General features: G+C 73.0%; 807 protein-coding genes, 19 tRNA genes, 3 rRNA genes, 1 other RNA gene, 5 pseudogenes and 4 riboswitches (2 of these 839 cut by a window edge). Of the genes and pseudogenes, 539 read left to right on the forward strand and 296 right to left on the reverse strand.

Going from position 1 to position 915,705, the window contains the following annotated elements:
• From DFJ68_RS00285 to DFJ68_RS00330, 9 genes and pseudogenes are all read left to right on the forward strand, one after another.
• Positions 1 to 1,499, forward strand: partial view of an ATP-binding protein gene (locus tag DFJ68_RS00285; RefSeq protein ID WP_147431483.1) — the 3' portion only. 922 nt of this gene lie to the left of the window's left edge; the window shows 1,499 of its 2,421 coding nt (coding positions 923-2,421); its start codon lies off the left edge, out of view; it ends in the stop codon at positions 1,497 to 1,499.
• A 107-nt stretch (positions 1,500 to 1,606) separates the two neighbouring features.
• The gene (locus tag DFJ68_RS19055) at positions 1,607 to 2,392 is read left to right on the forward strand and encodes a pentapeptide repeat-containing protein (protein WP_170165673.1); all 786 of its coding nucleotides are present in this window, start codon (positions 1,607 to 1,609) and stop codon (positions 2,390 to 2,392) included.
• On the forward strand, positions 2,389 to 3,189 hold the full coding sequence (locus DFJ68_RS00295) for a Cof-type HAD-IIB family hydrolase (RefSeq protein WP_170165674.1): 801 nt from the start codon (positions 2,389 to 2,391) through the stop codon (positions 3,187 to 3,189). The genes DFJ68_RS19055 and DFJ68_RS00295 overlap by 4 nt, the downstream gene beginning before the upstream one ends.
• Positions 3,186 to 3,593, forward strand: a complete 408-nt coding sequence (locus DFJ68_RS00300) for a DUF3151 domain-containing protein (protein ID WP_121030066.1) — start codon at positions 3,186 to 3,188, stop codon at positions 3,591 to 3,593. Before DFJ68_RS00295 ends, DFJ68_RS00300 begins: the two co-directional genes overlap by 4 nt.
• Positions 3,594 to 3,739: 146 nt before the next feature.
• Positions 3,740 to 3,964 (forward strand): annotated as a pseudogene (locus DFJ68_RS00305) (transposase); the annotation flags it as partial.
• A gap of 483 nt (positions 3,965 to 4,447) precedes the next feature.
• On the forward strand, positions 4,448 to 5,560 hold the full coding sequence (locus tag DFJ68_RS00310; protein WP_211333235.1) for a hypothetical protein: 1,113 nt from the start codon (positions 4,448 to 4,450) through the stop codon (positions 5,558 to 5,560).
• A gap of 240 nt (positions 5,561 to 5,800) precedes the next feature.
• The gene (locus tag DFJ68_RS00315) at positions 5,801 to 7,114 is read left to right on the forward strand and encodes an adenylosuccinate synthase (protein ID WP_121030068.1); all 1,314 of its coding nucleotides are present in this window, start codon (positions 5,801 to 5,803) and stop codon (positions 7,112 to 7,114) included.
• Positions 7,115 to 7,160: 46 nt separating this feature from the next.
• The gene (lysS, locus tag DFJ68_RS00320; protein WP_121034927.1) at positions 7,161 to 9,005 is read left to right on the forward strand and encodes a lysine--tRNA ligase; all 1,845 of its coding nucleotides are present in this window, start codon (positions 7,161 to 7,163) and stop codon (positions 9,003 to 9,005) included.
• 65 nt (positions 9,006 to 9,070) lie between these two features.
• Positions 9,071 to 10,099, forward strand: coding sequence for a M28 family metallopeptidase (locus DFJ68_RS00330; protein ID WP_245963356.1), 1,029 nt, complete (start codon positions 9,071 to 9,073; stop codon positions 10,097 to 10,099).
• A 429-nt stretch (positions 10,100 to 10,528) separates the two neighbouring features.
• Here the strand turns inward: DFJ68_RS00330 and DFJ68_RS00335 are convergent, their stop codons facing one another.
• Positions 10,529 to 12,769: a HelD family protein gene (locus tag DFJ68_RS00335; RefSeq protein ID WP_245963741.1), complete on the reverse strand. Its 2,241-nt coding sequence runs from the start codon at positions 12,767 to 12,769 to the stop codon at positions 10,529 to 10,531.
• A 287-nt stretch (positions 12,770 to 13,056) separates the two neighbouring features.
• On the opposite strand from DFJ68_RS00335, the gene DFJ68_RS00340 reads away from it, so the two are divergent.
• The 11 genes and pseudogenes from DFJ68_RS00340 (at position 13,057) to DFJ68_RS00390 (ending at position 24,502) form a co-directional block, all read left to right on the forward strand.
• Positions 13,057 to 13,686 (forward strand): GNAT family N-acetyltransferase, encoded by a 630-nt coding sequence (locus DFJ68_RS00340; protein ID WP_121030072.1) that lies wholly within the window; start codon positions 13,057 to 13,059, stop codon positions 13,684 to 13,686.
• Between the two features lie 10 nt (positions 13,687 to 13,696).
• Positions 13,697 to 14,995 (forward strand): phosphoribosylamine--glycine ligase, encoded by a 1,299-nt coding sequence (purD, locus tag DFJ68_RS00345; RefSeq protein WP_121030074.1) that lies wholly within the window; start codon positions 13,697 to 13,699, stop codon positions 14,993 to 14,995.
• A complete protein-coding gene (locus DFJ68_RS00350; RefSeq protein WP_121030076.1) occupies positions 14,992 to 15,915 on the forward strand; it encodes a phosphoribosylaminoimidazolesuccinocarboxamide synthase in 924 nt (307 codons plus the stop codon). The genes purD and DFJ68_RS00350 overlap by 4 nt, the downstream gene beginning before the upstream one ends.
• 274 nt (positions 15,916 to 16,189) lie before the next feature.
• On the forward strand, positions 16,190 to 16,825 hold the full coding sequence (locus tag DFJ68_RS00355; RefSeq protein ID WP_245963357.1) for an LURP-one-related family protein: 636 nt from the start codon (positions 16,190 to 16,192) through the stop codon (positions 16,823 to 16,825).
• Positions 16,826 to 16,876: 51 nt separating this feature from the next.
• Complete coding sequence (locus DFJ68_RS00360; RefSeq protein WP_121030080.1) at positions 16,877 to 17,080, forward strand: ribbon-helix-helix protein, CopG family; 204 nt, start codon at positions 16,877 to 16,879, stop codon at positions 17,078 to 17,080.
• Positions 17,077 to 17,451 (forward strand): type II toxin-antitoxin system death-on-curing family toxin, encoded by a 375-nt coding sequence (locus DFJ68_RS00365; protein WP_121030082.1) that lies wholly within the window; start codon positions 17,077 to 17,079, stop codon positions 17,449 to 17,451. The genes DFJ68_RS00360 and DFJ68_RS00365 overlap by 4 nt, the downstream gene beginning before the upstream one ends.
• 115 nt (positions 17,452 to 17,566) lie before the next feature.
• Positions 17,567 to 17,800 (forward strand): annotated as a pseudogene (purS, locus tag DFJ68_RS00370) (phosphoribosylformylglycinamidine synthase subunit PurS); the annotation flags it as partial.
• Between the two features lie 113 nt (positions 17,801 to 17,913).
• On the forward strand, positions 17,914 to 18,609 hold the full coding sequence (gene purQ / locus DFJ68_RS00375) for a phosphoribosylformylglycinamidine synthase subunit PurQ (RefSeq protein ID WP_121030087.1): 696 nt from the start codon (positions 17,914 to 17,916) through the stop codon (positions 18,607 to 18,609).
• Positions 18,606 to 20,888 (forward strand): phosphoribosylformylglycinamidine synthase subunit PurL, encoded by a 2,283-nt coding sequence (purL, locus tag DFJ68_RS00380; protein WP_245963358.1) that lies wholly within the window; start codon positions 18,606 to 18,608, stop codon positions 20,886 to 20,888. Before purQ ends, purL begins: the two co-directional genes overlap by 4 nt.
• A 101-nt stretch (positions 20,889 to 20,989) precedes the next feature.
• Positions 20,990 to 22,378 carry a magnesium chelatase ATPase subunit I gene (locus tag DFJ68_RS00385; RefSeq protein WP_121030090.1) on the forward strand — a complete coding sequence of 463 codons (1,389 nt, stop codon included), beginning with the start codon at positions 20,990 to 20,992 and terminating at the stop codon, positions 22,376 to 22,378.
• Positions 22,379 to 22,474: 96 nt separating this feature from the next.
• On the forward strand, positions 22,475 to 24,502 hold the full coding sequence (locus DFJ68_RS00390) for a vWA domain-containing protein (RefSeq protein ID WP_121030092.1): 2,028 nt from the start codon (positions 22,475 to 22,477) through the stop codon (positions 24,500 to 24,502).
• A gap of 27 nt (positions 24,503 to 24,529) precedes the next feature.
• Here the strand turns inward: DFJ68_RS00390 and DFJ68_RS00395 are convergent, their stop codons facing one another.
• On the reverse strand, positions 24,530 to 25,426 hold the full coding sequence (locus DFJ68_RS00395) for a spermidine synthase (protein ID WP_338067391.1): 897 nt from the start codon (positions 25,424 to 25,426) through the stop codon (positions 24,530 to 24,532).
• Positions 25,423 to 26,250, reverse strand: coding sequence for a GNAT family N-acetyltransferase (locus tag DFJ68_RS00400; RefSeq protein ID WP_121030094.1), 828 nt, complete (start codon positions 26,248 to 26,250; stop codon positions 25,423 to 25,425). The genes DFJ68_RS00395 and DFJ68_RS00400 overlap by 4 nt, the downstream gene beginning before the upstream one ends.
• Before the next feature lie 139 nt (positions 26,251 to 26,389).
• Between DFJ68_RS00400 and DFJ68_RS00405 the strand changes: the two genes are divergently transcribed.
• The 9 genes from DFJ68_RS00405 (at position 26,390) to purM (ending at position 34,187) form a co-directional block, all read left to right on the forward strand.
• Entirely contained in the window at positions 26,390 to 27,319 is a 930-nt protein-coding gene (locus tag DFJ68_RS00405; RefSeq protein WP_121030096.1) for an LLM class flavin-dependent oxidoreductase, read from the forward strand.
• Positions 27,320 to 27,328: 9 nt separating this feature from the next.
• Positions 27,329 to 27,706, forward strand: a complete 378-nt coding sequence (locus tag DFJ68_RS00410; protein WP_121030098.1) for a sterol carrier family protein — start codon at positions 27,329 to 27,331, stop codon at positions 27,704 to 27,706.
• Positions 27,703 to 27,927 (forward strand): hypothetical protein, encoded by a 225-nt coding sequence (locus DFJ68_RS00415; protein ID WP_121030100.1) that lies wholly within the window; start codon positions 27,703 to 27,705, stop codon positions 27,925 to 27,927. The genes DFJ68_RS00410 and DFJ68_RS00415 overlap by 4 nt, the downstream gene beginning before the upstream one ends.
• Positions 27,928 to 28,101: 174 nt before the next feature.
• Positions 28,102 to 29,166 (forward strand): hypothetical protein, encoded by a 1,065-nt coding sequence (locus DFJ68_RS00420; RefSeq protein ID WP_121030102.1) that lies wholly within the window; start codon positions 28,102 to 28,104, stop codon positions 29,164 to 29,166.
• A 43-nt stretch (positions 29,167 to 29,209) separates the two neighbouring features.
• Positions 29,210 to 29,350 (forward strand): hypothetical protein, encoded by a 141-nt coding sequence (locus tag DFJ68_RS18180; RefSeq protein ID WP_170165675.1) that lies wholly within the window; start codon positions 29,210 to 29,212, stop codon positions 29,348 to 29,350.
• Complete coding sequence (gene thpR, locus DFJ68_RS18595) at positions 29,350 to 30,078, forward strand: RNA 2',3'-cyclic phosphodiesterase (protein WP_245963359.1); 729 nt, start codon at positions 29,350 to 29,352, stop codon at positions 30,076 to 30,078. The genes DFJ68_RS18180 and thpR overlap by 1 nt, the downstream gene beginning before the upstream one ends.
• A 101-nt stretch (positions 30,079 to 30,179) precedes the next feature.
• Positions 30,180 to 31,742, forward strand: coding sequence for an amidophosphoribosyltransferase (gene purF / locus DFJ68_RS00435; RefSeq protein WP_121034933.1), 1,563 nt, complete (start codon positions 30,180 to 30,182; stop codon positions 31,740 to 31,742).
• Between the two features lie 243 nt (positions 31,743 to 31,985).
• A complete protein-coding gene (locus DFJ68_RS00440; protein WP_121030104.1) occupies positions 31,986 to 32,909 on the forward strand; it encodes a hypothetical protein in 924 nt (307 codons plus the stop codon).
• A 159-nt stretch (positions 32,910 to 33,068) separates the two neighbouring features.
• On the forward strand, positions 33,069 to 34,187 hold the full coding sequence (gene purM / locus DFJ68_RS00445) for a phosphoribosylformylglycinamidine cyclo-ligase (protein WP_121030106.1): 1,119 nt from the start codon (positions 33,069 to 33,071) through the stop codon (positions 34,185 to 34,187).
• A gap of 168 nt (positions 34,188 to 34,355) precedes the next feature.
• Here the strand turns inward: purM and DFJ68_RS00450 are convergent, their stop codons facing one another.
• Positions 34,356 to 34,565, reverse strand: a complete 210-nt coding sequence (locus DFJ68_RS00450) for a DUF3073 domain-containing protein (protein WP_121034934.1) — start codon at positions 34,563 to 34,565, stop codon at positions 34,356 to 34,358.
• A 382-nt stretch (positions 34,566 to 34,947) separates the two neighbouring features.
• On the opposite strand from DFJ68_RS00450, the gene DFJ68_RS00455 reads away from it, so the two are divergent.
• Positions 34,948 to 35,136 carry a BldC family transcriptional regulator gene (locus tag DFJ68_RS00455; RefSeq protein WP_121030108.1) on the forward strand — a complete coding sequence of 63 codons (189 nt, stop codon included), beginning with the start codon at positions 34,948 to 34,950 and terminating at the stop codon, positions 35,134 to 35,136.
• Positions 35,137 to 35,418: 282 nt separating this feature from the next.
• Positions 35,419 to 36,009 carry a Dps family protein gene (locus tag DFJ68_RS00460; RefSeq protein WP_121030110.1) on the forward strand — a complete coding sequence of 197 codons (591 nt, stop codon included), beginning with the start codon at positions 35,419 to 35,421 and terminating at the stop codon, positions 36,007 to 36,009.
• 127 nt (positions 36,010 to 36,136) lie between these two features.
• Here DFJ68_RS00460 and DFJ68_RS00465 read toward each other — a convergent pair whose 3' ends face one another.
• The 6 genes from DFJ68_RS00465 to DFJ68_RS00490 form a co-directional block, all read right to left on the reverse strand.
• Entirely contained in the window at positions 36,137 to 37,111 is a 975-nt protein-coding gene (locus DFJ68_RS00465) for an N-acetylmuramic acid 6-phosphate etherase (RefSeq protein WP_245963360.1), read from the reverse strand.
• Positions 37,104 to 38,000 (reverse strand): MurR/RpiR family transcriptional regulator, encoded by an 897-nt coding sequence (locus DFJ68_RS00470; RefSeq protein ID WP_121030112.1) that lies wholly within the window; start codon positions 37,998 to 38,000, stop codon positions 37,104 to 37,106. Before DFJ68_RS00470 ends, DFJ68_RS00465 begins: the two co-directional genes overlap by 8 nt.
• Positions 38,001 to 38,022: 22 nt before the next feature.
• A complete protein-coding gene (locus tag DFJ68_RS00475; protein WP_121030114.1) occupies positions 38,023 to 39,762 on the reverse strand; it encodes a serine hydrolase domain-containing protein in 1,740 nt (579 codons plus the stop codon).
• 72 nt (positions 39,763 to 39,834) lie between these two features.
• The gene (locus DFJ68_RS00480; RefSeq protein WP_121030116.1) at positions 39,835 to 41,175 is read right to left on the reverse strand and encodes an exo-beta-N-acetylmuramidase NamZ family protein; all 1,341 of its coding nucleotides are present in this window, start codon (positions 41,173 to 41,175) and stop codon (positions 39,835 to 39,837) included.
• Between the two features lie 40 nt (positions 41,176 to 41,215).
• Positions 41,216 to 43,054 (reverse strand): glycoside hydrolase family 3 protein, encoded by a 1,839-nt coding sequence (locus DFJ68_RS00485; RefSeq protein ID WP_121030118.1) that lies wholly within the window; start codon positions 43,052 to 43,054, stop codon positions 41,216 to 41,218.
• Between the two features lie 107 nt (positions 43,055 to 43,161).
• The gene (locus tag DFJ68_RS00490; RefSeq protein ID WP_121030120.1) at positions 43,162 to 44,697 is read right to left on the reverse strand and encodes an ATP-dependent DNA ligase; all 1,536 of its coding nucleotides are present in this window, start codon (positions 44,695 to 44,697) and stop codon (positions 43,162 to 43,164) included.
• A gap of 16 nt (positions 44,698 to 44,713) precedes the next feature.
• On the opposite strand from DFJ68_RS00490, the gene DFJ68_RS00495 reads away from it, so the two are divergent.
• The 6 genes from DFJ68_RS00495 (at position 44,714) to DFJ68_RS00520 (ending at position 50,298) form a co-directional block, all read left to right on the forward strand.
• Positions 44,714 to 45,058, forward strand: a complete 345-nt coding sequence (locus tag DFJ68_RS00495; RefSeq protein WP_245963361.1) for a DUF1905 domain-containing protein — start codon at positions 44,714 to 44,716, stop codon at positions 45,056 to 45,058.
• Between the two features lie 121 nt (positions 45,059 to 45,179).
• A complete protein-coding gene (locus tag DFJ68_RS00500; protein ID WP_121030122.1) occupies positions 45,180 to 46,004 on the forward strand; it encodes an SDR family oxidoreductase in 825 nt (274 codons plus the stop codon).
• A complete protein-coding gene (gene fabG / locus DFJ68_RS00505) occupies positions 46,001 to 46,768 on the forward strand; it encodes a 3-oxoacyl-ACP reductase FabG (RefSeq protein ID WP_121030124.1) in 768 nt (255 codons plus the stop codon). Before DFJ68_RS00500 ends, fabG begins: the two co-directional genes overlap by 4 nt.
• Position 46,769: 1 nt before the next feature.
• Positions 46,770 to 47,852: a phosphotransferase family protein gene (locus DFJ68_RS00510; RefSeq protein WP_121030126.1), complete on the forward strand. Its 1,083-nt coding sequence runs from the start codon at positions 46,770 to 46,772 to the stop codon at positions 47,850 to 47,852.
• Positions 47,853 to 49,127, forward strand: a complete 1,275-nt coding sequence (locus tag DFJ68_RS00515) for an acyl-CoA dehydrogenase family protein (RefSeq protein WP_121030128.1) — start codon at positions 47,853 to 47,855, stop codon at positions 49,125 to 49,127. It abuts the gene before it with no gap.
• A 1-nt stretch (position 49,128) separates the two neighbouring features.
• A complete protein-coding gene (locus tag DFJ68_RS00520; protein WP_121030130.1) occupies positions 49,129 to 50,298 on the forward strand; it encodes an acyl-CoA dehydrogenase family protein in 1,170 nt (389 codons plus the stop codon).
• Between the two features lies 1 nt (position 50,299).
• Here DFJ68_RS00520 and DFJ68_RS18410 read toward each other — a convergent pair whose 3' ends face one another.
• The 4 genes from DFJ68_RS18410 to DFJ68_RS00540 form a co-directional block, all read right to left on the reverse strand.
• The gene (locus DFJ68_RS18410) at positions 50,300 to 51,172 is read right to left on the reverse strand and encodes an HNH endonuclease (RefSeq protein WP_211333236.1); all 873 of its coding nucleotides are present in this window, start codon (positions 51,170 to 51,172) and stop codon (positions 50,300 to 50,302) included.
• A 101-nt stretch (positions 51,173 to 51,273) separates the two neighbouring features.
• The gene (locus tag DFJ68_RS00530) at positions 51,274 to 53,133 is read right to left on the reverse strand and encodes a DUF2075 domain-containing protein (protein ID WP_121030132.1); all 1,860 of its coding nucleotides are present in this window, start codon (positions 53,131 to 53,133) and stop codon (positions 51,274 to 51,276) included.
• Between the two features lie 133 nt (positions 53,134 to 53,266).
• On the reverse strand, positions 53,267 to 53,677 hold the full coding sequence (locus DFJ68_RS00535) for a DoxX family protein (RefSeq protein WP_121030134.1): 411 nt from the start codon (positions 53,675 to 53,677) through the stop codon (positions 53,267 to 53,269).
• Between the two features lie 79 nt (positions 53,678 to 53,756).
• A tRNA-Phe gene (locus tag DFJ68_RS00540) sits at positions 53,757 to 53,832 on the reverse strand.
• 222 nt (positions 53,833 to 54,054) lie between these two features.
• Here DFJ68_RS00540 and DFJ68_RS00545 point away from each other — a divergent pair.
• The 8 genes from DFJ68_RS00545 (at position 54,055) to DFJ68_RS00580 (ending at position 63,893) form a co-directional block, all read left to right on the forward strand.
• On the forward strand, positions 54,055 to 55,179 hold the full coding sequence (locus tag DFJ68_RS00545; protein ID WP_121030136.1) for a LacI family DNA-binding transcriptional regulator: 1,125 nt from the start codon (positions 54,055 to 54,057) through the stop codon (positions 55,177 to 55,179).
• Entirely contained in the window at positions 55,176 to 56,120 is a 945-nt protein-coding gene (locus DFJ68_RS00550; RefSeq protein WP_121030138.1) for a carbohydrate ABC transporter permease, read from the forward strand. Before DFJ68_RS00545 ends, DFJ68_RS00550 begins: the two co-directional genes overlap by 4 nt.
• 3 nt (positions 56,121 to 56,123) lie before the next feature.
• Entirely contained in the window at positions 56,124 to 56,957 is an 834-nt protein-coding gene (locus tag DFJ68_RS00555) for a carbohydrate ABC transporter permease (protein ID WP_121030140.1), read from the forward strand.
• 53 nt (positions 56,958 to 57,010) lie between these two features.
• The gene (locus tag DFJ68_RS00560) at positions 57,011 to 58,309 is read left to right on the forward strand and encodes an ABC transporter substrate-binding protein (RefSeq protein WP_121030142.1); all 1,299 of its coding nucleotides are present in this window, start codon (positions 57,011 to 57,013) and stop codon (positions 58,307 to 58,309) included.
• A gap of 83 nt (positions 58,310 to 58,392) precedes the next feature.
• Complete coding sequence (locus DFJ68_RS00565; protein WP_211333237.1) at positions 58,393 to 59,547, forward strand: ADP-ribosylglycohydrolase family protein; 1,155 nt, start codon at positions 58,393 to 58,395, stop codon at positions 59,545 to 59,547.
• Between the two features lie 11 nt (positions 59,548 to 59,558).
• Complete coding sequence (locus DFJ68_RS00570) at positions 59,559 to 60,977, forward strand: ADP-ribosylglycohydrolase family protein (RefSeq protein ID WP_245963362.1); 1,419 nt, start codon at positions 59,559 to 59,561, stop codon at positions 60,975 to 60,977.
• A complete protein-coding gene (locus DFJ68_RS00575) occupies positions 60,974 to 61,894 on the forward strand; it encodes a ribokinase (RefSeq protein ID WP_121030148.1) in 921 nt (306 codons plus the stop codon). Before DFJ68_RS00570 ends, DFJ68_RS00575 begins: the two co-directional genes overlap by 4 nt.
• Positions 61,887 to 63,893 (forward strand): SUMF1/EgtB/PvdO family nonheme iron enzyme, encoded by a 2,007-nt coding sequence (locus DFJ68_RS00580; RefSeq protein WP_121030150.1) that lies wholly within the window; start codon positions 61,887 to 61,889, stop codon positions 63,891 to 63,893. The genes DFJ68_RS00575 and DFJ68_RS00580 overlap by 8 nt, the downstream gene beginning before the upstream one ends.
• A gap of 30 nt (positions 63,894 to 63,923) precedes the next feature.
• Here the strand turns inward: DFJ68_RS00580 and DFJ68_RS00585 are convergent, their stop codons facing one another.
• Complete coding sequence (locus DFJ68_RS00585; protein WP_121030152.1) at positions 63,924 to 64,445, reverse strand: hypothetical protein; 522 nt, start codon at positions 64,443 to 64,445, stop codon at positions 63,924 to 63,926.
• 94 nt (positions 64,446 to 64,539) lie between these two features.
• Here DFJ68_RS00585 and DFJ68_RS00590 point away from each other — a divergent pair, with 94 nt between their 5' ends.
• Both DFJ68_RS00590 and DFJ68_RS00595 read left to right on the forward strand, forming a co-directional pair.
• Positions 64,540 to 65,976, forward strand: a complete 1,437-nt coding sequence (locus DFJ68_RS00590) for a GuaB1 family IMP dehydrogenase-related protein (RefSeq protein ID WP_121030154.1) — start codon at positions 64,540 to 64,542, stop codon at positions 65,974 to 65,976.
• A gap of 50 nt (positions 65,977 to 66,026) precedes the next feature.
• Complete coding sequence (locus tag DFJ68_RS00595) at positions 66,027 to 67,034, forward strand: LacI family DNA-binding transcriptional regulator (RefSeq protein ID WP_245963363.1); 1,008 nt, start codon at positions 66,027 to 66,029, stop codon at positions 67,032 to 67,034.
• A gap of 108 nt (positions 67,035 to 67,142) precedes the next feature.
• Here DFJ68_RS00595 and DFJ68_RS00600 read toward each other — a convergent pair whose 3' ends face one another.
• Positions 67,143 to 67,943 (reverse strand): polysaccharide deacetylase family protein, encoded by an 801-nt coding sequence (locus DFJ68_RS00600; protein ID WP_121030159.1) that lies wholly within the window; start codon positions 67,941 to 67,943, stop codon positions 67,143 to 67,145.
• A gap of 105 nt (positions 67,944 to 68,048) precedes the next feature.
• Here DFJ68_RS00600 and DFJ68_RS00605 point away from each other — a divergent pair, with 105 nt between their 5' ends.
• From DFJ68_RS00605 to DFJ68_RS00620, 4 genes are all read left to right on the forward strand, one after another.
• Positions 68,049 to 69,350 carry an ABC transporter substrate-binding protein gene (locus tag DFJ68_RS00605; RefSeq protein ID WP_121030161.1) on the forward strand — a complete coding sequence of 434 codons (1,302 nt, stop codon included), beginning with the start codon at positions 68,049 to 68,051 and terminating at the stop codon, positions 69,348 to 69,350.
• A gap of 22 nt (positions 69,351 to 69,372) precedes the next feature.
• On the forward strand, positions 69,373 to 70,401 hold the full coding sequence (locus DFJ68_RS00610; protein WP_121034938.1) for a carbohydrate ABC transporter permease: 1,029 nt from the start codon (positions 69,373 to 69,375) through the stop codon (positions 70,399 to 70,401).
• Positions 70,398 to 71,312, forward strand: a complete 915-nt coding sequence (locus DFJ68_RS00615) for a carbohydrate ABC transporter permease (RefSeq protein WP_121030163.1) — start codon at positions 70,398 to 70,400, stop codon at positions 71,310 to 71,312. Before DFJ68_RS00610 ends, DFJ68_RS00615 begins: the two co-directional genes overlap by 4 nt.
• A gap of 82 nt (positions 71,313 to 71,394) precedes the next feature.
• Positions 71,395 to 73,728 carry a beta-xylosidase/alpha-l-arabinosidase gene (locus DFJ68_RS00620; RefSeq protein ID WP_476718230.1) on the forward strand — a complete coding sequence of 778 codons (2,334 nt, stop codon included), beginning with the start codon at positions 71,395 to 71,397 and terminating at the stop codon, positions 73,726 to 73,728.
• Between the two features lie 204 nt (positions 73,729 to 73,932).
• Here the strand turns inward: DFJ68_RS00620 and DFJ68_RS00625 are convergent, their stop codons facing one another.
• Together DFJ68_RS00625 and DFJ68_RS00630 are read right to left on the reverse strand one after the other, a co-directional pair.
• Entirely contained in the window at positions 73,933 to 75,171 is a 1,239-nt protein-coding gene (locus DFJ68_RS00625) for a fatty acid desaturase family protein (protein ID WP_121030165.1), read from the reverse strand.
• Positions 75,172 to 75,185: 14 nt separating this feature from the next.
• Positions 75,186 to 76,283, reverse strand: a complete 1,098-nt coding sequence (locus DFJ68_RS00630) for a ferredoxin reductase (protein ID WP_121030167.1) — start codon at positions 76,281 to 76,283, stop codon at positions 75,186 to 75,188.
• Between the two features lie 129 nt (positions 76,284 to 76,412).
• Between DFJ68_RS00630 and DFJ68_RS00635 the strand changes: the two genes are divergently transcribed.
• The 8 genes from DFJ68_RS00635 (at position 76,413) to DFJ68_RS00670 (ending at position 88,405) form a co-directional block, all read left to right on the forward strand.
• On the forward strand, positions 76,413 to 77,675 hold the full coding sequence (locus DFJ68_RS00635) for a PucR family transcriptional regulator (RefSeq protein WP_245963365.1): 1,263 nt from the start codon (positions 76,413 to 76,415) through the stop codon (positions 77,673 to 77,675).
• Positions 77,676 to 77,832: 157 nt separating this feature from the next.
• Positions 77,833 to 79,233: a serine hydrolase domain-containing protein gene (locus DFJ68_RS00640; protein WP_121030169.1), complete on the forward strand. Its 1,401-nt coding sequence runs from the start codon at positions 77,833 to 77,835 to the stop codon at positions 79,231 to 79,233.
• A 292-nt stretch (positions 79,234 to 79,525) separates the two neighbouring features.
• A complete protein-coding gene (locus DFJ68_RS00645) occupies positions 79,526 to 81,133 on the forward strand; it encodes an ABC transporter substrate-binding protein (RefSeq protein WP_121030171.1) in 1,608 nt (535 codons plus the stop codon).
• A gap of 8 nt (positions 81,134 to 81,141) precedes the next feature.
• Positions 81,142 to 82,176: an ABC transporter permease gene (locus DFJ68_RS00650; RefSeq protein ID WP_211333238.1), complete on the forward strand. Its 1,035-nt coding sequence runs from the start codon at positions 81,142 to 81,144 to the stop codon at positions 82,174 to 82,176.
• Position 82,177: 1 nt separating this feature from the next.
• Entirely contained in the window at positions 82,178 to 84,301 is a 2,124-nt protein-coding gene (locus tag DFJ68_RS00655) for a dipeptide/oligopeptide/nickel ABC transporter permease/ATP-binding protein (RefSeq protein WP_121030173.1), read from the forward strand.
• Complete coding sequence (locus tag DFJ68_RS00660) at positions 84,298 to 85,422, forward strand: ABC transporter ATP-binding protein (protein WP_121030175.1); 1,125 nt, start codon at positions 84,298 to 84,300, stop codon at positions 85,420 to 85,422. Before DFJ68_RS00655 ends, DFJ68_RS00660 begins: the two co-directional genes overlap by 4 nt.
• On the forward strand, positions 85,419 to 87,563 hold the full coding sequence (locus tag DFJ68_RS00665; protein ID WP_211333239.1) for a S9 family peptidase: 2,145 nt from the start codon (positions 85,419 to 85,421) through the stop codon (positions 87,561 to 87,563). The genes DFJ68_RS00660 and DFJ68_RS00665 overlap by 4 nt, the downstream gene beginning before the upstream one ends.
• Positions 87,560 to 88,405, forward strand: a complete 846-nt coding sequence (locus DFJ68_RS00670) for a GNAT family N-acetyltransferase (protein WP_121030177.1) — start codon at positions 87,560 to 87,562, stop codon at positions 88,403 to 88,405. Before DFJ68_RS00665 ends, DFJ68_RS00670 begins: the two co-directional genes overlap by 4 nt.
• 34 nt (positions 88,406 to 88,439) lie before the next feature.
• Here DFJ68_RS00670 and DFJ68_RS00675 read toward each other — a convergent pair whose 3' ends face one another.
• From DFJ68_RS00675 to DFJ68_RS00700, 6 genes are all read right to left on the reverse strand, one after another.
• On the reverse strand, positions 88,440 to 90,101 hold the full coding sequence (locus DFJ68_RS00675) for a PucR family transcriptional regulator (protein WP_121030179.1): 1,662 nt from the start codon (positions 90,099 to 90,101) through the stop codon (positions 88,440 to 88,442).
• A gap of 71 nt (positions 90,102 to 90,172) precedes the next feature.
• On the reverse strand, positions 90,173 to 91,732 hold the full coding sequence (locus tag DFJ68_RS00680) for an amidohydrolase family protein (RefSeq protein ID WP_121030181.1): 1,560 nt from the start codon (positions 91,730 to 91,732) through the stop codon (positions 90,173 to 90,175).
• Between the two features lie 91 nt (positions 91,733 to 91,823).
• Entirely contained in the window at positions 91,824 to 93,089 is a 1,266-nt protein-coding gene (locus tag DFJ68_RS00685) for a M20 family metallopeptidase (RefSeq protein ID WP_245963366.1), read from the reverse strand.
• Complete coding sequence (locus tag DFJ68_RS00690) at positions 93,086 to 94,540, reverse strand: serine hydrolase domain-containing protein (protein WP_121030183.1); 1,455 nt, start codon at positions 94,538 to 94,540, stop codon at positions 93,086 to 93,088. The genes DFJ68_RS00685 and DFJ68_RS00690 overlap by 4 nt, the downstream gene beginning before the upstream one ends.
• 363 nt (positions 94,541 to 94,903) lie before the next feature.
• Complete coding sequence (locus DFJ68_RS00695) at positions 94,904 to 95,698, reverse strand: aspartate/glutamate racemase family protein (RefSeq protein ID WP_121030185.1); 795 nt, start codon at positions 95,696 to 95,698, stop codon at positions 94,904 to 94,906.
• A 2-nt stretch (positions 95,699 to 95,700) separates the two neighbouring features.
• Positions 95,701 to 97,377 carry an NCS1 family nucleobase:cation symporter-1 gene (locus DFJ68_RS00700; RefSeq protein ID WP_121030187.1) on the reverse strand — a complete coding sequence of 559 codons (1,677 nt, stop codon included), beginning with the start codon at positions 97,375 to 97,377 and terminating at the stop codon, positions 95,701 to 95,703.
• 239 nt (positions 97,378 to 97,616) lie between these two features.
• Between DFJ68_RS00700 and DFJ68_RS00705 the strand changes: the two genes are divergently transcribed.
• Positions 97,617 to 98,372, forward strand: a complete 756-nt coding sequence (locus DFJ68_RS00705; RefSeq protein ID WP_121030189.1) for a helix-turn-helix domain-containing protein — start codon at positions 97,617 to 97,619, stop codon at positions 98,370 to 98,372.
• 91 nt (positions 98,373 to 98,463) lie between these two features.
• Here the strand turns inward: DFJ68_RS00705 and DFJ68_RS00710 are convergent.
• From DFJ68_RS00710 to DFJ68_RS00745, 8 genes are all read right to left on the reverse strand, one after another.
• Positions 98,464 to 98,537: transfer RNA gene (locus DFJ68_RS00710), tRNA-Asp, on the reverse strand.
• A gap of 41 nt (positions 98,538 to 98,578) precedes the next feature.
• Positions 98,579 to 98,651 (reverse strand) — tRNA-Glu (locus tag DFJ68_RS00715).
• A gap of 81 nt (positions 98,652 to 98,732) precedes the next feature.
• Positions 98,733 to 99,779: a PHP domain-containing protein gene (locus tag DFJ68_RS00720; RefSeq protein ID WP_121030192.1), complete on the reverse strand. Its 1,047-nt coding sequence runs from the start codon at positions 99,777 to 99,779 to the stop codon at positions 98,733 to 98,735.
• 68 nt (positions 99,780 to 99,847) lie between these two features.
• Positions 99,848 to 100,918 (reverse strand): hypothetical protein, encoded by a 1,071-nt coding sequence (locus tag DFJ68_RS00725; protein WP_121030194.1) that lies wholly within the window; start codon positions 100,916 to 100,918, stop codon positions 99,848 to 99,850.
• A complete protein-coding gene (locus tag DFJ68_RS00730; protein ID WP_121030196.1) occupies positions 100,915 to 101,439 on the reverse strand; it encodes an RNA polymerase sigma factor in 525 nt (174 codons plus the stop codon). Before DFJ68_RS00730 ends, DFJ68_RS00725 begins: the two co-directional genes overlap by 4 nt.
• 165 nt (positions 101,440 to 101,604) lie before the next feature.
• Positions 101,605 to 102,204 (reverse strand): NUDIX domain-containing protein, encoded by a 600-nt coding sequence (locus DFJ68_RS00735; protein WP_121030198.1) that lies wholly within the window; start codon positions 102,202 to 102,204, stop codon positions 101,605 to 101,607.
• A gap of 34 nt (positions 102,205 to 102,238) precedes the next feature.
• The gene (locus DFJ68_RS00740) at positions 102,239 to 102,862 is read right to left on the reverse strand and encodes a methylated-DNA--[protein]-cysteine S-methyltransferase (RefSeq protein ID WP_121030200.1); all 624 of its coding nucleotides are present in this window, start codon (positions 102,860 to 102,862) and stop codon (positions 102,239 to 102,241) included.
• A 6-nt stretch (positions 102,863 to 102,868) separates the two neighbouring features.
• On the reverse strand, positions 102,869 to 103,354 hold the full coding sequence (locus tag DFJ68_RS00745; protein WP_121030202.1) for an RNA polymerase sigma factor: 486 nt from the start codon (positions 103,352 to 103,354) through the stop codon (positions 102,869 to 102,871).
• Positions 103,355 to 103,617: 263 nt separating this feature from the next.
• Between DFJ68_RS00745 and DFJ68_RS00750 the strand changes: the two genes are divergently transcribed.
• Entirely contained in the window at positions 103,618 to 104,085 is a 468-nt protein-coding gene (locus DFJ68_RS00750; protein WP_121030204.1) for a VOC family protein, read from the forward strand.
• A 33-nt stretch (positions 104,086 to 104,118) separates the two neighbouring features.
• On the opposite strand, the gene DFJ68_RS00755 is transcribed toward DFJ68_RS00750, so the two are convergent.
• Together DFJ68_RS00755 and DFJ68_RS00760 are read right to left on the reverse strand one after the other, a co-directional pair.
• Complete coding sequence (locus DFJ68_RS00755) at positions 104,119 to 104,955, reverse strand: class F sortase (protein WP_338067392.1); 837 nt, start codon at positions 104,953 to 104,955, stop codon at positions 104,119 to 104,121.
• 84 nt (positions 104,956 to 105,039) lie between these two features.
• The gene (locus DFJ68_RS00760; protein WP_121030208.1) at positions 105,040 to 106,191 is read right to left on the reverse strand and encodes a ferritin-like domain-containing protein; all 1,152 of its coding nucleotides are present in this window, start codon (positions 106,189 to 106,191) and stop codon (positions 105,040 to 105,042) included.
• Between the two features lie 215 nt (positions 106,192 to 106,406).
• On the opposite strand from DFJ68_RS00760, the gene DFJ68_RS00765 reads away from it, so the two are divergent.
• From DFJ68_RS00765 to DFJ68_RS18070, 5 genes are all read left to right on the forward strand, one after another.
• A complete protein-coding gene (locus DFJ68_RS00765; protein WP_245963367.1) occupies positions 106,407 to 107,189 on the forward strand; it encodes a GNAT family N-acetyltransferase in 783 nt (260 codons plus the stop codon).
• Positions 107,190 to 107,278: 89 nt separating this feature from the next.
• Positions 107,279 to 107,458 carry a hypothetical protein gene (locus DFJ68_RS00770; RefSeq protein ID WP_121030212.1) on the forward strand — a complete coding sequence of 60 codons (180 nt, stop codon included), beginning with the start codon at positions 107,279 to 107,281 and terminating at the stop codon, positions 107,456 to 107,458.
• A 63-nt stretch (positions 107,459 to 107,521) separates the two neighbouring features.
• Positions 107,522 to 108,277, forward strand: coding sequence for a class I SAM-dependent DNA methyltransferase (locus tag DFJ68_RS00775; RefSeq protein ID WP_121030214.1), 756 nt, complete (start codon positions 107,522 to 107,524; stop codon positions 108,275 to 108,277).
• Positions 108,278 to 108,365: 88 nt separating this feature from the next.
• Positions 108,366 to 108,725, forward strand: a complete 360-nt coding sequence (locus DFJ68_RS00780; RefSeq protein WP_121030216.1) for a YciI family protein — start codon at positions 108,366 to 108,368, stop codon at positions 108,723 to 108,725.
• A 40-nt stretch (positions 108,726 to 108,765) separates the two neighbouring features.
• Positions 108,766 to 109,875, forward strand: a complete 1,110-nt coding sequence (locus DFJ68_RS18070) for an RNA polymerase sigma factor (RefSeq protein ID WP_170165677.1) — start codon at positions 108,766 to 108,768, stop codon at positions 109,873 to 109,875.
• Positions 109,876 to 110,225: 350 nt separating this feature from the next.
• On the opposite strand, the gene DFJ68_RS00790 is transcribed toward DFJ68_RS18070, so the two are convergent.
• Positions 110,226 to 111,236, reverse strand: coding sequence for a cation diffusion facilitator family transporter (locus DFJ68_RS00790; protein WP_121030218.1), 1,011 nt, complete (start codon positions 111,234 to 111,236; stop codon positions 110,226 to 110,228).
• Positions 111,237 to 111,266: 30 nt separating this feature from the next.
• The gene (gene galT / locus DFJ68_RS00795; protein ID WP_121030220.1) at positions 111,267 to 112,343 is read right to left on the reverse strand and encodes a galactose-1-phosphate uridylyltransferase; all 1,077 of its coding nucleotides are present in this window, start codon (positions 112,341 to 112,343) and stop codon (positions 111,267 to 111,269) included.
• Positions 112,344 to 112,551: 208 nt separating this feature from the next.
• Here galT and DFJ68_RS00800 point away from each other — a divergent pair, with 208 nt between their 5' ends.
• The 7 genes from DFJ68_RS00800 (at position 112,552) to DFJ68_RS00825 (ending at position 120,127) form a co-directional block, all read left to right on the forward strand.
• Complete coding sequence (locus DFJ68_RS00800; protein ID WP_276330684.1) at positions 112,552 to 114,942, forward strand: phosphoketolase family protein; 2,391 nt, start codon at positions 112,552 to 112,554, stop codon at positions 114,940 to 114,942.
• Between the two features lie 170 nt (positions 114,943 to 115,112).
• On the forward strand, positions 115,113 to 116,435 hold the full coding sequence (locus tag DFJ68_RS00805) for an ABC transporter substrate-binding protein (RefSeq protein ID WP_121030224.1): 1,323 nt from the start codon (positions 115,113 to 115,115) through the stop codon (positions 116,433 to 116,435).
• Complete coding sequence (locus DFJ68_RS00810) at positions 116,432 to 117,319, forward strand: carbohydrate ABC transporter permease (protein WP_147431487.1); 888 nt, start codon at positions 116,432 to 116,434, stop codon at positions 117,317 to 117,319. The genes DFJ68_RS00805 and DFJ68_RS00810 overlap by 4 nt, the downstream gene beginning before the upstream one ends.
• Complete coding sequence (locus tag DFJ68_RS00815; protein ID WP_121030228.1) at positions 117,316 to 118,257, forward strand: carbohydrate ABC transporter permease; 942 nt, start codon at positions 117,316 to 117,318, stop codon at positions 118,255 to 118,257. The genes DFJ68_RS00810 and DFJ68_RS00815 overlap by 4 nt, the downstream gene beginning before the upstream one ends.
• A complete protein-coding gene (locus DFJ68_RS18185; RefSeq protein ID WP_170165678.1) occupies positions 118,254 to 118,622 on the forward strand; it encodes a hypothetical protein in 369 nt (122 codons plus the stop codon). The genes DFJ68_RS00815 and DFJ68_RS18185 overlap by 4 nt, the downstream gene beginning before the upstream one ends.
• Positions 118,619 to 119,335, forward strand: a complete 717-nt coding sequence (locus DFJ68_RS00820; RefSeq protein WP_170165679.1) for a polysaccharide deacetylase family protein — start codon at positions 118,619 to 118,621, stop codon at positions 119,333 to 119,335. Before DFJ68_RS18185 ends, DFJ68_RS00820 begins: the two co-directional genes overlap by 4 nt.
• Before the next feature lie 93 nt (positions 119,336 to 119,428).
• A complete protein-coding gene (locus DFJ68_RS00825) occupies positions 119,429 to 120,127 on the forward strand; it encodes a DedA family protein (RefSeq protein ID WP_121030233.1) in 699 nt (232 codons plus the stop codon).
• Between the two features lie 195 nt (positions 120,128 to 120,322).
• Here the strand turns inward: DFJ68_RS00825 and DFJ68_RS00830 are convergent, their stop codons facing one another.
• The 11 genes from DFJ68_RS00830 to DFJ68_RS00880 form a co-directional block, all read right to left on the reverse strand.
• Complete coding sequence (locus DFJ68_RS00830) at positions 120,323 to 121,135, reverse strand: sigma-70 family RNA polymerase sigma factor (protein ID WP_121030235.1); 813 nt, start codon at positions 121,133 to 121,135, stop codon at positions 120,323 to 120,325.
• 123 nt (positions 121,136 to 121,258) lie between these two features.
• Positions 121,259 to 122,881, reverse strand: coding sequence for a YcaO-like family protein (locus tag DFJ68_RS00835; protein ID WP_170165680.1), 1,623 nt, complete (start codon positions 122,879 to 122,881; stop codon positions 121,259 to 121,261).
• Complete coding sequence (locus DFJ68_RS00840) at positions 122,878 to 123,666, reverse strand: isocitrate lyase/PEP mutase family protein (protein ID WP_121030239.1); 789 nt, start codon at positions 123,664 to 123,666, stop codon at positions 122,878 to 122,880. The genes DFJ68_RS00835 and DFJ68_RS00840 overlap by 4 nt, the downstream gene beginning before the upstream one ends.
• 140 nt (positions 123,667 to 123,806) lie before the next feature.
• On the reverse strand, positions 123,807 to 125,552 hold the full coding sequence (locus tag DFJ68_RS00845; RefSeq protein WP_121030241.1) for a purine-cytosine permease family protein: 1,746 nt from the start codon (positions 125,550 to 125,552) through the stop codon (positions 123,807 to 123,809).
• A 55-nt stretch (positions 125,553 to 125,607) separates the two neighbouring features.
• Positions 125,608 to 126,450: an urease accessory protein UreD gene (locus tag DFJ68_RS00850; protein ID WP_121030243.1), complete on the reverse strand. Its 843-nt coding sequence runs from the start codon at positions 126,448 to 126,450 to the stop codon at positions 125,608 to 125,610.
• The gene (ureG, locus tag DFJ68_RS00855; protein ID WP_121030245.1) at positions 126,428 to 127,189 is read right to left on the reverse strand and encodes an urease accessory protein UreG; all 762 of its coding nucleotides are present in this window, start codon (positions 127,187 to 127,189) and stop codon (positions 126,428 to 126,430) included. Before ureG ends, DFJ68_RS00850 begins: the two co-directional genes overlap by 23 nt.
• Positions 127,182 to 127,862 (reverse strand): urease accessory protein UreF, encoded by a 681-nt coding sequence (locus DFJ68_RS00860; protein WP_245963368.1) that lies wholly within the window; start codon positions 127,860 to 127,862, stop codon positions 127,182 to 127,184. The genes ureG and DFJ68_RS00860 overlap by 8 nt, the downstream gene beginning before the upstream one ends.
• A 126-nt stretch (positions 127,863 to 127,988) precedes the next feature.
• Positions 127,989 to 129,689, reverse strand: coding sequence for an urease subunit alpha (locus DFJ68_RS00865; RefSeq protein WP_121030247.1), 1,701 nt, complete (start codon positions 129,687 to 129,689; stop codon positions 127,989 to 127,991).
• Positions 129,689 to 130,024, reverse strand: a complete 336-nt coding sequence (gene ureB / locus DFJ68_RS00870) for an urease subunit beta (RefSeq protein WP_121030249.1) — start codon at positions 130,022 to 130,024, stop codon at positions 129,689 to 129,691. Before ureB ends, DFJ68_RS00865 begins: the two co-directional genes overlap by 1 nt.
• 20 nt (positions 130,025 to 130,044) lie before the next feature.
• Positions 130,045 to 130,347 carry an urease subunit gamma gene (locus DFJ68_RS00875; protein WP_121030251.1) on the reverse strand — a complete coding sequence of 101 codons (303 nt, stop codon included), beginning with the start codon at positions 130,345 to 130,347 and terminating at the stop codon, positions 130,045 to 130,047.
• A 103-nt stretch (positions 130,348 to 130,450) separates the two neighbouring features.
• Positions 130,451 to 130,526: transfer RNA gene (locus tag DFJ68_RS00880), tRNA-Lys, on the reverse strand.
• A 188-nt stretch (positions 130,527 to 130,714) separates the two neighbouring features.
• Here DFJ68_RS00880 and DFJ68_RS00885 point away from each other — a divergent pair.
• The 6 genes from DFJ68_RS00885 to DFJ68_RS00910 all read left to right on the forward strand — a co-directional run bounded on the left by DFJ68_RS00885 (position 130,715) and on the right by DFJ68_RS00910 (position 134,960).
• Positions 130,715 to 131,095 (forward strand): RidA family protein, encoded by a 381-nt coding sequence (locus tag DFJ68_RS00885; RefSeq protein WP_121030253.1) that lies wholly within the window; start codon positions 130,715 to 130,717, stop codon positions 131,093 to 131,095.
• Positions 131,096 to 131,193: 98 nt separating this feature from the next.
• On the forward strand, positions 131,194 to 131,715 hold the full coding sequence (locus DFJ68_RS00890) for a YbhB/YbcL family Raf kinase inhibitor-like protein (protein WP_121030255.1): 522 nt from the start codon (positions 131,194 to 131,196) through the stop codon (positions 131,713 to 131,715).
• 163 nt (positions 131,716 to 131,878) lie between these two features.
• The gene (locus DFJ68_RS00895) at positions 131,879 to 132,490 is read left to right on the forward strand and encodes a hypothetical protein (RefSeq protein ID WP_121030257.1); all 612 of its coding nucleotides are present in this window, start codon (positions 131,879 to 131,881) and stop codon (positions 132,488 to 132,490) included.
• A 346-nt stretch (positions 132,491 to 132,836) separates the two neighbouring features.
• Entirely contained in the window at positions 132,837 to 133,229 is a 393-nt protein-coding gene (locus tag DFJ68_RS00900) for a hypothetical protein (protein WP_121030259.1), read from the forward strand.
• Positions 133,230 to 133,328: 99 nt separating this feature from the next.
• Positions 133,329 to 133,949: a DUF47 domain-containing protein gene (locus DFJ68_RS00905; protein ID WP_121030261.1), complete on the forward strand. Its 621-nt coding sequence runs from the start codon at positions 133,329 to 133,331 to the stop codon at positions 133,947 to 133,949.
• 6 nt (positions 133,950 to 133,955) lie between these two features.
• Positions 133,956 to 134,960: an inorganic phosphate transporter gene (locus DFJ68_RS00910; RefSeq protein ID WP_121030263.1), complete on the forward strand. Its 1,005-nt coding sequence runs from the start codon at positions 133,956 to 133,958 to the stop codon at positions 134,958 to 134,960.
• Between the two features lie 238 nt (positions 134,961 to 135,198).
• On the opposite strand, the gene pstB is transcribed toward DFJ68_RS00910, so the two are convergent.
• The 7 genes from pstB to mshD all read right to left on the reverse strand — a co-directional run bounded on the left by pstB (position 135,199) and on the right by mshD (position 144,077).
• Positions 135,199 to 135,975, reverse strand: a complete 777-nt coding sequence (gene pstB, locus DFJ68_RS00915; protein ID WP_121030265.1) for a phosphate ABC transporter ATP-binding protein PstB — start codon at positions 135,973 to 135,975, stop codon at positions 135,199 to 135,201.
• A 16-nt stretch (positions 135,976 to 135,991) separates the two neighbouring features.
• The gene (gene pstA, locus DFJ68_RS00920) at positions 135,992 to 136,855 is read right to left on the reverse strand and encodes a phosphate ABC transporter permease PstA (RefSeq protein WP_121034945.1); all 864 of its coding nucleotides are present in this window, start codon (positions 136,853 to 136,855) and stop codon (positions 135,992 to 135,994) included.
• 176 nt (positions 136,856 to 137,031) lie between these two features.
• Entirely contained in the window at positions 137,032 to 138,039 is a 1,008-nt protein-coding gene (gene pstC / locus DFJ68_RS00925; RefSeq protein WP_121030267.1) for a phosphate ABC transporter permease subunit PstC, read from the reverse strand.
• A 156-nt stretch (positions 138,040 to 138,195) separates the two neighbouring features.
• The gene (gene pstS / locus DFJ68_RS00930) at positions 138,196 to 139,323 is read right to left on the reverse strand and encodes a phosphate ABC transporter substrate-binding protein PstS (protein WP_245963369.1); all 1,128 of its coding nucleotides are present in this window, start codon (positions 139,321 to 139,323) and stop codon (positions 138,196 to 138,198) included.
• A gap of 245 nt (positions 139,324 to 139,568) precedes the next feature.
• The gene (locus DFJ68_RS00935) at positions 139,569 to 140,519 is read right to left on the reverse strand and encodes an NUDIX hydrolase (RefSeq protein WP_121030271.1); all 951 of its coding nucleotides are present in this window, start codon (positions 140,517 to 140,519) and stop codon (positions 139,569 to 139,571) included.
• A 79-nt stretch (positions 140,520 to 140,598) separates the two neighbouring features.
• Complete coding sequence (locus DFJ68_RS00940) at positions 140,599 to 142,956, reverse strand: RNA degradosome polyphosphate kinase (protein WP_121030273.1); 2,358 nt, start codon at positions 142,954 to 142,956, stop codon at positions 140,599 to 140,601.
• A 140-nt stretch (positions 142,957 to 143,096) separates the two neighbouring features.
• Positions 143,097 to 144,077 carry a mycothiol synthase gene (mshD, locus tag DFJ68_RS00945; protein ID WP_121030275.1) on the reverse strand — a complete coding sequence of 327 codons (981 nt, stop codon included), beginning with the start codon at positions 144,075 to 144,077 and terminating at the stop codon, positions 143,097 to 143,099.
• Between the two features lie 117 nt (positions 144,078 to 144,194).
• Between mshD and DFJ68_RS00950 the strand changes: the two genes are divergently transcribed.
• A complete protein-coding gene (locus tag DFJ68_RS00950) occupies positions 144,195 to 146,063 on the forward strand; it encodes a bifunctional metallophosphatase/5'-nucleotidase (protein WP_121030277.1) in 1,869 nt (622 codons plus the stop codon).
• A 286-nt stretch (positions 146,064 to 146,349) separates the two neighbouring features.
• Here DFJ68_RS00950 and DFJ68_RS00955 read toward each other — a convergent pair whose 3' ends face one another.
• Together DFJ68_RS00955 and DFJ68_RS00960 are read right to left on the reverse strand one after the other, a co-directional pair.
• Positions 146,350 to 147,165, reverse strand: coding sequence for a hypothetical protein (locus DFJ68_RS00955; RefSeq protein WP_121030279.1), 816 nt, complete (start codon positions 147,163 to 147,165; stop codon positions 146,350 to 146,352).
• Positions 147,166 to 147,171: 6 nt separating this feature from the next.
• Positions 147,172 to 147,435 (reverse strand): MoaD/ThiS family protein, encoded by a 264-nt coding sequence (locus DFJ68_RS00960; RefSeq protein ID WP_121030281.1) that lies wholly within the window; start codon positions 147,433 to 147,435, stop codon positions 147,172 to 147,174.
• A gap of 179 nt (positions 147,436 to 147,614) precedes the next feature.
• On the opposite strand from DFJ68_RS00960, the gene DFJ68_RS00965 reads away from it, so the two are divergent.
• Positions 147,615 to 148,340, forward strand: a complete 726-nt coding sequence (locus tag DFJ68_RS00965; RefSeq protein WP_121030283.1) for a response regulator transcription factor — start codon at positions 147,615 to 147,617, stop codon at positions 148,338 to 148,340.
• 64 nt (positions 148,341 to 148,404) lie between these two features.
• On the opposite strand, the gene DFJ68_RS00970 is transcribed toward DFJ68_RS00965, so the two are convergent.
• On the reverse strand, positions 148,405 to 148,776 hold the full coding sequence (locus DFJ68_RS00970) for a DsrE family protein (RefSeq protein WP_121030285.1): 372 nt from the start codon (positions 148,774 to 148,776) through the stop codon (positions 148,405 to 148,407).
• Positions 148,777 to 148,798: 22 nt separating this feature from the next.
• Here DFJ68_RS00970 and DFJ68_RS00975 point away from each other — a divergent pair, with 22 nt between their 5' ends.
• The 8 genes from DFJ68_RS00975 (at position 148,799) to DFJ68_RS01010 (ending at position 154,696) form a co-directional block, all read left to right on the forward strand.
• The gene (locus DFJ68_RS00975) at positions 148,799 to 149,296 is read left to right on the forward strand and encodes a heme-binding beta-barrel domain-containing protein (RefSeq protein WP_121034946.1); all 498 of its coding nucleotides are present in this window, start codon (positions 148,799 to 148,801) and stop codon (positions 149,294 to 149,296) included.
• A gap of 94 nt (positions 149,297 to 149,390) precedes the next feature.
• A complete protein-coding gene (gene ygfZ, locus DFJ68_RS00980; RefSeq protein ID WP_121034947.1) occupies positions 149,391 to 150,422 on the forward strand; it encodes a CAF17-like 4Fe-4S cluster assembly/insertion protein YgfZ in 1,032 nt (343 codons plus the stop codon).
• 220 nt (positions 150,423 to 150,642) lie between these two features.
• On the forward strand, positions 150,643 to 151,056 hold the full coding sequence (locus tag DFJ68_RS00985) for a helix-turn-helix domain-containing protein (protein ID WP_121030287.1): 414 nt from the start codon (positions 150,643 to 150,645) through the stop codon (positions 151,054 to 151,056).
• Between the two features lies 1 nt (position 151,057).
• Entirely contained in the window at positions 151,058 to 152,203 is a 1,146-nt protein-coding gene (locus DFJ68_RS00990) for a hypothetical protein (RefSeq protein ID WP_211333242.1), read from the forward strand.
• Between the two features lie 206 nt (positions 152,204 to 152,409).
• Positions 152,410 to 153,351, forward strand: coding sequence for an asparaginase (locus DFJ68_RS00995; RefSeq protein ID WP_245963743.1), 942 nt, complete (start codon positions 152,410 to 152,412; stop codon positions 153,349 to 153,351).
• Between the two features lie 7 nt (positions 153,352 to 153,358).
• Positions 153,359 to 153,784 carry a D-aminoacyl-tRNA deacylase gene (gene dtd, locus DFJ68_RS01000; protein WP_121030292.1) on the forward strand — a complete coding sequence of 142 codons (426 nt, stop codon included), beginning with the start codon at positions 153,359 to 153,361 and terminating at the stop codon, positions 153,782 to 153,784.
• A 29-nt stretch (positions 153,785 to 153,813) separates the two neighbouring features.
• A complete protein-coding gene (locus DFJ68_RS01005) occupies positions 153,814 to 154,128 on the forward strand; it encodes a DUF2516 family protein (RefSeq protein ID WP_121030294.1) in 315 nt (104 codons plus the stop codon).
• Between the two features lie 88 nt (positions 154,129 to 154,216).
• Positions 154,217 to 154,696 carry a phosphomannose isomerase type II C-terminal cupin domain gene (locus DFJ68_RS01010; RefSeq protein WP_121030296.1) on the forward strand — a complete coding sequence of 160 codons (480 nt, stop codon included), beginning with the start codon at positions 154,217 to 154,219 and terminating at the stop codon, positions 154,694 to 154,696.
• A gap of 133 nt (positions 154,697 to 154,829) precedes the next feature.
• Here DFJ68_RS01010 and DFJ68_RS01015 read toward each other — a convergent pair whose 3' ends face one another.
• The gene (locus DFJ68_RS01015; RefSeq protein ID WP_121030298.1) at positions 154,830 to 155,816 is read right to left on the reverse strand and encodes an MEDS domain-containing protein; all 987 of its coding nucleotides are present in this window, start codon (positions 155,814 to 155,816) and stop codon (positions 154,830 to 154,832) included.
• 83 nt (positions 155,817 to 155,899) lie between these two features.
• Positions 155,900 to 156,700 carry a class I SAM-dependent methyltransferase gene (locus DFJ68_RS01020; RefSeq protein ID WP_121030300.1) on the reverse strand — a complete coding sequence of 267 codons (801 nt, stop codon included), beginning with the start codon at positions 156,698 to 156,700 and terminating at the stop codon, positions 155,900 to 155,902.
• 112 nt (positions 156,701 to 156,812) lie between these two features.
• On the opposite strand from DFJ68_RS01020, the gene mshA reads away from it, so the two are divergent.
• The 5 genes from mshA (at position 156,813) to DFJ68_RS01045 (ending at position 160,112) form a co-directional block, all read left to right on the forward strand.
• On the forward strand, positions 156,813 to 158,120 hold the full coding sequence (gene mshA / locus DFJ68_RS01025) for a D-inositol-3-phosphate glycosyltransferase (RefSeq protein ID WP_121030302.1): 1,308 nt from the start codon (positions 156,813 to 156,815) through the stop codon (positions 158,118 to 158,120).
• Positions 158,117 to 158,629 (forward strand): YbjN domain-containing protein, encoded by a 513-nt coding sequence (locus DFJ68_RS01030; protein ID WP_121030304.1) that lies wholly within the window; start codon positions 158,117 to 158,119, stop codon positions 158,627 to 158,629. Before mshA ends, DFJ68_RS01030 begins: the two co-directional genes overlap by 4 nt.
• Before the next feature lie 104 nt (positions 158,630 to 158,733).
• Positions 158,734 to 158,964, forward strand: coding sequence for a ribbon-helix-helix domain-containing protein (locus tag DFJ68_RS01035; protein ID WP_121034948.1), 231 nt, complete (start codon positions 158,734 to 158,736; stop codon positions 158,962 to 158,964).
• Positions 158,951 to 159,298, forward strand: coding sequence for a type II toxin-antitoxin system PemK/MazF family toxin (locus DFJ68_RS01040; protein WP_121030306.1), 348 nt, complete (start codon positions 158,951 to 158,953; stop codon positions 159,296 to 159,298). Before DFJ68_RS01035 ends, DFJ68_RS01040 begins: the two co-directional genes overlap by 14 nt.
• A gap of 70 nt (positions 159,299 to 159,368) precedes the next feature.
• The gene (locus DFJ68_RS01045) at positions 159,369 to 160,112 is read left to right on the forward strand and encodes a phosphoglyceromutase (protein ID WP_121030308.1); all 744 of its coding nucleotides are present in this window, start codon (positions 159,369 to 159,371) and stop codon (positions 160,110 to 160,112) included.
• 142 nt (positions 160,113 to 160,254) lie between these two features.
• Here DFJ68_RS01045 and phoU read toward each other — a convergent pair whose 3' ends face one another.
• Entirely contained in the window at positions 160,255 to 160,971 is a 717-nt protein-coding gene (gene phoU / locus DFJ68_RS01050; protein WP_245963370.1) for a phosphate signaling complex protein PhoU, read from the reverse strand.
• Between the two features lie 294 nt (positions 160,972 to 161,265).
• Here phoU and DFJ68_RS01055 point away from each other — a divergent pair, with 294 nt between their 5' ends.
• Positions 161,266 to 162,594 carry a sensor histidine kinase gene (locus tag DFJ68_RS01055; RefSeq protein ID WP_245963371.1) on the forward strand — a complete coding sequence of 443 codons (1,329 nt, stop codon included), beginning with the start codon at positions 161,266 to 161,268 and terminating at the stop codon, positions 162,592 to 162,594.
• The gene (locus tag DFJ68_RS01060; RefSeq protein ID WP_121030310.1) at positions 162,591 to 163,274 is read left to right on the forward strand and encodes a response regulator transcription factor; all 684 of its coding nucleotides are present in this window, start codon (positions 162,591 to 162,593) and stop codon (positions 163,272 to 163,274) included. Before DFJ68_RS01055 ends, DFJ68_RS01060 begins: the two co-directional genes overlap by 4 nt.
• A gap of 126 nt (positions 163,275 to 163,400) precedes the next feature.
• Here the strand turns inward: DFJ68_RS01060 and DFJ68_RS01065 are convergent, their stop codons facing one another.
• Positions 163,401 to 163,994, reverse strand: a complete 594-nt coding sequence (locus DFJ68_RS01065) for a hypothetical protein (RefSeq protein WP_211333243.1) — start codon at positions 163,992 to 163,994, stop codon at positions 163,401 to 163,403.
• Between the two features lie 300 nt (positions 163,995 to 164,294).
• Between DFJ68_RS01065 and DFJ68_RS01070 the strand changes: the two genes are divergently transcribed.
• The 6 genes from DFJ68_RS01070 (at position 164,295) to DFJ68_RS01095 (ending at position 168,795) form a co-directional block, all read left to right on the forward strand.
• Positions 164,295 to 164,777 carry a CarD family transcriptional regulator gene (locus tag DFJ68_RS01070; RefSeq protein WP_121030312.1) on the forward strand — a complete coding sequence of 161 codons (483 nt, stop codon included), beginning with the start codon at positions 164,295 to 164,297 and terminating at the stop codon, positions 164,775 to 164,777.
• Positions 164,778 to 164,880: 103 nt separating this feature from the next.
• A complete protein-coding gene (locus tag DFJ68_RS01075; protein ID WP_245963372.1) occupies positions 164,881 to 165,597 on the forward strand; it encodes an IspD/TarI family cytidylyltransferase in 717 nt (238 codons plus the stop codon).
• A complete protein-coding gene (locus DFJ68_RS01080; protein ID WP_121030314.1) occupies positions 165,594 to 166,439 on the forward strand; it encodes an SDR family oxidoreductase in 846 nt (281 codons plus the stop codon). The genes DFJ68_RS01075 and DFJ68_RS01080 overlap by 4 nt, the downstream gene beginning before the upstream one ends.
• Positions 166,436 to 166,960: a 2-C-methyl-D-erythritol 2,4-cyclodiphosphate synthase gene (gene ispF, locus DFJ68_RS01085; RefSeq protein ID WP_245963373.1), complete on the forward strand. Its 525-nt coding sequence runs from the start codon at positions 166,436 to 166,438 to the stop codon at positions 166,958 to 166,960. Before DFJ68_RS01080 ends, ispF begins: the two co-directional genes overlap by 4 nt.
• A 78-nt stretch (positions 166,961 to 167,038) precedes the next feature.
• Positions 167,039 to 168,133: an S-(hydroxymethyl)mycothiol dehydrogenase gene (locus DFJ68_RS01090; RefSeq protein ID WP_121030316.1), complete on the forward strand. Its 1,095-nt coding sequence runs from the start codon at positions 167,039 to 167,041 to the stop codon at positions 168,131 to 168,133.
• Positions 168,130 to 168,795, forward strand: a complete 666-nt coding sequence (locus DFJ68_RS01095; RefSeq protein ID WP_211333244.1) for an MBL fold metallo-hydrolase — start codon at positions 168,130 to 168,132, stop codon at positions 168,793 to 168,795. Before DFJ68_RS01090 ends, DFJ68_RS01095 begins: the two co-directional genes overlap by 4 nt.
• Positions 168,796 to 168,896: 101 nt before the next feature.
• Here DFJ68_RS01095 and DFJ68_RS01100 read toward each other — a convergent pair whose 3' ends face one another.
• Positions 168,897 to 169,679 (reverse strand): hypothetical protein, encoded by a 783-nt coding sequence (locus DFJ68_RS01100; protein ID WP_121030318.1) that lies wholly within the window; start codon positions 169,677 to 169,679, stop codon positions 168,897 to 168,899.
• Positions 169,680 to 169,785: 106 nt separating this feature from the next.
• Here DFJ68_RS01100 and cysS point away from each other — a divergent pair, with 106 nt between their 5' ends.
• The 4 genes from cysS to DFJ68_RS01120 all read left to right on the forward strand — a co-directional run bounded on the left by cysS (position 169,786) and on the right by DFJ68_RS01120 (position 173,829).
• Complete coding sequence (gene cysS, locus DFJ68_RS01105; protein ID WP_121030320.1) at positions 169,786 to 171,252, forward strand: cysteine--tRNA ligase; 1,467 nt, start codon at positions 169,786 to 169,788, stop codon at positions 171,250 to 171,252.
• A 10-nt stretch (positions 171,253 to 171,262) separates the two neighbouring features.
• Positions 171,263 to 172,228 carry a 23S rRNA (guanosine(2251)-2'-O)-methyltransferase RlmB gene (gene rlmB, locus DFJ68_RS01110; RefSeq protein WP_121030322.1) on the forward strand — a complete coding sequence of 322 codons (966 nt, stop codon included), beginning with the start codon at positions 171,263 to 171,265 and terminating at the stop codon, positions 172,226 to 172,228.
• 267 nt (positions 172,229 to 172,495) lie between these two features.
• Positions 172,496 to 173,305, forward strand: coding sequence for a DUF929 family protein (locus tag DFJ68_RS01115; protein ID WP_121030324.1), 810 nt, complete (start codon positions 172,496 to 172,498; stop codon positions 173,303 to 173,305).
• Between the two features lie 2 nt (positions 173,306 to 173,307).
• Positions 173,308 to 173,829 carry a vitamin K epoxide reductase family protein gene (locus DFJ68_RS01120; protein WP_121030327.1) on the forward strand — a complete coding sequence of 174 codons (522 nt, stop codon included), beginning with the start codon at positions 173,308 to 173,310 and terminating at the stop codon, positions 173,827 to 173,829.
• 76 nt (positions 173,830 to 173,905) lie between these two features.
• Here DFJ68_RS01120 and DFJ68_RS01125 read toward each other — a convergent pair whose 3' ends face one another.
• The 3 genes from DFJ68_RS01125 to DFJ68_RS01135 form a co-directional block, all read right to left on the reverse strand.
• Positions 173,906 to 175,150, reverse strand: a complete 1,245-nt coding sequence (locus tag DFJ68_RS01125) for a DUF4032 domain-containing protein (protein WP_121030329.1) — start codon at positions 175,148 to 175,150, stop codon at positions 173,906 to 173,908.
• A gap of 4 nt (positions 175,151 to 175,154) precedes the next feature.
• Positions 175,155 to 175,817, reverse strand: coding sequence for a Pr6Pr family membrane protein (locus DFJ68_RS01130; RefSeq protein WP_121030331.1), 663 nt, complete (start codon positions 175,815 to 175,817; stop codon positions 175,155 to 175,157).
• A 137-nt stretch (positions 175,818 to 175,954) separates the two neighbouring features.
• Positions 175,955 to 177,058 carry an ABC transporter ATP-binding protein gene (locus DFJ68_RS01135; protein ID WP_121030333.1) on the reverse strand — a complete coding sequence of 368 codons (1,104 nt, stop codon included), beginning with the start codon at positions 177,056 to 177,058 and terminating at the stop codon, positions 175,955 to 175,957.
• A 312-nt stretch (positions 177,059 to 177,370) separates the two neighbouring features.
• Here DFJ68_RS01135 and DFJ68_RS01140 point away from each other — a divergent pair, with 312 nt between their 5' ends.
• The 5 genes from DFJ68_RS01140 to DFJ68_RS01160 all read left to right on the forward strand — a co-directional run bounded on the left by DFJ68_RS01140 (position 177,371) and on the right by DFJ68_RS01160 (position 184,336).
• Positions 177,371 to 178,711 carry a sugar ABC transporter substrate-binding protein gene (locus DFJ68_RS01140; protein ID WP_121030335.1) on the forward strand — a complete coding sequence of 447 codons (1,341 nt, stop codon included), beginning with the start codon at positions 177,371 to 177,373 and terminating at the stop codon, positions 178,709 to 178,711.
• 210 nt (positions 178,712 to 178,921) lie between these two features.
• Positions 178,922 to 180,490, forward strand: a complete 1,569-nt coding sequence (locus DFJ68_RS01145) for an ABC transporter permease subunit (protein WP_245963374.1) — start codon at positions 178,922 to 178,924, stop codon at positions 180,488 to 180,490.
• On the forward strand, positions 180,490 to 181,431 hold the full coding sequence (locus DFJ68_RS01150; RefSeq protein ID WP_245963375.1) for a sugar ABC transporter permease: 942 nt from the start codon (positions 180,490 to 180,492) through the stop codon (positions 181,429 to 181,431). The genes DFJ68_RS01145 and DFJ68_RS01150 overlap by 1 nt, the downstream gene beginning before the upstream one ends.
• Positions 181,428 to 183,320 (forward strand): glycoside hydrolase family 13 protein, encoded by a 1,893-nt coding sequence (locus DFJ68_RS01155; RefSeq protein WP_211333245.1) that lies wholly within the window; start codon positions 181,428 to 181,430, stop codon positions 183,318 to 183,320. The genes DFJ68_RS01150 and DFJ68_RS01155 overlap by 4 nt, the downstream gene beginning before the upstream one ends.
• The gene (locus DFJ68_RS01160) at positions 183,317 to 184,336 is read left to right on the forward strand and encodes a LacI family DNA-binding transcriptional regulator (protein WP_221186304.1); all 1,020 of its coding nucleotides are present in this window, start codon (positions 183,317 to 183,319) and stop codon (positions 184,334 to 184,336) included. Before DFJ68_RS01155 ends, DFJ68_RS01160 begins: the two co-directional genes overlap by 4 nt.
• A gap of 85 nt (positions 184,337 to 184,421) precedes the next feature.
• Here DFJ68_RS01160 and otsB read toward each other — a convergent pair whose 3' ends face one another.
• Together otsB and DFJ68_RS01170 are read right to left on the reverse strand one after the other, a co-directional pair.
• Positions 184,422 to 185,231 carry a trehalose-phosphatase gene (otsB, locus tag DFJ68_RS01165; protein ID WP_121030339.1) on the reverse strand — a complete coding sequence of 270 codons (810 nt, stop codon included), beginning with the start codon at positions 185,229 to 185,231 and terminating at the stop codon, positions 184,422 to 184,424.
• Positions 185,228 to 186,724 (reverse strand): alpha,alpha-trehalose-phosphate synthase (UDP-forming), encoded by a 1,497-nt coding sequence (locus tag DFJ68_RS01170; RefSeq protein WP_121030341.1) that lies wholly within the window; start codon positions 186,722 to 186,724, stop codon positions 185,228 to 185,230. Before DFJ68_RS01170 ends, otsB begins: the two co-directional genes overlap by 4 nt.
• Positions 186,725 to 186,946: 222 nt before the next feature.
• Between DFJ68_RS01170 and DFJ68_RS01175 the strand changes: the two genes are divergently transcribed.
• The 5 genes from DFJ68_RS01175 (at position 186,947) to DFJ68_RS01195 (ending at position 192,074) form a co-directional block, all read left to right on the forward strand.
• Complete coding sequence (locus tag DFJ68_RS01175; protein WP_121030343.1) at positions 186,947 to 187,378, forward strand: CBS domain-containing protein; 432 nt, start codon at positions 186,947 to 186,949, stop codon at positions 187,376 to 187,378.
• Between the two features lie 274 nt (positions 187,379 to 187,652).
• Positions 187,653 to 189,506: a serine/threonine-protein kinase gene (locus DFJ68_RS01180; protein ID WP_121030345.1), complete on the forward strand. Its 1,854-nt coding sequence runs from the start codon at positions 187,653 to 187,655 to the stop codon at positions 189,504 to 189,506.
• 362 nt (positions 189,507 to 189,868) lie between these two features.
• A riboswitch (cyclic di-AMP (ydaO/yuaA leader) is annotated at positions 189,869 to 189,978 on the forward strand.
• Between the two features lie 29 nt (positions 189,979 to 190,007).
• On the forward strand, positions 190,008 to 190,733 hold the full coding sequence (locus DFJ68_RS18920) for a transglycosylase family protein (protein WP_121030347.1): 726 nt from the start codon (positions 190,008 to 190,010) through the stop codon (positions 190,731 to 190,733).
• Between the two features lie 257 nt (positions 190,734 to 190,990).
• Positions 190,991 to 191,063, forward strand: a tRNA-Thr gene (locus DFJ68_RS01190).
• A 195-nt stretch (positions 191,064 to 191,258) separates the two neighbouring features.
• On the forward strand, positions 191,259 to 192,074 hold the full coding sequence (locus DFJ68_RS01195) for an MBL fold metallo-hydrolase (RefSeq protein ID WP_121030349.1): 816 nt from the start codon (positions 191,259 to 191,261) through the stop codon (positions 192,072 to 192,074).
• 24 nt (positions 192,075 to 192,098) lie between these two features.
• Here the strand turns inward: DFJ68_RS01195 and DFJ68_RS01200 are convergent, their stop codons facing one another.
• On the reverse strand, positions 192,099 to 192,803 hold the full coding sequence (locus DFJ68_RS01200; RefSeq protein ID WP_121030351.1) for a GAF and ANTAR domain-containing protein: 705 nt from the start codon (positions 192,801 to 192,803) through the stop codon (positions 192,099 to 192,101).
• A 234-nt stretch (positions 192,804 to 193,037) separates the two neighbouring features.
• Here DFJ68_RS01200 and DFJ68_RS01205 point away from each other — a divergent pair, with 234 nt between their 5' ends.
• Positions 193,038 to 193,553, forward strand: coding sequence for a DUF2243 domain-containing protein (locus DFJ68_RS01205; RefSeq protein ID WP_245963376.1), 516 nt, complete (start codon positions 193,038 to 193,040; stop codon positions 193,551 to 193,553).
• 288 nt (positions 193,554 to 193,841) lie between these two features.
• On the opposite strand, the gene DFJ68_RS01215 is transcribed toward DFJ68_RS01205, so the two are convergent.
• From DFJ68_RS01215 to DFJ68_RS01230, 4 genes are read right to left on the reverse strand one after another with little or no spacing between them, the layout of a single operon-like run.
• A complete protein-coding gene (locus DFJ68_RS01215) occupies positions 193,842 to 194,780 on the reverse strand; it encodes a manganese catalase family protein (RefSeq protein WP_121030357.1) in 939 nt (312 codons plus the stop codon).
• A gap of 54 nt (positions 194,781 to 194,834) precedes the next feature.
• Entirely contained in the window at positions 194,835 to 195,473 is a 639-nt protein-coding gene (locus DFJ68_RS01220; protein ID WP_121030359.1) for a DUF3618 domain-containing protein, read from the reverse strand.
• Positions 195,470 to 195,874, reverse strand: coding sequence for a phage holin family protein (locus DFJ68_RS01225; protein WP_121030361.1), 405 nt, complete (start codon positions 195,872 to 195,874; stop codon positions 195,470 to 195,472). The genes DFJ68_RS01220 and DFJ68_RS01225 overlap by 4 nt, the downstream gene beginning before the upstream one ends.
• Positions 195,871 to 196,863, reverse strand: a complete 993-nt coding sequence (locus DFJ68_RS01230; RefSeq protein WP_121030363.1) for a hypothetical protein — start codon at positions 196,861 to 196,863, stop codon at positions 195,871 to 195,873. Before DFJ68_RS01230 ends, DFJ68_RS01225 begins: the two co-directional genes overlap by 4 nt.
• Before the next feature lie 334 nt (positions 196,864 to 197,197).
• Between DFJ68_RS01230 and DFJ68_RS01235 the strand changes: the two genes are divergently transcribed.
• The 5 genes from DFJ68_RS01235 to DFJ68_RS01255 all read left to right on the forward strand — a co-directional run bounded on the left by DFJ68_RS01235 (position 197,198) and on the right by DFJ68_RS01255 (position 202,311).
• The gene (locus DFJ68_RS01235) at positions 197,198 to 197,980 is read left to right on the forward strand and encodes a histidine phosphatase family protein (protein WP_121030365.1); all 783 of its coding nucleotides are present in this window, start codon (positions 197,198 to 197,200) and stop codon (positions 197,978 to 197,980) included.
• On the forward strand, positions 197,977 to 198,885 hold the full coding sequence (locus tag DFJ68_RS01240; RefSeq protein WP_121030367.1) for an NAD(P)H-hydrate dehydratase: 909 nt from the start codon (positions 197,977 to 197,979) through the stop codon (positions 198,883 to 198,885). Before DFJ68_RS01235 ends, DFJ68_RS01240 begins: the two co-directional genes overlap by 4 nt.
• Before the next feature lie 188 nt (positions 198,886 to 199,073).
• Positions 199,074 to 200,450: a type 2 periplasmic-binding domain-containing protein gene (locus DFJ68_RS01245; protein WP_121030369.1), complete on the forward strand. Its 1,377-nt coding sequence runs from the start codon at positions 199,074 to 199,076 to the stop codon at positions 200,448 to 200,450.
• Positions 200,447 to 201,382, forward strand: coding sequence for a carbohydrate ABC transporter permease (locus tag DFJ68_RS01250; protein ID WP_121030371.1), 936 nt, complete (start codon positions 200,447 to 200,449; stop codon positions 201,380 to 201,382). Before DFJ68_RS01245 ends, DFJ68_RS01250 begins: the two co-directional genes overlap by 4 nt.
• The gene (locus DFJ68_RS01255; RefSeq protein WP_121030373.1) at positions 201,379 to 202,311 is read left to right on the forward strand and encodes a carbohydrate ABC transporter permease; all 933 of its coding nucleotides are present in this window, start codon (positions 201,379 to 201,381) and stop codon (positions 202,309 to 202,311) included. The genes DFJ68_RS01250 and DFJ68_RS01255 overlap by 4 nt, the downstream gene beginning before the upstream one ends.
• Positions 202,312 to 202,424: 113 nt before the next feature.
• Here DFJ68_RS01255 and DFJ68_RS01260 read toward each other — a convergent pair whose 3' ends face one another.
• Entirely contained in the window at positions 202,425 to 203,249 is an 825-nt protein-coding gene (locus DFJ68_RS01260) for a sigma-70 family RNA polymerase sigma factor (protein ID WP_121030375.1), read from the reverse strand.
• 211 nt (positions 203,250 to 203,460) lie between these two features.
• On the opposite strand from DFJ68_RS01260, the gene DFJ68_RS01265 reads away from it, so the two are divergent.
• The 7 genes from DFJ68_RS01265 to DFJ68_RS01295 all read left to right on the forward strand — a co-directional run bounded on the left by DFJ68_RS01265 (position 203,461) and on the right by DFJ68_RS01295 (position 212,036).
• Complete coding sequence (locus DFJ68_RS01265; protein WP_121030377.1) at positions 203,461 to 203,967, forward strand: 2Fe-2S iron-sulfur cluster-binding protein; 507 nt, start codon at positions 203,461 to 203,463, stop codon at positions 203,965 to 203,967.
• The gene (locus DFJ68_RS01270) at positions 203,964 to 204,965 is read left to right on the forward strand and encodes an FAD binding domain-containing protein (protein ID WP_121030379.1); all 1,002 of its coding nucleotides are present in this window, start codon (positions 203,964 to 203,966) and stop codon (positions 204,963 to 204,965) included. Before DFJ68_RS01265 ends, DFJ68_RS01270 begins: the two co-directional genes overlap by 4 nt.
• Positions 204,962 to 207,169, forward strand: a complete 2,208-nt coding sequence (locus DFJ68_RS01275) for a xanthine dehydrogenase family protein molybdopterin-binding subunit (RefSeq protein WP_121030381.1) — start codon at positions 204,962 to 204,964, stop codon at positions 207,167 to 207,169. The genes DFJ68_RS01270 and DFJ68_RS01275 overlap by 4 nt, the downstream gene beginning before the upstream one ends.
• 109 nt (positions 207,170 to 207,278) lie before the next feature.
• The gene (locus DFJ68_RS01280; protein ID WP_147431488.1) at positions 207,279 to 208,505 is read left to right on the forward strand and encodes a polyprenyl synthetase family protein; all 1,227 of its coding nucleotides are present in this window, start codon (positions 207,279 to 207,281) and stop codon (positions 208,503 to 208,505) included.
• Positions 208,502 to 210,055, forward strand: a complete 1,554-nt coding sequence (locus DFJ68_RS01285) for a phytoene desaturase family protein (protein WP_121030384.1) — start codon at positions 208,502 to 208,504, stop codon at positions 210,053 to 210,055. The genes DFJ68_RS01280 and DFJ68_RS01285 overlap by 4 nt, the downstream gene beginning before the upstream one ends.
• Entirely contained in the window at positions 210,052 to 210,996 is a 945-nt protein-coding gene (locus DFJ68_RS01290) for a phytoene/squalene synthase family protein (RefSeq protein ID WP_245963377.1), read from the forward strand. Before DFJ68_RS01285 ends, DFJ68_RS01290 begins: the two co-directional genes overlap by 4 nt.
• The gene (locus tag DFJ68_RS01295; protein WP_211333246.1) at positions 210,993 to 212,036 is read left to right on the forward strand and encodes a Rieske (2Fe-2S) protein; all 1,044 of its coding nucleotides are present in this window, start codon (positions 210,993 to 210,995) and stop codon (positions 212,034 to 212,036) included. The genes DFJ68_RS01290 and DFJ68_RS01295 overlap by 4 nt, the downstream gene beginning before the upstream one ends.
• Positions 212,037 to 212,183: 147 nt before the next feature.
• On the opposite strand, the gene DFJ68_RS01300 is transcribed toward DFJ68_RS01295, so the two are convergent.
• The 4 genes from DFJ68_RS01300 to DFJ68_RS01315 form a co-directional block, all read right to left on the reverse strand.
• A complete protein-coding gene (locus DFJ68_RS01300) occupies positions 212,184 to 213,851 on the reverse strand; it encodes an FAD-dependent oxidoreductase (RefSeq protein WP_276330685.1) in 1,668 nt (555 codons plus the stop codon).
• Positions 213,848 to 214,669, reverse strand: coding sequence for a class I SAM-dependent methyltransferase (locus DFJ68_RS01305; protein ID WP_245963378.1), 822 nt, complete (start codon positions 214,667 to 214,669; stop codon positions 213,848 to 213,850). The genes DFJ68_RS01300 and DFJ68_RS01305 overlap by 4 nt, the downstream gene beginning before the upstream one ends.
• Positions 214,670 to 214,921: 252 nt before the next feature.
• Entirely contained in the window at positions 214,922 to 216,586 is a 1,665-nt protein-coding gene (locus DFJ68_RS01310) for a S8 family serine peptidase (protein WP_211333247.1), read from the reverse strand.
• Between the two features lie 173 nt (positions 216,587 to 216,759).
• Positions 216,760 to 217,539 (reverse strand): alpha/beta hydrolase, encoded by a 780-nt coding sequence (locus DFJ68_RS01315; protein ID WP_170165681.1) that lies wholly within the window; start codon positions 217,537 to 217,539, stop codon positions 216,760 to 216,762.
• Positions 217,540 to 217,741: 202 nt separating this feature from the next.
• On the opposite strand from DFJ68_RS01315, the gene DFJ68_RS01320 reads away from it, so the two are divergent.
• Both DFJ68_RS01320 and DFJ68_RS01325 read left to right on the forward strand, forming a co-directional pair.
• Entirely contained in the window at positions 217,742 to 219,178 is a 1,437-nt protein-coding gene (locus DFJ68_RS01320) for an NAD(P)/FAD-dependent oxidoreductase (protein ID WP_121030386.1), read from the forward strand.
• Positions 219,175 to 219,501, forward strand: a complete 327-nt coding sequence (locus tag DFJ68_RS01325; RefSeq protein ID WP_121030388.1) for a DUF952 domain-containing protein — start codon at positions 219,175 to 219,177, stop codon at positions 219,499 to 219,501. The genes DFJ68_RS01320 and DFJ68_RS01325 overlap by 4 nt, the downstream gene beginning before the upstream one ends.
• A gap of 8 nt (positions 219,502 to 219,509) precedes the next feature.
• Here the strand turns inward: DFJ68_RS01325 and arfB are convergent, their stop codons facing one another.
• The 3 genes from arfB to DFJ68_RS01340 form a co-directional block, all read right to left on the reverse strand.
• The gene (arfB, locus tag DFJ68_RS01330) at positions 219,510 to 219,968 is read right to left on the reverse strand and encodes an alternative ribosome rescue aminoacyl-tRNA hydrolase ArfB (protein WP_121034962.1); all 459 of its coding nucleotides are present in this window, start codon (positions 219,966 to 219,968) and stop codon (positions 219,510 to 219,512) included.
• Between the two features lie 70 nt (positions 219,969 to 220,038).
• Complete coding sequence (locus tag DFJ68_RS01335) at positions 220,039 to 220,815, reverse strand: SDR family NAD(P)-dependent oxidoreductase (RefSeq protein WP_121030390.1); 777 nt, start codon at positions 220,813 to 220,815, stop codon at positions 220,039 to 220,041.
• A gap of 79 nt (positions 220,816 to 220,894) precedes the next feature.
• The gene (locus DFJ68_RS01340) at positions 220,895 to 222,040 is read right to left on the reverse strand and encodes an acyl-CoA dehydrogenase family protein (protein ID WP_121030392.1); all 1,146 of its coding nucleotides are present in this window, start codon (positions 222,038 to 222,040) and stop codon (positions 220,895 to 220,897) included.
• 115 nt (positions 222,041 to 222,155) lie between these two features.
• On the opposite strand from DFJ68_RS01340, the gene DFJ68_RS01345 reads away from it, so the two are divergent.
• Genes DFJ68_RS01345 through DFJ68_RS01355 form a run of 3 tightly spaced genes read left to right on the forward strand, consistent with a single transcriptional unit; the run spans position 222,156 to position 223,516 of the window.
• Positions 222,156 to 222,575, forward strand: coding sequence for an ArsR/SmtB family transcription factor (locus tag DFJ68_RS01345; protein ID WP_121030395.1), 420 nt, complete (start codon positions 222,156 to 222,158; stop codon positions 222,573 to 222,575).
• Positions 222,572 to 223,090, forward strand: coding sequence for an SRPBCC family protein (locus tag DFJ68_RS01350; RefSeq protein WP_121030397.1), 519 nt, complete (start codon positions 222,572 to 222,574; stop codon positions 223,088 to 223,090). The genes DFJ68_RS01345 and DFJ68_RS01350 overlap by 4 nt, the downstream gene beginning before the upstream one ends.
• Positions 223,091 to 223,093: 3 nt before the next feature.
• Complete coding sequence (locus DFJ68_RS01355; RefSeq protein WP_121030399.1) at positions 223,094 to 223,516, forward strand: VOC family protein; 423 nt, start codon at positions 223,094 to 223,096, stop codon at positions 223,514 to 223,516.
• Here the strand turns inward: DFJ68_RS01355 and map are convergent.
• Complete coding sequence (gene map, locus DFJ68_RS01360; RefSeq protein WP_121030401.1) at positions 223,485 to 224,285, reverse strand: type I methionyl aminopeptidase; 801 nt, start codon at positions 224,283 to 224,285, stop codon at positions 223,485 to 223,487. The genes DFJ68_RS01355 and map overlap by 32 nt on opposite strands.
• A 91-nt stretch (positions 224,286 to 224,376) precedes the next feature.
• On the opposite strand from map, the gene DFJ68_RS01365 reads away from it, so the two are divergent.
• Both DFJ68_RS01365 and gabT read left to right on the forward strand, forming a co-directional pair.
• Positions 224,377 to 224,664, forward strand: coding sequence for a helix-turn-helix transcriptional regulator (locus DFJ68_RS01365; RefSeq protein ID WP_121030403.1), 288 nt, complete (start codon positions 224,377 to 224,379; stop codon positions 224,662 to 224,664).
• 54 nt (positions 224,665 to 224,718) lie between these two features.
• Entirely contained in the window at positions 224,719 to 226,080 is a 1,362-nt protein-coding gene (gene gabT / locus DFJ68_RS01370) for a 4-aminobutyrate--2-oxoglutarate transaminase (RefSeq protein ID WP_121030405.1), read from the forward strand.
• Positions 226,081 to 226,153: 73 nt separating this feature from the next.
• Here the strand turns inward: gabT and DFJ68_RS01375 are convergent, their stop codons facing one another.
• The 3 genes from DFJ68_RS01375 to DFJ68_RS01385 all read right to left on the reverse strand — a co-directional run bounded on the left by DFJ68_RS01375 (position 226,154) and on the right by DFJ68_RS01385 (position 228,627).
• On the reverse strand, positions 226,154 to 226,969 hold the full coding sequence (locus DFJ68_RS01375; protein ID WP_121030407.1) for an LLM class flavin-dependent oxidoreductase: 816 nt from the start codon (positions 226,967 to 226,969) through the stop codon (positions 226,154 to 226,156).
• 69 nt (positions 226,970 to 227,038) lie between these two features.
• Complete coding sequence (locus DFJ68_RS01380) at positions 227,039 to 227,809, reverse strand: SGNH/GDSL hydrolase family protein (RefSeq protein ID WP_338067393.1); 771 nt, start codon at positions 227,807 to 227,809, stop codon at positions 227,039 to 227,041.
• 140 nt (positions 227,810 to 227,949) lie between these two features.
• A complete protein-coding gene (locus DFJ68_RS01385) occupies positions 227,950 to 228,627 on the reverse strand; it encodes a uracil-DNA glycosylase (protein ID WP_121030409.1) in 678 nt (225 codons plus the stop codon).
• 63 nt (positions 228,628 to 228,690) lie between these two features.
• On the opposite strand from DFJ68_RS01385, the gene DFJ68_RS01390 reads away from it, so the two are divergent.
• Together DFJ68_RS01390 and DFJ68_RS01395 are read left to right on the forward strand one after the other, a co-directional pair.
• Complete coding sequence (locus tag DFJ68_RS01390) at positions 228,691 to 229,989, forward strand: N-acetylglucosamine-6-phosphate deacetylase (RefSeq protein ID WP_121030411.1); 1,299 nt, start codon at positions 228,691 to 228,693, stop codon at positions 229,987 to 229,989.
• 5 nt (positions 229,990 to 229,994) lie between these two features.
• Positions 229,995 to 230,711: an HAD family hydrolase gene (locus tag DFJ68_RS01395; protein ID WP_245963379.1), complete on the forward strand. Its 717-nt coding sequence runs from the start codon at positions 229,995 to 229,997 to the stop codon at positions 230,709 to 230,711.
• A 42-nt stretch (positions 230,712 to 230,753) separates the two neighbouring features.
• Here the strand turns inward: DFJ68_RS01395 and DFJ68_RS01400 are convergent, their stop codons facing one another.
• Positions 230,754 to 231,179, reverse strand: coding sequence for a VOC family protein (locus DFJ68_RS01400; RefSeq protein WP_121030413.1), 426 nt, complete (start codon positions 231,177 to 231,179; stop codon positions 230,754 to 230,756).
• A gap of 100 nt (positions 231,180 to 231,279) precedes the next feature.
• Here DFJ68_RS01400 and DFJ68_RS01405 point away from each other — a divergent pair, with 100 nt between their 5' ends.
• The 7 genes from DFJ68_RS01405 (at position 231,280) to groL (ending at position 237,587) form a co-directional block, all read left to right on the forward strand.
• A complete protein-coding gene (locus DFJ68_RS01405) occupies positions 231,280 to 232,650 on the forward strand; it encodes a pyridoxal phosphate-dependent decarboxylase family protein (RefSeq protein WP_121034965.1) in 1,371 nt (456 codons plus the stop codon).
• A 177-nt stretch (positions 232,651 to 232,827) separates the two neighbouring features.
• Complete coding sequence (locus DFJ68_RS01410) at positions 232,828 to 233,124, forward strand: DUF3263 domain-containing protein (protein WP_121030415.1); 297 nt, start codon at positions 232,828 to 232,830, stop codon at positions 233,122 to 233,124.
• Between the two features lie 123 nt (positions 233,125 to 233,247).
• A complete protein-coding gene (locus DFJ68_RS01415) occupies positions 233,248 to 233,712 on the forward strand; it encodes a GNAT family N-acetyltransferase (RefSeq protein ID WP_121030418.1) in 465 nt (154 codons plus the stop codon).
• A gap of 34 nt (positions 233,713 to 233,746) precedes the next feature.
• On the forward strand, positions 233,747 to 234,244 hold the full coding sequence (locus DFJ68_RS01420) for an SRPBCC family protein (protein WP_121034966.1): 498 nt from the start codon (positions 233,747 to 233,749) through the stop codon (positions 234,242 to 234,244).
• Entirely contained in the window at positions 234,244 to 235,098 is an 855-nt protein-coding gene (locus tag DFJ68_RS01425) for an MBL fold metallo-hydrolase (RefSeq protein ID WP_121030420.1), read from the forward strand. The genes DFJ68_RS01420 and DFJ68_RS01425 overlap by 1 nt, the downstream gene beginning before the upstream one ends.
• 168 nt (positions 235,099 to 235,266) lie before the next feature.
• Positions 235,267 to 235,692: an HIT family protein gene (locus DFJ68_RS01430; protein WP_121030422.1), complete on the forward strand. Its 426-nt coding sequence runs from the start codon at positions 235,267 to 235,269 to the stop codon at positions 235,690 to 235,692.
• 260 nt (positions 235,693 to 235,952) lie between these two features.
• Positions 235,953 to 237,587, forward strand: coding sequence for a chaperonin GroEL (gene groL / locus DFJ68_RS01435; RefSeq protein WP_121030424.1), 1,635 nt, complete (start codon positions 235,953 to 235,955; stop codon positions 237,585 to 237,587).
• Between the two features lie 108 nt (positions 237,588 to 237,695).
• Here groL and DFJ68_RS01440 read toward each other — a convergent pair whose 3' ends face one another.
• Complete coding sequence (locus DFJ68_RS01440; protein ID WP_121030426.1) at positions 237,696 to 238,772, reverse strand: N-acetylglucosamine kinase; 1,077 nt, start codon at positions 238,770 to 238,772, stop codon at positions 237,696 to 237,698.
• Positions 238,773 to 238,864: 92 nt separating this feature from the next.
• Between DFJ68_RS01440 and DFJ68_RS01445 the strand changes: the two genes are divergently transcribed.
• From DFJ68_RS01445 to DFJ68_RS01465, 5 genes are all read left to right on the forward strand, one after another.
• Positions 238,865 to 239,839, forward strand: a complete 975-nt coding sequence (locus tag DFJ68_RS01445) for a MurR/RpiR family transcriptional regulator (protein ID WP_245963380.1) — start codon at positions 238,865 to 238,867, stop codon at positions 239,837 to 239,839.
• Positions 239,840 to 239,998: 159 nt separating this feature from the next.
• A complete protein-coding gene (locus tag DFJ68_RS01450; protein WP_245963381.1) occupies positions 239,999 to 240,769 on the forward strand; it encodes a sugar isomerase domain-containing protein in 771 nt (256 codons plus the stop codon).
• Between the two features lie 32 nt (positions 240,770 to 240,801).
• A complete protein-coding gene (gene ngcE / locus DFJ68_RS01455; protein ID WP_121030429.1) occupies positions 240,802 to 242,226 on the forward strand; it encodes an N-acetylglucosamine/diacetylchitobiose ABC transporter substrate-binding protein in 1,425 nt (474 codons plus the stop codon).
• Positions 242,223 to 243,218 (forward strand): carbohydrate ABC transporter permease, encoded by a 996-nt coding sequence (locus tag DFJ68_RS01460; protein ID WP_121030431.1) that lies wholly within the window; start codon positions 242,223 to 242,225, stop codon positions 243,216 to 243,218. The genes ngcE and DFJ68_RS01460 overlap by 4 nt, the downstream gene beginning before the upstream one ends.
• A gap of 104 nt (positions 243,219 to 243,322) precedes the next feature.
• Entirely contained in the window at positions 243,323 to 244,114 is a 792-nt protein-coding gene (locus tag DFJ68_RS01465; RefSeq protein WP_245963746.1) for a carbohydrate ABC transporter permease, read from the forward strand.
• Positions 244,115 to 244,364: 250 nt separating this feature from the next.
• On the opposite strand, the gene DFJ68_RS01470 is transcribed toward DFJ68_RS01465, so the two are convergent.
• A complete protein-coding gene (locus DFJ68_RS01470) occupies positions 244,365 to 244,655 on the reverse strand; it encodes a WXG100 family type VII secretion target (protein WP_121030435.1) in 291 nt (96 codons plus the stop codon).
• A gap of 120 nt (positions 244,656 to 244,775) precedes the next feature.
• Between DFJ68_RS01470 and DFJ68_RS01475 the strand changes: the two genes are divergently transcribed.
• Complete coding sequence (locus tag DFJ68_RS01475) at positions 244,776 to 245,549, forward strand: DUF4031 domain-containing protein (RefSeq protein WP_121030437.1); 774 nt, start codon at positions 244,776 to 244,778, stop codon at positions 245,547 to 245,549.
• 284 nt (positions 245,550 to 245,833) lie between these two features.
• Positions 245,834 to 247,282 carry a nucleobase:cation symporter-2 family protein gene (locus DFJ68_RS01480; protein WP_121030439.1) on the forward strand — a complete coding sequence of 483 codons (1,449 nt, stop codon included), beginning with the start codon at positions 245,834 to 245,836 and terminating at the stop codon, positions 247,280 to 247,282.
• Between the two features lie 265 nt (positions 247,283 to 247,547).
• Here the strand turns inward: DFJ68_RS01480 and DFJ68_RS01485 are convergent, their stop codons facing one another.
• The gene (locus tag DFJ68_RS01485) at positions 247,548 to 248,042 is read right to left on the reverse strand and encodes a YajQ family cyclic di-GMP-binding protein (protein ID WP_121030441.1); all 495 of its coding nucleotides are present in this window, start codon (positions 248,040 to 248,042) and stop codon (positions 247,548 to 247,550) included.
• Positions 248,043 to 248,120: 78 nt separating this feature from the next.
• On the opposite strand from DFJ68_RS01485, the gene DFJ68_RS01490 reads away from it, so the two are divergent.
• Positions 248,121 to 248,201: transfer RNA gene (locus tag DFJ68_RS01490), tRNA-Tyr, on the forward strand.
• A gap of 57 nt (positions 248,202 to 248,258) precedes the next feature.
• Here DFJ68_RS01490 and DFJ68_RS01495 read toward each other — a convergent pair.
• A complete protein-coding gene (locus DFJ68_RS01495; protein ID WP_121030443.1) occupies positions 248,259 to 249,011 on the reverse strand; it encodes a FadR/GntR family transcriptional regulator in 753 nt (250 codons plus the stop codon).
• A gap of 101 nt (positions 249,012 to 249,112) precedes the next feature.
• On the opposite strand from DFJ68_RS01495, the gene DFJ68_RS01500 reads away from it, so the two are divergent.
• The 3 genes from DFJ68_RS01500 (at position 249,113) to DFJ68_RS01510 (ending at position 252,587) form a co-directional block, all read left to right on the forward strand.
• Entirely contained in the window at positions 249,113 to 250,039 is a 927-nt protein-coding gene (locus tag DFJ68_RS01500) for a proline iminopeptidase-family hydrolase (RefSeq protein ID WP_121030445.1), read from the forward strand.
• Positions 250,040 to 250,152: 113 nt separating this feature from the next.
• Positions 250,153 to 251,661, forward strand: a complete 1,509-nt coding sequence (locus tag DFJ68_RS01505; RefSeq protein ID WP_121030448.1) for an APC family permease — start codon at positions 250,153 to 250,155, stop codon at positions 251,659 to 251,661.
• A complete protein-coding gene (locus tag DFJ68_RS01510) occupies positions 251,658 to 252,587 on the forward strand; it encodes an acetamidase/formamidase family protein (protein WP_121030450.1) in 930 nt (309 codons plus the stop codon). Before DFJ68_RS01505 ends, DFJ68_RS01510 begins: the two co-directional genes overlap by 4 nt.
• On the opposite strand, the gene DFJ68_RS01515 is transcribed toward DFJ68_RS01510, so the two are convergent.
• Positions 252,584 to 253,504, reverse strand: coding sequence for an NAD(P)-dependent oxidoreductase (locus DFJ68_RS01515; RefSeq protein ID WP_121030452.1), 921 nt, complete (start codon positions 253,502 to 253,504; stop codon positions 252,584 to 252,586). The two genes, DFJ68_RS01510 and DFJ68_RS01515, sit on opposite strands and share 4 nt — an antisense overlap.
• A gap of 99 nt (positions 253,505 to 253,603) precedes the next feature.
• Here DFJ68_RS01515 and DFJ68_RS01520 point away from each other — a divergent pair, with 99 nt between their 5' ends.
• The 5 genes from DFJ68_RS01520 (at position 253,604) to DFJ68_RS01540 (ending at position 259,632) form a co-directional block, all read left to right on the forward strand.
• Positions 253,604 to 255,322: a RecQ family ATP-dependent DNA helicase gene (locus DFJ68_RS01520; RefSeq protein WP_245963382.1), complete on the forward strand. Its 1,719-nt coding sequence runs from the start codon at positions 253,604 to 253,606 to the stop codon at positions 255,320 to 255,322.
• A 23-nt stretch (positions 255,323 to 255,345) separates the two neighbouring features.
• Positions 255,346 to 256,221 carry an aldo/keto reductase gene (locus DFJ68_RS01525; RefSeq protein ID WP_121030454.1) on the forward strand — a complete coding sequence of 292 codons (876 nt, stop codon included), beginning with the start codon at positions 255,346 to 255,348 and terminating at the stop codon, positions 256,219 to 256,221.
• Between the two features lie 213 nt (positions 256,222 to 256,434).
• A complete protein-coding gene (locus DFJ68_RS01530) occupies positions 256,435 to 257,739 on the forward strand; it encodes an ABC transporter substrate-binding protein (protein WP_121030456.1) in 1,305 nt (434 codons plus the stop codon).
• Positions 257,736 to 258,662: a carbohydrate ABC transporter permease gene (locus tag DFJ68_RS01535; RefSeq protein ID WP_245963383.1), complete on the forward strand. Its 927-nt coding sequence runs from the start codon at positions 257,736 to 257,738 to the stop codon at positions 258,660 to 258,662. Before DFJ68_RS01530 ends, DFJ68_RS01535 begins: the two co-directional genes overlap by 4 nt.
• A 10-nt stretch (positions 258,663 to 258,672) precedes the next feature.
• Positions 258,673 to 259,632 (forward strand): carbohydrate ABC transporter permease, encoded by a 960-nt coding sequence (locus DFJ68_RS01540; RefSeq protein ID WP_121030458.1) that lies wholly within the window; start codon positions 258,673 to 258,675, stop codon positions 259,630 to 259,632.
• A gap of 19 nt (positions 259,633 to 259,651) precedes the next feature.
• Here the strand turns inward: DFJ68_RS01540 and DFJ68_RS01545 are convergent, their stop codons facing one another.
• The 7 genes from DFJ68_RS01545 to paaA form a co-directional block, all read right to left on the reverse strand.
• A complete protein-coding gene (locus DFJ68_RS01545; RefSeq protein WP_245963384.1) occupies positions 259,652 to 260,617 on the reverse strand; it encodes a D-2-hydroxyacid dehydrogenase family protein in 966 nt (321 codons plus the stop codon).
• Positions 260,618 to 260,728: 111 nt separating this feature from the next.
• Positions 260,729 to 261,388 carry a TetR/AcrR family transcriptional regulator gene (locus DFJ68_RS01550; RefSeq protein ID WP_121030460.1) on the reverse strand — a complete coding sequence of 220 codons (660 nt, stop codon included), beginning with the start codon at positions 261,386 to 261,388 and terminating at the stop codon, positions 260,729 to 260,731.
• Positions 261,389 to 261,488: 100 nt separating this feature from the next.
• Positions 261,489 to 262,607: a 1,2-phenylacetyl-CoA epoxidase subunit PaaE gene (gene paaE, locus DFJ68_RS01555; RefSeq protein ID WP_121030462.1), complete on the reverse strand. Its 1,119-nt coding sequence runs from the start codon at positions 262,605 to 262,607 to the stop codon at positions 261,489 to 261,491.
• A complete protein-coding gene (paaD, locus tag DFJ68_RS01560; protein WP_245963385.1) occupies positions 262,607 to 263,221 on the reverse strand; it encodes a 1,2-phenylacetyl-CoA epoxidase subunit PaaD in 615 nt (204 codons plus the stop codon). Before paaD ends, paaE begins: the two co-directional genes overlap by 1 nt.
• Positions 263,218 to 264,186: a 1,2-phenylacetyl-CoA epoxidase subunit PaaC gene (paaC, locus tag DFJ68_RS01565; RefSeq protein WP_121030464.1), complete on the reverse strand. Its 969-nt coding sequence runs from the start codon at positions 264,184 to 264,186 to the stop codon at positions 263,218 to 263,220. Before paaC ends, paaD begins: the two co-directional genes overlap by 4 nt.
• A 7-nt stretch (positions 264,187 to 264,193) precedes the next feature.
• Entirely contained in the window at positions 264,194 to 264,511 is a 318-nt protein-coding gene (gene paaB / locus DFJ68_RS01570) for a 1,2-phenylacetyl-CoA epoxidase subunit PaaB (protein WP_184510387.1), read from the reverse strand.
• A gap of 110 nt (positions 264,512 to 264,621) precedes the next feature.
• Complete coding sequence (gene paaA, locus DFJ68_RS01575; RefSeq protein ID WP_121030468.1) at positions 264,622 to 265,632, reverse strand: 1,2-phenylacetyl-CoA epoxidase subunit PaaA; 1,011 nt, start codon at positions 265,630 to 265,632, stop codon at positions 264,622 to 264,624.
• 219 nt (positions 265,633 to 265,851) lie between these two features.
• On the opposite strand from paaA, the gene DFJ68_RS01580 reads away from it, so the two are divergent.
• A complete protein-coding gene (locus DFJ68_RS01580) occupies positions 265,852 to 266,169 on the forward strand; it encodes a hypothetical protein (RefSeq protein ID WP_147431489.1) in 318 nt (105 codons plus the stop codon).
• A gap of 146 nt (positions 266,170 to 266,315) precedes the next feature.
• Positions 266,316 to 266,630, forward strand: a complete 315-nt coding sequence (locus tag DFJ68_RS01585; RefSeq protein WP_121030473.1) for a hypothetical protein — start codon at positions 266,316 to 266,318, stop codon at positions 266,628 to 266,630.
• 115 nt (positions 266,631 to 266,745) lie between these two features.
• Here the strand turns inward: DFJ68_RS01585 and DFJ68_RS01590 are convergent, their stop codons facing one another.
• On the reverse strand, positions 266,746 to 267,747 hold the full coding sequence (locus DFJ68_RS01590; protein WP_121030475.1) for an aldose epimerase family protein: 1,002 nt from the start codon (positions 267,745 to 267,747) through the stop codon (positions 266,746 to 266,748).
• 358 nt (positions 267,748 to 268,105) lie between these two features.
• Between DFJ68_RS01590 and DFJ68_RS01595 the strand changes: the two genes are divergently transcribed.
• From DFJ68_RS01595 to DFJ68_RS01645, 11 genes are all read left to right on the forward strand, one after another.
• Positions 268,106 to 269,104 carry an ABC transporter substrate-binding protein gene (locus DFJ68_RS01595; protein WP_121030477.1) on the forward strand — a complete coding sequence of 333 codons (999 nt, stop codon included), beginning with the start codon at positions 268,106 to 268,108 and terminating at the stop codon, positions 269,102 to 269,104.
• Positions 269,105 to 269,297: 193 nt separating this feature from the next.
• Positions 269,298 to 270,911 (forward strand): sugar ABC transporter ATP-binding protein, encoded by a 1,614-nt coding sequence (locus tag DFJ68_RS01600; protein ID WP_211333248.1) that lies wholly within the window; start codon positions 269,298 to 269,300, stop codon positions 270,909 to 270,911.
• Positions 270,908 to 272,122, forward strand: a complete 1,215-nt coding sequence (locus DFJ68_RS01605) for an ABC transporter permease (protein WP_121030479.1) — start codon at positions 270,908 to 270,910, stop codon at positions 272,120 to 272,122. Before DFJ68_RS01600 ends, DFJ68_RS01605 begins: the two co-directional genes overlap by 4 nt.
• Positions 272,119 to 273,171 carry a galactofuranose ABC transporter, permease protein YjfF gene (gene yjfF, locus DFJ68_RS01610; RefSeq protein ID WP_121030480.1) on the forward strand — a complete coding sequence of 351 codons (1,053 nt, stop codon included), beginning with the start codon at positions 272,119 to 272,121 and terminating at the stop codon, positions 273,169 to 273,171. The genes DFJ68_RS01605 and yjfF overlap by 4 nt, the downstream gene beginning before the upstream one ends.
• The gene (locus DFJ68_RS01615; RefSeq protein ID WP_245963386.1) at positions 273,168 to 274,187 is read left to right on the forward strand and encodes a LacI family DNA-binding transcriptional regulator; all 1,020 of its coding nucleotides are present in this window, start codon (positions 273,168 to 273,170) and stop codon (positions 274,185 to 274,187) included. The genes yjfF and DFJ68_RS01615 overlap by 4 nt, the downstream gene beginning before the upstream one ends.
• A 92-nt stretch (positions 274,188 to 274,279) precedes the next feature.
• Complete coding sequence (gene araB / locus DFJ68_RS01620) at positions 274,280 to 276,115, forward strand: ribulokinase (protein WP_121030482.1); 1,836 nt, start codon at positions 274,280 to 274,282, stop codon at positions 276,113 to 276,115.
• On the forward strand, positions 276,112 to 276,795 hold the full coding sequence (locus tag DFJ68_RS01625; RefSeq protein ID WP_121030484.1) for an L-ribulose-5-phosphate 4-epimerase: 684 nt from the start codon (positions 276,112 to 276,114) through the stop codon (positions 276,793 to 276,795). The genes araB and DFJ68_RS01625 overlap by 4 nt, the downstream gene beginning before the upstream one ends.
• Before the next feature lie 24 nt (positions 276,796 to 276,819).
• Positions 276,820 to 278,385, forward strand: a complete 1,566-nt coding sequence (gene araA / locus DFJ68_RS01630) for an L-arabinose isomerase (protein ID WP_121030486.1) — start codon at positions 276,820 to 276,822, stop codon at positions 278,383 to 278,385.
• 110 nt (positions 278,386 to 278,495) lie between these two features.
• Positions 278,496 to 278,804: a hypothetical protein gene (locus DFJ68_RS01635; RefSeq protein ID WP_121030488.1), complete on the forward strand. Its 309-nt coding sequence runs from the start codon at positions 278,496 to 278,498 to the stop codon at positions 278,802 to 278,804.
• 93 nt (positions 278,805 to 278,897) lie between these two features.
• A complete protein-coding gene (gene yidC / locus DFJ68_RS01640; protein WP_147431490.1) occupies positions 278,898 to 279,704 on the forward strand; it encodes a membrane protein insertase YidC in 807 nt (268 codons plus the stop codon).
• 186 nt (positions 279,705 to 279,890) lie between these two features.
• Complete coding sequence (locus DFJ68_RS01645) at positions 279,891 to 281,150, forward strand: FAD-binding protein (RefSeq protein WP_121030492.1); 1,260 nt, start codon at positions 279,891 to 279,893, stop codon at positions 281,148 to 281,150.
• A gap of 49 nt (positions 281,151 to 281,199) precedes the next feature.
• On the opposite strand, the gene DFJ68_RS01650 is transcribed toward DFJ68_RS01645, so the two are convergent.
• Positions 281,200 to 281,733, reverse strand: coding sequence for a MarR family winged helix-turn-helix transcriptional regulator (locus DFJ68_RS01650; protein WP_245963387.1), 534 nt, complete (start codon positions 281,731 to 281,733; stop codon positions 281,200 to 281,202).
• Between the two features lie 148 nt (positions 281,734 to 281,881).
• On the opposite strand from DFJ68_RS01650, the gene icmF reads away from it, so the two are divergent.
• On the forward strand, positions 281,882 to 285,079 hold the full coding sequence (gene icmF / locus DFJ68_RS01655; RefSeq protein ID WP_276330686.1) for a fused isobutyryl-CoA mutase/GTPase IcmF: 3,198 nt from the start codon (positions 281,882 to 281,884) through the stop codon (positions 285,077 to 285,079).
• 39 nt (positions 285,080 to 285,118) lie between these two features.
• On the forward strand, positions 285,119 to 285,946 hold the full coding sequence (locus DFJ68_RS01660) for a helical backbone metal receptor (RefSeq protein WP_121030498.1): 828 nt from the start codon (positions 285,119 to 285,121) through the stop codon (positions 285,944 to 285,946).
• A 3-nt stretch (positions 285,947 to 285,949) separates the two neighbouring features.
• Here the strand turns inward: DFJ68_RS01660 and DFJ68_RS01665 are convergent, their stop codons facing one another.
• Together DFJ68_RS01665 and DFJ68_RS01670 are read right to left on the reverse strand one after the other, a co-directional pair.
• Positions 285,950 to 287,191 (reverse strand): cupin domain-containing protein, encoded by a 1,242-nt coding sequence (locus DFJ68_RS01665; protein ID WP_121030500.1) that lies wholly within the window; start codon positions 287,189 to 287,191, stop codon positions 285,950 to 285,952.
• Between the two features lie 16 nt (positions 287,192 to 287,207).
• Positions 287,208 to 287,600, reverse strand: a complete 393-nt coding sequence (locus tag DFJ68_RS01670) for a BatC protein (protein WP_121030502.1) — start codon at positions 287,598 to 287,600, stop codon at positions 287,208 to 287,210.
• 158 nt (positions 287,601 to 287,758) lie between these two features.
• Here DFJ68_RS01670 and DFJ68_RS01675 point away from each other — a divergent pair, with 158 nt between their 5' ends.
• A complete protein-coding gene (locus DFJ68_RS01675) occupies positions 287,759 to 287,962 on the forward strand; it encodes a hypervirulence associated TUDOR domain-containing protein (RefSeq protein ID WP_121030504.1) in 204 nt (67 codons plus the stop codon).
• A 13-nt stretch (positions 287,963 to 287,975) separates the two neighbouring features.
• Here the strand turns inward: DFJ68_RS01675 and DFJ68_RS01680 are convergent, their stop codons facing one another.
• Entirely contained in the window at positions 287,976 to 288,800 is an 825-nt protein-coding gene (locus DFJ68_RS01680) for an MBL fold metallo-hydrolase (RefSeq protein ID WP_121030506.1), read from the reverse strand.
• Positions 288,801 to 288,865: 65 nt separating this feature from the next.
• On the opposite strand from DFJ68_RS01680, the gene DFJ68_RS01685 reads away from it, so the two are divergent.
• Positions 288,866 to 289,891, forward strand: coding sequence for a hypothetical protein (locus DFJ68_RS01685; RefSeq protein ID WP_121030508.1), 1,026 nt, complete (start codon positions 288,866 to 288,868; stop codon positions 289,889 to 289,891).
• Positions 289,892 to 289,925: 34 nt separating this feature from the next.
• On the opposite strand, the gene DFJ68_RS01690 is transcribed toward DFJ68_RS01685, so the two are convergent.
• Entirely contained in the window at positions 289,926 to 291,170 is a 1,245-nt protein-coding gene (locus DFJ68_RS01690; RefSeq protein WP_121030510.1) for an AI-2E family transporter, read from the reverse strand.
• Between the two features lie 183 nt (positions 291,171 to 291,353).
• Here DFJ68_RS01690 and DFJ68_RS01695 point away from each other — a divergent pair.
• The 6 genes from DFJ68_RS01695 to DFJ68_RS01720 all read left to right on the forward strand — a co-directional run bounded on the left by DFJ68_RS01695 (position 291,354) and on the right by DFJ68_RS01720 (position 293,957).
• Positions 291,354 to 291,426, forward strand: a tRNA-Thr gene (locus DFJ68_RS01695).
• Positions 291,427 to 291,480: 54 nt separating this feature from the next.
• Positions 291,481 to 291,557: transfer RNA gene (locus DFJ68_RS01700), tRNA-Met, on the forward strand.
• A gap of 164 nt (positions 291,558 to 291,721) precedes the next feature.
• Positions 291,722 to 291,892 carry a 50S ribosomal protein L33 gene (gene rpmG, locus DFJ68_RS01705; RefSeq protein WP_020143294.1) on the forward strand — a complete coding sequence of 57 codons (171 nt, stop codon included), beginning with the start codon at positions 291,722 to 291,724 and terminating at the stop codon, positions 291,890 to 291,892.
• Positions 291,893 to 292,006: 114 nt separating this feature from the next.
• Positions 292,007 to 292,453 carry an FAS1-like dehydratase domain-containing protein gene (locus DFJ68_RS01710; RefSeq protein ID WP_121030512.1) on the forward strand — a complete coding sequence of 149 codons (447 nt, stop codon included), beginning with the start codon at positions 292,007 to 292,009 and terminating at the stop codon, positions 292,451 to 292,453.
• Entirely contained in the window at positions 292,453 to 292,875 is a 423-nt protein-coding gene (locus DFJ68_RS01715) for a MaoC family dehydratase (RefSeq protein WP_121030514.1), read from the forward strand. Before DFJ68_RS01710 ends, DFJ68_RS01715 begins: the two co-directional genes overlap by 1 nt.
• 8 nt (positions 292,876 to 292,883) lie before the next feature.
• Positions 292,884 to 293,957: a UDP-N-acetylmuramate dehydrogenase gene (locus DFJ68_RS01720; protein ID WP_121030516.1), complete on the forward strand. Its 1,074-nt coding sequence runs from the start codon at positions 292,884 to 292,886 to the stop codon at positions 293,955 to 293,957.
• A gap of 50 nt (positions 293,958 to 294,007) precedes the next feature.
• Here DFJ68_RS01720 and DFJ68_RS01725 read toward each other — a convergent pair whose 3' ends face one another.
• The 4 genes from DFJ68_RS01725 to DFJ68_RS01740 all read right to left on the reverse strand — a co-directional run bounded on the left by DFJ68_RS01725 (position 294,008) and on the right by DFJ68_RS01740 (position 297,934).
• Positions 294,008 to 294,676, reverse strand: a complete 669-nt coding sequence (locus DFJ68_RS01725; protein ID WP_121030518.1) for a hypothetical protein — start codon at positions 294,674 to 294,676, stop codon at positions 294,008 to 294,010.
• Positions 294,677 to 294,770: 94 nt separating this feature from the next.
• The gene (locus DFJ68_RS01730; protein WP_121030520.1) at positions 294,771 to 295,850 is read right to left on the reverse strand and encodes an adenosine deaminase; all 1,080 of its coding nucleotides are present in this window, start codon (positions 295,848 to 295,850) and stop codon (positions 294,771 to 294,773) included.
• 165 nt (positions 295,851 to 296,015) lie between these two features.
• A complete protein-coding gene (locus tag DFJ68_RS01735; RefSeq protein WP_245963388.1) occupies positions 296,016 to 296,579 on the reverse strand; it encodes a DUF5709 domain-containing protein in 564 nt (187 codons plus the stop codon).
• Positions 296,576 to 297,934, reverse strand: a complete 1,359-nt coding sequence (locus DFJ68_RS01740) for an aspartate aminotransferase type Ic (RefSeq protein WP_121034975.1) — start codon at positions 297,932 to 297,934, stop codon at positions 296,576 to 296,578. The genes DFJ68_RS01735 and DFJ68_RS01740 overlap by 4 nt, the downstream gene beginning before the upstream one ends.
• A gap of 377 nt (positions 297,935 to 298,311) precedes the next feature.
• On the opposite strand from DFJ68_RS01740, the gene DFJ68_RS01745 reads away from it, so the two are divergent.
• The 5 genes from DFJ68_RS01745 to rplA all read left to right on the forward strand — a co-directional run bounded on the left by DFJ68_RS01745 (position 298,312) and on the right by rplA (position 301,220).
• Positions 298,312 to 298,384 (forward strand) — tRNA-Trp (locus tag DFJ68_RS01745).
• Positions 298,385 to 298,511: 127 nt separating this feature from the next.
• Positions 298,512 to 298,790 carry a preprotein translocase subunit SecE gene (gene secE / locus DFJ68_RS01750; RefSeq protein WP_121030522.1) on the forward strand — a complete coding sequence of 93 codons (279 nt, stop codon included), beginning with the start codon at positions 298,512 to 298,514 and terminating at the stop codon, positions 298,788 to 298,790.
• 159 nt (positions 298,791 to 298,949) lie between these two features.
• Positions 298,950 to 299,840: a transcription termination/antitermination protein NusG gene (gene nusG / locus DFJ68_RS01755; RefSeq protein ID WP_121030524.1), complete on the forward strand. Its 891-nt coding sequence runs from the start codon at positions 298,950 to 298,952 to the stop codon at positions 299,838 to 299,840.
• Between the two features lie 97 nt (positions 299,841 to 299,937).
• Positions 299,938 to 300,369 (forward strand): 50S ribosomal protein L11, encoded by a 432-nt coding sequence (gene rplK / locus DFJ68_RS01760; RefSeq protein WP_121030527.1) that lies wholly within the window; start codon positions 299,938 to 299,940, stop codon positions 300,367 to 300,369.
• A 131-nt stretch (positions 300,370 to 300,500) separates the two neighbouring features.
• Positions 300,501 to 301,220, forward strand: a complete 720-nt coding sequence (rplA, locus tag DFJ68_RS01765) for a 50S ribosomal protein L1 (RefSeq protein WP_121030529.1) — start codon at positions 300,501 to 300,503, stop codon at positions 301,218 to 301,220.
• Positions 301,221 to 301,322: 102 nt separating this feature from the next.
• Here rplA and DFJ68_RS01770 read toward each other — a convergent pair whose 3' ends face one another.
• Positions 301,323 to 301,691: a VOC family protein gene (locus DFJ68_RS01770; protein ID WP_121030531.1), complete on the reverse strand. Its 369-nt coding sequence runs from the start codon at positions 301,689 to 301,691 to the stop codon at positions 301,323 to 301,325.
• Between the two features lie 61 nt (positions 301,692 to 301,752).
• On the opposite strand from DFJ68_RS01770, the gene DFJ68_RS01775 reads away from it, so the two are divergent.
• Positions 301,753 to 302,205, forward strand: coding sequence for a MarR family winged helix-turn-helix transcriptional regulator (locus DFJ68_RS01775; protein WP_121030533.1), 453 nt, complete (start codon positions 301,753 to 301,755; stop codon positions 302,203 to 302,205).
• A gap of 347 nt (positions 302,206 to 302,552) precedes the next feature.
• Positions 302,553 to 304,250: a gamma-glutamyltransferase gene (gene ggt, locus DFJ68_RS01780; protein WP_121034976.1), complete on the forward strand. Its 1,698-nt coding sequence runs from the start codon at positions 302,553 to 302,555 to the stop codon at positions 304,248 to 304,250.
• A gap of 200 nt (positions 304,251 to 304,450) precedes the next feature.
• Here the strand turns inward: ggt and DFJ68_RS01785 are convergent, their stop codons facing one another.
• The gene (locus DFJ68_RS01785; RefSeq protein WP_121030535.1) at positions 304,451 to 305,320 is read right to left on the reverse strand and encodes a DUF3152 domain-containing protein; all 870 of its coding nucleotides are present in this window, start codon (positions 305,318 to 305,320) and stop codon (positions 304,451 to 304,453) included.
• 299 nt (positions 305,321 to 305,619) lie between these two features.
• Here DFJ68_RS01785 and rplJ point away from each other — a divergent pair, with 299 nt between their 5' ends.
• Positions 305,620 to 306,207 (forward strand): 50S ribosomal protein L10, encoded by a 588-nt coding sequence (gene rplJ / locus DFJ68_RS01790; protein WP_121030537.1) that lies wholly within the window; start codon positions 305,620 to 305,622, stop codon positions 306,205 to 306,207.
• Positions 306,208 to 306,273: 66 nt separating this feature from the next.
• On the forward strand, positions 306,274 to 306,663 hold the full coding sequence (rplL, locus tag DFJ68_RS01795) for a 50S ribosomal protein L7/L12 (RefSeq protein ID WP_121030539.1): 390 nt from the start codon (positions 306,274 to 306,276) through the stop codon (positions 306,661 to 306,663).
• Positions 306,664 to 306,826: 163 nt separating this feature from the next.
• On the opposite strand, the gene DFJ68_RS01800 is transcribed toward rplL, so the two are convergent.
• Positions 306,827 to 307,744: an EamA family transporter gene (locus DFJ68_RS01800; RefSeq protein WP_121030541.1), complete on the reverse strand. Its 918-nt coding sequence runs from the start codon at positions 307,742 to 307,744 to the stop codon at positions 306,827 to 306,829.
• A 72-nt stretch (positions 307,745 to 307,816) separates the two neighbouring features.
• On the opposite strand from DFJ68_RS01800, the gene DFJ68_RS01805 reads away from it, so the two are divergent.
• Positions 307,817 to 308,740, forward strand: a complete 924-nt coding sequence (locus DFJ68_RS01805; protein WP_121030543.1) for a LysR family transcriptional regulator — start codon at positions 307,817 to 307,819, stop codon at positions 308,738 to 308,740.
• A 30-nt stretch (positions 308,741 to 308,770) separates the two neighbouring features.
• Here DFJ68_RS01805 and DFJ68_RS01810 read toward each other — a convergent pair whose 3' ends face one another.
• Positions 308,771 to 310,153 carry an FAD-binding oxidoreductase gene (locus tag DFJ68_RS01810; RefSeq protein WP_308331354.1) on the reverse strand — a complete coding sequence of 461 codons (1,383 nt, stop codon included), beginning with the start codon at positions 310,151 to 310,153 and terminating at the stop codon, positions 308,771 to 308,773.
• A 64-nt stretch (positions 310,154 to 310,217) separates the two neighbouring features.
• Between DFJ68_RS01810 and DFJ68_RS01815 the strand changes: the two genes are divergently transcribed.
• The 3 genes from DFJ68_RS01815 (at position 310,218) to DFJ68_RS01825 (ending at position 313,457) form a co-directional block, all read left to right on the forward strand.
• Positions 310,218 to 311,354, forward strand: coding sequence for a hypothetical protein (locus DFJ68_RS01815; protein ID WP_121030545.1), 1,137 nt, complete (start codon positions 310,218 to 310,220; stop codon positions 311,352 to 311,354).
• A gap of 70 nt (positions 311,355 to 311,424) precedes the next feature.
• Positions 311,425 to 312,420, forward strand: coding sequence for a nitrilase-related carbon-nitrogen hydrolase (locus DFJ68_RS01820; protein WP_121030547.1), 996 nt, complete (start codon positions 311,425 to 311,427; stop codon positions 312,418 to 312,420).
• Between the two features lie 5 nt (positions 312,421 to 312,425).
• On the forward strand, positions 312,426 to 313,457 hold the full coding sequence (locus DFJ68_RS01825) for an agmatine deiminase family protein (protein WP_121034978.1): 1,032 nt from the start codon (positions 312,426 to 312,428) through the stop codon (positions 313,455 to 313,457).
• Positions 313,458 to 313,571: 114 nt separating this feature from the next.
• Here the strand turns inward: DFJ68_RS01825 and DFJ68_RS01830 are convergent, their stop codons facing one another.
• Positions 313,572 to 314,237 (reverse strand): DUF4282 domain-containing protein, encoded by a 666-nt coding sequence (locus tag DFJ68_RS01830; protein WP_121030549.1) that lies wholly within the window; start codon positions 314,235 to 314,237, stop codon positions 313,572 to 313,574.
• A gap of 489 nt (positions 314,238 to 314,726) precedes the next feature.
• On the opposite strand from DFJ68_RS01830, the gene rpoB reads away from it, so the two are divergent.
• From rpoB to dacB, 3 genes are all read left to right on the forward strand, one after another.
• The gene (gene rpoB / locus DFJ68_RS01835; RefSeq protein ID WP_121030551.1) at positions 314,727 to 318,209 is read left to right on the forward strand and encodes a DNA-directed RNA polymerase subunit beta; all 3,483 of its coding nucleotides are present in this window, start codon (positions 314,727 to 314,729) and stop codon (positions 318,207 to 318,209) included.
• Between the two features lie 121 nt (positions 318,210 to 318,330).
• Positions 318,331 to 322,230 (forward strand): DNA-directed RNA polymerase subunit beta', encoded by a 3,900-nt coding sequence (locus tag DFJ68_RS01840; protein WP_121030553.1) that lies wholly within the window; start codon positions 318,331 to 318,333, stop codon positions 322,228 to 322,230.
• A gap of 237 nt (positions 322,231 to 322,467) precedes the next feature.
• Positions 322,468 to 324,027, forward strand: coding sequence for a D-alanyl-D-alanine carboxypeptidase/D-alanyl-D-alanine endopeptidase (gene dacB, locus DFJ68_RS01845; protein ID WP_121030555.1), 1,560 nt, complete (start codon positions 322,468 to 322,470; stop codon positions 324,025 to 324,027).
• A 160-nt stretch (positions 324,028 to 324,187) separates the two neighbouring features.
• On the opposite strand, the gene DFJ68_RS01850 is transcribed toward dacB, so the two are convergent.
• Positions 324,188 to 324,754 (reverse strand): hypothetical protein, encoded by a 567-nt coding sequence (locus DFJ68_RS01850; protein ID WP_121030557.1) that lies wholly within the window; start codon positions 324,752 to 324,754, stop codon positions 324,188 to 324,190.
• Between the two features lie 40 nt (positions 324,755 to 324,794).
• Positions 324,795 to 325,196, reverse strand: a complete 402-nt coding sequence (locus tag DFJ68_RS01855; protein ID WP_121030560.1) for a hypothetical protein — start codon at positions 325,194 to 325,196, stop codon at positions 324,795 to 324,797.
• 209 nt (positions 325,197 to 325,405) lie between these two features.
• On the opposite strand from DFJ68_RS01855, the gene DFJ68_RS01860 reads away from it, so the two are divergent.
• The 7 genes from DFJ68_RS01860 (at position 325,406) to DFJ68_RS01890 (ending at position 333,596) form a co-directional block, all read left to right on the forward strand.
• Positions 325,406 to 325,870 (forward strand): lamin tail domain-containing protein, encoded by a 465-nt coding sequence (locus tag DFJ68_RS01860; protein ID WP_121034979.1) that lies wholly within the window; start codon positions 325,406 to 325,408, stop codon positions 325,868 to 325,870.
• Positions 325,871 to 325,934: 64 nt separating this feature from the next.
• On the forward strand, positions 325,935 to 327,047 hold the full coding sequence (gene prfB / locus DFJ68_RS01865) for a peptide chain release factor 2 (RefSeq protein ID WP_121030562.1): 1,113 nt from the start codon (positions 325,935 to 325,937) through the stop codon (positions 327,045 to 327,047).
• 219 nt (positions 327,048 to 327,266) lie between these two features.
• On the forward strand, positions 327,267 to 328,247 hold the full coding sequence (gene ftsE / locus DFJ68_RS01870; RefSeq protein WP_121030564.1) for a cell division ATP-binding protein FtsE: 981 nt from the start codon (positions 327,267 to 327,269) through the stop codon (positions 328,245 to 328,247).
• A gap of 24 nt (positions 328,248 to 328,271) precedes the next feature.
• Positions 328,272 to 329,177, forward strand: a complete 906-nt coding sequence (gene ftsX / locus DFJ68_RS01875) for a permease-like cell division protein FtsX (RefSeq protein WP_121030566.1) — start codon at positions 328,272 to 328,274, stop codon at positions 329,175 to 329,177.
• Positions 329,178 to 329,329: 152 nt separating this feature from the next.
• Positions 329,330 to 330,964 (forward strand): peptidoglycan DD-metalloendopeptidase family protein, encoded by a 1,635-nt coding sequence (locus tag DFJ68_RS01880; RefSeq protein ID WP_245963390.1) that lies wholly within the window; start codon positions 329,330 to 329,332, stop codon positions 330,962 to 330,964.
• Between the two features lie 129 nt (positions 330,965 to 331,093).
• A complete protein-coding gene (smpB, locus tag DFJ68_RS01885) occupies positions 331,094 to 331,567 on the forward strand; it encodes an SsrA-binding protein SmpB (RefSeq protein WP_121030570.1) in 474 nt (157 codons plus the stop codon).
• 70 nt (positions 331,568 to 331,637) lie between these two features.
• The gene (locus DFJ68_RS01890; RefSeq protein ID WP_245963391.1) at positions 331,638 to 333,596 is read left to right on the forward strand and encodes a DUF2207 domain-containing protein; all 1,959 of its coding nucleotides are present in this window, start codon (positions 331,638 to 331,640) and stop codon (positions 333,594 to 333,596) included.
• 33 nt (positions 333,597 to 333,629) lie between these two features.
• Here DFJ68_RS01890 and DFJ68_RS18415 read toward each other — a convergent pair whose 3' ends face one another.
• A complete protein-coding gene (locus DFJ68_RS18415; RefSeq protein ID WP_147431492.1) occupies positions 333,630 to 334,367 on the reverse strand; it encodes a helix-turn-helix domain-containing protein in 738 nt (245 codons plus the stop codon).
• 332 nt (positions 334,368 to 334,699) lie between these two features.
• On the opposite strand from DFJ68_RS18415, the gene ssrA reads away from it, so the two are divergent.
• Positions 334,700 to 335,066: a transfer-messenger RNA gene (gene ssrA, locus DFJ68_RS01900) on the forward strand.
• A 137-nt stretch (positions 335,067 to 335,203) separates the two neighbouring features.
• Here the strand turns inward: ssrA and trxA are convergent.
• Complete coding sequence (gene trxA / locus DFJ68_RS01905) at positions 335,204 to 335,602, reverse strand: thioredoxin (protein ID WP_121030574.1); 399 nt, start codon at positions 335,600 to 335,602, stop codon at positions 335,204 to 335,206.
• Positions 335,603 to 335,710: 108 nt separating this feature from the next.
• The gene (locus tag DFJ68_RS01910) at positions 335,711 to 336,349 is read right to left on the reverse strand and encodes an SIMPL domain-containing protein (RefSeq protein WP_121030576.1); all 639 of its coding nucleotides are present in this window, start codon (positions 336,347 to 336,349) and stop codon (positions 335,711 to 335,713) included.
• A 104-nt stretch (positions 336,350 to 336,453) separates the two neighbouring features.
• Between DFJ68_RS01910 and DFJ68_RS01915 the strand changes: the two genes are divergently transcribed.
• The 8 genes from DFJ68_RS01915 (at position 336,454) to DFJ68_RS18925 (ending at position 346,527) form a co-directional block, all read left to right on the forward strand.
• Positions 336,454 to 336,867: a VanZ family protein gene (locus DFJ68_RS01915; protein WP_245963392.1), complete on the forward strand. Its 414-nt coding sequence runs from the start codon at positions 336,454 to 336,456 to the stop codon at positions 336,865 to 336,867.
• A gap of 283 nt (positions 336,868 to 337,150) precedes the next feature.
• Positions 337,151 to 339,478 (forward strand): DEAD/DEAH box helicase, encoded by a 2,328-nt coding sequence (locus DFJ68_RS01920; protein WP_121030578.1) that lies wholly within the window; start codon positions 337,151 to 337,153, stop codon positions 339,476 to 339,478.
• Positions 339,479 to 339,513: 35 nt separating this feature from the next.
• Complete coding sequence (locus DFJ68_RS01925) at positions 339,514 to 340,074, forward strand: YqgE/AlgH family protein (RefSeq protein ID WP_121030580.1); 561 nt, start codon at positions 339,514 to 339,516, stop codon at positions 340,072 to 340,074.
• 115 nt (positions 340,075 to 340,189) lie between these two features.
• Positions 340,190 to 341,008 (forward strand): glutamate racemase, encoded by an 819-nt coding sequence (locus DFJ68_RS01930; protein ID WP_245963393.1) that lies wholly within the window; start codon positions 340,190 to 340,192, stop codon positions 341,006 to 341,008.
• Positions 341,005 to 341,367, forward strand: coding sequence for a DUF3039 domain-containing protein (locus tag DFJ68_RS01935; protein WP_121030584.1), 363 nt, complete (start codon positions 341,005 to 341,007; stop codon positions 341,365 to 341,367). The genes DFJ68_RS01930 and DFJ68_RS01935 overlap by 4 nt, the downstream gene beginning before the upstream one ends.
• Positions 341,368 to 341,506: 139 nt before the next feature.
• Complete coding sequence (locus DFJ68_RS01940) at positions 341,507 to 342,469, forward strand: zinc metalloprotease (protein ID WP_245963394.1); 963 nt, start codon at positions 341,507 to 341,509, stop codon at positions 342,467 to 342,469.
• A gap of 114 nt (positions 342,470 to 342,583) precedes the next feature.
• The gene (locus tag DFJ68_RS01945) at positions 342,584 to 344,368 is read left to right on the forward strand and encodes a DEAD/DEAH box helicase (protein WP_121030586.1); all 1,785 of its coding nucleotides are present in this window, start codon (positions 342,584 to 342,586) and stop codon (positions 344,366 to 344,368) included.
• A 272-nt stretch (positions 344,369 to 344,640) separates the two neighbouring features.
• Complete coding sequence (locus tag DFJ68_RS18925) at positions 344,641 to 346,527, forward strand: bifunctional metallophosphatase/5'-nucleotidase (protein ID WP_121030588.1); 1,887 nt, start codon at positions 344,641 to 344,643, stop codon at positions 346,525 to 346,527.
• Positions 346,528 to 346,590: 63 nt separating this feature from the next.
• Here the strand turns inward: DFJ68_RS18925 and DFJ68_RS01955 are convergent, their stop codons facing one another.
• Complete coding sequence (locus DFJ68_RS01955; RefSeq protein WP_245963395.1) at positions 346,591 to 347,943, reverse strand: alpha-amylase family glycosyl hydrolase; 1,353 nt, start codon at positions 347,941 to 347,943, stop codon at positions 346,591 to 346,593.
• 147 nt (positions 347,944 to 348,090) lie between these two features.
• A complete protein-coding gene (locus DFJ68_RS01960; RefSeq protein WP_170165683.1) occupies positions 348,091 to 348,591 on the reverse strand; it encodes an Lrp/AsnC family transcriptional regulator in 501 nt (166 codons plus the stop codon).
• Positions 348,592 to 348,699: 108 nt separating this feature from the next.
• On the opposite strand from DFJ68_RS01960, the gene hppD reads away from it, so the two are divergent.
• Positions 348,700 to 349,932 carry a 4-hydroxyphenylpyruvate dioxygenase gene (gene hppD, locus DFJ68_RS01965; RefSeq protein ID WP_121030592.1) on the forward strand — a complete coding sequence of 411 codons (1,233 nt, stop codon included), beginning with the start codon at positions 348,700 to 348,702 and terminating at the stop codon, positions 349,930 to 349,932.
• A gap of 33 nt (positions 349,933 to 349,965) precedes the next feature.
• Positions 349,966 to 350,952 carry an RDD family protein gene (locus DFJ68_RS01970; RefSeq protein ID WP_121034984.1) on the forward strand — a complete coding sequence of 329 codons (987 nt, stop codon included), beginning with the start codon at positions 349,966 to 349,968 and terminating at the stop codon, positions 350,950 to 350,952.
• Between the two features lie 45 nt (positions 350,953 to 350,997).
• On the opposite strand, the gene fahA is transcribed toward DFJ68_RS01970, so the two are convergent.
• Entirely contained in the window at positions 350,998 to 352,272 is a 1,275-nt protein-coding gene (gene fahA, locus DFJ68_RS01975; protein ID WP_276330687.1) for a fumarylacetoacetase, read from the reverse strand.
• Complete coding sequence (locus DFJ68_RS01980; RefSeq protein WP_121030594.1) at positions 352,269 to 353,126, reverse strand: hypothetical protein; 858 nt, start codon at positions 353,124 to 353,126, stop codon at positions 352,269 to 352,271. The genes fahA and DFJ68_RS01980 overlap by 4 nt, the downstream gene beginning before the upstream one ends.
• Before the next feature lie 130 nt (positions 353,127 to 353,256).
• On the opposite strand from DFJ68_RS01980, the gene DFJ68_RS01985 reads away from it, so the two are divergent.
• From DFJ68_RS01985 to DFJ68_RS01995, 3 genes are all read left to right on the forward strand, one after another.
• The gene (locus DFJ68_RS01985) at positions 353,257 to 354,555 is read left to right on the forward strand and encodes a homogentisate 1,2-dioxygenase (protein WP_121030596.1); all 1,299 of its coding nucleotides are present in this window, start codon (positions 353,257 to 353,259) and stop codon (positions 354,553 to 354,555) included.
• Complete coding sequence (locus DFJ68_RS01990) at positions 354,539 to 355,222, forward strand: IclR family transcriptional regulator (RefSeq protein ID WP_121030598.1); 684 nt, start codon at positions 354,539 to 354,541, stop codon at positions 355,220 to 355,222. The genes DFJ68_RS01985 and DFJ68_RS01990 overlap by 17 nt, the downstream gene beginning before the upstream one ends.
• A 113-nt stretch (positions 355,223 to 355,335) precedes the next feature.
• The gene (locus DFJ68_RS01995) at positions 355,336 to 356,151 is read left to right on the forward strand and encodes a DUF6299 family protein (RefSeq protein ID WP_121030600.1); all 816 of its coding nucleotides are present in this window, start codon (positions 355,336 to 355,338) and stop codon (positions 356,149 to 356,151) included.
• A gap of 94 nt (positions 356,152 to 356,245) precedes the next feature.
• On the opposite strand, the gene DFJ68_RS02000 is transcribed toward DFJ68_RS01995, so the two are convergent.
• Both DFJ68_RS02000 and DFJ68_RS02005 read right to left on the reverse strand, forming a co-directional pair.
• Positions 356,246 to 356,902 (reverse strand): isochorismatase family protein, encoded by a 657-nt coding sequence (locus tag DFJ68_RS02000; protein WP_276330688.1) that lies wholly within the window; start codon positions 356,900 to 356,902, stop codon positions 356,246 to 356,248.
• Positions 356,899 to 358,200, reverse strand: a complete 1,302-nt coding sequence (locus DFJ68_RS02005) for a nicotinate phosphoribosyltransferase (protein WP_121030602.1) — start codon at positions 358,198 to 358,200, stop codon at positions 356,899 to 356,901. The genes DFJ68_RS02000 and DFJ68_RS02005 overlap by 4 nt, the downstream gene beginning before the upstream one ends.
• A gap of 31 nt (positions 358,201 to 358,231) precedes the next feature.
• On the opposite strand from DFJ68_RS02005, the gene clpS reads away from it, so the two are divergent.
• The 10 genes from clpS to DFJ68_RS02055 all read left to right on the forward strand — a co-directional run bounded on the left by clpS (position 358,232) and on the right by DFJ68_RS02055 (position 365,302).
• Entirely contained in the window at positions 358,232 to 358,549 is a 318-nt protein-coding gene (gene clpS / locus DFJ68_RS02010; protein ID WP_245963396.1) for an ATP-dependent Clp protease adapter ClpS, read from the forward strand.
• Entirely contained in the window at positions 358,549 to 359,271 is a 723-nt protein-coding gene (locus tag DFJ68_RS02015; RefSeq protein WP_121030604.1) for a DUF2017 domain-containing protein, read from the forward strand. Before clpS ends, DFJ68_RS02015 begins: the two co-directional genes overlap by 1 nt.
• A 10-nt stretch (positions 359,272 to 359,281) precedes the next feature.
• Positions 359,282 to 360,058 (forward strand): MBL fold metallo-hydrolase, encoded by a 777-nt coding sequence (locus tag DFJ68_RS02020; RefSeq protein ID WP_121030606.1) that lies wholly within the window; start codon positions 359,282 to 359,284, stop codon positions 360,056 to 360,058.
• Between the two features lie 50 nt (positions 360,059 to 360,108).
• Complete coding sequence (locus DFJ68_RS02025) at positions 360,109 to 360,993, forward strand: aldo/keto reductase (protein ID WP_121030609.1); 885 nt, start codon at positions 360,109 to 360,111, stop codon at positions 360,991 to 360,993.
• Between the two features lie 125 nt (positions 360,994 to 361,118).
• Positions 361,119 to 361,925: a ribonuclease PH gene (gene rph / locus DFJ68_RS02030; protein WP_121034988.1), complete on the forward strand. Its 807-nt coding sequence runs from the start codon at positions 361,119 to 361,121 to the stop codon at positions 361,923 to 361,925.
• Positions 361,922 to 362,566, forward strand: a complete 645-nt coding sequence (locus DFJ68_RS02035; protein WP_121030611.1) for a non-canonical purine NTP pyrophosphatase — start codon at positions 361,922 to 361,924, stop codon at positions 362,564 to 362,566. Before rph ends, DFJ68_RS02035 begins: the two co-directional genes overlap by 4 nt.
• Positions 362,563 to 364,197 (forward strand): molybdopterin-dependent oxidoreductase, encoded by a 1,635-nt coding sequence (locus DFJ68_RS02040; RefSeq protein ID WP_121030613.1) that lies wholly within the window; start codon positions 362,563 to 362,565, stop codon positions 364,195 to 364,197. The genes DFJ68_RS02035 and DFJ68_RS02040 overlap by 4 nt, the downstream gene beginning before the upstream one ends.
• An 82-nt stretch (positions 364,198 to 364,279) precedes the next feature.
• A tRNA-Leu gene (locus DFJ68_RS02045) sits at positions 364,280 to 364,360 on the forward strand.
• A 56-nt stretch (positions 364,361 to 364,416) separates the two neighbouring features.
• Positions 364,417 to 364,890: a thioredoxin-dependent thiol peroxidase gene (gene bcp / locus DFJ68_RS02050; RefSeq protein ID WP_121030615.1), complete on the forward strand. Its 474-nt coding sequence runs from the start codon at positions 364,417 to 364,419 to the stop codon at positions 364,888 to 364,890.
• Positions 364,891 to 365,050: 160 nt separating this feature from the next.
• A complete protein-coding gene (locus DFJ68_RS02055; protein WP_121030617.1) occupies positions 365,051 to 365,302 on the forward strand; it encodes a DUF3618 domain-containing protein in 252 nt (83 codons plus the stop codon).
• Between the two features lie 132 nt (positions 365,303 to 365,434).
• Here DFJ68_RS02055 and DFJ68_RS02060 read toward each other — a convergent pair.
• From DFJ68_RS02060 to orn, 3 genes are all read right to left on the reverse strand, one after another.
• Positions 365,435 to 365,507 (reverse strand) — tRNA-Lys (locus DFJ68_RS02060).
• A 278-nt stretch (positions 365,508 to 365,785) separates the two neighbouring features.
• Positions 365,786 to 365,861, reverse strand: a tRNA-His gene (locus DFJ68_RS02065).
• A gap of 109 nt (positions 365,862 to 365,970) precedes the next feature.
• Positions 365,971 to 366,627 (reverse strand): oligoribonuclease, encoded by a 657-nt coding sequence (orn, locus tag DFJ68_RS02070; protein ID WP_211333250.1) that lies wholly within the window; start codon positions 366,625 to 366,627, stop codon positions 365,971 to 365,973.
• Between the two features lie 55 nt (positions 366,628 to 366,682).
• Between orn and DFJ68_RS02075 the strand changes: the two genes are divergently transcribed.
• The 10 genes from DFJ68_RS02075 (at position 366,683) to ettA (ending at position 378,834) form a co-directional block, all read left to right on the forward strand.
• Positions 366,683 to 367,885 (forward strand): PrsW family intramembrane metalloprotease, encoded by a 1,203-nt coding sequence (locus DFJ68_RS02075; protein WP_245963397.1) that lies wholly within the window; start codon positions 366,683 to 366,685, stop codon positions 367,883 to 367,885.
• Positions 367,886 to 367,970: 85 nt separating this feature from the next.
• Positions 367,971 to 368,043: transfer RNA gene (locus DFJ68_RS02080), tRNA-Arg, on the forward strand.
• Between the two features lie 88 nt (positions 368,044 to 368,131).
• The gene (locus DFJ68_RS02085; protein ID WP_121030619.1) at positions 368,132 to 369,220 is read left to right on the forward strand and encodes a glycosyltransferase; all 1,089 of its coding nucleotides are present in this window, start codon (positions 368,132 to 368,134) and stop codon (positions 369,218 to 369,220) included.
• Positions 369,217 to 370,224 (forward strand): WcbI family polysaccharide biosynthesis putative acetyltransferase, encoded by a 1,008-nt coding sequence (locus DFJ68_RS02090; protein ID WP_121030620.1) that lies wholly within the window; start codon positions 369,217 to 369,219, stop codon positions 370,222 to 370,224. Before DFJ68_RS02085 ends, DFJ68_RS02090 begins: the two co-directional genes overlap by 4 nt.
• A complete protein-coding gene (locus DFJ68_RS18195) occupies positions 370,221 to 371,270 on the forward strand; it encodes a glycosyltransferase family protein (protein WP_170165684.1) in 1,050 nt (349 codons plus the stop codon). The genes DFJ68_RS02090 and DFJ68_RS18195 overlap by 4 nt, the downstream gene beginning before the upstream one ends.
• Positions 371,267 to 372,520: a glycosyltransferase family 2 protein gene (locus DFJ68_RS02100; RefSeq protein ID WP_170165685.1), complete on the forward strand. Its 1,254-nt coding sequence runs from the start codon at positions 371,267 to 371,269 to the stop codon at positions 372,518 to 372,520. Before DFJ68_RS18195 ends, DFJ68_RS02100 begins: the two co-directional genes overlap by 4 nt.
• Positions 372,521 to 372,629: 109 nt before the next feature.
• Positions 372,630 to 374,390 (forward strand): dynamin family protein, encoded by a 1,761-nt coding sequence (locus tag DFJ68_RS02105; RefSeq protein ID WP_121030622.1) that lies wholly within the window; start codon positions 372,630 to 372,632, stop codon positions 374,388 to 374,390.
• A gap of 100 nt (positions 374,391 to 374,490) precedes the next feature.
• Positions 374,491 to 376,200, forward strand: coding sequence for a GTPase (locus DFJ68_RS02110; protein ID WP_121030624.1), 1,710 nt, complete (start codon positions 374,491 to 374,493; stop codon positions 376,198 to 376,200).
• A 267-nt stretch (positions 376,201 to 376,467) separates the two neighbouring features.
• On the forward strand, positions 376,468 to 377,064 hold the full coding sequence (ssb, locus tag DFJ68_RS02115) for a single-stranded DNA-binding protein (protein WP_121030626.1): 597 nt from the start codon (positions 376,468 to 376,470) through the stop codon (positions 377,062 to 377,064).
• 87 nt (positions 377,065 to 377,151) lie between these two features.
• Positions 377,152 to 378,834 (forward strand): energy-dependent translational throttle protein EttA, encoded by a 1,683-nt coding sequence (gene ettA / locus DFJ68_RS02120; RefSeq protein WP_121030628.1) that lies wholly within the window; start codon positions 377,152 to 377,154, stop codon positions 378,832 to 378,834.
• 165 nt (positions 378,835 to 378,999) lie between these two features.
• On the opposite strand, the gene yczR is transcribed toward ettA, so the two are convergent.
• Positions 379,000 to 380,436, reverse strand: a complete 1,437-nt coding sequence (yczR, locus tag DFJ68_RS02125) for a MocR-like transcription factor YczR (protein WP_121030630.1) — start codon at positions 380,434 to 380,436, stop codon at positions 379,000 to 379,002.
• A 60-nt stretch (positions 380,437 to 380,496) separates the two neighbouring features.
• Here yczR and yczE point away from each other — a divergent pair, with 60 nt between their 5' ends.
• Positions 380,497 to 381,267 carry a membrane protein YczE gene (gene yczE / locus DFJ68_RS02130; protein WP_245963398.1) on the forward strand — a complete coding sequence of 257 codons (771 nt, stop codon included), beginning with the start codon at positions 380,497 to 380,499 and terminating at the stop codon, positions 381,265 to 381,267.
• Here the strand turns inward: yczE and DFJ68_RS02135 are convergent.
• Positions 381,170 to 382,570 (reverse strand): DUF1731 domain-containing protein, encoded by a 1,401-nt coding sequence (locus DFJ68_RS02135; protein ID WP_121030632.1) that lies wholly within the window; start codon positions 382,568 to 382,570, stop codon positions 381,170 to 381,172. The two genes, yczE and DFJ68_RS02135, sit on opposite strands and share 98 nt — an antisense overlap.
• A 37-nt stretch (positions 382,571 to 382,607) precedes the next feature.
• Complete coding sequence (locus tag DFJ68_RS02140) at positions 382,608 to 383,246, reverse strand: TetR/AcrR family transcriptional regulator (protein ID WP_245963399.1); 639 nt, start codon at positions 383,244 to 383,246, stop codon at positions 382,608 to 382,610.
• A gap of 87 nt (positions 383,247 to 383,333) precedes the next feature.
• Between DFJ68_RS02140 and DFJ68_RS02145 the strand changes: the two genes are divergently transcribed.
• From DFJ68_RS02145 to treZ, 10 genes are all read left to right on the forward strand, one after another.
• Positions 383,334 to 384,485: an acyl-CoA dehydrogenase family protein gene (locus tag DFJ68_RS02145; RefSeq protein ID WP_121030635.1), complete on the forward strand. Its 1,152-nt coding sequence runs from the start codon at positions 383,334 to 383,336 to the stop codon at positions 384,483 to 384,485.
• Entirely contained in the window at positions 384,482 to 385,261 is a 780-nt protein-coding gene (locus tag DFJ68_RS02150) for an SDR family oxidoreductase (protein WP_245963400.1), read from the forward strand. Before DFJ68_RS02145 ends, DFJ68_RS02150 begins: the two co-directional genes overlap by 4 nt.
• 135 nt (positions 385,262 to 385,396) lie before the next feature.
• Positions 385,397 to 386,458, forward strand: coding sequence for an iron-siderophore ABC transporter substrate-binding protein (locus tag DFJ68_RS02155; protein WP_245963401.1), 1,062 nt, complete (start codon positions 385,397 to 385,399; stop codon positions 386,456 to 386,458).
• Entirely contained in the window at positions 386,458 to 387,459 is a 1,002-nt protein-coding gene (locus tag DFJ68_RS02160) for a FecCD family ABC transporter permease (protein ID WP_121030637.1), read from the forward strand. Before DFJ68_RS02155 ends, DFJ68_RS02160 begins: the two co-directional genes overlap by 1 nt.
• Positions 387,456 to 388,550, forward strand: a complete 1,095-nt coding sequence (locus DFJ68_RS02165) for a FecCD family ABC transporter permease (protein WP_245963402.1) — start codon at positions 387,456 to 387,458, stop codon at positions 388,548 to 388,550. The genes DFJ68_RS02160 and DFJ68_RS02165 overlap by 4 nt, the downstream gene beginning before the upstream one ends.
• 1 nt (position 388,551) lies before the next feature.
• The gene (locus DFJ68_RS02170; RefSeq protein ID WP_121030641.1) at positions 388,552 to 389,547 is read left to right on the forward strand and encodes an ABC transporter ATP-binding protein; all 996 of its coding nucleotides are present in this window, start codon (positions 388,552 to 388,554) and stop codon (positions 389,545 to 389,547) included.
• Positions 389,544 to 390,587 (forward strand): siderophore-interacting protein, encoded by a 1,044-nt coding sequence (locus tag DFJ68_RS02175; protein ID WP_121030643.1) that lies wholly within the window; start codon positions 389,544 to 389,546, stop codon positions 390,585 to 390,587. Before DFJ68_RS02170 ends, DFJ68_RS02175 begins: the two co-directional genes overlap by 4 nt.
• A gap of 194 nt (positions 390,588 to 390,781) precedes the next feature.
• Positions 390,782 to 392,950 carry a glycogen debranching protein GlgX gene (gene glgX / locus DFJ68_RS02180; RefSeq protein ID WP_121030645.1) on the forward strand — a complete coding sequence of 723 codons (2,169 nt, stop codon included), beginning with the start codon at positions 390,782 to 390,784 and terminating at the stop codon, positions 392,948 to 392,950.
• Positions 392,947 to 395,487, forward strand: coding sequence for a malto-oligosyltrehalose synthase (treY, locus tag DFJ68_RS02185; protein ID WP_338067394.1), 2,541 nt, complete (start codon positions 392,947 to 392,949; stop codon positions 395,485 to 395,487). The genes glgX (DFJ68_RS02180) and treY overlap by 4 nt, the downstream gene beginning before the upstream one ends.
• Complete coding sequence (gene treZ, locus DFJ68_RS02190) at positions 395,484 to 397,295, forward strand: malto-oligosyltrehalose trehalohydrolase (protein WP_121030649.1); 1,812 nt, start codon at positions 395,484 to 395,486, stop codon at positions 397,293 to 397,295. The genes treY and treZ overlap by 4 nt, the downstream gene beginning before the upstream one ends.
• A 93-nt stretch (positions 397,296 to 397,388) precedes the next feature.
• On the opposite strand, the gene DFJ68_RS02195 is transcribed toward treZ, so the two are convergent.
• On the reverse strand, positions 397,389 to 398,297 hold the full coding sequence (locus tag DFJ68_RS02195; protein WP_420823667.1) for an acyl-CoA thioesterase: 909 nt from the start codon (positions 398,295 to 398,297) through the stop codon (positions 397,389 to 397,391).
• 1,474 nt (positions 398,298 to 399,771) lie between these two features.
• Here DFJ68_RS02195 and DFJ68_RS02205 point away from each other — a divergent pair.
• Entirely contained in the window at positions 399,772 to 400,374 is a 603-nt protein-coding gene (locus tag DFJ68_RS02205) for an HNH endonuclease signature motif containing protein (RefSeq protein ID WP_147431494.1), read from the forward strand.
• A gap of 195 nt (positions 400,375 to 400,569) precedes the next feature.
• Here DFJ68_RS02205 and DFJ68_RS02210 read toward each other — a convergent pair whose 3' ends face one another.
• Entirely contained in the window at positions 400,570 to 401,802 is a 1,233-nt protein-coding gene (locus tag DFJ68_RS02210; protein ID WP_121030657.1) for an Rv2578c family radical SAM protein, read from the reverse strand.
• Between the two features lie 152 nt (positions 401,803 to 401,954).
• Between DFJ68_RS02210 and DFJ68_RS02215 the strand changes: the two genes are divergently transcribed.
• Positions 401,955 to 403,007 (forward strand): helix-turn-helix transcriptional regulator, encoded by a 1,053-nt coding sequence (locus DFJ68_RS02215; protein ID WP_121030659.1) that lies wholly within the window; start codon positions 401,955 to 401,957, stop codon positions 403,005 to 403,007.
• 114 nt (positions 403,008 to 403,121) lie between these two features.
• Here DFJ68_RS02215 and DFJ68_RS02220 read toward each other — a convergent pair whose 3' ends face one another.
• Together DFJ68_RS02220 and DFJ68_RS02225 are read right to left on the reverse strand one after the other, a co-directional pair.
• Positions 403,122 to 404,411: a hypothetical protein gene (locus DFJ68_RS02220; protein ID WP_147431495.1), complete on the reverse strand. Its 1,290-nt coding sequence runs from the start codon at positions 404,409 to 404,411 to the stop codon at positions 403,122 to 403,124.
• A 190-nt stretch (positions 404,412 to 404,601) separates the two neighbouring features.
• The gene (locus DFJ68_RS02225; protein WP_121030663.1) at positions 404,602 to 406,728 is read right to left on the reverse strand and encodes a RecQ family ATP-dependent DNA helicase; all 2,127 of its coding nucleotides are present in this window, start codon (positions 406,726 to 406,728) and stop codon (positions 404,602 to 404,604) included.
• Between the two features lie 118 nt (positions 406,729 to 406,846).
• On the opposite strand from DFJ68_RS02225, the gene DFJ68_RS02230 reads away from it, so the two are divergent.
• Together DFJ68_RS02230 and DFJ68_RS02235 are read left to right on the forward strand one after the other, a co-directional pair.
• A complete protein-coding gene (locus DFJ68_RS02230; RefSeq protein ID WP_121030665.1) occupies positions 406,847 to 407,320 on the forward strand; it encodes an acyl-CoA thioesterase in 474 nt (157 codons plus the stop codon).
• A complete protein-coding gene (locus DFJ68_RS02235; protein ID WP_245963403.1) occupies positions 407,292 to 407,993 on the forward strand; it encodes a DUF8185 domain-containing protein in 702 nt (233 codons plus the stop codon). The genes DFJ68_RS02230 and DFJ68_RS02235 overlap by 29 nt, the downstream gene beginning before the upstream one ends.
• Positions 407,994 to 408,035: 42 nt before the next feature.
• Here DFJ68_RS02235 and DFJ68_RS02240 read toward each other — a convergent pair whose 3' ends face one another.
• The 5 genes from DFJ68_RS02240 to DFJ68_RS02260 form a co-directional block, all read right to left on the reverse strand.
• Positions 408,036 to 408,872: a glycerophosphodiester phosphodiesterase family protein gene (locus tag DFJ68_RS02240; RefSeq protein WP_121034995.1), complete on the reverse strand. Its 837-nt coding sequence runs from the start codon at positions 408,870 to 408,872 to the stop codon at positions 408,036 to 408,038.
• A 10-nt stretch (positions 408,873 to 408,882) separates the two neighbouring features.
• The gene (locus DFJ68_RS02245) at positions 408,883 to 409,254 is read right to left on the reverse strand and encodes a hypothetical protein (protein WP_121030667.1); all 372 of its coding nucleotides are present in this window, start codon (positions 409,252 to 409,254) and stop codon (positions 408,883 to 408,885) included.
• A gap of 67 nt (positions 409,255 to 409,321) precedes the next feature.
• Complete coding sequence (locus tag DFJ68_RS02250; RefSeq protein ID WP_121030669.1) at positions 409,322 to 412,285, reverse strand: CdiA C-terminal domain-containing protein; 2,964 nt, start codon at positions 412,283 to 412,285, stop codon at positions 409,322 to 409,324.
• A complete protein-coding gene (locus DFJ68_RS02255) occupies positions 412,282 to 412,614 on the reverse strand; it encodes a hypothetical protein (RefSeq protein ID WP_121030671.1) in 333 nt (110 codons plus the stop codon). The genes DFJ68_RS02250 and DFJ68_RS02255 overlap by 4 nt, the downstream gene beginning before the upstream one ends.
• A gap of 114 nt (positions 412,615 to 412,728) precedes the next feature.
• Positions 412,729 to 414,528, reverse strand: a complete 1,800-nt coding sequence (locus DFJ68_RS02260) for a glycoside hydrolase family 13 protein (RefSeq protein WP_420823645.1) — start codon at positions 414,526 to 414,528, stop codon at positions 412,729 to 412,731.
• A gap of 241 nt (positions 414,529 to 414,769) precedes the next feature.
• On the opposite strand from DFJ68_RS02260, the gene DFJ68_RS02265 reads away from it, so the two are divergent.
• Positions 414,770 to 415,663: an LLM class flavin-dependent oxidoreductase gene (locus DFJ68_RS02265; RefSeq protein ID WP_121034997.1), complete on the forward strand. Its 894-nt coding sequence runs from the start codon at positions 414,770 to 414,772 to the stop codon at positions 415,661 to 415,663.
• Here DFJ68_RS02265 and DFJ68_RS02270 read toward each other — a convergent pair.
• The 3 genes from DFJ68_RS02270 to pepN are packed head-to-tail and all read right to left on the reverse strand — an operon-like array spanning position 415,638 to position 419,619.
• On the reverse strand, positions 415,638 to 416,018 hold the full coding sequence (locus tag DFJ68_RS02270; protein WP_121034998.1) for a globin: 381 nt from the start codon (positions 416,016 to 416,018) through the stop codon (positions 415,638 to 415,640). The genes DFJ68_RS02265 and DFJ68_RS02270 overlap by 26 nt on opposite strands.
• A 28-nt stretch (positions 416,019 to 416,046) precedes the next feature.
• Positions 416,047 to 417,030: a mechanosensitive ion channel family protein gene (locus DFJ68_RS02275; protein WP_245963404.1), complete on the reverse strand. Its 984-nt coding sequence runs from the start codon at positions 417,028 to 417,030 to the stop codon at positions 416,047 to 416,049.
• Positions 417,031 to 417,033: 3 nt separating this feature from the next.
• Entirely contained in the window at positions 417,034 to 419,619 is a 2,586-nt protein-coding gene (gene pepN / locus DFJ68_RS02280; protein WP_121030675.1) for an aminopeptidase N, read from the reverse strand.
• 202 nt (positions 419,620 to 419,821) lie between these two features.
• Between pepN and DFJ68_RS02285 the strand changes: the two genes are divergently transcribed.
• The 3 genes from DFJ68_RS02285 (at position 419,822) to DFJ68_RS02295 (ending at position 422,212) form a co-directional block, all read left to right on the forward strand.
• Positions 419,822 to 420,484: a mycothiol-dependent nitroreductase Rv2466c family protein gene (locus DFJ68_RS02285; RefSeq protein WP_372498849.1), complete on the forward strand. Its 663-nt coding sequence runs from the start codon at positions 419,822 to 419,824 to the stop codon at positions 420,482 to 420,484.
• Positions 420,485 to 420,546: 62 nt separating this feature from the next.
• Positions 420,547 to 421,038, forward strand: a complete 492-nt coding sequence (locus tag DFJ68_RS02290) for a ribose-5-phosphate isomerase (protein ID WP_121030677.1) — start codon at positions 420,547 to 420,549, stop codon at positions 421,036 to 421,038.
• Positions 421,039 to 421,093: 55 nt separating this feature from the next.
• Positions 421,094 to 422,212 carry a PP2C family protein-serine/threonine phosphatase gene (locus DFJ68_RS02295; RefSeq protein WP_121030679.1) on the forward strand — a complete coding sequence of 373 codons (1,119 nt, stop codon included), beginning with the start codon at positions 421,094 to 421,096 and terminating at the stop codon, positions 422,210 to 422,212.
• Between the two features lie 155 nt (positions 422,213 to 422,367).
• Here the strand turns inward: DFJ68_RS02295 and DFJ68_RS02300 are convergent, their stop codons facing one another.
• Entirely contained in the window at positions 422,368 to 422,583 is a 216-nt protein-coding gene (locus DFJ68_RS02300; protein WP_121030681.1) for an antitoxin, read from the reverse strand.
• Between the two features lie 108 nt (positions 422,584 to 422,691).
• Between DFJ68_RS02300 and trmB the strand changes: the two genes are divergently transcribed.
• Positions 422,692 to 423,387: a tRNA (guanosine(46)-N7)-methyltransferase TrmB gene (gene trmB, locus DFJ68_RS02305; RefSeq protein ID WP_245963405.1), complete on the forward strand. Its 696-nt coding sequence runs from the start codon at positions 422,692 to 422,694 to the stop codon at positions 423,385 to 423,387.
• 53 nt (positions 423,388 to 423,440) lie between these two features.
• On the opposite strand, the gene DFJ68_RS02310 is transcribed toward trmB, so the two are convergent.
• A tRNA-Pro gene (locus tag DFJ68_RS02310) sits at positions 423,441 to 423,514 on the reverse strand.
• 108 nt (positions 423,515 to 423,622) lie between these two features.
• Here DFJ68_RS02310 and DFJ68_RS02315 point away from each other — a divergent pair.
• Together DFJ68_RS02315 and DFJ68_RS02320 are read left to right on the forward strand one after the other, a co-directional pair.
• Positions 423,623 to 423,696, forward strand: a tRNA-Gly gene (locus DFJ68_RS02315).
• A gap of 62 nt (positions 423,697 to 423,758) precedes the next feature.
• Entirely contained in the window at positions 423,759 to 424,058 is a 300-nt protein-coding gene (locus DFJ68_RS02320; RefSeq protein WP_121030684.1) for a DUF2087 domain-containing protein, read from the forward strand.
• Here the strand turns inward: DFJ68_RS02320 and DFJ68_RS02325 are convergent.
• On the reverse strand, positions 424,048 to 424,569 hold the full coding sequence (locus DFJ68_RS02325; protein ID WP_121030686.1) for a hypothetical protein: 522 nt from the start codon (positions 424,567 to 424,569) through the stop codon (positions 424,048 to 424,050). The genes DFJ68_RS02320 and DFJ68_RS02325 overlap by 11 nt on opposite strands.
• 141 nt (positions 424,570 to 424,710) lie before the next feature.
• Between DFJ68_RS02325 and tig the strand changes: the two genes are divergently transcribed.
• From tig to DFJ68_RS02360, 7 genes are all read left to right on the forward strand, one after another.
• Complete coding sequence (gene tig, locus DFJ68_RS02330) at positions 424,711 to 426,093, forward strand: trigger factor (RefSeq protein WP_121030688.1); 1,383 nt, start codon at positions 424,711 to 424,713, stop codon at positions 426,091 to 426,093.
• Positions 426,094 to 426,257: 164 nt separating this feature from the next.
• The gene (locus DFJ68_RS02335) at positions 426,258 to 426,686 is read left to right on the forward strand and encodes a hypothetical protein (protein ID WP_121030690.1); all 429 of its coding nucleotides are present in this window, start codon (positions 426,258 to 426,260) and stop codon (positions 426,684 to 426,686) included.
• Between the two features lie 231 nt (positions 426,687 to 426,917).
• Positions 426,918 to 427,553, forward strand: coding sequence for an ATP-dependent Clp protease proteolytic subunit (locus DFJ68_RS02340; RefSeq protein ID WP_221186378.1), 636 nt, complete (start codon positions 426,918 to 426,920; stop codon positions 427,551 to 427,553).
• A gap of 42 nt (positions 427,554 to 427,595) precedes the next feature.
• On the forward strand, positions 427,596 to 428,297 hold the full coding sequence (locus DFJ68_RS02345) for an ATP-dependent Clp protease proteolytic subunit (protein WP_221186318.1): 702 nt from the start codon (positions 427,596 to 427,598) through the stop codon (positions 428,295 to 428,297).
• A gap of 109 nt (positions 428,298 to 428,406) precedes the next feature.
• A complete protein-coding gene (locus DFJ68_RS02350) occupies positions 428,407 to 428,670 on the forward strand; it encodes an acyl-CoA-binding protein (protein ID WP_121030693.1) in 264 nt (87 codons plus the stop codon).
• Between the two features lie 494 nt (positions 428,671 to 429,164).
• Complete coding sequence (gene clpX / locus DFJ68_RS02355; RefSeq protein ID WP_121030695.1) at positions 429,165 to 430,442, forward strand: ATP-dependent Clp protease ATP-binding subunit ClpX; 1,278 nt, start codon at positions 429,165 to 429,167, stop codon at positions 430,440 to 430,442.
• A gap of 31 nt (positions 430,443 to 430,473) precedes the next feature.
• Positions 430,474 to 431,124: a hypothetical protein gene (locus DFJ68_RS02360; protein ID WP_121030697.1), complete on the forward strand. Its 651-nt coding sequence runs from the start codon at positions 430,474 to 430,476 to the stop codon at positions 431,122 to 431,124.
• 110 nt (positions 431,125 to 431,234) lie between these two features.
• On the opposite strand, the gene DFJ68_RS02365 is transcribed toward DFJ68_RS02360, so the two are convergent.
• The 8 genes from DFJ68_RS02365 to valS form a co-directional block, all read right to left on the reverse strand.
• A complete protein-coding gene (locus tag DFJ68_RS02365) occupies positions 431,235 to 432,782 on the reverse strand; it encodes a DHA2 family efflux MFS transporter permease subunit (RefSeq protein ID WP_121030700.1) in 1,548 nt (515 codons plus the stop codon).
• A gap of 47 nt (positions 432,783 to 432,829) precedes the next feature.
• Positions 432,830 to 433,516: a TetR/AcrR family transcriptional regulator gene (locus DFJ68_RS02370; protein ID WP_121030702.1), complete on the reverse strand. Its 687-nt coding sequence runs from the start codon at positions 433,514 to 433,516 to the stop codon at positions 432,830 to 432,832.
• Positions 433,517 to 433,803: 287 nt separating this feature from the next.
• Complete coding sequence (locus DFJ68_RS02375) at positions 433,804 to 434,430, reverse strand: hypothetical protein (protein ID WP_121030704.1); 627 nt, start codon at positions 434,428 to 434,430, stop codon at positions 433,804 to 433,806.
• Positions 434,430 to 435,737, reverse strand: coding sequence for a DUF58 domain-containing protein (locus tag DFJ68_RS02380; protein WP_245963406.1), 1,308 nt, complete (start codon positions 435,735 to 435,737; stop codon positions 434,430 to 434,432). Before DFJ68_RS02380 ends, DFJ68_RS02375 begins: the two co-directional genes overlap by 1 nt.
• A 16-nt stretch (positions 435,738 to 435,753) precedes the next feature.
• Positions 435,754 to 436,734 carry an AAA family ATPase gene (locus DFJ68_RS02385; RefSeq protein ID WP_121035003.1) on the reverse strand — a complete coding sequence of 327 codons (981 nt, stop codon included), beginning with the start codon at positions 436,732 to 436,734 and terminating at the stop codon, positions 435,754 to 435,756.
• 2 nt (positions 436,735 to 436,736) lie between these two features.
• A complete protein-coding gene (locus DFJ68_RS02390; RefSeq protein ID WP_121030706.1) occupies positions 436,737 to 437,264 on the reverse strand; it encodes a hypothetical protein in 528 nt (175 codons plus the stop codon).
• Positions 437,261 to 437,980 carry a DUF4129 domain-containing protein gene (locus DFJ68_RS02395; protein WP_121030708.1) on the reverse strand — a complete coding sequence of 240 codons (720 nt, stop codon included), beginning with the start codon at positions 437,978 to 437,980 and terminating at the stop codon, positions 437,261 to 437,263. Before DFJ68_RS02395 ends, DFJ68_RS02390 begins: the two co-directional genes overlap by 4 nt.
• Positions 437,981 to 438,028: 48 nt before the next feature.
• Positions 438,029 to 440,695: a valine--tRNA ligase gene (gene valS, locus DFJ68_RS02400; RefSeq protein WP_121030710.1), complete on the reverse strand. Its 2,667-nt coding sequence runs from the start codon at positions 440,693 to 440,695 to the stop codon at positions 438,029 to 438,031.
• An 82-nt stretch (positions 440,696 to 440,777) separates the two neighbouring features.
• Here valS and DFJ68_RS02405 point away from each other — a divergent pair, with 82 nt between their 5' ends.
• The 11 genes from DFJ68_RS02405 to DFJ68_RS02460 all read left to right on the forward strand — a co-directional run bounded on the left by DFJ68_RS02405 (position 440,778) and on the right by DFJ68_RS02460 (position 454,686).
• On the forward strand, positions 440,778 to 441,557 hold the full coding sequence (locus DFJ68_RS02405; protein WP_121030712.1) for a lysophospholipid acyltransferase family protein: 780 nt from the start codon (positions 440,778 to 440,780) through the stop codon (positions 441,555 to 441,557).
• 10 nt (positions 441,558 to 441,567) lie between these two features.
• Positions 441,568 to 442,413, forward strand: a complete 846-nt coding sequence (locus tag DFJ68_RS02410; RefSeq protein ID WP_121035004.1) for a TIGR03936 family radical SAM-associated protein — start codon at positions 441,568 to 441,570, stop codon at positions 442,411 to 442,413.
• 114 nt (positions 442,414 to 442,527) lie between these two features.
• Positions 442,528 to 446,463 carry a ribonuclease E/G gene (locus DFJ68_RS18620; protein WP_245963407.1) on the forward strand — a complete coding sequence of 1,312 codons (3,936 nt, stop codon included), beginning with the start codon at positions 442,528 to 442,530 and terminating at the stop codon, positions 446,461 to 446,463.
• A 136-nt stretch (positions 446,464 to 446,599) separates the two neighbouring features.
• Positions 446,600 to 446,908, forward strand: a complete 309-nt coding sequence (gene rplU / locus DFJ68_RS02425; protein ID WP_121030714.1) for a 50S ribosomal protein L21 — start codon at positions 446,600 to 446,602, stop codon at positions 446,906 to 446,908.
• Positions 446,909 to 446,947: 39 nt separating this feature from the next.
• The gene (gene rpmA / locus DFJ68_RS02430) at positions 446,948 to 447,217 is read left to right on the forward strand and encodes a 50S ribosomal protein L27 (RefSeq protein ID WP_121030716.1); all 270 of its coding nucleotides are present in this window, start codon (positions 446,948 to 446,950) and stop codon (positions 447,215 to 447,217) included.
• A gap of 176 nt (positions 447,218 to 447,393) precedes the next feature.
• Complete coding sequence (gene obgE, locus DFJ68_RS02435) at positions 447,394 to 448,932, forward strand: GTPase ObgE (protein WP_121030718.1); 1,539 nt, start codon at positions 447,394 to 447,396, stop codon at positions 448,930 to 448,932.
• A gap of 301 nt (positions 448,933 to 449,233) precedes the next feature.
• A complete protein-coding gene (locus DFJ68_RS02440; protein ID WP_121030720.1) occupies positions 449,234 to 449,521 on the forward strand; it encodes a DUF485 domain-containing protein in 288 nt (95 codons plus the stop codon).
• A complete protein-coding gene (locus DFJ68_RS02445; RefSeq protein WP_443741661.1) occupies positions 449,518 to 451,188 on the forward strand; it encodes a solute symporter family protein in 1,671 nt (556 codons plus the stop codon). Before DFJ68_RS02440 ends, DFJ68_RS02445 begins: the two co-directional genes overlap by 4 nt.
• A gap of 274 nt (positions 451,189 to 451,462) precedes the next feature.
• The gene (gene proB / locus DFJ68_RS02450) at positions 451,463 to 452,575 is read left to right on the forward strand and encodes a glutamate 5-kinase (protein WP_121030722.1); all 1,113 of its coding nucleotides are present in this window, start codon (positions 451,463 to 451,465) and stop codon (positions 452,573 to 452,575) included.
• Positions 452,576 to 452,618: 43 nt separating this feature from the next.
• Positions 452,619 to 453,914 (forward strand): glutamate-5-semialdehyde dehydrogenase, encoded by a 1,296-nt coding sequence (locus DFJ68_RS02455; RefSeq protein ID WP_121030724.1) that lies wholly within the window; start codon positions 452,619 to 452,621, stop codon positions 453,912 to 453,914.
• A 76-nt stretch (positions 453,915 to 453,990) separates the two neighbouring features.
• Positions 453,991 to 454,686 carry a class I SAM-dependent methyltransferase gene (locus tag DFJ68_RS02460; RefSeq protein ID WP_121030726.1) on the forward strand — a complete coding sequence of 232 codons (696 nt, stop codon included), beginning with the start codon at positions 453,991 to 453,993 and terminating at the stop codon, positions 454,684 to 454,686.
• Between the two features lie 7 nt (positions 454,687 to 454,693).
• On the opposite strand, the gene DFJ68_RS02465 is transcribed toward DFJ68_RS02460, so the two are convergent.
• Positions 454,694 to 455,758, reverse strand: coding sequence for a glycosyltransferase family 2 protein (locus tag DFJ68_RS02465; RefSeq protein ID WP_121035006.1), 1,065 nt, complete (start codon positions 455,756 to 455,758; stop codon positions 454,694 to 454,696).
• An 87-nt stretch (positions 455,759 to 455,845) separates the two neighbouring features.
• On the opposite strand from DFJ68_RS02465, the gene DFJ68_RS02470 reads away from it, so the two are divergent.
• Entirely contained in the window at positions 455,846 to 456,409 is a 564-nt protein-coding gene (locus DFJ68_RS02470; protein WP_147431496.1) for a DUF402 domain-containing protein, read from the forward strand.
• A gap of 18 nt (positions 456,410 to 456,427) precedes the next feature.
• Complete coding sequence (locus tag DFJ68_RS02475; protein ID WP_121030730.1) at positions 456,428 to 457,855, forward strand: protein kinase domain-containing protein; 1,428 nt, start codon at positions 456,428 to 456,430, stop codon at positions 457,853 to 457,855.
• Here the strand turns inward: DFJ68_RS02475 and DFJ68_RS02480 are convergent.
• On the reverse strand, positions 457,828 to 460,008 hold the full coding sequence (locus tag DFJ68_RS02480; protein ID WP_121030732.1) for a vWA domain-containing protein: 2,181 nt from the start codon (positions 460,006 to 460,008) through the stop codon (positions 457,828 to 457,830). The genes DFJ68_RS02475 and DFJ68_RS02480 overlap by 28 nt on opposite strands.
• A gap of 86 nt (positions 460,009 to 460,094) precedes the next feature.
• Between DFJ68_RS02480 and DFJ68_RS02485 the strand changes: the two genes are divergently transcribed.
• The 8 genes from DFJ68_RS02485 (at position 460,095) to DFJ68_RS02520 (ending at position 463,698) form a co-directional block, all read left to right on the forward strand.
• The gene (locus DFJ68_RS02485; RefSeq protein ID WP_121030734.1) at positions 460,095 to 460,670 is read left to right on the forward strand and encodes a hypothetical protein; all 576 of its coding nucleotides are present in this window, start codon (positions 460,095 to 460,097) and stop codon (positions 460,668 to 460,670) included.
• Between the two features lie 10 nt (positions 460,671 to 460,680).
• The gene (locus DFJ68_RS02490; protein ID WP_121030736.1) at positions 460,681 to 460,902 is read left to right on the forward strand and encodes a hypothetical protein; all 222 of its coding nucleotides are present in this window, start codon (positions 460,681 to 460,683) and stop codon (positions 460,900 to 460,902) included.
• 17 nt (positions 460,903 to 460,919) lie between these two features.
• Complete coding sequence (nadD, locus tag DFJ68_RS02495; RefSeq protein ID WP_121035007.1) at positions 460,920 to 461,570, forward strand: nicotinate-nucleotide adenylyltransferase; 651 nt, start codon at positions 460,920 to 460,922, stop codon at positions 461,568 to 461,570.
• The gene (gene rsfS, locus DFJ68_RS02500) at positions 461,567 to 462,019 is read left to right on the forward strand and encodes a ribosome silencing factor (protein ID WP_121030738.1); all 453 of its coding nucleotides are present in this window, start codon (positions 461,567 to 461,569) and stop codon (positions 462,017 to 462,019) included. Before nadD ends, rsfS begins: the two co-directional genes overlap by 4 nt.
• Positions 462,016 to 462,672 (forward strand): histidine phosphatase family protein, encoded by a 657-nt coding sequence (locus tag DFJ68_RS02505; protein WP_121030740.1) that lies wholly within the window; start codon positions 462,016 to 462,018, stop codon positions 462,670 to 462,672. Before rsfS ends, DFJ68_RS02505 begins: the two co-directional genes overlap by 4 nt.
• Before the next feature lie 103 nt (positions 462,673 to 462,775).
• Positions 462,776 to 462,848 (forward strand) — tRNA-Ala (locus DFJ68_RS02510).
• A gap of 110 nt (positions 462,849 to 462,958) precedes the next feature.
• Positions 462,959 to 463,024, forward strand: a riboswitch (guanidine-III (ykkC-III) riboswitch).
• 9 nt (positions 463,025 to 463,033) lie between these two features.
• Entirely contained in the window at positions 463,034 to 463,348 is a 315-nt protein-coding gene (locus DFJ68_RS18200; RefSeq protein WP_170165687.1) for a DMT family transporter, read from the forward strand.
• Positions 463,348 to 463,698, forward strand: coding sequence for a DMT family transporter (locus DFJ68_RS02520; RefSeq protein WP_121035008.1), 351 nt, complete (start codon positions 463,348 to 463,350; stop codon positions 463,696 to 463,698). Before DFJ68_RS18200 ends, DFJ68_RS02520 begins: the two co-directional genes overlap by 1 nt.
• Before the next feature lie 18 nt (positions 463,699 to 463,716).
• Here the strand turns inward: DFJ68_RS02520 and DFJ68_RS02525 are convergent, their stop codons facing one another.
• Entirely contained in the window at positions 463,717 to 464,094 is a 378-nt protein-coding gene (locus tag DFJ68_RS02525) for a thioesterase family protein (RefSeq protein ID WP_121035009.1), read from the reverse strand.
• 177 nt (positions 464,095 to 464,271) lie between these two features.
• Here DFJ68_RS02525 and DFJ68_RS02530 point away from each other — a divergent pair, with 177 nt between their 5' ends.
• The 4 genes from DFJ68_RS02530 to DFJ68_RS02545 all read left to right on the forward strand — a co-directional run bounded on the left by DFJ68_RS02530 (position 464,272) and on the right by DFJ68_RS02545 (position 469,632).
• Positions 464,272 to 464,919: a lysoplasmalogenase family protein gene (locus tag DFJ68_RS02530; RefSeq protein ID WP_121030744.1), complete on the forward strand. Its 648-nt coding sequence runs from the start codon at positions 464,272 to 464,274 to the stop codon at positions 464,917 to 464,919.
• A 208-nt stretch (positions 464,920 to 465,127) separates the two neighbouring features.
• Positions 465,128 to 468,088 (forward strand): leucine--tRNA ligase, encoded by a 2,961-nt coding sequence (gene leuS / locus DFJ68_RS02535; protein WP_121035010.1) that lies wholly within the window; start codon positions 465,128 to 465,130, stop codon positions 468,086 to 468,088.
• Positions 468,089 to 468,145: 57 nt separating this feature from the next.
• Positions 468,146 to 469,018, forward strand: a complete 873-nt coding sequence (locus DFJ68_RS02540; protein WP_121030746.1) for a DegV family protein — start codon at positions 468,146 to 468,148, stop codon at positions 469,016 to 469,018.
• Positions 469,015 to 469,632 carry a glycerol-3-phosphate acyltransferase gene (locus tag DFJ68_RS02545; RefSeq protein ID WP_245963408.1) on the forward strand — a complete coding sequence of 206 codons (618 nt, stop codon included), beginning with the start codon at positions 469,015 to 469,017 and terminating at the stop codon, positions 469,630 to 469,632. Before DFJ68_RS02540 ends, DFJ68_RS02545 begins: the two co-directional genes overlap by 4 nt.
• Positions 469,633 to 469,695: 63 nt before the next feature.
• On the opposite strand, the gene DFJ68_RS02550 is transcribed toward DFJ68_RS02545, so the two are convergent.
• A complete protein-coding gene (locus DFJ68_RS02550) occupies positions 469,696 to 470,793 on the reverse strand; it encodes a hypothetical protein (protein WP_121030748.1) in 1,098 nt (365 codons plus the stop codon).
• Between the two features lie 250 nt (positions 470,794 to 471,043).
• Entirely contained in the window at positions 471,044 to 471,886 is an 843-nt protein-coding gene (gene purU / locus DFJ68_RS02555; RefSeq protein ID WP_121030750.1) for a formyltetrahydrofolate deformylase, read from the reverse strand.
• A gap of 165 nt (positions 471,887 to 472,051) precedes the next feature.
• On the opposite strand from purU, the gene DFJ68_RS02560 reads away from it, so the two are divergent.
• Together DFJ68_RS02560 and DFJ68_RS02565 are read left to right on the forward strand one after the other, a co-directional pair.
• On the forward strand, positions 472,052 to 473,140 hold the full coding sequence (locus DFJ68_RS02560; RefSeq protein WP_245963409.1) for a ComEA family DNA-binding protein: 1,089 nt from the start codon (positions 472,052 to 472,054) through the stop codon (positions 473,138 to 473,140).
• Positions 473,141 to 473,271: 131 nt separating this feature from the next.
• A complete protein-coding gene (locus DFJ68_RS02565) occupies positions 473,272 to 475,647 on the forward strand; it encodes a ComEC/Rec2 family competence protein (RefSeq protein WP_121035013.1) in 2,376 nt (791 codons plus the stop codon).
• Between the two features lie 92 nt (positions 475,648 to 475,739).
• On the opposite strand, the gene DFJ68_RS02570 is transcribed toward DFJ68_RS02565, so the two are convergent.
• The 4 genes from DFJ68_RS02570 to DFJ68_RS02585 form a co-directional block, all read right to left on the reverse strand.
• Positions 475,740 to 476,546 carry a DUF1295 domain-containing protein gene (locus DFJ68_RS02570; protein WP_338067395.1) on the reverse strand — a complete coding sequence of 269 codons (807 nt, stop codon included), beginning with the start codon at positions 476,544 to 476,546 and terminating at the stop codon, positions 475,740 to 475,742.
• The gene (locus DFJ68_RS02575; protein ID WP_121030752.1) at positions 476,543 to 477,985 is read right to left on the reverse strand and encodes an SAM-dependent methyltransferase; all 1,443 of its coding nucleotides are present in this window, start codon (positions 477,983 to 477,985) and stop codon (positions 476,543 to 476,545) included. Before DFJ68_RS02575 ends, DFJ68_RS02570 begins: the two co-directional genes overlap by 4 nt.
• A gap of 82 nt (positions 477,986 to 478,067) precedes the next feature.
• Positions 478,068 to 479,666, reverse strand: a complete 1,599-nt coding sequence (locus DFJ68_RS02580) for a gamma-glutamyltransferase (RefSeq protein ID WP_121030754.1) — start codon at positions 479,664 to 479,666, stop codon at positions 478,068 to 478,070.
• Positions 479,667 to 479,923: 257 nt separating this feature from the next.
• Positions 479,924 to 480,889 carry a LysR family transcriptional regulator gene (locus DFJ68_RS02585; RefSeq protein ID WP_121030756.1) on the reverse strand — a complete coding sequence of 322 codons (966 nt, stop codon included), beginning with the start codon at positions 480,887 to 480,889 and terminating at the stop codon, positions 479,924 to 479,926.
• A 44-nt stretch (positions 480,890 to 480,933) separates the two neighbouring features.
• Here DFJ68_RS02585 and DFJ68_RS02590 point away from each other — a divergent pair, with 44 nt between their 5' ends.
• The gene (locus DFJ68_RS02590) at positions 480,934 to 481,911 is read left to right on the forward strand and encodes a Sir2 family NAD-dependent protein deacetylase (protein ID WP_211333439.1); all 978 of its coding nucleotides are present in this window, start codon (positions 480,934 to 480,936) and stop codon (positions 481,909 to 481,911) included.
• 140 nt (positions 481,912 to 482,051) lie between these two features.
• Here DFJ68_RS02590 and lexA read toward each other — a convergent pair whose 3' ends face one another.
• The gene (gene lexA, locus DFJ68_RS02595; protein WP_121030758.1) at positions 482,052 to 482,780 is read right to left on the reverse strand and encodes a transcriptional repressor LexA; all 729 of its coding nucleotides are present in this window, start codon (positions 482,778 to 482,780) and stop codon (positions 482,052 to 482,054) included.
• Between the two features lie 288 nt (positions 482,781 to 483,068).
• Between lexA and DFJ68_RS02600 the strand changes: the two genes are divergently transcribed.
• From DFJ68_RS02600 to DFJ68_RS02625, 6 genes are all read left to right on the forward strand, one after another.
• The gene (locus DFJ68_RS02600) at positions 483,069 to 483,524 is read left to right on the forward strand and encodes a LysM peptidoglycan-binding domain-containing protein (protein ID WP_121030760.1); all 456 of its coding nucleotides are present in this window, start codon (positions 483,069 to 483,071) and stop codon (positions 483,522 to 483,524) included.
• Positions 483,525 to 483,812: 288 nt separating this feature from the next.
• Complete coding sequence (locus DFJ68_RS02605; RefSeq protein WP_147431497.1) at positions 483,813 to 484,148, forward strand: hypothetical protein; 336 nt, start codon at positions 483,813 to 483,815, stop codon at positions 484,146 to 484,148.
• The gene (locus tag DFJ68_RS02610; RefSeq protein WP_121030768.1) at positions 484,145 to 485,842 is read left to right on the forward strand and encodes an alpha/beta hydrolase; all 1,698 of its coding nucleotides are present in this window, start codon (positions 484,145 to 484,147) and stop codon (positions 485,840 to 485,842) included. The genes DFJ68_RS02605 and DFJ68_RS02610 overlap by 4 nt, the downstream gene beginning before the upstream one ends.
• A gap of 484 nt (positions 485,843 to 486,326) precedes the next feature.
• The gene (gene nrdR, locus DFJ68_RS02615; protein WP_121030770.1) at positions 486,327 to 486,824 is read left to right on the forward strand and encodes a transcriptional regulator NrdR; all 498 of its coding nucleotides are present in this window, start codon (positions 486,327 to 486,329) and stop codon (positions 486,822 to 486,824) included.
• A 215-nt stretch (positions 486,825 to 487,039) separates the two neighbouring features.
• Entirely contained in the window at positions 487,040 to 489,973 is a 2,934-nt protein-coding gene (locus tag DFJ68_RS02620; protein WP_121030772.1) for a vitamin B12-dependent ribonucleotide reductase, read from the forward strand.
• Positions 489,974 to 490,100: 127 nt separating this feature from the next.
• Positions 490,101 to 491,021 carry an HNH endonuclease gene (locus tag DFJ68_RS02625; RefSeq protein ID WP_245963411.1) on the forward strand — a complete coding sequence of 307 codons (921 nt, stop codon included), beginning with the start codon at positions 490,101 to 490,103 and terminating at the stop codon, positions 491,019 to 491,021.
• Positions 491,022 to 491,192: 171 nt separating this feature from the next.
• On the opposite strand, the gene DFJ68_RS18625 is transcribed toward DFJ68_RS02625, so the two are convergent.
• A complete protein-coding gene (locus tag DFJ68_RS18625) occupies positions 491,193 to 491,729 on the reverse strand; it encodes a CNNM domain-containing protein (protein ID WP_245963412.1) in 537 nt (178 codons plus the stop codon).
• A gap of 130 nt (positions 491,730 to 491,859) precedes the next feature.
• Positions 491,860 to 492,267, reverse strand: coding sequence for an LbetaH domain-containing protein (locus DFJ68_RS02635; RefSeq protein WP_245963413.1), 408 nt, complete (start codon positions 492,265 to 492,267; stop codon positions 491,860 to 491,862).
• Between the two features lie 283 nt (positions 492,268 to 492,550).
• On the opposite strand from DFJ68_RS02635, the gene DFJ68_RS02640 reads away from it, so the two are divergent.
• Positions 492,551 to 493,561 (forward strand): aldo/keto reductase family protein, encoded by a 1,011-nt coding sequence (locus DFJ68_RS02640; RefSeq protein WP_121030776.1) that lies wholly within the window; start codon positions 492,551 to 492,553, stop codon positions 493,559 to 493,561.
• Positions 493,562 to 493,740: 179 nt separating this feature from the next.
• On the opposite strand, the gene DFJ68_RS02645 is transcribed toward DFJ68_RS02640, so the two are convergent.
• Positions 493,741 to 494,325, reverse strand: a complete 585-nt coding sequence (locus DFJ68_RS02645; RefSeq protein WP_121030778.1) for a MarR family winged helix-turn-helix transcriptional regulator — start codon at positions 494,323 to 494,325, stop codon at positions 493,741 to 493,743.
• Between the two features lie 89 nt (positions 494,326 to 494,414).
• Here DFJ68_RS02645 and DFJ68_RS02650 point away from each other — a divergent pair, with 89 nt between their 5' ends.
• The 3 genes from DFJ68_RS02650 to DFJ68_RS02660 all read left to right on the forward strand — a co-directional run bounded on the left by DFJ68_RS02650 (position 494,415) and on the right by DFJ68_RS02660 (position 496,633).
• Entirely contained in the window at positions 494,415 to 495,056 is a 642-nt protein-coding gene (locus DFJ68_RS02650; protein ID WP_121030780.1) for an FMN-dependent NADH-azoreductase, read from the forward strand.
• A 122-nt stretch (positions 495,057 to 495,178) separates the two neighbouring features.
• Positions 495,179 to 496,042 (forward strand): NAD-dependent epimerase/dehydratase family protein, encoded by an 864-nt coding sequence (locus DFJ68_RS02655; protein ID WP_121030783.1) that lies wholly within the window; start codon positions 495,179 to 495,181, stop codon positions 496,040 to 496,042.
• A 90-nt stretch (positions 496,043 to 496,132) separates the two neighbouring features.
• Positions 496,133 to 496,633, forward strand: a complete 501-nt coding sequence (locus DFJ68_RS02660) for a hypothetical protein (protein ID WP_121030785.1) — start codon at positions 496,133 to 496,135, stop codon at positions 496,631 to 496,633.
• Positions 496,634 to 496,673: 40 nt separating this feature from the next.
• Here DFJ68_RS02660 and DFJ68_RS02665 read toward each other — a convergent pair whose 3' ends face one another.
• The 3 genes from DFJ68_RS02665 to DFJ68_RS02675 all read right to left on the reverse strand — a co-directional run bounded on the left by DFJ68_RS02665 (position 496,674) and on the right by DFJ68_RS02675 (position 499,971).
• Complete coding sequence (locus DFJ68_RS02665; RefSeq protein ID WP_121030787.1) at positions 496,674 to 497,861, reverse strand: DUF2231 domain-containing protein; 1,188 nt, start codon at positions 497,859 to 497,861, stop codon at positions 496,674 to 496,676.
• A 71-nt stretch (positions 497,862 to 497,932) separates the two neighbouring features.
• Positions 497,933 to 498,505 carry a universal stress protein gene (locus DFJ68_RS02670; RefSeq protein WP_121030789.1) on the reverse strand — a complete coding sequence of 191 codons (573 nt, stop codon included), beginning with the start codon at positions 498,503 to 498,505 and terminating at the stop codon, positions 497,933 to 497,935.
• Complete coding sequence (locus tag DFJ68_RS02675; RefSeq protein ID WP_170165689.1) at positions 498,502 to 499,971, reverse strand: MFS transporter; 1,470 nt, start codon at positions 499,969 to 499,971, stop codon at positions 498,502 to 498,504. Before DFJ68_RS02675 ends, DFJ68_RS02670 begins: the two co-directional genes overlap by 4 nt.
• Before the next feature lie 227 nt (positions 499,972 to 500,198).
• Between DFJ68_RS02675 and DFJ68_RS02680 the strand changes: the two genes are divergently transcribed.
• Positions 500,199 to 501,674 carry a M14 family metallopeptidase gene (locus DFJ68_RS02680; protein ID WP_211333251.1) on the forward strand — a complete coding sequence of 492 codons (1,476 nt, stop codon included), beginning with the start codon at positions 500,199 to 500,201 and terminating at the stop codon, positions 501,672 to 501,674.
• 87 nt (positions 501,675 to 501,761) lie between these two features.
• Here the strand turns inward: DFJ68_RS02680 and DFJ68_RS02685 are convergent, their stop codons facing one another.
• A complete protein-coding gene (locus DFJ68_RS02685; protein ID WP_245963414.1) occupies positions 501,762 to 502,517 on the reverse strand; it encodes an IclR family transcriptional regulator in 756 nt (251 codons plus the stop codon).
• Positions 502,518 to 502,703: 186 nt separating this feature from the next.
• Here DFJ68_RS02685 and aceB point away from each other — a divergent pair, with 186 nt between their 5' ends.
• Positions 502,704 to 504,326, forward strand: a complete 1,623-nt coding sequence (aceB, locus tag DFJ68_RS02690; protein ID WP_121030793.1) for a malate synthase A — start codon at positions 502,704 to 502,706, stop codon at positions 504,324 to 504,326.
• A gap of 35 nt (positions 504,327 to 504,361) precedes the next feature.
• On the opposite strand, the gene guaD is transcribed toward aceB, so the two are convergent.
• The 18 genes from guaD to DFJ68_RS02780 form a co-directional block, all read right to left on the reverse strand.
• On the reverse strand, positions 504,362 to 505,654 hold the full coding sequence (gene guaD / locus DFJ68_RS02695) for a guanine deaminase (protein ID WP_121030795.1): 1,293 nt from the start codon (positions 505,652 to 505,654) through the stop codon (positions 504,362 to 504,364).
• Positions 505,651 to 506,511 (reverse strand): xanthine dehydrogenase accessory protein XdhC, encoded by an 861-nt coding sequence (gene xdhC / locus DFJ68_RS02700; RefSeq protein WP_121030797.1) that lies wholly within the window; start codon positions 506,509 to 506,511, stop codon positions 505,651 to 505,653. Before xdhC ends, guaD begins: the two co-directional genes overlap by 4 nt.
• The gene (gene xdhB, locus DFJ68_RS02705) at positions 506,508 to 508,976 is read right to left on the reverse strand and encodes a xanthine dehydrogenase molybdopterin binding subunit (protein WP_121030799.1); all 2,469 of its coding nucleotides are present in this window, start codon (positions 508,974 to 508,976) and stop codon (positions 506,508 to 506,510) included. Before xdhB ends, xdhC begins: the two co-directional genes overlap by 4 nt.
• Positions 508,973 to 510,604 (reverse strand): xanthine dehydrogenase small subunit, encoded by a 1,632-nt coding sequence (locus tag DFJ68_RS02710; protein ID WP_121030801.1) that lies wholly within the window; start codon positions 510,602 to 510,604, stop codon positions 508,973 to 508,975. Before DFJ68_RS02710 ends, xdhB begins: the two co-directional genes overlap by 4 nt.
• 235 nt (positions 510,605 to 510,839) lie before the next feature.
• Complete coding sequence (locus DFJ68_RS02715; protein ID WP_121030803.1) at positions 510,840 to 511,673, reverse strand: bifunctional allantoicase/(S)-ureidoglycine aminohydrolase; 834 nt, start codon at positions 511,671 to 511,673, stop codon at positions 510,840 to 510,842.
• Positions 511,670 to 513,040: an allantoinase AllB gene (gene allB / locus DFJ68_RS02720; RefSeq protein WP_245963415.1), complete on the reverse strand. Its 1,371-nt coding sequence runs from the start codon at positions 513,038 to 513,040 to the stop codon at positions 511,670 to 511,672. Before allB ends, DFJ68_RS02715 begins: the two co-directional genes overlap by 4 nt.
• A gap of 1 nt (position 513,041) precedes the next feature.
• Positions 513,042 to 514,022: a fumarylacetoacetate hydrolase family protein gene (locus tag DFJ68_RS02725; protein WP_121030805.1), complete on the reverse strand. Its 981-nt coding sequence runs from the start codon at positions 514,020 to 514,022 to the stop codon at positions 513,042 to 513,044.
• The gene (locus tag DFJ68_RS02730; RefSeq protein WP_245963416.1) at positions 514,019 to 515,248 is read right to left on the reverse strand and encodes a glycerate kinase; all 1,230 of its coding nucleotides are present in this window, start codon (positions 515,246 to 515,248) and stop codon (positions 514,019 to 514,021) included. Before DFJ68_RS02730 ends, DFJ68_RS02725 begins: the two co-directional genes overlap by 4 nt.
• Position 515,249: 1 nt before the next feature.
• Positions 515,250 to 517,028, reverse strand: coding sequence for a glyoxylate carboligase (gene gcl / locus DFJ68_RS02735; RefSeq protein WP_121030808.1), 1,779 nt, complete (start codon positions 517,026 to 517,028; stop codon positions 515,250 to 515,252).
• A gap of 48 nt (positions 517,029 to 517,076) precedes the next feature.
• Positions 517,077 to 517,988 carry a 2-hydroxy-3-oxopropionate reductase gene (locus DFJ68_RS02740; RefSeq protein WP_121030810.1) on the reverse strand — a complete coding sequence of 304 codons (912 nt, stop codon included), beginning with the start codon at positions 517,986 to 517,988 and terminating at the stop codon, positions 517,077 to 517,079.
• 45 nt (positions 517,989 to 518,033) lie between these two features.
• Positions 518,034 to 518,843: a hydroxypyruvate isomerase family protein gene (locus DFJ68_RS02745; RefSeq protein WP_211333443.1), complete on the reverse strand. Its 810-nt coding sequence runs from the start codon at positions 518,841 to 518,843 to the stop codon at positions 518,034 to 518,036.
• Positions 518,844 to 519,129: 286 nt separating this feature from the next.
• On the reverse strand, positions 519,130 to 520,503 hold the full coding sequence (locus DFJ68_RS02750; RefSeq protein ID WP_121030814.1) for an 8-oxoguanine deaminase: 1,374 nt from the start codon (positions 520,501 to 520,503) through the stop codon (positions 519,130 to 519,132).
• Positions 520,504 to 520,507: 4 nt separating this feature from the next.
• Entirely contained in the window at positions 520,508 to 520,834 is a 327-nt protein-coding gene (gene uraH / locus DFJ68_RS02755) for a hydroxyisourate hydrolase (RefSeq protein ID WP_121030816.1), read from the reverse strand.
• Positions 520,831 to 521,367, reverse strand: a complete 537-nt coding sequence (gene uraD, locus DFJ68_RS02760; protein WP_121030818.1) for a 2-oxo-4-hydroxy-4-carboxy-5-ureidoimidazoline decarboxylase — start codon at positions 521,365 to 521,367, stop codon at positions 520,831 to 520,833. The genes uraH and uraD (DFJ68_RS02760) overlap by 4 nt, the downstream gene beginning before the upstream one ends.
• Positions 521,364 to 523,340: a 2-oxo-4-hydroxy-4-carboxy-5-ureidoimidazoline decarboxylase gene (uraD, locus tag DFJ68_RS02765; protein ID WP_121030820.1), complete on the reverse strand. Its 1,977-nt coding sequence runs from the start codon at positions 523,338 to 523,340 to the stop codon at positions 521,364 to 521,366. The genes uraD (DFJ68_RS02760) and uraD (DFJ68_RS02765) overlap by 4 nt, the downstream gene beginning before the upstream one ends.
• 31 nt (positions 523,341 to 523,371) lie before the next feature.
• Entirely contained in the window at positions 523,372 to 524,343 is a 972-nt protein-coding gene (gene pucL / locus DFJ68_RS02770; protein WP_121030822.1) for a factor-independent urate hydroxylase, read from the reverse strand.
• 265 nt (positions 524,344 to 524,608) lie between these two features.
• Positions 524,609 to 525,934, reverse strand: coding sequence for a DUF6986 family protein (locus DFJ68_RS02775; protein ID WP_245963417.1), 1,326 nt, complete (start codon positions 525,932 to 525,934; stop codon positions 524,609 to 524,611).
• A gap of 98 nt (positions 525,935 to 526,032) precedes the next feature.
• A complete protein-coding gene (locus DFJ68_RS02780; RefSeq protein WP_121035022.1) occupies positions 526,033 to 526,494 on the reverse strand; it encodes an SRPBCC family protein in 462 nt (153 codons plus the stop codon).
• Between the two features lie 344 nt (positions 526,495 to 526,838).
• Here DFJ68_RS02780 and DFJ68_RS02785 point away from each other — a divergent pair, with 344 nt between their 5' ends.
• Both DFJ68_RS02785 and DFJ68_RS02790 read left to right on the forward strand, forming a co-directional pair.
• Positions 526,839 to 527,216, forward strand: coding sequence for a VOC family protein (locus DFJ68_RS02785; RefSeq protein ID WP_121030824.1), 378 nt, complete (start codon positions 526,839 to 526,841; stop codon positions 527,214 to 527,216).
• Positions 527,217 to 527,338: 122 nt separating this feature from the next.
• Entirely contained in the window at positions 527,339 to 527,911 is a 573-nt protein-coding gene (locus DFJ68_RS02790) for a hypothetical protein (RefSeq protein WP_121030826.1), read from the forward strand.
• A gap of 173 nt (positions 527,912 to 528,084) precedes the next feature.
• Here DFJ68_RS02790 and DFJ68_RS02795 read toward each other — a convergent pair whose 3' ends face one another.
• From DFJ68_RS02795 to DFJ68_RS02810, 3 genes are all read right to left on the reverse strand, one after another.
• Positions 528,085 to 528,795, reverse strand: coding sequence for a PKD domain-containing protein (locus tag DFJ68_RS02795; RefSeq protein ID WP_121030828.1), 711 nt, complete (start codon positions 528,793 to 528,795; stop codon positions 528,085 to 528,087).
• A gap of 200 nt (positions 528,796 to 528,995) precedes the next feature.
• Complete coding sequence (locus DFJ68_RS18210; RefSeq protein WP_170165690.1) at positions 528,996 to 529,721, reverse strand: DUF6318 family protein; 726 nt, start codon at positions 529,719 to 529,721, stop codon at positions 528,996 to 528,998.
• 163 nt (positions 529,722 to 529,884) lie between these two features.
• Complete coding sequence (locus tag DFJ68_RS02810) at positions 529,885 to 530,565, reverse strand: VOC family protein (protein ID WP_121030834.1); 681 nt, start codon at positions 530,563 to 530,565, stop codon at positions 529,885 to 529,887.
• Here DFJ68_RS02810 and DFJ68_RS02815 point away from each other — a divergent pair.
• Entirely contained in the window at positions 530,564 to 534,238 is a 3,675-nt protein-coding gene (locus tag DFJ68_RS02815) for a TM0106 family RecB-like putative nuclease (RefSeq protein WP_245963418.1), read from the forward strand. The genes DFJ68_RS02810 and DFJ68_RS02815 overlap by 2 nt on opposite strands.
• Here the strand turns inward: DFJ68_RS02815 and DFJ68_RS02820 are convergent.
• Positions 534,124 to 535,572, reverse strand: coding sequence for an ADP-ribosylglycohydrolase family protein (locus tag DFJ68_RS02820; RefSeq protein WP_245963419.1), 1,449 nt, complete (start codon positions 535,570 to 535,572; stop codon positions 534,124 to 534,126). The genes DFJ68_RS02815 and DFJ68_RS02820 overlap by 115 nt on opposite strands.
• A gap of 127 nt (positions 535,573 to 535,699) precedes the next feature.
• On the opposite strand from DFJ68_RS02820, the gene DFJ68_RS02825 reads away from it, so the two are divergent.
• From DFJ68_RS02825 to DFJ68_RS02835, 3 genes are all read left to right on the forward strand, one after another.
• Positions 535,700 to 536,062 carry a hypothetical protein gene (locus tag DFJ68_RS02825; RefSeq protein WP_121035024.1) on the forward strand — a complete coding sequence of 121 codons (363 nt, stop codon included), beginning with the start codon at positions 535,700 to 535,702 and terminating at the stop codon, positions 536,060 to 536,062.
• Entirely contained in the window at positions 536,055 to 536,477 is a 423-nt protein-coding gene (locus DFJ68_RS02830; protein WP_121030838.1) for a hypothetical protein, read from the forward strand. The genes DFJ68_RS02825 and DFJ68_RS02830 overlap by 8 nt, the downstream gene beginning before the upstream one ends.
• Positions 536,478 to 536,561: 84 nt before the next feature.
• Positions 536,562 to 537,761: a lipid II:glycine glycyltransferase FemX gene (locus tag DFJ68_RS02835; protein ID WP_121030840.1), complete on the forward strand. Its 1,200-nt coding sequence runs from the start codon at positions 536,562 to 536,564 to the stop codon at positions 537,759 to 537,761.
• Between the two features lie 3 nt (positions 537,762 to 537,764).
• On the opposite strand, the gene DFJ68_RS02840 is transcribed toward DFJ68_RS02835, so the two are convergent.
• The 3 genes from DFJ68_RS02840 to DFJ68_RS02850 form a co-directional block, all read right to left on the reverse strand.
• Complete coding sequence (locus DFJ68_RS02840) at positions 537,765 to 538,679, reverse strand: hypothetical protein (RefSeq protein ID WP_121030842.1); 915 nt, start codon at positions 538,677 to 538,679, stop codon at positions 537,765 to 537,767.
• Positions 538,676 to 539,608, reverse strand: coding sequence for a hypothetical protein (locus DFJ68_RS02845; RefSeq protein WP_121030844.1), 933 nt, complete (start codon positions 539,606 to 539,608; stop codon positions 538,676 to 538,678). The genes DFJ68_RS02840 and DFJ68_RS02845 overlap by 4 nt, the downstream gene beginning before the upstream one ends.
• Positions 539,609 to 539,710: 102 nt before the next feature.
• A complete protein-coding gene (locus DFJ68_RS02850) occupies positions 539,711 to 540,478 on the reverse strand; it encodes a hypothetical protein (protein WP_147431499.1) in 768 nt (255 codons plus the stop codon).
• A 131-nt stretch (positions 540,479 to 540,609) separates the two neighbouring features.
• On the opposite strand from DFJ68_RS02850, the gene hrpA reads away from it, so the two are divergent.
• The gene (gene hrpA, locus DFJ68_RS02855) at positions 540,610 to 544,779 is read left to right on the forward strand and encodes an ATP-dependent RNA helicase HrpA (RefSeq protein ID WP_121030848.1); all 4,170 of its coding nucleotides are present in this window, start codon (positions 540,610 to 540,612) and stop codon (positions 544,777 to 544,779) included.
• 98 nt (positions 544,780 to 544,877) lie between these two features.
• Complete coding sequence (locus tag DFJ68_RS02860; protein ID WP_121030850.1) at positions 544,878 to 545,807, forward strand: PAC2 family protein; 930 nt, start codon at positions 544,878 to 544,880, stop codon at positions 545,805 to 545,807.
• A 64-nt stretch (positions 545,808 to 545,871) separates the two neighbouring features.
• Here the strand turns inward: DFJ68_RS02860 and DFJ68_RS02865 are convergent, their stop codons facing one another.
• Positions 545,872 to 547,740 (reverse strand): DNA polymerase, encoded by a 1,869-nt coding sequence (locus DFJ68_RS02865; protein WP_338067396.1) that lies wholly within the window; start codon positions 547,738 to 547,740, stop codon positions 545,872 to 545,874.
• Positions 547,733 to 548,884, reverse strand: coding sequence for a MalY/PatB family protein (locus DFJ68_RS02875; RefSeq protein WP_121030852.1), 1,152 nt, complete (start codon positions 548,882 to 548,884; stop codon positions 547,733 to 547,735). The genes DFJ68_RS02865 and DFJ68_RS02875 overlap by 8 nt, the downstream gene beginning before the upstream one ends.
• Positions 548,885 to 549,055: 171 nt before the next feature.
• On the opposite strand from DFJ68_RS02875, the gene DFJ68_RS02880 reads away from it, so the two are divergent.
• The 6 genes from DFJ68_RS02880 to DFJ68_RS02905 all read left to right on the forward strand — a co-directional run bounded on the left by DFJ68_RS02880 (position 549,056) and on the right by DFJ68_RS02905 (position 556,270).
• A complete protein-coding gene (locus tag DFJ68_RS02880) occupies positions 549,056 to 549,817 on the forward strand; it encodes an EcsC family protein (RefSeq protein ID WP_121030854.1) in 762 nt (253 codons plus the stop codon).
• Positions 549,818 to 549,867: 50 nt separating this feature from the next.
• On the forward strand, positions 549,868 to 550,377 hold the full coding sequence (locus DFJ68_RS02885; RefSeq protein WP_245963420.1) for a YkvA family protein: 510 nt from the start codon (positions 549,868 to 549,870) through the stop codon (positions 550,375 to 550,377).
• Positions 550,378 to 550,492: 115 nt separating this feature from the next.
• Positions 550,493 to 552,049 carry a DUF4192 family protein gene (locus DFJ68_RS02890; RefSeq protein ID WP_121030858.1) on the forward strand — a complete coding sequence of 519 codons (1,557 nt, stop codon included), beginning with the start codon at positions 550,493 to 550,495 and terminating at the stop codon, positions 552,047 to 552,049.
• A gap of 109 nt (positions 552,050 to 552,158) precedes the next feature.
• Positions 552,159 to 552,271, forward strand: a riboswitch (SAM riboswitch).
• 16 nt (positions 552,272 to 552,287) lie between these two features.
• Positions 552,288 to 553,526, forward strand: a complete 1,239-nt coding sequence (metX, locus tag DFJ68_RS02895; RefSeq protein WP_121030860.1) for a homoserine O-acetyltransferase MetX — start codon at positions 552,288 to 552,290, stop codon at positions 553,524 to 553,526.
• A 206-nt stretch (positions 553,527 to 553,732) separates the two neighbouring features.
• Complete coding sequence (locus DFJ68_RS02900; protein ID WP_121030862.1) at positions 553,733 to 554,134, forward strand: universal stress protein; 402 nt, start codon at positions 553,733 to 553,735, stop codon at positions 554,132 to 554,134.
• A 399-nt stretch (positions 554,135 to 554,533) separates the two neighbouring features.
• A complete protein-coding gene (locus DFJ68_RS02905; RefSeq protein ID WP_121030864.1) occupies positions 554,534 to 556,270 on the forward strand; it encodes an RNA polymerase sigma factor in 1,737 nt (578 codons plus the stop codon).
• Between the two features lie 309 nt (positions 556,271 to 556,579).
• On the opposite strand, the gene DFJ68_RS18080 is transcribed toward DFJ68_RS02905, so the two are convergent.
• The 4 genes from DFJ68_RS18080 to DFJ68_RS02925 all read right to left on the reverse strand — a co-directional run bounded on the left by DFJ68_RS18080 (position 556,580) and on the right by DFJ68_RS02925 (position 562,250).
• Positions 556,580 to 557,269 (reverse strand): hypothetical protein, encoded by a 690-nt coding sequence (locus DFJ68_RS18080; RefSeq protein ID WP_147431500.1) that lies wholly within the window; start codon positions 557,267 to 557,269, stop codon positions 556,580 to 556,582.
• A gap of 428 nt (positions 557,270 to 557,697) precedes the next feature.
• Positions 557,698 to 560,016: a transglutaminase TgpA family protein gene (locus DFJ68_RS02915; protein WP_121035026.1), complete on the reverse strand. Its 2,319-nt coding sequence runs from the start codon at positions 560,014 to 560,016 to the stop codon at positions 557,698 to 557,700.
• Entirely contained in the window at positions 560,013 to 561,260 is a 1,248-nt protein-coding gene (locus DFJ68_RS02920) for a DUF58 domain-containing protein (protein ID WP_121030868.1), read from the reverse strand. The genes DFJ68_RS02915 and DFJ68_RS02920 overlap by 4 nt, the downstream gene beginning before the upstream one ends.
• Before the next feature lie 3 nt (positions 561,261 to 561,263).
• Positions 561,264 to 562,250, reverse strand: coding sequence for an AAA family ATPase (locus DFJ68_RS02925; RefSeq protein WP_420823668.1), 987 nt, complete (start codon positions 562,248 to 562,250; stop codon positions 561,264 to 561,266).
• 458 nt (positions 562,251 to 562,708) lie between these two features.
• On the opposite strand from DFJ68_RS02925, the gene mraZ reads away from it, so the two are divergent.
• From mraZ to ftsL, 3 genes are all read left to right on the forward strand, one after another.
• Positions 562,709 to 563,140 carry a division/cell wall cluster transcriptional repressor MraZ gene (gene mraZ, locus DFJ68_RS02930; RefSeq protein WP_121030870.1) on the forward strand — a complete coding sequence of 144 codons (432 nt, stop codon included), beginning with the start codon at positions 562,709 to 562,711 and terminating at the stop codon, positions 563,138 to 563,140.
• A gap of 283 nt (positions 563,141 to 563,423) precedes the next feature.
• Complete coding sequence (gene rsmH, locus DFJ68_RS02935) at positions 563,424 to 564,458, forward strand: 16S rRNA (cytosine(1402)-N(4))-methyltransferase RsmH (RefSeq protein WP_245963421.1); 1,035 nt, start codon at positions 563,424 to 563,426, stop codon at positions 564,456 to 564,458.
• Positions 564,455 to 565,111, forward strand: coding sequence for a cell division protein FtsL (ftsL, locus tag DFJ68_RS02940; protein ID WP_147431501.1), 657 nt, complete (start codon positions 564,455 to 564,457; stop codon positions 565,109 to 565,111). Before rsmH ends, ftsL begins: the two co-directional genes overlap by 4 nt.
• Positions 565,112 to 565,413: 302 nt before the next feature.
• Here the strand turns inward: ftsL and DFJ68_RS02945 are convergent, their stop codons facing one another.
• A complete protein-coding gene (locus DFJ68_RS02945; protein WP_147431502.1) occupies positions 565,414 to 565,686 on the reverse strand; it encodes a hypothetical protein in 273 nt (90 codons plus the stop codon).
• Between the two features lie 133 nt (positions 565,687 to 565,819).
• Between DFJ68_RS02945 and DFJ68_RS02950 the strand changes: the two genes are divergently transcribed.
• From DFJ68_RS02950 to DFJ68_RS03055, 21 genes are all read left to right on the forward strand, one after another.
• Positions 565,820 to 567,604 carry a peptidoglycan D,D-transpeptidase FtsI family protein gene (locus tag DFJ68_RS02950; protein ID WP_121030878.1) on the forward strand — a complete coding sequence of 595 codons (1,785 nt, stop codon included), beginning with the start codon at positions 565,820 to 565,822 and terminating at the stop codon, positions 567,602 to 567,604.
• Positions 567,605 to 567,615: 11 nt separating this feature from the next.
• Positions 567,616 to 569,283 (forward strand): UDP-N-acetylmuramoyl-L-alanyl-D-glutamate--2,6-diaminopimelate ligase, encoded by a 1,668-nt coding sequence (locus tag DFJ68_RS02955; RefSeq protein WP_245963422.1) that lies wholly within the window; start codon positions 567,616 to 567,618, stop codon positions 569,281 to 569,283.
• Positions 569,280 to 570,995 (forward strand): UDP-N-acetylmuramoyl-tripeptide--D-alanyl-D-alanine ligase, encoded by a 1,716-nt coding sequence (locus DFJ68_RS02960; protein ID WP_121030882.1) that lies wholly within the window; start codon positions 569,280 to 569,282, stop codon positions 570,993 to 570,995. Before DFJ68_RS02955 ends, DFJ68_RS02960 begins: the two co-directional genes overlap by 4 nt.
• Positions 570,992 to 572,074 (forward strand): phospho-N-acetylmuramoyl-pentapeptide-transferase, encoded by a 1,083-nt coding sequence (gene mraY / locus DFJ68_RS02965; RefSeq protein WP_121030884.1) that lies wholly within the window; start codon positions 570,992 to 570,994, stop codon positions 572,072 to 572,074. The genes DFJ68_RS02960 and mraY overlap by 4 nt, the downstream gene beginning before the upstream one ends.
• Positions 572,053 to 573,561 (forward strand): UDP-N-acetylmuramoyl-L-alanine--D-glutamate ligase, encoded by a 1,509-nt coding sequence (gene murD, locus DFJ68_RS02970; protein WP_121030886.1) that lies wholly within the window; start codon positions 572,053 to 572,055, stop codon positions 573,559 to 573,561. The genes mraY and murD overlap by 22 nt, the downstream gene beginning before the upstream one ends.
• The gene (gene ftsW, locus DFJ68_RS02975) at positions 573,558 to 574,925 is read left to right on the forward strand and encodes a putative lipid II flippase FtsW (protein ID WP_121030888.1); all 1,368 of its coding nucleotides are present in this window, start codon (positions 573,558 to 573,560) and stop codon (positions 574,923 to 574,925) included. Before murD ends, ftsW begins: the two co-directional genes overlap by 4 nt.
• Before the next feature lie 5 nt (positions 574,926 to 574,930).
• Positions 574,931 to 576,043 carry an undecaprenyldiphospho-muramoylpentapeptide beta-N-acetylglucosaminyltransferase gene (gene murG, locus DFJ68_RS02980; RefSeq protein WP_121035028.1) on the forward strand — a complete coding sequence of 371 codons (1,113 nt, stop codon included), beginning with the start codon at positions 574,931 to 574,933 and terminating at the stop codon, positions 576,041 to 576,043.
• On the forward strand, positions 576,040 to 577,560 hold the full coding sequence (gene murC / locus DFJ68_RS02985; RefSeq protein ID WP_420823646.1) for a UDP-N-acetylmuramate--L-alanine ligase: 1,521 nt from the start codon (positions 576,040 to 576,042) through the stop codon (positions 577,558 to 577,560). Before murG ends, murC begins: the two co-directional genes overlap by 4 nt.
• On the forward strand, positions 577,557 to 578,363 hold the full coding sequence (locus DFJ68_RS02990) for a cell division protein FtsQ/DivIB (RefSeq protein WP_121030890.1): 807 nt from the start codon (positions 577,557 to 577,559) through the stop codon (positions 578,361 to 578,363). Before murC ends, DFJ68_RS02990 begins: the two co-directional genes overlap by 4 nt.
• 367 nt (positions 578,364 to 578,730) lie before the next feature.
• Complete coding sequence (gene ftsZ, locus DFJ68_RS02995; RefSeq protein WP_121030892.1) at positions 578,731 to 580,044, forward strand: cell division protein FtsZ; 1,314 nt, start codon at positions 578,731 to 578,733, stop codon at positions 580,042 to 580,044.
• A 174-nt stretch (positions 580,045 to 580,218) separates the two neighbouring features.
• On the forward strand, positions 580,219 to 580,968 hold the full coding sequence (gene pgeF, locus DFJ68_RS03000) for a peptidoglycan editing factor PgeF (protein ID WP_121030894.1): 750 nt from the start codon (positions 580,219 to 580,221) through the stop codon (positions 580,966 to 580,968).
• Complete coding sequence (locus tag DFJ68_RS03005) at positions 580,965 to 581,687, forward strand: YggS family pyridoxal phosphate-dependent enzyme (RefSeq protein ID WP_211333252.1); 723 nt, start codon at positions 580,965 to 580,967, stop codon at positions 581,685 to 581,687. Before pgeF ends, DFJ68_RS03005 begins: the two co-directional genes overlap by 4 nt.
• 48 nt (positions 581,688 to 581,735) lie before the next feature.
• On the forward strand, positions 581,736 to 582,215 hold the full coding sequence (locus DFJ68_RS03010) for a cell division protein SepF (protein ID WP_121030896.1): 480 nt from the start codon (positions 581,736 to 581,738) through the stop codon (positions 582,213 to 582,215).
• Between the two features lie 64 nt (positions 582,216 to 582,279).
• A complete protein-coding gene (locus tag DFJ68_RS03015) occupies positions 582,280 to 582,567 on the forward strand; it encodes a YggT family protein (protein ID WP_121030898.1) in 288 nt (95 codons plus the stop codon).
• Positions 582,568 to 582,660: 93 nt separating this feature from the next.
• Entirely contained in the window at positions 582,661 to 583,998 is a 1,338-nt protein-coding gene (locus DFJ68_RS03020) for a DivIVA domain-containing protein (RefSeq protein WP_121030900.1), read from the forward strand.
• 318 nt (positions 583,999 to 584,316) lie between these two features.
• Positions 584,317 to 585,369, forward strand: coding sequence for a TraR/DksA family transcriptional regulator (locus tag DFJ68_RS18630; RefSeq protein ID WP_245963423.1), 1,053 nt, complete (start codon positions 584,317 to 584,319; stop codon positions 585,367 to 585,369).
• A gap of 110 nt (positions 585,370 to 585,479) precedes the next feature.
• Positions 585,480 to 586,070 (forward strand): signal peptidase II, encoded by a 591-nt coding sequence (gene lspA / locus DFJ68_RS03035; protein ID WP_245963424.1) that lies wholly within the window; start codon positions 585,480 to 585,482, stop codon positions 586,068 to 586,070.
• Positions 586,063 to 586,998 carry an RluA family pseudouridine synthase gene (locus tag DFJ68_RS03040; RefSeq protein ID WP_121030906.1) on the forward strand — a complete coding sequence of 312 codons (936 nt, stop codon included), beginning with the start codon at positions 586,063 to 586,065 and terminating at the stop codon, positions 586,996 to 586,998. Before lspA ends, DFJ68_RS03040 begins: the two co-directional genes overlap by 8 nt.
• Positions 586,999 to 587,101: 103 nt before the next feature.
• Positions 587,102 to 590,692, forward strand: coding sequence for a DNA polymerase III subunit alpha (dnaE, locus tag DFJ68_RS03045; protein ID WP_121030908.1), 3,591 nt, complete (start codon positions 587,102 to 587,104; stop codon positions 590,690 to 590,692).
• A 3-nt stretch (positions 590,693 to 590,695) separates the two neighbouring features.
• Positions 590,696 to 591,817 carry a winged helix DNA-binding domain-containing protein gene (locus DFJ68_RS03050; RefSeq protein WP_245963425.1) on the forward strand — a complete coding sequence of 374 codons (1,122 nt, stop codon included), beginning with the start codon at positions 590,696 to 590,698 and terminating at the stop codon, positions 591,815 to 591,817.
• A 27-nt stretch (positions 591,818 to 591,844) separates the two neighbouring features.
• A complete protein-coding gene (locus DFJ68_RS03055) occupies positions 591,845 to 592,795 on the forward strand; it encodes a pseudouridine synthase (RefSeq protein ID WP_245963426.1) in 951 nt (316 codons plus the stop codon).
• Between the two features lie 199 nt (positions 592,796 to 592,994).
• Here DFJ68_RS03055 and DFJ68_RS03060 read toward each other — a convergent pair whose 3' ends face one another.
• Entirely contained in the window at positions 592,995 to 593,474 is a 480-nt protein-coding gene (locus tag DFJ68_RS03060) for an SSI family serine proteinase inhibitor (RefSeq protein WP_245963427.1), read from the reverse strand.
• Between the two features lie 169 nt (positions 593,475 to 593,643).
• On the opposite strand from DFJ68_RS03060, the gene DFJ68_RS03065 reads away from it, so the two are divergent.
• From DFJ68_RS03065 to DFJ68_RS03095, 7 genes are all read left to right on the forward strand, one after another.
• A complete protein-coding gene (locus DFJ68_RS03065) occupies positions 593,644 to 595,782 on the forward strand; it encodes a S9 family peptidase (protein WP_121030914.1) in 2,139 nt (712 codons plus the stop codon).
• 262 nt (positions 595,783 to 596,044) lie between these two features.
• Complete coding sequence (locus DFJ68_RS03070) at positions 596,045 to 596,719, forward strand: DedA family protein (protein ID WP_121030916.1); 675 nt, start codon at positions 596,045 to 596,047, stop codon at positions 596,717 to 596,719.
• Positions 596,720 to 596,762: 43 nt separating this feature from the next.
• Positions 596,763 to 598,127, forward strand: a complete 1,365-nt coding sequence (hisD, locus tag DFJ68_RS03075; protein WP_121030918.1) for a histidinol dehydrogenase — start codon at positions 596,763 to 596,765, stop codon at positions 598,125 to 598,127.
• Positions 598,124 to 599,329, forward strand: coding sequence for a histidinol-phosphate transaminase (locus DFJ68_RS03080; protein WP_211333253.1), 1,206 nt, complete (start codon positions 598,124 to 598,126; stop codon positions 599,327 to 599,329). The genes hisD and DFJ68_RS03080 overlap by 4 nt, the downstream gene beginning before the upstream one ends.
• A 2-nt stretch (positions 599,330 to 599,331) precedes the next feature.
• A complete protein-coding gene (gene hisB, locus DFJ68_RS03085; RefSeq protein WP_121030920.1) occupies positions 599,332 to 599,991 on the forward strand; it encodes an imidazoleglycerol-phosphate dehydratase HisB in 660 nt (219 codons plus the stop codon).
• Positions 599,992 to 599,994: 3 nt separating this feature from the next.
• Positions 599,995 to 600,633 carry an imidazole glycerol phosphate synthase subunit HisH gene (gene hisH, locus DFJ68_RS03090; RefSeq protein WP_121030922.1) on the forward strand — a complete coding sequence of 213 codons (639 nt, stop codon included), beginning with the start codon at positions 599,995 to 599,997 and terminating at the stop codon, positions 600,631 to 600,633.
• 48 nt (positions 600,634 to 600,681) lie between these two features.
• A complete protein-coding gene (locus DFJ68_RS03095; protein ID WP_147431503.1) occupies positions 600,682 to 601,131 on the forward strand; it encodes a hypothetical protein in 450 nt (149 codons plus the stop codon).
• A gap of 27 nt (positions 601,132 to 601,158) precedes the next feature.
• On the opposite strand, the gene DFJ68_RS03100 is transcribed toward DFJ68_RS03095, so the two are convergent.
• Complete coding sequence (locus tag DFJ68_RS03100; RefSeq protein WP_121030926.1) at positions 601,159 to 603,543, reverse strand: ATP-binding cassette domain-containing protein; 2,385 nt, start codon at positions 603,541 to 603,543, stop codon at positions 601,159 to 601,161.
• A gap of 208 nt (positions 603,544 to 603,751) precedes the next feature.
• Between DFJ68_RS03100 and priA the strand changes: the two genes are divergently transcribed.
• The 5 genes from priA (at position 603,752) to DFJ68_RS03125 (ending at position 608,426) form a co-directional block, all read left to right on the forward strand.
• Positions 603,752 to 604,537: a bifunctional 1-(5-phosphoribosyl)-5-((5-phosphoribosylamino)methylideneamino)imidazole-4-carboxamide isomerase/phosphoribosylanthranilate isomerase PriA gene (priA, locus tag DFJ68_RS03105; protein ID WP_245963428.1), complete on the forward strand. Its 786-nt coding sequence runs from the start codon at positions 603,752 to 603,754 to the stop codon at positions 604,535 to 604,537.
• Complete coding sequence (locus DFJ68_RS03110; protein ID WP_121030930.1) at positions 604,534 to 605,316, forward strand: SseB family protein; 783 nt, start codon at positions 604,534 to 604,536, stop codon at positions 605,314 to 605,316. Before priA ends, DFJ68_RS03110 begins: the two co-directional genes overlap by 4 nt.
• Positions 605,317 to 605,456: 140 nt before the next feature.
• The gene (locus tag DFJ68_RS03115) at positions 605,457 to 606,725 is read left to right on the forward strand and encodes a DUF445 domain-containing protein (RefSeq protein ID WP_121030932.1); all 1,269 of its coding nucleotides are present in this window, start codon (positions 605,457 to 605,459) and stop codon (positions 606,723 to 606,725) included.
• A 146-nt stretch (positions 606,726 to 606,871) separates the two neighbouring features.
• A complete protein-coding gene (locus DFJ68_RS03120) occupies positions 606,872 to 607,306 on the forward strand; it encodes an organic hydroperoxide resistance protein (protein WP_184510345.1) in 435 nt (144 codons plus the stop codon).
• 49 nt (positions 607,307 to 607,355) lie between these two features.
• Positions 607,356 to 608,426: an NADP-dependent oxidoreductase gene (locus tag DFJ68_RS03125; protein WP_121030936.1), complete on the forward strand. Its 1,071-nt coding sequence runs from the start codon at positions 607,356 to 607,358 to the stop codon at positions 608,424 to 608,426.
• Positions 608,427 to 608,504: 78 nt separating this feature from the next.
• Here DFJ68_RS03125 and DFJ68_RS03130 read toward each other — a convergent pair whose 3' ends face one another.
• On the reverse strand, positions 608,505 to 610,631 hold the full coding sequence (locus tag DFJ68_RS03130) for an elongation factor G (protein ID WP_121030938.1): 2,127 nt from the start codon (positions 610,629 to 610,631) through the stop codon (positions 608,505 to 608,507).
• 134 nt (positions 610,632 to 610,765) lie between these two features.
• Here DFJ68_RS03130 and DFJ68_RS03135 point away from each other — a divergent pair, with 134 nt between their 5' ends.
• The 8 genes from DFJ68_RS03135 (at position 610,766) to pheT (ending at position 619,900) form a co-directional block, all read left to right on the forward strand.
• On the forward strand, positions 610,766 to 612,130 hold the full coding sequence (locus tag DFJ68_RS03135) for an MFS transporter (protein WP_121030940.1): 1,365 nt from the start codon (positions 610,766 to 610,768) through the stop codon (positions 612,128 to 612,130).
• A gap of 312 nt (positions 612,131 to 612,442) precedes the next feature.
• Positions 612,443 to 613,054 (forward strand): translation initiation factor IF-3, encoded by a 612-nt coding sequence (gene infC / locus DFJ68_RS03140; protein WP_420823647.1) that lies wholly within the window; start codon positions 612,443 to 612,445, stop codon positions 613,052 to 613,054.
• A gap of 103 nt (positions 613,055 to 613,157) precedes the next feature.
• Complete coding sequence (gene rpmI / locus DFJ68_RS03145; RefSeq protein ID WP_020144695.1) at positions 613,158 to 613,352, forward strand: 50S ribosomal protein L35; 195 nt, start codon at positions 613,158 to 613,160, stop codon at positions 613,350 to 613,352.
• 86 nt (positions 613,353 to 613,438) lie between these two features.
• Complete coding sequence (gene rplT / locus DFJ68_RS03150; protein WP_121030943.1) at positions 613,439 to 613,831, forward strand: 50S ribosomal protein L20; 393 nt, start codon at positions 613,439 to 613,441, stop codon at positions 613,829 to 613,831.
• Positions 613,832 to 613,884: 53 nt separating this feature from the next.
• Positions 613,885 to 614,748, forward strand: a complete 864-nt coding sequence (locus DFJ68_RS03155; RefSeq protein WP_121030945.1) for a TrmH family RNA methyltransferase — start codon at positions 613,885 to 613,887, stop codon at positions 614,746 to 614,748.
• A gap of 10 nt (positions 614,749 to 614,758) precedes the next feature.
• Complete coding sequence (locus DFJ68_RS03160) at positions 614,759 to 615,952, forward strand: sensor histidine kinase (protein ID WP_121030947.1); 1,194 nt, start codon at positions 614,759 to 614,761, stop codon at positions 615,950 to 615,952.
• Positions 615,953 to 616,221: 269 nt separating this feature from the next.
• Positions 616,222 to 617,331, forward strand: a complete 1,110-nt coding sequence (pheS, locus tag DFJ68_RS03165; protein ID WP_121030949.1) for a phenylalanine--tRNA ligase subunit alpha — start codon at positions 616,222 to 616,224, stop codon at positions 617,329 to 617,331.
• A gap of 1 nt (position 617,332) precedes the next feature.
• Positions 617,333 to 619,900 (forward strand): phenylalanine--tRNA ligase subunit beta, encoded by a 2,568-nt coding sequence (pheT, locus tag DFJ68_RS03170; protein ID WP_121030952.1) that lies wholly within the window; start codon positions 617,333 to 617,335, stop codon positions 619,898 to 619,900.
• 13 nt (positions 619,901 to 619,913) lie between these two features.
• Here pheT and DFJ68_RS03175 read toward each other — a convergent pair whose 3' ends face one another.
• Positions 619,914 to 620,486: a P-loop nucleotide/nucleoside kinase family protein gene (locus DFJ68_RS03175; protein ID WP_170165691.1), complete on the reverse strand. Its 573-nt coding sequence runs from the start codon at positions 620,484 to 620,486 to the stop codon at positions 619,914 to 619,916.
• Positions 620,487 to 620,547: 61 nt separating this feature from the next.
• Here DFJ68_RS03175 and argC point away from each other — a divergent pair, with 61 nt between their 5' ends.
• The 14 genes from argC to DFJ68_RS03245 all read left to right on the forward strand — a co-directional run bounded on the left by argC (position 620,548) and on the right by DFJ68_RS03245 (position 637,836).
• Positions 620,548 to 621,591, forward strand: coding sequence for an N-acetyl-gamma-glutamyl-phosphate reductase (gene argC, locus DFJ68_RS03180; protein ID WP_211333254.1), 1,044 nt, complete (start codon positions 620,548 to 620,550; stop codon positions 621,589 to 621,591).
• A 59-nt stretch (positions 621,592 to 621,650) separates the two neighbouring features.
• Positions 621,651 to 622,796, forward strand: coding sequence for a bifunctional glutamate N-acetyltransferase/amino-acid acetyltransferase ArgJ (gene argJ, locus DFJ68_RS03185; RefSeq protein ID WP_121035034.1), 1,146 nt, complete (start codon positions 621,651 to 621,653; stop codon positions 622,794 to 622,796).
• Between the two features lie 50 nt (positions 622,797 to 622,846).
• Positions 622,847 to 623,851, forward strand: a complete 1,005-nt coding sequence (gene argB, locus DFJ68_RS03190; protein WP_121035035.1) for an acetylglutamate kinase — start codon at positions 622,847 to 622,849, stop codon at positions 623,849 to 623,851.
• Positions 623,848 to 625,149 (forward strand): acetylornithine transaminase, encoded by a 1,302-nt coding sequence (locus DFJ68_RS03195; protein ID WP_121030958.1) that lies wholly within the window; start codon positions 623,848 to 623,850, stop codon positions 625,147 to 625,149. Before argB ends, DFJ68_RS03195 begins: the two co-directional genes overlap by 4 nt.
• Positions 625,146 to 625,637, forward strand: a complete 492-nt coding sequence (gene argR / locus DFJ68_RS03200) for an arginine repressor (protein ID WP_121030960.1) — start codon at positions 625,146 to 625,148, stop codon at positions 625,635 to 625,637. The genes DFJ68_RS03195 and argR overlap by 4 nt, the downstream gene beginning before the upstream one ends.
• 104 nt (positions 625,638 to 625,741) lie before the next feature.
• Complete coding sequence (gene argH / locus DFJ68_RS03205; protein ID WP_121030962.1) at positions 625,742 to 627,226, forward strand: argininosuccinate lyase; 1,485 nt, start codon at positions 625,742 to 625,744, stop codon at positions 627,224 to 627,226.
• Between the two features lie 102 nt (positions 627,227 to 627,328).
• The gene (locus tag DFJ68_RS03210) at positions 627,329 to 627,946 is read left to right on the forward strand and encodes a DNA-3-methyladenine glycosylase (RefSeq protein WP_121035036.1); all 618 of its coding nucleotides are present in this window, start codon (positions 627,329 to 627,331) and stop codon (positions 627,944 to 627,946) included.
• Entirely contained in the window at positions 627,943 to 628,596 is a 654-nt protein-coding gene (locus DFJ68_RS03215) for a DNA-3-methyladenine glycosylase (RefSeq protein ID WP_121030964.1), read from the forward strand. The genes DFJ68_RS03210 and DFJ68_RS03215 overlap by 4 nt, the downstream gene beginning before the upstream one ends.
• A gap of 202 nt (positions 628,597 to 628,798) precedes the next feature.
• Positions 628,799 to 630,058 carry a tyrosine--tRNA ligase gene (gene tyrS / locus DFJ68_RS03220; RefSeq protein WP_121030966.1) on the forward strand — a complete coding sequence of 420 codons (1,260 nt, stop codon included), beginning with the start codon at positions 628,799 to 628,801 and terminating at the stop codon, positions 630,056 to 630,058.
• 650 nt (positions 630,059 to 630,708) lie between these two features.
• A 16S ribosomal RNA gene (locus DFJ68_RS03225) occupies positions 630,709 to 632,239 on the forward strand.
• A gap of 437 nt (positions 632,240 to 632,676) precedes the next feature.
• Positions 632,677 to 635,805: ribosomal RNA gene (locus DFJ68_RS03230) — 23S ribosomal RNA — on the forward strand.
• Between the two features lie 204 nt (positions 635,806 to 636,009).
• Positions 636,010 to 636,126, forward strand: a 5S ribosomal RNA gene (gene rrf / locus DFJ68_RS03235).
• Together the 16S, 23S and 5S rRNA genes form the textbook arrangement of a ribosomal RNA operon.
• Positions 636,127 to 636,298: 172 nt before the next feature.
• Complete coding sequence (locus DFJ68_RS03240) at positions 636,299 to 636,670, forward strand: cupin domain-containing protein (RefSeq protein WP_121030968.1); 372 nt, start codon at positions 636,299 to 636,301, stop codon at positions 636,668 to 636,670.
• Positions 636,667 to 637,836: an adenosine deaminase gene (locus DFJ68_RS03245; RefSeq protein WP_121030970.1), complete on the forward strand. Its 1,170-nt coding sequence runs from the start codon at positions 636,667 to 636,669 to the stop codon at positions 637,834 to 637,836. Before DFJ68_RS03240 ends, DFJ68_RS03245 begins: the two co-directional genes overlap by 4 nt.
• On the opposite strand, the gene DFJ68_RS03250 is transcribed toward DFJ68_RS03245, so the two are convergent.
• The 4 genes from DFJ68_RS03250 to deoC all read right to left on the reverse strand — a co-directional run bounded on the left by DFJ68_RS03250 (position 637,823) and on the right by deoC (position 642,112).
• The gene (locus DFJ68_RS03250) at positions 637,823 to 638,473 is read right to left on the reverse strand and encodes a uridine kinase family protein (RefSeq protein ID WP_245963432.1); all 651 of its coding nucleotides are present in this window, start codon (positions 638,471 to 638,473) and stop codon (positions 637,823 to 637,825) included. The genes DFJ68_RS03245 and DFJ68_RS03250 overlap by 14 nt on opposite strands.
• A 4-nt stretch (positions 638,474 to 638,477) precedes the next feature.
• The gene (locus DFJ68_RS03255; RefSeq protein WP_121030972.1) at positions 638,478 to 639,536 is read right to left on the reverse strand and encodes an aldehyde dehydrogenase family protein; all 1,059 of its coding nucleotides are present in this window, start codon (positions 639,534 to 639,536) and stop codon (positions 638,478 to 638,480) included.
• On the reverse strand, positions 639,533 to 641,020 hold the full coding sequence (locus tag DFJ68_RS03260; RefSeq protein ID WP_121030974.1) for an aldehyde dehydrogenase family protein: 1,488 nt from the start codon (positions 641,018 to 641,020) through the stop codon (positions 639,533 to 639,535). Before DFJ68_RS03260 ends, DFJ68_RS03255 begins: the two co-directional genes overlap by 4 nt.
• A 72-nt stretch (positions 641,021 to 641,092) precedes the next feature.
• Positions 641,093 to 642,112 carry a deoxyribose-phosphate aldolase gene (deoC, locus tag DFJ68_RS03265; RefSeq protein ID WP_121030976.1) on the reverse strand — a complete coding sequence of 340 codons (1,020 nt, stop codon included), beginning with the start codon at positions 642,110 to 642,112 and terminating at the stop codon, positions 641,093 to 641,095.
• 200 nt (positions 642,113 to 642,312) lie between these two features.
• On the opposite strand from deoC, the gene DFJ68_RS03270 reads away from it, so the two are divergent.
• Positions 642,313 to 642,951, forward strand: coding sequence for a PH domain-containing protein (locus DFJ68_RS03270; RefSeq protein ID WP_121030978.1), 639 nt, complete (start codon positions 642,313 to 642,315; stop codon positions 642,949 to 642,951).
• Positions 642,952 to 642,972: 21 nt separating this feature from the next.
• On the opposite strand, the gene DFJ68_RS03275 is transcribed toward DFJ68_RS03270, so the two are convergent.
• Together DFJ68_RS03275 and DFJ68_RS03280 are read right to left on the reverse strand one after the other, a co-directional pair.
• On the reverse strand, positions 642,973 to 644,697 hold the full coding sequence (locus tag DFJ68_RS03275; RefSeq protein ID WP_121035038.1) for a phospho-sugar mutase: 1,725 nt from the start codon (positions 644,695 to 644,697) through the stop codon (positions 642,973 to 642,975).
• Positions 644,698 to 644,705: 8 nt separating this feature from the next.
• Positions 644,706 to 645,542, reverse strand: coding sequence for a purine-nucleoside phosphorylase (locus tag DFJ68_RS03280; RefSeq protein ID WP_245963433.1), 837 nt, complete (start codon positions 645,540 to 645,542; stop codon positions 644,706 to 644,708).
• An 82-nt stretch (positions 645,543 to 645,624) separates the two neighbouring features.
• Between DFJ68_RS03280 and DFJ68_RS03285 the strand changes: the two genes are divergently transcribed.
• Positions 645,625 to 647,025, forward strand: coding sequence for an NAD(P)H-quinone dehydrogenase (locus DFJ68_RS03285; RefSeq protein WP_121030983.1), 1,401 nt, complete (start codon positions 645,625 to 645,627; stop codon positions 647,023 to 647,025).
• Positions 647,026 to 647,043: 18 nt separating this feature from the next.
• On the opposite strand, the gene DFJ68_RS03290 is transcribed toward DFJ68_RS03285, so the two are convergent.
• Positions 647,044 to 647,268 (reverse strand): hypothetical protein, encoded by a 225-nt coding sequence (locus tag DFJ68_RS03290; protein WP_121030985.1) that lies wholly within the window; start codon positions 647,266 to 647,268, stop codon positions 647,044 to 647,046.
• Positions 647,269 to 647,316: 48 nt separating this feature from the next.
• On the opposite strand from DFJ68_RS03290, the gene DFJ68_RS03295 reads away from it, so the two are divergent.
• Positions 647,317 to 647,583, forward strand: a complete 267-nt coding sequence (locus DFJ68_RS03295) for a hypothetical protein (RefSeq protein WP_121030987.1) — start codon at positions 647,317 to 647,319, stop codon at positions 647,581 to 647,583.
• 269 nt (positions 647,584 to 647,852) lie between these two features.
• On the opposite strand, the gene DFJ68_RS03300 is transcribed toward DFJ68_RS03295, so the two are convergent.
• On the reverse strand, positions 647,853 to 649,634 hold the full coding sequence (locus DFJ68_RS03300; protein ID WP_121030989.1) for an acetyl/propionyl/methylcrotonyl-CoA carboxylase subunit alpha: 1,782 nt from the start codon (positions 649,632 to 649,634) through the stop codon (positions 647,853 to 647,855).
• Positions 649,635 to 649,672: 38 nt separating this feature from the next.
• Here DFJ68_RS03300 and DFJ68_RS03305 point away from each other — a divergent pair, with 38 nt between their 5' ends.
• The 3 genes from DFJ68_RS03305 to kynA are packed head-to-tail and all read left to right on the forward strand — an operon-like array spanning position 649,673 to position 651,959.
• The gene (locus DFJ68_RS03305) at positions 649,673 to 650,518 is read left to right on the forward strand and encodes an aldo/keto reductase (RefSeq protein WP_121030991.1); all 846 of its coding nucleotides are present in this window, start codon (positions 649,673 to 649,675) and stop codon (positions 650,516 to 650,518) included.
• Between the two features lie 26 nt (positions 650,519 to 650,544).
• Positions 650,545 to 651,066 (forward strand): DUF3806 domain-containing protein, encoded by a 522-nt coding sequence (locus tag DFJ68_RS03310; RefSeq protein ID WP_121030993.1) that lies wholly within the window; start codon positions 650,545 to 650,547, stop codon positions 651,064 to 651,066.
• A 23-nt stretch (positions 651,067 to 651,089) separates the two neighbouring features.
• On the forward strand, positions 651,090 to 651,959 hold the full coding sequence (gene kynA, locus DFJ68_RS03315; protein WP_121030995.1) for a tryptophan 2,3-dioxygenase: 870 nt from the start codon (positions 651,090 to 651,092) through the stop codon (positions 651,957 to 651,959).
• A gap of 16 nt (positions 651,960 to 651,975) precedes the next feature.
• Here kynA and DFJ68_RS03320 read toward each other — a convergent pair whose 3' ends face one another.
• On the reverse strand, positions 651,976 to 652,641 hold the full coding sequence (locus tag DFJ68_RS03320; RefSeq protein ID WP_121030997.1) for a DedA family protein: 666 nt from the start codon (positions 652,639 to 652,641) through the stop codon (positions 651,976 to 651,978).
• A gap of 146 nt (positions 652,642 to 652,787) precedes the next feature.
• Between DFJ68_RS03320 and DFJ68_RS03325 the strand changes: the two genes are divergently transcribed.
• Positions 652,788 to 654,230, forward strand: coding sequence for an APC family permease (locus DFJ68_RS03325; RefSeq protein ID WP_121030999.1), 1,443 nt, complete (start codon positions 652,788 to 652,790; stop codon positions 654,228 to 654,230).
• Positions 654,231 to 654,680: 450 nt separating this feature from the next.
• On the opposite strand, the pseudogene DFJ68_RS19060 reads toward DFJ68_RS03325, so the two are convergent.
• From DFJ68_RS19060 to DFJ68_RS03345, 4 genes and pseudogenes are all read right to left on the reverse strand, one after another.
• Positions 654,681 to 654,944, reverse strand: a pseudogene (locus DFJ68_RS19060) (helix-turn-helix transcriptional regulator); the annotation flags it as partial.
• A 195-nt stretch (positions 654,945 to 655,139) separates the two neighbouring features.
• Positions 655,140 to 655,607, reverse strand: coding sequence for a SufE family protein (locus DFJ68_RS03335; RefSeq protein WP_211333255.1), 468 nt, complete (start codon positions 655,605 to 655,607; stop codon positions 655,140 to 655,142).
• A gap of 8 nt (positions 655,608 to 655,615) precedes the next feature.
• Positions 655,616 to 656,506, reverse strand: a complete 891-nt coding sequence (locus tag DFJ68_RS03340; RefSeq protein WP_121031001.1) for a sulfurtransferase — start codon at positions 656,504 to 656,506, stop codon at positions 655,616 to 655,618.
• A gap of 41 nt (positions 656,507 to 656,547) precedes the next feature.
• Positions 656,548 to 656,952, reverse strand: coding sequence for a MerR family transcriptional regulator (locus tag DFJ68_RS03345; RefSeq protein WP_121031002.1), 405 nt, complete (start codon positions 656,950 to 656,952; stop codon positions 656,548 to 656,550).
• A 69-nt stretch (positions 656,953 to 657,021) separates the two neighbouring features.
• Here DFJ68_RS03345 and DFJ68_RS03350 point away from each other — a divergent pair, with 69 nt between their 5' ends.
• From DFJ68_RS03350 to DFJ68_RS03360, 3 genes are read left to right on the forward strand one after another with little or no spacing between them, the layout of a single operon-like run.
• Complete coding sequence (locus DFJ68_RS03350) at positions 657,022 to 658,206, forward strand: acyl-CoA dehydrogenase family protein (RefSeq protein ID WP_121031004.1); 1,185 nt, start codon at positions 657,022 to 657,024, stop codon at positions 658,204 to 658,206.
• Positions 658,203 to 659,765 (forward strand): acyl-CoA carboxylase subunit beta, encoded by a 1,563-nt coding sequence (locus tag DFJ68_RS03355; RefSeq protein WP_121031006.1) that lies wholly within the window; start codon positions 658,203 to 658,205, stop codon positions 659,763 to 659,765. Before DFJ68_RS03350 ends, DFJ68_RS03355 begins: the two co-directional genes overlap by 4 nt.
• On the forward strand, positions 659,719 to 661,026 hold the full coding sequence (locus DFJ68_RS03360; RefSeq protein WP_245963434.1) for a hypothetical protein: 1,308 nt from the start codon (positions 659,719 to 659,721) through the stop codon (positions 661,024 to 661,026). The genes DFJ68_RS03355 and DFJ68_RS03360 overlap by 47 nt, the downstream gene beginning before the upstream one ends.
• Positions 661,027 to 661,033: 7 nt before the next feature.
• Here the strand turns inward: DFJ68_RS03360 and DFJ68_RS03365 are convergent, their stop codons facing one another.
• The 5 genes from DFJ68_RS03365 to DFJ68_RS03385 all read right to left on the reverse strand — a co-directional run bounded on the left by DFJ68_RS03365 (position 661,034) and on the right by DFJ68_RS03385 (position 666,575).
• Entirely contained in the window at positions 661,034 to 661,684 is a 651-nt protein-coding gene (locus DFJ68_RS03365; RefSeq protein WP_121035040.1) for a Maf family protein, read from the reverse strand.
• 17 nt (positions 661,685 to 661,701) lie between these two features.
• The gene (locus DFJ68_RS03370; protein ID WP_121035041.1) at positions 661,702 to 663,423 is read right to left on the reverse strand and encodes a DUF885 domain-containing protein; all 1,722 of its coding nucleotides are present in this window, start codon (positions 663,421 to 663,423) and stop codon (positions 661,702 to 661,704) included.
• 106 nt (positions 663,424 to 663,529) lie between these two features.
• Positions 663,530 to 664,687, reverse strand: a complete 1,158-nt coding sequence (locus DFJ68_RS03375) for a pyridoxal-phosphate-dependent aminotransferase family protein (RefSeq protein WP_245963435.1) — start codon at positions 664,685 to 664,687, stop codon at positions 663,530 to 663,532.
• Positions 664,688 to 664,710: 23 nt separating this feature from the next.
• Positions 664,711 to 664,983 (reverse strand): acyl-CoA carboxylase subunit epsilon, encoded by a 273-nt coding sequence (locus DFJ68_RS03380; protein WP_211333256.1) that lies wholly within the window; start codon positions 664,981 to 664,983, stop codon positions 664,711 to 664,713.
• Positions 664,980 to 666,575, reverse strand: a complete 1,596-nt coding sequence (locus DFJ68_RS03385) for an acyl-CoA carboxylase subunit beta (RefSeq protein ID WP_121031012.1) — start codon at positions 666,573 to 666,575, stop codon at positions 664,980 to 664,982. Before DFJ68_RS03385 ends, DFJ68_RS03380 begins: the two co-directional genes overlap by 4 nt.
• A gap of 23 nt (positions 666,576 to 666,598) precedes the next feature.
• Between DFJ68_RS03385 and DFJ68_RS03390 the strand changes: the two genes are divergently transcribed.
• The 8 genes from DFJ68_RS03390 (at position 666,599) to purE (ending at position 673,845) form a co-directional block, all read left to right on the forward strand.
• On the forward strand, positions 666,599 to 667,441 hold the full coding sequence (locus DFJ68_RS03390) for a biotin--[acetyl-CoA-carboxylase] ligase (RefSeq protein WP_121031014.1): 843 nt from the start codon (positions 666,599 to 666,601) through the stop codon (positions 667,439 to 667,441).
• Between the two features lie 19 nt (positions 667,442 to 667,460).
• Positions 667,461 to 668,558 (forward strand): adenylate/guanylate cyclase domain-containing protein, encoded by a 1,098-nt coding sequence (locus DFJ68_RS03395; RefSeq protein ID WP_121031016.1) that lies wholly within the window; start codon positions 667,461 to 667,463, stop codon positions 668,556 to 668,558.
• Positions 668,559 to 668,624: 66 nt separating this feature from the next.
• On the forward strand, positions 668,625 to 669,428 hold the full coding sequence (locus DFJ68_RS03400; protein ID WP_121031018.1) for an enoyl-CoA hydratase-related protein: 804 nt from the start codon (positions 668,625 to 668,627) through the stop codon (positions 669,426 to 669,428).
• Between the two features lie 163 nt (positions 669,429 to 669,591).
• Complete coding sequence (locus DFJ68_RS03405) at positions 669,592 to 670,269, forward strand: response regulator transcription factor (RefSeq protein WP_121031020.1); 678 nt, start codon at positions 669,592 to 669,594, stop codon at positions 670,267 to 670,269.
• Between the two features lie 2 nt (positions 670,270 to 670,271).
• Positions 670,272 to 671,300 (forward strand): sensor histidine kinase, encoded by a 1,029-nt coding sequence (locus DFJ68_RS03410; protein ID WP_121031022.1) that lies wholly within the window; start codon positions 670,272 to 670,274, stop codon positions 671,298 to 671,300.
• An 89-nt stretch (positions 671,301 to 671,389) separates the two neighbouring features.
• Positions 671,390 to 672,037, forward strand: coding sequence for a GtrA family protein (locus DFJ68_RS03415; protein WP_121031024.1), 648 nt, complete (start codon positions 671,390 to 671,392; stop codon positions 672,035 to 672,037).
• 30 nt (positions 672,038 to 672,067) lie between these two features.
• A complete protein-coding gene (locus tag DFJ68_RS03420; RefSeq protein WP_121031026.1) occupies positions 672,068 to 673,270 on the forward strand; it encodes a 5-(carboxyamino)imidazole ribonucleotide synthase in 1,203 nt (400 codons plus the stop codon).
• Positions 673,267 to 673,845, forward strand: coding sequence for a 5-(carboxyamino)imidazole ribonucleotide mutase (gene purE, locus DFJ68_RS03425; protein WP_372498835.1), 579 nt, complete (start codon positions 673,267 to 673,269; stop codon positions 673,843 to 673,845). The genes DFJ68_RS03420 and purE overlap by 4 nt, the downstream gene beginning before the upstream one ends.
• Before the next feature lie 36 nt (positions 673,846 to 673,881).
• On the opposite strand, the gene DFJ68_RS03430 is transcribed toward purE, so the two are convergent.
• Complete coding sequence (locus DFJ68_RS03430) at positions 673,882 to 674,361, reverse strand: CoA-binding protein (protein ID WP_121031028.1); 480 nt, start codon at positions 674,359 to 674,361, stop codon at positions 673,882 to 673,884.
• Positions 674,362 to 674,503: 142 nt separating this feature from the next.
• On the opposite strand from DFJ68_RS03430, the gene DFJ68_RS03435 reads away from it, so the two are divergent.
• The 4 genes from DFJ68_RS03435 (at position 674,504) to DFJ68_RS03450 (ending at position 680,615) form a co-directional block, all read left to right on the forward strand.
• The gene (locus tag DFJ68_RS03435; protein WP_121031030.1) at positions 674,504 to 675,523 is read left to right on the forward strand and encodes an LLM class F420-dependent oxidoreductase; all 1,020 of its coding nucleotides are present in this window, start codon (positions 674,504 to 674,506) and stop codon (positions 675,521 to 675,523) included.
• A gap of 79 nt (positions 675,524 to 675,602) precedes the next feature.
• On the forward strand, positions 675,603 to 677,129 hold the full coding sequence (locus tag DFJ68_RS03440) for a lipopolysaccharide biosynthesis protein (RefSeq protein WP_121031032.1): 1,527 nt from the start codon (positions 675,603 to 675,605) through the stop codon (positions 677,127 to 677,129).
• 59 nt (positions 677,130 to 677,188) lie between these two features.
• Positions 677,189 to 678,616, forward strand: coding sequence for a hypothetical protein (locus DFJ68_RS03445; RefSeq protein ID WP_121031034.1), 1,428 nt, complete (start codon positions 677,189 to 677,191; stop codon positions 678,614 to 678,616).
• A 115-nt stretch (positions 678,617 to 678,731) separates the two neighbouring features.
• A complete protein-coding gene (locus DFJ68_RS03450) occupies positions 678,732 to 680,615 on the forward strand; it encodes a Na+/H+ antiporter (RefSeq protein ID WP_121031036.1) in 1,884 nt (627 codons plus the stop codon).
• 60 nt (positions 680,616 to 680,675) lie between these two features.
• Here DFJ68_RS03450 and DFJ68_RS03455 read toward each other — a convergent pair whose 3' ends face one another.
• Positions 680,676 to 681,722, reverse strand: a complete 1,047-nt coding sequence (locus DFJ68_RS03455; protein WP_121031038.1) for an LD-carboxypeptidase — start codon at positions 681,720 to 681,722, stop codon at positions 680,676 to 680,678.
• A 44-nt stretch (positions 681,723 to 681,766) separates the two neighbouring features.
• Positions 681,767 to 683,095, reverse strand: a pseudogene (locus DFJ68_RS03460) (bifunctional o-acetylhomoserine/o-acetylserine sulfhydrylase); the annotation flags it as partial.
• A gap of 131 nt (positions 683,096 to 683,226) precedes the next feature.
• A riboswitch (SAM riboswitch) is annotated at positions 683,227 to 683,328 on the reverse strand.
• Between the two features lie 200 nt (positions 683,329 to 683,528).
• On the opposite strand from DFJ68_RS03460, the gene DFJ68_RS03465 reads away from it, so the two are divergent.
• The 5 genes from DFJ68_RS03465 (at position 683,529) to DFJ68_RS03485 (ending at position 691,525) form a co-directional block, all read left to right on the forward strand.
• Positions 683,529 to 684,695 (forward strand): acyl-CoA dehydrogenase family protein, encoded by a 1,167-nt coding sequence (locus tag DFJ68_RS03465; protein ID WP_121031043.1) that lies wholly within the window; start codon positions 683,529 to 683,531, stop codon positions 684,693 to 684,695.
• 108 nt (positions 684,696 to 684,803) lie between these two features.
• A complete protein-coding gene (locus tag DFJ68_RS03470) occupies positions 684,804 to 685,772 on the forward strand; it encodes a glycosyltransferase family 2 protein (protein ID WP_211333257.1) in 969 nt (322 codons plus the stop codon).
• Between the two features lie 52 nt (positions 685,773 to 685,824).
• Positions 685,825 to 687,036: a CDP-glycerol--glycerophosphate glycerophosphotransferase gene (locus DFJ68_RS03475; protein ID WP_121031045.1), complete on the forward strand. Its 1,212-nt coding sequence runs from the start codon at positions 685,825 to 685,827 to the stop codon at positions 687,034 to 687,036.
• Positions 687,037 to 687,308: 272 nt separating this feature from the next.
• A complete protein-coding gene (locus tag DFJ68_RS03480) occupies positions 687,309 to 688,679 on the forward strand; it encodes a hypothetical protein (protein WP_147431504.1) in 1,371 nt (456 codons plus the stop codon).
• Between the two features lie 146 nt (positions 688,680 to 688,825).
• Complete coding sequence (locus DFJ68_RS03485; protein ID WP_121031049.1) at positions 688,826 to 691,525, forward strand: bifunctional glycosyltransferase/CDP-glycerol:glycerophosphate glycerophosphotransferase; 2,700 nt, start codon at positions 688,826 to 688,828, stop codon at positions 691,523 to 691,525.
• A gap of 9 nt (positions 691,526 to 691,534) precedes the next feature.
• Here the strand turns inward: DFJ68_RS03485 and DFJ68_RS03490 are convergent, their stop codons facing one another.
• A complete protein-coding gene (locus DFJ68_RS03490) occupies positions 691,535 to 693,211 on the reverse strand; it encodes a glycosyltransferase family 2 protein (RefSeq protein WP_170165693.1) in 1,677 nt (558 codons plus the stop codon).
• Positions 693,212 to 693,357: 146 nt separating this feature from the next.
• Here DFJ68_RS03490 and DFJ68_RS03495 point away from each other — a divergent pair, with 146 nt between their 5' ends.
• The 6 genes from DFJ68_RS03495 (at position 693,358) to DFJ68_RS03520 (ending at position 700,728) form a co-directional block, all read left to right on the forward strand.
• The gene (locus DFJ68_RS03495; RefSeq protein ID WP_121031053.1) at positions 693,358 to 695,499 is read left to right on the forward strand and encodes an acyltransferase family protein; all 2,142 of its coding nucleotides are present in this window, start codon (positions 693,358 to 693,360) and stop codon (positions 695,497 to 695,499) included.
• A 163-nt stretch (positions 695,500 to 695,662) separates the two neighbouring features.
• Positions 695,663 to 696,418, forward strand: coding sequence for an ABC transporter permease (locus tag DFJ68_RS03500; protein ID WP_245963436.1), 756 nt, complete (start codon positions 695,663 to 695,665; stop codon positions 696,416 to 696,418).
• A complete protein-coding gene (locus DFJ68_RS03505; protein WP_121031057.1) occupies positions 696,418 to 697,161 on the forward strand; it encodes an ABC transporter ATP-binding protein in 744 nt (247 codons plus the stop codon). Before DFJ68_RS03500 ends, DFJ68_RS03505 begins: the two co-directional genes overlap by 1 nt.
• A gap of 299 nt (positions 697,162 to 697,460) precedes the next feature.
• Positions 697,461 to 699,344, forward strand: coding sequence for a DUF5941 domain-containing protein (locus tag DFJ68_RS03510; RefSeq protein ID WP_147431505.1), 1,884 nt, complete (start codon positions 697,461 to 697,463; stop codon positions 699,342 to 699,344).
• A 22-nt stretch (positions 699,345 to 699,366) separates the two neighbouring features.
• Positions 699,367 to 700,179, forward strand: coding sequence for a CDP-alcohol phosphatidyltransferase family protein (locus tag DFJ68_RS03515; RefSeq protein ID WP_121031061.1), 813 nt, complete (start codon positions 699,367 to 699,369; stop codon positions 700,177 to 700,179).
• Between the two features lie 147 nt (positions 700,180 to 700,326).
• Positions 700,327 to 700,728, forward strand: a complete 402-nt coding sequence (locus DFJ68_RS03520; RefSeq protein WP_121031063.1) for an FAD synthase family protein — start codon at positions 700,327 to 700,329, stop codon at positions 700,726 to 700,728.
• A 137-nt stretch (positions 700,729 to 700,865) separates the two neighbouring features.
• On the opposite strand, the gene DFJ68_RS03525 is transcribed toward DFJ68_RS03520, so the two are convergent.
• Together DFJ68_RS03525 and DFJ68_RS03530 are read right to left on the reverse strand one after the other, a co-directional pair.
• On the reverse strand, positions 700,866 to 702,224 hold the full coding sequence (locus DFJ68_RS03525; RefSeq protein ID WP_121031065.1) for a cytidylyltransferase domain-containing protein: 1,359 nt from the start codon (positions 702,222 to 702,224) through the stop codon (positions 700,866 to 700,868).
• The gene (locus DFJ68_RS03530; RefSeq protein ID WP_121031067.1) at positions 702,221 to 703,300 is read right to left on the reverse strand and encodes a PseG/SpsG family protein; all 1,080 of its coding nucleotides are present in this window, start codon (positions 703,298 to 703,300) and stop codon (positions 702,221 to 702,223) included. The genes DFJ68_RS03525 and DFJ68_RS03530 overlap by 4 nt, the downstream gene beginning before the upstream one ends.
• 166 nt (positions 703,301 to 703,466) lie before the next feature.
• Between DFJ68_RS03530 and pseB the strand changes: the two genes are divergently transcribed.
• Genes pseB through DFJ68_RS03545 form a run of 3 tightly spaced genes read left to right on the forward strand, consistent with a single transcriptional unit; the run spans position 703,467 to position 706,872 of the window.
• Complete coding sequence (pseB, locus tag DFJ68_RS03535; RefSeq protein ID WP_121031069.1) at positions 703,467 to 704,450, forward strand: UDP-N-acetylglucosamine 4,6-dehydratase (inverting); 984 nt, start codon at positions 703,467 to 703,469, stop codon at positions 704,448 to 704,450.
• Positions 704,451 to 704,454: 4 nt separating this feature from the next.
• Positions 704,455 to 705,582: a DegT/DnrJ/EryC1/StrS family aminotransferase gene (locus tag DFJ68_RS03540; RefSeq protein ID WP_121031071.1), complete on the forward strand. Its 1,128-nt coding sequence runs from the start codon at positions 704,455 to 704,457 to the stop codon at positions 705,580 to 705,582.
• A 3-nt stretch (positions 705,583 to 705,585) separates the two neighbouring features.
• A complete protein-coding gene (locus DFJ68_RS03545; RefSeq protein ID WP_211333258.1) occupies positions 705,586 to 706,872 on the forward strand; it encodes a hypothetical protein in 1,287 nt (428 codons plus the stop codon).
• A gap of 76 nt (positions 706,873 to 706,948) precedes the next feature.
• Here DFJ68_RS03545 and pseI read toward each other — a convergent pair whose 3' ends face one another.
• Together pseI and DFJ68_RS03555 are read right to left on the reverse strand one after the other, a co-directional pair.
• The gene (gene pseI / locus DFJ68_RS03550; RefSeq protein ID WP_211333259.1) at positions 706,949 to 708,019 is read right to left on the reverse strand and encodes a pseudaminic acid synthase; all 1,071 of its coding nucleotides are present in this window, start codon (positions 708,017 to 708,019) and stop codon (positions 706,949 to 706,951) included.
• Positions 708,016 to 708,525 (reverse strand): GNAT family N-acetyltransferase, encoded by a 510-nt coding sequence (locus DFJ68_RS03555; protein ID WP_121031073.1) that lies wholly within the window; start codon positions 708,523 to 708,525, stop codon positions 708,016 to 708,018. Before DFJ68_RS03555 ends, pseI begins: the two co-directional genes overlap by 4 nt.
• 103 nt (positions 708,526 to 708,628) lie before the next feature.
• Between DFJ68_RS03555 and DFJ68_RS03560 the strand changes: the two genes are divergently transcribed.
• The 4 genes from DFJ68_RS03560 to DFJ68_RS03575 are packed head-to-tail and all read left to right on the forward strand — an operon-like array spanning position 708,629 to position 711,419.
• Positions 708,629 to 708,880, forward strand: a complete 252-nt coding sequence (locus DFJ68_RS03560; RefSeq protein WP_121031075.1) for an acyl carrier protein — start codon at positions 708,629 to 708,631, stop codon at positions 708,878 to 708,880.
• Positions 708,877 to 710,178 carry an AMP-binding protein gene (locus DFJ68_RS03565; RefSeq protein ID WP_245963437.1) on the forward strand — a complete coding sequence of 434 codons (1,302 nt, stop codon included), beginning with the start codon at positions 708,877 to 708,879 and terminating at the stop codon, positions 710,176 to 710,178. Before DFJ68_RS03560 ends, DFJ68_RS03565 begins: the two co-directional genes overlap by 4 nt.
• The gene (locus DFJ68_RS03570) at positions 710,171 to 710,920 is read left to right on the forward strand and encodes an SDR family NAD(P)-dependent oxidoreductase (RefSeq protein ID WP_121031078.1); all 750 of its coding nucleotides are present in this window, start codon (positions 710,171 to 710,173) and stop codon (positions 710,918 to 710,920) included. Before DFJ68_RS03565 ends, DFJ68_RS03570 begins: the two co-directional genes overlap by 8 nt.
• Complete coding sequence (locus DFJ68_RS03575) at positions 710,904 to 711,419, forward strand: hypothetical protein (RefSeq protein ID WP_147431506.1); 516 nt, start codon at positions 710,904 to 710,906, stop codon at positions 711,417 to 711,419. Before DFJ68_RS03570 ends, DFJ68_RS03575 begins: the two co-directional genes overlap by 17 nt.
• Here the strand turns inward: DFJ68_RS03575 and DFJ68_RS03580 are convergent.
• Positions 711,412 to 713,412 carry a hypothetical protein gene (locus DFJ68_RS03580; protein WP_121031082.1) on the reverse strand — a complete coding sequence of 667 codons (2,001 nt, stop codon included), beginning with the start codon at positions 713,410 to 713,412 and terminating at the stop codon, positions 711,412 to 711,414. The genes DFJ68_RS03575 and DFJ68_RS03580 overlap by 8 nt on opposite strands.
• A gap of 144 nt (positions 713,413 to 713,556) precedes the next feature.
• Between DFJ68_RS03580 and DFJ68_RS03585 the strand changes: the two genes are divergently transcribed.
• Genes DFJ68_RS03585 through DFJ68_RS03610 form a run of 6 tightly spaced genes read left to right on the forward strand, consistent with a single transcriptional unit; the run spans position 713,557 to position 718,892 of the window.
• Positions 713,557 to 714,423: a glycosyltransferase family 2 protein gene (locus tag DFJ68_RS03585; RefSeq protein WP_170165694.1), complete on the forward strand. Its 867-nt coding sequence runs from the start codon at positions 713,557 to 713,559 to the stop codon at positions 714,421 to 714,423.
• Positions 714,424 to 714,439: 16 nt separating this feature from the next.
• Positions 714,440 to 715,435: a polysialyltransferase family glycosyltransferase gene (locus DFJ68_RS03590; RefSeq protein ID WP_121031084.1), complete on the forward strand. Its 996-nt coding sequence runs from the start codon at positions 714,440 to 714,442 to the stop codon at positions 715,433 to 715,435.
• A 4-nt stretch (positions 715,436 to 715,439) separates the two neighbouring features.
• Positions 715,440 to 716,036, forward strand: coding sequence for a GtrA family protein (locus tag DFJ68_RS03595; RefSeq protein ID WP_211333260.1), 597 nt, complete (start codon positions 715,440 to 715,442; stop codon positions 716,034 to 716,036).
• Entirely contained in the window at positions 716,033 to 716,905 is an 873-nt protein-coding gene (locus DFJ68_RS03600) for a glycosyltransferase family 2 protein (RefSeq protein ID WP_121031086.1), read from the forward strand. The genes DFJ68_RS03595 and DFJ68_RS03600 overlap by 4 nt, the downstream gene beginning before the upstream one ends.
• Entirely contained in the window at positions 716,902 to 717,906 is a 1,005-nt protein-coding gene (locus DFJ68_RS03605; RefSeq protein WP_211333261.1) for a glycosyltransferase, read from the forward strand. The genes DFJ68_RS03600 and DFJ68_RS03605 overlap by 4 nt, the downstream gene beginning before the upstream one ends.
• Entirely contained in the window at positions 717,906 to 718,892 is a 987-nt protein-coding gene (locus DFJ68_RS03610; protein ID WP_121031088.1) for an NAD-dependent epimerase/dehydratase family protein, read from the forward strand. Before DFJ68_RS03605 ends, DFJ68_RS03610 begins: the two co-directional genes overlap by 1 nt.
• Here DFJ68_RS03610 and DFJ68_RS03615 read toward each other — a convergent pair.
• Entirely contained in the window at positions 718,877 to 721,192 is a 2,316-nt protein-coding gene (locus tag DFJ68_RS03615) for a hypothetical protein (protein WP_121031090.1), read from the reverse strand. The genes DFJ68_RS03610 and DFJ68_RS03615 overlap by 16 nt on opposite strands.
• 80 nt (positions 721,193 to 721,272) lie before the next feature.
• The gene (locus DFJ68_RS03620; protein ID WP_147431507.1) at positions 721,273 to 723,414 is read right to left on the reverse strand and encodes a hypothetical protein; all 2,142 of its coding nucleotides are present in this window, start codon (positions 723,412 to 723,414) and stop codon (positions 721,273 to 721,275) included.
• A gap of 316 nt (positions 723,415 to 723,730) precedes the next feature.
• On the opposite strand from DFJ68_RS03620, the gene DFJ68_RS03625 reads away from it, so the two are divergent.
• Entirely contained in the window at positions 723,731 to 726,172 is a 2,442-nt protein-coding gene (locus DFJ68_RS03625; RefSeq protein WP_121031094.1) for an N-acetylmuramoyl-L-alanine amidase, read from the forward strand.
• A 112-nt stretch (positions 726,173 to 726,284) separates the two neighbouring features.
• On the opposite strand, the gene DFJ68_RS03630 is transcribed toward DFJ68_RS03625, so the two are convergent.
• Positions 726,285 to 726,923 carry a CoA transferase subunit B gene (locus tag DFJ68_RS03630; RefSeq protein WP_121031096.1) on the reverse strand — a complete coding sequence of 213 codons (639 nt, stop codon included), beginning with the start codon at positions 726,921 to 726,923 and terminating at the stop codon, positions 726,285 to 726,287.
• The gene (locus tag DFJ68_RS03635; protein ID WP_121031098.1) at positions 726,923 to 727,744 is read right to left on the reverse strand and encodes a CoA transferase subunit A; all 822 of its coding nucleotides are present in this window, start codon (positions 727,742 to 727,744) and stop codon (positions 726,923 to 726,925) included. Before DFJ68_RS03635 ends, DFJ68_RS03630 begins: the two co-directional genes overlap by 1 nt.
• A 225-nt stretch (positions 727,745 to 727,969) precedes the next feature.
• On the opposite strand from DFJ68_RS03635, the gene DFJ68_RS03640 reads away from it, so the two are divergent.
• The gene (locus tag DFJ68_RS03640; protein ID WP_245963438.1) at positions 727,970 to 728,671 is read left to right on the forward strand and encodes a peptidoglycan-binding domain-containing protein; all 702 of its coding nucleotides are present in this window, start codon (positions 727,970 to 727,972) and stop codon (positions 728,669 to 728,671) included.
• Between the two features lie 13 nt (positions 728,672 to 728,684).
• Here DFJ68_RS03640 and DFJ68_RS03645 read toward each other — a convergent pair whose 3' ends face one another.
• From DFJ68_RS03645 to DFJ68_RS03665, 5 genes are all read right to left on the reverse strand, one after another.
• Positions 728,685 to 729,434, reverse strand: coding sequence for a TIGR03089 family protein (locus DFJ68_RS03645; RefSeq protein ID WP_121031102.1), 750 nt, complete (start codon positions 729,432 to 729,434; stop codon positions 728,685 to 728,687).
• An 80-nt stretch (positions 729,435 to 729,514) separates the two neighbouring features.
• Positions 729,515 to 730,999 (reverse strand): LCP family protein, encoded by a 1,485-nt coding sequence (locus DFJ68_RS03650; RefSeq protein WP_245963439.1) that lies wholly within the window; start codon positions 730,997 to 730,999, stop codon positions 729,515 to 729,517.
• Entirely contained in the window at positions 730,989 to 731,402 is a 414-nt protein-coding gene (locus tag DFJ68_RS03655; protein WP_121031104.1) for a DUF2304 domain-containing protein, read from the reverse strand. The genes DFJ68_RS03650 and DFJ68_RS03655 overlap by 11 nt, the downstream gene beginning before the upstream one ends.
• Positions 731,399 to 732,085, reverse strand: coding sequence for a glycosyltransferase family 2 protein (locus DFJ68_RS03660; RefSeq protein WP_121031106.1), 687 nt, complete (start codon positions 732,083 to 732,085; stop codon positions 731,399 to 731,401). The genes DFJ68_RS03655 and DFJ68_RS03660 overlap by 4 nt, the downstream gene beginning before the upstream one ends.
• Before the next feature lie 77 nt (positions 732,086 to 732,162).
• Complete coding sequence (locus DFJ68_RS03665) at positions 732,163 to 732,390, reverse strand: helix-turn-helix domain-containing protein (RefSeq protein WP_121031108.1); 228 nt, start codon at positions 732,388 to 732,390, stop codon at positions 732,163 to 732,165.
• Positions 732,391 to 732,723: 333 nt separating this feature from the next.
• On the opposite strand from DFJ68_RS03665, the gene DFJ68_RS03670 reads away from it, so the two are divergent.
• Together DFJ68_RS03670 and DFJ68_RS03675 are read left to right on the forward strand one after the other, a co-directional pair.
• Entirely contained in the window at positions 732,724 to 733,374 is a 651-nt protein-coding gene (locus tag DFJ68_RS03670; RefSeq protein ID WP_121035051.1) for an SAF domain-containing protein, read from the forward strand.
• Positions 733,371 to 734,864, forward strand: a complete 1,494-nt coding sequence (locus DFJ68_RS03675; protein WP_121031110.1) for a CpaE/TadZ family protein — start codon at positions 733,371 to 733,373, stop codon at positions 734,862 to 734,864. The genes DFJ68_RS03670 and DFJ68_RS03675 overlap by 4 nt, the downstream gene beginning before the upstream one ends.
• A 456-nt stretch (positions 734,865 to 735,320) precedes the next feature.
• Here the strand turns inward: DFJ68_RS03675 and DFJ68_RS03685 are convergent, their stop codons facing one another.
• Together DFJ68_RS03685 and DFJ68_RS18420 are read right to left on the reverse strand one after the other, a co-directional pair.
• Positions 735,321 to 736,697: a hypothetical protein gene (locus DFJ68_RS03685; protein WP_245963440.1), complete on the reverse strand. Its 1,377-nt coding sequence runs from the start codon at positions 736,695 to 736,697 to the stop codon at positions 735,321 to 735,323.
• 25 nt (positions 736,698 to 736,722) lie between these two features.
• Positions 736,723 to 737,193 (reverse strand): hypothetical protein, encoded by a 471-nt coding sequence (locus DFJ68_RS18420; protein WP_211333262.1) that lies wholly within the window; start codon positions 737,191 to 737,193, stop codon positions 736,723 to 736,725.
• 40 nt (positions 737,194 to 737,233) lie between these two features.
• Between DFJ68_RS18420 and DFJ68_RS03695 the strand changes: the two genes are divergently transcribed.
• From DFJ68_RS03695 to pruA, 6 genes are all read left to right on the forward strand, one after another.
• Positions 737,234 to 738,655 (forward strand): WS/DGAT/MGAT family O-acyltransferase, encoded by a 1,422-nt coding sequence (locus DFJ68_RS03695; protein ID WP_121031114.1) that lies wholly within the window; start codon positions 737,234 to 737,236, stop codon positions 738,653 to 738,655.
• Positions 738,655 to 739,107: a DUF6912 family protein gene (locus DFJ68_RS03700; RefSeq protein WP_121031116.1), complete on the forward strand. Its 453-nt coding sequence runs from the start codon at positions 738,655 to 738,657 to the stop codon at positions 739,105 to 739,107. The genes DFJ68_RS03695 and DFJ68_RS03700 overlap by 1 nt, the downstream gene beginning before the upstream one ends.
• A 17-nt stretch (positions 739,108 to 739,124) precedes the next feature.
• Positions 739,125 to 740,459, forward strand: coding sequence for a phosphotransferase (locus DFJ68_RS18215; protein WP_170165696.1), 1,335 nt, complete (start codon positions 739,125 to 739,127; stop codon positions 740,457 to 740,459).
• 93 nt (positions 740,460 to 740,552) lie between these two features.
• Entirely contained in the window at positions 740,553 to 741,257 is a 705-nt protein-coding gene (locus DFJ68_RS03710) for an SGNH/GDSL hydrolase family protein (RefSeq protein ID WP_121031118.1), read from the forward strand.
• Between the two features lie 74 nt (positions 741,258 to 741,331).
• Positions 741,332 to 741,733, forward strand: coding sequence for a DUF4870 domain-containing protein (locus tag DFJ68_RS03715; RefSeq protein ID WP_121031120.1), 402 nt, complete (start codon positions 741,332 to 741,334; stop codon positions 741,731 to 741,733).
• A 238-nt stretch (positions 741,734 to 741,971) separates the two neighbouring features.
• Entirely contained in the window at positions 741,972 to 743,603 is a 1,632-nt protein-coding gene (gene pruA / locus DFJ68_RS03720) for an L-glutamate gamma-semialdehyde dehydrogenase (RefSeq protein WP_121031122.1), read from the forward strand.
• A 97-nt stretch (positions 743,604 to 743,700) separates the two neighbouring features.
• Here the strand turns inward: pruA and DFJ68_RS03725 are convergent, their stop codons facing one another.
• The 3 genes from DFJ68_RS03725 to DFJ68_RS03735 are packed head-to-tail and all read right to left on the reverse strand — an operon-like array spanning position 743,701 to position 745,037.
• Positions 743,701 to 744,198, reverse strand: coding sequence for a DUF2505 domain-containing protein (locus tag DFJ68_RS03725; protein ID WP_121031124.1), 498 nt, complete (start codon positions 744,196 to 744,198; stop codon positions 743,701 to 743,703).
• A 9-nt stretch (positions 744,199 to 744,207) separates the two neighbouring features.
• Positions 744,208 to 744,675 (reverse strand): hypothetical protein, encoded by a 468-nt coding sequence (locus tag DFJ68_RS03730; RefSeq protein ID WP_121031126.1) that lies wholly within the window; start codon positions 744,673 to 744,675, stop codon positions 744,208 to 744,210.
• A complete protein-coding gene (locus tag DFJ68_RS03735) occupies positions 744,672 to 745,037 on the reverse strand; it encodes a hypothetical protein (RefSeq protein WP_121031128.1) in 366 nt (121 codons plus the stop codon). Before DFJ68_RS03735 ends, DFJ68_RS03730 begins: the two co-directional genes overlap by 4 nt.
• A 193-nt stretch (positions 745,038 to 745,230) precedes the next feature.
• Between DFJ68_RS03735 and DFJ68_RS03740 the strand changes: the two genes are divergently transcribed.
• Both DFJ68_RS03740 and DFJ68_RS03745 read left to right on the forward strand, forming a co-directional pair.
• Positions 745,231 to 750,504, forward strand: a complete 5,274-nt coding sequence (locus DFJ68_RS03740) for an NAD-glutamate dehydrogenase (protein WP_170165697.1) — start codon at positions 745,231 to 745,233, stop codon at positions 750,502 to 750,504.
• A gap of 29 nt (positions 750,505 to 750,533) precedes the next feature.
• A complete protein-coding gene (locus tag DFJ68_RS03745; protein ID WP_121031132.1) occupies positions 750,534 to 752,021 on the forward strand; it encodes a sensor histidine kinase in 1,488 nt (495 codons plus the stop codon).
• Between the two features lie 140 nt (positions 752,022 to 752,161).
• On the opposite strand, the gene DFJ68_RS03750 is transcribed toward DFJ68_RS03745, so the two are convergent.
• The gene (locus tag DFJ68_RS03750; RefSeq protein ID WP_121031134.1) at positions 752,162 to 752,410 is read right to left on the reverse strand and encodes a WhiB family transcriptional regulator; all 249 of its coding nucleotides are present in this window, start codon (positions 752,408 to 752,410) and stop codon (positions 752,162 to 752,164) included.
• Between the two features lie 377 nt (positions 752,411 to 752,787).
• Here DFJ68_RS03750 and DFJ68_RS03755 point away from each other — a divergent pair, with 377 nt between their 5' ends.
• The gene (locus tag DFJ68_RS03755; protein ID WP_121031136.1) at positions 752,788 to 753,237 is read left to right on the forward strand and encodes a hypothetical protein; all 450 of its coding nucleotides are present in this window, start codon (positions 752,788 to 752,790) and stop codon (positions 753,235 to 753,237) included.
• Between the two features lie 89 nt (positions 753,238 to 753,326).
• Here DFJ68_RS03755 and DFJ68_RS03760 read toward each other — a convergent pair whose 3' ends face one another.
• From DFJ68_RS03760 to DFJ68_RS03780, 5 genes are all read right to left on the reverse strand, one after another.
• Positions 753,327 to 754,166, reverse strand: coding sequence for a GDSL-type esterase/lipase family protein (locus DFJ68_RS03760; protein WP_121031138.1), 840 nt, complete (start codon positions 754,164 to 754,166; stop codon positions 753,327 to 753,329).
• Between the two features lie 58 nt (positions 754,167 to 754,224).
• On the reverse strand, positions 754,225 to 754,428 hold the full coding sequence (locus DFJ68_RS03765) for a DUF6104 family protein (protein ID WP_121031140.1): 204 nt from the start codon (positions 754,426 to 754,428) through the stop codon (positions 754,225 to 754,227).
• A gap of 174 nt (positions 754,429 to 754,602) precedes the next feature.
• Entirely contained in the window at positions 754,603 to 758,502 is a 3,900-nt protein-coding gene (locus DFJ68_RS03770; protein WP_420823669.1) for a multifunctional oxoglutarate decarboxylase/oxoglutarate dehydrogenase thiamine pyrophosphate-binding subunit/dihydrolipoyllysine-residue succinyltransferase subunit, read from the reverse strand.
• A gap of 140 nt (positions 758,503 to 758,642) precedes the next feature.
• Positions 758,643 to 759,539 (reverse strand): ABC transporter permease, encoded by an 897-nt coding sequence (locus DFJ68_RS03775; protein WP_245963441.1) that lies wholly within the window; start codon positions 759,537 to 759,539, stop codon positions 758,643 to 758,645.
• The gene (locus DFJ68_RS03780) at positions 759,536 to 760,549 is read right to left on the reverse strand and encodes an ABC transporter ATP-binding protein (protein WP_372498834.1); all 1,014 of its coding nucleotides are present in this window, start codon (positions 760,547 to 760,549) and stop codon (positions 759,536 to 759,538) included. The genes DFJ68_RS03775 and DFJ68_RS03780 overlap by 4 nt, the downstream gene beginning before the upstream one ends.
• 106 nt (positions 760,550 to 760,655) lie before the next feature.
• On the opposite strand from DFJ68_RS03780, the gene DFJ68_RS03785 reads away from it, so the two are divergent.
• Together DFJ68_RS03785 and DFJ68_RS03790 are read left to right on the forward strand one after the other, a co-directional pair.
• Positions 760,656 to 762,044: a hemolysin family protein gene (locus DFJ68_RS03785; RefSeq protein ID WP_121031145.1), complete on the forward strand. Its 1,389-nt coding sequence runs from the start codon at positions 760,656 to 760,658 to the stop codon at positions 762,042 to 762,044.
• Positions 762,041 to 763,072 (forward strand): hemolysin family protein, encoded by a 1,032-nt coding sequence (locus tag DFJ68_RS03790; RefSeq protein ID WP_420823648.1) that lies wholly within the window; start codon positions 762,041 to 762,043, stop codon positions 763,070 to 763,072. The genes DFJ68_RS03785 and DFJ68_RS03790 overlap by 4 nt, the downstream gene beginning before the upstream one ends.
• Before the next feature lie 48 nt (positions 763,073 to 763,120).
• On the opposite strand, the gene DFJ68_RS03795 is transcribed toward DFJ68_RS03790, so the two are convergent.
• A complete protein-coding gene (locus DFJ68_RS03795; protein ID WP_121031147.1) occupies positions 763,121 to 763,750 on the reverse strand; it encodes an ASCH domain-containing protein in 630 nt (209 codons plus the stop codon).
• Between the two features lie 98 nt (positions 763,751 to 763,848).
• A tRNA-Arg gene (locus DFJ68_RS03800) sits at positions 763,849 to 763,920 on the reverse strand.
• A 102-nt stretch (positions 763,921 to 764,022) separates the two neighbouring features.
• Between DFJ68_RS03800 and DFJ68_RS03805 the strand changes: the two genes are divergently transcribed.
• From DFJ68_RS03805 to DFJ68_RS03910, 22 genes are all read left to right on the forward strand, one after another.
• Positions 764,023 to 764,841, forward strand: coding sequence for a DALR anticodon-binding domain-containing protein (locus DFJ68_RS03805; RefSeq protein ID WP_121031149.1), 819 nt, complete (start codon positions 764,023 to 764,025; stop codon positions 764,839 to 764,841).
• A gap of 2 nt (positions 764,842 to 764,843) precedes the next feature.
• On the forward strand, positions 764,844 to 766,259 hold the full coding sequence (gene lysA / locus DFJ68_RS03810; RefSeq protein WP_121031151.1) for a diaminopimelate decarboxylase: 1,416 nt from the start codon (positions 764,844 to 764,846) through the stop codon (positions 766,257 to 766,259).
• Positions 766,260 to 766,473: 214 nt separating this feature from the next.
• Complete coding sequence (locus tag DFJ68_RS03815; protein WP_121031153.1) at positions 766,474 to 767,790, forward strand: homoserine dehydrogenase; 1,317 nt, start codon at positions 766,474 to 766,476, stop codon at positions 767,788 to 767,790.
• Positions 767,790 to 768,884, forward strand: a complete 1,095-nt coding sequence (gene thrC, locus DFJ68_RS03820) for a threonine synthase (RefSeq protein ID WP_121031155.1) — start codon at positions 767,790 to 767,792, stop codon at positions 768,882 to 768,884. Before DFJ68_RS03815 ends, thrC begins: the two co-directional genes overlap by 1 nt.
• 1 nt (position 768,885) lies before the next feature.
• The gene (gene thrB, locus DFJ68_RS03825; RefSeq protein ID WP_121031157.1) at positions 768,886 to 769,842 is read left to right on the forward strand and encodes a homoserine kinase; all 957 of its coding nucleotides are present in this window, start codon (positions 768,886 to 768,888) and stop codon (positions 769,840 to 769,842) included.
• Between the two features lie 329 nt (positions 769,843 to 770,171).
• Positions 770,172 to 772,508 (forward strand): transcription termination factor Rho, encoded by a 2,337-nt coding sequence (rho, locus tag DFJ68_RS03830; protein WP_121031159.1) that lies wholly within the window; start codon positions 770,172 to 770,174, stop codon positions 772,506 to 772,508.
• Positions 772,509 to 772,651: 143 nt separating this feature from the next.
• Complete coding sequence (locus DFJ68_RS03835) at positions 772,652 to 773,590, forward strand: hypothetical protein (RefSeq protein ID WP_147431508.1); 939 nt, start codon at positions 772,652 to 772,654, stop codon at positions 773,588 to 773,590.
• A 267-nt stretch (positions 773,591 to 773,857) separates the two neighbouring features.
• Positions 773,858 to 774,073 (forward strand): 50S ribosomal protein L31, encoded by a 216-nt coding sequence (gene rpmE / locus DFJ68_RS03840; protein WP_121031163.1) that lies wholly within the window; start codon positions 773,858 to 773,860, stop codon positions 774,071 to 774,073.
• A 154-nt stretch (positions 774,074 to 774,227) separates the two neighbouring features.
• Positions 774,228 to 775,352: a peptide chain release factor 1 gene (gene prfA, locus DFJ68_RS03845; protein ID WP_121031165.1), complete on the forward strand. Its 1,125-nt coding sequence runs from the start codon at positions 774,228 to 774,230 to the stop codon at positions 775,350 to 775,352.
• Positions 775,353 to 775,380: 28 nt separating this feature from the next.
• On the forward strand, positions 775,381 to 776,307 hold the full coding sequence (gene prmC, locus DFJ68_RS03850; RefSeq protein ID WP_121031167.1) for a peptide chain release factor N(5)-glutamine methyltransferase: 927 nt from the start codon (positions 775,381 to 775,383) through the stop codon (positions 776,305 to 776,307).
• 11 nt (positions 776,308 to 776,318) lie between these two features.
• Positions 776,319 to 777,209: an L-threonylcarbamoyladenylate synthase gene (locus tag DFJ68_RS03855; protein WP_245963443.1), complete on the forward strand. Its 891-nt coding sequence runs from the start codon at positions 776,319 to 776,321 to the stop codon at positions 777,207 to 777,209.
• A gap of 91 nt (positions 777,210 to 777,300) precedes the next feature.
• Complete coding sequence (locus DFJ68_RS03860; protein ID WP_121031169.1) at positions 777,301 to 778,581, forward strand: serine hydroxymethyltransferase; 1,281 nt, start codon at positions 777,301 to 777,303, stop codon at positions 778,579 to 778,581.
• Between the two features lie 107 nt (positions 778,582 to 778,688).
• Positions 778,689 to 779,786 (forward strand): glycosyltransferase family 4 protein, encoded by a 1,098-nt coding sequence (locus DFJ68_RS03865; protein WP_121031171.1) that lies wholly within the window; start codon positions 778,689 to 778,691, stop codon positions 779,784 to 779,786.
• A gap of 145 nt (positions 779,787 to 779,931) precedes the next feature.
• Entirely contained in the window at positions 779,932 to 780,438 is a 507-nt protein-coding gene (locus DFJ68_RS03870) for a Cg1360 family ATP-synthase-associated protein (RefSeq protein WP_245963444.1), read from the forward strand.
• Positions 780,439 to 780,619: 181 nt separating this feature from the next.
• Positions 780,620 to 781,477: a F0F1 ATP synthase subunit A gene (gene atpB, locus DFJ68_RS03875; protein WP_245963445.1), complete on the forward strand. Its 858-nt coding sequence runs from the start codon at positions 780,620 to 780,622 to the stop codon at positions 781,475 to 781,477.
• A 100-nt stretch (positions 781,478 to 781,577) separates the two neighbouring features.
• Positions 781,578 to 781,787 (forward strand): ATP synthase F0 subunit C, encoded by a 210-nt coding sequence (atpE, locus tag DFJ68_RS03880; protein WP_121031173.1) that lies wholly within the window; start codon positions 781,578 to 781,580, stop codon positions 781,785 to 781,787.
• A gap of 58 nt (positions 781,788 to 781,845) precedes the next feature.
• On the forward strand, positions 781,846 to 782,442 hold the full coding sequence (locus DFJ68_RS03885; protein WP_121031174.1) for a F0F1 ATP synthase subunit B: 597 nt from the start codon (positions 781,846 to 781,848) through the stop codon (positions 782,440 to 782,442).
• Positions 782,442 to 783,257 (forward strand): F0F1 ATP synthase subunit delta, encoded by an 816-nt coding sequence (locus tag DFJ68_RS03890; protein WP_121031176.1) that lies wholly within the window; start codon positions 782,442 to 782,444, stop codon positions 783,255 to 783,257. The genes DFJ68_RS03885 and DFJ68_RS03890 overlap by 1 nt, the downstream gene beginning before the upstream one ends.
• 75 nt (positions 783,258 to 783,332) lie before the next feature.
• On the forward strand, positions 783,333 to 784,964 hold the full coding sequence (atpA, locus tag DFJ68_RS03895) for a F0F1 ATP synthase subunit alpha (protein WP_121031178.1): 1,632 nt from the start codon (positions 783,333 to 783,335) through the stop codon (positions 784,962 to 784,964).
• A gap of 115 nt (positions 784,965 to 785,079) precedes the next feature.
• Positions 785,080 to 786,015, forward strand: a complete 936-nt coding sequence (locus DFJ68_RS03900) for a F0F1 ATP synthase subunit gamma (RefSeq protein ID WP_121031180.1) — start codon at positions 785,080 to 785,082, stop codon at positions 786,013 to 786,015.
• A 24-nt stretch (positions 786,016 to 786,039) separates the two neighbouring features.
• Complete coding sequence (gene atpD / locus DFJ68_RS03905; protein WP_121031183.1) at positions 786,040 to 787,500, forward strand: F0F1 ATP synthase subunit beta; 1,461 nt, start codon at positions 786,040 to 786,042, stop codon at positions 787,498 to 787,500.
• 316 nt (positions 787,501 to 787,816) lie between these two features.
• A complete protein-coding gene (locus tag DFJ68_RS03910) occupies positions 787,817 to 789,289 on the forward strand; it encodes an NAD(P)/FAD-dependent oxidoreductase (RefSeq protein WP_211333263.1) in 1,473 nt (490 codons plus the stop codon).
• A 76-nt stretch (positions 789,290 to 789,365) separates the two neighbouring features.
• Here DFJ68_RS03910 and DFJ68_RS03915 read toward each other — a convergent pair whose 3' ends face one another.
• On the reverse strand, positions 789,366 to 789,800 hold the full coding sequence (locus DFJ68_RS03915; RefSeq protein WP_245963446.1) for a DUF6918 family protein: 435 nt from the start codon (positions 789,798 to 789,800) through the stop codon (positions 789,366 to 789,368).
• 90 nt (positions 789,801 to 789,890) lie between these two features.
• On the opposite strand from DFJ68_RS03915, the gene DFJ68_RS03920 reads away from it, so the two are divergent.
• Positions 789,891 to 790,172 carry a F0F1 ATP synthase subunit epsilon gene (locus tag DFJ68_RS03920; protein ID WP_121031185.1) on the forward strand — a complete coding sequence of 94 codons (282 nt, stop codon included), beginning with the start codon at positions 789,891 to 789,893 and terminating at the stop codon, positions 790,170 to 790,172.
• A gap of 9 nt (positions 790,173 to 790,181) precedes the next feature.
• Positions 790,182 to 790,619 carry a DUF2550 domain-containing protein gene (locus DFJ68_RS03925; protein WP_121031187.1) on the forward strand — a complete coding sequence of 146 codons (438 nt, stop codon included), beginning with the start codon at positions 790,182 to 790,184 and terminating at the stop codon, positions 790,617 to 790,619.
• 4 nt (positions 790,620 to 790,623) lie between these two features.
• Here DFJ68_RS03925 and DFJ68_RS03930 read toward each other — a convergent pair whose 3' ends face one another.
• Positions 790,624 to 791,319: a cob(I)yrinic acid a,c-diamide adenosyltransferase gene (locus tag DFJ68_RS03930; RefSeq protein ID WP_121031189.1), complete on the reverse strand. Its 696-nt coding sequence runs from the start codon at positions 791,317 to 791,319 to the stop codon at positions 790,624 to 790,626.
• Positions 791,320 to 791,417: 98 nt separating this feature from the next.
• Here DFJ68_RS03930 and murA point away from each other — a divergent pair, with 98 nt between their 5' ends.
• Together murA and DFJ68_RS03940 are read left to right on the forward strand one after the other, a co-directional pair.
• On the forward strand, positions 791,418 to 792,710 hold the full coding sequence (murA, locus tag DFJ68_RS03935) for a UDP-N-acetylglucosamine 1-carboxyvinyltransferase (protein ID WP_121031191.1): 1,293 nt from the start codon (positions 791,418 to 791,420) through the stop codon (positions 792,708 to 792,710).
• 149 nt (positions 792,711 to 792,859) lie between these two features.
• Positions 792,860 to 793,213, forward strand: coding sequence for an STAS domain-containing protein (locus tag DFJ68_RS03940; RefSeq protein ID WP_121031193.1), 354 nt, complete (start codon positions 792,860 to 792,862; stop codon positions 793,211 to 793,213).
• A gap of 46 nt (positions 793,214 to 793,259) precedes the next feature.
• Here the strand turns inward: DFJ68_RS03940 and nucS are convergent, their stop codons facing one another.
• Positions 793,260 to 793,955, reverse strand: a complete 696-nt coding sequence (gene nucS / locus DFJ68_RS03945; protein ID WP_121031195.1) for an endonuclease NucS — start codon at positions 793,953 to 793,955, stop codon at positions 793,260 to 793,262.
• 117 nt (positions 793,956 to 794,072) lie between these two features.
• On the opposite strand from nucS, the gene DFJ68_RS03950 reads away from it, so the two are divergent.
• Together DFJ68_RS03950 and DFJ68_RS03955 are read left to right on the forward strand one after the other, a co-directional pair.
• Complete coding sequence (locus DFJ68_RS03950; RefSeq protein WP_121031197.1) at positions 794,073 to 795,764, forward strand: 3-hydroxyacyl-CoA dehydrogenase family protein; 1,692 nt, start codon at positions 794,073 to 794,075, stop codon at positions 795,762 to 795,764.
• Between the two features lie 207 nt (positions 795,765 to 795,971).
• Positions 795,972 to 796,280, forward strand: coding sequence for a hypothetical protein (locus DFJ68_RS03955; RefSeq protein ID WP_121031199.1), 309 nt, complete (start codon positions 795,972 to 795,974; stop codon positions 796,278 to 796,280).
• 33 nt (positions 796,281 to 796,313) lie between these two features.
• Here DFJ68_RS03955 and DFJ68_RS03960 read toward each other — a convergent pair whose 3' ends face one another.
• Positions 796,314 to 797,795 carry an AI-2E family transporter gene (locus tag DFJ68_RS03960; RefSeq protein ID WP_245963447.1) on the reverse strand — a complete coding sequence of 494 codons (1,482 nt, stop codon included), beginning with the start codon at positions 797,793 to 797,795 and terminating at the stop codon, positions 796,314 to 796,316.
• 43 nt (positions 797,796 to 797,838) lie between these two features.
• A complete protein-coding gene (gene mce, locus DFJ68_RS03965; RefSeq protein WP_121031204.1) occupies positions 797,839 to 798,342 on the reverse strand; it encodes a methylmalonyl-CoA epimerase in 504 nt (167 codons plus the stop codon).
• A 109-nt stretch (positions 798,343 to 798,451) separates the two neighbouring features.
• Between mce and DFJ68_RS03970 the strand changes: the two genes are divergently transcribed.
• The 6 genes from DFJ68_RS03970 (at position 798,452) to DFJ68_RS03995 (ending at position 803,878) form a co-directional block, all read left to right on the forward strand.
• Positions 798,452 to 799,672 (forward strand): acetyl-CoA C-acetyltransferase, encoded by a 1,221-nt coding sequence (locus tag DFJ68_RS03970; RefSeq protein WP_121031206.1) that lies wholly within the window; start codon positions 798,452 to 798,454, stop codon positions 799,670 to 799,672.
• 67 nt (positions 799,673 to 799,739) lie between these two features.
• Positions 799,740 to 800,747, forward strand: coding sequence for a GNAT family N-acetyltransferase (locus tag DFJ68_RS03975; RefSeq protein WP_170165698.1), 1,008 nt, complete (start codon positions 799,740 to 799,742; stop codon positions 800,745 to 800,747).
• A gap of 34 nt (positions 800,748 to 800,781) precedes the next feature.
• Entirely contained in the window at positions 800,782 to 801,096 is a 315-nt protein-coding gene (locus DFJ68_RS03980; RefSeq protein ID WP_121031210.1) for a thiamine-binding protein, read from the forward strand.
• Between the two features lie 85 nt (positions 801,097 to 801,181).
• Complete coding sequence (locus DFJ68_RS03985; RefSeq protein ID WP_211333264.1) at positions 801,182 to 801,739, forward strand: GNAT family N-acetyltransferase; 558 nt, start codon at positions 801,182 to 801,184, stop codon at positions 801,737 to 801,739.
• Between the two features lie 169 nt (positions 801,740 to 801,908).
• Positions 801,909 to 802,886 carry a hypothetical protein gene (locus tag DFJ68_RS03990; protein ID WP_121031212.1) on the forward strand — a complete coding sequence of 326 codons (978 nt, stop codon included), beginning with the start codon at positions 801,909 to 801,911 and terminating at the stop codon, positions 802,884 to 802,886.
• Positions 802,887 to 802,900: 14 nt separating this feature from the next.
• A complete protein-coding gene (locus tag DFJ68_RS03995; RefSeq protein ID WP_121031214.1) occupies positions 802,901 to 803,878 on the forward strand; it encodes a tetratricopeptide repeat protein in 978 nt (325 codons plus the stop codon).
• Positions 803,879 to 803,960: 82 nt separating this feature from the next.
• Here the strand turns inward: DFJ68_RS03995 and DFJ68_RS04000 are convergent, their stop codons facing one another.
• The 7 genes from DFJ68_RS04000 to DFJ68_RS04030 form a co-directional block, all read right to left on the reverse strand.
• Positions 803,961 to 804,557 (reverse strand): ATP-binding protein, encoded by a 597-nt coding sequence (locus DFJ68_RS04000; RefSeq protein WP_121035060.1) that lies wholly within the window; start codon positions 804,555 to 804,557, stop codon positions 803,961 to 803,963.
• 279 nt (positions 804,558 to 804,836) lie between these two features.
• Positions 804,837 to 805,331, reverse strand: coding sequence for a hypothetical protein (locus tag DFJ68_RS04005; protein WP_121031215.1), 495 nt, complete (start codon positions 805,329 to 805,331; stop codon positions 804,837 to 804,839).
• A 7-nt stretch (positions 805,332 to 805,338) separates the two neighbouring features.
• Positions 805,339 to 806,985, reverse strand: coding sequence for a phosphoglucomutase (alpha-D-glucose-1,6-bisphosphate-dependent) (gene pgm / locus DFJ68_RS04010; protein WP_121031217.1), 1,647 nt, complete (start codon positions 806,983 to 806,985; stop codon positions 805,339 to 805,341).
• Positions 806,982 to 809,360, reverse strand: coding sequence for a 1,4-alpha-glucan branching protein GlgB (glgB, locus tag DFJ68_RS04015; RefSeq protein WP_121031219.1), 2,379 nt, complete (start codon positions 809,358 to 809,360; stop codon positions 806,982 to 806,984). The genes pgm and glgB overlap by 4 nt, the downstream gene beginning before the upstream one ends.
• Complete coding sequence (locus tag DFJ68_RS04020) at positions 809,357 to 810,805, reverse strand: maltokinase N-terminal cap-like domain-containing protein (protein WP_121031221.1); 1,449 nt, start codon at positions 810,803 to 810,805, stop codon at positions 809,357 to 809,359. Before DFJ68_RS04020 ends, glgB begins: the two co-directional genes overlap by 4 nt.
• Positions 810,805 to 812,508 carry a maltose alpha-D-glucosyltransferase gene (gene treS / locus DFJ68_RS04025; protein WP_121031223.1) on the reverse strand — a complete coding sequence of 568 codons (1,704 nt, stop codon included), beginning with the start codon at positions 812,506 to 812,508 and terminating at the stop codon, positions 810,805 to 810,807. Before treS ends, DFJ68_RS04020 begins: the two co-directional genes overlap by 1 nt.
• Before the next feature lie 4 nt (positions 812,509 to 812,512).
• The gene (locus DFJ68_RS04030) at positions 812,513 to 814,714 is read right to left on the reverse strand and encodes an alpha-1,4-glucan--maltose-1-phosphate maltosyltransferase (protein WP_121031225.1); all 2,202 of its coding nucleotides are present in this window, start codon (positions 814,712 to 814,714) and stop codon (positions 812,513 to 812,515) included.
• A gap of 162 nt (positions 814,715 to 814,876) precedes the next feature.
• Between DFJ68_RS04030 and glgP the strand changes: the two genes are divergently transcribed.
• Positions 814,877 to 817,465 carry an alpha-glucan family phosphorylase gene (gene glgP / locus DFJ68_RS04035; protein ID WP_121035061.1) on the forward strand — a complete coding sequence of 863 codons (2,589 nt, stop codon included), beginning with the start codon at positions 814,877 to 814,879 and terminating at the stop codon, positions 817,463 to 817,465.
• Between the two features lie 101 nt (positions 817,466 to 817,566).
• Here glgP and glgX (DFJ68_RS04040) read toward each other — a convergent pair whose 3' ends face one another.
• Entirely contained in the window at positions 817,567 to 819,729 is a 2,163-nt protein-coding gene (glgX, locus tag DFJ68_RS04040) for a glycogen debranching protein GlgX (protein ID WP_121031227.1), read from the reverse strand.
• 87 nt (positions 819,730 to 819,816) lie between these two features.
• Here glgX (DFJ68_RS04040) and DFJ68_RS04045 point away from each other — a divergent pair, with 87 nt between their 5' ends.
• From DFJ68_RS04045 to DFJ68_RS04065, 5 genes are all read left to right on the forward strand, one after another.
• Positions 819,817 to 820,323 carry a hypothetical protein gene (locus DFJ68_RS04045; protein ID WP_121031229.1) on the forward strand — a complete coding sequence of 169 codons (507 nt, stop codon included), beginning with the start codon at positions 819,817 to 819,819 and terminating at the stop codon, positions 820,321 to 820,323.
• A gap of 2 nt (positions 820,324 to 820,325) precedes the next feature.
• Positions 820,326 to 821,102 carry an enoyl-CoA hydratase/isomerase family protein gene (locus DFJ68_RS04050; RefSeq protein ID WP_121031231.1) on the forward strand — a complete coding sequence of 259 codons (777 nt, stop codon included), beginning with the start codon at positions 820,326 to 820,328 and terminating at the stop codon, positions 821,100 to 821,102.
• Positions 821,103 to 821,117: 15 nt separating this feature from the next.
• Entirely contained in the window at positions 821,118 to 821,474 is a 357-nt protein-coding gene (locus DFJ68_RS04055) for a YqfO family protein (protein ID WP_121031233.1), read from the forward strand.
• A 441-nt stretch (positions 821,475 to 821,915) separates the two neighbouring features.
• Positions 821,916 to 822,707 carry an electron transfer flavoprotein subunit beta/FixA family protein gene (locus DFJ68_RS04060; protein ID WP_121031235.1) on the forward strand — a complete coding sequence of 264 codons (792 nt, stop codon included), beginning with the start codon at positions 821,916 to 821,918 and terminating at the stop codon, positions 822,705 to 822,707.
• Between the two features lie 50 nt (positions 822,708 to 822,757).
• On the forward strand, positions 822,758 to 823,717 hold the full coding sequence (locus tag DFJ68_RS04065) for an electron transfer flavoprotein subunit alpha/FixB family protein (RefSeq protein ID WP_121031237.1): 960 nt from the start codon (positions 822,758 to 822,760) through the stop codon (positions 823,715 to 823,717).
• A gap of 177 nt (positions 823,718 to 823,894) precedes the next feature.
• Here DFJ68_RS04065 and DFJ68_RS04070 read toward each other — a convergent pair whose 3' ends face one another.
• Positions 823,895 to 824,344 (reverse strand): hypothetical protein, encoded by a 450-nt coding sequence (locus DFJ68_RS04070; RefSeq protein ID WP_147431509.1) that lies wholly within the window; start codon positions 824,342 to 824,344, stop codon positions 823,895 to 823,897.
• A 54-nt stretch (positions 824,345 to 824,398) separates the two neighbouring features.
• Here DFJ68_RS04070 and DFJ68_RS04075 point away from each other — a divergent pair, with 54 nt between their 5' ends.
• Entirely contained in the window at positions 824,399 to 825,583 is a 1,185-nt protein-coding gene (locus tag DFJ68_RS04075) for a cysteine desulfurase family protein (RefSeq protein ID WP_121031241.1), read from the forward strand.
• Positions 825,580 to 826,695, forward strand: coding sequence for a tRNA 2-thiouridine(34) synthase MnmA (mnmA, locus tag DFJ68_RS04080; protein ID WP_121031243.1), 1,116 nt, complete (start codon positions 825,580 to 825,582; stop codon positions 826,693 to 826,695). Before DFJ68_RS04075 ends, mnmA begins: the two co-directional genes overlap by 4 nt.
• A 36-nt stretch (positions 826,696 to 826,731) precedes the next feature.
• Here the strand turns inward: mnmA and DFJ68_RS04085 are convergent, their stop codons facing one another.
• Complete coding sequence (locus DFJ68_RS04085; protein ID WP_245963448.1) at positions 826,732 to 827,628, reverse strand: GNAT family N-acetyltransferase; 897 nt, start codon at positions 827,626 to 827,628, stop codon at positions 826,732 to 826,734.
• Between the two features lie 114 nt (positions 827,629 to 827,742).
• On the opposite strand from DFJ68_RS04085, the gene DFJ68_RS04090 reads away from it, so the two are divergent.
• Positions 827,743 to 828,723: a uroporphyrinogen decarboxylase/cobalamine-independent methonine synthase family protein gene (locus DFJ68_RS04090; RefSeq protein ID WP_121031245.1), complete on the forward strand. Its 981-nt coding sequence runs from the start codon at positions 827,743 to 827,745 to the stop codon at positions 828,721 to 828,723.
• Positions 828,724 to 828,836: 113 nt separating this feature from the next.
• Here the strand turns inward: DFJ68_RS04090 and DFJ68_RS04095 are convergent, their stop codons facing one another.
• Positions 828,837 to 830,081, reverse strand: a complete 1,245-nt coding sequence (locus DFJ68_RS04095; RefSeq protein WP_245963449.1) for a L,D-transpeptidase — start codon at positions 830,079 to 830,081, stop codon at positions 828,837 to 828,839.
• A 218-nt stretch (positions 830,082 to 830,299) separates the two neighbouring features.
• The gene (locus DFJ68_RS04100) at positions 830,300 to 831,805 is read right to left on the reverse strand and encodes a long-chain-fatty-acid--CoA ligase (RefSeq protein ID WP_121031247.1); all 1,506 of its coding nucleotides are present in this window, start codon (positions 831,803 to 831,805) and stop codon (positions 830,300 to 830,302) included.
• A 148-nt stretch (positions 831,806 to 831,953) separates the two neighbouring features.
• On the opposite strand from DFJ68_RS04100, the gene ligA reads away from it, so the two are divergent.
• From ligA to gatB, 4 genes are all read left to right on the forward strand, one after another.
• Positions 831,954 to 834,116 carry an NAD-dependent DNA ligase LigA gene (ligA, locus tag DFJ68_RS04105; protein WP_121031249.1) on the forward strand — a complete coding sequence of 721 codons (2,163 nt, stop codon included), beginning with the start codon at positions 831,954 to 831,956 and terminating at the stop codon, positions 834,114 to 834,116.
• A 10-nt stretch (positions 834,117 to 834,126) separates the two neighbouring features.
• Complete coding sequence (gene gatC / locus DFJ68_RS04110) at positions 834,127 to 834,423, forward strand: Asp-tRNA(Asn)/Glu-tRNA(Gln) amidotransferase subunit GatC (RefSeq protein WP_121031251.1); 297 nt, start codon at positions 834,127 to 834,129, stop codon at positions 834,421 to 834,423.
• Between the two features lie 89 nt (positions 834,424 to 834,512).
• The gene (gatA, locus tag DFJ68_RS04115; protein WP_420823649.1) at positions 834,513 to 836,060 is read left to right on the forward strand and encodes an Asp-tRNA(Asn)/Glu-tRNA(Gln) amidotransferase subunit GatA; all 1,548 of its coding nucleotides are present in this window, start codon (positions 834,513 to 834,515) and stop codon (positions 836,058 to 836,060) included.
• Between the two features lies 1 nt (position 836,061).
• Positions 836,062 to 837,609 (forward strand): Asp-tRNA(Asn)/Glu-tRNA(Gln) amidotransferase subunit GatB, encoded by a 1,548-nt coding sequence (gatB, locus tag DFJ68_RS04120; RefSeq protein WP_121031253.1) that lies wholly within the window; start codon positions 836,062 to 836,064, stop codon positions 837,607 to 837,609.
• Positions 837,610 to 837,672: 63 nt separating this feature from the next.
• Here the strand turns inward: gatB and DFJ68_RS04125 are convergent, their stop codons facing one another.
• The 3 genes from DFJ68_RS04125 to DFJ68_RS04135 all read right to left on the reverse strand — a co-directional run bounded on the left by DFJ68_RS04125 (position 837,673) and on the right by DFJ68_RS04135 (position 840,494).
• Complete coding sequence (locus tag DFJ68_RS04125; RefSeq protein WP_121031255.1) at positions 837,673 to 838,344, reverse strand: DUF937 domain-containing protein; 672 nt, start codon at positions 838,342 to 838,344, stop codon at positions 837,673 to 837,675.
• A 90-nt stretch (positions 838,345 to 838,434) separates the two neighbouring features.
• Positions 838,435 to 839,697: a PQQ-dependent sugar dehydrogenase gene (locus tag DFJ68_RS04130; RefSeq protein WP_121031257.1), complete on the reverse strand. Its 1,263-nt coding sequence runs from the start codon at positions 839,695 to 839,697 to the stop codon at positions 838,435 to 838,437.
• A gap of 116 nt (positions 839,698 to 839,813) precedes the next feature.
• Positions 839,814 to 840,494, reverse strand: coding sequence for an MOSC domain-containing protein (locus DFJ68_RS04135; protein ID WP_121031259.1), 681 nt, complete (start codon positions 840,492 to 840,494; stop codon positions 839,814 to 839,816).
• 56 nt (positions 840,495 to 840,550) lie between these two features.
• On the opposite strand from DFJ68_RS04135, the gene DFJ68_RS04140 reads away from it, so the two are divergent.
• The 3 genes from DFJ68_RS04140 (at position 840,551) to DFJ68_RS04150 (ending at position 843,196) form a co-directional block, all read left to right on the forward strand.
• Positions 840,551 to 841,564 (forward strand): 2-hydroxyacid dehydrogenase, encoded by a 1,014-nt coding sequence (locus DFJ68_RS04140; protein ID WP_121031261.1) that lies wholly within the window; start codon positions 840,551 to 840,553, stop codon positions 841,562 to 841,564.
• Between the two features lie 85 nt (positions 841,565 to 841,649).
• Positions 841,650 to 842,822 carry a beta propeller repeat protein gene (locus tag DFJ68_RS04145; RefSeq protein WP_121035065.1) on the forward strand — a complete coding sequence of 391 codons (1,173 nt, stop codon included), beginning with the start codon at positions 841,650 to 841,652 and terminating at the stop codon, positions 842,820 to 842,822.
• Positions 842,819 to 843,196 (forward strand): MoaD/ThiS family protein, encoded by a 378-nt coding sequence (locus DFJ68_RS04150; RefSeq protein ID WP_245963450.1) that lies wholly within the window; start codon positions 842,819 to 842,821, stop codon positions 843,194 to 843,196. The genes DFJ68_RS04145 and DFJ68_RS04150 overlap by 4 nt, the downstream gene beginning before the upstream one ends.
• A gap of 43 nt (positions 843,197 to 843,239) precedes the next feature.
• Here DFJ68_RS04150 and DFJ68_RS04155 read toward each other — a convergent pair whose 3' ends face one another.
• The gene (locus DFJ68_RS04155) at positions 843,240 to 843,869 is read right to left on the reverse strand and encodes a TetR/AcrR family transcriptional regulator (protein WP_121031263.1); all 630 of its coding nucleotides are present in this window, start codon (positions 843,867 to 843,869) and stop codon (positions 843,240 to 843,242) included.
• A gap of 79 nt (positions 843,870 to 843,948) precedes the next feature.
• Between DFJ68_RS04155 and DFJ68_RS04160 the strand changes: the two genes are divergently transcribed.
• The 4 genes from DFJ68_RS04160 (at position 843,949) to ilvD (ending at position 849,125) form a co-directional block, all read left to right on the forward strand.
• Entirely contained in the window at positions 843,949 to 844,647 is a 699-nt protein-coding gene (locus DFJ68_RS04160; protein WP_121031265.1) for a hypothetical protein, read from the forward strand.
• Complete coding sequence (locus DFJ68_RS04165; RefSeq protein ID WP_121031267.1) at positions 844,644 to 846,707, forward strand: YhgE/Pip family protein; 2,064 nt, start codon at positions 844,644 to 844,646, stop codon at positions 846,705 to 846,707. Before DFJ68_RS04160 ends, DFJ68_RS04165 begins: the two co-directional genes overlap by 4 nt.
• Positions 846,708 to 846,817: 110 nt before the next feature.
• Entirely contained in the window at positions 846,818 to 847,342 is a 525-nt protein-coding gene (locus DFJ68_RS04170; protein WP_121031269.1) for a SixA phosphatase family protein, read from the forward strand.
• An 82-nt stretch (positions 847,343 to 847,424) separates the two neighbouring features.
• Positions 847,425 to 849,125, forward strand: coding sequence for a dihydroxy-acid dehydratase (ilvD, locus tag DFJ68_RS04175; RefSeq protein ID WP_121035067.1), 1,701 nt, complete (start codon positions 847,425 to 847,427; stop codon positions 849,123 to 849,125).
• 4 nt (positions 849,126 to 849,129) lie between these two features.
• Here ilvD and DFJ68_RS04180 read toward each other — a convergent pair whose 3' ends face one another.
• A complete protein-coding gene (locus tag DFJ68_RS04180; RefSeq protein WP_245963451.1) occupies positions 849,130 to 850,071 on the reverse strand; it encodes a GNAT family N-acetyltransferase in 942 nt (313 codons plus the stop codon).
• Between the two features lie 406 nt (positions 850,072 to 850,477).
• On the opposite strand from DFJ68_RS04180, the gene DFJ68_RS04185 reads away from it, so the two are divergent.
• From DFJ68_RS04185 to serA, 4 genes are all read left to right on the forward strand, one after another.
• On the forward strand, positions 850,478 to 852,550 hold the full coding sequence (locus DFJ68_RS04185) for an acetolactate synthase large subunit (RefSeq protein WP_245963452.1): 2,073 nt from the start codon (positions 850,478 to 850,480) through the stop codon (positions 852,548 to 852,550).
• Positions 852,551 to 852,552: 2 nt separating this feature from the next.
• Entirely contained in the window at positions 852,553 to 853,065 is a 513-nt protein-coding gene (gene ilvN, locus DFJ68_RS04190) for an acetolactate synthase small subunit (RefSeq protein ID WP_121031271.1), read from the forward strand.
• 135 nt (positions 853,066 to 853,200) lie between these two features.
• Positions 853,201 to 854,229, forward strand: coding sequence for a ketol-acid reductoisomerase (gene ilvC, locus DFJ68_RS04195; protein ID WP_121031273.1), 1,029 nt, complete (start codon positions 853,201 to 853,203; stop codon positions 854,227 to 854,229).
• Positions 854,230 to 854,550: 321 nt separating this feature from the next.
• The gene (gene serA / locus DFJ68_RS04200) at positions 854,551 to 856,137 is read left to right on the forward strand and encodes a phosphoglycerate dehydrogenase (protein ID WP_121031275.1); all 1,587 of its coding nucleotides are present in this window, start codon (positions 854,551 to 854,553) and stop codon (positions 856,135 to 856,137) included.
• 135 nt (positions 856,138 to 856,272) lie between these two features.
• Here serA and DFJ68_RS04205 read toward each other — a convergent pair whose 3' ends face one another.
• The gene (locus DFJ68_RS04205; protein WP_245963453.1) at positions 856,273 to 858,168 is read right to left on the reverse strand and encodes a potassium transporter Kup; all 1,896 of its coding nucleotides are present in this window, start codon (positions 858,166 to 858,168) and stop codon (positions 856,273 to 856,275) included.
• 650 nt (positions 858,169 to 858,818) lie between these two features.
• On the opposite strand from DFJ68_RS04205, the gene DFJ68_RS04215 reads away from it, so the two are divergent.
• The 11 genes from DFJ68_RS04215 (at position 858,819) to DFJ68_RS04265 (ending at position 871,526) form a co-directional block, all read left to right on the forward strand.
• Complete coding sequence (locus DFJ68_RS04215; RefSeq protein WP_121031281.1) at positions 858,819 to 859,883, forward strand: 3-isopropylmalate dehydrogenase; 1,065 nt, start codon at positions 858,819 to 858,821, stop codon at positions 859,881 to 859,883.
• Between the two features lie 199 nt (positions 859,884 to 860,082).
• Positions 860,083 to 861,180 carry a branched-chain amino acid aminotransferase gene (locus DFJ68_RS04220; protein ID WP_121031283.1) on the forward strand — a complete coding sequence of 366 codons (1,098 nt, stop codon included), beginning with the start codon at positions 860,083 to 860,085 and terminating at the stop codon, positions 861,178 to 861,180.
• A 7-nt stretch (positions 861,181 to 861,187) separates the two neighbouring features.
• Positions 861,188 to 862,087, forward strand: coding sequence for an HAD family hydrolase (locus DFJ68_RS04225; protein WP_245963454.1), 900 nt, complete (start codon positions 861,188 to 861,190; stop codon positions 862,085 to 862,087).
• A gap of 137 nt (positions 862,088 to 862,224) precedes the next feature.
• A complete protein-coding gene (locus DFJ68_RS04230; RefSeq protein ID WP_121031285.1) occupies positions 862,225 to 863,805 on the forward strand; it encodes an amino acid permease in 1,581 nt (526 codons plus the stop codon).
• 9 nt (positions 863,806 to 863,814) lie between these two features.
• A complete protein-coding gene (locus DFJ68_RS04235) occupies positions 863,815 to 864,591 on the forward strand; it encodes a FadR/GntR family transcriptional regulator (RefSeq protein ID WP_121031287.1) in 777 nt (258 codons plus the stop codon).
• An 8-nt stretch (positions 864,592 to 864,599) separates the two neighbouring features.
• The gene (locus DFJ68_RS04240) at positions 864,600 to 865,967 is read left to right on the forward strand and encodes a glutamine synthetase family protein (protein ID WP_121031289.1); all 1,368 of its coding nucleotides are present in this window, start codon (positions 864,600 to 864,602) and stop codon (positions 865,965 to 865,967) included.
• A complete protein-coding gene (locus tag DFJ68_RS04245) occupies positions 865,964 to 867,349 on the forward strand; it encodes an aldehyde dehydrogenase family protein (protein WP_121031291.1) in 1,386 nt (461 codons plus the stop codon). Before DFJ68_RS04240 ends, DFJ68_RS04245 begins: the two co-directional genes overlap by 4 nt.
• A gap of 50 nt (positions 867,350 to 867,399) precedes the next feature.
• Positions 867,400 to 868,167, forward strand: coding sequence for a 3-oxoacyl-ACP reductase (locus DFJ68_RS04250; protein ID WP_121031293.1), 768 nt, complete (start codon positions 867,400 to 867,402; stop codon positions 868,165 to 868,167).
• A gap of 7 nt (positions 868,168 to 868,174) precedes the next feature.
• Positions 868,175 to 868,891, forward strand: coding sequence for a gamma-glutamyl-gamma-aminobutyrate hydrolase family protein (locus DFJ68_RS04255; protein WP_121035071.1), 717 nt, complete (start codon positions 868,175 to 868,177; stop codon positions 868,889 to 868,891).
• A 398-nt stretch (positions 868,892 to 869,289) separates the two neighbouring features.
• A complete protein-coding gene (gene cimA / locus DFJ68_RS04260) occupies positions 869,290 to 870,870 on the forward strand; it encodes a citramalate synthase (protein WP_121031295.1) in 1,581 nt (526 codons plus the stop codon).
• A gap of 212 nt (positions 870,871 to 871,082) precedes the next feature.
• On the forward strand, positions 871,083 to 871,526 hold the full coding sequence (locus tag DFJ68_RS04265) for a VOC family protein (RefSeq protein ID WP_121031297.1): 444 nt from the start codon (positions 871,083 to 871,085) through the stop codon (positions 871,524 to 871,526).
• On the opposite strand, the gene DFJ68_RS04270 is transcribed toward DFJ68_RS04265, so the two are convergent.
• Both DFJ68_RS04270 and DFJ68_RS04275 read right to left on the reverse strand, forming a co-directional pair.
• Positions 871,508 to 872,011: a barstar family protein gene (locus DFJ68_RS04270; protein WP_121031300.1), complete on the reverse strand. Its 504-nt coding sequence runs from the start codon at positions 872,009 to 872,011 to the stop codon at positions 871,508 to 871,510. The genes DFJ68_RS04265 and DFJ68_RS04270 overlap by 19 nt on opposite strands.
• Positions 872,008 to 872,982: a 3-methyladenine DNA glycosylase gene (locus DFJ68_RS04275; protein WP_245963455.1), complete on the reverse strand. Its 975-nt coding sequence runs from the start codon at positions 872,980 to 872,982 to the stop codon at positions 872,008 to 872,010. The genes DFJ68_RS04270 and DFJ68_RS04275 overlap by 4 nt, the downstream gene beginning before the upstream one ends.
• A 220-nt stretch (positions 872,983 to 873,202) precedes the next feature.
• On the opposite strand from DFJ68_RS04275, the gene DFJ68_RS04280 reads away from it, so the two are divergent.
• The 7 genes from DFJ68_RS04280 to DFJ68_RS04310 all read left to right on the forward strand — a co-directional run bounded on the left by DFJ68_RS04280 (position 873,203) and on the right by DFJ68_RS04310 (position 878,156).
• Entirely contained in the window at positions 873,203 to 873,982 is a 780-nt protein-coding gene (locus tag DFJ68_RS04280; RefSeq protein ID WP_121031302.1) for a fumarylacetoacetate hydrolase family protein, read from the forward strand.
• Positions 873,983 to 874,036: 54 nt separating this feature from the next.
• Entirely contained in the window at positions 874,037 to 875,713 is a 1,677-nt protein-coding gene (gltX, locus tag DFJ68_RS04285) for a glutamate--tRNA ligase (protein ID WP_121031304.1), read from the forward strand.
• A 20-nt stretch (positions 875,714 to 875,733) separates the two neighbouring features.
• Positions 875,734 to 876,381, forward strand: coding sequence for a GNAT family N-acetyltransferase (locus DFJ68_RS04290; RefSeq protein WP_121031306.1), 648 nt, complete (start codon positions 875,734 to 875,736; stop codon positions 876,379 to 876,381).
• Positions 876,378 to 877,199: an HAD family hydrolase gene (locus DFJ68_RS04295; RefSeq protein WP_121031308.1), complete on the forward strand. Its 822-nt coding sequence runs from the start codon at positions 876,378 to 876,380 to the stop codon at positions 877,197 to 877,199. Before DFJ68_RS04290 ends, DFJ68_RS04295 begins: the two co-directional genes overlap by 4 nt.
• 71 nt (positions 877,200 to 877,270) lie before the next feature.
• Positions 877,271 to 877,342 (forward strand) — tRNA-Gln (locus tag DFJ68_RS04300).
• Between the two features lie 89 nt (positions 877,343 to 877,431).
• Positions 877,432 to 877,507 (forward strand) — tRNA-Glu (locus tag DFJ68_RS04305).
• Between the two features lie 139 nt (positions 877,508 to 877,646).
• Entirely contained in the window at positions 877,647 to 878,156 is a 510-nt protein-coding gene (locus DFJ68_RS04310) for a DUF4188 domain-containing protein (protein ID WP_121035072.1), read from the forward strand.
• Positions 878,157 to 878,308: 152 nt separating this feature from the next.
• Here the strand turns inward: DFJ68_RS04310 and DFJ68_RS18635 are convergent.
• The 4 genes and pseudogenes from DFJ68_RS18635 to DFJ68_RS04330 all read right to left on the reverse strand — a co-directional run.
• Positions 878,309 to 878,518: pseudogene (locus DFJ68_RS18635) on the reverse strand (DUF3072 domain-containing protein); the annotation flags it as partial.
• A 225-nt stretch (positions 878,519 to 878,743) separates the two neighbouring features.
• Positions 878,744 to 879,751 (reverse strand): glucose-6-phosphate dehydrogenase (coenzyme-F420), encoded by a 1,008-nt coding sequence (fgd, locus tag DFJ68_RS04320; protein WP_121035073.1) that lies wholly within the window; start codon positions 879,749 to 879,751, stop codon positions 878,744 to 878,746.
• Positions 879,752 to 879,819: 68 nt separating this feature from the next.
• Positions 879,820 to 880,938, reverse strand: a complete 1,119-nt coding sequence (locus tag DFJ68_RS18640; RefSeq protein ID WP_245963456.1) for a L,D-transpeptidase family protein — start codon at positions 880,936 to 880,938, stop codon at positions 879,820 to 879,822.
• A 124-nt stretch (positions 880,939 to 881,062) separates the two neighbouring features.
• Positions 881,063 to 881,815 (reverse strand): IclR family transcriptional regulator, encoded by a 753-nt coding sequence (locus DFJ68_RS04330; RefSeq protein WP_121031312.1) that lies wholly within the window; start codon positions 881,813 to 881,815, stop codon positions 881,063 to 881,065.
• Between the two features lie 243 nt (positions 881,816 to 882,058).
• Between DFJ68_RS04330 and leuC the strand changes: the two genes are divergently transcribed.
• The 3 genes from leuC to DFJ68_RS04345 all read left to right on the forward strand — a co-directional run bounded on the left by leuC (position 882,059) and on the right by DFJ68_RS04345 (position 885,076).
• Positions 882,059 to 883,486, forward strand: coding sequence for a 3-isopropylmalate dehydratase large subunit (gene leuC / locus DFJ68_RS04335; RefSeq protein ID WP_121031314.1), 1,428 nt, complete (start codon positions 882,059 to 882,061; stop codon positions 883,484 to 883,486).
• Positions 883,487 to 883,489: 3 nt separating this feature from the next.
• The gene (gene leuD / locus DFJ68_RS04340; RefSeq protein ID WP_121031316.1) at positions 883,490 to 884,083 is read left to right on the forward strand and encodes a 3-isopropylmalate dehydratase small subunit; all 594 of its coding nucleotides are present in this window, start codon (positions 883,490 to 883,492) and stop codon (positions 884,081 to 884,083) included.
• Positions 884,084 to 884,359: 276 nt separating this feature from the next.
• Complete coding sequence (locus DFJ68_RS04345; protein WP_121031318.1) at positions 884,360 to 885,076, forward strand: HU family DNA-binding protein; 717 nt, start codon at positions 884,360 to 884,362, stop codon at positions 885,074 to 885,076.
• Between the two features lie 207 nt (positions 885,077 to 885,283).
• Here DFJ68_RS04345 and DFJ68_RS04350 read toward each other — a convergent pair whose 3' ends face one another.
• On the reverse strand, positions 885,284 to 885,547 hold the full coding sequence (locus tag DFJ68_RS04350; RefSeq protein ID WP_121031320.1) for a hypothetical protein: 264 nt from the start codon (positions 885,545 to 885,547) through the stop codon (positions 885,284 to 885,286).
• A gap of 3 nt (positions 885,548 to 885,550) precedes the next feature.
• Positions 885,551 to 886,243 (reverse strand): 2-phospho-L-lactate guanylyltransferase, encoded by a 693-nt coding sequence (cofC, locus tag DFJ68_RS04355; protein ID WP_121031322.1) that lies wholly within the window; start codon positions 886,241 to 886,243, stop codon positions 885,551 to 885,553.
• Positions 886,244 to 886,359: 116 nt separating this feature from the next.
• Here cofC and DFJ68_RS04360 point away from each other — a divergent pair, with 116 nt between their 5' ends.
• Positions 886,360 to 887,121 (forward strand): lysophospholipid acyltransferase family protein, encoded by a 762-nt coding sequence (locus tag DFJ68_RS04360; RefSeq protein WP_245963457.1) that lies wholly within the window; start codon positions 886,360 to 886,362, stop codon positions 887,119 to 887,121.
• Positions 887,118 to 888,116, forward strand: coding sequence for an NAD(P)H-dependent glycerol-3-phosphate dehydrogenase (locus DFJ68_RS04365; RefSeq protein WP_211333265.1), 999 nt, complete (start codon positions 887,118 to 887,120; stop codon positions 888,114 to 888,116). The genes DFJ68_RS04360 and DFJ68_RS04365 overlap by 4 nt, the downstream gene beginning before the upstream one ends.
• Here the strand turns inward: DFJ68_RS04365 and DFJ68_RS04370 are convergent.
• Positions 888,097 to 889,269, reverse strand: a complete 1,173-nt coding sequence (locus DFJ68_RS04370; protein ID WP_121031326.1) for a trans-sulfuration enzyme family protein — start codon at positions 889,267 to 889,269, stop codon at positions 888,097 to 888,099. The two genes, DFJ68_RS04365 and DFJ68_RS04370, sit on opposite strands and share 20 nt — an antisense overlap.
• 71 nt (positions 889,270 to 889,340) lie before the next feature.
• Here DFJ68_RS04370 and DFJ68_RS04375 point away from each other — a divergent pair, with 71 nt between their 5' ends.
• Entirely contained in the window at positions 889,341 to 890,567 is a 1,227-nt protein-coding gene (locus DFJ68_RS04375) for a D-alanine--D-alanine ligase family protein (RefSeq protein WP_121031329.1), read from the forward strand.
• Positions 890,568 to 890,570: 3 nt separating this feature from the next.
• On the opposite strand, the gene DFJ68_RS04380 is transcribed toward DFJ68_RS04375, so the two are convergent.
• Together DFJ68_RS04380 and DFJ68_RS04385 are read right to left on the reverse strand one after the other, a co-directional pair.
• Positions 890,571 to 890,933, reverse strand: a complete 363-nt coding sequence (locus DFJ68_RS04380; protein WP_338067400.1) for a DUF3515 family protein — start codon at positions 890,931 to 890,933, stop codon at positions 890,571 to 890,573.
• Between the two features lie 110 nt (positions 890,934 to 891,043).
• Positions 891,044 to 891,277 carry an Lrp/AsnC family transcriptional regulator gene (locus DFJ68_RS04385; protein WP_121031331.1) on the reverse strand — a complete coding sequence of 78 codons (234 nt, stop codon included), beginning with the start codon at positions 891,275 to 891,277 and terminating at the stop codon, positions 891,044 to 891,046.
• A gap of 230 nt (positions 891,278 to 891,507) precedes the next feature.
• On the opposite strand from DFJ68_RS04385, the gene thiL reads away from it, so the two are divergent.
• Entirely contained in the window at positions 891,508 to 892,524 is a 1,017-nt protein-coding gene (gene thiL / locus DFJ68_RS04390; RefSeq protein WP_245963460.1) for a thiamine-phosphate kinase, read from the forward strand.
• 101 nt (positions 892,525 to 892,625) lie between these two features.
• On the opposite strand, the gene rpmB is transcribed toward thiL, so the two are convergent.
• Both rpmB and DFJ68_RS04400 read right to left on the reverse strand, forming a co-directional pair.
• The gene (gene rpmB / locus DFJ68_RS04395; protein WP_121031335.1) at positions 892,626 to 892,814 is read right to left on the reverse strand and encodes a 50S ribosomal protein L28; all 189 of its coding nucleotides are present in this window, start codon (positions 892,812 to 892,814) and stop codon (positions 892,626 to 892,628) included.
• A gap of 155 nt (positions 892,815 to 892,969) precedes the next feature.
• Complete coding sequence (locus DFJ68_RS04400; RefSeq protein WP_121031337.1) at positions 892,970 to 893,791, reverse strand: fructosamine kinase family protein; 822 nt, start codon at positions 893,789 to 893,791, stop codon at positions 892,970 to 892,972.
• Between the two features lie 139 nt (positions 893,792 to 893,930).
• On the opposite strand from DFJ68_RS04400, the gene DFJ68_RS04405 reads away from it, so the two are divergent.
• From DFJ68_RS04405 to mutM, 8 genes are all read left to right on the forward strand, one after another.
• Positions 893,931 to 895,811, forward strand: a complete 1,881-nt coding sequence (locus DFJ68_RS04405) for a DAK2 domain-containing protein (protein ID WP_121031339.1) — start codon at positions 893,931 to 893,933, stop codon at positions 895,809 to 895,811.
• Position 895,812: 1 nt separating this feature from the next.
• Positions 895,813 to 898,068 (forward strand): ATP-dependent DNA helicase RecG, encoded by a 2,256-nt coding sequence (locus tag DFJ68_RS04410; protein WP_245963461.1) that lies wholly within the window; start codon positions 895,813 to 895,815, stop codon positions 898,066 to 898,068.
• 9 nt (positions 898,069 to 898,077) lie between these two features.
• Positions 898,078 to 898,659 carry a 16S rRNA (guanine(966)-N(2))-methyltransferase RsmD gene (gene rsmD / locus DFJ68_RS04415; RefSeq protein WP_121031341.1) on the forward strand — a complete coding sequence of 194 codons (582 nt, stop codon included), beginning with the start codon at positions 898,078 to 898,080 and terminating at the stop codon, positions 898,657 to 898,659.
• Positions 898,660 to 898,681: 22 nt separating this feature from the next.
• Positions 898,682 to 899,221 carry a pantetheine-phosphate adenylyltransferase gene (coaD, locus tag DFJ68_RS04420; RefSeq protein WP_121031343.1) on the forward strand — a complete coding sequence of 180 codons (540 nt, stop codon included), beginning with the start codon at positions 898,682 to 898,684 and terminating at the stop codon, positions 899,219 to 899,221.
• Positions 899,222 to 899,309: 88 nt separating this feature from the next.
• On the forward strand, positions 899,310 to 899,885 hold the full coding sequence (locus tag DFJ68_RS04425; protein WP_121031345.1) for a YceD family protein: 576 nt from the start codon (positions 899,310 to 899,312) through the stop codon (positions 899,883 to 899,885).
• 1 nt (position 899,886) lies between these two features.
• Positions 899,887 to 900,081, forward strand: a complete 195-nt coding sequence (gene rpmF, locus DFJ68_RS04430; protein WP_121031347.1) for a 50S ribosomal protein L32 — start codon at positions 899,887 to 899,889, stop codon at positions 900,079 to 900,081.
• Between the two features lie 41 nt (positions 900,082 to 900,122).
• Positions 900,123 to 900,869: a ribonuclease III gene (rnc, locus tag DFJ68_RS04435; protein ID WP_121031349.1), complete on the forward strand. Its 747-nt coding sequence runs from the start codon at positions 900,123 to 900,125 to the stop codon at positions 900,867 to 900,869.
• A 15-nt stretch (positions 900,870 to 900,884) separates the two neighbouring features.
• On the forward strand, positions 900,885 to 901,751 hold the full coding sequence (gene mutM / locus DFJ68_RS04440; protein WP_121031351.1) for a bifunctional DNA-formamidopyrimidine glycosylase/DNA-(apurinic or apyrimidinic site) lyase: 867 nt from the start codon (positions 900,885 to 900,887) through the stop codon (positions 901,749 to 901,751).
• Between the two features lie 85 nt (positions 901,752 to 901,836).
• Here the strand turns inward: mutM and DFJ68_RS04445 are convergent, their stop codons facing one another.
• From DFJ68_RS04445 to DFJ68_RS04455, 3 genes are all read right to left on the reverse strand, one after another.
• Positions 901,837 to 902,163, reverse strand: a complete 327-nt coding sequence (locus tag DFJ68_RS04445) for a hypothetical protein (protein ID WP_121031353.1) — start codon at positions 902,161 to 902,163, stop codon at positions 901,837 to 901,839.
• A 13-nt stretch (positions 902,164 to 902,176) separates the two neighbouring features.
• The gene (locus DFJ68_RS04450) at positions 902,177 to 903,931 is read right to left on the reverse strand and encodes a sodium:solute symporter family protein (protein ID WP_121035078.1); all 1,755 of its coding nucleotides are present in this window, start codon (positions 903,929 to 903,931) and stop codon (positions 902,177 to 902,179) included.
• A gap of 256 nt (positions 903,932 to 904,187) precedes the next feature.
• Positions 904,188 to 905,525 (reverse strand): NAD(P)/FAD-dependent oxidoreductase, encoded by a 1,338-nt coding sequence (locus DFJ68_RS04455; protein WP_121035079.1) that lies wholly within the window; start codon positions 905,523 to 905,525, stop codon positions 904,188 to 904,190.
• Between the two features lie 54 nt (positions 905,526 to 905,579).
• On the opposite strand from DFJ68_RS04455, the gene DFJ68_RS04460 reads away from it, so the two are divergent.
• Together DFJ68_RS04460 and DFJ68_RS04465 are read left to right on the forward strand one after the other, a co-directional pair.
• Positions 905,580 to 907,529 carry a M3 family metallopeptidase gene (locus DFJ68_RS04460; protein ID WP_245963462.1) on the forward strand — a complete coding sequence of 650 codons (1,950 nt, stop codon included), beginning with the start codon at positions 905,580 to 905,582 and terminating at the stop codon, positions 907,527 to 907,529.
• 4 nt (positions 907,530 to 907,533) lie between these two features.
• On the forward strand, positions 907,534 to 908,436 hold the full coding sequence (locus DFJ68_RS04465; protein WP_245963463.1) for an MOSC domain-containing protein: 903 nt from the start codon (positions 907,534 to 907,536) through the stop codon (positions 908,434 to 908,436).
• Here DFJ68_RS04465 and DFJ68_RS04470 read toward each other — a convergent pair.
• Positions 908,433 to 909,317, reverse strand: coding sequence for an NAD(P)-dependent oxidoreductase (locus DFJ68_RS04470; protein WP_211333266.1), 885 nt, complete (start codon positions 909,315 to 909,317; stop codon positions 908,433 to 908,435). The genes DFJ68_RS04465 and DFJ68_RS04470 overlap by 4 nt on opposite strands.
• Positions 909,314 to 911,407: an acyltransferase family protein gene (locus DFJ68_RS04475; RefSeq protein WP_245963464.1), complete on the reverse strand. Its 2,094-nt coding sequence runs from the start codon at positions 911,405 to 911,407 to the stop codon at positions 909,314 to 909,316. Before DFJ68_RS04475 ends, DFJ68_RS04470 begins: the two co-directional genes overlap by 4 nt.
• A gap of 118 nt (positions 911,408 to 911,525) precedes the next feature.
• On the opposite strand from DFJ68_RS04475, the gene DFJ68_RS18645 reads away from it, so the two are divergent.
• The gene (locus tag DFJ68_RS18645; RefSeq protein ID WP_276330689.1) at positions 911,526 to 911,870 is read left to right on the forward strand and encodes an acylphosphatase; all 345 of its coding nucleotides are present in this window, start codon (positions 911,526 to 911,528) and stop codon (positions 911,868 to 911,870) included.
• Between the two features lie 90 nt (positions 911,871 to 911,960).
• The gene (locus tag DFJ68_RS04485) at positions 911,961 to 912,308 is read left to right on the forward strand and encodes a chorismate mutase (RefSeq protein WP_245963757.1); all 348 of its coding nucleotides are present in this window, start codon (positions 911,961 to 911,963) and stop codon (positions 912,306 to 912,308) included.
• Here DFJ68_RS04485 and DFJ68_RS04490 read toward each other — a convergent pair.
• Entirely contained in the window at positions 912,305 to 912,958 is a 654-nt protein-coding gene (locus tag DFJ68_RS04490; RefSeq protein ID WP_245963465.1) for an MSMEG_1061 family FMN-dependent PPOX-type flavoprotein, read from the reverse strand. The genes DFJ68_RS04485 and DFJ68_RS04490 overlap by 4 nt on opposite strands.
• 124 nt (positions 912,959 to 913,082) lie before the next feature.
• Here DFJ68_RS04490 and smc point away from each other — a divergent pair, with 124 nt between their 5' ends.
• Positions 913,083 to 915,705, forward strand: the 5' portion of a protein-coding gene (gene smc, locus DFJ68_RS04495) for a chromosome segregation protein SMC (protein WP_121031359.1). The gene runs 1,064 nt beyond the window's last position; the window shows 2,623 of its 3,687 coding nt (coding positions 1-2,623); its start codon is at positions 913,083 to 913,085; its stop codon lies off the right edge, out of view.

The raw sequence follows: 915,705 nt of genomic DNA on the forward strand, positions 1-915,705 counted from the left end.
ACGGCTGGAAGATCCCCGAGACAGTTGAGGACGTCATCGCTGCCCGCCTTGACGCGCTCGAGGCCGATCGTCGCCAGGACCTAGAGTTCGCGGCCGTGGTCGGACGTCGGTTCGCCTTCGAGGTTTTGACGCGGTTGAGTTCAGTAGGCGAAGATGATCTGCTGTCGCACCTCGAGCAATTCCTGTCTTTCGACATCATTCGTGAAGTCGAAGCTCAGGATGACACGTTCGAGTTCTCCCATGGCAAGATCCGCGACGTGCTCTACGAGTCCCTGAGTGGCCTGCGCCGCCGAAAAATTCACGCCCGGGTCGCTGAGGTGCTTACGCACTTCATCGGTTCCACGAATGAGGACTGGGACGCGCTCATCGGGACCCACCTTTATCGTGCCTCGAGTCACGCAGACGCCTTTCCCTACCTACTCCGTGCTGCACGGAGCGCTGCAAAGACCGGCAGCGCGCGCGAGGCGGCATCCTTATACCGCAACGCGTACGTGGCTGCCGACCACGCGGTTCCGAGCGGATACGAGTCCAAGAGCTCGGTAGCCCTAGAACTCGTCGAGGCATTGCTTGGCATCAACGAAACCGACGAAGCCCGCGCGCTGCTCGTTGACGTCTTGAACGGGACGACGACCGCGGACACTAGGGCGATGGCCTTGAACTTCCTCGGGGACGCACTGTTGTTCCAGGGCAGGATCGCCGAGTCATTGGAGGCCTACGCGCAGTGCGAATCACTCGCGAGGGCGAATCAGTTGGAGGAAGCGATCTGTGAAGTCGCCTGTGACCTCGCCGAGGTCCACGGCCGTCAGTACGAGAAGCTGGCGGGCAGCGACCCCACGGCAGCGGGTCGACACGGTGAGACGAGTCGTCACTATGTGGATGAGGCTTATGCCCGTGTGAACCGGATTCGATCGGCGACTCTGAAGGCCCGCACGCTACGCAATAAGGCCAAACAGCTTCGCGTGGCCGGCGATATCACGGGCGCCATCGACCTCTACTTGGAGTCCAACGCCTGTGTCGACGCTCGCGTCGCGGGTCACCGGTTCCTGATCCCCTACGCAAAGGCGTTGCGCCTGCAGGGCGACGTGGACGAAGCGGCCCGAGTCGTCGACCGCGTCATGGACTGGAGTGTCCAGGCAGGGTCTCGCCGTTCCGAGGGCATCGCCCTTCAGTACCGCGGTCTCATGCGCATGATGGCCGCCCACAACGACGCCACACTGGAGGAAGCCAAAGCAGACTTGGTGAAGGCTCTGCAGTTGCATAGAGTTGTTAGGTTTGTACAGGGCATTCACGAGACGGAGCTGAGCCTCGGGGAAGTCACGCTGCGGCTCGGCAGCCTAGAGGAGGCCCTCGACCACCTTCGCACAGCAGTCGGCACGCCTACATCCGATCTCCGGTTCGTGCTCGTGGCGGCGGCGGAAGAGCTCGACGCGAATGGCGAGACCGACCGCGCCGACGTGCTGCGGACCGCTGCCACGACGCCCGAGGCCTTCGAGCCGTGATCCGACTTCGGTCCACACTAGTAGCCGTCAGCGCGACCGTCGCCGCGCTCATTGGTGGACTAGTCATGTGGTCCATCGGGCCGACGGATGGCAACAAGTACACTGACATGGGCAACAGCCTCGTGGTCAGCGCGGGAGTTGGTCTGGTTCTCATAGCGACTGAGCGGGCCTTCGAGTCACGTGCGCGGCGGGCCGAACAGACCCGAGGCGAGCGAGAGCGCTTCATCGCGAGCTTGTTGGCGACGGAGTCGCTTACAGGGGTCGACCTCCGCAAGCGAGATCTCAGCGGGACGTTCTTTACCGGTCGGGCCCTACCCGATGCCAAACTTACCGAATGCGACCTGTCGCAGACGGACTTCCGCGCGTGCGCGCTCACGTCCGCCACGCTTGATCACGCCCGTCTGGACAGCGCCAACTTCCACAACGCAGATCTCCGAGGCGTGCAGGCGATAGGGGTGACCGGTCACGGGGCACACTTCGACGGAGTGAGCGGCCACGAGTCCGTATGGTCGGGCGCCCGAATGACGGGCGCCTCCTTCAGCCGGGCCAATCTTTTTCGAGCCAGCCTCAGAGCGGTTAGCATCGCCGACGGGGACTTTAAGGGCGCGAACCTCAAGGAGGCCGACGCCGTGGGCGCAACGTTCCCGAACTCGGACTTCCGGACCGCCATTATGAGCGGCGCTGACCTCAGGAACGCAGATCTGCGACGCTGTGACTTGCGTGGCGCCGACCTGACAGATGCGCGACTCGACGGCAGTGATCTTAGCGGGGCGGACCTCACGGACTCTCGGCTCGGGGGCGCATCCTTGACCGATGCCAGATGGGACCACAACACAATATGGCCAAACGGACTAATCCCCTCGCCTCGTGGCGAAGAAAGGCGCTCATCGTGACCCTGTTCTGTTCCGACATTGACGGGACGTTACTCAACCCTGAGCGAACACTCTCGGATCGCACGGTCGCCGCCATCCGCTCGACGATTGATGCCGGACATACCTTCGTGCTGTGCTCGTCGCGGATGCCAGCGTCCATGCGAATCCTGGAAGGTCTTTATGACGGCAACGGAACGCCTATGATCGCCTACAACGGTGGTCTAGTGCTTCGCGACGACGGTGCCGTAGCGCTTGACGTGCCCATCCCTAAAGATGAGGCTCGCGAGCTATACGCAAAGTGTGTCCAGTTACATCTTCACATCAGTGCCTACGTGGCAGACGATTGGTACGCGTGGGCGGACGACTACTGGACCCGGCGTGAGGCCAATAACACGGCAGTTCAGCCGTCAAGACTCTCTGTTCACGAATACTTTACTGAGCAGGCGCTCATCGGCGGCAGCCCACACAAGTTGATGTGTATGGGTGAAGCCGACCTCATCAACCGCCTGTCGGACGTCGTTGCGTCCATGAAGGGCCTCGTGAGTTACCGTTCCAAGGACACCTATTTGGAAATCGCCAGCATCGGGTGTTCGAAAGGAGATGGTGTGAAGTCTGTTGCGCAGACGCTAGATGTACCGCTCTCGGACGTCGTCTTCTTCGGTGACAACTACAACGATTTGCCCGCCTTCAAGGTAGTGGGGACGTCGGTCGCGGTGGCTAATGGCCGCCCGGAGGTACTGGCCGCAGCCACCCACACCACGGCGCGACACCATGACGACGGTGTCGCCCAATTTCTCGAGAGTTGGGTGCTCCGGTGACTGACAATTTGTTGGGCATACCTGAGACACGCCTACCTCTCGATCCCGCCGCCGGGAGATTGGATGACGGGGTGGACCCTCCCGCTGTCGCCCGGGCCTACCCCGCGTCGGCGCTGGCGTGGGCCGTTTTGGCCGAGGACGCTCTCGCTGACGGGGACCGTGATGTCGAGGCGTACGCCTATGCTCGTACGGGCTACCACAGGTCGCTGGACGCTTTGCGCCGATCGGGGTGGCGTGGCCAAGGACCGGTGCCGTGGTCGCATGAGCCGAACCGCGGGTTCCTGCGGGCGTTGGCGGCGCTGGCGCTGGCGGCTCGCGCGATCGGCGAGAGCGACGAGGAAACCCGCTGCACCGAGTTCCTCCGTGCCAGCTCGACAGATGCTGCCCGAGAGCTTGGTCTTTAGGTCAACTCAAATATGGAGAGGCTGCCGGGCAGCGAAGCAGTTGTTGCCTGGGCGCCCGTTATGCTTAAACCGCATAGTCGCTCTTAACGCGTAGTCATACCGAGTACCCTTCTTCTCAGACGATGCCGGGCGCAGGAGGAAGTAACTCGTACACCTCGTGCCCCATCCCGGAGGTCGCCCGCCTCGGCCGGACGCTGACCCAGTGGCGCAGCGAGTTCCTCGGCTACTTCGACACCGACGGGGCTAGCAACGGCGGCACCGAGGCCATCAACGGCCTCATCGAGCTCCACCGACGCTTCGCCCGCGGCTTCCGCAACCAGGACAACTACCGGCTCCGAATGCTCCTCATCGGCGGCGGACTGACCCTATGACCCCACACTCATCGGCGAAGAGCCGGTTTTGTGTTGGGACTGACACGCAGGCAGGCTCGCGCGTGCGTGATCGAGTGAGCCCCCGCCACAAGGAAGGACCGCCTTGGGGGAGCATGAGCGGCTGTGCCGGGCGGCGTCGAACTCGCTTGGGTCCGCATCGTCCTTGTCGTGAACTCGCTGGTGGAATCAACAGGGGCCTAAACGCACCACCGAGACAGAGCCCGACCAGCGGACCCACCCAGGGACTGTCACAGGCCGCTTCTGGGGCGCCCTCGTCGTCATCGCGTGCGTCACACTGTCAACCGCCCGTGACACCACGGACCCGGCGACACGTCCGGGGCGACGACGATAAGCCGCCTCGCGCGCCGGTGGCAGCTACGGCGGATTCCCGGACCATCACGTACATTGCCAATCTCGAAGATCTGGGGTGACGTCCAAGATTGGCGCAGCGACGGTGCCTAGGTTTCCACGGAGGCGATCAACGTGATCGCTCATTTCGAGAGGGTGTTGAGGAAAATTATGCCGGTTGGTGACGACAGTGGTACTGAGTGGGTGGACGAAGATTGGGCTGATGCGGAGTCGCGCATTGCCATGGAAGAGGCAGTGCGGAACGGCATGCCTCCGCGAGCTCTTGGAGTGTTCGCGCGCTGGTGGCAACTGGAGACTTGGCTGCGTGACCTCGCCTACGTCGAACTCCGCGCAAGATACGGCAGAGAGTGGGAGGGAATTCTAAAAGCTGGACTCGGCCGACAGGCCCAAGACCTAACCTTTGGGCACATGGTGAACTCCAGCTCCAGCAATATTCTAGGCTACCTCGATTACAGTCAATTGATTCGAGTGATTTCTGATCACTGGGATCTCTTCGAAAAGGCGCTGATTCACCGATCTGCTTGGGACGGACGTCAAGAAGAACTTAAGCGCATACGACACCGTGTCGGACATGTCCGATGGCCACATAGTGACGATCTCCACCGTCTAGAGCAAACGTTGCGAGACCTCGAACAGGGGGCCTTCATGGCTTTTGCATCGTACAATCGACGCTTCATGCCCATGGGGACCGCCGACGCGGTAACTGCCGGGTGGATGAACCGGCAGCACCCGAAGGCCAAGCGATTGGTGGACCACGCAGAAGAACGATATGGCACGCGTCTCATATTGGAGGCGAGCCGACGACCGTGGGCGACGGCACAGCAAGTCGATGACCCAGCTCCTGGCCTTCTGTGGCACGCTAGCTTTACACTTCGTTCTAGGAGCGTGGGGATATTCGAGCTGTGGCGCGAAATTGTGGCGCGCGGAATGGACTCCATCCTCGTCCACTTGGTGGCGAATGACCAAAAGCACGTAGAATTTACCTTCAGCGCGGCCGACTCAGGTGACGAGATATCGGATGCTATCGGCTATGCTCTCGAGACCGTGTTGGCGGTGTCTCGCCTTTCTCTTCCAGAGGCCCCTGATTACCAACAGTGGCAGTCGCGTGCGCGGTCGGTAGATTTCCGTGTCATATCGGGCAGTGGCTGGAACATTGTGGACGATTCGACCTTGCCTATAACCAACTTCGGCGCGGGTGGAGGCGTTGGTCGGATTCCTGCATGGTAGGACGGCATCCCAATCTGTGGGTTAGTACCGAGCCGGCACTTCGCAATGACTAGCCCGTAGCCGACCCTTCGGCGCCTGCGCGTCATTTGGCCGCGAATGAGATGGGTGACGGCATGCTCCGCTCACGGCGACCAAAGAGCGCGCCCCGTATGCGCGCCTCCGCTGAGCATGTCACCAGGCACTCCTCTGGCCTCCGTTAGCCTTGCCCGTGGCTTGGACCACAACCGGAGAGGCAGACCGATGCCGACAATCGTGCTCGTCGGAGCGCAGTGGGGCGACGAGGGCAAGGGCAAGGCGACCGACCTGCTCGGCAGCAGCGTCGACTACGTCGTGAAGTTCAACGGCGGGAACAACGCCGGTCACACGGTCGTGATCGAGAAGGACGGCAAGCGCGAGAAGTACGCGCTGCACCTGCTGCCCTCCGGCATCCTCAGCCCCAACTGCACTCCCGTCATCGGCAACGGTGTCGTCGTCGACCTGTCCGTGCTCTTCGAAGAGCTCGACGGCCTCGACGCCCGGGGCGTCGACACGGGCAAGCTGCTCGTCAGCAGCAACGCGCACGTCATCGCCCCGTACAACCGAACCATCGACAAGGTCACCGAACGCTTCCTCGGCAGCCGCCGCATCGGCACAACCGGGCGTGGCATCGGGCCGACGTACGCCGACAAGATGAACCGCATCGGCATTCGGGTGCAGGACCTCTACGACGAGGGCATCCTGCGCCAGAAGGTCGAGGCCGCCCTCGACTTCAAGAACCAGGTGCTGGCCAAGATCTACAACCGCCGCGCGGTCGAGGTCGACGAGGTCGTCACCGAGCTGCTGTCGTACGCCGAGCGCCTGCGCCCCATGGTCGTCGACACCTCGCTCGAGCTGGGCCGCGCCCTCGACCGCGGCGACACCGTGCTCTTCGAGGCCGGTCAGGCCACGCTGCTCGACGTCGACCACGGCACCTACCCTTACGTGACCTCGAGCAACGCCGTGTCGGCCGGAGCCTGCACCGGGTCGGGTGTGCCGCCGACCCGCATCGACTCGGTCATCGCGATCCTCAAGGCGTACACGACCCGCGTCGGCGAGGGTCCCTTCCCGACCGAGCTGCATGACGACGACGGCGAGTTCCTGCGCAAGACGGGCGCCGAGTACGGCACGACCACCGGCCGCCCGCGCCGCTGCGGCTGGCTGGACGTCGTCATCGGCCGATACGCCACCCGCATCAACGGCGTCACCGACTTCGTCATCACCAAGCTCGACGTGCTCACCGGCCTCGACCGTGTGCCGATCTGCGTCGCCTACGACGTCGATGGCGTGCGTCACGACGAGATGCCCATGGGGCAGAGCGACTTCCACCACGCGACGCCGATCTACGAGGAGATGCCCGGCTGGTGGGAGGACATCACCGAGTGCCGCACCTTCGACGAGCTGCCCGAGAACGCGCAGAAGTACGTGCTGCGCGTCGAGGAGCTCATCGGCGCCCGCGTCTCCGCCATCGGAGTCGGCCCCGGCCGCGACGAGATCATCGAGCGCCACGACCTGCACCCCGGGCGCCACCGTGCCTGAGCAGAACCCGCCTGAGCAGGACCCGAGCGACCAGCAGAACGAGAGCATGCAGACCAGCGACACCCCGCCACCCACCCAGGCCGCGACGGACGCGGAGGCCGGCGTCACGGCATCCGACTGGGTGACCCGCCTCGCCGACGAGGTGCTCGCCGAGGCGCAGCAACGCGGCGTCGCCGGGCCCATCGTCTGCGCGTCGGGCATCAGCCCGTCGGGGCCGATCCACCTCGGCAACTTCCGTGAGCTGATCACCCCGCACCTCGTCGCCGACGAGATCGCCCGCCGCGGCATCGCCGTCGAGCACCTGCTCAGCTGGGACGACTTCGACCGCTTCCGCCGCGTGCCGAAGAACCTGCCCGGCGTCGACGAGTCGTGGGAGCAGTACATCGGGATGCCGCTCACCTCGGTGCCGCCGCCCGCGGGCTCCGCACACGCGAGCTGGGCCGACCACTTCAAGGCGCCGCTGCTCGAGGCGATGGAGGCCACCGGCATCGAGGTGCGCCAGGTCAGCCAGACCGAGCAGTACCGCGCCGGCGTCTACCGCGACCAGGTGCTGCTCGCGATGCGCGAGCGGTTCGCCATCGACACGGTGCTCGACCAGTACCGCACGCTCGAGGCCGTCGAGGCCGCGCGCCAGAAGGCGACCGGAAAGGGCAAGGGGCCGCAGGGCCAGGGCGCCCAGGGCAAGCAGGGCAAGGCCGCGAAGCTCACCGACGAGCAGGCCGCCGCCGCGACCGAGGCCGAGCGCGGCTCGGGCGCCGCGAGCGAGGACGACGGCAGCGAGGGCAAGGCCGGCTACTACCCCTTCAAGCCCTTCTGCAGCGAGTGCGGCACCGACTTCACGACCGTCACCGCGTACGACGACGACACCCACGCGCTGACCTACGACTGCACCCGCTGCGGCCACCACGAGACCGTCGACCTGGACACCTTCACCAACGGCAAGCTCGTGTGGAAGGTCGACTGGCCGATGCGCTGGGCCCACGAGCACGTGCTCTTCGAGCCCTCCGGCGTCGACCACCAGAGCCCCGGCAGCAGCTTCGTCGTCGGCAAGGACCTCGCGCCGATCTTCGGCTGGGAGCGGCCCGTCGGCCCGATGTACGCCTTCGTCGGTATCGCCGGCATGGCCAAGATGAGCTCGAGCAAGGGCGGCGTGCCGATCCCCGCCGACGCCCTCGAGGTCATGGAGGCGCCGGTGCTGCGCTGGCTCTACGCGCGCCGCCGGCCCAACCAGAGCTTCGACGTCGCCTTCGGCCCCGAGCTGCAGCGCCTCTACGACGAGTGGGACGCCCTCGCCCGCAAGGTCGAGACCGGCACCGCCCAGCCGGCCGACCTCGCCGCCCACCAGCGCGCCACGTCGACGGCGCGGGGCCCGCTGGCCACGACGCCGCGGCCGATGCCGTTCCGCACCATCGCCTCGGTCATGGACGTCACCCAGGGCGATGAGGCGCAGACCGTGCGCATCCTCAGCCAGCTCGACCCCGAGCACCCCGTCGGCTCCGTCGACGAGCTGCGCCCGCGCCTCGACCGCGCCCAGCGCTGGGTGCTCGGCTACGTGCCCGAGGAGGACCGCACCGTCGTGCGCACCGAGCCGGATGCCGCGTTGCTCGCCTCGCTGGACGCGCAGCAGCGTGAGGCGCTGGGGCTGCTCGTCGACGGGCTGGGTGACCACTGGTCGCTCGACGGGCTGACGCACCTCGTCTACGCCGTGCCGAAGATCCAGCGCGGCATCGACCCCGACGCCAAGGTCAAGGACCCCGAGCTGTCGGCCGAGCAGCGCTCGTTCTTCGTGCTCGTCTACCGGCTGCTCGTCAGCCGCGACACGGGTCCGCGGCTGCCCACGCTGCTGCTCGCCGTCGGTGCCGACCGGGTGCGTTCGCTGCTGCGCCCCTGACACGAACTGGCCTCTCGACGGTTGGCTCAGCCGGAGGCGACAGGTCGGGCGGTTACCGTGACGCGATGTCGCCGCGCCTGGCCCGCTCCGCCATCGCCCTGGTCAGTTTCGCGCTGCTCGCCGGGTGCACGTCCGCGCCGGGCACGTCGGTACCGGCGTCGTCTGCGCCGACGACCTCAGCGGCGGCCTCGACGGATACGACGACCTCGTCGAGCCCGACCACGAGCGTGACCGCGCCGACGTCGGCGGCCCGCCCCACGGCATCCGCCTCACCGACCACGACGCGCCCGCCCGTCGCGCAACCGTTCGACGTCGGGGCCGTGCAGCAGCGGGTGCGCGCCATCGCCGCGATCGGTTCGCGCGACGCCGTCAGCCCCGCCTACGCCCGCGCCGCCACCTATGTGACCGGGCAGCTCGAGTCGGTGGGCTGGCGAGTGCGGGCCCAGCGCTTCGAGGTCCCTGCCGGCACGTCGTGGGGCGTGCGGGTGCCGGGCGGCACGAGCACGAACCTCATTGCCGACCCGCCGGGCTTCGACAGCACCGAACCGCACGTCGTCATCGGCGCGCACCTCGACACCGTGCCGCAGGCGCCGGGTGCGGAGGACAACGCCTCGGGCGTCGCGACCGTCGTCGAGCTGGCCCGCATGCTGCGCGAGCAGCCCGCCGCGACTCCCGTGCGCCTCGTCCTCTTCGGCGCCGAGGAGGCCCGCGTGCCCGCCGGCACCCGCTACGCCTTCGGATCGCGCCACTACGTCACGACGCTGACGGATGCCGAGCGGCGGGCGACGCGGGGCATGCTCGCCCTAGACCGGGTGGGCGTCGCCGGACGCACCGTGCCGGTCTGCTCGGGTGGGAGGGGGACCGCGAGCCTGGCCCGCGATGTGCGGGCGGCGTCACCGGCATCCGTGACGAACCGGTGCACCAACCGGGCGAGCGACCACGTCTCGTTCGAGGCGGCCGGCATCCCGGCGGCTCGGCTCGGCAGCGTGCCCTTCGACGGCTACCACTCCGCGGGCGACGTGCCGTCGGTCGTCAGCGACTCCCAGATGCGTCGTACCGGCGCCGTCGCGTGGGCCTGGCTGCGCTCGCTCTGACGTCACGAAGTGGCCACTCGACGGTCGCGGTGACGGGACGTGGCCACTCGGCGGTTCGGGGTCGACGGGTCGACCCGGCTGGGCCGGGGGAGGGAGCGGGCGGGGGGCGAGATGAAGGGGGGATGCATCTCGTCCCCCGCCCGGTGCGAGTCCACTGCGGGGGAGCAGGACTGCGCCGAACGTCGATTCGGTCTCGGGGGGAGAGACCGCGGGGAGGGTTGAACCAATCACACTCGACGTTGAGGTCAATGATCCACCGGTCGGCGGTGTCCGTCGACCGTTCGCAGATTACTTGAACAACTCTTTACCTTGGCTCGAGAAGGCGCCTGACAGAACCTGAGCCACAGGTGGTCGTCCGATGTCAAAAGCCTACGTTCCCGGCCCCGTGCGCGACAAGAACTCACCTCCGCGTGGCGCGGACCGGGAAAGTCAGGAAAGCACCGTCATGCGGTGCGCGGCCCGGGTCAGGGCCACGTAGAGCACCCTCACGCCGCCCGGCGACTCCCGCACGATCTCGTCGGGGTCGACGACGACCGTCGCGTCGTACTCGAGGCCCTTCGTCGACATCGGGTCGACGACCTGGACGCGGCCCTCGACCGGCTCGCCGCCCGCTGCAGCGGCGTCGCCCGTGCCGTCGCCGGCCAGCACCGACAGCGCCCCGGCGTGGCGCCGGGGGGTGATGACGGCGATCGACCCGTCGACCTGCGTCAGCAGCTCGGCCAGCACCTCGCGCACGGTCGCCACCGGGTCGTCACCGAGCGGCGCCTCGACGGGGTGGATGCCGGTCTCGCGCACCGCCTGCGGGATGTCGGCGTCGGGCACCGTGCGGCGCACGATCTCGGCGGCGTAGTCGAAGATCTCGCGGGCGTTGCGATAGTTCGTGTCCATGTGGAACGACTGGCGCGGCTGGGTGCCGAACGCCTCCTCGCGGGCCGCCGCGGCCTCGGCCGGCACCGGCCACGAGGCCTGGGCAGCGTCGCCGACGACGGTCCACGACGCGTGGCGGCCGCGGCGGGCCACCATGCGCCACTGCATGGGGGAGAGGTCCTGCGCCTCGTCGACGAGCACGTGCGCGTACTCGTCGGGCGACCCGATGCGCCCGGCGAGCAGCCGGTCGCGCGGGTCGCCGTTGCGGGTCACCCGCACCGACGCGCCCTCGTCGCGCCGCACGGGCTGTACCTCGGTGACGCCGTACTGGCTGAGGTCGTCGAGCTCCTCGATGTCGTAGAAGCCGCGCTCCTCGGCGACCTCCTCCTGCACCGGCCCGAGCCGGGCGGCGAGGTCGTCGACGAGGGCCACGTCGGCCACCGACCACGTCCCGGTCTCGAGGGCGAGCGCGAACGACGCGGCCAGCGCCCCGGCATCCTCGGGGGTGAGGGAGCCACGCGCGTGGCGGCGCACGAGGTCGGCGTCGGCCAGCCACAGCAACACCTCGCGCGGGTCGACCTGCGGCCACCACTCGGTCATGAAGGTGTCGACGTCGCGGTGGTCGTCCCACTTGTCGACGAACTCGGCGCGCGCGTCACGGTCGCCGCGGTCGCCGACCTGGGCCCACGCCGCCTCGCCGAGGGCCGACCGGGCCGCGTTCGCCGAGACGTTGCGCTGACCCGACCGAAGCACCTGCGAGCGCACGCGGTCGAGGGCGCGTGCGTCGAGCCGCACCGCGCGGCCGGCGACGAAGACGCGCAGCTGCTCGGGTCCGCCCGGGACGCGCCCGCGGGCCGCTGCCCCGAGCAGGGTGCGGATGCCGACGGACCCCTTGAGCCGCGCGACGGCGGGCTCGTCGAACCGCTCGGTGTGCATGACGTCGACGACGTCGCCGAGAGCGCGCAGGGCGACGCTCTCCTCGCCGAGGGAGGGCAGCACCCGCTCGATGTACGCGGTGTACGCGCCCGACGGGCCGAGCACGAGGATGCCACCCGACTCGAACCGTCGCCGGTCGGAGTAGAGCAGGAACGCGGCGCGGTGCAGGGCGACGACGGTCTTGCCCGTGCCGGGGCCGCCGGTGATCTCGGTGACGCCGCGGGCGCTGGCCCGGATCGCTTCGTCCTGGTGGGCCTGGATGGTGGCGACGATGTCGCGCATGCGCTCGCCGCGGCTGCGGGTCAGGGCGGCCATGAGGGCGCCGTCACCGACGACGACGAGGTCGTCGGGGGCCTCGGGGACCATGAGGTCGTCCTCGACGCCGACGACGGTGGCGCCCTTGCTGCGCAGCACCCGTCGGCGCAGCACACCCATCGGCTGGGTCGGCGTCGCCCGGTAGAACGGCGACGCGGCCGGGGCGCGCCAGTCGATGACGAGCGGCTCGTAGTCGTCGTCGCGCACGCCGAGACGGCCGATGTAGCGCACCTCGCGCTCGGGGCTGCCGGCCGGCGCGAGCTCGGTCGGCGCGGCCTCGGCGGCGCCGGTCGCCTTCGCGAGGGTGTGGTCGATGTCGAGGCGGCCGAAGACGAGCCCCTCGTACTGGGTGTCGAGGGCCGTGCGCCGCTTGGCGGCGTGGAACATCAGCGCGTCGCGCTCGAAGAGGCCGGCGGCCTCCTCGTAGCCGACCTCGCCCGACTTGACGATGCGCCCCCGGGCCAGGCCTTCGGCCTGCACGTCGTCGGCCCGCCGCCCGGCCTTCTCGAGCTCGCTCATGACGCGGTCGACGTGCGCCTGCTCGACGGCGATCTGCTCGGTGACGACGTCGCGCCCACGGGCCGTGCCGTTGCTGGCGCCGGTGCTCGAGCCGTTCGAGCCGTTGCCGGGGGCGGTGCCGTTCGTGCCCTCGGCAGGGCGCTGACCGTCACCGGCGCGCGGGGCGGGCGCGACGGCATCCGGCCCGCTCTCGCCGGGGGTGGGCGCGCCCGTCTGGCCGGGCTCGCGGGTCGGTGCGTTCGAAGTGCTCACAGACGTCCAAAGGCGGTCGGGATGGGCGCGCGCGCTGGCGCGGGAACCATCGAGTCTAGTGTCACGACATGGCTGCTCCGACCTGCGTCCCACCGACGGGCGAGCCCCTCGTCGGACGCCGGGTGCGCCTCGACCCGATGACCACCGAGGATGCCGCGGGGCTCTTCGACGTGTACGCCGACCCGCGCTGCTACGAGCACGGCTACCTCATGTCGCGGCGGCACGAGACCCTCGACGACACCCGGCGCTTCGTGGCCGGCTCGATCGCCGCGCGGGAGGCGGGGCGGCTGGCCTACACGGCCCGGCTCGTGGCCGACTCCGAGCTCGGGGCGGCCGGCACGGTGGTGGGCTCGAGCTCGCTCGGCGACGTCGACCTCGAGCGTGAGCACGTGCACCTCGGCTGGACGATGTGGGGCTCGCGCTGGTGGGGCACCCCGGTCAACCCCGAGGCCAAGCTGCTCATGCTCGGCCACGCCTTCGAGCGCTGCGGGTTCGGGCGGGTGCGCATCCAGACCGACGTGCGCAACGAGCGCTCACGGGCGGCGATCGGGCGGCTCGGCGCCGTGTTCGAGGGCGTGACGCGGCGTGACTCGCGGCGGGCCGACGGCTCGTGGCGCGACAGCGCGGTGTTCTCTGTGCTCGTCGACGAGTGGCCCGCGGTGCGAGCGACCCTGACGGGGCGGTTGGGCGACCCCTAGGCTGTGCGCCGTGAAGGCTCTCGTCCTCGGATCCGGTGCCCGTGAGCACGCCCTCGTCAAGGCCCTCGCGGTCGACCCGGAGATCGACGCCGTCATCGCGGCGCCGGGCAACCCGGGCATCGACACCACCGCGCTGTGCGTGGCCGTCGACATCCTCGACGGGGACGCCGTGGCCGCGCTCGCCCGTGAGCACGAGGTCGACCTCGTCGTCGTCGGCCCCGAGGCGCCGCTCGTCGCCGGGGTGGCCGACGTCTGCCGCGCGGCCGGGCTCGCCGTCTTCGGGCCCTCGGCCGCGTCGGCCCGGCTCGAGGGCAGCAAGGCCTTCGCCAAGGACGTCATGGCCGCCGCCGACGTGCCGACCGCGCGGGCGCACGTCTGCACGACGCTCCACGAGGTCGAGGCCGCGCTCGACGCCCTCGGGGCGCCCGGGATGCCCTACGTCGTCAAGGACGACGGGCTCGCCGCCGGCAAGGGCGTCGTCGTGACCGAGTCGCGCGAGGAGGCGCTGAGCCACGCGGCATCCTGCCTGGCCAAGCCCGACGGACGGCTCGTCGTCGAGGAGTACCTCGACGGCCCCGAGGTGTCGGTGTTCTGCCTCAGCGACGGCGAGACCGTCGTGGCGCTCGAGCCGGCGCAGGACTTCAAGCGCGTCGGTGACGACGACGCTGGCCCCAACACCGGTGGCATGGGTGCGTACTCGCCGCTCGAGTGGGCTCCGGCCGGGCTCGCCGACGAGGTCGTGGCGCGGGTCGCGCAGCCGACCGTCGACGAGATGCGCCGCCGCGGGACGCCCTTCGTCGGCGTGCTCTACGTCGGGCTGGCGCTGACGTCGCGCGGGCTGCGGGTCATCGAGTTCAACGTGCGCTTCGGCGACCCCGACGGGCAGGCGTCGCTGGCCCGGCTCGAGTCACCCTTCGGGCAGCTGCTGCTCGCCACGGCGACGGGCGGGCTCGGCGAGTTCGGCCGGCTGCGCTGGTCGGACGACCGGGCCGTCGTGGTCGTCGTCGCCTCGTCGGGCTACCCGGCCGGGCCGCGGACGGGTGACCCGATCACCGGTCTCGACGCCGCCGCCGAGGTGCCGGGGGTGGTCGTGCTGCACGCGGGGACGGCCCGCAGCGGTTCCGGTGCACTGGTCTCGGCCGGCGGGCGGGTGCTCGACGTCGTCGCCGTCGGGTCGTCGCTGAAGAAGGCGCGCGCGTCGGCGTACGAGGCAGTGGGGCTCATCGAGCTCGACGGCTCGCACCACCGCTCGGACATCGCCCTGCGCGCCCAACGCGGTGAGCTCGTCGTGACCGGGGGTGCCCGATGAGCGAGTCGGTCGGGGTGGGCGAGGCCGGCGGGTCGCCGGTGTTGGACGGGTACCGGCATATGTACTCGGGCAAGGTGCGCGACCTCTACGTGCCGATCGGTGACGACGGCGTCGAGGCCGACGACCGGCTGCTGCTGGTCGCGTCGAACCGGCTGTCGGCCTACGACTGGATGATGTCGCCCGAGATCCCCGACAAGGGCGAGGTGCTGACCCGGCTGTCGCTGTGGTGGTTCGACCAGCTCGCCGACCTCGTGCCCAACCACGTGGTCTCGACCGACGTGCCGGATGCCGTGGCCGGCCGTGCCGTCGTCGTGCGCCGTCTCGAGATGCTCAAGGTCGAGGCCATCGCCCGGGCCTACCTCACCGGTGGCGGGCTGGAGGAGTACGAGCGGGGCGGGTCGGTGTCGGGGGTGGTGCTGCCCGAAGGGCTCGTCGACGGGTCGCGGCTGCCGTCGCCCGTCTTCACGCCGACGACGAAGGCCCCGGTGGGCGAGCACGACCTGCCGATGGCGCCCGACGAGGTCGAGGCCGAGCTGGGGGCCGACGTGGCGGCGGAGGTGTCGCGGCTGACCCGGGCGATCCTGGCTCGCGGCAACGAGATCGCGGGGGAGCGCGGCATCCTCATCGCCGACACGAAGGTCGAGTTCGGGGTGGCGCCGGACGGGTCCGGTGGGCTCGTGCTCGCCGACGAGGTGCTGACGCCCGACTCGTCGCGCTTCTGGCCGGCCGAGCTGTGGGAGCCCGGGCACCCGCAGCCGTCGTTCGACAAGCAGTTCGTGCGCGAGTGGCTGACCTCGGCCGAGTCGGGCTGGTCGCGCTCGAGCGGGGAGGCGCCGCCCGAGCTGCCGGCGCACGTCGTCGAGCAGACCCGGGCCAAGTACGTCGAGGCCTACGAGCGCCTGACGGGCGAGACCTTCTGACCCCGACCCCGCCACGGCCCGATTTCGGACACGGTTCGGTGGGTCCGGGCGTCCGAAATCGCGCCGCGGCTGGAAAAAGTGCAGGCCGCCCGCCGCGGCTGGCGAAAGTGCAGGGTTCAGCGGGTCCGTGCGTCCAGGATCGCGCCGCGGCTGGAAAAGGTGCACCCCGCCCGCCACGGCTGGAAAGAGGGCAGCGCGACCGGGTCCCCCGGCATCCGGGCGACACCGCGTGACGACGCACGGACACCGACCCCGCCTGTGGCACGCTGACGCCATGACTGAGCCAGGGATGACCCAGCCGAACGCGTTCCACGACCTCGACCGCTTCGTCGTGCGGCAGAAGCTGACGATGATGGTCAACCGCTACGAGATCCTGCGGGCCGACGAGAGCTTCAACCCGGGCGAGCTGCTCGCCTTCGCGGAGCAGAAGCGGATGGCGCTCAAGGAGCAGGTCACCTTCTTCACCGACGCCGCCAAGCAGAACCCGCTCTTCGGCTTCAAGGCCCGCAAGCGCATCGACCTCGGCTCCGGCTACGACGTCACGGACGCCGCGGGCGCGCCGGTCGGCTGGTTCAAGAAGGAGTTCGGCGCCTCGCTGCTCAACTCGACGTGGCGCCTCGCCGAGGCGCAGGGCGGGCCCGAGTTCGTCGGCAAGGAGCGCAACCAGAAGGTCGCGATCGCCCGCCGCGTATGGGACATGGTGCCGATCGTCGGCGAGATCCCGGTGCCGTTCCTCTTCCACTTCGACTTCGTCGGACCCGACGGCGCCGTCGTGCTCAGCTCGACGAAGAAGGCCGGCATCAAGGACGTCTACCGCGTCGAGACCCCCGCGGCGTCGAACGGGTGGCGCCTCGACTGGCGCCTCGCCGCCTCGATGGCCGTCGCGCTCGACGCCCTCCAGTCGCGCTGACGAACGCTGCGCCCCTGGTCCGCGTGGTATCAGAGTGATACCATTTGGGTTATGGCTTTCACCCTACGCACCGACAGTGAGCTGGAGAAGGCCCTCGACGCCCTCGTGGCGTCCGAGGGCGGGTCGCGGCAGGAGGTGATCCGGCGCGCGGTCCTCGACCGCTTCGACCGGTCCAACCGGACCTCCCGTATCGACGATGTGCTGAGTGAGCAGCTGCCTCGCTACAGGGAAGCCCTCGACCGACTCGGGCAATGACGTTCCTCACGACCGAGGAGCTGCTGTACATCGCGCAGCGCGTCCTCGGTCAAGTACAGGTACGGGACGTGGGGTTGCTGGAAGCAGCGGCCGCGCGCGCCGACGCCTCCGTCTTCGGGGCGGACGCCTACCCGACCATCCACCACAAGGTGGCCGCCCTCATGCAGTCGATCGCTCGCAACCACGCGCTCGTGGACGGCAACAAGCGACTCACCCTCGCGGCCGCCATCGCTGTCTACGGGCTCGACGGGTGGGTCTTCACCCTGAACAACGACGAGGCATACGACCTCGTCATCGACATCGCCACGGCTCGGCTCGAGCAGGTGGACGACATCGCGGCACGGCTCGAGGCCGCTGTCACTCGGCGCTGACGGGCGGCCTCGGACGTCGGTGAGGGGCACCCCCTCCGCCCGATAGACTTCCGCCGTCTCGGTCGGCCAACCGCGTCGACCTGCCCTCACCATCGCACCCGGGAGCACTCCACTGATGGGAAGCATCGTCGTCGACGTCATGCTCAAGCCCGAGATCCTCGACCCGCAGGGCCAGGCCGTCGGGGGTGCGCTCCCGAGGCTCGGCATCGAGGGGTTCACCGACGTGCGCCAGGGCAAGCGTTTCGTGCTCACCGTCGACGGCGAGGTCACCCAGGCCCACCTCGACGCCGCGCGCGAGGCCGCCGCCGTGCTGCTCAGCAACCCCGTCATCGAGGACGTCGTCTCCGTGCACGCACAGAGCGAGACGCCGGATGCCGGGGACGCCGCCGTCGGCGGGTCGGATGCCGTCGTGGCGGGCGCCGCGGGTGACGCGAGCACCGCGGGCGCCGAGGGCGACGCGCGGTGAAGGTCGGGGTCGTCACCTTCCCCGGCTCCCTCGACGACCGTGACGCGGCGCGCGCCGTGCGCGAGTGCGGCGGGGAGGCGATCGCGCTGTGGCACGGCGACGCCGACCTCAAGGGCGTCGACGCGGTCATCCTGCCCGGCGGCTTCTCGTACGGCGACTACCTGCGCTGCGGCGCCATCGCCCGCTTCGCCCCGGTCATGGACGCGCTCGTCCCCGCGGCCCGCGGCGGCCTGCCGGTGCTCGGCATCTGCAACGGCTTCCAGGTGCTCACCGAGAGCCACCTGCTGCCGGGCGCACTGATCCGCAACGACCACCGCAAGTTCAACTGCGTCGACCAGAAGCTCGTCGTCGAGAACGCCTCCACCGCCTGGACGTCCGACTACGAGGCCGGCCAGGAGATCACCATCGTGCTGAAGAACGGCGAGGGCGGGTTCGTCGCCGACGAGACCACGCTCGACCGGCTCGAGGGCGAGGGCCAGGTCGTCGTGCGGTACGTGTCCGACGACACCGGCCGCAACCCCAACGGCAGCTACCGCGACATCGCCGGCATCTGCAACGAGCGCGGCAACATCGTCGGGCTCATGCCCCACCCCGAGCACGCGGTCGAGGCGCTGTACGGGCCCAGCCTCGACGGCCGGGGCTTCTTCACCTCCGTCATCGCCCGCACCCTCGAGAGCGCGGTGAACGCATGACCGTCATGACCGACCCCACCGTCGACACCGTCGAGAACGCGGCGGCCACGCCCGACCTCGAGCAGCCGTGGGCCGAGCTCGGCCTCAAGGGCGACGAGTACGCGAACATCCGCGAGATCATCGGCCGCCGCCCGACCATCGCCGAGCTCGCCATGTACTCGGTCATGTGGAGCGAGCACTGCTCGTACAAGTCGAGCAAGATCCACTTCAAGCTCTGGGGCGAGAACACCACCGACGAGATGCGCGAGAAGCTGCTCGTCGGCATCGGCGAGAACGCCGGCGTCGTCGACATCGGCGACGGCTGGGCGGTGACTTTCAAGGTCGAGTCGCACAACCACCCGAGCTACGTCGAGCCCTACCAGGGCGCCGCCACCGGCGTCGGTGGCATCATCCGCGACATCATGTCGATGGGCGCCCGCCCGATCGCCGTCATGGACCCGCTCCGCTTCGGCAACCTGCATCACCCCGACACCCAGCGCGTGCTGCCCGGCGTCGTCGCGGGTGTCGGTGGCTACGGCAACTGCATCGGCCTGCCCAATATCGGCGGCGAGGTCGTCTTCGACGACTGCTACCAGGGCAACCCGCTCGTCAACGCCCTCTGCGTCGGGGCCATGCGCATCGAGGACATCCACCTCGCCAAGGCGTCCGGCGCCGGCAACAAGGTCATCCTCTTCGGCGCCCGCACCGGCGGCGACGGCATCGGCGGGGTCTCGGTGCTCGCCTCCGAGACGTTCGAGGCCGGCGGCCCGGCCAAGCGCCCGGCCGTGCAGGTCGGCGACCCGTTCGCCGAGAAGGTGCTCATCGAGTGCTGCCTCGACCTCTACGCGGCGCACGTCGTCGACGGCATCCAGGACCTCGGCGGTGCCGGGTTGTCGTGTGCCACCAGCGAACTGGCCTCGAACGGTGACGGTGGCATGAAGGTCGAGCTCGACCTCGTGCCGCTGCGCGACGCCAGCCTGCAGCCGCACGAGATCCTCATGTCCGAGTCGCAGGAACGCATGATGGCCGTCGTCGAGCCCGGCAAGCTCGCCGAGTTCATGGAGATCACCGACCGCTGGGACGTCGAGGCGACGGTCATCGGCGAGGTCACCGACGGCGACCACCTCGTCATCACCTGGCACGGCGAGACCATCGTCGACGTGCCGCCGCGCTCCGTCGCGCACGAGGGCCCCACGTACGACAGGCCGCTCGCGCGCCCCGACTACCTCGACGCCCTCAACGCCGACGGCCCCGAGTCGCTGGCGCGGCCGACCACTGGCGACGAGATCCGGGCGCAGCTGCTGACGCTGCTCGGCTCGCCGAACCTCTGCAGCAAGGGGTGGGTCACCGACCAGTACGACCGCTACGTGCTCGGCAACACCGCGCTGGCCCAGCCCGACGACGCCGGCGTCGTGCGCGTCGACGAGGAGACCGGCCGCGGCGTCGCCATCGCGACCGACTGCAACAGCCGCTTCGCCAAGCTCGACCCGTACACCGGCGCGCAGCTCGCCCTCGCCGAGGCCTACCGCAACGTCGCCACCTCCGGCGCCGCACCGCTCGCGGTCACCGACTGCCTCAACTTCGGCTCGCCCGAGGACCCGGGCGTCATGTGGCAGTTCCGCGAGGCCATCCGCGGTATCGCCGAGGGCTGCCGCGACCTCGGCATCCCCGTCACCGGTGGCAACGTCAGCTTCTACAACCAGACCGGCGACGTCGCCATCCACCCGACGCCCGTGATCGGCGTGCTCGGTGTGCTCGAGGACGTCTCGAAGCGCACGGGCAGCGGCTTCCGAGAGTCCGGCTCCGCCGTCTACCTCCTCGGTGAGACGCGCGACGAGCTCGGCGGCTCGGAGTGGGCGCACGTCGTGCACAAGCACCTCGGCGGCCTGCCCCCGCGCGTCGACCTCATGGCCGAGCAGGCGCTCGCCAAGGCCCTCGCCACCGCGGTGGATGCCGGTGTGCTCGAGTCGGCGCACGACCTGTCCGACGGGGGCCTGGCCATCGCGCTCGCCGAGGCGAGCCTGCGTCACGGCGTCGGCGTCACCGTCGACGGCCTCGACCGGGTCGGCGAGGGCCTCGACGCCTTCACCGCGCTCTTCTCCGAGTCGACCGCCCGCGTGCTCGTCTCGGTCGCCGCGGACCGCGCGGCCGAGTTCGAGACCGCGGTGACCGGCATCCCGGCGGTGCGCATCGGCACCACCGGTGGGCGCAACGTCGAGGTGGCGGGCCAGTTCACCGTCTCGCTCGCCGAGCTGCGCGTCGCGCACGAGTTCACGCTGCCCGCCGTCTTCGGCGGCTGACCCGGCCGAGCGCCGACACACCCGCACCTACACCGGCCCCACCCGCACCCGTGCGGGTGGGGCCCCTGTACGGACCCCGGGACGCGACGTAGCGTGAAGGGGTGACTGATGCTCCGATGACGACAACGGTCGGAGCGCTCCGCGCGTCCGGCCACGTCCAGAAGCCCCTCAAGCAGGAGCTCCGCGACAACCTCCTCGCCGCCCTCCGCGAGGGCCGCGACCCCTGGCCCGGCCTGCACGGCCTGACCGACACCGTGATCCCCCAGCTCGAACGGGCCGTCATCGCCGGCCACGACGTCGTGCTGCTCGGCGAGCGCGGGCAGGGCAAGACCCGCCTGCTGCGCACCCTCGTCGGCCTGCTCGACGAGTGGACGCCCGTCATCGACGGCAGCGAGCTCGGCGAGCACCCCTACGACCCGATCACCCCCGCCTCCCGTCGCCGGGCGGCCGAGCTCGGTGACGACCTGCCGGTCGCGTGGCGCCACCGCGACGAGCGCTACGCCGAGAAGCTGGCCACGCCCGACACGAGCGTGGCCGACCTCGTGGGTGACGTCGACCCGATGAAGGTCGCCGCCGGCCGTTCGCTCGGTGACCCGGAGACCATCCACTTCGGGCTCATCCCGCGCTCGCACCGCGGCATCGTCGCGATCAACGAGCTGCCCGACCTCGCCGAGCGCATCCAGGTCGCGATGCTCAACGTCATGGAGGAGCGCGACATCCAGATCCGCGGCTACGTGCTGCGGCTGCCGCTCGACGTGCTCGTCGTCGCGAGTGCCAACCCCGAGGACTACACCAACCGCGGCCGCATCATCACGCCGCTCAAGGACCGCTTCGGCGCCGAGATCCGCACGCACTACCCGGTCGCGCTCGACGACGAGGTCGCCGTCATCCGGCAGGAGGCCGCCCTCACGGCCGAGGTGCCCGAGTCGCTCGTCGAGGTCATCGCCCGCTTCACGCGCAACCTGCGTGAGAGCAACGCCGTCGACCAGCGCTCGGGCGTCAGCGCCCGCTTCTCCATCGCCGCGGCCGAGACGGTCGCCGCCGCGGCCCTGCACCGTGCGACGACGCAGGGCGAGTCGGATGCCGTGGCGCGGGTCGTCGACCTCGAGACCGTCATCGACGTGCTCGGCGGCAAGGTCGAGTTCGAGACGGGCGAGGAGGGCCGGGAGAAGGAGACGCTCACCCACCTGCTGCGCATGGCGACCGCCGAGACGGTGCGCTCGCGCTTCCGCGGCATCGACTTCGCCCTGCTCGTTTCGGCCATCGAGAACGGCGCCATGGTCTCGACCGGCGCCCAGATCGGAGCCATCGACTTCCTCAGCGGGCTGCCGGTGCTCGGTGAGTCCGAGCTGTACGACGAGGTCTGCGACCGCCTGGAGGCGAAGAACGACGGCGAGCGGGCCAACGCCATCGAGCTCGCCCTCGAGGGCCTGTACCTCGCCCGCAAGGTCAGCAAGGAGAGCGGTGGCGGCGAGACCGTCTACGGCTGAGCGGGCCACTCGGCACGCTGACCGCGCTGCACGGCATCCGGTCGCCCCCGTCACACGACGGGGGCACTGACCGGGGCGAACGACGAAAGTGACGATGTGAGAACGAGATACGGTCGCTACGACGGCGGGCCCGACCCGCTCGCGCCCCCGGTCGACCTCGCCGAGGCGCTCGACGCGATCGGCGCCGACGTCATGTCGGGCACGTCGCCCGACCGGGCGATGCGCGAGTACCTGCGGCGCGGATCCATGGACCAGAACGGCCTCGACGAGCTGGCCCGCCGGGTCGCCGAGAAGCGGCGCGAGCTGCTCGAGCGGCACAACCTCGACGGCACGATGCAGCAGGTCAAGGAGCTGCTCGACCGCGCCGTGCTCGAGGAGCGCAAGCAGCTGGCCCGCGACCTCGACGACGACGCGCGCTTCCAGGAGATGCGCATCGAGAACCTGCCGCCGACGACCGCGGCCGCGGTGAGCGAGCTGTCGGACTACCAGTGGCGCTCGTCGCAGGCCCGGGAGGACTTCGAGGCCATCAAGGACCTGCTCGGCCGCGAGGTGCTCGACCAGCGCTTCGCCGGCATGAAGCAGGCGCTCGAGAACGCCACCGACGCCGACCGCGCTGCCGTCAACGAGATGGTGGGTGACCTCAACGAGATGCTCGAGGCGCACCGTCGCGGCGAGCCGACCGACGAGATGTTCCGCGACTTCATGGACAAGCACGGCGACTTCTTCCCGGAGAAGCCGGAGAACATCGACGAGCTGCTCGACCAGCTCGCCGCCCGCGCGGCCGCCGCCCAACGCATGCGCAACTCGATGACGCAGGAGCAGCGCGACGAGCTCGACGCCCTGGCCGCGCAGGCCTTCGGCTCGCCCGACCTCATGCAGTCGCTGTCGCAGCTCGACGGCAACCTCCAGGCCCTGCGCCCCGGTGAGGACTGGGGCAGCGGCGAGTCGTTCGAAGGGGGAGAAGGCCTCGGGCTCGGTGACGGCACGGGCGTGCTGCAGGACCTCGCCGAGCTCGACCAGCTCGCCGACCAGCTGGCCCAGCAGTACGACGGCGCCCGCATGGACGACATCGACGTCGAGGCCCTCGGCCGCCAGCTCGGTGACGACGCGGCGGTCGACGCCCGCACCCTCGCCGAGCTCGAGAAGGCGCTGCGCCAGAGCGGCTTCCTCAAGCGCAGCAGCGACGGCCAGCTCAAGCTCTCGCCCAAGGCGATGCGCCAGCTCGGCAAGGCCCTGCTGCGCGACGTCGCCGAGCGGCTCAGCACCCGCTCGGGCCAGCGTGACCAGCGCCAGGCCGGGGCCGCCGGCGACTTCAGCGGAGCGACCCGGGAGTGGGTCTTCGGCGACACCCAGCCGTGGGACGTCACGCGCACCGTCACCAACGCCGTGCTCCGCACCGCGGGGGAGGGGGGCGACGCGGCCCGCGGCGTGCGGCTCGACATCCGCGATGTCGAGGTCATCGAGACCGAGGCCCGCACCCAGGCCGCCGTGGCGCTGCTCGCCGATACCTCGTTCTCGATGGCGATGGACGGCCGCTGGGTGCCGATGAAGCGCACGGCGCTGGCGCTGCACCACCTCATCTCGTCGCGCTTCCGCGGCGACGACCTGCAGCTCATCGGCTTCGGACGGCACGCGCAGGTCATGGACATCGAGGAGCTCACCGCCCTCGACGCGCAGTGGGACAAGGGCACCAACCTGCACCACGCCCTGCTGCTCGCCAACCGTCACTTCCGCCGGCACCCGAACGCCCAGCCGGTGCTGCTCATCGTCACCGACGGCGAGCCGACGTCGCACCTCGAGCCCGACGGCGAGACCTACTTCGACTACCCGCCGCACCCGCTGACGATCGCCCACACCATCAAGGAGCTCGACGCGTCGATGCGCCTCGGTGCCAAGACGTCGTTCTTCCGGCTCGGCGACGACCCGGGCCTCGCCCGGTTCATCGACCAGCTCGCGCAGCGGGTCGACGGACGCGTCGTCGCCCCCGAGCTCGACGACCTCGGGGCCGCCGTGGTCGGCAGCTACCTCGGCTCCCGAGGCCCCGGCGATGCTGGTGGCCAAGGTGGCTGGGGCGGCAACACGTACCGAGACTGGTACGGCGGCGGCCGCAGCAGCTGGGTCTGACGACCCCGCCCTCGCGGGCGACGGCCGTCAGCGCACCCGCCAGCCCCCGGCATGCGGGGGTGGTGGGCTGGGCTCGCCCACCTCGGCGAAGTTTCGCGCGCCCGCGAGCAGCCGGGTGAGTGCGACGCCGTCGCGCATGCCGGTGGGCAGGGCCGCGCGCGCCACGTCGCGCCGCAGCCGGTCGAGCGGCAGGGGCTCCGCGCTCGCGACCAGCACGCTGTTGCCGAACCGTCGACCCTTCAGCACCTCGTGCGTGGCGAGGAGGGCGACGTGCGGCAGCGAGACGGACATGGTCGCGACCACCCTTGCCACCCACCGCATCCCGGGCTCGTCGGCGAGGTTCCACAGCGCCGCCCCGCCCGGTCGCAGCACCCGCGCGACCTCCGTGGCGAAGGCCGCGCCGACGAGCTCGGCCGGCACGCGGCCTCCCGCGTAGGCGTCGGTGACGACGACGTCGGCCGACGCGTCGGCGAGGGCGGCGACCCCGGCGCGGCCGTCCTGCGCGCGCACCCGGATGCGGTGCCGCCGCGGCAGCGGCACCTCGGTGCGCACCCGCTGGGTGAGGCCGGCATCCGGCTCGAGCACGATCTGCGGCGAGCCCGGGCGCACGGCCTCGACCCACCGCGGCAGCGTGAGACCGGCGCCGCCGACGTGGGTCACGGCAAGGGGCGCGGGGGCCTCGGGTGACAGTGCGTCGACGACGAGCGCGAGGTGCTGCACGTACTCGAAGACGAGCAGGGTCGGCTCGTCGGGCTGCACGTACGACTGCGGCGAGCCGTCCATGACGACGGTGACGCCGCCGTGCTCGTCACGCTCGAACCGGATGCGGTCCGGGTCGCCCGGTGTGTCGGCACCCGTTGCGGCGGTGTCGTTCGCCCCGGTGCTCGCTGTGCCTCTGGGCCCCTGCCGGCGGCGGGCGCTCACGCGGAGCGGCCGGCCGAAGCGCGGTCTGCGTGAGCCGGCGGGGCGATGTCGAGGGCGAGCTCGCGCTCCTCGCCGTAGCGGGTGAAACCGGCCCGGCGCAGGATCGGGGAGGACGTCTCGACGACCCCGTGGGTCAGGCCGAGGGTGGCGCCGAGGGCGGCGGTGATGCTCAGCCGCTCGGCCAGCACCGCCCGGTAGGCGCCGCGACCGCGGAGGTCGCTGTGCGTGCCGCCGCCCCACAAGCGGCACACCGGCCCGGCGAGGGTGTAGCCGCCCACCCCGGCCGGGCGACCGTCGACGTAGGCGACGACGCGGCCGGAGGGCTGCGCCCCCTCGGGCTGCTCGAGCGAGGCCAGGCCCGCGTCGATCTGCTCACGGGTCGGCTTCTCCCCACCGAAGGCGTCGTTGCTCACGGTGAAGGCGTCGAGGAGGGTCGGCTCGTCGACCACCCGTCGCACCTCGACGTCGGCGGGCACGGCGAGGTCGGGCACTCCGCCGTCGAGGGGGAGGGCGAGCACGTCGGCCCGCTCGGTGACGCGGGCGCCGCGCCGCAGCAGCTCGGTCTCGAGGCCGGTGGGGCGGGTCGTGTCGGACAGGGTCCACCAGATGTGCTGCCGGCCCCAGTCGGCCGCCTGGGCGTGGACCTCGTCGACGAGCTCGGCCGGGTCGCGGTCACTGGCGAACACCCGGGCCTGGGTCGGGGTGATGAAGTACGTGGGGAGGGCGGCGACGAGGTACTCCTCGGTCCACACCCGGGGCGCACCATCGGGCACCCACGCCCACTCGTTCGAAGCGGCCAGCACGGCGTCGGCGTCCCACGTCATGGCGGCAGTCTCTCGCACCCGTCGGCGCGCGTGACGGGGCGCATGACGGGGCGCGATCACCTGGCGTATCGACCGGCATCCGGCGTCGTCGCCCGGTGGAGGTCGGGGCGGCGTCGGCGGTGGGGGCTACGGTCGGGGCATGCGCTTCGGCCTGACGATCCTGCCCGAGCACCCGTGGCCGACCGCCGTCTCGCTGTGGCGCGAGGCCGAGGCGATGGGCTTCGACCACGGCTGGACCTTCGACCACGTCACATGGGGCGGACTGCCCGACTCGCCGTGGTTCGCCGCCCTGCCGACGCTGGCCGCCGTCGCCGCGACGACCGAGCGCCTCACCCTCGGCACCTTCGTCACCTCGCCGAACAACCACCACCCCGTGCAGCTCATGCGCGAGGTGCTCGCCCTGCACGACATCTCCGGTGGCCGTTTCCTGCTCGGCCTCGGCACCGGCGGCGACCTCGACTCGCGCGCCATGGGCGACGACCTCACCCTGCGTAACCGCGTCGACCGCTTCCACGAGTTCACCGACCTGCTCGACTGGCTGCTGTCGGGCGACCACGTCGACGCCGACGGCGAGTACTACCGCGCCCGCGACGTGCGCACCCTCCCCGGCCCGGTGCGCGGCGCCGACCCCGTGGGAGTGCCCTTCCTCGTCGCGGCCAACGGCCCGAGGTCGATCCGGCTCGCCGCCACCCGCGGCGACGGCTGGCTCACCTACGGCGGCCCCGCCGACACCGACGAGCAGTGGTGGTCGCTCGTCGAGCAGGCGGCCGGCCGCGTCACCGACGCCCTCGCGGCCGCCGGTCGCACCGGCGACTTCCCCCGCTACCTCAACATCGACGCCGGGCCCACCTTCACCCTCACGAGCGCCGACGCCTTCGAGGATGCCGTGGGGCGGGCCGCCGACCTCGGCTTCACCGACGTCATCACCCACTGGCCGCGCGCCGAGGGACCGTTCGCCGGGCGTCGCGAGCTGCTCGAGCACGTCGCGTCCGAGGTCCTGCCGCGCTGGCGGTCCACCCCGGGCGCGGGCGCCTGGGCCACGAGCCCGGATGCCGGGTCGGCTCGCTAGCCTGACCGGATGCCTCCCCGCCGCCGCACCTCCGTCGCCGACGGTCGACGTGCCCTCGATTCGGTCGCCGCCGCCGGCTTCACCGGTGACCGCGCGACCGTCGGCACCGCGGTGCGCTACACCCTCGACGAGCTCGCCACCCGGCATCCTGGCCGCACCGTCGAGGTCCGCGTGCCGCCCTACGGCGCCGTGCAGTGCATCGAGGGGCCGGTGCACACCCGCGGCACCCCGCCCAACGTCATCGAGACCGACGCGGCGACGTGGCTGCGGCTCGCGACCGGTGACCTGACGTGGGAGCAGGCGCTCGAGACCGGGGTGCGCGCGAGCGGCCAGCGGGCCCACCTCGACGGACTCCTCCCGCTGCTCTCGCCTACAGTGGAGACGTGAGCCCCGACCAGCCCCGCATCCCCAACTTCAAGCGTCTGCTCGTGTCGGGGGCGATGATCGGCCTGGTCGTCGGCGTCATCGTCGCGGTGTCCGGTGACGACGCGCAGGGGTACTCGCAGAGCAGCGCGATGCTCTACCTCGGCGCCCTCGGGGCCTTCGTCGGCACGGGTCTGGCGGGCCTGCTCGGCATCGCCCTCGACCGCTCCGGTCGCAGCCACTGACCCGGTCCCGACTTGGGCCGGTCTGACCCGGATCGTCCCGCGTCCGCGCTTGCGGCCCCTGCCGGTCGGCGCAAAAGGCACCACCCGGCATCCGGCGTGCCCTAGCCTCGCCCCACGTGCCCGCCGGTGCGGGACACCGCGGTCCCGACCCCGGGCTGACACCAAGGGGTCCCGATGTCACGACGCACCACCGCCCAGCCCACCACCCGCCCGGCGGCTCGTCGACGGCTGCGTGCCCTCGTCGGCGCCGGCCTCGGCGCCGCTCTCGTGGCGACGCTCGCCTCGGGCCTGGCGGCCGGCGGCGCCTCGGCGGCAGGGCCGACCCACGACCAGCTCATGGCCCCGTACCTCAACGGCCCGACCCACCCGCGCACCACCGGCATCGACATCGCCCGCGACAAGGTGCTCGTCGTCGCGCAGGGCCGCAACCTCGACACCTTCAAGCGGACGCCGATCGAGGAGGCGACCTTCGCCGACAAGTCGACGATGCTCGCCAACCGCAACGTCCCCCTCACCGGCATCACCGTCTACAACTGGACCGCCGACACCACCTCGCCGATCGTCTCCGGCAACCGGTACGCGACCTGGCCGCAGCTGCAGGGTGTCGTCGTCCGCGGCGGCGCCGTCGCGTCCGAGGGCCTGAACCACGACCGCCTCGACAGCATGACCCCCGAGGAGCGCTGGCAGGACACCTGCGGCGTGCTGCCCTCGTACCGCGCCCGCGGCCTCGACGCGTCGAGCATGTACGCCTACTCGGGCGGGCCGTACCAGGCCGTGCACCAGAAGCAGCTCGTCAAGAGCTGCTACGCCTTCGGTCGGCAGTACTCGACCAAGCGCAACGTCATGAATTCCCTCGCCGACCCGTGGGTGCTCGGCGTGCGCTCGCTGAACGGCGGGTGCGCCACCGCGAGCTCGACGTGCTTCGGCGTGAGCGGCACCCGTGGCTACGACACGCTCGAGAACCTGCGCGCCACCGTGACGCCCAAGGCGGGTGAGGTCGCGGTGCTGCAGGTCTACCACCTGCTCGTCGGCCGCGGCCCGAGCTGGGACTGCACCTCGACCCCGCACCAGACCTCGACGACCGAGACCTACTGCCTCAGCGACGTCATGGCCTTCCTCGACGGGCTGCCTGCCGACGTCAAGGTGGCCACGACCGCCGACCTCGCCGCCGCCGTCGGCCGGGCGCCCGGCCAGCTGCCGGGGATGACGCTGCGCCAGTACCTCAAGTCGCAGTCCTGACGGTCGCGTCGGTCGCGTCCGCGGGAGCGTCTACCCTCGCGGCATGGTGACGTCGAGCAGCACGGATGCCGGTGGGCCGGCTGTGGAGGGCCGCGCGGCGTTCGCGGCCCGTGGCCTCGGTGACGTCGGCGTCCTCGTCGGCCTCGGCGCCCTTGTCGTCTTTGGCGCGGTGGGGCAGGGCTGATGCGTCTCTTCGTCGCGCTCGTCCCGCCCGAGGAGGCCGTGGAGCACCTCGCCGAGCACCTCGAGCCGCGGGTCGCCGCCGGCCCCGACCTGCGCTGGACCGACCCGCACCAGTGGCACGTCACCCTCGCCTTCCTCGGTGAGGTGGCGGAGTGGCGGCTCGACGACCTCGAGTCGGGTCTCGGGGCGGTCGCCAGTCGGTACGCGGCGCCGACCCTGTCCGTCGCCGGGGCCGGCGCGTTCCCGAACCCGTACGCCGCGCGGGTGCTGTGGGCGGGCGTGGAGCCGGCGACGTCGACCGCTCCGACGGCACCGGAGGCACCGGAGGCACCGGCGGCCCCGGCGGCCCCTGGGCGGTCGGGGATGAGCGACGAGTGGCGCGACCGCTTCGAGCGCTTCGACCGGGCCGAGCGCGCCGAGCTCGGCGAGCCGACCGAGCCGGGCAGACCTGCCGACCTCGCGGAGCTCGCCGCGGCCGTGCGCGGGGCGGCCAACGCGGTCGGGGCCACGCCCGACGGCACCCGGTTCCACCCGCACGTCACCCTCGCCCGCTTCGACCAGCCGACCGAGGCCACCCGGTGGATCCGAGCGATCGACCCGTACCGCGGCCCGGCCTGGACGGCGACCGATCTCGAGGTGGTCGCGTCGCACCTCGGCGAGGGCCGCGGTCGGCGACCGCGGTACGAGAGGGTGGCCCGCCTGCCGATGGGCCGCCCTCCCCGCGGCTGAGGCGACGCCGGCGCCGACAGCGCGTCGGGCACCCGCCGCGCTGACCGGCATCCGACCTCGCCGTGCCCCTCGGGCCGGTGGCCGTGTGTGAGACTGGGGCCGTGGCACGCGGAGACGGGCAGCTGAACCATGACCTCATACCGGGCGAGAAGGGTCCGCAGGACGCCTGCGGCGTCTTCGGCGTCTGGGCCCCCGGTGAGGAGGTCGCCAAGCTCACCTACTTCGGGCTGTACGCGCTGCAGCACCGCGGGCAGGAGTCGGCCGGCATCGCGACCGGCGACGGCGAGAAGATCCTCGTCTACAAGGACATGGGGCTCGTCTCGCAGGTCTTCGACGAGACCGCGCTGAGCTCGCTGCGGGGGCACCTCGCCATCGGGCACACGCGCTACTCGACCACCGGCGGCTCGACGTGGGAGAACGCGCAGCCGACCCTCGGCGGCACGCAGCACGGCACGCTTGCCCTCGCCCACAACGGCAACCTCGTCAACACCGGCGAGCTGCGGACCCTCGTCGACGACCACTTCGGCGACAACCGCGTCACCGGCGAGCTGGCCCGTGGCAACACCTCGGACACCGCGCTCGTGACGACGCTGCTGTCGGCCGACCCCGACAAGACGCCCGAGCAGGCCGCCCTCGAGCTGCTGCCGAAGCTGCGCGGCGCCTTCTCCTTCGTCTTCATGGACGAGCACACCCTCTACGCCGCCCGCGACCCGTGGGGCGTGCGTCCGCTCGCCCTCGGCCGGCTCGAGCGCGGCTGGGTCGTCGCGTCCGAGACCGCCGCGCTGCAGACCATCGGCGCCGCCGTCATCCGCGAGATCGAGCCCGGCGAGCTCATCGCCATCGACGAGAACGGCCTGCGCTCGCACAAGTTCGCCGAGCCCCAGCCCAAGGGGTGCGTCTTCGAGTACGTCTACCTCGCGAGGCCGGATGCCGTCATCCGTGGCCGTGTCGTGCACGAGGCCCGGGTCGAGATGGGCCGGGTGCTGGCGCGCGAGCACGCCGTCGACGCCGACCTCGTCATCGGGGTGCCGGAGTCGGGCGTGCCGGCCGCCGTCGGGTACTCGCAGGAGTCGGGCATCCCGTTCGGGCAGGGCTTCGTCAAGAACGCCTACGTCGGGCGCACCTTCATCCAGCCGTCGCAGACGCTGCGCCAGCTCGGCATCCGGCTCAAGCTCAACCCGCTCGAGCACACGATCCGGGGCAAGCGGCTCGTCGTGGTCGACGACTCGATCGTGCGCGGCAACACCCAGCGGGCACAGATCCGCATGCTGCGCGAGGCCGGTGCGGCCGAGGTGCACGTGCGCATCAGCAGCCCGCCCGTGCAGTGGCCGTGCTTCTACGGCATCGACTTCGCGACCCGCGCCGAGCTCGTGGCCACGGGCCTGGGCGTCGAGGAGATCCGCGCCTCCATCGGCGCCGACTCGCTCGGCTACATCTCGGAGGAGGGCATGATCGGCGCCACCGACCAGCCCGCCGACCAGCTGTGCTCGGCCTGCTTCACCGGCCGCTACCCGATCGACCTCCCCGAGGACGGCCGCATCGGCAAGCACCTGCTCGAGACGCTCCCCCTGACGGTGCGCACGGGCCACGACCGCTCGGTCGACGTCGACGGGGTGACCGTCGGGGTCGGCACCGGCGGCGCCAACGCCCTCCAGCACCCCTGACGTCACCGCCCCAGCCCGGTTCGAGGTAATCCGTCGCGCTCCACCGCGACCCCTTACCTCGACCGGATGCCGGCCGGCGCGGTTCGAGGTAATCGGTCGCGCCCAGCCGCGAACTCCTACCTCGACCGGGCGCGGCGACAACGCCGTTCACACCCCTGCCGGCGTTGCCGCGTCGAGTCGTCGCCGTCCACAGCCGGAGCCTGACGGGCGGCGGCCCCGACCCGAGGTCACGACGCTAACCGGATGACCGGCAAGGAGCGACGGGTGCGGGCGGAGGCGGTGGCGGCCGAGCAGGGCGGCGTGCTCTCGCGGCGACAGCTCCGCACGTTGGGCATCACTCACGACCACGTGCGTCACGAGGTGACGGCGCAGCGCTGGACGACGCTGGGCCGACAAGCGGTGGCAGTGCACCGAGGTCCGCTGCCCGTCAACGCCCGGGCGTGGGCGGCAGTGTGGGAGGTGGGGGAGCGTGTGGCCACCCTCGACGGTGTCACGGCGCTCGCCGCCGGTGGCCTGACCGGCTTCGACGAGTCGCGGCTGCACCTCTCGGTGCGTCACACCCACACGATCGCGCCGGTACCGGGTGTGACGGTGCACAAGCTCATCCGCCGCGTCGACGGGGAGGTGCTGCCGACCGGCATCCCCCGGGTGCGACCTGCAGTGGCGACGGTGAGAGCCGCTGGCTGGGCGGTCACCGACCGGCAAGCCGCGCTGCTGCTGCTCATGCCGGTGCAGCAGGGACTCGTCACGCCCGCCTCGCTGCGGGAGGCGGCCACCACCTGCCTCGGTCGTCGGCGGCGTCGGTTTATCACGACCGTCATCGCGGACATGGCCGACGGGGTTCGCGCCCTGGGAGAGCTCGACTTCGCGCGGCTGTGTCGGGTGCGAGGGCTGCCGGAGCCGACGAGACAGTCCCTGCGCGAAGGTCCCCGAGGTCGCCTGTACCTCGACGTCCACTGGCAGGGTGCCCGGCTGGTCGTGGAGATCGACGGGGTGCAGCATCGGCAGGGCATCGCCGTCAGCCTCGACAACCTTGGTCGCAACAGCGTCGCCCTGGCCCACGACACCGTGCTGCGCATCGACCTGGTCGGCCTGCGACTGTTCGAGGACGAGTTCATGGAGCAGGTGGCGGCCGGCTTGGGCGTCCGCGCCGCCCGGTCGAGGTAAGAGGTCGTGGTGGGGCGCGGTCGATTACCTCGACCGGTTAGAGGCGCCGCCCGGTCGAGGTAGGAGGTCGTGGTGGGGCGCGGTCGATTACCTCGACCGGGGGCGCCAGCGGGCGGGAGGGAGTCCGGGGCGGGGGCGGCCGCCGGTAGGGTCGGGGTCGTGAGCGAGCACCCCATCACGTACGCCGGGTCCGGAGTCGACGTCGAGGCGGGTGACCGGGCCGTCGAGCTGATGAAGGCGTCGGTGCGTCGCGCGACCCGACCCGAGGTGCTCGGTGGGCTCGGGGGCTTCGCCGGCATGTTCGACGCCAGCGCCCTCGCCCGCATGAGCCGGCCGGTGCTCGCGACGAGCACCGACGGCGTCGGCACGAAGGTCGCCATCGCGCAGGCCCTCGACATCCACGACACCATCGGCTTCGACCTCGTCGGCATGGTCGTCGACGACATCGTCGTCTGCGGCGCCGAGCCGCTCTTCATGACCGACTACATCGCGACGGGCAAGGTCGTGCCCGAACGCATCGCAGCCATCGTCGGCGGCATCGCCCGGGCCTGCGAGGAGGCGGGCGTCGCCCTCGTCGGCGGCGAGACGGCGGAGCACCCCGGCCTGCTCGACCCCGACGAGTACGACGTGGCCGGCGCCGCCACCGGGGTCGTCGAGCACGACGCCGTGCTCGGCCCGCAGCGGGTGCAGGACGGCGACGTCGTGCTCGCCCTCGCCAGCAGCGGCCTGCACAGCAACGGCTACAGCCTCGTGCGGCGGGTCGTCGCGAGCGCCGGATGGGCCCTCGACCGCCACGTCGACGACTTCGGCCGCACCCTCGGCGAGGAGCTGCTCGAGCCCACCCGCCTCTACACGCGTCCGCTGCTCGACCTCATCGGCACCGAGGGCGTCGACGTGCACAGCCTCAGCCACGTCACCGGCGGTGGCCTCGCCGCCAACCTCGCGCGCGTGCTGCCCACGGGCATGTTCGCCCGACTCGACCGGTCGACGTGGACCCCGCCCGCCGTCTTCCGCACGGTGCAGGACCTCGGCCGGGTGCCGCAGGCCGACATCGAGCGCACGCTCAACCAGGGCGTCGGGTTCGTCGCCGTCCTCCCCGCGGCCCACGTCGACCGCGCGGCGCAGGTGTGCGAGGCACACGGCATCCGCGCCTGGACGATCGGTGAGGTCACCCTCGAGGAGAGGGCGAGCGTCGCCGACGGCGTCGAGGTCGTGCGCGGCGCCAAGGGCGTCGACGGCGGCGCCGTCCAGGTGGTGGGGGAGCACCCCGCCGCCTGAGCGGTCGCCGGCGTCAGCGAGACGGGACGGTCAGCCCGCCGGGCACCCTCCGGTCACGCGTCACACACCGGGGTGCACGACACGTCGACCGCCCGCCTGCCCCTGGGCAGGAGGGAATGGAGGCCGGAACGACACCGGCGCACCAGGGTGATCGAGACCGGGGCGAGCTCAGCGCTCGCCCGAGACCCACTTCCCGTACTCGTCGTACTCGTCGTCGACCGGGCGCGTCGAGGTGTCGCGCGCAGGCGACGGGCTCGAGGCACCACTCGACGGTCCGTGCAGCTCTCGCTCCAGCGCCGTCAGGTCGGTGTCGGGTGTGTAGTACTTGAGCTGCCGTGCGACCTTGGTCTGCTTGGCTTTGGCTCGGCCGCGCCCCATGGCGTGACCCCCTCGCGCGTCGTGCCGGCGCGGCATCGCTCGTCGAAGTGCCTCAACGGCCCTTCGATGTCCGCGTAGCGGCCCCGGGAATGTGTGTTCTCGTGGGGCTAACGCTACATGAGCCGGGGGCCGGGTGCGCACACGGCGCGACGGCCCTTTTCGTCCCCATCGTCACCCGGCACCCACCGACACGGGATGCCGGAACGCCTCCTCCGTCGCGCCCCGCCGGGCGGCGAACGCCGTCTGACAAGGCGGACAGACCACCTTTTCCCGCGATTTCCCGGCGCGATGCAGGCGAGTTCTTTACTCTTTCATTACTAGGCCCCTACCTGGGGAGCAATCGTGTCGCGATCAAGGCGACAAGGCGGTGGGAAAGTTGACGATGACGCAGGATCGACCTGACACGGAGAAGCTGCTGACGCCTGCAGAGGTGGCAGCACTCTTCCGCGTGGACCCCAAGACGGTCACGCGCTGGGCCAAGGCGGGCAAGCTCACCTCGATCCGGACCCTCGGTGGCCATCGGCGCTACCGCGAGAACGAGGTGCGCGCGCTGCTCGGCGGCGACCAGTAACGAACGGTGCCGACCGGTCACCACACCGGTCGCCACCCCGGGCGGCGACGTCGGCGGTCGTGACGGGCCATGGGGGGCCCGCCCGAGCGACACCAGCCGGCGACGCAGCACACCAGCACGACGAGAGGGGCGCCACGGCGCCCCTCTCGCACGTCCGGGAGAGGGCGGACGTGACCCCGCACCAAACCCCCCGCCAAACCCCGCACGATGGCCCGCCGCAGCACGGATGCCGGCCACCCGGCATCCGTTGGCCGTGACGTGATTGGTGGGTACGACCTCGACATGCCGTACTCCACCAGCACCCCGTTCACCGTCCCCGGTCTCAGCGTGTCCGACGGGCACCAGGTCGGCGAGGCCCTGCAGATGCGACTGCACGCCCTCAACGACATGCAGCTGACCCTCAAGCACGTCCACTGGAACGTCGTCGGCGTCCACTTCATCGGCGTCCACGAGATGCTCGACCCGCAGATCGACGCCGTCCGCGACATGGTCGACGAGACCGCCGAGCGCATGGCCACGATGGGCGTCGCACCCGTCGGCACGCCCGGCGCCCTCGTCAAGGCGCGCTCGTGGGACGACTACAGCCTGCTGCGCGACGACACGACCGCGCACCTCGCGGCCCTCGACCTCGTCTACACCGGGGTCATCGAGGACCACCGTGCCCTCGTCGACGAGACCGAGGACCTCGACCCGGTCACGCAGGACATGCTCATCGCCCAGGTCGCGAAGCTCGAGCAGTTCCAGTGGTTCGTTCGCGCCCACCTGCAGTCGTCGTCGGGCGACCTCGCCGACGCCGGTGCCCACACCGAGCAGGACGCCGCCGACCAGGCCGTCGAGTCGGCCGACGTGACGGCCCGCGACTCCGCCTCCTGACCGGACGGCCGGGACCCCGGCCCCCGTGTCGACAGCGCCGACACTGGCGACAACGACGCCCGCCGAGCGATCGGCGGGCGTCGTCGTGTCTGCAGCCGTCAGGCGCGTCGCGCGGCGGGAGGGTCGCTCAGCGACCTGACGCGGGGGGCAGGCCCGTCAGTGCTGCGGCGACGACCCCGTCGTGGTCCGCGAGGGCCTGCCGGGCGGAGTCCGGACCGACGCCGGCGAGCACCGCGACGATCGCCGTCTTGAGCTCGCCGTCGGCGGCCTCGAGGGCCGTGCGCGCCTCGGCCTCGTCGACGCCGGTCGCCTCGACGAGGATGCGCACGACGCGGCCGCGGAGCTTGGCGTTGGTCGCGACGACGTCGACCATGAGGTTGCCCCAGGTACGCCCGAGCCGCACCATGACCGCCGTCGAGAACCCGTTGAGCACGAGCTTCTGCGCCGTGCCCGCCTTGAGCCGGGTCGAGCCCGTCACCGCCTCGGCGCCCGTGCGCACCGCGAGCAGGTGGTCGGCGAGCGGGGCGAGCGGTGCGTCCGGGTTGGCCGTGACGAGCGCGGTGACGGCCCCCCGCTCACGGGCCCTCGCGAGGGCGGCGCCGACGTAGGGCGTGCGGCCGGATGCCGTCAGCCCCACCGCGACGTCGCCCGGTGCCAGGGCGTCGGCCTCCGCCCGGCCGGCGACCTCGTCGTCCTCGACGTCCTCGACCGCGCGGACGAGCGCCTCGGCCCCGCCCGCGTGGTGGGCGACGAAGAGCCCGGGGGGCACGTCGAACGTCGGGAGCAGCTCGGCCGCGTCGAGGACGGCGAGGCGACCCGAGGTGCCGGCGCCGAAGTAGTGCACGGCCCCGCCGGCGCGCAGCGACGCGACGGCGCGGTCGACGAGCCGCGCCAGCTCGGGCAGCACCTCGGCGACCGCGGGCGCGACGCGGGCGTCCTCGGCGTTGAGGGCCTGCAGCACCTCGAGGGTCGACGCGGTGTCGAGGTGGGTGGTGGCCGGGTTGCGCGCCTCGGTGGGGGCGTCGACGGAGACCCCGGTGCGCTGGTCGGGGCGCTGGTCAGCGAGGTGGTCGCTGAGGTGGTGGGTCAGGTGGTCAGTCACGGACGTCCTCGGTCACGTGGTGGCCGGCCACCGCCTTGCGGGTGGCGGCGACGGCCCGGCGGGCGCGGGCGAGGTGGCGCTGGGCGACCGCGAGGTAGAGGCAGTCGACGACGGTGAGGGCGGCGATGCGGCTCGACGTCGCCCCCGAGCGCAGGCTCGTCTCTCGGGCCGCCGTCGTCAGTACGAGGTCGGCCTCGACGGCGAGCCGCGACAGCGGGAAGTTCGTCACGGCGACCGTCGTCGCCCCGGCGGCCCGCGCCGCGGCGAGGGCCTCGATCGTCTCGGTCGTCGTGCCCGAGTGAGACACCCCGACCGCCACGTCTCCGCCGCGCAGCAGCGTGGCGCTGGTCAGCGCGATGTGCGGGTCGTTCCAGGCGAAGGCGACGACACCGATGCGGTGCAGCTTCTGCTGCAGGTCGGCCCCGACGACGGCGCTCGCCCCGACGCCGTAGACGTCGACGCGACGGGCGCCGGCGATGGCCGTGGCGGTGTCGACGAGGGCCGTCCGGTCGAGCTGGCCCGTCGTCTCCTCGACGGCGCTCGCGTTGGTGAAGGTGACCGTGGCGATGATGTCGTCGATGGTGTCGTCGGCGCTGAGGTCGCTGCCGGCCGGCACCCGCGCGTGCGGCTGGGCGGCCTCGGCGGCGAGGGCGAGCCGCAGCTGCGGGTAGCCCCGCAGCCCGAGCCGTCGGCAGAAGCGCAGCACCGTCGTCTCGGACGTGCGGGCCCGCGCCGCCAGTGAGCTGATCGTCAGCCGGGAGGCGCCGGCGGCGTCGTCGAGCACGACGGCTGCCACGCGCTCCTCCGCGGGTGACAGCGAGGGGCGGATGCCCCGCAGCCGCACGAGGAGCGGTGCGACGGGAGACGTCTCGCGAACGGTCTGCGTCATGGGCCTCACGGTAGGGCCCCCGTCAGGGCTTCGCCCCCAGTGGTTCCCACCCGACCGTGGTCAGCGTGGCCGGGCGCCGCTCGGCGTCGAGCAGCACCGCGCCCGAACCCCGCGCCGTCACCCGGATGCCGTCGACCGCGACACCCCGCCCGAGCGAGGTCGCGTCGGTGACGTGTCGCCAGCGCAGCTGCGCCGCCCCCTCCGGCACGTCGGCCCGCACGTGCACCCACCGGCGCACCCCGGAGCCGGCGATGACGCCGTCGTGGGTGCTCGTGACCCCGCGGTCGCGGATCTGGAAGCTGACCGGCATCCACGTCGTGCCACCGTCGGTCGAGCGCTCGAGGTACAGCGGGTCGGTCGTCTCGGTGTCGAGGAAGAGGTCGAACTCGAGCAGCGCTCCGCGGGTGGGGGCGGCGACGGCGGTCGTCGTCAGGGTGCTCGCCTCGGCGTTGCGCCCGCCCGCGTACCAGGCGGTGCGGCCGACCTGCGCACGCAACGGCATAGCGGCCGCGAGACCGTGGGCCCACTGCCGGCGCGGCTCGTTGACCGAGCCCCAGTCGCGCGACGGGTGGACGCGGTTGGTGAGCAGGATGGCGAAGGAGCGCGACGCGAAGTCGATGACGACGGACGTGCCGGTGTACCCGGTGTGCCCGGCGGTGCGGGGGCCAGCGAGCGCGTCCATGTACCAGCGCTGGTCGAGCTCGAAGCCCAGCCCGTGGGCATCGTCGGGGAAGCGGCCGTTGAAGTTCGTGATGAGCGACGTCACGCTCTGGCGGGTCAGGATGCGGTGCCCTTCGTAGGCGCCGCCGTTGAGCAGCGCCTGCGCCATGACGGCGAGGTCGTCGGCCGTCGAGAAGACCCCGGCGTGGCCCGCGACCCCGCCCAGCGACCAGGCGTTCTCGTCGTGCACCTCGCCGCGCACCATGCCGCGGGGCGGGGAGGCCTGGTACTCGGTCGCGGCCGTGCGACCGGGGTCGGTCGGGTTGTAGCCGGTGTCGTCCATGCCGAGCGGCGCGGTGATGCGGTCGTGCACGACGACGTCGAGCGGGGCACCGCGCAGCCGCTCGACCATGACGCCGAGGGTGATGAGGTTGAGGTCGCTGTAGAGGTAGGTCGTGCCGGGCGGGTTGTCGAGCGGCTGGTCCATGACGGCCTTGATGCGGGCGGCCTTGTCGGGGTAGGCGCTCCAAAGCGGCAGCCACGAGACGAAGCCCGACGTGTGGGTGAGCAGCTGGCGCACGGTGACGTCCTGCTTGCCGTTCGCCGCGAACTCCGGCAGGTAGGTCGCGACCGGGGCGTCGAGCGAGACGGCACCTTCCTGCACGAGCTGGACGACGGCGATCGAGGTGAAGAGCTTCGAGACCGACGCGAGGTCGAAGACAGTGTCGGTGCGCACCGGCTCCCACTGGTCGCGAGGCAGCTCGGTCGTCGGGTCGGCCCACCGGAGGGCCCAGCCGCTCGCGTCGCGCTCGACGACCTTGCCCTCGTGGCCCATGAGGCCGACGGCGCCGGCGAACAACGGGTGCCCGCCCGCGGGTGCCTCCTCGGCCGCGTGGACGGCGGCGACGGCATCCGCGATGGTCTTCGGGTCGAGACCGGCCCGCCGGGGCGTGGAGTCCTCGAGCACCGTTGCGGCCGGGGCGAACCCGAGATGTGGGTCGTCGTACGGGTCGGCGCTCGCCGGGGTGGCGGTCATGAGACCTCCGCCCAGCGTGAGGGCGGCGGTGGCGGCGAGGGCCGCCGCGACGGGGCGCAGGCGCATGGCACTCCTCGAGTGTGGGGGGTGTGGGGTTGGTCGGGTGGGGTGTGACGTCGGCCTGGGCAGTGGTACCGGTCAGCCGCGGTAGAGCAGGTAGCGGCGGCGGCGCGACTCGAAGGCGGACAGCTCGTTGCGCCACGCGGCGACGACCTCGTCGGCGGTGGCCCCGGCGGTGATCTGGTCACGCAGTCGCGTCGACCCGGTGAGCTTGTCGATCCAGTAGGGGCGTGCGGGGTCGTACGAGTCGTAGCGCCAGTCGAACTCGTCGTAGAGGTCGCGGGCGGCGACGAGCATCTCGGCGGCGGCGCGGATCGGGTCGAAGCGGTGACCGTCGGTGACGTGCAGCTGCACCCCGCCGCAGACGAGATTGACGTGCTTGCTGAACGTCGGCGTGAAGTACGCCTCGCGGAAGTCGACCCCCGGCAGGCCCAGGGCGCTGAGGCGCTCGGCCCAGCGGTAGTCGACGTAGGGCGCACCGATGAGCTCGAACGGCCGGGTCGTGCCGCGGCCCTCCGAGAGGTTGGTGCCCTCGAACATCCCTGTGCCGGGATAGACGAGGGCGGTGTCGGGCGTCGGCATGTTGGGGCTCGGCATGACCCAGGGCAGGCCGGTGTCGGCGAAGGTGTCGCGGCGCGACCACCCCTTGACCTGCACGACGGTGAGGTCGCGCAGCCGCGCGCCCGCGTCGGCCGTGAGGAACTCGCCGTCGAAGTAGCGCGCCAGCTCGCCGACCGTCATGCCGTGGGCCTGCACGATCTCCTTGGCGCCGACGCCGGAGGTCCACGGCGTCGTCATCATCGGGCCGCGGGCCGTGCCACCGGTCGGGTTGGGGCGGTCGAGCACGACGAAGCGGGCGCCGACGGTGACGGCCGCCCGCATGGCCGTGTACATCGTCCAGATGTAGGTGTAGAACCGCGCTCCGGCGTCCTGAATGTCGAAGACGACCGTCTCGACACCGGCCGTACGGAACAGCTCGGTCATCTTCGTCGTGTCCGCGCCGTACGCGTCGTACACCGTGAGGCCGGTGCGGGGGTCGATGCTCGTCCCCTCGGAGTCGCCGGCCTGGGCCGTGCCACGGAAGCCGTGCTCGGGCCCGAACACGCCGACGATGTCGACCGCGCGTGACTCGTGCATCTCGTCGACGACCGTGCGCAGGTTGGTGAGGATGCCGGTGGGGTTGGTGATGACGCCCACGCGCTGCCCGCGCAGCACCGACCACCGGGAGGCGGCCGCGCGCTCGGCGCCGGTCCGCACGCGGGGCGTGCCGGCGGCGTGTGAGGCGGCGGAGGCGGGAGATGTGGCGGTGGGCACGGCGGCCGTTGCGGCGGCCGCGCCGGCCCCGGCCACCGAGGCGGCGGCGACACCGGCCGCGCCGGTCGCGCCGACGAGCAGCTGGCGACGGTTGAAGAGGGTCATGGGGGTCCCTTCGGACTCGGGCGGGCGGGGTGGGCTCGGGTCAGTACGAGAGGCCGTGGCCGAACGGGTAGAGCACCTCGGTGCCTGAACCGGCGACCGGGATGTCGACCGGCAGCCTCCCGCCGGGGGCGACCTCGCCGGTGATGACGCGGGCGGCGGCCTCGACGGCGACGGGGCTGTACGAGTAGGTGGCGAGGTAGGTCGGGGCATTGGTGAGGTACGCGATGTCGTAGGGGTCGCGCACGGCCACGACGACGACGGGCGTCCCCGTGGCGAGCAGGGCGGTGACGAGCTTCTGCTGGCCGCCGGTGGGGTCGGTGACGCTGCGGTCCCAGGCCTTCATGGTCGTGACGACGACGGCGTCGTGGGCGGAGGCCGCCGCGACGGCCGGGGCGATCTTCGCGTCGGTGGGCGCCGAGCCGGTCTCCATCGTCGTCACCGTGGCGCCGGCGGAGGTGAGGCCGGCGGCGAGGGTCGCCGTCGTCGTCGCTCCGTAGCCGGTGACGAGCACCTTCCGGCCCGACACGGCCAGCGGCAGCACCCCGTCGTCGTTCTTGACGAGCGTCGTCGTGCGGTCGGTGATCGTGGCGGCGGCGTCGAGGTTGCGCGGCGTCCCGACGAGGGCGCTGAGCCGGTCCGGGTTCGCGTAGGGCCGGGCGACCACACCACGGCGGTACTTCAGCCGCAGCACGCGCTCGACCTTGGCGTCGAGATCGGCCTGCGTCAGACGGCCGGTCTCGACCGCGTCGACGACGGCGGCGTACGCGTCGTCCATGGCCGGGGTCATGAGCAGCTGGTCGACCCCGGCGAGCAGCGCCCGCACTGCCACCTCGGCGTCACCGTAGAGGTCGCGCACCCCCTGCATGGCCAGCGAGTCGGTGATGATGACGCCCTTGAAGCCGAGCTCCTCTCGCAGCACGCCGGTCATGATCGCGCGGCTCAGGGTCGCCGGGTCGCCGGAGTCGTCGAGGGCCGGGAACGACAGGTGTGCCGTCATGATCATGTCGATCTGCTGGCGGATGGCGGCCTTGAACGGCGGCGCGTCGAGCTGCTCCCACTGCTCACGGGTGTGGGTGATGATGGGGAAGGCGACGTGGCTGTCGGTCGCGGTGTCGCCGTGACCGGGGAAGTGCTTGGCCGACGACGAGATGCCGGCGTCGCGCTGGTAGCCGGCCACCTGCGCGGCGACGAGCCGGGCGGCGAGGTCGGGGTGCGACGAGAACGAGCGGGTGCCGATGACCGGGTTGAGGGCGTTGACGTTGACATCGCAGACGGGCGCGAAGTCGGTGTTGACGCCCATGGCCCGCAGCTCGCGACCGGTGATGGCGGCCGCGGTGCGCGCGTCGGCGCTGCTGCGCCCGGCGCCGAGGGCCATCGAGCCGGGGAACTGCGTCGCCGGGGGGCCGATGCGCGTGACGACGCCCTGCTCCTGGTCGGTCGAGATCGACAGCGGCACGCGCACCTTGCTCTGCTGCGTCAGGGCGGCCCGCTGCAGGCCGTTGGAGAGGCCGGTGATCTGCTCCGGGTTCTGCACGCTGTCGGTCCACGCGAAGTAGATGACGCCGCCGAGGTGGTACTTCTGCACGACCTCGGCCGGGCTGGCGACCCCGTAGAGAGGCAGGTTGCGGTCGTCGGCGGTCGTGGCGTCGGAGCCGTACACGTTCTGGACGAAGAGCTGACCGACCTTCTCCTGCAACGTCATCCGCCGCAGCGTGGAGGTCACCCACCCACGTTCGCCGCGCGCCTCACCGGGCACCACGGCATCCGGGCTGCTGTCGGCCCCCGTCGCGGCGGACGCGGACCGGGCGGCCGCACCGACGGCGAGGGCGGCGGCCCCACCGGCGAGCACGGAACGACGGGAGAGGTCTGACGTGGACATGGCGCCTCCGAGGCTGTGAAGAAGTTACGCGTCGAGTCGTTTCGACGGAACTTACCTACGCCATCGGGGTGCGGCAACCGGAAACGGCCGCCCGGGGCCGGCAGGGGTCACCAGCCGGCGAGCGCGCGCACCCCCTGCACGGTGTCGATCTCCGAGACCGGCTTGTCGTCGCGGTAGCGCAGCACCCGCGCGAACCGCAGGGCCATGCCGCCGGGGTAGCGGGTCGACTTCTGCACCCCGTCGAAGGCGATCTCGACGACCTGCTCGGGCCGCACGGTGACGACCCGGTCGCCGCGCTCGACGGCGAGGTCGAGGAACCGCTCGGTCTGCCACGCGAGCATCTCGTCGGTCATGCCCTTGAAGGTCTTGCCGAGCATGACGAGCTCGCCGGTGTCGGCGTCGCGCGCCCCGAGGTGGATGTTCGACAGCTTCCCCGTGCGGCGGCCGCTGCCCCACTCGACGGCGAGCACGACGAGGTCGAGGGTGTGCCGCGGCTTGACCTTGACCCAGCCCGGTCCGCGCCGGCCGGCGGCGTAGGGCAGGGCGGGGTCCTTGACCACGACCCCCTCGTGGCCGGCGAGGACCAGGTCGTCGAAGAACTGCTGCCCCTCCGTCGGGTCGTCGGTGAGCAGGCGGGGGACGAGCCAGCCCGGCGGCACCGTCTCGGCCAGACGTCGCCAGCGCACCGCCGCGGGCTCGTCGACGAGGTCGTCGCCGTCGAGGTGCAGCACGTCGAAGAAGAACGGCGTCAGGGGCACCTCGTCGCGCAGCCGGGCGGGGTCCTGCGAGCTCGCGGTTCGGGCACCGGTGACCTGGAAGGGTTGCGGGCGACCGTCCGACCGCAGCGCGATGACCTCCCCGTCGAGCACCGCGCGTCGCACCGTGAGCCCGGCCAGCGCCTCGACGATCTCGGGCATGCGGTCGGTCACCTCGTCGAGGGTGCGGGTGTAGAGGTGCACCTCCCCGTCGTCGACGTGTGCCTGCAGCCGGATGCCGTCGAGCTTGGCCTCGACGAGCACCTGGCCCCCCAGCGTGGCGAGGGCCCCCGCGACGTCCGGTGCCGAGCCGGCCAGCATCGGTCGCAGCGGCCGCCCGACCTCGAGCACGAGGGCCTCGAGCGCCGGTGCGCCGCCCTCGAGCGCGGCGCGGGCCACCGGGCCGGTGAACCCGGCCAGCATGACGGCGCGGCGGACGGCGGCGTCGGGCACGTCGGCCGCCTTCGCCACGGCCTGCAGCATGACGCCGTCACCCGCGCCCTGCCGGGTCTCGCCGGTGATGAGGCCGCGCAGCCAGGTCTGCTCGTCTGCGGTGGCGGCGGCGAACAGCTCGCCGACGGCCGTGGACCGGGCGGCGCCGGAGCCCGACCCGGCGATGGCGGCGATCCGGGTGGCGGCGGCATCCACCTGCTCGACCGTGAGGCTCGGCTCCGACGCAGGGTCGGGCAGGCCCGTCAGACCCCGCCAGCTCACCCCGATGCGGCGCTGCGGCAGCACCCCCGACAGGTGCGAGGCGACGACCTCGACGGTCTCGGGGCCGTCGTCGGCGGCGCGGCGGAGGCAGGCGGCGAGGGCCTCGACCTTGGCCGTGCGCGAGCTCGTGGCCGCGACGGTGCGGGCGGTGTCGACGACGTCGTGCAGCAGCATGCGTCGATCGTGCCCGATGCGCGGGCTCGACGAACCCCGCGCGGGCCGGGGCGGTGTCATCCTGTCGGTCATGGAGGTGGAGTTCACCGGCGAGGTCGTGCACTGGCGAGGCCCGTCGCCCTACCACTTCGTGCGCGTGCCCGAGCCCGAGTCGCAGGCGCTGCACGACGTCGCCTTCGTCAGCTACGGGTGGGGCGTGCTGCCGGTCACGGCGCGGCTGCGCGACACCAAGTTCACGACGTCGCTCTTCCCCAAGGACGGCGGCTACCTCGTGCCGCTCAAGGACGCCGTGCGCCGGGCCGAGGCGGTCGAGATCGGCGACGTCGTGCCGCTGACCCTCGTGGTGCGCGGCGAGGTCTGACCGCCCGACCGCCCACCGGTGGGCTGTGAGGTGGCTGTGAGCGCCGCCCCGGCGCTTGACGCACGCCCCCGCGCCGGGGGAAGGTAAGCAAGCGCTTAGTCACCGTTCAACGAGGAGCACCATGCCCGACGTCGTCGTCGTCACCGGGGCGGCCCGGGGCATCGGCCGTGCGCTCGCCGAACGTTTCGCCCGCGAGGGCTGGGCGGTCGTCGCGGGCGACCTCGACGCTACGGCGCTCGGCGACGTGGCCGAGGCCACGGGTGCGGTCGCCGTCGCCGGCGACACGTCGACGGATGCCGGCGTGCGGGCCCTCGTCGACACGGCCACCGCGCGCTTCGGCGGGGTCGACGTCTTCGTGGCCAACGCCGGTGTCGGCACCCTCGCCGGTCTCGACGCGAGCGACGAGCAGTGGCAGCAGGCGCTCGAGGTCAACGTCCTCGCTCACGTGCGCGCCGCCCGGGTGCTCGTGCCGCACTGGCTCGAGCGGGGGCGGGGCCGGTTCGTCGTCACCGCCAGCGCCGCCGGCCTGCTGACGATGCTCGGCGACGCGCCCTACAGCGTGAGCAAGCACGCCGCCGTCGCCTTCGCCGAGTGGCTGAGCGCGACGTACCGCCACCGCGGCATCGTCGTGCAGGCCGTGTGCCCGCAGGGCGTCCAGACCCGCATGCTCGAGGAGTCGGGCCCGCTGCAGGCATTGCTCACCCGTGACGCCGTCGTCACCCCCGACGAGGTGGCGGATGCCGTGTGGCGCGCCCTGCGGACCGACGCGTTCTACGTCCTGCCGCACCCGGAGGTGGCCGGCTACAGCGCGCAGCGGGCCGCCCACCCCGACGAGTGGCTCGCCGGCATGAACCGGCTGCAGCAGCGCCTCGACCACACCCCGCCCGTGAATCCGCCCGTGAGTCCGCCCGGACCCGCCGGGCACCGAGACCAGGAGAGTGCATGACCGACCAGCCCAGCACCAGCCGCACCGCCATCGTCACCGGAGCCGCCCGCGGCATCGGTGCCGCCGTCGCCCGTCGACTCGCCGCGGACGGCTTCGCCGTGGCCGTACTCGACCTCGACGAGAGTGCCTGTGCGGCAGTCGTGTCCGAGATCGAGGCGGCCGGTGGGCGGGGCCTCGCGGTCGGCGTCGACGTGTCCGACGAGGCGGCGGTGCAGAGCGCCGTCGAGCGGGTCGTCGACGGACTCGGCGCCCCGACCGTGCTCGTCAACAACGCCGGCATCATCCGCGACAACATGCTCTTCAAGATGACGACCGACGACTGGGACGCCGTCATGGGCGTGCACCTGCGGGGGTCGTTCCTCATGACCCGCGCCGCGCAGAAGCACATGATCGACGCCAAGTGGGGGCGCATCGTCAACCTCAGCTCGACGTCGGCCCTGGGCAACCGCGGCCAGGCGAACTACGCGGCCGCCAAGGCCGGCCTGCAGGGGTTCACCAAGACCCTCGCCATCGAGCTCGGCAAGTTCGGCGTCACGGCGAACGCCATCGCCCCCGGCTTCATCGCGAGCGACATGACGCGGCAGACGGCCGAGCGCATGGGCATCACCTTCGAGCAGTTCCTCGAGGGCGCGGCCAAGGAGATCCCCGTCGGCCGGGTGGGTCAGCCCGACGACATCGCCGCCACCGCAGCCTTCCTCGTCCGTGACGACGCGAGCTTCGTCTCGGGACAGGTCATCTACGTCGCCGGTGGGCCGAAGGCCTGACGTGACAGAGCGATCCGCCGCCGCCACTGCGCGGTCGGGGCCGGACGGTCCGCGGCCAGGTCCGGCCGGCGACCCTCCCGGCCTCGACCTGGGCGCGGTCTCGGCGTACCTCGAGACCGCGGCTCCCGGCATCCTCGACGGGCCGCTGACGGCGCGGGTGGTGGCGGGCGGCAAGTCCAACCTCACGTACGAGGTGGGCGACGGCCGGCGCACCGTCATCGTGCGGCGTCCGCCCTTGGGGCACGTGCTCGAGACGGCCCACGACATGGCGCGGGAGCACCGGGTCATGACCGCGCTGGCCGGGACCGCCGTGCCGGTGCCGCGCACGTACGCACTGTGCACCGACGTGGACGTCATCGGTGCCCCGTTCTACGTCATGGAGCACGTCGCGGGCACGCCGTACCGCTTCGCGGCCCAGCTGTCGCCGGTCGGGCACGAGCGGGTGCGCACCATCAGCGAGCGGCTCGTCGACACGCTCGTCGAGCTGCACGCCGTCGACCCCGACGCGGTCGGTCTCGGTGACTTCGGCCGCCCCGAGGGCTTTCTCGAGCGACAGGTCCGTCGCTGGAAGCGCCAGCTCGACGCGTCGCGCAGCCGTGACCTCGACGGCATCGACGACCTGCACGCACGGCTCGCGGCCAGCGTCCCAGAGAGCGGCGACGTCATCGTCGTGCACGGCGACTACCGCCTCGACAACCTCCTCGTCGGCGACGGCGACGAGGTCACCGCGGTGCTCGACTGGGAGATGGCGACCGTGGGCGACCCGCTCACCGACGTCGCCCTGCTCGAGGCGTACCAGGCGCTGCCCCGGGTGATGGACACCGTCGCCGTCTCGGACGTCTCGCGGGCGCCGGGCTTCATCGGACCCGTCGAGCTGCGGCGTCGCTACGCCGACGCGAGCGGCCGCGACCTCACCCACCTCTCGTTCCACCTCGGGCTGGCCTACTTCAAGCTCGCCGTCATCCTCGAGGGCATCCACTACCGCTACACGCAGGGCCAGACCGTGGGGTCGGGCTTCGCCCACATCGGCGACGCCACGGTGCCGCTCGTGCGGGCCGGCCTGCGCGCGACCGAGGAGAGCTGAGTGCACTTCGCCTTCGACCCCGACACCGAGCGCCGCGTCGAGACCCTGCGGGCCTTCGTCACCGACGAGGTGGATGCCGCCCTGCCGCAGTTCGACTCGGAGGTGGCCGACCTCGGCGATCGCTGGGCGTGGAGCACCGTGCCCGTGCTGCAGGGTCTGCGCGAGCGGGGGCGTGAGCTCGGCCTGTGGAACGCCTTCCTGCCCGGCGGGCGTGGGGCCGGGCTGACCAACCTGCAGTACGCGCCGCTCGCCGAGGTCACGGGCCGCTCGATCCGGCTCGCCCCGGCCGCGCTCAACTGCGCCGCGCCCGACACGGGCAACATGGAGGTGCTGGCGCAGTTCGGTACCCCCGAGCAGCAGGAGCAGTGGCTGGAGCCGTTGCTGCGCGGTGAGATCCGCTCCGCCTTTGCGATGACCGAGCCCGACGTGGCCAGCAGCGACGCGACCAACATCGGGCTGCGCATCGAGCGGCAGGGCGACGAGTACGTCATCAACGGTCGCAAGTGGTGGATCACCGGCGCGATGAACCCCGAGTGCGCCGTGCTCATCGTCATGGGCAAGACCGACCCGTCGGCCGACCGGCACCGCCAGCAGTCGATGGTGCTGGTCCCGCGGGACACCCCGGGCCTCGAGGTCGTGCGCGGCATGGAGGTCTTCGGCTACGACGACCACGACCACGGCGGTCACGCCGAGCTGCGCTTCACCGACGTGCGTGTGCCGGCGTCGAACCTCGTCGGCGAGGAGGGCGGCGGGTTCGCCATCGCGCAGGCACGGCTGGGGCCCGGCCGGATCCACCACTGCATGAGGTCGATCGGGCTCGCGGAGGTGGCGATCGAGGCGATGTGCCGCCGGGCCAGCGGGCGGGTCGCCTTCGGTCGACCCATCGCCGACCAGGGCGTCGTGCGCGACTGGATCGCCGAGTCGCGGGTGCGCGTCGAGCAGCTGCGGCTGCTCGTGCTCAAGACGGCCTGGCTCATGGACACCGTCGGCAACAAGGGCGCGCACAGCGAGATCCAGGCCATCAAGATCGCCACCCCGAAGACCGTCGAGTGGATCCTCGACAAGGCGATCCAGACCCACGGGGCCGCGGGTCTGAGCCAGGACCACGAGCTCGCCCTCGCCTTCGCCGGCATCCGGACCCTGCGCTTCGCCGACGGCCCCGACGAGGTGCACAAGAACGCGCTGGCCAAGGCCGAGCTGCGCCGACACACGAAGACCCTCGACCCCCGTGGCGCCGTCTCCACGCCCGCCACCCCTGCCACGAAGGAGAACTGACATGGACCTCACGCTGTCGAGCGAGGAGCGCGACATCCGCGACTGGGTGCGCACCTTCGTCACCAAGGAGCTCATGCCGCTGGAGCAGCAGGTGCTGACCCGCGAGCGGCGCGGCGAGCGCGGCGTCACCGAGGCGGAGCACACGGCGCTGCAGGACAAGGCGCGCGCGTCCGGGTTCTTCGGCATCCAGACGCCCGAGAGCCACGGCGGCATGGGGCTCGGCGCCGTCATGTCGGCCCTCATCGCCGTCGAGCTCGGGCGCACCTTCGTGCCGTTCCGGTTCGCGGGGGAGGCCGACAACATCCTCTTCAGCGCCAACGAGGAGCAGCAGGAGCGCTACCTCAAGCCGACCATCGAGGGCACGAAGCGTTCGTGCTTCGCCATCACGGAGCCGGGCGCCGGCTCCGACGCGCGGGCCATCCGCACGAGCGCACGACGCGAGGGTGACGAGTGGGTCATCAGCGGAGAGAAGACGTTCATCACCGGTGGTAACGAGGCCGACTTCGTCATGGTCTTCGCCGTCACCGACAAGGAGAAGGGCGCCGACGGCGGCGTCACGTGCTTCCTCGTCGACCGCGACATGGGCTGGAAGAGCGAGCCGATCGACACGATGGGCGAATGGGGCCCGGCCGCGCTCGTCTTCGACGACGTGCGGGTGCCGCACTCGGCCATCCTCGGTGAGGAGGGGCGCGGCTTCGAGCTCGCCATGCAGTGGATCGGCAAGGGCCGCTACATGCTGCCCGCCGGTGCGCTCGGGGCGTGCGAGCGGCTCGTCGAGATGGGCATGGAGTGGGCCCGCAACCGGTCGACGTTCGGCAAGCCGATCGCCGAGTATCAGGCCATCCAGTGGATGGTCGCCGACTCCGCCACCGAGATCGAGGCGCTGCGCTGGCTCGTGCTGACGGCCGCCTGGCAGGTCGACAACGGCATCGACTCACGCCAGGCCCAGTCGATGGCCAAGCTCTACGGCGGCGTCAAGGCCAACGAGATCGTCGACCGGGTGCTGCAGATGCACGGCGGCATGGGCTACACCCGCGAGCTGCCCGTCGAACGCTGGTACCGCGAGCTGCGGCTGCTGCGCATCTACGAGGGCACCGACGAGATCCAGCGCCGCACCATCGCCCGCAACCTCCTCAAGGGACACGCCTCGGTGCGCGGCCACCTCGGCTGAGTCAGAGCCACTCGCAGTCGGCGTTGTGCTTCGCCAACAGGGTGGGGTCCGGCCGGAGGCGGTCGGGGAAGTCGATGCGGTGGCCTTGGAGTGAGCGATACGTCTCATCGTCCTGCAGCTCGGGGGTCAGCCTGACCGTGTCATCACGGGCGTCGATGGTGAGCAGGTGGAGGTCGAAGAGGGTGTGGATGTCAGCGCGCAGGAGGAGGCCGTTCTCGGCAAGGTCGGTCTGCTCTCCTCCGTAGGGCGAGATGTGGGCCGCCTCGAGGAGCGCGACCAGGGTCGTGCCCGTGACGACGCACTGCCTCCGGTACACCCGGAGCAGCTCTTCGCGGAAGGCCCGCTGCCCTCGCCGGATGACGACGGTGGCCGGGACCCGCTGCCGCCGGTCCTCACCGAGCGCCTCGATGTCGACATAGCTGTCGGCGTCGTGCGCGAGCGCGTCGATGGCAACGTCGTAGGGGTCGGCGACCATGAGGCCGAGACGTCGCTCCAGCCAGCTCACTCCCTGCTCGGGGATCTCCGTCACCGGGTTGAGGCGGCCTCCGGCGTCCGCGTGGTCGGCCACCTCGCCCCAGCTGATCTGGACGTCGAGGTCCTGGAAGTCCTGCAGGTCGATGCGGTAGCGGTACTCGCCGCGACGGCTGTCCCCGGCCGACCACGCGTGGGGCGCATCCGGAGCAAGGGGCCTCTTGTCCCCGGCCGCGCGCGCACGCCCGACGACCCGTCCAGGAGTGCCGGTCACCCAGAAGTAGACGGTGTCGTCGGCACCGAGACCGCGCCAGGCCTTCTGGAGGTCCCAGAAGCCGTTCTCTTTCGCATGGTCCCAGTGCTCCGGGGTGTTCCGGTCGATCAGGATGACGTACGTCGACATGCCGAGCCTCTCGAGGAGGCGGGGAGGCATGTCCGTTCGGGGAAGCCTGTCGATCCGCGGTGGTGGTCACAGCTGTGGTCGGGGGCAGGGGGGGGGTCGGTTCACACGAGGTCGGACAGGTGCTCCCTCGTTTGACGGTCGGGGGAGAAGATGCCGACGCCTTGCATCCCGCGGGTGAGCAGCACCTTGTAGACGTTGCGGACCAGCCGGTCGACGTCGGCGTTCGATACCTGGCTCAGGTTGCGCAGGGCGGGGTCCCTGTTGGCCTGGCGCACGGTGCGCCAGGCCCCGTCCCGCCACACGAGGTCGGGCCCGAGGATGACGCCTGCGTAGTCGTACTCGAACCCCTGGGCGGTGTAGATGCACCCGACCTGCCCGAACCCGGCAGGGTCGGTGGCCCACAGGGGTGCCGGAGGTGCTCCGCCGATCGAACGGTCACCCTTGAGGTTCCATGGCCGTCTCCAGTCGTCGATCTGCACGTCGGGCACCAGCGAACCGTCGGGCCGGGGGTCGCTCCACGGCCAGCAGTAGCCGGCGGTCAGCCTGGCCCCGAACCCGCTCTGCTGCTTGGCTGCCAGCCACGCCTCGAGCTCATGGGGGCTCTCCATGAGCTCGACGGAGAAGGTGTCCTCGCCCTGCCAGCGATGCGCAGGCGCGTCACCCAGACCGAGCAGGCCCTCGACCCAGCGGATGAAGGCGGCCGAGCCGCCACACCGGAACTGGGCGTCGAGGTCGACGTGCAGCACCTCCATCCCGCGCGCGGCCGCAGCGGCGCGGATGTCGGCGACCGTCCCCAGCTCGCCGGGCCTGACGACCTGGTGCTGGTCGAGCAGGAAGACCGGCGTGCGTGCCACGGACAGCAGCTCGTCGATCTGCGGTCGACCCGAGCGGAGGTGAGCGCGGGTGTAGCGGTTGACGGACGTCTCGCGGATGCGATGGGCCTCATCGAGGATGACGCAGTCGAGGGCGTTGGCCTCCATCGACATGAAGGAGTTGAAGTACTGGAACGTCTTGCGCACCCGCGGGTTCCGGGCCGCCGCGACGCGCCGGAGGGTCTGGGTGAACGACTGGGAACCGGTGGCGTGGACGACCGTCCGGCCCTGCCGACCCAGCTCACCCATGAGCGAGAGCGCGACGACGCTCTTGCCGCTGCCGGGTCCGCCGGAGATGACGACCGCCGTCTTGGTGGACGAGTGGGAGGCCGTCCTCACGCTGTGCAGCACGTAGTTGTAGGCGTCCCTCTGCTCGTCGAGGAGGGTGAACATCTCGCGGCGCTGGACCTCGTCTGCCGCCACCGCCATGAGCTGTCGGGACGGACGGATGGCGCTGCCCAGCAGCACGTCCGCCGACTCGGCCCCGCTGGTGGGCGCGAAGACGTCGCGCAGGTACCCGGCAAGCTCGGACCGCCGCTGACCGGTGAAGAGGCGCGCGGATGCCGGACCATCGGGCCGGAGCAGGTCACCGACCCCGTCGTCCGTGGCGTTGTGCAGGTAGGCGACGCCTCGTACCGCGTCCTTCGTGTCGGCCAGAGCAGCCGTGAAGTCGGTCAGGTACTCGACGTAGCCGCCCACCTGCCGGACGGGGTGGGTGACGGGCCGGGCGCCGTACCCCGGCACGACCACGAGCTCGTCGCTGTCCTCGAAGCGGGTGGCCTCCGACCACTGCTTGAGCTCGACGACGACGTAGGCAGGCTCCCCGGTCCGTCGGCCGACCCCGGCGAGCACGACATCGGCTCGCTTGCTCGTGAGGGGGAGCTGGTACTCGACCAGCATCTCGACACCCGACAACCCGGCATCCTGCAGGTCGGCGGCCAGGACGGGAAGGCTACGACTCCACGAACGACGCTCGGCGGGCGACGGTCGTCGCCCCGTCACATGGGCCATCTGCTCGGCCAGCCGTGACTCGAGCTCGAGCTCGAGCATCGAGAAGCCGCCCGCGGAACAGCGCAGCAGCGACGACACGATGAACTCCCGAGCAGCACGACATGAGCGTGCGGGGGAGCGTGTCCGGTGGAGGAAGCTCGTCGGTCCGCGTTGACCGGCTCACACTATCGGGCGAACCACTGGCAGAAGGCGTCCCGGCCCGGACAGGCCGTCAGGTCGAGGCCCGCCGCCGGCCCTCGCGGAGGACGTCGCCCGCCCAGAGGGCCCAGACGAGCAGGAGCGGCTGGAAGAACAGCCGGACGAGCCGCTTGGTGTCGGTGTCGAGCCCGAAGGCGCTGACCCCCTCGACGTACTGGGCGACGTTGCCGGGGAAGACGACGACGAACCAGGCGGCGAGCAGCGCCCCGACGAGGCGCCGCCGGCGCGGCAGCACGACGAAGGCGACGCCGAGCAGGATCTCGACGACGCCGGAGCCGACCACCGTGAGGTCCTCACCGAGCGGGAACCAGCTCGGCACCTGCGCCCGGAACGCCTCGCGCTGCGTCGTCAGGTGCAGCGTGCCGGCACCGGTCATGGCCAGCCCGAGCAGCACCCGGGCCACCGTCCGCAGCGTCTCCCTCATCCCGCGAGGCTACGTCGGTGAGCGGTGGGCGGCCGGAGATGCAGCGACGCAGGCCGCACGGTGGCGGCCTGCGTCGAGGTGGTGGCCAGGGACGGGGTCGAACCGCCGACCTTCCGATTTTCAGTCGGACGCTCTACCAACTGAGCTACCTGGCCGCCTGCACCCGGGGAGGCGAGGCCCCGGGCACACGAGGCGCCGGATCCCTCCGGCGCGGCCCTCACTATACATGGCCTCGTGTCGCGGACGCGCACCCGTTCGCCGCCCCGGCGGCTCGGTCCGGGCGCCGGTCGTCGAGGCCGGGCGCTTGACGTCGACGGCGTCGAGCGGGCATGCTCACTCCGTTGCTGTAAACGTTTACAGATTGCGAGGAGGCGAGGATGCCGCGGCGAACCACCGTGACCGAGGTGGCCGAACGGGCCGGCGTCTCCATCGCCTCGGTCTCGCGCGTCCTCAACGGTCTCGGCGCCCGCCCCGACACCGAGGAGCGCGTCCGACGCGCCGCCCTCGAGCTCGGCTACGTCCCCGACGCCGCGGCCAAGGCACTCAAGCTCGGCCGCAGCCTCCAGCTCGCGTTCGCCGTCGACGACATCGCCAACCCCGTCTACGCGCAGATGATGCACGGCGTCGAGTCCGGCCTGCTCGGCTCCGGCTCGCGGCTGCTCGTCAGCAGCACCGGCCGCCGCCCCGACGACCTCGTCGAGCTCGTGCAGGGCCTGTCCCGCGGCGCCGCCGACGGCCTCATCATCAGCCCGCTGCGCCGCTCGCCCCAGCTCATCGACGCGCTCGTCAAGGCCCCCGTCCCCGTCGTCGTCATCGGTGACGCCGGGCCCGACGCCGCCCTCGACACGGTGCGCACCGACTCGGCGCGCGGCGTCGAGGCGGCGGTGGCGCATCTCGTCGCCACCGGCCGCCGGCGCATCGCCTTCGTCAACGGCCCCGCCGACACCGTCCCCGGCCGCTCGCGCCTCGAGGGGTTCACCCGCGCGACCGCACCCGGCAGCGACGCCGAGCGGGCCGGCATCCGGGCCGACGTCGTCGAGGCACGTGACTTCACCGTCGCCGCGGGGGAGGTCGCGTGGTCGCGCGTCGTCGCCGCGACCGACGAGGGCACCCCGGTGGATGCCGTCGTGGCCGCGAACGACCTCATCGCCCTCGGTCTCGCGCGGGCCGCCCTCACCGCCGGGCGCTCCGTGCCGGGCGACCTCGCCGTCGTCGGCGTCGACGACATCGAGATGGCCGCGATCTTCCGCCCGTCGCTGACGACCGTGTCGCTCGAGGCCCACGAGCGTGGCCGCCTCGCGGCCGAGCTGCTGCTCCGACGCCTCGAGAACCCCCAGGCCCCCGTCGTCGGCGAGTTCGTCGCCCCTCGCCTCGTCGTGCGCGAGTCGAGCGGGGCGCCCACCGAGGCGGCCATCGAGGCCGCCCCGACGCCGACCGCAGAGAACGCTCACCAGCGCACTCGACAACGCACCCGACCCGTCACCCCGAGAGGTCAACGATGACCGTCGCCACCCCGCCCGCGCCGACGGCGGCCCGGCCCCAGCCGTCGAAGCCGCGCAAGCGACACGACCGCTCGAGCCAGCAGCGCCGCGAGGCCCTCGCCCTCGTCGTGCCCTCACTCGTGCCGATCGTCGTCTTCAGCGTCCTGCCCCTGCTGCAGGGCGTCTGGTACGCCTTCACCGACGCGACCCTGCGCCGCAACGACACCGCCGACTTCGTCGGCCTGGCGAACTTCGGGCGTCTCGCCGGCGACTCCTTCTTCTGGAACAGCTTCAAGATCGGCATCATCTGGGCCGTCTCGGTGACGCTGCTGCAGCTCGTGCTCTCCCTCGGCCTGGCCCTGCTGCTCAACAGCAACCTCCGGTTCCGTTCGCTGACACGGCTGCTCGCGCTCATCCCGTGGGCCATGCCGCCCGTGGTCGTCGCGATCATGTGGACGATGATCTACACGCCGAACGGCGGCCCGCTCAACGCCGCCCTCGGCGCCGTCGGCCTGCCGAGCGACACGAACTGGCTGGGCGACTTCAACACCGCCCTGCCGGCCGTCATCGTCGTCGGCGTCTGGGTCGGCATGCCGCAGACCACCGTGACCCTGCTCGCCGGCCTGCAGCAGATCCCGCTCGAGCTCACCGAGGCTGCCGCCGTCGACGGCGCCTCCGCCTGGCAGCGGTTCCGCGCCGTCGTGCTCCCGGCCCTGCGGCCCATCGTCGTGTCGATCACGTCGCTGAACTTCATCTGGAACTTCAACAGCTTCGGCCTCGTGTACGTCATGACCGAGGGCGGGCCCGGCGGGCAGACCATGCTGCCGATGCTCTTCACCTACCTCGAGGCGTTCAAGAACCGCAACATCGGCTACGCCGCCGCCATGGGCGTCGTGCTCGTCATCGTCGTCGTGCTGCTGCTCTTCGGCTTCCTCCGGTCGCAGTTCAAGAAGGAGGCCTGAGCCATGCGCACCAGACCCGTCGTCCGCGTCGGCCAGTACCTCGCCCTCGCCGCATACATCGTCTTCCTCGGCTTCCCGCTGCTGTGGCTCGTCTCCGCGTCGGTGAAGTCGAGCAGCGAGCTGGCCGCGCTCGACATGAACGTCATCCCCAAGAGCCTCAACTGGGGCAACTACACGGAGGCGCTGCAGAAGCAGGGCCTGGCGCGGTCGGCCGTCAACAGCCTCATCGTGTCGCTGCTGTCGATGGTGCTCGTCGTGGCGCTCTCGATGCCGGCCGCCTACGCGCTGGCCCGGTTCAAGGGCCGGCTGCGCACCGTCGGCATCACCTGGATCCTCGTCAGCCAGGTGTTCCCGGTCATCCTCATCATCATCCCGCTCTTCCTCGTGCTGCGGCAGGTCGCGCTCGTCGACACCCTCTTCGGGCTCGTCCTCGTCTACACGACGTTCACGATGCCGTTCGCGCTCTGGATGCTGCAGGGCTTCGTCGCCGCGATCCCGACCGACGTCGAGGAGGCCGCTGCCATCGACGGCGCGACGCGCTTCCAGACCCTGCGCCGCATCGTCTTCCCGCTGCTCATGCCCGGCATCGTCGCCACGGCGATGTTCTCCTTCGTCGCGGCGTGGAACGAGTTCTTCTTCGCCCTCGTGCTCATCCAGTCGCCCGAGAACTACACGCTCCCCGTCGCCCTCAAGATGTTCGTCGGCGGCGAGGGGAAGGTCGCGCTCGGCCCGCTGGCGGCGGGCGCCGTCCTCGCCACGATCCCCAGCCTCGTCATCTTCTCCGTCCTCCAGCGCCGCCTCACCGGTGGCCTGCTCACGGGGTCGGTCAAGGGCTGAGCGCCCTGCCGCCCCACCTCGCACGACTCACCCATCACGCAAAGGAGCACACCATGGGAACCCGTCGCCTCGCCGTCGGTGCACTGGCCGTCGCGGCCCTCACCCTCGCCGCCTGCAGCCAGGGCTCGGCCACGACCGGGGGAGGAGCGGACGCCGGTGGCACCGGTGGGTCCGTCACCCTGAAGTTCCAGTCGCTGAGCGACCAGCCCGCGGCCATCGCCGCGGTCAAGGACATCGTCGACTCGTGGAACGCCGCCCACCCCGAGACCAAGGTCGAGATCGTGCAGGCCGGCTGGGACGGCGTCTACGACAAGCTCGTGACGCAGTTCAACGGCAACGCCGCGCCCGACGTCATCCACTACGAGGCCGCGAGCATCGTGCCCTTCGCGCGGGACGGCTACCTCGCCGACCTCACGAGCAAGATCCCGGCCGAGCTCAAGAGCGACGTTGACCAGGGCGTCTGGGACTCCGTGACCGTCGACGGCAAGGTCGTCGGGGTGCCGACCGAGCTGCAGACCTACGTCGTCTTCGCCAACAAGAAGCTCATCGAGGCGGCGGGCCAGCAGGTCCCGACCGGCTCGTCGATGACCTACGACCAGTTCGAAGCCCTTGCCAAGGCCACGACGAAGTCTGGCCAGTACGGCGTCTCGTGGGGCCTCAAGAGCCCGACGGCGACGTTCATGAGCCTCGCCCTCGCCTCCGACGGCACGTACTTCGAGGGCACCGGCAAGGACGCCAAGATCACCGTCGGCGAGGGCGAGATGGCCCTGCCCAAGCTCGTCAAGAAGATGGCGTACGACGACAAGAGCATCGACCCGGTCTCGTTGACCCAGAGCGGTTCGCAGGCCCTCGCCTCGTTCTACGCGGGCAAGGCGGCCATGACCGTGCAGGGCTCCTACCAGGCCGCGAACATGGCGAAGGACGCGCCGGCCGGCGTCGACTGGGTCGAGCTGCCCCCGCTGGCAGGCTCGGCCGGCACGAAGCAGGCGGCCAACCCGCAGACCCTGTCGGTCAACGCCGACTCGGCCAACGTCGACCGCGCCGCCGAGTTCGCCACGTACTTCGCCGACGCCGAGAACATGGCCACCCTCAACGAGGCCGACGCGCTCATCCCCGCCTCGAACAAGGCGCGCGCCACCATCCTCAGCAAGACCGGTGGCAAGGACGGCTGGGCCATGACGATGGAGTCGGCGAAGGGTCTGACCGGCGCCCCCTTCCTCACGGTCGACGCGTACACGCAGTGGAAGGACACCATCGCCACGCCGAACTACCAGAAGTACCTGGCGAACCAGATCGACGACGCGGGCCTGCAGCAGGCCCTGACCGACGGCTTCGCCCAGGTCAACCGCTGAGTCCAATGCCGGTCACGGGCGTGGGTGCGCCCGTGACCGGCCCGCGTGACGACGACACGAACGAGAGAACGAGGAAGCAGACAGTGAGCGACTTGAGACAGCGCATCATCGGCGTCGTGACGGGCGCCGCGGTGGGCGATGCGCTGGGCGGGGCGACGGAGGGCTGGACGCCGGAGCAGATCCAGGAGCGGCACGGCGGTCGGGTCACCGGCATCGTGCCGCCGTGGTACCCCAACTGGGACACTGCGCGCCCAATCGCGCCGTACCACAAGGGCGACGGGCACATCACCGACGACACCCTGATGACCCGCGCGCTCATCGACACCTACGCCAGCCGGGGCGCGCACCTCGACGCCTACGCCGTGGCCGAGGACTTCGTGCCGCGACTCATCGGCGAGCCGACGTGGGTGCCCGAGCTCGAGCGCGAGGCCATCCTGCTGCAGCGCATCTTCCTCGCCGAGAAGTGGCTCGTCGCCCGCATCCACTACGGCCACGTCGACCCCCGCGAGGCCGGGGTCGGCAACATCGTCAACTGCGGAGCGGCGATGTACATGGCGCCCGTCGGCGTCGCCAACGCCGGTGACCCCGAGGCGGCCTACGCCGAGGCGATCGACGTCGCCGCCCCGCACCAGTCGAGCTACGGCCGCGAGGCGGCCGGTGTCTTCGCCGCCGCGGTGGCGGCCTCCCTCGCCCCCGGGGCCACGACGGCATCCGTGCTCGACGCCGCGACGCACGTCGCGCACGACGGCACCCGTGCCGCGGTCGAGGCGGTCGTGGATGCCGGTCGCACCCACCGCGCGGACGAGCCCGACGCGCTCGAGGCCGCGCTGCGCGCCGCCGTCGAGCCGTTCGACACCGTCGGGCCCACCTACCGCCAGCCCGCCCCCGACGCGCGACGCCCCTCTCGCACCAAGGCGATCGAGGAGCTGCCGGTGGCCCTCGGCCTCGTGGCGGCACACGACGCCAACTTCACCGCGTCGGTGCTCGGGGCGGTCAACTACGGCCGCGACTCCGACTCGATCGCGACCATGGCCGGTGCCGTCTGCGGCGGCCTCGGTGGCGCGTCTGTCGTGCCGCAGGAGTGGCTGCGCACCGTCGAGACGAACAGCCGCATCGACGTGACGGCGGCCGGCGAGCTCATGGCCGACGTCGCCGTGAAGGTGCTCGAGGCCGACCGCGCCCGGCTGCTCGAGCGGCTCGGTGCCCTGGGGTCGCTGCTCGACGGGGCCACCGCGTGAGGCTGACGTGGGTGCAGCCGGAGGACCTCCTGCTGCACGGCCTCGTCCAGGCGCGCGCGGAGGGCGCTGACGTCGACGACCTCGAGCGGCGGTGGCAGGACGCCGGCGGTGGGCTCGAGGTCCCCGTCAGCGGGGCCGCCGAGACCCCGGCACCCCCGGCGCTGAGAGCGCTCGCGACCGAGCTGCTCGACGTGATCGACGAACGGACCCCCGCCTGCCACCTCGACCCGACCGCCGCGGTGGCGCGCGCCCGTGGCGCCGCGACCGCCCTCCCGTCGGCGGGCCCGACCGACGAGCTGGCCGACCGGCTGCACGGCGCGTGGCTCGGGCGGGCCGCCGGCTGCCTGCTCGGCAAGCCGGTCGAGAAGATCCCGCGCCGGGGCATCGAGGCCATCCTGCGCGACACCGGCCGGTGGCCGCTCGACGACTGGTTCACCGCCCGCGGCCTCAGCGACGAGGTGGCCCGGGCCTGGCCGTGGAACCGGCGCAGCGCCCCCACCAGCCTGGCCGAGAACATCGACGGAATGCCCGAGGACGACGACCTCAACTTCGCCGTCCTCGCCCTGCGGCTGCTGCAGCAGGCGCGCCGCGACGGCCGTGCGCTGCAGACCGACGACGTGGCCAAGGCGTGGCTCGACAACCTCCCGGCCGGACGCGTCTTCACCGCCGAGCGGGTGGCCTACCGCAACCTGCTCGAAGGGGTGAAGCCCGACCGGGCGGCGCTGGTGCGCAACCCGTTCCGTGAGTGGATCGGCGCCCTCATCCGGGCCGACGTGCACGGCTGGGCCCACCCCGGCGACCTCGCGGCGGCCGTCGCGTCGGCCGCCGTCGACGCCCGTCTCAGCCACACCGGAGCCGGTGCCGAGGGCGAGCTGTGGGCGGCCGCGCTGGCCTCGGCCGCACTCGTCGTCGACGACGTCGCCGAGGCGGTGCGCACCGCCCGACTCGTCCTCGACCCGGACGGTCCGCTGGCCAGGGCGGTCGACCTCGGTAGCGAGGTGGGCGCCTCCGACCTCGACGACGCGCAGGCCCTCGACCGCCTCCACGAGACGTACGGCCACCACCACTGGGTGCACGTGCTGCCCAACGCCGCCACCATCGCGTTCGCGCTCGTGCGCGGTCGTGGCGACCTCGGCCGCACCGCCGCCCTCGCGGTGACCGCGGGCTGGGACACCGACTCCGTCGGCGCGACCGTCGGCGGGGTGGTCGGGGCCGTCGTCGGGGCCGAGGCGCTGCCCGAGCGATGGGTCACCCCGCTGCACGACCGGCTGGCCACGAGCCTCCCGGGGCCGAACGATCTGTCGTTGCACTACCTCGCCGCCCAGACCCTGGGCCTGGCCACCCGCGGCCGCGACGACGCTGGCGAGGCCGACGAGAGGGTGGCGGACGTCGAGGGCGCAGGGCGGGCCCGGGCGGGGGTCGGCGCATGAGCGGCACGGTCGTCGTCGTCGGCAGCATCAACGTCGACGTCTCAGTCACCGTCGAGGCGCTGCCGCGCCCCGGGGAGACGCTCATGGCCGGCTCCGTCCGCCGCAGCGGCGGCGGCAAGGGGGCCAACCAGGCCGTGGCCGCCGCCCGTGCCGGCGGGGCTTGCACCCTCATGGTCGGCTGCGTCGGCGACGACGGTGACGGCGCCGACATGCGCAGGTCGCTGACGGCATCCGGCGTCGACGTGCGCGCGGTGACGACGTCACTCGACGAGCCCACCGGCACCGCCCTCATCACCGTCGACGCCGCGGCCGAGAACACCATCGTCGTCGCGGCCGGGGCCAACGGCGTGGTGCGCCTGGACGACGTCGCGCGCGAGGCCCTGGCCGGGGCCGACGTCGTGCTCGCCCAGCTCGAGATCCCGCAGACGGTCGTGCTCGAGGCCGCGCGGGCCCGGCGCGAGGGGGCACTGCTGCTGCTCAACGCCGCCCCGTGGGCGCCGCTGCTACCCGAGCTGCTCGCCGAGGTCGACGTGCTCGTCGTCAACGAGCACGAGGCCCGCGGGCTCACGGGCCACGACGACGTCGACGAGGCTGTCGAGACGCTGCTGGCCGACGTGCCCGCGGTGCTCGTCACGCTCGGCGCCGCCGGTTCGCGTCTGCAGCGACGGGGTGAGGATGCCGTCACGGTCACCACCCCCCGGGTCACGGCGGTCGACACGACCGGCGCGGGCGACACCTTCTGCGGTGTGCTCGGGGCGGCCCTGGCCGCAGGTGAGCCGGAACGCGTTGCGCTGCAACGGGCCTCGGCGGCGGCATCCATCGCCGTCGAACGGCGGGGCGCTCAGGACGCCGTCCCGACCGCAGACGAGACCACGCGCCGTCACGACGACACCTACGGAGGCCCCACCGGTGGATGAGGCCCTCGACCCCCTCGTGCCCCGACCGCTCGACCGACCCCGCGCCGTCCCGCTCGACGACAGCGCCGACCTGTCGACGCTCGACACGGGCAAGATCCTGGCGGCCCCCGACGACCCCGCCGACTGGCCGGCGTGGCGCGACACGCTGGGGCGCTGGCGGGAGGAGGCCCGCGGCCGGCTCGGGCACGACGGCTCCCTCTACGAGCGCGCCGACCTCGCCTGGGCGCGCCGCTGCTTCGTCGTCTCGCAGGTGTGGCTCTGGGACGAGCTGCTGTACGACTGGGACACCCACACCTTCACGCCCGAGCGGCTGCTCGCCGACGCGCGCGAGCGCTTCGGTGGCTTCGACGGCGTCGTGCTGTGGCACGCCTACCCGGCGATCGGCATCGACGACCGTAACCAGTGGGACTTCTACCGCGACGTCGACGGGCTGCGTGACCTCGTCGACACGCTCCACGCGGCGGGTGTACGGGTCTTCGTCGACTACAACCCGTGGGACGTCGGCACCCGTCGCAGCGGCCCCGACGCCGACGAGCTCGCCTCTCTCGTGGCCGACCTCGGCGTCGACGGCGTCTTCCTCGACACCCTGAAGGAGGGTGGGGGAGCCCTGCTCGACACCCTCGCCGCGGCGCGCGCCGGCGTCGCCGTCGAGGGCGAGTCGACCCTGCCCCTCGCGCGGCTCGTCGACCACCCGCTCTCGTGGGCCCAGTGGTTCGCCGACTCCCCGGTGCCCGGGGTGGTGCGCTCGCGCTGGTACGAGCGCCGCCACCTGCTGCACCATGTGCGCCGCTGGAACCGCAGCCACGTCGACGAGCTGCAGTCGGCCTGGCTCAACGGCATCGGCGTCATGGTCTGGGAGGTCGTGTTCGGGGTCTGGGTCGGGTGGTCGGACCACGACGCCGCCCTCCTGCGCCGCGCCTCCCTCGTGCAGCGACGACTGGCCGACGTCCTCGTCGACGGCCAGTGGACGCCCTTGCCCGACCTCGGTGTCGCGGCGGCCACCGCCGGCGTGTTCGGCGGCGTGTTCGCCGACCACAGCGGGGTGTTCACACCCCTGGTCAACCGCAGCGACGAGGATGCCGTCGTCATCGTCCCGGGTCGCGCGGGCCTGGTCTCGCGCGACGTCTGGAGCGGCCGGCCCCTCGGCGAGGGCGACGTCGAGGTGCGGGTGCCCGCCCGCGGTGTGGGCGGGGTGTGGCAGACCGCCCCCGGTGCCGACGTCGAGTGGCTGCGTCGAGCTGACGACGACGACCCCGACGCGCACTCGTCGGCCGCCTTCCGCCACCGGCTGGCCGAGCGGGTCGCGCCGCCGACGGTCGTGGCGCTCGGTGACGGCCGGCGACCGGACGTCGACCACGTCGTCGTCGGGCCCGGCCGCCGCGTGCTGACGGTGCGGTACCGCTGCCGCGAGACCGGCCTCTACGACGGGGCGCCCTTCGTCGACGAGTGGAAGCCGCTGCCACCCCGCCTGCACGACCTGCGCACCGTCGACCGGGTCGTCGACGTCCCCGAGACGCTGGCCGTCGCGAGCCTCGAGGTGAGCGAGCGCGAGTTCGCCGCCTTCGTCGAGGCGACGGGCCACCGCCCGGCCGTGCCCGGTGGACCCGCCCCCGCGTGGGTCGGCCGCGGTGTCGAGGAGGCGAGCGACCGGCATCCGGTGACGCAGGTCGACCTCGGTGACGCGCGCGCCTACGCGGCGTGGGTGGGCGGACGGCTGCCCACGGAGGACGAGTGGCAGGTCGCCGGCGAGGAGCGCGGACTGGGTCGTCTCGAGCCGCAGGTGTGGAACCTCACCGAGAGCGAGCACTCCGACGGCCGCAGCCGGTTCGTCATGCTCAAGGGCGGCTCGGCGCACCGCGCGACCGGCTCGGACTGGTACGTCGACGGTGGCGTGCGCGGGCCCGACTTCACGGCCAAGTACCTCGTGCCCGGCGGCGGGTCGGGCCGGTCGACGAGCGTCGGCTTCCGTGTCGCCTGGGTGCTCGACCGCGAGGGCTGAGCGCCCGGGTGGTCCCGCGGACAGGAGCCGTCAGGCCTGCGGACCCCGCGAACGGACGTCCTCGACGTGGGTCATCGCCTCGCGCAGCTCGGCGAGCCAGTCGTCCTCGTGCCGGCCGACGAGCCGGACGCACCAGGCCAGCGCCTCGGCGCGTGACCGGGCCACGCCGGCATCCACGAGCGTGTCGAGGGTGAGGCGCTCGCGCTGGCGGAGCCGCGTCATCGTCGGGGCGGAGACGTGGGTGAACAGCTCGGTGCGGTCGCCGAGCCGGACCGCCCACGAGACCTTGCGGCCGAAGCGGTGCTCGGCCTCCCGGGCGATGTCGATGCGCGTGTCGCGGGTCTCCTCGCGGAACGCCTTGGTGCGGCCGGCCCGGGCCTCGGCCCGCTCGGCGTCGCCCGCGTCGGCGAGCTCGACGTCGGGCAGGGTGAGTACGACAGTCACCTCCTCGCGGTCGACGGTGACGTCGGGGGCGGCGGTGGCGGTCCAGTCGGCGGGCAGGCGGCCGGTGAACCAGCCGCGGAGCTTGTCGGTGTCCGTGTTCGTAATCATGTAATCAATATTACGCTGCGGTGGTCGTGGAGCGGCGGGTCTTCGCCGTCGGCAGAACGGATGGGCACCCCCCGCGCCCGTAGACTGCTCGCTCGTGCAGTTCCTCAACGGTCTCCAGCCCCAGCTCGACCTCACCTACGACGACGTCTTCATGGTGCCGCGCCGCTCGGACGTGACGAGTCGCCTCGACGTCGACCTCTCGTCGGTCGACGGCACCGGGACGACGATCCCGATCGTCGTCGCGAACATGACGGCCATCGCGGGTCGCCGCATGGCCGAGACCGTGGCCCGCCGGGGCGGCATCACCGTCATCCCGCAGGACATCCCCGTCGAGGTCGTGCGCGACGTCGTGTCGTGGGTCAAGTCGCGCCACCTCGTCTTCGACACGCCGATCACCCTCGACCCGCACATCACCGCAGGGGAGGCGCTGGTCCTGCTCGGCAAGCGCGCCCACGGTGCCGGCGTCGTCGTCGAGGGCAACCGGCCGGTCGGCGTCGTGACGGAGAAGGACCTCACCGGCGTCGACCGCTACACCCAGGTGCACGACGTGATGAACGACGACGTCGTGTCGCTGCCCGACGACCTCGACCCGCGGGCGGCGTTCGCGCGCCTCGAGCAGTCGCGTCGGCGCGTCGCCCCCGTCGTGTCCGCGGACGGCGAGCTCGTCGGCATCCTCACGCGCGGCGCCGCCCTGCGTGCCGGTCTCTACAGCCCGGCGACGGATGCCGGTGGGCACCTTCGCGTCGCCGCCGCGGTCGGCATCAACGGCGACGTCGCCGGCAAGGCCGCCGAGCTGCTCGACACCGGCGTCGACGTGCTCGTCATCGACACGGCCCACGGTCACCAGGCGAAGACGATCGAGGCGCTGCGGGCCGTGCGGGCGCTCAACCCGCAGGTGCCCCTCGTGGCCGGCAACATCGTGTCGGCGGAGGGGACCCGTGAGCTCATCGAGGCCGGCGCCGACATCGTCAAGGTGGGCGTCGGCCCCGGCGCGATGTGCACGACGCGCATGATGACGGCGGTCGGACGGCCGCAGTTCTCAGCCGTGCTCGAATGTGCCGCAGCGGCTGGGGATCTCGGCAAGCACGTCTGGGCCGACGGCGGGGTGCGCCACCCCCGGGACGTCGCGCTCGCCCTCGCCGCCGGCGCCTCGAACGTCATGATCGGCTCGTGGTTCGCCGGCACCCTCGAGTCGCCCGGTGACCTCTACACCGACAACGACGGCCGGCAGTACAAGGAGTCGTTCGGCATGGCCAGCTCGCGTGCGGTCCGCAACCGCACGGCATCCGACACCGCGTACGACCGGGCCCGCAAGGCGCTCTTCGAGGAGGGCATCAGCTCGGCGCGCATGTACGTCGACCCGGCCCGGCCCTCGGTCGAGGACGTCATCGACCAGATCGTCGCCGGCGTGCGCAGCAGCTGCACCTACGCCGGGGCGCGCACGCTCGAGGAGTTCCACGAGCGCGCCGTCGTCGGGCTGCAGAGCACCGCCGGCTTCGCCGAGGGACGCCCGCTGCACACCTCCTGGTGACCGTGTCGCGGCGGAACGGCCCGCCGCGGCGCGGTCGGTAGGCTGCGCTCGTGCAACCAGGAGGCCGGGTCAGGATGGAGGACGTCGCGCGAGCGGCGGGTGTCTCCGTGGCCACGGTGTCCAAGGTCGTCAACAGCCGGTACGGCGTCTCGCGGGCGACGTTCGACAAGGTGACCGGCGTCATCGACGAGCTCGGCTACGCCACCTCGCTCGGCGCGCAGAGCCTGCGCAGCCACACGACGAACGTCATCGGGGTGCTCGTCGCGGAGTTCGAGCCCTTCAGCAGCGAGCTGCTCAAGGGGGTCTCCGACGCCATCGGCCCGACGGGCTACGACCTGCTCGCGTTCTCGGGCGGCCATCGGGGCGGTGAGGTGGGGTGGGAGCGGCGCTCGCTCTCCCGCCTCGGCGGCACCCTGCTCGACGGGGCCATCATCGTCACCCCGACCGTCGTCGGCGCCCAGAACGGCATCCCGGTCGTGGCCGTCGACCCGCACACCGGCCCGTCCGGCGTCCCGACCGTCGACGCCGACAACTTCGCCGGGGGCGTGCTCGCCACCGAGCACCTGCTCGCCCTCGGCCACCGGCGCATCGCCCTGCTCGGCGGTCGCTCCGACCTCGAGTCGGCCCGGCAGCGCGAGCGTGGGTTCCGCCGCGCCATGGCCGAGGCGGGCGTCGAGGTCGACGAGGCGCTCGTGCAGGCCGGCGACTACCGCGCCGAGACCGCCGACGGGCCCGCCCACGAGCTGCTCTCGCTGCCGCAGCCGCCGACGGCCGTGTTCGCCGCCAACGACCTCTCGGCCATCCGCACGATGGAGGTGGCGCGCGAGCTCGGCCTCCGCGTTCCGGAGGACCTGTCGGTGGTGGGGTTCGACAACGTGCCCGAGTCGGCGATGTCGCTGCCGCCGCTGACGACCGTCGACCAGTCGCTCAAGACCATCGGGGCCACGGCCCTCGAGATGCTCGTCGGCCTCCTCGAGGGGCGGGCGCCCGACCCGACCCACGTGTGCCTGCCGGTGTCGCTCGTGCCGCGGGCGTCGACGGCCGCCCCCCGCCGCTGACTCCCGGCGGCCCCCTCGCGCGAACACACCGAGCAGTGTGCAGAACACCGTGTTGCAACACGCGGAGCTGCGCATTGTTCGGTGTGTTCGCCGGGCTCGTCTCCGGGTCTAGGGGTCGCCCACCTGGCCCGGCTGCGGCAGCGTGAAGAGCCGCCCCTCGTCGCGTCGTTCGCCGAGCACCCGGTCGAGCGCGCGGACGGTACCCGTGCGGTCGCCACCACCGTCGTGCACGAGCACCAGACCGCCGGCCTCGGTGACCCTGCGCAGGTTGGCGGTGAGGATGCCGGTGTCCTGGGTGAGCCAGTCGTCGATCGTGCCGCGCACCGGCAGAGGCGTCATCCCCAGCCCGGTCGCCACCGACACGGTCGCACCCCAGCTGCCGTTCGCCGCCCGGAACCACGGCACCGGCACGTGACCACCCACGACCTCGGCCACGGTATCCATGGTGCGCCGCAGGCTGTCACGCACCTCGTGCGGTGTGCGGCCGCCGAGGTCGGAGAAGTCCCACCCGTGGTTGCCGACGACGTGTCCGCGGGCGACGACCTCGCGCAGGACCGCCGCGCCGTCGCGGGTGGCGACGGCCTGGCCCACGACACAGAAGACGGCCGGCACCTCGTGGCGCGAGAGCACGTCCAGCAGGGCGAGCGTCGTGGCGCCGTTCGGGCCGTCGTCGACCGTGAGCCAGCACGGCCCCCAGGACGGGTCGGGGCCCGGCGCTGAGGCTGCGGTCGCCGGGGTAGGGGAGAACTGTTCGGCATCGATGTAGATAACGTTATCGACAACGATTGACAAAGGCCAGAGGCGGCTGTCACGGTGGGGCCACACCACGACGACGGCGCGTTGGGGCGCCGGGCGCCGCGCGGTCGGACGGGGCGAGAGCAGCCCCGCCGACCGGCATCCACCGCGCATTCCCGACCCCGTCACCACCAGTCACCACCAGTCACTTCGAGTCATCGCGAGACACCAGCCCTCGCACCCGGACACCACCTGTCAACGACGACAAGGAGCACCACCATGAATCGCACCCCCGTGCTGCGGCTGACCGCCGTCGGTCTCGGTCTCAGCCTGCTGGCCGCCTGCGGGTCCGGCGGCACCGACGCCCCCGGCGCGTCAGGCGGCGACGGAGGCGCCCAGACCATCACCTGGTGGCACAACTCGAACACCGGTGAGGGCAAGACCTACTACGACCAGGTGGCCAAGGACTTCGAGAAGAGCCACCCCGGGACGACCGTGCAGGTCAGCGCCATGCAGCACGAGGACATGCTGACCAAGCTCGACGCCGCCTTCCAGAGCGGCGACGCCCCCGACGTCTACATGGAGCGCGGCGGCGGCGAGCTGGCCGACCACGTCGAGGCGGGCCTGACCAAGGACCTCAGCGCCTCGGCAGGCGACGTCATCGGCACGCTCGGCGGCTCCGTCGCCGGCTGGCAGGTCGACGGCAAGACCTACGCCCTGCCGTTCTCGGTCGGCGTCGTCGGCTTCTGGTACAACAAGGCCCTCTTCGAGAAGGCAGGCATCACCGCCGCGCCGACGACGTGGGACGAGTTCTACGCCGCCGTCGACAAGCTCAAGGCCGCCGGTATCGCGCCCGTCTCGGTCGGCGCCGGCGACAAGTGGCCGGCCGCGCACTACTGGTACTACTTCTCGGCGCGCGAGTGCGCGCAGCAGACGCTGACGGATGCCGTCAAGAGCCTGAAGTTCTCGGACCCGTGCTTCGTCAAGGCCGGCGACGACGTGCAGCGCCTCGTCGCGGCCAAGCCCTTCAACGCCGGCTTCCTCTCGACGCCAGCGCAGACCGGCCCGACCAGCGCCTCCGGCCTGCTCGCCACCGGCAAGGTCGCCATGGAGCTGCAGGGTCACTGGGAGCCCGGCGTCATGCAGGGCCTCACCGCCGACGGCAAGGGCCTCGGCGAGAACACCGGCTGGTTCCCCTTCCCCGCGGTCGACGGCGGGGCGGGCGACCCCAAGGCCCAGCTCGGTGGCGGCGACGCCTGGGGCGTCTCCCAGGACGCGCCCGAGGTGGCCGTCGAGTTCGCGAAGTACCTCCTCTCGGACCAGGTGCAGAAGGGCTTCGCCGAGAAGAGCATGGGGCTGCCGACCAACCCGGCCGCCGCGTCGTCGGTCGGCGACCCGGCCCTGGCCGGCCTCCTCAAGGTGCGCGACGAGGCCCCCTACGTGCAGCTCTACTTCGACACCGCCTTCGGGGCCGCCGTCGGCGGCGCTATGAACGACGAGATCGCCCTGATGTTCGCCGGCAAGGCCACCCCGCAGCAGATCGTCGACAAGACGCAGGCGGCCGCCGACGAGAGCAAGTGACGCCGTGACGACGGACGTCGAGGTGCCCGGCCGTGGGACGTCACGGCCGGGCACCGGTCCCGGCGAGAGCCGGACGGGCCGCGATGCCACCGGCACCGGTCGCGGCGCACGAGGCCGCCGGGACCGCGGAGCCCGCAGCGTCGACCCGCGCGTCGGCTCGAGGGGTCGTCAGCGCCTCGAGGTGCTGCTCTTCACCGGGCCCGCCCTCGTGCTCTTCGCGCTCTTCGTCGTCTGGCCGATCGCGAAGGCCCTGCAGTTCTCGGTCTACCGGTGGAAGGGCTTCGGGCCCCTCACCGACTTCGTCGGGCTGCGCAACTACGGGAACGTGCTGCAGAACGAGGTCTTCACCGGCGCCCTCGTGCACAACCTCGTCATCGTCGTGGCCTCCATCGCCATCCAGCTGCCGCTCGGCATCGCCATCGCGCTGCTGCTCAACCGCAAAATGTGGGGGCAGGGACTGCTGCGCACGGTCGTCTTCGTGCCCTACGTGCTCAGCGAGGTCATCACCGGCGTCGTCTGGTTCCAGCTGCTGCAGCCGCAGTACGGCGTCGTCGACACCCTCCTCGCCGCCGTCGGTCTCGACGGCCCGGCCGAGGGCTGGCTCGGCACCCCCGACCGGGCCCTGCTCACCGTCCTCGTCGTGCTGACGTGGAAGTACCTCGGCCTCGCCGTCATCCTCTTCCTCGCCGGCCTGCAGGGCGTGCCCGACGAGCTCTTCGAGGCGGCCGAGATCGACGGGGCCTCGTGGGGCCAGATCCAGCGGCGCATCACCCTGCCTCTGCTCGGGCCGACGCTGCGCACCTGGGCCTTCCTGTCGATGATCGGCTCGTTGCAGCTCTTCGACATGGTGTGGATCCTCACCGGCGGCGGACCGGCCAACTCGACGACGACGATGGCCACCTTCCTCGTCAACGAGGGCACGAAGCGGCAGAACTACGGGGTGGCCGCGGCCGCCTCGGTCGTGCTCTTCGTCGTCGCCCTCGTCCTCGCCCTCACCTACCAGCGGTTCGTGCTGCGGCGCGACCTCGACACCGACGGGGGCCGGCGATGACCGCCACGACCGAACGCCGGGGCGCACCGACCCGCCCACCGGGCCGACCGGCATCCGACACCAGAGGCACGCGCACGGCGTCACGCCGGCGACGCTCGGGGGGCGGCACGCCGCTCGTCTACGCGCTCGCGCTCGTCGTCGTGGCCGTCACCCTCGGACCGGTGGTCTACGGCGTGCTGGGTGGCTTCCGCACCAACGCCCAGCTCGCGGAGTCGCCTGCGGCACTTCCGAACCCGTGGGTCATGAGCAACTACACCGGGGTGCTGACCAACCCCGCGTTCTGGCGCTACGCCCTCAACTCGACGGTCATCGCCCTGCTCACGACGGCCCTCGTCGTCGTGCTCGGCATGATGGCCGCCTACCCGCTGGCGCGCTACCGCTTCAAGGGCCGCGAGCAGCTCTTCCTCGTCTTCGTCATGGGGCTGCTCTTCCCGGTCACCGTCGCGATCATCCCGCTGTTCATCCTGGTCACCCGCGACCTGCATCTCGGCAACACGTGGTGGGGGGTGGCGCTGCCGCAGGCGGCCTTCGCGCTGCCGATGACCGTCGTCATCCTCAGGCCGTTCCTGCAGGCGATCCCCGACGAGCTCGAGGAGGCGGCCCTGCTCGACGGCGCCACCCGCGTCGGCTTCTTCTGGCGGGTGCTCGTCCCGCTCTCCGGGCCGGGGATGGTCACCGTCGGCGTGCTCGCGTTCGTCGGCTCGTGGAACGCCTACCTGCTGCCGCTGCTGCTGCTGCAGGAGAAGACGAAGACCCTGCCCCTCGGGGTGGCCGACTTCTCGTCGCAGTACGCCTCCGACACCGCCGGCGTCTTCGCCTTCACGACGCTGGCCATGGTGCCGGCGCTCGTCTTCTTCCTCGCCATGCAGAAGCGCATCGTGGGCGGGCTGCAGGGCGCGGTCAAGGGATGACCCGCCCGGTCACGCCGCCTGCCGCCGCCTCGCACCCTCGCTCCTCCCGACCCTCTGCCCGACCCTCTGAAGGGACCCTGCAGTGACCCCGCCCTCGTCGACCACGACGACCACGCCCACCGCACCGACACCGACCAGCGCGGATGCCGGGACGGCCCCCTCGTCGCACGAGCGTGCCGTCGCGCTCGCGGCCCGGATGACCCTGCCGGAGAAGCTCGCTCAGCTCGTCGGGTTCTGGGAGAAGGAGGACGGCGAGGCGGTGGCGCCCCTGCAGGGCGACTTCGAGCAGGCGCAGGGCCTCGACGCGGCCACGGCCCACGGGCTCGGCCACCTCACGCGGGTCTACGGGACCCGGCCGGTCGAGCCGGCCGAGCGGGCGCGCTGGCTCTGGGAGCGGCAGCGGCGCCTCGTGCGCGAGACCCGCCTCGGCATCCCCGCGCTCGTGCACGAGGAGTGCCTCACCGGGCTCGCCGCGTGGACCGCGACGACCTACCCGACCCCCCTCGCCTGGGGGGCGAGCTTCGACCCCGACCTCGTCGAGCGGATGGGGGCGGCCATCGGCTCGTCGATGCGGGCCCTCGGCGTGCACCAGGGGCTGGCACCGGTGCTCGACGTCGTGCGCGACCCACGCTGGGGACGGGTCGACGAGTGCATCTCCGAGGACCCGTACGTCGTCGGCACCGTCGGCACCGCCTACGTGCGCGGCCTGCAGGGGGCCGGGGTGCACGCCACCCTCAAGCACTTCGTCGGCTACTCGGCCTCGCGCTCGGGCCGCAACTTCGGCGTCGTCGAGGCCGGACGGCGCGAGCTCGAGGACGTGCTGCTCGTGCCCTTCGAAATGGCCCTGCTCGACGGCGGTGCCCGCTCCGTCATGCACGCCTACGTCGAGATCGACGGCGTGCCGGTGGCGTCCGACCCCGAGCTGCTCACCGGGGTGCTGCGTGACCGCTGGGGGTTCACCGGCACCGTCGTCGCCGACTACTTCGGCGTCGCCTTCCTGCACCTGCTGCACGGGGTGGCCGCCGACCTCGGCGAGGCGGCCGGGCTCGCGCTCGCCGCGGGCGTCGACGTCGAGCTGCCCACCGGTGACGCCTATCTCCGACCGCTGGAGACGGCGGTGCGGCGGGGCGACGTCGACGAGCGCCTCGTCGACCGGGCCGTCGTGCGGGCCCTGACACAGAAGGCCGACCTCGGCCTGCTCGACGCGACCTTCGACGACGAGCCGCCGACCGCCGTCGACCTCGACCCCGACGAACACCGTTCTCTCGCTGCGCAGCTCGCAGAGGAGTCGGTCGTGCTCCTGTCCAACGACGGCACTCTGCCTCTTGCCCGTGGCCGCCGCGTCGCCGTCGTCGGACCCAACGCGCACCGCGTGGCCGCCCTCATGGGGTGCTACTCCTTCGTCAACCACGTGCTGCCCCAGCACCCGGGGGTGCCCGACGGCATCCGGGTGCCGACCGTGCTCGAGGCGCTCACCACCGAGCTGGGTGCGGCGCCCGACCTCGCCCTCGGATGCGCGGTCGACGACGACGACACGAGCGGGTTCGACGAGGCGGCCCGCGTGGCTGCCTCCGCCGACGTCGTCGTCGCCGTCGTCGGCGACCACGCCGCGCTCTTCGGTCGCGGGACCGTCGGCGAGGGCTGCGACCGCGACGACCTCGAGCTGCCGGGGGTCCAGCGGGCCCTCGTCGAGCGGCTCCTCGAGCAGGGCCGGCCCGTCGTGCTCGTCGTGCTGAGCGGCCGCCCGTACGCGCTCGACTGGGCCCTGGCCCGCTGCGCTGCCGTCGTGCAGGCGTTCTTCCCCGGCGAGGAGGGCGGCGCCGCCGTCGCCGGCGTGCTGAGCGGCCGGGTCAACCCGTCGGGTCGGATGCCGGTGAGCGTGCCGCGCTCGGCCGGTGCGCAGCCGTACACGTACCTGCACCCACCGCTGGGTGGGCCGAGCGACGTGAGCAGCCTCGACACCACCCCGGCCCTGCCCTTCGGGCACGGGCTGTCGTACACGACCTTCAGTCGTACCGACCTCGTCGTCGACGCCGCCGCCACGTCCGGCCCGGTCGTGGCGCGGGTGCGGGTCACCAACACCGGCGAGCGGGCCGGCACCGACGTCGTGCAGCTCTACGGCCGTGACGTCGTCGCCAGCGTCACCCGCCCGGTGGCCCAGCTGCTCGGCTACCGCCGGCTGCACCTCGAGCCGGGGGAGTCGCGCACGGTCGAGCTCGTCGTGCCCGCGGCGCGGCTCGCCTTCACCGACCGACGTGGCCGGCGCGTCGTCGAGCCCGGCGACCTGCGCCTCTGGGTGGGTCCGTCGTGCGCCGACCGCGAGACCGAGGTGACCGTCACCCTCACGGGGCCGGTGCACGAGGTCGCGGCCGACCGCGCCACCGAGCGCGTCACCCGCACGACCCTCCACCCCTGACGGGTCGCCCTCTCCACCCAGACACCCCCCGTCGAAAGGCCAATTAGAGGTCACCGAAAGGCCAACCGGCCGCCGAGAACGCCGGATGCCGGTGAGCCGGCCCGCGTACGCGAACTAGCCCACCGGCATCCAGTGGCCTTTCGGCAGTAGCTATTTGGCCTTTCGACGGATTCTCCGCCGGGAGGCGGTACCCCGCCGGGAGGGTCAGGCGGTGGCGGCCTTCTTCGGCGGCAGGGCGAGGCGGAAGACCTTGGCCCAGGCCGAGCCGACCTGCTTGGGCAGCGGGCCGGTCGTGTACGGCAGGCCGTAGCGGTCGCAGATCTCACGCAGCGCGACGGCCACCTCGGCGTACCGGTTGCTGGGCAGGTCGGGGAAGCAGTGGTGCTCGATCTGGTGGCTGAGGTTGCCGGTCATGAGGTGCATGAGCTTGCTGCCGGAGATGTTGGCCGAGCCGAGCATCTGGCGGATGTACCAGTCGCCGCGGGTCTCGCCCTCGATCTCGTCCTCGGTGAAGGTGTCGACACCGTCGGGGAAGTGGCCGCAGAAGATGACCGAGTGGGCCCAGACGTTGCGGATCGCGTTGGCGGTGAAGGTGCCGATGAGCGCCTGCTTGCCCGAGCCGAAGACCATGGCGGCGGCGGGGGTGGCGGCGTAGTCCTTCGTGAACTGGCGCACGACCTTGCGGCCGGTGGCCTTGAGGTCACGCACGAGCTCGGCCTTGCTCTTCTCGCCGTCCTTGTACGCCTCGAGCTCGAGGTCGTAGATGGCGATGCCCCACTCGAAGAACGGCGCGAGGATCGCGTTGTAGACGGGGTTGCCGAGGTTGGCGGGGTGCCACGGCTCGGAGGCGTCCATGCGCAGGATGGAGTAGCCCACGTCCTTGTCCTTGCCCAGCACGTTCGTCCACGTGTGGTGCAGGTCGTTGTGGGTGTGCTTCCACGACGCGGCGGGCGAGACGAAGTCCCACTCCCACGTCGTCGAGTGGATGTCGGGGTCACGCATCCAGTCCCACTGGCCGTGCAGGACGTTGTGGCCGATCTCCATGTTCTCGAGGACCTTCGCGACCGAGAGCATCGCGGTGCCGGCGACGAAGGCGCCCTTCTTCTTCGACACGAGCAGGGTGGCGCGGCCGGCGAGCTCGAGCCCGCGCTGCACCTTGATGACGCGGCGGATGTACGCGGCGTCCTTGGCCCCCCGGCTCGCGATGACCTTGTCACGCAGGGCGTCGAGCTCGCGCCCGAGCTGCTCGACCTGGGCGTCGCTGAGGTGCGCGGCGGCAGCAGGACGGTTGGCGGGGCCACCCGAGGCGGCCAGCACGGGCTTGCGGCGACCGGCGGATGCCGGGGCGCCCGGGGCGGGCACGGGCGCAGCGGCCCGGGCGCCCGGCGTACCCGAGGGTGCGAGCGGGGGCGTGTTGACGGGTGCGTTCACCAGTGTGGTCATTGGGGGTTCCCTTCCTAGATGTCCAGGTGGACGGGTCCGGCGGCGGCGTTGATACAGGTCTGGATGAGGTCGCCCTCCTCGCCGTGCACCTCGCCGGTGCGCAGGTCGCGCACCTTGCCGGCGACGAGCGGGGTGAGGCAGCTGCGACAGATGCCCATGCGGCATCCGCTCGGCATGACGACGCCGCACTCCTCGCCGGCGTCGAGCAGCGTCACGTCTCCGGGGGCGTCGAACTCCTTGTCCGACTTCTCGAAGGTAACGAGCCCGCCCTCGCCTCCGGTTCCCGGGAGCAGGACGGGGGCGAAGCGTTCGATGGTGAGGCCGGCGTGCTCGTCGTCGGCGCCGTCGCGCTCCCAGAGCGCGGTGGCGGCGTCGAGGAAGTCGGCGGGGCCGCAGGCGTAGGCAGCGCGGTCGCGCCAGTCGGGGCACAGCGACTCGAGGTCGGTGGTGGTCTCGAGGTCGAGGCGGCGGCCGTGGGCCTCGCCGGCCCCGGCGGGCGCCGCGCCCTCGCGGGTGTACCAGTGCTTGACGACGAGGCCGGGGAACTGGTCGGCCAGCTCGAGCAGCTCGTCGTGGAAGAGGGCGTCCTCGCGGGTGCGGGCCGAGTGGACCAGCACGACATCGGCGTCGGGCCGACGCGGCACGAGCGTGCGGATCATCGACATGACGGGGGTGAGCCCGCTGCCGGCCGTGAGCATGAGCAGCGGCCGCGGGTGCTCGGGGAGGGTGAAGTCGCCCTGCGGGGTGTCGAGGAAGAGGACGTCGCCGACCGTGGTGTGGCGCGCCAGCGCCGTCGAGACGACCCCGATCGCGGTGACCGTGATGGCCGGGTCGTGCCCGGCGGCGGCCGACAGGGAGTAGCTGCGCCACTGCCGCACGCCGTCGATCTCGACCCCGATGCGGGCCCACTGGCCGGCCTCGTGGGCGTTCCAGCCCTTGCCCGGGCGGAAGTGGATGGTGGTCGACTCGGGGGTCTCACGGGTCACCCGCGTGACGACGCCGCGCAGCTGGCGGGTCGAGCTGAGGGGGTTGACCAGACCCAGGAAGTCCTCCGGCGAGAGCGGCGTCGTCAGCAGCGAGGCGACGCGTCGCAGGGCACGGATCTGAGGCATGACCCCAGTCTCCCCCGGGAGGGCCCCCGAAGTCCTGCCCGCGCGCGTACGCTTTCGGTCAAGAACTTGTCGCCGCGAGACAGATTCCAGGAGGACAGTGTGGCGCAGACCACGTCCGACCCCCCGTGGTTGTCTCTACCGACCGAAGTCAGCGACCTCATCCGGCCCCGGGTCGGCGACATCGTCGAGGCCATCATCGAGGGTATCCCGCGTGACGTCCCGGTGTACGCGATGCCGATGGAGGGCCGCTTCGGCGAGGGGGTTCGCCGCGGCGTGAGCATCGCCCTGGGCCGTTTCCTCGACCTGCCAGGGACCCGCCTGCCGGCCCTGTCCGACGACGGCAAGTGGGTCTACGAGGGGCTCGGTCGGGGCGAGGTGCGCTCGGGCCGCAGCCTCGAGTCGCTGCTGGCGGCCTACCGCTACGGCGCCCGCGTCGTCTTCCGGGCCATCTCCCGCACCGTCGACGTCTCCCGGATGCCGCCGGAGGTGCTGCTCTCGCTCGGGGAGTCGCTCTTCGCCTACATCGACGAGCTGTCGGCGGCGAGCGCCCAGGGCTACGCGCACGAGCAGTCGGAGCGGGCCGGCGAGCAGCAGCGCCTGCGCGGCGAGCTGCTCGAGACGCTGCTGCGCGGCGACGCCACCGAGGCGGCGGTCGCGCGGTCGGCGGCGGGCATCGGCTGGGTGCTGCCGGAGACGGTCGCCGTGGCGATCGTCCCCTTCCCGCACGTCGAGGGCCTGCGCGCCGCCCTCGGCCCCGACGTGCTCGTGGCCGAGCGCGGAACCGACGTCGTCGTCGTCGCCCCCCTCGCCACGAGCCGCGACCGGGCCCTGCTGCACCGGGCGCTGCGCGGGCGGCACGCCATCGTCGGGCCCGCCCGCCCGTGGGTCGAGGCCGCCGAGTCGCTGCAGCTCGCGACCTCGGCCTCCGCCCACGGGCTGGCCACGACGGCATCCTCGGCGACCCTGCCCTCGCCCGAGGTGGCCGGGCCGCAGGGCGCGTCGAAGCCCTCGCCCGCCGCCACGTCGTCGAAGGACGCCGAGGATGCCGCCGGGGCGCAGTCGGGCGCCCGCACCGACGGCCCGCTGTGGGTCGACGAGCACCTCGCCGACCTCGTCGTGCACGCCGAGCCCCTCGCGACGGCCGACCTCGCGCGTCGCCGGCTCGCCCCGTTCGAGTCGCTGCGGCCCGCGGTGCGCGCCCGCCTCGCGGAGACGCTGCTGGCGTGGCTGCGGCACCAGGGGCAGCGGGCTCCCATCGCCGACGAGCTGTTCGTGCACTCTCAGACGGTCGGCTACCGGGTGGCCCAGCTGCGCGAGCTCCTCGGCGACGACCTCGACGACCCGCAGGCGCGGTTCGAGCTCGAGCTCGTGCTGCGCGCCGGGCACCGCTGATGCTGTGTGACCCCCGTGGAGGGTTCTCGTCGCGAGGGTGACGAGAACCCTCCACAGGGCTGACTCCCGCGGGTGGTCGGGTCGCATGAGGGATGCCGGTGGGTTTCGTCACCGACGACGAACCACGCCGCGAGCCCCCCGCCTAGGTTCGCTCGTCATGACAGACCTGCAGACCGACCTCAGTGCCGTCGGCGCCCGCGCGGCGCGTGTGCTGCCCGAGCTTCTCGAGCGGCACGACGTGCCCGCCGCCGCACTCGGCATCCTGCTCGGCGACGAGGTCTTCACGACCTCGGCCGGGGTGCTCAACCTCGGCACCGGCGTCGAGGCGACCGACGACTCGGTCTTCCAGATCGGCTCGATCACCAAGGTCTGGACCGCCACCCTCGTGCTGCAGCTCGTCGACGAGGGGCTCGTCGACCTCGACGCGCCGGTGCGCACCTACCTGCCGGGGCTGCGGCTCGCCGACGACGAGGCCGCGGCGGCCATGACCGTGCGGCAGCTGCTCTCGCACACCGCCGGGTTCGAGGGCGACATCTTCACCGACACCGGCCGCGGCGACGACGCGATCGAGAAGCTCGTCGCCACCTTCGACGACGTGCCGCAGCTGTTCGAGCCCGGAGCGCTGTTCTCCTACAACAACGCCGGCTACTGCGTGCTCGGACGGCTCGTCGAGGTGCTGCGCGAGAAGCCGTACGACGAGGTGCTCGCCGAGCGACTCTTCACCCCGCTCGGCCTGACCCACGCCGCGGCCGGGCCGTACGAGGCCATCCGCTTCCGCGTCGCGATGGGTCACGTCGACAAGGAGGGCGGGGGCCAGGAGCCCGCGCCGTTCTGGGCCCTGGCCCACTCCAACGGCCCGGCCGGTGCCCACCTGGCGATGAGCGCGGCCGACCTGCTCGCCTTCGCGCGGATGCACCTCGACGACGGCCAGGCCCCCGACGGCACCCAGGTGCTCTCACCGGCATCCGTCACGGCCATGCAGGAGGCCCAGGTCTCCCTGCCCGACCTACGCGTCATGGGCACGTCGTGGGGCCTCGGCTGGGAGCTGTTCGAGAACGCCGCCGAGCCGATGGTCGGCCACGACGGCAACACCGTCGGGCAGGCGTCCTTCCTGCGCGTCGTGCCCGGGCGCCGGCTCGCGGTGACGCTGCTGACGAACGGCGGCCAGCCCTACGACGTCTTCCACGACCTCGTCGGCGACGTGCTGCGTGAGCTCGCCGGCGTCGAGCTGACCCCGCTGCCGACGCCGCCCGAGAGCCCGGAGCCCGTCGGTGACGCCTCGCCGTACGTCGGCACCTACGGCAACCGGGTGCTGCACGTCGTCGTCAGCCAGGACGACGACGGGCGGGTGTGGTCCGAGCTGCAGCCGCAGGGCGCCACCCCCGACCCGAGCAGCGAGGCCCAGCGCATCGAGCTCGTGCCGCTCGGGCCCGACGTGCTCGTGCCGCTCGAGCCGGTGCAGGGCCTGCACATCCCGCACGCCTTCGTCGGCCGCGAGGCCGACGGCCCGGCCCGCTGGCTGCACATCGGGCGGGCGATGCCGCGCCTGACCGAGTGACCGACTGACCGACCGGGCCATCGGGCCATCGGGCCATCGGGCCATCGGGCGACCGGGCGACCGGGCGACCGGTCGACCCGGCCCCGTCGGCCACGACGTCGGCGCTGTCGACCCGCACCACGAGGGGCGCCCGATCTCGTCCCATCCGACGAACACCCGGGCGCCCGGCTCGCGCAGGCTGGCGACACCCGCCGCGACCCCATTCGCACGGCACGGCACGCGTACCGAGAACCGCACCGACCGGCATCCGCCGCCCGGACGACCAGCACCCGACCAGCAGACAAGGACCGCGATGAGACACCTCGCCACCGCCAGTGGAGCCGCCCTCATGGCCATCGCGCTCGCCGCCTGCGGTGGTGGGGGCGGCGACGGCGGGACCGGGGCGGGGGGCACGGGCGGCGCCCCGGCCGACCTCGTCGACGGCGCCACCTTCACGATGGCCACCAGCGCCGACCCCGGCAGCCTCGACCCGCAGATGTCGGCGAGCTCGATCCTGCTGCAGCTCAGCGGCTTCGCCTACGACTCGCTCGTCTCGAGCGCGTCCGACGGCACCATCGTCAAGGGCCTGGCGACCGACTGGAAGGTCGACGGCACGAAGGTCACGATGACCATCGGGAGCGGCATCACGTGCTCCGACGGGTCCGCGTTCACCGCCGCCGACGCCGCGGCGAACATCAACTTCATGGGCGACCCGGCCAACAAGAGCGCCTTCATCGGCGTCTTCGTCCCCTCGGGGGCCAAGGCCGCCGCGAGCGGCTCGACCCTCACCGTCACCCTCGCGGCGCCCGCGCCCTTCGTGCTCGAGGGCCTCGCGGTCGCGCCGATGGTGTGCAAGAGCGGCCTCGCGAACCGCAAGGGGCTCGAGAAGCAGACCGCCGGCACGGGGCCCTACCAGCTCACCGAGGTCGTGCCGAGCGACCACTTCACGTACACGAAGCGCCAGGGCTACACGTGGGGGCCGAACGGCGCCACGACCGCCGAGAAGGGGATGCCGCAGACGGTGACCGTCAAGGTGGTGCCGAACCAGACGACGGCCGCGAACCTGCTGCTGTCGGGCGGCCTCAACGCCGCCACCATCACGGGCCAGGACGCCACCCGGCTCGAGGGGGCCAAGCTGTTCAGCTCGCAGCTCGACGCGCTCGTCGGCCAGATGTGGTTCAACCACACGAGCGGTCGCCCGGGTGCCGACAAGGACGTGCGGAAGGCCCTGACCCAGGCCCTCGACCTCGCCCAGGTGCGCGAGGTGTTCACCGCCAAGCAGGGCGCCGCGCCGACGACGTTCTCGGTCGTCCCGCCGCTGGCCTGCCCGGGCGACTCGGTCACCCCCGCGCTGCCGAAGGGTGGCCTCGACGCGGCCAAGCAGGCGCTCGACGCCGCCGGCTGGACCGCCGGCTCCGACGGCATCCGGGCCAAGGACGGCAAGCCGCTCGCGGCCACGTTCGTCTACCAGAGCGCGGCGGGCGCGAGCGGCGCGGCGGCCGCCGAGCTGGCCGCCGGCGTGTGGAAGCAGCTGGGTGCGAACGTCACCCTCAAGGCGCAGGACCAGACGGCGCTGCTGCAGACGATGTTCTCCAGCGGTGACTGGGACGTCGCGTGGCTGCCGCTCAACGTCAGCAGCCCCGACCAGCTCGTACCCTTCCTCTCGGGCCCGGCCGCGCCGAACGGCAACAACTTCGCCCACATCGACAACCCCGCCTACACCGAGGCCGTCACCGCCGCCGCCAAGCTGCCCGGCAAGGAGGGCTGCGCCACCTGGCTCAAGGCTGAGACGGTCCTCGTGACGGATGCCGACGTGGTGCCCTTCGCGAACCAGCCCGCCAAGACCTTCGGCCAGAAGGCGCAGTTCACGTCCGGCTCCTCGGCGGTCGCGCCGACGAGCATCCGCATGCTGGCGGGCTGACCGTGACGGTGGGGACGAGGAGCGTCGGCGGGGCCGCCGGCTCCGGCGGGGCCCACCGGCCGGCGGGGCGGTTCGCCTCGCTGGCCGGGGGCCTCGAGCACCCGTGGGTCCGCTTCGCGCTGCGGCGGTCCGGGCGGCTGCTCGTCTCGCTGTGGGTGCTCGTCACGGCCTCGTTCCTCATGATCCACCTCATCCCGGGCGACCCCGTGCGCTCGGCCCTCGGGCCGACCGCGCCGGCCGAGCTCGTCGCCGCCCGACGGGCCCAGCTGGGGCTCGACGACCCGCTGTTCGCGCAGTACCTGCGTTTCTTCAAGGGCCTGTTCACCGGTGACCTCGGGGTGTCGCTGACGAGCTCCCTGCCGGTGACCGACGTGGTCGCGCAACGCCTCCCGCCCACCCTCGTGCTCGCGGTGCTCGCCTTCGGGGTGGCCCTGCTGCTCTCGGTGCCCATCGGTCTGCTCATGGGCATCCTCACCCGCGGCGGTCGCGCCCGACGGGCCGAGCTCGGCTTCTCGGGCACGAGCGTGGTGCTCGGGTCGATCCCCGAGTTCCTCCTCGGCGTCGGCCTCGTGTGGATCTTCGGCGTCTCGCTCGGGCTGCTGCCCGTCGCCGGCCGCTCGACGCCGGCGTCGTACGTGCTGCCCGTGCTGTCGCTGTCGATCGGCCCGGCCGCCGCGCTCGCCCGCATCATGCGCGTCGACATGGTCGCGATCCTGCAGGCCGACTACATCCGCACCGCCCGCGCCAAGCGGCTGCCCGCGTCGCGGGTCTACCTGCGCCACGCGCTGCCGAACGCGCTGACCGCGACGATCACCCTCGGCGGCCTGCTGCTCAGCTCGCTCGTCGCCGGCACGGTGCTCGTCGAGAACGTCTTCGCCTGGCCGGGCCTCGGCAGCACGATCGTCAGCTCGATCCTGCAGAAGGACTACCCGCTCGTGCAGGGCATCGTCCTCGTCTACGGCGTGGGGGTCCTCGTCGTCAACACCGCCGTCGACGTCGCGCTCGCCCTGCTCGACCCCCGTTCCGCCATCAGGGAGGGCTGAGATGGCCCAGTCGCAGGTCGCCCAGGCCGTACCGGGCCAGCCGGGTCAGCTCGGCGGGCCGGGTGGTGAGCTCGTCGCTGGCCCGCCGGGTCCGGCCGGTCCGGCCGGCCCCGCGTCGCGCCGCCGGTCGGGCGCCCGCCGCTGGCTCGCCGTGCTGCGCACCCCGGTCGGGCTGAGCGCCTCGCTGCTGCTCGGGCTCGTGCTCGTCGTGGCCGTGCTGGCACCGATCATCTGGGGCGACCGCGCCGAGGCCGTCGACACGACCCGCATCCTCGAGGGCGCATCGTCCGACCACTGGGTCGGCACCGACAACCTCGGTCGCGACCTCTTCTTCCGCGTCCTCGTCGCCACCCGCCTCTCGGTCGGGCTGGCCCTCGCTGCCACCGTCATCGCCGTCGTCGCGGGGCTGCTGCTCGGCACGGCGCCGATCGTGCTGGGGCGTCGGCTGGGGGCACCCGTCGTCGCCCTCGTCAACATCGCCGTCGCCTTCCCGGGGCTGCTGCTCGCGCTCTTCTTCGCCGTCGTCTTCGGCGTCGGCACGACGGGCGCGGTGCTGGCCATCGGCTTCGCCGGCGCGCCCTCGTTCGCCCGCCTCACCCAGACACTCGCCGCCGGCATCGCCGACCGTGACTACGTCGCCGCCGCCCGCCTCGCCGGGGTCTCGCGGCTGCGGCTGCTCGTGCGCCACGTGCTGCCGAACATCGGCGAGCCCCTCGTCGTCAACGCCACCATCGGCGCCGGTGGGGCGCTGCTCGCGTTCGCCGGTCTGTCGTTCCTCGGTCTCGGCGTGCAGGCCCCCGCCTACGACTGGGGCCGGCTGCTGCAGGACGGCCTCGGCGGCATCTACGTCCACCCCGAGGGCGCGCTCGCGCCCGGCGCCGCCATCGTCGTGGCCGGGCTGGCCTTCAACCTCTTCGGTGAGGCCGTCGCCAAGGGCCTCGGCCTCACCGCGACCGTGGGCCGGATGCCGTCCGATCGGCGTCGTCGTCGCGGCCGCGCCGGCGACTCGGTAGCGAATAACGCCACAGCGCAACGGAACTCGGCCACGACGGCATCGGCGGTGTCCTCCGTGGCGCCGGCCACGACGGCATCCGGTGCGACGGTGGCGGCCGGCGCGACCGCCCGGACCGCCGTGACCGCCGACGACCGTGAGGTCGTGCTCGACGTCGCCGACCTCACGGTGCGCTACCCCGGCGCCGACGGCCCGGTCACCCCCGTGCGCGGCGTCGGCTTCACCGTGCACCGAGGCGAGGGCGTGGGCGTCGTGGGGGAGTCCGGCTCCGGCAAGTCGCTCACCGCCCTCGCGGTGGCCCGCCTCGTCGAGACGCCGGGGGAGACGGAGGCGACCCGGCTGACCTTCCTCGGGCACGACCTGCGCGGCCCCCTGACGAAGGCGACGCGATCGGTGCTCGGCACCTCGTTCGCGATGGTCTTCCAGGACCCGATGACCTCGTTCAACCCGACCCAGCGCATCGGGCGGCAGCTCGCCGAGGTGTCACGTACGCACGCCGGCCTCGGCCGTCGTCAGGCCATGGACCGCGCCGTCGACCGCCTGCGCGGGGTGCGGGTCCCCGCGGCCGAGCGGCGCGCCCGCCAGTACCCGCACGAGTTCTCGGGCGGCATGCGGCAGCGGGCGATGATCGCCATGGGGCTCATGGGCCAGCCGGCCCTCGTCGTCGCCGACGAGCCGACGACCGCCCTCGACGTCACGGTGCAGCGTCAGGTGCTCGACCTGCTCGCCGCCGTGCGCCGTGACGGTGACGTCGCGCTGCTGCTCATCAGCCACGACGTCGCGGTCGTGCGGCAGGTCTGCGAGCGGGTACTCGTCATGTACGCGGGGCGCATCGTCGAGGACCTCCCGTCCGACCGCCTCGCCACGGGCGCCCTGCACCCCTACACGCGCGCCCTCGTCGCGACGGTGCCCGACATGGACGTCGACCGCGGCCGACCGCTGCCCGTCATCGCCGGGCGCCCGGTCGACCCCGCGCACCAGCCCGTCGGCTGCGCGTACGCCGCACGCTGCCCCCTCGCCGACGACCACTGTCGGGCGGTCGACCCGCCCCTCGTGACGGTGGCCGGTAGCGGCCGGGTCGCCTGCTGGCACGCGGGGGAGGCCGGGTCGTGAGCGAGCTGAGATTCGAGGACGTCAGCGTGCGCTTCGGCAGCCGCCGACGCGGCCTCACCGCCGTCGACGGGGTGGACCTCGTCGTACCCGACAGCGAGATCGTCGGTCTCGTGGGGGAGTCTGGCTCCGGAAAGTCGACGCTCGCCCGGGCCGCCGCCGGGCTCACCCCCGTCTCCGGCGGGCGGATCCTGCTCGACGGCAAGCCGATCGGTGCGCCGGCCCGGGGGAGGAGGGGTCCGAACCCCGTGCAGATGGTCTTCCAGGACCCGTACTCGTCGCTCGACCCGCGCATGACGATCGGCGAGAGCATCGCCGAGGCCATGCCGCGCGGGGTGCGGGGCGGAGCCCGCCGCGCCGAGGTGACCCGTCTGCTCGAGCTCGTCGACCTCGACGGCGACCGGGCCCATGCCTACCCGGGTCTGCTGTCGGGCGGTCAACGGCAGCGGGTCGCGCTCGCCCGGGCGCTCGCCGCGCGCCCCGACGTCATCGTGGCCGACGAGATCACCTCTGCCCTCGACGTGTCCATCCAGGGCACGGTGCTCAACCTCGTCGTCGACCTCCAGCGCGAGCTCGGCACGTCGATGCTCTTCATCTCGCACAACCTCGCCGTCGTGCGGTACGTCGCCCGCACCATCGCCGTCATGTACCTCGGCCGCATCGTCGAGCACGGCCCGGCCGACGAGGTGCTGAGCAACCCCCAGCACCCGTATACCCGTGACCTGCTGGCCGCCGTGCCCGAGTCGCTGCACGCCGAGAGCGACCGGATGCCGGTCGGTGGCCTCGACGGGGTGGCGCTGGCCGAGCCCGCCGACCCCCACACGCCCCCGACGGGCTGCCGCTACCACCCTCGCTGCCCCGTCGGACCGGTGGTGCGGAGTGACCGCGAGGTGTGCCGCACCGACGCCCCGACGACCGAGCACCTCCACCTCGCCGCGTGCCACTTCGCACCGCCGCTCGCCGTCGGCCCGGCGACGCGCGACGCGAGCGACGCTGCGGGACGGGGCGTTCCGGCATCCGGGCTGCACCTCGACGGTCGGCAGAAGCCCGCCGACCCCACGATCGACGCCACCACCGATCCTGCCCCCGACACCGGTGCGGCCGACCTCCAGGGAGCCTCGTGACCCGTCCCCACCGCACCGAGGCGGGCAGCACCCGACCGATGCGTGTCGACGACCTCGCCGCCGTCGCCACGCCGTGGGGGGCCGCCGTGTCACCCGACGGCACGCAGGTCGTCTACGTGCTGCGCACCGTCGACCTCGCCGACGACCGCGACGTCGACCGGCTGTGGCGGGTGCGCGACGGGCACGACCCCGAGCCGCTGACCGGCGGTGTCGGCGACGGCTCCCCGGCCTGGTCGCCCGACGGGCGGCGGATGGCCTTCGTGCGTCGCGCCTCCGGTGGCGGCGGAGACGCCGGCGACAGGGGTGACGGCGGCGGCGCACCCCAGCTGTGGCTGCTGCCCGCCGACGGCGGCGAGGCGACCCGGCTCACCGACCTGCCGCTCGGCGCGGGCGCGCCGCAGTGGAGCCCCGACGGGAGGTACCTCGCCTTCGGTGCCGTCGTCGACCTGGCCGGCGAGACCGCCGACGCTGCCGCCCGGCCCGTCGTCGCCGACCGGCTCGACTACCACCCCGACGGGTCCGGCTACCTCGGTACCCGCCGACGGCACCTGCACGTCGTAGACGTCGAGTCGGGTGACTGCCGTCAGGTGACCGAGGGGGACTGGCACGTGGGCGCTCTCGCGTGGGCACCGGACAGCCGCCGCATCGCCTTCTGCGCCGACGTCACCGCCGACGGCGACCTGCGGACCCGGTGCCCGGTGCACGTCGTCGACGCCCTCGAGGCCGGCGCCGTCGCGCGGCAGGTGGGGCTCGGCGACGGGTACGCGCAGGCCGTCACGTGGACACAAGACGGCACGTCCCTCGTCGTCGTCGGGACGGCCGGTGCCCCGTCCGGGCACGCCCACCTGCTGCGCGTGACGCTGGGCGGTGGGTCCGCCGAGGACGACGTCGTCGACCTCGCCCCCGCCTTCGACCGCAACGTCATGGCGGGCGGTCCGGCCTACCCCGGGGCGACGCCGGTGCTGACGAGCGACGGCAAGAGCGTGCTGTTCTGCGCCCGAGACCGCGGCTGCACCCACCTCTTCTCGGTGCCCCTCGACGGCGGCGAGCCGCAGCGGCTGCTGGGCGGCGAGGGGATCGTCGTGTCCGGCCTGTCGGTGGCCGGGTCGCGGGCGGTGACGGTGCGCAGCACGCCTGACGCCTTCGCGGAGGTGGTCTCGCTCGACGTCGACGACGCCGCCCGCCCCGGCCGCGACAGCGATGCGGTGACCGTGCTCACCGACCACGCCGCCTCGTTGGCGGGCACCGAGCTCGTGCGCCGCGTGGCGCGCGAGTTCACCATCGGCGACGGCACGGTGGTGCAGGCCTGGCTCCTCACCCCGCCGGGCCGACCCGGCCCGTACCCGCTGCTGCTCGACGTGCACGGCGGCCCGCACAACGCGTGGAACGGGGCCGCCGACCCCGTCCACCTCTACCACCAGCAGCTCGTCGCGACGGGCTGGGCGGTGCTGCTCGTCAACCCGCGAGGGTCGGACGGCTACGGGGAGACCTTCTTCACCGCCGTCGCCGGTGCCTGGGGCGAGGCGGACGCCGCCGACTTCCTCGAGCCCGTCGACGCCCTCGTCGCCGAGGGCCTGGCCGACCCCGACCGTCTCGCCGTGACCGGCTACAGCTACGGCGGCTTCATGACCTGCCACCTCACCTCACGCGACCACCGTTTCGCGGCGGCGGTCGCCGGCGGTGTCGTCACCGACCTGCGCAGCATCGTCGGGACGGCCGACGACGGCGCCTTCTTCGTCGAGAACGAGCTCGGCGCCGAGCCGTGGGCCGACCCCGAGCTCTACGAGCGGCTCTCGCCCATCGCCCGCGTGCACGAGGTGCGCACCCCGACCCTCGTGCTGCACGGGGCCGACGACCACCGCTGCCCGGTGGGCCAGGCGCAGCAGTGGCACTACGGCCTGCGTGCCCGGCGGGTGCCGTCCCGGCTCGTGCTCTACCCGGGCGCGTCACACCTGTTCATCGTCGAAGGGCGTCCCTCGCACCGCCTCGACTACAACGAGCGGGTGGTCGACTGGCTGACCCGCCACGTACCCGACGCCGTCGATGCCACCGACGCGCCCGACGCAACGGACCCGGCATCCGACACACCGGCGGATGCCGGATCGCGAGACCCGTCGCCGGCGCCGGTGGGCGCCTCGTGAGCACGACCACCGTCAGCCTCGGTGACGGTGCCGCCGAGCGGGCCGCGCGCGCGGCCGGAGTCGAGGTTCGCCCGGTCGACGACCTCGACGAGCTGCGCGAGATGGTGGCGCTCTTCAGCACCATCTGGGGCACCCCACCGCTGACGACCGAGCTGCTGCGGGCGTTCAGCAAGGCGGGCGACTTCGTCGGGGGCGCCTTCGACGAGGGGCGGCTCGTCGGCGGCTGTGTCGGCTTCTTCGGGCCGCCGGCCCACCACGCCATGCACAGCCACATCGCCGGCGTGGCCGCGAGCGCGCGGCGGCGCCACGTCGGCTTCGCGCTCAAGGCGCTGCAGCGCGAGTGGGCCCTCGCCCGCGACGTCGCGACGGTCGAGTGGACCTTCGACCCCCTCGTCGCCCGCAACGCACACGTCAACGTCGTCAAGCTCGCCGCCGACCCGGTGCAGTACCTGCCCGACTTCTACGGGCCGATGGGCGACGCCATCAACGGCGGCGACGCCACCGATCGGCTGCTCGTGCGGTGGGACCTCGTCTCGCCCGAGGCTGAGCGCGCGTGCGCCGGCATCCCGAGGCGGGTCGACCTGGCCCGGCTGGTGGCCGACGGGGCCGGCGTGGCCCTCGGGGTCGGGTCGCGTGGCGAGCCCGTCGCTGCGGACGGACCGACGGACTCCCCGGTGACGCTCGTCGCGGTGCCGCGTGACGTCGAGGCGCTGCGCGTGACGGAGCCGGCGCTCGCTCGCGAGTGGCGGACGGCGGTGCGTGAGGCCCTCGGGCGGCTGCTCGACGACAGCGGGCGCGTCGTCGGCTTCGACGCCTCGGTCGGCTACGTCGTCCGTCGCTGACCACTCGACGGGGGCCGAGCGCCCTCTCGACGGGTCAGTCGCGCAGGAGACGCAGCTGGAGCATGGCGGCGAAGCGGGAGTCGGCGTCGTCGAGGTCGATGCCGCCGATCTCGGCGATTCGACGCAGGCGGTAGCGGAACGTGTTGACGTGCACGTGCACCCGCGCGGCCGCGGCCCCGACGTCGCCGGCCGAGTCGAGCCACGCGGAGAGGGTGGCGGTGAGCTGGCTGCGGTGCTCGGTGTCGTAGGCGCGCAGCCGGGCGATGGGGCCGGTCGGCTCGGCTCCCTCGGCGGCCGCGAGGTCGCCGAGCTGGAGCACCAGCGACTCGACCTGCACGTCGCTGACCCGGGCGACGCGCCGCTGGCCGGCGCCCTGGCGCAGCACCCGCAGGGCCCGGTCGGCGTCGGTGCGGGCCCTCGCCAGCCGGGACACGTCGGGGGCCGCGCGGCCCACCCCCACGTGGGCCTGCGGGCCGGTGCTCGTGCGCGAGAGGAACTCGGAGGCGACGCGCACGGCCCGCTCCTCGGCATCCTCGCTCGCCTCGCTGACGGGCAGGATGCCGTACGCGACCCCGCCGACGGACGCGACGACCGAGCCGGGGTGCAGGGCGGACAGGTGGATCGACAGGGCGTCGGTCACCCGCTGGCGCTCCGTCTCGCGGCGGGCCATCGAGTGCGACTCGCGCCCGTCGGTCTCGTCGGGCAGGCCGAGGGCGAGCACGACGAGGGGGCGGTCGGCGAGGCCGAGACGGCCGAGGGCCTCGACGGCGCCGGCCCCGCCCTCGAGCGCCGTGGCGACGAGGTCGGCGACGAGCCGGCGGCCGACGTCGGCCCCGGCCCGCACCCGCAGCAGGTGCAGCGCGACGAGCTTCGCGGCGTCGACGAGGGCCTGCTCGCGGTCGGGGCTGAGCTCGTCGGGCAGCACCGCCCAGATGGAGCCGAGCAGCTCGTCGCCGGCCCGTACCGCGACCGCCGCACGGCCGAGGGTCACGCCGTGGCCGATGTCGTCGGCGCTCGTGAAGACCGGCCGGTCCGAGGCGTACAGGCGTCGGAAGACGCCGAGCTGCTCGAGCCGCCGCAGGTAGCGCTCGGGCACCTGGCGCCCGAGGACCGTCTCGATGCGCGGCTCGTCGGCCTCGTCCTGCCGGCCCGAGAAGGCGAGCAGTCGTGAGCTGCGGTCCTCGATGGTGACGGGCGCGTCGAGCAGGGCGCCGATGGCGTTGGCGAGGGCGAAGAGGTCGCCGGCCGGTACCCCGGCGAGCGTCTCGGGCTCGCCCCCCGCGGTGGCGCCGGACGACCCGGGGTCGCCGATGCCCGACCCGCCGAGCAGCTCGCGCAGCAGGGCCGCGAGCTGGTTCCAGCTGGCGCCGCGGGTCAGGCCGAAGACCAGGGTGCCCGTCTCGCTCGCGACCTGCCGGACGGTGTCGTCGACGGCGACGGGTGAGCGCACGACGAGACCGGCGCCGTCGTGCGCCGAGAGGTCTCGCAGCAGGGTCGCGATGTCGTCGGCGCCGCGCACCCCGACACCGAGCACGAGCGCGCGGGGCGGCAGCGGCTGCTCGTCGAGGGGGTCGTGGATGACGACCGCGCCGACGCCCGAGTCGGCACGGGGGCCCTCGGCGTCGCCGGCGACGAGGTCGAGCAGCGTGGAGCCGAGGTGCTCGATGATGCGGCCGATGCCCGCCCGCGCCGCCATGGGCCGTCTCCCTGAGCTCGCCTGCCCCCGTACCGCTCCCGAGGTTCGCGCGCCATCATAGGCAGCGCTCGTCATCGCACCGGCGGGCGCGGCGGGCTCAGCGGGCTCGGCGGACTCGGCGGGCGGGCGGCGTCGCGCGGGGCGGAGCGGACGGGGCGACCGGGCAGCGCGTCGGTCATCAGCTCGCCGTCGCGCACGACCGCGGTGCCGCCGACGAGCAGGTGCCGCACCCCGACGGAGGGCGCGAGGTGCGTGTACGTCGCCCGGTCACCGATGCGGTCGGGGTCGAGCACGACGAGGTCCGCGTCGCAGCCGACCTGGACCCGGCCCTTGTGCCGCATGGCGGGAACCGCCGCCTCGAGCACCCGGGCCGGCACGAGGGTGCAGCGCCGCACCGCCTCGAGCAGCGACAGGGCGCCGCGCTCGCGCACGAGCCAGCGCAGCGTGCGCGAGAACGTGCCCGCGCTGCGGGGGTGTGACACGAGCCCCGGCGGCAGGGGCCAGCGGTCGTCGGCCGGGCGGCCGGCCGCGTCGACGGTCGGCATGGCGTCGGTCGCGATGGCGACGTCGTCGAGCAGCAGCGAGCGCTCGAGCAGGGCGAGGTCACCGGCATCCGTCTCGTCGAGGAAGTGCACGACGACGAGGGCGCCGGGGTCGGTCTCGCGCAGCTCGCGCAGGTGCGCGGCGTCACGCACCCTCTCGTTGGTCGGCAGGTAGGTCAGCGAGTCGGGGCGCAGCCCGGCCTGCTCGAGCGCCTCCGGGGCGAGGAAGGCGGCGCCGACGACGGTCGACCCGGCGCCGTAGGGGTAGGCCTCCGTGCTGACGCGCACCCCGACCCCGCGGGCCCGGTCGATGGCGTGGGCGACCTGCTCGATCATGCGGTTCGACGTGCTGTTGACGTGGCAGAGGTGCATGTGGGCGCCCGTGCCGGCCGCGGCCGAGATGACCTCGAGGGCGCCCTCGAGCGAGCCGTGCGGCTCGCGGTTCGACAGGTAGCGGGCGTGCGTGAACGTCGGGACGCCGAGGCGCTCGGCGAGGCGGGACAGCTCGAAGTACTCGCGGCGCTCGCTGTCGGGGGCGTACCCGACGAGCACCCCGATCCCGACGGCGCCCTCGGCCACCCCCTGCTCGAGCAGCGCGAGGATGCCGTCGACCTCGGTGGGCGTCGCCGGCCCGCGCCACCGCGCCCCGGCCTGGTGCGCGGCGAAGGTCGTCAGCGCCCCCGAGGGGTGCGCGACCGGCACGACGCCGTCGAGCACCTTCATGCGCGCCGAGGTCCAGGCGGCGGAGAAGCCGAAGTTGAGGGGCCGGCCCTCCTGCTCGGCGAGGGCGTACGTCTGCGCGACGGGCAACGCGCCGCCCTCGAGGTCGAGCGCGGTCGTCACCCCGTCGAGCGCCTGCAGCCGGTGACCGGTGATGGTCTGCGCGTGGCTGTGCAGGTCGACGAAACCGGGGGCCACGACGAGCCCGGTCGCGTCGATGGTCCGGTTCGCTGATGGCACAGGGTCGTTCGCGTCGAGCACCGCGGTGATGCGCCCGTCGGTCACCGCCACCGACCGGGTGCCGTCGAGCCCGGTCTCGGGGTCGAGCACCCGCCCGCCGACGACGAGGACGTCGCACTCGCTCACCATGACGTCACCCCTCCTCACCCGTCGAGAGGGCGCGTCGCCCCCGTCGAGTGGGCGCTGACGACCTGTCGAGTGGTCACCGGCGTCTCGCGCGTCACCGGTCGTCGGCGTTCGCGAGGAGGTGGGCGACGAGCCCGGCCAGCAGGGCGGCCCGCTCGGGCATGGTGTCGACGACGACGTGCTCGTCGTCGCCGTGGGCCCCACCGCCGACCGCGCCCAGCCCGTCGAGCGTCGGCACCCCGACCCCGGCCGTGAAGTTGCCGTCGGACGCGCCGCCGACGGTGACACCGGTCAGGGCCGGGAGGTCGAGCCGCTCCGCGACCGTCTGCGCTGCCGCGAACAGCGTTGCCGTCAGGGCGGGTTCGAGCGGAGGCCGGTTCGGCCCGCCGGTCACCTGCACCTGGGACCCCTCCACCGTCGGGGTCAGCGCCGTCATCGCAGTGTGCACCCGCTGCTGCTCGTCGACCGTCAGCGCCCGGGCGTCGACGGACAGCTCGCCCTGTGCCGGCACGGTGTTGAGCGTGGTCCCGGAGGTCAGCGCCGTGGGCGTGACGCTCGTGCCGAGGGCCGCGTCACCGAGTTCCGCGACGGTGAGCACTTGGTGGGCCAGCTCGACCGTCGCGTTGACACCGCGCTCGGGCTCGAGGCCGGCGTGGGCGGCACGCCCCTCCACCCGGACCCGGTAGAGCGAGGCCCCCTTGCGCCCCGTCTTGAGGGCACCGCCGTCGGCGCTCGCCTCGAGCACGAGGGCGGCGTCGCAGCCGGCGGCCTCCGCCTCGATGAGCGCCCGGGAGGTGGGCGACCCGGTCTCCTCGTCGCCGGTCACGAGCACGGTGACCCCGTCGAGGGAGACGCCGCGCTCACGCAGCGCGGCCAGCCCGTGCAGCCCCTGCACGAGCCCGGCGAGCATGTCGAAGCAGCCGGGCCCGCGGGCGACGCCGTCGGTCACGCTCCACGGCATCCGGTCGAGGGTGCCCACCGGCCACACCGTGTCGTGGTGGCACAGCACGAGCACGCGCCGCGGTCCGTCACCGAGGCGCCAGCGCAGGTGACGGCAGCCGTCGACGTCGACGACCTCGGGGGGTTCGCCGAGGGCACGCTCGCCCTGCGGGGCCACGACGGCGGCGCTGGCCCGGACGGCATCCTGGTCGCTCGACGGCGACTCGACGCGCACGAGCTCGCCGAGGTCGTCGAGCAGCTGCGGGAGACGCTCCCGCAAGGCGGTCACGAGCTCGGGGCCGAACGTGCCGCTGAACGGGGCCGGATGCCGGTCGGTGCTGTCGGTGCTGTCGGTGCTGTCGGTGCCGTCGGTGCCGTCGGCCTCCGGGGTGCCCGGCGCGCTCGGCTCGCCCGTCGTCACGAGCGCTTCGGGTTGGCCCGGGCGCCGTAGTGCAGGTAGGGCGTGCCGTCGTCGAGGGAGTAGAACGTCACGGGGATCCAGCCGACGGTGGCCGGCGGGCGCATCACGTAGAGGTCGTCGGTGACGGGGTGCAGGGCGTACTCGTGCGTGAGGTTCTCGGGGTCGTCGTCGATGAGCGGGTCGGTGCTCGTCGTGCGCAGCACGAGGCCGCCGTCGCGCTCGAGCACCTCGGTGCGCACGGAGGTGCGCTCGTAGACGCCGACGTGCTTGCCGAGGTCAACCTCGGGTGCGGGGTCGGCGGGCTGCAGGCGACCCGGCTTGGCCAGTCCGCCGACCTCGTCGAACACCTCGGCGTACAGCTCGTCGAACAGGTCGCCGGCGTGCCCGCCGTTGGTCAGCAGCGCGACGGCCAGGCCGGCCTCGGGCAGCACGCGCAGGAAGGCGGCCTGGCCCAGGGTGTTGCCGTCGTGGCCGATGAGGCGGTGGCCGTCCCACGAGAAGAGGATCCAGCCGAGACCCCACGAGTCGCCCAGGGTGTGCGTGTCGGGCAGCTCGGTCTGCGGCTGCTGCATCTGCTCGACGGCCTCGGCCGACAGGATGCGGGTGCCGTCGGCAGCGACGCCGCCCGCGAGGTGCATGCGGGCGAACTGCGTCACCTCGAGGGCGGTCGCGTTGATGAGCCCCGCCGGTCCGAGCGAGCGCGGCAGCAGCCAGCGCGGGGTCGGGCGCGGCTCCTCGTCGGGCTCGCCGACGTGGCCGACCGCCGCCCGGCCGAGGATGGCCTCCTCGGGCAGGGTCGAGGCGTGCGAGAGGCCGAGCGGCTCGAAGAGGCGGCTGCGCACGGCGGCGTCCCACGTGCCGCCGGTGAGCTTCTCGATGACGCGGCCGGCGATGGTGAAGCCGGTGTTGCAGTACGAGAAGGTGGCGCCGAGGGGGTGGTTCTGCGGGACCTCGCCGAGCGAGGCGACGTACTTCTCGACGCAGTCGTCGCCGCGGCCGGTGTCGGTGAAGACGTCGCCGTCGATGCCGCTCGTGTGGGTGAGCAGGTGGCGCATCGTCACCCGTGCGGCGACGTCCTCGTCGGCCACCTCGAGCTCGGGCAGCACGTCGCGCAGCGGCGCGTCGAGCTCGAGCCGGCCCTCGTCGACGAGCTGCATGACGACCGTGGCGGTCCAGACCTTGCTGATCGAGCCGATCTGGAAGGCGGAGTCGGTCGTCACCTCGACCCCGGTCGCGGTGTTGAGCACGCCGTGGGCGGCCTCGACGACCGCGTCATCGCCGCCGTCGGCCCCGACCCGCAGCACGGCCAGGCCCGCGCCCGGCACCCCGTGCTTGGCGGCCAGCTCGGTGAGCCGCTGCCGCCAGTGGTCGGCGTCGAGGGCGGCGCCGGCAGTGGCGCCAGGCTGCTCGGCGCGGCCGGCGTCGTGCCTGGAGGTCGCGGTGGTCGTCATCGGTGGGCCGTCCTTCGCGGGTCGGGAGCCGGCGCGGTGGCGCCGTCCGGCCAGTCAACCGGCCCGACCCGGTGGCGTCTTGGTGCGCGGCGACGAAGTCCGGCGGCGCTTCTCGTGCCACCCACCGGCATCCTGCCTCGGACGTGGATGCCGGGGGTTGGGAGCCAGCGCGGGGATGCCGAGTGGTCGGCCTCGCGCGCCCACCCCGGCGCCCAGGCCTAGCTACTCGAACGAACCGTTCGAGGTCGAGCACGGCGCTGAGCGTCGAACGCGCCGGTGTACCGACGCGTTCGACACCCACCAGTGCGTTCGACCTCGAACGGTTCGTTCGGCGAGGTCCACTCGAGACGGTGCGCGCGGCGGTCAGTCGGCCGTGACGACGAGCGGGGCCGCGGCCGGCGACGGGCCGCCACCGACGGCCGCTGCGGCGATCTCGAACGGTGCGAGCAGCCCGCGCATCGCCTTGGGCGGCGGCGTCGCGTACTCGCCCGCGACCGCCGGGCGCAGGCCCAGCGTGACGAGCGACTGGGCCAGGGTCGTCGCGGCGGTGACGCCGTCGACGACGGGGACCCCGACGGCATCCGAGATGCGCGCGCAGAGGTCGGCCATCCCCGCGCAGCCGAGCACGACGGCATCCGCCCCGTCACCCTCGACGGCGAGACGGCAGTAGTCGGTGACGATCGCCTCGGCCCGCGAGCCCGGCGCGTCGAGCTCGAGCACGGGGATCTCGCACGCGTGCACCCCGGCGCAGGCGTCGCGGAAGCCGTAGCGGTCGACGAGCTCGTGCGCGCGGCCCATCGTGCGTCCGAGGGTCGTGACGATGCTGAAGCGGCGCCCGACCATCGTCGCCGCGTGCATGGCGGCCTCGGCGATGCCGAGCACCGGACCCGTGGCGAGCTCGCGCGCGGCGTCGAGCCCGGGGTCGCCGAAGCAGGCGAGCACGTAGGCGTCGGCGCCGTCGCGCTCACCCTGTGCGACCTGCTCGAGGATGCCGGGGACGGCGAGCGCCTCCTCGTAGTGGCTCTCGATGGACGCCGGCCCCATCGACGGCGTGACGGCCTCGACGACGGTGCCGGGGGCCGCCACCACCCGGGCGCACCGACCGATGAGGTCGGTCATGGCCCGGGTGGTGTTGGGGTTGATGACCCGGATGAGCACGGTCAGCCCGCCGTCCGGGCGCTCGCGACCGACGCGTGCTCGTTCTCGTCGCCGAGGTTGACGCCGGGGTCGCTCGGGTCGAGCACGGGGATCTGGGGGTGGCGTCGCTCGAGGGCGACGAGCACGACGAACCCGAGCCCGCAGCCGATGAACCAGCTGTAGCTCGACAGCGATGTGACGTCGGGGCCGCCGAGGTCGGCGATCGTCTTGGGCAGCACCGCCGAGGCGACCGAGACGACGCCGGCGATGGCCATGGTCATGACGGCGTTGCGGTTGTAGCCGTTGGTGAACCAGTAGCGACCCTTCGGCGACATGGAGAACATGTCGTCGACGTGCACCCGCTGGCGGCCGATGACGTAGTAGCCCGCGATGAGGATGCCGAAGAGCGGGCCGATGAGGGCACCGAGCACCCCCAGCGTGTAGTGGATCGCGGTGTCGTTGGCGTACCAGTTCCACGGCGTCAGCAGCACCGAGCCGACGGCGGCGATCATGCCGCCCATGCGCCAGCTGATCTTCTGCGGGTTGACGTTGGAGAAGTCGAAGGCCGGGCTGATGAAGTTGGCGACGATGTTGATGCCGACCGTCGCGGTGACGAAGGTGAGGCCGCCGAGCAGGATCGCGAAGGGGGTGTCGATGGCCTGGACCGTCTTGATCGGGTCGGTGAGCAGCTGGCCGAAGACGGGGACGGTGGCCGAGGCGCAGATGACCGTGAGCAGCGAGAAGAAGAGGAAGTTGACCGGGAGGCCGAGCAGGTTGCCCTTCTTGACGGCGGTGAAGCTCTGGCCGTAGCGGCTGAAGTCGCCGAAGTTGAGCATCGGGCCGGAGAAGTAGCTGACGACGAGGGCGATGGCCGAGAGCATCACGGGGATGGACTGGCCGAAGCTCAGCTCGGGGCCGGTCGAGAGGTCGAGCGAGATGTTGCTGATGCCGGCCTTGCTGACGAGGTAGACGGCGAGGGCGATCATGACGACGTAGACGGCGGGCCCGGCGAAGTCGATGAACCTGCGAATGGTCTCCATGCCGGTCCAGAACAGGGCGGCCTGGGCGACCCAGAGGATGGCGTAGGAGATCCAGCCGAGGGTGTTGAGGCCGAGGAAGCTGCTCTCGAGGAGGGAGGCGCTGCTCGGGATGAACTTGAGGAAGATGATGTTGAGCGCCTCGGCGGCGAGGAAGGTCTGTACGCCGTACCAGGCGACGGCGATGAGGCCGCGGATGATCGCCGGGATGTTGGCGCCCTTGACGCCGAACACCGCGCGGTTGATGACGGGGTAGGGCACGGCCGTCTTCTGGCTCGGCTTGGCCACGAGGTTGCAGAACACCTGGACGATGACGATGCCGACGATGAGCGACACGAGCACCTGCCAGCTGGCGATGCCGAGGGCGAAGAGGCTGCCGGCCGTGACGTAGCCGCCGACGCTGTGCACGTCGCTCATCCAGAAGGCGAAGATGTTGTACGTGCTCCACGTCTGCTTGCGCAGCGGGGCGAGGTCCTCGTTGGTGAGGCGCGGGTCGTGGTGGGGCAGGACGTTGCCGGTGACCTCGGCCAGGGCCTCGGTCGGGCCGGGCTCGTGCGGTCCGCCGCCGGGGACGGCGGGCGCCCCCGTCCTGCTGGGAGCGGCGACGGTGGGCGCCGGCGTCGTCGGTGGGGCGAAGGCGGCGATGGGCTCTCTGGCGGTCATGGCGTCCTCACTGGAGGTGGGGCAGGTAGGGGGCCGAGCGGTCGTGCGTCCGAGCTGCGACCGAGTGTGAATCTATGGGTTAACACTTGTCAATGGGTTTCGTCGGTGTGAAGTTCGTGCGGCGGCCCCGTTTCGTCGCGCGCGCTCGCGTGGAGGGGGCGAGGTCGAGGCGTGACGGCAACGGTGTGAGAGGGTCAGGGCTCGGGTCGTGAAGGGGAGGGTGAACAGTGGCGCAGGACATGGCAGTGCCGGCGGTCGACGAGGCGGACGGGCGGTCCGACGGGTCGTCGGGCTCGGCATCCGACGACGTGGCCGAGCACCCGGCCGACCGCCCGGCCGACCGCCCGGCAGACGAGGCGTCGCTGGAGGCGCTCGCCTCCCTCGAGGCGTTCGACGCCGAGCAGCTCGGGCTGCGGCTGCGGTCGCTGCGCGAGGCGAAGGGGCAGTCACTGCGCTCGGTGGCCCGGCGGCTCGACATCTCGGCCAGCGCCCTGAGCCAGATCGAGCGCGGCGTGCTGCGTCCCTCGGTCAACCGTCTCTTCGCCATCGTCACGGTGCTCGGCGTCTCGCTCGTCGACCTCTTCCGTGAGGGGGAGTTCACCGACACCCACCCGGCACCGCCGCCCAACAGCTACTCGCTGCGCCGCGCCCTCGAGGTGGAGACGCTGACGCTCGACGGGGGAGTGCGCTTCCGCCGGCTGTCGCCCGGGATGGCCCGCGGCGTCGACTTCTTCGAGTCGACCTACCCGCCGGGCTCGACGGGCAGCTCGCAGAACGAGCTCATCACCCACAGCGGCTTCGAGATCGGCACCGTCACCCAGGGCGAGCTCGTCGTGGACTTCGCCGACGAGCGGGTCGTGCTGCGCGCCGGCGACTCGATCTCGTACGCGTGCGAGACGCCGCACCGCCTCAGCAACCAGTCGGATGCCGTCACGGTGGCCACCTGGGTCATCGTGCACCCCGAGCCCGCCCGCCGCGGCCGCCGACGCGACTGAGCCCCCCGGCATCCGACGGCCCGGGAGGGCGGGGGTATTCACCGGGAACGACGAAGGCGCCGCTCGTGAGAGCGGCGCCTTCGTGATGGGGCGACCCCGACCGGGCTCGAACCGGCGACCTCCGCCGTGACAGGGCGGCGCGCTAACCAACTGCGCTACGGGGCCTTGATGGTGGTGCTGGGTGGTGCGGGTGGAACAGTACTACGTATCCCCAACGGGATTCGAACCCGTGCTGCCGCCGTGAAAGGGCGGAGTCCTAGGCCGCTAGACGATGGGGACTAGCCCGACCTGTCCGTTGGGACGCCCTGACTATAGGGGCTGCCGCGGCCCCCCTCCAAATCGTCGTCGCTGCCCCCGGACTCAGCCGCGCGCCCACGTCAGGACGTCGTCGAGGGGCCACGTCGTGACGATGCGCTCGGCCGGGATGCCGTGCTGCTCGGCTCGCGCGCAGCCGAGGCTCTTCATGTCGAGCTGGCCGGGGGCGTGGGCGTCGGAGTCGATGGTGAAGAGGCAGCCCAGGTCGCGGGCGATCTCGATGAGCTCGTCGGGCGGGTCGCAGCGCTCGGGGCGGCTGTTGATCTCGACCGCGACGTCGTTCTCGAGGCAGGCCGTGAAGACCTTCTCGGCGTCGAACTGCGACTGCGGGCGGGTGCCGCGCCCGCCGGTGACGAGCTGACCGGTGCAGTGGCCGAGGACGTTGGTGCGGGGGTTGCGCACGGCGGCGAGCATGCGTGGGGTCATCTCGAAGGCGGGCTGGCGCAGCTTGGAGTGCACCGACGCGGTGACGACCTCGAGCCGGTCGAGCATGTCGTCTTCCTGGTCGAGAGAGCCGTCGAGGTTGATGTCGACCTCGATGCCCTTGAGCAGTCGGAACGAGTCGCCGAGGCTCGCGTTGATGGCGTCGACCCGGGCCAGCTGGTCGGTGAGGCGCTCGCGGCTCAGCCCGTTGGCGACCTTGAGGCGCGGGGAGTGGTCGGTGAGGGCCAGCCACTCCTGCCCGAGCGTCACCGCGGCGAGCACCATCTCCTCGATGGGGCTGCCGCCGTCGCTCCAGTTCGAGTGGGCGTGCAGGTCGCCCCGCAGCGCCGCGTACAGCTCGGCCCCGTCGCGGGTCAGCGGCTCGCCGTGCTTCTCCTCGACGGTGGTGAGGTAGGCGGGCACGACCCCAAGCACGGCCTGGCCGATGATCGCGGCGCTCGAGTCGCCGACCCCCTTGATCTGCTTGAGGGTTCCCGCCTCGACCCGTTCGCGCAGCTCGTCGTCGCCGACGAGCGTGATGGCCTCGATCGTGCGCCGGAAGGCGTCGATGCGGTAGCTGCTCTCGCGCCCCCGCTCGAGCAGGAAGCACACGCGGCGCAGGGCGTCGATCGGGCTCATCGGGGCCTGCAGGGCGGCGGGCTGCTCCATCGGACCAGCCTAGGGGCGTGCGGCGACAGCGCCCGAGGATGCCGTCGTGGCCGGGTCGGCGCGTGGGCTCACGGAGGCGTCGGCAGGGTGGAGCCGTCGGGCAGCTTGACGTCGGGCGGGGTGGCGAGGCGGGGCGGGACGACGGAGACGATGTCGGCTCCGTACGTCCGCTCGAGGGCGCCGGGAGCGCGCGACTCGTCGGCCGCGACGACGACCCGGTCGGTGCGGGCGTCGATGCTGACACCGGTGAGCACGACGCCCTGAGAACGCAGCCCACCGGCATCCTTCTCGACCGCTTGCGCCACGGCCTGCTTCGTGGCGTACGAGTGGGAGACGACGCGGAAGGTGACGTCGCCGGCACCGGGCATGGCGCCGGTGACGAAGGACTCGAGCGCGGCGTCACGGCGGGTGAGGGTGACGACGACGCGCGTGTTGGTGTCGTCGGTCGCGTACGCGCCGGCGAAGACGTCGGGCCAGCGCGCGACGAGGGTCGTGCCGATGGAGTCGAAGGCGGTGCGTTGTGGGGTCAGCGGCCCGGGCAGCCAGAGGGACGAGTCGCGCTCGGGTGCGACACCCGTCAGGCCGGGGTCGGGCAGTGCGGTCGGGACGGAGCCCGGGCTGTCGCTCGGAGCGGGCGCCCCGGTCGACCCGTCGGTGCCGGCGCCGGGGGGCCCGGGGGCGACGGACACGCCGGGCGATCCGGAGGTGTTCGGAGCGGCGGGCGCGCCGGTGGAGGTGGCGCCGTCCGGCCCCTGCGCGTCGCCGGTGCCGCGGGCACCGGGGCTCGCGACGGGCCCTTCCGGACCGACGCCGGGTGCAGCCGTGGCGGGCGCCAGGGCCGGCTCCTGCGTCGTCACGCCGGCCGCCGCGCTCTCCGCGGCGGAGTCGGCGCCCGACCGTCCGACCGCCCAGACGCCGCCGGCGAGAACCACGACGGCCGCCGCGGCGGCCACGCCCTGGAACACCGACCGCCGTCGGCGCCCGGCGAGGGCCCGACCGCGCTGGACGGCGCGCTCGGCGAAGGCGTCGTCCCGGGGTGGCTCGAGCTCGTCCACGCCGCCCAGCACCTCCCTCAGTCGTCGTTCGTCGTGGTCGGTGGCGGCCCGCTGCTCGCGGCGCTCGCCCAGCTCGTCGCTCATGTCGCCACCCCCGCTCCGCCGGTGGCGAGGTCGGTCGGCGGGTCGACGAGCCGGTGGCGCAGGGCGGCGACCGCCCGCGAGATCTGGCTCTTGACGGTGCCCTCGGCCACGCCGGTGGCGGTGGCGATCTGAGGAACGGTGAGGTCCTCCCAGAAGCGGAGGACGAGCACGGCCCGCTGCGCGTCGGGCAGGTCGTCGAGCATCCCGCCGAGGGTGAGGGCGAGCTCGCGGTCGGGCCCGGTCTGGGTCGCGGCCTGGGGCTCGGGTGGCTCGTCGGTGAGCACCTCGCGCCGCTTCTTGCGGCGGTCGTTGAGGAAGAGGTTCATCATCGTGGTCCTCGTGTAGGCGGTCTCGGCGCCGGGCGCGATGCGGGGCCAGGCGACGTAGACGCGCGCCAGGGCCTCCTGCACGAGCTCGTCACCGTCGGCCCAGCTGCCGCAGAGCAGGTAGGCGCGGCGGCGCAGCATCGTCTGCCGCTCCGTGACGAAGGCGGCGAAGGCTGCCTCGTCCCTGCGTCTCATCGCGTCTCCGTCGGCTCCGGTGGCCCGTGGGTCGCCCCCGCCGGTGGGTGGGTGCACCTGTCAAGACACACGGCGGCCCCGGACCGTTGCATCGGGCTGCGACCCGGCCGGCGCGACCGGTTCGGCCCGCGGCTTCGGACCCGCCCGTTCGAGGCCGTCACCGGCTCAGCCCACCCGGCCGAGGGCGAGCAGCGCGTAGAGCAGCGACGCGACCGTCTCGCCGTCGGTGATCTCGCCGTCGCGCACCATCTCGAGCACGTGGGCCACCGGCACCCGCCTCACCTCGCTGATGCCCTCCTCGTCCTGGCCGTCGCCGCCGAGGCCGTCGCCGTCACCGCCGAGACCGTCGCTGCCGAGGCCGTCCGTGAGGGCGGCGCCGTCGGCGGTGCGCAGCCCGGTGGCGAGGTACACGTGCTCGGGAGCCTCGCAGATGCCGTTGAGCGCAGCCATCGTGCCGACCGGGCGCCACGAGTCGGCGAGCAGCCCTGTCTCCTCGAGCAGCTCGCGCTTCGCGGCCACGAGCGGGTCCTCCCCGTCGGTGCCGCCGGCCGGTACCTCGACGGACCGACCGACGGTGTGGCGGTCGACGGTGACGAGCACGATCTCGTCGTCGTCGGTCAGGGCCACGACGAAGACGGCCGGCTGGTTGATGGTCACGACCCCGTAGACGCCGCGTCCGCCGTCGGGGCGCACAACGGCATCCTCACGAACGGTGATCCACCGGTTGGCGTACACCTCGCGGGTCGACTCGACGGGCCAGGTCACGGGTGTCCTCGCATGCCTCGATGCTCGCACGCGCTCAGGCGCCCTCGAGGTCGAGCAGGGCCCGCTTCGCCTCGACGCCCCCCAGGTAGCCCCCGAGACCCCCGTCGCTGCGCACGACCCGGTGGCACGGCACGACGACGGGCAGGGGGTTCGTCGCGCAGGCGGTGCCGACGGCGCGCACCGCCTTCGGGCTGCCGGATGCCGTGGCCACCGTCGCGTACGTCTCCGTCGTGCCGTAGGGGATCTCGCGGAGGTGGTCGAGCACCGTGGCCCGGAACCCGCTGGTTCTCCGCAGGTCGAGGGGGACGTCGAAGTGGTGTCGGTCGCCGACGAAGTAGGCGTCGAGCTGGCGGTGGACGATGTCGAGCCGGCTGCGCGCCGGCAGGACCCGAGGGCCGTAGGAGCGGACCAGGGACTCGAGGACGGACTCGTGCCCCTCGACCTCGTCGAAGGCGACCCGGACGAGCCCGCGGTCGGTGGCGGCGACGAGGAGCGGCCCGAGGGGGGAGTCGACGAGCCGGTGCACGACGTCGACGTCGCCCTCAGCGGACGCGCGGTCGCCGAGCTGCACGGTCAGCTCCGTGACGTGGGCGTGGTCGGCCTCTCGTGCCGCGGGGTCAGGGCCCTGCTCGAGGGCGTCGATGAGGTTGTCGGTCATCGGGGTTCAGCCTCCTTCGGTCGGGTAGGTCGCCCGCAGGGCGGCGATGCCGTCGGCCGCGGCACGGCGGGCTGCCGCGGCTGTGCCGCCGACGACGGCGGCGACGTCGGCGTGGGGCAGCCCGGCGACGTGGTGGTAGGCCACGCAGGCCCGTTGCTTCGGGGGCAGCCGCGCCAGCGCCGACCACAGGGCGTCGTCGGGCAGGGCCGTGTGCGGCTGCTCGTCGGGTCGCCCGGGCCGGTCGGGCAGCTCGTCGACCGGTACGGCCCGGCGAGCCCGCGTGCGGGTGACGTCGACGGCCTTACGGTGCGCGACGGTGACGAGCCACGCCCGGACGTTCGTGTCGTCGGGCAGCGTGGGCCACGCCTTGAGGGCGGCCAGGAACGTCTCGCTCCAGGCGTCGTCGGCGTCCGCCGGCCCGACGACGGCCCGGCAGACACGCAGCACCACGTCGCCGTGGTCGCGGACGGTCTGCTCGAACGGGTGCTCCATGACCGGTAGACGCTCCGGGAGGTCGGTGTGTGAGGTGCGTTCTGGGGATGGCCAGCATGACACCACTCAGCGGGGCCATCGCCGGGCGCAGAACCATGCCGCATCCGTGGTCGCGACACCCGCGACACCCGCGACACCCGCGACACCCGCGGACACCCGCGACACCCGCGGACACGCAGGCTCCCGGGCGCGGAGGACGCGAGCGGGTACGTCCGACCCGACCGCGCCCCGCTCCGGTGGGCGCTTGAGAGACGGAGCCACCGATGTCCGAGACACCCGACACCACCGCCACCACCCCGAAGGCCGTAGCGGACGTCCGCGGCCTCAGCCACGTCCGCCTCACGGTCACCGACATCGCGCGCAGCAAGGAGTTCTACTCGCGCCTCTTCGGCGCGGCCCCCGCTCTCGACCACAGCGACGAGGTCGACGACCCGTCGGTGCGTGCGGACCCGCAGCGCTTCTACGGCGGCTGCGTCTACGCCATCGGTGACCACCTCCTGGGCCTGCGTCCCGTCGCCGAGGCGGGCGACCGCTTCGACTCCACCCGCGTCGGCCTCGACCACGTCAGCTTCCAGGTCGGCTCGGTCTCGGACCTCGAGGACGCGGTCCGCCGACTCGAGGAGGCAGGCGTCGAGCACGGCGAGATCACCACGCTGGAGCAGCAGGGCATCGCCTTCGTCTCCCTGCAGGACCCCGACGACGTCAACCTAGAGCTCACCGCCGCCCTCTGACGTGAGGGCCGCGGTCCGCGGCCCCAACGGGCGTCAGGGGCGCGCGAGCCTGGCGAACACGACGGTGTTCGACTCGTACGACTTCGTCCTGTGGTCGTAGGCGCCGCCGCAGGTGATGAGCCGAAGACCGGCGTAGTCGGTCGGGCCGTACACCGTTGTGGTGGGGAAGTGGTCCCGCCGGTACGACCGCACGGCGTCGATCGTGAACCGCGCGACTGATCGGTCGGCCCGAGTGACCGTCACGGTCTGCCCGGGCCGGACCTCACTGAGACGGTAGAAGGCCGCCGGACCGACGGCGGAGTCTAGGTGCCCCACGATGACCGCGGGCCCACGGTTGCCGGGCCTCGATCCCAGGCGGTACCAGGCTGCCTGGCGTGGGTCGGTCGGGACGCCGATGGTGCCGTCGCGGTTGAGGCCGACCTGGCCCACGGGAGCCGTGATGCCGACGCTCGAGATCGCGATGGAGACCGGCGCCGCCAGGGCCCCTCGGCTCGAGCGTGCCGCTGGCTTCTCCTTCCCCGCTTTGGTGGACTTCTGCGCACCCCCGGATGCCGTCGGGGCTGGGACGGCCGTCGGCCTGGCCTGCCGTGACCCTGCCGGAACGGGCGTGGCCGGAGCGGACGCTGTCGCCGGCGGGACGTCTCCCCGCGCCACCGGCACTGCCACGGGCACCGACACAGGAACCGCCGCGGATGCCGGTGCCGCCACGTATCGACCCACGAGCACGACCGCGACGGCCAGCAGTGCCAGGGCCAGCGCGAGGTAGGCCCGGCCCGCGAACGACGGATGCGGCGACCCTGCCCGAGCGTGACGGTGCTGTCGGGACTGGTGGCGACCGGGAGGTCGGCGTGACGGCATCCGGCGGGTCATCGTTTCTCTCTCGTGCGCAGAAGGTGCGAGCCCTGCGCGGTCACCTCGGGCGAGGCGACCGCGCAGGGCTCGCGGGGATGGCGACTAGACGCCGGCGACGCCCCCGCTGGAGCCGACGGCCGGGTCACCGGCGGCCTGGGTGCGGTGACGCTGGTACGCACCCGCGGCGGCGACGGCCCCGACCGCGGCGGCCGCCCCGCCGACGAGCAGGCCGGTGTCTGTACGCTCCGACGCGCCGGCGGTGGGGGCGGTGCCACCGCCACCGGTCGCGGCGCCGCCGGAGGGCATGGAGCCGGCGCCCTCGCTGGTGTTGAGCGTGCCGTTGACCCCGTCCGGGAAGAAGCCGCCCTCGGTGACCGACTTGGGGTTCAGGTACACGATGTTGAGGACCTGGCCCGGGGTGCGGCCGAAGGCGATGCCGTTCTCGTCGAGGGGGACGATGTTCGAGCCACCGTCGACCGTGATGCCTTGGTCGAGGTCGGACGACCCGTCGAGGCTGTCGCGGGCGTCGGAGATCTTGCCCGCCGGGACCTGCAGGCCCATGTTGTAGAGGCTCGTGCGGATCAGGCCCGCGTGGTAGGCCTCGGCGGCGAGGATGCCGGCAGCCGCGCCGAGGTAGGTCTTGTTGGTCACCAGGGGAGCGGCGCCCTTGTAGGCGGTGACGCCCACGTCCTCGAAGATGAAGGCCGCGAGCAGGAAGTTCTGCTCGTTCGCGTAGGGGTCGAACGTCTCGCCCTGCTTGATGAGCCCGGCGGCGACCGCGGCACCGGTGAAACTGGTGTTGAGGTCGATCGTGGGGCGGGCGACGGCCGACTTGCCAAGGGCCGCCCGGAGGAAGGCGACGTGCTGGCCTTCGTCCTTGGCGATCTCCTCGGCGTACTGGCGGATGGCCTTGGTCTTGAAGGGCACCTTCTTGCCGCCGGAGACGCTGCCCCGGCTTCCGGTACCGGTCGTCAGGTTGTCGGGCAGCCCGTTGCCCGTGGTGGCGCGGTAGTAGAACTCGGCCTCGAGGTACTCGAGGTTGAGTGCGAAGTTGAGGATGGCGCCGTCGGTGACGGCGCCGCTGTCGGCCGCCACCGCTGCCGCGGGGGCGGCGGAGGCACCGGGCGCGCTCAGCAACGTGGCCGCACCCACCCCGGCCGAGGTCAGGCCGGCGGCGCGCATGAAGCGGCGCCGGTCGAGCGGGTTCGCAGCGCTGCGGTTGATCGCGCTGCGGATGAACGTGGAGTCGAACATGTCGATCCCTTCGGTGGGTCGTGCCCGGTGACTTTCCCCGAGTGGGGTCGTCGACGCGCCGGAGGCCGGCAGCGCCCCGAATCGTGCCAAATGTGTTGCAAACGGACAAGACGGTAAAGGTCAATTCTTCGTCTGTCTCCGATCCCCGCCCGGGCATGTGTGTAAGTCGGTGGCCGGTCCGCCGACGGCGCTGCCATCGTGGGCCGATGCGCTCCGTGCCGCCACCGCCCCTCACACCGTCCGACGGCACCGACCGCCTGACCGAGGTGGAGGCGTACTACGACCGGGTGCCCCGGGCGACCGCCACCGCCGAGTCGCACGGACCGTTCACCCTCTTCGTCGCCGACGAGGACAGCGGCTTCGGGTTCTACGCCCGGCCGACGCTCGGCGGCACGGCCGGCTTCACGCCTGACGACGTCACCGCGGTACTGGCGACGCAGCGCAGTCGAGACCTGCCGCGGGCCATCGAGTGGGTGGACGAGGTCACCCCCGACCTGCTCCCTGCGGCGCGCGCCGCGGGGCACGAACCACACCGCTACCCGCTGCTGGTGCTGGCCGGCGACGCCGACGTCGAGCCCGACCCCCGCGCCCGGGTGCTGGCCCCCGCCGAGCCACACCTCGCGCTCGCCGTCGGCGCCGTGCACGCGGGCTTCACCGGGACCGACGACGTGCAGCGGGGCGACCCAGGGTCACGACCGCGCCTCATGGAACAGGGTGACCTCGTCGTCGTGGCCTCCTTCGAGGGCGGGCGCCTCCGCGGCGCGGGCTCGGCCTCCCCGCGGGGTGCCGTGGCCGAGCTCATGGGCATCGCGGTCCCTCCCGGTCACCGGCACCGCGGGCACGGCACCGCCATCACCCGCTCGCTCGTCGCCGCCTGCCGCGAGCGTGGGGTGGCGACGGTCTTCCTCACCGCCGGCTCCGACGCGGCCGCCGACATCTACCGCCGCATCGGCTTCGTCGACGTGGCCACCGCCTGCATCCTCACCGTCGACGACTGAGGCACGCGGCCTCGGGCCGCGCCGACCGGCATCCCGCGCCGACCGGCATCCCGCGCTGACCGGCATCCGACTGCGGGTACGTCACCGGCATGAGCGACCAACCAGCCGAGGATGCCGTCGGGACCCGCGCCGAGCTGCTGCCGGAGGAGCAGGTCGTCGGCAGCGACGACCCGCAGGCACAGGCGGAGGCCATCTTGGAGGAGTCGGAGGAGCGGACCGAGCACCCGGAGGAGACGCGCGACGAGTCGGTGCAGACGCCCGAGCGCTGACGCTCCACCCCCGAGGCGCGAAAACGCGTTGCCGTCCGCAGCTCGGGTCGGCAGGGTGGGCGGGTGACCTCGAGCGACCTGTGGGACGAGGCGACGGCGAGTCGCTACGACGACGACTCCGCCATGTTCTCGGCGGAGGTGCTGGGGCCGACAGTCGATGTCCTCGCCGAGTTGGCGGGTGACGGTGCCGCGCTCGAGTTTGCCCTCGGCACAGGCCGGGTGGCCGTCCCGCTGCTGGACCGCGGGGTGCCCGTGACGGGCATCGAGCTGTCGCAGCCGATGGTCGACGTGCTGCGCACCAAGGTCGACGCCGGCCGGCTTCCGGTGACGGTGGGCGACATGGCGACGACGCGGGTGCCCGGGCAGTTCTCGCTGGTCTACCTCGTCTTCAACACGCTCGGCAACCTACGCACCCAGGCCGAGCAGGTGGCGTGCTTTCGCAACGCCGCACGGCACCTCGCCCCCGGCGGCCATTTCGTCATCGAGCTGTGGGTGCCCGGCATCCGCCAGATGCCGCCGGGGCAGACGGCGGTGCCCTTCGAGGTGTCGCCGGAGCACACCGGCTTCGACACCTACGACCTCGTCACGCAGCAGGGCACGTCGCACCACTACACACGCGTCGACGGCGAGACCTACCGTTACGGCACGACGAACTTCCGCTACGTGTGGCCGGCGGAGTGCGACCTCATGGCGCAGCTGGCCGGGCTCGAGCCCGCGGCTCGGTGGGCGGACTGGTCGCGGGCCGAGTTCACGGCCGACAGCCCCAGTCACGTGTCGGTGTGGCGGATGCCGGTGAGCGGCGTGGTCGGGGACGGCTGAGCCGTCGTCGGACTCGTGATTGATCCGTGTCGGATTCGGCGGGGGCCGTTCGTCGTAGGTTGACACGACGAACTCCGGAGGAGACGAGATGCAGTTCTTGATGCTGGTGTGTGGAGAGCCCGAGGGCACGACGACGGCGGTGACGGAGGACGACCGCGAGGCGGCACCCGACGTGGAGCAGTGGTGGCAGTCGGCCAACGACGAGGGCACGTACGTCATGGGGGAGCGGCTGCGGCCGGCGACCGAGGCCGTGACGGTGCGGGTGCGGGCGGGGCAGGTGCTGCGCACGGACGGTCCCTTCGCCGAGGTGAACGAGATCGTCTACGGCTTCGACGTGCTCGAGTGCGACTCGATGGACGAGGCGGTGCGGATCGCCTCCGGCCACCCGATGGCCTACGCCGGGGTCATCGAGGTGCGTGCGATGTGGCCGTTCGACGGCGGTGAGTGACCCGGCATCCGCTCTGGCGGGTGCACTGAGGCGGGAGCGGGTGGCGATCGTCGCCTCGCTCATCCGGCTGACGGGCGACTGGGACCTCGCGGAAGACTGCGTGCACGACGCCGCCGAGCGTGCGCTGACGACGTGGCCGCGCGACGGCGTACCCGGCAACCCGGCGGCGTGGCTGACGACGGCGGCCCGCCGCCGGGCGCTCGACGTGCTGCGCCGGCGGGGGCGGGAGGCGTCGGCGCTGCGCGAGGTCGTGGCGACGGAGGCGGTGGGTGTCGGCGTTGGCGGCGATGCGGGGGGCGGCTACTTCGACGACCGGCTGCGGCTGCTCTTCGCGTGCTGCCACCCGTCGCTGTCGCTGCAGGACCGGGTGGCACTGACGCTCAAGACGGTGTGCGGTCTGTCGACGCGTGACATCGCCCGGCTGTTCGTGGTGGGCGAGGCGACGATGGGGCAGCGGCTCCTGCGGACGCGCAGGCAAGCGGCGCGAGAGGCGTTGGCCTTCGCGGTGCCGCCCGCCGATCAGGTCGACGACCGGGTGGACGGGGTGCTGGCCGTGATCTACCTCGTCTTCACTGAGGGCTACGCCGTGGGAGGCGAGGGGCTGCGTGACGAGCTCGCCGACGAGGCCCTGGTGCTGGCCCAGCTCGCGACGTGGCTGCTGCCGCAGCACGCCGAGGCGCACGCACTGCGGGCGCTGGTGCTGCTGCAGCACGCCCGCCGGCCGGCCCGCGTGGATGCTGACGGCGAGCTGGTGCCGCTGGACGAGCAGGACCGGACGCTGTGGGACCGCTCGCTGATCGCGGCTGGGGTGGAGTCGCTGCGGCAGGCGCGGGGGTTGGTGGTCGACGGGGTGGTCGGGCCGTACCGGGTGCAGGCAGAGATCGCGGCATTGCACAGCACGGCACCGTCGTTCGACATGGTCGACTGGGACGCGGTGGTCGGCTGGTACGACGGGCTGCTCGAGGCAACCGGGTCACCGTCGGTCGAGCTGAATCACGTGGTGGCCATCGCCATGCGCGACGGCGCTGACGCCGGGCTCGTGGCCCTCGATGCGTCATCTGACGCGTGTCGAGCGATGCCCGACGCAGCCGCGGTGCGCGCCGGCCTGCTGCGGCGCGCGGGGCTCATCGCCGATACAAGTGCGCCCTAGAGCCGGACCGGCAAGGCACGTCCAGATCCTGCCCACGCGCACTACTTCCTGCGCCGCGACGCCGAGGTCACACGACGTCGCATCGTTCTCATGGGCCTGGGGCAGGCTGCGCCTGACGCACCAAGGGCAGTCATACGCGGCGGTGTGACGTGGCCGCTCTCGCGGCGGAGTGGGTGCGACATTCTCGTTGCACCCGCCGCCGCTCACGACTACCGCCCAGGCCGCGCGCTATTGGCTCGGCATTTTGCCGCGTCCACTCGCAGGTGATCGATCGCGCCACCCGAGCCGACGCCGGTCGCCGGGTCGATCCGGGTGTCTGCCGCTGGGTTGGAACGGGTGCAGGCGTGTCGCTATGACGGACCGGTCGAGCTAGCCCCCTCAGCACCACGCGTCGCCACGATCTGGTCGTGCGTCGGCACGGGGAACTCGGCCGGGTAGTCGCCATACGCACGAGGGTCCTCGGCCGGCTCGAGGTGGCACGTCAGCGTGAGGTCGGCGAACTCCTCGCGCACCGCGTCCTCGACCTCCTCGACGAGGTCGTGACCCTGCTGCACCGTCCAGGCGCCGGGCACGAGCACGTGCACCTCGGCGAAGCGGTGGTGGCCCGACACCCTGGTCCGCAGGGCGTGGAAGTGCACGTCCGGCGACACGAACCGCGTCAACACCGCTGCCAGCGCAGCGTTCTCCTCCTTCGACAGCGCGATGTCCATCAGGCCCTCCGACGACTCGCGCACCAGCGACCACCCGGTCCAGATGATGTTGAGCCCGACGAGGAAGGCGATGACCGGGTCGAGCCGCTCGATGCCGGTGAGCGCCACCGCGATGACGCCGACGACGACGCCGGCGGAGGTCCATACATCGGTCATGAGGTGCTTGCCGTCGGCCGTCAGGGTGAGCGAGCGGTACCGCCGCCCCGCGCGGATCAACAACCAACCCACCACGCCGTTGACGACGGACGCGACGACCGAGATCGCAAGACCCACCCCGACGTTCTCGATCGGCTGCGGGTTGAGGAAGCGTTCGACCGCCGTGTAGACGATGACCACCGCCGCGGCGAAGATCATCATCCCCTCGATGGCGGCCGAGAAGTACTCCGCCTTGGTGTGGCCGAAGTGGTGGTTCTTGTCGGCCGGCATGGCCGCGACGCGCAGCGCGATGAGCACGGCGACGGCGGCCACGAGGTTGACGACCGACTCCGCGGCATCCGACAGCAGACCCACCGACCCGGTGATGCGCCACGCGAAGAACTTGAGTGTGATCGTGACGAGGGCCGCCGCGATCGAGAGGTACGCGTAGCGACTGAGGTCGCGCACCGCAGGTGCGCGGTCGGGGGTGCCAGCAGCGGGTTCAGCGTTCGTCACGGCACCAGTGTGGCGCAGCCGAGCCGGGGACTACACCTCGCGCAGCCGCTGCGCCTGCTGCTCGGGCAGCACGTCGCCGACGAAGGCGCCCATCGCCGACTCCGAGCCGGCCAGGTACTTCAGACGCCCCTCACCGCGCCGCACCGAGAACAGCTCGAGGTGCAGCCACGCGAGGTCGCGGTCGGTGTTGACGGGCGACTGCTGCCACCCGGCGATGTAGGGCATCGGCGTCGAGTACAGCCGGTCGAAGCGGCCGAGCACGTCGAGGTAGACCCGCACGAAGTCGTCACGCTCCGCCTCACCGAGCGAGGGCAGGTCGGGCACCTGCACCTTCGGGAAGAAGTGCACCTCCATGGGCCAGCGCGCCGCGTACGGCACGAACGCCACCCAGTGCTCGCTGTCGACGACGACCCGGCTGCCGTCGGCGAGCTCCTGCTCGACGATGTCACCGAAGAGGTTGCGCCCCGTGGCCTCCCGGTGCGCCCGCGCGCGGTCGAGCTCGGTGCGGGCGCGCGGCGGCACGAAGGGGTAGCCGTAGATCTGGCCGTGCGGATGCTGCAGGGTGACCCCGATCTCGGCCCCGCGGTTCTCGAACGGAAAGACCTGCTCGACCCCGGGCGTGTGCGACAGCGCTGCCGTGCGGTCGGCCCACACGTCGACGACGAGCCGCGCCTGCGCCGGCGTCAGCCCCGCGAACGAACCATCGTGGTCGGACGAGAAGCACACGACCTCGCACCGCCCGACGGCCGGTCGTACCGAGAAGATGCCGTCGTCGGCCGACTCGATGCCCTCGACGTGGGTGGCGAACGACGGGAAGCGGTTCTCGAACGCCACGGCCTGGTACTCCGTCGACGGGATCTCCGACTGCCGACCGTCACGCGACGGGCACAGCGGGCACTCGTCGGCCGGGGGCATGAACGTGCGCGTCTGGCGGTGCGAGGCCATCGCGATCCACTCGCCGGTCAGCGGGTCGTGCCGCATCTGCGACGACGCGATCGTGCGCGCCAGGTCGCGCCGGTCGGCCGCCGCCTCCCGCTCCGGAGAGCCGTCGACGTCGAACCAGACGATCTCGCGACCGTCGGCGAGGTGACCGGCCGTGCGCTGCATGCGTGCTCCTCGGGCGGAAGGGCGGAAGGCTGAAGGGCGGGGTTCGGCGGGCGCACCTCGCACGACGGTCGGCGAGGCGGATGCCGGGCGCGACCGTCCCGGGGCGGCCCGGGTTCATCGTAGGGGCGGGCCCACCCCCCGTGCCCTCACCCCGCCGCGCCCGCGCGCAGCTCTTGTGCGGACACCTCGCACCGCCGACAGTGGGGAGGTGACGACCACTCGCCCCGACCTGCCCGCCGCCACCGCCGACGAGATCGAGGCCATGGACGCCTGGTGGCGCGCCAACAACTACCTCACCGTCGGCCAGATCTACCTCATGGCCAACCCGCTGCTGCGCGAGCCGCTCACCCCCGAGCACATCAAGCCGCGCCTGCTCGGCCACTGGGGCACGAGCCCCGGCCTCTCGTTCGTCTACACGCACCTGTCCCGCGTCATCCGCCACACCGGCCAGCAGGCGATCTTCCTCACCGGCCCCGGCCACGGCGGCCCGGCCCTCGTCGCCGCCGGCTACCTCGAGGGGACCTACAGCGAGATCTACCCCGACGTCAGGGAGGACGAGGATGGCATCCGTCGCCTCTTCCGCCAGTTCTCCGCGCCAGGCGGCATCCCCAGCCACGTGTCGGTGACGACCCCCGGCTCGATCCACGAGGGCGGCGAGCTCGGCTACGTGCTGAGCCACGCCTTCGGCGCCGTCATGGACAACCCCGACCTGCTCGCGCTCGCCGTCGTCGGCGACGGCGAGGCCGAGACCGGGCCGCTGGAGGGCTCGTGGAAGGGCATCTCCTTCCTCAACCCCGCGCGCGACGGGGCCGTGCTGCCCGTGCTGCACCTCAACGGCGCCAAGATCGCCGGGCCCACCGTGCTCGGGCGCAAGCCGCCGGAGGAGGTGCGCAGCCTGCTCGAGGGGCACGGCTACGAGGTGTTCGAGGTCGAGGGCGGCGACCTGCCCGGCATGCACGAGCGCTTCGCCGAGACCCTCGCCACCGCGTACGCGCGCATCACCGGCATCCAGGATGCCGCCCGCTCGGGCGGGTGGGACGGCACCCGCCCGCGGTGGCCGCTCATCGTGCTGCGCAGCCCCAAGGGCTGGACCGGGCCCGACGTCGTCGACGACGTGCAGGTCGAGGGCACGTGGCGCGCGCACCAGGTGCCGCTGTCGGGGGTTAAGGAGAACGACGACCACCGGCGGATGCTCGAGGAGTGGATGCGCTCGTACCGACCCGACGAGCTGTTCGACGAGAGCGGCGCGCCGACCCAGCTCGTGCGCTCGGCCAACCCGTCGGGCGAGCTGCGCATGAGCGCCTCGCCGCACGCCAACGGCGGGCTCGTCACCCGCGACCTCGACATCCCCGACTACCGCCAGTTCGCCCGCGACGTGCCCGAGCCCGCGACGGAGCGGGCCGAGTCGACGCGCGCCATTGGCGAGATGATGCGCGAGCTCTACCGGCGCAACCCGACGACGTTCCGCCTCTTCAGTCCCGACGAGACGAACAGCAACCGTGTCGGCGCGGTGTTCGAGGTCTCCGACCGCATGACGGCCGAGCGCACCGTCGACATCGACGAGAAGCTCTCGCGCGACGGCCGCGTCATGGAGGTGCTGAGCGAGCACAACTGCCACGGCTGGCTCGAGGGCTACACCCTCACCGGGCGGCACGGGCTCTTCGCGACGTACGAGGCCTTCGCCATGGTCAGCGCGTCGATGACCGTGCAGCATTGCAAGTGGCTGCAGGAGGCGAACCGCCTCGACTGGCGGGCCAAGGTGCCGAGCCTCAACATCCTGCTGACCTCGACCGCATGGCGCAACGACCACAACGGGTTCTCGCACCAGGGCCCGGGCCTCATCCAGACCGTGCTCAACGCTCGCGGCGACGTCGCCCGCATCTACCTGCCGCCGGACGCCAACTGCCTGCTCTCGGTGGCCGACCACTGCTTCCGCAGCAAGAACTACGTCAACCTCATCGTCATCGACAAGCAGCCCCAGCCGCAGTGGCTCTCGATCGACGAGGCGACCGCCCACTGCGCCGCCGGCGCCGGCATCTGGGACTGGGCGGGCACCGACGACGGCGACCGCGACCCCGACGTCGTGCTCGCCTGCGCGGGCGACGTCGTGACGATGGAGGTCGTCGCGGCGGCGCAGATCCTCAAGGAGCGGCTGCCGCAGCTGCGGGTGCGCGTCGTCAACGTCGTCGACCTCATGACCCTCGCCCGGCCGCGCAGCCACCCGCACGGCATGGACCCGGTGCGCTTCGGCGAGCTGTTCACCGACCACGTCGACGTCGTCTTCGCCTTCCACGGCTACCACGGCGCGGTCCACCAGCTCGTGCACGGCCGGCCCGACGCCGACCGCTTCCACGTGCGCGGCTTCAGCGAGGAGGGCACGACGACGACCCCGTTCGACATGGTCGTACGCAACCAGGTCGACCGGTACCACCTCGTCATCGACACCATCAACAACGCCGGCCGGCAGGTGCGCGGGTCGAGCGAGCTGCAGCGCTGGTGCGAGCAGCAGCTCGCGAAGCACGAGACGTACATCGTCGAGCACCTCGAAGACATGCCGGAGGTGCGCGACTGGGTCATGACGACCGTCGTCGACGACTGACGCCCGAACGCTCCCGCTTGTCGGAGGTTCGTGTCGGAAACGAGACGTGACAGGCCCGGCTCCCGGCGGGTAAGCATGGGCGTGGCGCCGGCCACACCGACGCTCTTCGGCGACCCGTGGTCGTGGGAGCCCACGGACCCCACACGGGTCACAGCAAGGAGGCTGCTCTCATGGCCACGTTCGACCGCCGCACCTTCCTCACCACGACGGGTCTGCTCGGTGCCGGCGCGGCCCTCGCCGCGTGCTCGGGCGGCAGCGACACCCCCTCGACCGGCTCCGGCGCCGCGGCCTCGACGGCCAAGCTGAGCGGCACCGTGACGCTGACGACGTGGGGCTCCGACCAGGAGATCGCCGCCTTCAAGAAGATCGCCGCCGACTTCAAGGCCGCGCGTGGTGCCGACGTGAAGATCGAGACGCTGCCCTACGACCAGATCCGCACGGTCATCGACCGCCGCCTGCAGGCGAACACCGCGCCCGACCTGTTCCGCGTGTCGTACACCGACATCAACGGCTACGCCGTCAACGGGGCCCTCGCCGACCTCAGCGACTACCTCGGCGAGGGCTACGGCGACCAGTTCCTGCCCGCCCTGTGGGGGGCGATGCAGTTCGACGGCGTGCCGATCGGCGTGCCGCACCACACCGACACCTCCGCGCTCGTCTACAACAAGGCGCTCTTCGAGAAGGCCGGCATCACCGAGGTGCCCACCACCCTCGAGACCGCCTGGACGTGGGACGAGCTCGTCGAGGTGCTGCAGAAGCTCAAGGCCGGCAACCCCGGCGTCTCGCCCTTCGCCTTCAACTACCAGCTCTACGGCGCCTACCGCTGGTTCAACACCCTCTTCCAGGCCGGCGGCACGGTGCTCAGCGACGACCTCAAGAGCGTCACCCTCGAAACCGACCAGGCCCGCAAGGCGCTGCAGTGGACCCAGAAGCTCTACACCGACGGCCTCCACGCCCCGAGCGTGCTCGTCAAGCGCCCGACCTACCCCGACGAGATCTTCCCGACCCAGAAGATCGCGATGATCCAGGCCGGCGACTTCCTCATCCCGTCGCTCGACGCGGCCGTCGGCAAGAAGTTCGAGTGGGGCGTCACCTACCTGCCGCGTGACGCTGCCGCCGCCACCGACCTGGGTGGCAACGCGGTCGTCGTCACCGACGGCGCCAAGAACAAGGACGCCGCGGCCGAGTTCGCGAAGTTCCTCGTCACCGCCGAGAACATGAAGTACTTCTGCGAGAAGACGACGGTGCTCCCGGTGCGCACGGACCTCACCGACGCCAAGCTCGACTTCGCGGTGCGGCCCGACATCATGCCGGTCTTCCAGAAGCAGGCGACGACGATGCCCGAGAAGCTCGTCAAGACCTCGACGGCGGCGGCGTTCCCCGGCATCAACCAGGCCCTCGTCGACAACATGGACCAGTTCCTGTCCAACCCGTCGGCCTCGGTCGACTCGGTGATCCAGGGCCTGACCGGCGCGATCCAGAAGGTGCTTTGAGCCGGCGCGCCTCGGCGGCAGTGAGGTCGGAGCGACGCGCCGGCCTGCTCATGGTGACCCCCGCGGTCATCGTGTTCACGGTCTTCATGTTCGTGCCGATCGTGCTGACGTTCTGGTACAGCCTGCAGCGCTACTCCGGCTTCGGCCGGATGCGCTTCATCGGCCTCGAGAACTACCAGACGATCGCGGCCGACAGCACGTTCTGGAAGGCCGCGCTCAACACCGCCGTCTTCACGGTCATCACCGTGCCCATCGGCATCGCCTGCGGTGTCGGCGCCGCCATGCTGCTCAACAAGTGGATGCCGGCCCGCGGGCTCTTCCGGGCCCTCTTCTACGTGCCCGTGGTCATCTCGGGCGTCGCCTCGGGCATCATCTTCCTGCGCCTCTTCGACCCGGTCACCGGCATCCTCAACCAGCTGCTCAGCGCGGTCGGTCTGCCGTCGATCGACTGGCAGTCGAACGGACTCGCGGCGATGGTCTCGGTCGTGCTGGTCGTCACCTGGCAGGGCATCGGCTTCGGCATGGTCGTGTACCTCGCTGCCCTGCAGGGCATCCCGCGGGAGGTCAACGAGGCGGCCCGGGTCGACGGCGCCACCGGCCTGACCCTGTTCCGCCGCATCACGTGGCCCCTGCTGCGCCCGACGACGTTCTTCCTGCTCGTCTACTCCATCATCGGCAGCTTCCAGGTCTTCGACGTCGTCTACGTGCTCACCCGCGGCGGGCCCGGCACGTCGACGACCTTCCTCGTCCAGTACGCCTACGACCAGGGCTTCAACCAGCGGCGGCAGGGCTACGCGGCGGCGATCGGCGTCATCATCTACGTCGTCGTCCTCGTCTTCACCGTCTTCCAGTGGAAGTTCACGAAGGGGAGGGACGAGGCATGAGCACCCAGCTGACCGGCATCCCCGCCGAGGCCGCGCGCCGCCCGTCGACCCCCGGAGCCGACCCCGAGCACGACTGTGACCAGGACCTCCGCGGCATCCGTGCCGTCGAGCGCGAGGAACGACCCGGCCGACGCAACGTCGTCACGCGCCTGGTCATCGCCCTCGCGATCACCGCGGTGCTCATGTTCCCGATGTACTGGATGCTGCGTACCTCGGTCGCGAGCACCGACGAGCTGAGCACGCTGCCGGTGTCGCTGTGGCCGCAGGAGTGGCTGTGGCAGAACTACATCCAGCCGTGGAGCCAGTACCCCTTCGCCCGCTGGCTCGGCAACAGCGTCGTCATCGCCGTGTCGTCGGTCGTGCTGACGCTCGTCATCAACGTCATGGCCGGCTACGCCTTCGCCAAGCTGCGCTTCCCGGGCCGCACGGTGCTGTTCCTCATGATCATCAGCACGCTCATGGTGCCGGTGCAGGTCATCATGGTGCCGCAGTTCCAGATCGTCATCGACCTCAACCTGCTCAACACGACGTGGGGTGTCGTGCTGCCGCGCCTCGCCGAGGCGTTCGGGCTGTTCATGGCCCGGCAGTTCTTCCTCGCCTTCCCCGACGAGCTGCTCGAGGCGGCGAAGATCGACGGCGCCGGCCACTTCCGCACCTTCTGGAGCATCGTGCTGCCGCTCTCGAAGCCGCTCGTGGCCTCGCTCATCATCTTCACGTTCATGTGGCGGTGGAACGAGTTCGTCTGGCCCCTCATCGTGCTCGACGACCCCAACGCCTACACGCTGCCCGTCGGGCTGCAGTTCCTCATCAGCCAGTTCAGCAGCAACTTCGGCCCCCTGCTCGCGATGTCGTTCCTGTCCATCGTGCCGATGCTCATCGTCTTCGCGGTGTTCCAGCGCTACTTCGTCGAGGGCGTGGCCCGTGCGGGTCTGAAGTGAGCACGCACGACCCGCACGCTGACACGGGGCCGGCCGACCCGGTCGGCAGCCTCGACACGCCGCCGCTCACCGACGCCGTGGCGGCCGTCGCCCGGTGCGCCGCCGCCGAGTGGGAGCGGGAGGGCATCGCGATGTTCGTCTCGCTGCACGACACCCGCCCCGGGCGGTCGGCCCGGGTGCAGGATGCCGTCGCGCTGGCCGAGGGGGAGCGGCTCGCGGCGCTCTTCGACCGGTACCACGCCGAGCTCGCGGCCGCGGGTCACCCGCTCGTCAACGAGTGGCTCGAGCCGACGGGGGCGCCCGAGATCATCACCACCCTCGTCGTGCTCAGCGACCGCCACCTCGCCGCCGGGGTGGGACTGTGACGCCGCACCGGTCGAAGCGCCTGCAGCGGGACACCGACATCCTCACGGTCGAGCACCACTCCGAGGCCTTCGCGGCGGGGCGCTTCCTGCGCCTCGTCAACTGGCACACGACCCCTCCGTCGGGCCGCGAGCAGCTCAGGGCCGAGCTGTTGTGGTACCTCGACCGGTACGAGCCGGTGCTGCCGCACGACCTCGACCGGTTCTTCGACACGGGCGAGTGGGGGCTCGACCGCCCCGGCTTCATCCCCGCCTTCTACGACAGCCACCGGGACCACGTCACCGTCGCCGCGCCGGTCTGCGAGGAGCTGGGGCTGACGGCATGGTTCTTCCCCCCGACCGGTGTGCTCGACGTACCGGCCGAGGAGCAGCGGGCCTGGGCCGAGAGGAACGACGTCGACCTCGTCGCCGGGCAGCCCGACGCGCCCTGGGCCATGACGTGGGACGAGCTGGCCACCATCGCCCACCGCCACGTCATCGGCGCGCACACCGCGAGCCACGCGACGGCCGACTCGATCACGACGGAGGAGGACGTGCGCCGCGAGATCACCGAGCCCATCGAGCGGTTGCGCGACCTCACGGGGCGGATGCCGGCCAGCTTTGCCTTCCTGTACGGCACCCCTCCCGTGCCGGGCACGGTCGCCGGCGACGCCGTCATCGCCTCCGGGGTCCGGTACGCCACGACGAACACGTCGTACCTGCGCATCAACGACTGAGTCTCCGGGGCGGGGCAGGGTTGGGCGGGCCCTGCTCGACCGGTCCAGCGGGCTCCCAGCGATCTTCCAGCCGACTCGGCGACGATCGACGCCATGATCGGCGACCTCGTCAGCAAGATCCTCGACGCGCCCGCGGCGCTCGTGCTCGTCGTCGTCGGCCTCGTGGTCTTCGCCGAGGACGCGCTCTTCGTCGGCTTCGTGCTGCCGGGGGAGACCGTCGCCATCCTCGGCGGCGTCGCGGCCAACCGCGGGCACGTGCCGCTGGCGGCGGTGCTCGCGGTCGTCATCGCGGCCGCCGTCATCGGCGACAGCGTCGGCTTCGAGGTCGGCCGCCGGCTCGGGCCCAGGCTGCTCGACAGCAAGCCGCTGCGCAAGCACCACGCCCGCATCGACGCCGCCCAGGACTTCCTCAAGCGCCGCGGCGGCTGGGCGGTGCTGCTCGGGCGCTGGGTCGCGTTCTTCCGGGCCGTCATGCCGGCGCTCGCCGGCTCCTCGCCCATGACGTACCGCACGTTCCTGCTCTTCAACGCGCTCGGCGGCATCCTCTGGGGGTCGGTCGTCGTCACGGCCGGGTACCTCGCGGGTGCCTCGTACCAGAAGGTCGAGGCCGTCTTCGGCCGCGACGCGGCCATCGTGGCCGGCGTCGTCGTCGTGCTCGGTGTCGTCGTGTGGCGGGTGCGCACGCACCGCGCCGAGAAGGCCGGCTCCGCGGGGCGTGCCGGTGCGACGCACACCGCCGACCGGGGGAACGAGGGGACCGACCGCGACGAGCAGCCCACCCCCGCCCGCTGACCCCTGCGCCTCGACCCCCCCGTCGAGAGGCCAAATAGGGGTCACCGAAAGGTCAATGCCGCACGGGTCACCCGACGTCGACGACGAACGGCCCCGCCTGACGCTCGTGCGAGCGTGGGACGGGGCCGTTCGTCGTGTCGACGATTGGCCTTTCGACGGTGTCTATATGGCCTTTCGACGGGGGGTGGAGCGGGGTCAGGCGGCGGCGACGCCCTCGGTGGCGAGGTAGCCGCGCAGCTCCTCGAGGGCCCGGCGCAGCAGGCGGCTTACCTGCATGGCCGACAGGCCCATGCGCGAGGCGATCTCGGCCTGGGTGAGGTCGTCGTCGAAACGCAGGGTGATGAGCTGCTGGTCGCGGGCGGGCAGGCGGCCGATCGCCGTGCGCACGACGATGCCCTCGTCGAGGGCGGGGTCGGATGCCGTGTGCACGAGCTCGAGGGCCGGGCGGTCGCCGTCGGCGGTGGTGGCGTCGAGGGAGGCTGGACGAAGGTTGGACGCGGCCACCTGGGCCTCGCGGACGAGGGCGTCGGTCAGACCGAGGAAGGTCGCGAGCTCGGTCGAGTCGGGTGCGTGGCCGAGGGTCTGCTCGAGGCGGTCACGCGTCTGGGTGACGAGCTGGCGACGCTCCTGCAGCGCACGAGGCGGGCGGACCAGCCAGCCGTGGTCGCGGAAGTGGCGACGCAGCTCACCGGTGATGGTGGGGGTGGCGTAGGCCCCGAACTCGGTCTCCTTCGACAGGTCGAAGCGCGAGATCGCTTTCAGCAGAGCGAGATACGCGACTTGCTCGAGGTCGTCGCGGTCGAGGCCTCGGCCGCCGTAGCGGTGGGCGAGGCTGCGGGCGAGGGGCATGTGGATGCGGGCGGCCTCGTCGAGGCAGCGCGAGCGCTCGTACGGGTCGGACGTCTCGCGGATGATGGCGATGAGCTCGCGGGTGCGGACGTCGGAACGGACCGGGGAGGTCGCGGTGGCGGTGCCGGCGGGGCCGGGCGTGATAGTGGTGACGGTCATGGTGGTACTCCTGCGGTTCGAGACCCTTTCGGCACTGGCTTTACCGAGCTCTCGAGTACGACGCTAAACCTTGGACAGACCTTGCACAACCTCAGCCCCCTGCAGCGCCGAGACGGCCGTCTGTTACACGCGCGCGCCCCCACCGGCCGAGAGCACCTGCTGGGCGGTGTGCCGACCGGGCTCCCTGTACAACGGCAGCAGGTCGGCGGCGACGGCGTCGACGGCCCTCCGGTCGAGCCACGCGTCACTTCCCAGCCGCTCCCGGCCGGCCGCCGTCAGGTGCACCTGCGACCAGCCCTCACCGGGGCGTTCGCCGACCCGCATCAGGTCGTCGCGGCCCAGGGCCACGAGGCGGGCCGCGTTGCGCTCGCCGATGCGCCCGTAGGCGACGGTCTCGACCTCGAGACCGGGGACGATCGCCTTGACCGCCTGTACCCCGGCATCCGCCCCCCGCTCGTCGACGAGGTCGTGCACGAGGATGTCGAAGCCCTCGGCCGCGAGCCGGCCCGCGACGTCGGCGAGCAGGGCGTCGTGCCCCTCGACGGTCGTCGTCGGGAGCGACGAGAAGGCCGTCGTCGTGTCGCGGCGCAGGACCGTCGAGTAGACGAGCGGGCGCCAGGTCTCCTCCGGCATCCGCAGCCACCCGACCATGGCGTCGAGGACCCGCTGCTCCTCGTTCTCCGGTCGCATGGCGGCGATGACCGCGTCGTAGCCGTCGGGGGCGACCTCGTGCACCCGATCGAGCGGACCGTGCATGAACGCCTTGCGGGCGCGGGCGCTGGCGAACTCCAGCACGGCCTTCGAGAGGGCGACCTCACGGTCGGGGTGTGCGGCCTCGCCGCAGGCGGTCGCGACGACGACGTCGTCGCCGGGACCGGTGCCGACGACGTAGAGGTTGGGCACGCCGAAGTCGGTGGCGCCGAGCTTGACGGTCACGTCGACGCCGGCCGAGCGCAGGGCGCCTAGCACGACGAGGGTCGAGGGATCGGTCACCTCGTCGAGCTCGACGACGCGGCCGGCGTCGAGGGCGCGGAAGGTCAGGCCGTTGCCGTCCCGCTGGAAGATCTCGAGCACGGCGTGGCTCACGGCCTGCGCGCGCGTGGACCCGGCCCCGAGGCCGTTGCTCACGGGAGTGGTCAGCCACCCACCCGGGGGCGGCGCGGGCAGCTCGCCGCCCGAGCTGGCCACGAACTCGGCCGGTGCCCAGACGGTGGCGTCGTCCCGCAGGCGGCGGGTCGGCCACCACACGAGGGGCCGGTCGTCGTCGAAGTCGGCCCCCGCGGGCAGCCCGAGCGTGCGCGGGTCGACGACGGCATCCTCGCCGAGACGGGCGCGCAGCTCGGCGAGGCTGCCCTCCTCCTGCCGGGACGACGGCAGCGACCGGGCGGCCGTCGCGTGCTCGACGCACTCGCCGAGCGCACCGACGCGGGCCCGCTGCTGGGTGGGGCCGTAGCCGATGCCGCCGCTCGTGCGCTCGCCCTCGCTCCACCATGACTGCCACACGGGCACGCCCACGTGGTCGAACGGGGTCAGCGAGAACTCGACGAGGTTGTCGGCGCCGAGGAGGCCCACGAAGCGGTCGGTGACGGCGGCGAGCGCGGGGTCGCCAGGCGTGTCATAGCCGCCGGGGTGCCGGGTCACCGCGGGGTCGGTGCCACCCACGCCCTGGGGCCCGTCGGGGTGGCCGGTGGGCTCGGCGGGCTCGGCGGGCTCGGCGGGCTCGGTGGGCTCGGTGGGCTCGGTCATGCGCGACTCGTCCATGACGCCAGCATGCCGTTCATCGAGTCGGTGAGCGCGGCCTGCAGCAGCGGCCCGTACGTGATGCGGCCGACCCCGAGCCGGGCGAACCGCTCGAGGTCGTGCTTGACCGGGTGGGCGGTGCAGTTGACCGGCACGTCGACCGCGGCGACGACGGCGGTGATGAGCTCGTCGTCGTCCTGGATGCGCACCGGGTACACGCTGTCGGCGCCCGCCGTCACGAGGGCCCGCAGCCGCTCGACGGCCTCGTCGAGCACCGCCGCGGGGTTCTCGGCGTGCAGGAACAGGTCGGTCCGCGCGTTGAGCCACAGGGGCACACCCGCGGCGTCGGCGGCGGCCCGGATGCCGGCCACGTACGTCGCGTGCTCGTCGGACGTCCGCAGCCTCCCGGCCTCCGAGTGCACGGTGTCCTCGACGTTCAGCCCCGCCCCGCCGGCCTCGATGAGACCGGCCACGAGGGCGGCCGGCTCCTGGCCGTATCCCGCCTCGAGGTCGATGGAGACCGGGACGTCGACGGAGTCGACGATGCGACGGGCGGCGGCGACGACGTCCTCGAACCGCTGCTCCTCGTGGTCACCCTCCCCACGTGAGTCGGCGAGGGGGTGGCTGCCGATGGTGAGGGCGTCGAACCCGGCGGCCAACGCGGTGCGGGCCGACCACGCGTCCCAGACCGTCGGCAGCACGAGGGGGCGGCGCTGCTCGCGGGCACCCTCGTGCAGGGCGCCGAGCCGTCGGGCTCGCTCCAGCAGGTCGGTCGGGACGGATGGGCTCATCGGCGGGCTCCTCGCGGGGCGGCCGGGTGCCCGGGTCGGTGCCGGGCAGGCTCGGACCGGCCACCGGTCCACGACGGTCGTACCCCGCGAGGGGTCGTCGTGCGACGACCCCTCGCGCTCGGCCCGGCGGGACCACGAGGTCAGCCGCCCACCGGAGCCGGCCGCCCGGCATCCGACGACGAGGAAGCAGGGGGTTGCGGCGGCAGGACGTGGTCGGCGACGGTGTCGGTCGACAGGCAGAGCGAGCAGACGAAGGCGTCGTGCGTCGCGCAGCGCATCATGTCGGGCCGCTCGAAGTCGTGGTGGCAGACGTGGCACGGCAGTGTCACCCCCGAGGGGTTGCCGTGCTCGTCGAGCATCGGCAGGTCGATGCCGTCGTCGGTGCGGCGCAGGTAGTAGCGCCCCTTCGTCGCGACGGCGATGACGGGCGGCAGCACGAGGGCCAGGCCGATGGCGACGAGCGGGGAGTACGGACGCACCGCCTCGCCGAGCCCGCCGAAGAAGGCGAGGATCGAGACGCCGGCGGCGGCGAGCATCGAGCCGAACCCGACCGGGTTGACGTCGTAGAGCATCCCGCGGCGGAACTCCGGCTGCTTCGGCGAGAGCCCGAGCAGGTACTTGTTGATCGCGATGTCGCTCGCGACGACGACGATCCAGGCCATGCCGCAGTTGGCGTAGAACCCGAGGATGGTGTTGAGGAAGTCGAACATGTTCGCCTCCATGAGCACCAGCGCGATGAGCAGGTTGACGCCGAGGAAGACGAGCCGGCCGGGGTAGTGCTTCGTGATGCGGGTCCAGCTGTTGGTCCACGCGAGCGAGCCGGAGTACGCGTTCGTCACGTTGATCTTGACCTGGCTGATGACGACGAGCACGACCGCGAGGGTCATCGCGAGCCAGGCCGGCATGAAGCCTTGGTAGATCTCGAGGAACTGGTGCACCGGCTCGTTGGCGACCGACGCGCCGTCGGTGACGTTGGCGATGAGGTAGACGGCGAGGAAGAGGCCGACGACCTGCTTGACGGCGCCGAAGAAGACCCAGCCGGGGCCGGCCATGACCATCGCGGTCCACCAGCGGCGCGAGTTCTCGGGCGTCTTGGGCGGCATGAAGCGCAGGTAGTCGATCTGCTCGGCGATCTGGGCGATGAGCGAGAGGCAGACGCCGGCGGCGAGCATGACCGAGCCGAGGCTGGGCGCGCCCTGGCCGTCCTCGCCCTGGTAGGCGAAGAACGTCTCGACCGAGTCGGGGTGGCTGGCGACGAGGTAGACGAACGGGGCGACCATGAGCAGCAGCCACAGCGGGGTCGTCCAGACCTGCAGCTTCGAGAGCACCTTCATGCCGTAGACGACGAGCGGGAAGATGATGATGGTCGAAACGGCGTACCCGATGGGCAGTGGGATGCCGAGGCCGAGGTCGAGCCCCTGCGCCATGATTGAGCCCTCGAGGGCGAAGAAGATGAAGGTGAACGTCGCGAAGATGACGTTGGTGACGACCGAGCCGTAGTAGCCGAACCCGCTGCCTCGCGTGATGAGGTCGAGGTCGACGTTGTACCGGGCCGCGTAGTACGCGAGAGGGAAGCCGGTGAGGAAGATGACGACGGTGAAGACGAGGATGCCCCACAGGGCGTTCGTCGTGCCGTACGCGATGCCGATGTTGGCGCCGATGGCGAAGTCGGCGAGGTAGGCAATCCCGCCGAGGGCCGACACCGCGACGACGCCGGTCGACCACTTCCGGTAGCTGCGCGGGGCGAACCGGAGGGTGTAGTCCTCGAGCGTCTCGCGGGTGGCGGTGAGCGTGTCGAGCTCGGCGGATGCCGGTGGGCCGGCGTCGGTGGCCGTGGGCGGGTTCGGTCGTGGTGCAGACGGTTCCGTGCGGTCGATCTGGGTCATGGCGGGCCTTCGTCCGGAGGGACGACCCCGACGGGCCCGTGGCGTGGCGGGCCCGTCAGGGCCGCGGTGCCAGCGACAAAGGTAGGGACGGCGTGTTTCGTCCGGATATCGCCACCGTTGCGTTCTCCGACAGCCGCGTCAGCGGGCTGGCGTGGGCGTCGTCGCCGAGCCAGCGGGCGACCGACCCCTCACCGTGCAGCTGCAGCAGGGTCGCGGGGCGGGCGGTGGTCGGCGCCGGGCCGCTGCCGTCGGTGTGGCTGCTGCTGTGGCTGGTGTCGTCGCGGGCGTCGGCGCTGGTGTCGGCGCCGCTCAGGCGGTGGCCCAGCGTGGTGACGGAGTCGAGGCAGCGGGACCCGCCGAGCAGGGCCGGGTCACGGCGGCTGTCGGGGTCGACGAGGGTGGCCTCGGCGAGCAGCGGTCGGCCGTCGATCGTCGACGACAGGCGGGTGTCGAGGCGACCGCCCTGCTCGCCGGTGCGACCGAGCACGACCGTCTCGCGCAGGGTGGCCCGGGCCGACCCCTCGAGGGTCACCGTGGTCGTGCGGGTGACGTCGGCGCCGTCGGAGACCACGAACGGCAGGCCCGCCCAGGCGAGCCCACCACGGTCGGCGACGCGCGCGGTGACGTCCCACCGGGCGCTCCCGCCGCGCATGTCGTACGCGACCGTGCCTGCGGTCTCGACGATCTCGAGCAGCAGGCCCGGTCCGACGGTGACCTCGACGCGCACGTCGTCGCCGGCCAGCAGCAGCGCCTCGGTGGCGACGAGCGCGACCCGGACGCGGCCGTGCCGGTCGGGCAGGCGACGGGCGCCGAGCTGGGCCCCGGCCAGCCGCACCCGGGGTGGCCGGCCGGGTCCGGTCGCGGCCGGGGCGACCTCAATGACGGTGCGACGCGGCATCCGGCTCGCTCTCGTGCGTGTGGACGTGGGAGATGACGGTGCCGTCGGCCAGCAGGTGGCTGTGCGGCGCCATCGGCCCGGGGTCGACGGGGGTGTGGTCGCCGGCGGAGACGCGCGTCACCATCTCGCGCACCCAGCCGAGCAGGGCCTCGACGGACGCGGGGTCGTGGCGCGACAGCGCGAGGACGGGGCGGCCGTCTCGGGCCTCGCCGGCGTCCGCGACCATGCGGGCGACGTCGACACCGACGTAGGGAGCGAGGTCGGTCTTGTTGACGACGAGCAGGTCGGCTCGACCGATGCCGGGGCCGCCCTTGCGCGCGACGTCACCGCCGCCGGCCACGTCGAGGACGAAGATCTGCGCGTCGACGAGGGCGGGGCTGAAGGTCGCGGTGAGGTTGTCTCCGCCCGACTCGACGAGCACGACGTCGAGGGGGGCGAAGTCGTGCTCGAGGTCCTCGACGGCGAGCAGGTTGGGGGTGACGTCGTCGCGGATCGCGGTGTGGGGGCAGGCCCCGGTCTCGACCGCGCGGATGCGCTCGACGTCGAGAACGCCTGCGCTGCGGAGGAACTGGGCGTCCTCGTCGGTGTAGATGTCGTTGGTGATGACACCGAGCTGCAGCTCGCTCGACAGGCCGCGGCACAGCAGGGCGATGAGCGAGCTCTTGCCGGTGCCGACCGGCCCGGCCACGCCGAGGCGGAAGGACCGGGTGCGGGGGGCGGCGGTGGTGGGGTCAGGCACTGAACAGTCTCCTCGTGGTGGTGGCGTGGGCCTCGGCGTGGGCGTCGATCATCGGGGCGCCCTGGGCGGGGATGTCCTCGGGGCGGGTGAGCGGGGCGACCTCGTCGGCCATCGCGTCGATGGCCGGGTGCAGCGCGAGCACCCAGCGCATGCCCTCGGTCGGGTCGAGCGGCACGAGCTTGAGGGCCGCCGACACGATGGACTGGACGTCGTCGTAGCCGGCGAGGCACGCGACCTGCCGCGCGTCGAGCCCGGTGACGGCGCCGACGACTCCGAGCACGACGGGGCGCGGGAGCGGTGTGCGCCGGTCGACGTGGGCGCCGATCTCCTTGGGCCACAACCCGGTCGCGAGCCGGAGGTAGCCGCGGCCGAGGGCGAACGACGCCTGCCGGATCGCGGCGCTCGGGGTGCGCGCGCACCAGGCGTCGGTCACCGGCTCGAGGTCACGGTCGCCGTCGAGCCACCGGTGGCGGGCGACGACGGCGGCCGCCGCCTCGGTGCGGGTGACGGTGGCGAGCCGGGTCTTCGCGTAGGCCGGCACCTCGTGCAGACGCCGGCCGTCGGCGGTGAGCCCGGCGAGGACCGCCGGCTCGAGCCCGGCCGAGTGGGCGTGCGAGCCGGTCGGCAGGCGCGCGTCGGCGAGCATAGCCAGCACGAGCTCGGGCGAGCTCACGGCCGACCCCGCCGCGCGCGGGGCGAGGTGTGGGCCGGGCGCCGGCCGACCGGCATCCTCGGGCACGTCGGGGATGCCGGTCGGCGCACCGGGCGCGCCGGCGCGCGTTTGCTCACCACGCCCACCTCAGAACAGCGAGTAGAGCTGGGCCATGGGCAGGCTCTCGGCGGGGGCGGGCTCGACGACCTCTCCGTCGACGCGGATGGTGAACGTCTCGGGGTCGACCTCGATCGTGGGCAGGGCGTCGTTGTTGACCATCTGCGCCTTGCCGACGCCGCGGGTGTCGGTGACCGCGGCCAGGCCGCGGCGCAGCCCGAGGCGGTCGGCGAGGCCGTCGTCGAGGGCGGCTGGGGAGACGAACGACAGAGAGAGGTCGGCTCCGACGGCATCCCCGAACGACGGCCGCATGAGCACCGGCTGCGGCGTGGGGATCGAGGCGTTGGGGTCGCCCAGCGCGCCCCAGGCGATGGCGCCGCCCTTGAGCACGACGGCGGGGCGCACGCCGAAGAAGGCGGGGTCCCACAGCACGAGGTCGGCCAGCTTGCCGACCTCGACGGAGCCGATGTGGGCGTCGAGCCCGTGAGCGACGGCCGGGTTGATCGTGTACTTCGCGACGTAGCGGCGGGCGCGCTCGTTGTCGGCGGGCAGGCCGCCCCCGAGGTCGCCGCGCCGGGCCTTCATGACGTGCGCCACCTGCCATGTGCGCGTGATGACCTCGCCGATGCGGCCCATCGCCTGCGCGTCGCTCGACGTGATCGACATGGCGCCCATGTCGTGCAGGACGTCCTCGGCGGCGATGGTCGTGGCGCGGATGCGCGACTCGGCGAAGGCGAGGTCCTCGGGGACGGCCGGGTTGAGGTGGTGGCAGACCATGAGCATGTCGAGGTGCTCGGCCACGGTGTTGACGGTGTGCGGCAGCGTCGGGTTGGTCGAGCCGGGGATGACGTGGGGCAGCCCCGCGACGGTGAGGATGTCGGGCGCGTGCCCGCCGCCGGCGCCCTCGGCGTGGAAGGCGTGGATCGAGCGCCCGGCGATGGCGCCGACCGTCGACTCGACGAAGCCGGCCTCGTTGAGGCTGTCGCTGTGCAGCGCGACCTGCAGCCCCCACTCGGCCGCGGCGCTGAGCGCGGCGTCGATGGCGGCGGGGGTCGAGCCCCAGTCCTCGTGCACCTTGTAGCCGCCGGCGCCGGCGAGCGCCTGCTCGCGCAGCCCCTCGGCGCTGACCGTGTTGCCCTTGCCGAGCAGGAGGAAGTTCATCGGGTAGCCGTCGAGCGCGCGGTGCAGCGTCTGAAGGTGCCACGCCCCGGGCGTCACCGTCGTCGCCTTGGAGCCCTCGCTCGGCCCGGTGCCCCCGCCCGCGAGCGTCGTCAGCCCGGTCGCCAGCGCCTCGTGGATCTGCGACGGCGAGAGGAAGTGGACGTGCAGGTCGATGCCGCCGGCGGTGAGGATCTTGCCCTCGCCGGAGATGACGTCGGTCGACGGGCCGATGCGCAGCGCCGGGTCGACGCCGTCGGCGATGTCGGGGTTGCCGGCCCGCCCGATGCCGACGATGCGCCCGTCGCGGATGCCGACGTCGGCCTTGACGACGCCCCACCAGTCGAGCACGACGGCGTTGGTGACGACGGTGTCCGGGGCGCCCTCGGCCCGGGTCGTCGTGCCCTGCGCCATCGACTCGCGGATCGACTTGCCGCCGCCGAAGACCGCCTCCTCGCCGCCGACGGTGAGGTCGCGTTCGACCTCGATCCAGAGGTCGGTGTCGGCGAGTCTCACCTGGTCGCCGACGGTCGGTCCGTAGAGGGCGGCGTACTCGGCCCGGCTGATGCGCATCAGAGCACCCCGCCGTCGGTCTTGGCCTGGATGCCGGGGACGACCCGCCGACCGCGCACCGCCACGGCATCCACCCGCCGGGAGGCGCCGGGCTCGAACCGCTGCGACGTGCCCGAGGGGACGTCGAGGCGGAAGCCGTGAGCGGCGGCCCGATCGAAGTGCAGGGCGGCGTTGGCGTCGGGCAGGTGAAGGTGCGAGCCGATCTGCACCGGCCGGTCGCCGGTGTTCTCGACGACGAGGTTGAGGCGCTCGTCGTCGCGTCGGTCGGCGTTCAGCTCGACGTCACCCTCGCCGGTGCGGATCGCGCCGGGGCCGCTGCTGCTCGTGCCTGCCATGGGGTCGCCTCTCGTCGCAGTCAGGAGATCGGGTGGTGCAGCGTGACGAGCTTGCGCCCGTCGGGGAAGGTCGCCTCGACCTGCACGTCGGCGATCATCTCGGCCACGCCCTCCATGACCTGGTCGCGTGAGAGCACCTCGCGGCCGCTCTCCATGAGATCGGTGACGAGCGCTCCCTCGCGGGCCCGCTCGATGACCCACGTGCTGAGCAGGGCCACCGCCTCGGGGTGGTTGAGGCGCAGTCCGCGCGACAGGCGGTCGCGGGCGACCATGCCCGCCACGGCGAGCAGCAGCTTCTCGGTGTCGGCCGGGCTGAGGTTCACGGGTCAGTTGTACGACCTCGATGTGTCCGCCGTGTTTCGTGCCGGTCACCGACGCGTCGTCCGGATGCCGGCTCGCCGCGCGAGCGGGTCGCCGCGGTCCGGGTGGTGGGCCCCGTCGGGCTCGAACCGACGACCGGCGGATTAAAAGTCCGATGCTCTACCGACTGAGCTAGAGGCCCTGGTGGCCATCACGGTGCAGAGGCTCCACGGAGCCCTGCCTGGTCTGACCGCCGACGACAGGGTACCTGCGCCCGCGCCGGCACAGCCGGGCACTCCGGGCCGGTCGCCCCGGCGGCGCCCGAGAACCGCGACCGCAACCCTCTGTCGCGACAGGTCGGGCGGTGGGACCATCGGCCAGGAGGTCCACATGCCGCGTCAGACCATCTCGACGCCCGAAGCCCCGAGCTCGCCACTCTTCAGCCAGGCGGTGCGGGCCGGCTCGCAGGTCTTCATGTCCGGCACCACCGGTGTCGACCCGGCCACCGGCCGGATGGCCGGCGACGACATCCAGGCCCAGACCCGGCAGGCGATGACGAACTGCGAGGCCGTCCTGCGGGCCGCCGGGGCGACGCTCGACGACGTCGTCGAGGTCGGGGTGCTGCTCGCCGACCCCGGCGACTTCGCCGGCCTGAACGAGGAGTACGCCCGCTGGTTCGCCACCGACCCGCCGGCCCGGTACGTCGCCCGGCTCGGGCCCGCGGTCCCGGGTCTGCTCGTCTCCATCCGCATGACGGCCTTCTCGGCCTGACCGCGGGCGCGCGCCGGTGGGCCGCCGCAGCCCGGCCCGCCCACCGGCATCCGGTTAGGGTCGAAGGGCGTCGCCACCACCGACCCCAGGAGACCTGCATGAGCCTCGACCGTCCCGTTGCGCCCAACCCCTACGAGCTGCTGCCCGCGGTGGCCTCGTTCACCGTGACGAGCGACGACGTCACCGACGGTGCGCCCCTCAAGGACGACCAGGTCGCCGACAAGGGCGACACGTCGCCGCAGCTGTCGTGGAGCGGTGCGCCCGAGGGCACGCAGAGCTACGTCGTCACGTGCTTCGACCCCGACGCCCCGACCCCCTCCGGCTTCTGGCACTGGGTGCTCGTCGACGTGCCCGCCGACGTCACGTCCCTGCCCACCGGCGCAGCGGCGAACGACTTGCCGGGCAAGGCGTTCCACGTGCGCAACGACGGCGGTGGCCTCGGCTTCACCGGCGCCGCCCCGCCCGAGGGCGACATGCCGCACCGCTACTTCTTCGTCGTGCACGCGGTGTCGGAGCCCAGCCTCGGCGTCGACGAGTCCGCCTCACCCGCGGTCGTGTCGTTCAACCTCGCCTTCAAGACCCTCGGCCGCGCCGTGCTGCACGGCACCTACCAGCACTGAGACGAGCGGTCCGGATGCCGGGCAGCGGGGTGGGTGCGCCCGCTCGGCTGCCCGGCTGCCGCCGCCTGACGGCCTGCACGTCCGACCCCTGCCTCCACCCGGCGGGGTGGGGGCGCTGTCGATGACGCCGGGGCGTGTCCCCGGTCGGGTCTAGCCTGAACGGATGAGCGAGAACGAGCGGCGCGGACACCACCGCCCCGCGTTCATGAGCCCAGCGGCGATGGAGGCCCACGGCGGCGCGTACGACCCCACCGAGGAGATCCACGCGGCGCACGAGACCGCGTCGGCGCTCGTGCACGCCGGGCGGGCGGCCGCCGACCCCGACCTGACGACGCGGCTCGTCGCGATCGTCGACGACATCGGGCTGTCCACCCTCGCCGAGCTGTGGTCGCAGCGCCCGGCCCGCAGTCTTCCCGGTGCCCTGTGGCGGCTCTACGTGCTGCGCGAGTGGGTGCGCCGCGCGCCCGAGGAGGCCAGCCGCGAGTACGCCGCCGGCATGCGCTTCACGACCCCCGACCACGCCGTCGCCGGGGCGGCCGAGCCGCCCGGGCCGACCGAGATGAGCCGGGTCATCGACGAGATCCTGCGCGGCGTCTTCGAGGGCGACCTCGCCGTCGCGCTCGAGCGGGCCGCGGCCTTCTGCCGGGTCGTCTCGGCGGGCCGTGCCGACGTCTCCGTCGGTGACGCGGCGGCCGAGCAGGCCGCCAACGTGCTCGGCCTCGGCGACGACCTCGCCGCCTCGGCCCGGCTGTGGCGGGCCGACGCCCTCGCCTAGGTCGTCCACAGCGCGAGGCGGTCCCTTTGAACGATCGCGCCGATCGCCTTATCCTTGAAGACGCGTCGGGCCGCGGTAGCCCCGGGTCCCAAATTCAGCCGCTACGAGCGGCCCAGTGCCGAGAGGCGCTCCCGGCCCGACGTGACAACGTCCGAGGCACCCCGCAGACCGGGTCGATGCCTCGCGTGCAGACGGCCTGACGCCGCCCACCGGGCACCAACGCGAGCCCCTCCCCAGGGGTGAGCTGCACGCACGGCAGGGCCCCGCCATCCGGCGGACGAGACGTCGTCCACAGCCCTCACCATTCCCCGGTCAGCCACCACCCACAGCGCTTACATTGACCCCCATGACGACCGACCCGGGCGCCGGCGACCTGCTGGACCCCGACCTCCACGAGGAGATCGAGCTCGTCAGCGACCTCGTCGTCGCCGCGTCCGGCACCTCACGCCACTTCACCGCCGCCGAGGTCGACGTCCTGCTCGGCGTCGTCCCGCAGAACACGGACGCGATCGCGGCCAAGCCGACCCGTCGTCCCCTCGCGGGCAGGGTGGGCCGGGCCGACCCGGCGGAGCAGCCGGACCGGACGGAGCAGCCGCCTCCGGTCGAGGGTGAGGGCGCCACGACGGAGGGCCCGCAGGGCACGCGACCGGGCGGGACGGCATCCGACCCCCGTGGCGCGCGCCACGCCGACCGCGCCGACCATGCCGACGACCCGGACCCGGGGTCCGGCGGACGCTGACGTCCGTGTGAACGGAGGGTGACGCGTCGGTTGCGCCCTCGTGCCCGTTGGGTCGTAGCATCGTCACCGACCAGCCGCCGATCCGACCGGAGCACCCCCGTGGGCTTTCGCCTGACGCCTCAGGACACCAGCTTCTTCTCCCTCTTCGCGACCTCCGCCGGGCTCCTCGTCGACGCCACGCGTGAGCTGACGCGCTTTCTCGAGGTGGAGCCGTCCGGTCGGTCCGCCATCGCCCAGCGCCTGCGCGACCTCGAGCACGCCGCCGACGACTCGACGCACGAGGTGCTGAAGAAGGTCAACAGCAGCTTCATCACGCCGTTCGACCGCGAGGACATCCATGCCCTCGCCGCGTCGCTCGACGACTGCATGGACCTCATCGAGGAGACGGCCGACCTCATCGTGCTGTACCACATCGGTGACCTGCCGACGGGGCTCACGCAGCAGTTCGAAATCCTCGCCCGCATGGCGGAGGTGACGGCCGAGGCGATGCCGCGACTGCGCTCGCTCAAGGACCTCTCCAGCTACTGGATCGAGATCAACCGCCTCGAGAACCAGGCCGACGAGCTGCACCGCGCCATGGTCGCGGAGCTGTTCAACAACGCCACCGACGCCGTGTACGTCATCAAGCTCAAGGGCATCATCGACGGCTTCGAAGACGCCGCCGACGCCTTCGAGAAGGTGGCCCACGTCGTCGAGGGCATCGCGGTCAAGGAGTCCTGACCCCAGATGGACAGCAACATCCCGCTCCTCGGGGTGGTCGCGGTCGTGGCGCTCGCCATGGGCTTCAACTACACCAACGGCTTCCACGACGCGGCGAACGCGATCGCGACGTCCATCTCGACCCGCGCCCTGACGCCGCGCATCGCGCTCGCCATGGCCGCCGTCGCGAACCTCGTCGGTGCCTTCTTCGGCACCAAGGTCGCCCAGACCATCGGCAGCGGCATCATCGCCCAGCCACAGGGCGTCAACGGGCTGTGGCTCGTCGCCGCCGCCCTCGTCGGGGCCATCGGCTGGAACCTGCTCACGTGGTGGTTCGGGCTGCCGAGCAGCAGCTCGCACGCCCTCATCGGCGGCCTGGGTGGCGCGGCGCTGGTCGCCGGGGTGAGCGTGCAGTGGTCGGTGATCCTGCAGAAGGTCGTCATCCCGATGGTCATCTCGCCCTTCGCCGGGCTCGTGCTCGGCTACCTCGTGATGGTCGCCATCCTCTGGCTCTTCCGCAACGCCAACCCCGGTCGGGTCACCCGCGGCTTCCGCATGGCGCAGACCGCCTCGGCCGCCGCCATGGCCTTCGGTCACGGCCTGCAGGACGCCGCCAAGACCGCCGGTGTCGTCGTGCTCGCGCTCAACATCTCCGGTCACCACGACGACGAGTCGATCCCGCTCTGGGTGCTCGTGCTGTCCGCCATCGTCATCTCGGCCGGCACCTACGCCGGCGGCTGGCGCATCATGCGCACCCTCGGCCGCCGCATCATCGACCTGCAGCCGCCGCAGGGCTTCGCCGCCGAGACGACGGCCGCCGCGATCCTCTACGTCGCCGGCCTGTCGTTCGGGGCACCGATCTCGACGACGCACACGATCACCTCGGCGATCATGGGCGTCGGCGCCACGAAGCGCCTGTCGGCCGTCCGCTGGAGCGTGGCCGGCAACATCGTCGGCGCCTGGTTCCTCACCTTCCCCGGCGCGGCGCTCGTGGCCGTGCTGACGTGGTGGGTCACCTCCGTCTTCCGCTGACCCACGGGCTGACCACGCGCTGACTCGGCGGTGACGAGGATGCCGGGTGGCCGGCATCCGGTGGCGGTGACCACTCGACGGTGCCCAAGCGTCCTCTCGACGGTGCCGACGCGTCCTCTCGACGGTAGCCAAGCGACCTCCTGACGGTGCTTACGCGCCCTCTCGACGGGTGGACGCACGAGAGCGCGGATGCCGGGTGGCCGGCATCCGCGCTCTGCGGTCTTCGTGCGGGGTGGGCTCAGCCGAAGCGGCCCGAGATGTAGTCCTCGGTGGCCTGCTCGGTCGGGTTGTTGAAGATGCGGGTCGTGTCGTCGATCTCGATGAGGCGGCCGGGCTCGCCCGTCGCCTTGAGGTTGAAGAAGGCGGTGCGGTCGGAGACGCGGGCCGCCTGCTGCATGTTGTGCGTGACGATGACGATCGTGTACTCGGACTTCAGGTCGTTGATGAGGTCCTCGATGGCCAGCGTCGAGATCGGGTCGAGCGCCGAGCAGGGCTCGTCCATGAGCAGCACCTGCGGCTGCACGGCGATGGCGCGGGCGATGCAGAGGCGCTGCTGCTGACCGCCCGAGAGGCCGGCGCCGGGCTTGGCGAGGCGGTCCTTGACCTCGGTCCAGAGGTTGGCGCCCTTGAGCGAGCTCTCGACGATGCCGTCGAGGGTCTTCTTGTTCTTGACGCCGTTGAGGCGCAGGCCCGCGGCGACGTTGTCGTAGATCGACATCGTCGGGAACGGGTTGGGGCGCTGGAAGACCATGCCGACGGTGCGGCGCACGGTGACCGGGTCCATGGCGCTGTCGTAGAGGTCCTGGTCGTCGAGCATGACCTTGCCCTCGACGCGCCCGCCGGGGATGACCTCGTGCATGCGGTTGAGGGTGCGCAGGAAGGTCGACTTGCCGCAGCCGGAGGGCCCGATGAAGGCCGTGACCGAGCGCGGCTCGACCGTCATCGACACGCCTTCGACCGCCTTGAACGCCCCGTAGAAGACGTTGAGGTCGGTGACGTCGATTCGCTTTGCCATCTGTGCAGTCGCTTTCTTACTTCTTGACGGAGCCGAAGTGCGCGATGACCCGGCCGATGAGGTTGAGCAGCAGCACGAGCACGATGAGCGTGAGGGCCGCGCCCCACATGCGCTCGGCCGCGGTGGCGAGGGCGAAGTCGCCGCGGTCCTGGTTGATCATCATCGGCAGCGTCGGGAAGTTGCCGGCGAACAGGTCCCGCTGGAAGTTCTTCGTGTACGGCGCGAGGATCAGCAGCGGCGCCGTCTCGCCCATGATGCGGGCGAGGCCGAGCAGCACGCCGGTGACGATGCCCGAGAACGCGGTGCGCAGCACGATGCGCACGACGGTCACGTACTTCGGCACGCCGAGGGCGTACGAGGCCTCGCGCAGCTCGTTCGGCACGAGCTTGAGCATCTCCTCGGTCGACCTGACGATCACCGGGATCATGAGCAGCACGAGGGCGAGCGCGGCCGCGAAGCCCGAGCGCTCGATGCCGAACGTCGTGACCCACACCGCGTAGATGAAGAGCGCGGCGACGATCGAGGGCACACCCGAGAGGATGTCGACCATGAAGCTGATCGCCCTGGCGAGGTGGCCGCGGCCGTACTCGACGAGGTAGACGGCGGTGAGGATGCCGATCGGCACCGCGATGAGGGCCGTGACCCCCGCCATCATCAGCGTTCCCTCGATGGCGTGACGGGCGCCGCCGCCGGGGTCGTCGGAGTTGATGTTGCGCTGGTTGCCGGTCCACCACACGCTCGTCGTCAGCAGGGAGAAGCCCTTGCTGATGACGACGTAGAGGATCCAGACGAGCGGGATCATGACGATTCCGAAGGCCAGCCACATGACCACCTTGGCGACGACGTCCTTGACGGCGCGGGCCCGGTGGGGGTTGTTCATCTCGCTGACGGCGTCGCCGGCGGGGCGCCCACCGGGGGGAGTGGCACCGTCCTGCGGCGTCCCGGAGCCGGCGGCGATGTCACGCCCGCCGGTCGTGGCCCCGGTCGCGCCGGTCGCGCCTCGGCCGGCGGGGCCGCGGCTGTCGCGGCCGTCACGGCTCTCGCGGGTCGTGGTGCTCATTCGGTGAACGCCTTCCTGCGCTCGATGACGACGCGGGCGATGCTGTTGACGACGAAGGTCAGCACGAAGAGCACGAGGCCGGCGGCGATGTAGGCGCCGGTGCGGCTGGGGTTGCTGAACTCCGCCGCGTTGTTGGCGATCTTCGACGCGAACGTCTCACCGCCGTTGAAGAGCGAGAAGGTCCAGGGGCTCGAGTCGTTGAGGCCCGAGACGAGGAACGTGACGGCGATGGTCTCGCCGAGGGCCCGGCCGAGCGCGAGCATGGCGGCCGAGATGACGCCCGGCTTGCCGAAGGGCAGCACGGCGGTGCGGATCATCTCCCACTTCGTGGCGCCGAGGGCGAGGGCGCCCTCCTTGTGGGCCAGCGGGGTCTGGTCGAAGATCTCGCGCGAGAGCGCGGTGACGATCGGCAGCACCATGATCGCGAGCACGATGCCGATGAAGAAGATCGTGCCGCCGGTGATGCCGGTACGGGCCAGCAGCGGGAACCACCCGAAGGTGTCCTCGATCCAGCCCTGGATGGGCTTGAAGAAGGGGCCGAAGGTGATCAGGCCCCAGAGGCCGTAGACGATCGAGGGCACGGCGGCGAGCAGGTCGACGAGGGCCGCGGCGGGCTTGCGCATCCAGGTCGGCGCGTACTGCGTGAGGAAGAGGGCGACGGCGACGCCGAACGGGACGGCGATGACCATCGCGAGCGTCGACGCGGCGACGGTGGTCCAGAGGAACTCGAGGATGCCGAACGCCGGGGCGTCGCCGCCCGGAGCCCACACGCGCGAGGTGAAGAAGTTGGCGTCGTTGTCGAGCAGCGCCGGCACGGCCTGGACGACGAGGAACACCGCGATGAGCGAGACGATGGCGATGACGAGCACGCCGGAGGCGGTGGCGGCGCCGCCGAAGAGGCGGTCGCCGAGCCGGCCGGTCGAGGCGCGGTCACCCTCGAGCGGGGGCCGACCCTCGGGGTCGGGCAGCTGGTCGGCCACGGAGACGCCGGTGACGCTGGACACCTCGGTCCTCCTGGGTTGGGGCTGATGGGGCGGGGTCGTGCGGGGTCGTGCGGGGTCGTGCGGGGTCGTGCGGGGTGCTTCGGGTGGCGCGGCTCAGGTGCGGCGCCGGTGCGCGCGAGGGCGGGCGCCGGGACCGGCGCCCGCCCTCGTCGGCGGTCAGGAGATGCTGTCGACCGCGGCCTGGACCTTGGTGGCGACGTCGCTCGGCAGCGGCGCGTAGCCCTGCTCGGCGAGCTTGCCCTGCAGGTCGTTCGACGCGAACGTCTTGAGGAAGGCCTTGACCTTCTTGCCGGTCTCGGCGTCGGCGTACTTCGAGCAGACGATCTCGTAGGTGACGAGGACGATCGGGTAGGCCCCGGCCTCCTTCGTCGCGTAGTCGATCTTGAGGGCGAGGTCGTTGCCCGTGCCGGTCTGCTTCGCGGTGGCGACGGTCTTGCCGGCCGACTCGGCGGTCAGCTCGACGGGGCCTGCGCCGGTGTCGATCTGGGCCATCTTGAGGTCGTTCTGCTGGGCGTAGGAGAGCTCGACGTACGTGATGCCGCCGTCCTGGCCCTTCGTCGCGGTGGCGACGCCGGCCGACTTCTCCTTGCCCTCGCCCTTGCCGGTCCACTTCTTGCCGGTCTCGTAGCTCCACGCGTCGGGCGCGGCGGCCTTGAGGTACTTGGTGAAGTTCTCGGTCGTGCCCGACTCGTCGGAGCGGAAGTAGACCTTGATCGGGGTGCTCGGCAGCGTGACGCCCGAGTTGAGCGCGGCGATGGCCGGGTCGTTCCACGTCGTGATCTGGCCGTCGAAGATCTTGGCCGCGACCTCGGCGTCGAGCACGAGCTTGTCGACGCCCTGCACGTTGTAGGCGATGGCGATGGGGCCGGTGACCATCGGCAGGTTGAGGGCGGGCGAGCCGCAGGCCTGGGCGGCGGCCTCGGACTCGATGGTGCCGTCCTTCTCCTCGGTCTTGAGCGCTGAGTCGGAGCCGGCGAAGTCGACCTGCTTGGCGATGAACTGCTTGATGCCCGCGCCCGAACCCGAGGGGTTGTAGTCGATGGTCGCGTCGGCGCAGTTCTCCTGGTACGTCGAGATCGCCTCGTCGATGGCGTTCTTCTGGGCCGAGCTGCCCTCGGCCTTGAGGTTGCCGGAGAAGCAGTCACCGCTGGCGGCGCTGGACTCGGTGGATCCGCCGGCGCCGGCGCCCGCGGAGGAGCCGTTGTTCTCCGACGCGCAGGCCGACAGGAGCAGGGCTCCCGACAGGGCGACGGCGCCGAGGACGGTGGAGCGTGAAACTGACACGAGCGTGGTCCCTCTCGATGGGGGGTGAGGTCTGTGGGTGGAGCGTCGGACTCCCTCGAGCGACGCTGCTGGAAAGTTCATCCATCGGCGAAGATAGGTGCGCCGGGTGACCAGTTCGCCCTGTCCGGTGAACCGCAGGTGAACGGGTCGTGGCGAGTTGGGGGCCGGGCTTGTCTCGGCTGGCGGGGGCGTGCGCCCCGGCGCAGGATCGTCCTTTTCGACCCGTCGTCGCGGGTCGGCCGGCGTCAGTTGTAGACGCGCTCCACGCCGACGACGCGGGCCTCAGGGCCGCGACCGGTGAGGTGGCAGACGAGGGTCTCGCCCTTGCGCAGCTTCGAGTCGGCCGCGGTGTGCAGCTCCTCGGTGAGGTAGCCGCCTCGCTCGTGCCCCTCCGCCACCCGCCCGATGAGCAGGTCGACGAGGGTGGGCAGCACGGGGCCGTGGCTGCAGATGGCGGACGGGTCGGCGTGCTCGAGCAGGCGCTCCAGCTCGTGGGCGGCGCCGGCGCGATCGTGCTCGAAGCCCTCCTCGGACAGGCTGTCGCGGCGGCGCAGCTTGAGCCCGGCAGCGCGGGTGTAGGGCTCGACGGTCGAGACGCACCGGGCCGACGACGACGTCGTCACGCGCTGCACGCCGTAGGCCTCGAGCACCGGCGCGATGGCGCGGGCCTGCTCGCGGCCCACCGCGTCGAGCGGGCGCTCACGGTCGTCGGAGCCGGTGAAGCGCGAGCGCGGCTGGGCCTTCGCGTGGCGCACGACGACGAGCGGCCACGTGCGCAGCACGCCGTCGCGCTCGGCCCGCACCAGTGCGAGCAGCTGGCGCCGGTCGCGGGCGTAGTCGAGGCGGTCGTGGGCGCTCTTGACGTCGAGCCAGGCGACCTCGTCGATCTCGTGCTCGAGGATGCCGGAGCCGCCCGTCACGCGGGCCGCCCAGTAGTGCACGCGCTTGGTCACCGGCCGCCCGACGGCGTCGAGCAGCGGGTACTCGGCGGTCGGGAGCGGCAGGCCGACGCGCACCGTGAGGCCGGTCTCCTCGAGCGTCTCGCGGGCCGCGGCGACGCACGGCTGCTCGCCCGGGTCGAGCTTGCCCTTGGCCCAGCTCCAGTCGTCGTACTTCGGGCGGTGCACGAGCGCGACCTGCAGCTGCCCGTCACGGCGGCGCCACGGCAGGGTCCCGGCGGCAGGGATGACGGACACGGGCGTCAGTCTGCCCGACCCCGCGCCCGGGGTCGCGTCGACGCACGGACCCGGCCCCCCGGCATCCACCCTCGACAGGTCAGCGGCGGCGGGCCTTGCGACGCCGCTTGTCGTGACGCTCGATGAGCTTGGCCTGCAGGTCGTCGAGCTGCTCGCCCGCCTCGTTCTGGTGGTGGCGCACCCAGCGACCGTCGGAGCCGAGGTCCCAGCGGGAGGTCGTCTCGGCGAAGCCGAGGTCGATGAGGTCGCGCAGCTCGTCGACGTGGCTGGGGTCGGTGATCCGCACGAGGGCCTCGACGCGGCGGTCGAGGTTGCGGTGCATCATGTCGGCGCTGCCGATGTAGACCTGCGGGTCGCCGCCGTGCTCGAACCAGAACACCCGGGAGTGCTCGAGGAAGCGGCCCAGCACCGAGCGGACACGGATGTTCTCGCTCAGGCCCTCGACGCCGGGGCGCAGCGCGCAGATGCCGCGCACCCACACGTCGACGGCGACGCCCGCCATGCTCGCGCGGTAGAGGGCGTCGATGACAGCTTCGTCGACGATGGAGTTGGCCTTGACGACGATGCGCCCGCGCGGGTCGTTCTTGCCGCGGGCGCGCTGCAGCGCGATCTCCTGCTCGACGAGCTCCACCAGGCCCGAGCGCACCGAGCGGGGGGCGACGAGCAGGCGCTTGAACCGGCTGCGCGGGGCGAACCCGCTGAGCAGGTTGAACAGGCGCGAGAGGTCCTCGCCGACCTGGGGGTCGGTCGTGAAGAGGCCGAAGTCCTCGTAGACGCGCGCCGTCTTGGGGTTGTAGTTGCCGGTGCCGACGTGGCAGTAGCGCACGAGGCCCTCGGACTCCTGGCGCACGACGAGGCACAGCTTGGCGTGGGTCTTGAGGCCGACGACGCCGTAGACGACGTGGACACCCGCCTCCTCGAGCTTGCGCGCCCAGCTGATGTTGTTGACCTCGTCGAACCGGGCCTTGATCTCGACGACGGCGAGCACCTGCTTGCCGGCCTCGGCGGCGTCGATGAGGGCGTCGACGATGGGGGAGTCGCCCGAGGTGCGGTAGAGCGTCTGCTTGATGGCGAGCACCTTGGGGTCCGCCGCCGCCTGCTCGATGAACGCCTGCACCGAGGTCGAGAACGAGTTGTACGGGTGCTGGACGAGGACGTCCTTGCCCCGCACCGCGGCGAGCAGGTCGATCGCCTTGCTGCTCTCGGCCGGCGCGAAGTCGGGGTGCGAGCGCGGCACGAACTTCGGGTACTCGAGGTCGCTGCGGTCGACGTCGGCGACGGTGAACAGGCCCCGCAGGTCGAGGGGGGTGGGCAACCGGTAGATCTCCCGCTCGCTGATCTGCAGCTCGCGGGCGAGCATGTCGAGCACCTTGGGGTCGATGTCCTCCTCGACCTCGAGCCGGATGGGCGGGCCGAAGCGGCGCCGGGTCAGCTCCTTCTCGAGGGCGGTGAGCAGGTTCTCGGCGTCGTCCTCCTCGACCTCGAGGTCCTCGTTGCGGGTGACGCGGAAGCTGAAGTGCTCCTGCACGACCATGCCGGGGAAGAGCTGGTCGAGGTGGCTCGCGATGACGTCCTCGAGCGGCACGAAGCGGGTGCGCTGCTCCTCGGCGTCGATGTCCTCGTCGACGCGGATGAAGCGCGGCAGGCTCGGCGGCACCTTGACGCGGGCGAAGTGCTCGGAGCCCGTCTTCGGGTTCTGCAACAGCACGGCGAGGTTGAGCGAGAGCCCGGAGATGTACGGGAACGGGTGCGCCGGGTCGACGGCGAGGGGGGTGAGGACGGGGAAGACGCGGTCCTCGAAGAAGCGGTGCAGCGGGTCGCGGTCGCCGTCGTCGAGGTCGCTCCACCGCACGATGGTGATGCCCTCGCCCTCGAGGGCCGGGCGGACGTCGTTGTGGAAGACGGCGGCGTGCTGGTTCATCAGCTCGTGCGCCAGCCGGGCGATGCGCTCGAGCAGCTCGCGCGGCTCGAGGCCGGCCGAGCTGCGCACCGCCAGGCCGGTGGCGATGCGGCGCTTGAGGCCCGCCACACGCACCATGAAGTACTCGTCGAGGTTGCTCGCGAAGATGGCGAGGAAGCGGGTGCGCTCGATGAGGGGCACCGCCGGGTCCATCGCGAGCTGGAGAACGCGCTCGTTGAACTGCAGCCACGACAGCTCGCGCTCGAGGTAACGGTCGACGGGCAGCTCGTCGGGGGCGGCCTCGGCGGCGCCGGTCGCCTGACCCACGAAGCGGCCGTTCGGCCCCCGGGCCGGCGCCCGGCGCGAGGGGACGGTGCTCGTGAACGAGCTGACCTCGGAGGTCTCGAGCCCGGTCTCCGGGTCGAGGCCCGGCCGGTCGGTGCGCTCGGGGCTCTCCGTGCGGTCGGCACGCTCGGCTCGTTCGCCGTTGGGGAGGACGTCGGTGACGTCGGTGCGCTCGAGGCTGCCGGTGCTCATGCGCCTTATCGTGGCACCTGCAGGCAACGACAGGGTGAACGAGTCTCGGCCGTCGGTCGATTCGCGCCGAGCACCCGTCGCGAGCGAGCCGGATGCCGGGCAGCCGCCTCTGCGTGGGAGCTCCCTCGGGCGAGGGACCCTCAGGCGTCGCGGCGGGCGAACTGCCGGTGCACCTCGCGGTCGACGAAGCCCAGCCGGGTGTAGGTGCGGACGGCCGCGACGTTGTCCTCGTCGACGTAGAGCTCGACCTCGCGCAGGCCGCGGCCGGCGAGGTGGTCCAGCCCGAGCACGGTGACGACCCGGCCGAGTCCGTGTCCCTGCTCGCCCGGGTGCACCCCGACGACGTAGACCTCGCCCACGTCGCCCTCCGGCGGGTCGACCTTCGTCCAGTGGAAGGCGGCGATGCGGTCGGGATCGCCTCCGGGGGTGACGAGGAGGAACCCGGCGGCGTCGAACCACGGCTGGGCCATCCGCTCCTCGAGGTCGGCGCGGGTCAGGCCGCCCTGCTCGGGGTGGTGGGCGAAGGCGGCGGCGTTGACGGCCACCCAGCGGTCCTCGTCGCGACCGGGCTCGAAGGTGCGCACCGCGAACCCCTCCGGCACGTCGGGTGCACCCCACGACGGGCCGTCGACGAGCGAGCGGGCCATGACGTGCAGCGAGCGCACCGGCTCGAGGCCGCGGGCGGAGGCGAAGGCGCTCGCGACGTCCCCCGCGGCGCCGGCCGCGTGGCTCCACAGCCGCACCTCGGGGGGCAGGGCCTGCAGCAGGGCCGTGCCCACGCCCCGACGCCGCGCGCCCGGGTCGACGACGAGCTCGGCCGCGGGCGGCTCCGGGCCGTCCGCGGTCACGGCGCCGGGCTGCACCTGGGCGTAGCCGACGAGCGCGTCGCCCCGCCGCGCGAGCACGTGCACGACCCCGGTCGGGTCGCCCTCGGCCGGCTCGCGCACGGCGAGCCGGAACTGCTCCGACAGCGGGGCGGAGCCGTCGACCTCGGATGCCGTCGTGGTCAGCCGGGTGACCGCCTGCACGTCCGCGGCGGTGAGGGCACCCGTGGCCCTGACCTCGGCAGCCGGCCCACCGGCATCCGTCGAGGGGGCAGGGACGGCGGTCTCGTCGGGCACCTCCAGATTTCACCACACCGTCGCCGCACGCCACCCCATCCGTCGGTGGTGACGGCTAGCCTGCGGGCAGGCGCTCGGGGGCGCCACCACGCAACCATGTGACTAGGGGAGACCACCATGTCCCGTAAGACCCGCCGGTTCGCCGGCGCCGCCGTGGCAGGGGCGTGCGGCCTGGCGCTCGCGGCCCCGGCCCTGGCCGCTCCGGCGCCCGCCGCGAGCCCGTCGGCCGCCGCCACCGCTGCCACCGTGGCGTCCTCGGCCACGCCCGCGAAGGCCGCCACCGCCAAGCCCGGCGCCGCCAAGGCGGCCTCGCCGCGCAACGTCGACGTGCAGATCCTCTCGTTCAACGACCTGCACGGGAACCTCGAGCCCCCGACGGGCTCGAGCGGGCGCATCCAGGTGGGCCCGACGAGCACCGAGACCGCCGACGCCGGCGGCGTCGAGTACCTCGCCACGCACCTCAAGCAGGCCCGCGCCGGGCACCGCAACACGGTGACGGTCGCGGCCGGCGACATGGTCGGCGCCTCCCCGCTGCTGTCGGCCGCCTTTCACGACGAGCCGACCGTCGACTCGCTCAACAGCCTCGGCCTCGACATCACGGCCGTCGGCAACCACGAGTTCGACGAGGGCTACAAGGAGCTGCAGCGCCTGCAGAAGGGCGGCTGCATCGACGACGGCGACGGCGCCAACAACCAGAACTCCTGCCCCGACGGCGCGTTCGAGGGGGCCGACTTCCAGTACCTCGCCGCCAACGTCGTCGAGAAGTCCACGGGCAAGACGATCCTGCCCTCGTACGCCATCAAGAACTTCGGCAACGGCGTGCGCATCGGCTTCATCGGCATGACCCTCAAGGACACCGCGAACATCGTCACCGCCTCTGGCGTCGCCGGCCTCGAGTTCAAGGACGAGGTCCAGACGGCCAACAAGCTCGTGCCGGTGCTCAAGGCGAAGGGCGTCAACGCCATCGTCGTGCTCATCCACCAGGGTGGGACGCCCCCGTCGGGCACGCCGTACTACTACACCTGCCAGGGCGGCGGTCAGCTCGACGCCACCTCGCCGATCATCCCGATCGCCCAGAAGCTCAGCCCGGCCATCGACATGGTCGTCTCGGGCCACACGCACCAGCCCTACGTGTGCAACATCCCCGACCCGTCGGGACGCGACCGGCTCGTGACCTCGGCGTCGTCGTTCGGCCGTCTCTACACCGAGACGAACCTCAAGTACGACACCCAGCGCAACGACATCGCCCGCACCTCGGTGCAGGGCTCGAACATGGTCGTCACCCGGGTCGTGCCCAAGGACGCCGCGCAGACCGAGCTCATCAACCGCTTCAAGGCGCTCGTCACCCCGATCGCGTCGCGCGTGCTCGGGCAGATCACGACCGACATCGTCCGCGCCCAGAACGCCGCCGGTGAGTCGCCCCTCGGTGACATGATCGCCGACGCGCAGCTCGCCGACGACTCGACGGTGAAGGACGGCAAGGTGCCGGTCGTCGCCTTCATGAACCCCGGTGGCGTGCGTGCCGACCTCGTCTACAACTCGCAGAAGTACCCCGGCGAGAACCCCGGCGACGTGACCTTCGAGGAGGCGTTCACGGTGCAGCCGTTCAACAACTACCTCGTGTCGATGGACCTCACCGGCCAGGAGATCTACGACGTGCTCAACCAGCAGGTCACCGGCGCCAACGCGGCGTCGAACAAGATCCTCGCGGTGAGCGACGGCTTCACGTACAGCTGGACCAAGACCGGCACCCCGGGTGTCGTCGACGGCTCGGTGGCCATCGACGGCGTCCCGGTCGACAAGACCGCGACGTACCGCATCTCGACGAACAACTTCCTCTCCGACGGCGGTGACGGCTTCGCCGCCTTCCAGGGGGGCGACGACAAGTTCTTCGGCGGTCTCGACATCGACGCGTTCGCCGACTACCTCGAGGCGAACTCGCCCTACTCGCCGCAGCCGCTCGACCGGATCACCCTCGTCCCCTGACGCTGGGCGGTCACCGGCCGCAGCATCACCCGCACCACCTCACGACGACGGATGCCGTCGGGCCTCGGCCCGACGGCATCCGTCGTCGTGCGCCCGCTTCCTCTCGTGCGCAGCGGCCCCGCCTCCGGCGGTGGAGGTGACCCGCGACCGCGGGTGGTCGCCCCGGACCTCCACCCACAGCGGCTCCCAGGACAGGTCACCCCCGCCGACGCTCGCCCACTGCTCCGTCAGACGGAGCAGTGGGTCCCACTGCTCCGCGGGGCGGAGCAGTGACGGAGGGCGCGGGTCAGGTGAGGATCGCGGCGAGGTGCACGATCGCGCCGATCGCGAGCAGCGACCCGGCGCCGGCGCCGACCTGGCCCCGGCGGGTGGGGATGCCGGGCTGGCGGGCGAGCACCCGCCGGAACGCCCACGACACGGCGCCCACGGACGCCCCGACGAGCACCGCCGTGACGGGCCCGACGGCGTCGAGCAGCATGCCGACGACGAGCCCGGCGACGGCCGCAGCGGCGAGGGCGACCACCGCGAGCACCGGCCCCGGCAGGTGCGTGCGGACGAGGACGTCGCCGAGCAGGGCGGCGACGACGGCCACCATCGCCACGACGACGACGGCCCGACCCCGCTCGCTGGTCCCCGCCACCACCGCCGTCGTCCCGGAGGCGACGAGCACGAGCCCGCCGAAGGCCGAGAGCAGCGAGAGCACGAGGCCCTCGCGCGGGGGCGGGCGGCGCAGCTGGGTGACGAACGAGAGCACGATGCCGAAGGCGACAGCGGCGCCGATCCAGTAGAGGTCGTCGCGCAGCGCCCCGAGCACGACGGCGACCGAGGCGAGCGCGAGCACGACGGTCGTCGTCGCAGGGCTGGCGGCGCCGCTCACGGTCGGCCACGTCGGCGCCAGCAGCAGCGCGAGCACGAGGGTGACGGCCAGCAGCGGGCCGTAGCCGCTGACCGCCTCGGCGACCCGCGCGGCGACCAGCACCGCGGCGGCGCCGACGAGGGTGGTGGCGACGGCGTACGGACGCAGGCGGTCGGCCTCGACGGTGAGGTCCGTCGACGCCCCTGGGGATGCCGAGGAAGCGGAGGCTGCGGAGGGGGTGGACATCGCGGCTCAGCCCCCGGCGAAGGGCGGCAGCACCTCGAGCACCGCACCCTCGCGCAGCGGCGTCGGGCGGGGGGCGGCGCGTCCGTCGACGAGGAACGTGGCCACGCCCGCCACCCGGGCGAGGGCCGGGTGCGCGTCGACGGCACGGTCCACGACGTCGGCGACGGTGGCGCCCTCGAGCCGCTCGTCGGTGACGCCGGCGGCCTCGCGGGCGGCGGCCCAGTAGCGGACGGTCACTGACGGGAGCGCCGGGGCAGGCGTGTCGCTCATCGGCCCGGGCCCTCCTCGTCTCGGTCGTGCGGTCCAGCGGTCGTGCGGCGTTCGTCGTGCGTCCGGCAGCAGCGCGGCCCCCGGCTGGCCCCGTTCTCGGTCGCGCGGCGGCGTCACAGCGTCTCACGGATGGCGGCGGTCACGGACCCGGCTGTCCAGTCTCCCCTATCCTGCATGAGATGGCCCGACTGCTGCTGCTCACCAACGCGCTCGCCCCGAGCGCCGAGGTGCTGCCTGCCCTGGGCCTGCTGTCACACACGGTGCGCATCCTGCCCGCCGAGGCGACCGCCCTCATGGACTCGCCCGACTGCGACGTCGTGCTCGTCGACGCCCGTCGAGAGCTGGCCAGCGCCCGCTCCCTGTGCCGCGTCTTGCGCACGACGGGCATCGGCACGCCACTGCTCGCCGTGCTCACCGAGGGTGGCCTCGCCGGACTCACCGCGGAGTGGGGCCTCGACGACGTCATCCTCGAGAGCGCCGGGCCGGCCGAGGTCGATGCCCGGCTGCGCCTCGCGGTCACCCGCGGCCAGGACGCCGGCGCCGACCTCGACCTGCCCATCACCTCGGGCGAGCTCGTCATCGACGAGGCCAGCTACTCCGCCCGGTTCCGTGGCAACCCGCTCGACCTCACCTACAAGGAGTTCGAGCTCATCAAGTACCTCGCCCAGCATCCCGGCCGGGTCTTCACCCGGGCGCAGCTGCTGCAGGAGGTCTGGGGCTACGACTACTACGGCGGCACCCGCACGGTCGACGTGCACGTGCGGCGGCTGCGCGCCAAGCTCGGTCCCGAGCACGAGTCGCTCATCGGCACCGTGCGCAACGTCGGGTACCGCCTCGTGCCCGACCGCACCACCCCGTCCGCGGGGGCGCCGGTCGACGCCCCGGACCAGGTGCCCACCCGCTGAGCGACCCGGCATCCGGGCGGGTCAGCGGCGCGAGCGGCGGCACGGCGGATGCCGGTCGGACTCGTCAGTAGACGAGCGCCTGGGCCCCGGGGGCGGTGACCTCCTCGACGAACGCGGCGGCGCCACGGATGACGGCCCCGTCGACGAGGTCGGCCTCGGCGAGCTCGCGACGGGCGGCGCACTGCGTGCACACCGTGAGCCGGCCCCCCTCGACGACGGCGTCGCGCAGGTCGACGAGGGGCGACGCGTGGGGGAGGGAGAACGCCTCCGCACGGCCGGGCACGGCCAGCCACGACGCCTCGCCGGTGAGCCACAGGGACACGGCCACGCCGCTCGCGACCGCGGTCGCCGCGACGGTGAAGGCCTGCGAGAGACGCTCCGGCGCCTCGACGCCGGAGGTCAGCTTGACGACGAGCGCACGGTCGGGGGTGTCCATGCCCTCAGGCTACGATCGCGCCATGTTCACCCTCGACCAGGACATCCCCGAGCCGCTGCGCCCGTTGGCGTGGCTGATCGGACGCTGGGAGGGGGCCGGGCTCGTCGGCTACCCGGGCGTCGAGGAGGCGCAGTTCGGGCAGGCGGTCGACGTCACGCACGACGGCCGCGACTTCCTGCAGTGGGAGAGCCGCTCGTGGTACCTCGACCCGGAGACGGGCGAGCGCACGAAGCCGTTCGCGGTCGAGTCGGGCTTCTGGCGACCGCTGCCCGGCGGTGAGGTCGAGCTGCTGCTCGCGCACCCCACCGGCGTGCTCGAGCTCTACTACGGACCGGTCGAGCCCGCCCGCGTGCAGCTCAAGACCGACGGGGTGCTCCGCTCGCCGACGGCGGGGGAGTACAACGCGGCGACCCGCATGTACGGGCTCGTCGAGTCGCAGCTGTTCTGGGCGCTCGACGTCGCCGCCGGGGGGCACGAGCTGCAGAACCACAGCTCGGCCCGCCTCAAGCGCGTCGAGTGACGCGCCGATGAGCAGCGACCAGCAACCGACGGTCGAGCCTGCCCCCAACGAGGCCGGACGGAATGAGGCCGGCGCCGCGGACGTTGCCTCCGACATGAGCGACACCGTGGTGACCTCCCGCAGCCCCCTGCTCGACCGCCCCCGTGCGGTGGCCGGCGACGGGCTCGAGGCGTCGGTCGCCGTCCACTACGGCGACCCCGGACGCGAGCAGCGCCTCCTCGAGGAGGGTCTGGCCGTCGTCGACCTCGGCAACCGCGACGTCGTCACGGTGACCGGCCAGGACCGTCTCACCTGGCTGCACAGCCTCACCACGCAGCACCTGCTCGGGCTGGCCCCGCGCGAGTCGCGCGAGGCGCTCATCCTCACCCCCAAGGGCCACGTCGAGCACTCCCTGCACCTCGTCGACGACGGCACGACGACGTGGATCACGACCGAGCCGGGTGCCGGGCAGGCGCTGGCCGACTGGCTCGATCGGATGCGCTTCATGCTGCGCGTCGAGGTCTCGCTCGTCACCGACGACTGGGCCGTGCTCGGCGAGCCCCACGCGAGCGAGTCGGTCGAGGGCGAGCCCCTCGCCTGGCGCGACCCGTGGCCCGACCTCGTCGGCGACACCACGGCGTACGGCCCGACCGAGAACCACCCCGGCACCGACCGCGCCTGGCGGGAGGTCATCGTGCCCCGGTCCGGTCTCGAGGCGGCGGTCGGCGACCGCCCGCTCGCCGGTCTCTGGGCCGCCGAGGCGCTGCGCGTCGCCGCCTGGCGCCCGCGGCTGGGCCACGAGAGCGACCACCGCACGATCGTCCACGAGGTCGACTGGCTGCGCACCGCGGTGCACCTGCACAAGGGCTGCTACCGCGGGCAGGAGACGGTCGCGCGCGTGCACAACCTCGGCCGCCCGCCCCGTCGGCTCGTCTTCCTCCACGTCGACGGGTCGGGTCACGTCCTGCCCGCCGACGGCGCCCCGGTCTCCGTCGGCGAGAAGGTCGTCGGGCACGTCACGTCGATCGCCCGCCACCACGTCGACGGACCGATCGCGCTCGCGCTCGTCAAGCGCAACATCGACCCGACCCTCGAGCTGCTCGTCGACGGGGTCAGCGCGGCGCAGACGGTCATCGTCGCCCCCTGACCGACCACCCGGCATCCTCACCCGGCGAACATCCCGTCGAGAGGGCGCTCGGCCACCGTCGAGTGGTCACCCCTGCCCACTCGACGGTGACCACGCGTCCTCTCGATGGTGCCTTGGCGTCCTCTCGACGGGGTCCATGCGCCCTCTCGACGGGTGACGTGGTGAGCGTCACGCTGTCTCTAGTTTGCACTTTGCTTGCTCGAGTTAGCACAATGGGGAGGTGAGCAAGCTGCCGTTGCCCGATCTCGGGCACTACCTGCGAGAGCAGCGCGAGAGCGCCCAGCTCTCGCTGCGGCAGCTTGCGGACATGGCGGGCATCTCCAACCCCTACCTGTCGCAGATCGAGCGGGGCCTCAAGCGGCCCAGCGCCGAGATCCTGCAGCAGATCGCGAAGGGGCTGCAGGTCTCCGCGGAGTCGCTCTACGTCAGGGCCGGCATCCTCGACGAGCGGGACGACACCGTCGTCCCTGCCGCCGCCCCCGACGTCCTCACCGCCATCGCCGCAGACCCGGGCCTCACGGACCGTCAGCGCGGGGTGCTCGTCGAGATCTACCAGTCGTTCGTCGGCGCGGATGCCGGCACCGCACGTCACGTCGCCCCCACCGGTGCGACGACGCCAACCAAGGAGAGCTGACATGGCGATCACGAAGAAGATCAGCAAGGCGATCAAGGACGCCCAGAAACAGGCCGAGGCCGCCGTGGCCGAGGTGCGCGGCACCGTCGAGGGCAAGCTGCCCGAGGTCGACGTCGACCCCACCCCCTTCTACGCCGTCGTCGGCGCCGCGAACATCGCGGTCGACAGCCTGCGCACGGCCGGTGAGCAGCTCGAGGTCGCCCGCGAGCAGGCGCGCACCGTCGACCTGCGCAAGGGTGCGAAGAAGGAGGCCCAGGAGATCCGCCGCGACCTCAAGAAGGCCATCTCCGAGGTGCAGGCCCGCACCGCCGAGCTGCAGCGCCTCGCCACCCGCTACGCCGACCGCTTCGTCCACCAGGCCCAGGAGGTGCCGGCCCAGGTGCTCAACCAGGGCCTCGTCGCCGCCGCCAACGCCAAGGACCAGTACGACGCCGCCGCCGCCCGCGGCGAGAAGGTCGTGACCGACCTGCGCGGCACGAGCGAGCGCACCGCCGTCGAGCTCGCCGAGCGCTCGAGCGCCGCCGTCACGCGCGGCCGCCGCGTCGCCGGCACCGCCGTGACCGAGGGTGAGAAGGTCGCCCGCCGCGTCGCCAAGGTCGTGGGCGACGACGCCGACAAGATCGCCGCCCAGGTCGAGAAGTCGGCCGACGCCATCGAGGCCGCCGCCGAGCCTGTGGCCCCGCGCCGCACCGCGTCGACGCGCGCCGCCCTGCGCCGCAGCTCGGCCCGCAAGTCGGCCGCGACCCGCAAGGCCAACGAGGTCGAGGCCACGACGACCCGCAAGGTCGCCGCCCGTACCTCGGCCGCGGACCGCACGCCCGCCGAGAAGGCGCCGGCCAAGGCCGCCGCCACGACGAAGGCCGCCGCGAAGAAGGCCACCAAGGCCGCCTCCTCGGCGACGAAGAAGACGACCGCCACCGCCCGCAAGGCGGCCGGCACCACCGCCGACGCCGCCAAGAGCGCCACCTCGACCTCGTCGACGACGGCCAAGCGCGCCACCCGTCCCGCGAAGAAGAGCACGACGAAGTCCGCGAGCAAGACCGCGAGCAAGACGGCGAGCAAGACGGCGAGCAAGACGGCCGCGTCGACCGGCTCGACGGCGAGCGGCACGAGCGGCTCGAACGACTCGGCCTCCACCACCAGCTGAGCCCACCACCCGACGGGGCCGGCACCGACCACGGTGCCGGCCCCGTCGCGCTGCCCGGGCCCGCGACCACTCGTCGGGGCGGGCATACTCGGGCCGTGCCCGACACCAGCCCCGATCCGACGACCCGCACGACGACCGACACGACGACCGACAAGACGACCGGCGCCACCCCCGACGTCTCGCCCGCCCTCACCGATGCGCCCGTCGTGCTGCACGTCGTGCGCGGCGGCTTCGTCGAGTCGGTGCACCGTGGCGCCGCCGTCGTCACCGGCCCCGACGGGCAGGTCGAGCTCGCTGTCGGCGACCCGTCCGGACCGGTCTTCCCGCGGTCGTCGTCGAAGCCGCTGCAGGCCCTCGCCATGGTGCGTCACGGCCTCGACACCGACGGCGAGCTGCTCGCCATCGCCTGCGCCAGCCACTCGGGCGAGGCCTTCCACCTCGACGCCGCCCGCGCCATCCTCGCCGGGGCGGGCCTGACCGAGGCTGACCTGCAGAACACCCCCGACCACCCCTACGACGAGACGGCCCGCACGACGTGGATCGGCGCGGGCTCGCCGAAGCAGTCGATCGCCCAGAACTGCTCGGGCAAGCACGCCTCGATGCTCGCCACCTGTGTCGTCAACGGCTGGGACACCGCCACCTACCGCGACCCGGAGCACCCGCTGCAGCGCGTCGTCACCGACACGGTGGCCGAGCTGACCGGCGGGGCCGCTCCGGTCGCCATCGCGGTCGACGGGTGCGGCGCCCCCATCCACGCCGTACCCCTCACCGGGCTCGCCCTCGCCTTCGGCCGTCTCGCGGCCGCCACCGACGGGCCCGAGCGACGCGTCGCGAACGCGATGTCACGGCATCCGGAGTACGTCGGCGGAACCCGCCGCGACGTCACCGCGACCCTGCGCGGCATCGAGAGGTGCGTCGCCAAGGACGGCGCCGAGTCGGTCTACGCCCTCGGCCTGCCCGACGGGCGCGGTGTCGCGGTCAAGGTCGCCGACGGGAGCCCCCGCGGCGCGTCCGTGCTGCTCGCCGCCGTCCTGCGCCGCATCGGGGTCGGCGGTGGTACCGCGGACGACGCCCTCGCCGCCCTCGAGAACAAGCCCGTGCTCGGCCACGGCGAGCCCGTCGGGGCCGTCGTCGCCGCGCTGCCCTGACGCCGCCGTGCGGGCCGTCCTGCAGCGGGTCACGCACGCGCGCGTCGAGGTCGACGGGGAGGTCGTCGGCGAGGTCACGCGGCCCGGCATCCTCGCCCTCGTCGGCGTCACCCACGACGACGGCGCCGAGAACGTCGAGCGCCTCGCCCGCAAGATCGCGCAGCTGCGCATCCTGCGTGACGAGCAGAGCGTGACGGATGCCGGTGCGCCCGTCCTCGTCGTCAGCCAGTTCACGCTCCACGCCGACACCCGCAAGGGGCGGCGGCCGTCGTGGAGTGCCGCGGCACCGGGCGAGGTGGCCGAGCCGCTCGTCGACGCCCTCGTCGACGCGCTGCGGACCAGGGGGCTCGAGGTGGCGACCGGCCGCTTCGGCGCCATGATGAGCGTCACGCTCGAGAACGACGGCCCGTTCACCCTCGTCGTCGACGGCTGAACCTCGGCGCCTCCGGTTAGGCTGGTCACATGCAGTTGTACTACGGGTTCCAGAGCGCCGTCCTCATGGTGCTCGGCGTCGCCGCCGTCGCCTGCGAGCTGTTCGCCTTCGTCGACGCGCTGCGTCACCCCGAGGGGGCCTACGCGGCGGCCGGCAAGCGAACCCGCACCTTCTGGCTGCTGCTGACCGGCATCGGCCTGCTGCTCGGCATTGTCACCGTCTTCAACCCGCTCAACCTCTTCGCGCTGCTCGGCTTCGTCGCCGCGGCGGTGTACCTCGCCGACGTGCGTCCCGCCCTCCGGCAGGTGCGCGGCATCGGCAAGCGTCGCAACGACGGCTGGTGAGCCGCCGGGTCCCGGCCGCTTGCGCGATCTCGTCACGGACCCGGACGCGGTAGGGCACACTATGACGCTCAGACACGATGGGGGACCCATGACGAACCAGCACTCGGCCGACCAGGCCGGTGTCACCGCTCAGACGCTCGAGCACACCGCCGGCGACGAGCACCAGCACGACGCGGCGCCCAGCCACTCGCTCGACGAGTACGACACGGGTGACCGCAACCCGACCCACGACATCTTCGTGGCCGAGCGCCCGTGGGGCGACTTCCAGCAGTTCGTGTCGAACGAGCAGGTGACGGTCAAGATCATCACCGTCGAGCCGGGCCACCGCCTGTCGCTGCAGAAGCACGACCACCGTGGCGAGATGTGGCAGGTGCTCGACGTCCCGATCGACATCACCGTCGACGAGCGCGCCTGGACGGCGCAGGCCGGCGAGACGATCTGGGTGCCGCGCGGCTCGACCCACCGCATGGGCAACTCCGGCGAGCGCGCCGGTCGCCTTCTCGAGGTGGCCTTCGGGCACTTCGACGAGGACGACATCGAGCGCCTCGAGGACGACTACGTGCGCTGAGCGCCCTGAGCAACGGGGCGGCGTGAGCCGCCCACCCCGCAGGACCTCGACAGGCCCCCGGCAGCACGCCGGGGGCCTCTCGCGTGCCCCGGGGGCGCGGGTGCCCTGACCGCGCCGGATGCCGTCGGCCGGCTCAGACGAGGTCGATCTCCGCCCAGACGACCTTGCCTCCGGCCAGAGGCGAGGCGCCCCAGCGGCTGGCCAGGGCGTCGATGATGGCGACCCCGCGGCCGCTCTCACCGTCGGAGGTGGGCGGGGCGAGGCGCACCTCGTCGTCCGAGCCGTCCTCGATCGCGATGCGCAGGTGCCGACGCCCCGCCGCGACGGTGACCCGGAACGGAGCGCCACCCGAGTGCACGAACGCGTTCGTGGCGAGCTCGGAGGCGAGCAGCGTGGCGTCGGGGGCGGCCCGCCGGTACGGCGTCCCGTCGAGGGTCGTCGCGACGAGCCGCCGCACCCCGGCGACGGCCTGCGGCACCGGCAGGAACACCTCGGTCCGCTCGGCCACCACGCCGACGCCTCGCGTGCTCGTGACGCCCCCGATGCCGAGGTCGGGCCGGCTCTCTGGGGCCTCGACCCGCGTGTGGCCCCGGCACGTCTGCCTCAGGTGGTCGAGGTCGGCGGCGTCGAAGTCGGCCAGAGCGTAGACGCACCTCAGGTCGAGTGGCACCTCGGCAGCGGCCTCTGCACACAGTGCCTCGAGGTCGAGGCACTCCTGCACCGCACCCTGCCGCCAGAGCACGGCCGACGGCTCTCCGACGACGAGCACCCCCGGCACCTCGTGCCCGGCCCGGCGCGCAGCCGCCCGGTCCGGCCCGAGCAGGGCGTCGACGGTGGCGTGGAACGGCTCGCGGGCGACCCGCCCCTCCGGGCCACCGCGCAGTGACGCGATGACGGCGTCGGCGGTGCGGGCGACGTACTCGCGGCCCGGTGCCACCCCGTGGTCCTCGAGGGCCCGCGCCACCGCATCCAGGTGCTGGTCGGTGAGCAGCACGACCACGTGCCGGCCCCCGCGCACCCCGTCCAGCACCCAGGGCACCACCGTGCCCACCAGCTCGCTGTCGTGCCGGTAGAACCTCACCCCGTGGCCGCGTGACGCGACCAGGTCGCCGTGCGACATGCGGCGAGCGTACGCCGACGGATGCCGACGACGGGGCCTTGCGACCCGCCCACCTCGCGCGCGGGGCGAGGGCGCACCCCGCGTCAGGCGGGTGCCGGCGCCACCGCGTCCCAGCGGACCGTGAGCTCGCCGAGGCGCCAGCGGGCCGGCCCGTCGACGACGGGCCACCGGCGGGCGACCTCCTCGGCGGTGGCGACGAACCGCTGTCGGGCGCCGAACGACGATGCCGGCGCCTGCCGCTCCCACGCGCGGTCGAGGTCTCCGAGGTACGCGTGGACGCGCTCGCCCGGCACGTTGCGGTGGATGAGCGACTTCGGCAGCCGCTCCGCGACGTCGGAGGGTCGGCCGAGGCCGGCGAGCCGCCACGACAGGGTGAGGGTGAGCGGGCCCGACCGGTCGACCGCCACCCACGCCGCCCGGCGCCCCAGCTCGTCGCACGTGCCGTCGACCAGCAGCCCGTCGTCGGTCAGCCGGTCCTGCACCCGCGCCCACGCGCCGGCCACCTCGTCCTCCGGGTACTGGCGCAGGACGTTGAAGGCGCGCACCACCGTCGCGCGCTCGCCCCCGTCCAGCGGCACCTCGAACCCGCCGATGCGGAAGGCGAGGTTCTCGCGGGCGAGCGGGAGGGCGGCATCCACCCTGACGGGGTCGATCTCGACGCCGACGACGCGCACGTCGGGCCGCACCCGGCTCAGGCGGTCGTGCAGCTCGACGGCGGTGACGGGGGAGGCGCCGTAGCCGAGGTCGACGACGACGGGCGGCGTCGCCGACGAGCGCAGCCGCCACGCCTGGGGACCGGCCAGCCAGCGGTCGCAGCGCCTCAGCCGGTTCGGGTTCGTCGTACCGCGCGTGATGCTGCCCACGGGGCGGTCGCGGCGGGACACGGGGGCAGCCTACGCACCCGTCCCCACCTCGGGTGTGCCCGCGCGGACGCGACGGAACACGCCCGGGACCAGTGTGGTTGAGTCGGACGGACGGCCGAGCAGGAGGTGGGCGATGGCAGGGGCGGGCGACCCGAGACGGGTGGCGATGGTCAGCGTGCACACGTCGCCGCTCGAGCAGCCGGGCACCGGCGACGCGGGCGGCCTCAACGTCTACGTCGCCGAGACGGCCCGCGAGCTCGCGGCCCGCGGTGTCGAGGTCGACGTCTTCACCCGCCGCACGAGCGGCGACGTGCCCGTGACGGTCGAGCTCGTGCCCGGCGTCACGGTGCGTCACGTGACGGCCGGGCCCTACGAGGGGCTCTCGAAGAACGACCTGCCCGGGCAGCTGTGTGCCTTCTCGGCCGGCACGATGCACGCCGGGCTCGCCGTGCCCGAGGACCACTACGACGTCGTCCACTCCCACTACTGGCTGTCGGGCCAGGTGGGCTGGCTCGTGGCCGACCGGTGGCGGGTCGCGCTCGTGCACACGATGCACACGATGGCGCGGGTCAAGAACCGGCTGCTCGCCGAGGGTGACACCCCCGAGCCGCGCGGTCGCGAGATCGGTGAGGCGCAGGTCGTCGAGGCGGCCGACCGGCTCGTGGCCAACACCGACGACGAGGCGCGCGACCTCGTCGAGCTCTACGGCGCGGACCCCGCCGCCGTCAGCGTCGTGCCGCCGGGCGTCGACCTCACGACGTTCCGCCCCGGTGACCGCACCGCGGCCCGCCGGGCGGTCGGGGTGCCCGACGACGACGAGCTGCTGCTCTTCGTCGGGCGCATCCAGCCGCTCAAGGCCCCCGACGTCCTGCTGCGGGCGGCGCACGAGATCGTGCGCCGCGACCCGTCGCGCGGGGCGCGCCTGCGGGTGGCCGTGCTCGGGGGGCCGAGCGGCAGCGGCCTCGACCGGCCGACCGAGCTCGTCGACCTCGCCCGCGGCCTCGGCATCGCCGACCTCGTCCACTTCGTGCCGCCGGTCGGCCGGGCCGAGCTGGCGCAGTGGTACCGCGCGGCCGACCTCGTCGTCGTGCCGAGCCGCAGCGAGTCGTTCGGACTCGTCGCCGTCGAGGCCCTGGCCTGCGGGACCCCTGTGGTCGCCGCCGACGTCGGGGGGCTGCCCACCGCCGTCGGGGATGCCGGGGTGCTCGTCCGCGGGCACGACCCGGCCGTATGGGCGCGCTCCCTCGACGACCTCCTCGCCGACGACACCCGGCGGGAGACGTTGTCCCGCAACGCGATCGAGCACGCCTCCCGCTTCGGCTGGGGCGCCACGACCGACCGGCTGCTCTCGGTCTACCGCGACGCGATGGCCCGGTACGCGGCCGGCCTGCGGGGAGGGCCGTCGGCGCTCGCCGACGCCGGCACGGGGAGCCGGCCGTGACGGCATCCGGCGGCGGTGCGGTGGCCGAGGCGGGGGCGCGGCTGGCGGCCTACGCGGCCGAGGTCGGCATCGGGTGCGAGCTCGGCGGGCGCCCGGGGGAGTACGTCGTCACGCTGCCCGGCGAGAAGAAGCTGCGCACCGTCGTGTCGGTGCTCGTGCGCGAGCGCACGACGAGCCTCAGCGCGTTCGTCATCCGCAACCCCGACGAGAACCACGAGGCGTTCTACCGGGCGCTGCTGCGAAAGAACCTGCGGCTTCAGGGGATCGCGTACGCGGTCGACCCCGACGGCGACGTCTACGTTCGCGGCGAGCTGCCCACGTCGGCCGTCGACGAGGAGCACCTCGACCGCGTCTTCGGCGTCGTGCTCGCCGCGAGCGACGCCGCCTTCAACGAGCTGCTCGCGCTCGGCTTCCTCGGCTCGATGCGCCGCGAGTGGGCCTGGCGGGTCTCGCGCGGCGAGTCGACGGCCAACCTCGAGGCGTTCCGGCACCTGCTGTCCGACGACTGAGTGACACGCGACCCCACCCGTGACGGCTTCGAGGTCGCCGGCCTACGGGGTCATGGTGGCATCGCGGTAGCATCATGTGGTCATACCCAGGTAGCATGGGTGACATGAAGCTGAGCATCAGCCTGTCCGACGACGACGTCGCCGCGCTGGACCGGTACGCCCAGGCGGCCGGGGTCCCCTCGAGATCGGCGGCCATCCAGCGCGCGATCCGTCTGCTCCACGACCCCCAGATCGAGGACGCGTACGCGGCCGCGTGGGACGAGTGGCAGGAGTCGGGTGACGCGGCCTCGTGGGAGGTCACCACGGCGGACGGGCTCGCCGATGCTGCGCGGTGAGATCCGTCTGACCGACCTCGACCCCGCACGGGCGGGCGAGGCGAACAAGCGCCGTCCTGCGGTCGTCGTGAGCAACGACCGTGCCAACGCCAGCGCACTCAGGCTCGGTCGCGGCGTGGTGACGATCGTGCCGGTCACGAGCAACGTGACCCGGGTGTACCCGTTCCAGGTCCTGCTGACCGCCGAGGAGTCCGGACTGCGCGTCGAGTCGAAGGCGCAGGCCGAGCAGGTCCGTTCCGTGTCCGTGGAGCGCATGGGCCCGGTGGTCGGCCGGGTCCCCGCCCACCGGATGGCACTGCTCGACGACGCCCTCCGCCTCCACCTCCAGCTGTAGGGGCCGGCATCCCGGGCGGGGTCGACAAACCGCGCGGTCGCGCCCGACACCGCGTCGCTAGGCTGGCGGCATGACCTACACGCTCGTGCTCCTCCGCCACGGCGAGAGCGAATGGAACGCCAAGAACCTGTTCACCGGGTGGGTCGACGTCGACCTCACCGACAAGGGCAGGGCCGAGGGCGCCCGCGCCGGTCAGCAGCTCAAGGACGCCGGCATCCTGCCCGACATCGTGCACACGTCCCTGCTGCGGCGGGCGATCTCGACGGCGAACCTCTCGCTCGACGCGGCCGACCGGCACTGGATCCCCGTCAAGCGCGACTGGCGCCTCAACGAGCGGCACTACGGCGCGCTGCAGGGCAAGGACAAGAAGCAGACGCTCGAGACGTACGGCGAGCAGCAGTTCATGGAGTGGCGCCGCTCGTACGACACCCCGCCGCCGGTCATCGACGAGGGCGACGAGTTCTCGCAGGCCGGTGACCCGCGCTACGACGGCCTCGGCGACGCGATGCCCGGCACCGAGTGCCTCAAGGACGTCGTCAAGCGGATGATGCCCTACTGGGAGAACGACATCCAGCAGGACCTCCGCGACGGCCTCACCGTGCTCGTCGCGGCCCACGGCAACTCGCTGCGCGCCCTCGTCAAGACGCTCGACGGCATCTCCGACGACGACATCGCGGGCCTCAACATCCCGACGGGCATGCCCCTCGTGTACGAGCTCGACGACGACTTCGCGCCGACCAACCCGGGTGGCCGCTACCTCGACCCGGAGGCCGCCAGGGCCGCCGCCGATGCGGTCGCCAACCAGGGTCGCTGACGCCGTCGGCGCGAACGCACGAGAGGGCCGGTCCGCGGGTGCGGACCGGCCCTCTCGTCGTACCGGTGGGGCGAGGATGCCGGGGGGCGGAGGCGGGTGCGCCCGTGGCCTCTCGACGGGGGCGCAGCGCCCTCTCGACGGGTCAGCCGACGCGGCGGGCGAGGCCGGGCAGGTCGTCCGCCCCGCGCTCGTCCTCCTCGTCCTCACGGTCGAGGGCGCCGTCGTACTCGCCGGTGACGAGGTAGACGACGCGGCGGGCCACCGAGACGGCGTGGTCGGCGAAGCGCTCGTAGTAGCGGCCGATGAGGGTCAGGTCGAGCAGCTCGTTGCGGGTCCACGACGTGTTCTCGTCGAGCAGCGCGGCGAACAGCTGGCGGTGCAGCTCGTCCATCGCGTCGTCGTCCTTGTCGAGGGCGACCGCGGCGACGACGTCCTTGCTCGCGATGATCGAGCCGCACTTGGCCACGATGGCCTCGGCGACCTGGCCCATCTGCACGATGTGCGCGCGCAGCTGCGGCGGCACGGCCGAGTCGGGGGTGCGCAGCCGGGCGACCTTGGCGACGTGGCGGGCGAGGTCGCCCATCCGCTCGAGGTCCGAGCTCATGTGCATCGCCGTGACGACGATGCGCAGGTCGGTGGCGACGGGCTGCTGGCGGGCGAGCAGGTCGATCGAGCGGTTGTCGAGCTCGACGCGGATCTCGTCGAGCTTGCGGTCGGCCTCGATGACCGACTCGGCGAGGTGCACGTCGGCGTCGAGCAGGGCGGTCGTGGCCCGCGAGATGGCCGAGCCCGCCAGCCGGGTCAGCTCGACGAGCTGGTCGGAGATCTGGTCGAGGTCCTCGTGGAACTGGTCGCGCATGGTCTTCCTGTCTGGGGGGCCGGGCGCCTCGCGCACCGGGGACGGTGCGACGGTGACCGCCGGGCGGCGGTCAGGTGGCGAACGAGCGTGCGATCACGGGTGGGTCCGGGGCGTCATGGCCGAACGACAGCCCGAGGCTCGCAGGGTGGTGTGAATGGTCGGGGACCGCGAGGTGAACACTCGGTACCCGGAGCACCCACGCCGGCCCGCCCCCCGCACGGGAGGGCCGCGAACGTCATCCGGGAGCGTGTCTCGTGGTCGGGACCGCCCGTGGTCATGCGTACCCTGAACGACGTGGATCCGACAACCGCCGCGACGCTCGGCGGCATCGCCGGGCTGACTCTCGGCGGTGTCGCGATGGTCGCCGTGCGCCTCTCGGAGCGGGCCACCCGCAGCGAGGTCGTCATCGCCCGCCCGTCGCCCCTGCCGCCCGGCATCGCGGACGTCCTCGCCGTGCTGCGCAGCAGCGGCATCGTCGTCGACGCCTCCGACCGGGTCGTCAACAACTCGCCGGCCGCCGTCGCGCACGGCCTGGTGCGCGGCCACGACCTCGTGCACCCCGAGCTCGTGCAGATGGTGCGGGAGGTGCGCCGCGACGGCGTCATCCGCGAGAACGAGCTGCGGCTGCAGAACGGGCTCGGCGAGGGCCGCCTCGTCGCCCTTGCGCGCGTCGCCCCGCTCGGCGCCGACCACGTCCTGCTGCTCGTCGAGGACCGGTCGCAGGCCCACCGCGTCGAGGAGGTGCGGCGCGACTTCCTCGCCAACGTCAGCCACGAGCTCAAGACGCCGGTGGGTGGCATCTCGCTGCTCGCCGAGGCGGTGCTCGACGCCCACGACGACCCCGAGGCGGTGGCCCGCTTCGCGACCCGCATCGGCGTCGAGTCGCAGCGCCTGACCCGCCTCGTCAAGGAGATCGTCGAGCTGTCGCGCCTCCAGGGCACCGACGTCGTCACCGACCCCGAGGTCGTCGACGTCGGAGAGTGCGCCGCCGACGCCGTCGAGCGGTGCCGCCTCATCGCCGAGGAGCACGACATCGAGCTCGTCACCCAGCTCGAGCCCGGATGCCGGGTGTGGGGCTCGACCGAGCTCGTGACCACCGCGGTCACGAACCTCGTCGGCAACGCCATCGCCTACTCCGACCGCTCGACACGGGTCGGGGTGACCGTGCGCCGCCCCGTCGAGGGTCTCGTCGACATCGCGGTGACCGACCAGGGCGAGGGCATCGCGCCCGACGAGCAGGCCCGCATCTTCGAGCGCTTCTACCGGGTCGACGCCGCCCGGTCGCGGGCCACCGGCGGCACCGGCCTCGGCCTCGCCATCGTCAAGCACGTCGTCGACAACCACGGCGGCCAGGTGTCCGTGTGGTCCCAGGTCGGGCGCGGCTCGACCTTCACCATCGAGCTGCCGTGTGCCCTGGAGCAGTCGGACCCGTGGACCGACCGCCAGCGCCCGCCGCTCGGCCCCGAGCCCGACTACCGGGCGGAGTCGGGGCGCGACGGCCGCGACGGCCGCGACGGGGGCGACGCCCGTGGCTTCCCGGATGCCGACGGGGCCGGCGCCCGCGCCGACGCGCCCGACCCGACCACCGACCGACCCGTCACCACCGCGAAAGGCCTGCTTTGAGCCGCATCCTGATCGTCGAGGACGAGATCTCGTTCTCCGACCCGCTCTCGTACCTCCTGCGCAAGGAGGGCTACGACGTCGCCGTCGCCGAGACCGGCCCCGCGGGACTGGCCGAGTTCGACAAGAACGGCGCCGACCTCGTGCTGCTCGACCTCATGCTGCCCGGGCTGTCGGGCGTCGACGTCTGCCGCAACCTGCGCCAGCGCTCGTCGGTGCCGGTCATCATGCTGACGGCGAAGGACAGCGAGATCGACAAGGTCGTCGGGCTCGAGATCGGGGCCGACGACTACGTCACCAAGCCGTACTCCAGCCGCGAGCTGCTCGCCCGGGTCAAGGCCGTGCTGCGCCGACTGGCCGAGCCGGAGGAGCTCGTGCCGCCGACCCTCGAGTCGGGCCCGGTGCGCATGGACGTCGAGCGCCACACCGTGACCGTCGACGGCACCCCGACCCCGTTGCCGCTCAAGGAGTTCGAGCTGCTCGAGATGCTGCTGCGCAACAGCGGCCGGGTGCTCACCCGCATGCAGCTCATCGACCGGGTCTGGGGCAGCGACTACGTCGGGGACACCAAGACCCTCGACGTCCACGTCAAGCGCCTGCGGGCCAAGATCGAGCCCGACCCGGCCAACCCGGAGCACATCGTGACCGTGCGCGGGCTCGGCTACAAGTTCGAGGCCAGCTGACCGCACGCCCGCCCGGACGGGTCACCGCCCGACGGGAGCGAGAAGGGGACGAGCCGCTCGGCGGCTCGTCCCCTTCTCGTCGTGGCCTGTAAGGCCGCGGTACGTCAATGGTCCGTCAGCGACCCGTCAGCGGCTCGGCTCGGGCTGCGTCGTGATGTCGGTGGCCGCGGGCGTCTGCTCGCCGGCCGGCTGCGAGGTGGTCGGCGTGCCGGTGGGACCCGCGGTGGGGGTCACGGTGGCGAGGTAGCCCGAGGCGAGCAGGATCGGGACCTGGGTGACGGTCGTGCCGCCCGGCTCGGCGACGATCTGCACCGTAGTCAGCGCGCCCGGCTTGGCCTGCACCGACGGGATGGACAGGGCGAGCGAGGCGAGGTCGACCTGCTGGTACGGGCGAAGCTGCACCTGCACGCCCGCCGAGCTCGAGGTGCCGTCGGCCGCCTGCGGCCGCATCTGGAGCGTCACCTCCTGGTCGCCGAGGTTCGCGGCGTTGCCGGAGACGACGACCCCGGCGCCGGTGGTGCCGGTGGAGACGAACGACAGGTCGCGCAGGGCGACCGAGCCGGCGTTGGCCGGCACGCCGTCGGCCGGCACGTACGGCTCGTCGGTCTGGACGGGGCTCATGACCATGCAGCCCGAGGCGGTGGCGAGCACCACGAGACCCGCGGCGGCGGCGGACGCCACACGGCGCGAGGGGCGGAGAACGACGACTCGAGGCTTCACGGGCCCAGCGTACCGGCGGCGCGCCGGGGCGGCAGCGCTGCACCCGCCGGGCGGACCGGCATCCGCCCCGCCCGTCCGGCACCCGCCCGGCATGCGCAGGCGATCACGGCGACGGTCCCCGATCGCCCGCCGTCGACGACACACCGCGCGCGATGCACGTCGGGGCGGTTTCTGTCAAGAGTCGGAACGGGGAGGGATCGGGCCAGATCAGGCCTCTGACCTGCGCAGATGCCGCGGACTCGGATCGCCAGCCCCTCCGGGGCGTGGTAATCTTGAGGTCGCGAAAGGGGAAAACAGCACATGGTTTTCAAGGTCGGCGAGACGGTCGTGTACCCCCACCACGGGGCTGCACTCATCGAAGAGATCAACACCCGAACGATCAAGGGAGAGGACAAGCTCTACCTCAAGCTCAAGGTCGCCCAAGGCGACCTGACGATCGAAGTCCCAGCCGAGAACTGCGACCTCGTCGGCGTGCGCGACGTGGTCGGCAAGGAAGGCCTCGACCGCGTTTTCGAGGTCCTGCGGGCCCCGCACACCGAGGAGCCGACCAACTGGTCGCGCCGGTACAAGGCCAACCTCGAGAAGCTCGCGTCGGGCGACGTCATCAAGGTCGCCGAGGTCGTGCGCGACCTGTGGCGCCGTGACCAGGACCGCGGCCTCTCGGCCGGCGAGAAGCGGATGCTCGCCAAGGCCCGCCAGATCCTCGTCTCCGAGCTCGCGCTGGCGGAGAAGACGGACGAGCTCAAGGCGGAGTCGATCCTCGACGAGGTCCTCGCCTCCTGACCGGGGCGAGCACCCTGCCAGTTCACTGAACGCAGTCACCGGAGCGGGTCGCGTCGGCGTCATCGTCGTCGCGGCCGGCTCCGGTTCGCGTCTGGGCGCCCCGGTGCCCAAGGCGTTCGTGCCCCTCGCCGGGGTGCCCCTGCTGGGGCACGCCCTGCGGGGGGTTCTCGCGTCCCCCGACGTGCGCGAGGTCGTCCTCGTCGTGCCCGCCGGCCACCGGTCGCAGGCCGAGACGATCGCCGCCGAGGTGGATGCCGGTCGCTCCCCGGGTGCGCCCGCCCCGTCTCCGCCGGCCTCGACGTCGTCGGTGGCGTCGGTGGCGTCGGTGGCCTCGGTGGCCGATGCCGCCACGGTGACGGTCGTCGACGGCGGCGCCGAACGGGGCGACTCGGTCGCGGCGGGCCTGCGCGCCCTCGGCGACCGGGTAAACGTCGTCCTCGTGCACGACGCCGCCCGCTGCCTCACCCCGCCCGAGGTCTTCGCCCGGGTCGTCGCCGCGGTGCGCGCGGGGCATCCGGCCGTCGTGCCCGGCACCCCGGTCGTCGACACCGTCAAGCAGGTCGACGCCGACGGGTTCGTCGTCGCCACGCCCGACCGCTCGGGGCTCCGGGCGGTGCAGACACCGCAGGGCTTCGACCGGGCCGTGCTCGAACGGGCGCACGCCGACGCCGCCGCGAGCGGTCACGGCGCCACGACCGACGACGCGGGCCTCGTCGAGCGCCTCGGCGAGCGCGTGCTCGTCGTCGACGGCCACCCGTGGGCGCTCAAGGTGACCACGCCCGCCGACCTCGAGGCGGCGGCCCGTATCCTCGCGGGATGAGCGAGCCGACCGTGTCCGCCCCGTCCGCCGACCCCTCGTCGGGCGGCTCGGCCCCCGCCGGGTCCGACGGCAGCCCGGTGGCCCTCGTCACCGGGGGCGGCACCGGCATCGGCGCCGCGACCGCCGCCCGCCTGGCCGACGACGGGTTCCACGTCGTCGTCGCCGGACGGCGCCGCGAGAAGCTCGACGCGGTCGTCGACGCCGTCGGCCGGGTGCACCCCGGTGCGGCGACGGCCCTCGTCATGGACGTCACCGACGACGCGTCGGTGACGGCCGGCATCCGCTCGCTCGACCGCCTCGACGTGCTCGTCAACAACGCCGGCGGCGCCCTCGGGGTCGAGCGCGTCGAGGACGGCGACCTCGAGCGCTGGTCGACGATGTACGCGACGAACGTCCTCGGCACGGTGCGCGTCGTGCAGGCGGCGCTGCCCCTGCTGCGCCGCTCGGCCCGGGCCACCATCGTCGACGTCAGCTCGGTGGCGGGGGAGCGGGTCTACGAGGGCGGCGGTGGCTACGTCGCCGCCAAGCACGGCACCTCGGTCGTCAGCGAGACGCTGCGGCTCGAGCTCAACGGTGAGAACATCCGCGTCACCGACCTGCGGCCCGGCATGGTGCACACCGAGGAGTTCTCGCTCACCCGCCTCGGCGGTGACCGGCAGGCCGCCGACAAGGTCTACGACGGGGTCGACCGGCCGCTCGTCGCCGACGACGTCGCCGCGTGCGTCGGCTTCGTCGTCGGGCTGCCGCAGCACGTCAACATCGACACCCTCGTCGTCAAGCCGGTCGCGCAGGCCGCGTCGCACAAGGTGCACCGCGGCCCCATCAACTGGAGGACGCCGTGAGCCTGCCCGACTCGGGGGCGCCGGCGCCGTCGTCCCTCCCGCGCGTCGGCGTCGGGGTCGACGTGCACTCCTTCGCCCCCGACGACGAGCCACGCGAGCTGTGGGTCGCCGGGCTGCACTGGCCCGGCGAGCGCGGGCTGGCCGGGCACAGCGACGCCGACGTCGCGGCCCACGCGGCGTGCGACGCGATCTTCACGGCATCCGGTATCGGCGACCTCGGGGCGCACTTCGGCACCGACCGGCCCGAGCTCGCGGGCGCGTCGGGCGTCACCCTGCTCGCCGAGGCGGCGCGCCTCGTGCGCGAGGCGGGGTTCGAGATCGGCAACATCGCGGTGCAGGTCGTCGGCAACCGGCCCAAGATCGGCACCCGGCGCGACGAGGCGGTCGCGGCCCTGACGGCCGCCGCCGGCGCCCCCGTCTCGGTGAGTGGGACGACGACCGACGGGCTCGGCCTCACCGGCCGCGGCGAGGGCGTGGCGGCGGTCGCCACCGCACTCGTGGTGGCGCGCCCCGTCGACTAACCGGGGGTCGCGGCTGGCAGGATCGGCGCTGAACCCCGGTCGCACGCCGAGACCGGCCGTCCTCGAAGGAGCCGCACCATGCCGCAGACCGTCAAGGGCGTCATCGCCCGCAGCAAGGGCGCCGACGTCGAGCTCGTCGACGTCGTCGTGCCCGACCCCGGCCCCGGTGAGGCCGTCGTCAAGATCGACGCCTGCGGGGTGTGCCACACCGACCTGCACTACCGCGAGGGCGGCATCAACGACGAGTTCCCGTTCCTGCTCGGCCACGAGGCCGCCGGTGTCGTCGAGGCGGTCGGCGAGGGCGTCACCGAGGTCGCGCCCGGCGACTTCGTCATCCTCAACTGGCGCGCCGTGTGCGGCCAGTGCCGCGCCTGCGCCAAGGGCAAGCCTTGGTACTGCTTCGCCACCCACAACGCGAGCCAGAAGATGACGCTGACCGACGGCACCGAGCTGACGCCCGCCCTCGGCATCGGCGCCTTCATCGAGAAGACCCTCGTGCACGCCGGCCAGTGCACCAAGGTGACCGAGGCCGACGCGGCCGCGGTCGGCCTGCTCGGCTGTGGCGTCATGGCCGGCTTCGGCGCGGCCGTCAACACCGGCGGGGTCACCCGCGGTGACTCGGTCGCCGTCATCGGCTGCGGCGGGGTCGGCGACGCCGCCATCGCCGGCGCCGCGATCGCCGGCGCGACGACCATCGTCGCGGTCGACGTCGACGACGCGAAGCTCGAGCAGGCCCGCCGCTTCGGGGCCACGCACACGGTCAACAGCAAGGATGCCGGTGGGCGCGACGCCGTCGTCGAGGCCGTCCGCGAGATCACCGGTGGCAACGGCGCCGACGTCGTCGTCGAGGCGGTCGGCCGCCCCGAGACCTACGAGCAGGCGTTCTACATGCGCGACCTCGCCGGCACCGTCGTGCTCGTCGGCGTGCCCACCCCGGACGTCGAGGTGACGCTGCCGATGATCGAGATCTTCGGTCGCGGCGGGGCCCTGAAGTCGAGCTGGTACGGCGACTGCCTGCCCAGCCGCGACTTCCCGATGCTCGTCGACCTCTACAAGCAGGGCCGCTTCGACCTCGACGCCTTCGTCACCGAGCGCATCGGCCTCGGCGACGTCGAGGCCGCCTTCGACAAGATGCACGGCGGCCAGGTGCTGCGGTCGGTCGTCGAGCTGTGACCGGGCTCTCCGACCTCTCGACCACCCCGGGCGGGGTGCGCGTCGAGCACACGACGACCGAGGGCACCTTCAGCCTCGACGGCGGCACGTGGGACGTCGAGAACAACGTCTGGGTCGTCGGTGACGACGAGCGCTGCGTCGTCGTCGACGCACCCCACGACGCCGCGCCCATCCTCGAGCTCGTCGGCGAGCGGCGCCTGACCCACGTGCTGCTCACGCACGCCCACGACGACCACGTCACCGTCGTGGCCGACCTCCTCGCCGCCCACCCCGGCGCGGTCGTGGCCCTGCACCCCGACGACCACGTGCTGTGGGAGCAGACCCACCCCGACCTGGAGCCGGGCCTGCCCCTCGCCGACGGCGACGTCGTGCAGGTCGGTGACGTCGAGCTCGTCGTGCTGCACACCCCGGGTCACTCGCCGGGGGCCGTGTGCTTCCACGCCCGCGACCTGCGGGCCGTCTTCACCGGCGACACCCTGTTCCAGGGCGGTCCGGGGGCGACGGGCCGGTCGTTCAGCGACTTCGGCACCATCGTCGCCTCGATCCGGGAGAAGCTGCTCACCCTGCCGCCCGAGACCGTCGTGCTGACCGGTCACGGCGCGGCGACGACGATCGGGGCCGAGGCGCCCGACGTCGAGGAGTGGATCCGCCGCGGTCACTGACCGCCGCACCCGCGCCGGGCACCACCCCCGTGGAGGGTCGTCGTCGCCCTGACGACGACGACCCTCCACCGGGGACCGGGCGGCGGGGGACGAGCCTCCGGTCAGGCGCCGTAGGCGCGCGGGGACGTGTCGTGCAGCAGGCTGATCTTCTGCCAGATCTTGCGGCTCATGCCCGTCGTCAGCGTCTCGATCTCGCTCACGGTGTCGAGCACGAGGGAGTCGGTCGACTCCTCGGCGCACAGGGCCGCCGCCTTCGAGGTCAGCGACAGCAGCTCGGAGCAGTAGTCGAGGTAGAGCGCGTAGTCGCGCGGCGAGAGCACCCGGGGGCTGACGACCTCGCGCCCGGGGTAGCTCACCGGACCCGGCGAGGCGCCGGTCGGGTCCGCCCGCGGCAGCAGCAGCGCGGGGTCCTTGCCCATCTGGTGCATGTCGATGATGTGCGCCATCGACCGCAGCCGGTGCAGATGGCCGATGAGGTCGCGTCGCACGACCCGGTCGGGCAGCGACAGCAGGAACCACACGGCGATGCCAGCGAAGACGAGGTCGTTGACGCCGCTCTCGAGCACCGGCAGCCACTCGATGGCGCGCACCGACCCGGCCCGCCCCACGGCATCCGCGACGGCGCTGCCGAGCACGAAGAGGGCCACGGCGACGACGAGCCCCACCCCCACCCGGGACACGACGGTGAGGGCGGCCCGCCGGCGCATCGTGCGGGCGGTGTGCTCGAGCAGCCGGCCGACGACCGACCCCAGCTCGGTCGTGGCCGCGCGCAGACCGGGGTGGTTGGGCAGGTAGCGGTCGACGCGCTCACCGAGGTACTCGATGACCGCCCGCACCTCGCGCCCGTCGAGGCGGTCGTAGCTGCTCAGGCGGGGCTCGGCCACGACGGCATCCTCACGTCGGGGTCCCCTGCGCGCATGCCCGCAGCGTACCGACGGCCGCCCGCCGCGTGGTCGGGCACGGGCGCGCGCCGCCGATAGAGTGTGGCGGGTGACTCTGCACCTGTTCGACACCGCCACCCGAGAGCTGCGTGAGTTCACGCCGCGCGAGCCGGGCCGGGTCGGGATGTACATCTGCGGGCTCACGACGCAGGGGGCACCGCACATCGGCCACATCCGCTTCGCCGTCGCGTTCGACGTGCTGCGCCGCTGGCTGCGCACGGGCCACGGCTACGAGGTCACCCTCGTGCGCAACGTCACCGACATCGACGACAAGGTGTTGCGCAAGGCCGCGGATGCCGGTGAGCCGTGGTTCGCGCTGACGTACCGCAACGAGCGGCTGACCTCGCAGGCGCTCGACGCGCTCGGCGTGATGCCCGCGACGTACGAGCCGCGCGCCACCGGGCACGTGCCCGACATGGTGACGCTCATGGAGACGCTCGTCGAGAAGGGGCACGCCTACGCCGCCCCCGACGGCAGTGGCGACGTGTACTTCGACGTCCGCTCCTGGCCCGAGTACGGCTCGCTCACCGGCCAGTCGCTCGACGACATGGTCGCCGCCGACGACGCCGACCCGCGCGGCAAGCGCGACCCGCGCGACTTCGCGCTGTGGAAGGGCCACAAGCCCGACGAGCCCGAGAGCGCCTCGTGGCCGACCCCGTTCGGCGCCGGCCGGCCAGGCTGGCACCTCGAGTGCTCGGCCATGGCCCGGCGTTGGCTCGGCGACGAGTTCGACATCCACGGTGGCGGCATCGACCTGCGCTTCCCGCACCACGAGAACGAGCAGGCACAGTCGCGGGCCGCGGGTCTCGGCTTCGCGCGGTACTGGCTGCACAACGCCTGGGTGACGGTGCGCGGCCAGAAGATGGGCAAGTCGCTCGGCAACGCCCTCGAGGTGCGCGAGCTGCTGACGACGACGCGCCCCATCGTGCTGCGCTACTACCTCACCGCCGCCCACTACCGCTCCATGATCGAGTACCACGAGGGCTCGCTCGTCGAGGCCGGTGCGGCGGTCGAGCGCATCGAGGGCTTCCTCGAGCGTGCGGCCAGGCGGGGCACGGTCGCCGACCTCCCGGCATCCGGGCTGCCCGCTGCGTTCGTCGCAGCCATGGACGACGACCTCGGGGTCTCCGGCGCTCTCGCCGTCGTGCACGACACGGTGCGCGCGGGCAACACGGCCCTCGACGAGGGCGACGACGAGGCGGCGCTCGACGCGGCCGCCGCCGTCGTGGCCATGACGGACGTGCTCGGCATCAACCCGCGCGCCGAGCACTGGGGCGCCGCGACGGATGCCGGTGGGTCCGGCGGGTGGGTCGGCGCCGAGGCGCTCGACGCCCTCGTCCAGGCCCAGCTCGACGCCCGCCAGAACGCCCGGCAGGAGCGTGACTTCGAGCGCGCCGACGCCATCCGCGACCAGCTCGAGGCGGTCGGCATCGCCGTCACCGACACCCCCGGCGGGGCGCAGTGGAGCCTCACCCGGCACGACCACGGCGACCCGGCCGTCCCCGACGAGAACTGACAGGACCCCCATGCCAGGCAACAGCCAGCGCCGCGGCGCGATCCGCAAGAACACCAAGGGCGCGACCGTCGGCTCCGGCGGCCAGCGCCGCCGCGGCCTCGAGGGCCGCGGACCGACGCCCAAGGCGGCCGACCGCGAGTACCACCCGGCGCACAAGCAGGCCAAGCGCGGCGGCACCGGCGGACGGGTCGCCTCGAGCGGTGGCCGCGGTGCCGGCAAGCCGCAGCGCCGCACCAAGGGCAGCAGCGAGATCGTCGCCGGCCGCAACAGCGTCGTCGAGGCGCTGCGGGCCGACATCCCGGTGTCGACGATGTACGTCGCCGGCCGCATCGACAGCGACGACCGCGTGCGCGAGGCCCTGAAGATCGCGACAAGCCGCGGGCTGCCGATCCTCGAGACGCCGCGGGGCGAGCTCGACCGGCTCACCGACGGTGCGGTGCACCAGGGGCTCGCGCTGCAGGTGCCGCCGTACGAGTACGCCGACCCGCACGACTTCATCGACCCCGAGACGCCCGGGGTGCCTCTCGTCGTCGCTCTCGACGGCATCACCGACCCGCGCAACCTCGGCGCCATCATCCGCTCGGTCGGGGCCTTCGGCGGCCACGGCGTCGTCGTGCCCGAGCGGCGCTCGGTCGGCATGACCGCGTCGGCGTGGAAGACGTCGGCCGGGGCGGCCGCCCGCATCCCGGTGGCCAAGGCGAGCAACCTCACCCGGGCGCTCGAGGAGTACCAGAAGGCCGGCTTCTTCGTCATCGGCCTCGACATGGACGGCGACGTCGAGCTGCCCGACCTCGACCTCGCCGACCAGCCCCTCGTCGTCGTCACCGGCTCGGAGGGCAAGGGCCTGTCGCGGCTCGTGCGCGAGACGTGCGACCAGATCGTCTCGATCCCGATGCACGCCGCGACCGAGTCGCTCAACGCCGGCATCGCCACCGGGGTCACGCTCTACGAGATCGCGCGCCGCCGCCGCCGCTGACCCCGGCCCGCTCGGGTGGAGGTGTTCGGTCGCGGCCGAGCGCGACGCCCGACCTCGACCGGATGCCGGTGCGCGCGGGTGGAGGTGATCGGCGACCGTCCGTGATCGGGCACCACCTCCACCGGATGCCGGTCGGAGGGCTCGCTCAGGTGACGCCGTTACCCTGACCTCGATAGCCGCCTCGGGGACCGGGTCGGACGCGCACACCGAAGGACGAGAGTCGTGGCACAGAGCACCAGGGCAGCAGCCTCCGCACGAGCGGCGCAGATGCGCGCCGAAGAGGCCCGCAAGGACCGCCGCCGCAAGAACCTCATCGCGGCGGTCGTCGTCGTCATCGTCGTCATCATCGCCGTCGTGCTCGGCGCCGTCATCGCCAACCGTCCGAGCGGTGCCGGCAGCGCCGCCGGGTCGGGCGCCTCGGCCCTGCAGAAGCTGACGTCGATCCCCGCCGCCACGCTCGACGACGCCGCAGCCCCGAGCCCGCAGCAGGCCCCGGCCAAGCTCGACGGCGCCACCGAGATCAAGGTCGACGGCAAGCCGCAGGTGCTCTACGTCGGCGCCGAGTACTGCCCCTTCTGCGCCGTCGAGCGCTGGGCCCTCATCGGCGCCCTCTCCCGCTTCGGCACCTTCTCCGGCATCACCGAGACGACGAGCAGCAGCACCGACGTCCACCCCGACACCCCGACCTTCTCGTTCGTCAACGCGAAGTACCAGAGCGACTACGTCTCGCTCAAGACCGTCGAGACGCAGGACCGCGAGGGCAAGCCGCTGCAGACCCTCGAGGGCGACGCCGCCGCGCTGTTCCAGAAGTACAACACCGGCGGCAGCATCCCGTGGATCAACTACGGCGGCACCAACGCCACCACGGGCGCCACGGTCGACTCGACGGCCTTCGACGGCAAGACCTACGACCAGATCATCGAGGGCATCCTCGACCCGAACTCCGACCTCGGCAAGACGGTGCTTCCCGCCGTCAACGTCATCACCGCGCAGATCTGCCAGCAGAACGGCGGCAAGCCCTCGAACGTCTGCACCGCGGCCGGCGTCCAGTCGGCCTCGGTGCTGCTGAAGCGCTGACCGTGGCCGCCCGCACCGGTCTCGGACCGACCGCGACGGGCGCGGGCGTCACCCCCGCGCCCCGCCGGCCCCGGTGGCTCGCCCCGCTGACGGCGACGCTCTCGGTGCTCGGCCTGCTCGTCTCGGCCTACCTCACCTACGAGCACCTCACCGACAACGCCACCCTCGCGTGCAGCGTCAACGGCGTCGTCGACTGCGCCAAGGTGACCTCGAGCCCGTGGAGCGGGTTCCTCGGCGTCCCCGTCGCCCCGCTCGGGCTCGTCTTCTTCGCCGTGACGCTCGCTTTGTGCCTCCCCGCGGCGTGGCGCCGGGCCGACCGTCGCCTCGACGCCGTCCGCCTCGCCTGGGTGACGGTCGGCCTCGGCATGGCCCTCTACCTCGTGTGGGCCGAGCTCTTCCGCATCCACGCCATCTGCCTGTGGTGCACGGGCGTGCACGTGCTGACCTTCGCCCTGTGGGTGGCCGTGCTGTTCGGCCAGATCCTCACCGAGCCGGGCGACCCGGCATCCGACGCCCGCGACTGAGCCCGGATGCCGGTGGGCGACTCTGCGCGCCGCTGCAGTGAGCTCTCGACGGGGGCTACGCGCCCTCTCGACGGGGTCAGTCGGTGCGGCTGATGACCGGCATCTCCTCGGTGTCGACGCCGAGGACCGCCTTCTCCTCGGGCTTGCTCGGCAGCACGTTGGAGAGGTAGTCGGCCAGCGCCTCGGTGATGGGTGTGTCGTGACCCGCCCGCTCGCTGAGGTACCAGCGGTGCTCGAGCACCTCGTGGAAGACCTCGGCCGGCTCGAGCCGGCTCGTCAGCTCGCGGGGGACCGCGCGCACGACGGGCTCGTAGACGGTGGCCAGCCAGTCGTGGGCGAGGATCTCCTCGTCCTCGCCCTGGCGGTCGGACGCGGCGGCGTAGGCGTCGAGGTCGTTGAGCAGGCGGCGCGCCTGGTTCTCGCCGACGTCGAGACCGGTGAGGCGCAGCAGCCGCCGGGAGTGGTGGCCGGCGTCGACGACCTTCGGGGTGATGACGATCTCGGTGCCGCCGATGTCGGTCGTGATCGACAGCTCGTCGACGTCGAAACCGAGGCCGTTGAGGCGCCGGATGCGCTCGTCGACGCGCCAGCGGTCGCCGGTGTTGAACCGCTCGGTGCCGGTGAGCTCGTCCCACAGCGTGTGGTACCGCTCGATGATCGACGCGGACATCTCGAACGGGTCGGCGTTCTCCTCGAGGAAGCCGCCCGCGGCGAGGTCCATGAGCTCGCCGGCGATGTTGACCTGGGCGATGTCGAGGTCGTGCTCGCGCTGGCCGTTCGACAGGCGCGGGTGCAGCTCGCCGGTCTCGGCGTCGACGAGGTAGGCGGCGAAGGCGCCGGCGTCGCGCCGGAACAGGGTGTTCGACAGCGACACGTCGCCCCACCAGAACCCGTCGAGGTGCAGGCGCACGAGCAGCACGGCGAGGGCGTTGATGAGGCGTACGGCCGTGTCGGGGCGCAGGCTCTGGCTGTAGAGCGCCCGGTAGGGCAGCGAGAACTGCAGGTGCCGGGTGATGAGGCAGGCGTCGAGCGGCTCGCCGTGCTCGTCGGTGCGGCCGTGCACGACGCCGAACGGCACGACCGACGGCACGTCGAGGCGGCGCAGGTTGCGCAGCATCGCGTACTCGCGGTCGGCGATGTCGGCCTTGATCTCCTTGACCGCCAGCACCCGGGGGCCGAGCTTGACGAAGCGGACGACGTGGCGCGAGATGCCGCGTGGCAGGGCGGCGAGGTGGCTCTCCGGCCACTCCTCCAGGGGGGTGGACCAGGGCAGGTCGAGCAGCGCCGACTCGGGCCGCGCCGTCGTGATCTCGAGCGTCACGGGCTCATCGTGTCACGGATGCCGGGCGGCGGCGGGTGAGGCGGAGGTCGACCCACCGGGCGGCCGCGGCGAGGGCGAAGAAGAGCACGGCGATGACGAGGCAGTTGAGCAGGGTCTGGCCCCAGCCGATCTCGTTGACGCGCAGGAAGGGGTAGGGGTACCAGTCGACGACCGGGCCGAGGGCGAGGGTCGCGACCAGCCACAGCACCGGCCAGGCGAGCGCCGGCAGCAGGTCGTCACGGTGGATCTTGCCCCGCGGGCCGAAGACGGCCCAGCCGACGACGGTCAGCAGGGGAACCGCGATGTGGAGCAATCGGTCGCACAGCAGGTTGAGGGCGGTGTAGTTGCTCGACGGGGCGAGGGCGACGAAGGCGACGACGCCGGTGACGGTGATACCGATGAGCGAGGCCAGCCGCACGACCCGGAAGAGCCGGGTGTCGGTGCGCCCCCGGAGGATGAGCGCCATCGACACCGCGACGAGCAGGTTCGACTGGATGGTGAAGTAGCAGAAGTACCGGCGCACCTGTTCCGGCATCGACGCCGTGACGGCCGAGTGGTCGAGCAGGTCGGTGCGCGTCACGATCGCGACGATCTGCAGCACGAGCCCGAGGGCCGCGACGACGAGGGTGACGGTGTGCCAGAGGCGGCCGGTGCGGGTGGTCTCCACACGGGCAGAGTAGCGCCGCGTGCCCGCCACGCGCGGGCGTGCGGGTCCGCACACGCCGACGGGCCGGCATCCGAGATGGATGCCGGCCCGCGGGGTCGTGCTGGTCCGTGCTGGTCCGTGCTGGTGGTGTGGCGACCTCAGTCGCCGATGCGCACACCCGACTCGGAGTTGAAGAGGTGGATGTGCCCCTCCTTGGGCTTGAGGTGCAGGACCTCGCCCTTCTCCGGGGGGCGTCGACCGTCGACGCGGGCGATGAACGGCTTAGCGATGTCGTCCTCGCCCTCGGTCGTGACCTGGTTGGCCTTGGTCGAGCCGTAGATGTAGGCGTCGGCGCCGAGCTCCTCGACGACGTCGACCGTCACCGCGATGCCCTGGCCGTCGGGGGCGACCTCGAGGTCCTCGGGGCGCACGCCGACCGTGATGTTCTTGCCGGCCTTGCCGAGCTCGTCACGCGAGATCGGCACGACGTAGCCGCCGAAGTCGGCGCCGCCGTCGGTGACCGGGCCGGCGAGCAGGTTCATCGCGGGGGAGCCGATGAAGCCGGCGACGAAGACGTTGGCCGGGTGGTCGTACATGCGACGCGGGGTGTCGCACTGCTGGAGCAGGCCGTCCTTGAGCACCGCGACGCGGTCACCCATCGTCATGGCCTCGACCTGGTCGTGGGTGACGTAGACGGTCGTGACGCCGAGGCGGCGCTGCAGCGAGGCGATCTGCGTGCGCGTCTGCACGCGCAGCTTGGCGTCGAGGTTCGACAGCGGCTCGTCCATGAGGAAGACCTGGGGCGAGCGGACGATCGCGCGGCCCATGGCGACGCGCTGGCGCTGGCCACCGGAGAGGGCCTTGGGCTTGCGGTCGAGGTACGCGGTGAGGTCGAGGATCTTCGCGGCCTCCTCGACGCGCTTGCGGATCTCCGACTTGTCGACGCCGGCGATCTTCAGGGCGAAGCCCATGTTGTCGGCGACCGACATGTGCGGGTAGAGCGCGTAGTTCTGGAACACCATCGCGACGTCGCGGTCCTTGGGGGACAGGTTCGTCACGTCGCGGTCACCGATGAGGATGCGGCCGCCGTTGACCTCCTCGAGGCCGGCGAGCATGCGCAGGGACGTGGACTTGCCGCATCCGGAGGGACCGACGAGGACGAGGAACTCGCCGTCCGCGATCTCGATGTTGAGCTTGTCGACCGACGGGATGGGGTTCCCCGGGTACTGACGCGTCGCGTCCTCGAACGTCACAGTTGCCATGGCTTCATTGCCTTCCTTCACCGGCAGGAACGTGCCGGACGATCCGTTGTAAAGGGCGTGCCCACCCGGACGGGCGGGCGAGCACATCATGACCGACAACCCCGCCCCGCGCCACCCCCTCGGCGACGGACGTCGTCAGCTCGCTCACGAAGCCGAGGGTGCGACGCGGCGCCCCGGCGCCCCGGCCGTCTCGAGGGCTGAGACCAGATCGGTGCAAGAACTTGCAGCAAGATGGTTCTCGCTTCCTGCAAGTTCTTGCTACTGTTCCGCCACCGGTGGCGGCGTGTGCCACCTGGTTTCAAAGGAGATTCCATGCACAAGCGTGCCTATGGCGCCCTGGCCGTCTCGGGCGTCGCCGCCCTGGCCCTGAGCGCCTGTGGCGGGTCCAGCCCCGCACCCTCGTCCAACGCCGGTTCCGCTGCACCGACGGTGAGCGACACCTCGAGCACCTCCACGAGCGCCCCGGCGCCCGCCGCGTCGTCGACCACCGGTGCGCCGGTCCGTGACGCCAACGTCGACCTCGTCATCTGGACCGACGCCGACCGTGCCCCCACCGTGAAGAAGATCGCCGACGCCTTCGGGGCCGAGCAGGGCATCTCCGTCTCGGTCCAGGTCGCCGTCGACACCCGCCAGCAGTTCAAGGACGCCACCAAGGTCGGCAAGGGCCCGGACATCGTCGTCGGTGCCCACGACTGGCTCGGTGAGCTCGTCCAGGAGAACACCGTCGCCCCGATCTCGCTGTCGGCCGACACCGCGGCCAAGTTCTCCGAGAGCTCGATCGCCGCGGCAAAGTTCAACGGCCAGAACTACGGCGTGCCCTACGCCGTCGAGAACATCGCGCTCATGCGCAACACGGCCCTCGCGCCCGACGCCCCCAAGACGATGGACGAGCTGGTCAAGACCGGCACGGAGATCAAGCAGAAGAGCGGCGGCAAGGTCACCAACGTCCTCATCCAGCAGGTGGGCAAGACCGGCAACGCGTACTACACCTACCCGTACCTCAGCGCGTTCGGCGGCGGCATCTTCGGGACCACCTCCGACGGCGGCTACGACCCCGACAAGGTGCTCGTCGACAGCGCCGACTCGATCAAGGGCGCCGACGTCCTCGCCCAGCTCGGCAAGCAGGGCATCCTCTCCACCAACGTCGGTGACGACAACGCCGAGGGCCTGTTCGACGCCGGCAAGGCGCCGTACTTCATCACCGGCCCGTGGGCGACGACGAACGCCAAGAAGGCGAACATCAAGTACGCCATCAGCGACCTGCCCACGCTCGACGGCGGTGGCCAGATGCAGCCGTTCCTCGGCGTCCAGCTGTTCTACGTCAGCAGCAAGGCGAAGAACGCGAGCATCGCGCAGGAGTTCGTCACGAACTACATCACGAAGAAGGACGTCCAGCTCGAGCTCTTCAACGCGCTCGGCCGCCCGCCGGCCCTGACCGAGGCCCTCGACGAGGTCTCCGCGAGCAACCAGGACGTCAAGGCGTTCTTCGAGGCCGGCAAGGACAGCAAGCCCATGCCGAACATCCCCGCGATGAACTCGGTGTGGGGCCCGCTCGGCCAGGCCGCCGCCGACGTCATCTCCGGCAAGGCCGCGCCCGAGGCCCGCTTCAAGGCCGCCCAGGCCGAGATCGTGGCCAACATCAAGAAGGGCTGACCCAACCGGTCACCCCGCTCGACCCGGCGCGGGCGGCGCTTCGCCGCCCGCGCCCGGACGACCGCCGACGCGGTCGTCCCGCACCACCTCGCAGCACCGCACCACCTCGCACCACCCGCACCCGCACGGGTGCCCGGCCGGCCCGTCCGCCGGGCACCCGGCCGCGGGCTGCCCGCCGCCGTCGCCGCTCCTGCCGTGAAGAGGTCCCGCATGTCCCAGGCCACAAAGGCGTCGCCTGCCCAGAGCATGTACCGCACGCCCCTCTGGGCGTCCGTGCTCAAGTGGGTCGCGCTCGCCGTCGTCGTCGCCGCCGCGTTCGTGCTCGCGACGCGCCTCGCCGACCAGGGCTACACGCTCTACATCGTCGTGCTCGCCCTCGTCGTCATGGCGGTCCTCGCCGTGTACTCGACCCGGCGGGCCATCCCGGCCAAGTACCTGCTGCCGGGCCTCGTGCTCCTGCTCGGCCTGCAGGTGTGGCCCATCGTCATGACGGTGAGCACCGCCTTCACCAACGGGCAGACGATCACCAAGGAAGACACGATCGCCGCCATCCAGACCAACTCGGTCCAGGAGGTGCAGGGCAGCCCCCGCTACAAGCTGTCCATCGCCGTGCCCGAGGGCGGCGACGTCGCCAGCGCCCCGATCTCCTTCCTGCTCACCGCCCCCGACGGCACCTACGAGGTGGGCGACAAGGACGGCCTCAAGGACCTCCCGGCCGAGGGCGTCCAGAAGACCGACTCGGGCAAGATCACCGCGGCCCCCGGCTGGACGGTCCTCAACGCCCGTCAGGTGAACGCCCGCAAGGACCTCGCGACCTTCGCCGTGCCGACCGCCGACGGCGGCGGGATCAAGGCGAGCGGCCTCAGCGAGGCCTTCGAGGGTAAGGCGACGATCACCTACGACGCCGCGACCGACCAGCTGCGCGACTCCGCGACCGGCAAGGTCTACGTCGTGCGCGACGCCCGCTTCGTGCCGCAGGACGGGCAGGGGCAGGCGTTCCCGCAGAAGTGGGCCGAGAACGTCGGGTTCAAGAACTTCCAGACCATCCTCACCGACCCGACCATCCGCTCCGGCTTCCTCAAGATCTTCACGTGGAACGTCGTCTTCGCGGCCCTCTCGGTCATCACGACCTTCATCCTCGGGATGCTGCTCGCCCTGCTCTTCAACGACGAGCGGCTCAAGGGCAAGGGGTACTACCGGGCCCTGCTCGTGCTGCCGTACGCGATCCCCGGCTTCGTCACCTCGTTGCTGTGGAAGAACATGTTCAACCAGGAGTTCGGCCTCATCAACTCGCTGACGGGCCTGAACGTCGACTGGCTCGGTGACGCGACCGCGGCCAAGGCGGCCATCCTCATCACGAACCTGTGGCTCGGCTTCCCGTACATGTTCCTCATCTGCACCGGCGCGCTGCAGTCGATCCCGGCCGACGTCCGCGAGGCCGCGAAGATCGACGGCGCGAGCGCCGGTCGCACCCTGCGCTCGATCATCATGCCGCTGCTGCTCGTCGCGGTCGGCCCGCTGCTCATCGCCTCGTTCGCCTTCAACTTCAACAACTTCGGGCTGATCTTCCTGCTCACCGGCGGCGGCCCGTTCGAGTCGGACAACACGAGCATCGGCTCCTCCGACCTGCTCATCACCTACGCGTTCCGCCTCGCCTTCTCCGGCGTCACACCCGACTACGGACTGGCCGCCGCGGTCTCCATCTTCATCTTCGTCATCGTCGCGCTCATGAGCTACGCCGGCTTCCGGCGCACCAAGGGCCTCGAGGAGGTCAACTGATGTCCACCGAACCGATGTCCCTGCAGTCGCCGGCCACCGTCGCCACGACGACCGAGGCCCTGCCGAAGACCCGGCGGCGCTCCGTCGCCCCCAAGGGGGTGCAGGGCCGGGTGTGGTGGAAGCACGTCCTCGGCGTGCTCGCCCTCGTCTGGGCCCTCTTCCCGATCGTCTTCCTCATCTCGGCCGCGCTCAACCCGTCGGGCACGCTCGACTCAGCCGGCCTGCTGCCGACCGCGGTGTCGTGGAACAACTTCGACATGCTCTTCAACGACCCGTCGCGCCCGTTCCTCACGTGGTTCCGCAACTCCCTGCTCATCGCCTTCATCGGTGCGCTCGGGCAGATCTTCATCGGGGCCTGCGCGGCCTACGCCTTCTCGCGGATGCGGTTCCGTGGCCGTCGCGGTGGTCTGCTCAGCCTGCTGCTGCTGCAGATGTTCCCGGCGCTGCTCACCTTCGTCGCGCTCTACCTCATGTTCGCCCGCATCGGCGACGTCGTGCCGGCGCTGGGCCTCGACACCGTCCTCGGCCTCTCCCTCGTCTACCTCGGCGGGGCGATGGGCGCCAACGTCTGGCTGCTCAAGGGCTACTTCGACACCGTGCCGCGTGAGCTCGACGAGGCGGCCCGCGTCGACGGCGCCTCGCACGCCCGCATCTTCTTCACCATGATCCTGCGCCTGACAATGCCGATCCTCGTCACGACCTTCATGATCTCGTTCATCGGTCTCTTCAGCGAGTTCCTCCTCGCCTCGATCTTCCTGCGCGACGTCGACTCGCAGACCGTCGGCGTCGGCCTGTGGAGCATGAGCAAGGGCAACGAGGCCAACCGCCTCTTCGGGCAGTTCGCGGCCGGCGCGCTGCTCTGCTCGATCCCCGTCGTGGCGCTCTACCTCGCCGTGCAGAAGCAGATCGTCGGCGGCCTCACCACGGGCTCGGTCAAGTGAGCCCTCGCCCGGCCCACACCGTGGGGTGGCTCGCGCAGCCGCACCACGACGGGTCGGGGCGCTACGTATCGGACCTCACGCCCCGGCTCGGCGGCACCGTCGACGTGCTGCTGCGCGTGCCACTCGAGTGCGACGTCGAGACGGTCCACGTGCGCACGAGCCCCGACGGCGAGCAGCAGTTCGCCGCCGCCCGGCTCGTGCGCACGACCGACACCGACGCGTGGTGGTCGGCCACCCTGACCTGCCACAACCCCGTGACGAACTACCGCTTCCTGCTCGGTGGCGGTCCGACGAGGTATGCGTGGCTCAACGGCACCGGCCTGCACGCGCGCGACGTGCCCGACGCGAGCGACTTCCGGCTCGTCGCCCACGACAGCCCGCCGCCCGCGTGGGCCCGTGGCGCCGTCGTCTACCAGATCTTCCCCGACCGCTTCGCCCGCTCGCGGGCCGCCGACCGCCGCGAGCAGCCGGCCTGGGCCGTGCCCGCCCAGTGGGGCGACCCGGTCGACACCCGGCCCGGCGTCATCGCGCAGCAGTTCTACGGCGGCGACCTCGACGGGGTCGTCGAGCACCTCGACCACCTGGAGTCGCTCGGCGTCGACGTCGTCTACTTCACCCCGTTCTTCCCCGCGCGCTCGAACCACCGGTACGACGCGGCATCCTTCACGGCGGTCGACCCGCTGCTCGGCGGTGACGCGGCGCTGCGCCGGCTGACGAAGGCCGCCCACGCCCGCGGCATGAAGGTCATGGGTGACTTCACGACCAACCACACCGGCGACGCGCACGAGTGGTTCGTCACCGCGAGCGGCCCCGGCGGCCGGCGCACCCCCGAGCGTGACTACTACATCTGGGAGGACGGCGACTACGTCGGCTGGCTCGGCGTGCGGTCGCTGCCGAAGCTCAACCACCTCAACCAGCAGCTGCGCACCCTGCTCTTCGAGCGCGCCGACGGCGTCGTGCGCAAGTGGCTGGGGCGCTCCGGCGGGCTCGACGGCTGGCGGGTCGACGTCGCCAACATGACCGGGCGCTGGCGCGGCACCGACGTCAACCACGACGTCGCCCGCCAGATGCGCGACGCGATGGGCCGGCACGCCCCCGAGGCGCTGCTCGTCGGCGAGCACGTGCACGACTACACCGTCGACGTGCCCGGTGACGGCTGGCACGGCGTCATGAACTACGCCGGCTTCTGCAAGCCGGTCTGGACCTGGCTGCGCGACGCCGAGGGCGACCCGAACTTCCTCGGCGCGCCCGTGCCCGTGCCGCTGCTCGACGCCGGCGCCGTCGTCGAGACGATGCGCGACTTCACCTCGCGCATCCCGTGGCAGTCGCTCGTCAGCAGCTTCAACCTCGTCGGCTCGCACGACGCGACGCGGGTGCGCACCCTCGTCGGCGGTGACGGCCGCGGCGTCGACGTCGCCGCGGGCCTGCTGTTCACCCTGCCCTCGATGCCGATGCTCACCTACGGCGACGAGATCGGCATGGAGGGCGCGTTCGGCGAGGACGGCCGCCGCCCCATGCCGTGGAACGAGCAGCACTGGGACACCCGCATCCTCGAGGTGTACCGCAGCCTCATCGCGGCCCGCCGCGGGTCGGTCGCCCTGCGCGAGGGCGGACTGCGCTGGGTGCACGCCGACGGCGACGCCATCGTCTTCCTGCGCGAGACCGCCGACGAGACCGCGCTCGTGCACGTCGCGCGGGCCGCGCACGCCCCCATCACCCTCGACGCCCGGCACCTGCCCGGCATCGCCGACGGGCGCCCGCTCCACGGACCCCGCCCGCGCGTGGGTACGCGCAGCGTGACACTGTCTGCCTCGGGCCCCGGGGCGCGGGTGTGGGCCTGGCGGCCCACCGACGGGGGTGCGACCCACGGGAGGCGGAGGAGGCGATGACCGAGGTGAAGGCGCGGCTGCGTGACATCGCGGTGCAGGCGAGTGTGTCCGAGGCGACCGTCTCGCGCGTGCTCAACGCCAAGCCCGGCGTCGCCGAGTCGACCCGTCAGGCGGTGCTCACTGCCCTCGACGTGCTCGGGTACGACCGCCCGAGTCGCCTGCGGCGCAAGAGCGCCGGGCTCGTCGGCCTCATCGTCCCCGAGCTGACCAACCCGATCTTCCCGGCCTTCGCGCAGATCATCGAGAACCTGCTCGCGCAGAACGGCTACACGCCGGTGCTGTGCACGCAGGTGGCCGGCGGCGTGCACGAGGACGAGTACGTGCAGATGCTGCTCGACCGCGGCGTCGCCGGCATCATCTTCATCTCGGGTCACCACGCCGACACGAACACCCAGCCCCACCGGTACGTCGAGCTGCGTGAGCGCGGGTTGCCCCTCGTGCTCGTCAACGGCTACATCGAGGGCGTCGACGCGCCGTTCATCAGCAACGACGACGTCGCCTCGATGGGCCTGGCCCTCGAGCACCTCGTCAGCCTTGGCCACCGCGAGATCGGCCTCGCCGTCGGCCCCGACCGCTACGTGCCCGTCATCCGCAAGATCACCGGGTTCCGCCACTCGATGCAGGAGCTCGTCGGCCGCTCCGACGTCGACCACCTCATCGAGCGCACCCTCTTCACCGTCGAGGGCGGCGCGTCGGCGGCGGGTCGGCTGCTCGACCGCGGCGCCACGGCGGTCGTCTGCGGCTCGGACCTCATGGCCCTCGGAGCCATCCGCGAGGCCCGCAAGCGGGGCCTTCAGGTGCCGCGCGACTTCTCCGTCGTCGGCTACGACGACTCGACCCTCATCGCCTTCACCGACCCGCCGCTGACGACGGTGCGCCAGAGCGTCGACGCCATGAGCGCCGCCACCGTGCGTGCGCTGCTCGACGAGATCGCGGGTCAGCCCTCACCGCGCGCCGAGTACGTCTTCCGCCCCGAGCTCGTCGTGCGGGGCTCGACGGGCGCCGTCCGCCGGTAGCACCGGGCGTCGGTCGAGACGTCGGTCGGATGCCGGTGGGCCCGGTCCCGGGGGACGAGTCGGTCTCGCGACGGGCCGGGGTCCGCTACGCGGACTCGTCGACCTCGGCCGCGCGACGACGACGCAGCACCGTCTGCAGGCAGGCGGCGACGGCCGCCTCGTCGTCGAGCCGGTGGCGGGCAGCCGTCGACCCCGTACCGACCTTGACGGTGACGTCGTGGGTGCGGCGCATGCGCACGAAGGCGTCCTCGTCGGTGACGTCGTCGCCGAAGTAGAAGCGGGCCCCGGCCCCGACCGCGCGTCCGAGGGCCGTGACGGCCGAGCCCTTGTCGGCGTGCGACACCGTCAGCTCGAGCACCGACTTGCCCTTGAGCACCTTGACGCCGGGGTGGCTCAGGGCCCGCTCGCGAGCGGCCGCGATCGCGGCGTCACCCTCGGCCCGGTCGATGCCGCGCACATGCACGACGACCGCGGCGGCCTTGTGTTCCAGACTCGCTCGCGGGTGCTCCTCCTCGATGAGTGCGCTGATGTCGGCTCGAAGCTCGGCCAGCCGCTGCTCGTCCTCGGGCGTGACCGCAGCAGCCTCCATGGCCTCGCGGACCGCGGGGTCCGACGACTCGGCGCCGTGGCTGCCGATGAGCACGATCGGCTCGTCGGGGGCGATGCCGGTGAGGGTGCGCAGGGTCTCGAGGTCGCGACCCGACACGACGGCGACGTGCACGCCGGGCAGGTCGGCGAGGGCCCGCAGGGTGTCGATGCTCCCGGGCCAGGGGCGGGCGTCCATCGGCTCGCGGGCGAAGGGGGCGAGCACCCCGTCGAGGTCGGTGGCGACGAGCAGCGACCGCACCTCCACGGCATCCTCGATGGCCGCGCGCAGGGGCGCCTCCGCGCTCACGGCGCCACCACGGGGTCGGGGGAGGCCTCGGCCGCCTGCGGGTCGGGGGCCGCGGGGGCGTCGGCGACCTGCTCGAGGCGCGGCCGGTCGGGGGCGGACCGGAGCGCCGCGAGGTAGCGGGCGGCCCAGCGCTGCACGTCGTGGTCGCTGACCCGGCGGCGCAGCGCCTGCATGATGCGCTGCCGGTCCTTCGCCGGGGTGTTGACGGCCCGGACCATGGCCTGCTTCAGCCCCTCGATGTCGTGCGGGTTGCAGGCGAAGGCCTGGTGCAGCTCGTGCCAGGCGCCGGTGAACTCCGACAGCACGAGAGCACCGCCGAGGTCGTGGCGGCAGGTGACGTACTCCTTGGCCACGAGGTTCATCCCGTCGCGCAGCGGCGTGACGAGCATGACGTCGGCGGCCTGGAAGAGCGCGGCCATCTCCTCGCGCGGGTAGCTGTGGTGCAGGTAGTGCACGGCGGGCGCGCCGATGCGGCTGTACTCGCCGTTGATGCGACCGACGGTCTGCTCGATCTCGCCGCGCAGGGTCCGGTAGGCGCCGACGCGCTCGCGGCTCGGGGTCGCGACCTGCACGAGCGTGACGTCCGGGGGCGAGAAGCGCCCCTCGACGAGCAGCTCCTCGTAGGCCTTGAGCCGGTGGCGGATGCCCTTGGTGTAGTCGAGGCGGTCGACCCCGAGCATGAGCACCTTGGGGTTGCCGAGGCTCTCGCGGATCTGCGCCGACCGGGCCATGACCTCGGGCTGCTTCGCGAGCCGCTCCAGGCCCTTGAAGTCGACCGAGATCGGGATGGCCGCCGCGCGGACCGTGCGCGAGCTGCCCTCGACGTGCACGAGGTCGCGCTTCGTGCGCGCCTGCAGCAGCTGGCGGCAGGCCCGGACGAAGTTGCGGGCGTCGGCCTGGCGCTGGAAGCCGAGGAAGTCAGCCCCGAGCAAGCCCTCGAGCAGCTGGCTGCGCCACGGCAGCTGGGCGAAGAGCTCGACGGGCGGGAAGGGGATGTGGTCGAACCAGCCGATGCGCACGTCGGGCCGCAGCCGGCGCAGCATCGCGGGCACGAGCTGGAGCTGGTAGTCGTGCACCCAGACCGTCGCCCCCGGCGCGGCCAGGGCCGCCACGGCCTCGGCGAAGCGCTGGTTGACGCGCTGGTAGGCCTGCCACCAGTCGCGGTGGAACGAGGCGGGCACGATGACGTCGTGGTAGATCGGCCACAGGGTGTCGTTCGAGAAGCCCTCGTAGTAGAACGCGACGTCCTCCGCCGACAGGCCGACGGGGTGCAGGTGGATACCGCCGTCGTCGAAGGGCTCAGGCGCGTCGCCGGTCTCGCCGGCCCAGCCCACCCAGGCGCCGTCGTGGTCGCGCATGACCGACTCCATGGCGGTCACGAGGCCACCGGGGCTGCGTCGGATCTCCACCGTGCCGTCGTCGGCGGTCACCCGGTCGACGGGGAGGCGGTTGGCCGCGATGACGAGGTCGTACGTCGACCGTTCGGACGGCACTCGATCAGCTCCTGAGGTCGGGGGGCGGGGTCCGTGTCGTCGCGTACCCCGTCAGGCGCACCTGCCCGGGGAGCCCGCCACACGGCATCCGCTGCTCCGGTCTCACTGTAACGACCGGGCTCTGGCGCCCGGACCCGTCCCCGCCCTAGGGTCAGGAGGCACGGCAGCAGCCCGACGGACGCCCGGTGAGGGCGCGGGTGGCCACGCGACAGGGAGGTCGACGTGAAGATTTCGGACGTGGTGCGCAGCAAGGGTGACGGGGTCGTCACGGTGACGCCCGACACGAGCGTCGGCGACCTGCTGGCCCTGCTCGAGGAGCATCGCATCGGCGCGGTCGTCGTGAGCACCGACGGGGGCTCGGTCGACGGCATCGTCAGCGAGCGCGACGTCGTGCGCCACCTGCACTCCGACGGTCCCGGCATGCTCGCGGGGCCGGTGTCGGCGATCATGACGAGCGAGGTGACGACCGGCAGTGCCGACGACGAGATCGCCGCGCTCGCCGCGACGATGACCGAGCTGCGCGTGCGCCACGTTCCCATCGTCGACGGTGACGGCCGCCTCGCCGCCATCGTCAGCATCGGCGACATCGTCAAGCACCGCCTCAACGAGCTGCAGTCGGAGCGCGACCAGCTGCGCGACTACATCACGAGCTGAGACCGGTCCGGATGCCGGGTGGCGGGCTCGGCGCCGCGCACTCCCGCCCCCGCCCGGGCTTGTGTCTCGAACGAACCGTTCGAGGTCGAACGCGCTGCTGGTGGCCGAACGCGCCGGTGTACCGGTGAGGTCGACACCCGGCCCCGAGTTCGGCACCGAACGGTTCGTTCGAACAACCAGCCGGGGTGGGGCGGTCTTGCACGAAGCCGACAAGTCGGGCACTCGCCGCGCGCGGTGCGCCGGGACGGCCGGCGGGGTGAACTACCGTTGCCCCATGCCAGCGCACGACCGCACCGAGTGGGTCCCGACCCCGTCGGGGGCTGCGCTGACCGGGTCCGGCGACCCCTACCCGCGGCACGAGCGGCTCGGGCCCTACCGCCTCATCGAGGAGATCGGCGAGGGTGGCATGGGTGTCGTGCACCTCGCCCTCGACCCGCGCGGCCGCGCCGTCGCCATCAAGGTGCTGCGGGCCCATGTCGCGCACGACTCCGACGCCCGCACGCGGCTCGGGCGCGAGGTCGAGACGCTCTCGCGCATCCGCGACCCGCGCGTCGCCAGCGTCATCGACGCCGACGTCATGGGCCCGCGGCCCTACATCGTCACGCGCTACGTGCCCGGCACGGCTCTCGACGAGGCCGTCGAGCAGGGCGGCCCGCTGCGGCCCGACGCCCTGCTGCGCCTCGCCCGCGGCACCGCCGAGGCGATCCGCTCGATCCACGCCTGCAGCGTCGTGCACCGCGACATCAAGCCCGGCAACGTCCTGCTCGAGGACGGCGAGCCCGTGCTCATCGACTTCGGCATCGCCCACCTGCAGGACGACGTACGCCACACCGTCGGCGGCCTCGTCATGGGCACCCCCGGCTACCTCTCGCCCGAGCTCGTGGAGGGCGCGCGCATCAGCGACGCCACCGACTGGTGGGGCTGGGCCGCCACCATCACCTACGCCGCCGCGGGGCGCCCGCCCTTCGGTCGGGGGCGCATGGATGCCGTGCTCAGCCGGGTCCGCGCGGGGGAGGTCGACCTCGCCGGGGTTGACCCCCGGCTGGCACCGCTGCTGCAGGCCTCGCTCTCGCCCCGGCCCGAGCGGCGACCGCACGCCGACGAGGTCATCGATGCCCTCGAGCGCTTCGCCCACGGGGAGGACGCCACGGTCGGCCACGCCCGCAGCCACGTCGGAACCGACGACTGGGACGCGACCGAGGTCGTGCAGGTCGAGCCGCCGCCCGCCGGGTCGACGCAGGTGCTGACCGGCCGCTCGACCAACGTCATGCCTGCCGTCCCAGCCGCCGTCCCAGCCGCCGTACAGCCCGCCGTCCAGTCGGCTCCGTCGGCGCCGGTCCCCCCACCGACGTGGGAGGACCTGCCTCCGTCCGTCCCCGCCTCCGCCCACGACCCGTCGGAGGGCGGGCCACAGCACCGCTGGGGCTCCCTGGCGCGTCGTCAGCGGGACGACCAAGACGCCCGCGACGACCGGGGCGTCGACCCGCCCGTCGACGGCTCCGCCGACCTCCTCACACCGCCGCGCAGGGAGGGCGACCCCCGCATCGGCCTGCCGATGCGCACCGGCCTGCTCGCCGGCGTCGCGACCGGCTGGCTCGGGGCGCTCGCGGCCTGGCCGGGGGTGGCCCTGCTCCTGCTCCTGCTCTGGTCGGTCGTGGCGCGCGCCACCGACCGCACCGTCACCGGGCTCGTCCTGCGCCGGTACGAGAACGGCCGCCGTCGCAGCGACGTGCCGTGGGCGCTCGGTCTCAGCCCGTGGCACGTCGTGCTGTCGGCGGTGGCCACCGTCGTCGGCCTCGTCCTGCCGCTCGCGGTGGCGCTCGCCGGCGTCTTCGCCTCGGCCCTGCTGCTCGCCGGGGCACAGGGTGGCGAGCTGCAGCCGGGCGACCCGCTCACCCTCGCCGTCGGCGGCGGACTCGGCCTGCTCATGGCCTGGTGGGGTCCGGCGGGCTCGTCACTGCGTCGCGGATCTCGTTCGATCACAAGGGTGCTCGTGCCCGAAGGTGTCGGCACGACGGTGGCCGGGGTGGTGCTCGTCGGCTTCGGTCTCGTCGCCGCGGTGGCCGCCGTCCGGCACGGCACGGCCTTCGACTGGACCCCGTGGACGGGGAACCCGCTCGGGGGGTGAGCCCCACCCCGCGCGCACCGGTGCCGACGCGCAGACGGACGCTCCCGGCATCCATGGATAAAGCACAGGTCTCGGACAGGTCACGGAACTATCTCGGGCGGGCTTGTGCGAGGGGCGTCGGCCACGTACCGTCGATGCTCGTCAGCCCCCATCCCCTGACCCGTTGACACTCGGCCCGCATCCTGCGGTCCCGAGACCGGGGGAAGGTCCCTGACGGCACCCGACGACGCGGACCCACGCGTTGCGGACACAACTTCACACCGCCACCCATCAGAAACCGGTCCCTGAGCGCGCCGAGCCTCGCCAGCCAGGGAATCACCCAGCACCTGCGTCCTGCGCCGGTGTGGAGGGTCGGGCGAGGACGGGGGACCCAGTTGTCTGGGCAGCGGACGCACGGCGTCCGACTGTCCGACGGGGGTGAAGCCGCGAGAGCGGCGGGGCACCTGACGCCCCAACCCGACAGCTAACTCCGCAGGCGCACGTCAGGAAGGGAAACCACCCATGCACTACTCCTCGAAGCACGCTGCCACGAAGAAGACGTCGGTCAAGCAGCGCATCGTCCTCGCCGGCATCGCCGGTGGGGCCACCCTCGCCGGCGGCATCGCCGTCGCGGGCCCCGCCAGCGCCTCGAGCGTCTGGGACCGCGTCGCGGCCTGTGAGTCGGGCGGCAACTGGTCGATCAACACCGGCAACAGCTTCTACGGCGGCCTGCAGTTCACCCGCAGCACGTGGCTGGCCTACGGTGGCGGCGCCTACGCCTCGCGCGCCGACCTCGCCACGAAGTCGCAGCAGATCGCCGTCGCCCAGCGCACCCTCGCCGGGCAGGGTCCGGGCGCCTGGCCCGTCTGCTCCCGCAAGGCGGGCCTGACGCGCAGCAACGGTGGCGCGACCTCCTCCTCGGTGCCGCAGTCGAGCAGCTCGTCCTCCTCGTCGAAGAAGTCCACGTCGACCAAGAAGACGTACTCGACCCCGAAGAAGACGACCTCGACCAAGAAGTCGTACACGAGCACGAAGAAGTCGTACACGAGCACGAAGAAGTCGTACACGACCCCCCGCGTCAGCACCGGCAACGGCGCCCGCATCGTCGTCAAGAGCGGCAACACGCTCTCGAAGCTCGCGACGAAGTACAACGTCCAGGGCGGCTGGAAGGCCATCTACGACGCCAACCGCGGCACCGTCTCGAACCCCAACCTCATCTTCGTCGGCCAGGTCCTGCGCCTGCCGTGAGCATGAGCCTCTGACCGCCCACCGGTCGCCTCGGCGCCGGTGACGGTCTCCTGACACCGGACGGCCCCGCACAGCACTCGCTGTGCGGGGCCGTCCGCGTCCCCGGCGGTGTTGCCGTCCGTGTCCGTGTCCGTGTCCCCGTCCGTGTCCCTGCCGCCGGCCGGGGCGCGCTGCTCGACGTCCGTTGCGGATGTCGAGGATGCCGGGGCGCTCCGTTACGCTGTCGCCGTCGCGGCGGGCGCCGCCCGCGTCGACGTGCTGGCGTGGCGCAATCGGTAGCGCACCTGTCTTGTAAACAGGCGGTTAGGGGTTCGAGTCCCCTCGCCAGCTCTCGGCCGAGCGTGGGCGGACCGTCGCCGTCCCGGCCGTCGGGCGACGTGGGGACCCGGTGCCGACGAGGTCGCGGGCCCGCTTGCGGCGGCGCGGCCGGGGTACGGGCAGGACGTCCGCCGGTCGCGGCGGGACACCGGTCGACGAGGGGCCCGGCCGTCGTGACGGCGCCGCGGCCCCTGCCGAAGGAGTCACATGTCCGACCCGACCTCGGCCACGAGCACGACACCCACCCTGCAGCTCGTCGGCAACGCCACCGTCGTTCTGCGGTTCGGCGAGCTCACCCTGCTGACGGACCCGAACTTCCTCCACCAGGGACAGCGGGCCTACCTCGGGTACGGCCTCACGTCGAAGCGCCTCACCGAGCCGGCGCTGCGCGTGGACGAGCTGCCCGGCCTCGACGCCGTCGTGCTGTCGCACCTGCACGGCGACCACTTCGACCGGGTGGCCCGGCGCGGGCTCGACCGCGACGTCCCGATCATCACGACGCCGCACGCGTCGAAGCGCTTGCAGTGGCAGGGTTTCTCGCGGGCCAACGGCCTGCGCACGTGGGGTGAGTACGAGCTCGCCCGTGGCGACGACATCGTGCGCATCACCGCCATGCCCGGCCGGCATGCCCCGCGGCCTGTGTCCCGACTGCTGCCACCTGTCATGGGCAGCATGCTCGAGTTCCGCTCGGGCGCCGGGCCGGTCACGCACCGCCTCTACATCACCGGCGACACGCTCCTTGTCGACGAGCTGCACGAGATCCCGCGACGCTTTCCCGACGTCGACACCACCGTGCTGCACCTCGGCGGCACGACGCTGCCGGGCGGGCTCATGGTGACGATGGACGGGGAGCAGGGTGCCGAGCTGCTCGGGCTCATGGGCAACAGCCGAGGCATCCCCGTGCACCACAGCGACTACACCGTCTTCCGCTCACCGCTCTCGGAGTTCGAGGATGCCGTGGGGCGCCGTGGTCTGTCGGCGCGGGTGAGCGTCGTCGAGCCCGGCGAGACGGTCTCCCTCTGACGCGGTGCCGTCGAGGGTCGCGCGTCAGATGACGTCTCGACCCTCGACGACCGCCGTCGCGAGGTCGCGGAGCTTCGTGTTGGTGTCCTGCGAGTGACGTTGCAGTACCGCGAAGGCGGCGTCGACGTCGAGCGAGTAGCGCTGCATGAGGACCCCCTGCGCCAAACCGATCGTGTGCCTCGTGGCCAGCGCCGAGCGCAGACCGACGAGCTCGTTGCTGAGGGCCATGGCCGTGGCGGCATGGTCGGCGAAGAGTCGGGCCAGCGCCACCGCATCACGGTCGTAGGCGCGGGGCGGGTCCGCGTAGAGGTTGAGGCTGCCCAGGACCGTGCCGGGGATGCCGACCCGGACGCTGAGGACGCTGCGCACCCCTGCCTCCCGGGCGCTCCGTGACCACTGGGACCACCGTCCTCGCCCACCCTCCGCCTCGTCGTCACCGAGATCGCCCGTGACGACGACGGGCTCGTTGCGGACGGCGTCGAGACACGGCCCCTCGTCGAGCTGGTACTGCCGCGCATCGAGCAGGAGCGCCACCCCGTCCGTGGCGGCCGGGGTGCGGATGCGGTCGTTGGCGTGGCGCAGCGAGACGCTGGCGTGCTCGCACCCCGGGACGACGGTCAGCGCGGTGCGAGCGACGGACTGCAGGGTCAGCTCATAGCTCTCCTGCAGCGCCATGCTCCGGACCGTGCCGGCCAGTCGTCGGGCCGCGGCGACGTCGACGGTGGTCATGGGGGCCTTTCACCCACGCCGCGTCGGGACGCGGACGGACCACCCGGCGTCGTGCGTGAACCGGGACAGCGCACAGTATGGCTCACCCCCAGAGGTGCGATGCAACCGACCCGCACGACGGACCGGCAACCGATCCCGCACCGGCGGCGCGTGATTCGCCACGTGCCGGGTACGCGCCGGTCGAGGCCCGGGGACCACCCCCGGCCGTCCGCCCGACCAGGAGAGCAACACGCCGTGAGCCGCAGCGCCGAAACGACGAGCCGACGGACACCGACCGTGGCCGCAGGTCTGCTCTTCGGTATCGGTCTAGGCAGCTTCGTCGACGGGATCGTGCTTCACCAGCTGCTGCAGTGGCACCACATGCTGAGTGACGTGGCGGGCTATCCCGTGACCACGGTGGCCGGGCTCGAGGTCAACACCCTGGCGGATGGCTTCTTCCACGCCCTCGCCTGGGTGTGCGTCGTCGCGGGCATGGTCGTCACCCTCGCCTCGTGGCGTCAGGGGCGCCTCGCGCCCGGCCGGCGCTTCCACGGCGGCCTCCTGCTCGTCGGGTGGGGCGGGTTCGACCTCGTCGAGGGCATCGTCGACCACCACCTGCTCGGGGTCCACCACGTGCGCGACGACCTGGGTGCACCCCTGTCGTGGGACATCGGCTTCCTGCTCTTCGGGGCGTTGCTCGTCGTCGTCGGCGCGGCCCTGCACCGTTCCGGTCGCGGCGCACTCGACGGGTTCAGCGAGCCGTCAGCCTGACGGCGAGGTCACGTGGGACCTGCGCCTCGAGCACGACCGCCCCGGCGCCGGCACGTCCATCCGGGGCCGGGAACCGTACGGTCGGGCGCCACCATCGAGGCGCCCGCACGACCGTGCCCCGGGTGCCCTCGGGGACGACGACGCTCCCACGGGGGTCGTGCCACCACCGCGTCGTGACGACCTCGTCACCGACCCCCAGGCGAGGCCGTCGTGCACCGCCCGGGCGCGGACGCCGACGGGGGCTCGGACGCCGCGCACCGGCATCCGCGCCCCCGTCGGTCGCCGAGGTCACGAGGGGTCGTTCGCCTCGGCCAGCTCGATCTCCGCGGTCGCCTGGATGAGCGACAGCAGCTCGGCGTCCAGGCCGGGCGCGAACTCCTCACGCCGCTCGGGCGCCATCTCGAGGGGCGAGCCCTCGGGCATGAGCGCCGTCGAGAGCTCGGTCCCGTCGTTCGAGGGTGACGCGCCCCGGTACAGCTTCGCCGCCTGGCTCTTCTCGTCGGCGTCGAAGGTGTACTGCACGCTCTGCAGGCCGAGGTCGACGAGCCGCTTGACCTCGGGGAACCGCTCGGCGTTCGTCTTCGGGATCGGCAGCACCTTGCCCCAGCTGACCCCGAGGCTCTCGAGCGCCTTGGCGTACGCGTTCTCGTGGGCCTGGTCGCGCACGATGAGGTACGCGATGGTCGAGCGGGCCGTCTTGTTGTCGGTCATCTCGTAGATGCGGCACTTCTGCAGCCGCCCCGTCGACTCGAGCATGAGGTTGTAGAGCAGGTCGAGCACGAGGTTGCCGCTGTTGTACACGTACGAACCGCTCCACGGGTTGCCCGCGGCGTCGACCGGCAGTGCGCCCTGCGCCCCCACGAGGTAGTGGTGGATGTTGCTGTGGTCCAACGCGATCGACAACGGAGTGGCGCCCTTGTCGCCCGGCTTGTCGACGGGGTCGTCCTTCTTCCCCTGGTACGCGGGCGACCCGTCGAGCAGCCGGCTGATGGTCGTGCCGATGAGCTCGACGTGGCTGATCTCCTCCGTGCCGACACCCTGGATCAGGTCCTTGTAGGGCTGTGCCGCGGGGTCGCCCCGGAAGTTCATGCTCTGGAAGAGGTACTGCATCATCGTCCGCATCTCGCCGAACTGGCCGCCGAGCCCCTCCTGCAGGGCGTTGGCGGCGGCGGGGTCCGGCTCGTCGGTCTCGATCGGGTGGATGAGCTTCTGCAGGTGCAGGTACACGGTTCTCCTTGTGGTGCAGTCGGTCTCGGTCGTACGACTCGCGCGCGAGTCGGGTCAGGAACGGACCTCCCCGGCCGCGTCCTTGCCGGTAGCAGCCACGTCGGATGCCGTCGAGGTGGCCTCCTCCTTGACCGTGCCGGCCGCGTCGGTCGCCGCCCCCTTGACGCTCTCGACCGCCTCGGTCGCGGGCTCCCTGAGGTCGGCCGCCACGCTCTTGGCGGCGTCGGTGGCCTGTTCGACGAGCGGCTGCGCCTTCTCCTTGACCGCGTCGGCCGCCTGTCGCTCGGCGCCGCTGGCCGGCAGCAGCGAACCGACGAGCCAGCCGGCCCCGAAGGCGATGAGGCCGGCGGCCACGGGGTTGCCCCGGGTGCGGCTCGTCGCGGCCGACGGCGCGGATGTCGCGGCGTCCCTGACGGAGGAAGCGGCCCCGGACACGGAGTCACCGGCGGACGAGGTGAGGTCGCCGGACGACCCCATGACGCTGTCCTTGAGCCGACCGACGCGGTCGCCGACCTTGTCGACCTGGCGACGGGCGACGTTGCCGGGGCGGGCGGTGTCGACGAGGGCGTTGACGTTGGCGCTGAGTTCGCTGCGGGTGGCCTCGATCTCGGCGCGCAGGCGCTCCGGGTCGTCACGGCCGGGCTCCGACGCGCCCGTGCGGTCGACAGCGCTCTGGTCGCTCTGGGTGCTCATCGGGTCTCCTCCTTGCCCTTGAGGGCGTCAGGTACGTGCTTGGCGGTTTCGGTGGTGCGGGGCAGGCCCTGGACCTGCGCGAGGCGGGTACGGCCGAGGGCGGCGAGCACGCCGGCGACGACGGCCCAGACGACGGCGATGATGAGCGCGCCCCAGGCCTGTCCCGTCCATTGGCTGATGCCCCACCAGGCCGATAACGACACGAAGAGCAGCACGAAGTGTGCGGCCACGCCGGCGCCTCCGAGCATCCCCGCGCCGGCTCCGGCCCGGGTGGCCGACTGCTTGACCTCGGCCTTGGCGAGCTCGACCTCCTGGCGCAGCAGGGTGGTGAGGTCCTGGCCGACGGCGCCGAGCAGCTCGCCGATCGACCGGTCGTCCTGGTCGGTGGGCGGGGTGCTCATCGGGGGTCCAACTCGTAGGGCTCGGGCGTGTGGGTCTCGACGTCGCGGACGAGGATGTCGTCGCCGCCGATGCCCGCGTCGTCGGTGGCCGTGCTCGGGACCTCGGTGCTCGTGCTCGGCTCGCCGTAGAGGTCGGCCTCGGGCGTCGTCGCGGATGCCGTCGTGCCGCCCGCCGCGGACCCGAGGGTGCCCGTCGTGCCGAGCGAGGCGGTGCCCTCGTAGCCGGCCTCCGGGTAGGTGCTGCCGTAGCCGCCGACCGAGGACGTCGTGCCGGTGGCCGAGTCGGCTCCGTCCGTCGAGCCGGTCGAGCCGGTGGCCGACGACTCGTCGTGGCCGGTGAGGCCACGGGTGAGACGGCCCGCGAGCAGACCACCCACGGCGGCGACGGCCAGGAAGGCGCCGGGGCGGCGGCGGGCGAACTGCTGCGCCTGCTCGAGCAGGTCGGCCGGCTCGTGCCGCTCGAGCCAGTCGGCTATGCCGCCGACGCGGTCACCGGCCTGTGAGGCGAGGCGTGTGGCCGTCCCGGAGGTCTGCGACTCGCCGGATGCCGGCGTGCCCTGAGTGCCCTTGTCGCCGCTCGTCATGCGACCGAGCTCGTCGGCGATGTCGCGCAGCCACGAGGCGGCAGCGTTCTGTTGGGTCGATGCCTGGTCCGTGAGCTGCGAGCGGGCCTGCGACAGCAGGTCCTTCGCCTGCTGACCGGCGGCAGAGGCGACGTTCGCCGCCTCGTCCTTGGCGACGCCGGCCACGTGCTTCGTGCCCTCGGCGGCTTCGCCGGCGACGCGCCTGCCCTGCTCCTTCACGGTGTCCGTGGTGCTGGACCCGCCAGATCCGCTGGATACGGGTGTGGTGCCGGTGGCGGAGACGGGCTCGAGGGTGGGGTCGCTGGGCAGGCTGGACGCGATGGACGTCGTGCCCGGCTCGGTGCTGAGGCTGCCCGTGTCGGAGGCGCCTCCGGGTCGGACGGGGTCGGTGTCGTACTGGGACATGGGTGTCTCCTGGGTCGACGGAGACGGTGCCGTCGCCGCTGCGGCGGTACCGCCTGAGGGTGGCGCCGGGTGCGTGCACGGTCCGGACGGACCGCGCGGGCTTCAGGCGCCGAGAGCCGACCCTGGGTCATCAAGGTCGGGTGGTGTCGTGCGGACGACGGACGGTGTCCGTGGGGCCCACCGGGTGGTCGGCCGTCATGAGATGAGTACCCGTGGGTCACCCGGCCAAACGACCGACGGCTGACCGAACGGCTGTCGCCCGACGACCCGGGGAGCGGGGCGGGCGTGGGTACGGGCTGCGCATGGGCCACGAGACACGACAGCGAGAAGCGCGATGAACGAGGGATGGACGACGAGGCACGTGCCCGCCCGGCTCGTCGTCGTGCGGCACGGGCAGAGTCTGGGCAACCTCGCCGACGCGGCGGCCCGTGAGGGTGGGAGTGGACGGCTCGAGCTGACCACCCGTGACGCGGACACGCCGTTGTCGGACACCGGACGCGAGCAGGCGCAGGCGCTCAAACGGGCCGTCGCGCGGCGCGGTGCGGGAGAGCGACCCGGGCTCGTGCTCACCTCGCCGTACGTGCGAGCGGCGGACACCGCCACCATCGCCCTCTCCGGCCTCGCCGACGGCACCCCCGTCGTGGCCCGCGACGAGCGGCTGCGTGAGCGGGACCTCGGCGCGTTCGACGGCCTTACGGGTGACGGCATCCGGGCGGCCCACCCGGAGGAGGCCGAACGACGGGCCTTCACCGGCAAGCTGTACTACCGGCCCCCGGGCGGGGAGAGCTGGACCGACGTCGCCCTCCGGGTGCGCCAGCTGGTGGCCGACCTCGCCCACACCGAGCACGAGTGCGTCTGGGTCTTCACGCACCAGGCGGTCATCCTCGCCTTCCGCCTCGTGCTGGAGGGGCTGACCGAGGAGGAGGTGCTGCGCATCGACCGAGAGGAGCCGCTGCCCAACACGTCGGTCACCACCTACGAGCGCGACGACGCCGGCCGGCTGCGCCTCTCGACGTTCGCCGACGTGTCGCACCTCGAGCAGGAGGAGGCGCCGACGACGCGGGAGGAGCCGGCGCACGAGCCCGTGGACCGGCTCGTGGACGAGGGCACGTCATGACCGACGACGAGACCGCACCGCACGAGCCCGTCACGCCCGCGACGCTGAGCCGCTGGCCGCTACCCGAGATCGGCGGGGGCAAGGAGAACAAGGGGCGGCTGCTCGTCGTGGGCGGCGCCCGCCAGACACCGGGCGCCGTGCTGCTCGCGACCCAGGCGGCGCTGCGTGTCGGGGCGGGCAAGGTGCAGCTGGCCACCGCGGCACCGAACGCGTCGGCCCTCGCCTGCGCCCTGCCGGAGGCCTACGTCGAGGGGCTGCCCGTCCACGAGTCGGGTGACCTAGACCCCTCTGCCGCCGGCCTCGTGCGCGAGATGGCCGACGGCGTCGACGTCGTGCTGCTCGGGCCCGGCCTCGGGGACCCCGAGGTGACGGCGGCCCTGCTGTCCCAGGTCGTCCCTCACCTCGACTGCACCGTCGTCGTGGACGCCCTCGCCACCGCGCACCTCACCGGCGACCTCGGCGCCCTTCGTCACCTCGACGGCCGCGCCGTCCTCACTCCCAACCTCGGCGAGCTCGCGGCCACGTTGCAGGCGGACGAGGATCAGGTGCAGGACGACCCGGCCGCCGCCGTCGACCGGCTCGCCCGCGAGAGCGGGGCGGTCGTCGTCAGCGGCGCCGTGCCGACCTACGTCGTCCGGTGGCCGTCGGCCCGTTGGCGGGTCGACCTCAGCCCGGCCGGTCTCGGGACGGCCGGCTCCGGCGACGTCAAGGCCGGGGCGGTCGCCGGGCTCCTCGCCCGCGGTGCCGACCCCGAGCAGGCAGCCGTCTGGGGCGTCCACCTCCACGCGCGGGCCGGCGCGCGCCTGACCCGGGGTGGCGCAGTGGGCTTCACGGCGCGCGAGCTCGCCGACGAGCTGCGCCCGGCGCTGGCGGAGCAGCCGACGTCCACGCCCGACGGCGACTGACGGCATCCGGGGCCTGCGTCGGCTCGTCGCCTGACCGGCTCGACGCCACGCACCCACCACCGACCGACGAAACGGGGGAGCGGACCCGCAGGAGAAGTGCACCGGGAAGCGTTTGCTTCTGCGGCTCTCGGGTAGTTCTCGGCCCGAGACGCCGCTCGGCGTCGTGCACCCGAACGAGGAGGTTCGCCATGCGCGCGAGGCTTGGGATCGCGGCCGCTGCGATCGTGACGATGGTGGCCGGCTGTGCCGGGGTCGGCGGGGGCACGAGCGGCGGTGACGGCGGAGGAGGCGGCGCCTCCGGCGGAGGTGGGCTCAGCGGCACGCCCTCGGGGACCCTGCGCATCATGGGGTTCGGCGGCGAGGACGAGGTGGGCCAGTCACGCATCAAGGCCTTCAAGGACGCCTACCCGGGTGTCACGGTGAGCAACAACAAGGGCGACTTCGACGCGCAGCAGTTCCTCACCGCGCTCGCGAGCGGCAACCCGCCCGACCTCGTCTACATGGACCGCAACCTCATCGGCACCTACGCCCAGCAGGGGGCGGTCGTACCCCTCGAGGACTGCATCAGCAGCCGGTCGGTCGACACGTCGCAGTACCGCGAGGCGGCGATGCGGTCGGTGACGCTGGGCGGCAAGGTCTACGGCATCCCCGAGTTCTACGTCGTCACGACGACGCTCGTGGACGGGAAGAGCCTGGCCTCCGCCGGCATGTCGTCGAGCGATCTCGCCACGACCGACTGGGCCTCCCTCAAGACGGCGAGCGACAAGCTGTACAAGGCGTCGGGAGGCAAGATCGAGCGGATCGGCTTCGACCCCAAGCTTCCTGAGTACTTCCCCCTCTGGGCCACGGCGAACGGCGCGCAGATCATCAAGGAGGACGGCAGCCCGAACCTCAACGACCCCAAGGCGGTCGAGGCCCTGGAGTTCGCCATCAGCCTCGTCGACGACCAGGGCGGGTGGACCTCGTTCAAGAGCTTCCGCGACGCCTTCGACATCTTCGGCGAGAAGAACCCGCTGAGCGCCGGCGCCGTCGTCGCCTTCCCGATGGAGAACTGGTACGTCAACGTGCTGCGCGACTACATCGGCAGCGGCCTGAAGCTCGAGTCGGTGCCGTTCACCGACCGGCAGGGCAAGCCCGTCAGCATGGTGGGCGGCAGCGCCTGGGCCATCCCGAAGGGGTCGAAGAACGCGACCGCCGCGTGCGCGTGGGCCCAGACGATGACCGACAAGGCCACGTGGCTCAAGGCGGCGGAGGCGCGCGTGGCCAAGGTGAAGCAGGACAACAGCTTCTTCACCGGCCTCTTCACCGCCAACAAGCCCGCCGACGACGCCATCCGGGACCAGTACCTCACCGACGCGCCCGACCCCGGCTTCAAGCAGGCCATCGACAACTACTACTCGACGCTCGACGTCGCCCAGGCCCTCAACCCGTCGGCTGCCGGCTCCCAGATCGACGCGGCCTGGAAGAGCGGGGTGTCACGGGCGCTCGCCGGCACTCCGGTGAAGGACGCCCTCGACCAGGCGCAGAAGGAGGCAGAGGCGGCCTTCACCAAGGCGAAGGGATGATGCGACTGCGACTGACCGACCGGCGTGGCAGCGCCCTGCAGCGCCGCGAGGCGCGCGCCGGCTACCTGTTCATCTCGCCGTGGGTCTTCGGCTTCCTCGCCCTGACGGCCGGCCCGATGGTCGTCAGCCTCTACCTCAGCTTCACGGACTACTCGCTCGTGAACGAGACGCACCAGGTCGGCCTCGAGAACTACCGTCAGCTGTTCGAGGACCCGAGGGTGGGCAAGTCGCTCGCCAACACCTTCGTCTACGCCGCCATGTTCGTGCCGCTCGGCATCGTCGTCGCCCTCGGGCTCGCGCTGCTGCTGCTGCGGCTGGGCCGCTTCTCCGGCTTCTTCCGCACCGTGTTCTACCTGCCGGTGATGACCCCGGGAGTCGCGGCGGGCGCGATGTTCCTGCTGCTGCTCAACGGCCAGCGCGGTCTGCTCAACGACGTGCTCGGCTGGTTCGGCATCACCGGACCGAACTGGACGACCGACCCCGCGTGGCTCAAGCCGTCGCTCGCCGTCGTCAGCCTCTGGACGATGGGCGGCAGCATCATCATCTACCTCGCAGCTCTGAACAACGTCCCGAAGCAGCTGTACGAGGCCGCCCTGCTCGACGGCGCCGGTCCGGTGCGCCGGTTCGTCAGCGTCACCCTGCCGATGATCTCCGGGGCCCTCTTCTTCACCGTCATCACCCACACCATCGGGGCGATGCAGATGTTCGACCAGGCCTTCACGATGTACTACGGCCCGCAGCAGGGGGCGACGGCGTCCGACGAGTCGCTCGTCTACATGGTCTACCTGTTCCAGAACGCGTTCCAGTACTTCCGGATGGGCTTCGCGTCCGCGCTTGCGTGGGTGCTGTTCGCGATCATCCTCGTCATCACCGTGGTGCAGGTGAGGGTCGGCAACCGGTTCGTCTACTACGAAGGGGGGTCGACCCGATGACGCTCGACGTCCGTCGACCGCTGCGGCCCGACGACCCCGACCGACCGGCGCGGGAGGGCGAGCTCGCCTCGCTCGTCACGACCGGTGGCGGACGTCGCCGACGTCTGACCTCGGGGCTTGTCGTGCGCTGGCTGCTGCTGCTTCTGGCCACGGTCGCCTTCGCCTACCCGCTCGTCTGGCTCGTCAGCGCCTCGCTCAAGCCCAAGGCGCAGGTGTTCGACAACCGGCTCGTGCCCGAGACGGTGCAGTGGTCGAACTTCGTCACGGTGTGGGACGCCGGGCCGGTACTGCAGTGGCTGATGAACTCGGGCCTCGTCTCGCTCATGGCCGCGGCGACGGTGACGCTCTCGAGCGCCCTCGTCGCGTTCGGGTTCGCGTACTTCCGGTTCCGTCTCCGCGGAGCGCTGTTCGGGCTCGTCCTCGCGACGATGATGCTGCCCGGAGCCGTGACGATGATCCCGGTGTATCTCATCTGGAACCGGCTCGGGTTCGTCGACACCCAGGTGCCGCTGTGGGCCGGCAACCTCTTCGGCTCGGCGTTCTACATCTTCCTCATGCGCCAGTTCTTCCTCGGTGTGCCGCGCGAGCTCTTCGAGGCGGCTCGCATCGACGGGTGCAGCAACCTCGGGCTGTTCCGACGGATCGCGCTGCCGCTCTGCCGTCCTGCGCTGATCATCGTGTTCATCTTCGAGCTGCAGGCCAGCTGGTCCGACCTCATGAAGCCGCTGATCTACCTGCAGACCGAGGAGTACTACACGATGCCCCGCGGCCTGAAGCAGATCGTCGACAGCTTCGCCCTGTCGGGCCAGTACAACTGGGAGATCGCGATGGCGGCCACCCTCGTCGCGACGGTGCCGATGATCATCGTCTTCGCCTTCGGTCAGCGCTACTTCCTCGAAGGGCTGGCGACGCAGGCGAAGCAGGGCTGAGCGACCCGGCCTCACGCGAAGGATGCCGTCACGCCCGGCCCGGCGTGACGGCATCCTTCGCGTGAGGCCGGTGTGGACCGACGGTGGACCGCTGCACTCGCGACGGTGTCAGGTCAGCCGGCGGCGACCGTGTGTCGGGCGGGGACGCGGGCGGCCTCGCCGTCGTCGAGCACGGCGCGCAGCGAGAGCACGATCCGCTTGAGCGAGCGGGAGACCCGCATCTGGCTCATGCCGAGCACCTCACCGATGCGATCCTGGCTCAGGCCCTCGACGAAGCGCAGCACGATGAGGCGACGGTCCTGCTCGGGCAGGGAGGACAGGGCGCCGGCGAGGTCGACGCGGTGCACGACCGCCTCGAGCTCGGCGTCGACCATGGCGAGAGAGGCGTCCATGACCGGGCCGTCGTCGGACCCGGACACCTGGTCGATCGAGATGGGCCGGAAGCTGGTCGACGAGCTGAGCAGCTCGCTCATCTGGTCGAGCGGGACCTCCAGGGCCTGCGCGAGCTCGCTCACCGTCGGGCTGTGCCCGTACTCCTGCTCGATGCGCTGGCGCTCGAGCTGCACGGCGGTGCGCAGGTCCTGCAGCTTGCGCGGCGGGCGGACCATCCAGGCGCGGTCGCGGAAGTGGCGCTTGAGCTCACCGGAGATCGTCGGCACGGCGTAGGCCGCGAAGGACGGGGCCTTGCCGGGCTCGTAGCGGTGGATCGCCTTGATGAGGGCGAGCCGGGCCACCTGCACGAGGTCGTCGTGCTCGACGCCGCGGTTGTCGTAGCGGCCGGCCATCGTCGCGCAGGTGCCGAGGTAGAGGTGGACGATCTCGTCGACGATGGCGGCCTCCTGCTGCGGCGTGGAGGCGGCGGCGAGCTCCGCGAAGAGGTCGGCGGTCTGCTCGTCACGCTCGGCGTAGCGCTGGCGGAGGGTCGGAGACAGGTTCATGACAGGTCCTTCGTGCAGTGAGAGGACACGGCGCCTGTCATGGACCGATGTGTCCCTCGACCATGACACGTCCCGGCGCCGACCACAAGGCCACCCCGGTCACCGGGCGTACCCGAGGGCCCTTCGCGTCGCGCCCGGGTTACCCGCTCGGGCGCGCGGGTAGGAGGGCAGGGACGGGCCGGCCGGGGCCGTCGCACGAGGAGGTCAGCGCATGCAGTCGGACATCGAGCTCACCGTCGACGGGCAGCGGAGGGCCGTCACCGTCGACCACCGCACCACCCTGCTCGACGCCCTGCGGGACCGCCTCGGGGTGACAGTGCCCAAGAAGGGCTGCGACCACGGCCAGTGCGGCTCGTGCACGGTGCTGCTCGACGGGCGCCGCCACCTCTCGTGCCTCAGCCTCGCCGTCGCCCTCGACGGGTCCGAGGTCGTCACGGCCGACGGTCTGGGGGCGGCGGGTGAGGAGCACCCGGTGACGCGGGCGTTCCTCGACCACGACGGGTTCCAGTGCGGCTACTGCACGCCCGGCCAGATCTGCTCGGCCGTCGGCATGCTCGACGAGGTCAAGCAGGGCCACCCGAGCCATGTCACCGAGGACCTCGTCGGCGACGTGGAGCTCACCGACGAGGAGATCCGCGAGCGTCTGAGCGGCAACCTCTGCCGCTGCGGCGCCTACCCCAACATCGTGGACGCGGTACGAGCGGCGGCCGGGGCATGAGGGAGCTGACACACGAGTTCGCCACGGACGCAGCCTCGGCCGTGGCCACGGTCACCGCCGACCCCGACGCCTGCTACGTCGCCGGCGGCAGCAACCTCGTCGACCACCTCAAGCTCGGCATCGCGACGCCCTCGCGTCTCGTCGACGTCGGGCGCCTGCCGCTCGACACGATCACCGACCTGCCGGGCGGTGGCCTCCGGGTCGGCGCCACGGTCCGCAACAGCGACCTCGCCGCGCACCCGGTCGTGCGTGAGCGGTACGCCGCCGTCTCGCGCGCCCTGCTCGCCGGGGCGTCGGGGCAGATCCGCAACCAGGCGACCACCGCGGGCAACCTGCTGCAGCGCACACGTTGCGTCTACTTCCAGGACGCGACGACGCCGTGCAACAAGCGCGAACCGGGTTCTGGCTGCTCGGCGCTCGAGGGCTACGGCCGCTACAACGCCGTGCTCGGGCAGTCGTCGGCCTGCGTCGCGACCCACCCGTCCGACCTCGCCGTCGCCCTTGCGGCGGTGGATGCCGTCGTGGTCGTGCTGGGTGCCGACGGCGAGCGGCGGGTGCCGCTCGGTGAGCTGCACCGGCTGCCCGATGACGAGCCGGAGCGCGACACGACGCTGGCGCACGGCGAGCTCGTGACCGCGGTCGAGCTGCCACCCCAGCCGGACGGCATCCGCTCGACGTACGTCAAGACCCGCGACCGTGCCTCGTACGCCTTCGCGCTCGTCTCGGTGGCGGCCGCGCTGCGCACCGAGCAGGGACGTGTCACCGACGTGCGCATCGTGTGGGGCGGGGTCGCCCACCGGCCGTGGCGGGCCGACGTGGCCGAGCGCGCTCTGGTGGGAGAACCCTTGGGGGGCGAGGCGATCCGCGCCGCCGTCGACGCCGAGCTCGAGGCCGCCCGCACCACCGACGAGACCGCCTACAAGCTGCCCCTCGTGCGGCGGGCCACCGCGCTCGCGCTGACGCAGCTGTCCACCCGCGACGAGGAGGCCCTGGCATGAGCGACCCGCAGCCGAAGGACGACCAGCAGGACCCGCAGACGGACGGCGGCGTCCCGGAGGAGGCGCTGCGCACCGACGCCGTCGGGGCCCGGGTGGCCCGCGTCGAGGGCCCGCTCAAGGTGCGCGGGCGGGCGGCCTACGCCTACGAGGTCCCTGTCGAGGCGCCGCTCTATGCGCACCTCGTCCAGTCGACGGTGGCCCGCGGCCGGGTGCGCACCGTCGACGCGGATGAGGCGTTGCGCTCGGACGACGTCGTCTCGGTGCTCGACCACACGAACGTCCCGACGCTCGCGGATGGCGACGCCGAGCTGGCCGTGCTGCAGTCGGACGCGGTCGCCTTCCGCGGACAGGTCGTCGCGGTGGTCGTCGCCCGTACCCCCGAGGCGGCGCGCGAGGGGGCGCGGCTCGTCCGCGTCGGCTACGACATGCAGGAGCACCGCGCCGAGCTGCGGGCCGACGACCCGGAGCTCTACGCGCCGGAGAAGGTCAACCCGGCCTTCGAGACCGACACGACGGTCGGCTCGGTCGAGACCGCGCTCGAGTCCGCCGCCGTCGTGCTCGACGAGACGTACACGACGCCCTACGAGCACAACAACCCGATGGAGCCGCACGCCGTCACCGCCTGCTGGCACGACGACGCCGCGCCCGGCGAACCGCGGCTGACGCTCGACGCGTCGACCCAGAGCGTCCACGCCGTCGCCACGGCGCTGTCGGGCCTGCTCGAGCTCGAACCGGAGCAGGTGCACGTGCGCTCGCCCTTCGTCGGCGGAGGGTTCGGCAGCAAGGGGATGCCGCACGCGCACGACGTCGCGGCGACCCTCGCGGCCCGCGCGAACCCGGGCCGACCGGTGCGCCTGGCCCTGACCCGCCAGCAGATGTTCGCGCTCGCCGGCTACCGCACCGCCACCATCCAGCGCGTCCGGCTGGCGGCGCAGGCCGACGGCACCCTGCTCGGCATCGACCACCAGGTGGTCGAGCAGACCTCCGCTCTCAAGGAGTTCGCCGAGCAGACCGCGATCGCGACGCGCCACATGTACGCGGCGCCCGACCGGGCGACGAGCCACCGGCTCGCCGCGCTCGACGTCGCGGTGCCGTCGTGGATGCGGGCCCCGGGGGAGATGCCGGGCATGGCCGCCCTCGAGATGGCCATGGACGAGCTGGCCGAGCGCACCGGGGTCGACCCCGTCGAGCTGCGCGTGCGCAACGAGCCGCAGGTCGACCCCGAGTCGGGGCTGCCGTTCGGGCACCGGCGTCTCGTCCAGTGCCTGCGGGTCGGCGCCGCCCGCTTCGGCTGGGCGGACCGCGACCCGCGCCCCGGCCGACGCCGTGAGGGCGACTGGCTCGTCGGCACCGGTGTGGCCGCCTCGACCTACCCGTTCTACGTCCAGGGCGGCAACACCGCCCGCGTCGAGGTGACGCAGGGCCCGCGCTACCGGGTCAGCATCGGCGCAGCCGACATCGGCACCGGGGCCACGACGGTGCTCGGCCAGATCGCCGCCGACGCCCTGGGAGTGCCAGTCGGGCTCGTCGACGTCCACCTCGGCGACAGCTCGCTCCCTCCGGCCAGCGTCGCGGGTGGGTCGTCCGGCACCAGCTCGTGGGGCCGGGCCGTCGTGGGCGCGGCGCGGGCGCTGCGCGAGCATCACGGCGACGACGCCCCCGTCGGCGCGAAGGTCGAGCACAGTCCCGACGACAACCCGAACCTCGAGACCCACTCCCTGCACTCGTTCGGCGCCCAGTTCGTCGAGCTTGGGGTCAACGTGTGGACCGGCGAGCCGCGGGTGCGGCGGATGCTCGGCGTCTTCTCGGTGGGGCGGGTGGTCAACCCCACCACCGCCCGGTCGCAGCTCATCGGCGGGATGGTCATGGGCCTGGGCGGCGGCCTCCTCGAGGAGTCGGTGCGCGACGCCCGCTTCGGGCATGTCGTGACCCAGGACCTCGCGAGCTACCACGTGGCCGCGCACGCCGACGTGCCGGCGATCGAGGCGGTCTGGCTCGACGAGCACGACTCGCTCGCGAACCCCATGGGAGCGCGGGGGATCGGCGAGATCGGCATCGTCGGGACGGCCGCGGCGGTGGCCAACGCGGCGTGGCACGCGACGGGGTCGAGGGTTCGTGATCTTCCCGTGACACTGGACCGTCTGCTCGATCTCGACCCGGACCTGCCCGCCCTGCGCGACCACCCGGCATCCTTCGCCCTCTAGGCGAGCCCGCGGCGTGAGTCCCGGCCTCATCTGATGCAGGATGGAGGCCCATGCCGTGCTGCACACGCTCCACGGCGTGCTCACACCGTCGCCCACCCGGAGGAGTGCCGTGAGCCCCGAGCGCCTCGACGTCGAGGTCGGAACCCCCGTGGGGACGGCTCCCGCCGTGCCCGTCCCCGACCTCCGTGACGCCACCGCAGCAGCGCCCGCGACCGACCCCGCGACCGGTGCCGACGAGGGAGCCGACGAGGGCGCCGCCCACGACGTGAGCCGCACGATGGACGACATCGACGCGCTGCTGCGCGAGGTGTGCGATGACCTCTCCGCCGGCTGGGCCACCCGCGTGCCGGATGCCGTGGACGTCCTCGACGCCGACCTGCCGGAGACCCTGCTCGGCTGGCTGCTGCCGGCCACCGGCAAGCGGCTGCGGCCGCTCATGTGCCACTGGGGCTGGGTCAGCGCGGGCGGCGCCGCGGTGACGGCGGAGGAGCCCGACCCGTGCCGCACCGAGATGGTGCGCGTCGGCGCGGCCCTCGAGCTGCTCCACCTCTTCGCCCTCGTGCACGACGACGTCATGGACCGCGGCAGCTCACGCCGCGGACGGCCCACCGCACACGTCGAGGCGGCCCGCGCGCACGTGCAGGAGCAGGCGCTGGGCGACCCGGTGCTCTTCGGCGACAGCGTCGCCATCCTGCTCGGCGACCTCGCCCTGAGCGAGGCCTCGCTGCTCGTCACCGAGACCTCCCGCCCGGTGCAGCTGCACTGGCGCGAGATGCTGCGCGAGCTCGTGCACGGCCAGCTGCTCGACGTCACCGCCGCGGCCGCCCGCAGGCGTGACGTCGAGCACTCGCGGCGGGTGGCCCGACTCAAGTCCGGCGCCTACACGATCCAGCGGCCCCTCGTCCTCGGTGCGCTCGTCGCCGGGGCGCCGGCGCCCGTCACCGACGCCCTCGAGGCCTACGGCGCCCACCTCGGCGAGGCCTTCGCCCTGCGCGACGACGTCCTCGGCGTCTGGGGCGACCCGCTGACGACGGGCAAGCCCGTCGGCGACGACCTGCTGCTGTCGAAGGCGACGGTGCTGCTCGCCGAGGCCCGTCGCCTGCTCCCACCCGACCTCAGCGAGCGCTACCTCGGTCGCGACGCCCACATCACCCCGGAGGACGTGCCTGTGTTGCAACAGCTCATGGTCGAGCGCGGAGTGCTCGACGTCGTGGAGGGGCGCATCGACCGCGAGCTCGAGCTCGCCCTCGAGTGCCTCTCGCAGGCCGACCTCGAGCCGGTCGGCGCCCGCCGCCTGCAGGCGCTGGCCGAGTCGACCGCCCGGAGGGCCGCATGAGCAGCGTCGTCGTCGTCGGCGCGGGCCTCAGCGGCCTCGCCGCCGCCTGCCACCTCATCGGGCAGGGTCACGAGGTGACCGTCGTCGAGCGGCACCACACCGCCGGAGGTCGCGGCCTGCGGCTGCAGCGCGAGGGTTTCACCTTCGACACCGGCCCGACCGTCATGACGATGCCGGACCTCGTCGACGACGCCCTGCGGCAGGTCGACACCTCGCTCGCCGACCTGCTGCCGATGACCCTGCTCGACCCGGCCTACCGGGCCCGGTTCGCCGACGGCAGCGAGATCATGGTGCGGCACGGGGTCGAGGCGATGCGCGAGGAGATCTCGCGCACCTGCGGCAGCGTCGACGCCGCCGCCTTCGTCGACTTCACGACGTGGCTGCGCCAGCTCTACCGCGTCGAGATGCCGCACTTCATCGACGCCAACTTCGACAGCCCGCTCGACCTCATGGCGTCACCGGGTGCGGCGGCGAAGCTGTTGCGGCTCGGCGGTTTCCGCCGTCTCGGCCCCGTCATCCGCGAGTGGTTCGCCGACGAGCGCCTGCACCGGCTCTTCTCGTTCCAGGCGCTCTATGCCGGCCTGTCGCCGGAGAAGGCGCTCGCGCTCTACGCGGTCATCACGTACATGGACTCCATCGAGGGCGTGTGGTTCCCGCAGGGCGGCATGGATGCCGTGCCGGCCGCCATGGCGACCGCGGTGGCCAAGGCCGGGGGCGAGCTGCGCTACAACGCGACCGTCGAGCGCTTCGCCCTCGACCGCCGCGGTGCGGTGGCCGGCGTCGTCCTCGACGACGGCGAGCAGCTGCGCGCCGACGCGGTCGTGTGCACCCTCGACCTGCCCACCGCCTACGACCGCCTGCTGCCCCAGCTGAAGGCGCCCCGGGTCGTCCGCAACGGCGACTACTCGCCCTCGGCCGTCGTGTGGCACATCGGCGCCAAGGGCCAGCCGGCGCCCGGGACCAGCCACCACAACATCCACTTCGGCGACGACTGGAACGGTGCCTTCCGCGCCCTCATCGACGACAAGCAGCTGATGCCCGACCCGTCGCGCCTCGTCACCGTGCCGACCGTCACCGACCCGGGCCTGGCCCCCGCCGGCGACTCGGTGCTCTACGTGCTCGAGCCGGTGCCGAACCTCACGGCGGGCATCGACTGGGACCGTGAGCGCGGCCCGATGCGCGAGCGCCTCGAGACCTTCCTCGACGCCAACGGCTACCCGACCGAGGTCGTCGCCGACGAGTTCGTCACGCCGGCCGACTGGGAGCGCATGGGGATGCACCAGGGCACGCCCTTCGCCCTCGCCCACACCTTCCTGCAGACCGGGCCGTTCCGGCCCAACAACGTCGACCGCCGCGTCCCGGGCCTCGTCTTCGCCGGCTCGGGCACGGTGCCCGGCGTCGGTGTGCCGATGGTGCTCGTGAGCGGAAAGCTCGCCGCCCGGCGCGTTGCCGACTACCTGCCCGACGGGGGCCGCCGACGCGCGGGTTCCGCTGCGGCGCAGGGGGGCCGCCACGGCATCTTCACCCGGGCGCTGGGCGGCCGCCGGTGAGCCTGCTCTCGCGCACCGGGTCACGCACCGGGCTGCGCAGCGGGTCGCCGAGCGACGTCGACGCCCAGCTGGCCGCGGGCTACCGACGCTGCGCCGAGATCACCCGCGAGTTCGGCACGACCTACTACTGGGGAACGGTGCTCCTGCCGCCCGAGCGGCGCCGGCACGTCTACGCCGTCTACGCACTGTGCCGGCTCGCCGACGACATCGTCGACGCGCCCGGGGCCACCGGCGACGAGCAGGTGGCGGCGACGGCCGAGCGGCTGCACGCCTTCGCGCGCGAGTTCCGCCGCGTCGCCGACGGGGGCACGACCGACGACCCCGTCATCGCGGCCGTCGGGCACAGCGTGCGCACCTGCGACATCCCGTCGGAGTGCTTCGACCGCTTCTTCGGCGCCATGGCCCAGGACCTCACCCAGACGACGTACGGGGGCTGGGACGACCTGCTGGGGTACATGGACGGGTCGGCCGCCGTCATCGGCGAGATGATGCTGCCGGTGCTGCGCCCGAGCTCGAGCGAGGCCGTCGCGCCGGCTCAGTCGCTCGGGCTCGCCTTCCAGCTGACGAACTTCCTGCGTGACATCGGCGAGGACCTCGGCCGCGGCCGGGTCTACGTGCCGCAGGAGGACCTGCGTCGCTTCGGGGCCGACCCGTGGCGGCGCGAGGTCACGCGGGAGTGGCGCGAGCTGATGCGCTTCGAGATCGACCGCAACCGCGAGCTCTACCGGCACGCCGACGCCGGCATCGCGATGCTGCCGCCCTCGTCGGCCCGCTGCGTCGCGACCGCGCGCACGCTGTACGCCCGCATCCTCGACCGCATCGAGGCGGCCGACTACGACGTCTTCACCGCACGGGTGAGGGTGCCGACGTGGCGCAAGGCCGCCGTCAGCACCCGCATCCTCGTCGCCGGCCCCCCTCGCACGAAAGGCATCGCGTCATGACCCTGCGCACCACGAACCTGCGCACCACCGGTGAGCCGGAGCGCATCGGCCGCCCGGCCGGGCGGCCCGTCAACCCCCTGAAGCGGATGCCGGTCGAGCCGCGCGACCGCCTCGAGGGGACGTGGCGCCAGGCCCGGCCCGGCCGCATCCGCAAGGCATTCGACGTCGCCCAGTCGCGCGACCCCGGCGGCTGGCACGTCGTCGGCTCCTCGACCGACGTCGGGCGCGACCGTTCGGTCACCCGCACCGTGCTCGGGCGCGAGGTGGTGCTGTGGCGCCTCGAGGACGGCACGCTGCAGGCCGGCCCCGGCTCGTGCCCGCACCTCGGTGCGCTGCTCGACGACTGCGAGGTCATGCACGGCCAGGTCTACTGCCGCTGGCACGGGCTCGCCCTCGGCGAGGGTGTACGCCGTGACTGGCTGACCTTCCCCGCGCACGACGACGGGGTGCTCGTGTGGGTGCGGCTGCCCACCGAGGGGGAGACCCTCGGCGACGCCCCCCGCCTCACCGACCGGCCGCCCATGTCGCAGTCGTTCGCGACCGTCGTGACGCTGCGGGGGCGCTGCGAGCCGCAGGACGTCATCGCCAACCGCCTCGACCCCTGGCACGGCACGTGGTACCACCCGTACGCCTTCAGCCACCTCACCGTCGACGACTCGGTCTCGACCGACGAGGTGCTCGTCGTCGACGTCGCCTTCCGCGTGACGAGGCAGTGGGGTGTGCCGGTGCGGGCGGAGTTCACCTGCCCCGACGCGCGCACCATCGTCATGACCATCATGGACGGCGAGGGCGCGGGCAGCGTCGTCGAGACGCACGCCACCTCGCTCGGCACGGATGCCGCCGGGCGCCCTGTCACCGTCATGACGGAGGCGACGATCGCGCACTCACCGCGCCGCGGCTTCCAGGTCGCCCGGGCCGTCGCCGGGCTCATTCGCCCCGCCGTCGCCGCCACCCAGCGCCAGCTGTGGGTCGACGACCTCGCGTACGCCGAGCGCCGCTACGAGCTGCGGGCCCGCGGCGAGACCTACGGCGGCGTCTGACCGACCCCCGTCGAAAGGCCAAATAGACACCACCGAAAGGCCACTCAGCCACGCTGCCGCTGACGGCACGCTGGGGCGAGCGGCCTTTCGACGTGGTCTATTTGGCCTCTCGACGGCTCTCGGGCGGTGGGGGCCCGCAGGCCGGGGTCAGCGGGGGAGGGCGGCGAGGGCCCTGCGGGCGGCATGGGCCAGGGGCTGGCCCCGACCACGCAGCGGGACGCTCCACACGTCGTGCCCCGCCAGACCGTGGCGGGCCAGCAGCACGTTCGCCGCGGTCCACCCGGTCGTCGCCGCGCGCTCCATGAGGGCCACGGGCAGGGGGCACCGGACGCCGTCGCCGGCGAGCACGACGCGGGGGTCGGGGGTCTCGACGCCGGGGCGGTCGGCCCACGGGTCGGTGCCGGCGAGGGGGCAGTCGTCGCGCCACAGCAACTCGTCGTGCACGACGGTGGCACCGACCAGCTCGGGGTGCAGCCGGTGCAGCTGCCGGGTCAGCTCGTCGCGCAGCGCCGTCTCGTCGGTGTCCGGCGGGACGGCGTAGGCGTGCAGCTCGACGACGGTGCCGCCGGTCGCGTCGGCCCAGCGGCGGGCGTGCGGCTCCATCTGCTCGACGAACGAGACGTTGTCGAGGGGGCCGTAGCCGCTCGTGCCGAGGAACGGCGGGCTGCCCTGCGCCGCAGGACGATCGAGCCACAGGCGCCAGACGACGAACGGCGGGGCGATGCGCTGGCCGCCCAGGCGCGCCCGCCAGTCGGGGTCGTCGGCACCGAGCCAGCCGGCCCCGTCGACGAGACGCTGGAGGGCGGCGCGGTCGGTTGCGAGCACCACGGCATCCGCCTCGAGGGTGCGCCCGTCGTCGAGGGTGACGCGCACCCCGTCGGCCTGCTCGTCGAGCGCGGCGACGCTGCGCCCGGTCTCGACGGTCACGCCGAGGCGGTGCAGGTACCGGCCGAGCGGCGCCCAGAGGGCCTCGTCGTACGGCGCGTCGGGCACGTCGAAGAGCAGTCCCTCGGCCGAGCCGGTGAAGTAGGTGTGGAACATCGCGACGAGCTCGCCGCCCGAGAAATCGCGCGGGTCGGCGAAGAAGCTGCGGGCGAAGACCTCGAGGGCGAGGTGGCGGGCCTGCTGCGGGAAGCGGAGGCGGTCGAGCACGTCGGAGGCGCTGACGCCGTCGAGCTCGGTGTACGTCTCGGGGAAGCGGACGTCGAGCAGGCCGAGGGCGGCCGAGATGTCGACGTCGCGCAGGGCCGTGACGGGGAAGCTGGGGCTGCGCACGACGAAGGCGGCGATGCTGAGCGGGGGCGTGCGGGGGATGGCGGCGAACGAGTCGGTCGGCCCGTCGGCGAGGGTGAGCGGGTAGTCGTCGACGGCGACGAGCCGTTCGAGCCCGGGGTCGCTGCGGCGCAACAGGGCCCGCAGGTTGTAGTACTGGCGGAAGAAGGCGTGGAAGCCGCGGCTCATCGTCGGTACGGATGCCGGGTCGACCCCGTCGCCGTTCGCGCCGGCGTGCTCTGCGGTGTCGGTGGCGCCGTCACCCGCCGACGTCCCGAGCCCGGCGACCGGCCACGACCGGACCCTGCCGCCGAGGGTGGGCTCGCGCTCGACGAGCGTCACCGGGACGCCGCGCTCGGCCAGGCCGGTGGCCGCGGTCAGGCCGGCGATGCCGCCGCCGACGACCACGACGCCGCGTGCCGAGAAGGGGGAGGCGCCGGGGTGCGGGGCGTCGGGGGCGTGGCGCACGGCCCGGGGGTCGAGCCCCGGCAGCCAGCGGCTCCGGCGCGCCGACCCGACGGTCGGCAGCCACTGCACGCTCACGCGAGGGGCCTGCGGCCGTGGAAGGTGTGGATGATGCCGCGCTGCCAGCCGCGGGTGCTGCGGGAGCGGACGTCCTCGAAGCCGGCGTCGCGCAGGCGGCCCATGAGCTGCTGCACGGAGTCCATCTCGAGCACGCTCTGCCACAGGTAGCGGTAGAGCCGGGTGCGCCGCGACGTGAGGTAGCCGAGGGGGACGACGACCGACCAGCACACGGCGGTCCAGATCGCGGTGGCCCGGCGGTTGCCGGCGACGGAGTACTCGTGCACGACGAGGGCGCCGCCGGGGCGCAGGACGCCGCGCAGCGACGTGAGCAGGGCGTCGCGCTCGGTGACGTTGCGCACGAGGTAGGCGGCGAAGACGGCGTCGATGCCGCCGTCGGCGACGTCGGCCAACGCCGCGACGTCACCGAGGCGCTCGGCGCGACCCTGCGCGAACGACACCTCGTCGGGCCACGACTTCGAGCGGGCCTCGCGCAGCATGCCGGCGGACCCGTCGACCCCGACGAGACGGTACCGGCGACCGGCGGCTTCGAGGGCGGCGACGACCGCCCGCGTCGACGCGCCCGAGCCGCAGCCGAGGTCGACGACGGTGACGGTGTGGCCGATCTCACCGGGCACCGACGAGAGGGGCGGCAGGCCCTCGACGAGGGTGTCGGCCGAGCGCCGGAGGTGGGCGTGGTAGCCGGGGTTGAACGCGACCATGAGGTCGTAGCGGTCGGCCACCTCGTCGAACGCCTCGGGGACCTCTCCGCGCGCCACCGACTGCACCGGCGGCATGGACTGCACGGGCAGCTGGCCGGCCCGCTCGCTCGTCGTCATCTGCTGTTCTCCCGGTCGTGGCGCTGGGTGGGGCGGGCGGGGTGTCGGCGGAGCACGTCCGCGGCGACGCCGTCTGCGCTCACCCTATGTCGGGTGCCGCGACGGCCTGCGCACGGCCCGCGCACGACCCGTCTGTGGCCGCGCGGCGGCCGAACCACCGGCATCCGAACGGGTGGTCGTGGGGGCCCGAGAACGGCGTCCGGCCCGGATGCCGGTGGGCCGGCCGAGCGCGCCCTGTGCCCAGGGGCGGGGTCAGCGGACGGCGGCCAGCGCGTCGACGACGCCGGCGCCGTAGAAGCTGTTGTCGTCGACGGTGCCGACGCAGGGGGCCCCGGCCGTGGTCGTCGTGCACTCCTTGGCGACGGCGTCGGCCTTGAGCTCGCGCACGAGGCGGGCGGGGGCCCACGTCGGGTGCGCCGAGCGCATGAGGGCGAGGACGCCGGCGACGTGCGGCGAGGCCATCGACGTGCCGCTCTTGAGGCCGTAGCCGTTGTTGGTGACGACGGTCGAGAGGATGCGCGAGCCCGGTGCGGCGACGTCGATCTTGCCGAGGCCGCGGTTCGAGAACGACGACAGCGTCGTGTCCGCGAGAGGGTCGGAGCCGGTGCCCACCTGGGCGAGGGAGGCGACGGTCACGACGCCGTCGAGCTCGGCGGGGATGTCCTGGCAGTCGTCGTTGATGACCCGCTCGACCGGCGCGCTGTCGTCGGGGCTCGACGAGTCGGTCGTCTTGGCCGACAGGTCGTAGGCCGAGTTGCCCGCGGCGGCGGCGTGCACGACGCCCTGCCTCGTCGACCAGGAGACGGCGCGTCGCACGGCCTCCTTCGCCGCCAGCTGGTCGGGCTGGTCGTCGCAGTAGAACTGGAACGGGTCGACGTAGTAGCTGTTGTTCGTGACGTCCATGCCGCGCAGGCCCGCCCACATGAAGCCGCATACGGCGTACTCCGGGTAGATGAAACCGTCGTCGTTGACGACCTTGACCGAGGCGACCCGCACGGCGGGGGCCACGCCGACGATGCCGACGCCGTTGCGGGCCGCGGCGACCGTGCCGGCGACGTGGGTGCCGTGGTCACTCGTCGTGGGCTGCCAGCCGGTGGCCGACCGGTCGGGGGCGCCGGCGTCGGTGCAGTTGACGGAGTCGGCCACGTCGAGGTTCGGGGCGAGGTCGGGGTGGTCGGCGTCGATGCCGCTGTCGAGCACGCCGACGACGACCTGTCGCCTGCCGTCGGTGACCTCGTGCGCGTCGTCGGCCCCGATGACGCGCATGTCCCACTGGTCGGCCTCGAGCGGGTCGGCCTCGGGCGCGGCCGGGGCGGCGGCGCCCGGCGCGAGGGTGGACAGACCACCGGCGCGTGAGGAGTCGGCGCTGCCGATACCCCGGACGGGGGCGGGGGTCCGCTCGCTGACGGCCACCGTGCGCGTGGCGCCGACCGAGAGCACCGACGTCCCGCCGATGCGCACGACGTCGTCGCGGAACGACGCGTGGGTCGAGTGGGCGACGACGACACCGATCTGCGGCCAGGCCTTGACGACCGTGCCACCGGCCCGCCGCACCGACCGCAGCACCTGCTGCATCGGCACGGTGCCGACGGTGCGCGCGTTGACCACGTAGCTCGAGACCTGGCCCTCGGGCGTGGCGATCGGGACCGGGGTGGAGGTGGGCTGCTCACCCGCGCCCACCGCGAGCGCCAGCCGGCCGGCCTCGCTGACGGCGGCCTCCGCGTCGGCGGCGGGGTCACCCACCGGGTCGGCCGTGGTGGCGGCCAGCCCGCCGGTACCGGCGACGGAGGTCGACCCGCCCGGAGCGGCGGCCGTGGCGGCCCCCGCCTGGGCACCGGCCCCGGCCGCGAGGGCGAGGGCGGCGACGACCGTGGCGGCACGACGCAGGTGGTGACGGGCGTGGCGGGTGGTGGGCATCGTTGCCTCTCGATCCGGATGCCGGGGGCATGGTGACGGGGCGACCGCGTGGTGTCGTCCACGACCGGCCAAGGCCCCATCGTCCCCCACCCGGGCGGTGCGTGCACGACGAAGGGGGCCGGCGGGCCGGATGGCCGGGGGCGGCGGCCGGGTGGGGCCGGGCCCACCACCGGTCAGGCGGCGGGCTCCCGCCGCCCCGACCCCAGCGCCTCGCGGGTCATCGTGATGACGTCGGCGACGGCATCCGGGTGCGTGTAGAGGTTGTTGTGCGAGCCGGGCAGCGTCGTCGTGCGCACCCACGGTGACGCGCCGGCGACCGCGGCGAGGCGGGTCAGCCAGGCGGCCGGGGCGAAGGAGTCGTGCTCGCCCGACGTGAGGTGCAACGGCACGCGCAGCCGCGGCAGCCGCTGGTCGACGGCGTCGTCTAGGCCGGAGAGGAGGATCTCGGGGACGCCGTGCCACCCGCGGGCGATCTCGCTGGCGCGCAGCTGGCGCGGGGTGTCGTCGCGGTAGGCCGTCAAGGTGGCGAGGAGCAGCCTCGGCCACCGCCGCTGCCCGGGCACGAAGGTGGGGCCGGCCATGACGAGGGCGAGGTCGTCGTGGAACTCCTGGGCCGCGAGGGCGCCGGTGAGGGCCGCCTGCGAGCCGGTCGAGTGGCCGATGAGCACGACCGGACGGCCCACGGCCTGCTGGCGCACCCACGCCGCGGTCATGAGGCCGATGGCGTGGATGTTGGGGCGGGTGCTGTCCGGCGTGGGGAGCCCGAACCCGGGCAGGTCGAGCAGGCGCGTGCTCAGGCCTCGCCGGGCGAGCGCGTGGGCGGTCGGCAGTGCGTACTTGAGCAGGCCGAGGCCCGGCACGAGCACGACGAGGGCCTCGGACGGGCCGGTGGGTGGGTCGACGACGACCGCGTGGACCGACTTGCTGCCGGTGTCGGTGAAGCTGTCGTGCACGTGACCCCTGTCCGCCGCGAGGAGTCTCCCGCGGCCAGCCGAGTCTGCCGCACGGGGCTGGACGCGGGATGAGGGCGTCCGTTCGGGGCCGGAGGTCCGGGTGTCCGGTCCCGTGCCAGGCGGCGCCGGTGCGGGGCATGATGGGCGCCACCTGCCCCCCTGCACACCCCTGCCCGCCCCCGCCCACCTTCGTTGGAGTCCCGTGCTCACCCGTGACACCGGCCGTCGCCGGTCGCACCCCACCGTCTACGAGCGTCTCGCGCCCCGCCCCGAGGCCGTCGAAGCCGCGCTGGCGGGCTCGCGTGAGGCCGTCTTCTGGCTCGAGGATGCCGGTGAGCGCCCGTCGCACCCGCCGCTGGCCGGGCGGCGCTCCGCCGACCTCGCCGTCGTCGGCGCCGGCTACGCCGGCCTGTGGACCGCCGTGCTCGCCAAGCGGCGCAACCCCGGAGCCCGGGTCGTCGTGCTCGAGGCGGGTCGGGTCGGCTGGGCCGCCTCGGGCCGCAACGGCGGCTTCTGCGAGGCGTCGCTGACCCACGGCGAAAGCAACGGGCGCTCGCGGTGGCCCGACGAGTACGACGAGCTCGACCGGCTGGGCCGCGAGAACCTCGACGCCCTGGCCGCCGACGTCACCGAGCTGAGGCTCGACTGCCAGCTCGAGCGCACCGGGATGCTCAGCGTCGCCGTCGAGCCCCACCAGGTCGCCTGGGCCCACGAGAGCGGCGAGCCGCTCGACCGGGACGGGGTGCGGGCACGCCTCGACAGCCCCATCGCCCTCGCCGGCGGCTTCGAGGCGGACACCTGCGCGCTCGTGCACCCGGCCCGGCTCGCCCTCGAGCTGGCCCGGGTTGCCGTGGGGCTCGGGGTCGAGGTCCACGAGCACACGCGTGTCACCGGCCTCGGCTCGTCGCGGTCGGGCCCGGTCACCCTGACCACACAGGCCGGTTCGGTCGTGGCCGACCGGGTCGCCTTGTGCACCAACGTGTTCCCGTCGCTCGTGCGTCGAACCCGTTGGCACACCGTGCCCGTCTACGACTACGTCCTCATGACGGAGCCGCTGACGCCGAGCCAGCTCGCGTCCGTCGGGTGGCACGGTCGTGAGGGCGTCGGGGACCTCGCCAACCAGTTCCACTACCTGCGCCTCACGGCGGACGACCGCATCCTCTTCGGGGGCTACGACGCGGTCTACCACTACGGGCGGCGGGTGCGACCGGCCTACGAGCACCGGCCCGACAGCCACCGGCGGCTGGCCGCGCACTTCCTCACGATGTTCCCTCAGCTCGACGGGGTGCGCTTCAGCCACCGCTGGGCGGGCGCCATCGACACGTCGACGCAGTTCTGCGCGTTCCACGGCCTGGCCCGGGGCGGCCGCGTCGCCTACGCGGCCGGGTTCACCGGCCTCGGCGTCGGTGCCACCCGGTTCGCGGCCGAGGTCATGCTCGACCGTCTCTCGGGGTTGGCCACCCCCCGCACCGACCTGCAGATGGTGCGGCGTCTGCCGCTGCCGTTCCCGCCGGAGCCCGTCGCGTCGGCCGGCATCCAGCTCACGCGGGCCTCGCTCGACCGGGCCGACCACCGGGAGGGGCGGCGCAACCTGCTGCTGCGCACCCTCGACCGCCTCGGCCTCGGGTTCGACTCGTGATCTACCACCTCGCGCTGCGCTCGCACTGGCTCGAGGCCCGGCGCACCGGTCGCTACCCGTGGTCGACGCTGGGTCGCACCGTCGAGCAGGAGGGCTTCGTGCACCTGTCGTCCGACGCGCAGTGGCCGGTCGTGCGTGCCGCCTTCTACCGCGGCGTCACCGAACCGCTCGTGCTGCTGCACGTCGACGCGTCGCTGCTCGCCGACCCGCTCGTCGTCGAGGTCGGCAACCCCGCGACGGGCGAGACCTTCCCGCACCTCTACGGGCCGCTGCCCGTCGAGGCCGTCGTCGACACGACGGAGCTGGTGCCGCCGCACGGCTGACGGGGCCGTCAGTCGTCGCGACCGGGTCGCCGACGCGTGGCCTTGACCTCGGACCGCTGCTGCTTGCCGGCCAGACGTCGCCGCTGCGAGCCCCGTGTCGGCTTCGTCGCCCGGCGCGCGGGTGGCGGGGGAGCCAGCGCCTCCCTGAGGATGCCGGCCAGCCGTTGCCGCGCGGCCGCGCGGTTGCGCAGCTGGGCCCGGTGCTCGGACGCGACGACGGTGACCCGGCCGTCCGGGTACCTCCCGCCGAGGGACCGCAGGGCGCGCTCGCGCTGGGTGTCCGTCAGGGCGGACGTCGTCGTGAGGTCGAGCACGAGCTCGACGCGGCTGTCGGTCGTGTTGACGCCCTGCCCGCCCGGTCCCGACGAGCGGCTGAACCGCTCGAGCAGGTCGGCGGCGGGCACGACGAGGCCGTCGCGCAGGCCCGGACCCGGCGCGACGACGAGGTCGGCTCCCGGCGACGTCACGTCCACGGCATCCACCCTGTCACCCCACCCGTCGAGTGGGCGCTCAGCACCCGTCGAGTGGGCAGCCGGGTCAGCGCGGGGGCATGCGGAGGGCGCCGTCGAGGCGGATGACCTCCCCGTTGAGCATCGGGTTGTCGACGATGTGGCGCACGAGGTTGGCGTACTCGTCGGGGCGGCCCAGCCGCGAGGGGTGCGGCACCTGCGCCTCCAGCACCTGCTTCACCTCGCCGGGCAGGCCCGAGAGCATCGGCGTCTCGAAGGTGCCGGGGGCGATGGTCATGACGCGGATGGCCTTGTCGGCGAGGTCACGCGCGGCCGACAGGGTGAGCCCGACGACGCCGCCCTTGCTCGCGGCGTAGGCCGCCTGGCCGATCTGCCCGTCGTAGGCGGCGATGCTCGCCGTGTTGACGATGACGCCGCGGTCACCGTCGACCGGCTCGTTGGCGAGCATCGCGGCGGCGGTCAGCCGCAGCACGTTGAAGGAGCCGACGAGGTTGATCTCGACGACCGTGCGGAAGGTGTCGAGGGGGAGGGGTCCGTTGCGGCCGATGACCCGACCGGGCGTGGCCACCCCGGCGCAGCTGACGGCCAGGCGCAGCTCGCCCATCGACGTCGCGCGGTCGACCGCGGCCTGCACCTGGCCCTCGTCGCGGACGTCGGCGGCGACGAAGACGGCACTGCCGGAACGTTGCCCGTCGAGCTCGGCCGCGACCTCGGGCCCGGCCGACCCGTCGAGGTCGACGACGACGACGCTCGCGCCGTCGGCGACGAGGCGACGCGCGGTGGCCGCGCCGAGGCCGGAGCCGCCACCCGTGACGAGGGCGACGGTGGACGAGTTCAGCTGCATGGCAGGGCCTTTCGACGGAGCGAGGCGGTCGGGGGCGGGAGGAGCGGGTGACGCGGCCCGTCGGGGCCGGGTGCGAGGGTCAGGACCCGAGCAGGTGCCGGCTGATGACGAGACGCTGGATCTGGTTGGTGCCCTCGAAGATCTGGGTGACCTTGGCCTCGCGCATGTAGCGCTCGAGGGGGAAGTCCTCCGTGTAGCCCGCGCCGCCGAGCACCTGCACGGCGTCGGTCGTCACCTTCATCGCCGTGTCGGTGGCGACGAGCTTGGCGACGGCGGCCTCCTTGGCGAAGGGGCGTCCGGCGTCCTTGAGTCGGGCGGCGTGCAGGTAGGTCGCACGAGCCGTCGTCACCGCGGCCTCCATGTCGGCGAGCATGAACGCGAGGCCCTGGAAGGTCGCGATGGCCCGGCCGAACTGCTGCCGCTGCTTCGCGTAGTCGGCGGCGGCGTCGAGGGCACACTGGGCGAGTCCCGTTGCGGCGGCGGCGATCCCGAGCCGACCGGCGTCGAGTGCCGACAGGGCCATGCGCATGCCCTGTCCCGGTTCGCCCACGAGGTGGTCGGCGGCGACGGGCGTGTTCTCGAAGGTCACCTGGGCCACCGGGTCGCAGTGCAGGCCCATCTTGCGCTCGGGGGCGCCGAAGCTGATGCCCGCCGCGTCGGCCGGGACGACGAAGGTCGACAGTCCCCTGCCGCCGGTGTCGGCGGTGCGCGCGAAGGTCGTGTACCAGTCGGCGTGGCCGGCGTGGGAGATCCACGACTTGGTGCCCTTGAGCGACCAGCCGTCGTCGGTCGGGGTGGCCCGGGTGGTCATCGAGCCGATGTCGCTGCCGGCCAGTGCCTCCGAGAGGCAGTACGCGCCGAGGGTCTCGCCCGAGAGCATGCCGGGCAGCAGGGCCTCCTGCTGAGCCCGGGTGCCGAAGGTGGCGACGGGGTAGGCCGTGAGCCCGTGGACGCTGACCCCGACGGCCACGCTCATCCATGCCGTCGCGATCTCCTCGACGACCTGGAGGTAGACCTCGTAGGGCTGCTCCGCCCCGCCGAACTCCTCCGGGTAGGGCAGCGAGAGCAGTCCGGCCCGCCCGAGGGTCGTGAAGGCCTTCTCCGGGAAGGCGTGCGAGCGCTCGGCGTGGTCGACCTCCGGGGCGAGGTCCTTGCGGCAGATCTCGCGGGTGAGCTCGATGAGGTCGTCGGCGTCGTCGGTGGGCATCAGCCTCGTCGCTGGCATGCGGAAATAGTAGGACGTCCGAGCATCTTCTCCCAAAGCGTCGCTCCGGGGCTTGACGGCGAGGGGCGGGCGGGTATGTGATCAACCAAGCGGTTGATCAATGGGAGCGTTGACAATGACGGATGCAGACAGGGCCGAGGAGGCGCTCGACCGCGCCTTCGCCGCCCTGGCCGACCCCGTCCGCCGCGCCCTCGTGGCCCGTCTCAGCCGCGGCCCCGCCACCGTCAACGAGCTCGCCGAGCCGTTCCCCATCAGCAAGCAGGCGGTCAGCCGCCACATCCAGGTGCTCGAGGCCGCAGGCCTCGTCAGCCGAACCCGCGACGCGCAACGCCGCCCGGTGCACCTCGAGGCGGCCCGCCTCGAGGCGATGACGGCCTGGATCGACGGCTACCGCCTCGCCCTCGAGCGGCGCTACCGCGTCCTCGACGACCTCCTGAGTGCCGACGACGGTCGGCGACGGAGCAGCACACAGCAGCACGAGCACCACCCCACGTCCGGCCGCCCGGCCGGACGCCCCCGGAAGGAGCAGTCATGACCAACGCGCTCACCCTCGACGTTCCCGCAGGCGTGCCGTGGATCGACTTCCGACGCGAGTTCGACGCGCCGGCCGCAGCGGTGTGGAACGCGCACCGCGACCCCGACCTCGTGTCCCGGTGGCTCGGGCCGCACGGCTACGAGATGGTGGTCGAGCGCTGGGACTTCACGACCGGCGGCGGCTACCGGTACGTCCACCGTGACCCCGACGACCCCGAGGGCGGTGAGTACGGGTTCCGGGGCGCGTTCCACACCGTCCGCGAGGACCTCGTCGTGCAGACCTTCGAGTACGACGGCATGCCCGACGAGGTCGCTCTCGAGCTCCTGCGCTTCGTCGACCTCGGTGACGGCCGCTGCCGCCTCGAGGGCCGCAGCATCGGCACCACCGTCGAGGGCCGTGACGCCATGGTCCAGAGCGGCATGGAGACGGGGATGGCGCAGGGCTACGAGCGGCTCGACGGGCTGCTCGTCCCTGCCGCCGCCGCGCCGTCGGCCGACCGGACGACGGGGGCCTGAGCCGTGGACTGGACCCTCGAGGTCGTCGTCGTGCCCGTGTCTGACCTCGACCGTGCGGTCGGGTTCTACCGCGACCGGGTCGGGTTCCACCTCGACCACGAGGTGCGCAACGAGCACATGCACATCGCCCAGCTGACACCGCCGGGGTCGGGCTGCTCGATCGTCGTGGGCGACCTGCCCGCCCAGCGGGCGATGGCGCCCGGCTCGCTGCACGGCATCCAGCTCGTCGTGTCCGACGCTCGCACGGCGCACGACGAGCTGACCGCCCGCGGTGTCGAGTGCTCCGAGGTCACCTCGTTCGACGAACGCGACGGCAGCACGTTCTTCGGGTTCTCCGACCCCGACGGCAACTCGTGGTCGGTGCAGGAGATCCGGGCGCGGGCCGAGCGCCCGCTCATGCCGGGGCGGCCCCCGACGGGAGGGTGAGCACCTCGACGCCCGACTCGGTGACGGCCACCGTGTGCTCGCTGTGCGCCGTCCGGCATCCGGTCGCACTGCGCAGGGTCCACCCGTCGGCGTCGGTGACGAGCTCGTCGGTGTCGGCCATGACCCACGGCTCGATGGCGAGCAGCAGGCCCGGGCGCAGCGTGTAGCCGCGACCGGGCCTGCCGTCGTTGGCGATGTGCGGGTCCTGGTGCATGGTCGTGCCGACCCCGTGGCCGCCGAACTGGGTGTTGACGCGGTAGCCCGCGCCCTTGACGACCTGGCCGATGGCGTGCGACAGGTCGCCGACCCGGGCGCCGGGGCGCACCACGTCGACGGCGGCGGCGAGGGCGCGCTCGGTCGTCGCGATGAGGTCGAGGTCGGTCGCGCCGGCGCCGGCGCCACCGCCGTCACCCTCGACGACGAAGCTGATGGCCGAGTCGGCGACGATGCCGTCGAGGGAGACCGCGAGGTCGAGCGAGACGAGGTCGCCGGCCGCCAGCGCGTAGTCGTGGGGGCGGCCGTGCAGCACGGCGTCGTTGACCGACGTGCACACGTGGTGGGCGAAGGGCCCGCGACCGAACGACGGGGCGTAGTCGACGTAGCACGACTGGGCGCCGGCCTCGTCGATGAGCCGGGCCGTGAGGCGGTCGAGCTCGAGCAGGTTGGTGCCGACGGCGCTGCGGGCCTTGAGCGTCTGCAGGATGTCGGCGACGAGCCGGCCCGTGGCGCGGGCGCGGGGCAGGTCGCTGGGTCGCAGCACCTCGATCATCGTGGGTCCCCCGGGGTTTCTGGTGGTCGGTCGACGGGTCGTCGGCCGGATAACTATCCCGGCCATGCTATCCCGGTACTATCATCGGCTCATGGTCCGCCTGCCGCACACGCCCGAGGAGGTCGAGCGCGGCCGCCGCCTCGGCGCCCTGCTGCGCCGGGCCCGCGGCGAGCGCTCCCTGCTGCACACCGCCCTCGACGCCGGGGTCTCGCCCGAGACGCTGCGCAAGATCGAGACCGGGCGGGTCGCCACCCCTGCCTTCCCGACCGTCGCCGCCGTCGCCGCGGTGCTCGGCCTGTCGCTGGATGCCGTGTGGGCCGAGATGAGCGGCGCGGACCCCTCGCGCGGGGTCGGGATGCGGCAGCGCGCGGCCTCCTGACGGCCCGTCCGGCGGGCGTGGGCCGGCGTCCGACGGGAGCGGCATACTGAGCCCATGAGCACCGTGACCCCCGTCCAGCCCCAGCACGTCGAGCAGAAGCGCGTCCTCACCACGGCCATCCCCGGCCCGCGGTCGACGGCGCTCCAGGCGCGCAAGACCGCCGCCGTCTCCGCCGGGGTCAGCACGGGTCTGCCGGTGTACGTCGAGCGCGCGGGCGGCGGCATCCTCGTCGACGTCGACGGCAACCAGCTCATCGACTTCGGGTCGGGCATCGCCGTCACCACGGTCGGCAACGCCGCGCCGCGGGTCGTCGACCGCGTCACCGCCCAGGTCGCCGACTTCACCCACACGTGCTTCATGGTGACGCCCTACGAGGAGTACCTCGAGGTCGCCGAGGCGCTCAACGAGCTGACGCCGGGCAATCACGAGAAGCGCACCGCCCTGTTCAACTCCGGCGCCGAGGCGGTCGAGAACGCCGTCAAGGTCGCCCGCCACCACACGGGCCGCCAGGCGGTCGTCGCCTTCGACCACGCGTACCACGGACGCACCAACCTCACGATGGCGCTCACGGCCAAGAACATGCCGTACAAGCACAAGTTCGGGCCCTTCGCCAACGAGGTCTACCGCGCCCCGATGAGCTACCCCTTCCGCTGGCCGGGCGGCCCCGCCGACTGCGCCAAGGAGAGCTTCGACGCCTTCGTGTCCCAGGTGCACGCCCAGGTCGGCGAGGACAACGTCGCCGCCGTCATCCTCGAGCCGATCCAGGGCGAGGGCGGGTTCATCGTGCCGGCGCCGGGCTTCGTCGCGCAGGTGGCCGAGTGGTGCAGCGAGAACGGCATCCTCTTCATCGCCGACGAGGTGCAGACCGGGTTCTGCCGCACCGGTGACTGGTTCGCCAGCGAGCACGAGGGCGTCGTGCCCGACATCATCACGACGGCCAAGGGGATGGCCGGCGGCCTGCCCCTCGCCGGGGTGACGGGGCGCGCGGAGGTCATGGACGCCGTGCACGGCGGCGGCCTCGGTGGCACCTACGGCGGCAACCCGGTCGCCTGCGCCTCGGCCCTCGGAGCCATCGAGACGATGCGGGAGGAGGACCTCTGCGGTCGCGCCCGTGAGGTGGAGGCCCTCTTCATGCCGCGCCTGCGCGCCCTCGCCGAGCGCTTCCCCCAGATCGGCGACATCCGCGGTCGCGGAGCGATGCTCGCCGTCGAGCTCGTCAACGGCCCCGGCGACCTCACCCCGAACTCGGCCCTCACGGCCGCCGTCAACAAGGCCTGCCACGCCGAGGGTCTCGTCACCCTCACGTGCGGCACGTACGGCAACGTCTTCCGCTTCCTGCCGCCGCTGGCCGCGGGCGACGACCTGCTGAGCGAGGGTCTCGACATCTTCGAGCAGGCGTTCGCCGCGTCGGTCTGAGTCGTCCCGAGCCGGCGCCGGCGCGCCACCGGGGCCCCCGGCCGTGCCGGCCCGAGCCGGCAGGGCCCGGGCCTCAGGACGTCAGCCGACGCTGCACCTCCGTGCCGACGTCGGCCACCCAGCCGGCGAGGTCGAAGGCCTCGCCGGCCGGAGGTCCGTCCGGTCCGGCGACGACGACCACCGGCACGGTCGTGACACCGACGGCGGCGTAGGCGCGCACGGTCTCGACGACCTCGTCGACACTCGAGTGCGCTTGCACGGTGGCGAAGTTGACGACGTCGAAGCCGTCGAGGTGACCGCGGGCCTCGCGCACGCGGTCGAGCAGCCTGGCGGTCACGTCCGGCGTCTCCTCCCCGGTGAGGATGACCCCGTCGCCCAGCTCGCCGGCCACGGCCAGGGTCTTGGGCCGCTGCGCGCCCACGAGCACCGGGGGGGCCTCCTCCGGAGGCCAGTCAAGGGCGACGTCGTGCAGGTGCACGTAGCGGCCGTCGACGTCGAGGCGCTCGCCGTGCAGCAGCCGTCGCACCGCGTCGGTGTACTCGCGCAGCAGTGTCAGGGGCGAGGCCACCCGCGCCCCGACCTGACCCATCCAGTCGAGCACGCCGTGGCCGAGACCGGGTCGGAGCCGGCCCGGGAACATGCGCTCGACCGTGGCGAGCTCCATCGCCGTGATGGCGGCGTTGCGCAGCGGCACCGGCAGCAGACCGATGCCGACGGTCAGCCGCTGCGTCGCCGCGAGGGCCGCGGCGGCGGGGGCGAGCCCGCTCTCCTTGAAGCAGTCCTCCCACAGCCACAGCTGGGGGATGCCGGCCGCCTCGGTCGCGCGCGCCACGGCGAGCAGCGACTCCGGGGGCTGGTCGGGCGGGAAGATGACGCCGAAGGTGACCATCGCCCCATCGTGCCCGACGCCGGTCGGGCCACGCCCCTCTTGGGCCGACGGTGTCGCGAGCCCGGTGGCTCAGGTGGGGTCGACCGGTGTGACGTCGGGCCGCTTGGCGCGGCGGTCGTCGCCCGACGAGCGCCCGGTGAGGCGGCGGTGCACCCACGGGCCGACGTACTCACGCGCCCACTGGGCGTTGGCCTGCAGCGCCTCGCGGCGGCCGATGGGCGGGGCGGGGTCGAGCGGCGTCTGCCAGTCGTCGGCAGCGGGGTGCCCGAGCGCGGCCAGGGCGGCGAGCGACACGCGGCGGTGCCCCTCGCTCGTCATGTGGATGCGGTCCTCCGACCACATGCGCCAGTCACGCAGCGCGCGCATGCCCCACTGGTCGACGACGTGGGCGCCGTGGCGCTGGGCGATGCTCCACACGTTCGCCGAGTGGACCGCGGCGCGACCCCGGGTGGCCTTGACGAGCGGCGCGTCGGCCGGGTCGACCGGCGTCGCCATGAGTACGTCGGCGCCGGTGGCGCGCACCCGGGCGACTGCACGCTCGAGCTCGGCGGCGAGGGCGTCGAGGTCGGCCTTGGGCCGCAGGATGTCGTTGCCGCCGCCGACGATGCTCACGAGGTCGGGGCTCAGGGCGAGGGCGTCGTCGAGCTGCGGTCCGACGACGTCGGCCAGCTTGCGGCCGCGCACGGCGAGGTTGGCGTAGCCGAACCCGGCTCCGGCCCCCTGGGTGATCTGCGACAGGTGGGCGGCGAGGCGGTCGGCCCAGCCGGCGAACTCCCCGTCGTGCACGAGGGCGGGGTCGTCGTCGCACATGCCCTCGGTGAACGAGTCGCCGACGGCCACGTACCGCGTCCACACCCGTGGCGACGAAGGCGCCACGCCACCCGAGACCGGCTGTGCCGCAGGCGTCCCCGCCGTCTCATGACGCTGCTCGCCGGGGGCGCCGGCCGCGTCGTGCCTGGGGAGGGTCGGGTCGGTCGGCGTCACGTGAGCCTCCAGTCGATGGGCTGCCCACCCTGGGCGACGAGCAGGTCGTTGGCACGGCTGAAGGGCCGCGACCCGAAGAAGCCGTTGCTCGCCGACAGCGGCGAGGGATGCGCGCTCTCGACCCGCGGGACGTCGCCGAGCAGACGCCCGAGCGTCTGCGCCTGCTTGCCCCAGAGGATCGCCACGAGCGGACCGCCCCGCGCGGCAAGCGCCGAGATGGCGTGGTCGGTCACCGTCTCCCAGCCCTTGCCCTGGTGGCTGGCGGACCGGCCGGGCTGCACGGTGAGCACGCGGTTGAGGAGCATCACCCCGGCGTCCGACCACGGGGTGAGGTCGCCGTTCCCGGGGGTCGGCAGGCCGAGGTCGGTCCCGAGCTCGCGGTAGATGTTCTGCAGCGACCGCGGGACGGGCCGTACGTCGGGGGCGACGCTGAAGCTCAGCCCGACGGGGTGCCCGGGGGTGGGGTAGGGGTCCTGCCCGACGACGAGCACCTGCACGTCCTCGAAGGGCCGCCCGAAGGCGCGCAGCACGTGCTCGCCGGCCGGCAGGTAGCCCCGTCCGGCCGCGACCTCGGCGCGAAGGAACTCGCCCATCGCCGCGACGGTGTCGGCGACCGGCTCGAGGGCGGGGAGCCAGCTCGGGTGCACGAGGTCGGCGAGGGGGCGGGCGGGCACCGGCCCACGCTACCGCCGCCCGTCGAGGGGCCGTCGTCGCCTCCCGGTGGGAGACTGCCCGCGATGGTCCAGCCACCCGCCGCCACCCCGTCCGAGCCGTCGTCCCAGTCGTCGTCCGCGCCGTCGGCCCACCCCGCCGCCGACCCGCCCCGTGGCCACCGGCGCGACGACCGTGGCCGCGAGCTGCGCTACCTGCGCGGGAGCGCCGTCGTCGGTGACGTCGTCGTCCCCGACGCCCTCGTCGTCCTCGAGGGGGAGCGGGTCGTCGAGGTCCGCCGACTCGAGACCGCGCGCGGCGCGGACGGGTCACCCGACGAGGATGCCGTGACGGCCGCAGCCGAGCGTGTGCGCGGCACGATCGTCCCCGGGTGCGTCGACCTGCACTGCCACGGCGGCGGGGGCACCGCCTTCACCGACCTCGACGCCGGGGCTGCGGCCGCCGCTGCCCGCCACCAGCACGGTCGGGGCAGCACGAGCCTGCTCGCCAGCCTCGTCACGCTCGCCCCCGACGACCTGCTGCGGGGCGTCGAGGTGCTCGCCGACCTCGCCGACGACGGTCTCGTCGACGGCATCCACCTCGAGGGCCCGTGGCTCGCCGAGGCCCGCTGCGGTGCCCACGACCCGGCCCTGCTGCGCGACGCGGACCGGTCCGAGGTGGCCCGCCTGCTCGAGGCCGGGCGGGGACACGTCCGCCAGGTCACCGTCGCCCCCGAGCGACGCCACGGCCTCGAGCTCGTGCGCTGGCTCGTCGAGGGCGGGGTGCACGCGGCGATCGGCCACACGACCGCGACGTACGCGCAGGCGTCGGAGGCCGTCGCCGCCGGGGCCGAACTCGCCACCCACCTCTTCAACGGCATGGACCCCTGGCACCACCGCGAGCCCGGCACGGTGCCGGCGGCGCTCGCGGCCGCCGCCCGGGGTGAGCTCGTCGTCGAGCTCGTCGCCGACGGCACCCATCTCGCCGACGAGACGGTCGCGGCCGTCGTGCAGCTCGTCGGGGTGGGCCGCGTGGCCTTCGTCTCCGACGCCATGGCCGCAGCCGGGGTCGGCGACGGGCGGTACGTGCTCGGCGGGCTCGACGTCGTCGTCGACGGCGGGGTCGCGCGCCTGGCCGCCGGGCCCGATGGCGCGCCCGGGGCCATCGCCGGCGGTACCGGCCACGTGGCCGAGCTCGTGGCCCGCGCCGTGTCCCACGGCCTGACGCTGCCGGATGCCGTGGCCTGCGGGTCGCGCACCCCCGCGGCCCTGCTCGGGCTGCCCGACCGCGGTACGCTCGCCCAGGGCAGCCGCGCCGACCTGCTCGTGCTCGACGACGACCACCGGGTGACCCGCGTGATGCGGCGGGGGCGCTGGCTAGGCTGAGCGCCGTGACCGAGAGCGCCCCGACCCCATCCGTGCGCGACGCCGAGGGCGTGGCCGGAGCCGAGGGGCGCCGACCCCGCTGGCCCGTCGCCGTCTTCGACCTCGACGGCACGCTCGCCGACACGATCGGGCTCATCGTGGCCAGCTACCAGCACGCCTTCCGCACGGTCGTGGGGCGCGAGGAGGACGAGGCGGTCATCCGCTCGTGGATCGGGCGACCGCTCATCCAGGCCTTCGCCGACCACTCGCCCGAGCACGCCGACGCGCTCTACGCGACGTACCTGCGCTGGAACACCGACAACACCGAGCGGCTCATCGCCGGGTTCGACGGCGCCCGTGAGGTGCTCGCCGACCTGCGCGCGGCCGGGGTGCGGGTGGCCGTCGCCACGTCCAAGCGCACGGAGTCGGCGCGCCAGGCCATGGCCATCCTCGGTCTGGACGAGCACGTCGAGGTCCTCGTGGCCATGGAGGACACCGAGCGGCACAAGCCCGACCCGACCCCGCTGCTGCTGGCCCTCGAGCGGCTGCGCCACAGCGACCCGGCCGACGCCGTCTACGTCGGTGACGCCGTCGTCGACGTGCTCGCCGGCAAGGCGGCCGGCATGAGCACGGTGGCGGTCACCTGGGGGGCCGGCGTGCGCGACGCGCTCGACGGCATCCGGCCGACCGAGGTCGTCACGACCACCGCGCAGCTGCGCGACGTCCTGCTGCCCGCCGGCTGAGACCCACCCGCGCCGGCCGGCTGAGCGACGACCGGGCGCCCGTCACCACGAGCAGAGGCAGAACGGGTGGCCGACGGGATCGGCGTAGACCACGAAGGTGGCGTCCGCGGCATCCGCGTCGGGGTCGCCCAGCGGCCGGGCGCCCAGAGCGACGGCCCGCTCGTGCGCCGCCGGCAGGTCGTCGACGTAGAGGTCGAGGTGCAGCTGCTGCGGCACCGGCCCGTCCGGCCACGTCGGCGCGACGAAGCCGGCGGCGCGGTGGAAGCCGAGGGCCACCCCGCCCCCCGGGGGGTCGAGGGTGACGGCCCCGCCCTCCTGTTCCGCCTCGGGCGAGGCCCGCGGCAGGGGCCACTCGAGCAGGGCGGCGTAGAACGTGGCCAGCGCCCGGGGGTCGGGGCAGTCGAGCACGACGCTGTCGAGCCGGGGCACGGCCCCGGAGGGTCGGGTGCGGGGGACACAGTCGGTCATCGGGTCGCCTCTCGTGAGGGTGGGCGCACCCTACGACGGCCGGCCGGCGACGACCACCCCGCGCACCGCCGGCACGGGTGTCAGGCCCTACCATCTGCCCGTGCACAGCTTCGACAAGGATGCCGACGCCGCCGCGGTCGACGCCGTCCTCGACTACGCCCGCGAGCGGTTGCTCATGGACCCCGTACCCCTCGACCGGTCGCGCTCCGAGAGCGAGCTCGTCGAGATGGTCGGCCAGACCATCACCGCCGAGGGCCTCGGTCACGACCGCACGATGGAGCTCTTCGTCGACACCCTCGCCCAGGCGTGCTTGTCGACCGACCACCCCGGCTACCTCTCCTTCATCCCCTGCGCCCCGACGCGTGAGGCCGCCGCCTTCGACGTCGTCGTCGGCGCCTCGTCGATCTACGGCGGCTCGTGGCTCGAGGGCGCCGGCGCCGTCTACGCCGAGAACCAGACGCTGCGCTGGGTCGCAGACCTCGCGGGGATGCCGCAGAGCGCGGGCGGCGTGTTCGTGCCCGGCGGCACGGTCGGCAACCTCTCGGCTCTCGTCGCCGCCCGCCACACGGCGCGTGCGCGGGCGCTCGCCTCGGGCAGCGGCGACCGCCCGTACCGGATCGCCGCGACCGACAACGCCCACTCCTCCGTCGTGTCGATGGCGGCGGTCATGGACGCCGAGGTCGTCGGAGTCCCCGTCGACGACCTGCTGCGGATGACCGGCCCCGCCCTGCGACGTGTCGTCGAGGAGCACGGCCCCGAGACCTTCTTCGCCGTCGTCGCCACGAGCGGTACGACGAACTTCGGCGTCGTCGACGACCTCGCGGGTGTCGCCGAGGTCTGTCGCGAGTTCGGCATCTGGTTCCACGTCGACGGCGCCTACGGCGGCGCGGGGCTGGCGGCCCCGTCGGTGCGGCCGCTCTTCGACGGCATCGAGCACGCCGACTCCTTCATCGTCGACCCCCACAAGTGGCTCTTCGCGCCCTTCGACTGCTGCGCCCTGCTCTACCGCGAGCCCGAGCTCGCCCGGGCCGCGCACACCCAGCACGCCGGGTACCTCGACGTGCTCACCGCCTCGCCCGAGTGGAACCCGACCGACTACTCGATCGGCCTCACCCGTCGTGTGCGCGGTCTGCCGCTGTGGTTCTCGCTCGCGGTGCACGGCACCGACGCCTACGTCGAGGCCATCGAGAGCACCCTCGCGGTGACCCGGCACGCCGCGGCCGAGATCGAGCGCCGCCCCTACCTCGAGCTCGTGCGCGACCCCGACCTGTCCGTCGTCGTCTTCCGCCGCCACGGGTGGTCGCCCGCCGACTACCAGGCGTGGACCGACCGCATGCTCGAGGACGACTTCGCCTTCGTCGTGCCGACGACCTTCCGCGGAGAGGTGCTGACGCGCTTCGCGGTCGTCAACCCGATGACGACGAAGGAGCACGTCTCCGCGATCCTCGACACGATGGCCCCGTTGTCCTGAGGCCCTGCGCGGGTCGGCTGGGGCCGCTGTGACCCCTGTGACGGACGGGGTCGGATGCCGGTCGGCCGGCCGGGCGAGCGAGCTCGTGCCGGTCGGGGCGGCGAATGACACCCGTGTCATTACCGTCTATCGTGGGCTCGCAAGCAGCAGGGCGAGGACGGGACGGACGAGGCGCCGATGAGTACAGAGCAGGCCGTGACGCACGACCAGACGGGCGCCGGTACCTCCCTCAGCGACCGCGACCGCGAGATCATCGCCTTCGAGCGACAGTGGTGGAAGTACGCCGGCTCGAAGGAGCAGGCGATCAAGGAGCTCTTCGACATGAGCTCGACCCGGTACTACCAGGTGCTCAACGCGCTGCTCGACAACCCCGACGCGCTCGCCGCCGACCCGATGCTCATCAAGCGGCTGCGCCGCATGCGGGCCAGCCGCCAGCGGGCGCGCACGAGCCGCCGCCTCGGCATCAACGTCTGACGCGGTCCGTCCGGCGCCCGGCCTCGACGCCGAACCGTTGAACCGCCGCTCAACCGCTGAACCGCCGCTGAACCGCGGTGCCACGTCCGGCGCGGGCCGCACCGTGCGTGGTCTACTGCACGCATGACCGAGGCGAGCATCCGCCGAGCCGGGACCGCCGACGCCTTCGTCGTCGCCGCGCTGCACCTCCAGCTGGCCCGTGACCTCGGCGCGACACCGGAGCCGGGCTACCTCGACCGGTTCGCCGACGCCTGGCTGCGCGACCGACCCGACCGCCCGACGTGGATCGCCGAGAGCGACGGCCAGCACGCCGGCATCCTGCTCGCCCGTCGGCTGCGGAGCCTGCCGTGGCCGCACCGCACCGACACGAGCCGGCTGCACGTCGAGGCCTTCTTCGTGGCGACCGCCCACCGGCGCCGGGGCACCGGCCGCGCCCTGCTCGAGGGGGCCGTGGAGTGGGCGCGCACGACCGAGGTGACCGGCATCCACCTCGCGGCCCCCGACCCCGCAGCCGCGGCGGTGGCCCGCTCCGCCGGTTTCGTCACCGACGACGGCCACGTGCGCTTCGACCTTGCGGGCGCCCGGTGACGCGACCGACCGACCGGCACGACGGGGGTGCGACGTGCCCCAGGTGACCGCCGACGCGTGGGCCCCCGTGCCGCCCGAGACCGCCTTCGCGGTGTCGCAGACGACCGGGGAGGTGCGGCTGCGCTGGGACCCGTTCATCCGGCGGCAGCAGCTCGTCGACGCCCACCGCCCCGGCAAGGGCGTGCACACGCTGACGTGGGCGCGTGTCGGGCCGCGCATGGAGAGCGTCTACGTCAGCTACCGGCCGCCGACGAGCGTCGGGATGACGATGGTGACGGGTCCGTGGTTCTTCGCCTCGTTCGGCGGTGGCTGGCGCTTCACACCCGAGACCGTCGACGGGGTGGCGGGCACCCGCGCGTCGTGGAAGTACACGTACTCCGTGCGGCCCGGGTGGCTGGCGCCGGTGGCGCACCCGATCGGGCAGTGGCTGCTCGGCCGGGAGATCCGCGCCCGCATCGCCGCGTTCACCCGGGCGTGCGAGGACCCGGTCGTGCTGGCCGCGGTGGCTGTCGACGGGCCGTCAGGGCCCTGATGGCGCGGTCGGGCTTCGTCGAGGTGGCCGACCGGGTGCTCGTGGCCCGGTACCCGCAGTGGGACGTCAACGTCGGGCTCGTGCTGGGCCGTGACGGCGCCGTCGTCGTCGACACGCGGGCCGCCGACACCCAGGGCCGCGAGGTGCTCGCCGACCTCGAGCGGCTCGGGCGGGGCATCGTCGTCACCCACGTCGTCAACACCCACGTGCACTTCGACCACACCTTCGGCAACGCGGCCTTCGAGTCGGCGACGGTGCACGCGCACGACAACGTGGGGCGCACGTTCGAACGCGACGCCGTGCGCATCAAGGCCGAGTTCCGGGCCGACCCGGGTGACGCGCCGGAGTACGGCTACACCGCGCAGGACGCCGCCGACGTCCTCGCGACGACGGTGCGCGGGCCCGACGCGACCTTCGGCGGCAGCGCCACCATCGACCTCGGCGACCGGGTCGTCACGCTGGCCTACGGCGGTCGCGGTCACACCGACGGTGACATCGCCGTCGTCGTGCCCGACACCGGCGCGGTCTTCCTCGGCGACCTCGTCGAGGAGAGCGCCCACCCCTCGTTCGGCGGCGACTGCTGGCCGCTCGAGTGGGCCGACACGTTGGCCGCGCACCTCGAGCGGGTCGGGCCGGGAACGGTCGTCGTCCCCGGCCACGGGCGGCCGGTCGACAGCGCGTTCGTCGAGGCGCAGCGCCGCGACATCGCCGCCGTGGCTGAGGTCGTGCGCGAGCGGTTCCAGGCCGGGATGCCGGTCGAGCAGGCCGTGCGCGAACCCGACGACCGCCTGCCGTACCCGGTGTCGTGGCTCGCGGATGCCGTCCGGCGCGGGTACACCCAGCAGCGCCGCTGAGGGCCTGCACCTTTTCCCGCCGCGGCTGGGGTCTCGCGGCCGGATCGTGCCCGGGCCTGCTCCTTTTCCCGCCGCGGCCCGACAAGTGCAGGGCCGGGGCGCGAAACGGTGTCCGAAACCGGGCCGTGGCGGGATAAGTGCAGGGCCGGGCGTGGCAGGGTGGCGGGCATGAGCTGTGTCTTCTGCGGCATCGTCGCCGGCGGGCTGCCCGCCGACGTCGTGCTCGACGAGCCCGAGCTGCTCGGCTTCCTCGACCGGCGTCCGGTCTTCAAGGGCCACGTCCTGCTCGTGCCGAAGACCCACGTCGACACCCTGCTCGAGCTGCCCGTCTCGCTGCACGCCACCGTCCTCGAGGCCACCGCCCGCCTCGCCCGGGCCGCGGTCGACGGGCTCGGCGCGCAGGGCACGTTCGTCGCCATGAACAACGTCGTGAGCCAGTCGGTGCCGCACCTGCACGTCCACGTCGTCCCCCGAACGAAGGGCGACGGGCTGCGCGGCTTCTTCTGGCCCCGGACGACTTACTCGGACGCCGCGGACTCGGCCGACCACGCCGCCCGGCTCGCCGCCGCGCTCGCCGGCCCCCCGGCATCCTGACCGCTGCGCTGACCTGCACCGTCCCGCCCACCGGACGACGCGCAGGACGCAGCGTCGACGCACCCGACAGGCGTTTGCACTCTCACACCGAGAGTGCCAATAATGGCGTTGGCACTCTCGTCATGGGAGTGACAGAAGGACCACGGGCCGTATGCCGAGGTCCCGGGCCCCGCAGCGACGTGAACTGGGGGGATCGGGTCCGTCCGTCGCGGGCGACATGCGTCCCACCACCAACGTTTCGTGTGGGAGGAACCACCCGAATGGCCAAGATGATTGCGTTTGACGAAGAGGCGCGCCGCGGGCTCGAGCGGGGCATGAACGTGCTCGCCGACGCCGTGCGCGTGACGCTCGGCCCGAAGGGCCGCAACGTCGTGCTCGAGAAGAAGTGGGGCGCCCCCACGATCACCAACGACGGCGTCTCCATCGCCAAGGAGATCGAGCTCGACGACCCGTACGAGAAGATCGGCGCCGAGCTCGTCAAGGAGGTCGCCAAGAAGACCGACGACGTCGCCGGCGACGGCACGACGACGGCGACCGTGCTGGCCCAGGCGATGGTCCGTGAGGGCCTGCGCAACGTGGCCGCCGGCGCCAACCCGATGGCGCTGAAGCGCGGCATCGAGAAGGCCGTCGAGGCCGTCACCGAGGCCCTGCTGTCGCAGGCCAAGGAGATCGAGACCAAGGAGCAGATCGCCTCGACCGCCAGCATCTCGGCGGCCGACGAGGAGATCGGCGGTCTCATCGCCGAGGCGATGGACAAGGTCGGCAAGGAAGGTGTCATCACCGTCGAGGACTCCAACACCATGGGCCTCGAGCTGGAGATGACCGAGGGCATGCGGTTCGACAAGGGCTACATCTCGGCCTACTTCGTCACCGACACCGAGCGTATGGAGGCCGTCCTCGACGACGCCTACGTGCTCGTGGCCAACAGCAAGATCGGCAGCATCAAGGACCTCGTCCCGCTGCTCGAGAAGGTCATGCAGTCGGGCAAGCCGCTGCTCATCATCGCCGAGGACATCGAGGGTGAGGCCCTCGCGACGCTCGTCGTGAACAAGATCAAGGGCACGTTCAAGTCGGTCGCCGTCAAGGCCCCCGGCTTCGGCGACCGCCGCAAGGCCATGCTCGGTGACATCGCCATCCTCACGGGCGGCCAGGTCATCAGCGAGGAGGTCGGTCTCAAGCTCGAGAACGCCACCCTCGACCTGCTCGGCCGGGCCCGCAAGGTCGTCGTCACCAAGGACGAGACGACCATCGTCGAGGACCAGGACGACCGCTCCGCCATCGAGGGCCGCATCGCCCAGATCAAGGCGGAGATCGAGAAGTCGGACAGCGACTACGACCGCGAGAAGCTGCAGGAGCGCCTCGCCAAGCTCGCCGGTGGCGTCGCCGTCATCAAGGCGGGCGCGGCCACCGAGGTCGAGCTCAAGGAGCGCAAGCACCGCATCGAGGACGCCGTGCGCAACGCCAAGGCCGCCGTCGAGGAGGGCATCGTCGCCGGTGGTGGCGTCGCCCTCATCCAGGCCGCCAAGGTCGCCTTCGAGAAGCTCTCGCTCGAGGGTGACGAGGCCACCGGTGCCAACATCGTGCGCGTCGCGTCCGAGGCCCCGCTCAAGCAGATCGCGATCAACGCCGGTCTCGAGGGTGGCGTCGTGGCCGAGAAGGTGCGCGGTCTCGAGGCCGGTCACGGTCTCAACGCCGCGTCCGGTGAGTACTGCAACCTGCTCGACGCCGGCATCATCGACCCGGTCAAGGTCACCCGCTCGGCCCTGCAGAACGCGGCCAGCATCGCGGCCCTGTTCCTCACGACCGAGGCCGTCATCGCCGACAAGCCGGAGAAGTCGGCCCCGGCCATGCCCGGTGGCGACGACATGGGCGGCATGGGCGGCATGGGCTTCTGAGCCCCGCCACCCGCTGTACCTGAGCTCGCAGCAGTACCAGCACGATCCGAAGGGCGGCTCCCGTGGGGGGCCGCCCTTCGGCGTGTCCGGATGCCGGCCAGCCGGCTCTCAGCGCAGGGCGGCGAGGGTGGTCGTGACGGTCTCGAACACCGACCGGTCGACGGCCAGGCCGGCGCGGCGCAGCGACAGGACCGCGGCGCCGACGAGCCCGTCCGGGACGACGATGACCTCACCCGTGTGCCCGGCCGCGACCAGGGAGGCACGCACGGCGGTGCGCGGGGCCGGTTGTGCGACGAGGACGCTGCCGCCGAGCACGACGGGGTGCGGCCCGGCCTCCGGTCGCAGCACGGCACCGAGGGTGGTCGCCAGCGCGCGGCCGGCGCGCTCGACGATGTCGGCCGCGACGGCGTCGCCGGTGTCGGCCGCCTCGAAGGCGAGGGGGGCGAAGCGCGCGAGGTGCACCGGGGGCAGTGCGTAGAGGCGCTTCACCAGCTCGCGCAGCGGGCCCTCGTGCTGGTGCCCGCCGGGCACGGCGGCCGCGGCGGCCGAGGCGTGGTGGTCGCTCGGGCCGTCGGTCACCTCGAGGGCGGTGAGCAGCAGGGCCGTGAGAGCCGTGTCGGGAGAGCGGCCGTCGAGGGCGGCGCCGACGGCCCGGGCGACCTGCTGACCGATCCAGAACCCCGACCCGTCGTCACCGAGCAGCCACCCGAGGCCGTCGCACGTGGCCACGACCTCACCGCCCTCGACGCGGACGGCGGCGGCGCCGGTGCCGGCGACGAGGGAGTGCCCGTCGGGGTCGGGGCTGCCCGAGAAGTAGAGCGCGAGCAGGTCCTGCTCCATCGTCACCGGCGTGGTGACACCAGCGCGGGCGACCGCCCCGTGGATGGCCGCGCCGGCCTCGCTGTCGTCGGTGACGCTGCTGCCGCCGGCCATGGCGACCGAGGTGCTGACGACGGTAGCCCCCGACAGCCCGGCCGCGACGAGCGCGGCGGAGACCGCCCGGTGCAGTGAGTCGCCGGCGTGCGCCGGTCCGGACGAGATGGGGTTGCCGCTGCCTGCGCGACCGTGGCCCAGGCACCGTCCGTCGGGGGCCAGCACGACGGCACGCGTGGAGGTGCCGCCGGCGTCGACGCCGAGGTGGTGGCGGCCCTCGGGTGAGGGCTCGCCCGAGGGGTCAGGATCCATCGTTACCGCTCCGAGACCGGACACTGCTTGACGTCACGCTCCTGATGATAGAGATTTTCACCCGTCCGCACGACGAAGTGAGACGGATTTTCATGAGCCTCGACCAGCCACACACGAACGGCGCGCCCCGCGACGCCGGTGTCGCTGTCGCGCAACGCATCCGGGCCAACCGGATGCAGATGAGCCCGGCCATGGAGAAGATAGCCGGGCTGCTGCTCGACCACCCGACGGCGCCGCTCGACCTGTCCATCACCGAGCTCGCCCAGCAGGCGGGGACCTCGGCCGCGACCGTGACCCGGTTCTGCCGCGTCATCGGCTACGCCGGCTACGTGCCGCTGCGGGTCGGCGTGGCGGCCGACATGGGGCGTGGCGACGTCACCTCGTCGTGGCACACCGACCTCGGCCGCTCGTTCGACCCCGACGACCCGGCCGAGCGCGTGCTCGAGGCGCTGCTCGACACCCACCTGCGGTCGCTGCGCGAGACGGCCACCTCGGCCGACCTCGAGCAGGTCACCCGCATCGCCGCCCGCATCGCCACGTGCGAGCACCTCGACATCTACGGCATCGGCGGCAGCGCCGTCATGGCGACCGAGCTGGCCGCCCGGCTCTACCGCATCGGCATCAACGTCCACGCCTGGTCGGAGGTGCACGACGGGCTGACGAGCGCGGCCATCCACGGCGGCGGCTGCGTGGCCATCGGCATCTCGAACACCGGTCGCACCCTCGAGACCGAGCAGATGCTCGCGCAGGCCCGCTCGAGCGGCGCGTTCACGGTGGCGCTGAGCAACCGGGGCGACTCGCCGCTGGCCCGCCTCGCCGACGAGCACCTGCTGACCGCGACCCCCGACGAGTACCTGCAGCCCGACGAGCTGTCGGCCAAGCACTCCCAGCTGTTCGTGCTCGACCTGCTCTACGTGCTCGTCGCGCAGCAGAACTTCCCGCGCACGACGACCAAGCTCGCCGCCTCGGCGATGGCCGTCGGCCCGCACCGCCGTCCCCCGGGTCGACCGGGCCGTGGGTCGGGCGGGTCCCGCGCCGCCAAGGAGCCGGCCCGACGGCCCGCCTGACGCGGCCGGTGCGGTGCCCACGCGAGCCGGCCCACCGGCATCCACCCGGATGCGGACACCACCGCGGACGCGCATCCCACGAGGCGGCCGCCACCGCACCACCTCCCACCAGCACCCGCCACCACCCACGACCACCCTCGAGGACAAGGACCACCACGCATGGCCGAGCTGATCCGCCAGATGACCGAGCAGACGACGACCCGCCTCGAGCGCATCGCCGCGCTCGCCGAGCAGGGTGGGCTCGACGCCGCCGTCGAGCTCGTCGTCGAGTCGGTCGTCGACGGCGGGGTGCTGCAGGCCTTCGGCACCGGTCACTCGCAGGCGTTCGCGATGGAGATCGCGGGCCGTGCCGGCGGGCTCATCCCGACCGCGCGGGTGGCCCTCAGCGACCTCGTCGTCGTCGGCGGCCAGCCGGCGAGCGTGCTGCACGACGGGTCGTCGCTCGAGCGCGACCCTGCCGTCGTCGATGCGCTCTGGGCGCTCACCGACGCCGGGCCGGCCGACGTCTTCCTCATCGCGAGCAACTCCGGCGTCAACGGCTCGGTCGTCGGCTACGCCCTCGCGGCGAAGGAGCACGGCCACCCCGTCATCGCCGTGACGAGCCTCGATCACACGGCCCGCGTCACGCCGAAGCACCCGAGCGGCAAGCGCCTCAGCGAGATCGCCGACGTCGTCATCGACAACCTCGCCCCCTACGGCGACGCCACCCTCTCGCTCGAGGGGGACATCGCCGGTGACATCCCGGTCGGTGCGGTGTCGTCGATGACGGCCGCCTTCATCGCCCAGCTCATCACCATCCTCGCCGCCGAGCGCCTCGCCGCGTCGGGCGCGACCCCGCCCGTCTACCTGTCGGCCAACATCCCCGGCGGCGACGAGCACAACCACCGACTCGAGAGCCGCTACGGCGACCGGCTGCGCCGGCACGCCTGAACCACACCACCACCAGGGAAAGGGACACACCAATGACCATCGAGAAGAAGGACATCGGCCGCCGCAGCTTCATGCGGGGAGCTCTCGGCGCGGCGCTGGCCCTGCCCCTCGCGGGCACGCTCGCCTCGTGCGCCGGCAGCAGCAGCGGTGGCGACGCGCCGGCGAACAACGCGGGCCCGACCGGCGCAGTGTCGAAGGACAACCCCTTCGGCCTCGCCGACACCGCGAGCATCGACGCCGTCATCTTCAACGGCGGCTACGGCATCGACTACGTGTCGTTCGCGGCCGCGATCCTCGAGAAGAACCACCCGGGTGTCAAGGCGAAGATCAGCCCCTCGACCCAGATCGCCCAGGAGCTGCAGCCGCGCTTCGTCGGCGGCAACCCGCCCGACCTCATCGACAACTCCGGTGCCGGCGCCATCGGCTTCAGCACCATCATCGACCAGCTCGAGGACATGAGCGGCGTGCTCGAGGCCCCGAACCTCGAGGGCACCCCGATCAAGGACACCCTCTTCGGTGGGGTCGCCGCGCCCGGCACCTTCGGTGACAAGTTCGTCGCCCTCAACTACGTCCTCACCGTCTACGCCGTCTGGTACTCGGCCTCGCTCTTCGAGCAGAACAACTGGACCCCGCCGAAGACGTGGGACGAGGCGCTCAAGCTCGGGGCCGACGCCAAGAGCAAGGGCAAGTACCTCTTCGCGTGGGGCAAGGAGGCGGCGACGTACTACCAGACGATGGCCATCGCCTCGGCGATCAAGCAGGGCGGCGACGAGGTGCGACTCGCCCTCGAGAACCTCGAGGAGGGCTGCTGGAGCAAGCCGGCCGTCCAGTCGGTGTTCACGGCGATGGGCGAGATCGTCAAGGCCGGCTACATGAAGCCGGGTGGCGCGGGCACGCAGTTCACCGCCGCCCAGGCGCAGTGGAGCAACGACGAGGCCTGCCTGCTCTACCCCTCGGGCTCGTGGATCGAGAACGAGATGATCAAGCAGACCAAGGACGGCTTCAAGATGACCGGCGCCCCCGAGCCGACGGTCGACTCGAGCTCGGCGCTGCCCTACGAGGCGCTGCACAGCACGGCGGGCGAGCCGTTCGTCATCCCGTCGAAGGCGGCCAACACGGCCGGCGGCAAGGAGCTGCTGCGCGTCATGCTGTCGAAGGAGGCGGCGACCAACTTCAGCAAGACCCGCCTCGCCCCGACCATCGTCAAGGACATCGTCCCCGAGGACGGCTTCGGCTCGACGGCCCTCGTGTCGCAGACGAGCATGCTGTCGGCCGCGGGCGACAACATCTTCACGTGGAACTTCGTCGACCTCTACGGCACGAACAAGGACCAGCTCGTCGTCTGGAACAGTTTCCTCGCCGGTGACCTCGACGTCGCAGGCCTCACCTCCGGCCTGCAGAAGATCACGGACGCCGTCCGCAACGACGACTCGGTGAAGAAGGTCAAGGTCTCATGACGGCACCCGCTCTGGTCGCGCCCGACGGCCAGACGCAGCCACCCCGCAAGCGGGCACGTCGCAAGCTGACGTTCGAGCGGGCGAGCTTCATGCTCGTCTTCCTCGGGCTGCCGCTCGCCATCTTCGTCGTCTTCGTCATCTGGCCCTTCGTGCAGGCGTTCTACTACTCGCTGACGAACTGGTCGGGCTTCACGGCCAAGATGGACTTCATCGGCGTCGCGAACTACCAGCGGCTGCTCGGTGACGAGACGTTCATGACGGCGCTGCGCAACAACGTCGCGCTCGCGATCGTCGTCCCGCTCGTCACCATCGTCCTGGCGCTCGCGCTGGCGACGATGGTGACGGTGGGCGGCTCGAAGCACGGGGCCGTCTCGGGCCTGCGCGGGTCGAGCTTCTACCGGGTCGTCTCGTTCTTCCCCTACACGGTTCCGGCGATCATCACCGGCCTGCTGTGGGCGCAGATGTACGACCCGTCGCGCGGCCTGCTCAACGGTCTGCTCACCGGCGTCGGGCTCAGCGGGTTTGACTCGTTCCCGTGGCTCGGCGACACCCGTACGGCGATGCCGGCGGTCATGTTCGTCATCGTCTGGAGCTTCGTCGGCTTCTACATGGTGCTCTTCGTCGCCGCCATCAAGGGCATCCCGTCCGAGCTGTACGACGCCGCCCGCATCGACGGGGCGGGCCGGCTGCGCACCGCCTTCTCGGTGACCCTGCCGCTCATCCGCGAGAACGTGCAGACGGCGTACATCTACCTCGGCATCCTCGCCCTCGACGCCTTCGTCTACATGCAGGCGATGAACCCCGGTGGAGGGCCGGAGAACTCGACGCTCGTCATGTCGCAGGACCTGTTCACCACCGCGTTCAGCAAGGGCCAGTTCGGGGTCGCGAGCGCCATGGGCGTCACCCTCGCGGCGATGACGCTCGTCTTCGCCGCCCTCGTGTTCATCGTCAACCGCCTCACCGGCGGCGGCCAGCGGGGGGAGAGCCGGTGACCACCACGACGAGCCGCCGGCAGCAGCAGGCGACGACACCGCACCGGGCCGAGGCACGCACCTCGACGGCCGGCGACCGGGCGTTCTCGTTCTCGGCGCACACGGTGCTGATCTTCTGGTCGGTCATCATCATCGTGCCGCTGCTGTGGACCGTGATGACCTCGTTCAAGACGACGAAGGAGATCTTCGCCAGCCCGTTCAGTTTGCCGACGAGCTGGAGCTTCGACAACTACGTCAACGCGTGGACGACGTCGGGGGTGGGCGAGTTCTTCGTCAACACCGTCGTCGTCGTGGGCTCGGCCCTCGTCATCGTCATGGTGCTCGGGGCGATGTGCGCCTACGTGCTCGCTCGCTACGACTTCTTCGGGGCGCGGGCGATCTACTACCTCATGCTGGCCGGCCTGACCTTCCCGGTCTTCCTCGCCATCGTGCCGTTGTTCTTCGTCCTCAAGGGCGTCGGGCTGCTCAACACCCTGCCCGGCCTCATCCTCACCTACGTCGCCTTCGCGCTGCCGTTCACGGTGTTCTTCCTCTACCCCTTCTTCCGCGACCTGCCCGACGAGATCGCCGAGGCGGCCGAGGTCGACGGGGCGGGGGAGTGGCGCAAGTTCTTCCAGATCATGCTGCCGATGGCCAAGCCGGGCATGGCCTCGGTCGCCATCTTCAACTTCCTCGGTCTGTGGAACCAGTTCCTCCTCCCCGTCGCGCTCAACACCAACCGCGACAACTACGTGCTCAGCCAGGGCATGGCCAGCTTCGCGTCGCAGGCGAACTACGCCGTCGACTTCGGCGCGCTCTTCGCGGCCGTCGTCATCACGGTCGTGCCGGTGTTCGTCGTCTACCTCGTCTTCCAGCGACAGCTGCAGGGCTCGGTCTCGGCCGGGACGATGAAGTAGCACCGCCCACCCCCCATCGTCGCCACACCGGAGGGCGGCCCCACGCGGGGCCGCCCTCCGGCTCTGTGCGCCGCGGCCGGTCGGGGGGCGTGACACCGGCCGCGGACGTGGGGATGGCGCTTCGTGTGACGGTCACCCGTCGGATGCCGGGGGGCGGGCGGGTGCCGGCCCACCGGCATCCGGTGGGCGGCGGCCCAACGGCGCTGGCGTCGGCCCGGTGGTCGGCACAATGCGGCGCTCAGTGGGCGGCTCAGTGGGCGAAGAGGGCCCGGGTCGCGTTCTCGTGCTCGGCGTAGGCGCTGGAGGCCTTCATCGTGAGGCGGCCGACGTCGGCGAGCGCCTCCGTCATCTGCGCCTGGGTGCGCTGGTAGTCGTGCATGACGCGCTCGAACTCGACCTTGGCGGGGCCCTGCCAGTCACCCGCCATGCCGGCGAGCCGGCCGCGCAGCTCGGCGGCGCTCGAGGTGATGGTGTCGGCCAGGCGGTTGATGTCGCCGGCCGCGGCGGCGATGCGTTCGGTGTCGACGACGGAGCGAGACATCCGGGTCACTTCCTCTCTGTCGGCCGCGGGGGCCGGTGGGCGTTGCTGACCCCTCAGAAACTAGGGACTTCCGCGAGAGGGCGTCGTCCGTCATCCACAGGGCTGGCCTACGCTGCCGCCATGACCGTGTGGATCGACGAGCCCCTGTGGCCCGCGCACGGTCGGCTCTTCGCCCACCTCGTCAGCGACGTCTCGCTCGACGAGCTGCACGCGGTGGCCCGCTCGCAAGGACTGCACCCTCGCTCCTTCGACGGCGACCACTACGACGTGCCGCAGGAACGTTGGCAGGCGTGCGTCGACGCGGGCGCCGTCCCCACGACCGGCGTCGACCTCGCCCGGCGGCTCAACGCGTCGGGCCTGCGGCTGCGCAAGCGCAAGGGTGAGCGGGGGGTGGCCCGGGTGCGGGCCGTCCGCTTCCCGAACGGCACGAGCGACGTCGACCTCATCGCCTCGACGCGGCCCGCCCCGGACCCGCAGGTGTTCGCCGCGATGGTGTTCGTGCGCGACGCCGCCGGCGACTTCGCGGTCGTGCACAGCATCCGCCGCGACGAGTGGGGCTGCCCCGGCGGCTGGCGTGAGCCGGGGGAGAGCCCCGTCGAGAACGCGGTCCGCGAGGCCTTCGAGGAGACGGGGCTGCGGCTGGACCCGACCGACGTGCACGCCTGCGGCTACGAGCGGTTCACGCCGGTCGACCGTGACGAGGTCATCACCCCCGACCGCCCGCTGCTGCAGGTGTACCGCACGATGCTGCCCCGGCATCGCCCCCCGATCACCGAGGGTGACGACGGCATCCGGGCCACCCGGTGGGCGACACCGGCCGAGCTCCAGGCGCTCTGCGGCCACCTGTTCTGGTGGCCGCTCGCGCTCGAGATCTTCGCCGACCTGCGTCCCTGACCCGTCCCTGACCCGTCCCTGACGCCGAGGGGCGGCGGCACGCGGCCGTCACGCCGGCGAAACGCCCCTGACGCACGCCGCCGACACACTGGGGCGACGCGAGGGTCAGGGCCGACCGGGCGCTGACAGACGGGGGCGCGCGGCCACCGACCGGCATCCAAGACCGGTCACCGCTGACCCTTGACCATGGCCCCCAGCCCTGACACTCTGACACAGCGGAAAAACTATTCCACCATGCGAAAGGCGCCTCGACGACGAGCCGCCCCGTGCGACAGGGAGAGCAGATGGCACGCGCAGCGCAGGCCGGACGGGTCACGACCGGCCGCCCCGAGGACCAGCGGTACCCGTTCGGGCAGCTGCTCGTCTACGGGACCCAGCACATCCTCACGATGTACGGCGGCGTCATCGCCCCGCCGCTCATCGTCGGCACGGCGGCGGGGCTGCCCGCCACCGACGTCGCCCTGCTCGTCACGGCGGGCATCTTCCTCAGCGGCCTCGCGACGCTGCTGCAGACGCTCGGCATCGGGCCGGTCGGCAGCCGCCTGCCGATCGTGCAGGGCATCTCGTTCGCGAGCGTCTCGACGATGACGGCCATCGCCAACGACGGCGGGGTGCAGCCGGTGTTGGGCGCGATCATCGTCGCGGGCGTCATCGGCTTCGTCATCAGCGGCTTCTTCGCCCAGCTCGTCCGGCTCTTCCCGGCCGTCGTCACCGGCTCGATCATCACCGTCATCGGCCTGTCGCTCATGCCCGTCGCGTTCACGTGGGCGATGGGCGGTGCCGGCAGCAAGACCCTCGGCTCGACGGGCAACATCGCCTTCGCCGGGCTGACGCTGCTCATCATCCTCGTCATCAGCCGGCTCTTCCAAGGGCCGATCTCGCGCCTGTCGATCCTGCTCGGGCTCATCGCCGGCACGCTCATCGCCTTGGCCACGGGGCGAGCCGACTTCTCGCGCGTCGGCGACGCGAAGATCTTTTCGCTGCCTCCGGTGCTGCACTTCGGCGCCCCGACGTTCCAGGTCGGCGCCATCATCTCGATGACGATCGTCATCCTCGTCATCATGACCGAGACGACCGCCGACATCCTCGCCATCGGCGAGATCGTCGGCACCGAGGTCGACGCCAAGCGGGTCGGCGACGGCCTGCGCGCCGACATGGCCAGCACCGCCGTCGCGCCGCTGCTCGGCTCGTTCCCGTGCAGCGCCTTCGCCCAGAACGTCGGCCTCGTGGCCCTCACCGGCATCAAGAGCCGCTACGCCGTCGCCGCCGGCGGTGGGGTGCTCGTCGTGCTCGGACTCTTCCCGGTTGTCGGCGCCGTCGTCGCCGCGATCCCGTACCCCGTCCTCGGCGGGGCCGGCATCGTGCTCTTCGGCTCGGTCGCGGCATCGGGCATCCGCACCCTGTCGCGGGTCGACTACCAGGACAACCTCAACATGGTCATCGTCTCGGTGGCGATCGCGGTCGGCATCATCCCCATCGCGGCGCCGACGTTCTGGAACCAGTTCCCCGAGCAGGTCGCGACCATCCTGCACTCGGGCATCAGCGCCACCGCCATCGTGGCCGTCGTGCTCAACCTGCTCTTCAACGAGGTGAAGAAGGGCAACAAGCCCGGCGCGTCGGTGTTCTCGGCCGCCGAGGACGAGCGCGACGAGCTCGGCGACACCCTCGACGACGAGCTGCGCGGCGAGAAGCGCCCCGTCCCCGGGTCGCGCCGCCCCGCCCCCGAGCACTGAGCCCGGCCCCGCGGTCGACCTCCACCCGCCCCGGCTGACTCGAACGAACCGTTCGAGGTCGAGAGCGCTGGAGGATGCCGAACGCGCCGGTGCACCGACGCGTTCGGACCCCGGCGACGAGGTCGACCTTGAACGGTTCGTTCGGCGCAGTGGGCCTGTGGAGGCGAGGGGCGGCAGATCCGGCCACAGCGTGAGGATGCCGTCCAGCCCGGGTGGGCGGGACGGCATCCTCACGTCGTGGTGACCCCGCGCGGGGGCCGGCGACTCAGCGGTAGTTCGTGAACGTCAGCGCGACGTCGAGGTCGGCACCCTGCAGCATCTTCTGGACCGCCTGCAGGTCGTCGCGGGACTTGCTCTGCACCCGCAGCTCGTCGCCCTGGATCTGGCTCTTGACGCCCTTGGGGCCCTCGTCGCGGATGAGCTTGTTGATCTTCTTCGCGTTCTCCTGGCTGATGCCCTCCTTGAGGGGGGCGTCGAGGTGGTACTCCTTGCCGGAGATGCGCGGCCCGGCCTCGGGCACGTCGAGGTGCTTGAGGCTGACCTTGCGCTTGACGAGGTGGGTCTGCACGACGTCGAGCACCGCCTTGCAGCGCTCCTCGGTGCTGGCGCGCATCTTGATCACCTCGCCGGCGAGCTCGACGGAGGCGCCGACGTTCTTGAAGTCGTAGCGCGTCGCGATCTCCTTGCTGGCGCTGTTGACCGCGTTGGCGATCTCCTGCTTGTCGAACTTGCTGACGACGTCGAACGACGAGTCGGCCATCGTGGGGCTCCTTCCGGGGCGTCGGGACAACCCGATTCGGCTCGGGTGGGCTTCCTTGCTATCCTTCCATGCGCACGGGGCAGGTTGTCCGAGCGGCCAATGGAAACGGACTGTAAATCCGTCGCGAGAGCTACGAAGGTTCGAATCCTTCACCTGCCACCCAGTGTTGAGAAGGGCCCCTGACCAGCGGAGACGCCGGTCAGGGGCCCTTCTGCGTCAGGCGTCCTGGGCCCGGCGGAGGGCAGCGCGCATCGTCTCGAGGGTGAGCGTGAAGTGCTGCTGGGCGCAGGCGTTGGCGGCCTCGGCGTCGCCGCGCACGACGTGTCCGACGAGCTCGGTGTGCTGGGCGAGGGCCTCGTCGTAGAAGTCGCGGGTGTACGGCTCGGCACCGAACCCGAGCGTGGCCGCCGCGGTGAGGTGGGCGCTCAGTGACGTGAGGTGCGGGTTGCCGGCGGCCGCGGTGACGAGGCCGTGCAGCCGGCGGTCGGCGCTGCGCGCCTCGGTCATCGACTCCGCGGCGCGGAAGTCGCCCAGCGCCGCCTCGAGCGCCTCGACGTCGGCAGAGGTCCGGCGCTGGGCCGCGGCGCGGGCGATCATGCCCTCGACCATGCAGCGGTAGTCGTACAGCTCCTGCAACCGGGGGATCTCGGTCTCGAGGGTACGGCGGGCGAGGTCGGGGGCGACGTCCTCCCACGACATCTCGGCGACGAAGGCCCCGCCGGCGCGACCGCGCCGGGTCTCGATGAGCCCGAGCTCGGTGACCTGCTGGAGGGCCTGGCGAACCGTCTGCCGGCTCACTCCGAGGGAGGCGGCGAGCTCGCGCTCGGGCGGCAGCCGCTCGCCGGGGGAGTACTCGCCGACGGCGATGGCGGTGACGAGCCGGTCGGTGAGCGACGTTGCCTTCGTGCGGGGCTCGGCCGCCAGCAGGACGGAGCCGTCCCCGTCGGCCGTCCCCCCGTGCGCGTCCACACGCCGAGTCTAGGCGTGTCGTATCGCGAGCCACCCATCTAAAGGTCTTGTCAGCAGACCATTTGCGTGGTCCACTCTTCCCCGACCCACGAGGAGGACGCATGGCGACGACGCACGACGACCGGTTCCCGGAGCCCACGACCGAGGGCGAGGTCGAGTTCCGCGGCCATCGCACCTGGTACCGCGTCACGGGTGAGCTCGACCCGGATGCCGAGCAGGCCCCCCTCGTCGTGCTGCACGGCGGCCCGGGGGCCGCCCACAACTACACGCTGATGATGGCCAACCTCGCCGGTCGCGGGCGCACGGTCGTGCACTACGACCAGCTCGGCTGCGGCGGCAGCACCCACCTGCCCGACGCGCCGGCCGACTTCTGGACCCCGGCTCTCTTCGTCGACGAGCTGCGCACCGTCGTGCGCGAGCTCGGCATCGAGCGGCGCTTCCACCTGCTCGGCCAGTCGTGGGGCGGGATGCTCGGCCCCGAGGTCGTGCTCGCCGACGACAGCGGCATCCGCAGCCTCAGCATCTGCGACTCGCCCGCCTCGATGCAGCTCTGGCTCGAGGCCGCCAACACCCTGCGTGACCGGCTGCCCGACGACGTCCAGGCCACGCTGCTGCGTCACGAGGAGGCGGGCACCACCGACTCGCCCGAGTACGCGGAGGCCGAGAAGGTGTTCTACGACCGGCACGTCTGCCGCGTCGTGCCCAACCCGCCCGAGGTCACCGACTCGTTCGCCCAGATCGAGCAGGACCCGACGGTCTACCACACCATGAACGGCCCCTCGGAGTTCCACGTCGTCGGGTCGCTCAAGGACTGGTCGGTCGTCGACCGGCTCGACGGCATCCGGGTGCCCACCCTCGTCGTCGCCGGGGCGCACGACGAGGCCATGCCCGCGGTGTGGCAGCCCTTCCTCGACCGCATCCCCGACGTGCGCTCCCACGTGTTCCCCGAGTCGAGCCACATGCCGCACGTCGAGGAGCCCGACGCCTTCCTCGACGTCGTCGAGGCGTTCCTCCGCGAGCACGACTGAGCCAGAACGACGTTCGTCCCTCCCCGTAGACGAACCACCCGGCATCCGCCGGCCCCCGCACCGCACAGACCCACCGGCCCGCACCCGGCCACCACGCGAATCGGAGCACCCCCATGTCCACCACCGACCGGCACGCCCCCGGGGCGGGCGACCTCGCCCAGTTCGGCTACAAGCAGGAGCTGAGCCGTGGCCTGTCCACGACCGACCTGCTCATCTACGGCCTCGTCTTCATGGTGCCCATCGCGCCGTGGGCGATCTACGGCACCGTCTACAACGAGGCGAAGGGCATGGTGCCCCTCGTCTACCTCATCGGCCTCGTCGCGATGGTCTTCACCGCGCTGTCGTACGCGCAGATGAGCCGGGCCTTCCCGATCGCCGGCTCGGTCTACTCCTACGTCGGGCGCGGCATCCACCCCAAGCTCGGCTTCATCGCGGGCTGGACGATCCTGCTCGACTACCTCCTCGTCCCGACGCTGCTCTACGTCTTCGCGGCGGAGTCGATGTCGGGCATCTTCCCGTCGGTGCCGAAGTGGGCGTGGATCCTGCTCTTCCTCGTCGTCAACACGGCGGTCAACTACATCGGCATCTCGTTCACCGCCGTCGTCAACCGCCTTTTCCTCACCGCCGAGGTGCTCTTCATCGTCATCTTCGTCGTCATGGCCGTCGTGGCCATCGCGAACGGCACCGGTGGCGCCGAGGTGACGACGAAGCCGATCTTCGACTCGGCCAGCTTCTCGGCCCCCCTCGTCGCCACCGCCCTGTCGATCGCCGTCCTGTCGTTCCTCGGCTTCGACGGCATCGCCACCCTGTCGGAGGAGAGCAAGGGCGGTCACCGCTCCGCAGGCATCGCCATGATCGGCGGGCTGTTCCTCGTCGCCTTCTTCTTCGTCTCGCAGACCTGGCTCGCCGGCATGCTCATCCCGAACACGACCTCCTTCCCGGAGGACGAGGCGGGCAACGCCTTCTTCGACATCGTCGGGCGCATCAGCGGAAACGGCTGGCAGATCGCCTTCCTCGCGATGAACGCCCTCGCCGTCGGCATCGCGAACGCCGTCGCCGCCCAGAGCGCCACGTCGCGCCTGCTGTTCTCGATGAGCCGTGACGGCCAGCTGCCGCGCTTCCTCGCGTACATCAACCCCCGCAGCAAGGTGCCCGAGCGCGCCATCCTGCTCGTCGCCGGCATCACCCTCGTGCTCGGCCTCTTCTTCGTCGGCCAGATCGGGCTCATCAGCTCGCTCGTCAACTTCGGCGCGCTGACGGCGTTCCTGCTGCTGCACGTCTCGGTCGTCACCTACTACGGCGTGCGCCGCCGCTCGGGCAACGTGCTGCTGCACTGGGTCGGCCCCGTCATCGGCTTCGCCATCATCGGCTTCGTCCTCTGGAACGCCGAGCCCGCGGCGAAGATCGGCGGCCTCGTCTGGCTCGCCATCGGTGTCCTCGTGCTGGCGTACTACAGCCGCAAGGGGATCGGCATCCTCCCTGAACACCGCGCCGACAGCGCAACGGAGCTCGGCGACGTCACCACGAGCGAGGATGCCGGTCAGCCCGGTCCCGCAGCCACCGCGCGGCAGCGTGCCGCGTCGCACTCCACCGACCCGTCGACGACCGAGGGACGCCCATGACCACCACGCACCTCATCACCAAGGACCACGCCCACGCGGGCTACTCGGCCGACCACGAGCCGGTGCTCACCGTCGAGCCCGGCACCGGCGAGCGCATCACCTTCGAGACCGACGACGCGGCCTACGCGCAGATGGAGGAGCACCGCGACCTCGCCCGGGTGACGGCCACCATCAACCCGGTGACCGGGCCCGTCCACGTCGAGGGGGCCGAGCCCGGCGACGCGCTCGCCGTGACGATCCACGACATCGAGATGGCCGAGCACGGCTGGTCGGTCTACATCCCCGGAGCCGGTGCCCTGACCCGCCCGATGGGCGAGGAGTGGTACGTGCGCCGCGTCCCCGTGCGCGACGGCCGGGTGACGCTCACCGACCGGTTCGACTGCGAGGTCGCACCGATGATCGGCTGCATCGGCGTCGCGCCGGCCCGGGGCGAGATGTCGACGGTCATGCCGTCGTACCCGACGGGCGGCAACATGGACCTCACCGACGCCCGCCCCGGCTCCACCGTCTACCTGCCCGTCGAGGTCGCCGGTGCCCGCCTGGCCATCGGGGACCTGCACGCCGTGATGGCCCGGGGCGAGAGCTCGTTCGTCGCCATCGAGATCGCCGGCCGGGCCACGGTGAGCGTCGACCTCGTCAAGGGCATGGGCCTGCGGGCGCCCCGCGTCGACACCGGCGACGAGCTCGTCTGCGTCGGTCTCGGTGACCCGGTGCAGGACTCCATCGACCGAGCCTACGAGGACCTCTTCGCCGCGCTCACCGACGAGCACGGCTACAGCCGGCACGACGCGTACACCGTGATGAGCGCCGTGGCCCACACCGAGCTCGGCGGTCCGACCGGGTCGGTGGCACCCGACCCGCTGCACCCGTTCCGGGCCGTCGGTCAGGTCACGCTCGCCCGCATCGCCAAGCGGTACCTCTCCTAGTCCGTGTCGTCGACACCCCCGTCGGGGGCACCCGCGGGGGCACCCTCGCTGCCGAAGCTCGCGTAGTACGCGGCGGCGAGGTCATCGTCTCCGTGCCCCAGGGCGGCCGCCCGACCGAGACGGTCGGCGGCCGCCCGGGCCACGTCGAGCCGGACCCCGGCGTCGTCACCGGCGCCGACGATGAGCCGCGCGTCCTTCTCGGCGGTGGTCACCGCGAACTGGGCGGGTGACAGGCCACCCTCACGGATGAGGCCGGTCTTGGCCCGCAGGTAGCCCATGTCGAGCGGTCCGCCCTCGATGGCGGCGAGGAAGTCGTCGGGGTCGACGCCGAGGCCCTGCGCCAGCGCCAGCGTCTCGCCCGCGGCGGCCGTGACCGCGATGACCCAGCTGTTGGCCACGAGCTTGAGGCGCGTCGCGGCCCCGGGCGTCTCGCCCGTCCACGTCGTGCGCGAGCCGACCGCGTCGAAGACGGCGGCGGCGCGGTCGCGGCCCTCCTGCGGCCCCGCCGCGAGCACGACGAGCTCGCCGGCCTCGGCCGGGCCCCGGGTGCCGAGCACGGGGGAGTCGACGAGCACGAGGCCGCGCTCGCGAGCCAGCGACGCGAGGTCGTCGAGGTCGTCCAGCCCCACCGTCGTCGCCTGCAGCCAGACCGCACCCCGCTCGACCCCGGCGACCGCGGACGCCATGACCTGGCGCACCGCCTCGCCGTCGTGGAGCATCGTGACGACGGCCTGAGCCCCCCGCACGGCCTCCTCAGCTGAGTCGGCGACCGTCACGCCGTCGTTCGCGAGCGGCTCCGCCTTGTCCCTGCTGCGGTTCCACGCCCGCACGTCGTGGCCCGCCGAGGCGAGGTTGCGCGCCATGGCGGCGCCCATGATGCCGGTGCCGAGCACGGCGACCGTGAGGTGGTTCGTCATGACAGCGGACGTACCCGCCACCCGCGGTGCGCGAGCACCGACGTCGCCCACCGGCATCCACGGGTGTTTGCCTCGGCGGTCGGGGGGTACGACCGCTTCGTGCCCGACCATCACGACCACGACGCCGGCCCCGACATCGACGCCGGCAAGCCGGCGCTCGTCGCCACCACCGAGTTCACGGCCCCGCTGCAGAAGGCGGCCGTCGACGTCTTCGGCTGGGAGGAGCTGCACCCGCGCCAGCTCGAGGCCATGCAGGCCCTCATGGAGGGGCGCGACGTGCTCGCCGTGCTGCCCACGGGGTCGGGCAAGTCGGCCGTCTACCAGGTGCCGACGCTGCTGCTCGACGGACCGACGGTCATCGTGTCGCCGCTGCTCGCTCTGCAGCGCGACCAGGCCCACGGGCTGCGCGAGGCCGGCGCCCCGGCCGCCGTCGTCGTCAACTCGCAGCAGCGGGCGGCCGAGCTGCGCGACGCCTGGGCCCGGCTCGAGTCGGGCGAGGCCCGCTTCGTGTTCCTGTCACCCGAGCAGCTGGCGAAGGGCGAGGTCGTCGACCGCCTCGCCGCCCTCGGCGTGACCCTCGTCGTCGTCGACGAGGCCCACTGCGTCAGCTCGTGGGGTCACGACTTCCGCCCCGACTACCTGCGTCTCGCCCCCGCGATCGAGCGTCTGGGCCGCCCGCCGGTCGTCGCGCTGACGGCCACCGCCGCGCCACCGGTGCAGGACGACATCGTCGAGCGCCTCGGCATCGACGGGGCCGCCCGCGTCGTCGCGAGCTTCGACCGGCCGGAGATCCGGCTCGAGGTGAGCCTCGCCGTCACCGAGGACGACAAGCGGGCGGGGGTGCTCGAGTGCGTCACGGATGCCGTGGGGCGCGGTGAGCGCGGACTCGTCTACACCGCGAGCCGGGCCGCCACCGAGGAGTGCGCCGCCGCCCTCGTGGAGCGTGGCGTCACCGCGCTGGCCTACCACGCCGGCATGAAGCGGGAGGAGCGCTCGCGCGTGCACGACGCCTTCCTCGACGACACCGTCGACGTCGTCGTCGCGACGTCCGCCTTCGGCATGGGCATCGACAAGCCGGACGTCCGCTTCGTCGTGCACGCCTCGCTGCCCGAGTCGCTCGACTCGTACTACCAGCAGGTCGGGCGCGCCGGGCGTGACGGGGACCCCGCCACGGCCCGGATGTTCTACCGGCCGGAGGACGAGCACATCCAGAACTTCCTCACCACGAGCAAACCGCCGAAGGCCGCCCTCAAGGACGTCGCCACCCTGCTGCACGTGGCCGACGGGCCGCTGTCGCCGGCCGAGATCCTGCGCAGGGCCAAGGCCGGACGGGCGCAGGCGCAGCGGGCGCTCGACCTGCTCGAGCAGGCCGGTGCGGCGCTGCCGGCCGGGACGGGCAGCCGCCGGGGCCTCGAGTGGTCGGACCGGTCGGTGGCGGTCAAGGCCGCCGTGGCCGTGGCCGTCGGGCTGGCCGAGGCGCACCAGCGGCTGACCCGGTCACGGGTCGAGATGATGCGTGGCTACGCCGACACGACCGGATGCCGGCGCCAGGTGCTGCTCGGCTACTTCGGCGAGCAGCTGGCCGAGCCCTGCGGTCACTGCGACACGTGCGAGAAGGGCACCGCGGCGCAGGAGCAGCCGGACGAGACCGGTCCGCTCACCACGGGCGCCGAGGTCGAGCACGACGAGTGGGGTCGGGGCGTCGTCATGCAGGTCGAGGTCGACCGGCTCACCGTGCTCTTCGACACCGTCGGCTACAAGACGGTCTCGCGCGCCATCCTCCGCCCCGGCGGCCTGCTCGAGCTCGACGCGTCCTGACCCACCCGTCCTAGGGTGGGAGCATGACCACGTCGACCTCACCGGCCCCCGCCACCCCTCCCGCCGAGCACACCCTCAACGACGGGACCTCCCTGCCCGCAGTGGGATTCGGCACCTACCCCCTCAAGGGCGAGGACGGCATCCGGGCCATGACGACCGCCCTCGAGTCCGGCTACCGACTGCTCGACACGGCGGTCAACTACGAGAACGAGGCCGAGGTCGGCGAGGCCGTCCGGCGCTCGGGCGTGCCGCGTGACGAGCTCGTCGTGCAGACCAAGGTGCCGGGCCGCGACCACGCGTACGACCGGGCGCTCGCCTCGGTCGAGGGGTCGCTCGAGCGGTTGGGGCTCGACCACGTCGACGTCGCGATCATCCACTGGCCCAACCCGAGCCGGGGGCTCTACGTCGAGGCCTACCGCGCCCTCGTCGCGTGCCGTGAGCGCGGCCTCGTCCGCTCGGTCGGCGTCAGCAACTTCACCGAGGCCCACCTGCGCGACGTCGTCGACGCCACGGGGGTCGTCCCGGTCGTCAACCAGGTCGAGATGCACCCGCTCTTCCCGCAGGAGGCGCTGCGCCGCGTGCACGAGCGCCTTGGCGTGCTCACCGAGGCGTGGAGCCCGCTCGGCAAGCGCAGCGCGCCCTTCGGGGCCGACCCGGTGGCCGCGGCCGCCGAGGCCCACGGCGTGACGCCCGCCCAGGTCATCCTGCGCTGGCACCTGCAGCTGGGGTCGCTGCCGCTGCCGAAGTCGGGCGACGCCGAGCGGCAGCGCGCCAACCTCGACGTTCTCGACGGCTTCGGCGAGGGCCTGACCGCCGAGGAGATGGACGCCATCACCGCGCTCGGTCGACCCGACGGCCGTCTGTTCGGCGGCGACCCGGAGACGCACGAGGAGATGTGACCGGGCCTCCCGGCGCCCGGCGGGTCCCCGTCCGGTGGCCGGCGGGCCTCGCCCGGGCACGCCCGGCCGCGGGTCGAGTCACGGCAGGTCTCGGGCAGGTCTCGATGGTTGGACGCGGTCGCGTCTCGGCGCGCCGGGGGGAGGTGGCGGCCCGAAGGTGAACGGGGTGCCCTCACCGGGTACTCACAGAGCCCGACGAGCAGGAGCACCACCATGGATCTCGACCGCCGCCACTTCCTCGCCGCCGCGGGCGCCGTGAGCCTTCCGGCGGTGCTCGCCGGCTGCGGCTTCGCCCCGTCGAGCAGCAGCGACAGCCAGCCCTCGGGCACCGACACCATCACCTTCACCACGTGGGGCACCGACAGCGAGCTGGCCGGGTTCCGCTCCGCCATCAGCTCGTTCGAGTCGGCCAACCCCGGCTCGAAGGTGACCCTCAACGCGGTGCCCTACGACCAGATGTTCACCAACATCGACGCCCAGCTGCAGGCGGGCAACCCGCCGGACGTCTTCCGCGTGCCGTACTACACGTTCGGCAGCTACGCCGGCCGTGGGCAACTGCTCGACCTCGGGCCCCACCTCGCCGACGGCTTCTCCGACCGCTTCACCCCGCAGGCCTGGGCGGCGGTGCAGAACGGCGGCAAGGCCTACGGCGTCCCGCACCACACCGACACCTCGGTCATCCTCTACAACAAGGCCCTCCTCGAGTCCGCCGGCATCACGTCGGTGCCCACGTCGCTGGACCAGGCGTGGACCTGGGACGAGTTCGCTCAGCTGCTGCAGACGATGCGCGACAAGCTCCCCGGCAGCCGCTACCCGCTCGCCGTCAACTGGCAGGGCAACGGCGTCACCCGCTGGCTCTCGTGGCTGTTCGAGTCCGACGGACGCTTCCTCGCCGAGGACCTCAAGACCCCGGCCATCGACTCGGCCCAGGGCAAGGAGGCGCTCGACTTCACCAAGAGCTTCTTCGAGAAGAAGTTCGTGCCCCAGAACAACTCGGTGAAGTCGACCAAGCTGGCCGCCGACCTCTGGTACGGCCAGACGACGGCGATGACGTTCGGCGGCGCCTTCCTCATCCCCGACTCGGAGAAGACCCTCGAGTTCGAGTGGGGGGCCACCTTCGCCCCGCGCAACAAGCGGTCGGCCGGCGACTTCGGCGGCAACGCGCTCGTGGCCACCAAGGCGGCCCGCAACCCCGCGCTCGTGGCGAAGTTCTTCGACCACATGACGAACGCCGACCAGATGCGTGCCTTCTGCGAGAGCGCCTCGCTGCTCCCGACCCGGGCCGACCTCATCGAGAAGGGCATCGACTTCAAGGTCCGGCCCGAGCTGTCGCCGGTCTTCGTCGGTCAGGCGAGCAGCGTCAAGGCACAGGACAGCGGCCAGGTCGCCTCGCCGTCGATGTCGAAGATCATCACGGTGCTCAAGGACAACCTCGAGGCGGCCTTCGTCGGTGGGCAGGACACCGCCGCCGCCCTGTCGTCGATGTCCTCGGGCATCGGGGCGGCGACCGCCTCGTGACCGCGAGCCCGCGCCGCGACCCCGTCCCGGCCCGCCGCCGTGGCGCCCGGACCGGGTCGCGGCGCGAGGCCCTCGCCGGCTACAGCTTCGTCGCACCGAACATGGTGCTGCTGCTCGTCTTCGTCCTCGTCCCGCTCGTGTGGGCCGTGCTCATCAGCTTCCAGCGCACCGACGGCTTCGGCACCGGTCGCTACATCGGTCTCGAGAACTACTCACGCCTCGTCACCGACCCGGTGTTCTGGCGCAGCACCGCCAACACGGTGCTCTTCACCGTCATCGTCACCCCGCTGTCGATGGCGATCGGCCTCGGCATCGCGGTGCTGCTCAACTCGGTGCTCCCGGCCCGCGGGCTGTTCCGCTCGATCCTCATCCTGCCGATGGCCATCTCCGGCGTGGCCACCGCGCTCATCGGCGTACTGATCTTCGACCAGGACACCGGCGTGCTCGACAAGCTGCTGCAGTCGGTGGGGCTGCCGGCGGTGGCGTGGCAGTCGAACGGCACCGCCGCCTTCGCGTCGGTCGTCCTCGTCACCCTGTGGTGGCGGGTCGGCTTCAACATGCTCATCTACCTCGCCGGCCTGCAGGCGATCAACCCCGAGCTGTACGAGGCGGCCCGGCTCGACGGAGCCAACCGCTGGCAGCAGTTCCGCTACATCACGGTGCCGCTCGTCGGGCCGTCGTCCTTCTTCCTGCTCATCCTCAACGTCGTCTATTCCTTCCAGGTGTTCGACATCGTCTTCGTCATGACCGACGGCGGCCCCGAGAACGCGACGTCGGTGCTCGTCACCTACGCCTACAACAACGGCTTCGTCACCGGTGACCAGGGCTACGCCGCCGCCATCGGCGTCGTCCTGCTGCTGCTGACGCTGCTCTTCACCGTCCTGCGCTGGCGCACCAGCCGTACCCGTGACCTCGTCGAATGAGGGGCCCCAGATGACCGTCGGCAGCGACGCGGGCGCCGCGCCCGCCCCCGTGACCGAGCCACCCGGCATCCACCGGGTTCGGGATGGCGCGAGCGAGGATGCCGGTGGGTCGGCTCCCCGCGCGCGGGCCGAGCGTGCCCGGCGCGCCCGAGGTGGTCGGGGGGCCGGCTACTGGCTGCGCCTGCTCGCGGCGGTGGTGATCAGCCTCGTCATCCTCTTCCCGCTCTACTGGATGGTCGTCGTCGCCCTGTCGACGCGGTCCGAGCTGCTCGGCGGAGACCTGCGGCTGTGGCCACGGTCGTTCACGCTCGAGAACTTCCGCGGCGTGTTCTCCTCGTTCCCGATCGCCACGTGGTTCGGCAACTCCGTCGCCATCGCGCTGACCGTCGCGCTCATCACCGTGACGATCAGCATGCTCGCGGGCTACGCCTTCGCGCAGCTGCGCTTCCGCGGCTCGAACGTGCTGTTCCTGCTCGCGCTGTCGACGCTGATGCTGCCGGTGCAGGTCATCATGGTGCCGCTGTTCCGGCTCGTGTCCGACGCCCGCCTCTACGGCACGTACTGGGCCGTCATCCTGCCCACCGCGGCGTCGGCGTTCGGGGTCTTCCTCGCCCGGCAGTTCATCCTGTCGATCCCGAAGGACATCATCGACGCCGCGCGCATCGACGGCGCCGGGCACGCCCGGATCTTCCGCAGCATCGTCCTGCCGCTGTCCAAGCCGCTGCTCGCCGTGCTGTTCTTCATGAACCTGCTGCAGACGTGGAACGACTTCGCCTGGCCCCTCATCGCGCTCAAGGAGAACGCGTTGTACACGCTGCCCATCGGGCTGCTGTACCTGCAGGGCCAGTTCGGCTCCGACTACGGCGGGACGATGGCCTTCGCCCTCATCAACGTCGGCCCGATGGTGCTGCTCTTCCTCGTCTTCCAGCGCTACTTCGTGCAGGGGTTCGCGCGCAGCGGCATCCGCTGACGCGTGCCGGGCGCGGCCGTCACGGGGTGACGACGCGCAGCGGCTCGCCGCCGCGCCACGCGACGACGTCCTCGACGACCTGGCCGTACCACTCGCGGTAGACGTCGGTCGTGACGTAGCCGATGTGCGGCAGCAGCAGGGTGCGGGGTGCGGAGCGCCAGGGGTCGTCGGCGGGAAGCGGCTCGCGCTCGTAGACGTCGAGCGCGGCGCCGGCGATGCGTCCTGCCTGCAGCGCCTCGAGCAGGGCCGCCTCGTCGACGATCGGGCCCCGGGAGGTGTTGACGAGGTAGGCGGTGGGGCGCAGGCGGGCGAGGTCGTCGGCCCCGACGAGGCCCCGGCTGCGCTCGGACAACGGCAGGTGCAGGGTGACGACGTCCGACTGCGCGAACAGCTCCGTCTTGGTCACGGCCTCGACCTGGTGCGGACGGGCGCGCTCGGGCGTGAGGTTCGGCGACCAGGCGATGACCCGCATTCCGAAGGCCTGGGCCAGTCGGGCGACGGGGACGCCGAGGCGGCCCAGCCCGATGATGCCCAGCGTGCGGCCGGAGAGGCCGGGGCCGATGGTGTGCTGCCAGCCGCCGGCCCGCACCGCGGCGTCCTCCGGGGCGAACCCGCGCATGAGGGCGATCATCATGCCGATCGTCAGCTCGGGCACGGCGGTGCTGCTGCCGGTCGTGCCGCTCACGGTGACGCCCCGTGCCGTGGCCGCGCCGACGTCGATGGCGGCGTTGCGCATCCCCGTCGTCACGAGCAGCCGCAGCCGGGGGAGCCGGGCCAGGGTGGAGGCCGGGAACGGCGTCCGTTCGCGCATCACGACGACGACCTCGCTGCCCTCGAGGGCGGCCACGACGGCATCCTCGTCGGGCAGGTGGTCGCGCAGCACGACGACGTCGTGCGACTCGCGCACCGGACCCCAGTCGGCGCTGGTCAGGGCGACGCCCTGGTAGTCGTCGAGCACGGTCAGCGTCGGTCGCGTGGTCGTCACCCCGCCGAGCCTACGAGAGCAGCGCGTCCCCCACCCGCCTCAAGCGTCGAGAGGCCACTTCCCGACGCCCCCTGCGGGCAGTGCTGTGGATGCCGGTGGGACGCCGTCGCGTCAGGCGCGGTCGCCGTCCGCGAGGCCGTCGAAGACGAGGGTGGTGACGAAGCGGGCCACCTCGTCGGCGCCGACGGGACCTCCGGGTCGGTACCACTCGGTCAACGAGTTGACGGTGCCGAAGACGAGGCGGGTGATGACGTCGGGAGGCAGGTCGTGGCGCAGTGCGCCTTCCTTCACCGCGGCACGGACCAGCTCGCCGAGCCGGTCGTCGAGCGCCCGACGGCGGTCGAGCGCGGCGGTCTCGACCGCACTGTTCCCACGGACCCGCAGCAGCAGCGTGACCGCCGGGAGATGACGGACGAGCACGTGCACGGACTCCTCGACGGCCCGGTGCAGGCGGGCGTAGGCGGTCGGCGCCGCGGTGTGCGGTCCCTCGTCCTGCGTGAGCACGTCACTGCCTGCGACCGCCCGGTCGATGGCGGCCTCGAGCCCGTCGAGGGCCTCGTCGAGCGCGGCCGAGAGCAGCGCTTCCTTGCTGGGGAAGTGGTGGTAGATCGCCGACTTCGTCAGACCCAGGGCGGCGGCGACGTCCCCGACGCTCGTGGCGTCGTAGCCCTGCCGGTTGAACAGCTCGACCGCCCGCTGCAGCACCGCGGCTCGGTCGTGGCCTGGTCGGCCACGACGCGAGACCGGGGCGGAGGCCGGAGCGGTGGGCATGGCCCATGCTCCCACGCAGTGGCGTACCGGACGGTCTCGCAACCTGACCTGTGCCCATGGACTCCCACGGGTGGGCGTCGGGAAGTGGGCCCGCGACGGGTCAGGCGTCGAAGTCGACGGTGACGGCGTCGGTGACGGGCAGGGCCTGGCAGGTGAGGACGAAGCCCGCCGCGACTTCGTCGGGGCCGAGGGCGTAGTTGCGGCGCATCTCGACCTCACCGTCGGTGACCTTGGCGCGGCAGGTGCCGCACACGCCGCCCTTGCAGGCGAAGGGCAGGTCGCTGCGGGTGCGCTGGGCGCCGTCGAGCACCGGCACCGAACGCGCGACCGGACTGGTCGTCGTGCGACCGTCGAGCACGACGGTCACGGCGCTCGCGTCGCCCGCGGCCTCGGGCTCGTCGCGGTGCAGCTCGGGCGGGGGCTCGTCGACGTAGAACAGCTCGAAGTGCACTCTGTCGGCAGGGAACCCGAGCTCACCCAGCACGGTGCGGGCGTCCTCGACGAGGCCGAGCGGGCCGCACAGCCAGACGTCGTCGACGTCGTCGAGCGGCACGAGCAGGCTGATGAGCCGTCGCATCCGGTCGGCGTCGAGACGGCCCGAGAAGAGGTCGACGTCGCGCGGCTCGCGCGACAGCACGTGCACGAGCTCGAAGCGTGCGCCGTAGCGGTTCTTGAGGTCGGCCAGCTCCTCGGCGAACATCACCGACGTCGTCGTGCGGTTGCCGTAGAGCAGCGTCACCGCCGCGTCGGGGTTCGTCAGCACCGTCGCGGCGACCGACAGCATCGGTGTGATGCCCGAGCCGGCGGCGACGCAGAGGTGACGTCCACCGCGCGACGGGTCGGCGCGGAAGCTGCCGGTCGGCGTCTGCACCTCCACCTCGTCGCCGGGCCGCACCTCGCGGGTGAGCCAGCGCGAGAACAGCCCGTCGGGGATCTCGCGGACCCCGATGCGGGGCGCGGACCCCGCCGGCGCGCAGATCGAGTAGCTGCGGCGCTGCTCGACCCCGTCGATGACCCGTCGCAGGGTCAGCGACTGCCCGGCCTCGAAGGCGAACTCGTCGCGCAGCCCGTCGGGCACCGCGAAGGTGACGGCGGCGGCGTCGTCGGTCAGTCGCTCGACCGACGACACGGTCAGGGGGTGGAAGCGGGCCCGGCCCGACCGCGGCGCGGGCTCGGCGGCGGGCGCGACGCCTTCGGCCGGGGGAGCGGTGGTCGTCATCAGATCTCCTTGACGTGCTCGAACGGCTCGAGGCACGCGGTGCAGCGGTAGAGGGCCTTGCACGAGGTGGGGCCGAACTCCGACGTCAGGCTGACGGCGGCCGAGCCGCAGCGCGGGCAGACGAGGTCGCGGTGGACCGGCCCGAGGGTCAGCGGGATCGGCCCGTCCGGGCGACGGGCGGGACCCGGCGCCGAGATCCCGTGGCGACGCAACGCCGCCCGCCCCGCCTCGCTGATCCAGTCGCTCGACCAGGCCGGGTGCAGGCTGACGACGACCTCGACCCGCTCGACACCGGCGTCGGTGAGCCGGTGCACGAGGTCGTCGCGCATGGTCGCCATGGCCGGGCAGCCCGAGTACGTCGGCGTGATCGTGACGACGACGGTGCCGTCGGCGCGCACCCGGACGTCGCGCAGCACCCCGAGGTCGGCGAGCGTGAGCATCGGCATCTCGGGGTCGGTCACCGACGCGGCGAGGGCGCGCAGTCGCGACAGCTCGAGACCGTCGCCGACCGAAGATGCCGTCGATCCCGTGCATGCCGACGATGCGACGGATGCCGTGGGGTCGGGTCCCGTGCCCTCGGTGACCGATGCGGTCGCGGCCGTCACGGCGGTCACCAGCGCCCCATCGGGTGGGCCCGGGCCACGACCTGCATCTCGGCCAGCAGCCGCGAGAGCACCTCGCCGTGCCGCCCGTCGCGACCGGTACCGCCGGCGACCGGGCCGATCGACGGCGCAGCCGTGGCGTCGGGGGCGTCGAGACCCGCGGTCGCGAGGACGTGGGCGAGCACGGCCCTGACCTCGTCGTCGACGGTGGCGGGGTCGACGCCGACACCCTGGGCGGCGGCCGCCGCCTCGAGCGGGTGCGTGCGGAACAGCTCGTCGACGAGCGGCCAGACCAGTGGCAGCGCGGCCTCGAGGCGCCGGCGCGACTCGGCAGTGCCCTGGGCGAGGGTGACGAACCACCGGCCGGCATAGTCGCGGTGGTAGGTGACCTCCTTGACGCCCTTGACCGCGATCGCCCGCAGGACGGCATCCGTGCTCTGCGTGAGGCGCTCGAGCAGGGCCAGGCGCCACGTGGCGACGACGAGGAGGCGGGTGGTGCTCACGGCGAAGTCGCCGTTCTCGCTCTCGACGAGGCGCACGTTGCGGAAGGCGGCGTCGTCGCGGAAGAAGGCGAGGGCGTCCTCGGGGGGGACCGGCGAGCCTGCTGGCAGGGACGGCACCACCGACGGGTCGGCCGCGGCGGCGCGGGCGAGCAGCAGGCGCGCCTGGCCGAGCAGGTCGAGGGCGATGTTGGCGAGGGCGATGTCGTCCTCGAGGTCGGGCGCCCGGCTGGTCCACTGCGACAGGCGGTGCGAGTAGACGAGGGCGTCGTCGCCGAGCATGAGGCAGTAGGCCGCGAGGGTCGCGGCGTCGGCACCCTCCGGGAGAGTGGTGTCGACGCCCGCGAGGGGGTCCTCGAAGTCGGTGCCGAAGGCCCACTGGGAGTCGTCGCCGCCGAGCAGGCCGTCGTAGACGGACTCGTGGTCGACGGCGTCGGATGACGCGGGTCCCGTTGCGGGAGTGGTGTTCTCGCTCATCGCTCGCTCACATGTGGGGGACGTCGTCGGGGATGGCGTAGAAGGTGGGGTGCCGGTAGACCTTGTCGCCGGCCGGCGCGAAGAGCGGGTCCTTCTCGTCGGGGCTGGAGGCGACGACGGCGTCGGAGCGGACCGCCCAGATGCTCACGCCCTCGTTGCGACGCGTGTAGACGTCACGGGCGTGGCGCACGGCCATCTCGTCGTCGGCGGCGTGGAGGGAGCCGACGTGGACGTGGTTGAGGCCGCGCTTGCCGCGGACGAAGATCTCGTACAGGGGCCACTCCGCGCGGGGGCGCTCGCCGAGCCCGGTCTCGACACCGGCCAGCGGGACGGCCCCGTGGCCGCCCTCGGCGGTGAAGTCGCGCCCGGTCGGGGTGCCGGTGGGGCCGTTCGCCTCGTGGGTGCCAGGGGCGCCAGGGGTGCCGGGATCGGTGGTCACGCCCTGACCTGCTCCCGCGAGCGGGCGGCGAAGGCGAGCGCGGCGTCGCGCACCCACTCGCCGTCCTCGTGGGCGGCGCGGCGGTGGGCGATGCGCTGGGCGTTGCACGGCCCGCCGCCCTTGACCACCGTCATGAACTCGTCCCAGTCGGGGGAACCGAAGTCGTGGTGGCCGCGCTCCTCGTCCCAGCGCAGCTCGGGGTCCGGCAGGGTCACGCCGAGGGCGGCCGCCTGCGGCACCGTCATGTCGACGAACTTCTGGCGCAGCTCGTCGTTCGTGTCGCGTTTGATGCCCCACGCCATCGACTGCGCCGTGTTCGGCGAGTCGGCATCGGGCGGTCCGAACATCATGAGGGCGGGCCACCAGAAGCGGTCGACCGACTCCTGCACCATCGCGCGCTGCTCATCCGTGCCGCGCATCATCGTGCTGAGCAGCTCGTAGCCCTGGCGCTGGTGGAACGACTCCTCCTTGCAGACGCGGATCATCGCCCGGCCGTAGGGCCCGTACGACGTGCGGCACAGCGGCACCTGGTTGCAGATGGCGGCGCCGTCGACGAGCCACCCGATGGTGCCCACGTCGGCGTACGACAGCGTCGGGTAGTTGAAGATCGAGGAGTACTTCTGCTTGCCGCTGACGAGCTTCTCGGTGAGCTCCTGCCGGGAGACCCCGAGTGTCTCGCACGCCGAGTACAGGTACAGACCGTGACCCGCCTCGTCCTGCACCTTGGCGAGCAGGATCGCCTTGCGTCGCAGAGACGGTGCCCGGGTGATCCAGTTGCCCTCGGGCTGCATGCCGATGATCTCGCTGTGCGCGTGCTGCGCCACCTGCCGCACGAGCGTCGCGCGGTACTTCTCCGGCATCCAGTCGCGCGGCTCGATGCGGTCGCCCCGTGCCACGGTGGCCTCGAAGTCGGCGGCCAGCCCGTCGGCGAGGTCGGCGTCGACGTCGGGCGCCGGTGCGGTGGTGACGGATGCCGGTGGGCCGGCGGGCGTCGTCGGTGCGGTCATGGGGGTCCTCCGGACGAGGCGGTCGACGGTGATCGATTAACAGACCGAACGGTCAGTATCGATGATCCCACGTCCCGGCATCCTGGGCAACGCGCGCGAGTACCCGGGTGCCGACCCGGGTATGCGAGTGCTGACGGTCAGCGGCCCGCTGGCGTCAGGCTGCGTTCGCGCCGCCGAGGATGGCCCGGGTTGTGCCGGTGCGAAGGAGAGGTGCAGGACGTGGGAGACGCGACCGGACTCATCGTCATGGTGCTCATCATCGTCGTGCTGCTCGCCGGCGCCTTCCTGCTCAACCGCAGCAAGTCGCCGGGGGGCAAGCCCGCCAACGACACGCTCAACGACGACCCGACGTCGACCGAGCGCGAGCTGCGCGACGAGGACCCTCGACACGGGTCGGGCGGCATCCCCGTCGACCGGCTCACCCCCGACGGGTCGGGCACCGCCGTGGCGGGCGCCGGCGCCGGGGGCGTGACCTCCGATGCGCGCGACCCGCTGACCAACGGCGGCAGCGACTCGGGCGACTCGCCGGACACGTAGGCCGGCCGGCCCCGCCTTCGACAATCCGACCCGTCGGCGCCACTTTCGCGACGCTCCCGGGGACGTCGGACCGCGCGCGGCGACCGCGACCGTCCTACGATCAAGGAGGACGGTGCCCGGGGACGGGCGCCGGGTAAGGAGTCGTCATGGGAGACAGAGTCGGGCTCATCATCATGGCCCTCTTCATCGTGGGCATGATCACCGGCTTCGCCGTGTTCGGGGCCCGCAAGCGTCGGGCCGACGGCCGCAAGGACCACGACACCCTCAACTCCGAGGCGGAGACCACCACCGTCGACCAGGGTGGGCACGGTCGTCGCTCGGGCGAGATCCCGTACGACACGTTGACCCCGGACGGTTCGGGCACGGCCATCGCCGGCGCCGGAGCAGGCGGACGCACGACCGACGGTCGCGACCCCCTCACCGGTGGCGCCGCCGACTCGAGCACCTCGCCCGACACCTGATCGGCCCTGCGGCCCCGTCGCCTGCGCCGAGCGCGGCGGGCGCACCCGCCGCGCCCACCGGCATCCGGGCGGACTGACCTCTCGACGGTGCCTAATTGGCCTCTCGACGGGTCGGTCAGCTGAAGGTCCACACGGTGGTCGTTCGGTACGTCTCGCCCGGTCGCAGCACGACCGAGGGGAACCCGTCGTGGTGCGGTGCGTCGGGGAAGCCCTGCGTCTCCAGGGCGATCCCCGCGCGGGGGCCGTACGTGCGGCCCCCGACCCCGACCACCGTGTCGTCGAAGTGGGCGCCGGTGTACACCTGCAGACCGGGCTGGTCGGACTCGACGACGAGGGTCGGCGCCGACGGTGCCTCGAGCCGGGCGACCTCGCGCATCCCCGCGCCGTCGACGACGAGGTTGTGGTCGATGCCTCCGCCGTACCGCAGCTGCTCGCCGCCCCGGTCGAGGGCGTCCCCGAGGCGGGTCGCCTCCCGCAGGTCGAAGGGGGTCTCCGAGACGTCGGCGATCTCACCCGTCGGCAGCAGGTCGGCGCCGACCGGGGTGTAGCGCGAGGCCGGAACCGTGAGCCGGTGCTCGTCGACCGGGCCCGAGCCCTCGCCGGTGAGGTTGACGTAGGCGTGGTTGGTCAGGTTCACCACGGTGGGCTTGTCGGTCGTCGCGACGTACGCGATCGAGACGCGCCCGGCCTCGACCGCGTAGGTCACCTCCACGTGGACGTGGCCGGGGTAGCCCTGGTCGCCGTCGGGGCTGTCGAGGGCGAAGGTGACCGACGACCCGGTGCGCGAGACGACGTCCCACCGGCGCTGGTCGAAGCCCTCGAGCCCCCCGTGCAGCGACGTCGTGCCCTCGTTGGCCGTGACGTCGTGGTGCCGACCGTCGAGGTCGAAGCCGGCGCCCCCCAGCCGGTTGGCCAGCCGCCCCACGACGGCGCCGAGGTAGCCACCGCGCCCGTCGTAGGCCGAGACGTCCCGGTGGCCGAGCACGACGTCGACGGTGCGCCCACCGGCATCCGTCACGAGCAGCCGGCGGACCGCGGCCCCGAACGGGACGAGCTCGACGGCGATGCCGGGTGCGGTGACGACCACCGGTTCGGCGGGGGACGTGGGGATGGTCATGACGCGCCTCTCGGATGCCGGGGTGGGGCGGCCGGGGGTGTCGGAGGCCCCCGGGCAGGCTGAGACCGTAACGCCTCCCGTCGAGCTACCGGACCCGGACCCGTGGACCCGCCCGGCACGTCCCGCGGATCGAGACCTGCGTCGAGGCCGCCGAGGGCGTGAAGGTGAAAGTGAGCGTTAACAAAGCATCTCGGACACGATCACGGGGACCCCGGTTTTTGTTCTCAGAAACGCTTGACACGTGGTGATGTTAACGCTCACACTCGTGCCTTGAGTGACCCGACGGTCACGGCGGGACGACGACGTCGACCGCACCTCGGCGCCAACGACGGCGCCAAGAACATGGAGGAAGATCCACATGCTCAAGAAGATCCTTCCGGTGGCCGTCAGCGCCGTCGCCGTCGCGGCCCTCGCCGCGTGCGGTGGTGGCGGCAACGCGGCGGGCTCCGGGTCTACCGGCGGCGGGGCCGGCGCAGGCGACAAGGCGCTCGTCATGGGCTTCTCGCAGGTCGGGGCCGAGAGCGGCTGGCGAACCGCCAACACGAAGAACGTGCAGGACTCCGCCAAGGAGGCGGGGGTCGAGCTGAAGTTCTCCGACGCGCAGCAGAAGCAGGAGAACCAGATCAAGGCGATCCGCAGCTTCATCCAGCAGAAGGTCGACGTCATCGCCTTCAGCCCGGTCGTCGAGACGGGTTGGGACACGGTCCTGCTCGAGGCGAAGCGCGCCAACATCCCCGTCATCCTCACCGACCGCGCGGTCGACTCCGAGGACACCTCGCTCTACAAGACCTTCCTCGGCTCCGACTTCGTCGCCGAGGGCAAGAAAGCCGGCGAGTGGCTCGTCAAGGACAGCGAGGGCCAGAGCGCCGTCAACGTCGTCGAGCTGCAGGGCACCACCGGTGCGGCCCCCGCCATCGACCGCAAGGAGGGCTTCGCCGAGGCCATCAAGGCGGCCCCGCAGATCAAGGTGGTCGCCAGCCAGACCGGCGACTTCACCCGCTCGGGCGGCAAGCAGGTCATGGAGGCCTTCCTCAAGAGCAACCCCGACATCGACGTCGTCTACGCCCACAACGACGACATGGGTCTCGGTGCCATCGAGGCCATCGAGGCCGCCGGCAAGGTGCCCGGCAAGGACATCAAGATCATCACGGTCGACGCCGTCAAGGACGGCATGACCGCCCTCGCCGAGGGCAAGATCAACTTCATCGTCGAGTGCAGCCCGCTGCTCGGCACGCAGCTGATGGACCTCGCCAAGAAGGTCGTCGCCGGGGAGTCGGTGCCCGAGCGCGTCGTCACCGAGGAGACGACCTTCACGCAGGAGCAGGCCAAGAAGGCCCTGCCCTCGCGCAAGTACTGAGGGACATGCCCCGTCGGGCCGGGCACGACGTGCCCGACCCGCGGGGTGCGCCCTCACCAGGCGGACGTCACCTCACCCTCCGGGTGTGGTGACGTGCCCGCCCCCCGGATGCCGGGCGGTCGCGCCGAGCGACGCCGCCCGGCATCCGGCCAGCGACCATCGCGGGAGACGCCCGCGGACAGGACAGGACGTCATGAGCAGTGAGCAGACGGTGACGGGTCGGCCCGTCGTCGAGATGCGCGGCATCACGATGGAGTTCCCCGGCGTGAAAGCGCTCGAGGGAGTGGACTTCCGGCTGCTGCCGGGCGAGGTGCACGCCCTCATGGGCGAGAACGGCGCCGGCAAGTCGACCCTCATCAAGGTGCTGACCGGCGTCTACACCGCGACGTCCGGCACGACCACCCTGGACGGCCGGGAGGTCGCCTTCGGTGGCCCGGGCGCCGCCCAGGACGCCGGCGTGAGCACGGTGTACCAGGAGGTCAACCTCTGCCCCAACCTGTCGGTGGCCGAGAACGTGCTGCTCGGTCGCGAGCCGCGCCGCTTCGGCGCCATCGACGCGCGGGCGACGCGGGCCCGGGCCGCCGAGCTCATGGCGCGCATGGGTCTGCACATCGACCCGGGCTCGACCCTCGCCGAGCACCCGATCGCCGTGCAGCAGCTCGTTGCCATCGCCCGGGCCGTCGCGGTCGACGCCCGCGTGCTCATCCTCGACGAGCCCACCTCGAGCCTCGACCAGGACGAGGTGGCCGAGCTCTTCCGGATCATGCGCCACCTGCGCGACGACGGCGTCGCCATCCTCTTCGTCTCGCACTTCCTCGAGCAGGTCTACGAGATCGCCGACCGCATGACGGTGCTGCGCAACGGCCGGCTCGTCGGGGAGTACCGCACCGACGAGCTGAGCCGGCTGCAGCTCGTGTCGGCGATGATCGGCCGCGAGCTCGGCGCCCTGCAGGAGGTCGAGCGCCTCGCCGACGAGGCCGCCGACGAGGTGCGGCGCACACCCGTCCTCGAGGCCACGGGCCTCGGGCGGCGTGGCTCGGTGGCCCCGTTCGACCTGCGCATCGACGAGGGCGAGGTCGTCGGGCTGGCCGGCCTGCTCGGCAGCGGGCGCACCGAGCTGGCTCGGCTGCTCTTCGGCGCCGACCGGCCCGACTCGGGCAGCGTGACCGTCGGCGGCAGGGCGGTGTCGCTGCGCACGCCGCGGTCGGCCATCCGGGCCGGCATCGCCTTCTGCTCCGAGGACCGCAAGGGCGAGGGGATCCTCGCCGACCTCAGCATCCGCGACAACCTCGTGCTCGCCATGCAGGCCGCCCGCGGGTGGGCGCGCCCGATCCCACGGCGCACCAAGGACGAGCTCGTCGAGAAGTGGGTCACCGCCCTCGACATCCGGCCCGCCAACCCCGACGCCCTCGTCGGCACGCTCTCCGGCGGCAACCAGCAGAAGGTGCTCCTGGCCCGCTGGCTCGTCACCGAGCCGAAGCTGCTCATCCTCGACGAACCCACCCGTGGCATCGACATCGGGGCCAAGGCCCAGATCCAGAAGCTCGTCACCGAGCTGGCCCAGCAGGGCATGGCGGTGCTCTACATCTCCGCCGAGCTCGAGGAGGTGGCGCGCCTGTCCCACCGGGTGGTCGTCATGAAGGACCGCGCGAAGGTCGCCGAGCTCGACGGCAGCGCCACCCCCGACGACATCCTGCGCGTCGTCGCCGAGAGCACCGAGAGCACCGAGCGCGCCCAGAGCGTCGACAGCGCTGCGGCGCCCGGCGCGCGTCCCGCCCCCACCCACGACGAGAAGGTCGCCTCATGAGCACCGTCACCCGATCCGCGGCCCCGGGCCTCGGGGCGCGACTGCGGGGCAGCCGACTGCTGTGGCCCGTTCTCGCCCTCGTCGCCCTCATCGCGGCCAACGCCGTCGCGAACCCCTCGTTCCTCTCCCTGCGCATGCAGGACGGGGCGCTCTACGGAAGCCTCGTCGACATCCTCAAGAACGGCGCGCCGACGCTGCTCATCGCGCTCGGCATGACGCTCGTCATCGCCACCCGCGGCATCGACCTCTCGGTCGGGGCGGTCGTCGCCATCGCCGCGGCCGTCGCATGCACGAGCATCGCGGGGGCCGACGACCCCGGCAGCCTGGGCGCCGCCCTCACCGGGATGGGCCTCGCGCTGGCCCTCTGCCTCGTCCTCGGCCTGTGGAACGGCTTCCTCGTCTCCATCCTCGGCATCCAGCCGATCATCGCCACGCTCGTGCTCATGACCGCCGGCCGCGGCATCGCGATGCTCGTCACCGACGGCCAGATCATCACCGTCAACAACGACCCCTTCCGCGAGGTCGGTGCCGGCTTCCTGCTCCTGCCCGTCTCGATCATCATCGCCGTGGCGGCGCTCGTGGTCGTCGCGCTCGTCACCCGCCGCACCGCCCTCGGCCTGCTCATCGAGTCGGTCGGCATCAACCCCGAGGCCAGCCGCCTCGCCGGCCTCCGGGCGCGCACGATCATCTGGACCGTCTACGTCTTCGCCGCCCTCTGCGCCGGCGTCGCCGGCCTCATGATCAGCTCGAACGTCAGCGCCGCCGACGCCAACAACGCCGGCCTCTGGATCGAGATGGACGCCATCCTCGCCGTCGTCATCGGCGGCTCGTCGCTCGCCGGCGGCCGCTACTCACTGGCGGGCACGCTCATCGGCGCGCTCATCATCCAGACCCTGACGACGACCGTGTACTCCATGGGCATCGCGCCCGAGGTGACCCTCGTCTTCAAGGCGCTCGTCGTCATCGCCGTCTGCCTCCTGCAGGCGCCGAAGGTACGCGAGGCCCTCGGCCGACGGCGGTCGGGCGCCAGGGCGTCCGGCAGCCCCACCGGCACCGGCGCCACGGGTGACAGTGTCAGCGCCGACACGACCGACCCGACCGACACCACGCAGCCGGATGCCGTCGCGCCCGGTACCCAGACCACCACCCCCACCGACGCGGACAGCACCGCCGGCGATGCCGACGCCAAGCAGAAGGTGGCCCAGTCGTGAGCACCTCCACCTCCACACCCAGCCCGGCACCCGCGTCCGCGCTCACGCCCCACGGTGCGCCGAGCGCCCGAGCCGGCCACCCGGCATCCTCGCGGCTGGCCCGCTCACGGCGGGTGCTGCCCGTCATCGCGACCTTCGTGCTGTTCGTGCTGCTGTTCGGCGTGGGTTCGCTGCGGTACGAGGGCTTCACGTCCGGTCAGGTCGTCGCGAACCTCTTCATCGACAACGCCTTCCTCATCGTGCTCGCCGTCGGGATGACCTTCGTCATCCTCACCGGGGGCATCGACCTCTCGGTCGGCGCGGTCGTGGCGCTGTCGACCATGGTGGCCGCCGCGTGCCTGCGCGCCGGGCTGCCCGCACCCGTCGTCATCCTGCTCGTGCTGCTCGTCGGCTCCACGCTCGGGACGGTGATGGGGCTGATCATCCAGCGGTTCGAGCTGCAGCCGTTCATCGTCACGCTGGCCGGCATGTTCCTCGCCCGCGGCCTGTGCTTCGTCATCGGCGTCGAGTCGATCTCGATCAAGGACCCGTTCTTCCGCAGCCTCGCCACCGGCACCATCGAGCTCGGTGGGGGAGTCGTCATCACGTGGAGCGTCGTCATCGCGCTCGTCGTCGTGGCCGTCGCCGCCTGGGTGCTGCACCGCACGCGCTTCGGCCGCACGATCTACGCCATCGGCGGCAGCGAGAGCTCGGCGACGCTCATGGGCCTGCCCGTCGCGCGGGTCAAGGTGGCGGCCTACGCCATCAGCGGGCTCTGCGCCTCGGTCGCCGGCCTGCTCTTCTCGCTGTACATGCTCTCGGGCTACGGCCTGCACGGCGTCGGTATGGAGCTCGACGCCATCGCCTCGGTCGTCATCGGCGGCACCCTGCTGTCGGGCGGCGTCGGCTGGGTGGTGGGCTCCGTGCTCGGCGTGCTCGTCCTGGGTGTCATCCAGACACTCATCTCGTTCGAGGGCACGCTGAGCTCATGGTGGACCAAGATCGCGATCGGAAGCCTGCTGCTCGTCTTCATCGTGATGCAGCGCCTGTTCATGCGGAGGGGCGCGTGAGCGACCTCGCCACGCGCGCCCCCGTCATGCAGGACGTCGCCCGGCTGGCCGGCGTCTCGCACCAGACGGTCTCGCGCGTCATCAACAACGCGCCGAGCATCCGGCCCGCGACCCGCGACCGCGTGCTCGAGGCCATCGAGCAGCTGGGCTACCGGCCCAACACGGCCGCCCGCAGCCTCGTGCGCGGTCGCTCGGGCACCATCGGCATCATCTCGACGGAGTCGACCCTGTTCGGGCCGACGAGCGTGCACCGCACGGTCGACAAGGCCGCCCGCGACTCGGGGTTCTCGGCGAGCTCGGTGACGCTCGCGTCGGTGACGCGGGGGGACTTCGACGCCGCGGTCGAGTCGCTCATGCAGCACGCCGTCGAGGGCATCGTCGTCATCGCGGGTCACGACGACGCGCTCGAGGTGGCTCGCTCGCGCAGCGCAGCGTTGCCCTTTGTCATCGTCGAGGGCGACCTCACGCGGGCGCGCCGCTCGGTGGGCGTCGACAACGTCGCCGGAGCCCGCATGGCGACGCAGCACCTGCTCGACCTCGGTCACACCGAGATCGCCCACGTCACGGGGCCGCTCGACTGGGCCGAGTCGCGGGCGCGATCGGACGGCTGGCGCCAGGCCATGGTCGACGCGGGTCTGCGACCGCTCGAGCCGATCACCGGCGACTGGAGCTCGGCGAGCGGCTACGCGGCCGGGCGCCGGCTCGCCGAGAACCCCGACGTGACGGCGGTGTTCACCGCGAACGACCAGATGGCCATCGGCGTCCTGCTCGCGCTGCACGAGGCCGGTCGGGAGGTCCCGGTCGACGTCAGCGTCGTGGGGTTCGACGACGTCCCCGAGGCGGCGTACGTGATCCCGCCGCTGACGACGGTGCGCCAGGACTTCCCGGCCATCGGCCGTGCCGCCATCGGCATGCTCACCGCGGCGATCGCGGGCGAGAAGCTGCAGAAGCCGGGCCTCATCGACCCCGCGCTCGTCGTGCGACGCAGCACGGCGTCGCCCCGACCCGACCGCTGAGCGTCGGCGGGGCGGTCCGTGACCGTCCCGACGTCCGACCCTCCCCTCGTCCCCACCGTCCGACCGCCCCGAAGCAGCAGGAGACCGCCGCCATGACGACCGCCGCGCCGAGCACGACCACCGCCCAGAACGGCCGCAGCCGTGACACCTACGTCGTCGGCGTCGACTACGGCACGCTGTCGGGACGGGCTCTCGTCGTCCGGGTCGCCGACGGTGCCGAGGTCGGCACGGCCGTTTACGAGTACGGCCACGCCGTCGTCACCGACCGCCTGCCGACCGGGGGCCCGGCCCTGCCGCCGGAGTGGGCCCTGCAGGTCCCCGACGACTACCGCGACGTGCTGCGCCACGCCGTCCCCGACGCGGTCGCGGCCGCGGGCATCGACCCCGCCGACGTCGTCGGCATCGCCACCGACTTCACGGCCTGCACCGTGCTGCCGACGACGGGTGACGGCGTACCCCTCTGCGAGACGGAGCGGTTCGCGTCGCGGCCGCACGCCTGGGTCAAGCTCTGGCGCCACCACGCCGCCCAGGGTCAGGCCGACCGCATCAACACCCTCGCGGCCGAGCGCGGCGAGGCCTGGCTGCCCCGCTACGGCGGGCTCATCAGCTCGGAGTGGGAGTTCGCCAAGGCGCTCCAGGTGCTCGAGGAGGACCCCGAGGTCTACGAGGCCACGGACCACTGGGTCGAGGCCGCCGACTGGATCGTCTGGCAGCTGTGCGGGACGTACGTCCGCAACGCGTGCACCGCCGGGTACAAGGGGATCCTGCAGGACGGCGCCTACCCCACGCGCGACTTCCTCGCCGCCCTCAACCCCGACTTCGAGGGCTTCGTCGACGACAAGCTCGACCACCCGATCGGCGCGCTGGGCGCCGTCGCCGGACGTCTCACCGCCGAGGCCTCCCGCTGGACGGGCCTGCCGGAGGGCATCGCCGTGGCCGTCGGCAACGTCGACGCACACGTCACCGCCCCCGCCGCGCAGGCCACCGAGCCCGGCCAGATGGTGGCCATCATGGGCACCTCGACCTGCCACGTCATGAACAGCGACGTGCTCCGCGAGGTCCCCGGCATGTGTGGCGTCGTCGACGGGGGCATCGTCGACGGACGCTGGGGCTACGAGGCCGGGCAGTCGGGGGTGGGCGACATCTTCGGCTGGTTCGTCAAGACCGGGGTGCCGCCCGAGTACGTCACTGCTGCAGGGGAGTCCGGTGTCTCGGTGCACGAGCACCTCACGGCGCTGGCGGCGCGTCAGGAGGTCGGCGAGCACGGCCTCGTCGCCCTCGACTGGCACAGCGGCAACAGGTCGGTGCTCGTCGACCACGAGCTGTCCGGGCTCGTCGTCGGGCAGACCCTGGCCACGCGCCCCGAGGACACCTACCGGGCCCTGCTCGAGTCGACGGCCTTCGGCACGCGCACCATCCTCGAGACGTTCCGCGAGAGCGGGGTGCCGGTCGAGGAGCTCGTCATCGCCGGAGGGCTGGCGAAGAACCGCCTCCTCATGCAGATCTACGCCGACGTGACCCGGCTGCCCCTCTCGCTCATCGGGTCCGAGCAGGGCCCCGCCCTCGGGTCGGCCATCCACGCGGCCGTCGCCGCCGGCTGCTACCCCGACGTGACGACGGCGGCCCGCCACATGGGTCGCGTGCAGCGGGCAGCCTTCGTGCCCGACGAGGCACGGGCCGCGGCCTACGACTCGCTCTACGCCGAGTACCGCACGCTGCACGACCACTTCGGTCGCGGCGGAAACGACGTCATGAAGCGCCTCAAGGGTCTGCGTCGTGAGGCGGTGGCCCGCCGTGCGGAGACGGGCGGGGCGCACGAGGCCGGCGACCCGGCATCCGGCTCTGCCGAGGTGAACTCGACTGCCACGACGTCGAGCTCGGATGCCGACGTGGCCAGGTCGGGCGAGCGTGTGGAGGTGGGCGCGTGACCCTCACCGTCACCGCGGACGTCCGCGAGACCGTCGCCGGCCTGCGGCGCGACGTCGCCCGCCTGCACGGCGAGCTCACCCGCTACGCGCTGGTCGTGTGGACCGCCGGAAACGTCTCGGCCCGGGTGCCGGGGCACGACCTCATGGTCATCAAGCCGAGCGGGGTGTCCTACGACGACCTGACGCCGGAGAACATGGTGGTCTGTGACCTGCACGGGCGGGTCGTCGAGGGGGAGCACGCGCCCTCCAGCGACACCGACGCGCAGGCCTACGTCTACCGGGAGATGCCCCACGTCGGCGGCGTCGTGCACACGCACTCGACGTACGCGACGGCGTGGGCCTCGCGCGGCGAGCCCATCCCGTGCGTGCTGACGATGATGGCCGACGAGTTCGGCGGTGCGGTGCCGGTCGGCCCGTTCGCCCTCATCGGCGACGACTCGATCGGGCGCGGGATCGTCGAGACGCTGCGCGTGAGCCGTTCGCCGGCGGTGCTCATGCGCAACCACGGCGTCTTCACCGTCGGCCGCGACGCCCGGGCCGCCGTCAAGGCCGCCGTCATGTGCGAGGACGTCGCCCGCACCGTGCACATCGCCCGCCAGCTCGGGGAGCCGCTCGCCATCGGGCAGTCCGACGTCGACTCCCTGTTCGACCGCTACCAGAACGTCTACGGCCAGCGCTGACGCGCGGCCCACGAGGAGACCACGATGACCACACCCGGCACCCCTTCCAGCCACGCGGGCGGCTCGAGCCAGAGGGGTAGCCTCGACGCCCCCGTCGACAGCCGGGAGGTGTGGTTCCTCACCGGCAGCCAGCACCTCTACGGCGAGGAGACGCTGCGCCAGGTCGCCGAGCAGTCGCAGGCCATCGCCAAGGAGCTCGACGCGGCGGGCGCCCTGCCGGCCCGGGTGGTGTGGAAGCCGATCCTCACCGACTCCGTCGCCATCCACCGCGTCATGCTCGACGCCAACGCCGCGGACGCGTGCGTCGGCGTCATCACGTGGATGCACACGTTCTCGCCGGCGAAGATGTGGATCACGGGCCTCGACGCGCTGCGCAAGCCGATGCTGCACCTGCACACGCAGGCCGGCGCCGAGCTGCCGTGGTCGAGCATCGACATGGACTTCATGAACCTCAACCAGGCCGCCCACGGCGACCGGGAGTTCGGCTTCGTCGGGGCGCGGCTCGGGGTGGCCCGCAAGGTCGTCGCCGGACACGTGAGCAACCCGGTGGTCGTCGAGCGGGTCGCCGCGTGGGCCCGGGCCGCCGTCGGGGTGACGGCACTGCGGACGATGCGACTGGCCCGGTTCGGCGACAACATGCGCGACGTCGCCGTCACCGAGGGCGACAAGGTGGAGGCCCAGCTGCGGTTCGGGGTGTCGGTCAACACCTACGGCGTCAACGACCTCGCCGCGGTCGTCGACGAGGTCGGCGACGGCGAGATCGACGCCCTGGCCCGCGACTACGAGCAGGAGTACGCCGTCGCGCCCGAGCTGCGCCGCGGCGGCGAGCGCCACGAGTCGCTGCGCTACGGCGCCCGCATCGAGCTGGGGCTGCGGCAGTTCCTCACCGAGGGCGGCTTCACCGCGTTCACGACGAACTTCGAGGACCTCGGCGGCCTGCGCCAGCTGCCCGGCCTCGCCGTGCAGCGGCTCATGGCCGACGGCTACGGCTTCGGCGGCGAGGGCGACTGGAAGACCTCGGTGCTGCTGCGCACGTCGAAGGCGATGGCGCAGGGCCGCCCCGGTGGGACGAGCTTCATGGAGGACTACACGTACCACCTCGTGCCCGGCGAGGAGAAGATCCTCGGGGCGCACATGCTCGAGGTCTGCCCGAGCATCGCGGGCGCCCGCCCGTCGCTCGAGGTGCACCCCCTCGGCATCGGAGGCCGGGAGGACCCGGTGCGCCTGCGCTTCACGGCCGCGCCCGGTGAGGGCGTCGTCGTGGGCATGAGCGACCTCGGTGGGCGGTTCCGGCTGACGCTCAACGAGATCGACGTCGTCGAGCCCGACGAGGCGCTGCCCCGGCTGCCCGTCGCGTGTGCCGTGTGGGAGCCGCGTCCGTCGCTGTCGACCTCGACGGAGTCGTGGCTGCTCGCCGGCGCCCCTCACCACACCGTGCTCTCGACCGCGCTGCGCACCGAGGAGTACCGCGACCTCGCCGAGATGGTCTCGACCGAGCTCGTGGTCATCGACGCCGACACGACGCCGACGAGCCTGCGCCAGGAGCTGCGCTGGAGCGCCGCCTACCACCGCCTCGCCGCCCGCCTCTGAGGCCCGGCCACCCGGCATCCGGTGGAGGTACGCGCTCGCGCTGGGTCGCGACGGGTCACCTCCACCGGATGCCGGTGGGGATAGCCTGTGGGTCCGACGGAGGGGGAGCGATGCGCACGGTGAGGACGTCCGGCCTGCTGGCCGCGCTGCTCGCCGCGGTCGCGATGCTGCTCGTCAGCCTGCTCCCGTCGGCGGTGGCCGACCCGTCGACGGCCGGTGCTCCTGCTGCGCTCGCCGCGGTGGCCGTTCTCGTGGCCCTGGCCGTCGTCGCACGGCGACCGGCCTTGGCGCCGTTGGTCGCCCGGTACCGACCCGGCGGCACGGGCGCCGGCGACGAGGTCGAGGCGCCGACCGCCTACTGGTGCGCGGTGCCGGTGACGCGACGCCCCTCCCGACCGCGGGCTCCGGGTCTGGGCTGACCGCCGCGTCGTGTACGACGACGTGGCGGGCCGCTGCCCTCACCCCTCGCCGTGCGCCATCTCGTGCGTGCGGCCCGCCAGACGGAGCCACCCATGCCTGACCTGCTGTCCCCCTTCACGTCCACCGTAGCCGCCGCGCTGGCCGGCACCCATTCGCTCGCCGAGGCGCTCGGGCTGCCGCCCGGGTCCGCGGCGGCCTGGCTGCTCGCCCTCGCCCTGCTCGTCGTCGCGGTGCGCGGCGCCCTGCTGCCGCTCGTGCTCCGGTCGGTGCGCACGACCCACGCGCGGGCCCGAGCCACGCCCCAGCTCACCGCGCTCACCCGCCGCTACGAGGGGCGGCGCGACCTCGAGAGCCTGCAGGCCCTGCAGCGCGAGCGGCGGGACGTCCACGCCGAGCACGGCATCTCGCGGTGGAGCCTCGCCCCGGCGCTGTTGCAGCTGCCGCTCGTGTACGCGCTGTACCGCGTCGTGTCCGACCTCGCCGCGGGTCACGCCGTGGGGCTGCTCGACGCCGGGCTCGTCGCCTCCGCCGGCGCGGCCTCGGTCGCAGGCCTGACGGTGACCGCCCGGCTCGGCGACGCCTTCGCCCGCGACTGGCGCTCGGGGGCGGTGCTGCTCGGGCTCGCCCTCCTCGCCGGGGCGCTCAGCTTCGCCACCTCGCGCTGGTTCACGCTGCCCCTGACCGACCTGTCCGCCGGGCCGGCGCTCGCGGCGAACGTCAGCGCACTCATGCCGTGGCTGGGCCTGGTCGGCATCCTCGCCGCCGCGGCCTTCGTCCCCGCCGGCGTGCTCGTCTACTGGGTCGTCAACAACGCCTGGACCTTCGCCCAGCAGGGCCTGGTCCGGCGCTTGGCCCCGACCCCGGGCTCACCCGCCGCCATCCGTCGCCTCGGGGGCTGACCCGGCCGCCTCGGCATCCGGTGGAGGTGGTGCGTCGCGCTCAACCGCGGCGTATCACCTCGACCCGGGCGGGCCGGCATCCGGTGGAGGTGTTCGGCGACCGCGGACGGTCGCGGATCACCTCCACCCGCAGGCCCGGGGGCCGCCCGGCGGGTGAGACCCCGCCGCTGGGGGCAGACTGGGGGAGTGACCACCATCGACCTGTCGAGCGCCGTCGAGACGAACTGGGCCGGCAACCACCGCTACCGTGCCCGCCGCATCGAGCACCCCCGCACCGTCGAGCAGGTGCAGCACCTCGTCGCTGCCGAGCCGCGCGTGCGGGCCCTCGGCTCGCGCCACTCGTTCACCGACATCACCGACACCGACGGGGTGCTCGTCTCGCTCGCCGACCTGCCGACGACGGTCGAGGTGGATGCCGGGTCGCGCACCGCCCGCGTCACCGGCCTCGCCGCCTACGGTGACGTCGCCCGCGCCCTGCAGGCGCAGGGCTGGGCGCTGCCGAACCTCGCGTCGCTGCCGCACATCTCCGTCGCCGGGGCCGTCGCGACGGGCACGCACGGGTCGGGCGACCGCAACGGCTCGCTGGCCACGGCCGTCGCCGCCCTCGAGGTCGTGCGCCCCGACGGCTCCCTCGTGCGCATCGCCCGCGGCGAGCCCGACTTCGACGGCAGCGTCGTGTCACTCGGCGCCCTCGGTGTCGTCGTCGCCCTGACCCTCGACGTCGAGCCGACCTACACCGTCAACCAGCGCGTCTTCACCGGGCTGGGCTGGGACACCGTCGTCGAGCACTACGACGCCATTACGGCATCCGCCTACAGCGTCAGCCTGTTCACCCACTGGGGCGACGGCGGCGTCGAGCAGGTGTGGCTGAAGTCGCGCGGCGACGACGGCCCCGCCGACTTCCACGACGCCCTGCCGGCGGGGGCGACGATGCACATGCTCGACGGCGGCGACACACGCGCCGTGAGCGCCCAGCTCGGGGAGCCGGGCCCGTGGCTCGACCGCCTCACGCACTTCCGCATGGAGTTCACGCCGAGTCGCGGTGAGGAGCTGCAGAGCGAGTACCTCGTCCCGCGCGACCGCGCCGTCGAGGCGATCGAGGTCATGCGCGGTCTCGGCGAGCGCATCGCCCCGCTGCTGCAGGTGTGCGAGCTGCGCACCGTGGCCGCCGACGACCTGTGGCTGAGCAGCTCGTACGGCACCGACGTGACGGCCTTCCACTTCACGTGGAACCGCGACGTCGACGGCGTCTACGCGGTGCTGCCCGCCATCGAGGAGGGCCTGCTGCCGCTCGGGGCGCGACCCCACTGGGGCAAGTGCTTCGCCGCGGATGCCGGTGCGCTCGCCCCGCTGTACCCGCGGTTCGGCGACTTCCTCGCCCTGCGCGACCGGGTCGACCCCGACCGCGTCTTCGGCAACACCTTCCTCGACCGCGTGCTGGGCTGACCCGAGCCGGGACGGATCGTCCGGCCCGACCCGGCCGCCGCGGGGCGGCTCAGAAGTCGCCGGCCGCCTGACGCAACCGGCCCAGGACGTCGACGAGGTCGCGCAGGTCGTCGTCGCCGAGGTCGGGCTGCTCGAACACCTCGGCGTTGAGGGCGGCGGTGGCGCGCTCCGCGAGGGTGCGACCGGCCGGCGTCAGCGCGACGATGAGCGCGCGGCGGTCGTCGGGGTGCGCCGAGCGCGAGACGAGACCGGCGTCCTGGAGGCGGTCGACGGCGTTGGTGACGCTCGTGGGGTGCACCTGGAGGCGGGACGCGATGACCTTCATCGGCAGCGAGCCGCGGCGGCTGAAGCGCAGCAGCATGAGCACCTCGTACCGGGCGAAGGTGACCCGGAAGGGGCGCAGCGTCGCCTCGACGCGGGCGAGCACGATCTGGTGCGCCCGCATGAGCGAGGTCACCGCGGCCATACCGTCGGCCGCCGCCGCCCACCCCTGCCCGACCCACTGCTCGCGGGCGGCCGCGATGGGGTCGAAGGCGAGCCGCGGGGCGGCCTCACCCGTCTCGACGCGGGGCTCGGCGGTCATCCGCCCATCGTAGGGGGGCGTCACATTGACGTCCATTAATCGGAAGTCCTACTGTTTTGGGGTCGACGACGCACCGGAGGAAGCCGTGTCCCAGCAGCCCGCCCCATCCCAGCCCGACCGCTCTGACCGGCACGAGCCCCGCCACCACGTGCGCATCGTCACGGCCTCGGCCCTGTTCGACGGCCACGACGCCTCGATCAACATCATGCGGCGCATCATGCAGAGCCAGGGCGCCGAGGTCATCCACCTCGGGCACAACCGCTCGGTGCAGGAGGTCGTCGACGCGGCCATCGAGGAGGACGTGCAGGGCGTCGCCGTCAGCTCGTACCAGGGCGGGCACGTCGAGTACTTCGAGTACCTCGTGCAGCTGCTGCGTGAGAACGGGGCCGGGCACGTCCGGGTCGTCGGGGGCGGCGGCGGCGTCATCGTGCCGGAGGAGATCGCGCGGCTGCGCGCCTCCGGCGTCACCATCTTCAGCCCGGAGGACGGCCAGCGCCTCGGCCTCGCCGGCATGATCAACACCGTCATCGCCGACTGCGACGTCGACCTGTGGTCGGTCGGGCACCCGAGCCTCGAGAGCGTGCTGGCCGGCGAGCGGGCCGCCGTCGCCCGCGCCCTCACCGGCGCCCAGGAGGGACGCCTCGACGCGACCCTGCTCACCGGCATCCGCGAGGCCGCCGGGCGCCGTCGCGCCCCGGTGCTCGGCATCACCGGCACGGGCGGGTCGGGCAAGTCGAGCCTCACCGACGAGCTCGTGCGACGACTGCGCCTCGACCAGCAGGACAAGCTGCGCGTCGCGGTGCTCGCCGTCGACCCCACCCGGTCGCGCGGCGGTGGCGCGCTGCTCGGCGACCGCATCCGCATGAGCTCGCTCGACGGCGACCGCGTGCTCTTCCGCAGCCTCGCCACCCGCGGACGCTCGCAGGTGCCGGACCACCTCGACGACATCCTCGCCGTCGTCACCGCCGCCGGGTTCGACCTCGTCGTGCTCGAGACCCCCGGCATCGGCCAGGGCGACGCGGCCGTCGTCGACCACGCCGACGTCTCGCTCTACGTCATGACGCCCGAGTTCGGGGCGAGCAGCCAGCTCGAGAAGATCGACATGCTCGACCGGGCCGACGTCGTCGCCATCAACAAGTTCGAGCGCCGCGGCGCCGAGGACGCCCTGCGCGACGTCGGCCGCCAGATGGTGCGCAACCGCGAGGCGTTCGGGGCCACCCCGGCCGACATGCCCGTCTTCGGCACGTCGGCCGCCACCTTCAACGACGACGGCGTCACCGCGCTCTACCAGCACCTGCGCGGGCTGCTCGGCGAGAAGGGGATGCCGGTCGACGAGGGCGCCCTGCCCGTCGTCGACACGCGCCAGTCGACCCGCATCGCCACCGTCGTCCCGGCCGCTCGGGTGCGCTACCTGTCGGAGATCAGCGACACCGTGCGCGGGTACCACCGCGAGACCGAGCGCGTGGCCGAGGCCGCCTCGCGGGTGCAGCGCCTCGAGCAGGTGCAGGGCGAGCTCGCCGACGCCGGCGCCGCCACCGACGACGTCGCCGGCCTGCTCGACCGGGCCCGGCGCGACCTGCCGCCCGATGTCACCGACGCCGTCACCGGCTGGCCCGCAGTGGTGGAGTCGTACTCCGGTGACGAGCAGGTCGTGCGCGTCCGCGACAAGGAGATCCGCACCGCCCTGACGCGGACCTCCCTCAGCGGCAACACGATCCCGCGGGTGGCCCTGCCCCGCTACCGCGACCACGGCGAGCTCGTCAGCTTCCTGCGCCGCGAGAACCTGCCCGGCCGGTACCCGTTCACCGCCGGCGTGTTCCCCTTCAAGCGCGAGGGCGAGGACCCGGCCCGCATGTTCGCGGGGGAGGGCGACCCGTTCCGCACGAACCGACGCTTCACCCTGCTCTCGGAGGGCCAGCCGGCCACCCGCCTGTCGACCGCGTTCGACTCGGTGACCCTCTACGGCCGCGACCCCGACCCGCGCCCCGACGTCTACGGCAAGGTCGGCACCTCGGGGGTGTCGGTCGCCACGCTCGACGACATGAAGGTGCTCTACGGCGGCTTCGACCTCGTCTCGCCGACGACCTCGGTGTCGATGACGATCAACGGGCCGGCGCCGACGATCCTCGCCTTCTTCCTCAACACCGCCATCGACCAGCAGGTCGACGCCTTCCGCGAGCGGGAGGGGCGCGAGCCCGACGCCGCCGAGCGCGACGAGCTCGCCGCCCACGCTCTGGCCAACGTGCGCGGCACGGTGCAGGCCGACATCCTCAAGGAGGACCAGGGCCAGAACACGTGCATCTTCAGCACCGAGTTCTCGCTGCGGATGATGGCCGACATCCAGGAGTGGTTCATCGAGAAGAAGGTGCGCAACTTCTACTCGGTGAGCATCTCGGGCTACCACATCGCGGAGGCCGGGGCGAACCCCATCAGCCAGCTCGCGTTCACCCTCGCCAACGGCTTCACCTACGTCGAGAGCTACCTCGCCCGCGGCATGGCCGTCGACGACTTCGCGCCCAACCTCAGCTTCTTCTTCAGCAACGGCATGGACCCGGAGTACTCGGTGCTCGGGCGGGTCGCCCGTCGCATCTGGGCGATCGCCATGAAGGAGCGCTACGGCGCCGGTGAGCGCAGCCAGAAGCTGAAGTACCACGTGCAGACCTCGGGTCGCAGCCTGCACGCACAGGAGATGGACTTCAACGACATCCGCACGACCCTGCAGGCCCTCATCGCCATCTACGACAACGCGAACTCGTTGCACACCAATGCGTTCGACGAGGCGGTCACGACGCCGTCGGAGGAGTCGGTGCGCCGGGCGCTCGCCATCCAGCTCATCATCAACCGCGAGTGGGGCCTCGCGATGAACGAGAACCCGCTGCAGGGCAGCTTCGTCATCGACGAGCTCACCGACATGGTCGAGGCCGCGGTGCTCACCGAGTTCGACCGCATCACCGACCGCGGCGGGGTGCTCGGTGCGATGGAGACCGGCTACCAGCGTGGCCGCATCCAGGACGAGTCGATGCTCTACGAGCACCGCAAGCACGACGGCAGCCTGCCCATCATCGGCGTCAACACCTTCCGCAACCCGCACGAGGGGGAGACCCCGCGCGAGGTCGTGCTGGCCCGTGGCACCGAGGACGAGAAGCAGGGGCAGCTCTCCCGCGTGCGCGCCTTCCGGGCCGAGCACGAGCGCGAGGCCGAGGCGGCGCTCTCCGAGCTGCGCACGGTGGCCATCGAGGGCGGCAACGTCTTCGACGTCCTCATGCGCGCGGCCCGCGTCTGCACGCTGCAGCAGGTGACGGAGGCGTTCTTCGAGGTGGGTGGGCAGTACCGCCGCAACGTCTGACCCCGTCCGCCCGTCCCCGCCGCCCGGGAGGACCGCCCAGTGAGCCAGCCAGCCCTCGTCGACGACCTCGGCGCGCCCGTCCCGCTCGCTGGCCCCGCCCTGCGGGTCGTCTCGCTCGTGCCCTCGATCACCGAGGCGCTCGCGGTGACGTGCCCGGACCGGCTGGTCGGCGCCACCGACTGGTGCACCCACCCCGCCGGCCTCGACGTGCGGCGGGTGCGAGGTACGAAGAACCCCGACCTGCGGGCCGTGCGAGACCTGGAGCCGGACCTCGTCGTGGCCAACCAGGAGGAGAACCGCGAGCTCGACGTGCGTCGCCTCCGGGAGGCGGGGGTGGCCGTCTGGGTCACCCGCATCGAGACGGTGCCGGAGGGCCTCGACACCCTCGAGCGTCTCTTCGTGCAGGCGCTCGGGGTGGCGGTGCCGACCTGGCTGACACAGGCCCGCGTCGAGTGGGGAGGGCCCGTGCCGACCCCGACGCGCGACGTGGCCGTCGCCGTCTGGCGTGACCCGTGGATGGTCGTCGGCCGCGACACCTTCACCGGCGACGTCCTCGCCCGACTGGGCTGGCACAACGTCGGGGCCGACCCGAGCGATGTCCGTGGCGGTGCCGGTGACGGTGATGGGGCGCCGGCTGCCGGGCGCTACCCCCGTGTGGACGTGGCCGGCCTCGACCGGGCCGGGGTGACGGTGCTGCTGCCCGACGAGCCGTACGTCTTCACGCCGCAGGACGGCCCCGAGGCGTTCGCCCGCGCCGCCACGGCACTCGTCAGCGGGCGCCTGCTCACGTGGTACGGCCCGTCGCTCGTGGGCGCCCGCGCGGCCCTGACGGCATCCGTCGAGGGCCGCGCGGGCGAGGGCGGCTGACCCTCAGGCGAGGACGACGAGGCCCGCGAGCAGCAGGCGCCGGGCCAGCTCGACCCCGAGGTCGCCGACGCGGGCGTCGCCGACCTCGAGCAGGCGCTCGACGGCGTCGACGTCGTCGGCGGGCACGGCCACGTCGGCCACCCGGCTGCGCACGGTGACGCCGCCGTCGTGACCCGCCACGAGCTCGGGGACGAGGTGTGCGCGCACACGCACCGACTGGTCCGGCGCGAGGGCGGCGGCCGCCACCGTCTGCGCGACGGGGGAGACGGGCTCGGGGCGCTGGGCGCCGCGGACCCTCCGGGCCAGGGCCGCTGCCACGTCGTCGGCGTCGAGCCCCTCGAGGGCCCGCAGCAGGGCCTGGCGGGCCAGCTCGACGTCGTCGCGGATCTCGGAGCCCTGCGACACGTCGGCGAAGGCCGCGAGGGAGGCGCGCACGCCCTCGTCGCGGCTCGCGCGGGCCAGCGCCAGGGAGGCCAGCTCGTCGGCGAGGTGACGCCGCGTCCACGTGTGGACACCGATCGTGAGGTGGGTGCTCACGCCGCCGAGCGCCGTCGCCGAGTGGAGGTAGCCGCGGGGGAGGTAGAGGCAGTCACCCGGGCCGAGGGTGAACTCGAGCAGGGGCGGGGCCTTCGCCGCCGTCGCGACCTGGGCCTTGCGGGCGGTCCAGGGCTCGTCGCGCAACGGGGCGCGGTGCACGGGCGGCCTGATGCGCCAACGCTTCTCGCCCGACACCTGCACGACAAAGACGTCGTGGACGTCGTAGTGGTCGTCGAACCCGGTGTTCTGCGACGGGGTGACGTAGGCGTTGGTCTGCACGGGGTGACCGAGCTCGCCGGCCAGCTGCTGCGTGAAGTCGATGAGGGCGGGCCACGTGCGGTGCAGTCCCTGCAGCACGATCGTGGCGCCGGAGGCGAAGAGGCGCAGCAGCTTGTCGTCGCTGACCTGGTCGGCGACGGCCGCGCCGACGCCGCCGCCACTGGTGAACTCCCGGTCGCCGTAGGTGACGCCGTCCTTGGCCACCCGCAGGAACGGGGCTCGCAGGCCCCGTCGCGAGACGAGCTCGTCGACCGCGGCCACGTCGAACAGGCCGCCGAGGTCGCCGGGGAGCTCGTCGACCCGCGAGACGAGCGGCTGCTCGCCCCAGTACTGGTCGGCGAACACCTCGTCGTCGACGGAGACGAGGGAGCGCAGGGCCGAGCGCCCGCGCGTGGGCGCGGACGCTCGGCTCGTCGTGCTGTCGGTCATCTGGATGCCGGGTGGCTCAGGCGCTGCCGTCGGCGCCGCCGTCGTGGGTGCCGGCGTCGGCACCGCCGTCGGCCGGGCCCTCGGTGCCGCCGCTGATGCCGTCGCTGCCGGCACCGCCGTCCGCGCCGCCGTCGTGGGTGCCGATGTCGGCTCCGCCGTCGGCCGGGCCCTCGGTGCCGCCGTCGCTGCCGGCACCGCCGTCCGCGCCGCCGTCGGCGCCGCCGTCGTGGGTGCCGATGTCGGCTCCGCCGTCAGCGGGGCCCTCGGTGCCGCCGTCGCTGCCGGCGCCGCCGTCCGCGCCGCCGTCGTGGGTGCCGATGTCGGCTCCGCCGTCAGCGGGGCCCTCGGTGCCACCCACGGGGCCGGTCTCGGTGTCGGGGTCCACCGGGTCGAGAGGGGTGTCGCTCATGTCTGTTCCTCCTTGAAGAGATCGACACGGCACCGCACGGTGTCGCTGGCTCGTTCCTACCCCGATCCGGTCGTGTCTGCACCCCCTGCGCGGCTCGCTCTCACCACCCGGTCGTCGTGACCGTGGCGCGTCGGGTGCTGCCGTGCTGGGATGGGGACATGAGCATCAGCAAGGGCGACACGGTCCACTGGAACACCCCGCAGGGCAAGACGACCGGAACCGCGGTGGAGAAGAGGACGAAGGAGTTCCAGCACGACGGCCAGACTTTCAAGGCGAGCGACGACGAGCCCTACTGGGTCGTCGAGTCGGAGAAGAGCGGCTCCACGGCGGCGCACAAGGAGTCGACGCTGGAGAAGGGCTGACGACCTGCCTGCGTCACCACGTGAGGTGGTCGTGCTCTCCGTCGGTCCACCGGGCGTACCGCTCGGCCGAGCCGCGCACCACGGCCTTCGCATCCACCGGTACGCAACGGCCGAAGTTGTCGTAGAGCCGGTCGAAGCGCAGGCCGTCGAGCGTGGCGGCGATACGGAGGACGACGTTGCCCGACAAGGGGATCCGGTTGGGGTAGCTGCGCAGGAAGGTCACGGTGCGACGGTCGGGGTTGGGTGCGACGGCGTCGCCGGCGAGCAGCACACCCCGCCCCTCGGCGCCCCCCGTCCACTCGAGCACGGCCTGCCCGGGGAAGTGGCCGCCCACGCGGTGCAGGGTGACTCCCGGCGTCACCTCGAGCCGGTCGTCGTAGTGCTGCACCAGCGGGCTCGGTCGTCGCACCCACTCGCGGTCGCTCGCCGTCAGCAGCACCGGCACGTCACCGAGGGCGTGCGCCCACTCCGTCTGCACGCCGTACATGTGCGGGTGGCTGGCGGCGACGGCGAGCACCGGGCCGAGGCCGCGCACGACCTCGACGGTCTCGTCGTCGAGGTAGCCGAGGGTGTCGAAGAGCACCGAGCCGGCCGGGGTTCTCACGACCGTCGTGTGCTGCCCGATGCCGACGTCGGGCACCGAGCGCAGGCTCCACAGACCGGGCTCCCGCTCGGACACCTCGATGCGGGTGCCGCCGTCGCGCAGCTCGGCGAGGGTGGTCCAGCGCTGGCCGGTCTCGGGCACCCACTGCCGCTCGTCCTCGCAGATCGCGCACGTCGCCGGCGGGGTCGGCAGGTCGGCCGTCTCGACGGCGCAGGTGGCGCAGATGAAGATCATCGACCAGTCATACCAAGCGGTCCCGTCGCCTGGGGCGCTCGCGCGGCCTGCGGGAGGATGGGCGGGTGATCCTGCACCTGCGCGCCGCCGTCGAGGAGCTCTACTCGGGCCCGCCCGACCGCTTCACGGCGCGGCGCGGCGAGCTCGTCGCCGAGGCGAAGGATGCCGGCGACAAGGACCTCGCGCGGTCGGTCGGCCGGCTGCGCCGGCCCACCCTGGCCGCCTGGGCGGTCAACCACCTCGTGCGCACGCGCCCCGACGACCTCGACGAGCTGCGTCGGTTCGCCGAGCTGCTGCGGGAGGCCCAGCGCACCCTCGACGGCGAGCAGCTGCGCCTGCTCGGACGTGAGCGCGCCCGCCGCGTCGATGCGCTCGGGGCCGCGGTCGAGTCGGCCGCGGCCGACGCCGGCCACCCCCTCGGGGCGTCGGCGGCGGTCGAGGTGCGCGACACCCTGACCGCCCTCATCGCCGACGAGGACGCCGAGCGGGCCGTGCTCACCGGCGCGCTCGTCAAGGCGCTGCAGTACTCGGGCTTCGGCTCCGTCGACCTCGACGACGTCGTCGCGATCGACGACGACGACGCGCCGGAGCAGGGCGGTGACCCGCGAGGGCGGCGCAGCCCCGCCCTGCGGGTGGTCGACGGCCGGTCCGACGACGAGAACCCCGTCCCGGGCAGGGAGGAGGACTCGGGGGAGAGCGACGGCACCAGTGGGGCCGGACCCAGCGGCGCCGACAGCAGCGGGACCGACAGGGACGAGGAGGTGGCGCGGCAGGAGCGGGAGCGCGCCGACGAGGTCGCGGCCCGACGGGCCGAACGCCGTGCCGCGGTCCGCCGGCGTCTCGCGTCGGCCCTCGAGGCGGCGAGCGCGGCCCTGCACGCAGCCGACCGTCGCGTGGCCGTGCTGCAGGCACGCCAGGAGGAGGTCACCGAGGGGGTGGCCGACCTGGAAAGGCGGCTCGCCGCGGCCCGGCAGCGGCTGGGCAAGGTGACCGACGAGCTCGACGAGGCGACCGCGGCCCGCGACACCGCCCAGGCCGAGGAGGCGACGGCTGCGCGCGACCTGCAGGAGCACGACGGCCAGGACGCCTGACGACGCCGGCCGGACGGCATCCCGCGACGGACGGTCAGCCGCGGCGACGCGCCTGCTGCACCACCCGGGTGACAGCCGCCCGGAACCCCTCGGCCCGCGACCGACCACGCGACCGCTCTCGACGGGGGCGCCCGCCCGACGGCAGGTCGGGCTCCCGCTCGCCCGGCTCGAGGCGGGCGAGGTGGGGGACGAGCTCGTACTTCTGCGAGTAGATGCCGAAGAGGGCGAGCACGAGCGCGGCGACCGGGACGGCGACGAAGGCCCCGGCCACCCCGAACAGGGCCGCCCCGAACATGACCGACGCGAACGACACCGCCGGGTGCACGTCGACCGCCTGGGCCGAGATGCGCGGCTCGATGGTGACGTTCTCGATCTGCTGGTAGACGACGGCGAAGGCGAGCACCGCGAGGCCCTGCCACGGCTGGTCGCCGAGGAGGCCGACGACGACGGGCAGCACGATGGCGACGTACGTGCCGACTGTGGGCACGAACTGCGCCACGAGACCGGTCCACACGCCCAGGGCCAGCCAGTACGGCATCCCGATGAGCAGCATGAAGGCGCCGTGCAGGGTGCCGGAGATGAGTGCGAGCACGAGGCGGGCGGAGACGTACCCGCCCGTCTTGGCCACGGCGAGGTCCCACGCGGTGCCGAAGACCGCCTGCTGACGCTGCGGGACGAGCCGGCCCACCCACCGCCGCAGCCGCGGCCCGTCGGCGGAGAAGTAGAAGGTGAAGAAGGCGAAGGTGACGGTGCTGAAGGCGGCGCCGACGACGGACACGAGCACCCCGAGCAGGCCGCCGGCGAGATTCTGGGCGAGCGTCTTCAGGGTCGCGGTGCCGAGGCCGAGGTCGTCGATCAGCGAGCCGTAGTCGATGGTGATGTCGAACGTCGTGTCGGCCCAGAGGGTCAGCGCCGAGACGAAGCCGGGCACGGAGGCCGCGAGGGTGGCCAGCTGCTCGCCGAGCAGCCGTCCGAACACCCAGAGGAAGCCGACGACGGCGACGAGCGTCGTGACCATGACGATGCCGGTCGCGGCGCCGCGCCGCATGTGCCGGCTGAGGCGTCGCACCGCCGGCTCCATCGCCACCGACGCGATGAGCGACAGGACGAGGGTGAAGATGACGTTGCCGGCGTCCTCGAGCACCCACCGGCCCAGGGTGGCCAGCGCCACGACGGCGACGATCACCCACGCCGCCCGCCACACGACGGCGCGGTCGAGCTGGATGCGGACGTCGGCCGAGACGGCATCCGCCCGGTCGGCCGGCTCGTCGTCGCTCATGCGTCGATCCTCCCAGCCGGGGGACCGAGGCCGGCACGGCAGGGGCCGGTCACGGGCCCGGCCACCCGTGCGGCGCCGGCTGCCGGGCGGTCGGCAGCCGATTTCGTGTCGGCGGCGCCGACCGTGTAATGTCACCGACGCACAATCTGGTCGGCGGAACCGCCTCGGCGGGAAGTCGGCCGTGCCCCAATAGCTCAGTCGGCAGAGCGTTTCCATGGTAAGGAAAAGGTCTAGGGTTCGATTCCCTATTGGGGCTCTGGTCGGTCGTCCACCGGTTCGAGGTTTCTCGACGCCGGCGGTCGACGCCCATGGCGGGGTAGCTCAGCTGGTTAGAGCGCACGACTCATAATCGTGAGGTCGCGGGATCGAGCCCCGCTCCCGCTACCACCGGTGCGCGGTCGCGCCCACCGATTTCCCGATCGACGGGGCGGTCACGTAGCCTTGATCGTCGCGCCCCGCGCGTCGCGCGCGCCCCGGTCTCCGCCGACGGGAACCGCCCCGGCGGCGCACGACCAAGATCCGCAGAACGTTTCCCGAAAGAGCAGGTTGCCGTGGCCAGCAAGAGCAGCGACGTCCGTCCGAAGATCACGATGGCGTGTGTGGACTGCAAGGACCGCAACTACATCACCAAGAAGAACCGTCGGAACAACCCCGACCGTCTCGCCATGAACAAGTTCTGCCCCAAGTGCGGCAAGCACACGGAGCACCGCGAGACCCGCTGACCCATCCGGTCGCGCCGAGCCGACGGCTCGCGCCCCGTCGACGACGCTCCCTCGGCCACCCGGCCGGGGGAGCGTCGTCGTCTGCCGTCACCGCCGCTCGCTAGGCTCGGGCCCATGCCGGTGAACGCAGACTTCCAGGGGCGGGTCTACCCGCCCACGAGCACGTACACGGTGAGCGCGGCCAAGATCCGCGAGTTCGCCGAGGCGGTCGGTTCCACCGACCCCGTGCACACCGACGCCGAGGTCGCCCGCTCGCGCGGCTACGCCGACGTCATCGCCCCGCCGACCTTCGCGGTGCTCATCGCGCAGCAGTGCGACGCCCAGCTCGTCACCGACCCCGAGGCCGGCATCGACTACTCCCGCGTCGTGCACGGCGAGCAGCGGTTCGTGCACCACCGCCCCCTCACGGCCGGCGACGCCGTCGTCGGCACGCTCCACGTCGACGGGGTGCGGCAGGCGGGCGGCCACGCGATGGTCACCACCCGCGCCGAGCTCGCCACCGAGGCGGGCGAGGCGCTCTGCACGGCCACGTCCACGCTCGTCATCCGAGGGGAGCAGTGATGGCCCGCACCTTCTCCGACGTCGAGGTCGGCCAGAGCCTCGGCCCCGTCACCGTGCACGTCGACCGGGCGCGTCTCGTGCAGTACGCCGGTGCCTCGCTCGACCGCAACCGCATCCACTGGGACGAGCGGTTCGCGCGGGAGGTCGGGCTGCCCGACGTCATCGCCCACGGCATGTTCACGATGGGCTCGGCGGTCACCCTCGTCACCGAGTGGGCCGGCGACGCCGGCCGCGTCGTCGAGTACGGGGTGCGCTTCACCAAGCCCGTCGTCGTCCCCTACGAGACCGGAGCCGACATCGAGGTGAGTGGTGTCGTCAAGGCCGTCGACGAGCAGACGTCCCGAGCCACCGTCGAGCTGACCGCGGTCGCCGACGGGCAGAAGGTGCTCGGTCGCGCCCTCGCCGTCGTGCAGCTCGACTGAGGCCGCGGGTGCTGGAGCAGAACGACGTCCCGCTGGCGGGTCTGACGACGATGCGGGTCGGCGGCCCCGCCGCCCGGCTCGTCACCGTGACGACGACCGACGAGCTCGTCGACGCCGTGCGGGAGGTCGACGACGCCGACGAGCCGTTGCTCGTCCTCTCGGGCGGCTCGAACCTCGTCGTCGGCGACGAGGGCTTCGCCGGCACCGTCGTGCGCGTCGCCACGAGCGGGATCACCCCCGAGTCGGGCGACTACTGCGGCGGCGCCGTGGTGCGGGTCGCCGCGGGCGAGAGCTGGGACGGCTTCGTCGAGCACGCCGTCGGACAGGGCTGGGCCGGCGTCGAGGCGCTGAGCGGCATCCCTGGCCTCACCGGGGCCACGCCGGTGCAGAACGTCGGCGCCTACGGCCAGGAGGTCTCGCAGACCATCGCGCAGGTGCGCACGTACGACCGTCACGACCAGGTCGTGCGCACCTTCTTCAACGCCGACTGCGAGTTCACCTACCGCCACTCGCTCTTCAAGGGCGACTCCCGCTTCGTCGTGCTCGACGTCGTCTTCCAGCTCGAGGTCGCCGACCTCGGTCGCCCCGTCGCCTACCAGGCGCTGGCCGACGGCCTCGGGGTGCCCCTGGGCGGCCGCGCGCCGCTCGCCGACGTGCGCGACGCGGTGCTCGAGCAGCGTCGGCGCCGCGGCATGGTGCTCGACGACGACGACCCCGACACGTGGAGCTGCGGGTCGTTCTTCACCAACCCCCTGCTCAGCGAGGCGCAGTACGACGCCCTGGCGATGCGCGCCGCCGACCGGCTGGGGCCGGACGGCCCGACCCCGCCCCGTTTCACCGACCGGCCGGGCCGGGTCAAGACGAGCGCGGCGTGGCTCATCGAGCACGCGGGTTTCGGCAAGGGCTTCGGGATGCCGGCACCGGCGGCCCTGTCGACGAAGCACACCCTCGCCGTGACCAACCGGGGAGGGGCCAGCGCCGCCGACGTCGTGGCCCTCGCACGCCAGGTGCGCGACGGGGTGCTCGAGACGTTCGGGGTTCGTCTCGTCAACGAGCCGGTGCTGCTCGGCACCGCGCTCTAGGCCGGCGCGCGGCCGACTCGTGACGGACCGCGGACCGGCCCGCCGACGCGTCAGCCGAGGTCGACCTTGAAGGCCTGCGCCTTGATGTCGACGCCCGTCGTGCTGACCTCGTAGGCCGGACGGTTGAAGGTGAGGGTGACGGCCCCGGTCGAGCCCCGGTCGACCTTGAAGAAGAGCCAGCCGGTCTTCGTCTCGGCGCGCTTCGCGGCGACGAGCGGCGCGCCGAGCCTGCTGCCGAACTCACCGGTGGGCTTGACCTGCGTGGCCGCCGAGGCCGTGCGCACCGTGAACATCCCGGGCTGGACGTCGGCCGAGTAGCGGCTGCCGGCCTTGACCGTGACCTGCACGCCGATGATCTCGAAGGCGTCCTCGCCGACGGGGTTGCCAGCCGGGAACGGCACGTTGCGCGACAGGGTCGTGGCGGTGATGACGTGACCGAGGACGGGGTCCTTGATCTCCTTCGTGATCTTCTTGTCGGTGCGCTTCGGCGCCGCGGTGGTCGTGGGGGCCGAGGAGGTGGGCGTCGCGGACGTGCTCGACGAGACGCCGCCGGAGGCGGACGGCGTCGGGCCGGGCTCGTCGCTGCTGCACGCGCCGACGAGGGCGAGCGAGGCGACGGAGCCGACGACGGCGAGGCGCCGCAGGGCGGGGCGGGCGGCCGGCGGGCGGGTGCGGGTGGCGGCCGAGGTGGCGGGGGCAGGCGTCGTCGTGGGAGTCATCTCCACACCAGCATGACCGGCGATGCCGGGAGGGGGCAAACCCGAGGGTGTCGCCCGGACGGTCCCTGGGCCGCCGTGCGACGCCGGATGCCGGTCAGCCGGGTGCCGCCGCCGGGGCCGGTTTCGTCGAGCCGGCGAGCCAGTCGTCGACGGCGGCGAGCGCGGCGGAGCGTACCGACCACGGGGCCCGGCTGGCCTCGACCGACTGCCGGGCCAGCGCGGCGAGGCCGGCGTCGTCGACCCCGAGGCCGCGGACCGTCTCGTACTGGTCGACGAGCCGGCTGCCGAAGAGCAGCGGGTCGTCGGCCCCGAGCGCGACGGGCACCCCGGCATCCGTCAGGGCGCGCAGCGGGACCTCGGACGGGTCGGCGAAGACGCCGAGCGCGACGTTGCTGAGGGGACACACCTCGAGGGCGACCCCGGCGTCGGCGACGGCGGCGACCACCTGCGGGTCCTCGACCGCACGGATGCCGTGGCCGATGCGGTCGGGGCGCAGGTGCTCGAGGGTCTCCATGACGGCCTGGGCGCCGAGCAGCTCACCACCGTGGGGCACGAGCGCGAGCCCGGCCCGGGCGGCGATGCGGAAGGCGGGTGCGAACGCGGCGACCTCGCCGCGACGCTCGTCGTTGCTCAGGCCGAAGCCGACGACCTCGCCTGCGCCCTCCCCGGCGTGGCGGGCGGCGAGACGGGCGAGCGTGCGCGCCTCGAGGGGGTGGCGCATGCGGCTGGCCGCCACGACGATCGCGACGCCGGTCGGCCCGGTGCGCGAGACCGAGCGAGCCTCGTCGAGCACGATCTCGAGGGCGGGCGTCAGGCCGCCGACGAAGGGGGCGTACGAGGTGGGGTCGACCTGCAGCTCGAGCCAGCGAGAGCCCTCGGCGGCGTCGTCCTCGGCTGCCTCGCGCACGATGCGGCGCAGGTCGGCCTCGGTGCGCACGCAGGCTCGGGCGGCGTCGTAGAGGCGCTGGAAGCGGAACCAGCCGCGCTCGTCGGTGGCGCGTGCGAGGCGGGGCGGGTAGCCGGTCGTCAGGGCGTCGGGCAGCCGGATGCCGTGGTGCGCGGCGAGCTCGCGGACCGTCTGCACCCGCATCGACCCGGTGAAGTGCAGGTGCAGGTGGGCCTTGGGCAGGTCGGCCAGGCTGCGAGCCCGGCTGCGGGTCTCGGGCCGCGTCATGGACCGAGTGTGGCACCCGGGTGCGGGCGGCCGGTCACGGCCGGTCGCGACCGTGCAGCCGCCCGAGCGGGGACGGCGGGGGACGAGGGGGGACGACGACGGCCCCCGACCGCGAGGTCGGGGGCCGTGCGTCGATCGGTGGGTCGGGACCCGGTCAGATCCGGATCAGATCCGGTCGGGATCGTCGGCGATCTCGTCGACGACGTGCATCGCGGCCTCCTCGGCCGTGGCGGCGGCGCCGTCGATGCCCACGTCGCTGGCCCAGACCTGCTTCTCGGAGTCCTCGTGGGCACCCTCGTCGTCGGCCACGAGGCGGCCGGCCCGCTCGTCGCCGACCTCGTTGTCACCGAGCCAGTCGTCCTCGGCCGCGATGGAGTCGGGGTCGTCGCCGCCGACGCGGGGCTCGTCGAGGCCGCTCTCGTTCTCGGGCCGCCCGTAGGCGGTGTTCGGGTCGGGCTCCTCCTGGAGGATGCGCTGGTCGATCGTCTCGTCGAGCGACTGCTCGTAGGCGGTCGTGCCGAAGGCGTCGGTGCCGCGCTCGGTCTCGTTGGGGGAGTAGCCCCGGTCGAGCGGGTCCTCGACGTCGTCGTCGCCGAGGTCCTCGAGGTTGCCGGGCTGGTCCTCGTCGTCGACGCTGTAGCTCGTCAGGTCGTCGTCGATGTTCTCGTTCGGCTCGGTCCCGCTCGCGGCGAGGTCGCCCTGGTCGGCCATGTCGCTGACGTCACTCATCGGGTGGCTCCTTCGGTCGCATTCACGTCGTCACCCGTACCCACTGCGGCCCCGGCGTGCGACGCCGGGCCTGCCCCGTCGGCATCCTCGCCGGTCTGCTCGCCGGGCCCACCGGCATCCGCGACGAGACGCTCGGCGGCGGCGAGGGCGACGCACGTGGCGACGCCCGCCATGGCGGTGCGCACCTCGTCGAGCACCGGGAAGGTGGGCGCGAGGCGGATGTTGCGGTCGCGCGGGTCGTGGCCGTGGGGGAAGGAAGCGCCGGCGGGCGTCAGCGCGATGCCGGCGGCCTTGGCCAGCTGCACGACGCGGGTGGCGGTGCCGTCGAGGACGTCGAGGTTGACGAAGTAACCACCGGTCGGGCGGGTCCACTCGGCGACGCCGAGACCGTCGAGGCCCGCGGTGAGGGCCTCGTCGACGGCCGCGAACTTCGGCGCGATGATCTCGCGGTGCCTGCGCATGTGGGCACGCACGCCGTCGGCGTCGCGGAAGAACTCGACGTGGCGCAGGTGGTTGACCTTGTCGGGCCCGATCGAGCCCATCGACAGGTGCCGCAGGTACCAGGCCACGTTCGCCTCGCTCGCCGCGAGCACCGCGACGCCGGCGCCGGCGAAGGTGATCTTCGACGTCGACGCGAAGACGATCGGCCGGTCGGGGTGGCCCGAGGCCGCGGCGAGGGTGAGCACGTCGGCGCTCTTGGCCTCGTCCTCGGTGAGGTGGTGGAAGGCGTAGGCGTTGTCCCAGAAGATCGTGAAGTCGGGGGCGGCGGTGGGCATCGCGGTCAGGCGCGCCGCGACCTCCTGCGAGACGACGGCGCCCGACGGGTTCGCGTACGTCGGCACGATCCAGATGCCCTTGACCGAGGCGTCGTCGCGCACGAGGGCCTCGACGGCGTCCATGTCGGGGCCGTCGTCGTGCATCTCGACGGTGACCATCTCGATGCCGAACGCGGCGAGCATCGAGAAGTGGCGGTCGTAGCCCGGCACGGGGCAGACGAACCTCACCGTCTGCTCCTGCCCCCACGGACGCGGCGAGGCGACGCCGCCGAAGAGGAGGAAGTCGACGATCGTCGTGTACATCATCGACAGGCTCGAGTTGCCGCCGGCGACGACCTGAGACGGCTCGACCCAGAGCAGCTCGGCGAAGATCTCGCGCAGCTCGGCCAGACCCTCGAGCCCGCCGTAGTTGCGCACGTCGACGCCCTTGCGGTCCTTCGTCGTCGTCGGCAGGTGCAGCAGGTCGTCGGACAGGTCGAGCTGCGCCGCCGACGGCTTGCCGCGGGTGAGGTCGAGGGCGAGCCCCCGGGCCTTCAGCTCGTCGTAGGCCTGCTGCTGCTCGTCGCGGAAGGCGCGCAGCGCGTCGGCCGGGCGGTCCGCGAGGGGCGTGCGCCCGGCGGCGCTGCCCGCAGCGCCCGCAGCGCCCGCGGCGCTGCCCGCAGCGCCCGTGGTGGCGTCCGTACTGTTCGTGCTGGCGGTGTTCGTGGTCACCCCCCGATCCTCCCACCGTGGCGCTCGCCGGGCTCGTCGCGGTCCGGATGCCGGGTCGTGGCGGGTCATGGCCGGTCGTGGTGGCGCGTCGCGGTGCCGCTGGTGCCGTCCACCCCACCCCGCGGGTGTCGGGCGGCGCTGGTTCGCGTCCGCCCGGGGCGTCCCGTATGATCGTCGTTCGGACGGCTTCGCTGGCCATGCTGACGCATGCCGTCCCGCCGCGGTCACCCACCGGGCCACGGCGAAGGGCAATAGCTCAATTGGTAGAGCTCTGGTCTCCAAAACCAGCGGTTGGGGGTTCGAGTCCCTCTTGCCCTGCGCATCAGAAGTGGTCGTCGTGCATGGCGGCACGCGGCTCCTCGCGCCGTACGACGCGGTCCCGGACGGGTCGCTCGCACCGCGAGGTCCTGTCGCGGGCCCACACCCCAGGCAGAAATGAGGAATCGTGACGGAGACGAGCGCCAAGCGCGGGTCTGACCGGGGCGACCGGGCCGACCGCGCCCGCGGCGGCAACCCCGTCTCGCGGCTCTTCGGCGCGATCGGCCTCTTCGTGCGCCAGATCCTCGACGAGCTGCGCAAGGTCGTGCGGCCCACCGGTCCCGAGCTCGTGCGCTACACGACGGTCGTCGTCGTGTTCGTCGTGGTGATGATGGCGCTCGTGTCGGTGCTCGACCTCGGCTTCAGCCGCCTCATCTCGTTGGCCTTCACCGGCTCGGCGACCTGAGCCGAGCACAGCCTTTTCGAGCAGACCTGAACAGACCAGCGGGACCCGAGTCGGACCCCGCACCCGACGGCGGCGCAGACGTGAGCAGCGCAGGCGCCCCACCGGCCCACCAGGGCCCCGGCCGACCGGCCGGAAACCGAGCAAGGAAGTAGGTCCAGCGTGTCCGAGCAGTTCGCCTCCCAGGGCGATGACGTGACCGACGGCGACGCCACCGACGTCCTCACCACCCAGAGCGACCCCACCGGCGAGAACGCTGACGGCGTCCACACCGTGCAGGCGCCCCCGAGCACCGACGAGCTGAGCGACGCCGAGGGCGACGACGTGTCCGTCGAAGCCGACGAGGACGACGACACCGACGATGCCGTGGACTCGGCCGACGCCGACGACGAGGCGGACGACGCCGACGAGACCGCTGCGGCCGCCGTTCCCACGGGCTCGGGCGACCCCGTCGCGGACTACAAGGCCGAGCTGCGCTCGCGCTTCGGCGACTGGTTCGTCATCCACTCCTACGCGGGCTACGAGAACCGGGTCAAGGCCAACCTCGAGACCCGCATCCAGACCCTCAACATGGAGGACTACATCTTCGAGATCGAGGTCCCCATGGAGGAGGTGACCGAGATCAAGAACGGCCAGAAGAAGAACGTGCGTCGCGTCCGGATGCCCGGTTACGTCCTCGTGCGGATGGACCTCACCGACGAGAGCTGGGGCGCCGTGCGCCACACCCCCGGGGTGACCGGCTTCGTCGGCAACGCGCACCAGCCGGTGCCACTGTCGATCGACGAGGTCTTCACGATGCTGGCCCCGACCTTCGACACCCCGGCCGACGAGGCGGGGGACTCCGCCGGTGGCCAGGGCGCCGCGAAGAAGGAGGTCCGGGTCGTCGACTTCGAGGTCGGCGAGTCCGTCACCGTCATGGAGGGTCCGTTCGAGACCCTGCCGGCGACGATCTCCGAGATCAACGGCGACACCCAGAAGCTCAAGGTGCTCGTCTCCATCTTCGGCCGGGAGACCCCGGTCGAGCTGTCCTTCGGCCAGGTCGCCAAGATCTGACCGGATGCCGGTCGCAGCAGCGGCCGGCACTGCAACCGGGTCATCGCCCAGCCAGCACGACAGGCGTAGGCCCACCCCCAGAAGAAGGAACATCGCAATGCCTCCCAAGAAGAAGGTCTCCGGCTTCATCAAGCTGCAGATCCAGGCCGGTGCCGCCACGCCCGCGCCGCCCGTCGGCCCCGCCCTCGGTCAGCACGGCGTCAACATCATGGAGTTCGTCAAGGCGTACAACGCCGCGACGGAGTCCCAGCGTGGCAACGTCATCCCGGTCGAGATCACGGTCTACGAGGACCGCTCGTTCACCTTCGTGACGAAGACGCCCCCGGCCGCCGAGCTCATCAAGAAGGCCGCCGGCGTCGCCAAGGGCTCGGGCGAGCCGCACAAGACGAAGGTCGCCACCCTCTCGCGCGAGCAGGTCCTCGAGATCGCCCGCCAGAAGATGGAGGACCTCAACGCCAACGACGAGGAGATGGCGGCGCGCATCATCGCCGGCACCGCCCGCTCGATGGGCATCACGACGGACTTCTGAGCCACCCGGCTCGGGCAGCTCCGCCCGCTCAGCCCGCCGACCGGCATCCACCCCGGATGCCGGGAGGCGGCCGTGGGAGACCAGCGCACGGTCGCACCACGACTCCGCACGACACACCACAGGAGAGAACCATGAAGCGCAGCAAGAACTACCGCGCCGCCGCCGAGCTCGTCACGCCCGGCAAGGTGTACTCGCCCCTCGAGGCCGTCCGCACGGCCAAGCAGGCGGCCAAGGCCAAGTACGACGAGACCGTCGAGGTCGCCTTCCGCCTCGGCGTCGACCCCCGCAAGGCCGACCAGGCCGTGCGCGGCACCGTCAACCTGCCCCACGGCACCGGCAAGACCGCCCGCGTGCTCGTCTTCGCGAACGGCGACAAGGCCGAGGCGGCCCGCGAGGCCGGCGCCGACTTCGTCGGCTCCGACGACATGCTCGAGAAGGTGCAGGGCGGCTGGCTCGACTTCGACGCCGTCGTCGCCACGCCCGACATGATGGGCAAGGTCGGCCGTCTCGGAAAGGTGCTCGGCCCCCGTGGCCTCATGCCCAACCCGAAGACCGGCACCGTCACCATGGACGTCGCCAAGGCCGTCACCGACATCAAGGGCGGCAAGATCGAGTTCCGCGTCGACAAGCACGCCAACCTGCACTTCATCATCGGCAAGGTGAGCTTCGACGAGAAGTCGCTCGTGGAGAACTACGGCGCCGCGCTCGAGGAGATCCTGCGTCTCAAGCCGTCGTCGTCGAAGGGCCGCTACATCGAGAAGGCCACGGTCAGCACGACGATGGGCCCCGGCATCCCGCTCGACTTCAGCCGCACCCGCAACCTCCTCGAGGAGGACGGCGCGACCGTCTGACGGTCCGCCACCCGCTGACAGCAGCACACGGAGATCCCCCGGCACGACGTGCCGGGGGATCTCTGCGTCTGCCTGAACCCCGGCCTCCGGGCTCGGACGCCGTCAGGCGCGGTCGTGCAGCGTGACGTGGTACCCATCGGGGTCCGCGAACGTGAAGGTGCGCCCGAAGGGGCCGTCGACGGGTGCGGTGACGATGCGGGCGCCGTCGGCGACCAGCCGGTCGTGGATCTGCTGCACGTCGGTCGCGTGCAGCCAGAGAGCCGTACCGACCCCGGGCTGGTCGAGGGCGGCGATGTCGGTGCCCGGCACCTGCTCGCGCAGGGCGAAGGCGACGGGCCGCGTCGTGAAGACCACGGCGTGGGGCGGGCCCGCGGGGGAGCGCTCGAGGCCGAGGTACCGCTCGTAGAACGCTTGGGAGGCGGCGAGGTCGGTGGTCTGCAGCGAGATGAAGTCGGGGCCGGTGACGGGCATGGTGTCTCCTCATGATTGTGTGTCAGTTTTCTTACATGCAAAGGTATGTCAGGATGCTGACATGAGTCAAGGACGGGTCGAGCTGGGGACGTCGGTGGGCTACGCCCTCAAGGAGGCGGCCAGCGCCCTGCGCGCGGCGATGGAGGAGGCCCTGCGTCCGCTCGGCCTCGGGGTGACCCAGTACTCCTGCCTCGAGGTGCTGGCCCATCGCCCGGGCTCGAGCAGCTCGGACCTCGCACGGGCCACCTTCGTCACCCGGCAGTCGATGGGGAGCCTGCTGCAGTCGCTGGAGCGCGACGGCCTCGTGGCCCGGGCGACGGAGCCGGCCGGTGGGCGGGCGCTGCCCACGCGGCTGACAGCGGCGGGGCGCAGCGCCCTGCAGGACGCGTCGGCGGCGGTGCGGGCGGTCGAGGCGCGGATGCTCGGCGGTCTCACGGTGACGCAGGAGCGCGAGGCGCTGCAGCTGCTGCGTGGCATGGTCCGCGCCCTGCAGGACGAGCCCGGCGTGGACTGACGGGGCCGGATGCCGTGGCGACGTCGATGAGCGCCCACCGATCGCCAGCGGTGGTGGCCGTCGGCGGTCGGGTCTACGGTCCGATCATGAGCCACCTCACCCGTAGCGACAGTCGCACCAGTCCACCCCGCCCAGCCCGTCCCGCTCGCCCCGCCAAGGCCGCCCACACCGGGCGCCGGCTCGCCGTGGCCCTCGCCGCCGCGGCCCTGCCCGCCTCCCTGCTGCCGGCCGCCGCGGGGGCGGACCCGGTCTCGGGTGCCTCGTCCGCCACGAGCGGGGCGGCCAGCGCGGCCGCCGCCGACGGCCCGTGGCAGGGCTCGACGCCGGCGCTGCCCAAGCAGCCGGTCATGACCGGATTCGGCGGCGCCGTGAGCTCGGTCGACCGTGACGCCTCGCAGGTCGGCATCGACGTGCTGCGCCAGGGCGGCACGGCGGCCGACGCCGCGGTCGCCACCGCGGCCGCGCTCGGGGTGACCGAGCCCTACAGCGCCGGCATCGGCGGCGGCGGCTTCTTCGTCTACTACGACGCGGCGACGAAGCGCGTGAGCACCATCGACGGCCGCGAGACGGCCCCGAAGACGTTCACCGAGAAGAGCTTCCTCAACCCCGACGGCACGCCGATGAGCTTCACGACGGTGGTCAGCTCGGGCCTGTCCGTCGGTGTCCCCGGCACCCCCGCCCTGTGGGCCAAGGCGGTCGCCGAGCACGGGCGCAAGAGCTTCAGCCAGGTGCTCGCGCCGGCCGAGAAGCTGGCCCGCCAGGGCTTCGTCGTCGACCAGACCTTCGCCGACCAGACGGCGCAGAACGCCGCCCGCTTCTCGATGTTCCCCGAGACCGCGCGGGTCTTCCTCCGTGACGGGGCGGCCCCGGCGGTCGGGTCGGTCTTCACCAACCCCGACATGGCCAAGGCGTACCACACCCTGCGCACGCAGGGCACGGGCGTGCTCTACGACGGCCGTCTCGGCCGCGCCGTCGTCTCGGAGGCGCGGGCGCCGCACACGAAGGCCGGCGTCACGGTCATGGGCGGCAAGATCACGATGGACGACCTGCGGGCCTACCGGGCGCTCGACAAGGCGCCCGTCACCTCGCGCTACAAGGGGCTCGAGGTCTACGGGATGCCGGTCCCCAGCTCGGGCGGCATCGCCGTCGCCGAGATCCTCAACCTCATGAAGGCGTACGAGAACACGACGGGCGTGGCGACGAGCGCCCTCAGCGACGTCGAGTACCTCCACCGCTTCTCCGAGGCCTCCGCCACCGCCTTCGCCGACCGCAACCGGTACGTCGGCGACGTCCCCGGCGTGCCCGTCAAGGCGCTGACGAGCCCGGGCTTCGCCGCCGAGCGGGCCTGCCTCTTCAGCCCGACCGCGGCGCAGGCGCGCCCGATCCCCTTCGGCTCACCCGACGGCAGCTACACCTCGTGCGCCGCGGGCGGCACGGGCCAGAAGGAGCCCTACGAGGGGCAGTCGACGACGCACCTCACCGCCACCGACCGGTGGGGCAACGTGGCGTCGTACACCCTCACCATCGAGCAGACCGGAGGCTCGGGCATCACCGTGCCCGGCTGGGGCTTCCTGCTCAACAACGAGCTGACCGACTTCAACTTCGCCCCGCTCACCCCGGGCGTGCCCGACCCCAACCTGCCCGGTCCGGGCAAGCGGCCGCGCTCGTCGATGAGCCCGACGATCATCCTGCAGGACGGTGCGCCGATGCTCGCGGTCGGCTCGCCCGGCGGCGCGACGATCATCACGTCGGTGAGCCAGACCATCCTCGGCTACCTCGACCGGGGCCTGCCGCTCGTCGACGCGATCGCCGCCCCGCGCCTGTCGTCGCGCAACGGCTCGGAGGGGGCCGAGCCGCAGATCCTCGACGGCCCGACCGGCGCCGGCCTGCGCGCCCTCGGGCACGTGCTCGTGTCCGGCGGCACCCCGAACGAGATCGGCGCCGTGACGGCGATCCGCAGCTTCGAGCGCGGGGTCTTCGTCGCGGCCGCCGAGTCGGTGCGACGCGGCGGCGGCTCGGCCATGGTGGTCAAGCCCGTCCAGTGACCTGAGGGCGTGGCGTGCGGGGTCGGCGGGCGGGCAGCCCGCCGGCCCCGCATGGTCGTGCCCGATGACCCGCCCGATGACCCGCCCGATGACCCGCCCCGGTCGGCCGCCCGTGGTGAGGCCGGGCGGTCGGGGCCCGGTCGTCGGGGGCGGTCAGGCCCCGCCGGCGCGCCTGGAGGGCGGCGGCGGGAGGAGGACGGTCAGCCCTTGGCGGCCGGCCACGGCCACGGCGTGCAGCCGTCGAGGCCGTAGGTCTGCTGCATCATGACCGGCGCAGGGCGGCCCTTGCCGCCGCACTGCACGTGCCCGTGACCGATGCCGTGGCCGACCTCGTGGTTGACGAGGTACTCCCGGTAGGCGGCGACGTCCGTGCCGTACGCGTCGGCGCCGAGCAGCCACCGCTTCGCGTTGAGCACGACCCGACCGCCGTTGTGGCAGCTGACGCGGCCCCGTGTCTGCAGCGGCGCGCAGAGCCGGTCGGTCGTGTCGGGGCTGGTGAGCATGATGCGCAGGTCGGGACGCTGCCCGCCCCTGACCTGGGCGGGGCTGAGGTTGACGAACTTCACCCGGTCGCGGTTCTGCCAGCCGCGGGGGTCGGTGAGGTCGGCCACGACCGTGCGGGCGTAGGCCGTGGGCTCGACGCCGAGGCCGCCCTCGGTCTCGACGGTGTAGCGCACGACCCTGCCGCTCGACGGCGTCTGGCGCACGGAGCCGGCCGGCACGGTGAGCACCCTGAAGCGCCCGTCGCCCTTCTGCACGACCTTCGGCGGCGACACGGGGCCGGCGCTGGGCTCGGCCGTCGGGACCGACTCCGCCGAGTCGACCGCCCCGGTGGCGCGGACCGTCCCGGTCGTGCCGGTGCGGAAGGCGACGTCGGTCGCGGCGGCGAAGGAGGCGGCCACGGGGGCCGGCGTCGGGGCGGTGCCCACCGGCGACGCGCTCGAGGCGGACGGGGTGCTCGCATTCTGCGGGTCGCGCCCGACGGCGACGGCGACCCCGAGCACGTCGAGACCCAGACAGACCGCGACGGCGACGGCCGCGGCGGTGCGGCGACGGGAGACGACCGACATGCTCGTCAACCTAGGGGAGGCCCCCCACGAAAGCGAGCGGCGCACCGGCATCCGCGCCCTCGATTTGGAGCCGGCCGCCCCCAGCCCGTAACCTCTGTCTCGACCAATGACCGCCGGTTGGTCGGGAGTGGGCTCCACCTCCGACCCGAAGGTCCCGCCACGATGCGGGCAGCCAGCGCAGGACCTCAGCACCACCACGTCCACGATCCACCGGACGTCGTGCCCCGAGCGCCCTGCGCCGGGGCTCTTTTCGTGTCGGGCCCTTCACCGGCGGCGCAACCGCAGGGAAGGAGGCCCAGATGGCGAACGCCGAGAAGAGCGCAGCCATTGCCGAGATCACGGAGAAGTTCCGTGAGTCCGGTGCGGCCGTTCTCACCGAGTACCGCGGCCTGACCGTGGCGCAGCTCTCGCAGCTGCGTGGCTCGATCCGGGAACACGCCACCTACGCCGTGGTCAAGAACACGCTCACCGAGCGCGCCGCCAAGGAGGCCGGGATCACGGCCTTCGACGGCCACCTCCAGGGCCCCTCGGCCATCGCCTTCGTCACCGGTGACCCGGTCGAGGCGGCCAAGGGCCTGCGTGACTTCGCCAAGGCAAACCCCCTCCTCGTGATCAAGGCTGGCGTCCTCGACGGCAAGCCTCTGAGCCCCGAGGAGATCACGAAGCTCGCGGACCTCGAGTCCCGCGAGGTTCTCCTGGCCAAGCTGGCGGGCGCCCTCAAGGGCTCGCTCAACAAGGCCGCCTACCTCTTCGTCGCCCCTCTGTCGCAGACGGCCCGCGTGGTCGACGCCCTGCGCCAGAAGGTGGAGGCGCAGGGTCCCGCCACGCCGGCCCCCGCGGCCGACGAGGCGTCCACCGACGTCGCCGAGGGTGGCGACGAGAGCTGACGCGTCCTCGCGTCCGCTCGCTTCATCAACACGCCACTCACGGCAAGCAACAGGAAGGAAGCCATCATGGCCAAGCTCAGCACCGACGAGCTCCTTGACGCCTTCAAGGAGATGACCCTGATCGAGCTCTCTGAGTTCGTCAAGCAGTTCGAGGAGACCTTCGAGGTCACCGCCGCCGCCCCGGTCGCCGTCGCGGCCGCCGGTGGTGCCGCCGGCGGCGCCGCCGCCGAGGAGGCCGAGGAGCAGAGCGAGTTCGACGTCGTTCTGACCGCCGCGGGCGACAAGAAGATCCAGGTCATCAAGGAGGTCCGCGCCCTCACGAGCCTGGGCCTCAAGGAGGCCAAGGACCTCGTCGACGGCGCCCCCAAGCCCGTCCTCGAGAAGGTCGACAAGGCCTCCGCCGACAAGGCGAAGGAGCAGCTCGAGGCTGCCGGCGCCAGCGTCGAGCTCAAGTGAGCCGTCCCGGCTGAGCCGGGACACCGCAGCACCAGCACACCGCGAAGGCGGGTCCGACCGAGAGGTCGGGCCCGCCTTCGTCGTCTGCCGTCATCGAGATCGCGACCGGAGAAACGGCGCGACCGTCGGATGCCGGGTCGTGGCCGCCGTCGGGCGGCTGCCGTCACGCGTCGGCGCGCACCAATGAGGGCTCGCGGCGGACGGGGTCGGCCCGCCGCCGCGACCGGGACGAGCCGAAGAGGACCCCGCCGACGACGAGGACGCCGGCCACCGCCTCGACGACGTCGATCGCCTCGTCGAAGAGCAGCCACGACGACAGCACACCGACGACCGGCACGAGCATCGAGAAGGGCGCCACGGTGCTCGAGGGGTACCGGGCCAGCATGGTGTTCCAGATGCCGTAGCCGACGAGGGTGGCGACGACGACGACGTAGAGCAGGCCGCCCAGCGCCGGCAGCGCGGCCGGGGTGAAGGCGGTCCCGAGCGCCGCGCCGATGCGGGCAGGCCCCTCGACGACGAGCGACAGGGCGAGCATCGGCAGCACCGGGACCGTCGACATCCAGAGGGTGAGGTGGAACGGGTTCGGGGCCTGCGCCCGCCGGCTGCAGACGTTGCCGACGGCCCAGCCGAGGGCGCCGCAGAGGGTGAGCAGCAGCGGCAGGAGGGCCGCCACCTGAGCACGGTGCGCGGCGATGAGCCCCAGCCCACCGACGGCGACGACCACGCCCACGACCTGGCGACCGGTGAGGCGCTCACGCAACAGCACCCCGGCGAGTACGACCGTGAACGGCGCCGACGCCTGCAGCACGAGCGAGGCGAGCCCGCTCGGCATCCCGGCGGCCATGCCGAGGTAGAGGAAGGCGAACTGCGCCGTGCCGATGCCGAGGCCGGTGCCGACGAGCCACCGCAGCGGGATCGGCGGTCTCGGCACCAGCACGAGCGTGGGCAGCGCGATGAGGGCGAAGCGCACGGCGACGAGCAGCAGCGGCGGGTAGTGGCGCAGGGCCAGGGCCGTGGCGGGGAAGTTGAGCCCCCAGCACACGGCGACGAGCACGGCGAGGGTGCGGTCACGGGTGGTCACCCCTCCACCGTGACGGCACGGACGCTGTAGGACAAGCACAGATTGGTTCATCGACGATGTAGCGTCACTTCAGTGACGGGCGCCCGGTTCGACCTCGACCAGCTCGAGCTGCTGCGCGAGCTCGCCGACCGCGGCTCGGTCACGGCCGTGGCGCAGGCCGTCGGTCGCACCCCCTCGGCGGTCTCGCAGCAGCTGCGTGCCCTGCAGCGCCGCGCCGGGGTGCCGCTCGTCGAGCGGGTGGGGCGCGGCGTCGCCCTCACCGACGCCGGTCGCGCGCTCGCCGAGGGCGCGGTCCATGTCGCGACGGCGCGCGCGCAGGCGGAGTCCGACTGGCAGCGCTACCGGGGCGAGGTGTCCGGCACCGTGCGCCTGGCCGCCTTCCACTCGGCCGGCGAGCTGCTCGTGCCGGGTCTGCTCGACCGCCTCGCCGCCCACCCCGCCGTGCGCCTCGAGACCTACGACGAGGACGTCGCCCAGGACGCCTTCGCCGCGCTGACCGCCGACTACGACATCGTCGTCGCCCACCGGTCCGACGACGTCGAGCCGCCCGCCCGCACGGCCCTCGTCACGACCCTGCTGCTGCGCGAGCCCCTCGACGTCGGCCTGCCCCTCGGCCACCGGCTCGCCGACCGCCCCTACGTCACCCCGCTCGACGTCATCGACGAGGACTGGGTCGTCCCACCGCCCGACTACCCGATCGAGCGCGTGCTCACCGCCGTCGCCGCCCGAGCGGGGATGCCGGTGCGCGTCGTGCGGCGCTCGACGCACCTCCCGCTCATCGAGAAGCTCGTCGCCGCCGGGCACGGCATCGCGCTGCTGCCCCGTCACACGACGGTCGAGCGGGCGCAGGGCCACCTCGCCCTCGTGCCGCTCAAGGAGATCCGCGCCGGCCGGGTGGTCGAGGCGCTGCAGCGGCCCGATCGGGCCGCCCGGCTCGCGGTGCGCACGGTGCTCGACGCCCTCGTCGAGCAGGCCCGCACCGTCGACCCCGCCTGAGGCCGTCGGCCGGGCGGAGGGCCGGCCGGGTCAGAAACCGGCGCCGGGGTTGAGGATGCCCTGCGGGTCGAGCGCCGCCTTGATGCGGTGGGTCAGGGCCATGACGTCGTCGCCGAGCTGGAGGGGGAGGGCGTCGCGCTTGAGCCGGCCGATGCCGTGCTCGCCGGTGATCGTGCCGCCCAGGCCGATGGCGAGGTGCATGACCTCGGCGAAGGCGGCGGCCGCCCGCTCGCGTGCCGCCTCGTCACCGCGCGGGTAGACGATGATCGGGTGGGTGTTGCCGTCGCCGGCGTGGGCCACCGTCGGGATCTCGACGTCGAGCCGCTCGGCGATGGCGGCGATGCCGGTGAGCAGCTCGGGCAGCAGGGGCACCGGGACGCCGACGTCCTCGAGCATGAGGGCGCCCCGCCGCTCGATGGCGGGAAAGGCGGCGCGGCGGGCGGCGGCGAACATCTCTCCCTCCTGCGGGTCGTCGGTGACGAAGCACTCGGTGGCCCCGTGCGCCTCGCACTCGCGCTGCATGAGCTCGATCTCGGCGGTGCGCGCGGCGCCGGGGGAGTCGGACTGGGCGATGAGCAGCGCGCCGGCCGAGCGGTCCAGGCCCATCGGCAGGTGGTCCTCGACGGCGTTGACGGAGGCCTGGTCCATCAGCTCCATCATCGAGGCGCGCGTGCTCGCACCGATGGCGACGACCGAGGCCGCCGCGGCCTCGACCGTGGCGAAGGTGGCGACGAGGGTCGCGACCGGCGGCTGCGCCGGGACGAGGCGCAGGACGGCGCGGGTGACGATGCCGAGCGTGCCCTCGCTGCCGACGAAGAGCTTGAGCAGCGAGAGGCCGGCGACGTCCTTGATGCGGGGTCCGCCGAGGCGCACGAGCGACCCGTCGGCGAGCACGACGTCGAGGCCGAGCACGTAGTCGGTCGTGACCCCGTACTTGACGCAGCACAGGCCGCCCGCGTTGGTGGCGACGTTGCCGCCGATCGAGCAGATCTCGAACGACGACGGGTCGGGCGGGTACCAGAGGCCGTGCTCGGCGGCCGCCCGCTTCACCTCGACGTTGAGGGCCCCCGGCAGGACGACCGCGGTGCGGGTGGGCACGTCGATCTCGATGGTGCGCATGCGCTCCGTGCTGACGACGAGGCAGCCGTCGACGGAGCAGGAGCCGCCCGAGAGCCCGCTGCCGGCGCCCCGCGGAACGATAGGGACCGCGTGCGCGGCGGCCCAGCGCACGGCGGTCTGCACGTGCTCGGCGGTCTCCGCGCGGACGACCGCGACCGGCATCCCGGCGGCCTCCGACCGGGTCCAGTCGCGGCGGTACTTCTCGACGGCGTCGGCCTCGCGCAGGAGGACCCCGGGCGGCAGCTGCGCCGCGAGGTCGTCGAGTGGGGGAGCGTCCTTGCTCAGGGTCGTCACCTCGCCACGGTAGCCCGAACGGGCGCGGCAGGGCCGTCACGGCACAGCCGGGTACGTTGACGTCATGGCCTGGTTCTCCCGCAAGCAGCAGTCGACCGAGACCCACCCCGACACCGCAGCCGGTCCCCTGACGGAGGGGTCGCCGACGGCTCCGACCGGTGCCGGGGCAGGCGTCGCGCCGGGCGCGTCACCGTCCGCTCCGGACACCGGCCGCTACGGACCCCGGGTGCGTGTCACCGAGCTCGACCAGGCGCCGCAGGAGCTCACGTGGCAGCTGCCGCTGCAGGGCGAGCTCTACCGGCTCATGCCCGGGCCCGACCGGCCCGACTACTCGCTCATGGTGCTCGAGCGGCCCCTGCACTTCTACCCCGCGGACACCTTCGACCGGGGTCGGGTGCCCGCCGAGCAGCTCGTCGAGGACCGCCGCGGCCGCCCCATGGTGCGCGTGCACGCCCTGCTGCTGTGCGCCCGCTTCGTCGGCCAGCAGCTGCACCCCGGCATGCGTGACCTCGCCGTCAACATCGCCTACGTCATCGACCCGAGCCTCGCGCAGGACGACGCCGTCGACTTCGCGAAGATCGAGTACGCCGCCGTCGGCCTGCTGAGCGAGGGGCACGTGGATGCCGGGTCGCCGGCCACCGCGGACGGGCCGGCCGCCGCGGGGGCGCCGGCCGGGACGCACGAGGCCGACACCCACGAGGCCGAGGCACCGCGCGACGTCGACGGGCGGGACAGCGCCGGTGGCGAGGTGCCGGCCCCCGTGGACCGGCCCGACCCGGCCGCGCAGGCGGCGGTCGACGCGGCCGCGGGCGCCGGGGCCGCGCCGGGAGCCGGCACCGACCCGCAGACGCCCGAGCCGGTCGACCCGGCCGACGTCGCGGGCGACGGCCCGCCACCGATGGTGCTCATGGGGGAGGTCCTCCCCGAGGTCGCCGGCACCCTGCGCAGCGGCATCGAGCAGCAGCGCTCGGCCGGGGTGGAGCGGCTCACGGTGACGTTGCAGCTCGACGAGCAGCACCGGGTCACCGGCCTGTCCGGCAACGCCGACGGCGCCCCTCCGGTGCCGACCCCCGAGACCTTCGAGCGCCTCAACGCCGCGCTCGCGCGGCTCAACGAGCTGCCCGAGAACCACGCCGTCCGGGGCCTGACCCTGCGCATCGACGGTGACCAGCTCGACTCGGACATCGACTACCGCAGCTAGGCCGACGGGAGCTCAGCCGGGGCCCGTGGAGCCACTCGGGCCTCGAGGGGGCTCGGGCATACTGCGCCCTGTGAAACTCATCCAGGCCGACGGCGTCCCCGAGTCCCCAGCCCGTGTCGAGCCGCCCGAGGGTGGCCCCGTGCGCGTGGCCCTCGTCCAGCACGCGTGGCAGCCGGACCGCGACGCGCTCGTCGCGACGCTGCGTGACGGCATCCGGACGGCGGCGGAGGCGGGTGCCCGCATCGTCTTCCTGCCCGAGCTGACCCTCTCGCGCTACCCCGCCGACACCCTGCCCGAGGGCACCCCGAGCGCGACGGCCGAGGACCTCGGGAGCGGCCCGACGGTGACCTTCGCCCGCAAGGCCGCCATGGAGCACGGCGTCTTCGTGCACGCCTCCCTGTACGAGCGCGCCGCGTCGCCCGACGCCGCCGAACGGGGCGACGACGGGCTCGGCTTCAACACCGCCGTCGTGCTCTCGCCGGAGGGCGAGGTCGTGGCCCGCACCCGCAAGACGCACATCCCGGTGACGGCGGGCTACTACGAGGACAAGTACTTCCGGCCCGGTCCGGCCGCCGACGCCTACCCGGTCGTCACGCTCGAGCGGCCCGAGGCCGGCGTCGACGTGCGCCTCGGCCTGCCGACGTGCTGGGACGAGTGGTTCCCCGAGGTGGCCCGCCTCTACTCCCTCGCCGGCGCCGAGGTGCTCTGCTACCCGACCGCCATCGGCTCCGAGCCGGACCACCCCGACTTCGACACGCAGCCGCTGTGGCAGCAGGTCATCGTCGGCAACGGCATCGCCAACGGCCTGTTCATGGTCGTGCCGAACCGCCACGGCACCGAGGGGCTCATCACCTTCTACGGCAGCTCGTTCATCTCCGACCCCTACGGTCGGGTGCTCGTGCAGGCCCCGCGCGACGAGGACGCCGTGCTCGTGGCCGACCTCGACCTCGCGCAGCGCCGCGACTGGCTCGAGCTGTTCCCGTTCCTGTCGACCCGGCGCCCGGACTCCTACGCGGCCCTCACCGAGCCCGTGCGCCCCGAGCACCGCCGCGCCGACGCCTCGTGAGCGACCTGCGCTGGCGGATGCCGGCCGAGGGTGACCCGCACGAGTGCACGTGGATGGCGTGGCCGTCCGCCGGCTACACCCTGGGTGGGACGACGGCGGATGCCGACGTGGCGCGCGACACGTGGGCGGCCGTCGCCGCCGCGGTGGCCGGGTTCGAGCCGGTGCGGATGCTCGTCACGCCGGGCGACCGTGACCTGGCCATGCGGCGGCTACCCGTGGAGGTCGAGCTCGTCGAGGCCCCGCTCGACGACGCGTGGATGCGCGACATCGGCCCCACCTTCGTCCGGTGCGACGACGCCCCCGACGGGCCGCTGCTCGGGGCGGTCGACTGGGTCTTCAACGGCTGGGGAGCCCAGGCGTGGGCCACCTGGGAGCACGACGCCCGCGTCGGCGCCCTCGTCGCCGACCTGGCCGGGGCGCAGCGCATCGGCTCGGACCTCGTCAACGAGGGCGGCGGCATCCACGTCGACGGGCTCGGCACCGTGCTGCTCACCGAGACGGTGCAGCTCGACCCCGGGCGCAACCCGGGCCTGACCCGCGCGGACGTCGAGGCCGAGCTGGCCCGCACCATCGGGGCGACCGCCTTCGTGTGGCTCCCGCGGGGGCTCACGCGCGACTACGACGAGTTCGGGACCCGTGGCCACGTCGACATCGTGGCCACCATCGCCTCGCCGGGCCGGCTGCTGCTGCACGACCAGCGCGACCCGGCCCACCCGGACCACGCGGTCACGGAGCGGCTGCGCGAGGTGCTCGCCGACGCCCGCGACGCCCGGGGTGAGCGGTTCGAGGTGCTGCCGGTGCCCGCGCCCCGCACCCTCGCCGACGACGGGGGGCCGGTCGACTGGAGCTACCTCAACCACCTCGTCGTCAACGGCGGCGTCGTCGCCTGCACGTTCGGCGACGAGAACGACACCGAGGCGCTCGAGCTGCTCGGGGCCGCCTACCCCGGGCGCACGGTCGTCGGCGTCGACGCCCGGCCGCTCTTCGACCGCGGCGGCGGCATCCACTGCATCACCCAGCAGCAGCCCCGCCTCTGACTCACCTCCCGACACCCTTGGACCGTCGAGAGGCCACGTCCCGACGTCGGGACGTGGCCTCTCGACGGGTGCGTCCGTCGGGACGTGGCCACTCGACGGCGTGAGGTCGGGGGGTCAGGCCTGGGGGAGGCGCTTGTGGATGTCCTCGCTCATGCGCACGACCGAGATGTAGAACTCGAGGGTCATGCGGATGAGGGCGAGGTAGATGACGAGCACGATCGGGCCGAGGACCAGCACGACGAGCCCGAGGCCGACGTTCTGCACGAACGCCGCGACGAGCCACACGAGCCACGCCGCCCCGAGGGCGAGGGTCGCGAGCAGGTAGACGAAGCGCACGAGCATCGGCGTGACGAAGTGCGTGAACGAGAAGTCGAAGAGGGCCCTGAAGAAGCTGCCGCCGTCGCCGGCGATGTCCTGCACCTGGGACTGCACCTGGGCGGTCGGTGACCCGCCCTGCCGGCCGCCGGACGAACCGGGGCCTGACGCGCCCGCCCCTCCCCAGCCGCCTCCCGTCGGGCCGCCGGCCGGACCACCGGACGGGCCCTGCTGGCCGAAGGGGCCCGGCGGGGTCGAGCCCGGCTGCCCCGGGCCGACGGGCTGGGTGGGCTGGGTGGACTGGACCGGCTGGGTGGGCACGGTCGGCATGCCCTGGGTGTACGGCGCCGGCGGGGGAGCGCCCCCGGCCCCGGAGGCCCCTCCTGGCGGCGCGCCGAACGCCCCCCGCTCCTGCGGCCGGCCCTGCGGGTCGTTCGCGTCGTGCGGCTGGTCCTGGTCCGACACCGGTGTGCCTCTCGCTCGTCACCTCGCCCGTGGGGGCCCTGGCCGCCACTGTAGGACGGGCGGTCGCCCGGCCGCGGGACCCGGCATCCGTCGGTCTCCGCGCTGCGTCCGGCGCCCGGAAACGGGGGGTTCGGCCCGAAAAAACACCCGGAAACGGCGTCCGCGACGCGCCGATCCGCGAGCAGCCCTTGACGCGGAGCCCGCGCCGGGCCATATTCGTCGCGTTCACCACGAACTCCCGGTCCGGGAGGGCGTCGAGCTGCGTGCGGTGTCAGACACCGCCGCTCCTGCCTCCGCCTCTTGACCCGGCTGGACACTCCTGCCCTCTGACGGTAGGCTAGGCCTTTGCGCTGCCCATGTCTCCGCGCGACCCTTGCTTCAGTCCTTCCGGCGTGCCCTCCGGCACCTCGGACTGATCCGGGTCACGTGAACGGCGTCATGCGGTGGCACAGACGAAGATTCGAGAAAAGGCCCGTGGAAGGACCCTCCTTGGCTGCCGCGCGTACTGCGACGAACATGTCCACCGCACAGACCCCCTCCGGGCGTCTGTCCTTCGCGAAGATCCGCGAACCCCTCGAGGTCCCTGACCTCCTGGCCCTCCAGACGGAGAGCTTCGACTGGCTCCTCGGCAACGAGCGTTGGCAGGCCCGTGTGGCCGCTGCCAAGGCCGACGGCCGTACCGACGTCCCCGACCGCTCCGGTCTCGAGGAGATCTTCGAGGAGATCTCCCCGATCGAGGACTTCAGCGGCTCGATGTCGCTGTCGTTCCGCGACCACCGGTTCGAGGAGACCCGCAAGACGATCGAGTCGTGCAAGGAGCGCGACCAGACGTACGACGCGCCGCTGTTCGTCACGGCGGAGTTCATGAACAACACGACCGGCGAGATCAAGAGCCAGACGGTGTTCATGGGCGACTTCCCGCTCATGACCGAGCGCGGCACCTTCATCATCAACGGCACCGAGCGTGTCGTCGTCAGCCAGCTCGTCCGCAGCCCGGGCGTCTACTTCGAGCGCACGCCCGACAAGACGTCCGACAAGGACATCTACACCGCGAAGATCATCCCCAGCCGCGGTGCCTGGCTCGAGTTCGAGATCGACAAGCGCGACATGGTCGGCGTCCGCGTCGACCGCAAGCGCAAGCAGTCGGTGACAGTGCTCCTCAAGGCCCTCGGCTGGACCGAGGCCCAGATCCTCGAGGAGTTCGGCGACTTCGACTCGATGCGCCTGACCCTGGAGAAGGACCACATCCAGAACCAGGACGACGCGCTGATCGACATCTACCGCAAGCTGCGTCCGGGCGAACCGCCGACCAAGGAGGCCGCGCAGAACCTGCTCGACAACCTCTACTTCAACCCGAAGCGCTACGACCTCGCCAAGGTCGGTCGCTACAAGGTCAACAAGAAGCTCGGGCTCGACGCGCCGATCAACGACTCGACCCTCGCGATCGACGACATCGTCGCGACGATCAAGTTCATCGTGACGCTGCACGACGGCCAGAGTTCGATGACCGGGACGAAGGACGGCGAGCAGACGGACGTCCGCGTCGAGGTCGACGACATCGACCACTTCGGCAACCGTCGCCTGCGCTCGGTCGGCGAGCTCATCCAGAACCAGGTGCGCACCGGCCTCTCGCGCATGGAGCGCGTCGTGCGTGAGCGCATGACGACCCAGGACGTCGAGGCGATCACCCCGCAGACCCTGATCAACATCCGCCCCGTGGTGGCCTCGATCAAGGAGTTCTTCGGGACCTCGCAGCTCTCGCAGTTCATGGACCAGAACAACCCGCTCGCGGGTCTGACGCACAAGCGTCGTCTGTCCGCGCTGGGCCCGGGTGGTATCTCCCGTGACCGCGCGCAGATGGAGGTCCGCGACGTCCACCACAGCCACTACGGCCGCATGTGCCCGATCGAGACGCCGGAAGGCCCGAACATCGGCCTCATCGGCTCGCTCGCGAGCTACGGGCGGATCAACGCCTTCGGCTTCATCGAGACGCCGTACCGCAAGGTGGAGAAGGGTCACGTCACCGACGAGATCCACTACCTGTCCGCCGACGAGGAGGACAAGTTCGTCGTCGCGCAGGCCAACGCGCCGCTCGACCTGAGCAACGACTTCGTCGACGAGCGCGTGCTCGTGCGCACCAAGGGCGGCGAGGTCGAGCTCATCCCGGGCGAGGACGTCGACTACATGGACGTCTCGCCGCGCCAGATGGTCTCGGCCGCGACCGCGATGATCCCGTTCCTCGAGCACGACGACGCCAACCGTGCCCTCATGGGCGCGAACATGCAGCGTCAGGCGGTCCCGCTCGTCAAGAGCGAGGCCCCGCTCGTCGGCACCGGCATGGAGTTCCGCGCCGCCCTCGACTCGGGCGACGTCGTCCGCGCCGAGAAGGCGGGCGTCGTCCAGGAGGTGGCGGCCGACCTCGTCACCGTCGCCGCCGACGACGGCACCTACCGCACCTACCCGATCGCGAAGTTCGCGCGCTCCAACCAGGGCACGAGCTACAACCAGGTCGTCCTCGTCAACGAGGGTGACCGGCTCGAGGCCGGCGGCGTCATCGCCGACGGTCCCGCGACCGACGGTGGCGAGATGGCGCTCGGGCGCAACCTGCTCGTCGCGTTCATGTCGTGGGAGGGCCACAACTACGAGGACGCGATCATCCTCAGCCAGCGCCTGGTCCAGGACGACGTCCTCTCCTCGATCCACATCGAGGAGCACGAGGTCGACGCCCGTGACACCAAGCTCGGCCCCGAGGAGATCACCCGGGACATCCCGAACGTCTCCGAGGAGGTCCTGGCCGACCTCGACGAGCGCGGCATCATCCGCGTCGGCGCCGAGGTCCGCGACGGCGACCTGCTCGTCGGCAAGGTCACGCCCAAGGGCGAGACCGAGCTGACGCCGGAGGAGCGCCTGCTGCGCGCCATCTTCGGTGAGAAGGCGCGCGAGGTGCGCGACACGAGCCTCAAGGTGCCCCACGGCGAGACCGGCACCGTCATCGGCGTCAAGGAGTTCCGCGCCGACGAGGGTGACGACCTGCCCCCGGGCGTCAACCAGCTCGTGCGCGTCTACGTCGCCAACAAGCGCAAGATCACCGACGGTGACAAGCTCGCCGGCCGTCACGGCAACAAGGGCGTCATCTCCAAGATCCTGCCGGTCGAGGACATGCCGTTCCTCGAGGACGGCACGCCCGTCGACGTCGTGCTCAACCCGCACGGTGTGCCGCGACGGATGAACCTGGGTCAGATCCTCGAGCTGCACCTCGGCTGGGCCGCCAGCCGCGGCTGGAAGATCGAGGGCGAGCCCGAGTGGGCCAAGGAGATCGCTCCCGACGCCCACGAGGCCGCCCCCGGCTCGCGCGTCGCCACCCCGGTGTTCGACGGTGCGTCCGAGGACGTCGTGACGGGTCTGCTCGACTCGACCCTCAAGACGCGCGACGACGTCCGCCTCATCGACGCCTCCGGCAAGACCCGCCTCTTCGACGGCCGCTCCGGCGAGCCGTTCCCGGAGCCGGTCGCCGTCGGCTACATGTACATCCTCAAGCTGCACCACCTCGTCGACGACAAGATCCACGCTCGCTCGACGGGTCCCTACTCGATGATCACCCAGCAGCCGCTCGGCGGTAAGGCCCAGTTCGGTGGCCAGCGCTTCGGTGAGATGGAGGTCTGGGCGCTCGAGGCGTACGGCGCGGCGTACACGCTGCAGGAGCTGCTGACGATCAAGTCCGACGACGTCCCCGGCCGCGTGAAGGTCTACGAGGCCATCGTCAAGGGCGAGAACATCCCCGACTCCGGCATCCCCGAGTCGTTCAAGGTCCTCCTCAAGGAGATGCAGTCGCTGTGTCTCAACGTCGAGGTCCTGAGCAGCGACGGCACGACGATCGAGATGAAGGAAAGCGACGAAGAGGTCTTCCGCGCGGCGGAGGAGCTCGGTATCGACCTGAGCCGGCGTGAGCCGTCCAGCGTCGAAGAGGTCTGAGAAGGCCCCCTCGCGAACGTGAGCGGATGCCGGTCGGCCCGGCCGGCCGGCATCCGCCCCCTCGCACCGCACCCCCACTCAGACCCCAGATTTCAGCAAGAGACACGAGAGAAGGACTTACGTGCTCGACGTCAACTTCTTCGACGAGCTTCGCATCGGCCTCGCCACTGCGGAGTCCATCCGCCAGTGGAGCCACGGCGAGGTCAAGAAGCCCGAGACCATCAACTACCGCACGCTCAAGCCCGAGAAGGAGGGCCTGTTCTGCGAGCGCATCTTCGGCCCCACCCGGGACTGGGAGTGCAACTGCGGCAAGTACAAGCGCGTCCGCTTCAAGGGCATCATCTGTGAGCGTTGCGGTGTCGAGGTGACCCGCGCCAAGGTGCGCCGTGAGCGGATGGGCCACATCGAGCTCGCCGCCCCCGTCACGCACATCTGGTACTTCAAGGGTGTGCCGAGCCGCCTCGGCTACCTGCTCGACCTCGCGCCGAAGGACCTCGAGAAGGTCATCTACTTCGCGGCCTACATGATCACGTCCGTCGACGACGAGCAGCGTCACACCGACCTGCCCTCGCTCGAGGCCCAGATCCAGGCCGAGAAGAAGGAGATCGAGAACCGTCGCGACTCCGACGTCGAGACCCGCGCCCAGACGCTCGAGCGGAACATCGCCGAGCTCGAGGCCGAGGGTGCCAAGGCCGACGCCAAGCGCAAGATCCGCGACCAGGCCGAGCGCGAGATGAACAACATCCGCAAGCGCGCCGACCAGCAGGTCGAGCGGCTCGAGCAGGTCTGGGACCGGTTCAAGAACCTCAAGGTCCAGGACCTCGAGGGCGACGAGATCCTCTACCGCGAGATGCGTGACCGCTTCGGCCTCTACTTCGAGGGCGGGATGGGCGCCGCGGCGATCCAGAAGCGCCTCGAGAGCTTCGACCTGGACGCCGAGGCCGACCTCCTGCAGGAGATCATCGCCACCGGCAAGGGCCAGAAGAAGACCCGCGCCATCAAGCGGCTCAAGGTCGTCAACGCCTTCCAGATGACGACCAACCACCCGACCGGCATGGTGCTCGACGCCATCCCGGTCATCCCGCCGGACCTGCGCCCGATGGTGCAGCTCGACGGTGGCCGCTTCGCGACGTCGGACCTCAACGACCTCTACCGCCGCGTCATCAACCGCAACAACCGCCTCAAGCGACTGCTCGACCTCGGCGCGCCCGAGATCATCGTCAACAACGAGAAGCGGATGCTGCAGGAGGCCGTCGACAGCCTCTTCGACAACGGCCGTCGTGGCCGGCCCGTCACGGGCCCGGGCAACCGTCCGCTGAAGTCGCTGTCCGACATGCTCAAGGGCAAGCAGGGGCGTTTCCGCCAGAACCTGCTCGGCAAGCGCGTCGACTACTCCGGCCGTTCGGTCATCGTCGTCGGCCCGCAGCTCAAGCTGCACCAGTGCGGCCTGCCCAAGCAGATGGCGCTCGAGCTCTTCAAGCCCTTCGTCATGAAGCGGCTCGTCGACCTCGACCACGCGCAGAACATCAAGTCGGCCAAGCGCATGGTCGAGCGCGCCCGCGCCGTCGTGTGGGACGTCCTCGAAGAGGTCATCACCGAGCACCCCGTGCTGCTCAACCGTGCACCCACGCTGCACCGCCTCGGCATCCAGGCCTTCGAGCCGCAGCTCGTCGAGGGCAAGGCCATCCAGATCCACCCGCTCGTCTGCTCGGCCTTCAACGCCGACTTCGACGGTGACCAGATGGCCGTGCACGTGCCGCTGTCGGCCGAGGCGCAGGCCGAGGCCCGCATCCTCATGCTCTCGAGCAACAACATCCTCAAGCCGGCCGACGGTCGCCCCGTCACCATGCCGACCCAGGACATGATCACCGGCATCTTCCACCTGACCGACGCGGTCGACGGTGGGGGCATCGGTGCCGGGCGTGCGTTCTCGTCGCCGTCGGAGGCCCGGATGGCCTTCGACCGGGGCGAGATCCTGCTCGGCAGCACGATCACGCTGCGCCTGACGGATGCCGTGCCGCCGGCCGGGTTCGAGCTGCCCGAGGGCGTCACCGCGGGTGACGACGGCCTCGTCCCGAGCATCACCTTCGAGACGACCCTGGGCCGGGCCATCTTCAACGACACGCTGCCGGTGGACTACCCGTTCATCAACAGCCCCGTCGACCGCAAGAGCCTCTCGGCGATCGTCAACGACCTCGCCGAGCGGTACTCCAAGGTGCAGGTGGCCGCCTCGCTCGACGCGCTCAAGGAGGCCGGTTTCCACTGGTCGACCCGTTCGGGCTGCACCGTCGCGATCTCCGACGTCACGACGCCGGGCAACAAGACGGACATCCTCGAGGGCTACGAGACGAAGGCCGCGAAGGTCCAGACCCAGTACGAGCGTGGTCTGATCACCGACGACGAGCGCCGCCAGGAGCTCGTCGAGATCTGGACCCAGGCGTCCAACCAGGTCGCCAAGGAGATGGAGGTCAACTTCCCGCGCACGAACCCCATCTACCGGATGGTGTCCTCGGGTGCGGGTGGTAACTGGTTCCAGATCCGCCAGATCGCGGGCATGCGTGGCCTCATGGCCAACCCGAAGGGCGAGATCATCCCGCGCCCGATCAAGGCGAACTTCCGTGAGGGCCTCACGGTGCTCGAGTTCTTCATCTCGACGCACGGTGCCCGCAAGGGTCTGGCCGACACGGCGCTGCGTACCGCCGACTCGGGCTACCTCACGCGTCGTCTCGTCGACGTGAGCCAGGACGTCATCATCCGTGAGGACGACTGTGGCAGCGAGCGCGGCCTCAAGCTGCCGATCGCCTCGGTCAACGAGGTCACCGGCACGCGCACGCTCAACGACGTCGTCGAGGCGTCGGTCTACGCCCGCACGCTGGCCGAGGCCGTCGAGGGTCCCGACGGGACCGTCCTCGCCGAGGCCGGCATCGACCTCGGTGACGTCGTCATCGGCGCGCTCTACGCGGCCGGCGTCGACGAGGTGCGGGTCCGCTCGGTCCTCACCTGTGACAGCCGCGTCGGCACGTGCGCGAAGTGCTACGGCCGTTCGCTCGCGACCGGCAAGCTCGTCGACATCGGCGAGGCCGTCGGCATCATCGCGGCCCAGTCGATCGGTGAGCCCGGCACGCAGCTGACGATGCGTACCTTCCACACCGGTGGCGCCGCGGCGGCCGACGACATCACGCAGGGTCTGCCCCGCGTCGTCGAGCTGTTCGAGGCCCGCACCCCCAAGGGCGTGGCCCCGATCGCCGAGGCGACCGGTCGCATCGAGATCGAGGACACCGACAAGGCGCGCCGCATCCTGCTGACGCCCGACGACGGTTCCGAGCAGCACGCCTACCCGGTGAGCAAGCGCTCTCGCCTCGCCGTCGCCGACGGCGACCACGTGACGGTCGGCACCAAGCTGGTCCAGGGCGCGATCGACCCCAAGCAGGTCCTTCGCATCCTCGGCCCGCGTGCGGCCCAGACCCACCTGGTCGACGAGGTGCAGCGCGTGTACCGCCAGCAGGGTGTGTCGATCCACGACAAGCACATCGAGGTCATCGTGCGCCAGATGCTGCGTCGCGTGACGATCATCGAGGCCGGCGACGCCGACCTGCTGCCCGGCGAGCTCGCCGAGCGTGGTCGTTTCGAGGAGGAGAACCGCAAGGTCATGGCCGAGGGTGGCCGTCCGGCCGCCGGACGTCCCGAGCTCATGGGCATCACCAAGGCCTCGCTCGCGACCGAGTCGTGGCTCTCCGCCGCGTCGTTCCAGGAGACGACCCGCGTGCTCACGCAGGCCGCCATGGAGGCCAAGAGCGACCCGCTGCTCGGCCTCAAGGAGAACGTCATCCTCGGAAAGCTCATCCCGGCCGGTACGGGCCTGCCCCGCTACCGCAACGTCAAGGTCGAGCCGACCGAGGAGGCCAAGGCCGCCATGTACTCTCTGCCGAACTACGACGCGTACGACTACGCGGGCTTCGGTGCGGGCACGGGCGAGGCCATCCGCCTCGACGACGAGGCCCTGGGTCTCGACAAGTTCTGACCGTGAGGTGAGAGCGTCCCCGTGAGGGGATGCCGCCGGGCCCGGTTCGCGCTTCGTGCGCGGGCCGGGCCCGGCGTCGTTCTCGAGCCGGTCTCGAGGTCGCGGGACCAGTGAAAAGGTCACGAGGGACCAAGGCCCATAAAAGGGACGACGACGGCTAGTCTGCAGTGACGGTGAGCGGGCCGGCCACCCGGCACGGACCCGCCTCACGCTCGCAGTCCCTGCCGAGGAGCCGTCATGTCCCGTCGCCGTCACCCGCGAGCCGCCGTCGGCGCCCTCGCCGCCACCGTCGTGGTCACCGTCACCGCCCTCGTCGGGGCCGCCGCGCCGGTGGGGGCCGCTCCCGCCGTGCCTGCTGTGGTGCCCGCGGTGGCGCCCGCCGTGGTGGCCGACGACAGCGCGCTGGCGGCGCGGATCTCCACCCTCATGCAGGACCCGGCCATGGCGGCCGCGTCGACGAAGAAGGGCCTGCGCATCGTCGACGCCAAGACCGGAGGGGTCGTCTGGACCGGCTCGTCGACCGTGCCGCTCGCGCCGGCCTCGACCCTCAAGCTCTTCACCGCGGCGGCCGGCATGGCCATCCTCGGGTCGGGCTACCGCTGGCCGACCGAGGTGTGGACCTGGCCCATGCGAACCGGGGGAGTGGTGCCCGGCAACCTCTACCTCAAGGGCTACGGCGACCCCACGCTGCTCGAGAGCGACCTCCCGACGACGGCGGCCTCGCTCAAGGCGAAGGGCGTCACGCGCATCGCCGGCAGCATCATGGCCGACACGACCTTCTTCGACGACCAGCGCTACAACCCGACGTGGTCGACGAGCTACCTCTCGCAGTACTACGCCGCGCAGATCAGCGCGCTCAGCCTCTCGCCCGACACCGACTACGACGCCGGCACGATCATCGTCACGTACTCGCCGGGCAGCAGCTCGGGCTCGGCGGTGCGCTACACCGTCACGCCCGCCAGCGCCGCGCCCTACGTCCGCATCGTCAACAACGCCCGCACGTCGGCATCCGGCACCTCGTCGTCATTCACGGCGACCCGCGCCAACGGCACGAACACCATCACCCTCGGCGGGCAGGTGCCGCTCGGGCGGGCGGCGGCCAAGCAGTGGGTCACGGTGAACGACCCCGGCGCCTACGCGGCGTCGGTGCTGCGGCTGCAGCTGCAGAAGGTGGGCATCACGGTCGACGGCGGCTACGGACGCATGACGAAGACGGCCGGTACGGTGCTGTACTCACGCACGAGCTCACGCCTCACCCTGGGCCAGCTGCTCACGCCCTTCCTCAAGCTGTCGAACAACGGCCACGCCGAGGTCATCACCAAGACGATCGGCGCGCGGTACGGACGGCCCGGCAACTGGGCCGACGGCACCGCCGCCATCTCGCGCTACGCGTCGGGCCTCGGCGTCTCGATGACCGGCTCGCGCCTCGCCGACGGGTCCGGACTGTCGACGAGCGACCGCCTCACGCCCTACCAGCTCGTCACACTGCTGCAGAAGATGCCGACGCAGTCGTGGTTCCCGACGCTCAAGGCGGCGCTGCCGATCGCCGGCACCGACCCGATGCGCTGGAACGGCGGCACCCTCACCGACCGCATGCGCGGCACCCCGGCCGCCGGAAGCCTCCGCGCCAAGACCGGCACCCTCTACGGCTACGTCACCGCGCTCGCGGGCTACGTCACCGGCGCCGACGGGCGGGGCTACATCTTCGCCGTCATCAGCAACTACTCGGGCACGTCGCCGCGACCCGTCGAGGACCGCATCGGCGCCCTCCTCGCCGGCTGGCGCGTCCCCCGCTGACCCCCGCCACCGTCGAGAGGCCACGTGCCGACACGCGTGACCGTCGAGAGGCCACTTCCCGACACCCCGTGACCCGTCGAGAGGCCAGTTCCCGACGCCGACCCGCCCGGGATGCCGGGTGGCCGGGTGACCGCGTCACCCCCGGTCGGTGGGGCGGGCGTCACGGGCAGCCGTCGACGACGGTGAGCGACGACACCCGCGTCAGGGCGGTGCCGCCGAGGGTCAGCGCGTCGCCCTCGCGCTGCAGCTCGCCGCACCGGGCGGTGCCGTCGACGACGACCACGACCGTGGGCACGGCGGCCCCGGGGCGCGCGACGACCGCGACGACCGTGAGCAGGGCGACGAGCCCGACCGCGGCGAGCCCCAGGGCCCGGCCGAGCCGCAGGCGTGCGTACGCGGTCGCGGCCTGACCCGCGACCCAGTCGCGCTGGCCGTCCCACGTGCTGTCGTTGGTCGTCGAGAGCGCCGCGCCCGAGGCCCGGCCCGTCAGCACGGTCGAGGCGAGCGCGGCGAGCAGCGCCAGCACCGTGAGGGTCCGCACGACCCCCGCCCACGGCCCCGGCAGGGCATCGACCGGTGTCAGCCCGCCCGCGAAGGTCACGGCCGCGAAGAGCGTGAGCAGCCCGGCGAACACCCCCGACCAGGCCGTGGCGGCGCGGGTCACCGTCGTCAGGCGCTCACGGTTGCGCGTCTGTACCTGGGCCTTCCAGTACTCGACCTCGTCCATCGTCACTCCTCGCTCGGGGCCCGGCGGGCACGGCCGGCGGTCACGGGGTCCTCAGGGTCACCGGTAGCGGTCCGCCCCACCCGCAGCCGAGGCGTCCGGCGGGGCGGCCGGGGTGCGCTGACGGGCAGGTGCAGTCGACGTTGAGCCGCACCTCGACGACGGGGCGCCGGCCCGCTCCGTCGGAGCCCGTGCGTCCGCCGGCGTCGAACCCCCGCGGCACGTCGCGTTCGACGGTCTGCGTCATCGGGTGACCGCAGCGGGGGCACGCGCCGGTCAGCGTCAGCACGAACGGCGTCGTGCTCCGGCGCAGCTCGAGGGTGCCGTCGGCGAGCGCGGCGTCGATCGCACCCTGCCAGCGTGCGCGCTCCGCGTCGGTGTCGGCCGGCGGTCCCCAGACCGCGTCGGGGTCGGGCGTCATGGGGGTCTCGGTCGGCTGCTCCACGTCGGCCTCCGTGCGTCGTCCGGTCCGGGTCCGCTACCGCGCCGAGCCCGGAGGCGCGGGTCGGTCACGGCTGCTGCGACCGTAGCGCCCGGCATCCTCGTCGTGCACTCTTCCCAGCCGTGGCGGGCGACCGGACAGGCCCAGACCACTTTCGACGAGTTTCGGCGAAAGTGGATCGTGCGGCGCATTTCCGGCACTACGGTCACACCATGCATCTCACCCACCGTCTGGGCGCCGTCGCCGCCACGTGCGCCGTCGCCGCCCTCCCCGTCGCCCTCGCCTCCGCCCCGGTCGCCGGCGCCGCCACCCCCGCCGTCAAGATCAGCTACGTCTACTTCGACTCCCCGGGTTCGGACACCGGCAGCGCGACGAGCCTCAACGCCGAGTACGTGCGCATCACGAACACGACGACCACGGCCCGCAGCCTCACCGGGTGGACCCTGCGCGACGTCACGGGCTACACCTACACGTTCCCGACCTTCACCCTCGGCGCCAAGGCGACGGTCACGGTGCACACCGGCAAGGGGACCGCGTCGCAGACCCACCGGTACTACAACCGCTCCTGGTACGTCTGGAACAACACCGGCGACACCGCGTACCTGCGCGACAGCCGGGGCACGACCGTCCACACGTGCGGCTGGACCTCGACGACCACGACCGCCAAGACCTGCTGACCCCGGGACCGGCCCCGTCACCGCTGGACGGGGCCGGTCTGCCACTGCCGTAGGCTGGCCGACTGTGGCTGTCGACTTCACCCAAGAGCTCAAGGACCTCCGCGCGACCATGGACTCCGTGCGCGGGGTGACCGACCTCGACGCGCTCGCGCTGCGCATCACCGAGCTCGAGAAGCAGGCCAGCGCCCCCGACCTCTGGGACGACCCGGACAAGGCGCAGCAGGTGACGAGCGCGCTGAGCCGGGCCAACAACGAGCGCGACCGGGTCGTCGGCATGGACAGCCGCATCGACGACCTCGAGGTGCTCGTCGAGATGGCGACCGAGGAGTCCGACCAGGCGACGATGGACGAGGCCGAGCGCGACCTGCGCGCCCTGCGCAAGGACGTCGGCGAGCTCGAGGTGCGCACCCTGCTCGCCGGGGAGTACGACGAGCGCGAGGCCGTCGTCACCATCCGCTCGGGTGCCGGTGGCGTCGACGCCGCCGACTTCGCCGAGATGCTCATGCGCATGTACCTGCGCTGGGCCGAGCGGCACGGCTACCCGACCAAGGTCATGGACACCTCCTACGCCGAGGAGGCGGGCCTGAAGTCGGCCACCTTCGAGGTCAACGTCCCGTACGCCTTCGGGCACCTCAACGTCGAGGCGGGCACCCACCGCCTCGTGCGCATCAGCCCGTTCGACAACCAGGGTCGGCGCCAGACGAGCTTCGCCGCGGTCGAGGTCATCCCGCTCATCGAGAGCGACGACTCCATCGAGATCCCCGAGAACGAGCTCAAGGTCGACGTGTTCCGCTCGAGCGGCCCCGGCGGGCAGAGCGTCAACACGACCGACTCGGCCGTGCGCATGACGCACATCCCCACCGGCATCATCGTCTCGATGCAGAACGAGAAGAGCCAGATCCAGAACCGCGCCGCCGCCCTGCGCGTGCTGCAGTCACGCCTGCTGCTCCAGCGCAAGGCCGAGGAGGCCGCGGTGAAGAAGGAGATGGCGGGCGACGTCAAGGCCAGCTGGGGCGACCAGATGCGCTCGTACGTGCTCAACCCGTACCAGATGGTCAAGGACCTCCGCACCGACTTCGAGACGGGCAACCCCACGGCCGTCTTCGACGGCGACATCGACGGCTTCATCGAGGCCGGCATCCGCTGGCAGATCGAGAGCAAGCGCTCCGCCGACTGACCGGATGCCGGGTGGCCGGCTTCAGAGCGTCCGGCCGGTCGTGCGCGCGGCCGCCACGCCGGTGACGTCGTGGTGCCGGGGGATCGCCCCGTGCGGCCCGTAGCCTCGAAGACGCTGCGCGGCCCTGCCGCCCCGGGCGGCCCCCGCAGCGACGCCGCCCGGCCGGCCCGCCGTGGCGGCGCCCGCCGAGAAGTGCCCTGAACGAAGGTCCCGCCCGTCATGATCCTCTTCGAGAACGTCACCAAGACGTACCCCAAGACCAAGCGCCCCGCCCTCGACGGCGTCTCGCTCGAGGTCCCCCGCGGGGAGTTCGTCTTCGTCGTCGGTAAGTCGGGCTCGGGCAAGTCGACGATGCTCCAGCTCGTCCTGCGCGAGCAGGACCCGAGCCAGGGCCGCGTCCTCGTCGCCGGCCGCGACCTCGCCCGGCTGCCCGACCGCAAGGTGCCGGCCCTGCGCCGCGAGATCGGCTGCGTCTTCCAGGACTTCCGCCTCCTGCCCAACAAGACCGTCTTCCAGAACGTCGCCTACGCCCTGCAGGTGCTCGGCAGCTCGCGCTCGCGGATCCGCCAGACGGTGCCCGAGACGCTCGAGCTCGTCGGGCTCGCGGGCAAGGAGAAGCGCCTGCCGCACCAGCTCTCGGGCGGTGAGCAGCAGCGCGTCGCCATCGCCCGCGCCTTCGTCAACCGGCCGCCGATCCTGCTCGCCGACGAGCCGACCGGCAACCTCGACCCGGCGACGAGCCTCGAGATCGTCCAGCTGCTCGACCGCATCCACCGCACCGGCACGACGGTCGTCATGGCCACCCACGACACCGCCACCGTCGACGCCATGCGTAAGCGGGTCATCGAGCTCGTCGACGGCGTGCTCATCCGCGACCAGCAGGCGGGGGAGTACACGACGGGCAGCATCCCGCGCGTCCACGTCGGCCCCGACGGGACCCTGACTGCCGGCGTGGTCCCGGAGCCCGAGGTGCCCGACGGCTACGACGACGGGCTCGCCGAGCCCGCCGCCCCGGCATCCGCCGGCTCCTCGGAGGTCGGCGAGGGTGACGGTGCCCACGAGGATGCCGACGAGCATGCCGACGAGGATGCCGGTGAGCTCGCCCCCATCGGACGTGACGCCGACGCGCCCCGCGAGCGGGTGGGCCTGTTCCGTCGCCGCCGCGGCGCGGCGACCTCCCCGGCCACGACCGCCCACTGACCCGCACGAGAACGGCCTGCCACCATGCGCCTCCAGTTCCTGCTCGGTGAGATCGGCAACGGTCTGCGCCGCAACCTCTCGATGGCCCTCTCGGTCGTCATCGTCACGATGATCTCGATGTACCTGCTCGGTCTCGGGCTGCTCGGTCAGCGACAGGTCGACACGATGAAGGACTACTGGTACGACCGCGTCCAGGTGACGGTGCTGCTGTGCGCCGAGAAGACGCGCTACACCACCTGCGCCGGTGAGCCGACGACGGACGCCCAGCGCGCCGCGATCAAGGCCGAGCTCGACCAGCTCAAGCCGACGGTCAAGGAGGTCTTCTACGAGTCGCGCGACGAGGCCTTCACCCGCTTCAAGGACACGTACAAGAACTCGCCGCTGGCCCGCGCGGGCGAGGCGTACTTCGCCGACAGCTACCGGGTCAACCTCAACGACGCGGGCAAGTTCGACGTCGTGGCCAGCTCGCTGCGCGGGATGCCGGGGGTGGCCGACGTCCAGGACCAGAAGAAGCTGCTCGAGAAGTTCTTCACCTTCATGAACACGATCAGCTGGGCGGCCATCGCGCTCAGCTCGCTCATGGTGCTGGCCGCGGTCATGCTCATCTCCACGACGATCCGCCAGACCGCCTTCAGCCGACGGCGCGAGACGGGGATCATGCGGCTCGTCGGTGCCTCGAACTTCACGATCCGCTTCCCCTTCGTCATGGAGACGGTCATCGCGGCCGTCGCGGGGGCGGTGCTCGCGACCGGGATGCTCTGGGCGACGGTCCGGTACGGCGTCGTCGGGTTCCTCAGCGAGACCCTCACCGACACCGCCTTCATCGGGGTCTCGGACGTGCTGCTCGTGGCGCCGTTCATCGTCGGCGGGGTGGTCGTGCTCGCCGTGCTCACCTCGTCCCTGACGCTGCGTCGCTACCTCCGAGTCTGAGCGGGGACCCGCCCTCGGGGAATTGCCCGGGGTCGCGAAATCCGGAGGAAACGGGCAGGGGCCGCAGCGATCCCACAGGTTCTCAGTGGTCACAACCGTCATCGACTGTGGTACCAATGGTTCACATGTGGCTCGAGAGACGGACCCAGGCGATGACGCCCGCGACCAGGTACCTGGCGGCGGGCCTCGTGCTCGCCTGCACCGTCTCGGTCGGCACCGCGGTGACGAGTGCGGTCTCGACGGCCCGGGCCGACGCCATCAGCGACCAGCAGAAGAAGAACGAGCAGCGCATCGCCGCGCTGGGCCAGCAGCTCGAGGGGACGAACGCCTCGCTCGCCAAGGCCTACGTCAACCTCGAGCGCACCAACGCCGCCCTGCCCGTCGCCCAGCAGAAGCTGGCGGTGGCGCAGCAGGCGCAGGCCGCCGCCCAGCAGGCCCAGGCGCAGGCCGAGGCCACCGAGGCCCGGGCGGTCGCCGCCGAGGCCAAGGCCAGGGCCCACAACGAGGCCGTCGCCCAACGGCTCGCCGTGGCCCGCGCCAACGAGCAGCGGGCGAGTGAGAAACTCGCCTCGAGCGGCAGCGCGCTCGTCAGCTCGCAGGACGCCCTCGACAGCTACGCCGCGGAGGTCTTCCAGGGCGGCGGTGACCAGTCGCAGCTCGGTCTCGTCTTCGGCTCCACCTCGCCCCAGGACTTCGCCGACCGGATGGTCATGGCCGACACCGCGAGCACGGTCGCCGCCGACACCATCGACCGGCTCGCGACGATGACGGCCGACAACACGTCCACCCGCTCGTACCTCACGGCGGTGCGCGGCGAGATCGCCGAGCTCAAGCGCCAGGCGCAGGTCGCCCTCGAGGGGGCCCAGGCCGCGGCCGCCGCCGCCACGAGCGCCCGCCAGCAGGCCGTCGTCGCCAAGGACAACGCGGTCACGGCGGCCTCGAACGCCGCCGCCGCGAAGGCTTCCCTCGACGGTCTCAAGGGTCAGCAGGTGGCCTTCGCCGCCGACCTGCGCACCCAGAAGGCGAGCGAGCAGCAGAGCCTCGGCGAGGCGCAGGCCGAGGGGGCTCGCCTCAAGGCGATCCTCGTCGAGCGGGCCCGACAGGCGCGCATCGCGGAGGCGAAGCGGCAGGCGAAGCTGCGGGCCGAGCGCGCGGCCAGGGTCGCGGCCGAGAAGGCGCGGCTCGAGAAGATCCGGCAGCAGAAGATCGAGGCCGAGAAGGCCCGGCTCGAGAAGGTGCGCCAGCAGAAGATCGCCGCCGAGAAGGCCAAGGCGGCGGCGGCGAAGAAGCGCGGTCAGACGTACAAGCCGAAGCCGGTCGCCCCCGTGCGCACGCCGAGCGTCCCGCCCGTGCCCGACACCCCGTCCGTGCCGGACCCCGCTCCCAGCGGCGCCTTCCAGCTCGGCTACCCGGCCAACGGCCCGACGACCTCCGGGTTCGGGATGCGGTGGCACCCGGTGCTGCAGAAGTGGATGCTGCACGACGGTCTCGACTGGGGCATCGCCTGCGGCACGCCCGTCTACGCCGCGGCCGACGGCGAGATCATCAGCGCCGGCTGGAAGGCCAGCGGCTGGGGCAATCAGGTGCTCATCGACCACGGCATCCAGCGCGGCGTCGACCTCGTGACGAGCTACAACCACCTGAGCAAGATCGTCGACTTCGGCGGGCAGGTCCAGCGGGGCCAGCTCATCGGCTACTCGGGCACGACCGGCTACTCGACCGGCTGCCACCTGCACTTCGGCACCTACGAGGACGGCACCCCGGTCAACCCCCAGAAGTGGCTCTGACCCCGGGCTGAGGCGGCCCCACCGCCACCGGAACTCGGTGGGGGCATGAACGGGGGGTCGGGTAGCGTTGCACCCCCCGGCCCCGGTACCACGGGGGACCGGCAGCACCCGAGACGAGAGGACGCCCTCATGCCCAAGGACAAGGGACGCTCCCTCGTCGCGAGCAACCGCAAGGCCCGGCACGACTACCTCATCGAGGACACCTTCGAGGCCGGCATCGTGCTCTCCGGCACCGAGGTCAAGGCCCTGCGCATGGGCCGGGCCTCGCTCGTCGACGGCTTCGCCCAGTTCACAGGTGACGAGCTCTACCTCGAGCACGTGCACATCCCCGAGTACCTCAACGGGACGTGGAACAACCACGCACCCCGGCGCCGTCGCAAGCTGCTGCTGCACCGGGCCGAGCTGACGAAGATCATGGGCAAGACGCGCGAGAGCGGGCGCACCATCGTGCCCCTCGCGCTCTACTTCAAGGACGGCCGGGCCAAGGTCGAGATCGCCCTCGCCACCGGCAAGAAGAACTACGACAAGCGGCACGCCCTGCGTGAGCGCCAGGACCAGCGCGAGGCCGACCGCGCGATGAGCGCGGCGAACCGGAACCGATGAGCCGCGCGGCGCGTCGGCACCGCAGAGCCGGCCGGTCAGCGGCCTGCACCGGCAGCAACCAGGGGTGGCGATGATGCGACACGACACGCAGGCCCGAGGAGACGCCCGCGGGGACAGGGGAGCCGCCAGGGCCCTCGGTGCCGTGGCCGTGGCGTTCGTCGCCGCGCTGCTGGTCCTGCTGCCGGCCGGCTCGGCCTCGGCCGCGGGCGGTGACCGCATGTCCGACTTCGCCGTCACCTACGACCTGCAGGCCGACGGCAGCATGAGGGTGACCGAGCGCATCACGTGGGTGTTCCCCGCTGGTGAGGAGCGACACGGCATCCTGCGCAACATCGTCGTGCGGATGGGCTACGGCGACCAGGAGGGCAAGTACCGCTACTACGACATGACCGACGTCTCGGTCAGCAGCCCGACGGGGGCGCCCGACGCCTTCCGGGTCAGCGAGTTCGGGGCCAGCGACCAGATCCGCATCGGCAGCAGTGACGAGTACACCCGCGGCACGCAGCGGTACGAGGTGCGCTACACCCTGCATCACGTCCTCAACCCCATCGCGGCGGGGCAGGACGGCGGGACCGCCGAGAAGACCGTCGAGCTCAACTACAACGTCTTCGGCGCGAACGAGACCACCCCGCGCGACCGCGTGTCCGTCACGGTCAACGCCCCGGCGGCCTCGACGAGGACCCGCTGCTTCGAGGGCGTCAAGACCAGCGACACCCCGTGCTCCGGCACCCCCGGCAACCCGACCCGGTTCGGCGCCGAGGACCTCTCCTCGGGTGACGCGATGACGGTCATCGCGTCCTACCCGGCCACCGCCTTCGACGCCGACCTCGCGCCCGACGTGCGCGACGGCGACGCCGACTCCTCGCTCGGGTCCGGGGCCGCTCCCGCCGCCAACGCCGCCGCCTGGGCCGGGGGCATCGGGGCGCCCGTCCTCGCCGCCGCCGTCATGGGCGCCCTCGTATGGACGCGCGGCCGCGACGAGCGCTACGCCGGCCTGACGCCGGGCCTCAGCCCCACCAGCACGGATGCCGCGGCGCCCGTCATGCGCGGAGGCCGCCCCGTCGTGGCGGTGCAGTTCCAGCCGCCCGCGGGCGTGGCCCCCGGTCTCGTCGGCACCGTCATCGACGAGACGGCCAACCCCATCGACGTGTCGGCGACCGTCATCGACCTCGCGGTGCGCGGGTTCCTGCGCATCGAGGAGACTGGCGGCGAGGGCCTGTTCAAGCGCACCGACTGGACGCTGACGCGGCTGCCCTTCCCGGAGGGCGAGCGGGCCCACGCCTACGAGCGCACGCTGCTCGACGGCATCTTCCGCACCGGCGACGTCGTCACGCTCAGCTCGCTCAAGAACACCTTCAGCTCGACGCTCAAGCGGGTGCAGCGCGAGATGTACGACGAGGTCGTCACCCGTGGGTGGTTCCGGCGCTCGCCGCAGACCCAGCGCGGGGCGTGGCAGACCCTCGGCATCGTCATCGCGGCGGCCGGTGCCCTGCTGCTCTTCTACGGGGGCAGCGCCATCTCGGTTCTGCTCGGGGCCGGGTTCAGCGGGGGAGCGGTCCTCGGTGGTGGGCTCATCCTCAGCGGCATCATCGTCTGGGTGCTCGGAGGTCGCATGGCCGCCAAGACGCCGGAGGGGTCGGCGGTCAACGCCCAGAGCCTGGGGTTCAAGGAGTACCTGCTCACCGCCGAGGCGAAGCAGATCGCCTTCGACGAGGCCAGCATGGTCTTCAGCCGCTACCTGCCCTACGCCGTCGTGTTCGGGGTGGCCGACCGCTGGGCCGGCGTGTTCGCCGACGTCGCCCGGGCGGCCGACGCGGCGGGACAGTCGCTCGTCATGCCCACCTGGTACGTGTGGAGCGGCACGACCTTCCCCGACTTCGGCAGCATCGCCAACGGGGTCGAGAGCTTCTCGACGACCTCCACCGGCACCTTCACCTCGACGCCCGGCAGCTCGGGCAGCTCGGGGTTCTCGAGCGGCGGCGGGTTCAGCGGAGGCGGTGGCGGCGGCTCGTCGTCCGGCTCCTGGTGAGCCGCTGACTCGGCACCCCCGGGTTCGCGGGGCTCATGCTCGCCGGTGGGGGTCGGGTTCGCACTGGCAGGGGCAGCGGGGCAGACATGCGGCCACGTCGTGGCACTCGTCGAGGCAGGTGCACTCGGGGGCGGGTGGCGCCGCGGCCGCGAGCATCGCCCGTAGGCGGCGTTCGTTCTCGCGCCGGCGGGCCTGCCGGGCGCGCAGCTCGGCGGCGGTGGGGTGGTCGGCCGGGGTGCCCTCTCGTGCGCGGCGGCGGTCGCGTTCGGGGCGGTGGCGGTACCAGCCCTTGGCCGGTGGCCGGTCGTAGCGCGGCATCAACCGGCGCAGCGCGGGCACCTCGTCGGGTGGGTCGACGTCCAGGTGCGCCGGGAACCGGCGGCCCCCGTTGTCCCGGACCCCGTCCGCCGGCACCGGCCACACCCGCTCACCCCGCCCCGGCTCTGACCCCGGCCCTGACCCCTGCCCCGGCTTCGAGCCCGGCCTCCAGTGCGGATCCGCGTCAGGGTTCGGCCCGCGTGACCCCGCACCCTGGCGGGCCGGTTCACGCTCGGGGGCGGGGTCCTCGTCGGCGGTGCACACGAGCAGCCGCAGCCCGGCCACGGCCAGCAGCCGCCCGAACAACCCCACCGACACCGCACCCTGCCCCGTCTCGATCCGCGCGATCGTCGAGGGAGAGAGCCCGACCCGCGCGGCCAGGTCCCGCTGGCTCAGGTCCGCCAGGCGCCGTACCCGCATCACCATCCGGGCGACATCGACCTCGGATTCCATGCGCTCACTGCCTTCCTGCCCCACCACGCACCCTGCCAGCCCCCACCGACAACCACCCCCCCCGGGCGCTCAGCCACTGCCCCACCAGACGCAGCAGTGGGTCCCACTGCCCCGCCACACGCAGCAGTGGGACCCACTGCTGCGTGTGGCGGAGCAGTGACGGAGGGGGCGGGCAGGGTGGGGGCGGAGAGGCGGCCGTGGCGCCGACAACGCGCACGCTGTCGGACCGGGTTCCGGGAATGACTTGGACGACGGGGTCGTTACGCAGGCATACTGGGTTCATCGCAGTACGGCAGGTTGAGAAGTGAACAGCGTGACGTGGCACCCCTCATGGGGGTGATCGGTTTCGACGGTGGTCGACACATCAGGGGAAGCGGGTCGAGGATGCAGAGTCATCTCGTCAACGCTCTCTGCAAAACAATAGGTGCCAATTCCAAGCGCACCGACTTCGCCCTCGCCGCCTGAGCGAGCCTCGAAGTCTGTCAGCCTGAGCTAGTTTCCGACTCAGTGCCTGGCATCAGCTAGGAAACTTGCTGCGCAGTCATGTCGGGGGACTGCGCGGGACTCTTACTCGACTGGGCCTGTCAGGGGACGCGTGCGTGCGAGCCCTGGGGCCGAGAAAAGCCATAGCGCACTGCACCCGGAGAAGCCCTGGTCTCTCGTCATCGGACGCGGGTTCAATTCCCGCCACCTCCACCACTCCTGTGGTGGTCACGTCACGCTGCTCCACCTCGCAACCACCGAGGGGCGTCCGGTTCGTGCGGGCGCCCCTTCGTCGTGCCCGGGCACGACGAAGGCCCCCGGCACGAGCCGGGGGCCTTCGTCTGACGGTGGGGTCAGGCCTTGTCGGCCGACGCCTCGCCACCGCCGGCGGCCTCGGCCGCCATCTGCTGCTTGATCGGGCCCATGTCGAGCGCCTTGACCTGCTCGATGACGTCCTGCAGCGCCGACTGCGGCAGCGCGCCGGGCTGGGCGAAGACGAGCACGCCCTCCTTGAAGGCCATGAGCGTCGGGATCGACGTGATGTTCGCAGCCTGCGCCAAGCCCTGCTCGGCCTCGGTGTCGACCTTGCCGAACACGATGCCGTCGTTGCCGTCCGAGCTCGAGGCGGAGTCGTAGACCGGGGCGAACTGGCGGCACGGCCCGCACCACGAGGCCCAGAAGTCGACGAGGACGATGTCGTTGTCCAGGACGGTCTTCTCGAAGGTGTCGGAGGTCAGCTCAGTCGTTGCCATGCACGCGTCAACGACCGGGCCGGCAGCGCTATTCCGACGCCATCGGGCGCCCTCGGGCGCCCCACCGGCAGCCTGCGACGACCTGAGGATGCCGGTGGGCGGGGCGTCTCAGTCGGCGTCGACGAGCCGCCAGGTCACCGTCACCGACGCGGTGAAGCCCTGGGACGCGCCCTCGACGGGCATCGGCACGGTCATGGCGGCATCCGCCTTGGCCCGTCGTGCGGTGACCGGGACGGGGCTGTGCATGGCCCCGCCCTCGCCGATCTCGACGACGTCGCCGAGGCGCACCCGTGCGAGCCCGGCGTACTGCTCGGCCTTGGACCGGGCGTCCGCGAACGCACCGTCCCGGGCCTCACGAAGGGCGGGCTCGGGATCCGACACCTCGAGCGTGAGCGAGTCGACGAGCAGCGCGTTGCCGGCCGCCGTGGCCGCCGCCGTGAGGACCCGGCCGGCGCCGTCGACCTCGCGGACGGTCACGCCCAGACGCTGCGACGCCGTGAAGCCGATGGGCCCGTTGCCCTGGTTGTCCCAGCGCTGGTTGACCGAGACCGTCTCTGTGCGCACGTCGCTCGCGTCGACCCCGGCCGACCGCAGGGCCGAGATGACGGCAGCGGTGGACTCCGCCGCCCCGTCGAGCGCCGTGGCCACGTCGGACGAGTCGTGGCCGACCTGGAGGCTGACCCGGACGACGTCGGGGACCGCCGAGGCCCAGCCTGTGCCGCTGACCGTCACCGTGCGCCTGCTCATCGCTGCTCCCTCGTCCGCGGGTCCGCCGTGGTGCACCGTGCTGCACCGTCGTCGCAACCTACCGGCGGAGCGGCTGCGGCGGGCTGCCTACACTGACCGACACCATGGTCAGGACTTCCACTCGCAGCAGCCGCTCCACGGCCGGCGGGGGAGGGCGGACCGGGGGGCGTCGAGGTCTGCTGCACACCGGCCTGGGGCTGGCGGCGGTCGCGCTCGTCGTCGTGCAGCTGCTCGTCCTCTACTGGCCCGTCGTCACCGTCGTCGGGCCGGTCAGCTGGACCGACAAGGTGGTGCACTGCCTCGTCTTCGCCGTGCCGACCCTCGTCGTCGGGCTGGCCCTGCGCCGTGTCGCGCCCGTGGTCCTCGCGTTCGCGGTGCACGCGCCGGTGAGTGAGGTCCTCCAGCACGTCGTGCTGCCCGGTCGCTCAGGCGACCCGTGGGACGCCGTGCTGGACCTCGTGGGCGTCGCGGTCGCCGCCGTCGCGCTCGTGGTCTGGAGCAGGCGCGTCCGCTGGTAGACTTGGGGCATCCGACTCCGAGATCTCCTCGGAACCGATGGACGGGACACGCTCCGCGAGACGCCGAGCGACAGGGCCCGGCCGGCGAGGCGACACCCCCCGGGTGACCACGAAACCGTGGCCCGGGACCCGACGCGGAGCGGATCCGATACCGGGCGGCACGGATGCCGGACCCGGTCCCATCACGGGCGCACAGACGTTGCGCCTGAGGCTCGTCTGGACGGTCGCGGAACGCTCGTGGCTCGAGACGAAGTCTGCTCGAGTCGAAGAGAGTTGAATTCGCATGTCCAAGAACCACCCCGCCGGCGCCGCCAAGAAGGCCCGCTGGAGCACCGCCGACAAGATGGCCCGCACCGACGGCCCCAAGAAGCCGCACCGCGGCCAGTCCGGCCCCGGCCACGCCGGTCGCACCTCACGCCCCGCCTCCAGCGGTTCCACCCACGTCGGTGGCCGCGAGTGGCGCGCCCCCCGTGACGAGCGCGGCACGGACCGTCCCTCGTTCAACCGTGACGACCGTGGCTCGGACCGTGGCGGCTACCAGCGTCGTGACGACCGTCCCTCGTTCAAGCGCGACGACCGTGGCTCGGACCGTGGCGGCTACCAGCGCCGTGACGACCGTCCCTCGTTCAACCGTGACGACCGCGGTTCTGACCGTGGCGGCTACCAGCGTCGCGACGACCGCACCTCGGACCGTGGCGGCTACCAGCGTCGCGACGACCGCCCGTCGTTCAACCGTGACGACCGCGGTTCCGACCGTGGCGGCTACCAGCGTCGCGACGACCGCACCTCGGACCGTGGCGGCTACCAGCGCCGTGACGACCGCCCGTCGTTCAACCGTGACGACCGCGGGGCCCGCCCGTCGTTCAACCGTGACGACCGTGGTTCGGAGCGCTCCTCGGACCGTGGCGGCTACCAGCGCCGTGACGACCGTCCCTCCTTCAACCGTGACGACCGTGGCGCCCGCCCGTCGTTCAACCGCGGCTCCGACCGCACCTCCGACCGCACCTCCGACCGTGGCGGCTTCCAGCGTCGCGACGACCGCCCCTCGTTCCGCCGCGACGACCGCCCGACGGCCGGTGGCGTGAGCTACGAGGACGCCGAGGCCGAGCGCATGGACGCCGACACGTGGGTCAAGTCGACCCGTACGGTCACGGACGGTCCCGTCGAGGTCGCCGGGGACAACGGCTTCGCCGCCCTCGGCATCCCCTCCGCCATCGTCGAGCGCCTCGCCCGTGAGGGGATCACGACGCCGTTCCCGATCCAGACCGCGACGATCCCCGACGCACTCGCGGGCAAGGACGTCCTCGGCCGCGGCCAGACCGGCTCGGGCAAGACGCTCGCCTTCGGCCTGCCCGTCATCACCCGCCTGCTCGAGGCCGGCGCGACCCGCCGCCCCCGCAAGCCGCACGCGCTCATCATGACCCCGACCCGTGAGCTGGCCATGCAGATCTCCGACGCGCTCGAGCCCCTCGTGCACGTCGCCGGCCTGCGCCACAAGCTCGTCGCCGGTGGCCTCAGCTACACGACGCAGATCAACGCCCTCAACAAGGGCGTCGACATCCTCATCGCGACGCCGGGCCGCCTCAACGACCTCATCGAGCGCGGCGCCGTCGAGCTCGACGACATCGCCATCACGGTGCTCGACGAGGCCGACCACATGGCCGAGATGGGCTTCATGGCCGAGATCACGACGAGCCTGAACCTCATCCCCGCCGGTGGGCAGCGCCTGCTCTTCTCGGCGACGCTCGACCGCGGCATCGACCAGCTCGTCGCGACCTACCTCACCGACCCGGTCGTCCACTCGACCGACGACGCCACGGCGTCCGTCGAGACGATGGAGCACCATGTGCTGCTCATCGACCCGCAGCACAAGAAGGTCATCACCGCCGAGGTCGCCAACCGCGAGGGCCGGACCGTCGTCTTCTGCCGCACCAAGCTCGGCGCCGACCGCATCGCGCTCCAGCTGCGAGAGCAGGGCGTCATGGCCGCGGCGCTGCACGGTGGCCTCAACCAGGGCGCCCGCAACCGCGTCCTCGGGGCGTTCCGCGACGGCACCCTGCCGGTGCTCGTCGCGACGGACGTCGCCGCCCGCGGCATCCACGTCGACGACGTCTCGGTCGTCCTGCAGGTCGACCCGCCGGCCGACCACAAGGACTACCTGCACCGCTCGGGCCGCACCGCCCGTGCCGGCGAGAACGGCACGGTCGTGACCCTCGCCCTGCCGCACCAGCGCCGCACGATGGAGCGTCAGCTCAAGGACGCCGGGCTCGACATCTCCCCGGTGCGCGCCACCCCCGGTGACGCCACCATCGCCGCGACCGGTGCGACCCCGCCCTCGGGCGTGGCCATCGACGAGGCCGACTTCACCCGCCTGCTCGCCGGTCCCAAGCCCCAGCGGCGCGGCCCGGCGGGTGCGCGTGGCCCGCGCAGCGGTGCCAGCGGCGGCTACCGCCCGCACCACGCCCGCGCCGGTCGCGAGGGTGGTCACGACGACCGCCGCAACAGCGGCCGCGACTCCTACCGCGGGCGCCCTGACCGCCACGAGCGCGGTGACCGCGGCGACCGCCTCGTCTCGCGCTGGTCGGACGACGGCGGCCGCGGCCGCGGCTGAGCAGAACCCCTCGGCTCGTGTGGAAGGCTGGCACCGTGAGTGCCCCCTTCCACACGAGCCGTCTGCTCGTCGCCACCCCCTCGGTCGAGGGTGAGGTCTTCGGCCGTTCCGTCGTCCTGCTGCTGCACCACGACGACGAGGGCGCCCAGGGGGTCGTGCTCAACAAGCCGCTGGCCGCGCCGGTCGACTCCGTGCTGCCGGGCTGGCAGAAGGTCGTGACCGCGCCGCCCGTCCTCTTCCAGGGCGGCCCGGTGTCGACGAGCTCGGCCCTCGGGCTCGTCACCGTGCCGGGCGACGCCGCCGAGCCGCTCGGCGTCAAGCGCCTCTTCGGCTCCATCGGGCTCGTCGACCTCGACGTGCCCACCCCCGTCGTCGAGGCCGAGCTCGCCGGGATGCGCATCTTCGCCGGCTACGCCGGGTGGGATGCCGGTCAGCTCGAGAACGAGATCGCGCGCGGTGACTGGTACCTCGTCGACGCCGAGGTGGCCGACCCGTTCACCCACGACCCGGAGGGGCTCTGGCGTCGGGTCCTGCGCCGCCAGCGCGACAACCTCGCCTTCGTCGCCAGCTACCCGGCCGACCCCAGCCTCAACTGACGTGCGGGAGTCGCCGTCGGCCACTGACCCGGCCACCCACCCGACCGCACCCACTGGGCCCGGTCCACGCCCCGACGCCAAGCGAGTCGCCTTCGTCGACAGCGGTCTCGGGCTGGTGGGGTACGCCGCGGCCCTGCACGAGGCGGCGCCCGGCATCCGGCTCGTGCTGTCCCTCGACCCGGACCACATGCCGTGGGGGCCGCGCAGCCCGCAGGCGGTGCGCGAACGCGTGCTCGCGGGGGCGCGGGCGGCGCTCGAGCTGCGCCCCGACGCCGTCGTGATCGCCTGCAACACCGCCTCGGTGCACGGGCTCGACGCCGTGCGCGACGAGCTCGAGCCCGACGTGCCGGTCGTCGGCACCGTCCCGGCCATCCGACCGGCGGCGGCCGCGGGCGGACCGGTGGCCGTGTGGGCGACCGCGGCGACGACGGCCAGTGACTACCTCCAGGGGCTGCTCGAGGCCTTCGCCACCGGCACCCTGACCCACCGCGTGGCCGCGCTCGGGCTCGCCGAGGCGGTCGAGTCGGGCGACCTCGACCGGGTCGACGCCTGCATCGCCGCGGCCGCCGCGGCCACGCCGGGCGGCATCCGCGCGCTCGTGCTCGGCTGCACCCACTACGGCCTCGTCGAGAGCCGCATCGCGGCCGCCGTGGGCCCGGGCGTGACGATCTTCGACTCGCCGCATGCCGTTGCCCGCCAGACCCTGCGCCGCCTCGGCCTCGATCCGTCGGCCGCGCCCGTCGCGAGCGGCAGCGCCCCCGACAGCACCGACAGCACCGACAGCACCGACAGCACCGACAACCCTGTCGAGGCGGTCCTGCTCAGCGGCCGGCCGGGGCGGCTGCCCGCCGCGCTCGCGGCCTACCCGGCCGGGGCGCGGCTGCTCGGCGCACAGGCGTCGCGGACACGCCGGGCGCCTACACTGCGGCCATGAGCACGATGCCTCCCGACATGCCGCTCGACCCGTTCGAGCCCCAGCCGCTGCGGGGCACGAGCACCGCGACGATCGAGCGCGAGGAGACGCGCGAGCAGCTGCAGGAGCCCGGCGACCACGAGCGCTTCTCGCACTACGTGCGCAAGGAGAAGATCCTCGAGAGCGCCGTCATGGGCGACCCGGTCGTCGCCCTCTGCGGCAAGATCTGGGTGCCGAGCCGCGACCCGGAGAAGTTCCCCGTCTGCCCCGTCTGCAAGGAGATCTACGAGGGCCTGCGCGAGCCCCAGGACGGTGGCTCCGGCGGCGGGTCGGGCGACGGCTCGGGTGGCGGTTCGGGCGGTTCGGGGGGCGACGCGTAGTTCGCCCTCGGCGCTTGACGGCATCCGGCGACGACCCTGACCGTCTCTTTACCCCAGGCTGGTTCCGGGCTGACGAGGCCGGTGCCAGAGTCCTCCGGGTGGGCGGCCACCTGACCCCGCCCCGTGAGAGAGGACCGTCATGACCATGCTCCGCAAGGCCGCGTTCGCGCTGCCCCTCGCCCTCGCCGCGGCCGCCGTCTCCGTGCCGGCGCACGCCTCACCCGTCCAGCAGGACGCCCCGACCGCCGCCGCCCAGTGCCTCGACCCCGAGGCCGTCGGCGCCCGCGGGACGCAGGGCATGGCCCGCGACCCGCACGAGCTCTCGACCGCCCAGGTCAAGGCGCAGGAGTCCGCGCTGACGAAGGCGCTCGCCGCCAAGGGCCTCGAGCGCTCCGCCTCGGGCGCGCTCGAGCGCACCGCCGAGGGCGGCAAGGCCGGCGCCGTGGCCGCCTTCAGCCCCGCCGTCGTCGACGTCTGGTTCCACACCATCACCAACGGCTCGGCCGGGTCGATCAGCAGCACCCAGATCGCCAACCAGATCAACGTGCTCAACAGCGCCTACTCCGGCACCGGCTTCAGCTTCCGCCTCGCCGGCACCGACGTGACGAGCAACAGCAGCTGGTACACCGTCACCCAGGGCTCGCGGGCCGAGCGCCAGATGAAGTCGGCGCTGCGCAAGGGCGACAAGGGCGACCTCAACCTCTACGCCGCGAACATCGGCCAGGGCCTGCTCGGCTGGGCTACCTTCCCGACCTCCAACATCGGCAGCCAGGACGGCGTCGTCGTGCTGAACGGCTCGCTGCCCGGCGGCTCGGCCACGAACTACAACCAGGGCGACACCGGCACGCACGAGGTCGGCCACTGGCTCGGGCTCTACCACACGTTCCAGGGCGGCTGCACCGGCTCCGGCGACTACGTCTCGGACACCCCGGCCGAGGCCAGCCCCGCCTACGAGTGCCCCACCGGTCGCGACACGTGCACGAGCCCCGGCCTCGACCCGATCAAGAACTTCATGGACTACACGTACGACGCCTGCATGACGACCTTCACGAGCGGCCAGGCCTCGCGCATGCAGTCGTCGTGGACGGCCTACCGCGCCTGAGCAACCCCCCGCACGACCCCGCACGACCTCGGGCCACGCCCCCGTCCGGCGCCACGCGCACCGGGCGGGGGCGTGGACGGAGCACCCCCTCGGACCGGCTAACGTTGTCGGCCTATGAGTTCCGGCGCCGCCTTCCACCTTCCCCCCGCCTTCCCGGAGCGGGCGGCCTGGGGCACCGCCGACAAGCTGCGCGCGTGGCAGCAGGAGGCGCTCGATCGCTACCTCGCCGCCGGCCCCCGCGACTTCCTCGCCGTGGCCACGCCCGGCGCCGGCAAGACGACCTACGCCCTGCGGGTCGCGACCGAGCTGCTCACGGCCGGCGTCGTCGGCCGCATCACCGTCGTCGCCCCGACCGAGCACCTCAAGACCCAGTGGGCCGACGCCGCCGCCCGGGTCGGCATCAGCCTCGACCCGCGCTTCAGCAACAGCGTGGGCCGGCACAGCGACGACTACCACGGCGTCGCCGTCACCTACGCCCAGGTCGCCTCCCGGCCCGCCCTGCACCGTGAGCTGACGACCTCCCGCCCGACCCTCGTCATCCTCGACGAGGTGCACCACGGCGGCGACGCGAAGAGCTGGGGCGACGGCATCCGCGAGGCGTTCGAGCCCGCGACGCGCCGGCTCAGCCTCACCGGCACCCCCTTCCGCAGCGACACCTCGTCGATCCCGTTCGTCACGTACGAGCTCGACGACGAGGGCGCCCTCGTCAGCAGCAGCGACTACACCTACGGGTACGCCGAGGCGCTGCGCGACGGCGTCGTGCGCCCGGTGCTCTTCATGGCCTACGGCGGCAGCATGCGCTGGCGCACCAAGGCCGGTGACGAGCTCGAGGCCCGCCTCGGCGAGCCGTTGACGAAGGACATGGTCGCCCACGCGTGGCGCACCGCCCTCGACCCCAAGGGGGAGTGGGTGCCCGCCGTGCTGGCCGCCGCGGACCGTCGCCTCACCGAGGTGCGCCGGCACGTCGAGGATGCCGGTGGGCTCGTCATCGCGTCGAACCAGACCCAGGCGCGGGCCTACGCGAGCCTGCTGGCCGGCCTGACGGGCGAGAAGCCCACCGTCGTGCTCTCCGACGACGCCGGCGCCTCGCAGCGCATCGAGACCTTCGCCGCCGGCCGCGACCGGTGGATGGTCGCGGTGCGCATGGTCTCCGAGGGCGTCGACGTGCCGCGCCTCGCCGTCGGGGTCTACGCCACCTCGACGAGCACCCCGCTCTTCTTCGCCCAGGCCGTCGGCCGCTTCGTGCGCGCCCGGAGGCGCGGCGAGACGGCGTCGGTGTTCCTGCCCTCGGTGCCCGTCGTGCTCGACCACGCCGCCCGCCTCGAGGAGCAGCGCGACCACGTGCTCGACCGGCGCCCGGCGGGCGAGGGCGACGGCATCGGCGAGCTGTGGGCCCAGGAGCAGTCGCTGCTCGACGAGGCGAACCGGGCCGAGAAGGCGAGCGGGGCCCTCGACGAGGGCCGCTTCGAGGCGCTCGAGTCGGACGCCCACTTCGACCACGTGCTCTTCGACAAGCAGCAGTGGGGCCTGCACGCCCAGGTCGGCTCCGACGACGAGCAGGAGTACCTCGGGCTGCCCGGCCTGCTCGAGCCCGACCAGGTCTCCGCGCTGCTCGGCGAGCGGCAGAAGGCCCAGCGCCGCCGCAGCCCCGCGACCTCCGGGACCGCCGCGGCCGCCACGGGCCCGACCCCCGTCGCCGCTCACCGGGCGCTCGCCGCCCAGCGCAAGGAGCTCAACCAGCTCGTCGCCGCCTTCGCCCGCCAGAAGGGCTACCCGCACGCCAACGTGCACCTCGACCTGCGCCGAGCGTGCGGCGGCCCCGACCTCGCCGCGGCGAGCTCGGAGCAGGTCACCGAGCGCATCGCCACCGTGCGCCGCTGGCTCGTCGGCCGTCGCTGACGTCGCCGGCACCGCCACGACGGGTCCCGGTCGCACCACCCCGGACGCGCCGGGCCCGTTCACCCACCGGACGCCCCGCCGACGGCCTCCGGTCGGCACTCGGACGGCGGGCGGGCCCGTTCCGGGGTTATCGTCGACCCTTGTGCGCCTCGGGGGGCGTGCCCGGGCGCTCGCCCGGACCCGCCTGACACGCCGACACGGCGACGCAGTGCACCGCTCCGACCGAGCGCACGACAGACCTGCCCACCCGGCACCGACCGACGAAGGACGACATGAGCACCGACGCCCGTAGCTCCAAGACCGACCGCGCCACCGAGACCGGCGCCACCCGCCGCCAGTTGCTCGCCCTCGCCGCCGTCGGCGGCGCCGGTGCGGTCGCCGTCGCCGGGGGCGCCACGGCGACCGCCGCCGACCGCCGCACCGACCCCAACCGCAGCGCCCGCACCGACGTCGCGCGCATCACCGTGCTCGGTACGACCGACCTGCACGGCAACGTCTACAACTGGGACTACTTCAAGAACGCCCCCTACAGCGACAGCGCCGGCAACAACATCGGCATCGCGAAGGCCGCGACGATCATCAAGACCGTCCGCAGCGTCGTCGGGGCCGGCACGTGCGTGACCCTCGACGCCGGCGACACGATCCAGGGCACCCCGCTCGCGTACTACTTCGCCAAGATCGACCCCATCACGCAGGGCGCCACCCACCCGATGGCCGCCGCGATGAACAAGGTCGGCTACGACGCCGCCGCGCTCGGCAACCACGAGTACAACTACGGCCTCGACACCCTCCGCGCGTTCGAGAAGCAGCTGAACTTCCCGCTCCTGTCGGCCAACTCCGTCGACTGGCACACCCGGGCCCCCGTCTTCGAGCCGTGGGTCATCAAGACGGTTCAGATCACGGGCCGCAAGCCGATCCGCGTCGGCATCCTCGGCCTCGTCACCCCCGGAGTCGCGATCTGGGACAAGGCCAACGTCGAGGGCAAGGTCCGCTTCCCCGGCATCGTCGAGCAGGCGCGCAAGTTCGTGCCCAAGCTGCGCCAGGCCGGTGCCGACGTCGTCATCGTCTCGTGCCACTCCGGCGCCGACACGTCCTCCTCCTACGGCGACGCGCTGCCGTGGCCCGAGAACGCCAGCACGCTGCTCGCCGAGCAGGTGCAGGGCATCGACGCCATCCTCGTCGGCCACGCCCACAAGGAGATCCCGCAGCGCTTCGTCACGAACACGAAGACCGGCCGCCAGGTGCTGCTGTCGGAGCCGCTCTACTGGGGCATGCGCGTCACCGAGATGTCGATCGACCTCGAGCTGCGTCGCGGCGCGTGGAAGGTCACCGGCTCGAGCGCGATGCTCTACAACGCCAACGAGGTCGACGAGGACCCCGCCGTCGCCAAGGCCGTCGCCCGCTCGCACGCCAAGGTGCTCACCTACGTCAACTCCGTCGTCGGCACGAGCACCGCGGCCATGTCGGCCGCCACCTCGCGCTACGAGGACACCGCCGCCATCGACTTCATCAACTACGTGCAGGCGGATGCCGTCAAGGCGGCCCTTGCAGGGACGCCGCAGGCCGACCTGCCCGTGCTCTCGATCGCCGCGCCGTTCAACAAGGCGGCCGCCATCCCCGCCGGCGAGGTGACCGTCCGCGACGTCGCCGGGCTCTACATCTACGACAACACCCTCCTCGGCATCACGCTCACCGGCGCGCAGGTCAAGGACTACCTCGAGCAGTCGGCGACCTACTTCAAGCAGGTCAGCGGCACCGGGCCGTTCACGCCCGACCAGCTGACCAACGCCGTCACCCCGACCGCGCCCGGCGGCACCCCCGACTACAACTACGACATCATGGCCGGGCTCGACGCCGACCTCACGTACGCGATCGACGTCGCCAAGGCGCCCGGGTCGCGGATCACCGACCTCGCCTACGCCGGCGAGCCGATCGACCCCGCAGCGCAGTTCGTCATCGCCATCAACAACTACCGGCAGTCCGGCGGCGGCAACTTCCCGCACGTCAAGACCGCACCCGTCGTCTACAACCGGCAGATCGAGATCCGCCAGCTGCTCATCGACTGGGTCACGGCCAACGGGACGATCGACCCGGCATCCTTCTCGAGCCTCGACTGGAAGCTCGTGAGCGACGGGGCCGACATCACCGTCACCGACTGACCCGGACGCCCCTCCGACGACGAGAGGCCCCACCCGAGCACCCGGGTGGGGACTCTCGTCGCGTCAGGCGCCGACGAGCACCCGGTGGCCCCACGCGGGGAGGGTGAACGACTGGCCCTGCTGCAGCTGCACCGCCTCGCCGTCGAAGGCGTCGACCCACGCGCCGGCCTGCGGGCCGTCGCCGAGCACGACGGTGATCTCGGCGTCGGTGAAGTTGAACGCCCCGAACACGCGGTCGTCGTCGACGCGGCGCACGAAGCTGAGCACCTTCGACTCGGCGTCGTTCGGCACGCGCACCATGCGACCGCCCCACGCGCCGTTCCACAGCGCCGGGTGCGCCTTCTTCAGGGCGAACAGCGTGCGGTAGAGCTCACCCTGCGGGTCGTCGCGCCACTCGATCTCGTCCTTGTCGAAGAAGACGAGGCGACGGTCGCTGCCGGCCTCCTGCCCGTTGTAGACGAGTGGCATGCCCTCGCCGACGACGGACAGCACGATCGCGGCCTCGAGGGCGTCGCCGAACTGCTCGTACTCGGTGCCCTCCCACGCGTTCTTGTCGTGGTTGCTGACGAAGGTCATGCGGATGGCGTCGCGCTGCCAGGCGCGGTCGTTCCACGCGTAGTAGACCTTGAGCGCCTCGACGTCGGCCTCGCCGTGGGCGATCTTGTGCATCGTCTCGTTCCAGCTCCACGCGTACGTCATGTCGAACGCGCGGGTGTGCAGGTCGCGCGTCTCCCACTCGGCGAGCATGAACACCGGCTTGATCTCGTCGAGCTCGCGGCGCGCGTTCTCCCAGAAGTCGACCGGCACGTATCCGGCCACGTCGCAACGGAACCCGTCGACGTCGGCCTCGCGCACCCAGTACGTCATGGCCGCCGTCATGTACTCGCGCAGCCCCGGCTGGTCGTAGTCGAGGTCGATGACGTCGTCCCAGTCCCACCACGGCGTGGGGCAGAAGTCGCCCTTCCAGTCGCGGGCGTACCAGTCGGGGTGCTGCTCGACGAGGACGTTGTCCCAGGCGGTGTGGTTGGCCACCCAGTCGAGGATGACGTGCAGCCCCAGCCCGTGCGCGGTGTCGACGAAGTGGCGCAGGTCGCCCAGGTCGCCGAACTCGGGGTTGACGGCGAGGTAGTCCTTGACGGCGTACGGGCTGCCGAGCCGCCCCTTGCGGTTGAGCTCGCCGATGGGGTTGACCGGCATGAGCCACACGATGTCGACGCCGAGCTCACGCAGCCGCGGCAGGTGCGCCTCGGCGGCCCGGAAGGTGCCCTCGGGCGTGAACTGGCGCTGGTTGACCTGGTAGATCGTCGCGTCGCGCGACCACTCCGGGTGGGTCAGCTGCACGGGCCGGGCGGGCTCGTAGGGGCCGGTCCGGCGGCTGCCGTCCGTCGGGCTCGGGGTCACAGGGTCGGCGGTCACGGTGTTCGCGGGCTCCTCGGGTCGACGGTGGCGGTGGCGTTGGCGGTGCGGCGGTGCGGGCTGATTCTCGCGGATGCCGGGTGGCCCGGTCGCGGGCGTCCGCGCGTGCCGTACCCCCGCCCGCCCCGTCCGCCCCGTCAGCCCCCGTCAGCCCTCGCCGGCCGGCAGCAGCGACTGCACGAGCGGCCCGGTGCGGGCCTCGATGCGGCTGACGAGCGAGATCGTCGTCGAGGCCCGGCTGACGTGGCTGTCGTCGACGACCCGGTCGATCACCCGCTGGAGGTCGGCGTTGTCGCGCCCGACGATGCGGATGAGCAGGTCGCCGGCGCCGGTGATCGTGTGCGCCTCGAGCACCTCGGGGATGGCCCGCAGGTGCTCGACGACGGGCTCGCTGCCCTGACCCTGCCGGATCTCGAGGGTGCAGAAGGCGGTGACGGGGAAGCCGAGGGCGGCGGGGTCGACCTGCGGACCCATCGAGCGCAGCACGCCGCGGCGCTGCAGCCGGTCGAGCCGGGCCTGCACCGTGCCGCGGGCCACGCCGAGGCGCCGCGAGGCACCGAGCACGCCCACCCCCGGCTCCTGTTGAAGCAGCAGCACGAGTCGGCAGTCGAGAGCGTCGGTGGGGGACTCAGCGGACGGCGACGGCATGGACAGATTGTCGGCTGCGACCCGGCATCCGGTCAACAGATTGATCATCGTGACCAGCCACTCGCGCGACTGTTGACCAGTGGCAGGCGTGGGCCCCACTCTCGGGCCATGACCGACACGATGCCGTCCCGGACCGCCGACCTCACCGACCAGGAGCGCGAGGCCCAGCTCGACCTCGAGCAGCTGAAGCAGCTCGTGGGCCTCGTCGAGTACGACGAGGAGGCCGACGTCTTCCCGGTCACCGGGTGGGACGCCATCGTCTTCGTGTCGGGCAACGCCACCCAGAGCGCGCACTACTACCAGTCCGCGTGGGGCATGCAGCTCGTCGCCTACTCCGGGCCCGAGAACGGCAACCGCGACCACAAGGCGTTCGTGCTGCGCAGCGGGTCGATCCGCTTCGTCGTCAAGGGCGCGGTCGACCCCGACAGCCCGCTGGCCGACCACCACCGCCGCCACGGCGACGGCGTCGTCGACATCGCCCTCGAGGTGCCCGACGTCGACCGGTGCGTCGCCCAGGCCCGCCGTGCCGGCGCGACCGTGCTCGAGGAGCCCGCGAACCACACCGACGAGCACGGCACCGTGCGCGTCGCGGCCATCGCGACGTACGGCGAGACCCGCCACACCCTCGTGCAGCGCACCGTCGACGGCCAGACCTACGCCGGGCCCTACCTGCCCGGCTACGCGCCGACGACCTCGACGCACGTCCCGCGGGAGGGCCAGCCGAAGCGGCTCTTCCAGGCCCTCGACCACATCGTCGGCAACGTCGAGCTCGGCCACATGGACGAGTGGGTCGGCTTCTACAACCGTGTCATGGGCTTCGTGAACATGGCCGAGTTCATCGGCGACGACATCGCCACCGACTACTCCGCCCTCATGAGCAAGGTCGTCGCCAACGGCAACCACCGGGTCAAGTTCCCCCTCAACGAGCCGGCCGTCGCGAAGAAGAAGAGCCAGATCGACGAGTACCTCGAGTTCTACCGCGGCGCGGGGGCCCAGCACCTCGCCGTCGCGACGAACGACATCCTCGCCTCCGTCGACGCGCTGCGCGCCAACGGCGTCGAGTTCCTCGACACCCCCGACAGCTACTACGAGGACGCCGAGCTGCGCGAGCGCATCGGCGAGGTGCGCGTGCCGATCGACGAGCTGCAGAAGCGCAGCATCCTCGTCGACCGCGACGAGGACGGCTACCTCCTGCAGATCTTCACCAAGCCGCTCGGCGACCGGCCGACGGTCTTCTTCGAGCTCATCGAGCGCCACGGCTCGCTCGGCTTCGGCAAGGGCAACTTCAAGGCGCTCTTCGAGGCCATCGAGCGCGAGCAGGACAAGCGCGGCAACCTCTGAGGTGACGCTGCCGGCTCATGGCACAGTTGAGCCATGAGCCAGCAGCCCTCCGGGTGGTACGACGACCCGAGCAACCCCGACCTGATCCGCTACTGGGACGGGGTGACCTGGAGCAACCACACGGCGCCGAAGAAGTCGCCGACCCTGTCACGGACCCCGACGGCCTCGCTGCCGCAGCAGGACGGTCCGTCGCAGGGTGGCCGGGTGCAGAGCGGGCAGGGTGGGCAGGTCGGTCAGGGTGGCCAGGACGCCGGGCGCCCGCCGATGCCGCAGGGCAGCGGGTGGGATGCCGGTCACGGCGGTCCGCAGCAGCCGTCGGGTCAGCCGTCGGCGCCGCAGTACCCGGGCTGGGGTGGGCAGGGTCAGCAGCAGGGCTGGGGTGGGCAGGGCCAGCAGGGTCAGCAGGGCTACCCCGGCGCGCCCGGCTACCCGGGTGCCCCCGGGGGTGCGGCCAACTGGATGAGCTCGATCAAGACGACCGCCGACGGGGTGCCGCTCGCGTCGTGGGGCCGGCGCCTCGGGGCCTGGGTCATCGACGGGGTCATCCTCGTCATCCTCACCTTCTTCCTCTGGCGCCTACTCGCGCCGGAGGTGTTCACCGAGCTCAGCCGCATGGTCGACGTCGCCTCGACGGGTGACCAGGCGCAGCTCGAAGAGGCGACCCGCCAGATGACCGACGTCGTCAACGCGGCCTCGCTGAAGACCGGCATCGCCCAGTTCGTCCTCGTCTTCGTCTACTGCATCGCGTTCTGGACGACGACCGCGCAGACGCCCGGCAAGATGGCGGTCGGCATCAGCGTCCGCCGGGCCGACCGGCCGGGCCCGCTCGACCTCGCGACCGCCGTGCGGCGCCGGGTCCTCAGCCTCCTCGGGCTCGTCCCCGGCATCGGGGTGCTGTGGGGGCCGCTGTCGGTCCTCGACGGCCTGTGGCCGCTGTGGGACGACAAGCGCCAGGCGCTGCACGACAAGATCGGCCGGACGCAGGTCGTCGTCGGCAAGCAGCCGCGCAACCGGTCGTGACGCCACGCCGAGCCCGCTGACGCAGACCCGGGCCCGCCCACCCCGTCAGTACATCGACGGGAGGGCGGGCCTGATGCGTCCGGTGACCTCGCCGAGCCCGACCCGTCCGTGGCCACCGGGACCGGCCGCCCAGGCGGTCATCGTCACGACGTCGCCGTCCTCGAGGAAGCCCCGCGTCGTGCCGTCGGCGAGCGTGACCGGCTCGGTGCCGTTCCAGGTCAGCTCGAGCAGGCTCCCGACGGTGTCGCGCCCCGGCCCGCTGATGGTGCCGGAGCCGAAGAGGTCGCCGGGTCGCACCGAGGCGCCGTTCACCGTGAGGTGGGCCAGCATCTGCTCGGGCGACCAGTACAGCTCGCGGCTCTCGGGCCGCGAGACGACGGTGTCGCCGAGCGAGACCTCGAGGTGAAGGTCGAGCCCCGACACCTCGCCGCGCAGGTAGGGCAGCGGCTCGGGGTCCTGGGCCGGCAGCGGGACGCGGGCGCCGACGAGGGCGTCGAGCGGGGTCACCCACGCCGACACCGACGTCGCGAACGACTTGCCGAGGAAGGGCCCGAGGGGCACGTACTCCCACGCCTGGATGTCGCGGGCGCTCCAGTCGTTGAGCAGCACGACGCCGAAGAGGTGCTCGCCCGCCCGGTCGACCCCGACGCGCTCGCCCAGGCCGGTCGCGCCACCGACGACGAACCCGAGCTCGGCCTCGATGTCGAGGCGCACGCTGGGGCCGAACACCGGCGCCGGGTCGGCCGGGCCCTTGCGCTGGCCGGTGGGGCGCACGACGTCGGTGCCCGAGACGACGACCGTGCCGGCCCGCCCGTGGTACCCGATCGGCAGGTGCCGCCACGCCGCCGGGAGGGCGGGGGAGTCGGGTCGGAAGATGCGCCCGACGTTGGTCGCGTGGTGCTCGGCGGCGTAGAAGTCGACGTAGTCGGCCACCTCCACGGGCAGGTGCAGCGTCACGTCCTCGAGGCGGTGCAGGTGCGGCTCGGCGAGCTCGCGGTGCACCTCGTCCGTCAGCACCTCGGTCAGCCACCGCCGCGCGATGCTCCACGCCGGTCGGCCGAGGGCGAGGAAGGCGTTGAGGCTCGGCGTCAGCCAGGCCGCCGCGAGGTCGGGCCCGTCGCCCACGAGCCCAGCCTGGCGCCCGAGGTCGGCGGCGGCGCCGGCGTCGAGCACGTGGTCGCCGACGCGGACCCCGACGCGCGGCTCGCCACCGGGAGGCGAGAAGACGCCCATGGCGAGCGTCTGCACCCCGAAGGGGTGCCCGTCGGCGCCGAGCACCCAGCAGGTGGCGGGTCGAGGCGTGCTCAGGGGGTCGGTCACGGTTGGGCTCCTCCGGTCGGCAGCAGCCCCAGGGCCTCGAGCTCGCCCAGGGGGTCGGTGACGCCGCAGCAGCCGTACGAGACGAACGTCTCGCGCAGCCGCTCGGCGGCGGGGTCGTCGATGCGGGCGGCGGCGCCGGCGAGCAGCTCGGTGCTGCGCTCGCGCAGGATGCCGGCCAGCTCGTCGGCCTCGGCGCCCCCCAGCGCCTCGTGCACGGCGACGACGACGTTGAGCAGTCCGTGCTGCGGCTCGCCGTCGTGGTCGGCGCGCACGACGTGGTGCAGCCCGCCGGTCAGCTTGATGGACAGCCCCCGCAGCACGACGTCGTCGAGCACCCGCCCCACCGTGGCCTCGTCGGGCCAGGGCCACGTCGGGGTCGCCCCGGTGCGGAACTTCACCGTCACGTCGGCCTCGTCGTCGACGGCGGCCGCGACCTCGTCGAGCGCGGCCCGTCGGGCCTCGCCGCGGCCGACCTCGAGGGCGACGGGCACCTCCAGGTCGAGGGCCGCCTGCCAGCCCGGGTCCGCACCGAGCTCGACACCTGTCACGACGACGCGCTCGTCGTCACGCAGCACGTCGACGGCCGCCCGCAGGGGGGCGAGCGGGTCGGCGGTCGCGAGCCGCAGGACGAGCGCCACCTCGAGCGGCTCCGTCGCCGTGCGCGGGTCCGCGGCGGCGAGCGCCGCCACCTCCGCCGCGGCCGTGGCGGGCACGAGCAGCGGCCCGACGAAGGGTCCGTGGGCGGTGGGGCGCCGGTCGAGGTGGTCGGCGACGGCGCGGGGCAGCGGCGCGAGACCGGGTGGGAACACGGCGGCGTCGTCGACGAGGCGGCTCCACAACGGCGTCCTTGACATGACGGGCAGGCTAGCCGACCCTCGGGGGAGGCGACACCACAGCGATACACCGGTGTCCGCTGGGCGGACGCCACCCGGCATCCGGGCCACACCCCCGCGCGAGCGGACGACGACGTCGAGGCAGGCACGCATGGCGCACTACCAGGCGATGGGCAGCATCCCGCCCAAGCGGCACACGCAGCACCGCCGACCCGGTGCCGACGGCGCGCCCGGCGAGCTCTACTACGAGGAGCTCATGGGCGAGGAGGGCTTCAGCTCGGACAGCTCGCTGCTGTACCACCGCAACATCCCCTCGACGACCGTCGCGTCGGCGGTGTGGGAGCTGCCCGACCAGTCGACGACCCCCAACCACCCCCTCACCCCGCGCCACCTCAAGCTGCACGACCTCTTCGACGCGGATGCCGTGGAGCGCGCCGACGTCGTCACCGGGCGCCGCCTCGTGCTCGGCAACGGCGACGTGCGCCTGTCGTACATCGTCGCCGCGCGCCCGAGCCCCTGGTACCGCAACGGGATCGGCGACGAGTGCGTGTACGTCGAGCGCGGCGCGGCCCGGGTGGAGACCGTGTTCGGGGCCTTCGACGTCGCCGAGGGCGACTACGTCGTCATCCCACGGGCCACGACCCACCGGTGGCTGCCCGTCGTCGACGCCGAGCAGCCGCTGCGGGCCTACTGCATCGAGGCCAACAGCCACATCGCGCCGCCCAAGCGGTACCTCAGCACGTACGGCCAGCTGCTCGAGCACGCGCCCTACTGCGAGCGCGACCTGCGGGTGCCGCAGGGGCCGCTGCTCGCCGAGGACGTCGGCGCCGACCCCGACGAGCGCACCGACGTGCTCATCAAGCACCGCGGCAGCGGGCCGGGCGGGCTGGCCGGCACCGTGCACACGCTGCCCTTCCACCCGCTCGACGTCGTCGGCTGGGACGGCTGCCTCTACCCCTACGTGCTCAACGTGCGCGACTTCGAGCCGATCACCGGCCGCGTGCACCAGCCGCCGCCCGTGCACCAGGTCTTCGAGGGCTGGAACTTCGTCGTCTGCAACTTCGTGCCGCGCAAGGTCGACTACCACCCGCTCTCGATCCCGGTGCCCTACTACCACTCCAACGTCGACAGCGACGAGATCATGTTCTACGTCGACGGCGACTACGAGGCCCGCAAGGGCTCGGGCATCGGCAAGGGGTCGGTCTCGGTGCACCCGGGCGGCCACCCGCACGGTCCGCAGCCCGGCGCGACCGAGGGCTCGATCGGGGCCGAGTTCTTCGACGAGCTCGCCGTCATGGTCGACACCTTCCGCCCGCTCGAGCTGGGGGAGGGCGGCACGGCCGTCGACGACGGCGCCTACGCCATGTCGTGGGCCCGCACCGCCGGCAAGGACGTCGGCGCCTCAGGGGCCGCTGGGGGCGCCGGGGGCGCGGATGACGGCGGGGCCTGACGCGGGGTCCGAGGTCGGGCCAGAGGGAGGCGCGTCGTCGCGCACCCTCGACCGGGGCCTGCGGGTGCTCGAGGTGCTCGCCGGACCGGATGCCGGTGCCGGCCTGAGCGTCACCGAGCTGGCCGCCGCTGTCGGGGTGGGACGGCCGGCTGTCTACCGCCTCGTCGCGACCCTCGAGGAGCACCGGCTCGTGTCGCGCGACGGCGCGCGAATCCGGCTGGGAGCCGGTCTGGTCCGGCTGGGGGCCGCCGCCGCTCCGGTGGTGCGCGCCGGCGCCCTGCCGGTGCTGCGACGCCTCGCCGAGGCGACGGGTGCGACCGCCCACCTCACCGTCGTCGAGGGCGAGCGGGCCGTCGCCCTCGTCGTCGTCGAGCCGACCTGGACCGACCTGCACGTCGCCTACCGCTCGGGCACCCGGCATCCGCTCGACCAGGGCGCCGCCGGACGGGCCATCCTCGCCGGTCGTCGTGGTCGCCTGGGCCCGGTGCGCAGTGACGGCGAGCTGCAGACCGGTGCCCACGGCGTCGCCGTGCCGGTCGTGGGCCCCGACGTCGAGCGCGGCGAGGTGCTCGGCTCGGTCGGGGTCGTCTCGCTGCAGCCGCTCGACCCCGGGGTCGACGTGCTGCTCGTCGGCGCCGCCGCCGAGCTGGGCCCCGTGCTGCGCTGACCCGCTCCCGAGGGGTGGGCAGTTTCCCCGTTTTCGGGACACGGGGGTCCGCTGTCCCCTATATCGGTCACAGGCGCTCAATGGTGAGCGTCCAGACAGTTAGGGGAACCCTCATGGGAGTCAGACGACTGCTCGTCGCGGTGGCCACGGCCGCCCTCCTCGTCCCGGCCACGGCGGCGGTCGCCGCCGCCGCACCGGCCAACGACACCGCGGGCGGCGCGCGCGCCCTCGCCGCCCTGCCGAAGACCGTCACGCAGAACACGACGACCGCGACGACCGACGCCCTCGACGCCGAGCTCAACGCCCAGTGCGGCGCGCCGGCCACCAACGGCAGCGTGTGGTTCAGGGTCGTCGACAAGACGGGCGCCGGACTGCTCGTCGACACCACCGCGTCCGACTACAGCGCGGGCATCATGATCGTCGCGGGCGACCCGTCCGACGGCGGTCAGCTCGTCGCCTGCGGCCCTGGCCTCTCGGCCACGCGGGGCGAGCCGGGGACGACGTACTGGGTCATGGCCTTCTCGGACACGCCCTCGGTCACAGGTGGCACCCTCAAGGCCACCTTCTCCGAGGCGCCGCCGGCCCCGACCGCCGCGCTCACCGTCAACCGCAACGCCGTCGCCACGCGTGACGGCAGCCTGCGGCTCAAGGGCACGTACTCGTGCACCAACGCCGACGGCTACCAGAGCGACATCGAGGGCCTGGTCCAGCAGCGTGCCGGACGCCTGAAGATCAACGGCTTCTTCTTCGTCAACCCGATCGTCTGCGACGGCAAGACGCGGAAGTGGAACGCCCTGGCCACGAGCGACAACGGCTACTTCGACGCCGGCAAGGCGACGACGGCGTCGATCATCTTCGCCTGTGGCGCGCTGGAGTGTGCGGCCGAGCCCGTCGAGCGGACGCTGGTCGTCACCCGCGGCTGGTCCTGACCGACTCGGCACCACCCCGTCGAGAGGGCGCGTAGCACCCGTCGAGTGGTCACCCGTGACCACTCGACGGGGTCGAAGCGCCCTCTCGACGGGGTCAGTCGGGGACGACGGGGGTGCCGACGGCGCGCACCCCGGAGCCGGCCAGCTGGGCCAGCGCCGCGTCGGTCGTGGCCCTGGCCACGCCTGCGGTGAGGTCGAGTAGCACCGTCGGCTCGAACCCCTCTCGCTCGGCGTCGAGCGCGGTGGCCCGCACGCAGTGGTCGGTCGCGATGCCGGCGATGTCGACCCGGGCCACCTGGTGGTCGCGCAGCCAGTCGGCCAGCGACGCGCCGGCCTCGCCGGCCTCGTCGTCACCGGCGTCGTCACCCGGTCGGCCGGCATCCCGACCCTCGAACCCGCTGTAGGCGGCGGCGTGCTCGCCCTTGCGGAACACGGCCTCGACCCGCTCGAGCGCCGGGCCCAGCGCCGGGTGGAAGCCGGCGCCCTCGCTGCCGGCGACGCAGTGCACCGGCCACGAGTCGACGTAGTCGGGGGTGTCGCTGAAGTGGTCGCCCGGGTCGACGTGCCAGTCGGCGGTCGCGACGACGTGGTCGTAGAGGTCGGTGTGCTCGGTGACGTGGCGGCTGACGTCGGCGGCCACGGCGGCGCCGCCCGCGACGGCGAGCGAGCCGCCCTCGCAGAAGTCGTTCTGGACGTCGACGATGACGAGCGCCCTCTTGTACGAGGGGATCTCGCTGGTCTCGGTGGTCACGCGTGCTCCTGCTCGTAGACGGTGGGGATGACGGGCTCGCCGCGGCTCAGCTGCCGCGCGGCCCGCGGCAGCTCGTCGCGCGAGGCGGCGTGCCGGGCCCGTGCCTCGTGGATGTCCTGGTGGTCGACGACGTCACCGTCGCGCACGAGCTCGACCATGAGGGGCCGGTCGTCGCCGTCGTCGACCGGGTGCTCGCCGATGCCGATGACCTCGGCCTGCGCCACACCCTCGGGGCTGCGGCGGCGCAGCGCCCACTTGCGCCCGCCGACCGACGTCTTGTCCTTGCTCTTCTTCGCCACCGGGGCCAGCCGGCCGGACGCGTCCTCGCGCTGAACGAGCTTGTAGACCATGGATGCCGTCGGGGCCCCCGAGCCGGTGACGAGCGCCGTGCCGACGCCGTACCCGCTGACCGGCCCGGCGGCGAGCCCGGCGATGGCGTACTCGTCGAGGTCGGAGGTGACGATGATCTTCGTGTCGTGGTTGCCGGCGGCGTCGAGCTGGTGGCGCACCTCCGTCGCCTGGATGAGCAGGTCGCCGGAGTCGAGCCGTACGGCGCCGAGCTCGGGCCCGGCGATCTCGAGGGCGAGGTCGACGGCGGTGCGCACGTCGTAGGTGTCGACGAGCAGCGTCGTGCCGCGACCGAGCGACTCGACCTGGGCGGTGAACGCCTCGCGCTCGCTGTCGTAGAGCAGGGTGAAGGCGTGCGCGGCCGTGCCGGTCGTGGGGACCCCGTGCCGGCGCCCGGCCTCGAGGTTGCTCGTCGCCTCGAAGCCGGCGACGTATGCGGCCCGGGCGGCGGCGACCGCCGCCTCCTCGTGGGTGCGCCGGCTGCCCATCTCGATGCAGGGCCGGTCGCCGGCCGCCGACGTCATGCGCGAGGCCGCCGACGCGATCGCCGTGTCGTGGTTGAGGATCGACAGGGCGAGGGTCTCGAGCACGACACCCTCGGCGAAGCTCGACTCGACGACGAGCACGGGGGAGCCGGGGAAGTAGCACTCGCCCTCGGCGTAGCCGCTGACCTGGCCGCTGAAGCGGTAGCCCTCGAGCCAAGCCACCGTCTCGGCGTCGACCACCCTCGTGTCGCGCAGGAAGCGCAGCTCGTCGTCGCCGAACCGGAAGGTCTCGAGCGCCTCGAGGAAGCGCCCGGTGCCGCCGAGCACGCCGTAGCGCCGCCCGTCCGGAAGCCGCCGGGCGAAGGCCTCGAAGACGCAACGCCGTCGGGCCTCTCCCGACCGCAGCGCCGCCTGCAGCATCGTCAGCTCGTAGTGGTCGGTCAGAAGGGCGGTGCTCACGGTCATCACCCTACGGCGGCGGTCCTAGGGTGGTCGCGTGCCGTCACCGCTGCTCACGATCGCCCCCGCCACGGAGGAGACCCTCGAGGAGGTCACCTCGACCGACGAGGTCACCAGCCCCGACCTGCCCTGGGTGACGATCGTCTGGAACGACCCCGTCAACCTCATGACCTACGTGACGTGGGTGTTCGAGACGTACTTCGGCTACACCCGCACCAAGGCCGAGAAGCTCATGATGGACGTGCACCTCGAGGGGCGGGCCGTCGTGTCGAACGGCCCCCGCGAGAAGATGGAGCGCGACGCCGAGGCCCTGCAGGGGTACGGCCTCTGGGCGACCTTCGAGAAGGACTCCTGATGGCCCGTGCCTTCCGCCCCCGCGGCGACCGCCACGTCGCCGTCCTCGACGCCACCGAGCGGGCCGTCGTCGGCGGCCTCATGGAGCAGACCCGCGACATCCTCGCCCCCGAGGTCGAGCCGACCGGTGACGTCTTCGCCGACCTCGCCGCCTCCATGGGTGTCTCGCTCGCGCCGGGCGACCAGTCGCCTGACGACGACTCGCCCGAGTCGGATGCCGGTGGGCCGGCCCCGCGCGACCCCGCCCTCGACCGCCTCCTGCCGACGGCCCACCGGGGCGACGACCAGGTGGCGGCCGAGTTCCGGCGCCTCACCGAGGAGGGCCTGCGCCAGCGCAAGAGCGGCAACCTCGACGTCGCCATGCGGGCGCTCGCCGAGGCGCGCGACGACCGCGTCAGCCTCGACACCGGCACCGCACCCGCCTTCCTCATGGCCCTGACCGACGTGCGCCTGCTGCTCGGCGAGCGGATGGGCATGCGCACCGAGGAGGACGCCGAGCGGCTGCACGCGGCGATGGCGACGATCGGCGACGACGACCCCCTCGGCTACGCGATGGCCTGGTACGACTTCCTCACCTGGCTGCAGGAGTCGCTGACGCAGTCGCTCATGGGCGAGGCGCCCGGCGAGGGCGACGAGGACGCCGACGACGACACCGATGACGACTCCGATGACGACTCCGACGACCCAGACGGGACGCGACCCGGCGTCGGCGGCGTCTCCTAGGCTCGGCCCCGTGGAGGTCACCGTCGTCGGCTGCTCGGGCTCGTTCGCCGGGCCCGACTCGCCCGCGTCGAGCTACCTCGTGCGGGCCGAGCACGAGGGGCGCACCTGGGCGGTCGTACTCGACCTCGGCAACGGCGCCCTCGGCGCGCTGCAGCGCCACCTCGACCCGGCCGACGTCGACGCCGTGCTGCTCAGCCACCTGCACGTCGACCACTGCGTCGACGTCTGCGGCCTCTACGTGCTGCTCACCTACCACCCGAGCTCACCGGGGCCCCGCCGCGCCGACCGGCTACCGGTGCACGGCCCCGCCGGGGCCGGCGAGCAGCTGGCCCGCGCCTACGGCGACGCCACCCCCGAGGCCCTGCAGCGGGTGCTCGCCTTCCCGACTCTGACCGACCGCGTCCCGGTCGTCGTGGGGCCGTTCACCATCACGCCGGTACGGGTCGAGCACCCCGTCGAGGCCTACGGGTTCCGCGTCGAGGCCGGCGGCCGCACGCTCGCCTACACCGGCGACACCGACTCCTGCCCGGCCCTGACCGACCTCATGACCGGCGCCGACCTCGTCCTCGCCGACTCGGCCTTCGTCGACGGGCGCGACGAGGCGACCGGCATCCACCTCTCGGGCAGTCGGGCGGCCCGGGCGGCGGTGGCGGCCGGGGGAGTGGGCCGGCTCGTGCTCACCCACCTGCCGGCGTGGAACGACCCGGAGGTGTGCCGGTCGCAGGCGGCCGGGGTATGGCCCGGAGTGGTCGAGCTGGCCGAGCCGGGCGCGACGTACACCGTCTGACGCCCACGGCCGCCGCGGCCCGACCGTCCATCCGACGAGTAGGAGACACCGTGCAGCACCGCACCATCGGAAGCCAGACCGTCAGCGCCATCGGCCTGGGCGGCATGCCCATGTCGATCGAGGGGCGACCCGACCAGGAGCGCTCGGTCCGCACCATCCACGCCGCGCTCGACGCCGGCGTGACCCTCATCGACACCGCCGACGCCTACCACCGCGACGCCGGCGAGGTCGGCCACAACGAGTCGCTCATCGCCTCGGCCCTCGACTCGTGGTCGGGTGACCGCGACGGCGTCCTCGTCGCGACCAAGGGCGGCCACCTGCGCCCCGGCGACGGCTCGTGGACGCTCAACGGGCGCCCCGAGTACCTCAAGGAGGCGGCCGCGGCCTCGCTGAAGCGCCTCGGCGGCGAGGCCATCGGCCTCTACCAGTTCCACCGCCCCGACCCCGAGGTCCCCTACGCCGAGTCGGTCGGGGCGCTCGCCGAGCTGCTCGACGAGGGCGTCATCCGCATGGCCGGCATCAGCAACGCCAACCCCGACCAGATCCGCGAGGCCAACGAGGTGCTCGGCGGGCGGCTCGTGTCGGTGCAGAACCAGTTCTCGCCGGCCTTCCGCAGCAGCCTGCCCGAGCTGCAGCTGTGCGCCGAGCTCGGCATCGCCTTCCTGCCGTGGAGCCCGCTCGGCGGCATCAAGAGCGCCGGTGACCTCGGCACGAAGCACGACGCCTTCGCCGAGCTGGCGCAGGAGAAGGGCGTCAGCCCGCAGCGGCTCGCCCTCGCCTGGGAGCTCGCGCTCGCGCCCGTCGTCGTGCCGATCCCCGGCGCCTCGCGCCCCGAGAGCATCGAGGACTCCGTCCAGGCCGGCGACCTGCAGCTGAGCGACGACGAGGTGGCCCGCCTGAGCGACGCCGCGAAGAAGGTCAAGCAGCAGGACTGAGCCGCGCGCGACCACGACGTGAGGATGCCGGTCGGCCCACCCGGGCCCACCGGCATCCTCGTACGCCGGCGGCGACGTCACCCGCGGTGCGGGCTTACCGTGGAGGCATGGCTAGCCTCGACGGCATGACCGAGCAGCCGCCCGCCGCCACCTCCGCCGTCACCTCAGACTCCGGTGACACCACCGACACGACCCCGCGCCACGACGGCCGGCGGGTCGACCAGACCCGCGAGGTGCGCATCACCCGCAACTGGCTCGACCACGCCGAGGGCAGCGTGCTCGTCGAGTTCGGGCGCACCCGCGTGCTGTGCGCCGCCTCGTTCACCGAGGGCGTCCCGCGCTGGCTCAAGGGCCGCGGCACCGGCTGGGTGACGGCCGAGTACGCGATGCTGCCCCGGGCGACGAACACCCGCTCCGACCGTGAGAGCGTCAAGGGACGCATCGGCGGGCGCACCCACGAGATCAGCCGCCTCATCGGGCGCAGCCTGCGCGCCGTCATCGACACCAAGGCGCTCGGCGAGAACACCGTCGTGATCGACTGCGACGTGCTGCAGGCCGACGGCGGCACCCGCACCGCGGCCATCACCGGCGCCTACGTCGCCCTCGCCGACGCCATCGAGGACGCCCGCGCCAAGGGCCTCGTCGCCCGCAAGGCCCGGCCGCTCACGGGCTCGGTGGCCGCCGTCAGCGTCGGCGTCGTCAAGGGCCGCGCGGTGCTCGACCTCGACTACCCCGAGGACTCCACCGCCGAGACCGACATGAACGTCGTCATGACCGGCGACGGCCGCTTCGTCGAGGTGCAGGGGACCGCCGAGGGCGAGCCCTTCGACCGCGAGCTGCTCGGGCGGCTGCTCGACCTCGCCACGACCGGCTGCGCCGACCTCACCGTCCGCCAGCAGCAGGCGCTCGCCGGCGAGGGGGCGGGCGCGTGACCGACGTCGTCCTCGCCACCCGCAACGGCCACAAGGTGACCGAGCTGCGCGTCATCCTCGCCGACGTCGCGGGCGAGCTCGACCTGACCATCGTCGGCCTCGACGCCCACCCCGACGCGCCCGACGTCGTCGAGGACGGCGTCACCTTCGAGCAGAACGCGCTGCTCAAGGCCACGTCGGCGGTGCGGGCGACGGGGCTGCCGGCGGTTGCCGACGACTCCGGTCTCGCCGTCGACGTCATGGGCGGCTCGCCCGGCATCTTCAGCGCCCGGTGGTCCGGCGGTCGCGGCGACCTCGCCAACACCGAGCTGCTGCTGGCCCAGCTCGGCGACGTGCGCGACGAGCACCGTGGCGCCGCCTTCGTGTGCGCCGCCGCCCTCGTGCTGCCCGACGGCCGGTCCGTCGTCGAGACCCGTCGCTACCCGGGCCACGTCGCCCGCGGCCCCCGGGGCGACGGCGGCTTCGGCTACGACCCGGTCTTCGTGCCCTCCGAGCAGCCGGTCCGCGGCCCATCCGGGCGCGCCGTCGGCGGCGAACTGACCCTCGCCGAGTTCACCGCGCAGGAGAAGAACGACGCCTCGCACCGGGCCCTCGCCTTCCGGGCCCTCGTGCCGCACCTCAAGGAGCTGCTCTCGCCATGACCCTCACGACACCGACCGAGCACCCGTCCGACCCCTCGGACCCCACGAACCCGCCGGGTCACCCCGACGACGCCACGGGGGCGACGGGCGCGTCGCGTTCGCCGTGGTGGTTCGGTGCCCTCGACGGCATCGTCGCGGGGCTGCTCACGGTCGGCGTCGGCACGCTGCTCGCGTCGGTGCTCGTGGCGATGGGCCTCGCCGGCGGCCAGCCCGCGCCCGTGGCGGCCGTGAGCGAGGCCTTCATCGACCGGACCCCGCCGTGGCTCAAGGACTTCGCCATCTCGACGTTCGGCACGAACGACAAGCGGGCCCTGCTCGTCGGCACCGTCATCGTGCTGACGCTGCTGTGCGCGGCGATCGGCGTGCTCACCCGTCGTCGGATGCCGGTCGGTCTGCTCGCGTACGCCGTCGTCGGGGCCGTGGGTGGTGCCGCGGTGCTGTCCCGACCCGGGTCGGCGCCGCTCGACGTCCTGCCGGTGCTCGTCGGCACGGTGCTCGGCCTGTGGTTCCTGCGCCGCTCCGCGCTCGGCGGCCTGGTCGCGCCCGACCACCTGCGGGGGGACACGGCCGACGACCCCGGCCGGCGCTGGCTGCTCGGTGGTGGCGTCGGCCTGCTCGCCGCCTGGGCCGGGGGTTTCATCGGCGGTGGCTCGTCCGCCGCGACCGCCTCCCGCGAGGCGGTGGCCGCCGCGCCCGCGACGACGGCCGGCTCGCTCGTCGTGCCCGCCGGCGCCGACCTGAGGATCCCCGGCGCCGTGCCGTTCATCGTCCCCAACGACGACTTCTACCGCATCGACACCGCCATCGTCGTGCCGCGCGTCGACGCCGCGACCTGGAAGCTCAAGGTCACCGGCATGGTCGAGCGTGAGGTCGAGATCGACTGGGCGACGCTGCAGGGCAAGGAGCAGCAGGAGGCCATGATCACCCTCATGTGCGTGTCGAACGAGGTCGGCGGCGACCTCACCGGCAACGCCGTGTGGACCGGCTGGCCGGTGCGCGAGCTGCTCGCGATGGCCGGCCCCAAGGCGGGCGCCGACATGGTGCTGCAGACGAGCGTCGACGGCTGGACGTGCGGCACCCCGCTCACCACGCTCACCGACGACCGCAACGCCCTGCTCGCGACCCGCATGAACGGCGAGCCGCTGCCCTTCGAGCACGGCTTCCCGGTGCGCGTCGTCGTGCCCGGCCTCTACGGCTACGTCTCGGCGACGAAGTGGGTCACCGAGCTCAAGGTCACGACGTTCGACGCCGACCAGGGCTACTGGACCCCGCGCGGCTGGGCGCCCCTCGGTCCCGTCAAGACCGAGTCACGCGTCGACGTGCCGAAGGCGGGCGCGAGCGTCCCGGCCGGCAAGGTCGCCGTCGCCGGCGTGGCCTGGGCCCAGCACCGCGGCATCAGCAAGGTCGAGGTGCAGGTCGACGACGGGCCCTGGACGCAGGCGCGGCTCGCGGTCGACGCCACGGTCGACGCCTGGCGCCAGTGGGTCTACGAGTGGGACGCCACCTCCGGCAGCCACGACCTGCGCGTGCGCGCGTACGACACCACCGGTGAGGTCCAGACGCCCTACGACGCGCCGCCCGCGCCCGACGGGGCCACCGGCATCCACACCGTCACGGTGCGGGTCGACTGACGCGCACTCCGGCCGGAGTGCCCTGACGGACACGGCATCCGGACGCCGTGGCGGTCTCACTAGAGTGGGCCCGCAGCCGCGAGCGGACGTGGTGGAACTGGTAGACACGCAGGATTTAGGTTCCTGTGCCCTAGGTGTGCGGGTTCGAGTCCCGCCGTCCGCACCGACCGGTCCGATGCACGCACCTGACCGAACCGCCCGACCTGCGAAGGAGCAGTGATGACCGACCGTCTCGAGCCCGGTGACCCGGCCCCCGCGTTCACCCTCACCGACGACGAGGGCAAGCAGGTGAGCCTCGGCGACTTCGCCGGGCGCAAGCTCATCGCCTACTTCTACCCGGCCGCGATGACCCCGGGCTGCACCACCCAGGCGTGCGACTTCAGCGAGAGCATCGCCTCGCTCGCCCGCGACGGGTACGCCGTGGTCGGCATCAGCAAGGACGCTCCCGACAAGCTCGCCACCTTCCGCGAGCGCGACTCGATCACCTTCCCGCTGCTGAGCGACGAGTCGCTCGAGACGCACCGGGCCTACGGCGCCTGGGGCGAGAAGAAGCTCTACGGCAAGACCGTCGAGGGGGTGCTGCGCTCGACCTTCGTCATCGACGAGGAGGGCACGGTCACCCACGCGATGTACAACGTCAAAGCCACCGGTCACGTCGCCAAGCTGCGGCGCGACCTCGGCCTCGCGAGCTGAGCCGGGCGGGGGAGGCCCCGCAGTAGGGTCGGGGATGCCGGGTCGCCGCCGCGCGCGGGTACGTCACCGCGCGTACGGGCGGGCCCCCCCGACCCCGCACCCTGATCCCGCACCCCGACCCATCTCCCGCCGGACCCGGCGCCACCGAGAGGAACCACCCATGAGCGACACCGCGGCCATCGAGGCGCAGATCAAGGCCGCCCGGGGCAGGCTCGAGGGCACCGTCAACGAGCTCGCATACCGGGCGCAGCCGCAGGTCATCGCCGAGCGCCAGATGCAGTCGCTCAAGCTGCGCTTCGACCGCGCCACGCGGACCCCCGACGGTGAGCTGCGCGTCGAGCGCGTGGCGGCGGTGGCCGCCGCCGTCGTGGCCGTCGTCGCCCTCAGCGTCGTCCTGCGCCGGCGCCGCTGACGACGGGACGAATGCCGGCCGGCCGGGTCGGTGGGCGGGTCACGCCGACCCGGCCCCACGGCATCCGGCTGCTGAGCCGAGACGGAACGACGAAGGCCCCCCGCCGCAGCGGGGGGCCTTCGTCGTGATCGGTGCGCCGTCAGGGACTCGAACCCCGAACCCAGTGATTAAGAGTCACTTGCTCTGCCAATTGAGCTAACGGCGCGCAACGAGGGGAAACACTAGCAGCCGGGGTGCGGCGCTCCAAAATCGGTCGGCCGCAGGGTGATCCGGGCCGTCAGAGGATGCCTCCGACGAGCAGCGAGAGCGCGAGGCTCACGACGATGACGCCGACGACCACGCCGACGACGACCTTCTGGGCGCGCTTGTTGTCCAGGAGCATGACCCCAGTCTCACCCATGGCGGCGGGACTCCGACACGGCGCTCACGGACTGCTCCCGGGATGCGGACGGCCCCGCACGCGGATCGCGTGCGGGGCCGGTCTGGGGTGAGTGACGGGACTTGAACCCGCGGCCACCTGGACCACAACCAGGTGCTCTACCAGCTGAGCTACACCCACCATGCGCAGCACATGCCGGGCCCGAGGGCTCGGCACGCGGTACGGCGTCGACAATCGTACAGGCTGCCCGAGGGTGGTCACGACCACGCCCGGCAGCGGTGCTCGGGCCCTACTCCGCGGGTGCTGCGGGCGGTGTCGGTGCTGCGGGCGCGATGACGTGCGGGGCGGCGAGGGCCTTGGCGGTGTCGCTGTCGGGGCCGGGCTGCGGCACGAAGACCGCCGAGCGGTAGTAGCGCAGCTCGGCGATCGACTCGCGGATGTCGGCGAGCGCGCGGTGACCGCCGGACTTCTTCGGGGAGTTGAAGTAGGCGCGGGGGTACCAGCGCCGCGAGAGCTCCTTGATCGAGCTGACGTCGATGATGCGGTAGTGCAGGTGCGCCTCGAGCTCGGGCATGTCGCGGGCGAGGAAGTTGCGGTCGGTGCCGACGGTGTTGCCCGCCAGCGGCGCCTTGCGCGGCTCGGGGACGAACTCGCGCACGTACTCGAGCACCCGGGCCTGGGCCTCCTCGAGGGTCGTGCCGCCCGCGAACTCCTCGATGAGGCCGGAGGTCGTGTGCATCGTGCGGACGAAGTCGTCCATCTGCTCGAGCGCGGCGTCGGGCGGGCGCACGACGACGTCGACCCCGTCACCGAGCTGGTTGAGCTCGAAGTCGGTGACGAGGGCGGCCACCTCGACGAGCGCGTCGGCCCCGAGGTCGAGGCCGGTCATCTCGCAGTCGATCCAGATGATGCGGTCCGACAGCGCCCGTGCGTTGGAATCGCTCATCGGCCCACCATAGAGGCACGGCGACGAGGCCTCCCGCTGCACTAGCCTTCACGCCATGAGCTCAGGGGACGTCACGACGACCGGATCCGGTGGCGCCGCAGGCCCGCCCGGCACGCAGGGGACGGGCGGGTGGAGCGCCGTCGCCAACCCGACGCGGCGACCGCTGCTGCGGCGCGTGCTCACCGTCGGCGTCGCCAGCTCGGTGTTCCTCGTCTGCCTGCTCGTCCTGCTCGGCATCCTCGGGCGTGCCCTCACCGCGCAGACCATCGTGCTGGCCGCCCTCGTCGCGATCGTGCCGCTGCTCGTCGTCGTACCGACCTTCCTCTGGCTCGACCGGTTCGAGGCGGAGCCGAGCCGCTACCTCGTCTTCGCCTTCCTCTGGGGCGCCCTCGTGGCGGTCGTCGGCGCGTTCTTCCTCAACACCCTCGGGCTGCAGCTGCTCGTCGACGCCAGCTGGCGCGACCCGCTCGAGACCGGCGCCGTCTACCTCGCGCCCGTCACGGAGGAGACCCTCAAGGGCCTCGGCGTCCTGCTCGTCTTCCTGCTGCGACGCAAGGAGTTCGACGGGGTCATCGACGGCATCGTCTACGGCGGCCTCGTCGGCGCCGGCTTCGCCTTCAGCGAGAACATCCTCTACATCGGCCAGGCCTACACGGAGGCCGGCAGCGAGGGGCTGACGAGCGTCTTCATCGTCCGCTGCCTCATGGGGCCCTTCGGCCACCCCCTCTTCACGGCCCTGACGGGCATCGGCATCGGGATCGCCGTCGCGGTGCGCCGCCCGCTGCTGCGCGTCGCGACCATCGCCGTCGGCTGGGTCTGCGCGATGCTGCTCCACGGCACGTGGAACCTCTCGGCGCTCGCCGGCACGAACGGCTTCCTCGAGGCCTACCTCACCGTGCAGGTGCCGCTCTTCGTCGCCTTCATCGCCTTCCTGCTCTGGCTGCGCCGCCGCGAGGGCCGGCTCATCGGGCTGCACCTCTCGCCCTACGCCGACGCGGGGTGGCTGACCCACGCCGAGGTGCAGATGCTCTCGCACCTGAGGCTGCGCCACTCTGCCCGCGCCTGGGCCCGCGCGAACGGCGGGGCACCGGCCAAGCGGTCGATGGACGCGTTCCAGGACAGCGCCAGCGACCTCGCGCTGCTGCGCTCGCGTCTCGTGCACGGCACCGCCGAGCCGGATGCCGCCCAGCGCGAGCTCGTGCTGCTCGAGGCGATCACGGCCCACCGTCGCGACTTCATCGGTTCGCCCGTCACCTGAGCCCACCTATGCTGGGCCCTGCCCGGGGGTGGTGGCCGGGGGTCGTGGCCGTCCGCGCGCCCAGTGTCCACCCGCCCGCGGGCGAGCCCCTGTAGCTCAGCGGATAGAGCAAGAGCCTTCTAATCTCTTGGTCGCAGGTTCGAGTCCTGCCGGGGGCGCCGGGGCCTGACCGGACGCCGGTGCGTGCCGTCGGTGTCCGTGTCGCCGGATCGGGTACAGCACGGGGGTCCCCGACCAGGAGGCCCCATGTCCGGACGCCACCAGCCCGTGAGGGTGCTGTCGATCCCCGGCGCCCACAGCTACACCCAGCGGATCCGCGCGACCGGGCGACCCGGCATCCGGCCCGAGGTCGTGCACCTGCCCGACCCGCCCGTGCCCGGCGGCGCCCCCGGCCAGTGGTGGCCCCCGCCGGCACTCGATCCCTCGTGGGTGCGCGACCACGCGGACGAGGTCGACGTCGTGCACCTGCACTTCGGCTTCGACGCCTCGACCCCGGCCGCGCTGACGGCGTGGGTCGACGCCCTGCGGCAGGCCGGCATCCCCCTCGTGCTGACGGTGCACGACGTCGTCAACCCGCACTTCGTCGACCAGCGTGAGCACCTCGACCGACTCGACGTGCTCGTGCCGGCCGCCGACGCCCTCGTCACCCTGACCGAGGGTGCGGCCGACGACATCGAGCGGCGCTGGGGACGGCGCCCCGACGTCGTCGCCCACCCGCACGTCGCCCCCGCCGAGCTGGTCGGCTCGCGGGCCGAGCGACGCGACGACCGCTTCGTCGTCGGGCTGCACCTCAAGGGCCTGCGGGCCAACGTCGTCGCCGCCCCGGTCGTGTCGGCGCTCGTCGCCGCCGCGTCCGACCTGCCCGGTGCGCAGGTCACCGTGCACGTGCACCCCGAGGTGCTGAGCGAAGGACACGTCCGCACCGACCTGACCCTCGCGCGGCTGCTCGACGAGGGCGACGGTGTCGGGCCGCTGCGGGTCGTGCGCCACGACCGTCACTCCGACGACGAGCTGTGGCGCTACCTCCAGGGGCTCGACGTCTCCGTCATGCCGTACGCCTTCGGCACCCACTCGGGCTGGATCGAGGCGTGCCACGACCTCGGTACCGCGGCCCTCGCCCCGACGACCGGCCGCTGGGTGGAGCAACAGCGCTCGCTGACCTACGACTGGCCCACCGAGGGCGAGCCCGACGTCGACCAGATCGCGACCGCCCTCGCCGACGCGCACCGCGACCGGCCCCGGTGGCAGGCCGACCGCGCCGACCGGGAGCGTCAGCAGCGCGAGGTGGCCGACTGGCACGAGCGGCTCTACGTGCGGCTGGGGGCGGCGTCGTGACCGGCGTCGGAGACGCGGAGAAGGAGGACGGCGTGCAGGCCAGCGTGGGTGACGGTGCGCTCGACGGTGTGCTCGACGGTGTGCCGGAGGCCGCCGCGGTGGCGCGCGACCGACCGCGGGCGCTGCACTACGGCGAGTTCTACGGGCTCAAGCCCCTGCCGGAGGGGCCGCTGCTCGTCGTGCACGGCAACTGTCAGGCCGAGTCGATGCGGGTGCTGCTGCAGGGCGCCGAGGGTGCACCGTGCGTCAGCGTCCGCATTCCTGCGGTCCACGAGCTCGCCCCCGACGAGGTGCCGCTGCTGCAGCGGCTGCTCGCCCACGCCTCGACCGTCGTCACCCAGCCCATCGCCGACGGCTACCACGACCTGCCGCTCGGCAGCGCCGAGGTCGCGGCGGCCGCCCCGGGTGCACGCGTCGCCGTCTTCCCCGTCTTCCGGTGGGTGGGCCTGTTCCCGTGGCAGGCCGTCTACACCGACCCCGACGTCGGCGACCCGCCCGTCGTGCCGTACCACGACCTGCGCACGCTGCTGAGGGCGCTCGGTCGCGCGGTGCCGGACACGACCGAGGACGCCGTGCGCGCCGTCTCGCGGTGGTCGCTCGCCGAGCTCGACCGTCGAGAGCAGCGGGCCGGGGCCGTGCGCGTGCACGACCTCGCCGAGCCCGCCGGGGTCGACGCCGCCCACACGGCCAACCACCCGGGCAACACGGTGCTCATCGGGGCCGCGCGTCGGGTCGAGGAGGCCCTCGGCTGGCCGGTCACCGCGGCCGACCCCGGTCGGGTGCTGCTCGGCGGGGTGCGTGCGCCCCTCGAGCCCGTCGTTCTGCGCGCCCTCGGCCTCGACGCCGGCGCCGCGCGCGACCACTGGCTCGTCGGTGGCGAGCCGGTCACGACGGACGAGGTCGAGTCGGTCCAGCGTGCCTGGTACGAGGCGCATCCCGAGGTGGCGCAGCGCCTGCTGACCCGGGCCGGGCAGCAGCTCGAGCTGCTCGGCGTGGCCTCGTGATCCCAGCCGCGCCCGGTGCGGTGGTGCGTCGCCACGTCGTCGCCGGAGCCCCGTCGCACGGCGTCGTCATCCACGCCGAGCGGCTCGCCGCCGCCCTCCCGGCGCTCGCCGCCGTCACCGAGCGGGTCGGCGCGGACGGTGCCGCCGACGCCGCCCGTCTCGGGCTCGACGCGCTGGCGGCCGACGCGGTGCTGCTGCCGCTGACCGACCACCTGCTCGGCACGTCGGCCGAAGCCGTCGAGGCGGTCGAGCGGCTGGCCCGCCGGTCGCGGGTGGCCGTCGTGCTCCACGACGTCCCGCAGCCCGAGGAGGGGCAGGCGAGGTGGCGCCGCCGCCGTGACGCCTACGCCCGGATCGCCTGTGCCGCAACGGCAGTCGTGGTCTCGAGCGACCACGAGGCCGCGCTGCTGCGCGCGTGCCTCGACGACCCGGCATCCGCGGCGCCCGTCACCGTGCTGCCCCTGCCGGTCGAACCGGGCCCGTCCACGGGTGCTGCCCGACCCGAGGCGGCCCGCGCCGAGGGCGGGCGCGTCGAGCTCGGGGTGCTCGGCTGGGTCCACCCGGGCAAGGGCCTCGGCGAGGTCGTCGACGCGGCCGGCGACCTGCGCGACCGCGGCGTCGACGCCGCCGTCGTCAACGTCGGCGACGTCGTGGCCGACCACGTCGACCACCTGCGCGAGCTCGAGCGGCGGGCCGCCGCTCGCGGCGTCCCCTTCCGCGTCACCGGCTACCTGCCCGACGACGCGATGGCGCAGGCCCTCGCCGCCGTCGACGTCCCCGTGGCCGCCCACCGGCACATCTCGGCATCCGGCTCGGTCAACTCGTGGCTGTCCGCAGGGCGGCGCCCTGTCGTCGTCGACGGCACCTACGTGCGCGAGGTGGCGCGACGGATGCCGGGCAGCGTGACCGTCACCCACGACCTCGCCGCCGCCGCGGCCGCCGCCCTCGACGACCCGTCGCTCACGTGGCTGGCGCCCGATGTCGTGCTCGGACCGTCGTGGCGCGAGAGCGCGCAGGCGCACCTGGACCTGCTGGAGTCGCTGTGAACGACGCCCCCGACGTCAGCGTCGTCGTGCCGTACTACGAACGGCCCGACCACCTCGAGCGCCTCGTCGCCGGCCTCGACGCCCAGACGCTCGACCCCTCCCGCTTCGAGCTCGTCGTCGCCGACGACGGCTCGGCCGTGCCTCCCACGGTGTCGCCACGGGCCTACGCGGTGCGGGTCGTGAGCCAGCCCGACCTCGGCTTCCGCGCCGCCGCCGCCCGCAACCTCGGCGCCCGGTCCTCGCGTGGTGACGTCGTGGCCTTCGTCGACCAGGACTGCGTGCCGGCACCGGAGTACCTCGAGCGCATGCTCGCGGCGACGACGGGGGAGTGGTCGCTGACGGTCGGCCACCGGCTGCACGCCGAGCTCGACGGGCTCACCGGCGACGCGACGCTCGCCTGGCTGCGCGGTGCGGGGCCGGCGCCGACCGTGCTGCCCGAGCCGCAGTGGCTGCTCGACGCCTACGCCCGCACCGACGGCCTGACCCGCGACGACCCGCGCTCGTACCAGCTCGTCATCAGCGCCACCCTTACCGTGCACCGCGCGCTGCTCACCCGCATCGGCGGCTTCGACGAGTCCCTCACCCGCTACGGCGGCGAGGACTGGGACCTCGGCCACCGCGCTCTCGTGGCGGGCGCCGACACCCGCTGGCTCGAGGAGGCCGTCGTGTGGCACGACGGCGCCGACCTGCCCTCCCGTACGGGGTGGCAGGAGGCGAAGAACCGCGAGACCCTCGCGCTCGCCTCCCGGGTGCCCGACCGCGACCTGCGCGGGGAGCACCTGACCTGGCGGGTCCCCGACGTCGTCGTGCGGCTGCGGCGTGGAGGCCACGACGTCACAGACGACCCCGACGCCACTGGCACCACCGAGGACGTGGCGGTGACGCTCGCGGCCGAGTCGCTGCTGCGCGGCACCGACGCGCGGGTGTGGCTCGACGGCCCCGTGCCCGAGGGGCTGGAGGACCCGCGGCTGCACGAGGGGCCCGTCCCCGCCGACGTGCTGGGTCGGGCGCGGTGGATCGTCGACGCCGACGTGGCCGTCCTGACGGGGACGACGCTGCGGCGCATCGTCGACAGCGCGCCCCTGCGGGTGCCCGGCCTGTGGGTGCGGTCGACCCGTGACGAGAACCGCTCTGCCCGAGGCGTGGCGGTGCAGGAGCCGGCGACGTCGCTGCCCGCCGGGGTCGGGCTGGCCGCCGTGCCTCCGGCGACGGTGCTCGAGCGCTGGTGGCAGTCGCGCGAGCCCTCGTGAGCGCTCGGGCGGCGACGGCGTCGGCCGTGCGCCCGGGCGCGCCGAGAAGCACGGGCCACACGCGTGGGATGGGTTTGGCAGGGAAGGTCGCAGACGCGAGGATTGGCCCGTGAGCGACGGGCGGGGGACCACGGGCACGGGCCGCGGCGGGGGCGACCGCCTGCTCGCTGCCGTCACCGCCGTCCGGTCGGCCGTCGCGACCGCGACGCTGCCGCTCGACCTGCCCGGGGTCGAGGCCGCCCGGCTGACCCGCAGCCGGCTGCTCGACCAGCTCGACGACTACGTCATCCCGCGCCTCACCTCGCTCGACGCCCCGGTGCTCGCGGTGGTCGGCGGCTCCACGGGGTCGGGCAAGTCGACCCTCGTCAACTCCGTCGTGGGGCAGGAGGTCTCGGTCCCCGGCGTGCTGCGTCCGACGACCCGCTCGCCGGTGCTCGTGCACCACCCCGACGACGCGACGTGGTTCACCGGCCAGCGGGTGCTGCCCGGCCTCGCGCGGGTCACGGGAGCGGCGGGCGCGGGCGCGGGCTCGAGCTCGGCCTCCGGCGAGGGCGGTGCCGGCGGCGGCTCGCTGCGGCTCGTCGCGACCGCCGCCGTGCCGACGGGGCTGGCCCTCGTCGACGCCCCCGACATCGACAGCGTCGTCGCGTCCAACCGCGACCTCGCGGTGCAGCTGCTCGCTGCCGCCGACCTCTGGGTCTTCGTCACCACCGCGGCGCGCTACGCCGACGCCGTGCCGTGGGACCTGCTGCGCGAGGCGGGCGAGCGGGGCACCGCCGTCGCCGTCGTGCTCGACCGGGTGCCGCCCGAGGCGGCCACCGACATCCGTGAGCACCTCGGCGAGATGCTGCGCGACCAGGGGCTGGGATCGGCCCCGGTGTTCACCGTCGTCGAGTCGTCCTTGAAGGACGGTCGGCTGCCGGAGGCGGAGGTGGCGCCGTTGCGCACGTGGCTCGGCGACCTCGCCGGCGACGCCGCCGCCCGGGCCGACGTCGTGCGCCAGACCCTCGCCGGCGCGGTCGACTCGCTCGGCCGACGCCTCGACACCCTCGGCGAGGCCTCCCGGGCGCAGGCCGCGGCGGTGGGCGAGCTCTCCGAGGTGGCCCGCGACGCCTACGACGGCGCGCAGGGTCAGGTCGAGCGCGGAATGCTCGACGGCAGCCTGCTGCGCGGTGAGGTGCTCGCCCGGTGGCAGGAGTTCGTCGGCACGGGCGAGCTGTTCCGGCAGGTCGAGTCGACGGTGTCGCGGCTGCGCGACCGGGTCACCGCCTTCGTGCGCGGCGAGCCGCCCAAGACCGAGAACCTCGGCGACGCGCTGCAGAGCGGCGTCGAGTCCCTCGTGCTCAACTGCGCCGAGCTGGCGGCGAGCACCACTGCGAGACAATGGCGTTCGGATGCCGCGGGGCGGGCTCTCGTGACCGCGCACCCCGAGCTGGGGCGGTCGAGCCCCGATCTCGGCGCCCGGGTGGAGCGCCTCGTGCGCGCCTGGCAGGGCGACATCCTCGACCTCGTGCGCAGCGAGGGCAAGGACCGTCGCACGACCGCCCGCGTCATGGCCTACGGCGTCAACGGCCTCGGTGTCGTGCTCATGCTCGTCACCTTCGCCAGCACCGCCGGTATCACGGGTGCCGAGGTCGGGATCGCCGGTGGCACGGCCGTGGTCGGGCAGAAGCTGCTCGAGGCCGTCTTCGGCGACCAGGCGGTCCGTGAGCTCTCGCGGCGGGCCCGCGAGCTGCTGCTCGAGCGGGTGGCCGGTCTCTACGACGACGAGCGCGACCGGTTCGACGACGTGGTCGCGGCGCTCGAGGTCGACCCGGCCCAGGTGACCGCGCTGTCCGCCGCGGCACGCGACCTCGAGAAGGCGCGGTGACCCGCCGCCCGCCGGGGACGGCCGTCGGCGCCCACCGCCCTCCCGCCTCCGACCGACGGACCCCCGACCGCCCGACCCCCAGCCGCACGAGGACGACACGATGAGCCCGATCAGGATGGGACGCGAGAAGGTCGCGACGGTCAGCACGGCCGACGTGGCCCGCCGCAGCGCAGCCCTCTCGCTCGCCCTCGTCCGGGGCGCCGACGAGCTCGACCCGGCCTCGGTCGAGCTGGCGCGACGTGTCGTCGACAAGGCGGCCCGGCGCACGACGATCGCCGGCGACCACACGGTCGTCGCACTGGCCGGTGCGACCGGCAGCGGCAAGTCGTCCCTCTTCAACGCCCTCGTGGGCGAGCCCGTCGCGACCATCGGCGCCCGCCGGCCGACGACGTCGACGCCGACCGCCGCGATCTGGGCCCGGGCGACGGCCGACGGGTCCGACGCGACCGAGCTGCTCGACTGGCTCGGCGTGCCCGCCCGCCACGTCGTCGCCACCGGGCCGGACGGCATCCGTGACGGGGGCCGTGACACTGGCGAGGCCCTCCTGGGCACCCTCGACGGGCTCGTGCTGCTCGACCTGCCCGACTTCGACTCCCGCGAGTCGGCGCACCGCCGCGAGGCCGAGCGGGTGCTCGAGCTCGTCGACGTCTTCGTGTGGGTCACCGACCCGCAGAAGTACGCCGACGCCCGGCTGCACGACGAGTTCGTCTCGGCCCTGTCGTCGCACGAGGCGGTCACGCTCGCCGTGCTCAACCAGGTCGACCGACTGCCCGAGCGCGTCGTCGCGCCGCTGCGCGACGACCTCGCGCGGCTGCTCGAGGCCGACGGTGTCGCCTCGCCGACGGTGCTCACCGCCTCGGCGACAACCGGTGCCGGGGTGCCCGAGCTGCGGCAGCGGCTGGCCAACATCGTTGCGGGACAGGCTGCCTCACGGCACCGGCTGCGGTCGGACGTCGTCGGCGCGGCCGGCGCCCTGCGTCGCGACGTGGCCGACTCCGAGCCCCGGGCCGAGGCGCTGCCACGGCGCGACCTCGACGCCGCCCTCGCCCGGGCGGCCGGCGTACCGGTCGTGCTCGACGCGGTCGCCCGCGACTACCGGCGCGAGGCGTTCGGCCACACCGGCTGGCCCTTCACGAGGTGGACCAAGGGCCTCACCGCCGACCCGCTTCGACGCCTCCGCCTCGGCACGCGTGACGCGGTGCCGGTCGACATCGAGGGCAGCGACGTGCGGGCGGTGCTCGGCCGATCGTCCATCCCGGCCCCGAGCGCGTCGGCGACCTCGGCGGTCGACGTCGCCACCCGCACCTTTGTGCGCGGAGCCGCCGACGGACTGCCGGTGCGGTGGGCGCAGGCGGTCGAGGACTCCGTCGGCACCCAGGACCCTCCGATCGCCGACGCGCTCGACCAGGCGGTGCTCGGCACCTCGCTGCGGGCCCGCCGGCCGGTGTGGTGGCTGCTCGTCGACGGGCTGCAGTGGGTGCTCGGCCTCGCCGCCGTGGCCGGGCTGCTCTGGCTGGCCGCCCTGTGGGTCGTCGGCCTGCTCGCCCTGCCGCGGCCCGACCTGCCGTCGGTCGGGGTCGTGCCGGTGCCGGCGCTCATGCTCGTCGGCGGGGTGCTGCTGGGCCTGCTCGTCGGGGCGGTCTCGCGCGCCGCCGCGAGGGTGGGCGCCCGCCGGCGACGGGCCGTCGTCGGCCGTCGCCTCGACGAGGCCGTCGCCCGCGTCGGTGACGAGCACGTCGTCGCCCCGGTGGCCCGGGTGCTGGACCGCCACCGCGAGACCCGTGAGCGCCTCGACGAGGCCCTCACCTGACCCGTCGAGAGGGCGCGTGGACCCCGTCAAGAGCGCTTAGCCCCTGTCGAGAGGGCACCGGACCGCATGGATGCCGGGGCGCCGGCACGCGCGCTCGACGTGGCGCTCTCGTGGCGGGCCCTCGTCCACACCCCCTGCCGACCGCACGCCCTGCGAGGTCGTCGTCCACAGACCGTCGACGGGCGCTGGGCTTCGCCGGCTCGTCCGCCGAGCCTTGGTGCCAGCGGTGGCCACGGGGCCACCCGGGACCAGGCAGGAGCAGCCGAGATGAACGAGATCAGGGTGACCGTCCACGGCAACGTCGTGGCCGAGCCGGTGGAGCGCACGACCCGCACCGGCGGGGTGTTCACCACCTTCCGCATCGCGAGCACGCCGCGTCGGCGCACGATCGACGGCCGGTTCGTCGACGGCGACACGAGCTACTTCGGCGTCATCGCCTTCAACGCGCTCGGCGCCAACGTCACCGTCTCGCTGCAGAAGGGGCAGCCCGTCATCGTCGAGGGCCGGCTCTCGACGCGTGAGTGGCAGGCCGCCGACGGCACGACGCGGCAGAGCATCGAGGTCGACGCCGACCACGTGGGCCACGACCTCGGGTGGGGGCGGGCCCAGTTCTCGCGCCTGAGCCGGGCGGCGGCGCTGGGCCACGACCGCATGGTCGAGCCGGAGGTCGCGGAGGCCATGACGAACCTGGCCGAGTGTCGGCCGGCGAACGTCGACGCCGACGGGGTCGTGCACGACGAGCCGCGCCCGGCCCCGGACGACGACTCGACGTCCGAGCCCGACCACCCTGCTGACCGGGTGGCCGACCGGGTCCCCGACGACGCGGAGACCGACGACTACGAGGTGCTCCAGCGGTCGGCCTGAGCGCGTCGCGGGTGGTCCGGACGGACCGGCCCGGGGTGGGCCCCCGGCGATTCGGCGGCGGCGTCGGCGGCCGATAGCCTTGCGAGCATGGCCGAGTACATCTACACCATGACCCGCGCACGCAAGGCGCACAACGAGAAGGTCATCCTCGATGACGTCTCGATGTCGTTCTACCCCGGCGCGAAGATCGGCATGGTCGGCCCCAACGGCGCCGGCAAGTCCACGATCCTCAAGATCATGGCCGGTCTCGACACCCCGTCGAACGGTGAGGCGCGCCTCGCACCCGGGGCGACGGTCGGCATCCTGCTGCAGGAGCCCCCGCTCAACGAGGACAAGACGGTGCTCGGCAACGTCGAGGAGGGCGCCGGCGAGATCAAGGAGAAGGTCGACCGCTACAACGCCATCTCCGTCGAGATGGGCGAGCCCGACGCCGACTATGACGCCCTGCTCGCCGAGATGGGCAAGCTGCAGGAGGACATCGACCACGCCGACGCGTGGGACCTCGAGAGCCAGCTCGAGCAGGCGATGGACGCGCTCCGCTGCCCGCCCGGCGACTCGCCCGTCACCAACCTCTCCGGTGGTGAGCGTCGCCGCGTCGCGCTGTGCAAGCTGCTGCTGCAGAAGCCCGACCTGCTGCTGCTCGACGAGCCCACCAACCACCTCGACGCCGAGTCGGTGCTGTGGCTCGAGCAGCACCTCGAGACCTACCCGGGCGCCGTCATCGCCGTCACCCACGACCGGTACTTCCTCGACAACGTCGCGCAGTGGATCGCCGAGGTCGACCGTGGCCGGCTCTACCCCTACGAGGGCAACTACTCGACGTACCTCGAGAAGAAGTCCGAGCGACTGCAGATCCAGGGCAAGAAGGACGCCAAGCTCGCGAAGCGCCTCAAGACCGAGCTCGAGTGGGTCCGCAGCAACGCCAAGGGCCGTCAGGTCAAGAGCAAGGCGCGTCTGGCCCGCTACGAGGAGATGGCCGCCGAGGCCGAGCGCACCCGCAAGCTCGACTTCGAAGAGCTGCAGATCCCGCCGGGCCCGCGCCTCGGCTCGACGGTCATCGAGGTCAAGAACCTCAAGAAGGGCTTCGGCGACCGCGTCCTCATCGACAACCTCTCGTTCTCGCTGCCGCGCAACGGCATCGTCGGGGTCATCGGCCCCAACGGTGTCGGCAAGTCGACGTTGTTCAAGACGATCGTCGGCTTCGAGCAGCCCGACGCCGGCGAGGTCAAGATCGGCGAGACCGTCAAGATCTCCTACGTCGACCAGGGCCGTGAGGGCCTGGACCCGAAGAAGAACCTCTGGGAGATCGTCTCCGACGGCCTCGACCACATGAAGGTCGGCAACGTCGAGATCCCCTCGCGGGCCTACGTCTCGCAGTTCGGCTTCAAGGGCCCCGACCAGCAGAAGCCGTCCGGCGTCCTGTCCGGTGGGGAGCGCAACCGCCTCAACCTGGCGCTGACCCTCAAGCAGGGCGGCAACCTCCTGCTGCTCGACGAGCCGACCAACGACCTCGACGTCGAGACCCTCGGCTCACTCGAGAACGCGCTGCTCGAGTTCTCCGGCTGCGCCGTCGTCATCACCCACGACCGGTGGTTCCTCGACCGCGTCGCGACGCACATCCTCGCCTTTGAGGGCACCGAGGAGAACCCGGCCAGCTGGTACTGGTTCGAGGGCAACTTCGAGGCGTACGAGGCGAACAAGGTCGAGCGGCTCGGCCCCGACGCCGCCCGCCCGCACCGGGTGACCTACCGCAAGCTCACCCGCGACTGACCGTCCGCTCCTGCGGACCCGTGCCCGCCCGACCTCCCGGTCGGGTGGGCACGGTGCGTTCCGGCATCCGGGTCGGGTGTCCGGGATCGGGCCGTGGCGGAGCTCCGGACGGGGGATGCCGGGTGGTGGCGTCCGGAACCGGGCCGTGGCGGGGTTGCGGACCGGTCAGGCGATGAGGGGCGCCGCGCCCGGGGTGGCGGGCCCGGCGCCGAGGGCGAGCTGCCACGCCGTCGCGAGCCGGCGGCCCACCTCGTCGGCCTCGTCGGCGGCGACGCAGAACGGTACCCGCACGTACCGACCGAGGCCGCCGTGCACCCCGAACTGCCCGCCGTGGGCCAGACGGACCCCGGCCCGCTCGCCGACCCGCGCCAGCTGCTCGCTGCGGTCCGTGGGCAGCTCGCACCAGAGGTTGAGGCCACCCGACGGGACCGTGAAGTGCCAGTCGGGCACGTGCCGCCGCAGCGCCGCGACCATGGCGTCCCTGCGCCGGCGGGCCTCGGCGCGGCGATCCTCGAGCAGGGCGGGAGCGGCGGTGAGCAGCTCGACGAGGACGAGCTGCTCGAGCACCGCCGTCCCGAGGTCGAGGCTGTGCCGGGCCTCGACGACGGATGCCGTCACGGCCCGGGGAGTGCGCACCCACCCCACCCGCAGACCGCCCCACCACGTCTTGGCCGCGCTGCCGAGGGTGAGCGTGCCGGCGGCGTGGGTCGCGAAGGGAGCCGGGGGAGCGGCGTCGAGCCCGAGCTCGACGAACGTCTCGTCGACGACGGGCGTGCACCGCGAGCGGCGCAACAGCTCGGCGACCCGGGAACGGGTGGGCGCGTCCATGAGCTGCCCGGTCGGGTTCTGGAAGTCGGGGATGAGGTAGGCGAGCCGGGCGCCGCTCTGGCGCAGCGCGATCTCGAGCGACTCCAGGTCCCACCCGTCGTCGGTGACGGGGAAGGGCACCGGCCGCAGCCCCGAGCGGCGGCTGCCGACGACGGCGTTCGGGTAGGTCGGTGACTCGACGAGCACCCGGTCGCCCGTCTCGAGGAGCGCGCGCAGGGTCGCCGACAGGGCGGCGTGCGCGCCGGACGTGACGACCAGCTGGGCCGGGTCGGTCGGCAGGCCGCGGCCCTCGAACCAGGCCGCCAGGGCGACGCGCGCCTCCGGGATGCCCTGCGGGTGGTAGCCGGCCGTCGCGAGGTGGCGCGGCAGCGCGAGCAGCGCCCGCTCGTAGGCCGCCGACAGCCCGGCCGCCGCCGGCAGGGCGGCGTAGGTGAGGTCGACGACGTCGGGCGGTACGTCGGTCGGGATGAGCCCGGCCCCCGAGAGGTGCAGCCCGTCGGGGCCGGTCGGCAGCGCCACGACGCTGCCCGAGCCGCGCCGGGTCTCGACGAAGCCCTCCTCCCGCAGCAGGTCGAGGGCGGCGCCGACCGTCGTCCGGCTGAGGCCGAGCTCGGTGACGAGGGCGCGCTCGCTCGGCAGCCGGGTGCCGACGAGGACGCGGCCGTCGCAGACGAGCCGGCGCACCCCGGTGGCAAGCGAGCGGTACGCCGGTCGACCGGACGCGGCATCCGGGCCCAGCAGCGAGGCGAGCGAGCGGGCGGACAGCGAACGCATGGGTCCACTGTCGCACAGGTGGACCTGTCATCAGGGTCCAATCAGGGCCACCATGGGGGCATGGCCCGCTCCGCCCCGCTCCTGCCCCTCACGCCCCTCCAGCAGCTCACCGCCGGGCGGCTGCCGCGTCGCGTCGCGCAGCTGCTCGTCGGGCTCGTCCTCTACGGCGTGTCGATGGCGATGATGATCCGGGGTGCGTTCGGGCTCGACCCGTGGGACGTCTTCCACGCCGGGCTCGCCGACCGCGTCCCCCTCAGCTTCGGCGAGGTCACCATCGCGGTGGGAGCCCTCGTGCTGCTGCTCTGGTGGCCGCTGCGCCAGTGGCCGGGCCTGGGCACCGTCGCCAACGTCGTCGTCGTCGGCCTCGCCGCCGACGCCGGCCTCAGCCTCCTGGCCCAGCCGGAGTCGCTGTGGGTGCGGGTGCTGCTGCTCGTCGGCGGGCTCGTGCTCAACGCCGTCGCCGGGGGCCTCTACATCGGCAGCCAGCTCGGGCCGGGCCCCCGCGACGGCCTCATGACCGGCCTGGCGCGACGCACCGGCTGGTCGATCCGCCTCGTGCGCACCCTCATCGAGGTCTCCGTGCTCGCGGTCGGCTGGCTGCTCGGTGGCCCGGTCGGTGTCGGCACCGTCGTCTACGCGTTCGGCATCGGACCGCTCGTGCAGTTCTTCCTGCCGCTGCTCACCGTGCGCCTCGACCCGGCGCGCGCCGGCGGCCCCGGGGCCGGGCCGGTCGTCAGTGCAGCAGGTCGTCGAGCGCCTCGTCGAGGTCGGGGTGCTCGAACCGGAACCCCGCCGCAGCCAGCACCGACGACGTGCAGTGCCGACCGGTGAGGCCGAGGGCCGGGTCGGTGCGCAGCACGACGGAGCCCACCGCGACGGCCCGCTCCGGGGTGGGCGGAGCCGGAGGACGGCCGAGTCGTCGGCGCAGCGAACGCATGAGGTCGACGTTGCGCACGGGTGACGGCGACGAGGCGATGAGCGGCCCGTCGGGCAGCACGACGTCGGGCGTGAGGCCGAGGGCGGCGCGGACCACCGCGAGCCAGTCGTCGACGTGGACCCAGCTGAACCACTGACGTCCCGACCCCACCCGGCCGCCGAGGCCGAGCCGTGTCAGCGTCTCCAGCCGTCGCAGCGCCGGGGAGCCGGGCTGGAGCACGATCGAGGTGCGCAGCACGACCCGGTGGGCCGCCGCCGCGCCCTCCGACTCGGCCTCCCAGGGCCGGGCCACCCCGGTCATCTGCGGCAGCGCCGCGGGCCCGGTCGGCAGTGGGGTCGTCTCGGTGACGCGGGTCTCGCCGGCGTCCGACCAGATCGCCGTCGTCGACCCCTGCACCCACCGGGCGACCGGCACGGGCAGCCGCCCGCTCGCCCGCACGAGGGCCCGCGTCGGCAGCACCCGCGACTCGCGCAGGGCGTCGACGTTCGCCGCCGTCGGGCGGGCGTCGACGAGCCGCCCGGCGAGGTTGACGACCGCCGTCCGCGCCGGGTCGGAGAGCACCTGCTCCCACGCCCCGTCTTGGACGCCGTCCCACTCCACCTGGCGATGGGGGACGCCCGCGTCGGCGCGGCGGGTGAGCAGGACCACCCCGTGCCCGCGCGCGGCGAGGTCGGCCGCGAGGGCGCGACCGAGGCTGCCCGACCCGCCCGCCACGACGACCTCCAGGCCGTCGGGCCGGGGCGTGACGACGAGCGACGCGAGCCGGGCGAGGTCGTCGGGCCACCCGTCCGACAGTGGCCCGGCGACGAGCCGTGCGACGAGTGGGGACGCCGGCCCGGTCAGCGAGATCCGTTGTGACAGAGCGCAGCTCATGCCGTCGGACCCCGCCTCGACGACCCACTCGACGCGCATCGCGCCGCCCGGGAGCGGCTGCTCGAGGGTCAGCCGGCCCGGGGCGGCCGTCGCCGGTGGGGTGACCTCGACCAGCCTGAGGGGCGGCGCCGTGCGGCGGTGCAGCGCGCTGAAGGGCCCCGCGGGGGCGTAGGCGCCCGTCGCGCCGGCGCGGACGTCGCCGTCGACGTGTGCCTCCTCGATCGCGCCGCACCACTGCGCCCACCGGCGAGGGTCACCGACGACGGACCACAGCCGACCGGCATCCGTCGCGAAGGTCTGTCGTCGGGTGCGCTGCCACGGCATGGACCCCACCGTAGGCCGGGCGGCCGACGGCAGGGCGTCAGGCCGCCGCGCCGACGAGCCGCAGGGCGAGGTGGGCGTTGGTCGTCGCGATCTGCGACGGCGTGCGGCGGATCGTGGGGGAGTACCAGCGGGCGACGTCGACGGCGATCGACAGCAGGGCGAGCGCGGTGTCGCCGACGTCGTCGATGGTGAAGCTGCCGTCGGCCACGCCGGCCTCGAGCACGCCGCGCACGACGGCGTCGATCTGCTTGCGCAGCCCGAGCACCTCGGCGTGGTGCTCGGGGGTGAGGTGGTGGTGCTCGTACTGCACGACCCGGGCGATCTCGTACTTCTCCGCGTGCCACTTCGAGAAGGTCGCCATGACGGCCGCGAGCTGCTCGCGTGGGGTGGGCGACTGCGCCACGGCCTCGCGCACGGCCGCGAGGGCCGACTCGTGGCCGGTGCGGCTCAGGCCCATGAGCAGCTCCTCCTTGGAGCCGAAGTGGACGTAGACGCCGGCCGGGCTCAGCCCCGCCCCGGAGGCGATGTCGCGGGTCGTCGTGGCGTGGAAGCCCTTGTCGGCGAAGGACCGGGCCGCCGCGGCCATGAGTCGGTCGACGGTGGGCCCGCTGCTCGGCTCGCGGGTCGTCTCGCGGGTCGTCTCGGGCACGGCGGCGCTCGTGGTGGTGCGGGGCACGTTGACAGCATGCCGTAGCGTCGCGAAACTAAGCAAGCGCTTAGTCACCGGCGTGCCAGCGGCGCGCCCCCCGCCCAGGAGGACCCGATGCCCCGCCACCTCTACGACGCCGACCACGAGGCGGTGCGCGCCTCCGCCCGCGAGTTCGTCGCCCGCACGCTCGCCCCGCGGGCCGAGCAGATGATCGCCGACAAGGTCATCGACCGGGAGGTGTGGCGAGAGGCCGGCAAGCAGGGCTTCTTCGGCTTCGACATCCCCGAGGAGTTCGGCGGCGCGGGCGTCGACGACTACCGCTTCAACGCCGTCGTCGCCGAGGAGATGTCGCGCTTCAACGCCGCGACGAGCTCGTGCTTCGGCATCCACTCCGACGTCTGCCCGCCGTACATCGTCGACCTGGGCACCGAGGAGCAGAAGCAGCGCTGGCTGCCGGGTATCGCGAGCGGCGACCTCGTCATCGGCATCGCGATGACCGAGCCGAGCGGCGGCTCCGACCTCGCGGCCCTCAAGACGACCGCGGTGCGCGAGGCCGACGGCGAGGGCTGGGTGCTGAACGGCAGCAAGACGTTCATCACCAACGGCTACCAGGCCGACCTCGTCATCGTGGCCGCCCGCACCGACCCGAGCCGCGGGGCCAAGGGCATCACCCTCTTCGTCGTCGAGCGCGGCATGCCCGGCTTCGTCAACGGCCGCAAGCTCGACAAGGTCGGCATGCCCGAGAGCGACACCGCCGAGCTGTTCTTCGAGGACGTCCGGGTGCCCGACGAGAACCGGCTCGGCGAGCCCGGCATGGGCTTTGTCGCCATGATGCAGCGACTGCCGCAGGAGCGGGTCGGTGCGGCCGTGAGCAACGTCGCCCACGCGAAGGCGATCCTCGAGGAGACCATCGAGTACGCCAAGCAGCGCAAGGCGTTCGGTCAGGCCATCGGGACCTTCCAGCACAACAAGTTCCTCCTCGCCGAGCTCGTGACGAAGATCGAGGTGGCCGAGGCCTACGTCGACGACTGCGTCCTCGCCCACTCCCGGCACGAGCTGAGCGCGGTCGACGCGGCGAAGGCGAAGTGGTGGAGCGCGTCGGTGCAGAACGACGTCCTCGACCACTGCGTGCAGCTGCACGGCGGCTACGGCTTCATGAACGAGTACCGGGTGGCCCGGGCCTGGCGCGACGCCCGCGTGACGAAGATCTGGGCGGGCAGCAACGAGATCATGAAGGAGCTCATCGGCCGGGACCTCGGTCTGTGAGCGACGCGGCAGGGCGCCCCCGCCTGCACGAGGGGGCCGTCGCGGTCGTCACCGGGGCGAGCCGGGGCATCGGGCTCGGCATCGCCGAGCGGCTCGTCGCCGACGGCGCCCGGGTCGTCGTCACCGCCCGGAAGGCGGAGGCCCTGGCCGAGGCCGTCGACCGTCTCGGCGGCCCCGAGCACGCCCTCGGCGTCGCCGGCAACGCCGCCGACGAGGCCCATCAGGACGAGGTCCTCGCGGCCGCCCGTGAGACCTTCGGCGGGCTGCACCTGCTCGTCAACAACACCGGCATCAACCCCGCGTACGGCCCGATGCTCGACAGTGACCTCGACGTCGCCCGCAAGGTGCTCGACGTCAACGTCGTGGCCGCGTTCTCGTGGATCCGCAAGGCCGTCGCCGCGGGCCTCGGGGATGCCGGTCACCCGGGCGCCGTCGTCAACGTGGCCTCCGTCGCGGGGCTGGGGGCCTCCGGGGTCATCGGCTGGTACGGCGTCTCGAAGGCCGCGCTCATCCACCTGACGACCGAGCTCGGGTACGAGCTGGGGCCCGACGTGCGGGTCAACGCCGTGGCGCCGGCCGTCGTCAAGACCCGCTTCGCCGAGGCACTCTACGAGGGTCGCGAGGAGAAGGTGGCGTCGCGCTACCCGATGCGCCGCCTCGGGGTGCCGGAGGACGTCGCGGGTGCGGTGAGCTTCCTGCTCGGCCGCGACGCGTCGTGGGTCACGGGGCAGACGCTGACGGTCGACGGGGGAGTGACGCTCGCGGGCGGGGTCTGACGCGCGGCGGTCGGCGGAGGGTAGTGGTTCGCGCGGGCGAGCCCACCGGCATCCGCTCACCGGACACCGGGTTTGGCGGGTAAGGACTACCTAAGTAAGGTGAGCCTGTCCTTCCGATCGACAGAGAGACCCACCGTGCTCCGTCTCCGTTCCGCCCTCCCCGTCGCTGCCCTTCCCGCCGCCGTGGCCCTGCTCGTGCTCGCCGGGTGCTCCACCGGCCCCTCGGGCTCGACCACCGTGGAGCCCGGCGCCGGGGGCTCGACGTCGCAGGCCGACGCGAACGCGTTCCCGGTCACCATCACGCACGCCTTCGGCAAGGCCACGATCAACGCCGCCCCGAAGCGCGTCGTCACCCTCGGCTGGACCGACGCCGACCACGTCGCGGCCCTCGGCGTCGCACCGGTCGGCGCCCCCAAGGTGACGTGGGGCGGCAACGCGAAGCAGTCGAGCGACTGGTTCGACAAGCAGCTCGCCGCCATCGGCGGCGCCGCGCCGACGCGCTTCGACGACGCCGACGGTGCGCCGATCGAGGAGATCGCCAAGCTCGACCCCGACCTCATCCTCGCCACGAACTCCGGCATCACGAAGGTCGAGTACGACAAGCTGAGCAAGCTGGCACCGGTCGTCGCCTACCCGAAGGTCGCCTGGGGCACCCCTTGGGAGGAGTCGCTCGACCTCATCGGCACGGCCCTCGGGCGCTCGGGCAAGGCCGCCGAGGTCAAGGCCCAGACGGAGCAGACCCTCGAGGCCGCCCGCACGAAGTACCCGCAGCTCGCGGGCAAGACCTTCATCTACGCCTTCGTCACGCCGACCGACTACAGCCAGGTCGGTTACTACACGCCGCTCGACCTGCGCCCGCGCATGCTCACGGAGCTCGGCATGAAGAACGCCCCCGTCATCGAGAAGCTGAGCGAGGGCTCGAGCGAGTTCTACAAGACGGTCAGCGCCGAGCAGGCACCCACGCTCACGTCGGACATCCTGCTCACCTACGTCGAGCAGGGCGACGAGGTCGCGAACATGAAGAAGGACCCGCTCATCGGCCAGATCCCCGCGGTCAAGGCGGGCGCCGTCGTCGCGACCGCCGACAAGCGCGTCGGCCTGACGACGAGCTCGCCCTCGCCGCTGTCGATCCCGTTCATGGTCGACCTGTTCGTCCCCACGGTCGCCGAGGCCGTCGCGAAGGCCGACGCCAGCTGATGGTCGGCCGCACCCGCACGCTCACCCTCACCGGCGCGCTCGTCGTGCTGGTGGGGGTGGCGGTGGTGGCCTCCCTCACCGTCGGCAGCAACCCCGTCCCGCTCGGTGACGTCGTCTCGGTGCTCACCGGGCACGGCGGCGAGCTCTCCCAGCAGGGCATCGTCGAGGCCCGCATCGCCCGCACGGCGGTGGGCCTGCTCGTCGGGGCGAGCCTCGCCGTCGCGGGCGCCGCCATGCAGGGCCTGACCCGCAACCCCCTCGCCGACCCCGGCCTGCTCGGCGTCAACGCCGGCGCCTCCCTCGCGGTCGTCGTCGCCATCACGCTGTTCGGCGTCGGCAGCCTCACGGGCTACGTCTGGTGGGCCATGGCCGGGGCGGGCATCGCCGCCGTCGTCGTGCACGCCCTCGCCGGCCTCGCCGGGGGTGGAGTCACCCCGCTGCGGCTGACCCTCGCCGGCGCCGCCGTCACCGCGGGCCTGGCCAGCTGGTCGTCGGGCCTCATGGTCAGCAACGCGCAGTCGTTCGACTCCTTCCGCCTCTGGCAGGTCGGCACCATCGGCGGGCGCGGCCTCGACCTCGTCACGACCGTGCTGCCCTTCTTCGCCGTCGGCCTCGCCGTCGTGCTGCTCGCGGTGCGCCAGCTCAACGCCCTCGCCCTTGGCGACGACCTCGCCCGCAGCCTCGGCGAGAACATCCTGTTCGCCCGCACCGCCGTGGCGGTCGGGGTGGCCGTGCTGTGCGGCGCCTCGACGGCGCTCGCCGGGCCGGTCGGCTTCCTCGGCCTCGTCGTGCCGCACCTCGCCCGCTTCGTCGTCGGCCCCGACCACCGCCGCATCATCCCGGTGTGCCTCCTCGTCGGACCGGCGCTGCTTCTCGTCGCCGACGTCGTCGGCCGCGTCGTCGCGCGCCCCTCCGAGGTGCAGGCGGGCATCATGACCGCGGTCGTCGGCGTGCCGGTCTTCATCGCGCTCGTCCGCCGCGGACGGATGGCCGCCCTGTGAGCGCACCCGCCGCGACATCGGCTAGCCCCGCCACCGTGCTCGCCCCCGACGGCGCGGCCCAGGATGCCGTCCGCCTCGTCGCGCACGCCCGCCGCCGCCCGCTCCGGCGGGTCCGGGCCGTCGTGGCCGGGCTGGCCGTGCTCGCCGTGGCCGCGCTGCTCGCGCGCACCCTGCTCGGCGAGTACACCGTGACCGTCGTCGACTTCGTCCGCATCCTGCGTGGGGAGACCATCGAGGGTGCCCCCGGGGCCTCCTTCATCGTCATGGAGGCCAAGCTGCCCCGGGCCGTGCTCGGCGCGCTCGCCGGGGCGGCCTTCGGCGCCGCCGGCGCGATGTTCCAGACGACGCTGCGCAACCCGCTCGCCAGCCCCGACATCATCGGGGTCAGCCTCGGCGCGAGCGCGGCGGCCGTGCTCGCCCTCACCTTCTTCGACGCCCAGGGCCTCGTCCTGCCCCTCGTCGCCCTCCTCGGCGCGGTCGGCGTCAGCCTCGTCATGTACCTCGTCTCTCGGGGCACCTCGCTCGCGGGGCAGCGCATGGTGCTCGTCGGCATCGGCATCGCCGCCCTGCTCAGCAGCGTCATCCAGTTCGTCATGACGCGGGCCACCATCCAGGACGCCCAGGCCTCGCTCGTCTGGCTCACCGGCAGCCTCAGCCGCGCCACGTGGCCCGTCATCGGTCTGCTCGCCGTCGGCCTGCTCATGCTCCTGCCGGTGCTCGCCGCCCTCGTCCCGCGCATGCGGGCGGCCGAGCTCGGCGACGACCTCTCGACCACCCTCGGCGCCCCCGCCGCGGGGGCCCGCCTCGGGCTCGTCGTCGCCGTGGCCTTCGCCGCCTTCGCCACCGCCGCGACCGGCCCCATCGCCTTCGTCGCGTTCCTCTCCGGGCCGATCGCCAAGCGCCTCACTGGTGGCCGCACCTCGCTCTGGGCCGCGGCCCTCGTCGGGTCGGTCATCGTCATCGCCGGCGACTTCCTCGGCTCGTACCTCATCCCCGACGTCAACCTGCCCGTCGGTGTCATCACCGGCGCGCTCGGCGCCCCGCTCATGATCGTCGCGGTCATCGCCGCCGGTCGCCACGGAAAGGCCTGAGATGACCGTGACCGAAGAACCCCTCGCGCGCCCCGGCGCCCTCACCGCCACGACGCCCGCAGCCCTGCAGGTCAGCGGCCTCTCGCTCGCCTACGACGGTCGCACGGTCGTCGAGGGTCTCGACCTCGCGGTGCCCAGCGGCGCCGTGACGGCCGTCGTCGGCCCCAACGGCTGCGGCAAGTCGACGGTGCTGCGGGGGCTGGCGCGCCTGCTCAAGCCCTCGGCCGGCACGGTGACCATCGCCGACCTGCCCGACGGCCCTCGTGGCAGTGGGCACGCCAACGGTCACGGCGGTGCGGATGCCGGGTCGCCCGGCGGCGCGGCCCGTCGCGACGTGTGGTCGCTCAAGCCCAAGGAGTACTCGCGTCGCGTCGCGCTGCTGCCGCAGACGCCCCCCGTCCCGGAGGGGATCACCGTCGTCGACCTCGTCGGTCGCGGCCGCCACCCGCACCACACCCTCGTCAAGCGGTGGAGCGCCGCCGACGACGAGGCGGTCGCCCGCGCCATGCGCGCCACCGACACCCTCGGCCTGGCCGACCGGCACGTCGAGGAGCTGTCGGGCGGCCAGCGCCAGCGCGTCTGGATCGCCCTCACCCTGGCCCAGGACACCGACGTCATCCTGCTCGACGAGCCGACGACCTACCTCGACGTCGCCCACCAGGTCGACGTGCTCGACCTGCTGCTCGAGCTGAACCGCCGCAGCGGCACGACCATCGTCATGGTGCTGCACGACCTCAACCTCGCCGCCCGCTACGCCGACCACGTCGTCGCCCTGCGCGGCGGTGCCCTCGTCGCCCAGGGCCGGCCGGTCGACGTCGTCGACGCCGCCTTCGTCCGTGACGTGTTCGGCCTCGAGAGCGCGGTCGTCACCGACCCGCTGTCGGGCACCCCCCTCGTCGTCCCCGCCTCCCGCACCCACACGACCACCGCCGTCACCACCACCGCCACCGCCACCGCCACCGCCACGACCACCTTCAGGAACGGACCCGTCGCATGACCGCCGTCGCCGAGAACCCCACCAGCACCAGCACCAGCTCCAACACGAGCGACACGGCGGCCTCGGCCGCGGCGCCCTCGCCGTTCCTCGTCCTCGCGGGCACCGTGCGCCGGGTCGAGCGGCTCAGCCCGTCCTTCGTGCGGATCACCCTCGGCGGCGAGGGGTTCGACGACTTCGGTCCCGACGGCTCGACGCTCGACCTGCGCATCAAGCTGCTCATCGCCGAGCCCGGTCGGCCGCTGCCGCTGCACCTCGCGTCGTCCGACTCCTGGTACACCGACTGGCTGGCCCTGCCCGAGCACGAGCGGGGGCACCTGCGCACGTACACCGCGCGCTACGTCCGCGGCGAGGGCCACGGGCGCGAGCTCGTCGTCGACTTCGTCCTGCACGGCACCGACGCGGCGCACCCGGGCGAGCCCGGCCCCGCCGCCGCCTGGGCCGCCGCCGCGGCCGTGGGCGACGAGGTCGGGGTCATCGGACCGCGGCGCGGCCTCGACCGGCGCTTCTCCGGGGTCGAGTTCGAGCCCGGTGAGGCCCGGCGCCTGCTTCTCGTGGCCGACGAGACGGCCCTGCCCGCCCTCTCGTCCATCCTGGAGAGCCTCGACCCCGACACCCGTGGCTGCGCGGTGGTCGAGGTGCCGCAGGAGGCCGACTTCCTGCCCGTCGCCGCCCCCTCCGGGGTCGACGTCCACTGGATCGCCCGCGGTGACGCCACCCGAGGTGCGGCCTCCGTCACGACACTGCACGCCGAGTGCGGGCTGCCGTCCGTGACCGGTGCCGTGACCGGTGGCGTGACGGGCCCCGCCGTGACGGCCGACGGCGACGACGACGTGTGGGAGACCCCCGTCTACAGCGCGTCGGGGGAGGACGTCACCGACGAGGCCACGACCCCCGTCGGGCCCGACGAGACCTACGCCTGGGTGGCCGGCGACTCGGCGACGGTCAAGACCGTGCGCCGCCTCCTCGTGGGCGAGCTGGGCATGCCCCGTCACCAAGTGGCCTTCATGGGGTACTGGAAGAGCGGCGCCACCCAGATCTGACCCCGGCGGGGTCGGTAGGCCAGCGGGTGGCGCCGCCGTCCCACGGAGGGGCTCACCGGCATCCGGCCACTTGCGCGCGCGGACGACGGGCGGGCCAGAATGTGTGGCGGCGGCCAGTGACGTCCGACCCGACGTCACGACCACGGTGACGCCGCGGCTGCCTCTCGGCCGCGCACGACGACGGAAGAGACACCATGCAGATCTGGCCCGGCAACCCCTACCCCCTCGGGGCGACCTACGACGGGACCGGCGTGAACTTCGCCGTGTTCAGCGAGGTCGCCGAGAAGGTGGAGCTCTGCCTCATCGACGACGACGGTGCGGAGACGCGCGTCGAGCTGCCCGAGGTCGACGCCTTCGTGTGGCACGGCTACGTGCCCTACCTGCAGCCGGGGCAGCGCTACGGCTTCCGCGTGCACGGGCCGTACGACCCCGAGAAGGGCCACCGCTGCAACCCGACGAAGCTGCTGCTCGACCCCTACGCCAAGGCGATCGAGGGTCAGCCCGACAACGACCAGTCGCTCTTCTCGTACACCTTCGGTGACGAGGACGCGGCGACGAACCCCGAGGCCAACGCCGACGACAGCCTGCGCCACACGATGCTCTCGGTCGTGACCAACCCCTTCTTCGACTGGGGCGACGACCGCCCGCCGAGGTACCAGTACCACGAGAGCGTCATCTACGAGGCGCACGTCAAGGGCATGACCGAGCTGCACCCCGAGGTGCCCGAGGAGATCCGCGGCACGTACGCGGGCATGGCCCACCCGGCCGTCATCGAGCACCTCACCTCGCTCGGCATCACGGCCGTCGAGCTCATGCCCGTGCACCAGTTCGTGCAGGACTCGCACCTCACCGACCGGGGCCTGTCGAACTACTGGGGCTACAACACCATCGGCTTCCTCGCCCCGCACAACGGCTACTCCGCCGGTGGTCAGCGCGGCCAGCAGGTGCTCGAGTTCAAGGGCATGGTCAAGGCGCTGCACGAGGCCGGCATCGAGGTCATCCTCGATGTCGTCTACAACCACACGGCCGAGGGCAACCACATGGGCCCGACGCTCGCCTTCCGCGGCATCGACAACGCGAACTACTACCGCCTCGTCGACAGCGACCCGTCGCACTACTACGACACGACCGGCACCGGCAACTCGCTGCTCATGCGCAGCCCGCACGTGCTCCAGCTCATCATGGACTCGCTGCGCTACTGGGTGACCGAGATGCACGTCGACGGCTTCCGCTTCGACCTCGCCGCGACGCTGGCCCGCCAGTTCCACGAGGTCGACAAGCTGTCGGCCTTCTTCGACCTCATCCAGCAGGACCCGATCGTGAGCCAGGTCAAGCTCATCGCCGAGCCGTGGGACGTCGGCGACGGTGGCTACCAGGTCGGCAACTTCCCCCCGCTCTGGACCGAGTGGAACGGCAAGTACCGCGACGAGGTCCGCGACTACTGGCGCGGTGAGGGCAACGCCCTCGGTGAGTTCGCCTCTCGTTTCACGGGTTCCAGCGACCTCTACGAGCACTCGGGTCGCAAGCCGATCGCGTCGATCAACTTCGTCACGGCCCACGACGGCTTCACGCTGCAGGACCTCGTCAGCTACAACGAGAAGCACAACGACGCCAACGGCGAGGGCGGCAACGACGGCGAGAGCCACAACCGCTCGTGGAACTGCGGCGTCGAGGGCCCGACCGACGACGACGCCGTGCTCGACCTGCGCGCGCAGCAGCAGCGCAACCTCATGACCACCCTGCTGCTGTCGCAGGGTGTGCCGATGCTGCTGCACGGCGACGAGATGGGTCGCACGCAGGGCGGCAACAACAACGGCTACTGCCAGGACAACGAGATCTCGTGGGTCGACTGGGACCTCGACGAGCGGCGCCAGCAGCTGCTCGCGTTCACGCAGGCGGTCGTGCGGCTGCGCCGCGAGCACCCCGCGTTCCGCCGTCGCCGCTTCTTCGCCGGCAGCGCCGACCACGGTGGCGAGAGCGAGCTCGGTGACATCGCCTGGCTCATGCCCAACGCCGAGCACATGGACGCCGACGCGTGGAGCAACGGTCTGGCCAAGACGCTCATGGTCTTCCTCAACGGTGAGGCCATCCCGGAGCCCGACCGTCGCGGTGCGCGCATCGTCGACGACTCCTTCCTCGTCATGTTCAACGCCCACGACCAGCCGGTCTCGTTCACGATCCCGGACGAGGACTACGGCGAGTGCTGGGTGCCGGAGATCAACACGGCGCTGCACGACGTCGAGGTGCGCCAGCTCGAGCCGGGCTGGCAGATCGAGGTCGCCGGTCGCAGCGTCGTCGTGCTGCGCGCGCCCCGCGAGCCCCTCAACAACGCCGTCGCCGGTCTCGGCGAGGCGCAGCCGTGACGGTGACGGAGGGCGCAGCGCGCGGGGTGTCGGGAAGCACGGACGGGAGCCGACCCGGTGAGGGGATGCCGGGGCGTCACGTCCCGGTGTCGACGCACCGGTTCCAGCTCGAGCCCGACTTCACCCTCGAGGACGCCGAGAAGCGGCTGGGCTACCTCGTCCAGCTCGGGGTCACCGACGTCTACCTGTCGCCGGTGCTGCAGGCCTCGGAGGGCTCGACCCACGGCTACGACGTCACCGACCACCGGCACGTCGCCGCGGGTCTCGGCGGCGACGACGCCTTCCGTCGGCTCACCGCCGCGGCCCGCAGCGCGGGCCTCGGGGTCGTCGTCGACGTCGTGCCCAACCACATGACGACGCCGACCCCGCTCACCGCGAACCGTCCCCTGTGGGCGCTGCTGCGCGAGGGGCGGGAGTCGCCGTGGGCGCTCTGGTTCGACGTCGACTGGGACGCCCAGGACGGGCGGATCCTCATGCCGGTGCTCGGCGACGAGCTCGAGTCGGTGCTGGCGTCGGGGGAGATCGAGCTGTCGCACCGTGACGGGCAGACGGTCGTGCGGTACTACGACCACGTCTTCCCCGTCGCCGCGGGCACGGAGAGGCTGCCGCTGCCCGAGCTGCTGGACCGCCAGCACTACCGGCTGGCGTCGTGGACGACCGCCGACGACGAGCTCAACTACCGCCGCTTCTTCGACGTCACCTCGCTCATCGCCGTCCGCGTCGAGGAGCCGGCCGTCTTCGAGGCGACGCACGCCAAGCTCGTCGGGTTCGCCCAGGCGGGCGAGCTGCAGGGCCTGCGCATCGACCACCCCGACGGGCTGGCCGACCCGCAGGGCTATCTCGAGCAGCTGGCCGACGCCACCGGCGGCATCTGGGTCGTCGTCGAGAAGATCCTCGAGGGCGACGAGCAGCTGCCCGCCGACTGGGCCACCGACGGCACGACCGGCTACGACGCCATGCTGCGCGTCGGCGGTCTCTTCGTCGACCCGGACGGCGAGGCCCCGCTGACAGCCCTGTCGACCGAGCTGCTCGGTCAGTCGCAGGACCTCGAGCAGATCGTCGTCGAGGCGAAGCGCTGGGTCGTCGAGGTCATGCTCTCGACCGAGGTCAGCCGCCTCGTCCGGCTGGTCCGACGGGCGCTGCCGGAGGTCGACGCGCAGGCGGCGCGCCACGTCGTCGAGTCGCTCCTCGTGGGCCTCGAGCGCTACCGCGTGTACCTGCGCCCGGGCTCGCCCGCGGGCGAGGCGGACGCCGACGAGCTGGGGCACGCGCTGACGCGCGGTCGCGGTGCGTGGGACCGTCCGCTCGACGACGCCGTCGTCGAGCGGGTCATGACCCTCGCGCTGGGACGCGACCGGGGCGAGGACGCCCAGGCCGCCGACGAGTTCGTCGTGCGCTTCCAGCAGACGTGCGGGCCGGCGATGGCCAAGGCGATCGAGGACACCGCGTACTACCGCTTCGTGCGGCTCACCGGTCTCAACGAGGTCGGGGGAGACCCCGGTCGGGTCGGCATCCCGACGAGCGAGTTCCACCAGTTCGCAACGGGTCTCGCGCAGCGGTGGCCCCGCACGATGACGACGCTGTCGACCCACGACACCAAGCGTTCGGAGGACGTCCGGGCCCGGTTGTTCGTGCTGTCGGAGCGGCCCGACGAGTGGGCGAGGTGGGTGCGCAAGGCCCGCGAGCTCGCCGCCGATCACCGGTCGGACGAGCTCGACGACCTCACCGAGTACTTCCTCTGGCAGACCCTCGTCGGCGCGTGGCCGATCACGGCCGAACGGCTCGACGGCTACGCGCTCAAGGCGATCCGCGAGTCGAAGCTGCGCACGCGTTGGACCGCGCCCGACGAGGCGTACGAGAAGGCCGTGGCCGACCTCGTCGCCGCCATGACCGGCGACCCGGCCATCGCGGTGCACGTCGAGGCGTGGCACTCGGCCACCGCCCGGGAGTCTCGCGCCGCGGTGCTGGGGCAGAAGCTCGTGCAGCTGACGATGCCGGGGGTCCCGGACGTCTACCAGGGCAACGACATCGTCGACCTGTCCCTCGTCGACCCCGACAACCGACGGGCCGTCGACTACGCCGAGCGGTCGGAGCGGCTCGCCCGCCTCGACGACGGCGGCCGTGCGACCGACCTGCACGACGAGAAGCTGCTCGTCACGTCGCGCGCGCTGCGGGTGCGTCGCGCCCTGTCCGACGCCTTCGTCGGCGAGGGGACGTCGCACGTGGCGCTCGACGCCGGGTCGGAGCACGTCGTGGCCTTCGGTCGCGGCCAGGGCGACCGGGTCGAGGTCGTGACCCTCGCCACCCGGCTCGCCGGTCGACTGGCCGACTCCGGGGGCTGGGGTGACGCGGAAGTCACTCTGCCGCAGGGTGACTGGCGTGACGTGCTGTCGGACCGCAGGGTCGACGGCGGTCCGGTGCCCCTCGCCACGGTGCTGCCCGACGAGGGTCTGCCCGTCGCGCTGCTCGTCCGGGTCGGCTCCGCCGCCGACCTCGAGGCCACCGACGGAGCCGTCGCCGAGGAGGTCGACGCGTGAGCGCCGCACCGATCCGCGTGTGGGCGCCGAGCGCCCGCGCCGTCGAGGTCGTCGTCTCGGAGGTCGGCCGCGATGGTGACGGGGCCACCCGGCATCCGATGGTCTCGGAGTCGGGCGGATGGTGGTCGTGGACCCCGTCAGAGAGCCCCGTCGACTACCTCTTCAGCCTCGACGGCGGTGACCCGCGCCCCGACCCCCGCAGCGCCTGGCAGCCCCAGGGCGTGCACGGCGTCAGCCGCACCTTCGAGGCCACCGCGTTCGAGTGGTCGGATGCCGGTTGGCGCGGGCCGCGTTCCGGCGCAGGCGTTCTCGGCGGTGTCGTGTACGAGCTGCACATCGGCACGTTCACGTCCGAGGGCACCTTCGACGCCGCGGCCCTGCACCTCGACCACCTCGTCTCGCTCGGCGTCGACGTCGTCGAGGTCATGCCGGTGTCGGCCTTCGGCGGCACGCACGGCTGGGGCTACGACGGCGTCGCGCCCTACGCGGTGCAGGACGTCTACGGCGGCCCCGCGGCGTTCCAGCGCTTCGTCGACGCCTGCCACGTCCGCGGTCTGGGCGTCTGCCTCGACGCGGTCTACAACCACCTCGGCCCCACGGGCAACTACCTCGGCGAGTTCGGGCCGTACTTCACCGAGCGCCACAGCACGCCGTGGGGCGCCGCCGTCAACCTCGACGCCGACGGCAGCGCGGAGGTGCGGCGGTGGATCGTCGACAACGCTCTGCGGTGGTTCGCCGACTTCCACGTCGACGCGCTGCGCCTGGACGCCGTGCACGAGCTGCGTGACGACTCCGAGCGGCACGTGCTGGCACAGCTGTCCGACGAGGTGAACGAGCTCGGGGCTCGTCTGCGCCGTCCGCTCGACCTCATCGCCGAGAGCGACCTCAACGACCCGGTCATGGTCACGCCGACGGCTCAGGGTGGCCGCGGCATGGACGCCCAGTGGGACGACGACCTGCACCACGCGCTGCACGTCGTGCTGACGGGGGAGACGCAGGGGTACTACTCCGACTTCGCCGGCGACAACGACTCGTGGCCGACGGGCGGGCCGCTGTCGGTGCTGGCCAAGGCGATGAGCGACGGGTTCCTGCACGACGGCCGCTGGTCGAGCTTCCGGGAGAAGGAGTGGGGGGCGCCGGTCGACAAGAGCATGACGTCGGGGCATCGGTTCCTCGCCTACCTGCAGACGCACGACCAGGTCGGCAACCGGGCCACCGGCGACCGCATCGGCGACAGCATCACGCCGGGCCAGCAGGCCGTCGGGGCGGCGCTCTACCTCCTGTCGCCCTACACCGCGATGGTCTTCATGGGCGAGGAGTGGCGGGCGAGCACCCCGTTCCAGTTCTTCACCTCCTTCGAGGAGGAGGAGCTGGCCGAGGCCGTCCGGTCGGGTCGCCGGGGCGAGTTCGCCTCGCACGGCTGGGACGAGTCGCAGGTGCCCGACCCGCAGAGCCCGTCGACGCGGGAGGCGAGTGTGCTTCGCTGGGACGAGGTCTCTGGCGAGGGACACCGGCAGATGCTGGAGTTCTACCGCACCCTCATCGGCCTGCGACGCACCGAGCCCGACATCGCCAGCGGCGACCTCACGGCCGTGGACGTCCGCGCGGACGACGACGCGCGCTGGTTCGTCCTGCGACGGGGGAGCATCGTCGTCGTCGCCAACCTCGCCGAGCAGGCACAGGTCGTGCCGTTCGACGGCGCCGGCGCCGAGGTGGTGGCGTCGTGGGGCGACGACCCGGGCGTCGAGCCCGAGGGTCTGCGTCTCGACGGTCACGACGTGGCCGTGCTGCGGGTGCTGCGGTCCTGACCCACGAGTTCCGGTGTCGCGGAGGCGATCTCACGCCCGACCGCGAGCCGAGGGTACGGATGCCGGTGAGCGCGCTCACCGGCATCCGTGCCCTCACTGCTTGACGCGGACCATGCCCTCCTGCGCGGTGGTCGCCACGAGGACGCCGTCGCGCGAGAACATCTGACCCATGCCGAGACCGCGGCCGCTCGTCGCCGAGGGTGACTGCTGCGCGTAGAGCACCCACTCGTCGGCGCGGACGGGGCGGTGGAACCACATCGAGTGGTCGAGGCTCGCGACGCGCAGCCGCGCGTCGGTCCACGACAGGCCGTGCCGGCGCAGCACCGGCTCGAGCAGCGAGTAGTCGCTCGCGTAGGCGAGGACGGCGGCGTGCAGCAGTGGCTCGTCGGGCAGGGGGCCGACGGTGCGCATCCAGACGTTCTGCTCGGCGGCAGGCTCACCCTGCGGCGGCAGCCACATCGTGCCCTCGACGTTGCGGACGTCGACGGGGCGCGACTCGGCGAGTTGCCGGGCCCGAGGGTCTTCGGAGTCGGCGAAGAGCTCGGCGAGCGAGGGGAGCGTCTCGGGGGCGGCGACCTCGGGCATGGCGACCTGGTGCTCGAGACCGTCGGCGCGGGTCTGGAACGAGCACGTCATCGACATGATGGGCGCCTCCTTCTGCACCGCGTGGACGCGACGGGTCGAGAAGGAGCCGCCGTCGCGCATCTCCTCGACGGCGAAGCGGATGGGCAGGGTGTCGTCGCCCGGGCGCATGAAGTAGCCGTGCAGCGAGTGGATGGGGCGGGGGCCGCCGAGGCGCTCCTCGTCGACCGTGAGGCCGGCCGCCATGACGCACTGGGCGAGCACCTGGCCACCGAAGACGCGCCCGTGGGGCATGCGCTGGCTCTGGCCCTCGAAGACACGGGCGGAGGTGGCGCCGATGGAGGACGCGGCGTCCTGACCGGCGATGCCCGTGACGGAGATGTGCGCGGTGCCCAGCTCGACGAGGGTGAGGACGTCGATGAGCTCGGCGAGCGACCGCGGGACGGGGGAGTCGGCGGTGTGGTCGGTGCCGTGGCGCTGGTGCTGGTCACGGTCCTGGTGCTGGTGTGCGTCGTGGTCCGGGTCGTGGTCCGGGTCGTGGTCGTGGTCGGTGCTGGCGGTCACGCCCCGACCCTAGCCAACGGTGTGCACAGGGCTGGGGTGCCTCTTGTGAGGCAACTCGAACACGTGTTCTCATTCTCGTGGGGCAGGAACGAGTGTGGAGCATGGCGACGCTGACGGCAGCGACGACCGGGACGGGCAGGAAGACGTGCGCGGGTACGGCGGACCGTGACCTCGACGTGTGTGCACCGTCGTCGGGTGGCGACCGGGGTGGTGGGGCGGACCGGCCGGGCACGGCGGGTCACGGTCCGCCGGGCGAGGGTAGGGCCGCATCCCGTGCGGCGGTGGGCCCGTCCGAGAGTCCGCCCCGGGACCGTGCCGCACGACCGCCGGTGGTCGGGGACGCGGAGGCTTTCGAGTCCGAGCTGGCCGGTGCGGTCGACGAGCTGCTGCGTCGTTGCTGCGCCGAAGCGCAGTCGCGTCGTCTCGCCGACGACGTCGCCGACGACCTCGCCTGGGCCCCTGCGGGCGAGCAGGCGGTCGGGCAGGCGGGTGTCACCCACGGGGAGCCGGCCCCTGACGTCGTCACCGACACAGCCGAGGCCGCCATGGCGGCGTCCCTCGCTGAGTTCGAGGCCGCGGAACGGTTGTGCGCCGTGGTGGCACACGCCCAGCTCGGGGCGCTGCGGCGGATGCACGGCTGCGCCCAGGCCCTGGAGGCGGCGAGCAGCGCGCAGTCGTGGGCGGGGCGGACGCCCCTCGAGGCCGTCGAGCTGGTGACGCTCGAGGTGACGGCGGCGACCGGACTCAACACGAGCGACGTCGATACCCGGCTGCAGCTGGCCGAGGCGCCCGAGGGTCGTCTGGGGGCGGTGCGACGAGCCCTGGCCCTGGGTCGCACGACGCTGCGGCGGGCGGTCCGTCTGACCCAGCTGACCCGGCACCTCGATGACGAGGCCGCCGACCGCGTCGCGCGGGCGGTGCTGGCCCCCACCCGCGACGGGGCGGGCCTGAGCGACCGGCTGTTCGCCCAGCGGCTACGTCGTGCCCTGCTCGTGGTCGACCCCGACCGGGTGGCGTCGCGGCGGGCGGCCCGCCGTCGCATCGGGGCCTGGGCGCGCATCGACGACGACGGGACCGGGACCCTGACCGTCGTCAACGACGCCGAGGCGGTCGTGGCCGCCGTCGAGCGGGCGGACGCCGCGGCCCGGGCGGCGCGGGCTGCGGGCGACCCGCGGACGCTCGACCAGCTGCGGGCGGACTTCATCACCGGCGCCGCCATGTTCGGCTGGCCCGGCGACGACCCGTGGTTCGCGGGTCGGCCGGCTCGGCCCGCAGGGACGGTGTCCGTCGTCGTGCCGTTCAGCACGCTCGTGGGCCTCGACGACGAGCCGTGCGAGCTTCCCGGGCACGGGTGGGTCGGGGCGAGCACGCCCGCGAGATCGCCACCGCCGACGGGTCCGTGTGGCAGGTACTCCTCGCCGACGTCGACACCGGCCGTGCGGTGGCGCTCTCGACGCGTCGTCACCGGCCGACCGCGGAGATGGTGCGCTTCGTGCGTGCCGTCGACGGCGCCTGTCGAGGGCCGGGGTGCGAGGTGCCCGCCGACCGGTGCGACCTCGACCACGACGTGCCCTGGCCGGTCGGCGAGACACACGTCGGGAACCTCACCTGCAAGCACCGGGCCCACCACCGCGTGCGCACCACCGGCCTGTGGAGCGCGGTGCGGCACGCTGACGGCCGCGTCGTCTGGCGGACGGCGGCCGGACGTCTGTACGTCACCCGCCCGCACGACTGGCTCGAGGGCGACGGTGGGCCGCGCTCCGACGTGGTCGACGACGGGAGCCCGGTGTCCTCGTGCGCTGCCGACGACCTGCCGCTCGTCGAGCGGCGCGACGGTCGAGCTGCCGCTCCACGGAGCTCGGGGGTGCGAGCCGCGGGACGCGGACGCGAGGAGGAGCCCGTTGAGCGTCCAGGGGCGGGGCCGGCCTGCTGAGGGCTGCCGAGGGCAGAGACGACGCACCACGGTCGTCAATAGCAGGGAGCACGGGGAGGGACGGAGCGCGCGGGAGGGAGGGAGCGCGTGGTAGGGACGGAGCGCGTCGGTCGGTCGAGCACGTCTGCCCGACCGACGGCGATGACGTCACGAGCAGGCTCAGTAGGGGGGTCGGCCACGCCCGGAGCGAATCGGTCAGAACAGCGTCGGCGCCGGCTCTCTCGCTCCGGCCGGCGTGCCGTCCCGGTGGGACGTCGCCCGGGGCGACCGGGAGGGAGGTGCAGGGCTCGACGGGCTGGGCGGGCTCGACGGGTTCGACGGCTGAATGACGGACCTCGAGTCGGTCGGGCCGGCCGGGGCGGGCCGGGGTCCGTCGAGGGCCGTCCGCATCGGCCACGGTGCGGACTCGACGGCTCCGTCGTCGGCGGTGCCGCCCGAACCGGGTCCGCCCTCGACCCGACCGTGCCCGACGCCGGGGTGGTGGAGGCCGGCGCGTCGCACCGCCTCCGAGAGCCGCCGGCGGACCTCCTCGACGTACCCGGCCGGCGGCTGGCTCCCGCCCCGATAGAGGCGGCGGTAGGGCTCGACGAGGTCGGGCCGCTCCGCGGACAGCCAGCGCAGGAACCACTCCCTCGCGCCGGGCACGAGACGCAGCGGGACACCGCTGATGCTCGTCGCACCGGCCGACGCCAGTCGGTCGACCAGCGCCTCCAGGGCCTCCGGGGAGTCGGTGAGGTACGGCAGCACGGGAGCGACGAGCACGCCGCACGACAGCCCTGCGTCGCGGACCCGCGAGATGAGGTCGAGCCGGGCCCGCGGGTCGGGTGTGCCCGGCTCGAGGCTGTGCTGCAGCTGCGGGTCGAGCAGGGCCACCGACACCGAGACCTGCACCGACACAGACCGGGAGGCCTCGCCGAGCAGCGGGACGTCCCGGCCGAGCATCGTGCCCTTCGTGAGCAGGGTGAAGGGGGTTCCGTGCTCGGTGAGGGCGCGGATGATGCCCGGCATGAGCCGGTAGCGGCCCTCGGCCCGCTGGTACGGGTCCGTGTTCGTCCCCATGGCCACGGTCTCGCGGTTCCACGACGGCCGTCGCAGCTCCGCGCGGAGGACCTCGACGACGTTGGTCTTGACCACGATCTGGTTGTCGAAGTCGGCGCCGGTGTCGAGCTCGAGGTAACTGTGGGTCTGGCGGGCGAAGCAGTAGACACAGGCGTGCGTGCAGCCGCGGTAGGGGTTGAGCGTCCAGTGGACGTCGGCCGCCCAGGGCGCCCGAGGCAGGTGGTTGAGTGCCGACCGGGCCCGCACCTCGTGGAACGTCACGCCCTCGAACTCCGGGGTGCGGACGGTGCGCACGATGTCGCGGGCCCGGCCGAGGCCGGGCAGCGCCGCCGGGTCCTCGACCGTCACGCTCTGCCCGGCCCATCTCATGCATCGAGTCGAACACGCGTTCGATCGACTGTCAACCGGCTGACGGCAGCCCGCGACGGCGGCCGAGCGTCCCGGGTCCGCGCGTCCGCTCGTCAGAGGGCGGCCGAAGGGCGCTCGGGCGCCTGCGAAAGGTGCTGTGGTAGACAGCAGCAATGGCCCTGCTCACCGCGCTCGGAGCCTCGGACGTGGCGGAGCAGGTCTACCTCCACCTCGTCGAGAACGGACCGTGCGACAGCGTCGAGCTGGCCGGAGTCCTCGAGCTCGGCGAGGGCGAGGTGTCCGACGCCACGCGCGACCTGCGCGAGCTGGGGCTGCTCGCCCGTCGGGGCGTCGACCACCTGCCCCTGCCACCGAGTGCGGCGCTGCAGGCCCTCGCCGCCGAGCGGGACCGCCAGGCCGAGGCGGCGCGGACCGCGTCCGCGCGGCTCGGGGCGACCTGGGCGGCCCGCCACCTCGAGTTCTCACCCGTGGTCGAGGTGCTCACCGAGACCGCCATGGTGCAGGAGATGGCGGCCCTCACCATCCGGACGACGACGACCGAGGTGGTGGCCCTGTCCGTGGGCCCCATCGACGGCCCTCCCGGCCGACCGGACGGCGCTCACCCGTCATCGTCATCGTCATCGTCATCGTCACAGTCGTCGACCCGCTCATCGTCACGGTCCCCGTCGGAACCCGTTCCGCCCGAGGTTCAGCCCGGCATCCTGTCGGCCCTGGCCGGTGGTGTCGGGGTCCGGGTCGTCTACGGCTCGCGCATCCTGCAACGTCCGGAGGCCATGGCGATCGTCCTCGACTGCATCGACCGTGGGGAGCGGGCCCGGGTCTTCCCGGACGTGCCCCTCAACCTCATCGTCGGCGAGTCGCTCGCCCTGCTCTCCACCGGCGGACGTGGGGGCGAGCGACTGGCCGGTCTGCTGGTCCACCGTGGTGACCTGCACACAAGGTTGCGCGGTCTCTTCGAGAGCTTCTGGGCCATGGCGGTCCCGCTCGTTCCGGCGCCCTCCGACGCCGGACCTCCGGGGCCGGGCGACGAGTCGCGTGAGCTGCTGGCCTGCCTCGCCGCCGGGCTGACCGACGAGTCCATCGCCGCCCGGCTGGGAGTCTCGCCCCGGACCATCGGGCGTCGGGTGGCCGAGCTGCAGCAGCAGCTGGGCGCCCGCAGCCGCTTCCAGCTCGGTGTCCAGGCCCTGCGACGCGGCTGGCTCTGACCGGTCACCGGGCACCGGCATCGGGCACGGACACCGGCCGCGACACCACGACGGACGTCCGCCGGCCGGAGCGCCACGTCGTGCTCCGGCCGGCGGACGTCAACGGCAGGTCCGTCAGGCGGCGTCTTTCGCGACCTGGCGCCAGGCGTTCGGCGTGGTCGGGACGTCGGGGGCGACCAGCTTCGGCAGGATGCGGTCGAACCTGGCGGCGAGCCGCAGCGACGGCAGCACCTTCACCTGGTCGCCCGTCGCGGCCGTGGCGACGCCCCACGACGCCGCGGCGCGGCGCTGGTTGGGGGTGCCGTGGTGGCCGTTGCTGGCGAACTGGCAGTCACCGACGTCGTAGAACGTGTCCTGCACGAGCAGCAGCTGGTTCGCGTTCAGCCCGAGGCCCTTCTTGTGCGTGGCGAAGTACGCCCCGAACGAGTCGGCCATGAGCTCGGTGCGACGCGTGGCCTCGGGGCCGGTGAGCTCGCTCTGGAACAGGTTGTCCTCGTACTGCACGTGGTGAGCCATCTCGTGACCCATGACGGCCTTGGGGCCGACCTGCTTGAGCCCCAGGGCCCGCAGGGCGTCGAGGATGCCGTCGCCGAAGACGAGCTTGTCGGGCAGTCGTGAGACGACGGGGTCGGTCTCACCCTGCGCGCTGAAGGCGAAGGCGTTGAGGGTGAAGATGGGGTTGCGCCCACGGTCGAGGCCGGCCCCCGTGCGCACGAGCTTGACGATCTCGCGGGCCGTGTCGACCGAGTCCGAAGGCGAGGTGCCGTAGAGCAGGGCGACGATTCGGGCCACCCGGTCGACGTCCGTCAGCATCGCACCGTGCATCGCCATGAGCTGCACGTCGTCGAGCTTGACGTCCCAGAAGCGCTGCGCGTAGCCGAAGGAGCTCGACAGCACGGAAGCCGACGCGGGCGTGAGCGCGAAGCCGGGGTCCTTGGGCGAGCCGTAGTAGATGGCCTCGTACGTGGGGAAGTCGAGGACACCGAGGAGCGCCAGCACCAGCAGGGTGTTCATGTCGACATCGCTGAGGATGGAGTCGACGTAGGCGTCGAGCTTGGTGGGCCCGCACACGTAGTCGCCGGGGTTGATGGCCTCGGCCACGCGGGCGTCGACGACGTCGCGCACGGGTGAGCGCTCGATGCCGAGGCGCGCGAACGTGGCTGCCTGCCGGTCCTTCCAGTCAGCCGGCAGCTTCGCGGTCAGGCGCGCCAGCAGCTGCTGTGCTGCGTCAGAGGTCGCCGCGGGCAGCGGCGACGCAGCCGCCGGGGCCGTCACGGCGGACGCGGTGGCGCGAGCCGAGGGGCTGCCGGCGTTCGCCGCCTGAGCAGCCGTCGTCGAGGTCAGCGCGACCGACACTGACAGCGACAGTGCCGCGACGAGCGCTGGGGCTTTCGTGAGTTTCACAGGGGCTCCTCCGAGTTGGTTCGCGTCGCGATGTGCCGGCACCTGCCGGACGACGCGACGTCAGCCTCCCGTGCGAGCGCTCGACCGGGCAGAGGGTGGAGGTGGCGACAACCGGCGTGACCGGAACTCGACACCGCGACCGCCCGACTGCCGGCGCTCCCGGACCGTCCTGGACCCGCCGGGACCGCCGTCAGGCCTCGAGCGCGAGGACGAAGGGCAGCACCGCGTCGGCCCCGGCCTGGCGCAGTGCCCCGGCCGCGGTCGTCAGCGTCCACCGCGAGTCACTTACGTCGTCGACGAGCAGCACCGGCCCGTCGACCTCAGCCAGCCTCTGCGCCAGCTCGGGACCGACCGCCAGTCGCTCCCACACCCCCGCGAGCCGGAAGGCACTGTTGCCGCCGGCGTCGCCGACCGGACCGCCCTCGACGAGGTCGAGCGTCCCCAGCAGCGGCAACCGCCCCAGACGGCTGATGCCCTCGGCGAGCGAGCCGACGAGCAGGGGACGGCGGCGCGAGGGGACGGCGACGACCGCCACCGGTCGCTGCTGCCAGCCCCATCCGGCGAGTACGGCGACGACGGCCTTGAGCAGTGCGTCCGGCACCTCGGCGTCCTCACCCCGCAGCAGCTCTCGCAGCCGTTGGCCCCAGCCGAGGTCGGACAGGCGCGCCACCGCGCGACCCTCGCCCATCGCCACCCCGGCGCCGATGCGGCCCTTGACCGGGACCCCCAGCCGCTCCATGCCGGTCGGCCACTGCGCCCGCGGCTCGAGCACGACGCCCGGTCGGTCGAGGCGCTCGCGGGCGACGTTCACGGCGGCGTCGGGGATCGTCGTGTCGAACCACGCCCCGGCGCAGCGGTCGCACCGCCCGCACGGCTCGGCGGAGTCGTCGTCGAGGCACCGCTGCAGGAAGGCCATGCGGCACCCGTCGGTGCGCTCGTAGTCGATCATCAGCTGCTGCTCGCGGTCGCGGGCCTGCACGACCCGGTCGTACCGTTCGGCGTCGTACGACCAGTCGGCGCCCGTGGCGGCCCAGCCGCCCTGCACCCGCTGCACCGCGCCGTCGACGTCGAGCACCTTGAGCAGCAGCTCGAGTCGGGTGCGGCGGATGTCGACGAGCGTCTCGAGCGCCATCGTCGACAGCGGGCGCTGCGCCTCCGTGAGGGCGCGGATCACGGCGTCGGCCTGCTCCTGCCGGGGCATCGACGCCGAGGCGAAGTAGCGCCAGATGTCCTTGTCCTCCGGGCCCGGCAGCAGCAGCACATCGGCCCGGTCGGTGGCGCGGCCGGCGCGACCGACCTGCTGGTAGTACGCGACCGGGGACGACGGCGCCCCGAGGTGCAGCACGAAGCCGAGGTCAGGCTTGTCGAACCCCATCCCCAGCGCGCTCGTGGCGACGAGGGCCTTGACCTCGTTGCGGCGCAGCGCCTCCTCGAGCCGGATGCGCTCGCCGGGCTCCGTCCGCCCGGTGTAGGCGGCCACCTCGTAGCCGGCCTCGCGCAGCGCCACCGCGACGTCCTCCGCCGAGGCCACGGTGAGGGCGTAGACGATGCCCGAGCCGGGCAGCTCGCGCAGGTGGGCCGTCAGCCACGCGAGCCGCTGCTCGGGCGCCGACAGCGGGAGCACCCCGAGCCGCAACGACGCCCGCGCCAGCGGCCCCCGCAGGGAGAGCACGTCGTGCCCACCGGCCCCCAGCTGCTCGACGACGTCGGTGACGACGCGCTCGTTGGCCGTCGCGGTCGTTGCCAGCACGGGAGTGCGCTCCGGCAGCGTCGTCAGCAGGTCGCGGATGCGGCGGTAGTCGGGCCGGAAGTCGTGGCCCCAGTCGCTGATGCAGTGGGCCTCGTCGACGACGAGCAGGCCGCACGTCTGTGCGAGCGTGGGCAGCTGCTGCTCACGGAAGCGCGGGTTGTTGAGGCGCTCGGGGCTCACGAGCAGGACGTCGACCTCGCCCGCCGCGAGCGCGGCCGAGACCACGCCCCACTCGTCGGCGTTCGTCGAGTTGAGCGTCACGGCCCGGATGCCGGCGCGCTCCGCCGCCGCGATCTGGTCGCGCATGAGGGCGAGCAGCGGGCTGACGATGACGGTCGGGCCGGCCCCCTCGGCCCGGCGCAGCGCCGTCGACACGAAGTACACGGCCGACTTGCCCCAGCCGGTGCGCTGGACGACGAGCACGCGGCGGCGCCCCTCGACGAGCTCGCGGACCGCGTCGAGCTGGCCGTCGCGGAACTCGACGTCGTCCCGGCCGACGAGCCGGCGCAGGGCCGTGGTGGCCCGTGCCTCCAGGTCGGTGGTGGTCGTGGCGGGGGAGGTGGGCATGCGTCCAACCTACGGGGAGGCGCCGACGGTGCCGGACGGCATCCGGTCGGGCTGTGGACGGTGGGCGCCGGGGCGCGGCGGTGGGCGGGGGGTGTGGACGGGCTGGGAGGATGGGCGCATGAGCACCTCCGACGGCGGCCCGGGCACCGACACCGCCTACGCCGCCCACGTCTCGCTGCGCTGGTCGGACATGGACGCCTACGCGCACATCAACAACGTCCAGTTCCTCCGCCTTCTCGAGGACGCCCGCGTCATCGCCTTCCGCGACTGGTTCGACCAGGACCGCTCGCTGCTCGACGAGGGGGTGCTCGTCAGCCGCCACGAGATCGAGTACCGGCGCCCGCTCGGGTTCCGCCACGAGCCCGTCGAGATCCGCATGTGGGTCTCGCGGGTGGGCGGGGCGGGCTTCGACGTCGCCTACGTCGTCACCGACCCGGCCGAGGTCGGCAGCGACGTCTACGCCGTCGCCGAGACCGAGCTCGCGCTCTACGACTTCGCGTCCTCCTCCCCGCGCCGCCTCCGCGAGCACGAGCGGGTCTCGCTGCAGCCCCACCTCGGGGACCGTGCGCCCTTCCGCCGTCGGCGCCGGTGACGACCCCGTGACGACGCTGACGTTCGCCCAGCCGCGCGGTCTCGCCGACCTCGCCACCTTCGTCGCACGCGCCCGTCGCGTGCAGCCCGACGGGGCACTGCGCCTGCAGACCGTCGGTTCCCTGCTCGTGGTCACGGTCGCCGTCCTGGAGGGCCAGGGTCTGCTCGGCGAGGGCACCGTCCTCGGCCTGCGCGCCGTCCCGCTCGCGGATGCCGGTGGGCACGCGGGCGCCGACGCCACCTCGGGCGACGGCGAGCTCGACGTCACGGTCGGGTTCGCCTCGGTCGCAGACCGCCTCGCACGCGACGAGGCGGGGGGCGGCTTCAGCGTGCCGCCGGTCACGGTCAGCGTCGCGTGGGCCGGGCTCGCCCCGCCGCGTGGCGGCTGGGAGCCCGTCGGTCAGCTGAGCGGCCAGGAGGTCGACGACATCGCCCGTCAGGGCATCGCCGAGGTGGCGCAGGGCACGCCGCCGGGCGCGGGTGCCCAGGCGGTCGAGACGCTGCGCCGACGGGTGTGGGGCGTGATGAGCGAGACGGTCCCGCCGGTGCGGCGCGGCCTCGCCTTCGGCGCGCACGTCCTCGGTTTCGTCGAGGCGGGCGGAGCGGCCTCGGTCTCCACCCACGGCCGGTGGACCCGGCTCAGCACCCCTCGCGGTCACGTCCTCGTGCGCTGACCCGTTCCTGTGGGTTGACGAGTCGGCGGGCTCGGTTGCGCCTCAGGCTCGTCCGGTCCACTCGCCGCGGTCGAGCAGCACCCGCTTGAGCACGTCGATGCGGTCGCTGACGAGCCCGTCGACGCCGAGGTCGAGCAACCGGGTCATCTCGTCGGGGTCGTCGATGGTCCACACGTGCACCTGCTTGTCGAGGCGGTGTGCGGCCGCGACGAAGCGGGGCGTCACGAGCGTCAGGGTGCGTCCCCCGCGCAGGGGCACGGTCGTCGGCACCTGGAGCACCTCGGCCGGCGTGTGCAGCAGGCCGGTGAGCCAGCCGGGGGAGAAGCGCAGCAGCGCGGTGCCCGGCACCCCGGCGGCGGTGACGACCGATCCTCTAGCCAGTCGGCGGAACTGGGTGAGGTGGCTCTGCTGGAAGGACCCGACGCAGATGCGGTCGTGCAGGCCGAGACGCTCGATGAGCCGCCAGAGCGGTCCGGCGGTGCCCGGCGCCTTGAGGTCGACGTTGAGGAACGCGTCGGGGAAGGTCGTGGCCACCTCCTCGAAGAGCGGTACGCCGTCCTGGGTCGGTTCGGCGTCACCGTCGAGCTCGCCCTCACCGGGCTGTCGGGGGCCGATGCGGGCTCGGCGCACCTGGTCCCACGTGAGGTCACGGAGGCGGCCGGTGCCGTCGCTGACCCGGTCCAGCGCAAGGTCGTGGAAGGCGACGACGTGGCCGTCGGAGGTGACGTGCACGTCGGTCTCGAGGTGCGTGTAGCCGAGGTCGACCGCGTTGCCGAACGCGGTCATCGTGTTCTCGAGCCCGAGGTTGGGCGCGAACAGCGACCCGCCGCGGTGGGCCAGCGCGACCGGCGTGTGAGCGAGGTACGGGCGCGTCGTCACGCCTTTCACCCTAGTGACCCGGTGGGTACCCGGTGCGGGTCAGCGGGCTGTCCTCCGCCACGGGCCCGTCCGTGTGCCCCGCTCCCCACCGGGCCGCGGCGATGAGACCGCCGTCGTCCATCAGCCAGAGCGCCGCGTCGGTCCGTCGGCAGAGGTGGTCGTAGATCTCCCACGCCAGGTGGCGGTCCGACCGAGAGCGGTCCTGCACGCTGACGTCCGTGCCGGCGTCGGGGGCGGCGTCGCCGACCAGCGCGAAGCGGAGGTCCCCGAACGACATCTCCCAGCCCCAGCGCACCGCCTGCAAGCGGCGCGGCCGCAGCTCGACGAGCAGGTCGCGCACGGCATCGACCGGCGCGTCGACGTTGATCATCTCGCCCGACATCCGGTGCTCCTCTCGCGGTCGACGGGACTCCGTTGTGCACGTTGTAGACGTGGCGGGCGTTCTCGCCTCACGGTGTCCACCGCTCGAAGCGACCGTCTCGGTGCAGCAGCACGACGCTCTCGAGCCCACCGTACCGACGGTGGACGTACTCGATCTGGCGGAGGACCTCCTCCTGCGATAGGGGGCAGCCACTCAGGTCGAGGACGACATTGGCACTCTGCCGTCGACCGTCGCGCAGCAGGCCGGTGATGGTCGAGCGACCACCGCCCGTGGGTGACTTGAACTCCACGGGGACGCCGTCGACGAGGGCGTCGGCGCTGCGCCCGTCACCGCTCGCCGGCAGGAACTCGACGTCGTGGCCCGCCCGGTCGAGACGGTCGGCGGTGTCGAGCTCCTTCTGCTTGCGGTGGTCGCGTGCGCCTCGCTCGACGACGCCCGCGCTGCCGGGCTCACCGGCCCGAGCGGTGTCCGTGGGGGGCCGGACGGCGCCGCGGACGGTGCTCGACCCGCGCTCGTCGAGAGGGTCCCAGAGCGCCGTGGTGGCCGCCCCGGTGCGCAGCTGCTGCCGGGCCTGCGACAGCGCCTCGCTCGTCGCCGTGACCGGTGCCCGCGACGCGCCGAGAGTGAGCAGCGCTGCGGCGGAACCGCTTTCGTCGACGGGCCCGCCGCCCACCACTTCGCGCACCCGGTCGAGCAGCGTCGACCGCCGGGCCTCGGCGAGCCGCGTCTGCTCCAGCTCGGCGTCCGATCGCACCAGCTCGACGACGAGGTCGTCGAGGGCGCTCCGGGTCGTGCCACCGGTGACGAGGTCCTTGACCGCGACCGCGGCCGCCACCGGGTTGCCCAGGGAGACGGCCACGTTCTTCGCCTCCGCCAGCGTCTGCCAGCTCGTGCGGTCGAGCTCGTCACGTCGGCGGGCGGCGGCCACGAGAGCGGCGGACGCCGCCTGGTCGACGAACCCGAGCCGGCTCACCGTGCGCGCCACCTCCTCGACCGCAGGCACCGACGCAGCCCCGGACCCCCCTCGAGCCACGTCCTCGAGGTGCGCGACCTCGGCGTCGACGAGCCTGACGAAGGCCGCTCCCGGCTCCGACGCCCCCGGCCCCCAGGGGTCCTCGAGCGCCAGCGCGCCCACCACCGAAGCGACCTCCGCCACCGTCAGCGACGGCTGCACTCCGGCCTCCGTCGACGTGGACCACCCACCGCCGCCACCCACGGCGTCGGCCACCGGCTGGGCCACCGATCGGTCGAGGCTCGCCCGCATCTGGGTCAGCCACCCGGCCACCGTCGCCTCGAGCTCACCCGCCTCGGCTCGCTGCCGCGCCGCCGTGTCGGGGCTCCCGGCGGCGAACGCGGCGGTGCGGCCCAGCTCGGCCATCACCCTCGCACGCACCTCCGCCGCGGCCGTGCTGCCCGCCGGGAGAAGGGCCGTCAGCCGCACCAGGTCCGCGTCGGTCGCGAGCGGTGCCGTCGTGACCGGGTCCGCGCTCGGGGCCGTCCGGTTGCGGTCGGTCACCCACCGGCGGACGAGCACGTCGGCGAGGGTGGGGTCACCGCCACGGGCGTCGGTCAGCACGTCGGTGAGCCCCTGCGCGTCGACCGGCGTCGTCAGCACCTGCGCGGCCGACGCCGGGTCGTCGACCTCCGCCAGCAGTACGTGCAGCGCGTCGCCCGAACGGTCGGGGTCGTCCTGCAGCGAGGCGAACCACGCGCCGCCGCGGGGTGACAGGGTGGTGCCGCGGATCAGCTCGAGGTCATCGTCCCGGCTCTCGCCTCGTTCCGCCGAGGCGGTCGCGGCAGCCAGCCTGGCGACGAGACCACCGGGCAGCGCCCGGTCCCATCCGGCCGACCTGGACCGACCGAGCGCCTGCGCGAACAGCCAGTACCCGGAGTGCCGTCCGCCCCCGGCGACGGTGTGAACCGCCCCCATCTCGGCGACGAGACGGTCGCGCAGCAGCGCCGCGCGGGCGTCGACGGCGCGGGCGGTCCGCGCGTCGAACCCGTTCACGCCACCGCCCGAGGATGCCGGTACGACCGCCGTGAGCAGCAGCGGACCCACCGCGCCCGCCACCTCCTCCCAGGCGTCGAGCCCACCCCCACCTCGCCCATCTGCACCAAGACCGACGAGCTCGGCGAGCATCTGCTGCAGACCCGCCACCCCGACCGCCCCGACGAACGCCTGGGCGTACACGGGGTCCCGGCCACGCGCCCGCAGCAGCGCCGCCAGCGCCACGGCGTCCGTTGTCACGTCCTCGCCGCGCCGCACCCGCTCCCTCAGGTCGGTGACGGCCACGGCGTCGGTGACCGCCACGGCTCGTACCGACCGCGCGTGCACGGCGCCCGAGGCGACCGGCATCCCGGCCGTCAGGAACGCCTCGACGGCGGCACGGCCCGGTGTCACGGACGGCGGCAGCACCGACGCGTCGAGCGCCGCCAGGGAGCGGGCCGCCGACCGCTCCCGCGCGGCCAGCTCGTCGAGCACACGGAGGTGTTCGCGGCCCAGCGCGGCTGTCGCGACCTCGTGCCGGTCGAGCACCCGCGCCCGGTCGGCTGCGTGCGAGGCCGCCGCCATCGGGTCCAGCCCGGCTCGTAGCGTCAGCACCGCGAGGCCACGGTCGCGCTCGTGCACGGCGTCGTCCCACCGGCGCTGCAGCGCCCGCACCCGCACCTGTCCGGTCTCGAGCGATCGGGCGTATTGCTCCACCACGGCGGCGGAGTCGACCAGCCCGTCGAGCACCGCACGGGCCCGGGAGACCAGCGTGCCTGCCTCGGCGAGCGCAGCCGTGGCGGCTGCGCCCGACCACACCGTGGGGAGGCTCGCGCGCAGCGACCCGCGGAGGGAGCCGGTCGCACCCGCACGCCCCGCTGCCGCCCGGAGCCGCCGCGCCGCGGCCAGCAGCGCCGACACGTCGCCGGGCGGCAACGGCAGCGCCGCGCCACCGGGCAGCGCCGCGCCACCGGGCAACGTCGCGCCACCGGGCGGCGCACCGAGACCCGACAGCCCCGGCACGACCGACGGCCGCGGCGTCACCGGCCGACCCCCGAGGCGACGTAGGCCGTCGCGACCTGCTGCTCCGTCGCCCGGGCTCCGCCGGCGACGAGGTCGAGGTCTCCCGACAGCGCCTCGACGGCAGCGGCCACCGCGTCGACCGCCTGGGCCCGCACGAGGCGCGAGTGCCCGAGGGCCGCGCCCAGCCCGCCCGCCGTGGTCACGCCGAGGCATCCCCCGCCGAGACCCACGGCGGCCGCGGCGAAAGCCGCCGCGACCTCCTGGGCGCACGCCCTCAGCGCGGCCGAGTCGTCGGCCACCCTCGCCCGGGCGGCCGAGACCCCGTCCGGGTCGATGGCGAGACGCGACATGCGCCGACGCTAGGGGAGCCGGGCTGACCGCCCCCGCGGTTCTCCACAGACGCGAGGAGGCGCCCCCCGACCGGGGGCGCCTCCTCGTCGTCGGTCGTCGGTCGTCGGGGCCGGTCAGGCCCAGCGCGCCCAGACCGTCGTGTCGGTCGGCACGAGGTCGTCGACGAGCGGCGCCGACGACACGAGGACCTCGGCCCCCTCGGGCAGGCGCACCGGCTCGGCGCCGAGGTTGGCGACGACGAGCACCTGCTCCCGGCCGCCGTTGACGAGGGCGACGACGTCGGAGCCGTAGCCCTCGACGAACGCGAGCGACCCGGTGCCGAGCGCGAGGTCACGACGGCCGGCGAGCAGCGTGCGGTAGAGCTCGAGGGTCGAGCCCTCGACGCCGACCTGCGTGTCGACCGCGTACTCGCGGTAGACGTCGGGCTGCGGCAGCCACGTGCGGTCGGAGGGACCGAACCCGTTGCTCGGGGCGCCGGCCACCCAGGGGAGCGGGACCCGGCATCCGTCACGCCCGGTCTCGGCGCCCGCGGTGCGCGCGAACGTCGGGTCCTGGCGGAACTCGTCGGGCATGTCGGTCGAGTCGGGCAGCCCGAGCTCCTCGCCCTGGTAGACGTAGGCGCCACCGGGCAGCGCGAGCATGAGCGTCGTCGCGGCGCGGGCCCGGCGCAGGCCGAGGGCGCGGTCGGGCTGCGGGTCGCCGGCCGCGATGCCGTTTTGGCGACGGTGGCCGGGCTCGAAGCCGAGGCGCGAGGCGTGGCGCACGACGTCGTGGTTGCTCAGCACCCACGTCGAGGGGGCGCCGACCGAGTCGGCCGCGCGCAGCGAGCTCTCGATGACCGAGCGCAGGTCGTGGGCGATCCACGGCGCGGTGAGGAAGTCGAAGTTGAAGGCCTGGTGCATCTCGTCGGGGCGCACGTAGGCGACGGCGCGCTCCTGGGGCTCGACCCACGCCTCGGCGCAGAGGATGCGGTCGGGGGTGCCGTACGACTCGAGCACCTGACGCCAGACGCGATAGACCTCGTGCACGCCGTCCTGGTCCCAGTACGGGGTGTGGACACGGTGGTCGACGCCGTCGTCGGCAGTGTCGCCGTCCGTCGTCCCGTCGCCCTCGGTGCTCTGGGTGTCGCCGAGCATCGTCGTGCGCTCGCGCGCGTCGGGCAGGCCCTGCTCCTTGATGAGGCCGTGGGCCACGTCGACGCGGAAGCCGTCGACGCCCCGGTCGAGCCAGAAGCGCAGCACCGACTCGAACTCCGAGCGCACCCGGGGGTTCTCCCAGTTGAAGTCGGGCTGCTTGCGGTCGAAGAGGTGCAGGTACCACTGGCCGGGGGTGCCGTCGGCGTCCGTCGTCCGGGTCCACGCGGGGCCGCCGAAGACCGACTGCCAGTTGTTCGGGGGCAGCTCGCCGTGCTCGCCCGTGCCGTCGCGGAACATGTAGAGGTCACGCTCGGCCGAGCCGGGCGCCGCGGCCAGCGCCGCCTGGAACCACACGTGCTCGTCGCTGCTGTGGTTGGGCACGAGGTCGACGATGACGCGGATGCCGAGGCCGTGCGCGGTCTCGAGGAGGGCGTCGGCGTCGGCGAGGGTGCCGAAGAGGGGGTCGACGTCGCGGTAGTCGGCGACGTCGTAGCCGGCGTCGGCCTGGGGCGAGGTGTAGAACGGCGAGAGCCAGACGGCGTCGACGCCGAGGTCACGCAGGTAGGTGAGGCGGCTCGTGATGCCGGGCAGGTCGCCGATGCCGTCGCCGTCGGAGTCGCTCCACGAGCGCGGGTAGATCTGGTAGATCACCGCCTGGCGCCACCACGCGGCGTCCGGGCTGTCGGCGGCGTGCACGACGTCGGAGACGCGGAGGGTGTCGGGGTCGACGGGTCCGTCGAGGGTGGGGCGGTCGAGGGTCGAGGCAGAGCGGGTCACGAGCCACCATCGTTCCGCACGGACGGCAAAAAACAAAAGGAATCCGCAAGAACTTGCAGGATGCCGGGTGGCCGGGTCGCGTCGGACCCCTCCCCGGGCCTGTCCTGCGCCCCACCGCGGCACGGCCGTGGGTCCCGGCGGCACCTCTGGCCAGTGTCGGTGTGACCCGGTACACAGAGTCGATGGACCGCGTCGACCCCCGCAGATGCCCGACACCGGCCCGACGACCCGGGGAGGGGCCGTGAGGGCCGGCTTCGTCGTCCCGTACGCCACCGAGCTCGAGTTCGTCGAGCTCGCCCGGTTGGGGGAGCGCCACGGCTGGGACGCCGTGTTCGGGTGGGAGGCCCTCTTCGGCGTCGAGGCGTGGGTGCAGCTCGGGGCCGCCGCCGTGGCCACCGAGCGCATCCGGCTCGGCACGCTGCTCACCCCCGCGTCGCGCCACCGTCCGTGGGACCTCGCCTCAAGGGTCGGGTCGGTCGACCGGCTCAGCGGCGGCCGGGTCGTCATGTCGGTGGGGCTCGGTGCCCTGCACGAGGGGTGGACGGCATTCGAGCCCGACGAGGGTCGGGCGACCCGGGCGCGCAAGCTCGACGAGTGCCTCGACGTCTACGCGGGCCTGCTCGGCGGCGACCCCACGTTCCGCTACGACGGCGAGCACTACGGCATGGAGGCGAGCGACTTCATGCGGCCGCCCCCGACCCCACAGCGGCCCCACCCACCGGTGTGGGTCGTCGGGGCGGTGGCACCGGCCGGTCGTCGGCAGCGGTCGCTCGAGCGGGCGGCGCGGTGGCAGGGCCTCATCCCCGCCGTCCACGGCGAGGAGGGCGAGCCCCGCCGGGTCGAGGACTTCGCCGACGTCACCGCGCGGGTGCGCGACCTGCGCGGAGGGCTCGGACTGCCCTGGGAGGGCTACGACGTCGTGGCCGAGGCCGACTCGTGGGGCGCGTTCGCCCGGCTCGAGCCCCCCGACCCCCGGGCCTGGGAGCAGGCCGGGGCGACGTGGTGGGTCGAGAGCTGGTGGGACGTCCCGCCGGGCCCCGACGGTCTGGCGGAGGTGCGCCGCCGCGTCGAGGCGGGCCCTCCCGACGGCGTCGGGCCCGCCCGACGCGTCAGGCCCCCTCGCCCATCGTGTTGACGAGGGAGTAGGCGGCCCGGGTGAGGTAGTCACGCAGCCGGTCGTCGTCCTCGGGCGTCAGCTCGAGGGTGTCCACGGCGGCCATCATGTGCAGCAGCCAGCGGTCGCGCATGTCCGGCGTGACGGCGAAGGGCATGTGCCGCATCCGCAGCCGGGGGTGGCCGCGCTGCTCCGAGTACGTCGTCGGTCCGCCCCAGTACTGCTCGAAGAACATCCGGAGCCGCTCCTCCGCGGGCCTCAGGTCCTCCTCGGGGTAGAGCGCCCGCAGCTGCTCGTCGCCCCGCACGCCCCGGTAGAACTCGTGGACGAGCTTGACGAACGCCTCGTGGCCGCCGAAGTCGTCGTAGTGGGTCACGCGCCCATCCTCGCAGAGGCCCTGACGCTCACCGCGGGCCGCCCGTGGCGCCGGGCCCACCGGGGCCACCGGTGCCCGGCGTGAAGGGCGGCAGGCCGACGACGGGCGGGGTGCGCACGCCGGCGACGTCGAGGGCGTTCTTGATGCGCTCGCGCATCTCGCGCTGCACGGCGAAGTGCTCCTGCGAGACCGTCTTGGCCGTGACCCGGATCGTCACGGCGCCGCCCGCGATCGACTCGATGCCGACGACCTCCGGCTCCTCGAGCAGCTTCTCGGCGAGCGGGGGGCCGTCGTCGAGCACGGACACGACGTCGCGGATGACCCGCATCGCCCGCTCGGCGTCCTCGTCGATGGCGATCGCGACGTCGACGATGGCGGTGCTCCAGCCCTGCGACCGGTTGCCGATGCGCACGATCTCGCCGTTGCGGACGTACCACGTGACACCGTTCGCGTCGCGCAGCCGCGTCACCCGCAGGGAGACGTTCTCGACCGTGCCGACCGCCTCGCCGGTGTCGATGACGTCACCGACCCCGTACTGGTCCTCGACGATCATGAAGACGCCGGAGAGGAAGTCCTTGACGAGGCTCTGCGCCCCGAAGGCGAGGGCGACGCCACCGACCCCGGCCGAGGTGAGGGCCGGCCCGAGCGGCACGCCGAGCTTGTCGAGCACGGTCAGCGCCGCGATGCCGAAGACGAGGAAGGTGACGATGCTGCGCAGCAGCGAGCCCATCGTCTCGGCGCGCTGCACGTGCCGCTGCGTGCCGACCCCGGTGAGGCCGGCGACGGCCCGCCCCGCTCCGGGGAGCGAGGCGAGCCGTTCGGTGCGTCGGCTCGTGGCCGTGGCGACGAGCCGGCCGATGACCCGGTTGAGCAGCCAGCGGACGACGAAGGCGAGCACGACGACGAGCAGGATGACGAGCGGGGTGCCCGCCAGCCAGTCGCCGACCTGCCCCCACGTGAGCGAGCTCAGCGAGGGCAGGCCGGGGACCACGGCCGACAGCGGATGCCGCACGGCTCAGTCGCCCCGGGCGTCGCGCTCCTGCGCGGCGAGCGCCCGCACGACCGCGTCGCGGTTCTCGGCGATGGTGCGCACGAGGCCGGGGGCGGCATCCGGGTGGGCGTCGAGCCACGCCTGCGACGCGGCGGCCAGCGACCGGTCGGCCAGCGAGAAGGGGTAGAACCCGCCGACGACCCGCTCGCCGATGGCGACGCTGCGCGCGGCCCACGCCTCCTCGGCCACCGCGTGGTACCGCTCGACGTAGGGCCGCAGCAGCGACGGGTCGGTGCTGCGACGGAACCCGGCGCTCACGGCCTCGACCATCTGGTTGGGCAGGGTGTTCTGCTCGACGGCCTCCGCCCAGGCCTGCTCCTTGGCCTCCGCGGTCGGACGCGCCGCCCTCGCCTCGGCCGCGCGCTCGCGCCCCGTCGAGGTGGGGTCGCGGTCGAGCTCGGCCTGGATCTCGGCGTCGTCGGCGGCACCGACGGCGGCGAGCGCCTTGACCAGCGTCCACCGCAGCTCCGTGTCGATGGTGAGGCCCTCGAGGGTGTCGGCCCCCGTGAGCAGTGCCCGCAGGGCCGGGGCGTCGCTCTCGCGGGCGGCGCTCGCGGCCCAGGCCTCGACGAGCTGGAACTGCGCGTCGCTGCCCGGCTCGGCGGCGACGGCGAGGTCGTGCAGCGACGAGGTGAGCAGCTCGCCGGTCGCGGCCCGGTGCTCGGGGGCGGTGTAGAGGCGCGCCGCCGTCGACAGCTGCCCGATGAGCACGCGCAGCAGCGTCGAGTCGCTCTCGCCGGGCAGCGTCTCGAGCACGAAGCGGACGAAGTCGCGTGCCGCCATCTCCGCGTCACGGGTCATGTCCCACGTCGCGCCGAGCACGAGTGACCGGGGGAGCGAGTCGGTGAAGCCGCGCGGGTGCGCGAGCGCCGTCGCGAGCGACCGCTCGTCGAGGCGGATCTTCGCGTAGGCGAGGTCGGCGTCGTTGAGCAGCAGCAGGTCCGGCTGCTCCTGCCCGACGAGGGCCTCGAGCTCGGTGCTCGCGCCGTCGACGTCGAACTCGTCGTAGCCGACCCGCTCGAGCACCGCTGCGCCGTCGGCGGACTCGGCTGCGCGCACGGCGTAGCGGCCGATGCCGAGCCGGTGGGGGCGCAGCGTCGGGTACTCCTCCGCGGCGCTCTGCTCGACGGCGAAGCGCGTGTAGCGGCCGTCGTCGCCGACCTCGAACACGGGCCGCAGCGTGTTGACGCCCGCGGTCTCGAGCCACAGCCGGCTCCACTCGCCGAGCTCGCGCCCGGATGCCGTCTCGAGCTCGCCGAGCAGGTCGGCGAGGGTCGTGTTGCCCCAGGCGTGGGTGCGGAAGTACTGCCGCAGGGCGGCGACGAAGGGCTCGCGCCCGACGTAGGCGACGAGCTGCTTGAGCACCGACGCGCCCTTGGCGTAGGTGATGCCGTCGAAGTTGACCTCGACGTCCTCGAGGTGACGCATGTCGGCGGCGATGGGGTGCGTCGAGCTGAGCTGGTCCTGCGTGTAGGCCCACGCCTTCTCGCTCGTGCCGAACGTCGTCCAGGCGCTCGTCCACTCGGTGGCCTCGGCCTGGCACGTCGTCGAGGCCCACTCGGCGAACGACTCGTTGAGCCACAGGTCGTCCCACCAGCGCATCGTCACGAGGTTGCCGAACCACATGTGGGCCAGCTCGTGCAGGATCGTCAGCGCACGCCGCTCGATCTTCGCCTCGGACACCTTGGAGCGGAAGACGTACACCTCGGTGAAGGTGACGGCCCCGGCGTTCTCCATCGCGCCCATGTTGTACTCCGGCGTGAAGACCTGGTCGTACTTCTCGAAGGGGTAGGGCTGGTCGAACTCGGCCTCGAAGAAGCCGAAGCCCTTCTTGGTGCAGTCGAAGATGGCGTCGGCGTCGAGGTGCTGGGTGAGCGAGCGGCGGCAGAAGACGCCGAGCGGCACGACGCCCCCACGCGTCTGCACCTCGTCGCGCACCTCGTCGTAGGGGCCGGCGATGAGCGCGGTGATGTACGAGGAGATGCGCTTGGTCGGCGCGAAATCCCACGTGGCCCGCTCGACCCCGTCGGCCACCCCGGCCGGGACCGACTGCGGCGTGGGCGAGTTCGAGATGATCTTCCAGTGCGCCGGCGCGGTCACGGTGAAGCGGAAGCTCGCCTTGAGGTCAGGCTGCTCGAACACCGTGTACATGCGCCGCGAGTCGGGCACCTCGAACTGCGTGTAGAGGTAGACCTCGCCGTCGACCGGGTCGACGAAGCGGTGCAGGCCCTCGCCGGTGTTGGTGTACCGGCCGGTGGCCTCCACGGTCAGCTCGTTCTCGGCCTGAAGCCCCGACAGCGCGATGCGTGAGTCGGCGAACACGGATGCCGGGTCGAGCGCGGTGCCGTTGAGGGTGACGCTCTCGACCGACTCGGCGATGAGGTCGATGAAGGTGTCGGCGCCGGGCTCGGTGCAGCCGAAGCGGACGGTCGTCGTCGTGCCGAACGTCGTCGGGCCGGTGGTGAGGTCCAGGGAGACCTCGTAGGAGCCCACGTCGAGGATGCGGGCGCGGGCGGCGGCCTCGTCTCGGGTCAGGTTGGTGCCGGGCACGCGGGTCCTCCTGGAGTGGCGATGATCTCGGTTCTCGACCGCGCCGTCCTGGTGCTCCACCGGGCGGCGTGACGGTCGTGGGGCGGCAGCCGGTCCGGGTCGGACGGCGCCGTCGCGGGAGTCATCCTCGCACGGGCGGCAGGGGCTGCGGCGCCCGTCGGCCCCCCGCCCCGAGGTCGGTGCCGGGTGCCATGATGAGCGCATGGCTGACAACGACACCGCCACCGGCGGCACCGGCTCCACCTCCGGCCCGGCCTCGGGCTCCACGGCCGTCGAGCTGTGGTTCGACCCCCTGTGCCCGTGGGCCTGGATGACCTCGCGCTGGCTCATGGAGGTCGAGCGCCAGCGCGACATCGACGTCACGTGGTCGGTGATGAGCCTGTCCGTGCTCAACGAGGGTCGCGACCTGCCCGACGACTACCGCACCATGCTCGACAAGGGCTGGGGCCCGGTGCGCGTCATCATCGCCGCCCGCGAGGCGCACGGCGACGAGGTCGTCAAGAAGCTCTACGACGCCTTCGGCACCCGGATCCACCTGCAGGGCATGGGCGACGACCTCGACGCCGTCATCGAGCAGGGCCTGGCCGAGGTCGGCCTCCCCGCCGAGCTGGCCGAGGCGGCCCACGCCGACGCCCACGACGAGCAGCTGCGGGCCAGCCACGAGCGCGGCATCAGCCTCGTCGGTGACGAGGTCGGCACCCCGGTCATCTCCGTCGACGGCGTCGCCTTCTTCGGCCCCGTCGTCACCCCCGCTCCCAAGGGTGAGGCCGCTCTGCGCCTCTTCGACGGCTGCGTGCTCGTCGCCGGCACCCCCGGCTTCTACGAGCTGAAGCGCACCCGCACCCAGGGCCCCATCTTCGACTGACCGCCCGCCGTGCGGGGGGCCCTCGGCGCCCCGCACGGCGCACGTCCCCCCCCGGAGGAAGCATGCGCATCCACATCGGCGGCGACCACGCCGCCTACGAGCTGCAGCGCGCGCTCGTGGCCCACCTCGCCGAGGCCGGCCACGACGTCGTCGACCACGGACCGCTCGAGCTCGACCCGGAGGACGACTACCCCGTCTTCGTCCTGCGGGCCGCGGAGTCGGTGGCGAACGAGGAGGGCTCCCTCGGGGTCGTCCTCGGCGGTTCGGGCAACGGCGAGCAGATCGCCGCGAACAAGGTGGCCGGCATCCGGGCCGCCCTCGCCTACGAGCCCGAGCTGGCCCGCCTGGCCCGCCAGCACAACGACGCCCACATCGTCTCCATCGGCGCCCGGTTCACCGCGGTCGAGGTGGCCAAGGAGATCGTCGACGCCTTCGTCTCCACCGAATTCTCCGATGAGCCACGGCACGCACGCCGCCTCGGTATGGTGACGGCGTACGAGACCTCGCGCGAGCTGCCGGCCGCCACACAGGGCGCGGAGGGCTCGGCATCCTGAGCCGGCGCCTCCTGACGGGACAGCGTCGGCTCCTTCCATCCCGAGAAGGACGAACGTGGCTCCCGGTTCCGCCGTCGCGCGACTGACGCACGCCGCGCCCCGTCGGCTCCGGCGCCTCGTCATCGCCGCCCCCTGGCTGCAGCGGGCCAGCTGGCCCGGCACGACGGCGGTCATCGTCGTGGGGCTGGCCATCGGGTGGGCCATCCTCGTCTGGCCGACCCAGGTGCCGTGGTCGGCCTTCGTCTTCGTCATCGTCGTCGCCGGCCTGTTCCTCGAGCCGCGGCGGCTCGTGCTCGTCTACGCCGTCCTGCTCGTCACGATGGTGGCCGTCGGCTCGCGGCTCGGCCCGGTCAAGCCCGCCACCCTCGGGGCACAGGGCATCGCCGTGCTCACCATCGCCCTCATGCTCTGGCTCTCCACCGCCCGGGCCAAGCTCGGCGTCGTCGGGGTGGTGGGGGAGTCGATGCTGGTCGACATGCGCGACCGCCTCCGGGCCCAGGGCCGGCTGCCTTCCCTGCCGCCGTCGTGGCGGGCCGAGGTGGCGCTCGAGTCGGCCCACGGCGACGGCTTCGCCGGCGACTTCGTCGTCGCCACCCGCTCCACCGACGGCAACCTCCTCGAGATCGCCCTCGTCGACGTCTCGGGCAAGGGGCGACAGGCGGGCACGCGCTCGCTGCTGCTCTCCGGCGCCCTCGGCGGCCTGCTCGGCGCCATGAGCGAGTGCGGCTTCCTGCGCTCGGCCAACAACCACCTGCTGCGCCTGCGTTGGCCCGAGGGCTTCGCGACCGCCGTGCACCTCGCGGTGCACCTCGACACGGGGGCCTTCACCATCGGCTACGCGGGGCACCCGGCGGCGGCCCAGTTCTCCGCCGGCTCCGGCCGGTGGCGACTGCTCGACGGCGGCCGCGGGCCGCTGCTCGGGGTCATCGAGGACGCCGACTACCCACGCGAGTCAGGGGTGCTGCGCCGGGGCGACGCCCTGCTGCTCTACAGCGACGGCGTCATCGAGTCGCGCGACAAGGCCCTCGTCGACGGCATCGACCGCATGCTCGGCCGGGCCGAGTCGTTCGTCACCAACCCCACCGGGTTCGACGGCCTCGCCCAGCGCCTCTGCGAGACGGCCATGGCCGGCAGCGGTGACGACCGCGCCGTCGTCACCATCTGGCGTCCCTGAGCGTCCCTGAGCGTCCCTGAGCGTCTCTGAGCGTCCCTGAGCGTCCCTGAGCATCGCCGGGGCGGCGTCCCACCGCAGGTCCGCCGTCCCGGGCACGCCGAGGGGCGGTGGCCGTGTGGCCACCGCCCCTCCGTCCCTTCGACGTCGCGGGCTCGTCAGGCCTGACGGTCGGCGATGTCGTCGTTCTGGCCGTCCAGCCCGTCGAGGCCGTCCTTGAGCTTGTCCTGGCCCATGTCGACCTTGTCGGCGTACGTGCCACCGGTGCGCTCGTCGATCATGTCGCCGGCGCGGTCGACGCCGTCGCCGGCCTTGTCACCGTGCTGGTCGACCAGGTCGCCCAGCTTCTCCTTGGCGCTGTCGAAGATCCCCATGTGGTGTCCTCTCGATCGTGTCCTCGTGGAGGCCAGCGGGCTGGCCACGGTCCTTCCACGCTAGCCCTCCCGGGCCGGTCGCACGACCCCTGCCCCTACCATCGCCCGGTGAGCCAGACGCCTGAGAACCTGCCTGACCTCCCGGAGGGCGTCGTCCCGGCCCGCGTGCGCAGCTTCGTCCGGCGGGGCCGGTTCTCCGACCTCACCCGCGAGCGGATGGACGTTCTCGCCCCTACCCGGGCCCTTCCGGAGGGGCCGCTGGTGCCGTCGGTCGCCTTCGGTCGCACCGCGCCGCTCGTGCTCGAGATCGGCTGCGGCCACGGGCACGCCGCCATCGCCTACGCCCGGACGCACCCCGAGCACGACGTGCTGGCCATGGACGTGCACGTCCCGGGGCTGGCCCGGATGCTGGCCCGCGCCGACGAGCTCGAGGTGCCGAACCTGCGCGTGGAGACGGGGGATGCCGTCGTGCTCCTCGAGACGCGCGTGCCCGACGCGTCCCTGCACGCCGTCCACCTCTTCTTCCCCGACCCGTGGCCAAAGAAGAAGCACGCCAAGCGCCGCTTCGTGAAGGCCTCGAACCTCGACCTGCTCGCGCGGGCGCTCGAACCCGGGGGGCACGTCCTCGTCGCGACGGACAAGGACCACTACGCCGAGCACGTCCTCGAGCAGGTGGCGAACCACCCGCGCTTCGAGGCGCACCGCACCGAGCGCCCGTCGTGGCGCCCGACGGAGGGGTTCGAGGCCAAGGGACTGGCCGCGGGGAGGACCATCACGGACCTGCGCCTCGACCTCATCGGCTGATTGTGAGGTGACCGCAGCGTGCCGACCGAGGAGTCGGAGCCACGAGTCGTGTGTCGGGGCAACAGGATTCGAACCTGCGACCTTCCGCTCCCAAAGCGGACGCGCTACCAAGCTGCGCCATGCCCCGCGACGCTCCGACCCCGGCGACACCGTCCGCGCGGGCGGCGGTCGATTCGGCGGGCAGAGCGCGAACCAGTAGGCTAGCGCCTCGGATCGCCGGGTCGCTCGGCGGCCTGCGGGCGTAGCTCAATGGTAGAGCCTCAGTCTTCCAAACTGATCACGCGAGTTCGATTCTCGTCGCCCGCTCCACCGCTCCGAACCCGCTCGAAACCGGTTGTGGAGCAGGACCTCCCGGTCGTAGCGTCCGCGTCGTGCACCGACCCGACCTGCAGGACGCCCTCCGCGACCGTGACGCCGTGCTCCGGGCCTTCGTGGCGCCCGACGGCACCTTGACCGGCATCCCGACGAGGATACGCAAACGGCTCGTCGTGCTCGACCTGCTCGCGCAGGAGTTCGAGCCGGGCCGTCGCTACGACGAGACGAGCGTCAACAACACGCTCCGCGCCCACCACCCCGACGTCGCCGCGCTGCGCCGGTACCTCGTCGAGGAGGGCTTCCTCGACCGGGCCGACGGGCAGTACTGGCGCAGCGGCGGGACCGTCAGCGACTGAGCCTGCGCCCGATACCGAGCGCCTCGGTCAGGTGGCTGCGGGCGCCGTCGGCCTCGAGCCCTTCCTGGACCCGCTCGGCCGTGCGCAGCGACGGCCACGCGTGCAGCGCGAAGAGGGCCGCCGACCCCGGCAGGGCCACCGCGATCGTCAGCCACGAGTGCGGCGAGAACGCGAACGAGGAGAAGAAGGCGACGACGACGGGCACCTCGGCGAGGGTCGCGCGTAGCACCGTCGTCTGCGAGAACAGCCGCAGCGCCGTGCCCTCCGCGTTCTCACGGGGGAGCCCGTGCGGCAGCGCGGGCACCGAGTACCCGGCGACGTTGATGGCGTACGCGGCGCCGAACAGCGCGACGACGACGAGGCCGACCGCCCACCACGAGGGCATGGGGGCCGAGGCGTCGATGACGACGCGGGCCGCGCAGATCATGACGGAGCCGCCGAAAATGATCCCCGTCAGCATCTGCAGGGGTCGCAGGTGGGTCGTCGTGCTGGGCGTCGGTCCGGACGTCATGGGGCCTGAGCATAGGCGCGGCGCCCGCCGACCCCGCCGCACGGCATCCGCGCATTTAGCCGTTGGCGCACCGCCCGATACAGTGATGCGTCGGTTCACCCTGTCCTCGACCAACCCCCTGATCGTATGGAGTACCCCGCAGTGAAGAGTGCGCTCGAGACCCTCAGCCCGACCCGGGTCAAGCTGACCGTCGAGGTCCCGTTCGACGAGCTCAAGCCGAGCCTCGACGCGGCCATCAAGCACATCGGTGAGCACATCACGGTGCCCGGCTTCCGCAAGGGCAAGGTGCCCGCGCGCATCATCGAGCAGCGGGTCGGCCGTGCCGCCGTGCTCGAGGAGGCCGTCAACAGCTCGCTGCCGCAGTTCTACGGCCAGGCGCTCGAGGAGAACGACGTCCGCCCCCTCGGCCAGCCCGAGATCAGCGACCTGCAGGTGCCGGCCAACGACGGTGACGGCCTCTCGTTCGTCGCCGAGGTCGACAAGCGCCCCGAGATCGAGCTGCCCGACTTCGGCGACATCGAGCTGACGGTCGACGAGGTCACCGCCGACGACTCTGCCGTCGACGAGCGCCTCGAGACCCTGCGCGCCCGCTTCGGCACCCTCGTCGGCGTCGACCGCGCGGCCGCCGAGGGCGACTTCGTCTCGCTCGACCTGTCGGCCACGATCGACGGCGAGGAGATCGACTCCGTGACCGGCGTCTCCTACGAGGTCGGCAGCAAGAACATGCTCGAGGGCCTCGACGACACCCTCGTCGGCATGAGCGCCGACGAGACCCGCACCTTCTCCGCGCCCCTCGCCGGCGGCGACCGCGAGGGCCAGCCCGCCGAGTGCACCGTCACCGTGACCGCCGTCAAGGAGCGCGAGCTGCCCGAGCTCGACGACGAGTTCGCCCAGCTCGCCTCGGAGTTCGACACCCTCGACGAGCTCAAGGCCGACCTCGCCAAGAAGGCCGAGATCGACGCCAAGTTCGCCCAGGGCGTCTCCGCCCGCGACCAGCTGCTCGACGCCATCCTCGAGAAGGTCGACGTGCCGATCCCCGACAGCGTCGTCGAGGCCGAGGTGCACAGCCACCTCGAGGGCGAGGGTCGGCTCGAGGACGACGAGCACCGCGCCGAGGTCGACGAGAGCACCCGCAAGGGCCTCAAGACCCAGCTCGTGCTCGACGCCATCGCCGAGCGCGAGGAGGTCCAGGTGCAGCAGCAGGAGCTCATCGAGTTCCTCGTCATGAGCTCGCAGCAGTACGGCATGGACCCGAACCAGTTCGCGCAGCAGCTCGACCAGGACGGCCAGATCCCCGCCATGGTCGCCGAGGTCGCGCGCCGCAAGGCCCTCGCCACCGTGCTCGAGAAGGTCGCCGTCAAGGACACCGCGGGCAACGTCGTCGACCTCAACGAGGCCGTCCCCGGCACCGAGGGTGACGAGGACGAGAGCGACGGCGTCGACGCCGAGCAGGTCGAGGCGAGCGAGTCGACCGAGTCGATCGAGGCGGGCGACACCGACGACTCGGTGCCGACCAAGGCCTGACCCCGGCACCACCGTCCCGAGGCCGACTGGCCCGGATGCGCAGAGGCCGGCTCCCGCGGGGAGCCGGCCTCTCGCGCGTCCCGGCGGCGCCAGCGGGTACGCGACAGGCGCACGGCCACCGACCGGCATCCGGCCCCTCGGTGCGACGCGACGAAGGAGCCGACATGAGCGACACGAGCAGCGCCGAGGACCTGGCGGGCACGACCGGCACATCAGGCACGGCAGGCACGGCGGACACCGCGGGCATGGGGGCCGACGGCATCGGCGCGGGCGCGGCCAACGCCTCCGACCACCCCGACCTCACCCGGCCCTCCGAGCCGGGCAGCAGCGCGACCGAGGCCGACGGGGCGCTCGGGCAGGACGCCGACGTCGCGGGCGACGCCCTCCCGCAGGACGCGGCCGGCCTCGGCTCCGACGAGACCGACGGCAGCCGCGGGGGCGCGGCCGAGCCGAGCATCGAGGACACCTTCGAGCAGCCGCAGGGCAACGGCTCGTTCGACGACGCCTCGGACGAGGCGGCCCCCGACAGCGACGAGGCCCGGATGGCCTCGGACGCGGGCGGGTCCGCCCAGGACTCTGGCTCGATGAGCTGACGACTGCGCCAGCTGGTCGGTGACGACGCCGGTGCCCGGTCGAACCGGTCACCGGCGTTTGTCTGCTCACGGCGAACAGGGCCCGGTGCGGGAAATCCGGCTGCGGGCCCGGGCGTTAGGGTCAGTGACGAGCCAGCCCCACCAGATCAGCGCCGCGACCTGCGGCCCCGGGGCTGGGTGACTTCGACGATGGAGACTTGGGTGAACAGGGAGACCTCCGCCAACGGCACCATGCCGGGTGGTCTGGACGACCACATCTACAACCGTCTGCTCAAGGAGCGCATCATCTTCCTCGGGTCGGACGTCCGCGACGACAACGCGAACGCCATCGCGGCGCAGCTGCTGCTGCTCTCGGCCGAGGACCGCGACGCCGACATCTGGCTCTACATCAACAGCCCGGGCGGGTCGATCTCGGCCGGCATGGCGATCTTCGACACGATGAACTGGATCCCCAACGACGTCGCGACGGTCGCCATGGGCATGGCCGCCTCGATGGGGCAGTTCCTGCTCTCGGCCGGCACGAAGGGCAAGCGGTACGCGACGCCCCACGCTCGCGTCATGATGCACCAGCCCTCGGGCGGCATCGGCGGCACGGCGACGGACATCAAGATCCAGGCCGAGCAGATGCTCTACGTCAAGACCCAGATGGCCGAGCTCATCGCGCAGCACACGGGCCAGAGCGTCGAGCAGATCACGAAGGACTCCGACCGCGACCGTTGGTTCAGCGCCGAGGAGGCCAAGGAGTACGGCTTCGTCGACCACGTCTTCACCAGCGCGGGCCAGGCGACCGAGGACGGCAGCGTCTCGGCCGAGGCCAAGCCCGACGGGCCGGGTGTCGACACCTCCGGCGCCGGCGACAACGCCTGAGCGCCGCCCGATCGACGGCCACACGAGACTACGGAGACTGACATGACCATCACCCCCCACGGCCCCTTCGCGGCCGGGCAGCCCGCCGGGCGCTACGCCGGATCGGCCTTCGGGTCGGCCCCGGTCGGCCCGTCGAGCCGTTACATCCTGCCGCAGTTCGAGGAGCGCACCTCGTACGGCATGAAGCGCTCGGACCCGTACAACAAGCTCTTCGAGGACCGCATCATCTTCCTCGGCGTGCAGGTCGACGACGCCTCGGCCGACGACATCATCGCCCAGCTGCTCGTGCTCGAGTCGCTCGACCCCGACCGCGACATCCTCATGTACATCAACAGCCCGGGCGGCTCGTTCACGGCCATGACGGCCATCTACGACACGATGCAGTTCGTCCGGCCCGACATCCAGACGTTCGTCATCGGCCAGGCCGCCTCGGCCGCCGCCGTGCTGCTCGGCGCCGGTGCGCCCGGCAAGCGCTTCGCCCTGCCGAACGCCCGCATCCTCATCCACCAGCCGGCGCTCTCGGGCGGCGACTACGGGCAGGCCTCGGACATCGAGATCCAGGCCAACGAGGTGCTGCGCATGCGCACCTGGCTCGAGGACACCCTCGCCCACCACACCGGGCGCACGTCCGAGACGGTCCGCGAGGACATCGAGCGCGACAAGATCCTGTCGTCCGCGTCCGCCAAGGAGTACGGCCTGATCGACGAGGTGCTCTCCTCGCGCAAGGCCTCGCTCGAGAGCTGAGCCCACCGGGGGAGCCACCCCCGCACCGGATGCCGTCGGGCCCGGTCCGCCACCGCGGGCCGGGCCCGCTCGCGTGCCCGGCCACCCGGCATCCGGCTAGGTTGGGCCCATGGGTGACGGGACCGACGCATCGTTCGAGGCCGCGGTGGCGGCGGTCAAGCAGCTGCAGACCGACCCCGGCAACGAGGTCAAGCTGCGCCTCTACGGCCTCTACAAGCAGGCGACGTCCGGTGACGTGACCGACGGGCGGCCCGGTGCGTTCAACCCCGTCGGGCGGGCCAAGCACGACGCGTGGGCGAGGCTCGCCGGCACCTCGCGCGAGGACGCCGCCGCCCAGTACGTCGCGATCGCGGACGACCTCACCGCCCCCTGACCGCGCCACTGACCCCTGACCGCGCCTCGGCCCCCTGCGCGACCGTCCCCGGCCCCGCCCCGGCGGCGGCTTCCTCGAACGAACCGTTGGAGGTCGAACTCACTGTTGGTGGCCGAACGCGCCGGTGCGCCACGGTCTTCGGCTGCCGGCGACTCGTTCGGCCTCGAACCACTCGTTCGAGTCCCGAGCCGGGCACGATCGGATGCCGGACGCTGCGCCGGATGCCCCGCCGGCCTGACGTGCGGCCACGACGGCGCGGGGGGTGGTGCGGCGGCGACGTTCGTCGTGGGCGGGGGAGCCGCGGGTGCGCTGGGGCTGCGCTCGAGACGGGTGCGCACCCGGATGCAATGACACCGCGGTTGTTTGTCAGCCGTCAGCGGACAAGCGGCGTTGCGCGAGCGCCCGCCCGCGGCGCCGACGTTAAATGGGTGATGGCCCGCGGTGGGGGCCGGCCGTGCGCATCCGCGCAGTCGTCGACGGACCAGGAGCTTTCAGTGGCACGCATCGGAGAAGGCGGAGACCTCCTCAAGTGCTCCTTCTGCGGGAAGAGCCAGAAGCAGGTCAAGAAGCTGATCGCCGGTCCGGGCGTCTACATCTGCGACGAGTGCATCGACCTGTGCAACGAGATCATCGAGGAGGAGCTCGCCGAGAGCAGCGAGCTCGGGCTCGACCACCTGCCCAAGCCCCGCGAGATCTTCACCTTCCTCGAGAACTACGTCATCGGCCAGGACGTCGCCAAGAAGTCGCTCGCCGTGGCCGTCTACAACCACTACAAGCGCATCCAGGCCGGTGAGGGCGTCAAGCGCGACGACGACTTCGTCGACATCGCCAAGAGCAACATCCTGCTCATCGGCCCGACCGGCTCGGGCAAGACCTACCTGGCCCAGACGCTCGCGAAGATGCTCAACGTCCCCTTCGCCATCGCGGACGCCACGGCCCTGACCGAGGCCGGCTACGTCGGCGAGGACGTCGAGAACATCCTCCTCAAGCTCATCCAGGCGGCCGACTACGACGTCAAGAAGGCCGAGACGGGCATCATCTACATCGACGAGGTCGACAAGATCGCCCGCAAGAGCGAGAACCCGTCGATCACGCGCGACGTCTCCGGCGAGGGCGTGCAGCAGGCGCTGCTGAAGATCCTCGAGGGCACGACGGCCTCGGTGCCGCCCCAGGGTGGGCGCAAGCACCCGCACCAGGAGTTCATCCAGATCGACACGACGAACGTGCTCTTCATCGTCGGTGGCGCGTTCTCGGGCCTCGAGAAGATCATCGAGTCGCGCTCCGGGCGCAAGGGCCTCGGCTTCGGCCAGCCCCTGCACAACCCCAAGGACCTCTCCGACAGCTTCAGCGACGTCATGCCCGAGGACCTGCTCAAGTTCGGGCTCATCCCCGAGTTCATCGGCCGCCTGCCCGTGCTGACGACGCTGGCGCCGCTCGACCAGCAGGCGCTCGTCAACATCCTCACCACGCCGCGCAACGCGCTCGTGAAGCAGTACGAGAAGATGTTCGAGATCGACGGGGTCGAGCTCGAGTTCACCGAGGACGCCATCGAGGCCGTCGCCGACCAGGCACTGCTGCGCGGCACCGGGGCGCGCGGGCTGCGCGCCATCATGGAGGAGGTCCTGCTCCCCGTGATGTTCGACGTCCCGAGCGACGACGACATCGCCCGCGTCGTCGTCACCCGCGAGGTCGTGCTCGACAACGTGCTGCCGACGATCGTGCGTCGTCCCGCCGAGCCGCGCGCCAAGCGGCCGCGCAAGGAGTCGGCCTGAGGCTCGGCGCCCGCTGAGGCGGTGACCGCTCGTGGTCGCACCCTTCCGGCTGGGGGTCGGTGACCTCGCCCCGCGCCAGCAGTCGCCGACGACGTGCGGCTCCGCGTCGCTGACGGTCGCGCGCATGCTCGCCGACCCCGCCTTCGCCCACTGGGTGCGCACCGGCCTGCCCCGCGAGGCTGCTGCCGTCACCACGCAGGCACCGGATGCCGGGGGCGTCGTCTCGCGGTTCGCCGCCTACGAGCAGGTGGTGGCCGCCCGCACGAACGGCCTGGCCGGCCCGGGCGGGCGCCTGCAGCTGCCGTGGCCGCGTAGCCTCGGCACGCCACCCTGGGGCGCCGCCCGCGAGCTCGAGCTCGCCCTCGGCCGGCGCCACCGGGTGCGGTGGGTGCGCCAGCGGTCGACGGCAGGGCTCGGGGCGGCGTTCGACTCCCTGCGGTCGCAGGCGCGGCCCGCGCTGCTGTACGTCGGCAGCCCGACCCTGCCACGCCACGTCGTCCTCGTCCTGCCCGCTGACCGCGGCCGGGGTGGCGACGCCCTGACCGACCACCTGACCGTCTACGAGCCGTCGGCCGGGCGGGTGCTCGAGGTGCACCGCGAGCCGTTCGCGGCCCGGCGGCTGGCCCTGGCGGGCTGGGACGTCCCGTGGGCGACGGTCTGTGCCACCCCGGCATCCCGCTGACGTCCGACACCGTCGAGAGGCCACTTCCCGACACCCCGGAACCGTCGAGAGGCCAGCTCCCGACATCGGGAACTGGCCTCTCGACGGTGTGCGTCGCGGGGAGGGGACGCTCAGCCCATGTGGGCGGGGGCGGCCACGTCGTTCGCGAGCTCGTCGTGCTTGACGGTGAGGAAGGCGACGGTGATGACGCCCGCGACCGCGATCATGATCGCGGCGACGAGGTAGGCACGCCCGGCGCCGTACGTGAAGGCCTCCGCCTGGATGGCCCGGGCGGCCGCGGCGGCCTGCTCACGCGTCGGGGCGGCGCCGCCGGTCGGCGCGGAGGCCGTCAGCTGGGCCACCCGGTCGGCGACGTTGTTGACGAAGATCGTGCTCAGGGTGGCGAGGCCGAGCGCCCCACCGACCTGCTGCATCGTGTTGAGCACGGCGGAGGCCGACGAGGAGTCCTCGTGGTCGACGGCGTGCACCGCGGTGAGGGTCATCGGCACGAAGATGAGGCCGAGGCCGAAGGCGAGCACGACGATCCACGGCAGGAGGTCGGCCGTGTAGGTGCTCTGGGGCGTCAGGTGGGTGAAGCCCCACATGCCGACCGCGGCGAAGGCCGCACCCGGGCCCGAGATCCAGCGCGGGTCGACGCGGGAGACGAGCAGCGAGGCGACCTGGGCGGCCACGACGATGCCGACCGAGAACGGCAGGAAGGCGAGGCCGGTCTTGAGGGCCGAGTAGCCGAGGATCGTCTGGATGTAGATGCCGAGGAAGTAGAACATCGCGAACATGCCGGCGCCCACGACGAGCATGACGAAGTTCGAGGTGCCACGGGTGCGGTCGCCGGGGATGCGCATGGGCAGCAGCGGGTGCGACACGCGGGTCTCGATGACGACGAAGGCGGCGAGCAGCACGACGCCGGCCACGAGGAAGCCGACCGTCGTCGCGTCGCCCCACGAGGTGCTGGCCGCGTGGGTCAGCCCGTAGACGAGGGAGGAGAGGCCGGCGATCGAGGTGATCGCACCGGGGACGTCGAGCGAGCCTTGGCCGTCCTCGCTCTCGGTGAGGATGCGCTGGCCGAGCACGGCGACGACGAGACCGATGGGCAGGTTGATGAAGAAGTTCCAGCGCCAGTCGATCTCGGTGAGCGCGCCACCGAGGATGAGGCCGATGGCCGCGCCGGCGCCGGACATGGCCGCGAAGACGCCCATGGCCTTGTTGCGCTCCTTGCCGGCCGGGAAGGTCGTCGTGATGAGCGCGAGGGCGTTGGGCGCGGCGAGGGCCCCACCGAGGCCCTGGACGGCGCGGGCGACGAGCATCGTCTGCTCGTTCTGCGCGATGCCGGCGGCGAGCGACGACACCGTGAAGAGCACGACGCCCCAGACGAACATGCGCCGACGGCCGTAGAGGTCGCCGAGGCGGCCGCCGAGCAGCAGCACGCCACCGAAGGCGAGCGTGTAGATGGTGATGACCCACTGGAGGTTGGCCTGGCTGAAGCCGAGGTCACGCTCGATGTGGGGCAGGGCGATGTTCACGATGGTGCCGTCGAGCACGATCATGAGCTGGGCCGCGCAGATGACGAGCAGGGCGAGGCCGAGCCGCTTGGGTCCCGCGGTGTCGGAGCCGGCGGAGCGCGTGGGCTCGTTCAGCTCCTCGACGGTGGTCGAGGACATGGGTGGTTCCTTCCGGACGTGCTGGGGTGGTGGTGCGGGCGTCGCCGTCAGCGGCCGGTGCGTGCCGGGGCACGGGAGGGGCCGCTGAGGGTGGCGGCGCACGCCGGGAGGACGACGGTGTCCACGAGCTGGGCGATGCGCTCCCGACCCGGACGCCGCCCTGAGAGCATCGTCTCGTGGAAGGTCAGGGCGGGAAGGATGGAGAGCAGCGTCTCGAGGTCGGCGTCGGGGCCGATCTCACCGCGCTGTCGGGCGGACCCGAAGACGGCCCGCGCGGCCGCGAGCTTCGGCTCGATGAACCGCGCCTCGAGCCGCTCGCGCAGCTCGGCGTCGCGGTGGATGACGGGCAGCAGGGCGAACCAGGTCTCCATGGTCTCGGCGTCGTCGAGGCCCCCCTCGGCGCAGGCCTGGGCGAGCAGGTCGCCGCGCAGCGAGCCGGTCGCGGGGTCCTGCTCGGCCGGGCAGCCGAGGAAGAGGCCGACGGCGTCGACGACGAGGTCGCGCTTGTGCGGCCAGCGTCGGTACAGGGTGGCCTTGCCGGCGTGCGCCTCGGCGGCGACCGCGTCGAACGTCAGGCGGTCGTAGCCGACCTCGCGCAGCACGGCGATCGCGGACTGCAGGATCTCGACCTCACGGTCACCCGTCACACGCGGTCGCGACGACGGGGCCGGATGCCGGTCGGCTGCGACGGGCGCGTCGGTGTCGGTCGTGCGCGTGGCGGGGTGGGAGGTCATGGTGCTCCAGGGGGCGTCGTGCTGTCGGGCGACGCTGTCCGAGCAGTTCGTGATGAGGTCACGTGCAGTGGAACGAAACCGTTCCGTTCTGTCCGACGGTAGGCCCTGAGCGCCCACCGCGCAAGTCGCGGGTCGTCACCGCGCACGCCCTCCCGGCCACCTCACCGGCCCCCTCCACCGTCGAGTGGCCGTTTCCCGACGTCGGGAGGTGGCCTCTCGACGGTGTCGGGGTGGGGCGGGCGTCAACAAGTGGCCACTCGACGGTGCCGGCGTGGGGCGGGTCAGGTCTAGACCCGGGGGCGGGGCGGGCTCTGGCGCAGCAGCCACAGCCCGACGACGACCCCGAGCAGACCGCCGGCCCAGGCGACGGGGTTGGCGGGCAGCCCGCGGCCCGCGACGAGGGAGGCCAGCAGCCCCGTGGCAGGGGCCGCGAGCGCGGTGAGCCCGGCGACGCGCAGCCAGCGGCGCAGCACCCGCCGGGGGAAGTCGGCGACCGTCGGCGCGGTCGCCGACAGGGCCACCGCCGCGTGGGCGACGAGCACGCCGACGCCGGCCGGCACGCTCCACCAGGAGAACGACCCGGCGGGCACGGTGACGAACCAGACGAGCAGCAGGCCGGCCCACAGCATCGCCGCGGCGCCGGACCCGGCCACCCATGCCACCGCCGGGCCGCCCAGTGCGAACAGCCAGTACCCCGAGGGCAGCCCGCCGCCCGGACCGCCCGCCGCCGCGGTCACCGAGGCCCGGTCGAGGCAGGCGAGGAACACCAGCACCCCGAGCGTCGAGACGCCCATGAGGCCGAGCTGGTGGCCCGACCACTCCGGGCCGGAGCCGAGTCGCAGGGTGCGCCACGTGGCCGGGCCGTCGGCGACGTCGTCGTCGCGACCGGTCCCGCTCGCGCCCGGGGTGGCCATCAGCGCCTCGCCATCCGCGGAGCCGCCGAGCGACGGGCGAGGTCGCGCAGCACCTGGTCGAGCGAGCCCGGCCCGCGCCACGGCACGACGGGGATGCCGCGCCCGACGAGCCCGCTCACCTGCGCCTCCCGGGCGAGCAGCCGCAGGCGCCACGAGAGTGCGGAGTAGCGGTCGGCGTCGGCGGCGACGAGGTGCGGGGGGAAGGTGTCGACGACGACGACCGTCAGCCCGCGCGCGGCGAGCCGGTGCGCGACGTCGACCATCGTCGGGTCGACGAGCGGGCTGAGGACGAGGCACAGCGCCGCCGCCTCGACGGAGCGCACCGCGCGCTCGCCGTCGTCGCGCCGTTCGGATGCCGGGGAGATCGAGGCGAGCACGTCGAGCACCCGCCGCAGGTGGTTCGTCCCCGACCCCGAGCGCAGCACGGGGACGTCCGCGGCACCGACGGTGCGCAGGGTGAGCCGGTCGTTCGTGCGCAGCACGTGCTGGCTGATCGCCCCGGCCGCCCGGACCGTGAGGTCGAGGCTCGTGGGACGCCCGTCGACCCCCTCGCGGGGGCCGAGGTCGCTGAGGGCGTCGACGATGAGCACGACGTGGGCGTCCTCGTCGCTGTACGTCGAGCTGACGTGCAGCGAGCCGGTGCGGGTCGAGGTGGGCCAGTGGATGCGCCGCAGCCGGTCGCCCGGCTGGAAGGCGCGGATGGTGCTGAACTCGGTGCCCGAGCCCGGCCGGGCCGAGCGGTGCGCCCCGACGATCCCGTCGGGGTGCGGGGTCGGGGCGCTCGAGTCGAAGGTCGCCGGCACGGGGAGCGTCGCCGTGCCGAGGTCGGGCAGGTCGACCGGTCCAGCCTGGAAGGCGCCCCACTCGCTCGTGAGGCAGACGCTCACCGTCCCGAGCCGGCGCCGACCCCACCGGGTCGAGCGCACCGCGGCCCGACCGGTGCCACGGGCGTCGAGGTGCACGACGCCCGGCCCCGGCAGGCGCTCGACCCAGGGCGCGCGCGCGACGAGCGCCACGGCATCCACACCGGGCGGCACCGGGTCGACCCGCACGACGAGCTGGGTGGCCTCGCCCTCGCGCAGGGTCGGCGTGACGACGCGGGCCGTGGCGCGCGAGGTCACGCGAGGGCGGGCGAGGTGGCCCCAGCCGGCGGCGACGGCGAGCGGCGCGACGAGCACGAGCAGGTCGGCGCGGCGGCCGAGGACGGCGAGCACGGCCGCCCCCGCCGCGAGCAGCGCAGCGCGCACGTGCGCGGCCGTCGGCGCCCACCGGCCCAGCTCGCGCTCGCTGCGGCGGGCGCTCGTCACCCTCGCCACGGTCGGCTCACCCCTCCGCAGGCCGGGCGTCGTGCTGCTCGCGGGCACCCGGGGCGGTCACGGTGCGGAGCAGGCCGTCGACGACGGCGGTGGCGCTGATGTTGCTCATCCACAGCTCGGGCTTGACGGTGATGCGGTGGGCGAGCACCGGCCGGGCGACGGCCTTGACGTCCTCGGGCGTCACGTAGTCGCGCCCGTCGACGACCGCGTAGGCCCGGGCGCAGAGCAGCAGGCCGAGCGCGCCACGGGGCGAGGCGCCCATGAGGACATCGCCGTGCGACCGGGTGGCGGCGGCGAGGGCGACGCAGTACCGCCCGACCGACTCGTCGACGACCGTGGCCTCGACCGCCGCCTGCATCTCGAGCAGGGTCTCGGCGTCGACGACGGGGCGCAGCGTCTGCTCCTCCTGCCGCCGACCCATGCGGGCGGCGAGGATCTCCCACTCCTGCTCGGGCGTCGGGTAGCCGAACGAGACGCGCAGCAGGAACCGGTCGAGCTGGGCCTCCGGCAGCGGGTAGGTGCCCTCGTACTCGACCGGGTTGGCGGTGGCGAGGACGTGGAAGGGCCGGGGGAGCGGGAAGGTGCGGCCCTCGACCGTCACCTGCCGCTCCTGCATCGCCTCGAGCAGCGCGGCCTGCGTCTTGGGCGGCGTCCGGTTGATCTCGTCGGCGAGCAGCAGCCCCGCGAAGATCGGGCCGGGGCGGAAGTCGAACTCGCCGGCCCGCTGGTCGTAGACGAACGAGCCGGTGATGTCGCCCGGCAGCAGGTCGGGGGTGAACTGCGCCCGCCGGAAGTCGAGGCCGAGCGTCTGGGCGAAGCTGCGGGCGGTGAGCGTCTTGCCGAGCCCCGGGAAGTCCTCCATGAGCACGTGGCCGCCGGCGAGGATGCCGGACAGCACGAGCCGCAGGGACTCCCGCTTGCCGACGACGGCGCGCTCGACCTCGCCGAGGATCTCCTCGGCGAGCTCGCCGACGCGGGACAGCTGCATGGTCACCAGTTCTCGATTCGTCGCAGGATGCCGTCGAGGACGACGGGGCGGTAGAGGTCGGCGGGTGGCAGCCCGACGACGAGCTGCCACAGCTCGGGCGGGGTGACCCCCTCCGCCCAGCGCGGCTCCTCCTCGGGGACGATGCCGTGCGTGGCGAAGAGCCGTTCGCGCACGATGCCGGCGAGCACCGCGTGCAGGTCGCGCACGACGGCCTCGCGGCCCTCGCCGCGGGTGTCGGCCGCCTCGAGCCGGTTGGCCAGGCTCGTGACGCGGAAGTCGTCGCCTCGGTTGCCCGAGCCGAGCTCGCCGTCGACGAGCGGCCAGACCGTCACGCTGTTGGCCGCGAGGTGGTCGGCGACGAACCAGCCGAGGGCCATGACGGCGAATACGCCGAGCAGCAGCAGCGGCACCGCGGGCGACAGGCCGATGACGGCCGCCCCGAGCACGAGGACGAGCCAGACGACGACGACCGTGACGAGCCGGCGGCGCCACGGCGCCAGCACGGACGCCACCCGGGCGACGGCGCTCACACCCGCCCCCCGGCATCCTCGGGCTCCCGCGCTACGACCCGCGCGAGGTCGCGGTGCAGCACCTCGAGCGCGGACGCGGCCCGGCGGCGCTGCTGCTCGCCGAGGGGGTGGGTCGAGAAGCGGGCCTCGCGGTAGAGGGCGGCGAGCTCGGCGAGCCGCACCCGGTCGACGTCCCACGTGCCGATGACCCGGCTCGTGTACTCGGTGGAGGTCTCGGCGGGGTCGCGCGGCAGGCCGGTCGTCGCCGCCGACACCTCGAGGTCGAGCCACGCCGCGACGATGCCGTTGCGCGGGTCGCCCGACTCGACGAGGGCCATCCGGCGCTCGGCGGTCTCGACGAGCTCGTCGGGCAGGGGCGGCGAGGCGAAGACGGCGCTGCGGTGGCGGGTGATGCGGGAGCGGCGCAGCCGGCCGAGCAGCAGGCTGAGCAGCCACGCCACGAGCACGAGGGCGGCGGTGCCGAGCACGACGAGCCCGATGCCGATGACGGCCCACACGAGCCCGGACATCTCGCCCCCCGTGCCGACGGGCGGGCCGGTGCTCGTCGCGGTGGTCGTCGTCACCGACGGCAGGACGCCCTCGAGCCGAGGGGTCCCCGTCGCGTCGGACCGCGGCCGCGACACGAGCTCGACCGGCGCCGACAGCGCGGCCACGAGCAGCGCGAGCACGACCACCGTGCCCGCGCCGAGCACGAGCCACAGCCCCCGACGCGACATGGGGCCACCCTACGGTCCGGGCCCGGGTTCGGGCCGCGCCCCGACGGGTCAGGACGCCGGCGGCGTCTTCTCGACCGGGACGAGCTCGGCGTCGCGGACCTCGACGGTCTCGCCGTCGACGTACGCGAGCGCCTCGATGCGGCCCGTGGCCCGAAGGTCGTCCTCGGCGGCACGCACGTGGTCGGCCGCCGTGGCCGGCAGCGCGAGCGTCATCGAGCGCACCGTCGCGCGCATGCCGACCTTGGCCTCCGACTTCGCGCGGCGGACCCCGGCGAGCGCGGCCCCCACGGAGACGAGCACGTCGGCGTCGCCGCCGGCCGGAAGCTCGTCACGCGTCGGCCACGCCTGCCGGTGCACCGAGCCCGAGCCGAACCACGACCAGACCTCCTCGGTGACGTAGGGCAGGAACGGGGCGAGCAGCCGCAGCAGCACCCGCAGCGCCAGGCGCAGCGCGGCCCGGGCGCTCGCCGCTCCCGCGTCGCCCCGGCCGCCGTAGGCGCGGTCCTTGACGAGCTCGAGGTAGTCGTCGCAGAAGGTCCAGAAGAACGTCTCGGTCGCCTCGAGCGAGCGGGTGTAGTCCCACGACTCGAAACCCGTCGTGGCGCGGTCGACGACCTCGCCGAGCGCGGCCAGCATCGCGAGGTCGAGCGGCTGCGTCACGGCCTCGCGCAGGTCGCCCTCGACCTCGCCGAACGAGAGCGCGAACTTGCTCGCGTTGAGCACCTTGATGGCGAGCCGGCGGCCCACCTTCATCTGCCCGGTGTCGTAGGCCGCGTCGGTGCCGAGGCGACCGGATGCCGCCCAGTACCTCACGGCGTCGGCCCCGTTGGCCTTGACGACGTCCTCGGGCGTCTCGGCGTTGCCCTTGCTCTTGCTCATCTTCTTGCGGTCGGGGTCGAGGATCCAGCCGCTGATGGCTGCGTTCGACCACGGCGCGGCGCCGTGCTCGTGGTGCGAGCGCACGACCGTCGCGAAGAGCCAGGTGCGGATGATGTCGTGGCCCTGGGGGCGCATGTCCATCGGGAAGATCGCGTCGAACAGCTCGCCGTCGTTGCGCAGGTCGTCGCGGTCGCCGACCGGCCAGCCGGCGGCGATCTGGGGCGAGAGCGACGAGGTCGCCCACGTGTCCATGACGTCGGGGTCGGCGACGAACCCGCCCGGCACGCCGCGCTGCTCGGCGGTGTAGCCCTCGGGCACGTCGGCCTGGGGGTCGACCGGCAGGGACGACACGTCGGGCAGGATCATCGTGTCGTGGTCGGTCTCGCCGTCGGCGTCGACGGCGTACCAGACCGGGAACGGCACGCCGAAGAAGCGCTGCCGGCTGATGAGCCAGTCGCCGTTGAGGCCCTCGACCCAGTTCGTGTACCGCGAGCGCATGAACGCGGGGTGGAAGTCGATCTCGCCGCCGCGCGCCACGAGGGCCGCGCGCAGGTCGGTGTCACGGCCGCCGTTGCGGATGTACCACTGGCGCGACGTGACGATCTCGAGGGGCTTGTCGCCCTTCTCGTAGAAGTTGGCCTTGCGCTGGGTCTTCACCGGCTCGCCGTCGAGGTCGCCCGACCCGCGCAGCGCGGCCACGACGGCCTCGCGCGCGCTGAAGGCGGTCTTCGTCGCGAGGGCGCTCGCGTAGAGCTCCTCGCCCGGGCCGCCGGTGACCCACTCGGGGGTCTCGGCCTGCAGGCGCCCGTTGCGGGTCAGCACCGACCGCGTCGGCAGCTGCAGCTCGCGCCACCAGATGACGTCGGTGAGGTCGCCGAAGGTGCAGCACATGGCGATGCCGGCGCCCTTGTCCATCTCGGCGCCGCGGTGCGCGAGCACGGGCACCTCGACGCCGAAGAGCGGCGAGGTCACGGTCGTGCCGAAGAGCGGCTGGTAGCGCTCGTCGTCGGGGTGCGCGATGAGCGCGACGACGGACGGGATGAGCTCGGGACGGGTCGTCTCGATGTACACCGGCGACCCGGCATCCGGCCCCTCGCCCGTGCGGCGGAAGGCCACCCGGTGGTAGGCACCCGGGTAGTCGCGCGCCTCGAGCTCGGCCTGGGCGACGGCGGTCTGGAAGGTGACGTCCCAGAGACCCGGCGCCTCCTGCTGGTAGGCCTCGCCGCGCTCGAGGTTGCGCAGGAAGGCCTGCTGGGCGACGGCCCGCGACCGCGCGTCGATGGTGCGGTAGCCGATGCCCCAGTCGAGGGAGAACCCGAGCCGGCGGAAGAGCGACTCGAAGGTCACCTCGTCCTGCACGGTCAGGCTGTCGCACAGCTCGATGAAGGTGCGCCGGCTGACGGGGCGCTGGTCGGCGGGCTTGATCGCCTTGCCCTTGTCGTCGACGCCGCCCTCGAACGGGGGCACGAAGCCCTCCTCGTAGGGCAGGGTCGCGTCACCGCGCACGCCGTAGTAGTTCTGCACGCGGCGCTCGGTCGGCAGGCCGTTGTCGTCCCAGCCGATGGGGTAGAACACCTCGAGCCCGCGCATCCGCTTGTAGCGGGCCATGCAGTCGGTGTGGGTGTAGCTGAAGACGTGGCCGACGTGCAGGCTCCCGGATGCCGTCGGGGGCGGGGTGTCGATGGCGAACACCTGGTCGCGGGGCAGTCCGAGCGCCCGCTCGCGGTCGAAGGTGTAGGTGCCCGCGTCGGCCCATACCTGCATCCACTTCTCCTCGAGGCCGTCGAGCGTCGGCCGCTCGGGGATCGAGGTCGTGGGGGCAGGGGTGTCGGTCATGGGGTCGATCCTTCCACGGCCCCGACGCTGCCCTCGACCGGCTTTCGCGCGGGCCGACGGGCGGCAGGGCAGAGTGGGCGCCATGGAGCCGCTCTACTCGTCCGTCGTCGCCTTCGCGGGTGGCGTCTTCGCCATGCAGCGGCTGCGCTTCACCATCGTCGGGGCGCAGAACCTGCCGCGCACCGGGGGAGCGGTCGTCGCGGTCAACCACATCAGCTACTTCGACTTCGCCTACGCGGGCTGGGCGGCGCGGGCGTCGGGGCGGCACATCCGCTTCCTCGCCAAGGAGGCGGTGTTCCGCCACCCGGTGGGCGGCCCGCTCATGCGCGGCATGCGGCACATCCCCGTCGACCGCGAGGCGGGTGCCGCCTCCTACGACGCCGCGGTGGCCGCGCTGCGCGCCGGGGAGGTCGTCGGCGTCTTCCCCGAGGCCACGACGTCGCGCTCGTTCGAGCTCAAGGAGTTCAAGCTCGGGGTGGCCCGCATGGCCGCCGAGGCGGGCGTGCCGATCGTGCCCCTCGTCGTGTGGGGCTCGCAGCGGGTCTGGAGCAAGGGGCTGCCCCGGCGCCTCGGCCCGTCGCGGCTGCCGGTGACGGTCATCGTCGGCGAGCCGGTGCACGTCGCGCCCGAGGAGGACCCGGCCGCGGTGACCCGGCGCTACCGCGCGGTCATGGCCGAGCAGCTCGAGACCGCCCAGCGGGGTTACGAGCCGCTGAGCGGGCCCGACCTGCGCTACCTGCCCGCCCGGCTCGGCGGCACCGCACCGACGCTCGAGGAGGCGGGGCGGATCGAGGAGGTCGAGGCAGCGCGCCGTCGGCGTGACCGGGAACGCCGGCTCGGGCGCGAGGGCGGGGCCGGGTAGCCTGCGACCCATGGCTCGACAGGCACGCCAGCGGGTCCCCGAGGGGCCGGCCCCCGACCCGGCGGTGCAGAAGCTGCGCATCCGGTACACGAAGCGGGGGCGGCTGCGCTTCACCTCGAGCCGCGACTTCCAGCGGGCCCTCGAGCGGGCGCTGCGCCGGGCCGACGTGCCCATGGCCTTCAGCGCCGGCTTCCACCCCCACCCGAAGATCAGCTACGCCAACGCCGCCGCCACGGGCACGGCGAGCGAGGCGGAGTACGTCGAGATCAGCGTCACCCGCCGCGTCGACCCCGAGTCGGTGCGCGTCGCCCTCGACGAGGCCCTGCCCGACGGCATCGACATCGAGGAGGTCGTCGAGGCCGCCCCCGGTGCCCTCGCCGACCGGCTCGAGGCGAGCGCGTGGCACCTCGAGTTCCAGGGCGTCGACAGCACGACGCTGACGGATGCCGTGGAGCGCCTTCTCGCGCTCGAGCGCGCCGACGTCACCCGCATGACGAAGTCGGGGCCGCGCACGTTCGACGTCCGCGGGGCCGTCGTCTCCACCTCCGTCACCGCGCCTGCGGAGGGGGAGGCGTTGTCCACCGGGGCCGCGTCGCTCGTCGCATCCGGGGGTGACTGTGCGATACTGCGCATGGTCGTACGGCACACCACACCTGCCGTCCGCCCCGACGACATTCTGACCGCGCTGCGTGAGATCGCCGATCTGCAGCCTCCGCGCCCACCCCTGGTGACGCGTCTGGCGCAGGGACCGCTCGACACCGCATCCGCGAGGGTGGCTGATCCACTGGCTGCCGACGAGAACGCCGCCGGCACTGAGCACGGGGCCGCGCCCAGCGCGAACCGCGCCCAGCTGTAAGAACTCGACTTCCGCCCCGCCGCTCCCGCAGCGGGTCGACCACGACCGTGCTCGTGCGGTGCTGACGGCCTCGGCCGCGTGTGGGTCGGACCGCGCGTGACGAGAGGTTGCCGCATGGCACCCGAGGACACCACCTCGACCGAGAACACCACGCCCGAGGCCGTCGAGGCCGTCGAGGCCCCCCAGGCCGTCGAGGCTGCGGACGCCGCCCCGGCGCCCCGCAAGCGCGCCGCGGCCCGCCGCGTCACGAAGAAGGCCGCCGCGCCGCGCACGAGCCGTGCCCGCAAGGCCGCGGAGCCGGAGGTCGCATCGGACCCCACCACCGGAACCGACGGCCCGCCCGTCGACGCTCCGTCCGACGCAGGCTCCGAGCCCACCCTCGAGCCCACCCTCGAGCCCACCCTCGAGCCCACCCTCGAGCCCACCGTCGGTACGGACGAGCCGGTCGCCGGGGCCCCGACCAAGCGCGCCACGCGCAAGAGCGCCGGGACGACCAAGGCGGCGAAGGCCGCCACGGGCACGACCAAGGCGGCGACCACGAAGGCCGCCAAGACGGCCAAGGCCGCCAAGACCCCCTCCACGCGCCCCTCCCGGGCGCGCAAGACGGCCGTGTCCCCGGAGGGCGTCGACGCCCCCGCCACGCTCGACGGGCTCGACGCCCTCGCGACGCCCGGGACCGCCCCCGAGACGACTGCCACGACCGCGGAGCCCACCGGCGCGCCCCTGGCCGACGAGGCCCTGCTCGCCCTTCCGGCCGACGAGGTCGACGAGGACGCCGCCGTCGAGGCCGCGCCCTCCGTGGAGGAGGACCGCGCCGCGGCCGCCGTCCAGGAGCTGCTGGCCTCCCGTGGAGCCGATCCCGCCGGGCCGGACGCCCCCGTCGAGGACGCCGACGCCGAGACCGACGGCCTCCCCGTCGACCCCCTCGGGCGCACCGACGCGGCGGACCGCTCCGGGGAGCCCACCCCGGCGGAGGCGGCCGCCGTCCCCAGCTTCAGCGTCCTCTTCCAGGCTCCCGACGAGGGCAAGCCCCGCCGCCGCCGGGCCACCCGCCCCGCCGGCTCCGTCTCCACCCCCGCCACGAGCGAGCCGGCGCCGGCCGCGCAGGCGGGCGACCCGGCATCCGGGCGGCTCGAGGCCACGAGCCGGACCGCTCCGGCCGTCACGGCGGACGACGTCGTCGACACGCAGGACGCGCCCGACGAGACCACCGACACGACCGACACCACGGAGCGCTCCGAGCGCTCCGAGCGCACGGACGACGGCGACACGCCCCGCCGCTCCCGCCGCCGCCGTGGGGGCAAGGGCCGCCGTGGACGGGGCCAGGACGACGCCACCGACCGTGACGAGCAGGACGACCGCGACGAGCGGGACGACCGCGACGGCCGCGACGGCCGCGACGACACCGGCCCCCAGGGCTCCGACGACGCCACGGGCGACGCCGAGGGTCGCGACACCTCCGGCACCACCGACGACTCCGACCTGGGGTCCGACAGCGGCTCCGACAGCGGCTCCGACAGCGCCTCGGAGACCGGTGGCGGGCGTGGACGCTCGCGCCGCCGCCGCTCCGGTGGTGAGCGCGCTGAGCGGTCCAACCGCGGCGACGCGGGCGGCGACCGGCAGGACGACGAGGGCAGCGCCCAGGGTGACCGTTCCGACCGGTCCGACGACGAGCGCGACGAGACGACCGACGACGAGAGCGCCTCGACCCGGCGCCGCCGCCGGCGCCGTCGTGCCGGCGGGTCCGGTGACGCGGGCGACGACAGCCCCAACGTGACGACCCGGGTGCGCCAGCCGCGCGGCCAGAGCGACGAGCCGGTCGCCGTCAAGGGTTCGACCCGGCTCGAGGCGAAGAAGCAGCGCCGCCGCGAGGGCCGCGAGGCCGGTCGACGCCGCACGATCATCACCGAGGCCGAGTTCCTCGCCCGCCGCGAGGCGGTCGACCGCGTCATGGTCGTACGCAACAAGGACGGCCGCACCCAGATGGGCGTCCTCGAGGACGGCGTCCTCGTCGAGCACTACATCGACCAGGCCACGAGCGTGTCGATGGCCGGCAACATCTACCTCGGCCGCGTGCAGAACGTGCTGCCCTCGATGGAGGCGGCGTTCGTCGACATCGGCAAGGGTCGCAACGCCGTGCTCTACGCCGGTGAGGTGAACTGGGACGCCGCGGGCCTGGAGAGCAACCAGCCCAAGCGCATCGAGAACGCGCTCAGCTCGGGCCAGAGCGTGCTCGTGCAGGTGACGAAGGACCCGATCGGGCACAAGGGCGCGCGGCTCACGTCGCAGATCTCGTTGCCGGGCCGCTACCTCGTCTACGTGCCGAACAGCTCGATGACCGGCATCAGCCGCAAGCTGCCCGACACCGAGCGCGCCCGCCTCAAGAAGATCCTGCGCGACGTCGTGCCGGACACCGCCGGCGTCATCGTGCGCACCGCGGCGGAGGGTGCGAGCGAGGCCGAGCTGCGGGCCGACGTCGAGCGCCTCACGGCGACGTGGGAGCAGATCCAGGCCCAGGCCGAGGAGGCCACCACCCCGCGCGCCGGCAAGAGCAAGGGCCGCAAGAAGAACGGTGCGTCCGGGAGCGCCGCCGACGGCAAGGCGCCGATGCTCCTGCACGGCGAGCCCGACCTCACGGTGCGCGTCATCCGCGACGTCTTCAACGAGGACTTCCGCCAGCTCGTCGTCGCCGGCGATCAGGCGTGGGACGAGATCCACCCCTACATCTCCTCCGTCGCCCCCGACCTCGCCGACCGGGTGACGCAGTGGACGGGTCCGGACGACCTCTTCACCCACCACCGGGTCGACGAGCAGCTGGCCAAGGCGATGGACCGCAAGGTCTGGCTGCCGAGCGGCGGCTCCCTCGTCATCGACCGCACCGAGGCGATGACGGTCGTCGACGTCAACACCGGCAAGTTCGTCGGCTCGGGCGGCAACCTCGAGGAGACCGTCACCAAGAACAACATCGAGGCGGCCGAGGAGATCGTGCGCCAGCTGCGGCTGCGCGACATCGGCGGCATCATCGTCGTCGACTTCATCGACATGGTGCTCGAGAGCAACCGCGACCTCGTCGTCCGTCGCCTCCTCGAGTGCCTCGGCCGCGACCGCACGAAGCACCAGGTGGCCGAGGTGACCTCGCTCGGGCTCGTGCAGATGACCCGCAAGCGGGTCGGGTCGGGCCTCATCGAGGTCTTCGGCGAGACGTGCGAGCACTGCAACGGCCGCGGCTTCATCATCCACTCGGAGCCGGTCGACAAGGGCGCCCACCCGGCGCCGTCCGCGTCGTCGACCTCGTCGTCCTCGCAGTCGTCGTCGGATGCCGGGGGGGCCCGTGGGCGTCGCGGTGGCCGTTCGGGTCAGTCGGGCCAGTCGGACGACCGCTCCGGTGGCCAGCACGGCAACGGCCAGCACGGCAACGGCCAGCACGGCAACGGCCAGCACGGCAACGGCGCGCACGGCAACGGCGCGCACGGCAACGGCGCGCACGGCAACGGCGCGCACGGCAACGGCGCGCACGGCAACGGCGCGCACGGCAACGGGCAGCAGGGCGGCGCCGACGGCCAGCACGGCAACGGTCAGGCCGACCGCACCGAGTCGTCGCGACCCGCCACCGGGCCCACCGCGGCCCAGATCGCCGCGGCCGCGCACGCCGCCGCCCTCAAGACCGCGGCCCTGACCGCGACCCTCGAGAGCGGCACCGGCGGCGACCACGGAGACCACGGCGCCGAGGGTGCCCAGGGTGCCGAGGGTCACGAGCAGTCCTTCCCGGACGACACCGGGCCCTGGTCCGGCGTCGATGCACCCGCTCCGGGCACGGCCGACGAGCCCGTGTCGGCCCGCATCGAGGGCGCGACCCTCGAGCAGGTCGACGTCGAGCAGGGGGCGTCCGCCCGGCCGGAGCCCGTGCACCAGCCCGAGCCCACGCCCGCGCAGGAGCCGGTGCAGCAGACCGAGCCGGAGCCCGTGCCGACGCCCGTCCGCGGTCGTCGCAAGCGTGGCCGCGTGGTCGCCCCGGCCGGCCCGCCCGGCGGCGCCGTCCAGCAGGACTGACCACCCGGCATCCGCCGGTTTGGTGCTGGCGCCCGCGTGCCGGTAATCTTGACGCTTGGTGCGCCCACCGGGCCCGTGTTGACGGGCCGGTACCGAAAGTGGCGTCCGACCCCGTACTTCAGAAAGTGAGTTCGACGTGTACGCGATTGTCCGCGCAGGTGGCCGCCAGGAGAAGGTCTCCGTCGGTGACACCCTGCTCATCGACAAGGTCTCGGGCCAGGCCGGTGACGCCGTCGAGCTCACGCCCCTGCTCGTCGTCGACGGCACCACGGTGACGTCCGACGCCGACAAGCTCTCGAAGGTGTCGGTCACGGCCGAGGTGGTCAAGGCCGCCAAGGGCCCGAAGATCGTCATCATGAAGTACAAGAACAAGACCGGCTACCGCAAGCGTCAGGGCCACCGTCAGCCGCTGACCCAGGTCAAGATCACCGCCATCGACGCGTGATCCGACCGGTACCCAGAGACTCCTGAGAGAAGGACTGACATGGCACACAAGAAGGGTGCGTCCTCGACCCGCAACGGTCGCGACTCGAACGCACAGTTCCTCGGCGTCAAGCGTTTCGGTGGCCAGAAGGTCAAGGCCGGCGAGATCCTCGTCCGCCAGCGCGGCACGCACTTCCACCCCGGTGAGGGCGTCGGCCGTGGCGGCGACGACACGCTGTTCGCGCTCGTCGCGGGTGCCGTGAAGTTCGGCACCAAGCGTGGTCGCAAGACGGTCAACATCGAGCTGCCCGAGGTCGTCGGCGCCGAGTGACCACCGGTGACCGGGCGGCCTCACGGCCACCGTCACCACACAGCTTCACCACGGAAGGGCGGGCCCGAGCGGCCCGCCCTTCCGCGTTCCCGGCCCACCCGGCATCCGGTCGCCGCGCCACCCGCGCGAGCGCGAGGATGCCGGGGAGCCACCCCCATCTGGAAGAGTGACCTCTCATGGCAGTGACCTTCGTCGACCGAGTCGTGCTGCACCTCAGCGCCGGATCGGGCGGACACGGCGTCGCGTCGGTCAAGCGCGAGAAGTTCAAGCCGCTCGGCGGCCCCGACGGCGGCAACGGCGGGCGCGGAGGGTCGGTCGTGCTGCGGGTCGACCCGCAGGCGACGACGCTGCTCGACTACCACCGCCACCCGCACCGCGCCGCCTCGAACGGCAAGCCCGGCGCCGGTGACGAGCGCAACGGCGCCGACGGCGAGGACCTCGTGCTGCCGGTGCCCGAGGGCACCGTCGTCAAGGACTCCGAGGGACGCATCATCGTCGACCTCGTCGGCATGGGCACGGAGCACGTCATCGCCGCCGGCGGTCGCGGCGGCCTCGGCAACCGGGCCCTCAGCTCGGCCCGTCGCCGGGCGCCCGGGTTCGCGCTGCTGGGCGAGCCGGGGGAGGACATCGACGTCGTGCTCGAGCTGAAGTCGCTCGCCGACGTCGCCCTCATCGGCTTCCCGAGCGCCGGCAAGAGCTCGCTGGTCTCGGTGCTGTCGGCGGCCCGGCCCAAGATCGCCGACTACCCCTTCACCACGCTCGTGCCCAACCTCGGTGTCGTCACCGCCGGCACCGCCCGCTTCACCGTCGCCGACGTGCCCGGGCTCATCCCCGGCGCGCACGAGGGCAAGGGGCTGGGCCTGGAGTTCCTGCGCCACGTCGAGCGCTGCTCGGTGCTCGTGCACGTCATCGACTGCGCCACCCTCGAGCCCGGCCGCGACCCGATGACCGACCTCGACGTCATCGAGAACGAGCTCGCGCTCTACGTGCCCGACGCCGACCTCGGTGGCCGCCCGCTCGCCGAGCGCACCCGCATCGTCGTGCTCAACAAGGCCGACGTGCCCGAGGCACGCGACCTCGCCGAGATGGTCAAGCCCGACCTCGAGGCCCGGGGCATCGAGGTGTTCGTCGTCTCGGCCGTCGCCCACCAGGGACTGCGCGAGCTGACCTTCGCGATGGCCCGGCACGTCGAGGCCGCCCGCCGCGAGATCGAGGCGGAGGCCGCCGTGCCCCAGCGGGTCGTGCTGCGCCCCCGGTCGGTCGACGACAAGGGCTTCGCCGTGGCCCGCGAGAGCGGCGCCGACGGCGACTTCTACCGCATCACCGGCGACCGCCCGGTGCGCTGGGTGCACCAGACCGACTTCAGCAACGACGAGGCCGTCGGCTACCTCGCCGACCGGCTCGGCCGCCTCGGCGTCGAGGACGAGCTGTTCAAGGTGGGGGCCGTCGCCGGAGACACGGTCGTCATCGGCACCGGTGACAACGCCGTCGTCTTCGACTGGGAGCCGACGCTGCAGGCCGGCGCCGAGCTGCTCGGCAGCCGCGGCACCGACCTGCGCCTGAGCGAGGGCTCGCGCCCGACCCGCGACGAGAAGCGCGAGGCCCAGCGCGACCGGTACGCCGCCCGCGCCGCGACGCAGGACGAGCTCGAGGCCGAGCGCCGGGCCGGTCTGTGGCAGCTGCGCGAGGAGGGCGACGACACCGAGGGTCGCTGAGGGTCGCTCGGGATCGCTCGGGATCGCTCGGGGTCGCTGACGGTCACCGACGGGTCGGCGCCGGCCCGGCCCGCCCACCGGCATCCGGTGGGCGGCCGGCAGCGGGAGGGACACCTCGTCCGGGCGGACACCCCGTCGGGTGAATCACCCGGTCACGCAACGCGATCGGGTGCCCCGCGTCCCACCGTGGGCGTTCACTTTCCTCCACAATGACGGGGCCGGGCACCGCGCCCGCATCGCCGACGGAGGTGACCCCGTGAGCAACGTTGCTCCAGATGCACCCGACGACCCGAACGTCGTCATGCAGAACTCGGACGAGTTCGCAGAGCTGAGAACCAGGTTCCGCAAGTTCGTCTTCCCGATGACCGCCGGGTTCCTCGCCTGGTACTTCCTCTACGTGTTCCTCGCCGTCTTCGCCAAGGGCTTCATGGGCACACGGGTCGTCGGCAACGTCACCTGGGGCCTGATCCTCGGCCTCCTGCAGTTCGTCACGACCTTCGCCATCACGATGATCTACGTGCGGTGGGCCGGCCGTGAGTTCGACCCGCGCGCCGAGAAGCTCGCCCGTCGCATCGGTGGCCGGCAGTGAGCGCGCTCGGCGCCGTCGTCGCGCCCACCCTCGTGCCCGACTTCGTGCCCGCCGCGACGACGGTCGGCAACCCGGCCATCAACATCGGCATCTTCGGCCTCTTCGTCGTCGTCACCCTCGCGATCGTCATCCGCGCCTCGCGCAACAACCGCAGCGCCGCCGACTACTACGCCGGTGGTCGCGCCTTCAGCGGTCGCCAGAACGGCATCGCCATCGCGGGCGACTACCTGTCGGCCGCGAGCTTCCTCGGCATCGCCGGGGCCATCGCCCTCAACGGCTACGACGGCTTCCTCTACTCCATCGGCTTCCTCGTCGCGTGGCTCGTCGCGCTGCTGCTCGTCGCCGAGCTGCTGCGCAACACCGGCAAGTACACGATGGCCGACGTGCTCAGCTTCCGGCTGCGCCAGCGACCGGTGCGCATCGCGGCCGCGATCTCGACGCTCGTCGTCTCGTTCTTCTACCTGCTCGCGCAGATGGCCGGTGCCGGCGGGCTCGTCGCCCTGCTGCTCGGCATCGAGGGTGCGTGGGGCCAGCGCCTCGTCATCGTCGTCGTCGGCGTCATCATGCTCTTCTACGTCATCTACGGCGGCATGAAGGGCACGACCTGGGTGCAGATCATCAAGGCGGTGCTGCTCATCATCGGCGCCGGCCTCATGTTCGTCTGGGTGCTGGCCAAGTTCGGCTTCAACCTCTCGACCCTGCTCGGTGACGCCGCCGCGGCGGCGCCCGCCGGGGCCAACGGGGTCAAGCCCGACCTGCTGACGCCGGGCCTGCAGTACAAGAACCCGATCGACTTCATCTCGCTCGCCATGGCCCTCGTGCTCGGCACGGCCGGCCTGCCGCACGTGCTCATGCGCTTCTACACGGTGCCGACGTCGAAGGAGGCCCGCAAGTCGGTCGAGTGGGCGATCTGGCTCATCGGCCTCTTCTACCTCTTCACCCTCGTCCTGGGCTTCGGCGCGGCCGAGCTCGTCGGCGCCGCCCGCATCAAGGCGGCACCCGGCGGCGTCAACTCGGCGGCCCCGTTGCTCGCCTTCGAGCTCGGTGGCGAGATCCTGCTCGGCATCATCTCGGCGGTGGCGTTCGCGACGATCCTCGCGGTCGTCGCCGGCCTGACCATCACCGCGAGCGCGTCCCTCTCGCACGACATCTACAACACCGTCGTGAAGAAGGGCCGGGCCACGCCGGAGGAGGAGGTGCGGGTCGCCCGCATCTCGGCCCTCGTGCTCGGCGCGGTCGCGATCATCGGCGGCATCTTCGCCCTCGGGCAGAACGTCGCCTTCCTCGTGGCCCTCGCGTTCGCCATCGCGGCGAGCGCGAACCTGCCGACCATCCTCTACTCGCTCTTCTGGAAGCGGTTCAACACCCGCGGGGCGCTGTGGAGCATCTACGGCGGTCTCATCAGCGCCATCACGCTCATCACCTTCAGCCCCGTCGTCTCGGGCAAGCCGAACGACGCGGTCACGGGCAAGAGCCCGTCGATGCTGCAGGGCGTCGACTTCCACTGGTTCCCGCTCGACAACCCCGGCATCGTCTCGATCCCGCTCGGCTTCCTGCTCGGGTACATCGGCACCGTGACGAGCAAGGAGTTCAACGCGGCGAAGTACGCCGAGATGGAGGTTCGTTCGTTGACGGGCCACGGCGCGGAGGGTGCCACCCAGCACTGACCCGCCCCACCGGCATCCGGCACCCGGAGCGCCACGACCGTGCCCACCCGACCCACGAGGTCGGGTGGGCACCGTCGTCCCCGGGCAATACCTCCAGCCCCGTCGAGAGGGCGCTTGGGCACCGTCGAGTGGTCACCGCCTCGACCGTTGACCACTCGATGGCCGCCAAGCGCCCTCTCGACGGAAGGCGACGGCGCCACGGCATCCGGATGCCGGGTGGGCCGTCTGTCGGTCACGTCCGGGTCCATGCGGGCGGGGTCGTTAGAGTGCGGGCGTGTCATCGAGGTCGGTCATCACGGGCGCGCGGCGCCTCGTCGTCAAGGTCGGGTCGAGCTCGCTCACGGGCGTCGACGGCGGCATCGACCACGGCCGGCTCGTCGCGCTCGCCAACGCCCTCGCCCACCACCACCTCGGCGGCGCCCAGATCGTGCTCGTCAGCTCGGGCGCCATCGCCGCGGGGCTGCACCCGCTGTCGCTGCGGACCCGACCGCACGAGCTGGCCCTGCAGCAGGCAGCCGCGTCGGTCGGTCAGGGCGCCCTGCTCGCCTCGTACACCCAGGCCTTCGGGCGGCACGACGTCACCGTGGGGCAGGTGCTGCTCACCGCGGACGACGTGACGCGGCGCAGCCACTACGCCAACGCCCGCAACACCCTCGAGCGGCTGCTCGAGCTGCGGGTCATGCCCATCGTCAACGAGAACGACACCGTCGCGACGAGCGAGATCCGCTTCGGCGACAACGACCGGCTCGCCGCCCTCGTCGCGCACCTCGTCGACGCCGATGCGCTCGTGCTGCTCTCCGACGTCGACGCCCTCTACGACGGCCCGCCGAGCCGACCCGGCAGCAAGCGGATCCCGCTCGTCACGGGGCCGGCCGACCTCGAGGGGGTCGAGATCGGCGGCAGCGGCTCCCTCGTGGGCACCGGCGGCATGACGACGAAGATCGAGGCCGCCCGCATCGCCACCGAGGCGGGGGTGGCGACGGTCGTCACCGCGGCCGCCCTCGTGCGGCCGGTGCTGGCCGGCGACGACGTCGGCACCCTCTTCACCCCGGTCGGCGTTCGCGGGCGCTCGCGCCGGCTCTGGCTCCGGCACGCCACCACCGCCCGCGGCCGCCTGCTCGTCGACGCGGGCGCCGTCGCCGCCCTGACCCAGCGCAACACCTCACTGCTGCCGGCCGGCGTCGTCGGGGTCGAGGGCAGCTTCCTCGACGGCGACCCCGTCGACGTCTGCGGGCCCGACGGGGTGCCCGTCGCCCGGGGCCTGGTCAACTACGGCTCGGCCGAGCTGCCGCCGCTGCTCGGGCGCTCGACGAAGGAGCTGGCCGCCGCGCTCGGCCCGGAGTACGAGCGCGAGGTCATCCACCGCGACCACCTGGTCATCCTCTGATCACGCGCGGGGCCGGCCCGAGGGAGCGGCCTATCCTGCTCGCATGTCCGCCGCCAACGACCGCGCCATCGACCCCGCCGTCGTCGAGCACGTCAATGACCTCGCCCGGCGGGCCCGGGTCGCCTCTCGTCGCCTCGCCCTGCTGACGCGGGCCCAGAAGGATGCCGCGTTGCTCCGTCTCGCGGACGCCGTGGACGCCGCCACCGACGCGGTCGTCGAGGCCAACGGCGTCGACCTCGGCAGGGCGCGGGAGGCCGGCGTCAGCGAGAGCCTGCAGGACCGCCTGCGCCTCGACGCCTCCCGGGTCGCGGCCGTGGCGCAGGCCCTGCGCGACGTCGCCGGGCTGCCGGACCCCGTCGGTGAGGTCGTGCGCGGCAGCACCCTCGCCAACGGCCTGCAGGTGCGCCAGGTCCGGGTCCCCATGGGCGTCATCGGCATGATCTACGAGGCCCGGCCCAACGTCACCGTCGACGCCGCCGGGCTCTGCCTCAAGTCGGGCAACGCCGTCCTGCTGCGCGGTGGCTCGGCCGCGGCGTCGAGCAACGCCGCCCTCGTCGGTGCGCTCCGCACCTCCCTGCGTGAGCAGGGACTTCCCGAGGACGCCGTCACCCTGCTCGAGCAGGGCGGTCGCGACGCCGCCCGCGCCCTGATGACGGCCCGCGGGCTCGTCGACCTCGTCATCCCGCGCGGCGGTGCCGAGCTGATCCAGACGGTCGTGCGCGAGTCGACGGTGCCCGTCATCGAGACCGGCATAGGGGTGTGCCACGTCTACGTCGACGAGGCAGCCGACCTCGAGAAGGCGCTCGCCATCACCCTCAACGCCAAGACCCACCGCCCGAGCGTCTGCAACGCCGCCGAGTCGCTGCTCGTGCACCGCGCGGTGGCCTCGGACTTCCTGCCCAAGGCGCTGTCCGACCTCGCCGGGGCCGGGGTGCGGCTGCACGTCGCCGACGACGTCGCCGACCTCGCCGAGGCCGCCGGCGCGTCGTTCGAGATCGCGAGCGAGGCCGACTTCGGCACGGAGTGGCACGGCCTGGAGATGAGCGTGGCCGTCGTCGACGACCTCGACGACGCCATCGAGCGCATCGACCGCTTCGGCAGCGGCCACACCGAGGCCATCGTCACCGAGAGCCGTACCGCCGCCCGCCGGTTCACCGCCGAGGTCGACGCCGCCGCGGTCATGGTCAACGCGAGCACCCGCTTCACCGACGGCGGCGAGTTCGGGTTCGGCGCCGAGATCGGCATCTCGACGCAGAAGCTGCACGCCCGCGGGCCGATGGCGCTGCCCGAGCTGACGACGACGAAGTGGGTCGTCGAGGGCGACGGTCACATCCGCTGACTGGCCCGCGGCCGGCATCCGAAAACGCCGTGCGACCGGTGGCGACCGCAGGTCACGCGGCTGACATGATCGCTGCATGGAAGGCACTGAGGTCCGCAAGCTGGCTCGCCTCGAAGACGACCACTGGTGGTACCGCGAGCGCCGTCACCTCCTCGCCCGTTCGCTGACGGGTCTGGCCCCCGGCCGGGCCATCGACGTGGGTGCGGCCGGCGGCGGCAACACCAGGGTGCTGCGGCGCCTGGGCTGGCAGGCCGTGGCCCTCGAGTACGGCGCGGAGGGTGCGGAGGTCGCCCACGAGCGGGGGTTGGCCACGCTGCGCGGTGACGCCACGCGGCTGCCCCTGGCGGACGCGTCGATGGACCTCGTCGTCGAGTTCGACCTGCTCGAGCACCTCGACGACGACGACGCCGCGGTCGCCGAGGTTCGCCGGGTCCTGCGCCCCTCCGGGACCTACCTCGTGGCGGTGCCGACGGACCCCCGCCTCTGGTCCGACCACGACGTCGCGGTCGGCCACGTGCGCCGCTACACGAGGGACGGGCTGCTCGACCTGCTCCACCGGGGCGGGTTCGACACGCCCGTCGTCCGGTCGTGGAACGTGCTGCTGCGCCCGGCCGTGGCCCTTCGGCGCCGGTCCTCGTCGGGCTCCGACCTGGACCACGTGCACCCGGCCGTCAACCTGGGCCTGCGTGCGGTCATCACCGCCGAGCGCTACCTGCCGGTGGGCCGGCTCCCCGGCGTCAGCATGCTCGTCGAGGCCCGGCCGCGAGCCTGAGCGGCGCTCAGCGAGGGGAGACCGCGCCGACCTGCCGGGCGTCGACCGCCGGGTCGAGGCCGAGCGTCTGCGAGCCGTCCTCCGGCTCCGTCGTGGACCGGCCCGGGAGCGCGGTCGCCGTCGGACCGTCCTGCGACGGGCGGCTGGTCAGCGAGTCGTACGCGATGAAGTAGCTGGGCCGGCCCTGCAGATGGGTGTACATGCGTCCGACGTACTCACCGAGGATGCCGACGCAGAGCAGCTGGATGGCGCCCATCGCGGCGACGATGGCCACCGTCGAGGTCCAGCCGGCCACGGTGTGGCCGCTCGCCTGCGCGATGAGGGTGTAGACGAGCAGCAGGACGGCCAGCACCGCGCCGCCGAACCCGGCGAAGGTCGCGATGCGCAGCGGCGCCGTCGAGAACCCTGTGAGCGAGTCGATCGACAGCTTGACCATCTTGAGCAGCGGGTACTTGCTGGCCCCGGCGGCGCGTTCCTCCCGCTTGTACTCCACGGTGTCGGACGGGAAGTTGAAGGCGGGGACGATGAACCGCAGCACCCGGTTGTGCTCCGGCAGGCTGTTCACCGCGTCGACCGTCGCCCGCGACATGAGCCGGAAGTCACCCGCGTCGGCCCGGGCCGTGGAGGAGCTCATCAGACCGATGAGGCGGTAGAAGGCGGCCGCGGAGTTGCGCTTGAACCACGTGTCGGTCGACCGGTCGTTGCGGACCCCGTAGACGACGTCCACGCCGTCGGCACGGGCCAGGTCGAGCATCCTCGCGATGACCTCGGGCGGGTCCTGCAGGTCCGCGTCGATCGTGACCACGTAGTCGCCCCTCGCCGTGGCCAGGCCCGCGGAGATGGCCGCCTGGTGACCGGAGTTCGCCCGCAGCCGGACGACCCGCAGCTGCGGCCACTCGCGGCGGTACCGCTGCAGCAGCGCGGGGGTGAGGTCAGCGCTGCCGTCGTCGACGGTCACCACCTCGTAGGCGACGTCCATGCCGTCGAGCAGCGGGCGCAGCCGCTCGACGAACAGGGGCAGCACCTCCTGCTCGTTGTACATCGGGACGACCACCGACAGCTCCACGACCATGGTCACAAGGGTACGGCCGTCACCCAGCCCCTCCTGTCCGTCGCCTTCGAGGACACGATGACCACCCGGCATCCATAGGGTGAACGGGTGCACCGGTCGTCCGAGCCCCCACCCGCCGCGCCCCGAACGGGGGATGCCGTGCACGCCGCCTTCACCAAGTGGGGGGACCGGCCGCACTGGCGCTGGGAGGGCCGCTACCTCGGCGACGACGAGCACGGCCGCTGGTGGTGGGCGCCGGAGGGCACGCACTGCAGCCGTCCAGGGGCGGCGTTCGACGCCGAGGAGGCGTGGGTCTCCATGACGCCGCACACCGGCGCGTGGGTCGCCTCGTTCTACCCCGCCCCCAAGGGCATCCACGTCTACGTCGACATGGCCACGCCGGCGACGTGGTCCGCGCGGCCGCAGGGTGGCGGCTGGGCGGTGGGCAGCGTGGACCTCGACCTCGACGTCGTGCTGTTGCGTGACGGGACCCTCTACGTCGACGACGAGGACGAGTTCGCCCTGCACCGGGTCGCGTTCGGCTACCCGCCGGAGGTGTGTGCCCTGGCCGAGGCGGCCGCGGACGAGGTGCTGCGGGCAGTCGGGGCGGGCACGGGCCCGTTCGGAGGTGCGGGGGAGCAGTGGTTGCGGCGGGTACTGTCCGGCCTGTGAGCGGGAGGGGCGGGCGCGGTGCCGGGCGGAGGTAACGACGTCGTCGCCGGTCGCTACGAGCTCGTCGACCCGCTCGCGTCCGGCGGCAGCGGCACCGTCTGGCGGGCCTGGGACCACGCCCGGGGCGGGTGGTGTGCCGCCAAGGTCATGCGCCAGCGGCACGCGGGCGAGCTGCTGCGCCTCGTGCGCGAGCAGGCGGTGCGGCTCCAGCACCCGCACGTCGCCAGCCCGTACGCGTGGGCGGCCGAGGACGGCACCGTGCTCATCGCGAGCGAGCTCGTCGACGGCGGCTCGCTGCAGACCCTCGTCGGCGACTACGGGCCGCTCGACGAGCCGACGGTGACGGTGCTGCTCGAGCAGGTGCTCGACGGCCTCGCGGCCCTGCACCGCAGTGGCCTCGTGCACCGCGACGTCAAGCCCGCCAACGTGCTGCTGCGCGCCACCGGCGACGGCCCACCGCACGCGCTGCTCACCGACTTCGGTCTCACCATCGGGCTCGAGGACGCGCGCCTGACCCACACCGGCACCGTCATCGGCACCCCCGGCTACCTGCCGCCGGAGGTGACGAGCGGGCGACGGCCGCCCCACCCGCGCCAGGACGTGTACGCCGCCGGCCGGCTCGCGCTCGCCCTCGCCCTCGGCGCGGAGGCACTCGACCACGACGGCGGTGACGGCTCCGGGCGGGGGGCCGCGGCGCTGCAGCACCCCGGGCTGCGCGCCGCCGTCGCCGCCATGACCGAGGCGGACCCCGACCGTCGGCCCTCGGACGCCGTCGCCGCCGCGGCCCTGCTGGACGGGCTGCCCCGCAGCACCGCGCCCCGCACCCGGCAGGGCGACCCGGTCACCGTCTTCGACCAGCTGCCCCCGGCCGAACCACCGGTGGGGGCGGAGGTCCGGGTGGATGTGGCGGGTCCCGCCACCTCGGTGCAGGCGGCCGCACCGCCCGACCGGACGGAGCCGCAGCGGCTCCCGGGCACGCGTGAGCTGCCGGTGACGGCGACCGCGGCGACCGCGGCGACCGTGGGCACCGGCCCGATGCTGCCGGCCGCACCCGCGCCCGGCTCGACCACCAGGCGACGGCTCCTCGCCGGGGCCGCGGTGGCCGTGCTGGTCGGCGCGGTGGCGGTGGCGGTGGCCGTGACCCGCGGCGACGGATCGCGGGTGCCGTCTGACCTCCCCACCTCGTCGTCCCCGACGAGCGCACCGCCCACGTCGTCCGGCCCGTCCTCCGGCCCGTCGACCACGCCGTCGACCACCGCCCCCACCGTCGGCACGTCGGCCCCCGTCACGTCGGGGGCGGCCACGGTGCCCACGTCCGCCGGCGGACCGGCATCCGGTGACGTCTGCGGGTGGCAGCAGGAGGGCGACCGTGCCGCTACGACGGGCGGGCAGCTCGTGTGCCGGCTGGTCGGGCAGCGCTACGTCTGGGGGCCGGTGGGCGGCTGACCGCGGCGGGCCCGCCCGACCAGCAGGGCCACGAGGGCGCCACCGACGGCGGCCAGGGCGATGCCCCCGACGACGGCCCAGCCGGGACCGCTCGACCCGCTCGACGCGCTCGACCCGGTCGTGCCGGACGTGCCGGTCGTGCCGGACGTGCCGGACGTGCCGGAGGCGTCGACGGTGCCGGTCGCGCCCGCCGTCGCCGAGTCCCCCGGTCCGGTGGTCGGGCCCGCCGTGGCGGTGGTCGCGTCCGACGGTGGCGGGGTCGAGGAGGCGGACCCGGTCGGCATGCCGGTCGCGCCCGGCCGGTAGGCGGGGCCTGTCTCCGGGTCGCCGTCGACGACCACGGTGATCCGGTAGGTCGTCCGGGCCGCGGGGCTGTCCTCGCCGTCGACGTTGACGCTCAGCCGGAGGTAGTAGAGCCCGTCGACCTGCGTCGTCCGCAGGTCCGGCTGCGACGACGACCGGTTCGTGTAGCGCACCGGCGCGACCGTCGAGCCGGTGAGCAGACCGGGGTTGCCCGCGAACCAGATCGCGGTCTGGTACTGGCCCGTCGAGCGCACGTCCTGACGCACCGGGTTGTACACGCTGACCCGTGCCCCCACGCCGGTCGTCGGACCGTCGGAGGCCGGCCCGACCTCCTCGACGCTGTAGGCGAGGCGCTGGCCCCATCGCAGCGGCACCGAGAAGTAGCGGTCCTCACCGGTGACGACGGTGCCGCGGTAGGTCTGCCCGCTCGTCAGCGGCGCGGCGTCGTTGAAGCTCGAGCCCCCGGTCACCGCGGTCGCCGCGCGGGCGAACGGTGGCCGGGCCAGGCCCGCCTGGGCCCGGGTGGCGGCGGGAGGCAGGCCGGCCGTCTCGGCCGGCGGCTCCGAGCGCACGACGATCTCGACGGGCCGCGACTGGTCGCCGAACTTGGCGCCGTACCGCTCGATCTTGACCACCCCGACGCCGTCGACAGGGCACCGGCCCGGGTAGGCCCCCGGTGGCGTGTCGTGGTCGAGCACGGTCGACATGGTGGCCGACACCGGACGGTGTGAGTACCCGTCGTTGCCGGCGTAGTTCGCGTCGGCGCTGTCGCACGTGCTGCCGTCCTCGGCCTGCAGGGTCATCTGGACCCCGAAGGTCCCGCCGGTCCCGCCGGGGTCGGCGGCCGGCGGCGGCATCGTGGCCGAGACGTAGAGCGTCGCGCCCTGCTGCAGCGGAACCCGGTAGTACTTGGTCGTGCCGGAGACGCGGCCGGTGCGGTCCGACCCGGCCGGAGCCCCCGTGGCGAAGGTGTCGAGGTACTGGCCGGGGGCGAGCCGGGGTGAGGCGTCGGTGGGCTGGTCGGTGCCGGTGACGGGGGTGCCCCTGGCCTGGTAGCCGGAGATGGCGTAGTCGACCTTGACCTTGAGCGCCTGCTCGAGGGTGTCGGCGTCGCCGGCGTCGCTGTAGGTGCCGCCGGTGGCGTCGGCGATGCAGGAGAGCTGGGCGCGGGCGGTGGGGTCGACCTTGAAGCCGACGGTGTGGATGGTGAGGTCGACGCCTTGTCGCTTCAGCTGCTTGGCGACGTTGCAGGGGGCGGGGGGTGCGCAGGTGTCGATGCCGTCGGAGACGAGAACGATGGCGCGGGGTCCCTCCGTGGGCAGGGCGGTGGCGGCGGAGCGCAGGGCGTTGCCGATGGGGGTGTAGCCCGAGGCCCGGATGCCGGTGACGGCGTCGGTCGTGCGGGCGCGGTCGAGTGGTCCGACCGGGATGAGGGTGCGGATGTCGGTGCAGCCCGTGCTCTTCTCGGCGCGGGTGGAGCCGGTGCCGGTGCCGTAGACGGTGAGGCCGATGCGGCTGTCGGTGGGCAGGCCGGCGACGAGGGAGGTGACGGCCCTCTTGGCGGCGTCGATGCGGGGGCCGGGGGCGTCGCTCTCGTTCATGGAGCCGGAGGCGTCGAGCACGACCATCGTAGGCACGGACGTCGTCCGAGCGGGGGAGAGGGCCGGTGTGACGGTCGAGGTGACGGCCGGGGTGACGGCCGGGGTGACGGCCGTGGCGGAGGCGGAGGCCGGGACGGCGAGCAGGGCCGAGCCGGCCACCGCGGCCGCGACCGGTCCGAGCCGACGCAGCCGGGCGGACAGCCGCCGGGGGCTCGACGGCGACGACGGGTCGGTCCGGGGGCGGGTCATGGGAACTCCTGATAGTTTGCAGGTGCAACGTCCGAGACAGACGTTTGCACATGCAATGGGTGTCGCGCAAGCCTGAGGAGGGCAGCATGACCGACGCAGCCGGTCCGGGGGGCGCTTCCGCCAGCGCCGAGGCGCAGCGCGCCCTGTACGGCGAGCCGTGGTCGCAGCGCTTCGGCCGGCTCATGGCGACCTACCGGCTGTCGCAGGCCCGGCTCGCGGGTGTCATCGGGCTCAGCGCGCCGATGCTCAGCCAGCTCATCTCCGGCCAGCGGGTCAAGGTCGGCAACCCCGCGGTCTTCGGGCGCATCGTCTCGCTCGAGCAGCTCGCCGACGACCCGCGGGTGCTCGGCGGCAACCCCGAGGCCCTGCGCGCGGTGCTCGACGAGGTGGCGGCGTCGAGCCCGACCCTCACCGCGGTGACCGCGGTGACCGCGGTGACCGTGGCGACACCCGACGGTGCGAGCCCGCCACCGACGCGCGACCCCGCGGGCGCCACGACCCCGGCCACCCCGGCATCCGGGGCGGTGGGGGAGGGTGTGCTCGTCGCCGGCCTCGCGGCGCTCGCCGCCCCCGCGCCGCTGCACGCGGCCGCCGACGCCGCGCAGGCCGCAGGCGGTGCGGGCCTCGCCGCCCTGCTCCGCGCCGCTGCCGCCGGACGGTAGGCTGGGGGCCATGTCAGCCCATGTCCTGAGCCTCGCCGCCGCCGAGGAAGCCACCCGCGAGCTCCCCATGCCGCTCATCGCGTTCTTCCTCATCACGTTCGCGCTGTTCGTGCTGCTGCTCGGGATCACGTGGAGCTTCCGCAACACCGCCTACAAGGTGCAGGCGCCGCGCCCGCAGAGCGAGCAGCGCGCCCCCGGCTCGGCCGTCCAGCGGGACGGGTCGCACCACTGACCATGCGCCTCGGGGTCATGGGTGGGACCTTCGACCCCATCCACCACGGCCACCTCGTGGCCGCGAGCGAGGTGCAGTCCCTGCTCGGGCTCGACGAGGTCGTCTTCGTGCCGACCGGCCAGCCGTGGCAGAAGGCGGAGCGCCGCGTCGCCGCGGCCGAGCACCGCTACCTCATGACGGTCATCGCCACGGCCTCGAACCCCCGGTTCACCGTCAGCCGGGTCGACATCGACCGGCCCGGTCCGACGTACACGATCGACACCCTGCGCGACATCCGCGCCCAGCGGCCCGATGACGAGCTGTTCTTCATCACCGGCGCCGACGCCCTCGCCGAGATCCTGTCCTGGAAGGACGCCGACCAGATCTGGGACCTCGCGCAGTTCGTCGGCGTGACCCGCCCCGGGCACGAGCTGTCCGACACGGGCCTGCCGGCCCACCGGGTCATCCTGCAGGAGGTGCCCGCCATGGCCATCAGCTCGACCGGATGCCGTGAGCGCGTGGCCGACGGCGACCCCGTCTGGTACCTCGTGCCCGACGGCGTCGTGCAGTACATCAACAAGTACCGGCTCTACGCCGACACGGACGCGCTGCCCGCCGAGGCGCCGTCACCCCAGGTCGCCGCCGGCGACCACCACCACCAGGCCGTCGGGCCGCAAGGAGACTCGTGACCGCCACCGAACGTTCGATCCAGCTCGCCAAGATCGCGGCGCTGGCCGCCGAGGACAAGATCGCGGAGAAGGTCGTCGCCATCGACGTCAGCGACCACCTCCCGCTGACCGACGTCTTCGTGCTCGCCTCCGCCGCCTCCGAGCGCCAGGTCGGGGCCATCGTCGACGAGGTCGAGGACCGCCTGCGCGACCACCGCGTCAAGCCGGTGCGCCGCGAGGGCGAGCGGGAGGGCCGCTGGGTTCTCATCGACTTCGGCGACATCATCGTGCACGTCCAGCACGAGGAGGAGCGCGAGTACTACGCGCTCGAGCGACTGTGGAAGGACTGCCCCGAGATCGACCTGAGCGGGGTCGACGTGCCGGGCGGCCCGGCATCCGACGCCGACACCACCGCCGAGAACGACAGCGCCACCGACGAGACCGACGGCGACGAGCGCGCCCGCGCGTGACAGCGCCCGGCGCCGCGGGCCCGCGGCGCATCGTCGTGATGCGCCACGGCGAGACGGCCGACAACGCCGCCCGGGTCTGGCAGGGTCACCGCGACACCGAGCTGAGCGACCGCGGGCGGGCGCAGGCCCGTGAGGCCGCGCCGCTCGTCGCGTCGTACGCCCCCGACGTCATCGTCTCGAGCGACCTGCGTCGCGCGGCCGACACGGCGCAGGCCGTCGCCGACCTCGTCCGCCTCGAGGTGCGACGCGACCCGCGGCTGCGCGAGGTCGACGTCGGCCGCTGGCAGGGGCTGCAGGCCGACGAGGTGCGCGAGCGCTACCCCGACGTCGTGGCGGCACTCGACCGCGGCGAGGACGTGCCCAAGGGCGTGACGGGGGAGACCCGTGCGCAGGTGGCCGAGCGGGCCGGCGCTGCCCTGCGTGACGTCGCCGACGCCCTCGGTCCCGGCCGTACCGCCCTCGTCGTCGCCCACGGCGTCTCGGGGCGCGCCGCCGCCACCGAGCTCGTGGGGCTCGACCACGACGTCGCCGACCAGGTGCTGCGCAGCCTCGACAACTGCCACTGGATCGTCCTCGTGGAGGCGCCGAAGAGCTTCTCCACGACGGCCGGCTGGCGCATCGCGGCCTGGAACGTCGGGCCGCGCCAGCCCTGACCGCCGCGGCGGCAGCCGATTTGGGATCGGGAGCCGTCATTGGCTACAGTTGCGCAGTCGCTCCACGCGGCACCCGAGAGGGTGGCTCGTGCGGCGGTGTTCCGGGGCTGTGGCGCAGCTGGTAGCGCACCTGCATGGCATGCAGGGGGTCAGGGGTTCGAGTCCCCTCAGCTCCACCGGACAGGAGGGAGCCCGATCGGTCACCGGTCGGGCTCCTTCGTGTTTCGGCGGTTCTCGGCGGGTCTCGGCGGGTTCGACCCCGTCGCCGGGCGTTGCTACCCTCTGTCCCGGACGCGACGACCGCGCCCGCGGACGAGGGAGCCGTACCCGCACAGCGACAAGACGGCCGGATCGGATCGCCGTGCACTGGTTCGTCCTCGTCGTCTCCGGGGGGCTCGAGGCCGTCTGGGCCACCGCCCTCGCCGCCTCCGACGGTTTCCGCCGCCCCCGGCCCGTCGCCCTCTTCGCCGTCAGCATCGTGCTGTCGATGGCGGGCCTCGCCTACGCCATGAGCGGGCTGGCGGCCAGCACGGCCTACGCCGTGTGGGTCGGCATCGGCGCCGTGGGCACCGTGCTCCTCGCCGTCGCCCGCGGTCAGGAGCGGCTGGGCCTCGCGCGGGGCCTGCTCCTGCTGCTGCTCGTCGCCTGCGTGGCCGGGCTCAAGGTGGTGGAGTGATGCCCTGGGTCATCCTGCTCGCCAGCGCGGTGCTCGAGGCCGTGTGGGCCTCGGCCCTGTCGGCATCCGACGGCCTGACCCGCCCGGCCCCGACGGTGCTCTTCGTCGTCGCCCTCGCCGTGTCGATGCTCGGGCTCGCGCAGGCAGCCCGCACGATCCCGATCAGCACTGCCTACGCGGTCTGGACCGGCACGGGGGCCGCGCTCACCGTGGCCTACGCGATGCTCTTCGGCGGGGAGGCCGCCTCGGTGCCCAAGGTGCTGCTCATCGCCGGCATCGTCGCCGCCGTCGTCGGGCTCAAGCTCGTCGGCCACCCGGCGCCGCCCGCGGGCGGTCACACGGTCGACTGAACCGGGGGTCCCGCTCGGTCAGTGCACCGGCTTGTGGCACTTGCTCATGAAGCGGTCCGGGTCGACGACGGCACGGTGCACCTCGCCGCGGGCGATCTCGTCGCCCTCCGCGTCGGTGACCGTCACGTGGCACACGAGGCGCCGGCCGTCGTTGATGGGCTCGGCGCAGTTCACGGTGATCGCGGCCCCGACCGGGCTGCCCTTGATGTGCTCCATCTTGATCGTGGTGCCGACCGTCGTGTGGTCCGAGTCGACGTTCTGCTTGCACACCTCGAAGGCGGCCCGTTCGCACCACGTGATGAGACGCGGTGTGGCGAGCACGTCGAGGTCGCCGCTGCCGATCTCGGCGGCGGTGTCCTCGGCGGTCACGGTGTGCGGGAAGGCGCGCATGGGCATGAGCACGAGTCTGACAGAACCGCGCCCGGTCTCCGACTCGAGGCCACCGCGACGGGGTACGACGTCCGGATGCCGGTCGGCCGGGGTGGCGGGCGAGGCCCGGTCGGGTGCCCGCGGGGTGGTGTCCGGCGGGCGTGTCCGCGTGAGGGCGACGGCGCCGGCTGACACCCTGAGGCCGTGAGCACGCACCTGTGGGTCCTGTCGGCGGCGCTCGCCGTCGCGGCCGTGCTGACCTGGGTCGCCACCGTGCGCGGTGACGGTGCGCTCGCCCGCATCGTGCGCCCGAGCTTCGCCCTGCTCGTGCTCGCGGCGGCGTGGTCGCTCGAGGGGGAGGGCCGGGCGGGCGACGCGCCCCCGCTGACCCTCGTGCTGCCGGCCCTGGCGCTCGCCGTCGTGACGGAGGGGCTGCTGCTGCACCAGACCCGGCCGCGCTTCGTGCTGGCGATGTACGCCCGCGCGGTGACGACGGGGCTGCTGGTCGCGGCGACGCTGCGCCTGGCCGGGCCCGGGTCGTTCCCGTGGTGGGTGCTGCCGGTGGTGCCCGTGCTGCTGCTCGTGCACGCGCGGGCGGGGCGCACCGTCGTGCTCCGGGCCGGGCCGGAGCGGGTCGCGGTGCTGCTGGCTCTGCTGGCGCAGTACGTCCTCGTCGTGGCCGCCGCCTGGAGGGCCGACCCGCTCGTGCTGGCCGGTGCGTGCCTGCTGCTCGTGGCCGACCTCGTCCTCACGCGCGACCGGTACGTGCGCGAGCGTCGCGCCGCCCCGCTGCAGGCGCTGGCCCTGCACCAGCTCGCCTCGGTGGCGGTCGTCGTCGGCCTCATGCGCTGACCTGCGGCGTGACGGACGCGTCGGGCCACCGGGCGCGGGACCGGCTGCGCTAACCTAGGCGCATGGCTGGTCGGCTGCTCCTTCCGCAGCCGCGCTGATCAGGGCCGGAGCCCCCGGCGTCAGCGCGGCCACCCCTTGCTGAGCGAGGGGTTTTCGTTTGTCCGGGGGCGCACGCCGCATCCACCAGCGAGGCGAACGAGAGATGAGCATGAGCGACAGCACCCACGACGAGACCCCGTTCCGCTACACCCCGGCCCTGGCCCAGCAGGTCGAGCTCGCCTGGCAGGACCGCTGGGAGCAGGAGCAGACCTTCGCGGCCCCGAACCCGGCCGGGCCGTGGGCCGAGCCGGACAAGGTGGCGCAGCTCGGCCGGAAGCTCGTCGTGCTCGACATGTTCCCCTACCCCTCGGGCGCCGGCCTGCACGTCGGGCACCCCCTGGGCTACATCGCGAGCGACGTCTACAGCCGCTACCACCGCATGCTCGGCAAGAACGTCCTGCACGCCCTCGGCTACGACGCCTTCGGGCTGCCGGCCGAGCAGTACGCCGTGCAGACCGGTCAGCACCCGCGCAAGACGACCGAGGAGAACATGGTCACGATGCGGCGCCAGCTACGTCGCCTCGGCCTCGGCTTCGACGACCGGCGCACCTTCGCCACGATCGACGAGGACTACTACCGCTGGACCCAGTGGATCTTCCTCAAGATCTGGGACTCCTGGTACGACGTCGACGCGGTGCGCGACGACGGTGGCCGCGGCCGGGCCCGCCCCATCGCCGAGCTCGTCGCCGAGCTCGAGTCGGGGCAGCGATCACCGGGCACGCCCGACGGCCGCTCGTGGGCCGAGCTGTCGTCGGTCGAGCGCGCGCGCGTGCTCGAGCGGCACCGCCTCGTCTACCGGTCCGAGGCGCCGGTCAACTGGTGCCCGGGCCTGGGCACCGTGCTGTCGAACGAGGAGGTCACGAACGACGGCCGGTCCGAGCGAGGAAACTACCCCGTCTTCAAGCGCAACCTCGCGCAGTGGATGATGCGCATCACCGCCTACGCCGACCGCCTCGCCGACGATCTCGACGGCGTCGACTGGCCCGAGAACGTCAAGCGCCTGCAGCGCAACTGGATCGGCCGCTCTCAGGGCGCCCGCATCACCTTCCCCGTCACCGTCGCCACGGGCGAGCGTGCCGGCGAGCAGGAGGGCATCGAGGTCTTCACGACCCGGCCCGACACCGTCTTCGGCGCCACCTTCATGGTTCTTGCGCCCGAGCACCCCCTCGTCGACGCGCTCGTCCCCGACGGCGGGTGGCCCGAGGGCACGCACGACGCGTGGACCGGTGCCGACAATGCCACGCGGTCGACGCCGAAGGATGCCGTCGCCGCCTACCGTCGCGCGGCGTCGCGCAAGAGCGACGTCGAGCGGCAGACCGAGGGCAAGGACAAGACCGGTGTCTTCACCGGCTCGTTCGCTACCAATCCGCTGACGGGAGAGGCGATCCCGGTCTTCGTGGCCGACTACGTCCTCATGGGCTACGGCACCGGCGCCATCATGGCCGTCCCGGCGCACGACGAGCGCGACTTCGACTACGCCACCGCCTTCTCCATCCCGGTGCGCCGCGTCGTCGCGCCGACCGCCGAGGGTGCGGGCGACCCGGTGACCGAGGCGTTCACGGCATCCGGCGTCGCGGTCAACTCGGCCAACGACGAGGTGAGCCTCGACGGGCTGACCGTCGACGAGGCCAAGGAGCGCATCATCGCGTGGCTCGACGGGGCGGGCATCGGCCACGGCACCGTCAACTACCGCCTGCGCGACTGGCTCTTCAGCCGCCAGCGGTACTGGGGCGAGCCGTTCCCCGTCATGTTCGACGACGACGGCATCGCCCACGCGGTGCCCGAGAGCCAGCTGCCGCTGACCCTGCCCGACGTGCCCGACTACTCGCCGAAGACCTTCGACCCCGACGACGCGACGAGCTCGCCCGAGCCGCCGCTGTCGCGGGTGCCGGAGTGGGTCAACGTCGAGGTCGACCTCGGTGACGGTCGGGGCGTGCGTCACTTCCGCCGCGAGACGAACACCATGCCCAACTGGGCGGGTTCGTGCTGGTACTACCTGCGCTACCTCGACCCCGCCAACCACGACGCCTTCGTCGACCCCGAGAACGAGCGCTACTGGCTCGGTCGCCACGAGGATGCCGTCGCGGGCGCCCCCGCGGGGACGGTCGACCCCGGCGGTGTCGACCTCTACATCGGCGGTGTCGAGCACGCGGTGCTGCACCTGCTCTACGCGCGCTTCTGGCACAAGGTGCTGCACGACCTCGGCCTCGTCTCGAGCGAGGAGCCGTTCCGCACGTACTTCTCGCAGGGCTACATTCAGGCCCACGCCTACACCGACGCCCGCGGCCAGTACGTCCCGGCAGCCGAGGTCGAGGAGCAGGTCGGTGACGACGCTGCGAGCACCTATACGTGGCAGGGCGATCCGGTCACGCGCGAGTACGGCAAGATCGGCAAGTCGCTGAAGAACTCGGTCAGCCCTGACGAGATGTACGACGCGTACGGCGCCGACACCTTCCGCGTCTACGAGATGTCGATGGGGCCGCTCGAGCTGAGCAAGCCGTGGGAGATCCGGGCCGTCGTCGGCAGCCAGCGCTTCCTGCAACGCCTGTGGCGCAACGTCGTCGACGAGCGCACGGGCGAGGTGCGCGTGGCCGACGAGACACCCGACCAGGCCCTCACGACGCAGCTGCACCAGACGATCGCCGGCGTCCGCGAGGACTACGAGGGGCTGCGGTTCAACACGGCCCTGGCCAAGCTCATCGAGCTCAACAACGCGGTCACCAAGCTCGACGTGCCGCCGCGGGAGGTCGTCGAGGCGCTCGTGCTCATGCTGGCTCCCGTCGCCCCGCACGTCGCGGAGGAGATGTGGCAGCGCCTCGGTCACGAGGGCGGCATCAGCCGCGCAGCGTTCCCGGTCAGCGACCCGTCGCGCATCGTCCTCGAGCAGGTCACGTGCGTCGTGCAGATCAAGGGCAAGGTGCGCGACCGCGTCGAGGTCGCCCCCGACATCGGTGAGGACGAGCTGCGCGAGCTCGTGCTGGCGCGCGAGAAGGTCGTCGCGGCGACGCCGGACGGGGTGCGCACGGTCATCGTGCGGGCGCCCAGGCTCGTCAACGTCGTGCCGGCCTGAGGCGGTGTCGACCGTGACTGCGGCGCCGGTCCTGCCGGCTCGCGCGACGGGGCCGCGATGACGGTCCGGCTCGTCACCGACTCGACCGCGTACCTGCCCGACGAGCTCGTGGCCGGTCACGCGGTCGAGGTGGTGCCGTTGCACGTCGTCGTCGGCGGCACCGACCACGTCGAGGGTCACGGCGTCGGCCCCGAGGACGTCGCCGGGGCGCTGCGCGACTACACGATCGTCACGACGTCGCGGCCGACACCGCAGGCCTTCCTCGAGACATACACCCGGCTCGCCGACGAGGGCGCCGACGCGGTCGTGTCGGTGCACCTGTCCAGCCTCATGTCGGGCACGGTCGAGGCGGCGCGGCAGGCGGCGTCGGAGGCGCCGGTGCCCGTCCACGTCATCGACAGCGGCACGCTCGGCATGGCCATGGGCTTCGCCGTACTCGAGGGCGCCCGGGTGGCCGAGCTCGACGGCGAGCTCGACGAGGTCGTCGAGCAGGTCGAGAGGCGGCTCGCGTCGTCGCTCGTCCTCTTCTACGTCCACACCCTCGAGCACCTGCGCCGTGGCGGCCGCATCGGGGCCGCGTCGGCGCTGCTCGGGTCGGCACTGTCGATCAAGCCGATCCTCACGGTGCGCGACGGACGCATCGTGCCGGTCGAGAAGGTGCGCACGTCGAGCCGTGCCATCGCCCGCATCGAGGCGCTCGTCGCCCAGCACGTGACGGACGGCGGGCTCGCCGTCGACGTCGCCGTGCACCACCTCGAGGCCGCCGAGCGGGCCGAGACCGTCGCCGGACACCTGCGCGCCCTGCCGGGGGTCCGGGAGGTCGTCGTCGTGCAGCTCGGCGCCGTCGTCGGTGCCCACGTCGGGCCCGGCACCGTGGCCATCGCCGTCTCGCCACGCCTCGGTGAGCCGCTGCCGGCGGCCCGGCCGTGACCGACGCCGGTGCCTTGGTAGCCGTCGGCCACGGCGTGGCGGCGGTCGTCGTCGCCTTCCTCGTCGGGGCGGTCAACCCGGCCACCATCATCGCCCGACTGCTCGGCGAGGACCTCGCCTCGGCGGGGTCAGGCAACCCCGGGGCGACCAACGCCGGTCGGGTGCTCGGGCGCGGGTGGGGCATCCTCGTCGGCGTCCTCGACGTTGCGAAGGGGCTCGTGCCGGCGTTCGTGGCCGGCCGGCTCGGCGGCGCGCCCCTCGCCTACGCCGTCGGCCTCGCCGCGGTGCTCGGTCACATCTGGTCGCCGTACCTGCGCGGTCGTGGCGGCAAGGGTGTCGCGACGACGATGGGCGCGATGCTCGGCGTGCACCCCTGGGTGGCGCTCGTCGTGCTGCCGGTCTTCGTCGCCGGGGTCGTCCTGCTCGGCCGGGTGGCCGCCGGGTCGGTGCTCGGTGCGGTGGCGCTCGTCGCCATCGCGGTCGTCGTCGCCACCGGCCACGCGCCCGGCGACGTCTGGACCGTCCTGTGGCTGCTCGCCCTCGCGGGAGTCGTCCTGTGGCGGCACAAGCCCAACATCGTGGCCTTCTGGCGCCAGCGCCGTTCGCGTTCCTGAGCCGGATGCCGGGTGGCCGCGTCCGTGGGTGGGTGACCACCCGGCATCCCGTCGGGGTGCGACTCAGGCGGTCGGGGTGAGGACGAAGCCCTGCTGCACGCCGCGACAGGCGCCGGACGTGTACTCGGCCGTGCCAACGATGACGCCGGTGTCGTTGACGGCCTTGCCGTAGGACAGGGCCAGCCCCGGCACGGGGTTGACCACCATGGTGTTGAGGTCCTTCGCGACACCGTCGCGCCAGATCGTCGCCGCGTACAGCAGGTACCCCTCGGGGTCGGCGCCGAGGAAGCTCGTGCCGACGACGACGCCGGAGCCGTTGATCCCGTTGGCCTCGGCACTGGGCCAGTCGAGGTCGGGGGCCAGGCTGGGCAGCCGGGTCATGACCCCGCCGGCCCAGCGGAAACCCGAGGTGCCCTTCGTGTCGAAGGACGACCCGACGACAACGCCCTTGTCGTTGACCGCGTTGGCGAACGAGGACTCGGCGCCCGGGACGAGGGTGCCGAGGTTCCTGACGACGCCGCCCCGCCACAGCACGGCCCGGGGGGGCTGGGTCGTGTCCCGGGTCCTGGCGTTGCCGACGACCAGACCGGCCTCGTTGACGGCGACGGCTTCGCTCGTCGTCCCCCAGGGCCCGTCGACGCCGCCGAGGCCGGGCAGGGGAGTGAGGCGGCCGCCGACCCAGGCGACGGCGGTCCGGGGCGCGTCCTGGCGTTCGGAGCGCGACCCGACGACGGTGCCCGAGGAGTTGACGTCGCGGGCGGTGCTGAAGGCGGCGGTGCCGGGGTACCCGGTGCCGAGGTCGAGGGGGGTACCGCCACCCCCGCGCCACAGGACCGCGTGCGGGGGCGAGTCGGGGCTGTTGCGCAGCTGGGACTGCCCCACGACGTCACCCCGGTCGTTGATCCCGTTGGCCGCGGTGTCCTCGAGGCCGCGGGGGGGCGTCGGCCCACCGAGTCCGTACAGCTCGACGGTACGCCCGCCGCGGATGACGAAGCCGTGGTTCCAGAAGGGGTTGCCGGTGGGGGCCGAGCCCACCGCCTGCCCGGAGCCGTTGACCGCGACGACGTCGGTGAAGGAGCAGGTGCCGGCGGTGGTGAAGCCCGGTGCCAGCGACAGGCGGTAGCGCACCGGGGCGGCCGCCGAGGTGGGCGCGTGCGTCACGGCGCAGACGGCGGCGACCGTCAGGGCCGCGGTGACGGCCTGGACGGCTCGAGTGGCTCGATGGGTCCGAGTGCTTCGGGCTGCTCGGGCGGGGCTGGTTCGGGGCACGACGACCTCCAACGACGGGTGGGGCGCACGGTGCGCCACACCCATGAGGACGCACGAGGGGCGGCCGTGATTGCACGGCCACCCTCGCGAGCCCGGGACGCGGGCATGCGACGCGGCCGCCCGGCATCCCTCACGGCGTCGGTCAGAAGACGATGGTGCGTCGTCCGGCGAGGAAGACGCGTCGGTCGGCGTGGTCGCGCACCGCGCGGGAGAGGACGCGGCGCTCGACGTCACGTCCGAGCGCGACCAGACGAGAAGGCGACTCGGCGTGGGTGACCCGCACGACGTCCTGCTCGATGATCGGCCCCTCGTCGAGGTCGGCCGTGACGTAGTGCGCGGAGGCGCCGACGAGCTTGACGCCGCGGTCGTGCGCCTGGTGGTAGGGCTTGGCGCCTTTGAACCCGGGCAGGAACGAGTGGTGGATGTTGATGGCCCGCCCCTCGAGGGCCCGGCAGAGGCCGTCGCTGAGGATCTGCATGTAGCGGGCCAGCACGACGAGCTCGACGCCCTTCTCCTCCACCATCGCAAGCAGCTGCGCCTCGGCGTCGGCCTTCGTCTCCGGGGTCACGGCGATGACGCTGAACGGGAGGCCGAAGTACTCGACGAGGGCGCGGCAGTCGTCGTGGTTGCCGACGACCCCGACGATGTCGATGGGCAGGTCGCCGCTGCGCCACCGGTGCAGCAGGTCGAGCAGGCAGTGGTCGAAGCGGCTGACGAGGACGAGGGTGCGGCAGCGCTCCGCCTCCGGGCGCACCTGAAGGTCATGGTTGTGCACCGCCGAGCTCGACTCGATCGCGGCCACGACCCGCTCGACATCGGCCTGCTCGGCGTCGAAGACCGTGCGCATGAAGAACAGGTCGGTGCCCTCGTCGGAGTACTGCTGGTTCTCGACGATGTTCGCCGAGACCTCTAGCAGGGCGGAGGAGACGGCGGCGACGATCCCGGGACGGTCGTCGCTGCGCAGGGTCATGATGTGCCGGGCCATTGGGGCAGTGTGGTGCAGGGCTCGCGGCTGCACCGAATCCCGCGGCGGCGTGTCTCGCAGCCTGGTCGTCCACAGCCCGCCGCCGGGGCACCGCCTGGCGTAGGGCTGTCCACAGGGCCGCTGCGGGCGGCCGCGGTGACGTGTGCCCGTTCGTAGCGTCGGTCCATGCCCCGTCGACCGCAGCCGCGTGCCCGGGGGCGCGCCCCGGACCTCGAGCGCGTCCTCCGGCTCCTCGACACCGGGCCGCCGTCGGGCGGTGCCCCGGGTGCGATGCCGGAGGGCCGTGGCGAGGCGGGCTTCCTCCCCTCGAGACCACGGTCGGATGCCGGTGGGCCGGGCGCGTTCGGCAGTGCCGACGGCGTCGACACGCGCGACGGCAGAGACGAGGCGGGCGACGAGGTCGAGCGGCTCGACGCCGACCTGCGCCGGGCGCGTCGTCCGGCGGTGCTCACCCTCCCGGAGCCGCTGGTGCGGGGTCGTCGCGGCGTGTCGAGCGCGGCCGTCGTCGCCGTGCTGGCGCTCCTCGTCGCCGTCACGGGCATCTTCCTCGTCCGGGTGCTGTGGGCCGAGCGCGCGGCGCGGGCGGAGACCGGAAGCGTCGTCGTCGGCGAGCCCGGCGCCGGCGGGCCGTTGCCCGATGCGTCGTCCGATGCGTCGTCCGGTGCGTCGGCCGGTCCGTCGACGCTGGTCGTGAGGTCTGCGCCCGTGGCGGCGTCGGTGCCGGCCGGCGGGGGCACGGGCGGCACCGTGGGTGCGGACGGGGCGGCCCCGGCATCCGAGGTCGTGGTGCACGTCGTCGGGCAGGTGGCGCGCCCCGGGTTGGTCCGGCTGCCCGCCGGCTCGCGGGTGGCCGACGCGCTGGTTGCGGCCGGGGGCGCGACGCGCGCCGCCGACCTCACCAGTCTCAACCTGGCCCGGGTGGTCGGCGACGGCGAGCAGCTGCACGTGCTGCGGCCCGGTGAGACGCCGCCGCCCGTCGTGGCCGGCGGTGGCCTCGGGGCCGGTGGCACGGCCGGCGGTGGCTCGGCTGCGGGTGGGGCGGGGCCGTCGGGTGGTGCACCGGCCGTCGTCGACCTCAACGGGGCCGACCTCGGGGCGCTCGACTCCTTGCCGGGCGTGGGCCCCGTGCTGGCCCAGCGCATCCTCGACTGGCGCGCCGAGCACGGCCGCTTCTCGTCGGTCGACGAGCTCGGAGAGGTCAGCGGCATCGGCGACAAGCTCATGGCCCAGCTGCGTCCCCGGGTGCGGGTGTGAGGGACGAGCGGAGGGCCGTGGCCGGCGACCCGACCACGAGTGCGGGCGGGCCCGGCCCGGTCGGGTCACCCGCTCGCAGTGGTCGCGGCCGCGCCCGGCGCCGGTCCACGAGCACGACGGCCGCTCTCGACATGCGGCTGCTCCTCCCGGTCGCGGTGGCGTGGCCCGTCGTCGCGTTCTGGGCGCTGCTCGCCGAGCGGGTGGTCGTCGTCGCGACCGGGGCGGTCTGCGGCGCCGGTGCGCTCGTCCTGCTGCGCCGTTCGCGTCGGCCGGGTGCGGGCGCTGCGGCCGGGCGGCGCGTGGCCGGGCTGTTGGCCCTCGGTCTCGCGACCCTTGCGCTTCTGCTCGTCGCGGTGTCGGGCCACCGGGCGCTGCGGGCGACCGGTCCCGTCGACGAGCTGGCCGACGCGAGGGCGGTGGTGACGCTCCGGGCCGCGCTGGCCACCGAGCCACGCGTCATCGGGGGCGGGCCGTCCGAGGCGGGGGACACCGCCGCAGGGGGAGGAGGCCGGACGGCGCGCGCCCTCGTCGTCGTCGAGCTCGACGTCCACCGAGTGACCGGCCGAGGGCGCACGACGGACGTGTCGGTGCCCGTACTCGTCATCGGCGGCCCGGAGTGGGCGAGGCTGCACTGGCGCGACGAGGTCGAGGTCGTCGCGCGGCTCGGTCCGCCCGACCCTGGCGACCGGGTGGTGGCGGTGGCGAGCCCCCGCGGGAGCCCGCGACTGCTCGGTGGACCTCCCGCCGTCTTCGCCGCCGCCGACCACGTCCGCGAGCGGTTCCGTTCCGCGACGGAGCACCTCCCGGCCGACGCCCGGGGCCTCGTCCCGGCCCTCGTCGTCGGTGACACGACGGCCACTCCCGCCGACCTCACGGACGCCATGCTGACGACCGGGATGAGCCACCTCAGCGCGGTGTCGGGCAGCAACGTCACGATGGTCCTCGTCGCGGCGGTCGGCCTCTGCCGGTTGCTGGCCCTGCCGAGACGCTGGCGTCCGTGGGGTGCGGGCACGGCGCTCGCCGCCTTCGTCGTGCTGGCCAGACCAGAGCCGAGCGTCATCCGCGCCGCGGTCATGGGGGTGGTCGGGCTGCTCGCCCTGTCGACCTCCCGACGTCGGGCGGGGGTACCGGCGCTCGCCGGCGCCGTCGTCGTGCTGCTCGTGTACGACCCGTGGCTCTCCCGGTCGTACGGGTTCGCCCTGTCGTCGGTCGCGACGCTCGGGCTGCTGCTCTTCGCCGGTCCGTGGGCGACGGCGCTCGGGCGCGTGCTGCCCCGGCGGCTGCGCTGGCTCGGGGCGGTGCTCGCGGTGCCGGTCGCCGCCCAGGTCGTCTGCGCACCGGTCGTGGTGCCGCTGCAGGGGGCCGTCTCGATCGTCGCGGTGCTCGCCAACCTGCTGGCCGCCCCTCTCGTCGCGCCGACGACGATGGCCGGCGTCGCGGTGGCGCTGCTCTCGGTCGTGTCCGTCGGCCTCGCCGGCTGGCTGGCGTGGGCGGCGGCCGTGCCTGCCCTCGGCATCGCGTGGGTGGCGCGCACGTGCGCGACCGCCCCCTTCGCGACGCTCGCGTGGGGTGACTCGGCGCTGGCGGCCCTGGGGCTGGCCCTGCTCACCGCGGCCGCCGTCCTCGCGGCCCCGTGGGCCTGGCGACGGGCGCGGCTGCGCCCGCTCGTCGCCGGCGCGGTCGTCGTGACGACGACCGCGCTCGCCGTGCCCACCACGACCCTCGCGTGGCCCCCGCCGGGCTGGGTGGCGGTGGCCTGCGACGTCGGTCAGGGCGACGCCCTCGTGCTCGCGAACGGGCCCGGCCACGCCGTCGTCGTCGACGCCGGGCCCGACCCCCGCCTCGTCGACGGGTGTCTCGACCGGCTCGGCGTCGAGGTCGTCGACCTCGTCGTGCTCTCGCACTTCCACGCCGACCACGTCCGCGGCCTCGCCGGGGTGCTCGACGGGCGGGCGGTGCGAGCGGTGCGCGCCTCCACCGTCGACGACCCGCCCGGGGAGGCGCGCCAGGTGGCCCGCCTCGTGACGGATGCCGGCCTGCCCCTCGAGCGCCTACGCGCCGGTGACGACCTCGCCGTCGGCGGCGTGCGGGCGCACGTGTGGTGGCCCGCCCGGGAGATCGACGCCGGTTCGGTCGCCAACAACGCGTCCGTCGTGCTGACCGTTCACCTGGGTGGTGTCGGCCTGCTGCTGCTCGGCGACGTCGAGCGGGAGGCGGCCGGCGAGGTGGTCCGGGCGTTGGCGCGTGACCCCACGGGCTGGGCCGGCATCGACGTCGTCAAGGTGGCGCACCACGGGTCGAGCAACCGTGACGACCGACTCCTCGACGGCGCCCCCGGGCGGCTCGCGCTCGTCAGCGTCGGGGCCGACAACGACTACGGGCACCCGGCGCCGGCGACCCTGGACGCCTTGTCGCAGAGGGGTTTCCGCGTCCACCGCACCGACCTCGAGGGGGATCTGGCCGTCGTCGACGACGGGGACGGGCTACGCGTGGTCGCCTCCGGCTGACCCGGCCGGCTGACCCGGCCGGCTGACCCGGCCGGTGGGCCGGTGGTGGGCCGTGAGGGGCGCCCGGGCACCCGGCGCGACGGTGGCTGCCGTCAGCGCTGGCGCTGCTTGGGCGGCAGGGGGAGGAAGCCGCTCGTGCGGCGGACGTAGTCGGCATACTCGGGTCGCCGGTCGCCGATGTCCTTCTCCAGCAGCTTCTTCCCGGTACCGGCATAGAGGTTGACGACCATCGCCACGGGGGACAGCACGGTGAGCACCCCCGGCCAGGCGCTGGCCGCGACGAGCCACAGACCGGTCCACACGCAGGCGTCGCCGAAGTAGTTGGGGTGGCGGGTGTAGCGCCACAGGCCGGTGTCGAGCACCTTGCCCTTGTTGCCGGGGTCGGCCCGGAAGCGCGAGAGCTGCAGGTCCCCGACCGCCTCGAAGACGAAGCCGACCGCCCAGAGCAGGACCCCGAGTGCCATCACCGCCGACCAGCCGCCGGTGACGACCATCGCGACCTGCACCGGGAGGGAGACGAACCACATGATCAGGCCCTGGGGCACGTAGATGTGCAGCAGGGCGTACCGCGACGGGTCGCCCTCGGCCTTCTCGAGCATGGCGGCGTAGCGGGGGTCCTCACCCTTGCCGCGCGAGCGGTTGGCGATGTGCGCCGCGAGGCGCAGCCCCCATACGGCGACGAGGACGAGGGCCAGCCACCGGCGTCCGGAGTCTCCCGACCCCGAGAAGGCGGCGAACGCGGTCGCCGCGACGGCGACGAAGCCGAGACCCCACGCGACGTCCACTCCGGCGTGCTTGCCGCGGCGCACCCCGACGACGAAGGCGACGCCGAGCACGACGACCACGGCCAGCGACGTCAGCAGCAGGACGGGCACGAGCTCGGACAGCACGTCGCTCACCAGGCCCGGACGGACGGCATCCCGCTGCGACCGTCGCGCGTCGGACGCACCATAAGCATCTGGTCGACGCCCATCCGGCCCTCCTCGAACGCGAGCGCGCCGCCGACGAGGTAGAGGCGCCAGACGCGCCCCACCTCCTCGCCGACGAGGTCGAGCACCCGCGGCCAGTTGGACTCGAACGTGTCGTACCAGGCGTTCACCGTGCGCACGTAGTGCTCGCGCATCCCGTGCACGTCGCGCATCTCGAGACCGGCCCGCTCGAACATCGCGACGGTCTCGCCGACCGGCCGCATGTGCATGTCGGGGGCGATGAAGGCCTCGATGAAGGGGCCGCCACCGGGCCGCGTCGTCCGCGACATCTGCTGTACGAGGGCCCGGCCCCCGGGTCGCAGCAGGTCGTGGATGCCGCGGGCGTACGTCGGGTAGTTCGCCTGACCGACGTGCTCGCCCATCTCGATCGAGCTGATCGTGTCGAACGGGCCGTCCGGCACGTCGCGGTAGTCCTGCAGCCGGATCTCGACCCGGTCCTGCAGCCCGCGCTCGCGGACGCGCTCGTCGATGAAGGCCTTCTGCTCGGCGCTGATCGTCACCCCGACGACGCTCGCGCCGTAGTGCTCGGCGGCCCACAGCGACAACGACCCCCAGCCGCAGCCGATGTCGAGGTGGCGCCCGCCAGGCTCGATGCCGAGCTTGCGGCAGACGAGGTCGAGCTTGTCGCGCTGGGCGTCGCCGACGGTGTAGTCCGGCTCGTCGCTCGTCCAGTAGCCGCACGAGTACGCCATCGTCGGGTCGAGGATGAGCGAGTAGAACTCGTTGCTGAGGTCGTAGTGGTGCGAGATCGCGTCGCGGTCACGGGTCAGCGTGTGCAGCCTCCCGCGCAGCCGGGCCTGGCTCGACGGGGGAGCCGGGGGCAGCCCGACGGCGCCGAGGTCGCGGGCCGCCCGCACGCCGTCGAGCAGCAGCGGCAGTCTGCGGGCCGTAGCGGAGACGCCCGCGGTGACACCAGCGGCGCCACCCAGTCCGGTCCTCCCCACGCCTTCGCTGGTACCGGCCGACAGGGCGCGGGCGCGTTTCCACACCCGACGGAAGCCGTCGAGCAGGTCACCCTCGACGTCGATCTCACCCGTCACGTACGCCTGGGCGAGGCCGAGCTCACCGGGGTGGAAGACGAGGCGGCGCAGCGCGGCGGCGTCACGCACGACCACCGTCGGCGCGTCTGCCGGGCCGTACACGCTGCCGTCCCACGCCCGCAGGCGCAGCGGCAGGTCACCGCCGAACAGCGGCTCGACGAGGCCGGCGAGGCGCGCGGCGACGCCGTCGGCGCCCGCCCGCCCAGCGGCATCCGGGCGCTGGTCAGTCAGGCCCGTCGGGACGTGCTGTGCGGTCCCGGCCGGCTCGGCGCCCGTCGAGTCGGTGCCCTGGCGTGCGGTGGTCGTCATGTCGTGCTCCTCGGGTGTCGGCTGCGGTCGTCGGTTCGCCGCGGACCCCCGGCGCGGATGGGGGCGGCGTCGGTGTCACGGGTCACGCGGGGGAGATCCCGACGGCGGCCTCGCGTCGGCCGTCGCCGGCGGCGACGAGACCGAGGTCGGACAGCTGGGCCGCCCCCACCCCGCCGAAGTACATGTGCGGGCCCGGGTAGCCGTGGGCCTCGAGACCGAGCGCGCGCGCTGCCTGCGCGATGGCCGGGTCCGGCTCGTGGTCGACGCGGGCCCGGCCGAGGAGGGGACCAGTCCCGCCGGCCTCGCCACCCTCGCCCTCGCCCTCGGCGGCGTCGGCGTCGGCGTCGTCGAGGAAGCGCACGTGCGCTCGTGGCGCGTCAATCGCGGGCTGGAGGTCCTCGCCGGCGAGCAGCGAGCGACCCAGTACCTGCATGAGCGCGGTCGTGATGCGGTCGGCGCCGGGAGAGCCGACGGCGAGCGCCCCTCCCGCGGCGCTGCGGGCGGTCGTCGGCGCCATGTTCGAGGCGAGCCGGGTGCCCGGCGCGACGGCGTGCAGCCCGAGCCGGTTGAGCTCGGGCTCGCCGAGGGCGTTGTTGAGCAGGATGCCGGTACCGGGCACGACCATGCCGGCCCCGTAGCCCGAGGACATCGTGATGGCGCACGCCGTGCCCTCGTCGTCGACGACGGACACGTGGGCCGTCGAGGCGGAGGTGGGCAGCCCGGCGAGGCCATGGCGCTCGACCGCCTCGAGCAGCGCGGTGCCGTCGGCGAGCAGGTCGTGGCTGCGGTCGTGCACCGACAGCCGGTAGGCGAGCACGCGTCGCTGCACGTCGATGACGTCGGGCCACGACCAGACGCCGGTCGACCGGGCCGACAGCTCGCCGAGCATCGCGGCGAGCATCGGCCCCCCGACCGACGGGGGCGGGTTGAGGGCGACCGTCCAGCCGCCGAGCGGCCGCAGCGTCGGGGTCCGCACGACCGCTTCGTAGCCGGCGAGGTCGGCCGCGGTGACGAGGCCGTCGTGGGCGGCCATGTCCTCGACCATGACCCGGCCCACGGCGCCGGTGGTGAACAGCGACGGTCCCTGCGCGGCGAGCAGGTCGAGGATGTCGGCGAGGTCGGTGTTGAGCGAGGTCTCGCCCGGCTGCAGCGCGCCGCCGTCCGCCCCCGTGACGAGGGCGTGGGCCTCCGGGTCGGCGCCGAAGAGCGCGTCGCGCACGATGCCGAGGTAGAGCGCGGCCGCCGCCCCCACCCGGTAGCCGTCGCGGCAGGCGCGGGCCGCGGGCTCGACGAGGCGGCGCCACGGCAGCACGCCGGCCCGGTCACGGGCGAGGGCCAGCGCCTGCACCGCGCCGGACGTCGCGACCGACCCGTGGCCCGCCCCCATGGTGACGCCGCCGCCGTAGTCGGTGCGCACGTGCCGCACCCCCTGCCCGAACCGGGAGGTGGGCAGGCCGCGGCCGGGCATCTCGACGTTGCCGTCGACCACCCACGGGTCGTCGCCGGCGGGCCATACGTTGACGAAGGCGCCGCCCATCATGCTGACGACACCGGGCTCGGTGCTCATCGCGACCAGCGCCGCGGCGACGGCGGCGTCGACGGCCGTGCCGCCGTCCTGCGCCACCTCGAGCGCCGCGTCGCGCGCGGCCTCACCGGTGGCGGCGACCGCGACGCGGTTCACCGTCGCCCGACCGGATGCCGGTGGGCCACCGAGGCGCCCGTCGTGACGCCCGTCGTGACGTCCGGCGCCGGGCCAGGGGCTGGCGCGACGGCCCACCGTCGGTCCGGGTCGGGCGGGCCGGGGTGGCGGGGCAGGTCGGCCATGGCACCACCGTATTGGTCGAGGGCCACTCGCGACGGGAGCGGTCGGGTGGGCCGTCGGCAGGTCGCCGCCATCCCCGCCCTCGCCGGGTGGACGGGCGCGGTGGGAGCGCCCGGTCAGCCGGTGACGAGCGCGGGCGCCTCGGCGCCGGACGCCTGCGTGCGGCTCGAGCCGGCCGCCGCCCGGGCGGCCTCGCACAGGGCCTGCAGGGCGGCGCCGACCGCAGGGACCCGCTGCAGGTCGGGGGTGGTCACGGCGAGGATCTGGCGACGCGACGGCGGTGAGAGGGGCAGCGACACGACGTCGTCGTGCTTCGCCGCGCCGAGGATGATGTCGGGCACGAGGGCGACCCCGAGACCGGCGCTGACGAGCCCGATCTGCGCGACGTAGTCCTCCGTCTCGAACGCGACGTTCGGGGTGAAGCCCACGCCGGTGGCGAGCGAGAGCAGGTAGCCGCGACAGCGCGGACACCCGGCGATCCATTCCTCGTCGGCGAAGTCCGCCATCGAGGCGGTCCCTGCGTCGGCCAGCGGGTGCGCGCGGGGCACGACGAGGCGCACCTCGTCGTCGAGCAGGTGCCGGGTGACGAGCAGCGACAGGTCCTCCTCGAGCTCGCCGAGGTCCTGTCCCTCGTAGGCGAAGACGACGGCGATGTCGCAGTCGCCGGCCCGCAGCGCGGCGAGGGACTCCGGCGGCTCGGCCTCGGTGAAGGTCACGCTGATGTCGGGGTGGCGCGCCTTGACGATCGCGAGCGAGCGCGGCACGAGCGTCGCCGACGAGCTCGGGAAGGCCTGCAGCCGCACCCGACCGGCGCGCAGCCCGGCGATGGCGGTGATCTCCTCCTCGGCGGCGTCGAGGGCCGCGAGCACCCCGACGGCGTGGCGGGCGAGCACCCGACCGGCCTCCGTGAGGCGCACCTGCCGGCCGTAGCGCTCGACGAGCACCGTGCCGGTGCGCTGCTCGAGCCGGCGCACCATCTGCGAGATCGCCGGCTGGGTGAACCCGAGGGCGTTGGCGGCGCTCGTGAAGCTGCCCTCGTCGGCGATGGCCTTCATGACCCGGAGGCCGGCAGCGTCGATCATGCCCCGATCATAACAACCACTTATGGATGCCGGTCGCGGACGTCATGGTGAGACGCACGAGAACGTACGCTGGGACGGTGACGCAACCGCCCGGCATCCCCGCGCGTGGCGCCACCCGACTGGCCACGTCCCGCACGCTGCCCCTCGAGGTGAGCGACCTCGGCACCTTCGACGACCTCGTCGACCTCGTCAGCGGCGGTGGGGTCGTCGTCCTCTCCGGCGCCGGCCTGTCCACGGAGTCCGGCATCCCCGACTACCGCGGCCCCGACGGCACGCGCCGGGTCGAGCCCATGACGTACGGCGAGTTCGCCGGGTCGAGCGAGGCGCGGCGTCGGTACTGGGCCCGCAGCTACATCGGGTGGCAGCGGTTCAACGCCGCGGCACCGAACACCGGTCACCGTCGGGTCACCCAGCTGCAGCGGGCCGGCTTCGTCGGCCCGGTGATCACCCAGAACGTCGACGGACTGCACCAGGCCGCGGGCGCCCGGGACGTCATCGAGCTGCACGGCTCGCTGGACCGGGCGGTGTGCCTGACCTGCGGCGAGGTCACCTCGCGCATCGGCCTGCACGAGCGGATGACCCAGGGCAACCCCGGCTTCATGGACCGTTTCGCCGCGGCGGCGGAGGCGGTCGGGTCGCAGTGGGGTGAGCAGGTGCGCCCCGACGGCGACATCGTCCTGGCCGACGACCTCGTCGAGACCTTCCACCCGCCGCGCTGCCTCGTGTGCGGGCACGACACGGTCAAGCCGGACGTCGTCTTCTTCGGCGAGTCCGTGCCCCGCGAGGTCGTCGAGCGGTGCTTCTCCCTCGTCGAGCAGGCGCGGGCGTTGCTCGTGCTCGGGTCGTCGCTCGCCGTGATGAGTGGCTACCGCTTCGTGCGCCGGGCCCACCGCGAGGGGGTGCCGGTCGCCATCGTCACCCGGTCGGCGACGCGCGGCGACGCGGAGGCCAGCCTCCGGCTGCACGCGCCCCTCGGTGACACCCTCGACGCGCTCGTCGAGGCCCTGCACGTCGAGCCCTGACGCACGGACGCCCGCCCGACGGGAGGTCGGGCGGGCGTCTGCGTCGGTGGAGCTCTCGGTCGGTGCTCGGTCGGTGCTCGGTCGGTGCTCGGTCAGACCACGATCGTGCCCTCGGTCATGCCCTGGTCGTGCGTTCCCGGTCAGACCCGGCGCAGGACCGCCGTCACCTTGCCGAGGATGGTCGCGTCGTCACCGTCGATCGGTGAGAAGTCGGGGTTGTGCGGCAGCAGCCAGACGTGGCCGTCCTTGCGCTTGAACGTCTTGACCGTCGCCTCGTTGTCGAGCAGCGCCGCCACGATGTCACCGTTCTCGGCCGTCTGCTGCTGGTGCACGACGACCCAGTCACCGTCGCAGATGGCCGCGTCGACCATCGAGTCGCCGACCACCTTGAGCAGGAAGAGCGAGCCCTCGCCGACGAGCTGGCGGGGGAGCGGGAAGACGTCGTCGACGACCTCGTCGGCGAGGATCGGCGTGCCGGCCGCGATGCGACCGAGCACCGGGACGTACGTCGCCTGCGGACGCGCGTCACCCGAGCCGGTGTCGTCGGCGCCCGCCCCGTCCACGCTCGGCAGCGGCGCGCCCGGCGAACCCGAGGCCGGGTGGCGGGCGGCGGAGGCGTCGGGGGAGACGACCTCGATGGCCCGGGGGCGGTTGGGGTCGCGGCGCAGGAAGCCCTTGCGCTCGAGGGCCGCCAGCTGGTGGGAGACGCTCGAGGGACTGGCCAGGCCCACGGCCTCGCCGATCTCGCGCATGCTCGGCGGATACCCGCGACGGTCGACGGAGTTGCGGATCACCTCGAGCACCCGACGCTGACGCACCGTGAGGCCGTCACCCCGGTCGCGGTCGGGCAGCTCGGTCACGTCAGCCATGGTGTCCCCTTCGTCGGTCTGCGCCGCTGCGAGAGGCCCTCTCGGGACCCACTGTCAGTGGTGACTGGTGTGGTTGGTGATGTGAGAGCAGCGTACGAGGTTCGAACACACATGCCAAACATCCGTTCGAGGCGTGTCTCGACTTTGTCGGGCCACCGTGCTAGAAATCGTACAGACGTTCTATCGAACACGTGTCCCGACGATCCACAGGGCGCGCGGACACCGCTCTCGACCGAACCGACCGACCAGGCCGACCTCCTCACCGGGGGCCGGAACGAGGAGGACACCATGGGCGCCACCGTCCTGAGCTTCGCCGACCCGAGCCCCGTCACCCCGGCCCGCGCCGTCGGCGCCGCACACCCGTCCGCCGACCCGACCCACCCGGCGTACGGCCGCCCCGGCCGGCCTCGGCTCGTCTCACTGCCCACCGGGGCCGACGCCCTGGGGCGGGTCCGCCGCGCGCGGCCGGTGCTGCGCATCACCCGGCTCGGGCGCCTCGTCCTCGTCACCGGGACCCTCGCCGTCGTCATCGCCCTGAGCGTCGGGCTGGCCGGCCAGCTGGCGTCGGCCGGTGGCGAGTCCCGTCCGGTCATCGTCAGGTCCGGTGAGACGCTCTCGCAGATCGCCGCGCGTGAGCTGCCCGACCTGGCCGTCCGTGACGGCGTCGTCGCGCTCCAGCTGCAGAACTCCCTCGCGAGCGACCAGGTCAGCGCCGGTCAGCAGCTGCTCGTGCCCACGCCCTGACCTGTCCTCGAGTCGTCCCTGACCGGTCCCCGACCCGTCCCGCGAGCCCACCGGGCGCGGGGCCTCAGACCGCCGCACGACCTCGTCCTGCGGCTGGTGCATTCGGCGCCTCGACCCCGCCGACCGCACCCGGACGCCGCACCTCGCCACCGGGGTGCGGCGTCCTCCCGTCGTCCGCCCCTGTCGTCCTCCGCTGCCGTCTTTGTCCGTCGTCACGCCTGTGGACGGCTGCCGACGTCGGTGTCGTCGGTCGCCCTACCCTCGCCACGGGGGCAGGGAGAAGGAGCGATGCGGTACGAAGTGGAGCCCGGTGACCTCCGGGCCGAGGCGGCCGGGCTCGGCGAGACGAGCGGAGCCCTCCGAGCGGTCGACCTCAGCGGCGTCTGGGCCGTCGTCACCCGGGCGATCCCGGCGGGCACGACCGCCCGGGCGGTCCCGGGCGTGGCCGCAACATGGGCCGACGAGCTGGCGTCGGCCCGGTACGCGCTGACCCGGCTGGGCACCCATCTCTCGTGCGCCGGCTCCGGCTACGACGCCGTCGAGGGGTCCACGGCGGCGCTCCTGACCGGACCGTTGGGGGGTGCCTCCGACGGGACGGCGCCGCCCGTGACGCAGGCCTCATGACCTGGGACGCCGCGGCGGTGGGGCGGCTCGGCGTCGAGGCGGTCGAGCAGGCCGGCGCCGACCTCGAGCGTCAGCGGGCCCGTCTCGTCGAGGTCGCGGCGGCCCTCGTCTGGCGGCGGGCCGCCCGCCACACCTGGCGAGGTCCCGCCGCCGACGAGGCGGCTCGTCGGTATGTCGAGGCCACTGCGCACGTCACGGCCCTCGCCGGCCGTCTCGGCGCGAGCGCCCAGGCCCTCGCGGCGGCGGTGCCGAGCCTGAGGTCGGCGCGCGACCTCGTCCGCCGGGCCGACGACCGCTGCGCCCAGGTCGGGGGCCGCCTCACGCAGGCGGGCCGCTACGTGCCCCCACCGCCGACGCCGGCGGCCGCCGACCCGGTGGTCGCCGCCCACCGGGCCCGGCTCGACGCGGTGGTGACCGCCGAGGTCGACGCGCTGGTGCGCCGGGCCGTCGACGTCGCCGACACGGCCGACCGAGCCCTGTCCCGCGCTCTGACGTCCGCGGCGTCGGGTCGCTCGCTGGCGGCGTGGCTGACCACCACCTCGCCACCCGCACCGCCGCCGCCGGTCGCGGCGGTCACGGGCGCGCAGGACGCCTTCCGGGCGGCGGCCTGGTGGCGGTCGCTGACCTGGTCGCAGCGCGAGGATGCAGTCCGCCTCCATCCCGAGTGGGTCGGCCCCCGAGACGGCGTCCCCGCCTGGGCCCGGCACGAGGCCAACCTCGTGCTCCTGTCGCGGCTCGAGGCCGAGCAACGGGCGCGCCTGCAGGCCGTGTCGTGGTGGGACGTCGACGGTCGGCAGGAGGCGCAGGAGGCCCTCGACGACTTGCTCACCGTCCGCACCGTCCTGGGCCGGGCGTTGGGCGGGGAACGTCGCCGCCTGCTGCTCGTGCAGGCCCCGTACGGGCGGGTCAGGGCCGTCCTCGCCGTCGGAGACGTCGACGGCGACCCGCACGTCGCGACGCTCGTCGGCGGGCTCGCGACCTCGGTGCGGGGCGACGCGCTGCGCCTCGACGACACCGCCGTCCGCCTGCGCTTGCAGGCGGGAACGGGCAACGGCGCCCTGGCCGTCGTCACCTGGATCGGCTACGACGCCCCCCGCTGGCGCGACCTCACCGACACCCGGGGGACCGTCCTCTCGCCCGTCCGGGCGCGGGAGTCGGCCGACGAGCTCGCCGCCTTCTCGGCGGGCATGACCGCGGCACGTGACGACCCCGTCCACCAGACCGTGCTCGGGCACTCGTACGGCTCGGTCGTCACGGGGACGGCGCTCCTGCAGCCGCACACGCTCGACGACGCCGTCGTCTTCGGCTCCCCGGGGGTGCCGTTCACCGACGTCGCGCAGACCGGTCTGCGCCCGGGAGGCCTCAACGTGCTGGCAGCCGCGCGTGACGGCGTGGCCACCCAGATGACGGCCGTCCTCGGCACCGACCCCACCGACGTCGCCGGCATCGCCTGGCTCTCCGCGGCCGCCCTCAAGACGACGGTCGGCTCGACCAACGGACGCCCCGTCACGACCACGGCCTCGACCGGTCACTCCCAGTACCTGACGGCGGGCACGACGAGCGAGCGAAACATCGCCGCCGTCGCCGCCGGGAGGCGAGACCGCGTCGTCGTCGCCGGGCCCAGGGAGCGCCGACGTCACCCGCGCTGGAGCGATGCCGACCCCTTCCAGCCCCAGCCCCGCGACCTGCCGTGACCTCCGCCCGGCCGGCCGGTCGACGCCAGATGCGGGATGCCGGGTCGCCGGCCACCCCAACATGTGGCGTCGGTGGCCCCGTCCGGTGGTCTGAGCAGGTGCGACACGCCCGGCCGCACCGACGCGCGGAGGCGACCGTCCGGCATCCGGAGAGGGTGTTTGCGCACGTCAGCGGCGTGGGGGCCACCAGGGGGCGGGGCGACGCCACCGCGGCCCTTGCGGGTCGTCGGTGCTGGTGCTTACAGTTACCCCAACATCTAGTAGTTACACAGGTGTAAGTCGTCCACATGTAGTCCCCAGCGTGACCGGGGTTACCCACACGCCGTCCCCACCTCATCCCCAACTTCGTCCCCAGCCCCCACCGCGCGGTCCGCCGTCGGGAGGGCCCGCGGGCGGTCCGGGGACGGGCATGCGGCGGCGTGCGTGGGCGTTGACCATGGTGCCGCACGTGCGCGCCCACCCGGCATGAGAAAGGGAGTGCCCCATGCACTGTCCGTTCTGTCGGCACACCGACTCCCGGGTCATCGACTCACGCACGACCGACGACGGTGCCTGCATCCGCCGGCGCCGTCAGTGCCCCGAGTGCAACCGCCGCTTCACGACGCTCGAGACCTCGAGCCTGAGCGTCGTCAAGCGCTCGGGCGCGAGCGAGCCGTTCAGCCGGGCCAAGGTCCTGTCGGGGGTGCGCAAGGCGTGCCAGGGCCGTCCGGTCAGCGAGGACGACCTGGCCCTGCTCGCGCAGCGCGTCGAGGAGGCCATCCGCGGTCAGGGCAACGCCGAGATCGAGGCGCACGAGGTCGGTATGGCCGTCCTCGAGCCGTTGCGCGAGCTCGACGAGGTGGCCTACCTCCGGTTCGCCAGCGTCTACCAGGCGTGGGGCAGCCTCGAGGACTTCGAGGGGGCGATCGCGGTGCTGCGCGCCGAGCGGGACGCCCTCGGGCAGGAGCCACCGGTACGCACCCAGCCCAGACCGGTGCCCTGACCAGCGCCCTGACCACCGTCAGGTGCGCCTAGGCAGGGGCCACTGTCAGACCCCGACGCGAGACTGGGGCCCTGACCGGTCGCGGGTGGGAGACCACGAGCACGACCCAGCACGACCCAGCACGGCACGAGCACGGCGCACCACGTACGCAGCATCAGAAGCAGACAGCAGCAGCACGGCACGAGCAGAAACGAACGGTCAGGGAGGCCGCAGACATGACGGAGATCGGTAACCGGAGCTCACGCTCCTCGAAGGCGGGCACGAACGGCGCCGCCCGCAAGGGCGTGCACATCGAGCGCATCTACACCACGCCCGGCGTGCACCCCTACGACGAGGTGACCTGGGAGAATCGCGACGTCGTCCAGCAGAACTGGAAGACGGGCGAGACGATCTTCGAGCAGCGCGGGGTCGAGTACCCCGACTTCTGGTCCGTCAACGCGAGCACCATCGTCACGACGAAGTACTTCCGCGGTGCCCTCGGCAGCGACAAGCGCGAGACCGGCCTCAAGCAGCTCATCGACCGCGTCGTGCTCACCTACGCCGCCGCCGGCAAGAGCAACGGCTACTTCGCCACGGCCGACGACGCCGAGATCTTCGAGCACGAGCTGACCTACGCCCTGCTGCACCAGGTGTTCTCGTTCAACTCCCCGGTCTGGTTCAACGTCGGCACGAACAGCCCGCAGCAGGTCTCTGCGTGCTTCATCCTCGCCGTCGACGACTCGATGGACTCCATCCTCAACTGGTACAAGGAGGAGGGGAAGATCTTCCAGGGCGGCTCGGGCGCCGGGCTGAACCTGTCGCGCATCCGCTCGTCCAAGGAGCTGCTGTCCTCGGGCGGCACCGCCTCCGGGCCGGTCTCGTTCATGCGCGGCGCCGACGCGTCCGCCGGCACCATCAAGAGCGGTGGCGCCACGCGCCGGGCCGCGAAGATGGTCGTCCTCGACGTCGACCACCCCGACATCGAGGAGTTCGTCGAGACGAAGGCGCGCGAGGAGGACAAGATCCGCGCCCTGCGCGACGCCGGCTTCGACATGGACCTCGGCGGCAAGGACATCGTCTCGGTCCAGTACCAGAACGCCAACAACTCGGTCCGGGTCAACGACGAGTTCATGAAGGCCGTCGAGGGCGGCACGGAGTTCGGCCTGCGCTCGCGCCTCGACGGTTCGGTCATCGAGACCGTCGACGCCCGTGGGCTGTTCGCGAAGATCGCGAAGGCCGCGTGGGAGTGCGCCGACCCCGGCATCCAGTACGACGACACGATCAACGCGTGGCACACGAACCCGGAGACGGGCCGCATCACCGCCTCGAACCCGTGCTCCGAGTACATGTCGCTGGACAACAGCTCGTGCAACCTCGCCTCGCTCAACCTCCTGAAGTTCCTGCGGGACGACGACACGTTCGACGGCGTCACGTTCCAGAAGGTCGTCGAGCTCGTCATCACCGCGATGGACATCTCGATCTGCTTCGCCGACTTCCCGACCGAGGCCATCGGCCAGACGACCCGCGACTACCGCCAGCTCGGCATCGGCTACGCCAACCTCGGCGCCCTGCTCATGGCCACCGGCCACGGCTACGACTCCGAGGGCGGGCGCAGCCTCGCCGCGAGCATCACCTCGCTCCTCACCGGCGCCGCCTACAAGCGCTCGGCCGAGATGGCCGGTGTCGTCGGCGCCTACGCCGGCTACGCCCGCAACGCCGACGCCCACCAGCGCGTCATGCGCAAGCACCAGGCGGCCAACGACGACATCCGCACCCTCGACGCGATGGACGGCGACATCCACCGCCTCGCCACCAAGGCGTGGGACGACGTCGTCAAGGTCGGCGCCCAGCACGGCTACCGCAACGCCCAGGCCTCGGTGCTCGCGCCGACCGGCACCATCGGCTTCATGATGGACTGCGACACCACCGGCATCGAGCCCGACTTCTCGCTCGTGAAGTTCAAGAAGCTCGTCGGTGGCGGCTCGATGCAGATCGTCAACCTCACCATCCCGCGTGCCCTCAAGAAGCTCGGCTACCAGCAGGAGTCGATCGAGGCGATCGTCGAGTACATCGCCGACAAGGGCCACGTCATCGACGCGCCCGGCCTCAAGCCGGAGCACTACGAGGTCTTCGACACCGCCATGGGCGCGCGCTCGATCTCGGCCATGGGCCACGTGCGGATGATGGCCGCGACCCAGCCGTTCCTCTCGGGCGCCATCAGCAAGACGGTCAACCTCCCCGAGGACGCCACGGTCGACGAGATCCAGGACGTCTACCTGCAGGGCTGGAAGCTCGGCCTCAAGGCGCTCGCGGTCTACCGCGACAACTGCAAGGTCGGTCAGCCGCTGTCCGACGGTGGCTCGACCGCCAAGGACAAGAAGGACGCCGCCGACACCGCGGCCGCCGAGGTCAAGGTCGAGAAGGTCATCGAGTACCGCCCCGTCCGTCGCCGCCTGCCCAAGCGCCGCGCGTCGCAGACGACCTCGTTCGCGGTCGGTGGCGCCGAGGGTTACCTCACCGCCGGCACGTACGACGACGCCCAGCTCGGCGAGATCTTCCTCAAGTTCGGCAAGCAGGGCTCGACGCTCGCCGGTGTCATGGACGCCTTCTCCATCGCGGTGTCCATCGGCCTGCAGTACGGCGTGCCGCTCGAGACGTTCGTCGAGAAGTTCACCAACCTGCGCTTCGAGCCGGCCGGGCTGACCGACGACCCCGACGTGCGGATGGCGCAGTCGATCATGGACTACGTCTTCCGCCGCCTGGCGCTCGACTACCTCGACTTCGACACCCGCTCGTTCATGGGCATCCACACCGCCGAGGAGCGGGCGCGCCAGCTCGAGACGGGCAGCTACGAGGCCGACACCGACGACGACGAGGACATCGAGGACGAGCTGAGCTCGCTCCAGCAGTCGGCCCCTGTCGCCAAGAAGGCGCCGGAGCCGGCCAAGAGCGAGAAGCACGAGCTCGACGCGGATGCCGTGAAGTCGGGTGCGGGGGCGGCCTCGGCCCGCGAGATCTCGGGTGACGTGCACAGCTCGGCCGAGCTGCTCGAGCGTTTCGGTGGCATCAAGGCCGACGCCCCGATGTGCATGACCTGCGGGACGAAGATGCGCCCGGCCGGGTCCTGCTACGTCTGCGAGGGCTGCGGCAGCACGAGCGGCTGCAGCTGACCGGTGACGCACCCCGGGCCGTGACCACGGCCTGACGACGGGGCCCGGACGGATTCGATCCGTCCGGGCCCCGTCGCGTGTCCGGCTCAGGTCGCGCCCTTTCGGGCTGCGATGAGAAGCTCGACGGGTGGCGACGACCTGGGGTGCTGAGCTCGACCGGAAGCTGCGGGACGAGGCGATGCGCTGGTTGGCGGCACGGACGAACGACGGTGCCGACTCGATCCGGTCGGAGGCCTTGCGCGAGTTCCGCTTCCGCGGTGAACCGTTCGCGCTCATGGACATGCAGCGGGGCATCCGCAAGCCGGCCGTCCTCGACGCGGCGCTGTCCTTCCGAACGGTCTATCGCCCGGACGGCGCCGAGCGGCCGTACGACGACGGCGTCGGGCTAGCGGACGGGCTCATCCGCTACAAGTACCGGGGAGAGGATCCGCAGCACCCTGAGAACGCCGGTCTCCGCGCGGCCATGGCGAGAAGGCTTCCGCTCATCTGGTTCTTCGGGGTCGGCCCCGGTGTCTACCTGCCCACCTTCCCGGTCTTCGTGGTGAAGGAGGAACGGCACGAGCTGCAGTTCGTCGTCGACGCCGTCACTCACGGCGACATCGACCTGGCGAGCGGGCTCGAGCGAAACCTGAAGCGGTACATCACCGTCGAGACCCGGCGACGGCTCCACCAGCCCATCTTCCGTGCCACGGTCATCCGCGCGTACGGAACCCGGTGTGCCGTCTGCGCGCTCGGCCACACACGTCTGCTCGACGCCGCCCACATCGTCCCGGACCGGGACGAGCGGGGTGTGGCCGAGGTGCGAAACGGTTTGGCCCTGTGCAAGATCCATCACGCTGCACTCGACGCGCACATCCTGGGGGTCCGTCCGGACCTCGTCGTCGAGATCCGACAGGACCTGCTCGAGGAGGTCGATGGCCCGATGCTGCGGCACGGACTCCAGGACCGTCATCGGCAGAAGCTCATGGTCCTTCCCGCACGTCGCGACGAGCGACCCGACCCCGGCCTGCTGGAGATCGCCTACGACGCCTTCCGCGCCTCCGCCTGAGCGGTCATTGCGCTGGCCGCACAGCACGTGCATGGGCGCGCCCCGGTCAGCCGGTCGTCGGTGCGTCCCAGTCCCGGTACTCGACGCGGTGGCCGTCGCCGAGCTCGGCCTGCAACCACAGGGCCAGTGCTCGGCCACGGCGGCGCCAGGCCTCGTGGGCGGCGTCATCGACTACGGCATAGCGCCGCTCGCGCACGCCGAGCAGGTCCTCCCACTGCCTTCCCACGAGCGGAGGTCGTCCCGCAGCCCGGCCGAGATGGGCAGGTGGTCCAGGTCGACCATGCGGCCGTCGTCCCATACCGGGTCGGCGTGGTGGTCCGGGAACACCCGCAGCAGCAGCGGCGGCCGGGTCGGCGACGGGGTCACGCGTCGCGCGCAGTCTGCGTCCATCCCGCTCCCGGGTCGCGCTCGTCGGCCACGGGCTCCAGATCCTCGAGGCGTACGCCGGTGATGGCGCGCGAGCGAGACGGCCGCCGTCGCCGACGCGAGGAAGCCGGCCAGCGTGATGCCGATCTGGATGGTGGCGGGGAAGCGGTTCGGGTCGCGCGCCAGCCGCACGAGCCGCAGCGACGTCGGGCTGCCCTCACGCTCCAGCTGCTTGATCTGACCCTCGCGCAGCGAGATCAGGGCCATCTCGCTGCCGGCGAACGCGGCGTTGAGGATGACGAGGACGACGACGAGGGCGATGTTGAAGCCGTAACCGGACACGGTTGCGAGGACCAACCTTCAGCGAGCGATCGTGAGGACGGGCGGGTGGACGGCGGCGGGCGAGCCTCCCGGGGGTAGCGCAGGACCCCCGCCGTGGCGGGGGTCCTGCGGTGGATGCCGGTGGGCCGGGTCAGGCGGCGCGCTGGCGGCCGGGGGTGGTGCGTACGACCGCGCCGTCGGCGACGGACTCGTCGTCGGGCACGCGGACGCCGTCCCAGAGGTGGGCCTTGGCCCCGACCTTCGCCCGCGCGCCGACCTTGGCGCCCCGGCCCACGACGGCACCGGGGGCGACGTGCGCGGCCGAGCCGACGACCGCTCCCGCGTAGACGACGGCGTCGTGGTCGACCCACGCACCGCTGTGGACCCGCGCCCCGGCCCCGACGACCGCGTCCCGGTCGACGTAGGCGTGCGGGGCGACGAACGCGGTGGCGTCGACGTGGGCGTGCGACTCGACGAACCCGCCGCCGTTCTCGTGACGGGCGTAGCGCAGCGTCGTGCCGTTGTCCTCGTCGAACTCCTCGTACTTGCGGCGCCTCACGGTGCATCCCTCCTGCATCGAAGCTGTGCGACCGGTACCCCGGCCGACACCTGTTTCAACGTTCACGTGAACGTCAAGATTCCGGACGGACCCGGTGTGCCCCAGCCCGTCACCCAGCCCAACGAGCGACCACGCCCGACCGGTTCCGCAGTCGGCGGGCGACGCGCGGTCCGCGGCTGTGACGGCGGCCACGTCCCGGCATCCGACGCCCGCCGACGCGGTGGTGCCGGTCCCGGGGGACGGCACCTGCGCGGCCGTCGGACGACCGGCATACGGTGGAGGGATGAACTTCCGATACCTCGGCAACAGCGGTCTCAAGATCTCCGAGATCACCTACGGCAACTGGCTCACCCACGGCTCCCAGGTCGAGAACGACGTCGCGACCCAGTGCGTGCGCGCCGCCCTCGACGCCGGCATCAGCACCTTCGACACGGCCGACGTCTACGCCAACACCAAGGCGGAGAGTGTCCTCGGCGACGCCCTCAAAGGCGAGCGGCGCGAGGGCCTCGAGATCTTCACCAAGGTCTACTGGCCCACCGGTCCGGGCGGCAAGAACGACGTCGGCCTCTCGCGCAAGCACATCATGGAGTCGATCGACGGGTCGCTGAAGCGCCTGCAGACCGACTACGTCGACCTCTACCAGGCCCACCGGTACGACACCGAGACGCCGCTCGAGGAGACGATGCAGGCCTTCGCCGACGTCGTGCGCCAGGGCAAGGCCCTCTACATCGGCGTCAGCGAGTGGACCGCCGACCAGATCCGCGAGGGTGTCGCCCTCGCCAAGGACCTTGGCGTCCAGCTCATCTCGAGCCAGCCGCAGTACTCGATGCTATGGCGCGTCATCGAGGACGAGGTCGTGCCCGCGTGCGAGGAGCTCGGCGTGAGCCAGATCGTGTGGAGCCCCATCGCCCAGGGCGTGCTCACCGGCAAGTACCAGCCGGGTCAGCAGCCGCCGGAGGGCTCGCGCGCCGCCGACGAGAAGGGCGGCGCCGACATGATCAAGCGGTTCATGAACGACGACACGCTGACCCGGGTGCAGGACCTCAAGCCGATCGCCGACGAGGCCGGCCTGACGATGGCCCAGCTCGCCATCGCGTGGGTGCTGCAGAACCGCAACGTCGCCGCCGCCCTCGTCGGGGCCTCGCGCCCCGAGCAGGTGGCCGACAACGTCAAGGCCGCGGGTGTCACGCTCGAGCCCGAGCTGATGACGAAGATCGACGAGGCCCTCGGCGGCATCGTCGAGCGCGACCCGGCCAAGACGGCCGAGACCGCGCCGAAGCAGCGCCCGGCCTGACCCACAGCGCGACGTCACGCGACGTCGCCTGACGCGACACCCGTCGGATGCCGTCCGGCCGCCTTCCACGTGAAGGCCGGCCGGGCGGCATCCGCCGTTCCGGGCCGAACCAGCCCTGGCGGGTGCAGCGGCCCCGATGCCCCGGCCCCAGCAGGTGTCGGGCGGTCGGGGGCGAGGGGTCAGCAGGCGTCGCCGGGAGACGCGCAGGGGTGGGACGCGGTGACGAGGTCGGGGGCCGGCGAGCTCGTGCGCAGGTCGAGGTCGAGGGCGCGCGCGAGGTCGGGCCCGGCGGCCGTGACGACGGCGCGTGACGCCTCGCCGAGGGCGGCGAGCTGCGCCGGCGTCAGGGCGTCGACGACGAGCCGGCGGGCCTCGGCCACGTGCCCGGGGGCGGTGGCCTGCAGCTTGGCCCACCCGGCATCCGTGAGCCACGCGTCGATGCGGCGACCACCGTCGGCGCTGGCCCGGCGCTGCACCCAGCCGAGGTTCTCGAGGCGGGCCACGGCGTGCGACAGGCGGCTGAGCGACCCGCGGGCGAGCAGCGCGATCTCCGACATCTGCAGGGTGCGGTCGGGGGAGGCCGAGAGGGCCACGAGCACGTGGTAGTCGAACATGTTCATGCCCGCGTCGCGCTTGAGCTGCAGGTCGAGGGCCGCCTGCAGGCTCGTCATCATGCCCATGAGCGACTTCCACTCGAGCTGCTGACCGGGGGTCAGCCAGTCGACGTCGGTGTCGTCCACCACGGCCTGTACGTGCTCGTCCATGACCCCATCGTACCCTCGACTTGAACTTTCAATACGCCTGGGCGTAGTCTCGACTTGAACATTCAAGCCGACCTCACCGGGAGTGCACCGTGAACATCCTCCGCATCGACGCCAGCATCCAGGGCACCAGCTCCGCCGGCAGCGCGCTGGCCGACCTCGTCGTCACCGAGGCGACGCAGGGCCGTCCGGACGCCACGGTCGTGCGCCGCCACCTCGCCGCCGAGCCGCTGCCCTCGACGGCGTGGGCCGACGCCGTCAGCGCCGGCTACGTCGCCGCCGAGCAGCGTACCCCGGCCCAGGTCGAGGCGCTCGCACTCGCCGGCTCCCTCGCCGACGAGCTGCGCGCCGCCGACGCGGCCGTGCTCGCCCTGCCGCTCTACAACTACGGCGTCTCGCAGCACGTCAAGATCTGGATGGACCTCGCCATCGCCGGCGCCCCGATGGGTGAGCGCCTGCTCGACGGCACCCCCGTCGTGCTCGTGGTGACCCGTGGCGGCGGCTACGGCCCGGGCACCCCCCGCGAGGGCTGGGACCACAACGTCGACTACGTGCGCCGCATCGTCGGCGACGTCTGGGGCGCCGAGCTCACGGTCGTCGAGCGCGAGCTGACCCTCGTCGGCGTCAACCCCGCCCTCGACGAGCTCGCCGAGCTCGGTGCCCTCGCCCGCAAGACCGCGGAGGAGGCGGCGATCGAGGCCGGCGCCGCGCTGGGGGAGCACCGCGCCGCCTGACCCGCCGCCTGACCCGACGGATGACCGCACCACCGCGGATGCCGGGTGGCCACCCTCGGGGTGACCACCCGGCATCCGCGCGTTAGGTTGGTCGAAACGACCACGGGACAGAGGGGTTCGGCATGCGCATCGCGGTCACGGGTGGTTCGGGCAAGCTGGGTCGGCACGTCGTCAGGCGGCTGCGCGACGGTGGCCACGACGTCGTCAACCTCGACCGCGAGGGGGAACGGGCCGACGGCTTCATGCGGGTCGACCTCACCGACCACGGCGCCGTCATCGACGCGCTGAGCGGCGCCCGCGACGGGGAGCAGCCGCCCCGGGTCGACGCCCTCGTCCACCTCGCCGCGATCCCCGCCCCGGGCCTGGCCCCCGACATCGAGACGTTCCGCAACAACGTCGTCACGACCTTCAGCGTCTTCCACGCCGCCATCCGGCTCGGCGTGCGCACCATCGTCTACGCGTCGTCGGAGACGGTGCTCGGACTGCCGTTCGACACCCCGCCGCCGTACGTGCCGGTCGACGAGGAGTACCCGCCGCGGCCGGAGTCGGTCTACAGCCTGGTCAAGACGCTCGAGGAGACGATGGCCGCGCAGCTGTGCCGCTGGCACCCCGACCTGTCGGTCACGGGGCTGCGCTTCTCGAACGTCATGGACGTCGAGGACTACGAGGCCTTCCCGTTCGACGGCGACCCGCTCGAGCGCAAGTGGAACCTCTGGGCCTACATCGACGGGCGAGACGGAGCCCAGGCGGTCGAACGCGCGCTCGAGAGGTCCGAGCCGGGCTTCGAGGCGTTCGTCATCGCCTCGCCCGACACCGTCATGACCACCCCGAACGCCGAGCTGCTCGACAGGGTCTTCCCCGACGTGCCGCGGCGCGACGGCATCGGTGAGCACACGACGCTGCTGTCGATCGACAAGGCCCGGCGTCTGCTCGGGTACGCGCCCGAGTTCTCGTGGCGTGACGGCCGGGGGGACGAAAAGGCCTGAGAATCGGGCCTCTCCGGCTGGGCGTGTGTCGCGGCCGGGGGCTGGGGACAACTTCTGCAGGCGCGGCCCGGTCCACGCCACGATGGGTGCATGAGCGTCGAGCACCTGCCGGGCACCGTCGATGACGGGCCGCTGACCGACCCGACCGTCGCGTCGCGCCTCGTCGACCTCGTCGTCGGTGAGCACGCGCGCGCCGACGGCTGTGTCGGCGTGCTCGTCTGCGACGAGCACCACCGCCTGCGACAGCCCGTGGTGCTCACCGACCGGGTGGTCGGTCGCGCGGGGTGTGGCGGATTTGATGGTGTCGTCGCGCTGCTCGACCTGCTGCTGCCGGCCGTGTACCGCGACGGCGGCTCGGTGCTCGTCGTGCGCGGGCGCCCGGGCGGCGGCGTGCCCGACGACCGCGACCGGGCCTGGCGCGCCGAGGTGGTCACGGCCTGCACGCGGCACGACGTGACCCTGCTCGGGGTCCTGCTCGCGACGCGTGACGGGGTGGGCGTGCTGCCCGGGTTGTCAGGGCCACCGGGTCCGACCGACGTGCACGAGGGGGCCGGGGTGGGCCGTCCCGACCGCCTCGGCGCCGCCTCGTGACGGGCGGTGACGGGCCGTGACGGGCGGCGACGGGCTGGTCTCAGCGGTCCTCGGCGAGGATGCGACGCAGGTCGGCCCGCGCCTCGGCGAGCGAGTGCGAGAACCGGCCCTCGCGCTGGCCGGCGGTCGCCTCGAGCGCCGTCATGGCCCGCACGATGCGGGTGGCCGACGCGTCGTCGAGGCCGCGCACGGCGAGGGTGACCTCCTCGACCTCGTCGAGGCCCATGTGGTGCTCGATGGAGTCCTCGAGGGCGACGAACTGCGACTTGTGGCCGGGCTGCCCGGGCGTCAGCTGCTGGAGGTTCGCGATCTGCAGCTCCATGCCGTCGGGCTCCCCGGGGCGCTCAAGGCCGGTCGGGCTGCTCGGCGAGCCCGCCGTGAGCGGGGCGATCAGCTCGTCCTCGATCGCCTGGTGCATGGCGAGGTACCCGAACAGCTCGGACAGGCCGGTCGTGTCGCCGCTGCGCACCGGCCCGGCCAGCCGTTCGACCATGGCGGTGATGCGGGCGTGCTGACCGGTGAGGGCCGCGACGACGTCGTCGCTCGTGTACGTCCTGCTGGCGGGGTCGGACGGGTTCATGATCGTGCCTCTCGGGTCGGGGGCGCCGGGCCCGACGGCCGTGGAGGCGGCGGAGCCGCCGAAGGCTCCGTGGCCGTCGGCCGTGTCAAAGGCCGGGTGGCGGCTCGACACCTTGCGCACGGAGGTCAAGTGCCCCCCGAGGTACCCGCCCAAACCGGTGAGGCCCGCCCCGGTCAGCGCGAGCGCCGCTCCGAGGCGGTCCCGACCCGCGCGACGAGCACCCCACGAGCCGGCGTAGACGGCCACACCCGCGACGTTCAGGGCGGCGTGGGCCACTCCCACCCGCTGCTCCCGTCGACCGGTGCGGTGCCACTCGGCCCAGCCGGACGCCGCCGTCGGGGCGACGGCGAGCAGGCCGAGCCCGACGAGGCGTCGCGCCGCCGGTCGTGCCTGCTCACCGCCGAGCACGTCCAGTGCCGACGCCGCGGTCCAGAGGCCGAGGGGCAGGTCGGTCAGCAAGGGGTGGAGGGCGTGACCGAGCCACGAGCCACGCAGGGCGTCACCCGTGGCGCCCTCCGCGAGCGGACGGGTCAGCCGGCCGAGGGTCTCGACCGCCGGGTCGAGGCGCTCGTCGTTCTCGAGGTCGACCGCCGCCTGGGCGAGGGGAGGCAGGGCGGTGGCCGCGCGGACGTCTGCTCGTGTGGTCATGGTCCCTTCGTACCCGCCCCGGCCCCCACCGCGCCAGAGGCGGACGGCCGGCTCACCTCACGAGTCGCGGCTCACGTGGGCGGACGCTGCAGCCCCGGCCGTCCGGCGGTGGCCGCCGCGCGCGCCGCGGCACGGCCGACCGCCCTCGCGCCGGCGGCGACAGGGGAGCGGGCCTCACCCGCCGGCACGGGCACGACGACGACAGGGCAGGGCACCGACCGCAGGAGCCGCCCGACGAGCCAGCGGGGCGACACCTCCCCGGTGCGTGGCCCCTCGAGCACGAGCAGGTCGGCGCCCTCGGCCGCCTGCGTCAGCGCCGTGCGCCGCCCGGCGACGACGATGCGGGTGCTCGTGTCGTGGTCCGGCCCGAGTGCCGCTGCCACCGCCGCGTCGAGCTCGGTCTGCGCCGTCGTGTGGTCGGCGTCGGTGTCCGCCGCCACGGAGGGGAGCCGACCCCCGGTCGCCGCGACCGGGGCCGTCGGCCGCCAGGCGCGGACCGCGACGAGCCGACCGCCGCGCACCGCGGCCTCCCGAGCCGCCCAGGCCAGCGCCCGGGGCGAGCCGCTCGACGGGCTGACCCCCACGACGACGGTGAAGTCCTGACCGCGCCCACCGGCATCCGCCGGCCCACCGGCATCCGTCATCGGGCACCTCCCGCGGCGGCGGGGACGTCGGCCCGGCTGAGCGGGTCCGCGATGTCCTCGAGCGACTTGCGCTCGGCGTCGATCCCCAGCACCCGGGCGACGACGCCGCCGACCACCATGATGAGGGCGCCGCCGATGTAGCCCCACATGAGCGGGGTGCGGCTCGTGCCCTCGCCGATGAGGGCGCCGTAGAGCACCGGGGCGACGGCACCCGAGCACTGGGCGATGACGAAGAAGTACGAGATGGCCTGCCCGCGCACCTCGAGGGGGAAGATCTCGCTGACGGTGAGGTACGCCGACGAGGCCCCCGCGGAGGCGAAGAAGAACGAGACGCACCAGAGGATCGTGTGCGTCGTCGCAGTGAGCGCGCCGGCGTTGAAGAGCAGGGCCGAGACGAAGAGCACCGCGCCGGCGACCGTGTAGGTCAGGAAGATCATCTTCCGGCGGCCGACGGTGTCGAAGAGGTGGCCGAGCAGCAGCGGGCCGAGCAGGTTGCCGGCCGCGAAGGGCAGGAAGTACAGGCTCGTCTGCGCCTTGCTGATGCCGTAGAAGTTCGTCAGCACGAGGGCGTAGGTGAAGAAGATGGCGTTGTAGAGGAACGACTGCGTGACCATCATCGTGAGGCCGAGCACCGTACGACGGCCGTACCGGTGGACGAAGACGTCCCACAGCGTGCGGAAGCCGATGTTGTGCTCGGGCTTGACGAGCATCGCCTTGCTCTCGTCGACGGGCGGCAGGTCGTGGCCCTCGTCGCGCACGCGTTGCTCGATGTCGTCGACGACCTGCGTCGCCTCGTCGGCCCGGCCGTGGGTGACGAGCCACCGCGGGCTCTCCGGGATGTGCCGGCGCAGGTAGATGATCGACAGGCCGAGCACCGGGCCGATGAAGAACGCGATGCGCCAGCCGAGGTTGGCGGCGACGTTCTCGGGGTTGAGCAGGTACAGGTTGGCGAGGGCGCCGAGGAAGGCGCCGGCCCAGTAGGTGCCGTTGACGGCGATGTCGACGCGGCCGCGGTAGTGCGACGGGATGAGCTCGTCGATGGCCGAGTTGATCGCGGTGTACTCGCCGCCGATGCCGAGCCCCGCGATGAAGCGGAACACCCAGAGGAAGGCCATGTTCGGCGCCAGTCCGGCGATGCCGGAGCCGAGCAGGTAGATCACGAGGGTGAGGATGAACAGCTTCTTCCGCCCGAGCCGGTCGGTGAGGCGCCCGAAGGTGAGCGCCCCGACGACCTGGCCGATGAGGTAGATGGTGCCGGTGAACCCGACCTGGGCCGAGCTCATGCCCAGCGTCTCCTGGAACCCCGACTCGGAGACGAGCTGGATCTCGAGGCCGTCGAGGATCCAGCTCACCCCGAGACCGATGACGACCGACCAGTGGAACCTCGTCCACGGCAGCCGGTCCATGCGGGCCGGGACGAGGCTGCGGATGGCCCCGTCCTGACGGCCGACGGCGACGTCACTCATGCGAACTCCCTTCACCTGCAGGGTGTCCGTTCGTTTCGGCGAGGGCCGACCATGGGGCCGGCACGGGCGGGCACGGCGAGTGCGTACCCCGTCCCCGTCGCGGGTGCACCGCAGGCGCGGGGGCCGGGCCGGATGCCGTGCAGCGGGCTGTCAGTCGACATGCAGGTTGCTCACATGTGGGGTTTGATCGAGCTGCTGGACCACACCCACCCCACCTCGGAGGAAATGTGAGACCTCGCAAGCTGTTGTTGTCCTCGGTGCTGACGGTCGCCCTCACCGGCACCCTCGGACTGGCCTCGACCGGCGCGGCCGGAGCCGCCGGAGCCCTCGGTGCCGCCGACGATCCCGCGTCGACGCGCGACCTGCCGCGCCGCAGCGCCCCCGCCCTGCCGGCACCCGAGCGGGTCGGTGCGCCCGACGCCGCCGCGCTGGCCGAGGCCCTGACGACAAGGGGCCCCGCGGCCTCGGCCCCCGGCCAGCGGGTCGCCGACGGACCCCTCACCGGGTTCGAGCAGCGGGGCGGCAGCGACTGGACGACGCTCGAGGAGGAGCGGCGCTTCCTGCGCCAGGTCGACGCCCTCAGTGACAAGGTCTCCATCTCGCCGGCCGGGCGCACGCTCGAGGGCCGGCGTCTCGACCTCGTGCAGATCGGGTCGGGCCCGCGCACGCAGCAGCAGGTCGCCGCCGGCAGCAGCGTGCTCATCGCGTGCTCGCAGCACGGCAACGAGCCGGCCGGCCGCGAGGCCTGCCTGTCGATGATCCGCGACCTCGCCCTCGACGAGAGCCCGGCCACGAAGCGGCTGCTCGAGAACACGACGGTCCTCGTCGTGCCGACCGCCAACCCCGACGGCCGGGCCGCCGACACCCGTGGCAACAGCGACGGCATCGACATCAACCGCGACCACCTCGCCCTGACGACGAACGAGGCCAAGGCGATCGCCAAGATCGTGCGCGACTACAAGCCGCAGGTGGTCCACGACGCCCACGAGTACGGTGGAGCGCGCGACGTCTACGACCGCGACCTCATCCGGCTGTGGCCGCGGAACCTCAACGTCGACAAGGACGTCCGTGCGCTCGCGGTCAGCCTGGCCGACGACTACATCGACCCGGCGGTGCAGTCCGAGGGCTACACGACGGGCGAGTACGGCATCTTCTACGGCCCCGACGGCAGCCCCATCGCCCAGGTCGCCGGTGACGAGGACGAGCGCATCATGCGCAACACGATGGGGCTCAAGCACTCCGTCGGCCAGCTCGTCGAGAGCCTCGTCAACGACTTCGACGACGACGAGACGGAGACCGAGAACAAGCTGCGCCGCGTGCGCACGCAGACCCTCAGCCTCATGGGCACGACCGCCCTCGTCCTCGAGAAGCGCGACCAGCTGCTGTCGACGACCCGTGCCGCGGCCGAGGAGGCGACGGCCGAGGGCGCGGCCGGCGACCAGCCGTTCTTCTTCGCCGGCGCCGACAACGACCTGCCCTCCTCGGGCTCGGTCGACCTGTCCCCGCCGTGCGCGTACACGATGACGGTCGACCAGCTCGCCCAGGTCCGTCAGACGCTGACCCTGCACGGGGTGTCCTTCACCCGCGCCGGTGGCGTCGTCACGGTCTCGATGGCCCAGCCCGCGCAGCCGCTCATCCCGCTGCTGCTCGACGCCCGCGCGAACAACGAGCTGCTCGCGGCGACCCCGGTCGAGTGCGGCTGACCGCCCCCGACCTGCGCTGACGACAGGTGCCCCGGCTGCCCGCCGGGGCACCTGTCTGCGTCCGCCCTCTCGACGGTCGAGGGTGGGTCAGCCGCGGGTGCGCAGCTCGTCGGCGATGGCGTCGGCCGCTGCCCGCAGCGGCGGCACGGCGTGGTCGACGACGTCATCGCCCATGCGGGGGAGCGGCCCCGACATCGAGATCGCGAGCCGGCTGCCCCCCGGCACGGCGACGGCGACGCACCGGACGCCGAGCTCCTGCTCCTCGTTGTCGAGGGCGTAGCCACGCTCACGGGTCTGGCGCAGCTCGGCGACGAAGTCGTCGGGGGTGACGAGGCTGTGGGTGGTGCGACCCTCCATGCCGGTGCGGCGCAGCAGGGCCCGCACGTCGTCCTCGTCGTCGCCGGCGAGGATCGCCTTGCCGACCGCCGTCGTGTGCGGGTCGACGCGCCGGCCGACCTCGGTGAACATCCGCATCGAGTTCTGCGAGGGCATGACCTGGCCCACGTAGACGATCTGGTCGCCGTCGAGCATGGCGAGATTGACCGACTCGCCCAGGGTCGAGACGACCTCGGCGAGGTGCGGACGGGCCCACGTGGCGAGGCGGCGCGACGTCGTCTCACCGAGCCGGATGAGCCGAGGGCCGAGCGAGTACTGCCGGTTCGGCTCCTGACGCACGTAGCCGAGGTCGACGAGGGTGCGCACGAGGCGGTGGATCGTCGGCAGCGGCAACCCCGTGTCGGACGCCAGCTGCGACAGCGTGATGACGCCACCGGCATCCGCGATGGTCTCGAGGATGGCGAAGGCGCGGTCGAGGGACTGGACCCCGCCACCCGCCTTGGCCACGGGCCCCTCGCTCGCTCCAGAGGGCTCAGAGGGCTCGGCGGACGTCGGTCGCGGGCGCGTCGTGCGTGCGGGCATCGGTGCGTGGCCTCTCCGTGCTCGCAAAAAGGGCTCGTTTGCGAGAAACTTTTTCCGTATGATGAAAGCGTACCCCAATGCCGCCCGTCACGTCCCTCAGGAGAAGAGCGCATGTCAGCACCCGGTCCCCTCACCGTCGACGGCCCGGCCGTCGACCGCTCCGAGCAGGTTCTCACGCAGGAGGCCCTCGAGTTCGTGGCCGACCTGCAGCGGCGTTTCGGCGCCCGCCGCGACGAGCTGCTGCAGGCTCGCCGCACCCGGCGTGAGGCCCTGTCGCGCGAGCCCGTGCTCGACTTCCTCCCCGAGACCGCCGAGGTGCGCGCGGGTGACTGGACCGTCGCGCCCCCGCCCCCGGCCCTCACCGACCGCCGGGTCGAGATCACCGGGCCGACCGACCGCAAGATGGCCATCAACGCCCTCAACTCCGGTGCGCGCGTCTGGCTCGCCGACCTCGAGGACGCCAACACCCCGCACTGGGCGAACGTCGTCGGCGGCCAGGTCAACCTCTACGACGCGGTGCGCGGCACCATCGCCTTCACGAGCTCGCAGGGCAAGAAGTACGCCCTGCGTGACGCATCGGCCACCCCTGTCATCGTGCCCCGCCCGCGCGGCTGGCACTTCGACGAGGCTCACGTCACCCTGGACGGGAATCCCGTCGTGGCAGCGCTGTTCGACTTCGGGCTGTACTTCTTCCACAACGCCGCCGAGCTCGTCTCGCAGGGTCGAGGTCCGTACTTCTACCTGCCGAAGATGGAGTCGCACCTCGAGGCGCGACTGTGGGACGACGTCTTCACCCACGCCGAGCGCACCCTCGGCATCGAGCACGGCACCATCCGCGCGACGGTGCTCATCGAGACCATCACCGCCGCCTTCGAGATGGACGAGATCCTCTACGAGCTGCGCGACCACGCCGCCGGCCTCAACGCCGGCCGGTGGGACTACCTCTTCAGCATCATCAAGAACTTCCGCGACGCCGGGCCCGACTTCACCCTGCCCGACCGCAACGCCGTGACGATGGCGGCGCCGATGATGAAGGCGTACAGCGAGCTGCTCGTCAAGACCTGCCACCGCCGCGGGGCCATGGCCATCGGCGGCATGGCGGCCTTCATCCCGAGCCGCCGCGACGCCGAGGCGAACGAGCGCGCCTTCGCCAAGGTGCGCGAGGACAAGACCCGCGAGGCCCGCGCGGGTTTCGACGGCTCGTGGGTGGCCCACCCCGACCTCGTGCCGATCTGCGCCGAGATCTTCGGCGAGACGCTCGGCGACGCCGACAACCAGCTCAGCCGTCAGCGCGACGACGTCGAGGTCACCGCCGCCGACCTGCTCGCCGTCTCGCAGACGCCCGGCGCCCGCACCCTGGAGGGGCTGCGCGAGAACGTCACCATCGGCATCCAGTACGTGCACGCGTGGCTGTCGGGCAACGGCGCCGCCGGCATCAACAACCTCATGGAGGACGCCGCCACCGCCGAGATCTCCCGCTCGCAGGTGTGGCAGTGGATGACGAACGGCGTCGTGCTCGAGTCGGGCGAGACCGTGACGCGAGAGCTCGTCGAGCGCGTCGTCGAGGAGCAGTTCGCGGCCCTCGGCGCGACCGTCGGCAGTGACGTCGTCGAGGCCGACCCGCTGTGGGACCGGGCGCGCGAGCTGTTCGTCACCACCGCCGTCGCGCAGGACTTCCCCGACTTCCTCACCCTGCCCGCCTACGAGGAGGTCCTGCGCCTCGAGCGGGCCTGACCGCCTGTCGTGGTCGGTCGTGCCGGGTGACCGGGTCAGCGCGTGCTGACCCGGTCACCGCCCACCCAGACCCCGGCGACGTCCGTCGGGGTGCCGAGCGCGAACACCTTGGCCAGCGCGTCCTCGGCGGATGCCGCGTGGCGCAGTCCCACGTCGAGCGGCTCGTCCGCCCGGGGCCGCACCCAGACGGCGTCGAACTGCCGACCGACCTCGAGGTCGCCGACCTGCTCGCCCACGCCCAGGGCCAGCGCACCGGCCCGGGTCGCGAGGTGCAGCAGGTCGGGGGCCGTGAGCGCGAGCCCGTCGGCGCCGAGCAGCTGCTGCATGAAGTACGCCTGCAGCCCCTCCTTGAGCAGCGAGAAGCCGGTGCCGGCGCCGACGTCGGAGCCGAGGGCGACGTGCACCCCGTGCTCGACGTGCCGCCGCAGGGGGAACAGCCCGCTGCCGAGCGCGGAGTTGCTCGTGGGGCAGTGCGCGACGCTGGCTCCCTGCGACGCGAGCAGCGACAGCTCGCGGTCGGTTGCGTGGACGTTGTGGGCCAGCACCGTCCCCGGGCCGACGAGACCGTGCCGGTCGTAGGTGTCGACGTAGTCCTGGGCGTCGGCGAACAACCGCGCCACGGCGGCGACCTCGGCCGGGTTCTCGTTGACGTGGGAGGTGAACAGCGTGCCCGGCGCGTCCTTGAGCACCGAGGCGCACGCGTCGAGCAGGTCGTCGCTCGCCGAGTACGAGAAGCGCGGCGTGACGGCGTAGCGCGAACGGCCCCGGCCGTGCCAGCGACGGCTCAGCGCGAGCGCCTCGTCGTAGGTGCGCTCCGGGGTGCTGAGCAGCCCCTCCGGCAGCGACCGGTCGCTGACGACGAGGCCGGCGGTGACGCGCAGCCCGACGCGGTCGGCCTCGGTGAAGAGGGCGTCGACGGCCGTGGCGAAGTGCGAGCCGAAGACGAGTGCGGTCGTCGTGCCCGACGACGCGAGGCCCCGGACGAACTCGCCCGCCACCTGCTGCGCGTAGCCCGTGTCGGCGAGCCGCGCCTCCTCGGGCAGGGCGCAGCGGTCGAGCCACTCGAGCAGGGGCATCCCCAGCGCCCCGATGACCCGCACCTGCGGGAAGTGCACGTGGGTGTCGACGAACCCGGGCAGCAGGATGCCGGGGCGCAGGTCGACGACGTCGTGGCCCGGGTGCGACGCGGCCACGCCGTCGAAGCCGCCCCGAGCGGTGATGACGCCGTCCTCGACGAGGATGCCGGCGTCCTCCTCGGCGCGCAGGCTCACCCCCGTGGGGGTCAGGCTGCCGGGGGTGTCGAACGCGGTGGCCCGGTACAGCGTCATGCCCGCACCTCCGCCGTGGCGTCGGTGACGTCGGTACCGGCGACGCCGTCACCGGAGCCGGTCGGCGTCTGCCAGCCCCGCACGAGGTCGGCGGCGACGCTGACGGCGATGACGGCCGGGCTCTTGCCGGTGATGTCGGGCAGGCCGATCGGGGTCGTCACGCGGGCCAGGTCGTCGTCCGAATGACCCTCTGCCCGAAGCGTCCTCGCGAACCGGCGCCACTTGGCGCTCGACCCGATGAGGCCGATCGGGCCGAGCCGAGGAGAGCGCAGCGCCATGTCGACGAGGGCGGCGTCCTCCGCGTGGTCGTGCGTCATGACGAGCACGTGGCAGCCGTCCGGCACCTGCCCGAGCGCCATCTCCGGCACGGGGGCGTGGTGCACGTGCACCCGGGCGAGGGCGTCGTCGAGGCACACGAGTCGGCGCGGCTCGAGGGCGTCGGCGCGCGAGTCGACGAGGTGCAGCTCGACGTCGTGGCGCGCGAGGATGCGGGCGAGCTCGAGACCGACGTGGCCGACGCCGAAGACGGCGACCGCGGGCACGACGGGCAGGGGCTCGAGCAGCAGGTCGACCTCCCCGCCGCAGCACTGCCGTCCGTGCTCGGCCGGCGCCCGGTCGTTGAGCCGCATCGTCAGGGTCACCGGTCGGGACTCCTGCTCGCACAGCATCGCCCGCGCCCGCTCGACCGCCGTCGCCTCGAGGTTGCCGCCGCCGACGGTGTCCCAGACCGCGTCGGCCCCGACGACCATCTTGGCGCCCGCCTCACGTGGGGCGTGCCCGCGCACACCGGTCACGGTGACGAGCACGCCCGGGTGGCGCGACCCCCGCAGCCGTTCGACGGCCCGAAGCCAGTTCACGGCCTCGCCCCGGCACCGACGGCCCGCTCCGACTCCGGCTGCATGGGTCGGGCGTCGGCGTCGGGCTGCTCGGGCCGCACGCCCGGGTCGCCGGGGGCGGCCACCTCGACGTGCGCGTCGTCGGGGTGGCCCTCGCCCGCGGCCCTCGCCTCCTCGACCGCCCAGAAGACGGCCTCGGGCGTCGCGGGGGAGGCGAGGTCGACGCTCGTGCCGGCCGGCCCGAAGGCGGCGGCCGCCTGACGCAGTGCCTCGCGCACCGAGAACGCGAGCATGAGCGGCGGCTCGCCGACGGCCTTGCTGCCGTAGACGACCCCGTCCTCGTGGGCCTGCTCGAGCAGGCTGACGTTGAACTCCTCGGGCATCTCGCTGAACGAGGGCAGCTTGTAGGTGCTCGCGGCCTGCGTCGCCAGCCGGCCGCGGCTCGCACGGTCGCTCTCGTCCCACCGGAGGTCCTCGAGCGTGAGCCAGCCCGCGCCCTGGACGAACCCGCCCTCGATCTGACCGATGTCGACGAGCGGCGACAGCGAGTCGCCGACGTCGTGCACGATGTCGACCCGGCGGGTGCGGTAGGCGCCGGTGAAGCCGTCGACCTCCACCTCCGTCGCGGCCACCCCGTAGGCGAAGTACTTGAAGGGTGAGCCCTGCATGCGCGAGGAGTCCCAGTGCAGGCCCTCGGTGCGGTAGAAGCCCGCCGCCCACAGCTGCACCCGCTGGAAGTACGCCTGGTGGACCAGCTGCGCCCAGGGCACCTGCTCGCCGGTGCCGCCGATGGCGTGCACGACCCCGTCCTCGAAGCGGACGTCGTTGGGGTGCACGCCGAGCCGGCCCGCCGCCACCGCACGGAGGCGGTCGGTGATCTGCTCGCAGGCGTTCTTGACCGCGCCGCCGTTGAGGTCGGCGCCCGAGCTCGCCGCGGTGGCAGACGTGTTCGGCACCTTGTCGGTGCGCGTCGGGGCGAGGCGCACGGTCGACAGCGGCACGCCGAGCGCGGTCGCGGCCACCTGCAGCATCTTCGTGTGCAGGCCCTGGCCCATCTCGGTTCCACCGTGGTTGATGAGCACCGAGCCGTCCTTGTAGACGTGCACGAGGGCGCCGGCCTGGTTGAAGGCGGTGAGGTTGAACGAGATCCCGAACTTGACCGGCGTGATGCCGATGGCCCGCTTGGTGTCGGGGTGCTCGGCGTTGTACCGGGCCACCTCCTCACGGCGGCGCTCGAGCTCGCCCGACGCCACGACGGCATCCCAGGCGGCGGTGATGCGCTCGGGGTGACGCACCGGCTGGCCGTAGGGCGTGGTCTGGCCGTCGGTGTAGAAGTTGCGGCGCCTCAGGTCGGCAGGGTCGAGCCCGAGCAGCGGGGCGCACCGGCCGAGGACGTCCTCGATGACGAGCATCCCCTGGGGGCCGCCGAACCCGCGGAAGGCGGTCTGCGACGTCTTGTTCGTGCGCGCGATGCGCCCGTTCACCCGCACGTTGGGGATCCAGTACGCGTTGTCGATGTGGCACAGGGCGCGGGCGAGCACCGGCTCGCTGAGGTCGAGGCTCCAGCCGCCGTCGGCGGTGAGGGTGGCGTCGAGGGCCAGCAGGCGACCGTCGTCGTCGAAGGCGACCCGCCAGCGCGAGTGGAAGCCGTGGCGCTTGCCCGACATCGTGAGGTCCTGGGTGCGGGTCAGGCGCAGGCGCACCGGGCGGCCGGTCAGCCGGGCCCCGATGGCCGCGATGGCCGCGAGGCCGTGCGGCTGCATCTCCTTGCCGCCGAAGCCGCCGCCCATGCGCAGGCACTGCACCGTGACCTCGTGGCTCGGCACACCGAGCACGTGGGCGACGATCTCCTGCGTCTCACTCGGGTGCTGCGTGCTCGACTGCACGAAGACCTGGCCGTTCTCGTCGACGAGGGCCAGCGCGCAGTGGGTCTCGAGGTAGAAGTGCTCCTGGCCGGCGAACTCGAACTCGCCGCTGAAGACGTGCGCGGCACCGTCGAAGGCGGTCTCGACGTCGCCGCGCTCGAGGTGCGGCTGCGCGCCCTGGAACGACTCGGCGTCGATCGCCTCGCGCACGGTGACGATCGAGGGGAGCGGCTCGTAGTCGACCTCGACGGCGGCCGCGCCGAGGCGGGCCGCCTCGAGCGTCTCGCCGAGCACCCACGCGACGGAGTGGCCGAAGAACATGACCTCGTCGGGGAAGAGCGGCTCGTCGTGCTTCACGCCGGCGTCGTTGACGCCCGTGACGTCGGATGCCGTGAGCACCCTGACGACGCCCGGCACCTCGAGCGCCGGCGCGGTGCGCAGGCCGGTGACGCGGGCGTGGGCGTGCGGCGCCTGCACCGGGTGGGCGTGCAGCGTCCCGTGGGTGCGCAGCACGAGGTCGTCGGTGTAGAGCGCGGCACCGGTGACGTGCAGCTGGGCGCTCTCGTGCGGAAGGTCCTGTCCGACAACGGGGTTCGTCGGGCGCTCGGAGAGGTGGCTCATGCCGAGGCCTCCTCTCGCGTGGTGCGTCCGGCGTGCTGGGCGTGCAGCTTGAGCAGGGCCGTGCCGAGCATCGCACTGCGGTACGCGGCGCTGGCGCGGTGGTCGTCGAGAGGTGTGCCCTCGCGGCGCATGACCGCGGCGGCGGCCCGGGCGGTCTCGCGGGTGAAGGGGCGGCCCTCCAGGGCGGCCTCGGTCTCGAGGGCGCGCACCGGGGTGGCGGCGACCCCGCCGAGGCCGATGCGGGCCTTCGTGACGACGCCGTCGTTGACCTGCAGGGCGAAGCCGACCGCGACGCTGCTGATGTCGTCGAAGCGACGCTTGGCGATCTTGTGGAACGCGGTGACGGGGGAGAGCGGCAGCGGCAGCCGCACGGCCCGGATGAGCTCGTCGGGCCGGCGCACCGTGGCGCGGTACCCGGTGAAGTAGTCGGCCAGCGGCACCTCGCGCTCCCCGCTCGGGGAGGCGAGCACGACGACGGCCTCGAGCGCGAGCAGCGCCGGCGGGGTGTCGCCGATGGGCGACCCGGTGCCGAGGTTGCCGCCGAGGGTGGCGCCGTTGCGGATGAGCCGCGACGCGAACTGCGGGAACACCTGGGCCAGCAGTGGGACCCGACCGTCCAGCCGCGCCTCGATCTCGGACAGGGTCAGCGCGGCGCCGAGCTCGACGACGTCGGGACCCGTCTCGAACGTGCGCAGCTCGGGCACCCGGTCGATGCCGATGACCACGGGTGCCCGCACGCCGCGGATGTTGACCTCCACGCCCCAGTCGGTCGAGCCGGCGACGAGCGTGGCGTCGGGGTGCTCGGACCGCAGGGCGAAGACGTCGGCCAGGTCGCCCGCCCGCAGGTACTCGCCTGCGCCCGAGGCGAACCGGGTGGCGACGGGCGCCGGTGCGGGCTCGTGGGTCCGCTGCGCGAGGGCGTCGTCGTCGGTCGGCCGGCCGAGCGCGAAGGCGGCGTCACGGATGGGGCGGTAGCCGGTGCAGCGGCAGAGGTTGCCCGATAGGGCGTGCAGGTCGAAGCCGTTCGGGCCGTGGTCGTGGTCGACCGGGTCGTGGTGCGGCGCGTTGGGGTCGTCGGCGGCGTCGCCCTCGCCCTCGACCGGCCGGGTGGCGTCGGTGCCGGGCACGAGGTCGCCCCCGGCCTCCGGGGTGTCGCGGCCGGGGCGGTAGTACTCGGCGGCCATGCTGCAGACGAAGCCGGGCGTGCAGTAGCCGCACTGCGAGCCGCCGCGCACGGCCATCTCGTGCTGCACGGGGTGCAGGTCACCGGGCTCGCCGAGGCCCTCGGAGGTCACGACCTCCTGGCCGTCGAGGCTGGCGGCGGGGACGAGGCAGGCGTTGAGGGCGGTCCACTGGGTGCCGGCGTCGGGGCCGTCGCCGGCCGGGCGGGCGACGAGCACCGAGCAGGCGCCGCACTCGCCCTCGGCGCACCCCTCCTTCGCCCCCGTCAGGCCGAGGCCGCGCAGCCAGTCGAGGGCCGAGGTGTGCGCCGCGGCGCCCTCGAAGCCGCACTCGCGACCGTTGACGGTCGCGCGGGGGGCTGTGACCTCACCCGTGTCGGCCGACCTGGTGCCGGGCGTGCTGGCGGCGGTGGTGCCAGCGGTGGTGGTGGGGGTGGTCGACGCCATGCTCACTCCTTCGGGACGCGGCGGCCGTGACGTTCCGGGACGGAGGTCAGCGGCGACCGCATGGTTAGAGTGAAACCGATCCGCTGGTTATCCATGCCGAACAGCGGTCGGGCGTTTCGACGACTGTACGGCCGAGTGGCCCCAGACGCAACGGTTTCGGAATCTGTATTTCGTATCGTGGAGGTTTCGGCTCCGTGACGGTGGCGTCACGGCATCCAGCCTCTCGACGCGCGGCTCAGAGGAGCTGGCGGCCCAGCTTGGCGTGACGGTTGACGTCCTTGTAGAGCAGGTAGCGGAAACGGCCCGGGCCGCTCGCGTAGCAGGCCTGCGGGCAGAAGGCCCGCAGCCACATGAAGTCGCCCTCCTGCACCTCGACCCAGTCCTTGTTGAGCAGGTAGACGGCCTTGCCCTCGAGCACGTAGAGGCCGTGCTCCATGACGTGCGTCTCGGGGAAGGGGATGACCCCGCCGGGCTGGAAGGTGACGATGTTGACGTGCATGTCGTGGCGCACGTCGGACGGGTCGACGAAGCGCTTGGTCGACCAGGCGCCGTCCGTGTCGGGCATGGGGATGCCGTCGAGCTCGTCCTCGTTCGTCACGAAGGGCTCGGGCACGTCGATGCCCTCGACCCGCTCGTAGGCCTTGCGCACCCAGTGGAACGTCGCGGGCACCTCCCCGTCGTTGCGCACGCGCCACGTCGCCCGCGGCGGGAGGTACGCGTAGCCGCCCTCGCGCAGCTCGTACCGGCGGCCCTCGATGCTGACGAGCAGTGCGCCGCTGACGACGAAGACGACGCCCTCGGCGGTGGGGTCGAGCTCGGGCCGGTCGCTGCCGCCGCCGGGGGAGACCTCGACGATGTACTGCGAGAAGGTCTCCGAGAAGCCCGACAGCGGGCGCGCGATGATCCACGCCCGCGTGGCGTCCCAGAACGGCAGCACGCTCGTCACGATGTCGCGCATCGTCCCGCGCGGCAGCACGGCGTACGCCTCGGTGAACACCGCCCGGTCGGTCGTGAGGTCGGTCTGCGCGGGCAGGCCTCCGGTGGGTGCGTAGTAGCGCGACGTGCTCATGCCTCTCCTCGTCTCAGCAGCCGCCCCTGCGGCTGGGCGTCGTCGTCGGTCTCGAGCCGGATGCCGTGCAGCCAGGTCTGGCGCACGGCCCCGGTCAGCGCGTGTCCGGCGTAGGCCGACACGGGGTTCTTGTGGTGCAGCTTCGCGACGTCGACGACGAAGGCGTCGTCGGGGGCGAAGACGGCGAAGTCGGCGTCGTGGCCGACGACGATGCCGCCCTTGGTCGCGAGACCGGCCTGACGTGCGGGTCCCTCCGACATCCAGCGGACGACGTCGACGAGGGAGTGGCCGCGGCGGCGGGCGCCCGACCACGTCGCGGCGAGCCCGAGCTGGAGCCCGGCGATGCCGCCCCAGGCGACGCCGAAGTCGCCGCTGTCGAAGGCCTTGAGGTCCTCGGTGCAGGGAGAGTGGTCGGTGACGACGATGTCGATGCTGCCGTCGGCGAGGCCCGCCCAGAGCAGCTCGCGGTTCTCCGACTCGCGGATCGGCGGGCAGCACTTGAACTGCGTCGCCCCGTCGGGGATCTCCTCGGCCGTGAAGGTGAGGTAGTGCGGGCACGTCTCGACCGTGAGCGATACGCCGTCGGCACGGGCGCTGCGGATCATCGGCAGCGCGTCCGAGCTGGACAGGTGTAGGACGTGCGCCCGGGCGCGGGTCCAGCGGGCCAGCTCGATGACCTGGGCGATGGCGAGGTTCTCGGCGCCGCGCGGGCGGCTGTGCAGGAAGCCGGTGTACTCCTCGCCGTCGGGCGAGGCCGCGTGGTCGATGGCGTGGCCGTCCTCGGCGTGCACGATCATGAGGGCGCCGAGGCGGGCGGTCTCGCGCATGGCGAGCTCGAGCTCGTCGGGCTCGAGGTGGGGGAACTCGTCGACGCCCGAGTGCAGCAGGAAGCACTTGAAGCCGAACACGCCCTCGGAGTGCAGCGGGGCGAAGTCGTCGACGTTGCCGGGGACGGCTCCGCCCCAGAACCCGACGTCGACGAAGGCCTGGTCGCGCGCGACGGCTCGCTTCTCCTCGAGCGCGGCCACCGTGACGGTCGGCGGGATCGAGTTGAGCGGCATGTCGATGATCGTCGTCACCCCGCCGGCGGCGGCCGCCTTCGTCGCGCTGGCGAACCCCTCCCACTCGGTGCGGCCGGGCTCGTTGACGTGCACGTGGCTGTCGACGAGACCGGGGAGCAGCACCTCGTCGGGGCCGAGCTCGACGACGGTGTCGGCCTCGAGGTGCTCGCCCCCGGAGGCCAGCGCGTCGAGGTCGGGCGCCGTCTCGACCAGGGCGATGCGCCCGTCGCGCACCCCGACGAGGGCGGCCGTCTCACGGCCGTCGACGACGGCCCGTCCGGCCCTGATCAGCACGTCCAGTGCCACGTCATGTCCTCCTGGTCTGTCGGTGTGCCGGTCGTCCTGCGCCGACCGTAGCCGCCCCGGGCCCTGCTGCCGCGGCGAGGTGGTGGTGTGGCCGCGCCGGCCGGTGGGGGTGGGAGCCGGCGGCCGCTACGTCGGCCGCGGTGACGACGTTGCGGTGCGACCCCAGCGGGCCGCCGTCGAGCTCGAGCACGTCGCCGGCGCGCAGGTAGGGCCGCGGCTCGGGCCGGCCCAGGGCCACGCCCGCGGGGGTGCCGGTGATGACGACGTCACCCGGCTCGAGCGTCATGAGGCCGCTGACGTACGCGAGCACGTCGGCCACGCCGAAGACGAGGTCGGCGGTCGAGCCGTCCTGGCGGCGCTCGCCGTTGACGTCGAGCGTGAGCCGCAGCGATGCCGGGTCGCCGAGCTCGTCGGGCGTGACGAGCCAGGGGCCGAGGGGGCAGTACGTGTCGGCCGACTTGCCCTTGGTCCACGTGCCGCCGCGCTCGAGCTGGAGGTCGCGGTCGCTGAGGTCGTCGGCGAGGGCGTAGCCCGCGACGCCGGCGAGCGCCTCGGCCGGTGAGGCGTCGCGCAGCACCCGGCCGACGACGACGGCGAGCTCGACCTCGTGGTCGGTCGTGGTCGAGCCGGGCAGGAGGCGCACCGGGTCGGTCGGCCCGCACAGCGCGCTCGTCGCCTTGAGGAAGACGACCGGCTCCGCCGGGGCCGGCGCCCCGACGGCGCGGGCGTAGCAGTGGTAGTTCAGGCCGATGCCGACGACCTTGCCGGGCCGCGCGACGGGCGCCCCGAAGCGGATGCCGTCGGGCGGGTCTAGCGGGGGCAGCGCACCGCTCGTCGCGGCGAGGGCGGCCCGGGCGAGGCCCTGCTCGAGGAAGGGGCCGTCGACGTCGCGGGTGAGGGGGCGCAGGTCGAGCAGCCGCCCGTCGGGAGCGACGACGACCGGGACCTCGCGGCCGGGAGGGCCGACCCGGGCCAGCCTCACCGGGACACCGCCGTGGAGCGGGCGCGGCTGCCGTGGACGTCGTGCCCACCACGGTCCGCCACGAGCGCGGTGCCGAGCCGGCGGCCGATGCGCTCGAGCAGCGGGCCGGGCGCGCGCATCGACTCCTCGAGGGTCTGCGCCTCGTCGGCGGTCGTGTGCACCTCGCGGAAGCCGGCGGCGACGAGGCGGTCGGCGTCGAGGCTGCACCGGCCGGCGACGCCGACGACGGGCACGCCGGCGGCCCGGGCCGCGGCGGCCACCGCGGCGGGCGCCTTGCCACGCAGCGTCTGCTCGTCGAGCGAGCCCTCGCCCGTCACGACGAGGTCGGCGCCGGCGAGGGCGTCGTGCAGGCCGGTCAGCTCGAAGACCAGCTCGGCCCCGGGTCGGGCGTGCGCGCCGGCGACGGCGAGCAGGCCGAAGCCGACCCCTCCCGCGGCCCCGGCACCGGGCTCGTCACGCCGGTCGGCGCCGGTGGCGTTCGCGACGAGGTCGGCCCAGTGGTCGAGGGCGGCGTCGAGGCGCTCGACCTGCTCGGCGGTGGCGCCCTTCTGCGGCCCGTAGACCGCGGCCGCGCCGTGGACGCCGGTCAGCGGGTTGTCGACGTCGCAGGCGACGACGAGCTCGGCGTCGGCGAGGGCGGGGTGACGACCGGTGAGGTCGAGCCGCGCGGCCGCCTCGAGCCCTGCCCCGCCGGGGCCCACGTCGTGCCCGTCGGCGTCGAGCACCCGCACGCCGAGGGCCTGCAGCAGCCCGACCCCGCCGTCGGTGCTGGCGCTGCCCCCGATGCCGACGACGATGCGGCGGCAGCCCGCGTCGAGGGCGGCGGCGATGACCTCGCCCGTCCCCCGGCTCGTCGCCGTGAGGGGGGCGAGGGCGCCGTGGGGGACACGCGCGAGGCCACTGGCGTCGGCGAGCTCGACGACGGCATCCGGCCCGCGTCTGGCCCAGCACGTCGTGAGGGGCACGCCCGCCGGGCCCGTGGCGCTCAGCGACTCCCGCTCGAAGCCGGCCGCGACGGCGGCGTCGACGGTGCCGTCGCCACCGTCGGCGACCGGGACGACGGTCACCTCGAGGCCCGGGCCCGCGGCGCGCAGGCCGGCCGCGAGACAGGCGGCCACGCCGGCGGCGCTCAGCGTCCCCTTGAACTTGTCGGGGGCGACGAGCACGCGGATGGTCGGGGCAGGTGCCCCCGCCCTCACGCGCTCGTCGCCGTCGTCGACAGGCACGTCAGTCGAGGTTCGCGTAGAGGGCGGTGGGCGCGTCGGCGTGGTGCTCGGCGAGCTCCTCGAACTCGGTGACGGCGTCGATGCGCAGGCCCATGGACACGTTGGTGACCCGCTCGAGGATGACCTCGACGACGACGGGCACCTGGAACTCGACGATCATCTTCTTCGCCTGCTCGAGGGCGGGGCGGATGCCGTCGGGCTCGGAGACGCGGATCGCCTTGCAGCCCAGCCCTTCCGCCACCTTGACGTGGTCGACGCCGTAGCCGTTCAGCTCGGGCGCGTTGACGTTGTCGAACGAGAGCTGGACGCAGTAGTCCATGTCGAAGCCGCGCTGCGACTGGCGGATGAGCCCGAGGTAGGCGTTGTTGACGAGCACGTGGATGTAGGGGACCTTGAACTGCGCCCCGACCGCGAGCTCCTCCATCATGAACTGGAAGTCGTAGTCGCCGGAGAGGGCGACGACGGTCGCGTCCGGGACGGCCGTCGCGACCCCGATGGCGGCGGGCACGGTCCAGCCGAGCGGACCGGCCTGGCCGGCGTTGATCCAGTGCCGCGGCTCGTAGACGTGCAGCAGCTGCGCGGCCTGGATCTGGCTCAGCCCGATGGTGCTGACGTAGCGGACGTCCTTGCCGAAGGCGGTGTTCATCTCCTGGTAGACCCGCTGCGGCTTGATCGGCACGGTGTCGAAGTTCGTCTTGCGCCACAGCGTGCGCTTGCGCTGCTGGCACTGCTCCTGCCACGCGCCGCGGTCGGGCAGCGAGCCGGCGTCGCGGCGCTCGCGGGCGGCCGCGACGAACAGCTCGAGGGCGGCCTTCGCGTCGCTGACGATGCCGTAGTCGGGGGCGAAGACCCGGCCGATCTGGGTGGGCTCGATGTCGACGTGCACGAAGGTGCGTCCGGCGGTGTAGGTCTCGAGGTCGCCGGTGTGCCGGTTGGCCCAGCGGTTGCCGATGCCGAGCACGAAGTCGGAGGCGAGCATCGTCTCGTTGCCGTAGCGGTGGCTCGTCTGCAGGCCGACCATGCCGACGTTGAGGTCGTGGTCGTCGGGGATCGACCCCCAGCCCATCAGGGTCGGGACGACGGGCACGCCGGTGAGCTCGGCGAGCCCGACGAGCAGGTGGGCCGCGTCGGCGTTGATGACGCCGCCCCCGGCGACGATGAGGGGACGCTCCGAGGCGGCGAGCATGTCGAGGGCTTTCTCGACCTGCTTGCGGGTCGCGGCCGGCTTGTAGACCGGCAGCGGCTCGTAGGTCTCGACGTCGAACTCGATCTCGGTCATCTGCACGTCGATGGGCAGGTCGATGAGCACCGGTCCGGGGCGGCCGGAGCGCATGAGGTGGAAGGCCTGCTGGAAGGTGCCGGGCACCTGCGCCGCCTCGAGCACGGTGACCGCCATCTTCGTCAGCGGCTTGGCGATCGAGGCGATGTCGACGGCCTGGAAGTCCTCCTTGTGCAGCTTGGCGACGGGTGCCTGGCCGGTGATGCAGAGGATCGGGATGGAGTCGGCGCTCGCCGAGTACAGGCCGGTGACCATGTCGGTGCCGGCCGGCCCGCTCGTGCCGACGCAGACGCCGATGTTGCCGGCCCGGGCACGGGTGTAGCCCTCGGCCATGTGTGAGGCGCCCTCGACGTGGCGGGCCAGCGTGTGGTGCAGGCCGCCGTTCGTCTGCATGGCCTTGTAGAAGGGGTTGATCGCGGCCCCGGGGAGGCCGAAGACGTCGGTGACGCCCTCGCGCTTGAGGATCTCGACCGCGGCCTGGGCGGCTGTCATGCGTGCCATCGTGTGTCCTTGGGTCTCGTGCGTCCAGTGCGTCCAGTGCGGACGGGGTCAGGGGGCGGTGGGCTGGGCGGTGGGCCGGGCGGTCGGCTGGCCGCTGAGCCGCTGGACGCCGCGCAGCAGGGCGGAGTGGTCGAGCCCGCCGTCGCCGTTCGCGCGGGCGGCGGCCATGAGGGTGGCGACGAGGGTGCCCAGCGGCAGCACGACCCCGGCCTCGCGGGCGGCGCTGCCGACAATGCCCATGTCCTTGTGGTGCAGGTCGATGCGGAAGCCGGGCTCGAAGGAGTCGCTCAGCATGTTGTCGCGCTTCTGGTCGAGCACCTTCGAGCCGGCGAGGCCGCCCCCGAGGACGGTGAGGGCGGCGTCGAGGTCGACGTCGTAGGCACGCAGGAAGACGACGGCCTCGGCGAGCGCCTGGATGTTCGCGGCGACGACGAGCTGGTTCGCGGCCTTGACGGTCTGCCCGGCGCCGTTGCCCCCGACGTGCACGACGGTCCGGCCCACGGTGTCGAGCAGGGGCTTGGCCTCGGCGAAGTCCTCGGCCGACCCGCCGACCATGATCGACAGGGCGGCGTTCTTCGCGCCCGCCTCGCCGCCGGAGACGGGGGCGTCGAGAAGGCGGAAGCCGTGCGCGCTCGCCTCACGGGCCAGCTCGGCGGTGACGTCAGGGCGGATGGAGCTGAAGTCGATGACGAGCGTGCCGGGCTGGGCGTTGGCGAAGACGCCCTCGTCCCCCTGCAGCACGGCCTGCACGTCGGGGGAGTCGGGCACCATGACGGCGACGACGTCGGCCCCCTTGACGGCCTCGGCGATCGAGCCGGCGGCCCGGCCGCCGGCGGCGACGAGGTCCTTGGTGCGGTCGGGGTGCAGGTTGTAGCCGACGACGTCGTGCCCGGCGTTCGCGAGGTGCACGGACATCGGGCTGCCCATGATGCCGAGGCCGATGAAGGCGATGGTGGTCATGACTGGCTCCTTAGTGGGGGCGGGAGGGACGGTGCTGGAAGGGGCTCAGGCGACGGTCGGAGCGGCGGTGAGCCAGGCGAGGCTCTCGGGCGTGGTGGCCGTCGTGGGCGTGTACTCGAGCCCGACCCAGCCGGTGTAGCCCGTGGCCGCGATGGCGGCGAGGTGCGCGTCGAGGTCGAGCCGTCCGGAGCCGGGCTCGCCGCGCCCGGGGGCGTCGGCGACCTGCACGTGGGCGATGCGGTCCGCGTAGCGGTCGATGGCGGCGGCCACGTCGTCGCCGTTGTTGGCGAGGTGGAACAGGTCGCAGAGGAGGCCGACGTTCGGGGCACCGGCCGCGCGCACGTCGTCGACGACCGACACGGCATCCGCCGCGGCACGCAGGGGGTAGGGCTTGGGGCCGCTCACCGGCTCGACGAGCACCGTGCCCCCGATGCGGGCGGCGGCCCGGGCGGCGCGGGCGATGTTCTCGCGGCCGAGCTCGTCCTGCTGCTCGGGCGTGGCGTCGTCGACCCGGTTGCCGAAGAGGGCGTTGAAGGCGCGGGTGCCGAGGCGCTCGCCGATGCCGAGGGTGACGTCGATGTTGTCGGTGAACTGCGCGGCACGCGATGGGATCGACAGCACACCGCAGTCGGGGCCGGTGAGCTGCCCGGCGAAGAAGTTGAGACCGGCCAGCTGCACGCCGGCGTCGTCGACCGCCGCCACGAAGGCGTCGACCTCGCGGTCGCCGGGGACGGGCTGGTCGGGCCACGGCCACCAGAACTCGACCGCGTCGAACCCGGCGGCGCGCGCCGCGGCGGGCCGCTCGAGCAGCGGGAGCTCGGTGAAGAGCAGCGAGCAGTTGGCGAGGTAGGGCAGTCCTTGGGCGGTGGTGAGGGTCATGGTGTCTTCTGTACTTCCGTAATGTGGAAATAAACTTCCGATATGCAAAAGAGTAGGGAACGGGGAGGGTGGCGTCAAGGCATCTCGACCCTCGGGACGGTGTGCCCGTCGGCGCGGTGACGAGGTCGTCTGGGTCACGGATCGACCGACGGCACAGTCGTGCTCACGACACGGCGCTCGAACGACACCGGGCCGTCGACGACACAGGGCCGCCCACGACGTGAGGTCGTGGGCGGCCCTGGTGACGGCGCGACGGGTGGGGTCAGCCGGCGACGCCGGCGCGCTGCAGCAGCCTCGTGCTCGCGGCCTTGAGGTCGGCGGCCAGGTCGACCTCGTCCACACCGACGAGGCGGTCGCGCTCGACGACGGGGTCACCGCCGACGAGCAGCAGCTCGAGCGGGGGCATCGCGCCGAGCACGAGGCCGGCGACGGGGTCGACGATGTCGCCGTGGGCCAGGCCGTCGACGCGCCACAGGGCGAGGTCCGCCTGCTTGCCCGGCTCGAGCGAGCCGATCTGGTCGTCCCAGCCGAGCACCCGCGCCCCACCGATGGTGGCCAGCTCGAGCGCGTCCCGGACGCCGAGGGCCCGCGGCCCGCCCACGGCGCGGGCGAGCAGCAGGGCGTGCCGGGCCTCCTCGATGAGTGACGACGCCTCGTTCGAGGCCGGGCCGTCGACTCCGAGCCCGACCTTCACCCCGGCGTCACGCATTGCCCGGGTGCGGGCGATGCCGGCGCCCAGTCGGGCGTTCGACGACGGGCAGTGGGCGACACCGCTGCCCGTGCGGGCGAGGGTGGCCACCGACTCGTCGTCGAAATGGATGCCGTGGGCGAACCACACGTCGTCGCCGAGCCAGCCGACCGACTCCATGTACTGCACCGGGGTGCTGTCGAAGTGCTCCCGGCAGTAGTCGACCTCGTCGGTCGTCTCCGCGAGGTGGGTGTGCAGCCGCACGCCCTTGTCGCGGGCGAGCGCCGCCGACTCGCGCAGCAGGTCGCCCGTCACCGAGAACGGCGAGCACGGGGCGAGGCCGATGCGCAGCCGGCTGTCGGGCGACGGGTCGTGGTGTCGCTCGACCGCCGCCGCGCTCGCGGCGAGGATCTCGTCGAGGCCCTCGACGACGTGGTCGGGCGGCAGGCCCCCGCGGGAGCGGCCGAGGTCCATCGACCCGCGGGTGGCGAGGAAGCGCACCCCGACCCGCCGGGCCGCCTCGATCTCGGCGCCGAGCACGTCACCGCCGTCGTGGGGGAACACGTAGTGGTGGTCCATGGCGGTCGTGCACCCGGTACGGGCGAGCCAGCCGAGGCCGGCCGTGGCCGCTGCCCCGGTGATGTCCTCGTCGATGCCCGCCCATACGGGGTAGAGCGTCGTCAGCCACTCGAACAACGTGCTGTCGCAGGCGATCCCGCGCGTGGCCCACTGGTAGAGGTGGTGGTGGGTGTTGACGAGGCCGGGGGTGGCGACGCACCCGGCGCCGTCGACCACCCGGTCGTCGGGTCGCCGGTCGGCCTCGGCCAGCCGCCCGGGCCCGACGGCGGCGACGCGGCCGCCGTCGACGACGACGTGGCCGGTGCGGTGCTCCGTGCGGGCAGCGTCCATCGTCACGACGGTGCACCCGTCGATCACGGTCCGTGCCATGGGCTCAGCTGCCCCGGTAGGTCGAGTAGCCGTACGGGTTGAGCAGCAGCGGCACGTGGTAGTGCGCCCCCGCCTCGGTGACCGTAAAGGCGATGACGACCTCGGGGTAGAAGCCCTCGACGCCGGATGCCGCGTAGTACGCACCCGAGGCGAAGCGCAGTCGGTAGTCGCCGGCGTCGAGGTGCTCGGGGCCGAGCCGCCCCACGCGACCGTCGGCGTCGGTCGTGCCGGCGCCGAGGGCCGCCCCGTCGAGGGTCTCGAGCGACACCTCCACCCCGGCCGCCGGGCGGCCGAGGCTCGTGTCGAGCACGTGCGTCGAGAGGCTGCTCACGCGGCCACCTCCGTGAGTCGGAGCAGCGCGATCTCGCGCAGCTGGGTGACCGTCTCGGCCCGCTCCGCCGCGTCGTCGTTGCCGAGACGACGGCGCAGCTCGCCGAGGATCTCGCCGGCGGTGCGGCCGGCGGCGCGGATGAGGAAGACGCGGTCGAAGCGCTCTTCGTAGGCCCGGTTGCCGTCGGTGAGCTCGGTCGCGACCTGCGCGTCATCCGGGTCGACGCCCGACTGCTCGCGGGCGCTGAACTCGGCCTGGTGGGCGGCCGACGTCGCCCGCTCGCCGATGCGAGGGTGGCCCGCCAGCGCGGCGGCGAGCTCGTCGTCGGTGAGGTCGTCCGCGGCATCCTCGGCGGTGCTCAGCAGCGCGTCGAGATCGGCGTACGGGCGCCCGCCGACGACGACGTCGGCGAACCGGGGGACGCCGAGGCAGGCGAGCACGCGGGTGCGCGCCTCATCGTCGGGCAGGGCGTTGAAGGCGTGGAGACCCGCGGAACCCTCTGTCGCACGGGCGTGCTCGGTGGCGGCGCTCATGCCATCGAGTCCACGTCGGTGATGCGCATGCGCGCGCTGAGCACCGGGTTGGCGTCGGCGACGAGGTCGTCGAAGCGGTAGGCGGCGATCTTCGCGATCTCGATGAGGGCGGCCGCGTGCTCCTGGCTCGGGGAGTTGTTGAGGCGCTCCCAGCCGTGGCGCAGCACCTGCGCGTACGAGTCGCGGTCGCGCACGCACGTCACGAGGGGAAAGCCGAACCGCTCGCGGTACTGCCCGTTGAGCTCGTCGAGCTCGCCGTGCGACTTCTCGTCGAGGCGGGTCAGGCCGAGCGCCGACTGGTCGCGCAGCGAGGGGTCGCCCGGGGCGCCGTCGGCGACGCTCTCGGCGCCGAGGTCGGGGTAGGCGTTGATGAGCTCGCGCTGCTCGTCGGCGCTGGCGGCGAAGAGGGCCTCCTGGAAGGCCTGCCGCAGGTCGCCGGTGTCGGCGAACGGGCGCTGGTCGTAGGCCCGCTCGGCCACCCAGCGCGGCCCCTGGAAGAGGCTGCCGAAGGTTTCGACGAACTGGTCCTGGGTCATCTCGTTGACCTCGCTGAGGCGCACGAGGTTGCCGGGCGAGCCCGCCACCGCCGGGCCGCGGTTGCGGCCGACGTGGTGGAAGAGCAGGTTGAGGATGATCGCCGTGAGGCTGCCGAGGGTGATGCCGGAGCCGACGATGATCTGGGCCCACTCCGGGACGGCGTTGCGGATGTCCTCGGTGCCCTGCGGCGCGAAGCCGGTCGAGCCCGTCGAGAGCACGGTGACGTAGAGAGCGAGGCCGATGCTCGTGCCGACGATGACGACGTTGCGGTGGTCGTGGAAGTCGACCTTCGACAGAGTCTGGATGCCGACGACGGCGACGGTCGCGAACATCGCGATGGCCGCCCCACCGAGGACGGGGTGGGGGATGCCGGCCACGAGCGCGCCGGCCTTGGGGATGAGGCCGATGACGATCATGATGGCGCCCGCCATGGCGACGACGTAGCGGCTCTTGACCCGGGTGAGGCGCACGAGGCCGACGTTCTCGGCGAAGCACGTGTACGGGAAGGAGTTGAAGACGCCGCCGAGCGTGGTGGCCATGCCGTCGGCGCGCAGGGCCCGGGCGATGTCGTCGCGCTCGATGCGCTTGTCGACGATCTCGCCGGTGGCGAAGACGTCGCCGGTCGTCTCGACCGCCGTGATGAGCATGACGACGATCATCGAGATGATGGCGGCGACCGAGAACTTCGGCCAGCCGAAGAAGAACGGCGTCGTCACGCCGAACCACGACGACTGCCCGACAGAGTCGAAGTGGGCGTCGCCGAGGGCCCAGGCGACGAGCGTGCCGATGACGAGGCCGACGAGCACCGCGACCGTCGCCATGAAGCCCTTGAAGAGGCGCTGGATCGCGACGATGAGCGCGAGGGTGCCGAGGGCGTAGGCGAGGTTGCGCCCGCTGAAGGGCGCGAAGTCGGGGCCGAGGCCACCGGCGGCGTCGTTGGCCGCGACGGGCAGCAGCGCGATGCCGATGATGAGGATGACCGTGCCCGTGACGACCGGCGGGAAGAAGCGGATGAGCCGGCTGAAGTACGGCGCGATGAAGAAGGTGAAGAGGCCGGCGACGATGACGGCGCCGTAGATGACGAGCAGGCCCTCGGTGCCGCCGCCCGCCGCGAGGCCGATGGCGATCATCGGGCTGACGGCGGTGAAGGTCACGCCCTGCAGCAGGGGCAGCTTGACGCCGACCTTCCAGAACCCGACGGACTGGATGATCGAGGCGATGCCGCACGTGAAGAGGTCGGCGTTGATGAGGTGGATGAGCTCTTCCTGCGACAGGCCGATGGCGCTGGCGAGCAGGATCGGCACGATGACCGCGCCGGCGTAGAAGGCGAGCACGTGCTGGAAGCCGTAGACGAAGAGTCGCGGCGCAGGCAGCACCTCGTCGACCGGGTGGCGCGACGGGCGCGTGGGCTTGGGGGGAGTTGCGGTCGCACTCATGGTGATGTCAGTCCCTTCCGAGCGGCGTGGGTCAGCAGAAGCCCGGCGTGGCGAGCCACGCCTCGGGCGCTTCGGGGACGTCGTCGCGCACGACGCTCGCCTCGATGAGACCGTAGGGCCGGTCGGCGGCGATGAACACCTCTCCGTCGTTCTCGACGTCGGGGAAGGCGCTGAAGTCGACGGCGAAGTGGTGCTTGTTCGGGGCCGAGAAGCGGATCTCCGCGACGTCGGGGTGGCGCTCGAGCACCGCGGTGCCCATGGCGTGGAGGCTCTCCTGCAGCGCGCGGCTGTACGTCCGGGCGAACAGCTCGAGGAGGGTGTCGCGCACGCTGTCGTAGGTCTTGTTCCAGTCGACGTCGGTGCCGAGGTAGCGCCAGCGGGCCACGAGCGAGGTGGCGAGGATGCGGTCGTCGGCCTCCTGCAGCGTCGTGTACTCGTCGCGCAGGTAGCCCTTGAACTCCGAGCCCGTCGACTTGAGCACGACGAGGTCCTTCAGGCCCGAGATGACGTGGGCCTCGCGACCGTTGCTGTCGCCGTCGCCGTCGCCGTCGCCGTCGCCGTCGCCGTCGCCGTCGATGTCGCCGGTGCCGGCGCTCGTGCCGACCGTCACGACGGTGGTGCGCACGTCGCCGCCGCGCCGCACGAAGGCGTGGTCGTGGCCGCCGTCGCCGACGGGGATGCGGTCCCAGGCGTACTGCTCGACCTCGATGCGGGCGCTCGTCGCGGCCGGCGTCACGTCGAGGAAGCGGTGGCCGAGGGCGAGGGCGTAGTCCTCGGGAGAGGCGACGCCGTGCTTCTTCGCGTAGATGAAGGCGGTGTTTTTCTGGGTGTCGGTCGGCAGCACCTTGGCCTGGTCGCCGGTGGTGTGCGCGTCGGCGAAGTCGCCGCGCAGCGAGGTCGAGACGTTGAGGTCGGTGATCTCGTGCCGCGCGGTGTCGCGCGTGATGCGCACGACGCGGTTCTCCGCCTTGCCGTACTGGTTGGGGCCCAGGACGATGCTCATGGTTCTACTCCAATGTCGAGGCTGTGGTCGTGCTCGAATCGCTCGCGCCGGTGCGAAGCCATCGGGGTGACGTGGCTCGGGTCGCGTCGGGCCGTTAATGACCGCTGCGATCAGTTGATTCCGTGATGTGGAAGATGATTATCGAATAACGGAACTGTAGGGAGTGGCGCCGACGGCGTCAACGGTCCGACCGCACCGTGTTCCGGCGTCGTGGCGGACCGTGACGAACCCTGAGGAAACGTGGCGCGGTCGGATGCCGGTGGGCTCAGGCGCGCTTGGCCAGCACGCCCAGCGCGGCCCGGCCCTCGCCGACGGCGCTCTCGACCTCGACGTCGGTCAGGGCGCCGCAGTCGAGCCCGCGCAGGATGAAGTCGGCGAGCGCGCGGGCCGTGGCCGGCTCGTCCATGACGTTGCTGTCGGCGCGCGACAGGTAGGTGCGCAGCCGGGCGGCCGCCGCGTCGAAACCGCTGCGGTAGAAGGCGAAGACGGCGGCGTACCGGGTGGGCAGCTGCGCGGGGTGCAGGTCCCAGCCCTGGTAGTAGCCGCGCTCGAGGGATCGGCGCACGAGTCGCAGGTGCAGCGCCCACGCGGCCACGACGGCATCCTCGTCGCCGGTCGGGATGATGTTGGTGCTGCCGTCGGACAGGCGCACGCCGGTGCCCGCGGCGGCCACCTGCATGACGGCCTTGGCGTGGTCGGCGGCGGGGTGGTCCATGGCCTGGTACTGCGCCGCGATGCCGGCTGACGCCGAGTAGTCGTAGGTGCCGTAGTGCAGGCCGGTGCAGCGCCCCTCGGCGGCGTGCACCATGCGCGCGACGAGCGCGGTGCCGTCGGGCCCGAGGATCGACTGCGGCGTCTCGACCTGGATCTCGAAGCGTAGGGGGGTGGTCAGGCCCAGACCCTGCTCGAGGCGACCGGCGGCGTGCACCATCGCCTCGACCTGCTCGACGCTCGTGACCTTGGGCAGGGTGACGACGAAGCCGTCGGGCAGCGCGCCGCCGTCGACCACCGCCTCGACGAAGCGCGCGAGCGTGCGCACGCCGCGGCGGCGGGTCGGCGCCTCGAACGACTTGAAGCGGATGCCGGTGAACGGCGGAGCGCTGCCGGTCGCCCGCCCCTCGAGCAGGGCGGCCGCGGCCCGGTCGACCTCGGCGTCCTCCTCGCTGTCGGGGCGGTCGCCGTAGCCGTCCTCGAAGTCGATGCGGAGGTCCTCGATCGGCTCGGCGGCGAGCTTGCGGCGGACGTCGTCGAGGCGGGCGCGGGTGTCTGTGGCGGTGTCGCCGGCGGTGGGTCCAGACGCCTGGCTCAGCAGGTCGTGGAAGGCGGTCTCGTGGGCGGCGACGGCGGCCAGTGCCTCCTGGCCCCAGCGGGTGGCGAGGTCGGGGGTGAAGCGGTCGGCCGGGACGTAGACGGTGTGCACCGGCTGCCGGCCCGGCCGCTCCCCGGGGAAGCGGCGGGCGAGGTCGGCGTCGGCCGCCTCGAGCCGCGCGTCCAGGTCGTCGGCCAGGTCGTCGGCCAGGTCGTCGGCGAGATGGGCGGCGAGGCCGGTCGTGTCGACGCGCTCGTCGACGGCGGACGGGGTGTGGGTCATGGCGGCCTCTTCCTCAGCAGATTCTGTCTCGCGGATATTATCTTCTGCATCGTGGAAGTCAACGGCCCTCGTCCGGAGTGGTCCCGCGTCGACCCGGCTCAGGTCAGGCTGTCGGCGAAGCGGTCCAGGGCCTGGCTCCAGTGGCCCTCGACGTCCGGGTGCGGGTCGTCGGCCGTGAGGCGCTCGTGGGTGACGTCGACCGTCGTGCTCTCGCCGGCGTCGACGAGGTGGAGGTCGACGAGGCTGGCCGGCGCGTCGTCGTCGGCGTGCCACGAGACCCGCAGCTGCTCGATGGGGTGGTAGCTGCGCACGACGCCGTGCGGGCCGTCGGTGCTGCGCCACGACTCGCCCTTGCCGCCGAGGCGGGCTCCGGGGCCCAGCAGCGCCTCCGTGCCGGCGGTGCTGATGAGGTGCTGCCAGACCTGCTCGACGGGGGCCCCGACCTCCCGGCTGACGTGGACCGTCCCGGCTGTCGAGGTGGTGCCGCCCTCGGAGTCGCCGGTGGCCACCGACTCGTCGTCGACCTCGCCCTGGGCGGTCGCGCTGCTGTCACTGCTCATGTCCACCTCCGCGTCGCACGGGCCGCCCGGACGGCGCCCCGCCTCGGGACAGTCGACCAGCCTCGGGGCCCCAGCACAATGGGAGCCGGCTGACGATGCCCTGACCGCGCGCCCCGGCATCCGCCGTCGTCGTCGCAACGGCCCGATTCCGGACACGCCCTCTCGGCCCCGCCCGTCCAGACTTTCGCCGCGGCCCGATTCCGGACAGGCTCCAGCGCCTTCGCCCGTTCAAGATCCCGCCACGGCCCGATTCCGGACAGCTCTCGCCGACAACGCCGCCCGGAATCGGGCCGTGGCGCGGAAACGACGGGCGGACCGGCGTCGCCACTCGCTACCGTCGACGGATGATCGACCACTTCGGCATCACGTGCATCGACCTGGCGGCCAGCTCCCGCTTCTACGACGCCGTCCTCGGCGAGCTCGGCTTCACGCGGCAGATGGACGTCGGCGAGGCGATCGGCTACGGCACCGAGGGGCACCCCGACTTCTGGATCTCCGCCTGGTCGGGCCCGGAGGTGAACCGCGAGATGCACCTGGCGTTCAGCGCGACGGATGCCGGTTCCGTCCGACGTTTCCACGAGGCGGCCGTACGCCTCGGCGCCGAGTCGCTCCACGAACCGCGCCTGTGGCCGGAGTACCACCCCAGGTACTTCGGGGCCTTCGTTCGCGACCCGGACGGCAACAACGTCGAGGCCGTGACCCACCGCGGGGACGCCGGCTGAGGCTGAGCGCTGACGCGCATCGCGGTTGGACAAAGGTCTCGAAGTGGTCACCACGCCGTTCCTTCCGTCGGCGACGGGGTAGGTCACCGACACACACCGCAGGTGGAGCGAAGGAGAAGACGATGAGGTTCCCACTGCTGCTCGTGCTCGTCATCGTGGTGCTCGGGGTGCTCTGGTACGTGATGAGCGGACGGTCGGTGAGCCGCCGCAGTGCCCCCAGTCGCCACGAACCGGTGCTGCCGTCGCAGCGCAGCGACCACGGTCTCAACGTCCCCTTGACCAGTGCCGGAGGCGGGCTCGCCGCCCAGAGCGCGTCGGAGCCCAGCTTCGGCGGTGCTCACACCCCCATCGACGAGGACCGGCCGGCCACGGTCAGCTGGGACCGCGACGCCCGTGACGAGGACGAGCTCATGACCGACGAGCCGGGCCAGGAGCCGGGGGGCGACCGCGTGGCTCCGCCCGCCGAGTCGGTCGGGCCCGGGGGCGGAGCCACGCCCGGCGCAGCACATGCGGAAGTCGGTGACCGCTACACGGTCGACGAGCCGGAGGGCGCGGCGTCGATGACGGACGAACCGGCCGGGGCCGAGGCGGCGGCGGGTGCCGCTGCTGCGACGCGTGCCTCGACGCCGCGGGTCGACGGTGGCGACTCCGACGATGACCCCGTCGAGGCCGAGGGCGACCACCCACTTCGCTGAGGTGACCGTCCGATGTGCGTTCGACACCTCCGGCGGCGCAGAGGTGTCGAACGCACATCACGTCGTGCCTCTGGCACCCCCGGGACGTGAGGGGTGGTGAACGCGGTCTCTCTTTCTGAACACGACGCCGACGCAGTGGCCCCCGACGCCGTCGCGCCACCGCGTGGAGCGGGTCAGCGGCTGACGAGGACGCCCCGGGCCTCGCGCACGGTGACGTCGGTCGCCGGTCCGGGAACGGTGACCGTCGCCGGGATGGGGTTCCACTCCGTGCCGTCAAGACTAAAGTCGGCGCCGAAGGTCGTGTTGACGCGCACGGGGAACGAACCCGGCTCGCGGTAGACGTGGGTGATGTCGCCGTCGGGATACACGCCCCCGGTCGACGTCGTCGGCCCGATTGAGCTGCCGTCGCCGAACGTGTAGGTGAACCCGACGAGCCTGGGGCGGATGCTGACCCGGATGCCGAGGAGCGTGCTCGTGTCGACCTCGCCGGGGGCGAAGCCGTCAGCCGTCCAGTCGACCTTGTAGAACGTCGTGAGGTTGACGAGGGTGGTGTTGCCGGCCGGCTGGCTCGAGACCTGCGGCTTGGACCACGGAGTCCGTTTGAAGGCCTGGACGATGTCGGCCATCGACAGCGTCGGGCGTGCCCCCGGGGCGACGTCAGCAGCGCACGTTGCTCCTTCTGTCACCCACGGCTCGGTCACCTCTCCCGCGACGAGGGTCTGGCGCCAGATCCGCAGGTAGGGCCCGACCATGTCGGGAGGGCAGTCCTTGAGGGCATGCGCGCAGGACGCGTCCTCGCTGATCGTCCCGGGCAGCGACTGGGGGCAGTCGTAGAGGGAGAGGTACTGGTAGACCGGTGCGTTCTCGGGCCGGTCGGGCAGCAAGGCGCCACCGTCGTCACCGGGAAATTTGGGCAATGCAAGCACTTGAGCTCGAGTGAGTCCTGCATAGGCGCCGCCCGTATCTGTTCCGCACTCTCCATTGAAGTAATCCCCGTTGCACTCGTCCGCCACGGCCACCGTGAGGCCAGCCGCCGACAGACACAGGGCGAGACTGGCGACGCCAAGCAGGCGAGCCAAGCTCCTCACTTCTTTGCCGTCTGGAGACGTTGCACTTCCCAGTGCTCGCGAAATGCCAAGCTGATGATGAATGCGCCCTCAGCGTCGGAAGTGGTGTCGACAACGCGATCTTGAGAGTCCAGAATCTTGACCCCCCGTTGCGTCAAGAAAACGTTGACGATGGCGCTATTGGTTGAGAATTTCGACGCGGTCGCCGATGCGATCTTGAGCGAGGCACTCGAATGCCGCCATCGATTGCGCTCAAATTTCTGTGCCGTCTGAAAGTAGGTCTCACAGTTCGCGCACGAGGTCGAGAAGAGCCCGGTGAGCTCTTCAGGAGCGGCGGTAGTGAAGGCCCGGTTCAACTGTTCAACGTAGAACGAAGCGAAAGCTTCGGCGCCCTGCATAGTTTTGGGGCGTGCGGCCTTGGGGATCCTCGCGATCACCGGGTCGACGGTCGCCGCCGAACTCGTCGTCGGAGCGGCTGTGGTCGTCGTTATCGACGTGCTCGTCGTGGGCGGCGGCGCCGTGCTCGAGCTCGACGGTTGCTGGCTGCTCGTGGCCGCCTCGGGAGGTGAGCCGGAGCAGGCCGAGAGGGCGACCGCGGCCGTGGCCGCGACGGCGCACGCCATCGTCATTCGTCGTGAAACGGACATCACTTTCCCCTGATCGTGAACCTGCACGGACGGCGGCCGCAGGGCCACCGCACGAAGTGCTGCCGGAAGGGTGCCACGATCCTGCCGCAGGCGCACCCCCCTGCGCTCCCGTCATCCACAGGTCCACGCCGTCGGCCCGCAGAGCCTCGGCTCCCAACAAGCAGGGCAGCGCGTCGCCAGACCGCCCACCACGGGCACGGTGCGAGGGAGACGGTGGGCCACCTCCCGGCATCCGACGTCGATCACGCCAGCACGAGGCTCACTCGTCGGTGAACGCGCAGAACTCGTTGCCCCAGGGGTCGCTCATCACCGTCCACTGGATGTCGTCGCCGCGTCCGCGCAGCACACGCGCCCCGGCGGCGACGAGCCCCTCGACGGCGTCGCACGTGACGTCGACGTGCACGCGGTTCTTGCCCTGCTTCGCCTCGGGGACCGCCTGGTAGACGAACGACTCGAAGGGCGCACCAGGCACGGGCTCGGCCCAGCTGAAGCCGCGTCCGCTGCGCTGCACCTCCGACCCCAGCAGCCCGCCCCACCACCGCGCGACCTCGTCGGCGGCGTCGTCGTCACCGGTGACGTCCCACACGAGCTCGTAGAGACGCCGCGTCACCGGCTGGTCGCGCGTGAAGACGCAGAAGAGCTGGCCGTCGGGGTCGCGCATCACCGTCCACGGGAGCGAGTCGTCGAGCAGCACGGCTCCCGACGCGACGAAGGGCTCGACCGACTCGGCGTTGACGTCGAGGTGCAGCCGGTTCTTGACCGACGGCGCCTCGGGCACCCGGTTGACCCAGACCGCGGTGTCCCCGTCTGGCGAGCGCAGGCACGCGTCGCCGTCGTCGTGCGGGTGCGCCTCCAGCCCCAGCCTCGGCGCCCAGAAGGCCGCGAGGGCGTGGGCGTCGAGGGAGTCGACACAGAGGTCCTTGTACCGGGCGATGGCCATGCCCGACAGTACCCACCGCGCGTCGGCGGCGGCAGCGCCCGGCCGCGTCACCGGCCCGGCACTGTCGGCGGCCGCGGGCATACTCGCCGCCATGCAGCGCATCGACGGTCGGCTCGTGCTGAGCCCCACCGACCTCACCAAGCACGTGGCGTGCCCGCACGTCACGACGCTCGACCTCGAGGCGCTCCAGGGCGGTCAGCGTCCGTCCACCGGTCCCGACGACGCCCTCAACCTCGTCTTCGCCAAGGGCCTCGAGCACGAGTACGCCTACCTCGCTCAGCTGCGTGCGCAGGGTCTCGTCGTCGAGGACATCGCCGACCTCGACCTGTCGGGCGAGGCTGCCGAGGCGGCGACCGTCGACGCCATGCGGCGAGGTGTCGACGTCGTCTACCAGGCGACCTTCTTCGACGGCCACTGGGTGGGACTGGCCGACTTCCTGCTCAAGGTCGAGCTGCCGCCGGGGGAGTCGAGCGTGTTCGGCGGCTGGCGCTACGACATCGCCGACACGAAGCTCGCCCGCCGCCTCAAGGTGCCCGCCCTGCTGCAGATGGCGACGTACGCAGCGCGGCTCGAGACCCTCCAGGGGATGCCGCCTCGCTGGCTCACCGTCGTCACCGGCGACCGCGAGCGTCACGCGTGGCGCCTCGTCGACGTCGCGCCGTACGCGCGGCGCCGACGGGCCGACCTCGAGGATGCCGTCACCCACCCCCGAGCGACCGAGTCGGCCCGCGTCGAGCACTGCGGCCAATGTCGCTGGAAGGAGCGCTGCGCCCAGGAGTGGGTCGACCGCGACGACCTCATCCAGGTCGCCGGCATGCGGGCCGACCACCGCGCGGCGCTCGTCGACGTCGGCATCCCGACCCTGCGCGCCCTCGCCGAGGCCCCCGACGAACAGGTCGCCCGGGCCCTGTCGACGACGAGCCGACGTCGGCTGCACCTGCAGGCGCGCCTGCAGCTGGCCGAGCGCGAGACGGGTCAGGCGCAGTACGAGCTGCTCCCGCCCGAGCCGCGCCGCGGCCTGCAACTGCTGCCCGAGCCGGATGCCGGTGACGTCTACCTCGACTTCGAGGGGGACCCGTGGGCCGACGGCGGAGCAGGCCGGGAGTACCTCGCCGGCGTGTGGACTCGGGAGGGGGAGTTCACGGCGTTCTGGGCGCACGACTTCGCGCAGGAGGGCCGGCTGACCGCCGACCTCGTCGACTGGCTGACCGACCGCTGGACGCAGCACCCGGCCATGCACGTCTACCACTACGCGCCCTACGAGACGACGGCGCTCAAGCGCCTCGTCGGGCAGCACGCCACGCGCGAGGCCGAGCTCGACCAGCTGCTGCGGCACGAGGTGTTCGTCGACCTCTACGCCGTCGTGCGTCAGGGCGTGCGCATCAGCAAGGGGTCGTACTCGATCAAGAAGCTCGAGGAGTTCTACTGGGGGACAACGCGGTCCGCTGTAGAGGGGGCCGCCGTGACCGACGGGCTGTCGTCCGTCGTCGAGTACGAGCGGTGGCTCGCCGCCCGGGCCGACGACGCGTCCGGCGACCCGTCGACGGCGGCCGACGAGGACGGGATCCTCGAGGCGATCCGTCTGTACAACCGTGAGGACGTGCGTTCCACCCACGCCCTGCACGAGTGGCTCGAGCAGCGGCGCGACGAGCTGGAGCGCGACGGCCAGGTGCTGTCGCGACCCGGCACCGCGCCGGTGAAGGAGATCGGCGACAACGAGCTCGCCGAGATCGACCTCGCCGAGCGACTCGTCGACGCCGACGGCCCCACCGCGCGGCTGCTGGCCGGGCTCGTCGGCTGGCACCGGCGCGAGAAGCGCCCCGAGTGGTGGGACTACTTCCGCTACAAGGACCTCGAGACCGCCGAGCTGGTCGAGGACGCCACCGCCATCGGCGGGCTGGGCGAGCCGGAGGAGGTCGGGCTGGTGCGCCGCTCACGGGTGTGGCGCTACCCCTTCCCGCCGCAGGACTGCAGGGTCTCCATCGGCGGCTACGTCCCCGACGTCGACACGCACGCCAACGTCGGCAAGGTCGTGGCCCTCGACCCCCTCGAGGGGTGGATCGACCTGTCGATGGCCAAGGCGCTCGACCCGCCGCGACCGCGCGGCATCGGCGGCCCCGGTCCGGTGATGGACCAGGTGCTGCGCGAGAGCATCGCCCGCACCGCCGAGCTGGCCCTCGCCGGTGGGTCCAATCTCGCGACCCGTCTGCTCGACCGCGTCGTGCCCGCCGCCGAGTCACTCCGGGTCCGCGACGGGGAGACCCCGGCCGACGTGGTCGTCCGCGTGGGGCGCGTCCTCGACGGCGAGGTGCTCGCGGTGCAGGGTCCGCCCGGGGCCGGCAAGACCTGGGCCGGGTCGGCTCTCATCCGGGCGCTGCTCGACGCCGGGCTCACGGTCGGTGTCACCGCGCAGTCGCACGCCGTCGTGCTCAACCTGCTCGGCGAGGTGGGCCGCCCGGCACTGCACAAGGACGGCAGCCGGGGCGAGAACGCCGACACCGCAACGGGTTCCGGCGGCGCCTCAGGTGTCGAGGGTGACGATGACACCACCCGCGAGGCGCCGCTCATCGACCACACGACCGACAACGCGGAGGTCGTCGACGCCCTCGCGAGCGGTCGCGTCGGCCTCGTCGGCGGTACGGCGTGGCTGTGGTCGCGCGAGGAGATGACGGATGCCGTCGACGTCCTCGTCGTCGACGAGGCCGGGCAGTTCTCGCTCGCCAACGCCGTCGCGGTGGCGCCGGCCGCCCGGTCCCTCGTCCTGCTCGGCGACCCCCAGCAGCTGACCCAGCCGACGAAGGCGGTCCACCCGTACGGCTCCGGGGTCTCGGCCCTCGACCACCTGCGCACGACGGGGGAGGGCCCGACGGAGGAGGTGCACGACGTCGTCCCGTCCGACCGCGGCGTGTTCCTCGACGTCACCCACCGCATGCACCCCGACCTCACCGCCTTCGTGTCCGAGCTCGCCTACGAGGGTCGCCTCCACGCCGCACCCGGTCGCGACCGGCAGCGCGTCGACGCCCCCGGCCCGGTGACCGGCCACGGCCTGCGGTGGGTGCCGGTCACCTCACCGGTCGAGCGCGGGCAGGACAACCCGGAGGAGGCGGAGGTGGTGGCGGCTCTCGTCGACGGGCTGCTCGACGGCACGTGGACCGACGCGGACGGTGACGTCAGTCCGCTGCGCCTCGACGACGTGCTCGTCGTGACCCCCTACAACGCGCAGGTGGCCGCCCTCGTCGCAGCCCTTCCTCCCGGCGCGCGGGTCGGCACCGTCGACAAGTTCCAGGGTCAGCAGGCCGCGGTCGTGGTCTACTCGATGGCCAGCTCGTCGGCGGCTGCCTCGCCCCGCGGGGTGCCGTTCCTCTTCGACCTGCACCGGCTCAACGTCGCCGTGTCGCGGGCCCGGGCGCTCGCCGTCGTCGTCGCCGACCCGGGGCTGCTCGACGCGGGCGTGCACACGCCCGACGAGCTGCGCGCCGTCAACGCGCTGTGCCGGCTCGTCGACGTCGCGACGGAGGTGCGGGTCGACGTCCCCGCCGCCGGCGACGGCGACGCGCGTCACTCGCCGTGGGCGGCGACCTCCCACAGCCGTCCCTCGGCCCGGACGTCCGGCACCGCCGAGCGGATCGAGGTCTGGGCCAGCTCGGGCGCCACCCCGAGGTCGACCGCGTAGCGCAGCGCCACGGCCGGCGCCCGGCTGCTGCCGGTGTGGCAGTGCAGCAGCACCCGCTTGCCCTCCGCCCGGAACTGCCGCAGCGCCGACGACGCGTCGTCGAGCACGAAGTCGAGGTGCGGGTTGGCGTCGGCGTCACCCGCGTCGCCGTTGAACCAGAACTCGATGTGGTCCCGCGGCGACATCCCCTCGGCCGGCACGTCGTCGAGCCCGAGCGGGCAGAGCGAGACGACCGCCTGCACACCGAGCTCGCGAGCGCGGCGCAGGTCGCTGATGCTGCCGAGCAGGATGTCGGGGTCGATGGGGTGCGGCAGGGCGAGGGACGGCACGTCCGGGTCGACCATCGTCGCGACCGACGGCCACTCGCCCGGACGACGGCCGCCGCGCACAGTCGAGACCGCGATCTCGACGAGGTCGTGGGCGCGGTACCCGGGCCAGCCGTGCACCATGCGCCGCCACTGCGTCGGGATCGCCGAAGCGCCGTACCGGGCGCCGAGCAGTGAACCCGCCACGGCCGCGACGGTGTCGGTGTCGTGGCCGGCCCGCACCGCTGCCTGCAGCCCGCGCTGCACGTGCATCGCCGAGCCGTCGCCACGGTCGGTCGTCGTGATCGCGGCCCAGGCCGCCTGCAGCGCCGTCACCGTGAAGCCGTTGTTCTGGAACTGACCCGGGTCCGCGCCGGTCGCCTCCTCGAGCCAGTCGGCCCAGCGCGCGCGGTTGCCGTCCGCGACGAGGTCGAGCCCGGCCGCGAGGTCGAGCGTCCCCTCGGTGACGGCCACGCGGATGGCCTCCGACCACAGCACCGACGAGTCGGACGCGAGATCGTCAGCGTGGGTGAGCCGGGCCACCGCCCGGGCCGCCGCGGCGGTCTTCTCGCGGTCGTCGAGGGCGAAGAGGCCCACGACCGAGGTGCGCATGAGCGCCCCGTTGCCGGCCGTGTGGCCCGTCCGCGCGTGCAGGGCCTCGGCGGACGCGGTGAGCTGCTCGTGCGGGCGGCCCGGCAGCGAGGCGGCGTCGAGCAGCACGGTGCGGGTCTGCAGACCCACGTCGGTGGCACCCCCGGCCAGCCAGGCGACGAAGGCCTCCGCCACGGCATCCAGCCCGTCGGGCCCGGTGAGGTCGAGGCCTGCGGCGGCAGCCGTCGCGACGCACAGCGTCATCTGCGTGTCGTCGCTCCACTCGCCCGGGTCGTAGGGCCCGAGCCCGCCGCCCTTCATGACGGCCTCCCCGACCGGGGGAGCGGCCATCTCGTACGGGACGCCGAGGGCGTCGCCGCAGGCCTCCCCGAGCAGGCATCCCGCTGCACGGTCGACGACGAGCGGGCTGACCGGCACGTGACCTCCTTCGCGCGCCGGCCTCGTACCGGCGTCGTCGCACGACGTGCCACGCGGCGCGTCGAGGCGCAATCTACGGGGTCGGCGGGCGCCGGGGCGCACCAGCGGCACGACGTAGGATGCCGCCGTGCTCCAACCCCTGACCGTCGGGCTGCTCGTCGCCTGCGCCGCGCTCGCCCTGGCGTCGGCCCACCACCTCGTGCGGCGCCTGCTCATCGACAACCTGCTCATCATCATCGCCCTCGTCGTCGAGCTCGGCCTGCTCGTCCAGCTCGTCCTCGGGCTCGGCCGCTCGGGCGCCATCGCCGACGGCGGCGAGCGGGCGACGTTCATCGCCTACCTCTTCACGGTCCTCGTCGTGCCGCCCGCGGCCGTCTTCATCGCCATCAAGGAACGCGGCCGCTGGGCCATGGGCATCATGGTCTCGGGCGCCCTGGTCGTCATGATCCTCGTCGGCCGCCTGCAGCAGGTGTGGAGCCTCAATGTCTGAGCCGGATGCCGGGCCGCACACCGGGCGTGGACCCGGCCGCCTGCTCGTCGCCGTCTACGGCCTGCTCGCCCTCGCGGCCACCGGCCGGTCGATCCTGCAGATCAGCGAGTACTTCGACCGGGCCCCCGTCTCGTACGTCATGTCGGCCCTCGCGGCCGTGATCTACGTCGTCGCGACCGTCGGCCTTGCCCGCGGAGACCGCTCGTCGGTGCGCCTGGCCACCGTCGCGCTCACCGTCGAGCTCGCCGGCGTGCTCGTCGTGGGCGCCCTCTCGTACGCGCTGCCCTCGGCGTTCCCCGACAAGACCGTCTGGTCGCACTTCGGCGCCGGCTACGGCTACGTGCCGCTGCTGCTGCCGGTTCTCGGGCTGTGGTGGATCCGGCACACGCGCCGACGCGCGGCGCTCACCTCCTGACGACCGCGCTCGCCCCCGCCTCCCGACGACCGTGGCCCCGCACGCCGTCGGGTGCGGGTCCGCCCCGCCGATAGGGTGACGGCCATGACCGCCCTGACCTCCCGGACCGGCCCCCTCACCGTGCGGCCCATCACCGCCGACGAGGAGCTCGCGACGCTGCTCGAGGTCGGCGGCAGCTTCCTGCAGACGCCGAGCTGGGCCGCCTCCAAGCCCGACTGGCGGCGGCAGTACCTCGGCTGGTTCGACGCCGAGGGCACCCGCGTCGGTGCGGGCCTCGTGCTCGCCCGCCCCGTGCCGCGTACCCGCCGCTCCTTCGCGTACCTGCCGGAGGGGCCGGGCCTGCCGTGGGACGAGGTGGCGAAGGACCCGGCCGCCTGGTTCGACCCGCTGACCGACTGGGCCCGCGGCGCGGGCGCCTTCGCCCTGCGCGTCGGCTGCCCGGTCACGTCGCGGACGTGGGCGCCCGACGTCGTCAAGAAGCAGATTGGCGAGGGCGGGCTGCTGTCGTTCACGAGCCTGCCGCCGGCGTTCGACAACCCGTCGGCCCGGGCGCTCGAGACCTACCTCGACGGCGCCGGCTGGACGCCGATCGGCTGGGGCACGAGCAATGCCGTCGGCCAGCCCCGCTTCCTGTGCATCGTCGACCTCGAGGGCCGCGACGCGCCCACGGTGCTGCGCTCGATGAACCAGCAGTGGCGGCGCAACATCAAGAAGGCGGAGAAGGCCGGGGTCGAGGTGGTCGTCCGAGGCCTCGAGGGCCTCGACGCCTTCTACGAGCAGTACACCGAGTCGGCCCACCGCGACGGCTTCTTCCCCCGGCCGAAGTTCTACTTCGAGCGGATCATGAAGGCGTTCGCCGCTGACCCCCGCGTCGACGCGTCCTTCTACGAGGCCAACGTCGCCGGTGACGTGCTCGCGTCCGCGCTCATGATCCGTGTGGGCCCGACGTTCTCCTACCTCTACGGTGGCTCGACGAGCCGCAACCGCGACGCGCGCGCCTCGAACGCTCTGCAGTGGAAGGCGATCCGTGACGCCATCGACCTCGGCTGCACGGCCTACGACTTCCGCGGCTTCAACACCTCGCTCGGCGCCACCTCGCCGCTGACCGGCCTGCTGCTCTTCAAGCTCGGGGCCGGCGCCGACGTCGTCGAGAAGGTCGGCGAACGTGAGCTCGTCGTGAATCGCTTCTGGCACAAGGCGTTCGAGGCCGCGATGCAGGGCCGCACCCTGCTGACGACGTGGCGCAAGCGCGGTCAGCCGCAGTCCACCGAGGCCGAGGTCTGAGCCTCAGGTGCGCCGCACGTCGTAGTACGGGCTGAGGTAGCAGGTGACGTAGCCCTGCCCCTGCTGCGACATGACGACCACCCCGTCGACGAGCACCCGACAGGTGACGTCTCCGCGGGAGCCCGCGCTGTCGTAGGGCACGCGCACCCGCAGGCTGTAGTAGTCGCTGCTCGTCGCCCGGCCCGGCACGGGCACCTCGATGGCCAGCGGCCTGGTCTGCGCCGGGTACTCGAAGCGCTGGCGCGCCGCGTCGCTGAGCGACACCTCGATGGGCTGGCCCCCGGCCGCCCGCGCCTCGAAGCGGATCACCTTGGCGCCCGGGGTGATCGCCGTCACCGGCACACTCGGCGCGGGCAGCAGCGTCGGTCGCCCGGAGAGCGCACCACCGACGCTCGGGCGCGCCCGCGTCGTCGCGGACGCCCCGCGTCGGCCCGGTGACGTGGGCACGACCGGACGCGCCGTCACGGTCAGGCGGTCGGATGCCGTCGGGGCGGGGGTCGCGCTCGGCGCTCGCGTCGTCGACGGGGTGGCCTGGGGGTCGACCGGGGCGGGTAGAGCCGGCCGCGCCACCGGGTCGTCGATGGCTTCCGTGGCCGGCCGGGCGAGGCTGACGACGAGCCAGACGAGCAGCGGCACGACGACCAGGGCGGCCGCCAGGGCCAGCTGCCAGGGGCGGACCGTCACCCCGGGGGTGGCACCGGGCGGCGTGACGAAGCCCCCGGCATCCGCGCTGGTGGCCGACCTGCCCGTGGTCGCCGACGCGACCGGGCTCGGGACCGACGGCGTCGAGCGCTCGGGCACCCACGTCGGGGAGGGCGGGCCGACCGGCGGACCACCCGGAGTCACCGCGTCGTCGGGCGGCAGGTCGTCGGGGACCGGAGTGTCGTCGGGGACGGACCCTCCGGGCGGCACGGTCACGGGTTGCTGCGCGAGGTCGGCAGGGCGGTGGAGGTGACGTCGCAGCTGACCCGCGTCGTGCCGACCGCGTAGGCGACGAGGACGTCGCCGGCCCAGGCCGAGCACGTCATCGTGCCGTCGCCCTCGTAGTCGGAGGCCGACACCGAGAGGTAGCGCGAGCGCGTGTTGTCGACCGGGAGGGAGACGGCGTAGGGGAGGGTCTGCTTCTCGAGCGTCTGGCTGCCACCGTCGGCGCCGTTGTAGAGCCGGACGTCGGCCACCCGCCCGGCGCCCTGGATCTCGAAGCGCACCGACGACACGTTCGCGCTGAGCCGCGGCACCGGCGTCGGGGTGACGGGCAACGACGTGTTCGGCACGACGGAGGGACGGGTCCGCGAGCCCGAGGGGCCGTCGTCGTCGCCCGACCGGCTGACGAGCACCCCGGTGACGGCGGCGAAGACGACGACCGGGATGAGGAGCACGGCGAGGACGAGCGCGATCATCTTGCCGCCGCTCGGGCGACACCCGGACGGGGCGGTGGGAGGGGCCCAGCCGGGTCGGGGCGGGCCCACGGGCCGGCCGTCCGGACCGGTCACCCCGCCCGTCTGCGGCTCGTACCGGTAGCCGCCCTGGTCTCCCGCCCCCCACGGCGAGGTGGTGCCGCCCGAGGGCGGCCCCTGAGGTGCGGACTGAGGTGCGGACTGTGGTGCGGCCTGTGGTGCGGACTGAGGTGAGGGCTGGGGTCCGGCGGGCGTCCAGCTCGGCGACCACGACGGTCCGGCGGCCTGCGGGGCCGGGGGGACGCCGGGCGTGCCCGTCGTGCCCGTGTCGCCAATGTCGCCGGCCTCCTCCGGGAAGCTCACGTGGTCGTCGTCGGTCGGGTCGGGCACGTCGGCGGGCTCGTAGCCCGGCGCGAGCGGGTCGGGACGGAACGGCGGGATGTCGGACACGATGATGCTCCCCTGGTCGTGTGTTCGGCGCGGTCCAATGTAGCGGCGCGCCTCTGAGCCGCGTCGCGACCGTACGGTTCCCGTCCCCGGCCGGCGAGGGCCTCAGCGTGCCCGCGACAACGGGACCGTGCACGTGACGGCCAGCAGCTCACCCGGCCCGTCGCTCACCGCCGCGGTCTGCAGCGACACCAGCGCCCCGTCGACCCGCACCTGGCACTGCAGGACGTCGCCGGCCGACAGGCCCGCCCACTGCGAGACGTCCACCCGCGCGGTGACCGAGCCCTGCGACCGGGTCAGCGTCGCGGGCTCGGAGGCGCTGCCGACCCGCTCCGTGTACGGCAGCGTGACCTGCTGGGTCCGCCGCTGGCCCCCCTCCATGACCTCGATGTCCACCGGGGTGGCCGCGACGCTGCCCTCCGCCACGATCACGGTGCTGATCGAGGCGCCGGACGAGGGGACCGCCCCCACGACGGTGGCCGGGTCGACGACGGTCGGCCGACCGGTGCCGTCGTCGACCGACGCCCCGCCCATCGTCCGGGCCAGCCCTCGGCACTCCGGGCTGTCCTGGACGATGTTGCCCGACGCGTCGGCGTCGCACTGCACGTCGCCCATCCCGGCCCCGCCCCCGTACGCGCCGTGGTCGGTGCCGGAGTTCCCCCCGGTGCACATGCCCAGCGCCACGAACGCGCCGGCCGCCCACCACCAGCCCCGACGCGCCGACGAGCGGTGCCGCCGCGCGGTCTGCCACGACGGGCCCTTCACCGGGTCGCCGGGGCGGGGCGCCCACGCCGACGGAGGCAGCTGCGGGGGCTCGCGCTCGTCGGAGAACGCCCGGTGCCGGTCGCTCTGCGGTACCTCGTCGTCGGGCACGGCGTCCTCCTGGTGGGTGCCCGGGCTGCCTGCCCGGGCCACCGCTTCGAGGCGCCCGACGGCGCCGGCGTTCCCGTGGCGCGACGATATCCGTTCGGACCCGGCGCCGGGCCGACCTATCCTTGACGATCATGTCCGACACGCGCCCCGCCACGGGCCCCGAGGCACCCTCGGCCCCGCGCCCCCGGCGTCGCGGCGGGCGCCGTCGCCCCCGCGCCACGGACGGCGGTCCGCAGGGCGACCGCACCACGCCGGATGCCGGTCGGCCCGGCCCCGACGCCCGCACCCCGGGTGCCGCCCGGCCCGCATCGGATCGCCCCCGCCGCGACCGTCGCCCCGACCCCTCGCCCGAGCAGCGCGAGGCCCGTCGGGCGGCCCGGGCGGCGACGGTCCCGCCCATCACGTATCCCGAGCACCTGCCGGTCGTCGAGCGCCGCGACGACATCGCCGCCGCCATCCGCGACCACCAGGTCGTCGTCGTCGCCGGCGAGACGGGCTCGGGCAAGACGACGCAGCTGCCGAAGATCTGCCTCGAGCTCGGCCGCGGCCAGGGCGGCCAGATCGGGCACACGCAGCCCCGCCGCATCGCCGCCCGGGCCGTGGCCGAGCGCCTGGCCGACGAGCTCGACGTCGAGCTGGGCGGGGCCGTCGGCTACCAGGTCCGCTTCACCGACCACGCCACCCGCGACACCCTCGTCAAGGTCATGACCGACGGCATCCTGCTCGCCGAGATGCAGCGTGACCGCGACCTGCGCCGCTACGACACGATCATCATCGACGAGGCCCACGAGCGCAGCCTCAACATCGACTTCATCCTCGGCTACCTCAAGCAGCTGCTCCCGCGCCGCCCCGACCTCAAGGTCGTCATCACGTCGGCCACCATCGACCCCGAGAAGTTCGCGCGGCACTTCGCCGACCCGGTGACGGGGGAGCCGGCGCCGGTCATCGAGGTGTCGGGCCGCACCTTCCCCGTCGAGGTGCGCTACCGCCCCCTCGTCGACCCCGACCGGCCCGACGCCGAGGAGCGCGACCTCGTGCAGGGGGTCGTCGACGCCGTCGAGGAGCTGTGGACCGAGCGGCACACCGGAAGCAGCAGCGACATCCTCGTCTTCTTCTCCGGCGAGCGGGAGATCCGTGACGCCGCCGACGCCCTCAACGGGCTCAAGCTGCCGGTCACCGAGGTCGTCCCCCTCTACGGGCGGCTGTCGGCGGCCGAGCAGCACCGGGTCTTCTCACGGCACACGGGCCGGCGGATCGTGCTGGCGACGAACGTCGCCGAGACCTCGCTCACCGTCCCCGGCATCCGCTACGTCGTCGACACGGGGACCGCGCGCATCAGCCGCTACAGCCAGCGCACCAAGGTGCAGCGGCTGCCGATCGAGCCGATCAGCCAGGCGTCGGCGAACCAGCGCAGCGGTCGGTGCGGCCGCCTCGCCGACGGCATCGCCGTGCGCCTCTACAGCGAGGACGACTACGACAGCCGCCCCGAGTTCACCGACCCCGAGATCCTGCGCACCAACCTCGCCTCGGTCATCCTGCAGATGACGAGCCTCGGCCTGGGCGACATCGCGCGCTTCCCGTTCGTGGACCCGCCCGACGGCCGCCAGATCGCCGACGGCGTGCGCCTGCTCGAGGAGCTGCAGGCCTTCGCCCCCGACGACGAGGAGGATGCCGGCCGCCCGGCCCCCGCGGGTCGGCGCCGACGCCCGGGCCGCCGCCTCACCCCCCTCGGTCGCACCATCGCGACCCTGCCCATCGACCCCCGCCACGCCCGCATGGTCATCGAGGCCGACCGCCGCGGCGTGCTGCGCGAGGTGCTCGTCATCGTCGCGGCGCTGTCGATCCAGGACCCGCGCGAGCGGCCGCAGGAGAAGCAGGAGCTCGCCAACGCCGCGCACAAGCGCTTCGCCGACGAGACGAGCGACTTCCTCACGTGGCTCAACCTCTGGGCCTACCTCAAGGAGCAGCAGAAGGCCCTGAGCGGCAGCGCGTTCCGGCGGCTGTGCAAGAACGAGTTCCTCAACTACCTCCGGGTGCGCGAGTGGCAGGACCTCCACTCGCAGGTGCGCCAGGCGGCCAAGTCCGCCGGTCTCGAGGTCGCCCGCGGCAGCGCGCGCACCGACGGTGACACGACGCCGGCGACCGACACGGAGGAGCCGGGGGCCGAGGGCGCCGCGACCGGTCGCGACGCGCACGGGAGCGTCGACGCGGATGCCGTTCACCAGAGCCTGCTCGCGGGTCTCCTCTCGCACGTCGGCGTGCGCGACGAGCAGAAGCGCGAGTACGCCGGGGCCCGCGGCGCCCGCTTCGGCATCAGCCCCGGCTCGGCGCTGTTCCGCAAGCAGCCCCAGTTCGTCATGGCCGAGGAGCTCGTCGAGACCTCGCGGCTCTGGGCCCGCATCAACGCCCGCATCGACCCGGTGTGGGCCGAGCAGCTGGGCGCGCACCTCGTCAAGCGGCAGTACTCCGAGCCCCGCTGGTCTGGCCGGCGCGGCTCGGCCGTCGCCACCGAGCGCGTCACCCTCTTCGGGGTGCCGCTCGTCGTCGGTCGCCTCGTCGGCCTCGGTGGCATCGACCCCGAGCTCGCCCGCGACCTGTTCATCCGGCACGCGCTCGTCGAGGGCGACTGGCACACCGAGCACGCCTTCCTGCGCGCCAACGCCGAGCTCGTCGAGCGGCTCGGCGAGCTGGAGGCCCGCACCCGCCGCCGTGACCTCGTCGTCGACGACAACACACTGGTCTCGTTCTACGACAAGCGGATCCCGGCCGAGGTCGTCAGCGGCCGGCACTTCGACTCGTGGTGGAAGAGCGTGCGCCGGCGCACGCCCGACCTGCTCACCTTCACCGAGGACCTGCTGCTGCGCGACGCCGCGGGCGAGCTGGCCACTGCCGACCACCCGACGACGTGGCGCCAGGGCGAGCTCGAGCTGCCCGTCACGTACCGCTTCGAGCCGGGGGCGCCCGACGACGGCGTGACGGTGCACATCCCCGTCGACCGGCTCAACCAGGTGACGCCCGCCGGCTTCGAGTGGCAGGTGCCGGGGTTCCGCGAGGAGCTGGTCACCGGCCTCATCCGCTCGCTGCCCAAGGGGCTCCGGCGCCACCTCGTGCCCGCCCCCGACGTCGCCCGCCGCGTGCTGCCGCTGCTCGACCCGGCATCCGGGCCGCTCGCCCCGGCGCTCGCGACCGCGCTCACCCGCCACGGCGGCGTGCCCGTCGCCGCCCACGACGTCGACTGGGAGCGCGTGCCCGGCCACCTGCGGGTCACCTTCAGCGTCGACGGCCCCGACGGCCGGCCGGTCGCGACCGGCAAGGACCTCGAGGCGGTGCGCGACGCCGCAGCCCCGCAGCTGCGGCGGCAGGTCAGCCGGGCCGGCGCCGAGATCGAGCGCGCCGGCCTGACCGCCTTCCCCGACGAGGGCGTGCCCGGGACGTTCGAGAGCACCTCGGGGGTGCGCGGGTACCCGGCCCTCGTCGACACCGGGCGGGCGGTCGACCTGCGGGTGCTGCCGACCGAGGCGGAGGCCGACGCGGCCCACCGGCTCGGCGTGCGCCGCCTGCTGCTGCTCGGCATCACCCCGCCGTGGAAGCAGGTGCTCGCCCGCCTCACCAACACCCAGAAGCTCGCGCTCGGCCACAACCCGCACGGGAGCGTCCCCGCGCTGCTCGACGACTGCCTCGCGGCCGCCGTCGACTCCATTCGCGACGAGGCCGCCGCGCCGACCGGTGGCACGGGCCCGGATGCCGGGGTGGCCCGGGCCGTGCGCACCCGCGAGGACTTCGAGTGGGTGCTGTCGGCCGTGCGCACCCACACGACGGCGCGGGTCGTGCAGGTCGTCGGTCTCGTCGAGCCCGTGCTGGCCCGCCACCTCGGCCTCACCAACCGCCTCGTCGAGCTCGACCGGTCGAGCAGCAGCGCCCTCCGGCCGGTGCTCGCCGACGTGCGCGCCCAGCTCGCCGGGCTCATCCGGCCGGGGTTCGTCGCCGCCACCGGCGTGGCGCGGCTGCCCGACCTCGACCGGTACCTGCGCGGCATCGCCCACCGGCTCGACCGGGCCCCGGCCGCCCTCGCCCGCGACGCGCAGGCCCTCGAGCAGGTCGACCTCGTGGAGGGCCGCTACGCCGACCTGCTCGAGTCGCTGCGACCCGCCCAGCGCGGCTCGGCCGCCGTCGTCGACATCGGCTGGATGATCGAGGAGCTGCGGGTCTCGCTGTTCGCCCAGCCGGTCGGCACCGCCCGGAGCGTGTCGCCGCAGCGCATCCTCAAGGCCATCACCAAGGCGGCGGCCGACGCCGCCTGACCGGCCGGCATCCCTCTGTGGCCCCGCGCGAACGCGGGGAATGGTGCCCGGGGCCCGGACGTTGGACCCGACACGCAGGACGACGAAAGGCCACTCCCGTGCAGGACCCCACCGACCTCTTCCGGTTCGAGACCGACACCGCCCCCGACGGGGCGCCCTCGTCCATCGCCGACCTCCGGGCGTCGGTGCTGGTCGTGGCCCTCGGCGGCTTCATCGACGCCGGCAACACGCAGAAGCTCGTCTCCGAGCACCTGCTCGCGACCCACGAGTCGCGCGTCATCGCCTCCTTCGACGTCGACCAGGTGCTCGACTACCGCGGTCGCCGACCGGTCATGACCTTCGACCGCGACCACTGGAGCAGCTACGACGACCCGAGCCTGCTGCTGCACCGCGTGCTCGACAAGGAGGGGACGCCGTTCCTGCTCCTCGTCGGCCCGGAGCCCGACTACCAGTGGGCCCGCATGGTCGAGGCCACGACGACCCTCGTCGGCGCCCTCGGCGTCGACCTCACGGTCAACCTCCACGGCATCCCCATGGCGGTGCCGCACACGCGCCCGCTCGGCGTGACCGCCCACGGCACGTCGCCGCGGCTCGTCACCGCCAACGACCACGCCTTCGGCACCGTGCAGGTGCCCGGCAGCTTCTCGTCGCTGCTCGAGTACCGCCTCGGCGAGGCCGGTCGCGACGCCATCGGCTTCGCGGTGCACGTGCCGCACTACCTCGGCCAGACCGAGTTCGCCGACGCCGCGCTGCTCGGGCTCGAGCGCATCTCGGCGGCCACCGGGCTCTCGCTCGACCTCACGGCGCTCGCCGCGACGGCCGGCCTCAACCGGGCCGAGATCGCCCGGCAGATGCAGGAGTCCGACGAGATCACCGCCGTCGTGCACGCTCTGGAGCAGCAGTACGACACGTTCGTCGAGGGGCGCAAGCAGCGCAACCTGCTCGCCACCGACCTGTCCGAGCTGCCGTCCGCCGACGAGATCGGCGCCGAGCTCGAGGCCTTCCTCAAGGACGTCACCGACGAGTGACCCACTGAGGCCACTGAGGCCACTGACGCGACGCACGGGGTGGGGACGCCGGCTTGCCGGGTCCTCACCCCTTCGCGTCGCTCCAGCGGCCGACCACCGAGGTGTCGGTGACGAAGCGGACGGCGTCGGTGCCCGCCCACCGACGGGCGGCGTCGTCGAGGCAGCGCGCGACCAGGGCCACGGTCTCGTCGGCGCGGGCGACCGGCACGTGCACGAGCAGCTCGTCGTGCAGGCACAGCACGATGCGGCCCCCGACGGGGCCGAGGGAGGCCCGCACGGTGGCCGCCCACGCCTTGAACAGCTCGGCCGCCGAGCCCTGGATCACCGCGTTGCGCGCGTAGCGGCCGCGGGCGGCGTCGTGCGCGGCGCGGGCGGCGCCGTCCTCCCCGGCGCTCGCGCGGCCGCCGTCGGTCGTCTCGGTGGCCCGGATGCCGGGAGCGTCCTCGTCGGCCCCCGCCCCCTCCCCGAGGGGCGGGCCCGCGGCCCCGAGCCGGATGAGGCGCCCGCCCCAGGTGCGCAACGGCCGGCGGGCCACCCCGTCGGCGTACGCGCGGTCGAGCAGGCCCATGGCCACCGGGTAGCGCCGCTCGAGGTCGCCCAGCGCCTGACCGGCAGCTCCGGAACGCTGCCCGTACATGGCGGCGAGCACCGCTATCTTGGCCTTGGCGCGCTCGGTGCCGAGCTCGGCCGCGACGGGGGCGTAGAGGTCGTCGGCACGGGTGGCGGCGGCGAAGGAGCGGTCGCCGCTGACGACCGCGAGCACCCGTGGCTCGACCTGGCCGAGGTCGGCCCGGACGAGGACGTGCCCCGGCTCGGCGGCGACGGCCGGGCGCAGGCTGGCGGGCAGGTTGTGCAGGCCGTTCTGGGCGGTCATGCGCCCGGCCGCCCCGTCGCAGGCCGACCACGCGCCGCGCAGCCGGTCGTCGGGGCCGACGTGCGAGTCGAGCCACCGGTACCCGTACGTCGTGGCGATGCGCTCGTCGGCCCGCCACCGCAGCAGCGCCTCGACGAGCGGGACCGACGCGCGGTAGGGCTCGAGCACCCAGGCGCGGGTGTTGGGCACATCGACCCCGGCCGCGGCGAGCAGCGCCTTGACCTGTGCCGGGTTGCGCAGGTCGGTCTGCTCACGACCCGGCGGGGCGTGGCGCAGCACGAGGGCGTCGCGCTCGGCCCGGATGCGGGCGGCGTCGCGCTCGTCGCTCGCGCGCGGGCCCGCCGCGTCGGCGATGAGGCTCACGGCGGTCGCGCGGTCGATCGGCAGCCCGTCGCGCTCGAGCTCGAGGCAGAGCACCGCCGCGGCCGACTCCGACCAGACGACGCGCTCGAGGCGGGCCGCGGTGTCGGGGTCGCCGGCGAGCGAGGCGACGGACCGCGCCTGGTCGTCGCGGCACCGCAGGGCCAGTCCGGCCAGCTCGCGCAGCCGCGTCGGCCGGCCCGGGTCGCCCGCCCACGCCCCGAGGGCGTCGGCCCGCAGGTGCCCGGCGCCGTCGACGAGGGCCGGGTCGTCGGGCACGTCGAAGAGGTCGGCGTCGAAACCGCGCCGGTGCGCCCGGGCCCGCGGGACGGCATCCTCGTCGAGCCCTCGGCAGGCGGCCCAGACGTGCCCGGGCGTCGCCGCCCACCCGCCGTGCAGCAGGCGGTGGGCCTCGGCGAGGTCCCAGCAGCGACCGACGGCTACTCCCGCGTCGACGACGTCGCGCAGGCCGGATGCCGCGGACCACACCACCCAGCGTGGGCCCCGGCGGCGCTCGAGGTCGGTGACGAGGGCCGGCAGGTGTTCGCGGGGGACGAGCTCGTCGACCCCCTCACCGAGGGCGTGGGCCGACGCTCCGGCGACGACGAGCACGACGGGGAAGCCGACGGGGGAGCCGACGGGGGAGCCGCCGGGGGAGCCGCCGGGGGAGCCGGTGGCGCGGGTATCGCTGTCAGGCAAGGCAGCCCGTGATCCGGTCGAGGGCCTCGCGGAGGATCTCGGGCGACGTGGCGAAGTTGAGCCGGGCGTGACCGGCGCCGCCCGCCCCGAACGTCGTGCCCTCGGACAGGGCGACCCGCGCCCGCTCGCGCAGGGCGGCGGCGGGCTCGTCGCCGAGGCGGGTGGCGCGCAGGTCGAGCCACGCGAGGTAGGTCGCCTCGGGCGGCTGCGCCGTGACACCCGGGAGGGACGCGACGGCCTCGACGAGGGTCGCGCGGTTGGCGGCCAGCTCGCCGAGCAGCCGGTCGAGCCACTCGTCGCCCTCGGCCCAGGCGGCGGCCTGCGCGATGGTGGCGAGGTGGCTGGCGCCGTAGGTGACGTAGGGGTGGATGCGGCGCAGGTCGTCGACGGCGGCCGCTCCGGCGACGACGAGGCCGGCCTTGAGGCCGGCGAGGTTGTAGGTCTTGCCGGCCGAGGTCACGGTGAAGTGGCCATCGGCGCCCGGCACCGTCAGCCAGGGCGTGAACCGCACACCGTCGAGCGTGAGCGGGGCGTGGATCTCGTCGCTGACGACCCGCACCCCGAACTCGTTCGCGGCCTCGGCGAGGGCCGCGAGCTCGGCCGCGGTGGGGACGTGCCCGGTCGGGTTGTGCGGGTTGCAGAGGAGGTAGGCGACGCCGGCGCCGGGACCACCGGCGCGGGCGAGGTCGGCGAACACCGCCCGCAGGGCGTCGACGTCGAGGCGGCCGTCGCGCAGCGGGGCCTCGACGACGCGCCGTCCGGCGGCCGCGACGACGTCGTGGAAGGCGTTGTAGACGGGCGAGCTGACGACGACGGGCCCGCCCGGGGCGGTGAGCAGCCGCAGCAGCGTCGTGATGCCGGTGAGGACGTCGGCGACCGGCACGGTCGCCTCGGGGTCGGGCTGCCAGCCCCAGCGACGGTCGGCGAAGGCGGTGAACGCCTCGACGTAAGGCGCGGTCCAGGCGTAGCCCGTGTCACCGCGCGACACGGCATCCGACACGGCGGTGACGACGGCCGGGCACGGGCGCACGTCCATCTCGGCGATGAACAGCGGCAGGACGTCAGGCCCGAAGGCGCGCCACTTGACGCTCGTGCGGCTGCTCCGCAGCTCGTCGGTGGGCACCCCGAGGATCGCGTCGGCCATGGCCCGAGCCTAGGGACCGGGTACGACGGCCGGGCAGGCGGTGACGGCGGCGGCCGCGGGACCGGGGGGTTCCGTGGTCACGACCGGACCCGCCGAGGGGGGCCACCACCGCATACGGTGGCCCCGAGGCAGGCGGCCGCACGGCCGCGCCACCAGCCCTGGGAGGACGTTGTGGGGATCTTCGGGATCGACAAGGACGAGGCGCAGAGGAAGGCCGACGAGACGGCGGCGGCGCTGCGCGAGAACGACACCAGCGCGCTCGCCCGGGCGCGCCAGCCCCAGGAGGGCGGGCTCGCCGGCACCGCGACGCGTCTCGTCGAGCGCCTGCTCGACATCGGCATCGACGGCCGTGGACCCTTCGACTCCGCGCACGAGGTGGCGACCAAGGCCTTCGAACAGACCCACGGCGACGTCGAGAAGGCGATCGACGTCGTGCGGCGCAGCCACCGCCAGCTCGGCGGGGCGGGCGGCTTCGTCACCGGCCTCGGCGGGTTCTTCCTGCTGCCGGTCTCCCTGCCCGCCAACGTGCTCGGCTTCTACCTGCTCGGCACCCGCATGACGGCGGCGACGGCCAAGCTGCGCGGCTACGACATCGACCAGCCCGAGATCCGCTCGGCGGTGCTGCTGACCCTCGCCGGGGCCGACAGCGACGACCTGCTCAAGAAGGCCGGCCTCACCGCGGCCGGCGGCAAGATGACCTCGCTCGCCACGAGCCGGCTGCCCGCGCCCGCTCTCATGGTGCTCAACAAGGCGGTGGGCTTCCGCCTGCTCGCGCGCGTCGGCGCCGGCACCTTCGCGAAGCTCGGTCGGGCCGTGCCCGTCGTCGGCGGCGTCGCCGGTGGCGTCGTCGACGCGTACATGCTCGGCGGCATCGCCAAGCAGGCCGTGAAGGAGTTCCCCCCGGTCGCGACGTACGGCGGGGCGGGCTCCTGAGCCGTCGACGGCGCGCCGGCGCAACCTCCCGCCTCAAGACGACGGCCGCCGTGCTGGCGGTCGTCCGGGCGGCGAGCCGACCCGGCGGGCCGGCGCTGGGGGAGCGGGCCCTGGCCGTCCCCCGCCTCGTGCGGGCGACGCTCGACGGCTCGTACGCGGGCACGACGCTCGGCCGGCTCGGCCTCGTCGCCGCCGCGGCCGCGTACGTCGCCTCCCCGGTCGACCTCCTGCCCGAGTCGGTGCTGCCGGTCGTCGGCCTCGCCGACGACGCGGTGGTGCTGACCTGGGCCGCGCGGGCGTTCGTCGACGAGACCGACCGCTTCCTCGCGTGGGAGGCGGGACAGGGCCACCGGCCGCCGCCCCCCTCGGGGCGGCCGGGTGCGCCCGCAGGGCGGTTCGGGCGTGCGGACGGCGGGAGGTGGCCGTCGTCGGATGCCGGTGACGCTCCCGGGGCCCAGTGGCGCGGACCGGGCGGTCTGCGCGTGCCGGGCGGGCCGCGCGTCGTGAAGGCGGCCGGCGGCGCCGCGCTCGAGGCCGTGCGCCGCCGCCTGGAGCGCTGACCGGGGCGTCCTGCGTCGTCCACACCTCCCTCTGCGGGGGAGCGGTCGGTCGGCGTCGTCCACAGGCGCGCGAACGGGCCGACCTGAGGCGGATGCCGGGCGCCACCGTGGGCGCATGTCCACCGTCTCCGTGTCCGGGCCGGCCCAGCTGCTGGCGGTCATCCCCTACCACCTCGGCTTCCAGCCGCTGCGCAGCGTCGTCGTCGTCGCCCTGCGCGGAACCCAGGTCGACCTCGTCGCGCGGGTCGACATCCCCGCCCCGGGCGCCCGCGAGGCGGTCGTCTCGCACCTCATGGGTCCGGTGCGGCGCGAGTCGCCGACGACCATCGCGCTCATCGGCTACGAGTCGGACGTCGGCGAGTCGATGGGCCTGCTCGACGCCTTCGCCGTCGCCGTGAGCCGGGCGGGCCTGCACCGGTTGGGCACGTTCGTCGTGCGCGGCGACCGGTGGTTCGGGGTGGGGTGCGACTGCTGCCCGGCGGAGGGCAGGCCGATGCTGCGCGACGCCGACGTGCCCGCCATCGCCACGTACGTCGGCACGGGGCACGCCGTCCTCTCCGGGCGGGAGGCGCTCGGCACGGCGCTGACGCCCCTGGCCCCCGGCGACCCCGGTCACGACGCGGTCGCCCTCGCCGTCGACGACTGGCGAGGCCGGTGGGAGAACGCCACACAGCTCGCTCGTCGCGGGGCGCCGGCGCCCACGTGGCTCGGTGGGCCTGATGCCTCGGCGGTGCCCCGCGACGACGGGGTCGCGCGCCGGGTCGCACCCAGCGCCTGGAGGGGGTGGCCGACCGGTGGGTCGTTGCGGGCCGAGTTCGAGGCGCTGCTCGCTGACGGTGCCGGTGACGGGGCCGGCGGGTGGCCACCCTTCGTGCCCCTCGGAGACGACGAGCTGGCCGGCCTCACCGAGGACGAGGCGGACGCCCTGAGAGGTCATGCCTTCGACGCCTGGCTCGACGAGGTGGTCGAGGTGGAGCCCTTCGGTGGGCCGGGGTCCGAGGGGGAGCACGGGGACGATGTGAGCGGCTGGCTCCTCGGGTGGTCCGGCGGCCCGGCCCCCGTTGTGGCGCCGGCGTCGGCGACGCCGGCGACGTCCGACGGGGGAGACCCGACCGCGCGCCACCACCTCCTCGACCAGTCGCTGCGCGCGTGGGGCGCCGTGCTGAGGGGCGAGCTCGACGAGCCGGTGCTCGAGACCTCCCTGCCCGCGATCGTCGGCCCGTTGCGCGACGCGACCATCCGCGACGCCCTCATCGTCGCGACCTGCCCCGGCGGCCCCATGACCCGCGACTGCGTCGACGAGCGGCTGCTCGAGCACGTCGAGTTCCACCTGCCTCCGGCTGTCCGACGGGACGCCGGAGGTCTCGGTCGAGGTGGTGAGCCGGGTGGGCCGGGGCTGCCCGGCGGTCTGGACGGGCTCGAGGGGCAGCGGTCGCCCGTCGTCCCGCACGCCATGCTCGCCCGGCTCGAGGCCGTGGTGCGAGCGACGCCGGAGGCCCACGTCGCGCCCCTCCTCTCGGTGTACGCGTCGTTGGCCTGGTGGTCGGGTGACGGCGCGCGGGCGGCCGTCGCGGTGGAGCACGCCCTGCGCGTCGAGCCCGACCACTACCTCTGCACCCTCCTCGCTCAGGCCCTCGAGTTCGGGCTGCGACCGCAGGCGCGCTCGGCCTGAGACCGGCCGCGTTGGCGGTCCCGGTCGGCCTCGCGTCCGGCCCCGCGCGCGGTCCACCCCGTGGACCGACCCGTCGTGCCGGGTCGCCGCCTCCCGTACGATCGATACAGGTCATGAGTGTCAGCGACAAGCCCCGGCTCGCTGGCCGGCAACCCTCCTTCGCGGTGGGGTGCCCCGGGTGAGGACCGGGCCACGCCCGACCGGCGTGCGCAAGCGCGAGCGTGAAGGAGCACCCTCCATGACCGTCACCCATCGACGGCGACCCGCCGGGCGGCATCCCGTCCCGCCCCGGCGACGGGCCGAGGCCACCGCGGCGGTGGACGGCCCACCGGAGCCCGCCTCGACCACCCCCTCGACCGTGGCCGCGGGCGCCGCGTGGCGCGAGGGAGACCCCGTCGGTCACCGCACCTTCGTCGACATCGGTGACCTCCAGCTCGAGTCCGGCCACGTCCTGCCCGGGGTACGCATCGCCGTCGAGACGTGGGGCACCCTCGCCCCGAGCCGCGACAACGTCGTGCTCGTCGAGCACGCGCTCACCGGGGACAGCCACGTCGTCGGTGACGCGGGGGACGGTCACCCGTCGCCCGGCTGGTGGGACGACCTCGTCGGCGCCGACGCCCCCGTCGACCCCGACCGCTGGTTCGTCGTCGCCACCAACGTGCTGGGCGGGTGCCAGGGCTCGACCGGGCCCTCGAGCACCGCCCCCGACGGGCGCCCGTGGGGCAGCCGCTTCCCGTACGTCACCGTCCGCGACCAGGTGGCGGCCGAGGCAGCCGCCCTCGCCCGGCTCGGTGTCGAACGCCTCGCCGCCGTCGTCGGCGGCTCGATGGGCGGCATGCGCGCCGTGGAGTGGGCGGTCGGGCGGCCGGAACAGGTCCAGCGGTGCATCGTGCTGGCCAGCACCGCGCACACGACCGCCGACCAGATCGCGTGGTGTCAGCCGCAGCTGCTCGCGATCCGCTCCGACCCCGACTTCAGCGGCGGCGACTACTACGAGACGGGGCGGGCCCCCGAGACCGGGCTCGGCCTCGCCCGTCGCATCGCGCACGTCACCTACCGCACCGAGAGCGAGCTGAGCGACCGCTTCGGGCGGGCCGCGCAGACGGGGGAGCAGCCCCTCGACGCCGGGCCCGACCGCGGCCGGTTCGCCGTCGAGAGCTACCTCGACCACCACGCCGGCAAGCTCGCCGGCCGCTTCGACGCCAACTCCTACGTCGTGCTCACCGAGGCGATGAACAGCCACGACGTCGGCCGCGGCCGGGGCGGTGTCGAGGCGGCGCTGGCCCGTGTGACCGCTGACTGCACGGTCGTGTCCGTCGACACCGACCGGCTCTATCCGCCGCGACTGTCCGACGAGATGCACGCCCACCTGCCCCGCTCGACCCGGGCGCACATCCGCTCCGAGTTCGGCCACGACGGCTTCCTCATCGAGCAGGAGCAGGTCGGGCGCATCATCCGCGACGCGCTGGCCCGGTGACACACCGGCCTGGTGACGCGCTGGTGCGCCGACGCGACCGGGCGCGGCAGCGCTGACGGGGCGGACCCGGGCGAATCCGGGCGGTGGCCCGACCTGGTCGACCCCGGCCCGGCGCGGCGTCACGCCGCCTCGCCCGGCCACCCGCCTTTTCGGGTACGGTCCGACCTGTCAGGCACGATGTCAGCGTCGCGAGGAGGACCGGAACAGTGGCCATTGTCGTGGGTTACGTCGCCACCCGAGAAGGCCGGGCCGCCCTCAAGCGGGCCGCCGAGGAGTGCCTGTTGCGCAACGCGAAGCTGATCGTCATCAGCTCGCACCGCGGCGGCAGCAAGGACTTCGACGCCGATGAGGCCTCCCAGTTCGAGGCCGAGCTCGCCCGGGTCGCCCGCCAGCTCCAGGACGAGGGGCTCGAGCACGAGGTCCGGACGCTCGTGCGCGGCAACGACCCCGCCGAGGACCTCATCAGCGTCGCCGAGGCCGAGAACGCCGACTTCATCGTCATCGGCCTGCGCCGACGCAGCCCCGTCGGCAAGCTGATCCTCGGCTCGAACGCCCAGCGGATCCTGCTCGACGCGAGCTGCCCCGTTCTCGCCGTCAAGGCGGAGTGAGGGCCGCGCGCCCAGTGGTGCACGTCCCGGGTGCCGGGGCCGACCGCAGGGTGCCGCGTGCGGGAGAGGGTGCCTCGGGACACGCGCGGGACGAGCAGAAGTCCCGTTCCGTTTCTCGTCAGGGCCTAGCACGTTTTATAATGGCTGTGAACCGGATCGCACCAGGCAGAACGCGAGATCGACTCGAGCGGGGCGGCACCGTCCGAGCACCGCAGAGCGACTCCACCAGGCCACGCTTCTTCCGGAGCGAAACCCTCCAACTCTCTCGGTGATGCGTCGTGTCCGGTGACGGGCGCGCCCTCATGCGAGTCTCGCGACGAAAGGCGTTCGAAGTTCGTGTCGACGCAAGCACTTCCCGGATCGTCCGCGATCCTTCCCAAGGCCTTCCAGCACCCCGCGATGCAGCACCTCTTCGCCAAGGGCAGCGCCACCGGCAGCGTCACCGGTTCGGAGATCCAGCAGGCGCAGATCGACGCCGACCTCGGCCTGAAGGCGATGAAGCGAGTCCTCACGACGTTCGAGGACCACGGCATCGAGGTGGTCGTCGAGTCTCCTCGCACGACCAGCAAGACCACCCGCACCGGTAGTAAGGGAGCCACCGTGTCTGCCGCACGCACCAGCACCGCCGCGAGCAAGTCCGCCGCCCGGTCGTCGACGACGACGACCTCGACGACCGACGCGGGCTCTGCCGCGGCCGACGGCGACGGCACGAGCGCGGCCCGCACCGCGACCAAGGCCGCCAGGCCCGCGACGAAGACGGCGGCCAAGACCGCCGCCAAGTCCGCCGCCGCGAAGACGACGGCCGCCAAGACCGCCGCCAAGACGACGACCACGCGGGCGAAGACGGCGAAGACCACCGGTGACGTCGCCGACGCGGCCGCGTCGGCCGGCGGCACGGCATCCGCCACCAAGACCGCCAAGGCCACGAAGGCACCGGCCAAGCGCGCGACGAAGAAGACGGCCGCCACGGCCGCCGACGCGGACGCTGCGACCGCCGAGGAGGCCGAGCCGCATGACGCCGACCCGAGCGAGCTCGAGGACGTCGTCGTCGAGGACGTGGTCGTGGCCGACGACGCGAGCGACGACACCGCCGAGGCCGGCGAGGACGGAGCGACCAAGGCGGCCCCCAAGGCCGCCGAGGCCGAGACCGAGGAGTCCGGCTTCGTCATCCGCGACGACGACGAGGACGATGCCCCGGCGCAGACCGTCGTCACCGCGGGCGCGACGGCCGACCCGGTCAAGGACTACCTCAAGCAGATCGGCAAGGTGGCCCTGCTCAACGCCGAGCAGGAGGTCGAGCTGGCCAAGCGCATCGAGGCGGGCCTGTTCGCCGAGGAGAAGATGGCCGACGCGACCCGTCAGGAGAAGTTCTCCAAGGCCGGGCGCGAGCTCAACTGGATCGCGATGGACGGCAAGAAGGCCAAGAACCACCTGCTCGAGGCCAACCTGCGCCTCGTCGTGTCGCTGGCCAAGCGCTACACCGGCCGGGGCATGCTCTTCCTCGACCTCATCCAGGAGGGCAACCTCGGCCTCATCCGTGCCGTCGAGAAGTTCGACTACACCAAGGGCTACAAGTTCAGCACCTACGCGACGTGGTGGATCCGTCAGGCCATCACCCGCGCGATGGCCGACCAGGCTCGCACCATCCGCATCCCGGTGCACATGGTCGAGGTCATCAACAAGCTGGCCCGCGTTCAGCGCCAGATGCTGCAGGACCTCGGGCGCGAGCCCACCCCGGAGGAGCTCGCCAAGGAGCTCGACATGACGCCCGAGAAGGTCGTCGAGGTGCAGAAGTACGGCCGCGAGCCGATCTCGCTGCACACCCCCCTCGGTGAGGACGGCGACAGCGAGTTCGGTGACCTCATCGAGGACTCCGAGGCCGTCGTGCCCGCCGACGCCGTCAGCTTCACCCTCCTGCAGGAGCAGCTGCACTCGGTGCTCGACACCCTCTCCGAGCGTGAGGCCGGTGTGGTGTCGATGCGGTTCGGCCTCACCGACGGCCAGCCGAAGACGCTCGACGAGATCGGCAAGGTCTACGGCGTGACCCGCGAGCGGATTCGCCAGATCGAGAGCAAGACGATGAGCAAGCTGCGCCACCCGAGCCGCTCGCAGGTGCTGCGCGACTACCTCGACTGAGGTCGGCCCACGCACGACGGAGCCCCCGCACCCACCAGGGTGCGGGGGCTCCGTCTTGCGGGCGGGGGCTCCGAGGGCGTCACGGTGCGCAGGCCCGCCGGTCAGCGGCGGCCCATCACGTCCGCGGTACCGGGCCTCTGACCGTGGGGGGGGCCGGAGACGGCCTGGGCCATTGCCCGCGAGGGATTTCGGCTTAGGTCGACACATGCCTGACGACGGCAGAGACCTCGCCACCGAGTTCTGCGAGATCGCGCGGGCGGGGCGACCTCACGGGCGGGGCCCGGGTGCCTTTCAAACCCCCAGGTCAGATCAGGAGACGACCTGCACGTAGTCGGCTGGGGATGTGTTTGCCCCGGCCGCCGAGTTGCCGGCCCAGACGACGTGCCAGTAGCCGCTCTGGGTGGCGGTCACTGTGGTCGAGAGCCAGCCGTCCGATCCGGTCACGACAGACTTCACCGTTGTCCAGGGGCCAGAAGTGCCGGCCCTGAACTGGACCTGGATGGTGCGGTTCGTGTAGTTGACATACCGGTTGTTGTTCCAGTCGGCGATGATGAGCTTGCCCCTGATGGTGATGGGCTTGCCCTTGGTGACCGGCTCCGGGGAGGCGTTGAACGTGTTGTTCCACCCGGCGTTGCGCTTGAGCGTGAAGCCGTTGGTGAAGGTCTTCTCGGTGGTGTCGTATTCGCTGTTGCTGGCGGAAACGATGACGTGGTGGTATCCGGCGTCGGCGTTGTCGTAAGGGTTGAACGTATTTTGCGGCGAGCCCTTGTACACGTAGAACAGGAATCCGCTGTCCTCGGCGTTCCAGTAGGTCAGCGCGCAGCCAGTGGTCGAGATGCCGAAAGTCGAGGTGACTGGAGACAGGCCGACTGTCACCGATCGCGGGGCAAAGTTGGTGATGGCACACGGCGCGTCCGCGGCAGCCGTCGTCGCAGATGCGGTGATGGCAGTGGCGGTCAGTCCCAGAGTTCCGAGGGCGGCATAAAGTCGTTTGGGCATGAAGGCGCTCCCTTGATTGGGGGATCCCCGGCTCGGGTTCGAGTGAGGGTAAAGCACGGGAAAACATGGAAAACGGTGTGGAATTGATGTAGGAGACCACCTCGGCGGCACTTTCCCATTGTCTCGACAGGGCAGGTTCATTCTTCGAGCGAGACGCTCATAGCTGGTCCGCTGTCCACCGCGACTGACCTGTCGTTGACATTCCGTCAGGACGGAAATACCTCATTGGCAGCGCACGAGGAGCCTCATCTGGTGGCGACTGTACTGTCTGGCGCCAGCGTTCGACGGCATATGCCGACATTCTTGCTTAACAGAGGTCAGCAGTGCTGCTCGCTGGTGGCCATGCGGCACCGCAGGGGCGGCATGGCGGTTCGAGGCCCGGCGTGCCGGGGCATTACATTACGGTCGCTCTTCCGCCGGCAGGCCGGTCAGCGGCGGCCCATCACGTCCGTGACTCGCTCGCGCAGCCCTCGCCAGACCGAGACCCCGGCCTCCGGCCACAGCAGCGACCGCAGCCGCGCCTGCCAGGCCCGGCTCCGCCCGACCCGGCGGCGGATGTCACGGATGTCGCGGTGCAGCAGGTCGGTCTCGGTGGCGGTCGTGCGTTCGGGCCGGTCGTAGCGGGCGCGTTCGAGCGTCGTCGTGACCCGGCGCAGCGCCTCGGCGTCCTCGCTCTCGAGGTGCCCCTGGCTGATCCACCGGTCGCGCACCTGCCGCAGCGTGCCCCCACCCGCGTCGGGCAGGCCCAGGTCGTGCAGGTGGGCGGTGAGGTCGTCCCAGTCGATCTCGACGAGGTCCTGTCGCGTCGTGGCGGCCCGCACCCGACGCCGGCGCACGAGGCAGGCGGTGATCGGCATGACGAACAGGGCGAGCAGCAGCACGAGCACCGTGAGGACGACGACGAGCGTGCGCACCGAGAAGACGGACGACAGGGGGCTGTTGGTCTCGGTCACCTGGGTCTGCGCCGCCTCCGCGACCGTGGTGGTCGAGGTCGGGGCCGCGCTGGAGGTCGGCGCCGCCGAGGCGCTCTCGGTGGCCTCGCGGCCGCCGCTGCCTGTGCTCGAATCGTCACCGACGACGGTGTAGGGCGGCGGGTCACCGGCACGCACGCCGGGGGTGGGCTCGAAGCGCAGCCACCCGTAGCCCTGGAAGTACAGCTCGGGCCAGGCGTGGGCGTCGGAGGCCCGCACGACGTTCGTCTCGTCGCCCTGCGTCCCGGGCAGGAAGCCGATGGCCATGCGGGCCGGGATCCCCTGGGCCCGGGCCATCATGATCATCGCCGTGGCGAACTGCGTGCAGTAGCCGATGCGGCGCTCGTAGAACGTGCGGATCGGCTCCACGATGCGCCCGGCCTCGTCGCGCAGGGGCTCCCCGAGGTCGAGGCTGTACTGGTAGCGCGAGCTGCGCAGGTGGTCCTGGATGCGGATGGCCTTGTCGAGCGGGTTGTCGGCGTCGCCCACGACCTCCCTCGACCACGAGTCGACGAGGTCGCGGGCGACGTCGGGCACCGCGAGGTCGTCGGACGTGATGTCGGCGGAGTCGGGGGTGCCCGACTCACGCAGGGCCGTGGCGAGGGGGGCGAGGTCGGCGAAGGTGGCCCGGTAGGTCGCGACCGCCTGCGAGACGCGCACGTCCCGGGTGACCGGGTCGGTGCGCCAGCTCACCGTGTCGGGCAGGGCGACCGAGACGACGGGGTAGGGCACCGCCAGCCGCGGCGCGGCCAGCGTGTTCTCGCTGACGTCGATCTCGTAGGTCGTGCGCTGGTCGGCCGGGGGCAGCGGCGCCGGGGCGTCGGGGCCGCTGCCGTCGTTGCCGAGCGCCGTCCACTCACCGCGCGAGTAGCTGCTGACGGCGAGCACGCGGATGGGGCCGGGCGAGGGGTCGGTCGTCGTGTACTCGAACACCGGCTTGGTGTCGAGGTTGTTGAGGCTGCGGGTGAGGTCGACGGTGTCGTTGAACCCGACGGAGCCGCCGCCCCCGCCGCCCTCGCTGCGACCCAGCCCGTCGGTGAGGTAGCGGGGCGCGAAGTGCGGGATGGCGAGCGGCACGACGAGGGCGAGCACCACCCCGACGAGACCGAGCCGGACCGCCCCCGCGCTGAAGCTGCGCAGCGCCGCGCGGTCGCCGCCGATGTCGACCCGGCCGGCGTCGTCGGTGGCGCTCGCGGTGCCCCAGCGACCGAAGCCGGCGCGGGCGGTCGTGTGCAGCATGAGCAGCCAGATCGCGACCGGCACGACGAAGTAGCGCAGGGCCAGCGCCGCCTGGCCGTTGGCGGCGGTGATGAGGTAGGCCGTCAGCAGGGGCAGACCCGCCGCGGCCGGGCTGCGCCACGTGGCCGCCATGGCGTCGACGCAGATCGCGACGAGCGCGACGATGACGGCGAGGCAGAACGAGACGCCCTCGTTGAGCGGGGCCGGCGCGCTGTAGCGCTGGGCGGTGTCGAGCGCCTGCAGGGCGAGGTCGTTTGCCCCGACGAGCGTCTCCACCGTGGGCACGAGCAGGACGAACGAGTCGCCGACGTAGAGCAGCGCCACGGCGTAGGCGGCCACGACCACCTGCGCCACGACGACGAGCACCCGCGAGCGGATGAGGCCACGCGCCACGACACCGGTCACCGCGACGAGGGCGATCATGAGGACGGATGCCGGCAGCCAGCCGCTGTCGCGGAACAGGCTCGTCACGGGGTAGACGGCCGCGAGGGTCGCGAGCGCCCCGAGCAGGGTGATGCGCCAGCGTCGGCGGGTCATCGCGTGCTCCCGACGGTCGCGGCGGTGAGGTCGGACCACGCGTCGGCCACGGCATCGTGCGGGCCCACCCGCACGGCCCGCCACCCGGCGGCCCGAAGCAGGTCGACGTGCTCCCCGGCCGGGTCGGCATCCGGGGCCTCGCCGAACTCACGGGCCTCGACGACGAGGGCCAGCCCCGTCGTGCCCGGCTGACGCAGGCTCGCGACGCGGCCGGTCGCCTCGCGGTCGCACGGGCCGAGGACGGCGACGACGAAGCCGCCGGCGCCCGAGAGCGCCTGCGACGCCCGAAGGATCTCGTCGCTGCCCGTGTCGTCGTGCTGCCCGGTGAGGGCCAGCACGTCGAGCATCTCGTCGATGCCGAGGGTCTCGGCCGCGCGGGCGCTGGCCACGGTCTCGGCCGTGACGAGGTGCACCGCGTAGCCGGCGGTGAACAGGTGGACGGCGACCGAGGCGACGGCGCTGACCGCCCACTCGAACGACGAGCCCGCCCCGCTGCCGCCGTGCGCGGTCGGCCGGGGGTCGAGCACGACGACGGCGCGACGCTGGGCCGGTCGGTCCTCCTGGCGCACCATGAGGTCGCCCGTGCGGGCGGTCGCCGGCCAGTGGATGCGGCGCAGGTCGTCGCCGTCGCGGTACTCGCGGATGGTGACGTCGTCCTCGCCGTGCAGCGCGATGAGGTGGGCCTGCTCACCCTCGGAGCCCGCGCCCGAGCTGGGGTGGCGGCTCGACCCGAGCGCGTGCACGGCGGGGAGGATGACGAGGTCGCTGCTGCCCTCGAGAACGGCGTGCCGGTTCGCGAGGCCGAACGGGTCCTGCACCTGCACGCCGAGCGGCCCGAGCCGGTGGCGGCCGCGCAGGTGGGAGCGCACCGTGTAGTCGATGGTGCGCACGCGCCCGGGCGGGATGCGCCCGACGACGAAGCGCGGCCGGTCACCGAGGGTGTGGTCGAGCCGCTCCTCGGCGAGGAACAGGGGGGTGGTGCCCGGGCTGACGTTCTCGAACGACAGGGCCACGTGCGCCTCCTGACCGACGGCGACGCGCTCGGGCGAGCTGTGCCGCTCGATGCGCATCCGGGTGCGGCGGGTGCGCACGAGCCCGGCGCTGACGAGGGGGAGCGCGATGAGCAGCACCCCGAAGCGGGTCAGGTCGGGGAAGCCGAAGAAGACGCCGGCGAGCACGAGCGTCACGCCGGCCCCGACGAACGCCCGCCCCCGGGTGGTGAGGACCTTGCGCAGCGCCCGCACGGGTCAGCGGGCCTGCGCGGGCACCGGCACCTGGCGCAGCAGGTCGTGCACGACCTCGGTCGTGGTGCGGCGGGCGAGCTGGGTCTCGGAGGACGGCATGATGCGGTGGGCCAGCACGGGGGCGGCCAGCTGCTGCACGTCGTCGGGCAGCACGTGGTCACGCCCCTCGAGCGCGGCGTGGGCGCGCGCCGCCCGCAGCAGCTGGAGGGCCGCGCGGGGGGAGGCGCCGAGGCGCAGGGCCGTCGTCGTGCGCGACCGGGTGGCGAGGTCGACGATGTACTGGCGCACGGCGGCGCTGGCGTGGACCCGGCTGACGGCCTCGACGACGCGGCTGATCGTCGCCGCGTCGGTCACCGCGGTGAGGTCGTCGAGCGGGGAGTGGGCGCCGTGCGACTCGAGCATCGTCAGCTCGGCGGCCGCCGAGGGGTAGCCCATCGAGATGCGCGCCATGAACCGGTCACGCTGCGCCTCGGGGAGGGGGTAGGTCCCCTCCATCTCGATCGGGTTCTGGGTCGCCATGACGATGAACGGCGACTGCAGCTCGTACGTCGTGCCGTCGACGGTGACCTGCCGCTCCTCCATCGACTCGAGCAGGGCCGACTGGGTCTTCGGCGACGCGCGGTTGATCTCGTCGCCGACGACGACGTTGGCGAAGATGGCGCCGGGGCGGAACTCGAAGCGGCGTTGGTCCTGGTTGAAGATGCTCACGCCGGTGACGTCGCTCGGCAGCAGGTCGGGCGTGAACTGGATGCGGCGCACGGTGGCGTCGATCGAGCGGGCCAAGGCCTTGGCCAGCATCGTCTTGCCGACGCCGGGCACGTCCTCGATGAGCAGGTGGCCGCCGGCGAAGAGCACGGTGATCGTCGTGCGCACGACGTCGGGCTTGCCCTCGATGACCGAGGTCATCGCCCCGGCGAGGCGGTCGGAGACCTGGCGCACGAGGTCGAGGTCGGCCAGCCCGGCGTCGCCGTTCTGCTGCACGCCGGTCACCGGCCCTGTCGTCCGGCCGGTCAAGTCGGTCGTCACGCTGTCCTCCGCTGCCTCGATGACGCTTCGTCGTGCTCCTGTGGGCCGGGTACCCGCATCGGGCGCCCGTCCGTTCCTGATCCTCCCTCACGGCACGCGCCGACGGCTGGTGGGCCGACGGCGCGCAGGCGGGAGCGTCCCCTCCACTCTCCACCACCCCAACGCACTTCGCGCCGCGATCGTTCGCACCGGGTGCCCCGACCATCGCCCGGCACCCGTCAAGCGAGGCGGACGGGCGGATGCCGGGTCGCCGGGTCGATGTCAGCGCCCCACTTCGCTCCACCGTCCTGACCTGCGGCGACGTGCGAGATTCGGACAAAAAACCGGGTCTGGAGCGTTGACGGTGGAGTGAAGTGGAGTAAGGTGGTGGATGTAGGGAAGGCGTGGTGCCGCGAGCGGGTCGACGAAGGGGGTGGCGAGCCGTGTTCCTCGGTACGCACACGCCCCGCCTCGACGAGAAGGGCCGCATCTTCCTGCCGGCCAAGTACCGCGACCGGATGAGCGAGGGCCTCGTCGTGACCCGTGGTCAGGAGCGCTGCCTGTTCATCTATCCGATGGACGAGTTCGTCAAGGTCGCCGGCCAGCTGCAGGCCGCGCCGACGACGAGCCGGGCCGCCCGCGACTACATGCGCGTGTTCCTCTCCGGCGCCTCCGACGAGGTCCCCGACCGGCAGGGCCGCTTCACCATCCCCGCCGCGCTGCGCCAGTACGCCGGCCTCGACCGCGAGGTGACGGTCATCGGCGCCGGCGCCCGCCTCGAGGTCTGGGACAGCGCGACGTGGGCCACCTACCTCGAGGCCAGCGAGCAGAGCTTCGCCGACATCGCCGAGGAGGTCGTCCCCGGCATCGTCTGAGCACCTGCGGGCCGGCCTCCAGCCGCTGCCTTCCCGGGACGACTTCCCCCGCCCCGGGCGGCGGCAGCGGATGGGGACCCGCCCGCAGGTGACCGGGAGACGCGAGAGCGGCCCAGCAGGAGAGCACCACCAGCACCACCAGCACCACCGGTACGACCGGTACGACCAGCACGGCACGAACGGCAGCAGGACACGGGCAGCACGGCACGAGCGCGGCAGGGGCCACGCACGAGAGGGCGAGATGACGGAGCGGGGCGCGGCACAGGGGCGACACGTCCCCGTCATGCGCGACCGCGTCGTCGAGTCGCTCGCACCGGCCCTGGCCGCCCCCGGTGCCGTCCACGTGGACGCCACCCTCGGCATGGGCGGCCACGCCGAGGGCGTGCTCGAGCGCCTGCCTCAGGTCGTCGTCGTCGGCATCGACCGCGACCGCGAAGCGCTGGCGCTGGCGGGGGAGCGCCTCTCCCGCTTCGGCCGTCGCTTCATCCCGGTGCACGCGGTGTACGACGAGATCGACGACGTCGTGGCCGACCTGCACGCCCGCGGTGAGCTCGGGAAGGATGCCGTCGACGGCATCCTCTTCGACCTCGGGGTCAGCTCGCTGCAGCTCGACGAGACCGACCGCGGCTTCGCCTACCGCGTCGACGCCCCGCTCGACATGCGAATGGACCAGTCGGACGGCCCGACGGCCGCCGACGTGCTCAACACCTACGACGCCGACGACCTCGCCCGGGTGCTGCGCGACTACGGCGAGGAGCGCTTCGCCCGCAAGATCGCCGCGGCCGTCGTACGCCGGCGCGAGCAGGAGCCGTTCACGACGTCGGGCCCGCTCGTCGAGCTGCTGCGCCGGGTCATCCCGACCGCCTCCCAGCGCCAGAGCGGCCACCCGGCCAAGCGGACCTTCCAGGCCCTGCGCATCGAGGTCAACGACGAGCTCGCCGTGTGGCGTCGTGCCGTCGAGAACGGCATCGACGTGCTCGCGGTCGGCGGCCGGATGGCCGTGCTGTCGTACCACTCCCTCGAGGACCGCATCACGAAGCGGGCCTTCGTGGCGGGGGCCACCTCGAGCACGCCGCCCGGCCTGCCGGTCGAGCTGCCCGAGCACGCGCCGTACCTCACCCTCGTCACCCGCGGAGCCGAGGAGCCGACCGAGGCGGAGGTGGCCGAGAACCCGCGGGCCGCCTCGGCCCGCTACCGCGTCGCCGAGCGCACTCGGGAGACCGCCGCCCGTGGCGCCGGGTCGTCGCGGCCCCACCGTCAGACCACCAGCCCCACCCGACCGGCGCCCACCCGCCACCCGAAGGGACCCCACCGATGAGCCAGATGACCGCCACGGCCCGTCCGCTGCGCGCCCCTCGACGCCAGGGCCCGGCCCCGCTGCGCGTCATCCCGCAGCGCATCACGAGCACCGGCAACGGCGCCTTCGCCGGGCTCTGCGTCGTGCTGCTCGTCGCCGGGCTCATCGCCCTGCTCCTGCTCAACACCGCCCTCGCCCAGGGCTCGCTCGTGCTCGGCCAGCTGCAGCGCGAGTCGGGCACCCTCACCGACACCGAGAACAACCTGCGCGAGGCCATCGCCTACGACTCGGCGAGCAGCACCCTGGCCGCCACGGCGACGAAGATGGGCATGGTGCGCAGCAACACCCGCGCCTACATCGACCTCTCCAAGGGCACCGTCTCGGGCACGGCCTACCCGGCCACGACGTACCAGAAGTACACGGTCGTCACCCGCGCCACCCCGCCGCCGCGCCTGACCGACACCGACTCCGAGGGCCTGCAGAAGGCCGGCGCCTCGGTGCTCGCCACGGTGCAGCCGACGGTGACCGCGGCCGACCGCGCGGCGGCGAAGAAGGCGGCCGAGGCCAAGGCCGCCGCGGCGAAGGCGGCCACGGCGAAGAAGGCGGCCGACGCGAAGGCGGCGGCGAAGAAGGCCGCCGAGGCGAAGGCGACCGGCTCCGGCGCCACCCGATGACGGCCGGTCCGTCAGCCCGGAGCGCTGCCCCGAGCCCCACCCCCTCCCACCCGGGTGGCCACGCCACGCCGACGGACCGCACTGCCACGCCCGCGGGTGCCGCGAGGGCGACACTGGGCTCCGGTACCCACGTCCAGCCGGACGCACCGGCAGCAGCAGAGACTCGAACGACCCCGGCCAGCAGGTGAACCCGTGACGCGACCCCCCGCCGACGAGCCCCGTCGCCCCGGCGACGACCGACCCCGCCGCACTCCCGGCGGCACGCCCGGCCGGACGCCCGGCCGGACGCCCGGTCGGGCGGCTCAGACCCCCGGCCGCACCCCGCGGGCCGCCGCCGGGACGCGCACCACCCCCCGGTCGGGCGCCCCCACCACCGGACGGGGGTCCGCCTCCGCCGGGTCGGGCGCGAGGTCACCGAAGACGCCGGGCACCGCGAGCACCGCCCGCCGCAGCCCGGCATCCTCGGCATCGTCGGCCGCCCCGTCGTCACCGCGGGCACAGAGGGGGCAGGGGAGCGCCACGCCGCGGCAGGCCGCCCGCCCCGCCGCCCGGTCAACGTCCGCGTCGTCGGGCACCGGCCGCGGTCCCGCCCCCCGGCGGTCCGCTGCGGCACGGCGCGCCGGCAGCACCGGCGGCCCGCGGGGGCCCCGCGGACCCCGACGCCGGCTGCGCATCTCGCGGGCGAACCCCCGCCGCCGCGCGACGATCATGTTCGCCGTCGTCCTCGCGGTCTTCACCGTCTTCGCGGCGCAGCTGCTGCGCATCCAGGCCTTCGACGCCTCGGCCACGCAGGCCGCGGCGCTGCAGAAGCGCGCCGTCACCCACACGACGCCGCCGATGCGCGGGCAGATCGTCGACACCAACGGCGTCGTGCTCGCCGACTCGGTCGAGCGGTACACGCTCACCGTCGACCCCACGGTCGTCGACGAGTACAAGAAGCGGGTCGACGGGCGGGTCACGACGGTCGGGGTGGCCGGCGCCGTCGCCGACCTCGGACCCCTGCTCGGCATGAGCGCCGCCGAGCTGACCCCGCTGCTGACGAAGCCGAAGACGCGCTACGTCATCGTCAAGAAGGAGATCAACCCGACGGTGTGGGCCAAGATCCGCGCCCTGGGCATGCCCGGCATCGCCGCGGAGCGCCAGGCCGAGCGGGTCTACCCCAACGGCATGTCGGCGGCCCAGGTCGTCGGGTTCGTCCGCAACGACCAGACCCCGGGCGCCGGCGTCGAGTACATGCTCAACAGCACGCTGGCCGGCACCCCCGGCAAGACGGTGGCCGAGACGGCACGTGACGGCTACACCATCCCGGGGTCCGAGCGCACCGTGACCGAGGTGCAGAACGGGCGTGACGTCCGCCTCACCATCGACGCCGACATGCAGTGGTACGCCCAGAACGCGATCGCCAAGCAGGTCACCGCGGTCGGGGCCGAGTCGGGTACCGCCGTCGTCATCGAGGTCGCCACCGGCAAGGTGCGCGCCGCCGCGAGCTACCCGACCTTCGACCCCAACGACATCGCCGCCGCGGACAAGAAGACCCTCGGCAACTTCGCCTTCAACGACGCCTTCGAGCCCGGCTCGACCGGCAAGCTCATGACGATGGCGGCGGCCCTCCAGGAGGGGGTGATCACGCCGACGACGGGCGTCATCGTCCCCGAGCGGCTGCCGCGGGCCGGCATCCGGTTCAAGGACAACGAGGCCCACGGCGTCGAGAACATGACGGCCACCGGGGTCATCGGCAAGTCGTCGAACATGGGCACGATCCTCATCGGCGAGCGGGTCAAGCCCCAGGTCATGGAGTCGTACTACCGCAAGTTCGGCGTGGGCCAGAAGACGCCGATCGGCTTCCCCGGCGAGTCGGCCGGCGTGCTCGCCAAGGCGTCCGACTGGAACGCCCAGCAGCGCTACACCCTGCTCTTCGGCCAGGGCTACGCCGTCACCGCCGTGCAGGCCGCCAGCGTCTTCCAGACCATCGCCAACGGCGGCGTGCGCATCGCCCCGTCGCTCGTCGAGGGCACCGTCAACGACGCCGGCACCCTCGTGCCGACGCCCGCCGCCACGGGGGAGCGGGTCGTCTCGCAGCAGACCGCCACCGAGCTCTCGCGGATGATGGAGGAGGTCACGGGCCCCGACGGCACCGCCCGCGACGCCCGCATCAAGGGCTACCGCGTCGCCGGCAAGACCGGCACCGCCGACCGCTACGACGACAAGCTCAAGCGGTACAACGGCTTCACCGCCTCCTTCATCGGCTACGCGCCGGCCGAGAAGCCGAAGTACGTCGTCGCCGTCTTCATCCAGAAGCCCGCGTCGGGCATGTTCGGTGGCGCCCTCGCCGGCCCGGTGTTCAACCAGGTCATGACCTACCTCATCGAGCGCGATAACACCCCGCCCAGCACGCCCTCGGACCTCGACTACCACGTGTGGGCGACGAAGCCCCTCAGCGACGACGACCCGACGGTGCTGAGCGATGCCCGGGCCAAGCGCGACGGGCTGTAGGTTCGGGTGCCGTGCCACACCCGTTGACCCGTCTCCCGGCGCCGGGGCTGACGCTCCACGCGCTGCTCACCCGGCTGCCTGAAGCGACCCCTTCCCCGGGCGACGCCGACCCGCTCGTCACCGGTGTCACGCTCGACAGCCGCAGCGTGCAGCCCGGCGACCTCTACGCCGCCCTGCCCGGCTTCAACGCGCACGGCGCCGACTACGCCGCGCAGGCGGTGCGCCAGGGGGCGGTCGCGGTGCTCACCGACCCGTCCGGGCGTGACCGCCTCGGCGACGAGGTGACGGATGCCGTCCCGGTCGTCGTCGTGGACGCCCCCCGAGGGGCCCTCGGCGGTCTCGCGGCCGAGGTGTACGGCCGGGCGGGCGAGGCCCTCACGATGCTCGGCATCACCGGCACGAACGGCAAGACGACGACCGCGTACCTCGTCGAGTCGGCCCTGCGGGCGCTCGGCCGGCGCACCGGGCTCATCGGCACCGTCGAGACCCGCGTCGGCGACGACCGGCTCGACTCCGAGCGCACGACGCCGGAGGCGACCGACCTGCACGCGCTGCTCGCCCTCATGCGCGAGCGCGGCGTCGACGCCTGCGTCATGGAGGTCTCCAGCCACGCCCTCGAGCTGCACCGGGTCGACGGCGTCGTCTACGACGTCGCCCTGTTCACCAACCTCTCGCAGGACCACCTCGACTTCCACCCCGACATGGAGGCCTACTTCCGGGCCAAGGCCTCGCTCTTCACCCCGGAGCGGTCGCACGCCGGGGTCGTCTGCGTCGACGACGCGTGGGGCGCCCGGCTCGCCGCCGACGCGACCGTCCCGGTGACGACGCTCGCAACCGGCGTCGTGACCCGGCCCGACGGCGACGTCGGGGGCGACGGGGGCGGCCCCGACCACGACGCCGACTGGGTCGTCCTGCCCAGCCCGGAGGAGGAGTCCCGCCCCGGCGCCTTCGTGCTGCACCGGCCCGCCACGGGGGAGCGGATGCACCTCGTCTCGCACCTCGCCGGCACCTTCAACGTCGCCAACACCGCCCTCGCCGCGCTCGCCCTGGCCTCGTGCGGGGTCGGGCTCGACGACGCGGCGGCGGCTATGGCCGTGCCGCCCGACGTCCCGGGCCGCATGCAGCTCGTGGCCGCCGCCGACGAGCACACGCCCGGCAGCCCCCGCTGCATCGTCGACTTCGCCCACACCCCCGACGCGGTCGACGCCGCGCTCGAGGCGCTGCGACCCTCGACCCCGGGGCGGCTCGTCGTCGTCCTCGGCGCCGGTGGCGACCGCGACCGCGGCAAGCGTCCCGCGATGGGCGCCGCCGCCGCGCGACGCGCCGACGTCGTCGTCGTCACCGACGACAACCCCCGCTCCGAGGCGCCAGAGAGCATCCGCGAGGCCCTGCTCGCGGGCGCCCGCGCGACCGTCGACGAGCAGCGCGCGTCGGGCGCTCCGGTGGCGCAGCTCGTCGACGGCGGGGCCCGCTCCGCCGCCATCGCGCAGGCCGTCGAGCTGGCCACGACGGCGGCGCGCACGTCGGGCCTGGCCTCGACCGTGGCCGTGCTCGGAAAGGGACACGAGAAGGGCCAGCAGGTCGGCGCCGTCACCCACCCCTTCGACGACCGCGACGCCGTGCTCGCCGCTCTGCTCGCGGCGGCGGGCGAGTCGGCCCGCGCGGGGAGGACGTCATGATCCCCCTGCGGCTCGACGAGGTGGCCGAGGCCACCGGTGGCGTCGTGCACGGCTGCGACGACCCGGCATCCGTGCTCGTCGACGGTCCCGTCACCACCGACTCACGCGAGTGCGGCCCCGGCGGGCTCTACGTGGCGCGCGTCGGTGAGCACGCCGACGGCCACGACTACGTGCCCGCGGCGCTCGCCGCCGGTGCCGTGGCCGTGCTCGGCTCCCGCCCGGTCGACGGTGTGGGTGTCGTCGTCGACGACGTGCAGGAGGCCTTCGGTCGCCTCGCCCGCGTCGTCGTCGACCGGGCCGTCGCCGGTGGGCTGCACGTCGTCGGCATCACCGGCTCGTCGGGCAAGACGAGCACGAAGGACCTCCTCGCCTCGGTGCTCGCCGGCAGCGGTGAGACCGTCGCGCCCGTCAACTCGCTCAACGGCGAGATCGGGGTGCCGCTGACGGTCTGCCGGGTCACGCCGACGACACGCCACCTCGTCGTCGAGATGGGCGCGCGCGGGGTCGGCCACATCGACTACCTCACCCGCATCGCGCCGCCCGCCGTCGCCGTCGTGCTCAACGTCGGGTCGGCCCACGTCGGCGAGTTCGGCAGCCGCGAGAACATCGCCCGGGCCAAGAGCGAGCTGCCCCGCGCCGTCGCGGCCGACGGCCTCAGCGTGCTCAACGCCGACGACCCCCTCGTGCGCGGCATGGCCGACAGGCTCGCCTCACGCGTCGTGCTCGTCGGCACCGCACCGGATGCCGACGTGCGGGCCACCGACGTCACCCTCGACCCGCTGGGGCGCGCCCGCTTCACCCTCGTCACCGCGGGCGGCAGCCGGCCCGTGACGCTGCGCCAGAGCGGTGCCCACCACGTCGGCAACGCCCTCGCCGTGGCCGCCGTCGCCCTCGAGCTCGGCGTCGGGCTCGACGACGTCGCCCACCGCCTGTCCGAGGCCGTCGCCGTCAGCCGGTGGCGCATGGAGGTGACCGAGCGCCCCGACGGCGTCACCGTGGTCAACGACGCCTACAACGCCAACCCCGAGTCGATGCTGGCGGCCCTCGAGGCGCTCGCGGCCATCGAGACCGACGGCCGGCGCTGGGCCGTGCTCGGCAGCATGCTCGAGCTCGGCGAGGACGCCGACGCCGAGCACGCGGCCCTGCTCGGTCACGCCACCCGGCTCGGCGTCGACGAGGTCGTCGCCGTCGGTGACGGCGCCCGGGCCATCGGCGCCCCGACCTGGTTGCCCGACCGCGACGCCGCCCACGACCTGCTCGCCGACCGACTGCGCCCCGGCGACGTCGTGCTGCTGAAGTCGAGCCGCGACAGCGGCCTGCGCTGGCTCGGCGACCGGCTCGCCGGCACAGGCGAGTACGCCCCGTCGGTCACCTTGTCGACCGACCCGTCGACCGACCCGGCGACCACCACGTCAACCTCCCGGGCCGCCGGGGCGTCGAGTGGCGGGGGCGGTGGGGTACGGCCCGACGACGGTCACGCCCGCGCGGGCGCCGGCCCCGACGGCATCCTCGACGGATCTCGGGACGACATCCTCGACGACGACCGGGGCGAGCGACCGGACGAGACCTCCGGCACGGACCACACGAGCGAACCAGGCGACACGGACAGCGACGGCATGCACAGCGACACGACCAGACCCCCGACGAGCCCCGACGGCACCGGCGACGGCAGCGACACCAGCGAGACCGGCGACGGGGGGAGGGCACGGTGAAGGGCGTCCTCTACGCGGCGGCCTTCTCGCTCGTCATCTCGCTGCTCGGCACACCGGTCTTCATCCGCTTCCTCGTCAAGCGCGGCTACGGGCAGTTCATCCGTGACGACGGCCCGACCTCGCACCACACCAAGCGCGGCACCCCGACGATGGGCGGCGCGATCATCATCGCCGCGACCGTCGGCGCCTACGCGCTCGCGCACCTCTTCACCCTCAACCCACCCTCGGCGAGCGGCCTGCTCGTGCTGTTCCTCATGGTGGGCCTCGGGCTCGTGGGCTTCCTCGACGACTTCATCAAGATCAGCAAGCAGCGCAGCCTCGGGCTGCGCTCGAAGCAGAAGCTCGCGGGGCAGACGCTCGTCGGCGTCATCTTCGCAGGACTCGCGCTGCAGTTCCCGAACGACCAGTACCGCACGCCCGCCTCGCCGTTCATCTCCTTCGTGCGCGACACGAACATCAGCCTCGCCTTCGCCGGCACCATCGTCGGCACGCTGCTGTTCATCGCCTGGGCCAACCTCATGATCGCCGGCACCTCGAACGGGGTGAACCTCACCGACGGCCTCGACGGGCTCGCCACCGGCGTCTCGACGATGGTCTTCGGCGCCTACGTGCTCATCAGCCTCTGGACGTACAACCAGAACTGCCAGACCAACCCGGGCATCAAGTGCTACGAGGTGCGCGACTCGCACGACCTCGCGCTCATCGCCGCCGCCGGCATGGGCGCCTGCTTCGGGTTCCTCTGGTGGAACGCGACGCCGGCCAAGATCTTCATGGGTGACACCGGCTCGCTCGCCCTCGGCGGCGCGCTCGCCGGCCTCGCCATCACGACCCGCACCGAGCTGCTCATCATCATCCTCGGCGGCCTGTTCGTGCTCGAGACGCTGTCGGTCATCATGCAGGTGGCCTCGTTCAAGACGACCGGTAAACGCATCTTCAGGATCGCGCCGATCCACCACCACTTCGAGATGGTGGGGTGGAACGAGGTGACCGTCGTCGTCCGGTTCTGGATCATCGCCGGCCTCTTCGTGGCGCTCGGGCTCGGCATCTTCTACGCCGAATGGGTGGTGGGCTCCCAGTGACCGTCTTCGACCCGTCCTACGAGCCGCGCGAGGGCCTGACGCACCGCGACGCCGACTGGTCGGGGCTGTCGGTGCTCGTCGTCGGTCTCGGTGTCTCGGGGTTCGCCGCCGCCGACGCCCTCGCCGAGCGTGGCGCCCGGGTGGTCGCGGTCTCCCGCGACAGCACCGACGCCATCACCGAGCGCGCCACCATCCTCGACATCCTCGGGGTCGACGTGCGACTCGGGGCCGAGCACGTCGTCGACGTGCCCGAGGGCACCGAGCTCGTCGTCACCTCACCCGGCGTGCCCCCGCACGACCCGCTCATGCTCTCGGCCGCCACCCGTGGCGTGCCGGTGTGGGGCGAGGTCGAGCTGGCCTGGCGGATGCGGGCCCGCGAGGGCGCGGCGCCGTGGCTCACCGTGACCGGCACCAACGGCAAGACGACGACGGTACGCATGCTCGCCTCGATCCTGCAGCACGCCGGGCTGCGGGCGACCGCGGCCGGCAACGTCGGCACGCCCCTGCTCGAGGCCGTGCTGCATCCCGAGCCCTACGACGTGCTCGCCGTCGAGCTGTCGAGCTTCCAGCTGCACTGGCAGCGGTCGGTCTCGGCCGTGGCGTCGGCCGTGCTCAACGTCGCGCCCGACCACCTCGACTGGCACGGCGGCTACGCCGAGTACCTGCGGGCCAAGGGCCGCATCTACGACAACACCCACCTCGCCTGTGTCTACAACGTCGCCGACGTCCAGACCGAGCAGCTGGTGATGGACGCCGAGGTGGTCGACGGATGCCGGGCGGTCGGCTTCACGATGGGCATCCCCGCCCCCTCGATGATCGGCATCGTCGACGACGTCCTCGCCGACCGCGCCTTCGTCGAGCAGCGCCAGCGCTCGGCCGCCGAGCTGTGCACCGTCGCCGACCTGCAGGGCGACGGCCCGCCGGTACCGCCCCACGTCGTGGCCAACGCCCTCGCCGCCGCGGCGCTGGCCCGTGCCTACGGTGTCGGGCCGATCGCCGTGCGCGACGGGCTCCGGGCCTTCCGGCCCGAGCGGCACCGCATCGCCGAGCTCGCCACGGTGCGCGGGGTGCGCTACGTCAACGACTCCAAGGCGACCAACCCGCACGCCGCTGCGGCCGCCCTCGGCTCGTTCGACTCGGTCGTCTGGGTCGCCGGCGGGCTGCTCAAGGGAGCCGACGTCGACGCCCTCGTCGAGGAGATGGCCTCGCGCCTGCGCGGTGTCGTGCTCATCGGACGCGACCGCGAGCAGATCGCCCAAGCCCTCGAGCGACACGCGCCGGATGTCCCCGTCGTCGACATCGCCGACACCGAGACTGGGGTCATGGATCTCGTCGTCGCGCAGGCCGCGCGCCTCGCGCAGCCCGGGGACGTCGTGCTGCTCGCCCCGGCCGCGGCGTCGATGGACATGTTCACCGACTACGGGGCCCGTGGTGACGCCTTCGAGGAGGCAGTCCGGCGGCTCGCCCTCGCGGGTGACGACGAGTGACGACGACGACACGCGGCACCCGCCGCCCGGCATCGGCCACCGGTACCCGACCCGCGGCACCCCGCACGACGGCCGGTCGTGCCGGTGCTGTCGGTTCCGCCGGTGACGACGCCCGCCCGCTCATCGGGCGGCTCGAGTCGCCGCTGACGACGTACTACCTCATCCTCGGCTCCACGGTGACGCTCGTCGTCTTCGGGCTCGTCATGGTCTTCTCCGCCTCCAGCGTCGAGCAGCTGCTGTCCGACCAGGCCTCGTACGGCATCTTCGTGCGGCAGCTCTCGTTCGCGGTCGTCGGCGGCGTCGGGGCCTGGCTCGCGATGCGGCTGTCGGTGACGACGTGGCGACGCCTCTCGGCACCGCTGCTCATCGCCGTGCTCCTCATGCAGGCGCTCGTGCTCGTGCCCGGCCTCGGGGTGTCGGTCAACGGCAACCGCAACTGGCTCGCGGTCGGCCCGATCCAGTTCCAGCCCAGCGAGTTCGCCAAGGTCGCGCTCATCCTCGTCGGGGCCCTCATCTTCGCCAACAAGGGCGCCCTCGTCGCGCGGGCGTCGCACGTGCTCGTGCCCTACGTCGTGCCCGTCGTCGCCCTCGTGATCGCCCTCGTGCTCGCCGGCCACGACCTCGGCACCGCCATGGTGCTGCTCGTCATCGTCGGTGCCGTGCTCGCCGTCGCGGGCGCCCCGACGTGGCTGTTCGGCGCGGGCGCCACCGTGGGGCTCGCGGGCGTCGCGTACATGGTCGCCACGAGCAGCAACCGCATGGACCGCATCACCCGCTTCATGTCGCCGGAGTGCCAGACCGACCCCGACGGCTGGTGCGGCCAGTCGGTGCACGGCATGTACGCGCTCGCCGACGGCGGCTGGTGGGGCGTCGGGCTCGGCGCCTCCAAGGAGAAGTGGGAGTGGCTCTCGGAGGCCCACAACGACTTCATCTTCGCCATCATCGGCGAGGAGCTCGGGCTGCCCGGCACCCTCATGGTGCTCGTCCTCTTCGGCGTCCTCGCCTGGGCCTGCTACCGCCTCGTCAAGCGCACCCAGGACCGTTTCGTGCGCATCGCGACGGCCGGCATCATGGCGTGGCTGCTCGGGCAGGCCATCATCAACATCGGCTCGGTCATCGGCCTGTTCCCCGTCGTCGGGGTCCCGCTGCCGCTCGTGTCGGCCGGTGGGTCCTCGCTCATCACGACGATCGTCGCCCTCGGCATCCTGCTGTCCTTCGCGCGCCACGAGCCCGGATGCCGCGAGCTGCTGGCCGCGCGCCCCGGGGTGCTCTCCCGCTCGCTGGCCGTGCTGCCGCGGCGGGCCCCCCGCGCCGCCCGTCGTGACGGGGCCGGCGGGTCCGACCGCCCCGACCGGAGCCGGTGACCCCGATGTCCGCACCCACCTCCGTCCTGCTCGCGGGAGGGGGCACGGCCGGCCACGTGTCGCCGCTGCTCGCCCTCGCCGACACCCTCGTGCGCCGCCACCCCGACGTCACCGTCACCGCCCTCGGCACCGAGGCCGGCCTCGAGGCGCGTCTCGTGCCCGCCCGTGGCTTCGCCCTGCGCTACGTGCCCAAGGTGCCGCTGCCTCGGCGCCCCAGCGGCGACCTCGCCCGGCTCCCGCGCAACCTCAAGCGGGCCGTCGACGCCGCGGGGGCGGCCATCGACGAGACCGGGGCGCAGGTCGTCGTCGGCTTCGGTGGCTACGTCAGCACCCCCGCCTACCTCGCGGCCCGACGTCGCCGCATCCCCATCGTCGTGCACGAGCAGAACGCCCGCCCGGGTCTGGCCAACCGGGTCGGGGCCCGTTTCACCCCGTTCGTCGCGACGACGTTCTCGAACACCGTGCTGCCCCACGCGACCCGCATCGGAATGCCGTTGCGCCGCGAGATCACGACGCTCGACCGGGCCGCCCTGCGACCGGCTGCCCTCGCGCACTTCGGTCTCGAGCCCGACTGGCCGACGGTGCTCGTCACGGGCGGCTCGCTCGGCGCCAAGCGCCTCAACGACGCGTTCGCGGCGCGAGCGGCGACCCTGTCGGCCCGGGGGGTGCAGGTGCTGCACGTCACCGGGCGCGACAAGGAGTTCACCCCCGAGCGTCCCGGGGTGGGCGCGCCGTACGTCGTCGTGCCCTACGCCGAGCGCATGGAGCTCGCCTACGCCGTCGCCGACCTCGTCGTCGCCCGGTCGGGGGCCAACACGGTCTGCGAGCTGACGACGGTCGGCCTGCCCGCCGTCTACGTGCCGCTGCCCATCGGCAACGGTGAGCAGCGGCTCAACGCCGCCGACGTCGTCACCGGCGGGGGAGGGCTGCTCGTCGAGGACGCGCAGCTGACCCCCGACTGGGTCGACTCGGTGCTCGTGCCGCTGGCCACCGACGGCGACCGGCTGACCCGCATGGCGCGGGCCGCGGCCTCGCTCGGCGAGCCCCGGGCCGACGAGTTGCTCGCCGACCTCGTCGAGCGCGCGGTCGACGGGCGCCGCCCCGGGGGTGCGTCGTGAGCACGCCGACCGACGGCGGGGCGGGTACGCCCACCGTCGACCACCCCTTCGCGGCGTCGCGGTTCGACTTCTCCGCGCCCCTGCCGTCGGCCGACGACCTCGGCCGGGTGCACTTCCTCGCCATCGGCGGGGCCGGGATGTCCGGCGTCGCCCGCATCATGCTGGCCCGGGGCATGACCGTCTCGGGAACCGATGCCAACGACGTCCCGGTGCTCGCCGCCCTGGCGAAGGAGGGGGCGGGCGTCCGGGTCGGCTTCGACGCCGACAACCTCGGCGATGCCGACGCCGTCGTCATGAGCTCGTCCATCCGCGACGACAACCCCGAGCTCGTCGCCGCCCGTGAGCGCGGGCTGCCGGTGCTGCACCGGGCCCAGGGGCTCGCCGTGCTCATGCAGGGCCGCCGTGGTGTGGCCGTGGCCGGCGCCAACGGCAAGACGACGACCACGTCCATGCTGACCGTCGCGCTGCAGGGCACCGGCCTCGACCCCTCGTTCGCGGTCGGTGGCGAGCTCGCCCGGCACGGCACCAACGCGCACCTCGGCCGTGACGACGTCTTCGTCGTGGAGGCCGACGAGAGCGACGGCTCGTTCGTCGTCTACCACCCCGAGGTGGCGATCGTGACGAACGTGCAGCCCGACCACCTCGACTTCTACTCGGGCTTCGACGTCGTGCAGGCGGCCTACGACGCCTTCGTGGGCACCATCGCGCCCGGTGGCCTGCTCGTGACGTGCGCCGACGACGCCGGCTCCCGCGAGCTGGCCGAGCGGGCCCGCGGTCGTGGCATCCGCACGGTCACCTACGGCTTCGACGAGGGCGCCGACGTCGTGCTCGGCGACCACGTCGACGGGCTCACCTCGTCGGTGACCCTCCGCGACGGCGACCGGGTGGTGCCGTTGCGGCTCGCCGTGCCCGGCCGCCACAACGCCCTCAACGCGGCCGCCGCCTACGCCGCCGCGGTGCACGGCCTCGACCGCCCGGCCGACGCCGTCGCCGACGGGCTGGCCGCCTTCACCGGCACCCGTCGCCGCTTCGAGCCCAAGGGCGAGGCCGGTGGCGTGGCCCTCGTCGACGACTACGCCCACAACGCCGGCAAGGTCACCGCCGTGGTGCAGACGGCCGCCGGTCTCGTCGCCGGCTCGGGCCGGCTCGTCGTCGTCTTCCAGCCCCACCTCTACAGCCGAACGCGTGACTTCGCCGCCGGTCTCGGCGCCGGACTGTCACCGGCCGACGTCGTCGTCGTCATGGACGTCTACGCCGCCCGCGAGGACCCCGAGCCCGGGGTGACCGGCGAGCTCGTCGCGCGGGCCGTCACCGACGCCCGACCGGAGGTGCAGGTGCACTACGAGCCGTCGTGGTCGGCCGTGGCGCCCCTCGTGGCCGGGCTCGTACGGCCCGGCGACCTCGTGCTCACCGTCGGCGCCGGCGACGTCACCATGATCGGGCCGGAGGTGCTGCGGCTGCTCGAGCAGCACGACACCGACGACACCGCCGGTCGCGACCCCGAGGGGGACCGATGATGCTGACGCGGTCCCGCCGCACCGACCGCGCTCGTACCGGTGGGTCGGGCGGCACCGGTGCCACCGGCGGCACCGGCTTCGGGTCGGCCCGCTCCCGCTTCGAGCGACGCGCCCTCGCCGCCCGCCGACGCCCGCGCCTGCTCGCCGGCATCGGGGTCGGACTCCTGTTGCTCGTCGGCCTGCTCGCCTGGGCCGGCTGGTACAGCCCCCTGCTCACCGCCGACCTCGTCGAGGTCACCGGCGTGAGCGGCAGCCAGGCGGCGCAGGTGCGCCGGCTCGCCGACGTGCCCCTCGGTGGCCCGCTGCTGCGGGTCGACACCGACGCTGCCGTGACCCGCGTCGAGTCCGACCGGCAGTGGAAGGACGTCACCGTCGAGCGGGCGCTGCCGCACACCGTGCGCATCGATGTCACGCCCCGCGAGCCCGCCCTCGCCGTCCGCACCGCCTCCGGCGAGGTCCAGGTCGTCGACCGCGAGGGCGTCGTGCTGCGCACCGCCGACACGCCGCCCAAGGGCATCCCGCTTGTCACCTCCGGGGCGCAGCAGGTGACGCCCGAGGGCGTGACCGCGGCCCGGCAGGCCCTGTCCTCCCTCGACGCCGGGCTGCAGAAGGAGGTGTCGGGCGTGAGCGTCTCGGCCGCCGACCAGGTGACCTTCAGCCTCACCGTGAAGGGAACGAAGCGCACCGTCGTCTGGGGCGGACCTGGCGAGGCCGCGACGAAGGCCCGCCTCGTCGCCATCCTCGTCAAGGAGTCGACCGGCACCATCGACGTGAGCGTGCCCTCCTCGCCCGTCACCCGCTGACCCCGTCGAGAGGGCGCCCAGCCCCCGTCGAGTGGTCACCGCCGCGCGCCGTCACGCTCGGACAGGCAGCGGATGCCGGTGTGGCGGCCCGTCCTTCGAGGCGAGGTCGAGGGTGTGTCGGGCCTCCCGGGTCGACGACCTGCGATGATGGCGGCCCGACACGCCGGGGGCCGGGTTGCCGCCGCTCGGGCCGACGTCATACGGTCAGGGCACCACGGCCGTGACCGAACTGTAACCTTTACGTCGACGTTGAAGGTTGAGCCACGGAACCGCAGCGTCCGGCCATGCACGACCACGCACGACCACGCTGATCACCCGCACCACCAGCACCGGCATCGACCGTCATCACCCAGGAAGGCCCACTCACGTGGCAGCAGCACCGCAGAACTACTTGGCCGTCATCAAGGTCGTCGGAATCGGTGGTGGTGGCGTCAACGCCATCAACCGGATGATCGAGGTCGGACTCAAGGGCGTCGAGTTCATCGCCATCAACACCGACGCGCAGGCGCTGCTCATGAGCGACGCCGACGTCAAGCTCGACGTCGGCCGTGAGCTGACCCGAGGGCTCGGCGCCGGCGCCGACCCCGAGGTCGGGAAGAAGGCGGCCGAGGACCACGCGGAGGAGATCGAGGAGGTCCTGCGCGGGGCCGACATGGTCTTCGTCACCGCCGGCGAGGGCGGCGGCACCGGAACCGGTGGCGCGCCCGTCGTGGCCCGCATCGCCAGGGGCATCGGCGCCCTGACCATCGGTGTCGTCACGCGGCCCTTCACCTTCGAGGGTCGCCGTCGTGCCAACCAGGCAGAGTCGGGCATCGGCAGCCTCCGGGAGGAGGTCGACACCCTCATCGTCATCCCCAACGACCGGCTGCTGTCGATCAGCGACCGCAACGTCTCGATGATGGACGCCTTCCGTTCGGCCGACCAGGTGCTGCTCTCCGGTGTGCAGGGCATCACCGACCTCATCACGACGCCGGGCCTGATCAACCTCGACTTCGCCGACGTCAAGTCGGTCATGCAGGGCGCCGGCTCGGCCCTCATGGGCATCGGCTCCGCCCGCGGCGAGGACCGCGCCGTCCAGGCCGCCGAGCTCGCCATCAGCAGCCCGCTGCTCGAGGCCTCCATCGACGGGGCCCACGGTGTGCTGCTCTCGGTCCAGGGTGGCTCCGACCTCGGCCTCTTCGAGATCAACGAGGCCGCCCGGCTCGTCCAGGAGGCCGCGCACCCCGAGGCCAACATCATCTTCGGTGCCGTCATCGACGACGCCCTCGGCGACGAGGTCCGCGTCACCGTCATCGCGGCCGGCTTCGACGCCGGCGGCCCCATGCGCCGCGACGACGACCGGGCCCTCGGGCAGGTCATGGGCCGGTCGGCGCAGCAGCAGCAGCGCCAGCCCGCGGCCCCGGCCCAGCAGCAGTCGCAGCACCAGGGCGGTCAGCAGCAGTCCCAGCAGCAGTCCCAGCGGCCGGTGCAGGCAGTCCCGGCGGTCGCCCCCCAGCAAGGTCAGGGCGGTCAGGGCGAGCCCGCGCACGAGGGGCAGGGCGGCCAGTCCGGTCAGCAGGGTCAGCAGCAGGGCGGCTACGGTCAGCAGCAGGCCCAGCCGCAGCAGGGCGCCGGCACGCCGCCGCGCCAGGTGACGTTCGAGAACGACGACGAGCTCGACGTCCCCGACTTCCTCAAGTGACGCGGGCGGCTCCGGCCGCCCGCACGACGAGACCCCCACCGCCCTCGGGCCGTGGGGGTCTCGTCGTGTGAAGGCCGGTGGTCGCCGGTGCCCACCCCGCCCATCCGCAGCCGGCCCCTCCGCACCCGGCCGCCCACGCGCACCCGTCGCCGCGCCGCTCGGTAGGTTGAGGGGGTGTTCTTCTGGCGATCGACCGTGCCCCCGCGGGCCCCGGGGCTGCCTGCCGTCGAGCTGGCCGTGACCGGCCGGGGCGCCGGCCGCGGGGCGGCCCCCTTCACCGGCCTCAACCTCGGCGGTCACGTCGGGGACGACCCGGTGACGGTCGAGCAGAACCGCCACGAGGTCGCGTCGGCTATGGGCGTCGACCGCGACCACCTGCTGTTCCTCGCCCAGGTGCACGGCGACACCGTCGCCCATGCCACCGGCCCGTGGTCGGGTGACGCGCCGGAGGCGGACGCCGCCGTGACGGCGACCCCGGGCCTCGCCCTCGCCGCGCTCGTCGCCGACTGTGTGCCGGTGCTCCTGCACGACGCCGACGCCGGGGTCGTCGCGGCGGTCCACGCGGGCCGCCCGGGCCTGCTCGCCGGGGTGGTCGACCGCGCCGTCGACGCCCTTGCCGAGCGCGGTGCCCGCCACCTCAGCGCGGTCGTGGGCCCGTCGGTCTGCGGGCGGTGCTACGAGGTGCCGGAGGCCATGGCGCGCGACGTCGCACACGTCGCCCCGTCCGCCCTCGCGCGGTCGTGGGCCGGCACCCCCGCCGTCGACGTCGCCGCCGGCGTGGTCGAGCGCCTGTCCGCCCGACGCGTGGTGGTGCAGTGGCTGCCCGGCTGCACGCGGGAGGACGGCGACCTCTACTCCTACCGCCGCGACGGTCGCACCGGCCGCTTCGCCGCGGTCGTCGCCCTCCGCGAGGTGGCCGCGTGAGCGGCGGGGCGGATGCCGGTCGGCGGGCCGAGCTGGAGCGCTCGCTCGCACAGGTCACCGAGCGCATCGAGCGGGCGTGCGCGGACGCCGGTCGCGACCCCGCCGACCTCACCCTCGTCGTCGTGACGAAGCGCTTCCCGCTCGAGGACGTCCTGGCCCTGCACGAGCTCGGGGTGCGCGACATCGGCGAGAACCGCGACCAGGAGGCCGGTGAGAAGGTGGCGGAGCTCCGCGAGCGCCTCGGCGCCGACGCGCCCACCGTGCACTTCATCGGTCAGCTGCAGTCGAACAAGGCCGGGCACGTGGCCGGCTACGCCGACGTCGTCCAGTCGGCCGACCGGGCCAAGATCGTCGACGCGCTCGCCCGTGGTGCGCAGGCGTCCGGCCGTGACGTCGACGTGCTCGTGCAGGTCGGCCTCGACGACGAGCAGGGACGCGGCGGCGTACGACCTGACGAGGCGGCCACGCTCGCCGACCGTGTCGCCGGCCACGACGGGCTGCGGCTGCGCGGCGTCATGGCCGTGGCGCCGCTCGACGCCGACCCCGCGCCCGCCTTCGCGCGGCTGCGCGAGCTGGCTGACGGCATCCGGTCGAAACACCCTGACGCGCACTGGATCTCGGCGGGCATGAGTGGTGACCTCGAGGCCGCGGTCGCGCACGGGGCGACTCACCTGCGTGTCGGGACCGCAATCCTCGGTTCGCGGACGGCCGTTCTGTAACGTCGCCTGCGACCGCACATCGAACGATCGTTCCACTGGGAGTTGGCCATGGCAGGGGCACTGCGCAAGACGATGGTGTACCTCGGACTCAGCGAGGAGGACCCGCGCGCGCAGCAGCGCTACGACGACGACGGCTACGACGAGCACGACGCGTACGACGAGCCGGAGCACACCGCCGCCGTCACGCAGCTGCCGACGAAGCGCCCCGTCGCGGCCGTCGTGCGGGAGACCGAGGTGGGCGGCCTGAGCCGAATCACGACCATCCACCCGCGCACGTACAACGAGGCCAAGAACATCGGTGAGTGGTTCCGTGACCAGGTGCCGGTCATCATGAACCTCAGCGACATGGACGACGCCGACGCCAAGCGTCTCGTCGACTTCGCCGCCGGCCTCGTCTTCGGCCTGCACGGCACCATCGAGCGGGTCACCTCGAAGGTGTTCCTGCTCTCGCCGGCGCACGTCGAGGTCGCCGCCGACGAGCCCGAGGCGCCGGTCGCCACGACGCGCAACTTCTTCAACCAGAGCTGACCGACGACCGGCGTTCTGCAGCGGTCGATTACGAACACCACCACTCTTCGGTCACACTGGTCCCATGGATGCGTTCTGGACCGTGTACGGAGTGGTGGTGTTCACCTTCTTCATCGCTCTGATCGGCCGGTTCGTCATCGACTGGGTCCAGGTGCTCGCCCGCTCGTGGAAGCCCTCGGGTGCGCTGCTCGTCGTCGCCGAGGCGATCTACACCGTGACCGACCCGCCGCTGCGGGCGCTGCGCAAGGTCGTGCCGTCGCCGGCCATCGGCGGCATGCGCCTCGACCTCTCCTTCCTCGTGCTCATGCTGCTGACCTCCGTGGCGCTGAACCTCCCGGGCTTCTTCGCCTGACCCCCCGAACGGGGGTTGCGCCGAGCCCTTTGGCGGCGCGTCGGGCGGGCCGATAACGTGGCCACGACCCTTTCCGTCCGACCGAGGTGACACATGGCGCTTACGCCCGAGCAGGTGCTCAACAAGCACTTCCAGACCACGCAGTTCCGTCGGGGTTACGAGGAGCGCGACGTCGACGACTTCCTCGACGAGATCGTCGCCGAGATGCGCTCGCTCATCGAGCAGCGTGACGACTACCTCAAGCAGCTCAACGACTGCCGGGCGAGCAAGAACCAGCCCGCGGTGCGGGCGAGCGACGCGACCGGCGCCGCCGCTGCCACGGGAGCCACGGCGGCGACGGACGACGAGCGCGCCGGCACCGCGAGCGCCAAGGTGGACGACGCCGAGCGCGCCACCCGTGCGGCCGCCGACCGCGTCGCCGCCGCCGAGAAGGAGGCCGAGCAGGCCGAGGCCGACGCCAGGGCGCGCATCGAGAAGGCGCAAGCGGAGGCCGAGCAGGCCGAGAAGGATGCCGCAGTGGCCCGTGAGCGCGCCGCCTCCGACCACACCGCCGACCGCACCGCCGACGTGCCCGACGACACCTCGGGTGCCGCCGCCGACGCTTCCGGCGAGGGGGAGGGCGACGAGGCCGGCCGGTCGGCCGCCCCGGCCGCCTTCGCCGGTGTGGCCGCGGGCGCCGCAGGTGGCGCGGCGACGTCGGGACTCGACGCCGCCGGCGTCATCCAGCTCGCCCAGCGCCTGCACGACGAGCACGTCGCCGCCGGTGAGGCCCGTCGCGACGAGCTCGTCGCCGAGGCCGAGAGCCGCCACCAGGCGCTCGTCAGCGAGGCCGAGCAGCGCCACGCCAGCCTCATCGCGGAGGCCGAGAGCCGCCACGCCGAGCTGCTGTCGACCGGTCAGGCACGCTACGACGAGCTCGTCGGAAGCGGCCAGAGCACGCACGACGAGGCGCAGGCCACGGCCCAGCGGCTCGCCGAGGAGGCCGCGGCGCAGCGCGACGAGATGATCTCGGCGGCGACGAAGCAGCGCGACGAGATGCTCGCTGCTGCCGGCGCCGAGCGCGACCAGATGCTCACCGAGGCGCGCGAGCGCGCCACCGGCATGGTCGCCCAGGCGCAGCAGCAGAAGGCGGCCGTGCTCGAGGAGCTCGAGCAGCAGAAGAGCCTCCTCGGCCGTCAGATCGACGAGCTGCGCGGGTTCGAGCAGAGCTACCGCAGCAACCTGCGCTCGTACATCGAGGGGCAGCTGCACGAGCTCGACCACAACGAGCAGGAGCCCGAGGTCGCCCCCGAGGGAGCCCCGGCCACCGAGCCGACCGGGTCCACGGAGCCCACCGGGTCCACCGACGGCGACGCGGCGACCGAGGCCGCCGAGGCGCCCGAGGGCACGCCGGCGCAGGACACGAAGGACGGCAAGCCCACCCAGGGCTGATCGCACGCACCACCGGTCGGGAGGCCACCTCGGGCACGCGCTCGGGGTGGCCTCCTGCCGTCCCCGCACCCGCCGGATGCCGGTGGGCTGACGTCCGGGGCCGCGCCGGGCCGCGGTGGTCGACCTCGAGGCCCGCGTCCGCGCCGACATCCGCGTGTCCGCTGCGCGTTTCGCGATTGTGCCGTGCCGATGCGACCCCTATTGTCGGGCCCACTCGAGGGGCGTCGACGGCCGAGGGCCATGGAGGGCGAGATGGCTGCGAAGAAGACTGCGACGACGTCCACGACCGCGAAGGCTGTGGCGACGAAGACTGCGCCGGTGAAGGCCGCGACGAAGACCGCGCCTTCCAAGACCGCGACGAAGACCGCGCCGGCCAAGGCCGCCACGAAGACCGCGCCGGCCAAGGCCGCCACGAAGACGGCGACCACGGCACCCGCCAAGACGGCGACCACGGCGGCCACGAAGAAGGCGACCACGGCGCCCGCCAAGAAGGCGACCACGGCGCCCGCCAAGAAGGCGACCACGGCGCCCGCCAAGAAGGCGACCACGGCGCCCGCCAAGAAGGCGACCACGGCGGCCACGAAGAAGGCGACCAAGGCACCTGCGAAGACGGCGACCACGGCGCCCGCGAAGGCCGGTGCCGCGGCCCGGAACGCGACGGCATCCTCGCTCGTTGGTGCGGGCAGGGCCCGCGCGACGAACGCCGGGGCCGCACGGGGTACGACGAAGCCGTCCGCGACGTCCTCGGCTCCGAAGAAGGCCACGAGGGCGTCACGCACGACGACCGGCAGCACGACAGGCACCGCCAGCACCACCTCACCGAGGGCGACGAAGAAGACGTCGGCCAGCACGTCCACTCCGCCCAGCACCCCGGCCCGCTCGGGGGCCGCGGCGACCAAGGCCGCGAGGAAGACCACAGTGACCCAGGCACGAACCGCGCGCAGCGCGACCCGCACGGCGCCGGCGAGCACGATCGCCGAGAAGCTGCGCGTCAAGGACGACGAGAGCCCGTGGAGCCCGGAGGAGATCACCGAGCAGCGCGGCATCCTCGTCGAGGAGATCGAGGAGCACCGCCGTGAGCTGGCCCTCGCCGAGGAGGAGCTCGACCAGCTGCTCCGCTCCACCGGTGACGGCGCGGGCGACGACCAGGCCGACGCCGGGTCGAAGACCGCCGAGCGCGAGCACGAGATCGCCCTCGCCGCCAACGCCCGGGCCTCGCTCGACCAGGCCGAGCACGCCCTCGAGCAGCTCGAGGCCGGCACGTACGGCATGTGCGAGAACTGTGGCAACCCGATCGGCAAGCTTCGACTGCAGGCCCGCCCGCGTGCGACCCTGTGCATGTCATGCCAAGCCAAGCAGAACCGCCACTGAGCCCCCGCCCCGTCGACGCCGGCCCCCGCCGCGGCCCCGACGACCCACCCCACGAGGGAACGGTCGCGCCCTCCCGCGGGCCGTCGGCCGACGGGCCGGGCACCCGCCACGTGTCGCCGCACCGTCGCCGACGCCTCTTCACGCTGCTCGGCGTGGTCGCGGTGCTCGCCTACGCCAGCGACCAGCTGACCAAGCTCGTCGCCCTAGACCTGCTCGACGACGGTCGGTCACGGCCCTTTATCGGCGAGCTCATCCGCTTCACCCTCATCGGCAACCCCGGCGCGGCGCTGTCGCTCGGCGCCGGCAACACGTGGGTCATGACGGCCATCGCCGTCGGGGTGCTCGTCGCCATCGTCGTCGTCGCCAAGGGGCTCGGCTCGCGCGTCTGGGCGGTCGCCCTCGGCATGCTGCTCGGCGCCGCGCTCGGCAACCTCACCGACCGGTTCGTGCGCCCACCGGGCGGTGGGCAGGGTCACGTCGTCGACTTCATCGACTACAACCGATGGTTCATCGGCAACGTCGCCGACATCTGGATCGTGTCCGCGGCCGTGCTCATCGTGCTGCTCGCCCTCCTCGGCATCGGCGTCGACGGGGTGCGTGACCGCGACCGCAAGGCCGCCGAGACGGACGCCGCCGAGACGGACACCGACGCTGACCGCACCGCCCACCGCTCCACCGACGACACCTCGAGCCATGCCTGAGGTGCGCACCGTGCTCGTGCCCGAGGGGCTCGAGGGCGAGCGGGTGGATGCCGGCGTGGCCCGTCTCTTCGGGGTCAGCCGCACCCGCGCGGCCGAGCTCGCCGCCGGCGGCCACGTCGTGCTCGACGGCAGGACGGCGGGCAAAAGCGACCGGCTCGGCTCCGGGGCGATGCTCGAGGTCTCCCTCCCCACGGCCGGGGAGCAGCGACCCGGCCCGGTCGTGCGGCCCGAGGCCGTGCCCGGCATGCGCATCGTGCACGACGACGACGACATCGTCGTCGTCGACAAGCCCGTCGGGGTGGCCGCGCACCCGAGCGTCGGCTGGGAGGGCCCCGACGTCGTCTCCGGCCTCGCCGCCGCGGGCTACCGCATCTCGACGTCCGGGGCGGCCGAGCGTCAGGGCATCGTCAGCCGCCTCGACGTCGGCACCTCGGGCCTCATGGTCGTGGCCAAGAGCGAGTACGCGTACTCCCGCCTCAAGCAGGCCTTCCGCAGCCGCACGGTCGACAAGACCTACCACGCGCTCGTCCAGGGCCTGCCCGACCCGCTCGTCGGCACCGTCGACGCCCCCATCGGTCGCCACCCCGGTCACGACTACAAGTTCGCCGTCATGAAGAGCGGCAAGCCGTCGGTGACGCACTACGAGGTGATCGAGGCCTTCCGGCGCGCCAGCCTGCTCGAGGTCCACCTCGAGACCGGCCGCACGCACCAGATCCGCGTGCACTTCGCCGCGCTCAAGCACCCCTGCTGCGGCGACCCGATGTACGGCGCCGACCCGACCCTCTCCGCCCGCCTCGGCCTCGACCGGCAGTGGCTGCACGCGATGGGCCTCGGCTTCGAGCACCCCGGTACGGGCGAGTACGTGCACTTCGAGAGCCGGTACCCGGCCGACCTGCAGCACGCGCTCGACGTCGCCGCCACCTTCTGAGGATGCCGGGTGGCGGGCTCCGCCACCCGGTGCCGTGGGCGCCCCGCCGGGGCCCACCCCGACACGCCGAGGCTGTCTCCGGTGAGGCTTAGACTCGTCCACGATGTCGACCCAGAGCGCCGCCCCGAACGACCCGAGCTTCGTCCACCTCCACGTGCACACGGAGTACTCGATGCTCGACGGGGCCGCCCGCATCGGTGACCTCTTCAGCGAGGCGGCCCGCATGGGGATGCCGGCCCTCGCCACGACCGACCACGGCTACGTCTTCGGCGCCTACGAGTTCTGGAAGAAGGCGCAGGGCACCGGCGTCAAGCCGATCATCGGCGTCGAGGCGTACATCACCCCGGGCACCCACCGCACCGACCGCACGAAGATCAGCTGGGGCGACGGTGGGCGCGACGACATCTCCGGTGGCGGTGCCTACACCCACATGACGATGCTCGCGCAGGACAACGTGGGCATGCACAACCTCTTCCGGATGACCTCGATCGCGAGCCTCGACCAGGTCTACACGAAGTGGCCCCGCATCGACCGCGAGCTGCTCTCGACCTACGGCAAGGGCCTCATCGTCACGACGGGCTGCCCGAGCAGCGAGATCCAGACCCGGCTGCGCTTCGGCCAGTACGACGAGGCCCGCCAGACGGCATCCGACCTGCGTGACATCTTCGGCGCCGAGAACGTCTACTGCGAGCTCATGGACCACGGGCTCGACATCGAGCGGCGCGTGCAGAAGGACCTCATCCGTCTCGCCCGCGACCTCAAGCTGCCGCTCGTGGCCACGAACGACCTGCACTACACCAAGGCCGAGGACGCCCGGGCCCACGCCGCCCTGCTCTGCGTGCAGTCGGGCAGCACCCTCATGGACCCGGGCCGTTTCAAGTTCGACGCCGACGACTTCTACCTCAAGTCGGCCGCCGAGATGCGCCACGTGTGGCGCGAGCTGCCCGAGGCGTGCGACAACACCCTCGAGATCGCCGAGCGCTGCGAGGTCTCCTTCACCGAGGGCGAGGGGCGCTACATGCCCCGTTTCCCCTGCCCCGAGGGTGAGAGCGAGACCTCGTGGTTCATCAAGGAGGTCGAGACCGGGCTGCGTCGCCGGTTCCCCGACGGCGTGCCCGACTACGCCGTCAAGCAGGCCGCCTTCGAGCAGGACGTCATCGTCTCCAAGGGCTACCCGGGCTACTTCCTCGTCGTCGCCGACTTCATCAACTGGGCCAAGCGCAACGGCATCCGGGTGGGTCCGGGGCGCGGGTCGGGCGCAGGCTCGATGTGCGCGTACGCCATGGGCATCACCGACCTCGACCCAGTGCCCCACGGCCTCATCTTCGAGCGCTTCCTCAACCCGGAGCGCATGTCGATGCCCGACTTCGACGTCGACTTCGACGAGCGCCGGCGCGGTGAGGTCATCCGCTACGTCACCGAGAAGTACGGCTCGGAGCGCGTCGCCCAGATCGTCACCTACGGCACCATCAAGGCCAAGCAGGCCGTCAAGGACGCCGCCCGCGTCATGGGGCACCCCTTCAGCGTCGGCGAGCAGCTGACGAAGGCGATGCCACCGGACGTCATGGGCAAGGGCGTGCCCCTCGCCGAGATCTACAACCCCGAGCACAAGCGGTACAACGAGGGCGGCGACTTCCGCGCGCTCGTGCAGACCGAGCCGTACTTCCAGGAGGTCGTCGAGACCGCGAAGGGCCTCGAGGGCCTGAAGCGCCAGTGGGGCGTGCACGCCGCCGGCGTCATCATGAGCAGCGAGCCGCTCGTCGACGTCATCCCGATCATGAAGCGGCTGCAGGACGGCCAGGTCATCACCCAGTTCGACTACCCGAGCTGCGAGTCGCTCGGCCTGGTCAAGATGGACTTCCTCGGGCTGCGCAACCTCACCATCCTCGACGACGCCATCGACAACATCCGCAGCAACCGCGACGAGGAGATCGACCTCGACGCGCTGTCGAAGGACATGACCGACCGGGCGACGTACGAGCTGCTCGGCCGCGGTGACACCCTCGGCGTCTTCCAGCTCGACGGCGGCGGCATGCGGGCGCTGCTGCGCCTCATGCAGCCCGACAACTTCGAGGACATCTCGGCCGCCCTCGCGCTTTACCGACCCGGCCCGATGGGTGTCAACGCCCACACGAACTTCGCCCTGCGCAAGAACGGCAAGCAGGAGCTGACCCCGCTGGACCCCCAGCTGGCGGGCAAGCTGCAGCAGGAGATGGTCGACGCCCTCGACCCCATCCTCGGCATGACGTACGGCCTGGTGATCTACCAGGAGCAGGTCATGGAGATCGCGCAGAAGCTCGCCGGGTACACCCTCGGCAACGCCGACCTGCTGCGCCGGGCCATGGGCAAGAAGAAGAAGGAGGTGCTCGACGCCGAGTACGTGCCCTTCTCCGAGGGCATGAAGGCGCAGGGCTTCACCGAGGCCTCGATCGCGGCCCTCTGGGGCGTGCTCGTCCCCTTCTCCGACTACGCGTTCAACAAGGCCCACACCGCGGCCTACGGGCTCGTCTCGTACTGGACCGCGTACCTCAAGGCCAACTACCCGGCCGAGTACATGGCCGCCCTGCTCACGAGCGTGCGCGACGACAAGGACAAGTCGGCGCTCTACCTCAACGAGTGCCGGCACATGGGCATCAAGGTGCTGCCGCCCGACGTCAACGAGTCGGTGGCCAACTTCGCCGCCGTCGGCACCGACATCCGCTTCGGTCTCGCCGCCATCCGCAACGTCGGCCTGCCCGTCGTCGAGGCCATCGTCAGGTCTCGCGAGGAGAAGGGCGCCTACGGCTCGTTCAAGGACTTCCTGTCCAAGGTGCCGGCGGTCGTCTGCAACAAGCGCACCATCGAGTCGCTCATCAAGGGTGGCGCCTTCGACTCGCTCGGCGAGAGCCGCCGCGGCATGGTCGAGGTGCACGAGCGGTACATCGACGCCCTCGTCGAGGTCAAGAAGCAGGAGGCCATCGGCCAGGACAGCCTCTTCGGGGCCCTCATGGGCGACGTCGACGACGCCGGCGGGGGAGCGGGCGCCTTCGACGGACTCCCGCCCGTGCCGACGATGGAGTGGGACAAGGCCAGCCTCCTCTCGTTCGAGCGAGAGATGCTCGGTCTCTACGTCAGCGACCACCCGCTCTTCGGCATCGAGCACATCCTCGCCACCCACGCCGACACCTCGATCGCCTCGCTCATGGGCGACGACCCCAAGCCCGACGGCACGCCCGTCACGGTGGCCGGTCTCATCACGAGCCTGCAGCTGAAGCGGACGAAGAAGGGCGACCTCTGGGCCATCGCGACGGTCGAGGACCTCGACGGCGCCGTCGAGTGCCTGTTCTTCCCGTCGTCGTACATGATGTTCTCGACGATGCTGGCCCAGGACACCGTCTGCGCCGTCAAGGGCCGGGTCAGCGCGCGCGACGACTCCATCTCGATCTTCGCGCAGGAGCTCACCCTCCCCGACATCAAGGAGGGCCCGCGCGGACCGGTCGTGCTCTCGATGCCGGTGGCCCAGGTGACGACGGCGCGGGCCGAGCGCCTCAAGGAGATCCTGCGCGAGCACCCCGGGGCGACCGAGGTGCAGCTGCGGCTCGTGCAGCCGGGCCGCTCGGTGCTCATGTCCCTCGGCGACGGACACCGGGTCACGGCCACGTCCGCGCTGTTCGGCGACCTCAAGGCCCAGTTCGGGCCGGCCGTCCTGGGCTGAGCCGTGCACGCCCGGGTCACGACGGCGTTCCGCCGTCAGCGGATGGCCGCGCTCGGGCTGGCCCCGGCCCTCGGCGACGCGGCGGCACCGGCATCCGCCCTCGACGTCGTGCGGGCGCTCGGCGCGCTGCAGGCCCAGGACCACGGCTCGGGCGTCTGGTCGCTCGGTGTGCGCTCGGGGCTCACGGCCGCCGATCTCGCGGAGGCGGTGGACCGCCGCGAGATCGTGCGCACGTGGCCCATGCGCGGCACGATCCACTGGGTCGCCGCCGAGGACGCCCGCTGGATGTGCCGGCTGCTGGCGTCCCCGCGCGCCGGCGCGCTCGTGTCGAGGTACGCCCAGCTCGGCATCACCGAGGCCGGCATCGAGCGCAGCGGTGAGCTGTTCGAGACCCACCTGCGTGAGCCGATGAGCCGGCCCGACGTCGTCGCGCTGCTCGTCGAGCACGGCATCGACCCGACCGACCAGCGCGCCTACCACCTCGTCGGCCACCACTGCATGACCGGCCTGCTGTGCCAGGGGCCCCTCATCGGTCGCCAGCCGAGCTTCGTGCTCATCGACTCCTGGGTGCCGCGCCCCCTCGCGCCCGGGCGGGAGGAGGCGATGGCCACGGTCGTGGAGCGGTACGTGCGGGGGCACGGTCCCGTGACGGAGAAGGACGTCGCCGGCTGGATGCTGCGCCCGCTCGGTTTCACCCGGGAGGCGCTGGCGCTGCTGGGCGACCGCCTCGAGCGCGAGGAGGTCGACGGGACGACGTGGCTCACGAACGCCGACGCCGGACCCGCCTCCGGGGGTGGTCACCCCGATGCCGGCGTGCACCTGCTGCCGCAGTGGGACGAGCTGCTGCTCGGGTACCGCTCCCGTGACGTGTCGCTGCCACCCGAGCGCTTCCGGGCCGTCGTGCCCGGCCGCAACATGGTCTTCAAGCCCACCCTCGTCGTCGACGGTGAGGTCGCCGGCACGTGGCGTCGCGTCGCCCGCCGTGGCGGGGTGGTCGTCGAGGTCAGCCCCTTCGCCGCGATGTCCGCCCGGCGACGGCGGCAGCTCGAGGCCGCGGCCCAGGGGTACGGGCGCTTCCTCGGCACGGACGTCGAGCTGGCGGTGCTCGACCCGGACGCCGCGTGACGCCGGTACCGGCGGGGGAGCACTGACGTGGCCAGGGGAGGCATCCCCGCCTCGCCGCTGCCGCCGCGGCAGGGGGTCGACGCGCAGCGCTACCGGATGCCGCAGGGCGGTCCGTGGCGCACGCTGCGCGACCACCTCGTCGAGCGTCTCGCGGCCGGCCTGTCGGCGGACGAGGTAGACCGGATGCTGCGGGAGGGCGAGTTCGTCGACGCCTCAGGGCGACCCGTGCCGGCCGACGCGGCCTTCGTGCCCCGCTCGGTCGTGTGGGCGCACCGTGACCTGCCCACCGAGCCGCCGCTCGCCGAGGACGTCGTCGTGCGGCACCGCGACGAGCGGCTCGTCGTCGTCGACAAGCCCCACGACATGGCGACGATGCCGCGCGGTGACCACGTCGCCGGCAGCGCCCTCGCCCGGGCCCGGGTCGTCACCGGCCTCGACCGGCTCGCCCCCGCCCACCGCCTCGACCGGCCGACGGCGGGGGTGCTGCTGCTGACGACCGAGCAGCGGTGGCGCGGCGCGTACCAGTCGCTGTTCGCGCAGGGGCGCGTGCACAAGGAGTACCTCGCCGTGGCGCCGGTGCGCGACGACCTGGAGCTGCCCCTCGTGCGCCGCACCCGGCTGCTCAAGGAGCACGGCGTGCACCAGGCCCGCGAGGTGCCCGGCGAGCCCAACGCCGACACCCTCGTCGAGCTGCTCGAGCAGTGCGACGGTCTGGGCCTCTACCGGCTGACCCCGCGCACGGGGCGCACCCACCAGCTGCGCGCCCAGCTGAGCGGTCTCGGCATCCCCATCGTCGGCGACCCGCTCTACCCGGTCGACCGCACCCCACCGCCCGGCACCGTGCGCGACGCGGAAACCCCTGCGCTGCAGCTGGTCTCGGCGGTGCTCGCCTTCGACGACCCCGTCGACGGTACGCCGCGCCGCTTCACCACCCGCCGCTCCCTCTCCACCTGGCCGCCCCGTCGAGAGGACGATTGACCCCCGTCGAGAGGGCGCGTCGCCCTCGTCGAGTGGGCAGCCGAACCCGAGTCACCCCCCATGCGACCCGACGGGACCGGCGTGCGCAACCTCACGGCGAACAACCCGGCACCCGGTGCCCCGCCGCCCGCCACGCTCTACTCCGACCTGCAGCCCGACTGGGACCGCCTGCGGCTGACCCCGGCCACGTGACCCCCGGTCACGCGCCGCCGCGGCCGAGCAGGGCCCCGAGGGCGTCCCAGCGCGAGATCTCGCACCCGTTCGTGCGGTCGAAGCGGGCGTCGACCGGCGCCCCTCGCCAGGTGCCCGTCACGGTCGCGGTCTGCGGACCGCCGTAGAGCTGGGTGCACACGGCGTCGGCCGGGGTGGGCGCGAAGGGGTCGCGCCCACCGTCGGACGCGGCCGCCAGCGCGGCGCACGCCGCCGCCGCGTCCGGGTGGTCGCCTCCGACGGGGTCGCACGCGAGGGTCGTCCGGCGTGGCGACGCGCCCGCGCCATCGGTGACCGTCACCACGAGCCGTCCTCCCGTGGTCGCCGTGGTCGCCGTCGTGCTGCTGCCGTCGTTCGTCCCCTGCACGGTGGTTCCTCCTGCGTCCGGTCCGGGTGTGGACGTGCCGCACGCGGTGGTCGCCCCCGCCACGAGCAGCAGCGAGGCGGCCATGGCCCGGGCGGTCGTCACGACCCAAGGATGCCCGGTCGGCGGGCGCCCGCACGGTCAGCGAGCCACCGTGTCGCTCGCGATACCCCCACCCCGCGCGCGCCCCCGACGACTCCGCGGCCGGGAGCGGGGCGCACGTGCGAGCACCCGACCGACGACGTCGACGCCGGCCGTGCCTAGAGTGACGAGCATGGAGCAGCCCCCCGTCGCGCGGCGCAAGCCGGTCGCACGCACCCACCACGGCGACACCGTCGAGGACCCCTACGCGTGGATGGCCGACCGCGGCGCCGTCGAGTTCGTCGACCACCTCGCCCTGGAGAACGCCTGGGCGGCGCAGCAGACCGCCCCGCTCCAGGGCCTCGCCGACGACGTCTTCGAGGAGTTCCGCTCCCGCATCGAGGAGACCGACCTCTCGGTACCGGTGCGGCACGACCGCTGGTGGTACTACACCCGCACCGTCGAGGGCGAGCAGTACGCCGTGGAGGCCCGCGTGCTCGTGGCCGACCACCCTGATCGGCCTGCCCTCACCGAGGGCCGGCCGCCGGCCGGTGAGCAGGTGCTGCTCGACCAGAACGCCGAGGCGCAGGGGCAGGAGTTCTTCGGGGTCGGCGCGAGCGAGGTCAGCCCGGCGGGTGACCTGCTCGCCTACAGCGTCGACCTCGCCGGCGACGAGCGGTACGACGTCCGGGTCCGCCGCATCGACACGGGCGAGCTGCTCGACGACGCGGTCCGGCGCACCGGCGGCTCGCTCGCCTTCTCGCTCGACGGTCGCCACCTGTTCTACACGCGCGTCGACGACGCGTGGCGCCCGCACCAGGTGTGGCGCCACGAGCTCGGGACCCCGTCGGAGCAGGACGTGCTCGTGCACGACGAGCCCGACGAGCGCTTCTTCGTCGGCGTCGGGACGAGCCGCGACGACCGCTGGGTCGTCATCGCCATCGGCAGCAAGACGACGTCCGAGTACCGGCTCGTCGACGCCTCGACCCCGCTCGACGAGCCCCGCGTCGTCGCCCCCCGCCGCCAGGGCGTCGAGTACGACGTCGAGCCGTTCGGCGACCAGCTGCTCGTCGTGCACAACGCCCAGCGGGTCAACTTCGAGCTCGCCCTCGCCCCCGTCACGTGCACGAGCGTCGACGAGTGGCAGCCGCTCGACCTCACCGGCGACGACGAGTTCGTCACCGGTGCGGAGGGATTCGACGACTTCATCGCGGTCACCCTCCGTCGGGCGGGTGGCACCGGCATCCGCATCGTGCTTCGCGACGCCGACGCCCCGAACGGGCTCGGCGAGGCCCACGACGTCTCGTTCGGCGAGCCGGTGCACACCGTGCACGTCGGGGCCAACCCCGAGTCGTCGACCCCGACCATCCAGGTCGTGCACGAGTCGCTCGTGACGCCCCGCACCGTCGAGGACTACGACGTGCGCTCGCGCACCTTCACGCTGCTCAAGCAGCAGCACGTCCGCGGCGGTCACGACCTCGCGCGCTACCGCCAGCGCCGCGAGTGGGCGACCGCGGCCGACGGCACCCGCATCCCGATCTCCGTCGTGCACCGCGACGACGTCGAGCCCGACGGCACCGCGCCCGGGCTGCTGCACGGCTACGGCGCGTACGGCATCAGCAGCGACCCGTGGTTCTCGGTGCTGCGGCTGTCGCTGCTCGACCGTGGCTGGGTCTTCGCCGTCGCGCACGTGCGCGGCGGCTCCGAGATGGGCCGCTCGTGGTACGACGACGGCAAGCTCGAGCACAAGCCCCACACGTGGGGCGACTTCGTCGCCTGTGCCGACCACCTCGTCGACGGCGGCATCGTCGCGCGCGACCGCCTCGCCGCGGAGGGCGGCTCGGCCGGCGGGCTGCTCATGGGCGTCGTCGCCAACGAGGCGCCCGACCGCTTCGCCTTCGTGCACGCGTCGGTGCCCTTCGTCGACCCGCTCACGACGATCCTCGACCCGTCGATGCCGCTGACGGTCATCGAGTGGGAGGAGTGGGGCAACCCGCTCGAGGACCCCGAGGCCTACCGCCTGATGAAGTCGTACTCGCCCTACGAGAACGTGCGTCCGCAGCGCTACCCGAGCCTGCTCGTGACGACGAGCCTCAACGACACCCGCGTCTACGCGACGGAGCCGGCCAAGTGGGTGGCCGCGCTGCGGCACGCGCTCGAGGGCGTCGACGACGCCCGCCCGCTGCTGTTCCGCACCGAGATGGCCGGCGGCCACGGCGGCCAGTCGGGCCGCTACGACACGTGGCGCCAGTGGGCCTGGGAGACCGCCGTCCTCATCGACCAGACGACGGGCCACCCCCGACCGGATGCCGACCCGCCCGCCCCCGCCTGACCGCTCCCACCCCGTCGAGAGGCCAAATAGACCCCGTCGAGAGGCCAGATAGAGCCCGTCGAGAGGCCAGATAGAGCCCGTCGAGAGGCCACCGGGGGCCTCCCGGACGGTGGGCCGGCCCTGTCGCGGCTGTGGACCACGCCGTCGGTCACGACCATCGGCATCGACGCCACTGCCGGCCCCGATCTGGCCTCTCGGTGGCCTCCATCTGGCCTTTCGACGGTCGGCCGGGGGGTTGGGGTGGGTCGCCTAGCATCGGGGCATGGGGGAGGTCGGGGACGTCGCGGGGGCGATGCTGCACGCGCTGCAGGCCGCCATGCTCTCCCCGTGGCTCTACGCCATCCTCGTCGGGCTCGCCGTGCTCGACGTCTTTTTCCCCCTCGTGCCGAGCGAGACCGCGTTGCTGCTCGCCGGCACCTACGCGGCGACGGCCGGCCCGGAGCCGGTGCTCGTCGTGGCGGCGGGGGCGCTCGGCGCCGTGCTCGGCGACCTCGGCGCCTACGGGCTCGCGCGGGCCCTCGGCGCCGGCCTGCTCGACCGTGCCCGCCCCGGCTCGCACGCCGACCGCGCGCACACCTGGGCCCGCACCGCCACCGAGCGCCGCGGGGCGGCCGTGCTCGTCGGGGCGCGCTTCGTGCCGTTCGGTCGCACCGCCGTGACGATGACGATGGGCGCGACCCGGTACCCCCTGCGCGGCTTCGTCGCCTTCGACGTCCTCGCGAGCGTCGTGTGGGCGAGCTTCCACTGCACGGCCGGCTACGTCGGCGGGGTCACCTTCAGTGAGCACCCCGTCGTCGGCGTCCTGTGCGGCATGACCATCGCCGTCACGGTCGGAGCGCTCGTCGAGGTGCTCGGTCGCCGGCGCGACCGCGCCGCTGCCGCTGCCGCGACTCCCGCCCCTGAGCCCGCCCCGAGCCCGCCCCGAGCCCGCCCCTGAGCCCGCGACGGGAGCGGCGGCAGCGAACTCCTAGAATCGAGGCATGATCTCCCGTCTCGACCTGCGCGGCCGCACGCTCGACGTGCGCTTCCTGCGCAGCGCCATGCCCCGCGCCGAGTTCGACGTGACGGCCGCCCTCGAGCAGGTGCGGCCGATCTGCGAGGACGTCGCGCATCGCGGGGCCGAGGCGCTGTACGAGCTGGGGGAGCGCTTCGACGGGGTCCGCCCGCCGCGGCTGCGCGTGCCCACCGCCGTGCTCGACGCGGCGCTCGCCGCCCTCGACCCCGACCTGCGGGCCGCCCTCGAGGAGTCGATCCGTCGCGCGCGGCTCGTGCACGCCGACCAGCGCCGCACCGACACCCGCACCCAGGTCGTCCCCGGCGGCAGCGTCACCGAGCGCTGGGTGCCCGTCGACCGGGTCGGCCTCTACGTGCCCGGCGGCATCGCCGTCTACCCGAGCAGCGTCATCATGAACGTCGTCCCCGCCCAGCTCGCCGAGGTGGGCTCGCTCGCCGTCGCGTCCCCGCCGCAGCGCGAGAACGTGGGCGAGTTCGCGGGCTACCCGAACCCGACCATCCTCGCGACGTGCGCGCTGCTCGGCGTCGACGAGGTGTACGCCGTCGGCGGTGCTCAGGCGGTCGCGATGTTCGCCTACGGCTTCGACGAGCAGGTCACCGCCGACGACGGCACGACCGAGGACGTCGTCTGCGACCCCGTCTCGCTCGTGACGGGCCCGGGCAACATCTACGTCGTCGCGGCAAAGCGGCTGCTCAAGGGCCTCATCGGCATCGACGCCGAGGCCGGGCCGACCGAGATCGCGGTGCTCGCCGACGACTCCGCCGACGCCGACCACGTCGCCGCCGACCTCGTCAGCCAGGCCGAGCACGACCCGCTGGCCGCCGCCGTGCTCGTCACCGACAGCGAGGCCCTCGCCGACGCCACCGAGGCCGCCCTCGAGCGCCGCGTCCCCGCCACGAAGCACACCGAGCGCGTCCGGACCGCCCTCGCCGGCCGCCAGTCACGCGTCGTGCTCGTCGACGACGTCGCTGCGGGCCTGCAGGTCGTCGACGCCTACGCCGCCGAGCACCTCGAGATCCAGACCCGTGACGCAGCCGCCGTGGCCGCGCGCGTGCGCAACGCCGGGGCGATCTTCGTCGGGCCGCACTCGCCCGTCAGCCTCGGCGACTACGCCGCGGGCAGCAACCACGTGCTGCCGACGGCGGGCTGTGCCACGCACTCGAGCGGGCTGTCGGTGCAGTCGTTCCTGCGCGGCATCCACGTCGTCGAGTACGACGAGACCGCGCTGCGCGGCATCGCCGCCCACGTCGTCACCCTCGCGCAGTCGGAGGACCTCCCCGGCCACGGCGAGGCCGTCACCGCGCGGTTCGGCGACGAGGTCCCGCGGTGACGACCACCGAACGCGAGCGCACCGCGGGCGAGGAGGTCGAGCGGCTGCTGCGCCCCGACCTGCGCGGCCGCAGCGCGTACGGCGCACCCCAGCTCGACGTGCCGGTACGCCTCAACACGAACGAGAACAGCCACCCCGTTCCGGATGCCGTGGTACGCGCCGTCATGGATGCCCTCGCCGCCGACGTGGCGAATCTCAACCGCTACCCGGACCGCGAGTTCACCGCGCTGCGAACGGCGCTCACCGACTACCTGCACCGGCAGTCAGGGGTCCGCGTGGCCCCCGAGCAGGTGTGGGCGGGCAACGGGAGCAACGAGGTGCTCTCCCACGTCGTGCAGGCGTTCGGCGGTCACGGGCGGGTCGCGCTCGGCTTCACGCCCAGCTACTCGATGCACTCGATCATCACCGAGACCCTCGGCACGACGTGGGTGCACGGCGAGCGCGACGCGGAGACGTTCGACCTCACCGCCGAGTCGGCCGCCGAGCAGGCGCGCCGGCACCGCCCGGCCATCGTGTTCCTCTGCTCCCCGAACAACCCCACGGGGTCCGCGCTGCCGTTCGAGACGGTCGAGGCCGTCCTCGACGCGGCGCCGGATGCCGTCGTGGTGGTCGACGAGGCCTACGCCGAGTTCGCCCGGCCGGGCACCCCGAGCGCGCTGACCCTGCTCGAGGGCAACCCCCGTCTCGTCGTGACGCGCACGATGAGCAAGGCCTTCGCCTTCGCCGGCGGCCGCCTCGGGTACCTCGTCGCGGCGCCCGAGCTCGTCGACGCCCTGCGTCTCGTGCGGCTGCCCTACCACCTCAGCACACCCACACAGACGATCGCGCGCGTCGCCCTCGAGCACGCCGACGCCCTGCTCGCGACCGTCGAGTCCATCAAGGAGCAGCGCGACCGCATCGTGTCTGGCCTGGCCGAGCTCGGCGCCACGCCCACCCCGAGCGACTCGAACTTCGTGCTCTTCGGCAACCTGCCCGACGCCCCCGGCACGTGGCAGGCGCTGCTCGACGAGGGCGTTCTCGTGCGCGACGTCGGCATCTCCGGTCACCTGCGCGTCACCGCCGGAACGGCCGACGAGACGACTGCGTTCCTCGACGCCATGACCCGCCTCGCCCCGACGCACGTCGGGCCACGCGAGACGCCGACCACGTCCGCATCCGCCGCGAACCAGTCCGCCCCCGAGAGCGAAGGTCCCACCTCGTGAGCATGTCACCTGCGAAAGCGACTGCAGCACAGGCAGACCCGACCGGTTCGGTCGGTGACGAGGCCCACCGCACGGCCCACGTCGCCCGCACCACGAGCGAGTCGTCGGTCGAGCTGTGGCTCGACCTCGACGGCACCGGCGAGGCCGACGTCGAGACCGGCGTGCCGTTCTACGACCACATGCTGCGCTCGCTCGCCAAGCACTCGCTCATCGACCTGCGGGTGCGCTCCAGCGGCGACATCGAGATCGACGTGCACCACACCGTCGAGGACACCGCCATCGTGCTGGGCCAGGCCCTGCGCGAGGCGCTCGGCGACAAGAGCGGCATCTCCCGCTTCGGTGACGCGACCGTGCCGCTCGACGAGGCCCTCGCCACCGCCGTCGTCGACGTCGCCGGGCGTCCGTACGTCGTGCACGAGGGAGAGCCCGAGGGGCAGCAGTACGTGCTCATCGGCGGCCACTTCACGGGCTCGATGACCCGCCACGTGCTCGAGTCGTTCGCCACCAACGCCGGCCTGTGCCTGCACGTGCGCGTCCTCGCCGGGCGCGACCCCCACCACATCGTCGAGGCGCAGTTCAAGGCGGTGGCGCGGGCCCTGCGGGCGGCCGTCGCCCGCGACCCCCGCGTCGTCGGCATCCCGAGCGCGAAGGGTGCGTTGTAGCCGATGGCCCGTGACGTCGTCGTCCTCGACTACGGCAGCGGCAACGTCCGCTCCGCCGTGCGCGCCCTCGAGCGGGTGGGCGCCACCGTCACGCTCACCGGAGACCCCCACGCCGCCCTCGAGTGCGACGGCCTCTTCGTGCCCGGCGTCGGCAACTTCCACGCCTGCATGGCCGGGCTGGCCGAGGCCCGCGGACCGCGCATCATCGGCCGCCGCCTCAGCGGGGGTCGGCCGGTGCTGGGGGTCTGCGTCGGCATGCAGGTGCTCTTCGAGGGCTCGACCGAGCCGTCGGACGCCCCGCTCGACGGGATGGCCGAGTGGCCCGGCACGGTCGAGCGGCTGCCGGCCGACGTCGTGCCGCACATGGGCTGGTCGACCGTCGCGGCCGGGTCGGGCTCGCGCCTCTTCGCCGGCGTCGAGGGTGAGCGCTTCTACTTCGTGCACTCCTACGCGGCGCAGCGCTGGACCCTCGAGGCCACCGGCCCCTTCGCGCGGGTCGCGCCCGTCGTCACGTGGGCGCGTCACGGTGCGGACTTCGTCGCCGCGGTCGAGAATGGACCCCTGAGCGCCACCCAGTTCCACCCGGAGAAGAGCGGCGACGCCGGGGCGCAGCTGCTCGAGAACTGGGTCCGCTCGCTCTGACCCCCGGTGACGCCCGTCACCGCGACCGCCCGTCCGAAGGAGCGCACCGTGGCCACCCGCAAGACGCCGGCGAAGAAGACGACACCGGCCGCCGGGAGGACTCCCGCGAAGTCGTCCGCGAAGACGTCGACCGCGAAGCGGACGGCCGCGCGCACGACGGCCACGAAGACCCGGACGACGACGCGCCGCACGACCCGGCGCACCACCCCCGCCCTGTCGACCACCCTGGGCAGCGCCCTCGGGACGCTGCTCGTCACGACGCTGCTCGACCTCTCGTGGCCGGTGCGCATCGGCCTGCTGCTGCTCGTGCTCGCCCTCGGTGTCGGCTACCTCCTGTGGCGCGCCCGCGGCGAGATCGCCTCTGCTGCAACCTCGCCCGACGGAGGAGCGCCGGCCGGCACACAGCCCACCGCGCCGCCGACGGCGGGCATGCCCGGCGCCACCGGCGGCGGGACGACGCCCCCGGCATCCTCGCCCCCGGTCGACCCGCCCCGCTGACCGCGCCGCGGCGTCCGGCGGCGCGGGTCAGGCGCCGACGTACTCGGCGAGGTGCTGCCCGGTCAGGGTCGACCGGTCGGCGACGAGCTGGGCCGGGGTGCCCTCGAAGACGACGCGGCCGCCGTCGTGCCCGGCCCCCGGCCCGAGGTCGACGACCCAGTCGGCGTGGGCCATGACGGCCTGGTGGTGCTCGATGACGACGACCGAGCGGCCCGAGTCGACGAGCCGGTCGAGCAGGCCGAGCAGGTTGGCGACGTCGGCGAGGTGCAGCCCCGTCGTCGGCTCGTCGAGCACGTAGACCTCGCCCTTGTCGGCCATCTGCGTGGCGAGCTTGAGCCGCTGGCGCTCGCCGCCCGAGAGGGTCGTCAGCGGCTGGCCCAGGGTGAGGTAGCCGAGGCCGACGTCGACGAGCCGCTCGAGGATCGCCGTGGCCGCCGGCACGCGCGCCTCACCCTCGGAGAAGAACGCGAGCGCCTCCTGCACCGGCAGCGCCAGCACCTGCGCGATGTCGCGACCGCCGAGCGTGTACTCGAGCACGGCGGCCTGGAAGCGTCGGCCCTCGCACTCCTCGCAGACCGACTCCACGGTCGCCATGACGCCGAGCTCGGTGAAGACGACCCCGGCACCGTTGCACGTCGGGCAGGCGCCCTCGGAGTTGCTGCTGAAGAGGGCGGGCTTGACCCCGTTGGCCTTGGCGAAGGCCTTGCGCACCGGCTCGAGCAGCCCGGTGTACGTGGCCGGGTTGCTGCGACGCGAGCCCTTGATGGCGCCCTGGTCGACGACGACCACCCCGTCCCGCTTCGCGACGGAGCCGTGCACGAGCGAGCTCTTGCCCGAGCCCGCGACGCCGGTGACGACGCACAGCACGCCGAGCGGCACGTCGACGTCGACGTCGCGCAGGTTGTGCGTCGCGGCCCCGCGCACCTCGAGCACCCCGGTGCGCTCACGCACCTGCGGCTTGAACTCGACCCGGTCGTCGAGGTGCCGACCGGTCACGGTGTCGCTGCGGCGCAGGGCGGCGACGTCCCCCTCGAAGCAGACGGTCCCACCCGCCGTGCCGGCGCCCGGGCCGAGGTCGACGACGTGGTCGGCGATGGCGATCGTCTCCGGCTTGTGCTCGACGACGAGCACCGTGTTGCCCTTGTCGCGCAGCTGCACGAGCAGCCGGTTCATCCGCTCGATGTCGTGGGGGTGCAGGCCGATGGTCGGCTCGTCGAAGACGTACGTCACGTCGGTGAGCGACGAGCCGAGGTGCCGGATCATCTTGGTGCGCTGCGCCTCCCCGCCCGACAGCGTCCCCGACGGGCGGTCGAGCGAGAGGTAGCCCAGGCCGATGTCGGTGAACGAGTCGAGCAGGTGCTGCAGGCCGCCGAGCAGCGGCGCCACCGACGGCGCGTCGAGCTCGCGCAGCCACGCGCCGAGGTCGGTGATCTGCATGGAGCACAGCTCGGCGATGTTGCGGCCGCCGACCTTCGACGACAGCGCCTCCTTCGACAGGCGGGTGCCCCCGCAGTCGGGGCACGTCGTGAAGGTGACCGCCCGCTCGACGAAGCGGCGTACGTGCGGCTGCATCGCCTCGAGGTCCTTCGACAGCATCGACTTCTGGATCTTCGTCAGCACCCCCTCGTACGTGAGGTTGACTCCGTCGACGCGGATCTTCTCCGGGGCGCCGTGCAGCAGCTTGTCGAGCTGCTTCGCGGTGAAGCGCCCGACGGGCCGGTCCATGGGCAGACCAGCGCCGGCGAAGATGCGCCCGTACCAGCCGTCCATGCTGTAGCCGGGCACGAGCAGGGCCCCGTCGGCGAGCGAGCGGCTCTCGTCGTAGATGGCGGTGAGGTCGATGTCGTTCACCGCCCCCATGCCCTCGCACCGCGAGCACATGCCGCCCTGGTAGACGGCGTCCTTGACGACCGACTTCTCCTCGCGGCCGCCCTTGTCGGTGCGCATGACCCCGCTCGCGACCCGGGTGGGGATGTTGAAGGCGAAGGCCGTCGGCGGGCCGATGTGCGGGGTTCCCAAGCGGCTGAACAGGATCCGCAGCATCGCGTTGGCGTCGGTGGCGGTGCCCACCGTCGAGCGGGGGTTGGCGCCCATGCGCTCCTGGTCGACGACGATCGCCGTCGTCAGGCCCTCCAGGTGGTCGACGTCGGGCCGGGCCATCGTCGGCATGAAGCCCTGCAGGAACGCCGGGTAGGTCTCGTTGATGAGGCGCTGCGACTCCGCCGCGATGGTCGCGAAGACGAGCGAGCTCTTGCCCGAGCCCGACACCCCGGTGAAGACGGTCAGGCGCCGCTTCGGCAGCTCGACCGTGACGTCGCGCAGGTTGTTCTCACGCGCGCCCTGCACCCTGATGACGTCGTGCCGGTCCGCGGCCTGCCCCGCCGTCGCCGTCGCCCTTGCAGCCGTGCCCATGGTGCTCCTCCCGCCGGGTCGCCGGGGCCGTGCCACCGGCGGTGACAGCCTAGAGGCGTCCGGGGCCCGTGCGCCTCCGTCGTGCCGGTCGGTCGGGCCACGTCGGATGCCGGTGGGTCGGGTCGCGTCGGATGCCGGGCGGCCGGATCGGGGCCGCGGCTCGCTTGGCATACTCGGGGTCGGCCCCACGACCGAGGAGAGCGACCCCGTGACCGAGCACAACCCGCCCGCGACCGCACCGGACGGCACGGCCCCCCGGCTGCAGCTGCTGCCCGCCGTCGACATCTCGGAGGGGCAGGCCGTCCAGCTCGTGCAGGGCGTCGCCGGCTCGGGCGGCCGGTTCGGTGACCCGTGGGAGGCGGCCCTCGCCTGGCAGGACGCCGGCGCCGAGTGGATCCACCTCGTCGACCTCGACGCCGCCTTCGGCCGGGGGAGCAACCGCGAGCTCATCGCCTCCGTCGTCGGCCGCCTCGACCTGCAGGTCGAGCTGTCCGGCGGCATCCGCGACACCGAGACCCTCGACGCGGCGCTCGCGACGGGCTGCCGTCGGGTGAACATCGGCACGGCCGCCCTCGAGGACCCGGCGTGGACGGCCTCCGTCATCGCCGAGCACGGCGACCGCGTCGCCATCGGGCTCGACGTGCGCGGCACGACGCTCGCAGCCCGCGGCTGGACCCGTGACGGCGGCGACCTGTGGGAGACGCTCGAGCGGCTCGACCGAGAGGGCTGTGCCCGGTACGTCGTCACCGACGTCAACAAGGACGGCATGCTGCAGGGCCCGAACGTCGACCTGCTGCGCGAGGTCTGCGAGCGCACCGACCGGCCCGTCGTCGCGAGCGGCGGCGTCTCGACGCTCGCGGACATCGCCACCCTGCGCACCCTCGTGGGGGAGGGCGTCGAGGGGGCCATCGTCGGGTCGGCCCTCTACCGCGGCGCGTTCACGATCACCGAGGCCCTCGACACCGCCGGCCGCCCGGGCGGCGTCGTCGCGTGAGTACCACCGACGCCGAGGGCCGCCCGGCCGACTCGGCGGGGCAGGCGTGGGCGGGCAAGTCCATCCCGTCGCACGGCTTCGCCGGTGACACGGGCGGGGCCGACGCCGCCCTGCTCGCCCTGCTCGAGCAGCCACCGACCGCGAGCGGCGCGGAGGCCGCGGCCCACGAGCAGCGCCTCGTCGCGGCCGTCGCCGGCGCGCGCTGGCTCGTGCCGGTCGTGGCCGTCGCCACCGAGGTGCAGGGCGAGGGGGCGCACGCCGTCGACGCCCGCAGCGACATGGCCGCGGTGACGCTCACGGCCCCCGACGGGTCGCGGGCCCTGCCCGTCTTCACCTCCCTCGCGGCCCTCACCACGTGGGACGCCGGCGCCCGTCCCGTCCCGGTCGCGGCGTCCGCCGCCGCCCAGTCGGCGATCACCGAGGAGTGCTCGGTGCTCGTCGTCGACGTCGGCTCCGACCACGCGACGGTGCTGCGTCCGAGCATGCTGTGGGCCCTGGCCCAGCAGCGCGACTGGCTGCCCGCCCACGTCGACCCCCACGTCGAGCGGGCCGTCGCGGCGGCCGCCGCCGAGCAGCCCGCCGTGCGGGGCCACCGCCTCGGGGCGGGTGAGCCGGCCGGGGCCGGTGTGCTGCGCGTCGTGCTGCAGCTCGCCCCGGGCCTCGACGCCGAGGCGGTCGGGGCCGTCGCGACGGCGGTGGGGGAGCGCCTCGCCACCGACGGCGAGACCCGTGCGAGGATCGACGCCCTGACGTTCGCGCTCGAGGTGGCCCCCGCCTGAGCGTCGCCCGCCGGGACCCGTGCCACCGGGCGTGACCCGTCACGCAGCCTGCACGGCCACCTGCACGACCACCTGCACGACCACGCGAACCACCCCTGAACGACCCGGAACGACCACGGACGACCCACGGAGGTGCCCCGGTGAGCGGACCCCTCGCCTTCGCCGTCGACCCGGCGGTCGACGCCCGGCGGCGGCGCGACCTGCGCCAGATGCGGCTCGTCGCGACAGGCCTGCTCGTGCTGGCCGCGGTCGTCTACGTGCTGACGCGCGGGCACGACGACGGCGTGCTCGGCTTCGTCAACGCCGGGGCGGAGGCCTCGATGGTCGGCGCCTGCGCCGACTGGTTCGCCGTGACCGCGCTGTTCCGGCATCCGCTCGGGCTGCCCATCCCGCACACCGCGCTCATCCCGCGGAAGAAGGAGATGCTCGGGCGCAGCCTCGAGGAGTTCGTCGGCGAGAACTTCATGCGCGAGGACATCATCCGCGAGCGCGTCGCCGACGCGGAGCCGACCCGGCGCGCGGCCGAGTGGGCCCTCGGGCCCGGCCACGCCAAGCGTCTCGTCGACGAGGTGGCCACGGTCGGGGCCCACGCCCTCGCCCGGATCCCCGACGACGACGTGCGCGCCGTCATCGAGCAGGCGGTGCTGCCCCGGCTCATGTCCGAGCCGGTCAGCTCGCTCGCCGGCGGCCTGCTCGACCAGGTCGTCAAGGACGACGCCCACGTCGGCCTCGTCGACCTCGCCCTCGACGAGATGCGCACGTGGCTGGTCGACCACGAGGACGTCTTCGAGTCGCTCATCATCCGCCGCGCCCCGACGTGGGTGCCGGCCGCCCTCAACGACATCGTCGCCCGACGCATCCACGTCGAGGCCCTCAAGTGGGTCGCCGACATCCGCCGCGATCCCGACCACGAGGTGCGCCAGGCCCTCGACGGGCTGCTCGTCGACCTCGCCCACAACCTCCAGCACGACCCGGCCACGCAGGAGAAGGCCGAGCGCCTTAAGGAGCGGCTGCTCTCGCACCCGCAGGTCTCGGCCACTGCGATGTCGCTGTGGGTCTCGGCCCGCGGCGTCGCCATCTCGGCCCTCGAGGACGTCGACGGTCCGCTGCGCTCGCGCGCGCTCGCCGAGGTCGTGGCGCTGGCCGAGCGGCTCCTCGCCGACGACGCGCTGCGGGGGCGCATCGACGCCCGCATCACCGACATGGCCGTCTTCGCCGTCGAGCGGTACGGCACCGAGCTGACCCAGGTGATCAGCCAGACCGTCGACCGCTGGGACGGCAAGGAGACCGCCGAGCGCGTCGAGCTGCAGGTCGGCCGCGACCTCCAGTTCATCCGCATCAACGGCACGCTCGTCGGCGGGCTCATCGGCGTGCTCATCCACGCCGTCTCGGTGCTGCTGCCCTCCTGAGGCGCCCGGGTGGCGCAGCCGGGCGGGCGCCTCGGGGTGGCGGCGTGGGGTGCATCACGCGCCGGACGGGCATGGATGCCGGTCGGTGCCGCGTTGCCCCCAGCGACCGACGCGACCAGCGCGCCACCGACCACGAGGAGCCCTTCGTGAGCGCCACCACCTCCCCCTCCGCCGCCCTGTACACCGCCTCGGCCACCGCCTCCGGGCGCGAGGGCCGCGCCGTCAGCACCGACGGCCGCCTGGACGTCACCCTCGCCGCCCCCACCGAGCTCGGCGGCTCCGGTGCCGGCACCAACCCCGAGCAGCTCTTCGCCGCCGGCTACGCCGCGTGCTTCGCGAGCGCCCTCGGCGTCGTGGCCCGCCGGGCCAAGGTCTCCGGCTTCGACGCCTCCGTCACCGCCGACGTCAGCCTGCACCCGACCGAGGCCGGGGGCTTCTCGCTCGCCGTGGCCCTCGAGGTCGAGCTGCCCGACGGCTTCGACGAGGCGACCGGGCGCGACCTCGTCGAGCAGGCCCACGCGGTCTGCCCCTACTCCGACGCCACCCGCGGCAACATCCCCGTCGAGCTGTCGATCGCCTGACGGCATCCGGCCCGACCCACCCACGCGAACACCCACGCGAAGGAGAACCATGAGCACCGACACCACCCCCGACACCACCCCCGACCCCACTGCCACGTCGACTGATGCGGCCGGCACCACCCAGGCCCCCCGCGAGGTGCGGCTCGTCTCGCGCCCCGTCGGCTGGCCCGAGCCGAGCGACTTCGCGCTCGCCGACACCGAGCCGGTCGAGCTCGCCGACGGGCAGGTGCGCGTGCGCAACCTCGTCATGTCGGTCGACCCGTACATGCGCGGTCGCATGAGCGCCGCCAAGTCCTACGCCGCGCCGTACGAGCTCGGTGAGGCCATGACCGGCGGCGCCGTCGGCGAGGTCGTCGAGTCGCGGGCCGACGCGGTGCCGGTCGGGGCGCACGTCCTGCACGGTCTGGGCTGGCGCGAGGAGGCCGTCGTCGACGCCTCCGCCGTGCGCGTCGTCGACACCGACGCCGCCCCCGTCTCGGCCTACCTCGGCGTGCTCGGCATGACAGGGCTGACCGCCTACGCGGGCCTGACCCGCGTGGCCGGCATGAAGCCGGGCGACGTCGTCTTCGTCTCGGGCGCCGCCGGGGCCGTGGGCTCCGTCGTCGGCCAGGTCGCCAAGGCCCTCGGCGCCTCCCGCGTCATCGGCAGCGCCGGCTCGCAGGAGAAGGTCGACCACCTCGTCACCGACCTCGGCTTCGACGCCGCGTTCAACTACAAGGACGGCAAGGTCTCCGACCTGCTGCGCGAGGCCGCTCCCGACGGCATCGACGTGTACTTCGACAACGTCGGCGGTGAGCACCTCGAGGCCGCCGTCGGGTCGCTGCGCCTCGGCGGCCGCATCGCCGTCTGCGGGATGATCTCGGTCTACAACGACACCGAGCCCGCCCCGGGCCCCCGCAACCTCGCGCGCCTCATCCAGACCCGTGGCCGCATCGAGGGCTTCCTCGTGGGCGACCACGGCGACCTCGCGGACGAGTACGCCCAGCAGGCGGCCGGCTGGCTGGCCGACGGCTCGCTCACCTCGCGCGAGACCTTCGTCGACGGCATCGACCACGCCGTCGAGGCCTTCCTCGGTGTCCTCAAGGGTGCCAACACCGGCAAGATGCTCGTCCGTCTCTGACGGACCGGTGTTCCCGGCGTGACCGCCGGTGTCGAGGGGCCGGGCTCATCACGAGCCCGGCCCCTCGTCGCACGCGGCTCAGCGCGACTGCTGCGGCAGCAGGTCCCGGGCGCGGTCGGGCGGCAGCAGCTCGAGGCGCAACGGCTCCCGGGTGAACGAGCCCGTGCCGTGCGAGACCGAGCGCAGGTCGATCGGGTAGCGCGACAGCTCGGCGGCGGGGACCTCGGCGTGCACGAGGGTCCACCCTCCGTCGGTGTCGGCGCCCGCCCCCGCGGCGGATGCCGGGGAGCCTCCGCCCGACCCGGCCATCACCGGCTCGGTGCCGACGACGTGGCCCCGGCGCCCGCGCAGGTCGGCCATGACGGCGCCCAGGTGCTCGTCGGCCGTCGTCACGCAGACGCGGTCGACGGGCTCGAGCAACGCCACGGTCGACGCGTCCGCGGCATCCTTGAGCGCGATCGCTGCCGCGGTCTGGAAGGCGACGTCGGACGAGTCGACCGAGTGCGCCTTGCCGTCGACGAGCGTCACCCGGACGTCGACGACGGGGTGACCGGTGAGCACGCCCCGGTCGAGCTGCGCCCGCACCCCCTTCTCGACGGAGGCCACGAACTGGCGCGGCACCGACCCGCCCACGACGCGGTCGACGAACTCGACGCCCGCGCCCCGCGGCAGCGGCTCGACCTCGAGGGTGCACACGGCGTACTGGCCGTGACCGCCCGACTGCTTGACGTGCCGGCCCTGCGAGCGGCACGACCGCACGAACGTCTCGCGCAGGGCGGTCCGGTACGGCTCGGACGTCACCGTCACGCTGTGCCGCTCGGACAGCCGGGCGAGCAGGTCGTCGACGTGGGCCTGGCCCATCGTCCAGAGCACGATCTGGTCGTTCTCGGCGTCGTGCTCCATGCGCACCGTGACGTCCTCGGCGACGATGCGGGCGAGGGCCCCGGCGAGGCGGTCGTCGTCGCTCTTCGTGGCGGCGCGCACGGCCACGGGCAGCAGCGGCTCGGGCAGCAGCCAGGGGGCCACGACCACCGGCCGGTCGGGCGACGACAGGGTGTCGGAGGTCTCGGCCCGCTGCAGCTTCGACACGAGGGCGAGGTCGCCGGCCGTGACGGTGCCGCGAGGACGGTGGGCGTCGAGGTAGGGGGAGCCGAGCGGGCCCACCCGCTCGTCGTCGTCGTGGGAGGGGTGACCGGGCACGTCGTGGCCGACGAAGTCACCGAGGTGGCCCGAGACGTGCACCGGCTCGTCGACCCGCAGCGTGCCGGAGAAGACGCGCACGAGGGACAGGCGGCCGACGTAGGGGTCCGTCGTCGTGCGCACGACCTCCGCCACGAGCGGTTGGGCCGGGTCGCAGGTCACCCCGCCGACGGCGCGCCCGGCGGGCGTCGTGACGTCCGGCAGCGGGTGCACCGTGGGGTCGGGGAAGGCCCGGCGCACGAGCCCGAGCAGCTGCTCGACGCCCACCCCGGTCGGCGGCGACACGGGCAGCACCGGGAAGAAGGTGCCCAGGCACACCGCCCGACGGACGTCGGCGACGAGGGCCTCGACGTCGACCGCGCCACCCTCGAGGTAGCGGTCGAGCAGCTCGTCGTCCTCGGCCTGCTCGATGACCGACTCGACGAGGGCAGAGCGGGCGTCCGCCGCGTCGTCGCCGAGGCCGTCGGCGTCGCCGGTGAGCAGGCCGGTCACGTCGGTGAGCCGGCCCTGGTCGGTCACCGGCCAGTGCGTGGCGCGCACGTCGCCGAAGGCGAGACGGCACCGCTGCACGGTCTCGGCGAAGTCGGAGCGCGGCTGGTCGAGGTGCGTGACGGCCACGGCCCGCGGCATCCCGACGGCGGCGCACTCACGCCACAGCAGCGACACCGTCCGGTCGACGTCGTCGGCGGCCGAGACGACGAAGACCGCGGCGTCGGCCGCCCTCAGCCCTGCGCGCAGCTCACCGACGAAGTCGGGGAACCCGGGGGTGTCGAGCAGGTTGAGCGTCACGCCCTCGCTCTGCACCGCGGCCGCGACGAGCGTCGTCGTGCGCACGTGCACCTCGGCGCCGGCGCGATGACCCGGTACCAGCGCGGCGAGCAGCGCGTCGAGGAGGGCGCTCTTGCCGGCGCCGCCCGGCCCGACGAGCACGACGTTGCGGATGTCGCTCACCGAGTCCGGCGCGGGCGCCGGGGGGAGCTCTGACCTGCCGGGCGTCTTCGCCATGGGCCACCTCTCTCGTCCGCGCCCACCCTTCTCCTCCGACCCGTCGGCTGACAAGAGCGGCGGTCGGCGGCAGGTCGGCGCCGTGGCGAAGAACCCGGGTGCGCGCTGTCGGTGGTGGGTGACAGGGTGGGCGCATGGATCTCGGGCAGTACCGTCACGTGCTCGCGATCCGCGACACCCGCAACGCGTTGCTGCTCGGCCTGCTCATCCGCATCCCGATGTTCGCGGGCACCGTCCTGCTCACCCTGCACGTCGTCACCTCGCTCGGGCGCAGCTACGGCGCGGCCGGGCTGCTCAGCGCCGCCGCCACCATCGCGATCGCGATCTCCGGGCCGTGGCGCGGTCGCCTCCTCGACCGCCTCGGCCTGCGCCGCACCGTCGCGCCGTCGCTCGTCGTGCAGGCGGTCTGCTGGTCGATCGCCCCGTGGGTCGACTACCTGCCGCTCATGGGGCTCGCGGCCCTCGCCGGCCTCTTCGTCGTCCCGACCTTCTCGATCCTGCGCCAGGTCATCATCCGGTCCGTGCCCGACCACCAGCGCCGCACCGCGCTCTCGCTCGACTCGGCCGCGACCGAGCTCGCCTTCATGGCCGGGCCCGCCCTCGGCGTCTGGGCCGCCACGTCCTACAGCACCGGCTGGGCCCTCTTCGGGTGCGAGATGGCCGCTGTCGCCGCCGGCTTCGTCCTCTTCGTCGTCAACCCGGCCGTCAGGAGCGACGACGCGCGCCTCGCCACCCCGGATGCCGGTGTGCCCGACGCCACCGCCGACGCCACCGCCGACGCCACCGCCGACGCCACCGCCGACGCCACGGGGGTCGCGGCGGGGCGTGACGACGTCGCCGACGAGCCCGCTGCAGGCCGGGTCTGGCGCGGCTTCGTCACCGTGCCGGTGGCCGCCATCTACCTCGCCGCCCTGTGCTCCACCCTCGTGCTGAGCGGCACCGACGTCGCCATCGTCGCGGCGCTCCGCTCGTTCGACGCCACGACCTCCATCGGCTGGATCCTCGCCCTGTGGGGCGGCGGGTCGCTGGTCGGCGGCCTCGTCTACGGCGCGTGGCACCGCTCCTTCTCAGCCTTCTGGCTGCTGGGCGGCCTCGCCGCCACGACCGCCCCGGTCGCTCTCGCCGTCGGCGTGCCGAGCTTCGCGGTGCTCATCACCGTCTCGGGCATCTTCTGCGCCCCCACCATCACCGCGACCGTCGAGCAGCTGAGCCGTGCCGTCCCCGAGCGTTTCCGCGGCGAGATGATGGGATGGCACGGCTCGGCCATGACCGCCGGCTCGGCGGTCGGCGCCCCCGTGGCGGGCTTCGCCATCGACCACGGCGGCTGGCGCACGGGCTTCCTCGTCGTCGGCGTGGTCGGGGTGCTGGTCGCCCTCGTCGGCGCCCTCTCGCAGCGCAGCCTGGCCCGGCGCGACGGCCGGCGGTCGGAGCCCGTCGGGTCGCCGGCGCCGTCGCGCGATTCGGACCGCAGCCGCCCGGCTGCTACCATTGACAACTGACCAGTCGCGGTCACGGATCTCCGTGTCCACGACGTGCCAAGAGAAGCTCGCTTCCACCCGCGTCGGCCTCACGGCTGCCGGGTACCGGGTCTGCTCGACGACCGTCCCCGTGACGACCGGAGAGCCGTGTGTCGCACAGCCCTGCTGTGCCGGCATCCGACACCCAGAGGGCTTCTCGTGCACGCACGGGGGGCCCTTTTTCCGTTGCTGGCCACGGAACCGGGCAGGCAACCCCCCCGCAGGTCCATCACACGAGCTAAGGAGCACCACATCAGCGAGCCTCGCATCAACGAGCGCATCCGGGTCCCGGAAGTGCGCTTGGTCGGCCCGAACGGCGAGCAGGTCGGCATCGTGCGCGTCGAGGACGCGCTGCGCCTGGCCGAGGAGGCGAACCTCGATCTCGTCGAGGTCGCCCCCATGGCCAAGCCGCCCGTCGCCAAGCTCATGGACTTCGGCAAGTTCAAGTACGAAGCAGCGCTGAAGGCCCGTGAAGCACGCAAGAACCAGGTCAACACGGTCATCAAGGAGATCAAGCTCCGCCCGAAGATCGACCCGCACGACTACGGCACGAAGAAGGGCCACGTCGAGCGGTTCCTCAAGGCGGGCGACAAGGTCAAGGTGACGATCATGTTCCGTGGCCGCGAGCAGAGCCGTCCCGAGCTGGGCCGTCGACTGCTCGAGCGCCTCGCGGAGGACATCGTCGAGCTCGGCTTCGTCGAGTCGGCCCCCAAGCAGGACGGCCGCAACATGATCATGGTCATCGGCCCGACCAGGAAGAAGGCCGAGGCCAAGGCCGAGCAGCGCCGCACCCGTGAAGAGGAGCGGTCCGAAAGATCCGAGGGCGCCACCGGCATCCCGGACCCCGAGGCCCAGGCCGCGGCCGAGCAGCGCGCTGCCGAGCAGGAGACCGCCTCGGCCGAGTGACGCGGGCCCTCACCGGCCCCCGACATGACCCCCGACATGACCCCACGCACCCCGCTGCGGTCGACATCGCAGCAGACACGACAGCACGACAAGGAGATCGGCCATGCCGAAGATGAAGACGCACAGCGGTGCGAAGAAGCGGTTCCGCCTCACCGGCACCGGCAAGGTGATGCGCGAGCAGGCCGGCGGTCGCCACCTGCTCGAGCACAAGTCGAGCAAGAAGATGCGTTCGATCGCGAACGACGTCGAGCTCGCCAAGCCGGACGCCAAGAAGGCCAAGAAGCTCCTCGGCAAGTGAGCCGAGACCCCCACCGATCAGCACCTCGCTGAGCAACCGGGCTCTCTCGGTACGCCAGCAGCACCAAGCAGAGAAGGAGTATTCACGTGGCACGCGTGAAGCGGGCGGTCAACGCCCAGAAGAAGCGTCGGGTCGTCCTCGAGCGGGCCAGCGGCTACCGCGGTCAGCGCTCGCGGCTCTACCGCAAGGCCAAGGAGCAGGTCACCCACTCGCTCGGCTACGCCTACCGTGACCGCCGGGCCCGCAAGGGCGACTTCCGTCGCCTCTGGATCCAGCGCATCAACGCCGCGGCCCGCGCCAACGGCATGACCTACAACCGCTTCATGCAGGGCCTCAAGGCCGCTGGTGTCGAGGTCGACCGCAAGATCCTCGCGGACCTCGCCGTCAACGACGCCCCGGCCTTCGCCGCCCTCGTCGAGCTCTCGCGCGCCAACGTGCCCGCGCAGGCCGACAAGGCCGCCGCCGGCGACGCCGCCTGAGTCATCCCGACTCCGACGGACTCCACGTCACACCCCGAGCGCCGGGACACCCCGTGCTGACCAACCCCCGATCCGATCGGGTGAAGGCGGTACGGGCGCTGTCCCGGCGCTCGGTGCGTTCCCGCTCCGGCGAGTTCGTCGCCGAGGGGCCGCAGTCGGTGCGGGAGGCGCTGCGCCACCGACCCGACGCGGTGCGCGACGTCTACGTCACGCCCGAGGCGGCCGACCGGCATCCGGCCATCGTCGACGCGGCCCGCGCGGCGGGGGTGACGGTGCACGACACCGCCCCCGAGGTGCTGGCCGCGATGGTCGACACCGAGAGCCCTCAGGGGCTCGTCGCCGTCTGCCGGGCCGTCGACCGACCGCTCGACGAGGTGCTCGACGGGCTTCCCGAGCGCGCCCTCGTCCTCGTCCTGACCCACGTGCGCGACCCCGGCAACGCCGGCACCGTCATCCGGGGTGCGGACGCCGCGGGGGCGGATGCCGTCGTGGTCAGCGACGCGAGCGTCGAGCTGTACAACCCCAAGGTTGTCCGCTCCACCGCCGGCTCGCTGTGGCACCTGCCCGTGAGCGTGGGGGCGCCGGTGACCGAGATCCTCGACGGGCTGCGCGCCCGTGGGGTGGCGCTGCTCGCCGCCGACGGCGCGGGCACGACCCTGCTGCCCGAGGTCGACCTCGACCGGTCGCACGCCTGGGTCATGGGCAACGAGGCGTGGGGTCTGCCCGAACCGCTGCGCGCGCAGTGCGAAGAGGTCGTGCGCGTGCCGATCCACGGTCACGCCGAGTCGCTCAACCTCGCGATGGCCGCCACGGTCTGCCTCTACGCCTCCGCGGGCGCCCGGCACCCCGACGGCCGCGGCGACACCCCGGTCGGCACCGAGGCCGGCAGCGACGTCGGCGTCGGCGGGCGCGGCTAGGGTCGGGAGCATGGGCCCGGACGACGAGGAGGTCGTGCACCGCACCGACCACCGGTCGGGGCGTCCCGGTGCCCTGCCCGACACGGCCGCCGAGCTGGCCCAGCTCGGCGCGATGGGCGAGCTGCTGCCCGACGGCCTCGTCGTCGTCGGGGGTGACCGCGTCGTCCGCTTCGCGAACGGCGAGGCCCTGCGCATCCTCGAGCGGACGCCGGCCGAGATCCTCGACCGGCCGGTCTCGGAGGGTCTGACCCTGCGGGACAAGTACGGCCGCGACTGGTGGGCGCACACCGACCCGTGGGGAGGGCTCACCACCCGCACCGGCCACCGCGAGAAGCTGCTCGTCGGCCCCGCCGGCAACGACCTGCTCGTCACGGCCCGCTACCTGCGCGCTGACCGCGGCGGGCCGGTCGAGCGGGTCATGCTCGGTCTGCGCGACGCCGAGGCCCGGCTGCGGGCCGAGCGCGACCAGGCCACCGTGCTGACGACCGTCGCGCACGAGCTGCGGGCGCCGCTGACGTCGGTGGCCGGCTTCACGAGCAGCCTGCTGCGACGCTGGGAGCGGTTCACCGACGCCCAGAAGAAGATGATGATCGAGACGATCGAGTCCGACGCCAACCGGCTCACCCGCCTCATCACCGAGCTGCTCGACATCTCGCGGCTCGACACCCACGCCCTGAGCCTGCGCCTCGGCCCGGTCGACCTGCACGACGTGCTGACGGGGCACGTCCTGCGCCACGAGCTCGGCCGACGGCCGGGGTCGGTGCAGCTGCGGCTCGGCACCCGCGCCGAGCAGGAGGGGCTGCCCGAGCTGTGGGCCGACACCGACCGCCTCGAGCAGGTGTTCCACAACCTCGTCGAGAACGGGCTGCGCCACGGGTCCGGGGTCGTCACCGTCACCCTCGAGCGCGACGGCCACGCCGACGGCGACGGGCACGCCCGCGGACGCACCGGCAGCGACCGTCCCGACGCGGTGACCGTGACGATCGACGACGAGGGCGACGGCATCCCCCCGGAGCACCGCGAGAAGGTCTTCGGCCGGTTCTGGCACGGCCCGTCCAACGCGAGCACCGGCCTCGGCCTCTACGTCGTCAAGGGGCTGGTCGAGGCCCACGGCGGTTCGGTCTGGGCCGACGGCAACGAGACCGGCGGCGCCCGCTTCGTCGTCCGGCTGCCGTCCGGGCTGCCCGACCTCGTCGGCCCCTGACCCCGCCCGAGGCGGCCGACCGCGCGGGTGGAGGTAATCCGTCGCGAAATGTGGTCGCCGATCACCTCCACCCGGATGCCACTCGTCCAGGTGGAGGTATCACGTCGCGCCAGGCGGTCGCCCATTACCTCCATCCGCGCGCCGGCGCTGACACCTGCAGGCGCCCCCGTCGGCCCGGACCATAGACTTGGCGCGCCTCGGAGCGGCCCCCCGCCCGCGGCCCCGCAGAGCCAGCAGCCCCAGACGACGAGAGCAGCGAACGCACGCCGATGTCCGGACCGAACACGAACTACGACCCCGTCGAGGTCTCGGCGCTCGACCCGGCCAACGTCGACGCCGCCGTCGAGCAGGCACTCGCCGCCATCGCCGGTGCCACCGACCTCGAGGCGCTCAAGGCCGCGCGGCTCGCGCACGCCGGCGACAAGAGCCCCCTCGCCCTCGCCAACCGCGAGATCGGTGCGCTGCCCCCGACCGCCAAGGCCGAGGCCGGCAAGCGGGTCGGCCAGGCCCGCGGCCAGGTGAGCAAGGCCCTCGCCTCCCGTCAGGTCGAGCTCGAGGCCGAGCGCGACGAGCGCATCCTCACCGACGAGAAGGTTGACGTGACGAGGCCCGCCGTCCGTCGCCACCCCGGCTCCCGGCATCCGATCGAGCTCACCGCCCAGCGCCTCGTCGACGCCTTCGTCGGCATGGGCTGGGAGGTCGCCGAGGGCCCCGAGCTCGAGAGCGAGTGGCTCAACTTCGACGCCCTCAACCTCGGGCCCGACCACCCGGCGCGCCAGATGCAGGACACGTTCTTCCTCGACCCCGTCGACAGCGGCCTCGTGCTGCGCACCCAGACCTCGCCGGTGCAGATCCGCACGATGCTCGAGCAGGAGCCGCCGATCTACATCGTGGCGCCGGGCAAGGTGTTCCGCACCGACGACCTCGACGCGACGCACACGCCGGTCTTCCACCAGATCGAGTGCCTCGCCATCGACAAGGGGCTGACGATGGCCCACCTGCGCGGTGCGCTCGACGCCTTCGTGCGCATCATGTTCGGCGCCGAGACGCGCACCCGCGTGCGGGCCAACTACTTCCCCTTCACCGAGCCGAGCATGGAGACCGACTTCCTCTGCTTCGCGTGCCACGGCGCCGAGACGTGGGGGACACCCGAGCAGTGCCGCACGTGCGGCGGCTCGGGCTGGATCGAGCTCGGCGGCTCGGGCATGGTCAACCGGAAGGTGCTGCGCACGTGCGGCATCGACCCCGACGTCTACTCCGGGTTCGCCTTCGGGCTCGGCATCGAGAGGGCACTGATGTTGCGCCACGGGGTGCAGGGGATGCACGAGATGGTCGAGGGCGACGTCCGCTTCTCGCGCCAGTTCGGGACGGGGGCCTGAGATGCGGATGCCGCTGAGCTGGCTCGCCGAGTACACCGACCTCCCCGAGGGCACCACGGGCGCCGTCGTCGCCGCGGGGCTCGTTTCCGTCGGGCTCGAGGAGGAGGACCTCCACGGCGGCGACCTCACCGGGCCGCTCGTCGTCGGACGCGTGCTCGACCTCGTCGCCGAGCCGCAGAAGAACGGCAAGACGATCCGCTGGTGCACCGTCGACGTCGGCGAGCACGGCCAGATGGTGACCGAGGGCAAGCACCAGGAGATCGTCTGCGGGGCGCACAACTTCGAGGTGGGCGACCTCGTCGTCGTCGTGCTGCCCGGGGCGGTGCTCCCGGGCGGCTTCGCCATCGCCGCCCGCAAGACCTACGGCCACGTCTCGAACGGGATGATCTGTGCCGAGGACGAGATCGGCCTCGGCACCGACCACGAGGGCATCATCGTGCTGCAGCGCCTGCTCGGCGACGAGAAGGCGTCGCAGCTGCGCCCCGGCGACGACGCCATCGCCCTGCTCGGCCTCGCCGAGGAGACGGTCGAGACGAACGTGACTCCCGACCGCGGCTACTGCCTGTCGGTGCGCGGCCTCGCCCGCGAGTTCTGGCACAGCCTCGGCAGCCCCGCCGGTGGCTACCGCGACCCCGCCGCCGTCGAGACCCCCGCGGCCAACGAGGCGGGGTACCCGGTCGAGCTGACCGACACCTCGCCGATCGACGGGCGCGACGGGTGCGACCGCTACGTGGCCCGGGTCGTGCGCGGCATCGACCCGACCCGACCCTCGCCGGCCTGGATGCAGCGCCGGCTCACGCAGTCCGGGATGCGGCCGATCTCGCTCGCCGTCGACGTGACGAACTACGTCATGCTCGCGGTCGGCCAGCCGCTTCACGCCTTCGACCTCGACACCCTCTCGGGCCGCGTCGTCGTGCGGCGTGCCCGCGACGGCGAGAGCCTGACGACCCTCGACGACGTCGAGCGCCGCCTCAGCCCCGACGACCTGCTCATCACCGACGGCGGCGAGCGCCCGCTCGCCATCGCGGGGCTCATGGGCGGCGCGTCGTCCGAGGTCACCGACGTCACGACCGACGTCCTCGTCGAGGCGGCCCACTTCGACGCCACGACGGTGGCCCGCAGCTCGCGGCGCCACCGGCTGGTCACCGAGGCCTCGAAGCGCTACGAGCGCGGGGTCGACCCCGCGGTCACGGCGGCCGCGGCGCAGCTCGCCGTCGACCTGCTCGTCGAGCACGGCGGCGGCACGGCCGACCCGGGCGTCACCGACGTCGACCGCACGCAGCCCCCGGCGGCCGCCCTGCTCGACGTCACGGAGCCCGGCCGCATCGTCGGGCGCGCGTACCCGCGGGGCCGGGTGGTCGGCATCCTGCGCGACCTCGGCTGCACGGTCGACGAGACCGGCGACGGCACCGACGAGGCTCACGTGCTCGTGACCCCGCCGACGTGGCGCCCCGACCTCGCCGGCGACGCGCCCGCGCCCGACTACGCCGAGGAGGTCGCCCGCATCGACGGCTACGACCTCATCCCGTCGGTGACGCCCACCCCGAGCGAGGGGCAGGGGCTGACCCACGGCCAGCAGGTGCGCCGGCGCGTGGCCGACGCCGTCGCGGCCGCCGGCTACGACGAGGTGCTCACCTACCCCTTCGTCGGCGAGGGCTCGGCCGACGCGCTGCGGCTGCCGGAGAACGACGACCGCCGCCACGCGGTCCGCCTCGCCAACCCGCTCTCGGAGGAGCGCCCGCTGCTGCGCACCTCGGTGCTCTCGACGCTCGTCGACGCCCTGCGCCGCAACGTCGCGCGCGGCCAGCGCGACGTCGCGCTCTACGAGCTCGGGCTCGTCTTCCGTCCCGGCGGCCCGGTCGGCACCGCACCGCTGCTGCCCGTGGGCACCCGCCCGGATGCCGCGTCGCTGGCCGCGCTCTACGCCGCGGTGCCGCACCAGCCGCGTCACGCCGCCGTCGTCGCCTGCGGCCAGGCCGAGCCCGCCGGCTGGTGGGGTCCGGGTCGCCCCGCCGACTGGAGCGACATGGTCGCGGTCGTGCAGACGGCCGCCCGCGCGCTCGCCGTCGAGGTACGGGTCGAGGCGGACGCCGACCACGCCCCGTGGCACCCCGGCCGGTGCGCCCGCATCACGCTCGTCGACGGGACCCTCGTCGGGCACGCCGGCGAGCTGCACCCCAAGGTGCTCGCCTCCCTCGAGCTGCCCCCGCGCACCGTCGCGGCGGAGTTCGACGTCGACGTGCTCACGGCGGCCAGCGAGCAGCCGGTGCAGGTGCAGCCGTTCTCGTCCTTCCCGCCGGCCCTGACCGACGTCGCCCTGCTCGTCTCCGCCGACGTCCCCGCGGCAGCGGTCGAGCAGTCCCTGCGCGAGGGCGCCGGCGAGGCGCTCGAGAGCGTGACCCTCTTCGACGTCTACGAGGGGGAGGGCATCGAGCCCGGACACGTCTCGCTCGCCTTCCGGCTGACCTTCCGGGCGCCCGACCGCACCCTGACGACCGAGGAGGTCAACAGCTACCGCGACGCGGCGGTCGCGGCGGCCACGGCCGCGACGGGGGCCACGCAGCGCTGAGCCGCGGCTGGCGTCACCGGTCGGGGTCGGGGCTCCGTGCCGGGGGAGTATCGAGCCGCGGCAGGGTGGGCCACCGCTGCGAGGCCCACTCGAGCCAGGCCTCGCACGGCGCCGGTGGGGCGGGAGGCGGACCACCGGCGCGTTCGGCCGGCGTCGGCGGCACGAACGAGGCGAGGTAGTGGTCGTGGTGGGCGTCGGTCATCTCGAACGTCGTGTCGGGCGCCTCGACCCACCGTCGGGCGGCCCGGGCGCGACGTTCCGCCTCCGTCAGCTCGAGGTGGACGAGGCGGTACTCGGCCCCGGCCACCGCGGCGACGGCGGCGACGGCCCACCGCTCCTCGGGCGACCAGCAGCCGAAGTCGAGCACGACGGACGAGCCGCCGGCCAGCACCTCGTGGGCCACCCAGATGAAGCGCCCCTCGAGGATGTTCCGCCTGCCCGCCGCGTCGGAGTGGCCGAAGAGCGGGGCCATCCACTCGTCGGGGGTGAGGCGCAGCAGGTGGTCGCGGGCGGCGATCCGCCGGGCCTCGGTGGTCTTGCCGACCCCCGGGAGCCCGACGGTGAGGTGGAGCGTGGGCCTGGGCATGGGGCCATCCTCCCGTGGGGTGGCCTGCACAACTATGCACGAGCGTGTATAGTCATGCATCATGATCAGGGCAGCAGTGGCGGGTGCGAGCGGCTACGCCGGAGGCGAGATCCTCCGGCTCCTGCTCGCCCACCCCGGGCTCGAGGTGGGCGCCGTCACGGCCGGCAGCAGTGCGGGTGGACTCCTCGGGGGCGTCCACCCGCACCTGACCCCCCTCGCCGGGCGTAAGCTCGAGCCGACGACGCCCGAGGTCCTCGCCGGGCACGACGTCGTCTTCCTCGCCCTGCCCCACGGGCACTCGGCCGCCCTGGCCGCAGCGCTGCCCGACGACGTCGTCGTCGTCGACTGCGGCGCCGACTTCAGGCTCGAGTCCGGGTCGGCGTGGACCACCTTCTACGACACCCCGCACGCCGGGTCGTGGCCCTACGGGCTGCCCGAGCTGCCGCTGCCCGCAGGCGGCCGCCAGCGTGAGCTCCTCGCCGGCGGCACCCGCATCGCCGTGCCGGGCTGCTACCCGACCGCGGTGACCCTCGCGCTCGCCCCGGCCGTCGGCTCCGGGACCGTCTCCCTCGACGACGTCGTCGTCGTCGCGGCCTCGGGCACCTCGGGCGCGGGCAAGTCACTCAAGCCGCATTTGCTCGGCGCGGAGGTGATGGGCTCGATGTCGCCGTACGGCGTGGGCGGCGGCCACCGGCACACCCCCGAGATCGAGCAGAACCTGTCGCGGGCGGCGGGCGCCCCCGTGACGGTGTCCTTCACGCCGACGCTGGCGCCGATGCCACGCGGCATCCTCGCGACGTGCACCGCCCGCCTGGTCGACGGCGTCACCGCTGAGCAGGTTCGTGATGTCTACGAGAACGCTTATGGCACAGAGCCCTTCGTGCACGTGCTCCCCGAGGGTCAGTGGCCCGGCACCGCGAACGTGCTCGGCAGCAACACGGCCCACCTCCAGCTCGCGGTCGACGAGCACGCCCGGCGCCTCGTCGTCGTCGCGGCGGTCGACAACCTCACCAAGGGCACCGCCGGTGCCGCCGTCCAGTGCGCCAACCTCGCCCTCGGTCTCGACGAGGGCCTCGGCCTGCCCCTCACCGGAGTCGCCCCGTGACACCCGAACCGTCCACGGCCCCCGTCACCTCCACGACGCCGGATGCCGGTGGGCCGGCCGTGCAGCTGCCCCGCGGCTTCCGCGCGGCGGGGGTCACTGCCGGGCTCAAGGCGAGCGGGCGCCCCGACCTCGCCCTCGTCGTCAACGACGGGCCCGACCACCACGGAGCCGCGGTCTTCACCTCCAACCGGGTCGAGGCGGCGCCGGTGACGTGGTCGCGCGGCGTCGTGGGTGACGGCCGGGTCGACGCCGTCGTGCTGAACTCCGGTGGCGCCAACGCCTGCACCGGCGCCCAGGGCTTCCTCGACACCCACCGCACCGCCGAGCACGTGGCCGACGTGCTCGGGGTGTCGAGCGGTGACGTCGTCGTCTGCTCGACCGGGCTCATCGGCGAGCTGCTCCCCATGCCGCTCGTGCTCGCGGGCGTCGACGCGGCGGCGGGCGCCCTCACGCCGGCGGGCCACCTCGAGGCGGCCACCGCGGTGATGACGACCGACACGGTGCCCAAGACGGCCCACCACCCGGCGTCCGGCTGGTCGGTCTCGGGGTTCGCGAAGGGGGCGGGCATGCTCGCCCCCGCACTCGCGACGATGCTCGTCGTGCTCACGACCGACGCCGTCGTCGACCAGGCCGAGCTCGACGCGGCCCTGCGGTCGGCGACCGCCGTGACGTTCGACCGCGTCGACTCCGACGCCTGCATGTCGACCAACGACACCGTCCTCGTCATGGCCTCCGGCGCGTCCGGGGAGCGGGCCGACGCCGACGCGCTGGCGCGGGCGGTCACGGCCGTCTGCGCCGACCTGGCCCGCCAGCTCGTGTCCGACGCCGAGGGCGCGGCCCACGACATCGCCGTCACGGTGCGCAGCGCCGCGAGCGTCGACGACGCGCTCGAGGTGGCCCGCGCCGTGGCCCGCAACACCCTCTTCAAGTGCGCCGTCTTCGGCAACGACCCCAACTGGGGGCGGGTGCTCGCCGCCGTGGGCACGACGCGGGCCACCTTCGACCCGGCCGCGCTCGACGTCGCGATGAACGGCGTGCAGGTGTGCCGCGGTGGCGGTGTGGGCGAGGACCGCTCGCTCGTCGACCTCACCGGCCGCGAGGTGCACGTCGTGGTCGACCTGCACGCCGGCGACGACGAGGCGACGATCTGGACCAACGACCTCACGCACGACTACGTGCACGAGAACTCGGCGTACTCGACGTGAGCGGCACCCCCGACCCCGTCCCGACCACGGCCGCCGACCAGCGCCAGCAGCTGCGCGGGCTCATCGACGCGGCCGCCCTGCGTGTGGCCGCGGGCAAGGCGGCCACGCTCGTCGAGGCGCTGCCGTGGCTCGAGCGGTTCCGCGGGGCGCTCGTCGTCATCAAGTACGGCGGCAACGCCATGCTCGACGACGACCTCAAGCGGGCCTTCGCCGACGACGTCGCCTTCCTGCGCTACGCCGGCCTGCGCCCCGTCGTCGTGCACGGCGGCGGCCCCCAGATCAAGAGCATGCTGTCGCGGCTCGGCCTCACCAGTGAGTTCAAGGGCGGCCTGCGCGTCACGACCCCCGAGGTCATGGAGGTCGTGCGCATGGTGCTCACCGGCCAGGTCGGGCGCGAGCTCGTCGGCCTGCTCAACCAGCACGGGCCCATCGCGGTCGGCCTCTCCGGCGAGGATGCCGGCCTGCTGGGTGCCCGTCGCCGCGGCGCCGTCGTCGACGGCGAGCTCGTCGACATCGGCCTCGTCGGCGACGTCGAGAGCGTCAACCCCTCCGCGGTGCTCGACATCCTCGCCGCCGGCCGGGTGCCCGTCGTCTCGACGATCGCGCCCGACCTCGACGTCGACGGTCAGGTGCTCAACGTCAACGCCGACACGGCCGCCGCGGCGCTCGCCGTCGCCCTGCAGGCGGAGAAGCTCGTCGTGCTCACCGATGTCGAGGGCATCTACGCGAACTGGCCCGACCGCGGCTCACTGCTCTCGAGCATCCGCGTCGACGCCGCCCGGCGGCTGCTCGACCGCGTCGACGACGGCATGGTGCCCAAGCTCGAGGCCTGCATCCGGGCGGTCGACGGCGGGGTGCCGCAGACGCACGTCGTCGACGGGCGGGCGCCGCACTCGATCCTGCTCGAGATCTTCACCGACGAGGGCATCGGCACGATGGTGCTGCCCGACGACTCCGTCGACGTTGTCGACGACGCCGGCGCTCATGACGACGCCGGCGCTCATGACGACCCCGTCGCTCGTGACACCTCCGACGACTCCGAGGTGGGACCGTGACCGCGAACAGCGACCTGCTCGCCCGCTACTCCGCGTCGATGGTGCAGGTGTTCGGCGCGCCGCAGCTCGTGCTCGCCTCCGGCCACGGCTGCTGGGTGACCGACGTCGACGGGCGCCGCTATCTCGACCTGCTCTCGGGCATCGCCGTCAACGCCCTCGGCCACGGGCACCCGGCGCTCGTCCAGGCCGTCGCGAAGCAGGCGGAGACCGCCATCCACGTATCCAACTTCTTCACGACCCGTCCCGCCGTCGAGCTCGCGGAGCGGCTGCTCGAGATCAGCCGCGCACCCGCGGGCTCCGGGGTCTTCTTCGCCAACTCGGGCGCCGAGGCGACCGAGGCGGCGGTCAAGCTGTCGCGGCGCACCGGTCGCCACCGCATCGTCGCGCTCGAGGGCTCCTTCCACGGCCGCACGACCGGGGCGCTGGCCCTCACGCACAAGGCGGCCTACCGCGAGCCGTTCGAGCCGCTGCTGCCCGGCGTCGTCTTCGTCCCGCCCGGCGACCACGACGCGCTGCGCCGGGCCGTCGACGAGCAGACGGCGGCGGTGTTCCTCGAACCGGTGCAGGGCGAGGCCGGCGTCGTGCCGCTCGGCGACGACTACCTGCGCCTGGCCCGCGAGGTCACGACGCGCGCCGGCGCGCTGCTCGTCGTCGACGAGATCCAGACGGGCATCGGGCGCACGGGCGACTGGTTCGCCCACCACCGCTCCGGGGTCGTCCCCGACGCGATGACGCTAGCGAAGGGGCTCGGCGGCGGGGTGCCGATCGGGGCGCTCGTGACCTTCGGCCCCGACGTCACCGGACTGCTGACGGCCGGCCAGCACGGCACGACCTTCGGCGGCAACCCGCTCGCCTGCGCCGCCGGCCTCGCCGTCATCGACACCATCGAGCGCGACGGGCTGCTCGAGCACGTCCGCGACGTCGCCACGGTGCTCGACCGCCTCGGCCCCACCGGGGTGGCCCCGCCCACCCCGACCGTAGAGAGGCCACGTCCCGACGCCGCGAGCACCGTCGAGAGGCCACGTCCCGACGCCGTCGCCGCGACGTCCGTGGCGTCAGTCCCGGGTGTCCTCGGCACCCGCGGGCGCGGCCTCCTGCGGGCCGTGCAGCTCGACGGGATCGACGCCGCGACCGCGATGCTGGCCGCCCGCGAGGCCGGCTTCATCGTCAATGCCGTCACCCCGACGGCGCTGCGCCTCGCCCCGCCGCTCGTCGTGTCGGCCCGCGAGCTCGAGGGCTTCGTCGACGCCCTGCCCGGCATCCTCGAGGCCGCGCGCGGCGGGGGAGCGCCACGGTGACGAGCCGTGCCCACCGGCAGAGGCGGGTCGTCGAGCTGCTCGACGCGCACCCGGTGCACAGCCAGGGCGAGCTGGCCGACCTGCTCTCGGGCGAGGGCATCGAGGTGACCCAGGCGACCCTGTCGCGCGACCTCGTCGAGGTCGGCGCGGTCAAGGTGCGACGCGGCCGCGCCCTCGTCTACGCCGTCCCGGGCGACGGGACGGGCGAGGAGTCGGCCCCGGGCACGCTCGGGGACGGGGCGAGCGCCCGCCTGCGACGGACCGTCGAGGAGCTCCTCGTCTCCGCCTCGCTCGCCGGCAACCTCGTCGTGCTGCGCACTCCGCCGGGGGCGGCGAACTACCTCGCCATCGCCATCGACCAGACCCGTGACCCCGACGTCGTCGGCACCATCGCGGGCGACGACACGATCATGCTCGCGGCGGTCTCACCCGACCGCGCCGCCGTCGTGCTCGAGCGGTTGCTCTCCCTGTCCGGCACGACAGACTGACCCTCGCGCCCGACTGGCGACGTCACGCCATCGACACGTGGCGTCACCCACCGACCGACCGACACCGACCGACACCGACCGAACCCCCGCTGGAGGACCCCGCCATGACCGCGCACCCCGACCCCGCCACCGCACCGGCCGACGCCCCGGCCGACGAGCGCGTGAGCCTGTGGGGCGGCCGGTTCAGCGGCGGCCCCGACCAGGCGCTCGCCGCCCTGTCCAAGAGCACCCACTTCGACTGGCGGCTGGCACCCCACGACATCGCCGGCTCGCGCGCCCACGCCCGGGTGCTGCACGCCGCAGGCCTGCTCGCCGACGACGACCTCGACGGCATGCTCGACGGCCTCGACCGGCTCGAGGCCGACGTCCGCTCGGGGTCCTTCACGCCGGCACCCGACGACGAGGACGTCCACACCGCGCTGGAGCGCGGGCTCATCGACCGGGTCGGCGTCGACCTCGGCGGGCGCCTCCGGGCCGGGCGTTCGCGCAACGACCAGGTCGCCACCCTATTCCGCATGTACCTGCGCGAGCACGCCCGGCTGGTGGGCGGTCTCGTGCTCGACGTCGTCAATGCCCTCGTTGCACAGGCGAACTCGCACCTCGGGGTGGCGATGCCGGGGCGCACGCACCTGCAGCACGCCCAGCCCGTGCTGCTCTCGCACCACCTACTGGCCCACGCGTGGGCGCTGCTGCGCGACGTCGACCGGCTCCGTGACTGGGACGCCCGCACCGACGCGTCCCCGTACGGCTCCGGCGCGCTCGCCGGCTCCTCGCTCGGGCTCGACCCCGAGGCGGTCGCCCGTGACCTCGGCTTCGCGCGCGCGGTCGAGAACTCGATCGACGGCACGGCCTCGCGCGACTTCGTGGCCGAGTTCGCCTTCGTCGCCGCGATGACCGCCGTCGACATCTCCCGCCTCGCCGAGGAGGTCGTGCTGTGGGCGACCAAGGAGTTCTCCTTCGTCACCCTCGACGACGCGTACTCGACGGGGTCGAGCATCATGCCGCAGAAGAAGAACCCCGACGTCGCCGAGCTCGCCCGCGGCAAGGCCGGTCGGCTCGTCGGTGACCTCGCCGGTCTGCTGACGACCCTCAAAGCCCTGCCCCTCGCGTACAACCGCGACCTGCAGGAGGACAAGGAGCCGGTCTTCGACGCCGTCGACACGCTCGAGGTGCTGCTGCCGGCCTTCTCCGGCATGGTCGCCACCCTCACGTTCCACACCGACCGCCTCGAGTCGCTCGCGCCGCAGGGCTTCGCGCTCGCGACCGACGTCGCGGAGTGGCTCGTGCGCCAGGGCGTCCCCTTCCGGGTCGCGCACGAGGTCGCCGGCGCCTGCGTGCGTGACTGCGAGTCGCGGGGCGTCGAGCTCTGGGACCTCACCGACGACGACCTCGCGCGCCTCAGCGAGCACCTCACCCCCGACGTGCGCTCCGTGCTGTCGGTGGCCGGCTCGCTCGCCTCGCGCGACGCCGTCGGCGGCACTGCCCCGGTCCGCGTGACCGAGCAGCTCGCCGCCGCGCGAGAGCGGCTGGCCGCCGTCCGCGACTGGACCGCGGTCACGCCGTTCGCCACGGGCGCGCCCGCCCGTTGACCGGCATCCACGCACCGTCCACGGCGACGGCTCGAGCACCGCACCGCACCGGCGCCGGCGTCGGTGGCGTGACCTAACGTGGGGCCGGTGACGACCGACCGGATGCCGCGTGGCTTCTTCGCGCGCCCGGCCACCGAGGTGGCGCCGGACCTCCTCGGGCGGCACCTCGCCTTCGGGGGCGTCACGGTGCGGCTCACCGAGGTCGAGGCGTACAGCGGCGAGGGCGACCCCGGGTCGCACGCCTACCGTGGCCCCACGCCGCGCACCCGCCCCATGTTCGGCCCGCCGGGGTTCACCTACGTCTACTTCACCTACGGCGCCCATTGGTGCGTCAACCTGGTCGTCGGCGAGGAGGGCAGCGCCTCCGCGGTGCTGCTGCGGGCGGCGGAGGTCCTCGACGGAGGCGATCTCGTGCAGCAGCGGCGCGGCCGCGCGCGCGTGGTCGACTGGGCTCGCGGTCCCGGACGGCTCGGGCAGGCCCTCGCCCTGCGCGGCGAGCACACCGGCCGCGACTTCTGCCGGCCGCCCCTGGGTGAGCCCATCGACCTGGCCGTCACCGCGGGCGACCCGGTGGCTCCCGACCGGGTGGCCACCGGCCCGCGGGTCGGGGTGAGCGGGCCCGGTGGCGACGGGGACCTCTTCCCGTGGCGGTTCTGGGTGTCCGGTGACCCCAACGTGTCCGCCTACCGGCCGGGCGTGCGCCGCCGGGGCACGCGGTGACGGGGCACCCCGTCGACCACGACGATCTACTGCGCCCGGTGACCGACGTCGCCCGCTCCCTGCTCGGCTGCCATGTCAGCAGGGCGGGCGTGACGGTGCGCATCACGGAGACCGAGGCCTACGCGGGCCTGACGGACCCCGCCTCGCGGGTGCTGTCGCGCCCGACGGCCCACAACGCGCCCGTCTTCGGCCCACCGGGGCACGCGTTCGTCTACTTCACCTACGGCCACCACTGGATGATGTGCGTCGTCACCGGGCCGGTCGGCGTGCCCGACGTCGTGCTGCTCCGGGCTGGCGAGGTCGTCGAGGGTCACGATGTCGTCGCCGCGCGCCGGGGTGGCGCCCGGCCGCGCGACTGGTGCCGTGGGCCGGGACGGCTGACCCGAGCGCTCGGCGTCGACGGCTCCTTCAGCGGCGTCGACCTCGTGACGGCGCGCCACCGGGGTGGGCCGGACCCCGACGAGGCGTTGCGCCTGACGACGGGGGATGCCGTGGGGCCGGCGTCCGTGGCCACCGGACCACGCGTGGGCGTGCGCGGACCCGGGGGTGACGGCGACGCCTACCCGTGGCGGTTCTGGTTCGACGGTGACCCCACCGTGTCGGCCTACCGGGCCGCGGCGCCGCGCCCGCGCCCGCGCGTGCCCGAGTGACGTGCGAACACCCCGCGGGCCCGCCTGACGACGCGTCCACGGCGGACGCCGGCACCCGGTATCCGGTGCTGTCCTCGACGAGGTGGCCGCGCGCTGGAACCCGTTGGAGCCGGGGGAGGGGGATGGGGCAGGCTGTAGCCGACCCGAGCCCGCCCGGCCGGAACGGCCAGCCGGGGGTGACGGTCGGGGAGGAGCGGTACCCGTGACCGACATCGTCGACGAGCTGCAGTGGCGCGGCCTGGTGGCCCAGTCCACCGACGAGGCGGCGCTGCGTGAGGCGCTGGCGGACGGACCGGTCACGATGTACTGCGGCTTCGACCCCACGGCGCCGTCGCTGCACTTCGGCAATCTCGTTCAGCTCGTCGTGCTGCGGCACTTCCAACGGGCGGGGCACCGGGTCATCTGCCTCGTCGGGGGCTCGACCGGGCAGATCGGAGACCCTCGACCGACGGCCGAGCGGGTGCTCAAGACCAAGGAGCAGACCGCCGACTGGGTGGCGCGCATCCAGGACCAGGTGCGGCCCTTCCTCGCCTTCGACGGCGACAACCCGGCCCTGATGGTCAACAACCTCGACTGGACGGCGCCGATCAGCGCGCTCGACTTCCTGCGCGACATCGGCAAGCACTTCCGCGTCAACCAGATGGTCAAGAAGGATGCCGTGGCCGCCCGGCTCGGTAGTGAGCAGGGGATCTCGTACACCGAGTTCAGCTACCAGATCCTCCAGGCCCTCGACTTCCTCGAGCTGTACCGCGCCCACGGCTGCATTCTGCAGACGGGAGGCGCCGACCAGTGGGGGAACCTCACGGCGGGTGTCGACCTCGTGCACCGCGTCGAGGGTGCGTCCGTGCACTGCTTCACGACCCCGCTGCTCACCGACGCGAGCGGGACGAAGTTCGGCAAGTCGGAGGGGAACGCCGTCTGGCTCGGCGCCGAGCTGACGAGCCCGTACGCCTTCTTCCAGTACTGGGTCAACGTCGAGGACGCCTCGGTGGTCACGCTGCTCAAGGTGTTCACCGACCGCTCGTCCGAGGAGATCGAGGCGCTCGAGGCGCAGGTGCGTGACGAGCCCTTCCGGCGCACGGCCCAACGAGTGCTGGCCGCGGACGTGACGACCCTGGTGCACGGGGCGGAGGCGACGGCCGCGGTGCAGGCGGCCTCCGAGGCGCTCTTCGGCAAGGGGGACCTCGCGTCCCTCGATGCCGGGGTGCTCGACGATGCGACGGCGGAGCTGCCTCGCGCGGAGGTCTCGGTCGGGGTGTCGCTCGTCGACGCGCTCGTCGCGGTGGGGCTCGTCGACTCACGCAACGCCGCACGCCGAGCGATCGCCGAGGGCGGGGCGTCGGTCAACAACGTCAAGGTGAGCGACCCCGACCGCGTCCTGGGCACCGAGGACTTCCTGCACGGGCGGGTGGCGCTGCTCAAGCGTGGCCGCCGCAACCTGGCCGCCGCACGCCTGGTCTGACGGCCGCAGGTGGGCGCCGGCAGGCACGGCCGTACGGGGCGGCTGCCGGACGGTGGGGAGCCCGGCCAGAGGCGGTCGGACGGAGTGGGACAGGCCCAAAGTCGTTGCCGGGCAACGGGATTCGCGCGATCGGGGCTCAGCGGCGTCGCGGATTTGTCATCTGCGGCGAGAGCGGGTTAATGTTCTCTTCGTCAGCCCGACAGGGAGGAACGGACGCCACCGCGGCGGTGTGAGAACACCGAGCGAAGTAGGCCGGTCCCGGGGCAGACACCCAGCACGATCAGTCGGGTGACCGGCCGATCAGACCTGGACCCGCAGGTCTCACAGGTCGCTCAGCGGGGCTCCGAACGGGGCCGGCGCGAGTTTGACTCGGTGAGAATCTGCACGTAAGTTTGAATAGTTGCCTCGGACGGCGCGTCACTGACGCGCTCGACGGTGAGCGTCCGATTCTTGAGAACTCAACAGCGTGTCACATTATTGATGCCATTTTTTTGTCCCGTTGGCTGGGGCTTCGTGTCTGTCTGCCGTTGTGGTGGGTGGGTGTGGGGTTCTGGTTGGGATGTTTCTTTGAGTTGATTTGACTGATGATCAGTTTTTTGCTGGTTGTTCGGTTTTTCAGCTGGGTTTTGAGCCCTTTGTTGGGTGTTTTTTCAACGGAGAGTTTGATCCTGGCTCAGGACGAACGCTGGCGGCGTGCTTAACACATGCAAGTCGAACGGTGATGATCAAGCTTGCTTGGTCGGATCAGTGGCGAACGGGTGAGTAACACGTGAGCAACCTGCCCCAGACTCTGGGATAACTTCGGGAAACCGGAGCTAATACCGGATATGACACTCGCACGCATGTGCTGGGTGTGGAAAGTTTTTCGGTCTGGGATGGGCTCGCGGCCTATCAGCTTGTTGGTGAGGTAGTGGCTCACCAAGGCGACGACGGGTAGCCGGCCTGAGAGGGCGACCGGCCACACTGGGACTGAGACACGGCCCAGACTCCTACGGGAGGCAGCAGTGGGGAATATTGCACAATGGGCGAAAGCCTGATGCAGCGACGCCGCGTGAGGGATGACGGCCTTCGGGTTGTAAACCTCTTTCAGCAGGGAAGAAGCGAAAGTGACGGTACCTGCAGAAGAAGCACCGGCTAACTACGTGCCAGCAGCCGCGGTAATACGTAGGGTGCGAGCGTTGTCCGGAATTATTGGGCGTAAAGAGCTTGTAGGTGGTTTGTCGCGTCTGCTGTGAAAATCCGGGGCTCAACCCCGGACTTGCAGTGGGTACGGGCAGACTAGAGTGTGGTAGGGGAGACTGGAATTCCTGGTGTAGCGGTGGAATGCGCAGATATCAGGAGGAACACCGATGGCGAAGGCAGGTCTCTGGGCCATTACTGACACTGAGAAGCGAAAGCATGGGGAGCGAACAGGATTAGATACCCTGGTAGTCCATGCCGTAAACGTTGGGAACTAGGTGTGGGTCTCATTCCACGAGATCCGTGCCGCAGCTAACGCATTAAGTTCCCCGCCTGGGGAGTACGGCCGCAAGGCTAAAACTCAAAGGAATTGACGGGGGCCCGCACAAGCGGCGGAGCATGCGGATTAATTCGATGCAACGCGAAGAACCTTACCAAGGCTTGACATACACCGGACGCATCCAGAGATGGGTGTTCCTTCGGGCTGGTGTACAGGTGGTGCATGGTTGTCGTCAGCTCGTGTCGTGAGATGTTGGGTTAAGTCCCGCAACGAGCGCAACCCTCGTTCCATGTTGCCAGCAACACTTCGGTGGTTGGGGACTCATGGGAGACTGCCGGGGTCAACTCGGAGGAAGGTGGGGATGACGTCAAATCATCATGCCCCTTATGTCTTGGGCTTCACGCATGCTACAATGGCCGGTACAAAGGGCTGCGAAACCGCGAGGTGGAGCGAATCCCAAAAAACCGGTCTCAGTTCGGATTGGGGTCTGCAACTCGACCCCATGAAGTCGGAGTCGCTAGTAATCGCAGATCAGCAACGCTGCGGTGAATACGTTCCCGGGCCTTGTACACACCGCCCGTCAAGTCACGAAAGTCGGTAACACCCGAAGCCGGTGGCCCAACTGCCTTGTGCAGGGGGAGCCGTCGAAGGTGGGACTGGCGATTGGGACTAAGTCGTAACAAGGTAGCCGTACCGGAAGGTGCGGCTGGATCACCTCCTTTCTAAGGAGCTGCCAGCTGTTGCTGGTGAGCCTGGTCTGTCCCCGAGTGTGGGACGGCAGGTGCTCATGGGTGGAACATCAATGATGGGCATCGTCTGGGTCTCGTGCCTGGTCGTCAGTACGAACCTCCTCCTCGTGTCCTCGCTTCGGCGTGGTCGGTGGGGTGGGGTTGGGGAACGCGGCCGGTGGGGAATCCCGGGGGGTGTCGTGACACGTTGTTGGGTCCTGAGGAATCGGGCCCTGCCAGGGATGTTTCTGGTAGCTGTGCGGGTCAGGCCTTGTGGTCTGGTTCGTGTGGTTGCCGGGGGGGTCGTGGTGGGTGTCGGTGACTCTGGTTGGTTCGGGCTTCACGTGCCGGCGCGTTCGTATGGACGTGTTCGGGTGGTGGGGTGCCGGTTGTGTTTTGAGAACTTCACAGTGGACGCGAGCATCTTTGTGGCTCAAGTTTTTAAGGGCACACGGTGGATGCCTTGGCACCAGGAACCGAAGAAGGACGTAGGAATCTGCGATAAGCCTCGGGTAGTCGATAACCAGACTGTGATCCGAGGATTTCCGAATGGGGAAACCCGGCTGGAGGCAAGTCCAGTCACCCGCACCTGAATATATAGGGTGTGTGGAGGGAACGTGGGGAAGTGAAACATCTCAGTACCCACAGGAAGAGAAAACAACAGTGATTCCGTGAGTAGTGGCGAGCGAAAGCGGATGAGGCTAAACCGGGCGTGTGTGATAGCTGTCAGGCGTTGCATGTCCGGGGTCGTGGGACCTATCAGTCGGTGCTGACATGCCGGCATGGAGTAAGAAATCTGCGTCATAGTCGAAGAGTCTTGAATGGCTCGGCACAGAGGGTGCGACCCCCGTAGACGAAATGGTGTGGACTCCAGATGGGGATCCCAAGTAGCACGGGGCCCGAGAAATCCCGTGTGAATCTGGCAGGACCACCTGCTAAGCCTAAATATTCCCTGGTGACCGATAGCGGACAAGTACCGTGAGGGAAAGGTGAAAAGTACCCCGGGAGGGGAGTGAAATAGATCCTGAAACCGTGTGCCTACAATCCGTCGGAGCCTCCCACCATTGGGTGTGTGGGGTGACGGCGTGCCTTTTGAAGAATGAGCCTGCGAGTTAGTGCTCAGTGGCGAGGTTAACCCGTGTGGGGAAGCCGTAGCGAAAGCGAGTCCGAATAGGGCGATATAGTCGCTGGGTCTAGACCCGAAGCGGAGTGATCTACCCATGGCCAGGTTGAAGCGCAGGTAAGACTGCGTGGAGGACCGAACCCACTTAGGTTGAAAACTGAGGGGATGAGCTGTGGGTAGGGGTGAAAGGCCAATCAAACTCCGTGATAGCTGGTTCTCCCCGAAATGCATTTAGGTGCAGCGTCACGTGTTTCTTGCCGGAGGTAGAGCTACTGGATAGCTGATGGGCCTCACCAGGTTACTGACGTTAGCCAAACTCCGAATGCCGGTAAGTTTAAGCGTGGCAGTGAGACTGCGGGGGATAAGCTCCGTAGTCGAGAGGGAAACAGCCCAGATCACCAGCTAAGGTCCCTAAGCGTGTGCTAAGTGGGAAAGGATGTGGAGTTGCTGTGACAACCAGGAGGTTGGCTTAGAAGCAGCCACCCTTCAAAGAGTGCGTAATAGCTCACTGGTCAAGTGATTCCGCGCCGACAATGTAGCGGGGCTCAAGCACACCACCGAAGCTGTGGCATTGACATATTGCTCGGCACCGACACCTGCGGGTTCGGTGTCCAGGCGTGTTGATGGGTAGGGGAGCGTCGTGTCGCCAGGGAAGCGGCGGAGTGATCCAGCCGTGGAGGCGACACGAGTGAGAATGCAGGCATGAGTAGCGAATGACGGGCGAGAAACCCGTCCGCCGAATAACCAAGGGTTCCAGGGTCAAGCTAATCTGCCCTGGGTAAGTCGGGACCTAAGGCGAGGCCGACAGGCGTAGTCGATGGACATCCGGTTGATATTCCGGAACCGGCGAAGGACCGCCCATGATGAACCTTGTGATGCTAAGTGCCTGAAGCACGCCACCGGGACTTCGGTCCCACCGGTGTGTGGAGCGCATGACCCGAACTGGTAGTAGTCAAGCGATGGAGTGACGCAGGAAGGTAGCCTCCGCGTGGCGATGGTTGTCCACGTCCAAGGGTGTAGGGCGCGGTCCAGGCAAATCCGGACCGCACACAGCCTGAGACCTGATAGTGACCGCGAATGCGGGAAGAGGGTGATCCTATGCTGCCGAGAAAAACTTCTAGCGAGGTTCGAGCCGCCCGTACCCCAAACCGACTCAGGTGGTTAGGTAGAGAATACCAAGGCGATCGAGTGAATCGTGGTTAAGGAATTCGGCAAAATACCCCCGTAACTTCGGGAGAAGGGGGGCCCTGATCGTGACGCCACTAGCTGGCTGAGCGTGATCGGCCGCAGAGACCAGGGAGAAGCGACTGTTTACTAAAAACACAGGTCCGTGCGAAGTCGCAAGACGATGTATACGGACTGACGCCTGCCCGGTGCTGGAACGTTAAGGGGACCGGTTAGCACGCAAGTGCGAAGCTGAGAACTTAAGCGCCAGTAAACGGCGGTGGTAACTATAACCATCCTAAGGTAGCGAAATTCCTTGTCGGGTAAGTTCCGACCTGCACGAATGGCGTAACGACTTCTCCACTGTCTCAACCACGAACTCGGCGAAATTGCACTACGAGTAAAGATGCTCGTTACGCGCAGCAGGACGGAAAGACCCCGGGACCTTTACTACAGCTTGGTATTGGTGTTCGGTACGGCTTGTGTAGGATAGGTGGGAGACTGTGAAGCTGGCACGTCAGTGCTGGTGGAGTCAACGTTGAAATACCACTCTGGTCGTTCTGGATATCTAACCTCGGTCCGTGATCCGGATCAGGGACAGTGCCTGGTGGGTAGTTTAACTGGGGCGGTTGCCTCCTAAAAGGTAACGGAGGCGCCCAAAGGTTCCCTCAGCCTGGTTGGTAATCAGGTTTTGAGTGTAAGTGCACAAGGGAGCTTGACTGTGAGACAGACATGTCGAGCAGGGACGAAAGTCGGGACTAGTGATCCGGCGGTGGCTTGTGGAAGCGCCGTCGCTCAACGGATAAAAGGTACCCCGGGGATAACAGGCTGATCTTGCCCAAGAGTCCATATCGACGGCATGGTTTGGCACCTCGATGTCGGCTCGTCGCATCCTGGGGCTGGAGTAGGTCCCAAGGGTTGGGCTGTTCGCCCATTAAAGCGGTACGCGAGCTGGGTTTAGAACGTCGTGAGACAGTTCGGTCCCTATCCGCTGTGCGCGTAGGAAACTTGAGAAAGGCTGTCCCTAGTACGAGAGGACCGGGATGGACGAACCTCTGGTGTGTCAGTTGTTCTGCCAAGGGCACCGCTGATTAGCTACGTTCGGAAGTGATAACCGCTGAAAGCATCTAAGCGGGAAGCACGTTTCAAGATGAGGTTTCCAGACCCGCGAGGGTGAGAGGCTCCCAGCTAGACGACTGGGTTGATAGGCCGGATGTGGAAGCACAGCAATGTGTGGAGCTGACCGGTACTAATAAGCCGATAACTTGATAACCACGAAGATGCTCCGCGTCCACTGTGCAGTTCCCGATACACAAACGGCGAACTGACAACACAACAACCCTTGACCGGGTGTGGGTTGGCTACAGCCACAGCCCCCACACGTACCGGTCCAGGGGACCCAAGAACTGAGAAACACCCCCACCACCACGGCCCACGACACGCGGCCGAATCTGGTGGGTGGACATCTCCATAGAGTTACGGCTGCCATAGCGAAGGGGAAACGCCCGGCTCCATTCCGAACCCGGAAGCTAAGCCCTTCAGCGCCGATGGTACTGCACTGGTGACGGTGTGGGAGAGTAGGACGCAGCCGGACAACCATTCACGAGAACGCCGCACCCTTTCGAGGGTGCGGCGTTCTTGCATGTCCGGACCCCTTTCTCAGACGTATTCTCAGAAGCCGGGAGACTGGTTCTTCGACAGAGCTCTGCGGCACGCGCTCGACAGAGGAGCAGAGGCGTCACCCCCCGTCGCACTACAGTGGCGACGTGCCAGAGCTCATCGCCTCACCCACCCGCATCCCCGTCCCCGGCGGCAAGGTCATCGACGAACACGTCGGCCGCGTCAACCTCGCCGACGACCCCTTGGGCGCGGCCGTCTCGGTGGCCCGCATGGTGGCACCGGCCGGCTGGTCCGAACCGTTCCAGACGCCGCAGTTCGACGAGATCACGCTCGTCATCGCCGGCGAGGTCGTCGTCGACCACGACGGGGGAGCGCTGCACGTCAGCGCCGGCCAGAGCGTCGTCACCCGGGCCGGGGAGCGCATCCGCTACTCGTGCGGCCCCGAGGGCGCCGAGTACGTCGCCGTCTGCCTTCCCGCCTTCAGCCCGGAGACCGTCGGCCGGGAGGACGACGCGTGAGCCGCCCCAGCCTCGAGCAGGTGCACGCCGCCCCCAAGGCACTGCTGCACGACCATCTCGACGGCGGTCTGCGGGCCTCCACCGTGGCCGAGCTCGCCCACTCCATCGGCCACCAGCTGCCGGCTGAGGGGACCGACGCCCTGGCGGCATGGTTCCGTGACAGCGCCGACTCCGGTTCGCTGCCGCGCTACCTCGAGACGTTCGACCACACCATCGCGGTCATGCAGACTCGGGACGGGCTGTTCCGGGTCGCGAGCGAGTGTGCCCAGGACCTTGCGGCCGACGGCGTCGTCTACGCCGAGAGCCGCTACGCCCCGGAACAGCACCTCACCGGCGGACTCGCTCTCGAGGAGGTCGTCGAGACCGTCAACGCCGGGTTCCGCGACGGTGAGGCCAAGGCCGCCGCGGCCGGTCGGCCTATCCGGCTCACCGCCCTGCTCACCGCCATGCGCCACGCCGCCAAGTCGACGGAGATCGCCGAGCTCGCCGTGCGCTACCGCGACGAGGGCGTCGGCGGGTTCGACATCGCCGGCGCCGAGGCCGGGTACCCGCCCACCCGTCACCTCGACGCCTTTGAGTACCTCCGCCGGGAGAACGCGCACTTCACCATCCACGCGGGTGAGGCCTTCGGCCTGCCGTCGATCTGGGAGGCCATCCAGTGGTGCGGCGCCGACCGTCTCGGTCACGGCGTGCGCATCGTCGACGACGTGACGGTCGACGGGGAGCCGTTCCCGACGTGGCTCGAGAAGCACCGCGACGACCCGCAGGCCCTGACCGAGCTCGACCTCGACCGGGTCGGCCTCGGCCGGTTGGCCGCCTACGTCCGTGACATGCGCATCCCCCTGGAGATGTGCCCGAGCAGCAACCTGCAGACGTCGGCCGCGCTCTCCATCGCGCTGCACCCGATCACCCTGCTCGCGCGCCTCCGGTTCCGGGTGACCCTCAACACCGACAACCGCCTCATGAGCGGCACCACCGCGTCGCGCGAGGCGTCGCTGCTCGTCGAGGAAGCCGGGTGGACCCTCGAGAACCTCCGCTGGGTCGCGGTCAACGCGATGAAGTCGGCCTTCATCCCCTTCGACGAGCGCCTCGCCCTCATCGAGGACGTCATCAAGCCCGGCTACACCGCCTTCGGCGACGGGGTCAGCGGGATCAGCGGGCGCTGAGGGGCGCGAGCTCGCGCTCCGCCTCGCGCGGGGTGATCGCGCGGGCCCCTTGCGCCGTGGCGGCCGCGACAACCCCCGGCTCGTCGCGCAGCAGGCGCAGGCCGCGTCGGACGAGGATGTGCGGCGGCTTGCGTCGCTCGGCGAGGTCCCGGGCGAAGCGACGCAGCGCGGTGACGTGACGGTTCTGCCGCACGCACAAGGCGTCGGCGAGCAGCCCGGCCCGCTGCAACGGCTCGACGAGTCGCCCCGCGAAGAGGCCCTCGGCGAGCACGAGCGCGTCCGGGCCGGCCACCACCTCGTGGTGACCCGTGACCGACGAGGTCGAGATGTCGTAGACGGGTACCCGCGCGCGGCCGTGCAGGACGAGGTCACGCAGGGCCTCCACCGCGGCCGGCTCGTCCCACGAGTCGGCGTGGTCCCAGTCGGGGATGCCGAGGGGCGAGCGGGGCAGCCGCGGGTCGTCGTGCTCGCGGTAGAAGTCGTCGAGCCGTACGACGGGCCACCCGTGACGGGACGACAGCCTCGCGGCCAGCCGGCTCTTGCCGGCCCCGCTCGGCCCCGTCAGCAGGATGACGCGGGCCGTGCCGGACGGGCCGGACGTGCCGGCGGAGGGGGTGGGGTGGTCGGGGCGGGGCACCGGCTCAGATGCCCTTCGGGTGCCACACCGTCTTGGTCTCGAGGAAGGCGCGCAGCCGCCCCAGCCCCGGCTCGAGCGCCCAGTCGGGCTCGACCGCCTCGTCGCCGTCGAGCGCCGGCCGGAGCACCCGCTTGAGGTTGTCGGCCGCGGCCGCCTCGAGGTCGCCCCACACGACCCCCTCCGCACCGGCGGCGCCGGCGAGGTCGATCGCGTTGACGTCGCGGTGCGCGGCGAGCCAGCCCGCCACCTCGGCCGTGTGGGCGGTGACGAGGTTGACGACGCCCCCGGGGACGTCCGAGGTCGCCAGGACCTCGGCCAGCGTCACCGCCGGCAGCGGCCGCGACGCGGAAGCCACGACGACGGCCGTGTTGCCCGTCGCGACGACCGGCGCGAGCACCGACACGAGGCCGAGCAGCGACGAGCGCTGGGGTGCGAGGACGCCGACGACACCGGTGGGCTCGGGGGCGGACACGTTGAAGAAGGGTCCGGCGACGGGGTTGAGGGTGCCGAGCACCTGGGCCACCTTGTCGGTCCAGCCGGCGTACCAGACGACCCGGTCGACGGAGGCGTCGACGAGCCGGCCCGCCTCGTCACGGCCCACGCCCTCGGCCGCGGCGACCTCGTCGACGAACTGGGCCCGGCGGCCCTCGAGCACCTCGGCCACGCGGTAGAGCACCTGGCCGCGGTTGTAGGCGGTGGCACCCGACCAGCCGGCGACGGCCGCGCGGGCGGCGACGACGGCATCCCGGACGTCCTTGCGCGAGCCCTGCGCGGCGTTGGCGAGGAACTCCCCGGAGGCGGAGCGCACCTCGTAGACCCGCCCCGACTCGCTGCGCGGGAACGCGCCCCCGACGTAGAGCTTGTAGGTCTTGCGCACGGCGAGGCGCCCGCCCGCGGTGGCGTCCGCGCCCCCCGGCGCACCCGCATCCGTCGGCGTGACGTCGGTGACGCCCGTGACGTCGGTCGACGTGGTGTCGGATGCCGCGGTGCTGGCAGTGGCGTCGGCGGTGGCCGTGGTCGTGCGGCCGCCGGTGCGCCGCCGGCCCGTCGTCGCGTCGGTCATCGGGTGGCTCCCGTCGTGGAGAGGGCGCCGGTGGGCGCCGCTGCGGTGGTGACGTACGCCTCGAGGCCGTGCCGGCCGCCCTCGCGCCCGTAGCCCGACTCCTTGTAGCCGCCGAACGGCGAGGTCGGGTCGAAGCGGTTGAAGGTGTTGGCCCAGACGACCCCGGCCCGCAGGCGGTCGGCCATCCAGAGGATGCGCGAGCCCTTCTCGGTCCAGACGCCGGCGGAGAGCCCGTAGGCCGTGTTGTTGGCCTTGGCGACCGCCTCGGCCGGGGTGCGGAAGGTCAGCACCGACAGCACCGGCCCGAAGATCTCCTCGGTCGCGACGCGGTGCGTCTGCGCGACGCCGGTGAGCACCGTCGGGGGGAACCAGTAGCCCTTGCCGGGCAGCGTGCACTCGGGGCTCCAGCGCTCGGCGCCCTCCGCGACACCCGCCTCGACGAGGCCGGTGATGCGCTCGAGCTGCGCCTTGCTGTTGATGGCGCCGAGGTCGGTGTTCTTGTCCATCGGGTCACCCACCCGCAGCGTCCCGAGCCGGCGCTTGAGGCGCGCGACGACCTCGTCGTGGACGTTCTCCTGCACGAGCAGGCGCGACCCGGCGCAGCAGACCTGGCCCTGGTTGAAGAAGATGCCGCTGACGATGCCCTCGACCGCCTGGTCGACCGGGGCGTCGTCGAAGACGATGTTGGCGGCCTTGCCGCCCAGCTCGAGGGTCGCCTTCTTGCGGCTCCCGGCGACCGACCGCGCGATCGAGCGCCCGACCTCGGTCGAGCCGGTGAAGGCGATCTTGTCGACGTCGGGGTGCTCGACGAGGGCCTGGCCGACGCGGCCGTCACCGGTGAGGATGTTGACGACACCCGCCGGCAGCTCGGCCTGCTCGCACACCTGCGCGAAGAGCAGCGCGCTGAGCGGCGTCGTCTCGGCCGGCTTGAGCACGACGGTGTTGCCGGTCGCGAGAGCGGGGGCGACCTTCCAGGCCAGCATGAGCAGCGGGAAGTTCCACGGGATGACCTGGGCCACGACACCGTGTGGCCGCACCGGTCCGGCGCCGGGCTCACCGAGCGAGGCGTACTCCAGCTTGTCGGCCCAGCCGGCGTGGTAGAAGAAGTGCGCCGCCGCGATCGGGACGTCGACGTCGCGCGTCTCCTTGATCGGCTTGCCGTTGTCGAGTGTCTCGAGCACCGCGAACTCGCGGGCCCGCTCCTGCAGGATGCGGGCGATGCGGAAGAGGTACTTGCCGCGCTCGGCCCCGCTGAGCCGACCCCACGGCCCCTCGAACGCCCGGCGGGCCGCGGCGACGGCACGGTCGACGTCCTTCGGGCCTGCCTGGCTCACCTGTGCGAGCACGCTCTCGTCGGCCGGGTTGACCGTGTCGAAGAGCGACCGCGGCCGGGTGAACTCCCCGTCGACGTAGAGGCCGTAGCTCGGCTCGATGGTGACGACCGAGCGTGACTCGGGGGCGGGGGCGTACTCGAAGCGGGGCATGGGCGCGGTCCTCGGGGATCCTCGGTGGCGGCGGGTGAGCGGCGGGTGAGCGGCGGGTGGGCGGGAGGTCGGTCAGTCGAGGGTCACGTAGTCGGCACCCGAGTAGGCACCGCTCGCGAGCTTCTGGCGCTGCAGCAGCAGGTCGTTGAGCAGGCCCGAGGCGCCGAAGCGGAACCAGTCGGGGCTGAGCCAGTCGTCACCCGCGACCTCGCTGACCATGACGAGGTACTTGACGGCATCCTTCGTCGTCCGGATGCCGCCGGCGGGCTTGACGCCGACCTGGCGCCCCGTGAGGTCGCGCCAGTCGCGGACCGCCTCGAGCATGACGAGGGTGACGGGCAGCGTCGCCGCGGGGGAGACCTTGCCCGTCGAGGTCTTGATGAAGTCGCCACCGGCGAGCATCGACAGGTAGGAGGCGCGGCGCACGTTGTCGTAGGTGGCCAGCTCACCGGTCTCCATGATGACCTTGAGGTGGGCGTCACCGCAGGCGCGCTTCACCTCGACGATCTGGTCGAACACGGTGAGGTAGTCGCCGGCGAGGAAGGCGCCGCGGTCGATGACCATGTCGATCTCGTCGGCGCCGGCGCGCACGGCGTCCTGCGTGTCGGCGAGCTTGACGGCCAGGCTCGCCCGGCCGGAGGGGAAGGCGGTGGCCACGGCGGCCACGTGCAGGCCGGTGTCGCCCAGGGCCTCGCGCGCGGTCGCGACCATGTCGCCGTAGACGCAGACGGCGGCCGGGCGGGGCGTGCTCGGGTCGGTGGGGTCGGGCACGAGGGCCTTGGCGCAGAGCGAGCGCACCTTGCCGGGGGTGTCGGAGCCCTCGAGGGTCGTCAGGTCGATCATGCCGATGGCGGTGTCGATCGCCCACGCCTTCGAGGTCGTCTTGACCGACCGGGTGCCGAGGGCGGCGGCGCGAGCCTCGTTGCCGACCTGGTCGACCCCTGGCAGCGCGTGCAGCCAGCCCGTCAGCGCGCGGTTGGTGAGCCGCGAGACCCCGAGCACCTCACGCGCGACGGTGACGGCGTCGCCGCCGTGGCCGGCGTCACGGCCGGTGCCGGGCTGGGGGTCCGTGCTGGTCCGGGCGGGGCTCATAGTCACCCCGGGAGTCTAGCCGCGCCCCCGCGCCCGCCCTGCCGTCCGCGCCTCCGCCGCCGAGAGAGGCGCGAGAGGAGCGAGCGCCGACGGGCGCCGGGTCCGTGCCCGTGAGGACGCGCGGGCCGTGAGACAGTCGAGACCGGACAGCGCGCGCGGTCGGGTGCGCGCGACGGAGCAGAGCACGGCGGAGGCAAGCGGTGGGGACGACGAGCAGCCCGGATGCCGGTGACCGCCTCAGCGTGGACGGCAAGGCCCTGCGGCCCGGCTCGGCGACCGTCGTCGGGGTCGTCTGTGTCGTCGCGTCGCTGCTGCTGCTCGTGCCGGCGGTGCGCCGCCCGGGCGCCAACCTCGTGCTCATCGCGTCGGTCGTGCTCGCCCTCGTGCTCGTGTGGCTCTTCGTCGTGCGGCCCTGCGCCCGGCTGGGGCGGGAGGGCATCACCCTCGTCAACCCGCTGCGCACGGTCGAGCTGACCTGGCCGGTCATCACCGAGGTGCGCTCGAAGTGGGCCCTGGAGCTTGTCGCCGACGGGAGGCGCTTCACGGCGTGGGGCGTCCCGGCCGACCCCAAGCGGCCCAAGTACGGGCGCGACCTGCTGCTCATGGGCACCAACCGGGTCAGGGGCGGCACACCGGCCGGTCAGGCCGCCGGCGCGGCGTCACCGCGGCGCAAGGTGGAGGCGCAGACCGTGGCCGCCGAGGTCGAGGCGCGCATGGCGGCCGACCGTCGCCGCAAGGACGGGCGCACCGCGCGCATCGCCGAGCAGAGCTGGGACCCGGTCGCGGTCGGGGTGCTCGCGGCCGCCGTCGCGTTCCTCGTCGTCGCCCTCGTCGTCTGAGCGGGACGGCCGGCCGAGGCGTCAGTCGAGCGCGGTCAGCCGTTCGAGCTCGATGCGCAGCGCCGCGAGGCGGTCGGTGGCGCGGGCTCGAGCGACGCCGAGCGACCCGGCATCCTCGACCGGCTCGACGACCTCGAGGTACACCTTGACCTTGGGCTCGGTGCCGCTCGGGCGCACGATGGCGCGCGAGCCGTCGACGAGCAGCAGGCGCAGGCCCTCGGTGGGGGGGAGCCCGCCGTCGCCGCGCGCGAGGTCGTCGACGTGGTCGACGGCCACGCCCGCGATCTCGGTGGGGCGGGCCTCGCGCAGCCGGGTCATGAGCGCGTCGGTCTGCGCGAGGTCGGCGACGCGCACCGAGAAGGAGTCGGTGGCGTGCACGCCGAGCTCGGTGGCGAGGTCGTCGAGCAGGTCGAGCAGGGTGCGCCCCTGCGCCTTCTGCTGCGCGGCCAGCTCGGCGAGCATGAGGGCCGCGCTGACGCCGTCCTTGTCGCGCACCGTCGCCGGGGCGACGCAGTAGCCGAGGGCCTCCTCGTAGCCGTAGGTGAGGCCGGGCACGCGCGCGATCCACTTGAAGCCCGTGAGGGTCTCCTCGTGCCGGATGCCGCTCGCCGCGGCGAGCGCGGACAGCTGGCGTGAGCTGACGATCGAGCAGGCGAAGACGGCGTCGGCGATGGCGTCGTCGCGGCGCAGGCGGGCGGCGACGTGGGCCCCGAGGAGGACGCCGACCTCGTCGCCGCGCAGCATGCGCCACCCCCCGGCGGCGGGGTCGTCGACCGCGGCGGCGCACCGGTCGGCGTCGGGGTCGTTGGCGATGACGAGGTCGGCCCCGACCTCGCGCGCGAGCGCGAGCGCGAGGTCGATGGCGCCGGCCTCCTCCGGGTTGGGGAAGGCGACGGTCGGGAAGTCGGGGTCGGGCACGGCCTGGGCGTCGACGACGACGGGGGCCTCGAAGCCGGCCCGGACGAAGGCCTCGCTCACGGTGGCGTGACCGACGCCGTGCAGGCTCGTGTGCACGATCGACAGCCCGCGCGGGCCGCCGGGCTCCACGACGCCGACGACGGCGTCGAGGTACTCCTGCTGCAGCACCTCGCCGAAGGTCTCCCAGCCCTCGGCGGCGCGAGGGACGTCGGCGACCCGCTGCACGGCGGCGATGCGGGCGGCGATGCCGGCGTCGACGGGCGGCACGATCTGGCTGCCGTCGCCGAGGTAGACCTTGTAGCCGTTGTCCTGCGGCGGGTTGTGGCTCGCGGTGACCATGACGCCGGCGTCGGCGCCGACGTGGCGCACGGCGAAGGCGAGCACGGGCGTCGGCAGCGGCTGGGGGAGCAGCAGGGCCCGGCCGCCGGCCGCGACGACGACGGCCGCGGTGTCGCGGGCGAAGACGTCGGAGTTGTAGCGGGCGTCGTAGCCGATGACGACGACGGGGGCCGGGCCGGCGCCGCCCTCGTCCTGCAGCCACGCGGTGAGTCCGGCGGCGGCGCGCACGACGACGCTGCGGTTCATCCGGTTGGGGCCGGCACCGATGGCCCCGCGCAGGCCGGCGGTGCCGAACTCGAGCAGGCCCGAGAAGCGGTCGGCCAGCCCGGTCCGGGCTGCGGACGCCTCCTCACCGTCGCCGGCGGCCCGGGTGAGCAGGTCGTCGAGCTCGGCGCGGGTCGTCGGGTCGGGGTCGTCGTCGCGCCAGGCGCGGACGGCGTCGAGCAGGGCGTCGGGCACGTCGGTGGTCGGCCGGGAGGTCGCGGTCATCGGCTCGTTCACGCGATCCTCCGCACGACCTCGGAGAGGAGCCAGCCGCAGCGCTCGGCCGCGGCCCGGCCGGCCTCGAGCACCTCCTCGTGGCTGAGGGGGACCGGCGAGATGCCGGCGGCGAGGTTCGTCACGAGCGAGATGCCGAGGACGTCGAGGCCGACCTGGCGGGCGGCGATGGCCTCGAGGCTCGTCGACATGCCGACGAGGTCGCCGCCGAGGACCTTGGCCATGCGCACCTCGGCCGGGGTCTCGTAGTGCGGCCCGCGGAACTGGACGTAGACGCCCTCGTCGAGGCCGGGGTCGACCTCGCGGGCGATCTCGCGCAGCCGCGGTGTGTAGAGGTCGGTGAGGTCGACGAAGTTCGCGCCCTCGACGGGGGAGTGGGCGGTGAGGTTGATGTGGTCGCGGATGAGGACCGGGGTCCCGGGCGACCAGTCGGGGTTGAGACCGCCACACCCGTTCGTGAGGACCACCGACCGGCATCCGGCCGCCTTGGCGGTGCGCACGGCGTGCACGACGGCGCGCACCCCGCGGCCCTCGTAGAAGTGGGTGCGGGTGCCGAAGACGAGGGCGCGGCGGCCGGTGTCGCCGACCGCGACCGAGCGCATGCTGCCGGAGTGGCCGGCTACGGCGGCGCGGTGGAAGCCCGGCACGTCGTCGTTCTCGACGGTCGCCAGCGTCTCGCCGACGAGGTCGGCGGTCTGGCCCCAGCCGGAGCCGAGGACGAGGGCGACGTCGTGGCGTTCGGCCCCGGTGCGCTCGGCGATGACGGAGGCCGCGAGGGAGGCGACCTCGAACGGGTCGGTGGTGGGGTCGCCGAGGTCGGGGGCAGCGGTAGTCACGTGGCGGACTCTATCGACTGGGGGCGGACGCACGAGGGGCTGCCGGGACGGGGCCGTGGGCGGCGGGTGGTTGGATGAGGGGGTGATCACGCGTGAGACGGCCGTCGTCATCGTCGGCGGCGGGCCGGCCGGGTACGAGGCGGCGCTCGTCGCCACCCAGCTCGGGGCGACCGTCACCGTCGTCGAGCGCGACGGCCTCGGCGGGGCCGCGGTGCTCACCGACTGCGTGCCGAGCAAGGCCCTCGTCGCCACCGCCGGGTTCATGTCGAACCTCGACGTCGCCGAGCGTCTGGGCGTGCGTCTGCAGGACCGCGAGGGCGACGTCGTGTCCGACGCCGTCGCCAGCGCCGCCACCGTCAACGGCCGCATCCTCGCGCTCGCCACCGCGCAGAGCGACGACATCCGCGCCGGCCTCGAGAAGGCGGGCGTCCGCTTCGTGCACGGCACCGCGACGGTGCGCTCGCGCGAGCTCGTCGAGGCCCGCACGGCCGACGGGGTCGAGTCGCTGCGCGCCGACGTCGTGCTCATCGCGACCGGCGCGACGCCCCGCGTGCTCGACACCGCCCGGCCCGACGGCGAGCGCATCCTCACGTGGCAGCAGATCTACGACCTCACCGAGCTGCCCGAGCGCATGGTCGTCATCGGCTCCGGCGTCACCGGCGCCGAGCTCGCACAGGCGTTCCTCGGCCTCGGGTCCGAGGTCGTCCTCGTCAGCTCGCGCGAGCGCGTGCTCCCCGGTGAGGATGCCGATGCCGCCACCGTCATCGAGGACGTCTTCCGCACCCAGGGCATGGAGGTGCTCGGCCGCTCGCGGGCCGCAGGGGTCGAGCGGACGGCGGACGGCGTCGTCGTCACCCTCGTCGACGGACGCACCGTCGAGGGCAGCCACGCGCTGCTCGCCGTCGGCTCGGTGCCGCAGACCCGTGACCTCGGCCTCGAGGAGGCCGGGGTCGAGCTCGCCCCGTCGGGGCACATCACCGTCGACCGCGTCTCGCGCACGAGCGTGCCCGGCATCTACGCCGCGGGTGACTGCACCGGCGTGCTGCCGCTCGCCTCCGTCGCCGCCATGCAGGGCCGCATCGCCATGTGGCACGCCCTCGGCGACGCCGTCGCGCCGCTCAACGTCACCGGGGTGGCGGCCAACATCTTCACCGAGCCGGAGATCGCGACCGTGGGCGTCGGGCAGGCGGCCGCCGACGACTCGCCGGAGATCGAGTCGGTCATGCTGCCGCTGTCGCGCAACCCGCGCGCGAAGATGATGGGGATCACCCACGGTTTCGTGAAGCTGTTCTGCCGCAAGGGTTTCGGCACGGTGCTCGGCGGCGTCGTCGTCGCCCCCGGCGCCTCCGAGCTGATCTACCCGGTGGCGCTCGCGGTGCAGCACCGCCTCAGCGTCGACCAGGTGGCGAGCACCATCACGGTCTACCCGTCGCTGTCGGGATCCATCGCCGAAGCGGCCCGCCAGCTGCACCAGGCGAGCTGAGCCGACAGCCGCCGGCGCTCAGACGCGCCCGTCGCCGTCCGGGTCGACGCCGCTCTCGCGGTCGCGCCGCTCGGCCGCCAGGCGGTCCTCCTCGAGGTAGCGGGCGCGCCGCTCGCGGGACAGCCTCTCGCGCAACCGCTTCTGCAACGGGTAGACGACGGCGGCCACGACGAGCAGAGTGATGAGGGCGCCGACGGAGAATCCCGTCGACTGCTGGGCGGCACCGGCGAGAGACACGAACACCCGAGCAGTGTGCCAGAGCGTGCCGCCCGCCCCCGACGAAGGAGCGACATGAGCGACTGGCTGGCCAAGGCGAAGGACTTCGTCACCGGCTACCCCGAGAAGGACGTCGACGACACCGACCCGCTGCCCGAGCCCACCCCGTCACCCACCCCGTCACCCGACCCGTCGCCGGGCCCGGTCGACCCGACGGACCCCCGACCGGTCGACCCGAGCCTCCCCGGCGGTCCGGGGCCGAGCGAGATCCCGTCGCCGGCCGAGCCCGGCACCGAGCAGGGCCTCCCGGGCGCCCCGAACCCGAACCTGCCCAACGGCTAGCGAAGCGATGGGCCCGCCGGCGAGCGAGGCCAGCGGGACGGAGGGGTCGTGCGCGAGCGAGACCCGGCGGGGCGGAGGGGCCGTGCGCGAGCGATTCGCCGGCGGCGCCCCGGCAGCGCAGGGCAACGGTCCGTACGAGACGAGGGCGCCGCCCGCGCTCCTGAGCGAGCGGGCGGCCCCTCCGTCCCGACCCCGTCAGCGCGGTCCGCGCGGTGAGCGCCGGACCGTCCGAGGCAGAGTCAGCGCCGGACGACCGGCGTCACTCGGTGTCAGTCGGAGTCGACGATGGTGGCGAGCACCGCGCCGGCGGTGACGGTCTCGCCGACCGTGGCCGTGAGCCCCGACACGACGCCGGGCTTGTGGGCGGTGATCGGCTGCTCCATCTTCATCGCCTCGAGCACGACGACGAGGTCGCCGGCGGCCACCGTCGCCCCCTCCTCGACGGCGAGCTTGACGATGGTGCCCTGCATCGGGGCGGTGAGGGCGTCACCGGACACGGCTGCGCCGCTCTTGGCGCCCGAGCTGCGACGGGGGGCGCGCCGGGGGCGAGTGGTGCCGCCTCCGGACCCACCGAGCGACAGCTCGCCGGGCAGCGTCACCTCGACGCGCCGGCCGCCGACCTCGACGACCACGGTCTGGCGGGGGGCGGCCGCGTCGCCACCGGCATCCGACGGTCCGGCGAACGCCTCGATGGTGTTGTCGAACTCGGTCTCGATCCAACGGGTGTGCACGGTGAACGGGGCGTCGCCCTCGGGGGCGAAGGCCGGGTCGCGTACGACGGCGCGGTGGAAGGGCAGCACGGTCGGCATGCCGTCGATCTCGAACTCGTCGAGGGCGCGGCGGGCGCGCTCGAGCGCCTGCCGGCGCGTGCGGCCGGTGACGACGAGCTTGGCCATCATCGAGTCGAAGGCGCCGCCGACGACGTCGCCCTCGAGCACGCCCGAGTCGACGCGCACACCCGGCCCCGACGGCATCCGGTAGCGGCTCACCGTGCCGGGCGAGGGCAGGAAGCCGCGGCCGGCGTCCTCGCCGTTGATGCGGAACTCGATGGAGTGGGCGTGGGGCTGCGGGTCGTCGTAGCCGAGGGGCTCGCCGTCGGCGATGCGGAACTGCTCGCGCACGAGGTCGATGCCGGTGACCTCCTCGCTCACCGGGTGCTCGACCTGCAGGCGGGTGTTGACCTCGAGGAAGCTGATGTCACCGGCCGGGCCGACGAGGAACTCGCACGTGCCGGCGCCGACGTAGCCGGCCTCGGCGAGGATCGCCTTCGACGCACGCAGCAGCTCGGCGTGCTGCTCGTCGGTGAGGAAGGGCGCGGGCGCCTCCTCGACGAGCTTCTGGTTGCGCCGCTGCAGCGAGCAGTCGCGGGTCGAGACGACGACGACGGTGCCGTGCTGGTCGGCGAGGCACTGGGTCTCGACGTGGCGGGGGTGGTCGAGGAAGCGCTCGACGAAGCACTCGCCGCGGCCGAAGGCCGACACCGCCTCGCGGACCGCCGAGTCGAACAGCTCGGGGATCTCCTCGATGGTGCGGGCGACCTTGAGGCCGCGACCGCCTCCGCCGTAGGCCGCCTTGATGGCGACGGGCAGGCCGTGCTCACGGGCGAAGGCGACGACCTCGTCGGCGCCGGCGACCGGATCGGTCGTGCCGGGGACGAGCGGCGCGCCGGCCTTCGTCGCGATGTGGCGGGCCTTGACCTTGTCGCCGAGGGCGTCGATGGCGGCGGGGCCGGGGCCGATCCACGTCAGGCCCGCGTCGATGACGGCCTGGGCGAACTCGGCGTTCTCGGCGAGGAACCCGTAGCCGGGGTGCACCGCGTCGGCGCCGGAGCGGCGGGCGACGTCGATGAGCTTGTCCTGGACGAGGTAGCTGTCGCCGGGGGTCGAGCCCCCGAGGGCGAACGCCTCGTCGGCGACACGGACGTGGAGGGAGTCGCGGTCCGGATCGGCGTACACGGCGACGGAGGTGAGGCCGGCGTCGGTGCAGGCGCGGGCGATCCGAACGGCGATCTCACCGCGGTTGGCGATGAGGACCTTCGAGATGGGAGCCATGGGATCGGAGCCTAGCCGTCACCGGGTACGCCCCCCACATGACCTCGACCAGCCCCGTGCCCACCCTGTCCCTCGGCCACGCCTCGAGCCCCGGCCTCGCCGTGCCGCAGCTCGGATTCGGGGTGTGGGAGGTGCCGGATGCCGACATCGACGCCTCCGTCGGACGTGCCCTCGACGTCGGCTACCGCCACGTCGACACCGCCGCCGCCTACCGCAACGAGGGCGGCGTCGGTCGTGTCCTCGCCGCCACCGACCTCGACCGTGACGACCTCTTCGTCACGACGAAGCTGTGGAACGACGACCACGCCAGAGCCCGCGACGCCTTCGAGCGCTCCATGGGTCTGCTCGGCGTCGACGTGCTCGACCTCTACCTCATCCACTGGCCGACGCCGGGGCAGGACGCCTACGTCGACGCGTGGCGCGCGATGCTCGAGCTGCAGCAGGAGGGTCGGGTCCGCTCGGTCGGCGTCTGCAACTTCCAGCCCCACCACCTGCAGCGGCTCCTCGACGAGACGGGGGTCCTGCCCTCGATCAACCAGATCGAGCTGAGCCCGTACCTGCAGCAGCGCGAGCTGCGCGCCTTCCACGCCGAGCACGGCATCGTCACCGAGGCGTGGAGCCCCCTCGCCGTGCGCGCCGGGCTGCTCGACGACCCGGTCGTCACGCGCATCGCCGAGGCGAAGGGCGTCTCCCCGGCCCGTGTCGTGCTGCGCTGGCACATCGAGCTGGGCAACGTCGTGCTGACGCGCTCGGTCACCCCGTCGCGCATCGACGAGAACTTCGACCTGTGGGGCTTTGCGCTGGGCGAGGACGAGATGGGCGAGCTCGAGCAGCTCGACCGCGGCACCCGCACCGGCCCGGACCCCGACGAGTTCGGCGCCTGAGCCACCGACGGGGCTAGCCTGCGACCATGGGCTGGTTCTCGAAGAAGTCGAAGGATGCCGACGGGGCCGGCGACGAGGTCGGCGCCCCCGACGACTGGGCCGGCAGCGACGCCGAGGCGGGGGACGGGCTGGTCGGCGACCACACCGGCCGCCCCGTCTCGCGGCCGCTCGAGGCCGACGAGCGCGCCCGCATCGACGCCGCGCTGGCCCGTCTCGACGAGATGGGCATCGACGTCGACGACATCGACGCGGTCGGGGAGGGCTTCGACGAGGCGCACCGTGCGTGGCAGCAGGACCAGTCCCGCGACTCGGCCCAGGTCGTCGACACCTTCGCCGTCGCCATCGGCGAGCACCTCGCGCGTCACAGCGCCCGCGACTGGGCCGTCGTCACCGACGTCTTCGGCACCGACCTCGGGCTCGTCGCCGCCCGGGCCGAGACGGTCGTCGTGCCGCACAACCTCGTCGGCTCGCGGTGGATGCGCGGCGAGCGCGGCTGGATCCCGGGCGTCGTGAACCACCTCGTGTCGATGCGTCCCCGGCGGCGCTGAGCCCCCGTCCTAGGATCGCGGCCATGACCGCCGACCCGGACACCGCACGTAGCGCCAACCGCCGTGACCTCGAGCAGGGCATCGAGCGCGACTTCTCGCGGCGGATGTCCTACGGCGACTACCTGCAGCTCGACCGGCTGCTGTCGGCGCAGCACCCGCTCAGCGACCCGCCGCAGCACGACGAGCTGCTCTTCATCGTCCAGCACCAGACGTCCGAGCTGTGGCTCAAGCTGCTCATCCACGAGCTGCGCTCCGCCCGGGCCCTGCTCGCCGCCGACGAGCTGCCGCAGGCGCTGAAGCGGCTGGCCCGGGTCAAGCACATCCAACACACCCTCACCGACCAGTGGTCGGTGCTGGCCACGCTGACGCCGAGCGAGTACGCGCAGATCCGGCCGTTCCTCGCGACGAGCTCGGGGTTCCAGTCGGCCCAGTACCGCGAGGTCGAGTTCCTCCTCGGCAACAAGAACGCCGACATGGTCGAGGTGTTCGCGCACGACCCCGGGGCCCGAGCCGAGCTGCAGCAGCTGCTCGCCGAGCCCAGCCTCTACGACGAGTTCGCCCGGTACCTGCACCGGCGCGGGTACGCCGTCCCGGCCGCGGTGCTCGACCGCGACGTCACCCAGCCCTACCGGCAGGACGACGACCTCGTGAGCGTCTTCGCGGAGGTGTACGCCACGCCGCACGAGCACTGGGGCGTGTACGAGACGTGCGAGGAGCTCGTCGACGTCGAGGACAACTTCCAGCAGTGGCGCTTCCGCCACCTGCAGGTCGTGCAGCGCACCATCGGCCAGCGGACCGGCACGGGCGGCTCCAGCGGTGTCCACTTCCTCCGACGGGCGCTCGACCTGACGTTCTTCCCCGAGCTCTACGCGGTGCGCGCGCAGGTCGGCTGAGACCGAGTCCGACCGGTCAGCGCACGCCGGCCCGGTGCAGGCGCACCCGCTTGGCAACGAAGAGCCCGACGAGCGCCGCCGCGACCGCGAGCACGACGTACTGGAGCACCTCGGCGTACGGCTCGACGAGGGCCCAGTTCTGGCCCAGCAGGTAGCCGGCGGAGACGAAGACGCCGTTCCACACGAGGGAGCCCGCGGCCGACAGCAGCACGAAGCGCCATGCGGGCATGCGCGCCACCCCGGCCGGTACGGAGACGAGGCTGCGCACCACGGGCACCATGCGGCCGAAGAAGACGGCCGCGTCGCCGTGCCGCTCGAACCAGGCCTGCGCCTTGTCGATGTCGCGCTCGTCGACGAGGGGCATCCGCCGAGCGACGGCCCGGACCCGCTCCTCACCGACCCGGCGTGAGACGCCGTAGAGCACGAGGGCCCCGAGGACCGCGCCCGCGGTCGTCCACGCCAGGGCGCCGACGAGGCTGAACTCGCCGCGGCTGGCGGTGAAGCCCGCGAGCGGCAGGATGATCTCGCTCGGCAGCGGCGGGAAGAGGTTCTCGAGGGCGATGAGCAGGCCGGCCCCGAGGCCGCCGAGCGTCTCCATGACGCCGATGGCCCACCCGGCGACGCCCGTCGTCGGGGTGGCGGAGACCACGGCGGACGGAGCGGCGGGGACGGCGAGGAGCATGGGGTCAGGGTAGGCAACCCCGCATGGCCGGCAGGTGGCGGTCGGGTGAACCAGAGGTGTCCGGGCGCCAGCCGTTGCCGCTCCCATCCCGGTGCGACAGGCTGGGCCCAGCGGGTGTTCTCGCGACAACCGGACGGGGTGACGACATGGGTCAGGCGACGACGCAGGCCGACCAGGCGGAGCACGAGGGCGGCACCGAGCTCAAGCGGGTGATGGGCCCCGGCCTGCTGCTGCTGTTCATCGTCGGCGACATTCTCGGCACGGGGGTCTACGCCCTCACCGGGCAGGTGGCGGAGGAGGTCGGTGGAGCGGCGTGGGCGCCCTTCGTCGTGGCCTTCGCCATCGCCATCGTGACGGCGTTCTCCTACCTCGAGCTCGTGACGAAGTACCCGCAGGCGGCCGGGGCGGCGCTGTACACGCACAAGGCCTTCGGCATCCACTTCCTCACCTTCATCGTCTGCTTCACCGTCATGTGCTCGGGCATCACGTCGGCATCGACCGCGGCACGGGCGTTCGCGTCGAACCTCGCCAAGGGCTTCGGGCTCGACTCCGGCAACGCGACGATGATCATGCTCGTCGCCCTCGCGTTCATGGCGCTCGTCGCGCTCATCAACTTCCGCGGCGTCGGTGAGAGCGTCAAGGCCAACGTCGTCCTCACCATCATCGAGCTCTCCGGGCTGCTGCTCGTCATCTTCGTCGGCTTCTTCGCCATCTTCGGCGGCCAGGGCGACTTCTCCCGGACCATGGTCTTCGAGTCGCCCAGCGACAAGTCGACGTTCTTCGCGGTCACCGCGGCGACGTCACTCGCGTTCTTCGCCATGGTCGGCTTCGAGGACTCGGTCAACATGGCCGAGGAGACCAAGGACCCGGTCCGCGTCTTCCCGAAGATGATGCTCACGGGCCTCAGCATCACCGGGGCCATCTACGTGCTCATCTCGTTGTGCGCGGTCGCCATCGTGCCGGTCGGCGACCTCGCCGCCAGCGACACCCCGCTCGTCACGGTCGTAGAGCGGGCCGCGCCGTCGATCCCCATCGACACGTTGCTGCCCTTCATCTCGATGTTCGCCGTCGCCAACTCGGCGCTCATCAACATGCTCATGGCCTCGCGGCTGCTCTACGGGATGAGCCGCCAGCAGGTGCTGCCGCCGTTCCTCGGCCGCGTCCACCGCGGACGTCGCACGCCCTACCTCGCCATCGTCTTCACGACGGTCATCAGTTTCGGCCTCATCGTCTACGTGTCCAACGCCAGCTCCGACGCCGTCGAGGCGCTCGGCGGCACGACGTCGCTGCTCCTGCTCGGCGTCTTCACCATCGTCAACGTCGTCGTGCTCGTGCTGCGCCGCGACCGGCTCGACCGCGAGCACTTCGTCGCCCCGTCCGTGCTGCCGGTCATCGGCGCCGTCGCCTGCGCCTTCCTCGTGCTGCCGTTCTCCGGCCGCGACCCCGAGCACTACGTCATCGCCGGAGGCCTGCTCGCCCTCGGCGTCGTCCTGTGGGCCCTCACCTGGCTCGCCAACCGCGGGCTGCGCGCCCGCAAGACCTACTTCCGCGACCCCGACGACCTCACCGGCGGCGGCCCGGTCGACTGAGCGGCCGGCGCCCCCCTCCCGCGCGGCGAGCATCTCGCGGAGCCTGCGTCCGGACGGCCGGTCGGGCTCGCACTGGCAGGGGCAGACGCCGAGGCAGGCGAGCTCGAAGCACTCGTCGAGGCACCGGCACTCCTCGAGCTCGGCCGGACGGGGTGCCACCCTCGGCTGCGGCCCCCGCATGAAGTCCCGTCGCAGCGCGAGGGCGTCGGTCGTCGGGTGGTCCTGGCGGGCGACGTCCGGCGAGCGGCCACGCCGCCGGTCGCGCTCGGTCCGGTGGTGGAACCACGCCCTGGCCGGCGGCCGGTCGTAGCGGGGGTAGGCCCAGCGCTCGTACGGCACCTCGTCCGGAGGCGCGACGTCGAGGTGCGCAGGGAAGCGCCGCCCTGCGTTGTCGCGCACCCCACGCTCCGGCACCGGCCCGGCTACGACGGCATCCGCGTCGACGGCGACGAGCGTGAGCCCGGTGGCCACGAGCACCCGGTCGAGCAACCCGAGACTCGGCAGCCCGCGCCCCGACTCGAGCCGCGCCACCGTCGCCGGGGCCACCCCGACCCGGTCGGCCAGCTCGCGCTGGCTCAGGTCGCCGACGCGCCGTGCCCGCACGACGAGCCGTCCCACCGACGCCGGGTCGGCCCAGCGAACATCCTCGACACCGTCCATGCCCGGACACTGGCACCCGCCACCGACAGCCCCGCCCACCACGTCACTGCCCATCCACAGTGAGCACTGACGTAGGGCGCGCGCGACCCCCTGTTTCGACAATTCGGACAGGCCGCGCCGACTACGTCACTGCTCAGCCTGGGTGAGCAGTGACGTAGGGCGGGCGGGACCCGCTGATTTCACAATTCGGACAGGGTGTGCGGGATACGTCACTGCTCAGCCTGGGTGAGCAGTGACGTGGGGGTGGGGTCAGGCGGTCTTGGCCCGGACCTGGCGCTTGATGCGGGAGAGCATCGCGACCATCCCGCGCAGGCGCAGCGGCGAGACCGCCTCGGCGAGGCCGAAGCGCATCGGGGCGTCGTCGGGCACCGCGAGGACCTCCGCGGCCGAGAGCCCGTCGAGGCCCTCACGCAGGATGCCGGCGAAACCGCGGGTCGTCGGCGCCTCGGGGGGCGCGTCGAAGAAGAGCGAGACGGCGCGGTCCTCGAGGCGGTCGCCGTCGGCGACCTCGACGGTGAGGAAGAGCGGCGACTGGCACTCGTCGACGCGCTCGAGCTGGTCGAGCCGGCCGGCGTACCGCTCGGGCAGGCCGGGCAGCTCGTCGCTGAACTCGAGCAGCAGCTCCAGCTTGAGGTCCGAGCCGGCGGAGGTGAAGTCGTCGGCGATCTCCTGCAGCCCGGCCGGGAGCGGCGCGGCTGCGGCGGGTGCGGCGTCCACGGGGGCGGTCACTTCTCGATGGGGACGCGCACGGCGTTGCCCCACTCGGTCCAGGAGCCGTCGTAGTTGCGCACCGCCTCGAAGCCGAGCAGGTGGGTTAGCACGAACCAGGTGTGCGACGACCGCTCGCCGATGCGGCAGTAGGCGACGACGTCGTCGGCGGGGGACAGGCCCTTCTCGCCGAGGTAGAGCGCCTCGAGCTCCTCGCGCGAGCGGAAGGTCCCGTCGTCGTTCGCGGCCCGCGCCCACGGCACCGACACGGCGCCGGGGATGTGGCCGCCGCGCATGGCCCCCTCCTGCGGGTAGTCGGGCATGTGCAGCAGCTCGCCGGAGAACTCGCCGGGGGAGCGCACGTCGACGAGGGGCTTGCCGAGGTGGGCGAGCACGTCGTCCTTGAAGGCGCGGATGGGGGCGTCGTCGCGCTCGGCCACCGGGTACTGCGCCGGCGTCGGGGTCGGCACGTCGCGGGTCAGCTCGCGGCCCTCGGCCACCCACAGGGCGCGCCCGCCGTCGAGGAGGCGCACGTCCTCGTGCCCGAAGAGGCTGAAGACCCACAGGGCGTAGGCCGCCCACCAGTTGCTCTTGTCGCCGTAGATGACGACCGTGGTGTCGCGCCCGATGCCGCGGGCCCCCATCACCTCGGCGAACCGGGCGCCGTCGACGTAGTCACGGGTCACCGGGTCGTTGAGGTCGACGTGCCAGTCGATCTTGAGGGCGCCCGGGATGTGCCCCGTCGCGTAGAGCAGCACGTCCTCGTCCGACTCGAGCACGACGATGCCGTCGGGCCCGCCCACCTCACCCGCGGCGATGCGGTCCGCGAGCCACTGCGTGGTCACCAGGCGCTCCGGGTGCGCGTAGGCGCGGATCTTGGCGTCGTCGATCTCGTTCGTGCTGTCCATGCACCCATCCTCACACGGACGGGTGGGCCGCCGGTCCGGGCTCAGGCCTCGTGGTCGAGGCGCTCGAGGTCGCTGCGACAGGTCCGTTCGAAGCGACCGAGCTCGGCGATCGCGTCCTGCACGTCGCGCAGGCGCTGCTCGAGGTCGGCCCGCCGCTCGTCGATCTGCCCGAGCACGTACTCGAGCTGGGTCCGTCGGCCCCGGGGGGCATCGAACAGGTCGATGATCGTGCGGATCTCCTCGAGGGGGAAGCCGAGCCGCTTGCCGCGCAGCACGAGGTCGAGCCGGGTGCGGTCGCGGCGGTGGTAGAGCCGCTGGGTGCCCCGCCGCTCGGGCGTGATGAGGCCGAGGTCCTCGTAGTGGCGCACCGTGCGGTGCGTGACGCCGAACCGGTCGGCCACCCGGGCGATCGTCCAGGGCTCGTCACCGGATGCCGGACTTGTCATGCCCCCGAGCGTGCTTTACCTTTACGTAAACGTCAAGTGACCGCCGACGGTCACCCCGAGAGGACACCGATGTTCGAGCTCAGCCAGGACCACGAGGACTTCCGGGCGGTCGTGCGCGACTTCGCCGAGCGCGAGGTGGCCCCCAACATCGCCAAGTGGGACGCCGCGTCGTACTTCCCGACCGACCTCGTCCCCAAGATGGGCGACCTCGGGCTCTTCGGGCTCGTCGTGCCGGAGGAGTTCGGGGGCTCCGAGGGCGAGGACGGCTCGGACTTCACCAGCCTGTGCGTCGCCATCGAGGAGCTCGGCCGGGTCGACCAGTCGATCGGCATCACGCTCTCGGCCGGGGTGGGCCTGGGGATCAACCCGATCCTCACCTACGGCACCCAGGAGCAGAAGGAGCGCTGGCTGCCCGACCTCGTCTCCGGGCGGGCGCTCGCCGGCTTCGGCCTCACCGAGCCCGACGCCGGCTCCGACGCGGGCGCGACGAAGACCAGGGCCGTCCTCGACGGCGACGAGTGGGTCGTCGACGGGGCCAAGGCCTTCATCACCAACTCCGGCACCGAGATCACCTCCGTCGTCACGGTGACCGCACGCACCGGCACCACCGCCGACGGCAAGGCCGAGATCTCCGCGATCATGCTGCCCGCGGGCACCCCCGGCTTCACCGTCGAGCCCGGGTACCACAAGCTCGGCTGGCACGTCTCCGACACGCACGGCCTGTCGTTCGACGGCGCCCGCGTGCCGCAGGACCACCTGCTCGGCGAGCGCGGTCAGGGCTTCCGCCAGTTCCTCAAGACCCTCGACGACGGCCGCATCGCCATCTCGGCCCTCGCGCTCGGCTGCGCCCAGGCCTGCCTCGAGCTCTCGACCGACTACGCCAAGACCCGCCAGGCCTTCGGCCGCCCGATCGGCGTCAACCAGGGCGTCTCCTTCCAGATCGCCGACCTCGCGGTCATGGTCGAGGCCGCCCGTGGCCTGACGTACAAGGCGGCCTGGCTCAAGGACGAGCACGCCGCCGGCCGTCGCTCCGTCGCCGACGTCAAGCACGCCGCCGCCGTCGCCAAGCTCTACTCGACCGAGGCCGCGGTGACGGCCACCCGGATCGCGACCCAGGTCTTCGGCGGCAACGGCTTCATGGAGGAGTACCCCGTGGCCCGCTTCTACCGGGACGCGAAGATCCTCGAGATCGGCGAGGGCACCTCCGAGGTGCAGCGCATGCTCATCGCCCGCGGTCTGGGGCTGCCGGCGTGACCCAGGCCGACACCGACCCCCGGGTCGCCGACGTCCGCGCGCGGCTGGGAGCCGCCCACGCGGCATCCGCGTCCCCGCCCGACAAGGCCCGGGCCAAGCTCGAGGCCCAGGGCAAGATCTACGTCCGCGACCGCATCGACCTGCTCTTCGACGAGGGAAGCTTCGTCGAGGACGGGCGCTACGCCAACGCCCTCGCGACGGGCCTGCCGGCCGACGGCGTCGTCACCGGTCGGGGCACCGTCGACGGGCGGCCCGCGATCGTCATCGCCAACGACCCCACGGTCAAGGCGGGCTCGTGGGGCGCGCGCACGGTCGAGAAGATCGTGCGCGCCACCGAGGCGGCGCTGCGCGAGGAGCTGCCCGTCTTCTGGTTCGTCGACTCCGCCGGCGCGCGAATCACCGACCAGGTCGAGATGTTCCCCGGGCGCCGCGGCGCCGGGCGGATCTTCCACAACCAGGTCGCGCTGTCGGGCAAGGTGCCGCAGATCTGCTGCCTCTTCGGCCCGAGCGCGGCGGGCGGGGCCTACATCCCCAGCTTCTGCGACCTCATCATCATGGTCGAGGGCAACGCCTCGATGTACCTCGGCAGCCCCCGCATGGCCGAGATGGTCGTCGGCGAGACGGTGTCGCTCGAGGAGATGGGCGGCGCCCGCATGCACTGCACCGTCTCGGGGGTGGGCGACCTGCTGGCCGCCGACGACGCCGAGGCGATCGAGCTGGCCCGCCTCTACTTCTCCTACGTCCCCGGCTCGTGGCGTGAGCAGCCGCCGACCTACGAGCCCGAGGACCCGACCACGCCCCTGACCCGCTCGACGGTGCCGGAGCGCGAGTCGGTGCCGTTCGACATCCACGACGTCGTCGAGGGGCTCGTCGACGACGACTCCTTCTTCGAGCTCAAGCCGCTGTGGGCCGGCGAGCTCGTCATCGGCTTCGGCCGGCTCGACGGACGCACCGTCGGGATCGTGGCCAACAACTCGGCGGTCAAAGGCGGCGTGCTCTTCACCGACAGCGCCGACAAGGCCGCTCGCTTCATCTGGCTGTGCGACGCCTTCAACGTGCCGTTGCTCTACCTCGCCGACGTGCCCGGCTTCATGATCGGCTCGGAGGTCGAGCGCGGCGGCATCATCCGCCACGGGGCCAAGATGGTCAGCGCGGTGAGCTCGGCCACGGTGCCGCAGGTGTGCGTCGTCGTCCGCAAGGCCTACGGCGCCGGCCTCTACGCGATGGGTGGCCCGGGGTTCGGGCCGGACGCGACGATCGCCCTGCCGACGGCCCGCATCGCGGTCATGGGACCGGAGGCGGCGGTCAACGCCGTCTACGCCAACACCATCGCCCAGGTCGAGGCGGAGCAGGGCGAGCAGGCCCGCGACGCCTTCGTCGCCGAGCGCCGACGGGAGTACGAGCAGGACGTCGACATCGAGCGGCTGGCCGCCGATCTCGTGCTCGACGCGGTGGTCGAGGCCGACGATCTGCGGTCCGAGCTCGTCCGACGGCTGGCCTATGCTTCCCGGCGTGACCGTCACTTCAGCGAACGCCGCCGAGCGGTCCCCCCGGTCTGAGCCCCGGCTCGCCCGTCGTCTCGAGCGGCCCGACCGGGTCGCCGAGGCGAGGATGCCGTTCCACCGCCGGTTCGCGGTGTGGTTCCCCCTCGCCGTCTTCGCGCTGTCCCGCCTCTGGGTCGTCGTCATCGGCGTCGTCACCTCGCACGGCCAGATCCCGCTGCCCCTCGGCAGCCTCAACATCCGGATCTTCTACCCGACCCCGGCCGACCCCGGCTACTGGGCGGTGATGAGCGGCTGGGACGGTCAGTGGTACCGCGTCATCGCCGAGCAGGGCTACCCCGACACGCTCCCGCGCATCGGCACGGGCGAGGTCGACATGAACCCGTGGGCCTTCTTCCCCGTGTTCCCGTTCCTCGTCCGTGGCGTCATGACGGTGACCGGCCTGCCGTTCGACGTCGTCGGCCCGCTCGTCTCGACCGTCATCGGCTTCGTCGCCGTCTACCTGCTCTTCCGCCTCGTCGACCGCGTCGTCGGGCGGTGGGAGGCGATCGTCGCCGTCGTCGCGACGAGCTTCTACATCGCCTCGCCGATCTTCAGCGCGAGCTACACCGAGAGCACCGGCCTGCTCATGGTCGTCGTCGTGCTCACCCTGCTGCGGGCCCGTCGGTACTGGTGGGTGGCCCTCGCGCTGCTCGTGACCGCGCTGAGCCGCAACATCGTCGTCGCCATGGTGCCGGTCATCATCGCCCACGGCGTCGTGCGCTGGCACCGGAAGGACGAGGGGGAGAACCCCACCCGGCTGCGCCTGGGCCTCGCCGCGCTCGCCGCGTGGGCCGGCATCCTCACCCTGCTCTGGCCGACGCTCGTGTCGCTGCTGACCGGTACGCCGAACGCGTACAACGACACGATGGAGGCTTGGAACATCCAGACCAAGCTCAAGCTCTACATGTGGTGGGGCCTGCTCTACGACTACTGGGGCGTGCTCGGTCAGGTGCTCGGCGTGCTCGGGGTGGCGGCTTTCGCGTGGTTCATGCTGTCGCGGCACTCGTGGCGCTGGGGCCCGGAGATCTGGGGCTGGGCCGGCGCCTACCCGTCGTACCTGCTCATCGTGACGAGCACGACGCCGAGCCGGGTGCGCTACGCCCTGCTCGCCTTCCCGTTCACGCTCGTCATCGCCTGGTTCCTGCAGCTGCCCGGCATCCGGCGCTACCGCTACTGGGCGCTCGCCGGCATGGTCCTCGTCGGTGGCGCGCTCATGTGGTGGTGGACGAAGAACTACCTCGTCGTCGAGAACCTCACCGACGACCTCTACCCGTAGCCCGGCCTCAGCCGGCAGCGACGTCGAACCAGCCGACGCCGACCTCGCCGAGCAGCTCGCGCAGCAGCGGCAGCGAGATGCCGACGACGTTGTGGTGGTCGCCCTCGATGCCGGTGACGAAGGGCCCGCCGAGGCCGTCGACGGTGAAGGCACCCGCGACGGCGAGCGGCTCGCCGGTCGCCACGTAGGCCTCGATCTCGGCGTCGCCGACCGCGGCGAAGTGCACCGTCGTGGATGCCGTGGCGCCGAGCGTCGCGCCCCCGCCACCGTCGCTCTCGGCGCGGTCGTCGAGCAGCCAGTGGCCCGTGTGCAGCACCCCCGAGCGTCCGCGCATCCGCTGCCACCGGGCGACCGCGTCGGCGGCGTCGGCGGGCTTGCCGTAGGCCTCGCCGTCGAGCTCGAGCACGGAGTCGCAGCCGAGCACGAGGGCGGGCGCGTCACCGGCCTCGGTCCGTCGGCGGCCCACCTCCTCGGCCTTGGCGCGGGCGAGCAGCAGGGCGACGTCGGCCGGTTCCAGCGCGCCGTAGCGCCCGGTCGCCTCGGCGACGGCGGCAGGCTCGTCGACGCCGCTGACGACGACCTCGGGGTGCACGCCGGCGCGGCGCAGCGTCTCGAGCCGGGCGGGGGAGGCGGAGGCGAGGACGAGCAGCACGGTCATCTCGGGGTCCTCGCCGGTCACAGCTCGCCGAGGACGGCGTCGCGCAGCGTGTCGAGGCCGACGCCGCCGAGGTCGAGGGCGCGGCGGTGGAAGGCCTTGAGGTCGAAGCCGTCGCCCTCGCGCTGCTTGACCTCCTCGCGCAGCGACAGCCAGAGGCGCTCACCGATCTTGTAGCTCGGGGCCTGCCCCGGCCAGCCGAGATAGCGGTCGAGCTCGAAGCGCAGCACCTTCTCGTCCATGAACCCGTAGCGGGTCAGGTAGGTCCAGGCCTTGTCGTGGTCCCACGCGCCGCCGCCGACCTCGTCTGGCGCGTCGAAGCCGCAGTGCACGCCGATGTCGATGACGACGCGGGCCGCCCGCAGCGACTGCCCGGCGAGCCAGCCCATCCGGTTGCCGGGGTCGTCCATGTGGCCCAGCTCGGCCATGAGCCGCTCGGCGTAGAGGGCCCAGCCCTCACCGTGGCCGGAGGTCCAGGCCTCGAGGCGGCGCCAGCGGTTGAGCAGGGCCGAGCGGTACACCGTCTGCGCCACCTGCAGGTGGTGGCCGGGGACGCCCTCGTGGTAGACGGTCGTCAGCTCGCTCCACGTGCGGAACTCGGTGTTGCCCCTGGGTACCGACCACCACATCCGGCCGGGCCGGCTGAAGTCGTCGCTCGGGCCGGTGTAGTAGATGCCGCCGGTCTGGGTCGGCGCGATCATGCACTCGATGCGGCGCACCGGGCCGGGGATGTCGAAGTGGACGTCGCCGAGCTGCGCGATGACCTCGTCGGCGCGCTCCTGCATCCACGCGCGGAGGGCGTCCGTACCGTGCAGCTGGTAGCGCTCGTCGGCGTCGAGGATCTCGACCCCGCGCTCCACCGACGCGCCGGGCTCGAGGCCGTCGGCGATCGCGGCCATCTGCGCGTGCAGGTCGGCCACCTCCCGCTGCCCCCAGGCGTAGGTCTCCTCGAGGTCGACCTCGGCGCCGAGGAAGTAGCGCGACTCGAGGGCGTACCGCTCGCGGCCGCAGGCGTCCGCCTCGGGCGCGTGCGGCAGCAGCTCGCGCTCGAGCCAGTCGGCGGTCTCGGCGTAGGCGTCGGCCGCCTGGCGGGCGGCCTGCTCGAGGGCGGTGCGGGCCGGGCCGGAGAGCGGCTCGCCGTCGGCGGCGGCGCCCTCGACGAGCCGTGCGAAGTAGCCCTCGGGCCCGACGAGGTCGCGGGTCTGCTCAGCGCAGGCGACGACCTGGCGCTGCGGCGAGACGAGCCCGCGTTCGCGGGCCGACAGCAGCGACTCGCGGTAGCCGGCGAGGGCGGCGGGGACGGCGGCCAGACGGGTCGTGACGGTCTGCCAGTCGGCGCCGCTCTGCTGCGGCATGAGGTCGAAGACGTCGCGGACACCCTGAAGCGGCGAGGCGATGACGTTGAGCGACATGTCGTCGAACCCGGCCTGCCACCGCTCCTGCGCGAGGCCGAGGCGCTCGGTCATCGCGGCGACGGTCACCCGGTCGACGTCGTCGGCGGGGGTCGCCCGCCCCAGCTCCGCGAGGGTGCGCTCGCGCAGCCGCGCGGCGGCGGCGTTGCCCTCGGGCGAGAGGTCGTCGAGCTCGTGGTCGTGGCCGGGGACGCCGAGCGACGTGGCGGTGATGGGGCTGAGCTCGACGAGGGCGTCGAGGTAGCGCTCGGCGATCGCGTCGACGTCGGTGCGCTCGCGGGCACGACCGGCGCCGTGGCCGGATGCCGGGCCGCCTGCCTCCGTGGTCACGCCCGTGGTCGCGGGCGGGTTCGTGGGGGTCGGCACGTCGCTGTGGTCGGTCACGGGCCGAACGTATCCCACCCGGTGGGGGCGGGGACGGCGGGAGGGCGGCCCGTCAGCCGGCCGACCGGGCGGCCTCAAGGCGCTCGAGACCCTGCTCGAGCCGCGCGACCGTCCCGTCGACGTCGCCGAGCTTGTCGAGCCCGAAGAGGCCGATGCGGAAGCTCGCGTAGTCGTCGGGCTCGTCGCACTTGAGCGGCACGCCCGCCGCGACCTGCAGGCCGACCGACTTCAGGCCGGCGCCCGAGCGCAGGTCGGGGTCATCGGTGTGCAGCACGACGACGCTCGCGGCGGCGACGTCGTCAGCCGCGACGGAGCGGAAGCCGCGGTCGGCCATGAGCGCCCGCACCTTCGCGCCGAGCTGCTCCTGCGCCGTTCGCACGGTGTCGAGGCCACGGTCGACCGTCTCGTGCATCACCGCGGCGTTGTGCACGAGCGCGTCGGTCGGCATCGTCGCGTGGTAGAGCGCGGTGCCCTCGAGGTAGGCCTCGGCGACGTGCAGCCACTGGCGCAGGTCGACGGCGAAGCTGCTCGAGGTGCTCGCCCGCACGGCGTCGCGCCCGCGCTCGCGCAGCATGACGTAGCCCGCGGCGGGGGAGCCGCTCCAGCCCTTCTGCGGGGCGCTGATGAGCACGTCGACGTCGAGGCCCTCCATGTCGACCCACAGGGCCCCGGAGGCGACGCAGTCGAGCACGAGCAGGCCGCCCACCTCGTGGACCGCGGCGGCGAGCGCCCGCACGTAGTCGTCGGTGAGCAGCATCCCGGCCGCCGTCTCGACGTGGGCGGCGAAGACGACCTCCGGCCGCTCCGACCGGATGGTGGCGACGACCTCGTCGACGGGGGCCGGGCGCCACGGCGCCTGGTGCGAGTCGTCGACCGGGCGGGCCTTGCACACGATCGAGCTCGCCGGGATCGAGCCGGCCTCGAAGATCGCCGTCCACCGGTAGGAGAAGAGGCCGTTGCGCACGACGAGGGTGCGGCGGCCGGTGGCGAGCTGACGCGCGACGGCCTCCATCGCGAAGGTGCCGCCGCCCGGCACGACGGCGACCGTGTCGGCCCGGTAGGCGGTGCGCAGCATGCCGGTGAGGTCCTGCATGACGCCGACGAAGCGACGCGACATGTGGTTCAGCGACCGGTCGGTGAACACGACCGAGTACTCGAGCAGGCCGTCGGGGTCGATCTCGGGGCGGGGCAGGTTCACGGGTGACGTCACCCGGTCAGCCTCGCACAGGCGCGTCAGCGGGGCAGGCCCGACGCGCGCCACCCCGAGCCGGGGGCGCCGGGGCCGAGCAGACGCCGCGCCGGGTCGGCCCACGCCGACCCGCGCCCGTCGCCGTCGGCACGTCCGGAGGCCCGTTCGGGTCCGCGGCCGGCCGTGAGGGCGGTGAGGACGATGACGATCGCCGCCACCTCCTCGTCGGTGGGCCGCCCGGCCACGACCCGCACGTCCGCGTGGACCGGCCCCTGCGCATCCGGCCCCTCCGGCCCCGTCGGTTCCGTGCCGCTCACAGCGGGATGTTCCCGTGCTTCTTGGGCGGCAGGGTCTCGCGCTTGGTGCGTAGGGCCCGCAGGGCGCGGGTCACGGCGGCCCGGGTCTCGGACGGGGCGATGACGCCGTCGACGTAGCCGCGCTCGGCCGCGACGTACGGGTTGGCCAGGGCCTGCTCGTAGTGGGTGACGAGCTCGCGGCGCCGGGCCTCGACGTCGTGCCCCTGCTCGGCGGCCGCGGCGAGCTCCTTGCGGTAGAGGATGTTGACGGCGCCCTGCGCCCCCATGACCGCGATCTGCCCGGTCGGCCAGGCGAGGTTGACGTCAGCGCCCAGGTGCTTGCTGCCCATGACGTCGTAGGCGCCGCCGTAGGCCTTGCGCGTGATGACGGTGATCTTGGGGACCGTCGCCTCGGCGTAGGCGTAGATGAGCTTGGCCCCGTGCCGGATGATGCCGTCCCACTCCTGCGACGTGCCGGGCAGGAAGCCGGGGACGTCGACGAGGGTCAGCACCGGCACGTTGAAGCAGTCGCACGTGCGCACGAACCGGGCCGCCTTCTCGGACGCCTCGATGTCGAGGCACCCCGCGAGCTGCATCGGGTTGTTCGCGACGACGCCGACCGGCATCCCGTCGATGCGGGCGAAGCCCGTGACGATGTTCGGGGCCCAGAGCGCCTGCACCTCGAGCAGCTCGCCGTCGTCGACGACGTGCTCGATGACCTGCTTCATGTCGTAGGGCACGTTGGGGCTGTCGGGCACGCACGTGTCGAGCCACCGGTCGTCGTCAGTCGGCTCGAGGTCGGCGCCGCCCTCGAGGACGGGCGGCTGCTCGAGGTTGTTGCTCGGCAGGTACGACAGCAGCGCGCGGACGTAGTCGACGGCATCCTGCTCGTCGCTGCCCATGTAGTGCGCGACGCCCGAGCGGCTGTTGTGGGTGCGCGCGCCGCCGAGCTCCTCGAAGCCGACGTCCTCACCGGTCACGGTCTTGATGACGTCGGGGCCGGTGATGAACATGTGCGAGGTCGACTCGACCATGACGGTGAAGTCGGTGAGCGCGGGGGAGTAGACGGCGCCGCCCGCGCACGGGCCCATGACGAGCGAGACCTGCGGCACGACGCCCGAGGCGCGCACGTTGCGGAAGAAGATCTCGCCGTAGAGGCCGAGCGAGACGACACCCTCCTGGATGCGGGCGCCGCCGGAGTCATTGAGCCCGATGACCGGGCAGCCCACCTTCATGGCGAAATCCATGACCTTGACGATCTTCTCGCCGAAGACCTCGCCGAGGGAGCCGCCGAAGACGGTGAAGTCCTGCGCGAAGACGGCCACCTGCCGCCCGTCGACGGTGCCGTGGCCGGTGACGACGCCGTCGCCGTACGGGCGGTTGTGCTCCTGCCCGAAGGCGGTGCTGCGGTGCCGGGCGAAGGCGTCGAGCTCGGTGAAGCTGCCCTCGTCGAGCAGCATCTCGATGCGCTCGCGGGCGGTCTTCTTGCCGCGCGCGTGCTGCTTCTCGACGGCCCGCTCGGAGCCGGCGTGCACGACCTCGGCCACGCGCCGGCGCAGGTCGTCGAGCTTGCCCTCCGTCGTGCCGAGATCGGGGGTGCCTTCGGCTGCCATGGCGGCACTCTAGCCTTGGCCGGATGCGCGTTCCCCTGGCCCCCGACGCCCTCGACGAGGCCCTCGCCGCGAGCGGTCGACGCTGGCCCCCGGTCGAGTTCCACACCCGCCTCGGCTCGACCAACGACCGCGCCCGCGAGCTCGCCACCCTCCTGGATGCCGGGTGGCGGGTGGTGCTCACCGACCACCAGGTGGGGGGCCGGGGTCGCCTCGGGCGGGTGTGGACGGTGCCCGAGCGGGCCTCGCTCGCCGTGTCGGTGGTCGTGCCGCTGCCGACCCCCTCGCTCGCGGCGTGGGCCCCTCTCGTGGCGGGCCTCGCCCTCGCCCGGGCCGTGGCGGAGGTGACGACAGAGGCGGGCACCCCGGTGACGCCGCGCCTCAAGTGGCCCAACGACGTGCTGGTCGCGCAGGACGACGACCGCAAGGTGAGCGGCATCCTCTGCGAGCTCGTCGCGGGAGGGGCGAACGGGGTCGACGGGGGCGGGGCGGCGCTCGTCGTCGTCGGCGCCGGGGTCAACGTCGACCAGGACCGCGCCGAGCTGCCGGTGCCGACCGCGACGTCGCTGGCCCTCGCCGGGGCGGTGGTGGGGCGCGAGCCGCTCGCCGCCCGCTACCTCCTCGCGCTGCGCGCGCTCGTCGACGAGCTCGGCGACCACGGTGCGGCTGCGATGCGCACGTCGTACGAACGGGCCTGCGTCACGGTCGGTCTCGACGTCGAGGTGCACCTGCCGTCCGGCGTCGTCGCCGGCCGGGCGGTCGGCGTCGACGAGCACGGTGGGCTCGTCGTGAGCACCCCGACCGGGCGGCGTGCGTTCGCCGCGGGCGACGTCGTGCACGTGCGCCGGCCCGGCGGGCGGCTGACCTGACGGCTGGCATGATCGGCCCATGACCGAGTCAGCGGCGACGGGCGGTGGGGACGTCACCGAGCGGCTGCTCGGGCACCCGCTCGAGCTGCGCCGCCGGGAGGTGAGCGCCGGCGCCGGCGTCTCGCTGCTGTCGGCCCGCCGGTTCTGGCACGCCCTCGGCTTCCCCGTCGTCGACACCGACGACGAGCTGTTCACCGTCGCCGACCAGGAGGCCCTCGCCTCCGTCGCCGCCCTCGTGCGCGAGGGCCTGCTCGACGAGACGACCGCCCTGAGCCTCACCCGGGCCTTCGCCCGCTCCACGGACCGCCTCGCCGGGTGGCAGTCGCAGCTCGTCGCCGAGGCCGTGGAGGCCCGGCTCGACTCGGAGGGCGACGCCCCGGTCCTCGCGTCCGGCGGCGCCCCGGGCGCCGCGGCGGGCGCGGCGGAGACCCGGGCCGTCCCCGGCCACGAGACGGCCGTCGAGGTGGCCGAGCGCCTTGCGGTGCTCGCCGACCGGCTCGAGCCGCTGCTCGTCTACGCGTGGCGCCGCCACCTCAGCGCCACCGTGTCGCGCCTGCTCGCCGACGCCGACCCCGAGGCGTACGGACTGACGAAGATGCGCTCCGTCGGGTTCGCCGACCTCGTCAGCTTCACGGCCCTCGTGCGCCGCCTCAGCGAGCGCGACCTCGCCCGCCTCGTCAGCCGCTTCGAGGCACTCTCGGCCGACGTCATCACCGCGCACGGCGGACGCCTCATCAAGACGGTCGGCGACGAGGTGCTGTTCACGACCGTCACCGCCGCCCCGGCCGCCGCCATCGCCCTCGACCTCGTCGACGCCATGACCGCCGACGACCTGCTGCCGCAGCTGCGCGTCGGCATGGCCCGGGGTCCGATCGTCTCGCGCCTCGGCGACGTCTTCGGCACGACCGTCAACCGCGCCGCGCGGCTGACGGCCGTCGCCGGCTCGGGCGCCGTGCTCGTCGACGCCCCGATGGCCCGCGACCTCGCCAGCCTCAGCGGTTTCGAGCTGGACGAGCAGCGCCGGCGTCAGCTGCGCGGGGTGGGCACGGTGGTGCCGTCCCTGCTGCGACGCGCCCCGGCATCCGGTCGTCGGGTGCCCCGCGACCCCGTCACCTGACCTGCTCTGACTCACCCGGCCCCACGCTCGACCACCCCCACCGTCCCGACCAAGGAGGCTCCTCGGATGCCGACCAGCCCAGCCCTCGTGCGTGTCGACCGCCCCGAGGGGGCCGGTCTCGAGCACGTCGCCGAGATCGTGCTCGACCGGCCCGAGGCCCTCAACGCCGTCTCGACCGACATGGCCCGCGCCATCGCCGCCGCGACGGCGCAGGTGGCGGCCGACGAGTCGGTGCGGTGCGTCGTGCTCAGCTCGAGCAGCGAGCGCGCGTTCTGCGTCGGAGCCGACCTCAAGGAGCGCAACACGATGAGCGACGCCGACCTCGTCGCGCAGCGCCCGGTCGCCCGCTCGGCGTACGGCGGGGTGCTGCGCCTGCCCGTGCCGGCCGTCGCCGCGGTCGACGGCCACGCCCTCGGCGGCGGCTTCGAGCTCGCCCTGTCGTGCGACGTCGTCGTCGTCGGCGACGGCGCGACGGTGGGCCTGCCCGAGGTGGGCGTCGGCGTCATCCCCGGCGGCGGCGGCACCCAGCTGCTCGTGCGCCGCGTCGGCTGGTCGCGCGCCTCGCTCGCCATCTTCACGGCGCAGCGGATGCCGGCCGCCCGGGCCCTCGAGCTCGGCGCGGTCGACGAGGTGGTCCCGGCGGGCACGGCCCGCGCGCGGGCGCTCGAGCTGGCGGCGACGATCGCCGCGAACTCGCCGGTGGCGCTGCGCCAGGCCAAGCGGGCGATGCGCCTCGGCTCGGGCGTCGACCTCGAGACCGGCCTCGAGGTGGAGGACGCGTGCTGGCGCGCGACCGCCTTCTCCGGCGACCGCCGAGAGGGCGTGGCCGCCTTCGCCGAGAAGCGCCGGCCGCAGTGGCCGGGTCGGTGACGGCGACGGTGACGGCGCTGGTGACGGCGCTGGTGACGGCGCTGGACACGTCGCTCGTGACAGTGGTGACACGGCGACGGCGAGGGGTGCTGTGCGCCCCGGACGGCGGGGCTAGGCTCTCGGAGTCAGGGGGCGACAAAGAGTGACGACCAGGACGGATCACATGACGCGTGTTCTCCTCGCCGAGGACGACCCGGCGATCTCCGAGCCGCTCGCGAGGGCGCTGCGGCGGGAGGGCTACGAGGTCGACGTCCGCGAGGACGGCGCCGCGGCCCTCGAGGGGGCCAAGGAGAACCCGGACCTCGTCCTGCTCGACCTCGGGCTGCCGCTCGTCGACGGGCTCGAGGTGTGCCGCCGCATCCGCGCCGAGGGCCGCACCATCCCCGTCCTCATCCTCACGGCCCGGGCCGACGAGGTCGACACGGTCGTCGGGCTCGACGCCGGGGCCGACGACTACGTCACCAAGCCGTTCCGCCTCGCCGAGCTGCTCGCCCGGGTGCGGGCGCTGCTGCGGCGCACGCCGACCGACGCGCCCCCCGGTCCCGAGCTCATGCGCATCGACTCCGAGGGGCGCCGCGCCTGGTTCAAGGGCGAGGAGCTGCAGCTCACGGCCAAGGAGTTCGACCTGCTGCGGGTGCTCGTGCGCGAGCAGGGCAAGGTCGTCTCGCGTGAGCAGCTCATGCGTGAGATCTGGGACACCGCGTGGTTCGGCTCGACGAAGACCCTCGACATGCACATCTCCGTGCTGCGGCGGAAGCTCGGTGACGACGCGACGTCGCCGCAGTACATCGCGACCGTGCGCGGGGTCGGCTTCCGGTTCGAGCGCCTCGGCGCGGACTGACCGTGCGGGCGCTGCTCGACCGGCTGGCGACGGTGACCGCCGCGGCCACGGCGGTCTTCACGGCGGTCTTCTCCGGGGCGGTTTTCTGGTACTTCCTCTCCGAACAGCCCGAGGTCGTCGGCGAGTGGGCTGACCAGGAGCCCCTCAGCCAAGCGGCCAAGGGGGCGGGCGTGGTGCTCGCCGTCGCGGCGCTCGCTGGTCTCGCGGCCTGGTCGGTGACGGCCTCCCAGCGCCGTCGCGGCACCGAGGCGGCGGCCGACCTCGTCGACCTCGCCTCACGGTTCGCGACGGGCGAGACGCGCCTCATGCCGGTGCGCTCGGGGGTGCGCGAGATCGACCGGGTCTCCGACGTCATCACCCGGCGCTCGCACGACATGACGAAGTCGCTCGCGGCCGAGCGCGACTTTGCCGCCGACGCCTCCCACCAGCTGCGCACCCCGCTCACCGCGCTGCTCATGCGCCTCGAGGAGATATCGGTCACCGAGGACGTCGACGCGGTGCGCGAGGAGGCGACGATCGCCATCGCCCAGGTGGAGCGCCTGACCCGCGTCGTCGACGACCTCCTCGGCCGCGGCCGGGCCGGGGGCGGCCCCGCGCCGGCGGTGTCGCTCGACTCCGTCATCGCCGCCCTGCAGCGTGAGTGGCAGCCCGCGTTCGAGCAGGCGCGGCGCTCGGTGCGGGTCCGGGGGGAGCGCAGCCTCTTCGTCCGCTCGACCCCGGTCGCGCTGTCGCAGGTGCTCTCCACCCTGTTCGAGAACAGCCTCGTGCACGGCCGCGGCACCGTCGACGTGCACGCCCGCCGCTCCGGGCCGTCGGTCGTCGTCGAGGTGAGCGACGAGGGTGACGGGGTCGCGCCCGCCATGGCGCCGCACATCTTCGAGCGCTCGGTCAGCAGCGGCACCGGCGGCAGCACCGGCCTCGGCCTCGCCCTCGCCCGTGACCTCGCGGAGTCCAACGGCGGCCGCCTCGACCTCGTCCAGGCCCAGCCCGCCCGGTTCGCCCTCTTCCTCTCCGAGGCCCGCGACGAGTGACCCCCCGTCCGGGCCGGCACTACCGGTCCGGATGCCGCGCGGCCACCTCCGAAGCGGGCGGTTTCGCCCCGCGCGGGTATCGTCGGCGTGTGAGGCGGTTCGGCGAGTTCCTGTTCGTGCGCCACCGGCACAACTGGCTGCTGCTGCTCCGGTTCGCGCTGGTGGGTGCCTCCGGCGTCCTCGTCAACCTGCTGACGCTCGTGCTCGTCAAGCGCCTCGGCCCGCCGACGGAGGACCCCCTCTTCGGCCTCCCTCTCACCGAGTTCAACGTGCGGTGGTACCACGTCTACTCGACGGTGGCCTTCGTCGTGGCCAACCTCTGGAACTTCCAGCTCAACCGCACCTACACCTTCCGCAGCGCCCGCCACGCCGGCTGGTGGCGCGAGTACGGCCCCTTCTTCGCCGTCGGCCTCGCCGGCCAGTTCGTCGGGCTGCTCCTGCTCACCGCCCTCATGCACCGCGGGTCGCCGCTGTCGCTGCCGACCGGCATCCTCGACGGCTCGACCGGGCTGCGCACCCGGCTCTACTGGGCCCAGCTCATCGTCATCGCCGTCGTCACGCCGGTCTCGTTCGTGCTCAACAAGGTGTGGACCTTCGCCGCCGTGCGGGCCCACCACCCCGACCTCGCCGACCCCAGCCACACGGACGAGGTGCTCGCCGAGGCGGGGGTCCCGGCGCACGACCCCGCGCCCACCTCCGCCGCGCCCGCGCCCGTGCGGCGGAACCGCGCCCGCTGACCGGCCCGGCCGTCGGTAGGCTGCCGTCACGTGAGCGCGTCGAGCCGCCCCCAGCGGGCCCCCGGAGGTTTCCCCGTCGTCGGCGTCGTGGGCGGCGGCCAGCTGGCCCGCATGATGCAGGGCCCGGCCGTCGAGCTCGGCGTCACCCTCAGCATCCTCGCCGAGAGCGACTCCGCCGCCGCGGCGCTCGCGGTGCCCAGCGCCCCCGTCGGTGAGCACACCGACGTCGAGGCGCTGCTCGCCTTCGCCCGCGACTGCGACGTCGTGACCTTCGACCACGAGCACGTCCCCCAGGAGGCGCTCGCGCGCCTCGCCGCGGAGGGCGTCGTGCTGCATCCGACCCCCGACGCGCTGCGCCACGCCCAGGACAAGCTGGCGATGCGCGAGCGGCTCACCGACCTCGGCGTCGCCTGCCCCCGCTGGGCCCGGGCCACGACGGCCGAGGAGGTCACCGCCTTCGCCGCCGAGGTCGGGTGGCCCCTCGTCGCCAAGACCCCGCGCGGCGGCTACGACGGCAAGGGCGTCCTGGTCGCGCACTCGGTCGACGACCTCGCCGACTGGCTCTCGGGGGTCGGCTCCCCGGGGCCGGTGCAGGACGGCATCCTGCTCGAGGAGAAGGTCGCCTTCCGCCGCGAGCTCGCGGTGCTGCTCGCCCGCAGCCCCTCCGGGCAGGCGGCGGCGTGGCCGGTCGTCGAGACGGTTCAGGTCGACGGCGTGTGCACCGAGGTGCTCGCCCCCGCGCCCGACCTCGACGACGAGCTCGCCTCTGTCGCGACGGAGGCGGCGCTGCGCGTCGCCGGCGCGCTCGGGGTCACCGGGGTGCTGGCCGTCGAGCTCTTCGAGGTGACCGACGCGTCCGGCCGCCCCGCCTACGTCGTCAACGAGCTCGCCATGCGCCCGCACAACAGCGGCCACTGGTCGATGGACGGCGCTGTCACCGGCCAGTTCGAGCAGCACCTGCGGGCGGTGCTCGACCTGCCGCTCGGCGACCCGCGACCGCGAGCTCCGTGGACCGTCATGGCCAACGTCCTCGGCGGCGACTACCCCGAGCTGTACCCGGCCTACCGGCACATCATGGCCCGCGACCCCGGCGCCAAGGTGCACGTCTACGGCAAGGGCGTGCGGCCGGGCCGCAAGATCGGCCACGTCAACGTCAGCGGGCCCGACCTGGCGCAGGCGCGCGAGCGCGCCGGCCACGCGGCCGACTACCTCCGAGGAGTGATCACCGAGTGAGCAACCAGCCTGCGACCGTCCCGTCGACGCCCGCCGAGGATGCCGGTGGCCGCGCCCCGCTCGTCGGCATCGTCATGGGCAGCGACAGCGACTGGCCCGTCATGCGCGAGGCCGCCCGCGCGCTCGACGAGCTCGGCGTCGCGTACGAGGCCGACGTCGTCTCGGCACACCGCATGCCGACCGAGATGATCGCGTACGGCGAGGGGGCCGCGGGGCGGGGGCTGCGGGTCATCGTGGCCGGCGCCGGCGGCGCGGCCCACCTGCCCGGCATGCTCGCGGCGGTGACGCCGCTGCCCGTCGTCGGGGTGCCGGTGCCGCTCCAGTACCTCGACGGCATGGACTCGCTGCTCTCGATCGTGCAGATGCCCGCGGGCGTGCCCGTCGCCACCGTGTCGATCGGCGGGGCCCGTAACGCCGGTCTGCTCGCGGCCCGCATCGTCGGCGCGGGTGAGGGCGCCGAGGCGGCCGCCCTGCGCGAGCGCATGGTCGCCTTCCAGGCGTCGCTGCGAGACCAGGCCCACGCCAAGGGCGCGGCCCTGCGCGCGGAGGTGGCACGGGGTCTCGACGCGGGCTGACCGGTCGGCGGACGGTGCGCGGCGGCCCGTCGTGCGTCAGCCGGTGACGGCGTCGGCGCCGTCACCCGGCCGCAGGCGCGGGTACTCGATCTTCGGGCACGTGTCCATGACCACCGTGAGGCCGGCCGCCTGGGCCCGCCGGGCGGCCTCCTCGTCGACGACGCCGAGCTGCAGCCACAGCGCCTCGATGCCGAGTCGCTCGCGCTGCTCGATCGCCTCGTCGACGACGGCCCCGACGCGGTCGCTGTTGACGAAGCAGTCGACGACCTTGACCACTGTGCCGTCGGGGATCTCCGAGAGCGACCGCACGCCCGGCGCGCCGTGCACCGTCGCCCCGCTCGGGTGGACCGGGAGCAGCCGCATGCCGAGCTCGCGTTGCAGCCACAGGGAGACCGAGTAGGCGGTGCGGTCGGGGTTGGCGCCGAGGCCGACCACGGCCCACGTGGCCGGGGTCATGAGCAGGTCGCGGATGTCGTCGGGGTCGTTGTGACGGGTCGTCGCGGGGGTGGTCGTCATCCCCTCACTCTGGCACGGGGCAGCGGGACCCGGGCCGGGTGCGGCCGACGAAGAGGCGTCGCACGCGACGCGGCCCGGAGGTTCAACCCGGAGCAGAGCCGGGCGCCCGGCGGCCGTCGCGGGCGCGTGTGAGGATGGACGGATGAGATTCGGAGTCTTCATCCCGCAGGGCTGGCGCATGGACCTCGTCGGCATCGAGCCCGACCGGCACTGGGAGACGATGTCGTCCCTCGCCACCCACGTCGACCAGGGCGACGCGTTCGAGTCGATCTGGGTCTACGACCACTTCCACACCGTGCCGGAGCCGTCGGCCGAGGCGACCCACGAGGCGTGGACCCTCATGGCCGCCTACGCCGCGTCGACCTCGCGCGTCCGGCTCGGCCAGATGTGCACGTGCATGGCCTACCGCAACCCCGCCTACCTCGCCAAGGTCGCCGCCACCGTCGACGTCGTCTCGGGTGGCCGCGTCGAGATGGGCATCGGGGCCGGCTGGTACGAGCACGAGTGGCGTGCCTACGGCTACGGCTTCCCCGCCGCCCGCGACCGCCTCGGCGCGCTGCGCGAGGGGGTGCAGGTCTTCCGCGACATGTGGACCACCGGCAGCGCCACCCTCGACGGCGAGTACTACCAGGTCGACGGCGCCCTCTGCGCGCCCCGCCCCCTGCAGGGCACGACGGCTCCCGGGAGCGCTCTCAACGGCATCCCCATGTGGGTGGCCGGGGGCGGCGAGAAGGTGACCCTCAAGATCGCGGCGCAGTACGCCGACTACACCAACTTCGACGGCACCCCCGAGGTCTTCGACCGCAAGAGCGAGCTGCTGCGCGGCCACTGCGACGCCCTCGGCCGCCCGTTCGAGGAGATCGTGCGCTCGGCCAACTACAACGTCGTTATCGGCGAGACGCAGGGCGACGTCGACGACCGGCTCGCGTCGTACGGCGAGATGCTGCGCCGCGGCGGTCTCGCGGACACCAAGGTCGACGAGCAGGTGGCGTCGCTGCGCAGCCAGCCGCTCGTCGGTACGCCCGAGCGCATCACCGAGACCCTGCGCGACATGGAGTCGCGCGGCATGACGTACGCGATCACGTACTTCGCCGAGGCGGCCTACGACCGCTCGGGCATCGAGCTGTTCGAGCAGCAGGTGGTCCCCGCGCTGCGCGGCTGACCGGATGTCGGTGGGCGCGGTCGGCGTGGTCGGTGTGGTCGGTGCCGACGCCGACCCCGCCGGGCGCTAGGTTCGCCGTGTGGCGAGCACCCCGGCGGCGGCGAGCGGGACGCCGGACGGCAACCGTCTCGGCGCCCACTCGCTGGCCTACCTCGTCGGCACGGCGCTGCAGGGTCTCGGCGTGCTGCTCGTGCTGCCCTTCGCGACCCGGCTGCTGGGGCCCGCCGAGTTCGGCCGGGTGGCCACGGGCCTCGTTGCGGTGCAGCTCGTCGGCACGGTCGCGGCCGCCGGCCTGCCTCAGGTGCTGCTGCGTGAGCACCACCGGGCCAGCGACGGCCCGCGCGCGGCCCGGGCGCTCGCGGGAACGATGGTGCTCGGGGCCCTCGCCCTCGGTGTCGTGGGCATGGCCGCCGTCGCGGCCCTGGGCGCGGCCGGCCGGGTCGTGGTGGGCGAGTGGCTCCCCGTCGTCGTCGCGGCGGCCGCCCTGACCGTCGTCGTGTCGGGGCAGTCGCTGTCGCGCGCCCGGCTGCGGCCCTCGGGCTTCGTCCTGCTCGCCGTCGCCTCGACCGTCGGCGCCCACCTGTGCGGGCTGCTCGCGGCCCGGGCCGTGCCCACCGGCGAGCGCTACCTGCTCGCCTACACCGCCGGGCTGCTCGTGTCGGCCGGCCTCGCCCTGCTCGTCGGGCGCCCGCTGGCGCCGTGGGCGCAGCCGGACCGGGTGCGGGCCGGGCTGCGGCTCGCGGCACCCCTGCTGCCGCAGGCGGCCGCGATGCTGGCGCTGCTCATGGGTGACGTCCTGCTCGTGCGGGTGCTGCTCGGCGACGTCGCGGCGGGGGAGTACCAGGTGGCGCTGCAGCTCGGCAACATGCCCTTCGTGCTCGCCGTGGCCTGCTTCAACGCGTGGGCCCCGCTCGTGCTGTCGCACCCTCACGAGCGGCGCTGGGCCTGGACCGCCGACACCGGCACCGCCCTGCTCACCGTCGTCGTGCTCGGCGCCGCGGGCGTCGCCGCCCTCGCCCCCTGGCTCGTCGACCTCGTCACGTCGACCGCCTTCGACCGCGGGGCGGTGTCGGCCACGCTCGCCGTCATCACCGTCGTGGCCGCGGCCTACATGCTCTACCAGGGAGGCTCGCTCGCCGTGCTCGACGCCGAGCGCACGGGTGCGCTGCTCGTCGCCGCCCTCGGGGCCGTCGTCGTCCTCGTCGTGGCGGCCGTCGTCGGGGTGCGGCTCGTCGGCCCGGCCGCCGGTGGCGCGGGTGGCGCGGGTGGCGCGAGTGGCGCGGACGACGCCGGTGCCGCGCTCGTGGCGGTCGCCGTGGCCAAGGTGCTCGCCTACGCGACGCTCGCCGCCCTGACGACCCGCTCGGCCCGCTCCGTCTCGGCGCTGCGCTGGCCCCGCGCGGTGCCCGCCCTGCTCGCGGCGTCGGCCGCCGTGGGCGCGGCCACCGCGGCGGCGAGCCTGCTCACCGACCCCGGCACGACGGCATCCGGTGCGTCGTCCGGCGCGGTGACCCTCGTGGGCGGCGCCCGCCTCGTCGCCGCCGCGCTCGTGCTCGTCGTCACGGCGCTCGTGGCGCCCCGCGTGGTGCGCACCCTGCGCGGCTAGGCTGACCGCCGACCCGACCGCAGCACCAAGAAGCATCGAGCCGCACCGAGGAGGAGCCCGTGGTGACGCCCCTCGTGCACCTCGGGCTCGGGTTCGACGACCTGCTCGTGCCGGCCCTCGTCGAGGCCGGCTTCGAGACCGGTGAGCTGCTGCTCGTCGCCCGCACCGACGCCAACCTCGCCTGGGTGCGCCGTCACGCCCCGCGGGCCACCGTCGTGCGCCTGCCCTACGCCGAGGCCCGCCGGGCCAACGTCGTCAGCGGCCTCGCCCCGCACGCCGCGCTGCGCCGGGCGTGCGCGGGCGTGGGGCTCGACGTGCTCGACCTGCTCGTCTCCGAACGGGCGCTGCGCCGCAACCGGGTCGACACGGCCATGAACTTCCTCAACCTCGCCGCCGAACGGCTCGACGAGGCGCTCGCGGACCGCGGCCCCGTGCTCGCGCTCACCGAGTTCACCGTGACGAGCGAGCTGCTCACGGCCGGCCTCGTCAGCGCGCGCGGCGGGCTCGCGACGTGGCCCCGCGGGCTGCGGCTGCCGGCCGACCGGTTCGCCCTCTTCGGTGCCCCGCGCGGCATCACGATGTGGCACCGCGAGCGCGACGACGAGCAGGCCCGCGACGCCGGCCGCGACTACCTCGGCCGGTGGCGCGAGGCCCAGCGCCGGGCCGACGGGGCCGAGCGGCCCCCCGGCTACGAGCACAACCTGAAGGTCGAGTCGGGCAGCGAGGTGTGGCGCCTCGCGACCGACCGGCTGCGCGAGCTCGCCGTCGACCGGGGCCGAAACCTGCAGCTGCCCCGCCCCACCGACTACGCCCGCCTGCCGTGGCTCAACCCGGTCAAGGCGCGCCTCAACCTGCGCGAGTACCGCGAGCGCCGGTGGGACGACCTCCCGCCCCGGTACGTGTTCCTCCCGCTGCACGTGCAGCCCGAGTCGAGCGCCGACGTCATGGGCGGCGACTGGCGCGACCAGGCCTACACGGCCCGCGTGCTCGCCGACGCCCTCGCCCCCCTCGACATCACGGTGGCCGTGAAGGAGCACGCCAACTTCATGTGGCGGCGCGACCCCGACTACTGGCCGCCGTTCGACGCCCACCCCAACATCGCCACGATCGACCCGCACGCCGACTCCCGCGCGCTCATGCGCGACGCCGTCCTCACCGTCACGGCGACCGGCACCGTCGGCCTCGAGGCGGGCCTCGCCGGCCTGCCCGTCGTCACCGGCGCCCGGATGCCGTGGAGCGCGCTCCCGACCGTCGCCCACCTCGAGCGCCCCGACGACCTCGTGGGGTTCGTCGGCGAGCGCGCCTGGGAGGGGCTGGCCGCGGCCGCCGACCCGGCCGTCGTCGACAGGTGGTTCGTGGACGAGTACGTGCGCCACTCGTGGCCCGGCGTCGTCATCGACCCGCCGCGCGCCCCCCACGTGCTCGAGCCGGACAACGTCCGGCAGGTGGGGCGAGCCTTCGCCGAGGCGGCGGCCTCGCTGGGCTGAGCGTCGGCGTCGCGCACCCCGGGGCGGGTCGACGGGGGAGTGGCGGGCAGGCCCCGACCACCCGACGGTGGGCGGCCCCTGACGGTGGTGGTGCCGCGTGCGGCAGGATGGGCCGGTGGAGATCGCGATCGCCCTGCTCGCCGTCGCCGCGACGGTCCTCGCGGGCTCCTGGGTGGCCGAGCGCCTAGACCTCCCGGCGCCGCTCGTGCTCATCGTCGTCGGCATCGCGGGCTCGTACCTGCCCTTCGTCCCCGAGGTCGAGCTGACCCCAGAGCTCGTGCTCTACGGCGTCCTGCCGCCCCTGCTCTACGCGGCGGCCATCACGACCTCGCTCGTCGACGTGCGGCGCAACAAGCTCACCATCGCCAGCCTCAGCGTCGGGCTCGTGCTCTTCACGGCCACGGGGGTGGGCCTGTTCCTCTGGTGGCTGCTCGGCATCGACTTCGCCCTCGCCTTTGCGGTCGGGGCGGTCGTCGCGCCCCCCGACGCCGTGGCCGCCACCGCCGTCGGCCGGGCCATCGGCCTGCCGCGACGGCTCGTCACGATTCTCGAAGGCGAGTCGCTGCTCAACGACGCGACCGCGCTCGTGTCGCTGCGCACCGCCCTCGCCGCGGCGGGCCTGAGCGGCGCGGCCGCGGCCGGTCACGTCAACGTCGGCAGCGTCGCCCTCGACTTCGGCTGGGCGGTCCTCGGCGGGGTGCTCGTCGGCGTCGTCGTCGCGGCGGTCGTCGAGGTCGCCCGCCGCAAGCTGGCCACGAACCCCACCTTCGACACCGTCCTGTCGTTCATGGTCCCCTTCGCGGCCTACGTCCCGGCCGAGCACATCCACAGCTCGGGCGTCATCGGCGTCGTCACGGCCGGCCTCGTGCTCGGCCACCGGTCGCCGCGGTCGCAGCCCGGGGCGTCACGGCTCGCCGAGCGGATCAACTGGCAGTCCATCCAGTTCGTGCTCGAGAACGCCGTCTTCCTCCTCATCGGGCTGCAGGTCTTCTACGTTATCGAGAAGGCCGGGCAGGACGAGCTGAGCGGCGGACAGATCACCGCCGCCGCCGTCGGCACGCTGCTCGTCGTGCTCGTCATGCGGCCGCTGTGGGTCTTCCCCTACCGCTGGCTCGTGACCCGGGTGCTGCGCAAGGAGGTGCACAAGCCCTGGACCTACCAGGCGGTCCTGTCGTGGGCCGGCATGCGCGGGGTGGTCACCCTGGCCGGCATCCAGCTCATCCCCGAGGGCACCGAGCACCGCGAGACCCTCATCCTCGTCGCGGTCGTCGTCACCGTCGGCACCCTGCTCGTGCAGGGGCCGACGCTGCCCTGGCTCGCGAGGCGGCTCGGGGTACGCGGCCCCGACGTGCGCGAGGACGTCCTTCAGGCGGCGTCCGTCATGCAGGTGGCCGCCCGGGCCGGGCTCGAGCGGCTCGACGCCGAGCCCGACCTCGACGAGTCGACCCGCACCCTGCTGCGCGACCGCTCGGCCGACCGGGTCAACCAGATGTGGGAGCGGCTCAGCCTCAACTCCGAGTCCGACGAGACCCCGAGCGACATGTACCGGCGCGGACGCCTCGAGATGCTCGACGCCGAGCGCACCGAGGTGCTACGACTGCGTGACGAGGGTCGGGCCGAGAGCGAGGTGCTGCGCGTCGTGCTCGCCGCCCTCGACATGGAGGAGATGGTGCTCGAGCGCATCGAGTACCAGGCCAAACGCATCGGTGAGGAGGAGCTCTTGCCCCGAGAGACCGTCCAGAGTGTCTGCGAGCACCTGCAGCAGGCGCCGTCGTACGTCGAGCCCCGCACGCCCGAGGGCTGCGAGGAGTGCCTGCGTGACGGCACCCAGTGGGTGCACCTGCGCCTCTGCCTCACGTGCGGGCACGTCGGCTGCTGCGACTCGTCGGAGGGCAAGCACGGGCAGGCCCACTACGACGAGAGCGGCCACCCCGTCATGCGCTCGTTCGAGACCGGTGAGGCGTGGAAGTGGTGCTTCGTCGACGAGGTCGTGGGCTGACGCCTGCCGCCACCCGGCCCGCGTGACGCGGGCCGGGTGGTGGTCGAGCGACCAGGACCGTCAGTCGAGCCACTGCGTGACCCGGTGCCCACCGCCGTCGTCGGGGGCGTGCACGACCTCGGTGCGGGCGGCGGCCACGAGGGCGAGGTACGGCGGCACGTGGCCGCACTCGACGTCGGCGAGGATCGGCACGCCGAGCCCGCCGAGGGCGTCGACGACCGCCTCGTGCTGGGTCATCGTGTCGGTGCCGGGGGCACGAGTCCGCGAGACGAGCACCCCCCGCGAGCCGTCGAACCACCCCGCGAGGCGCATCCCGTGCAGGGCCCGCCCGATGTCCGGCGCCGGCCACTCGCACACGTCGAGCGCGTGGAGCAGACCGTCGGGGGCGTGCTCCCGCGCGAAGGCGGGCACGTCGCCGAAGCGGGTGCCGGCGACGGCGACCATCGTCTCGACGCACCCGGGCAGCAGCCGCCCCGTGAGCCGCGCGGGCTCGCCCTCGTGGCCGGGGTCCAGCCGCGTCCACGTGCCGGGGGCGTCGAGGGTGAACGTCGACACGGCGGGGTCGCGCTCGTAGTCGTCCCACCCCTCGGCGCGGAAACGGCCGGGGGAGCGCTGCTCCACCTCGGACCCCCGTGGGGCGCTCGCGACGTCGACCCAGTGCCGGATGCCGTCGGGCGTGGCGTAGGGGGTGTCCATGAGGTTCTGCCCGTGCAGCGTCGCGACCCCGGTGAGCAGGGTGAGCGGCGTCAGCCACGTGGAGGTGTCGGAGAAGCCGACGCACCACGTCGGCTCGGCGGCCGCCACCGCCTCCCACGCGATGAGCTCGAGCAGGTCGATGCCGGTCTCGCCGCCCCACGGCGGCACGACGGCACGCACCCGCGGGTCGAGCAGCATCCGGTTCAGCTCGGCCGCCCGCTGCTCACGGGGTGCGCTGACGACGCCCCCGCCACGCAGGCAGTCGCCGACCTCGACGCGAAAACCTCTGTCGCGCAACCACTGCAGCGCGACGTCGAGGCGCGCCCCGAGGCGGTCGGGGACGCCGGCGCTCGGGGCGGTGACCCCGATCGCGTCGCCGGGTCGCAGCGGGGCGGGGTAGCGCACGGTCATGCCGCCACCTTGCCACCGCCGCGACGACGACGACGACGTCTCGGTCAGGCCTTGGCGGCCGCGAAGCCCTGCTCGAGGTCGGCGACGATGTCGTCGACGTGCTCGATGCCGACGGACAGGCGCACGAGGCCGGGCGTCACCCCGGCGGCCAGCCGGTCGGCATCCGGACCCTGCGAGTGCGTCGTCGAGGCGGGGTGGATGACGAGGGAGCGGACGTCGCCGATATTGGCGACGTGGCTGTGCAGCGTCAGGCCCTCGACGAAGCGCCGGCCCGCCTCGAGCCCGCCGACGATCTCGAACGAGAGCACCGCGCCGGCGCCGCGCGGCGCGTACCTCTGCGCCAGGGCGTGCGACGGGCTGCTCGGCAGCGAGGCCCAGACGACCCGCTCGACCTGCTCGTGTCCCTCGAGGAAGGCGGCGACGCGGTGGGCGTTCTCGAGGTGGCGCTCGATGCGCAGCGACAGCGTCTCGAGGCCCTGCGCGATGAGGAAGGCGTTGAACGGCGAGGCGGCCGGGCCGAGGTCGCGCAGCAGCTGCACCCGGGCCTTGAGGATGAAGGCGAGGTTGGCCCCGAGGGGGCTGCCGACGCCGAGGTCGCGGGCGTAGACCAGGCCGTGGTAGCTGTCGTCGGGGGTGTTGTACTGCGGGAAGCGCTCGGGGTCGGCGGCGAAGTCGAAGGTGCCCGCGTCGACGATGACGCCGGCGATCGAGGTGCCGTGGCCGCCGAGGTACTTCGTCGCGGAGTGCACGACGACGTCGGCGCCCCACTCGATGGGGCGGATGACGAACGGGGTGGCCACCGTGTTGTCGACGACGAGCGGCACCCCGCTCTCGTGGGCGAGGGCGGCGACGGCCTCGATGTCGAGCACCTCGCTCTTCGGGTTGGCGATCGTCTCGCCGTAGAAGAGCTTCGTGTTCGGGCGCACGGCCTCGCGCCAGGAGTCGATCGAGGTGGGGTCGGCGACGAAGGTCACCTCGATGCCGTAGCGCGGCAGCGTGTTCTTGAGCAGGTTGTACGTGCCGCCGTAGAGCGAGGGCGAGGCGACGACGTGGTCGCCGGCCTCGGCGATGTTGAGGATGGCGAGCGTCTCGGCCGCCTGGCCGGAGGCGACGAGGAGGGCGCCGACCCCGCCCTCGAGGGCGGCGATGCGCTGCTCGACGACGTCGGTGGTCGGGTTCATCAGGCGGGTGTAGATGTTGCCGAACTCCTTGAGCCCGAACAGGTTCGCCGCCTGCTCGGTGCTCGTGAAGACGTAGCTCGTCGTCTGGTAGATCGGCAGCGCGCGGGCGCCGGTGACGCCGTCGGCGCTCTGGCCGGCGTGGATCTGCTGGGTCTCGAAGGACCACGTGGGGGTGTCGCTCATGGGGGCCTCGTCTCGGTCGGCGTCGACGCACCGGCCGTGGGTCCACGGGTGGGCGCACCGACGGGTCGGTGCGGGAGCGGTCGCTCCGCGCTTGCCCCGCGCCGTCCGGGCGACGTCGCCGCGGACAGGTGTCCGGACGGTGTCGGCGGATGCCGTGGGGCCAGGTCCTCACCCGGGGCACCCCACCGCGGTTGGAGGGTTGCCGGCCAGCGAGCCGGGGCTTGTCGCTGGCGCTCATGACCTGTCGGCACCCTACGCCCGGGGCGTGGCGGCGGTCAGCGGCGCGTCCTCATCCTGGGACGGGGTCGTCGTGCGACAGGGGTGGGAGCGGGGGTGGGAGCGGGGGCCGGGGGCTGGAGGAGTCGGTGGGGTGGCGGTGGGGTGCGTGACGGTGGTTACAAGGACGTCCTACGAAGTGCTACCTGCGAGTACGATCACCGTCGTGAGCACCAACGCCGACTTCGACCTGTTCCGCGTCTCTGAGGACCACGAGGCCCTGCGCGAGGCCGTCCGTGCCGTCTCCGAGGACAAGATCGCGCCCTACGCCGCGGCGGTCGACGAGGACGCGCGCTACCCGCAGGAGGCGCACGACGCCCTCGTCGCCTCCGACTTCTTCGCCCCCCACGTCCCCGAGGAGTACGACGGGGTCGGGGCCGACGCCCTCGCGACGTGCATCGTCATCGAGGAGGTCGCCCGGGTGTGCGCGAGCAGCTCGCTCATCCCGGCCGTCAACAAGCTGGGGTCGCTGCCGCTCGTGCTCGCCGGCAGCGAGGAGGTCAAGGCGCGCTACCTCACGCCGCTGGGCCGAGGCGAGGCGGCGTTCTCGTACGGACTCAGCGAGCGGGAGGCCGGCAGCGACACGGCCGCCATGCGCAGCCGGGCCCGGCGCGACGGCGACGACTGGGTGCTCACCGGGCAGAAGTCGTGGATCACCAACGCCGGCGTGTCCGAGTACTACACGGTGCTCGCCGTCACCGACCCCGACGGCCCGCGGGGCGGCAACGTCACGGCGTTCGTCGTCGAGAAGTCCGACGAGGGCTTCACCTTCGGCGAGAAGGAGCGCAAGCTCGGCATCAAGGGCAGCCCGACCCGTGAGCTGCACTTCGAGAACGTGCGGCTGCCGGGTGACCGGGTCGTCGGCGAGGTCGGCGGCGGGCTCAAGCTCGCGCTGCGCACCCTCGACCACACCCGCGTCACGATCGGCGCGCAGGCCGTCGGCATCGCGCAGGGCGCCCTCGACCAGGCCGTCGCCTACGTCAAGGACCGCCGCCAGTTCGGCAAGGCCGTCAGCGAGTTCCAGGGCGTGCAGTTCATGCTCGCCGACATGGCGATGGAGCTCGAGGCCGCCCGTCAGATGGTCTACGTCGCCGCCGCCAAGAGCGAGCGCGGCGACAAGGACCTCGCCTTCTTCGGTGCCGCCGCCAAGTGCTTCGCCTCCGACGTGGCCATGAAGATCACGACGGATGCCGTGCAGCTGCTCGGTGGGGCGGGCTACACCCGCGACTTCCCCCTCGAGCGGATGATGCGCGACGCGAAGATCACCCAGATCTACGAGGGCACCAACCAGGTGCAGCGCATCGTCATGGCGCGCCAGCTGCTCGGTCGCTGACCCCGCGCCACGGCATCCGGCCTCGACCGACGGACTCGGGTGGGGCAGTAGGCTGACCGCCGTCCCGCCCCAGCCGTGCCACGGCTCCCCTTCCGACAAGGACCCCGCGTGCAGTCGTTCCCCCCGGTCAGCGTCATCATGCCGCTGCTCAACGAGGAGCGGCACCTCGCCGACGCCGTGGACATGGTGCTCGCGCAGGACTACCGCGGCGAGCTCGAGGTCGTGCTCGCCCTCGGGCCCTCTCGTGACCGCACCGACGAGGTGGCCGAACGGGTCGCCGCGGCCGACCCCCGGGTGCGCCTCGTGCGCAACCCCTCGGGGCGCACGCCCGACGGCCTCAACGCCGCCATCGGCGCCGCGACGGGTGAGGTCGTCGTCCGCGTCGACGGCCACGCCGAGATCCCCACGGACTACGTCTCGACCGCCGTCGCCGAGCTCGTTCGGGTCGGGGCCGACAACGTCGGCGGGATCATGGACGCGCAGGGGAGCACCGACTTCGAGCGTGCCGTGGCCGCCGCGATGCGCAGCCCGCTCGGGGTGGGCGCGTCGCGCTTCCACACCGGCGGCTCGGCGGGGGAGTCCGACACCGTCTACCTCGGGGTGTTCCGCCGCGAGGCGCTCGAGCGCGTGGGCGGCTACGACCCGCACTTCGCCCGGGCCCAGGACTGGGAGATGAACCACCGCATCCGCCAGACCGGCGGGACGGTGTGGTTCACACCCGACCTGCGCGTCACCTACCGCCCTCGTGGGTCGTTCCGGACGCTGGCCCGTCAGTACTTCCACTACGGCCGCTGGCGCCGCGTCGTCGCCGCCCACCACGAGGGCACCATCAACGCGCGCTACCTCGCCCCGCCGACCATGGTGGTGCTGACCGCGGCCGGTCTCGTCGCCGGTGTCCTCTGGGCTCCGGCCTGGGTCGTGCCGGCCGGCTACGTCGTCGGGGTGACGGTCGGCGGCCTCGCCATCAGCGGCGGCGAGCCGGTCCGGACCCGCGCGCTGACCCCCGCCGTGCTCGCCACGATGCACTGGGCGTGGGGGGTAGGGTTCCTGACGAGTCCGCGCCGCCTCATCCGCTGAGTCCGCCAGGCAGCTGACGACCTCGACCCGCAGACCCGGAAGGCAAGGCTCCGTGCTCGACTCCCTCAAGGCCGTGCTCGTCATCGTCATGCAGGGGTACCGGCGACGTCAGGCGACCCGGCGCCTCGCGGGGCGCCTCGACGCCTCGGGCATGACGCCCGGGAGCCCCACGGACTACCGGTGTGCGGTCTACTTCTCCGACGACCCGGTCAACGCCTACCAGATCCGCCAGTGGTACGCCCCCCTGGTCGCGCTGTCGAAGGTGCACCCGGTGGTCGTGCTGTCGCGTGTGCCCGACACGACGAACATCCTCCTCGACGAGTGTCCGCTGCCGGTCCTGCACGCCCCACGGATCGGCGACGTCGAGTCGTTCATGGAGCGTCAGGACGTCGGTCTGGTCCTCTACGTCAACCAGAACCTGCGCAACTTCCAGATGATCCGGTTCGCGCGACCGGCCCACGTCTTCGTGTCGCACGGTGAGAGCGACAAGTCGTACATGGCCTCGAACCAGCTCAAGGCCTACGACCGCGTCTTCGTCGCGGGGCGGGCCGCGGTCGAGCGGCTCGAGGGCTCGCTGGTCGACTTCGACGTCGCGGCCAGGGCCGTCCTCATCGGCCGTCCGCAGACCGACACCGCATACGAGGCGCCCGACCTGCCCATGGACGGCCGCACCACCGTGCTCTACGCGCCCACGTGGGAGGGCGACCGGCCGAGCATGCGCTACGGCTCCGTGTCGTCGCACGGCCCGCGCCTCGTGGAGGCACTGCTGGCCGACCGCCGGTTCCGGGTCGTCTACCGGCCCCACCCGCGCTCGGGCGTCTTCGACCCCGCCTACGGCCACGACTCCGAGCGCATCGCGGCGATGGTCGAGGCGGCCAACCGCGCCGACCCGGAGGCCCGTCACCTCGTCGACGTCGACACCGCGTTCGGCTGGCACCTCGGCCGCCTCGACGCGTGCATCAGCGACGTCTCCGCGGTGGCCCTCGACTGGGTCTCGACCGGCAAGCCGCTCGTGCTGACGACGCCCGCCGACCCGTCCGTGGAGGTCGAGCCGACCCCGCTGTCGACCGTCGTGCCGTCCATCGCGGCGGCGGAGAGCGGTGACGTCGTCGCCGTGCTCGACCGGGAGATGACCAGCCCGCATCCCGGGACGGCCGAGGTCATCGAGCACTACTTCGGCGATACGAGCCCCGGCGCGGCCACGCGCCGGTTCGTCGAGGCGTGCGACGTCCTCGTGCGCGAGCGGTCCACCGTCCGACTCTGACCGTCCGATCCTGACCCTCGGGCCCGGCGCCTGACACCGGAGCGTGGTGGTGCGGGTGGTGGTTCGGGGCGCGGTCGTCGGCCGGCGAGGAATCGTGGACCCGACCACCCGTGGGCTATTTTGGACGCGGATGCCCGCCGCCCGCCCCCGACCGCCTCACGGCTTGGAGTCCCTCCGTTGTCAGGTTCTCGGTGAACACGCAGTCACTCATGACGCGTGAGGGAGCCACTCCGGATCGGCCGGAGGCGCGGCGACCCGATCGCTCGCGGGCCGTGACGTCCGCCGCCGCGATGGTCGGCGGCATCCTCGCGGTCGCCCTCGTCACCGGGCTGGTCGTGCAGGTCGCGCACCCCTTCATCCGGCACGACGACTGGGGCTTCTCGCTCTCCTCCGACGAGCCGGGCAGCACCGACATCTGGGCCCGGAACCAGTACGAGGGGCGCTGGCTGACGTGGGTGTGGTGGCGCGTCCTCGGCCAGCACCTCAGCATCGTGATGGCGACGACCGTCTTCGTGGTCTCGTACTCGACCTGGGTCGTGGGCACGGTCCGGCTGCTGCGGCTGCGTCGCTGGTGGCAGCAGGCGGCGGCCACGACGGCGCTGCTCGTCTCGACCACCTGGATCCAGCTCGTGTACTGGCCCGGGACCCTCTCCCCGTCCATGGTCGTCGCCGCGGTGGCGGTGTGGACGCTCCCGTACGCCCGCCGCCGCCGGTCGACCTGGTGGCCGTGGCTCTTCCTGTCCGTCGGTCTGGCGGTCCTCAGCTACCAGCCGGTGGCCCTGCTGCTGCTCTTCGCGGTGGCGGTGACCGAGCGCCGCTCCGGCTTCCTCAGGCTCGTCCGGGTCGCCGTGGGGTTCGCCGTCGCCTACGCAGCCGGTGTGCTCGTCGTCTGGACGCTGAACTGGTGGGCGTTCGGCGTCTTCGGGGTGACGCTGGCGCAGTGGCGTCAGCCGAACCCGCTGCACAGCGTGGCCGACCTGGTGACGAACCTCGGGCGCTACCGCACCCAGCTGCGGTCCCTCGCCTCCGACCTGGGCCCCGCGCTCGTCGTCGGGGCCGTCGCCACCGTCGTGGGCCTGTGGGGCCGGCGGACGCGCCGCGCGACGGGCCTCGTGCTGGTGGCAGGACTCATGTCCGTGTCCGTCGAGGCGGCGGTGACGGTCGTGACGGGAGCGGTCACGGGGGTGCGGGCGTCGTTGTGGGCGTGGCCGCTCATCGTGCTCCCGGCCGCGTTGCTGGCCGCCGCCAGGGGACCCTGGGTGCGGCGGACCGGCGTCGTGTGCCTCCTGGGCCTCACGTTCGTCGGCATCCTCCAGTGGAGGAGCGACCTCGGCGAGCACCGACAGACCCGGGACGAGTACGACGCCCTCATCACGCAGGTCGCGGAGGCGCGGCAGCGGTTCCCGGGCCTGCCCGTCGTGCTGTGGATGGAACCTGCCATCCGCAAGACGGCGCGGGGGAACATGACGGCGGTCACGCTGCAGAACATGACGCAGGAGCAGCAGGGCGTCTACCCGCGCTGGTGCTCCAAGGCCCGGTGCGCCGCCATCGCCGCAACCGTGACGCCCCCTCCGCGAGGCGAGGTCGTCGTGGCGGACGGGGCCATCGTCCTGCGGGTGCCGCCTCCGCCCCGCTGGCTCTGAGCCGCGTTTCCCCGGACCGTTCCAGCGAGCCACGGCACCCCTACGGGGGCGTCCGGCCCTCGCGGTGCGCCCGATAGGCTTCCCCAACGGTTGTGACGACCCTCGACCGAGGGGCCGGCCCAGGGTTGTGCAGGAAGGTGTGACACGTGACGGAGACCGCCACCACGACATCACTCGTCGACGAGGATGCCGTTCCGCTCTTCTCGGTCGTGTCCGCCGTCTACAACGTGTCGCGCTACCTCCAGGAGTACCTCGACTCGCTCGAGAAGCAGACGTTCGACATGAGCCGGGTGCAGGTCGTCTTCGTCGACGACGGGTCGACCGACGACTCGCGGGCCGTGCTCGAGGAGTGGGCGGGTCGCGCCCGCAGCCAGGTCGTCGTCCTGCACCAGGAGAACGGCGGCCAGGCGTCGGCCCGCAACCGCGGTCTCGAGCACGCGACCGGCGAGTGGGTCACCTTCACCGACCCCGACGACACGCTGGGCCCCGACTTCTTCCAGTCGATGGCCGACTTCGCGGCCGAGCACCCGGACGTCCAGTTCCTCTCGGCCAACGTCGTGCTGCACAACGAGAGCACCGGTGCGTTCGCCCGGCATCCGCGCTGGAAGATGTACGAGGGGGACCGCCTCATCGACCTCGACGTGGCGACGGCGTACATCCCCGGCAGCTCGACCACCTCCTTCATGCGTCGCGAGACCGTCGGGGACCTCAGGTTCAACGCCGAGCTCCGGCCCAACTTCGAGGACGGTGACTTCGCCGTCCGCTACCTGTTGAGGGCCCCGCACCGCACCACGGGGTTCATCGGGTCGGCCCGCTACTTCTACCGCAAGCGCAGCGACCAGAGCTCGACCCTGCAGACGGGGATCTCCGTCACGGGCCGGTACTCCACGGTGCCTCGCGACGGCTACCTCGCGCTGCTGCGCGAGGCCGCGCGCGACGGCGGCCGGGTACCCATGTGGGTGCAGCACGTCATCCTCTACGAGCTGTCCTGGTACTTCTCGTCGGAGGACGCGATGGGCAACTCCGCGTCCGCGATCGGGGGCAGCCTGGGGGAGTCCTTCCGGGACGTCCTGGGCCAGATCTGCGACCTGCTCGACGAGGACGTCGTCGACGCGTTCGCCATCCGCAAGCTCATGCCGCACTGGCGCGATCTCATCCTGCACGGGTTCCGGGGGACGTCGTGGCACACGCCCTACGTCATCCTCGACCGCTACGACCGCACCAAGAAGCAGGTGCGGGTGCTCTACCGGTACATCGGGGAGGCGCCGAAGGAGTCCGTGCTCTCGCGGGGTCGCGAGCGCGCCCCGCAGTACGGCAAGCACCGGGCGATCTCGTTCTTCGGCGACGTCGCCATGTGGGAACGCATCATGTGGGTCGACTCGCGCAGCAGCGTCGAGGTGCGGCTCGACGGCGCGCGCATGGAGATCATCGCCGGCTGGCGCGGCCCCAAGACCCGCGTCCTGGGCGCGCGCGCCATCGTCAACCGCTTCCGACGCCGCCTCGGTCCGGGCCGCCGGGCGTCCATCAAGCGACTCAAGGTCGACCCGGTGCGTGTGCTGGCGGGCCGCGGGCCGGTGCGGCAGCGGTTCCGCCGGTCCTGGGTGCTCATGGACCGGATCCACGACGCCAACGACTCCGGCGAGATCCTGTTCCGCTGGCTCCGCGACAACCGCCCCGACGTCAACGCGTGGTTCACCCTCGAGAAGGACACCCCCGACTGGAAGCGCCTCAAGGCGGACGGCTACGGCAAGCGTCTGGTCGCGCACGGTTCGCTCGAGTGGAAGCTGCTCATGCTCAACGCGACCCACCTCATCTCCTCGCACATCGACGCCCCCATCCAGAAGCCGCCGGCGATCCTCAAGCACGCGGCGCCGAGGTGGAAGTTCAGCTTCCTCCAGCACGGTGTCATCAAGGACGACCTCTCGCGCTGGCTCAACCCGAAGCAGATCGACCTCTTCGTCACCTCCACCTCCGCCGAGTACGACTCGATCGCGGGGGATGGCTCGCCCTACGTGTTCACCGCGAAGGAGGTCCAGCTGACGGGCCTGCCTCGCTTCGACCGCCTGCACGCGAAGGCGAAGCAGTTCAGCGGAGACGGGTGCGACCTCATCCTCGTCGCGCCGACGTGGCGCAACTGGCTCGTCCCGCCGCTCCAGGCCGGCAGCCAGCGACGGGTCATCGACCGCCACTTCTTCGACACCGAGTACGTCCAGCAGTGGACCGCCTTCCTCGGCAGCCGGGAGCTGTCCGACCTGGCCGCCCGCACCGGCAAGAGGATCGCCTTCCTCCCCCACCCGAACATCCAGCCGGCGCTCGACGACATGCAGCTGCCCGAGTCGGTGGTCCGGCTCTCGTTCGACGGCAACGACGTCCAGGAGTACTTCGCCCGGGCCGCCGTGCTCGTCACCGACTACTCCTCGATGGCCTTCAACGCCGCCTACATGGACCGCCCGGTCGTCTACTTCCAGTTCGACGCCGAGCGCGTGGAGTCCGGTGGGCACGTCGGTCGCGCCGGCTACTTCACCTATCCCCGTGACGGGTTCGGTCCGGTGGTCTCGGACGTCGACGCCGCGGTGGCCGCCGTCGGCGACATCGCCGAGAACGGCTACACGTCCCGGCCGCAGTTCCAGGACCGGATCGACCGGACCTTCCCGAACCGGGACGGCCGGTGCTGTGCCCGGGTCACCGAGGCCATCGAGGAGCTGGGTCGGCCCGCGCCCAAGCAGAGCCTGCCACCCGTCGACGACGATGCGGGTACACCCGTCTCCCGTGCGCGGCGTGCGGACGACGTCCCCGCCCCGGACGACGACATGGCCGACCTCGGCGAGGTGTCGGCCGGCGACTGAGCCCACGGCTCAGGGGCGCGTCCCCTCGGGGCGCGCCGAGCCTGATTCCCGCTCGGCGTCGGTCGTGCCCGCCGCGGCCGGCTGGGCGGTCGGCGCGGCGACCGGCACGGCCGGGACGGTTCGCAGGGAGAGGTTGCCGTTGCGGGTGCGGTAGGGAAGCAGACCGTTGACGGGTTCCGCCGGCGTGACCGACGCCGCCACCTCCACGGGCAGGGGCCCCGCCACCGACGGCGCCCCGCGGCGGCCGAGGACGTTCTCGAACGTGACCTTCACGTCCCACGTCGTCACGCTCCCGGGAGCGGTGTCGGGCTCCGGCAGGTCGAGGCCCACCTCGAACCGCCCGTGGGCGCGCACCCGGGTGGACGCCCGCCCCACCGTCGCCTTGGACCGGCGGTCACGCACCAGGGCGCTGACCCGCGCGAAGTGGCCGAGGGAGTCGTCGCCGTCGACGACAGTGCCGGCGAGGCGCAGCGTCGACCCGACGGGCCGGACGGCGGTGGCCGTCACGGTACGAAGTCGTCTGCCGCCGGCGTGGAGGGCCGCGACGAAGGCGGTCAGGTCGTGGTCGGCGGTCGCCTCCGACGCCGGGCGGTAGGGCCACCACCACCCACCCGCGCGGCGCGCGAGGGGCCGCTCGAGGTGGCGCCTGCGGTACGCGAAGAGGGATGCCGCCACGGCGCTGTCGGGCGGACCGTCGACGAGCTCGCGGACGAGCAGCCGCAGCGGCTGCGGCAGTCCCTCACGGGCCGTGGCCGGCAACCCGAGCAGGTAGCCACGCGCCGCGGTGACGAAGGCGGCGCGGTACTCCTCGTCGCGGGTGTCGAGGTCCTTGCCGTAGAGGGCGAGGTCGTGACCGAGGAACTTCTCGAGCTTCGGCGCCCGGAGGTCGGGGTGGGCCTCGAGCAGCGCGTCGATCTCCCGGTTCGCCGCGAGTCGGTCATGGAAGTTCTCGATGGCGTGGCGCCGGGCCGTGATCGACTCGCTGCCCTCCACGTTGTTGACGAACCAGTGGTAGACGACCTCGTCGAGGGTGGCGACCCGCCGCGCACCCAGCCACAGGGCGACGGTGAACGGCTGGTCCTCGTAGAGGATCCCCTCGGGGAAGCGGAGGCGGTGGCGCCGCACGAGGTCGACACGGATGGCCTTGGCCACGGCGATCGTGTCGTCCCACAGGGGCGAGTCGGGCCCGAGCGACCCGAGGACGCCGCCGGTGCCCTCGGCGTCGTCGGTTCCCCCGGTGCTCTCGGCGCCTCGGGTGTAGCCGGTGGCCTGCAGGGGTGTCACCTGCCCCGTGCGTTCGTTGTACCGCGCGACCGCCCCGGCGACGACGTCGGCGCCCTGCTCGCGCCCGCGGTCCACCAGTCGGCGCAGGGCGCCGGGCAGGTACTCGTCGTCGCTGTCGACGAAGGCGACCCACTCCCCGCGGGCGGCGTCGAGACCCCGGTTGCGGGCGGCACCCGGCGTACCGTCGTTGCGGTCGAGGTGGATGACGCGGACGCGACCGTCCGCGGCGGCCAGCCGGTCCGCCACCTCACCGGTGTCGTCGTCCGACCCGTCGTCCACGACGACGACCTCGATGTCGGAGGTGGTCCAGCCGGCCAGGGCCGAGGCGACGGCCCGGGGCAGGCGTTCGGCGTCGTCGAAGACGTTGCAGACGACGGTCAGGAGGGGAGCGGGGGTCTGCACGATGGGTTTCCTGTGACGGTGGGTGGCTGTCGACAGCGTAGGCTTCCGTGCGGCGTGGCGCCGCCGCCGGCCGCCGCGTCACTGTTGCTATTTTGTTCACCGTGCTGGGCACCCGCACCCGCACGATCACGGCTTGGAGCGCTCCCTTGGTCACTACCGACGGTACGGCCACGGTCGTCACCGGGGCTCCCGGAGGTGCCGCGACCCGGTCGACGGCGTCGACGAGGTCCGCCGGCTCGGGCCCGCGCAAGGACGTCCAGGCCCTCCGGGCCGTCGCCGTGGCCATCGTCGTGCTCTACCACTTCTGGCCGGCCCGGCTGACCGGCGGGTACGTCGGGGTCGACGTCTTCTTCGTCATCTCCGGCTACCTCATCACCACGCACCTGCTGCACCGCCCGATCGACGGCACCCGCGCCCTGCTCGAGTTCTGGGCCCGACGGGTGCGCCGGCTCATCCCGGCCGCCACCCTCGTCCTCGTCGTGACGCTCGCCGCCAGCCTCGTGTGGCTGCCGCAGACGGTCCTGGCCCGCATCTCCCAGGAGGTCATCGCCTCGGCGGTCTACGCCGAGAACTGGCTGCTGGCCCTCACCTCCACCGACTATCTCGCGACGGACCAGCTGCACTCACCCACCCAGCACTACTGGTCGCTGTCGGTGGAGGAGCAGTTCTACATCGTGTGGCCCGTGCTGCTGGGGGTGGCCTTCCTCGTCAGCCGCCGCCTCGGCCGCGCGTTCCGGTTCCCCCCGCTCGCCGTCGTGGGGACCATCACGCTGGCCTCCCTCGGCTTCTCGGCCTGGTTCACGGGGGAGGACCCGGCCCAGGCCTACTTCGTCTCGACCACCCGCGTGTGGGAGCTCGGCGTGGGGGCCACCCTCGCCGCTGCCCTGCACGCCGGCCTGCGGCTCCGGTCCAACGGCGTCCGCCTCGCCCTCGTGTGGGGCGGTCTGGCCGGCATCCTGTGGTCGGCGTGGACCTTCACCGCCGCCACCCCCTTCCCGGGGGTCGCCGCCCTGGTCCCGACGCTGGGCACCGCGGCCGTCATCGCGGCGTCGTCGGACGGGCTGCGTGGCGGGCCCTACCCCCTGTGGTCGTGGCGGCCGGTGCAGTGGCTCGGCGACGTCTCCTACTCCGTCTACCTCTGGCACTGGCCGGCGGTCGTCATCGCCCCCTTCGCCCTCGGCACCGACCGCGTGACGTGGGTGCACAAGCTCGTCATCATCGCCGGGGTGCTCGTCGTCTCGGCGCTGTCGAAGCGCTGGGTCGAGGACCTCATGCGCTTCACCCCGCGCATCGCGAGGAGCACCCGGCGCTCGTTCGTGCTGCTCGCCGCCTGCCTCGCGGTCTCGATCGGGTTCGGCGGCATCTCGCTATGGCAGGTGAACCGCTCGACGGCGCAGGCCCAGGCCGTCGTCATCGACAGCTCCGCGCCGTGCGTCGGTGCCGACTACCTCCGCACCGCGTCCTGCGCGGGCCGACAGGTCGAGCTGCTGACGGAGCCGGTCCGGGCCGCTGACGACAAGCCCGAGGTCTACGCCGACGACTGCTGGAACAACCGTCCGTTCACGCGTCGCAAGGTCTGCTCCTACGGGCCCGCGGACGCCACGACCACGGTCGCCCTGTACGGCAACTCGCACGCGGGCCAGTGGGCGCCGCCCATCCTCGCCGAGGCGAAGGCGAAGGGCTGGCGGGTCGACACCTACATCGCGTCCGAGTGCTACTCGGTCGACGTCACGGTCTCGTTCTCGACGACCGCGCTCCAGGACAACTGCTCCGCGTTCAACCGGTGGGCCCGCGACCGGATCACGAAGGGCAGGTACGACCTCGTCGTCATGTCCGACCGCACCCTGCAGCCCCTGGCCGGCGTCTCGGCCGCCCGCAAGACCGCGGTCGCGCAGGCGTCCTACTCCCGTGTCATGAAGACGTTCACCGCGGCCGGGTCCGCCGTGCTCGTCATCCGTGACACGCCGGGCGCGGCCCAGAGCGTCCCCGACTGCGTGGCCCGGTACCGCGAGAACCTCGGGCGCTGCGCCACGAGCACGACGTTCAACGGGACCGCGGGTCTGGAGCCCGACCCGCTCAGCGACGCCGCGGAGGCGATGGCGGGTGGGATGGTCTCGAGACTCGACGTCACCGACCTGCTGTGTCGCGACGGGTCGTGCCCGGCCGTGCTCGGCGGCCTCATCACCTACTTCGACCACGGCCACATGACCCGGACGTTCTCGCTGACCCTGCTGCCCGAGGTGTCACGGGCCATGACCGCCGCCCTGGCGGGGCGCACCGGCTCGTGAGCAGCGCGGTCGGGTGGCGGGAGCGACGCCGGATGCAGAGCACCTACACTTGGCCAGCGCGCGTGGGCCGGCACGGCCACCGCCCCTGTCCTCCGCACGAGAAAGTGGGCCCGGGTCGATGATCTTGCTGCCTCAGCTGCGAGGTGTCATCAGGCACAGGCAGGTGCTCGACACCCTCGTCCGCCGCGACCTCCGGGTCCGCTACGCCCAGAGCGCCGTGGGCTACCTCTGGACGATCATCGACCCGCTCGCCATGGCGATGATCTACTTCGTCGTCTTCAGCTACATCTTCAAGCGCTCCAGCGTGGGCTACGAGCCGTACGTGCTCTTCATCATCATCGGGGTGCTGGCCTGGCAGTGGTTCAACTCGTCGGTCAACGAGACGTCGCGGGCCCTGCTCGCCGAGGCCCGACTCGTGCGCTCCACGAACCTTCCACGGCCCCTGTGGGTCGTGCGTGTGGTCCTCGCCAAGGGCATCGAGTTCGTGCTCTCCCTCCCGGTCCTGGCGGGGTTCGCGATCTACTTCGTCCTGCGCGGTGACACGACCATCCACTACCGGATCGCGCTCGTACCGGTCGCCATCGTCATGCAGGCCCTCCTGCTCGTGGGCCTGGGCCTGCTGCTCGCCCCCGTCGCGGTGATCTTCAGCGACATGCCGCGCATCGTGCGCATCCTGCTGCGCATGGGCTTCTACGCCACCCCGATCATCTACGGAGCCCACGCCGCCCCGCCGGCGCTGCAGACGGTGCTGCTGCTCAACCCCATGGCCGGCATCCTCGAGATGTACCGCGCCGGGTTCTTCCCCGAGGAGCTCAACCTCCCGGCGATCATCTCGTCCGGCGTCATCACCCTCCTGACCCTGGTGGTCGGCACGATCGTCTTCCGCCGGCTCGAGTCCGCCGTGCTCAAGGAGATCTGATGCAGCCGGTCATCGAGGCGAAGAACCTCGGGGTGGAGTTCTTCCGCAGCCGGCGCCGGCAGATGTCCCTGCGCGAGATCGTCTTCAAGCGGCGCAACACCGCGCCCCGGGACACGTTCTGGGCCCTCAAGGACGTGTCGTTCACCGTGGCGAAGGGCGAGGCCGTCGGGCTCATCGGCGGCAACGGCGGTGGCAAGAGCACGCTGCTCAAGATGATCGCCGGCACCCTCATCCCCGACGAGGGCGCCGTGAAGGTGCGCGGGGGCGTGGCGCCGCTCATCGAGCTGACGGGAGGCTTCCTCGGCGAGCTCTCGGGGCGTGACAACGTCTACCTCGCCGCCGGCCTGCACGGCCTGAGCAAGCGGCAGATCGACGAGCGCTACGACGAGATCGTCGACTTCGCCGGGCCCCAGGTCAGGGACGCGATGGACCAGTCCTTCCGGCACTACTCCTCGGGCATGAAGGTGCGGCTGGCCTTCGGCCTCATCACCACCATCGACCAGCCCGTGGTGCTCGTCGACGAGGTGCTGGCCGTGGGGGACCGCGCCTTCCGCGAGCGCTGCTACGCGCGGATGGAGAACATGCTGGCCGGCGGGAAGACCCTCTTCCTCGTGTCGCACAGCGAGCCGGACCTCAAGCGCTTCGCCGAGCGAGGCCTCTACCTCAGGTCGGGACGGCTGGCCGGCGACGGCTCCATCACCGAGATGCTGGAGCAGTACCACCACGAGTCCGACGACTCGTGAGGCTGGGCGAGCCACCGCTCGTCGGCAGTGCCGCGGCGAGGTCGCTGCGCCACCCGCGCCGGCCACGGACGGCCGTGCTCGTGCACGACACTGCCCCCAGTGACGCCGCCAGTGACGCCTCCAGTGGTGCCTCCAGTGGTGCCGACGACGATGCCTGGGGTCGTGGCGGCCGGCCTCCGGTCTCCGTCCTCGAGCGGTCGCTGGGCGAGCTCGACGTGGCCGTGACCACGGTCTTCGCATCGACGCTCTCCGGGGACGCGACCCGGGGGCGCACACCGGCCGCGACGTCCACGTCGCACGTGACGTCCGCGCTGGAGCGACTGGCGGATGCCGCGGACGAGACCTCCGACTCGCCGCTGCTGGTGGGCGCCGCGGACCTCGAGGTGGGCCCCGTCGCCCTCCTCGACGTCGTGGACGGTCCCCGGGACGTGACGGGCGCGGTGACGTTGGAGCCCGGCGAGGTCGCCACCGACGACGGACGGGCCGTGCTCACCCCGGTCCGGGTGTCCCGCACCGGGCGCATCGAGTCGTCCGCGAGCCGGGTGCACTCGGTCAGCGACCCGACCGCCTTCGGCGTCGGTCTCGTGCGGGTGGCGGCCGGCGACCGACCGCGCGCCGCCGCCCTCTGGCGAGCCGCGGCCCGCCAGCTGCCCTCCGACGGCGTCGGCGACGCGACCACCGTCGACCTCGCCCTTCTGGCGCTCGTGCGAGGGGGGCTGCCCGTCGCCGCTCTGCCCCTGGGGCTCTACTCGGTGAGCCGCTCGGGGGTCCCGGTGGCGACGGCGTCCGGCTCCGGGTGGGAGCAGCGGCTGCGCAGCTCGTCCCGCGGGGACGACGGCGCCTTCTCCAAGGCCGTCGTCCGCCCCGTGTCACGCCGGCTCACCGCCGTCGGCCTGCGACACGACTGGCGCCCCAACGCCGTCACGGCCGTCAGCCTGTCCGTCGGGCTCGCCGCCGCCGCGCTCGTGCTCGTCGACTCCTGGTGGTGCTTCGCGCTCGCGGCCGTGCTGCTGCAGCTCTCGCTCGTCGTCGACTGCGTCGACGGCGAGATCGCCCGGTTCACCCGGTCGTACAGCCCGTTGGGCGCCTGGCTCGACGGGGTGAGCGACCGCGTCAAGGAGTTCGCGGTCATAGCGACGGTGACCACGGTCGCGGTGCGCCACGGCCACGACCTCTGGTGGCTGGCCATCGCGCTCGTCACCGTCCTGACGATCCGTCAGGTGGAGGACTACGCCTACCACGCGCGTCTGCGCGCCGGGGCCGCCCGAGCCGGCGCCCGGATGCCGCTCACCGACCCCGGCGACGGCGGGGCCGCCGACCGTCCGCACACCGTTCCCCGACCGGTCACCGGCCGGGCGCGCTGGACCCGCACCGTCAAGCAGGTCCTGCACGTGCCGATCGCGGAGCGCTACCTCATCATGTCGGTCGGGCTGCTGACGGGGAGCCCGACCCTGCTCCTCGTCGTCCTCGCCGTCGCGGTCGCGGTCGCCCTCGCGTGGACCCACGTCGGGCGTACCGTCCGGGCGCTGCGCGGGCGCGACGGGTTCGACCCCGCGCGACCGGACCCCGCCCTGGTCGGGCTGACGGACCTCGGACCCGTGGCCCACAGGCTGGCCGACACCGTGCGAGCGCCCGTGGCCGCGGCCTGGGCGGCCGTGGCTCTGTCCGCCGTCGCCGCCCTCGCCGTCGGGTGGGGCGGGTCGGTCGCGTCGGGCGGGGTGGGCGGTTCGGCGGGCGGGACCTCGACGGCCCTGGCCGTGGTCGCGGTGGTCGTGGCCGGCATCCTGCTCGGGCCGGGCTGTGCCGCTGCGGCCCGTTCGCGGCTCGGGTGGCTGCTCCCCGGGGCGATCGCGGCCGGGGAGGGCGCCGTCGTGCTGGCGGTCACGGCCGGGCTGCCCCCGTGGCAGCAGTGGGCCGGCTACGCGTGGATCGGCGCGGTGGCCTGGCACCTCTACGACACGACGTACCGCATCCGTTCGACCGGCCGGGGGCCGGCGCCCTGGGTGGCCCGGCTGACCCTGGGGGCCGAGGGCCGGACGCTGCTCGTCGTGGCCTGGTGGGCGCTGGGCCTGCACCCCGTCACGCTCTTCGTGGTCGGCGCGCCGCTGCTGCTGGTCTGCTGGGTGGCGGAGTCGCGCTACTCTTGGCGGCCGACGGCGAGGCGTCAGCGCGACTCCCACTGAACCGATCTCGCGAGGAGCACACGTGGACGTCGCTCACGACCCCACCGACGACCGGCCGACCCTGGCGCAGCTGAAGGCGGTCGTGCAGCCGCCCGAGCACATCGCCCGCTACAACGCCGAGCACTGGGCCGGGGCGCTCTACCTGCGCCACCTCTCGATCCACCTCACCCGGCTGCTGCTGCCGACCGGCATCTCGGCCAACGGCGTGACGACCCTCATGATCGTCATCGGTCTCGGCGGGGCCGTGGCGCTGCTCGTCCCCGGTCTCGTGGGGGCGGTCGTGTGCGTCGTCGCGATGCAGCTGCAGATCCTCTTCGACTGCTCCGACGGCGAGGTGGCCCGCTGGCGCCAGCGCTTCTCGCCCACGGGCATCTACCTCGACCGCATCGGCCACTACGTGACGGAGGCGGCCATCCCGGTCTTCCTCGGCATGCGCGCCGGCGGCTGGGACTGGTCCGACCCGCGCCGCGTCGACGGGTGGACCGCCGTCGGGCTGCTCGTCGCCGTGCTCGTGCTGCTCAACAAGTCGTTCACCGACCTCATGCACGTCGCGCGGGCCAAGTCGGGTCGCCCCGTCCTCGCCGACGTCGTCGACACCGCCCGACCGAAGTCCTCCGGCATGGCGCGGCTGCGGTCGTCGCTGGCCTACCTGCCCTTCTTCCGTGCGTTCATCGCCATCGAGGCCTCGCTGCTCGTGCTCGTCGCCGCCGTCGTGGATGCCGTGCACGGTGACCTCGTCGGGTCGCGGTTCCTCGTCGTCGTCATGGTGCCGCTGGCGGTGGTCACCGCGCTCGGCCACCTGGCCGCCGTGCTGGCCAGCTCGCGTCTGGACTGAGCCGACCCGGGTCGGTCACCGTGCGGCGCTGATGTGACCCCGGCATCCGGCGTTCGGTAACGTCACGGTGCACATCGCACGAACTCTCGCCGACGCGGCGCCCAGGGTCGGCGAGCCAGCAGCGACCCGCGACGCCCAGGAGGCCCCGTGCCCGAGCGCACCGTCATCACCTTCGGCACCTTCGACGTCTTCCACGTCGGTCACGTGCGGGTGCTCAAGCGTGCGGCAGAGCTCGGCGACCGGCTCGTCGTGGGGGTGTCGGCCGACGCCCTCAACATCGCGAAGAAGGGGCGCGCCCCGGTCTTCAACCAGGACGAGCGCCTCGAGATCATCGCCAGCCTCGCCGTCGTCGACGAGGTCTTCGTCGAGGAGTCGCTCGAGAAGAAGCGCGACTACATCGTCGAGCACGGCGCCGACGTGCTCGTCATGGGCGACGACTGGAAGGGCCGCTTCGACTGGGTCGGCGACGTGTGCGAGGTGGTCTACCTGCCGCGCACGCCGTCGGTGTCGACGACCGGGCTCATCGAGCACATCGCCGGCCTCAGCTGACCCACCCCCGACCGGCCCGCGCCCGCTCGGCGTCCCAGCGCCCGACCGGCTCGGCGAACACACCGAGCAGTGCGCTGTTCCGCGGGTTGCAACACGCGCACCTGCGCATTGCTCGGTGTGTTCGCCGGGAAGCCCGGTCAGGGGGTGGTGGCTGCGGTGAAGGCGGCGACCGCCTCGCGGACGGCGTCGCCCGACGGCTCCTCGACGAGCAGGCACGTCGCCCAGGGCCGCACGGCGTCGCCGCGGCGCCACGGCTGGGCGAGCACGGCGCCACGGTCGTGCAACACCTCGAGCGAGCCGGTGGCGTCGGCGTCCGGCGCGGGCAGGTGCACCTCGACCCAGGTCACCTCCGGTGTCCGCGCCGCGGACGCCACCGCGGCGGCGTCGTGGGCGACGACGCCCAGCGCGGTCGCGACCCCCTCGTCGACGTAGGCGCGGGCGCGTCGCCACGCCGGCCCCGACGGCATCCGGTCGACGACGAGCACGACGGGTCCGCGGCGACCGAGCCCCGCGAGCACCCGCTCGACGGCGGCCTCGAGGGCGAGGGCCGTGTCGCCGGCGGGCGCGACGCGGGCGACGACGGCCGCGCGTCGCGTCAGGGCGGGGTCGGTGCTGACGCGCAGCAGCTCGACGTCGCCCGGCCCCGTGTCGAGGTGGGTCACCCCGAGGTCGACCGCGTCGCCGACGAGCGACCGCAGCCCCTCGGCCCACACGGCCGGCCCGGTGCCGGCGGGCCGCTCGGTGAACCGGCGCGACGAGGGCACGACGCGTGACACGACCCCGACAGCCGTCGAGACGTGGGGAGTGCGGGGGCCGGCGGCGTCGACGCGGGCGGCGAGGGCGTCCATGAGGTCGGCCCAGGCCACGCCCACCGGGTCGTCGACCCGCTCGAAGAGGTCGCACACCCGCACGTAGTCGCCGAGGGTGTCGACGGTCGCCCGGTGGGCGAGCACGTCGCCCGGTGAGCGGGACGGCACGAAGAGCAGCTCGCCGAGCGTGCGTCGCAGCCAGGGGGTCACGTGCTCGCGGTCGTACCCGTCGACGGCCTCGCGGTCGGCCCGGCGCAGGTCGTCGACGGTGAACGCCTCGGCCCCGAGCCCCTCGGGCACCCGGTCGATGTCGACGCGGCCGTAGCGGTGGCCCGACGCGTCCATCGCGGCCAGCAGCTCGTCGACGAGGTCGGCGTCGGCCACCGGGTTGTCACCCGTGAGACGCACGACGCGGTCGCCGGGGTCGAGCGACCGGGTGGCGGTGACGAAGCGACCGAGCACGTCGTCGAGCGACCCGCGCACGACCTCGACGCCCCGGGCGGTGAGGTGGGCGGCGATGCGGTCGTCGTAGCGCTCGACGCTCGTCGCGACGACGACCTCGTGACCGCTGCGGGCGGCGCGACGGGCGACGAGCTCGACGAGCGGCATGCCCCCGACGTCGAGCATCGCCTTGCCCGGCAGGCGCGAGCTGTTGAGCCGCGACTGGATGACGACGCGTGTCCTCATGCCGCGGCTCCCCGCGCGGCGACGGCCCGCTCGAGCGCCTCGACGACGCGGTCGCGGCCCCGGCCGTCGACGAGCGCCTGCCCGGCGTCGGCGCGACGGCGGGCGCCCACGGGGTCGGACAGCGCCTCGCGCAGGGTGGCCACGGCGTGCTCGCGCGCGGCCTCGTCGTCCCGGAGGTCGTCGAGGGAGCCGAGCCCGACGGCGACGTCACGGCCCATGACCGCGTCGTAGCCGACCCGCTGGTTCTCGGCGACGCGCACGAGCGCCGCGGGCGCGCCGAGGCAGAGCAGCTCCCACACCGACGTCCCGGCCGCGGTGACGACGAGGTCACAGCCGGCGGCCAGGGCGGCGAGGTCGGGGGTGGGGGAGCGCACCTCGAGGTGCGCACCCGCGGCGAGCGACCCGGCATCCGCGAGCTGGCGCAGGGCGATGGCGAGGTCGTCGGTCGCGGCGATCGCGACGACGTGCACCGGCATGCCGGTGGCGAGCACGAGCGGAACGACGACCGGGGCCGCCCCCTGCGCGTCGGTGCCGCCGAAGACGGTGAGCACCCGCGGCGGGCGACCGGTCGCCTCCGGGCGGTGGCGTCGCTGGTCGAGCACCGAGTCGCGGAAGAGCACGTGGGGCAGGCCGAGCAGCTGCCCTGCTTCGGGCGGCACCTGCGGGCCGTCGACGGGCCCGGCGTCGAGGTTCTGGTCGAGGTAGAGGTCCGCCTCCTGGTCCGCCCCCCACGTCCCGTCGACGACGGCGAGCACGACCGTGCCACGTGAGCGCAGCGCGGCACCGGTGCCGCGGTCGAGATGGTACCCGTCGAGAACAATTGCGGCGCAACCGATCTCGTCAAGCAGGGCTGCGAGGGTTCCGGGGTCGTCCGGGGCGTCGAGGGTCTGGATGCCGCGCCCGCCCACCTCGTCCTCGACCCACGGGATGCCGGTGACCGATCCGACGAGCGTCACCGACCACCCCCGGGCCAGCAGCCCGTCGGCGAGGGCGAGGCAGCGCACGAGGTGACCGACACCGATGCGCGGGGACGCGTCGCAGCGCAGCGCGACGTGAGGCGACGAGGGTGTCGGCATGGGGCCAAGTCTGCCCCAGTGGTGTGTCACCAAAGCGCCACTTCAGGGCCACCGGGCGTTTGTTATCGCGGTGTTAATCTCGCCGAGGCGTGGCACCAGCGCCGCGATGACGGTCGCCCGCCCGCTCCCGTCGTCGGTATCCGACGCGATGACCAGGAGGTCTTCTGTGGGCATTCTCGAGGGGTCGTCCATCCTCGTGACCGGTGGGACCGGATCGTTCGGGAAGGCCTTCATCGCCGACGTGCTCGCGAACCACGACCCGAAGCGGGTCGTCGTGTTCAGCCGTGACGAGCTCAAGCAGTACGAGGTGCGCCACCTCTTCGACGACGACCCCCGCCTGCGGTGGTTCATCGGCGACATCCGTGACCAGCACCGCCTCGACCGGGCCATGCACGGCGTCGACCACGTCGTGCACGCCGCCGCTCTCAAGCAGGTCGACACGGCGGAGTACAACCCGTGGGAGTTCGTCAAGACGAACGTCATCGGCTCGCAGAACGTCATCGAGGCGGCCATCGACGCCGGGGTGAAGAAGGTCGTCGCCCTCTCGACCGACAAGGCGAGCTCGCCGATCAACCTCTACGGCGCGACGAAGCTCACCGCGGACAAGCTCTTCATCACCGGCAACCACTACGCCGCGGCCTACCCGACCCGCTTCTGCGTGGTGCGCTACGGCAACGTCATGGGCTCACGCGGGTCGGTCATCCCCTTCTTCCGCAAGCTCGCCGAGCAGGGCCGGTCGCTGCCCATCACCGACCTGCGGATGACCCGCTTCTTCATCACGCTGCCCCAGGCGGTGAAGTTCGTGACCGACTCGTTCGAGTCGATGCAGGGCGGTGAGCTCTACGTGCCGCGCATCCCGTCGATGAAGATCACCGACCTCGCCCAGGCCGTCGCCCCGGGCGCCGAGATGCACGAGATCGGGCTGCGACCCGGCGAGAAGCTGCACGAGGAGATGATCTCCGCCGAGGAAGGGCGCCGTGCGCTGCGCCTCGGCGACCGATACGTGCTCCAGCCCGACCTCGCGTCCTGGGGGTACGAGCCGCCCGTGGGCGGGGAGCCGGTGCCGGCCGGGTTCCACTACACGTCGGACAACAACGACCAGTGGTTCACCGGCGAGGAGATGGTCGCGATGCTCGAGGGCCAGGAGTGACCGCGTGATCCCCTACGGGCGGCAGTCGGTCGACGAGAGCGACATCGCGGCCGTCGTCGACGTGCTGCGCGGTGACTGGCTGACGACCGGTCCGGCGGTGGCGCGCTTCGAGCAGGACCTGGAGCGGCTGAGCGGCGCCACCCGGTGCGTCAGCGTGACGAGCGGCACGGCCGCGCTGCACGTCGCGTACGCGGCCGCCGGCGTCGGGCCGGGGGACGAGGTCGTGACGACTCCGATGACGTTCGTCGCGACCGCGTCGAGCGCCCTCGCCCTCGGTGCGACCGTCCGCTTCGCCGACGTCGAGGAGGACACCGCCAACATCGACCCGGCCGCCGTCGACGCGCTCGTCACCGACCGCACCAAGGTCATCGCCGGGGTCGACTACGCGGGTCATCCCATCGAGGCGGACGCTCTCAACGAGATCGCCTCTCGCACAGGCACGTTGCTGCTCGAGGACGCCGCCCACTCCATCGGTTCGACCTACCGGGGGCGCCCGGTCGGCTCCCTCGCCGACCTCACGACGTTCTCGTTCTTCCCGACGAAGAACATGACGACGGCAGAGGGCGGCGCGGTGGCCACGACCGATGCCGCGCTGGGGGAGCGGGCGCACCGGTTCCACTTCATCGGGCTCGTGCGCGACCGCGACGAGATGCGTCACCCGGACGAGGGTCCGTGGCACCAGGAGGTGCACGAGTGGGGCCTGAACTACCGGCTCCCCGACGTGCTTGCCGCCCTGGGGACCAGCCAGCTGCGCCGGCTCGCTGCCTTCAAGGCGCGACGGGCCGAGATCTTCGTGCGCTACGCGGAGGCTCTCGGTGACCTCGACGGCGTGCGCCTGCCCACGCGCCGCGACCACGTCGACCCCATCTGGCACCTCTACCCGCTGCGGGTGCTCGAGGGCCGTCGCCGCGAGGTGTTCGAGGCGATGCGCGCCGACGGCATCGGGGTCCAGGTCAACTACCTGCCGGTCTACCGGCACCCCCTCTTCGAGGACCTTGGTCTGCGCCGTGGCCTGTGCCCGAACGCGGAGGCCTTCTACGCGGAGGAGCTGTCGCTGCCGATGCATGTCGGCCTCACCGACGACGACGTCGACCGGGTCGCCGACTCCGTCCGCCGCGCCGTCCGGGGCTGACGCGTGCACCACGCCAACCACTTCTACGGCCACGCCCACATCATGGCCCGGTACGTCGGGCTCGAGCACCCGCCCCGTATCTGGGGCTACCTGCAGCACGGCTGGAACATGCACGACGGGTTCGCCGTGGGAACGGTGTTCGCCAAGGGCTACCCGAAGTTCGTCTGGTCACAGGCCTGCTCGCGACGTAGCTGGGCGGCGGGCCTGCGCGGCTACGAGGTCGTCGGCGCCCCGTGGCTCTACCTCCTCGACCTCGAGCGCACCACGGACTCGCCAGCGGTGCAGTTGAACTCGAGCAGGACGGCACCTGTGACGGCCCCTTCCCCGGTCGAGCCGAGCGGCACGATCGTCTACCCCTTCCACGGGTGGGAGGGCCAGCAGGTGGTCGGCAGCCACGCCGACTACCTGGCCGAGATCCGTGCCACCGAGGGCGACGTGCCCCTCACCGTGTGCCTGCACTGGAACGAGTACGACAACCCCAAGGTGAGGCGTGAGTACGAGGACGCCGGTGTCCGCGTCATCACGCACGGCCAGCGGGGCTACCTGTGGCAGGACACCGACGTCGCCTTCCTCTACCGCCAGCTGCACGAGATCCGCACGCACCGTCGAGTCGTGAGCAACCGGATGAGCAGCGCCGTCCTCTACGCCGCCGCGGCGGGGGTCGAGGTCGGCATCTACGGCGACCCCATGGAGCTCGAGTCCGACCACGCCGTGCTCGGAGGCATCGGGCGGCCCCGGCGGATGTGGCCGGCGATGCACCAGGAGTCGGTCCCCGCCGGCTACGCCGCCGACGTCGCGCTGAGCGAGCTCGGCGGGGACACCGTGCTGCGGCCCGAGGAGGTCATCGACGTCTTCGGGTGGCACGCCGAGATCGACGCACCCGGGCCCCCGCCCCCCGCACCCGGGCTGACACCCGCGGGTCGCGGCCCCCGTCGCGGTCGCCGGGCCCGGCACCGCGCCGACAGCCACCGGTCGCCGGCCGACGCCGAGCCCGTGGTCGGGACGGTCTCGGTGACGGACGCTGTGACGGTCGCCGTGACGGACGCGGTGACGGACGCCGTGACGGACAACGTGACGGATGCCGGTCGGTCGGCCGAGCGCGCGCAGACCGAGGTCGCGACGGGCTCCACGCCGTCGTCACCGACACTGTCGCCGTCCGACGTCGTGGAGGGCGGGGCGCCCGTGGCCACCGTCGTGACGGAACCGGGCGGGACGGCATCCTCGAACCGGTCACCTGTGGATCCGACCGCCGAGCGGGTGGCGACGGCGTCGGCGCCCGACCGCGACTGAGGCCGGCCGCCGGCGCCACCGGCGACCGGCCCCGGTGTGCCCTCCCGACGGGGTCTGACAGCCCCTCGACGGGGTGTCAGACGAGGTCCCAGCTCATGGGCGTGCCGCGGGCGACGCTGCGGCGGAACGTGCGTCCCTCCAGCAGCGAGAACGTGTCGGGGGCCAGGCCCGTCGACGGACGCACCGAGCGGACGTTGCGGGCTGTCACCGGCTCGCCCTCCTGCACGTCCTCGACGACGAAGAGGGAGCGGCGGAAGCGCAGCCCCTCGCGCTCGGACTCGCGGGCGCCGATGCGCGGCTCACCGAGCGCCTGCCAGGCCACCTTCGTCTCGGAGACGAGCAGGGCCAGCTCGTCGGGCTCGAGGGAGAAGTCGCTGTCGACGCCGCCCTCGTCGCGCGACAGGGTGACGTGCTTCTCGACGAGCACGGCGCCGAAGGCGATCGAGGCCACCGCGGCCCCGACGCCCATCGTGTGGTCGGAGAGGCCGATGGGCGTGCCGAACGCGTCCTGCATGACGGGGATGCCGCGCAGGTTCGACGCCGACGGGTCGGCGGGGTAGCTGGCGGTGCACGACAGCACGATGACCTGCTCGTTGCCGACCGAGCGCGCCGCCTCGACGGCGGCGTGGATCTCGCCGACGGACGCCATGCCCGTCGAGATGATGATCGGCTTGCCCGTGCCCGCCGCCAACCGGATGAGCGGCAGGTCGACGATCTCCGACGAGGCGATCTTGTACGCGGGCACGCCCAGCCCCTCGAGGAACTCGACGGCCGTGGGGTCGAAGGGGCTGGAGAAGGCGAGCATGCCCAGCTCACGGGCGAGGGAGAACACCGGCTCGTGCCACTCCCACGGCGTGTGCGCCTCCTCGTAGAGGTCGTGCAGCCGTCGCCCGCCCCAGAGGGGGTGGTCGTCGCTGAGCCGGAACTCGGGGGAGTCGACGTCGAGGGTGATGGTCTGCGCCGTGTACGTCTGCAGCTTGACCGCGTGCGCGCCCGCCGCGGCCGCGGCGCGGACGATGTCGAGGGCCTTGTCGAGCGACCCGTCGTGGTTGCCGGACATCTCGGCGATGATGAACGGCTCGTGGTCGCGACCGACGGGCACGCCGCCGATCTCGATCGTGGGGTGGGTGGGCTGGCTGCTCGTCACGTCGTGGGCCTCTCGCTGTCGTCGACCGCGCGCACGTGCCACACGGCCACCTCTCGTCCGTCGATCTCCCGCACGTCGCGCGAGACCTCCTCGAACCCGTTGCGGCGGTTGAACCGTCGCACCGCCTCGTTCTGCTCCAGCACCTCGCCCTCGAGCACACGAAGGCCGAGGTCGCCGAACGCGTGGCGGACGGCCTGACGCTGGATCTCCATCCACGCCGGCAGCAGCTCACCGCGCTCTCCGAGGCCCGCGTTGTCGAGGTAGTACCCCCACCAGGCCGACCGCGCGGCGTGGTCGATGTCGAAGAACGTGACGACACCCGAGGGGATGCCGTGGCGCTCGTAGACGAGGACGAGCCGGGTCGGGTCGTCACGGGTGCGCTCCCACCACGACCGGTGCTCCTGCTCGCCGATCTCGTGCTGGGTGAGCGACACCTCGCGCACCTGCGGATGGTTGCGCCACGAGCGCATCGGGACGAGGTCGTCGTCGGTCGCGGGGCGGAGCATCGAGGCCTCCGGTCGAGGGGTTCGGGGACGGGTGCCGGCGGGGTGCGAGGACCGTCTGTGGCTAAACTAGCGGACGGCCCGACCCCCACCTTACGAGGGAAAAATGAGCACCCTGAGCCGCGACCAGATCCGGACCCTGATGGCGGAAGTCCTTGCGGCGCAAGGAAAGCAGATGCCAGATGACGAGCAGGTGAACCTGGAGGAAATCGGCTTCCGATCCCTCGACTTCTCCGAGCTGGCCCTGCGCGTCGAGGACGAGATCGACGACGAGCTGAACTTCGACGCCCCCGAGCTGCGACGCATCGCGACGGTCTCGGACGTGCTCGACTTCCTCGAGCAGCTGCAGTCCTCGTGAGCCCGTCGCCGGCGGGCCACGCTGCCGGCAACCGGGTCGTGACGCAGGACTTCGACGGCACGTGGGAGCAGCTTCAGTCCCTCCCGCTGCCCCCGTCGTCGGCGCTCGCCGCGCGTCACCACCTCGACGCGGTGCGGGCCGTCCGCACGGCGGCCGACGGCGCTCACGAGCTGCTCGTGGCCGGGCGCTCACGGCTGACCGCCGACCTGCGCGACGAGCTGCGGGCCGAGGGGCTGGCCGTCGTCGACGTCGTCGACGTCGGTGGCTCGGCCGACACGGGTGACGCGGCCGACGTGGGCGACACGACCGGCGGCCCGGTCGAGGTGACATCCCCGACGACGGACCGTGAGCCGGTGCCGGGGCGGGTGTGGCTGCTGACGAGTGGCAGCACCGGGCGACCCAAGCGCGTCGCCCACACCCTCGACTCGTTGACGACGGTCGGCGGCGAGCAGCCGCCGCGCACCTGGCTGTGCCCCTACGCCCACGGGGCGTACGCCTGGTGGCAGGTCGTGACGCTGGGGCTTCGCCACCCGGGCCAGGACATCCTCTTCGTCGAGCCCGACGAGCTCGACACGTGGCCCGCGCGGGCGCTCGAGGTGGGCGTCACCGCGGCCTCCGGGACGCCGACGTTCTGGCGCCAGGCGCTCTACCGCGACCCGGACGCCGTCGCGGCGCTGCCGCTCGAGCAGGTGACCCTCGGCGGCGAGCCCGTCGACCAGGCCATCCTCACCCGCCTCACCGAGCTGTTCCCCGCGGCCCGGGTGTCGTGGATCTACGCCTCGAGCGAGGCGGGTGCCTCCATCGCCGTGCACGACGGGCTCGCCGGCTTCCCCGCCGCGTGGCTCGGTCGGCAGCAGGAGGGCCGGGCCCGGCTCGACGTCGTCGACGGAGAGCTCGTCATCGCCTCACCCCGGCGTGGCGCCGGTGTCGACGACGTCCTGCGCACGGGCGACCGCGCCGAGGTCGTCGACGGGCGCGTGCTGCTGCCGGGCCGCGTCGCGAGTGACGAGATCAACGTCGGCGGGGCCAAGGCGTCGGCGGCGCAGGTGCGCGCCGTGCTGCTCGACCACCCCCGGGTCGCCTGGGCCGCCGTGCGCGGTCGCCGGGCTCCGATCGTCGGCAGCATCGTCACCGCCGACGTCGTGCCGGTGCGCACTGACGGCCCCGGCACCGACCCCCTCACCGAGGCCGACCTCAGTGCGTGGTGCACCGACCGGCTGCCCGACCACGCCGTGCCCCGTCGGGTGCGGTTCCTCGACCAGATCCCGATCAAGGAGAGCCTGAAGAGCGATGTCTGACCGCACCGAACCGATCGCCCCCGCCACCGTCGTCGTCGTCTCCGGCGGGTCGCGTGGCCTCGGCCTCGCGATCGTCGAGGACGTCCTCGCGTCCGGCGCCAGGGTCGCCGCCTTCGCCCGCAGCGTCACGCCCGAGCTGGAGCGCCTCGCCGCCGAGCAGCCCGACCGGGTGCACGCGGCGGCCGTCGACGTCACCGACGTCAAGGCCGTCAACGCCTTCCTCAAGGAGGCCGAGGCGAGGCTCGGCCCCATCGACGCGCTCGTCAACAACGCCGCCGTGGGCCAGGACAGCCTGCACGTGCACACCTCACCCGAGCAGATCGCCCGCATCATCGAGACCAACCTCACGGCGCCGCTGCTGCTCGCGCGGGCGGTGCTGCGGCGCATCATGGCCAAGGGCAACAAGGGCCGCATCGTCATGGTCACGTCCGTGTGCGCCCAGCGCGGGTACTCGGGCCTCGTCGCCTACTCCGCGACGAAGGGCGGGCTCGACAGCGCGATGCGCACGCTGGCCCGCGAGATGCACGGTCGGGCGCTCGTCAACAGCGTGGCGCCGGGGTTCTTCGCGTCGGAGATGAGCTCGGTGCTGGGCCAGACCCAGCTCGACACGATCACCCGCCGCACGCCGTCGGGCCGGCTCGTCGAACCCGAGAACATCGTGCCGGTCGTGCACACGCTGCTCTTCGACGACACGAACATCAACGGCCAGGTCATCACCGTCGACGGTGGCAACAGCATCTGAGCCGCGCGCGGACCCGACGCCGCGCGCGGTCGCGGGGGAGTGGCTGGCGGATGCCGTCCGGCTCACCCCCGCACGGGTCGTGGCCGACCGTGCCGGGCACCGCTGTGACCGGGGCGCCCACTCGTACCTGCCCGACGGGCGCGCCCTGTGCTGGCAGCCGGTCGGGCGGGCGCCGCGCATGTACGCCGTGGACGCCGAGCCGCTCCGTGCCGCGGTGCCGCCGGCGCTGCAGCGCCGTACGGGTTCCATTGCGCCGCAGGTGTTCTGGGCTGCCTGGACCCGGGCAGAGGTGCGGGCCAAGCTGCGCGGCATCCCCATCATCACGTTCGTGACGACGGTCGACTGGGTGGCCGACGGCGACGTCGCGCCCGGCGACCTCGCGCCCGGGGGCGGCGGTGTGGAGGCGGGCACCGTCGCGGTGGTCACGACGACCCTCGACGACGGCGCCGGCCCCCTCGTCATCAGCTACGGGGTGCTCGACCCCGCCCGGCTCACCTGAGCACCCGGGCGGCGAGCTGCCGAGCCTTGGACATCGCGTCGGGCGGCAGCACCTCGTTCGCCGTCGTCTTGGCCGCCGACACCGCCTTCGCGGTGGCGACCCGGCGCGGCGTCCGCAGGGCCTGCACCGTGCGGTAGGTGAGCGTCTCCTCGTGGTTCTCGATGATGCGCTCGAGCCGCCGGATGTAGCGGTCGCGGTGGCGCAGCGTGCCCTCCAGCCACGCCACCTGGCCCTGCTTCTCGCGCAGGGCGCGGGCCTGGGTGCGGTCGTGGGCGAGCAGCTCGCGGTACCCGGTGGCGTCGCGCACCGGGAGGTCGCGGGCGAACCGTCCGCGGGCGAGCGAGTCGTCGGCCAGCTCGGCCACGAGCTCGGGCGTGCCCGCCACGAGGGCCTGTACCGACCCGTCGAGCCGCGCCGCCGACTCGAGGTCGGCGACCCCGACCGTGAGCCCCACCATCGAGGCGAGCGTCACGGTGAGCTCGTCGGGCGTGGTGTCCGAGCGCCACGGGTGCACGGAGGCGCTGCCGAGCAGCCGCGCGGCGAAGTGGCGCAGCCCGTGCACGAGGGCCTCGTCGGCGGTGACGGGGGTGCCGAGGCCCCACGAGTCGTCGGCCGGCCGCAGCGACCCGCTCTCGTCGACGACGTCGGCCGGGACGGCCCACGCCCTGCCCGTCGCGCGCCCCGCCCAGGCCTCCTCGTCGGTCAGCCAGTCGGCGTAGCGCTGCACCGCCGCCCGCACCCGCGTGTGCTGTCGGCTCGCACAGGCGGCCCGCAGCGCGTCCTCGAGGGTCGGCCCGACCGGGGGGACGTCGTCGGCGGGGAGGCGACGCACGAGCGCGCCCTCGCTCCGCTCGTCGGCGGCGGACCCGTCGGCCCACCGGCGTCGTCGCCGGCCGTCCGCGCCGACGACGGTGAGCACCGACCAGTGCCCTGCCGGCTCGACGTCGACGAGCACGGGCAGCGCCGCCCGGTCCGGGAGAGCCCGGATGCCGGTGGGCTCGCTCTCGTCGGCCGCGCGCTCTCGTGTGCCCGCGTCCACGCCCGCCCTGCTGACCGCCGTCCCGTCGGCGTCCTTGACGGCCACGACGAGCCAGGCCGGTGACAGCTCGGTGAGCAGGCCGGCGCCGACCGCCCGAGCGACGGTGGGGCGCGGCTCGCGCAGCTGCGGGCCGTCGGCGAGGTGGCGGTCGAGGGCCGACGCCGCCGCGGTGACGGCGAGACCGTCGACGTCCACGCCGTCGTCCGGCGCGCCTGGCCGGTCGAGCACGAGCACGCGGTGGGTGTCGATCGTGGGCAGCGCCGCGTAACAGGCGATCTCGCGCAGACCGGCATCCTCGAGCACCGCACGGCGCTCGCGCGGGTAGAGGTGGCGCGTGTCGAAACCGTCGGCACCGACGTGCCACGCGGCATCCGTGTCGAGGTCGGGAGCGGGGCGCCCGGCGACGAGGTCGTCGAGGCCGAGCTCGTTGGCGAGGTCGGCGACGAGCAGCCCGCCGGGCGTGAGGAGCCCGCCGAGGTGGGCGAGCAGCTCGGCCGCGCCCATGCCGCGCGAGTCGGGGCCGAGCAGCCGCTCGGGGCCACCGAGGGCCACGACGGCGTCGTAGCGCCCGGCGCCCGTGAAAGCGTCGATCCCGCCGACGTGCAGGCGGACGCCGTCGCGGAGCCCGGCGAGGTCACCGACGGCGCGGGTGTCCGGCAGCGACCGGGTGACGACGTCGACCCGGGCCGCGCTCCCGACCGAGGCGACGAGCAGGGCCGCGCGGGGGCCGGCGAGCAGCACGCGTGACCCGGGGCGTGACTCGAGCAGCGGGGTGAGGACCTCCAGCGCGGCGAGGGGCGCGTCCAGGTGCTCCAGGTCCGACCACTCGAGCATCTCGCCGACGAGCACGGTGGCGCCCGAGACGTCGTCGAGCGCGAGGTCGGCGGGGTGTCCATCGGTGCCACCGCGCACGGCACTGTCGCGGGGGGCGGGCTCGTTCTGGACGGTCGACACGTGTCGTACTCCTGTAGGTCGTCGCGCATTCACGGCTCGTGCACGGGGTGGCCGATTCGCCTGCCATAGAATCACCATCGAGTTGCGGCGACCCGGCCGCGCGATCACGAGCACGTCACGTCTACGTGAACGACAGGAGCAGCGATGTCGGCCCGAGCCAGCGTCGCCGCCGTCGTGCTCTCGATGGGCAACCGTCCCGCCGAGCTGGCCCGGGCGCTCGAGTCCCTGCTCGACCAGCAGGGGGTCGAGCTCGACGTCGTCGTGGTCGGCAACGGCTGGGACCCGGTCGACCTGCCCGACGGCGTGCGCACCGTGCACCTGCCCGAGAACGTCGGCATCCCCGAGGGGCGCAACGTCGGCGCCGCGCACGCCCGCGGCGACCTCGTCTTCTTCTACGACGACGACGCCGCGCTCCCGACCCCCGACGTGCTGCACCGCCTCGTCACCACCTTCGACGACCCCTCCGTCGCCCTCGTGCAGCCCCGGGGCGTCGATCCGACCGGCCTGCCGAGCCCGCGCCGCTGGGTGCCGCGCCTCAGGACCGGCGACGGGGGCCGTGACGGCGACGTCGTCGTCTTCTGGGAGGCCGTCTGCGTCGTGCGCCGCTCCGCCTTCGACGCCGTCGGCGGCTGGCCCGGCCACTTCTGGTACGGCCACGAGGGCATCGACCTCGCCTTCCGCCTCGTCGACGCCGGGTGGCGCCTCGTGTACCGACCCGACGTCGAGGTGAACCACCCCGCCACGCAGCCCTCGCGCCACGCGGTCTTCTACCGGATGAACGCCCGCAACCGGGTGTGGGTCGCCAAGCGCAACCTGCCGCACCCGCTGTCGTTCCTCTACGTCGCGACCTGGGCGGCCATCACCGTCGTGCGCGTGCGCGAACCGCGCCGGCTGTCCACGTGGTTCCGTGGGCTCGCGGAGGGCGTCCGGTCGGATGCCGGTGAGCGGCGTCCCATGTCCTGGCACACCGTCGCGCGCCTGACGCGCGCCGGTCGCCCACCGATCGTCTGAGAGTCCGACCCCCGCCATGCCCCGGTACGTCGACGTCGTCCTCACGGGGGTGCAGTCACTCACCCACCTCGTCTACGCCAGCTCGTACCTGCGCCGCCGGCTCAAGAAGGACAAGGACATCGAGGGCATCCGGCTGCTCGTGCTGCCGACCGACGAGCTGCGGGCGTCGTTCGGCGACAACGAGATCCGCGGTCTTCTGCCGCGCGACGAGCGGCTGTCCGTGGTCATGGCCGACCCGACGTCGTCGTGGTGGCGCACCGTCGGCCCCGACTGCGTGCTGCTCTCGATCGGCGCCCCGGGCACGCGAGCCCTGTCGCGGCTGCTGCAGAGCCGGTGGGGCCGCAAGCCGCTCGTCGTCGTCGTCGACGAGGGGCTCGGCAGCTACGGCAACCTGCGCAGCCGCCGTGCGGCCTACCTGCGCAAGGGCGGGGCCGAGCCCCGGGCCACCGTCCGGGCGGCGGCCGTCGCCGCCGCCAACGCCGTGGTGCCCGACGTCCGCTGGTCGCTCTACGAGCGCCGGCGCAAGGGCTGGGTCGTGCACGAGAAGGTGGCGGCCGAGTTCCGGCGCCACCTCGACGACCAGCGACTCGAACGGCCCACCGTCGTCTACCTCACCCAGCCCTGGGTCGAGCTCGGCGCGATGACGCCCGACGAGCACGCGCGGCACGTGTACGATCTCCGGACCGCCTGTGAGGACGCCGGCTACGCCCTCGGCATCCGGCCGCACCCGCGTGACGACCCGGCCCGCTACGGCGACGCCTGGATCATGACGAAGCGCTCGGCCGCGGAGTTCGACCGACGCATCGCCCGGGCCGACCTGCTCATCGGGGCCAACAGCACGGCCATGCTCAACATCCGCGCCATCCACGGCACACGGGTGCTGCGGGTGACGACACCCGGCCTCACCCGGCTCGACGCCACCCTGAGCGCGAGGCAGCACTCGCTGCTCGACGCGCTGCTGCCACCGGCCGTCACGGTCGCCGAGGTGGGGTCCCGCCTGCCCGTAGGATGACCCGGTGCCCGACCCCTCCGAGCCGCTGACACCGACCGACCCGACGTCGGTGTCCCGCTCGAACGACGACGGCCCGCTCCTGCGCGTCGTCCGCGACCGCCGGCTGGCCTTCCTCCTCGTCGGCGGGGTCAACACGGTCGTCGGTGCCCTGTGGTTCGTGCTCTTCGACCACCTGGTCGGGTCGTGGTGGGGCAACCGGGGCCACTACCTCGGCCTCGTCCTCACCTACGTCTGCGCGGTGCTCTGTGCGTTCGTGCTGCACCGCACCCTCGTCTTCCGCGTGCGCGGGCGGGTGTGGGGCGACCTCGTGCGCTACAGCAGCGTCAGCGTGACCGCCTTCGGCGTCAACGTCGTGCTCCTGGGGCTGCTCGTCGACGGCGCCGGGTGGCGGCCGGTGCCGGCCCAGCTGCTGATCACGCTGGTGACGACCGTGGTCAGCTGGGTGGGCCACAACACCTTCTCGTTCCGCCGCCCGGCCGCCGACCCGGCCGTCGACCCGGCCGTCGACCCGGCCGTCGACCCGGCCGTGGGCGCGGCGCCGACCGGGCGCGGCCGCGAGCCAGCCTCGCCCGGGCCGCTGTCGTCACCGGAGCGGTCGTGAGCCCCCGGGTGTCGGTCGTCGTGCCGACGTACAACAACGCCGAGGTGGTCGAGGAGACCGTCCGGTCGATCCTCGCGTCGACCCTGACGGACTTCGAGCTCGTCGTCGCCGACCACTCGAGCACCGACGGGACGTGGGAGCGCCTGCAGCAGTTCACCGCCGACCCCCGCGTGCGTCTGCTCGTGACCCCGCCGGGGGGAGGCGCACCGGCCAACTGGGCGCGGGTGACGGCCGAGGCGAGGGGTGACTACGTCAAGCTGGTCTGCGGCGACGACCTCATCGCGCCCACCTGCCTCGAGAAGCAGGTGGCCGCGCTCGACGAGCACCCGACGGCCGTGCTGTGCTCGAGCCGGCGAGTCCTCATCGACGCCCACGGCGAGCGGATCACCGGCGCGCGCGGCCTCGGTGGTCTCCGGGGGCTCGTGCCCGGGCGGGTGGCGGCGCGTCGCGCCGTCGTCGTCGGGTCGAACATCTTCGGCGAGCCGGCGTCGGCCCTCGTGCGTCGGTCGGCGCTCGTCGCGATCGGCGGCTGGACCGGGTCGGAGCCCTTCGTCATCGACCAGCAGACCTTCTGCAACCTGCTCGTCGACGGCGACTTCGTCGCGCTCGACGAGGCCCTCGCCAGCTTCCGCATCAGCGCCTCCCAGTGGAGCGTCTCGCTCGCGACGCTGCAGAGCCGACAGGTGGTCGACTTCCACCACCGGCTGGCCGCCGACAACCCCGGCCTGCTCAGCCGGGCCGACCTGGTCCGTGGCGACACGATGGCGCGGGGCATGGCGTACGTGCGACGAGCGGCCTACGTGTGGCTCGCCCACCGCTCGCACGCTGGGCCGGGGGCGGGTCGCCAGCGGCTAGGCTCTGCCGCGTGACAGAGCCTCCCGACCACGGTCGAGTCCACCGCATCTCCGTGGTCACGCCCGTCTACCGGGGGGCGTCCACGCTTCCGGCGCTGGCGGCCGAGGTGATGGCGCTGCGAGAGGTGCAGACGACGAAGGCCGGTCACGACTGGCAGGTGGTCGAGTGGCTGCTCGTCCACGACAACGGCCCGGACGGGTCCGCCGACGTCATCGCCGACCTGGGGGAGGCGTTCCCGGAGGCGAGGCCGATCTGGCTCAGCCGCAACTTCGGTCAGCACTCCGCGACGCTCGCGGGGATGGCCTCGAGCAACGGTGACTGGATCGTCACCCTCGACGAGGACGGGCAGCACGACCCCGGACAGATCGGTGACTTCGTCGACACCGCCCTGCGGGAGGGGTCCCAGCTCGTCTACGCCGCACCGGTCAACCCCGCCCCGCACGGGATGATGCGCAACCTCGCCTCCCGAGGCGCCAAGCTCGTCTTCGCCACCTTCCTCGCGGGCGGCACGGTCCGCACCTTCGAGAGCTACCGCCTGGTCCTCGGCGAGCTGGGCCGCAGCGTGGCCGCCTACGCCGGCGCCGGCGTGTACCTCGACGTCGCCCTCGGGTGGGTCGTGGGTCGGACGTCCCACGTGCCCGTGCTGCTGAGGGACGAGGGCGACCGCCCGTCCGGCTACAGCCTGCGACGGCTGCTCTCCCACTTCTGGCGCCTCGTGCTGTCGAGCGGCACGCGCGGGCTGCGCGTCGTCAGCGCCCTGGGCGTCGTCTTCGGGGTCGCCGGGATGCTCTTCGCTGTCTACCTGCTGGTGTCCGGGGTCTTCGGGGCGGCGACGCCGGAGGGCTGGCTCTCCACCATGGTCGTCGTGCTGCTCAGCACCGGTGCCATCCTCTTCTCGCTGGGCGTCATCGCCGAGTACGTCGGGGTCGCGGTCGGGATGGCCATGGGCAGGCCTCCCTACCTCATCGTCAGCGACCCGGCTCACGGCCCGTTGGGCCGACGTCCCGCCTCGTGATGGGAGCGGGTCCACCCGTCGCCCCGGGGGCTCCGCTGACCTGGGTTGTCGGGGGAGGCGGCCTGCTCGGAGGCCACGTGCGCGCCGCCCTGCCCGGGCGCCGCACCGAGTTCGTCGGCCCGGTGATCCCGTGGTCGGACCCCGACCGGGCTCGCGCGGCGCTCGAGGAGGGAGCCGCCGCGCTGCTCGCCCGGGCCGACCACTGGCAGGTCCTCTGGTGCGCGGGTGCCGGGGTCACCGGGACCTCGCAGGCCCAGCTCGACACCGAGCTGACGATGTGGGGGGCCACGCTCGCCGCGCTGGCGCCCGGGGCCGCCCGCGGCTCCGTCGCCTTCGCGTCGTCGGCGGGCGGGGTCTATGCCGGGTCGTCACCCTCGCCCTTCGACGAATCGTCGCCCACCCGGCCGCTCGCCCCGTACGGCCAGGCCAAGCTCACGGCCGAGTCGATGCTGGCGCAGTGGGTGCAGGAGCACGGGGGTGCCGCCTTCGTGGCGCGCATCGCCAACCTCTACGGACCCGGCCAGGACCTGACGAAGCAGCAGGGCCTCGTCTCGCAGCTCTGCTGGGCGCACCTCGAGGGCCGACCGGCGACGATCTGGGTGTCGTTGGACACCCTGCGCGACTACCTCTACGCGCCGGACTGCGCATCCCTCCTGCTCGACGCGAGCGACCGCCTCGTCGAGCCGGGTCCCCGTGGGTCCTGTGGGTCTGGTGGCCGGACCGTGACGAAGGTGCTGGCGAGCCAGCGTCCGCTGACGATCGGCGCCGTGATCGGCGAGCTGCGGCGCATCTTCCGCTCCCGCCCGTCGGTCGTGCTCGGGGCCTCGCCCACGAGCCGCGTCCAGGCCCGCGACCTCAGCATGGTCTCGCGGGTGTGGACCGATCTCGACGACCGGACCCTCACGACCTTCCCGGCCGGGGTGGCCGCGACCCTGGCCGACCTGCGGTTGCGGCGGCAGCTCGCGCAGGGTCAGCGCAGCCGGTAGACGACGACCCGGCCGTTGTCGTAGCGACGGTCGGCCAGTCGGTCCAGGTCGCGCGAGACGGTCAGGCCGGGCGACCGTTCCCCGACGAGCCACGACACGCCGCGCCGCCGGAGGGCGGCGAGCACCTCGGGTGTCGGCGAGACGAAGGCGGACTGGTTGAGGTCGTAGAGCGCCCGGTCGTCGAACCGCTCGAGGCGCATGGCGCTGGGGGTGTAGCCCCAGCTCTCGAGGAGGACCCGGCGCCCGGCGATGCCGGACAGCCACCACTGCCGGGAGTTGCAGGCCGGGCCGCTGCCGGTGCTGCAGTGGTCGTTGGTCGCGACCAGGTCGTCGTCGGGCACGTGTCTCGAGATCCACTCCGCCGCCTGCGTCTGCGCCAGCACCTGGACGCTCGGTCGCACCGACGCCGAGACCTGTTGCGCGTCAGGGCGGTTCGCGGTCAGCAGCACACCCGAGACGACGATCGGCGAGAGCAGCAGGGCCGTCGTCACCGGGACCCAACGGGCGTCACCGCGGCGTCTGCGCGACAATGCGAATGCGAGGACGACGAGCAGTGCGGCGGCGACGGCCCCGACCTGGAGCACGAACGTCGACAGGCTGGCCAGGACCGCAGTCCGGTCCGTGGCCCGCGGCGCCGACAGGGCCATCTGGCCCACCACGGCCGTGACGAGCGCGCCCACCGCGAGCGCCGCCACCGTCACCTGCCTGCTGCCGGGCGACCGGCGGACCAGCTCGACGAGCGACCACACCCACAGGACGGCGCCGAAGGGGATCGCGCCCTGCACGAAGTAGAACTGGCTGTAGCCCGTGTGCGACAGGACGAGGAACGGCACCACGGACACGGCGCACGTCCCGGCCAGCAGCCAGGCGCGCAGGTCGCGTCTGAGGGACCGCTGCAGGAACGGCAGGACGAACGACAGCAGGCGGACGTAGGCGATGGATAGCGCCAGGGCCAGCGCGACGAGCAGCAGCGGCCCGACCCCGGGAGTGTGCACGAGCCCGTCCAGCCACGGCCGGTCGAGGTCGGGCTTCGCCGTGACGAGGGTGCGGTACGGGGGCAGCAGCGACATCGCGGAGAGCAGCTGGAAGCCCGAGCTGGCGCCGCCACCGGCGACGAGACGCAGTCCCGCCAGCGTGACGACGGCCAGCGCGGCCGCGGTCACGGCCAGCACGAGGCGCCGCCGCCTCATCACGAGGGCGACGAGCAGGCTGGTGACGACACCGCCCAGGACCACGGGCAGCGCGCTGCTCTTGGCGCCGGCGCAGCCCACGGCCAGCAGCACGGCGACCACGACGAGCCCGGGGGAGGGACGGGTCACGGGTCTCGTGGGTGCTCCGACGATCTCGCACAGGACGAGCACGAACAGGACGGTGAGAGGCAGCGCGTAGAGCTGCGACGGGGACAACGGGTTGAGGTGGTTGCCGGCGGTGACGATGCCCGGCCAGAAGGGGGCCGACAGGATGGACGACACGAGCAGGGCGGCCCCGGCCCCTCCCCAGTCGCTGCGCGACAGGCGGGCGCCGAGCACCGCGGTCAGGGCGACGAACAGGACGGCCACGGGCATGAACCACGTCCGCAGCACGACGACCGGGACCGCAGTGCCGGTGATGAGGGCCTGCGCCGCCAGGTGTGCGTCGCTGAACCAGTGGTACTGCAGCAGACCGTCCCCGACCACCTGCGGCGTGCCGAGGGGGAAGGACCGCATGGCCTCGTGGACGAGGCCCATGTGCCACAGCAGGTCCTGGAACCACGGCCGGCCGCTCGGCGGCAGGGCCCAGCTGTCCATGAACGAGGAGTCGAGGTGCCACACGGCCAGCAGGGCCGCGACGCCGGTGGCCACCGTCGGGCCCGCGGCGGCGCGGTGGGGCGGACGACGGAGCACCCGGGCACGGGCACGGGGGAGCAGCAGCACCGACGCGGTCGCCAGCGGCCAGGCCCAGAGCAGCCCCCTGAGGTCGGTGAGGCTCGCCCCGACCCAGGCGAAGAGCTCGAGGACGAGCCCCAGCCCGGCGCCACAGGCGAGGTCGGCCAGCCACGAGCCGCGCGTCCCGACGAGCGCCTTGAGCACGACGGTACCGGGGAGGACGAGGGCCCCCGCCCAGTAGAGGAGCGAACGGGCGACGTCGACCGGAGGTGCCCCCGCCCGCAGCGCCGACGCCAGGGCGGCGGCCAGCACGACGGACCACACGACGACCGCCAGGACGGCGCGACGCCGGGCCCCGTGGGGCTCCGCCGGGGAGAACGGTGGCGTGGTGCGCATCCGCTGCTGCGTGGCCTCGCCACTCACGCTCGTGCCCACCGCGCCATCGTAGGGACGCCCCGGACGGGCACCCCCCGCGGACGGCAGACGGGCGATGTCGGTCGGGTGAACAGGCGGGGTCAGCGCAGCGAGTACACGCTGACGGCACCTGTGCGGAAGCGCAGGTCGGCGTGCTCGGGCAGGTCGGGGGACACGCCGCCGGCCGACCCTCCCTCCGCGACCAGCCACGTGACGCCCAGGTCGGCCAACGCGCCGAGGGTCGCCGGCGAGGGGTCGGAGAACGCGGCCTGGTTGGCCGCGAGGCGCGCGCCGTCCCGGTAGCCGCCGGCCGCCACGGAGGCCGGGTCGTAGTCCCAGGACTCGACGAGGACCCGGCGCCCGGAGAGGCCCGAGAGCCACCACCGTCGCGAGTCGCAGCGGGTGGCCGCCACGCCGGGGTCGGCGGGCAGGCAGTGCTCGTTCGTGGCGAGCAGGGCGTCCGCGGGGACGTGCTCACGGATCCACACGGCGGCGGTGGACTGGGCGAGGTGGTCGAGGCCGTCGTCGTGGGGCAGGGGGGTGCCGGTCTGCCCGGTGGCCGTGGTCAGCACGGCCGACCCGGCGAGGACGCCCATCAGCAAGACGGCGGTGGCCGCCCGGAGGCGACGCCGACGCGACGCGCCCAGCGCGAGGGCACCCGCCGCGACGACGAGGAGCACGACGACGAAGAGCACGAGCCGTCCGCGCATCTCCTCCGGCCCGGGGGTGTCGCCGGATCCCGGCCGGGTCAGCAGCCCCACGAGGACGGTGGCGCCGGCCCCGACGGCCAGCCAGCGGGCCACCCGAGCCGGCGACATCCGCTGCCCCGTGACCGCGTCCCTCACCCAGCACGCCGTCAGCACGCACCCGGCGGGCAGGCCCGTGTAGAGGAAGTAGTACTCGCTGTACCCGGAGTGACCGATGACGACGAGGGGGAGGAAGGCCGTCAGGCTCGCGCCGGCGAGCAGCCACACGCCGAGGTCGTGACGGGGACCGGTCCGGGTGAACGGGTGGAGACCGCCCAGGTTGCGCACGCTCGCGAGCCCCAGGGCCAGCAGCAGGGCCACGAGCAGGAGCGGGCCGGCGGGTCCGCTCACGAGGCCCGAGGGCACGAGCGTGGAGAAGTCGGGTTCGGCGCGGGCGAGCACGCGGTAGGGCTGCATCACCGTGAGGTTCGACAGCAGCTGGATGCCGGAACCGGTCGACCCGCCGGCGACGAGCCGCAGTGCCGCCGCCGTGAGGAGGGCGACGACCACGGACGTGCCGATGAGCACCGCCCGACGCCGGCGGTGCACGAGCGCCGCGAGGACCGCCACCCCGAGGCCGCCGAGCAGGACCGGGAGCGCGGACGACTTGGCCCCGGAGGCGCCCAGGCAGCCGATCATCGCCACCGCGACGGCGCCTCGCCTCGCCCCCGAGTCGCGGGCGACGTCGACGAGGGCGTGCAGGGCCAGGAGGAAGGGCGTGTAGGCGAAGAGCTGCGACGGGGAGTAGCCGTTGAGGTGGGACAGGACGGGCACGACCGAGGGCCAGAACGGGAACGGCGCGGTGGTGAGGAAGGCCCACCCGGCGGCGGCGGCCACCCAGGCCGACCCGCTGACCTTCTCGGCGAGGGCGGCGGTGAGGACGACGGCGAGGACCGCGGCCGGGACGACCCACAGCCTCAGCATGACCGTCTGCACCTCGACCCCCGACATGAGGGACGAGGCGGCGACCTCGGCGTTGGCGAACCAGTGGTACCGGAGGGGCCCGGCGTCGGCCAGCTGCGGGGTCTGCAACGGGACCGAGCGCGTCGCCTCGGCGGCGAGACCGAGGTGCCACAGCAGGTCCGGGTAGTAGCCGCGCGACGACGGCGGCAGGTCGACGACCGAGACGTAGCCCGACACCTGCTGCCAGACCGCCACCGCGACGGCGCCGGTCAGCGCCAAGGCCGGCCCGCCGCCCCACGACCGCGGACGCTGCCTCACCCGTTCCCTCACCGAGGGCAGCAGCAGCAGGGCGAAGGAGAGCACCGGCCAGCACCACATGAGCGGCCAGGCCGACAGGGCGCCGGCCACCGCCCAGGCGACCAGCGTCATCACGGACCCGGTGGCGGCCCCCAGGCCGACGTCGGAGAGCCAGCTGCCCTGCGAGCCGCGCAGCCCCTTGTGCAGCACGAGGCCCGGTGCCACCACGCCCACGACGAGGAAGAGCGAGTACCGCACGAGGTCGGACGGCGGGGTGCCGCGTGCGAGCAGGACCACGACCACGCCGACGAGGACGGCCAGCAGGCCGAGGACGCTGACGCTCGGCCGGGACGGTCGAGAGGGTCGGCCGCGCGGTCCCCCCGTCGCCCCGCGGGACCCCGGTGGCTGCGACCGGGCCGCTCGGCGCGGCCAGGCCGTCGACCGGGTCCCCGCTGCGGCGCTACCCCGGTCTGACACCCCCGCATCGTAGGTGCAGGGGTCGACGGGTCGGGGAGGGGAGCCGCGTCACGGGGGCGTGCCACCGCCGTTGAAGTTGCGCGAATCCGGAGTAAAGCGACACTGGCAGGGACAGCCATCCACTGGGAGGAACCCGATGAGCACACTCACGGCGGCCGCGTCCGCCCGACCACCCCGGGACCGCCCGGTGCGCCGACGCGTCGTGACAGCCGGGTTGGCCCTCGCGTGCGCGCTCGTCCCCGTCCAGACCGGGGCGGCCCGGGCCGACACCGCGGCCGACGGCCCCGCCCTCACCTCGGCCGCGGCCGCGGTGGGGGCCGGGACCGACGTGGCCGGCACCTCGACGCCCCCGGGCGGCCGCGCCACCAAACCCCGGATCACGACCATCCCGATCACCGCCACCGCCCCCTCCGGCGCGAAGGGGGCGGCCCCGTCGGCGGCCGGACCGGTGGCGCAGGTGACCCGGCAACGGACCTCGTTCGACGTCGCGGGCGTGACGTCGAGCGGCGCGGCACTCGACGGCATCCGCATCGAGGTACAGACCCACGGCGCTGCAGGGTGGTCCCCGTGGACCGGTCTCGAGGCCGAAGGCGACGGTCCGGACCCCGGGACGCCCGAGGCGGCCGGTGCCCGCGTCGGGACCGCGCCGCTGCTGGCGGCCGGGTCCGACGGCATCCGGCTGCGGGTGTTCTCCCCCGACGGGACGCTGCCCGGCGGGCTGGGGCTCAGCCTCGTCGACGGCGGCGACGCCCCGCAGGACGCCCGACCACCCAGGTCGGCCGCGCCCCTGTCGGTCACGGCCCCACGGCTGCGCACCGTCGCGGACGGTGCGACGGCCGCGGGCCCGACCTCGCGGGCGGCGTCGGCGGTGACGTCGGGCGTCAGCGCACCCGCCATCGTGTCGCGATCGGGGTGGGGCGCCGACGAGAGCCTGCGCGACTGCGTGCCGACCGCCCTCGGGGGGTTCAAGGCGGCGGCCGTCCACCACACCGTCAACTCGAACTCGTACACCTCGACGCAGTCGGCGAGCCTGGTCCGTGGCATCCTCGCGTACCACACGAAGAGCCTGGGCTGGTGCGACATCGGCTACAACTTCCTCGTCGACCGCTTCGGCACGATCTTCGAGGGGCGCTACGGCAGCCTCGCCGGCTTCGTGCAGGCGGCCCACGCCGGAGGCTTCAACCGCGAGACCTTCGGGGTCTCCGTGATCGGCGACTTCACGAGGTCGTCCTTCCCGAGCGCCGCGGTGTCGGCCGTCTCCCGCGTCATCGCCTGGCAGGCGGACCGCTCCGGGTTCGACCCGGGCGCCGGGGTGACCCTGACGTCGGAGGGGAGCACCCGGTACCCGGCGGGCACGAGGGTCGTGCTGCCGCGCGTCGTTGGCCACCGCAACCTCAGCCTGACGAGCTGCCCCGGGGACACCGCGTACCCCCAGGTCGCGGGGATCCGCTCCTCGGCCGCCTCGACGTGGCGCGCCGGCCAGTACCGCGCCGCGCCGGGGCTGTACACGCCGCTGACCGCGCGTCGGGTCGTCGACACGCGGACGGGCCTCGGCGGCTCGACGACGGCGCTCGGGCCCGACTCGTCGCGGGTGATCACCATCCCCGGGCTGCCGTCGACGGCCACCGCCGTGACGATCTCGGTGACGGCCTCGGGCGCGACAGGAGGGACCTACCTCGTCGTGCACCCGGACGGCACCCCGCTGCCGACGTCCTCCCTGCTCAGCACGTCGCCCGGCCGCACCGTGGCCGCGCCGATCACGGTCGGTCTCGGCCCCTCGGCCCGGCTGCGGGTCTACAACCGCCTGTCCACCGTGCACATCACGGTCGACGTGCAGGGGTACTACTCATCGTCGGGCGGGGCGGGTTTCACCGGGGTGGCCCCCCGGCGGGTGCTGGACACCCGCACCGGCACCGGGGCGCCACGGGCCCAGGTGCCGGCCCGCGGGTCGGTGACCTTCGCCGTGCCGGGGCTCCCGTCGACGGCACGGTCCGTCGTGCTCAACATCTCCGGCGCGAACGCCCGAGCCTCGACGGCCGTCACGGCCCACCCGGTCGGCACGGCGCGCCCCGGCACGCCGAACCTCCATCTGTCAGCAGCCCGGCTGAGCACGACCTCGGTGGTCGTCCCCGTCGGCAGTGACAGGAGGGTGACCCTGTACTCGGACCTCGCCGCGACGGATCTCGTCGCCGACGTGGTGGGGTACCACGCGACCGGTCTGGGCGCCCGCTTCACCGCGACCGCTCCACGGCGGGTGGCGGACACGCGGTGGGGCTGGAACATCCGCCTCGGCCCGGTGACGAGCGGACTCGTCGTGGGGACCTACCTCCCCGCTCCGTCGACCGCGAACGGGGTGGCCATGAACGTCACGGCCATCTACGCCACGGCCCCCACGCTCGTGACGGTCTATCCCGCCGCGCAGACTCGACCCACCTCCCCGTCGCTCACGCCCTCGGCGAACGAGACGGTGTCGACCGCCCTGCTCCTGTCCACCGGCGTGGGGCCGCACGTGTCGTACTCCTCGACCGCGGGAGCCGTCCACCTCCTCACCGACGTGACGGGGTACTTCGGGCCGTGACGGCCGACACCCCCTGAGGAGGAGACGCTCGCCGCGACCGGGCTGCAGGAGGGCCCCGACCGCATGGTCGGGGCCCTCCTCGCGACTGCGCGACCCCGTTCCGGGGGCCGGCTCAGACCAGGTCGACCCGCAGTGGGGGCTCGGTGCGCTCGCGCACCTCGTCCTCCGTGACGCCGGGGGCGAGCTCGCGCAGTACGAGGCCGTCGGGGGTCACGTCGATGACGGCGAGGTCGGTGATGATGCGCTGCACGACGCCGCGGCCGGTGAAGGGCAGGCTGCACTCGTCGACGATCTTGTAGGAGCCGTCGCGGGCGGTGTGCTCCATGAGCACGATGACCCGCCGGGCGCCGTGCACGAGGTCCATGGCGCCCCCCATGCCCTTGACCATCTTGCCGGGGATCATCCAGTTGGCGATGTCGCCCGCCGCCGAGACCTGCATGGCTCCGAGGATCGCGGCGTCGACCTTGCCGCCGCGGATCATCCCGAAGCTCGTGGCCGAGTCGAAGAAGGACGCGCCCCGACGCAGGGTCACCGTCTCCTTGCCCGCGTTGATGAGGTCGGGGTCCTCGTCGCCGTCGTACGGGTACGCGCCGACGCCGAGGATGCCGTTCTCCGACTGCAGGACGATCTCGACGTCGTCGGGCACGTAGTTCGGCACGAGGGTCGGCAGGCCGATGCCGAGGTTGACGTACGAGCCGTCGGACAGCTCGGCGGCGGCGCGGGCCGCCATCTGCTCACGGGTCAGGGCCATCAGGCCTCCTCGGCGGTCGCGGGTCGGTCGGGTCGGTCGGACGCGTCGTCGGGCCGGGGCCGCACGGTGCGGCGCTCGACCCGCTTCTCGGCCGCCTGCTCGGGCGTGAGGGGCAGCACCCGCTGGACGAAGATGCCGGGCAGGTGCACCTCGTCGGGGTCGAGCTCGCCGGGCTCGACGAGCTGCTCGACCTCCGCGACGGTCACGCGGCCGGCCATGGCGCACAGCGGGTTGAAGTTGCGGGCCGACCGGTGGAAGACGAGGTTGCCGTGCCGGTCGCCCTTCACGGCGCGCACGAGGCCGAAGTCGGTGGTGATGGCCTCCTCGAGCACGAAGGTGCGGCGCTCGCCCATCCAGTCGAACTCCTGGGTCTGCTTCGGTGGCGAGGCCACGGTGACCGCGCCCGCGTCGTCGTAGCGCCACGGCAGGCCGCCCTCGGCGATCTGGGTGCCGACCCCGGTCATGGTGAAGAAGGCCGCGATGCCCGAGCCGCCGGCGCGCAGCCGCTCGGCCAGCGTGCCCTGCGGCGTCAGCTCGACCTCGAGCTCACCCGACAGGTACTGCCGCGCGAACTCCTTGTTCTCGCCGACGTACGAGCTGACCATGCGCCGGATCCGCCTGTCGCGCAACAGGATACCGAGCCCCCAGTCGTCGACGCCGCAGTTGTTCGACACCGCCTCGAGGTCGGTGGTGCCGGCGTCGTGGATGGCGGCGATGAGCACGCTGGGGATGCCGCAGAGACCGAACCCGCCCACCGACAGCGACATGCCGTCGGTGATGCCGGCCACGGCCTCGCGGGGCGAGGAGACGACCTTGTCCATGCCGCGACTCTAGCGACGGATGCCGGCCGGTCCCCACCGGGTCGACGGCCCGCCCGGGGCGCCTGCCAGCCGGGCGACACGGAGGGCGAGGTAAGTACACGCCTGTAGTTCGCGCGGACCCCTTGTGGCGGCTGGGACGGGGATGCATCAATGGTGCGGACGGGCCGAGACGGACACTTTGTCCGTTTGCCACCACGACGACGCCGCCGACGGGAGAGGACCGCCATGCACCTGCGACGCAGCCGCCTCGGCCCCGGGCCGGCGCGAACCCGGTCCCACCTCGCCGGGGCCGCCGGGACCACCGGCTTCCTCGCGGTCGCGGCGTGGGGCGGGGCGCCGGTCGCCCCCGTCCGGCCCGTCGCCGGTGACGTCCCCGTCTCGGCAGCCGTCCCCGTCTCAGCGGCCACGGTGGCCACGGTGGTCACCGACGCCCGCCACCCGGCATCCCCGCCGCGTCCTGACGCGCACGCGGCCGCCGCGTCGACCGTGTCGACGGCGACCGCCCTGACGCCGCACAAGGCGGTCGTGCTCGGCCCCGGTTCGCGCGGTGAGCCCGTGCGCGCCCTGCAGCGTGCCCTCGGCGGGGTCGCCGTCGACGGCGTCCTGGGCCCGGTGACACAGGCGAAGATCGTTGCGCTGCAACAGGTCTCGGGTCTGCCCGCCACCGGTGTCGTGACCGGTCCGACGTGGGACGTGCTCGAGCAGCGCGTCTACCCCTTCGTGTCCAGGCGCACGACGGTGCTGCGCCCCGGCGACAGCGGCCCGGTGGTCGCGCAGGTGCAGCGCCTGCTCGGCCTGGCCGCCACCGGGGTCTACGACGACGCCACCCGCGAGGCCGTGCGGCGGGCACAGGCGCGGGCAGGCCTCGCCGGAACGGGCGTCGTCGCGTCGCGCACGTGGTCGCTCTTCGACCGGCTGTCGGCCTGACGACGTCGCTGACCTACGTGCCGGACTCGGCGCCCGACTCGGTCAGGTCGACCGTCACCGCCTCGGACGTGAGGCGCGCCGGCAGGTCGACGGCGTCGTCGGCCCCGTGCACGAGCACGACCGAGCCGCCCGCGGCCCACGCCGACAGGATGCCGGTGAGCGCGGTCGCGAGGTCGGTGCGCAGGGCGACCCGAGGGGCGTCACCCCAGTCCGGCTCCGGCCGGACGACGTCGGCGTAGCGCGTGTCGGCACCGTCGACCGACAGGGCGAGGTCGGCCGGCTCCGGGTCGACGACGGGCACGAGGCGGTCGCCGTGCGTCGAGAGCTCTCGGGCCTCGTCGACGGCCTTCGGCGCCCGGGCCGCGTCGGGGTGCGAGCGGGCGAGCGCCGCCGACGTGACGAGCACGGCGTCACCGTCGTGCGCCGCCGCCGCGTCGACGTCGGTCGTGACGAGCACGTCGGCGCCGCGGGCCTCGGACCCGACGACGACGGTGGCCCCGATCTCCCACGTCGCCATGGCCCAGTACGCCGCACGCCAGTGGGCGGGCAGGTCGAGCCCGACGGTGGTGCCGGGGCCGGCGGCGAGGTCGTCCTGCAGGAGGTTGCCCGCCTTGGCCACCCAGTTGGCCACCACCTTGGCGCTGAGCTCGATGCGCTCGCCGCGGGTCGGCCCGGGTCCGTCGTCGTACCACGTGAGCCGGGGCCGGCCGGGGTCGTCGGCGAGCAGGTCGGCGAGGACGCGCGCCGGTAGGCGTGACGGCATCCGAGATCGTGTGTTCGCCTGCGCCGCAGACGAACCCGACGTCGGGGGAGTGGCGCCGGAGGATGGGGTGGGCGTCGGCATCAGCTGTTGCCGACCTCCTTCACGGTCGTGCCGGGCGGGGCCTTGTCGAGCGGCTGGTCGTCCTTGAGGGCGGTGAAGAGGGCCTTGGCCCGCTCGGTGTCCCACTTGACGGCCACGCCGTTGTTGGTCGGGTAGCTCATCGACGCGATCGGCACCGACAGCGACAGCCCGTTGTCGCCGCTGACCGCGCGCATGGCCTGCAGCACGCGGATGGCGTCCATGAGGCCGGTGCCCTCGCCGACGGTCAGGCCACCGGCGGCGGAGTCGGCGAAGCTCTTGTAGCGCCAGGGCAGCAGCACCGTCGCCGGCGTCGCCGCCTGCTTCATGAGGGCGCCGAGGAACTGGCGCTGGCGGGCGGCCCGGCCGATGTCGCCGAGCGGGTCCTCGTAGCGTGAACGCACGTAGCCGAGGGCGTCGGGCCCGCCCAGGGTCTGGCAGCCCTTCTTGAGGTCGATACCGGCCTTGGAGTCCTGCATGTCACGCGGCACGCAGAGGTCGACCCCGCCGACGGCGTCGACGATGGAGGCGAACCCGCCGAGGCCGATCTCGACGTAGCCGTCGATGTGGATGCCGGTGACGTTCTCGACCGTCTCGGTGAGCAGCTTGGCGCCGCCGAAGGAGTACGCCGCGTTGATCTTGTTCGACCGGCGCCCGGGGATCGGCACGTAGGAGTCGCGCGGCAGCGAGACCATGACCGGCTTGCCGCCGCTCTCGCTGACGTGCACGAGCATGATCGTGTCGGTGCGCTGCCCCTCGGCCGAGCCGGTCGTCAGCTCCTTCTTCTGCTCGCTCGTCAGCCCCTGCCGGCTGTCGGAGCCGACGAGGAGGTAGTTGTAGCCGGAGGTGTCGGTCGGGCGCGAGCCGTCGGGGATGTTGTCGACCCGGGCGACCGAGTTCCACGCCGCGACCGGAACGGCGACGAGGAAGACGAGCCACGCCACGAGCAGCAGGACCACCGACACGAGCACGAGGCGGCCTCGCCGTAGGCGCCGCTTCGGGCGGCCGTCACCGTCGCCGGGGCGGGCCTCGCCGTCGTCGCGACCCGGGCCTCCTGGGCCACCGGATGCCGGTCGGCCGGCTCGGGCGTCGCGCGCGGGCCGCCCGTCGTCGACCGAAGCTGCGCCCACGGCGGGCATCGTCCGGGTGGGGCGCACGTCCGTGCGGGTGCCGGCGCCGGTCGTGGCCCGGGGTCGGGTGTCGACCGTGTAGCCGTGGTCGCGCGCGGGGCTGCCGGGCCGCCGGGGAGAGGCCGCCGGGCGCTGTGACCGCTCGGCCCGCGGCGACCGCTCGGCCGGTTGGGGCCGGGAGGAGCGGGCGGGGGCCGACGACGCGACGTCGTCCCCGGCATCCGGGCGTGGGGTGCGCTCACGGGGGGCGGCGGCGGGGCGGGGGCTCGTGCCGCGGGGGCGGCGCAGGCCACGCCGGGTGTCGACGGTGTACGCGTCGTCGCGACGGCGCGCCTCGGGGTCGGGTTCAGTCGGCATCGGCAGCCTTCACGGTCGAGGTCGTCGGGGGTGTCGGTGGGGCCGGCGGCAGCGGCGGCGCGACCTGGCCGGGGCGCGGGACCTCGTCGAGGGCGATGCGTCGGGCCAGGCGGGTGTAGCGGTTGTTGAGGTCGCGGAAGCGGCGGAAGGTCGTGGCGACGAAGCCGAAGAACGCGACCACGAGACCGTAGAGGATGAGGTCCGCGCCGCGGCCGATGCCGACGAATCCGGCGATTTCGTTCCAGATCTGCGGATCGAGGATGGACCAGACGGCAAAAGCGGCGAGGGCGAGCAGACCCAGGCGGCGCAGCGCGATGGCCTTCTGGCCGTAGCTGATGAGCAGCCGCCACGCGACGGCGAGGACGCCCACGATGAGGATGAGCTGGATGCCGAGCTGCCTCATCGCCAGATCAGCTCCGCGAGGATGTTGACGGTGTTCCAGAGCGACTGGCCCTTGGCGCGCGAGTAGTCGGTGTAGAGGATGTGGACGGGCTCCTCGGCGTAGGCGACCCGGTGACCGCCGATGCGCATCGCCCCGATCTGCGCGACGATCTCGGAGGCGTGGGCCATGCGGTTCTGGGTGATCTGCAGCCGGGAGGCGACGTCGCGGTGCAGCACCCGCAGCCCGTTGTGGGCGTCGGTCAGGCGGGTGCCGGTCGTCGCGTTCGTGTACGTGACGGCGGCCCTCAGCACGAGCCGCTTGAGCAGGCTGGCGTCGGTGCGCCCGTCGAGGAAGCGGGAGCCGAAGACGACCTGGACGTCGCCGGCGCGGATGCGGCCGAGCATGACCTCCACGTCGTGCACCTGGTGCTGGCCGTCGGCGTCGAAGGTGACGACGTAGCGCATGCGCGGGTCGGAGAGGACGTAGTCGAAGCCGGTCTGCAGGGCGGCGCCCTGACCGAGGTTGACGGGGTGGCGCACGACGACGGCGCCGGCCGCCTCGGCGACCTCGGCCGACCCGTCCTTCGAGCCGTCGTCAATGCAGACGACGTTGGGGAAGGTCGCGCGCGAGCGACGGACGACGTCGCCGATGACCGCCGCCTCGTTGTACAACGGGACGACGAGCCAGACGTCCGCGTTATCCATGCCCAACAGGGTAAGGCGACATCCCGTGGGTCCCTGACAGGTTCGGGGACCTCCCGCGTGGCGTCCGCCCGGGCTCGTTACTCGTCGCCCGCGGCACCGAAGGGGTGGGCCTGCACGAAGGAGCGGGTCTCGGCGTACATCCGCTGGATGTAGTTCTCCAGCTCGGTCGTCTCGACGCGCCACTGCCCGCGGCCGCCGATCTTGATCGCCGGCAGCTCGCCCGAGCGCACGAGGGCGTAGGCCTGCGCGGCCGAGATGTTGAGCACCTCGGAGACCTCCGTGAGCTGGAGGAAGCGCTGGGGCACGGCAGGCTCCTTCTCGCGGGACGGGGATCAGGCGGGGACACAGCGGGACGTGACGGCCGACGCGTGACGACGATCAGACCCGACACGCGGACCCGGCGGAACCGGGTCATCCACGGTCGGAACGGGTCACGACGGGCAGCGACCGTGCGCCCATCCTAGGCAGTGCCGTCGGCCGGGCGTTGCACGTTCGTGCAGTTGTCCACAGGGAGGCCCTGAAGCGTGGTCGGGGGCGGGTCCGGTGGTGCATCATGACCGGCGACGACCACCCGCTGGCGCCGCTGGCGTCACCGGCGCCCGTGCCGGGGGTGGCAGGGGATGTCAGGGGTGCACGACATGAGCGAACTTCCGAGGCCGGCCGCCAAGCGGCTGCGCCGCCCGTCCTGGCGTGACAGCCGCCTGCTCGTCGGCGTCCTGCTCGTGCTGCTCGCGGCCACGCTCGGCGCGAGGGCCGTGGCCGCCGCCGACGACCGGGTGCCCGTCTGGGTGGCGGCGGGCGACCTCGTGGCCGGTGACGCCGTGGGCGTCGACGGCCTGCGGGCGGCCGACGTGCGGCTCGCCGACGACATGGACTCCTACCTCGCCGCGACGTCCGCGCCGCCGCCGGGCAGCGTCGTCCTGCGCGACGTGCGGGCCGGCGAGCTGCTACCGCGGTCGGCCGTCGGCACCAGCGCCGAGCTCGACGTGCAACGGGTCACCGTGAGTGCCGACACCGTGTCGACGACCGGTCTGGTGCGCGGCAGCCGGGTCGACCTCTACGTCACCCCGAAGACGCGGGTCGGGGCCGAGGAGCCGCCGGGCACCACCCGGGTGCTGCGGGCCGCCGGAGTGGCCGCCGTGGCCCCCGCCGGCGGTGGCTTCGGTGCGAACGCCACCACCTCCGTGCAGCTCTTCGTCCCGACGGCGTCGGTGCAGGACGTCGTCGAGGCGGTCGACGGGGGCGCCAAGCTCACCCTCGTGCCCGTCGCCGGCGCGTCCGGGTCATGACCGACGTCGTCACCGCGCTCGGCCACCGGCACGAGTCGTCGGTCGCGACCGTGCTCGAGCGGGCGCCCGGCGTGCGCATCGTGCGCCGGTGCGCCGACGTCGCCGAGCTCGTGTCGGTCACCGGCGCCGGGCTGGGGGACGCGGCGGTCGTGTCGTCCGACCTGCGCGGTCTCGACCTCGCCGTCGTCACGGGTCTCGTGCGGGGCGGCCTCGTCGTCGTCGGCCTGCACCCGCCCGACGACGAGGACGCCGAGCGCCGCCTGCACCAGCTGGGCGTCCCAACCGTGCTGCCCACCGACGCCGACGCCGTTCGCTTCGCCGCCGCGCTCGACCCCACCGCGCCCGCCGGTCCGCCCGACGGGCTCGAGGCCATCGGGCGCACCGCCGGTCTCGGCACCGCACCGCCCGATCGCCCGGTCACCGCCACCACGTCGGATGCCGGTGAGCCCGGGTGGCGCCCGCGTAGCCGTGAGGCCCCCCGAGAGTCCACGGCATCCGCCGACGAGGACGACGACGACCGGACCACCCGACACAGCCGTCCCGGTTCGCCGGAGCAGCCCTCCCACCACGACCCCGACGACCTCGGCGACCCCGATGACGACCTGTCGGGAGACGACGCCGGGCCCGGCCGACCCGGGCGCGCGGAGATCGTCGCGGTCTGGGGTCCGACCGGCAGCCCCGGGCGCACGACCGTCGCCACGACGCTGGCGTCCGAGCTCGCCGCCCGAGGCGTCGACACGCTGCTCGTCGACGCCGACACGTACGGCGGCTGCGTCGCGCAGGCGCTCGGGCTGCTCGACGAGGCGCCCGGGGTCGCGGCCGCGTGCCGGGCCGCCGACCAGGGGAGTCTCGACGTGCCCCTGCTCGCCCGGCTCGCCCCGACCGTCGGGCCGCGGCTGCGGGTGCTCACCGGTCTGCCGCGGGCCGAGCGGTGGCCCGAGGTCCGGGCGGCGGCGCTCGAGCGGGTGCTCGAGCTGAGCCGCTCCATCGCCTCGGTCGTCGTCGTCGACTGCGGGTTCTGCCTCGAGGACGACGAGGAGCTCAGCTACGACACCGCCGCGCCGCGACGCAACGAGGCCACCCTCACCAGCCTCGCCTCCGCCGACGCGGTCGTGGCCGTCGGCGGTGCCGACCCCGTGGCCCTGCAGCGGCTCGTCCGCGGGCTGCAGCAGCTGGGCACCGTGCCCTCCCCGACGCCGGTCGTCGTCGTCAACCGGGTGCGGGCCACCGCGGTGGGCTCGCACCCGCGGGCCCGCATCGCGGAGTCCCTCGAACGCTTCGCCGGCCTCGACTCGGTGCGGTTCGTGCCCGACGAGCCGGCCGTCGTCGACGGGGCGGTGCTCGCCGGTCGCTCGGTCGTCGAGCACGCGCCCGACTCCGCCGTCCGCACGGCGATGGCCGACCTCGCCGACGCCCTCGCCCCCTGGAGCCGCACCCGTTCCACCCGCCGCCGCCGACGCCTCGCCCTCACCCGCCGCCCCAGCACGTGACCGGGTCATGTCACACGGCATGTCGCAGCATCCGGGGTCATCACCCCACCCAGCGCGACCTGACCCGCGACATGACTTCCGCAGTTCGCGCAACGCCGCCTCCGAGTAGCTGACGCCGGAACGGGCAGGGAGCGAGCGATGGGCGCGTACCCAGCCGAAAGCCAGAGCGAGCTCGCAGTCACGGACGAGCGGGCGGGGCGGCAGGCGAGCGATTCAGATGGGGCGCCGCTCCAGCCGAAGGACGAGCGGGCGGGCGGGGCGGCAGGCGAGCGATTCAGGCGGGGCGCGCCGCCGCCCTTCTCCAGGTTGCACGAGAACGGCGCGCCCCGCCTGCTCCTGAGCGAGCCGGTCGTCCCGTCCATCCGCACCGGGGGCGAGCCGGTCGTCCCGTCCGTCCGCGCCCGAAGCGACTGAGCGACCCCGACAGAACCGTCCGCGGCACGTGAGTGAGACCGATCAGGGCCGGAAGAGGATCGTCAGCCCGGCGAACGTGTAGAAGAGCATCACGGCCATGACCGGCAGCTGGCCGACGACCGCCGCGCGCCGCGGCAGCACCGTCACGGCCCGCTCGTGCGCCGCCACGACGGCGAGCAGGTGTCCGAGCACGATGGCCACGGCCTGGATCGTCGCCACGAGCGTCGGCGCGATGAGGGCGTCGTTCGGCGTCAGGCCGGCCGTCCCGAGCAGGTTCGCGCCGGTCCCGAGCGGGTCGGTGAGGAGCACCCAGGCGTACTGGCCCTGGTAGACCCACAGCGACCAGTAGTGCGCCACGACGTAGCCGCCGGCGATGGGCAGCAGCGAGGGCGCGAGGTCGCTGACGAAGTGCACCGAGTCACGCAGCGACCGGCCCGACAGCCGCATCGAGAGGGCCGCCGCGAGCCAGATCGTCACGGCGACGGCCGCGAAGAAGAGCAGTAGCGTCATGGTCTTGAGCGGCACCGCGCCGATCGGTGAGGTCTGCACGAACGTCGCCCACGACACGTTCGCCGAGAAGCCGTCGTACGCCGTGCTGCCGAGCATGACCGACACCGTCGCGACGAGCCCGCGGGTGGCGCGCAGCTCGTCGACCCCGTGCAGCGGCGTGCGCAGCACCCAGCGGCCGTCGTCGCGCCGGCCGAGCGGCGAGAGGCGCCCGAGCAGCGCCGACCACGCCTCGAAGGGGTCGGCCTCGTCCCACCAGCGCCGTCCGAAGACGGCCGCGGCGGCGAGCGAGAGGGCGACGTAGCCGCCGACGAGCACCTGCAGGAACGGCAGGCTCGTGTTCTCGTCGGCGACGAGCTCGACCCACGTGAAGAGGCCGAGCCCGACGGCCGCCGGCCACAGCCCGCCGCGGTAGGTCAGCAGCGAGAGGTCGGGCGAGACCCGGGCGAGCCGCAGCAGCCCGGCGTGGGCGGCCCGCAGCGGGTTGAGCACCCGCCACACCGGCCCCAGGGCGAGCGAGAGGAAGGCGAGACCGACCCACAGCCACACGTAGACGACGTGCGGGACGGGGTTGCGGGCCGAGTCGGGGCCGGCGACGAGCGCCACGAGCGTCCAGACGGTGAGGATGCCGGCCAGCACCCGGGTGGCCACGCGCACCCCGCGCGAGTCGAGCAGGCGGGCGAGCGGGCGTGGCAGCAGCACGCCGTCGGCCCGGCTCAGCCGCGGCTCGCGCCACAGCACGCCGACGGCGACGAACGAGATGAGCAGGGCCGCGACGGCCGCGATGACGAGGGCCGTGAAAGGCAGGGGCAGGTCTGCGCGGTTGCCGACGCCGTGGGCGGGCACCAAAGAAGGGGCCGCGACCGGGACCAGCACGGGGGACAGCACGGGGGAAAGAACGGTGGGGCTCATCACGAGGATGCCGGGTGGCCCGGTGTCAGCGGACCGCGACGTTGAGCAGCAGCAGCGCCGGCTCGTGCGTCTCGACCTCGTACACGCCGGGCTCCGCCCCGGTCAGCCGCAGGGTGGTCGGCGCCCCGGCCTTCAGCTGCGCCTCGGCCTCGAACCCGTGGGCGTGCAGCTCGTCGTCGTGGTCGCTCGTCACGACGAGCTCGAGCGTCTCGCCGACCGCGAGGTCGACCTGCGCCGGCGCCGGGGTGACGGTCGTCCCGGTGATGCTCACCTCGAGCCGCCTCACCTGCCCGCTCACCGGCCCACTCACCGGCCCGCTGACCTGCCAGGTGCCGGACCCTCCGGTGGCGCCGGCGACGGAGGACGACGCCCCCGGCTGCGCGGCCCCGGGAGCGGGCTGACCGGCATCCGACGACGAGCACGCCGACAGCACGGTGAGCGCGGCGAGGGCGACGGGGACGAGGGCGGCTCGGGTCGGGCGGGGGTGGCGACGCATGGCCCCCAGCGTAGGTGGGGCTCTCTGGCAGAGTGGGGCCATGCCGGACCGCCTGACGTCGCTCGACGCCTCCTTCCTCTACCTCGAGGAGTCGACGACGTCGATGCACGTCGGGTCGGTCATGCTCTTCGACCCGCCGAAGCAGGGCTTCGACTACGACCGGCTGCTGCACATCGTCGAGCACCGCATCGGCGCCATCCCGCGGTTCCGGCAGAAGGTCGTCGACGTGCCCGGGCGCATCGCCAACCCCGTCTGGGTCGACGACGAGAACTTCGACATGAGCTACCACGTGCGTCGGGCGGGCCTGCCCCGGCCCGGCAGCGACGAGCAGCTGCAGGACTTCGTCGCGCGGGTGCAGCCGCGCAAGCTCGACCGCACCCGGCCGCTGTGGGAGGTCTACCTCGTCGAGGGCCTCGCCGAGGGTCGCTTCGCCATCGTCACCAAGACCCACCACGCCCTCATCGACGGCGTCAACGCCCTCGACATCGCCCACGTCATCGTCGACTCGGTCGAGGGTGACGACGACCTGCTGCCCGCCGCGCCGTGGGAGCCGGGCCGCTCGCCGTCGCCGGCCGAGCTCGTCACCGGCGCCCTCGTCGACGCCGTCCGGCGGCCCACGCAGGTCGTCGACCTCGTGCGCGGCGGCATCGACGACGTCGTCAACGTGGGCCTGCGCGCCGCCGAGTCGGCGGGTCACCTGCTCGGAGCCGTCGCCCGCACGGCGGCCCGGCCGGCCCCGGAGTCGCCGCTCAACGTCGAGATCGGCACAGCCCGCCGGTGGGTCATGGTGGCGACCGACCTCGACGACTACCGCGAGGTGCGCTCGCGCCTGGCCCGCGGCGCCTACGCCGAGGACGTCTCGATCAACGACGTCGTCCTCGCCACGATCGCCGGTGGGTTCCGCACCTGGCTGCTCGGGCGCGGCGAGGCCGTCAGCACCAAGAGCGTCGTGCGGGCGATGGTGCCGGTGAGCATCTACGGCGACGACCCCGCGGGCATGTACGCCAACCAGGTCATGGCCTGCGTCGTCAACCTGCCGGTGGGCGAGCCAGGCGCGTCGATGCGGCTGCACCAGATCGCCTTCTCGATGCGCCAGCAGATGGAGGGCGGGCAGGCCGTGGGGGCGACGTCGCTCGCCAACCTCGCCGGCTTCGCGCCGCCGACGCTGCACGCGCTCGGCGCCCGCCTCGGCTCGGCGATGTCGCGGCGGCTCTACAACGTCATGGTGACCAACGTCCCGGGCCCGCAGTCGCCGCTGTGGGCCGGTGACGCGCAGATGGTCTCGACCTTCCCGGTCACGCCGCTCGCGCGCGGTCAGGCCCTGTCGATCGGCGTCACCTCGTACAACGGCGGCGTGTACTTCGGCCTCAACGCCGACCGCGAGGCCATGCCCGACCTCGGCGACCTCGCCGGGGCGATCGTCGAGTCGCTCGACGAGCTCAAGAGCGGGAGGGAGTCCTGATGCCGGTCGTCCGCGTGTACCTGCCCGTGGGGCGGGCCGACCTCGACGAGCTGGCGAGCGGCGGCGCCGTCGTGGCGTCGTCGGCCCAGCCGCGCCCCGCCTTCGCGGTAACGCCGGCGCTGCAGGCGCAAGGCCCCGGGCTCGACGCCGAGGACCTCGAGTACGCCGCCTTCAGCGATGCCGTCGCCGCCGCGGGCGCGGCCCGCGCCGACGGGGGTGACCGGCGCATCGTCATCGCGGCGGATGCCGACCCCCGCTGGGTGTCGTCGGATGCCGTCGTGGCCGAGGACGGCGCGCTGTCCGCCGTCGCGATCGTCGAGGCCCTCCCGCTGTCGCGGCTCGCCTCGTTCCACGTCGACGAGGAGGCGGGCGAGCCCGACGACGGCGACGCCGACGACCTGCTCTGGTACGACGTCACCGAGCTCGACGAGGTGCGGGGGCTCGTGCGTTGACCCCGTCGGGCGGCGCCGTGGACCCTCCCGGGTCCGAGCAGGTGGCGCTGTACGACGACGACGGCCGGGTCGTCGGCTCGGCCGACCGGTCGCGCGTGCGCGCCGAGAACCTGCGCCACGGTGCGACGGCCGTCGTCGTCCGTGACCGCCTCGGCCGCGTCTACCTCCACCGGCGCACGACGACGAAGGACGTCTATCCCGGGCTGCTCGACCTCGCGGCCGGCGGGGTGCTCCAGGTCGGCGAGGACCCCGACGCCGGCGCCGTGCGCGAGGCGGAGGAGGAGCTCGGCGTGCACGGCGTCCCGCTCGTCCGGCTGGGCGAGGCCGACTACGCCGACGACGACACCTGCTACCGCGCCTTCCTCTACACCGCCGACTACGACGGGCCGATCGTCTGGCAGCCGGAGGAGGTCTCGTGGGGCACGTGGTCGACGGTCCAGGCGCTCGTCGAGCTGCTCGAGACCCGGCCCGGGGAGGTCGTGCCCGACTCGCGTGCGCTGTGGCTGGGCCGGCTTCGGGAGTGGGCCGCCGACCGTGCGCCGCTCCCGGGCGGGTGGGACGACCGGGCCGAGCTGGCCGAGCTGGCCGAGCTGGTCGAGGGCCGATGGGTCGACCGGACCCCGGCGCCGCACCGTGCGGACGCGCTGCTCGCCGAGTGCCGGCTGCTGCCGCTCATCGCGCCGTCGCTCCCGCTCGAGGTGCCCCAGCCCGCAGTCCTGACCGAGCAGCCCCTCGTCGTGCGTCACCCCGTCGTCGCGGGCGAGCCCTGCGACCCGGCGCGCCTGACGGCGGCGGACGGTGACCGGGTCGGGCGGTTCCTCCGCGCCCTGCACGACACTCCGCCGACCCAGGCCGAGGGAGCCGGCCTGCCCGGCCGCCGCGACGACGGGCCCGACCGGGCGCTGCGCCAGGCCGCCCTGCGCTCCACCGTGCTGCCCCTGCTGCCCGAGTCGCTGCACGACGTGGGGGAGCGGCTGCTCGCCGGCCTCTCGACACCCGGTGAGCAGCGCGTCTGCCACGCCGACCTGCTGCCCCCGCACGTGCTGGTGCGGGGCGGCGCGGTCACGGGAGTCGTCGACTTCGGCGACGCCCGCCTCACCGACCCGGCCCTCGACCTCGCCTGGGCCCGGTGGGGGACCCCGGAGCCCTTCGCCCGGGCGGCCGCCGAGGCGTACGGCGCCGACGACGAGCAGCTCGACCGGGCCGCCGGGTGGTGGGCCCTCGTCCCGTGGCACGAGGTCCACCGGGCGCGCAGTGGGCGGCGGTCCGCCCCCGGTCCGGGCATCGAGGACGGCCTCGGCGAGGCCGTGCGACGGCTGCGCGACTGGGCCGACCGGCATCCGTCGGTCTGAGGGCCCACGCGCGGCGTCCGGCCGCCGGCCGCCGCGTCCCACGTCGTGGGCGGGTGGTCTCGCCCGTCCGAGGGGTCTTGTTACGTTGCGGTAATGGACTTCACCGCCGACGAGTACGCCCGCCGCGACGCCGACCGGATGGCCGAGGTCCTCGTCGGGCCGCCCGTGACGTGGGTCTTCCTCGGCGACAGCATCACGCAGGGCGTCGTGCACACGCACGGCGCCCGCGGCTACGTCGAGCACTTCGCCGAGCGGGTGCGCGGCGAGCTCGGGCGGCGCTCCGACGCCGTCGTCAACTCCGGCGTGTCCGGCGCCTCTGCCGGCGACCTGCTGCCCGAGTTCCACTGGCGTGCAGGCCGTTTCGCGCCCGACGTCGTGTTCGTCATGTTCGGCACCAACGACGTCGTCGAGGGCCCGGACGGGTTGCGGGCCTTCCGCTTCCGCCTCGACCAGATCGTGCAGCGCACCCGTGACCTCGGCTCGACCGTCGTGCTGCAGACCCCGCCCCTGCTCGTCGCCGACGGCGGCGACCGCACCCCCGAGCGCCTCGAGGAGTACGTCGGCGAGGTGCGCTCCCTCGCCAACGACCTGGGCGTCGGCCTCGTCGACCACGCGGCCCGCTGGGCGCGGGCCGGCGACGGCGCGGCCCCGGCCGAGTGGCTCGACGACCCGTTCCACCCCAACGCCCTCGGCCACCACGAGCTGGCCCTCGAGCTCTTCCGCCACCTCGGCGTCGACGACCCCGCCAGCGCGGTGTGCGCGCTGCGCCCGGGGGAGCGGGTCGGCGCCGGGGCCTGAACCCGGGTCGGGTCAGGGTCCGGTCAGGGTCGACCTTGATCGCGCCGGGCCGCGGCGACCGCGACACTGGGACCATGACGCACCCCATCCCGAACCCCTACGGTCACGAGCTCTCGGCGCCCAGCGGCGAGGAGCGCACGTGGGCCGTCCTCGGCCACCTGGCCGCGATCATCGCCGCCGTCGTCTCGGTGGGCTGGCTCAGCTTCGTCGGACCGCTGCTCATCTGGGCCCTCTACAAGGACCGCAGCGCCTTCGTCCGCCGGGCCGCCGCCGGCGCCTTCAACTTCAACCTCGCGATCTGGGCGATGATCATCGTCGGCTGGATCCTCTTCATCACGGTCATCGGCATCCCCGTCGCGGTCCTGCTGTGGATCGTGGCCGGCATCGCCGGGCTCTTCTTCCACATCCGCGCGGCCGTCAAGGCCAACCGCGGCGAGTCGTACAGCTACCCCTGGCAGATCCGCGTCCTCAGCTGACCCCCGCTCCCACGCACCGGGTGCGGTGACCGAGGCCCCGTCGCCCGTCCGGGCGGTGGGGCCTCGCTGCCGCCCCCGACCGGTCGGCGCACCGCCCCGGACGTGGAACGATGGGGCGGTCGCCCGCGGCCGGACACCCCGGGACCGCGCCCTCCACCTGCCCCGCCGGGCAGCGTCGGCGGGGCCGTCGGGCGGCCGTGACACGCACGAGCGAGACCCGCGAGACACAGGAGATGCGATGGATGCAGTGACCCACGTCCCCGAGCCGGCCAACGAGCCGGTGCTCGACTACGCCCCGGGCTCGCCCGAGCGGGCGCGGCTCGAGTCGGCCCTGGCCGAGATCGGCTCGAGCGGACCGGTCGAGCTGCCCCACGTCATCGACGGCGAGCGGGTGGCCGGCACCGGGCGCCGCATCGCCGTCCGCCAGCCGCACGCCCACCGCAAGGTCCTCGGTCACCTGCGCAACGCGAGCGTCAAGGAGGCCCGGTCGGCGGTCGAGGCCGCGAAGAACGCGGCGCCGATGTGGCGCGAGCTGTCGTTCGACGACCGGGCGGCCGTGCTGCTCAAGGCCGCCGACCTGCTCGCCGGCCCGTGGCGTGCCCGCATCAACGCGGCGACGATGCTCGGCCAGAGCAAGACCGCCTACCAGGCCGAGATCGACAGCGCGTGCGAGCTCATCGACTTCTGGCGCCTCAACGTCCACTTCGCCCGCGGCATCCTCGAGCAGCAGCCGCCGCTCAACTCGCGTGGCGTCTGGAACCGCTCCGACTACCGCTCGCTCGAGGGCTTCGTCTACGCGATCACGCCCTTCAACTTCACCGCCATCGCCGGCAACCTGCCGACCGCCCCCGCCCTCATGGGCAACACGGTCGTGTGGAAGCCGTCGCCGACCCAGCAGTTCGCCGCGTCGCTGACGATGCAGCTGCTCGAGGAGGCCGGCATGCCGCCCGGCGTCATCAACATGGTGACGGGCGACGGGCTCAACGTCAGCAAGGTCGCGCTCGCCGACGAGGACCTCGCCGGCATCCACTTCACCGGCTCGACGCCCACCTTCCAGCACCTGTGGCAGGAGGTCGGCAGCAACCTCCAGCGCTACCGCACCTACCCGCGGCTCGTCGGCGAGACCGGCGGCAAGGACTTCATCGTCGCCCACCCGACGGCCGACCCCGACGTGCTGCGCACGGCGATGATCCGCGGCGCCTTCGAGTTCCAGGGCCAGAAGTGCTCGGCCGCCTCGCGCGCCTACGTCCCCGCGTCGCTGTGGAAGCGCATCAAGGGCGACCTCGTCGAGATCACGAACGGCCTCACGCAGGGCGACGTCACCGACCTGTCGAACTTCATGGGCGCCGTCATCGACGACCGCGCCTTCGCCAAGCACAAGGACGCCATCGACCGCGCCTACGCGACGCGCGGCATCGACGTCGTCGCCGGCGGCACGTACGACGACTCCGTCGGCTACTTCGTGCGCCCGACGGTGCTCGAGATCAAGGACGCCGCCGACGAGTCGTTCCGCACCGAGTACTTCGGCCCCATCCTGTCGGTGCACGTCTACCCCGACGCGCAGTACGACCGGGTCGTCGACCAGATGGAGCGCTTCGCGCCCTACGGCCTCACCGGGTCGATCATCGCCCAGGACCGCCGGGTCATCGCCGACGCCACGAAGCGCCTGCGTTTCGCCGCCGGCAACTTCTACGTCAACGACAAGCCGACCGGCGCCGTCGTCGGCCAGCAGCCCTTCGGCGGTGGCCGCGCGTCGGGCACCAACGACAAGGCCGGCGCCGCGCAGAACCTGCTGCGCTGGACCAGCGTGCGCTCCATCAAGGAGACCTTCGTGCCGCCCAAGGACCACGCCTACCCGCACATGGGCTGAGCGCCCACGCGCCCGACACGACGGCCGGCATCCTCGAGCAGAGGATGCCGGCCGTCGGCGTCACGGGGGAGGGCTCGCCCAGTGAGTCTCGGTGAGGTCAGTGACCCTCGGCGAGCCAGGCCCGGCCGGTGCGCTGCTCGCTACGGATGCCGGCGATGACCGCGGGCGCGGCGGCCTTCTCGATGCGCCCGCCGAGCAGCGGGATGGAGGCCTTGAGGTCGCCGTCGAACGAGACGGTGCTGCCACCACCGGTGGCCGAGAGAGCGACGTCGGCGCGCATCGCGACCGGCGCCCCCTTGACCTCGACGAGCAGGGTGCCGCGGCGACCGCCGTCGGCCTGCGCGGCGCCCCAGTCGTAGGTCTCGGTGATGCTGAGGGTCTGGCCCACGATCGACGTGGCGAAGTCGGGCAGGCGGTCGGTGGGCAGGTCGCGGTGGGTGACGACCCGGGCGCCGTCACCGGTCGGCGTCACCGCGACGTCGTGGCGCAGCGCGCCGGCGTCGACGCACTTCCGGTTCTGGAACTCCTCGTCGGTGAGCATGGTGAAGACGTCGGAGGGGGCGGCGGGGTAGGCGATCGACTCGCTGATCTTCATGGCGCCACGCTATCGGCCGCGCGCGAGCACCGAGAGTCGCGCGAGGGTGTCGCGCGACCGGGCCAGCTCGCGGGCGAGCGACGCGGCGTCCTTGGCGCGCGCGGAGGTGACGCGGTTGAGCAGCTCCTGCAGGTGCTCGCGCTCGTGCAGCCGTCGCAGCGCCTCGACCCGGCTGGGGCCCGGCGCCTCGACCACGCGTGTGCCGTCGACGACGAGGTCGGCGGCGCGCAGCCGTTCGTCGAGCGTCCTGACCCGGTGGGCCGCCTCGACCCCGTCGGTCGTCCACGCCTGCAGTAGCGCGCCCACGCGGTCGAGCTCGTCAGCGAGCGTCGTGGCGGGCGACGTCCCCGACGTCCCCGACGTGCCGCCCACGTCGGCGGCCAGGTCAGCGGCCAGGTCGGCGAGGTCGAGGGCCTGACGTCGCAGGGTTCCGCCGAGCGCGCTCGTCGACGCCGGGTCGCCCTCCCGGCCCGTCACCACGACGTCTCCCGCCGCCGCGACGGGGGCGGTGGAGGTTCGTCGTCGTCGGGGCGACGAGGACCCTCCACGGGTGGTGGTGTGGCCTCGAGCAGCCGGTCCTCGTAGAGCCGGCCGAGGGCGTGCAGGGTGTCGGCCGCCTGCTCGACCCACAGGTCGAGCTCGTGCTGCACGGCCTCCTCGCCGACGTCGGGGGTGTGCGCGAGCAGCTCGTCGCCCATGGCGAGCGCCTGCGACCGGGCCCGCGCGAGAGCGCGCAGGTGTCGGCGACCCGGGCCACCGGCATCCGCCACCCCGTCACGTCCGTCACCCCTGACGGACGGTCGGCCCGCGACGCGTCGGTCGGCGCGGTCGGCGGGCATGCGGCCACTCTAGGAGGTGCGCGCGCGGCGTCCCCGGAGTTCTCCACGGGTCCGCGCGGGTAGTGAGGAGCGGGACGCGCCGGGTCCCGACCCCACCCCGGACGCGGACGGCCACGCAGTAGGCTCACATCGTGAGATGCACGGCACAGGGACGTGTCGCGCTGGGGTCGCCACGGTGAGGAAGTCGTAACGCATGTCCGCGTCACTCGAAGAGTCTCGGAACGACGTGATGGAGGCGGCCGCGGCGCTCGTCTCCTCCGACGAGCCATCGCGACGGGGGCGCTCGCGCGACCGGCACGAGAAGGAGACCCGGTCGCTGCTGCAGGCGTACTACCGCCTCGTCGCGACCGAGGACCTCATCGTCCGTGAGCCCGACGAGCTGGCCGCGATCGTGGCCGGGCACCGGGCCTTCGCGCAGGACCGCCCCGTCGGGACGACGAGCGTGCGCGCCCTCAACCCCGACCGTGAGGTCGACGGCTGGGAGTCGAGCCACACTGTCGTGCAGGTCGTCACCGACGACATGCCCTTCCTCGTCGACTCCGTCGTCTCCGCCCTCGGTGGGTTCGACAGCGGCGTCCACCTGCTCATCCACCCGCAGGTCACGGTGGCCCGGTCGGTGACCGGTGACCTCGACCGCGTCCTCGTCGACGGTGAGACGACGGTCGACAGCACCTCCGTCGGCCTCGTGCGCGAGTCGTGGATGTACCTCGAGATCGACCGGCTGCCCGAGGCGTCGCTGCCCGACGTCGAGTCGCGGCTGCGTTCGGTGCTCGACGACGTGCGGGCCGCGGTCGAGGACTGGCCCAAGATGCGCGCGCACGCCCTCACCGTGGCGAGCGAGCTGAAGTCGGTCGCGCCCCCCGGGACCGACCCGCACCAGGCCCGTGAGGCCAGCCGCTTCCTCGAGTGGCTGGCCCACAACAACTTCACCTTCCTGGGCTACCGCGAGTACACCCTGAGCCACGACGGTGACCACGACGTCTCCCGCCAGGTGCCGGGCACCGGCCTCGGCCTGCTGCGCTTCGACCGGCCCGAGTCGACCGAGGGGCTCGTGCTCACACCGGCGGCGTCACGGGCGGCGCGAGACTCGACCATCCTCATCATCACCAAGGCGAACTCCCGGGCCACCGTGCACCGCAACGTCTACCTCGACTACATCGCGGTCAAGCGGTTCGACGCCCGCGGCGAGTGCGTCGGCGAGCAGCGCTTCCTCGGCCTCTACGCGAGCGCCGCCTACAACGACACGATCCACGACATCCCGCTGCTCGACGTGCGCGCCCAGCAGGTGCTGCGCGAGACGGGCCTCGCCCCCGAGAGCCACTCGGGCAAGGACATCCTGCAGATCCTCGAGACCTACCCGCGCGACGAGCTGCTGCAGACCTCGCCGAAGCAGCTGGCCCAGATCGCGACGGCCGTGCTGCACCTGCAGGAGCGGCGCAAGACCCGCCTCTTCCTGCGCCGCGACGAGTTCGGCCGCTTCATGAGCTGCCTCGTCTACCTGCCCCGCGACCGCTACAACACGACGGTGCGACTGCGCATCGAGGCCATCCTGCTCGACGCCTTCGGCGGCGCCTCGATCGACAACACCGCCCGCGTCAGCGAGTCGACCCTCGCGCGCCTGCACTTCGTCGTGCGGATGCCGTCCGGTGTCGAGATCCCGGACGTCGACGAGGCCGCCCTGCAGCAGCGCGTCGTCGAGGCGACCCGCACGTGGGACGAGGACCTCTCCGAGGCGCTCACCGAGTCCCGGGGAGCGGAGGGCGCCGCCCGGGCCATGGCCACCTGGGCCAAGGCCCTGCCCGAGGCGTACAAGGAGGACTTCGACGTCACGACCGCCGTCGCGGACCTCGACCGCATCGACGCGCTCGCCGACCAGCAGGGGCGACCCGACGCGACCGCCCTGCACCTCTACCTCGACCCGGCCAGCGACGACGAGCGCGAGCGTCGGTTCAAGCTCTACCGCCGGGCCGAGCTGTCCCTGACGCAGGTGCTGCCCCTCTTCACCCACCTCGGCGTCGAGGTGTCTGACGAGCGCCCCTACGTCGTGCCGGAGGGCGATGGCTCGCTGCACGTCTACGACTTCGGGCTGCGCGCGGCATCCACCGACGTGTGGGGCGGCGACGCTGCCGACACCGCCGACACGACGACCCGGTTCGAGGAGGCCTTCTCGGCGGTGTGGGACGGCCGCGCCGAGAGCGACGGCTTCAACGCCCTCGTGCTCGGCGCCGGCCTGACCTGGCGCCAGGTCGTCATCCTGCGCACCGTGGCCAAGTACCTGCGCCAGACCCGCTCGACCTTCTCGCAGGAGTACGTCGAGTCGGCCCTCGTCACGCACAGCCACATCGCGCGCAGCCTCGTCGAGCTGTTCGAGGCGCGCTTCGACCCTGACGCCTTCCCCGACACCCACGCGGGACTGGAGAAGCGGGCGGCGAGGCAGCGCACCATCGTCGCCGCGGTCAAGGAGGCGCTCGACGACGTCGCCAGCCTCGACCACGACCGCATCGTGCGGGCCCTGCTCGGGGTCGTGCAGGCCAGCCTGCGCACGAACTTCTACCAGCCGGACGCCGACGGGGCCGACAAGACCTACGTCTCGCTCAAGCTCAACCCGCGCAAGATCCCCGACCTGCCGGCGCCGCGCCCGATGTTCGAGATCTGGGTCTACAGCCCCCGGGTCGAGGGCGTGCACCTGCGCTTCGGCAAGGTCGCCCGCGGCGGCCTGCGCTGGAGCGACCGGCGCGAGGACTTCCGCACCGAGGTGCTCGGTCTCGTCAAGGCGCAGATGGTCAAGAACGCCGTCATCGTGCCGACCGGCAGCAAGGGCGGCTTCTACGCCAAGCAGCTGCCCGACCCCGCCGTCGACCGCCAGGCCTGGATGGACGAGGGCATCGCGAGCTACCGCATGTTCATCTCGGGGCTGCTCGACATCACCGACAACCTCGTGCAGAGCGAGGCCGTCCCGCCGCAGCGCGTCGTGCGCCACGACGAGGACGACACCTACCTTGTCGTCGCGGCCGACAAGGGCACGGCGAAGTTCAGCGACATCGCCAACGGCATCTCGGCCGACTACGGGTTCTGGCTCGACGACGCCTTCGCCTCGGGCGGCTCGGCCGGCTACGACCACAAGGGCATGGGCATCACCGCCCGCGGGGCGTGGGAGTCGGTGAAGCGCCACTTCCGCGAGCTCGGCGTCGACACCCAGACGCAGGAGTTCTCGGTCGTCGGCGTCGGCGACATGAGCGGGGACGTCTTCGGCAACGGGATGCTGCTGAGCGAGCACATCCTGCTCCGCGCGGCCTTCGACCACCGGCACATCTTCATCGACCCGACGCCCGACGCCGCGACCTCGTACGCCGAGCGCAGGCGGATGTTCGACCTGCCGGGCTCGTCGTGGGCCGACTACGACACGTCGCTCATCTCTCGGGGCGGGGCCGTCATCGACCGCGCCGCGAAGTCGGTGGCGATCACGCCGGAGATGGTCGCCGCCCTGGGCCTGCGGTCCGGGACGAAGAGCATGACGCCGGCCGAGCTCATGCGCGCCATCCTGCTCGCGCCCGTCGACCTGCTGTGGAACGGCGGCATCGGCACCTACGTGAAGGCGACGGGGGAGACGAACACCGAGATCGGTGACCGGGCCAACGACGCCATCCGCGTCAACGGCGGCGAGCTGCGCTGCAAGGTCATCGGCGAGGGCGGCAACCTCGGCATGAGCCAGCTCGGTCGCATCGAGGCGGCCATGGCCGGCGTTCGGGTCAACACCGACGCCATCGACAACAGCGCCGGCGTCGACACCTCCGACCACGAGGTCAACATCAAGATCCTGCTCACCGAGCTGACCCGCACGGGCGAGCTGACGACGAAGCGGCGCAACACGCTGCTCGCGTCGATGACCGACGACGTGGCGGAGGCGGTGCTGCGCGACAACTACGAGCAGAACGTGCTGCTCGGCAACGCGCGCGCCCAGCAGCACCCGATGCTGCCGGTGCACGAGCGGCTCATCCACTTCCTCGAGGAGCACGGCGACCTCGACCGGGCGCTCGAGTTCCTGCCCTCGGACGCCGAGATCGCCCGGCGCCAGAAGGACGGCCTGGGCCTCGTCGCTCCGGAGTTCTCGGTGCTCGTCGCCTACAGCAAGCTCTACCTCAAGAACCAGCTCATCGGCACGACCCTGCCCGACGACCCGTGGTTCGACGCGACGCTCGCCGACTACTTCCCCAAGGCGCTGCGCGGCCGGTACGCCGAGCAGATCGCCGCCCACCCACTGCGCCGCGAGATCGTCACGAACGCGGTCGCCAACTCGATGGTCAACCGCGGCGGCATCACCTTCGCCTACCGGTGCGTCGAGGAGACGGGGGCCTCGCCCGAGCAGGTCGCCCGGGCCTACGTCGTGTGCCGCGAGGTGTTCGACCTCGCCGGCTTCGTGCGCCAGGTCGAGGCCACCGACAACGTCGTCAGCACGTCGGCGCAGACCCTGCTCTACCTCGAGTTCCGGCGCCTCATCGACCGCGCCGTGCGCTGGTTCCTCACCTCGCGCCCGGCCGTGCTCGACATCGCCGGCGAGGTGGCCCGCTTCCGCCCCGGCATCGAGTCGTACTCGGGGCGCATGGCCGAGGTGCTCCAGGGCAGCGAGCGCTCGCGCCTGCAGCGCCGGGCCCGTGAGCTGACCGGCAAGGGCGTGCCCGAGGACCTCGCGACGTCGGCCGCCTCGCTGCTCGACGCCTACTCGGTGCTCGACTGCATCGAGATCGCCGAGGAGACGGGGGAGTCGCTCGACGACGTCGTCGCGGTCTACTTCCGCACCTCCGAGACGTTCTCGATCGACGCCATGCTGACGCGGGTCACCGCGCTGCCCCGCGACGACCGCTGGGACGCCCTCGCCCGTGGCGCCCTGCGCGACGACCTCTACGCCGTGCTCGAGGCCTTGACCCGGTCGGTGCTCGAGGTGAGCGACCGCTCGCAGGACGCCGCCGCCCGACTCGACCGGTGGTCCGAGGCCAACGCGGACGCCCTGAGCCGCGCCCGCGCGGCCCTCGGCGGCATCGAGCGGATGAGCCACGCCGGCATCGCGGCCCTCTCGGTCGCCCTGCGCACCCTGCGCACGGTCACCCGGCCCGCGTCGTCGAACGCGCCGACCCCGGTGGACGCCGCCGAGGTGGCCCACCCGGGCGAGGCGTCGTCGTCGGCGTCCGCCCGGTCGAAGAGGGCCAAGGCCACCAGCGCGGGACGGCGCTCCGGTGCGGGCGCCGGCTCACCGGCATCCACGTCGAAGGCCCGCACGACGAAGTCCGCGTCGACGGCCCCCGCGACCACGTCCACGACGGCCAAGACGTCCACGACGGCCACGACGGCGAAGACGGGGTCGGCGAAGGCGAGGACGTCGTCCGCCACCACGACGCCGGCCGGCACCACGGGACGGGCGTCGAAGAAGGCGGCGGCCAAGGCGACGGAGAAGACCCCGGCGAAGGAGTGACCCACCCGCGGCCCCGTTAGGCTCGGGACGTGGCGACCCTGAGCGAGCTGTTGCGGGCCCGGACCGACGTGGCGGCCCCCGACGTCGAGTGGCTGCAGCTGCTCGTCGGCGACTGGCAGCTCGTCGCCGACCTCTCCTTCGCCGACCTCGTCCTCTGGGTCCACTCGGTCGAGGCCGACTGGGAGGCGGTGGCGCACGTGCGTCCGACGACCGGCCAGCTCGTCTTCGTCGAGGACCAGGTCGGGCGCACCGCCGAGCCCGGGCGCACCCACGACCTGCTCGACGAGGCCGCCGCCGAGCAGCGCATCCTGCGCGTGCGGCAGGTGCAGGTCGTCCAGGAGCACGCTCCCGAGCAGTCGGTGCGCGAGGAGTACATCCCGGTCGTGCGCGAGGGCCGGGTCGTGGCCGTCATGACCCGGCACACCAACCTCTGGACCACCCGCACCCCGAGCCGCCTCGAGCTGACCTACCTCGCCACCGCCGACGCCCTCTGCCGCATGGTGACCGGCGGTGAGTTCCCCAACTCGAGCGCGCCGACCGGGCTGCGTCGCGGCGCCCCCCGGGTGGGCGACGGCGTCATCCGGCTCGACGTCGACGGCGTCGTCACCTACGCCAGCCCCAACGCCGTCTCGGCGCTGCACCGCCTCGGGCACCTCGGCGAGGTCGTCGGGGCGAGCCTGGCGCAGATCGTCACCGACAACGTGCGCGAGCTCGACCCCGTCGACGAGGGGCTCGCGCTCGTCGTCACCGGCCGCCAGCCGTGGCGCACCGAGGTCGTCGCCGGCGGCACGACGGTCTCGATGCGGGCCATCCCGCTCACCGAGGCGGGCCAGCGCTTCGGTGCCATCGTGCTCATGCGCGACGTCGGCGAGCTGCGACGGCGCGAGCGCGAGCTCATGACAAAGGACGCGACGATCCGCGAGATCCACCACCGGGTCAAGAACAACCTCCAGTCGGTGGCGGCGCTGCTGCGGCTGCAGGCCCGTCGGCTCCCCGTCGGGGAGGCCCGCGCCGCTCTCGCCGAGGCCGAGCGCCGCGTCGGCACCATCGCCATGGTGCACGAGCAGCTGAGCGCGGGCTTCGACGAGACGGTCGACTTCGACGCCATCGCCCAGCGGGGCCTCGGTGCGGTCGTCGAGGTGTCGGCCAACGGCGTGCCCGTGCGCACCGTCACCGAGGGCAGCTTCGGGCGGCTGCGGGCCGAGGACGCGACGTCCCTGTCGATGGTGCTGAGCGAGCTGGTGCAGAACTCCATCGAGCACGGCCTCGCCGACCGTGGCGGCGCCGTGCGCATCACCGTGGCGCGCCACCCCGACGAGCGGGGCACGGAGGTCGTCGACGTCAGCGTCGAGGACGACGGCCGGGGGATCGACCCCGACCACCGCCCCGGGTCGGGTCTCGGCACGCAGATCGTCGCCTCGCTCGTCGCCGACCTCGGCGGTCGCATCACGTGGGAGGACGTCGAGCCGCACGGCACCCGCGCCCGCTTCACGGCCAAGCTGCGCCCGATGGCCTGACCACCCGGCATCCGCCGCCTTCGCCCGCTCGACCGGGGCGGCGGCACGGAGGCCGGTCGTGACCCGGGCACACGAAAGCCCGGCGACCTCGAGGGTCACCGGGCCTGTCGGCAGCCGCCCCGACCGGGTCGGGGGTCGGCTCAGCCCGCGCGGCGTGCTCGCGCGTTCCGTCGCTTGAGGGCGCGACGCTCGTCCTCGGACAGTCCGCCCCACACTCCGGCGTCCTGGCCGCTCTCGAGGGCCCACTTGAGGCAGGTGTCGATCACCGGGCAGGTGCGGCACACGGCCTTTGCTTCTTCGATCTGGAGGATGGCCGGCCCCGTGTTCCCGATCGGGAAGAACAGCTCGGGGTCGACGTCCAGGCAGGCAGCGCGGTCGCGCCAATCCATGTGGGATCGTGCTCCTTCATCTCATCGTGCGCACGGATGCCGTCGGCAGGTGCGTTCTCTCGGGCGCCAGCGTCGTTGTCGGAGCCTTGCAGTCGTGCTGGTGGAACGGTCGTGCAGCCGGATGGTCGGGCCGGGTCGGTCGGGTCGCGCGACGAGCACGTCCTGATCGGATGGTGGACCACCCACGCCGAACGTCCGGGACGCAGGAGAATGTTCCTGAGGCCGGATGCCGTCGGGGTGACCGACCGCGGGTGGCGCGCCGGTCACTGCCGGGCGCAGTCCACACCAAGGACCAACTCTATCGGCTGGGCCCGGTCAACTCCACCTTTTGCGGACCCGATCCCGAGACGTGCGTCACCTGTGGCTACGCTCGCGCCGTGAGTGACCTGCCCGACCGCGAGCCCGACCGCAGCGTCCCCCTGCCCGGTGAGCGGCCGCCGGCGGTGACCGTGTGCGCCGTCGTCACCGGCGTCGAGGCGCTCGTGCTCCTCGGGTTCGTCGTCTTCTACGTCGTCGAGATCGTCTCGGGGGCGAGCGACAACCTCGTCACGGCGGCGACGTCGGGCGGCCTCATCCTCGTCTTCGCCGTCTTCTTCGCGGCGATGTCCCGCGCCTGGTGGCGCGGGCACGACTGGCCGCGCACCCCGACGCTGCTCGTCAACGCCCTGTTGTTGCCCGTCGCGTGGTCGCTGCTGCAGTCGGACCGCGGGCCCGTGGCGGTCGCCACCGGGGCCCTCGCCGTCGTCGGCATCGTGGCCGCCCTCGGCACGGCGCCGCGCCGCCCCGTGACCTCGGCCGACCCCGACGCGGGGTCCCGACCGGAGTGACCGCACAGGGTCGAGCGTGCCGGAGCGCCCGTGCCGGAGCGACCGCGCGGGAGTGACGGGGAGGGCGCGCCGGCGGACGGCCCACGGGCTCAGCCCAGCTGCAGCCAGTCATTCCAGCCGTTGTGGAGCACGAGCCACGCGATGAGGCCGTAGCCCGCCTGGCCGGGGTGCACCCGGTCGGGGCTGGCGGCGAGGTCGGCCATCCACTGGTCGTGGCCGACGAGCGGTCGGTAGCAGTCGACGTAGGTCACGCCGCGGCGCGCGCAGACGTCGGCCTGCGCCTCCGCGAGCGCCTCGACGCGGCGGTTCTGCTCGGGGTCGAGCGTCGGGGCGAGGCCGACGACGAAGACGCCGATACCGGCGTTGGTCGCCTCGTCGACGACGTTGGCGAGGTTGAGCCGCGAGCGCGCCATCGTCATGCCCGAGGTGATGTCGCCCGCGCCGACGGACAGCACGAGACGGCGCTCGGCCCGGCCCTTCCACCGCGGGTGGCACTCGGCGCCCCAGCGGGCGACGACGTCGCCGGAGGTGTCGCCGCGCACGCCGAGGTTGTAGGCGGTGAGGTCGAGGTCCGGGTGCTGGGTGCGGGCGACGACCCGGCCGACCCAGCCGAGGCCCTTCGGGTCGCCGTAGCCGGCGACGAGCGAGGCGCCGACGAAGGCCATGCCGACGTCGCGCACGCCCTCGGTGACGAGGCTCTCGGGGCTCGGCGCGAACGTCGGCACCGGGGCGGTGGCGTCGGAGCCGAAGGTGGGACCCGCCGGCGAGGTGGCGTGGGCACCCGTGGGCGACCCGGTATCCGGGTGCGGCCTGCGTCCACCGGTCACGGGGGTCGTGTCGTTCGTGAACTGCGTGTGCGCGGTGGGGTAGGCCGGGCCGACGCCGAACTCGTGCGTGACGCCGTCGTCTCCGGCTCTCGTGTCGCTCATCGTCGGTGGGTCCTCGTCATCGGTGGTCGCAGCGGGTCGGCGGGGGTCGCGGGCCGCCTCACTCGTCGGTGTCCTCGGTGTCGTCGGCGTCATCGTCGTCGTCGAGCCGGGCCAGCCACGTGGCCAGCCGCTCGACGGGGACCTCGAACTCGGGGTTGAGGTCGACGAAGGTGCGCAACTGCTCGGCGAGCCAGTCGAGGGTGACCTCGTCGTCGCCGCGGCGCGACGCGAGCTCTTCGATGCCCCGGTCGGTGAAGTACACGTGGGGAGGTTATCGCGTGCGTCCCGGCGGCCACGCGAGGCACGACCGCCGGGACGCCCGAGGGGTGGGGAGCAACGTACTCGCGCCCCTTCCCACCCCTCCGGCGACCGACCGTGCGGCGCCGTGCAGACCCGTCGTGCAGACCCGTCGTGCGGATCGCCGGCCGGATCGGCCTCAGCGGCCGAAGGCGGCGTCCATGAGCTCGGCCTGCTCGGCGGCGTGCTTCTTCGACGACCCGGTCGCCGGCGAGGCCGACGCGGGTCGCGAGACGACCCGGACCGGGCGCTTCTCGCCCCGGGCACTGAGGTCGTCGTTCAGCCACTGCGCCATGAGCGGCCAGGCGCCCTGGTTGCGGGGCTCGTCCTGCACCCAGACGATCTCGGCGCCGGGGTACTGCTCGACGGCCTCGGCGATCTCCTTGTCGGGGATCGGGTAGAGGCGCTCGACACGCAGGATCGCCGTCGAGGTGTCGCCACGCTTGGCGCGCTCGGCGTCGAGCTCGTGCACCACCTTGCCGGAGGCGAGCAGCACGCGGTCGACCTTCTGCGTGACGCCCTCGTGGTCGGCGAGCACCGGCGCGAAGCCACCCGAGGTGAAGGCCTCGACCGGGCTGGCCGCCGCCTTGCTGCGCAGCATCGACTTCGGGGTGAAGACGACGAGCGGCGTGCGCGGCTTGTGGTACGCCTGCCGGCGCAGGAGGTGGAAGTAGCTCGCCGCCGTCGAGGGGTAGGCGACCGTCATGTTGTTCTCGGCGCACAGCTGCAGGTAGCGCTCGATGCGCGCCGAGCTGTGGTCGGGGCCCTGGCCCTCGTAGCCGTGGGGGAGCAGCAGCACGACCGAGCTGCGCTGGCCCCACTTCTGCTCCGAGCTGCTGATGAACTCGTCGACGATGGTCTGCGCGCCGTTGCCGAAGTCGCCGAACTGCGCCTCCCACAGCACGAGCGCGTCGGGCCGCTCGACCGAGTAGCCGTACTCGAAGCCCATGGCGGCGTACTCCGACAGGAGCGAGTCGTAGACCCAGAAGCGGGCCTGGCCCTCACCGAGGTACAGCAGCGGCGTCCACTCCTCCCCGTCGTTCTTGTCGATGAGCACCGCGTGGCGCTGCACGAAGGTGCCGCGACGGCTGTCCTGCCCGGCGAGGCGCACGGGCGTGCCCTCCTTGAGCAGGGTGCCGAAGGCGAGCAGCTCGGCCATCGGCCAGTCGATGCCACCGTCGTGCACCATCTGCGCCCGCTTGTCCATGAGCTGGGCCAGCTTGGGGTGGACGGTGAAGCCCTCGGGCGGGTTGGTGAACGTCTCGCCGATGTGCACGAGCTCGCGGGCGTCGACCCCCGTCTCGGTCGCGGAGCGCGTCGGCGCCCCGGCGTCCTCGACCTGGGCCTTCGGCTTCTCGAGGCCGGCGTTGTCGGGCGCGTCGGAGTCGGGGGTGTCGCCCGCACCGGACTGCGTCTCCGGTGCTGCCTGCTTGGCCGCCTTCGTCTCGACGAAGACGCGCTCGAGCTGCTGCTGGTAGTCGCGCAGGGCGGCCTCGGCGTCGGCCTGGTCGAGGTCACCGCGGCCGATGAGCGACTCGGTGTAGAGCTTGCGCACCGACCGCTTGGCCTCGATGAGGTTGTACATGAGCGGCTGGGTCATCGACGGGTCGTCGCCCTCGTTGTGACCGCGGCGGCGGTAGCAGACCATGTCGATGACGACGTCGGCGTTGAACTCCTGGCGGTACTCGTAGGCCATCTCGGCCACGCGCACGCACGCCTCGGGGTCGTCGCCGTTGACGTGGAAGATCGGCGCCTGGATCATCCGGGCCACGTCGGTGGAGTACACCGACGAGCGCGAGCTGCTCGGCGAGGTCGTGAAGCCGACCTGGTTGTTGACGACGACGTGGATGGTGCCGCCGGTGCGGTAGCCGCGCAGCTGCGACAGGTTGAGCGTCTCTGCGACGACGCCCTGCCCGGCGAACGCCGCGTCACCGTGCATGAGCACGGGCAGCACGGTGAAGCTCTTGCCGGCGAGGTTGAGGCGGTCCTGCTTGGCACGCACGATGCCCTCGAGCACCGGGTTCACGGCCTCGAGGTGCGACGGGTTCGCGGCGAGGTAGACCTTCGTCTTCGCGCCGTCCTCGGCGACGAACTCGCCCTCGGTGCCGAGGTGGTACTTGACGTCGCCCGAGCCCTGCACCGAGTTGGGGTCCTGCTTGCCCTCGAACTCGCGGAAGATCTGGCCGTAGCTCTTGCCGGCGATGTTGGCGAGCACGTTGAGGCGCCCGCGGTGCGGCATCCCGATGCAGACCTCGTCGAGGCCGTCGTAGGCCGCGCGGCACAGCACGCGGTCGAGCAGGGCGATGACCGACTCGCCGCCCTCGAGCGAGAAGCGCTTCTGGCCGACGAACTTCGTCTGCAGGAAGGTCTCGAACGCCTCGGCGGCGTTGAGGCGGCGCATGATGCGCAGCTGCTCGTCGCGCGAGGCCTTGACGTAGGGCCGCTCGACCTTGTCCTGGATCCACCGGCGCTGGTCGGGGTCCTGGATGTGCATGTACTCGATGCCGACGGTGCGGCAGTACGAGTCGCGCAGGATGCCGAGGATCTTGCGCAGCTTGAGGAAGGGGGCGCCGCCGAAGCCGCCGGTGGCGAAGGTGCGGTCGAGGTCCCAGAGGCTGAGGCCGTGCGTCGTCACGTCGAGGTCGTGGTGGCGACGCTGTCGGTACTCGAGCGGGTCGGTGTCGGCCATGAGGTGGCCGCGCACGCGGTAGGCGTGGATGAGCTCCTGCACCCGGGCGACCTTGTTGATGTCGTCGTCGTGCGAGGAGTCGACGTCCTGGGTCCAGCGGATCGGCTCGTAGGGGATCCGCAGCGACTCGAAGACCTCGTCGTAGAAGCGGTTGTCGCCGAGCAGCAGCTGGTGCACGATGCGCAGGAAGTCGCCGCTCTGGGCGCCCTGGATGATGCGGTGGTCGTACGTCGAGGTCAGCGTGAGGATCTTGCTGACGGCGTTGCGGTTGAGGGTCTCGTTGCTCGCGCCCTGCCACTCGGCGGGGTAGTCGAGCGCGCCCACGCCGATGATGGCGCCCTGGCCGGCCATGAGCCGCGGCACGGAGTGCACGGTGCCGATGCCGCCGGGGTTGGTCAGCGAGATGGTCGTGCCCTTGAAGTCCTCGACCGTCAGCTTGTTCTGGCGCGCCTTGCGCACCATCTCCTCGTAGGCGGTCCAGAAGTGGACGAAGTCCATCGTCTCGGCGGCCTTGATCGAGGGCACGACGAGCGTGCGCGTGCCGTCGTCCTTCTGCAGGTCGATCGCGAGGCCGAATCCGACGTGGGCCGGCTGCACGAGGGCGGGCTTGCCGTCCTTGACGACGTAGCCGTTGTTCATCTCGGGCATGAGCTCGAGCGCCTTGACCATCGCGAAGCCGATGAGGTGCGTGAAGCTCACCTTGCCGCCGCGCGAGCGGGCGAGGTGGTTGTTGATGACGACGCGGTTGTCGATGAGCAGCTTGGCGGGCACCGCGCGCACGCTCGTCGCGGTGGGCACCTCGAGCGAGCTCTCCATGTTCGCGACGACGCGTGCCGGCGCCCCGCGCAGCGGCTTGACGACGTCCTCCTGGACCGGGCCCGCGGGCTTGGACTCGGGGATGTCACGGGGCTTGGGCGCCTCGGTGCGGGCGGCCGCGGCCTTGGTCGGAGCGGCGGGGGCGGCCGGTGCCGCCGTGCGCTCCGGCGCCGTGCGCGGCTCGGTCGTGGCCTCGGTTCGCGGCTCGCTCGTCGCGGTCGCCTTCGGGGCCGGCATGTCGTCACCCTTCGACGTGCCCTGGGCCGGGGCCGCCGGGGCCGTTCCCGCCGCCGCGCCGTTCGAGCCGCCGTTCGAGGATGCCGTCGGGGCCGGCGCCGAGCCCGCGCTCGCACCCGACGGGGTGGTGGCCGTCGTGCCGGTCCCGTTGCCCGACCCGCCGTTGCCCCCCGGCTCGCGGTCGGGCCGGTAGTCCTCGAAGTAGGCCCACCAGGCCTTGTCGACCGACTGCTTGTCGGTCTTGTACTGCTCGTACAGCTCGTCGACGAGCCATTCGTTGGGGCCGAAGGCTGCCATCGGGTCGCCGGTGGTGGACTGGTCGGACACGGCGAATACGCCTCTTTCGTGGTGTCGGTGAGTGCTGCTGACGGGGTGGGGCAATGGGGTCAAGCCTAGCCGTCGGGCCCGCAATACCCGACGCGGGCCCGGATGTCGAGTCAGGTGATGTCGCTGCGCAGCGTCCGCCACACGCCGAGGCCCGCCATGACGGCGGCGTAGGCGACGAGGACGAGGGCCGCCGCCCACCACGAGAGGGCGGTGGAGGCGACACCGAAGCCGCCGGTGCTCTCGAGCATCGCGCTCGTCGCCTGGCTCGGCAGGTAGGGGGTGATCTTCGCGCCGGTCTCCGTCAGCGAGATGAGCCCGCCGACCACGGGGTCGACGATCCACGCGACGCCGACGGCGATGAGCAGGGCCGCGACCTGGTTGGGCACGAGGATCGCGACGCCGAGCCCGATGAGCGCCCAGAGGCCGAGCACGAGCAGTGAGAGCGCGAGGGTGCGCCAGATCGACGGGTCCGCGAAGGGGGAGTAGCCCTTGCTCACGAGGATTGCGGTGCCCGCGGCCACGGAGGCGAGCAGGGACAGGATGCCGTAGAAGACGCCGAGCACGAGCAGCGCGACGACCTTCGCCGCCATGACCGTGGTGCGCCGCGGCTGGGCGAGGAAGGTGCCCGTGATCGTCTTGTGCCGGTACTCGGAGCCCACCGTCAGCACGCCGATGGCGAGGGTGAGCAGGTAGCCGACCTGGATGCCGCCGGTGAAGACGGTCTTGGCGAGGGCGACGTCCGTGACCGGCACCGCCGGCCCCCCGCCGCCGGGCCCCCCGCGCACGGCGTCGGAGGTGAGCAGGAACGCGAAGGCGGTGGCGAAGGCGGCGCCGACGACGACGACGGCGATGGCCATGCCCCACCAGAGCCGGGTCGTGAAGAACTTGAGCAGCTCGGCACGCACCGAGGCGGCGAACGTCGCGCGGCCACCGTCGGCGGTGGCGCGCTGCCCTCCGGGCGGTGCCGAGGGGGTCGGGCCGACGGGGGTGACGGTGCCGCTGCTCATCGGCGGTCCTCCTGCTGCGGGTCACGGTGCCGGGTGTCCGCCGCCCCGGCGTCGCCGAGGTTGCGGTTGCGGTTCTCGGCCGTCTCGGTGAGCGTGAAGAAGAGCTCCTCGAGGTGCGTCTGCTCGCCCCGCAGCTCGTGCACGGCGACGTCGGCCGCGTGGGCGACGTCGCCGACGAGGACGAGGTCGCCGGTGTCGACCTGCAGGCCCTCACCCCGGCGACGCGCCTGCACCCCGCGGTCGGAGAGGGCGCGCACGAGGGCGTCGGGGTCGGACGTGCGCACATAGGCGGTCGCCCGGCCGCGCAGCTCGGCGACGGTGCCCTGGGCCACCCGGCGGCCGTTGGCGATGATGACGACGTCGTCGACCGTCTGCTCGACCTCGCCGAGCATGTGGCTGGAGATGAGCAGGGTGCGGCCCTCGTCGGCGAGGTGGCGCAGGAAGCCGCGCAGCCACCGGATGCCCTCCGGGTCGAGGCCGTTCGCCGGCTCGTCGAGGATGATGACGGCCGGGTCGCCGAGCAGCGCGGCCGCCAGGCCGAGGCGCTGGCGCATGCCCATCGAGTAGCCGCCGGCCCGTTGCCGGGCCGCCGCCGGTATGCCGACGAGCTCGAGCAGCTCGTCGACCCGGCGGGCGGGCACGCCGGCGACGGTGGCGAGCACCCGCAGGTGGTCGCGCCCGCTGCGGCCGGGGTGGAAGCTCGTCGCCTCGAGCGCCGAGCCGACGACGGCCTGGGGGTTCTCGATCTCGGCGTACCGCCGACCGTCGATCGTCGCCGTGCCCGCGGTGGGCCGGACGAGGCCGAGCAGCATGCGCAGCGTCGTCGTCTTCCCGCTGCCGTTCGGGCCGAGGAAGCCGGTCACCCGCCCGGGGCGCACGTCGAAGTCGAGGTCGTCGACGGCGGTGAAGGAGCCGAAGCGCTTCGTCAGCCCCCGCACCTCGATGACGCCGCGCGGGCCGGCTGCCGCCGAGTCGGGACGTGGGGGCCGGGAGGGGGTCGCGCTCGCCACACCCCCACTCAACCACACGGCATCCTGCCCCCTGCGGACGGCGCCGGGCACGGACACGACGGGTGGCGGCCGAGGAGTGTCCGTGGTGCTGGCTAGGGTGGCCGCCATGACCGAGTGGTTGCTGCTGCTGGGCGCGGTGGTGCTCACGGCCGGCACCACGTTGTTCGTCGCCGCCGAGTTCTCCCTCGTCGCGCTCGACCGGCCCGCCGTGCAGCGCGCCATCGACGAGGGCGACCCCCGGGCGCGCGTCGTGCTGCAGTCGCTCAAGCAGCTCTCGACCCAGCTTTCGGCCGCCCAGGTCGGCATCACCATCACCACGCTCGTCGTCGGCTACCTCGCGGAGCCCTCCATCGGCCGCCTGATCGAGGGCCCCCTCGCCTCGGCGGGCCTGGGGGAGGGGCCGGCGCAGGCGGTCTCGGCGGTCGTCGCCCTCGTGCTCGCCACCGTCTTCTCGATGATCTTCGGCGAGCTGCTCCCGCAGTTCCTCGGCATCTCCGCCCCGCTCGCCACGGCCAAGGTCGTCGCGCTGCCCGTGCGCGTCTTCGCCGTCGTGGCGAGGCCCCTCATCGTCGTGCTCAACGGGTCGGCCAACGCCGTCCTGCGCCGTCTCGGCATCGAGCCGCAGGAGGAGCTGTCGGGCGCGCGCACCCCGCAAGAGCTCGCCAGCCTCGTCGAGCGCTCGGCCGAGGCGGGCACGCTCGACGTCACGACCGCGCGCATGCTGACGCGCTCGCTCGGTTTCGGCGAGCGCACCGCCGACGACGTCATGACGCCGCGGGTGCGGTGCACCGGCATCCACCGCGACGAGTCGGCCGACGACGTGCTGCGCCTCGCCCGACGCACCGGGCACTCCCGCTTCCCCGTGCTCGGCGACGACTGGGACGACGTCGACGGCGTCGTGCACGTCAAGAAGGCGATGGCCGTGCCGCACGACCGGCGGCGCGACGTGCCGGTGTCGGCCCTCATGGTCGACCGCCTCGTCGTCCCCGAGACGATCCGCCTCGACCCGCTGCTGCGCCAGCTGCGCGAGGGCGGCTTCCAGATGGCCGTCGTCGTCGACGAGTACGGCGGGACGTCGGGCATCGTCACCCTCGAGGACGTCGTCGAGGAGATCGTCGGCGAGGTGGCCGACGAGCACGACCGCAACCGGCCGAGCGGTCGCGCCCTCATCGACGGCTCGTGGACCGTGCCCGGCCTGTGGCGCCCCGACGAGGTGCGTGAGGCCTTCGACGCCGACGTCCCCGACGGCGCCGCCTACGAGACGATGGGCGGCTTCGTCATGCAGGTGCTGGGCCGGGTGCCCGTCGCCGGCGACGTCGTCGCGGTGCCCGGGTGGCGCATCACCGTCGCGGGCATGGAGGGCCGCCGGGTCGACCGGCTGCGGTTCGTGCCCGACCCCGACACCGCGGTCGAGCCGTGGCCGGCGACGGGTGCGGACGCCGGGTCGACCGGGTCAGCCGGGTCAGCCGGCTCGTCGCAGCCGGGCGGGGCGTGAGCGTGGCCTACGCCGTCTCGTTGCTGCTGCTGCTCGGCAACGCCTTCTTCGTCGGGGCGGAGTTCGCCGCCATGGCCGTGCGCCGCTCGGGTCTCGAACCCCTCGCGGATGCCGGCAGCCGCCGGGCCCGCACGTGCCTCGACGCCCTCGAGCGCCTCGGCTCGATGCTCGCCACGGCCCAGCTCGGCATCACCATCTGCTCGGTGGGCCTCGGTGCCCTCGCCGAGGACGCCCTGCACCACCTGTTCGAGCCGGTGTTCCACTCCGTCGGGCTCGGCGACGCCTGGGCCAGCGGCCTGGCCCTCGCGCTCGCCCTGCTCGTCGTGTCGTACCTGCACGTCGTCGTCGGCGAGATGGTGCCGAAGAACCTCGCCATCGCCGGGCCCGAGCGGGCGGCGCTGCTGCTCGTGCCGACGCTGTACGCCATCTCGAACGGCCTCCGTCCCCTCGTGCACGCGATGGAGGTCATCGCCAAGGGGCTCGTGCGCCGGCTCGGCATCGAGCCCAAGGACGAGATCGCCTCGGCCTTCACCGCCGAGGAGGTGGCCCAGATCGTCGGCGAGTCACGCCGCGAGGGCCTCATCGAGGAGGAGCGGCACGGCCTCGTGGCCAAGACGCTCGAGTTCAGCGACAAGCTCGCCCGCGACGTCGCCGTCGACGTCGCGGGGCTGACGACGGTCGAGCTCGGTGCCACCCCGGCCGACATCGAGCGGCTCGTCGCCCGACAGGGGTTCTCGCGCTACCCGGTGCGTGACGCCGGGGGCGACATCGCGGGCTACGTGCACCTCAAGGACGTCCTCTACGCCGACGACGAGCGCCACGACCTGCCCATCCCCGCCAAGCGCGTGCGACGCCTGGCCACGGTGCGCGAGCAGGACGAGGTCGAGGACGTCCTCGCCACGATGCAGGCGACGGGCGCCCACCTCGCCCGGGTCATCGACGAGGCCGGCGAGGTGAGCGGCGTCGTCTTCCTCGAGGACGTGCTCGAGGAGCTCGTCGGCGAGGTGACCGACACGACGCAGCGCTGAGCCCGCCGAAGCCGCCGGGCCCGGTGGCCGGGTGGCCGATGGCCGCGCTCAGGACCCGTCGGACCCGTCGGACCCGGCGGCGTGGTCGAGGTAGGCCTGCCCGCGGGGCGACAGCTCGTAGCCGACGTCGTGGCTGATGGTCAGGCCGAGGGCCTTGAGCTTGCGGATGTCGACCTTCATCGGCAGTAGCGGGGAGTCCCGTTGCTGGGCCAGAGTCCGGGCCACGACCCGGGGGTTGTCGCGGATCCACTCGAGGATCTCGCGGGTCCACGGGCCGCTCGGGCGGGCGTCGAGGCGGGCCAGCCGTCGGGTGAGGTCGGCCAGCCCGTCGTCGTCGGGAAGGGTGTCGCGCAGAACGACCCGAGGGTCCTCCCCCGCCCAGCTGAGCCGGATGCGGTAGACGGTGTCGCCGCCGCGCCCACCGCGGGCCGAGGGACGGTGGCCGTCGGGGGACATCTGACGGCGCAGGGCGGCGAGGTCCTTCAGGCCCGCCCGGCGGGCGTCGCGCTCGGTGAGCCGGTCGGGGTCGCGCACGCGGCTGACGGCGTCGAAGCGCACGAGCCCGGCCGAGGTGAGCTGGGTGCCGCCGACGGTGACCCGGGGCGCGTCCCACCGGCGGAACGCCTGGGTGACGGTGCCCGCACGGATGCCCTCCGCCACGGGCTTGGAGATGAGCACCCGACCATCGTGCCGCACGCCCCTGACGGGGCGTCCTGGCCGGGGCCCTCGAGGGACGTGCCGGGCACGCGACCGCCGCACGAGGCGAGGTCGATCGGTGCCCCCGGCAGGATTCGAACCTGCGCCACCGCCTCCGGAGGGCGGTGCTCTATCCCCTGAGCTACGGGGGCGGCTGCGCTCTTGCGAGCGCTCGTGGAGACTAGCAGCCGCCGGAGCCGTTCCCTCAATGCGCCCCCTCGGGCCGGTCGCACGCCGCTGCCTAGACTCGTGACATGACGCCGGAGCGCCTGCGCGCCTTGCTCGACGACGTCGCCGCCGAGGCCGTGGCGCAGGACCGTCTGCCCGCCGAGGCCGCCGACGGAGCGCCGGCGGGACCGCTCTTCCGGCCCGTCCGGCCGCGCGGCGAGGGTGAGGTGGCCGACTGGGTGACGCCGGTGGCCCAGCGGTGGTCGCGGGCCCTGTCGCTGACGCCGCGAGTGCTCGCCCGGGTGCTCGCCGCCGGCCTCGTGGCCCGGCCGGAGGTGGCGGCCGTCGAGGTCGCACCGTCGGGCCTCGTCACGCTGACCGTCACCGACGAGGCGCGGGGCCAGGTCGTCGCCGCGGTGCTCGCCGACCCCACGGGGTACGCCCGGGGGGTGCCGTCCGGCGCGGTGCCGCCTGCGGCCTCGCCCCCGGGGTCGCCCCCCACCTCGACTCCGGACCCCTCCGTCTCGGACCGGCTGGCCCCGGCGCGACGGGCCCACTCGCGGTTGCGCCGGCTCGTGCGCAACGCCGAGGCGGTCGGGGTGCACCAGCGTGACCAGGGCGCCCGCGACCGGCTCGCCGACGTCGCCGAACGCCTGCTCCTCGTCGCCCTCGCCGACCTGCCGCAGCGCCTCGCCGCCCACGAGGGCGACCGGGCGCGGCAGGAGCGAGCGCTGCTCGACCTCGCGGGCCTCGCCGACGCCTGGGACCTCCCGCTGCGACCGCGCACCGTCGACGACCCCGACGAGCGTGTGCACGGGGTACGACTGGGCCTCGCGCGGGCCGCCTCCCTCGTCTTGCGCAATGGACTCCACCGGCTGGGCGCCGACGCCCCGGAGAGGATGTAGGGATGCACGCTCACGAGGCCGGTGCCCTGCACGCCGACGGCTACCGGGGGCCGGCGTGGCTGCACTCCCCGGTCGACGTCAACGCGCTCGTGCCGTCGCTGTGGTCACACAACGTACGGCGGGCGGGCGATGGCATCCTCACGGTTGCCGGTCTCGGTGCCGACGCGCTGGCGCGCGAGGTCGGCACTCCGGCCTACGTCCTCGACGAGGACGACTTCCGTTCGCGCGCAAGGGAGTTCAGGGACGCCTACGAGGCGGCGTTCGCGCCGCTCGCGGGCGCCGACGTCTACTACGCCGGCAAGGCGTTCCTGTGCACCGAGGTGGCCCGCTGGGTGCACCAGGAAGGGCTGCACCTCGACGTCTGCAGCGGTGGCGAGCTCGCCGTCGCGGTGCGCGCGGGCCTGCCGGGCGAGCTCGTCGGGGTGCACGGCAACAACAAGAGCGTCGCCGAGATCGAGGCCGCCCTGCGGCACGGGGTGGGGCGCGTCGTCGTCGACTCCTTCGACGAGATCGAGCGGGTCGCGCAGGTGGCCGGCCGGCTCGGCGTCGTCGCCCCGGTGCTCGTGCGCGTCACCGTCGGGGTCGAGGCCCACACCCACGAGTTCATCGCCACCGCCCACGAGGACCAGAAGTTCGGCTTCTCGCTCTCGAGCGGCAGCGCCTTCGAGGCCGCCCGCCGTATCGCCGGGCACGGCGACACCCTGCGGCTGCTCGGGCTGCACAGCCACATCGGCTCGCAGATCTTCGACACCTCGGGGTTCGAGGTCTCGGCCCGCCGCGTGCTCGGTCTGCACGCCCGGGTCGTGCGCGAGCTGGGGCTCGACCTGCCCGAGCTCGACCTCGGTGGCGGCTTCGGCATCGCCTACACGACCGAGCACCGACCCCTGCCGCCGGCCGAGCTGGCGACGGGGATGGCCACCATCGTCGAGCGCGAGTGCCGGGCCGAGGGCGTGCCCGTGCCGCGCATCTCCGTCGAGCCCGGTCGGGCCATCGCCGGCCCGAGCACCTTCACCCTCTACGAGGTCGGCACCGTCAAGCCCGTCGCGCTCGACGGCGGGGCGTCGCGCGTCTACGTGTCGGTCGACGGCGGGATGAGCGACAACGTGCGCCCGGCCCTCTACGACGCCGACTTCTCGTGCACCCTCGCCGGCCGGACCTCCGAGGCGCCGCCCGTGCTGGCCCGCGTCGTCGGCAAGCACTGCGAGAGCGGCGACATCGTCGTCAAGGACGAGTTCCTCCCGGCCGACGTGCATCCCGGCGACCTCATCGCCGTGCCCGGCACCGGTGCCTACTGCCGCGCGCTCTCGAGCCAGTACAACCACACCCCGCGCCCGCCGGTCGTCGCGGTGCGCGACGGGCAGGTGCGCACCATCGTGCGCCGCGAGACCATCGACGACCTTCTCGCCCTCGACGTCTGAGCCCCCTCACCGAGACCAGATCGAGCGCCGGGCGAGGCCCGCGGAGGATGCCGTCGCCCTCGCGACGCCGGCCCTCCACGGGCCGCACGATGGTCCGTCGCGGGTCCGGTGATCGTGCGTCGGGCGCCGCCGGCGGCAGGAGAATGGCCTGCGCTCGTGTCCGGATCGCGAAACAACGACTGTCCACCCTGCGGACAGGCGGCAGGATTCGCCCGTGACACCTGAGCCCAGCCCCACCCGTCCCGTGCGCGTCGCGCTGCTCGGCGCCGGCGTCGTCGGCGGGGCCGTGGCGCGGCTGCTCACCGAGCACGCGGACGACATGCGCGCCCGCGTCGGGGGGTCGCTCGAGATCGTCGGGATCGCCGTGCGCCGGGCCGGCCGCGACCGCAGCGACCTCGGTCTCGACCCGTCGCTCTTCACGACCGACGCCGACGAGCTCGTCACCCGGGCCGACGTCGTCGTCGAGGTCATCGGAGGCATCGAGCCGGCGCGCTCGCTCATCCTGCGGGCGATGGAGCACGGCGCCTCGGTCGTCACCGCCAACAAGGCACTGCTCGCCGAGGACGGCCCCACCCTGTACGACGCCGCCGCCGAGCACGGAGTCGACCTCTACTACGAGGCCGCCGTCGCCGGGGCCATCCCGCTGCTGCGGCCGCTGCGCGAGTCGCTCGCCGGCGACGAGGTGCGCACGGTGCTCGGCATCGTCAACGGCACGACGAACTACGTCCTCGACAAGATGGACACGACCGGCGCCGGCTTCGCGGACGCCGTCGAGCAGGCCCAGGCCCTCGGGTACGCCGAGGCCGACCCCACCGCCGACGTCGAGGGCTTCGACGCCGCCGCCAAGGCCGCCATCCTGGCCTCGCTGGCGTTCCACACCCGGGTGTCCGGCGTGGACGTCCACCGCGAGGGCATCACCGAGGTGACCGCCGCCGACATCGCCGCCGCGCGCGAGATGGACTGTGTCGTCAAGCTGCTCGCGATCTGCGAGCGCACCGACGCCGGGGTCTCGGTGCGTGTGCACCCGGCGATGATCCCGCGCTCGCACCCGCTCGCCGGGGTGCGCGAGGCGTTCAACGCCGTCTTCGTCGAGGCGGATGCCGCGGGGCAGCTCATGTTCTACGGGCGCGGCGCGGGCGGGGACCCCACGGCATCCGCCGTGCTCGGCGACATCGTCGCGGTGGCCCGTCACCGTGTCGGCGGGGGGCTGGGCCCGGGGGAGTCGACCTACGCCGACCTGCCCGTGCTCGAGATGGGGCAGGCCGTGACGAGGTACCACATCAGCCTCGACGTCGAGGACCGCTCGGGCGTGCTGGCGCAGGTCGCCGCCGCCTTCGCCGAGCACGACGTCTCGATCGAGACGGTCCGCCAGCAGCTCGTGCCGGGCACCGCCTCGCAGAGCGCGCGGGCCAACCTCATCATCGTCACCCACACGGCGACCGACGCCGCGTTGTCGAGCACCGTCGAGCGGCTGCGCACGCTCGACGTCGTGCGCGGTGTGAACTCCCTGATGCGCGTGGAAGGTTCGTGATGGTGCACCAGTGGCGAGGGGTCATCCCCGAGTACGCCGACCGTCTGCCGATGCTCGCGGGCGCGCCGGTCGTGACGCTGCGCGAGGGCGGCACGCCGCTCATCCCCGCCGAGCGTCTGTCCGAGCTCGTCGGGGCCGAGGTGCACCTCAAGTACGAGGGGCTCAACCCGACCGGCTCGTTCAAGGACCGCGGCATGACGACCGCGATCAGCATGGCCGCCAAGCACGGCGCCAAGGCCGTCATCTGCGCGAGCACCGGCAACACGAGCGCGTCGGCCGCCGCCTACGCGGTCAAGGCCGGCATGACGTGCGGTGTGCTCGTGCCCGAGGGCAAGATCGCGATGGGCAAGCTCAGCCAGGCGATTGCCCACGGCGCGACCCTGCTGCAGGTCGAGGGCAACTTCGACGCCTGTCTCGACGTGGCCCGCAAGCTCGCCGAGTCGTACCCGATCGAGCTCGTCAACAGCGTCAACCCGGCCCGCATCGAGGGCCAGAAGACGGCGAGCTTCGAGGTCGTCGACGCGCTCGGCGACGCCCCCGACATCCACTGCCTGCCCGTCGGCAACGCCGGCAACATCACCGCCTACTGGCGCGGCTACCGCGAGTACTGCAACGATCCGCAGGTGAGCGACCGGCCGGGCCCGGCGACGCACCTGCCGGTCATGTGGGGCTTCCAGGCCGCGGGCGCCGCCCCGCTCGTCAAGGGACACCCGATCGACGACCCCGAGACGATCGCCACCGCGATCCGCATCGGCAACCCCGCCTCGTGGTCGCAGGCGATCGCGGCCCGTGACGAGTCCGGGGGTCGCATCGACGCCGTCACCGACGAGCAGATCCTGGCGGCGCACCGTTTCCTGTCCGCCCGCGAGGGCGTCTTCGTCGAGCCCGGCTCGGCCGCGTCGGTGGCCGGCCTGATCGCCAGCGCCGAGGCCGGCCTCGTGCCCGCCGGGGCCCGCATCGTCTGCACCGTCACCGGTCACGGTCTCAAGGACCCCCAGTGGGCCCTGCGCACCGCCGACGGTGGCGAGGTGGTCCCCACGCGGGTCTCGGTCGACGCCGTGTCGGCCGCCCGCGCCCTCGGCCTCGAGGGCTGACGTGGCGCCGGTCCCCGGCGGTCGCGCGGTCGTCGTGCGGGTGCCTGCGAGCAGCGCCAACCTCGGACCGGGCTTCGACTCCGTCGGCCTCGCCCTGGGGTTGTGGGACGAGTACGTCGTCACCGCGCTCGACGAGCCCGGTCTCGTCGTCGAGGTGCAGGGTGAAGGGGCCGACGACGTGCCCCTCGACGGCCGTCACCTCGTCGTCGCCACGATGCACGAGACGTGGTCGCGCCTCGGCGTCGACCCGCCCGCCGGGTTGCGCCTGAGCGCCTCGAACGGGGTGCCGCACGGCCGGGGTCTCGGGTCGTCGGCGACGGCCATCGTCGCGGGTGTCGTTGCCGCACAAGCTCTTTCGACGGATGCCGGGTGGCCCGACGCAGGTGCGCCGGTGCCCTTCGACCACGCCGTCGCCGGCGACATCTCCAGCCGCCTCGAGGGGCATCCCGACAACGCGTCGGCCAGCGTGCACGGCGGGCTCACGGTCAGCTGGATGCCCGACGCCTCGGGCCGCGACCGCGGTGACCGCACCGTGACGGCCCGGCCCGCCCTGCACCCCGACGTCGACGTCGTCGCCTTCGTGCCCGACACGCAGCTCGCGACCCGGACGGCCCGAGCCGTGCTGCCCGCCCAGGTGCCCCTCGCGGACGCCGCGGCCGGGGCGGGTCGCTGCGCGCTGCTCGTCCACGCGCTCACCACCGACCCCGCCCACCTGCACGCCGCGACGCGCGACTGGCTGCACCAGGACGCCCGGCGCGACTCCTACCCCGTCACCATGGCCCTCGTCGACGAGCTGCGGGCGGCGGGCCACGCCGCCTTCGTGTCGGGCGCGGGCCCGACGGTGCTCGTGCTGACGACGACCGACCGCACCGACGGGGTCGTCACCGACGCGCCCGGGTGGCATCGGATCACGCCCGGGATCGCCCTCACGGGTGCCTCGGCCCGCGTCGCCGACTGACCCGCCCCACCGGCCCCCGGGCGGAGGGCAGGCGGGGGCCCAACGGCGCTCGGGGCGCGGTCGGGACGGGCGCGCGACGGGTGCGGGCCGGCATCCGCCCGGTGATAGGGTCGGCGTGCACCAGCAGGCCGCGACGTCGCAGGCCGGTGCACCACCCCACGGCAGGGCCGCTCGTCGGCCCGAGGCGCAGTGCGCCGCTCGGGGACCCACATCGGTCAGCCGTCGGCTGGCCCCAGTTCGGCCCCGAGGGATCCGCCGGGGTCGCGAACGAGGGGGAAGGATCCTTCGTGTCAGAAACCACCACCCGCCCGCTGTCCGGGCTGTCCGCCATGAAGCTCGACGAGCTCAAGGGCGTGGCCTCGTCGATGGGCATCACCGGCACCGGGCGGATGCGCAAGGGCGACCTCGTCGAGGCCATCAAGGCGCGCCAGTCGGGCGGTAGCTCGGCCGCGGCTGCCGCTGCCGCCACTGCCACTGCCGCCTCGGCGCAGCCCGCTGCCACGACCGTGTCGGCCCCGGCCGGCCCGGTGCGCGGCGAGCAGCAGGCCGCCGACGCACCCGCCGCCGGACCGACCACCCGTGACGCCGCCCGCGAGACTGCCCGTGACGCGGCCGGTGACGCTGCCCGTGAGACCCGGGATGCCGGGGCCACCGACGCCGCGGCCCCTCGCGGCCGCGCCTCCCGCCGGGTGACGCGCTCGGCCAGCGCCCCGGAGACCACCGCCGCGCCGTCGGGCTCGACGTCCGCCACCGACCGGAGCGGCGAGCGCGTGACCGGCGCCACCGAGCGTCGCGGTGACGTCAGCGCCGACCGTCCTGCTGACGACCGCGGCGAGCGCCGTGCCGACGACCGCGGTGACCGTGGCGACGAGGGGCAGGGCGACACCGCTCAGGGCACGTCCACCTCGCCCGACGCCCAGGCCCGTGAGGAACGCCTCCAGCGCCGCGCGGCCCGCTTCGAGCGACAGCGGGCCGAGCGGGCCGAGCGTGGTGAGCGACCGGCCGCCGACCGTCCCTCCGCCGACCGTGCCGACCGTGCCGACCGCACCGACCGGTCGGGACAGACCGACCGTGACCGCAGCGACCGCGCCCGTGAGCTGGCCGCCGAGCTGCGCGCCGAGCGCCTCGGCGGCGAGGGCCGCGGCTCCCGTCCCGACGGCGACGCACGTCAGGACGACCGCCAGTCTGACCGCCAGGACGACCGCGAGAACGAGCGCCAGGCCGACGCCCAGTACGAGCGCCAGAACGAGCGGCAGAACGAGCGGCAGAACGAGCGCGGCGACGACCGTGAGGACGACCGGGGCGGCCAGCACGACGACCGCGACCAGCGCCAGGGCCAGCCGTCGCAGCAGGGCCAGCAGGGGCAGCAGGGCCAGAACCGCTTCGACGACGACGAGCGGGGCAGCCGTCGCAGCCGCAACCGCCAGCGCAGCCGCGACCGCAAGCGCGGCCGGGAGCGCACCGGCACCCAGGACTGGGCCGACAACGAGCTGCAGGTCAGCGACGACGACGTGCTGGTGCCCGTGGCCGGCATCCTCGACGTGCTCGACAACTACGCCTTCGTGCGCACGTCCGGCTACCTGCCCGGCCCGAACGACGTCTACGTGCCGCTCGGCATGGTCAAGAAGCACGGGCTGCGCAAGGGCGACGCCGTCACCGGTGCCGTCAAGGCGCTGCGCGAGGGCGAGCAGCCGCAGGGCAACGTCGGGCGCCAGAAGTTCAACGCGCTCGTGCGGCTCGACTCCGTCAACGGCACCTCGCCCGACGAGGCCGTCACCCGGGTCGAGTTCAGCAAGCTGACGCCGCTCTACCCGCAGGACCGGCTGCGCCTCGAGACCGAGTCGCAGGTGCTGACGACGCGGATCATCGACCTCGTCACCCCCATCGGCAAGGGCCAGCGCGGCCTCATCGTCGCGCCCGCCAAGGCCGGCAAGACGATGATCATGCAGACGCTCGCCAACGCCGTCACGGCGAACAACCCCGAGTGCCACCTCATGGTCGTCCTCGTCGACGAGCGGCCCGAGGAGGTCACCGACATGCAGCGGGCCGTCAAGGGCGAGGTCATCTCCTCGACCTTCGACCGCCCGGCCGACGACCACACGACGGTCGCCGAGCTGGCCATCGAGCGGGCCAAACGCCTCGTCGAGCTCGGCCACGACGTCGTCGTGCTGCTCGACTCGATCACCAAGCTCGGTCGCGCCTACAACCTGTCGGCGCCGGCCAGCGGGCGCATCCTCTCGGGCGGTGTCGACTCCGCGGCGCTCTACCCGCCGAAGAAGTTCTTCGGCGCGGCCCGCAACATCGAGAACGGTGGCTCGCTGACCATCCTCGCCACCGCCCTCGTCGAGACCGGCTCGAAGATGGACGAGGTGATCTTCGAGGAGTTCAAGGGCACCGGCAACATGGAGCTGCGCCTCTCGCGTGACCTCGCCAACCGCCGCATCTTCCCGGCCGTCGACATCAACGCCTCCGGCACCCGCCGTGAGGAGCTGCTGCTCGCCGACGAGGAGCTGAAGATCATGTGGAAGCTGCGTCGGGTCCTCGCCTCCCTCGACAACCAGCAGGGCATGGAGCTGCTCATCGAGCGGCTGCGCAGGACGAAGACGAACTACGAGTTCCTCACCAAGGTGGCCCAGACGAGCGGCAACCGCCTCGACGAGGTCTGAGCCGAGCGCCACGCCCGCACCACCTGCACGACACCGGATGCCGTCCGTTCCCGTCACGGGGCCGGGCGGCCTCCGCGTCCCCGGGGTCACCCCCTGTGGACGGGCGGCGGCACGAGATGGCCGAGGTGGGGGATCGTCTCGTCATGGGGAGTCCGCGTCGGCACGACAGGGCGCTGCGGGCCACGGTCGTGGCAGCGGCGTCGGGAGGCGTCGCCCACCGCCGTGACCTCCGGGCCGCCGGCCTGACGCGTCACGACGTGGCGACCGAGGTCGCAGCGGGGCGGTGGCTCGCCGTGGGGCGCCACACCGTGGCGACCACGACCGGCGACCCGTCGAGGGAGGCCCTGTGGTGGCGGGCGGTGTGGGAGTCGGGGGCCGGAGCGGTGCTCGACGGGGTGTCGGCACTCCAGGCGCAGGGCATGACGGGCTTCGAGACCGCGGTCATCGACGTCTCCATGCCCTCCGCCAACCGGGACCACGACGTCGCCGGGGTGCGGCTGCACCGTCGCCGCGTCGTCGGTCCGGTCGCCGGTGGCGGCATCCCACGGGCGCACCCGGTGCAGGCGACCATCCGTGCCGCGCAGTGGGCGACGTCCGACCGGCAGGCGGCGCTGCTGCTCTGCCTGCCCGTGCAGCAGCGCCTCGTCCGGCCCGACGACCTCTTCGCCGCATGGGCCGCGGTGGGGCGCAGCCCACGGCGGGCCCTGCTCCACGCCGTCGTCCGGGACGTGTGCGACGGCGCCCAATCGCTCGGTGAGCTCGACGTCGGCCGCCTGTGCCGACGCCGCGGCATCCCTCCGCCGTCGCGGCAGCGCCTGGTGCGGCTGCCGACCGGCCGCGTCTACCTCGACGTGGCGTGGGAGGACATCGGGCTCGTGGTCGAGATCGACGGCGGACACCACCTGCTCGCCCTCAACACGGTCGACGACGCGCTGCGTCAGAACGAGGTGACGATGGGGTCGGAGTGGGTGCTGCGCATCCCCGTCCTCGGTCTGCGGCTGGCGCCCGACCGGTTCCTCGACCAGCTGCTGAGGGCGTGGCGGCTGCGGGCCGCCGAGGCCGGGGACGGGACCGCTGTGTGATGCCAGACGGACGGTCCGACCCCTTGTGTGATGCCGACCGCGCTGCATTCGGCGCGTCTGGCATCACACAAGGCCGGCCACACCCCGTCTGGCATCACACAGGGCGAACGAAGCGGCCGGCGGGCGGGAATGCCGGGGGAGGGTCGGGCGTTTTGATGATCGTGCGCCACCTCTGGCACACTCTCTCCGGACCGGTTCACGGACGAGCAGGCGTCACGACGACGCGGCGACGACTCCGACCCGGCCACCTGACTCTAGGAGACTGCTTTGAAGAAGGACCTGCACCCGAACTACGTGGAGACCACGGTCACCTGCACCTGTGGCAACACGTTCACCACGCACAGCACCGAGACCTCCGGCAAGATCGCCGCCGACGTCTGCTCGCAGTGCCACCCGTTCTACACCGGCAAGCAGAAGATCCTCGACACCGGTGGCCGCGTCGCCCGCTTCAACGCGCGCTACGCCAAGAAGGACACCAAGTAGGACTCCCGTCCGCCGGCCCCACGACCTCGGTCGTCGGGGCCGGCGTTCGTTTTACCCCGGGTCGGATGCCGCCCGCCTGAGCGGCGCCCCCGGCCCGGTCCCAGCCGGGCCCGTCCCGCCCCACCCGTCCCCGCCCGCCCTCGAGGAGGACCGCATGAGCGGTACGAGCAGCACGAGCGACGCCTCCCGGACGGGGACCGCCGACTCGGTGCGCGCCGTCCTCGACGAGTCCGACGAGCTCGAGACGCGGCTCGCCGACCCCGCGGTGCACACCGACCAGGACCTCGTCCGCACCCTCAACAAGCGCTACGCCCAGCTCGGCCCGACCGTCGCCGCCGCCCGGGCGTGGCAGCACGCGACCGACGACCTCGAGGCCGCCCGCGAGCTGGCCGCCGACGACGAGGGCTTCGCCGCCGAGGTCCCCGGGCTCGAGGTCGCCCGCGACGAGGCGGCCGAGCACCTGCGCCACCTCCTCGTGCCCCGCGACCCCGACGACGACCGCGACGTCATCCTCGAGGTCAAGGCGGGCGAGGGCGGCGACGAGTCGGCCCTCTTCGCCGGCGACCTGCTGCGCATGTACCTGCGCTACGCCGAGCAGCGCGGCTGGCGCACCGCGCTCGAGGACGCCACCGAGAGCGACCTCGGCGGCTACAAGGACGTCCGCGTCTCGATCCGGGCCAAGGGCACGCCCGGCCCCGACGAGGGCCCGTGGGCGCGCCTGAAGTACGAGGGCGGCGTCCACCGCGTGCAGCGGGTGCCCGTCACCGAGAGCCAGGGCCGTATCCACACCTCTGCCGCCGGGGTGCTCGTCATGCCCGAGGCCGAGGAGGTCGAGGTCGCCATCGACCCCAACGACCTGCGCATCGACGTCTACCGCAGCAGCGGGCCGGGCGGGCAGAGCGTCAACACGACCGACTCCGCCGTCCGCATCACCCACCTGCCGACCGGCCTCGTCGTCAGCTGCCAGAACGAGAAGTCGCAGCTGCAGAACAAGGAGGCGGCGATGCGCGTGCTGCGTGCCCGCCTCCACCAGATGGCCAAGGACGCCGCCGACGCCGAGGCGAGCGCCGCGCGCCGCAGCCAGGTCCGCACCGTCGACCGCAGCGAGCGCATCCGTACGTACAACTTCCCCGAGAACCGCCTCAGCGACCACCGCACCGGCTACAAGGCCTACAACCTCGACGCGGTGCTCGACGGAGACCTCGACCCCGTCGTCCAGTCGGCCCTCGACGCCGACGAGCAGGCCAAGCTGGCCGCGCTCGCCGACGCGGCCGGCTGAGCCGGTCGAGCCGCACGAGCGCCCTCCGATGGACGACCTGAGCCCCCGCCCGTCCCACCACCCGCGGCCCGACGCCGTGGACCTGCGCACCGCGGTGCGCGCGGCGACCGCCCGGCTGCGGGAGGCCGGCATCCCCTCGCCCGAGGTGGATGCGGTCGAGCTCGCGGCGCACGCCCTCGGCGTCGACGCCCGCGAGGTCCGCAGGCTCATGGTGCTCGGTGGGCGCGCCGCGCCGCCGTCGCTCGCGACCCTCGTCGACGAGCGCGCGTCGCGGGTCCCGTTGCAGCACCTCACCGGTCGCGCGCACTTCCGCCACCTCACCCTCGCCGTCGGCCCCGGTGTCTTCGTGCCGCGGCCCGAGACCGAGACCCTCGTCGAGCTGGCCCTGGCCGAGGTCGACCGCGCCGCGGGTCGCAAGGGCGAGCCCGTGCGCGTCGTCGACCTGTGCTGCGGGTCCGGGGCGATCGCCCTCTCGCTCAAGCACGAGCGACCGGATGCCGTGGTGCGCGGTCTCGAGGTCTCGCCGGACGCGTGGGCGTGGGCCACGAGCAACCGCGACCGCCTCGGCCTCGACGTGCGGCTCGACCTCGGCGACGCGACGCAGCCCTGCTTCGGCGACTGGGCCGGCACGGTCGACGTCGTCACGGTCAACCCGCCGTACATCCCCGTCGGGGCCGTGCCGCTCGACCCCGAGGTGCGCGACCACGACCCCGACGTCGCCCTGTACGGGGGGAGCGAGGACGGCCTCGCCATCCCGCTGCGCACCGCGGCCACCGCCGCCGCGCTGCTGCGACCCGGGGGTCTGCTGCTCATGGAGCACGCCGACAGCCAGGGCGAGAGCCTGCCGCGCCGCCTCGCCGCGGCCGGCCCGTGGACCGGCGTCACCGACCACCTCGACCTCAGCGGACGACCACGGGTCAGCACCGCACGCCGTCTGCCCGGCGGACCGTCGTAGGCTTGCCGATCGTGAGCGAGCGCTACGACTGCACCGACCCTGCGAACCGGACGCTCGGCATCGACTCCGCCGCGGCCGCCGTGAGACGGGGCGAGGTCGTCGTGCTGCCGACCGACACCGTCTACGGCATCGGCTGCGACGCCTTCGACGGCAACGCCGTCGCCGACGTGCTCGCCGCCAAGGGCCGGGGGCGCGACATGCCGCCGCCCGTCCTCATCCCCACGGCGCGCACGGCCCAGGGCCTCGCGACCCAGGTGCCCGACTACGCCCAGCGCCTCATGGAGCGCTTCTGGCCCGGGCCCCTGACGCTCGTGCTCAAGTCGCACACGTCGCTGCACTGGGACCTCGGCGAGACCAACGGCACCGTCGCCCTGCGCGTGCCCGCCAACGAGATCGCGCTCGAGCTGCTCGGCGAGATCGGCCCGATGGCGGTGACGAGCGCGAACACGACCGGCGACCCCGCCGCGCGCACGGTCGAGGATGCCGTGGAGATGCTCGGCGACGCCGTGTCGGTCTACCTCGACGGCGGCCCCGCCTCGGACGGCGAGGCCTCGACGATCATCGACTGCACCGGCGAGGCGCCCGTGACGCTGCGGCTCGGCGCGCTCGCGCAGGAGGTCATCGACGCCGCGCTCGAGCCGGACCCCGATCCCGACCACGACGCGCAGACCGACGACGAGACGCCCGACGCGCAGACCGACGACGAGCAGACCGACGACGAGCAGACCGACGACGAGCAGACCGACGCCGACGCCGTGGACGAGACTGACGCGCCCAGCGCCGCGGTCCCCGCCGACGCGCCGGAGCCCGTCGCGGAGCCTGCGACGATGGGGGAGTGGCGCGACGTCAGCGACGTGTCGGAGCCGACGCGCCGCACCGACGACCCGGCCCCGACGCCCTAGGCTGGCGCCGGCACCCGCCCGGCCACCCGGCATCCGCCGGCCTGCACCCGCACCGACCGCACCCACCGCAGCGCGAACCAGGAGTCACCCCATGGCGCACGACGACACCTTCTACGGCTCCGACTTCGGCGCCCTGCAGGCCTTCGACCCTGACATCGCGGGCGTGCTGCTCAGCGAGCTCGACCGCATCCGCGGCGGGCTGCAGCTCATCGCGAGCGAGAACATCAGCAGCCCGGCCGTGCTCGCCGCGCTCGGCTCGACGCTGTCGAACAAGTACGCCGAGGGCTACCCGGGCCGCCGCTACTACGGCGGCTGCAGCGAGGTCGACAAGGCCGAGACGCTCGCCATCGAGCGGGCCAAGGAGCTCTTCGGCGCCGACCACGCCAACGTGCAGGCCCACTCCGGCGCGAGCGCGAACCAGGCCGTCTACGGCGCGTTCATGAAGCCGGGCGACACCATCCTCGCCATGAGCCTGCCGATGGGCGGTCACCTCACGCACGGCACCAAGGTGAGCTTCTCCGGCAAGTGGTTCGACGCCGTCGGCTACGGCGTCGTCAAGGAGACCGAGGACATCGACTACGACGAGGTCGAGACCCTCGCCAAGGCGCACCGACCGAAGGTCATCTGCGCCGGTGGGTCGGCCATCCCGCGCCTCATCGACTTCGAGCGCTTCCGGGCCATCGCCGACGAGGTCGGGGCGATCCTCTGGGTCGACGCCGCCCACTTCATCGGCCTCGTGGCCGGCAAGGCCATCCCGAGCCCGGTGCCCTACGCCGACGTCGTCACCTTCACGACGCACAAGGTGCTGCGCGGCCCCCGCTCGGGCGCCCTCGTCTGCAAGGCCGAGCACCAGGCCGCGCTCGACAAGGCGATCTTCCCGATGATGCAGGGCGGCCCGCAGATGCACACGATCGCCGCGAAGGCCGTCAACTTCAAGGAGGCGATGACCCCCGAGTACCAGCAGTACGCCCAGGACGTCATCGCCAACAGCCGCCAGCTCGCCGCGAGCCTCGCCGAGACCGGTATCCGCCCGACGACCGGGGGCACCGACACGCACTTGGCGCTGCTCGACCTCCAGGGCATCGGCGTGACGGGCAAGGAGGCCGAGGAGCGCGCCGACGCCGCCGGCATCGTGCTTAACAAGAACGCCATCCCGTTCGACCCGCAGAAGCCGAACGTCGCCTCCGGCATCCGCGTCGGCACCCCATCGGTGACGACGCAGGGCATGGGCACCGAGGAGATGAAGGTCATCGCCTCACTCATCCACAAGGCCGTCACCGAGGGCGACGCCGACCCCGACCACGCGGTCAGCACGGAGGTCCGCGCCGGGGTCACCGACCTCGTCACGCGCTTCCCGGCCTACCCCCGCTGACGCCCCACCGCGTCAGCCCGCCCGCGATGTCGCCCGCCACCCCCACGCAGGGGCCGGATGCCGGGGAGCCCGCCTCCCGGCATCCGCGCGCCCGAGGCTGTGGCTGAGTGCACGAGTACGTCCTCGTCCTCATCGTCGCGGCGGCCGTCACCTACCTCGTGACGCCGCTCGTGCGCAGCCTCGCGGTCGCGACGGGGGCGTTCACCGCCGTGCGCGAGCGGGACGTGCACACGACGCCCATCCCGCGGCTCGGGGGAGTGGGCATCTACCTCGGCTTCGTCGCCGCGGCGCTCGTGGCCCGGTCGCTGCCCTACCTCGGCTCGCTCTTCGACACCCGGCAGGTCTTCGGCGTCATCGCGGCGGGCGGGATCGTCTGCCTCGTGGGGGCGTTCGACGACATCCGCGAGCTCGACTGGCTGACGAAGCTCGCCGGGCAGATGCTCGCCGCCGGGCTCATGGCCTACACGGGGGTGCAGCTGCTGTCGCTGCCGATCTTCGGCACGACCTACCTGCCGACCCCGGTGCTCGTGCTCTTCACCGTCGGCGTCGTCATGGTCTGGACCAACGCCGTCAACTTCATCGACGGCCTCGACGGACTGGCCGCCGGCGTCGTGCTCATCGCCGCCCTCGCCTTCTTCATCTACAGCTACATCGTGTCGCGCTCGTTCGAGCCGGCCAACGTCTTCTCCGTCTCGACCCTCATCTGCGCGGCCCTCGTCGGGTGCTGCGCGGGGTTCCTGCCCCACAACTTCCACCCCGCCCGCCTGTTCATGGGCGACTCGGGGGCCCTCACCCTCGGGCTGCTGCTCAGCGCCGCGACCATCACCCTCACGGGCAACGTGAACCCCGGTGACGTGTCGGCCAACGAGGCGACGGCGACGTTCCTGCCGATCCTGCTCCCGCTCGCGGTGCTGCTGCTGCCCCTGCTCGACATGGTGCTCGCGGTCGTGCGGCGCACCGCCAAGGGGCAGAAGCCCTGGCAGCCGGACGCGCTGCACCTGCACCACCGCATGCTCGCGATCGGGCACACCCACCGACGGGCGGTGCTCATCCTCTACATGTGGGCCGCCATCGTCGCCCTCGGCTCGGTGTCCTTCGTCATCTGGGACGGCTACCGGCCGCTCGTGGCGGTCCTCGTGGCCGCCGGGGTGGGGGTGCTGCTCACCGTCAGGCTGCCGAAGTGGAGACCGCCGAGGCGCTTGTGATACCTTTCACAAAGTCCGGAGAGCGCGCTGTGAGAGGCGTTCGCAGGCGCTCGCGGCGCCCCTGACGCACCCGAACTCGACTGCCCCGGCGCCCAGTCCGCCGAGGTGACGACACCGCCCTCCTGACATCGCAGACCGGAGTCCAGTGCCCGACAGAACCAGCCCGGAGGCCCAGGCCGCGCCCATCGCGTTCTCGGTCATCCTCCGCGGCGCGCTGCCGGTCACCGTCGTCGCCGGGCTCGTCACGGCGGTCGTCATCGCGCTCGTCTCGGGCCTGTCGGCCGGGGTGGCCGCCCTCATCGGGGTGGTCATCGCCGTCGTGTTCTTCGCGTCCGGCGTGCTCATCGTCAGCCGGGTCGTCGTCGACACGAGCAACCCGGTGCTGTTCATGGCGGTCGGCATGGCCGTCTACCTCGCGCAGATCATCGTCATGTTCGGAGTCCTGCTCGTGGCCCGGCAGGTGCAGAGCTTCGACAGCGTCGCCGCCGGCATCGCCATCCTCGTCTGCGTCGTCGTGTGGCAGGCGGCCCAGATGCGCGCCTGGCGCAGGGCCCGGGTGCCGGTCTACGACGCGGTCGCGATGCCGGGGGAGAGCGGCACCGACGAGACCGTCGCGCGGCCCGCCGCCGGCGACGACCGGGGCGTCCGGTGACGGCCCCCGCGACCCCTCGCGAGGGGGCCGGTCGCCGCGTCGCGCCGGCCACTGCGAGTCGGGTAACGTTCCCCGTGACCTGCGCCGGATCCGCTCGATCCACCAGCCCCGACGGCAACCTGCTCGCCGTCGGAGGCGCCGCACACCACAGGTCGTCTGACCGTGCTTTCGAGGAGAGGCTGTGAGCCCCAACGTGTTGTCCGCGCACTTCCTGCCCGCCGTGACACCCGCCGTGGCAGTGACCGCTGATGGCGAGGGGACCTCGTTCGAGGCGCCGAGCACGGGCGACTTCTTCTGGCCGCTCATCGGTGGGGACAGCAACTACGCCTTCACCCGGCCGTCGCTCGTCCTCATCCTCTCGGTCGTCGCCATCGGCTGGTTCTTCATCGCGGCGACGCGCCGCCTCACCGTCGTGCCGGGCAAGACCCAGTTCCTCGTCGAGGGCGTGTACGGCTTCGTGCGCAACACCATCGGCCGCGACGTCATCGGCGAGAAGGACTTCCGCCGGTTCCTGCCGCTGCTGTTCACCATCTTCAGCATGGTGCTCGTCAACAACCTGCTGGGCATCGTCCCGTTCGTGCAGTTCCCGACGATGAGCCGCATCGCCTTCCCGATCGTGCTCACCCTCGTCGTGTACGTCGTCTACCACGCCGTCGGCCTGAAGACGAAGGGTGGCGTCGTCCCCTACATCAAGTCGATGCTGCCGCCCGGGCTGCCCGGCTGGGTCAAGCCGCTCATGTTCGTCCTCGAGCTGGCCACGTACTTCCTCATCCGGCCCGTGACGCTCGCACTGCGACTCTTCGGCAACATGTTCGCCGGCCACCTGCTGCTGCTCGTCTTCGTCCTCGGTGGCGAGTACCTCTTCTTCGAGAGCTTCCTCAAGGAGGGCAACCTCTTCCTCGGGTTCTCGGGCATCCTGTCGTTCCTCTTCTCGATCGTCATGACGTTCTTCGAGCTGCTGGTCGAGTTCCTGCAGGCCTTCGTCTTCACGATCCTCACCGCGCTCTACCTCGCCGACGCCGTCTCCGAGGAGCACTGACCCACGGCCGGACCGACCTCACGGTCACCGGCCACCACCCCGCAATGCCCCGCAAAGACATCCGGACCCGTCCGGGTGCCACCTGAAAGGAACATCGCACATGACCGGCAACATTGCCTTCCTCGGCTACGGCCTGGCCGCCATCGGCCCCGGTATCGGCGTCGGCCTCATCTTCGCCGCCTACATCAACGGCGTCGCCCGCCAGCCCGAGGCTCGCGGCATGCTGCAGACCATCGCGTTCACCGGCTTCGCCCTCACCGAGGCGCTCGCCATCCTCGGTCTGGTCTTCGCCTTCATCTTCCGCACCTGATCACCCGCACCTGATCACCCCCTGACAGCAGCAGACTCCCGACAGACAAGGACGCGACATGGTCCACACGTACGTGGTCGCCGCGGACGGCCCCGGTTGGCCCGAGGCGCTTCCCCTTCTCCCGCACCCCGCCGAGATCGTCGTCGGGCTCGTCTCCTTCGCCATCCTCTACTGGCTCTTCAAGAGCAAGGTGGTGCCGAACCTCGAGAAGACCTTCGCCGAGCGCACGGCGGCCATCGAGGGCGGCATCAACAAGGCCGAGGAGGCCCAGGCTCAGGCCCAGGCCGCTCTCGACGAGTACCAGTCGCAGCTGAGCGGCGCCCGCGCCGAGGCCTCGCGCATCCGTGAGGACGCCAAGGCCCAGGGGGCGCAGATCATCGCCGAGATGCGCGAGCAGGCCGCGGCCGAGGCGAACCGCATCACGGAGACGGCCAAGAAGCAGATCGAGGCCGAGCGCCAGCAGGCGGTCGTCTCCCTGCGCAGCGACGTGGGTCGTATCTCGACCGACCTCGCCGGCCGGATCGTCGGCGAGTCGCTCGCCGACGAGACCCGTCAGAAGGGCATCGTCGAGCGCTTCCTCGCCGAGCTCGAGTCGGGCGACGTCCGGCGCGAGAAGGTCGGCACCACCGCCCCGCGCGAGGGCGGCGAGGCCTGATGCAGGGACCGTCACGCGCCGCCTCCGTCGAGAGCCGGGGTGGCTTCACCGCCGCCCTCGCGGGCGGGGCCGACCCGGCCACCCTCGCGAACGAGCTGTTCTCGGTCGTCGCGCTGCTCGACGGCAACGTCACCCTGCGACGCGCCGTCGCGGACCCCTCGCGTGAGGGGTCCGAGAAGGCCGACCTCGTCCAGCGGCTGCTGGGCGGTCGCATCGGCGACGCCGCCGTGTCCGTCGTCAAGGCGGTCGCCGCGCAGCGGTGGAGCACCGAGCGCGACCTCACCGACACCCTCGAGACGTTCGCCGTCGAGTCGGTCGTCGCCGGGGCCGAGACGGGCGACCGTGTCGACCGGGTCGAGGACGAGCTGTTCCGCTTCGAGCGCATCGTCGCGGCCGACCCCGGTCTGGCCGCGGCCCTCGCCGACACGTCGGCGAGCACCGAGCGCCGGCTCTCGCTCGTCGACCGGCTGCTCGGCGGCAAGGTCACCGACGAGACGATGCTGCTGGCCCGCCAGGCCGTCAGCGCGCCCCGCGGGCGCCGGTTCGCCGCGAGCGTCGAGGGCTTCCTCGCGGCCGCGGCCGCACGACGCGACCAGCAGACGGCGACCGTCATCTCGGCCCTGCCGCTCGGTGACGACGAGCGGGGCCGGCTCGTCGCCGGCCTGTCGTCGATCTACGGCGGCCGGGTCCACCTCAACACCGTCGTCGACCCCCGGGTCATGGGCGGCATCCGCGTTGAGATCGGCGACGAGGTCATCGACGGCACGGTCATCCGCAAGCTCGAGGGCGCCCGCCGCGCCATGGGCGTCTCGTGAGCGCCGGCACCACCACCACCGCTGTGAACCACCACCGACCCGCAGCCCGGGTCGAAACCGAGGAGAAGATCTGACATGACGGAGCTTTCGATCCGTCCGGAGGAGATCCGCGACGCCCTGGACTCCTACGTCCAGTCCTACGAGCCCGGCGCGGCCTCCCGCGAAGAGGTCGGCCGCGTCACCGACGCCGGTGACGGCATCGCCCACGTCGAGGGCCTGCCCTCGGCCATGACCAACGAGCTGCTGCAGTTCGAGGACGGCACGCTGGGCCTCGCGCTCAACCTCGACGTCCACGACATCGGTGTCGTCGTCCTCGGTGACTTCGCCGGCATCGAGGAGGGCCAGACCGTCAAGCGCACGGGCGAGGTCCTCTCGGTCCCGGTGGGCGACGCGTTCCTCGGTCGCGTCGTCGACCCGCTCGGCAACCCGATCGACGGCATGGGCGAGATCGCGAGCGAGACCCGCCGCGCCCTCGAGCTGCAGGCGCCGACCGTCGTCGAGCGCAAGTCGGTGCACGAGCCGCTGCAGACCGGCATCAAGTCGATCGACGCGATGACCCCGATCGGTCGCGGCCAGCGCCAGCTCATCATCGGCGACCGCCAGACGGGCAAGACGACCGTCGCGATCGACACGATCATCAACCAGAAGCGCAACTGGGAGTCGGGCGACGAGGACCAGCAGGTCCGCTGCATCTACGTCGCCATCGGCCAGAAGGGCTCGACCATCGCCTCGGTGCGCGGCACCCTGGAGGAGGCCGGCGCCCTCGAGTACACGACGATCGTCGCCGCCCCGGCGTCCGACTCGGCCGGCTTCAAGTACCTCGCCCCCTACACCGGCTCGGCCATCGGCCAGCACTGGATGTACCAGGGCAAGCACGTCCTCATCGTCTTCGACGACCTGAGCAAGCAGGCCGAGGCCTACCGCGCCGTGTCGCTGCTGCTGCGCCGCCCGCCGGGCCGCGAGGCCTACCCGGGCGACGTGTTCTACCTGCACAGCCGCCTGCTCGAGCGCTGCGCGAAGCTGTCCGACGACCTCGGTCACGGCTCGATGACCGGCCTGCCCGTCATCGAGACCAAGGCGGGTGACGTCTCGGCGTACATCCCGACCAACGTCATCTCGATCACCGACGGCCAGATCTACCTCCAGGCCGACCTCTTCAACGCCAACGTGCGCCCCGCCATCGACGTGGGTGTCTCGGTGTCGCGAGTCGGGGGCTCGGCGCAGATCAAGGCCATGAAGTCGGTGGCCGGTCGCCTCAAGCTCGACCTCGCGCAGTTCCGCGCCATGGAGGCGTTCGCGATGTTCGCCTCCGACCTCGACCCGGCCTCCCGGGCCCAGCTCGCCCGTGGTGCGCGCCTCGTCGAGCTACTCAAGCAGCCGCAGAGCAACCCCTACCCGGTCGAGGAGCAGGTCGTCTCCGTGTGGGCCGGCACGACGGGCAAGCTCGACGACATCGCCGTCGAGGACGTCCGCCCGTTCGAGTCCGAGCTGCTCGAGACCCTGCGTCGCGACGGCTCGATCCTGCAGACGATCCGTGAGACGAAGAAGCTCGACGACGACACCGAGAACGCTCTCGGCAAGGTCGTCGACGACGTCAAGTCCTACTTTCGCGGCAGCGGTCGCGACGGCATGCAGGCCGGCACGGAGGACGTCGAGGAGCTCGGCGACGACGACATCGCGCAGGCGAAGATCGTCCGCAACAAGTAACGACGCACGACACCGGATGCCGGGGGGCGGGCACCACGCCCGCTCCGCGGCATCCGGACAGCACGAGAACCACCTGACGTAGCCCGACAGAACGAGACCAGGAGAGGCGGGGCACATGGGAGCGCAGATGCGCATCTACCGCCAGCGCATCAAGTCGGTCAACTCCATCAAGAAGATCACGAACGCGATGGAGCTGATCGCGGCGGCGCGTGTCATCAAGGCACGCCAGCGCGCCAGCGAGGCCATGCCCTACACGACGGCGCTCACCCGCGCCGTGAGCGCCGTGGCGACGAACACCAGCGAGGACCACCCGCTGACGACGGACGTCAAGGACGCCAAGCGCGCCGGCGTGCTCGTCATCGCGGCCGACCGCGGTCTCGCCGGTGCCTACTCGGTCTCGGCCATCAAGCGCGCGTCCGAGCTCATCGCCCACCTCCAGGGCGAGGGCAAGGAGGTCGTGCCCTACCTCGTCGGTCGCAAGGCGGTCAGCTACTACAAGTTCCGCAAGCGCGACTTCGCGCAGGAGTGGAGCGGCTTCACCGACGCCCCGACCTTCGAGAACGCGCGCGACATCGCCGACCGCCTCACCGAGGACTTCCTCAAGCCCACCGCCGAGGGGGGCGTCGACGAGATCCACGTCGTCTTCACGCTCTTCCGCTCGATGGTGCGCCAGGACCCGCACGTGCTGCGGCTGCTGCCCCTCGAGGTCGTCGACGCCGACAGCGAGCGCGAGGACGGCCTCGACCTCAGCGTCAACCAGTACGAGGAGGGCCAGCTGGCCCCCGAGTACGACTTCGAGCCGAGCGCGAGCGAGGTGCTCGACCTGCTGCTGCCCAAGTACGTGCGCAACCGCATCTACACGGCACTGCTCAGCTCGTCGGCATCCGAGCTCGCCGCCCGCCAGCGCGCCATGAAGTCGGCCACCGACAACGCCGGTGACCTCATCAAGCGCTACGAGCGGCTGGCCAACCAGGCCCGCCAGGCCGGCATCACCCAAGAGATCAGCGAAATCGTGGGCGGCGCAGACGCCCTCGCCGACGCCAAGAAGTAAAGCCCACAGGTAAGGAAGCACACCATGACTGCAACCGTCAGTGACACCGCGGTGTCGACCGAGGCCCAGGGTGGCGTCGGCCGCATCTCGCGCATCATCGGCCCGGTCGTCGACGTCGAGTTCCCGAGCGACGCGATGCCCGAGCAGTACAACCTGCTCACGACCGAGGTCACCCTCGCCGGTGAGACCAAGAACATCAACCTCGAAGTCGCCCAGCACATCGGCGACAACATGGTGCGCGCCATCTCGCTGCAGCCGACCGACGGCATCGTGCGCGGCTCGTCCGTGCAGGACACCGGCGGCCCGATCACGGTGCCCGTCGGCGACGTGACGCTCGGCAAGGTCTTCAACGCGACCGGCACCTGCCTCAACCTCGAGGACGGCGAGACGCTCCAGGTCGGCGAGCGCTGGGGGATCCACCGCAAGGCCCCCGCCTTCGACCAGCTCGAGAGCAAGACGACGATGTTCGAGACGGGCATCAAAGTCATCGACCTCATGACCCCGTACGTCCAGGGTGGCAAGATCGGCCTCTTCGGTGGTGCCGGTGTCGGCAAGACGGTGCTCATCCAGGAGATGATCGCCCGCGTCGCCCGCGACCACGGTGGTGTGTCGGTGTTCGCCGGTGTCGGCGAGCGCACCCGTGAGGGCAACGACCTCATGGTCGAGATGGAGGAGGCCGGTGTCCTCGGCCAGACCGCCCTCGTCTTCGGCCAGATGGACGAGCCGCCGGGCACCCGCCTGCGCGTCGCCCTGTCGGCGCTGACGATGGCGGAGTACTTCCGCGACGTGCAGCAGCAGGACGTCCTGCTCTTCATCGACAACATCTTCCGCTTCACGCAGGCCGGCTCCGAGGTCTCGACCCTGCTCGGCCGCATGCCGTCGGCCGTGGGCTACCAGCCCACGCTCGCCGACGAGATGGGCACCCTGCAGGAGCGCATCACCTCGACGCGTGGTCACTCGATCACCTCGATGCAGGCGATCTACGTCCCGGCCGACGACTACACCGACCCGGCCCCGGCCACGACGTTCGCGCACCTCGACGCGACGACCGAGCTGTCGCGTGACATCGCCTCGATGGGCATCTACCCGGCGGTCGACCCGCTCAGCTCGACCTCGCGCATCCTCGACCCGCGCTACATCACGGCCGACCACTACAACACCGCCGTGCGCATCAAGTCGATCCTCCAGCGCAACAAGGAGCTGCAGGACATCATCGCGATCCTCGGCATCGACGAGCTCTCGGAAGAGGACAAGATCCTCGTCAACCGTGCCCGCCGCATCCAGCGCTTCCTGTCGCAGAACACCTACGTCGCGAAGCAGTTCACCGGCATCGAGGGCTCGACCGTGTCGCTCGCCGACTCGATCGAGGGCTTCACGAAGATCGCCGACGGCGAGTACGACCACGTCGCCGAGCAGGCCTTCTTCATGTGCGGTGGCCTCGACGACGTCGAGCGCCAGTGGGCCGAGATCCAGAAGAACCTCTGACCCACCCCCGGGCGGGGTCACCCGCCACCTGAGCACCCGGCGCCGGCGCCGGCATCCATCACGGATGCCGGCGCCGTCGCCTTTCCCGGACGCGCCGCACCGTTGTGCGTGTCGCGGGTATGGAACACACTCAGGAAACGTTGATCCTCATGAGCGGTCGTTCCCAGGCTGCTCGTGGACACAGCACCACCGGCACCACCGGCAAGACAGCACGACCAGCAAGACAGCACACCCTGCGGGCAGCGTGGCACGTCAGCATCACCCGACCATCCACCCCGGGTCGCCGATCGGGCGGCCCACCTTCACAGGAGCACTCGTGACCCAGCCAGCCACCGACACCAACCGCCGCCATCAGGTCGTCGTCATCGGGTCGGGCTTCGGCGGTCTGTTCTCGACGCAGAAGCTCAAGCGGGCCGACGTGGACGTCACCCTCATCGGGAGCACGACCCACCACCTCTTCCAGCCGCTGCTCTACCAGGTGGCGACCGGCATCCTCTCCGAGGGCGAGATCGCCCCCTCCACGCGTGAGGTGCTCAACCGGCAGCAGAACGCCAAGGTCCTGCTCGGGGTCGTCACCGACATCGACGTCGACGCCCGCACCGTCACCCACCAGAGCGTCGGCCGCTCGACGGTGACGCCGTACGACTCGCTCATCGTCGCCGCCGGCGCCGGCCAGTCGTACTTCGGCAACGACCACTTCGCCCGGCACGCGCCCGGCATGAAGTCCATCGACGACGCCCTCGAGCTGCGCGGCCGCATCTTCGGCTCGTTCGAGCTGGCCGAGCTCGCCTCGACCCCGGCCGAGGTCGAGCGCCTCATGACGTTCGTCGTCGTCGGCGCCGGCCCGACGGGTGTCGAGATGGCCGGGCAGATCGCCGAGCTCGCGCACCGCACGCTCAAGCGCGACTTCCGCCGCATCGACACCAAGCGCGCCCGCGTCATCCTGCTCGACTTCGCCCCGCAGGTGCTCGGCGCCTTCGGCGAGAAGCTCGGCGACAAGGCCAAGAAGCGCCTCGAGGAGCTCGGTGTCGAGGTGCGCCTCGGCGCCAAGGTCGTCGACGTCGACTCGACCGGCATCGAGGTGCAGCACGAGGACGGGCGCCACGAGCGCATCGAGTCGGTGTGCAAGGTGTGGGCCGCCGGTGTGCAGGCCTCCCCGCTGGGCAAGCAGCTCGCCGACCAGACGGGCGCCGGCATCGACCGCGCCGGCCGGGTCGAGGTGCTGCCCGACCTCACGCTGCCGGGCCACCCCGAGATCTACGTCGTCGGCGACATGATGTCGCTCGACAAGCTGCCCGGCGTGGCGCAGGTCGCGATCCAGGGCGGCGAGTACGCGGCCGAGGCCATCATGCGCCGCGTCGACGGCCGCGAGCCCCAGAAGACGTTCTCGTACTTCGACAAGGGCTCCATGGCGACCATCTCGCGGTTCTCGGCGGTGGCGTCCGTCGGCAAGGCCCAGTTCACCGGGTTCATCGCCTGGGTGCTGTGGCTGGCCGTCCACCTCGTCTACATCATCGGCTTCAAGAACCGCATCACGACCCTGCTGCACTGGGCCATCAGCTTCCTCGGCCGCGGCCGGGCCGAGCGGGTCGTCACCGAGCAGCAGGTGTTCGCCCGCAGCGCCATCAAGGACCTCGGGCCGGGGTACAACCCCGAGCTGCCCCGCCTGGCCAAGGACCGGCCCGACGGCCAGGTCACCGGCAGCGACCCGCAGCACGCCACCTCGGGCGCAGCCGAGGGCGTCCCCGCCGACGGTGACGCCCAGCGGGCGGGCCGCCCGACCGGCTGACGCACCACCTCGTCGCACGACGAAGGGCCGACCGCTCGCGCGGTCGGCCCTCTGTTGTCCCGGGGGAGCGGCCGCGTCAGCCGGCGAGGTTCTCGATGGCCGTGCCGAGGCGGGGGAGGGCGGCCTCGACGTTGCCCTTGGCCTTGCCGCGCAGGGCGCCGTAGGCCTTCTTGGCCGTCGCGTTCGACGTGCGTGCGGCCATGTCGTCGGTCACGGCGAGGAGGGCGTCGGACGCGGCGTCCGACTGCGACGCGAGGTGGGCGCCGAACGGGCGGCCCTCACGCGACTGCCAGAACGGCTCGAGCGCGGTGGCGAACCGCGGGAGCAGGCGGTCGACCGCCCGGTCGACGAAGCCGCGGCCGATGCGCTTGACGCCGGCGTACGCCGTCTTGACCGCGGCTCCGCCGAAGCCGCTCTTGGCCGCGACCTCGGCGTCGACGACACCGACGAGGGCGGTGACGGCGGCAGGTCGGCGGGCGGGGTCGAGCAGGGCGTCGGGCAGGGTGGTCACGGAGGTCCTCCAGAGGGGTCGGCCGGTGGTCGGAGCATCTTCGCAGAGGCCCTAGACTGGCTCCCACCACCCCACGATCCGGAGGAACACGTGAGTTCGCTCAAGGTTGAGATGGTCGCCGCCGACCGCAAGGTCTGGGAGGGAGAGGCACGCTTCGTGCGGGCCCGCTCCATCGCCGGCGAGCTGGGCATCATGCCCGGTCACTCCCCGCTGCTGGGGGTGCTCGTCGAGGGTGACGTGTCGATCGAGTCGGCCGACGGTGAGCGCCGCACGGTGACCGTCGACGGTGGCTTCCTGTCGGTCGACAGCAACGTCGTGACGATCGTCGCCGAGCACGTCGACGCCTCGTCCCTGCAGAGCTCGCGCAGCTGAGGTCGCCGCGTGCCGTCCGCTCTCGTCACCACCGAGATCGTGATCGGCGCGCTCGTCCTCGTCGTCGTCGTCATCCTGGGCGTCACCTTCGCCCGGCGGCGCTACATCGCCCGCGGCCTGCCGCTCACGCTGTGCGGGCTGCGCACGGCCCCGGGTGCCCGCTGGCGCCTCGGCCTCATCCGCTTCGGCGACAACGCCCTCGAGTGGCACACGCTCGGGGGCGTCTCGCTGCGCCCGGCGCACCTCTGGCAGCGCCAGGAGCTGCTCATCGACGCCCCGCGACCGCTCGTGGGTGACGAGGCCATCCCGCTGCTGCCCGGCGCGCTGCTCGTGCCGGCCCGTGAGCTCGGCCAGCCCTTCCAGCTCGCGCTGCAGGGCCCGGCCTATACCGCCCTGCGCTCGTGGCAGGAAGCCGCACCGCCCGGCTACAACGTCAACGTCGCCTGACCGCTCAGGAGGCGCTGCCGGCATCCTCGGTGGTGGGTTCGCTGGTGGGCTCGGTGGTGGGCTCGGTGTCGTCCTGCCCGCGACGGCTGCGGCCTCCGCGGCGCGACGGCGCCTCGACACGGCCGCCGCCCGGCTGCCACAGCACGTCGCCGCCGTGCTCGACGTTGGCGATGCGGGCGAGGATGAAGAGCAGGTCCGACAGGCGGTTGAGGTAGGTGGCCGTGAGCGGGTTGACGCCGCCCTCGCCGGTGCCGTGGGCGTCGATGGCCGCCCACGTCGAGCGCTCGGCGCGCCGCACGACGGTCGTCGCGTGGTGCAGGTGGGCGCTGCCGACGCTGCCGCCGGGCAGGATGAACGAGCGCAGCTTCTCGACCTGCGTCAGGTAGGTGTCGCAGTCGTGCTCGAGGTCGTCGACCCACGGCTGCTGCACCCGCAGGGGAGGCCACTCGTACGTCTCGCGCAGGGGGGTCGAGAGGTCGGCGCCGACGTCGAAGAGCTCGTTCTGCACCCGCAGCAGGGTCTCGCGCACTGCGTCGCCGAGGCCGCCGGCGGCGAGGGCGACGCCGATGACGGCGTTGGCCTCGTTGCTGTCGGCGTACGCGTGCAGGCGCGGGTCGTTCTTGCCCGTGCGCGAGAGGTCGCCGAGACTCGTCGTGCCGTCGTCGCCGGTGCGCGTGTAGATGCGGGTGAGGTTGACCATGGCGTCACTCTCCCATCCCGGGCGGGCGGGCCCGAACCCGGTGTCGTCGACGCCGAGCGCCCCGGCCCCCGGGTGCGGCCGGCCGGTAGGGTCGCGGGGTGCGTGAGCGGTTGAGAGTGGTCGGGGGCACCCGCCTGACGGGCGAGGTGGCAGTGGTCGGGGCGAAGAACAGCGCCCTCAAGCTCATGGCGGTGGCGCTGCTCGCCCCCGGGCGGACGACGTTGACCAACGTGCCCGGTATCGCCGACGTCTCGATCATGGCCGAGCTGCTGCGGCGCCTCGGGGTCGGCGTCGACCTCGGGCCCGACGCCGGCCTCGAGCCCGGGGTCGTCGTGCTCGACGTGCCCGAGACGCTCGGCCACCGGGCCGATTACGAGCTCGTCCGGGCCCTGCGTGCGTCCATCTCCGTGCTCGGGCCGCTCGTCGCCCGGGTGGGCGAGGCCGACGTCGCCGTCCCCGGCGGCGACGCGATCGGCTCGCGCGGCCTCGACCTGCACGCCGCCGGTCTCGAGGCGCTCGGCGCCACCGTGCACGTCACCCACGGCTACCTCGTGGCCAAGGCACCCGACGGCCTGCGCGGCGCCGACGTGCGCCTCGACTTCCCGAGCGTCGGGGCCACCGAGAACGTGCTGACGGCCTCCGTGCTGGCCACGGGGCGCACGACCATCGAGAACGTCGCCCGCGAACCCGAGATCGTCGACATCGCCGACATGCTCGTCTCGATGGGCGCCCGCATCGAGGGGGCAGGCACCTCGCGCATCGTCGTCGACGGCGTCGACGCGCTGGCGCCGACGACGCACCGCGTCGTGCCCGACCGCATCGCCGCCGGCACGTGGGCCTTCGCGGCCGCGACGACCCGGGGTGACGTCGAGGTCGTCGACTCGGTGCCCGCGCACCTGAGGGTCCCGCTCGCCTCCCTCGCCAACGCCGGATGCCGGGTCGAGCCGACCGAGCGCGGGTTCCGCGTCACGGCGCCCGAGCGGCCGCGGGCCTTCGACGTCGCCACGCTGCCCTACCCGGGCTTCCCGACCGACCTGCAGCCGTTCGCCCTGGCCTACAACGTCGTGGCGCGGGGCAGCGCGATGATCACGGAGAACCTCTTCGAGGCTCGTTTCCGCACCGTCGCCGAGCTGGTCCGGCTCGGGGCGGAGGCGCAGATCGACGGCCACCACGTCATGACGCACGGGGTCGACCAGCTGTCGGGGGCACCGGTCGAGTCGAGCGACATCCGCAGCGGGGCGGCCCTCGTCATCGCCGGGCTCGTCGCCGACGGCGAGACGGTCGTCAGCGGCATCCACCACATCGACCGCGGCTACCCCCGCTTCGAGGAGTCGCTGCGCGGGCTCGGGGCCACGGTGCACCGGGAGGTCGACGACAGCTGGGTGCCGTGATGCGGACCGCCGTCGCATGGTCCGTGGACAGTTGAAGGGTGGAGCGATTTCGACGTATTTCGTGACCTTTTCTTGACACCGATGTCCGACGGTTTCCGCGTCGCGGAGGTCATGCTGTGCGGAAGCAGCAGCGTTGGAGAGGGGTCACGATGACGCTGGACGCACACTCGTACGGGGTGGTCGAGGTGTTCACGGCGGACGACGGTCACGACGTCGTCATCCGGGGTCGGCTCGACGTCCACTCCGTCCCCGACGTGCGCGACGCGGTGCACGCCGCGATCGCCGCCGGCACCGGTGAGGTGCGCCTGCACCTCGGCCAGGCCGAGATCGGCGACGCCACCGGCCTGGGGGTCATCCTGCACCTGCACCGCCGGGCGACGCGGGCCGACCGCCGCCTGCTGCTGCTCGACCCGAGCGAACGCACGACCCGGCTGCTGCGTGGGTGCCGGCTCGACCGCATCCTCACGCCGCGGCGCACCGCGGTCACCTCCCTCTCGGCCTGAGCCGCTCGGGACGGTAGTGCCCGGCAGCAGACGGTCGACCGCCCGCTCAGAAGAGGCGTGACTCGGCGTCGTCGACCCCCTTGAGGGCGTCGTAGTCGAGCACGACGCACCGGATGCCGCGGTCCTCGGCGAGCGTGCGCGCCTGGGGCTTGATCTGCTGGGCGGCGAAGATGCCGGTGACGGGCGCCAGGTGCGGGTCGCGGTTCATCAGCTCGAGGTAGCGGGTCAGCTGCTCGACGCCGTCGATCTCGCCGCGCCGCTTGATCTCGATGGCGACGCTCGTGCCCGACGCGTCGCGGGCGAGGATGTCGACCGGCCCGATCGCGGTCATGTACTCCCGGCGCACGAGCGACCAGCCGTGGCCGAGGGTGTGGATGTGCTCGGCGAGCAGCCGCTGCAGGTGTGCCTCGACGCCGTCCTTGACCAGGCCCGGGTCGACCCCGAGCTCGTGGGCCGAGTCGTGCAGCACCTCGTGGATGAGCACCGTGAGCCGGTCCTCGCTCTTCGCGTGCTGCACGCGCCACACGGCCACGACGCCCTCGGCGACTTGGGTCCCGCCGGGCTCGGTCTCGGCCATCGAGCACGGCGGCGACATCCAGTTGAGCGGCTTGTACGAGCCGCCGTCGCTGTGCACGAGCACCGAGCCGTCGGCCTTGACGACGAGCAGCCGGGTCGCGAGCGGGAGGTGGGCGGTGAGCCGACCGTCGTAGTCGACGCTGCAGCGGGCGATGACGAGACGCACCGGGCCACCCTAGAGCAGGCTCCGATCAGGCCGGGCGACGGCCCGGGGACGGTCGGTCGCCGCGGTGCCGGCCCACCGGCATCCGGCCCCGCGACCGCCCTCTGCGAGACTCCAGCCATGGCTCGTGACATCACCACCGTCGGTGTGACCGGACTCGGCACCATGGGTGCCGGCATCGTCGAGGTCTTCGCGCGCGGCGGCCTGCAGGTCGTCGCGACCGAGGTCGACGACGCGGCCCTCGAGCGAGGACGGGGCGTGCTCGCGCGGTCGACGGCCCGGGCCGTGGCGAAGGGGCGGCTCGAGCAGGCCGAGGCCGACGCGCTGCACGGCCGCGTCACCTTCACGACCGACCTCGCCGGCCTGGCCGGCTGCGACCTCGTCGTCGAGGCGGTGCCGGAGCGCCCCGGCCTCAAGCACGAGCTGTTCCGACGCCTCGACGACGTCGTGGCGCCCGGGGCCGTGCTCGCCACGAACACCTCGAGCCTGTCGGTCACCGACATCGCCGTCGCCACCGCGCACCCCGAGCGCGTCGTCGGCGTGCACTTCTTCAACCCCGCTCCGGTGCAGCGCCTCGTCGAGGTGGTGACGACGGTCGTCACCGACGACGAGGTCCGCGACAGCGTGCGGGCGCTCGCCGAGCGTCTGGGCAAGACCCCGGTCGTCGTCGGCGACCGCGCCGGGTTCATCGGCAACGCGCTGCTCTTCGGCTACCTCGGGCACGCCGTGGCCATGCTCGAGTCGGGGCGGGCCACGCGCGACGACATCGACACGGCGGCCCGGGTCGGCCTCGGCTACCCCATGGGTCCGTTGGCCCTGCTCGACCTCATCGGGCTCGACACCGCCGAGGCGATCCTCACGACGATGTACGAGCAGGGCCGTGACCGCCTGCACGCCCCGTCGCCGCTGCTCACCGAGCTCGTCGCGGCGGGCCACCTCGGGCGCAAGACCGGCCGGGGCTTCTTCGTGTACCCACCGCCGGGGTCCGGGGGCGGCGACACCACGGCACCGGATGCCGGTGGGCCCGCTGCCGGGGTCCGCGAGGTCGGGCGCGTGGTCGTCGTGGCGACCGGCGACGACGACTCTGCTGCGGCGGTCGACGACCGGCTGGGGGCGTGGGTCGACGACCTGGCGGCGGTGGGGGTCGACGTCGACCGGGTCACCGTCGGCAACTCCGGCGACGGCGACGCGCGGCTGGCGGAGGCCGACGTCGTGCTCGTCGACGTGCCGGCCGGTGACTCCGGCTCGGCGCTTGTGGCGACGGTCACCAGCACGCTGACGGACGGCACGGTCGTGGCGCTGACCGGTGCCGGGGCCGACGGGTCGCTCGCGGCCCTCGCGGCGGCGACCGGCCGGCCCGCCGAGGTCGTCGGTCTTCAGCCGGTGACGCCCTTCGCCTCGGCGCCTCTCGTCGAGGTCGTCGTCGGGCTCGACACGAGCGAGTCGACCGTCGCTACCGCGCGGGCGCTGTGCGAGCGGCTGGGGCGCACCGCCGTCACGACCCGCGACCGCGCCGGCCGTCTCGTCGAGGCGCTCCTCGTGCCCTACCTCTGCGACGCGCTGCGGATGGTGCAGGACGGCTACGCGAGCGCTGACGACGTCGACACCGCCATGCGCAACGGCTGCGGGCTGCCGCGCGGGCCGGTCCAGGCGCTCGACGAGCTCGGCCTCGACGTCGCCCTCGACGCGGCCCGGCGCCTGCACGCCGAGACCGGCGAGCCCGGGCACGCCCCGCCGCCGCTGCTCACCCAGCTCGTCGCCGCCGGACGCCTCGGCAGCCGCACCGGCGAGGGCGTCCGCCGCCACCCCTGACCCCGGCCCGGGGCCCAGCGCCCCGCCTCGCCCCACCGGCCCGGCGCACACACCGAGCAATGCGCGGATCCGCGTGTTGCAACACGCAGACCTGCACATTGTTCGGTGTGTTGCGCCGGCGGGGCGGTGGGGGCGGGGTGGTGCGGGAGGCCCGGTGGGCGCGGGGCCGGGCACCCGGCATCCGGTGCGGTGACGGACAATGAGGTCATGCCCACGCGCCGCCGACCCAGCAAGCACGCGCGCGAGCACGTGCCGCTCGACGTCAACCGCGTGCAGGGCGGCACGACCCGCGAGGAGAGCTACGCCGGGAGCCGGTGGACGGTGCGCTCCGTGTCGGGGGCCACGGCCGAACGGCCCTACCTCTGCCCGGGGTGCCAGCAGGACATCGAGCCCGGCGTGCCGCACGTCGTCGTCTGGCCCGCCGACGGGGTCGGGGGAGTGGGCGACCGGCGCCACTGGCACACCGCGTGCTGGAAGCGGCGCGACGCCCGGCCGGCCGGGAACGCCTACCGCTGAACGGTTCTCGCGCGCGCAGCGCCGAGAGGCAGCTCAGTGCTGGCGCTGCCGCGGGACGAGCACCTCGTCGTAGATGAGCAGCAGTCCGGCCGCGACGGGGATCGCGAGCAGCGCCCCGAGCATGCCGAGGAGCGTGCCGCCGGCGAGCGCGGCCACGATCGTCACCGCGCCGGGCACCGAGACGGTGCGCTGCATGATGCGCGGCATCACCATGTAGTTCTCGATCTGCTGGTAGACGATGAAGTAGACGATGACGACGAGCGCCTTCTCGGGCTGGTCGAAGAAGGCGACGACGGCCACGACGACCGCTCCGAGCGTCGCGCCGACCATCGGCACGAGGCCGAGGAAGCCGACGGTGACGGCGAGCACGGCGGCGAAGCGGAGGTCGAGCCACGACATCATGAGGTAGGCGCAGCAGGCGTTGATGGCCGCGACGCAGACCTGCCCGATGGCGTACGAGCCGACGCGGCGCATGATCTCCTCGGCCAGCGACATGATGCGCGGCCGGCGGCTCGCAGGGACGAGCGAGTAGGCGGCGTGCTTGACCGAGGGCAGCGAGGCCATGAAGTAGAGGGTGAGCACGAGCACGGTGAGCGTACTGAACACACCCGAGGCGATGACCTTGCCGGCGTCGAGCACCCCACCGAAGACGCCCGCCCAGAGGTTGCCGTCGGCGACGCGGCGGTCGACCTCCTCCTGGATGCGGGCGAGCAGCTGGTAGCGGTGGTCGAGGTCCTGCACCCAGCTGTTCTGCAGGAGGTTGCCGATGAAGTTCGGGGCGTTGTTGGCCAGCTCGGTCGCCTGCTGCGTCACCGGCGGGAAGACGACCCAGCCCACGAGCCCGAAGACGGCGAGCACCCCGAGGAACACGAGGGTCACCGCGAAGCCCCGCCGTAGCCCCCGCCGGGTGAGGCCGCCGACGAGCGGGTCGAGCGCGAGGGTGAGGAAGAAGGCCACGGCGAGCAGGGTGACGACGGTCGTCAGCTCGCTCACCGCCTGCCACACGCCGTAGGCGACCAGTACGCCGAGCGCGCCGACGAAGCCGACGTAGAACGGCGACTGGCGGTTGAAGGGCGTGCCCGCCGGCCCGAAGTCCCGTCGCGCCGCCCGGCCGCCGCCACCGCCGACGGCGCCCCCGCGGCCCGCCGGGACGAGCCGGTCGGATGCCGTCGTGGCCGGGCCCGCGTCTCCGGCGGGTCCGCGGCCCTGTGGTCCGCCCGCGGGGTCGGCAGCGGTGCCCGGGAGGGCTGCAGGAGAGTCGGGGTCGACGCCACCGGACGTCGCGGCGGGGGTGTCAGGCGACGGACGCCCGCTCACCCGCAGCGGCAGCGTGCTGCCGAGCAGATCGTGCTCGAGCTGCTCGTCGTGGGCCAGGCGCTCCTCGAGGTCACCGAGGTGGCGACGGTCGGAGTCGAGGTCCTGCCCGATGCGCGAGTGGCGGCCGGGTCCGCGCAGCTGGTCCATCCGCGCGCGCTGCGCGCGACGGTACGCCAACCACCTCCCCCAGATCGCCACGGCGGCAGCCTATGACAGGCAGGCGCGTCCGTGGCGGCGCTCGTCAGACTGCATGGGCGCCCGTGTCGGGGCTCGGCAGCTCGACGAGCTCGACGAGCACCCCGCCGGCGTCCTTCGGGTGCACGAAGTTGACCCGGCTGCCCGCGGTGCCACGGCGCGGCGCGTCGTAGAGCAGCCGCAGCCCGCGAGAGCGCAGGGTCTCGGCGGCGGCCTCGACGTCGGCCACACGGTAGGCGAGCTGCTGCAGACCGGGGCCGTTGCGCCCGATGAACGTCGCGATGGTCGACTCCGGGGTGAGCGGGGCCAGCAGCTGCAGCCGCGTCCCCGACTCGAGCTCGTCGCGGGTCGCCGACGGCGCGCCGACGCCGAGCATCGCCTCGCGCACCCCCTGCTCCTCGTTCGTCTCCTCGTGCAGCAGCCGCAGCCCGAAGGTGCGGCCGTATAAGGCGACCGCCTCGTCGAGGTCGGGCACGGCGATGCCGACGTGGTCGACCTGCAGGAACAGCGGGTCGGAGAGCGGGTCGGTGGTGGGGACGTCCTCGGCCATGGCGCCACGGTAACGGCTGACGGCATCCACTCTCGGGCCCGTCGGGGCTCACGGCGGGCGCGGTTACAGTGGGCCGGACATCCCTCGACGACGCTGGAGGCGCACGACCATGACCACCCCTGCCACCGACCACGGCCGGTCCGTGTCCGTGATCGTCGCCGGCGCCCGCACGCCGATGGGCCGCCTCCTCGGCTCGCTCAAGGGGTTCTCCGGCGCCCAGCTCGGCGGGGTCGCCATCGCCGGCGCCCTCGAGAAGGCGGGCGTCGCGCCCGAGCAGGTCGAGTACGTGATCATGGGGCAGGTGCTGCAGGCCGGCGCCGGCCAGATCCCTGCCCGGCAGGCGGCGCACGAGGCCGGCATCCCGCTCATCGTGCCCGCGCTCACGATCAACAAGGTGTGCCTGTCGGGCATCAACGCCATCGCCATGGCCGACCAGCTCATCCGCGCCGGTGAGGTCGAGGTCGTCGTCGCCGGCGGCCAGGAGTCGATGACCAACGCGCCGCACCTGCTCGCGAAGTCGCGTGAGGGCTTCAAGTACGGCGATGTGCCGCTGCGCGACCACATGGCCTTCGACGGGCTGTGGGACGCCTTCACCGACCAGGCGATGGGCGCCCTCACCGAGCAGGCGAACGTCGGCGCGCAGGCCTTCACGCGCGAGGAGCAGGACGAGTTCTCCGCCCGCAGCCACCAGCTCGCCGCCCGGGCCTGGAAGGACGGCGTCTTCGACGACGAGGTCGTGCCCGTCTCCATCCCCCAACGCAAGGGCGACCCGATCGCGTTCAAGGACGACGAGGGCATCCGCCCCGACACGACCACTGCCTCGCTCGCGGGACTGCGACCGGCCTTCGCCAAGGACGGCACCATCACCGCCGGCTCGGCCTCCCAGATCAGCGACGGTGCGGCGGCCGTCGTCGTCATGAGCAAGGCCAAGGCGCAGGAGCTGGGCCTGACGTGGCTCGCCGAGATCGGTGCGCACGGCATGGTGGCCGGCCCCGACTCGACGCTGCAGCAGCAGCCCGCCCGGGCGATCGCGGCGGCGTGCGCCAAGGAGGGCGTCGCGCCCGCCGACCTCGACCTCGTCGAGATCAACGAGGCCTTCGCCGCCGTCGGCCTCGCGTCGGCCCGCGAGCTCGGCATCGACCTCGACCGCGTCAACGTCAACGGTGGTGCCATCGCCCTCGGGCACCCCATCGGCATGTCGGGTGCGCGCATCGCCCTGCACCTCGCGCTCGAGCTGAAGCGCCGTGGCGGCGGTGTCGGTGCCGCCGCGCTCTGCGGCGGCGGGGGCCAGGGTGACGCGCTCGTGCTGCGCGTCCCGGCATCCGACTGACGACGTCGGTGGGCGGCCACCCGAAAACCCGTTGAGCCGGATGCCGGGTGGCTGTCACCGTCGTGACATGGAGATCACGACGGTGGACCGGGGCGACGACGCCCTCGTGGCGCAGCTCTACGACGTGTGCCGCAGCAGTGACGCTGTGTCGCGGGTGAACCAGTTCGACTACACCCCCGAGGAGTACGCGGCGAACCTGCGCTGGAGCTTCCCCGGCGAGCACGACGTGCTGCTCGCGGCGCGCGACGGTGGCACGGTGCTCGGCTACGCGCAGGTCTGGTTTCCCGAGCGCGACAACCTCGACAAGACCTGGTTCGAGTTGTTCGTCCACCCTGAGCACCGCCGGCAGGGAGTCGGGTCGGCGCTCGTCGAGCGGGTCGAGCGCGTGGTGCGCGACGAGGGGCGGTCGCTCGCCCTGCCCGAGGCCTTCGTGCCTCCGGGCCACCGCGACGACGCCCCGGCGGCCCGGTTCGCCGCGCGGCACGGCTACGAGGTCGCCGACACCGAGGTCGTGCGCTCGCTGCGGCTGCCCGTCGACGCCGCCGTCCTCGACCGCTTCGAGGCCTCGGCGCGCGAGGCGATGGGAGAGGCCTACCGCCTCGAGGTGCACCGCGGGGGAGTGCCCGAGCCGCTGCGGGCCGGGCTGTGCGCGGTCTCGAACCGGCTGGCGCTCGACGCCCCCTCGGGCGACATCGAGTTCGAGGCCGAGTCGATGACGCCCGACGACTACCAGCAGCTGCTCGAGCACGAGCGCTCTCTGCAGCGTGAGCGGCTCACGGCGCTCGCCATCGAGGTGGCGACCGGTGACGTCGTGGCGTACACCGACCTCGTGCTGCCGCACGGCGACCCGACGTTCGTCTTCCAGTGGGGCACGCTCGTCATGCCCGAGCACCGTGGCCATCGCCTGGGCATGGCGGTCAAGGTGGCGAACCTGCGGGCGCTCGCCGGGCTCGACCCGGCCCGGCGCACGGTGCGCACGATGAACGCGGAGGACAACCCCTGGATGGTGGGCATCAACGTCGACCTCGGCTTCGAGGTCGTCGAGGAGGCCCTCATGCTGCGCAAGGACCTCTGAGGGCCGTGGCCCGGCGGCAGCCTACGGTGGGCTCATGATCGTCGCCTTCTCCGTCGCCCCCACCACCGCCTCCGACGACGCCGGCTCGGTCGGCGACGCGGTCGCCCGCGCCGTCGCCGTCGTGCGCCGCTCGGGCCTGCCGCACCGCACCGACTCGATGTTCACCACCATCGAGGGCGAGTGGGACGAGTGCATGGCGGTGGTCAAGGAGTGCTGTGACGTCCTCGCGGAGAGCTCGCCCCGCGTCGGCCTCGTGCTCAAGGCGGACATCCGCCCCGGCCACACCGGCGAGATGGAGGGCAAGCTCGAGCGCCTCGAGGCGGCCATCGAGCGGCAGGCCGGCCGGTGACGTCCTCGCGTCGGAGGTGAGCCCGGTGCCGGCCTCGTCGTCTGCGTCGTCTGCCTCACAATCGTTCGACGAGCGGCGCTGGCGCGTGGCGCCGCTCACGCTCGCGGACTGCGACGAGCTGGCCCGGGTCCACGTCGCCGTGTGGCGCGAGGCCTACGCCGGCCTCATGGACGCCGCCTACCTGCGCGGCCTGCGCGAGGAGCGCTTCGCCGAGCGGTGGCGCTCTCGGGCGTCGGCATCGGTGGGGACGTCGCCGGCGTCAGTGACGTCAGTGACGTCAGTGACGTCGTCACCGGCATCCTCACCAGGCGGGTCGGATGCCGGTGGGCCCGTCACGCTCGTGGCCCGCGACGGCGCGGGCGTCGTCGGGTTCGTCTCGGCGGGGCCCAGCCGCGATGAGGACCCGCCCACCGCGTGGGAGCTGTGGGCGGTCAACCTCCTCGGCCGGGCGCACGGGACGGGACTGGCCGAGCACCTGGTGCAGCTCACCGTCGGTGACCGGGACGCCAGCCTGTGGGTCGTCGAGGGCAACGCCCGGGCGCGGTCGTTCTACACCCGGCTCGGGTTCGCCCCCGACGGCGCGCGCAGCGAGCACGAGCCGACGGGCGCCCCGGAGGTCCGTCTCGTGCGCCGCCGGGCCTGAGCGCGTCGGCTCCGAGCACGGGTCGGGGGCGCTCGCCGGGATTGGTGGTGGCCCGGGTCGGCTGCGTATCGTGGATGACGGTCCGAGCGTGCTCGGCCATCCTTCACCACACCCCGAGGTGCCCGCGGGCACCTCGACCAGACCCTCGCCGTGCACCGAAAGGCCCGCCATGCCCCGCCCCGCCCTCCGCCGAAGCGCCGTCGCCGCCGCGCTCCTGGCCACCGCGACGCTGGCAGCCTGCACCGGCAGCGACACCCCGGAGGCGGGGCCCAGCCCGGCCGTCGCACAGAGCGCCGCGGCCTCGACCGCGACGTCGGTCGTCGCCGCGGCGGAGAAGGCACTGGGCGACACGACGGCCACCGGTGGGACCGCGCGGCAGGCCGCGTTCAGCGGGGCCGCCCTCCGGTCGGCCGACGCCTGGGCCAAGACGCTCGGCGCGAAGTCGGCGGCGCAGCGGGCCGACGCCGCGTTGTCCACGGCCGCCGTCAAGGTGCTCGGGGTGTCGCGGGCCGGTGAGGAGCCGCGCCAGATCCTCGCCCAGGCGAGCCTGAAGAAGAGCAGCGCGCCCGTCCTCGTCCTGCTGCAGGCGGCTAAGGGGTCCGACCGCTTCACCGTCGCCGCGCAGACGCCCGTGCTCGCTGGCGCCACCGTCGACGCCCTCGACGCCGCCACCTCCGGTTCGGCCTCCGTGGGCGACGGCAGCGGCCTCGCCCTCACTCCCGACGCGGCGGTGCAGGCGTTCGCGGAGTCGGTGCGCTACCCCGACCCGAAGTCGGCCTCCGGCCTCGCCGCCGACCCCGCCGCGCAGCAGCTGCGGGCCGCGGCCGCGGCGCAGGCCAAGTCCATCTCGGGGCAGGGCACGTTCACCTCGGAGCACACGCCGAAGGGCGTCGTCGGCGGGCTGCGGCTCGCCGGTGGCAAGGGTGCCGTGGTCTTCGCGGACCTCCAGCGGGTCGACGCGATCGCCCTGCGCAACCAGACCAAGCTGACGCCGGGCAAGGACGTCACCCTGCTCTCCGGCCTCAAGCAGATCACGACCGAGGCCGCGCTCACCTCGAACGAGACCGTCGCGATGGTCATCCCCGAGAGCGGTCAGGCCCGGGTCGTCGCCTTCTCCGACCAGCTCGTCGGCGCCACCGGTCGGTGAGGCAGGATTGACCCATGAGTCAGCAGCCTTTCACCGCGGCCGCCCTGCGGGGTGCCGTCGACCTCTCCGCGTTCAAGCGACCTGCGTCCGCACCGGGACAGCCCGCGGGAGCGGCTGCTCCGGGAGCGCCGGGGTCGAGGGCCGCCGCGGGTGGGTCTGCCGCCCTCGTGGTCGAGGGCACTGACGCCTCCCTTCGTGACGTCCTCGCGTCCAGCGCCCAGCACCCGGTGCTGCTCGTCGTCTGGTCGTCGCGTCTGCAGGAGTCGGGCGACTTCGTCGACACCATGCGTGCGGTCGCGCGCCGCTACGCCGGGCGCTTCCAGCTGGTCACGGTCGACGCCGACGCCAATCCTGCTGTGCTGCAAGCATTCCAGGTGCAAGCGGTACCCGTCAGCTTCGCCCTCGTCGCAGGCCAGCCGGTGCCGCTCTTCGAGGGCGCCCAGCCCGAGGAGCAGGTCATCGCCATCGTCGACCAGGTGCTCGCCCTGGCCGCCCAGCACGGGGTCACCGGCACGGTCGAGGCCGCCGACGGCGACGTCGCCGGCTCGGGCGCCACCGAGGAGCCGGAGGAGCCGCCGCTGCCTCCGCTGCACCAGAAGGCGTTCGATGCCATCGAGGCCGATGACCTCGACACCGCCGCCGGCGCGTACCGGGAGGCCCTGACGCAGAACCCGGCCGACGTCGACGCCCGCATCGGGCTGGCTCAGGTCGGTCTGCTGCAGCGCACTCGCGACGCCGACCCGCAGGCCGCCCGGGCCGCTGCCGCGGCCGACCCGACCGACGTGCAGGCACAGATCCTCGTGGCCGACCTCGACCTGCTCGGCGGCCACGTCGAGGACGCGTTCTCACGCCTCGTCGACACGGTGCGCGTCACGGCCGACGCCGACCGCAACACGGTCCGTGAGCACGTCGTCGAGCTGTTCGAGGTCATCGGCACCACCGACGAGCGAGTCGTGCGGGCGCGCAAGGCGCTCATGAGCGCACTGTTCTGAGCCGCCCGACGGAACCCGCGGCAGTCTCGGGCTCGTCCTCCTGCGCCGCAGAGCGGTTGACCCTTTGGGCTGGTTCCGCGCGTCAGAGACAGCGGACCGTCAGGGACGGGAACGCCGTCCGGTCGTTCTCGGTCAGGTCCGCGGGCCCGGTGACGTCGGTCGTGAACGTGACGACGGTGCCGCTGCCGCGTCGTGGCCGGAGAGTCTCGAGCTCGCCGTCTGGAATGCCGTGGTGGTACGTCTGGGACCAGGCCCCGTCAGCACGGTGGTTCTCGTGGGTGAGGGTGCTGCTGAGTGCCGCGACGGCGGAGATCCCGCGCCGGGGGAGACCGTCTGGCAGCAGCGGCGCGGTGTCGACATCGGAGAAGCGGACGTCAGCGGACGCCATGACGGGTTTCCGGACGAGCCGGCCGTCGCTGTCGCGTCGGGTGTCGGTGCCTCGACCGTCGTCCTCGATCGTGACGGCGCCGTCCGCATGAGAGGTCACGATGGCGAGTCCGCTACGGCCCAGCGTCGCCGCCTCGTCGTCGGCGTAGGCGAGGACCTCGAGGATCAGGTGGCGTCGACCGCCGGCCGCGCCGGGTCGACCCAGGAGGCGACGCACGTCCTGCAGGTGCTGGGCGTCGACGTGGGCGCTCCACTCGTGGGTGGTGGTGGCCCATGACGATCGATCGCTCATCATGCCGACACTAGACGCTGACCGACCGGGGCACGGTACCCGCGCGAGTGCCAAAATCCGAGGAAAACTCCCTCGTGTTAAGAGCGAGAAAGTCGGCGACGGTACACATGCGGCGGAAGGGGGCACTCCCTTGCCGGGACCGAAGGCCTTCACCCACGACGGGATGAGCGCGGGCGACGCCGAGACAGGCGTCTATCTAGCTGTCGTATGTCCGGCGCATCGGCCGCGGGCTGGCGCCAACGCGGCCTGGCTCCGTCCGCCGCTTTGGCGCCCGTCCGCTCAGGTGGCGGCGTCGGTATCGGTGACGACGAGGCTCTCGTCGAGTCGCGCCAGAACCTGGTCGGCGGTGTCACGCGGGTCCGACGCCACGTCGACGCGCAGCCCCCAGTCGGGTCCGCCGTGGTCGAGCCGTACGACGTGGGCCGGCTCGGGCGCGACGAGGTCGAGGAACTCCTCGAGGCGGTCGCCGCCGAGGTCGTCGACGACGACGGCGTCGAACCCCTCGAGCACGTAGGTCTCAGCCACCGCGATCGCGGCCGACCACGTCAGCAGGCGACGCCGCAGCTGCTCCAGCCCGGTCGCGGGGACGCCGCCCCCGACGACCATGTCGGCGAGCAGCGTGACGTCGACGAGCACGGCGGACGAGAGCCGCCCCGCCAGTGCCCGCCCGACGGCGAGGCGTGACTCGGGGTCACGACCGCTGACGACGAAGACGCGCCCGCGCTCCCCGGCATCCGCCGTCGGCCGCGACGTGTCGGGCACGTCGTCGCTCACCGGTGGCTCACCCGGACAGCGCGGCGTCGACGACGTCCTTGGCCTCGGCCTGCACCTGCGCGAGGTGCTCGGGACCGCGGAAGGACTCGGCGTAGATCTTGTAGACGTCCTCGGTGCCGGAGGGGCGGGCGGCGAACCACGCGTTCTCGGTTGTCACCTTGAGGCCGCCGATCTTGGCGCCGTTGCCGGGCGCCGCCGTGAGGGTGCCGGTGATCGGCTCCCCGGCGAGCGTCTGGGCCGACACGTCGTCGGGCGACAGGGCGGCGAGCTTCGCCTTCTGCTCACGGTCGGCCGCCGCGTCGATGCGGGCGTAGGCGGGGGAGCCGTGGCGCTCGGTGAGCTCGGCGTAGTGCTGGCTCGGGGTGCGGCCCGTCGCGGCGAGGATCTCCGACGCGAGCAGGGCGAGCAGGATGCCGTCCTTGTCGGTCGACCAGACGGAGCCGTCGAAGCGCAGGAAGCTCGCACCGGCCGACTCCTCACCGCCGAACCCGACTGAGCCGTCGAGCAGCCCGGGCACGAACCACTTGAACCCGACGGGCACCTCGAGCAGCGTGCGGCCGAGGTCGGCGGCCACGCGGTCGATCATCGACGACGACACGAGCGTCTTGCCGATGGCGGTCGAGCCGGGCCAGTCGGGCCGTGCGCCGCCGTAGAGGTACTGGATCGCCACGGCGAGGTAGTGGTTGGGGTTCATCAGGCCGGCGTCGGGCGTGACGATGCCGTGGCGGTCGGCGTCGGCGTCGTTGCCCGTCGACAGGTCGTAGGCGTCCTTGGCCCCGATGAGGCTCGCCATGGCCGACGGCGAGCTGCAGTCCATGCGGATCTTGCCGTCCCAGTCGAGGGTCATGAAGGCCCACTGCGGGTCGACGGTCGGGTTGACGACGGTGAGGTCGAGGCGGTGGCGCTCGGCGATGACGGCCCAGTAGTCGACCGACGCGCCGCCGAGCGGGTCGGCGCCGATGCGCACCCCCGCCTCGCGGACGCGGTCGAGGTCGAGCACGTTCGGCAGGTCGTCGACGTACGTGCCGGTGAAGTCGTACGTGCCGACCTCGGCGCGCGCCCGCTCGAAGGGCACCCGTCGTACGCCGTCGAGCCGGCCGCGCACGAGGTCGTTGGCCCGCTTCGCGATGACCGACGTCGCGTCGGTGTCGGCCGGCCCGCCGTGGGGCGGGTTGTACTTGAAGCCGCCGTCGGAGGGCGGGTTGTGCGAGGGCGTCACGACGATGCCGTCGGCGAGACCGCTCGCCCCGGCGCCCTTGCCGCGGTTCGCGCGCAGGATCGCGTGCGACACGGCCGGCGTCGGGGTGTAGCCGTCACGGTCGTCGACGAGCACCTGCACGCCGTTGCCGACGAGCACCTCGAGGGCCGATCGCCACGCCGGCTCGGACAGCGCGTGGGTGTCGCGGCCGATGAACAGCGGCCCGTCGAACCCCTGGTCGGCGCGGTACTCGCAGATGGCCTGGGTGGTGGCGAGGATGTGGTCCTCATTGAAGGCCGTGCGCAGGCTCGAGCCCCGGTGGCCGCTCGTGCCGAAGACGACCTGCTGGTCGGGGTCGTCGACGTCGGGGTGGCGGTCGTAGTACGCGCCGACGAGCGCGTCGACGTCGACGAGGTCGGAGGCTTGGGCCCGCTGGCCGGCTCGGGGGTCGTTCATGCTCGCTCTCCTGTCGTCGCGGTGGCCTCGCTGCCACCGTCCGTCGTTCGGATGCCGGTCGCCTCGGCGGGTGCCGACGACCCGGGGTGCGCGGCGCGCACGACGGGGTCACCCTGCAGGTCGGGCGCCCCGACGACGACGGTGGCGTGCGCGGCATCCTCGTCGGCGTCGGCCACCGGGACGACCCACACCGTCGACAGCCGCGGCACGGTGACCATGACCGAGCAGGGCTGCCCGTGCCAGGGGGTGTCGCTCGCCTCGAGCACGACGCCCGTCGCGCTCGGCGCGCCGGGGTGGTAACCGGCGGTGTCGAGGGCCACGGTCCAGCGGCCGCCGCGGGGGACGCCGATGCGGTAGCCCTCCTGCGTCTCGCCGCCGAAGTTCATGACGCAGGCGACGACGGGGGCATCGGTCGCGCGGTCGCCCCGGCCGAACCGCAGCCACGAGAACGTGTTGTGCGCGGCGTCGTCGGCCTCGAGCCAGGTGAACCCGGCGGGGTCGGCGTCGAGGGCCCACAGGGCCTCGTTCGAGAGGTAGAGGCCGTTGAGGTCCTTGACGAGGTTGTGCACCCGGTAGTGCAGCGGCTGGTCGAGCAGCCACCAGTCGAGGCTGCGGCCCTCGGACCACTCCGACTCCTGCCCGAACTCACAGCCCATGAAGAGCAGCTGCTTGCCCGGGTGGCACCAGAGGTAGGCGAGGAAGGCGCGCAGCGTCGCGATCTGCTCGTCGCGGCTGCCGCGCGACTTGCGCAGCAGCGAGCCCTTGCCGTGCACGACCTCGTCGTGGCTGATCGGCAGCACGAAGTTCTCGTCGAACGCGTACATGAGCGAGAAGGTGAGGGCCCCGTGGTGGTGCTTGCGGTAGATGGGGTCCTGGCCCAGGTACTTGAGCGAGTCGTTCATCCAGCCCATGTTCCACTTGAACCCGAAGCCGAGGCCGTCGTGGTTCGTCGGCCGCGTGACGCCCGGCCACGAGGTCGACTCCTCCGCGACCGTGACGATGCCGCCGACGCGGCGGTACGCGGTGCCGTTGATCTCCTTGAGCAGCCGCACGGCCTCGAGGTTCTCGCGGCCACCGAACTCGTTCGGCACCCACTCGCCGGCGTTGCGGGCGTAGTCGAGGTAGAGCATCGACGCGACACCGTCGACGCGCAGGCCGTCGATGTGGAACTCCTCGAGCCAGTAGAGGGCGTTGGCGACGAGGAAGTTGCGCACCTCGGGGCGGCCGTAGTCGAAGATGTTCGAGCCCCACTCGGGGTGCCAGCCGAGGCGCTTGTCGGGGTGCTCGTAGAGCGCCTCGCCGTCGAAGCGGGCGAGGGCCCACTCGTCGGTCGCGAAGTGCCCGGGCACCCAGTCGAGGATGACGCCGATGCCGGCCTGGTGCAGCCGGTCGACGAGGTAGCGGAAGTCGTCGGGCGTGCCCCAGCGCGAGCTCGGCGCGTAGTAGCCGGTGACGTGGTAGCCCCACGACGGCACGTAGGGGTGCTCCATGACCGGCAGGAACTCGACGTGGGTGAAACCGAGGTCGCGCACGTAGTTGACGAGGTGCTCGGCGAGCCCGGCGTAGCCCAGGCCCTGCCGCCACGAGCCGATGTGCACCTCGTACGTGCTCATCGGGCCCACGTGCGGGTTGCCTTGGGTGCGACGCTGCATCCACTCGTCGTCGTGCCACTCGTGGTGCGACTCGGTGACGATGGCCGCCTGCTTCGGCGCGACCTCGGTGTAGCGGGCCATGGGGTCGGTCTTGAGGCGCACGACGTCGTCGCCGCCGCGCACGGCGAACTGGTAGTTCATGCCCTCGGACGCGCCGGGCAGGAACAGCTCCCAGATGCCGCTCGTGCCGAGGGCCCGCATCGGGTGCGAGACGCGGTCCCAGCCGTTGAAGTCGCCGATGACGTGGACGGCCTTGGCGCGAGGGGCCCAGAGGGCGAACGAGGTGCCCCACACCTCGCCGAGCGGTCCGCGGTAGCGCCGCACGTGCGAGCCGAGCACGCTCCACAGCTGCTCGTGCCGGCCCTCGTTGACGAGGTGCCGGTCGATCTCGCCCAAGGTGGGCGCGAAGCGGTACGGGTCGTCCTGCTCGTGGGTGACGCCGTCGCCGTACTCGACGAGCAGGCGGTAGTCGTGGGTGCGCTCGAAGTCGGGCGAGGTCATCGACCAGATCCCGTCGCGCACGTGCTGCAGCTCGACCCGGTCACCGGTGTCGAGGCGGGCGGCGACGGAGGTCGCCATCGGGCGGAAGACGGTGATGGTCAGGCCGCCCGGCCCGACGTGGTGGCCGAGCAGGTCGTGCGGGGAGCCGTTGCGGCCCTGCAGGAACGCGGTGATGGCCCCGTCGTCGAGCTGGGGAGCGGGCTGGTCGCTCGTCGTCGTCATGGGGCTTCCTTCGCGTCGGTGGACGTGCTGTCGCGGCCGAGCAGGCGGCCCACCGCGGTGAGTGGGATCGGGAGCCACGTCGGGCGGTTGCGGGCCTCGTAGACGACCTCGTAGAGCGCCTTGTCGAGCTCGAGCGCCCGGGTGAGGGCCTCGTCGTCGGTGGTGGGAGACCCCGCGACCGAGGCGTACCCCTCGAGGAAGGCGTCCCGGCATCCGGCCGCCCACGCGCTCGCGTCGACGCCCGGGTCGGCGAGGTGCACGGACCCGGCGGCGTAGTCGAACGACCGCAGCATGCCCGCCACGTCGCGGTGGGTCAGGTCGGGCAGCACCCGCTCGGCGAGCGGGCGCAGCGGCTCGCCCTCGAAGTCGAGCGCCACCCACCCCCGCTCGGACACGTCGAGCACCTGGCCGAGGTGGTAGTCGCCGTGGATGCGTTGCAGCCGCGGCAGGTGCACGCGGCGGACGGTGTCGACGACGCGCTCGACGGCGTCGGCGTCCGCGGCCAGCTCGGGGACGAGCGCCGCTGCGGCAGAATAGCGCTCACGCATCGAGGCGGTGAGTCGGTCGGCGGTGTCGTCGCCGGCGTCCTGCGTGGGGAGGCACTCGGCGAGGGCGGCGTGGATCTGGGCCGTGACGACGCCGAGGTCGCGGGCGCGGGCGGTGAAGTCGTCACCGGCGGCCGCGGAGACGAGCGCGACCCGCCAGGCGTCCTCGACACCGGGGATGAACTCCTGGGCGAAGGCGAGGTGCCCGCGCTCCGTGCCCTCGCCGGTGGGGGAGTCCCACGCGCCCGAGAGGTGGCCGAAGGCCGCCGGGACGTGCGGGGAGCCCGCCTCGGTGAGGGCCGACTGCACGACGACGTCGGGGTTGTCGCCGTCCTGCAGGGTCCGGAAGACCTTGACGATGAGCGGTTCGGCGGCGCCGCCCTCCTCGTGCGCCATGCGGCAGATGACGGAGGTGTTCGACTGCTCGCCCGTGAGGACCGCCGAGCTGCTGACGCGGCCCGACAGCAGTCTGGTCGTCGAGCCGACCGCCGGCGCGTTGCTGCCGAGGCCGGCCTGCGCGTCGTCGCTGACCCCCGCCCCGAGGACGGTCTCGACGAGTCCCGCGGTGTAGACGGGGTCGTGCGGCCCGTCGTAGACGTAGCGGGTGCCGAGCACGCTGTGCTCCATCGTGCCGAGCAGCGCGTGCTCAGCCCCCTCGAGTGGCTCGGACCGGTACGTGAGGGGCACCTGGTAGACGACGGCCGGGCTGGCGGCCGTGTCGGCGAGCAGCAGCGTCTCGACGCCGACCTCGCCGGCGGGGTCCTCGAAGCGGAACCCGCCGACCCGGTGCAGCTGCGGGACGTGGCCCTTGCCCGCGTACCAGCGCTGACGCGGCATCCAGGTCGTCACCATCTCGACCTTGCCCGGGGTCAGGGACGCGCCCTTGTGCACGATGGCCATCAGCCGTCGTCCCCGCCGCGCAGCTGCAGCCAGAAGAAGTCGCGCGAACCGAGCGTCAGCGTCACCCGGCCGTCCTCGGCCACCCACGGGAAGCCGCTGCCGCCGAAGAGGTCGATGAGCTGACGCCCCGTGAAGTGCTCGGGCAGCTGGATCGTCGCTGCCTGCGGCCGGCTCGAGAGGTTGTTGACGCAGAGGACGGCCTCGGCGGGGTCGTCGCCGTCACGCGCCATCGAGCGGGTGAAGGCGAGGATGGCCTCGTTGTCGGCCGGCACGACGTGGAAGTCGCCGAGGCCGAACACGGGGTGGCGCCCGCGCACCTGGAGCATGCCCCGCATCCAGTGCAGCAACGACGACGACGAGGCGATCTGGGCCTCGACGTTGATGTTGTTGTAGTGGTAGACGAGGCTCGAGACGACGGGCAGGTAGAGCTTGCCGGGGTCGGTGCTCGAGAAGCCCGCGTTGCGGTCGGGCGTCCACTGCATCGGGGTGCGCACGGCATCACGGTCGGTGAGCCAGATGTTGTCGCCCATGCCGATCTCGTCGCCGTAGTAGAGGCACGGCGACCCGGGTAGCGAGAGCACGAGCGCGTTGATGAGCTCGATCTCGGGGCGGCTGTTGTCGAGCAGCGGGGCCAGGCGGCGCCGGATGCCGACGTTGGCGCGCATGCGCGGGTCGGGGGCGTACCAGCCGTACATGGCGACCCGCTCCTCGGGCGTGACCATCTCGAGCGTCAGCTCGTCGTGGTTGCGCAGGAACGTGCCCCACTGGGCGCCCTCGGGGATGTCGGGGGTGTCGGCGAGGACGTCGATGATCGGGGCCGCCTTCTCCTCGCGCAGCGAGTAGTAGAGGCGCGGCATGACCGGGAAGTGGAAGCACATCTGGCACTCGGGCGCCTCGGGCGTGCCGAAGTAGTCGACGACCTCGGCGGGGGGCTGGTTCGCCTCGGCGAGCAGGATGCGGCCCGGGTACTCCTCGTCGACCATCCGTCGCAGCCGGGCGAGGAACTCGTGGGTGCGCGGCAGGTTCTCGCAGTTCGTGCCCTCCTCCTCGAAGAGGTAGGGCACGGCGTCGAGGCGGAACCCGTCGATGCCGAGGTCCATCCAGAAGCGCACGATGTCGAGCATCGCCTCCTGCACGGCCGGGTTCTCGAAGTTGAGGTCGGGCTGGTGGCTGAAGAACCGGTGCCAGAAGAACTGCCGGCGCACGGGGTCGAAGGTCCAGTTCGAGACCTCGGTGTCGACGAAGATGATGCGCGCGTCGGAGTACGGCTCGTCGGTGTCGGACCACACGTAGAAGTCGCCGTACGGCCCGTCGGGCTCGGCCCGGCTGGCCTGGAACCACGGGTGCTGGTCGCTCGTGTGGTTCATGACGAAGTCGGTGACGATGCGGATGCCGCGGGCGTGGGCCTGCGAGACGAGCTCGGTGAACTCGGGCAGGGTCCCGAACTCGGGCAGCACCGCCTTGTAGTCGGCGATGTCGTAGCCGCCGTCGCGCAGCGGCGAGGCGTAGAAGGGCGGCAGCCACAGGCAGTCGACACCGAGCCACTGCAGGTAGTCGAGGCGGCCGATGAGGCCGGTGAAGTCGCCCGCGCCGACGCCCTTGCTGTCGCTGAAGGCGCGCACGAGCACCTCGTAGAAGACCGCCTTCTTGTACCACTGCGGGTCGTGCTTCAGCCCCGGTTGGGAGAGGTTGAGTCCCTGCATGCGGTCAGTGGCTCCTCACGTGGATGATGTGCACCGGCTCGGTGTCGGGGCCGAGGCGCACGTAGTTGTCCTGCTGCCACTGCCACGTCTGGTTCGTGACGTGGTCGTGGGCGTCGAAGGTCGACCAGGTCGCCATACCCATCGCCTCGAGGTCGAGGTGTACCCAGGTCTCGCGCGTGGCGTGCGGGTCGAGGTTGGCGACGACGAGGACGGTGTCGCGCTCGCCGGTCGAGGGGTCGACGACGCGGCTCTTGGAGTAGACGAGCACGTTCTCGTCGTCGGCCGAGTGGAAGGTGAGGTTGCGCAGCCAGCGCAGCGCCGGGTGCCAGCCGCGGATGTCGTTGAGCCGCTTGAGGTACCAGGCCAGCGACTGCCCCTCGAGGGGACCGCCCGGCTCGTACAGGTACCACTGGCGGTCCTTGTACTCGTACTTCTCGTTGTCGATCTGCTCCTCGGCGCCGGGGCGGGCGACGTCCTCCATGAGCTCGTAGCCGGCGTAGATGCCGTACGTCGGCACCATCGTCGCGGCGACGGCCGCCCGCAGCTTCCACGCCGTCGGCCCGCCGTACTGCATGTAGGGGGTGAGGATGTCGTGGGTCGTCGGCCAGAACGACGGGCGCATGTAGGCGGCCGGCTCGCCGGCGAGCTCGCGGCCGTACTCCTCGAGCTCCCACCGGGCGTCTCGCCAGGCGTAGTACGTGTAGCTCTGCTGGAAGCCGGCCTTGGCGAGGGCGTGCATCATCGCCGGCTTGGTGAAGGCCTCCGAGAGCCAGATCGTCTCGGGGTGCTCCTTCGCGACGTCGGCGATGAGCCACTGCCAGAAGGCGACCGGCTTGGTGTGCGGGTTGTCGACGCGGAAGATGCGGACGCCGTGGTCGAGCCAGACCTGGATGACCCGGCGCACCTCGGCGTAGGCCCCGGCGGGGTCGTTGTCGAAGTTGAGCGGGTAGATGTCCTGGTACTTCTTCGGCGGGTTCTCGGCGTAGGCGATGGTGCCGTCGGCGCGCGTCGTGAACAGCTCGGGGTGGGTCTGCACCCACGGGTGGTCCGGGGAGGCCTGCAGCGCGATGTCGAGGGCGACCTCGAGACCGTTCTCCTGCGCCTGCGCGACGAAGTGGTCGAAGTCCTCGAAGGTGCCGAGGTCGGGGTGCAGCGCGTCGTGCCCGCCGTCGGGGGAGCCGATGGCGTAGGGCGAGCCGGGGTCTCCGGGCTCGGAGACGAGGCTGTTGTTGCGGCCCTTTCGGGCCGTCGTGCCGATCGGGTGGATGGGGGTGAGGTAGACGACGTCGAAGCCCATGTCGGCGATGGCCGGCAGGCGCAGCGCCGCCGAGCGGAACGTGCCCGAGACCCACTCGCCCGTCTCGTCGTCCTTGCGGGCCCCTTCGGAGCGGGGGAACATCTCGTACCAGGCGCCGAAGAGGGCGCGCTCGCGCTCGACCAGGAGGGTGAACTCCCTGGTCGGGGAGACGAACTCGCGCAGCGGCAGCAGCGCCGCCAGCCCGCGCAGGTCGTCGGAGGCGGCCACCGCGAACCGGGCGGCGGCCGGCCGCGAGGTGTCGCGCAGCGCCGTCAGGCCCTCGTCGACCGCCGTGGTGTCGGCGCCCTGGCCCGCGACGGCGGTGCGCAGCCGCTCGAGCACCGTGACCCCCTCGGCGCACATGAGCTCTTCGTCGATGCCCGCGCCGATCTTGATTCCGGCGTCGTGCAGCCACGTCGCGTAGGGGTCGGACCAGCCCTCGACGCGGTAGGTCCACCACCCGGGGGAGTCGGCGACGACGGTGGCGCTCCACCAGCTCAGGCCGGGGTTGTCCGGGTGCATCGGGAAGTGGTGCTCGCGACCGTCGGGCCCGGTGAGCACCGCCGTCGCGTTGACGGCGTCGTGCCCCTCGCGGAAGACCCGCGCCGCGACGACGAACTCCTCGCCCTCGACCGACTTCGCCGGCAGCGAGCCACCCTCGACGAGGGGGCGCACCTCGGTGACGGGGATGCGGCCGAACGGGGTCGCACCACCCGGCATCCCCTCGACGGTGGGCGGGGTGCTGACCGGGTGCTCGGGGGCGAGGCTGACACCACCCGCTCCCGCCTCGGCGGTGTCGAGGACGCCCACCGCCGTCGGGTCGTCGTCGCGGCCGGTGGCAGGCGCGACGCTGCTGGTGGTGCCCTGGGCGGGCTCGGGCGGGCGTGGGGTCGCCGATGATCCGGTCACGCCCCCGAACCTATCGAATCGGCTCGCGATTGCACCCTCCGCCCGGGGCCGTGTCCACGGGCTGGTGACGCCGCGGGGTGGGCCACGACCCGGCGGTGAAACCTCGTGCAAGACCTGCAAGAACCCCGCAGGACCGGGGGTCTCGCCCCTATGCTGCTGCTCGTGAAGGCCATCAGACGCTTCAGCGTCCGCACCGTCCTGCCCGCCCGCATCGAGGGTCTCGGCGAGCTCGCCAGCAACCTGCGCTGGTCGTGGCACCCGCCGACCCGGGACCTCTTCGAGAGCATCGACCCCGCGAAGTGGGCGAGCGCCAACGAGGACCCCGTCAAGCTGCTGTCGCGCCTCTCGGCCGACCAGCTCGCGACCCTCGCCGCCGACGACGACTTCGTCGCCCGCGTGGAGGCCGCGCACGACGACCTGCGCCACTACCTGACGGACGAGCGCTGGTACCAGACCTGGAGCCGCGAGCAGCAGGACGGCGGTCACGCCGCGCCCGCCGCCATCGCCTACTTCAGCCCGGAGTTCGGCATCACCGCGGTGCTGCCGCAGTACTCCGGCGGGCTCGGCATCCTCGCCGGCGACCACCTCAAGTCGGCCTCCGACCTCGGCGTGCCGATCGTCGGCGTCGGCCTGTTCTACAAGACGGGCTACTTCAAGCAGGCCCTCAGCCGCGACGGCTGGCAGGTCGAGAGCTACCCCGTGCTCGACCCCGACGGGCTGCCGCTGTCGCTGCTGCGCGAGGCCGACGGCACGCCGGCCGTCATCTCCGTGACGCTGCCCGCCGGCCGCCTCCTCAAGGCCCACGTCTGGCGCGCCCAGGTCGGCCGGGTGCCGCTGCTGCTGCTCGACTCCGACGTGGCCGACAACGACGAGCCGACCCGCCGCGTCACCGAGACGCTCTACGGCGGGGGCGGCGACACCCGCCTCGAGCAGGAGCTGCTGCTCGGCGTCGGCGGCGTACGCGCCCTGCGCCTGTGGTCGCGGCTGTCCGGCGCCCCGACGCCGGAGGTCTACCACACCAACGAGGGCCACGCCGGCTTCCTCGGTGTCGAGCGCATCACCGAGCTCGTCCGCGACCACGGCCTCACCTTCGACGAGGCGCTCGAGGCGGTGCGGGCCGCGACGGTCTTCACGACGCACACGCCCGTGCCCGCCGGCATCGACCGCTTCTCGGCCGAGAAGATCAACCTCTACTTCGGCGGCGCCAACTCGGTGCCGGGCGTGCCGGTCGACCGGCTGCTCGCCCTCGGCGCCGAGGACTACGAGGGCGGCCAGCCCGGCATCTTCAACATGGCCGTGATGGGCCTGCGCCTCGCCCAGCGCGCCAACGGCGTCTCGCAGCTGCACGGCGTCGTCAGCCGCGAGATGTTCGACGGGCTGTGGCCGGGCTTCGACGACGTCGAGGTGCCGATCACCAGCATCACCAACGGTGTCCACGCCCCGACGTGGGTCGACCGCTCCGTCTACGACGTGGCGCGGCGCCACCTCGGCACCGCCGACATCGCCGGTGCCGACGCCTGGGACCGCATCGACGAGGTGCCCGCGGATGCCGTGTGGTCGACGAAGCGCGAGATGCGCGGCAAGCTCGTGGCCGAGGCCCGCCGGCGGGTGCGCGCGTCGTGGCAGAAGCGTGGCGCCTCCGACGCCGAGCTCGGCTGGATCAACGACGTGCTCGACCCCGACGTGCTGACCATCGGCTTCGCGCGCCGCGTGCCGACGTACAAGCGCCTCACGCTCATGCTCAGCGACAAGGAGCGCCTGCGCAGCCTCCTGCTGCACCCGGAGCGGCCCATCCAGCTCGTCATCGCGGGCAAGTCGCACCCGGCCGACGAGACCGGCAAGCGCCTCATCCAGGAGATGGTGCAGTTCGCCGACGAGGCCGACGTGCGCCACCGCATCGTCTTCCTGCCCAACTACGACATCGCCATGGCGCAGAGCCTGTACCCGGGCTGCGACGTGTGGCTCAACAACCCGCTGCGCCCGTTCGAGGCGTGCGGCACGTCGGGCATGAAGGCGGCCCTCAACGGCGGCCTCAACCTGTCCATCCTCGACGGGTGGTGGGACGAGTGGTTCGACGGGCGCAACGGCTGGGCCATCCCGACGGCCGACGGCGTCGAGGACCCCGACCGCCGTGACGACATCGAGGCGACCGCGCTCTACGACCTCATCGAGAACAGCGTCGCCGCCTCGTTCTACGACCGGGACGCCGACGGCCTGCCGCAGGGCTGGATCTCGATGATGACCCACACCCTCAAGACCCTCGGCCCGAAGGTGCTGGCCAGCCGCATGGTGCAGGACTACACGCAGCAGCTCTACAGCCCGGCGGCGGCAGCCGGCCGCTCGGTCGGCGAGAACGAGTTCGGCGGTGCCCGCTCGCTCGCCGCCTACAAGGCCCGGGTGCGCTCGGCGTGGTCGCGGGTCAAGGTCGAGCACGTGGAGCCCTCCGGCGTCTCCGACTCGCCGCAGATCGGCGACACCCTGCAGCTGCGGGCCTTCGTCGACCTCGGCGGCCTGACGCCCGAGGACGTCGAGGTGCAGCTCGTGCACGGTCACGTCAACGAGAGCGACCAGCTGCGCGACGTCGAGATCGCCCCGCTCGAGGTGACCGAGAACTACGAGGGCGGGCGCTACCAGTTCGCCGGTACCCAGCCCCTGCGTCGCACCGGCTCGTTCGGCTACAACGTGCGCATCGTTCCGCGCAACGCCTCCCTCGCCGGGGCGGCCGAGCTCGGTCTGGCCCGCAACGCCTGACGCCTCGGCCGGCTCCTCGGCCGGCTCCTGGCTGACGCCACGACGACGGCGCCCACCTGCTCAGGTGGGCGCCGTCGCGCTGCCCCGTCGGAGGGCGCGGGTCAGGCGGCCCGCCACACCTGCATCGACGACGGACCGACCGCCAGCGTGCTGCCGGCGTCCACGGGTTCGCCTGTGCCCGAGGGGGTCTCGTCGGTGCTGTCCCAGAGCCGTTCGAAGCGGTGCACCCCCGGGGGGGAGGGTAGGCGCAGGTCGACCTCGTGGGCGGAGCCGTTGACGACGACGAGCACCGAGCGCTCACCGAGCCACGAACCGTTGAAGAAGGCCTGCAGCACCGACACGGCCGGCCCGTCGAACCGATCGCCCATCTGCTCGCCGTCGGCGGCGTACCACGACAGGTCGGTCGAGCCGTCGTCGTGCACCTGACGGCCGGAGAAGAAGGTCCTCTGGCGCAGCACCGGGTGCTCGCGGCGCAGGGCCGTGAGGTGGCGGGTGGTCGCGAGCAGGTCGTCCTGCCAGGGCTCCAGCTGCCAGTCGAGCCAGGTGATCTCGTTGTCCTGGCAGTAGGCGTTGTTGTTGCCGCGCTGCGACCGGCCGAGCTCGTCGCCGGAGGTCAGCATCGGCACGCCGGTGGCGAGCAGGAGGGTGCCGAGCAGGTTGCGCATCGAGCGGCGGCGGCGCGCCAGCACCGCCTCGTCGACGGCCCATCCCTCCGCGCCGTGGTGGTACGAGCGGTTGTCGTCGGTGCCGTCGCGGCCGCCCTCGCCGTTGGCCCCGTTGTGCTTGAGGGAGTACGCCGTGAGGTCGGCGAGGGTGAATCCGTCGTGGGCGGTGACGAAGTTGACCGAGGCGATGGCGCCACGGTCCCGCCCGTCGAACATGTCCTGCGACCCGGCGAACCGAGTCGCGAGCTCACGCACCCCGTGACCGGGCCGACCGGCATCCGACGCGGCGAGGTCGCTGAGCCAGAACGTGCGCGCGGTGTCACGGAACCGGTCGTTCCACTCCGAGAACGGCGGCGGGAACTGCCCGGTGCGCCACCCGTGCAGGCCGACGTCCCACGGCTCCGCGATGAGCTTGACCTCCGACAGGACGGGGTCGGTGCGCAGCGCGACGTGGAAGGGGTGGTCGGGGTCGTAGCCGTCGTCCTTGCCGCGGGCGAGGGCCACCGCCAGGTCGAAGCGGAAGCCGTCGACGTGGCACTCCTGCACCCAGTAGCGCAGCGAGTCGAGCACCATGCGGGTCACGACGGGGTGGGTCAGGTCGAGGGTGTTGCCGCAGCCCGTCACGTCGACGTCGTTGCCGCGCTCGTCGAGGCGGTAGTAGGCACGGTGGTCGAGACCGCGCCACGAGAGCGTCATACCGGCGCGGTGCTGCTCGGCGGTGTGGTTGTAGACGACGTCGAGCAGCACCTCGATGCCGGCGGCGTGCAGGTCGCGCACCATCGCCTTGAACTCCTCGAGCACGCCCTGCGGGTCGGTCGCCGCGGCGTACGCGGCGTGGGGGGCGAAGAAGCCGAGCGTGTTGTAGCCCCAGTGGTTTCGCAGTCCGCGACGCACGAGCTCGGGCTCGTCGGCGAAGGCGTGCACGGGCAGCAGCTCGACCGCGGTGACACCGAGCGCGAGCAGGTGCGCGACGAAGGCCGGGTGCGCGAGACCGGCGTACGTGCCACGCAGGCGCTCGGGCACCTCCGGGTGCAGGGCGGTCGCGTTCTTGACGTGCACCTCGTAGACGACGCTCTCGCGCAGGGTGCGGCGGGGGAGGACGTCGTCGCCCCAGTCGAACTCGTCGTCGACGACGACGCAGCGCGGGACGTGCGCGGCCGAGTCGCGGTCGTCGCGGACGGTGAGGTCGCCGCGCAGGGTGTCGTCGACGCGGTGCCCGTGGAGCGACGCGTCGGGGCCCACGGTGCCGTCGAGGGCGCGCGCGTACGGGTCGAGCAGCAGCTTGTCGGCGTTGTGCACGAGGGAGCGCGCCGGGTCCCACTCGCCGTCGACGCGGAGGGCGTAGCGCTGACCCGCGCGCACCCCGTCGAGGTGGCCGAACCAGAAGCCGTGCGCACGGTGCGGCAGACGGACCCGTCGCTCGTGCTCGGCCCCGTCGGCATCCGTGTCGAAGAGGCACACGTCGACGGATGCCGCGTGGCCGGCGTACACGCAGAAGCGCGCCCCGTCGGGGGTGAGGTGGACGCCGGGAGGGGGCGGCAGGTCGGGTGGTGCGGCGGCCCGGCCGAGGTCGGGGGAGTCGCTCGGCGTCGGGCTCATGGGGGCGAGCCTAGGGGTGGGCGGGTGACGGCGCCGGGGCGCGAGGTGAGGTGACGACCCCTGCGACGGGTCGTTACGGTTGGGGCCATGAGCGACCCGACCTCACTGCCCAACTTCATGCCGGCCACCCCCGCCGGCCCCAACGGCTCCGGCCAGAGCGAGAACCCGGTGCGCGACCGCATCCTGTCCGTACTGACCAGCCCGCCCATCGGCCTGGAGGCCCAGGTCGACGGCGACGGTGACATCGAGTTCAAGATCGTCGACGAGCAGGGCCAGGCCACGACGCTGTTCGCCCGCGTCGCCGAGGGCGAGCTGCCGCTCGTGCGCTTCTTCGGCCAGTGGCAGCTGCAGGAGCCCGTCTCGCCCGATCGCAACGAGCGCATCGCGCGCTGCAACGACCTCACGCTCCAGCTCAACATCGTCAAGCTGACCCTCGTGCAGGAGAGCCTCGTCGTCTCGGCCGAGCACGTCGTGACGCCGAACGCCGACCTCGACACCCTCGTCCCGCTCTCCGTCAACCTCATCCTCCAGGCCGTCGGGTTCTTCTACCAGTCGTGGCAGCCGGCCGAGGGCGTCCCCGCGGACGGCCAGTGACGATGGAGTTCGTCCGGCTCGAGGTCGAGGGCGGGGTCGGCACGATCCGCCTCGACCGGCCGAAGATGAACGCCCTCAACGTGCAGGTGCAGGACGAGATCCGTGCCTGCGCCGAGGAGGCGACCGCGCGCGACGACGTCAAGGCCGTCGTCGTGTGGGGCGGCGAGAAGGTGTTCGCCGCCGGGGCGGACATCAAGGAGATGGCGACGATGTCGTACACCGACATGGTCGCCCGCTCCGGCCCGCTGCAGGCGTCGCTCGGTGCGGTCGCCCGCATCCCGAAGCCGACGATCGCGGCCATCACCGGCTACGCGCTCGGCGGAGGCTGCGAGCTGGCGCTGTGCTGCGACTTCCGCGTCGTCGCCGACGACGCCAGGCTCGGCCAGCCCGAGATCCTCCTCGGCATCATCCCCGGCGCCGGTGGCACGCAGCGCCTCGCGCGCCTCGTCGGCCCGGCCAAGGCCAAGGAGCTCATCTTCGGCGGTCGCTTCGTCGACGCGCAGGAGGCGCTCGAGATCGGGCTGGCCGACCTCGTCGTCCCCGCCGCCGACGTGCACGAGACCGCCGTCGCGTGGGCCCGGCGCTACACGGGCGCCGCGTCGTTCGCGATCCGCGCCGCCAAGGAGGCCATCGACCGCGGGGTCGAGACCGACCTCGAGACGGGGCTGGAGATCGAGCGGATGCTCTTCGCCGGCCTCTTCGCCACCCGCGACCGCGAGATCGGCATGGCCTCGTTCGTCGAGAACGGGCCGGGCAAGGCACGGTTCGAGGGCCGGTGAGCCGGTGAGCGGCCCGTGAGCGACCCGGATGCCGAGGGGCGGGCATCCGCCCCCCTCGACGTCCTCGTCGCCTACGTCCCCCCGTCGCACACCGAGGCGCTGCTCGCCGCCCTCTTCGCCGCCGGCGCGGGCGCGGTGGGGGAGTACCGCGAGTGCGCCTGGGTGACGAGCGGCACCGGCCGGTTCCGGCCCGTCGGGGCGGCCCGTCCCACCGTCGGCTTGGTCGGCGAGCTCGAGCTGCTGCCCGAGGACCGCGTCGAGCTCGTCCTCGAGCGCCCGTTGCGGCGGCAGGTGGTCGCGGCCCTGCGGGCGGCCCACCCGTACGAGACTCCGGCCTTCCACCTCATCGAGAGCGCAGACCCCGACGCCTGACCCGGCGTCGAGGCTCCCGCGTCCGGTGTGCGTGCGTTCGGCACCTCCGAGCCGCCGGGGGTGTCAGGCGCACATCACGTCGTGCGTCCGGCACCCCTGGACGGTCGGGGGTGCCGGACGCACGTGTGTGATGCCGGACCCGCCCAATGGACCGCGCTTGGTATCACACAGCGTCGTGGTCCCCGCGTTCGGCATCACACAGGGGCCGGATGCGGGGTGGGGCGGGCTCCGCGGGCGAGCGCGGTCCGCCGTCGGCGCACCCGGCCACGGCGAGGCGGGCACGGGAACGTCCGCGCGGCCACCCGGCATCCGTGGTGAGCGTCACGCGGCGACCGCTCGAACTAAGCGAGCGCTCAGTGAGAGGATGGAGGCAGCGCCGGGGCGACCTCCGGCTGGCCGTATGCGGCCCGACATGACCCGGCGAGACAAGGACGTTGCCACATGAACATCGTCGTCTGCGTGAAGTACGTGCCCGACGCACAGGCGGAGCGCACTTTCAGCGAGTCCGACAAGACCACCGACCGCGAGCACGTCGACGGGCTGCTCAGCGAGCTCGACGAGTACGCGGTCGAGGAGGCCCTCAAGATCGTCGAGGCCGGCGACGGTGAGGTCACCGTGCTGACGGTCGGCCCCGACGGCGCCGCCGACGCCATCAAGAAGGCCCTGCAGATGGGCGCCCACAAGGGCGTGCACGTCAACGACGACGCCATCCACGGCTCCGACGCGGTGGGCACGTCGACGATCCTGGCCGCCGCCATCGAGAAGATCGGCGCCGAGTCGAGCGTCGACCTCGTCATGACGGGAATGGCAAGCACCGACGGCACGATGGGCGTCGTCCCGGCCATGCTCGCCGAGCGGCTGGGCCTGCCGGCCGTCACCTTCGCGAGCGAGCTGACGGTCGAGGGCGACACCGCGACCATCCGCCGCGACAACGACGCGTCGACCCAGACGATCACGGCCACGCTGCCCGCGCTCGTCTCCGTCACCGACCAGATCAACGAGCCGCGCTACCCCTCGTTCAAGGGGATCATGGCCGCCAAGAAGAAGCCGGTGCAGCAGTGGTCGCTCGCCGACATCGGTGTCGACGCCGGTGACGTGGGCCTCGACGCCGCGTGGACCAAGGTCGAGGCGTTCGCCGCCCGCCCGCCGCGCAGCCAGGGCCAGATCGTGTCCGACGAGGGCGACGGCGGCCAGAAGCTCGCCGCCTTCCTCGGCGAGCACAAGTTCGTCTGACCGCCCCCGCCACCGACTCGAACCCCTGACCCGCACCGCAGGAGCACCCCATGGCTGAAGTTCTCGTCCTCGTCGACCACGTCGACGGCACCGTCCGCAAGACGACCGCCGAGCTGCTGACCATCGCCCGCCGCATCGGCGAGCCGTCGGCCGTCTTCATCGGCGACGGATTCGACACCGCGAAGGAGGCCCTCGCCCGCTACGGCGCCGAGAAGGTCTACCGCACCGCCTCGCCCGAGGTCACCGAGCACCTCGTCGCCCCCCAGGCCGAGCTGCTCGCCCAGCTCGTCGAGCGCACGTCGCCGGCGGCCGTGCTCGTGCCGAGCTCGTTGGAGGGCAAGGAGATCGCCGCCCGCCTCGCCGTCAAGACCCAGTCGGGCCTGATCACCGACGCCGTCGACGTGCAGGCCGGCGAGGGCGGCGGCATCGCCACCACGCAGTCGGTGTTCGCGGGCTCCTACACGGTGTCGGCCACCGTCACCAAGGGCACCCCGATCATCACGGTGAAGCCGAACTCCGCTGCGCCGGAGGAGGTCTCGGGTGCGGCCGCCGACGAGGAGGTCGACTTCACCCCGAGCGACGCCGCCAAGGGCGCGCGCATCACGTCGTCGCAGCCCAAGCAGGCGACGGGTCGCCCCGAGCTCACCGAGGCGGCCATCGTCGTCAGCGGCGGCCGCGGCACGGCCGGCGACTTCTCCAAGGTCGAGGACTTCGCCGACTCGCTCGGCGCGGCCGTCGGTGCCTCGCGCGCGGCCGTCGACGCCGGCTGGTACCCGCACACCTCGCAGGTCGGGCAGACGGGCAAGCAGGTCAGCCCGCAGCTCTATGTGGCGTGCGGCATCTCCGGCGCCATCCAGCACCGCGCCGGCATGCAGACGTCGAAGACGATCGTCGCGGTCAACAAGGACAACGAGGCCCCGATCTTCGAGCTCGTCGACTTCGGTGTCGTGGGTGACCTGTTCGCGGTGCTGCCGCAGGCCACCGACGCCATCACCTCGAGCAAGGGCTGACCCACCGCCCCGCGTCCGCGCGGGGCTCACGACGTGGCCACCCGACCAGCCCCTCAGGTCGGGTGGCCACTCCCGTACCCGGGGACTGCCGACGCGCGAGACCGGGGCGTCGCGCGCGAACGTCCGTGCCCTCCGTGGGCGGTGCCGGACACCGGTGCAGGATGCCGGTGGGCGGGCTCAGGCGGCCGCGTCGGCCTCGGTGGCCCGTCGGCGCCAGCCGCGCACCTGCTCGCGGTTGAGCGTGTAGACCTCCGCGGCGTGACCGAACGCCCACCAGGGCTGGTGCAGCGCCTCGGCCGGCAGGTGGGTCGCCCGCGGCGAGGAGGCCGCCGTCACCTCGATGCGCCCGCGGTCGTTGACGCGCGTGACGTCGGCCAACGGCACCCGCGTGGTGAGCAGCGTGTTGACGACCACCACGGTGTCGCCGCGCAGCTCGATGCGCGTCGTCCAGGCCCGGTAGGCGACGACGACGGCGAGCAGGGCGCAGACCGCGTAGGCCAGCCACGACGGCATCCCACCGACGAGGCGCAGCAGCAGGCGCGCGACGAGGAAGCCGAGCACGGGGGCCATGAGGGCGGTGACGATGCGGTGGGCCGCAGGCGGGCGCAGGGCCGTCGGGGCGGTCATGGGCCCGATCATAGGTGGGTCGGGAGGCGCTCCCGACCGACCTAGAATCTCAGGGTGACGGCCTACCTCGACCACGCGGCGACCACGCCCCTGCTGCCCGCCGCCCTTGCGGCGATGACGCAGCAGCTGGCCACCGTCGGCAACGCGTCGTCACTGCACACGGCCGGCCGCTCGGCCCGCCGGGTCGTCGAGGAGTCGCGCGAGGCCATCGCCCGGGCCGTCGGCGCCCGACCCTCGGAGGTGCTGTTCACCTCCGGTGGCACGGAGTCGGACAACCTCGCGCTCAAGGGCACCTACCGCGCCCGGGTCGCCGCCGACCCCGCCCGTCGGCGGCTGCTCGTCGCGACGACCGAGCACCACGCCGTGCTCGACTGCGTCGAGTACCTCGTTGCCGACGAGGGCGCCGAGGTGACGTGGCTCCATTGCGACGCCGACGGGTTCGTCGGTGTCGACACCGTCCGGGCCGCGATCGAGCGGGACCCGTCGACGGTGTGCCTCGTGTCGGTCATGTGGGCCAACAACGAGGTCGGCACCGTGCAGGACGTCGCCGGCATCGCGGCCGTGGCCCACGAGTACGGGGTGCCGGTGCACACCGACGCCGTGCAGGCGGTCGGGCACCTGCCCGTCGACTTCACCGCGACCGGCGTCGACCTCATGGCCGTCTCGGCGCACAAGCTGGGCGGACCGGTCGGGGTCGGGGCGCTCGTGGCCCGCCGCGACGCGAGGCTCGTGCCCCTCGTGCACGGCGGCGGCCAGGAGCGGCAGGTGCGCTCCGGCACCCTCGACACGGCCGGCATCGTCGCCTTCGCCGCGGCCGTCACCGAGTCGGTGGCCCGGCTCGAGGCCGAGCGCGACCGGCTCGTGCGGCTGCGCGACGACCTCGTCGTGCGCGCGGTGGCCCTCGGCGGCGGCATCCGGCCCGGAGGCCCGTGGCAGCGAGGCGACACGACGCGCCGTCTGCCCGGCAACGCCCACCTCATCGTCCCGGGCTGCGACGGCGACTCGCTGCTCTACCTGCTCGACGCCGCCGGGGTGGCCGTCTCGACCGGATCCGCCTGCCAGGCGGGCGTGCCGCGGCCCAGCCACGTGCTGCTCGCCATGGGGGTTCCCGAGGGTGACGCCGCCGGTGCCCTGCGGGTGACGCTCGGCCACACGAGCACCCAGGCCGACGTCGACGCGTTCGTCGACGCCCTGCCCGCGGCCGTGCAGCGCGCGCGCCGGGCCCGGGAGGCGTCATGAGGGTCGTCGCCGCCATGAGCGGAGGCGTCGACTCGGCCGTCGCCGCCGCCCGCATGCTCGCCGCCGGCCACGAGGTCGTCGGCGTGCACCTCGCCCTCAGCCGCAGCGCGGCGACGCTGCGCGAGTCGGCGCGCGGCTGCTGCACGATCGAGGATGCCGGTGACGCCCGGCGGGTGGCCGACGTCCTCGGCATCCCGTTCTACGTCTGGGACCTCGCGGACCGTTTCGAGCGCGACGTCATCGCCGACTTCACGGCCGAGTACGCCGCTGGGCGCACGCCCAACCCCTGCCTGCGCTGCAACGAGAAGATCAAGTTCGCCGCCCTGCTCGATAAGGCGCTCGCCCTCGGCTTCGACGCGGTCGCCACGGGTCACTACGCGCAGGTCGTCGAGCGGCCCGACGGTCTCGGCGGGGTGCAGCGCGAGCTGCACCGGGCGGTCGACCCGGCCAAGGACCAGAGCTACGTGCTCGGCGTTCTCGACGCCGAGCAGCTCGCCCACGCCTTCTTCCCGCTCGGCGACACCGTCAAGACGCAGGTGCGCGAGGAGGCGGCCGAGCGCGGCTTCTACGTCGCCCGCAAGCCCGACAGCCACGACATCTGCTTCATCCCCGACGGCGACACCCGCGGCTGGCTCGGCCGCCGGCTGGGGGAGGCGCCCGGCGACATCGTCGACACCTCGGGTGAGGTGCTCGGCCGGCACGCGGGCGCGTTCGCGTACACGGTCGGGCAGCGTCGGGGCCTGGCGCTGTCGCGACCGGCGGCGGACGGGCAGCCGCGCTACGTCGTCGAGGTGCGACCCGACTCGAACCAGGTCGTCGTCGGCACCGCGGACCTGCTCGGGGTCGACCTCGTCACGGGCACGCACGCCCGGTGGTGCGGCCCGGCTCCCGAGGGGGAGGTGCGGGTCGGGGCGCAGGTCCGGGCCCACGGCGAGGAGTTCCCGGCGACGGCCACCGCCGGCACCGGGCCTGATGGCGACGAGGTGGTCGTGCGGCTCGACTCCCGCATCCGTGGCGTGGCCCCGGGCCAGTCGGTCGTGCTCTACGACGGCACCCGGGTCGTCGGGTCGGCCACCATCACCGCGTCCCGGCTGCAGCGCAGCCCGGCCTGAGGCTCCACCGGCGGGCGTCACTCGAGGCACCGACCGTCACTCGAGGCTGCGCGTCCACGTGACGGTCCGGGCCGTGGGCGCGAACCCCATCGCCCGGTAGAGCCGCTGCGGCCCGGGGTGGCCGGGGTCGCCCCGCGGGCTGACCTGGGCCCAGCGGGCGCCGAGGTCGCGCAGACGGCGCAGCGCGCCGAGGGTCACGGCGGTGGCCAGGCCGCGGCCGCGGTGGGACGGGACGCAGCCCACGGGCTCGACGAGACCCACCCCGGCGCCGTCGGCCGCGGCCTCGTCGAGCCAGACGAGGCAGGAGGCGACGAGCTCGCCGTCGTCCGTCGTGGCGACCCAGTCCAGCTCGGACCGGTAGGGCCAGGTGGAGGTGACCCGGTCGTAGGCGTGCGCGTCGACCGACGAGGGGCCGACGCTCGACCACGCGTCGGCGTGCACGGCCGCGCGCCGCTCCAGCTCACCCGGCCGTGACAGGTCGACCGGGCGCAGACGGTAGCCGTCGACCTCGGGCGGCGTCGGCAGGGAGCCGGGACCGCCCAGGTCGAGCAGGTGGTGGGTGAACCAGGGCGCGTCGAGGTCCGGGGCGAATCCCGCTGCCGCGAGGGCTGGTTCGCTGACATCGCGCTCCATGACGAGGGCCGACTGCGTCTCGGCGTCGCTGGTGTCCTCGAACCACTCGACGACGTCGTCGGCGAGCTCGGGGTGGTCGGGGTCGACCTGCAGCTCGAGCCAGTCGGGCGACTCGGCCCACCCCAGGGCGACCGCCTGCTCACCGTCGCGCCACAGCGAGACCGGTGGGCGGTCGACCGAGGTGGCGAGGTTCCACGCCAGCTGTCCGGGGTGGAAGCGGCTCACCGGGCTCCAGAGGCGCGAGCTCATGGCCTGCGCCGCCCGCAGGTCGCCCGGGCCTTCGAGGTCGCGACGGGTCACGGTGGCCACGTTAGCCGTGGACGTCCCGTCGACGTGGGCCGGGACGGGCTGTGGCGAAGCGGACAGCAGCGGGGCGGCGGCGGGCGCCGGGAGCCGCGGCGACATACTGGCCCGATGGCTACCGCGACCGGCATCGGCTCCTGGCCCGGCACCTCCGTGCGTGACGCGCTGGCCCAGGTGCGTGAGCTGCTCGACGGGCAGCTGCCCTACCTGCCCGAGCTGCCGGCGCGGGGACCGGGCGCCGACCTGGTCGGTCGCACCGCGGGCCTGCTCGTCGAGCTGCCGGTCGACCTGCAGCCCGTCGGCTGGCGGCTCGTCGACCGCCCCGGCCGCGACGCGTCGCGCACCGCCGCCCTCCTGCGCGAGGACCTCGACGAGCTCGCCGAGGCCTTCGACGGGCACACCGGGCCGCTCAAGGTGCAGGTGGCCGGCCCGTGGACCCTGGCCGCCGGGGTCTGGCTGACCCGCGGCGAGCGGGCGATCGTCGACGAGGGGGCGCGCCGCGACCTCGTGTCGTCGCTGGCCGAGGGCGTGCGGGTCCACGTCGCCGCCGTGCGGCGCCTCGTGCCCGGTGCCGAGGTGGTGCTGCAGGTCGACGAGCCCTCGTTGCCGACGGTGCTCGCGGGCCGGCTGCCCACGGTCAGCGGCTTCGGGCGGCTGCCCACCCTCGACCCCCAGGAGGCCACCGCCGGCCTGCTCGAGGTGCTGGCGGCCCATGACGGTCCGACGGTCGTGCACTGCTGTGCCCCGGAGGTACCGCTGCCGCTGCTGCGCTCCCTGGGGGCGGGTGCACTGTCGCTCGACACCTCGCTGCTGCGGCCCCGCGCCTGGGAGGGTGTCGCGGTCGCCGTCGAGGACGGCGTGGTCCTGCACGCCGGCGTCGTGCCCACCGACGGCTCCGCGCTGCGGGCGGTCGACCTCGCCGCCGGGCTGGCCGACACGTGGCGACGCATCGGGATGCCGGCCACCACCCTCACCGACCTCGTGGCCACCCCCGCCTGCGGGCTCGCCGGCGTCTCGCCCGAGACGGCCCGGGCAGTGCAGCGCGCGGCCGTCGAGGTCGCCGCCGAGCTCGACGAGCTGTCCGCCGCCTGAGCCCACCCGTCGGTGGCCCCGCCACGTCGGCGACTGCACAAGACCCCGGAACGCCGCCGGCCGGCATCCTCGGGGTGAGGGTGCCGGCCGGTCGGGTCACGGGTGAGGTCGGCTCAGAGGGCCGAGCCCTTCTGCCAGGCGGCCCAGCTGAGGTTCCAGTCGGAGTAGCCGTTGCCCATCGTCATGCCGCGGTCGGTGCCGGTCGTCACGACGACGTCGCCGATCTTCACGTTGTCGTAGAGCCACTTGCCGTTGCGGTCGCTCATGCCGATGCAGCCGTGGCTGACGTTGCGACGCCCCTGGTCCTTGACCGACCACGGCGCGGTGTGGAGGAACTCGCCCGAGTTCGTCACGCGCATCGCGAACTTCACGGGGGTGTCGGCGTAGTAGCCGGTGTCACCGGGCTTGAGGCCGATGGTCTCGGCGCGCATCGTGATGTCGGTGACCTTGTCCATGATGACCTTCGTGCCCGAGCGGGTCGTGAACCCGGGCTGGCCGCCGGTGACCGGCACGGTGCGCGCCAGCTTGCCGTCGATCATGACCTTCATCTCGTGCGTCTTGAGGTCGACGTTGGCGATGACCGAGCGGCCGATGGTGAAGTCGGAGACGCGGCTCATCTCGCCGTAGAGCTTGCCCGACTTCACGCCGTTGAGCTCGGCGTCGACGTGCACCTTGGTGCCGGGCTTCCAGTACGTCTGGGGGCGCCAGTGCGCCTCCTTCGACGAGAGCCAGTACCAGGACCCGGCCTGGGCCGGCGTCGAGGTGACCTTCATGTGCTTCTCGAAGGCGGCCTTGTCGGTGACCGGGAGGTCGAAGCGGACGATGACCGGCATGCCGATGCCGACCTCGCCGCCGTCGCGCGGCGAGACGGCGACGTAGATCTGGTCGTCGAGGGAGAGGTTCGCGGTGCGGAACGTGCGGGTCTTCTCGGCCTCGAGGCCCGAGGCGTCCTCGCCCACGAGGTTCAAGGTGTACTTCACGCCGGGCTCGAGCAGGTCGCCGGCGGTCCACGTGCCGTCCTTGAGCGAGCCGTCGACGGCGACCTTGTTGCCCTTCTTGCTCACGTACGACAGCGACGCCTTGGTCAGCTCGCCGTCGGTGGCGCTCGCGGTGACGCGGGTGTCGACGGCCACGCCGGTGGCGTCGTCCTCGACGCTCGTCTTCCACGCGACCGGCGGGGTGGTCGGGCTGGGTGAGCTGCTCGGCGTGCCGCCGGAGCCGCCGGCGACCGGCGCGGAGGAGCCGGACGCCGCCGGGGCGGGGCTGTCGGCGCTGGCCGTCGCGTTGCAGGCGGACACGGAGAGCATGGCGACGAGGGCCAGGCTCGACACGACGGTGGTACGACTACGCAGCTTCACACGCGACTCCTCGGCTTGCGGGTGCGCCGCACCCGAGGCCGGGTGGAGCGCAGCGGGCCGGCTCGTGACCCTTCCCCCAGTGTCACCGATCGGCTCCTCTACGCCAAAACGACGCGCGATGCCAACATCACGTTGACAGACGGCTGTCAGGTGACGCGCAGACCCGGACGCATGCGGACGAACGGGCCGCGCACGGCCTCGGTCGTCAGGTGGAGGGCTCAGGCGCCCTGCCGTACCTCGCGGCGCAGGATCTTGCCCGTCGGGCCCTTGGGCAGGGCGTCGACCTGCCACAGCCTGCGGGGGTACTTGTAGGCGGCCAGCCGCTCCTTGACGTACTGCTGGACGTCGTCGAGCGTGGCGGTGGCGCCGTCGCGCAGGGCGACCGCGGCGCCGATCTCCTCGCCCATGAGGTCGTCCGGCACGCCGACGACGGCGGCCTCGAGCACGTCGGGGTGGCTGTAGAGGACCTCCTCGACCTCACGGGGGTAGACGTTGAGCCCGCCGCGGATGATGAGGTCCTTCTTGCGGTCGACGATGGTGAAGTAGCCCTCGTCGTCGACCGTGGCGAGGTCGCCGGAGCGGAACCACCCGTCGGGGATGGCCTCGCGGGTCGCCTCGGGCCGGTTCCAGTAGCCCTTCATGATGTTCTCGCCGCGGATGGCGATCTCGCCGATCTCGCCGGGCGGGGTGTCGTTGCCGTCGACGTCGACGAGCTTCATCTCGCAGCCCGGGATGGCCCGCCCGATGGTGCCGGGCTTGGTCGGTGCGTCGGGCATGTTGAACGATGCGACGGGGGAGGTCTCCGACAGCCCGTAGCCCTCGAGGATCTGGCAGTGGAACTGCTTCTCGAACGCCGTCATCACGGCCTCGGGCATCGCCGACCCGCCCGACGCGCAGGTGCGCAGCGTGCTCGTGTCGGCCCGGTCGGCATCCGGGTGGTTGAGGATCGCGGCGTACATCGTCGGCACGCCCTGGAAGATCGTGACCCTGTCGCGGCCGAGGACCTCGATGGCCTTGGCGGGGTCGAAGCGGGGGATGAGGCTGAGCGTCGAGCCGCGCTGCACCGACGTGTTGAGACCGCACGTGAGGCCGAAGACGTGGAACAGGGGCAGGCAGCCCATGATGACGTCGTCCTCGGTGATCTCCATGATGTTGCTCGCGCTGCGCTCGGCGTTGCGGTGCAGGTTGAAGTGCGTCAGCTCGGCGCCCTTCGGCTTTCCCGTCGTGCCGCTCGTGTAGAGGATCACCGCCGTGTCGTCGTCGGCGCGCTCGACCGGCTCGGCGACGGGTTCAGCCGCCAGCTCGTCGGTGTCGAGCTGGCCGTCGGCCGGGCCCATCGGCCCGCACACGACGATGCGCGTGCCCGTCTCGGCGGCCGCCTTGCCCGCCTCCTCGGCGAAGTCGGGCCACACGAAGCTCACCTTCGCGCCGCTGTCCTCGTAGAAGTACCGGATCTCGCCCGCCTTGAGCAGGGGGTTCATCGGCACGACGACGGCCCCGGCGAGGAGCGTGCCGTAGAAGGTGACCGGGTAGGCCGGCACGTTCGGCAGGATGAGGGAGACCCGGTCACCCGGCTCGACGCCCGCCGCGCGCAGCTGCCCGGCGACGGCCGCCGCCGCGCGGTGCAGCGCCGACCAGGTGACCTCGAGGCCGTCGAGCTTGATGCCGACCTTGTCGGGCAGTCGGTCGGCGGTCGCGACGAGGTTGGCGGCGAGGTTGGTCATCTCTGCTCCTTCGCAGTGGGGTGGCGTCGCCATTCTCACCCGACGGGGTGCGCTTCGGTGGCGATACGCGCCGGGCCTGTGGACGCGCACCCGGGCGGGGGGTCCCCGCCGCGTCGGTGCCCGGCTGCTGTCGGTGCCGGCTGGCAGGATGACGCGGGTGAGCAGCGACGAGGTGAAGGGCACGGATGCCGGTGCGCCGGCCCCCGAGGCGGAGGTGCCGAGCGAGGCCCAGCACGAGTGGGCCGACCTGGCCGAACAGGCGTCCGCCGCCCAGTTCGCGTACCACGTCAAGGACGCCCCGACGATCAGCGACGCCGAGTACGACGGCCTCATCCGGCGGCTGACCGCGCTCGAGGACGAGTACCCCTCGCTGGGCACCCCCGACAGCCCCACCCAGAACGTCGGCGGCGCCGCCTTCGCCACCGGGTTCGAGACCGTCGACCACCTCGAGCGCATGCTCAGCCTCGACAACTGCTTCACCGAGGACGAGCTGCAGGCCTGGGCCGACCGGGTCGAGCGGGAGGTCGGCACCGGCATCCACTTCCTCACCGAGCTGAAGATCGACGGCCTCGCCGTCAACCTCCTCTACGAGGGCGGCCGGCTCGTGCGCGCGCTGACCCGCGGCGACGGCCGCACCGGCGAGGACGTCACGCACAACGTGCGCACGATCGCCGGCATCCCGACCCGACTGACGGGCGACGACGTGCCCGAGCTCGTCGAGGTGCGCGGCGAGGTGTTCTTCCCGACCGCGGCCTTCGCCGACCTCAACGCCGGCCTCGTCGAGGCCGGTAAGGCCCCGTTCGCCAACCCGCGCAACGCCGCCGCCGGCTCGCTGCGGCAGAAGGACCCGCGCGTCACCGCCTCGCGCCCGCTGCGCATGCTCGTGCACGGCCTGGGTGCCCGCCGCGGCTTCGAGGTGGCCCGCCAGAGCGAGGCCTACGAGGTGCTCGCGCGCTGGGGGCTGCCGACGTCGGACGAGGTGCGCGTGCTCGACGACGTCGCCGCGGTGACCGCCTACGTCGAGCACCACGGGGCGCACCGCCACGACCGCGCCCACGACATCGACGGCGTCGTCGTCAAGGTCGACGAGGTGCCGGCCCAGCGCCAGCTCGGCGCCACGTCACGGGCCCCTCGCTGGGCGATCGCGTTCAAGTACCCGCCGGAGGAGGTCAACACCAAGCTGCTCGACATCCGGGTCAACGTCGGGCGCACCGGCCGGGTCACCCCCTACGGCGTCATGGAGCCGGTGCTCGTCGCGGGCTCGACCGTCGAGAACGCCACCCTGCACAACCAGACCGAGGTGCAGCGCAAGGGCGTGCTCATCGGTGACACCGTCGTGCTGCGCAAGGCCGGCGACGTCATCCCCGAGATCGTCGGCCCGGTCGTCGACCTGCGCGACGGCACCGAGCGGCCGTTCGTCATGCCGACCGAGTGCCCGTCGTGCGGCACCCCGCTCGCCCCCGAGCGCGAGGGTGACAAGGACATCCGGTGCCCCAACTCGCGCACCTGCCCCAGCCAGCTGCGCGAGCGGGTCTTCGCCCTCGCGGCCCGTGGCGGGTTCGACATCGAGGCCCTCGGCTGGGAGGGCTCGCTCGCCCTGCTCGAGTCCGGCGTCATCACCGACGAGGGCGACCTCTTCGACGTCACCGCCGGGCAGCTGGCCCGGGTGCCGCTCTACACCCGCACCGCCAAGAAGACGGATGCCGCCGAGCGGGTCGTCGACGGACGGGTACTGTCCGCCGGCGGCGAGAAGCTCGTCGCCGAGCTGGAGAAGGCCAAGGGGCAGCCGTTGTGGCGCGTGCTCGTGGCCCTGTCGATCCGGCACGTCGGGCCGACCGCGGCGCGGGCGCTCGCGGGCCACTTCCACACCATGGAGGCCATCCGGTCCGCGAGCACCGACGAGCTGGCCCAGGCCGAGGGCGTGGGCGGCATCATCGCCGAGGCCGTCACCGCCTGGTTCGAGGTCGACTGGCACGCCGACATCGTGCGCAAGTGGGCCGCCGCCGGGGTGCGCATGGAGGACGAGGTCGACTCCTCGACCCCGCGCACGCTCGAGGGACTGACCGTCGTCGTCACCGGCTCGCTGCAGGGATTCTCCCGCGACGAGACGAAGGAGGCGATCCTGCGTCGGGGCGGCAAGGCCTCGGGCTCGGTGTCGAAGAAGACCGACTACGTCGTCGTCGGCGAGAACGCCGGCACCAAGGCCGCCAAGGCGGAGGAGCTCGGCCTGACGATCCTCGACGAGAACGGCTTCCGACGCCTGCTCGAGACCGGTTCGCCCGACGCCGAGGCCGGTGCGCAGGACCAATAGACTGGCCCCCATGGCCAACCTGACCCGTGACGACGTCGCCCACCTCGCCGGGCTCGCCCGCATCGAGCTGTCCGACGCCGAGCTCGACCGCATGGTCGGCGAGCTCGGCATCATCCTCGAGTCGGTGGCGCAGGTGCAGCAGGCACCGACCGAGGGCGTCGACCCGATGTCGCACCCCATGCCGCTGACGAACGTCACCCGGCCCGACGTCGTGCGCCCGTCCCTCGGCGCCGAGGCCGTGCTCGCCGGCGCCCCCGAGGCCGACCAGCAGCGCTTCTCGGTGCCGCGCATCCTCGACGAGGACTGAGCCCTCCCGCACCCCGCCAGCACGGGTCGGGGCGCTCCGCGAGGGCGAACCGACCGGCATCCGACCCCTCACCACCGAAGGCGACCGACGTGACAGACCTGCCCTCCGACCTCACCCGCGCCACCGCGGCCGACCTCGCCGACGCGCTCGCCCGAGGCGCGCTCTCGTCGGTCGAGGTGACGCAGGCGCACCTCGACCGCATCGCGCAGGTCGACGGCCAGGTGCACTCGTACCTGCACGTCGACGGCGAGGGCGCGCTCGCCCAGGCGCGCACCGTCGACGAGCGGCGCGCGGCCGGCGAGTCGCTCGGGGCGCTGGCGGGCGTGCCGATCGCCGTCAAGGACGTCATGACGACGAAGGGGATGCCGACGACGTGCGGCAGCCGCATGCTCGAGGGCTGGGTGCCGCCCTACGACGCGACCGTCGTGACGCGCCTGCGCGAGGGCGGTCTGCCGCTGCTCGGCAAGACGAACATGGACGAGTTCGCCATGGGCAGCTCGACCGAGCACTCGGCCTACGGTCCGTCGCACAACCCGTGGGACCTCGAGCGCATCCCCGGCGGCTCGGGCGGTGGCTCGAGCTCGGTGCTCGCCTCGTTCCAGGCCCCGCTCGCGACGGGCACCGACACCGGCGGCTCGATCCGCCAGCCGGCTGCCGTGACCGCGACGGTCGGCACGAAGCCGACGTACGGCGGCGTCTCGCGCTACGGGCTCGTCGCCCTCGCCAGCTCGCTGGACCAGGCCGGCCCGTGCGGCCGCACCGTGCTCGACACCGCCCTGCTGCACGCGGTCATGGCCGGTCACGACCCGATGGACTCGACCTCGATCGACGCCCCGGTGCCCCCGGTCGTCGAGGCGGCCCGCGCGGCCGACGTGCGCGGCATGCGCATCGGGGTCGTCAAGGAGCTCGGCGGCGAGGGGTACCAGCCCGGGGTCCGCGCCCGCTTCGACGAGTCGGTCGCGCTGCTCGAGCAGCTCGGCGCCGAGGTCGTCGAGGTGAGCTGCCCGAACTTCGAGTACGCCCTCGCGGCGTACTACCTCATCCTCCCGAGCGAGGCGAGCAGCAACCTCGCGAAGTTCGACGCCATGCGCTACGGCCTGCGGGTGCGCCCCGAGGGCGTGCAGGCGCCGAGCGCCGAGCAGGTCATGGCCGCCACGCGCGACGCCGGCTTCGGACCGGAGGTCAAGCGCCGCATCATCCTCGGCACCTACGCCCTCAGCTCGGGCTACTACGACGCCTACTACGGCTCGGCCCAGAAGGTGCGCGCCCTGATCGCCCGTGACTTCGACGCCGCGTACGAGCAGGCCGACGTGCTCGTCAGCCCGACCGCGCCGACGACGGCCTTCCGCCTCGGCGACAAGCTCGACGACCCGCTCGCCATGTACCTCAACGACATCGCGACCATCCCCGCGAACCTCGCCGGCGTGCCGGGCATGTCGGTGCCGTCCGGTCTCGCCGACGAGGACGGCCTGCCCGCCGGCATCCAGATCCTCGCGCCCGCGATGAAGGACGAGCGGCTCTACTCGGTGGGCGCCGCCCTCGAGGCCGCCCTGCTCGACCGATGGGGCGGGCCGATCCTCGACCGCGCGCCCGCGCTGGGCGCGGCCACCTCCACCTCCGGCACGACGGGAGCCTGACATGAGCACGCTGACGACGGATGCCGTCGTGGACTACGACGAGGCCGTGGCCACCTTCGACCCGGTCATGGGTCTCGAGGTGCACGTCGAGCTGCACACGGCGACGAAGATGTTCTGCGGCTGCCCGACGGAGTTCGGCGCGGAGCCCAACTCGCAGGTGTGCCCCGTGTGCCTCGGTCTGCCCGGCGCCCTGCCGGTCGTCAACGAGAAGGCGGTCGAGTCGGCCGTGCGCATCGGCCTCGCCCTCAACTGCGAGATCGCCGAGTGGTGCCGCTTCGCGCGCAAGAACTACTTCTACCCCGACATGCCGAAGAACTTCCAGACGTCGCAGTACGACGAGCCCATCGCGTTCGAGGGCCACCTCGACGTCGAGCTCGACGACGGCACGGTCTACCGCGTCGAGATCGAGCGCGCGCACATGGAGGAGGACACCGGCAAGTCGCTGCACATCGGCGGCGCGACGGGCCGCATCCACGGCGCCGACCACTCGCTCGTCGACTACAACCGGGCCGGCATCCCGCTCATCGAGATCGTCACCAAGCCGATGACGGGCGCGGGGGAGCGGGCCCCGGAGGTGGCCAAGGCCTACGTCGCCGCGCTGCGCGAGCTGCTGCGCGCCCTCGACGTCAGCGACGTCAAGATGGAGCAGGGCTCGATGCGCTGCGACGCCAACGTCTCGCTGCGTCCGCGGGTCGGGGAGCCCACGAGCGCCGAGCAGCTGGCCGTCCCCCTCGGCACCCGCACCGAGACGAAGAACGTCAACTCGCTGCGCTCGGTCGAGCGGGCCGTGCGCTACGAGATCTCGCGCCACGCCGCCGTGCTCAACGGCGGCGGCAGCATCCTGCAGGAGACGCGCCACTGGCACGAGGACACCGGCATCACCACCTCGGGCCGGGTCAAGTCGGACGCCGAGGACTACCGCTACTTCCCCGAGCCCGACCTCGTCCCCGTCGCGCCCGCGCGCGAGTGGGTCGACGCGCTGCGCACGACCCTGCCCGAGCCCCCCGGCGAGCGGCGCAAGCGGCTCCAGCAGGCTTGGGGCTACAGCGATCTTGAGATGCGCGACGTGCAGAACGCCGGTGCAGTCGAGCTCATCGAGGCCACCGTCGCCGAGGGTGCCTCGGCCGGCGCGGCTCGCAAGTGGTGGCTGGGTGAGCCGTCGCGGCGCGCCAACGCGGCCGGCCAGCGCCTCACGGAGTACGCGGATGCCGTGGGGCTGACGCCCGCACGGGTCGCCGAGCTCGAGTCGCTCGTCACCTCGAAGCGCCTCAACGACTCGATGGCCCGCCAGGTGCTCGACGGGGTGCTCGACGGTGAGGGCGACCCGACGGCCGTCGCCGACGCGCGGGGGCTGCAGCTCGTGTCCGACGACGGCGCGCTCGAGGCCGCGGTCGACGCCGTCATCGCCGCCAACCCCGACGTCGCCGCCAAGATCCGCGACGGCAAGGTGCAGGCCGCCGGCGCGCTCATCGGTCAGGTGATGAAGCAGATGAAGGGCCAGGCCGACGCCGGCCGGGCCCGGGAGCTCATCCTCGCCAAGCTCCAGTAACCGTCGGAAGGCCAGTTGCCGACGTTCCCACGTCGGCAACTGGCCTGTCGGCGGCTCAGGCGGTCAGCGCTTGCCGCCGCCGAGGAGGCCGCCGAGCAGCCCACCGAGCAGGTCGCCGGAGCCGCCGCCGGAGCCGGACGACGAGCGGCCGCCGAGCACCGAGCCGAGGATGTCCTGCAGCGACCCGGCTGCGCCGCCCGACGACGCGCCCGCGTCACCGGGCGAGCGGGTCGTGTCGCTCGAGGCCCCCTGCCCGCCGGGGAAGAGGGCGCCGCTGTCGGGCTGGCTGTTGCGGGTCGAGACGTCCTCGCCGCCCGTCGCCCCGCCGAGCATGCCGCCCAGACCGCCCTGGCCGCTCATCTTCTTGGCCAGCCACGACATGACGATGGGCGCGAGGATCGGCAGCAGCTTGGCCATCATGCCGCCCGAGGCGCCGCCGAGACCGCCGAGCTGGTTGACGACCTGCTCGCGGTTGTCGCCGAAGATGTTGCCGACGATCTTCTGGCCCTCGCCCTCGTCGATGTCGTCGAGGCTGGACACCGGGGTCGTGTGCTGCCCGAGCGCCGACACGAGCGAGTCGGCGCCCTGGGGGTCCTGGGCGTTGGCCTGCAGGCCGCCGAGCAGGGCGGGCAGCGCGTTCTGGACGCCGTCGCGCACCTGCGACTCGTCGACACCCCACTGGCTCGCCAGCTGGCTCACGGGGACCTGTCGCAGGATCTCGTCGAAGTCTGACATCGTCGTCTCCTCATCGGCGCAGCCCGGTGCCGCGGCCTCGTCCCCACCCTAACGACGCACACCCCCGGGCCGCCCGGGCCGGCGACCGGCTCAGGCGACGCCGACCGAGGCCGCCGGGAGCGCGACGACACGGTCGCCGTCACCGTTGCCGGTGACGATCCACGCCGTACCGCCGCCCACGAAGTGGATGTCGCGCACCCGCCCGTAGTCGCCCTCGAGCAGGCGCTGCGGCGTCCCGGCCGCGCCGTCGGCGTCCACCGGGACCCGCCACACCGACTCGCCGCGCAGGGCGGCCATGTAGACGGCGCCGTCGGGGCCGATCGCGATGCCGCTCGGGGACATCTCCGCGGTGGGCCACTGCGCGACGGGGTCGACGTAGCTGTCGTCGCCGGCGCGGCCCTCGACCTGGGGCCAGCCGTAGTTGCCGCCGGGCTCGATGAGGTTGAGCTCGTCGTACGTGTTGGCCCCGAACTCGCTGGCCCACAGGCGTTTCCGGCTGTCCCAGGCCAGCCCCTGCACGTTGCGGTGCCCGTACGACCACACGGGTGAGCCGCCGAACGGGTTGCCCGGAGCCGGCTCGCCGTCCTTCGTGATCCGCAGGATCTTGCCGCCGAGCGAGTCGAGGTTCTGCGACAGCGAGGTGTCGCCGGCCTCTCCCGTACCGACGTAGAGGTAGCCGTCGGGCCCGAAGGCGATGCGTCCGCCGTTGTGGTTGCGGCCGTTGGGGATGCCGTCGAAGACGACCTCGGGCTCACCGAGCCGGTCGTCCGCCAGCGGCACCCTGGCGATGCGGTTGTCGTCCTGAGTCGAGTAGTACGCGTACACGACCGGGTCGGTGGCGAAGTCGGGCCCCACGGCCAGCCCGAGCAGGCCGCCCTCACCGGCGGTGCGGGTGATCGGCAGGGTGCCGACGACGGTCGCCCGGCCACCGCTGCCGGGGGCCGGCACCCGGTGCACGCGGCCGTCGTTGCGCTCGCTGACGAGCGCGGACCCGTCGGGAAGCACGGCCACCGACCACGGCTGCACCAGCCCGGTGAGCACGTCGGTCGGAGCCGTCACCGCCGCCGGGGTCGGCGCCCCCGACGGGCTCGCGGATGCCGTCGTGGTGGCCCCCGCGCCACCGCCGGCACCCGCGCTTTCGGAGGTAGTCGTCGTGCCGGTGGCACCCGACGAGGGCGCCGACGACCCTGCTGCGGTCGGCGCCGTCGCCGAAGACGTGACAGGCGAGCCCGTCGCGCTCGGTCCCGCCCCGGCCACGTCGGGGCCGGAGGTCGACGAGCAGGCGCCGAGGGCGAGCGGCAGGAGCGCGAGGGCGACGAGGGCGCGGCGCAGGGGGCGTCGGGTCGGGGTCATGACCCATTCTTTCCCGGCCGGCGCGCGCGGAGCCGGTGAGGATCGGCTGCGGCGACGACCGTGTCCGTAACGTTGCCTGGACCCGTCGCCCGGATGCCGCTCGTCGCCGACGCGGCTCAGTCGGTCCGCGCCCCGACGACGCGCTCGAGGTCGGCGTGCTCGCTCGGGTGCAGCACCTTCGCCTCGACGACCCGGCGGGCGGCGTCGAGGTCGCCGGTGAGCCCGCGGAAGACGGTGAGCAGGTCGACGTCGTGACCCGGCCGTGAGACATCGACCGCGGCGCCGCTGCCGATCGTCCCCGCCCGGACCACCGAGAGGTACGCGCCGGTGCGCCCCTCCGCGGTGAAGCGCTTGACCCAGCCGCGCTCCTGCATGACGCCGGCGAAGGTGGCGCAGGGGATGCGGGGCGCCTCGACTCGCAGCACGACCTCGTCCGAGCCCTCCGAGGTCAGCCGCCACGTCTCGCCTACGAGGGCGTGGGTGAGGTCGAGCCCCTCCGTCGTGAGGTTCTCGCCGAACAGGCCCGCCGGCAGGTCGCGCCCGAGCTGCTCGCCCCACCAGCGCAGGTCCTCGGCCGCGTAGGCGTACACGGCCTGCGTGACCCCGCCGTGGTGACGGGTGTCGCCGATCGTGTCGCCGACGACGCCGCTGCCGAGGCCACCCCGCTTGGGGCCGGGGTCGCGCACGTCGAGGGCCTCGACCGGCTCCTTGTGGATGCCGGTCTCGCGCAGTCGCTTGTGCGGGTTGGGCCGCGGGCGGCCGACGTTCACGGAGAGGACGCGGGCGGCAGCAGTCACGCGGGCGAGCCTAGCCCGCGGACCGGGCGGCGGCGCCACCGGTTTACGGTGCCTGCATGAGCGCCGACACCGCGTCCGACGGCCAGCCCGACCGCGCGGGAGGGGGCGCGCCCGCCGGGCCCGACGGCATCCGACCCCTCGTGCTCTCGGTGCCCGACCCGAGCTACGTCGACGACCTGACCGACCTCGACGACCTCGACGGCGTCGAGGTCGTCGAGTGGGACCTCGTCGGTGACCACCCGCGGGCGGCCGACGTGCATCTCGCGGTGGTGCCCTACATGAACCGCGTGTCGCTGCCCGACGCGCTGCCGCGGATGCCGTCGGTACGGGTGCTGCAGCTGCAGAGCGCCGGGTACGAGCACTACGCCGACGACGTCCCCGAAGGCGTGCTGCTCGCCAACGCGGCCGGCGTGCACGACGCGAGCACCGCCGAGCTCGCCCTCACCCTCACCCTCGCCTCGCAGCGGGCGCTGCCGCAGCACGTGCGCGACCAGGACCGAGCTCACTGGCCCGAGCTGACGACCGGCCCGTCGCTCGCCGACCGCCGCGTGCTCGTGCTCGGCTACGGCCGGATCGGTCGGGCCATCGTGCGCCGCCTGCTGCCCTTCGAGGTCGAGGTCACCGTCGTCGCCTCGCGCGCCCGTGACGGCGACGAGCTCGTCGAGACGGTGCACGGCATCGACGAGCTGCCCGGGCTCGCCGCGCAGGCGGACGTCGTCATCGTCATCGTGCCCCTCACCGACGCGACGCGGGGCCTCGTGGATGCCGGTCTGCTGGCCCGGCTGCCCGACGACGCCCTCGTCGTCAACGTCGCCCGCGGCGGGGTCGTCGTCACCGACGACCTCGTGGCCGAGTGCGCGAGCGGTCGCCTGCGTGCGGCCCTCGACGTGACGGACCCCGAGCCGCTTCCCGCCGACCACCCGTTGTGGAGCACCCCCGGCGTGCTGCTCACTCCCCACGTCGGTGGGGCCACCACGGCGATGCGTCCCCGGGCGCTCGAGCTGGTGCGGCGACAGGCGGCCGCGCTGCGTGACGGGCGGCAGCCGCTCAACGTCGTCGTCGGAGGGTAGTCCCGGGGGTCTTGTGGGCGGGCCCGCCGACGGGCAGACTGCCTGAGTGGACACTGTGAACATCGAGGACGCGCCCGCTGCGACGATGACGGGCGACCCCGTGGCGACCGAGACCGTCGTGGCCATCGGCACGCGCAAGGGGCTGTGGATGGCCCGCAGCCGCGACCGCCGCGAGTGGTCGCTCGAGGGCCCGCACTTCCTCATGAGCGAGGTGGCCTCGGTGGCCCTCGACACCCGCGCCGGGCGGCGCACCGTGCTCGCCGGCGTGAAGTCGTGGCACTGGGGCCCGACCGTGCAGGTGAGCACCGACGGGGGCCGCACCTTCACCGAGAGCGCCGAGCGCGCGCTCGCCTTCCCGGCCGACACCGACACCGCCCTCGAGCGGGTGTGGCAGTTGACGCCGGACCCCAACGACCCCGACGTCGTCTGGGCCGGGGTCGAGCCGCACGCCCTGTTCCGCAGCGACGACGGCGGCACGCGCTACGACCTCGTCCGCGGGCTGTGGGAGCACCCGCACCGCGACCGGTGGGAGCCCGGCTTCGGCGGCGGCGCCGTGCACACGATCGTGCCCGAGCCGGGCCACCCCGAGCACCTGCTCGTCGCGATGAGCGCGGGCGGGGTCTACCGCAGCGACGACGGCGGTGCCACGTGGGCGGCGAGCAACACCGGCATCCGGGCCTACTTCATGCCCCACGACGAGTACCCCGAGTTCGGCCAGTGCGTGCACAAGGTCGCCCGCGGGGCCGACGGCGAGCTGTACGCCCAGAACCACAAGGGCGTCTACCGCTCCGGCGACAGCGGCCGGTCGTGGGACTCCATCGCCGACGGACTGCCCACCGACTTCGGCTTCGCCGTGCTCGCCCACCCGTCGCGGCCCGGCACGGTGTGGAACGTGCCCGTCACCGACGACGGCGAGCGCATCCCCCCGGACGCCCGCCTGCAGGTGCAGCGGTCCGACGACTCGGGGCGCACCTGGCGCGAGCAGTCCGACGGGCTGCCGTCGGACAGCTACACGTGCGTCCTGCGCGACGCCGCGTGCACCGACGACGTCGGTGGTCCGGGTGACGTGGGCCCCGACGGCTCTCCGGAGGCGGTCGGCATCTACCTCGGGACGCGCAACGGCGACGTCTTCGCCTCGACCGACGAGGGGGAGAGCTTCACCCGCATCGCCACCCAGCTTCCCGACGTCCTCGTGGTGCGAGCGGCGCGGGTGCCCGTCGCCGCTCCCGCGGGTGCCCGGCCGGGGGAGGGCGCGTGAGCGCCGAAGCCTCCGCCGAAGCCGCCCCCGAGGTCGTCCCGGGGGTCGTCCGCGAGGCCGCACCCGCGGCCGGCCGGACGCCGTTCGCCCCGGTCCGCGTCGTGCTGCCCGGGATGCTGCGCGACCTCGCCGACGGCCGGGCCGAGATCGAGGTCGACTCTCCCTCGGCCTCGCAGAGCGTGGCCGACCTGCTCGACCGCGCCTTCGCCGCGCACCGGGTGCTCGACGGCAAGGTGCGCGACGAACGCGGCGAGATCCGCCGCCACGTCAAGGTGTTCGTCAACGGTGAGGACGCCACCCGGGGGCAGGGGGTCGACACCCCGGTCCCGAGCGGGGCGAGGGTGCACATCGTCAACGCCGTGAGCGGCGGCTGAGGGACCACTCGTACTCAAGGCACGGTCACGACACCGGGACGCGTCACGCCCCGGTGCCGTGACCGTGCCCGCCGCCGCCCGCGAGCAGGACGGGCAGCACGGTGCGCTCGAGCTCGCCCTGCTCGAGCGCCCCCGGCTCGACGAGCCGCTGCGTCGCCGAGCCGTTGGCCAGGGCCATGGCGGCGCGCACGAACACCTCCGTCGGCATCGGCAGGGTGAGGCCACGGGAGGCGACCGCCTCGTCGACGACCTCGACGAGGGCGGAGCGGATCTCGCGCTGGCGCGACACCCAGGCCCGGCGGGCCCCGCGGTTGCGGATGGCGTGGAGCGTGAACTCCGTCGTGAGCACGAGCCACCGGTCGTTGCGCCGGGCGTCGTCGCTGAGGGCGGCGAACACGTCGCGGATGACGTCGTCGGGGGTGCTGTCCGGGCGTGACGCCGCGGTGCGGATGCGGGCCACCGTCGCCTCGGCGTGCTGCCGGGACAGCCCGAGCACGAGCTCGTCCTTCGACGCGAAGTTCGAGTAGAAGGCGCCACGGCTGAAGCCGGCCCGTTCGCAGATGTCCTCGACGCTGGCCCCGCCGAAGCCCTTCTCGGCGAAGACCTCGCTCGCGGCCGTCAGCACGCGCTCACGGGTGGCGGAGCGTCGGGGTGAGGGTGTGACAGACGGCATACCCGCAGGATACATCCGCGAATTGAATACGGACCTGTATCGGATGCACACTTGTATCGAAACGACACAAGGAGAGACGATGCCGGAGCAGCACGCGACACAGGACCGCCGGGCGGTCGTGGCCCGGGGGGTCACGGTCCGAGGGACCCACGAGCCGTTCGTCGAGGGGCTCGACGTGCAGGCCCCCTCCGGGGCCGTGACCCTGGTGGCCGTCGACCCCGGGGACGCCCAGGTGGCCGCCGCATTGGTGCTGGGGGGCCGCATCGAGCCGGCCACCGGCACCGTCACCATCGGGGGCCGCGCCGGTCGCGACGTGCTGCAGTCGCGCACCCGACTCGTCGACGTGCCCGACGTCACGGCGCCGGAGGAGGCGCTCGCGGTCGCCCACGTCGTCGCGGAGGAGCTGGCCCTCGCCGAGCAGCCGTCGTCCAGGCGTGACGTCGCGCGGTTCCTCGCCGAGCACGACCTCACCGACCGCTCGCGCGGACGGTGGGACTCGCTCCCCGCCGGCACCCGCACCAGCCTGCTGCTCGAGCTGGGCAGCCGGCACCCGAACGGCGGGGTGCTCGTCCTGACCGGTCCCGACCGGCACGGGGGCGACCCCGACCCGTGGTGGCGCACCGCCTCGGCCCTCGCCGGCCGCGGCCTGACGGTCGTCGTGCTGTGCACGCCGGCCACGGCCGCCCAGCTGGCCCCCCGGCTCGTCGCCCCCGGCGCGCATGTGCCGCCGGCCGGCTCGAGCACCACCGACCACGAGCTCCAGGGAGTGCCCGCGTGAACCCGTTCCGCCTCGCCGTCGCCGAGCTGCGTCGGCTGACCGCCAACCGTCTCGCGGCGCTCGCGGTCGTGGCCCTCACCATCGTGCCGACCCTGTACGGCGGCCTGTACCTCTGGGCCAACCACGACCCGTACGGGCAGCTGCCGAACGTGCCCGCCGCCGTCGCCACCGACGACGTCGGCACCACCCTCAGCACCGGCGAGAGGCTGCGGGTGGGCGACCGCGTCGCCGACGACCTCGTGCGCTCGCACTCCTTCGACTGGCACCGGGTCTCACGACAGGAGGCGCTCGACGGCGTCGAGCAGGGGCGGTACTCCTTCGCCCTCGTGCTGCCGCGCACCTTCTCCTCCGACCTCGCCTCGTCCGGTGACTTCCACCCCCGTCGCGCGTCGATGACCCTCGAGACCAACGACGCCAACAACTACCTCGCCTCGGTCATGGGCAACACCGTCGTCAAGGAGGTCACCACCTCCGTCGCCTCTCAGGTGAGCAGCACCGCCGCCAGCCAGCTGCTCGTCGGCCTGAGCCAGGTGCACGACGAGCTCGGCAAGGCCGCCGACGGCGCGGGCCGGCTGCGCGCCGGCGCGACCGACGCGTCGAAGGGCGCCGCGAGCCTCGTGACCGGCTCGCAGCGACTCACGACCGGGCTCACCGACCTGCGCGACGGCGCCACCCGTCTCGCCGCCGGCGCCGACGACGCGGTCGCTGGCGCCGACCGCCTCCACACCGGCGCCTCGCAGCTGCGCACCGGCCTGCGCACCCTGTCGTCCAAGACCGCCGCGCTGCCCGCGCAGACCGACCGGCTCGCCGACGGCGCCGAGCAGGTGGCGGCCGGCAACCGCACCGTCGCCGCCGCCGGCCTCGAGGTCGCCGGCGTCAGCACCACCCTGCGCGGCGACCTCGCCGAGCAGCGCAGCGCCCTCCTGGCCGACCTGCGCACGGCCGGGCTCACCGACGAGCAGCTCGCCCTCGTGACGACCCGGCTCGACCGCGTCGACGCCACCGTCGGGCGTGCCGACGGCCGCATCCAGACCGCGTCGAGGCAGCTGACCGCCCTCTCGACGGGTGCCGACGAGGTCGCGACCGGAGCACGGACGCTGGCCCGCTCGACCCCCGCCCTCGTGTCCGGTGTCGACGGCGCGGCCACCGGGGCCACGCGTCTGCGCGACGGCGCCGCCTCCCTGGAGACCGGGCTGCGCACCCTCGGCACCGGTGCCGACCGCCTCGCCGCCGGTGCAGGCACGGCCGTCACCGGCAGCACCGACCTCACGTCGGGGGCCCGACGCCTGCAGTCGGGTGTCGCCGAGCTGGGCAAGGGCGCCGGCACCCTGGCGACGTCGCTCACGCAGGGCCGTGACGAGGTGCCCGACCCGACCGACGCCCAGCGTCGCGCCGTGGCGCAGACGATCGGCAGCCCGGTCACGGTCGACACGAGCTCGATGTCGAGCGCCGGCAGCTACGGCGCCGGTCTCGCGCCGCTGTTCCTCAGCCTCGCGCTGTGGATCGGCGCCTACGTCCTCTTCCTCGTCGTCCGGCCGCTCTCGCCGCGCGCCCTCGCCACGAGCCAGCGCTCGGTGCGAACGGCCCTGGGCGGCTGGCTCGCACCGGTCGCCGTCGGCGCGGTGCAGGCGGTCGTCCTCTACCTCGTCGTCGCGGTGGGGCTGCGCATCCACGTCGCGCACCCCGTGCTCACGATGCTGTTCCTCCTCGCGGTGTCGATGACCTTCGTGGCCGTGCTGCACGCGCTCGCCGCGCGGCTCGGGGCCATCGGCAAGTTCCTCGGCCTCGTCCTCATGGTCGTGCAGCTCGTCAGCGCGGGCGGCACGTTCCCGTGGCAGACCCTGCCCGAACCGCTGCAGTGGGTGCACCACGTCGCGCCGATGAGCTACGCGGTCGACGGTCTGCGGCGCCTGCTCTACGGCGCCGACCTCGGCCCGGTGCTGCTCGACCTCGGCGTGCTCGCCGCGTTCCTCGTCGCCGCGCTGGCCCTGTCGAGCGTCGCCGCGCGCCGCGCGCGGGTGTGGACCGCCGCGCGGGTGCACCCCGAGCTCGTCCTCTGAGCGTCGCGCGCCCGCCGCGCAGACCGGGCCCACGACGCCCGTCCGGCCACCCGGCATCCGTCCCGCTCCGACCGAGGGCGGATGCCGGGTGGCTGGGTAGCATCGGGCGCATGAGCAGTGCGGCCCGGGAGAAGTCGTTGGTCCTCATGCGTCACGCCAAGGCGGAGGAGGGTGTTGGCTTGCCCGACCACGACCGCGCCCTCGCCCCCCGGGGCCGTCGCGACGCCCACGCGGCGGGCCGATGGCTGGCCGACCAGGGGCTCGTGCCCGACCTCGTCATCTGCTCGACGGCCGTCCGCACCCGCCAGACGTGGGAGCAGGCGTGCTCCGGGGGCGCCCACGCCGAGTTCGTCGAGTACCGCCGCAGCGTCTATCTCGGCAGCACCGAGCAGGTGCTCGAGACGCTCCGCGAGGACGGCGGCGACACGGCATCCGTCATGGTCGTCGGGCACAACCCGACGATGGCCGAGCTGACCAGCCGGCTGTGCGACGGCGCCGGGTCGACCGAGGCGCACGACGCGCTGTCGCGCGGTTTCGAGACGGCCGGCGTGGCGGTGCTCGACTACGCGGGGGAGTGGGCCGACCTCGACGCGGGGACGTGCCACCTGCGTCGCTTCCACCTCGCGCGGGGCTGAGACCCGCCCGCCCGCCGAGCGTGACACTGCCGGGCGTGAGATGCGGTGTCCACGGTGCGGACACGGTTCTATGCTGCTCGGCATGACGCAGACGCCCGACATCAAGCCCCGCAGCCGCGACGTCACGGACGGTCTCGAGAAGACCGCCGCGCGGGGGATGCTCCGGGCGGTCGGCATGGGTGACGACGACTTCGCCAAGCCGCAGGTCGGCGTGGCGAGCTCGTGGAACGAGATCACGCCGTGCAACCTCTCGCTCGACCGGCTGGCGAAGGCGGTCAAGGACGGCGTCCACGCCGGCGGCGGCTACCCGCTCGAGTTCGGCACCATCTCGGTGTCCGACGGCATCTCGATGGGCCACGAGGGCATGCACTTCAGCCTCGTCAGCCGCGAGGTCATCGCCGACTCCGTCGAGACGGTCATGAACGCCGAGCGGCTCGACGGGTCGGTGCTGCTCGCCGGGTGCGACAAGTCGCTGCCGGGCATGCTCATGGCGGCCGCGCGGCTCAACCTCAGCTCGGTCTTCCTCTACGCCGGCTCGATCCTGCCCGGCATCGCCAAGCTCAGCGACGGCACCGAGAAGACGGTGACGATCATCGACGCCTTCGAGGCCGTCGGCGCCTGCGCGGCCGGCCGCATGTCGCGCGCGGACGTCGACGCCATCGAGCGCGCCATCTGCCCCGGTGAGGGCGCCTGCGGCGGCATGTACACCGCCAACACGATGGCCTCGGTGGCCGAGGCCATCGGCATGTCGCTGCCCGGCTCGGCCGCGCCGCCCGCCACCGACCGTCGCCGCGACACCTTCGCCCGCAAGTCGGGTGAGGCCGTGGTCGAGCTGCTGCGCAAGGGGATCCGCGCCCGCGACATCATGACGAAGGAGGCGTTCGAGAACGCCATCGCCGTCGTCATGGCCTTCGGTGGGTCGACGAACGCCGTGCTCCACCTGCTCGCCATCGCCCACGAGGCCGAGGTCGACCTCACCATCGACGACTTCGCCCGCATCGGGGCCAAGGTCCCGCACCTCGCCGACGTCAAGCCCTTCGGCAGCTACGTGATGACCGACATAGACCGCGTCGGCGGGGTGCCCGTCGTCATGCGGGCCCTGCTCGACGCGGGCCTGCTGCACGGCGACTGCCTGACCGTCACCGGCCGCACGATGGCCGAGAACCTCGCCGACATCGCGCCCCCCGACCTCGACGGCAAGGTCATGCGGGCCATGAGCGAGCCCATCCACGCCTCCGGCGGCCTCACCATCCTCAAGGGCTCGCTGGCACCGGAGGGTGCGGTCGTGAAGTCGGCCGGGTTCGACGACTCGGTCTTCGAGGGCACCGCCCGCGTCTTCGACGGCGAGCGCGCCGCCATGGACGCGGTCGAGCAGGGCGCCCTCGCCCCGCGCGACGTCGTCGTCATCCGCTACGAGGGCCCGAAGGGCGGGCCCGGCATGCGCGAGATGCTCGCCGTCACCGGGGCCATCAAGGGCGCCGGCCTCGGCAAGGACGTCCTCCTGCTCACCGACGGCCGCTTCTCGGGCGGCACGACGGGCCTGTGCGTCGGTCACGTCGCCCCCGAGGCCGTCGACGACGGGCCGATCGCGTTCGTGCGCGACGGCGACGGCATCCGGCTCGACGTCGCGAACGGTCGGCTCGACCTGCTCGTCGACGACGCGGAGATGCAGCGCCGTCGTGACGAGGGGGTCACCCACCCCGAGCCGAAGTACACGCGCGGCGTGCTCGCCAAGTACCGCAAGCTCGTCGGTTCGGCGAGCCGCGGGGCCGTCTGCGACTGACCGGTCAGGCGCGGGGGCCGGTGTCGCGCACGCGGTGCACCCACGTCGACGTGACGACCATGCCGACCCGCTCGTAGAGGCCCAGGGCGCCCGTGCGCGAGTCGGTCGACAGCTCGGACCGCTCGGCCCCGTGCTCACGGGCCAGCGCGAAGGCGTCGACGAGCAGTGCCCGGGCCAGGCCCCGGCCGCGACGGTCGAGCCGCACCGCGAGGCGCGCGACGTAGCCCACGGTGCCCTCGGCCGCCAGCTGCAGCAGGCAGGCCCCGACGGGCGTCAAGGTCTCGTCGGTCACCACGCGCAGGTGCCACGGCTCGAAGCCGGGACGCCGGACGGTGGAGGCGGCGAAGTCCTCGAACCGCTCGCGCTCGCGGACGGACCACTCGAGGAAGGCGTCCTCGATGACGTCGTGCACCGCGCGGTACTCGTCCGGCTCGGCCGTGCGGACCGCGTACCCGGTGGGCAGCGGCTGCGGCTGCACCTGCTCGCCGGGCGGGAGGGCGAGCACCCACGAGGTCCACGCCACCGCGTACCCGAGGGCTTCGAGCAGCCGGTCGCCCGGTGAACCCGCCGGCACGGGCATGCCGACAAGGCCGCGTCCGTCGCGACGGCTGACGGCCTGCATCCAGGTGGCGAGCGCCGTGCCGATGCCGCGGCCGCGGTGGGCGACGGCGACGGTGGCGGCGCCCCACCGGCCCTCGTACACCTCGGCATAGCCGACCAGCCGGGGGTCCGGCCCCGGGGTGAGGACCCCGATGCTCTGGGTGCCCAGGTCGAAGCTGGGTCGCTGCCAGTCGCCCACGAGGTCGGCCTCCTCGATCTCCGCCTCGCCGAGCACGTCGCGCTCGTCCTGCGCCATGAGCTCGAAGACCGCCGCGGAGTCGGCCGTGGTGAGGGGCCGGACGACGAGGCCGAGGCCCGCCATCGCCGCGGCGAGGGGTGCGGTCACGTCGTCCGTGGCGGACGCAGGGGCGCCGGCGATGGGGGACGGGGTCGGGTGGCTGCTCACAGGTCGTCAGTGTCCTGGCGCGCGGTCGGCGCCTCAACCGGGTTTCCCTCCCAGGGGCGCGGTGGACGGCGGGGGTGGGCCGTCACCGATCGCCGACCGCCGAGCGTCGGACACAGAGTGAGACTCCGGTATCAGTGAGTGAGACTCATGAGACGGCTGATTGACACCCCGGCGACCCCGTAGGACGGTAGGGACGTGGCCCGCCTCCTCGTACTTCACCAGCGCGACTGACCAGCACGACCGGTCAGCGCGCTCCCTTCCGTCCCTCACGGGGCAGGAGGGTTTTTTTGTGGCCGGAGACGGTCGAGGAAGCACCACCGAGCCCCGAGCAGCGAAGGAAGAGACCGTGAGCGACACGACGAAGCAGGCCCCATCGCCGGCGGACGTGGCCTCCGTGGCCCGGCCGCGGCCGGGCGCGCCGGGAGGGGCTCACACGGCGGGCGCCGCCCACACCGGGACGAGCGCCGACGGTCTCGCCACCCCGTCCGGCACCGTCGGCTCGTCCGGCACTGCCGGCTCGTCCGGCACGTCGGGCCGGTCGGCGTCCTCCTCGGCCACCCCGAGGAGCACGAGCCGCACGAGCAGCAGCCACAGCACCCACGGCACGGATGCCGGCGTCGACGTCCGTGAGGGCGTGACGGGTGCGCAGTCGCTCGTGCTTGCGCTCGAGGCCGTGGGCTGCGAGGTCGTCTTCGGCATCCCCGGCGGGGCGATCCTGCCCGCCTACGACCCCATGCTCGACTCGAAGAAGGTGCGCCACATCCTCGTGCGCCACGAGCAGGGCGCGGGCCACGCGGCGGAGGGGTACGCGTCGGCGACCGGCAAGGTCGGCGTCTGCATGGCGACGTCCGGCCCGGGCGCGACCAACCTCGTCACCCCGATCGCCGACGCCTACATGGACTCCGTGCCGATGGTCGCCATCACCGGCCAGGTCGCGAGCGGCGCCATCGGCACCGACGCGTTCCAGGAGGCCGACATCCGCGGCATCACGATGCCGATCACGAAGCACAACTACCTCGTCACGGATGCCGCCCGCATCCCGCAGGCGATCGCCGAGGCCTTCCACGTCGCCCGCACCGGTCGCCCCGGCCCGGTGCTCGTCGACATCAGCAAGGACGCCCTGCAGGCGAGCACGACCTTCAGCTGGCCGCCGGTGTTCGACCTCCCGGGCTACCGGCCGGTGACCCGGCCGCACGGCAAGCAGATCCGCGAGGCGGCCCGCCTCATGGCCCAGGCCCGGCGCCCGGTGCTCTACGTCGGCGGTGGCGTCGTCCGCGGGCACGCCAGCGAGGCCCTGCGGCGCCTCGTCGCGCTGACGCAGATCCCCGTCGTCACGACCCTCATGGCCCGCGGGACGGTGCCCGACAGTGAGCCGCTGAACCTCGGCATGCCCGGCATGCACGGGACCGTCGCGGCGGTGACGGGCCTGCAGAAGAGCGACCTCATCATCGCCCTCGGCGCCCGCTTCGACGACCGCGTCACCGGGCAGCTGTCGTCCTTCGCGCCCGACGCCAAGGTCATCCACGCCGACATCGACCCGGCGGAGATCAGCAAGAACCGAACCGCGGACGTGCCGATCGTCGGCGACGTCCTCGAGGTGGTCACCGAGCTCACCGACCAGGTGGCCGCCGACATGAAGGCGGCGCAGAGCGCCGAGCCGCAGGCCGCGGCGGCCGCGTCGGCAGCGTCGGCAGCGTCATGGGACTTCGCCGAGTGGCGCGAGCGGGTGGCCGGCTGGAAGCGGTCGTTCCCCCTCGGCTACACGGACAGCGCCGACGGCACGCTCTCGCCCCAGTACGTCATCGAGCGCATCGGTGCCCTGAGCGGGCCCGACGCGACCTACGTCGCGGGGGTCGGCCAGCACCAGATGTGGGCCGCGCAGTTCGTCCGGTACGAGCGGCCGAACTCGTGGATCAACTCCGGTGGGCTCGGCACGATGGGGTTCTCGGTGCCGGCGGCCATGGGCGCCAAGGTCGCCGAGCCGGAGCGCACGGTGTGGGCCATCGACGGTGACGGCTGCTTCCAGATGACCAACCAGGAGCTCGCCACCTGCGTCATCAACAAGATCCCGGTCAAGGTCGCGGTCATCAACAACAGCTCGCTCGGCATGGTCCGCCAGTGGCAGACCCTCTTCTACGGGGAGCGCTACTCCAACACCGACCTGCAGCCGACGGCCTCGCGCGTCCCCGACTTCGTCAAGCTCGCCGACGCCTACGGGTGCGTCGGTCTGCGGGCCGAGACGCCCGAGGAGGTCGACGACGTCATCCGTCAGGCGCTCGCCATCGACGACCGCCCCGTCGTCATCGACTTCATCGTCCACCGCGACGCCATGGTGTGGCCGATGGTGCCCGCCGGCGTGAGCAACGACATGATCCAGGCCGCCCGCGACGAGGCGCCCGTCTGGGAACGAGAGGACTGACCATGAGCAAGCACACCCTGTCGGTGCTCGTCGAGAACAAGCCCGGCGTCCTCGCCCGTGTGGCGGCCCTGTTCTCGCGGCGCGGCTTCAACATCGACTCCCTCGCCGTGGGGCCCACCGAGCTCTCCGACATCTCGCGCATGACCGTCGTCGTCGAGGTCGAGGGCACCGCGCTCGAGCAGGTGACGAAGCAGCTCAACAAGCTCATCGAGGTGCTCAAGGTCGTCGAGCTCGACCCCACCCACTCCGTCCAGCGCGAGATCCTGCTCGTCAAGGTGCGGTCGGACGCGGTCAGCCGCAGCCAGATCGTCGACACCGCAAGCCTGTTCAAGGCCAAGGTCGTCGACGTGACGACCGACTCGGTCGTCATCGAGGCCACCGGCAACACCGACAAGCTGCGCGCTCTGCTCGACGTGCTCGCCCCCTTCGGGGTCAAGGAGCTCGTCCAGTCGGGCATGGTGGCGGTCGGTCGCGGGTCGCGCTCGATCACCGACCGCAGCCTCCGCAGCGCCTGACCCCACCCGTCCGCACCCGGCCACCCGGCCACCCGGCACCCCCGGGTCCGGACCCACCCGGCCCGTCCTGCACGGGCCCGCCGAACCCAGCCCCGCGGCATCCGCGCCGCACCCCAACCGAAGGAGAAGGCCACGATGGCCGAGATGTTCTACGACGACGACGCCGACCTGTCGATCATCCAGGGTCGAAAGGTCGCCGTCATCGGCTACGGCAGCCAGGGCCACGCCCACGCGCTCAACCTGCGCGACTCGGGCGTCGACGTGCGCATCGGCCTCGCCGAGGGGAGCCGCAGCCGGGCCAAGGCCGAGGCCGAGGGGCTGCCGGTCAGCTCGGTCGCCGACGCCGTCAAGGGCGCCGACCTCGTCGTCATCCTCACGCCCGACCAGGTGCAGCGCTCGGTGTACGCGGACGACATCCGCCCCAACCTCAAGAAGGGCGCGGCGCTGCTCTTCGGGCACGGGTTCAACATCCGCTACGGCTACGTCGAGCCCGAGGCCGACGCGGACGTGCTCATGGTCGCCCCGAAGGGTCCCGGACACATCGTCCGTCGCGAGTTCGTCGACGGCAGAGGGGTGCCCGTGCTGCTCGCCGTCGAGCAGGACGCCTCCGGCGCCGCGTGGGACCTCGCCAAGAGCTACGGCAAGGCGATCGGCGGCCTGCGGGCCGGCGGCATCCGCACGACGTTCACCGAGGAGACCGAGACCGACCTCTTCGGCGAGCAGGCCGTGCTGTGCGGCGGCGCGAGCCAGCTCGTCATGTACGGCTTCGAGACGCTCACCGAGGCGGGCTACCAGCCCGAGGTGGCCTACTTCGAGTGCCTGCACGAGCTCAAGCTCATCGTCGACCTCATGATCGAGGGCGGCATCGCCAAGCAGCGCTGGTCGGTCAGCGACACGGCGGAGTACGGCGACTACGTCTCCGGCCCCCGCGTCATCGACGAGCGCGTCAAGGAGAACATGAAGGCGGTGCTCACCGACATCCAGAACGGCGCCTTCGCCAAGCGCTTCATCGACGACCAGGATGCCGGCGCGCCCGAGTTCACCGCCCTGCGCGAGAAGGGTGCCCAGCACCCCATCGAGGCGACGGGTCGCCAGCTGCGCGGTCTCATGGCGTGGGTCAAGCAGACCGACTCCGACTACGTCGAGGGCAGCGCCGCGCGCTGACCCCCCGCGGACCCCGGCCCACGGGCCGGACGCCCGGTCGCCCGTTCGTGGGGCGACCGGGCGTCCGTCGTCCGCCGACCTCCCGGCCGCTTCTCGGTCGCCTCCCGGCCGTCTCGCGACCGCCCGGTCGTCCGTCATTCGGGACGGGCCGTCCAGCCACTGATACATCAGGCGGGGCGACACGTGCTGCTCACATCGTGGTTACCGGCCGGGGGAGCGGGCCGGGGTGCGCCTAGACTCGCTGCGGCACACCGCGGTGCCGACGACGGCCCGCGCCCCGACGAGTGCGTGGGCTCCCACCCGTCCGGAAGGGAACACCCTGTGAGCAAGCCCGTTGTCCTGATCGCCGAAGAGCTCTCGCCCGCCACCATCGAGGCGCTCGGACCTGACTTCGAGGTCCGCTCGTGCGACGGAGCCGACCGCGGAGCCCTGCTGCCCGCCCTCGCCGACGTCGACGCGGTGCTGATCCGCTCGGCGACGAAGATGGACGCCGAGGCGGTCGCCGCCGCCAAGCAGCTCAAGGTCATCGCCCGTGCCGGCGTGGGTCTCGACAACGTCGACGTCCCCGCCGCGACGCAGGCCGGCGTCATGGTCGTCAACGCCCCGACCTCGAACATCACCTCCGCCGCCGAGCTCGCCATCGCGTTGCTGCTCGCCACGGCCCGCAACGTCGCGCCGGCCAACCAGGCGCTCAAGGCCGGGGCCTGGAAGCGCAGCAAGTACTCGGGCGTCGAGCTGCTCGACAAGACGGTCGGCGTCGTCGGCCTCGGCCGCATCGGCGCCCTCGTCGCCGAGCGCCTCAAGGCGTTCGGGATGAAGGTCATCGCCTACGACCCCTACGCGTCGCCGGCCAAGGCCGGTCTCGTCGGCGCCCAGCTCGTCGGTCTCGACGAGCTGCTCGCGGAGTCCGACTTCATCACCGTGCACCTGCCCAAGACGCCCGAGACGCTCGGCCTCATTGGCGACGAGGCCCTGTCGAAGGTGAAGCCCTCCGTGCGCATCGTCAACGCCGCCCGCGGTGGCATCGTCGACGAGGCCGCCCTGGCCCGCGCCATCGCCGAGGGCCGGGTCGCCGGCGCCGGCATCGACGTCTTCGCCACCGAGCCGACGACCGAGTCGCCGCTGTTCGAGCACGAGTCCGTCGTCGTCACCCCGCACCTCGGCGCCTCGACCGACGAGGCGCAGGAGAAGGCCGGCATCGCCGTGGCCAAGTCGGTGCGCCTCGCCCTCAGCGGCGAGCTCGTCCCGGACGCCGTCAACGTCAGCAGCGGCTTCATCGCCGAGGAGGTGCGCCCCGGCATCTCCCTCGTCGAGAAGCTCGGCCGCGTCTTCACCGCCGTCGCCGGCGGCGTGCCCGCCCAGCTCGACGTCGAGGTGCGCGGCGAGATCACCCAGCACGACGTCAGCGTCTGGAAGCTCGTCGCCCTCAAGGGCCTGTTCACCGACGTCGTCGAGGACGCCGTCACCTACGTCAACGCCCCGGTGCTCGCCGAGCAGCGCGGCGTCGCCGTGCGCCTGCTCACCGAGGCCGACGGTGGCGACTTCCGCAACGTCACGACGCTGCGCGGCACGCTCGGCGACGGGTCCGTCGTCTCGGTGTCGGGCACGCTCACCGGCCCGAAGATGGTCGAGAAGCTCGTCGGCATCAACGGCTACGACCTCGAGGTCGCGCTGTCCGACCACCTGCTCGTCTTCGAGTACAGCGACCGTCCCGGCGTCATCGGCCTCATCGGCCGGGTGCTCGGCGACGCCGGCATCAACATCGGCGGCATGCAGGTCTCGCGCCACGGCGACACCGCCATCGGCGTGCTCAACGTCGACGGAGTCGTCCCGGCCCAGCTGGCCTCCGAGATCGCCGCGCAGATCGAGGCGACCACCTTCACGTCGGTCGACCTGCAGGAGGACTGAGCGCCGGGCCGACCGGCCCACCTCGCCACGACGGGCGGGCACCCCCAGGGGTGCCCGCCCGTCGCGCGTCCCGGCCACGCGGCGCCCGGCTATCCGGCATCCGGCAGCGCGTGTCCCGGCCACCCGGCATCCGGGTCACAGCTTGACGAAGGCGCCCATCGAGACGGTGCGGTCCTCGGGGAGGCGGAAGTAGTCGATGGGGGAGGCGGCGTTGTGGGCGAGGGCGATGAACAGCCGTTTACGCCAGCGCGGCAGCGACGTCTCGCCGGTCAGCTCGACAGTGATGCGCGACAGGAAGTACGTGGCGCCGTCGGGGTCGACCGGCACGCCGGTGTCGCGGGCCCGGGCCAGGGCCTGCGGGACGTCCTGGTCGTCGTGGAAGCCGTAGTGCACCGCGATGTGGATGACGTGGTCGCCGGGCGCGCCGACGACCTGCCACACGATGCTGTCGTCGGGGCTGACGTGGGGGACGTTCTCGCTCACCGTCGAGACGATGACGACGTGCTCGTGGATGACGTGGTTGAGGCGGGTGTTCTCGCGCAGGGCGATCGGCGTCGTCGCCCGTGACGGGTGGACGAAGACGGCCGTGCCCGGCACCCGGGTCGGGCGCTCGCGGGCCAGCCAGCGGCTGAACTCCTGGATCGGGCCCTCTCGGTGGCGGCGCTTCAGGGTGACGACGGCACTGCCGCGACGCCACGTGAGCATCGTCGTGGCGACGACGACGGCGATGAGCACGGGCAGCCAGCCGCCGGTGAGCACCTTCGTGACGTTGGCGGCGAAGAAGACGAGCTCGAGGCCGCCGACGAGGATGCCGAGGGTGAGCAGCCGGCGCCGCGACCAGTGCCACGCCGCGTCGGCGTGGACGAGGAAGAGCGTCGTCGTCAGCAGGAAGGTGCCGGTGACGGCGAGCCCGTAGGCGGTGGCGAGCCGCTCGGACCACTGGAAGACGAGCAGCAGCAGCAGGACGCCGCCGTAGAGGATCCAGTTGATCGCGGGCACGTAGATCTGGCCGCTCTCGTCGGGCGAGGTGTGCCGCACCGTGAGGCGGGGGAGGTAGCCGAGCCGCTCCGCCTGCCGGGAGACGGAGAAGGCGCCGGAGATGACGGCCTGGGAGGCGATGACCGTGGCCGCGGTGGCGAGCACGACGAGCGGCCACACCGCCCACGCCGGGGCGAGCAGGTAGAAGGGGTTGGCGACGGACGTGGGGTCGCGCAGCACGAGCGAGCCCTGGCCGAGGTAGTTCAGGGTCAGGCACGGGAAGACGACGAAGAACCACGCCCGCCGGATCGGGGGTCGCCCGAAGTGGCCCATGTCGGCGTAGAGGGCCTCGGCGCCGGTGATGGCGAGCACGACCGCCCCCATGGCGACGAACCCGACGAGCGGCTGCTCGACGACGAAGAGCACCGCCCAGTGGGGCGAGAGGGCGGTGAGGATCTCCGGGTCGGCGACGATGCCGCCGAGTCCGAGCAGGGCCAGCACCGCGAACCAGAGCGCCATGACCGGGCCGAAGAGGCGCCCAACCCGGGCGGTGCCGGCCCGCTGCACGAGGAAGAGCACGGTGATGACGACGGCCCCGAGCGGCACCTCGAAGCGGCGCAGTGACGGCTCGGGCACCGACAGGCCCTCGATGGCCGACATGACCGAGATGGCCGGGGTGATGACGCTGTCGCCGTAGAAGAGCGAGGCGCCGACGACGCCGAGCACCATGACGACCGCCGCCCGGCGCCCACCCGTGCGCACGGTGCGCCGCGCCAGCGCCGCGAGGGCCATGATGCCGCCCTCTCCGTCGTTGTCGGCGCGCAGCACGAAGGCGACGTACTTGACCGACACGACGACGGTGATCGACCAGAAGACGAGCGAGATGACGCCGTGCACGTTGTCGCGCGTCGGGGCCACCACCCCGTCGTCGATCGAGAACACGGTCTGCAGGGCGTAGAGCGGGCTCGTGCCGATGTCGCCGAAGACGACGCCGAGGGCGCCGAGGGCGAGGGTGAGGCCACCGGCGCGGTGGGCCGTCTGGGATGAGGTCACCAGCCGAGCATCACCGAGGAGCGGGTCGCGGTAAAGCGCCACCCCCCGGGCGTGCCGTCGACGAGCAGCCCGCCGGATGCCGTGGTGCCGGGTCGCGGCGCGCCCGTGAGACGCGCGTCTCATCGTGTGGGACGGTGCTGGACGCCCCCGGAGCGCGGCGTACCGTCGAAGCATGACGCGGCGGCTCGTACTCCTCATCGCCAGCCGCGGCGAGTCCCAGTAGTCAGCGACCTCGCCGCGGAGACCCCGCGCACCCCGCTGACCGGCTCGCCCACCCGGGCTCGAGCCTCTGGGATCCCGCCCCGTCCGGCACCGCACCGACCTGTCCGTCGGTCGGGCCGGGAGACCGCACCCCTGCAACGACGCACGAAGGAGCAGACCGTGAACGAGGACGCCAAGGCCGCACGCCAGGCCCTGCAGGAGTCGATGGACCTGCGCGACCAGGGACACACCGACGACTGAGCAGCAGCGCTGACCGACCCGACACGACATCGTGACGACCGGGTCGTCGCGAAGGCCCCCACCGGCATCCGGCGGGGGCCTTCGCGTATCCGAACGGAGCGATCGTCGTCGGTCGGCGGGGGTGGTCGTAGGCGTTCAGACGGTGAGACGTGCATCCCACGGACCGGGACGGTTCCTAGGCTGGGGCCATGGCAGAGCAGCAGGTGAGGGACGCCCACTCCATCGCGGTCATCGGCGGTGACGGCATCGGCCCGGAGGTGGTGGCCGAGGCGCTCAAGGTGCTCGACGCGGTGTCGGGCGGCGACGGCCCCTCCTTCACGACGACCGAGTACGACCTCGGCGCCCGGCGCTGGCACGCGACGGGGGAGACCCTGCCCGACTCCGTGCTGGAGGAGCTGCGCGGCCACGACGCCATCCTGCTCGGGGCCATCGGTGACCCGCGGGTGCCGAGCGGGGTGCTCGAGCGCGGGGTCCTGCTCCCGCTGCGCTTCGCCCTCGACCACTTCGTCAACCTGCGGCCGGTGCGTCTCTTCCCCGGTGTGGCGAGCCCGCTCGACGTCGCCCGCGTGGCACCCGAAGGCATCGACTTCGTCGTCGTGCGCGAGGGCACCGAGGGGCCGTACACGGGCAACGGCGGCGCCCTGCGCGTCGGCACCCCGGCCGAGATCGCCACCGAGGTCAGCGTCAACACCCGGTACGGCGTCGAGCGCGTCGTGCGTGACGCCTTCGCCCGCGCCCAGGCCCGCCCGCGCCGCCACCTCACCCTCGTGCACAAGCACAACGTGCTCACCCACGCCGGGCACCTGTGGCGCCGCACGGTCGAGGAGGTCGGGGCTGAGTTCCCGGACGTCGAGACCGCGTACCAGCACGTCGACGCCGCGACGATCTTCATGGTCACCGACCCGGGGCGGTTCGACGTCATCGTCACCGACAACCTCTTCGGCGACATCATCACCGACATCGCCGCGGCCATCAGCGGTGGCATCGGCCTCGCCGCCTCGGGAAACGTCAACCCGACCCGGACGACGCCGAGCATGTTCGAACCCGTGCACGGGTCGGCGCCGGACATCGCCGGCCAGGGCAAGGCCGACCCGACCGCCGCCATCCTCTCGGCGGCCATGCTGCTCGAGCACCTCGGCCGTGAGCAGGACGCCCGGCGCGTCGAGGATGCCGTCGCCGCCGACCTCGCCGAGCGGGGCGACGCCGTCCGCAGCACGTCCGCCGTGGGCGACGCGGTGGCCGCGCGCCTCTGACCCGGATGCCGGGTCGCCGGGCACCGGGGCCACCCCGGCCACCCCGGGCACCCCGGGCACCCGGGGTGGGTGCCTCCCCGGCGGGCGATAGCCTGCTCGGGTCGGCCGGTGCCCGCGCGGCATCCGTCTGCCGACGACCAGCGACACCGTCAGCAGCACCGCCGACATCACCGCCGACCGGCCCCGTGGAGGTTCCGACATGACCAACCTGACCTTCGACGTCCGTGCGACGGACGCGCCCACCTCGGACGCCGACATCGCGGCGGTGCACGAGAACCCCGGGTTCGGCAAGACGTTCACCGACCACATGGTCGTCGCGACGTGGACCGCCGACGGTGGCTGGGCGGACGCCGCGGTGCAGCCCTACGGGCCCTTCCAGCTCGACCCGGCGGCGGCGGTGCTGCACTACGCACAGGAGATCTTCGAGGGGATGAAGGCCTACCGCCACGCCGACGGCTCGGTCTGGACCTTCCGCCCCGAGGCCAACGCCGCCCGCTTCGCCCGTTCGGCCCACCGCCTCGCCCTCCCGGTGCTGCCGGAGGAGGACTTCATCGAGTCGCTGCGCCGGCTCGTCGCGGTCGACGAGAAGTGGGTGCCCGCCGGCGACGAGGGCGAGAAGAGCCTCTACCTGCGGCCGTTCATGTTCGCCTCCGAGGCCTTCCTCGGGGTGCGACCGGCGCAGCGGGTGACGTACTCCGTCATCGCCAGCCCGGCCGGCGCGTACTTCAGCGGCGGCCTCACCCCGGTCAACCTCTGGATCTCGACGGCCTACGCCCGTGCGGGCGAGGGCGGCACCGGTGCCGCGAAGTGCGGCGGCAACTACGCCAGCTCGCTCGCCGGGCAGCTTGAGGGCATCGAGAACGGCTGCGACCAGGCCGTCTTCCTCGACTCCTCGACGCACACGTACATCGAGGAGCTCGGTGGGATGAACCTGTTCATCGTCACCGCCGACGGCCGCATCATCACCCCCGAGCTGACCGGCTCGATCCTCGAGGGGGTTACCCGCAGCTCGATCCTCGAGCTCGCCAAGGAGCTCGGCCTGCAGCCCGAGGAGCGCCGGATCCCCATCCAGGAGTGGAAGGACGGCGCCGAGAGCGGCGAGATTACCGAGATCTTCGCCTGCGGCACCGCCGCCGTCGTCACGCCGGTCGGCGAGCTGCGCTGGGAGGGTGGCCGGGTCGACCACCGCCGCGAGGGCCACGTGGACCGCGTCGCCGCCTCGATCCGCGACGCGCTGCTCGACATCCAGTACGGCCGGGTCGAGGACACCCACGGCTGGATGACGCGGCTCGTCTGAGCCGGCCGTGACCCCCACCGGCCCGGCGCGACCGGACCTGCAGGCCGGGCACCTCGGTCACCCGGGCCGGCCCCGCGTCGTGGCCACCGACCTCGACGGCACCCTGCTGCGCAGCGACGGGTCGGTCTCGCCGCGCACGGCGCAGGTGCTGCGCGAGGCCGAGCGGGCCGGCATCCACGTCGTGTTCGTGACGGCGAGGCCACCCCGGTGGCTCGACCCGCTCGCGGACGCGGTGGGCGGCGACGGCACCGTCATCGGCGCCAACGGGGCGTTCGACTACGACGTGCGCGCCCGGCGGGTGACCGCGTCGTACCCGATCGACCGAGGCGTCCTGGACGAGCTCGTCGCCGACCTGCGGGCCGCCCTGCCCCGGATCGGCTTCTCGGCGGAGCTGGCCGACGGGGTGCACACCGAGCCCGCCTACCCCGAGCTGCACCCCGCGTGGGTGCCGGCCGGGCTCGTGCCGGCACCCATCGACGACCTGCCGCGCGACGCCGTCGTCGGCAAGCTGCTCGCGCGCACGGAGGAGATCCCCGACGACGAGGTCATCCCACGCGTCGCCGAGATCGTCGGCGACCGCGGGCTCGTGCAGCACTCCGGCACCGGAGGGCTCGCCGAGATCTCCGCCCCGGGCGTGACGAAGGCGAGCGGGCTGCGGCGCTTCTGCGAGGCGCGCGGAATCGCGGCCCACGACGTGTGGGCGTTCGGGGACATGCCGAACGACCTGCCCATGCTCGTGTGGGCCGGCGTGGGCTGGGCCGTGACGAACGCCCACCCGGACGTGCTCGCGGCGGCCGACCGGGTGTGCGGTCGCAACGACGAGGACGGCGTGGCCGAGGCGGTCGCCCTCGCCCTCGCGGCGCCGTCGACCCACCCCACGGGAGCGACAGGCCCGCCCGGGTCGTGAGCCGGGTCGTGAGCCGGGTCGTTGCGGTTCGTGTCCGGTCGTCGATGGACGACCGTTGACACCGTTGCGGTTGCGGGTGTTGCATCGGCCTGACCTCAGACCGTAAGGCCGAGGGTGGTGCGAGCCGAGGAGCGGGCATGGCCGGTCAGCGCGAACTCACCGACGACGAGCGACACCTCGCCGAGCTGGGCTACAAGCAGGAGCTCGACCGCTCGTGGTCGGGCTTCTCCAACTTCGCCATCTCGTTCTCCATCATCAGCATCCTCGCGGGCTGCTTCACGACGTTCGGGCAGGGCTTCAACAACGGCGGGCCGATCGCGATCTCGTGGGGCTGGCCGATCGTCGCCGCCCTCATCCTCGTCATCGGGCTGACGATGTCCGAGCTGGTCTCGGCGTACCCGACCTCGGGCGGCATCTACTGGTGGGCCAGCAAGATGGGTGGGCCGCGGGCCGGGTTCTTCACGGGGTGGCTCAACCTCATCGGTCTCATCGCCGTCACCGCGTCGGTCGCCTACGGCTGCGCGACCTTCTTCGACCTCACGCTGAGCACGCTGTCGCAGGGCTGGTCCGACGGGTACTCCCTGACGCGCGTGTTCTGGATCTTCCTGCTCTTCCTCGCCCTTGCGGTGCTGCTCAACGTCTACAGCGGCCACCTCATGGCCGTCATGAACAACGTGTCGGTGTGGTGGCACGTCGTCGGGGCCGCCGTCATCGTCGTGCTGCTCGTCGTCGTGCCCGACCACCACCAGAGCGTCTCCTACGTCTTCACGGAGCGGTTCAACAACTCGGGCTACGCCGACGGGTCGACCAGCTCGCCGACCTACTGGCTGCTCATCGTCCCGTTCGGCCTGCTGCTCACCCAGTACACGATCACCGGCTTCGACGCGTCGGCCCACCTGTCCGAGGAGACGTCCGCCGCGAGCAAGGCTGCGGCACAGGGCATCTGGCGCTCGATCTTCTACTCGGCCATCGGCGGGTGGATCCTGCTGCTCTGCTTCCTCTTCGCCGTGCCGAACGGCGCCGACGGCCGGCCCGACAACGCCGGCGTGGGTGGTGGGGGAGTGGCCTACCTCTTCACCAATGCCATGAGCTCGGGCTGGGCGGGCGTCATCCTGCTCATCTCGACGGTGGGGCAGTTCTTCTGCATGACCTCGTGCATGACGAGCGCCTCGCGCATGACCTTCGCCTTCAGCCGCGACGGCGCCGTGCCCGGGTCACGGCTCTGGTCGTCCCTGTCGAAGAACAAGGTCCCCGCCAACGCGGTGCTGCTCGTGGCGGTCGTCAGCGCGCTCATCACCGTCCCGGCTCTCGTCGAGGTCGACGTCAACGGGGTCGTCGTGCCGGTCGCGTTCTACGCCGTCGTCTCCGTCGCCGTCATCGGGCTCTACCTCGCCTTCCTCATCCCCATCTGGCTCCGCTGGCGGATGGGCGACGCCTTCACGCCCGGCTCGTGGACGCTGGGCCGGCGCTACCGCTGGATGAACATCGTGGCGGTCGTCGAGATCGCGGTCATCTCGGTCTACTTCATCCTGCCTTTCGTGCCGGGCGGCGTCCCCTTCAGCGCCGACTTCGACTGGAAGTTCGTCAACTACGCGCCGATCCTCACCCTCGGCTCCCTGCTCGTGCTGGGCGTGTGGTGGCAGGTGTCGGCCCGGCACTGGTTCACCGGCCCGAAGGTGACCATCGACAAGGCCGTCGTCGACGCCTTCGGTGAGTGACGCGCCCCGATGAGCGAGGCCGCACGGCTGCCCACCTCGTTGCCGGAGGTGGTGCTGCGACCCACCCCCGGCAACGCCTTCGAGAACACCGTCGAGCAGCTCGCCACCGCGATCCGCCTCGGGGTCTTCGCCCCGGACGAGCTGCTGCCGCCCGAGCGTGAGCTCTCCGAGCGCCTCGAGGTGAGCCGCGCGACCGTCCGCGAGGCCATCGCCGCCCTGCGCGACTCCGGGCTCGTGCAGACCCGGCCGGGCCGGGGTGGGGGCACCCGCGTGACGTACGAGGCGCCGTCCCCACCGACCGCCGCCGCCCCCACGACCGGCGGCGGGGCGCCCACCGGCGGGTCCCGACCGGTTGCGGGGGCTTGCTCGGGGGCCGCCCTGGCCGACGCCCTCACCTTCCGCCGCGTCGTCGAACCGGGCGCGGCCTGGCTCGCGGCGCATCGCGACCTCGCCGCCGACGAGCGGGCCTGGCTCGAGGCCGGGCTGCACGAGGTCGCGAGCGCGACCGACCCCGCGACGCACCGGGTCGGCGACTCGCGGCTGCACCTCGCCGTCGCCACCCTCTCGGGCTCGCCGATGCTCGTCGAGGCCGTCACCCGGTCGCAGGCGGCCCTGCACGAGATGCTCATGGTCATCCCCGTGCTGCCGCGCAACATCGCTCACTCCGACGAGCAGCACGCCGAGCTCGTCGCCGCCATCCTCGACGGGCGGCCCGACCGGGCCCGCAGCGTCATGGAGGAGCACTGCGACGCCACGTCCGCCCTGCTGCGCGGACTCATCGGATAGGAGCCGTCATGACCGCACCCCCGCGCCTGACCGTCGAGGCGTTGCGTGAGCGCATCGAGTCCGGTGAGGTCGACACCGTCGTCGTCGCCTTCACCGACATGCAGGGCCGGCTGCAGGGCAAGCGCCTGCACGGCCACTACTTCCTCGACCACGTACTGGCCGAGGGCACGGAGGGCTGCAACTACCTGCTCGCCGTCGACGTCGAGATGAACACGGTCGACGGCTACGCCATCAGCTCGTGGGAGCGCGGCTACGGTGACATGTTCTTCCAGCTCGACCTCGACACCCTGCGAATCACCCCCGGCAGCCCGCATTCGGCCACCGTGCAGTGCGACCTCACCTGGCTCGACGACGGCGGGCCGGTGCTGCAGTCCCCCCGGTCGATCCTGCGTCGCCAGGTCGAGCGGGCCGCCGAGCGGGGTCTCGTCGCGCACTGCGGCACCGAGCTCGAGTTCATCGTCTTCGAGCAGTCGTACGACCAGGCGTGGGACGCCGGCTACGCGGCGCTCACCCCGGCCAACCGCTACAACGTCGACTACTCGGTGCTGGGCGGCGACCGCGTCGAGCCGCTGCTGCGTGAGATCCGCAACGAGATGTGGGCGGCCGGCGCCGTCGTCGAGAGCGCCAAGGGCGAGTGCAACTTCGGTCAGCACGAGATCGGCTTCCTCTTCGACACCGCGCTGCGCACGTGCGACAACCACGTCGTCTACCGCAACGCCGCCAAGGAGATCGCCGCGCACCACGGCCGCTCGCTCACCTTCATGGCCAAGTTCGACGAGCGCGAGGGCAGCTCGTGCCACATCCACCTCTCGCTGCGCGGCGAGGACAGCGAGGCCGTCTTCGCCGACGGGGGCCGGCCCCACGGCCACAGCGCGCTCTTCGACCACTTCCTCGCCGGCATCCTGGCCACGCAGCGTGAGCTGACGTACTTCTACGCGCCGAACATCAACTCCTACAAGCGTTTCGCCGACGCCAGCTTCGCGCCGACGGCGGTCGCCTGGGGTCGGGACAACCGCACGTGCGCCCTGCGGGTGGTGGGTCACGGGTCGTCGCTGCGGGTGGAGAACCGGGTCGGCGGGGGTGACCTCAACCCCTACCTCGCGGTGGCCGCGATGCTCGCGGGTGGGCTGCACGGCATCGAGAACGAGCTGGCGCTCGAGGCGCCGCTCGAGGGGAACGCGTACACGTCCGACCGTCCGCGGGTGCCGTCGACGCTGCACGAGGCCCGCGACCTGCTGGCCGGGTCGGCCGTCGCACGACAGGCATTCGGCGACGAGGTCGTCGACCACTACGTCAACGCCGCCGACGTCGAGGTGCGCGCCTTCGACGCCGCCGTCACCGACTGGGAGCGCAGGAGAGGGTTCGAGCGACTGTGACCACCACCACCAGCCAGACGCACGACGTCGTCAACCCGGCGACCGAGCAGGTCGTGCGCACCGTCGAGATGGCCACCGTCGAGCAGACGGATGCCGTCGTGGCCGAGGCCGTCGCGGCCGGAACCGCCTGGCGCGCAGTGTCGCCCGCCGTCCGGGGGCGCCTGCTGCGACGCTTCTCCGACCTCGTCGGCGAGCAACAGGAACAGCTCGCGCTGCTCGAGGTCGAGAACGCCGGCCACACCATCGGCAACGCCCGGTGGGAGGCCGGCAACGTGCGCGACGTGCTCGCCTACTACGCCGCCGCGCCGGAACGGAACTTCGGCCGGCAGATCCCCGTGGCCGGCGGCATCGACGTCACCTTCCGCGAGCCGCTCGGCGTCGTCGGCATCATCGTCCCGTGGAACTTCCCGATGCCGATCGCGGGCTGGGGTTTCGCGCCGGCCCTCGCGGCGGGCAACACCGTGGTGCTCAAGCCCGCCGAGCTGACCCCGCTCACCGCGATGCGGCTCGGCGAGCTCGCCCTCGAGGCCGGCATCCCCGAGGGCGTGTTCACGGTGCTGCCCGGCCGCGGCGCCGAGGTGGGGGAGCGCTTCGTCACCCACCCGGACGTCCGCAAGGTCTGCTTCACCGGGTCGACCCAGGTGGGCCGTCGCATCATGCGCGGCGCGGCCGCGCAGGTGAAGCGGGTGACCCTCGAGCTCGGCGGCAAGAGCGCGAACATCGTCTTCGCCGACGCCGACCTCGAGCTGGCCGCGGCGAGCGCCCCGTCCGCGGTCTTCGACAACGCGGGCCAGGACTGCTGCGCCCGCAGCCGCATCCTCGTGCAGCGAGAGGTGCTCGACGACTTCATGGGCCGCCTCGAGGGGGCCGTCCGCGACCTGGTCGTCAGCGACCCGCGCGACGAGGGCTCACAGATGGGCCCGCTCGTGAGCTCCGGCCAGCGGGAGCGGGTGCGTGGCTTCGTCGAGGGCGCCGAGGATGCCGTGGACGTGGCCTTCCGCGGGTCAGCTCCCGACGGGCCTGGCTGGTGGTACCCGCCCACGGTGGTGGTCCCCCGCTCCACGCGCGACGTCGTCTGGCAGGAGGAGGTGTTCGGCCCGGTCGTCGCCGTCATGCCGTTCGACGACGAGGCTGACGCCGTCGCCAAGGCGAACGACACGGCCTACGGGCTGTCCGGGTCGATCTGGACCCGTGACGTCGGCCGCGCGCTGCGGGTGGCCCGGGGGGTGGAGGCCGGCAACCTGTCGGTCAACTCGCACAGCAGCGTGCGCTACTCGACCCCGTTCGGCGGCTTCAAGCAGAGCGGGATCGGCCGCGAGCTGGGCCCCGATGCGCTCGACTCGTTCACCGAGGTCAAGAACGTCTTCATCGCGACCGACTGATGGTCGCCCCACCACCGACACGGAGCCCACTGGGCTGGAGGGAGTCCCACATGGCAGGCAGGCTCGACGGCAGGGTCACGGTCGTCACGGGAGGGTGCTCGGGCATCGGTCTCGCGACGGTGCGGCGGTTCGCCGAGGAGGGCGCCAAGGTCGTCATCGGTGACCTCGACAAGGTCAACGGACCGCGGGTCGCCGAGGAGGTGGGCGGGACGTTCGTACGCACCGACGTCGTGAGCAAGGAGGACGTCGACACCCTGTTCCGCACCGCCAAGGACACGTACGGGTCGGTCGACGTCGCCTTCAACAACGCCGGCATCAGCCCGCCCGACGACGACTCCATCCTCGACACCGAGCTCGAGGCGTGGCGTCGGGTGCAGGAGGTCAACCTCACCTCGGTCTACCTCTGCTGCAAGGCGGCCCTGCCGTACATGCTCGACCAGGGGCGGGGCTCGATCATCAACACGGCGTCCTTCGTCGCGGTCATGGGGGCGGCGACGTCGCAGATCTCCTACAGCGCGAGCAAGGGCGGCGTGCTGTCGATGTCACGCGAGCTGGGGGTGCAGTTCGCCCGCCAGGGGGTTCGGGTCAACGCGCTGTGCCCCGGCCCGGTCAACACACCGCTGCTGCAGGAGCTGTTCGCCAAGGACGAGGAGCGCGCCGCCCGACGGCTCGTGCACGTCCCGATGGGACGCTTCGGCGAGCCGGAGGAGATGGCCAACGCCGTGCTCTTCCTCGCCTCCGACGAGTCGAGCTTCATCACCGCCTCGACCTTCCTCGTCGACGGCGGCATCTCCGGCGCGTACGTCACGCCCCTCTGACGTGGGCGTGCGCTCCGCCTCCCGGCCGGTCATCGGGGTCACCGCCTACGTCGAGCCGGCGACGTGGGGGCAGTGGACCGACGTGCGCGCCGCGCTCGTGCCCCACGCCTACGTGGCGCAGGTCGAGCAGGCCGGCGGGGTGGCGCTCGTGGTGCCGCCCCGGGCCGACGCCGACGACGACCTCGCTCGGGAGGTGCTGAACCGGCTCGACGGGCTCGTGCTCGCCGGCGGCGTCGACATCGCCCCCGAGCGATACGGCGCCGACCGGCATCCGACCGTGCAGGCCTCCCGCGACGACCGGGACGCGACCGAGCTCGCACTCGCGCGGGTGTCGGCGGAGCTCGACCTGCCGACGCTCGGGGTCTGCCGTGGCATGCAGGTCATGGCGGTCGCGGCGGGCGGTGAGCTCGAGCAGCACGTGCCCGACCGCACCGGGACGGGCCGCCACTCGCCGGGGCCCGCGCGGTACGGGGAGCACGGCGCCGAGGTCGTGCCCGGCACCCGGGTCGAGGCGGTGCTGGGCCGGTACGCCGTCGTGCCCAGCCACCACCACCAGGCGGTGCACACCCACCCCGGCTACGCCGCGTCCGCCTGGGCCGACGACGAGACGCTCGAGGCGATGGAGGCACCGGACGCCCGGTTCCGGCTCGGGGTGCAGTGGCACCCGGAGGTCGGCACCGACCCGCGCCTCTTCGAGGCCCTCGTCGCCGCCTGCACCCGCTGACCGTCGAGAGGCCAGTTCCCGTCGCCTTGCACCGTCGCGAAGTGGCCTCTCGACGGTGTGAGCCGGGGGTCTCGCTGGGTGAGACAGAGGTCCATGATGCGGACACGGTGTTTCGCGGACGTTTCGGCGCCCCTACCGTCAGGGTCGTGATGACGCGCCTCGTGGCCACCGCCACGCTCATTATCGACTAGCGCGACGAGCCCCGCTCGTCGCGCAGACCTCCCACACCCTGGGGGGTCTTTTTGTTTCCCGAGGTCACCCCCGACGGAAGCGCCACGAGGCCACCACCCCGGCCTCACGGCATCCGAGAAGAGCACCGAGACGCCCGCACAGCACCGCACCACGCCGCACCACGCCGGACCACCACCCGGACCCGAGACCCGAGGACAATGACGGCCATGGATGCCCTGCACGTCTACGACACCACCCTCCGCGACGGCGCCCAGCAGGAGGGGCTCAACCTGTCGGTGTCCGACAAGCTGGCCATCGCCGCCCTGCTCGACGACCTCGGGGTCGACTTCATCGAAGGGGGCTGGCCGGGCGCCAACCCGAAGGACACGGAGTTCTTCGAGCGCGCCCGGACCGAGCTGTCGCTGCAGCACGCCACGCTGGCGGCGTTCGGGGCGACCCGGCGCGCCGGCGGCGAGGCGGCCACGGACCCGCTCGTGCGGGCCCTGCTCGACTCTCAGGCGTCGGTCGTGTGCCTCGTGGCGAAGTCGCACGTGCGGCACGTCGAGGAGGCCCTGCGGACCACGCGCGACGAGAACCTGGCCATGGTGCGTGACACCGTGGGCCACCTCGTCGCGCACGGTCGCAGGGTCTTCCTCGACGCCGAGCACTTCTTCGACGGCTGGCACCTCGACCGCGACTACGCCCTGTCGGTGGTGCGCACCGCCCACGACGCCGGCGCCGAGGTCGTCGTGCTCTGCGACACCAACGGCGGCATGCTCCCGCACGTCGTCGAGGAGGTCGTCGCCGACGTGCTCGCCGAGACGGGTGCCCGCATCGGGGCCCACTGCCACAACGACACCGGGTGCGCGGCCGCCAACTCCGTCGCCGCCGTGCGCGCCGGGGCCACCCACGTGCAGGGCACCGTCAACGGCTACGGCGAGCGCACCGGCAACGCCGACCTCGTCACCGTCGCCGCCAACCTCCAGTTCAAGCTCGGTCTGCCGGCCATGGCACCCGAGTCGCTGCAGGGCGCCATGCACATCGCCCACGCCATCAGCGAGGTGACCAACGTGCCGGCCTACAGCCGCCAGCCGTACGTCGGTGCGAGCGCCTTCGCGCACAAGGCGGGCCTGCACGCGAGCGCGCTCAAGGTCGACCCCGACCTCTACCAGCACATGGACCCCGCGCAGGTCGGCAACGGCATGCGCACCCTCGTCAGCGACATGGCCGGGCGCGCGAGCATCGAGCTCAAGGCGCGGGAGGCGGGGCTCGACCTCTCCGACCGGCCCGACGTCGTCGCAGGGGTGCTCGCCGAGGTCAAGCAGCTCGAGATGCGCGGCTGGACCTTCGACGCCGCCGATGCCACCGTCGAGCTGCTCATCCGCGAGGCCCTCGAGCCCGGCTGCACCGACTACTTCACCGTCGAGTCGTGGCGGGTCATCACCGACTCGGACGGCACCGGCGACGCGACGTCGGAGGCCACCGTCAAGCTGCACGCCGACCACCACCGCCTCATCGCGACGGGCGAGGGCAACGGCCCCGTCAACGCGCTCGACCACGCCCTGCGCGACGCCCTCACCCGCGCCTACCCCGAGATCGAAAAGCTCGAGCTGATCGACTTCCGCGTGCGCATCCTCGACGCCTCGCACGGCACGGATGCCGTCACACGCGTGCTCATCGAGACCTCCGACGGCGAGACCTCGTGGGACACCATCGGCGTCGCCGGCTCGATCCTCGCGGCGTCGTGGCGTGCGCTCACCGACGGCATCGTGTACGGCCTTCTGCGGCAGGGCGTTCCGCGCCGCTGAAGGCTCGCGACGGCGCGAGGATGCCGGGTGGTGGGCCGGGCGGGACAGGCCCCACCCGGCCGCGCCCCTCGCCCGGGAGCGGTGTCGACGCGCGTGCCTGCACCTTCGTCGACGGTGATCGGTGCGTGGCGGGCGCCCGGTGATACGTCCGGAGCGGTGTTCCCGCCCGTGAGGAGGTGGCCGCCGACGGCGCGCGGTGACAGCATCGGGCGATGCCCCTGCGGACGACCAAGCACTGGTTCGGCGTCGTGCTCGACTGCCCCGACGCGCCCGCCCTCGCCGACTTCTACGAGCGGCTGCTCGGCTGGCGGGTGTTCACCCGCACGCCGGAGTGGGCCACCCTCGCCCCGTCGGCCGACCGAGGATACAACCTCGCCTTCGCGACCGAGCCGAACTACGAGCGGCCCGTGTGGCCGAGCGAGCCGGGTCGGCAGGGGATGATGCTGCACCTCGACCTCGAGGTCGACGACCTGGACGTGGCCGTGGCCTACGCGCTCTCGTGCGGAGCCGAGGAGGCCACGTTCCAACCGCAGTCGGACGTGTGCGTCATGCTCGACCCGGCCGGCCACCCGTTCTGCCTCTACCTCGACCCCGCCGAGGGCGACGCGGGGCAGGTCAGGGCCGACCCGGAGGAGGCTCAGGACCCGTCGTCGTGAGCGGGTGCGTCGGGGGCGTCGCCATCAGGGCCGTCGAAGTCGGGGCCGTCGCCGACGGCGAACACGTCGAGGTCGACGTGCAGGGTCGAGCGGGTCGGCAGGCTCGGCATCCCACCGGTCGTGCAGAGCAGCAGCGCCCACCCCACCTCGACGGCGGTGGCCGGCGCGAGCCGGGCGGCCTCGTCGGCGTGCAGCCACACGACTGCCACCAGCTCGCCGTCGTGCGCGGAGACGAAGTGGCCGAGACCGTCGTCGAACGCGTCCCAGTTGGCGCCGCACCACTCCGGTAGCTCGAAGGCGCGCTTGAGCTCGGCGTGCGCCGCGTCGCGGGAGGTCATCCGCCGCCCGTCGAGCTCGATGCGCCGGTACCCGTGCTGCGCCACGAACTCGTCGAGTCGGGGGAGGGCCTTCGTGTGGACCCGCCACAGCGGCCCGCTGCGCAGGAACGGCAGGCCGCCCCGAACCCAGGGCCGTCGGCGGGTCATCGCGCGCCGCGTCCCGCCTCGACGGCGCCGGTCGGACCCGCTGCCGCGGAGGCGCCGTCGTCGGTTGCGACCGCCACGCCGTCGAGGACGTCGAGCAGGCGGCGACGCAGCCGCTGGCCCCGCTCGGCGAAGCCGCGCTGCTCGGCGGCGTAGCGCACCTTGCCCTCGGCGGTCTCGATCGGCAGCGGCTCGTACCCGAGCTCGCGCAGGTCGTACGGCGCCGCGCGCATGTCGAGGCCGCGGATGTCACGGGCGAGCTCGAAGCAGTCGAGCACGAGCTCGCTCGGCACGAGGGGCACGAGCTTGTGCGCCCACTTGTAGAGGTCCATTCCGGCGTGCAGGCAGCCCGGCTGCTCGTCCTGCACCTGACGGGAACGACTGGGGGACAGCGTGTTCCGTGGCACGGCCTCGGGGGTGAAGAAGCGGTGGGCGTCGAAGTGCGAGCACGCGATGCGGTGGCTCTCGACGACGGCGTCGGTGCCCGCCGCGCCGAGTCGTAGCGGCCAGTCGGCGTGGCGCACGTCGTCGGGGCTCTGGCGGTAGACCATCGCCCACTCGTGCAGGCCGAAGCAGCCGAAGCGCCCGGGGCGGGATGCCGTCGCGTCGAGCAGGGCGCGCACGAACCGCACCGTGCCGCCGCGCACGGCCTCGAACTCCTCGAGGTCGAGGGCCACGACATCGCCGACCCGACGGTAGAAGCGCCACTCCCGGTGTGGCGAGCCGTCCGCACCACGCAGGCCGACGCCTGCGCCGGGGTGCCAGCGCCGGAGCTGGGCGGGGCCGAAGGAGTAGTAGGTGAAGAGGAAGTCCTCGACGGGGTGGCGCCGGCCGTCGGCCCGCCGGGCCCGGTGGGCGCTCGTCGCGGCGTCGACCCTCGCGGCGTGGGCCTCGGCCCGGCGACGCCACTCGGACTCGTCGAGCACGCGCCCCTCGCCCGGGCCGTGCGCCGTCGCCTGCTCCTGCACCTCCACGCGCTCGAGGGTACGGCGTCGCCGCCGGACGCCTCGGCCCCCGCACCACCGGACACACCCCGCCCCGCCGCCCCGCCCCGCCTCCGGCCCGGCGAACACACCGAGCAATGTGCAGATCCGCGAGTTGCAACACGCGGATCTGCACATTGCTCGGTGTGTTGCGCGGGGACGCACACCGGCATCCGGTCGGCGCGACGGACGGGGGCCGTAGGGTGAGCCCGTGCGCATCGCGAGGTACACGACCGGGGACGACCCGGCATACGGCATCGTCCAGGGCGACCCCGGCAGCGAGGTGATCACCCCGTTGTCCGGCGACCCGCTCTACATCGGGCTGCAGCCCAGCGGTCAGCCGCCGGTCATGCTCGAGGACGTGCGCCTGCTCGCTCCCGTCATCCCGCGCAGCAAGGTCGTGGCCATCGGCAAGAACTACGCCGACCACGCGCGCGAGATGGGCGGCGAGGCTCCCGCCGAGCCGATGATGTTCTTCAAGCCGAACACGTCGGTCGTCGGCCCGTTCGACCCGGTCGTGCTGCCCGCCGGCAGCAGCGAGGTGTCGTACGAGGGCGAGCTGGCGGTGGTCGTCAAGACGATCACGAAGGGCGTGACCGCCGACAAGGCCGCCGAGTGCATCTACGGCTACACGATCGCCAACGACGTGACGGCCCGCGACTGGCAGCGCAGCGACGGGCAGTGGGCCCGGGCCAAGGGCTTCGACACGAGCTGCCCGCTGGGGCCGTGGGTCGAGACCGAGCTCGACACGGCCGACCTGCGCATCGTCACGACGCTCGACGGCGAGACGAAGCAGGACGGCACGACCGCCGACATGATCCACGGCATCGCCCGCATCATCGAGTACGCGTCGGCGGCGTTCACGCTGCTGCCCGGTGACGTCATCCTCACCGGCACACCCGCGGGTGTCGGTCTCGTCGAGGCAGGCCAGCAGGTCACCGTCGACATCGCCGGCATCGGGTCGTTGACCAACACCTTCGTGCGGCGCTGACCCCCGCTGACCCCCGCCGACCCCTGCGGCCCGGCCGATAGGCTTGGCGCCACCATGAGCGACACGAGCACGAGCGACCCGACCACCGCGGCCCCGAACGACCCCGGCACCGCCGACCCGCAGGCGACGGAGGCCGCGCCGACCAGCGCCGCCGAGACCGGCGAGACCGAGTCCGCCGTCGAGGTGCGCACCGGGGAGCAGCCCGCCCGGTCGACCTCCGACGGCAGCGGCCCGGTGCGCCTGCGCGTGGCGCCGAGCCCGACGGGCGACCCGCACGTCGGCACCGCGTACATGTCGCTCTTCAACCTCGCCTACGCCCGGCAGCAGGGTGGCCAGTTCGTCCTGCGGGTCGAGGACACCGACCGCGCCCGCTTCCGCGAGGACAGCGAGGCCCAGCTCTACGACATGCTCGGGTGGCTCGACCTGACCTGGGACGAGGGGCCCGACATCGGCGGTCCCTACGCGCCCTACCGGCAGTCGGAGCGGCTCGAGACCTACCGCCCCTACGTCGAGCGGCTGCTCGCCGACGGCCACGCCTACCACTGCTGGTGCTCGACCGAGCGGCTCGCGCAGATGCGCGAGGTGCAGCAGAAGACCAAGCAGCCGACGGGCTACGACCGGCTCTGCCACGGCAAGACCCGTGAGGAGCGCGCGCAGCTGCCCGGGTTCAGCGAGACCCCGGTCGTGCGCATGCTCGTGCCCGACGACGTCCCGCTCGTCTTCGACGACGTCATCCGCGGCAGCGTCTCGGCGCCGCGGCCCGACGACCAGGTCATCCTCAAGGCCGACGGGTTCCCGACGTACCACCTCGCCGTCGTCGTCGACGACCACGAGATGGGCATCACCCACGTCGTGCGCGGCGAGGAGTGGATCAGCTCGACCCCCAAGCACCTGCTGCTCTACCGGTGGCTCGGGCTCGAGGCGCCGCGCTTCGCCCACATGCCGCTGCTGCGCAACACCGACAAGTCGAAGATCAGCAAGCGCAAGAACCCGGCCGCCCGCCTCACGTGGTTCCGCGAGCAGGGCTACCTGCCCGAGGCGCTCGTCAACTTCCTCGCCCTGCTGGCCTACCCGCCGCAGCAGGACGCCGAGGGCGTCGACGTCGAGGTGTTCACCTTCGAGGAGTTCAGCCGCACCTTCGACTGGGCCAAGGTCAACCCCATCGGCCCGATCTTCGACCTCAAGAAGCTCGAGTGGCTCAACGGCGTGCACATCCGGGCCCTCGACGTAGGTGACTTCGCGGGCCGGCTGCTGCCCTACCTCGTCGCCGACGGCATCCTCGGCGACACCCAGTCGCTCGGCGAGCTCGCCCGGCTGCGCTCGGTCGCCGAGCTCATCCAGACCCGCATGGCCCTGCTCACGGAGGCCCCCGCCCTCGTGCGCCCGTTCTTCGTCGCCGACGACCAGCTCGTCATCGACGACGACGCGCGCGCCCAGCTCAAGCCGGATGCCGGTGACGTCCTCGACGCCGCCCTGCGCGCCCTCGGCGACGTCGACGACCACGGCACGGGCGTCCTCGGCAGCGGTGGTGACTGGAACGCCGCCACGATCGAGGCGGCGCTGCGCGAGGCCGTCGTCGAGGGCCTCGGCATCAAGCCGCGCTTCGCCTTCGGCCCGCTGCGGACCGCGGTGTCGGGCGCCCGCATCTCGCCGCCGTTGTTCGAGAGCATGGAGATCCTCGGCAAGACGTCGACGCTGAACCGCCTTCGCGCACTGAAGGACTCGCTCTGACCGCGTCGCCGAGCCCAGCGGTGGCCGCGCGTGCGAGCGCGTGGCCGCTGCACGGCATCCGCCTCGTCGGTGACGTGGTGCAGCTGCGCGTCATGACCGAGGCCGACCTCGACGAGGTCGTCGGCGCGCTGCCCGACGACGTCGAGCTCAACCCGAGCGCGACGCCGTACGCCGGTCTCGACGAGCGGGGCAACCGCGGCGCCGCCGTGGCGCAGGCCTACTGGCGCGCTCTCGGCACGTGGTCGCCCGACGACTGGGCCCTGCCCTTCCTGGCCCACCACGACGACGCCCTCGTCGGCGTCCAGTGGCTCGAGGGCCCCGACTACCGGGTCGAGCGAACCGTCGACTCCTCGTCGTGGCTGGTGAGCGAGGCGCGGGGCCGGGGCCTCGGCACGGCGATGCGCGCCGCGGTGCTGACGCTGGCCTTCGGCCCGCTCGCGGCCGTGGCCGCGGTCAGCTCGGCGGTGGCCGACAACGCGGCCTCCCTGGGGGTCTCGCGGCGCCTCGGCTACCGCGACACGCACACGTCGGTGCTGCCGCACTCGGGCGCCCCGCTGCAGCACGTGCGACTGACCCGTGACGCCTGGCTCGCCTCGGGGCAGGCCGGACGCACACGCGTCGAGGGCGTGGATGCCGCCCTCCCGCTCTTCGGGCGGAGCGCCCCGTGAGCGCGACGCCTCCCGCGCCGACCTCCGGCCCCGCGGGCGGCGACCTCGTCGTCGAGCTCACCGGCGTGCGGGGGCTGCTGCTCGACGTCGACGACACCATCGTCGACACCCGTGCGGCCATGGTGGCGGCGGGCAGCGTGGCCCTCGGGGTGCTGTGGCCCGAGCGGCCGGAGCAGCACCGCGCCATGGCCCAGCACTACTACGACGACCCGCAGCGCTGGTTCCGCCGGTACGCCTCGGGCGAAGTCGCCTTCGACGCCATGCGCACGGGGCGCATCGAGGAGGTGGCCGCCGCCTTCGGGGCCGCCGTGCCGGAGGCTGCGCTCCAGCGGTATGCGGTGGCCTACGACCCCGCCTTCCGCGCCGCGCAGCGCCTCTTCGACGACGTCCCCGAGCTGCTCATGGCCGCCCGTCGTGCGGGGCTGCCCGTGGGTCTGCTGACGAACTCGGCGCTGGCCCCGACGACCCTCAAGCTCGAGGCGCTCGACCTCGTCGACGCCTTCGACGCCGTCGTGACGACCGACACCCTTGGCTTCGGCAAGCCCGACCCCCGCGTCTACCGGGAGGCATGCCGGCTGCTCGGCGTGGCCCCCGAGCACGTGGTGTGCATCGGGGACAGCCTCGAGTGGGACGTGCTCGGTGCGCGGTCGGCGGGGCTGCGGGCGGTCTGGCTCGACCGGCCGGCCCCGGCCGGGGGAGCGGCCGGGGGAGCGGCCGACGTGGCGAGGGATGCGGACGCCGCGGCCGCGGGCGTGGTGTCGGTGCACGACCTCGACGCCGTCACCGACGTGCTGACCCGCGTCGATTTGGGCCTCTGACCGGCGACCGGTAGTATTTCCCCTCGGTTCACACCGCACCCGGCCTCGGCCGAATGAGGGGTGAATTGCATTGGGGTATGGTGTAATTGGCAACACTACGGTTTCTGGTTCCGTCATTCTAGGTTCGAGTCCTGGTACCCCAGCTCTGGTCCGGCCCTGCCGGTCCGATTCGGAGAATGACCACCTGACCGGTAGAGTTCTCCACTGTGCCGGGCTCGCCCGGCTCGCGCGTGGCCCCGTTGTGTAGCGGCCTAGCACGCCGCCCTCTCAAGGCGGTAGCGCGGGTTCGAATCCCGTCGGGGCTACCACGCGTCAAGGCCCGGATCCACGAGATCCGGGCCTTGACCTCTTTCCGCGCCCTGTCCGGCACGGGCGGCGCCCGGCCGGCCTCCTTGCCGTCGCACGTCGGCGCTGTCCACGATGGGGGTCTTCCAGGAGAGGCCGACCATGCCCACGCACCGCAGCACGACCCACGACCACGACGGCGACCTCGCCGTCTTCCTCATCGGCCTGCGCGTCGCGAAGCCGTGGCGTCCGGACCTCTGGGTCCCGACGCTCAGGGCCATGCCGCCGATGCTGGCCGAGCTGCACGAGGCGAAGGCCGCAGCCGAGCGGGGTGAGGGCGAGGACCTCGGCTTCCTCGGTCACCGCACGCTCGTCGGGGCCGGCGGGCCGACCGTGCTGCAGTACTGGCGCAGCACCGAGCACATCTACGCCTACGCCCACGACGAGGGGCGCCACCACCGGCCGGCGTGGCTCGACTTCTACCGGCGGGTCGCGGGGGATGCCGGGGCGGTGGGCATCTGGCACGAGACCTACGCCGTCCCCGCGGGAGGCGCCGAGACCCTCTACGTCGACATGCCCCCGACCGGGCTGGGGGCGGCCGTCGGCGTGCGTGGGTCCTCGGGGCGGCGGCACGCCCGGCTCGCCGACCGGGGGAGCGCCCCGCGGCCCTGACCGGACCTCCCACTGGCCTGTCACCGGCCTCTCACCGCTTCTCCGACCGGGGCCGCCCGAGACGCCGACGGCCGGCCTCCCGTGAGGGAGGCCGGCCGTCGGTCGTCGTCGGACCGCTCCGGCGCGGGCGCCGGAACGGTGGACGGGGTGGGTCAGCTGGCGCCGCGGCCCGTCTGCTCCTGCAGGCGGTCGATGTGCTCCGACGCCTGCGCCTTGGTGAGATCGGCGGGCAGGGTCTCGCCGGCCTGGCGGGCCAGGGTGTCGAGGTAGCTGCGCTGGGCGCCGGTCATCGGCTCGTCACCGGTCACCCAGTCGTCGGGGTCCTTGACCGTGTCGCTGCCGGTCGGGGCGCCGAGGACCTCGGCGTTCGACTGGCCGGTCTCCTTCGTGGGGTCCGACCCGGCATCCGGGCTCGTGGTGTCGCCGGTGGCGGCGGTGTCGGCGTCCGTCGAGGACGGTCCGGTGGCGTACTCGTCGTTCGAAGATGTGTTCGACTGGCTCATGCGCGGCACGTACCCGTTGCCGACCCGGCGTAACCGCGGCGGTGACCACTCGACGGGGGCCAGGCGCCCTGTCGAGGGGTGGCGTCAGGCGAGCTCGCGCAGGCCGGGGAGGACGTCCGCCGAGAACTGCTCGAGGAAGCGCGCCTGGTCGTGGCCCGGGGCGTGCACGACGAGGTGGTCGAAGCCGAGGTCGACGTACTCCTTGATGCGCGCCACGGCCTCCTCCGGGTCGCTCGAGACGATCCAGCGCGAGGCGATCTGCTCGTCGCTCAGCTCGTCGGCGAGGCGCTCCATCTCGACCGGGTCGTGCACGCCGTGCTTCTGCTCGGCCGTCAGCGACAGCGGCGCCCAGAAGCGGCAGTTGTGGACCGCCTGGTCGTGGTCGCGGTCGTAGCTCAGCTTGATCTCGATCATGCGGTCGATGTCGTCGCGGGTGCGCTCGGCCTTGGCCAGGCCCTCGTCGACGGCGGGCAGCAGCTTGTCCTCGTAGAGCTCGCGGCCCTTGCCCGACGTGCAGATGAAGCCGTCGCCCGCGCGACCGGCGTAGCGGGCCACGAGCGGGCCCCCGGCGGCGACGTACACGGGCACAGGGGTGTCGGGGCGGTCGTAGACGGTCGCGTCGTGGGTGCGGTAGTACTCGCCCTCGAAGGTCACGCGCTCCTGCGTCCACAGCTCGCGCATGAGAGTCACGGCCTCGCGCAGCCGCGCGAAGCGCTCCTTGAACTCCGGCCAGGGCGAGCCCGCCGCGCCGACCGCGACCTCGTTGAGCGCCTCGCCGGTGCCGATGCCGAGCACGATCCGCCCGGGGTGCAGGGCGCCCAGCGTGCCGAAGGCCTGAGCGACGACCGCCGGGTTGTAGCGGAAGGTCGGGGTCATCACCGACGTGCCGAGCACGAGGCGCTCGGTGCGCTCACCGGCGGCGGCCAGCCACGACATGGCGAAGGGGGCGTGCCCCTCGCGGTGGCGCCAGGGCTGGAAGTGGTCGGAGATGAAGGCGGAGTCGAGCCCGGCCGCCTCGGCCCGGACGGCGAGGTCGACGAGCTCCCTCGGGCCGAACTGCTCCGCTGACGCCTTCCAACCAACCTTGAGCATCGTGCCCTCCACGTCGTCGCGTACCTCGGTGCGACGAGCCTACGACGCGGGTGGACGACGCCCGACGGTCACCAGTGGATGACGACCTTGTCGCCGACCCGCGAGTCCTCGTAGAGGCGGACGACGCCGGCCTTGTCACGCACGTTGACGCAGCCGTGCGAGGCGCCGGAGTAGCCGAGCCGGGCGAAGTTCGACGAGTAGTGCACGGCCTGGCCGCCCGAGAAGAACATCGAGTACGGCATCGGCGTGTGGTACAGGTTGCTGATGACGTCGACCTTCTTCTTGTAGACCGAGAAGGTGCCCTCGCGGGTGGGCAGCTCGTCGCTCCCGAAGCGCACGTCGAAGCGGTACTGCGCCACGCCGTCGACGACCCACGTCAGGCTGCGGTCGGTCTTGCTGATGCACATGACGCGACCGGTGAGGCAGCGGCTGTCGACGTCGTAGGCGATGCCGCTGGGCTTCGGCTTCGGTGCGGACGCCGTGCGGGTCGGGGCGGGCGTGGCGCTCGGCCGGGCCGTCGACGTGGGAGTCGCCGTCGCCTTCGTCGTGGTGGGCGTCGACGTCGCGGTCTCGGCGGGCTCGGCCGTCTCGGTCGGCGTCGGGTCGACGTTGGCGAGCTCGTCGGCGCTGGGCTTGCGGCTCATCGAGAGGATGCGCTCGTAGGTGCGCTCGTCGGCCGAGCCGGTGACGTCGAACCCGCGCTTGGCCTGGAAGCCCTTGACGGCGGCGCTCGTGCGCGGGCCGTACTGGTCGGTGACGTCGCCGGAGAACCAGCCCAGCTGCTTGAGGCGCGCCTGCATCGAGCGCACGCGCGGCCCGTTGTCACCGACCTGCAGGACGACGACGGGGGCGGGGGACGAGCTCGTCGGTGCCGTGCGCGTCATGCGAGTCGTAGTGGCGGATGCCGTCGCGACCGGTTTTGCGGGCACGGTGGCCACGGCGGGGGCCGCGGTCCGCGTCGGCAGCGGGGCCTGCGACGTCGAGGAGGGTGACGCCTCGGTCGTCGCCGGCGTCCCGTCGGCCGGCGTCGACGAGGTCTGCGCGGTGGGGCCCGCGGTGAGGTCGCTCTGCGCGGGACCGCAGGCGGCGAGGCCCGCACCGAGCGCGACGGTGCCGACGGCGGCGAGCAGTCGGGTGGCGGGCAGGCGCACGACCCGTGTCCGGGTGTCCTGGTGCTGGGCGTGCATCGTTGTCCCCTCGTCGTCGGTGCGGTGACCACAGTGACGGCTGACGGGCCCTGTGGGTTGACCCGCACCGCCGACCCGGGCAATCGTGACCGATCCGTTGCGATCGGGCCACTCCGGACGTCCGTCAGGCGTTGTGGGTCTGCGCCTGCTGCTGCTGGGTCGCGTGGTGGCGGCGCAGCACCTCGGTGAGCTTGTTGGCGCCGGCGACGACCGTCGCCGCGTGCAGCCGGCCGGGCTGGCGCGACAGGCGCTCGATCGGACCCGAGATGGAGACGGCGGCCACGACCCGCCCCGAGGGGCCGCGCACGGGGGCCGACACCGAGGCGACGCCGGCCTCGCGCTCGGCGACGCTCTGCGCCCAGCCTCGGCGGCGCACGCCCGACAGGGCGGTCGCGGTGAAGGCCGCACCCTGCAGGCCGCGGTGGAGGCGGTCCGGCTCCTCCCACGCGAGCAGCACCTGGGCCGCCGACCCGGCGAGCATCGACAGGGTCGCGCCGACGGGGATCGAGTCGCGCAGGCCGACGGGGCGCTCGGCGGCGGCGACGCAGATGCGCTGGTCGCCCTGGCGTCGGAACAGCTGCGCGCTCTCGTTCGTGTGGTCGCGCAGGGCGCCGAGGACGGGCCCCGCCGCCGCGAGCAGCCGGTCCTCGCCGGCGGCCGAGGCGAGCTCACCGAGGCGCGGCCCGAGCACGAAGCGACCCTGCATGTCCCGCGAGACGAGCCGGTGGTGCTCGAGGGCGACGGCGAGCCGGTGGGCCGTCGGCCGGGCCAGCCCGGTGGCGCCGACGAGCTGGGCGAGGGTGGCCGGCCCCGCCTCGAGGGCCCCCAGAACGGTGGCGGCCTTGTCGAGAACTCCGACCCCGGAAGAGTTGTCCATGCACTGATATTGCCGTCTCAGGCACTGAGACGTCAAACACTGGTGGCCGTGACGGGTCCACGCTGTGGGGCAGCGAGCCCATCCGGGGCGGCCGTCGAGCGTCGCGAGGACGGTCACGACGGGGTGCGACCACCGCCCGTGACGAGGACGTCACGGGCGTCGGCGACCGGCGTCCCGGCATCCGGCGGTGTCACCGTCGCCACCGCGGAGGGCTCTCGAGACACCGACCGTTGGAGGGATTGCATGTCAGGGACGCTGGCCGAGAAGGTCTGGGACGCGCACGTGGTGCGCCGAGCCGAGGGCGAGCCGGACCTGCTCTACATCGACCTGCACCTGCTGCACGAGGTGACGAGCCCGCAGGCGTTCGACGGGCTGCGCCTCGCCGGCCGCGGCGTGCGTCGCCCCGACCTCACCCTCGCGACCGAGGACCACAACGTCCCGACGACCCCGGGCCCGATCACCGACCCGGTGTCGAAGATCCAGGTCGACACCCTGCGCCGCAACTGCGAGGAGTTCGGGGTCCGGCTCTACCCGATGGGGGACGCCGACCAGGGCATCGTCCACGTCGTCGGCCCGCAGCTCGGGCTGACGCAGCCCGGCATGACCGTCGTCTGCGGTGACAGCCACACCTCGACCCACGGCGCGTTCGGCGCGCTCGCGTTCGGGATCGGCACGTCCGAGGTGGAGCACGTGCTCGCCACGCAGACCCTGCCGCTGCGCCCGTTCCGCACCCTCGCCGTCAACGTGCACGGTCGCCTCTCGCCGGGCGTGACGGCCAAGGACATCGTCCTCGCCGTCATCGCGCGCATCGGCACCGGCGGCGGTCAGGGCTACGTCATCGAGTACCGCGGCGAGGCCATCGAGGCCCTGTCGATGGAGGCCCGGATGACCGTGTGCAACATGTCGATCGAGGCCGGTGCCCGCGCGGGCATGATCGCCCCCGACCAGACCACCTTCGACTACCTGCAGGGTCGCCCGCACGCCCCGACGGGCGCCGACTGGGATGCCGCCGTGGCCGAGTGGAGCGCGCTGCGCACCGACGACGACGCCGAGTTCGACGCCGAGGTCGACCTCGACGCGAGCGAGCTGACCCCGTTCGTCACGTGGGGCACGAACCCCGGTCAGGGGCTGCCGCTCGGCGACTCCGTGCCGGACCCCGAGAGCTTCGCCGACGAGAGCGACCGCGTCGCGGCCGAGAACGCCCTGCGCTACATGGACCTCACGCCCGGCACGCCGCTGCGCGACATCCGGGTCGACACCGTCTTCGTCGGCTCGTGCACGAACGGCCGCATCGAGGACCTCCGTGCGGCGGCCGACGTCGTGCGCGGCCACCGGGTCGCCGACGGCGTGCGGATGCTCGTCGTGCCCGGCTCGGCCAAGGTCCGCCTGCAGGCCGAGGCGGAGGGGCTCGACCGGGTCTTCACCGAGGCCGGGGCCGAGTGGCGCCTGCCCGGCTGCTCGATGTGCCTGGGCATGAACCCCGACACGCTCGCGCCGGGTGAGCGCAGCGCGTCGACGTCCAACCGCAACTTCGAGGGACGGCAGGGCAAGGGCGGGCGGACCCACCTCGTGAGCCCGCTCGTGGCCGCGGCGACGGCGGTGCGCGGCACGCTGTCGAGCCCGGCCGACCTCGAGGGTGCCCTCGTGTCCGCGACGAGCCGGGAGGCCTGAGCCATGGAGAAGTTCGAGACCCACACCGGCATCGGCGTGCCGCTGCGCCGGAGCAACGTCGACACCGACCAGATCATCCCCGCGGAGTACCTCAAGCGGGTGACCCGCACCGGGTTCGAGGACGGCCTCTTCGCGGCCTGGCGCAAGGACGCCTCCTTCGTGCTCAACAGCCCCGTCTACGCGCACGGCTCCGTCCTCGTCGCCGGCCCCGACTTCGGGACGGGCTCGAGCCGCGAGCACGCGGTGTGGGCACTGATGAACTACGGCTTCCGGGTCGTCATCAGCTCTCGCTTCGCCGACATCTTCCGTGGGAACAGCGGCAAGCAGGGGCTGCTCACCGCGGTCGTGTCGCAGGACGACGTCGAGCTGATCTGGAAGTACCTCGACAACAACCCGGGTGCCGAGATCACGGTCGACCTCGTCAGCCGCACGGTGCGGGCCGGCGAGATCGTGGCGGCGTTCGACATCGACGACTACACGCGCTGGCGTCTCCTCGAGGGTCTCGACGACATCGGCCTGACGCTGCGGCACGAGGCGGACGTCACGGAGTTCGAGCAGGGCCGACCGGCCCACAAGCCGGTCACCACCCTCGCCTGACCCGCCTCCGGCGCCGGCCGGGTCGCTGCCGGCGTGCCAAAACCGTTGTGCCGCAGCGGTTTACGACGTCACGTCCGTCGTCCGTCGTTCGTCGCTGCGCGGTGACCGGCCCTCCGGTGGCTGGGGGAGAGGTCGGTCAATGCCGTTGCGACACAAGCAAATGCCCCGTGTGGTGATGGACCTCAGGGGCACTTCGCCCTAACGTCATGTGGTAACCGGACTCGATCCGGACGCATCGTCGGGTCTTCGAGCCGACATTCCTCTGGAGGGGAAGACGTGAACAAGGCAGAACTGATCGATGCCCTGGAGTCCAAGCTGGGCAGCAAGCGGATGGCCTCCGACTCGCTCGAGGCCTTTCTCGACATCGTGATCCGCGAGGTCGCCAAGGGCGGCAAGGTCGGTATCACCGGCTTCGGGACCTTCGAGCGCGTCGACCGCGCCGCCCGCACCGGCCGCAACCCGAAGACCGGCGACACCGTCAAGATCAAGAAGACGAAGGTGCCGAAGTTCCGCTCCGGCACGAACTTCAAGCAGGTCGTCTCGGGCGCCAAGAAGCTCTCGCGCACCGAGTCGGCGGCCTCCCGCGCCTCTGCCGGGTCGCTGACGGGTGGCGGCGCCGCAGCCGCTCGCCCCACGGCGAAGTCCGCCGCGAAGACCGCGACGAAGGCCGCGTCCAAGACGGCCACCAAGACCGCGACGAAGACGGCGACCAGGGCCGCCTCCAAGACGGCGACGAAGACGGCGACCAAGGCCGCCTCGAAGACCTCGACGGCACCCGCGCGCGCCACGAAGAGCGCCGGCCCGGCGAAGACGGCCGCGACGAAGGCCGCCCCGGCGAAGAAGGCCGGCGCCACGACCAAGGCTGCCGCCACCAAGGCCGCCCCGGCCAAGAAGGCCGGCGCCACCCGCGCTTCGGCCGCGACGACGACCGCCCGCAAGACCACCACCCGCGCCGCCGGTGGGGCCGCCAAGCGCACGGCGAAGAAGGCCTGACCGCCGCACCCGCGCGGCATCCCCGCAGCAGCACAGCCCGAGGGGCCCGACCGGTGCGGTCGGGCCCCTCGTGCACGCCCGGCGCGCCGGCGCACCGGCGCACCGAGGCACCGGCGCACCGGGGGACGGTGGAGGGTCCGCGTCGTCAGGGCGGCGACGACCCTCCACGGGGCCCGGTCGGGAGTCCGGACCGGGGCCTCGGCCGGGTCAGCCGATGCGCTCGCCCGGGCCGATGCCCTTGATGCGCAGCGAGACGACCTGCTCGCCCCGCTCGACACTCTCGGTGGCGCCGTCGTCGTCACTACCGGCGACGCCGACGGTTCCGGTCAGCACCGTCAGGCGCTGCCCGGGGCGCAGCAGCCGCAGGCCGCTCTCGGCGAAGGCCGCTGCGGCGAAGGGCAGCTCACGGCCGTCGTCGAGCAGCACGCTGCCGGAGCCGTCGGGCGCGAAGGTGTGCACGGTCGCCTGCATGGCTCAGATCCAACCAGACGCCCGCGGCCACAGACCGCTGACGACCGCCTGCGTGCGCGTCCCGAGGCCGAGCAGGGACGCCGCCTCGAGCGAGGCGAGGTCGTCGACGTCCGTGCGCAGCCGGGGCAGGTCGAGCGTGAGCCGCACCGCCCCGTCGGCCTCGTGCCGCGCGGCGCTGCCGGCCCCGAACAGCGGGCGGGGCAGCCCGGTCGGCACGCCGTCGCCACTCCTGACGACACCGCCGCAGCGCAGCACCGTGCCGACCCCGTCGGCGTCGGGCACGAACGACTGGTCGTGGCGGGCCGCCGCGGCCAGGGCCTCGCGCAGCTCGACGGGGTGCAGCGCCGGCAGGTCGCCGAGCAGTGCGGCGGCGGCGCGGCCGGTCGGTACCGCGGCCAGGCCCAGCCCCAGGGCCGCGTTGAGGCCCTCGCCCGGGTCGGCCACGACGTGCACACCGCGCTGCGACCACTCCGCGGCGAGACCGGCATCCGACGTGACGACGATGACGCGGTCGGCCCCGACTGCGCCGACGACCGCCTCGAGCGTGTCGTCGGCGATGGCCCGCGCCAGCGGCTCGCGCGCGGCACCGACCGAGCGGGCGAGGCGGGACTTGCCGTGACGGGTGTCCTTGACGGGGACGACGACGTGCCAGTCGGGGGCGGGGGCCGGGGAGGTCGGCGGAGAGAGGTCGGACATGCTGGTCGCAATCGTGTCACCGACCGCCCGGCGGCTCGACACTGCACCCGGACGTGACGAAGATGAGGGCAGTCCGCGCCGGTCGGTGCGGTGCCGCAACGAGGAGGTCGTCCGACGTGAGCCGTGCCAGCAGGCGCCAGAGGCGGCGGCTGCCGTTCGCGTACCGGCTCGCGGCGGTGCTGCTGCGGCGGCCGATGATGGTGCTGATGAAGCGCGACTGGCAGGGGGCCGAGAACTTCCCGGCCACAGGCGGTTTCGTCGTCAGCCCCAACCACATCTCCTACGTCGACCCCATCGTCTTCGCGCACTTCCTCTTCGACAGCGACCGCGAGTGCTACTTCCTCGCCAAGGACGGTCTCTTCAGGGTGCCCTTCGTCGGCTGGGTGCTGCGGGCCTCCGGCCAGATCCCCGTCTACCGCAACTCCGCCGCCGCGGCGAGCTCGTACCGCTCGGCCCTCGACGCCGTGCGCGACGGCAAGGCGGTCGCGATCTTCCCCGAGGGCACCATCACGCGCGACCCCGACCTGTGGCCGATGCGCGGCAAGACGGGGGCCGCGCGCGTGGCCCTCGAGACCCGCTGCCCGCTCATCCCCGTCGCGCAGTGGGGCGCTCACGAGATCCTGCCGCCCTACAGCAAGAAGGTCGGCCTCTTCCCGCGCCGCACGATGGTGATGCGCGCCGGCCCACCCGTCGACCTCAGCGACCTCTACGACCGCCCCGTCGACACGAAGGTGCTCCGCGAGGCGACCGACCGGCTCATGGCCCGTATCACCGAGATGCTCGCCGAGGTGCGCCACGAGCAGCCGCCGACGTCCGCCGTCACCGGCGGCACGACCGACGGGCCGGATGCCGGCCCGCCCCCGGAGGTGCGCCCGTGACCCGAGTCGCCGTCATGGGCAGCGGCAACTGGGGCACCGCCTTCGCCGCGATCCTCGCCGACGCCGGCTCCGACGTGCTCATGTGGGCCCGTCGTGCCGAGGTGGCCGACGCGGTCAACGCGGGCCGCAACGAGGCGTACCTTCCCGAGCTCGCCCTGCCGCCCGCGGTGCGGGCCACCACCGATCCGGTCGAGGCCCTCGAGGGCAGCGACGTCGTCGTGCTTGTCGTGCCGTCGCAGACCCTGCGGGCCAACCTCGCCGGGTGGGGCGCGGCCATCCCCCCGGGCGCGCCCGTCGTCTCGCTCATGAAGGGCGTCGAGCTCGGCACGACGATGCGCATGAGCGAGGTCGTCACCGAGGCCGCCGGCGTCGAGCCCGACCGGGTCGTCGTCGTCAGCGGGCCGAACCTCGCCCCCGAGATCGCGCTGCGCCAGCCCGCCGGCGGCGTCATCGCCTGCCGCGACATGGCCACCGCCGAGCGGGTCGCCCAGGTCTGCGCCGCACCGTACTTCCGCCCGTACACCGACACCGACGTCGTCGGCGCCGAGGTCTGCGGCGCGACGAAGAACGTCGTCGCGCTCGCGTCCGGCATGGCCGAGGGCATGGGCTTCGGCGACAACACCAAGGCGACGATCATCACGCGCGGCCTGGCCGAGACGACCCGCCTCGGTCTCGCGCTCGGCGCCCACCCGCAGACCTTCATGGGACTCGCCGGCGTCGGCGACCTCATCGCCACGTGCATGTCGCCGCTCTCGCGCAACCACTCGTTCGGGGTGCGGCTCGGGCGCGGTCTCACGGTCGAGCAGGCGACCGCCGAGATGCGCCAGACGACCGAGGGCGTCAAGTCGTGCGAGTCGATCCTCACCCTCGCCGGGCAGCACGGGGTCGACATGCCGATCTGCGAGCAGGTCGTCGCCGTGATCCGCGACGGTCACCCGGCGCGCGACATCGGGCCTCGCCTCATGTCGCGCGACCTCAAGGCCGAGAAGCGCTGAGCCCCGGGCCCGCCGACGCGTCGGCACCGGCCGCCACCCCGCGCGACAGGGCCTGGTCGAGGTCGGCCCAGAGGTCGTCGACGTGCTCGATGCCGACCGACAGTCGCAGCAGGTTGACCGGCACGACGAGCGGCTCCGACGCGTGCCTCCGGCGCCGCTCGATCTGCGACTCGACCCCGCCCAGGCTCGTCGAGTGCAGCCACACGGCGGTGGCCTCGCACACGGCCTCGGCGGCCTCGGCGCCGCCGACGACCTCGACGGCGATCATCGCCCCCTGTCCGGGGTAGCGCACCCGCTCGACGGCCGGGTGGCTCGCGAGGCGGCCGGCGAGGTCGGCCGCGTTGGCGCAGGCGCGCTCGAACCGCACGGTCAGGGTGCGCAGCCCGCGCAGGGCGAGGAAGACCTCGAGCGGCCCGGCGATGGCGCCGTGCAGGGTGCGGTGGCGCTGCAGCCGCGTGCCGAGGGCGGCCCCGCGCGCGGTGGCGGCGACGACCGTGGCGCCGAGGACGACGTCGCTGTGGCCCGAGAGGTACTTCGTCACCGAGTGCACGACGACGTCGGCGCCGAGCTGCAGGGGGCGGCTGAGCAACGGGGTCGAGAGGGTGTTGTCGACGACGCTCGTCACGCCGCGCTCGCGGGCGCGGGCCAGCACGACGGGGAGGTCGACGACGTCCATGAGCGGGTTGGTCGGTGACTCGAGCCAGAGCAGGTCGCCCTCGCCGAGCCGGTCGAGCGCGGCGAGGAAGCCGTCGGTGTCGGTGGCGTGCACCCGCTCCACCTGCGCCGTCCCCTGCGCCAGGGCGGCGAGGAGGTCCTCGGTGCCGTTGTACGTCTGGTCGGGGGCGAGCACGGTCCCGCCGGGGGCGAGCAGCGACAGCCCCGCCGAGATGGCGCCCATCCCCGAGGCGTGCACGAGGGCGACGCCACCCTCGAGCTCGCCGAGGGCGGTCTCGAAGGCCGACCACGTGGGGTTGCCGACCCGGGCGTAGCCCACGTCGCCGCCGGGCGAGAAGGTCGACGTGAGCTCGACGGCGGGGTTGACCCCCCGGCCGGGCTCGCGCGGCGGCCGGCCCGCGCCCACGACGACCGTGTCCGTGTGCAGGGTCCCGGCGGGGGACGTGGAGGCGGGGTCGGCGGTGGCCGGGGAGGGCATGCGGGGGGCGTCATGGCTCACCCCGCCAGCCTACGAGCGGCCCCTCCGGGCCCCGGCTAGAGTCTCGCGTGATGACCAGCGACCAGCCCCGCGCGGCCACCACCGACCCGAGCGACGACCTGAGTACCGACACCTCACCGGGCACCGACCCGGGCACCGCCCCGGCCGGCCCGGGCACCGACGGTGGGGCCGGCCCCCGGCGCCGGGTCGCCGTCGTCTTCGGCGGCCGCAGCAGCGAGCACGCCGTGTCGTGCTCGACGGCGGCGAGCGTGCTCGCCGCGATCGACCGCGAGCGCTGGGACGTCGTGCCCGTCGGCATCACGCGCGACGGCCGCTGGGTGCTCGTCGACGACGACCCCGAGCCGCTGCGGCTCGCCCCCGGCCACGTCCCCGCGGTCGACGGCAGCGGCGCGACCGTCGTCGTGCCGCTCGACACCGTCGACCGCTCGCTCACCGTGCTCGAGCCGGGGCAGCCGCCCCGGGCCCTCGGCGACGTCGACGTCGTGCTCCCGCTGCTGCACGGCCCGTTCGGCGAGGACGGCACGATCCAGGGGCTGCTCGACCTGGCCGACGTCAGGTACGTCGGGTCGGGCGTGACGGCATCCGCCGTGATGATGGACAAGGCCATGATGAAGGTCGTCTTCGAGGCCGCGGGGCTGCCCGTCGGCCCGTGGGTGGCGATCGGCGACCGAGAGTGGCTGCGCGACCCCGACGCGGCGCTCGCCCGCACCGAGGCGCTCGGCTGGCCGCTCTTCGTCAAGCCGGCCCGGGCCGGGTCGAGCATGGGCATCAGCCGGGTCGAGGACACCGACGCCCTGCGCGCCGCCGTCGAGGCCGCCCGCGAGCACGACCCCAAGGTCGTCGTCGAGGCGGCCGTCGAGGGCCGCGAGATCGAGTGCGGCGTGCTCGAGGGGCACGGCGTCGAGCCCCCACGCACGAGCGAGCTCGGCGAGGCCGTCGTCGTCAAGGGCCACACGTTCTACGACTTCGAGGCCAAGTACCTCGCGTCCGACGACGTCCGTCTCGACTGCCCGGCCGACGTCCCGGAGCAGGACGCCCACCGCATCCGCACGATGGCGGCGCAGGCGTTCGAGGCGGCGGGCTGCGAGGGCCTGGCCCGCGTCGACTTCTTCTACACCCCCGACGGTGAGGTGCTCATCAACGAGATCAACACGATGCCGGGCTTCACGCCGTCGTCGATGTACCCGCGCATGTGGGCCGCGACCGGTGTGCCCTACGCGGACCTCATCGACGAGCTGCTCGGCCTCGCCCTCGAGCGCCGCACCGGGCTGCGCTGAGGCTCAGCTGCACCGGCGCCCGGTCGAGGGCAGGGTGCGGGCGAGGTCGGTGAAGACCGGCAGCAGCAGGGGTGCCGGGCCGTAGGCGCTGGGCACGAGCACCTCGATCGCCGGGTCGCGCCCGTACGTCGTGGCCCTCGTCCCGTCGCTGAGCGGACGCACGACCCAGTCGACGTCGTCGACGGCCACGCACTGGTCGGTCGTCGGCCCGAGCGGGGCCAGACCGCAGCGCGCGATGATCGCCGGGTCGCCCCACGCCGCCGCCGAGGGCACGTCGGGTTCTGTCTCCACGCGCCCGTGACCGCTGACGGATGCCGGCCAGCGGGCCGACGCGCACACGCCGGCCGACGCCTGGGGTGCGGTCACGACCTCCGGAGCGCGGGCGCAGCCGGCCAGGGCCGACCCGACGAGCAGGACCCCGGCGGTGACGGTCGCGCCGGCCCGGGTGGGCCGGCGCCGACGAGCGGACGCGTCGCTCAGACGTGCACGACCGTGCACGTGAGGGTGCGGGTGATGCCGGGCACGTCCTGCAGCTTGGCGATGACGAGCCGCCCGAGGTCGTCGACGTTGGCCGCCTCGAGGCGGGCGATGACGTCGTAGGGGCCGGTGACGTCCTCGGCCATCGTCACGCCGGAGATCCCGGCGATGCTCTCGGCGACGCTCGCCGCCTTGCCGACCTCGGTCTGGATCAGGATGTAGGCCTGGACCACGTCTCACCTCTTCGTGTCGTTGCTGACCGGGCGACCGGCCTCAAAGCCGGGTCTGCGGTCGGGACGATTCGGGCATCGGCCCCGTCGGGGCGAGCCGTGCCCTGACGCTACCGTGCCCCTTGACCGTTCGTCCCACACGGCCCCCGTCGCGTGTCCTCGTCCCTCGCCCGCCCCGCCGGGCCGGACCCCCAGCCACACCTCAGCAGACCCCAACAGACCCAGGAGTGCCCGTGCCTGACGCGTCGCCCGTCGTCCCCGCCGACCGCACCGGGCCACGGGTGTTCGAGGGGACACCGCTGCGCACGCTCGACGAGGACGCCCTGCTGGCGCGGGTGCTCCCGCTCTACCCCACGGGCCCGGACCTGCAGGTCCCCCCGGGCGACGACGCCGCGGTGGTCGCGACGAGCCCTCGGACCGTCGCCACGACCGACACCGTCGTGCTCGGGCGCGACTGGCTCGACGAGTGGTCGTCGGGCGAGGACGTCGGGCACAAGGTCGTCGCCCAGAACCTCGCCGACGTCGCCGCCATGGGTGCGGTGCCGACCGGGGTGCTGCTCACCCTCGTGGCCGACCCCGAGGTCGGCCTCGAGTGGGTGCTCGACCACGCCCGCGGCGTCGCCCGGGCCTGCCGGGACGCCCGGGTCGCCGTGCTCGGGGGCGACCTGTCGTCGGCCTCGGCCGGCGTCGTCATGGTGTCGGTGACCGCCCTCGGTCGCCTCGACGTCGACCCGGTGCTGCGGTCCGGTGCCCGACCAGGGGACGTCCTCGCCGTCCGGGGCGAGCTCGGGCTCGCGGCCGCGGGCCTGCTGCTGCTGCAGCAGGGCCGGGCCGACCGGCATCCGGATGCCGTGGCCCGCCAACGCCGGCCACGGCCCCCGCTCGCCGACGGTCCGGCCGCGGCGCGCGCCGGGGCCACCTCGATGCTCGACCTCAGCGACGGCCTGGCCCGTGACGCCGGGCGGGTGGCACGGGCCAGTGACGTCGTCGTCGAGGTCGAGGAGGCGGCGCTCGCGCCCGACGTCGACCGGCTGCGCGAGGCGCTGGGGGAGCGCGAGGCGCGCGACTGCGTGCTGTCGGGCGGCGAGGACCACGCCCTGCTGGCGACGTTCGTGCCGGGCGGGCTCCCCGCGGGCTGGCGCCGGCTCGGGTCCGTGCGGGCCCGTCGGGCGGGGGAGGCCGCGCGGCTGCTCGTCGACGGCCGGCCGGTCACGCGTCCCGGCTGGGACCACTTCACGCCCGGCGGGTGAGCCTCACGGACGTCGGCGACGTCGGGGAGCGCAGCGGGAGCCGGACAGCACGAAGGCCGGCCCCCGAGGGGGACCGGCCCGATGCGTGAGGTGCGGTGCGCTCAGCGAGCGACCTTGCCCGCCTTGAGGCAGGACGTGCACACGTTGAGGCGCTTCGGCGTCACACCGCCCACCAGCGTCCGAACGCGCTGGATGTTGGGGTTCCAGCGGCGCTTGGTGCGGCGGTGCGAGTGCGAGATGTTGTGACCGAAGCTCGGCCCCTTGCCGCAGACGTCGCAGTTGGCAGCCACGGGTATCTCCTGAATGTTCGATGTACGAGAGTCTGGTTCGTCCGACCCGGGCAGGACGCGGGTCCGGCACGCGGGGCGTGCCCCACCGCAGTGCACGAACGGAACCGGTCAAGAGTAGCCGACGGGTCGCGGCATCGACAAAACGGTGGATGCCGTCAGGCGAAGTGACAGGCCGCCTCGAGCAGCGCGACCCCGTAGGACGGCCCGTGCGAGGCGGCGTGGACGGCGAGCGGGTGCAGCTGGTGCAGGTGCACGAGACGGCCCCAGTCGGTCGGGAAGTCGGGGCTCGCCTCGGCGTACGCGGACCGGACCCGGGACAGGCCCGGCAGGCCGAACAGCTCGAGCATGGCGAGGTCGGTCAGGCCGTGGCCCCCGTGGGCGGCCGGGTCGATGAGCACGGGCCCGGTGTCGGTGTAGACGACGTTGCCCGCCCAGAGGTCCCCGTGGAGGCGGGCCGGTGGGCGCCCGTCGTCGAGCTCCCCGGCCGCGAGCCGGTCGCAGACCCGCTCGACCACCGCGGCGGACGCCGCGTCGAGGTGGCCGCGTTGCACGGCGCGGCGCACGAAGGGGCGGACCCGCTGCTCGGCGTAGAACACGCCCCAGGTCACGGTCGGGTCGTTGCGCTGCGACTGCCGGCCGATGAAGGCGGGGCCGCTCCAGCCGTCGGGTGGTGAGCCGAAGGCCGGGGCGCCGGCGGCGTGCGTGACGGCCAGGCGTGACCCGAGGTCGTCGGCCTGCGCCGGCGTCGGCGCCACCGGACGCAGCCGCTCGAGGTCGATGTGGCGTGGGCCGACCGAGAGCACGCGGACCACCTGCACACCGCCGGTGGCGGCGCCCAGCCACCGCAGGCCGGCGGCCTCGACCTCGAAGAAGCCCTCGGGGGCGTCGTGGCGCTCCTTGTGGTGGGCCTCCGCGGCGGTGTGGGTCGCGGCGCCGTCAGCGGAGGCATCGTCGGCGTCCCGGGGTGAGGTCGACACGGCTCCACGCTAGTGCGCGAGACGACCGGGCCCGCCGGGCCCCGCGACCCAGGCGCGCCGCCTCCGGTCGGCCCCGGCCCCGCGACCGCCGTCGGAGCGAGGCGCTAGCCTCCCACCAACGACCAGCAGGAGGAGTCCGATGCCCGGCGCGACGAGGAGGGCCACCGTGCCCGACGAGGCGCTGACGGTGCTCGACACCGACGCGGTGCGCCGGTGGGCGGTGCTCATCCGGGCCACGCTCGCCCTGCGCCGGGCCGAGATCGACGACCTCAACGTCTTCCCCGTCCCTGACGGTGACACCGGGACCAACCTCTTCCTCACCTTCGACGGCGCCCTCGACGGCACGCGGCTGGCCGGCCTGACCCCCACGCCCGACGGCGTCCGCCGCGACGGCGAGCCCTCGACCCCCGTCGGAGCCGGCGAGCTGCTGCTCGCCTTCGCCAAGGCGCTGCTGCACGCGGCCCGCGGCAACAGTGGCGTCATCCTCAGCCAGCTGGCCCGCGGGGTGGCCGACGTCGCCCGCGGCCACGACACCGTCGACGCGGCGACGCTCGCCTTCGGCCTGCAGCGCGCCGACGAGCTGGCCTGGCAGGCCGTCACCGAGCCGCGCCCCGGCACCGTGCTGTCGGTGTCGCGGGCCGCGGCGGCGGCCGCCGGTGACGCGGTCGGGGACGGGTTGCACGCGGTGGCCTCGGCCGCGCTCGCGGCGGCGGCCGTCGCGCTCGAGGAGACGCCGCGCCAGCTCGACGTCCTCGCCCGGGCGGGCGTCGTCGACGCCGGTGGGGCCGGCTACGTCGTCGTGCTCGAGTGCCTCGAGCGCGTGTGCGCCGGTGACGCCGGCCCGGTCGAGCACCAGCCCTGGCCCGTGCGCACCCCGGCGTCCCGACGCCGCCCGGCCGCCCCGGCCGCCGGGCGTGGCCGACCCCCACGGGCCCACGCCGACCCGGCCCGGCCGGCCGGCTCGACCGACCGCTCGACCGACCGCTCGACCGACCGCTCGGAGGGCACCGACCCGGCCACCCGGCATCCGGACTTCGAGGTCATGTACCTGCTCGACGGCGCCGACGACGACGCCGTGCGAGGCCTGCGGGCACGCCTGACCGAGCTCGGCGACTCCGTGCTCGTCGTCGGGGGCGACGGCGAGCACCACGTGCACGTGCACGCCGACGACGCCGGCGCGGCCGTCGAGGCGGGGCTCGCCGCGGGGCGCCCCCACGGCATCCGCATCGCCCGCCTCGAGGACACCGTGCACGCCCCCGGCACCGCCGGGCACGACGACCCACCCGCCGACGGTGACGGCCCGGCGCTAGGCCCGCTGGACGACCCCGAGGCCCCCGCCGCGGAGCGGGTGGCGTCGGGCATCGTCGCCTGCGCGGGCGGCCCGGGGCTGCAGGCGCTCTTCGAGGAGGCCGGTGCGGCGGTCGTGGCCTCGGGGCCCTCCCGTCGCGCGTCGACCGGGCAGCTCATCGCCGCGGTGCGCGAGCGCCACCGGGCGGGGGCCGACGCCGTCGTCGTGCTGCCCGACGACTCCGACACCGAGCTCGCGGCCGGCGCCGCGGTGCGCGCCGTCGCCGACGACGGCATCGAGGCCCACGTCGTGCGGGCGGGCACCGCCGTGCAGGGCGTCGCGGCGCTCGCGGTCTTCGACCCCGACGCGTCCGCCGCCGCCAACGTGCTCGCCATGCAGTCGGCGGCCGCGGCCACCCGGCACGGCGCGGTGACGACGGCGAGCCGCTCGGCCCTGACGAGCGCCGGCCCCTGCGAACCGGGCGACGTGCTCGGCATCGTCGACGGCGACATCGTCGTGGTCGGGCACGACCTCACCGAGGTGGCCCGGGAGGTCGTGCACCGCCTCCTCGCGAGCGGCGGTGAGCTGCTCACCGTCGTGCTCGGCGAGGGTGCCCCGCCCGAGGTGGCGGATGCCGTCGCGCGGGCCGAGCGCGCCGCCCACCTCGGTCTCGAGGTGAGCACGATCCAGGGGGGCCAGCCGGTCTACCCGCTGCTGCTGGGGGTGGAGTGACGTGCCCGTCACCGTGCTCACCGAGGACTCGCCGCTGACCAAGCTCGTGCGCAAGGGCGAGGCGGAGGCGCTCGCCAAGGCGAAGGGCATCCACAGCGTCGCCGACCTCTTCGAGCTCGTCCCGCGCCGCTACGTGCGGCCCGGGCAGCTGAGCGACCTGGGCTCGCTGCAGGTGGGCGAGGACGTCCTCGTCGTCGCCGAGGTCGCGACGGCCGCCACCCGGCCGATGCGGGGGCGGCGCGGCACGATGCTCACCGTCGTGCTCGCCGACGAGGCGGGCGGCGAGCTCGACCTCACCTTCTTCCGGTCCTTCGGCCACGACCGCAAGCTGCTGCCGGGGCGTCGCGGCTTCTTCGTCGGCACGGTGGGGGCCTACGGCCGCCGCCTCCAGCTGACCCACCCGGAGTACGAGCTCTTCGACGACGACGACGCGGGGGAGGCGGCCCTCGAGTGGTACCGCACCCACCGGGTTCCGGTGTACTCGGCCACCGGCAAGCTCAACTCGCTGCGGATGCGCAAGCTGCTCTACACCGCCCTCGACTCCGTCGACCGCGTCCGCGAACCGGTCCCCGAGCCGGTGCGCTCCGCCCGCGGCCTCGTCGACCGCGCGCAGGCCCTCGAGCTCGTGCACCGGCCCGGGGTCGACGACGACCCCGACCGGGGGGTGCACCGCCTCAAGTACGACGAGGCGTTCGTGCTGCAGACGATCCTCGCGCAGCGCCGCCGGGTCGCCGAGAGCGAGCAGGCCACCCCGAGGGTGCCGCGGCCCGGCGGCCTGCTCAGCGCGTTCGACGAGCGGCTGCCGTTCGAGCTCACCGACGGCCAGAAGGAGGTCGGCACGGTGCTCGCGGAGGAGCTGGCCCGGGACCGGCCGATGCACCGGCTGCTGCAGGGCGAGGTCGGCTCGGGCAAGACGGTCGTCGCCCTGCGGGCCATGCTCGCGGCGGTCGACGCCGGCGGACAGGCCGCCCTGCTCGCCCCCACCGAGGTGCTGGCCGCCCAGCACCACCGGTCGATCACGGCCATGCTCGGCGACCTCGCCGAGGGCGGCCGGCTCGGTGGCGCCGAGCACGGCACCACGGTGACCCTGCTGACCGGGAGCCAGCCCGCCGCGACCCGGCGGCGCTCGCTGCTCGCCGCGGCGTCCGGCGAGGCCGGCATCGTCGTCGGCACCCACGCCCTCATCCAGAAGCACGTCCAGTTCGCCGACCTCGCCCTCGTCGTCGTCGACGAGCAGCACCGGTTCGGCGTCGAGCAGCGTGACGCCCTGCGCGAGAAGGCCCAGCGCCCGCCGCACGTGCTCGTCATGACGGCCACTCCGATCCCGCGCACCGTCGCGATGACGGTGTTCGGCGACATGGAGACCTCGACCCTGCGCGAGCTGCCCCGCGGCCGCTCGCCCATCGCCACCCACGTCGTCGACGCCGGCAGGCCGGGCTGGCTCGACCGCACGTGGCAGCGGGTGGCCGAGGAGGTCGCCGCCGGCCACCAGGCGTACGTCGTGTGCCCGCGCATCGGTGAGCTCGACGACGAGCCGGCGGACGGCCTCGGCGACCCGGAGGACGTCGCGGGTCCGGGCGACCTGGATGCCGGGGAGGGTGCCGAGGGTGCCGACGGGCCGGGGGAGGGCGACGAGCGCGAGCTCACGGGCGTCTACGCCCAGCTGCACGAGCTGCAGGCCAACCCTGCGCTCGCGGGCCTGCGGCTGGCCGTGCTGCACGGGCGCCTCGACCCCGACGAGAAGGAGGCGACGATGCGCGCCTTCACGGCCGGCGACGTCGACGTCCTCGTCGCGACGACCGTCATCGAGGTCGGGGTCGACGTGCCGAACGCGTCGGTCATGGTCGTCGTCGACGCCGACCGGTTCGGTATCTCGCAGCTGCACCAGCTGCGCGGCCGCGTCGGGCGTGGCGCCGTGCCGGGCCTGTGCCTGCTCGTCACCCACGACCCCGGCGAGCGGGCCGCCGAGCGGCTCGATCAGGTGGCGGCGACGACCGACGGGTTCGAGCTGGCCCGCGCCGACCTGCTGCTGCGCCGCGAGGGCGACGTCCTCGGGGCCCGTCAGAGCGGTCGCGGCAACTCGATCCGGCACCTGCGCCTGGGTCGCCGCGACGACGAGCAGGTCATCGCCGACGCCCGTGAGGACGCCTTCGCCGTCGTGGCCGCCGACCCCGACCTCCGCGAGCACCCGGCGCTCGCGGCGGCGGTCGCCATGCGCCTCGACGACGAGCAGGCGGCCTGGCTGGAGCGGGGCTGAGGTGCACCGATGACCCGCATCATCAGCGGCGTGGCCGGCGGGCGGCGCCTGCGCACCCCACCGGGGTCCGGCACGCGCCCGACCTCCGACCGGGTGCGCGAGGCCCTCTTCAGCCGCCTCGAGCACCAGGGGCTGCTCGACGCCACGGCGGTGCTCGACCTCTACGCCGGCTCCGGGGCGCTCGGCCTCGAGGCCGCCAGCCGCGGCGCCACCCGGGTGCTGCTCGTCGAGGCCGCCGCCAAGGCGGCCGCCACCGCGCGGGCCAACGTCGCCACCGTCGGCCTGCCGGGGGTGCGGGTGGTCACCGACACGGTCGAGCGCACCCTCCGCGGCGGCCCGCACGACGGCATCCGGTACGACCTCGTGCTGCTCGACCCGCCCTACGACGTCTCCGAGGACGACCTCGCCGCCGTGCTCGCCCTGCTCGTCGAGCACGGGTGGCTCGGCCCTGACCCCGTCGTCGTGGTGGAGCGCTCGACCCGCACGCCACAGCCGACGTGGCCGCCGGGGCTCGAGCTGTCGGGGGAGAAGCGCTACGGCGAGACCGCCGTGTGGTTCGCCGAGCCGCCGCCGGACGGCGGTGGCGCGTGAGACCCGCCGGTAGGTTGGCCCCGTGACCCCGCCGGAGACGCCGCCGCACCCGCCGCAGCCGCCGCAGCCCACCGGCCGCCGCTGCGTCTGCCCGGGCTCGTACGACCCGGTGACGAACGGCCACGTCGACGTGGTCACGCGGGCCGCCGCCCTCTTCGACGAGGTGGTCGTCGCGATCCTGCACAACCCCGCGAAGCAGGGCGCCTTCACGGTCCCCGAGCGCATCGGGCTCATCGAGGATGCCGTCGGACACCTGGGCAACGTGCGCGTGGGCGCCTGGGCCGACACCCTTGTCGTCGACGTGTGCCGCGAGGTCGGGGCCGGCTCGATGGTCAAGGGGCTGCGCAGCGGCACCGACTACGCCTACGAGCTGCCGATGGCGCACATGAACCGTCACCTCTCCGGGGTGGAGACGCTCTTCCTCGCCGCCGACCCGACGCTGACCCACGTCTCGAGCTCGCTCGTCAAGGAGGTCGTGCGCTACGGCGGTGACGTCGCGGGCCTCGTGCCCGACGCCGTGCTGACCGCGCTGCACGGGCGGATCGGCCGCGACCGCGGCTGATTTGGGCGGGAGGGGGCGCTCCGGTAGCCTTGGCCGTCGGTTCTCGTCCGTTCGATGCGAGCCGGACCTACAACTGTGCGCAGGAGTCATGACCCGTCCCCATCCCCGCTCTCCTCTGGTGCTCGACTCCAGAGAGCTGACGCGGCGACCCGGGACGATGCTCGAGCTCTCGCGCACGGTGAGCCTCCCCGACGATCTCGGCACCGAGGTCATCTCCGTCCCCGCCGGTGAACCGGTGGAGATCGAGGTGCGTCTCGAGTCGGTCGTCGAAGGGGTGCTCGTGACGGGTTCGGTCTCCGGTCGGGCGACCGGTGCCTGCGTGCGGTGCCTGGACCCCGTCGACCTGCCGGTCGAGGGTCGGTTCCAGGAGCTGTTCGCCTACACCGACCGGGCGGCGCACCACCACGCGGTGGGCGACGACGCGGACGAGGCCGACGTGTACGAGCTCGTGGACGACCTGGTCGACCTCGAGCCGGTGATCCGCGACGCGGTCGTGCCCCGGCTGCCGTTCAAGCCGGTGTGCCGGCCTGACTGTCCGGGCCTGTGCTCGGAGTGCGGCATCCACCTGGCCGACGACCCCGGTCACCACCATGAAGTACTGGATCCACGGTGGTCAGCCCTCAGCGCGATGCTGACGGACCACCCAGACGAGAAGAGGAACTGACGTGGCTGTCCCGAAGCGGAAGACGTCGCGCTCCAACACGCGCTCGCGCCGAGCCAACTGGAAGGCCGCGCCGATCACCCTGAGCACCTGCCCGTCGTGCGGTGCGGCCAACCAGCCGCACATCGCGTGCCCGTCGTGCGGTACCTACAAGGGCCGTCACTACGCGACCGCCGAGCGCACCGAGCACCAGGCCTGAACCCCGTAGTGAGCGCCGCTGCCCCTGAGGGTGTGCCAGGCGTGCCGCAGCGGCCCGTCGACGCGCTGCTCGCCCACCTCGCCGAGGTGGTCGGGCAGGGAATCGACGAGCCGCTGCTGCTGCGTTCCCTGACGCACCGCTCCTTCGCATACGAGAACGGCGGCCTGCCGAACAACGAGCGCCTCGAGTTCCTCGGCGACTCGGTGCTCGGCCTCGTCGTCACCGAGACCCTCTACCGCAAGCACCCCGACCTCCCCGAGGGACAGCTGGCCAAGCTGCGGGCGGCCGTCGTCAACATGCGCGCGCTGGCCGAGGTGGCCCGCGGCATCGACCTGGGCCAGTACGTCATGCTCGGCAAGGGCGAGGAGGCGACCGGCGGGCGCGACAAGGCGTCCATCCTCGCCGACACGATGGAGGCACTAATCGGCACCGTCTTCCTCTCGTGCGGCATCTCGTGCGCCGGCGACTTCGTGCACCACCACTTCGACCCCCTCATCGAGGAGGCTGCGACCCTCGGTGCCGGGCTCGACTGGAAGACGAGCCTGCAGGAGATGTCGGCGCTGTCCGCGCTCGGCACGCCCGAGTACCGGGTGAGCGAGCAGGGGCCCGACCACGAGAAGCAGTTCCGCGCCCAGGTCGCCGTCGGCGACGAGGTGCTCGGCGAGGGCAACGGGCGCAGCAAGAAGGAGGCCGAGCAGAAGGCCGCCAAGCAGGCCTGGGGCCTGCTCAACGACCGCCGAGCCGCGCTCGTCTCCCCGCTCGACCAGACCGCCGCCCTGCCCGACTGACGGAAGCCCCCGACCGTGCCCGAGCTGCCCGAGGTCGAGGTCGTGCGCCGCGGCCTCGCCGACCACGTCGTCGGCCGACGCATCGAGCGGGCCCGGGTGACCGGCATCCGCGTCGCCCGGCGGCACGCCCCCGGCCCCGACGACCTCGCGGCCCGGCTGCACGACGTCACCGTCACGGCGGCCGCCCGCCGCGGCAAGTACCTGTGGCTCGCTCTTGACGGCGAGGACGCGCTCATCGTGCACCTCGGGATGAGCGGCCAGATGCTCGTCGAGCCCGCCGACGCGCCGCTGGAGAAGCACTGCCACGCCCGCTTCGACTTCGCCGATGACGGGCCCCAGCTGCGGTTCGTCGACCAGCGCACGTTCGGGGGGCTCGCCCTCTCGCCGCTGCGGGGCGACGGCATCCCCGAGTCGGTCGCGCACATCGCGCCCGACCCCTTCGAGCCGGCCTTCGACCAGGCCGCCGTCGTGCGGCGGATGAAGCAGCGCGACAGCGCCGTCAAGCGCGCCCTGCTCGACCAGGGGCTCGTCTCGGGCGTGGGCAACATCTACGCCGACGAGGCCCTGTGGCGGGCGAAGGTGCACGGTGAGCGGCTGTGCTCGGCCCTGACGAAGCCGACCCTGTCGCGCCTGCTCGACCACGCCCGCGACGTCATGGCCGCCGCCATGGAGCAGGGCGGCACGAGCTTCGACGCGCTCTACGTCAACGTCAACGGCGCGAGCGGCTACTTCGACCGGTCGCTGCACGCCTACGGCCGCGCCGGGACCCCGTGCGACCGGTGCGGCGCGACCATGCGCCGCGAGCAGTTCATGAACCGCTCGTCGTTCTCCTGCCCGGTCTGCCAGCCCCGACCGCGCCGACGCGCGTTCGCCCCGCGCTGACCGGGCGGCCGCCGCAGACGCCACCGGCCGGCATCCTCGCGGTGAGGATGCCGGCCGGTCGGCGCGGGCGTGACGCCGCGGTGGGTCAGTGACCGCCGTGGCGGGCGGGACCGGGGCGGGTCGGGTCGTCGTCGGCGGGGTCGACGTTCGCGGGCACGATCGTCGGGCGCAGACGCGCCCAGCCGATGAAGACGACGCTGACCACGAGAAGGGCCAGGCCCGCCCACAGGTTGGCGTTCATCCCGCCCGTCTTCTCGAGCTCCTGGTCGCCGAAGAGACCCATGAGGGTGAGGATGACGCCGTAGATGCCGAGCAGGCCGCCGATGAAGTTGCGGATGTCGAAGGCGCCCGCGGTGTGGCGTCCGGCGCGTTCCGTGTCGGCGTCGGGGGCGACTGGCTGGTTGTCGGTCATGTCCGGCTCCTTGTCAGAACGCGAAGTTGAGGATGACGACGAGCACGAGGGCGATGCTCGCCAGCGGGATGGTGCGCTGGTACCACGGCCTCGACTTCTCGTGCGGGTCGACGAGGTCCTCCTTGGGCGTCTCGCTGTAGACGAGGCCGCGCAGCTCGGAGACCGGCTTGGGCTCCGTGCGCAGCGACACGAGCACGCTCAGCACGATGTCGACCACGAACGCCGTCGACGCCGCGAGGAAGGCCGCCCCCTGCCCGCCGATGGGGATGACGCCGAGGCTGGCGCTGCCGAAGGCGTCCTCGCTGAGGAAGGCGAAGATCACCGCGCCGAGCGTGCCGGCCGAGAGGCCGACCCAGCCGGCGGTCGCCGTCATGCGCTTCCAGAACATGCCGAGGATGAAGGTCGCGAAGAGCGGGGCGTTGAAGAAGCCGAACAGCGTCTGCAGGTAGCTCATGATGTTGTTGAACGAGCTGGCGATGATGGCCGTGAAGATGGCGACGAACGTGGCGGCGACGGTCGCGAGGCGCCCGATGCGCAGGTAGTAGTCGTCGCTGTGGTCCTTGCGGATGTAGCGCTGCCACAGGTCGTAGCTGAAGACAGTGTTGAAGGCCGAGATGTTGGCCGCCATGCCGGCCATGAACGCGGCCAGCAGGCCGGCGATGGCCAGGCCGAGCAGGCCGTTGGGCAGCACGTCGCGCATGAGCAGGATGAGCGAGTCGTTGTACGTCACGTTGCCCGAGGCGCCACCGGCCGGTGTGCCGCCGTTCTTGAGCTGCCCGATCTCGTTGACGAGCACGCCCGCGACCATGCCGGGGATGATGACGATGAACGGGATGAACATCTTCGGGAAGGCGCCGATGATCGGCGTCTTGCGGGCCGCGGAGATCGAGTTCGAGGCCATGGCGCGCTGGACCTCGACGAAGTTCGTCGTCCAGTAGCCGAACGAGAGCACGAAGCCGAGGCCGAAGACGATGCCGATGACCGACAGCGTGCCCGACCCGAAGCCGGTGAGGGCCTGACCGGGCCACGACTCGAGCTGCTGGTCGGCCGGCGGGACACCGGCGGAGGCCGGTGCGGCGGCGGCGAACTCGGTGATCTTGTCCTTGAGGCCCTGGTAGCCGCCGACGCGGTGCAGACCGATGAGGGTCAGCGGCAGCAGCGCGGCGACGATGACGAAGAACTGGAGCACCTCGTTGTAGATCGCGGCCGAGAGACCACCGAGCGTGATGTACGAGAGCACGATGGCGGCGGCGACGATGAGGGCGACCCAGAGCGGCCAGCCGAGCAGCGCCTGCACGATGGAGCCGAGCAGGTAGAGGTTGACGCCCGCGATGAGCAGCTGGGCGACGGCGAAGCTGATGGCGTTGACGAGGTGGGCGCCGGTGCCGAAGCGCCGGAACATGAACTCGGGGACCGAGCGCACCTTCGAGCCGTAGTAGAAGGGCATCATGACGACGCCGAGGAAGAGCATGGCCGGGATGGCGCCCACCCAGAAGTAGTGGACGGCCGAGATGCCGAACTGCGCACCGTTGGCCGACATGCCCATGATCTCGACCGCTCCGAGGTTGGCCGAGATGAAGGCCAGACCCGTCACCCACGCAGGCAGCGAGCGCCCGGACAGGAAGAAGTCGATCGAGTCGGAGACGGCGCGGCGGGCCATGATGCCGATACCGAGGACGAAGACGAAGTAGAGCGCGATGATCAGGTAGTCGACGAGGTTCGCGCTGATCAGGGTGTCCGCGGTCTGCAGACCCGCCAAAGCGTGCATGAGCACTTCCCTTCCGTGGGCGACGGTTCACGCTAGCGCCTCCCCGCCCGCTCGGCCCGGCATCCCGGCCGCGGCGCGCGGATCACTCTCTGGTAACGGTGCGGATGCCGGGTGGTCGGCGAGCGCGCCGGCCGGTTCGCCCGTGGCCGTGGGCCGCCCGTCCCGCCCACCACCCGACACCGTCGAGAGGCCGTGTCTCGACGCCCACGCCCCTCCACCGTCGAGAGGCCACTTCCCGTCGAGAGGCCACTTCCCGTCAGGCCGGCCGCAGCAGCCGGCGCAGGGGCACGTCGGCGTCGGCCACGGCATCCGGGTCGGCGGTGAGGCCCTTCTCCAGCCCACGCTTGACGGCGACGTGGTCGGCCGGGCGCCCCACGCACTCGGCCGCGACGAGCAGCCCGTCACGGAACGCGAGCAGCGAGAACGCCTCCGCCGCCGGGTCGCCGCGCACGACGACGCGGTCGGCGCCGTGGGGGAGACCGGAGATCTGCAGGTGCAGGTCGAACTGGTCGGACCAGAACCACGGGACGGCGCGGTAGGCCTCGGGCCGGCCCGCCAGGGTGGCCGCAGCGGCCCGCGCCTGGTCGACGGCGTGGGCGACGCTCTCGAGCCGCAGCGGCCCGCCGACCCCGCGCGAGAAGGGGTTCGGCCCCAGGGCGCAGTCTCCGGCGGCCACGGTGGAGCCGTCCGACGCGACCGCGTGCTCGTCGACGACGACCCCGCCAGCGGCCACCTCGAGCCCGAGGGCGGTCGCGAGGGCGGTGCGGGGGCGCGCACCCACACCGGTGACGACGACGTCGGCGGTCAGCCGCTCACCGTCGTCGAGCACGACGGTGCCCACGCGGCTCGGCCGCCCGCCGGTCGGGCCGGCGGACTCGAGGGAGACGACGCGGCGCCCGAGCAGCACCCTCACACCGCGACGGTCGTGGGCGAGGGCGAAGAAGCCCGACAGCTGCGGCGTCACGGCGCGCCCGAGCAGCCGGTCGGTGACCTCGACGACGGTGACGCGGTGCCCGAGGTCGCGGGCGGTCGCCGCGACCTCGAGGCCGATGAAGCCACCCCCGACGACGACGACGTCGAGGTCACGCGGGCCGTGGGAGCCGTCGATGCCGTCGGTGTCGACGTCGTCGGCGGCGACGGAGCGCAGCCGGGCGGCGAGGGCGTCGGCGTCCTTGACGGAGCGCAGCGTGACGACGCCGGGCAGGTCCGAGCCCGGGACGTCGAGCCGGCGGGCCTCGGCACCGGTGACGAGGGCCAGCCGCTCGAAGGGCAGCGGGCCGGCCGTCGTCGTCGCCACCCCGCCACCGCCCGCCCCGCCCGCGCCGCGCGTGAGGTCTGTGACGGTCGTGCCGGTGAGCAGGTGCACGTCGAGCTCGCGCCACCGCTGCGGGCTGAGCAGCGGTAGCGGCAAGGGCGGGCCCGATGCCGGGTGCAGGTGCGCCTTCGACAGCGGCGGCCGCTCGTAGGGCGGGTGCGCCTCGTCGCCGACGACGGTGACCGGCGAGTCGTCGCCGAGCTCGCGCAGGTGGGTCACGAGGCTGACCGCGGCCTGGCCGGCGCCCACGACGAGGATGCCGGGGGGTGGGCTGGCCATGGCCCCACTGTAGGTGCGGGGCCGGGCGTCGCACCCGGCGCCTACAGTGCCGGTGTGACCGCGATCGACCCCGCCGCCCTGTCCGCCGACCCGACCGCGCCCGCCCCGCTGGCCCTGCCCGAGCAGGGGTGGCTGGAGTGGGTGTCCGCCCGCGGCGACGGCGGGCTCGACCGCGCCCGAGCCCTCGTCGACGAGCTCCGGGCCCACCCGCCGGCCGCGACGCTCGACGTGCTGGCGCGGTGGGACGCCGTGCAGACGGCGATGGCCGACGCCGGTTCGGTGGGCTCCCTCTTCTCCGAGGTGCACCCCGACGCGGCGGTGCGGGAGCGGGCCGAGACCGTCGTGCAGCGCGTGCAGCGCCTCGAGACCGACCTCGGCCTCGACCCCGACCTCTTCGCCGTCTTCGCCGCGCTCGACCCCGAGGGGCTCGACGACGACGCGTCGCGGCTGCTCGAGAGGACGCTGCGCGACTTCCGCCGCTCCGGCGTCGACCGTGACGAGAGCACCCGCGACCGCCTGCGCGAGCTCAACGAGCGGGCGATCGTGCTGAGCCAGGAGTTCAGCAAGAACATGCGCGAGGACGTCCGCAGCATCCGGGTGCGCCCCGAGCAGCTGGCGGGCATGCCGCAGGACTGGGTCGACGCCCATCCGGTGGGCGACGACGGGCTCGTCACCGTCACGACCGACTACCCCGACGTCGTGCCGTTCCGCACCTTCGCCCACGACGCCGAGGCCCGGCGCGAGCTCGTCACGCAGTTTCTCACCATCGCCTGGCCGGCCAACGACACGGTGCTCCAACAGCTGCTCGCGGTGCGTCGCGAGATCGCGACGCTGCTCGGCTACGCCTCGTGGGCCGACTACGACGCCGAGGTCAAGATGATCGGCACGGGCGAGGCCATCGGCGACTTCGTCGACCGCATCACCGACCTGTCGACCGACAGCGCGCAGCGCGACAAGCAGGTGCTGCTCGACCGGCTGCGCCGGGACCGACCCGAGGCCACCGACATCGACGGGGCCGACGCGACGTACTACGCCGAGCTCGTGCGCAAGGAGCAGCTCGCGGTCGACGCGCAGCGGGTGCGCACGTACTTCGACTTCGAGCGTGTCCGCCAGGGCCTGCTCGACGTGACCGGCCGCCTCTTCGGCCTCGAGTGGCACCGCGTGACCGACGCCCCGTCGTGGCACCCCGACGTCGCCACCTACGACGTGCACGCCGACGGCGAGCGCATCGGCCGCATCCACCTCGACCTGCACCCGCGCGACGGCAAGTACAAGCACGCGGCGCAGTTCGACCTCGTGCCGGGTCTGGCCGGTCGGCAGCTCGCCGAGGGGGTGCTCGTCTGCAACTTCAACCGCGGGCTGCTCGAGCACGACGAGGTCGTCACCCTCTTCCACGAGTTCGGCCACCTCGTGCACCACGTCCTCGCCGGACGGGGCCGGTGGGTGCGCTTCTCCGGCGTCGCCACCGAGTGGGACTTCGTCGAGGCACCGAGCCAGATGCTCGAGGAGTGGGCCTGGGACGAGGCCGTCCTCGCGACGTTCGCCCGCAACGCCGACGGCGAGACGATCCCGCCCGAGCTCGTCCGGGCGATGCGCGCTGCCGACGACTTCGGCAAGGGCTACGACGCCCGCACCCAGATGTTCTACGCCGCCCTCTCGTACGACCTGCACGTCAACCCCACCGACGACGTCACCGCCCGGCTGCGCCAGCTCATGGCCCGCTACTCCGTCTTCCCCTACGTCGAGGGGACCCACATGCACTGTCACTTCGGCCACCTCGACGGCTACAGCAGCGCCTACTACACCTACATGTGGTCGCTCGTCATCGCGAAGGACATGTTCTCCGCCTTCGACGCGGACGACCTCTTCGCGCCCGAGGTCGCCGCCCGCTACCGCGACCGGGTGCTCGCCCCGGGGGGCCGGCGCGACGCCGCCGACCTCGTGCACGACTTCCTCGGCCGCGACTACACCTTCGACGCCTACGCCGCCTGGTTGGCCCGGTGACGGCGTGACCCCGGCCCCGACCTCGACCTCGACCCCGCCCACGTCGGCGGCGGCGCCGTCGGTGGTCGTCCTCCACGTCCACCCCGTCAAGTCGCTCGCCGGCGTCTCCGTCGACGCGTGGCCGGTCGACGCGCGGGGGCTGGTCGGCGACCGCCACTGGGCCGTCGTCGACACGGTCGGGGACAAGATCACCGCCCGCGAGGCCAGGGTGATGCTCGGGCTGCGCGCCGTGCCGCTGGGCGACCGCGCCGGTGCCGGCATCCGGCTGACCGACCTGACAGGCGACGACGACGGCGACCCGCTCGAGGTGGCCGCGCCGGTCGACGGCGAGCCCGTCGCGGTCGGCTTCTCCGGGATGCCGGTGGCGCGGGCCGCGGGTGCCGTGGCCGACGAGTGGCTCGCCCGGCGGCTCGGTCGCCCGGTGCGGCTGGTGTGGCAGGGGGAGGAGCACGAGCGGCCGGTACGCCCCGAGTACGGGGGCCGGGACGGCGACCGCAACTCGCTGTCGGACGCGGCTCCCGTGCACGTGACGACCGAGGCCTCGCTCGCGCGGCTCAACGACTGGGTGCTCGAGGGGGCGAGGCAGCGCGGTGAGCCGGCGCCGGACCCGCTGGGCCACGACCGGTTCCGCCCCAACGTCGTCGTCGCCGGGGGAGCGCCCTTCGCCGAGGACGCGTGGGGTGCCGTGTCGGTCGGGGGCGTCGCCTTCCGCACGACGATGGTCACCGACCGGTGCGTCATGACGACGGTCGACCGCGACACCCTCGAGGGGTCGAAGGAGCCGATCCGCACCCTGGCCCGCCACCGCCGGTGGGAGGGCGCGACGTGGTTCGGCGTGCGCCTGACCCCGGTGCTGCCCGTGCCCGACGGCGCCGTGGTCCGGGTCGGCGACCCCGTCGTCGGTTAGGTGCCCTCGACCCGCATGCGGGTCAGGACCTCGCCGAGGTCGGTGAGGGCGGCCGCCTCCTCCGGGCTCAGCGCGCCCGACGGGGTGCGGGAGAGGCGGCGGTAGACCGCCGCCATCCCCGTGAACAGCTCGCCGCCGGCGCCCGCGGCCTCCTGCGTCTCGGCGATGGCCTCCATCTCGGCGACGAAGCGGCCGCTCTTGGCCGCCGCGACCGCGACCCGTCGCGCGGCCCTGGCGCCACCGTCGCCCACCTCGGCGGGCAGGGACTCCGTGAGGTCGTCGAGCACGACGTCGAGCACCCCCAGCGAGTCGGCGGTCCGCAGGGCCTGCGCCCACACCGCCGTCGTCCCCTTGTAGACCGACGCCGTGCACATCTTGACGGCGGACGCCCGACCCACCTCGTCGCCGACGACGCGGTGGCGCAGCCCGACGGCGTCGAGGGCCGCGACCTCGCCCGCCCGGGCGCCGGACAGGTAGAGCACCGTGTCGGCGCCGGGGGCGGGAGGCCCACCGCTGATCGAGCCGTCGACGAGGTCGAGGCCGGCGGAGGCCGCGCGGTCGGCGAGCCGGCGCACGGCGGTCGGGGAGACGGCGTTGGCGTCGACGAGGAGAGGACGCGCGCCGACGCGCGCGGCGGCGGCGAGCACGTCGTCGACGACGGCCCCGGCCGCACCCGGAGGGCAGACCGAGACGACGACCTCGCCGGCCGCGACGACGGCGTCGAGGTCGGGCAGCAGCTCGAGCCCCTCGGCGAGCGCCCGGGTGCGGTCGGAGCGCCCGGCGACCGTCGTGACCACGCGCGCGCCGCCCGTCCAGGCGCGGCCGAGCGCCGACCCCATCGCGCCGGGCGACACGATCGCGACGACCGGTGGCCCGGTCACGGCATCGGCAGGTCGGGCAGCGAGACCTTCGTGCCGGTGTTGCGCTCGGACAGGTCGGCGAGGGCCTGGCGCACCGTCTTCGAGAAGAGGTGCGCGCCGGTGAGGCTGGGGTGGATCCGGTCGCTCTGCAGCTGGTCGGGGTGGCTGCGCACGGCCGACGCCCAGTCGGCGACGGCGACGTTGGGCCGGCCCTCGGCCACCGACGCGAGCGTGGCGTTGTCGCGGTCGACGCGCGACATCGGACCCATGATGTTGACGAGCACGACCATGCGGTCGGGCCCGAGCCGGTCGAGAACGGCCTTGACCTGGTCGGCGTCGGTGCCCCAGTTGGTGCCGAAGGCGAGCACGACGGCACGGCGGTTGTCGTCGCCGCGCGAGGTCACCTCGGTGAGTCCGTCGGACCAGCGACGGTTCGACTTGGCGTCGATGCGGATGCCGGGGAAGTAGTACTTGAGCGCCCCGAGGCTCCCGACCATGATCGAGTCGCCGTAGGCGTCGATCTCGGTGCCGGCCGGCATGGTGAAGGCCGCCTTGCGCTGGTCGGGCGCGAGCGGCCCGGCGGAGGCGGTCGACGGCGCCGTCGACGGGGCGGTCTTCGAGGTGGCCGACGCGCCCGCGGTGGCCGACGCGGTCGGGCCACCGGTCGCGGAGGGCGCCCCCGAGGCCCCGGGCGTCGGCGCGCCGGTCGGGCTGCCGGCACCGGGGGAGACCGGGGCCGCCGCGTCGGCCGCCGCCTCGTTCTGCTCGAGCATGATCGCCGTCTGCGACCGGTCCGGGGCGGTGAGCAGCACGACGCCGGTGACGACGGCGGCGACCGCGACGGTCGCCGACACGACCTGGCGGGTGCGGCGGCTGCTGCGCAGCAGCAGGGCGAGGACGCGACGGCCCGTGCCGCGGAAGCCGTCGCGGCGGAACGGGGTCTCGACGAAACGGTAGGTGAGGTCGCTGAGGGCGAGGGTGACGACGACGCACCAGAGCCGCACGAGGACGTGCTCGATGGTGCCGGGGGCCGACGGGTGGTCGCTCGCGACGATGAGGATGACGGGCCAGTGCCAGAGGTAGATCGAGTACGACCGGCGCCCGACCCACGTCGCGACCGGGCTGGCCATGGCCCGCTGCAGCGGCGTCGTCGCGCCGCCACCCGCAGCGCCCTCGGCCGCACCGTGCGCGCCCTGGTCGACCACCCCGAGCACGAGCACCGCGGTCGCGACGCAGGCGAGCACGATGCCGCCGCGGAAGGTGAAGGGGGTGCCCTCGTCGAGCAGGAGCATCAGGGCGGCGAGCACGACGCCCGCCGCCGGCACGGCGAGGTGGCCGGCGGCCCCCCACCGGTGCGGCGTGACGAGGTGGCGCAGCCGGGGGCTGGTCCACGCGAAGGCGACGGCGGCACCGAGCATGAGGCCCACGAGGTGGGTGTCGGTGCCGTAGTAGACGCGCGTCGCGTCGCCCATCGGGTCGAGGAGCACCGCCATGAGCAGCGCCGACACGGTGCCGAGGCCGAGGGCGACCGCCACCCGCGTGCGGCTGGTGGCGAAGGCGAGCAGGGCGACGGTGACGAGCGGCCAGAGCAGGTAGAACTGCTCCTCGACCGCCAGCGACCAGAAGTTCATGAACAGCTGCGGCGCGGTCTGGTCGAAGTAGCTCGACCCGGCGGTGATCTCGACCCAGTTCGTCGAGAACGTCAGGGCGCCGGCGACCTGGCGCCCGATGCCCACGAGCAGGTCGCTGCTGACGGTGCGGGCGATGAGCACGCTCGTCACGACGACGAGCACGAGCGCGGGCAGCAGGCGCCGGGCGCGGCGTACCCAGAAGCGCGGCAGGTCGAGGCGGTCGGTGCGCCCGTGCTCGAGCACGAGCAGCGAGGTGATGAGGAAGCCGGAGACGACGAAGAACACGTCGACGCCGAGGAAGCCACCCGGCATCCACGAGGCGTTGAGGTGGAAGACCACCACGGCCGCGATGGCGACGGCGCGCAGGCCGTCGAGCCCGTCGATGCGCGGTAGCTGTGGGGGTGCGGCGGCCGGTGACTCGCGACGCCCGACGTCGGGTCGGTGCGAGTCGTGGGGCCGGGAGGTGGCCGACGTCGTCACGTTCGTGAGCATATGGAGCGGAGGGGACACCGTCGGGGAGGCTCGCGGCGCGCCACGCCGCCACCCGCCCACCCGCGTCGCCTGTGCGGCAGGAACGACCCTCGTTACCGTGGCGGGCGTGGACGACGAGCGCGGCACCGACGGCACCGACAGACCCGACGGCACCGACCGCACTGACGGGGAGGTCAGGGCGCGCCTGTACGTCCGCGGCCGGGTGCAGGGTGTCGGGTTCCGCTGGTGGACCCGCTCGCGGGCCCGCGAGCTCGGACTCGTCGGGCACGCCCGCAACACGGCCGACGGTCGCGTCGAGGTCGTGGCGCAGGGCGCCGCGGAGGCCGTCGACGCGCTCGAGGTGCTGCTGCGCGAGGAGCCGAGCACGTCGGGCCGCCCGGGCCGGGTCGACGCGGTCGTGCGGCAGGAGGCCGTTCCGACTGACGGGACCACCGGCTTCGTCGAGCGCTGAGGCTCCTACGCTGGAGCGATGAGCGAGACGACCGTGGGGCGGACCGCAGCCGCCGGGCCCGGGGCAGCGCACGTGCCCGACGCGCCGGTGGTGCCCGTGGTGCCGGCCGAGCTGCTGCGTCTGCGCAGCAGCATCGACAACATCGACGCCGCCCTCATCCACCTGCTCGCCGAGCGCTTCAAGGCCACCCAGCAGGTGGGGGTGCTCAAGGCCGAGGAGCACCTGCCTGCCGCCGACCCTGCCCGAGAGGAGCAGCAGATCGCACGGCTGCGCGCCCTGGCCGACGAGTCGGGCCTCGACCCGGTCTTCGCCGAGAAGTTCCTCGCCTTCGTCGTCGCCGAGGTCATCCACCACCACGAGCAGATCGCGAGCGGGCAGCACGAGCAGCCGGGCAGCACGGGCAACCGGTCGGCCGGGCCGGCTGAGCGGACGGCCTAGTACAGCGTGGAGTCCTGGCGCGCCTCGAGGGCGGCGTCGTACGCACCGGCCTCACCGGCATCCGCGAAGCCGCCGGCCTCGAGCGTCATCCGGCCCGCGGTGGGCAGGGTGGCGGGGTCGACGTGGGCGGCGGGGTCCCACAGCCGGCTGCGCTTGACCGCCCGCGCGCACTGGAAGTAGACGCGCTGCACGGTGACGACGAGCGCCGTCGCGGGCAGCGCGCCGCGCACCTCGTGCCGGGCCAGCTCGTCCGGGTCGGTCGTCACGACGGCGGTGCCGCGCGCGCGCAGCTCGAGCCCGAGGCCGGGGACGAGGAAGATCAGCCCGACCCGCGGGTCGCGCACGACGTTGCGCAGGGTGTCGAGGCGGTTGTTGCCCCGGCGGTCGGGCAGCACGAGGGTGCGCTCGTCGCGCACGACGACGAAGCCGGGCGCGTCGCCCCGTGGCGACTGGTCGAGCCCGCCGTCGCCCACCGTCGAGACGACGCAGAACGGTGACGCGGCGACGATCTCAGCGTAGGCGGGCGTCAGCACGGCCGACTCCTTGCCGCGCGGGGGCTCGGCCGTCGCCAGCGGGTAGAGCCCGAGCAGCTGGTCGAGGCCCGTCACGACGTGCGGGTCGGCGGGCAGGTCGGAGGCGGGTCGGGTCACCGGCCCAGCGTAGGAGCGGGCCGGATGCCGGGGCGCGCGGCGGCTGCGCCTGCGCGGTCGGCCTCGGCCGGCGCAGTACCCTGAGCAGCGATCGCCGCAGGCACACCAAAGGACCCCCGGACGCGTGTACGTCAAGAGCCTCACCCTCAAGGGCTTCAAGTCCTTCGCCTCCGCGACCCACCTTCGCCTCGAGCCCGGCATCACGTGCATCGTCGGCCCCAACGGCTCGGGCAAGAGCAACGTCGTCGACGCGCTCGCCTGGGTCATGGGTGAGCAGGGCGCCAAGTCACTGCGCGGCGGGAAGATGGAGGACGTCATCTTTGCCGGCACGTCCGGCCGGGCGCCGCTGGGGCGCGCCGAGGTGGCCCTCACCATCGACAACACCGACGGCGCGCTGCCCATCGACTACACCGAGGTGACGATCGCGCGGACGATGTTCCGCAACGGCGGCTCCGACTACTCCATCAACGGCACCCCGTGCCGCCTGCTCGACGTGCAGGAGCTGCTGAGCGACAGCGGCATCGGGCGCGAGATGCACGTCATCGTCGGCCAGGGCCAGCTCGACACGGTGCTGCGGGCCACCCCCGAGGAGCGCCGCGGCTTCATCGAGGAGGCCGCCGGGGTGCTCAAGCACCGCAAGCGCAAGGAACGGGCGCTGCGCAAGCTCGAGACGATGGAGGCCAACCTCACCCGCGTCGGCGACCTCACCGGTGAGATCCGCCGCCAGCTCGGCCCGCTCGGCCGGCAGGCCGAGACCGCCCGCCGGGCCGCGACCGTCCAGGCCGACGCCCGCGACGCGCGGCTGCGACTGCTCGCCGACGACCTCGTCCAGCTGACCTCGACCCTCGAGCAGGAGGTGGCCGACGAGTCGGCCCTCATCGCCCGGCGCACCGAGGTCGAGCAGGCGCTCGCCGTGCTGGCCACCCGGCTGGCCGGGCTCGAGGAGGAGGCCGAGCAGGCCCGTCCCGCCCTGACCCGGGCCCAGGACGACTACGTCGCCCTCGGCCGGCTGGTCGAGCGCCTCGCCGCCACCGCCTCCCTCGCCGCCGAGCGCGTGCGACTGCTCGCGCAGGACGACGAGCAGGCGACCCCGGCGGGCCGGGACCCCGAGCAGCTGCGCAGCCAGGCGGCGCAGGTGCGCGCCCAGGAGGCCGAGCTCGTCGCCGAGGTGGGGCGCGCGACCGCTGCGCTCGAGGCCGCCGCGGCCGCCCGCACGGCGGCCGAGCGCGACCACTCCGAGGAGTCGGCCCGCCTCGTCAAGGCCTCGCGCGCCGCCGCGGACCGCCGCGAGGGACTGGCCCGCCTCGGCGGGCAGGTCGGGGCCGCCGCGTCACGCATCGAGGCCCGCGAGGCCGAGATCGGGCGCCTGCGCGCGAGCATCGCCGCCGCCACCGCCCGTGCCACCGCCGCCGAGCGAGAGTTCACCCGGCTCGAGGCGTCCGTCGCCGGCGAGGAGGAGGGCGAGGAGGGTCTCGACACCGCCTATGAGGAGGCGGCGGCGCGCCTCGAGGAGGTCGAGGCCGAGCTGGCCCGCCACGTCGAGGCCGAGGCGGCCGCCGAGAAGGCGCGCACCACGGCATCCGCCCGCGTCGAGGCGCTCGAGCTGAGCCTGAGCCGGCGCGACGGCGCCGCCGCGCTCCTGGCCGCCGCCGACGACGCCCACGGCATCGTCGGCTCGGTCGCGGCCCTCGTCACCGTCGAGCCGGGGCTCGAGAACGCGGTCGCCGCGGCCCTCGGCTCCGCGGCCGAGGCGCTCGCCGTCGACTCCCTCACCGCCGCCGCGGCCGCACTCGACGCGCTGCGGGCCGACGACGCCGGACAGGTGCACCTGCTCGTCGCCGAGTCGGCGGGGACAGTCGGCACCGACGGCTGGCCCGGCCTGCCCGACGGTGCCCGCTGGGCGCGCGACGCCGTGCAGTGCCCGGCGTCGCTGCGACCGGCCCTCGACCGCGTGCTCGAGCGCGTCGCCCTCGTGGGCACGGCGCAGGAGGCGCACGCCCTCGTGCTCGCCCATCCCGGCGTCACCGCGGTGACCGGCGACGGGGACGTCTACGGCCCCGGCCAGGTGCGTGGCGGCAGCGCGTCCGCCCCCAGCCTCATCGCCCTGCAGGCCGCGCTCGACGAGGCCCGCGAGGTCGTGGCCCGCTCGACCCGCGAGGGCGAGCAGGCCCGCTTCGCCGTCGCCGCCGCCCGGTCGCGCCACGACGAGGTGGCCGACCAGGTCGACGCCACGCTCGAGCGGCTCAACGAGAGCGACGCCCGTCTCGCCGCCGTCGCCGAGCAGCTCGGCTCGCTGGGCCAGAGCCTGCGCAGCGCCCGCGGGGAGGTCGAGCGCACCGAGAAGGCGCTCGCCGACGCCGTGGCCGCGCTCGAGGGCGACCAGACGCAGCACGCCGCCCTCGTCAAGCGGCTCGAGGCCGCGAGCGCCGAGGGCGTCGACGAGAGCGAGCCGAGCACCGACGAGCGCGACCGCCTCGACGCCGCCGCCCGCGCCGCGCGCGCCGCGGAGACCGAGCTGCGTCTCGGCCTGCGCACCCGCGAGGAGCGGGCCCGGGCCCTCAAGGACCGTGCCGAGGCCCTCGAGCGCAGCGCCCGCCACGAGGAGGCGGCCCGCGCCCAGCAGGCCGCGCGCCTCGAGCGTCGCCGCCGCGAGGCACAGGTGGCCCGGTCGGTCGGCGTCGCGGCCGGCTACGCCCACGGCCTGCTGACGGCCTCGGTCGAGCAGGCGGCCCGGGTGCGGGCGGCCG

It is taken from the genome of Terracoccus luteus, assembly GCF_003635045.1.
GTDB lineage: Bacteria > Actinomycetota > Actinomycetes > Actinomycetales > Dermatophilaceae > Terracoccus > Terracoccus luteus.

Bases quoted from the DNA above. Each gene is read 5' to 3' on its own strand.
- DFJ68_RS19055 (WP_170165673.1), top strand. From the start codon at position 1,607: ATGGGCAACAGCCTCGTGGTCAGCGCGGGAGTTGGTCTGGTTCTCATA.
- DFJ68_RS00315 (WP_121030068.1), top strand. From the start codon at position 5,801: ATGCCGACAATCGTGCTCGTCGGAGCGCAGTGGGGCGACGAGGGCAAG.
- lysS (WP_121034927.1), top strand. From the start codon at position 7,161: ATGCAGACCAGCGACACCCCGCCACCCACCCAGGCCGCGACGGACGCG.
- DFJ68_RS00330 (WP_245963356.1), top strand. From the start codon at position 9,071: ATGTCGCCGCGCCTGGCCCGCTCCGCCATCGCCCTGGTCAGTTTCGCG.
- DFJ68_RS00340 (WP_121030072.1), top strand. From the start codon at position 13,057: ATGGCTGCTCCGACCTGCGTCCCACCGACGGGCGAGCCCCTCGTCGGA.
- DFJ68_RS00350 (WP_121030076.1), top strand. From the start codon at position 14,992: ATGAGCGAGTCGGTCGGGGTGGGCGAGGCCGGCGGGTCGCCGGTGTTG.
- DFJ68_RS00355 (WP_245963357.1), top strand. From the start codon at position 16,190: ATGACTGAGCCAGGGATGACCCAGCCGAACGCGTTCCACGACCTCGAC.
- DFJ68_RS00360 (WP_121030080.1), top strand. From the start codon at position 16,877: ATGGCTTTCACCCTACGCACCGACAGTGAGCTGGAGAAGGCCCTCGAC.
- DFJ68_RS00365 (WP_121030082.1), top strand. From the start codon at position 17,077: ATGACGTTCCTCACGACCGAGGAGCTGCTGTACATCGCGCAGCGCGTC.
- purL (WP_245963358.1), top strand. From the start codon at position 18,606: ATGACCGTCATGACCGACCCCACCGTCGACACCGTCGAGAACGCGGCG.
- DFJ68_RS00400 (WP_121030094.1), bottom strand. From the start codon at position 26,250: ATGACGTGGGACGCCGACGCCGTGCTGGCCGCTTCGAACGAGTGGGCG.
- DFJ68_RS00405 (WP_121030096.1), top strand. From the start codon at position 26,390: ATGCGCTTCGGCCTGACGATCCTGCCCGAGCACCCGTGGCCGACCGCC.
- DFJ68_RS00410 (WP_121030098.1), top strand. From the start codon at position 27,329: ATGCCTCCCCGCCGCCGCACCTCCGTCGCCGACGGTCGACGTGCCCTC.
- DFJ68_RS00420 (WP_121030102.1), top strand. From the start codon at position 28,102: ATGTCACGACGCACCACCGCCCAGCCCACCACCCGCCCGGCGGCTCGT.
- DFJ68_RS18180 (WP_170165675.1), top strand. From the start codon at position 29,210: ATGGTGACGTCGAGCAGCACGGATGCCGGTGGGCCGGCTGTGGAGGGC.
- thpR (WP_245963359.1), top strand. From the start codon at position 29,350: ATGCGTCTCTTCGTCGCGCTCGTCCCGCCCGAGGAGGCCGTGGAGCAC.
- DFJ68_RS00440 (WP_121030104.1), top strand. From the start codon at position 31,986: ATGACCGGCAAGGAGCGACGGGTGCGGGCGGAGGCGGTGGCGGCCGAG.
- DFJ68_RS00450 (WP_121034934.1), bottom strand. From the start codon at position 34,565: ATGGGGCGCGGCCGAGCCAAAGCCAAGCAGACCAAGGTCGCACGGCAG.
- DFJ68_RS00455 (WP_121030108.1), top strand. From the start codon at position 34,948: ATGACGCAGGATCGACCTGACACGGAGAAGCTGCTGACGCCTGCAGAG.
- DFJ68_RS00460 (WP_121030110.1), top strand. From the start codon at position 35,419: ATGCCGTACTCCACCAGCACCCCGTTCACCGTCCCCGGTCTCAGCGTG.
- DFJ68_RS00470 (WP_121030112.1), bottom strand. From the start codon at position 38,000: ATGACGCAGACCGTTCGCGAGACGTCTCCCGTCGCACCGCTCCTCGTG.
- DFJ68_RS00475 (WP_121030114.1), bottom strand. From the start codon at position 39,762: ATGCGCCTGCGCCCCGTCGCGGCGGCCCTCGCCGCCACCGCCGCCCTC.
- DFJ68_RS00480 (WP_121030116.1), bottom strand. From the start codon at position 41,175: ATGACCCTCTTCAACCGTCGCCAGCTGCTCGTCGGCGCGACCGGCGCG.
- DFJ68_RS00485 (WP_121030118.1), bottom strand. From the start codon at position 43,054: ATGTCCACGTCAGACCTCTCCCGTCGTTCCGTGCTCGCCGGTGGGGCC.
- DFJ68_RS00490 (WP_121030120.1), bottom strand. From the start codon at position 44,697: ATGCTGCTGCACGACGTCGTCGACACCGCCCGCACCGTCGCGGCCACG.
- DFJ68_RS00495 (WP_245963361.1), top strand. From the start codon at position 44,714: ATGCGCGGGCTCGACGAACCCCGCGCGGGCCGGGGCGGTGTCATCCTG.
- DFJ68_RS00500 (WP_121030122.1), top strand. From the start codon at position 45,180: ATGCCCGACGTCGTCGTCGTCACCGGGGCGGCCCGGGGCATCGGCCGT.
- fabG (WP_121030124.1), top strand. From the start codon at position 46,001: ATGACCGACCAGCCCAGCACCAGCCGCACCGCCATCGTCACCGGAGCC.
- DFJ68_RS00520 (WP_121030130.1), top strand. From the start codon at position 49,129: ATGGACCTCACGCTGTCGAGCGAGGAGCGCGACATCCGCGACTGGGTG.
- DFJ68_RS18410 (WP_211333236.1), bottom strand. From the start codon at position 51,172: ATGTCGACGTACGTCATCCTGATCGACCGGAACACCCCGGAGCACTGG.
- DFJ68_RS00535 (WP_121030134.1), bottom strand. From the start codon at position 53,677: ATGAGGGAGACGCTGCGGACGGTGGCCCGGGTGCTGCTCGGGCTGGCC.
- DFJ68_RS00545 (WP_121030136.1), top strand. From the start codon at position 54,055: ATGCCGCGGCGAACCACCGTGACCGAGGTGGCCGAACGGGCCGGCGTC.
- DFJ68_RS00550 (WP_121030138.1), top strand. From the start codon at position 55,176: ATGACCGTCGCCACCCCGCCCGCGCCGACGGCGGCCCGGCCCCAGCCG.
- DFJ68_RS00555 (WP_121030140.1), top strand. From the start codon at position 56,124: ATGCGCACCAGACCCGTCGTCCGCGTCGGCCAGTACCTCGCCCTCGCC.
- DFJ68_RS00560 (WP_121030142.1), top strand. From the start codon at position 57,011: ATGGGAACCCGTCGCCTCGCCGTCGGTGCACTGGCCGTCGCGGCCCTC.
- DFJ68_RS00575 (WP_121030148.1), top strand. From the start codon at position 60,974: ATGAGCGGCACGGTCGTCGTCGTCGGCAGCATCAACGTCGACGTCTCA.
- DFJ68_RS00585 (WP_121030152.1), bottom strand. From the start codon at position 64,445: ATGATTACGAACACGGACACCGACAAGCTCCGCGGCTGGTTCACCGGC.
- DFJ68_RS00600 (WP_121030159.1), bottom strand. From the start codon at position 67,943: ATGCGCGGTGGATGCCGGTCGGCGGGGCTGCTCTCGCCCCGTCCGACC.
- DFJ68_RS00605 (WP_121030161.1), top strand. From the start codon at position 68,049: ATGAATCGCACCCCCGTGCTGCGGCTGACCGCCGTCGGTCTCGGTCTC.
- DFJ68_RS00615 (WP_121030163.1), top strand. From the start codon at position 70,398: ATGACCGCCACGACCGAACGCCGGGGCGCACCGACCCGCCCACCGGGC.
- DFJ68_RS00625 (WP_121030165.1), bottom strand. From the start codon at position 75,171: ATGACCACACTGGTGAACGCACCCGTCAACACGCCCCCGCTCGCACCC.
- DFJ68_RS00630 (WP_121030167.1), bottom strand. From the start codon at position 76,283: ATGCCTCAGATCCGTGCCCTGCGACGCGTCGCCTCGCTGCTGACGACG.
- DFJ68_RS00640 (WP_121030169.1), top strand. From the start codon at position 77,833: ATGACAGACCTGCAGACCGACCTCAGTGCCGTCGGCGCCCGCGCGGCG.
- DFJ68_RS00645 (WP_121030171.1), top strand. From the start codon at position 79,526: ATGAGACACCTCGCCACCGCCAGTGGAGCCGCCCTCATGGCCATCGCG.
- DFJ68_RS00655 (WP_121030173.1), top strand. From the start codon at position 82,178: ATGGCCCAGTCGCAGGTCGCCCAGGCCGTACCGGGCCAGCCGGGTCAG.
- DFJ68_RS00675 (WP_121030179.1), bottom strand. From the start codon at position 90,101: ATGGCGGCGCGGGCGGGCATCGGCCGCATCATCGAGCACCTCGGCTCC.
- DFJ68_RS00680 (WP_121030181.1), bottom strand. From the start codon at position 91,732: ATGGTGAGCGAGTGCGACGTCCTCGTCGTCGGCGGGCGGGTGCTCGAC.
- DFJ68_RS00690 (WP_121030183.1), bottom strand. From the start codon at position 94,540: ATGACGACCACCGCGACCTCCAGGCACGACGCCGGCCGCGCCGAGCAG.
- DFJ68_RS00700 (WP_121030187.1), bottom strand. From the start codon at position 97,377: ATGACCGCCAGAGAGCCCATCGCCGCCTTCGCCCCACCGACGACGCCG.
- DFJ68_RS00705 (WP_121030189.1), top strand. From the start codon at position 97,617: ATGGCAGTGCCGGCGGTCGACGAGGCGGACGGGCGGTCCGACGGGTCG.
- DFJ68_RS00720 (WP_121030192.1), bottom strand. From the start codon at position 99,779: ATGGAGCAGCCCGCCGCCCTGCAGGCCCCGATGAGCCCGATCGACGCC.
- DFJ68_RS00725 (WP_121030194.1), bottom strand. From the start codon at position 100,918: ATGAGCGACGAGCTGGGCGAGCGCCGCGAGCAGCGGGCCGCCACCGAC.
- DFJ68_RS00730 (WP_121030196.1), bottom strand. From the start codon at position 101,439: ATGAGACGCAGGGACGAGGCAGCCTTCGCCGCCTTCGTCACGGAGCGG.
- DFJ68_RS00740 (WP_121030200.1), bottom strand. From the start codon at position 102,862: ATGACCGACAACCTCATCGACGCCCTCGAGCAGGGCCCTGACCCCGCG.
- DFJ68_RS00745 (WP_121030202.1), bottom strand. From the start codon at position 103,354: ATGGAGCACCCGTTCGAGCAGACCGTCCGCGACCACGGCGACGTGGTG.
- DFJ68_RS00750 (WP_121030204.1), top strand. From the start codon at position 103,618: ATGTCCGAGACACCCGACACCACCGCCACCACCCCGAAGGCCGTAGCG.
- DFJ68_RS00755 (WP_338067392.1), bottom strand. From the start codon at position 104,955: ATGACCCGCCGGATGCCGTCACGCCGACCTCCCGGTCGCCACCAGTCC.
- DFJ68_RS00760 (WP_121030208.1), bottom strand. From the start codon at position 106,191: ATGTTCGACTCCACGTTCATCCGCAGCGCGATCAACCGCAGCGCTGCG.
- DFJ68_RS00770 (WP_121030212.1), top strand. From the start codon at position 107,279: ATGAGCGACCAACCAGCCGAGGATGCCGTCGGGACCCGCGCCGAGCTG.
- DFJ68_RS00780 (WP_121030216.1), top strand. From the start codon at position 108,366: ATGCAGTTCTTGATGCTGGTGTGTGGAGAGCCCGAGGGCACGACGACG.
- galT (WP_121030220.1), bottom strand. From the start codon at position 112,343: ATGCAGCGCACGGCCGGTCACCTCGCCGACGGTCGCGAGATCGTCTGG.
- DFJ68_RS00805 (WP_121030224.1), top strand. From the start codon at position 115,113: ATGGCCACGTTCGACCGCCGCACCTTCCTCACCACGACGGGTCTGCTC.
- DFJ68_RS00815 (WP_121030228.1), top strand. From the start codon at position 117,316: ATGAGCACCCAGCTGACCGGCATCCCCGCCGAGGCCGCGCGCCGCCCG.
- DFJ68_RS00825 (WP_121030233.1), top strand. From the start codon at position 119,429: ATGATCGGCGACCTCGTCAGCAAGATCCTCGACGCGCCCGCGGCGCTC.
- DFJ68_RS00830 (WP_121030235.1), bottom strand. From the start codon at position 121,135: ATGACCGTCACCACTATCACGCCCGGCCCCGCCGGCACCGCCACCGCG.
- DFJ68_RS00835 (WP_170165680.1), bottom strand. From the start codon at position 122,881: ATGACCGAGCCCACCGAGCCCACCGAGCCCGCCGAGCCCGCCGAGCCC.
- DFJ68_RS00840 (WP_121030239.1), bottom strand. From the start codon at position 123,666: ATGAGCCCATCCGTCCCGACCGACCTGCTGGAGCGAGCCCGACGGCTC.
- DFJ68_RS00845 (WP_121030241.1), bottom strand. From the start codon at position 125,552: ATGACCCAGATCGACCGCACGGAACCGTCTGCACCACGACCGAACCCG.
- DFJ68_RS00850 (WP_121030243.1), bottom strand. From the start codon at position 126,450: ATGCCGCGTCGCACCGTCATTGAGGTCGCCCCGGCCGCGACCGGACCC.
- DFJ68_RS00865 (WP_121030247.1), bottom strand. From the start codon at position 129,689: ATGCGCATCAGCCGGGCCGAGTACGCCGCCCTCTACGGACCGACCGTC.
- ureB (WP_121030249.1), bottom strand. From the start codon at position 130,024: ATGGCAGGCACGAGCAGCAGCGGCCCCGGCGCGATCCGCACCGGCGAG.
- DFJ68_RS00885 (WP_121030253.1), top strand. From the start codon at position 130,715: ATGCCGCGTCAGACCATCTCGACGCCCGAAGCCCCGAGCTCGCCACTC.
- DFJ68_RS00890 (WP_121030255.1), top strand. From the start codon at position 131,194: ATGAGCCTCGACCGTCCCGTTGCGCCCAACCCCTACGAGCTGCTGCCC.
- DFJ68_RS00895 (WP_121030257.1), top strand. From the start codon at position 131,879: ATGAGCGAGAACGAGCGGCGCGGACACCACCGCCCCGCGTTCATGAGC.
- DFJ68_RS00900 (WP_121030259.1), top strand. From the start codon at position 132,837: ATGACGACCGACCCGGGCGCCGGCGACCTGCTGGACCCCGACCTCCAC.
- DFJ68_RS00910 (WP_121030263.1), top strand. From the start codon at position 133,956: ATGGACAGCAACATCCCGCTCCTCGGGGTGGTCGCGGTCGTGGCGCTC.
- pstB (WP_121030265.1), bottom strand. From the start codon at position 135,975: ATGGCAAAGCGAATCGACGTCACCGACCTCAACGTCTTCTACGGGGCG.
- pstA (WP_121034945.1), bottom strand. From the start codon at position 136,855: ATGAACAACCCCCACCGGGCCCGCGCCGTCAAGGACGTCGTCGCCAAG.
- DFJ68_RS00940 (WP_121030273.1), bottom strand. From the start codon at position 142,956: ATGAGCACCGGCAGCCTCGAGCGCACCGACGTCACCGACGTCCTCCCC.
- DFJ68_RS00950 (WP_121030277.1), top strand. From the start codon at position 144,195: ATGTCCCGTAAGACCCGCCGGTTCGCCGGCGCCGCCGTGGCAGGGGCG.
- DFJ68_RS00955 (WP_121030279.1), bottom strand. From the start codon at position 147,165: ATGTCCACCCCCTCCGCAGCCTCCGCTTCCTCGGCATCCCCAGGGGCG.
- DFJ68_RS00960 (WP_121030281.1), bottom strand. From the start codon at position 147,435: ATGAGCGACACGCCTGCCCCGGCGCTCCCGTCAGTGACCGTCCGCTAC.
- DFJ68_RS00965 (WP_121030283.1), top strand. From the start codon at position 147,615: ATGGCCCGACTGCTGCTGCTCACCAACGCGCTCGCCCCGAGCGCCGAG.
- DFJ68_RS00970 (WP_121030285.1), bottom strand. From the start codon at position 148,776: ATGGACACCCCCGACCGTGCGCTCGTCGTCAAGCTGACCTCCGGCGTC.
- DFJ68_RS00975 (WP_121034946.1), top strand. From the start codon at position 148,799: ATGTTCACCCTCGACCAGGACATCCCCGAGCCGCTGCGCCCGTTGGCG.
- ygfZ (WP_121034947.1), top strand. From the start codon at position 149,391: ATGAGCGACACCGTGGTGACCTCCCGCAGCCCCCTGCTCGACCGCCCC.
- DFJ68_RS00990 (WP_211333242.1), top strand. From the start codon at position 151,058: ATGGCGATCACGAAGAAGATCAGCAAGGCGATCAAGGACGCCCAGAAA.
- DFJ68_RS01005 (WP_121030294.1), top strand. From the start codon at position 153,814: ATGCAGTTGTACTACGGGTTCCAGAGCGCCGTCCTCATGGTGCTCGGC.
- DFJ68_RS01010 (WP_121030296.1), top strand. From the start codon at position 154,217: ATGACGAACCAGCACTCGGCCGACCAGGCCGGTGTCACCGCTCAGACG.
- DFJ68_RS01015 (WP_121030298.1), bottom strand. From the start codon at position 155,816: ATGTCGCACGGCGACCTGGTCGCGTCACGCGGCCACGGGGTGAGGTTC.
- mshA (WP_121030302.1), top strand. From the start codon at position 156,813: ATGGCAGGGGCGGGCGACCCGAGACGGGTGGCGATGGTCAGCGTGCAC.
- DFJ68_RS01035 (WP_121034948.1), top strand. From the start codon at position 158,734: ATGAAGCTGAGCATCAGCCTGTCCGACGACGACGTCGCCGCGCTGGAC.
- DFJ68_RS01040 (WP_121030306.1), top strand. From the start codon at position 158,951: ATGCTGCGCGGTGAGATCCGTCTGACCGACCTCGACCCCGCACGGGCG.
- DFJ68_RS01045 (WP_121030308.1), top strand. From the start codon at position 159,369: ATGACCTACACGCTCGTGCTCCTCCGCCACGGCGAGAGCGAATGGAAC.
- phoU (WP_245963370.1), bottom strand. From the start codon at position 160,971: ATGCGCGACCAGTTCCACGAGGACCTCGACCAGATCTCCGACCAGCTC.
- DFJ68_RS01070 (WP_121030312.1), top strand. From the start codon at position 164,295: ATGGTTTTCAAGGTCGGCGAGACGGTCGTGTACCCCCACCACGGGGCT.
- DFJ68_RS01080 (WP_121030314.1), top strand. From the start codon at position 165,594: ATGAGCGAGCCGACCGTGTCCGCCCCGTCCGCCGACCCCTCGTCGGGC.
- DFJ68_RS01090 (WP_121030316.1), top strand. From the start codon at position 167,039: ATGCCGCAGACCGTCAAGGGCGTCATCGCCCGCAGCAAGGGCGCCGAC.
- rlmB (WP_121030322.1), top strand. From the start codon at position 171,263: ATGCCAGGCAACAGCCAGCGCCGCGGCGCGATCCGCAAGAACACCAAG.
- DFJ68_RS01115 (WP_121030324.1), top strand. From the start codon at position 172,496: ATGCGCGCCGAAGAGGCCCGCAAGGACCGCCGCCGCAAGAACCTCATC.
- DFJ68_RS01135 (WP_121030333.1), bottom strand. From the start codon at position 177,058: ATGGCAACTGTGACGTTCGAGGACGCGACGCGTCAGTACCCGGGGAAC.
- DFJ68_RS01140 (WP_121030335.1), top strand. From the start codon at position 177,371: ATGCACAAGCGTGCCTATGGCGCCCTGGCCGTCTCGGGCGTCGCCGCC.
- DFJ68_RS01145 (WP_245963374.1), top strand. From the start codon at position 178,922: ATGTCCCAGGCCACAAAGGCGTCGCCTGCCCAGAGCATGTACCGCACG.
- DFJ68_RS01150 (WP_245963375.1), top strand. From the start codon at position 180,490: ATGTCCACCGAACCGATGTCCCTGCAGTCGCCGGCCACCGTCGCCACG.
- DFJ68_RS01160 (WP_221186304.1), top strand. From the start codon at position 183,317: ATGACCGAGGTGAAGGCGCGGCTGCGTGACATCGCGGTGCAGGCGAGT.
- DFJ68_RS01180 (WP_121030345.1), top strand. From the start codon at position 187,653: ATGCCAGCGCACGACCGCACCGAGTGGGTCCCGACCCCGTCGGGGGCT.
- DFJ68_RS18920 (WP_121030347.1), top strand. From the start codon at position 190,008: ATGCACTACTCCTCGAAGCACGCTGCCACGAAGAAGACGTCGGTCAAG.
- DFJ68_RS01195 (WP_121030349.1), top strand. From the start codon at position 191,259: ATGTCCGACCCGACCTCGGCCACGAGCACGACACCCACCCTGCAGCTC.
- DFJ68_RS01200 (WP_121030351.1), bottom strand. From the start codon at position 192,803: ATGACCACCGTCGACGTCGCCGCGGCCCGACGACTGGCCGGCACGGTC.
- DFJ68_RS01220 (WP_121030359.1), bottom strand. From the start codon at position 195,473: ATGAGCACCCAGAGCGACCAGAGCGCTGTCGACCGCACGGGCGCGTCG.
- DFJ68_RS01225 (WP_121030361.1), bottom strand. From the start codon at position 195,874: ATGAGCACCCCGCCCACCGACCAGGACGACCGGTCGATCGGCGAGCTG.
- DFJ68_RS01230 (WP_121030363.1), bottom strand. From the start codon at position 196,863: ATGTCCCAGTACGACACCGACCCCGTCCGACCCGGAGGCGCCTCCGAC.
- DFJ68_RS01235 (WP_121030365.1), top strand. From the start codon at position 197,198: ATGAACGAGGGATGGACGACGAGGCACGTGCCCGCCCGGCTCGTCGTC.
- DFJ68_RS01240 (WP_121030367.1), top strand. From the start codon at position 197,977: ATGACCGACGACGAGACCGCACCGCACGAGCCCGTCACGCCCGCGACG.
- DFJ68_RS01245 (WP_121030369.1), top strand. From the start codon at position 199,074: ATGCGCGCGAGGCTTGGGATCGCGGCCGCTGCGATCGTGACGATGGTG.
- DFJ68_RS01250 (WP_121030371.1), top strand. From the start codon at position 200,447: ATGATGCGACTGCGACTGACCGACCGGCGTGGCAGCGCCCTGCAGCGC.
- DFJ68_RS01255 (WP_121030373.1), top strand. From the start codon at position 201,379: ATGACGCTCGACGTCCGTCGACCGCTGCGGCCCGACGACCCCGACCGA.
- DFJ68_RS01260 (WP_121030375.1), bottom strand. From the start codon at position 203,249: ATGAACCTGTCTCCGACCCTCCGCCAGCGCTACGCCGAGCGTGACGAG.
- DFJ68_RS01265 (WP_121030377.1), top strand. From the start codon at position 203,461: ATGCAGTCGGACATCGAGCTCACCGTCGACGGGCAGCGGAGGGCCGTC.
- DFJ68_RS01270 (WP_121030379.1), top strand. From the start codon at position 203,964: ATGAGGGAGCTGACACACGAGTTCGCCACGGACGCAGCCTCGGCCGTG.
- DFJ68_RS01275 (WP_121030381.1), top strand. From the start codon at position 204,962: ATGAGCGACCCGCAGCCGAAGGACGACCAGCAGGACCCGCAGACGGAC.
- DFJ68_RS01285 (WP_121030384.1), top strand. From the start codon at position 208,502: ATGAGCAGCGTCGTCGTCGTCGGCGCGGGCCTCAGCGGCCTCGCCGCC.
- DFJ68_RS01295 (WP_211333246.1), top strand. From the start codon at position 210,993: ATGACCCTGCGCACCACGAACCTGCGCACCACCGGTGAGCCGGAGCGC.
- DFJ68_RS01305 (WP_245963378.1), bottom strand. From the start codon at position 214,669: ATGACGACGAGCGAGCGGGCCGGCCAGCTGCCCGTGCAGTCCATGCCG.
- DFJ68_RS01310 (WP_211333247.1), bottom strand. From the start codon at position 216,586: ATGCCCACCACCCGCCACGCCCGTCACCACCTGCGTCGTGCCGCCACG.
- DFJ68_RS01335 (WP_121030390.1), bottom strand. From the start codon at position 220,815: ATGCAGCTGAACTCGTCCACCGTCGCCCTCGTCACGGGTGGCGGCTCC.
- DFJ68_RS01340 (WP_121030392.1), bottom strand. From the start codon at position 222,040: ATGCCAGCGACGAGGCTGATGCCCACCGACGACGCCGACGACCTCATC.
- DFJ68_RS01345 (WP_121030395.1), top strand. From the start codon at position 222,156: ATGACGGATGCAGACAGGGCCGAGGAGGCGCTCGACCGCGCCTTCGCC.
- DFJ68_RS01350 (WP_121030397.1), top strand. From the start codon at position 222,572: ATGACCAACGCGCTCACCCTCGACGTTCCCGCAGGCGTGCCGTGGATC.
- map (WP_121030401.1), bottom strand. From the start codon at position 224,285: ATGATCGAGGTGCTGCGACCCAGCGACCTGCCCCGCGCCCGCGCCACG.
- DFJ68_RS01365 (WP_121030403.1), top strand. From the start codon at position 224,377: ATGGTCCGCCTGCCGCACACGCCCGAGGAGGTCGAGCGCGGCCGCCGC.
- gabT (WP_121030405.1), top strand. From the start codon at position 224,719: ATGAGCACCGTGACCCCCGTCCAGCCCCAGCACGTCGAGCAGAAGCGC.
- DFJ68_RS01375 (WP_121030407.1), bottom strand. From the start codon at position 226,969: ATGGTCACCTTCGGCGTCATCTTCCCGCCCGACCAGCCCCCGGAGTCG.
- DFJ68_RS01390 (WP_121030411.1), top strand. From the start codon at position 228,691: ATGGTCCAGCCACCCGCCGCCACCCCGTCCGAGCCGTCGTCCCAGTCG.
- DFJ68_RS01400 (WP_121030413.1), bottom strand. From the start codon at position 231,179: ATGACCGACTGTGTCCCCCGCACCCGACCCTCCGGGGCCGTGCCCCGG.
- DFJ68_RS01410 (WP_121030415.1), top strand. From the start codon at position 232,828: ATGAGTACAGAGCAGGCCGTGACGCACGACCAGACGGGCGCCGGTACC.
- DFJ68_RS01415 (WP_121030418.1), top strand. From the start codon at position 233,248: ATGACCGAGGCGAGCATCCGCCGAGCCGGGACCGCCGACGCCTTCGTC.
- DFJ68_RS01425 (WP_121030420.1), top strand. From the start codon at position 234,244: ATGGCGCGGTCGGGCTTCGTCGAGGTGGCCGACCGGGTGCTCGTGGCC.
- DFJ68_RS01430 (WP_121030422.1), top strand. From the start codon at position 235,267: ATGAGCTGTGTCTTCTGCGGCATCGTCGCCGGCGGGCTGCCCGCCGAC.
- groL (WP_121030424.1), top strand. From the start codon at position 235,953: ATGGCCAAGATGATTGCGTTTGACGAAGAGGCGCGCCGCGGGCTCGAG.
- DFJ68_RS01440 (WP_121030426.1), bottom strand. From the start codon at position 238,772: ATGGATCCTGACCCCTCGGGCGAGCCCTCACCCGAGGGCCGCCACCAC.
- DFJ68_RS01445 (WP_245963380.1), top strand. From the start codon at position 238,865: ATGAGCCTCGACCAGCCACACACGAACGGCGCGCCCCGCGACGCCGGT.
- DFJ68_RS01450 (WP_245963381.1), top strand. From the start codon at position 239,999: ATGGCCGAGCTGATCCGCCAGATGACCGAGCAGACGACGACCCGCCTC.
- ngcE (WP_121030429.1), top strand. From the start codon at position 240,802: ATGACCATCGAGAAGAAGGACATCGGCCGCCGCAGCTTCATGCGGGGA.
- DFJ68_RS01460 (WP_121030431.1), top strand. From the start codon at position 242,223: ATGACGGCACCCGCTCTGGTCGCGCCCGACGGCCAGACGCAGCCACCC.
- DFJ68_RS01470 (WP_121030435.1), bottom strand. From the start codon at position 244,655: ATGTCTCGCTCCGTCGTCGACACCGAACGCATCGCCGCCGCGGCCGGC.
- DFJ68_RS01475 (WP_121030437.1), top strand. From the start codon at position 244,776: ATGACCGTGTGGATCGACGAGCCCCTGTGGCCCGCGCACGGTCGGCTC.
- DFJ68_RS01480 (WP_121030439.1), top strand. From the start codon at position 245,834: ATGGCACGCGCAGCGCAGGCCGGACGGGTCACGACCGGCCGCCCCGAG.
- DFJ68_RS01485 (WP_121030441.1), bottom strand. From the start codon at position 248,042: ATGGCCGACTCGTCGTTCGACGTCGTCAGCAAGTTCGACAAGCAGGAG.
- DFJ68_RS01500 (WP_121030445.1), top strand. From the start codon at position 249,113: ATGGCGACGACGCACGACGACCGGTTCCCGGAGCCCACGACCGAGGGC.
- DFJ68_RS01505 (WP_121030448.1), top strand. From the start codon at position 250,153: ATGTCCACCACCGACCGGCACGCCCCCGGGGCGGGCGACCTCGCCCAG.
- DFJ68_RS01510 (WP_121030450.1), top strand. From the start codon at position 251,658: ATGACCACCACGCACCTCATCACCAAGGACCACGCCCACGCGGGCTAC.
- DFJ68_RS01515 (WP_121030452.1), bottom strand. From the start codon at position 253,504: ATGACGAACCACCTCACGGTCGCCGTGCTCGGCACCGGCATCATGGGC.
- DFJ68_RS01525 (WP_121030454.1), top strand. From the start codon at position 255,346: ATGACCACGTCGACCTCACCGGCCCCCGCCACCCCTCCCGCCGAGCAC.
- DFJ68_RS01530 (WP_121030456.1), top strand. From the start codon at position 256,435: ATGGATCTCGACCGCCGCCACTTCCTCGCCGCCGCGGGCGCCGTGAGC.
- DFJ68_RS01540 (WP_121030458.1), top strand. From the start codon at position 258,673: ATGACCGTCGGCAGCGACGCGGGCGCCGCGCCCGCCCCCGTGACCGAG.
- DFJ68_RS01550 (WP_121030460.1), bottom strand. From the start codon at position 261,388: ATGCCCACCGCTCCGGCCTCCGCCCCGGTCTCGCGTCGTGGCCGACCA.
- paaE (WP_121030462.1), bottom strand. From the start codon at position 262,607: ATGACGACCACCGCTCCCCCGGCCGAAGGCGTCGCGCCCGCCGCCGAG.
- paaC (WP_121030464.1), bottom strand. From the start codon at position 264,186: ATGAGCGAGAACACCACTCCCGCAACGGGACCCGCGTCATCCGACGCC.
- paaA (WP_121030468.1), bottom strand. From the start codon at position 265,632: ATGACCGCACCGACGACGCCCGCCGGCCCACCGGCATCCGTCACCACC.
- DFJ68_RS01585 (WP_121030473.1), top strand. From the start codon at position 266,316: ATGGGAGACAGAGTCGGGCTCATCATCATGGCCCTCTTCATCGTGGGC.
- DFJ68_RS01590 (WP_121030475.1), bottom strand. From the start codon at position 267,747: ATGACCATCCCCACGTCCCCCGCCGAACCGGTGGTCGTCACCGCACCC.
- DFJ68_RS01595 (WP_121030477.1), top strand. From the start codon at position 268,106: ATGCTCAAGAAGATCCTTCCGGTGGCCGTCAGCGCCGTCGCCGTCGCG.
- DFJ68_RS01600 (WP_211333248.1), top strand. From the start codon at position 269,298: ATGAGCAGTGAGCAGACGGTGACGGGTCGGCCCGTCGTCGAGATGCGC.
- DFJ68_RS01605 (WP_121030479.1), top strand. From the start codon at position 270,908: ATGAGCACCGTCACCCGATCCGCGGCCCCGGGCCTCGGGGCGCGACTG.
- araB (WP_121030482.1), top strand. From the start codon at position 274,280: ATGACGACCGCCGCGCCGAGCACGACCACCGCCCAGAACGGCCGCAGC.
- araA (WP_121030486.1), top strand. From the start codon at position 276,820: ATGACCACACCCGGCACCCCTTCCAGCCACGCGGGCGGCTCGAGCCAG.
- DFJ68_RS01635 (WP_121030488.1), top strand. From the start codon at position 278,496: ATGCGCACGGTGAGGACGTCCGGCCTGCTGGCCGCGCTGCTCGCCGCG.
- yidC (WP_147431490.1), top strand. From the start codon at position 278,898: ATGCCTGACCTGCTGTCCCCCTTCACGTCCACCGTAGCCGCCGCGCTG.
- DFJ68_RS01650 (WP_245963387.1), bottom strand. From the start codon at position 281,733: ATGACCGCCGAGCCCCGCGTCGAGACGGGTGAGGCCGCCCCGCGGCTC.
- DFJ68_RS01665 (WP_121030500.1), bottom strand. From the start codon at position 287,191: ATGACCGACAGCACGACGAGCCGAGCGTCCGCGCCCACGCGCGGGCGC.
- DFJ68_RS01670 (WP_121030502.1), bottom strand. From the start codon at position 287,600: ATGAGCGACACCCCTCTCGACCCGGTGGACCCCGACACCGAGACCGGC.
- DFJ68_RS01675 (WP_121030504.1), top strand. From the start codon at position 287,759: ATGAGCATCAGCAAGGGCGACACGGTCCACTGGAACACCCCGCAGGGC.
- DFJ68_RS01680 (WP_121030506.1), bottom strand. From the start codon at position 288,800: ATGATCTTCATCTGCGCCACCTGCGCCGTCGAGACGGCCGACCTGCCG.
- DFJ68_RS01690 (WP_121030510.1), bottom strand. From the start codon at position 291,170: ATGAGCGACGACGAGCCGGCCGACCGGGCGGATGCCGTCTCGGCCGAC.
- DFJ68_RS01710 (WP_121030512.1), top strand. From the start codon at position 292,007: ATGCCGGTGAACGCAGACTTCCAGGGGCGGGTCTACCCGCCCACGAGC.
- DFJ68_RS01715 (WP_121030514.1), top strand. From the start codon at position 292,453: ATGGCCCGCACCTTCTCCGACGTCGAGGTCGGCCAGAGCCTCGGCCCC.
- DFJ68_RS01725 (WP_121030518.1), bottom strand. From the start codon at position 294,676: ATGACTCCCACGACGACGCCTGCCCCCGCCACCTCGGCCGCCACCCGC.
- DFJ68_RS01730 (WP_121030520.1), bottom strand. From the start codon at position 295,850: ATGACGCGGCCCGAGACCCGCAGCCGGGCTCGCAGCCTGGCCGACCTG.
- DFJ68_RS01735 (WP_245963388.1), bottom strand. From the start codon at position 296,579: ATGAGTGACGTCAGCGACATGGCCGACCAGGGCGACCTCGCCGCGAGC.
- rplK (WP_121030527.1), top strand. From the start codon at position 299,938: ATGCCTCCCAAGAAGAAGGTCTCCGGCTTCATCAAGCTGCAGATCCAG.
- rplA (WP_121030529.1), top strand. From the start codon at position 300,501: ATGAAGCGCAGCAAGAACTACCGCGCCGCCGCCGAGCTCGTCACGCCC.
- DFJ68_RS01770 (WP_121030531.1), bottom strand. From the start codon at position 301,691: ATGCCCGTCACCGGCCCCGACTTCATCTCGCTGCAGACCACCGACCTC.
- DFJ68_RS01775 (WP_121030533.1), top strand. From the start codon at position 301,753: ATGAGTCAAGGACGGGTCGAGCTGGGGACGTCGGTGGGCTACGCCCTC.
- ggt (WP_121034976.1), top strand. From the start codon at position 302,553: ATGACCGGATTCGGCGGCGCCGTGAGCTCGGTCGACCGTGACGCCTCG.
- DFJ68_RS01785 (WP_121030535.1), bottom strand. From the start codon at position 305,320: ATGTCGGTCGTCTCCCGTCGCCGCACCGCCGCGGCCGTCGCCGTCGCG.
- rplJ (WP_121030537.1), top strand. From the start codon at position 305,620: ATGGCGAACGCCGAGAAGAGCGCAGCCATTGCCGAGATCACGGAGAAG.
- rplL (WP_121030539.1), top strand. From the start codon at position 306,274: ATGGCCAAGCTCAGCACCGACGAGCTCCTTGACGCCTTCAAGGAGATG.
- DFJ68_RS01815 (WP_121030545.1), top strand. From the start codon at position 310,218: ATGGCCTGGTTCTCCCGCAAGCAGCAGTCGACCGAGACCCACCCCGAC.
- dacB (WP_121030555.1), top strand. From the start codon at position 322,468: ATGTCCCGTCGCCGTCACCCGCGAGCCGCCGTCGGCGCCCTCGCCGCC.
- DFJ68_RS01850 (WP_121030557.1), bottom strand. From the start codon at position 324,754: ATGGACGAGGTCGAGTACTGGAAGGCCCAGGTACAGACGCGCAACCGT.
- DFJ68_RS01860 (WP_121034979.1), top strand. From the start codon at position 325,406: ATGCATCTCACCCACCGTCTGGGCGCCGTCGCCGCCACGTGCGCCGTC.
- ftsE (WP_121030564.1), top strand. From the start codon at position 327,267: ATGATCCTCTTCGAGAACGTCACCAAGACGTACCCCAAGACCAAGCGC.
- ftsX (WP_121030566.1), top strand. From the start codon at position 328,272: ATGCGCCTCCAGTTCCTGCTCGGTGAGATCGGCAACGGTCTGCGCCGC.
- DFJ68_RS01880 (WP_245963390.1), top strand. From the start codon at position 329,330: ATGACGCCCGCGACCAGGTACCTGGCGGCGGGCCTCGTGCTCGCCTGC.
- smpB (WP_121030570.1), top strand. From the start codon at position 331,094: ATGCCCAAGGACAAGGGACGCTCCCTCGTCGCGAGCAACCGCAAGGCC.
- DFJ68_RS01890 (WP_245963391.1), top strand. From the start codon at position 331,638: ATGATGCGACACGACACGCAGGCCCGAGGAGACGCCCGCGGGGACAGG.
- DFJ68_RS18415 (WP_147431492.1), bottom strand. From the start codon at position 334,367: ATGGAATCCGAGGTCGATGTCGCCCGGATGGTGATGCGGGTACGGCGC.
- trxA (WP_121030574.1), bottom strand. From the start codon at position 335,602: ATGGCAACGACTGAGCTGACCTCCGACACCTTCGAGAAGACCGTCCTG.
- DFJ68_RS01910 (WP_121030576.1), bottom strand. From the start codon at position 336,349: ATGAGCAGGCGCACGGTGACGGTCAGCGGCACAGGCTGGGCCTCGGCG.
- DFJ68_RS01915 (WP_245963392.1), top strand. From the start codon at position 336,454: ATGGTCAGGACTTCCACTCGCAGCAGCCGCTCCACGGCCGGCGGGGGA.
- DFJ68_RS01920 (WP_121030578.1), top strand. From the start codon at position 337,151: ATGTCCAAGAACCACCCCGCCGGCGCCGCCAAGAAGGCCCGCTGGAGC.
- DFJ68_RS01935 (WP_121030584.1), top strand. From the start codon at position 341,005: ATGAGCACGATGCCTCCCGACATGCCGCTCGACCCGTTCGAGCCCCAG.
- DFJ68_RS01940 (WP_245963394.1), top strand. From the start codon at position 341,507: ATGACCATGCTCCGCAAGGCCGCGTTCGCGCTGCCCCTCGCCCTCGCC.
- DFJ68_RS01945 (WP_121030586.1), top strand. From the start codon at position 342,584: ATGAGTTCCGGCGCCGCCTTCCACCTTCCCCCCGCCTTCCCGGAGCGG.
- DFJ68_RS18925 (WP_121030588.1), top strand. From the start codon at position 344,641: ATGAGCACCGACGCCCGTAGCTCCAAGACCGACCGCGCCACCGAGACC.
- DFJ68_RS01960 (WP_170165683.1), bottom strand. From the start codon at position 348,591: ATGCCGTCGCCGTCCGCTGAGTCCCCCACCGACGCTCTCGACTGCCGA.
- hppD (WP_121030592.1), top strand. From the start codon at position 348,700: ATGACCGACACGATGCCGTCCCGGACCGCCGACCTCACCGACCAGGAG.
- DFJ68_RS01970 (WP_121034984.1), top strand. From the start codon at position 349,966: ATGAGCCAGCAGCCCTCCGGGTGGTACGACGACCCGAGCAACCCCGAC.
- DFJ68_RS01980 (WP_121030594.1), bottom strand. From the start codon at position 353,126: ATGTCAAGGACGCCGTTGTGGAGCCGCCTCGTCGACGACGCCGCCGTG.
- DFJ68_RS01985 (WP_121030596.1), top strand. From the start codon at position 353,257: ATGGCGCACTACCAGGCGATGGGCAGCATCCCGCCCAAGCGGCACACG.
- DFJ68_RS01990 (WP_121030598.1), top strand. From the start codon at position 354,539: ATGACGGCGGGGCCTGACGCGGGGTCCGAGGTCGGGCCAGAGGGAGGC.
- DFJ68_RS01995 (WP_121030600.1), top strand. From the start codon at position 355,336: ATGGGAGTCAGACGACTGCTCGTCGCGGTGGCCACGGCCGCCCTCCTC.
- DFJ68_RS02005 (WP_121030602.1), bottom strand. From the start codon at position 358,200: ATGACCGTGAGCACCGCCCTTCTGACCGACCACTACGAGCTGACGATG.
- DFJ68_RS02015 (WP_121030604.1), top strand. From the start codon at position 358,549: ATGGCCCGTGCCTTCCGCCCCCGCGGCGACCGCCACGTCGCCGTCCTC.
- rph (WP_121034988.1), top strand. From the start codon at position 361,119: ATGACCGAGCAGCCGCCCGCCGCCACCTCCGCCGTCACCTCAGACTCC.
- DFJ68_RS02040 (WP_121030613.1), top strand. From the start codon at position 362,563: ATGACCCTCACGACACCGACCGAGCACCCGTCCGACCCCTCGGACCCC.
- bcp (WP_121030615.1), top strand. From the start codon at position 364,417: ATGACCGACCGTCTCGAGCCCGGTGACCCGGCCCCCGCGTTCACCCTC.
- DFJ68_RS02055 (WP_121030617.1), top strand. From the start codon at position 365,051: ATGAGCGACACCGCGGCCATCGAGGCGCAGATCAAGGCCGCCCGGGGC.
- orn (WP_211333250.1), bottom strand. From the start codon at position 366,627: ATGAGCGATTCCAACGCACGGGCGCTGTCGGACCGCATCATCTGGATC.
- DFJ68_RS02075 (WP_245963397.1), top strand. From the start codon at position 366,683: ATGAGCTCAGGGGACGTCACGACGACCGGATCCGGTGGCGCCGCAGGC.
- DFJ68_RS02085 (WP_121030619.1), top strand. From the start codon at position 368,132: ATGTCCGGACGCCACCAGCCCGTGAGGGTGCTGTCGATCCCCGGCGCC.
- DFJ68_RS02110 (WP_121030624.1), top strand. From the start codon at position 374,491: ATGAGCCCGATCAGGATGGGACGCGAGAAGGTCGCGACGGTCAGCACG.
- ssb (WP_121030626.1), top strand. From the start codon at position 376,468: ATGAACGAGATCAGGGTGACCGTCCACGGCAACGTCGTGGCCGAGCCG.
- ettA (WP_121030628.1), top strand. From the start codon at position 377,152: ATGGCCGAGTACATCTACACCATGACCCGCGCACGCAAGGCGCACAAC.
- yczR (WP_121030630.1), bottom strand. From the start codon at position 380,436: ATGCGTTCGCTGTCCGCCCGCTCGCTCGCCTCGCTGCTGGGCCCGGAT.
- yczE (WP_245963398.1), top strand. From the start codon at position 380,497: ATGGCCCGCTCCGCCCCGCTCCTGCCCCTCACGCCCCTCCAGCAGCTC.
- DFJ68_RS02135 (WP_121030632.1), bottom strand. From the start codon at position 382,570: ATGCCGTGGCAGCGCACCCGACGACAGACCTTCGCGACGGATGCCGGT.
- DFJ68_RS02145 (WP_121030635.1), top strand. From the start codon at position 383,334: ATGCCCCGCCACCTCTACGACGCCGACCACGAGGCGGTGCGCGCCTCC.
- DFJ68_RS02160 (WP_121030637.1), top strand. From the start codon at position 386,458: ATGGTCGGCCGCACCCGCACGCTCACCCTCACCGGCGCGCTCGTCGTG.
- DFJ68_RS02170 (WP_121030641.1), top strand. From the start codon at position 388,552: ATGACCGTGACCGAAGAACCCCTCGCGCGCCCCGGCGCCCTCACCGCC.
- DFJ68_RS02175 (WP_121030643.1), top strand. From the start codon at position 389,544: ATGACCGCCGTCGCCGAGAACCCCACCAGCACCAGCACCAGCTCCAAC.
- glgX (WP_121030645.1), top strand. From the start codon at position 390,782: ATGCAGATCTGGCCCGGCAACCCCTACCCCCTCGGGGCGACCTACGAC.
- DFJ68_RS02210 (WP_121030657.1), bottom strand. From the start codon at position 401,802: ATGAGATGGGCCGGGCAGAGCGTGACGGTCGAGGACCCGGCGGCGCTG.
- DFJ68_RS02215 (WP_121030659.1), top strand. From the start codon at position 401,955: ATGGCCCTGCTCACCGCGCTCGGAGCCTCGGACGTGGCGGAGCAGGTC.
- DFJ68_RS02225 (WP_121030663.1), bottom strand. From the start codon at position 406,728: ATGCCCACCTCCCCCGCCACGACCACCACCGACCTGGAGGCACGGGCC.
- DFJ68_RS02230 (WP_121030665.1), top strand. From the start codon at position 406,847: ATGAGCACCTCCGACGGCGGCCCGGGCACCGACACCGCCTACGCCGCC.
- DFJ68_RS02245 (WP_121030667.1), bottom strand. From the start codon at position 409,254: ATGTCGGGCGAGATGATCAACGTCGACGCGCCGGTCGATGCCGTGCGC.
- DFJ68_RS02255 (WP_121030671.1), bottom strand. From the start codon at position 412,614: ATGTCGCGTCTCGCCATCGACCCGGACGGGGTCTCGGCCGCCCGGGCG.
- DFJ68_RS02285 (WP_372498849.1), top strand. From the start codon at position 419,822: ATGGCTGACAACGACACCGCCACCGGCGGCACCGGCTCCACCTCCGGC.
- DFJ68_RS02290 (WP_121030677.1), top strand. From the start codon at position 420,547: ATGCGCATCCACATCGGCGGCGACCACGCCGCCTACGAGCTGCAGCGC.
- DFJ68_RS02300 (WP_121030681.1), bottom strand. From the start codon at position 422,583: ATGGGGATCTTCGACAGCGCCAAGGAGAAGCTGGGCGACCTGGTCGAC.
- DFJ68_RS02325 (WP_121030686.1), bottom strand. From the start codon at position 424,569: ATGACGTCCGGACCGACGCCCAGCACGACGACCCACCTGCGACCCCTG.
- DFJ68_RS02335 (WP_121030690.1), top strand. From the start codon at position 426,258: ATGAGCGACACGAGCAGCGCCGAGGACCTGGCGGGCACGACCGGCACA.
- DFJ68_RS02340 (WP_221186378.1), top strand. From the start codon at position 426,918: ATGCCGGGTGGTCTGGACGACCACATCTACAACCGTCTGCTCAAGGAG.
- DFJ68_RS02345 (WP_221186318.1), top strand. From the start codon at position 427,596: ATGACCATCACCCCCCACGGCCCCTTCGCGGCCGGGCAGCCCGCCGGG.
- DFJ68_RS02350 (WP_121030693.1), top strand. From the start codon at position 428,407: ATGGGTGACGGGACCGACGCATCGTTCGAGGCCGCGGTGGCGGCGGTC.
- DFJ68_RS02365 (WP_121030700.1), bottom strand. From the start codon at position 432,782: ATGTCCTCGACCACCGTCGAGGAGCTGAACGAGCCCACGCGCTCCGCC.
- DFJ68_RS02370 (WP_121030702.1), bottom strand. From the start codon at position 433,516: ATGACCTCCCACCCCGCCACGCGCACGACCGACACCGACGCGCCCGTC.
- DFJ68_RS02375 (WP_121030704.1), bottom strand. From the start codon at position 434,430: ATGGCCACCCCGGGCGCGAGCGGGACCGGTCGCGACGACGACGTCGCC.
- DFJ68_RS02385 (WP_121035003.1), bottom strand. From the start codon at position 436,734: ATGCAGCTGTCCCGCGTCGGCGAGCTCGCCGAGGAGATCCTCGGCGAG.
- DFJ68_RS02395 (WP_121030708.1), bottom strand. From the start codon at position 437,980: ATGTCGCGTCGGGGGCTGTGGCTCGTGCTCGGCGCGGGCACGGTGGTC.
- valS (WP_121030710.1), bottom strand. From the start codon at position 440,695: ATGACCGACACCCCTGCCCCCACGACCTCGATCCCCGAGCGGCCGACG.
- DFJ68_RS02405 (WP_121030712.1), top strand. From the start codon at position 440,778: ATGGAGCCGCTCTACTCGTCCGTCGTCGCCTTCGCGGGTGGCGTCTTC.
- DFJ68_RS02410 (WP_121035004.1), top strand. From the start codon at position 441,568: ATGGCTCGACAGGCACGCCAGCGGGTCCCCGAGGGGCCGGCCCCCGAC.
- DFJ68_RS18620 (WP_245963407.1), top strand. From the start codon at position 442,528: ATGGCACCCGAGGACACCACCTCGACCGAGAACACCACGCCCGAGGCC.
- rpmA (WP_121030716.1), top strand. From the start codon at position 446,948: ATGGCACACAAGAAGGGTGCGTCCTCGACCCGCAACGGTCGCGACTCG.
- obgE (WP_121030718.1), top strand. From the start codon at position 447,394: ATGGCAGTGACCTTCGTCGACCGAGTCGTGCTGCACCTCAGCGCCGGA.
- DFJ68_RS02440 (WP_121030720.1), top strand. From the start codon at position 449,234: ATGCAGAACTCGGACGAGTTCGCAGAGCTGAGAACCAGGTTCCGCAAG.
- DFJ68_RS02455 (WP_121030724.1), top strand. From the start codon at position 452,619: ATGTCCGCCGCCAACGACCGCGCCATCGACCCCGCCGTCGTCGAGCAC.
- DFJ68_RS02460 (WP_121030726.1), top strand. From the start codon at position 453,991: ATGGAAGGCACTGAGGTCCGCAAGCTGGCTCGCCTCGAAGACGACCAC.
- DFJ68_RS02465 (WP_121035006.1), bottom strand. From the start codon at position 455,758: ATGGTCGTGGAGCTGTCGGTGGTCGTCCCGATGTACAACGAGCAGGAG.
- DFJ68_RS02480 (WP_121030732.1), bottom strand. From the start codon at position 460,008: ATGACCCGCCCCCGGACCGACCCGTCGTCGCCGTCGAGCCCCCGGCGG.
- DFJ68_RS02485 (WP_121030734.1), top strand. From the start codon at position 460,095: ATGACCGACGCAGCCGGTCCGGGGGGCGCTTCCGCCAGCGCCGAGGCG.
- DFJ68_RS02490 (WP_121030736.1), top strand. From the start codon at position 460,681: ATGTCAGCCCATGTCCTGAGCCTCGCCGCCGCCGAGGAAGCCACCCGC.
- nadD (WP_121035007.1), top strand. From the start codon at position 460,920: ATGGGTGGGACCTTCGACCCCATCCACCACGGCCACCTCGTGGCCGCG.
- DFJ68_RS02520 (WP_121035008.1), top strand. From the start codon at position 463,348: ATGCCCTGGGTCATCCTGCTCGCCAGCGCGGTGCTCGAGGCCGTGTGG.
- DFJ68_RS02525 (WP_121035009.1), bottom strand. From the start codon at position 464,094: ATGCCCATGCGCGCCTTCCCGCACACCGTGACCGCCGAGGACACCGCC.
- leuS (WP_121035010.1), top strand. From the start codon at position 465,128: ATGAGCGACAGCACCCACGACGAGACCCCGTTCCGCTACACCCCGGCC.
- DFJ68_RS02540 (WP_121030746.1), top strand. From the start codon at position 468,146: ATGACGGTCCGGCTCGTCACCGACTCGACCGCGTACCTGCCCGACGAG.
- purU (WP_121030750.1), bottom strand. From the start codon at position 471,886: ATGGCCCGGCACATCATGACCCTGCGCAGCGACGACCGTCCCGGGATC.
- DFJ68_RS02560 (WP_245963409.1), top strand. From the start codon at position 472,052: ATGCCCCGTCGACCGCAGCCGCGTGCCCGGGGGCGCGCCCCGGACCTC.
- DFJ68_RS02565 (WP_121035013.1), top strand. From the start codon at position 473,272: ATGCGGCTGCTCCTCCCGGTCGCGGTGGCGTGGCCCGTCGTCGCGTTC.
- DFJ68_RS02575 (WP_121030752.1), bottom strand. From the start codon at position 477,985: ATGACGACCACCGCACGCCAGGGCACCGACTCGACGGGCGCCGAGCCG.
- DFJ68_RS02585 (WP_121030756.1), bottom strand. From the start codon at position 480,889: ATGATCGACGCTGCCGGCCTCCGGGTCATGAAGGCCATCGCCGACGAG.
- DFJ68_RS02590 (WP_211333439.1), top strand. From the start codon at position 480,934: ATGGTGAGACGCACGAGAACGTACGCTGGGACGGTGACGCAACCGCCC.
- lexA (WP_121030758.1), bottom strand. From the start codon at position 482,780: ATGGCTGACGTGACCGAGCTGCCCGACCGCGACCGGGGTGACGGCCTC.
- DFJ68_RS02600 (WP_121030760.1), top strand. From the start codon at position 483,069: ATGGGCGCCACCGTCCTGAGCTTCGCCGACCCGAGCCCCGTCACCCCG.
- DFJ68_RS02605 (WP_147431497.1), top strand. From the start codon at position 483,813: ATGCGGTACGAAGTGGAGCCCGGTGACCTCCGGGCCGAGGCGGCCGGG.
- DFJ68_RS02610 (WP_121030768.1), top strand. From the start codon at position 484,145: ATGACCTGGGACGCCGCGGCGGTGGGGCGGCTCGGCGTCGAGGCGGTC.
- nrdR (WP_121030770.1), top strand. From the start codon at position 486,327: ATGCACTGTCCGTTCTGTCGGCACACCGACTCCCGGGTCATCGACTCA.
- DFJ68_RS02620 (WP_121030772.1), top strand. From the start codon at position 487,040: ATGACGGAGATCGGTAACCGGAGCTCACGCTCCTCGAAGGCGGGCACG.
- DFJ68_RS02640 (WP_121030776.1), top strand. From the start codon at position 492,551: ATGAACTTCCGATACCTCGGCAACAGCGGTCTCAAGATCTCCGAGATC.
- DFJ68_RS02645 (WP_121030778.1), bottom strand. From the start codon at position 494,325: ATGGACGAGCACGTACAGGCCGTGGTGGACGACACCGACGTCGACTGG.
- DFJ68_RS02655 (WP_121030783.1), top strand. From the start codon at position 495,179: ATGCGCATCGCGGTCACGGGTGGTTCGGGCAAGCTGGGTCGGCACGTC.
- DFJ68_RS02660 (WP_121030785.1), top strand. From the start codon at position 496,133: ATGAGCGTCGAGCACCTGCCGGGCACCGTCGATGACGGGCCGCTGACC.
- DFJ68_RS02665 (WP_121030787.1), bottom strand. From the start codon at position 497,861: ATGACCACACGAGCAGACGTCCGCGCGGCCACCGCCCTGCCTCCCCTC.
- DFJ68_RS02670 (WP_121030789.1), bottom strand. From the start codon at position 498,505: ATGACGGATGCCGGTGGGCCGGCGGATGCCGGTGGGCGCGGTCAGGAC.
- DFJ68_RS02675 (WP_170165689.1), bottom strand. From the start codon at position 499,971: ATGAGTGACGTCGCCGTCGGCCGTCAGGACGGGGCCATCCGCAGCCTC.
- aceB (WP_121030793.1), top strand. From the start codon at position 502,704: ATGTCAGCACCCGGTCCCCTCACCGTCGACGGCCCGGCCGTCGACCGC.
- guaD (WP_121030795.1), bottom strand. From the start codon at position 505,654: ATGACGCTGTACCGGGCCACCGCGTTCGACACCCCCGGCAGCCTGACC.
- xdhB (WP_121030799.1), bottom strand. From the start codon at position 508,976: ATGAGCCACCTCTCCGAGCGCCCGACGAACCCCGTTGTCGGACAGGAC.
- DFJ68_RS02710 (WP_121030801.1), bottom strand. From the start codon at position 510,604: ATGGCGTCGACCACCCCCACCACCACCGCTGGCACCACCGCCGCCAGC.
- DFJ68_RS02715 (WP_121030803.1), bottom strand. From the start codon at position 511,673: ATGAGCACGTCGCGCTACTACGCACCCACCGGAGGCCTGCCCGCGCAG.
- gcl (WP_121030808.1), bottom strand. From the start codon at position 517,028: ATGGCACGCATGACAGCCGCCCAGGCCGCGGTCGAGATCCTCAAGCGC.
- DFJ68_RS02740 (WP_121030810.1), bottom strand. From the start codon at position 517,988: ATGACCACCATCGCCTTCATCGGCCTCGGCATCATGGGCAGCCCGATG.
- DFJ68_RS02750 (WP_121030814.1), bottom strand. From the start codon at position 520,503: ATGGCACGGACCGTGATCGACGGGTGCACCGTCGTGACGATGGACGCT.
- uraD (WP_121030818.1), bottom strand. From the start codon at position 521,367: ATGAGCGCCGCCACCGAGCACGCCCGTGCGACAGAGGGTTCCGCGGGT.
- uraD (WP_121030820.1), bottom strand. From the start codon at position 523,340: ATGAGTGCGACCGCAACTCCCCCCAAGCCCACGCGCCCGTCGCGCCAC.
- pucL (WP_121030822.1), bottom strand. From the start codon at position 524,343: ATGAGCATCGTCCTGGGCCCCAACCAGTACGGCAAGGCGGAGAACCGC.
- DFJ68_RS02775 (WP_245963417.1), bottom strand. From the start codon at position 525,934: ATGACCCACACCCCGTCCGCCGTCGACGAGCGCGTCGACACGACCGGC.
- DFJ68_RS02780 (WP_121035022.1), bottom strand. From the start codon at position 526,494: ATGAGCAGTGACAGCAGCGCGACCGCCCAGGGCGAGGTCGACGACGAG.
- DFJ68_RS02785 (WP_121030824.1), top strand. From the start codon at position 526,839: ATGATCGACCACTTCGGCATCACGTGCATCGACCTGGCGGCCAGCTCC.
- DFJ68_RS02790 (WP_121030826.1), top strand. From the start codon at position 527,339: ATGAGGTTCCCACTGCTGCTCGTGCTCGTCATCGTGGTGCTCGGGGTG.
- DFJ68_RS02815 (WP_245963418.1), top strand. From the start codon at position 530,564: ATGCCCGACAGTACCCACCGCGCGTCGGCGGCGGCAGCGCCCGGCCGC.
- DFJ68_RS02810 (WP_121030834.1), bottom strand. From the start codon at position 530,565: ATGGCCATCGCCCGGTACAAGGACCTCTGTGTCGACTCCCTCGACGCC.
- DFJ68_RS02830 (WP_121030838.1), top strand. From the start codon at position 536,055: ATGTCTGAGCCGGATGCCGGGCCGCACACCGGGCGTGGACCCGGCCGC.
- DFJ68_RS02835 (WP_121030840.1), top strand. From the start codon at position 536,562: ATGACCGCCCTGACCTCCCGGACCGGCCCCCTCACCGTGCGGCCCATC.
- hrpA (WP_121030848.1), top strand. From the start codon at position 540,610: ATGTCCGACACGCGCCCCGCCACGGGCCCCGAGGCACCCTCGGCCCCG.
- DFJ68_RS02875 (WP_121030852.1), bottom strand. From the start codon at position 548,884: ATGGCCGACGCGATCCTCGGGGTGCCCACCGACGAGCTGCGGAGCAGC.
- DFJ68_RS02890 (WP_121030858.1), top strand. From the start codon at position 550,493: ATGTCCACCGTCTCCGTGTCCGGGCCGGCCCAGCTGCTGGCGGTCATC.
- metX (WP_121030860.1), top strand. From the start codon at position 552,288: ATGACCGTCACCCATCGACGGCGACCCGCCGGGCGGCATCCCGTCCCG.
- DFJ68_RS02905 (WP_121030864.1), top strand. From the start codon at position 554,534: ATGCAGCACCTCTTCGCCAAGGGCAGCGCCACCGGCAGCGTCACCGGT.
- DFJ68_RS18080 (WP_147431500.1), bottom strand. From the start codon at position 557,269: ATGCCCAAACGACTTTATGCCGCCCTCGGAACTCTGGGACTGACCGCC.
- DFJ68_RS02915 (WP_121035026.1), bottom strand. From the start codon at position 560,016: ATGACCCGCCGACGCTGGCGCATCACCCTGCTCGGGGCGCTCGCGACC.
- rsmH (WP_245963421.1), top strand. From the start codon at position 563,424: ATGCGCGACCGCGTCGTCGAGTCGCTCGCACCGGCCCTGGCCGCCCCC.
- ftsL (WP_147431501.1), top strand. From the start codon at position 564,455: ATGAGCCAGATGACCGCCACGGCCCGTCCGCTGCGCGCCCCTCGACGC.
- DFJ68_RS02950 (WP_121030878.1), top strand. From the start codon at position 565,820: ATGTTCGCCGTCGTCCTCGCGGTCTTCACCGTCTTCGCGGCGCAGCTG.
- DFJ68_RS02960 (WP_121030882.1), top strand. From the start codon at position 569,280: ATGATCCCCCTGCGGCTCGACGAGGTGGCCGAGGCCACCGGTGGCGTC.
- murD (WP_121030886.1), top strand. From the start codon at position 572,053: ATGGGTGGTGGGCTCCCAGTGACCGTCTTCGACCCGTCCTACGAGCCG.
- murG (WP_121035028.1), top strand. From the start codon at position 574,931: ATGTCCGCACCCACCTCCGTCCTGCTCGCGGGAGGGGGCACGGCCGGC.
- DFJ68_RS02990 (WP_121030890.1), top strand. From the start codon at position 577,557: ATGATGCTGACGCGGTCCCGCCGCACCGACCGCGCTCGTACCGGTGGG.
- DFJ68_RS03010 (WP_121030896.1), top strand. From the start codon at position 581,736: ATGGCAGGGGCACTGCGCAAGACGATGGTGTACCTCGGACTCAGCGAG.
- DFJ68_RS03015 (WP_121030898.1), top strand. From the start codon at position 582,280: ATGGATGCGTTCTGGACCGTGTACGGAGTGGTGGTGTTCACCTTCTTC.
- DFJ68_RS03020 (WP_121030900.1), top strand. From the start codon at position 582,661: ATGGCGCTTACGCCCGAGCAGGTGCTCAACAAGCACTTCCAGACCACG.
- DFJ68_RS03040 (WP_121030906.1), top strand. From the start codon at position 586,063: ATGCCTGAGGTGCGCACCGTGCTCGTGCCCGAGGGGCTCGAGGGCGAG.
- dnaE (WP_121030908.1), top strand. From the start codon at position 587,102: ATGTCGACCCAGAGCGCCGCCCCGAACGACCCGAGCTTCGTCCACCTC.
- DFJ68_RS03065 (WP_121030914.1), top strand. From the start codon at position 593,644: ATGGAGCAGCCCCCCGTCGCGCGGCGCAAGCCGGTCGCACGCACCCAC.
- DFJ68_RS03070 (WP_121030916.1), top strand. From the start codon at position 596,045: ATGGGGGAGGTCGGGGACGTCGCGGGGGCGATGCTGCACGCGCTGCAG.
- hisD (WP_121030918.1), top strand. From the start codon at position 596,763: ATGATCTCCCGTCTCGACCTGCGCGGCCGCACGCTCGACGTGCGCTTC.
- hisB (WP_121030920.1), top strand. From the start codon at position 599,332: ATGTCACCTGCGAAAGCGACTGCAGCACAGGCAGACCCGACCGGTTCG.
- hisH (WP_121030922.1), top strand. From the start codon at position 599,995: ATGGCCCGTGACGTCGTCGTCCTCGACTACGGCAGCGGCAACGTCCGC.
- DFJ68_RS03100 (WP_121030926.1), bottom strand. From the start codon at position 603,543: ATGGGCACGGCTGCAAGGGCGACGGCGACGGCGGGGCAGGCCGCGGAC.
- DFJ68_RS03125 (WP_121030936.1), top strand. From the start codon at position 607,356: ATGAGCACCGACACCACCCCCGACACCACCCCCGACCCCACTGCCACG.
- DFJ68_RS03130 (WP_121030938.1), bottom strand. From the start codon at position 610,631: ATGGCGAAGACGCCCGGCAGGTCAGAGCTCCCCCCGGCGCCCGCGCCG.
- DFJ68_RS03135 (WP_121030940.1), top strand. From the start codon at position 610,766: ATGGATCTCGGGCAGTACCGTCACGTGCTCGCGATCCGCGACACCCGC.
- rpmI (WP_020144695.1), top strand. From the start codon at position 613,158: ATGCCGAAGATGAAGACGCACAGCGGTGCGAAGAAGCGGTTCCGCCTC.
- DFJ68_RS03160 (WP_121030947.1), top strand. From the start codon at position 614,759: ATGGGCCCGGACGACGAGGAGGTCGTGCACCGCACCGACCACCGGTCG.
- pheS (WP_121030949.1), top strand. From the start codon at position 616,222: ATGTCCGGACCGAACACGAACTACGACCCCGTCGAGGTCTCGGCGCTC.
- pheT (WP_121030952.1), top strand. From the start codon at position 617,333: ATGCGGATGCCGCTGAGCTGGCTCGCCGAGTACACCGACCTCCCCGAG.
- DFJ68_RS03175 (WP_170165691.1), bottom strand. From the start codon at position 620,486: ATGCCCAGGCCCACGCTCCACCTCACCGTCGGGCTCCCGGGGGTCGGC.
- argC (WP_211333254.1), top strand. From the start codon at position 620,548: ATGATCAGGGCAGCAGTGGCGGGTGCGAGCGGCTACGCCGGAGGCGAG.
- argH (WP_121030962.1), top strand. From the start codon at position 625,742: ATGACCGCGCACCCCGACCCCGCCACCGCACCGGCCGACGCCCCGGCC.
- DFJ68_RS03210 (WP_121035036.1), top strand. From the start codon at position 627,329: ATGCCGCGTGGCTTCTTCGCGCGCCCGGCCACCGAGGTGGCGCCGGAC.
- DFJ68_RS03255 (WP_121030972.1), bottom strand. From the start codon at position 639,536: ATGACCGACGCGACGACGGGCCGGCGGCGCACCGGCGGCCGCACGACC.
- DFJ68_RS03260 (WP_121030974.1), bottom strand. From the start codon at position 641,020: ATGCCCCGCTTCGAGTACGCCCCCGCCCCCGAGTCACGCTCGGTCGTC.
- deoC (WP_121030976.1), bottom strand. From the start codon at position 642,112: ATGAGCCCCGCCCGGACCAGCACGGACCCCCAGCCCGGCACCGGCCGT.
- DFJ68_RS03275 (WP_121035038.1), bottom strand. From the start codon at position 644,697: ATGACCGCGACCTCCCGGCCGACCACCGACGTGCCCGACGCCCTGCTC.
- DFJ68_RS03295 (WP_121030987.1), top strand. From the start codon at position 647,317: ATGAGCGACTGGCTGGCCAAGGCGAAGGACTTCGTCACCGGCTACCCC.
- DFJ68_RS03300 (WP_121030989.1), bottom strand. From the start codon at position 649,634: ATGGCTCCCATCTCGAAGGTCCTCATCGCCAACCGCGGTGAGATCGCC.
- DFJ68_RS03305 (WP_121030991.1), top strand. From the start codon at position 649,673: ATGACCTCGACCAGCCCCGTGCCCACCCTGTCCCTCGGCCACGCCTCG.
- DFJ68_RS03310 (WP_121030993.1), top strand. From the start codon at position 650,545: ATGGGCTGGTTCTCGAAGAAGTCGAAGGATGCCGACGGGGCCGGCGAC.
- kynA (WP_121030995.1), top strand. From the start codon at position 651,090: ATGACCGCCGACCCGGACACCGCACGTAGCGCCAACCGCCGTGACCTC.
- DFJ68_RS03320 (WP_121030997.1), bottom strand. From the start codon at position 652,641: ATGCTCCTCGCCGTCCCCGCCGCTCCGTCCGCCGTGGTCTCCGCCACC.
- DFJ68_RS03325 (WP_121030999.1), top strand. From the start codon at position 652,788: ATGGGTCAGGCGACGACGCAGGCCGACCAGGCGGAGCACGAGGGCGGC.
- DFJ68_RS03340 (WP_121031001.1), bottom strand. From the start codon at position 656,506: ATGGACAGCACGAACGAGATCGACGACGCCAAGATCCGCGCCTACGCG.
- DFJ68_RS03345 (WP_121031002.1), bottom strand. From the start codon at position 656,952: ATGACAAGTCCGGCATCCGGTGACGAGCCCTGGACGATCGCCCGGGTG.
- DFJ68_RS03350 (WP_121031004.1), top strand. From the start codon at position 657,022: ATGTTCGAGCTCAGCCAGGACCACGAGGACTTCCGGGCGGTCGTGCGC.
- DFJ68_RS03365 (WP_121035040.1), bottom strand. From the start codon at position 661,684: ATGACCGTGCTGCTCGTCCTCGCCTCCGCCTCCCCCGCCCGGCTCGAG.
- DFJ68_RS03385 (WP_121031012.1), bottom strand. From the start codon at position 666,575: ATGGCAGCCGAAGGCACCCCCGATCTCGGCACGACGGAGGGCAAGCTC.
- DFJ68_RS03390 (WP_121031014.1), top strand. From the start codon at position 666,599: ATGCGCGTTCCCCTGGCCCCCGACGCCCTCGACGAGGCCCTCGCCGCG.
- DFJ68_RS03395 (WP_121031016.1), top strand. From the start codon at position 667,461: ATGACCGAGTCAGCGGCGACGGGCGGTGGGGACGTCACCGAGCGGCTG.
- DFJ68_RS03400 (WP_121031018.1), top strand. From the start codon at position 668,625: ATGCCGACCAGCCCAGCCCTCGTGCGTGTCGACCGCCCCGAGGGGGCC.
- DFJ68_RS03405 (WP_121031020.1), top strand. From the start codon at position 669,592: ATGACGCGTGTTCTCCTCGCCGAGGACGACCCGGCGATCTCCGAGCCG.
- DFJ68_RS03430 (WP_121031028.1), bottom strand. From the start codon at position 674,361: ATGACGACCACCCCCGCGACGACCCGTCACAACGACCCCGACGACATC.
- DFJ68_RS03435 (WP_121031030.1), top strand. From the start codon at position 674,504: ATGAGATTCGGAGTCTTCATCCCGCAGGGCTGGCGCATGGACCTCGTC.
- DFJ68_RS03455 (WP_121031038.1), bottom strand. From the start codon at position 681,722: ATGACCGTGCGCTACCCCGCCCCGCTGCGACCCGGCGACGCGATCGGG.
- DFJ68_RS03505 (WP_121031057.1), top strand. From the start codon at position 696,418: ATGCAGCCGGTCATCGAGGCGAAGAACCTCGGGGTGGAGTTCTTCCGC.
- DFJ68_RS03525 (WP_121031065.1), bottom strand. From the start codon at position 702,224: ATGAGGACACGCGTCGTCATCCAGTCGCGGCTCAACAGCTCGCGCCTG.
- DFJ68_RS03530 (WP_121031067.1), bottom strand. From the start codon at position 703,300: ATGCCGACACCCTCGTCGCCTCACGTCGCGCTGCGCTGCGACGCGTCC.
- DFJ68_RS03555 (WP_121031073.1), bottom strand. From the start codon at position 708,525: ATGCTCCGCCCCGCGACCGACGACGACCTCGTCCCGATGCGCTCGTGG.
- DFJ68_RS03560 (WP_121031075.1), top strand. From the start codon at position 708,629: ATGAGCACCCTGAGCCGCGACCAGATCCGGACCCTGATGGCGGAAGTC.
- DFJ68_RS03570 (WP_121031078.1), top strand. From the start codon at position 710,171: ATGTCTGACCGCACCGAACCGATCGCCCCCGCCACCGTCGTCGTCGTC.
- DFJ68_RS03585 (WP_170165694.1), top strand. From the start codon at position 713,557: ATGTCGGCCCGAGCCAGCGTCGCCGCCGTCGTGCTCTCGATGGGCAAC.
- DFJ68_RS03590 (WP_121031084.1), top strand. From the start codon at position 714,440: ATGCCCCGGTACGTCGACGTCGTCCTCACGGGGGTGCAGTCACTCACC.
- DFJ68_RS03610 (WP_121031088.1), top strand. From the start codon at position 717,906: ATGGGAGCGGGTCCACCCGTCGCCCCGGGGGCTCCGCTGACCTGGGTT.
- DFJ68_RS03625 (WP_121031094.1), top strand. From the start codon at position 723,731: ATGAGCACACTCACGGCGGCCGCGTCCGCCCGACCACCCCGGGACCGC.
- DFJ68_RS03630 (WP_121031096.1), bottom strand. From the start codon at position 726,923: ATGGCCCTGACCCGTGAGCAGATGGCGGCCCGCGCCGCCGCCGAGCTG.
- DFJ68_RS03635 (WP_121031098.1), bottom strand. From the start codon at position 727,744: ATGGACAAGGTCGTCTCCTCGCCCCGCGAGGCCGTGGCCGGCATCACC.
- DFJ68_RS03640 (WP_245963438.1), top strand. From the start codon at position 727,970: ATGCACCTGCGACGCAGCCGCCTCGGCCCCGGGCCGGCGCGAACCCGG.
- DFJ68_RS03645 (WP_121031102.1), bottom strand. From the start codon at position 729,434: ATGCCGTCACGCCTACCGGCGCGCGTCCTCGCCGACCTGCTCGCCGAC.
- DFJ68_RS03650 (WP_245963439.1), bottom strand. From the start codon at position 730,999: ATGCCGACTGAACCCGACCCCGAGGCGCGCCGTCGCGACGACGCGTAC.
- DFJ68_RS03655 (WP_121031104.1), bottom strand. From the start codon at position 731,402: ATGAGGCAGCTCGGCATCCAGCTCATCCTCATCGTGGGCGTCCTCGCC.
- DFJ68_RS03660 (WP_121031106.1), bottom strand. From the start codon at position 732,085: ATGGATAACGCGGACGTCTGGCTCGTCGTCCCGTTGTACAACGAGGCG.
- DFJ68_RS03670 (WP_121035051.1), top strand. From the start codon at position 732,724: ATGAGCGAACTTCCGAGGCCGGCCGCCAAGCGGCTGCGCCGCCCGTCC.
- DFJ68_RS03675 (WP_121031110.1), top strand. From the start codon at position 733,371: ATGACCGACGTCGTCACCGCGCTCGGCCACCGGCACGAGTCGTCGGTC.
- DFJ68_RS03685 (WP_245963440.1), bottom strand. From the start codon at position 736,697: ATGAGCCCCACCGTTCTTTCCCCCGTGCTGTCCCCCGTGCTGGTCCCG.
- DFJ68_RS18420 (WP_211333262.1), bottom strand. From the start codon at position 737,193: ATGCGTCGCCACCCCCGCCCGACCCGAGCCGCCCTCGTCCCCGTCGCC.
- DFJ68_RS03695 (WP_121031114.1), top strand. From the start codon at position 737,234: ATGCCGGACCGCCTGACGTCGCTCGACGCCTCCTTCCTCTACCTCGAG.
- DFJ68_RS03700 (WP_121031116.1), top strand. From the start codon at position 738,655: ATGCCGGTCGTCCGCGTGTACCTGCCCGTGGGGCGGGCCGACCTCGAC.
- DFJ68_RS03710 (WP_121031118.1), top strand. From the start codon at position 740,553: ATGGACTTCACCGCCGACGAGTACGCCCGCCGCGACGCCGACCGGATG.
- DFJ68_RS03715 (WP_121031120.1), top strand. From the start codon at position 741,332: ATGACGCACCCCATCCCGAACCCCTACGGTCACGAGCTCTCGGCGCCC.
- pruA (WP_121031122.1), top strand. From the start codon at position 741,972: ATGGATGCAGTGACCCACGTCCCCGAGCCGGCCAACGAGCCGGTGCTC.
- DFJ68_RS03725 (WP_121031124.1), bottom strand. From the start codon at position 744,198: ATGAAGATCAGCGAGTCGATCGCCTACCCCGCCGCCCCCTCCGACGTC.
- DFJ68_RS03735 (WP_121031128.1), bottom strand. From the start codon at position 745,037: ATGCCCGCCGACCGCGCCGACCGACGCGTCGCGGGCCGACCGTCCGTC.
- DFJ68_RS03740 (WP_170165697.1), top strand. From the start codon at position 745,231: ATGTCCGCGTCACTCGAAGAGTCTCGGAACGACGTGATGGAGGCGGCC.
- DFJ68_RS03750 (WP_121031134.1), bottom strand. From the start codon at position 752,410: ATGGATTGGCGCGACCGCGCTGCCTGCCTGGACGTCGACCCCGAGCTG.
- DFJ68_RS03760 (WP_121031138.1), bottom strand. From the start codon at position 754,166: ATGAGCGACACGAGAGCCGGAGACGACGGCGTCACGCACGAGTTCGGC.
- DFJ68_RS03770 (WP_420823669.1), bottom strand. From the start codon at position 758,502: ATGGCAGCCTTCGGCCCCAACGAATGGCTCGTCGACGAGCTGTACGAG.
- DFJ68_RS03775 (WP_245963441.1), bottom strand. From the start codon at position 759,539: ATGAGCAGCGGCACCGTCACCCCCGTCGGCCCGACCCCCTCGGCACCG.
- DFJ68_RS03785 (WP_121031145.1), top strand. From the start codon at position 760,656: ATGACCGAGTGGTTGCTGCTGCTGGGCGCGGTGGTGCTCACGGCCGGC.
- DFJ68_RS03805 (WP_121031149.1), top strand. From the start codon at position 764,023: ATGACGCCGGAGCGCCTGCGCGCCTTGCTCGACGACGTCGCCGCCGAG.
- lysA (WP_121031151.1), top strand. From the start codon at position 764,844: ATGCACGCTCACGAGGCCGGTGCCCTGCACGCCGACGGCTACCGGGGG.
- thrC (WP_121031155.1), top strand. From the start codon at position 767,790: ATGGTGCACCAGTGGCGAGGGGTCATCCCCGAGTACGCCGACCGTCTG.
- rho (WP_121031159.1), top strand. From the start codon at position 770,172: ATGAAGCTCGACGAGCTCAAGGGCGTGGCCTCGTCGATGGGCATCACC.
- DFJ68_RS03835 (WP_147431508.1), top strand. From the start codon at position 772,652: ATGGGGAGTCCGCGTCGGCACGACAGGGCGCTGCGGGCCACGGTCGTG.
- prfA (WP_121031165.1), top strand. From the start codon at position 774,228: ATGAGCGGTACGAGCAGCACGAGCGACGCCTCCCGGACGGGGACCGCC.
- prmC (WP_121031167.1), top strand. From the start codon at position 775,381: ATGGACGACCTGAGCCCCCGCCCGTCCCACCACCCGCGGCCCGACGCC.
- DFJ68_RS03860 (WP_121031169.1), top strand. From the start codon at position 777,301: ATGGCGCACGACGACACCTTCTACGGCTCCGACTTCGGCGCCCTGCAG.
- atpE (WP_121031173.1), top strand. From the start codon at position 781,578: ATGACCGGCAACATTGCCTTCCTCGGCTACGGCCTGGCCGCCATCGGC.
- DFJ68_RS03885 (WP_121031174.1), top strand. From the start codon at position 781,846: ATGGTCCACACGTACGTGGTCGCCGCGGACGGCCCCGGTTGGCCCGAG.
- DFJ68_RS03890 (WP_121031176.1), top strand. From the start codon at position 782,442: ATGCAGGGACCGTCACGCGCCGCCTCCGTCGAGAGCCGGGGTGGCTTC.
- atpA (WP_121031178.1), top strand. From the start codon at position 783,333: ATGACGGAGCTTTCGATCCGTCCGGAGGAGATCCGCGACGCCCTGGAC.
- DFJ68_RS03900 (WP_121031180.1), top strand. From the start codon at position 785,080: ATGGGAGCGCAGATGCGCATCTACCGCCAGCGCATCAAGTCGGTCAAC.
- atpD (WP_121031183.1), top strand. From the start codon at position 786,040: ATGACTGCAACCGTCAGTGACACCGCGGTGTCGACCGAGGCCCAGGGT.
- DFJ68_RS03930 (WP_121031189.1), bottom strand. From the start codon at position 791,319: ATGGTCAACCTCACCCGCATCTACACGCGCACCGGCGACGACGGCACG.
- DFJ68_RS03940 (WP_121031193.1), top strand. From the start codon at position 792,860: ATGACGCTGGACGCACACTCGTACGGGGTGGTCGAGGTGTTCACGGCG.
- DFJ68_RS03950 (WP_121031197.1), top strand. From the start codon at position 794,073: ATGGCTCGTGACATCACCACCGTCGGTGTGACCGGACTCGGCACCATG.
- DFJ68_RS03955 (WP_121031199.1), top strand. From the start codon at position 795,972: ATGCCCACGCGCCGCCGACCCAGCAAGCACGCGCGCGAGCACGTGCCG.
- mce (WP_121031204.1), bottom strand. From the start codon at position 798,342: ATGGCCGAGGACGTCCCCACCACCGACCCGCTCTCCGACCCGCTGTTC.
- DFJ68_RS03970 (WP_121031206.1), top strand. From the start codon at position 798,452: ATGACCACCCCTGCCACCGACCACGGCCGGTCCGTGTCCGTGATCGTC.
- DFJ68_RS03975 (WP_170165698.1), top strand. From the start codon at position 799,740: ATGGAGATCACGACGGTGGACCGGGGCGACGACGCCCTCGTGGCGCAG.
- DFJ68_RS03980 (WP_121031210.1), top strand. From the start codon at position 800,782: ATGATCGTCGCCTTCTCCGTCGCCCCCACCACCGCCTCCGACGACGCC.
- DFJ68_RS03990 (WP_121031212.1), top strand. From the start codon at position 801,909: ATGCCCCGCCCCGCCCTCCGCCGAAGCGCCGTCGCCGCCGCGCTCCTG.
- DFJ68_RS03995 (WP_121031214.1), top strand. From the start codon at position 802,901: ATGAGTCAGCAGCCTTTCACCGCGGCCGCCCTGCGGGGTGCCGTCGAC.
- DFJ68_RS04000 (WP_121035060.1), bottom strand. From the start codon at position 804,557: ATGAGCGATCGATCGTCATGGGCCACCACCACCCACGAGTGGAGCGCC.
- pgm (WP_121031217.1), bottom strand. From the start codon at position 806,985: ATGAACGACCCCCGAGCCGGCCAGCGGGCCCAAGCCTCCGACCTCGTC.
- glgB (WP_121031219.1), bottom strand. From the start codon at position 809,360: ATGACGACGACGAGCGACCAGCCCGCTCCCCAGCTCGACGACGGGGCC.
- DFJ68_RS04020 (WP_121031221.1), bottom strand. From the start codon at position 810,805: ATGGCCATCGTGCACAAGGGCGCGTCCCTGACCCCGGGCAAGGTCGAG.
- treS (WP_121031223.1), bottom strand. From the start codon at position 812,508: ATGCAGGGACTCAACCTCTCCCAACCGGGGCTGAAGCACGACCCGCAG.
- glgX (WP_121031227.1), bottom strand. From the start codon at position 819,729: ATGAGCCCGACGCCGAGCGACTCCCCCGACCTCGGCCGGGCCGCCGCA.
- DFJ68_RS04045 (WP_121031229.1), top strand. From the start codon at position 819,817: ATGAGCGACCCGACCTCACTGCCCAACTTCATGCCGGCCACCCCCGCC.
- DFJ68_RS04050 (WP_121031231.1), top strand. From the start codon at position 820,326: ATGGAGTTCGTCCGGCTCGAGGTCGAGGGCGGGGTCGGCACGATCCGC.
- DFJ68_RS04060 (WP_121031235.1), top strand. From the start codon at position 821,916: ATGAACATCGTCGTCTGCGTGAAGTACGTGCCCGACGCACAGGCGGAG.
- DFJ68_RS04065 (WP_121031237.1), top strand. From the start codon at position 822,758: ATGGCTGAAGTTCTCGTCCTCGTCGACCACGTCGACGGCACCGTCCGC.
- DFJ68_RS04070 (WP_147431509.1), bottom strand. From the start codon at position 824,344: ATGACCGCCCCGACGGCCCTGCGCCCGCCTGCGGCCCACCGCATCGTC.
- mnmA (WP_121031243.1), top strand. From the start codon at position 825,580: ATGAGGGTCGTCGCCGCCATGAGCGGAGGCGTCGACTCGGCCGTCGCC.
- DFJ68_RS04090 (WP_121031245.1), top strand. From the start codon at position 827,743: ATGGCTACCGCGACCGGCATCGGCTCCTGGCCCGGCACCTCCGTGCGT.
- DFJ68_RS04100 (WP_121031247.1), bottom strand. From the start codon at position 831,805: ATGACCAACCTCGCCGCCAACCTCGTCGCGACCGCCGACCGACTGCCC.
- ligA (WP_121031249.1), top strand. From the start codon at position 831,954: ATGACGCGGGTGAGCAGCGACGAGGTGAAGGGCACGGATGCCGGTGCG.
- gatC (WP_121031251.1), top strand. From the start codon at position 834,127: ATGGCCAACCTGACCCGTGACGACGTCGCCCACCTCGCCGGGCTCGCC.
- gatB (WP_121031253.1), top strand. From the start codon at position 836,062: ATGAGCACGCTGACGACGGATGCCGTCGTGGACTACGACGAGGCCGTG.
- DFJ68_RS04125 (WP_121031255.1), bottom strand. From the start codon at position 838,344: ATGTCAGACTTCGACGAGATCCTGCGACAGGTCCCCGTGAGCCAGCTG.
- DFJ68_RS04130 (WP_121031257.1), bottom strand. From the start codon at position 839,697: ATGACCCCGACCCGACGCCCCCTGCGCCGCGCCCTCGTCGCCCTCGCG.
- DFJ68_RS04140 (WP_121031261.1), top strand. From the start codon at position 840,551: ATGAGCGCCGACACCGCGTCCGACGGCCAGCCCGACCGCGCGGGAGGG.
- DFJ68_RS04145 (WP_121035065.1), top strand. From the start codon at position 841,650: ATGACGGGCGACCCCGTGGCGACCGAGACCGTCGTGGCCATCGGCACG.
- DFJ68_RS04155 (WP_121031263.1), bottom strand. From the start codon at position 843,869: ATGCCGTCTGTCACACCCTCACCCCGACGCTCCGCCACCCGTGAGCGC.
- DFJ68_RS04160 (WP_121031265.1), top strand. From the start codon at position 843,949: ATGCCGGAGCAGCACGCGACACAGGACCGCCGGGCGGTCGTGGCCCGG.
- DFJ68_RS04170 (WP_121031269.1), top strand. From the start codon at position 846,818: ATGAGCAGTGCGGCCCGGGAGAAGTCGTTGGTCCTCATGCGTCACGCC.
- ilvD (WP_121035067.1), top strand. From the start codon at position 847,425: ATGACGCAGACGCCCGACATCAAGCCCCGCAGCCGCGACGTCACGGAC.
- ilvN (WP_121031271.1), top strand. From the start codon at position 852,553: ATGAGCAAGCACACCCTGTCGGTGCTCGTCGAGAACAAGCCCGGCGTC.
- ilvC (WP_121031273.1), top strand. From the start codon at position 853,201: ATGGCCGAGATGTTCTACGACGACGACGCCGACCTGTCGATCATCCAG.
- DFJ68_RS04215 (WP_121031281.1), top strand. From the start codon at position 858,819: ATGGCAGAGCAGCAGGTGAGGGACGCCCACTCCATCGCGGTCATCGGC.
- DFJ68_RS04220 (WP_121031283.1), top strand. From the start codon at position 860,083: ATGACCAACCTGACCTTCGACGTCCGTGCGACGGACGCGCCCACCTCG.
- DFJ68_RS04230 (WP_121031285.1), top strand. From the start codon at position 862,225: ATGGCCGGTCAGCGCGAACTCACCGACGACGAGCGACACCTCGCCGAG.
- DFJ68_RS04235 (WP_121031287.1), top strand. From the start codon at position 863,815: ATGAGCGAGGCCGCACGGCTGCCCACCTCGTTGCCGGAGGTGGTGCTG.
- DFJ68_RS04240 (WP_121031289.1), top strand. From the start codon at position 864,600: ATGACCGCACCCCCGCGCCTGACCGTCGAGGCGTTGCGTGAGCGCATC.
- DFJ68_RS04250 (WP_121031293.1), top strand. From the start codon at position 867,400: ATGGCAGGCAGGCTCGACGGCAGGGTCACGGTCGTCACGGGAGGGTGC.
- cimA (WP_121031295.1), top strand. From the start codon at position 869,290: ATGGATGCCCTGCACGTCTACGACACCACCCTCCGCGACGGCGCCCAG.
- DFJ68_RS04265 (WP_121031297.1), top strand. From the start codon at position 871,083: ATGCCCCTGCGGACGACCAAGCACTGGTTCGGCGTCGTGCTCGACTGC.
- DFJ68_RS04270 (WP_121031300.1), bottom strand. From the start codon at position 872,011: ATGACCCGCCGACGGCCCTGGGTTCGGGGCGGCCTGCCGTTCCTGCGC.
- gltX (WP_121031304.1), top strand. From the start codon at position 874,037: ATGAGCGACACGAGCACGAGCGACCCGACCACCGCGGCCCCGAACGAC.
- DFJ68_RS04310 (WP_121035072.1), top strand. From the start codon at position 877,647: ATGCCCACGCACCGCAGCACGACCCACGACCACGACGGCGACCTCGCC.
- fgd (WP_121035073.1), bottom strand. From the start codon at position 879,751: ATGCTCAAGGTTGGTTGGAAGGCGTCAGCGGAGCAGTTCGGCCCGAGG.
- DFJ68_RS18640 (WP_245963456.1), bottom strand. From the start codon at position 880,938: ATGCACGCCCAGCACCAGGACACCCGGACACGGGTCGTGCGCCTGCCC.
- DFJ68_RS04330 (WP_121031312.1), bottom strand. From the start codon at position 881,815: ATGGACAACTCTTCCGGGGTCGGAGTTCTCGACAAGGCCGCCACCGTT.
- leuC (WP_121031314.1), top strand. From the start codon at position 882,059: ATGTCAGGGACGCTGGCCGAGAAGGTCTGGGACGCGCACGTGGTGCGC.
- leuD (WP_121031316.1), top strand. From the start codon at position 883,490: ATGGAGAAGTTCGAGACCCACACCGGCATCGGCGTGCCGCTGCGCCGG.
- DFJ68_RS04350 (WP_121031320.1), bottom strand. From the start codon at position 885,547: ATGCAGGCGACCGTGCACACCTTCGCGCCCGACGGCTCCGGCAGCGTG.
- cofC (WP_121031322.1), bottom strand. From the start codon at position 886,243: ATGTCCGACCTCTCTCCGCCGACCTCCCCGGCCCCCGCCCCCGACTGG.
- DFJ68_RS04370 (WP_121031326.1), bottom strand. From the start codon at position 889,269: ATGCCCTCCCCGGCCACCGCCGACCCCGCCTCCACGTCCCCCGCCGGG.
- DFJ68_RS04375 (WP_121031329.1), top strand. From the start codon at position 889,341: ATGACCAGCGACCAGCCCCGCGCGGCCACCACCGACCCGAGCGACGAC.
- DFJ68_RS04405 (WP_121031339.1), top strand. From the start codon at position 893,931: ATGCCCGGCGCGACGAGGAGGGCCACCGTGCCCGACGAGGCGCTGACG.
- rsmD (WP_121031341.1), top strand. From the start codon at position 898,078: ATGACCCGCATCATCAGCGGCGTGGCCGGCGGGCGGCGCCTGCGCACC.
- DFJ68_RS04425 (WP_121031345.1), top strand. From the start codon at position 899,310: ATGACCCGTCCCCATCCCCGCTCTCCTCTGGTGCTCGACTCCAGAGAG.
- DFJ68_RS04445 (WP_121031353.1), bottom strand. From the start codon at position 902,163: ATGACCGACAACCAGCCAGTCGCCCCCGACGCCGACACGGAACGCGCC.
- DFJ68_RS04450 (WP_121035078.1), bottom strand. From the start codon at position 903,931: ATGCACGCTTTGGCGGGTCTGCAGACCGCGGACACCCTGATCAGCGCG.
- DFJ68_RS04455 (WP_121035079.1), bottom strand. From the start codon at position 905,525: ATGGCCAGCCCACCCCCCGGCATCCTCGTCGTGGGCGCCGGCCAGGCC.